This is a genomic window from Fischerella sp. JS2 (genome assembly GCF_032393985.1).
Classification (GTDB): Bacteria; Cyanobacteriota; Cyanobacteriia; order Cyanobacteriales; family Nostocaceae; genus Fischerella.
The window spans coordinates 2,422,206-3,344,951 of the sequence record NZ_CP135918.1 but is presented as its reverse complement, the minus strand read 5'-3'; the positions used below and the strand labels follow the sequence as shown (position 1 = coordinate 3,344,951).

The 922,746-nt window shown below is 40.6% G+C and carries 772 protein-coding genes, 9 tRNA genes, 3 rRNA genes, 36 pseudogenes, 2 CRISPR repeat arrays and 1 other annotated feature (2 of these 823 running past the window's edge); of the genes and pseudogenes, 424 read left to right on the top strand and 396 right to left on the bottom strand.

The features are described from left to right. From RS893_RS14065 to RS893_RS14050, 4 genes are all read right to left on the bottom strand, one after another. On the bottom strand, positions 1-51 hold the 5' portion of the coding sequence (locus RS893_RS14065) for a DUF4340 domain-containing protein (protein WP_315791705.1). 570 nt of this gene lie to the left of the window's left edge; 51 of the gene's 621 nt are visible here — the first part of the coding sequence; it begins with the start codon at positions 49-51; the stop codon falls past the left edge of the window. Between the two features lie 140 nt (positions 52-191). Further along, the gene (locus tag RS893_RS14060; RefSeq protein ID WP_315791704.1) at positions 192-1,799 is read right to left on the bottom strand and encodes a GldG family protein; all 1,608 of its coding nucleotides are present in this window, start codon (positions 1,797-1,799) and stop codon (positions 192-194) included. A gap of 88 nt (positions 1,800-1,887) precedes the next feature. Next, positions 1,888-2,700 carry an ABC transporter permease gene (locus RS893_RS14055; protein WP_315791703.1) on the bottom strand — a complete coding sequence of 271 codons (813 nt, stop codon included), beginning with the start codon at positions 2,698-2,700 and terminating at the stop codon, positions 1,888-1,890. Beyond that, a complete protein-coding gene (locus RS893_RS14050; RefSeq protein WP_315791973.1) occupies positions 2,701-3,708 on the bottom strand; it encodes an ABC transporter ATP-binding protein in 1,008 nt (335 codons plus the stop codon). It lies immediately after the preceding gene. A gap of 651 nt (positions 3,709-4,359) precedes the next feature. On the opposite strand from RS893_RS14050, the pseudogene RS893_RS14045 reads away from it, so the two are divergent. The 4 genes and pseudogenes from RS893_RS14045 to RS893_RS14030 all read left to right on the top strand — a co-directional run. Beyond that, positions 4,360-5,424 (top strand): annotated as a pseudogene (locus RS893_RS14045) (transposase); the annotation flags it as partial. A gap of 297 nt (positions 5,425-5,721) precedes the next feature. Continuing rightward, complete coding sequence (locus RS893_RS14040) at positions 5,722-6,768, top strand: methyltransferase (protein ID WP_315791702.1); 1,047 nt, start codon at positions 5,722-5,724, stop codon at positions 6,766-6,768. Positions 6,769-6,959: 191 nt separating this feature from the next. Next, positions 6,960-7,466 carry a helix-turn-helix domain-containing protein gene (locus tag RS893_RS14035; protein ID WP_315785251.1) on the top strand — a complete coding sequence of 169 codons (507 nt, stop codon included), beginning with the start codon at positions 6,960-6,962 and terminating at the stop codon, positions 7,464-7,466. Beyond that, on the top strand, positions 7,457-8,032 hold the full coding sequence (locus RS893_RS14030; RefSeq protein ID WP_315785248.1) for an IS630 family transposase: 576 nt from the start codon (positions 7,457-7,459) through the stop codon (positions 8,030-8,032). Before RS893_RS14035 ends, RS893_RS14030 begins: the two co-directional genes overlap by 10 nt. Here the strand turns inward: RS893_RS14030 and RS893_RS14025 are convergent. The 5 genes from RS893_RS14025 to RS893_RS14005 all read right to left on the bottom strand — a co-directional run bounded on the left by RS893_RS14025 (position 8,009) and on the right by RS893_RS14005 (position 16,284). Continuing rightward, entirely contained in the window at positions 8,009-11,428 is a 3,420-nt protein-coding gene (locus RS893_RS14025) for an amino acid adenylation domain-containing protein (RefSeq protein WP_315791701.1), read from the bottom strand. The two genes, RS893_RS14030 and RS893_RS14025, sit on opposite strands and share 24 nt — an antisense overlap. A gap of 51 nt (positions 11,429-11,479) precedes the next feature. Next, positions 11,480-12,646 carry a TauD/TfdA family dioxygenase gene (locus tag RS893_RS14020; RefSeq protein WP_315791700.1) on the bottom strand — a complete coding sequence of 389 codons (1,167 nt, stop codon included), beginning with the start codon at positions 12,644-12,646 and terminating at the stop codon, positions 11,480-11,482. A 38-nt stretch (positions 12,647-12,684) separates the two neighbouring features. Then, a complete protein-coding gene (locus RS893_RS14015; protein WP_315791972.1) occupies positions 12,685-14,064 on the bottom strand; it encodes an ATP-grasp domain-containing protein in 1,380 nt (459 codons plus the stop codon). Between the two features lie 149 nt (positions 14,065-14,213). Beyond that, entirely contained in the window at positions 14,214-15,050 is an 837-nt protein-coding gene (locus tag RS893_RS14010) for an O-methyltransferase (protein WP_315791699.1), read from the bottom strand. Positions 15,051-15,054: 4 nt separating this feature from the next. Next, a complete protein-coding gene (locus tag RS893_RS14005; RefSeq protein ID WP_315791698.1) occupies positions 15,055-16,284 on the bottom strand; it encodes a sedoheptulose 7-phosphate cyclase in 1,230 nt (409 codons plus the stop codon). A 1,058-nt stretch (positions 16,285-17,342) separates the two neighbouring features. On the opposite strand from RS893_RS14005, the gene RS893_RS14000 reads away from it, so the two are divergent. The 7 genes from RS893_RS14000 (at position 17,343) to RS893_RS13970 (ending at position 26,368) form a co-directional block, all read left to right on the top strand. After that, on the top strand, positions 17,343-18,131 hold the full coding sequence (locus RS893_RS14000; protein WP_315791697.1) for a hypothetical protein: 789 nt from the start codon (positions 17,343-17,345) through the stop codon (positions 18,129-18,131). 258 nt (positions 18,132-18,389) lie between these two features. Further along, positions 18,390-19,196, top strand: coding sequence for an aminotransferase class IV (locus RS893_RS13995; RefSeq protein WP_315791971.1), 807 nt, complete (start codon positions 18,390-18,392; stop codon positions 19,194-19,196). A gap of 250 nt (positions 19,197-19,446) precedes the next feature. Further along, positions 19,447-21,291 carry an ATP-dependent zinc metalloprotease FtsH3 gene (ftsH3, locus tag RS893_RS13990; RefSeq protein WP_315791696.1) on the top strand — a complete coding sequence of 615 codons (1,845 nt, stop codon included), beginning with the start codon at positions 19,447-19,449 and terminating at the stop codon, positions 21,289-21,291. Between the two features lie 458 nt (positions 21,292-21,749). After that, positions 21,750-23,306, top strand: coding sequence for a phosphate ABC transporter substrate-binding/OmpA family protein (locus RS893_RS13985; RefSeq protein WP_315791695.1), 1,557 nt, complete (start codon positions 21,750-21,752; stop codon positions 23,304-23,306). Positions 23,307-23,394: 88 nt separating this feature from the next. Beyond that, a complete protein-coding gene (locus tag RS893_RS13980) occupies positions 23,395-24,429 on the top strand; it encodes an ABC transporter substrate-binding protein (protein ID WP_315791694.1) in 1,035 nt (344 codons plus the stop codon). Continuing rightward, positions 24,407-25,273 carry an ABC transporter permease gene (locus tag RS893_RS13975; protein WP_315791693.1) on the top strand — a complete coding sequence of 289 codons (867 nt, stop codon included), beginning with the start codon at positions 24,407-24,409 and terminating at the stop codon, positions 25,271-25,273. The genes RS893_RS13980 and RS893_RS13975 overlap by 23 nt, the downstream gene beginning before the upstream one ends. Positions 25,274-25,309: 36 nt before the next feature. Further along, a complete protein-coding gene (locus RS893_RS13970; protein WP_315791692.1) occupies positions 25,310-26,368 on the top strand; it encodes a 50S ribosomal protein L11 methyltransferase in 1,059 nt (352 codons plus the stop codon). A 266-nt stretch (positions 26,369-26,634) separates the two neighbouring features. On the opposite strand, the gene RS893_RS13965 is transcribed toward RS893_RS13970, so the two are convergent. Then, positions 26,635-26,868: a helix-turn-helix transcriptional regulator gene (locus tag RS893_RS13965; RefSeq protein WP_315791691.1), complete on the bottom strand. Its 234-nt coding sequence runs from the start codon at positions 26,866-26,868 to the stop codon at positions 26,635-26,637. A gap of 197 nt (positions 26,869-27,065) precedes the next feature. On the opposite strand from RS893_RS13965, the gene RS893_RS13960 reads away from it, so the two are divergent. Both RS893_RS13960 and RS893_RS13955 read left to right on the top strand, forming a co-directional pair. After that, positions 27,066-27,278 carry a hypothetical protein gene (locus RS893_RS13960; protein WP_315791690.1) on the top strand — a complete coding sequence of 71 codons (213 nt, stop codon included), beginning with the start codon at positions 27,066-27,068 and terminating at the stop codon, positions 27,276-27,278. Between the two features lie 195 nt (positions 27,279-27,473). Continuing rightward, positions 27,474-27,655 (top strand): annotated as a pseudogene (locus RS893_RS13955) (hypothetical protein); the annotation flags it as partial. Between the two features lie 46 nt (positions 27,656-27,701). Here RS893_RS13955 and RS893_RS13950 read toward each other — a convergent pair. Both RS893_RS13950 and RS893_RS13945 read right to left on the bottom strand, forming a co-directional pair. Next, positions 27,702-29,198, bottom strand: a complete 1,497-nt coding sequence (locus tag RS893_RS13950; protein WP_315791689.1) for a glycosyl hydrolase family 57 — start codon at positions 29,196-29,198, stop codon at positions 27,702-27,704. A 420-nt stretch (positions 29,199-29,618) separates the two neighbouring features. After that, the gene (locus RS893_RS13945; RefSeq protein ID WP_315791688.1) at positions 29,619-30,458 is read right to left on the bottom strand and encodes a DUF2382 domain-containing protein; all 840 of its coding nucleotides are present in this window, start codon (positions 30,456-30,458) and stop codon (positions 29,619-29,621) included. Positions 30,459-30,732: 274 nt separating this feature from the next. On the opposite strand from RS893_RS13945, the gene RS893_RS13940 reads away from it, so the two are divergent. The 3 genes from RS893_RS13940 (at position 30,733) to RS893_RS13930 (ending at position 33,086) form a co-directional block, all read left to right on the top strand. After that, positions 30,733-31,383 (top strand): bifunctional 4-hydroxy-2-oxoglutarate aldolase/2-dehydro-3-deoxy-phosphogluconate aldolase, encoded by a 651-nt coding sequence (locus RS893_RS13940; protein WP_315791687.1) that lies wholly within the window; start codon positions 30,733-30,735, stop codon positions 31,381-31,383. Positions 31,384-31,732: 349 nt separating this feature from the next. Further along, positions 31,733-32,245 (top strand): L,D-transpeptidase, encoded by a 513-nt coding sequence (locus RS893_RS13935; RefSeq protein ID WP_315791686.1) that lies wholly within the window; start codon positions 31,733-31,735, stop codon positions 32,243-32,245. 307 nt (positions 32,246-32,552) lie between these two features. Beyond that, the gene (locus tag RS893_RS13930; protein ID WP_315791685.1) at positions 32,553-33,086 is read left to right on the top strand and encodes a L,D-transpeptidase; all 534 of its coding nucleotides are present in this window, start codon (positions 32,553-32,555) and stop codon (positions 33,084-33,086) included. Positions 33,087-33,219: 133 nt separating this feature from the next. On the opposite strand, the gene RS893_RS13925 is transcribed toward RS893_RS13930, so the two are convergent. Then, positions 33,220-33,702: a DUF1499 domain-containing protein gene (locus RS893_RS13925; RefSeq protein WP_315791684.1), complete on the bottom strand. Its 483-nt coding sequence runs from the start codon at positions 33,700-33,702 to the stop codon at positions 33,220-33,222. Positions 33,703-34,139: 437 nt separating this feature from the next. Next, positions 34,140-37,088: a CRISPR direct-repeat array (repeat unit 37 nt; unit sequence GTTGCAACTTCAATTAATCCCTATTAGGGATTGAAAC). A 355-nt stretch (positions 37,089-37,443) separates the two neighbouring features. On the opposite strand from RS893_RS13925, the gene RS893_RS13920 reads away from it, so the two are divergent. After that, positions 37,444-37,977 (top strand): hypothetical protein, encoded by a 534-nt coding sequence (locus RS893_RS13920; RefSeq protein WP_315791683.1) that lies wholly within the window; start codon positions 37,444-37,446, stop codon positions 37,975-37,977. A 157-nt stretch (positions 37,978-38,134) separates the two neighbouring features. Here RS893_RS13920 and RS893_RS13915 read toward each other — a convergent pair whose 3' ends face one another. Together RS893_RS13915 and uvsE are read right to left on the bottom strand one after the other, a co-directional pair. Further along, the gene (locus RS893_RS13915; protein WP_315791970.1) at positions 38,135-39,733 is read right to left on the bottom strand and encodes an Hsp70 family protein; all 1,599 of its coding nucleotides are present in this window, start codon (positions 39,731-39,733) and stop codon (positions 38,135-38,137) included. A gap of 56 nt (positions 39,734-39,789) precedes the next feature. Further along, positions 39,790-40,743, bottom strand: a complete 954-nt coding sequence (gene uvsE, locus RS893_RS13910) for a UV DNA damage repair endonuclease UvsE (RefSeq protein WP_315791682.1) — start codon at positions 40,741-40,743, stop codon at positions 39,790-39,792. Positions 40,744-40,820: 77 nt separating this feature from the next. Between uvsE and RS893_RS13905 the strand changes: the two genes are divergently transcribed. From RS893_RS13905 to RS893_RS13850, 12 genes are all read left to right on the top strand, one after another. Next, positions 40,821-40,994, top strand: coding sequence for a hypothetical protein (locus RS893_RS13905; RefSeq protein WP_315791681.1), 174 nt, complete (start codon positions 40,821-40,823; stop codon positions 40,992-40,994). 72 nt (positions 40,995-41,066) lie between these two features. Then, complete coding sequence (locus RS893_RS13900) at positions 41,067-41,717, top strand: Uma2 family endonuclease (RefSeq protein ID WP_315791680.1); 651 nt, start codon at positions 41,067-41,069, stop codon at positions 41,715-41,717. Between the two features lie 142 nt (positions 41,718-41,859). Beyond that, complete coding sequence (locus RS893_RS13895) at positions 41,860-42,669, top strand: creatininase family protein (protein ID WP_315791969.1); 810 nt, start codon at positions 41,860-41,862, stop codon at positions 42,667-42,669. 298 nt (positions 42,670-42,967) lie between these two features. Beyond that, positions 42,968-46,147, top strand: a complete 3,180-nt coding sequence (locus RS893_RS13890; RefSeq protein WP_315791679.1) for an HAD-IC family P-type ATPase — start codon at positions 42,968-42,970, stop codon at positions 46,145-46,147. 182 nt (positions 46,148-46,329) lie between these two features. After that, positions 46,330-47,532 carry a methionine adenosyltransferase gene (metK, locus tag RS893_RS13885; RefSeq protein ID WP_315791678.1) on the top strand — a complete coding sequence of 401 codons (1,203 nt, stop codon included), beginning with the start codon at positions 46,330-46,332 and terminating at the stop codon, positions 47,530-47,532. A 364-nt stretch (positions 47,533-47,896) separates the two neighbouring features. Continuing rightward, a complete protein-coding gene (locus tag RS893_RS13880) occupies positions 47,897-48,148 on the top strand; it encodes an RNA-binding protein (protein ID WP_315791677.1) in 252 nt (83 codons plus the stop codon). Positions 48,149-48,713: 565 nt separating this feature from the next. Next, positions 48,714-48,983 carry an RNA-binding protein gene (locus RS893_RS13875; protein ID WP_315791675.1) on the top strand — a complete coding sequence of 90 codons (270 nt, stop codon included), beginning with the start codon at positions 48,714-48,716 and terminating at the stop codon, positions 48,981-48,983. 145 nt (positions 48,984-49,128) lie between these two features. Then, positions 49,129-49,386 (top strand): hypothetical protein, encoded by a 258-nt coding sequence (locus RS893_RS13870; protein ID WP_315791674.1) that lies wholly within the window; start codon positions 49,129-49,131, stop codon positions 49,384-49,386. A gap of 181 nt (positions 49,387-49,567) precedes the next feature. Further along, entirely contained in the window at positions 49,568-49,756 is a 189-nt protein-coding gene (locus RS893_RS13865) for a hypothetical protein (RefSeq protein WP_315791673.1), read from the top strand. Positions 49,757-49,787: 31 nt separating this feature from the next. Next, positions 49,788-49,991: a bromodomain-containing protein gene (locus RS893_RS13860; protein WP_315791672.1), complete on the top strand. Its 204-nt coding sequence runs from the start codon at positions 49,788-49,790 to the stop codon at positions 49,989-49,991. A gap of 289 nt (positions 49,992-50,280) precedes the next feature. Beyond that, positions 50,281-51,468 carry a pyridoxal phosphate-dependent aminotransferase gene (locus RS893_RS13855; RefSeq protein ID WP_315791671.1) on the top strand — a complete coding sequence of 396 codons (1,188 nt, stop codon included), beginning with the start codon at positions 50,281-50,283 and terminating at the stop codon, positions 51,466-51,468. Positions 51,469-51,572: 104 nt separating this feature from the next. Beyond that, positions 51,573-52,013, top strand: a complete 441-nt coding sequence (locus tag RS893_RS13850; RefSeq protein WP_315791670.1) for a secondary thiamine-phosphate synthase enzyme YjbQ — start codon at positions 51,573-51,575, stop codon at positions 52,011-52,013. Positions 52,014-52,231: 218 nt separating this feature from the next. Here RS893_RS13850 and RS893_RS13845 read toward each other — a convergent pair whose 3' ends face one another. The 3 genes and pseudogenes from RS893_RS13845 to RS893_RS30305 all read right to left on the bottom strand — a co-directional run. After that, a complete protein-coding gene (locus RS893_RS13845) occupies positions 52,232-53,215 on the bottom strand; it encodes a dienelactone hydrolase (RefSeq protein ID WP_315791669.1) in 984 nt (327 codons plus the stop codon). 61 nt (positions 53,216-53,276) lie between these two features. Continuing rightward, a complete protein-coding gene (locus tag RS893_RS13840; protein ID WP_315791668.1) occupies positions 53,277-53,954 on the bottom strand; it encodes an SDR family oxidoreductase in 678 nt (225 codons plus the stop codon). 318 nt (positions 53,955-54,272) lie between these two features. Continuing rightward, positions 54,273-54,455: pseudogene (locus tag RS893_RS30305) on the bottom strand (HNH endonuclease); the annotation flags it as partial. A 141-nt stretch (positions 54,456-54,596) separates the two neighbouring features. Here RS893_RS30305 and RS893_RS13835 point away from each other — a divergent pair. The 4 genes and pseudogenes from RS893_RS13835 to RS893_RS13820 all read left to right on the top strand — a co-directional run bounded on the left by RS893_RS13835 (position 54,597) and on the right by RS893_RS13820 (position 59,011). Continuing rightward, positions 54,597-55,220 (top strand): annotated as a pseudogene (locus tag RS893_RS13835) (Uma2 family endonuclease). Between the two features lie 463 nt (positions 55,221-55,683). Beyond that, entirely contained in the window at positions 55,684-55,998 is a 315-nt protein-coding gene (locus tag RS893_RS13830; protein WP_315791667.1) for a hypothetical protein, read from the top strand. A 143-nt stretch (positions 55,999-56,141) separates the two neighbouring features. Beyond that, a complete protein-coding gene (locus RS893_RS13825) occupies positions 56,142-57,869 on the top strand; it encodes a succinate dehydrogenase/fumarate reductase flavoprotein subunit (RefSeq protein ID WP_315791666.1) in 1,728 nt (575 codons plus the stop codon). 797 nt (positions 57,870-58,666) lie between these two features. Next, on the top strand, positions 58,667-59,011 hold the full coding sequence (locus RS893_RS13820) for a DUF1815 family protein (protein WP_009456028.1): 345 nt from the start codon (positions 58,667-58,669) through the stop codon (positions 59,009-59,011). Positions 59,012-59,159: 148 nt separating this feature from the next. On the opposite strand, the gene RS893_RS13815 is transcribed toward RS893_RS13820, so the two are convergent. After that, complete coding sequence (locus RS893_RS13815; protein ID WP_315791665.1) at positions 59,160-61,274, bottom strand: CHAT domain-containing protein; 2,115 nt, start codon at positions 61,272-61,274, stop codon at positions 59,160-59,162. 117 nt (positions 61,275-61,391) lie between these two features. Here RS893_RS13815 and RS893_RS13810 point away from each other — a divergent pair, with 117 nt between their 5' ends. Then, a complete protein-coding gene (locus tag RS893_RS13810; RefSeq protein WP_315791664.1) occupies positions 61,392-61,889 on the top strand; it encodes a thioesterase family protein in 498 nt (165 codons plus the stop codon). A gap of 316 nt (positions 61,890-62,205) precedes the next feature. On the opposite strand, the gene RS893_RS13805 is transcribed toward RS893_RS13810, so the two are convergent. Both RS893_RS13805 and dxr read right to left on the bottom strand, forming a co-directional pair. Continuing rightward, positions 62,206-62,397, bottom strand: a complete 192-nt coding sequence (locus tag RS893_RS13805; protein ID WP_315791663.1) for a hypothetical protein — start codon at positions 62,395-62,397, stop codon at positions 62,206-62,208. An 843-nt stretch (positions 62,398-63,240) separates the two neighbouring features. Beyond that, the gene (gene dxr, locus RS893_RS13800) at positions 63,241-64,437 is read right to left on the bottom strand and encodes a 1-deoxy-D-xylulose-5-phosphate reductoisomerase (protein WP_315791662.1); all 1,197 of its coding nucleotides are present in this window, start codon (positions 64,435-64,437) and stop codon (positions 63,241-63,243) included. 172 nt (positions 64,438-64,609) lie between these two features. Between dxr and RS893_RS13795 the strand changes: the two genes are divergently transcribed. The 3 genes from RS893_RS13795 to RS893_RS13785 all read left to right on the top strand — a co-directional run bounded on the left by RS893_RS13795 (position 64,610) and on the right by RS893_RS13785 (position 67,317). Then, positions 64,610-65,884, top strand: coding sequence for a mannosyltransferase family protein (locus tag RS893_RS13795; protein ID WP_315791661.1), 1,275 nt, complete (start codon positions 64,610-64,612; stop codon positions 65,882-65,884). 116 nt (positions 65,885-66,000) lie between these two features. Next, a complete protein-coding gene (locus tag RS893_RS13790) occupies positions 66,001-66,750 on the top strand; it encodes a M50 family metallopeptidase (RefSeq protein ID WP_315791968.1) in 750 nt (249 codons plus the stop codon). Between the two features lie 99 nt (positions 66,751-66,849). Then, positions 66,850-67,317, top strand: a complete 468-nt coding sequence (locus RS893_RS13785; protein WP_315791660.1) for a peroxiredoxin — start codon at positions 66,850-66,852, stop codon at positions 67,315-67,317. A 51-nt stretch (positions 67,318-67,368) separates the two neighbouring features. Here the strand turns inward: RS893_RS13785 and glgA are convergent, their stop codons facing one another. Together glgA and hemC are read right to left on the bottom strand one after the other, a co-directional pair. After that, positions 67,369-68,802: a glycogen synthase GlgA gene (gene glgA / locus RS893_RS13780; protein ID WP_315791659.1), complete on the bottom strand. Its 1,434-nt coding sequence runs from the start codon at positions 68,800-68,802 to the stop codon at positions 67,369-67,371. A gap of 368 nt (positions 68,803-69,170) precedes the next feature. Further along, on the bottom strand, positions 69,171-70,142 hold the full coding sequence (hemC, locus tag RS893_RS13775; RefSeq protein ID WP_315791658.1) for a hydroxymethylbilane synthase: 972 nt from the start codon (positions 70,140-70,142) through the stop codon (positions 69,171-69,173). Between the two features lie 121 nt (positions 70,143-70,263). On the opposite strand from hemC, the pseudogene RS893_RS30300 reads away from it, so the two are divergent. After that, positions 70,264-70,438, top strand: a pseudogene (locus tag RS893_RS30300) (ATP-binding protein); the annotation flags it as partial. A 62-nt stretch (positions 70,439-70,500) separates the two neighbouring features. On the opposite strand, the gene cysK reads toward RS893_RS30300, so the two are convergent. Then, entirely contained in the window at positions 70,501-71,436 is a 936-nt protein-coding gene (gene cysK / locus RS893_RS13770) for a cysteine synthase A (RefSeq protein WP_315791657.1), read from the bottom strand. Between the two features lie 995 nt (positions 71,437-72,431). Between cysK and RS893_RS13765 the strand changes: the two genes are divergently transcribed. From RS893_RS13765 to RS893_RS13740, 6 genes are all read left to right on the top strand, one after another. Then, positions 72,432-72,887 carry a hypothetical protein gene (locus tag RS893_RS13765; RefSeq protein WP_315791656.1) on the top strand — a complete coding sequence of 152 codons (456 nt, stop codon included), beginning with the start codon at positions 72,432-72,434 and terminating at the stop codon, positions 72,885-72,887. Positions 72,888-72,905: 18 nt separating this feature from the next. Beyond that, complete coding sequence (locus RS893_RS13760; RefSeq protein WP_016868834.1) at positions 72,906-73,172, top strand: hypothetical protein; 267 nt, start codon at positions 72,906-72,908, stop codon at positions 73,170-73,172. 2 nt (positions 73,173-73,174) lie between these two features. Next, positions 73,175-73,486 carry a hypothetical protein gene (locus RS893_RS13755; RefSeq protein WP_315791655.1) on the top strand — a complete coding sequence of 104 codons (312 nt, stop codon included), beginning with the start codon at positions 73,175-73,177 and terminating at the stop codon, positions 73,484-73,486. A gap of 513 nt (positions 73,487-73,999) precedes the next feature. Beyond that, complete coding sequence (locus RS893_RS13750) at positions 74,000-74,341, top strand: hypothetical protein (protein WP_315791654.1); 342 nt, start codon at positions 74,000-74,002, stop codon at positions 74,339-74,341. 11 nt (positions 74,342-74,352) lie between these two features. Next, positions 74,353-75,363, top strand: coding sequence for an LLM class flavin-dependent oxidoreductase (locus RS893_RS13745; RefSeq protein ID WP_315791653.1), 1,011 nt, complete (start codon positions 74,353-74,355; stop codon positions 75,361-75,363). Between the two features lie 98 nt (positions 75,364-75,461). Continuing rightward, a complete protein-coding gene (locus RS893_RS13740) occupies positions 75,462-75,830 on the top strand; it encodes a hypothetical protein (RefSeq protein ID WP_315791652.1) in 369 nt (122 codons plus the stop codon). A 188-nt stretch (positions 75,831-76,018) separates the two neighbouring features. Here the strand turns inward: RS893_RS13740 and infC are convergent, their stop codons facing one another. Continuing rightward, the gene (gene infC, locus RS893_RS13735) at positions 76,019-76,486 is read right to left on the bottom strand and encodes a translation initiation factor IF-3 (protein WP_315791967.1); all 468 of its coding nucleotides are present in this window, start codon (positions 76,484-76,486) and stop codon (positions 76,019-76,021) included. Positions 76,487-77,135: 649 nt separating this feature from the next. On the opposite strand from infC, the gene RS893_RS13730 reads away from it, so the two are divergent. Together RS893_RS13730 and RS893_RS13725 are read left to right on the top strand one after the other, a co-directional pair. Next, entirely contained in the window at positions 77,136-80,954 is a 3,819-nt protein-coding gene (locus RS893_RS13730) for a tetratricopeptide repeat protein (RefSeq protein WP_315791651.1), read from the top strand. Positions 80,955-81,014: 60 nt separating this feature from the next. Next, entirely contained in the window at positions 81,015-81,212 is a 198-nt protein-coding gene (locus tag RS893_RS13725) for a hypothetical protein (protein ID WP_315791650.1), read from the top strand. Positions 81,213-81,453: 241 nt separating this feature from the next. Here the strand turns inward: RS893_RS13725 and RS893_RS13720 are convergent, their stop codons facing one another. Then, a complete protein-coding gene (locus tag RS893_RS13720) occupies positions 81,454-81,768 on the bottom strand; it encodes a TIGR03792 family protein (protein ID WP_315791649.1) in 315 nt (104 codons plus the stop codon). 140 nt (positions 81,769-81,908) lie between these two features. On the opposite strand from RS893_RS13720, the gene RS893_RS13715 reads away from it, so the two are divergent. After that, positions 81,909-82,232 carry a phasin family protein gene (locus RS893_RS13715; protein ID WP_315791648.1) on the top strand — a complete coding sequence of 108 codons (324 nt, stop codon included), beginning with the start codon at positions 81,909-81,911 and terminating at the stop codon, positions 82,230-82,232. A 149-nt stretch (positions 82,233-82,381) separates the two neighbouring features. Further along, on the top strand, positions 82,382-82,906 hold the full coding sequence (locus RS893_RS13710) for an FKBP-type peptidyl-prolyl cis-trans isomerase (RefSeq protein WP_315791647.1): 525 nt from the start codon (positions 82,382-82,384) through the stop codon (positions 82,904-82,906). Positions 82,907-83,091: 185 nt separating this feature from the next. On the opposite strand, the gene dnaB is transcribed toward RS893_RS13710, so the two are convergent. The 3 genes from dnaB to gloB all read right to left on the bottom strand — a co-directional run bounded on the left by dnaB (position 83,092) and on the right by gloB (position 87,708). After that, positions 83,092-85,932 (bottom strand): replicative DNA helicase, encoded by a 2,841-nt coding sequence (dnaB, locus tag RS893_RS13705; protein ID WP_315791966.1) that lies wholly within the window; start codon positions 85,930-85,932, stop codon positions 83,092-83,094. Between the two features lie 196 nt (positions 85,933-86,128). After that, positions 86,129-86,587 (bottom strand): 50S ribosomal protein L9, encoded by a 459-nt coding sequence (gene rplI / locus RS893_RS13700; RefSeq protein ID WP_315791646.1) that lies wholly within the window; start codon positions 86,585-86,587, stop codon positions 86,129-86,131. Between the two features lie 347 nt (positions 86,588-86,934). Continuing rightward, on the bottom strand, positions 86,935-87,708 hold the full coding sequence (gene gloB / locus RS893_RS13695) for a hydroxyacylglutathione hydrolase (RefSeq protein WP_315791645.1): 774 nt from the start codon (positions 87,706-87,708) through the stop codon (positions 86,935-86,937). Between the two features lie 402 nt (positions 87,709-88,110). Between gloB and RS893_RS13690 the strand changes: the two genes are divergently transcribed. The 8 genes from RS893_RS13690 to RS893_RS13655 all read left to right on the top strand — a co-directional run bounded on the left by RS893_RS13690 (position 88,111) and on the right by RS893_RS13655 (position 97,350). Further along, positions 88,111-88,338 carry a hypothetical protein gene (locus tag RS893_RS13690; RefSeq protein WP_315791644.1) on the top strand — a complete coding sequence of 76 codons (228 nt, stop codon included), beginning with the start codon at positions 88,111-88,113 and terminating at the stop codon, positions 88,336-88,338. A 141-nt stretch (positions 88,339-88,479) separates the two neighbouring features. Next, entirely contained in the window at positions 88,480-89,322 is an 843-nt protein-coding gene (locus RS893_RS13685) for a hypothetical protein (protein WP_315791643.1), read from the top strand. 169 nt (positions 89,323-89,491) lie between these two features. After that, positions 89,492-90,664 (top strand): glycosyltransferase family 4 protein, encoded by a 1,173-nt coding sequence (locus tag RS893_RS13680; protein ID WP_315791642.1) that lies wholly within the window; start codon positions 89,492-89,494, stop codon positions 90,662-90,664. A gap of 199 nt (positions 90,665-90,863) precedes the next feature. Then, positions 90,864-93,080 carry an ATP-binding cassette domain-containing protein gene (locus RS893_RS13675; RefSeq protein ID WP_315791641.1) on the top strand — a complete coding sequence of 739 codons (2,217 nt, stop codon included), beginning with the start codon at positions 90,864-90,866 and terminating at the stop codon, positions 93,078-93,080. 2 nt (positions 93,081-93,082) lie between these two features. Continuing rightward, the gene (locus tag RS893_RS13670; protein ID WP_315791640.1) at positions 93,083-94,297 is read left to right on the top strand and encodes a glycosyltransferase; all 1,215 of its coding nucleotides are present in this window, start codon (positions 93,083-93,085) and stop codon (positions 94,295-94,297) included. Between the two features lie 150 nt (positions 94,298-94,447). After that, the gene (locus RS893_RS13665; RefSeq protein WP_315791639.1) at positions 94,448-95,398 is read left to right on the top strand and encodes a glycosyltransferase family 10 domain-containing protein; all 951 of its coding nucleotides are present in this window, start codon (positions 94,448-94,450) and stop codon (positions 95,396-95,398) included. Between the two features lie 4 nt (positions 95,399-95,402). After that, a complete protein-coding gene (locus RS893_RS13660; protein ID WP_315791638.1) occupies positions 95,403-96,413 on the top strand; it encodes an Npun_R2821/Npun_R2822 family protein in 1,011 nt (336 codons plus the stop codon). A gap of 4 nt (positions 96,414-96,417) precedes the next feature. Beyond that, on the top strand, positions 96,418-97,350 hold the full coding sequence (locus tag RS893_RS13655; protein WP_315791637.1) for an Npun_R2821/Npun_R2822 family protein: 933 nt from the start codon (positions 96,418-96,420) through the stop codon (positions 97,348-97,350). 143 nt (positions 97,351-97,493) lie between these two features. Here RS893_RS13655 and RS893_RS13650 read toward each other — a convergent pair whose 3' ends face one another. After that, positions 97,494-98,645: a Gfo/Idh/MocA family oxidoreductase gene (locus tag RS893_RS13650; RefSeq protein ID WP_315791636.1), complete on the bottom strand. Its 1,152-nt coding sequence runs from the start codon at positions 98,643-98,645 to the stop codon at positions 97,494-97,496. Positions 98,646-98,833: 188 nt separating this feature from the next. Between RS893_RS13650 and RS893_RS13645 the strand changes: the two genes are divergently transcribed. The 5 genes from RS893_RS13645 to RS893_RS13625 all read left to right on the top strand — a co-directional run bounded on the left by RS893_RS13645 (position 98,834) and on the right by RS893_RS13625 (position 103,808). Continuing rightward, positions 98,834-100,015, top strand: coding sequence for an aldo/keto reductase (locus tag RS893_RS13645; protein WP_315791965.1), 1,182 nt, complete (start codon positions 98,834-98,836; stop codon positions 100,013-100,015). A 68-nt stretch (positions 100,016-100,083) separates the two neighbouring features. Next, complete coding sequence (locus RS893_RS13640; RefSeq protein WP_315791635.1) at positions 100,084-100,845, top strand: superoxide dismutase; 762 nt, start codon at positions 100,084-100,086, stop codon at positions 100,843-100,845. A 378-nt stretch (positions 100,846-101,223) separates the two neighbouring features. Continuing rightward, entirely contained in the window at positions 101,224-102,003 is a 780-nt protein-coding gene (rsmG, locus tag RS893_RS13635) for a 16S rRNA (guanine(527)-N(7))-methyltransferase RsmG (protein WP_315791634.1), read from the top strand. 251 nt (positions 102,004-102,254) lie between these two features. Further along, the gene (locus RS893_RS13630) at positions 102,255-103,061 is read left to right on the top strand and encodes a TPM domain-containing protein (protein WP_315791633.1); all 807 of its coding nucleotides are present in this window, start codon (positions 102,255-102,257) and stop codon (positions 103,059-103,061) included. Between the two features lie 129 nt (positions 103,062-103,190). Then, on the top strand, positions 103,191-103,808 hold the full coding sequence (locus tag RS893_RS13625; protein WP_315791632.1) for a precorrin-8X methylmutase: 618 nt from the start codon (positions 103,191-103,193) through the stop codon (positions 103,806-103,808). A gap of 242 nt (positions 103,809-104,050) precedes the next feature. Here the strand turns inward: RS893_RS13625 and RS893_RS13620 are convergent, their stop codons facing one another. Together RS893_RS13620 and dapB are read right to left on the bottom strand one after the other, a co-directional pair. Then, positions 104,051-104,767 (bottom strand): phosphate ABC transporter permease, encoded by a 717-nt coding sequence (locus tag RS893_RS13620; protein WP_315791631.1) that lies wholly within the window; start codon positions 104,765-104,767, stop codon positions 104,051-104,053. A gap of 48 nt (positions 104,768-104,815) precedes the next feature. Continuing rightward, on the bottom strand, positions 104,816-105,652 hold the full coding sequence (dapB, locus tag RS893_RS13615; RefSeq protein ID WP_315791630.1) for a 4-hydroxy-tetrahydrodipicolinate reductase: 837 nt from the start codon (positions 105,650-105,652) through the stop codon (positions 104,816-104,818). A gap of 566 nt (positions 105,653-106,218) precedes the next feature. On the opposite strand from dapB, the gene RS893_RS13610 reads away from it, so the two are divergent. After that, the gene (locus RS893_RS13610) at positions 106,219-106,515 is read left to right on the top strand and encodes a hypothetical protein (RefSeq protein WP_315791964.1); all 297 of its coding nucleotides are present in this window, start codon (positions 106,219-106,221) and stop codon (positions 106,513-106,515) included. Between the two features lie 141 nt (positions 106,516-106,656). Here RS893_RS13610 and psaK read toward each other — a convergent pair whose 3' ends face one another. Beyond that, positions 106,657-106,917, bottom strand: a complete 261-nt coding sequence (psaK, locus tag RS893_RS13605; RefSeq protein WP_315791629.1) for a photosystem I reaction center subunit PsaK — start codon at positions 106,915-106,917, stop codon at positions 106,657-106,659. A 280-nt stretch (positions 106,918-107,197) separates the two neighbouring features. On the opposite strand from psaK, the gene RS893_RS13600 reads away from it, so the two are divergent. From RS893_RS13600 to RS893_RS13590, 3 genes are all read left to right on the top strand, one after another. Beyond that, positions 107,198-107,626, top strand: a complete 429-nt coding sequence (locus tag RS893_RS13600; RefSeq protein WP_315791628.1) for a SufE family protein — start codon at positions 107,198-107,200, stop codon at positions 107,624-107,626. Positions 107,627-107,705: 79 nt separating this feature from the next. Continuing rightward, positions 107,706-108,617 (top strand): alpha/beta hydrolase, encoded by a 912-nt coding sequence (locus tag RS893_RS13595; RefSeq protein WP_315791627.1) that lies wholly within the window; start codon positions 107,706-107,708, stop codon positions 108,615-108,617. A 457-nt stretch (positions 108,618-109,074) separates the two neighbouring features. Then, positions 109,075-109,962 (top strand): hypothetical protein, encoded by an 888-nt coding sequence (locus RS893_RS13590; protein WP_315791626.1) that lies wholly within the window; start codon positions 109,075-109,077, stop codon positions 109,960-109,962. Positions 109,963-110,199: 237 nt separating this feature from the next. On the opposite strand, the gene RS893_RS13585 is transcribed toward RS893_RS13590, so the two are convergent. Continuing rightward, on the bottom strand, positions 110,200-110,670 hold the full coding sequence (locus RS893_RS13585; protein ID WP_315791625.1) for an NADAR family protein: 471 nt from the start codon (positions 110,668-110,670) through the stop codon (positions 110,200-110,202). Positions 110,671-111,372: 702 nt separating this feature from the next. Here RS893_RS13585 and RS893_RS13580 point away from each other — a divergent pair. From RS893_RS13580 to RS893_RS13560, 5 genes are all read left to right on the top strand, one after another. After that, positions 111,373-112,755: a DUF2079 domain-containing protein gene (locus tag RS893_RS13580; protein ID WP_315791963.1), complete on the top strand. Its 1,383-nt coding sequence runs from the start codon at positions 111,373-111,375 to the stop codon at positions 112,753-112,755. A 246-nt stretch (positions 112,756-113,001) separates the two neighbouring features. After that, entirely contained in the window at positions 113,002-114,399 is a 1,398-nt protein-coding gene (locus RS893_RS13575) for a DUF2079 domain-containing protein (RefSeq protein ID WP_315791624.1), read from the top strand. A gap of 316 nt (positions 114,400-114,715) precedes the next feature. Continuing rightward, the gene (locus RS893_RS13570; RefSeq protein ID WP_315791623.1) at positions 114,716-116,176 is read left to right on the top strand and encodes an ArnT family glycosyltransferase; all 1,461 of its coding nucleotides are present in this window, start codon (positions 114,716-114,718) and stop codon (positions 116,174-116,176) included. 304 nt (positions 116,177-116,480) lie between these two features. Further along, positions 116,481-117,767 carry a mannosyltransferase family protein gene (locus RS893_RS13565; RefSeq protein ID WP_315791622.1) on the top strand — a complete coding sequence of 429 codons (1,287 nt, stop codon included), beginning with the start codon at positions 116,481-116,483 and terminating at the stop codon, positions 117,765-117,767. Between the two features lie 1,140 nt (positions 117,768-118,907). Continuing rightward, positions 118,908-119,822, top strand: coding sequence for a polysaccharide deacetylase family protein (locus tag RS893_RS13560; RefSeq protein WP_315791621.1), 915 nt, complete (start codon positions 118,908-118,910; stop codon positions 119,820-119,822). 401 nt (positions 119,823-120,223) lie between these two features. Here RS893_RS13560 and RS893_RS13555 read toward each other — a convergent pair whose 3' ends face one another. After that, positions 120,224-124,930, bottom strand: a complete 4,707-nt coding sequence (locus RS893_RS13555) for a glutamate synthase-related protein (RefSeq protein WP_315791620.1) — start codon at positions 124,928-124,930, stop codon at positions 120,224-120,226. 768 nt (positions 124,931-125,698) lie between these two features. On the opposite strand from RS893_RS13555, the gene RS893_RS13550 reads away from it, so the two are divergent. The 9 genes from RS893_RS13550 (at position 125,699) to RS893_RS13510 (ending at position 135,859) form a co-directional block, all read left to right on the top strand. Then, the gene (locus tag RS893_RS13550) at positions 125,699-127,816 is read left to right on the top strand and encodes a phosphodiester glycosidase family protein (RefSeq protein ID WP_315791619.1); all 2,118 of its coding nucleotides are present in this window, start codon (positions 125,699-125,701) and stop codon (positions 127,814-127,816) included. A gap of 402 nt (positions 127,817-128,218) precedes the next feature. Next, positions 128,219-128,638: a phosphomannose isomerase type II C-terminal cupin domain gene (locus RS893_RS13545; protein ID WP_315791962.1), complete on the top strand. Its 420-nt coding sequence runs from the start codon at positions 128,219-128,221 to the stop codon at positions 128,636-128,638. A gap of 329 nt (positions 128,639-128,967) precedes the next feature. Beyond that, positions 128,968-129,294, top strand: a complete 327-nt coding sequence (locus RS893_RS13540; RefSeq protein WP_315791618.1) for an iron-sulfur cluster assembly accessory protein — start codon at positions 128,968-128,970, stop codon at positions 129,292-129,294. A gap of 232 nt (positions 129,295-129,526) precedes the next feature. Further along, positions 129,527-129,901, top strand: a complete 375-nt coding sequence (rpsL, locus tag RS893_RS13535; RefSeq protein ID WP_009456043.1) for a 30S ribosomal protein S12 — start codon at positions 129,527-129,529, stop codon at positions 129,899-129,901. Positions 129,902-130,427: 526 nt separating this feature from the next. Further along, positions 130,428-130,898 carry a 30S ribosomal protein S7 gene (gene rpsG, locus RS893_RS13530; protein WP_102152575.1) on the top strand — a complete coding sequence of 157 codons (471 nt, stop codon included), beginning with the start codon at positions 130,428-130,430 and terminating at the stop codon, positions 130,896-130,898. A gap of 148 nt (positions 130,899-131,046) precedes the next feature. Continuing rightward, a complete protein-coding gene (fusA, locus tag RS893_RS13525) occupies positions 131,047-133,125 on the top strand; it encodes an elongation factor G (RefSeq protein WP_315791617.1) in 2,079 nt (692 codons plus the stop codon). 22 nt (positions 133,126-133,147) lie between these two features. Beyond that, positions 133,148-134,377, top strand: coding sequence for an elongation factor Tu (gene tuf, locus RS893_RS13520; RefSeq protein ID WP_315791616.1), 1,230 nt, complete (start codon positions 133,148-133,150; stop codon positions 134,375-134,377). Between the two features lie 269 nt (positions 134,378-134,646). Then, positions 134,647-134,964: a 30S ribosomal protein S10 gene (rpsJ, locus tag RS893_RS13515; protein WP_008232935.1), complete on the top strand. Its 318-nt coding sequence runs from the start codon at positions 134,647-134,649 to the stop codon at positions 134,962-134,964. 244 nt (positions 134,965-135,208) lie between these two features. Then, on the top strand, positions 135,209-135,859 hold the full coding sequence (locus RS893_RS13510; protein WP_315791615.1) for an LON peptidase substrate-binding domain-containing protein: 651 nt from the start codon (positions 135,209-135,211) through the stop codon (positions 135,857-135,859). Between the two features lie 45 nt (positions 135,860-135,904). Here the strand turns inward: RS893_RS13510 and pheA are convergent, their stop codons facing one another. Beyond that, positions 135,905-136,771, bottom strand: a complete 867-nt coding sequence (gene pheA, locus RS893_RS13505) for a prephenate dehydratase (RefSeq protein WP_315791614.1) — start codon at positions 136,769-136,771, stop codon at positions 135,905-135,907. A gap of 409 nt (positions 136,772-137,180) precedes the next feature. Between pheA and RS893_RS13500 the strand changes: the two genes are divergently transcribed. Continuing rightward, positions 137,181-137,774, top strand: a complete 594-nt coding sequence (locus RS893_RS13500) for a DUF1997 domain-containing protein (RefSeq protein WP_315791613.1) — start codon at positions 137,181-137,183, stop codon at positions 137,772-137,774. Between the two features lie 235 nt (positions 137,775-138,009). On the opposite strand, the gene RS893_RS13495 is transcribed toward RS893_RS13500, so the two are convergent. From RS893_RS13495 to RS893_RS13480, 4 genes are all read right to left on the bottom strand, one after another. After that, positions 138,010-138,672 carry a ribonuclease HII gene (locus RS893_RS13495; RefSeq protein WP_315791612.1) on the bottom strand — a complete coding sequence of 221 codons (663 nt, stop codon included), beginning with the start codon at positions 138,670-138,672 and terminating at the stop codon, positions 138,010-138,012. 24 nt (positions 138,673-138,696) lie between these two features. Further along, complete coding sequence (locus RS893_RS13490) at positions 138,697-140,733, bottom strand: Rne/Rng family ribonuclease (RefSeq protein WP_315791611.1); 2,037 nt, start codon at positions 140,731-140,733, stop codon at positions 138,697-138,699. A 563-nt stretch (positions 140,734-141,296) separates the two neighbouring features. After that, positions 141,297-144,026: a TIGR03936 family radical SAM-associated protein gene (locus tag RS893_RS13485; RefSeq protein WP_315791610.1), complete on the bottom strand. Its 2,730-nt coding sequence runs from the start codon at positions 144,024-144,026 to the stop codon at positions 141,297-141,299. Positions 144,027-144,287: 261 nt separating this feature from the next. Further along, positions 144,288-144,590, bottom strand: coding sequence for an STAS domain-containing protein (locus RS893_RS13480; protein ID WP_315791609.1), 303 nt, complete (start codon positions 144,588-144,590; stop codon positions 144,288-144,290). A gap of 443 nt (positions 144,591-145,033) precedes the next feature. Between RS893_RS13480 and RS893_RS13475 the strand changes: the two genes are divergently transcribed. Next, positions 145,034-145,228 carry a hypothetical protein gene (locus tag RS893_RS13475; protein WP_062243040.1) on the top strand — a complete coding sequence of 65 codons (195 nt, stop codon included), beginning with the start codon at positions 145,034-145,036 and terminating at the stop codon, positions 145,226-145,228. Positions 145,229-145,711: 483 nt separating this feature from the next. Here RS893_RS13475 and RS893_RS13470 read toward each other — a convergent pair whose 3' ends face one another. Continuing rightward, positions 145,712-146,068: a hypothetical protein gene (locus tag RS893_RS13470; RefSeq protein WP_315791608.1), complete on the bottom strand. Its 357-nt coding sequence runs from the start codon at positions 146,066-146,068 to the stop codon at positions 145,712-145,714. 411 nt (positions 146,069-146,479) lie between these two features. Between RS893_RS13470 and clpS (RS893_RS13465) the strand changes: the two genes are divergently transcribed. Both clpS (RS893_RS13465) and RS893_RS13460 read left to right on the top strand, forming a co-directional pair. Further along, positions 146,480-146,761, top strand: coding sequence for an ATP-dependent Clp protease adapter ClpS (clpS, locus tag RS893_RS13465; RefSeq protein ID WP_009456056.1), 282 nt, complete (start codon positions 146,480-146,482; stop codon positions 146,759-146,761). Positions 146,762-146,879: 118 nt separating this feature from the next. Beyond that, positions 146,880-147,704: a type II CAAX endopeptidase family protein gene (locus RS893_RS13460; RefSeq protein WP_315791607.1), complete on the top strand. Its 825-nt coding sequence runs from the start codon at positions 146,880-146,882 to the stop codon at positions 147,702-147,704. 291 nt (positions 147,705-147,995) lie between these two features. On the opposite strand, the gene RS893_RS13455 is transcribed toward RS893_RS13460, so the two are convergent. The 4 genes from RS893_RS13455 to RS893_RS13440 all read right to left on the bottom strand — a co-directional run bounded on the left by RS893_RS13455 (position 147,996) and on the right by RS893_RS13440 (position 155,893). After that, the gene (locus RS893_RS13455; protein WP_396336448.1) at positions 147,996-149,825 is read right to left on the bottom strand and encodes a WG repeat-containing protein; all 1,830 of its coding nucleotides are present in this window, start codon (positions 149,823-149,825) and stop codon (positions 147,996-147,998) included. A gap of 193 nt (positions 149,826-150,018) precedes the next feature. Further along, a complete protein-coding gene (locus tag RS893_RS13450; RefSeq protein ID WP_315791606.1) occupies positions 150,019-150,657 on the bottom strand; it encodes a pentapeptide repeat-containing protein in 639 nt (212 codons plus the stop codon). Between the two features lie 181 nt (positions 150,658-150,838). Further along, a complete protein-coding gene (locus RS893_RS13445) occupies positions 150,839-152,239 on the bottom strand; it encodes a DICT sensory domain-containing protein (RefSeq protein ID WP_315791605.1) in 1,401 nt (466 codons plus the stop codon). 132 nt (positions 152,240-152,371) lie between these two features. Then, a complete protein-coding gene (locus tag RS893_RS13440; protein WP_315791604.1) occupies positions 152,372-155,893 on the bottom strand; it encodes an NB-ARC domain-containing protein in 3,522 nt (1,173 codons plus the stop codon). A 405-nt stretch (positions 155,894-156,298) separates the two neighbouring features. Here RS893_RS13440 and RS893_RS13435 point away from each other — a divergent pair, with 405 nt between their 5' ends. Both RS893_RS13435 and RS893_RS13430 read left to right on the top strand, forming a co-directional pair. Then, on the top strand, positions 156,299-156,628 hold the full coding sequence (locus RS893_RS13435; RefSeq protein ID WP_315791603.1) for a hypothetical protein: 330 nt from the start codon (positions 156,299-156,301) through the stop codon (positions 156,626-156,628). 33 nt (positions 156,629-156,661) lie between these two features. Further along, positions 156,662-157,456: a hypothetical protein gene (locus RS893_RS13430; RefSeq protein WP_315791602.1), complete on the top strand. Its 795-nt coding sequence runs from the start codon at positions 156,662-156,664 to the stop codon at positions 157,454-157,456. 152 nt (positions 157,457-157,608) lie between these two features. Here the strand turns inward: RS893_RS13430 and RS893_RS13425 are convergent, their stop codons facing one another. Continuing rightward, on the bottom strand, positions 157,609-159,189 hold the full coding sequence (locus RS893_RS13425; RefSeq protein ID WP_315791961.1) for a photosystem II high light acclimation radical SAM protein: 1,581 nt from the start codon (positions 159,187-159,189) through the stop codon (positions 157,609-157,611). A 625-nt stretch (positions 159,190-159,814) separates the two neighbouring features. Between RS893_RS13425 and RS893_RS13420 the strand changes: the two genes are divergently transcribed. The 5 genes from RS893_RS13420 (at position 159,815) to RS893_RS13400 (ending at position 163,485) form a co-directional block, all read left to right on the top strand. Next, positions 159,815-160,207 carry a DUF1830 domain-containing protein gene (locus RS893_RS13420; RefSeq protein WP_315791601.1) on the top strand — a complete coding sequence of 131 codons (393 nt, stop codon included), beginning with the start codon at positions 159,815-159,817 and terminating at the stop codon, positions 160,205-160,207. 305 nt (positions 160,208-160,512) lie between these two features. After that, positions 160,513-160,950, top strand: coding sequence for a DUF4079 domain-containing protein (locus tag RS893_RS13415; RefSeq protein ID WP_315791600.1), 438 nt, complete (start codon positions 160,513-160,515; stop codon positions 160,948-160,950). Positions 160,951-161,067: 117 nt separating this feature from the next. Next, complete coding sequence (locus tag RS893_RS13410; RefSeq protein ID WP_315791599.1) at positions 161,068-161,637, top strand: Uma2 family endonuclease; 570 nt, start codon at positions 161,068-161,070, stop codon at positions 161,635-161,637. A gap of 444 nt (positions 161,638-162,081) precedes the next feature. Next, positions 162,082-162,648, top strand: coding sequence for a hypothetical protein (locus RS893_RS13405; RefSeq protein WP_315791598.1), 567 nt, complete (start codon positions 162,082-162,084; stop codon positions 162,646-162,648). A 69-nt stretch (positions 162,649-162,717) separates the two neighbouring features. Further along, positions 162,718-163,485, top strand: a complete 768-nt coding sequence (locus tag RS893_RS13400) for an ABC transporter ATP-binding protein (protein ID WP_315791597.1) — start codon at positions 162,718-162,720, stop codon at positions 163,483-163,485. 138 nt (positions 163,486-163,623) lie between these two features. On the opposite strand, the gene RS893_RS13395 is transcribed toward RS893_RS13400, so the two are convergent. Further along, the gene (locus RS893_RS13395; RefSeq protein WP_026085758.1) at positions 163,624-164,391 is read right to left on the bottom strand and encodes a response regulator transcription factor; all 768 of its coding nucleotides are present in this window, start codon (positions 164,389-164,391) and stop codon (positions 163,624-163,626) included. 558 nt (positions 164,392-164,949) lie between these two features. Between RS893_RS13395 and RS893_RS13390 the strand changes: the two genes are divergently transcribed. Beyond that, positions 164,950-165,201 carry a DUF6761 family protein gene (locus tag RS893_RS13390; RefSeq protein WP_009456072.1) on the top strand — a complete coding sequence of 84 codons (252 nt, stop codon included), beginning with the start codon at positions 164,950-164,952 and terminating at the stop codon, positions 165,199-165,201. Between the two features lie 55 nt (positions 165,202-165,256). Then, a complete protein-coding gene (locus RS893_RS13385) occupies positions 165,257-165,406 on the top strand; it encodes a hypothetical protein (protein WP_315791596.1) in 150 nt (49 codons plus the stop codon). A gap of 175 nt (positions 165,407-165,581) precedes the next feature. Here RS893_RS13385 and grxD read toward each other — a convergent pair whose 3' ends face one another. The 3 genes from grxD to RS893_RS13370 form a co-directional block, all read right to left on the bottom strand. Next, positions 165,582-165,905, bottom strand: a complete 324-nt coding sequence (gene grxD / locus RS893_RS13380) for a Grx4 family monothiol glutaredoxin (protein WP_315791595.1) — start codon at positions 165,903-165,905, stop codon at positions 165,582-165,584. Positions 165,906-166,069: 164 nt separating this feature from the next. Next, on the bottom strand, positions 166,070-166,321 hold the full coding sequence (locus tag RS893_RS13375) for a BolA family protein (protein WP_009456076.1): 252 nt from the start codon (positions 166,319-166,321) through the stop codon (positions 166,070-166,072). A gap of 194 nt (positions 166,322-166,515) precedes the next feature. Next, positions 166,516-167,127 (bottom strand): hypothetical protein, encoded by a 612-nt coding sequence (locus tag RS893_RS13370; RefSeq protein WP_315791594.1) that lies wholly within the window; start codon positions 167,125-167,127, stop codon positions 166,516-166,518. A 298-nt stretch (positions 167,128-167,425) separates the two neighbouring features. Between RS893_RS13370 and RS893_RS13365 the strand changes: the two genes are divergently transcribed. Further along, positions 167,426-169,528 (top strand): S8 family serine peptidase, encoded by a 2,103-nt coding sequence (locus RS893_RS13365; RefSeq protein ID WP_315791593.1) that lies wholly within the window; start codon positions 167,426-167,428, stop codon positions 169,526-169,528. 155 nt (positions 169,529-169,683) lie between these two features. Here the strand turns inward: RS893_RS13365 and RS893_RS13360 are convergent, their stop codons facing one another. The 5 genes from RS893_RS13360 to RS893_RS13340 all read right to left on the bottom strand — a co-directional run bounded on the left by RS893_RS13360 (position 169,684) and on the right by RS893_RS13340 (position 172,321). Further along, a complete protein-coding gene (locus RS893_RS13360) occupies positions 169,684-170,457 on the bottom strand; it encodes a 1-acyl-sn-glycerol-3-phosphate acyltransferase (RefSeq protein ID WP_315791960.1) in 774 nt (257 codons plus the stop codon). A 117-nt stretch (positions 170,458-170,574) separates the two neighbouring features. After that, complete coding sequence (tadA, locus tag RS893_RS13355) at positions 170,575-171,060, bottom strand: tRNA adenosine(34) deaminase TadA (protein WP_315791592.1); 486 nt, start codon at positions 171,058-171,060, stop codon at positions 170,575-170,577. Positions 171,061-171,170: 110 nt separating this feature from the next. Beyond that, complete coding sequence (locus RS893_RS13350; protein WP_315791591.1) at positions 171,171-171,377, bottom strand: hypothetical protein; 207 nt, start codon at positions 171,375-171,377, stop codon at positions 171,171-171,173. Positions 171,378-171,420: 43 nt separating this feature from the next. Further along, complete coding sequence (gene grxC, locus RS893_RS13345) at positions 171,421-171,735, bottom strand: glutaredoxin 3 (RefSeq protein WP_315791590.1); 315 nt, start codon at positions 171,733-171,735, stop codon at positions 171,421-171,423. Positions 171,736-171,787: 52 nt separating this feature from the next. Beyond that, complete coding sequence (locus RS893_RS13340; protein ID WP_315791589.1) at positions 171,788-172,321, bottom strand: hypothetical protein; 534 nt, start codon at positions 172,319-172,321, stop codon at positions 171,788-171,790. Positions 172,322-172,637: 316 nt separating this feature from the next. Here RS893_RS13340 and glpX point away from each other — a divergent pair, with 316 nt between their 5' ends. The 5 genes from glpX (at position 172,638) to RS893_RS13315 (ending at position 179,667) form a co-directional block, all read left to right on the top strand. Continuing rightward, positions 172,638-173,675, top strand: a complete 1,038-nt coding sequence (gene glpX, locus RS893_RS13335) for a class II fructose-bisphosphatase (RefSeq protein WP_315791588.1) — start codon at positions 172,638-172,640, stop codon at positions 173,673-173,675. Between the two features lie 102 nt (positions 173,676-173,777). Then, complete coding sequence (locus RS893_RS13330; RefSeq protein WP_315791587.1) at positions 173,778-175,064, top strand: glutamyl-tRNA reductase; 1,287 nt, start codon at positions 173,778-173,780, stop codon at positions 175,062-175,064. Between the two features lie 331 nt (positions 175,065-175,395). Then, on the top strand, positions 175,396-178,404 hold the full coding sequence (locus RS893_RS13325; protein ID WP_315791586.1) for a UPF0182 family protein: 3,009 nt from the start codon (positions 175,396-175,398) through the stop codon (positions 178,402-178,404). A 256-nt stretch (positions 178,405-178,660) separates the two neighbouring features. Further along, positions 178,661-179,047, top strand: coding sequence for a hypothetical protein (locus RS893_RS13320; protein ID WP_315791585.1), 387 nt, complete (start codon positions 178,661-178,663; stop codon positions 179,045-179,047). Positions 179,048-179,445: 398 nt separating this feature from the next. Then, positions 179,446-179,667: a hypothetical protein gene (locus RS893_RS13315; protein WP_315791584.1), complete on the top strand. Its 222-nt coding sequence runs from the start codon at positions 179,446-179,448 to the stop codon at positions 179,665-179,667. Between the two features lie 72 nt (positions 179,668-179,739). Here RS893_RS13315 and mrdA read toward each other — a convergent pair whose 3' ends face one another. Continuing rightward, on the bottom strand, positions 179,740-181,572 hold the full coding sequence (gene mrdA / locus RS893_RS13310; protein ID WP_315791583.1) for a penicillin-binding protein 2: 1,833 nt from the start codon (positions 181,570-181,572) through the stop codon (positions 179,740-179,742). 311 nt (positions 181,573-181,883) lie between these two features. On the opposite strand from mrdA, the gene RS893_RS13305 reads away from it, so the two are divergent. The 4 genes from RS893_RS13305 (at position 181,884) to RS893_RS13290 (ending at position 185,603) form a co-directional block, all read left to right on the top strand. Next, positions 181,884-182,996: an ABC transporter ATP-binding protein gene (locus tag RS893_RS13305; RefSeq protein WP_396336461.1), complete on the top strand. Its 1,113-nt coding sequence runs from the start codon at positions 181,884-181,886 to the stop codon at positions 182,994-182,996. Between the two features lie 106 nt (positions 182,997-183,102). Further along, positions 183,103-183,291, top strand: a complete 189-nt coding sequence (locus RS893_RS13300) for a four helix bundle protein (RefSeq protein WP_315791581.1) — start codon at positions 183,103-183,105, stop codon at positions 183,289-183,291. A gap of 201 nt (positions 183,292-183,492) precedes the next feature. Further along, positions 183,493-184,578 carry a spermidine/putrescine ABC transporter substrate-binding protein gene (locus RS893_RS13295; RefSeq protein WP_315791580.1) on the top strand — a complete coding sequence of 362 codons (1,086 nt, stop codon included), beginning with the start codon at positions 183,493-183,495 and terminating at the stop codon, positions 184,576-184,578. Between the two features lie 110 nt (positions 184,579-184,688). Further along, complete coding sequence (locus RS893_RS13290) at positions 184,689-185,603, top strand: ABC transporter permease (RefSeq protein ID WP_315791579.1); 915 nt, start codon at positions 184,689-184,691, stop codon at positions 185,601-185,603. A 205-nt stretch (positions 185,604-185,808) separates the two neighbouring features. Here the strand turns inward: RS893_RS13290 and RS893_RS13285 are convergent, their stop codons facing one another. Beyond that, positions 185,809-186,246: a hypothetical protein gene (locus RS893_RS13285; RefSeq protein WP_315791578.1), complete on the bottom strand. Its 438-nt coding sequence runs from the start codon at positions 186,244-186,246 to the stop codon at positions 185,809-185,811. Positions 186,247-186,839: 593 nt separating this feature from the next. Between RS893_RS13285 and RS893_RS13280 the strand changes: the two genes are divergently transcribed. From RS893_RS13280 to RS893_RS13265, 4 genes are all read left to right on the top strand, one after another. Then, positions 186,840-187,184, top strand: coding sequence for a hypothetical protein (locus RS893_RS13280; RefSeq protein WP_315791577.1), 345 nt, complete (start codon positions 186,840-186,842; stop codon positions 187,182-187,184). Positions 187,185-187,240: 56 nt separating this feature from the next. Beyond that, positions 187,241-189,400, top strand: a complete 2,160-nt coding sequence (locus tag RS893_RS13275) for a pentapeptide repeat-containing protein (RefSeq protein WP_315791576.1) — start codon at positions 187,241-187,243, stop codon at positions 189,398-189,400. A 134-nt stretch (positions 189,401-189,534) separates the two neighbouring features. After that, positions 189,535-190,026 (top strand): hypothetical protein, encoded by a 492-nt coding sequence (locus RS893_RS13270; RefSeq protein ID WP_315791575.1) that lies wholly within the window; start codon positions 189,535-189,537, stop codon positions 190,024-190,026. Positions 190,027-190,272: 246 nt separating this feature from the next. Continuing rightward, positions 190,273-191,319, top strand: a complete 1,047-nt coding sequence (locus RS893_RS13265) for a S1C family serine protease (RefSeq protein WP_315791574.1) — start codon at positions 190,273-190,275, stop codon at positions 191,317-191,319. 210 nt (positions 191,320-191,529) lie between these two features. Here the strand turns inward: RS893_RS13265 and RS893_RS13260 are convergent, their stop codons facing one another. Continuing rightward, complete coding sequence (locus tag RS893_RS13260) at positions 191,530-192,234, bottom strand: nucleoside phosphorylase (protein ID WP_315791573.1); 705 nt, start codon at positions 192,232-192,234, stop codon at positions 191,530-191,532. 279 nt (positions 192,235-192,513) lie between these two features. Here RS893_RS13260 and RS893_RS13255 point away from each other — a divergent pair, with 279 nt between their 5' ends. Together RS893_RS13255 and hpnA are read left to right on the top strand one after the other, a co-directional pair. Beyond that, on the top strand, positions 192,514-195,207 hold the full coding sequence (locus RS893_RS13255) for an efflux RND transporter permease subunit (RefSeq protein WP_315791959.1): 2,694 nt from the start codon (positions 192,514-192,516) through the stop codon (positions 195,205-195,207). Between the two features lie 231 nt (positions 195,208-195,438). Further along, positions 195,439-196,428, top strand: a complete 990-nt coding sequence (hpnA, locus tag RS893_RS13250) for a hopanoid-associated sugar epimerase (protein ID WP_315791572.1) — start codon at positions 195,439-195,441, stop codon at positions 196,426-196,428. Between the two features lie 7 nt (positions 196,429-196,435). On the opposite strand, the gene RS893_RS13245 is transcribed toward hpnA, so the two are convergent. From RS893_RS13245 to RS893_RS13235, 3 genes are all read right to left on the bottom strand, one after another. Beyond that, a complete protein-coding gene (locus RS893_RS13245) occupies positions 196,436-196,588 on the bottom strand; it encodes a hypothetical protein (RefSeq protein WP_315791571.1) in 153 nt (50 codons plus the stop codon). After that, positions 196,581-197,126 (bottom strand): DUF1830 domain-containing protein, encoded by a 546-nt coding sequence (locus RS893_RS13240; RefSeq protein ID WP_315791570.1) that lies wholly within the window; start codon positions 197,124-197,126, stop codon positions 196,581-196,583. The genes RS893_RS13245 and RS893_RS13240 overlap by 8 nt, the downstream gene beginning before the upstream one ends. Before the next feature lie 169 nt (positions 197,127-197,295). Beyond that, positions 197,296-197,988, bottom strand: a complete 693-nt coding sequence (locus tag RS893_RS13235; RefSeq protein ID WP_315791569.1) for a response regulator transcription factor — start codon at positions 197,986-197,988, stop codon at positions 197,296-197,298. A gap of 63 nt (positions 197,989-198,051) precedes the next feature. On the opposite strand from RS893_RS13235, the gene RS893_RS13230 reads away from it, so the two are divergent. Both RS893_RS13230 and RS893_RS13225 read left to right on the top strand, forming a co-directional pair. Beyond that, positions 198,052-199,425, top strand: coding sequence for an ATP-binding protein (locus RS893_RS13230; RefSeq protein WP_315791568.1), 1,374 nt, complete (start codon positions 198,052-198,054; stop codon positions 199,423-199,425). A gap of 355 nt (positions 199,426-199,780) precedes the next feature. Next, positions 199,781-202,219: an AAA family ATPase gene (locus tag RS893_RS13225; protein WP_315791567.1), complete on the top strand. Its 2,439-nt coding sequence runs from the start codon at positions 199,781-199,783 to the stop codon at positions 202,217-202,219. A 130-nt stretch (positions 202,220-202,349) separates the two neighbouring features. Here RS893_RS13225 and RS893_RS13220 read toward each other — a convergent pair whose 3' ends face one another. Further along, positions 202,350-203,255, bottom strand: a complete 906-nt coding sequence (locus tag RS893_RS13220; protein ID WP_315791566.1) for a CoB--CoM heterodisulfide reductase iron-sulfur subunit B family protein — start codon at positions 203,253-203,255, stop codon at positions 202,350-202,352. 404 nt (positions 203,256-203,659) lie between these two features. On the opposite strand from RS893_RS13220, the gene acpP reads away from it, so the two are divergent. From acpP to tkt, 3 genes are all read left to right on the top strand, one after another. Further along, positions 203,660-203,911: an acyl carrier protein gene (gene acpP / locus RS893_RS13215; RefSeq protein ID WP_315791565.1), complete on the top strand. Its 252-nt coding sequence runs from the start codon at positions 203,660-203,662 to the stop codon at positions 203,909-203,911. A 191-nt stretch (positions 203,912-204,102) separates the two neighbouring features. Continuing rightward, positions 204,103-205,353 carry a beta-ketoacyl-ACP synthase II gene (fabF, locus tag RS893_RS13210; protein WP_315791564.1) on the top strand — a complete coding sequence of 417 codons (1,251 nt, stop codon included), beginning with the start codon at positions 204,103-204,105 and terminating at the stop codon, positions 205,351-205,353. A gap of 329 nt (positions 205,354-205,682) precedes the next feature. After that, a complete protein-coding gene (gene tkt, locus RS893_RS13205) occupies positions 205,683-207,695 on the top strand; it encodes a transketolase (RefSeq protein ID WP_315791563.1) in 2,013 nt (670 codons plus the stop codon). 129 nt (positions 207,696-207,824) lie between these two features. On the opposite strand, the gene RS893_RS13200 is transcribed toward tkt, so the two are convergent. The 5 genes from RS893_RS13200 to RS893_RS13180 all read right to left on the bottom strand — a co-directional run bounded on the left by RS893_RS13200 (position 207,825) and on the right by RS893_RS13180 (position 212,189). Next, a complete protein-coding gene (locus RS893_RS13200; protein ID WP_315791562.1) occupies positions 207,825-208,250 on the bottom strand; it encodes an FHA domain-containing protein in 426 nt (141 codons plus the stop codon). 42 nt (positions 208,251-208,292) lie between these two features. Then, the gene (locus RS893_RS13195) at positions 208,293-209,222 is read right to left on the bottom strand and encodes an FHA domain-containing protein (protein WP_315791561.1); all 930 of its coding nucleotides are present in this window, start codon (positions 209,220-209,222) and stop codon (positions 208,293-208,295) included. 211 nt (positions 209,223-209,433) lie between these two features. Further along, on the bottom strand, positions 209,434-210,162 hold the full coding sequence (gene pgl / locus RS893_RS13190; RefSeq protein WP_315791560.1) for a 6-phosphogluconolactonase: 729 nt from the start codon (positions 210,160-210,162) through the stop codon (positions 209,434-209,436). A 307-nt stretch (positions 210,163-210,469) separates the two neighbouring features. Beyond that, on the bottom strand, positions 210,470-211,210 hold the full coding sequence (gene rph, locus RS893_RS13185; protein WP_315791559.1) for a ribonuclease PH: 741 nt from the start codon (positions 211,208-211,210) through the stop codon (positions 210,470-210,472). Positions 211,211-211,634: 424 nt separating this feature from the next. Continuing rightward, positions 211,635-212,189, bottom strand: coding sequence for a nucleoside monophosphate kinase (locus tag RS893_RS13180; RefSeq protein ID WP_315791558.1), 555 nt, complete (start codon positions 212,187-212,189; stop codon positions 211,635-211,637). Positions 212,190-212,549: 360 nt separating this feature from the next. On the opposite strand from RS893_RS13180, the gene RS893_RS13175 reads away from it, so the two are divergent. Beyond that, positions 212,550-213,086 carry a P-loop NTPase family protein gene (locus RS893_RS13175; RefSeq protein WP_315791557.1) on the top strand — a complete coding sequence of 179 codons (537 nt, stop codon included), beginning with the start codon at positions 212,550-212,552 and terminating at the stop codon, positions 213,084-213,086. A gap of 150 nt (positions 213,087-213,236) precedes the next feature. Beyond that, a complete protein-coding gene (dcd, locus tag RS893_RS13170; RefSeq protein WP_396336447.1) occupies positions 213,237-213,836 on the top strand; it encodes a dCTP deaminase in 600 nt (199 codons plus the stop codon). A 46-nt stretch (positions 213,837-213,882) separates the two neighbouring features. Here the strand turns inward: dcd and RS893_RS13165 are convergent, their stop codons facing one another. From RS893_RS13165 to RS893_RS13155, 3 genes are all read right to left on the bottom strand, one after another. Further along, the gene (locus RS893_RS13165) at positions 213,883-214,356 is read right to left on the bottom strand and encodes an ABA4-like family protein (RefSeq protein ID WP_315791555.1); all 474 of its coding nucleotides are present in this window, start codon (positions 214,354-214,356) and stop codon (positions 213,883-213,885) included. Between the two features lie 120 nt (positions 214,357-214,476). Next, the gene (gene cobW / locus RS893_RS13160) at positions 214,477-215,523 is read right to left on the bottom strand and encodes a cobalamin biosynthesis protein CobW (protein ID WP_315791554.1); all 1,047 of its coding nucleotides are present in this window, start codon (positions 215,521-215,523) and stop codon (positions 214,477-214,479) included. A 327-nt stretch (positions 215,524-215,850) separates the two neighbouring features. Continuing rightward, the gene (locus RS893_RS13155; protein WP_315791553.1) at positions 215,851-216,570 is read right to left on the bottom strand and encodes a heme oxygenase (biliverdin-producing); all 720 of its coding nucleotides are present in this window, start codon (positions 216,568-216,570) and stop codon (positions 215,851-215,853) included. A gap of 530 nt (positions 216,571-217,100) precedes the next feature. Between RS893_RS13155 and glmM the strand changes: the two genes are divergently transcribed. Beyond that, on the top strand, positions 217,101-218,561 hold the full coding sequence (glmM, locus tag RS893_RS13150; RefSeq protein WP_315791552.1) for a phosphoglucosamine mutase: 1,461 nt from the start codon (positions 217,101-217,103) through the stop codon (positions 218,559-218,561). 231 nt (positions 218,562-218,792) lie between these two features. Here the strand turns inward: glmM and RS893_RS13145 are convergent, their stop codons facing one another. The 8 genes from RS893_RS13145 to folB all read right to left on the bottom strand — a co-directional run bounded on the left by RS893_RS13145 (position 218,793) and on the right by folB (position 228,300). Next, positions 218,793-219,401, bottom strand: coding sequence for a hypothetical protein (locus RS893_RS13145; protein ID WP_315791551.1), 609 nt, complete (start codon positions 219,399-219,401; stop codon positions 218,793-218,795). A gap of 42 nt (positions 219,402-219,443) precedes the next feature. Next, a complete protein-coding gene (locus RS893_RS13140; RefSeq protein ID WP_315791550.1) occupies positions 219,444-220,100 on the bottom strand; it encodes a tetratricopeptide repeat protein in 657 nt (218 codons plus the stop codon). After that, positions 220,082-222,577 carry a CHAT domain-containing protein gene (locus RS893_RS13135; protein WP_315791549.1) on the bottom strand — a complete coding sequence of 832 codons (2,496 nt, stop codon included), beginning with the start codon at positions 222,575-222,577 and terminating at the stop codon, positions 220,082-220,084. The genes RS893_RS13140 and RS893_RS13135 overlap by 19 nt, the downstream gene beginning before the upstream one ends. A gap of 406 nt (positions 222,578-222,983) precedes the next feature. Continuing rightward, entirely contained in the window at positions 222,984-223,106 is a 123-nt protein-coding gene (locus tag RS893_RS13130; protein ID WP_315791548.1) for a hypothetical protein, read from the bottom strand. Positions 223,107-223,370: 264 nt separating this feature from the next. After that, positions 223,371-224,270, bottom strand: a complete 900-nt coding sequence (locus tag RS893_RS13125) for a sugar ABC transporter permease (RefSeq protein WP_315791547.1) — start codon at positions 224,268-224,270, stop codon at positions 223,371-223,373. 183 nt (positions 224,271-224,453) lie between these two features. Then, positions 224,454-225,737 (bottom strand): ABC transporter substrate-binding protein, encoded by a 1,284-nt coding sequence (locus RS893_RS13120; RefSeq protein WP_315791546.1) that lies wholly within the window; start codon positions 225,735-225,737, stop codon positions 224,454-224,456. 272 nt (positions 225,738-226,009) lie between these two features. Continuing rightward, positions 226,010-227,320, bottom strand: coding sequence for a diguanylate cyclase domain-containing protein (locus RS893_RS13115; RefSeq protein WP_315791545.1), 1,311 nt, complete (start codon positions 227,318-227,320; stop codon positions 226,010-226,012). Positions 227,321-227,940: 620 nt separating this feature from the next. Continuing rightward, positions 227,941-228,300, bottom strand: a complete 360-nt coding sequence (gene folB, locus RS893_RS13110) for a dihydroneopterin aldolase (protein ID WP_315791544.1) — start codon at positions 228,298-228,300, stop codon at positions 227,941-227,943. Between the two features lie 197 nt (positions 228,301-228,497). Between folB and menD the strand changes: the two genes are divergently transcribed. From menD to RS893_RS13080, 6 genes are all read left to right on the top strand, one after another. Then, positions 228,498-230,282 (top strand): 2-succinyl-5-enolpyruvyl-6-hydroxy-3-cyclohexene-1-carboxylic-acid synthase, encoded by a 1,785-nt coding sequence (gene menD / locus RS893_RS13105; RefSeq protein WP_315791543.1) that lies wholly within the window; start codon positions 228,498-228,500, stop codon positions 230,280-230,282. Between the two features lie 226 nt (positions 230,283-230,508). Continuing rightward, the gene (locus RS893_RS13100; RefSeq protein ID WP_315791542.1) at positions 230,509-231,039 is read left to right on the top strand and encodes a type II toxin-antitoxin system PemK/MazF family toxin; all 531 of its coding nucleotides are present in this window, start codon (positions 230,509-230,511) and stop codon (positions 231,037-231,039) included. Positions 231,040-231,331: 292 nt separating this feature from the next. Further along, the gene (locus RS893_RS13095; protein ID WP_315791541.1) at positions 231,332-233,485 is read left to right on the top strand and encodes a hydantoinase/oxoprolinase family protein; all 2,154 of its coding nucleotides are present in this window, start codon (positions 231,332-231,334) and stop codon (positions 233,483-233,485) included. 195 nt (positions 233,486-233,680) lie between these two features. Continuing rightward, positions 233,681-234,226, top strand: a complete 546-nt coding sequence (locus RS893_RS13090; protein ID WP_102150333.1) for a protein-tyrosine phosphatase family protein — start codon at positions 233,681-233,683, stop codon at positions 234,224-234,226. A gap of 124 nt (positions 234,227-234,350) precedes the next feature. Beyond that, the gene (locus tag RS893_RS13085; protein WP_315791540.1) at positions 234,351-235,901 is read left to right on the top strand and encodes a hydantoinase B/oxoprolinase family protein; all 1,551 of its coding nucleotides are present in this window, start codon (positions 234,351-234,353) and stop codon (positions 235,899-235,901) included. A 212-nt stretch (positions 235,902-236,113) separates the two neighbouring features. Then, on the top strand, positions 236,114-236,440 hold the full coding sequence (locus RS893_RS13080) for a hypothetical protein (RefSeq protein ID WP_315791538.1): 327 nt from the start codon (positions 236,114-236,116) through the stop codon (positions 236,438-236,440). 239 nt (positions 236,441-236,679) lie between these two features. Here the strand turns inward: RS893_RS13080 and hisC are convergent, their stop codons facing one another. Next, positions 236,680-237,732 (bottom strand): histidinol-phosphate transaminase, encoded by a 1,053-nt coding sequence (gene hisC / locus RS893_RS13075; protein ID WP_315791537.1) that lies wholly within the window; start codon positions 237,730-237,732, stop codon positions 236,680-236,682. Between the two features lie 426 nt (positions 237,733-238,158). Here hisC and RS893_RS13070 point away from each other — a divergent pair, with 426 nt between their 5' ends. From RS893_RS13070 to RS893_RS13060, 3 genes are all read left to right on the top strand, one after another. Further along, positions 238,159-240,192 carry an FAD-dependent oxidoreductase gene (locus RS893_RS13070; protein ID WP_315791536.1) on the top strand — a complete coding sequence of 678 codons (2,034 nt, stop codon included), beginning with the start codon at positions 238,159-238,161 and terminating at the stop codon, positions 240,190-240,192. Positions 240,193-240,364: 172 nt separating this feature from the next. Continuing rightward, on the top strand, positions 240,365-240,691 hold the full coding sequence (gene clpS / locus RS893_RS13065; protein WP_102150338.1) for an ATP-dependent Clp protease adapter ClpS: 327 nt from the start codon (positions 240,365-240,367) through the stop codon (positions 240,689-240,691). Between the two features lie 5 nt (positions 240,692-240,696). After that, positions 240,697-241,020 (top strand): DUF2103 domain-containing protein, encoded by a 324-nt coding sequence (locus RS893_RS13060; RefSeq protein ID WP_073555189.1) that lies wholly within the window; start codon positions 240,697-240,699, stop codon positions 241,018-241,020. Positions 241,021-241,177: 157 nt separating this feature from the next. Here RS893_RS13060 and hemW read toward each other — a convergent pair whose 3' ends face one another. After that, complete coding sequence (gene hemW / locus RS893_RS13055) at positions 241,178-242,362, bottom strand: radical SAM family heme chaperone HemW (protein WP_315791535.1); 1,185 nt, start codon at positions 242,360-242,362, stop codon at positions 241,178-241,180. A 352-nt stretch (positions 242,363-242,714) separates the two neighbouring features. On the opposite strand from hemW, the gene RS893_RS13050 reads away from it, so the two are divergent. The 4 genes from RS893_RS13050 to RS893_RS13035 all read left to right on the top strand — a co-directional run bounded on the left by RS893_RS13050 (position 242,715) and on the right by RS893_RS13035 (position 247,205). Then, positions 242,715-243,791 (top strand): PIN/TRAM domain-containing protein, encoded by a 1,077-nt coding sequence (locus tag RS893_RS13050; RefSeq protein ID WP_315791534.1) that lies wholly within the window; start codon positions 242,715-242,717, stop codon positions 243,789-243,791. Between the two features lie 168 nt (positions 243,792-243,959). Further along, positions 243,960-244,280, top strand: a complete 321-nt coding sequence (locus tag RS893_RS13045; protein WP_315791533.1) for a hypothetical protein — start codon at positions 243,960-243,962, stop codon at positions 244,278-244,280. 237 nt (positions 244,281-244,517) lie between these two features. After that, positions 244,518-246,815 carry a 1,4-alpha-glucan branching enzyme gene (gene glgB, locus RS893_RS13040; protein ID WP_315791958.1) on the top strand — a complete coding sequence of 766 codons (2,298 nt, stop codon included), beginning with the start codon at positions 244,518-244,520 and terminating at the stop codon, positions 246,813-246,815. Between the two features lie 237 nt (positions 246,816-247,052). After that, positions 247,053-247,205 carry a hypothetical protein gene (locus RS893_RS13035; protein ID WP_315791532.1) on the top strand — a complete coding sequence of 51 codons (153 nt, stop codon included), beginning with the start codon at positions 247,053-247,055 and terminating at the stop codon, positions 247,203-247,205. 70 nt (positions 247,206-247,275) lie between these two features. On the opposite strand, the gene RS893_RS13030 is transcribed toward RS893_RS13035, so the two are convergent. The 4 genes from RS893_RS13030 to RS893_RS13015 all read right to left on the bottom strand — a co-directional run bounded on the left by RS893_RS13030 (position 247,276) and on the right by RS893_RS13015 (position 248,619). Next, positions 247,276-247,349: transfer RNA gene (locus RS893_RS13030), tRNA-Pro, on the bottom strand. Positions 247,350-247,429: 80 nt separating this feature from the next. Further along, complete coding sequence (locus RS893_RS13025) at positions 247,430-247,795, bottom strand: DUF1818 family protein (protein ID WP_315791531.1); 366 nt, start codon at positions 247,793-247,795, stop codon at positions 247,430-247,432. Positions 247,796-247,841: 46 nt separating this feature from the next. Continuing rightward, positions 247,842-248,294 carry a hypothetical protein gene (locus RS893_RS13020; RefSeq protein WP_315791530.1) on the bottom strand — a complete coding sequence of 151 codons (453 nt, stop codon included), beginning with the start codon at positions 248,292-248,294 and terminating at the stop codon, positions 247,842-247,844. Positions 248,295-248,382: 88 nt separating this feature from the next. Beyond that, on the bottom strand, positions 248,383-248,619 hold the full coding sequence (locus tag RS893_RS13015; RefSeq protein WP_315791529.1) for a DNA-directed RNA polymerase subunit omega: 237 nt from the start codon (positions 248,617-248,619) through the stop codon (positions 248,383-248,385). A 252-nt stretch (positions 248,620-248,871) separates the two neighbouring features. Here RS893_RS13015 and RS893_RS13010 point away from each other — a divergent pair, with 252 nt between their 5' ends. The 3 genes from RS893_RS13010 (at position 248,872) to RS893_RS13000 (ending at position 251,602) form a co-directional block, all read left to right on the top strand. Beyond that, a complete protein-coding gene (locus RS893_RS13010; RefSeq protein WP_315791528.1) occupies positions 248,872-249,120 on the top strand; it encodes a hypothetical protein in 249 nt (82 codons plus the stop codon). A gap of 954 nt (positions 249,121-250,074) precedes the next feature. Next, positions 250,075-250,431, top strand: a complete 357-nt coding sequence (locus RS893_RS13005; RefSeq protein ID WP_315791527.1) for a hypothetical protein — start codon at positions 250,075-250,077, stop codon at positions 250,429-250,431. An 85-nt stretch (positions 250,432-250,516) separates the two neighbouring features. Beyond that, positions 250,517-251,602, top strand: coding sequence for a spore photoproduct lyase family protein (locus RS893_RS13000; protein ID WP_315791526.1), 1,086 nt, complete (start codon positions 250,517-250,519; stop codon positions 251,600-251,602). A gap of 371 nt (positions 251,603-251,973) precedes the next feature. Here RS893_RS13000 and RS893_RS12995 read toward each other — a convergent pair whose 3' ends face one another. Then, positions 251,974-252,447, bottom strand: a complete 474-nt coding sequence (locus RS893_RS12995) for a molybdenum cofactor biosynthesis protein MoaE (protein ID WP_315791525.1) — start codon at positions 252,445-252,447, stop codon at positions 251,974-251,976. A 638-nt stretch (positions 252,448-253,085) separates the two neighbouring features. On the opposite strand from RS893_RS12995, the gene RS893_RS12990 reads away from it, so the two are divergent. The 6 genes from RS893_RS12990 (at position 253,086) to RS893_RS12965 (ending at position 262,550) form a co-directional block, all read left to right on the top strand. Next, positions 253,086-255,902 (top strand): PAS domain S-box protein, encoded by a 2,817-nt coding sequence (locus RS893_RS12990; RefSeq protein WP_315791524.1) that lies wholly within the window; start codon positions 253,086-253,088, stop codon positions 255,900-255,902. Between the two features lie 238 nt (positions 255,903-256,140). Beyond that, on the top strand, positions 256,141-259,056 hold the full coding sequence (locus RS893_RS12985) for a PAS domain-containing protein (protein ID WP_315791523.1): 2,916 nt from the start codon (positions 256,141-256,143) through the stop codon (positions 259,054-259,056). Positions 259,057-259,246: 190 nt separating this feature from the next. Continuing rightward, the gene (locus RS893_RS12980; protein ID WP_315791522.1) at positions 259,247-259,693 is read left to right on the top strand and encodes a response regulator; all 447 of its coding nucleotides are present in this window, start codon (positions 259,247-259,249) and stop codon (positions 259,691-259,693) included. A 15-nt stretch (positions 259,694-259,708) separates the two neighbouring features. Next, positions 259,709-261,601 (top strand): hybrid sensor histidine kinase/response regulator, encoded by a 1,893-nt coding sequence (locus tag RS893_RS12975; protein WP_315791521.1) that lies wholly within the window; start codon positions 259,709-259,711, stop codon positions 261,599-261,601. A gap of 175 nt (positions 261,602-261,776) precedes the next feature. Continuing rightward, complete coding sequence (locus tag RS893_RS12970; protein ID WP_315791520.1) at positions 261,777-262,163, top strand: nuclear transport factor 2 family protein; 387 nt, start codon at positions 261,777-261,779, stop codon at positions 262,161-262,163. Between the two features lie 42 nt (positions 262,164-262,205). Next, the gene (locus tag RS893_RS12965; protein ID WP_315791519.1) at positions 262,206-262,550 is read left to right on the top strand and encodes a hypothetical protein; all 345 of its coding nucleotides are present in this window, start codon (positions 262,206-262,208) and stop codon (positions 262,548-262,550) included. A 466-nt stretch (positions 262,551-263,016) separates the two neighbouring features. Here RS893_RS12965 and RS893_RS12960 read toward each other — a convergent pair whose 3' ends face one another. The 3 genes from RS893_RS12960 to dapF form a co-directional block, all read right to left on the bottom strand. Further along, positions 263,017-264,267 (bottom strand): hypothetical protein, encoded by a 1,251-nt coding sequence (locus tag RS893_RS12960; RefSeq protein ID WP_315791518.1) that lies wholly within the window; start codon positions 264,265-264,267, stop codon positions 263,017-263,019. A gap of 362 nt (positions 264,268-264,629) precedes the next feature. Next, positions 264,630-266,567, bottom strand: coding sequence for a tRNA uridine-5-carboxymethylaminomethyl(34) synthesis enzyme MnmG (gene mnmG, locus RS893_RS12955; RefSeq protein ID WP_315791517.1), 1,938 nt, complete (start codon positions 266,565-266,567; stop codon positions 264,630-264,632). 356 nt (positions 266,568-266,923) lie between these two features. Further along, positions 266,924-267,769 (bottom strand): diaminopimelate epimerase, encoded by an 846-nt coding sequence (dapF, locus tag RS893_RS12950; RefSeq protein ID WP_315791957.1) that lies wholly within the window; start codon positions 267,767-267,769, stop codon positions 266,924-266,926. A gap of 136 nt (positions 267,770-267,905) precedes the next feature. Between dapF and RS893_RS12945 the strand changes: the two genes are divergently transcribed. The 4 genes from RS893_RS12945 to RS893_RS12930 all read left to right on the top strand — a co-directional run bounded on the left by RS893_RS12945 (position 267,906) and on the right by RS893_RS12930 (position 270,712). Continuing rightward, entirely contained in the window at positions 267,906-268,124 is a 219-nt protein-coding gene (locus tag RS893_RS12945; RefSeq protein WP_315791956.1) for an Hfq-related RNA-binding protein, read from the top strand. 166 nt (positions 268,125-268,290) lie between these two features. After that, positions 268,291-268,509 (top strand): transferase hexapeptide repeat containing protein, encoded by a 219-nt coding sequence (locus RS893_RS12940; RefSeq protein WP_315791516.1) that lies wholly within the window; start codon positions 268,291-268,293, stop codon positions 268,507-268,509. Beyond that, a complete protein-coding gene (locus tag RS893_RS12935; RefSeq protein WP_315791515.1) occupies positions 268,506-268,814 on the top strand; it encodes a hypothetical protein in 309 nt (102 codons plus the stop codon). The genes RS893_RS12940 and RS893_RS12935 overlap by 4 nt, the downstream gene beginning before the upstream one ends. Before the next feature lie 305 nt (positions 268,815-269,119). Beyond that, positions 269,120-270,712 carry a GMC oxidoreductase gene (locus tag RS893_RS12930; protein WP_315791514.1) on the top strand — a complete coding sequence of 531 codons (1,593 nt, stop codon included), beginning with the start codon at positions 269,120-269,122 and terminating at the stop codon, positions 270,710-270,712. A gap of 183 nt (positions 270,713-270,895) precedes the next feature. Here the strand turns inward: RS893_RS12930 and RS893_RS12925 are convergent, their stop codons facing one another. Next, complete coding sequence (locus RS893_RS12925; RefSeq protein ID WP_315791513.1) at positions 270,896-273,076, bottom strand: helix-hairpin-helix domain-containing protein; 2,181 nt, start codon at positions 273,074-273,076, stop codon at positions 270,896-270,898. Between the two features lie 133 nt (positions 273,077-273,209). Next, positions 273,210-273,572 carry a hypothetical protein gene (locus tag RS893_RS12920; protein WP_315791512.1) on the bottom strand — a complete coding sequence of 121 codons (363 nt, stop codon included), beginning with the start codon at positions 273,570-273,572 and terminating at the stop codon, positions 273,210-273,212. A gap of 46 nt (positions 273,573-273,618) precedes the next feature. On the opposite strand from RS893_RS12920, the gene RS893_RS12915 reads away from it, so the two are divergent. Then, positions 273,619-273,927 carry a hypothetical protein gene (locus RS893_RS12915; RefSeq protein WP_315791511.1) on the top strand — a complete coding sequence of 103 codons (309 nt, stop codon included), beginning with the start codon at positions 273,619-273,621 and terminating at the stop codon, positions 273,925-273,927. A gap of 400 nt (positions 273,928-274,327) precedes the next feature. Here RS893_RS12915 and RS893_RS12910 read toward each other — a convergent pair whose 3' ends face one another. The 6 genes from RS893_RS12910 to RS893_RS12885 form a co-directional block, all read right to left on the bottom strand. Continuing rightward, entirely contained in the window at positions 274,328-274,579 is a 252-nt protein-coding gene (locus RS893_RS12910) for a hypothetical protein (RefSeq protein ID WP_315791510.1), read from the bottom strand. A gap of 638 nt (positions 274,580-275,217) precedes the next feature. Further along, positions 275,218-275,796 (bottom strand): hypothetical protein, encoded by a 579-nt coding sequence (locus RS893_RS12905; RefSeq protein WP_315791509.1) that lies wholly within the window; start codon positions 275,794-275,796, stop codon positions 275,218-275,220. A gap of 390 nt (positions 275,797-276,186) precedes the next feature. Next, on the bottom strand, positions 276,187-276,381 hold the full coding sequence (locus RS893_RS12900) for a hypothetical protein (protein ID WP_315791508.1): 195 nt from the start codon (positions 276,379-276,381) through the stop codon (positions 276,187-276,189). A gap of 118 nt (positions 276,382-276,499) precedes the next feature. Beyond that, positions 276,500-276,634, bottom strand: a complete 135-nt coding sequence (locus RS893_RS12895) for a hypothetical protein (protein WP_315791507.1) — start codon at positions 276,632-276,634, stop codon at positions 276,500-276,502. Positions 276,635-276,801: 167 nt separating this feature from the next. Continuing rightward, positions 276,802-277,434 carry a response regulator transcription factor gene (locus RS893_RS12890; protein ID WP_315791506.1) on the bottom strand — a complete coding sequence of 211 codons (633 nt, stop codon included), beginning with the start codon at positions 277,432-277,434 and terminating at the stop codon, positions 276,802-276,804. Between the two features lie 32 nt (positions 277,435-277,466). Continuing rightward, a complete protein-coding gene (locus RS893_RS12885; protein WP_315791504.1) occupies positions 277,467-278,378 on the bottom strand; it encodes a S1C family serine protease in 912 nt (303 codons plus the stop codon). A gap of 339 nt (positions 278,379-278,717) precedes the next feature. Here RS893_RS12885 and RS893_RS12880 point away from each other — a divergent pair, with 339 nt between their 5' ends. After that, positions 278,718-279,200 (top strand): DUF1579 domain-containing protein, encoded by a 483-nt coding sequence (locus RS893_RS12880; protein WP_315791503.1) that lies wholly within the window; start codon positions 278,718-278,720, stop codon positions 279,198-279,200. A 153-nt stretch (positions 279,201-279,353) separates the two neighbouring features. Here the strand turns inward: RS893_RS12880 and RS893_RS12875 are convergent, their stop codons facing one another. The 3 genes and pseudogenes from RS893_RS12875 to RS893_RS12860 all read right to left on the bottom strand — a co-directional run bounded on the left by RS893_RS12875 (position 279,354) and on the right by RS893_RS12860 (position 282,482). After that, positions 279,354-280,379: an ABC transporter permease gene (locus RS893_RS12875; RefSeq protein ID WP_315791502.1), complete on the bottom strand. Its 1,026-nt coding sequence runs from the start codon at positions 280,377-280,379 to the stop codon at positions 279,354-279,356. A gap of 68 nt (positions 280,380-280,447) precedes the next feature. Beyond that, positions 280,448-280,817: pseudogene (locus RS893_RS12870) on the bottom strand (four helix bundle protein). 36 nt (positions 280,818-280,853) lie between these two features. Then, positions 280,854-282,482 (bottom strand): ABC transporter substrate-binding protein, encoded by a 1,629-nt coding sequence (locus RS893_RS12860; RefSeq protein ID WP_315791499.1) that lies wholly within the window; start codon positions 282,480-282,482, stop codon positions 280,854-280,856. 778 nt (positions 282,483-283,260) lie between these two features. Between RS893_RS12860 and RS893_RS12855 the strand changes: the two genes are divergently transcribed. From RS893_RS12855 to RS893_RS12835, 5 genes are all read left to right on the top strand, one after another. Then, complete coding sequence (locus RS893_RS12855) at positions 283,261-283,596, top strand: hypothetical protein (RefSeq protein ID WP_315791498.1); 336 nt, start codon at positions 283,261-283,263, stop codon at positions 283,594-283,596. A gap of 403 nt (positions 283,597-283,999) precedes the next feature. Then, complete coding sequence (gene psbB / locus RS893_RS12850) at positions 284,000-285,529, top strand: photosystem II chlorophyll-binding protein CP47 (RefSeq protein ID WP_315791497.1); 1,530 nt, start codon at positions 284,000-284,002, stop codon at positions 285,527-285,529. Positions 285,530-285,738: 209 nt separating this feature from the next. Beyond that, the gene (locus RS893_RS12845) at positions 285,739-285,843 is read left to right on the top strand and encodes a photosystem II reaction center protein T (protein ID WP_009459487.1); all 105 of its coding nucleotides are present in this window, start codon (positions 285,739-285,741) and stop codon (positions 285,841-285,843) included. 473 nt (positions 285,844-286,316) lie between these two features. Further along, positions 286,317-287,333, top strand: a complete 1,017-nt coding sequence (locus RS893_RS12840; protein ID WP_315791496.1) for a 30S ribosomal protein S1 — start codon at positions 286,317-286,319, stop codon at positions 287,331-287,333. A gap of 156 nt (positions 287,334-287,489) precedes the next feature. Next, on the top strand, positions 287,490-288,218 hold the full coding sequence (locus tag RS893_RS12835; RefSeq protein WP_315791495.1) for an HAD family hydrolase: 729 nt from the start codon (positions 287,490-287,492) through the stop codon (positions 288,216-288,218). A gap of 44 nt (positions 288,219-288,262) precedes the next feature. On the opposite strand, the gene RS893_RS12830 is transcribed toward RS893_RS12835, so the two are convergent. After that, complete coding sequence (locus RS893_RS12830; RefSeq protein ID WP_315791494.1) at positions 288,263-289,525, bottom strand: CCA tRNA nucleotidyltransferase; 1,263 nt, start codon at positions 289,523-289,525, stop codon at positions 288,263-288,265. Positions 289,526-289,609: 84 nt separating this feature from the next. On the opposite strand from RS893_RS12830, the gene RS893_RS12825 reads away from it, so the two are divergent. After that, positions 289,610-289,858, top strand: coding sequence for a Ycf34 family protein (locus tag RS893_RS12825; RefSeq protein WP_016868817.1), 249 nt, complete (start codon positions 289,610-289,612; stop codon positions 289,856-289,858). A 131-nt stretch (positions 289,859-289,989) separates the two neighbouring features. Next, positions 289,990-290,826, top strand: a complete 837-nt coding sequence (locus RS893_RS12820; RefSeq protein WP_315791493.1) for a YwiC-like family protein — start codon at positions 289,990-289,992, stop codon at positions 290,824-290,826. A 221-nt stretch (positions 290,827-291,047) separates the two neighbouring features. Here RS893_RS12820 and RS893_RS12815 read toward each other — a convergent pair whose 3' ends face one another. The 3 genes from RS893_RS12815 to RS893_RS12805 all read right to left on the bottom strand — a co-directional run bounded on the left by RS893_RS12815 (position 291,048) and on the right by RS893_RS12805 (position 294,462). Further along, positions 291,048-292,187, bottom strand: a complete 1,140-nt coding sequence (locus tag RS893_RS12815) for a glycosyltransferase family 4 protein (protein ID WP_315791492.1) — start codon at positions 292,185-292,187, stop codon at positions 291,048-291,050. Between the two features lie 61 nt (positions 292,188-292,248). Continuing rightward, entirely contained in the window at positions 292,249-293,115 is an 867-nt protein-coding gene (locus tag RS893_RS12810) for a glycosyltransferase (protein ID WP_315791491.1), read from the bottom strand. A 162-nt stretch (positions 293,116-293,277) separates the two neighbouring features. Beyond that, a complete protein-coding gene (locus RS893_RS12805) occupies positions 293,278-294,462 on the bottom strand; it encodes a glycosyltransferase family 4 protein (RefSeq protein WP_315791490.1) in 1,185 nt (394 codons plus the stop codon). Between the two features lie 1,126 nt (positions 294,463-295,588). On the opposite strand from RS893_RS12805, the gene RS893_RS12800 reads away from it, so the two are divergent. Then, entirely contained in the window at positions 295,589-297,916 is a 2,328-nt protein-coding gene (locus RS893_RS12800) for a hypothetical protein (RefSeq protein ID WP_315791489.1), read from the top strand. A 143-nt stretch (positions 297,917-298,059) separates the two neighbouring features. Here RS893_RS12800 and RS893_RS12795 read toward each other — a convergent pair whose 3' ends face one another. Then, the gene (locus RS893_RS12795) at positions 298,060-298,611 is read right to left on the bottom strand and encodes an alpha/beta hydrolase (protein WP_315791488.1); all 552 of its coding nucleotides are present in this window, start codon (positions 298,609-298,611) and stop codon (positions 298,060-298,062) included. Positions 298,612-298,646: 35 nt separating this feature from the next. Next, positions 298,647-298,769 carry a hypothetical protein gene (locus RS893_RS12790; RefSeq protein ID WP_315791487.1) on the bottom strand — a complete coding sequence of 41 codons (123 nt, stop codon included), beginning with the start codon at positions 298,767-298,769 and terminating at the stop codon, positions 298,647-298,649. Positions 298,770-298,904: 135 nt separating this feature from the next. Here RS893_RS12790 and RS893_RS12785 point away from each other — a divergent pair, with 135 nt between their 5' ends. Further along, the gene (locus RS893_RS12785) at positions 298,905-299,138 is read left to right on the top strand and encodes a Nif11-like leader peptide family natural product precursor (protein ID WP_315791486.1); all 234 of its coding nucleotides are present in this window, start codon (positions 298,905-298,907) and stop codon (positions 299,136-299,138) included. Positions 299,139-300,062: 924 nt separating this feature from the next. After that, positions 300,063-300,533: a hypothetical protein gene (locus RS893_RS12780; RefSeq protein ID WP_315791485.1), complete on the top strand. Its 471-nt coding sequence runs from the start codon at positions 300,063-300,065 to the stop codon at positions 300,531-300,533. A gap of 311 nt (positions 300,534-300,844) precedes the next feature. Here the strand turns inward: RS893_RS12780 and RS893_RS12775 are convergent. After that, a pseudogene (locus RS893_RS12775) lies at positions 300,845-301,573 on the bottom strand (Uma2 family endonuclease). A gap of 196 nt (positions 301,574-301,769) precedes the next feature. Here RS893_RS12775 and acs point away from each other — a divergent pair. Together acs and RS893_RS12765 are read left to right on the top strand one after the other, a co-directional pair. Beyond that, a complete protein-coding gene (gene acs / locus RS893_RS12770; RefSeq protein WP_315791484.1) occupies positions 301,770-303,740 on the top strand; it encodes an acetate--CoA ligase in 1,971 nt (656 codons plus the stop codon). A 170-nt stretch (positions 303,741-303,910) separates the two neighbouring features. Continuing rightward, entirely contained in the window at positions 303,911-304,585 is a 675-nt protein-coding gene (locus tag RS893_RS12765) for a tetratricopeptide repeat protein (RefSeq protein ID WP_315791483.1), read from the top strand. A 30-nt stretch (positions 304,586-304,615) separates the two neighbouring features. Here RS893_RS12765 and RS893_RS12760 read toward each other — a convergent pair whose 3' ends face one another. Next, positions 304,616-305,695, bottom strand: coding sequence for an ATP-dependent 6-phosphofructokinase (locus tag RS893_RS12760; RefSeq protein WP_315791482.1), 1,080 nt, complete (start codon positions 305,693-305,695; stop codon positions 304,616-304,618). 296 nt (positions 305,696-305,991) lie between these two features. Here RS893_RS12760 and psb34 point away from each other — a divergent pair. From psb34 to trmFO, 10 genes and pseudogenes are all read left to right on the top strand, one after another. Beyond that, positions 305,992-306,162 (top strand): annotated as a pseudogene (gene psb34, locus RS893_RS12755) (photosystem II assembly protein Psb34). Positions 306,163-306,383: 221 nt separating this feature from the next. After that, complete coding sequence (locus RS893_RS12750; protein WP_315791481.1) at positions 306,384-306,671, top strand: hypothetical protein; 288 nt, start codon at positions 306,384-306,386, stop codon at positions 306,669-306,671. Positions 306,672-306,874: 203 nt separating this feature from the next. Further along, positions 306,875-307,018 (top strand): hypothetical protein, encoded by a 144-nt coding sequence (locus tag RS893_RS12745; protein WP_315791480.1) that lies wholly within the window; start codon positions 306,875-306,877, stop codon positions 307,016-307,018. A gap of 1 nt (position 307,019) precedes the next feature. Continuing rightward, positions 307,020-307,961 (top strand): prolyl aminopeptidase, encoded by a 942-nt coding sequence (pip, locus tag RS893_RS12740; RefSeq protein WP_315791479.1) that lies wholly within the window; start codon positions 307,020-307,022, stop codon positions 307,959-307,961. A 120-nt stretch (positions 307,962-308,081) separates the two neighbouring features. Then, a complete protein-coding gene (locus RS893_RS12735) occupies positions 308,082-308,210 on the top strand; it encodes a hypothetical protein (protein WP_315791478.1) in 129 nt (42 codons plus the stop codon). A gap of 153 nt (positions 308,211-308,363) precedes the next feature. Continuing rightward, entirely contained in the window at positions 308,364-308,966 is a 603-nt protein-coding gene (locus RS893_RS12730; RefSeq protein WP_315791477.1) for a hypothetical protein, read from the top strand. 486 nt (positions 308,967-309,452) lie between these two features. Further along, positions 309,453-310,046 (top strand): TetR/AcrR family transcriptional regulator, encoded by a 594-nt coding sequence (locus RS893_RS12725; protein ID WP_315791476.1) that lies wholly within the window; start codon positions 309,453-309,455, stop codon positions 310,044-310,046. A 143-nt stretch (positions 310,047-310,189) separates the two neighbouring features. Continuing rightward, positions 310,190-310,855, top strand: coding sequence for a glutathione S-transferase family protein (locus RS893_RS12720; protein WP_315791475.1), 666 nt, complete (start codon positions 310,190-310,192; stop codon positions 310,853-310,855). Positions 310,856-310,968: 113 nt separating this feature from the next. Beyond that, positions 310,969-311,118 carry a hypothetical protein gene (locus tag RS893_RS12715; protein WP_315791474.1) on the top strand — a complete coding sequence of 50 codons (150 nt, stop codon included), beginning with the start codon at positions 310,969-310,971 and terminating at the stop codon, positions 311,116-311,118. Positions 311,119-311,149: 31 nt separating this feature from the next. Further along, on the top strand, positions 311,150-312,478 hold the full coding sequence (gene trmFO / locus RS893_RS12710; protein WP_315791473.1) for an FADH(2)-oxidizing methylenetetrahydrofolate--tRNA-(uracil(54)-C(5))-methyltransferase TrmFO: 1,329 nt from the start codon (positions 311,150-311,152) through the stop codon (positions 312,476-312,478). 34 nt (positions 312,479-312,512) lie between these two features. On the opposite strand, the gene RS893_RS12705 is transcribed toward trmFO, so the two are convergent. The 4 genes and pseudogenes from RS893_RS12705 to RS893_RS12690 all read right to left on the bottom strand — a co-directional run bounded on the left by RS893_RS12705 (position 312,513) and on the right by RS893_RS12690 (position 314,277). Then, on the bottom strand, positions 312,513-312,830 hold the full coding sequence (locus RS893_RS12705) for a hypothetical protein (RefSeq protein WP_315791472.1): 318 nt from the start codon (positions 312,828-312,830) through the stop codon (positions 312,513-312,515). Positions 312,831-313,121: 291 nt separating this feature from the next. Beyond that, on the bottom strand, positions 313,122-313,421 hold the full coding sequence (locus RS893_RS12700) for a His/Gly/Thr/Pro-type tRNA ligase C-terminal domain-containing protein (RefSeq protein WP_315791471.1): 300 nt from the start codon (positions 313,419-313,421) through the stop codon (positions 313,122-313,124). Continuing rightward, positions 313,405-314,058: pseudogene (locus RS893_RS12695) on the bottom strand (aminoacyl--tRNA ligase-related protein). The gene RS893_RS12700 and the pseudogene RS893_RS12695 overlap by 17 nt, the downstream one beginning before the upstream one ends. A 75-nt stretch (positions 314,059-314,133) precedes the next feature. Further along, on the bottom strand, positions 314,134-314,277 hold the full coding sequence (locus RS893_RS12690) for a hypothetical protein (RefSeq protein ID WP_315791470.1): 144 nt from the start codon (positions 314,275-314,277) through the stop codon (positions 314,134-314,136). Between the two features lie 940 nt (positions 314,278-315,217). On the opposite strand from RS893_RS12690, the gene RS893_RS12685 reads away from it, so the two are divergent. The 3 genes from RS893_RS12685 to RS893_RS12675 all read left to right on the top strand — a co-directional run bounded on the left by RS893_RS12685 (position 315,218) and on the right by RS893_RS12675 (position 317,592). Then, complete coding sequence (locus RS893_RS12685; protein WP_315791469.1) at positions 315,218-315,646, top strand: hypothetical protein; 429 nt, start codon at positions 315,218-315,220, stop codon at positions 315,644-315,646. A gap of 531 nt (positions 315,647-316,177) precedes the next feature. Beyond that, the gene (locus tag RS893_RS12680; RefSeq protein WP_315791955.1) at positions 316,178-317,374 is read left to right on the top strand and encodes a murein hydrolase activator EnvC family protein; all 1,197 of its coding nucleotides are present in this window, start codon (positions 316,178-316,180) and stop codon (positions 317,372-317,374) included. Between the two features lie 144 nt (positions 317,375-317,518). Continuing rightward, positions 317,519-317,592: transfer RNA gene (locus RS893_RS12675), tRNA-Arg, on the top strand. A gap of 79 nt (positions 317,593-317,671) precedes the next feature. Here the strand turns inward: RS893_RS12675 and RS893_RS12670 are convergent. Together RS893_RS12670 and RS893_RS30295 are read right to left on the bottom strand one after the other, a co-directional pair. After that, positions 317,672-318,166: a pentapeptide repeat-containing protein gene (locus tag RS893_RS12670; protein WP_315791468.1), complete on the bottom strand. Its 495-nt coding sequence runs from the start codon at positions 318,164-318,166 to the stop codon at positions 317,672-317,674. Between the two features lie 59 nt (positions 318,167-318,225). Beyond that, positions 318,226-318,435, bottom strand: coding sequence for a hypothetical protein (locus tag RS893_RS30295; RefSeq protein WP_396336446.1), 210 nt, complete (start codon positions 318,433-318,435; stop codon positions 318,226-318,228). Between RS893_RS30295 and RS893_RS12665 the strand changes: the two are divergent. The 6 genes and pseudogenes from RS893_RS12665 (at position 318,427) to RS893_RS12640 (ending at position 326,532) form a co-directional block, all read left to right on the top strand. Then, positions 318,427-319,070, top strand: a pseudogene (locus RS893_RS12665) (Uma2 family endonuclease). The gene RS893_RS30295 and the pseudogene RS893_RS12665 overlap by 9 nt on opposite strands. A 30-nt stretch (positions 319,071-319,100) precedes the next feature. Continuing rightward, entirely contained in the window at positions 319,101-319,301 is a 201-nt protein-coding gene (locus tag RS893_RS12660) for a type II toxin-antitoxin system HicB family antitoxin (RefSeq protein WP_315791467.1), read from the top strand. A gap of 174 nt (positions 319,302-319,475) precedes the next feature. Beyond that, the gene (gene gcvT / locus RS893_RS12655; RefSeq protein WP_315791466.1) at positions 319,476-320,612 is read left to right on the top strand and encodes a glycine cleavage system aminomethyltransferase GcvT; all 1,137 of its coding nucleotides are present in this window, start codon (positions 319,476-319,478) and stop codon (positions 320,610-320,612) included. Positions 320,613-320,732: 120 nt separating this feature from the next. Next, the gene (gcvH, locus tag RS893_RS12650; RefSeq protein WP_016866655.1) at positions 320,733-321,119 is read left to right on the top strand and encodes a glycine cleavage system protein GcvH; all 387 of its coding nucleotides are present in this window, start codon (positions 320,733-320,735) and stop codon (positions 321,117-321,119) included. Between the two features lie 335 nt (positions 321,120-321,454). Next, positions 321,455-324,361 carry an aminomethyl-transferring glycine dehydrogenase gene (gene gcvP, locus RS893_RS12645; RefSeq protein WP_315791465.1) on the top strand — a complete coding sequence of 969 codons (2,907 nt, stop codon included), beginning with the start codon at positions 321,455-321,457 and terminating at the stop codon, positions 324,359-324,361. 401 nt (positions 324,362-324,762) lie between these two features. Next, complete coding sequence (locus tag RS893_RS12640; RefSeq protein ID WP_315791464.1) at positions 324,763-326,532, top strand: serine/threonine-protein kinase; 1,770 nt, start codon at positions 324,763-324,765, stop codon at positions 326,530-326,532. A 53-nt stretch (positions 326,533-326,585) separates the two neighbouring features. Here RS893_RS12640 and RS893_RS12635 read toward each other — a convergent pair whose 3' ends face one another. Continuing rightward, a complete protein-coding gene (locus RS893_RS12635; protein WP_315791463.1) occupies positions 326,586-327,554 on the bottom strand; it encodes a CHAD domain-containing protein in 969 nt (322 codons plus the stop codon). Positions 327,555-328,008: 454 nt separating this feature from the next. Here RS893_RS12635 and RS893_RS12630 point away from each other — a divergent pair, with 454 nt between their 5' ends. After that, positions 328,009-329,076: a DUF3616 domain-containing protein gene (locus RS893_RS12630; protein WP_315791462.1), complete on the top strand. Its 1,068-nt coding sequence runs from the start codon at positions 328,009-328,011 to the stop codon at positions 329,074-329,076. A 178-nt stretch (positions 329,077-329,254) separates the two neighbouring features. On the opposite strand, the gene RS893_RS12625 is transcribed toward RS893_RS12630, so the two are convergent. Further along, on the bottom strand, positions 329,255-329,659 hold the full coding sequence (locus tag RS893_RS12625; RefSeq protein WP_315791461.1) for an NIL domain-containing protein: 405 nt from the start codon (positions 329,657-329,659) through the stop codon (positions 329,255-329,257). 104 nt (positions 329,660-329,763) lie between these two features. Between RS893_RS12625 and RS893_RS12620 the strand changes: the two genes are divergently transcribed. The 3 genes from RS893_RS12620 to RS893_RS12610 all read left to right on the top strand — a co-directional run bounded on the left by RS893_RS12620 (position 329,764) and on the right by RS893_RS12610 (position 331,113). After that, entirely contained in the window at positions 329,764-330,354 is a 591-nt protein-coding gene (locus RS893_RS12620) for a thioredoxin family protein (RefSeq protein WP_315791460.1), read from the top strand. Between the two features lie 99 nt (positions 330,355-330,453). Beyond that, positions 330,454-330,759 carry a metalloregulator ArsR/SmtB family transcription factor gene (locus RS893_RS12615; RefSeq protein WP_315791459.1) on the top strand — a complete coding sequence of 102 codons (306 nt, stop codon included), beginning with the start codon at positions 330,454-330,456 and terminating at the stop codon, positions 330,757-330,759. Positions 330,760-330,894: 135 nt separating this feature from the next. Beyond that, complete coding sequence (locus tag RS893_RS12610) at positions 330,895-331,113, top strand: hypothetical protein (RefSeq protein ID WP_315791458.1); 219 nt, start codon at positions 330,895-330,897, stop codon at positions 331,111-331,113. Between the two features lie 177 nt (positions 331,114-331,290). Here the strand turns inward: RS893_RS12610 and RS893_RS12605 are convergent, their stop codons facing one another. Continuing rightward, on the bottom strand, positions 331,291-331,854 hold the full coding sequence (locus tag RS893_RS12605) for an NUDIX hydrolase (RefSeq protein WP_315791457.1): 564 nt from the start codon (positions 331,852-331,854) through the stop codon (positions 331,291-331,293). Positions 331,855-332,105: 251 nt separating this feature from the next. Here RS893_RS12605 and RS893_RS12600 point away from each other — a divergent pair, with 251 nt between their 5' ends. Together RS893_RS12600 and RS893_RS12595 are read left to right on the top strand one after the other, a co-directional pair. Next, positions 332,106-333,158 (top strand): dipeptide epimerase, encoded by a 1,053-nt coding sequence (locus RS893_RS12600; protein ID WP_315791456.1) that lies wholly within the window; start codon positions 332,106-332,108, stop codon positions 333,156-333,158. After that, a complete protein-coding gene (locus RS893_RS12595; RefSeq protein WP_315791455.1) occupies positions 333,142-334,182 on the top strand; it encodes a DUF1611 domain-containing protein in 1,041 nt (346 codons plus the stop codon). The genes RS893_RS12600 and RS893_RS12595 overlap by 17 nt, the downstream gene beginning before the upstream one ends. A 286-nt stretch (positions 334,183-334,468) precedes the next feature. On the opposite strand, the gene RS893_RS12590 is transcribed toward RS893_RS12595, so the two are convergent. From RS893_RS12590 to RS893_RS12580, 3 genes are all read right to left on the bottom strand, one after another. Next, on the bottom strand, positions 334,469-335,260 hold the full coding sequence (locus RS893_RS12590) for a COP23 domain-containing protein (RefSeq protein WP_315791954.1): 792 nt from the start codon (positions 335,258-335,260) through the stop codon (positions 334,469-334,471). A gap of 160 nt (positions 335,261-335,420) precedes the next feature. Beyond that, positions 335,421-337,934 carry an ATP-dependent DNA helicase RecG gene (gene recG / locus RS893_RS12585; protein WP_315791454.1) on the bottom strand — a complete coding sequence of 838 codons (2,514 nt, stop codon included), beginning with the start codon at positions 337,932-337,934 and terminating at the stop codon, positions 335,421-335,423. 89 nt (positions 337,935-338,023) lie between these two features. Continuing rightward, the gene (locus RS893_RS12580) at positions 338,024-338,941 is read right to left on the bottom strand and encodes a hypothetical protein (protein ID WP_315791453.1); all 918 of its coding nucleotides are present in this window, start codon (positions 338,939-338,941) and stop codon (positions 338,024-338,026) included. Between the two features lie 257 nt (positions 338,942-339,198). On the opposite strand from RS893_RS12580, the gene RS893_RS12575 reads away from it, so the two are divergent. Then, entirely contained in the window at positions 339,199-339,786 is a 588-nt protein-coding gene (locus tag RS893_RS12575) for an RNA polymerase sigma factor (RefSeq protein WP_315791452.1), read from the top strand. 4 nt (positions 339,787-339,790) lie between these two features. Further along, positions 339,791-340,438 carry an LptA/OstA family protein gene (locus tag RS893_RS12570; RefSeq protein WP_315791451.1) on the top strand — a complete coding sequence of 216 codons (648 nt, stop codon included), beginning with the start codon at positions 339,791-339,793 and terminating at the stop codon, positions 340,436-340,438. Between the two features lie 350 nt (positions 340,439-340,788). Here the strand turns inward: RS893_RS12570 and tsf are convergent, their stop codons facing one another. The 3 genes from tsf to RS893_RS12555 all read right to left on the bottom strand — a co-directional run bounded on the left by tsf (position 340,789) and on the right by RS893_RS12555 (position 343,609). Continuing rightward, complete coding sequence (tsf, locus tag RS893_RS12565; RefSeq protein WP_315791450.1) at positions 340,789-341,448, bottom strand: translation elongation factor Ts; 660 nt, start codon at positions 341,446-341,448, stop codon at positions 340,789-340,791. A 183-nt stretch (positions 341,449-341,631) separates the two neighbouring features. Continuing rightward, on the bottom strand, positions 341,632-342,426 hold the full coding sequence (rpsB, locus tag RS893_RS12560; RefSeq protein WP_315791449.1) for a 30S ribosomal protein S2: 795 nt from the start codon (positions 342,424-342,426) through the stop codon (positions 341,632-341,634). Between the two features lie 223 nt (positions 342,427-342,649). Then, the gene (locus tag RS893_RS12555) at positions 342,650-343,609 is read right to left on the bottom strand and encodes a glycosyltransferase family 2 protein (protein ID WP_315791448.1); all 960 of its coding nucleotides are present in this window, start codon (positions 343,607-343,609) and stop codon (positions 342,650-342,652) included. A 461-nt stretch (positions 343,610-344,070) separates the two neighbouring features. Between RS893_RS12555 and RS893_RS12550 the strand changes: the two genes are divergently transcribed. Both RS893_RS12550 and RS893_RS12545 read left to right on the top strand, forming a co-directional pair. After that, entirely contained in the window at positions 344,071-345,435 is a 1,365-nt protein-coding gene (locus RS893_RS12550) for an alkaline phosphatase (RefSeq protein ID WP_315791447.1), read from the top strand. A gap of 656 nt (positions 345,436-346,091) precedes the next feature. Next, the gene (locus RS893_RS12545; protein ID WP_315791446.1) at positions 346,092-348,488 is read left to right on the top strand and encodes a PhoX family phosphatase; all 2,397 of its coding nucleotides are present in this window, start codon (positions 346,092-346,094) and stop codon (positions 348,486-348,488) included. Positions 348,489-348,778: 290 nt separating this feature from the next. On the opposite strand, the gene RS893_RS12540 is transcribed toward RS893_RS12545, so the two are convergent. Beyond that, the gene (locus tag RS893_RS12540; RefSeq protein ID WP_009457656.1) at positions 348,779-348,943 is read right to left on the bottom strand and encodes a hypothetical protein; all 165 of its coding nucleotides are present in this window, start codon (positions 348,941-348,943) and stop codon (positions 348,779-348,781) included. A 1,144-nt stretch (positions 348,944-350,087) separates the two neighbouring features. Here RS893_RS12540 and RS893_RS12535 point away from each other — a divergent pair. Both RS893_RS12535 and RS893_RS12530 read left to right on the top strand, forming a co-directional pair. Next, positions 350,088-350,582, top strand: a complete 495-nt coding sequence (locus RS893_RS12535; RefSeq protein WP_315791445.1) for an NUDIX hydrolase — start codon at positions 350,088-350,090, stop codon at positions 350,580-350,582. 98 nt (positions 350,583-350,680) lie between these two features. Next, the gene (locus RS893_RS12530; protein WP_315791444.1) at positions 350,681-351,499 is read left to right on the top strand and encodes an alpha/beta hydrolase; all 819 of its coding nucleotides are present in this window, start codon (positions 350,681-350,683) and stop codon (positions 351,497-351,499) included. Position 351,500: 1 nt separating this feature from the next. On the opposite strand, the gene RS893_RS12525 is transcribed toward RS893_RS12530, so the two are convergent. Further along, a complete protein-coding gene (locus RS893_RS12525) occupies positions 351,501-352,310 on the bottom strand; it encodes a pantothenate kinase (RefSeq protein ID WP_315791443.1) in 810 nt (269 codons plus the stop codon). 503 nt (positions 352,311-352,813) lie between these two features. On the opposite strand from RS893_RS12525, the gene RS893_RS12520 reads away from it, so the two are divergent. Both RS893_RS12520 and RS893_RS12515 read left to right on the top strand, forming a co-directional pair. Further along, the gene (locus RS893_RS12520; protein WP_315791442.1) at positions 352,814-354,532 is read left to right on the top strand and encodes a diflavin flavoprotein; all 1,719 of its coding nucleotides are present in this window, start codon (positions 352,814-352,816) and stop codon (positions 354,530-354,532) included. Positions 354,533-354,676: 144 nt separating this feature from the next. After that, positions 354,677-356,386 (top strand): diflavin flavoprotein, encoded by a 1,710-nt coding sequence (locus RS893_RS12515; RefSeq protein WP_315791441.1) that lies wholly within the window; start codon positions 354,677-354,679, stop codon positions 356,384-356,386. A 67-nt stretch (positions 356,387-356,453) separates the two neighbouring features. Here RS893_RS12515 and RS893_RS12510 read toward each other — a convergent pair whose 3' ends face one another. Further along, positions 356,454-356,990 (bottom strand): phycobiliprotein lyase, encoded by a 537-nt coding sequence (locus RS893_RS12510; protein ID WP_315791440.1) that lies wholly within the window; start codon positions 356,988-356,990, stop codon positions 356,454-356,456. A gap of 1,106 nt (positions 356,991-358,096) precedes the next feature. Here RS893_RS12510 and RS893_RS12505 point away from each other — a divergent pair. The 3 genes from RS893_RS12505 (at position 358,097) to RS893_RS12495 (ending at position 363,407) form a co-directional block, all read left to right on the top strand. Then, positions 358,097-359,452 carry an efflux RND transporter periplasmic adaptor subunit gene (locus RS893_RS12505; protein ID WP_315791439.1) on the top strand — a complete coding sequence of 452 codons (1,356 nt, stop codon included), beginning with the start codon at positions 358,097-358,099 and terminating at the stop codon, positions 359,450-359,452. A gap of 107 nt (positions 359,453-359,559) precedes the next feature. Then, on the top strand, positions 359,560-362,793 hold the full coding sequence (locus tag RS893_RS12500; RefSeq protein ID WP_315791438.1) for an efflux RND transporter permease subunit: 3,234 nt from the start codon (positions 359,560-359,562) through the stop codon (positions 362,791-362,793). Positions 362,794-362,828: 35 nt separating this feature from the next. Further along, positions 362,829-363,407 (top strand): Uma2 family endonuclease, encoded by a 579-nt coding sequence (locus RS893_RS12495; RefSeq protein WP_315791437.1) that lies wholly within the window; start codon positions 362,829-362,831, stop codon positions 363,405-363,407. Positions 363,408-363,466: 59 nt separating this feature from the next. Here the strand turns inward: RS893_RS12495 and RS893_RS12490 are convergent, their stop codons facing one another. From RS893_RS12490 to RS893_RS12465, 6 genes are all read right to left on the bottom strand, one after another. Continuing rightward, the gene (locus tag RS893_RS12490) at positions 363,467-364,225 is read right to left on the bottom strand and encodes a LeoA/HP0731 family dynamin-like GTPase (RefSeq protein WP_315791436.1); all 759 of its coding nucleotides are present in this window, start codon (positions 364,223-364,225) and stop codon (positions 363,467-363,469) included. Positions 364,226-364,339: 114 nt separating this feature from the next. Beyond that, positions 364,340-365,356, bottom strand: coding sequence for a GTPase (locus RS893_RS12485; RefSeq protein WP_315791435.1), 1,017 nt, complete (start codon positions 365,354-365,356; stop codon positions 364,340-364,342). A gap of 31 nt (positions 365,357-365,387) precedes the next feature. Beyond that, positions 365,388-365,768, bottom strand: a complete 381-nt coding sequence (locus RS893_RS12480) for a hypothetical protein (RefSeq protein ID WP_315791434.1) — start codon at positions 365,766-365,768, stop codon at positions 365,388-365,390. A 113-nt stretch (positions 365,769-365,881) separates the two neighbouring features. Then, entirely contained in the window at positions 365,882-366,664 is a 783-nt protein-coding gene (locus RS893_RS12475; protein WP_315791433.1) for a hypothetical protein, read from the bottom strand. Between the two features lie 180 nt (positions 366,665-366,844). Next, positions 366,845-368,389, bottom strand: coding sequence for a GTPase (locus tag RS893_RS12470; protein WP_315791432.1), 1,545 nt, complete (start codon positions 368,387-368,389; stop codon positions 366,845-366,847). Between the two features lie 228 nt (positions 368,390-368,617). Beyond that, positions 368,618-369,976, bottom strand: a complete 1,359-nt coding sequence (locus RS893_RS12465; protein WP_315791431.1) for a PrsW family glutamic-type intramembrane protease — start codon at positions 369,974-369,976, stop codon at positions 368,618-368,620. Between the two features lie 522 nt (positions 369,977-370,498). On the opposite strand from RS893_RS12465, the gene RS893_RS12460 reads away from it, so the two are divergent. Then, positions 370,499-372,544 (top strand): serine/threonine-protein kinase, encoded by a 2,046-nt coding sequence (locus RS893_RS12460; RefSeq protein ID WP_315791430.1) that lies wholly within the window; start codon positions 370,499-370,501, stop codon positions 372,542-372,544. A gap of 142 nt (positions 372,545-372,686) precedes the next feature. Here RS893_RS12460 and RS893_RS12455 read toward each other — a convergent pair whose 3' ends face one another. Then, on the bottom strand, positions 372,687-373,754 hold the full coding sequence (locus RS893_RS12455) for a glycosyltransferase family 4 protein (RefSeq protein ID WP_315791429.1): 1,068 nt from the start codon (positions 373,752-373,754) through the stop codon (positions 372,687-372,689). 339 nt (positions 373,755-374,093) lie between these two features. Further along, positions 374,094-375,062 (bottom strand): glycosyltransferase family 2 protein, encoded by a 969-nt coding sequence (locus RS893_RS12450; protein WP_315791953.1) that lies wholly within the window; start codon positions 375,060-375,062, stop codon positions 374,094-374,096. A gap of 285 nt (positions 375,063-375,347) precedes the next feature. Between RS893_RS12450 and rplS the strand changes: the two genes are divergently transcribed. From rplS to rplL, 8 genes are all read left to right on the top strand, one after another. Further along, positions 375,348-375,710 carry a 50S ribosomal protein L19 gene (gene rplS / locus RS893_RS12445; RefSeq protein WP_315791428.1) on the top strand — a complete coding sequence of 121 codons (363 nt, stop codon included), beginning with the start codon at positions 375,348-375,350 and terminating at the stop codon, positions 375,708-375,710. Positions 375,711-375,857: 147 nt separating this feature from the next. Continuing rightward, positions 375,858-375,930 (top strand) — tRNA-Trp (locus RS893_RS12440). 196 nt (positions 375,931-376,126) lie between these two features. Further along, positions 376,127-376,351: a preprotein translocase subunit SecE gene (gene secE, locus RS893_RS12435; protein ID WP_026086164.1), complete on the top strand. Its 225-nt coding sequence runs from the start codon at positions 376,127-376,129 to the stop codon at positions 376,349-376,351. Beyond that, positions 376,348-376,986 (top strand): transcription termination/antitermination protein NusG, encoded by a 639-nt coding sequence (nusG, locus tag RS893_RS12430; protein WP_315791427.1) that lies wholly within the window; start codon positions 376,348-376,350, stop codon positions 376,984-376,986. Before secE ends, nusG begins: the two co-directional genes overlap by 4 nt. 6 nt (positions 376,987-376,992) lie before the next feature. Then, positions 376,993-377,418: a 50S ribosomal protein L11 gene (gene rplK / locus RS893_RS12425; RefSeq protein ID WP_026736576.1), complete on the top strand. Its 426-nt coding sequence runs from the start codon at positions 376,993-376,995 to the stop codon at positions 377,416-377,418. A gap of 97 nt (positions 377,419-377,515) precedes the next feature. Beyond that, positions 377,516-378,229, top strand: a complete 714-nt coding sequence (gene rplA / locus RS893_RS12420; protein ID WP_315791426.1) for a 50S ribosomal protein L1 — start codon at positions 377,516-377,518, stop codon at positions 378,227-378,229. A gap of 68 nt (positions 378,230-378,297) precedes the next feature. Further along, positions 378,298-378,486, top strand: a sequence feature (ribosomal protein L10 leader region). A 71-nt stretch (positions 378,487-378,557) separates the two neighbouring features. Continuing rightward, positions 378,558-379,100 (top strand): 50S ribosomal protein L10, encoded by a 543-nt coding sequence (gene rplJ / locus RS893_RS12415; protein WP_315791425.1) that lies wholly within the window; start codon positions 378,558-378,560, stop codon positions 379,098-379,100. Positions 379,101-379,190: 90 nt separating this feature from the next. Next, on the top strand, positions 379,191-379,589 hold the full coding sequence (gene rplL / locus RS893_RS12410; protein ID WP_009457690.1) for a 50S ribosomal protein L7/L12: 399 nt from the start codon (positions 379,191-379,193) through the stop codon (positions 379,587-379,589). A 227-nt stretch (positions 379,590-379,816) separates the two neighbouring features. On the opposite strand, the pseudogene RS893_RS12405 reads toward rplL, so the two are convergent. The 7 genes and pseudogenes from RS893_RS12405 to RS893_RS12375 form a co-directional block, all read right to left on the bottom strand. Beyond that, positions 379,817-381,589: pseudogene (locus tag RS893_RS12405) on the bottom strand (protein kinase domain-containing protein). 288 nt (positions 381,590-381,877) lie between these two features. Beyond that, on the bottom strand, positions 381,878-383,704 hold the full coding sequence (locus RS893_RS12400) for a protein kinase domain-containing protein (RefSeq protein WP_315791424.1): 1,827 nt from the start codon (positions 383,702-383,704) through the stop codon (positions 381,878-381,880). A 204-nt stretch (positions 383,705-383,908) separates the two neighbouring features. Next, positions 383,909-385,090 carry a retropepsin-like aspartic protease gene (locus RS893_RS12395; RefSeq protein WP_315791423.1) on the bottom strand — a complete coding sequence of 394 codons (1,182 nt, stop codon included), beginning with the start codon at positions 385,088-385,090 and terminating at the stop codon, positions 383,909-383,911. Between the two features lie 70 nt (positions 385,091-385,160). After that, complete coding sequence (gene mtnA, locus RS893_RS12390; protein ID WP_315791422.1) at positions 385,161-386,222, bottom strand: S-methyl-5-thioribose-1-phosphate isomerase; 1,062 nt, start codon at positions 386,220-386,222, stop codon at positions 385,161-385,163. 199 nt (positions 386,223-386,421) lie between these two features. Beyond that, positions 386,422-388,329, bottom strand: coding sequence for a 1-deoxy-D-xylulose-5-phosphate synthase (gene dxs / locus RS893_RS12385; RefSeq protein WP_315791421.1), 1,908 nt, complete (start codon positions 388,327-388,329; stop codon positions 386,422-386,424). Between the two features lie 307 nt (positions 388,330-388,636). Next, positions 388,637-389,593, bottom strand: coding sequence for an NAD(P)-dependent oxidoreductase (locus RS893_RS12380; RefSeq protein WP_315791420.1), 957 nt, complete (start codon positions 389,591-389,593; stop codon positions 388,637-388,639). Between the two features lie 122 nt (positions 389,594-389,715). After that, positions 389,716-392,433, bottom strand: coding sequence for a CBS domain-containing protein (locus RS893_RS12375; RefSeq protein ID WP_315791419.1), 2,718 nt, complete (start codon positions 392,431-392,433; stop codon positions 389,716-389,718). A 251-nt stretch (positions 392,434-392,684) separates the two neighbouring features. On the opposite strand from RS893_RS12375, the gene psbZ reads away from it, so the two are divergent. Together psbZ and ribH are read left to right on the top strand one after the other, a co-directional pair. Continuing rightward, positions 392,685-392,873 (top strand): photosystem II reaction center protein PsbZ, encoded by a 189-nt coding sequence (gene psbZ / locus RS893_RS12370; RefSeq protein WP_016871356.1) that lies wholly within the window; start codon positions 392,685-392,687, stop codon positions 392,871-392,873. Positions 392,874-393,135: 262 nt separating this feature from the next. Beyond that, the gene (ribH, locus tag RS893_RS12365) at positions 393,136-393,714 is read left to right on the top strand and encodes a 6,7-dimethyl-8-ribityllumazine synthase (RefSeq protein ID WP_315791418.1); all 579 of its coding nucleotides are present in this window, start codon (positions 393,136-393,138) and stop codon (positions 393,712-393,714) included. A 163-nt stretch (positions 393,715-393,877) separates the two neighbouring features. On the opposite strand, the gene RS893_RS12360 is transcribed toward ribH, so the two are convergent. Continuing rightward, entirely contained in the window at positions 393,878-394,348 is a 471-nt protein-coding gene (locus tag RS893_RS12360) for a hypothetical protein (RefSeq protein WP_315791417.1), read from the bottom strand. Between the two features lie 178 nt (positions 394,349-394,526). Between RS893_RS12360 and RS893_RS12355 the strand changes: the two genes are divergently transcribed. The 3 genes and pseudogenes from RS893_RS12355 to RS893_RS12345 all read left to right on the top strand — a co-directional run bounded on the left by RS893_RS12355 (position 394,527) and on the right by RS893_RS12345 (position 396,779). Next, a complete protein-coding gene (locus RS893_RS12355; RefSeq protein ID WP_315791952.1) occupies positions 394,527-395,033 on the top strand; it encodes a DUF4112 domain-containing protein in 507 nt (168 codons plus the stop codon). Positions 395,034-395,052: 19 nt separating this feature from the next. Further along, positions 395,053-395,988, top strand: coding sequence for an alpha/beta hydrolase (locus RS893_RS12350; protein WP_315791416.1), 936 nt, complete (start codon positions 395,053-395,055; stop codon positions 395,986-395,988). A gap of 171 nt (positions 395,989-396,159) precedes the next feature. Next, positions 396,160-396,779 (top strand): annotated as a pseudogene (locus RS893_RS12345) (tyrosine-type recombinase/integrase). Here the strand turns inward: RS893_RS12345 and RS893_RS12340 are convergent. From RS893_RS12340 to miaB, 5 genes and pseudogenes are all read right to left on the bottom strand, one after another. Further along, positions 396,776-399,755 (bottom strand): annotated as a pseudogene (locus RS893_RS12340) (Tn3 family transposase). The pseudogenes RS893_RS12345 and RS893_RS12340 sit on opposite strands and share 4 nt — an antisense overlap. A gap of 324 nt (positions 399,756-400,079) precedes the next feature. Beyond that, positions 400,080-400,304, bottom strand: a complete 225-nt coding sequence (locus RS893_RS12335) for a hypothetical protein (RefSeq protein WP_315791414.1) — start codon at positions 400,302-400,304, stop codon at positions 400,080-400,082. 1,130 nt (positions 400,305-401,434) lie between these two features. Beyond that, entirely contained in the window at positions 401,435-402,085 is a 651-nt protein-coding gene (locus tag RS893_RS12330; protein ID WP_315791413.1) for a hypothetical protein, read from the bottom strand. Positions 402,086-402,262: 177 nt separating this feature from the next. After that, positions 402,263-403,375 carry a D-alanine--D-alanine ligase family protein gene (locus tag RS893_RS12325; RefSeq protein ID WP_315791412.1) on the bottom strand — a complete coding sequence of 371 codons (1,113 nt, stop codon included), beginning with the start codon at positions 403,373-403,375 and terminating at the stop codon, positions 402,263-402,265. 303 nt (positions 403,376-403,678) lie between these two features. Next, on the bottom strand, positions 403,679-405,043 hold the full coding sequence (gene miaB, locus RS893_RS12320; protein WP_315791411.1) for a tRNA (N6-isopentenyl adenosine(37)-C2)-methylthiotransferase MiaB: 1,365 nt from the start codon (positions 405,041-405,043) through the stop codon (positions 403,679-403,681). A gap of 419 nt (positions 405,044-405,462) precedes the next feature. On the opposite strand from miaB, the gene RS893_RS12315 reads away from it, so the two are divergent. Both RS893_RS12315 and RS893_RS12310 read left to right on the top strand, forming a co-directional pair. Then, positions 405,463-406,290 (top strand): RNA ligase family protein, encoded by an 828-nt coding sequence (locus RS893_RS12315; protein WP_315791410.1) that lies wholly within the window; start codon positions 405,463-405,465, stop codon positions 406,288-406,290. Positions 406,291-406,555: 265 nt separating this feature from the next. Next, the gene (locus RS893_RS12310; protein ID WP_315791409.1) at positions 406,556-406,861 is read left to right on the top strand and encodes a DUF2087 domain-containing protein; all 306 of its coding nucleotides are present in this window, start codon (positions 406,556-406,558) and stop codon (positions 406,859-406,861) included. Between the two features lie 34 nt (positions 406,862-406,895). Here the strand turns inward: RS893_RS12310 and RS893_RS12305 are convergent. Both RS893_RS12305 and RS893_RS12300 read right to left on the bottom strand, forming a co-directional pair. Continuing rightward, positions 406,896-409,285: pseudogene (locus tag RS893_RS12305) on the bottom strand (ATP-dependent helicase). A 64-nt stretch (positions 409,286-409,349) separates the two neighbouring features. Next, positions 409,350-410,438, bottom strand: a complete 1,089-nt coding sequence (locus tag RS893_RS12300; RefSeq protein ID WP_315791408.1) for a RuBisCO accumulation factor 1 — start codon at positions 410,436-410,438, stop codon at positions 409,350-409,352. 620 nt (positions 410,439-411,058) lie between these two features. Between RS893_RS12300 and RS893_RS12295 the strand changes: the two genes are divergently transcribed. Both RS893_RS12295 and RS893_RS12290 read left to right on the top strand, forming a co-directional pair. Beyond that, positions 411,059-412,018 carry a response regulator gene (locus RS893_RS12295; protein ID WP_315791407.1) on the top strand — a complete coding sequence of 320 codons (960 nt, stop codon included), beginning with the start codon at positions 411,059-411,061 and terminating at the stop codon, positions 412,016-412,018. Between the two features lie 248 nt (positions 412,019-412,266). After that, positions 412,267-413,505: an MFS transporter gene (locus tag RS893_RS12290; protein WP_315791406.1), complete on the top strand. Its 1,239-nt coding sequence runs from the start codon at positions 412,267-412,269 to the stop codon at positions 413,503-413,505. A 59-nt stretch (positions 413,506-413,564) separates the two neighbouring features. On the opposite strand, the gene RS893_RS12285 is transcribed toward RS893_RS12290, so the two are convergent. After that, positions 413,565-413,638 (bottom strand) — tRNA-Arg (locus tag RS893_RS12285). Between the two features lie 39 nt (positions 413,639-413,677). Here RS893_RS12285 and moaC point away from each other — a divergent pair. Further along, positions 413,678-414,184 carry a cyclic pyranopterin monophosphate synthase MoaC gene (gene moaC, locus RS893_RS12280; RefSeq protein WP_315791405.1) on the top strand — a complete coding sequence of 169 codons (507 nt, stop codon included), beginning with the start codon at positions 413,678-413,680 and terminating at the stop codon, positions 414,182-414,184. A 59-nt stretch (positions 414,185-414,243) separates the two neighbouring features. Here moaC and RS893_RS12275 read toward each other — a convergent pair whose 3' ends face one another. Then, complete coding sequence (locus tag RS893_RS12275; RefSeq protein WP_315791404.1) at positions 414,244-414,438, bottom strand: DUF2795 domain-containing protein; 195 nt, start codon at positions 414,436-414,438, stop codon at positions 414,244-414,246. A gap of 226 nt (positions 414,439-414,664) precedes the next feature. Between RS893_RS12275 and RS893_RS12270 the strand changes: the two genes are divergently transcribed. The 7 genes from RS893_RS12270 (at position 414,665) to RS893_RS12240 (ending at position 418,951) form a co-directional block, all read left to right on the top strand. Next, positions 414,665-415,204 carry an Hsp20/alpha crystallin family protein gene (locus RS893_RS12270; RefSeq protein WP_315791403.1) on the top strand — a complete coding sequence of 180 codons (540 nt, stop codon included), beginning with the start codon at positions 414,665-414,667 and terminating at the stop codon, positions 415,202-415,204. 254 nt (positions 415,205-415,458) lie between these two features. Beyond that, the gene (locus RS893_RS12265) at positions 415,459-416,451 is read left to right on the top strand and encodes a J domain-containing protein (RefSeq protein ID WP_315791402.1); all 993 of its coding nucleotides are present in this window, start codon (positions 415,459-415,461) and stop codon (positions 416,449-416,451) included. After that, positions 416,448-416,753: a chaperone modulator CbpM gene (locus RS893_RS12260; RefSeq protein WP_315791401.1), complete on the top strand. Its 306-nt coding sequence runs from the start codon at positions 416,448-416,450 to the stop codon at positions 416,751-416,753. Before RS893_RS12265 ends, RS893_RS12260 begins: the two co-directional genes overlap by 4 nt. 173 nt (positions 416,754-416,926) lie before the next feature. Then, on the top strand, positions 416,927-417,184 hold the full coding sequence (locus tag RS893_RS12255) for a 2TM domain-containing protein (protein WP_016864955.1): 258 nt from the start codon (positions 416,927-416,929) through the stop codon (positions 417,182-417,184). A gap of 114 nt (positions 417,185-417,298) precedes the next feature. After that, complete coding sequence (locus RS893_RS12250; RefSeq protein ID WP_315791400.1) at positions 417,299-417,610, top strand: DUF3181 family protein; 312 nt, start codon at positions 417,299-417,301, stop codon at positions 417,608-417,610. Positions 417,611-417,832: 222 nt separating this feature from the next. Further along, positions 417,833-418,051: an acetyltransferase gene (locus RS893_RS12245; protein ID WP_315791399.1), complete on the top strand. Its 219-nt coding sequence runs from the start codon at positions 417,833-417,835 to the stop codon at positions 418,049-418,051. Between the two features lie 465 nt (positions 418,052-418,516). Next, entirely contained in the window at positions 418,517-418,951 is a 435-nt protein-coding gene (locus RS893_RS12240) for a hypothetical protein (protein ID WP_315791398.1), read from the top strand. 189 nt (positions 418,952-419,140) lie between these two features. Here RS893_RS12240 and RS893_RS12235 read toward each other — a convergent pair whose 3' ends face one another. From RS893_RS12235 to RS893_RS12220, 4 genes are all read right to left on the bottom strand, one after another. After that, positions 419,141-420,652, bottom strand: coding sequence for a hydroxysqualene dehydroxylase (locus tag RS893_RS12235; RefSeq protein ID WP_315791397.1), 1,512 nt, complete (start codon positions 420,650-420,652; stop codon positions 419,141-419,143). A gap of 74 nt (positions 420,653-420,726) precedes the next feature. Beyond that, positions 420,727-420,799, bottom strand: a tRNA-Ala gene (locus tag RS893_RS12230). Between the two features lie 284 nt (positions 420,800-421,083). Continuing rightward, positions 421,084-423,729: a DNA mismatch repair protein MutS gene (mutS, locus tag RS893_RS12225; RefSeq protein ID WP_315791396.1), complete on the bottom strand. Its 2,646-nt coding sequence runs from the start codon at positions 423,727-423,729 to the stop codon at positions 421,084-421,086. A 214-nt stretch (positions 423,730-423,943) separates the two neighbouring features. Further along, positions 423,944-424,654: a rhomboid family intramembrane serine protease gene (locus RS893_RS12220; protein WP_315791395.1), complete on the bottom strand. Its 711-nt coding sequence runs from the start codon at positions 424,652-424,654 to the stop codon at positions 423,944-423,946. Between the two features lie 147 nt (positions 424,655-424,801). On the opposite strand from RS893_RS12220, the gene RS893_RS12215 reads away from it, so the two are divergent. Then, on the top strand, positions 424,802-426,961 hold the full coding sequence (locus RS893_RS12215) for a tetratricopeptide repeat protein (RefSeq protein WP_315791951.1): 2,160 nt from the start codon (positions 424,802-424,804) through the stop codon (positions 426,959-426,961). A 92-nt stretch (positions 426,962-427,053) separates the two neighbouring features. On the opposite strand, the gene RS893_RS12210 is transcribed toward RS893_RS12215, so the two are convergent. Beyond that, entirely contained in the window at positions 427,054-427,710 is a 657-nt protein-coding gene (locus RS893_RS12210; RefSeq protein WP_315791394.1) for a metalloregulator ArsR/SmtB family transcription factor, read from the bottom strand. Between the two features lie 99 nt (positions 427,711-427,809). On the opposite strand from RS893_RS12210, the gene RS893_RS12205 reads away from it, so the two are divergent. Continuing rightward, positions 427,810-428,523 carry an SDR family oxidoreductase gene (locus RS893_RS12205; RefSeq protein WP_315791393.1) on the top strand — a complete coding sequence of 238 codons (714 nt, stop codon included), beginning with the start codon at positions 427,810-427,812 and terminating at the stop codon, positions 428,521-428,523. 168 nt (positions 428,524-428,691) lie between these two features. Here the strand turns inward: RS893_RS12205 and RS893_RS12200 are convergent, their stop codons facing one another. Further along, complete coding sequence (locus tag RS893_RS12200; RefSeq protein WP_315791392.1) at positions 428,692-429,015, bottom strand: hypothetical protein; 324 nt, start codon at positions 429,013-429,015, stop codon at positions 428,692-428,694. A 925-nt stretch (positions 429,016-429,940) separates the two neighbouring features. Here RS893_RS12200 and RS893_RS12195 point away from each other — a divergent pair. Next, positions 429,941-432,499, top strand: a complete 2,559-nt coding sequence (locus RS893_RS12195; RefSeq protein ID WP_315791391.1) for a penicillin acylase family protein — start codon at positions 429,941-429,943, stop codon at positions 432,497-432,499. A gap of 93 nt (positions 432,500-432,592) precedes the next feature. On the opposite strand, the gene RS893_RS12190 is transcribed toward RS893_RS12195, so the two are convergent. Further along, a complete protein-coding gene (locus tag RS893_RS12190; protein ID WP_315791390.1) occupies positions 432,593-433,102 on the bottom strand; it encodes a pentapeptide repeat-containing protein in 510 nt (169 codons plus the stop codon). Between the two features lie 15 nt (positions 433,103-433,117). On the opposite strand from RS893_RS12190, the gene RS893_RS12185 reads away from it, so the two are divergent. Beyond that, on the top strand, positions 433,118-433,669 hold the full coding sequence (locus RS893_RS12185; RefSeq protein WP_315791389.1) for a YraN family protein: 552 nt from the start codon (positions 433,118-433,120) through the stop codon (positions 433,667-433,669). A gap of 248 nt (positions 433,670-433,917) precedes the next feature. Here the strand turns inward: RS893_RS12185 and RS893_RS12180 are convergent, their stop codons facing one another. Beyond that, entirely contained in the window at positions 433,918-434,307 is a 390-nt protein-coding gene (locus RS893_RS12180) for a hypothetical protein (RefSeq protein ID WP_315791388.1), read from the bottom strand. Between the two features lie 242 nt (positions 434,308-434,549). Between RS893_RS12180 and queA the strand changes: the two genes are divergently transcribed. The 4 genes and pseudogenes from queA to RS893_RS12160 all read left to right on the top strand — a co-directional run bounded on the left by queA (position 434,550) and on the right by RS893_RS12160 (position 440,838). After that, entirely contained in the window at positions 434,550-435,770 is a 1,221-nt protein-coding gene (queA, locus tag RS893_RS12175; RefSeq protein ID WP_315791387.1) for a tRNA preQ1(34) S-adenosylmethionine ribosyltransferase-isomerase QueA, read from the top strand. 246 nt (positions 435,771-436,016) lie between these two features. After that, positions 436,017-436,976: pseudogene (locus tag RS893_RS12170) on the top strand (protein kinase domain-containing protein); the annotation flags it as partial. Positions 436,977-438,414: 1,438 nt separating this feature from the next. Continuing rightward, on the top strand, positions 438,415-439,371 hold the full coding sequence (locus tag RS893_RS12165; RefSeq protein WP_315791386.1) for a 1-acyl-sn-glycerol-3-phosphate acyltransferase: 957 nt from the start codon (positions 438,415-438,417) through the stop codon (positions 439,369-439,371). A gap of 315 nt (positions 439,372-439,686) precedes the next feature. After that, on the top strand, positions 439,687-440,838 hold the full coding sequence (locus RS893_RS12160) for a DUF711 family protein (RefSeq protein ID WP_315791385.1): 1,152 nt from the start codon (positions 439,687-439,689) through the stop codon (positions 440,836-440,838). Positions 440,839-440,917: 79 nt separating this feature from the next. On the opposite strand, the gene RS893_RS12155 is transcribed toward RS893_RS12160, so the two are convergent. Then, positions 440,918-441,586 (bottom strand): 2OG-Fe dioxygenase family protein, encoded by a 669-nt coding sequence (locus tag RS893_RS12155; RefSeq protein WP_315791384.1) that lies wholly within the window; start codon positions 441,584-441,586, stop codon positions 440,918-440,920. A 497-nt stretch (positions 441,587-442,083) separates the two neighbouring features. Between RS893_RS12155 and leuC the strand changes: the two genes are divergently transcribed. Both leuC and leuD read left to right on the top strand, forming a co-directional pair. After that, a complete protein-coding gene (gene leuC, locus RS893_RS12150; RefSeq protein ID WP_315791383.1) occupies positions 442,084-443,487 on the top strand; it encodes a 3-isopropylmalate dehydratase large subunit in 1,404 nt (467 codons plus the stop codon). 142 nt (positions 443,488-443,629) lie between these two features. Then, on the top strand, positions 443,630-444,238 hold the full coding sequence (gene leuD, locus RS893_RS12145) for a 3-isopropylmalate dehydratase small subunit (RefSeq protein ID WP_102149985.1): 609 nt from the start codon (positions 443,630-443,632) through the stop codon (positions 444,236-444,238). A gap of 31 nt (positions 444,239-444,269) precedes the next feature. Here leuD and RS893_RS12140 read toward each other — a convergent pair whose 3' ends face one another. From RS893_RS12140 to RS893_RS12130, 3 genes are all read right to left on the bottom strand, one after another. After that, positions 444,270-444,698, bottom strand: coding sequence for a GFA family protein (locus RS893_RS12140; RefSeq protein ID WP_102149984.1), 429 nt, complete (start codon positions 444,696-444,698; stop codon positions 444,270-444,272). 118 nt (positions 444,699-444,816) lie between these two features. Continuing rightward, entirely contained in the window at positions 444,817-445,716 is a 900-nt protein-coding gene (locus RS893_RS12135) for an AraC family transcriptional regulator (protein ID WP_315791382.1), read from the bottom strand. Between the two features lie 379 nt (positions 445,717-446,095). After that, positions 446,096-446,911: a hypothetical protein gene (locus RS893_RS12130; protein WP_315791381.1), complete on the bottom strand. Its 816-nt coding sequence runs from the start codon at positions 446,909-446,911 to the stop codon at positions 446,096-446,098. A gap of 355 nt (positions 446,912-447,266) precedes the next feature. Between RS893_RS12130 and RS893_RS12125 the strand changes: the two genes are divergently transcribed. Next, complete coding sequence (locus RS893_RS12125) at positions 447,267-447,752, top strand: gluconokinase (RefSeq protein WP_315791380.1); 486 nt, start codon at positions 447,267-447,269, stop codon at positions 447,750-447,752. A 77-nt stretch (positions 447,753-447,829) separates the two neighbouring features. Here the strand turns inward: RS893_RS12125 and RS893_RS12120 are convergent, their stop codons facing one another. The 6 genes from RS893_RS12120 to RS893_RS12095 all read right to left on the bottom strand — a co-directional run bounded on the left by RS893_RS12120 (position 447,830) and on the right by RS893_RS12095 (position 452,672). After that, entirely contained in the window at positions 447,830-448,810 is a 981-nt protein-coding gene (locus RS893_RS12120; protein ID WP_315791379.1) for a carbohydrate kinase, read from the bottom strand. 280 nt (positions 448,811-449,090) lie between these two features. Beyond that, entirely contained in the window at positions 449,091-450,449 is a 1,359-nt protein-coding gene (locus RS893_RS12115) for a UDP-N-acetylmuramoyl-tripeptide--D-alanyl-D-alanine ligase (protein ID WP_315791378.1), read from the bottom strand. 144 nt (positions 450,450-450,593) lie between these two features. Further along, positions 450,594-450,950 (bottom strand): hypothetical protein, encoded by a 357-nt coding sequence (locus RS893_RS12110; protein ID WP_315791377.1) that lies wholly within the window; start codon positions 450,948-450,950, stop codon positions 450,594-450,596. A 247-nt stretch (positions 450,951-451,197) separates the two neighbouring features. Beyond that, complete coding sequence (locus tag RS893_RS12105; protein WP_396336445.1) at positions 451,198-451,602, bottom strand: KTSC domain-containing protein; 405 nt, start codon at positions 451,600-451,602, stop codon at positions 451,198-451,200. 267 nt (positions 451,603-451,869) lie between these two features. Further along, positions 451,870-452,286 (bottom strand): secondary thiamine-phosphate synthase enzyme YjbQ, encoded by a 417-nt coding sequence (locus RS893_RS12100; RefSeq protein WP_315791376.1) that lies wholly within the window; start codon positions 452,284-452,286, stop codon positions 451,870-451,872. A gap of 50 nt (positions 452,287-452,336) precedes the next feature. Beyond that, entirely contained in the window at positions 452,337-452,672 is a 336-nt protein-coding gene (locus RS893_RS12095) for a DUF4870 domain-containing protein (RefSeq protein WP_315791375.1), read from the bottom strand. A gap of 260 nt (positions 452,673-452,932) precedes the next feature. Here RS893_RS12095 and RS893_RS30290 point away from each other — a divergent pair, with 260 nt between their 5' ends. From RS893_RS30290 to RS893_RS30285, 4 genes are all read left to right on the top strand, one after another. Then, the gene (locus RS893_RS30290; RefSeq protein WP_396336460.1) at positions 452,933-453,016 is read left to right on the top strand and encodes a DUF3370 family protein; all 84 of its coding nucleotides are present in this window, start codon (positions 452,933-452,935) and stop codon (positions 453,014-453,016) included. Positions 453,017-453,107: 91 nt separating this feature from the next. After that, the gene (locus RS893_RS12090) at positions 453,108-453,659 is read left to right on the top strand and encodes a Uma2 family endonuclease (protein WP_315791374.1); all 552 of its coding nucleotides are present in this window, start codon (positions 453,108-453,110) and stop codon (positions 453,657-453,659) included. Between the two features lie 86 nt (positions 453,660-453,745). Further along, positions 453,746-454,219 carry a DNA phosphorothioation-associated protein 4 gene (locus tag RS893_RS12085; protein ID WP_315791373.1) on the top strand — a complete coding sequence of 158 codons (474 nt, stop codon included), beginning with the start codon at positions 453,746-453,748 and terminating at the stop codon, positions 454,217-454,219. Beyond that, positions 454,220-454,336, top strand: a complete 117-nt coding sequence (locus RS893_RS30285) for an HNH endonuclease (RefSeq protein WP_396336459.1) — start codon at positions 454,220-454,222, stop codon at positions 454,334-454,336. A gap of 164 nt (positions 454,337-454,500) precedes the next feature. Here the strand turns inward: RS893_RS30285 and RS893_RS12080 are convergent, their stop codons facing one another. Continuing rightward, on the bottom strand, positions 454,501-456,099 hold the full coding sequence (locus RS893_RS12080) for a DGQHR domain-containing protein (RefSeq protein WP_315791372.1): 1,599 nt from the start codon (positions 456,097-456,099) through the stop codon (positions 454,501-454,503). 124 nt (positions 456,100-456,223) lie between these two features. On the opposite strand from RS893_RS12080, the gene dndC reads away from it, so the two are divergent. Then, positions 456,224-457,840, top strand: a complete 1,617-nt coding sequence (dndC, locus tag RS893_RS12075) for a DNA phosphorothioation system sulfurtransferase DndC (RefSeq protein WP_315791371.1) — start codon at positions 456,224-456,226, stop codon at positions 457,838-457,840. Between the two features lie 85 nt (positions 457,841-457,925). Here the strand turns inward: dndC and RS893_RS12070 are convergent, their stop codons facing one another. Further along, positions 457,926-458,171, bottom strand: a complete 246-nt coding sequence (locus RS893_RS12070) for a helix-turn-helix transcriptional regulator (protein WP_315791370.1) — start codon at positions 458,169-458,171, stop codon at positions 457,926-457,928. A 104-nt stretch (positions 458,172-458,275) separates the two neighbouring features. Here RS893_RS12070 and dndD point away from each other — a divergent pair, with 104 nt between their 5' ends. Beyond that, positions 458,276-460,258 (top strand): DNA sulfur modification protein DndD, encoded by a 1,983-nt coding sequence (dndD, locus tag RS893_RS12065; RefSeq protein ID WP_315791369.1) that lies wholly within the window; start codon positions 458,276-458,278, stop codon positions 460,256-460,258. 155 nt (positions 460,259-460,413) lie between these two features. Here the strand turns inward: dndD and brxL are convergent, their stop codons facing one another. The 5 genes from brxL to RS893_RS12040 form a co-directional block, all read right to left on the bottom strand. After that, positions 460,414-461,862: a BREX system Lon protease-like protein BrxL gene (brxL, locus tag RS893_RS12060; RefSeq protein WP_315791368.1), complete on the bottom strand. Its 1,449-nt coding sequence runs from the start codon at positions 461,860-461,862 to the stop codon at positions 460,414-460,416. Further along, positions 461,849-464,026 carry a hypothetical protein gene (locus tag RS893_RS12055; RefSeq protein WP_315791367.1) on the bottom strand — a complete coding sequence of 726 codons (2,178 nt, stop codon included), beginning with the start codon at positions 464,024-464,026 and terminating at the stop codon, positions 461,849-461,851. The genes brxL and RS893_RS12055 overlap by 14 nt, the downstream gene beginning before the upstream one ends. Beyond that, complete coding sequence (locus tag RS893_RS12050) at positions 464,023-468,645, bottom strand: hypothetical protein (RefSeq protein ID WP_315791366.1); 4,623 nt, start codon at positions 468,643-468,645, stop codon at positions 464,023-464,025. The genes RS893_RS12055 and RS893_RS12050 overlap by 4 nt, the downstream gene beginning before the upstream one ends. 263 nt (positions 468,646-468,908) lie before the next feature. Beyond that, positions 468,909-469,352 carry a hypothetical protein gene (locus RS893_RS12045; RefSeq protein ID WP_315791365.1) on the bottom strand — a complete coding sequence of 148 codons (444 nt, stop codon included), beginning with the start codon at positions 469,350-469,352 and terminating at the stop codon, positions 468,909-468,911. Beyond that, entirely contained in the window at positions 469,336-470,166 is an 831-nt protein-coding gene (locus tag RS893_RS12040) for a DUF4007 family protein (protein ID WP_315791364.1), read from the bottom strand. The genes RS893_RS12045 and RS893_RS12040 overlap by 17 nt, the downstream gene beginning before the upstream one ends. Positions 470,167-470,668: 502 nt before the next feature. Here RS893_RS12040 and dndE point away from each other — a divergent pair. The 7 genes from dndE (at position 470,669) to RS893_RS12005 (ending at position 476,499) form a co-directional block, all read left to right on the top strand. Then, entirely contained in the window at positions 470,669-471,055 is a 387-nt protein-coding gene (gene dndE / locus RS893_RS12035; RefSeq protein WP_315791363.1) for a DNA sulfur modification protein DndE, read from the top strand. 93 nt (positions 471,056-471,148) lie between these two features. After that, complete coding sequence (locus tag RS893_RS12030; RefSeq protein ID WP_315791362.1) at positions 471,149-472,615, top strand: DNA phosphorothioation-associated putative methyltransferase; 1,467 nt, start codon at positions 471,149-471,151, stop codon at positions 472,613-472,615. A 441-nt stretch (positions 472,616-473,056) separates the two neighbouring features. Further along, positions 473,057-474,355, top strand: a complete 1,299-nt coding sequence (locus tag RS893_RS12025; RefSeq protein WP_396336444.1) for an AmpG family muropeptide MFS transporter — start codon at positions 473,057-473,059, stop codon at positions 474,353-474,355. Then, on the top strand, positions 474,340-474,786 hold the full coding sequence (locus tag RS893_RS12020; protein ID WP_315791361.1) for an ABC transporter permease: 447 nt from the start codon (positions 474,340-474,342) through the stop codon (positions 474,784-474,786). Before RS893_RS12025 ends, RS893_RS12020 begins: the two co-directional genes overlap by 16 nt. Positions 474,787-474,904: 118 nt before the next feature. Then, positions 474,905-475,135: a hypothetical protein gene (locus RS893_RS12015; protein ID WP_315791360.1), complete on the top strand. Its 231-nt coding sequence runs from the start codon at positions 474,905-474,907 to the stop codon at positions 475,133-475,135. Positions 475,136-475,162: 27 nt separating this feature from the next. Continuing rightward, positions 475,163-475,663: a GNAT family N-acetyltransferase gene (locus tag RS893_RS12010; RefSeq protein ID WP_315791359.1), complete on the top strand. Its 501-nt coding sequence runs from the start codon at positions 475,163-475,165 to the stop codon at positions 475,661-475,663. 77 nt (positions 475,664-475,740) lie between these two features. Further along, complete coding sequence (locus RS893_RS12005) at positions 475,741-476,499, top strand: HEAT repeat domain-containing protein (RefSeq protein ID WP_315791358.1); 759 nt, start codon at positions 475,741-475,743, stop codon at positions 476,497-476,499. Between the two features lie 56 nt (positions 476,500-476,555). Here RS893_RS12005 and RS893_RS12000 read toward each other — a convergent pair whose 3' ends face one another. From RS893_RS12000 to mnmE, 6 genes are all read right to left on the bottom strand, one after another. Further along, positions 476,556-477,887 (bottom strand): sorbosone dehydrogenase family protein, encoded by a 1,332-nt coding sequence (locus tag RS893_RS12000; RefSeq protein WP_315791357.1) that lies wholly within the window; start codon positions 477,885-477,887, stop codon positions 476,556-476,558. A gap of 86 nt (positions 477,888-477,973) precedes the next feature. Next, a complete protein-coding gene (locus RS893_RS11995; protein WP_315791356.1) occupies positions 477,974-478,453 on the bottom strand; it encodes a hypothetical protein in 480 nt (159 codons plus the stop codon). 71 nt (positions 478,454-478,524) lie between these two features. Next, a complete protein-coding gene (locus RS893_RS11990) occupies positions 478,525-478,914 on the bottom strand; it encodes a VOC family protein (protein WP_315791355.1) in 390 nt (129 codons plus the stop codon). A gap of 393 nt (positions 478,915-479,307) precedes the next feature. Next, on the bottom strand, positions 479,308-479,871 hold the full coding sequence (locus RS893_RS11985; protein WP_315791354.1) for a Uma2 family endonuclease: 564 nt from the start codon (positions 479,869-479,871) through the stop codon (positions 479,308-479,310). Positions 479,872-479,965: 94 nt separating this feature from the next. After that, a complete protein-coding gene (locus RS893_RS11980; RefSeq protein WP_315791353.1) occupies positions 479,966-480,685 on the bottom strand; it encodes an ABC transporter ATP-binding protein in 720 nt (239 codons plus the stop codon). Positions 480,686-480,799: 114 nt separating this feature from the next. Continuing rightward, complete coding sequence (gene mnmE / locus RS893_RS11975) at positions 480,800-482,182, bottom strand: tRNA uridine-5-carboxymethylaminomethyl(34) synthesis GTPase MnmE (protein WP_315791352.1); 1,383 nt, start codon at positions 482,180-482,182, stop codon at positions 480,800-480,802. A gap of 296 nt (positions 482,183-482,478) precedes the next feature. On the opposite strand from mnmE, the gene RS893_RS11970 reads away from it, so the two are divergent. After that, positions 482,479-482,667: a hypothetical protein gene (locus tag RS893_RS11970; RefSeq protein WP_315791351.1), complete on the top strand. Its 189-nt coding sequence runs from the start codon at positions 482,479-482,481 to the stop codon at positions 482,665-482,667. A gap of 102 nt (positions 482,668-482,769) precedes the next feature. On the opposite strand, the gene RS893_RS11965 is transcribed toward RS893_RS11970, so the two are convergent. The 11 genes from RS893_RS11965 to RS893_RS11915 all read right to left on the bottom strand — a co-directional run bounded on the left by RS893_RS11965 (position 482,770) and on the right by RS893_RS11915 (position 493,819). Next, positions 482,770-483,477 carry a Uma2 family endonuclease gene (locus RS893_RS11965; RefSeq protein WP_315791350.1) on the bottom strand — a complete coding sequence of 236 codons (708 nt, stop codon included), beginning with the start codon at positions 483,475-483,477 and terminating at the stop codon, positions 482,770-482,772. 19 nt (positions 483,478-483,496) lie between these two features. Then, the gene (locus tag RS893_RS11960; RefSeq protein ID WP_315791349.1) at positions 483,497-483,646 is read right to left on the bottom strand and encodes a type II toxin-antitoxin system HicB family antitoxin; all 150 of its coding nucleotides are present in this window, start codon (positions 483,644-483,646) and stop codon (positions 483,497-483,499) included. Between the two features lie 101 nt (positions 483,647-483,747). After that, a complete protein-coding gene (locus RS893_RS11955) occupies positions 483,748-485,376 on the bottom strand; it encodes a mucoidy inhibitor MuiA family protein (RefSeq protein WP_315791348.1) in 1,629 nt (542 codons plus the stop codon). A gap of 213 nt (positions 485,377-485,589) precedes the next feature. Then, on the bottom strand, positions 485,590-487,206 hold the full coding sequence (locus RS893_RS11950) for an ATP-binding protein (protein WP_315791347.1): 1,617 nt from the start codon (positions 487,204-487,206) through the stop codon (positions 485,590-485,592). Positions 487,207-487,922: 716 nt separating this feature from the next. Then, positions 487,923-488,861: a LysR family transcriptional regulator gene (locus RS893_RS11945; protein ID WP_315791346.1), complete on the bottom strand. Its 939-nt coding sequence runs from the start codon at positions 488,859-488,861 to the stop codon at positions 487,923-487,925. 251 nt (positions 488,862-489,112) lie between these two features. After that, the gene (locus RS893_RS11940) at positions 489,113-489,868 is read right to left on the bottom strand and encodes a carbon dioxide-concentrating mechanism protein CcmK (RefSeq protein WP_315791345.1); all 756 of its coding nucleotides are present in this window, start codon (positions 489,866-489,868) and stop codon (positions 489,113-489,115) included. A gap of 121 nt (positions 489,869-489,989) precedes the next feature. Further along, a complete protein-coding gene (locus RS893_RS11935) occupies positions 489,990-490,652 on the bottom strand; it encodes a transferase (RefSeq protein ID WP_315791949.1) in 663 nt (220 codons plus the stop codon). Positions 490,653-490,782: 130 nt separating this feature from the next. Next, a complete protein-coding gene (locus RS893_RS11930) occupies positions 490,783-492,447 on the bottom strand; it encodes a ribulose bisphosphate carboxylase small subunit (RefSeq protein WP_315791344.1) in 1,665 nt (554 codons plus the stop codon). A gap of 147 nt (positions 492,448-492,594) precedes the next feature. After that, a complete protein-coding gene (locus RS893_RS11925) occupies positions 492,595-492,897 on the bottom strand; it encodes a EutN/CcmL family microcompartment protein (protein WP_102150219.1) in 303 nt (100 codons plus the stop codon). A gap of 6 nt (positions 492,898-492,903) precedes the next feature. Continuing rightward, positions 492,904-493,248 carry a carbon dioxide-concentrating mechanism protein CcmK gene (locus tag RS893_RS11920; RefSeq protein WP_010995041.1) on the bottom strand — a complete coding sequence of 115 codons (345 nt, stop codon included), beginning with the start codon at positions 493,246-493,248 and terminating at the stop codon, positions 492,904-492,906. A gap of 262 nt (positions 493,249-493,510) precedes the next feature. Beyond that, positions 493,511-493,819, bottom strand: a complete 309-nt coding sequence (locus RS893_RS11915) for a carbon dioxide-concentrating mechanism protein CcmK (RefSeq protein WP_009457333.1) — start codon at positions 493,817-493,819, stop codon at positions 493,511-493,513. Positions 493,820-494,456: 637 nt separating this feature from the next. Here RS893_RS11915 and RS893_RS11910 point away from each other — a divergent pair. The 4 genes from RS893_RS11910 (at position 494,457) to RS893_RS11895 (ending at position 499,388) form a co-directional block, all read left to right on the top strand. Further along, positions 494,457-496,313, top strand: coding sequence for an NAD(P)H-quinone oxidoreductase subunit F (locus RS893_RS11910; protein ID WP_315791343.1), 1,857 nt, complete (start codon positions 494,457-494,459; stop codon positions 496,311-496,313). A 194-nt stretch (positions 496,314-496,507) separates the two neighbouring features. Beyond that, positions 496,508-498,004 carry an NADH-quinone oxidoreductase subunit M gene (locus tag RS893_RS11905; protein ID WP_315791342.1) on the top strand — a complete coding sequence of 499 codons (1,497 nt, stop codon included), beginning with the start codon at positions 496,508-496,510 and terminating at the stop codon, positions 498,002-498,004. Positions 498,005-498,148: 144 nt separating this feature from the next. Further along, positions 498,149-499,279, top strand: a complete 1,131-nt coding sequence (locus RS893_RS11900) for a CO2 hydration protein (protein ID WP_315791341.1) — start codon at positions 498,149-498,151, stop codon at positions 499,277-499,279. Next, complete coding sequence (locus RS893_RS11895) at positions 499,266-499,388, top strand: hypothetical protein (RefSeq protein ID WP_315791340.1); 123 nt, start codon at positions 499,266-499,268, stop codon at positions 499,386-499,388. Before RS893_RS11900 ends, RS893_RS11895 begins: the two co-directional genes overlap by 14 nt. Positions 499,389-499,629: 241 nt before the next feature. Here RS893_RS11895 and RS893_RS11890 read toward each other — a convergent pair whose 3' ends face one another. From RS893_RS11890 to RS893_RS11850, 9 genes and pseudogenes are all read right to left on the bottom strand, one after another. Further along, complete coding sequence (locus RS893_RS11890; RefSeq protein WP_315791339.1) at positions 499,630-499,965, bottom strand: XisI protein; 336 nt, start codon at positions 499,963-499,965, stop codon at positions 499,630-499,632. After that, a pseudogene (locus RS893_RS11885) lies at positions 499,953-500,374 on the bottom strand (XisH family protein). Before RS893_RS11885 ends, RS893_RS11890 begins: the two are co-directional and overlap by 13 nt. A gap of 234 nt (positions 500,375-500,608) precedes the next feature. Continuing rightward, a complete protein-coding gene (map, locus tag RS893_RS11880) occupies positions 500,609-501,436 on the bottom strand; it encodes a type I methionyl aminopeptidase (protein WP_009457337.1) in 828 nt (275 codons plus the stop codon). Positions 501,437-501,659: 223 nt separating this feature from the next. Then, on the bottom strand, positions 501,660-502,397 hold the full coding sequence (locus RS893_RS11875; protein ID WP_315791338.1) for a class I SAM-dependent methyltransferase: 738 nt from the start codon (positions 502,395-502,397) through the stop codon (positions 501,660-501,662). A gap of 75 nt (positions 502,398-502,472) precedes the next feature. Continuing rightward, the gene (locus RS893_RS11870) at positions 502,473-502,940 is read right to left on the bottom strand and encodes a cupredoxin domain-containing protein (protein WP_315791337.1); all 468 of its coding nucleotides are present in this window, start codon (positions 502,938-502,940) and stop codon (positions 502,473-502,475) included. 287 nt (positions 502,941-503,227) lie between these two features. Beyond that, entirely contained in the window at positions 503,228-506,050 is a 2,823-nt protein-coding gene (locus tag RS893_RS11865; protein WP_315791336.1) for a pitrilysin family protein, read from the bottom strand. Positions 506,051-506,284: 234 nt separating this feature from the next. Continuing rightward, entirely contained in the window at positions 506,285-506,737 is a 453-nt protein-coding gene (locus RS893_RS11860; RefSeq protein WP_315791948.1) for a VOC family protein, read from the bottom strand. 223 nt (positions 506,738-506,960) lie between these two features. Beyond that, positions 506,961-507,470 carry a TIGR02652 family protein gene (locus RS893_RS11855; RefSeq protein ID WP_016865016.1) on the bottom strand — a complete coding sequence of 170 codons (510 nt, stop codon included), beginning with the start codon at positions 507,468-507,470 and terminating at the stop codon, positions 506,961-506,963. A gap of 33 nt (positions 507,471-507,503) precedes the next feature. After that, complete coding sequence (locus RS893_RS11850) at positions 507,504-507,686, bottom strand: hypothetical protein (RefSeq protein ID WP_146007658.1); 183 nt, start codon at positions 507,684-507,686, stop codon at positions 507,504-507,506. Here RS893_RS11850 and RS893_RS11845 point away from each other — a divergent pair. The 3 genes from RS893_RS11845 (at position 507,676) to RS893_RS11835 (ending at position 510,338) form a co-directional block, all read left to right on the top strand. Further along, on the top strand, positions 507,676-508,203 hold the full coding sequence (locus tag RS893_RS11845; protein ID WP_315791335.1) for a gamma carbonic anhydrase family protein: 528 nt from the start codon (positions 507,676-507,678) through the stop codon (positions 508,201-508,203). The genes RS893_RS11850 and RS893_RS11845 overlap by 11 nt on opposite strands. A 399-nt stretch (positions 508,204-508,602) precedes the next feature. Further along, positions 508,603-508,728, top strand: a complete 126-nt coding sequence (locus RS893_RS11840) for a photosystem II protein Y (protein WP_102152929.1) — start codon at positions 508,603-508,605, stop codon at positions 508,726-508,728. A gap of 212 nt (positions 508,729-508,940) precedes the next feature. Next, a complete protein-coding gene (locus RS893_RS11835) occupies positions 508,941-510,338 on the top strand; it encodes a folylpolyglutamate synthase/dihydrofolate synthase family protein (protein WP_315791334.1) in 1,398 nt (465 codons plus the stop codon). Positions 510,339-510,414: 76 nt separating this feature from the next. Here RS893_RS11835 and RS893_RS11830 read toward each other — a convergent pair whose 3' ends face one another. Beyond that, positions 510,415-511,719, bottom strand: coding sequence for a sugar ABC transporter substrate-binding protein (locus RS893_RS11830; RefSeq protein WP_315791333.1), 1,305 nt, complete (start codon positions 511,717-511,719; stop codon positions 510,415-510,417). Positions 511,720-511,910: 191 nt separating this feature from the next. Between RS893_RS11830 and RS893_RS11825 the strand changes: the two genes are divergently transcribed. The 6 genes and pseudogenes from RS893_RS11825 (at position 511,911) to RS893_RS11800 (ending at position 518,414) form a co-directional block, all read left to right on the top strand. Continuing rightward, on the top strand, positions 511,911-513,017 hold the full coding sequence (locus tag RS893_RS11825) for a pilus assembly protein PilM (protein WP_315791332.1): 1,107 nt from the start codon (positions 511,911-511,913) through the stop codon (positions 513,015-513,017). A gap of 262 nt (positions 513,018-513,279) precedes the next feature. Then, a complete protein-coding gene (locus RS893_RS11820) occupies positions 513,280-514,044 on the top strand; it encodes a PilN domain-containing protein (RefSeq protein ID WP_315791331.1) in 765 nt (254 codons plus the stop codon). Further along, positions 514,041-514,796: a pilus assembly protein PilO gene (locus RS893_RS11815; RefSeq protein ID WP_315791330.1), complete on the top strand. Its 756-nt coding sequence runs from the start codon at positions 514,041-514,043 to the stop codon at positions 514,794-514,796. Before RS893_RS11820 ends, RS893_RS11815 begins: the two co-directional genes overlap by 4 nt. 4 nt (positions 514,797-514,800) lie before the next feature. Then, positions 514,801-515,181 (top strand): annotated as a pseudogene (locus tag RS893_RS11810) (four helix bundle protein); the annotation flags it as partial. 262 nt (positions 515,182-515,443) lie between these two features. Beyond that, positions 515,444-517,894 carry an AMIN domain-containing protein gene (locus RS893_RS11805; RefSeq protein WP_315791329.1) on the top strand — a complete coding sequence of 817 codons (2,451 nt, stop codon included), beginning with the start codon at positions 515,444-515,446 and terminating at the stop codon, positions 517,892-517,894. Positions 517,895-518,006: 112 nt separating this feature from the next. Next, complete coding sequence (locus tag RS893_RS11800; protein WP_315791328.1) at positions 518,007-518,414, top strand: four helix bundle protein; 408 nt, start codon at positions 518,007-518,009, stop codon at positions 518,412-518,414. A gap of 185 nt (positions 518,415-518,599) precedes the next feature. Here RS893_RS11800 and RS893_RS11795 read toward each other — a convergent pair whose 3' ends face one another. Then, positions 518,600-518,800, bottom strand: a complete 201-nt coding sequence (locus tag RS893_RS11795) for a hypothetical protein (RefSeq protein ID WP_315791327.1) — start codon at positions 518,798-518,800, stop codon at positions 518,600-518,602. 213 nt (positions 518,801-519,013) lie between these two features. Here RS893_RS11795 and RS893_RS11790 point away from each other — a divergent pair, with 213 nt between their 5' ends. The 4 genes from RS893_RS11790 to RS893_RS11775 all read left to right on the top strand — a co-directional run bounded on the left by RS893_RS11790 (position 519,014) and on the right by RS893_RS11775 (position 522,993). Further along, complete coding sequence (locus RS893_RS11790; protein WP_315791326.1) at positions 519,014-519,226, top strand: helix-turn-helix domain-containing protein; 213 nt, start codon at positions 519,014-519,016, stop codon at positions 519,224-519,226. A gap of 673 nt (positions 519,227-519,899) precedes the next feature. Then, positions 519,900-520,184, top strand: a complete 285-nt coding sequence (locus tag RS893_RS11785; protein WP_009457351.1) for an HU family DNA-binding protein — start codon at positions 519,900-519,902, stop codon at positions 520,182-520,184. A 29-nt stretch (positions 520,185-520,213) separates the two neighbouring features. Next, the gene (gene cobD, locus RS893_RS11780) at positions 520,214-521,302 is read left to right on the top strand and encodes a threonine-phosphate decarboxylase CobD (RefSeq protein ID WP_315791947.1); all 1,089 of its coding nucleotides are present in this window, start codon (positions 520,214-520,216) and stop codon (positions 521,300-521,302) included. A 140-nt stretch (positions 521,303-521,442) separates the two neighbouring features. Beyond that, positions 521,443-522,993, top strand: coding sequence for an NAD(P)/FAD-dependent oxidoreductase (locus RS893_RS11775; RefSeq protein WP_315791325.1), 1,551 nt, complete (start codon positions 521,443-521,445; stop codon positions 522,991-522,993). 157 nt (positions 522,994-523,150) lie between these two features. Here RS893_RS11775 and RS893_RS11770 read toward each other — a convergent pair whose 3' ends face one another. After that, positions 523,151-524,911 carry a DUF3685 domain-containing protein gene (locus RS893_RS11770; protein ID WP_315791946.1) on the bottom strand — a complete coding sequence of 587 codons (1,761 nt, stop codon included), beginning with the start codon at positions 524,909-524,911 and terminating at the stop codon, positions 523,151-523,153. A 449-nt stretch (positions 524,912-525,360) separates the two neighbouring features. On the opposite strand from RS893_RS11770, the gene RS893_RS11765 reads away from it, so the two are divergent. Continuing rightward, complete coding sequence (locus RS893_RS11765) at positions 525,361-528,402, top strand: pentapeptide repeat-containing protein (RefSeq protein WP_315791324.1); 3,042 nt, start codon at positions 525,361-525,363, stop codon at positions 528,400-528,402. 78 nt (positions 528,403-528,480) lie between these two features. Here the strand turns inward: RS893_RS11765 and RS893_RS11760 are convergent, their stop codons facing one another. The 3 genes from RS893_RS11760 to RS893_RS11750 all read right to left on the bottom strand — a co-directional run bounded on the left by RS893_RS11760 (position 528,481) and on the right by RS893_RS11750 (position 531,615). Beyond that, entirely contained in the window at positions 528,481-528,918 is a 438-nt protein-coding gene (locus RS893_RS11760) for a Fur family transcriptional regulator (RefSeq protein WP_315791323.1), read from the bottom strand. Positions 528,919-529,483: 565 nt separating this feature from the next. Beyond that, positions 529,484-529,702, bottom strand: a complete 219-nt coding sequence (locus RS893_RS11755; RefSeq protein WP_016865035.1) for a DUF2839 domain-containing protein — start codon at positions 529,700-529,702, stop codon at positions 529,484-529,486. 275 nt (positions 529,703-529,977) lie between these two features. Then, positions 529,978-531,615 (bottom strand): helicase C-terminal domain-containing protein, encoded by a 1,638-nt coding sequence (locus tag RS893_RS11750; RefSeq protein ID WP_315791322.1) that lies wholly within the window; start codon positions 531,613-531,615, stop codon positions 529,978-529,980. A gap of 131 nt (positions 531,616-531,746) precedes the next feature. On the opposite strand from RS893_RS11750, the gene RS893_RS11745 reads away from it, so the two are divergent. From RS893_RS11745 to RS893_RS11735, 3 genes are all read left to right on the top strand, one after another. Further along, complete coding sequence (locus RS893_RS11745; protein WP_315791321.1) at positions 531,747-532,718, top strand: M48 family metallopeptidase; 972 nt, start codon at positions 531,747-531,749, stop codon at positions 532,716-532,718. A gap of 134 nt (positions 532,719-532,852) precedes the next feature. Then, on the top strand, positions 532,853-533,212 hold the full coding sequence (locus RS893_RS11740) for a hypothetical protein (RefSeq protein ID WP_315791320.1): 360 nt from the start codon (positions 532,853-532,855) through the stop codon (positions 533,210-533,212). Positions 533,213-533,484: 272 nt separating this feature from the next. Next, entirely contained in the window at positions 533,485-535,308 is a 1,824-nt protein-coding gene (locus RS893_RS11735; RefSeq protein WP_315791319.1) for a DUF389 domain-containing protein, read from the top strand. A 151-nt stretch (positions 535,309-535,459) separates the two neighbouring features. Here RS893_RS11735 and psbA read toward each other — a convergent pair whose 3' ends face one another. Next, a complete protein-coding gene (psbA, locus tag RS893_RS11730) occupies positions 535,460-536,542 on the bottom strand; it encodes a photosystem II q(b) protein (protein ID WP_315787907.1) in 1,083 nt (360 codons plus the stop codon). Between the two features lie 274 nt (positions 536,543-536,816). Further along, positions 536,817-537,164 carry a histidine triad nucleotide-binding protein gene (locus RS893_RS11725; RefSeq protein WP_315791945.1) on the bottom strand — a complete coding sequence of 116 codons (348 nt, stop codon included), beginning with the start codon at positions 537,162-537,164 and terminating at the stop codon, positions 536,817-536,819. A gap of 80 nt (positions 537,165-537,244) precedes the next feature. Between RS893_RS11725 and RS893_RS11720 the strand changes: the two genes are divergently transcribed. Continuing rightward, a complete protein-coding gene (locus RS893_RS11720) occupies positions 537,245-538,777 on the top strand; it encodes a YifB family Mg chelatase-like AAA ATPase (protein ID WP_315791318.1) in 1,533 nt (510 codons plus the stop codon). 172 nt (positions 538,778-538,949) lie between these two features. Here RS893_RS11720 and RS893_RS11715 read toward each other — a convergent pair. Together RS893_RS11715 and RS893_RS11710 are read right to left on the bottom strand one after the other, a co-directional pair. Beyond that, positions 538,950-539,105: pseudogene (locus tag RS893_RS11715) on the bottom strand (GNAT family N-acetyltransferase); the annotation flags it as partial. Between the two features lie 15 nt (positions 539,106-539,120). Next, a complete protein-coding gene (locus RS893_RS11710) occupies positions 539,121-539,903 on the bottom strand; it encodes an SDR family NAD(P)-dependent oxidoreductase (protein ID WP_315791317.1) in 783 nt (260 codons plus the stop codon). A gap of 285 nt (positions 539,904-540,188) precedes the next feature. Here RS893_RS11710 and RS893_RS11705 point away from each other — a divergent pair, with 285 nt between their 5' ends. Then, a complete protein-coding gene (locus tag RS893_RS11705; protein WP_315791316.1) occupies positions 540,189-540,638 on the top strand; it encodes a hypothetical protein in 450 nt (149 codons plus the stop codon). Here the strand turns inward: RS893_RS11705 and RS893_RS11700 are convergent. Beyond that, entirely contained in the window at positions 540,635-541,615 is a 981-nt protein-coding gene (locus RS893_RS11700; RefSeq protein ID WP_315791315.1) for an RsmB/NOP family class I SAM-dependent RNA methyltransferase, read from the bottom strand. The genes RS893_RS11705 and RS893_RS11700 overlap by 4 nt on opposite strands. Positions 541,616-541,773: 158 nt before the next feature. Between RS893_RS11700 and RS893_RS11695 the strand changes: the two genes are divergently transcribed. Both RS893_RS11695 and RS893_RS11690 read left to right on the top strand, forming a co-directional pair. After that, complete coding sequence (locus RS893_RS11695) at positions 541,774-543,231, top strand: DUF2157 domain-containing protein (protein WP_315791314.1); 1,458 nt, start codon at positions 541,774-541,776, stop codon at positions 543,229-543,231. Further along, positions 543,228-543,938, top strand: a complete 711-nt coding sequence (locus RS893_RS11690) for a GDYXXLXY domain-containing protein (protein WP_315791313.1) — start codon at positions 543,228-543,230, stop codon at positions 543,936-543,938. The genes RS893_RS11695 and RS893_RS11690 overlap by 4 nt, the downstream gene beginning before the upstream one ends. Positions 543,939-544,288: 350 nt before the next feature. Here the strand turns inward: RS893_RS11690 and RS893_RS11685 are convergent, their stop codons facing one another. Next, on the bottom strand, positions 544,289-544,528 hold the full coding sequence (locus tag RS893_RS11685) for a hypothetical protein (protein ID WP_016866757.1): 240 nt from the start codon (positions 544,526-544,528) through the stop codon (positions 544,289-544,291). A gap of 551 nt (positions 544,529-545,079) precedes the next feature. On the opposite strand from RS893_RS11685, the gene clpB reads away from it, so the two are divergent. Continuing rightward, complete coding sequence (gene clpB / locus RS893_RS11680) at positions 545,080-547,698, top strand: ATP-dependent chaperone ClpB (protein ID WP_315791312.1); 2,619 nt, start codon at positions 545,080-545,082, stop codon at positions 547,696-547,698. A gap of 256 nt (positions 547,699-547,954) precedes the next feature. On the opposite strand, the gene RS893_RS11675 is transcribed toward clpB, so the two are convergent. Then, positions 547,955-548,875 (bottom strand): hypothetical protein, encoded by a 921-nt coding sequence (locus RS893_RS11675; RefSeq protein WP_315791311.1) that lies wholly within the window; start codon positions 548,873-548,875, stop codon positions 547,955-547,957. A 920-nt stretch (positions 548,876-549,795) separates the two neighbouring features. Between RS893_RS11675 and RS893_RS11670 the strand changes: the two genes are divergently transcribed. Together RS893_RS11670 and RS893_RS11665 are read left to right on the top strand one after the other, a co-directional pair. Further along, positions 549,796-551,544, top strand: coding sequence for a protein kinase domain-containing protein (locus tag RS893_RS11670; RefSeq protein ID WP_315791310.1), 1,749 nt, complete (start codon positions 549,796-549,798; stop codon positions 551,542-551,544). A gap of 384 nt (positions 551,545-551,928) precedes the next feature. Beyond that, the gene (locus RS893_RS11665; RefSeq protein ID WP_315791944.1) at positions 551,929-552,159 is read left to right on the top strand and encodes a Nif11-like leader peptide family natural product precursor; all 231 of its coding nucleotides are present in this window, start codon (positions 551,929-551,931) and stop codon (positions 552,157-552,159) included. Between the two features lie 88 nt (positions 552,160-552,247). Here RS893_RS11665 and RS893_RS11660 read toward each other — a convergent pair whose 3' ends face one another. After that, on the bottom strand, positions 552,248-552,823 hold the full coding sequence (locus RS893_RS11660) for a DUF924 family protein (RefSeq protein WP_315791309.1): 576 nt from the start codon (positions 552,821-552,823) through the stop codon (positions 552,248-552,250). A 5-nt stretch (positions 552,824-552,828) separates the two neighbouring features. Then, positions 552,829-553,389, bottom strand: a complete 561-nt coding sequence (locus RS893_RS11655; RefSeq protein ID WP_315791308.1) for an SRPBCC family protein — start codon at positions 553,387-553,389, stop codon at positions 552,829-552,831. Positions 553,390-554,249: 860 nt separating this feature from the next. Here RS893_RS11655 and RS893_RS11650 point away from each other — a divergent pair. From RS893_RS11650 to RS893_RS11620, 7 genes are all read left to right on the top strand, one after another. Next, positions 554,250-554,450: a hypothetical protein gene (locus tag RS893_RS11650; RefSeq protein ID WP_102148986.1), complete on the top strand. Its 201-nt coding sequence runs from the start codon at positions 554,250-554,252 to the stop codon at positions 554,448-554,450. A gap of 23 nt (positions 554,451-554,473) precedes the next feature. Further along, the gene (locus RS893_RS11645; RefSeq protein ID WP_315791307.1) at positions 554,474-561,304 is read left to right on the top strand and encodes a PAS domain S-box protein; all 6,831 of its coding nucleotides are present in this window, start codon (positions 554,474-554,476) and stop codon (positions 561,302-561,304) included. A 182-nt stretch (positions 561,305-561,486) separates the two neighbouring features. Then, positions 561,487-562,251, top strand: a complete 765-nt coding sequence (locus RS893_RS11640) for a DsbA family protein (protein ID WP_315791306.1) — start codon at positions 561,487-561,489, stop codon at positions 562,249-562,251. A gap of 338 nt (positions 562,252-562,589) precedes the next feature. Beyond that, positions 562,590-563,312 carry a CAP domain-containing protein gene (locus RS893_RS11635; protein WP_315791943.1) on the top strand — a complete coding sequence of 241 codons (723 nt, stop codon included), beginning with the start codon at positions 562,590-562,592 and terminating at the stop codon, positions 563,310-563,312. Between the two features lie 419 nt (positions 563,313-563,731). After that, a complete protein-coding gene (locus RS893_RS11630) occupies positions 563,732-564,427 on the top strand; it encodes a CAP domain-containing protein (protein ID WP_315791305.1) in 696 nt (231 codons plus the stop codon). 10 nt (positions 564,428-564,437) lie between these two features. Continuing rightward, complete coding sequence (locus RS893_RS11625) at positions 564,438-565,073, top strand: OmpA family protein (RefSeq protein ID WP_315791304.1); 636 nt, start codon at positions 564,438-564,440, stop codon at positions 565,071-565,073. 11 nt (positions 565,074-565,084) lie between these two features. After that, positions 565,085-565,942: an alpha/beta hydrolase gene (locus RS893_RS11620; RefSeq protein WP_315791303.1), complete on the top strand. Its 858-nt coding sequence runs from the start codon at positions 565,085-565,087 to the stop codon at positions 565,940-565,942. A 79-nt stretch (positions 565,943-566,021) separates the two neighbouring features. On the opposite strand, the gene RS893_RS11615 is transcribed toward RS893_RS11620, so the two are convergent. The 5 genes from RS893_RS11615 to carA all read right to left on the bottom strand — a co-directional run bounded on the left by RS893_RS11615 (position 566,022) and on the right by carA (position 570,559). Continuing rightward, positions 566,022-566,324, bottom strand: coding sequence for a DUF1816 domain-containing protein (locus tag RS893_RS11615; protein WP_315791302.1), 303 nt, complete (start codon positions 566,322-566,324; stop codon positions 566,022-566,024). A gap of 80 nt (positions 566,325-566,404) precedes the next feature. Beyond that, complete coding sequence (gene rlmB / locus RS893_RS11610) at positions 566,405-567,349, bottom strand: 23S rRNA (guanosine(2251)-2'-O)-methyltransferase RlmB (protein ID WP_315791301.1); 945 nt, start codon at positions 567,347-567,349, stop codon at positions 566,405-566,407. 387 nt (positions 567,350-567,736) lie between these two features. After that, complete coding sequence (locus tag RS893_RS11605; RefSeq protein ID WP_315791300.1) at positions 567,737-568,219, bottom strand: Mini-ribonuclease 3; 483 nt, start codon at positions 568,217-568,219, stop codon at positions 567,737-567,739. A 585-nt stretch (positions 568,220-568,804) separates the two neighbouring features. Then, positions 568,805-569,179, bottom strand: coding sequence for an STAS domain-containing protein (locus RS893_RS11600; protein WP_315791942.1), 375 nt, complete (start codon positions 569,177-569,179; stop codon positions 568,805-568,807). A gap of 201 nt (positions 569,180-569,380) precedes the next feature. Next, entirely contained in the window at positions 569,381-570,559 is a 1,179-nt protein-coding gene (gene carA / locus RS893_RS11595; protein WP_315791299.1) for a glutamine-hydrolyzing carbamoyl-phosphate synthase small subunit, read from the bottom strand. A 585-nt stretch (positions 570,560-571,144) separates the two neighbouring features. Here carA and RS893_RS11590 point away from each other — a divergent pair. Further along, positions 571,145-572,221 carry a retropepsin-like aspartic protease gene (locus RS893_RS11590; protein ID WP_315791298.1) on the top strand — a complete coding sequence of 359 codons (1,077 nt, stop codon included), beginning with the start codon at positions 571,145-571,147 and terminating at the stop codon, positions 572,219-572,221. Here RS893_RS11590 and trpD read toward each other — a convergent pair. Then, entirely contained in the window at positions 572,151-573,266 is a 1,116-nt protein-coding gene (gene trpD / locus RS893_RS11585) for an anthranilate phosphoribosyltransferase (RefSeq protein ID WP_315791297.1), read from the bottom strand. The two genes, RS893_RS11590 and trpD, sit on opposite strands and share 71 nt — an antisense overlap. 391 nt (positions 573,267-573,657) lie before the next feature. Here trpD and RS893_RS11580 point away from each other — a divergent pair, with 391 nt between their 5' ends. Both RS893_RS11580 and RS893_RS11575 read left to right on the top strand, forming a co-directional pair. After that, positions 573,658-577,947, top strand: coding sequence for a PAS domain S-box protein (locus RS893_RS11580; protein ID WP_315791296.1), 4,290 nt, complete (start codon positions 573,658-573,660; stop codon positions 577,945-577,947). A 350-nt stretch (positions 577,948-578,297) separates the two neighbouring features. Then, the gene (locus tag RS893_RS11575; protein ID WP_315791295.1) at positions 578,298-580,148 is read left to right on the top strand and encodes a cyclase family protein; all 1,851 of its coding nucleotides are present in this window, start codon (positions 578,298-578,300) and stop codon (positions 580,146-580,148) included. Positions 580,149-580,184: 36 nt separating this feature from the next. Here the strand turns inward: RS893_RS11575 and RS893_RS11570 are convergent, their stop codons facing one another. Both RS893_RS11570 and RS893_RS11565 read right to left on the bottom strand, forming a co-directional pair. After that, complete coding sequence (locus tag RS893_RS11570) at positions 580,185-580,742, bottom strand: DUF4333 domain-containing protein (RefSeq protein WP_315791294.1); 558 nt, start codon at positions 580,740-580,742, stop codon at positions 580,185-580,187. A gap of 84 nt (positions 580,743-580,826) precedes the next feature. Continuing rightward, positions 580,827-581,951 (bottom strand): transposase, encoded by a 1,125-nt coding sequence (locus RS893_RS11565; protein WP_315787367.1) that lies wholly within the window; start codon positions 581,949-581,951, stop codon positions 580,827-580,829. Between the two features lie 46 nt (positions 581,952-581,997). Between RS893_RS11565 and tnpA (RS893_RS11560) the strand changes: the two genes are divergently transcribed. Next, positions 581,998-582,399, top strand: a complete 402-nt coding sequence (gene tnpA, locus RS893_RS11560) for an IS200/IS605 family transposase (RefSeq protein WP_315787365.1) — start codon at positions 581,998-582,000, stop codon at positions 582,397-582,399. Between the two features lie 290 nt (positions 582,400-582,689). Here tnpA (RS893_RS11560) and RS893_RS11555 read toward each other — a convergent pair whose 3' ends face one another. From RS893_RS11555 to RS893_RS11535, 5 genes and pseudogenes are all read right to left on the bottom strand, one after another. Beyond that, positions 582,690-582,857 (bottom strand): hypothetical protein, encoded by a 168-nt coding sequence (locus RS893_RS11555; RefSeq protein WP_315791293.1) that lies wholly within the window; start codon positions 582,855-582,857, stop codon positions 582,690-582,692. Between the two features lie 716 nt (positions 582,858-583,573). Next, positions 583,574-584,740 (bottom strand): hypothetical protein, encoded by a 1,167-nt coding sequence (locus tag RS893_RS11550; protein ID WP_315791292.1) that lies wholly within the window; start codon positions 584,738-584,740, stop codon positions 583,574-583,576. Positions 584,741-584,883: 143 nt separating this feature from the next. After that, positions 584,884-588,300 carry a molecular chaperone gene (locus RS893_RS11545; protein WP_315791291.1) on the bottom strand — a complete coding sequence of 1,139 codons (3,417 nt, stop codon included), beginning with the start codon at positions 588,298-588,300 and terminating at the stop codon, positions 584,884-584,886. Positions 588,301-588,464: 164 nt separating this feature from the next. Continuing rightward, positions 588,465-591,031: pseudogene (locus tag RS893_RS11540) on the bottom strand (dynamin family protein). Between the two features lie 466 nt (positions 591,032-591,497). After that, a CRISPR array of direct repeats spans positions 591,498-592,526; the repeat unit is 36 nt; unit sequence GTTTCCATCCCCGTTGAGGGGAAGTGTTATGGAAAG. Between the two features lie 326 nt (positions 592,527-592,852). Beyond that, a pseudogene (locus tag RS893_RS11535) lies at positions 592,853-593,739 on the bottom strand (ISAzo13-like element transposase-related protein); the annotation flags it as partial. Between the two features lie 251 nt (positions 593,740-593,990). Here RS893_RS11535 and RS893_RS11530 point away from each other — a divergent pair. From RS893_RS11530 to RS893_RS11515, 4 genes are all read left to right on the top strand, one after another. Continuing rightward, positions 593,991-594,681 (top strand): IS1 family transposase gene (locus RS893_RS11530; protein ID WP_315790248.1). Its coding sequence is split into 2 segments (ribosomal slippage): positions 593,991-594,322 and positions 594,321-594,681, totalling 693 coding nucleotides; the frame shifts between segments, so codons are not numbered across the junction. A 66-nt stretch (positions 594,682-594,747) separates the two neighbouring features. Then, positions 594,748-595,086 carry a DUF6972 family protein gene (locus RS893_RS11525; RefSeq protein WP_315791290.1) on the top strand — a complete coding sequence of 113 codons (339 nt, stop codon included), beginning with the start codon at positions 594,748-594,750 and terminating at the stop codon, positions 595,084-595,086. Then, complete coding sequence (locus RS893_RS11520) at positions 595,034-595,300, top strand: hypothetical protein (RefSeq protein WP_315791289.1); 267 nt, start codon at positions 595,034-595,036, stop codon at positions 595,298-595,300. The genes RS893_RS11525 and RS893_RS11520 overlap by 53 nt, the downstream gene beginning before the upstream one ends. Positions 595,301-595,766: 466 nt before the next feature. Next, positions 595,767-596,162, top strand: a complete 396-nt coding sequence (locus RS893_RS11515) for a hypothetical protein (RefSeq protein WP_315791288.1) — start codon at positions 595,767-595,769, stop codon at positions 596,160-596,162. Positions 596,163-596,251: 89 nt separating this feature from the next. On the opposite strand, the gene RS893_RS11510 is transcribed toward RS893_RS11515, so the two are convergent. Then, the gene (locus tag RS893_RS11510) at positions 596,252-596,401 is read right to left on the bottom strand and encodes a ribbon-helix-helix domain-containing protein (RefSeq protein WP_315791287.1); all 150 of its coding nucleotides are present in this window, start codon (positions 596,399-596,401) and stop codon (positions 596,252-596,254) included. Between the two features lie 214 nt (positions 596,402-596,615). Between RS893_RS11510 and RS893_RS11505 the strand changes: the two genes are divergently transcribed. Beyond that, complete coding sequence (locus RS893_RS11505; RefSeq protein ID WP_315791941.1) at positions 596,616-596,828, top strand: hypothetical protein; 213 nt, start codon at positions 596,616-596,618, stop codon at positions 596,826-596,828. Between the two features lie 277 nt (positions 596,829-597,105). Here the strand turns inward: RS893_RS11505 and RS893_RS11500 are convergent, their stop codons facing one another. The 8 genes from RS893_RS11500 to fdxB all read right to left on the bottom strand — a co-directional run bounded on the left by RS893_RS11500 (position 597,106) and on the right by fdxB (position 605,614). After that, the gene (locus tag RS893_RS11500; RefSeq protein WP_396336443.1) at positions 597,106-598,488 is read right to left on the bottom strand and encodes a tetratricopeptide repeat protein; all 1,383 of its coding nucleotides are present in this window, start codon (positions 598,486-598,488) and stop codon (positions 597,106-597,108) included. An 806-nt stretch (positions 598,489-599,294) separates the two neighbouring features. Further along, on the bottom strand, positions 599,295-599,756 hold the full coding sequence (locus RS893_RS11495; RefSeq protein WP_315791285.1) for an ArsC/Spx/MgsR family protein: 462 nt from the start codon (positions 599,754-599,756) through the stop codon (positions 599,295-599,297). A 227-nt stretch (positions 599,757-599,983) separates the two neighbouring features. Then, positions 599,984-600,595, bottom strand: a complete 612-nt coding sequence (locus tag RS893_RS11490; protein WP_315791284.1) for a cupin — start codon at positions 600,593-600,595, stop codon at positions 599,984-599,986. Between the two features lie 51 nt (positions 600,596-600,646). After that, on the bottom strand, positions 600,647-601,135 hold the full coding sequence (locus RS893_RS11485) for a hypothetical protein (protein WP_315791283.1): 489 nt from the start codon (positions 601,133-601,135) through the stop codon (positions 600,647-600,649). Positions 601,136-601,268: 133 nt separating this feature from the next. Continuing rightward, a complete protein-coding gene (locus RS893_RS11480; protein ID WP_315791282.1) occupies positions 601,269-601,859 on the bottom strand; it encodes a heme-copper oxidase subunit III in 591 nt (196 codons plus the stop codon). A 224-nt stretch (positions 601,860-602,083) separates the two neighbouring features. Next, the gene (gene ctaD / locus RS893_RS11475) at positions 602,084-603,760 is read right to left on the bottom strand and encodes a cytochrome c oxidase subunit I (RefSeq protein WP_315791281.1); all 1,677 of its coding nucleotides are present in this window, start codon (positions 603,758-603,760) and stop codon (positions 602,084-602,086) included. Positions 603,761-603,789: 29 nt separating this feature from the next. After that, entirely contained in the window at positions 603,790-604,776 is a 987-nt protein-coding gene (locus RS893_RS11470; protein WP_315791280.1) for a cytochrome c oxidase subunit II, read from the bottom strand. 544 nt (positions 604,777-605,320) lie between these two features. After that, positions 605,321-605,614, bottom strand: coding sequence for a ferredoxin III, nif-specific (gene fdxB, locus RS893_RS11465; protein WP_102149687.1), 294 nt, complete (start codon positions 605,612-605,614; stop codon positions 605,321-605,323). A gap of 1,063 nt (positions 605,615-606,677) precedes the next feature. Between fdxB and RS893_RS11460 the strand changes: the two genes are divergently transcribed. Then, positions 606,678-608,270 carry a helix-turn-helix domain-containing protein gene (locus tag RS893_RS11460; RefSeq protein WP_315791279.1) on the top strand — a complete coding sequence of 531 codons (1,593 nt, stop codon included), beginning with the start codon at positions 606,678-606,680 and terminating at the stop codon, positions 608,268-608,270. 140 nt (positions 608,271-608,410) lie between these two features. On the opposite strand, the gene RS893_RS11455 is transcribed toward RS893_RS11460, so the two are convergent. The 3 genes from RS893_RS11455 to RS893_RS11445 form a co-directional block, all read right to left on the bottom strand. Then, positions 608,411-609,058: an acetoacetate decarboxylase family protein gene (locus tag RS893_RS11455; RefSeq protein WP_315791278.1), complete on the bottom strand. Its 648-nt coding sequence runs from the start codon at positions 609,056-609,058 to the stop codon at positions 608,411-608,413. Between the two features lie 167 nt (positions 609,059-609,225). Next, on the bottom strand, positions 609,226-611,133 hold the full coding sequence (dnaK, locus tag RS893_RS11450; protein WP_315791277.1) for a molecular chaperone DnaK: 1,908 nt from the start codon (positions 611,131-611,133) through the stop codon (positions 609,226-609,228). 257 nt (positions 611,134-611,390) lie between these two features. Next, entirely contained in the window at positions 611,391-611,597 is a 207-nt protein-coding gene (locus tag RS893_RS11445) for a hypothetical protein (RefSeq protein WP_315791276.1), read from the bottom strand. Between the two features lie 20 nt (positions 611,598-611,617). On the opposite strand from RS893_RS11445, the gene RS893_RS11440 reads away from it, so the two are divergent. Beyond that, a complete protein-coding gene (locus RS893_RS11440) occupies positions 611,618-612,439 on the top strand; it encodes an Rpn family recombination-promoting nuclease/putative transposase (protein ID WP_315791275.1) in 822 nt (273 codons plus the stop codon). A 36-nt stretch (positions 612,440-612,475) separates the two neighbouring features. After that, positions 612,476-613,477, top strand: coding sequence for a tRNA dihydrouridine synthase DusB (dusB, locus tag RS893_RS11435; RefSeq protein ID WP_315791274.1), 1,002 nt, complete (start codon positions 612,476-612,478; stop codon positions 613,475-613,477). A gap of 27 nt (positions 613,478-613,504) precedes the next feature. Here dusB and RS893_RS11430 read toward each other — a convergent pair whose 3' ends face one another. The 3 genes from RS893_RS11430 to RS893_RS11420 form a co-directional block, all read right to left on the bottom strand. After that, the gene (locus tag RS893_RS11430) at positions 613,505-614,353 is read right to left on the bottom strand and encodes a nucleotidyl transferase AbiEii/AbiGii toxin family protein (protein ID WP_315791273.1); all 849 of its coding nucleotides are present in this window, start codon (positions 614,351-614,353) and stop codon (positions 613,505-613,507) included. Next, complete coding sequence (locus tag RS893_RS11425) at positions 614,340-615,011, bottom strand: hypothetical protein (RefSeq protein WP_315791272.1); 672 nt, start codon at positions 615,009-615,011, stop codon at positions 614,340-614,342. Before RS893_RS11425 ends, RS893_RS11430 begins: the two co-directional genes overlap by 14 nt. Before the next feature lie 351 nt (positions 615,012-615,362). Then, a complete protein-coding gene (locus RS893_RS11420) occupies positions 615,363-615,824 on the bottom strand; it encodes a DUF3598 family protein (RefSeq protein ID WP_315791271.1) in 462 nt (153 codons plus the stop codon). A 334-nt stretch (positions 615,825-616,158) separates the two neighbouring features. Here RS893_RS11420 and RS893_RS11415 point away from each other — a divergent pair, with 334 nt between their 5' ends. Further along, positions 616,159-616,338 (top strand): hypothetical protein, encoded by a 180-nt coding sequence (locus RS893_RS11415; protein WP_315791270.1) that lies wholly within the window; start codon positions 616,159-616,161, stop codon positions 616,336-616,338. Between the two features lie 15 nt (positions 616,339-616,353). On the opposite strand, the gene RS893_RS11410 is transcribed toward RS893_RS11415, so the two are convergent. Beyond that, positions 616,354-617,844: an aminotransferase class I/II-fold pyridoxal phosphate-dependent enzyme gene (locus RS893_RS11410; RefSeq protein WP_315791269.1), complete on the bottom strand. Its 1,491-nt coding sequence runs from the start codon at positions 617,842-617,844 to the stop codon at positions 616,354-616,356. A gap of 328 nt (positions 617,845-618,172) precedes the next feature. On the opposite strand from RS893_RS11410, the gene RS893_RS11405 reads away from it, so the two are divergent. The 4 genes from RS893_RS11405 (at position 618,173) to guaA (ending at position 622,215) form a co-directional block, all read left to right on the top strand. Beyond that, on the top strand, positions 618,173-618,388 hold the full coding sequence (locus RS893_RS11405; protein ID WP_016866016.1) for a hypothetical protein: 216 nt from the start codon (positions 618,173-618,175) through the stop codon (positions 618,386-618,388). Between the two features lie 51 nt (positions 618,389-618,439). After that, a complete protein-coding gene (ychF, locus tag RS893_RS11400) occupies positions 618,440-619,531 on the top strand; it encodes a redox-regulated ATPase YchF (protein WP_315791268.1) in 1,092 nt (363 codons plus the stop codon). A gap of 318 nt (positions 619,532-619,849) precedes the next feature. Continuing rightward, positions 619,850-620,149 (top strand): hypothetical protein, encoded by a 300-nt coding sequence (locus RS893_RS11395; protein ID WP_315791267.1) that lies wholly within the window; start codon positions 619,850-619,852, stop codon positions 620,147-620,149. A gap of 443 nt (positions 620,150-620,592) precedes the next feature. Beyond that, positions 620,593-622,215, top strand: a complete 1,623-nt coding sequence (gene guaA, locus RS893_RS11390; RefSeq protein ID WP_315791266.1) for a glutamine-hydrolyzing GMP synthase — start codon at positions 620,593-620,595, stop codon at positions 622,213-622,215. An 84-nt stretch (positions 622,216-622,299) separates the two neighbouring features. Here the strand turns inward: guaA and RS893_RS11385 are convergent, their stop codons facing one another. The 3 genes from RS893_RS11385 to RS893_RS11375 form a co-directional block, all read right to left on the bottom strand. Beyond that, positions 622,300-624,309 carry a hybrid sensor histidine kinase/response regulator gene (locus RS893_RS11385; protein ID WP_315791265.1) on the bottom strand — a complete coding sequence of 670 codons (2,010 nt, stop codon included), beginning with the start codon at positions 624,307-624,309 and terminating at the stop codon, positions 622,300-622,302. Between the two features lie 2 nt (positions 624,310-624,311). After that, positions 624,312-624,767, bottom strand: a complete 456-nt coding sequence (locus tag RS893_RS11380) for a response regulator (RefSeq protein ID WP_315791264.1) — start codon at positions 624,765-624,767, stop codon at positions 624,312-624,314. A gap of 228 nt (positions 624,768-624,995) precedes the next feature. Continuing rightward, positions 624,996-626,177 (bottom strand): RtcB family protein, encoded by a 1,182-nt coding sequence (locus tag RS893_RS11375; protein ID WP_315791263.1) that lies wholly within the window; start codon positions 626,175-626,177, stop codon positions 624,996-624,998. Positions 626,178-626,790: 613 nt separating this feature from the next. Between RS893_RS11375 and RS893_RS11370 the strand changes: the two genes are divergently transcribed. From RS893_RS11370 to RS893_RS11360, 3 genes are all read left to right on the top strand, one after another. After that, positions 626,791-627,705 carry a class I SAM-dependent methyltransferase gene (locus RS893_RS11370; RefSeq protein WP_315791262.1) on the top strand — a complete coding sequence of 305 codons (915 nt, stop codon included), beginning with the start codon at positions 626,791-626,793 and terminating at the stop codon, positions 627,703-627,705. After that, entirely contained in the window at positions 627,702-628,430 is a 729-nt protein-coding gene (locus tag RS893_RS11365; RefSeq protein ID WP_315791261.1) for an HAD family phosphatase, read from the top strand. Before RS893_RS11370 ends, RS893_RS11365 begins: the two co-directional genes overlap by 4 nt. Before the next feature lie 64 nt (positions 628,431-628,494). Next, positions 628,495-628,567 (top strand) — tRNA-Ala (locus tag RS893_RS11360). Between the two features lie 4 nt (positions 628,568-628,571). On the opposite strand, the gene RS893_RS11355 is transcribed toward RS893_RS11360, so the two are convergent. From RS893_RS11355 to lepB, 10 genes and pseudogenes are all read right to left on the bottom strand, one after another. Then, the gene (locus RS893_RS11355; protein ID WP_315791260.1) at positions 628,572-628,766 is read right to left on the bottom strand and encodes a hypothetical protein; all 195 of its coding nucleotides are present in this window, start codon (positions 628,764-628,766) and stop codon (positions 628,572-628,574) included. A 204-nt stretch (positions 628,767-628,970) separates the two neighbouring features. Beyond that, the gene (locus RS893_RS11350; RefSeq protein ID WP_315791259.1) at positions 628,971-629,264 is read right to left on the bottom strand and encodes a hypothetical protein; all 294 of its coding nucleotides are present in this window, start codon (positions 629,262-629,264) and stop codon (positions 628,971-628,973) included. Positions 629,265-629,613: 349 nt separating this feature from the next. Further along, on the bottom strand, positions 629,614-629,778 hold the full coding sequence (locus RS893_RS11345) for a hypothetical protein (RefSeq protein ID WP_315791258.1): 165 nt from the start codon (positions 629,776-629,778) through the stop codon (positions 629,614-629,616). A gap of 43 nt (positions 629,779-629,821) precedes the next feature. After that, positions 629,822-629,992, bottom strand: a pseudogene (locus RS893_RS11340) (two-component system sensor histidine kinase RppB); the annotation flags it as partial. Continuing rightward, complete coding sequence (rppA, locus tag RS893_RS11335; RefSeq protein WP_315791940.1) at positions 629,979-630,683, bottom strand: two-component system response regulator RppA; 705 nt, start codon at positions 630,681-630,683, stop codon at positions 629,979-629,981. The pseudogene RS893_RS11340 and the gene rppA (RS893_RS11335), both read right to left, overlap by 14 nt. 547 nt (positions 630,684-631,230) lie before the next feature. Continuing rightward, entirely contained in the window at positions 631,231-631,728 is a 498-nt protein-coding gene (locus RS893_RS11330; protein ID WP_315791257.1) for a DUF2808 domain-containing protein, read from the bottom strand. Between the two features lie 317 nt (positions 631,729-632,045). Then, positions 632,046-632,522: a DUF2808 domain-containing protein gene (locus RS893_RS11325; protein WP_315791256.1), complete on the bottom strand. Its 477-nt coding sequence runs from the start codon at positions 632,520-632,522 to the stop codon at positions 632,046-632,048. A 329-nt stretch (positions 632,523-632,851) separates the two neighbouring features. Continuing rightward, positions 632,852-633,373 (bottom strand): hypothetical protein, encoded by a 522-nt coding sequence (locus RS893_RS11320; protein WP_315791255.1) that lies wholly within the window; start codon positions 633,371-633,373, stop codon positions 632,852-632,854. Positions 633,374-633,614: 241 nt separating this feature from the next. After that, positions 633,615-634,118 (bottom strand): hypothetical protein, encoded by a 504-nt coding sequence (locus tag RS893_RS11315; protein WP_315791254.1) that lies wholly within the window; start codon positions 634,116-634,118, stop codon positions 633,615-633,617. Positions 634,119-634,663: 545 nt separating this feature from the next. Then, positions 634,664-634,947 (bottom strand): annotated as a pseudogene (lepB, locus tag RS893_RS11310) (signal peptidase I); the annotation flags it as partial. A gap of 440 nt (positions 634,948-635,387) precedes the next feature. Here lepB and RS893_RS11305 point away from each other — a divergent pair. Together RS893_RS11305 and RS893_RS11300 are read left to right on the top strand one after the other, a co-directional pair. After that, a complete protein-coding gene (locus RS893_RS11305; protein ID WP_315791253.1) occupies positions 635,388-636,155 on the top strand; it encodes a sulfite exporter TauE/SafE family protein in 768 nt (255 codons plus the stop codon). A gap of 371 nt (positions 636,156-636,526) precedes the next feature. Next, positions 636,527-637,033 (top strand): PrsW family glutamic-type intramembrane protease, encoded by a 507-nt coding sequence (locus RS893_RS11300; protein WP_315791252.1) that lies wholly within the window; start codon positions 636,527-636,529, stop codon positions 637,031-637,033. A 297-nt stretch (positions 637,034-637,330) separates the two neighbouring features. Here RS893_RS11300 and RS893_RS30280 read toward each other — a convergent pair whose 3' ends face one another. From RS893_RS30280 to RS893_RS11280, 5 genes are all read right to left on the bottom strand, one after another. Continuing rightward, positions 637,331-637,486, bottom strand: a complete 156-nt coding sequence (locus RS893_RS30280; RefSeq protein ID WP_396336442.1) for a MarC family protein — start codon at positions 637,484-637,486, stop codon at positions 637,331-637,333. A gap of 246 nt (positions 637,487-637,732) precedes the next feature. Then, positions 637,733-638,260 carry a DUF1003 domain-containing protein gene (locus tag RS893_RS11295; protein ID WP_315791251.1) on the bottom strand — a complete coding sequence of 176 codons (528 nt, stop codon included), beginning with the start codon at positions 638,258-638,260 and terminating at the stop codon, positions 637,733-637,735. 282 nt (positions 638,261-638,542) lie between these two features. Further along, the gene (locus tag RS893_RS11290) at positions 638,543-638,767 is read right to left on the bottom strand and encodes a hypothetical protein (protein WP_315791250.1); all 225 of its coding nucleotides are present in this window, start codon (positions 638,765-638,767) and stop codon (positions 638,543-638,545) included. A 98-nt stretch (positions 638,768-638,865) separates the two neighbouring features. Continuing rightward, complete coding sequence (locus RS893_RS11285) at positions 638,866-639,645, bottom strand: sporulation protein YpjB (RefSeq protein ID WP_315791249.1); 780 nt, start codon at positions 639,643-639,645, stop codon at positions 638,866-638,868. A 366-nt stretch (positions 639,646-640,011) separates the two neighbouring features. Further along, positions 640,012-641,745, bottom strand: coding sequence for a glycosyltransferase family 39 protein (locus RS893_RS11280; RefSeq protein WP_315791248.1), 1,734 nt, complete (start codon positions 641,743-641,745; stop codon positions 640,012-640,014). A gap of 154 nt (positions 641,746-641,899) precedes the next feature. Between RS893_RS11280 and RS893_RS30275 the strand changes: the two are divergent. From RS893_RS30275 to RS893_RS30265, 7 genes and pseudogenes are all read left to right on the top strand, one after another. Further along, a pseudogene (locus tag RS893_RS30275) lies at positions 641,900-642,007 on the top strand (BamA/TamA family outer membrane protein); the annotation flags it as partial. Positions 642,008-642,486: 479 nt separating this feature from the next. Continuing rightward, the gene (locus RS893_RS11275; protein ID WP_315791247.1) at positions 642,487-644,034 is read left to right on the top strand and encodes a DUF2079 domain-containing protein; all 1,548 of its coding nucleotides are present in this window, start codon (positions 642,487-642,489) and stop codon (positions 644,032-644,034) included. A gap of 44 nt (positions 644,035-644,078) precedes the next feature. Beyond that, the gene (locus RS893_RS11270; RefSeq protein ID WP_315791246.1) at positions 644,079-644,807 is read left to right on the top strand and encodes a glycosyltransferase; all 729 of its coding nucleotides are present in this window, start codon (positions 644,079-644,081) and stop codon (positions 644,805-644,807) included. Next, positions 644,800-645,585: a polysaccharide deacetylase family protein gene (locus tag RS893_RS11265; RefSeq protein WP_315791245.1), complete on the top strand. Its 786-nt coding sequence runs from the start codon at positions 644,800-644,802 to the stop codon at positions 645,583-645,585. Before RS893_RS11270 ends, RS893_RS11265 begins: the two co-directional genes overlap by 8 nt. A gap of 32 nt (positions 645,586-645,617) precedes the next feature. After that, complete coding sequence (locus RS893_RS11260) at positions 645,618-645,986, top strand: EamA family transporter (protein WP_315791244.1); 369 nt, start codon at positions 645,618-645,620, stop codon at positions 645,984-645,986. A gap of 174 nt (positions 645,987-646,160) precedes the next feature. After that, positions 646,161-646,601, top strand: a complete 441-nt coding sequence (locus RS893_RS30270; RefSeq protein WP_396336441.1) for a PAS domain S-box protein — start codon at positions 646,161-646,163, stop codon at positions 646,599-646,601. A gap of 274 nt (positions 646,602-646,875) precedes the next feature. Further along, on the top strand, positions 646,876-647,679 hold the full coding sequence (locus RS893_RS30265) for an ATP-binding response regulator (RefSeq protein WP_396336440.1): 804 nt from the start codon (positions 646,876-646,878) through the stop codon (positions 647,677-647,679). Positions 647,680-647,692: 13 nt separating this feature from the next. Here the strand turns inward: RS893_RS30265 and RS893_RS11250 are convergent, their stop codons facing one another. Continuing rightward, complete coding sequence (locus RS893_RS11250; RefSeq protein ID WP_315791243.1) at positions 647,693-648,442, bottom strand: hypothetical protein; 750 nt, start codon at positions 648,440-648,442, stop codon at positions 647,693-647,695. Positions 648,443-648,777: 335 nt separating this feature from the next. On the opposite strand from RS893_RS11250, the gene RS893_RS11245 reads away from it, so the two are divergent. The 4 genes from RS893_RS11245 to RS893_RS11230 all read left to right on the top strand — a co-directional run bounded on the left by RS893_RS11245 (position 648,778) and on the right by RS893_RS11230 (position 651,070). Then, the gene (locus tag RS893_RS11245) at positions 648,778-649,209 is read left to right on the top strand and encodes a peptidoglycan-binding domain-containing protein (protein WP_315791242.1); all 432 of its coding nucleotides are present in this window, start codon (positions 648,778-648,780) and stop codon (positions 649,207-649,209) included. 131 nt (positions 649,210-649,340) lie between these two features. Beyond that, a complete protein-coding gene (locus RS893_RS11240; RefSeq protein ID WP_315791241.1) occupies positions 649,341-650,048 on the top strand; it encodes a response regulator transcription factor in 708 nt (235 codons plus the stop codon). Between the two features lie 164 nt (positions 650,049-650,212). After that, complete coding sequence (locus RS893_RS11235; RefSeq protein ID WP_315791240.1) at positions 650,213-650,431, top strand: hypothetical protein; 219 nt, start codon at positions 650,213-650,215, stop codon at positions 650,429-650,431. 195 nt (positions 650,432-650,626) lie between these two features. Further along, complete coding sequence (locus tag RS893_RS11230) at positions 650,627-651,070, top strand: DUF2127 domain-containing protein (protein WP_315791239.1); 444 nt, start codon at positions 650,627-650,629, stop codon at positions 651,068-651,070. Here the strand turns inward: RS893_RS11230 and RS893_RS11225 are convergent. The 5 genes from RS893_RS11225 to RS893_RS11205 all read right to left on the bottom strand — a co-directional run bounded on the left by RS893_RS11225 (position 651,067) and on the right by RS893_RS11205 (position 655,616). Then, positions 651,067-652,317 (bottom strand): HAMP domain-containing histidine kinase, encoded by a 1,251-nt coding sequence (locus RS893_RS11225; RefSeq protein ID WP_315791238.1) that lies wholly within the window; start codon positions 652,315-652,317, stop codon positions 651,067-651,069. The two genes, RS893_RS11230 and RS893_RS11225, sit on opposite strands and share 4 nt — an antisense overlap. Positions 652,318-652,332: 15 nt before the next feature. After that, the gene (locus RS893_RS11220) at positions 652,333-653,007 is read right to left on the bottom strand and encodes a response regulator transcription factor (RefSeq protein ID WP_315791237.1); all 675 of its coding nucleotides are present in this window, start codon (positions 653,005-653,007) and stop codon (positions 652,333-652,335) included. Positions 653,008-653,066: 59 nt separating this feature from the next. Beyond that, on the bottom strand, positions 653,067-653,810 hold the full coding sequence (locus tag RS893_RS11215; protein ID WP_315791236.1) for a hypothetical protein: 744 nt from the start codon (positions 653,808-653,810) through the stop codon (positions 653,067-653,069). A 107-nt stretch (positions 653,811-653,917) separates the two neighbouring features. Beyond that, positions 653,918-655,117, bottom strand: a complete 1,200-nt coding sequence (locus tag RS893_RS11210; RefSeq protein WP_315791235.1) for an MFS transporter — start codon at positions 655,115-655,117, stop codon at positions 653,918-653,920. Positions 655,118-655,271: 154 nt separating this feature from the next. Next, entirely contained in the window at positions 655,272-655,616 is a 345-nt protein-coding gene (locus RS893_RS11205) for a metalloregulator ArsR/SmtB family transcription factor (protein ID WP_315791234.1), read from the bottom strand. Between the two features lie 86 nt (positions 655,617-655,702). Between RS893_RS11205 and RS893_RS11200 the strand changes: the two genes are divergently transcribed. From RS893_RS11200 to RS893_RS11190, 3 genes are read left to right on the top strand one after another with little or no spacing between them, the layout of a single operon-like run. Then, positions 655,703-656,152: a protein tyrosine phosphatase family protein gene (locus RS893_RS11200; RefSeq protein ID WP_315791233.1), complete on the top strand. Its 450-nt coding sequence runs from the start codon at positions 655,703-655,705 to the stop codon at positions 656,150-656,152. Between the two features lie 30 nt (positions 656,153-656,182). Continuing rightward, positions 656,183-656,899, top strand: a complete 717-nt coding sequence (locus RS893_RS11195) for an MBL fold metallo-hydrolase (RefSeq protein WP_315791232.1) — start codon at positions 656,183-656,185, stop codon at positions 656,897-656,899. A 41-nt stretch (positions 656,900-656,940) separates the two neighbouring features. Beyond that, complete coding sequence (locus tag RS893_RS11190; protein WP_315791231.1) at positions 656,941-657,789, top strand: sulfite exporter TauE/SafE family protein; 849 nt, start codon at positions 656,941-656,943, stop codon at positions 657,787-657,789. 54 nt (positions 657,790-657,843) lie between these two features. Here RS893_RS11190 and RS893_RS11185 read toward each other — a convergent pair whose 3' ends face one another. Then, positions 657,844-658,851 carry a YeiH family protein gene (locus tag RS893_RS11185; RefSeq protein WP_315791230.1) on the bottom strand — a complete coding sequence of 336 codons (1,008 nt, stop codon included), beginning with the start codon at positions 658,849-658,851 and terminating at the stop codon, positions 657,844-657,846. Positions 658,852-659,215: 364 nt separating this feature from the next. On the opposite strand from RS893_RS11185, the gene psb28 reads away from it, so the two are divergent. From psb28 to RS893_RS11155, 6 genes are all read left to right on the top strand, one after another. Then, positions 659,216-659,635 carry a photosystem II reaction center protein Psb28 gene (gene psb28, locus RS893_RS11180; protein WP_315791229.1) on the top strand — a complete coding sequence of 140 codons (420 nt, stop codon included), beginning with the start codon at positions 659,216-659,218 and terminating at the stop codon, positions 659,633-659,635. A gap of 111 nt (positions 659,636-659,746) precedes the next feature. Further along, positions 659,747-660,487 carry an alternative oxidase gene (locus tag RS893_RS11175; protein WP_315791228.1) on the top strand — a complete coding sequence of 247 codons (741 nt, stop codon included), beginning with the start codon at positions 659,747-659,749 and terminating at the stop codon, positions 660,485-660,487. 64 nt (positions 660,488-660,551) lie between these two features. Beyond that, on the top strand, positions 660,552-661,007 hold the full coding sequence (locus RS893_RS11170; RefSeq protein WP_315791227.1) for a hypothetical protein: 456 nt from the start codon (positions 660,552-660,554) through the stop codon (positions 661,005-661,007). An 80-nt stretch (positions 661,008-661,087) separates the two neighbouring features. Continuing rightward, a complete protein-coding gene (locus RS893_RS11165; RefSeq protein ID WP_315791226.1) occupies positions 661,088-661,639 on the top strand; it encodes a nuclear transport factor 2 family protein in 552 nt (183 codons plus the stop codon). Positions 661,640-661,655: 16 nt separating this feature from the next. Then, the gene (gene copM / locus RS893_RS11160; RefSeq protein ID WP_315791225.1) at positions 661,656-662,000 is read left to right on the top strand and encodes a CopM family metallochaperone; all 345 of its coding nucleotides are present in this window, start codon (positions 661,656-661,658) and stop codon (positions 661,998-662,000) included. A 17-nt stretch (positions 662,001-662,017) separates the two neighbouring features. Then, positions 662,018-663,493 (top strand): YncE family protein, encoded by a 1,476-nt coding sequence (locus RS893_RS11155; protein ID WP_315791224.1) that lies wholly within the window; start codon positions 662,018-662,020, stop codon positions 663,491-663,493. 23 nt (positions 663,494-663,516) lie between these two features. Here the strand turns inward: RS893_RS11155 and RS893_RS11150 are convergent, their stop codons facing one another. Beyond that, a complete protein-coding gene (locus tag RS893_RS11150; protein ID WP_315791223.1) occupies positions 663,517-664,449 on the bottom strand; it encodes a LysR substrate-binding domain-containing protein in 933 nt (310 codons plus the stop codon). A gap of 173 nt (positions 664,450-664,622) precedes the next feature. On the opposite strand from RS893_RS11150, the gene RS893_RS11145 reads away from it, so the two are divergent. Next, positions 664,623-664,835, top strand: a complete 213-nt coding sequence (locus RS893_RS11145) for a TetR family transcriptional regulator (protein ID WP_315791222.1) — start codon at positions 664,623-664,625, stop codon at positions 664,833-664,835. 125 nt (positions 664,836-664,960) lie between these two features. On the opposite strand, the gene RS893_RS11140 is transcribed toward RS893_RS11145, so the two are convergent. From RS893_RS11140 to RS893_RS11120, 5 genes are all read right to left on the bottom strand, one after another. Further along, on the bottom strand, positions 664,961-666,352 hold the full coding sequence (locus RS893_RS11140) for an MFS transporter (protein WP_315791221.1): 1,392 nt from the start codon (positions 666,350-666,352) through the stop codon (positions 664,961-664,963). 271 nt (positions 666,353-666,623) lie between these two features. Next, positions 666,624-667,250 (bottom strand): class I SAM-dependent methyltransferase, encoded by a 627-nt coding sequence (locus tag RS893_RS11135; RefSeq protein ID WP_315791220.1) that lies wholly within the window; start codon positions 667,248-667,250, stop codon positions 666,624-666,626. Positions 667,251-667,348: 98 nt separating this feature from the next. Further along, positions 667,349-670,471 (bottom strand): efflux RND transporter permease subunit, encoded by a 3,123-nt coding sequence (locus tag RS893_RS11130; protein WP_315791219.1) that lies wholly within the window; start codon positions 670,469-670,471, stop codon positions 667,349-667,351. A 5-nt stretch (positions 670,472-670,476) separates the two neighbouring features. Then, entirely contained in the window at positions 670,477-672,162 is a 1,686-nt protein-coding gene (locus tag RS893_RS11125; RefSeq protein WP_315791218.1) for an efflux RND transporter periplasmic adaptor subunit, read from the bottom strand. A 208-nt stretch (positions 672,163-672,370) separates the two neighbouring features. Further along, positions 672,371-673,087, bottom strand: a complete 717-nt coding sequence (locus RS893_RS11120; RefSeq protein WP_315791217.1) for a DUF305 domain-containing protein — start codon at positions 673,085-673,087, stop codon at positions 672,371-672,373. Positions 673,088-673,909: 822 nt separating this feature from the next. On the opposite strand from RS893_RS11120, the gene RS893_RS11115 reads away from it, so the two are divergent. The 4 genes from RS893_RS11115 (at position 673,910) to RS893_RS11100 (ending at position 675,485) form a co-directional block, all read left to right on the top strand. Further along, positions 673,910-674,050 carry a hypothetical protein gene (locus RS893_RS11115; protein WP_315791216.1) on the top strand — a complete coding sequence of 47 codons (141 nt, stop codon included), beginning with the start codon at positions 673,910-673,912 and terminating at the stop codon, positions 674,048-674,050. Beyond that, positions 674,041-674,778 (top strand): hypothetical protein, encoded by a 738-nt coding sequence (locus RS893_RS11110; RefSeq protein ID WP_315791215.1) that lies wholly within the window; start codon positions 674,041-674,043, stop codon positions 674,776-674,778. Before RS893_RS11115 ends, RS893_RS11110 begins: the two co-directional genes overlap by 10 nt. A gap of 184 nt (positions 674,779-674,962) precedes the next feature. Then, positions 674,963-675,193: a hypothetical protein gene (locus tag RS893_RS11105; protein WP_315791214.1), complete on the top strand. Its 231-nt coding sequence runs from the start codon at positions 674,963-674,965 to the stop codon at positions 675,191-675,193. Next, the gene (locus RS893_RS11100; protein ID WP_315791213.1) at positions 675,186-675,485 is read left to right on the top strand and encodes a hypothetical protein; all 300 of its coding nucleotides are present in this window, start codon (positions 675,186-675,188) and stop codon (positions 675,483-675,485) included. The genes RS893_RS11105 and RS893_RS11100 overlap by 8 nt, the downstream gene beginning before the upstream one ends. Positions 675,486-675,565: 80 nt before the next feature. On the opposite strand, the gene tnpA (RS893_RS11095) is transcribed toward RS893_RS11100, so the two are convergent. After that, positions 675,566-675,967, bottom strand: a complete 402-nt coding sequence (tnpA, locus tag RS893_RS11095; protein ID WP_315787365.1) for an IS200/IS605 family transposase — start codon at positions 675,965-675,967, stop codon at positions 675,566-675,568. A 46-nt stretch (positions 675,968-676,013) separates the two neighbouring features. On the opposite strand from tnpA (RS893_RS11095), the gene RS893_RS11090 reads away from it, so the two are divergent. Both RS893_RS11090 and RS893_RS11085 read left to right on the top strand, forming a co-directional pair. Further along, positions 676,014-677,138 carry a transposase gene (locus tag RS893_RS11090; RefSeq protein WP_315787367.1) on the top strand — a complete coding sequence of 375 codons (1,125 nt, stop codon included), beginning with the start codon at positions 676,014-676,016 and terminating at the stop codon, positions 677,136-677,138. A 242-nt stretch (positions 677,139-677,380) separates the two neighbouring features. Then, on the top strand, positions 677,381-677,815 hold the full coding sequence (locus RS893_RS11085; protein WP_315791212.1) for a hypothetical protein: 435 nt from the start codon (positions 677,381-677,383) through the stop codon (positions 677,813-677,815). 182 nt (positions 677,816-677,997) lie between these two features. On the opposite strand, the gene fldA is transcribed toward RS893_RS11085, so the two are convergent. Then, positions 677,998-678,510 carry a flavodoxin FldA gene (gene fldA, locus RS893_RS11080; protein WP_315791211.1) on the bottom strand — a complete coding sequence of 171 codons (513 nt, stop codon included), beginning with the start codon at positions 678,508-678,510 and terminating at the stop codon, positions 677,998-678,000. 535 nt (positions 678,511-679,045) lie between these two features. On the opposite strand from fldA, the gene RS893_RS11075 reads away from it, so the two are divergent. The 3 genes from RS893_RS11075 (at position 679,046) to RS893_RS11065 (ending at position 680,280) form a co-directional block, all read left to right on the top strand. Beyond that, a complete protein-coding gene (locus RS893_RS11075) occupies positions 679,046-679,414 on the top strand; it encodes a four-helix bundle copper-binding protein (RefSeq protein WP_315791210.1) in 369 nt (122 codons plus the stop codon). Positions 679,415-679,513: 99 nt separating this feature from the next. Beyond that, positions 679,514-679,936 (top strand): four-helix bundle copper-binding protein, encoded by a 423-nt coding sequence (locus RS893_RS11070; protein WP_315791209.1) that lies wholly within the window; start codon positions 679,514-679,516, stop codon positions 679,934-679,936. Between the two features lie 11 nt (positions 679,937-679,947). Continuing rightward, positions 679,948-680,280, top strand: a complete 333-nt coding sequence (locus RS893_RS11065) for a four-helix bundle copper-binding protein (RefSeq protein WP_315791208.1) — start codon at positions 679,948-679,950, stop codon at positions 680,278-680,280. A gap of 368 nt (positions 680,281-680,648) precedes the next feature. On the opposite strand, the gene RS893_RS30260 is transcribed toward RS893_RS11065, so the two are convergent. After that, the gene (locus tag RS893_RS30260) at positions 680,649-680,801 is read right to left on the bottom strand and encodes a four helix bundle protein (RefSeq protein WP_396336439.1); all 153 of its coding nucleotides are present in this window, start codon (positions 680,799-680,801) and stop codon (positions 680,649-680,651) included. Between the two features lie 26 nt (positions 680,802-680,827). Continuing rightward, entirely contained in the window at positions 680,828-680,953 is a 126-nt protein-coding gene (locus tag RS893_RS11060; RefSeq protein WP_315791207.1) for a four helix bundle protein, read from the bottom strand. Positions 680,954-681,022: 69 nt separating this feature from the next. Between RS893_RS11060 and RS893_RS11055 the strand changes: the two are divergent. Beyond that, positions 681,023-682,080 (top strand): annotated as a pseudogene (locus tag RS893_RS11055) (ribonucleotide-diphosphate reductase subunit beta). Positions 682,081-682,086: 6 nt separating this feature from the next. Here RS893_RS11055 and RS893_RS11050 read toward each other — a convergent pair. Then, positions 682,087-683,049, bottom strand: coding sequence for an integron integrase (locus RS893_RS11050; RefSeq protein ID WP_315791206.1), 963 nt, complete (start codon positions 683,047-683,049; stop codon positions 682,087-682,089). Positions 683,050-683,342: 293 nt separating this feature from the next. Here RS893_RS11050 and RS893_RS11045 point away from each other — a divergent pair, with 293 nt between their 5' ends. Next, the gene (locus RS893_RS11045) at positions 683,343-684,146 is read left to right on the top strand and encodes a tetratricopeptide repeat protein (RefSeq protein ID WP_315791205.1); all 804 of its coding nucleotides are present in this window, start codon (positions 683,343-683,345) and stop codon (positions 684,144-684,146) included. Between the two features lie 114 nt (positions 684,147-684,260). Here RS893_RS11045 and RS893_RS11040 read toward each other — a convergent pair whose 3' ends face one another. Then, positions 684,261-685,325 carry a serine hydrolase domain-containing protein gene (locus RS893_RS11040; protein WP_315791204.1) on the bottom strand — a complete coding sequence of 355 codons (1,065 nt, stop codon included), beginning with the start codon at positions 685,323-685,325 and terminating at the stop codon, positions 684,261-684,263. A 326-nt stretch (positions 685,326-685,651) separates the two neighbouring features. Between RS893_RS11040 and RS893_RS11035 the strand changes: the two genes are divergently transcribed. The 6 genes from RS893_RS11035 (at position 685,652) to RS893_RS11010 (ending at position 690,514) form a co-directional block, all read left to right on the top strand. After that, on the top strand, positions 685,652-686,677 hold the full coding sequence (locus tag RS893_RS11035) for a methyltransferase (protein WP_315791203.1): 1,026 nt from the start codon (positions 685,652-685,654) through the stop codon (positions 686,675-686,677). 97 nt (positions 686,678-686,774) lie between these two features. Continuing rightward, positions 686,775-687,368 (top strand): dihydrofolate reductase family protein, encoded by a 594-nt coding sequence (locus tag RS893_RS11030; protein ID WP_315791202.1) that lies wholly within the window; start codon positions 686,775-686,777, stop codon positions 687,366-687,368. Positions 687,369-687,834: 466 nt separating this feature from the next. Beyond that, on the top strand, positions 687,835-688,488 hold the full coding sequence (locus RS893_RS11025) for a hypothetical protein (RefSeq protein WP_315791201.1): 654 nt from the start codon (positions 687,835-687,837) through the stop codon (positions 688,486-688,488). A 166-nt stretch (positions 688,489-688,654) separates the two neighbouring features. Beyond that, positions 688,655-689,086: a hypothetical protein gene (locus RS893_RS11020; protein ID WP_315791200.1), complete on the top strand. Its 432-nt coding sequence runs from the start codon at positions 688,655-688,657 to the stop codon at positions 689,084-689,086. Positions 689,087-689,913: 827 nt separating this feature from the next. Then, on the top strand, positions 689,914-690,156 hold the full coding sequence (locus tag RS893_RS11015) for a DUF433 domain-containing protein (protein ID WP_162424582.1): 243 nt from the start codon (positions 689,914-689,916) through the stop codon (positions 690,154-690,156). Beyond that, a complete protein-coding gene (locus tag RS893_RS11010) occupies positions 690,140-690,514 on the top strand; it encodes a DUF5615 family PIN-like protein (protein WP_315791199.1) in 375 nt (124 codons plus the stop codon). The genes RS893_RS11015 and RS893_RS11010 overlap by 17 nt, the downstream gene beginning before the upstream one ends. A 97-nt stretch (positions 690,515-690,611) precedes the next feature. On the opposite strand, the gene ltrA is transcribed toward RS893_RS11010, so the two are convergent. Further along, positions 690,612-691,946 carry a group II intron reverse transcriptase/maturase gene (ltrA, locus tag RS893_RS11005; protein WP_315784868.1) on the bottom strand — a complete coding sequence of 445 codons (1,335 nt, stop codon included), beginning with the start codon at positions 691,944-691,946 and terminating at the stop codon, positions 690,612-690,614. Positions 691,947-692,715: 769 nt separating this feature from the next. Here ltrA and RS893_RS11000 point away from each other — a divergent pair. The 6 genes from RS893_RS11000 to RS893_RS10980 all read left to right on the top strand — a co-directional run bounded on the left by RS893_RS11000 (position 692,716) and on the right by RS893_RS10980 (position 695,914). After that, the gene (locus RS893_RS11000) at positions 692,716-693,075 is read left to right on the top strand and encodes a YciI family protein (protein WP_315791198.1); all 360 of its coding nucleotides are present in this window, start codon (positions 692,716-692,718) and stop codon (positions 693,073-693,075) included. Between the two features lie 21 nt (positions 693,076-693,096). Beyond that, positions 693,097-694,329: an RNA polymerase sigma factor gene (locus RS893_RS10995; protein WP_315791197.1), complete on the top strand. Its 1,233-nt coding sequence runs from the start codon at positions 693,097-693,099 to the stop codon at positions 694,327-694,329. Positions 694,330-694,672: 343 nt separating this feature from the next. Next, entirely contained in the window at positions 694,673-695,140 is a 468-nt protein-coding gene (locus RS893_RS10990; protein WP_315791196.1) for a methyltransferase, read from the top strand. A 235-nt stretch (positions 695,141-695,375) separates the two neighbouring features. Then, positions 695,376-695,510, top strand: coding sequence for a BrnT family toxin (locus RS893_RS10985; RefSeq protein ID WP_315791195.1), 135 nt, complete (start codon positions 695,376-695,378; stop codon positions 695,508-695,510). After that, complete coding sequence (locus RS893_RS30255; protein ID WP_396336458.1) at positions 695,470-695,676, top strand: BrnT family toxin; 207 nt, start codon at positions 695,470-695,472, stop codon at positions 695,674-695,676. Before RS893_RS10985 ends, RS893_RS30255 begins: the two co-directional genes overlap by 41 nt. Then, entirely contained in the window at positions 695,639-695,914 is a 276-nt protein-coding gene (locus RS893_RS10980; RefSeq protein ID WP_315791194.1) for a BrnA antitoxin family protein, read from the top strand. The genes RS893_RS30255 and RS893_RS10980 overlap by 38 nt, the downstream gene beginning before the upstream one ends. Before the next feature lie 165 nt (positions 695,915-696,079). Here RS893_RS10980 and RS893_RS10975 read toward each other — a convergent pair. From RS893_RS10975 to RS893_RS10940, 9 genes and pseudogenes are all read right to left on the bottom strand, one after another. After that, positions 696,080-696,340 (bottom strand): annotated as a pseudogene (locus RS893_RS10975) (DUF4346 domain-containing protein); the annotation flags it as partial. A gap of 160 nt (positions 696,341-696,500) precedes the next feature. Then, positions 696,501-696,692 carry a hypothetical protein gene (locus RS893_RS30515; protein ID WP_425475839.1) on the bottom strand — a complete coding sequence of 64 codons (192 nt, stop codon included), beginning with the start codon at positions 696,690-696,692 and terminating at the stop codon, positions 696,501-696,503. 66 nt (positions 696,693-696,758) lie between these two features. Next, positions 696,759-696,956, bottom strand: coding sequence for an ATP-binding cassette domain-containing protein (locus RS893_RS30510; RefSeq protein WP_425475838.1), 198 nt, complete (start codon positions 696,954-696,956; stop codon positions 696,759-696,761). Continuing rightward, positions 696,931-697,743 (bottom strand): annotated as a pseudogene (cbiQ, locus tag RS893_RS10965) (cobalt ECF transporter T component CbiQ). Before cbiQ ends, RS893_RS30510 begins: the two are co-directional and overlap by 26 nt. Then, positions 697,740-697,892 (bottom strand): annotated as a pseudogene (locus RS893_RS10960) (cobalt transport protein CbiN); the annotation flags it as partial. The pseudogenes RS893_RS10960 and cbiQ, both read right to left, overlap by 4 nt. Next, a complete protein-coding gene (locus tag RS893_RS10955) occupies positions 697,888-698,286 on the bottom strand; it encodes a BlaI/MecI/CopY family transcriptional regulator (RefSeq protein WP_315791193.1) in 399 nt (132 codons plus the stop codon). The gene RS893_RS10955 and the pseudogene RS893_RS10960, both read right to left, overlap by 5 nt. A 375-nt stretch (positions 698,287-698,661) precedes the next feature. Next, entirely contained in the window at positions 698,662-699,591 is a 930-nt protein-coding gene (locus RS893_RS10950) for a tetratricopeptide repeat protein (protein ID WP_315791192.1), read from the bottom strand. Positions 699,592-699,677: 86 nt separating this feature from the next. Next, a complete protein-coding gene (gene petJ / locus RS893_RS10945; RefSeq protein WP_315791939.1) occupies positions 699,678-700,013 on the bottom strand; it encodes a cytochrome c6 PetJ in 336 nt (111 codons plus the stop codon). Positions 700,014-700,438: 425 nt separating this feature from the next. Then, positions 700,439-700,564, bottom strand: a complete 126-nt coding sequence (locus tag RS893_RS10940) for a hypothetical protein (RefSeq protein WP_315791191.1) — start codon at positions 700,562-700,564, stop codon at positions 700,439-700,441. A 197-nt stretch (positions 700,565-700,761) separates the two neighbouring features. Here RS893_RS10940 and RS893_RS10935 point away from each other — a divergent pair, with 197 nt between their 5' ends. Then, the gene (locus tag RS893_RS10935) at positions 700,762-701,091 is read left to right on the top strand and encodes a hypothetical protein (protein ID WP_315791190.1); all 330 of its coding nucleotides are present in this window, start codon (positions 700,762-700,764) and stop codon (positions 701,089-701,091) included. An 884-nt stretch (positions 701,092-701,975) separates the two neighbouring features. Here the strand turns inward: RS893_RS10935 and RS893_RS10930 are convergent. Beyond that, positions 701,976-702,725: an SDR family NAD(P)-dependent oxidoreductase gene (locus RS893_RS10930; RefSeq protein ID WP_315791189.1), complete on the bottom strand. Its 750-nt coding sequence runs from the start codon at positions 702,723-702,725 to the stop codon at positions 701,976-701,978. A gap of 64 nt (positions 702,726-702,789) precedes the next feature. After that, positions 702,790-702,942: pseudogene (locus tag RS893_RS30250) on the bottom strand (SAM-dependent methyltransferase); the annotation flags it as partial. An 88-nt stretch (positions 702,943-703,030) separates the two neighbouring features. Here RS893_RS30250 and RS893_RS10925 point away from each other — a divergent pair. After that, complete coding sequence (locus tag RS893_RS10925) at positions 703,031-703,840, top strand: prohibitin family protein (RefSeq protein WP_315791188.1); 810 nt, start codon at positions 703,031-703,033, stop codon at positions 703,838-703,840. A gap of 51 nt (positions 703,841-703,891) precedes the next feature. Here RS893_RS10925 and RS893_RS10920 read toward each other — a convergent pair whose 3' ends face one another. From RS893_RS10920 to RS893_RS10910, 3 genes are all read right to left on the bottom strand, one after another. Further along, positions 703,892-704,323: a hypothetical protein gene (locus tag RS893_RS10920; protein ID WP_315791938.1), complete on the bottom strand. Its 432-nt coding sequence runs from the start codon at positions 704,321-704,323 to the stop codon at positions 703,892-703,894. 280 nt (positions 704,324-704,603) lie between these two features. Further along, positions 704,604-705,146, bottom strand: coding sequence for a DUF1634 domain-containing protein (locus RS893_RS10915; protein WP_315791187.1), 543 nt, complete (start codon positions 705,144-705,146; stop codon positions 704,604-704,606). Positions 705,147-705,237: 91 nt separating this feature from the next. Next, the gene (locus RS893_RS10910) at positions 705,238-706,074 is read right to left on the bottom strand and encodes a sulfite exporter TauE/SafE family protein (protein ID WP_315791186.1); all 837 of its coding nucleotides are present in this window, start codon (positions 706,072-706,074) and stop codon (positions 705,238-705,240) included. Between the two features lie 825 nt (positions 706,075-706,899). On the opposite strand from RS893_RS10910, the gene RS893_RS10905 reads away from it, so the two are divergent. After that, the gene (locus RS893_RS10905) at positions 706,900-707,574 is read left to right on the top strand and encodes a cadmium resistance transporter (RefSeq protein WP_315791185.1); all 675 of its coding nucleotides are present in this window, start codon (positions 706,900-706,902) and stop codon (positions 707,572-707,574) included. Between the two features lie 83 nt (positions 707,575-707,657). Here RS893_RS10905 and RS893_RS10900 read toward each other — a convergent pair whose 3' ends face one another. Beyond that, positions 707,658-708,452 (bottom strand): phosphatase PAP2 family protein, encoded by a 795-nt coding sequence (locus RS893_RS10900; protein ID WP_315791184.1) that lies wholly within the window; start codon positions 708,450-708,452, stop codon positions 707,658-707,660. Between the two features lie 367 nt (positions 708,453-708,819). Between RS893_RS10900 and RS893_RS10895 the strand changes: the two genes are divergently transcribed. Continuing rightward, positions 708,820-709,611 carry a sulfite exporter TauE/SafE family protein gene (locus RS893_RS10895; RefSeq protein ID WP_315791183.1) on the top strand — a complete coding sequence of 264 codons (792 nt, stop codon included), beginning with the start codon at positions 708,820-708,822 and terminating at the stop codon, positions 709,609-709,611. A 4-nt stretch (positions 709,612-709,615) separates the two neighbouring features. Here the strand turns inward: RS893_RS10895 and RS893_RS10890 are convergent, their stop codons facing one another. Beyond that, the gene (locus RS893_RS10890; RefSeq protein ID WP_315791182.1) at positions 709,616-710,272 is read right to left on the bottom strand and encodes a cadmium resistance transporter; all 657 of its coding nucleotides are present in this window, start codon (positions 710,270-710,272) and stop codon (positions 709,616-709,618) included. 67 nt (positions 710,273-710,339) lie between these two features. On the opposite strand from RS893_RS10890, the gene RS893_RS10885 reads away from it, so the two are divergent. Further along, positions 710,340-711,017 (top strand): cadmium resistance transporter, encoded by a 678-nt coding sequence (locus tag RS893_RS10885; protein ID WP_315791181.1) that lies wholly within the window; start codon positions 710,340-710,342, stop codon positions 711,015-711,017. A 15-nt stretch (positions 711,018-711,032) separates the two neighbouring features. On the opposite strand, the gene RS893_RS10880 is transcribed toward RS893_RS10885, so the two are convergent. Then, complete coding sequence (locus tag RS893_RS10880) at positions 711,033-711,977, bottom strand: LysR substrate-binding domain-containing protein (protein ID WP_315791180.1); 945 nt, start codon at positions 711,975-711,977, stop codon at positions 711,033-711,035. Between the two features lie 501 nt (positions 711,978-712,478). On the opposite strand from RS893_RS10880, the gene RS893_RS10875 reads away from it, so the two are divergent. The 3 genes from RS893_RS10875 (at position 712,479) to RS893_RS10865 (ending at position 714,812) form a co-directional block, all read left to right on the top strand. After that, positions 712,479-713,165 carry a cadmium resistance transporter gene (locus RS893_RS10875; RefSeq protein WP_315791179.1) on the top strand — a complete coding sequence of 229 codons (687 nt, stop codon included), beginning with the start codon at positions 712,479-712,481 and terminating at the stop codon, positions 713,163-713,165. Positions 713,166-713,343: 178 nt separating this feature from the next. Beyond that, positions 713,344-713,970, top strand: a complete 627-nt coding sequence (locus RS893_RS10870; protein ID WP_315791178.1) for a hypothetical protein — start codon at positions 713,344-713,346, stop codon at positions 713,968-713,970. A 413-nt stretch (positions 713,971-714,383) separates the two neighbouring features. Continuing rightward, a complete protein-coding gene (locus tag RS893_RS10865) occupies positions 714,384-714,812 on the top strand; it encodes a DUF202 domain-containing protein (protein ID WP_315791177.1) in 429 nt (142 codons plus the stop codon). 87 nt (positions 714,813-714,899) lie between these two features. Here RS893_RS10865 and RS893_RS10860 read toward each other — a convergent pair whose 3' ends face one another. Next, positions 714,900-715,919, bottom strand: coding sequence for a sulfate/molybdate ABC transporter ATP-binding protein (locus RS893_RS10860; protein WP_315791176.1), 1,020 nt, complete (start codon positions 715,917-715,919; stop codon positions 714,900-714,902). Between the two features lie 428 nt (positions 715,920-716,347). Here RS893_RS10860 and RS893_RS10855 point away from each other — a divergent pair, with 428 nt between their 5' ends. After that, positions 716,348-717,598, top strand: coding sequence for a tetratricopeptide repeat protein (locus RS893_RS10855; protein ID WP_315791175.1), 1,251 nt, complete (start codon positions 716,348-716,350; stop codon positions 717,596-717,598). Positions 717,599-717,778: 180 nt separating this feature from the next. Here the strand turns inward: RS893_RS10855 and RS893_RS10850 are convergent, their stop codons facing one another. From RS893_RS10850 to rppA (RS893_RS10830), 5 genes are all read right to left on the bottom strand, one after another. Beyond that, entirely contained in the window at positions 717,779-717,922 is a 144-nt protein-coding gene (locus RS893_RS10850) for a hypothetical protein (protein WP_315792154.1), read from the bottom strand. Beyond that, complete coding sequence (locus RS893_RS10845; protein ID WP_315791174.1) at positions 717,903-718,721, bottom strand: phosphate/phosphite/phosphonate ABC transporter substrate-binding protein; 819 nt, start codon at positions 718,719-718,721, stop codon at positions 717,903-717,905. Before RS893_RS10845 ends, RS893_RS10850 begins: the two co-directional genes overlap by 20 nt. Then, positions 718,718-718,954 carry a hypothetical protein gene (locus RS893_RS10840; RefSeq protein ID WP_315791173.1) on the bottom strand — a complete coding sequence of 79 codons (237 nt, stop codon included), beginning with the start codon at positions 718,952-718,954 and terminating at the stop codon, positions 718,718-718,720. The genes RS893_RS10845 and RS893_RS10840 overlap by 4 nt, the downstream gene beginning before the upstream one ends. Before the next feature lie 128 nt (positions 718,955-719,082). Next, positions 719,083-720,411, bottom strand: coding sequence for a two-component system sensor histidine kinase RppB (gene rppB, locus RS893_RS10835; RefSeq protein WP_315791172.1), 1,329 nt, complete (start codon positions 720,409-720,411; stop codon positions 719,083-719,085). A gap of 45 nt (positions 720,412-720,456) precedes the next feature. Then, on the bottom strand, positions 720,457-721,191 hold the full coding sequence (gene rppA, locus RS893_RS10830; protein ID WP_315791171.1) for a two-component system response regulator RppA: 735 nt from the start codon (positions 721,189-721,191) through the stop codon (positions 720,457-720,459). Positions 721,192-721,643: 452 nt separating this feature from the next. Here rppA (RS893_RS10830) and RS893_RS10825 point away from each other — a divergent pair, with 452 nt between their 5' ends. Both RS893_RS10825 and RS893_RS10820 read left to right on the top strand, forming a co-directional pair. Further along, positions 721,644-721,802 (top strand): hypothetical protein, encoded by a 159-nt coding sequence (locus tag RS893_RS10825; protein WP_315791170.1) that lies wholly within the window; start codon positions 721,644-721,646, stop codon positions 721,800-721,802. Between the two features lie 48 nt (positions 721,803-721,850). Next, entirely contained in the window at positions 721,851-722,033 is a 183-nt protein-coding gene (locus RS893_RS10820; protein WP_315791169.1) for a hypothetical protein, read from the top strand. 43 nt (positions 722,034-722,076) lie between these two features. Here RS893_RS10820 and RS893_RS10815 read toward each other — a convergent pair whose 3' ends face one another. From RS893_RS10815 to RS893_RS10790, 6 genes are all read right to left on the bottom strand, one after another. Beyond that, complete coding sequence (locus tag RS893_RS10815) at positions 722,077-722,832, bottom strand: ZIP family zinc transporter (RefSeq protein WP_315791168.1); 756 nt, start codon at positions 722,830-722,832, stop codon at positions 722,077-722,079. A 27-nt stretch (positions 722,833-722,859) separates the two neighbouring features. Further along, positions 722,860-723,219, bottom strand: coding sequence for a glycine zipper domain-containing protein (locus RS893_RS10810; protein WP_315791167.1), 360 nt, complete (start codon positions 723,217-723,219; stop codon positions 722,860-722,862). A gap of 127 nt (positions 723,220-723,346) precedes the next feature. Then, the gene (locus tag RS893_RS10805) at positions 723,347-723,865 is read right to left on the bottom strand and encodes an HPP family protein (protein WP_315791166.1); all 519 of its coding nucleotides are present in this window, start codon (positions 723,863-723,865) and stop codon (positions 723,347-723,349) included. Next, the gene (locus RS893_RS10800; RefSeq protein WP_315791165.1) at positions 723,862-724,362 is read right to left on the bottom strand and encodes a DUF1622 domain-containing protein; all 501 of its coding nucleotides are present in this window, start codon (positions 724,360-724,362) and stop codon (positions 723,862-723,864) included. Before RS893_RS10800 ends, RS893_RS10805 begins: the two co-directional genes overlap by 4 nt. Before the next feature lie 6 nt (positions 724,363-724,368). Beyond that, positions 724,369-725,943: a GMC family oxidoreductase gene (locus tag RS893_RS10795; RefSeq protein WP_315791164.1), complete on the bottom strand. Its 1,575-nt coding sequence runs from the start codon at positions 725,941-725,943 to the stop codon at positions 724,369-724,371. 69 nt (positions 725,944-726,012) lie between these two features. After that, positions 726,013-726,321 (bottom strand): Rieske 2Fe-2S domain-containing protein, encoded by a 309-nt coding sequence (locus tag RS893_RS10790; protein WP_315791163.1) that lies wholly within the window; start codon positions 726,319-726,321, stop codon positions 726,013-726,015. A gap of 668 nt (positions 726,322-726,989) precedes the next feature. On the opposite strand from RS893_RS10790, the gene RS893_RS10785 reads away from it, so the two are divergent. Beyond that, complete coding sequence (locus RS893_RS10785; RefSeq protein WP_315791162.1) at positions 726,990-727,898, top strand: SMP-30/gluconolactonase/LRE family protein; 909 nt, start codon at positions 726,990-726,992, stop codon at positions 727,896-727,898. Continuing rightward, on the top strand, positions 727,895-728,488 hold the full coding sequence (locus RS893_RS10780) for a DoxX family protein (protein WP_315791161.1): 594 nt from the start codon (positions 727,895-727,897) through the stop codon (positions 728,486-728,488). The genes RS893_RS10785 and RS893_RS10780 overlap by 4 nt, the downstream gene beginning before the upstream one ends. A gap of 4 nt (positions 728,489-728,492) precedes the next feature. Here RS893_RS10780 and RS893_RS10775 read toward each other — a convergent pair whose 3' ends face one another. Next, positions 728,493-730,136: an alpha-amylase family protein gene (locus RS893_RS10775; RefSeq protein ID WP_315791160.1), complete on the bottom strand. Its 1,644-nt coding sequence runs from the start codon at positions 730,134-730,136 to the stop codon at positions 728,493-728,495. A gap of 253 nt (positions 730,137-730,389) precedes the next feature. Here RS893_RS10775 and RS893_RS10770 point away from each other — a divergent pair, with 253 nt between their 5' ends. After that, positions 730,390-731,553, top strand: coding sequence for an FAD-dependent monooxygenase (locus RS893_RS10770; RefSeq protein ID WP_315791159.1), 1,164 nt, complete (start codon positions 730,390-730,392; stop codon positions 731,551-731,553). A gap of 7 nt (positions 731,554-731,560) precedes the next feature. On the opposite strand, the gene RS893_RS10765 is transcribed toward RS893_RS10770, so the two are convergent. Further along, the gene (locus tag RS893_RS10765) at positions 731,561-732,895 is read right to left on the bottom strand and encodes an Nramp family divalent metal transporter (RefSeq protein WP_315791158.1); all 1,335 of its coding nucleotides are present in this window, start codon (positions 732,893-732,895) and stop codon (positions 731,561-731,563) included. 419 nt (positions 732,896-733,314) lie between these two features. Here RS893_RS10765 and RS893_RS10760 point away from each other — a divergent pair, with 419 nt between their 5' ends. Beyond that, positions 733,315-734,571 carry a cation:proton antiporter gene (locus RS893_RS10760; protein ID WP_315791157.1) on the top strand — a complete coding sequence of 419 codons (1,257 nt, stop codon included), beginning with the start codon at positions 733,315-733,317 and terminating at the stop codon, positions 734,569-734,571. A gap of 1 nt (position 734,572) precedes the next feature. Next, positions 734,573-734,860 (top strand): hypothetical protein, encoded by a 288-nt coding sequence (locus RS893_RS10755; protein WP_315791156.1) that lies wholly within the window; start codon positions 734,573-734,575, stop codon positions 734,858-734,860. A 70-nt stretch (positions 734,861-734,930) separates the two neighbouring features. On the opposite strand, the gene RS893_RS10750 is transcribed toward RS893_RS10755, so the two are convergent. The 8 genes from RS893_RS10750 to serA all read right to left on the bottom strand — a co-directional run bounded on the left by RS893_RS10750 (position 734,931) and on the right by serA (position 743,755). Further along, the gene (locus RS893_RS10750) at positions 734,931-735,890 is read right to left on the bottom strand and encodes a VOC family protein (protein WP_315791155.1); all 960 of its coding nucleotides are present in this window, start codon (positions 735,888-735,890) and stop codon (positions 734,931-734,933) included. A gap of 122 nt (positions 735,891-736,012) precedes the next feature. Next, the gene (locus tag RS893_RS10745; RefSeq protein ID WP_315791937.1) at positions 736,013-736,681 is read right to left on the bottom strand and encodes a heme-copper oxidase subunit III; all 669 of its coding nucleotides are present in this window, start codon (positions 736,679-736,681) and stop codon (positions 736,013-736,015) included. Between the two features lie 54 nt (positions 736,682-736,735). Next, entirely contained in the window at positions 736,736-738,412 is a 1,677-nt protein-coding gene (ctaD, locus tag RS893_RS10740; RefSeq protein ID WP_315791154.1) for a cytochrome c oxidase subunit I, read from the bottom strand. Further along, positions 738,402-739,319, bottom strand: a complete 918-nt coding sequence (locus tag RS893_RS10735; protein WP_315791153.1) for a cytochrome c oxidase subunit II — start codon at positions 739,317-739,319, stop codon at positions 738,402-738,404. Before RS893_RS10735 ends, ctaD (RS893_RS10740) begins: the two co-directional genes overlap by 11 nt. Positions 739,320-739,339: 20 nt before the next feature. Continuing rightward, positions 739,340-739,945 carry a DUF2231 domain-containing protein gene (locus tag RS893_RS10730; RefSeq protein WP_315791152.1) on the bottom strand — a complete coding sequence of 202 codons (606 nt, stop codon included), beginning with the start codon at positions 739,943-739,945 and terminating at the stop codon, positions 739,340-739,342. Next, entirely contained in the window at positions 739,942-740,436 is a 495-nt protein-coding gene (locus RS893_RS10725; protein ID WP_315791151.1) for a DUF2231 domain-containing protein, read from the bottom strand. The genes RS893_RS10730 and RS893_RS10725 overlap by 4 nt, the downstream gene beginning before the upstream one ends. A gap of 686 nt (positions 740,437-741,122) precedes the next feature. Beyond that, positions 741,123-742,043, bottom strand: coding sequence for a 50S ribosomal protein L11 methyltransferase (prmA, locus tag RS893_RS10720; protein ID WP_315791150.1), 921 nt, complete (start codon positions 742,041-742,043; stop codon positions 741,123-741,125). A 131-nt stretch (positions 742,044-742,174) separates the two neighbouring features. Then, complete coding sequence (serA, locus tag RS893_RS10715) at positions 742,175-743,755, bottom strand: phosphoglycerate dehydrogenase (RefSeq protein ID WP_315791149.1); 1,581 nt, start codon at positions 743,753-743,755, stop codon at positions 742,175-742,177. Positions 743,756-744,432: 677 nt separating this feature from the next. On the opposite strand from serA, the gene RS893_RS10710 reads away from it, so the two are divergent. The 3 genes and pseudogenes from RS893_RS10710 to RS893_RS10700 all read left to right on the top strand — a co-directional run bounded on the left by RS893_RS10710 (position 744,433) and on the right by RS893_RS10700 (position 748,814). Continuing rightward, on the top strand, positions 744,433-746,190 hold the full coding sequence (locus RS893_RS10710; protein WP_315791148.1) for a C2 family cysteine protease: 1,758 nt from the start codon (positions 744,433-744,435) through the stop codon (positions 746,188-746,190). 392 nt (positions 746,191-746,582) lie between these two features. After that, on the top strand, positions 746,583-748,418 hold the full coding sequence (locus RS893_RS10705; protein ID WP_315791147.1) for a S8 family serine peptidase: 1,836 nt from the start codon (positions 746,583-746,585) through the stop codon (positions 748,416-748,418). A 169-nt stretch (positions 748,419-748,587) separates the two neighbouring features. Further along, positions 748,588-748,814, top strand: a pseudogene (locus tag RS893_RS10700) (hypothetical protein). A 300-nt stretch (positions 748,815-749,114) separates the two neighbouring features. Here the strand turns inward: RS893_RS10700 and uvrB are convergent. Further along, positions 749,115-751,112 carry an excinuclease ABC subunit UvrB gene (gene uvrB, locus RS893_RS10695; RefSeq protein ID WP_315791146.1) on the bottom strand — a complete coding sequence of 666 codons (1,998 nt, stop codon included), beginning with the start codon at positions 751,110-751,112 and terminating at the stop codon, positions 749,115-749,117. 377 nt (positions 751,113-751,489) lie between these two features. Between uvrB and RS893_RS10690 the strand changes: the two genes are divergently transcribed. From RS893_RS10690 to RS893_RS10645, 10 genes are all read left to right on the top strand, one after another. Beyond that, the gene (locus RS893_RS10690) at positions 751,490-751,963 is read left to right on the top strand and encodes a hypothetical protein (protein WP_315791145.1); all 474 of its coding nucleotides are present in this window, start codon (positions 751,490-751,492) and stop codon (positions 751,961-751,963) included. Between the two features lie 284 nt (positions 751,964-752,247). Next, complete coding sequence (locus RS893_RS10685) at positions 752,248-752,430, top strand: CsbD family protein (protein ID WP_315791144.1); 183 nt, start codon at positions 752,248-752,250, stop codon at positions 752,428-752,430. 397 nt (positions 752,431-752,827) lie between these two features. Then, positions 752,828-753,265 (top strand): hypothetical protein, encoded by a 438-nt coding sequence (locus tag RS893_RS10680; RefSeq protein WP_315791143.1) that lies wholly within the window; start codon positions 752,828-752,830, stop codon positions 753,263-753,265. A 77-nt stretch (positions 753,266-753,342) separates the two neighbouring features. Continuing rightward, entirely contained in the window at positions 753,343-753,870 is a 528-nt protein-coding gene (locus RS893_RS10675; protein ID WP_315791142.1) for a hypothetical protein, read from the top strand. A gap of 803 nt (positions 753,871-754,673) precedes the next feature. Next, entirely contained in the window at positions 754,674-755,393 is a 720-nt protein-coding gene (locus tag RS893_RS10670) for a PEP-CTERM sorting domain-containing protein (RefSeq protein ID WP_315791141.1), read from the top strand. A 109-nt stretch (positions 755,394-755,502) separates the two neighbouring features. Further along, positions 755,503-756,363, top strand: coding sequence for a cyanoexosortase A (crtA, locus tag RS893_RS10665; protein WP_315791140.1), 861 nt, complete (start codon positions 755,503-755,505; stop codon positions 756,361-756,363). 61 nt (positions 756,364-756,424) lie between these two features. Next, positions 756,425-757,027, top strand: a complete 603-nt coding sequence (locus RS893_RS10660) for a cyanoexosortase A system-associated protein (RefSeq protein ID WP_315791139.1) — start codon at positions 756,425-756,427, stop codon at positions 757,025-757,027. Positions 757,028-757,072: 45 nt separating this feature from the next. Continuing rightward, positions 757,073-757,774, top strand: coding sequence for an HpsJ-like protein, cyanoexosortase A-associated (gene hpsJ-A / locus RS893_RS10655; protein WP_315791138.1), 702 nt, complete (start codon positions 757,073-757,075; stop codon positions 757,772-757,774). 323 nt (positions 757,775-758,097) lie between these two features. Further along, on the top strand, positions 758,098-758,790 hold the full coding sequence (gene ubiE / locus RS893_RS10650; RefSeq protein WP_315791137.1) for a bifunctional demethylmenaquinone methyltransferase/2-methoxy-6-polyprenyl-1,4-benzoquinol methylase UbiE: 693 nt from the start codon (positions 758,098-758,100) through the stop codon (positions 758,788-758,790). 266 nt (positions 758,791-759,056) lie between these two features. After that, complete coding sequence (locus RS893_RS10645; RefSeq protein WP_315791936.1) at positions 759,057-760,292, top strand: DUF445 domain-containing protein; 1,236 nt, start codon at positions 759,057-759,059, stop codon at positions 760,290-760,292. Between the two features lie 111 nt (positions 760,293-760,403). Here RS893_RS10645 and RS893_RS10640 read toward each other — a convergent pair. From RS893_RS10640 to RS893_RS10630, 3 genes and pseudogenes are all read right to left on the bottom strand, one after another. Beyond that, a pseudogene (locus RS893_RS10640) lies at positions 760,404-761,629 on the bottom strand (RNA-guided endonuclease InsQ/TnpB family protein). 324 nt (positions 761,630-761,953) lie between these two features. Next, positions 761,954-762,697 carry an SGNH/GDSL hydrolase family protein gene (locus tag RS893_RS10635; RefSeq protein WP_315791136.1) on the bottom strand — a complete coding sequence of 248 codons (744 nt, stop codon included), beginning with the start codon at positions 762,695-762,697 and terminating at the stop codon, positions 761,954-761,956. Between the two features lie 493 nt (positions 762,698-763,190). Further along, on the bottom strand, positions 763,191-764,516 hold the full coding sequence (locus RS893_RS10630) for an FAD/NAD(P)-binding oxidoreductase (protein WP_315791135.1): 1,326 nt from the start codon (positions 764,514-764,516) through the stop codon (positions 763,191-763,193). 620 nt (positions 764,517-765,136) lie between these two features. On the opposite strand from RS893_RS10630, the gene RS893_RS10625 reads away from it, so the two are divergent. The 6 genes from RS893_RS10625 to RS893_RS10600 all read left to right on the top strand — a co-directional run bounded on the left by RS893_RS10625 (position 765,137) and on the right by RS893_RS10600 (position 775,247). Beyond that, a complete protein-coding gene (locus RS893_RS10625) occupies positions 765,137-765,565 on the top strand; it encodes a hypothetical protein (RefSeq protein WP_315791134.1) in 429 nt (142 codons plus the stop codon). A gap of 349 nt (positions 765,566-765,914) precedes the next feature. Further along, positions 765,915-766,601: a response regulator gene (locus RS893_RS10620; protein WP_315791133.1), complete on the top strand. Its 687-nt coding sequence runs from the start codon at positions 765,915-765,917 to the stop codon at positions 766,599-766,601. Positions 766,602-767,384: 783 nt separating this feature from the next. Then, positions 767,385-769,385, top strand: a complete 2,001-nt coding sequence (locus tag RS893_RS10615; RefSeq protein WP_315791132.1) for a ShlB/FhaC/HecB family hemolysin secretion/activation protein — start codon at positions 767,385-767,387, stop codon at positions 769,383-769,385. A gap of 713 nt (positions 769,386-770,098) precedes the next feature. Further along, positions 770,099-772,522, top strand: a complete 2,424-nt coding sequence (locus tag RS893_RS10610) for a sucrose synthase (protein WP_315791131.1) — start codon at positions 770,099-770,101, stop codon at positions 772,520-772,522. Positions 772,523-772,984: 462 nt separating this feature from the next. Beyond that, positions 772,985-774,013 (top strand): phosphoribosylformylglycinamidine cyclo-ligase, encoded by a 1,029-nt coding sequence (gene purM, locus RS893_RS10605; protein ID WP_315791130.1) that lies wholly within the window; start codon positions 772,985-772,987, stop codon positions 774,011-774,013. Between the two features lie 544 nt (positions 774,014-774,557). Continuing rightward, entirely contained in the window at positions 774,558-775,247 is a 690-nt protein-coding gene (locus RS893_RS10600; protein ID WP_315791129.1) for a PHP domain-containing protein, read from the top strand. Positions 775,248-775,881: 634 nt separating this feature from the next. On the opposite strand, the gene RS893_RS10595 is transcribed toward RS893_RS10600, so the two are convergent. Further along, a complete protein-coding gene (locus RS893_RS10595) occupies positions 775,882-778,665 on the bottom strand; it encodes a DUF3536 domain-containing protein (protein WP_315791128.1) in 2,784 nt (927 codons plus the stop codon). Positions 778,666-779,249: 584 nt separating this feature from the next. On the opposite strand from RS893_RS10595, the gene cax reads away from it, so the two are divergent. Together cax and RS893_RS10585 are read left to right on the top strand one after the other, a co-directional pair. Next, the gene (gene cax, locus RS893_RS10590; RefSeq protein ID WP_315791127.1) at positions 779,250-780,341 is read left to right on the top strand and encodes a calcium/proton exchanger; all 1,092 of its coding nucleotides are present in this window, start codon (positions 779,250-779,252) and stop codon (positions 780,339-780,341) included. Positions 780,342-780,980: 639 nt separating this feature from the next. Beyond that, entirely contained in the window at positions 780,981-781,739 is a 759-nt protein-coding gene (locus tag RS893_RS10585; RefSeq protein ID WP_315791126.1) for a peptidoglycan-binding domain-containing protein, read from the top strand. 81 nt (positions 781,740-781,820) lie between these two features. Here the strand turns inward: RS893_RS10585 and RS893_RS10580 are convergent, their stop codons facing one another. Both RS893_RS10580 and purH read right to left on the bottom strand, forming a co-directional pair. Beyond that, complete coding sequence (locus tag RS893_RS10580; protein WP_315791125.1) at positions 781,821-784,241, bottom strand: sucrose synthase; 2,421 nt, start codon at positions 784,239-784,241, stop codon at positions 781,821-781,823. Between the two features lie 1,337 nt (positions 784,242-785,578). Then, entirely contained in the window at positions 785,579-787,117 is a 1,539-nt protein-coding gene (gene purH, locus RS893_RS10575) for a bifunctional phosphoribosylaminoimidazolecarboxamide formyltransferase/IMP cyclohydrolase (protein WP_315791124.1), read from the bottom strand. Between the two features lie 323 nt (positions 787,118-787,440). Between purH and RS893_RS10570 the strand changes: the two genes are divergently transcribed. From RS893_RS10570 to RS893_RS10550, 5 genes are all read left to right on the top strand, one after another. After that, positions 787,441-788,100 (top strand): alpha/beta hydrolase, encoded by a 660-nt coding sequence (locus RS893_RS10570; protein ID WP_315791123.1) that lies wholly within the window; start codon positions 787,441-787,443, stop codon positions 788,098-788,100. Positions 788,101-788,276: 176 nt separating this feature from the next. Then, complete coding sequence (isiD, locus tag RS893_RS10565; protein ID WP_009455186.1) at positions 788,277-788,489, top strand: protein IsiD; 213 nt, start codon at positions 788,277-788,279, stop codon at positions 788,487-788,489. A 120-nt stretch (positions 788,490-788,609) separates the two neighbouring features. Further along, the gene (gene coaBC / locus RS893_RS10560) at positions 788,610-789,839 is read left to right on the top strand and encodes a bifunctional phosphopantothenoylcysteine decarboxylase/phosphopantothenate--cysteine ligase CoaBC (RefSeq protein ID WP_315791122.1); all 1,230 of its coding nucleotides are present in this window, start codon (positions 788,610-788,612) and stop codon (positions 789,837-789,839) included. A gap of 142 nt (positions 789,840-789,981) precedes the next feature. Beyond that, positions 789,982-791,157 carry a response regulator gene (locus tag RS893_RS10555; protein WP_315791121.1) on the top strand — a complete coding sequence of 392 codons (1,176 nt, stop codon included), beginning with the start codon at positions 789,982-789,984 and terminating at the stop codon, positions 791,155-791,157. A 918-nt stretch (positions 791,158-792,075) separates the two neighbouring features. Continuing rightward, a complete protein-coding gene (locus RS893_RS10550; protein ID WP_315791120.1) occupies positions 792,076-792,966 on the top strand; it encodes a 2OG-Fe(II) oxygenase in 891 nt (296 codons plus the stop codon). Between the two features lie 137 nt (positions 792,967-793,103). On the opposite strand, the gene RS893_RS10545 is transcribed toward RS893_RS10550, so the two are convergent. Both RS893_RS10545 and RS893_RS10540 read right to left on the bottom strand, forming a co-directional pair. Then, positions 793,104-793,619: an N-acetyltransferase gene (locus RS893_RS10545; RefSeq protein WP_315791119.1), complete on the bottom strand. Its 516-nt coding sequence runs from the start codon at positions 793,617-793,619 to the stop codon at positions 793,104-793,106. 36 nt (positions 793,620-793,655) lie between these two features. Next, a complete protein-coding gene (locus RS893_RS10540) occupies positions 793,656-794,570 on the bottom strand; it encodes a metallophosphoesterase family protein (RefSeq protein WP_315791118.1) in 915 nt (304 codons plus the stop codon). Positions 794,571-794,687: 117 nt separating this feature from the next. Here RS893_RS10540 and RS893_RS10535 point away from each other — a divergent pair, with 117 nt between their 5' ends. Further along, positions 794,688-795,593, top strand: coding sequence for a hypothetical protein (locus RS893_RS10535; protein ID WP_315791117.1), 906 nt, complete (start codon positions 794,688-794,690; stop codon positions 795,591-795,593). A gap of 52 nt (positions 795,594-795,645) precedes the next feature. Here RS893_RS10535 and ggt read toward each other — a convergent pair whose 3' ends face one another. The 8 genes from ggt to RS893_RS10495 form a co-directional block, all read right to left on the bottom strand. Beyond that, a complete protein-coding gene (gene ggt / locus RS893_RS10530) occupies positions 795,646-797,493 on the bottom strand; it encodes a gamma-glutamyltransferase (RefSeq protein WP_315791116.1) in 1,848 nt (615 codons plus the stop codon). 549 nt (positions 797,494-798,042) lie between these two features. Next, complete coding sequence (locus RS893_RS10525) at positions 798,043-799,785, bottom strand: diflavin flavoprotein (protein ID WP_315791115.1); 1,743 nt, start codon at positions 799,783-799,785, stop codon at positions 798,043-798,045. A gap of 47 nt (positions 799,786-799,832) precedes the next feature. Then, complete coding sequence (locus tag RS893_RS10520; RefSeq protein WP_396336457.1) at positions 799,833-800,375, bottom strand: phosphate-starvation-inducible PsiE family protein; 543 nt, start codon at positions 800,373-800,375, stop codon at positions 799,833-799,835. Between the two features lie 193 nt (positions 800,376-800,568). Next, positions 800,569-802,296, bottom strand: a complete 1,728-nt coding sequence (locus tag RS893_RS10515) for a diflavin flavoprotein (protein ID WP_315791113.1) — start codon at positions 802,294-802,296, stop codon at positions 800,569-800,571. Positions 802,297-802,599: 303 nt separating this feature from the next. Then, positions 802,600-803,181 (bottom strand): DUF1269 domain-containing protein, encoded by a 582-nt coding sequence (locus RS893_RS10510; RefSeq protein WP_315791112.1) that lies wholly within the window; start codon positions 803,179-803,181, stop codon positions 802,600-802,602. A 62-nt stretch (positions 803,182-803,243) separates the two neighbouring features. Next, the gene (locus RS893_RS10505; RefSeq protein WP_315791111.1) at positions 803,244-803,582 is read right to left on the bottom strand and encodes a hypothetical protein; all 339 of its coding nucleotides are present in this window, start codon (positions 803,580-803,582) and stop codon (positions 803,244-803,246) included. Between the two features lie 357 nt (positions 803,583-803,939). Then, positions 803,940-806,273 (bottom strand): MGH1-like glycoside hydrolase domain-containing protein, encoded by a 2,334-nt coding sequence (locus RS893_RS10500; protein ID WP_315791110.1) that lies wholly within the window; start codon positions 806,271-806,273, stop codon positions 803,940-803,942. 31 nt (positions 806,274-806,304) lie between these two features. Further along, the gene (locus RS893_RS10495) at positions 806,305-807,429 is read right to left on the bottom strand and encodes a transposase (RefSeq protein ID WP_315787367.1); all 1,125 of its coding nucleotides are present in this window, start codon (positions 807,427-807,429) and stop codon (positions 806,305-806,307) included. A 46-nt stretch (positions 807,430-807,475) separates the two neighbouring features. On the opposite strand from RS893_RS10495, the gene tnpA (RS893_RS10490) reads away from it, so the two are divergent. Continuing rightward, the gene (gene tnpA / locus RS893_RS10490) at positions 807,476-807,877 is read left to right on the top strand and encodes an IS200/IS605 family transposase (protein WP_315787365.1); all 402 of its coding nucleotides are present in this window, start codon (positions 807,476-807,478) and stop codon (positions 807,875-807,877) included. 64 nt (positions 807,878-807,941) lie between these two features. Here tnpA (RS893_RS10490) and RS893_RS10485 read toward each other — a convergent pair. The 5 genes and pseudogenes from RS893_RS10485 to RS893_RS10465 form a co-directional block, all read right to left on the bottom strand. After that, positions 807,942-808,346 (bottom strand): annotated as a pseudogene (locus RS893_RS10485) (MGH1-like glycoside hydrolase domain-containing protein); the annotation flags it as partial. A 63-nt stretch (positions 808,347-808,409) separates the two neighbouring features. Continuing rightward, positions 808,410-808,895 carry an HdeD family acid-resistance protein gene (locus RS893_RS10480; RefSeq protein ID WP_315791109.1) on the bottom strand — a complete coding sequence of 162 codons (486 nt, stop codon included), beginning with the start codon at positions 808,893-808,895 and terminating at the stop codon, positions 808,410-808,412. Positions 808,896-809,936: 1,041 nt separating this feature from the next. Further along, complete coding sequence (locus RS893_RS10475) at positions 809,937-811,613, bottom strand: alpha/beta hydrolase (RefSeq protein ID WP_315791108.1); 1,677 nt, start codon at positions 811,611-811,613, stop codon at positions 809,937-809,939. 322 nt (positions 811,614-811,935) lie between these two features. After that, positions 811,936-812,928 (bottom strand): DMT family transporter, encoded by a 993-nt coding sequence (locus RS893_RS10470; RefSeq protein WP_315791107.1) that lies wholly within the window; start codon positions 812,926-812,928, stop codon positions 811,936-811,938. A 94-nt stretch (positions 812,929-813,022) separates the two neighbouring features. Then, entirely contained in the window at positions 813,023-814,198 is a 1,176-nt protein-coding gene (locus RS893_RS10465) for a GNAT family N-acetyltransferase (protein ID WP_315791106.1), read from the bottom strand. Between the two features lie 315 nt (positions 814,199-814,513). On the opposite strand from RS893_RS10465, the gene RS893_RS10460 reads away from it, so the two are divergent. From RS893_RS10460 to RS893_RS10450, 3 genes are all read left to right on the top strand, one after another. Further along, a complete protein-coding gene (locus RS893_RS10460; RefSeq protein WP_315791105.1) occupies positions 814,514-815,707 on the top strand; it encodes an anhydro-N-acetylmuramic acid kinase in 1,194 nt (397 codons plus the stop codon). Between the two features lie 233 nt (positions 815,708-815,940). Continuing rightward, positions 815,941-816,390 (top strand): hypothetical protein, encoded by a 450-nt coding sequence (locus tag RS893_RS10455; RefSeq protein ID WP_315791935.1) that lies wholly within the window; start codon positions 815,941-815,943, stop codon positions 816,388-816,390. 485 nt (positions 816,391-816,875) lie between these two features. Next, complete coding sequence (locus tag RS893_RS10450) at positions 816,876-818,435, top strand: serine/threonine-protein kinase (RefSeq protein ID WP_315791104.1); 1,560 nt, start codon at positions 816,876-816,878, stop codon at positions 818,433-818,435. 616 nt (positions 818,436-819,051) lie between these two features. On the opposite strand, the gene RS893_RS10445 is transcribed toward RS893_RS10450, so the two are convergent. The 4 genes from RS893_RS10445 to RS893_RS10430 form a co-directional block, all read right to left on the bottom strand. After that, the gene (locus RS893_RS10445) at positions 819,052-819,252 is read right to left on the bottom strand and encodes an NblA/ycf18 family protein (protein WP_009455637.1); all 201 of its coding nucleotides are present in this window, start codon (positions 819,250-819,252) and stop codon (positions 819,052-819,054) included. A gap of 609 nt (positions 819,253-819,861) precedes the next feature. Beyond that, positions 819,862-820,587, bottom strand: coding sequence for a Stp1/IreP family PP2C-type Ser/Thr phosphatase (locus tag RS893_RS10440; RefSeq protein ID WP_315791103.1), 726 nt, complete (start codon positions 820,585-820,587; stop codon positions 819,862-819,864). A gap of 15 nt (positions 820,588-820,602) precedes the next feature. After that, positions 820,603-822,288, bottom strand: coding sequence for an AarF/ABC1/UbiB kinase family protein (locus RS893_RS10435; protein ID WP_315791102.1), 1,686 nt, complete (start codon positions 822,286-822,288; stop codon positions 820,603-820,605). A 202-nt stretch (positions 822,289-822,490) separates the two neighbouring features. Then, positions 822,491-822,817, bottom strand: coding sequence for a DUF6825 family protein (locus RS893_RS10430; protein ID WP_315791101.1), 327 nt, complete (start codon positions 822,815-822,817; stop codon positions 822,491-822,493). A 262-nt stretch (positions 822,818-823,079) separates the two neighbouring features. On the opposite strand from RS893_RS10430, the gene RS893_RS10425 reads away from it, so the two are divergent. Beyond that, a complete protein-coding gene (locus RS893_RS10425) occupies positions 823,080-824,066 on the top strand; it encodes a LysR family transcriptional regulator (protein ID WP_315791100.1) in 987 nt (328 codons plus the stop codon). 16 nt (positions 824,067-824,082) lie between these two features. Here RS893_RS10425 and abc-f read toward each other — a convergent pair whose 3' ends face one another. Then, positions 824,083-825,708 (bottom strand): ribosomal protection-like ABC-F family protein, encoded by a 1,626-nt coding sequence (gene abc-f / locus RS893_RS10420; RefSeq protein ID WP_315791099.1) that lies wholly within the window; start codon positions 825,706-825,708, stop codon positions 824,083-824,085. A 446-nt stretch (positions 825,709-826,154) separates the two neighbouring features. Between abc-f and RS893_RS10415 the strand changes: the two genes are divergently transcribed. Both RS893_RS10415 and RS893_RS10410 read left to right on the top strand, forming a co-directional pair. Beyond that, positions 826,155-826,532, top strand: a complete 378-nt coding sequence (locus tag RS893_RS10415; protein WP_315791934.1) for a zinc ribbon domain-containing protein — start codon at positions 826,155-826,157, stop codon at positions 826,530-826,532. A 190-nt stretch (positions 826,533-826,722) separates the two neighbouring features. Next, positions 826,723-827,439 (top strand): alpha/beta hydrolase, encoded by a 717-nt coding sequence (locus RS893_RS10410; RefSeq protein WP_315791098.1) that lies wholly within the window; start codon positions 826,723-826,725, stop codon positions 827,437-827,439. A 338-nt stretch (positions 827,440-827,777) separates the two neighbouring features. Here RS893_RS10410 and nblS read toward each other — a convergent pair whose 3' ends face one another. Both nblS and purD read right to left on the bottom strand, forming a co-directional pair. After that, positions 827,778-829,727, bottom strand: a complete 1,950-nt coding sequence (gene nblS, locus RS893_RS10405; RefSeq protein WP_315791933.1) for a two-component system sensor histidine kinase NblS — start codon at positions 829,725-829,727, stop codon at positions 827,778-827,780. Positions 829,728-829,888: 161 nt separating this feature from the next. After that, the gene (gene purD, locus RS893_RS10400) at positions 829,889-831,166 is read right to left on the bottom strand and encodes a phosphoribosylamine--glycine ligase (RefSeq protein WP_315791097.1); all 1,278 of its coding nucleotides are present in this window, start codon (positions 831,164-831,166) and stop codon (positions 829,889-829,891) included. Positions 831,167-831,410: 244 nt separating this feature from the next. Between purD and RS893_RS10395 the strand changes: the two genes are divergently transcribed. Then, on the top strand, positions 831,411-832,358 hold the full coding sequence (locus tag RS893_RS10395) for an NAD-dependent epimerase/dehydratase family protein (protein WP_315791096.1): 948 nt from the start codon (positions 831,411-831,413) through the stop codon (positions 832,356-832,358). A gap of 522 nt (positions 832,359-832,880) precedes the next feature. Beyond that, positions 832,881-833,099 carry a DUF4327 family protein gene (locus tag RS893_RS10390; protein ID WP_009459095.1) on the top strand — a complete coding sequence of 73 codons (219 nt, stop codon included), beginning with the start codon at positions 832,881-832,883 and terminating at the stop codon, positions 833,097-833,099. Positions 833,100-833,190: 91 nt separating this feature from the next. On the opposite strand, the gene RS893_RS10385 is transcribed toward RS893_RS10390, so the two are convergent. From RS893_RS10385 to RS893_RS10370, 4 genes and pseudogenes are all read right to left on the bottom strand, one after another. Beyond that, a complete protein-coding gene (locus tag RS893_RS10385) occupies positions 833,191-834,405 on the bottom strand; it encodes an FHA domain-containing serine/threonine-protein kinase (protein WP_315791095.1) in 1,215 nt (404 codons plus the stop codon). A 102-nt stretch (positions 834,406-834,507) separates the two neighbouring features. Next, positions 834,508-836,550, bottom strand: a complete 2,043-nt coding sequence (locus RS893_RS10380; protein WP_315791094.1) for a serine/threonine phosphatase — start codon at positions 836,548-836,550, stop codon at positions 834,508-834,510. A 304-nt stretch (positions 836,551-836,854) separates the two neighbouring features. Beyond that, on the bottom strand, positions 836,855-838,534 hold the full coding sequence (locus RS893_RS10375) for a PAS domain-containing sensor histidine kinase (protein WP_315791093.1): 1,680 nt from the start codon (positions 838,532-838,534) through the stop codon (positions 836,855-836,857). Between the two features lie 158 nt (positions 838,535-838,692). After that, positions 838,693-839,342 (bottom strand): annotated as a pseudogene (locus RS893_RS10370) (pseudouridine synthase). A gap of 166 nt (positions 839,343-839,508) precedes the next feature. On the opposite strand from RS893_RS10370, the gene RS893_RS10365 reads away from it, so the two are divergent. Beyond that, positions 839,509-840,387, top strand: coding sequence for a phosphodiester glycosidase family protein (locus RS893_RS10365; RefSeq protein WP_315791092.1), 879 nt, complete (start codon positions 839,509-839,511; stop codon positions 840,385-840,387). A 334-nt stretch (positions 840,388-840,721) separates the two neighbouring features. On the opposite strand, the gene rrf is transcribed toward RS893_RS10365, so the two are convergent. The 5 genes from rrf to RS893_RS10340 form a co-directional block, all read right to left on the bottom strand. After that, positions 840,722-840,839 (bottom strand): 5S ribosomal RNA (gene rrf / locus RS893_RS10360). A 121-nt stretch (positions 840,840-840,960) separates the two neighbouring features. Further along, positions 840,961-843,784: ribosomal RNA gene (locus RS893_RS10355) — 23S ribosomal RNA — on the bottom strand. 219 nt (positions 843,785-844,003) lie between these two features. Next, positions 844,004-844,076: transfer RNA gene (locus tag RS893_RS10350), tRNA-Ala, on the bottom strand. 83 nt (positions 844,077-844,159) lie between these two features. Beyond that, a tRNA-Ile gene (locus tag RS893_RS10345) sits at positions 844,160-844,233 on the bottom strand. A gap of 165 nt (positions 844,234-844,398) precedes the next feature. Beyond that, positions 844,399-845,889, bottom strand: a 16S ribosomal RNA gene (locus tag RS893_RS10340). The 16S, 23S and 5S rRNA genes sit together here with 2 tRNA genes alongside, the layout of an rRNA operon. Before the next feature lie 329 nt (positions 845,890-846,218). On the opposite strand from RS893_RS10340, the gene glyQ reads away from it, so the two are divergent. From glyQ to RS893_RS10320, 4 genes are all read left to right on the top strand, one after another. Next, entirely contained in the window at positions 846,219-847,100 is an 882-nt protein-coding gene (gene glyQ / locus RS893_RS10335; protein WP_315791091.1) for a glycine--tRNA ligase subunit alpha, read from the top strand. Positions 847,101-847,269: 169 nt separating this feature from the next. Next, complete coding sequence (locus tag RS893_RS10330) at positions 847,270-847,749, top strand: DUF4079 domain-containing protein (RefSeq protein ID WP_315791090.1); 480 nt, start codon at positions 847,270-847,272, stop codon at positions 847,747-847,749. A gap of 121 nt (positions 847,750-847,870) precedes the next feature. Beyond that, a complete protein-coding gene (locus RS893_RS10325; RefSeq protein ID WP_315791089.1) occupies positions 847,871-850,213 on the top strand; it encodes a ComEC/Rec2 family competence protein in 2,343 nt (780 codons plus the stop codon). A gap of 214 nt (positions 850,214-850,427) precedes the next feature. Continuing rightward, positions 850,428-850,512: transfer RNA gene (locus RS893_RS10320), tRNA-Ser, on the top strand. A gap of 11 nt (positions 850,513-850,523) precedes the next feature. Here the strand turns inward: RS893_RS10320 and RS893_RS10315 are convergent. After that, positions 850,524-850,907, bottom strand: a complete 384-nt coding sequence (locus tag RS893_RS10315) for a hypothetical protein (RefSeq protein WP_315791088.1) — start codon at positions 850,905-850,907, stop codon at positions 850,524-850,526. Between the two features lie 126 nt (positions 850,908-851,033). Between RS893_RS10315 and RS893_RS10310 the strand changes: the two genes are divergently transcribed. Next, positions 851,034-851,228, top strand: a complete 195-nt coding sequence (locus tag RS893_RS10310) for a hypothetical protein (protein WP_009458151.1) — start codon at positions 851,034-851,036, stop codon at positions 851,226-851,228. 271 nt (positions 851,229-851,499) lie between these two features. On the opposite strand, the gene RS893_RS10305 is transcribed toward RS893_RS10310, so the two are convergent. Then, positions 851,500-852,087, bottom strand: a complete 588-nt coding sequence (locus RS893_RS10305; protein WP_315791087.1) for a hypothetical protein — start codon at positions 852,085-852,087, stop codon at positions 851,500-851,502. Between the two features lie 329 nt (positions 852,088-852,416). Continuing rightward, positions 852,417-852,644, bottom strand: a complete 228-nt coding sequence (locus RS893_RS10300) for a hypothetical protein (RefSeq protein WP_315791086.1) — start codon at positions 852,642-852,644, stop codon at positions 852,417-852,419. Positions 852,645-852,715: 71 nt separating this feature from the next. Between RS893_RS10300 and RS893_RS10295 the strand changes: the two genes are divergently transcribed. Together RS893_RS10295 and RS893_RS10290 are read left to right on the top strand one after the other, a co-directional pair. Beyond that, positions 852,716-855,421 carry a U32 family peptidase gene (locus RS893_RS10295; RefSeq protein WP_315791085.1) on the top strand — a complete coding sequence of 902 codons (2,706 nt, stop codon included), beginning with the start codon at positions 852,716-852,718 and terminating at the stop codon, positions 855,419-855,421. Positions 855,422-855,610: 189 nt separating this feature from the next. Further along, on the top strand, positions 855,611-856,543 hold the full coding sequence (locus RS893_RS10290; protein ID WP_315791932.1) for a tetratricopeptide repeat protein: 933 nt from the start codon (positions 855,611-855,613) through the stop codon (positions 856,541-856,543). 356 nt (positions 856,544-856,899) lie between these two features. On the opposite strand, the pseudogene RS893_RS10285 reads toward RS893_RS10290, so the two are convergent. Then, positions 856,900-857,964: pseudogene (locus RS893_RS10285) on the bottom strand (transposase); the annotation flags it as partial. Between the two features lie 349 nt (positions 857,965-858,313). Between RS893_RS10285 and RS893_RS10280 the strand changes: the two are divergent. Beyond that, a complete protein-coding gene (locus RS893_RS10280; RefSeq protein ID WP_315791084.1) occupies positions 858,314-858,925 on the top strand; it encodes a superoxide dismutase in 612 nt (203 codons plus the stop codon). 228 nt (positions 858,926-859,153) lie between these two features. Continuing rightward, positions 859,154-859,663, top strand: a complete 510-nt coding sequence (locus tag RS893_RS10275; RefSeq protein WP_315791083.1) for a hypothetical protein — start codon at positions 859,154-859,156, stop codon at positions 859,661-859,663. A 192-nt stretch (positions 859,664-859,855) separates the two neighbouring features. On the opposite strand, the gene RS893_RS10270 is transcribed toward RS893_RS10275, so the two are convergent. After that, entirely contained in the window at positions 859,856-861,001 is a 1,146-nt protein-coding gene (locus RS893_RS10270) for an extracellular solute-binding protein (RefSeq protein WP_315791082.1), read from the bottom strand. 354 nt (positions 861,002-861,355) lie between these two features. On the opposite strand from RS893_RS10270, the gene RS893_RS10265 reads away from it, so the two are divergent. Beyond that, positions 861,356-861,733: a hypothetical protein gene (locus tag RS893_RS10265; protein ID WP_315791081.1), complete on the top strand. Its 378-nt coding sequence runs from the start codon at positions 861,356-861,358 to the stop codon at positions 861,731-861,733. Between the two features lie 55 nt (positions 861,734-861,788). On the opposite strand, the gene RS893_RS10260 is transcribed toward RS893_RS10265, so the two are convergent. The 6 genes from RS893_RS10260 to RS893_RS10235 form a co-directional block, all read right to left on the bottom strand. Further along, on the bottom strand, positions 861,789-862,982 hold the full coding sequence (locus RS893_RS10260) for a nicotinate-nucleotide--dimethylbenzimidazole phosphoribosyltransferase (protein WP_315791080.1): 1,194 nt from the start codon (positions 862,980-862,982) through the stop codon (positions 861,789-861,791). A 69-nt stretch (positions 862,983-863,051) separates the two neighbouring features. Next, positions 863,052-863,723, bottom strand: coding sequence for a DUF2232 domain-containing protein (locus tag RS893_RS10255; RefSeq protein ID WP_315791079.1), 672 nt, complete (start codon positions 863,721-863,723; stop codon positions 863,052-863,054). Positions 863,724-864,003: 280 nt separating this feature from the next. After that, on the bottom strand, positions 864,004-865,101 hold the full coding sequence (locus RS893_RS10250; RefSeq protein WP_315791078.1) for a glycosyltransferase family 2 protein: 1,098 nt from the start codon (positions 865,099-865,101) through the stop codon (positions 864,004-864,006). Continuing rightward, a complete protein-coding gene (locus RS893_RS10245; RefSeq protein ID WP_315791077.1) occupies positions 865,077-866,306 on the bottom strand; it encodes a glycosyltransferase family 4 protein in 1,230 nt (409 codons plus the stop codon). Before RS893_RS10245 ends, RS893_RS10250 begins: the two co-directional genes overlap by 25 nt. Before the next feature lie 347 nt (positions 866,307-866,653). Next, positions 866,654-867,994, bottom strand: a complete 1,341-nt coding sequence (locus tag RS893_RS10240) for an ABC transporter ATP-binding protein (RefSeq protein WP_315791076.1) — start codon at positions 867,992-867,994, stop codon at positions 866,654-866,656. Continuing rightward, positions 867,994-868,890, bottom strand: coding sequence for an ABC transporter permease (locus RS893_RS10235; protein WP_315791075.1), 897 nt, complete (start codon positions 868,888-868,890; stop codon positions 867,994-867,996). The genes RS893_RS10240 and RS893_RS10235 overlap by 1 nt, the downstream gene beginning before the upstream one ends. A gap of 116 nt (positions 868,891-869,006) precedes the next feature. On the opposite strand from RS893_RS10235, the gene RS893_RS10230 reads away from it, so the two are divergent. Continuing rightward, on the top strand, positions 869,007-869,147 hold the full coding sequence (locus RS893_RS10230; protein WP_315791074.1) for a hypothetical protein: 141 nt from the start codon (positions 869,007-869,009) through the stop codon (positions 869,145-869,147). A gap of 434 nt (positions 869,148-869,581) precedes the next feature. On the opposite strand, the gene RS893_RS10225 is transcribed toward RS893_RS10230, so the two are convergent. Further along, complete coding sequence (locus tag RS893_RS10225; RefSeq protein WP_315791073.1) at positions 869,582-870,280, bottom strand: Crp/Fnr family transcriptional regulator; 699 nt, start codon at positions 870,278-870,280, stop codon at positions 869,582-869,584. A gap of 756 nt (positions 870,281-871,036) precedes the next feature. Here RS893_RS10225 and RS893_RS10220 point away from each other — a divergent pair. Beyond that, positions 871,037-875,155, top strand: a complete 4,119-nt coding sequence (locus tag RS893_RS10220) for a hypothetical protein (RefSeq protein WP_315791072.1) — start codon at positions 871,037-871,039, stop codon at positions 875,153-875,155. An 80-nt stretch (positions 875,156-875,235) separates the two neighbouring features. Here RS893_RS10220 and RS893_RS10215 read toward each other — a convergent pair whose 3' ends face one another. Next, the gene (locus RS893_RS10215; protein ID WP_315791071.1) at positions 875,236-876,075 is read right to left on the bottom strand and encodes a carbohydrate ABC transporter permease; all 840 of its coding nucleotides are present in this window, start codon (positions 876,073-876,075) and stop codon (positions 875,236-875,238) included. 138 nt (positions 876,076-876,213) lie between these two features. Between RS893_RS10215 and yidD the strand changes: the two genes are divergently transcribed. The 3 genes from yidD (at position 876,214) to RS893_RS10200 (ending at position 880,354) form a co-directional block, all read left to right on the top strand. Then, positions 876,214-876,528, top strand: coding sequence for a membrane protein insertion efficiency factor YidD (yidD, locus tag RS893_RS10210; RefSeq protein ID WP_396336438.1), 315 nt, complete (start codon positions 876,214-876,216; stop codon positions 876,526-876,528). 390 nt (positions 876,529-876,918) lie between these two features. Continuing rightward, a complete protein-coding gene (gene ilvA, locus RS893_RS10205) occupies positions 876,919-878,430 on the top strand; it encodes a threonine ammonia-lyase, biosynthetic (protein WP_315791930.1) in 1,512 nt (503 codons plus the stop codon). Between the two features lie 427 nt (positions 878,431-878,857). Further along, a complete protein-coding gene (locus RS893_RS10200) occupies positions 878,858-880,354 on the top strand; it encodes a clostripain-related cysteine peptidase (RefSeq protein WP_315791070.1) in 1,497 nt (498 codons plus the stop codon). Positions 880,355-880,487: 133 nt separating this feature from the next. Here RS893_RS10200 and RS893_RS10195 read toward each other — a convergent pair whose 3' ends face one another. The 5 genes from RS893_RS10195 to xth all read right to left on the bottom strand — a co-directional run bounded on the left by RS893_RS10195 (position 880,488) and on the right by xth (position 884,724). Then, positions 880,488-881,984, bottom strand: coding sequence for an HlyD family efflux transporter periplasmic adaptor subunit (locus RS893_RS10195; RefSeq protein ID WP_315791069.1), 1,497 nt, complete (start codon positions 881,982-881,984; stop codon positions 880,488-880,490). Between the two features lie 180 nt (positions 881,985-882,164). Next, entirely contained in the window at positions 882,165-883,040 is an 876-nt protein-coding gene (locus RS893_RS10190) for an SDR family oxidoreductase (RefSeq protein WP_315791068.1), read from the bottom strand. Between the two features lie 356 nt (positions 883,041-883,396). Then, entirely contained in the window at positions 883,397-883,681 is a 285-nt protein-coding gene (locus RS893_RS10185; RefSeq protein WP_315791067.1) for a type II toxin-antitoxin system mRNA interferase toxin, RelE/StbE family, read from the bottom strand. Next, a complete protein-coding gene (locus tag RS893_RS10180; protein ID WP_315791066.1) occupies positions 883,678-883,845 on the bottom strand; it encodes a hypothetical protein in 168 nt (55 codons plus the stop codon). Before RS893_RS10180 ends, RS893_RS10185 begins: the two co-directional genes overlap by 4 nt. A 96-nt stretch (positions 883,846-883,941) precedes the next feature. Beyond that, positions 883,942-884,724, bottom strand: a complete 783-nt coding sequence (xth, locus tag RS893_RS10175; RefSeq protein ID WP_315791065.1) for an exodeoxyribonuclease III — start codon at positions 884,722-884,724, stop codon at positions 883,942-883,944. A gap of 514 nt (positions 884,725-885,238) precedes the next feature. Between xth and RS893_RS10170 the strand changes: the two genes are divergently transcribed. The 3 genes from RS893_RS10170 (at position 885,239) to RS893_RS10160 (ending at position 887,241) form a co-directional block, all read left to right on the top strand. Continuing rightward, positions 885,239-886,306 carry a glycosyltransferase family 4 protein gene (locus tag RS893_RS10170; protein ID WP_315791064.1) on the top strand — a complete coding sequence of 356 codons (1,068 nt, stop codon included), beginning with the start codon at positions 885,239-885,241 and terminating at the stop codon, positions 886,304-886,306. 61 nt (positions 886,307-886,367) lie between these two features. Then, complete coding sequence (locus RS893_RS10165) at positions 886,368-886,535, top strand: hypothetical protein (protein ID WP_315792153.1); 168 nt, start codon at positions 886,368-886,370, stop codon at positions 886,533-886,535. Between the two features lie 157 nt (positions 886,536-886,692). Further along, entirely contained in the window at positions 886,693-887,241 is a 549-nt protein-coding gene (locus RS893_RS10160) for a GNAT family N-acetyltransferase (protein WP_315791063.1), read from the top strand. A 374-nt stretch (positions 887,242-887,615) separates the two neighbouring features. On the opposite strand, the pseudogene RS893_RS10155 reads toward RS893_RS10160, so the two are convergent. The 4 genes and pseudogenes from RS893_RS10155 to RS893_RS10140 form a co-directional block, all read right to left on the bottom strand. Further along, a pseudogene (locus RS893_RS10155) lies at positions 887,616-888,453 on the bottom strand (Rpn family recombination-promoting nuclease/putative transposase). Positions 888,454-888,557: 104 nt separating this feature from the next. Beyond that, entirely contained in the window at positions 888,558-890,237 is a 1,680-nt protein-coding gene (locus tag RS893_RS10150) for a DUF3352 domain-containing protein (protein ID WP_396336437.1), read from the bottom strand. A gap of 255 nt (positions 890,238-890,492) precedes the next feature. Continuing rightward, positions 890,493-891,980 carry a glycerol kinase GlpK gene (gene glpK / locus RS893_RS10145; RefSeq protein WP_315791928.1) on the bottom strand — a complete coding sequence of 496 codons (1,488 nt, stop codon included), beginning with the start codon at positions 891,978-891,980 and terminating at the stop codon, positions 890,493-890,495. A gap of 17 nt (positions 891,981-891,997) precedes the next feature. Then, a complete protein-coding gene (locus RS893_RS10140) occupies positions 891,998-892,906 on the bottom strand; it encodes a tetratricopeptide repeat protein (protein ID WP_315791062.1) in 909 nt (302 codons plus the stop codon). Positions 892,907-893,186: 280 nt separating this feature from the next. Between RS893_RS10140 and RS893_RS10135 the strand changes: the two genes are divergently transcribed. Further along, the gene (locus RS893_RS10135; protein WP_315791061.1) at positions 893,187-895,232 is read left to right on the top strand and encodes an elongation factor G; all 2,046 of its coding nucleotides are present in this window, start codon (positions 893,187-893,189) and stop codon (positions 895,230-895,232) included. 171 nt (positions 895,233-895,403) lie between these two features. Here the strand turns inward: RS893_RS10135 and RS893_RS10130 are convergent, their stop codons facing one another. From RS893_RS10130 to RS893_RS10100, 7 genes and pseudogenes are all read right to left on the bottom strand, one after another. After that, entirely contained in the window at positions 895,404-895,913 is a 510-nt protein-coding gene (locus tag RS893_RS10130; RefSeq protein WP_315791060.1) for a Uma2 family endonuclease, read from the bottom strand. A 33-nt stretch (positions 895,914-895,946) separates the two neighbouring features. Then, the gene (locus RS893_RS10125) at positions 895,947-896,678 is read right to left on the bottom strand and encodes an ABC transporter ATP-binding protein (protein ID WP_315791059.1); all 732 of its coding nucleotides are present in this window, start codon (positions 896,676-896,678) and stop codon (positions 895,947-895,949) included. A 241-nt stretch (positions 896,679-896,919) separates the two neighbouring features. After that, a complete protein-coding gene (locus tag RS893_RS10120) occupies positions 896,920-897,690 on the bottom strand; it encodes an ABC transporter ATP-binding protein (RefSeq protein ID WP_315791058.1) in 771 nt (256 codons plus the stop codon). Positions 897,691-897,759: 69 nt separating this feature from the next. After that, on the bottom strand, positions 897,760-898,710 hold the full coding sequence (locus tag RS893_RS10115; protein ID WP_315791057.1) for a branched-chain amino acid ABC transporter permease: 951 nt from the start codon (positions 898,708-898,710) through the stop codon (positions 897,760-897,762). A gap of 121 nt (positions 898,711-898,831) precedes the next feature. Continuing rightward, a pseudogene (locus RS893_RS10110) lies at positions 898,832-898,981 on the bottom strand (cupin); the annotation flags it as partial. Between the two features lie 320 nt (positions 898,982-899,301). Then, positions 899,302-900,252: a branched-chain amino acid ABC transporter permease gene (locus RS893_RS10105; RefSeq protein ID WP_315791055.1), complete on the bottom strand. Its 951-nt coding sequence runs from the start codon at positions 900,250-900,252 to the stop codon at positions 899,302-899,304. A 236-nt stretch (positions 900,253-900,488) separates the two neighbouring features. Next, entirely contained in the window at positions 900,489-901,730 is a 1,242-nt protein-coding gene (locus tag RS893_RS10100) for an ABC transporter substrate-binding protein (RefSeq protein WP_315791054.1), read from the bottom strand. A 385-nt stretch (positions 901,731-902,115) separates the two neighbouring features. On the opposite strand from RS893_RS10100, the gene RS893_RS10095 reads away from it, so the two are divergent. Further along, positions 902,116-903,570 (top strand): carotenoid oxygenase family protein, encoded by a 1,455-nt coding sequence (locus tag RS893_RS10095; RefSeq protein ID WP_315791927.1) that lies wholly within the window; start codon positions 902,116-902,118, stop codon positions 903,568-903,570. A gap of 327 nt (positions 903,571-903,897) precedes the next feature. Here the strand turns inward: RS893_RS10095 and RS893_RS10090 are convergent, their stop codons facing one another. The 4 genes from RS893_RS10090 to RS893_RS10075 all read right to left on the bottom strand — a co-directional run bounded on the left by RS893_RS10090 (position 903,898) and on the right by RS893_RS10075 (position 906,275). Continuing rightward, positions 903,898-904,557, bottom strand: a complete 660-nt coding sequence (locus RS893_RS10090) for a pentapeptide repeat-containing protein (protein WP_315791053.1) — start codon at positions 904,555-904,557, stop codon at positions 903,898-903,900. A 10-nt stretch (positions 904,558-904,567) separates the two neighbouring features. Further along, the gene (locus RS893_RS10085; RefSeq protein WP_315791052.1) at positions 904,568-905,209 is read right to left on the bottom strand and encodes a hypothetical protein; all 642 of its coding nucleotides are present in this window, start codon (positions 905,207-905,209) and stop codon (positions 904,568-904,570) included. Positions 905,210-905,463: 254 nt separating this feature from the next. Then, positions 905,464-905,937: a hypothetical protein gene (locus RS893_RS10080; protein ID WP_315791051.1), complete on the bottom strand. Its 474-nt coding sequence runs from the start codon at positions 905,935-905,937 to the stop codon at positions 905,464-905,466. Between the two features lie 8 nt (positions 905,938-905,945). Beyond that, positions 905,946-906,275: a hypothetical protein gene (locus RS893_RS10075; RefSeq protein WP_315791050.1), complete on the bottom strand. Its 330-nt coding sequence runs from the start codon at positions 906,273-906,275 to the stop codon at positions 905,946-905,948. A gap of 755 nt (positions 906,276-907,030) precedes the next feature. Between RS893_RS10075 and pruA the strand changes: the two genes are divergently transcribed. The 6 genes and pseudogenes from pruA (at position 907,031) to RS893_RS10045 (ending at position 917,614) form a co-directional block, all read left to right on the top strand. Beyond that, positions 907,031-910,108, top strand: a complete 3,078-nt coding sequence (pruA, locus tag RS893_RS10070; protein ID WP_315791049.1) for an L-glutamate gamma-semialdehyde dehydrogenase — start codon at positions 907,031-907,033, stop codon at positions 910,106-910,108. 251 nt (positions 910,109-910,359) lie between these two features. Further along, positions 910,360-910,947: pseudogene (locus RS893_RS10065) on the top strand (YdeI/OmpD-associated family protein). 94 nt (positions 910,948-911,041) lie between these two features. Then, a complete protein-coding gene (locus RS893_RS10060) occupies positions 911,042-911,485 on the top strand; it encodes a GNAT family N-acetyltransferase (protein ID WP_396336436.1) in 444 nt (147 codons plus the stop codon). Positions 911,486-911,668: 183 nt separating this feature from the next. Continuing rightward, positions 911,669-914,356 carry a glycosyltransferase family 39 protein gene (locus tag RS893_RS10055; RefSeq protein ID WP_315791048.1) on the top strand — a complete coding sequence of 896 codons (2,688 nt, stop codon included), beginning with the start codon at positions 911,669-911,671 and terminating at the stop codon, positions 914,354-914,356. A 273-nt stretch (positions 914,357-914,629) separates the two neighbouring features. After that, complete coding sequence (locus tag RS893_RS10050) at positions 914,630-915,832, top strand: lipid-A-disaccharide synthase-related protein (RefSeq protein ID WP_315791047.1); 1,203 nt, start codon at positions 914,630-914,632, stop codon at positions 915,830-915,832. 45 nt (positions 915,833-915,877) lie between these two features. After that, entirely contained in the window at positions 915,878-917,614 is a 1,737-nt protein-coding gene (locus RS893_RS10045) for an ABC transporter ATP-binding protein (protein WP_315791046.1), read from the top strand. 83 nt (positions 917,615-917,697) lie between these two features. On the opposite strand, the gene RS893_RS10040 is transcribed toward RS893_RS10045, so the two are convergent. Further along, the gene (locus RS893_RS10040; RefSeq protein ID WP_315791045.1) at positions 917,698-920,064 is read right to left on the bottom strand and encodes a PAS domain S-box protein; all 2,367 of its coding nucleotides are present in this window, start codon (positions 920,062-920,064) and stop codon (positions 917,698-917,700) included. A 967-nt stretch (positions 920,065-921,031) separates the two neighbouring features. On the opposite strand from RS893_RS10040, the gene RS893_RS10035 reads away from it, so the two are divergent. After that, positions 921,032-921,961, top strand: a complete 930-nt coding sequence (locus RS893_RS10035; RefSeq protein WP_315791044.1) for a cobalamin-binding protein — start codon at positions 921,032-921,034, stop codon at positions 921,959-921,961. Positions 921,962-922,111: 150 nt separating this feature from the next. On the opposite strand, the gene RS893_RS10030 is transcribed toward RS893_RS10035, so the two are convergent. Beyond that, on the bottom strand, positions 922,112-922,411 hold the full coding sequence (locus tag RS893_RS10030; protein WP_315791043.1) for a protealysin inhibitor emfourin: 300 nt from the start codon (positions 922,409-922,411) through the stop codon (positions 922,112-922,114). A gap of 138 nt (positions 922,412-922,549) precedes the next feature. Continuing rightward, positions 922,550-922,746, bottom strand: partial view of a M4 family metallopeptidase gene (locus tag RS893_RS10025; protein ID WP_315791042.1) — the 3' end only. 883 nt of this gene lie beyond the right edge of the window; 197 of the gene's 1,080 nt are visible here — the last part of the coding sequence; the start codon falls outside the window, past its right edge; its stop codon occupies positions 922,550-922,552.

Here is a 922,746-nt window from a genome sequence, read left to right as displayed (position 1 = left end):
TAAACCCAGCATTAGCAGTATTAAAATTAAAGTTGTTCGCTGTAATTTCATTTTTTAGTCATTTGTCAATTGTCAATTGTCAATAGTCAGTGGTTCATAGTTGTTGGTTATTAATTACTATTAACCAACAACCAACTACTAATCACTAATGTACAGACGCGATGTTCCTCGCGTCTCTACCCACTAACTATTTATCTACGTAACCACCACAAAATAACTGCTACTGCAAACCCAATTAGGGGCAAAACTAACAGAGAAGATAAAGCTAAAATGCCAGCTTGTGAGGCTGTGAGGTTGATGCGACGGTTTTTTGGTTCTTTGGGACGAATGGAAAGAGGTTGGCTGTCCTGCTGGCTACTCCAGTTGATGGAGTTGAGAAATACGTCTCCATTTAACTGTTGTGTGAATGATCCATCTGTGGTAAAGTCTGAATCCCCTATTACTACCATGCGTGATTCGCTAGCGGTTGGATTGTTAGGAGTAGGGGTAGGGGAGGGAGTAGGTGATGTTGTTGGTGTTGGACTAGGGGTGGTTTTGGTTGAAGTTGGTAGTTTGCGTTTTAAGGCCACACCCAGGGTTAGAGGCCCTTTGAGGTCTTTTCCTTCGTTAAATTCCAAGTTTTCGCTTTTGAGGTCGCTTTCTGCCCAGGTATTGGGATAGGGTTTGGTGAGTAATAATTTTGTGGATTCAATACCAGGGACTGGAGTAGTATCAACTGGTCGTGCTAAACGATAAAATGAAATGCCGTTACCGAAGTCTTTAGTAATCGGATGTTCACCGTAATTGGTGACAATAGGAACAGCAGGGCCAAGGGCAACATTACCAGAGACATCAACAGCTAAACGATTATCTAGCTTGACGCCCCATTCTTTGAGCAAACTATCAAGTTTAGGGTCTGTACCTGGATCGATCATCAGTACTAAATTGCCACCTTGATTCAGATAGTTTTGCAAAGCTTTGACTTCAGTAGCAAATAGTTCTCGCTTAGGCCCGGCTACCACCACAACGTTAGCATCACTAGGAATACTAGATTTCTCCACTAGATTGATTGGTGCAGTAGTGTAGCTTTTGTTACCTAATGCCTGGACAGCTTGGGAAATTGCACCTTCACCAGCTGAAAGCGATCGCTCACCATGACCTTGGAGAAAGTAAACTTTAGCTGTGCTAGCACTAGTAATTTGTTGCAGGCTATTAGTTAATCTAATTTCGGAAAGGCGATCATTAACGTTGACGACTTGCACTAATTGTCGTTTATTTCCAGATTCTAGATAAACTTCTCCGTAATCTTTAACGCCAAATTTTTCTGTCAATCCTGGTCTTGCTTGCGGGTCAATGTACTCATATTTAAAATTGGAATTTTGTTTTTGATAATTTTCCAGCAATTCTCGATCTTGGGAATTTTGAGCCACATCAAATACCCAAACTTTAACTGGCTGTTTTAAATTTTTTACCAGTTGTTTAGATTCGGGAGCAAGGGTAAACAACTGAGTTTCTGTTAAGTCTACGCGCACTTCGTAGCGACTGGCTAAGAAATTAATTAACCCTAAAATTACTAATACTGCCAAAGTTGCAGCTAGGGCATTAGTACCAGCTTGAGTCGAACGACGTCCCCACCATTTACTCTCTTGGCTTTGCCAGATTAACCATATACTAATAACTACTGCTCCAGAAATAATCAATGCTAGGGGTACTGTTCCCCAACTGTCGGAAACTACAGCGATTGTTAAGCCAGCCGCAACCAGGAATAAACCTGGCCAAACCAAATATTTCCAAAGTTTTTTTCTTGGTATACTTTTCATGATTAGTTAGTTGTTAGTTGTTAGTTGTTAGTTGTTAGTTGTTAGTTGTCACTACTAACCACTAACTACTAACTAATAACTAAAATAATTACTGTCGTTGAAATCGGAGTGCATCAATAGATTGTGCAGTGAGAAATATACCTAAAATAATGTAACTGCCAAATAAAATGATGCTACTAGTATCAAAAATCCCTTGAATGAGATTGTTGTAATGTTTTAGCAGTGACAAATAACCTAAAGCTTGCCCGATGGGGCCGCTGATATTTTTAGCAATTAAATCTACAAATAGCAGTAATAAAATGACAGCAAAAGTAAGGACAGCAGCTAAAATAGTGCTGTCTGTCAAAGAAGAAATAAACATTCCTAAAGATAAAATTGCTGCTGCCAATAAGATTAATGCTAAATGTCCCAGCAGAGGAATTGTGGGAGGCATAGGTGGAGTTGATGCACTCAAAGCGATCGCTTCTAGTGCCAGCATCGGCACTACCATTGTGATAAAAAATGTTAGCACGCCTAATAATTTACCAACAGCTACAGCCCAGTTTGTGACTGGTGATGTTGCCAAGAGTTCTAAAGTACCACGCTTGCGTTCCTCAGCATAAAGTCCCATTGAAAGTATCGGCAACACAAACAATAACAGCCATCCCATCCGGTCTAAAAATGCCTGCACAAATTCATAAGGTACATCTATCGGTGGTACTGGCACTCCAAATTGTTGTCCTTGTAAATCTAATGCTGTGACTGCTGCCAGAATGCCATCAGGACCCATCAAAATCAAGATAAAAAACAACCCAGCTAAAAACCAAAAAACGCCAGCGATCGCATAAGCTAAAGGCGAGACAAAATAACTCTGTAATTCTCGGCGATAAATGGCAATAATATTACTCAGTACAACACCCATCTAGGCCGCTTCCTCCTCATTGGTTGCTGAGTCTGCCTCAGTTTGCATGTTTTTTTCTTCTGTGGTCAGTTGCAAGAATACATCTTCGAGGGTGGCGCTGACACGGCGCATTTCATACAAATCAAATCCTGTATGCAATAAGGCGGCGGCAATATCTTTACCTGGTTCCGCACCTGGCTGGGATATTACTCGTAGGTAAGCACGATTATCTTTAGGGGAGTAACCATGCATCGCTGCTAAGGGAATTGATTCTATCTGACTCACACCCGGCAAATTCAGCAATACTTGTTTAGCTAAATTTGCTTCGCCTTCTATTTCTAATTCATAGCCAGAACCACCTGTCAACTGGGTTAGTAATTGTTCTGGTGTGTTTGTTGCTACAACTTTTCCACGATTGATGATGGCGACGCGGCTACAGGTCATACTTACTTCCGGCAAAATGTGGGTAGAAAGAATAATAGTATGAGTTCCAGCCAAACTTTTAATTAAATTTCGCACCTCAATAATTTGTCGAGGATCGAGTCCGACAGTAGGTTCGTCCAGAATAATAGCTGGTGGATCGTGAACAATTGCTTGGGCAATGCCAACACGTTGTCTGTATCCTTTAGAAAGTTTGCGAATAATGACGTGGCGTTTGTCCTGCAAGTTGCAGCGTTCAATTGCGGCTTTCACTTTGGTAGTGCGATCGCCTGCTGGTACTCCTTTGATCCGTGCGACAAAATACAAAAATCCTTCCACCGTCATTTCTGGATATAACGGCGGTGTCTCTGGTAAATAACCAATCCTTTGCCGCACTAGCAAAGATTGTTCATGGACATCAAAGCCAGCAATTCTCGCTGTACCGCTTGTTGCGGGTAAATAACCAGCTAAAATCCGCATCGTCGTAGTTTTACCAGCACCATTCGGTCCCAAAAACCCCAGAATTTCTCCTGGTTCGACGTTAAAAGTCACATCAGTGATTGCTTGGGTTGAACCGTATATTTTACTTAAATGATCGACTTCAATCATTGGTTTAGGTAAATCATGCATGAAGAAACCCGGTTTCTATATTACATTCGCCCTTTGGGCGTTTGTAGGAAACCGGGTCTTTACATTTTAAGTGATTTGTGCAGAAAAGCTGATTTAGGCGATCGCGATTTTCTCTATTAATGACATTTTTGTAGAGTTCGTTGGCTTTTAGGATTTTTATAGTTAAGCATAACAAGTACTTAAGAACCAATTTTATATTAGTAAATATACTAAAATAATAATACATATTTGATTTCCTGAAAGTCTTGAACAGATAGCAGTTTTTATCCGAATGAAATACAACTTTGTCTGCGTTCATATGTATTTATCACAATTCCTTAATGATATATTCATCTACTTGCAGACAACAGAACTTAGAGTTTTGCAATTTGGGACTAGTGGTTTATCTTATATCTTGCACCTCTCTGGATAAACCACTAATACACGAATAGAGGGTGTAAGAAAGTGACACCAGAAGCGAAAATGAGCTTACGTGATACTGAGAAATTAATATAACTGTATTATTTAGGAAATTACGCAAACAAGTAAGGGTGCAGGTGATCGCCAACTTGGAAGACTGCCTGGATTTGCACATCAGATCCGAAATATGAGAAAAAAGGGCGTGAATAGCATTATGGAAAAGCAAGAACAATGAAATCAATTCTTGCCCACGCCCAAGGGTTAGTTTACACCTTAGTGTCGTTGATGCCGTCTACATACCAACAACAAAACCTAGAAGCGATGTTGGGGTTATTTTTGGAGGCGCAAGGATATCCCTTACCTGAACATAGTAGAAGTAAGTCTGCCAGTGCCTTAAGTCGATTTCTCAATATTTACGACTGGTCAACCAAGAGTGTAATTCGCACAATTCGTGCGCGCATCATGCAGGAGATATTGTCCGAGTGCCCAAAGGGGCGCAAACCGTTTTTACAGGTGATGATCGACCTCACAACTGTGGAAAAATTTGGGAAATTCAAGTCTTTTAAGAATTTAATCAGTGTCTATAACGGAAAACGAGGGTTGCATTTGGTTGTGGTGTATTTGGTCGTTGGTCAGTGGCGAGTACCTTGGAATTTTCGTGTTTGGAGAGGCAAGGGAACTACTTCACCCGCACAGTTAGGATTAAAGCTAATCAAGTCATTACCCAAAGCTTTAACCAAACATTTTAAGGTGATGATTTTAGCAGATACTGCCTTCGGAAGTATTGAGTTTCTCCACGGGTTACGTAAGCTTAAATATCACGCCGTTGTTGGAGTACGGATTGACCGTAAATTACTCGATGGGCGTATTTTACGACATTTACATAAACGCGGACAGCAAGTACGATTCGTGGGTTTAAAGTTTCCTGTTACAGTGTCTTGGTATTATCTCAAACGTGATGATGGCAAGTTGGAGAAAAGGTTTATTCTATCTACTAGACCTCTCAAGGCGAGTACTATTAACTGGTGGGGTAAGCGTCGCTGGCAAATTGAGGGTTGGTTTAAAATTGCAAAGCATCGTTTTGGGTTAAACCGCTTCGGTCAAGGAAAACTTTTGGGCGTTTATCGCTGGTTAGTACTTTCGCTAATTGCTTATATTTTGGCGCATTGGGCTTATTTATCGCTTGCCACTACAGATCTACCTGATTGGGGACAAGCTGCACAAATTGCTATTCAAGCTTGCTTGCCAGGATTTCTTGTGTTTTCAATTTTACTGAATCTTGAACGAATGCGTTCTTTCTTACTTAGTCAAGATATTAACATTCATATTTCCAGATGCAAGATATAAGTTATCGCATTAATTTTGAGGGATTTAATTAACGAACCGCAAAGTACGCATTAAACGCGCTCATAGGCTACTTACCCTTCGGAAACCCTTTCAGGGAACAGAAGCCACTTCGTGTCTACCCGCAGGGTAGAACACAAAGGAAGAAGGAAAAGAAGAAAAACGAAGAATAAGTTCACCAATCAAAATTTTTGCGATAGACCACTAGATAGAAAATAGTGTAAAGTTTTTAAAACGGAGAAATAGAATTTGTTAGGAACAACTTCGGCATCCAAAAAGCTTGCTCAGATGATCTATGGCTACTGGCAAAGTCAGTGCCTTTATATAGCAACAAACTTAGGTATACCTAACCTTTTGCAATCAGAACCAATGAGTGTGGAAACAATCGCAAAAGCAACCTCCACAAAAGTAGAAACTTTGTATGTTGTGCTGCGCGCTCTAGCTCATTTGGGTGTATTTGTAGAAAAGCCAGGACGTGTATTTGCAGCAACAGAACTTTCAGAACAACTGATTACAAATGCAGAACCTTCTGTTGGACATTTCCTACTACATATTGCAGAACCTAGTATGTGGGATGCATGGAGGGAACTAGGGAATTCCTTAAAAACAGGGGAAGTAGCTTTTGAGAGAGCCCATGGCAAGAAATTTTACGAATTTTTCATGACAGAAAACCCCGATAGTAGAAATCTGTTCAACAATGCCATGAGCTTTTTAACGAATCAGGCAATTGATTCACTATTTGAGGTTTATGACTTTAGTCAGTTTGATACAGTTATGGACGTTGGAGGCAATCAAGGCGCACTGATTGCCCATATTATCAAAAAATTCGGCTGTAAAGGCATATTGTTTGACCTACCGCATGAGGTTCAGACAGCTCCTACTTTTCTAGCAAAGCAGGGACTTAGTGAAGATGCAGTGCAAATCATTGGTGGTAATGCTTTGGAGGAAATACCAAAGGGTGCAGATGCGATCGTAATGAAGTATTTCCTCTCTGTTTTCAGTGTTGAAGACGCGATCAAAGTACTAACTCGGTGTAGAGAAGCTCTCCCGCCACAAGGTAAGCTAATACTTCTACAAACACTAGTTCCACCTCGTGGTGCGCCTGTAGAATATCCGGATGGAACTATCCCAGCTCTTGCCGCAGTTCAGATGATGGTAACGAATCCAGGGGGTTACTGGCGCACGGAACAAGAATATAAGGATCTATTTGAAGCTAGTGGCTTTCAATTGCAACAAGTTATTTATACAGGAACTAGCCTGACGGTGATGGAATTTCAAAAGTCTTCAGTCTACTGATAATTAACACTCCTAATATTGCTTGGTTAAGAGTCGGAAATTTATTTTCCGGCTTAAATTTTTTTGAATTGGTATTAGAATCCCTCCAGACATGATTTCAAACGTTCTGCTAAAACTTGTAAATGATACCAATTTGAAAAAAGAATGCGACAGATGGTAAAAATAGACAGAAGTAGCATTCAGGGTATGTGATGGTAGGGGTAACACAGATCGAGATAGTTGATAGTGTCGAGGAACTAGAGAAGTTGCTCAGACATCAAAAACAGTCTCGGAGCAAAGAACGTATACAAGCCCTATATCTGATTAAAGGGCAAGAAATGAGTGTAAGTGAGATTGCTAAAATCTTGGGAAAACATCGAGCTACAGTACATCGATGGTTGGCAGATTATCGAGAAGGAGGAATTGAGGCGGTTGTTGAATTTGGAACGAGTTCAGGTCGAAAAAGAGCAATACCAGATTGGGCTGTATCGAGTTTGAAAAAACAACTCGAACAACCAGAAGGTGGGTTTCAACGGTACACACAAATACAACATTGGTTAGAAAAAACCTTGGGTGTGCAAGCTGAGTACGCAACTGTACATCATCTGGCACGTTACAGGCTCAAAGCCAAGCTGAAAGTCCCACGTCCGCGTAACCGAAAACAGGACGAAGAAAAACTAGAGTCTTTTAAAAAAAACTCGGTGATGACTTGCAATTAATTGCTCAATACAGTGCCATTATCTTGCCCCAGTACGAAAATATTCGTTATTTTGTACAAGATGAGAGTCGATTTGGACTCAAAACCATTGAAGGACGTAAAATTACTCTTCCCGGAGTTAAGCCTATTGGTGATTGGCAGTGGCAATTTAAAGCGTTCTGGCTATATGGAGCAGTTGAACCACTTACTGGGGAAAGTTTATTTTGGCAGTTTTCTCATGTTGATACCGAATGCTACCAACAATTTTTGAACGAGTTCGCTGCCTGTTATCCCAAATCACTTAACATTCTCCAAGTTGATAACGGCTTATTTCATAAAGCTAAACGTTTACAAATTCCAGAGAATATTGTTCTTTTGTTCCAGCCTGCTCATTCTCCTGAACTGAATCCCATAGAGCGCGTTTGGGAATATCTCAAGCAAGACTTGAAATGGGAGCTATTTGATCACCTGGAGCATCTGCAAACCAAGGTTGCTCAACTCCTAGCTCTCCTCACTCCTCAAATTGCTGCTTCTTTGACTGGTTATGACTTCATCCTCAATGCCTTATCTGTCGCAAACATTTTTTGAATTGGTATGAGGTTCTAAAATGCATGTGTAGTGATTACCAGAAACATCAATAATTTTTATATCTTCGGCATCCATGATAGAAAATAATTCCACCCACACGAGAGTAGGATCGGGAGCCATGAGATGCTTTTCTCTGGCTCTGAACACGGTGACTTTTCCTGGATATGGCTGTTTTGTATAAGAATAAGTTGCCTTTAGCGTTCCAACTAACACATCAACAATACGTCGGTTTTGTTGGCTTTGGTTTGATGGTGGCAATATCTTGACTTGTATTGCTTTATCAAGGATATAGTTAATTTGTTCGTCAGCACTCAAGTGCTTGATTTCATCAGGTGTTACTAGATTATCCTGACCTAACATTCCGCCAAAATACCTAGAAAGAGCGCCAACCAAATAAGGACCGTCAATTTTTTTGTTTTTATCCAAGAGAATAGGAACATAGGAATCCAGGATTGCTAACACAGAAACTTCATGTCCCTGTTTGTGCAATTGCTGGGCCATTTCATACGCCACAACTCCCCCAAATGACCAGCCACCAATAGAGTACGGACCTTGAGGCTGAAATTTCTGAATAGCTTGGATATAAACGCTTGCCATATCCTCGACTCGTGTGAGAGGTTCTTCTTCATGAAACCCTTGTGCTTGCAAGCCATAAAATGGTTGGTCAGCACCTAAATATTGCGCTAGTTTGAAGTAGCACATAACATGACCTCCCGCAGGATGGACGCAGAAAAAAGGTTGCTTGTTACCTTTTGGCTGGATAGGAATTAGGGGAGAGTGATTAAAAGTATCTGCACTGGTATCAAGAAAGTTTGCAAAGTCCTCAATGCTAGGATTAGTGAGGATTGCTGATAAGGGTAATTCTTTAGCAAACTGCTGCTCAATTGCAGCTATTAAGTGGATTGCTAAAAGAGAATTTCCGCCGATTGCAAAAAAGTTGTCTTTAACACCTACTGGCTGAATGTTTAAAACCTCTGACCAGATTTTTGCTAATTCCCTTTCGGTATCATTGCGCGGTGCAACAAATTCATTGTGTTGGCAGAAGCTAGAAACTGTTGGCTTTGGCAAAGCGCGACGATTGACTTTTCCACTAGGAGTCAAAGGTAAGGCATCTAAGATCACAAAAGCTGTTGGTATCATGTAATCTGGTAGCTTCTGTCTGAGAAAATCACGCAGGGTTTCCGGGGTAGGTTGTTCCTGTTGAGCAGTAAAATAAGCTACTATTTGTTTTTCCTCTGATTGATCAGAGCGGGTAATTACAACCGCTTCTCGCACTTGTGGATGACCTGATAAAGCGTTTTCTATTTCCCCAAGTTCGATGCGAAATCCTCGGATTTTTACTTGATTATCTATTCTACTAAGGTATTCAATCGTGCCATCATGTAAGTAACGAGCTAAATCTCCTGTTCTGTAAACACGGGAACCGACTGAGAAGGGATGAGCTATAAACCGTTCAGCTGTGAGTTCAGGACGGTTGAGATAACCGCGTGCAACTCCAACACCACCTATATACAATTCGCCAACAACTCCCACTGGAACTGGTTGGAGATAGGAATCTAATATATAAATTTGTGTATTGGCAATGGGACGACCAATGGGGACTAAAGCATGAGATAGTTTCGTAGTGTCTACTTCACAGACAGTTGACCAAATCGTAGTTTCAGTTGGCCCGTACAAATTCCATACAGCAGCACCTTTTTCTAATAAACGCTGTGCCAAGTCACTGGTTAAGGCTTCGCCACCACAGAGAATTTTTAATTGAGGAGAACCACTCCATCCAGCTGCAAGCAACATCCGCCAGCTAGCTGGAGTGGCTTGCATAACCGTAACAGCAGCTGTATCAATTAACTCTTTCAGTAGCTTACCATCACTAGCTATTTTTTTGGTAGCTAATATCACCTGAGCGCCCGTAGTTAAGGGCAGATATAGTTCCAGAGCCGCAATATCAAATGATACTGTAGTAACTGCTAAAAGAACATCTGACTCTGTGATACCAGGTTGATGCTGCATGGATTTTAAGAAATTGACCACAGCGCTGTGAGGAATTTCTACTCCTTTCGGCTTACCAGTTGAGCCGGAGGTATAAATAACATAAGCCAGATTGTTGGCGGTGGCACGTGGTTCTGGATTGTCTTTGCTATAGGTAGCAATAATTTCGTATTTTGTACGTAAACATACTATTTTTCTATGTTCCTGATCAGTAAATAACTTTTGATTATCAGTCAACAACACCGACACCTGAGAATCAGATAAAATTAACTCCAAACGTTCTTGTGGATAAGCTGGATCTAAAGGCAGGTAAGCTGCGCCAGCTTTCAGGATACCCAAAAGTCCCACTAGCATTTCTAAAGAACGTTCAATGCAAATACCCACTAATACTTCTGGTTTAACTCCGAGTGTTTGTAAATAGTGCGCTAGTTGATTTGCACGCTGATTCAGTTCACGATAGGTAAGCTGTTCCCCTGCAAAAGAGACTGCGATCGCATCTGGTTTTCGCTCTACCTGTGCTTCAATTAATTGGTGGAGACAGATCGTAAGGTCATAATCGGTCTGAGTAGCATTCCATTCAACCAGTATTTTTTCTCGTTCCCTCTCACTCAGCAACGGTAACTGAGCTACTGGCTGTTCTGGATTTGATACAATACTTTCCAGTAAATTCTGAAAATATCTGCTTATCTGAGCAACTGTTGTTTCATCTAACAAATTGCTGTTGTACTGAAAACAACTCTGCAATGATTCAGAAAGCTGGATAACTTGCAAGCTGAAATCAAATTCTAGTTCGATTTGATCACAGTTTCTTGACTGTTTTTTGACTACTGGCTCGAAGAAATTTGATATATTTTCCTGTAGATTTCCATTCTGGAAAGTAAATGAAGCTTGACAAATAGATGAATTACTTGTATTGAACTTTGACTGTAATTCCTTTACCAACAAAGTAAACGGATAATCTTGATAATTCCTGATCTCTAAAACAGTATGACTAACTTGATGCAGAAAGTTTTTAAATGAAATACTTTCGGAAATAAAATCCCGTGATATCACTATATTAGTAAATTGGCTAGCAACTTTTTCAAATTCATGTCTATCTTGCTGATTTATTAGCAAAGCAACAAGAATATCTGTTTCATTTGTATAACGGTAAAGTAAAACTTTAAATGCTGCTAAAAGAAGATTTTCAAGGCTAATACTCTCACGCTTCGCCAGTTCTATTAGTAATTCAGTTAGTCTATTTTCGATTATCAAAGTATAGGAAGAGCAAGCATATTTTTTTATAGAAGAACGCGGTAAAGTTGTGGGTAACTGAAGAAAAGGTAATTCCCCTGCTAACTGTTTCTCCCAATATTCTTTAAGTTCTGAGGTAGAAAGTTGTGTTTTCGTATTAATTAACTCATTCATATTTAATTACCTATGTAATTATTCTACTTAAATATTTCAACCACTTGTTAATCAAGCTGGTTTCAAATCATGAATGTTACACATATTTCCGAAAGCAGTGAGGATTTTGCGTTGAAGTTTAGTATTGAGTCTACTATGAGCAACTTGTAGATTATCTATAACGAGAATATCGCCTTGCTTCCACTGAAAAATAGCTGCATTTTTCCATTCAGCTTCGCCCAATTCTTTCGCTTCTGCTGCCGTCATTGTTGTGTATTGATTATGCTCATTCAAAAAATATGTATTCAGGGTACTAGTTTGCTTTTGCGAACCATCGACAACAGTCGCTGCTGTTGTTAATCCTTGCTGAATTCTTTTGTACAATTTTGCTGGTAGCCAATTGTAATAGAGTCTTTGCCCAAATGAATACCTTTGCCCGATGTTTCGGTACCATTCTCTACTTACTAAACAATCAACAATGCTAAGGCAAAAGCACAGCCTACCAGTTCTCGGGTGAGTGAATAAGGGAATATAAGAACACTCAAAATTAATAGAGCCATCCTCTTCCCATTTAAAATCAAATCCTTGTTTCTGAAGAAGTTTAGTAATCTCCTCTGGTGAGAGTTCCTCGAAGACAATCTTCAATAAATGGTGAGGAACATATCGCACAAATCGTTGAGGAAAGTTACTAATTTTGTGTTTTAAGCTGGGAGATAAGCTATTAAATAACTTTGCCGTATTTATGATAGGAGTTTCCCCATATAGCTCGGGCTGAACTTGGCAAAAAAAAGCAAGTACACTGGGTCTTACTGGTACCATATTGAGTTCATTATGGGGAGCAATAATCGTATCTGGTGGAGCTTCAGAAGAGGTAAAAACTTTATCAGTGATTCGTACACGATGCGCGCTACCAAAGTGATAAAACGACTCCAGTTCAATATTCAGTAGCTCTAAAACTTTTTGAAATTGCTCTGCATCCTCAACTTCAAATCCCCGAAACAAAATAGCTCCGTATGTATCTAGCTGTTTATTGAACCAGTCGCAACTTTCATTGAGTAGCGCTTTTAGAACTGTGAAAGATTTTTCATTGACTGGCTCTATAACTAGAGGTAGTTCTGTTTCAGAACTCGAAAATGTTTTTTCATCATCTTGCAAAAACCGTAATCTTATGTTTTCTAAAATAGAAATCGGAAGATTTTGCATCTTATTCATAAGAGAAAAAATTGCTTTAGTTAGCAACTGAACAATAAGCTTAAGAGTCCCTAATCCATCTAAATTTAATCACCGCCAAATTCGACCAATTTTCCAATATTAAAATCTATCCTGATCCAACCTTTCAGCTTTTGCAAATTTTGCAATAATAGTAAGGGAATTTGGCAGTGATGAACTGTTAAAAAAGGTAGAGGATCATGGAAGCTGTAAATAGCATCTTTACCATGCCAAAAATTTCTTAACCAGGTTCGCAACTGTGAAAAAGAACGAATTCCTGTCAATCGCCAGATTTCGTGATAAGTCCAGTAGGTAGGCTTACTGTTAGCAAGGGGTTGGATTGGTTCTACTTGCGGAGTTTCGCTGAGATACGCATCTGCCACACCAGGATGATTATAAAACATGGTGATGGCTGAATGAGTACGCGGATTACATTCAATAGCGTAGACTGTACCATCTTCTGCTTGAATAAAGTCAAAAGATACTTGTCCCGTGATTCCCAGTGCTTTGACGAAATGTCGCACCCATTCCAAAATTTGGGGATGATCGACATTCTCATAGTTGACTTGGAATGCTGAAGATTCACAACAGCAGTGCATTCTTAACTCGCCATTGCGGACAGTACTGTGGGTGCAATATTCTTTTCCGGGGATGAATTCTTGCATAATCCACGGCTTTTGCGGACTGATGGGTAAGCTTGTGACAAAATCTGCTGTTGCTTGGGGAGTCTCACAAGGAAGCTTAGTTAAGTCTAAGCGACGAACCGAGTCGTAGGGAATGCTTTTGAGGATGTATGGACGCTTTTCTTGGGAAAAGTCGAAGTTAAGAACTTGTTCAGGGTCGCTGATTTTGTAGGATTTGGGAACAGATAAACCTAAACTATATGCTTTCTGGGCAAAGGCGTATTTATCATCCAACATTTGGGTGACATCTGCGTCGCAGTGAAAAACTTCACAGTACTTCGACAGTGTGGGTTTTGCTAAGGAGTCGTAGTAACTAGCAACCGGACTACACACAGGTACATAGACATCGATACTCTCTTTGATCACGATGTCTAATAACGCTTGGGTGTATGCTTCGGGATGATCTTGGGGTGTCGGTACAGTGTAAAAGCGACTTACTGCTTTAGAAAAGCGATGTCCAGTTAACCAGTATTTGTGAGTTTCTAGTAAAACTACTCGATGACCAGCAGCGTGAAAAGAACGGGCAAGTTGCAATGCCTTAGTCATTTTACCGCCACTAATCAAGATATTTTTGGGTTTTGTGGCGATCGCTTTTGGTTGATTACCCAATAGCAGCGACACCAAAACAATCCCAGCATTGATTGGCAATACCAACAATAGCAGTGCAAGAGTACCTAAATTTTTCAACAATGCAGATATGCGATGTCCAAGCGAAACTGACTGGGTTGTTTGCCCAGGAGAAGTAAGAGGAATTGATTGTGTCATGCGATTTGAGATTCGAGATTTGAGATTGTTCCACAGATGAATCTGGAGGTGGTTCATCCTCTAACCAACACCAAGACCCATCTGTGTGCATCAGTGTGTATCAGTGTTCGCCTTCAAAAAAGACCAAGGCAAAACCTATACTATCCTCCTCAAAACAACGATAGGCGAATCAGAGTCACACCATCGCGAAGCGGTAGTATAACTTGTTCTACACGGGAATCGTCAGCAACAATACGATTGAAAAAAGCGATCGCTTCTCCATTAGCTGTACGTTGTTCTGGTGGTAAGTAAACCTGCCCCTGCATTAAAGTGTTATCTACACAGATGATACCGTCGGATGCAAGTAAGTTGTGATCCAAGATGATCTGGAAATACTGCACATATTCTTTCTTGTCAGAATCGATGAATATCAAATCAAATGATTCACCTGCTGCTGCAAGTTTTTGCAGGGTTTCTAAAGCAGGTGCTACTTCCACAGTGATTTTATGACCGTGGGGTGAGTTCTGGAAGCAATTTTGAGCAAAGCTAGCGACATAAGGGTCTACTTCACAGGCTACTACTCGCCCATCATCAGGTAATGCTTCTGCCATTGCTAAGGCAGAATATCCTGTGAACATTCCCACTTCTAGAACATTTTTCGCCTTGGTCATGTGAACAAACATCTTTAATGTCTGTCCCTCAACGTGTCCAGAAAGCATTTCCTGTTCTAGTTGACGCACTGTTTCGCCATCAGTAAAACGTCGTGTCCAGTCTTCGCTGCTGGTTTGCTGCACCAGTGTAGCCAAGGCCTCAGATTCAGGAGTAGTATGGTCACTTATGTAAGGATCTAAACCTACTGCTAATTGATATGCCTGTCGCAATGCAGTTACAACCTGTTCAGGAGTATTTGCTGATTCTGCCAAAGCAAGGGTTTTTTGCAATTGTTCCACCAAGATACCGTGGGGAGTGACGGGTCTTGCCGTGTTTTTATCAACAACGCTAGTCACGGTTTTACACTCCTACCATCGTAGATTTTTCTGTACTGATGTAGGCATCAATACCGTCTCCACTCCGGGGATATGCTGCACATAAATCCTTATGGGCAATCAAAGCTTGATTCAATTCTTCACGGGTCAGGTCGTTGACAAAGAAACACTCACCAATTGATCTAGGCATGGCGGCCCGTTGTTTACCGTCTCTTGTTTGGGTAATCGATTGGGTAGCGCGCCATAACAAATCACTATCTAACAGGGGATGATCAAGGGCTAAACCTAGACGACTCATCAACTCAAGGATGCGATCGCGTTCCGCTACAGTAATATATCCCCGTCGTTCGGCAATCGTTGCTGATAACGCCATATCGATATTAACAGCATGACCATGATACAGGGGAATGCGTGGAGCTAATTCTAGAGTTGGACTCCAAGTATGCCCATAAGCAATAACGCGATCAAGGTCTAATTCATGCAAGTTGGGAGTCTCTAACTCCAGCATGGTTTTTATAGCTTCGTAGTTCACTTTGTGAGCGATATGTTGCAGTTCTGGCGTACCGTTGAGATAGCCAAAGTGTGTATGTAGCAAGTCTTCTCCATACTCATACAGCAAGTCAAATACCTCTGCATTCGCCACCACCGCAATTTTCACTAGTTCTGCCATTCCATTGCGGACTTGGGCAGTTGGTAGTGTCTTGAGGAAGGAAAAATCTAGAATGACTTTCTGCGGTGCATGGTAAGCACCCAGACGATTTTTCAGCTTTTTATGATTGACTGCGACTTTAATGGCAATACCAGCATCTATCAGACCAATCAAAGTCGTGGGAATGCGAATATAGTTAGTACTGCGACGGTAAGCAGCACAAGCAAAACCCACTACATCAGTCACTAAACCACCACCAATTACTAAAACAGGTTCTTTACGAATTAAGCCAAAATCAGCAAAAGCATCAACTATTTGCTCAAAAGTTGCCATAGTTTTGGCAGTTTCATTAATAGTGATTGGAAACACAGTTAAGTCTATGTCGTAATAACGAAAATATGACTTAATTTGCTCTCCATACAGACGATAGACATTAGCATCTACTACAGCTAAACAACGCCCAAACTTCTGATAGCTATCAGCAATTTCTGCGTTTTTTATATTAAATGCCCCATTGATATAAACCAGGCTAAACTCTATTTTTTCGTAGCCAGACACATGAAATACTGTTTCAGTAGCTGTAAAACTTGCCTGCGGAATACCCATCGATTTTGTCCTTTATACTGAATGTTTTGAGTCAATTTGATCAATATCCATGTTGAATCTAATTGCTTTTCCACTTTAGGTCACAAGCAATTTACAACAACATATCAGTAGGAATATTACTCTCTATTACTGATATGTTTTGGATATTAATCAACAATAAAAAGTTAAATCTTATAAGCTATCTTTATCAATTCTCTAATTACATACATATAGACATAGATAGCCTATAAAACTTAATTAAATACCTAGTCGTATTCAAATAAAAACCACAAGAAAACTACATCTATTCCTTAATAAGGATGTATTATTTTCCTATTGCCTTTGAAAACAACACGGTATTAATGCCAATTTTATTGGCGATAAAAATATTAATTTTTTGATTTATAGCTGCTCTCCTGCTGCTAGAACTAGCAGGACTTTTATAGTGGAAAACTTTCTTTGTCTATCTCCTAGCTTCCACTTCAGATTACAGCCCTGATTGATCTTCAGTTCGCTGTTTTTTAGCATCTATCTAGAACCTTGCTACTGGTTTAAAAAGTTATAATTACCCGTACTTGACAGGGCTGGAAATAATACTCAACTTCAAAGCCGAATCTAGCGATATTACCTTGTTAATATTCAAAGTAATAACACAATGGGAGTACTTAGACCAATAAAAGAATGAAATCTGGTCAATTAACTTTGTTAACAAAATTTAGCTTAACTCTAATAGAGAAAATATCTACCAAAGTATATATTAATATAATTTATTTTTTCAATGATTTAAATAAATATTAAATATAAATTCTAGATATACAAAATATGGTATTACACTCTTAGCAATTACCCCAAAATCTTCCAGACACGAGGAGAAAATGAGCTTAAATTTCAAAAACGTAGACGCGTAAGCGGCTTAAGGCAGGGTACACTGATGCACATAGATAAACACAGATGGATCATGACTTTGCTGTTAAGTTAATCTCCGTTCCCTATTTTCAAGTCAATGAACACTGTTACTTTCTCAGAAAACAGGGAACTATATATCTATGGTCTGATGCTTATTTGCTAATTAAGTAGTAATGCTAGTTTTCTCTCGTCAAACTATAGGTACTTTTTTCACAGCTTGTCTGGGTATTTTTGGAGTTAGTTTGTTGCAATTTCCACATATGCAGCAACTGATCTCTACTCATAAAACTACTCCATTAGAAACTTTAGAAAGAGAAATAAACAAAGAAAAACTGCGACTGAATTTGCTCAAACAAATGCCGAGTTTTGGCTACAATAACTTAATAGCCAACTGGATATATCTAGATTTTTTACAATACTTTGGTGATGATGAAGTTCGCGCGAAAACAGGTTACGCCCTTAGCCCAGAATATTTTGAAGTCATCTTAAAACGAGATCCGCGATTTTTAGAAGCTTACTTGAGTCTTTCTACCAGTACTTCTATGTATGCTGCTATGCCAGAGCGTTCCATAACATTGATGAAAAATGGTTTAAAATCTCTTTCCCCTTGGGTTCCCTACAAATCTTACTATGTGTGGCGTTATAGGGGCATTGATGAATTATTATTTTTGGGAGATTCTCACAGTGCCAAACAATCTTTTCAAGAAGCCGCAAACTGGGCTAGTAACCATACTGATGGAGAAAGTAAACAGGTAGCAGAATTTTCCCAAAAAACAGCTGACTTTTTAAAGCGCAATCCTGATAGTAAATATGCTCAAATTGCGACTTGGATGATGGTATTAAATAATCAGGTTGACGAAAAAACTCGCCAAAGAGCAATTAGTGCTATAGAAGCTTTAGGAGGAAAAGTCATAAAAAATCCTGACGGTTCCACTAGGATTAAATTACCTCAGCAAGATTAGGTCAATTGTCATTTGTCATTTGTTGGTAGTTAGTGGTTAGTTGTTAGTGGTTAGTTGTTAGTGGGTACAGACGCGATGTTCCTCGCGTCTGTACATTAGTGGTTAGTAGTTGTTTAATACTTACTCCACCCTACGGGAAGCCACTTGCGTGTCTACACACTCCCCACACTCCACCCTTACCTTAAGTCGCTGGCGCGTCTACGGCAATCGCTCGTGGGGGCCGGTGAGTTCCCCATTGCCCCTAATCCCCACCTCCCCATGTCCCTCTACTGGTACGACGGCCAATTAATTTATTCTCAAACTCTAGAGTTACCGATTGACGATCCAGGCTTAATTTATGGAGCGACGGTTTTTACAACTTTGCGCGTATATAATCACTCGTTAGATCATAAATTCACTAACTGGCAAGCTCACTGCGATCGCTTGAAATTTAGTTTACAGGTTTTTGATTTGTCAATACCACATTTTGGGCAATTACGTCAAGGTGCAGAATTAATCATGGCGCATTTCCCCGTCCTGAGAATATCTGTATTTCCCGATGGGCGGGAATGGATTACTGGTAGAGAATTACCAAAAGATTTACCAGAAAAACAAAATCATGGCGTTTCAGCTATCTTGGCGTCACTGAAATACAATCGCAGTTTACCTAATCACAAAACTGGAAATTATCTTAGTGCTTGGTTAGCCAGAAAGGATGCCCAGAAATTAAATACTCAAGAAGCGATATTAGTAGATACTCTGGGCAATTGGCTAGAAACAACAGGTGGTAATCTTTTCGGGTGGTGGGATGGTTGCTGGTGGACACCTCCCTTATCCGTAGGAATTTTACCGGGAATAATGCGATCGCAACTGCTCAACTTGTTGCAACAACAGCAGCAGGTAGTGCGAGAGGAACCCTGGACACCAGAACTAGTCAAAAAATTGCAAGCGATCGCCTATTGCAACAGTGTGGTTGAAATTGTTCCGATCCACACCGTCATTCAGCCTACTGGCTCGCTACAATATAATCCCTACCATCCTTGTTTTCAACAAATACAGAAATTCTTCAAAATACACAATGGCTGAGACAAACACATTAAACTTTCTACCTTCTGCCTTGAAAGTAACCTCACCCCGGCTACGCCACCCCTCTCCTTAGTAAGGAGAGGGGGAGGGGGTGAGGTTTTTTCATGCCTAGTGGTGAAATCATTGGCACTGCCTCTGCCTTCTGCTTTCATGTACTAGCATTGTAGGTGTGGAATTTGGTATACCTTAAGATAAGTTAACATAATTCTTAAAATGCCCTCGCACGAAAAATTTAGGAGGATTGACCTCAGTGAATAATAAACGGTGGAGAAATGCGGGGCTGTACGCACTGCTTTTTATTGTTGTCATTGCTCTTGGGACAGCATTTTTTGACAAGCAACCCCAAAGCAGAGAGACATGGCGATACAGTCAATTTATTCAAGAAGTCCGAGCTGGCAAGGTAGAGAAAGTCAGTATTAGTGCGGATCGGTCTACAGCTGTAGTCACTCCCAAATTCGATTCCAAGAAGAAATTGGTGACTTTGGTTAATGACCCTAACCTCATTAACGAACTTAACGAACAAAACGTTGATATTATTGTTTTGCCTCAAACCGACGAAGGATTCTGGTTTAAGGCACTCAGCAGCTTATTCTTCCCCGTATTACTTTTGGTAGGCTTGTTCTTCTTGTTGCGCCGCGCCCAAAATGGCCCTGGTAGCCAAGCTATGAACTTTGGTAAATCTAAAGCCAGAGTGCAAATGGAACCACAAACCCAAGTTACTTTCGGGGATGTTGCTGGTATTGACCAAGCCAAGCTGGAATTAAACGAAGTCGTAGACTTTTTGAAAAACGCTGATCGCTTTACTGCTGTTGGAGCCAAAATCCCTAAAGGTGTGTTGCTAGTAGGTCCTCCCGGAACTGGTAAAACTTTATTGGCTAGGGCTGTAGCAGGTGAAGCAGGTGTCCCTTTCTTCTCCATCTCTGGTTCTGAGTTCGTAGAAATGTTTGTGGGTGTGGGTGCATCCCGCGTCCGTGACTTATTTGAGCAAGCTAAAGCCAATGCACCTTGCATCGTCTTCATCGATGAAATTGACGCTGTGGGTCGGCAGCGTGGTGCAGGTTTAGGCGGTGGTAACGATGAACGGGAACAAACCCTCAACCAGTTACTTACAGAAATGGATGGTTTTGAAGGTAACACCGGCATCATTATTATTGCTGCGACTAACCGTCCCGACGTTTTGGACGCAGCCTTATTGCGTCCCGGTCGCTTTGATCGTCAAGTAGTTGTAGACCGCCCAGACTACTCTGGACGTGTGGAAATTCTCAAAGTTCACGCCCGTGGCAAGACTCTAGCAAAAGATGTGGACTTAGATAAAATTGCCCGTCGCAGTCCTGGGTTTACAGGTGCGGATTTATCTAACCTGCTCAACGAAGCCGCGATTCTGGCTGCACGCCGTAACCTGACCGAAATTTCGATGGATGAAATTAACGATGCGATCGATCGCGTTTTGGCAGGGCCAGAAAAGAAAGACCGGGTAATGAGCGAAAAGCGCAAAGCACTGGTAGCATACCACGAAGCTGGTCACGCTTTAGTTGGGGCGCTGATGCCAGACTATGACCCTGTGCAAAAAATTAGCATCATTCCCCGTGGTCGTGCTGGTGGTTTAACTTGGTTTACCCCCAGCGAAGACCGTATGGATAGCGGTTTGTTTAGCCGTTCCTATCTGGAGAATCAGATGGCAGTGGCGTTAGGTGGTCGTATTGCTGAAGAATTAATCTTTGGTGAAGAAGAAGTGACAACTGGTGCTTCTAACGACCTGCAACAAGTAGCACGTGTTGCTCGTCAAATGGTAACTCGCTTCGGTATGAGTGATAAACTCGGTCCAGTTGCCCTTGGTCGCCAGCAAGGCAATATGTTCTTGGGTCGCGATATCATGTCAGAACGTGATTTCTCCGAAGAAACTGCTGCTGCGATTGATGAAGAAGTTCGTCAATTAGTAGATTCAGCTTATGCCCGTGCTAAGCAAGTATTGACACAAAACCGTCACATTCTCGATCAACTTGCAGAAATGTTAGTTGAGAAGGAAACTGTAGATGCCGAAGAGTTGCAAGAACTTTTGGCAAACAACGATGTAAAAACAGCAGCGTTTGCGTAATTGTTGAGGAGTTAAGAGAAAAATAATTAACTCTTTATTGTTTACCCCATAACTCTTATATCTCAGGGTAATTCTTGGATTTTCTAAGATTGCCCTGATTTTTTTAGCGTCTACGTGTCTACAAACTTTTTCCAAAATCTAAAATCCAAAATTGGTATAAGTACTTTCTCTAAGTAAAGTTAAATTTGCTTAATAACAAGTAATCTCACTATAAGTAAATCAAAAGTGACATTTTGACAGATTCTTCATATATTCAGTCCCTGGCTTTTCTCAGTAAAAAAATACCGAAGTTGTCATATTTTCTTAATAAAAAGTAAATCTTAAGAGTTGCGTTAGTCTTGTATGATTGTTGCTGATCGAACACTCAACTTGTAGTGAAAATACATTCTAACACTTAAGATTAATAGATAAATCTTACCCAGTTCTGCCTAATATTACTTGTATGGCACAAGGGTTATATGAAACAAAAAGAGAATTTATTCGTAATAGTGCTGAGCATGGCAGTAGGATTGTCATCTTTTGTTTTTATCAGTACTTGGTTGCTCGATCAATATTTGCCTTCGATAATAAGCACAAAAAATAACTCAAAAACAGAAACGATAAAGAAATTAATAGTTTCGGGCAATGATTTCAGTGGCTATAGCACTTTCCGTAGTCAGGCTTTTCAAAAAGCACTCAAAGAAGCTGGATTAGAAAATGTACATTATCAACAGGAATTGAGTTTTGGTAAATTGGCAGAACACCTGAATCAGGGAAAAGCCGATTTTATCCTGACGACACTCGACCAGTTCCTTGTAAATCCAACTCAGGGAAAAATAGTTGGCTTGATTGATACAACAGTTGGGGCTGATGCAGTTGTCCTGAATACGAAAAAATATCCCAACCTAAAATCGCTAATAGATCTACCCCAACTCATTCAACAAGCAAATGCCAAAGGACAGCAATTGAGTATTGCTTTTGCAGGTGATACTCCCAGTGAGTATTTAGCAATGGTTCTGAGTAGCAAATTTGAAGCCTTCAAGCTATCAGATTTCCAAGTCAAGAAAGTGGCGGATGCAGGTGAAGCTTGGAAATTGTTGCAAGACCCGAATGATAACGTTGCGATCGCCGTTGTTTGGGAACCTTATGTTAGTCAGGCTCGGCAACAAGGGTACACAGTAGTTCTATCTAGCAAAGATGCTCCAGGCACAATTGTTGATGTGATCGTTGCTAGTGATCGCCTTGTGCAATCTCAGCCTGGGGTCGTCGAACAATTTTTATCGGCTTACTATCAACAAATGGATGCCAATATACGTGATGCTTCACGCTTGCAAGCAGAAATAGCCTCTGTTAGCAATCTATCCCCTAACGAAGCAGTGATTGCCATCAGAGGTATCGATTTTTTCAACTCTTTAGAAGCCCAAAAATGGCTCACAGACGGCACACTCAATAAAAAAATTCGCTCAACTGCGGCAGTGCTAACATTAGCAGGAAAACGGAAAGAGGTTCCCTTTAGTTCAGAGAATTTATACAAATCTGAATTAATCGCTCTCTCTGCACAAAATACAAAGAATCTGATTGATGAAGTGCGTCTTGATAATCCAGACTTAGCTAAAAAGCTTGAAGGTCAGGAGATTGCTTCAATTCCGAATTTAAACCCGAACCAAATTGGAACTGCTCCTAATATTGGTAACTTGCAATTGCGAGGAGAGGTCAAATTCAAGACTGATTCTGCCCTACTGACTGATGAAGCTCGTCTAACCCTAAATAAACTAGCTCAAGAAATTGCAGATTTCAATGAACAAACAGTTGCACTAAGAGTCATTGGTCATACTTCTCGGGTTGGTGATGTACAAGCTAATCAAAAGCTAAGTCAACAAAGGGCAGAGGAAGTAGTGAAATATCTACGTCAGCGTGGCTTGAAGCACAACATTATTGCTGAAGGTAAGGGATCAAAAGCGCCGTTACCAGGATTACCCGCAGAAGATCGGCGCAATCAACGTACAGAAATCCGCCTAGTTCGCCTTGATAACTAGTAAAGAGTCAATAACTGTTCGCCTTATGATCGCACTATTTGAGTAAGCTGTTAATTGAGTGACAATTTTTGGTCTTTCCACGAACTATATGAAACCACGCGCTTTACTAGCTTTATTTGCTGTGTTTTTAATCAGTTTGATTGTGACAGTTAGCTGCACTCGACAAATCACTACACCAAACACGAACACTGCAACACCTGTAGCCACTACTCCCATGAAATTAGGTTTAAATATTTGGGCTGGGTTCTTTCCTTGGGAAGTAGCTAAAGAACAAAAGCTGTTTGAAGCAAATAAAGTCAATGTAGATTTGAAGTGGTTTGATGCTTATTTAGACTCAATTAATGCTTTGAGAGCAGGTCAACTGGACGCGAACGGACAAACGTTAAACGATGTGATCAGTTCGGTTGCAGCTGGCTCAGATCAAATTGTTGTTCTAACCATCGACAACTCAACTGGTAGTGACAAAGTTATTGTCCGTGAAGGAATTAATAGTATCGCTGATCTCAAAGGTAAAAAAGTTGCAGCAGAAGAAGGAACCGTTGACCACTTTCTACTACTTCTGGGATTAACAAAAGCAGGTTTAACTCAAGCAGATATTCAATTTCGACCACTAGAAACAGGTGCTGCTGCTGCTGCTTTTGTAGCAGGACAAGTAGATGCTGTTGGAGTATTTGCACCTTTTACTACAAAGGCTTTATCTCGTCCTGGCAGCAAAGAATTATTCAGTTCTAAAGATTTTCCTGGTGCAATTTCCGATCATTTAGTTGTTAGTCGCAAAACACTTAACGAACGTCCTCAAGATGTTCAAGCTTTGGTAAATAGTTGGTTTGCAACCTTAGATTTCATTGAAGCTAATTCTCAAAAGTCCTATGAAATTATGGCGAAACGTGCTGGAGTTTCAGTTTCGGAATATAAGAAGTTCTCAACAGGTGTGACCCTGTTAGGACTATCCGAGAATTTGAAAGCATTTCGCCCCGGTCAAGACATGACATCACTACAGTATGCTGCTGGAGAAATTAGCAATTTTCTCATTAAAACTGGTCTAGCAAAACAAGCACCTGATTTAAGCAAATTATTTGATGATCGCTTTGTCAAGGCCTATGCTGCCAAGAAAAAATCATAGCCAAAATGCTGAAGATTTAAAAGTATTCTATTCTAGACATCCTCAAAAAATGTTGCCAGGATCTATTTTTTGGCGCATTGCTGAGGATATTCCGCAAAATCTGGCGTGGACGTTAATGTTTTTGTCCATCACTGTTCCTTTTCTACTTTGGTGGATGATCACTAGCACTGGTTTGGTTTCACCACTATTTCTGCCTTCTCCTAGTCAAGTTTTGGGTGCATTTCAAAGACTTTTAGCAAGTGGGGATTTGCAAACAGATACTACCTTTAGCTTGTTTCGAGTATCGATTGGATTTTTACTGGTGGCTGTTGTTTCCATCCCATTAGGATTGTTGATGGGGGCTTTCGCCAGTATTCGAGCGTTACTTGAACCTATAATTGGTATTGTGCGTTATATGCCTGCTCCAGCGTTTATTCCCTTACTAATTTTGTATTTTGGTGTGGAAGAAACGTCAAAAATCATGCTCATTTTTCTTGGTGGCATATTTTTTAATACACTCATGGTAATGGATGCTGTGAAATTTGTACCTAAAGATTTATTGGAAAGTGCTTATACTTTAGGTGCAAAAAATAGACAAGTTTTACTGCAAGTCATCTTTCCATCTGTTCTTCCCAGCATCATTGATGCCTGTCGCGTCAATATAGCAGGGGCTTGGAATTTAGTTATTGTTTCTGAGTTAATAGCAGCGACAGAAGGTTTAGGTCGTCGTATTAGTGTTGCTCAAAGGTTTCTCAAAACTGAAGAAATTTTTGCTAGTTTGATTGTCATTGGATTGATTGGTTTGGTAATTGATTTATTTTTTAGATTCTTGCTATATGTGGTTTGTTGGTGGGCGACTGATTAGATTTATCCCAAGAGTTAATGAGGATATAAAACTCTTATGATTTGTCAATATGAAGTAGAAGAAGTATGGTTTCCTTTGTCTGAGACAATTTTAGAGTGGGATGAAGATTTTCATGAATTAATGTTAGGAGATAAACTGAGAATGGCTGCTTATAAAAAAGCTATTGAGTCAGTAGTGCAGCCTGAAATGATTGTTTTGGATTTAGGGACTGGAACAGGAATTTTAGGATTATGGGCTTTAGAAGCAGGTGCAAAATATTTATACGCTATTGATGTTAATTCTAAAATTCTTACCTTAGCAATTCAAAGATTTAATCAAGGGGGCTTTTATGGAAGATACGAAGTTTTCAATGCTATTTCTTATGAAGTAAACTTACCCCAACGAGTTGACCTGATTATTTCAGAAATTCTGGGCAATCTTGCTGACAACGAAGATTTTGTTCCAATTTTAACCGATGCACGTCAACGTTTTCTAAAAAAATCAGGAAGAATGTTACCGTCTAGCGTTTACACTCAGTTGGTACCAGTAAGCTCTGTCAAAGCCCATCAACAAGTTAAATCAAAAAATATTAAAAGACTAAACACTAAGTATAATTTGGAGCGACTGTTACAAAGATTAGCTGTTGAGAGTCCGTTCAATCTTTACTATGATGTAATCCTTTCTCAGCAAAGCTACCTCAGCAAACCTCAAATAGCTCAAGAATTTCAAATGGACGGTAACGATCAGCAAGTTTATAACGTTATCCTCACTTTCAATGTGGAAGTAGATGGAATTTTTACGGGATTTAAGGGCAGTTTTGTGGCAACTCTTGCTGATTCAGTTGTTTTAGATATATCAGGATCTGATATTGCAGCTCATACTACTTCTGATTGCTGGAAGCACTGCTATCTACCAATAGAGAATCCTGTAGAAGTGAAGCCTGGAGACCAAATTCAATTGCTTTATACTCGCTTCTATCCCACTCATCGAAATTCTCCATTTCGACAGTGTTATAAGTGGAGTGGCAATATTATGCGTGGCAGTAGTATTATCAGTTATTTTGAGCAAAGTATGGAAAGTAGGGAGATCTTTCAATCCCTGACAACTGATAACTAATTAGGAGGAACTAGGCATTGCTGTCCTCTTAGGAGAAAGATTAAATCCTCGTTTTTGTAATCTTTTTAATGCTTTCTCTGATTTACGCAAAAAACGAGGACTATCTACTTTGTTTCTATTCAGTAGCTTTCCATTACCCTTATGGGTTTGCCAGTTGCTCACGGGGACTCGGGGACTCTACGATCAACAGGAAGCGAGGATTGGGGGAAAACCCCCTACGTAAGAGTCGTTGGCTCACCAATTATCCACTACCAGTTAATACGATATTAATCATTGAATTTTACTCCCAAATCCACACCTAATACTTTTTCAATTTTGCGAAGTGTTTCTTCTGGCAAAGCACTTCTGACTCTCTCTGCTTCAATGTCGTACCAGTAAACACGAGATATACCTACCTCAGAACAAATAGCCTCTAGGGAACGCTCATCAGCCTCCCTTGCCTGTTTTATCTTTTCACCTAATCCAGGGACTTCTTTTTCTACTGTTCGTCTTACTTTCATCTAAATCACAGTTGTAGGTTTTAACTTTTCATTTGTAAACTATCAGCTATAACTTTAGTATAAAACACTAGCTAATGCTTGACAAATGCTAGCTAACATTACACGCTATTAATTATGAGAAAGGCGGTAGCGCCTGAGAAACGAAACCGCCCTTCTCTCCAAAGTATTCACGCAGAATTTCATTGAAGATTTCTATAATGACACAAATCATCCTTTGCCGAACACTAACAAAAGGTTGGATAAATTTAGCTTACGCCCGCCAAGTTCAGTTTTGCCAAGCTGACCCCAATATATACAAAGAGCAAGTCGTCTGCGTCATCACTTGGAGTAATGGTGATCAAGAATCATTTTTTGGAAAAGATGCTCAACTCATAGCCCAAACTTGGAGAAAATATACTTCTTATAAGTAGAACTATAGAGAGCTTGTAGTAAGCACGCCATGCGCTTACTATAAGCTCATAGTTAATTGAGAGAGGGCGATCGCTATTTTTGAAACTATAAGCAAGCGATCGCTGAGTGTAATTACCAACACATTGAAAGTTTGTTGATAGACTACTGGCTACAATTAAAGCAATCTTGATTGTGAAGCGATCGCCAAACCCATCATGTTAGAGTACGATCCACTAGCTTGCTTACCCGCTTCAGAGGAACTACCCGACTCTGACGATACCCAAGTGGATAACGAACTACAAATTTAATCGCCAGTTTACTCAAAGCCGTCTTAGCAATGGCATGGTCAGATCAGATGGATTGGTTTTTCGGTGTTGACATGGGAATTTATTATGCAAATAATAGCAGAAAAGTTGCGTTCTCTTGGTATAGATCCAGATACACTAACTTAACACTGCTTCGCCCCGGCGATAAATCTCACGCGCATAATCAGTCCAAGTCCCTTGTCCCCAGTAACGGAAACAACTGGTTTGCAACAACAAGTTATATAACAAAGCTGCTTGATAATCTGGACGCTGTGTTACTAAAGGATCTTGCCGTACCAACGAGTCATATTTTTCATGAAACATGACACTAAGTTTTTTCATCGGGTCTAAGACATTCTCATAACCTTCCACCCAACTTAAATTATTAGTCCAAGAAGCACCATCCATGTGAAATTGATGGTCAGTTGCTTTTAATTGTGCTATTACCTTTTCTACAGCTTCCGGCGTAGCATTATCTGAATCAACTTCCTGCCAAATTTTATGCTGATGGACAGCCTGACAAGTTGGATAATCTTCACGATTAACACCTGCTGCTGCAATTAGTTCTAAATATTCTGTTCCATTGAGGGCAACCACACCTGCATAATTATTACCCGCTTCGCAGATTTCATGATAAACCCTAAACAAATCGCGGGGATATTCATTCATCATCACACCGCCATTTTCTCCATCAGCAATTTGGGTAACTAAAGAGGGGACTGTCACGTTGCTAATTTGCTGCTTATTCTTGCCTTTGGCTTCAAAATAAGGTTGCATCTGGGCAACTAATTTCGTGTCCGAACCTTGTGTTTTAATTAATGCTGTAATACTAGTAGTTTCACCGTAAGAATTACGGGCAAGCAAACGGTTGGGAATATATTTATCTTCGTGCTTTAACCCAGAACCATCAAGACGTTCTAGGGAATGTTCTTGCACCATTAACCAGCGATACCCGCATTCTTTTAACGCTTTAATGTATTCAAACAAAGTATCTGGATGATTGGGCAAATGCATTTCTGGAGGAGAGAAACCTTTGACTCGCTTGAGGGCATCGTAACCGAAAATAGCTGCAAAGTGATGTTGCCAAGCTTGAATGTGTAGTTTGATGTCGGGAATAGGTGTGGAGGGAACTACAGCATGACTCCACATTGTTCCCAGCCATTCTACATAAGGCTGGTATTGAGGGTCACAGGTGATACGCTTGAGATGATCGAAGATATGGTCGCCTTCCATTTGCCGTAAACCCCACAGCAAGTTGCCTGAATAATCAAGCATGATGCGAGGGTTACAACCTTGAGAAATTAGCTGCGGGATAAATTCTCCCATACGGCTGTAACACCAAGCAAAAGCTTCGGCATTATGGTTATCTCCATCATGAGGATGTTCAAACATATACTGGAGATTACTGATGATTTCGCCGTTAATGCCTGCGGGGATACTTGGTTGATGCATGTGTAGAGCGCAGGCAAATCCCGCCGTGATATTTTCTAAGCTTAGATTAGTAGTATTTAAATATACTGATTCTTCTTGTTTAACTATTGACTGAATTGCCGCTTCCCAACCGCAGATATTAGGCAACCCTGATCTTAATTCTGCCAATGCGGGTAGATTGAAGGATTGTGCTGTAGCAGTCATAATATTTTCATGTCGAGTCTGTGATCATTGTTGCTTAATCGACAATGTTTGGGCTAAGTGAAGCAACAATTTATAGTTAAACGTGTTAGTTTGCAACAATAAAATTTAGGTATTGTCACCATAATTGAGTCTCTTGTAAAAACGAACACAGATCACACAGATGTAGACGCCCCTAAGGGCGGCTTCCCATAGGGTACACAGATAATTTATCGGTGTGTATCTGTGTTCATCTGTGTTCGACTATCAAATCAAATTTACTGTGAGATAAAGCCAGCTACTAAAAGGGGCAATAGCAGCAGGATAGATACTATCAATAACAAAGTTCCCGGATCAATTTTTATCTGTGGGTCACGCATTGCTTTACTTGGGAAAAACAAGTATATCTACCTTTACACCCCTATACCCATTTTCAAAACACGTCTAGAGACGATCTCTTGACGGTGTATTTGTTTCATCTAAAGGCAAATTACCTTCAGTTTGAATGTCTAATTCTTCACGACGAATTGTGTCTTGGGCTTCCACAACGTCTTTGTCTACGACTTTCTTAACCCGGACTTCCTCACGCACAAAAGCTTCTTTCCGAATTTCGGGTGTTTCTTCGTAGATCTCGATGCGTGCTACTTCCCCTGATTGAAATTGTGCTTCGTCGGGGCTAATTGCAACGCCTTCTGTTGTGGTTGGAACTCGTTCAATTACAACTCTTTCTTTCTCGATTGGTACTGAAACTGTTGCGGTTTCTGTTTCAATATGCTTACCAACGGTAACTTCTCCGGTTTTGATGCGATTTTTGTTGGCGATTAACCGTTCTTCATATAATTTGAAAGTTTGATGGTTTTGCTCATTCAAATTATATAAAGGTGCATCATTTTCATAGGTGTAGCTATTGCGATCGTAAGCTACATTTTGTTGGGGACGATAATTCCTGCGTACCTGTTCTTCATAATCATAATCAACAGTCATGTCATCTCTGTACACAGGTAAATTTTGTACTTGTTCTCTGCTTAATCCATCAACATACACACGTCGTTGATTATAATCAATGCGAGAAAGACCTATTGGAAGTAAAATTCTTTTGCTATGAAAATCTGATTCAGTTTCTATAACTAAATAGCGAAAACGACCTTCTGGATCTACTAGTGCGTCTGCAACTGTACCGATTCTATTTCCCCCTTCGGTGTAGAGGGGCAAACCTTTAATATCATCACCACCGAATGTATCTCGGTAACTAGGATCAAAATCTTGTAGCTTGTAAAGAGGCATAATAAAATTACCTATGAAAGCATCTATACTAATAACTTAAAAATAAAAGTTATTTTTTTCCTCTGGCTTGCGACTGAATTTTTTTAATGATTAATTTTTCCAAAATAGTTACTTAATAGCCTAAGAATAATGATTGTTGAGTTTTAGCTGGATTATTATTAATAATGGTATCTATCTTTGGTTAGATTGAATAAAGTGTCTAAGTCGGTGTTACTCCTACTTATCTAATCTAAAACAATATTACTTTTGAGCTAATTGTTAATTTATTGTCCCCATGTCTCATCACCCTTGGTTAACACTGGTAAAAAAACATCGAGCGATCGCAGTTATTCGCGCTTCTCAATTAGAACTTGGACGCCAGATGGCCTTGGCTATGGCATCTGGAGGTATACAATTAATCGAAATTACCTGGAATAGCGCTAACGCTTCAGAATTAATCACTAAACTCCGCTCAGAATTACCCGACTGTACCATTGGTACAGGTACTTTGTTAAATTTAGAACAACTTTATGACGCAACTTCCGTAGGGGCGCAATTTCTGTTTACACCCCATGTTGACCCAACTATGATCCAAGCAGCAGTTGCGGAAAATATACCTATTATTCCTGGTGCGCTTTCTCCCACAGAAATCGTTATGGCTTGGAATTACGGTGCAACTTGTGTGAAGGTATTTCCCGTACAGGCGGTAGGTGGAGCAAATTATATCAAAAGTTTACAAGGGCCACTAGGTCACATTCCTTTGATTCCTACAGGCGGGGTTACTTTAAAAAATGCCCAAGAATTTTTACAAGCAGGAGCGATCGCAGTAGGTTTGAGTAGCGAATTGTTTCCGAAACAGTTTGTAGAAACTGGAAATTGGCAAGCAATATCTCAACAAGCAAAATCCTTAGTAAATAGTTGTTTAGTGAAACAGTGGTTCAGTTAAGAACTTCTAGTGAAATTTACTCAGGTATAGAGACCTGCCATAACACGTCTCTACACTGTTTAAGGTTTACTTTAGTCAATACTTGTTTAATTAAGGATTGATTAATAATAATTAAGATTACTGTATGAGCCAATAATTTTAATTATTAGCAGGTTTTTCCTTGTGAGTAAAATTACATAAATTTGATTTTTCAACAATTCCTCATCTGTTTGTCCTTGGATAGTTACGAATGAGGACATTTGCTATAGGATGAAATCAGGAAAACCTACGCCTGTTGCAGCAAAAAGCTAAAAGTCATCAGAGAAAAAGAAAATTTCCCTTAAATTAATGGCATTATGGTGTAATAATCATGGAAAAGCCATCTTCTTCCAGTTGGGTGCGTTCTTTAAAAGTACTCTTTGTTAGTGCAGCACTCGCTTTAAGTGTTTTTAGTACTCCTTCACAAGGAGTTTTGAGACACCCAAAAAGAAGTACAATCAGGCAAGCAATCATTAACTTCAAACAATCTCAACGACGCTGGATACAAATTGATCTTTCCGAACAACGATTGATTGCTTGGGAAGGTAGGAAGCCTGTGTACAGAGTGGTTGTCTCTACAGGAAAAAGATCTACTCCCACTCGTACTGGTGTTTTTCGGATTCAAACCAAGCTGAGAAAAACTCGAATGCGTGGTAGAGGCTACAACGTTCCGAATGTCCCATATACGATGTATTACAGAGGAGGCTATGCTATTCATGGAGCCTACTGGCATCGAAGATTTGGGACACCAGTTAGCCACGGTTGTGTAAATTTACCACCTAAACATGCCAGATGGCTATACAGATGGGCATCAATCGGTACGCCAGTAGTTGTTCAAAGATAGTATTCATTTCATGTTCGCTTAAATACTTATACTGTCGCATAGGCTGGCAACAGGTAATGGGTAATTGGTGAGCCAGCGACTCTTACGCAGGGGGTTCCTCCCCCAATCCCCACCAGGACCGATGAGTCCCCCATGAGCGACTGGCGAACCCGTAAGGGTAATGGGAAAAACCAATGCCCAACAACGAAACATAATATCGTAAGTAATTAGCCGAACTTGATATTAGTTGTTAATGGTTGGTAATTTTTCCAAACAACCATCAACAAACACATTTTGGGCATTCTCTGCGAATTAACAAGTTAAGATAATGGGAAACTGGATTGGCAGTAGTTGGATTGCTTGGTTAACAACTTTCTTAGCAACTGTGGGAATTGTGGTTGGGGCTGCTTTTAGTTCTTCAAATTCAAAGACACCTCTTTCACATTTTTCTTATCGCATATTTGGTCGCAACTCTATTAACGAAGCTGATATTTGGAAAGAATTACGCCCTCCTCGCAAAATCGAAATTGATTTGTCACAACAACGTCTATACGCTTGGGAAGGTAGTCAACTTGTGTATTCGATGCGAGTTTCCACAGGAAAGCGTTCAACGCCTACAAAAAAAGGTAAGTTTCTAATTGGCTCTAAGCTTCGCTATGCGAGAATGCGAGGCCCTGGTTATGATATTTCTGGTGTTCCCTATACTATGTATTTCTACGAGGGGTATGCAATTCATGGCGCTTTTTGGCACGATAGATTTGGTACGCCCGTTAGTCATGGTTGCGTGAATTTACCAGTTAAAGAAGCTCGTAAGCTTTTTAATTGGGCTGAAGTTGGGACGTTAGTAGTGGTACGTAAGTAAGTAGTTGAGGAAGGGAATAGGGAATAGTCAGATAGTTTGAGATTTTGGATTTTGGATTGACGAGATCTAAACCTTTGTCGTTAAATCACAAGTTTGTGTTAACTACGCATGGCGATCGCTTTTACAGCGAACATCAAATCTTTAAATCCAAAAGAGCCAGACGAATTTGCTCGATTCGCCTACGGTTGACTCCGAGGTCCGATTCTCCCACGCGAGATGCGGAACGTACATGAATTACTGACTCGTTAGGTGGGAAATAAAACTCTACATCATCAACAAATTTAAAGATGCGGCTTTTAGAAAGAGCATGGATGTAATTATCTGTCTGTTCTATCACTTCTGTTCGAGGAACAACGTTGAGAACTTTTAATAAGGTTTCTCGTGCTGTGTCGCGGTCTACATGATAAACGATCGCGTCAATCGCGTGTTTCGAGTCAGCATCTTGGCTTACCACACAATTGTTTGAAGCTGGACAAGAACTAAGATGACCATTAGTTACTCCCAAGCCAGAAGCATAAGCCCAACTCGCACCAGGAAGTATTGTTAGACTTAGGAATATTACAAAGGCAATACTGCACAGTAGTCGCTGTGCAAACTCTGGTAGTAGACGGGACATGATAAATTTACTCCTCAATCAATGCACTTTCCTTATAATAAGTAGCCATCATAAACTGCGTACACCAGAGTGAATCAAACGTTAGTACACAACAAAACATGAAAATTTGACTCCTCCTACACCCCTATACCCCTTACATCCCCACACCCTATTTTCAAGACAGCGTTATCTGCAAAAAAACACAATTTGCGTCAATGAGTAGGTGTTTTTCTGAACATGCCAAAAATATTGGCTGAAACCATTACCCTGGCTGAGTTTGAACCTTGTTATACAATTAGTGAGGTTGACGCGATCGCCGAAAAGATTCCTGTGACTAGATTTAAAGGATTTTTTGGGTGCGATCGCTTGACAATCCGATGTCCCAAAAGGTACCTTTATTTTAGATTGACGAAACAGAACCTTGAAAACCAAATATAGTAAGAGTAGTAAAGTGAGCTGTTGCAACTTCAATTAATCCCTATTAGGGATTGAAACAGCCGCAAATTTCCGTAAGATTCTGGACTTATCACCAGTTGCAACTTCAATTAATCCCTATTAGGGATTGAAACAAGTACGTAAGGTAGTCCTTGACTAACTAGTTTCGTTGCAACTTCAATTAATCCCTATTAGGGATTGAAACTGCATTGAAGACTGTCTTAGAGTGTTTATCTTTCATCGTTGCAACTTCAATTAATCCCTATTAGGGATTGAAACTGTACGCCGGAGTCATCGGAGCTAGCGTAAACAGTTAGGTTGCAACTTCAATTAATCCCTATTAGGGATTGAAACAATTAGTTATGTTTCTCTAAACTCAAGCGTTGCTACGTTGCAACTTCAATTAATCCCTATTAGGGATTGAAACCATGTTTGTCTTTCATCGTTCAAGCACCTGCACTCTTGTTGCAACTTCAATTAATCCCTATTAGGGATTGAAACTGCGTTCACCTTTCTAATACTTGCACTCTTAAGGTTGCAACTTCAATTAATCCCTATTAGGGATTGAAACAGCTTTATAGTCCAGGAAATCTAAAACGTTGCTTCGCGTTGCAACTTCAATTAATCCCTATTAGGGATTGAAACTGCATAGCTATCGTGCAGGGAAGGTAAAGCACCGATTGTTGCAACTTCAATTAATCCCTATTAGGGATTGAAACAATCTACCCACAGATAGATAGTCGCGGAGCAACCCCAGGGGGTTGCAACTTCAATTAATCCCTATTAGGGATTGAAACAACCATGTCTGTGACAACTTGATCATCCAAGTCGCCAAATGTTGCAACTTCAATTAATCCCTATTAGGGATTGAAACTATGCCCCTATAATCTCAGCAGTGCCGGCTAGCTTCGTTGCAACTTCAATTAATCCCTATTAGGGATTGAAACTATTCAGTCCTCTCTGATCAACGTGCCTACGAGTTGCAACTTCAATTAATCCCTATTAGGGATTGAAACCCAAGTAGCCCCAGGTCCCCAGGACCTGGGGTTTTGTTGCAACTTCAATTAATCCCTATTAGGGATTGAAACACTATACAATCTCCAATGTTCTGCCTCGACAGATATCCAGGGTTGCAACTTCAATTAATCCCTATTAGGGATTGAAACCTCCCTCGACAGATATCCAAGTGGCATGATAGTATAGGTTGCAACTTCAATTAATCCCTATTAGGGATTGAAACGTCCTGGGAATTGGCCGAATTTTGGAATATCAAGGTTGCAACTTCAATTAATCCCTATTAGGGATTGAAACACAGGAACTACTTGCTTATTTGGCCGAGTATCTCAGTTGCAACTTCAATTAATCCCTATTAGGGATTGAAACCATTGGGGTTACTCGGTATCTCCAATTTATCCAGAGTTGCAACTTCAATTAATCCCTATTAGGGATTGAAACGTTTTAGGGGGCGCATGGGCCTGCTTACTACTAAGGATGTTGCAACTTCAATTAATCCCTATTAGGGATTGAAACACAAACCGTAATTCGTACAGTTATTGAATGGGAGAAGGTTGCAACTTCAATTAATCCCTATTAGGGATTGAAACACAAATTTCCTTGGCTGACTCTGATAAGTAACGTTGCAACTTCAATTAATCCCTATTAGGGATTGAAACTTTCTCTTAAAGAAAGAGGGAGCGGCAGATAATGTTGCAACTTCAATTAATCCCTATTAGGGATTGAAATCTAGGCATTACTTTTTCCCATACAGCTTGGCATTTGTTGCAACTTCAATTAATCCCTATTAGGGATTGAAACTCAGCTGATGGAGCTTACTGGGATGAGCGGACGCAGGTTGCAACTTCAATTAATCCCTATTAGGGATTGAAACAAGATCTCGCGGGACGATAAGATATATACAGTTCGTTGCAACTTCAATTAATCCCTATTAGGGATTGAAACAATTTAAATAGTGCGATCCGCGATCTCCAGCAGCTAGTTGCAACTTCAATTAATCCCTATTAGGGATTGAAACAGTAGTGAAACAATCATCTTCATGAATACCAACTATGGTTGCAACTTCAATTAATCCCTATTAGGGATTGAAACAAGTATTGACCAAGCTTGATTCACTCCCTATCGAGTTGCAACTTCAATTAATCCCTATTAGGGATTGAAACATGGTAACTAAGGAAAATGGGTAAAAGAGTTGTTATGTTGCAACTTCAATTAATCCCTATTAGGGATTGAAACGCAGTACTGCCAGTTGAGTGCGTTATAGGTGAGGGTTGCAACTTCAATTAATCCCTATTAGGGATTGAAACATCGTTGATCAGCATTCCTTGTTGTGTCATCCCGGTTGCAACTTCAATTAATCCCTATTAGGGATTGAAACATCCGGAGATACCAGAAGACATTTACAAGAAAAGAGGTTGCAACTTCAATTAATCCCTATTAGGGATTGAAACATTAATGTCCTTCCCATTTCGGATTTTTTGGTAGGGTTGCAACTTCAATTAATCCCTATTAGGGATTGAAACATACAAATCTGATAAACAACTTACCCTCTGTTAAAGTTGCAACTTCAATTAATCCCTATTAGGGATTGAAACGTACCTGACCCAGGTTCACCTTTGGAGGCAAGGAGTTGCAACTTCAATTAATCCCTATTAGGGATTGAAACTCTGTGGGCAAATCTTGGGCAGTCGGTTGTGCGATCGCACGTTGCAACTTCAATTAATCCCTATTAGGGATTGAAACAAAAACCTTGAAAACGTCGATCCTAGATGGGACATTGTTGCAACTTCAATTAATCCCTATTAGGGATTGAAACGTAGTGGGTGGTATCGAATAAATTAAGGTGTTTGGTTGCAACTTCAATTAATCCCTATTAGGGATTGAAACTAATGCTAACTGGGCATCAATCCTTTCTCCTGTTGTTGCAACTTCAATTAATCCCTATTAGGGATTGAAACCACCTGTTCCAAGATGGGTTCCAGTTCTGGACTGTTGCAACTTCAATTAATCCTTATTATTTGTATGTTGTACCTGTTGCAACAGCCAGGAAGCTGAGCCTCCAAATCCTTGTTACCAGGTTGAACCTGGTAACAAGAACTAGAGCATCTGGCTCTTGTTTGCGATTTTCACACATGATATGGAAGTGCCATAGATGACCAGAAGCGATCGCTCTAGAAGAGGAAGATATATACTAATCTAATGCTTGGCAAAAGTGGGTTATATTTTAAGTTGTGGGCGACTATTGAGTAGGATTTGTATAAGCGTACTAAACTTTTTGGAAAGGGCGTTGATGGGCTTGTAGTTTTAAAGTAGTTGTTTATTTCTAAAATTTTTAGTTTAAATCGCGCACTTCTTCTAGAAATCAAGATGACAAATCGAATAGTTTTCATTAGCTTATCACTGTTTTTATATGGAATAGCACTTAGTATGCCAGCCCTTGCTTTCAAAATAGTTGAAATCACCTTTGGAGGTCAAAACAATACGGTTGAAATCGCTACATTGACAGATAAAATTACCACAATGACAGGGGCTGAGTTAACTTTAGTAGGATTTTTTGGATTACTACTGCTTGTGATTCCGCCTAGTATTGGATGGTTAGCTAATCCAGCTTACTGGACATCGTGTGTGTTCTTTTTTCGACAGCAATATAATTGGTCAATTTTAACTGCATTAATATCAATTATCGTAGGTTTTTTGGGAACAATATCAGCATTTTGGGTCAAATTACCTGCTGGTAGTACTCCCTTTCAAAAGTTAGCATTATATGAACTGCTGCCTGGATTTTGGTTGTGGCTTGCGGCTCCCGGATTTATTATATTGGTCAGTATTTTGAAGCTAAAAAAATGAGATTGAAAAGATAAAATTGCAGTTAAAAAATATATAGTAGCCCTGTATGATTTGTGAGAATTGGAAAGCTTAGATCCCCAACTTTTCTAAAAAGTCGGGGATCTTGTCTCTAATCAATGATTTAGGAAATGATTTAGGAATACTATATCAAAAATTCCTAACTCAATTGTGCTACAAGTTGATTTTCCAACAGAGTTTCATTTGTGAGTAAATCCTCAACAGTAATTCGCAAAAAGCGCTGTTCATCAACTAAAAACAGGATTTTAATGCGATCGCTTCCGGGAAATCCTGGCGGTGTGAGGTTGGCAATTGTCCTCGCCCCATCTTTATCATTGAGGGGTTTCACAGTTATGACATCGTTATTAAGACGACGGGTAATCATGCGATCGCCATCAAAATAAACTTCTGTTCCGCCTGTGTCTGCCCCCAATTCGCCCATAATTAGCTCAATGCTGGGCTGACTCTCCACAGAAGCACCCAATACTAGCTGTACAGGTTGAGTCATGGGATAAGGTTGTCCCTCTCTAATAATCGGATACCAACTGTGTCTATTATTACGCCTATCCCAATAGCGGACACCGTAGCTGTGGTAGAGAAAATCTTTGATTTCTACGCCTTGAGTTACTTGCAAAGCACCTTGGGCAATGGCTTCAAACGGGCGATCGCACCGAATTTTTTCTGGTGCAAAATATTGCTTTACCCATGTTTGTACTGCTGGTATTTGTACTGTACCACCAACTAACAGTACAGCATTAATATCCCCGACTTCTATATTTTGCCGTCGGGCTTGTTGTAGTAACTGAGACATCGACTCATCAAGCCGTTCAAAAAATGAGTGTTCTCTGAGAATACCTTCCAATGTATCCCGATCTAATTGCAATTCATAACTTTCAAAAGTTTCATCGTTGAAATAAACTTCACTCGCTTGGGTTTGAGTTGATAGCTGAATTTTCACTTTTTCCGCCAGTCGCATTGTCAAAGGACTGACTGCTAAACCTTGAGTTTTCGCAAAATAGTCAACTATCCAATTGTCTAAATCGGAACCACCTAAATTTTGTCCAGCTTTCGCCAAAACACGGGCAGTTTTCACCTTTTGTTTGGAAGTTTCAGCTAAAGATTTATTGCCAAACTTCAGTAAAAATCCTACAGGCTTACTAGTTGTTTTGACGCTTTTATCCAGTTGTACCAAAGATAAATCCAGCGTCCCACCACCAAAGTCAATTACCAAGAGAACTTCTTGGTCTGCCATACCATAACCTAAAGCGGCGGCTGTTGGTTCATCCAGTATCCGCACCTGTTCCACTGGCAATGCTTGACAAACTTTGCCCAACCAGTAACGATAAGCTTCAAAACTATCCACAGGTACGGTTAATACAAGTGATTCCAACCCCCCTTGCATCGGTTCTAATTGGGTAATCACCTGGTTGAGGAACCATTGTCCGACTTGTTCAAAAGTAACTACTTGTCCATCTAATTCCGGTAAAAAACCTTGGATATCCGTACCAATACCGCGTTTGAAAGTACGGAAAAAACGAGGATCATTTTTCAAGTCTAAACCGCGATCGCGCACTTGTTGCCCCACCAAAACTTGTCCTTTGGTAGCATTTTCCACATAAAGTAAACTGGGAATAAGTGGCGGATTTAGACTTTGTTGAACTGATAAACCAGGTAGATTCAGAGTTTCTGACTCTTGGGTGACAGGATTCCAACGAGTGATAACAGTGTTGCTTGTACCAAAATCGATTGCGATCGCCATATCTAGATAATTTTGCGCTTTTGTTGCCAAGACGCAAATAGCTACTTCAACTTTTACTAAAAATTATTCTCCAACAGCCACCAAGAACGCAAATAGGCGATCGCTTCTTCTTTGTGTTTCGCTTCCACTTCAATCCAAGGTGCTTGCTGATATATCTTTGGCATAGCAGTAATTAAATCACTATGCTTTCTGTCGTTAAAAGCTTCTTCCCCATTAGAAATATGAACTAATTGCCACTCAGGATGAGTCCAAGTTTGTTGAGCAGCATAAAACATTTCTGCCACATTGGGGTGATCATAACTATCTAAATTCTCATGACAGATATGATGATGAGCATCGAACACCATTGGTACTCCAGTACGCTGGCATACCTCTAAAATTTCGCCAGCACTGTAAGCATACTCATCATTTTCCAAAGTCAAACGACTTTTGATATTTTCTGGTAGCTGGGAAATTACTTCTACTAATTGTTCGATTCGTTGAGATTTGCCACCATGAATATTCATCAACGACCAACAAGAACGAGGTAAACCCAACAAATCCAACGTTAGGGCGTGTCGTTCTAAAATTTTAATACTTGCTGCCACTACTTGTGGCGAATCAGAACTTAACACCACATATTGATCAGGATGCAGCACCATTCTAATTCCTAGTTGATTTGCTCGTTGCCCAATTTTACCCAACTCGGCACTCATTTCCTCAAGTACACTCGCCCCGACTTCATCTTCCCAGTCACTCATGGGAAATAACCCAGAAGGCATTCGATAAAGTCGAATATTATATTGTTGACAAAAAGTTAATGCCCCATCCAGACGCTGTAAGTTATCTCGATATAATTCCTTGAGAGTACTAACGCGCTGTTCCTGACTTAATTGTAAATAGCGGGTGCGCGTAATCGTCCGAAAGCGCACCTGTTTAGAAAAGGTGATGCAAACCAATCCTAAATACGGCAGCGTATCTTTAGGTTGAGGCTGTGCTACTGGCAAATTGTCTAACTCAACTGGGGTCATTCGATTTTGGATTTTGGATTTTGGATTTTGGATTGACTCATGGATTTATATGGTCATCTGTTCGATTTAACTAATTTTTGCCCCTGAACGATGAGTATCTGAAGGTAGAAACTTTCCTAAGACTGATGGAAATAGCAGTTTCCTTACGCGAGTATTGCGAATTGCGAATTGGTATTGAGCGATCGCTCATCAGTAAAACTGTTTTGTCACTCCAAATACATGAGATGCGATCGCACCTGAATCAAAATTAGATTTTTGCCACCAAGTACAGCGTATTGTAGAGTGAATTAGATTATTAGAAGACTCTCTCAAACCTCAGCTTTATGACTGTTGTCACTCCCGTTGTCAAACCTGTCAGCCAAATGCAACTTGCTCCCGGTAGTGCAATCACCATTCCGAATGTGAGTTGGCAAGAATTTGAGTCAATTTTACAAGAATTAGGAGAAAAACGAAGTGCAAGAATAGCCTATAGCAAAAATACTTTAGAAATTATGGTTCCTTTACCCGAACATGAAAAGCCAAAAGAATTAATTTCAGATTTTGTCAAAACCTTACTCAAAGCTACGGGCAAAAAATATGAACCTTTTGGTTCTACCACTTTTAAAAAAGAAGAAACCGCAGGAGTAGAACCTGATGCTTGCTTTTACATTCAAAATTATCAATACATGATCGGACGTCGCCGTCAGCAACCCGACGATCCACCACCAGATTTAGCAATAGAAACAGATGTAACTTCTAAAACTACTCTTGAAGCTTATCAAGCAATTGGTGTTCCAGAAGTCTGGGTTTATGACAGTGGTAAATTTACAATATATTTACTTAGTCAAGGAATTTATCTCAAATCTGACACCAGTCCCCATTTTGAAAACATCCCACTCACACAAATTATTCCTGCTTTAGTAGAACGTGCTTGGCAAGTAGGAAATGTTCAAGCATTGGAAGAATTTGAAATACAAATTACAAATGACCAATGATAAATAAGAGACTATTTATAAAGCAAATCTTAAGTAGTAAATATTAAGTATTAAGTAGAGTGCGTTAGGCTAAAGTCATAGTGCACCGCCGAACACACCCTACTTTATAAATAACTTCTAGCCAATGACAAATGACCAATTTATGTTGCATTCTTTCATCCCTCCAACCAGATTTTTTCCCTATCTTACTTGGCAAGATATTGAAAAAATGCCAGATAAACAAAACGTCGTCATCATTCAACCTATTGGTGCAATTGAACAACACGGTTTGCACTTACCATTAATTGTTGATTCCGCAATTAGTGTAGCCGTTTTAGGCAAAGCACTCTCTAAATTAGATGCAGATATCCCAGCCTATGCCTTACCTAATATTTATTACGGTAAATCCAACGAACATTGGCATTTTCCTGGCACTATTACTCTCACCTCCCAAACTCTAACTACTTTATTAATGGAAGTTGGCGAAAGCATTTATCGGGCAGGTTTTCGGAAATTAGTATTTATGAATTCTCATGGTGGACAGCCACAAATTCTCGAACTAGTCGCCAGAGATTTACATATTAAATATGATGACTTTTGTATCTTTCCTCTATTTACTTGGCGAGTACCAAACATAGCCAAAGAATTGCTCACACCCAAAGAACTAGAATTAGGAATTCACGCCGGAGATGCAGAAACTTCCTTATTGTTGGCAATTTTGCCCGAACAAGTCAAAATGGCAGAAGCAATTACCGAATATCCGCAAAATCTACCTACAGATAGCGTTCTAAGTATGGAAGGAAAGTTACCCTTTGCTTGGGCAACCAAAGACTTATCCCAAAGTGGCGTGATCGGAGATCCAAGCACAGCAACAAAAGCAAAAGGCGATCGCATCTGGGAATCATTGGCTGATGGTTGGGTAAAAACCATCAAAGACATCTATAAATTTCAACAACCAAAGACAACAAATTAATTCACAAACACCCCGTGTTCCTCTGGTTTAAAAAACAATTATTCTTAGCAAACTGTGTACCAAAATACAAAAATTCAAGACTATAATTGCTTTATATTTCCAACCAAGCACAAGGATACTTTAAGATTAATCTTTTTTTACAAAAAAAATGCCGTAAAATAGCACTTTTTAGCTTTATTAAGTTCTTTAATCAATAAAGTTAGTTAAATTTTTTGCATTAAAACTAGGTTAAGATTAGAATAAGGATTACAATTAGAAATTCTAAATGAAGTAGTTTTTCTCACAACCGAATGAAGAAATGAACAATCACTGCAACGTCTCCCGTCGCAGTCGGGATGCTCTTGTTCGTGCATTGCATACTGCTGTTAAAGGGAGGGCTAGGTATAAAATCAATGGGTTGCAAGGCTCGGAAGCTTTCAAGAAATACCTAGAGTTGAAGTTGTCAGAGGCGCAGGGCATTACACAAGTGAGTGCCAATACCTCCACGGGTAATGTTCTGGTATTCTACCAACCAGGACACACTGTTTTAGCGCTTGCTGCACAGATTGAACGCCTGGTTATAGAGTATGTCAAACAAAGTCATAGCTCAATAGCCGAGGCAGCAAAAAAAATCAACCAATTTCAGAAAAAGGCAAAAAATTTACCCGCAAGCAACAAAAAATCTCATCAGCTGACAGCTAATACTCACCAACAAAAAATAGCTACTTGGCATTTAAAAGAAACTGATGCAGTTATTACCGAGTTAAAAACTTCCCAAGAATCAGGATTAACAACCAAGAAAGCACAGAAAAAGCTGAAAAAATACGGCCCTAATGCTTTACCGGAAGCAGATCCCCGTTCTGGGTTAAGTATGTTTGTTGACCAGTTTAAATCCTTACCCGTAGGGCTTTTAGCGGTTGCGGCTGGTGTTTCAGTTGCTACCGGCGGCTTAGTAGATGCGTTGGTAATCATGGGGGTTGTGGTTATTAATGCTGCCATTGGTTACGCCACAGAAAGTAATTCTGAAAAGGTAATTCGCTCTCTGAAGAATCTAGTTAATCCCACAGCGTTTGTAATTCGCGATCGCAACATTGTAGAAATTAGCGCTCAAGAAATCGTCATCGGGGATATTCTGATTCTCAAACCCGGTAGCTATGTACCAGCAGATGCCAGACTCTTAGAAGCACGTCGCCTCAGTATAGATGAATCGGCACTGACTGGTGAGAGTATGCCCGTGAGCAAATCCACTCAGACTCTAGTTGGTGAAAATATTGCCTTGGGCGATCGCACCAACATGGTTTACATGGGAACACTAGTTACTGGTGGACAAGGAACGGCGGTAGTAGTTGCCACTGGTAAATACACGGAGATGGGCAAGATTCAGATGATGGTTAGTGAGGCCAAATTGCCCGAAACGCCAATGGAGAAACAGCTAGACAAAGCTGGAAGTCAGTTAGTGATGGTATCAGGCGCAGTTTGTGCCTTATTCTTTGGAATCGGCATCCTGCGTGGAAACAGTTTGCTGCAAATGCTCAAATCATCGATTTCTTTAGCAGTAGCAGCAGTTCCCGAAGGTTTACCCACAGTCGCGACTACAACCCTGGCTTTGGGGATCGCTAACATGAGGAAGCACAACGTCCTGATTCGACGTTTGGATGCAGTAGAAACCCTTGGTTCTGTGCAGACAATCTGCATGGATAAAACCGGAACGATCACCGCCAACCGGATGACAGTTGTAGAACTGTGTACAGATAATAAATGTATCCAAGCATCTGCTGATCAATTACTTTTCGGTAACGAAGCGGTTAATCCTTATGAAAACGAACAGCTCTTAAAGCTGATTCACATCTTAACGCTGTGCAACGAAAGCGAAGTCGAAAAAGAAGGCGATGAGTACACCGTCAGAGGTTCCGCCACTGAAAATGCTCTGATCGATGTTGCGATCAAAGCAGGAGTGAATGTCCCCAGTGTGCGAGCCAATTATCCACGACTGAAGATCAATCACCGTTCCCAAGAACGCAATTACATGGCGACACTGCACGCCACTCCTGACGAACAACAAAAGCTGATCGCAGTTAAAGGTAGTCCGTCAGAAGTTCTCAGTCTGTGCAGTTGGCAAATCAAAAACGGCGAAAAAGTTCCCCTCACCGAAGCAGACAGACAAGCCATTGAAAACGACAACGATGATATGGCTAGTAAGGCGCTGCGGGTATTGGGGGCTGCTTACCAACTTGATGGCTCCGAAAATATCCATACTCGCGACTTGATCTGGCTGGGATTGGTCGGCATGATCGATCCGATCAGAAATGGTGTGCAAGATTTGATGGGAGGTTTCCATCAAGCGGGGATCGATACAGTCATGATTACTGGCGATCAAAGCCCAACAGCTTACGCGATCGGGAAAGAACTGAATCTCAGCAAAGGTGAACAACTGCAAATTCTCGACTCTACCCACCTGAACAACCTCGAACCAGAGGTAATGAAAGGACTGTTGCATCGCGTCCATGTTTTTGCCAGAATCAGTCCGGCGAACAAATTGCAAGTTGTGCAAGCATTGCAGAGTAGCGGCAAAGTCGTGGCCATGACAGGCGATGGCATTAATGATGCCCCAGCGTTGAAAGCTGCGGACGTGGGAATCGCAATGGGACACACAGGTACAGATGTTGCCCGGGAAGTCGCAGACGTGATTCTAGAAGACGACAATCTGGAAACTATGATTATTGCCGTCAGCCACGGACGCACAATCTACAACAACATCCGTAAATCTGTTCACTACCTGCTGTCTACCAACGCCAGCGAAATCATGGTGATGCTAGCAGCAACCACAGCTGGTATCGGTCATCCCCTCACAGCCATACAACTATTGTGGGTGAACTTGGTATCAGACATCTTCCCAGCTTTAGCCTTGGCAATGGAAGCACCAGAACCGGATGTATTGCTCACACCACCCCGTGATCCCAACGAGCCAATCATTAGAAGTTCAGACTTTGGTAGAATCCTGGTGGAATCAGCAGCATTGTCTGCTAGTGCATTGGCAGCCTATTGGTATGGCATCAGTCGTTATGGCTTCGGCCCACAAGCCAGCACCATCGGCTTCATGAGTTTGACAATGGCCCAGCTGTTGCATACCTTCACCTGTCGTTCCCAGACTCACACGATCTTCAGCAAGCAAAAACTACCACCGAATAAATACTTAAATATAGCTATAGGTGGTTCCTTTGTTCTCCAGATTGTAGCTGCGATCGTACCTGGACTGAAAGGCTTGCTGCAAATATCGCCGCTCAACCTTGTTGATACTGCGGTGATCGGTAGTAGTGCTGTCCTGCCATTCCTGTTCAATGAGGGTAGAAAGGAAGTTGCGACTAGATATTTGCGAGGAGATCACAACTCACCACGTCTGCTTGCTGGTAGTAAATATGACTCTGCTGTCAGCCCTGTATTGGAAGCAGCCCAACAACAGGAGGTAGAATTAGAAACTACTGCTGTTGTTGTCTCTTAATTAAGATAATCAATAGCGCATTTAGTAGAGGTACGGTAATGCCGTACCTTTACGTTTAAGATTAATTCTTTGAGTCTGGTTTGGCGTAAGAATTTAGGATTAAATTTGAAACGCAAAGGGACGCAAAGGGAAGCGCAAAGGAACGCAGAGTTTTGGTTATGAATTAAGACAAAATTAAATATATGAAAAAAGACTTTATGTTTAGTTCGGAATCGGTGACTGAAGGACACCCGGATAAACTTTGTGATCAAATTAGTGATGCAATTGTTGATAAATTTCTCCAGAAAGATCCTTATTCTCATGTGATTGCAGAATGTGCTGTAGCAACGGCGCTGGTATTCATTGCTGCGAGATTTGAATCGGATGCAGTTGTAGATTTTACGAAAATAGCTAGAAAGGTAATTGAGCAGGTTGGGTATGATGAACCTGATTTTAATGCTAAAACTTGCAGTATTGTCACTAGTGTTAAGGAGTTACAGTCCAGCAGCTATCGTTATTGGGATGCAAAGAAATTATCGGATGATGAAATGGAGTTGATTCCGGCTACGGATCAGGTGACAGTATTTGGTTTTGCCTGCAATCAAACTCCTGCTTTAATGCCACTTCCGATATGGTTGGCGCACCAATTAGCCAGGCGATTAACTACTGTACGACACGAGAAAATACTGCCCTACATAGCACCTGATGGTAAAACTCAAGTCGGGATTGAATACCGCGATCGCAAACCCTACAGAATCCATAGTATCTCGATTCTGGCAAGTAAAAAGTCTACTTCCCCATCAGACAGGAATGATGAAAAGACACTCCAGCAAGAAGTGAAACAGATGATTATTGATCATGTCTTTGCCAAAGCCGAATTTCAGCCTGATGCAAAGACGAGAATCTTCATTGACTTTGATCAACCTTTTGCTATTGGTGGACCGTCTGTACATTCAGGGTTAACTGGAAGAAAGAATGCGATCGATACCTACGGAGAATATTCTCGCCACAGTGGTGCTGCTTTAAGCGGCAAAGATCCCACTCGCATAGATAGGGTTGGTGCTTATGCTGCACGTTATGCGGCAAAAAATGTTGTCGCCGCAGGTTTGGCAGAAGAATGCGAAGTGCAACTGACTTACTCAATTGGACTGGCTAGACCTGTTAGTATCCAGGTAGAAACCTTTGGTACAGGCAAAATTTCTGATGAAGAAATTACGGTGCTTTTGGAAAAGAATTTTGATTTTCGGCTAGCAGGAATTATTAAGAAATTTAACTTACGGTTGTTGCCTGCAATCTCCAAAGGCGGATATTACCGCAAACTAGCCGTCTACGGTCATGTTGGTAGGATGGATCTGGGAAGTGTGCCCTGGGAAGAGACAGATATAGGTACAGCTTTACTAGGTTGAAATCGTTCGCTGATGTGTAGGGATCTTAGTGGTTAACTGCATACAGTGTAGGTAGTTCACGCCACCAAATCTACCCCGTTCTCTGTGTATACCTCACTCTGTATAAGAATTGTAGAGGTTATACCATTTTTGATTTTAGATTTTGGATTGGGAAACTCTTTGTGCATGAGAGTTTTGTAAGTCTATCTGTCGCATTCTTTTTTCAAATTGGTATTAAAAGCAGAGATTTACACACATGTTATTTTTGCATGATGTTATGATTAGATCATCGAGAATTATTTTCGGCTATGTAAATGAAATTTATATCTAAACAAACGTCTCTCCAAATCTAAATCTCTATATGTGTTGATTCCGGGAATTTTTTATGTCAATTTATGTTAGTAATTTATCAGATGAAGTTGAAGAAAATGATCTCAAACTGATTTTTTCTCAATATGGATATGTTAAGAAAATTCAAGTATCTTTGAACCAAAAAACTGGTGAGAAGAGAGGGTTTGCGGTTGTCGAAATGGCTACAGGTGCTGAGGAAGCAACAGCAATTCGAGCTTTGAGAGGTATTGAGTTGATGGGACATAGGCTCAAAGTTAATAGAGCCATGACTGAGTACAGCATTTGAGAAATGTGTGTGGAGTGATTAGAGAATCGATAATTTTTAAAATAATTTGCTCTAGTTAATTAAATAAAAAGTTTGGCAATCATTTATCTAGAGATTTAAAATTTTAATTATCATGAATAATTGCGAAATAAATTATAACTTACTATCGTCACCATATGGGGAAATCGTCATCTGATTTCATCCAAATTTAGGATTAAAATGCACTTTTTATTCAATAAGTCGACTCAAGTGAATACAGTCACATGTATTTGGGAATCTATGCAGGGTAAGCATACTTGTCCTTGCTGTTCATATGCTCTCCTCTGTCATATACGTATAGGAGGTATTTACTGGCGTTGTGGTCATTGTTATCAAGAAATGCCAGCCTATAGCGTAGGATAAATGAGAGCTACATTCCTGTGTTACTGAAATAGGTAAAAGGCTGAATGTAGAATCTCGTAAGCGTAAATCAATATTGTATGTTAGGGTTAAAGCATCGAGAATTATTTTCGGCTATGTGATTGACCACAATTAGCACCTCTCCGAATCTAAATCTCTACACCCTACTTAGATATTGGAGATTCTTATGTCAATCTATGTCGCTAATCTTTCTGAAAAGGTTCAGGAAGATGACCTCAAAAAGATATTTTCAGAATATGGATCTGTAACTAAAGTTCGCTTACCTACATGTAGGCAAAGTGGTAAGAGCAGAGGATTTGCTTTTGTAGAAATGGAAACAGACGCTGAAGAAGCAGCAGCAATTCACTCACTCTTAGGCACTGAATATATGGGTCGTAACCTCAGAGTTAATAAAGCTATTACCAAGGTAAACAAAAGTTCATCGTCTAATTTATAGGCTGTGTATTCCATTAGAATAACTTGATATTCAGTTCAGGGATAGCATGTTTACCTCCTGGTGGTAACGCATGGTTTAATTTCTCAGCCTCATTCATAACCAATTGTAATTAATTTAACTAGTTCTATATTCCTGTGAGGGCTAAATGAATTTTGAAATGCCTCTAGTTGTCTCACCTAGCTTTGCTCGTTTTGTAGCTTTAGAAGTAGAGCCAAATTCATTAAGGAAGAAAGACATAATTAAATGTCTGAAAGCTTTGGAAATCAAAAACCCAGAAGTTTTAAATCTTAAATGGAAAGAAGAATTGTGGAGTTTGCTACAAACAGCCGCCAAATTATCACCCATGTCTTTAGTTGAGCCTGCAATCTCGAAATACAAATTGCAAGCCTGTGACAGTAACTGAATTTCCTCAGAAATCTCAAGGGTTTCTCAATGAAGAAATTACGCTTCCGAAGCAATTTGAGTATGACTCCGTATATTTTTATTGGGTATTAGTCACATGATTTAGCATAGTCTACTTGTCCACAGTAACTGCCCAATAGAAGATTTATACTACGTGTTTGTTTAGAAAAAATGGTGAACTTGTGGCAACAGTAAATTATAAACAAACAGGAAAATATCTCCCACCTCAGATATTTATTTTGGGAATATGTTTTGTTCCCGGAGTAACTGAAGTTAGCAGCGAACAGCTAACTGAAATACGGCAATTTATCAAGAGTGATCGTTTGCTTCAGCATTATTTGGAGCAAAAAATTTTGATTATCCAAGATTGAAGCTGAATAAGAGTTCAGGCATTGCTTGCTCATGGGCTTTAAGTATAAATGGAAAAATGGCTCTGTCCCTTCCCGTGATAAGGCAGCACGCAGCAGGTATCTACTGGAAGAAGGGCAGTTTAACAACGAAAAAGACCGAAATCTAGCAGAACAAGAAGCTCGCAAACACTTAGGTGTACCAACGAGAATTCCAGACGATGATCGCTCTATACTGGGACATTCCCAAGACTGGTAACGATCACTTAGCTAAATCGCTCCTCCAGAATGAGAGGACTTATTTAAGTCACACCACTAACCCTGTTTATCATAGATAGATAAGCTCAGTGGTGTGACTAAATTTTTGTGTAGCAATCAATTTTTAGATACGGCAGAAAGGCACTTGCTTAAAGTTTGACTTCGGCAGCCACCTTTCATGCACTAAAACCAACAAAACTATGAATCTACTAATAATGACATATGATGAGGAGCAATTAAACTATTTTGATTGCAGTTATTAAATATTTACTATGTAGCGATCGCATTCGATGAAACAAGCTAATATCAAGCAAAACTTAACCTCTCGTATGGAGGCGGTGCAGTCGCCTATTATACCTGTAGTCGGCGAATTGATTAAAAACCATCCCGGAACAATTTCTTTAGGGCAAGGTGTTGTTGCTTACGCGCCACCACCAGAAGCGATTGAAATGTTACCAAAATTTTTAGCTGACCCAACTAATCATCTTTACAAAGCTGTAGAAGGAATACCCCCATTACTAACAGCAATTACAGAAAAATTACAAAATTTTAATAACATTAAAATCAACACAGACAATTGTATTGTTGTGACTGCTGGTAGCAACATGGGATTTCTCAACGCCATTCTTGCTATTACTAATGTGGGGGATGAAATTATTCTGAATACACCCTACTATTTCAACCATGAAATGGCAATTACAATAGCGGGGTGTCATCCAGTCTTAGTAGAAACCGATGAAAATTATCAACTCCGTCTCGATGCGATCGCCCAAGCCATCACCCCAAAAACAAAAGCTATAGTGACAATTTCTCCTAACAATCCCACTGGGGTTGTATACACAGAAGCAGCTTTGCAACAAGTAAATCAAATTTGTCGGGATCGCGGAATCTACCACATCAGTGATGAAGCCTATGAATACTTTACCTATAATGGAGTTAAGCACACTTCCCCAGCTGCATTTCCTAATAGTAGTGAATACACTATTTCTCTATATAGCCTTTCTAAAGCCTATGGTTTTGCCAGCTGGCGCATCGGTTATATGGTGATCCCTAAACACCTGCTTGTCGCCGTGAAAAAAGTCCAGGATACAAACGTAATTTGTCCGGCTGTGATTTCCCAGTATGCAGCGTTGGGTGCTTTGCAGACAAAACCAGATTATTTACGAAATAATATTGCAGCGATCGCTCAAGTGCGAGAATTGGTAATTAATTCTCTCCTGTCTTTAGAAGGATTATGTAAAATTACTGCTGCTGATGGTGCTTTCTATTTGTTTTTCAAAGTTAATACTGAAATAGACGCTTTTGAATTAGTTAAAAGATTAATTCAAGAACATCAAGTTGCAGTTATTCCCGGAACTACCTTTGGTATGAATCAGGGATGTTATCTGCGTGTTGCCTATGGTGCATTGCAAAAAGAGACAGCAAAAGAGGGGATAGCAAGATTAGTGAGAGGTTTGAAAAAGATTGTTAATAGCTAAATTTGGGTGATTAACCACGAAGATACTAAGAATGAGTTTCTTGGAGTCTAGGAGACTTGGTAATATTTTAAAAGTAGTTAATTTTAAATTTAAAATCTACAAATATGCCAATCATCAATAAATTCATTGAAGTAGAAACTTATCAAGGAATAAATATTCATAATATCACTCCTCAAATTGAGGCATTGATTTATTCAACTCCAATTCATAATGGTCAAATCTTAGTCTTTTCTCAACATACGACAACTGCCTTAGCTATTAATGAATATGAAGAAAGATTATTAACAGATATCAAAGTATTTTTAGAAAAAATAGCACCAGAATCAGACCACTACTTACATAACGACTTGCATTTGAGAAAAAATATTCCACCAGATGAACTAATGAATGCCCATTCTCATCTCATGGCAATGATGCTGAATAACAGTGAGATAATTCCTATTGTTGATGGCAAGTTAGCTTTAGGAACTTATCAATCTGTCTTATTTTTTGAATTAGATGGCCCACGAAAAAGAACTGTATTTTGTCAAATTTCGGGAGAATAAAGTTTATCCGTGTATATCTGTGTTCATTGTTCGTTTTCCCAAAAATATTGGATGTCGAGATGACTTGCAGCCACAACAAAAAATCAAGAAATGACGAACACAGATGCACACCGATGTAGACGCCCCTAAGGGCGGCTTCCTTTAGGGTACACAGATAAATCATCCGTATTCATTTGTGTGCATCTGTGTTCGTTTTCCGAATATTGATATTAATTTCATTACTTACTTTGCCATGATTGAATCAAAGTATGGGAATTATTCAATACTCGATTGAATTTATTAAATGCCTCTGGTTGATGGCGAATATGGGCATCAATAAATAAACCAATTATATCTGCTATTAATAACCGCAATGCTTCTGGACTTTGAGTAGCTGGAAAGTCAAGAAATGCTCTACCTGTGGTGAAATCGAAAGGATCAGCAATGATAAAATGATTTGCTCCCTCTAGAAACACTAAATAGCTATCATTTCTTCCGCCAGCAATTGCTTCTTGGAATGTACGTGTTACAGCAGTGGTTGCATCACCTGAAGCGATCCCATAGCGATCGCTACTATTGGCTATCACTCCATCACAAGTTCCCCCCATCAATAACATTGGTAGAGAATCCGGTAAAGGCAAAATCGTAGCTGGTTCGTATCCCATTATTGTTCCTCCCATAGTATGGGCAGCATAAGCAAAAGATCCTGCTACCTGTGGGAAAAAACTAGGGTTGGCGTTTTCGATCGCTACTCTCCCACCTGCGGAGTGTCCACCTAAAATTACCCTTTCTAAGTCAAGCATTCCAGCCAAGATACCCTCTGCTTGTAACTGTTCTAGTTTTGCAAGCAATGTGGGTAAAGCAGAAGCAGTGGGAACAGTACCATAAATTTCAGGCTTCCATGTAGTGATATCCACTCCTGGAGTTAGGCTGACTACTCCTGGAAGATTTTCTGCAACCCAGTTAAATGTAACTACCACCAGTCCACGTTCAACCAGTTTAATTGCTAGCCATTGGTATATATGGGCTTCACAGTTAAACCCGTTAAAAAAAATTACCACTGGAAAGGGGGCTTGTTGGGCATCAGCAGGCACAATTCCCATGTCTTTTTCTGTATGGCTGCCTGACATCTGTGCTGGATACAAAATTTTGAGATAAATCGTATTGTAAGGAGACTCAGCACTCTCGACTTTTGCTGTTTGAAAGAAAGCACGAACAGTCATGTCACATAGTATCTTACGCTACTCATGTCAAATCTTAACTGCCGAGCCAAATTTTCTCAAATTAATCCACGTTAAATTTTTCAAACTCTCGTTGTCCAAATAACATATTTGCATCTATTGCTGACAAAACTTTATTGTTGGCAGCATTAGAATTTAAACAACAGCAAACTAACTGTGCTACATCGGCGCGATTAATCATACCAGCAATATGTGGATCTTCGGTTAAAACTCCATTACCTGTTGCCGCTTCAGACTGTAATCCACCAGGACGAATAATAGTGTAATTCAGTCCACTGACAATTAAATGCTGTTCAGCTTTTTCTTTATCAATTAAAACCGGCTGTAATGCTTCTAATATTTGCGGAGATAAAGCGACAACACTATTGCCACTACCAATAGAAGTTACCAAAATAAATCTTTTGACTCCTGCTTTTACAGCCACATCAATGAGATTTTTATTCCCGATATAATCTGCTCTGCTATTATCTTTTGCTAAGCCACCAATAGTTGTGATCACTGCATCAATCGGTTCATCTGCCAACATTGCACGTTCGATATCTTCAACATTCATCGCATCTCCCAGAACCACTTTTATTCCCATTGCTTCTAATTCATGGCGAGTTGCATCAGTTCTCAAGAGTGCTTTGACTTTAAATTGTTGTGAGGTCAAACGTTGGGCTATTTCTCGCCCCACGCCTCGACTTGCCCCAGCTAGAAAAATATAGGATGGTGTTGTCATACGTATTTTTATGGAACTTAGAATTAGTCAACAAATATTGACTATACCTTTTTTTTTAGTGAGCAAAGTACTCAAAAGAGTAGTCCTCAAAGACGAGAAAAGGGTTTATGCGACGATGCTAAGCCCCGCCGTTAGTAGTAAAAGTATCACAACTAAGTAGCTTTTGTATCGTAGAAAAGTGCTGAGAATATGCTGTGGGTTAACGTGTAATTATCAGCATAATTAGCTGTGATGAAGTTAGAAAATGGCTCTTGAAAACATTAAATTTTAGCTATAAATAAATTTGTTGTAGTGATAGTTAAGAGCATCCTTGCTGGATTAAGATGCTAACTCTAGCGGCACAGAAAAATTCTTACCATTCAAATACCAGTATTGTGTATCTTTAAGACTTGAAGCAACTTCCAGTTTTTCAGTTTTAGGATTAATATAAATCATATAAAGATCAAACAAATTATGAATATCTGCTGTGAGTCGTAATCCATTGGCAACATGGTTAGTGTCAGTTCCTTGTTCAGCCTTCTGTTACCTAACCTCAAGCTGTTGTTTCCGAACTACGGCACGAAAATTAACCAGGACTCATAGACAAAGCTGTACATCTTGGTAGCATTGAGTCAAGTACCCGTCAGCAATGGAGCGAGGGCGATGTACGCAACTGTGACACAACCACTGACTTTTGAAGAGTTTCTTGCCTGGGATGATGGTTCAGGCAGAGAGTTTGAGCTATTGGATGGGATTCCTGTGCCATTATCAGAACCAAATGCAAATCATAAGGATTTGATCGAGCGGCTGTGTGCCTACCTAGAAAATCACTGCCAAGAAAATGACCTGCCTTACGTGTCGCGACAGTCCAAGTAGGTTCGACTCAAAACAGCACGACTAGAAAAGGAAAAAAGCCGAAAAGCAGATATTGTCATATTTGCTAGGGAAGAATGGCAGAGAATGAAAACTAGCTCTAGTTCTGCTGCTGCATATATTCCACTACCCGGAGTCATTGAGGTCGTTAGCAACAACTGGAAGGACGACTATCTGACAAAACTTGCTGAATATGAAGACTTGGGTGTTTTGGAGTACATCATCTTAGACTATGCTGCTTTTGGTAGCATTCGGTTCATTGGCTCTCCCAAGCAGCCGACCATTACAATCTATCAACTTGAATATGGAGAATATTTACCCCCAAAAGTGTTTCGAGGACAGGATCGAATTGATTCTAGATTATTTCCGAATATTCCTTTAACGGCTGAACAAATTTTTGCAATAAGTCGCTGACTAGCAACGAAGGAATTTCTTTATATTTTTTTAAAACTAAAACTAAAAAATATATTTTTCATAATTATTGATTACTCCATTCCCGATTATTTTAATAGGAAGGAAGTAAATCAAGGAAATATAACAGTTCTATTTGATTTGTGAAAATGAATTGTGAGTAAAAAACCGCACCAGACACAGAGGAAGAGAGGAAACGAAAAAGATAATTTCATAAATTGTTTAGAATTGCTATATGAACTAATTTAATATAAGTTAAAATTAACCTCATTAATACTTTACACATAGTTTGTTGGTCTGAGTAAAGATCTGTATCCAAAGACTGATTTTATTTGGAAATTACTTTATCTAAATCCAGTACGAATTGTTAAGTCATATTACAATTGTTTCAAAAATATTTAGAAATTGTCGAAAATTCAAACCTGGTTCTAACGTAGAACCTAAGGAGATACTAGAGGCAAATAAAATGATGAATAACATTCAAAAGTATAGATTTGTCTGTACTCTTACCTTTGGTGATATTTATGGTCAAATTATTGTTTGGTTGATTACGATTACCGTTAGTTTGGCATCAGCCCTAGCCCTAATGGGTGCAAGACGCCCAGTTTATGCCTTAGCTTCGGTTGGACTAGTTGTTTTGTTATCTCTACCTTTCTTGCTTTTTGCTTTTGTAACTACTTTGTTAAATCATATAGAATTGGCTCCTCTGGAATCAGGAACAAAAATGGAACCAATACCTGGTAATGTTTCTCAGCAAAAACCTGTAGAAGCAACCAGCTAATAAATTTTAGATTTTAGATTTAGATTGAAGACTGGATATTGTACACAAATTCCCTGTCTGTTGGCAGGGAATTTTTTTGCACATGGCAATTAATCGCGTTCTTACAATGGAACAGCAGCTTTTTTTACAGTTGGGGGCTGATTATGCTGGAACATGATGTAATTATTATTGGCGGTGGCTTAGCAGGATGTCGCGCCGCAGTGGAAATAGCTAAGAAAAATCCCAGTTTAAATGTAGCTGTGGTTGCGAAAACTCACCCCATACGTTCTCACTCTGTCGCTGCCCAAGGTGGAATTGCAGCGACGCTAAAAAATGTTGACTCATCTGATTCTTGGGAAGCACACGCCTTTGATACAGTCAAGGGTTCTGATTACTTGGCAGATCAAGATGCAGTCGAAATTCTGACTCGGGAAGCACCGGATGTAGTGATTGATTTAGAACACATGGGCGTGTTGTTTTCCCGCTTAAGTGATGGGCGGATTGCCCAACGGGCTTTTGGTGGACATTCCCACAATCGTACTTGTTACGCTGCTGATAAAACAGGTCATGCCATTCTACACGAACTGGTAAATAATTTGCGGCGCTATGGTGTGCAAGTTTATCAAGAGTGGTATGTAATGCGCCTCATCCTAGAAGAAAATCAGGCTAAAGGTGTGGTGATGTATCACATCTTAGACGGGCATGTCGAGGTGCTCCGCGCCAAGGCTGTCATGTTTGCCACTGGTGGTTATGGACGGGTATATAACACTACTTCTAATGATTACGCTTCCACAGGCGATGGTTTAGCAATGACAGCACTTGCTGGTTTGCCTTTAGAAGATATGGAATTTGTACAGTTTCATCCTACAGGGTTATATCCAGTCGGGGTGTTAATTTCGGAGGCGGTGCGTGGTGAGGGGGCATATTTGATCAATAGCGAGGGAGAACGCTTTATGACCAGATACGCTCCGAGTCGCATGGAACTTGCTCCTCGTGATATTACCTCACGAGCGATCGCTTACGAAATCCGTGCTGGTCGTGGTATTCATCCTGATGGCAGTGCTGGCGGCCCCTTTGTTTATCTTGACTTGCGTCATATGGGTAGGGAAAAAATTATGAGCCGCATTCCCTTCTGTTGGGAAGAAGCCCATCGCCTAGTGGGTGTGGATGCGGTAACTCAACCGATGCCCGTCCGTCCTACCATTCACTATTGTATGGGTGGTATCCCTGTTAACACTGATGGTCGAGTCCGCAGTAGCGGGGATCATCTTGTTGAGGGTTTCTTTGCTGCTGGTGAGACTGCTTGTGTTTCTGTGCATGGTGCTAACCGCCTTGGTAGCAATTCTTTATTAGAATGCGTAGTTTATGGACGTAGAACTGGGGCAGCGATCGCAGAATATGTACAAAATCGTAAATTACCGGAGATCAACGAACAACGCTACCTAAGCGAAGCTAAACAACAAATTCAGGCTTTGCTAGCTCAGCCAGGACAGTATCGAATTAATCAAATCCGTCAGGCATTTCAGGACACAATGACTGAGTTTTGCGGTGTTTTCCGCACCGCAGATTTAATGAGTAAAGGACTGCAAAAATTACAACATCTGCAAGAAAAATATTCGCAGATATACTTAGATGATAAAGGAAGCTGTTGGAATACAGAAATTATTGAAGCTTTAGAACTACGAAGCTTGATGGTTGTCGGACAAATGATTTTGGCTTCTGCCCTGAATCGCCAAGAAAGCCGTGGCGCTCATTTCCGTGAGGATTATACCCAGCGAGATGATGAGAAATTCCTCAAACACACAATGGCTTATTATTCAGCAGCAGGAATTGATATTCAGTACCGTCCTGTGACAATTACCATGTTTCAACCACAGGAGAGGAAGTACTAGAAGGGAAGGGTGAAGGATGAAGGTTTAGCAAGAATATTATTTCCAATTCCCGCTCCCCGCTCCCTATTCCCCGACCAATACTGAGAACAGTATTATTTATCACAATTTAATAATGGTTTAATCTTAAAAACTGCCGAAATGGCAACATCACCTGATAACGTTTAGTTATCGTCAGGAAATAAGTCAAACAAATTGAGTTTTATTTGAGATTGTAGATAAGTAAGGTAATAGCACAAGTAATACATGTCAAAAATATTACTGGTGTACCATCAATCTCAAATCACCACGGTCATCTACTAAATTCTATGTATTCAGGAGAAAGTAATAAATAAATCAATAGTTGGATCATGCCAACTGACGCTGTTGGATAGCATACAAGCTCATTACATACACAAATCAACATAAATCAAAGCTAAATGGCGTTATAGCCATTGAGAAACCGAATATTTGCCAACAAATTGCTAATTTAGGAGCGATTTGTGGTTTTTCTGTGGTTGACTTGTGCTAAATATGGGTTAATCTTATAGCGGATCGTTTTAACCGACCATCTACCCTGACAGAAATGTATAAAGATAATATTTAATTTGACACTTCTGTCTGATATTCGATGTTTGCAAATTGAATATTTTGATACGGCAACACCAGCCGCAATGAACTACCTTAAGCTAGGTAGGTATGTAACGACTTAAAAGTTCTTTGTCTGGGAATTGTAATGAATAGTTTACAATACCAGTGGATGGGAAAATCTAAAGAAAATATAAAAGGGATCACATGACTGTGGTGTTAGGAGGAAATTAGTGTTTCTAAGACTAGCGCAACAACATCGGCAATTTGTTCAAGACCTAGTAATGAATCTACAAGCTTTGGCGATTGTTCTAGAGCGACGTGGATACCCGGCGTCTTGTTACACATGCGGCGACCAGATGAATAGTGCTTCATTTATGGTTAGCTTGGGAGAAAATCACCTTATTCGGTTCTTGGTATCTGATTACGGTATTACTTGGACAGAAATGCGAGATGATCGCGAATTGATGAAGTTAGAAGGTGCTGAAGCAGTCAATCAACTACAGGAACTTGCTAACATCATCAAACTTCCTATCCAACCTTCTGTAACAACTAAAACCCTGGCTAAACGTTACTAATTTAAGACTGTAACTGCTCAGGTAGTACGGACAAAGGCGCGACCAACTAAAGATGACATATTGGGAAGTGGGAGTTAGTTTAAAGTCTATAGCCCAAGTCAATAGTCTACAAACTATTGACGATTGGCTATCGACCTAATCCCAACTATTACAGTCCGTTCCCAATCAAAATAAAAGGCGCCCAATAGTAGGGATGACTAAGACTAACCGTAGCTGATTTTGTTATATTGTCACTTCGGCCTTGCTGCTGATCCAACTGAGGCGAACTTCCGGTAATCAAAGCTATTTGTGCTTGTCGTAAGACTTCAGCTTTTGTTAATTTGCCTGAAGGTAATAGGGCATAAAAAGCATTCATCAACGCCTGCGTACCGCCATCATCTACAGCCCACAGCGAAGCAATGGCTGATCTCGCACCAGTTTTTTGCATTTGATAGCCAAAACCTAAAATTTCTTCACCGTTACCTAATCTGCCTCCTAACCCTGTCTCGCAAGCACTTAGCACTACCAAATCTACTCGAGGCAGCGACCAAGTGGCAATATCTTTGAGGGTAACTCGCTCACCGTTCCCAAATAAGATAAAAGAATCTTCTGGTTTGCCTACAACAAATGCTGCATGGGTTGCCATGTGAACAATTGTAAAATCATCCATTTGTGGCACAGTCATTTCTGGGTTAAAGGCATTATCTAAGATTTTCTTTGTGCTTGGAACGATGCTGGCTACATTTTCCACTTCTTTGGCTGCAAAAGGTAATCCAGAAAAGATTTCTTTGCGATTAGCCACTTCCACCGTATAACTGCCTTTAGTAAAGGCTGCTGCCAAAATACGTAAGTCTGACGAAGGCGGGGTGTTAAAGTTTGTCAAACTTGCTGCGGTGATATGGTTGATACTGTAGCGCTGCACTAACCATTGTTTGCCATCAAATAAAGCGGCTAAAGGAATATAACGTAACTGCCCATCTGGTGCATAAACTATAGTTTGGGTGGCTGCTTGGGTAAGGTCTTTTTCTATTGGTTTGATCAGCCAGTCATATAACTGGCGTGCAGGTTTTTTTACATCTAAACTAGGGTTTTCTAAGGCTTTACGAAAACTCAGAATTGTTTGTTGGAGGTTTTCTTTTTTAACGGCGACTCTACGATGAATTGGTGGAGAATCAGGAGTTACTAATACCAATTCCAAACTATTGTCTAAAACCAGAGGATATAAAATTACAGATTTTTCAGGCAGTCGCGCTAAGTTATCACGAATTGCATTGAGACTTTCCAAATCCAAATTTTGCCGCCTAGCTTTGCGGCTAATTTGTTCTAATTGCACTTTGACATCTGGACTATTAATAAAATTATTGAAATCATCCAGAATTTTCTGCTGATTTTCTACGATTTGTTGAATGCGTTGTTTTTGCTGTAGCGATCGCTTTTCCGGAGGGATCTGCCGTAATTTCGTCAGTTCTTTCCCCAGTACAACCGTACTATCTAAACTTTGATCTAATTTTTGTTTAATTGGTTTTTCTGTTGGTGTAATTTCAATCCCTTTGGCAGTGAGTTGATTACCTTTGACGTTTTGGAGGTATTCTTCGAGTTCCTCGAGTTTGATTAAATCTAGAATCCGTTGTCCTTCTGTGGTGCGATCGCTTTTTAGTAACTCTTCACCTAAAGCGTAGTATGTTTGGGTGACAGTGAGATTATAAGCGTCTAGTTGCTCGTTGGTAAAAGCTACTGGATTCAGACGAACTTTTTCACGATTATTGACACAATGCTTATAAAATAAAATAGCCAGTTCTGGTTGATTCTGACGCTCTAATAAGTATCCTAAATTACTATAAGTTTTCCCTAAGGCAATGTGAGCCTGCCCAGGAGTTTTTTCATTGATACTAAGTTCTTTATTGATGGCTAAAGCTTGCAGATAAGCATTAAATGCTTGAGAAAATTTACCTTGTTGTTGGTAAACTCTGCCAATATTATTATAAGTTGCAGCTTCTAGCGGGCGTTGTTGAATATTTCTGCTGATAGCTAAAGCTGTTTCTAGTTTTTGCAATGCATCTTGAAAACGATTTTGTCTCGATAGCCGTATTGCTTCTCGATTAAGTTGCTTAATCTGCTCAGAACGACTAGTATTTTTGATAGAATTTTGGGTTATTTCAGTATAATTATTTTGTATAATTGTATTTGCTGTTACCAAGGTGTTATGAGAAAAAAGCATCCCTGATCCCAGAGAAAATACCACAGTGGCAGTAACAATTTTTGAATATAGTTGCGGAGGGTGCATACAAAAACCCTACCTATTTTGTTTTACTGTTTGCTAGAAAATAGTTGTATAAAACAACTATTGTTTATGCTATTCCAAAATTTGGAAAATCTCTGAGAATTCCTAAGAAAATTTAAGATGTCTGAAGAAAAAACAAACTTACCTGAACTACCTACAACTGCCATAGACAGTCCTACTAGTCAGACACTTGAGTATTGGTTTGAGTACCCAGTCAGAGTGCAACCTCATCACACCGACTATTTAGGCGTGGTTTGGCATGGTACTTATATTGCGTGGATGGAAGAAGCACGGGTAGAATGCTTGCGTTCCATAGGAGTAGAATATGCGGATTTAGTTGCTTTAGGTTGCGACTTACCGGTAGTAGAACTTTCGCTACGTTATCACCGTTCGATTCAATTGGGTATGGTAGCGGTGGTCAAAACACGCATGACTGAAGTCACCAGCGTCCGCATCAATTGGGATTATGTAATTGAATCTCCAGATAGGCAAGAATTGTATGTTACAGCCAAAGTCACATTAGTAGCTGTAGACCGAGAAAGAGGTAAAGTCATGCGTCAGCTACCTGCAAATGTTCAAGATATGTTGGCGAAAATCTCAGCCTCACTAAATAAATAGTGGTTGATTGTTGGTGGTTAGTGGTTAGTGGTTAGTGGGTAGAGATGCGAGGAACATCGCGTCTGTACATTAGTGGTTAGTAGTTGTTTAATACTTACTCCACCCTACGGGAAGCCACTTGCGTGTCTACACACTCCACCCTGCCTTAAGCCACTTGCGCACGCCAGGTGACGCCTCTTTCTTTATGCCGGGAGAAGAGTCCACCGCACTGGCTCCTTTATGCCGGGAGACCCTTACTTTACAGAAGCCGAGTAAAGCGCCTCTACGGCAATCGCTCATGGGGACCGGTGAGTTCCCTATTGCCCCTAATCCCCACCTACCTACCCAACCGTGGTAACTTCTGGGGTAATTGCACTATATAATTCCACATTTCTTGAGGCCCAATACCATAACCAACCTGTAGCAAAACGATAATTGCAGCAATTAAGAAAGCTGTTTTCACAGTCGTTTTGACTACTTTAACTAAGATTGTAAATATTAACCAAGCGATAATTAGAGCTATAAGCATAATCATAAATCCTAAACTATCGCCTTTGCTGTTAATGAGATAATGTTAGAAAAGGCGATTTAATTTTGAATATAAATTGCGATGATTAAAGCTCTCTAAAGGATAGTTACAGAGAGTAATCATGTGATTATGAGGATAACTTTATTTAACGAACCACAAAAGACACAAAGGTCATAAAGAGTTCTGATGTAGTAATTGATTGGAGATTTATATTTATTTTTCCTGATATTAATATACTGGACAAAAATACAACGCACCATATTTTTAAGGGCTAACTTTATAAAGAAATATAAAATATTATTTGTTTAATTTTAAAAATACTTTATCTGTCCTTCTGACTTGAAAGCCACCTCACCCTGGCTACGCCACCCCTCTCATTATCAAGGAGAGGGGCTAGGGGTGAGGTTTTTCATGCATGGATGTGAATTTTTTTCATCGGACTGCTCTCGAACTTTTGCCTTTCTTGTTAATTGACATTTGTGATCGCTTTTGCATGAAAAGAGTGATCTCAAAAGAACACTGGTGGGAATACTCCTATTAGGATAATTTTCACTCAAAGTAAGAAATAAATGGATAGCCCCGAACTGCGACTTCTTTCACGCCCAGCAGGAAGTTCAAATGAAGATGCCAGATATTTTATTGGTAAAAGTCATAGTTTTACAGACTACGTTAACTATTTACCAACCTTAATCAAAAAGGGTTTATGGTGCATATGAGAAGAACGATAGCGAATTTTATAGGGGCTGGTGGTTTGATGTAATGAAATAAAATAGATGAAAATACGCTGATATTAATCAGCGTTCAGTCTTATACTAAACGCTGATGTTTACAATTTGTTATTGTTTATCGCAAGGAAATTATATGTGAACGAGATTCTAAATCTTTAGTGGCAGTCAAAACTTCTTGCCTAGCCCATTGATCGGCAGCTAAAATGTCATCTAAAGTGGGATTTGAACGGTTATTGGCTGAGAAGCGATCGCACACCAATTCAATGCATCGGGCAATATCTAAATAACTAATTTTTTCTTCCAAAAATAGTGCTACGGCTTGTTCATTTGCTGCATTCAAAACAGCAGGCATAGAACCACCAGCCTTGCCAGCAGCATAAGCTAACTGCATACAAGGATACTTCTTGTGGTCTGGTTCGCGGAAGGTCAAATTGCCAGCTTTTACCAAATCTAATCTTTCCCAGTCAGTGTAAATGCGTTCCGGCCAAGATAAAGCATAAAGTAAAGGTAAGCGCATATCAGGCCAGCCGAGTTGAGCTAACACAGAGGTATCTTGAAGTTCTATTAAAGAGTGAATAATACTTTGGGGATGAATGACAATCTCAATGTCCTCATAATCCAAGCCAAACAAAAAATGAGCTTCAATTACTTCCAATCCCTTATTCATCAAAGTGGCTGAATCTACAGTGATTTTCCGCCCCATCGACCAATTAGGATGTTTCAGGGCATCAGCAACAGTCACTTCTGCTAATTTTTCTGTAGGCCAATCACGGAAAGCACCACCAGAGGCTGTAAGTATAATCTTTCGCAAGCCACCTTTTGGTACGCCTTGCAAACACTGAAATATTGCGGAATGCTCGGAATCTGCTGGTAATAATTTTATCTGATGCTTCTCAATCAGAGGTAGAACAACAGGGCCTCCAGCAATGAGAGTTTCTTTGTTAGCTAGGGCGATATCCTTACCAGCTTCAATGGCGGCGATAGTGGGTAATAGTCCTGCACAGCCAACAATACCTGTTACCACAGTTTGGGCATCACCGTAACGGGCAACTTCTACAATTCCTGCATCACCAGCCATGAGAATTGGTTGGGGATCAAGATCAGCGATCGCTTCCTTGAGTGCTGGTAATTTTTCCTCTGCACAAATCGCTGCTATACTCGGTCGAAACTGCCGAATTTGAGCAGCTAACAATTCCACATTATTCCCAGCCGCTAAGCCAACAATCCGAAACTTATCTGGGTTATTAGCGACAATATCTAAGGTCTGAGTACCAATAGAGCCAGTAGAACCAACAAGAGTTATTGCTTTCACAATTATTTAGGGATCGACGAGACAACTTCAATCTTAAATTGCTTGGGACTCTCAAATAAAGGATGAAGGGTGTAGACGCGTAGGCGGCTTCTCGTAGAGTAGGATGAAGGATGAAAAAATATTTACTTGATGATTGAGACTATATATCTCACTTAACTCATAAATGAAACTTATGGCTCAAAAGCAATTAGCTATCAGTAAATATTTATTGAAAAAGGATTTGCTATTTCCCATTACAATGTGGCTAACCAGCAGGCTGGTGATTTGGAGTGCGATGTTATTGTTTGCTCCTCTTTTAGATGCACCGCCAGGCGGAAAAGACGCGATTTTTGGCTGGGGGGTTTTTGATGCTTGGGATAGTGTTCATTACCGCAATATTACCACCTTAGGGTATGAATACCTTGATGATGGTAAGGGACACAATGTAGCCTTTTTTCCCTTATTTCCTCTGATTGTGCGGGGAATGATGGATTTTGGCTTACCATTTGAAGTTGCAGGGGTAATAGTAAATAATGTGGCTTTTTTAGCCACACTTTACTGTGTGTACTTTTGGGTAAAGGAATTTTACAATCTCCAGGGAGCAAGATGGGCAACAGCTGTGGTGGCATGGTGTCCACTGTCAATGTTTACAGCAGTAATTTATACTGAAGGACTGTATTTATTTTTGAGTACAGCAGCTTTATGGGCTTTTGATCAACATCGGTACACTTGGACTGCTGTTTGTGGGGCAATGGCAACAGCAACGCGTCCTACTGGATTAGCATTGATCCCAGCTTTTTTAATCGCTGCTTGGCAACAAAAGCGATCGCCTATTGCTTATCTTGCTGGTTTAGCTACTTCTAGTGGCATACTGCTGTTTAGCCTGTATTGTCAAATCCAGTTTGGTGATCCTCTAGCATTTATTCATGCCCAAAAAGGCTGGCGTTCAACTGTGGGATTTGATTGGCAGGGTTGGTGGAAAATGCTGATGCAAATAACAGTAGGCACAGCTAATTGGAAATCTGGCTGGATTAAAGATCCTCTGCATCCGCTATTATTTACTGCCATTGTGATTATTGGTTTTTTGCTTTGGCGCGATCGCCAACGCTTGAGTGTGGCGAAGGTAGATTATGGATTTGCAGCTTTATTTTTACTTTTATGGATACTGGCAGGCGATCCTCTGCTAAACACTATTTCGGTTTTGGGTAGTGCTTACTTGTTATGGCATTTCCGCAAAAAATTAACCCTGATCACGGTAATCTATGGTTTTTGCGGTTTGGGATTAATATTTGCCTCTGGTGGTACTTGGTCACTTAGTCGCATTGCCTATGGCATTGTGTCATTCAGTATCGCCCTTGGTGTGTTATTGTCTCGCTATCCTCGTTACGGATATTTAACCTTATGCTTCTTCGCGATTTTACTTGCTAGTTTCTCTGTGCGGTTTGCCCAAAAACTTTGGGTTGGGTGATGAGTGGGAAGTGGGGGGATCATCTGTCAGCCCCCATGCCTCACTTCTACCAAACAGCTAGGATAGATACAAAAGCAACTTCAGCATTTGGGATAACAACCCAAGGAAAATTACCGATGAGGGAATATAAGAAAGACTTTCAACCTTTGCTTGTCAAAGAAGCCCCACCAGAGGTTGAACGCATGGGGCTTACCTGGCTAATAGGAGCAGCGATCGCGACGATAATTCTGTGGCAAGTTCCCGCCGGAAATTATATTTTATACCCGTTTACTATTCTAGCGACTTGGTTTCATGAAATGGCTCATGGCTTGATGGCCTTAATTATGGGCGGTAAATTCCAACAATTACTGATTTTTTCTAACGGGTCTGGCGTTGCATATTATAGTTATAATAACGGAATTTTACTAGGTTCTCTTAGTCGTGCAGTAGTTGCAGCAGCTGGCCCGATGGGGCCACCTATTGCTGGTGCAGCTTTAATCTTGGCTTCTCGTAGTTTTAAAACTGCTTCCTGGAGCTTAAAAATATTGGGTGGTTTTTTACTACTATCAACAGTAATTTGGGTCAGATCTCTATTTGGGTTAGTAGCAATTCCCTTACTAGGCTTAATTATTCTGGTTACTGGTTTGAAAGCACCACGTTGGTTGCAGGGATTTGCTGTGCAATTTTTGGGTGTACAAGCTTGTGTAAGTACTTATCACCAACTCGATTATTTATTTAGCTACAGTGCAGGACCATTAGGTTTATCTGATACAGCCCAAATTCAGCAACAATTACTTTTACCTTACTGGTTTTGGGGAGCCTTGATGGCGATCGCATCTCTAATTATTCTTGTGCAGAGTCTGCGCCTTGCTTATCGTGCTAATTGAAAACTAGCTTTTCGCAACAAAGAACCAGTTTCTTAGCTGTGATATAGTAAACCCGGATAATTAAATATTGGCCATATTAAGTTTTTTCGCTCAACACATATGTCAGTCAAAGTTGGAGATATTGCTCCCGATTTTACCTTACCCTCCCAGTCTGGTTCACTAGTCAGCATCAGTAATTATCGTGGTCAAAAATGTGTCGTCCTTTATTTTTATCCTAAGGACGATACGCCAGGATGTACAGCAGAGTCGTGTGCCTTCAGAGACCAGTATGAAGTCTTCCAGGATGCTGGTGCTGAGGTTATTGGCATTAGTGGCGACTCTCCAGAGTCTCACCAAAAATTTGCTCACAAGCACCAGTTACCCTTCATCTTATTAAGTGACACAAGTAACCAAGTTCGCAAACTATACGGTGTCCCAGCGACTCTTGGTCTTCTTCCTGGTCGTGTCACTTACGTAATTGACCAGGATGGAGTTGTACGGCACATTTTCAACTCTCAATTCAACTTTAAAGGTCATGTAGAAGAAGCACTTAAAACACTGCAATCCTTACAGAAAAGAGGAGCATGATTAGATAGCTAATTCCCCTCTTAATTCAGTAAACTTCTACGTATTTTTAGCTTAAGATTTCAAAACTAAATTAGGTTGTTCCGTTTGTAGTTCTTTTTGTTCCTCTTCTTCCGGCAAGCCAAGTATCGACCGATACAGCTTCTCATACTGCTTAGCTGAGCGATACCAACTAAAGTCCTGGCTCATGCCACGTTTTTGTAAATCTTGCCAGTAATCTTTGTATTGAAAGCCTTCCCAAGCACGAACCATACAGGTATATAAATCCAACGGCTCGTAACGGTCAAAACAATAACCAGTACCACTATGATGCATAGGTACATGGTGCGATACAGTGTCCACTAATCCTCCAGTACGGCGGACAATGGGTACAGAACCGTAGCGTAAAGCCATCATTTGGCTAATACCGCAGGGTTCAAAACGGCTAGGCATTAAGAAAGCATCAGAACCAGCATAGATACGACGAGCTAGGGCATCATTATAAAGTAAATAAGTTTTCATCCGCCCGGGGAAGCGGGATGCCATCTGCCACAATTGGCTTTCGTAGTACCGATCGCCTGTACCCAATATAATAAACTGAGCATCGGTATAAGACATAAACCGATCCAGAATATTCAACACCAAATCAATGCCTTTTTGTTCTACTAGGCGTGTCACCATCCCCAATAAAAAGGCACTAGAGTTAACTTCTAACCCTACTTCTTCTTGCAAAGCAACTTTATTGGCTTTGCGCTTCTCGAGGGTGTCGTTGGTAAAATTTTGAGCAATGTATTTGTCAGTTGCTGGATCGTAAACTTCAGTATCAATACCATTGACAATCCCAGATAATTTCCCACTGATGAAAGACATTAAACCTTCTAAAGTCTCACCGTAGGCAGGCGTTTTGATTTGTTCAGCATAGGTCGGGGAAACAGTTGTCACCCTGTCGGCATATTGCACCGCAGCAGCCATTGTATTGTGTCCTTGCATATACCAGGGACACCAGGTAATTTTCTCCAAATACCAACGCCACGGCCCTTGATATGCCAGATTATGAATTGTAAACACACTGGTGATATCAGGAGACTGGTGCATCCAAACAGGGATCATGCCTGTGTGCCAGTCGTGACAATGAACAATATCTGGCTTCCAGTAATTCCAGCAAAACTCAGCAGCACCATTGGCAAACAAAGTAAACCGCCAGTCTTCATCTTCTCCAGAATAGATACGACGGGGCCAAAAAGCTGGGTGTCCAAAGAGATACAGTGGTACATCAGTACCCGGGAGAACACTTTCGTACACTAAAAAGTCCTGGAACATGGCATATCCGTGCCAAATGGGGTCTTTGGGAATCTCCATTTTGTCTGGCAGAAAGCCGTAATAAGGCAGGAGAATTCGCACATCATGTCCCATTTTTCTCAGGACTTTAGGTAGCGCCCCGACTACATCACCCATTCCGCCAACTTTTGCAACCGGAGCTGCCTCTGCTGCAACAAATAGAATCCGCATGGTAATTTTTGCTTCCCCGAATTTGCCTACGTGTTAAAATTTACTTTGCTAAACACCTGGTCAATTCTGGTAGACCTGGTTAGCAACTGCAATTTTTCTTAATATCATCACAATAACAGTTATCAGTTATCAGTTATTAGGTTTTTAACTCATGTCTAATCTGGATTCAAAACACAACAAGTTTTATGTTTGAAAAATCGACCACCAATGGACACCGATAAACACAGATACACATAAATAGGTTATTTGTGTGCATTTTAGTCATAATTTGGTGGTCGTCTATCCAAAAACGATGCTATTTTGCAGTGTGAATTTACATTTAGATGTAACTTTCACTGCTAACTGATAACTGATAACTGTTCACTGATTTAAGAACCACGCTGGATTTCAGCAAAGATTTGATCCAATATTTCCTGCGCTCCTTGTCCCCGCATTCGCTTGGCTAGTTGTGTGCCTAGCTGTTCTGCGTCTTTGGTTTCACCAGAAATGATGTCTTTGACCACTTTTTGACCATCGACACTGGCGACGATTCCTGTTAAGGTCAAATTGTTATCGTTAATTTCAGTGTTTACACCGATTGGTACTTGGCAACCGCCTTCTAGTTCCCGCAAAAAAGCGCGTTCAGCCACACAGCGATCGCGTGTTTCGGGATGTTCAATGGCTTTGAGCAGGGATATCAATTCTGTATCTTCAGCACGGCATTCAATACCCAATGCACCTTGACCGACAGCATGTAGAGAAACTTCTTTGGGGAGAACTTGATGAATGCGATCGCCCATTCCTAAACGCTGCAATCCAGCTACCGCCAAAATCAAAGCATCGTACTCACCAGCATCTAGCTTGGCCATGCGTGTGTTCAAGTTACCACGCACATCTTTAAATGTGAAATGGGGATAGCGATGGCGTAACTGTGCTAGGCGACGCAGAGAAGATGTACCAATCACCGCCCCTGCTGGCAGAGTGTCAATTTGCTTGTCTTTATGCTTTTCATGCACCACAAGCGCATCGGCAGGATTTTCCCGTTCTGTAATTGCTGCTAGAACTAAACCCTCTGGTAAGCGAGTTGGCAAATCCTTAAGAGAATGAACAGCAAAGTCAATCTCCTGATTGATCATTCCCAGTTCGAGTTCTTTGGTAAACAGTCCTTTATCACCTATCTTGGCTAATGCCACATCCAAGATTTTGTCGCCGTGGGTGGCCATAGTGTGGACTTCAAAAGTAATATCGGGAAAGCTTTTTTGTAGTTGTTCTTGTACCCAATAAGTTTGAATCAGAGCAAGTTGGCTTTTACGAGAACCAATGCGGATTGTACGGCTCGGACTGGAAACCACTGATGTCATAAACCAATTATGTCAAAGGGCAGAGATAAATTCACTTCATCTAGACTACCGCAGTGGGTGACGTTCAGCATTGCACTCTGCCAATTGCCATTAAGTTTCTTTTTTTAGCTTTACGTATCTTTACACCCAGATGAATCTTGAGGCAAAAGTGGGGCCTTACATTGCGATCGCCGTTTCAGATACAGGATGTGGTATTGCACCGGAAATATTGGAAAGAATTTTTGAGCCTTTCTTTATACCAAATAAGTTGGTAAAAGTACGATCTTGGTCTTTCAACAGTTCTTGTTGTAAAATCCTCTTTCCTTCTGCCCTGGTGCCTTCTGCCTTGCTTCTTGAAAGAGGGTTAAGTAATCCCCAATTACCAATTCTGAAACATCGGTGTACTCAAATAACGTTCTCCAAAGGAAGGCTGAATCACCACAATCAACTTTTCTGCATTCTCCCATCGTTTAGCTACTTGTATCGCTGCACACAAATTTGCACCCGAAGATATACCTGATAATAAACCTTCTTCCCTTGCTAAACGTCGCCCAAATGCGATCGCTTGTTCATCACTAACTGCGATCACTTCATCTATTAAGTCTGTACGGAGAACTTCAGGGATAAATCCTGCCCCAATACCTTGAATTTTATGTGATCCTGGTTGTCCACCAGAAATTACAGGGCTATTTTTGGGTTCAACTGCGATCGCTTGAAAACTCGGTTTACGTGCTTTAATCACTTCAGCGATACCAGTAATTGTTCCACCAGTACCCACCCCAGCGACGACAATGTCTACTTGTCCATCTGTGTCTGTCCAAATTTCTTCAGCAGTGGTTTCGCGGTGAATTTTGGGGTTAGCTGGGTTGCGGAACTGTTGCAGCAGGTAAGCATTGGGAGTGTTCACCACAATTTCTTCGGCTTTGCAAATTGCTCCCCGCATTCCTTCTGTTCCTGGTGTTATTTCCACAGTTGCACCATAAGCTTTTAACATTGCCCGTCTTTCCATACTCATGGTTTCGGGCATAGTCAAAATCAAACGATAACTACGCGCCGCCGCCACCATCGCTAATCCAATTCCCGTATTCCCGGATGTTGGTTCTACTAAAATACTTTTTCCTGGTTCAATGAATCCAGCAGTTTCTGCTGCTGTAATCATACTTACAGCAATCCGATCTTTTACGGAAGCAGCCGGATTCATTCCTTCTAGCTTAATAACAATTCTGCCCACGCATCTCTCTGATTGGGGAATTTTATTCAGATGAACTAATGGCGTGTGTCCTATTAATTCAGTCACATCACGAGCAATTCGCATGAATAAAACTCCTTATTGGGGAATGGGGGAGGTGGAGTGATGGGGAGTGTGGGGAGTGTGGGGAGTGTGAGGAGTGTGTAGACGAGGCAGTGCGGTGGACTCCTTTCCCGGCATAAAGCACGTGGCGTCATCTGCCATGCGCTCATAGGTTTAAGGTAAGGGTAGAGTGTGAGGAGTACTAAGCAATCAACAACCAACAATATTAGAAGTGAATTTATTTGATTTCTGTAGTTTTTAATGATAGTTTAAAATTTTCCTGTGAAAATAATTAAAAATAATATTATATGATGTTTTTAGCTTTTTGATGTTCATTGAGTATATATTTACTTAGCTATTATTTATTAAAATTCTGACTTTTCTCTTACTAAATTTTGGCAAAATTTTCAAGAATTTGGAGATGAGTACTATTTACAGAAGTGAAATTCTAATTTATTCTTTTGACTTTTGACGTTAGACTTTGACTTCTAAAATTTGCTGACTGAGTACATCAATGCCAGTACCCTATCTTGAAAATGCGAGTCCCTATGCCTCAAAATACTAGCACCCATACCCCAAAAAAATTTTTAAATACTGATTAAATGGCAATTATTAGCTTTGAGTACAAACTTAATTAATTTAATAATCTTGATCCGACTGCAAACAACTCTTCTCGGCGAAGGCAGCTGCTATAAAACTTATAGGATTTACGCAGAGATTCCCCTCTACCCCCCCTGCAAAGGGGGGACTTCTTAAGCCCTCACAACTGTAAAGCAGATGAACTAAGATATGAGTGGCTTTAAATGTGTAAGTTCTCTTGTAAAAATTCGACTTGTTAAACAATAGTTAATGGTTACTTTCTTTGGATTATCAGTTTTCACATTTGTATATTCACTGATAACTGATAACTGATTGGGCTTAACTTTTGGGTGTTCATACCTTAATTACTACACAGGGTCAATTCAGACAAAAAGATACTGTCTCACGGGGTGCATACTACCTAGCAAGGGAGAGCCAAAATGAGACTACAAATGTCTAAGTTTTTTATAGTTTGCTTACTGACTTTGATAGTGCTTTCACCTGAGCTAGTAGTATTGAGTGTGGTTTGGGAACAACATATGCAGCTAGTCGAAATACAGCATTTAACTTGTAAAGTAGAACAAATGCAAACAGGTGTATTTCGTATTATTGGTAGCCAAAATACTGATTTGTTAACTCCTGAGCAAGAATGTCAAAATGTTGCTCAAGATCCAGATAACATCAAAATATTTGATACCAATTTTCTACATATTTTGCTCACTTATACTCAACTATATAAAGTTGTTGATTTACTGAAATGGTTCTTTTTGTTATTCCCTATAGTTCTGGGAATATTCTTTTTTTTATATGACAGGTATCTAGTTTATCGGGCTGCTATTTTTCAACAACAAGTGGAAATGTTGGAAAGACTATGGCAGGAAAGTATTGAGCAATAAGGAATACATCATAAATTTATGACAATGACAGAAGAACGCCAAAATCTATACTTTGATTTGATTGATCAGTTACTTAGCTGTCCTAATGGTCAGGAACCAGAAGTTTTGGAATCTCAGCCAGAATTACTTGATGCTGGTTTAATACAAACAATGTTACAAGTTGCAGCTGTATTTGCACATCAAGGCAATGACGATGGAGCAAAGTTTTTGATTCATGTTGCCCGTGAATTATCTAAGCAGTTAGGGTTATATCCTGAAATTCCTGAAGTTCCAAATAAGGAGTAAAGATGTTATTAACTGCAACTGATGCAGGACAAATCGCTTTAGAGTTTCTTATGGCTGAGTGGAACGTTTTAGAAGCAAATAGAGAGTGGTTTGTTATTGTTAATTCTCGTCTGATTGGCATGAGTTGGTACATTGTAGAAATAGCTGTAGAGGGATTTCCTGATCGGTGGTACATGCAAGTTTATGACACTGGAGAATGTGATCCAGACTATACATTTATCTCTCCAATCCGTGGTTTAGAAGGATATACTGATCTGGCAGAATTACCAAGTTTGGTAGCTGAAGTCTTAGTGTCAGAGCGTAATTTTCGTTAACAGGTATAAATAAAAATAAAAATTTTATACATTGCTTGTGTGTTGTTATGTTTGTAGTGATGTTTGATAATCTCACTACAAACTTTTATTTGATGATGAATTGTTGATAAATAGGTAGTAAAAACAAAATAACTGTAGGGTGTGTTAGACACTTATTTTAATAACATTTTTTACGAAGAATATGCTGTAAGTGCCAACATACCGCACATAAAATGGTGCGTTATGATTTCAGCCTAATGCACCCTATAATCTAATTTATAAATAGTCTCTTAATTAAAAAATAGAATTATGTTTTAATCATAAATATTACAAAAATTAGTATTTATTCGATGATTTAGTCATGTAAATATGACTAAATTATGCTATATTAATAATGTGATAAATCCTAAAAAATAGTGCATGGTTGCTAAATTGATTAACCAGTTAAAAGCATATGAAGAATGAAGCAAAAAATATTAAATTTCATCCTTCATTCCTAATTATGCCTCTTGCCTGATTGCAATAGGTTTTGTCATGATTAGAGAAGATATTTTATCCAAAGAATATGTGAGGATCGTCAAAAAATATTACCCCAAAGTCGGAGAATTGTTAGATGACTGTTATGTCAAAGTCATTACCAATTATTGGGGACGACCTCCGAAACGTTTGCGCTACATAGGGATTTATTGTTCTGGTGAAATGATGCCCCGTGTGCAAGTCCACAAAGAATTACTGCGAGATTTAGCAGAGAACATGGGATTAGTTCAGGTAGTCTTCCTGAATGCTTCGCGACTGTTACGTGATCCCATGTCGAAAATCAAGCAAGCAGATCCGCGCTTGTGGTTAGATTTGCATTGGGTAGCAATGTCTGAATAATAGCGATCGCAATGAGAACTGGAATTTTCTGCAATTACGAAAACTATCATCAAGATGCCCATCGCGCTATTACTGAACAAGTTGCGATGGTAAAACACTGCGAAAACTTAGGTTTTGATGAAGCTTGGGTAACAGAACATCACTTTAACGAATTCAATCTCAGTCCCTCAATCTTAGTATTGATGGCACACCTAGCGGGGGTGACTTCCAAAATTCGCTTAGGTTCGGCGGCTGTATTATTGGCATTTCACAACCCTATCAGGGTAGCGGAAGACATCGCCACACTCGATCACCTCAGTGGTGGACGACTAGCTTTTGGCATAGCCAAAGGCGGGCCTTTCCCTGAACACAATAGGCATTTTGCCACATCTATGGGTGAATCTCGTGCCAAAGCCTTAGAGGCGATGACATTAATTCACAAACTTTTGTACGAAACAGATGTATCATTTCAGGGAAATTACTATCATTGCGATCGCATCACAATTTACCCCAAACCTTTGCAGAAACAGATACCTGTGTATATTGCCAGTGGTGATGACGAGGGGATAGGCTTTGCCGCCAAACATGCTTTTGGTTTAATGGGGGGGCCACCCTTTTCCCTAGAGAGATTGAAAACCACTGTTGCCAAATATCGGGCATTAAATTCTAGTGGATCTGAGAAACTGATGTTGGCACGCTTCTTTTTTGTTGGTAAAACCTATGATCAGGCAGTAAGTAAGGCTTTACCTTTTATCCGCAAATTTAGTCAAAAAATGCAAGCCAATGCTGCTGTTGTGATGCAAAATCAAAATCACGGCAACCAACATCAAAAGCCTTTTAATCGTCACAATATTTGTTTTGAAGAAGACTACCTGATTGAGAATTCAATTATTGGTGACGTAGCAACTTGTCGCGACAAAATCAAAAGATTTCAGGATGAATTAAATATAGATGCGCTAGCACTCAAACCCTCAGCTTTTGATTTGCAAAAAAATCTCGAAAGTTTAACCCGCTACAACCAAGAAGTGCGAAGTTATGTCTGAAAAGGGTTAGTGGTTAGTTGTTAGTGGTTAGTGGGAAAAAATTCACTACTAACTACTAGCCATAACTACTAACAAATTTTGAATCAAGGGCTAATATCATGAAAAAACCCTTCTTGCCTCCAGATGACATGCCACCCAACAAGGTGACGCCACAGGATAGAATGCTGTATCTGGAACTAGAACAGTCAATTGGTGCGTGCTTTTTTCAAGCGTGCGATCGCATCACTCAAGTATTATTATCTAGTTGTCAGTGGTACCTCACGACCAAAGACGGTAATCTGAAATTAGTAATTGACTGCCCAGATATAGTTACTTACTGGCATATCGTCAATAATATTCCCCAACTAGGAAGTAAGCTAGAAAAATTTAATAATAATGCGAACATTCGCGTCTATCCTCCCTTTGGTAAAGGGAAGCCTTTTGAAATTAGTGTTAATGAAATCTCAGCTTATCGAGATTGGCTTTAACATTTATCAGTCATTAGTCATCAGTTATCAGTTTGATCATCTAAATGATAACGAGCCAGAAACCCATTCCACTAGAAAAATTTTTGATTTGTGGAGTGGGTGTCTGGCTCATTCAATATTATTAGACCCTCTTTCACTTCAATTTTTTCATTGAGGGATCTTTCTAACGAGATTGTTAAAAGATAAATTTAGGCAGGAATGACCTGAAGAATTAGTGAACGCTTATCTAGCGACTGGACTTTACCCACTGAAGTGAGATCATTGACAATACGGTCTAGTAATTTTCCAGCTTGATCACGATATTGATGTTCTCGACCTCGTAAACGAATAGCAAATTTTACAGAATCACCTTTACTCAACCACTGAGTTGCTTGATTAATGCGTAAATTGTAGTCAGCCATACCCACATTGGGACGGAATCGTACTTCCTTGACCGTGGGTCTAGCACTCTGGCTTTGACGTTTTTTCTTTTGATACTGAAGCTTACCATAGTTGAGAATCTTTGCCACAGGAGTATCTTTGTCTTGGGAGACTACAACTAGGTCAAGATCCACACTCTGGGCTAACTCTAGAGCTTCACGGGTGTCAACAAGACCACGATTGTTATTCTCATGATCAATCAACAAGACTTGAGGTGACTTGATTTGGGAGTTAATTAATTGTTTTTGGACTACGATAATGATTTCCTCTCAATTTTTCAAGAGTTTAGTTTTGCAGGTAATACTAAGGTAACACAACGTCAACTATGAATAGTCTGATACCTTATATCTTGCATCAAGCTGTGAACTTTAGTTTACAGCCATAAGTTCTGCTAACTGTCTTGAAAGACAGAAGGAATAAAAAGAAACTTTAATTTCTTTATTGTGAACTCTGCTCATAGAAGTCTTGCACCAAGATCAACAAGAGCCAGAGGCTCTTGTTAATGTTACCAGGTTGAACCTAGTAACAAGGGTTTGGAGGCTGAACCTCCTGGCTGTTGCAACTCTTGCAAGATGTAAATTTTAACAGGTTAAAAGCCTGGTTCTAGTTAGCTAATCGTAACTTAAGCTATCACCCCTACACCCTTACACCACCACAGCCATTTTTTAGAGAGAGTGTCAAATTATGTATACTATGCACTTGACCATCACTGAGATAATCGTTATAAATTTTAGACCAGTGTCTTACTGTAGAATTAGTGAGATATCTGGTGATAAATTTAGCATTTTTCTATGTGCAAAATATAACGAGTTTTTACGTAATAGATGAGTTTTTTTAAACATCGATCGCTAAAATCTATATGAAAAGCATCCAAGAGTCCCTGAAATGCTCAAGTGGCTAGTACATTGGCTAAAAAGGTTATGGAAGTCCCCCTATGGCAGAAAGCAGACTGCTTATAGCAAGGCTATGGCGGGGTATCAGGTGGAACAGCAGCTACCAGAACTGACGAATGCGGATCTGGAATTTTTGTTCACCCAACTGCTAGAAGGCGTATATCAAGCACGAGGACAGCACTGGGCAATCAAGTATCTGCAACGGATGGAACATCGTATTAGTACAGATCGCTGGATAGAGTGGCTGTTAAACTTTGGCGAAAAATTACTATCTTCACCTGCACCAAATAATCACCTGGCAGAAAGGATGGTGCAATTAGGTGAATTGAGGATTGGAATAGTCGGAGACCTTGCCTATGATATTGGCATACGCCTGTTAACACGGAATTTAGGCGGAGAATATTGGCAAACTGACGCAGAAGATTTAGCCATAGATTTTGAAACCCCAGAGTCGACACCTCACCCTGTTCCTTTACCACAAGCAGAATTAACCTCAAATCTGCCAAATCAGCATGAGGAAAATACTATACCCACACCTGTATCGGCAACTCCAGGGATAGATCTGATACGCAATCTTGGGGAACTTTTATGGGAGTACCAAGAAGATAGTGTAGTAAGTAAAACACTGAATCATTTTGTTCCACCCTTAGATGTAGTAAAAGAGGATACTGCTTGGCAAGAATATGAAGAAGAAAGTTGGATCAGAGAGAGTCTTGCAGCCACAGCATTGGACGAAACTTGGAAAAATTCTCCACCAATTGTAGAAACTTCCCTTGATGATCTATTACTGAGGTTAGAGCAAAGTACTAATTTAGTACAACAATTAGCTGTAGGGTTAGGAATTCAAACCACCGATACTCACGCGATTATTGAAGCACTTAGCGATGAATCAAAAGGTAACAGTGTCCAAGCAGAGGCATGGTTTTACGAAGGTTTACAACAGGCTAAAATAGGTGATTTGGCAGGAGCTTTGACATATTACAATAAGAGCGTAGAATTAAATCCCGATGCTTATGAATATTGGTTTAACCGGGGTTTAACGCTATTTTATTTAGGAAATTTCACAGAAGCGATCGCCTCTTATGATCGGGCGATTGGGATAAAACCCGATTTTTACAAAGGCTTGTACAACAGAGGCGCAGCCCTAAGTGAGTTAGGGAATTTTACCGAAGCGATCGCCTCATTTGATGAAGCTTTAAATTTGAAAAACGACTATCAAGAAGCTTGGTCTGGACGAGGGCTAGTACAGCTAAAGTTAGGACAGTTATCTGAAGCTATTGCTAGTTTTGATGCTTCATTACAACTCCAACCCCACGATCCAGAAATCTGGTATTTCCGGGGGACTGCTTTAGCACAAGCCGGACAAAATTATGATGCGATCGCCTGTTACGATCAAGCCCTTGAGTATTATCCAGAGTTTGATTTGGCTTGGTATAAGCGAGGAGTCGCATTATTTAACATCGGTAACTGGGAAGAAGCGATCGCCAATTATCATCAAGCAATTCAAATTAACCCTGAATGTTACCAAGCTTGGTATGGATTAGCTGGTGTGAAGGAAAAATTAGGCAACATCCAAGAGGCGATCGCCGCCTATGATCGATCTACACAAATTCAACCCAACTTCGACGAAGCATGGATTGATCGAGGCGTTATCTTAGCAAGTTTGGGAAATTGGGAAGAAGCGATCGCCTCGTGGGATAAAGCCATAGCGATTAATCCTAATTTTTATTTAACTTGGTTTAACCGGGGTGTGGCGTTGGACAATTTAGGACGTCGGGAAGAAGCGATCACCTCTTACGATAAAGCTATAGAAATCCAAAGCGACTTTTATCTTGCTTGGTACAACCGGGGTGTAGCCCAATTTTATTTGGGGCAATATGAAGAAGCGATTATCTCTTATGATGGCACTTTAAAAATTAAACCTGATTACTGGGAAGCTTGGCTAGGTCGGGGTAGCGCTGCTGGAAATGCAATTATGGTAGAATGGCGATCGCCTGTGTCTAGTAGCATTGCAGCCGATAATCATACCCTCAACGAACGTGGCTATGAGGGAAAATTGGCAAGTTATCAAGAGGGCTTAAAATATCTTAACCCAAACACTCACCCTGAAGGTTGGGGTAGATTACATTTAGCAATTGGTAATGCTCATTATGATCGAGGTAAAAGACATCCTGTACCCCGTCATTATTGGTTAGAAGCTGTTGCTGCTTACGAAAATGCACTGACTACCCTCACAGCCGTAGCCTTTCCTTTGTTGCATTTAGAGACTCTGCAAAATCTCATCAAAACTTTAGTTGTTTTGGGAGAAACAAAACCAGCCCACCAATACCAAAAACGTGCTACCGATTTATTGCAAACTCTGTTAGAAGAACCGACTCGCAGCAGCGAAGATAAAAAGCAACTGGCTTTAAAATTTGTAGGTTTATGGCAGTTAGCTGTTGATATAGCAATACAATTTGGAGAGTTAGCACAAGGTTGGGAAATTGCTGAGTACAGCAAAAATGCTTGTTTTACTTGGCTATTTTCTGGTTGGTCTGAGCAAATTTTCTCACCCAGTTATAGCGAAATTCACCAACTACTTAATCCCAAAACAGCAATAATTTACTGGCATATTAGCCCGTGTACATTACGCACTTTTGTAATTAAATACAAATCTCCTGAACCTATCCCTATTTTTACACCAATACTTAATTTTGCCTCAATTGATGAGTTGCCTGTACCGGAAGCAGTCGTACGTTTAAGTGCATTTGAAGATTGGATAGAACAATGGCATCAACAATATCAAGAATATTCTAGTCTCGGTGAAGAAGAACAAAACAGAAACAAGTATGCTTGGGACTCAGACATTGAACGCAAACTGCTGCAACTCAAAAAAATTCTAAATATTTCTGCAATTGTGCAAGAACTTGAAGACATTAACCAATTGATTTTGATTCCCCACCGCGACTTGCACAAATTACCTCTTCATGCACTTTTCTATCTCTACTCTGCGAGTGAGGAAGAATCCTTAAATGTGTCCTCTCGTTTCACAATTACCTACTTGCCAAGCGTTCAGATAGGTTTATCTTTAAATTCAAAACCCATAGAAAAAACAGATGAAAAGCTGCTGTTATATGTTGAACAAGCTACAGGTTCCTCAAAACTCAAATTTACAAAGGTGGAAGCTGAAGTAATTAGTCAAATATTTACTCATTCTCAATGTATTCAAGAAGCACGAACTACTAAAGAGTTTGTCAGCAATTCACTACTCAAAGATTACAATATATTTCATTTTTTTGGGCAGATAATTCCTAATTATAGCCAGCCGTACGCTTCAGAATTAGTATTAGCAAATCAAGAGACAATCACTCTAGCAGAACTTGATATTCATCAACTGGCAAACTACAAACTAGTTACCTTATGCAATATCGAAACGACAACAGCTTGTCCCCAAAATATAACAACTGAATTTAGTGATTTATTCAACTTTCTGCTGAATGCGAGAATTCCTCATATTGTTAGTAATCTCTGGACTGTAGAATCACCAGCTAGTACTTTGGTAATGATAGAGTTTTACCAACGAATCAAGCAAAATATATCACCTGCTCTCGCTTTATGTGAAGCCATTCTATGGCTGAAGGAATTAACTGCTGCTGAACTGACACAATGGTATGAAGATTTGTTAAAGCAAATGCCTTCAGAGGGATTAAGAACAAAAACCCATTTAGCATCGGAACTGTATAGAGCTAGTCAAATGGCGGCAGATACAAAAGTTTATAGTCATCCCTATTATTGGGCAGGATTCAAAATCGCAGGTAATTTCCATATTTGAAATTGGTTAAAGATAATAATTTTTGGGAAAGCGAACACCGATGAACACAGATGCACACGGATGATTTATCTGTGTACCCTACAGGAAGCCGCCCTTAGGGGCGTCTACATCGGTGTTCATCTGTGTTCGTCATTCATTGATTTTTTGTTGTGGTTTGAATTCCTGATCGACAATCCAATAATATATTTTGATGAGACGCGATCGCATTTTGACGACGTTGATAAAAAAGTCAAAGAAAGCATATCCCCGACTTCTTAGAGAAGTCGGGGATCTTATCCCTTAAAATTAAGTCTCAGTTCACAACTTTATCATGACCCTTGCTTTGAAGACGTTCTTTTGTTATTTATTTGACTTTTGATTACCTTGCTTCTATTAGGAATCGTTAAATCTTCGTGGGGATGAGGTTGATAGCCGATAATTGAAAAAGCTAGTAGGAAAGCAGTAATTCAGAGCAATTTCGGTAACGCTGCGGCCAACAACATAGCACAATGCTCAAACCTCAATCACTCTTTCTAGGAAATTTCCGTACCTGGTACTCATAAAACTCTACTATCTCAGACTCAAATCCTAATTCTTGATTAAATTTTTGGTCTATAGCATCAAGTTCAGCTTGGGGAATCGCTTTCCATTCCTCCCTTGTTGCCCACTGCACTACTAAAATAATCTCTCCAGTATCATGAGGATTAATCCAAACTTCTTTACCAAGGAAACCAGGATAACGAGCAAGTGCTGCTGTCCAAATTTCGGCATCCTTTTGGATGTATTGTTCCCGATGTTCAGGTGGTACTTTCACCCGGAGTAGTTCGATAATCACTCCTTTTAATCCCCGTGTACGTTTGTCACAATAGAGCTATAGTCTAGAGTAATTATCCTTGCGGCATTGGTTTCTGGCTAGATGCAAAAGTAAGGTTATTGTTTCTGATTGGATAAAGAAAAGATTAATAGGGATTTGGTATGGACAGCAACAACTGGATGCAGCAGTTATTGATGCTTGGTATTGGTACAACATCCTTGGTAGCAGAGAAAATGAAACAAGTGAGTGATCAGTTAGTCAAGGATGGCAAACTCGATCCTGAGCAAGCTAAAGCAGTAATGGATGATATGGTAAACCAGTTAAAGTCTGAACAGGGCAACTGGGAAACTAACATGCAACGGCAAATGCGGAATATGATGCAAGACTTAGGCGTTGCACGTCAGTCAGAAGTGGATGAATTGCGCGGTAGAATTGACCGATTGGAGCGTCAGGTACGAGATTTAGAAAATAAACTCTGGCGCTAACGGCTAATGGTTAATTGTACAATTAACAATTTTTTAAACCAAAATCTAAAATCTAGTATTCCATTTCGGTGCGCTTTCTGATTTACACTGAGTTTTATCCTACTGGTTATGCTAAATTTTAAAACCAGCTTAAGTAGGGAGGGTTAATTTTGAAAGCGATTTTACTCAGCGTGGGTTTCATGCTGATTTGTGTTGTGGTTTTGGTGGTAGCGCAAATTGGCAGTGGTAAGCAAGAGTCTGCGATCGCTGTCCAAATCACAGACAATACACCAGCACCCACTACTGTTGTTGAAAACAATACTCTGATTGCGAGCAATCCTATGTATGATGCTAATGTCGTTACCACCCCTTCAGGGTTAAAGTACGTAGAGTTAGAAGAGGGGACTGGGGCGACTCCTGAACCAGGGCAAACGGTTACAGTTCACTACACTGGTACACTGGAAAACGGTAAGAAGTTTGATAGTTCACGCGATCGCAACCAACCTTTCAAATTTAAGATTGGCCAAGGACAAGTGATCAAAGGTTGGGATGAAGGACTTAGTACGATGAAAGTCGGTGGACGACGTCAGTTAATCATCCCCCCAGAGTTAGGTTATGGCGCTCGTGGTGCTGGCGGTGTCATTCCTCCCAACGCCACTCTAATTTTTGATGTGGAGTTGTTAAAAGTTAGTTAATTGTTAGTGGTTAGTGGTTAGTGGTTAGTGGATAGAGACGCGATGTTCCTCGCGTCTGTACATTAGTGGTTAGTGGTTAATTTATTTAGTTACTAACTATTCCAAACAAATACACATATACTAACTACGAATTAATACTTCTAATACTTACTAACTACGAACTACAAACTACTAACCACTAACTATTAATAATTTGGTCTAGCTAAATTTTTAAACTTTGTAAATTGCGGGTCAAATAAAAGTTTAATAGTTCCAGTTGGACCATTTCTATGCTTAGTAATATTAACTTCTGCAATCCCTCGATCAGGAGTGTCGGGATTATAATATTCATCCCTATATAACATTATTACTAAATCTGCATCTTGCTCAATTGAGCCGCTTTCTCTCAAATCAGACATCATGGGACGCTTGTTTGTACGCGCTTCTACTCCTCGACTCAACTGAGATAAGGCAATTACTGGTACAGATAATTCCCGAGCCAAACCTTTAATACTACGAGTAATTCTCGACAATTCTTGTACACGATTGTCGCCTGCTCCTTCCATTAATTGCAAGTAATCTATAATAATTAATCCTAGTTCTGAACCGACTTCGGCTTGCAAACGTCGCGCCTGAGAACGCATTTCTGTAACTGTAATATTGGGCGTATCATCAATAAAAATTGGCATTTCTGAAAGTAAGCCGATCGCACGACTGAGAGGTTCCCATTGAGCTTGACTAATACGTCCACTCCGCAAATAACCAGATTCTATTTCTGCTTCACTAGCTATTAATCGCTGTACCAGTTGTTCTTTAGACATTTCTAAACTGAAAATCGCAACTGGTAGTTTATATAAAGCGGCGACATTATAACCAAGGTTCAAACAGAAGGCTGTGTTGTGAACACAGATATCATTAGCAACAAAATTGTGTGTTGTGGGAATTGTTAAGTCATAGACTTGCTTGTAACCTATTGATTCAATAGAAACAATTTCATCCCAATATATATCACTAGTAGCCAACTGTTGTAGTTGTAAATTTTCTAAAGCAGTTGCTAAAATCCAGAGCCGCTCCCTTTTTAAAGCACGTTTGCCAACATGCATATTTGTATATCCTTGAATGCCAGCACACTTGGCTAAACTACTCCAAGATTCATTGCCTTTAGCTGCTGCTATATGTTCCCAAATCTCTACAGGGATTAAATCACGGTTAGTTTGATATCTCTTTTGCGATATTGCCTCTGCAACTTTTGCTAACGCTGCTTCTTTGCCAAAAATCCCAATTTCCGAGATAAATGTTTTGATTGATAAAGCATCAGTGATATCTAATTGCCAAGCTTTTCTGTGAGTATTATTGTATTTCACAGCACGTTTTTTCAACCTAGCAATAATACCAAACCTTAATAAAAGATGTTGAATTTGTCTTGCTAATTTCTCACTGACTGTAGCATAGCCTAGCTGTGCTTGACCACTGGTAAGTAATGCTGACCATCCATCTGTAGCAAAGAGACGATTGAGAAATAAAGCTAATTGCGATCGCTCTAATTGAAAAACAATTGGTGGTATTGTTTTCGCATGAGCATCTTTACCCCATAAATCTAATTTTTCTAACCAAATTGTGAGAGCATTTCGACTAGTCTTGCTGATGCTAGGAAATCCATAAGGTGCAAATTCTTCTGGTTCAATTTTTATAAGTGTACACAGTTGTTTAAAAGTCTCAGAATTGGGTACACATTGTCCTTGTTGCCAAATACAGAATAAAGATGGACTTACACCGAGTTCAAGACTTAATTGTTTAGCAGATAAACCTTGGGACTGAACTAAAGTTTTTAAGCGTTGAGCAAACAGCTGTCTTTGAATAGCAATAAATTCTAAATCTCCTCGAACACAAAGTGATGGTGTGCGTTTTCCTTGAGAAGTTTCCCATCGCACAGTCAAACCACCAAAATCAGCAATCGCTTGGGAAAAGTCTGCTTGCAGTAACGGATTACTGTTTGTAAATCGTGGAGTGCTATTAGTTAAACCGCCATCACCTATTAAATAAGCTAGTAACTTAACTTCACATTCGCGGATGGTTTTTGTGCCGAATATATCTATTTTGCGAGGTACAGCAATCTGATCACCAACTTGCAAATTTTCTAATCTTTGCCAGCCTTTAATAGTTAAGAATGGATGGGTAATTGTTGTGTCAATTGTTCTACCCAAGCGAGTTGTCACGCGGAAAACAGGTTTTATCCCATCATCTACAAATGCTGATGGTTGGGTAAAGCTAAATTTCCAGTTATCATTCAATGTCAATAACGAGCCACGACGTTGTTTATACAATTCTTCAATAGTTGTAATTTGTCCATCTGCTAAGGCAATTTCAGAATCAAAACTGAGGCATTTTCCCATTGACGGTCTACCAGCAACAATGATTAAATCTGAACGCTGAAAACCGCTTGTCATGGCATCTAAATCATAAAATCCACAGGGAATACCTGGTAATGCTACGCCTTGATGGCGAGTTTCTATTTCTTCAAAAGCATTAACTAAGCTATCAGAAATGTGAACTAAACCAGACTGGGGACGTTCTTGAGTAACGGCGAAGATTTTTTGTTCTGCTTGATCGAGAATTTGGGGTAATTCGCTTTCTGTTTGATAACCCAATTGCACAATTTCATTACCTGCTTTAATTAACTGACGCCGCATATATTTTTCCATTACCAATGAGGCTAAGGCGTCGATATTAATCGCTGAAACTGTGCGATCTACAAGTGTTGCTAATTTATTTCTACCCCCAACACGGTTTAGTAAGTCGTTGTCAGCCAACCAACTTGTGACTGAGAGCAAATCTGTAGGTTTACCTTGATTGTTGAGTACAATTGCAGCTTGGTAGATATCTTTATGAGCGCTAATATAAAATGCTTCTGGAACTAAGCGATCGCTCACTCTACCAATCGCCTCTGGATCGAGCAAAATCCCTCCTAATATCGCTTCTTCCACTTCAATATTTTGGGGAGGTAGGCGATCATTGCCTATTCCTTGAAAATTAAGTTCTTCAGACATAGACATATAAAATTTTAGATATTAGATTAATGTGACTATATTCCCTTATAGTCCAAAATTTCTTTTAGATGTTAAATCTATAAAGACGTTGCAATGCAACGTCTTCACACCACAAATATAGATTTGGCAGTACTTGTTCACAGATTTGTTTTGCAGTTACCAGTGATAACTGATAACTGATAACTGTTCACTAATTCTAGCTGGCTACAACTTCAATGTTGACTTTTGCAGTTACTTCACTGTGGAGCTTAATTTCTGCTTCATAAGTACCCAGCCTGCTAATATCGGGTATGGTAATGCCACGCCGATCTACTTCTAGTCCGGTGGTTTGTTGGATGACATCGGCTACATCTTGACTGGTGACAGTACCAAAAATAGCTTCTTTTTCACCAACTTGTTTAGCAATGCTGAAGCTTCCTGCTTTTTCCAAGGTTGCTTTTTGCTCTTGTGCTTGTTGTTTGAGTTCTAATTGCCGTTGGCGTTCTACTTCCCGACGGCGTTCTACTTGCTTGAGAATACCAGGAGTGGCAAAGGTTGCCAAACTTTTGGGAAGTAAATAATTACGAGCATAGCCGGGAGCTACTTCTACTAAGTCGCCGGATTTACCCAACTTGCTGACATCCTGAGTTAAAACTAACTGTACGCGTTTCGCCATTGTTTCTCTTTTTCTGTTGTTGTCTTTAAAATCTCAATCTCTTGGGGTTTGGGCAAGATAGTTCACAATATAGTGTAGCTTTATCCCCAACAAGCTTTTGCTTATAGCCAATAAGCCTACAGATCCTAGCGAAATGCACGGTGCGATCGCAACCCATAGCTGCGAAAAAGTCCAACTCGCTACAGATTTAATGATTTTGCTTGAGGCACACAGATAAGTTATCGGTGTTCATCGGTGTTTATCAGTGGTCGAGTTTTTTCAGATTGTGGGGAGGTAGGAGGAATAATAATGACGAACACAGATGCACACAGATTCACACAGATGGGTACAGATAGAATGACAATTGACTAAAATCTATCCTTCATACCTCGCAGACGTGCAAAGGTTTGTATGGGGTCGTGACTTTTAGCTGCTAATTGTAATGCTGGCTGTTCCCAACGTAAAAAGGGATTTGTGCGTTTTTCGATTCCTAGCAGTGAAGGAACTGTTGCTTCTCCTTTGCTGCGAGAGGTTTTTACTTGTTCGTAACGAGTTTGTAAATCGGGGTTGTTACCATCTACGGTGAGAGCAAATTGTAAATTTTTTAAGGTGTATTCGTGGGCGCACCACACTCGCGTGGAATCTGGTAGAGAACGTATTTTACTCAGGGAGTCTACCATCTGTGTGGGCGTACCTTCAAATAAGCGACCGCATCCACCCGCAAAGAGGGTATCGCCGCAGAACAATTCCCCTATATCGTTTGGGTGCTGGGGAGGAAAGTAGTAGGCGATATGTGCGCGGGTATGTCCGGGTACAAAGATTACTTCCCCAACTCTGTGTGCAAACTGAACGCGATCGCCTGGTTGCAAAAACATCTGTTGTCCTGGAATTCTATCCCGGTCTTCGGCTCCACCATATACTTTCACTTGTGGAAATCTTTGTATCAATTCTTTATTTCCACCGATGTGATCTAAATGATGATGTGTATTAAAAATTGCTACGAGTTCTGCCTGTAATTCGTAAAGTTTTGTTAAAACAGGTTTTGCCTCGGCAGGATCGACAACGGCGGCGATATTTTGTTGGCGATCGTGTAAAAGGAAAATGTAATTGTCTGAAAGTGCCTCTAAACGGATTACTTGCATTAACTGTGCCTCCCTCACAAATCGTTATTAATATTCACTAGCAATCCTATGCCTAGCAAAAGTTTGAGGCGATCAGCACAAGATTTATATTTCTCTGATTATAGCTTGAAAATTATTGAAAAATAAAAGCTGACAACCGTACTTTTACGGTAATTAGTTTTTTAACTAGAAACAAGGTATCAATTTATCAGTAAAATTTCTCTGGGTAGAAAAGCAAATACGAAGTTAGATTTATTTTGGTTATTTTGCGTGTTCAAAACCCAAGAAGTTTTAGATAAAGCAAAAAAACATTTGCTTTATTTTATTTAGCACTATAGTTTTTTATGTTGATAATCGCTCTCTTTAATTAATAGAAGATAGAGCAAATATTGACATGAAAATTTGCATCTACCAGAGAAAAAGATGATTAAATACAACCCCATCTACAAAACTCTTGGCAATCAATCTGAATTAGCTGTAGAGGCAATTGTAAATCGAATTATTGCATCAGGAGAAATGAGTCGTCAAGACCATGCATTACTCACATCTACCGTACTTAATAACGGTGAAATAAATGAAGGAGGACGTCGTCAAATTAATCGTATTTTTGACCATATACAAACAGGACGGTTAAAATTAGTTAATTGGTAAATTGCACTCATTTTATTTTGGCATTTTATAGAATGCTTAATAGCCAAAAGCTAACTACTGTGCAGGGCAAGATTTGTACCAAAATATTGCTTATGTGCGAATCCTTAGCCCTTACTAAATATTATCTATTTTGGAAAAACAATGTCGAAAGAAACAAGAGGATTTATTACTATTTTAACAGGTCTATACTCATTTCAAGATTGCATTCATTTTTTGGCTGCTATCAGGAAGTTTCATCAAGAACCAATAATTATTTTGATAGACCAGGTTCCAAAAGTTTTTTATCCTTTATTGACAGCTTTTAAAAATGTAATTTTAAAATCAGCACCTGCTAATGAAAATACTGTTTTAGCATCACGTTTAGCAAAAGTTGCTTTATATTCATTCTCAGAATTTGATAAAACGATTTTTTTAGATTCGGATATTTGCTTACTTACTAATTTGAATGATGTATTTGAGTATTTAAATGAATTTGATTTGTTATTAACAGAAGATGTACAACCTGTTATTAGTAAAGCTACAAACTTATTGCGAGGTAATCAACAAGAGAATTTATCAAAAGTTTTACAAATTTTACAATCAGTAGGTCTACCATTACAAGAAAATAGTATTCAATATAATAGTGGCTTGATAGCTTTTCGTAAAAATGATAAAATCAAAATCTTTTTTAAGGAATTTCAAAAGTATTTTGAAATTATTCAAAATAATCAAGATAATTTGTTATTAAGAGATCAAGGCGCTTTTGCTGCTGCTATTGAAACTGTGCGTCCCAATTTAAAAGTTCTGCCACCCACCTATAACTATTTAAGTAAGTGGAAAGATTGTTACGAAATTGAAGAAGAAATTAAAGTTCTTCATTGTACTTATGCTTACAGACCTCAATATGCGAAAAATCTTACTAGATCATTATACACAATGGTGTTTGATAAGTTTGCTCAAGTTTTTATCCCTAATCAAGTTACTAATCCTTGGCGGGAAAAATGAATATATTTACGTTGGATCTGGATTTAAGCTGTGTTGAAAATTTTGTATGTTTAATCGAACACAGATGCACACAGATAAACACAGATGGATAATTTATGTGAGTTTAGTTTGATGTTTATTTTGTTTATTCTCAAACAATTAATCGCTTGCTATAATCTGTGCTATTTTTATGAAACAGCAAGATAATTTAAAAATATCAATCCTAGTTTGGAATTTGTCAACTAATGATGGTTATATCCGAGCTTCATTATTACAAAAATCATTGATACAGTTAGGATATGAGGTAGAAATTTTAGGTTTTTTATTTGGAAAGGATTTATATGCGGCTATTCCTCAGAACACTAAATTACAGGTTATTGAGGGTGCTAATTATCCAAAGTTTTTTAAATCCATTGGTGAATTAATAAAACGTATTGATGGAGATATTATTTACGCAATTAAGCCTCAACCTGCTAGTTATGGTGTTGCACTTTTAAAAAAACTCTATACTCGACGATCAGTAATTGTAGATATTGATGATTGGGAAATGAGTTGGCATGGTGGCGATGATTGGCAATACCGTCCTACGCTTAAACAATTTGCTAGGGATTTATTGAAGTCAAATGGTGCTTTAAGATCACCTTATCATCCTTTGTATTTGAAATGGATGGAAGCTTTGATTAATCAGGCTAATGCTGTAACTGTACATAATCAATTTTTGCAGCAACGATTTGGAGGTACTTTTGTTCCCAATGGGAAAGATACCTCTTTATTTGATCCATCTCGATATGACAGTAATGCTAGTAAAAATCGTTATGGTTTATCAGGATATAAAATTTTGATGTTTCCTGGTGCGCCAAGACCTTATAAAGGTCTAGAAGATATTCTTATAGCACTAGAAAAAATCAATCAACCTAATTTAAAACTTGTAATTGTCGGTGGTAGCCCTTACGATGATTACGATCGCCAACTTCAACAGCAATGGGGAGATTGGATAATTAAATTACCAAAGTTTTCCGCAGATGTGATGCCAGATGTAGTAGCTGCTGCTGATATTGTAGTTGTTCCCCAACGAGATACTCCAGAAACTCGCGCTCAATTCCCTCTGAAATTAACAGATGGAATGGCAATGGCTAAACCAGTATTATCAACAAAAGTAGGAGATATTCCCGATATTTTAGGGGGAACAGGTTATTTAGCTGCACCTGGTTCTCCTGAAGAAATTGCCCAGCAAATTAAATTGATATTTCAAGATTTAGATGCAGCTAATGAACTTGGTAAAAGAGCCAGACAAAGGTGTATAGAAAAATATAGTTTAGAGGCAATGGCATCTAGTTTAAAATCGGTAATTGCTCGGTTGTAATTATTTATAGTAGGTATTTTAAAATTTGATGATATTTAGAAGTTTTTCATCCAAACTCTTAAATTTATTAGGGTGCAATCGTGTAAAGACGGAACAGCAAAATCATAATTATTTATTTTGTTAATTTCACTTATTAGCTGTTTCAAAAATTCAATCAGGAATCATGTTAAGAATGAGTATATTTTAATTTAAGTCCCCCATGTCTACTCGAAAACTACTACTCAGATTTGCTAAACCCTATCCCGGTCTGATTTTCTTAACAATAATATTAGGCTTTTCTGGAGCTTTGTTTAACGGGGTAGGTACAGCTTTAATTGTGCCTGTGATTTTAAAAATTGTAGGACAAGAAGTAGACTTTAGTAGCGCTCCTCCCATTCTCAAAGCGATAACTTCTCCGTTTGATAGTATGTCGGAAAATAATCGCTTGTGGTTAATGGCTGGGGTAATTATACTAATAATTTTTTTAAAAAATTTAGCTAGTTATGCTAGTGCTTTAACATCTAGCTATTTATCACGTCGCTTGACTTCTGACATGCGAGAAGCAGGTGTACAGCTATTACTAGAAATAGACATAGATTATTACGCCAAGATGAAGGTTGGTGATTTAATTAATCGTCTTGGTGGAGAGATTGGTCGCGCTGCTACTACACTTAGCAATACAGTGAAATTAGCGATTCTAGGAATTACTATCTTAGTTTTTGTTGGCTTACTAATCTCAATTTCTTGGCAGTTAACTATTGCTGCTACGATTTTGTTATCTTTTGTGACCTTGATTAATCAGTATGTAATTGCTCGTTCTCGAACTTTTGGCAAACTGTTGAGTGAAATGTCAAAAGCGTATTCAATTGCGATTCTAGAAATTCTTAATGGTATTAGGTTAGTTAAAGCAACAGGTAATGAAAAAAGAGAATATCAACGCATTCAAGAATTTATTCGGGAACGTGAAAAAGCTGACTTTCGCTCTCAAATGAATTCCGAGGCGATCGCACCGATTAGTGAGGTGATGGGAGTTGTTGCTCTCTTGTTAATAGTGATTTTAAGCCGCACATTTTTTCAAGAAGAAATTGCCTCACTCTCAACTGTTTTACTTACTTATTTATTAATATTACTGCGATTACTACCACTCATTTCTCAGTTAAATACTCTCCGCAATAGCTTTGCTAATGCAACCAGCAGCATAGAAGTAACTGCCGATTTTCTCCGTCGGGATGATAAGCCTTTAATGAAAAATGGTAGTATTACTTATAAAAAAATAAATAAAGGTATTATTTTTAACCATATATCTTTTGCCTACCCTGGTCATGAAAAAATGGTACTCAAGGACGTAGATTTATATCTACCCCGTGGTACAACTTTAGCTTTAGTAGGTAGTTCTGGAGCAGGAAAATCAACTGTAGCAGACCTTTTACCAAGATTTTATGACCCGATTTCCGGTTCTATTACCATTGATGACATTGACATACGGGAATTTGAAATCACATCTCTACGCAAAGGGATGGGAATTGTTAGTCAAGACACGTTTTTATTCAATGATTCGGTGCGAAACAACATTGCTTACGGACGTACTGATGCCAGCGATGATGAAATTATTACTGCCACTAAGCAGGCAAATGCTTACGAATTTATCAGTAAATTACCCCAGGGATTTGATACATTAATTGGCGATCGCGGCGTGATGTTATCAGGAGGACAAAAACAGCGTCTTGCGATCGCTAGGGCCTTATTACAAAATCCCGAAATACTTATTCTAGATGAAGCTACCAGCGCCTTAGATACAGTTTCCGAACGTTTAGTACAAGAAGCGATCGATGATCTGAGTCGCGATCGTACCACATTGGTAATTGCACACCGCTTATCTACCGTGCAAAAAGCTGATCAAATCGCCGTTTTAGATCAAGGACGAGTAGTAGAGGTGGGAACTCATGAAGAACTTTTACAAAAAAATGGTCATTACTCCCGCTTGTACTCAATGCAGTTTGGTGAACAACAAGAATCTACCAGCAAACGCCAAGAAGGTTTAATTCGCATCTCCCACGAAATTCGCACACGTCTCAATTCAATGATTGGGTTTTTGCTGTTATTGGTTGATAACTTAGCGGACAACCCTCAAGAAAGACAAGAATTAATTGCAGATGCTTATAAATCTGCTTTAAAAATTCTCAATATTATTGATGTCATTGACGATATGGTTAGTTTAGAAACAAAATGGCAAACCCAAGATACAAATACCCAATATCCAAACTTAGTTAATCTTGCCAAAGAGTTTCATACAGATACAGATCAAATAATTAATTATTTGCGTTTACTAGAAAATAATTCTCAACGAGAAAATGAATTTATTGAAAAAGCGCTGCAATCCGCCATACATTTCCTAAATAATTTAGAAAATTTTGAAAATACAATTAAAGTTAAATAATTATGGAAAATTCTCTGACTCAAAAGTATTACGTCTTTTTTTTAGTAGATGAAATTCCCAAACCAGGAGCAAGTTTAGTTCAATCTACCAACGCAGCTAATGGAGCAGCTAATTTAAGTTATGCAACTGTTTTAGCTTATCCCTCTAGAGGATTATCTGCACTCAATCCTTTAAATTTAATTCGTCCTTTTCGACCCAGAAAAGCATCAGCAGAACTGATTAAATACTACAATCTACAAGACAAATTAAAAATAGCACCTTTGCCAATGCCTTGGCCTGTAGACCATATCAAAGGAAAATTAACTAATTCTAATACCATCGCCACAAAATATTATTTCCCATTTCATATTCTTTTCCAAACTAAACTTGTTCATGCTTGGAACTGGAATTTTATTAAAGCTGCCATTAAACATGGCATCCCAGTTATTTACGAACACCATCATTACGAAGATAAAAAATTTGAATCAGAAATTGTAAATCATCCCCTATTTCAATTAGCTGTCACAGTAGCTGATACCATCCGAGATGACATGATTGGCAAAGGAATGCCACCAGATAAAGTGATTAAATTACATAATGGATATAATCGATTTTTTCTGGAAAGACAACCAGAAAAAGCTACTTTGTGGCGACAAAAGCTACTGAAAAATGGGCGACAACAACTAGTAGTATATTCGGGAGCATTAAGACAATTTAAAGGTATTGATATTTTAATTGATGTTGCCAAAGAATTAGCAGATATTGAATTTGTCTGTGCGGGTGGCGATGAAAAAGAAGTTGCATCCTATCAGCAATTAGCGCAACAAAAACAGGTAGATAATATTAGTTTTCTAGGTTATATTCTACACGAAGATTTAGCATCCCTACTGCAAGCAGCTGATGTTTTAGCTCATCCCCACTGTTCTGGGGCTGCTGCAACTTTCACATCTCCCATGAAGCTGTTTGATTATTTAGCTTCTGGTAATCCGATTGTAGCGACAGAAATTCCTTCATTAATGGAGTTTAAAAATACTAACGCGATCGCTGCTTGGTGTGAACCAGATAATCCGCGTAAATTTGCTGAAGCATTAAAGCAGGTACTAGAAACATATCCTCGTAAAGAAGAAGGATATTCAGAAATTATCGAGTTTGTTAAACAATTTTCCTGGGAAAATCGTGCTGCCAAAATCCTGAGTTACGTTGACAAATCTCTACATCCAGAATTAGTTACTCACTAACTCTTACCTCTGTGTTCTCTCTTGCCTCTGTGGTTCAAGAAATAAATTTTAAATCGCAAAGAAGCAGAGAAAACAGAGAGATTTAACTACTAATGTACAGACGCAATGTTCTTTGCGTCTCTACCCACTAACTACTAACCACTAACTACTATGAAAACAATTGGCATGATTAGCAGCTATCGCGCACTAGAAAAACAAGGCGATTGGCTATGGCAACAAACACCCCATCCATTTGGTGTGTGGGGAAATATACAAATGCAAGCGCTGGCATCTCAACCAGATTTTTTATTAATGTATCAGTTTAATTTTCCCAAATTTCTCCAAAAAAAATCTTGGTTCGATAGACTTCATAAACCACAACAATCCGAGATCAAAATCGAAACTTTTCTGCGTAGAGTTCCCAAAGAGCGAATAATTTATTTACTACGTGAACCACCTTTATATGAAGTTGTAGAAAAACATAAACTAGCTTACCAAGAAGCTCAAAAGTATTGCGGTTACGTATCAGGACCTGATGATTTTGCTCCAACTCCTGATTATATGCCTGCTATTTGGTATCATGCCAATTCTTTTCGAGATTTGCATGAAATGCCTCCACCAGAAAAAATATCCAGTTGCAGTTGGATTACTTCTGGAATTAGCCGTACTGCTAACCATCGCCAGCGCTTAGAATTTTTAAAGACTTTACAATTGAGCGAAATTCAAGTAGATTTCTACGGACGAGATTTACCTAGCTGGACAAAATCATCAGGCGAGTTAGGTAACAAATGGTATGGTATGGCACCGTACTATTACAATCTGGCAATTGAAAATTATAGCGGCAATAATTGGTATGTCAGTGAAAAATTATGGGATGCACTTTTAGCATGGTGTTTACCAATTTATTACGGTGGTTCTGCTGCCGATAAGTTATTACCATCCGGTAGTTTTTTACGCTTACCTAGCTTAGATGAAAAAGGTATTGCCTATATTCAAGAAATCACTGCAACTCCTGATGCTTGGTATGAAGCAAAAGATACTATAGCTGAGGCTCGTCAAATTATTTTACATGACTTAAATTTGCTTAATTGGGTATCGAATTTTGTGAAAAAACAGGGCTAAAAAAATGAAAAATGGAATTTATACTTTAGCTAATGATGTAGTTTATAACCAATTGGTGGCATTACTTAACAGTATAGAAGTTAACGTCGGTGCAGATATACCTGTATGTGTGATAGCTTATAGCGATCAAGTAGATAAAGTCCGCAGCGAAGTTGCATTGCGAAAGAATGTTACTTTGTTAGAAAATCCTGATATTTTTGCTCGTTGGGAAGAATTTTCTTTGCAAGTATGGCAATCTCATCCAACTGCTATCCAAACTTGGCAAGAACGAGGAATTAAAAAGTTTTATAGAGTGGGAGAAAATCGTCGTTACTGTGCCTTTGATCCAGAGAGCATTTTTGAAAAGTTTATCTATTTAGATGCTGATACGTTGGTAATGCAGCCTCTAGATTTTATTTTTGAGCAGTTGGATCATCATGATTTTGTTGTCTACGACTTTCAGTATAAAGACCCTGCTCACATCTATAACTTAAAATCTCCCAAACTTTTAGAGATATTTAGTCAACAGCAGATTGACTCAGAAATTTTCTGTTCTGGTTTTTATGCTTCTAACAGAGGTATATTTCCCTCAGAACAAAGAGATTGGTTACTGGCTAAATTAAATGAAGGGGAATCAGATGTTTTATATATGGCTGCTCCTAATCAATCTGTTCTCAACTATATGAGAATGAGAGCAAATGTCTCATTTTATAACTTTTCGCTCAATTTACCTGCAATTCAAGCTACTGGCTGTTGTGTAACTTCTCCACAATTTGAAAACCGAAATAATGTTCTTTTTGATTGCGGCAATAGATTAACTTATCTACATTATATTGGTTTATCTTCCAAAGTTTTTAATAGAGTTTGTGATGGTGAAAATATTAATTTTCCCTATCGTGATATTTTCTTACACTATCGCTATTTACATGAGCCAGAACAGCGACCCAAGTTTACTACTAAAGCCAGAGCTTATAACGCACCACCAAGTTTAACAACACGAGTTTTAAGAAAGTTAGGTATAAAAGTTGAGGTGTAATTTCATGAATCGGGGAATTTATATTATTGCCAATGATCAGGTCACTGATCATGCGATCGCACTTCTCAACAGTATCAGATTATATGACCAAGAAACACCAATTGTCATGATTCCTTATGATGACAACTATCACAATATCGCCAACACCCTCAGCAAACATTATCAAGTTGGAATTTACGAAGATTTAGAGTTTATCGATCAACTATCTCATCAATTACATGAAACTTTTGGAGGGAAATTTTTCGCTCGCCCTAATCAATTCCGAAAGCAGGCTTGTTGGTTTGGTCCCTTTGATGAATTTTTGTACATTGATACAGATATTGTCGTCTTTGAAAAAATTATTGATAATCTCAATTATCTAAATCAAGTAGACTTTATCTGCTGTGATTATCAACATCTAGGTGGAATTCAAAATGTCTTTACTTCCAAAGTAATAGAAGATAAAATATTTACTGAAAATCAACTAAAAGACATTTTTAATGGTGGTTTCTGGGGTGCGAAGAAAAACCTCATATCCAAACAGGATTTATACGAAACTTTTACCGAATGTGCTGCTCATCCAGAATACTTTGATTTCTCTCAAAAAACTTCTGATCAACCAATAATTAACTACATGCTCCTCAAGCGGATTCCTCGCCGTTTTAATATCGTCCGTCGCGAGGATAAAGCACCAGGAAATTGGGCAGGAACTCCCTATTTTCAAATTAAGGAACACGTACTATTTGATCCGACAGTAAATCAACCACTACAATATCTACATTGGGCAGGTATTCGCATCCAACCTAGTTGTCCTTATTGGGAAACTTGGGAATATTACCGCAACTTAAATCCGGCTTTACCAGTAGCAGAGATACCTGCACCTGTTAAGAAAAATCAGTGGCAAAGTAAGTTGGATAATTTGAAAAGTCAATTGCGACAACTCAAGGATAGTTTGTGACTAAAAATAGATATTATAGGTGGCAGAAAATTTGATTGTTGTTGAAATCGAACACAGATGAACACCGATGGACACCGATAACTCATCTGTGTTTATTTGTGTGTATCGGTGTTAGATACAATAAAAATACATTTTGTAAGCTATCAAACTCCCAAAAACTCTTCCAAACTAGGCACATCAATCCAGTTTGATTTCATATTTGATTCATGGGATAAATCCATTAATAACTGAGAATAAACGCCTTCTCGCAAAGATGGAACTATTTCTTCTCCTCGATCAATTCCTTGTACCCATTGATCCACAACTCTTAGGAATGCAGAAATTCTACCATCAGCATAATTTTTCGGAAAGATTAATCTATTAGGAATTTCGATTTCTGTTAATTGTTTACCAGGCTGAGATGCCCAAACACGAAAACCATGAATGTAGTCTTTTTGATTTTCGCTACCTAAAACTAGAGTACCGCGATCGCCATATACTTCCAACCAATGAGTACGGGACGCATGTACAACCGCACTGATAGAAATTTGGCAAGGTGTCCCATCTGCTAATTCCAGCATCAACATGCAGGTGTCATCACTATTTACTGGCTGTAATTCACCTGTATTACTGTCTGGACGTTGGGGTATTGCAGTAGTCAAATGGGCGCTTAATCTGCGTACAGGTCCGAATAGCCAGTTAATATAATCAAAAGTATGGGAACCCAAAGAACCTAACGCACCACCGCCTTTATCTTTTTGTGAATACCAGTTCCAAGGACGAGAAGCATCAGCACGAGAAGAACCCAACCAATTAATTATAATTAAGCGTTTATTGCCAACATAGCTTTGTGATAAAAGTTCCGAGAATAATTGCCAACCGGGTACAAACCGAAATTCAAAATCTACAGTGGCAATAACACCTTTTGATTTGGCTAAAAAATAAAGTTCTTTAGCTTCATTTACATTTAAAGTAATAGGTTTTTCTATTAATAAATGTTTTCCAGCTTGCAAAACTTCCTTAGCCATTTCGTAGTGGAGAAACGGCGGTGTAGCGATGCTGACTGCTTGGACTTCTTTTAAAGAAACAATATCTGCGATCGCATCACAAGCGTAGGGGATATTCTGTGATTGAGCGATCGCTTGGGCTTTTTCTATATTGTGGTGATAAACAGCAACCACTTGGGTACGAGGATGGGCTTGAAATCCAGGGATATGGACTTTTTGACCGAACCCTGTACCGACAACTGCAACGCCAATGGGTTGCTGATTTGCTAGACTGGGGTCAAAAGGTGCAACTTGGGGTGTGGATGACATACGTTTATTTAAATAACTTCATTTGATAGTTTGCTTTGGAATTAAGTCCAAGCCTCATAGTTCTAGTCCGTTAAAACAGACTGAAATTTATATTCAGTAAGCTTTAGCTTACTTTTTCTCAAATATATACTGGTATTTGTCTCAAACAACAAACAACCAAATTGAGTTTATTCACACCCATACCTTTAATGCTATACAGAAGATTTGGCCGTACAGAATTACAAATGCCTGTGTTTTCCTGTGGAGGTATGCGATACCAATATAAATGGCAAGATATACCACAGTGGCAGATTCCAGGTGATAATCAGGCAAATTTGGAAGCGACAATTCAACGGGCAATAGAATTAGGTATTAATCATATCGAAACTGCCCGTGGTTATGGTACTTCTGAAATGCAATTGGGGAGGATTTTACCTAAGCTTAAGCGCGAAAAATTGCTTATTCAGACCAAAGTCAGTCCTCAGGCAGATGCAAATGTATTTTTAAAGGAATTTGAAAAATCGCTACGATATCTGCGTTTAGACTATATTGATTTACTAGGAATTCATGGTATCAACAATACTGAACTATTAAACTACACTATCCGAGTAGATGGCTGTTTAGAAGTTGCAAAAAAGCTCAAAGCCCAAGGCAAAGTTAGGTTTATCGGCTTTTCTACCCATGCTCCTAAAGATATTATTATTCAGACAATTAACACTAATCAATTCGATTATGTTAACTTGCACTGGTATTACATTAATCAACTTAATTGGGCTGCAATTGAGGCTGCTACTCGCCATGACATGGGTGTATTTATTATTAGCCCATCTGATAAGGGAGGGAAGTTATACAATCCACCACAAAAGTTAATTGAACTTTGTGCCCCTTTGAGTCCGATGTTGTTTAACGATCTGTTTTGTTTGAGTCATCCCCAAGTGCATACTCTTAGTTTAGGGGCAGCAAAACCAACAGACTTTGATGAACACCTGAAAACTTTAGATTTGCTGGGTAACGCCTCGGAAATTTTGCTGCCTATTTTGGCACGGCTAGAGGAAGAAGCGATGACAATTTTAGGAGAAGATTGGGTCAAAACCTGGCACATCAACTTGCCCACCTACGAACAAACGCCTGGACAAGTGAATATTCCGATAATTTTGTGGCTGTGGAATTTAGCGATCGCCTACGATATGGTAGACTACGCCAAAATGCGCTACAACCTGCTTGGCAATGGTAGTCATTGGTTCCCTGGTAACAAGGCAGACCAAATAGACAAACTAGATTTGCGCCAATGTCTCAACCACAGTCCCCATGCAGATAAAATTCCTCGCGTCCTTGCACAAGCACACCAATTGTTACAAGGTGAAGCAGTACAGCGATTATCACGGAGTTAATGGGACAAAATCAACGAAAATAATAACTGCAAACCAATTTCACTAATTTATTTGCTTCAATAACTCTTATGATTCTTCAACGTCGGCATTTTTTGGTTTTACTTGGTGCAGGTGTAGGTGCTTTTGCGTTAGATGCTTGTGCTTCTGCCAATACCCCCACTCCCAGTCCTCCTACTACTCCTACTACTCCTACTCCCCCTACTACGCCAGGTAATTCAGGGGCAATTCAACTACCACCTTTGCCTTATAATTACAATGCCCTAGAACCACACATTGATGAAGCTACGATGCGTTTCCATCATGACAAACACCATGCAACTTATGTCAAAAATCTGAATGCAGCATTGGATAAGTATCCAAATCTCAAAAACAAAAATGTAGAAGATTTACTGCGTAATCTCAACAGCGTTCCCGAAGATATTCGTACAACAGTACGCAATAATGGTGGTGGTCATATTAACCACTCGATGTTTTGGTTGATTATGAAACCAAATGGTGGTGGTGAACCAATCGGCGCGATCGCTGACGCTATTCAAGACAATTTTGGCAGTTTTGCAAATTTGAAAAAGCAGTTCAACGATGCTGGTGGTAAACGTTTTGGTAGTGGTTGGGTTTGGCTTGTCCGTAATCAAGATGGCAAGCTTGAGGTTGTCACTACACCCAATCAGGATACTCCCCTCAGCGAAGGCAAATATCCAATAATGGGTAATGATGTATGGGAACACGCTTATTACCTCAAATACCAAAACCGCCGCGCCGATTATTTAGACGCTTGGTGGAATGTGTTGAACTGGGATGAAATTAACAAACGATTTGCAGCAGCAACTTAAGCGGTTATTGGTTTGTAGACGCTATAAATTTAATCGTTATTTGCGATCGCTTTCACGTTTATAGTGAATGGGTTCCCGTTCATAAACAACGTCAAGACGTTGGTCACAAATGTCTTAATGTTCTTTATGAATGGGTTCTTGTTCATAAACAACGTCAAGACGTTGGTCACAAATGTCTTAATGTTCTTTATGAATGGGTTCTGAGAGAATCCAAATTTCAAAAAATACCTTTAAACACCAAAGTGCTTACTAAAAATACCTATTCTTAAAAATGTTAAGTTCAAAAGGGTATAGGGGTGTAAGAGTATAGGTGTGTATGAGGAAGAAAAACAATTAATATATTTACCCTTACACCCTATTTTTTGTAAGAGTGAAACTGTGAACAACTTAACCGTGCCTTCTTTGCCAGAATTGCCAGAGATATGGCAGCAAACTCTCAATTGGCAACCCACAGCCGAACAGCAGGTAAAATTGCAGAGGTTGTATGAATTAATCTTAGAAGGTAATCAAAAGCTTAATTTAACCAGGATCACCGACCCCCAGGAATTTTGGGAAAAACATCTGTGGGATTCTCTACGGGGAATTGCACCCTTACTAAGAGATGGGGAGAAAGATCTCACCCCACCACCCCACCACCCCACCACTCCACCACCGCGTCATTTCATTGATCTTGGTACAGGCGCGGGTTTTCCTGGTATTCCCGTAGCGATCGCACTGCCTGATTGTAGTGTCACACTTGTGGATTCTACTCGCAAAAAAATAGCTTTTATTGAAAACATCCTACCTGAGTTAGAACTGGAGAATATTAAAACATTAACTGGCAGAGCTGAAGAAATTGGTCAGCAGTCCCAACACCGCCAAAACTACGATGTAGCTATGATTCGCGCTGTTGGTAATGCATCAGTTTGTGCAGAATATACTTTACCATTACTCAAACAGGGTGGTTTAGCTATTATTTACCGGGGTAACTGGACAGAAGATGAAACTACAGCTTTAACAGATGTTGTCAAACAGCTTGGTGGTGAAATAGCAGCAATTGAACAATTTACCACTCCCTTAAGTACTAGCCTTCGTCACTGTCTGTACTTACGGAAGATTGCAACTACACCTACTAAATATCCCCGTGCTGTTGGTATACCAACACACAAACCTCTTTAATATGCAATAGTCATTAGTCATTAGTCATTTGTCCTTTGCTAATTGACCAATGATGCTGGACTTCTTCCCCAATAAAATTTTCCCTAACAACCTCTTCTCGATTACTAATAACCAATGACCAATGACCAATGATTAATGACTAATTACTTAAATTAGATTAAAGTTAAAAAGTGTAAAGAATTATCAGTTTTCCTCTAATCTTTAAAAACAACTTGTTCACATCTACTGTAGAGAATCGTATAAAAAAGTCCATGCAGCATTGTTTTTGGCGACGAATTCTGGTATTTTGTGCAGTGTTTTTCTTGGCAGGGTCTATTTGGGTAACACATCCTCCCTACGCTCATGCTTATGACAATCCAGAGTTACTACCAGATACCCCCACTCCAGTCGTAGACTTAGCTAAATCGCTTACCTCTGCTCAGGAAGAAAACCTTGTTAAAAAACTAGAACAATTTGAAGCTGAAACCGGCTGGAAGTTGAGAGTTTTAACTCAGTATGACCGTACGCCAGGTTTAGCGGTTAAAAACTTTTGGAAACTTGATGATAAAAGTGTTTTATTAGTTGCTGATGCCAGTGGTGGTAATATTCTCAACTTCAACGTTGGCGATGCAGTTTATAAGTTGCTACCCCGCACATTTTGGGTAGAACTACAAACACGCTTTGGCAACTTATACTTTGTACGAGAAGAAGGCGAAGACGGAGCAATCATCCAAGCTCTAGAATCAATTGAAACTTGTTTGCGTCAGGGTGGTTGCCGTGTCGTTCCTGGACTGCCAAGAGAACAGTGGATTCTGACACTGATTAGCTCAGTCATCGGTGGAATTGTTTGTGGGTTTGCGGCTCAACCCCGGCGTGAAGGACAAATTGTTGCTTGGCAATGGGCTTTAATTTTTTCTCCTCTGTGGGGAATTTTGTTTATCGCTTTCGGTATTGGGCCTGTGGTATCCCGTACCTCTGACTGGCTACCTTTAGTCCGCAATATAGCTGGTTTTCTCATTGGTGTATTAGTTGCCTATTTGTCTAACTTTTTCAATCGTTCTTCAGCATCAGAAATGTAAGTTAGTCATTAGTCATTAGTCATTGGTCATTAGTCATTGGTTATCGATTGTTACAAATGACAAAGGACAAAGGACTAATGACAAAAGACTCATTTAAGCTGAAAGCTGTTAGCTGACTGCTGAAATGCAATGGAATGGCACATAACTGATGCTGAGAGTTTAGCGCTAATTGATAGCGAGATTGGCGAGCATGTCTTCTCACCTGCCGAGTATGAAATTGTTCGGCGGGTAATTTATAGTACGGCTGATTTTGAATACAAATCTTTGATTCGTTTTTCTGAACGTGCTTTGCAAGCAGGAGCAGCAGCCTTGGCTTCACGCACAACTATTGTTGTAGATGTGCCGATGGTACAGGTAGGTGTTAACTACGCTATTCAAAGTACCTTTGCTAACGCCGTGTATTGCAGTATGGATACACCTACTCGTCCTCAAAAAGAAAAAACTAAAGCAGCTTGGGGAATTGAAACTTTAGCTAAACGTTACCCTGAAGGTTTATTTGTAATTGGTCAAGCACAAACTGCTTTGTCTACATTAGTTAATTTAATTGAAGCGGAAGAAATTAGGCCTGCTTTGGTGATTGCTACACCACCAGGTTTTATCAATACAGATAAAGATAAAGAACGTTTGCAAGATTCTCTGATACCAAACATTACAATCGATAGCCGCAAAGGCGGAGCATTAGTTGCAGCTGCGATCGTTGATGGTCTAATAGATTTAGCTTGGCAAGCCTATGGGAAAGCGAACTGATTAGGGATAGGGGATCAGGGATTGGGGATTGGGAATTAGTTGATAATTATTCTCTATGACACCCCTCACACCCCTCATACTCCTCACACCCCTACCCTACGGGAAGCCTATGAGCGCACGGCAGATGACGCCACGTGCTTTATGCCGGGAGAAGAGTCCACCGCAGTGGCTCCTTTATGCCGGGAAAGGAGTCCACCGCACTGCCTCGTCTACACCCCATCTCCCCACCTCCCCACACTCCTTTACTCCCATTCTTCCACTCTTCTCCTATCCCTTTGTTCCTCTGGTGGTCGACGTCTGCGGGGTCTTTCTGCTGGGCGATCGCGTAAACGACGACTAACTTCAGGAAAATAATCTCGTCGCAAATAAGGATAATCACTGACCCACAAATCCCGACTAGGAATATAGATATCGGTAATTTCTTCAATTTTGCTCAAGTCAGGACGATTTGACATTACCACCATTTCTACTTTTTGACCACGAGCAATTACTTTATGCTCTACCCGTAATGGCGCTCTAAGTTGAGCTGTAAATCCGGTTTCGTCACCTACTTCCAGGTTGATTCGCTTTTCCCGGTTTTCTACTATTACCAAATCACCTTTGTTGTCAACGGTTTCCTGTTTACCAATCAATTCGTCTGTAATCCACCAATCCAAAACCCGACCACGGAAAAAGCCACTATATTTGTAACGGCGACATTTGGCATTTCGCATACTCGCCCAAAATACAGGCCCCCACAGCCAGTAAAAAGCACCAATTACTCCCAGGACAAATAGAATGGGGCCAAAACCAGGCATGGCAAAAAGCCTTATTAACACATAAACAGCTGCAATGACCACAGAAATTAACAGCCTCTGTAAAAAATCTGGAAATTTTCCCCAGTAATACTTATACTGCGGGCCAGTAGCAATTAAAGGAATGAGTTGATTAAATTTTTGGCGAGTCAGTGGGACAAGCATTCGGATTTTGGATTTTGGATTATAGATTTTGGATTTGAGATGAAAAACTTAGAGTATTTTCTCTAATCCATATACTAACGACTTTAACTGCAAGACTTTACGAATTGCTAGTAGTACTCCTGGCATATAGGCAGAGCGATCGCTTGTATCATGTCGTAAGGTATAAATTTGACCAGGTGCGCCAAAAATGACTTCCTGATGAGCGACGAGTCCTGGTAGACGGATGCTATGAATTCTGATACCTTCGTCTGCAACACTACCTCTCGCCCCTGGTAATTTTTCGGTTTCTTTTACTATTGCTGGGTTAAAAGTTTTACCCATCTCTGCTAACATTTGGGCAGTTTGAATCGCAGTACCACTAGGAGCATCGGCTTTTTGGTTATGATGCAGTTCAATAATTTCTACGTGGTCAAAATATTGAGATGCTGTCACGGCAGCTTGTTGCAGTAGTACCATGCCAATAGAAAAATTAGGAATTAGTAGACAACCTGTACTGGCTTTATCTGCAAAATCTGCCAAATCTTGAATTTGTTCGGGACTTAACCCTGTAGTACCAACAACTGGACGAATACCGTAGGCGATCGCACTACGGACATTATCATACACAGCATCAGGATGAGTAAAATCTACCATCACTCCTGGTTGCATTTGCCTTTCACCAGCTACATACCCCAGCATCGGTTCCAATTGATTAGTAATTGGTACTTCCAAAGGTTCACTTAAACCAGCAAGTTCGCCTGCATCTTTACCTTGGTGTTCTGGACTAGTATCAATAGCACCCATCAGGCTCATATCAGGTGCTTGTGCCACTGCTTTGACTACCTCGCGCCCCATTTTACCAGCAGCACCGCTCACAATTACAGGGATCAAATTTTGATTAGCCATAGCTTAAATTATGCTTTTATACCCAACAAGCGAATTGTAGGAGAATTTGGCATTATTGTTGGGGTAGTTGTTTGTTGTTTGTTGGTTGTTGTTTGTTAGTGATTGGTTATTTAGTACTCTTCACACTCCCCCCACTGCCCCTAATCCCCTCCACGGGACCGATGAGTTCCCCATCTCCCCCCTCCCCAGCCCTCATTCTGGGAACTTGGCAACTATTATGTTAGTCGATGCCTTAAACTTGGCTTCATATAGCTGAGCCTTTCACTGATGTTTGGTCGTGTGTAATTGTTAAAAGTTGCGCTGAACTCTCATGAGTCTTTATGAAAGATTGGACTTGTAACCAGAGATAACAATAAGTAACACCATGTCCGCTTTTTCAGTAATCTTTGGGTTATCACATCAGACAACTTTATATAAAATTTACTGACATTAGCCATACAAATGTGAAAATACTATCTATTCTGCTTTCGTTAATCACCAACATTGTTGAGTAAATGAACAGAAAATTAGCTCTTTCGTTGCTTTCTAGCCCCGCACTGTTTGCGTCTATGCTGTCTATGGTGATGATGACCCAACCAGCCCGCGCAAATCAAACAGGAAATTCAACAGGAACCCATGTTTCTTGTGTAGATTCTCCTCACTCTGCAACTCATCGTCTGGTTTGTACACGGGTAAGTAACACTCCTGCTCCACTACCCAAACCAGAAATGAAACTGGCTCAAAATAACGAACCCAGTGACATTATTGAAATGAACTTTACTGAGGAGGAAAGCGATACCGCTATAGCCTTATTTGGGTGTGACTGTCCATCTTGCCTCAACGCCTTACGGCAAATGCGCGGTCAGCCTCCTATGTCAGTCTAGTCAATTCACATTTATTGTTATAAAAAAAGAGTCAGAGAGTAAATTCTCTGACTCACAATCGGAGACAAAAAATCATCAACCCAGTAGTTAACCGTAAATATTAATACGGCAAACAGCTTATGTTGCTTCTGGTACAAAAATTTAGAGTCTTCCCAGGTTGTGCAGACCTAAGATTACGCCTGCTCCCAATATATGACCAAAAGCCGTAGTAGCCAGTAATGCTGGCGCTCCAAATCCGCCAAAGAACTGGTTTGAGGGCAAGGCAGGTTCTGCATTGGGGTATTTAATAGTGAATTTGCCAAAGAGAATGGCAAGGATATTGCAGAGAATCATAGTCACCCCAACAGCGGGACTCCATTGCAGAGGTGTGGTTGCAGCCGCTAGTAAAGTAGATGTCAGCAACTGAATTTTCTCCTTACAATTGTGATTGCGTTAAAAATACTAATGTGAATTTCTTACCAAAAAAAATCAATCCAAAGTTGAATTTTGCATTAATAGTTAACATTTTTTTGGATTACTTAGTAAAAGCTATTAGCAACCAGAGATTGGAGATCAGGGAACAAGGAGTTTCCTGGAAGGGCTAAGGGGTAGGGGATTAGGTATAGTGGATTGGAGAGTAGCACACAATCACCTGCAAAATCATCTAAACTCAAGATGATACGATCGCTTGGCTAATTGTCTTATGTCCTCTATCATAGACTCCTTACCACCAAACCTAGCTAAGATTGTCCAGCGCTTTCAACGTGCGACAGACCCAAAACGACGCTATGAACAGTTAATTTGGTATGGTCAGAAGCTGAAGGAGTTTCCAGAAGCTGATAAAGTTGTAGAAAACAAAGTACCTGGGTGCGTTTCCCAAGTTTATGTCACAGCTGATTTAGCAGATGGCAAAGTTATATTTCAAGGTGATTCTGATTCTCAATTAACTAAAGGATTAGTAGGTCTTTTAATTGAAGGTTTGAATGGACTTACGCCTGCTGAAATTGTCCAACTTACTCCAGATTTTATTCAAGAAACTGGTTTAAATGTTAGCCTCACACCTTCCCGTGCAAATGGTTTTTACAACATTTTTAAAACTATGCAAAAGAAGGCTTTGGAATTCCAAAGTTAAGGGTAAAAGGGAAATTTTTTATTGAAAATAACTAAGTAATTAATACAATTAATACCTATTAATTATAAAACTTTGCCTCATGTCAACTAATTTATTATCATCTCCTACTAATTTTGGTATCGGTGGAGTAGTCAAAGCAATCTCTTGGAATTGGAAAAACCAACAATTGCAGATTGTATATGAAACTATTGGTAGTGGTTCCCCGCTATTGTTACTTCCTGCTTTTAGTACTGTGTCTACACGAGAAGAAATGAGCGGGATAGCTAAGTTACTTGCGTCCTATTTTCAAGTATTCGTGCTAGATTGGCCTGGATTCGGAGATTCTTCCCGTTTATCTGTAAATTACGAACCTGCTATATATGAGCAATTTCTGGAATATTTTGTTACTTCTGTTTTTGACGCTCCAATAGCAGTGGTGGCTGCCGGTCACAGTGCAGCTTATGTTCTCAAATTAGCCCAGAAAAACTCCTCTGGATTTTCACGGTTAGTTTTAGTAGCACCAACTTGGCGTGGGCCTTTACCAACAATGGGTGTAGATCGACAGATCGCAGGAGTATTTAGAGAAATAGTGCGATCGCCTATTGTTGGTCAAGCACTCTACAAGCTCAACACTGTGCCATCTTTTTTAAGTTTTATGTACCGTCGCCACGTCTACGTAGATGCTGCCAAACTCACCCCCAGTTTCATTGAGCATAAGTGGCAAAATACCCAACAACCAGGAGCTAGATTTGCTCCTGCTGCCTTTGTTACTGGAAATCTCGACGCTGTACATAACCAAGCTGACTTTCTGAGGTTGGCTCAAAATTTATCTGTGCCTTTGATGGTGGTAATTGGAGAATCCTCTCCCAGCAAATCTCGTGCTGACATGGACGCTTTGGCAGTACTAAGCGGAGTCCAAACAGCTGTTCTTCCTGGTTCTCTGGGAATGCATGAAGAATATCCAGAGACAGTAGCAGAGGTTATTTTGCCCTTTTTGAGGACTGGTTCTTGAAGGGGGATGAGGGAGATGAGGGAGATGAGGGAGATGGGGAGATGGGGAGGTGGGGGGAGTATGGGGAGTAGAGAAATAATTATTAACTACTAACCCTACTCTTTTGAAAAGACGCTTGCGCGTCTACGGGTTCGTCAGTCGCTCATGGGGGCTCAGGGTCCCCTTTGGGGTTGGGGGAGGAACCCCCTACGTAAGAGTCGCTGACTCACCACTAACTACTAACAAACAACAACCAATAATCAACTATCAACAACTAAACACTAACCATTTTTTTGCATCAGTGCCTAAATTAAAGTCAGATTTAGAGCGATTGGCGCAAAGAATGCGATCGCGATTCGATCTTAGTGGTAAGGGTGCATTCCAAAATGAGGGAGAGAATAATTTCATGATGATTTCATTTCTGTATGACAAACTTTAGCTATACTTCCACCTATTAATAATAAAGAGAAAGATTTCTATGAAATATTCTATTGCTGGAATTGTTGCTATTGCAGTTTTACTACTTAATCAAGGTTGCTCATCACAAGTTAAGTCGGGAGAAACTGCTTCCCAAGAAAATATAACAGTATCAGCAAATCATAATGGACACGCTCCTGAGCAAACACATCATGCTCATCATGGAAACAATCATAATAATAGTAATCATGTCTCTACCCAAGCAAAATTAACTGCTCCTAAAAATATTGTTCCAAATCAGCCTCTACCTTTGGTAATTGATATACAAGATTCCCAAGGCAAATCTATCGGCAAATTTGACAAATTTCAAGAACAATTAATGCATTTAATTGTAGTGAGTGACGACTTAAAATTTTTCAATCACTTGCATCCCAATTACAAAGGTAATGGGCGTTTTGAAATTAAGACTAATTTTCCTGAACCTAATAACTACACAATTTTTAGTGATTACAAGCCATCTGGTGAACAAGAACAAGTTACTGTTATGAAAATCACAGTGCCTGGTTCAACTTCTGTACCTAAAGAGTTAGCAAAATACAGCAATACCAAAATATTACCTGATACTAAAGTCAACCTAAATTTTCCCCAACCAACTCTCAAGGCTGGTGAGGAAGTCAATTTAAAGTTTGCTCTCAAAGATAGCCGTAATAATCAAACAATTAAAGATTTGCAACCATATTTAGGAGAAAAAGGACATTTAGTTATTATTAAAAGTTCTTCTCTTTTGGCAGTATCAGATTATATTCATGCTCATGCTCGTAAAGATTCTCCTGATGGACAGGTGGATTTTGTAACTAGTTTTCCTGAAGCGGGAACATACAAACTGTGGATGCAATTTAATCGTAATGGTAAAGTTAATACGGCTGATTTTTGGGTGAATGTGCAATAAAAGTTGTTTAGTTATTAGTTGTTGATTGGGAGAATTAAAACTGATTGTAAGACTAGGTGGCTTGTCGGATCAAAAAGTGGTAAAAAGTCTGGTGTCAAAGTCACACAAGCGAGGATTGCGGCGATATCGTGTAATCGCCGCTACCTGAGAATTACCTAACTCGAATTCTTAAGTTTCTAGTTAGCGATCGCCTGCTAAATTGTCTTTAGCTTAAAATTTTTCCAAAAAATGACGGTCTTATTCGGAAATTACTGTAAGCAACGGTAACTTACGAATTTCTTCCCTTACACTCATGAGAATTTTACCGAGATGATTTTGTCCTGTGCGATCTGCACCACAACCCCAAAAATAATCTTTAGGTGAGTTTTCCACCAGTAATTGATCGCCGGTCGTGAGTAGAATCTCCCTAATATCAGCATGGGTGAGAAACTTTTTGAGTACAGCTTCTCGCATGATATTTGTCTTAACTAATTCCCAATCTAAACGCACCTTGCGAGTGCAGCAGCGTCCTAAGGTCGCCGCTTCTTCTGGCGTCTCAACGGCGTGGATTACAGGTATGATCACCGCATCTGTTGTTCCCACAAATTTTTGAGCTTGATAATAATGCTCTACTGTCCGCCAATAAATACCATTGATTTTAATGCCGTGGGGAGAAAAGTTAGAAAAACAGCCATAAGGCTCATAAGCTTTGTAAAAGTAAATAGTCATTTTAAAGTTGCTCTTTTAATACTTCAACTTCTATGATGCCTGTAGTTGTTGGCAAGCAGAAGATAGCGTCTTCAAAAAAGTTGAATTTTTGACTATTTTAGGTAAAGCTGTAATATTTGCACTTAAGCGTGTTATTCACAACGTTAGCACAAGTGACAAGTTGAATCGATGGTGAAATTAAACCCCAGTATTATTAGGACTACTATTTGATTTTTGAAAAGATACGTAGGGCGCGTTAGCCCTTGGCGTAACGCACCATTCTATGTTTTTGATGCGTTACGCTACGCGATAACACACCCTACGTGTACTTAGATTTTTTCAATAATCAAACCGGATTCCTATATCAATGAGTGGAGAGAAATTCTCCACTCATTTGGTGGTGAAATTTGAGCAATCCTAGTATGCGTTGTTTGAACAAGAAAAAATAGAGGGAGATTAAATGATCGCAAGTTAAAGCGTGATTATTTGAGTGATCTCAAATAGACAGAAAGTATAGCGATCGCTTTAGCTTTGGTGGAAGATGAAGGATGATCTGTGCGGGTGGTGCGGTTAGCGAGTAGGGTTAATTCATTATGATCATAGAAAAACTAAACTAGAAATCACATCTGATCTAAATTCTAAGTATATTAGACCTCTCCAGAAATGAGATATAGACACTAACCAGTGAAAACATTACCTTTTCGGTTTGGCGCTGTTGGTTTCATGACTTGCATAAGTGCCTTAGTGTTATTTGGGTGTAGCAGTTTACGACATGTGCTGTTTCACTCAGCCGCTTGGGATTTAGGAATTTTTGATCAAGCCGTCTACTTGATTAGCCAAGGACAGTCCCCAATTTCCTCGTTTTTAGGGTTTCACATTCTTGGGGATCATGCAGCTACAATTTTCTATCCATTAGCTTTACTTTACAAAATCTGTCCTACTGTTTACTGGTTGTTGCTTGTGCAGGCAGTTGCCTTAGCATCGGGTGCGCTGTTTACCAATTATATTGCGCGTCAAGTTGGACTCACGAGGCGACAAGCAATAGCGATCGCAGTAGTTTATCTGTTGTATCCATTGGTATTTAACATTAATCTGTATGACTTTCACCCAGAAGTCATAGCCCTACCCGCACTCTTAGGAGCAATTTTAGCTGCTCGTTGGGCAAAATTTGGCTGGTTTTGTTTCAGTATCTTCTTGGCATTGGCATGTAAGGCAGTATTATCTCTTACAGTTGCAGCAATGGGAGTCTGGCTACTGATATTTGAAAAAAGGCGGCTATATGGTGCGATCGCCTTACTCAGTGGTATCGTTTGGTTTACGATCGCGACCAAAGCAATCATCCCTTTTTTCGGTGGTGAAGCAGCCTCAGTCACTCGTCATATCTCACGCTATAGCTACCTGGGAAATTCGTTTGCTGAAATATTCCAGAATCTGCTGTTCAATCCACACTTAGCCTTGGAAAAATTTTTCTCCCTCAATACTCTAGAATATTTAGCTTTACTATTTGCACCAGTCCTTTGGGGAATTGCACCTCGACATTTGCTACCCCTGATCGCTGCGATTCCCACATTGATGTTGAATATTCTTGCTGATGCTAGTCAACAAAGAAACTTAGTGCATCAGTATTCTCTCCCAATCTTACCTTTTTTGTTAGTAGTCGTAATTCAAACTCTGGCTGCTGGGCAAGGATGGATACAAAGACCAAGAAAAATTATTCTCTGGTCTTTAGTAGCTTTTTTTGCATTAGGAAAATACGGTTATTTCTGGACAATTTATCTAGATTCATTGGATACTTGGCAAGCAACACGGCAAGCGATCGCCCAAGTGCAAAGCAAAGGAGGTGTTTATACGACTGCCGAAATTGCCACTCATTTAGCCCATCGCCCACTGATCGAGTTTACAGATGCAAATTCGCCACCAGCAGATTTGACGAAATTTGAATATATACTCTTAAATACCCGTCATCCTGGTTGGCTAAGTAATCGTGATTTTGCGATGAATTTGGTCAATCAACTCAAAAATACTAAACAGTTTCAACTCCACTATCAACAAAATGACGTTTATTTATTTGTAAAAAACTCTTCTGCTAGAGATAAAACAAGTTAATTGAAACTTAAATATCTCTAAATAAGTCGATTCAGAATAAACATAACTATGTCACGAAAAGTAAACATACTTAAAACCCCTTACCAATGACAAATGACAAATGACAAATGACGACCCCAACTAGTAGAGACGCGATGTTCCTCGCGTCTCTACATTTGTGCCGACTTACTTCTGTCTTCTTTCCAGAAAATCGTAAAATAATTAGGTTAACAAAACATTAACAGTCTTTTTTACTTTTTAAGAGGAGTGAAAAAACAACTTTTTCAGCTTGGCATTATCGGTTGGATGACTGGGATTAGTGCCTTAGTGTTATTTGCGTGCAGCAGCATTAGGCATACACTGTATCAGTCAGGAGTTCTGGATCTGGGAATTTACGATCAGGTTGTTTACCTAATCAGCCAAGGACAGCCGCCTGTTTCCTCTTTTTTGGGCTTTCATCATATGGGGAACCATGCAGCTTGGGCAGTCTATCCATTGGCTTTACTCTATAAAATTTATCCTAGTGCCTACTGGTTGTTAGCTGTACAAGCTGTTTCTTTGGCTTTGGGTGCTGTACCAACTTATTATCTTGCCCTACAAGCAGGATTGAAGGAAAGCCAAGCAGTGGCAATGGCAGCAGTTTATCTGCTGTATCCATTGATTTTTAATGTCAATCTCTTTGAATTTCACCCGGAAGTGATGGCAATTCCTATATTTCTAGGGGTTGTTTTGGCAGCACGGTTAGGTAAGATAGTGTGGTTTTGCCTTGGCACTATTTTTATTTTGGGTTGTAAAGCCGTGTTATCGCTGACGGTAACAGCAATGGGTTTTTGGTTGTTGGTGTTTGAACGTCGGCGTTTTTACGGTATATTCGCCCTGATTGCTGGCGTTAGTTGGTTTTTAATTGCTAGCCAAGTGATCATTCCTTTTTTTAGTAATAGTGAGGTAGCAGCAGTCTCACGTTACAGCTATTTAGGTGATTCTGTGATCGCAATTGCTAGCAATCTTCTGCTGAAGCCAAATATTATTTTAGAGAGGATATTTTCACTCAAGACGCTGGAATATTTAGCATTATTAGTTGCACCTTTAATTTGGGGATTTACACCTAAAAAATTAACTCCTTTGGTAAGTGCAATTCCAGCATTAGTTTTGAATATTCTTTCCGACAAGCCAACCCAACGCGACTTAATTCATCAATATTCTTTGCCTATCCTGCCTTTTTTAATAGTGGCTGTAATTGCCAGTCTTGCTGCTGATAAAGGATGGTTGCGTACCAGAAGGGCAATAATTTTGTGGGCATTATTGGCTTTTATGATATTAGGAAAATACGGCTATTTTTGGTCACGATATCTTAGAACAGTTGATAATTGGCAAGCAACAACCGAAGCGATCGCTCAAGTTCAGACAAAAGGTGCTGTTCTCACTACCCACAGCATCGCCCCACATTTAAGTCACCGTCCGATGATTCAATTTGTGGATGATATTAGCGGTCCGCCCTTCAGCTTCACTCCATTTGATTATATATTGCTAAACGTGCGTCACCCAGACGGTACTCGTAACCCAGAGTTTGCTGCAAATTTAGTCAATCAATTGAAAAATAATCAATTATTTCAACTGGTTTACCAACGCGACGACGTTTATTTATTTGTGAAGCTGTCTCAATAAAATTTAGTCAGAAATTTATGTCAATCACTAATACCATTTCACAAAATTATTGATACAAATCTTCTCCCTTGTCTTCTTTGTCTTCCTTGTCTTCCTGTTTGCTAAAGGCTAGTTCATTTTTGGTATCACCTGCCCAGAAATAAATTTCACCTTCTTAGTAACTAAATTACACTATTTGTTGACTCAAAGACTTTTTAATTATCTTTAGAAGATTTAAACTATAAACCAATAATTTGAACTACTGGCAAACTGTAATAATTAATTATTTATCAAATCTCGATCTACCAACTATCTTAAACCTACAATTGGCATGAGTATGCCCAAATTAAAAAATATTGTATTGCAGCTATTTCTAATATTACTTTTTATAAGTTTAGTCATTGCCATGAGATTTGAGCCAATGACACAAACTTTTCAATTTGACTATGATGAAGGCTTTAATTTAATGAAAGCCGTCCTTTACTCCAAAGGCTTTTCTCTTTATAGTCAAATTTGGAATGATCAACCACCTCTTTTTACAGTAATTTTATCAAAATGGCTAAATTTATTTGATCATTCTATCTTTGCTGCACGTTTACTCACGCTTTTATTTTCAGCGATCTTAATCTGGTGTTTTTATCAAATAGTCTTTTTTGAATTAGGTCATTTAGCAGCTATAGTAGCAACATTTTTCTTATTTACTTCTTGGTTATATATTCGTCTAAGTATTTCTGTAATGATTGGCATTCCATCATTAGCTTTGGCAATGCTAGCTATTTATTGCTTATACAGATATAAACAAACTTACTATCAATTTTATTTAATTTTATCTGGTGGATGTTTGGCATTATCTTTACAAATAAAACTATTTACTGTATTTTTAATTCCTTTAATATTATTGCAGTTATTAGCTTTTCATAGCAAAATCAAGGAAATTAAAACCAATCGATTATTCTTATTAAAATCTATATCTTTATGGTTAATTTCTCTAGGGTTAATTTATAGCTTGATTGGAGTCTTCTATCAGCAATTCTGGAATCAAGAACAATTACTTCTTACCCACCTCAAACAACCACCAGATCCCAAAGTAGAAAATTTTAATAATCTGCAATATCTTAACTACATGAGCCATCAAGATTATGATTATATATTTATCGCTGGCATTGGCATCTGGGCAATTATTTTCCAAAAAAAGAAGAATGGATTATTACCGTTGACTTGGCTATTTACTGCTACATTAATTTTACTGAAACATCAACCTCTTTGGTATCACTATTATCCCTTACTTGCTATTCCTATATGTTGGCTTGCTGCTTATGGGGTAACTTTATTATATAATTTATTCTCTCAAAATCTACAGAAAAATTTTTCGATAATCAATATAAAAAAAATTGTTTTACCTGCTTCTTTAGTTGTCATACTTATTGGCTTAATAATTATCACTCACCCTAATCCTCGTGGTAGTGTACCCAAAAATTTAAAGTTAATGCAAATGGTTATGAAATACAAAAATTTGACTCATTGGGTATTTACAGACAATCCTATGTATGCTTTTTACAATGATTTGATTGTCCCACCTGAAATTGCTGTTATGTCCTATAAAAGAATAAACTCTAGAGATTTGACGTTTAGAGAAATGCTTGCCATATTAAACAAATATCATCCAGAACAAATTATCTTAACCAGATGGACTACTCAAATTAAAAGTGATAAAAATCTTATGGACTATATCAATAATCATTATTCTATGACTTACACAAACTCAACAAAAACCGAAGAACACTACGTTTTAAAATAACTTAGCGATCGCACATCTACTTGTATCTGGATAACATCAAAATTGAGTGTTATTATGAATATTTTATTTTTTAACATCGTTAATATCACTACCATAATTATCAATATAAATCATTAGGATATTATGAATAACCTTTCAGCATTAACTACTGAATATATACTGCAAAAATATTAATTGCTTGAATTGCTTTTCAGTAGATGATTGAATTTGGTGGAGGAGTGAAATGTACAAAATATTGCCAACAGATATTTTGTTTGCGGCCATAAGCAAAAACGTTTACCAAGGAGTTTAAAAATAAATGCTTATGGCTCAAGTTCAGATATTTATCAAAAAAAGTATATGGGAAAGTGATTTCCTGTTTCCAGGAGCAATTTGGTTAGTCAGCCGATTGTTTATTTGGATTGCTATGTTGCTTATTGCACCAAACCTACCAAAACCTGTTGAGGGAGTATTACCCAGTTTTGGTTTGGGAGTATTTGATGCTTGGGATAGCGTACATTATCGTAGCATTGCCACTTCTGGATATGAATTTGTTAATGACGGAGGTCAACATAACATTGCTTTTTTCCCATTGTTTCCCCTCATGGTTCGTGGTGTTATGAATTTGGGCTTGTCATTTGAAGTAGCAGGGTTACTAGTGAATAACATCACCTTTTTAGCAGCCCTTTACTGCATATACTTTTGGGTTGCAGAACATCATGGAACAAACAGGGCTAGATGGACAACTACTGTATTAGCTTGGTGTCCTCTCTCGTTATTTGGCACAGTAATTTATACCGAAGGGCTATATCTGTTTTTAAGTGCAGCAGCTTTGCGTGCCTTTGATCGTCAGCAATATCGCTGGACTGCCTTTTGGGGTGCAATGGCAACAGCAACACGCCCTACAGGTATGGCATTAATCCCAGCCCTTTTACTTGCAGCTTGGAGAGAACGTCGTCCAAGGATCGCCTACCTCGCTGCTGCCGCTACAGCTATAGGCCTGCTTCTGTTCAGTCTGTATTGTGCAATTGATTTTGGTGATGCGATCGCTTTTATCAATGCCCAAAAAGGATGGCGCCCTTCTTTGGGATTTGATGGGCAAGGTTGGTCGAATATGCTGTTAGAGATCACATTAGGTAAATCAGATGGACAGCACAACTGGATGCAGAAATTATTACATCCATTGTTGTTTAGCGTTATAGTTAGCAGTGGTTATCTGTTGTGGCGCGAGCAACAAAAGTTGAGTTCTGTCATCAAGATTTACAGCTTTTATACTGTGGTAACAATTTCTCTCACACTAGCTGATGACCGATATATTAATAACCTACTAAACGCAGTCATGGTTTTGGGAAGTGCTTACCTTTTATGGCGCCTACGTAAAGAATTAACCTCGGTTACTGTTTTTTACGGTTTTTGTGGTATTACTTTATTACTAGTCTCTGGCGGTACGATATCCCTGAGCCGTCTAGCTTACGGTATTGTATCCTTGAGTATAGCTCTGGGTGTCTTTTTGGAGCGCTATCCTCGGCAAGGATACCTAATTATAGGCTGGTTTTCTGTTTTGCTGGCCAGAATTGCGATTGGCTTTGCTCAAAACCATTGGGTAGGTTAAAGAAAATACATAGTTAGAGACGGTTATCAAGCATAGAGTCTTACACTTCATATCTTGCATCACCTACAATAGTCAAGAGGCTTTGGCTTTTGTTGATGTTGGTGCAAGTTATCAGTTGCATCCAACTATGACTAGTTTCAGAATCAATATTATTAAAATTTGTTACTAAAGTATTTACATACTCAAATAGCGCATCAATCATCAGTATTTAGTATTTATACTGTATAAGTATGTGTTTAATTGTAATCTTGATGATCTAAACAATATAGTTTACTTTAGATTAGTAGATATAAAATTAAATTGTCACTTATCTCTAGAGCAGGAATTAGTGTCCTCACTTGAGAGCAAAAAGCTGAGTTTGTGTACTACATCTAACAAAGCTTAACTTTGTAGTTCCTAATTCAATAACCAAGTTTTGGGATCAACAAATCATAGTTTTAGTGACTAGATTACTAAAGTATTAGCATCAAAATAGTACTTGGATTAACTGTCCATAAATTCAGGTATAGCTAAAATAATATTTGTTGACTTACTTAAAACTAGCTGTACACATAATATTGCACATTGATCAAGTGAAGCCTATAACTAAAATTATAGACTTATAGCAAAATTCATCTCTAGATGAATAAAATTAATCTCTCTATTACAAGTGGAGTGAAGATATTAGTCAACAAATTAGTTGGCTATATAGAATCTGTGCAATATGATGATGGTATAGATTAAATTTTAAATATCTCAAACAGACAAGAAACTATTTTGATTGATACGCGTCTAGCTGCTTTATGTAAATTTAATTGCAAAACTAGACTAGAAAATTAACATTTTTTTCAAGGTTAAAATATAGTCTAGCAGTAGAATATACTTTGATAGAGTATGAAATCAATACTTTAAAATATTGAAAATAATGAAATATTAATTAAATATAGTAAATTACAAGCATTGGCCTTCCAAAGCTAAACTATATAGAATTCAGTTAAATCTCTATATTTTCTCTGAGCTATATCTAATTTTCTGTTAATCTGTATGAATTTTTGAGGATTACCAGAAAACAGTAGACTATTTAAAAATTATCTGAAAAACTGTGTTATAAATTACCCTCAGAAAGCTGACTAATGGTTAATTCTGTGAAGGAGCTATGAAGTGGAAAACAATAAGTCTGTTGTCTGGTCGCAAGGAATACTAATTTCGCTGATTGCACTGTGCGGCAGCTTGAGTATTGGTTTGATTATGCCTATTAATCAGAGTACCTCTGAAATTAATACTAAACATAATATAGAAAATAAAAATGACACAGAAGTCAAAACAGGGGCTCAAAAACGTCTCAAAGAATTTAAATTTGCAATGTTAGCAAGTTGGCAACAACAGGCAAAAATCAAGGGGATTTCTTATATCATCCCATCGCGTTTTCAAGGGACAATAATTAATCAGGCAAAACTTCCTCCTAAAGATAAAGTCATCGCTCTTACCTTTGATGATGGTCCTTGGCCTGGCTACACTGTACAAGTCCTAAATATATTAAGAGAAAATAATATTAAAGCTACATTCTTTGTTGTTGGACAGAACCTAAAGAATTATCCTAACTTGGGCAAACAAATTGTGGCAGAAGGTCACGTCATTGGTAACCACACTTGGCATCACTGGTATCACTTTTTTAATCCACAAGCAGCAGCTTTTGAAATTGACAATACATCCGAATTAATATCTCGAATTACAGGTGCGAAAACAACTTTGTTTCGACCTCCTGGTGGGATATTACACAATGGTTTAGTTAGTTATGCGAAAAGCAGTAAATATACAGTAATAATGTGGTCGGTTGATTCAGTAGATTACAGTCGTCCAAGTGCCCCTATTTTAACGAGTCGAGTTCTCAAAACTTCTAAACCTGGTAGTATTGTGTTAATGCATGATGGCGGCGGCAATCGTTCTCATACTGTAGCAGCTTTACCACAAATTATTAGTAAATTAAGACAACAAGGCTATCGTTTTGTCACTATTCCAGAATTATTAGAATTACAAGATAAGAACTATAAGTTGATTGCAAATACAAAGAAATAGTTTGCTAGATATAAATAAGTATTATTTGTAGTTATTTTTAATTGATAGCCTGTTCTGGTTTTACACTTGAAAAATTTCTTTTTTAAGCCGAACACAGATGCACACAGATAAACACCGATGTAGACGCGCCCATCGGCTTCCCGTAGGGTATGCAGATAGATTTTGCGTTAATGGTTATTATTTATTAATAATAATCGCTATAGTAGTCTTAAATCAGTTGTCAAATTCTCTTCTATCTTTTTCTCTGCGTCCTCTGCGGTTCTTCAATAATTTCACAAACCAAATAGAATTACTATAACTAAAAATAGTAAAGGCGCAAAATTCTGCGCCTTTACTAGCTTCAATGAAGATGAAAAAATCACAGGCAGAATGACAACGATAAATGCCTTCTGCCTTTGAAATTAAACTGGACTCAACTGCTTTTCTTGTTGAGGATTCGCTTCTGGGCCATCAGCTTCAGAAGGTGGAACTAATTGCCAGAATTTAGGCAAGAACTCTTGCCAGTTTTCTAGAATCATCTTCGCCTTTGGTGATTCGGTGCGATGCAGATAAGCTGCGATCAACTCTTTGAGTTGTTTTTCACCAGCTGCTGTCATGACTCGCTGAATTGTCACAATTTCCCGGTTGACTAATTCTGGGAAGCTATCATCTTCATCCAAAAAGTAAGCCAGTCCGCCAGTCATACCAGCGCCTACGTTACGTCCGACTTTGCCAAGGACAACAACCACCCCGCCGGTCATGTACTCGCAGCAGTGATCACCTGCTCCCTCAATCACAGCGGTACCTTTCGAGTTGCGAACAGCAAAGCGTTCTCCAGCTAAACCGTTGGCAAACAACATCCCACCAGTAGCACCGTAGAGACAGGTATTGCCAATAATCACGTTTTGTGATAAGTCGTAGTTAGCGATCGCAGGTGGTTTAATAATAATTTCACCGCCATTCATCCCCTTACCTACATAGTCGTTGGCTTCGCCTTCCAAGGTGAGGATCATTCCGGGTAGATTAAAAGCACCAAAGCTTTGTCCTACACTACCTTGGAAGTTGAGGTGAATCTGTCCACGGAAGCCATCATCGCCGTATTGAGAAGCGATCGCCCCTGCTAGACGTGTACCGACAGTTCTGTCAGTATTAACAACAGGTACTGTTTTTGTGACAACAGTATGATTACTAATCGCAGCTTGGATCTCAGGATCAGCAAGCAATTGATCATCCAAAACCACACCATTGCTGTGAACTTCTTCATGCACTAACCAGCTACGGTCTGTTTTGCTACTCGGTAACTGTAATAAGCAGTCGAGGTTCAATGCTTGGGTTTTGTTCAGATGCACGTCTTGTCGTGCTTTCAACAAATCAGCACGTCCAACTAGATCTAATAGTGAACGATAACCAAGCCTTGCCAGCAAGCTTCGCACTTCTTCGGCAATAAAGTAGAAGAAATTAACTACGTGTTCTGGCATACCCGTAAACCGCTTGCGTAGTTCTTCTCTCTGGGAAGCGACACCTACAGGACAATTATTGGTATGACAGATACGGGCCATGATACAGCCCTCGGCAATCATGGCGATGGAACCGAAGCCGAATTCTTCTGCTCCCATCAACGCACCCATAATCACATCCCAGCCACTCTTGATCCCGCCGTCTACACGCAGAATTACGCGATCGCGCAAGCTATTCTCCATCAGGACGCGATGCACTTCTGTTAACCCGAGTTCCCACGGTGAACCAGCATGTTTAATCGAACTCAGTGGTGATGCGCCTGTACCACCATCGTGGCCGGAAACCTGGATAATATCAGCGTTGGCTTTCGCTACACCGGCTGCGATCGTGCCGATGCCGATTTCTGCAACTAGTTTCACCGACACTTGGGCTTTCGGGTTGATTTGGTGCAAATCAAAAATTAGCTGTGCTAGGTCTTCAATCGAATAAATATCATGGTGTGGTGGTGGTGAAATCAGGGTGACACCAGGCTTCGAGCGCCGCAGCATAGCAATGTAGGGGCTGACTTTTTTCCCTGGTAGTTGTCCGCCTTCCCCTGGTTTTGCACCTTGGGCAATTTTAATTTCAATTTGTTTAGCGCTCATCAGGTACTCTGGTGTGACACCAAAGCGTCCCGATGCTACTTGCTTAATGGCGCTGGAAGCGGTATCACCGTTGCGTAATCCTTTCAGGTGAGCGAGGGTAGGCGAATGACCAGAAGCGTCTACATCATCCAAGACTGTGAACCGGACTGGATCTTCACCGCCTTCCCCAGAATTAGATTTGCCACCGATACGATTCATGGCGATCGCTAAAGTTTCGTGGGCTTCCCGTGATAATGCTCCTAAGGACATACCACCTGTACAGAAGCGCTTGACAATTTCGCTGACTGGTTCTACTTCTTCTATCGCAATTGGAGCGCGATCGCTTTGGAAATCTAACAAGTCCCGTAGTGCAGTTAACGGTCTTTGTTGCAGATACTTTTTATAAACTTCGTAGTGGTCGTAGTTTTTGCCATCAACAGCCTTGTGTAATGCTTTCGCCAGTTCGGGGCTATTCATGTGATATTCGCCACCAGGACGATAATTAACAAAACCAAGGTTTTCTAGCTTCTTGGTTGTCAGTTCTGGGAAAGCCTTACTGTGGAAAGACAACACTTCCTGGGCTAGGTCAGTTACACTCAAACCACCGATGCGGGAAGTTGTACCCTTGAAACCCAGTTGCAGTAGATCACCACCAATCCCAATCGCTTCAAAGATTTGGGCTGCTTGGTAGCTAGAGAGTAAAGAAATCCCCATTTTCGAGAGGATTTTCAGCAAACCATTTTCTACAGCTTGGCGATAGTTACCAATAGCTTGCTCAAGAGTGAGGGTAGCAATTTTACCCCGCTCCATAAATTGCTGTGTTTTCGGATCTGCCCACCAATCACGCACTGTTTCTAGGGCCATGTACGGGCAAACCGCACCTGCGCCGTAGCCAATTAAACAAGCGAAATGATGAGTACTCCAGCATTGAGCCGTATCAACCACCAGGGATGCTTTCATCCGCAGTCCCTCCTCAATAAGGTGATGGTGTACTGCACCCACTGCCAACAATGGAGGAATGTAAGAGTATTCTGAACTAATGCCCTCGCCTGCGCGATCGCTGAGGACTAAAATCTTCGCACCAGCACGCACCGCCTCTGTTGCTTTGCTTTGCAAAGACTTGACTGCGGCTTTTAACTCTTCTGGGCCTTGGGCAATTGTAAATAGTGTGGATAACTCAGCTGTCGTAAACTCAGAATTTTTAATTGCTTGGAGTTCTGTTTGTGTCAATACTGGTGACTCTAGTTTCAACCGCCGCGCATACTCTGGTTTGGGGTTTAGTAAATTACCCCGTTCGCCTAGTTCTACTTTTAACGACATCACCAATTTTTCCCGCAATGGGTCAATAGCGGGATTTGTCACCTGGGCAAAACGCTGCTTGAAGTAGTCGTACAGCAGGTGGGGTTTTTCTGAGAGAACTGCTAAAGGAATATCATCACCCATGCAGAAAGTTGGTTCTTTGCCATCTATGGCCATTGGCTGAATTACCATTTCCACATCTTCTGTGGTGTAGCCAAAGGCAATTTGATGCCGCAGCAGGGTTTGTCTATCTATATTGGTTGTTGGTTGTTGATTGGTGGTTGTTCGATGTCTGTTGGCGTGGACTCCGTTACCATTAACTGACGACCAATGACCATCGACCAAAGTTTTAAGTTCTTGCCGATGTTGCTGCAACCATTCTCCATAGGGTTGTTTTTTCGCAATGCGCTGCTTGATCTCCCAGTTTTTCAGGATTTCATTGCTTTCTAAATCGACGGCAATCATTTGCCCTGGCCCAAGTCTGCCTTTTTCGATGATGCTGGCTTCATCTAATGACACAACCCCAGCTTCGGAAGCAACGATGATGTAGTCATCTCTAGTAATGCAATAACGAGCAGGTCTTAAACCATTGCGGTCTAGGGTTGCGCCTACTTTGCGACCATCGCTAAATACCAAAAGTGCTGGCCCGTCCCATGCTTCCTGTAGACCACTGTAGTATTCATAGAAATCGACAATCTCCGGGTAATCACGCAGAGATGGTTGATTTTGATAGGCTTCTGGAACCATGATCATCAGGGCTTCCAGGGGGCTACGACCGGAACGAACCAATAACTCAAAGACATTATCTAAGGTTGCCGAATCACTGTTATTAATATTGACAAAGGGCTTGAGTTCCTCAATGCGATCGCTCCACAACGGATGCTCTAAACTTGCTTGTCTGGCTGTCATCCAGTTGATATTACCCAACAAGGTGTTGATTTCGCCGTTGTGACCCAAAAGGCGCATCGGTTGTGCTAATGGCCACTTGGGCATGGTATTGGTGCTAAAGCGACGGTGATATACAGCAAAAGCACTTTGATAAGCTGAGTTTTTTAAATCGAGATAAAAATCTCCCAAAACTGCTGAACGCACCATGCCTTTGTAGACAATTGTACGAGTAGACAGAGAACAAATATAAAATTCTTCTGACCAGTTGTGATTGTGATTGCGGATGGCTTTAGCGATCAGGCGACGGGTAATATACAATTGCCGTTCTAGTTCGTCACCACTCTTATCAGCAGATACTAAAAAAACTTGTTCGATTTGGGGTTGATTTTCTTTCGCTTGTATACCCAATAAATCCGGTTGTACTGGTATTACTCTCCAACCTAGTACAGTTAATTTTTCTTCAGCGGCTACTTGCTCAACTACAGCTTTAGCCTTTTGTGCGGCTTGGGGATTTTGTGGTAAGAATATCATCCCCACAGCAACATTATTATTACTAGGAAGTTCTATTCCCCGTGTGGCAAAATCTTGTTGGAACAACTCCCAGGGAATAGCGGTCAAAATTCCTGCACCGTCACCAGAGTCTTGATCAGCACTGCAACCACCTCGGTGTTCCAGACAAGTTAAAGCTGCTAAAGCTTTTGAGACAATTTCGTGACTAGCATGATTTAAACGGTGGGCAATAAAACCCACACCACACGCATCTCTTTCTTCAACTAGCCACCTTTGTCCTTGGTAGGTACACTGCTGTGAATTATCCGCAAATCTCATGTCCTGGTCTTGATTCACCGATTTTTTATTCATAGACTATCCCTGTCATCGTAATGCCGATATGAATTAACAATTTGGTCTTTGCTAGTGAGAAAAATTATCTAAATGGACAGATGAAGAAATTCACAACAACCGAAATTTAAGGAAAAAAAATTTTAACTTCGGGCTGATATTTGCTATGCCCGTGTTAAAATCTATGCATCGTTTCTTATGGGTTTTTGCTGAGTCAAGCAAACAACGTTTGCTCACCCAGTGTTTTATTTATTTCGTGAAGCTATGTACTCCTCAATACCCTTTATTTTCCAATAAAATTCACTACTTTTGTGTAGCCTTTTTCGGCTTAACTAAAAAAATCACATTCTTGAGTTGTCTAAATTTTGAGACACAAATGATCCTGATTCAGCAACAAAATCAGCGTATTACACTATATACCCATTTGGCAATTCCTAAATATCTCTGGAGTAACTCTCTAGATTTTTACTGACCACCCTTTGTCACCTGTATTGCTGCTAGCTAAACCTCACTTAAGTAGCAAGTAATTAGTGAGGATGGTCCGCCTAGATCCAGCTTAAAAGCTTTTGACTGCTGTCATGTATTTATTTAGCGCTAGTTGTGATTTAGCACATTTAAAATCGCAGTCTTCGTAGTGGCAGAATTGCTTGTTGCTTTAACAAGAGACAAAAAGTCCATATATACATTATCACGTTCGTGTTCCAAACTCACGTCATGGTTTTTTGATATTCTCAAAAATTCAGTTAGTTTGTGTGTGAGTTGATTGTTTTCAAAAATACCTAAACATATATGGTAAAAACATCGAAATTTTGCCAACGCAACCGCAGTTATGTTGTAGTTGGTAACATTAGCAGACTTGTGAAGTTTTTGGCATCACCAATGGTTTTATCTGTACTGTGCTTAACAGCACTTGGAGATAGTGCGATCGCCTATAGTGATGTTCCTCAAAAGTTAATCACTTCGGAAAAACAGACCAAGACAAAAATTACCCAATCCCCAAATTTAACTCAACCAAAACCAACACTGATTCCCAAACCACCTGCACCTCCTTTGCAAGGGGTAATATACTATGGTAATCAAATTTCTCTCAATGGTCGAATCTTGCCAGGGGCATGGTTACAACGACGTTTAAAAGCTGGGCAATTAACAACTTACATCAGCGATGCCGCAATTAAACAATTCATTGGCGTAGATTTATTAAACAGCAATATTCCTACTAAACAACCAATCCAGTGGTATTCATCTGCGACTAAACCACCGATTTTAGTTAGCACATTCGCCGGAGGCTATCGCTACTTGGATATGACAAATTTTGCTAAAACATCTGGATGGCAGATGCAAGTGCAGGGAAATACCTTAGTCATATCCATACCCAACGCCAAAATCACAGATATTACTCAGACCAAAGAATCTTTAATAGAACGCATCACCGTCAATTTAGATCGTCCTACTCCTTGGCAAGTTAACCAAGAACCACTAGTTAAACAAAATCAACCTTTAAGCGACGACCCAAGTAACCCAGTTCCCAAACCAGCTGCTCCAACTACAAGAGATTGGACAATAACCTTAAATGGCATTGCCGATCCAGTTTTAATCCAGCGTTACACCCCTCCTCCATCTCCAGTGGAAAATATTCCTACTCCTGCGCCATTTCCAGAAAACATATTAAAGCAGATGGATCAAGGGCAACAAAATCCTCCTCCATCTTTAGAAGTTCCCCCTCCACCTCCCCCGCCATTAATCAAGCAAGTACAGGTAGTTAATAATCAAACAATTATTCGTCTACAAGTTCCCGTTGGGTTAGCCCCCTTAGTTAGCACTGTACCCAATCCTAACCGCCTACACATTGATGTTCGATCTGATACACTACTACCACGAGCAATTACTTGGGCTTCAGGATTAAACTGGCGTCAGCAGTATGTGAATCTAGGTCAAGAACGCTTTCCAGTCGTGTGGTTGGAAATTAATCCACGTACCGTCGGCTTAAAAATCAAACCGATTTTAACCAACTCCAATACTTTAGAAGGAACTGCTCCCCTATTGCAGACCGCACAACAGCAATTAGCAGTCGCAGCCATTAATGGTGGTTATTTTAACCGCAATAATCGCCTACCTTTGGGGGCAATTCGTCGGGATGGTCAATGGTTATCAAGTCCAATTTTGAACCGAGGTGCGATCGCTTGGAATGATTCTGGACAATTTTACATGGGTCGTCTGGCTCTTTTGGAAAATTTAATCACTCCTAACAACCAAAAATTGCCGATTTTAACTCTCAATAGTGGTTATGTCCAAAGTGGCATAGCTCGTTATACTCCTGCATGGGGAGCGAACTATTCTCCCTTAACTGACAACGAAATTATCCTGACAGTCCAGAAAAATCAAATAATCAATCAGTTACCAGCAGGCAAAGTAGATCAAAGTACTTTTCCGATTCCTGTGGACGGATATTTGCTCACCTTACGCGGTAATGGTACAAATATGGCTTCGCTGTTACCTGTTGGTTCTTCAGTTCGCATCGAAAGTTCCACCACTCCTGCTGAATTTAGCAATTACCCACATATTTTAGGAGCAGGGCCTCTGCTAGTACAAAATCGTCAAATTGTCCTTAATGCCAAAGGCGAACAATTCAGTAATGCTTTTATTGTCCAAAAAGCAATCCGTAGTGCTATTTGTAAAACTACAACAGGCAACCTCATGATCGCTGCTGTTCACAGTCGTGTTGGTGGTGCTGGCCCTACCTTGGCAGAACACGCTCAACTAATGCAGCAGATGGGATGTGTAGATGCGTTAAATCTAGACGGCGGTAGTTCTACCAGTCTTTACTTAGGAGGTCAACTTCTAGATCGTTTCCCCAATACCGCAGCTCGTGTTCATAATGGCATAGGAATTTTCTTGCAACCACGTTGAAGAAGGTGGGGAGGTGGGGAGGTGGGGAACTCGGGGCCCCCACTCCCCCAAGGGAGTGGGGATTAGGGGCAATGGGGAGGTGGGGAGGTGGGGGGAGTGGGAGGAGTGGAGGAGTGTGAGAAGTAGGCATTGAAGACTTAGTTATTTCTCCTTTGTCCCCCTTGTCCCTGATCCCCTATCCCTTAATTTAAAGCTAACTAAAAGTTGCCACCTAATTTGATGAAGACTTGATATAGATACGTTAGCGATCGCAGTCGTTGATTACACCCTAGACAGTGATTTTGCTATGTTTGGCAGGTGTGGGCTAGATTGCTGATTTATACGGTTGCAACATAGCGCCATTTTTTTACATCAATGGTTAAGAGTACTAACGGTTTTGTTATGTCTCCAAACGAGGTAACTATGGCTCAATACCAAGAAACAACACAAACTAATGCGCTGCCTTTGCCTTCAGCTATTACTGCCAGGGGTGTTGCAGCAACAGAACTGCGTCCTTGGGGTTCTTTTACGGTTTTGGAAGAAGGGCGCGGCTATAAAATTAAGCGTATCGAAGTTAAACCTGGACATCGGCTAAGCTTACAAATGCACCATCACCGCAGCGAACATTGGATAGTTGTTTCTGGCACAGCGAAGGTTGTTTGTGGTGAACAAGAAGTGTTGCTGGGCAATAATCAGTCTACATATGTACCCCAATGCACAGCCCATCGTTTGGAGAATCCTGGTGTAATTCCTTTAGTTTTAATTGAAGTACAAAACGGAGAATACTTAGGCGAAGATGATATTATCCGTTTCCAAGACGATTATGCTCGTACTGAAGATTAAAGCCATAACACTCACCTACTAGATTTATTTACTCACAAATTCTGAATTTGTTGGCTTTAATCTAGAGATAGAACATATTTCATTGCATAAAGATTTTTCTTTAACTATTGCGCGCGGTATGCTCCTGTTATTGTCAGGTTTTGTATGCCGCGCGTTAGTAATGGGGGGAGGTGGGGAATGTGAGGGGTGTGAGGGGTGTGAGGGGTGTGAGGGGTGTGAGGGGTGGATGTAGTAGAGAAATAGAAATAGTGATTAACTACTAACCACTAACAATTCATCAATACATGTAATATTTTTAAGATCAAGCTTTCAATTCCTAGACCGATTCTATGATTCATCTGAGTCCAGCAGCCGTAAGTGAGATTAAAAGATTAAAATCTAAGCAGCAGCAACCAAATCCGTTGTTTCGGTTGACAGTTAAACTCGGTGGTTGTTCTGGTTGGTATTATGATATGTGTTTTGATGAAATTGCTTCATCAGGCGATCGCACCTTTGAATGTGAGGGCATTCAAGTAGTCATAGATGCTGAAAGCTTTAATTACGTTAATGGCTTAACCATTGATTATTCTGAAGATCTCATGGGTGGTGCTTTTCGCTTCTATAATCCTCAAGCAAATGCTAGTTGTGGCTGTGGTAATTCATTTGCTATTGGTTAGTGGTTAGTAAATAGTAGTTAGTGGTTAACTGTCTTGAAAATGGGTGTAGGGGTGTAAGAAGATTGATATTTTCATGCTCTCTTTGTTAGCGCGATTGCCCGTGGAGGTCTAACTACTAACCAATAACCACTAACTACTAACAAATTTCCCTTGACTCTTGACATCTAAAAAAGATATAATCAGGGTTTGTTGTCAAAAGTTAAACTATAAGCAGCTTCACGCGCTGTAACTCATGCCCACAATACAGCAGCTAATACGTAACGAACGCGAAAAAGCGCGTCAAAAAACCAAGTCCCCAGCTCTGAAACAATGCCCACAACGTCGGGGCGTTTGTACCAGGGTATACACGACCACACCGAAAAAACCGAACTCGGCTCTGCGTAAAGTCGCAAGGGTAAGACTGACATCTGGATTTGAAGTCACAGCCTACATTCCAGGAATAGGTCATAACTTGCAAGAACACTCTGTTGTGATGATTCGTGGCGGTCGGGTTAAGGACTTACCAGGCGTGAGATACCACATTATTCGTGGCACATTAGATACAGCCGGAGTCAAAGACCGCAAGCAAGGTCGTTCCAAGTATGGAACTAAACGTCCAAAACAATAGAGAAGGCACGATTAATCGCGTTTCGGCTCGATTAATCGCGTTTGCTGGTTAATTGTTCCAAGAAAGTCGGTGACAGAACTTGAATTGGTTCGGTGCAAATACACAAGAATCAATTTCACGGCAGCTAGTTGCAATCCCAAAGTTTCCTAAGGGATTTAAATTTGTGTAAATTAGAATGTAAGACCTGAATGAAAGTAATTATTCACAGGCAGTTTGGAGTTCAAGCAGCTAGCTTCCATAAATCAAGTGTGAGAATCAAAGAAATCAAGTTACCCTTGTTATTGTCTCCTACATCCTGTTTGCTGTGAATGTAGGGGTTTTTTAAAATGCTATCAGCGACAGGAGCATTTTAATAGGATTTTATTAGCTATTAAATTAGCTATTAAGGTATATAATTATTGTCGCCTTGTATGTCTAGTTGAGGGCAGCAAGTTATAGAGGTCAGTGTCATTGCTATTTTTAGTAATGAAACGCTGCCTAAACACAAATCATCTAGTAGCTAAATTCAAAAATCTAAGGTTGAATTATGTCTCGTCGTGGTGTTACTCAAAAGCGCCCAGTTCCACCTGACTCTGTTTATAACAGTCGCTTAGTGAGCATGATGATCCGTCGCGTAATGCGTAGTGGCAAAAAATCACTTGCCGCGCGGATTGTTTATGATGCGATGAAAAATATTGGGGAAAGAACCGGAAGTGATCCATTGGAAACGTTTGAAAGAGCTGTGCGGAATGCAACGCCATTGGTAGAAGTAAAAGCTCGACGAGTAGGCGGTGCGACCTATCAAGTCCCAATGGAAGTACGTGCAGAACGCGGCACAAGTTTGGCATTGCGTTGGCTAGTACAGTTTTCTAGATCTAGACCCGGTCGGACAATGGCTGGCAGACTCGCTCAAGAATTGATGGATGCTGCCAACGAAACTGGTAGTTCAATTCGTAAGCGTGAAGAAACGCATCGGATGGCAGAAGCAAATAAAGCCTTTGCACATTATCGCTACTAATGTAGGGACGCGCCGCTTGCGCGTTTCTACAAGAGCAATAATATATCGTGGTATTTACTAAAAGAAAAAGACGGTTTACCGAAAAGATAGAATCTTAACAAAGTGTAATATACAAGATATCATGAGGCGAAAAGTATAGGAGGCAGCTGTGGCACGTACGAACCCGCTAGAGAAAGTACGCAATATCGGTATTGCGGCGCATATAGATGCGGGCAAGACAACAACAACAGAGAGAATTTTATTTTACTCTGGCATAATTCATAAAATTGGTGAAGTCCATGAGGGAACCGCTGTCACTGACTGGATGGATCAGGAGCGAGAGCGGGGAATTACTATTACAGCTGCTGCCATTAGTAGCAGTTGGAGAGATCATCAAATTAACATTATCGACACTCCAGGACACGTAGACTTCACAATTGAAGTGGAACGTTCCATGCGTGTTTTGGATGGTGTAATTACAGTTTTATGTTCTGTAGGTGGTGTGCAACCGCAAACAGAAACAGTATGGCGGCAAGCGGATCGCTACAAGGTTCCGCGTATCGTCTTTGTTAATAAGATGGATCGCACGGGCGCGAACTTCTACAAAGTTTACGAACAGGTGCGCGATCGCTTGCGGACTAACGCTATTCCTATTCAACTGCCTATCGGTAGCGAAAGTGATTTCCTGGGTTTAGTTGATCTAGTGAAGATGCGGGCGTATATCTACAGCAATGACCAAGGAACAGACATCAAGGAAGAGGACATTCCCGCAGACATGCAGGAATTGGTCGAAGAGTACCGTACCAAGCTAATTGAAGCGGTAGCTGAAACCGATGACGACTTGATGACCAAGTACTTTGAAGGTGAGGAACTCACTGAGGAAGAAATTCGTACTGCTCTGCGTAAAGGCACGATTGCTGGTACGATTGTACCCATGCTTTGTGGTTCTGCCTTCAAAAACAAAGGTGTACAGTTACTGCTGGATGCAGTAGTAGATTACTTACCTGCCCCCCCTGACGTACCCGCAATTCAAGGTACACTGCCCAATGGCGAAACAGTGGAACGTCATGCTGATGACAACGAACCCCTGTCAGCGCTCGCGTTCAAGATTATGGCTGACCCTTACGGCCGTCTGACTTTCGTTCGTGTTTATTCTGGCGTTTTGAAAAAGGGTAGCTACGTCCTTAACGCCACGAAGAACAAGAAAGAAAGAATTTCTCGTTTGGTGGTTTTGAAGGCAGATGACCGGATTGACGTAGATGAACTCAGAGCAGGGGATTTGGGAGCCGCACTAGGTCTAAAAGAGACTTTAACAGGTGACACCCTCACTGATGAAAGTTCACCAGTAATTCTGGAATCTCTATTCATTCCAGAGCCTGTAATCTCGGTAGCGGTAGAGCCCAAAACCAAAAACGACATGGACAAATTGTCCAAAGCTTTACAATCTCTCTCCGAAGAAGATCCGACTTTCCGCGTCAACGTCGATCCGGAAACCAACCAAACCGTGATTGCTGGAATGGGAGAGTTGCACCTAGAAATTCTGGTAGACCGGATGTTGCGGGAATTCAAGGTAGAAGCTAATGTTGGTGCGCCACAAGTAGCTTACCGTGAAACTATTCGCAAACACGTCAGCAGAATTGAAGGAAAATTCATCCGTCAAAGCGGTGGTAAAGGTCAGTATGGTCATGTTGTAATTGACCTAGAACCCGGAGAACCAGGAAGCGGCTTTGAATTCGTCTCCAAGATTGTTGGTGGTGCTGTACCGAAAGAGTACATCTCGCCAGTAGAAGCAGGTATGAAAGAAACCTGTGAATCAGGTATCCTAGCTGGATATCCACTAATTGACGTCAAAGCGACGCTGGTTGATGGGTCTTACCACGAAGTGGACTCCTCGGAAATGGCCTTCAAAATCGCTGGCTCAATGGCAATGAAAGAAGCTGTAATGAAAGCTTCACCCGTCCTTTTAGAGCCTATGATGAAAGTTGAGGTTGAAGTTCCCGAAAACTTCCTTGGGGATGTGATGGGCGACCTCAATTCCCGTCGTGGACAAATTGAGGGGATGGGTTCCGAGCAGGGTATCGCCAAAGTGACTGCTAAAGTCCCATTGGCAGAAATGTTTGGCTACGCCACTGACATCCGGTCGAAGACCCAAGGCCGAGGCATATTCTCGATGGAATTTAGCCACTACGATGAAGTGCCTCGCAACGTGGCTGAGGCAATCATAGCTAAAAGCAAAGGGAACGCTTAATTAAAAAAGGAAACGAGCATTCATGGCACGCGCAAAGTTTGAAAGGACTAAACCCCACGTTAATATCGGCACTATTGGCCACGTTGACCACGGTAAAACCACATTAACAGCAGCTATTACCATGACTTTGGCTGCGATCGGTAAAGCCACTGGTAAAGGTTACGATCAAATCGATAACGCACCAGAAGAAAAAGCGCGGGGTATTACCATTAATACCGCTCACGTTGAGTATGAGACAGAAAATCGTCACTATGCTCACGTGGACTGTCCTGGACACGCTGACTATGTGAAGAACATGATCACTGGTGCAGCGCAAATGGATGGTGCAATTCTCGTGGTTTCTGCGGCAGATGGCCCAATGCCTCAAACCCGTGAACACATTCTACTAGCACGTCAGGTAGGTGTACCCAACCTAGTTGTCTTCTTAAACAAAGAAGATATGGTGGATGACGAAGAATTGTTGGAACTGGTAGAGTTAGAAGTTCGTGAACTACTTTCCAGCTATGATTTTCCTGGTGACGACATCCCAGTAATTAAAGGTTCTGGTCTACAAGCCCTGGAAAAAATGACAGCTAACCCCAAAACACAGAAGGGTGAAGACAAGTGGGTAGATAAAATCTACGAACTGATGGATGCTGTAGATGCTTATATTCCCACACCAGAGCGTGATGTTGACAAGCCCTTCTTGATGGCTGTAGAAGACGTGTTCTCAATTACAGGTCGTGGTACAGTAGCAACCGGACGTATTGAACGGGGTAAAGTTAAAATCGGCGATAACGTGGAACTGGTTGGTATTAAACCAACTCGTGCTACCACCGTCACTGGTATCGAGATGTTCAAGAAGAGTCTCGAAGAAGGTATGGCTGGGGATAACGCTGGTATACTGTTGCGCGGTGTCCAAAAAACTGATATTGAACGGGGCATGGTAATTGCTAAGCCTGGTTCTATCACTCCTCATACTGAATTTGAAGGGGAAGTGTACGTTCTCACTGAGAAAGAAGGTGGTCGTAAAACTCCTTTCTTTGAAGGTTATCGTCCCCAGTTCTATGTACGGACAACCGACGTAACTGGCACTATCAAGACCTTTACCTCCGATGACGGCAGTGCCGCAGAAATGGTTATGCCCGGAGACCGGATCAAGATGACAGTGGAACTGATCAACCCGATCGCTATCGAACAAGGAATGCGCTTCGCTATCCGTGAAGGTGGTCGTACCATCGGTGCTGGCGTTGTTTCCAAGATTGTCAAATAGCATCTGTTGATCTTGATTAAACAAGGAGCAGAGGTGGTATAATTCCTCTCTGCTCCTTTATATTCCCCCAATAAAATTTTGGATTTTAGATTTTAGATTCAATCCAAAATCCAAAATCTCTCTTGAAAAGCTTTGAGGTTCCCTCTGGGACGCTACTTTGTAGACGCCCGCTTTCTCGGCTTCAAGGTAGAGTACGCCCCAAGCCCTAGCTCAAACTTTTCGCAAAATCTAAAATCTCTAGAACAGAACCGAACCAGGACAACCGAAAAATGGCTACTTTGCAGCAGCAAAAGATTAGAATTCGCTTACAAGCATTTGACCGTCGCTTACTAGATACATCTTGCGAGAAGATTGTAGATACAGCAAATCGTACCAATGCTACAGCGATTGGCCCTATTCCCTTACCTACAAAACGCCGGATCTACTGTGTGCTGCGATCGCCACACGTGGATAAAGACTCACGAGAACACTTTGAAACCCGCACCCATCGCCGCATTATTGATATTTATCAGCCTTCTTCTAAAACTATTGATGCTTTGATGAAACTGGATTTGCCTTCAGGTGTGGATATTGAAGTAAAACTCTAAATTAGTTAATGGTTATTGGTTAGTAGTTAGTAGTTAGTAGTTTACCCACTAACCACTAACCACTAACTACTAACAAAAAGGTGTGAATATTTACCTTGCCCTGAAAGATATATCTTCAGGGCTTTTTCTTAGCTGGGAAACAAATGATAGAATGTAGACGTAGTACGGCAAAAGCAAAAAATAAAAGAATATTTTAAAGAGAATCATCAGATAAAACTTATACCAAAGTCGTAACAAGGTAAAAATGACATCCTCTTCTAAAATTGCCGTTCGTGAGCTACCTCTGTTCCCTTTGTCAGAAGTAGTTTTGTTCCCCACAAAGCAGTTACCCCTGCACATCTTTGAATTTCGCTACAGAATTATGATGAACACTATTCTGGAAAGCGATCGCAGGTTTGGTGTACTCATGGTTGATCCGGTCAAAGGCATGATCGCAAATGTCGGTTGTTGTGCTGAAATTATTCATTGTCAGCGACTACAAGATGACCGGATGAAAATGATCACTTTGGGGCAACAAAGGTTTCGTGTTTTAGAGTATGTGCGTGAGAAGCCTTACCCTGTTGGTTTAGTCGAATGGATTGAAGATTACCCACCTACAAAAGATTTGCGCCCTTTGGCTAACGAACTGAGTCAGTTGTTACGAGATGTTGTGCGTCTGTCAGCTAAATTAACCGAACAACAGATCGAACTACCAGAAGATTTACCTGATTTACCTCTAGAATTATCTTATTGGGTAGCAAGTAATCTTTTGGGTGTACCTCTAGAGCAGCAAACGTTGCTAGAAATGCAAGACACTGTTGCTCGTTTAGAACGGGAAACAGAAATTTTGACTTCTACTCGTAATCACTTAGCAGCTCGTACTGTTCTCAAAGACACTTTTAATCAGAAGTTGTGAGTAGTTAGTAGTTAGTAGTTACCACTAACCACTATCAACTAACAACTAACCCACAGGCAAAACACCATAACTGCCAAAAATTTTTAGTATTTCTGTGTATTGAGTTAATTCTTGTAAGGCAGATTGCATTTGTAGTTGAGATGTGTCTGCTTCTGCATCGATAAAAAATAAATATTCCCCTAGCGATCGCTTTGTAGGGCGAGACTCAATTCGACTGAGATTAATACCTAATTGAGCAAATACTTGTAGTGGCTTAACTAAGGCCCCCGGTACATTAGCGCCAACGCTAAAAGCTAGCGAAGTGTGGCTAATTTTGAGAGAAGATTTTTGATCGCTATTAGGCATATCACTCTGACTTACTACCCAAAAGCGAGTACAGTTTTCTGGGTAATCATTAATGCCGTTGACTAATACGGGTAAATTGTAAAGTTGTGCTGCTCGTTCAGAGGAGATAGCTGCTGCTGTCAAATCTTGCTTGAGTGTTTGCAATGCTTCGGTTGTAGAATTAGTAGGAATTACCTGTACACTTGGGAGAAATTCCTCCAACCATTTTTGGCATTGTGCTAAAGCTTGCGGGTGAGAGTAAACTGTTTTAATGCTTTCTAGGCTATGAGCGCAGGAAATCAAAGTGTGAACAATTGGTATCACCAAAGCCAACTGAATTTGTAAATTGTCCAGTTGCCATAGGGTGTCCATAGTCATAGTCACACTGCCTTCAATCGAATTTTCTACAGGTACAACAGCCAGGTGTACCTGAGATTGGGCGACAGCTCGCAGTGTTTGGGCAATACTAGGATAAGGACATAAGATAGCCTTAAGTCCTTGATTTTTGCTCAACCAGCTGACATACAGAAGTGCTGCTTGCTCTGCGTAAGTGCCAGGGGGGCCTAAATGTGCGATCGATAAAGTCATGAGGTTTTATTGAAAATGTAAGTCTGTTTAGCCTCGCAAAAGCTAGCGATGCTAAAGAAAGTTATTTAGGGAATAGAGGCTTCTATCCCAAATCCAAACTGCTAAAATTACTTTGCATGAAGTCTACACTTCAGATTTGGTAGATGCTTTTTCAATCTCTGTTGAGAATAAAAACTTGAATAGGGAAATTTGCACCTAATACTTGATAGAATACACTTTATAACCTATAATTATCTAGCTGCAAATAGAATTACAAAGCAATTAAAATATAAATTTTTTTATCTATAAATATAGAACTCTCAGTTAATATAGATTCAAAAAAATTTTTAGTCTCCTCACCCTCATTTTTATCAAAAACTCCAAAAATTAAAAAATAATAGAATTATAAAACAATTATTTTCATGAACGCATGTCTACCAAATTTACCGCTTCCCAATCGGTAGAAATTGCTGTTCCACAACAGCCTATTCCCATTCAGCACTACTTGCGTCAGCCTCAACGTCTGGTCTATGCATTAGTAGACACGAATCGAATTCAGCCCTTAGCTGATGATATTTTTCGTTTAAAAATGCGTCCCCTTGCTTTTATGTCACTCAGTATTCAGCCTACTGTAGATATGAAAGTTTGGGCAGAATCTAATGGTAAAATTCATTTGCGATCGCAAGGTTGTGAAATCCTTGGCATTGAGTATATTAACCAGCGCTTCAATCTCAATTTAAAAGGGTATTTATCACCATATCAATTCAACACTGGCACTCATTTACGAGGTAGAGCGGATTTAGAAGTAGAGGTAGAGTTACCACCACCATTTTCCTTTACTCCCAAAACAATTTTAGAAACCACTGGCAATGGTTTATTGAAAAGTGTACTCTTAACGATCAAGCAAAGACTGTTACATCAATTAATAGCTGATTATCGTCGCTGGGTAATGCTACAAATCCAACCAGGAAAGCTAATTAGCGATGAGCAAAGTCCAGAGTTACCCATTTTAAATATTGAGTAATCATCGTCGAGACTGGTAGGAGGACAAGGGAAGCGGGACACGGGGGACAAGGGGGACACGGGGGACAATGAAGACAAGGAGGAGAAGGAAAAGGGAATGTAGTGGGTCATGAACTTTTAGTACATAGCACCCCGATGAAAATCTTTATTCCTTCTGCCTTCTGCCCTGGTGCCTTCTGCCTTATTTTCAGAGTAGAGCAAACATTCTCCGCGTCTTCTTCCCTTTGCCTTGTCCATTAAATTCGGCAAGGACGAAAAGACTTGCGATGTAAAGGTGAAAGCCCATGTTCTTGCAGTGCTAGTAAATGTTTTGGACTTCCATAACCCTTATTTTGCTCTAAATCGTACATAGGATATTTAGAGGCAAGTCGCACGATTAAGTCGTCTCGCCACACCTTAGCAATTATACTAGCAGCAGCAATAGCCAGCGATCGCTCGTCTCCCTTGACAATATTTTGTTGCAGGAGTGGCAAATCTTTAATTGATTGCTTACCATCAATTAAGCAGAGTGTAGGCTGCACCTTTAGCTTCAGCACTGCTCGCTTCATCGCTAAAAGTGTAGCTTGCAAAATATTTATTTGGTCAATTTCAACAACTGAAGCAAAGCCTATTTTACAGTCAATAGCAGCAGAGTGGATATGTTGAGCTAGCTGACTTCTGCGAGAGCTAGACAGCTTTTTACTATCCTTAATTTTTGCTGCTATCAGTGCAGGCAGAGCATCATTTGGTAATATCACTGCTGCTGCAACTACAGGCCCAAACAAACAGCCCCGCCCTACTTCATCCACACCTGCAACTGGCCCACAGATGTCTGAAAACGCGGAGAATTCTAGCCAACTAGCTTGCTGCTGAAGTGTTGGCAAATCAACAGAAGCTTTATCTGGCTTGAGCTTGGCCATATTCAATGTTTTGAACTTTTAGCTTTAGCTTTCATCTGTTGAATCTGTCTCCAAAGCAGAAGAACGACGGCGACGACGACGGACAACAGTAGTGGTAGTAGCTTCTGTTTCATCTGCCATCATAGGCAAGTCAGATGTCTCAGTTGCTACTGGTGGTGATGGTTCTGTTTCTAGCGGAGCCTCTATGGTGCTAGTTGCCGTTTGAGCAATTACTTCCGGAGTTGTTTGTGTGGGCATAGTAGCAGCTTGACCAGGCAAAGTGACGTTAATAATTACAGACTTGGGATTTCTCACTTCCCGGTTCAACTTCACCAATGGTGAAACTCCCATTAAAGCGTAGACATCTTGTTCCGGTGGTGTCATTTCCACAGTTACAATCTCTGGTGGTTCTACCACTGGTTTGACTATCTCCGGTCTTGAGATTTTAGCTCGTTCTCCTCTTTCCACCCAACCTGATTTATTAATATTAGGTATTGGTAGATCAGAAGTCTCTACTAAGTCTCTGTCTGCATCAATGTCCATATCTGGCTCATTCACCAGTGATAATGGGTTGCCATTGATGCGTGGCTCTTCTTTACCATTACCGCCATTTAGACCAATGCGACGACGACGACGTCTCTTGCTATCACTAATTTCTTGATAGCTGGGATGGTTGCTAAGATTCAATCCACCTAAATCGGTATCGTGTTCGTATCCTTCCCCGAATCCTTCGTAACTATCCCGTGGTTCACTCAAGCGAGGAGACGGCAGACGGGGTTCTCTTTGAGGCAAAGATACAAAGCGTTCTGGTAATTCGGCTGGTGATGCGATGGAACGGCTTTCTGTTTCTCCAGGTAAATGCACAACATGTCCTAAACCACCACAGGTTTGACAAGGTTCGCTAAACAATTCGTAAATATTTTGACCTTGACGCTTGCGGGTGAGTTCTACTAGACCTAGTTCAGTTAATTGAGCAATCTGAGGACGGGCTTTGTCTGCTTTCAAGGCTTTGTTAAAGTGTTCCAGGACGTGCTGTTGGTCACGTCGTGTTTCCATATCAATGAAGTCAACGACTATCACACCAGCAATATTCCGTAAACGTAGCTGGCGGGCTATTTCTGTGGCAGCTTCGCAGTTTGTCCATAACACTGTTTCTCTGGCTGTTGCTGATCGCGTAAATGAACCAGAGTTGACATCGATCACTGTTAATGCTTCGGTGGGTTGGATGATAATGTAACCACCAGAAGGAAGGTCTACTCTAGGTTTGAGGGCTTCTTTGATCGCAGCGTTGATCCGGAAGTATTCTAAAATTGCTGTGCGATCGCGGTGGTGGTCAATTAACAATCCTTGTGGTACTTGTCCACCACTCCAGTTTTGCAAATACTGCTTCACCCGTTTTAAACCAGTACTAGAGTCTACGACTATGCGGTTGACATCCGCACCATACATATCGCGCAATACACGCTGGATAAAGTCATCATCCCGGTTGAGGAGTGCAGGGGCGCGGGTAGAAACTGCTTCTTGTTGAATAGCTTCCCATTGTTTTTGTAGGTTTTCTAAATCCTCAATGATTGCTTCTTCTGGTTTGCCTTCTGCTTCGGTGCGAACCAACAAACCCATCCCCGCAGGTTTAATTAAAATTGCTAATGCCCGTAAGCGGTTACGTTCATTTTCATTTTTGATTCGGCGGGATAAATTTACACCCCGTCCGTAGGGCATGAGTACGACGTAACGTCCGGGTAAGGTAATGTTTCCTGTAAGCCTTGGCCCCTTTGTCCCTGTTGGCTCCTTCATTACTTGCACTAATACTTTTTGTTGTGGTGCTAGTAATTCTGTGATGGCTGCTGCTGTACGCTTGAGCCGTAATGGGCCTAAGTCTGTAACGTGAATAAATCCGTTGCGTTCTGGGTCGCCGATATTTACGAAAGCAGCATCTATCCCAGGTAATACATTTTCTACTACTCCTAAGTAGATATCACCAATTTGGTGATGACCTGTAGCAACAACTAATTCTTGTATTTGATCTTCAGAAAAGACGGCAGCTATTTGATGCTGCTCCGCGATAATAATTTGTTTTGGCATTCAATTTCCTCAAAAATTGGCAGCAAAAATAGACTTGGGGGCACGTTGTCCCTATTGCCCCTGCAAGCCCAAACAGGCGCTGCTGTTAGTAAAAACTGCGAACCAAAGCCCACACTTAAAGAGCTATCGACTGAGAAAATGCGTTTACACGCCCGATTTTTCCAGAACGGCTGCATATTATTTAAGCAATTTAATCACCCGTCCATGGTTAATTTTTAATGCAATGCACTCATTCTCTAAGAATTAGGCATTCAGCATGTGTGTTAAAAATCATAAAGTTGAGAGAAGCCGACGGAGCCTTTTATGTAGTCACTGATTCACAAGGTAGCCATCAAGAGAGAGTGTTCTTGAATCTGCCTGGTGGTGGTCTGGGATAAAATCCTAGATGTTGCTCTCTAAATCTTTGCTTTCAAACCCTGAGTACCAGGATTGTGAACCAAATAACTCAATGCAGCGCCAGAAAATTCTCTTCATATCATTCTAACGCAACCTTGTTAAAAATCAATTCCCCATGTCCAAAATTGAGGGGTAACTAAATAGCAAGTTACCCCTGAAAGTATGAACTAGTCGCGCAACAGCAAACGACGGCGATGGATTTGCAGTAGTTGTAATTCTTTACCAGACACTTGTTCTAGCATAAACAGAACTTGTTCTGGACGCAACAGCGTACCATCTGGACGACAACTACCCAAATAACGCAAACTCACTGCTGATTGTGCATCGACATTAGTAATTTCCAGCAATTCCATCTCAAATAAGCGATCGCGCAGATTTACTAACTGAGTTTTGCCTGACTTAGTAGTTTGCTCATACCAAAGCTCACTTTTTTGTGTAATTGTATTCAGCCATTCTTGCCATTGTGATGCTGTTGATGATTCTGGTACAGCGATCTTAAGTACATACTCAGCAGCTTCTAGCCCTTGGGTAGCAGCAGGAGCTTTTAAATCCAGCTCTACCACATCATATATAGGTATATCACTAGATAGTACATCTACCAATCTTTGGCGAAAAGTATCCACATCCAGTCGCTGAGTTAACTCAAAATCCACAATTTCACCACTACTGGTAGCTCCCAAAGGCAAAGCCGAAGCCACAGAAATCCGGGGTGATGGATGATACCCACCTGTAAAAGCAATTGGCAATCCAGCTCGCCGCATGGCTCGATCAAACAAGCGCATTATATCGAGGTGGCTAATCAGAGCCATATCGCCTTGTTTGCCAAACCATACCCGTAGTCTTTGAACTCTAGTAGTATTAGGTACAAACTGTCCCGCAAATTCTGGGATTGGTAGTGGGGGAATGACAATGTTATGACCAAAGTCTGTGCCGCAGACACCACAGTGAGAACAACCATCAAATGAGCAATCAGGAACGATCGCAGCTTCTAGGGCGCGTTTTAAGTCTTCTTTTAGCCATTTTTTGTCGATACCAGTGTCTATATGGTCCCATGGTAGGGGTTTGTTGAGGGAGGGAGGGAGTGGAGTGTGAGGAGTGTGAGGAGTGAGGAAAGACAAGGAAGCAATTTCTCCTTCTTGTCCCCCTTGTCCCCTGATCTCCTCTGTCCCAAACAAATTCCACTCGCCATTCTCAACTTGGCGGTATTTCCAACTGAGGCCAGCTTCAGCGATCGCAACTCCCCAAGCATTGTATGCACGCTCGATGCTGTCGTACCAGGAATCCATACCTGCACCTAATTCCCAGGCCCGATGTAAAACTTTACCAAGAGAGCGATCGCCTCTACCGATAAAATCTTCCATCGCTGACAGCCGCACATCGGTAAAGTTTACCTTCACGCCTTTCATGCGGCGGAATTCTTGTTGCAGCAACTTTTGCTTACGTTCAAACTCAGCACTAGCAACCGAGTGCCACTGAAATGGCGTATGGGGCTTGGGTGTAAAGTTAGAAATTGTCAAATTGAATGCCATTGGTTTCCTACCCTTCGCCCGACATTCCCGTTGTAACCAACTGACTGTTTCAGCAATACCCAACACATCTGCATCGGTTTCCCCTGGTAAACCGATCATGAAATATAACTTGATTTTGTCCCAGCCTTGTTCCCAAGCTGTTTTTACACCCCGTAATAACTCTTCATTCGTCAAACCCTTGTTGACAATATCTCGCATTCTTTGAGTGCCAGCCTCTGGGGCAAAGGTTAGACCACTTTGTCGCATTCCACCCAGAATATTAGCGATATTTTCATCAAATCTGTCTACCCTCTGGCTGGGCAGAGAAAGAGAAATATTGTCATTTTTGAGGCGATTTTTGATTTCCATGCCCACTGCTGGCAGGGACAAATAATCAGAACAACTCAAAGAGAGTAAAGAAAATTCGTTGTACCCAGTTTCCCGCATTCCCTTCTCAATTGCTGCCACCACCTTTTCTGGTTCCACATCCCGTGCTGGGCGGGTAAGCATTCCGGGTTGGCAGAAGCGACAACCACGAGTACAACCGCGTCGAATTTCAATCGTCAAGCGATCATGGACTGTCTCGACGTAAGGAACTAACCCAATCGAATAAGCAGGAATGGGCGTAGCAACTCGTCGCAAAATCCGTTTGGGTACATCTGGCCGGTTGGGATGTACAGAACCATCCGCAGCCATATTGTAAAACTGGGGAACGTATACACCCGGTATTTGTGCCAAGTCTAGCAAGAGTTCTTGCCGACTTAAGCCTGCTTGTTTACCTTCTTCTAAAACTAAACCAATTTCTGGCAGAAGTTCTTCACCGTCCCCTAAGGCGAAAAAGTCAAAGAAATCGGCGTAGGGTTCGGGATTGGATGTCGCTGTCTGTCCACCAGCAAAAATTAACGGATAACAAAAGGATTGGGGAATGCTCCCATGTCCTCCAAGTCGTCCCCCTTGTTTCCTTATCTCCCTTGTCCTTTCATTTCTTTCTTTCCAGGTCAGGGGAATACCAGCCAAATCCAACATTTCTAAAATATTGGTAGCACCAAGTTCATAACTGAGGCTAAAACCCAAAATATCAAATTCTGTAAGCGATCGCTTTGACTCAACGGCAAATAATGGCGTTTTGGTTGTCCGCAATTTAGCCGCTAAGTCTGGATTTGGTAGGTAAGCGCGATCGCATAATTGACGTGGTTGGGCATTTAAAATGTTATAGAGAATGATATGCCCTAAATTAGAGGCTCCTACTTCGTATACTTCGGGATAAGTCAATACCCAACGTATCACTGCCGTTCCCCACGGCTTGTGTATTGCCAGACGCTCATTACCCAGGTAACGACCTGGTTTGATGATATCTGAGGTGATTAGTTTTTCAACTGCAATAGCCACTGTGCTATTCTTCTAGCTATTTTAAATAAATTACTTTGACACCAACCTGGACTAGATTAAAACATTTGAGATTCGCTGAACAGCCTTCTGCTAAAGAATCTTAACCCAAAATGTCAAATCTCAAATCCAAAATTGGTATTACTCACCTCCAACCTTAGCATTGATTAGGTAATTTCAGAGTGTTAATTAGTGTTTACAAAATTTTTTCATGCCAATCAACTTAAAAGTGAGTGAGAAGCGACTTAAAATGCTACTTTACCTTCAAAATATTTCAAAAACTTTATCGAGTTGAGTAAGTTCAAATACAATTCTCAGAGATGGGGAAACCGAGCAAAGGCTAAATTGTCTTCCTAAGTCTTGAGCAAACTTGAGTGCAGATACCAGCGCCATTAAGCCAGCACTATCTAATGCTTCTACTTGCTCCAAATCTACCAGCAATCTACTGCTTGTATTTTGTGCCAGTGCTTTTATTAAATCTTGTTTAAATTCCAGAGCATTAGCAGCATTTAAACTGCCCTGAGGACGAATGACCGTAATTGTTGGATTCTTAAGCACCGCTTGCATAGTGTCATCCTAAATGTAATGTAAATTTTTTGAATAATGGAAGATAGATGTATTTGACCATATACTCTTTCTGCCTACATCGACCATTTGTATTACTTCTCTTTGTGGAATCTTTATTGGTCTAATATTTCTGTTTAAAGATTGTCAAATCCCAAAGAAAATGTATTTAAGTATACTTTTGTTAAAATAAAGATTAAATATTATTGCTTGCCATGTCCCTTAGTTTTCAATCAGTTATTACTAAAGTTTGGTAAATGCCAACATTCAAGCAATGTTAAAGGTTCTACCTGCACTTCAACCATGTGATAGATGCAGGAGGCGATCGCGAATCAAATCACTCCTAAGGTGTGATTCAGATCACTGCTAACCTACGTGTCAGATCACATTTTATACAAAATTGTGGCTGGGATAATAACTATATAAAGTTGGTTGGTTAATTACGTATGAAAACTAGATATGTTATTCGTCAACTAGTAGAAAGAGCGCTTCTAATAAAAAAATTAACTCCGGAAATAGAAAATGAAATCAACTCAGAACTAACAGAAATGGGTTACATCTCTGACATTGATTATGAAGCATTGGAATTGTTAATGGCAGAAATGGATGCTGGGCGTATCCAATTAGTGCCAAATATCTAAAAAAATACTTACTATTACAGTACTTTATGTTACTAATAATACTTAAAAAGTAACTGTAAATAATCAAGCTTAGGAATTTGGTAATATAAGTCTTAGTAACAGCAGTGTTTGCTGATATTTTGTTGTAAAAAATATTTCAAGATTGAAAATTAAGCACAAGGCACGCTTTGTTTGGGGAAAAAGAGTTTTAGATTTTCTTTTGTAGTGTGAGCAGTTTAGAAGTGTGTCTAGAATCTTAACGATTATTTATTTTTGTAGCTTGAGCTAATCTTTATCTCAGATGAGATTATAAACCCATTATCAAAGCTTAAAGCTTTATTATTTAGAAATTATGTCCAAGGTGAATTAAGATAGCTAAGATATTCTATTTTCATAGAGACATGAGAAATTTTGCGTATTTCTAGATATAAACTGCAAAGCTTTAAGTATGTAGTGTTTTGCTTCATTCAAGTGAAGCATAATTTTTTATCTCACACAACGCTACTAGCCTGTACATCCTTTCTTATAAGCTTGCCAAACCTTATGAATAAACTGATGAAGTAGCTGTTTAGCAGGGGAGTCTAGTTCAGGTTTTGGTTCTTTTGCTAATACCTGACTCAATAGATCAATGACTTCTGTATCTAAAGCTGGTCGAAATAAATTTATAGGCCAAAGTAGGTCAGACGCTTCACGTAAATCATTAATGATTGGAGGTTCCGAAGATTTGACCAATAACAGCAAAGGACGTACCCAGCACAACTGACGAGAAATCACAACTTGAATAACTTCCACATATAGTTTACTATCATCATGCTCTAAAGATACTATTTGCCCTGGTTGAAAATTAGGTGTAATCTCCATATTTACATAGCTTCGTCAGTGGCAATCATTGTGCTGCTGCTCTTTTATTAAAAGCTAGCATAGGCAATAGCAATCTGGGGATAGGGGAAGGGGAGGACAAGGGTCGGAGTCGGGGATTGGGGATTGGAAGGAAGACCAGGGGGACACGGGAGAGTGGGGAGTGTAGGGAGAGTGTAGACGCGCCCATCGGCTTCCCGTAGGGTGGAGTGTGGGGAGTATAGAATAACCACTAATGTACAGACGCGATGTTCCTCGCGTCTGTACCCACTAATCACTAACAACCATCAACCAATAACTACCAACAACCTTTTCATTGCTATACAATAGTTTAAGTAACTGTGAAGCTAATTCTAGTAAACAACCTTTAGATAAAAAATTTGTTGTAGTAAATAACCAAAAGAGCAAACAGCCGTGTCAGTCGAAACCCAACAGAAGCGTTCAACATCCAGAAAACTAGCGCCTCAGTATCGCGTTTTGCTCCATAACGACGACTACAACACTATGGAGTATGTGGTACAGGTTCTATTAACCACCGTGCCCAGCCTGACTCAACCTCAGGCTGTTAGCATTATGATGGAAGCCCATAGCAACGGTCTTGCTTTAGTTATTACCTGCGCTCAGGAACCTGCTGAGTTTTATTGTGAGACATTAAAAAATCATGGCTTGACCAGCACAATTGAACCAGAAGAATAAATCAGTTATCAGTAAACAGTTATCAGTAAACAATTCGATCACTAATAAATTTTAAAACCAAGTTGGTTTCTCAGTGAGATAAACTAACTTAAATTCCTAACATTCTATCCAACTTGGTATGAAAATAAACCTTGCTTCTATAGCCCGGCATTCTGTATTCATCAGGCTGGGTTGTTTTATTTTGGCTTTATTAGTACTTTGGTTGCCTTTTGCCATACCAATATATTTACTAGTGCCTAATGTCAATTTAGTCAGTATTATGACAATGGTACTACTGTATATAGAATTTATTGTTTTACTAAAAATATGGAGTCAGCAAGTTTACAAACAACCCCAAATTTTTCAGCACTACGGTTTACAATTTACGCGATTAAATGGCGTAGATTTAGTAAGGGGTTTGGCTATTGGATTTGTTAGTATTTTAATTTTATTTGGTTTAGAAGGTTTGCTAGGTTTATTGGTATGGCAACAACCCAAAGTTTTTTTATTAAAAGTAGTATTAGAAGGTTCCCTCACAGGTTTGGGTGTTGGGTTTGCTGAAGAATTGTTATTTCGAGGTTGGTTGTTGGATGAGTTGCAGCGAGATTATTCTCCCCGTGTAGCACTTTGGACAAATGCAATTATTTTTGGGGTATCGCATTTTATTAAGCCAGTGGAAGCAATTATTCACACATTGCCACAACTCCCTGCTTTAGTGCTGCTGGGGTTGACCCAGGTATGGGGAAAGCGCTGGCGTAGGGGGCGTTTGGGTTTACCTATTGGTTTGCATGGTGGTTTAGTTTGGGGTTATTACATCATTAATGTTGGGGGATTGATTGAATATACGAATCGGGTTCCTGATTGGGTGACTGGGGTAAATAAGAATCCTTTGATGGGGGTGATGGGGTTAGTGTTGATGGGCGTTTTGGCATTGTGGATGAGGGGACAAGCATCTAGAATTTAAAATAAAAATAACAAGATAATCCCCATAAATAAATCCAGTAACTTTATTTTGAATGCATGAACGAAGTTGAGGTATCAGACTGCGAAATAATAATCACAATTCATCGCAATTTCAACAGTATGTCCTTCTATAAGGTTTAGATCTTGAATTTCGATTTTATTTCCAAGTGAGACTGTTGCTGTTAAGTACAGGCTATATTTCACTTGCAAACCTACTTTTTTATTTCATGATACATCAAGCTGCTTGCAGAAATAAAATTGCTCGGCATTAGGGATATTATTGACCTAATCACTAACTCTTTAAAGGATTGCGAATATAGCCATACTTACCATTCAATCCCACCCATGCCAATCCTTCAGAAAAGTTTCCAACCTGATCAAATGTTGGTTGAATTACAAAGTTGCCACTCTTATTGATATAACCATATTTGCCATCAGTTTTGACTGCCGCTAGTCCTTCGTGAAAATTGTAAGTATCTGCAAATATTGGCTTGATGATGACGTTCCCTGTCTTGTCAATATAACCCCATTTGCTATCAATCTTTACCGATGCTAGCTCTTCAGAGAATTTGTAATTGTCATCAAATATTGGCTTGATAACCACTTTGCCGTTTTTGTCAATGTAACCAGATTTGTCAGCAATCGTTACATCTGCAAGCCCTTCAGAGAAATACCCGGCATTATTAAATTGTGGTTGAATAACAAAGTTACCGCTCTTATCGATAAAGCCCCATTTTCCCCTAGTCTTTACTGCTGCAAGCCCTTCGGAGAAATCAGCAGCACCAGCGAATTTTCTCTCAATTACGAAACTCCCTGTTTTATCAATAAAGCCACAAGTACTGACAACACATGCCCTTGCTAGCCCCTCAGAAAAATTATTTGCATTGTCTTTGGTAAATTGCTGAGTGATGACAAATTTTCCAGTCTTATCGATATAACCCCAGTTTTGTCCTGAAATCCAAACTCTTGCTAGTCCTTCAGAAAATTTATCAGTTTCATCAAACTGTGGTTGAATTACTACATTTCCACTCTTGTCAATATAGCCCCACTTGCCATCTATTTGTACTTGCGCCAGCCCTTCAGAAAACTCACCAACACCATCAAATTGTGGTTGTATGGCAAAATTAATATTTTCTGAAGAGGCAGGTAAGATTGGTGCTGTAGTTGATGTATCTGTTGGTGTAGAAGAACTAGCTATTGGTGTGGGAGTTGAAGTTGTTACAGGTGGTGGAGATGGAGAACGACTTAGTAGAGCGACAATAGAAAGAACTCCTATTCCCAATCCACCTAGTCCAATTAAACTTCCCCATAGTAGTGGTTTGGGGATTTGTGAAACTATAGTAGTTAGTGTAGAAGATACAAAAGGTTGTGAATGGGTTTGTGACTGTGGAATTATAGCACTTAGCGCTTGTAATGCCTCGGATGCAGACTGGTAGCGTTGGCTAAAGTGATAGCGTACCATCTTAGTTAAAATATTGGCTAGCTTATCGCTCACCTGTACATAATTGCGCCAAATCAGTTCACCTGTTGTATTATCCAGCAGTAACTGTTGCGGCATTAAGCCTGTGAGAGCTTGGATACCAATCATTCCTACTGCATAGATATCACTACATAATTTGGGGTCACGATTGGCTTGTTCAGTTGGCATATAACCAGGAGTACCGATCGCAATGGTAGATCTAACCTGACCTTGAGTATTCATTGCTAAACTGCCAATTTCTTTGACTGCGCCAAAGTCAATCAATACAATTTTTCCATCACTTCGACGCCGCATTAAATTTTGGGGTTTAATATCCCGGTGGACGATATTACGTTGATGGACGATCGCCAATACTTCCAAGGTTTCCTGCAACAGTCTGACAACTTCATTTTCACTAAAACGCCTACCAGGAGTCAGTTCTTTGCTCAAATCATGCCCATCAACAAATTCTTGAACTAAATAGAATTCACCATTTTCTTCAAAGTGAGCAAACAGCCTTGGTATTCGATCATTTTGTCCTAATTGGTACAAAACTTGTGCTTCTGTTTCAAATAATCTTCTGGCAATAGGTAAAACAGATGGATCGGGACTGGTTGGCTTTAGGTGTTTGACCACACATTGGGCATAAGTGGGTAAATCCATATCTTTTCTAAATATGTGTCGGCAAATCCACCACTCCCGAGTTGTTGGACTATCTGGTAGTGATTACGCAGGATTGTTCCATTGACCAGCATAAGGTTGAACCAGTAGAGCTAAAGGCTAATGTGATTGTATGAATCAACATCAATGCTCAACTGTTTAATTACTGAAAAAATAATATTTTAGTTACTTTTGTTTAAGAAGTAACCTCAGCCATTGTCCCCACTAAACAAGCCCGATCTAAATTCACTCCACTTAAATTTGCCCCTTCTAACTCTGCACACAGTAGATTTGCACCCGTCAAATTTGCTCCTGACAAATTTGCCTCTCTCATATCTGCTTCTTCTAAATTTGCTTCACTCAACAACGCCCCTTGTAAATCTGTACGACTTAAGTCTGCGCCTTTGAGATTTGCCCCTGTGAGGTTAGCACCTCGTAAGTCAGCACCCCGTAAGTCAACTCCTTGTAAGTTGACATTCATCAAATTTGCACCACTGAGGAAAGCACCAGCAAAAGACACTTCACTCAGTCTCGCCCCCATTAAATTAGCACCACGTAAATTGCTACCTCGTAAGTCAGCACCTGTCAAGTCTGCTTGCATTAAGTTCGCACCCATTAAATTAGCACGCAAATCAGTTGCTTGTAGGTTTGCTCCCATTAAATTTGTACCTTCCAAATGGGCGCCTTCAAGTTTAGAAGCAGCAAAATTTGTACCCACAAGAGTAGCACCAGCAAAGTTGATGCGGTTTAAATCCAAGTTTGATAAATCTTCGTCTTCTAAATTAGCTCCTGCTAAGTGCTTGATTTTTCCTGATTTAATGGCTTCGGTGTTCATGTGGTTAGTTAAAAAATTTATTTAACAATTAAGTGCAGCTTTGGGTAAAGTCGTAATTTTTGAAACGCAAAGGGACGCAGAGTAGGCGCAGAGGTACGCAGAATTTCTCTACGTAGAATTCGCTAGGAATAAATGGAAATTTGTACTACGATAGAAACAAATTACTAAGTTAAAAAAGCGTTCATTGTATACGTGAATTCTGATTTATTTCTACACTGCTTTTAGTTTCACTCTCTAGTCGAGAATCCAATAACCACATACCTGTACTGGCTTTGGGTGTAATTATGGGTAACTCTAGTCCTTGTTGCAAGCCCATAACTAATAGTGTTAAGGCATCTATCAGTTTTGGATCAAACCGTCGCGATTGTTGTTTGCATTCTTCTAAAGCTTGATTAATGATTTCTTCACGACTCAACTGAGATGACTGTTTTTGATGCACTCGCCATTGAAATTCAACAATGAGTGCCAAAATTCTCGATTCTAGGGGAATTTCATCGCCAGCTAATCTGGCAGGTTCACCAGTTCCATCCCACCACTCGCTTTGGTGAGTGATGATTTGTGCTACTGCTCGTAGCCTGGGCATTGTTCGCAGTACCTGCGCGCCTGGTACAAGAGGACAAGTTAAAGGACAACTGGGTGCATCTTCTTGGTAATAAGTGGTGATACCGGGAGTGAGTACACTTTCTACTCTTTGCAGTGGCTCTATACGGTGTAGCAATCCGGCTAAGCGCAATCTTTTTATTTGCCATGCGGGCAAATCCAAAAGTTGCCCCATTGTATCTACTAATGCCACAATTTCTGCTGCTGCCATTGGATTAGTAATATCAGCAGCATCGATAATTTGCGCCATCCGCAAAAATGCCTGGATTTCATTAGAAACTAAGTTATTATCTAAGGCTTGGTGGCGGATGGTGGTGGGAACAGATATGTTTACCTGTTCGGTTTGGAGGTAATCAACTACACGAGATACTACTGCACTTAATTCTTCTGATGTAGCTAAGCTGGGTTGAATAGCTTGTTGATCAGCAGTGAGTTTTGCTGCTAATTCTGGATTGTAGCGTTGGATGTGAGCGATCGCTAAGGTGGCTGTTTCTTTGACTAATTCTGGTTCAAATGTCCACAAGCCGTAAAATTTTCTTTCTAAATCTGATCCAGGCAATCCAGAACTACCATAATCAGCAGCAGATAATTCTTGACAAATTACCATTGCTGTGTATTTTGGCGATAAGATAATCAAGTGCCATTCTTGGGCTACCGGATCAGTCGGATCTAAAGCAACTAAGTTGACATTAGGTAACTGACTAGTGGAATGTTCTGCCCAGCCAGTATCTGGGGCTGCCATGATAGTTACTTGACGTGATTTTTTGGCGATGTCTGCGTATCGTTCTGCTTCTTGGAGATACCATTTCCCTCGTTCAAAGGCGGTAATTACCAAGGGTGAGGTGACATCATTTAATATATGGTCTTCTAGAGCATGACATAGGGCGACTAGGGTATTTTTATAGTACACACCGAATCTAATCGGTCTTTTACTATGGCGATGAGCGATTTCCAGCTGTTGGAGTATGGAGCCTTCTAACATGAGGTTTGATTAAACTAACCGCGAATGATGCCTCTCGGCAAAGAGGAGAAAATAATGGCTTATGTCACTTTAGTTTACTGTTTGATACTCAATTATGCTATCTACTGAGAGTGCTAATATTCTGTAACAAATCTAAGCCAATGCACCCAAAGCTATTAGGGTAGATTTTTGTGCTGTTGTTAAACCATAAGCTCCTGTAATATTCATGCCTTCATATAATCTAGGAGTTGTTAAAGTTTTTAGGCACTCACCTGTTTTGATATCCCAAACTTTTATTGTCTCATCTTGGGAGCCAGTGGCGACCATCTTGCCTTGAGGACTGAAGGCAACTGATTGCACAGGTTGAGTGTGTCCATAATAAATGCCTACACACTCACCTGTATTAATATCCCACAATCTTACTGACTGGTCTGCACTGCCACTAGCTAAGATTTTTCCACAAGGGCTGAAGGCAAGGGAAGTTACCCAGCTTGTATGTCCTTCACAAATGTCAAGACATTCACCTGTGTTGATATCCCAGAGTCTTACGGTCTGATCAGCACTACCACTAGCCAGAGTACGACCATCTGGACTCTGGACGACACAGAAGACATAATTACTATGCCCTTTTAATGTCCTGACTTCTGTGTCATTGTTGATATGCCAAAGTTTAACTGAGGCATCTATACTCCCACTGGCTAATGTTTTACCGTCCCTACTAAATGCGACTGCAAATACTCCTTCGCTATGTCCTTGGAATGTTCTCACTTCCACATTACTGCTAACATCCCAAAGCTTTATAGAATTATCAAAACTGCCACTCGCTATGGTTTTACTGTCAGGACTAAATGCGACTGAATGTACCCAGTCAGTATGTCCTTGATAAGTTTTTAAACATTCTCCCGTGCTAGCATTCCAAAGCTTAACGGAGGAGTCAAAACTGCCACTTACCAAGGTTTTTCCGTCATAACTAAATGCTACGGAAAAAACTTGAGAAGTATGTCCAGACAAAGTATTTAGGCATTTACTAGTTCTGACATCCCACAATCTTACTTTTTTATCGGCATTGCCACTGGCTAATTTTTCACTGTCTGGACTAAAAGATAGAGAGTATATATTGTTACTATAACCTTTACAAGTTCTGAGGCAAATGCCAGTATCAGCGTCCCATAACCTGACTGTTTGGTCTGTACTGCCACTGGCTATAATCCTACTTTCCGTATTAAATGCTACTGAGGAGACAGTATTGGTGTGTCCAGTATAAGTTTTTAGACAGTTACCAGTAATGACATCCCATAGCTTCACTGTTTTGTCGGCACTACCACTAACTAAAGTACTACCATTGGGACTAAATGCAACAGAGAATATTCCACGAGTATGTCCGGTGAAAGTTTTAATTTCTTGAGCAGTACGAATATTCCAAAGTTTAATTGAGGTGTCTAAACTACCACTAGCTAATGTTTTACCATCACAGCTAAAGGCTAATGACAATATGGTGTGATTGTGTACAAAAAAAGTTTTAATCTCTGTGCCACTGCGAACATCCCAAAGTTTGATAGAACAGTCTAAACTACCACTGGCTAATATTTTACCTACAGGACTAAAAGCAACTGAAAGTACTTGATGACTATGTCCGTAAAAAGTATCTATGCAAGCTGCTGTACTCACATCCCAGAGTTTAACTAGACCATCTAGTCCAGCACTGGCGATAACTTTACCATCTGGACTAAAAGTAACAGAAGATATTCCATGATTATGTCCCGTGCAAGTTCTAATTTCTTTGCCAGTGCTAACATCCCAAATTTTTAATAAAGAATCAAAACTGCCACTGGCAAGAATATTTCCTTGAGGACTAAAAGCAACAGAAAAGACTTGGTTGGTATGTCCTCTTAAGGTAAGAAGATGCTTTCCTGTTTGCACCTGCCACAAGTAAACATTACCATTAGCATCACCTGTCGCTAACAAGTTACCATCTGGACTTAGGGCTAAAGATAATACGGCAACCAAAATTTTAGAAAAAACGGATTTTGTTAAATCTGAATTAGTAAAATCGACATTATGTAGTTTTATTCCTTGAAGATTAGCTTGCCAAACCCGAAGCTGGGAAAAGTCGTAACCACTTAAATCTATTTCTAACTGTCGTAGCAAGTTTATGAGATTACCACTGATGTATCCTGTTTCTTTTAAAGATTCACTCCTTAATCGTGCCAAAATTTCTCTACAGTGATTTTCAATATTGTTGGGAGATCCAAAATTAGCAAGCAATTTCTCAATTACTGGTAGTAAGATTAAGCAAATTTGACTATCTTTAATATAATCTTTAGCAGTAGCTTTGACCAAAGCATGAGTAGTAAATAATTCCAGTTGTCCAGAAATTATTTCTGTAGAAATTTGCTCGATAAATTGAGCGATCGCGTACTCCATGACGACAGGTTGTTGAGTAATATAAGCAGCTTTCTTTTCAATTAATGACCGCCTTTGCAAGCAAGCGATCGCCTGCATAATTTCACTTTGGGGAATGTTGGCAATACAATCATCTTGTAGTTCTACCAATGTAATTGGCTCTCTATTAATAGCAAGCCAGTACATTATGTCTTTTTCTAATTGACTCAAACGCTGAAATTGCCTATCTAATAAATTGCGAATATCATCAAAAACAAATATACCTTGATTTAAAAGTTCTAAAAATTCGGAAATATTACTATCAAAACAGTCCCGAATCGCAGAAGCTACAATCTTTAAAGCCAGGGGATTTACTGCATAATGAGAAATCAAAACTTGCCATTCTGTTTCTGAAGCAGTAAAAGACCCTTTAGTAGAGAAAATTTCTCGAACAGCACTCAAAGGTAAACCAGTTACTTGTAAGCTGTGGACGGGTAAATTTTCGCCTTCAAATGTCGCAAATCCTTGGGGTTTTTCACGAGAAGTCAGGATTAAGCAACTATTGTGGCGTGTGTCTGCAATACATTGCAGCAGTTGACTATAGCCAGAGTATCCTTGACGATAACCTCCAGCGCGATCGCCACTTTGCAGCACTGCTTCAATATTATCTAAAACAAGAAAACAGCGCCTAGTACGTAGGTAATTTATCAACCGCAAGATTTTCCCATCCAAGCTGCTTGGTAATTGTGTTTCTTGTTGGTTGGAGAAAAAATGAATTACTTCCGCTAACACCTCTTCCACTAAGGGAGCATTACGAAGACTTCGCCAGATAATAAAATCAAATTCATTTTGAAGTTGCTGTGCTAATTTGGCAGCAAGAGCAGTTTTACCGATTCCACCCATGCCTAAAAGTAAAAGCAAACGGCAGTTATCTTGAACAATCCATTGTTTGAGGGTATGCAATTCTTCTATACGACCAAAGAAAATCGATACATCGGGTGCTTCTCCCCAATCCTGCTGTCCGTTGCGTTCAACTATTTCGTTCCAGTTCAATCCTAAAACTTGACAGTAAGCTTTAAAAGCTCCAGCATTAATAGGCACTTTTCCTGCTAAGAAACGTTTCCAAGTTCCTTCAGAAATTCCCTCAGCAAAAAAACCCTCTGCTTCCGAATCTGTTCCTAAAACTTTACTTGCTTGTTGAAGCCATTTGGGGTTGTCGATTGTCCAGCCTTTTTCAATTCTTGCTTGTTTAATTTTCGCTCTTCCATATACAGATGGTTTGAGAGTAGACATAATTCTTGCAAAAGACAACTTTTGCGATCGCATATCTATTTAGAAATCACGTTTTTATTTGCTATTTACGTAAAAGTTCAATTGTCAAGATCAGTTCTTATAACTCTTGCTGATCCGAAACCGATCTTGTGACATTTAGGTAAAGTAAGCCACCTTAAAAACGTAGAAAGTCAAGTTGGTGTAGCCAAAACCGATTAGCTACAGAACCTTTCTCACCTTTACTAACACATATATTTCAAGCAGATTTCAACTCTTTGTGAGGTACAGAATACACCACCTGTACTATCGCGCACCCTAAGCGCTTGCGTTTAGGGTTAGGGAGAGGTGCAAACACGGGTGAGACAGAACCCTGTAAAGCAAATTTTCTGATTCAAAACCCAATTATTCTATTCAGTCAGTTAAACCATGAAATTTCCTAAACAGTCCATTCCTTTTGTCGTAGCTACTGTTTTAGCTGTCTCTGCTTCCGCAGCCTACTCTCAAACTCAGGTGATTCAAACGCCTAATACTGGAAATACAGTCCCAGTAAACCCTATCCCTATTGAACCTAATGGTTTGTCTTCCCAGCCAAGTCAATCATATCCAAAAGAACTTTGCGACTTTCCTTATTTTTGTCTTCCATATCCTTCTAAAGAACCCTATGTAGTATGCAAACCTTATGCTATCCAAGGTTCAAATGGACCTCTGTTATTCTATCGCTGCTACTATACTGTACGCAAACTCCGCACTCAGTAAACTTTGAATTGCTTAAGAATACGGAGTTAGACCATGAAGCGAAGAATTAGAATCTTGGCAATTTTTATTGTCACTTTTGCTATTTTTGTAGTCACAAATTTAGCAGTGAGTAATGTGTATATTCCCATAGTACAAGCACGGGATGCTGTAGAAGATGTCCCGGAAATCCAAGACTCTATGCCTGAACTCGGTGTTTTGCGTAACCTTCCTAGCGATGCTGTAGAACAAAAAACAGATACAACCCAAACTATTACTCAACCACCATCAACTCAGACACAAACTGAGGATTTAGCTTGTAATAACGATAACTTTACCTCTTCAATAGCAGGTGGATTTTTATCAAATAATCCATTTATCAGGACAGACAAAACACCCAATAATCATTCTGCTTTCAAAACAGACTGTCTTAATCCTGCTGCTAATGGACAGTGCTGGGGACAACCCCGCTATCGCTACTACGCTAGATGGAACAATATTAAAGAATGGCGGGGAAAAATTTGCGCTAAGTCAGTACAAAATACTTACAACAATCATGTAGTCTCTTATCAAAGCTCGTCTGATTCATCTTGCCCAATCGGAGGACAAAATTATTGTCAGATATACTACGGTCCTGTTATTAGTTTCCAAGTCAAGGGACATAATGAATCGGAAAATCAGTGGAAACCGATAGAGAAAGATGGAAAGTTAGCGTCCTACGAAATTCCTGCAAATGAGAGAATGTGGTATCACTGGGCGTGGAAAACATCCCAACCTAGCGACTTCCGCTTGGCAGTTAGGTATGCTAAGCCTGACGATGAATTTGATTTCATGATGGATAAGAAAATGTAGAGTAAAGATTGGCAAAAGATTTTTCAAAGGGAACCCACGTTTTTAAACATGGGATTGAGTAAGGTTAATTACGAACACAGATGGACACAGATGGACACCGATAAAATCTGTGTCCATCTATGTTCGATTTTTTTGCAAATAGAGTTTTACTATCAAACACCCAGCAATTGTTTTGGTTTGGTCTCAATCGGTGCAGAAAGCGCTTCTTCTAGTTCAGCACAACCTAGTCTTTCCTCTAATATTTTCATGACTTCGCGTCCAAAGTCGTTGGGGTTTTGTTGCCAAGCTTGCAAGCAAACTTCGCCAAAGAAGGAACCAAGGGGTTCTGGGTTCCATAACATCTTTTGGACAGTCCAAGGTGTGATGTTCATCGGATCGTACCCTGGTTTAAGAATATTTTCTTTGAAAGCATATTCTTCTAGGTGGGTATGGGGTTGCAATCCAATAAAAAATATGGCAGGTTCGACTTTATCTGCCCCAAAAATGCGTTCGAGTTCGCGGTGATAAGCAATTGTTTGGCGAATTGTTTCTGGACGTTCGTCAATGACGTTAAAGGAATAATTCACTGAAACTAAGTCGTTAAACCCAGCGGCTTTTAAATCCCGACAGTTTTGCAAGACAGTACGGAGATTGTAACCCATCCGCATTTTCCGCACCAATTCTTGAGAACCGCTAGTGATACCGATTTCAAAGTAGTTCATTCCGGTTTTCACCATCAATTCACACAACTTGGGTGTGAGATTATCTGCCCGGATATATGCTGCCCAGTGAATGTCTGTCATTCCCGAGTCGACGATTTTTTGTAAAAGTTCAATAGCATCATCGATAAATTTGCGGGCAGGGATAAATTGGGCATCGGTAAACCAGAAATTGCGAACACCACGATCATATAATTGTCGCATTTCGGCAACGACTTCATCGGCGGGGTTTATGCGTACCTGTTTACCTTCAACAACGGTGTAAATACAATAACAGCAGTTGTGAGGACAACCGCGTTTGGTTTGGACACCAATGTAAAAGTCTCCGTCTTGTAGATAATACTGAAATTCTGGCCAGATTGTTTCGATATAGTCGTAGTTACAAGCGGTTTTCTCTAATGGTGTGGGTTGTTCATGAATGAGGCGATCGCGTGGTTTTTCTTCTGCAACAACATAACACCTTTCATCCCGAAATTCTTGTCCGCTCAGTAGTTTTGTCAGCAAAGTTTCGCCTTCACCCACAGAGACAATAGTCCCTTTTGGCAAGCTTTTGCCCACCTGTTCATAAAAGACACTGACTGCACCACCACCAACAATTACACGGGCATTGGGGTGATAACGTTGAGCGCGTTTGATACCCCGCTTCAATAAGCCCAAATTCCGCCACAGTTCGCCGTAGTATCCAGATGCGATCCGCAGCAAACCCATTGCTCCCTGTAGCTTGAGAAATGGATTGCGGGAGTAGAAAAACTCAAAGGTATATTGTAGTGGATTTCCACCACGTCCACCCACAGGAGCATAGATTTGAATATCCCGCCACGAGAATACTAGCAGTGTCGGTTTAAATTCATCAATACAGCGATCTAGAGCTTTAGCATAATCTAGAGGTGGCACTGTTCCTAAATCAAAGATGCGCTGTTCAATGTTAGGAAACTGTTTGTGGACGTGATCGCTAAGATAGACAACCCCAATAGGAAAGATGGGGTTACACGGAAGGCGAACATAGAGAATCCTGTTGAATGTTTTAGCTTCCATCTTGCCGTTTGTCTGGGGTAAAAGAGCAAATTCTGGTTTTGTAATCGGTTTGTTTTGATTTTTATCTTCTATTACAATCGTACTTGACATTATTGATCATTATTGATAAGCACATTTTTTAAATGATGAGCAAAATAGCTAATATTGTCGGGATCGCAAATGCGTAGCATAAGTTAAGTTTTATGAAAGTAATATATCTATAGCTTTACAATAACATTGAGTTTATTGTGGAAGCGAAAAGCTGCGCTTGGTAAGTCTGAGGAAGAAAAATAAAAAATAGGTCTTAAGGTTAATGAAAGTAACTAGACAGTTACTAATGAAATGGGATCACACAATCAACAGGAGAAAAAAATGAAGCTATTTGCTTTGTCCTGATCCAATGTCCATAAGAGTTACACCTTATTGACTTCCTTATAAGATTATTGATAAATTGTTTATGCATAATGTATAATTGCAAGAAAAGCATAGATTTTTACGAAAATTTCATAACTACAGTTTGTATTTCTTTAGGTAGAAATAATTAAGAAAACTTCAGTTGGTAGTCGGGGTTACAGCAACTGGGGATCACTCAGTGTTAGCGTTGCATATGTAAGATAAAATTGTGGCGTAAAGCTCCTCAGCAGTTATGGCTCAAATATTAGATCCTCTACCACCGGAGCAATCGGGAAAGATTCTCTGCTGTTACGTAAATGCCACGAGCAAAATCCAGGTGGCTCGCATCTCTAACATTCCTAACTGGTACTTTGAAAGGGTTGTTTTTCCTGGACAAAGGCTAGTGTTTGAAGCACCCGTTGAAGCTCAACTTGAAATTCATACGGGCATGATGGCAAGTGCAATTTTGTCGGATAAAATTCCGTGCGATCGCCTTGCACTCAACGAACCTAACAGTTATGAGTTGGAAAGTTCAGAACAACCAAGCGATTCTATCAATAAAAAAACGATAGCACAGCCAATTAATACAAGAACCGAAGATACTACAAAACCCTTAACAATAGCTGGTTTCGTATCCGTTGATTAAGAAAATCTATTTAATATCTGGCAGGGTTGCATAATTTAGCAGCCCTTTTTTATTTTTGGTCATTTGTCATTTGTCTCATTATGTCATTGGTAATTTGTTAGTGGTTAGTGGGTACAGACGCGATGTTCCTCGCGTCTGTACATTAGTAGTTAGTGGTTAGTAGTATTTCTCCACCTCTCACACTCCCCCCACTCCACCCTTACCTTAAGCCGCTACGCGTCTACACACTTCCCCTACCTCCCCACTGCCCCTAATCCCCACCAGGGGCCCCGAGTTCCCCACCTCCTTATCTACAATCGTTAATTATGGATCTACCTTCATTTTTGTGGTTGTGGAAAATAGCGGCGTGGTCGATGGGTTTATCGCTGGTAGCTTATGTGCTATTAGCGCTCATCGGTATACGCATGTTTCGTGCTAGAACATTGTGGCAAAGAGAATCAGGCTGGTTAAGCTCTTTCCACTATAAAATCGGTATCTGCCTAGTCAGTTTGGTATTATTACTGCTACTTATTGGAATTGTTGGTACCTACGGTCACTTTGGTTCTTTAGGACACTCACAGCATCTCTGGGCTGGATTAACGACTGTAATGTTAGTTTTACTGTCAGCTGGAAGTGCTACACAAATTCGTGTTGGACATCCTTGGGCTAGACGTATTCATATAGGTGCTAATGTTGCTATATTCTTTGCTTTTGCTTGGGTATCAATAACTGGTTGGAGTGTGGTGCAAAAGTATTTGCCTTAATATCATTTTCGCTTGGTAATTGAGATATTACCTAATAGTTGCGATCGCCTGATTTAAACACTTTTCCATTAGATAAAATCAAACTAAATCTTGGCAACAGGCCAGATGGGGATAATTATGAACCAAGCTATTGAAGGAGTACGGTGGACAATTTATGATCTAGAAGTTTTGCCTGAAAATGAGTGGACGCGCTATGAAATTATTGACGGAGAACTTTTCATGACTCGCTCTCCTCATCGTCGTCATCAACAAGTTTGCGGTAAAATATTCCGACAACTTGATGTTTGGTCAGATGCGAGTGGTTTAGGAGAAACAATTGTTGCTCCCGGTTTAATTTTTTCTGAGGCGGATAGCGTCATACCAGATGTGGTTTGGGTAAGTCAAGAAAGACTAGCTCAAATTGAAGATGAAACGGGACATTTGACAGGCGCACCAGAGTTAGTTGTAGAAGTTTTATCCCCTGGGAAACAAAACGAACTTCTAGATAAGGAAGCAAAACTTAAACTTTATTCAGTTCAAGGTGTACAAAAGTATTGGATTGTTGATCGCTTCACCAAACAAGTCGAAGTTTATCGACGGGAAAAAGCACGATTAGTTTTAGTTGCAACATTGTTAGGTGATGATGAAATATCTTCGCCACTTTTACCAGGATTTTGTTGTTCTATTAGTTGCTTTTTCCCTGAATAGTAGCAAGTTCAAGAAAAATTATTGAAGTTAAAGTCTCTGAATTTTGAATATTTGAGAAAAGGCGATCGCATTTACAACCTTGATTCTTGATTATGAAACCACAAGGTTCACAAAGTGCGAACTAAAATTAAAAAAGAGCTTGGTCGCCTGGTTTTTTTGAACGTAGTTTTGGAGCTTGGTAAGGTGAACCTTGAGTTAGAGAATCTCAAGGGGAATTACTAGAGTGTGAATCCTTGCTATGAGACACACTTATGGAACACACATGTAGACGACGCCCCTAAGGGCGGCTTCCCGTAGGTACACAGATGGTTTTGCCTGGGCTGGCTGTCTTTTTATTTGTATACGTCGCCTATACGATGGTCGATTTTTCATTCCCTCGTTGTGAACTATTAGCCCGTAGAATTCTAGCTAGTATATAGTTAAAGTTAAGAATTGTGATGAGCCGTGACAGCAAACTCAGATAATACCTCGCCTGCAATTTTTCGCCTATCTCCTCTTATTCGGATTACGCTTTTAAGTTTATACGTAGCCCTAACCCTACCTTTGCCTTTTCTTGCTGAAGTCACAAATGCACCCATTCCACCAACTTTACTTTGGTTAGGGATTAGCATTGGTTTAGTTGGCTTGTATGCAGTGTTAACAGAACGTGTAATTTTAGATGACCAAGGAATTCAGGTAACTTATGCCAATTGGGTTCCACGTTTTTTTCGTAAAGGTTGGTCGTTACCTTGGTCGGAAGCCAAACAGTTAAAACCCCGGACAACAGGACAGGGAGGACTAGTTTACTATTTCCTCAGCCAAGACGGAAAAGCTTATTTGTTGCCCATGCGTGTCGCAGGTTTTGCTCGGATGGTAAAACTGGTACAAGAAAAGACAGGTATTGATACCAGTGATGTCTATCCTTTAGCACAACCTTGGATGTATTTAATCTTACTAGGTTTTACAGTAATATTACTTTTAATAGATGCTTGGACTATAGGTATTAGTCTAACTCAAGGTAATTTCAGTTAAAAATGAATGTAAAAAAGAGTCTAAGAACTAGCAGTCATATAAGTACTATAATTTGATTGAAGGTTGAATTTGGAAACTTTGCCAACAGCAAAACTAAGACTAGAAAAAGTTAGTCTTTATACAACTTTGCAGGGTAAACAGCAGGGATACCCAATATTACAGGATATCTCCTTTGAAGTATTTGAGGGCGATCGCGTTGCGATTGTTGGGCCATCTGGTGCGGGAAAAACTTATTTATTACGTCTCCTCAACCGTTTGAGTGAACCTACGAGTGGCAAAATTTATTTAGATAATCAGGAATACCGACAAATTCCGATTTTACAGCTACGTGCCTGTGTGACACTGCTTCCCCAAGAGTCAAAACTACTAGGAATGACTGTCAAAGAAGCTTTGGGGTATCCTCTGGTTTTACGTGGTTTGCCGAAACAGACTATTCAGCAAAGACTCTGTCACTGGATTGAACAACTGCACATACCCGATGACTGGTTGGGAAAAACAGAAGTGCAACTTTCTGCTGGACAACGGCAATTAATTGCGATCGCCCGGGCATTAATCATTCAACCACAAATTTTATTATTAGATGAGCCTACGTCTGCCTTGGATGTAGGTAGTGCTTCTCGTGTGATAGCAATTCTTAATCAACTAGCCCAAAGTCGTCAAACTACAGTTTTAATGGTAAATCATCAGCTAGAAATGGCTGAATTATTTTGCGATCGGCTGTTGCACTTACAACAGGGACAGCTAATAGCAAATCAAAGTGGTACTGATATAAATTGGGCTAAGTTACGAGAAGGCATAGTACAGGCAGAAACACAAATTGCTGAAGAATGGAATTAGTTATTTGTTAGTGGATAGTGATTAATGGTTAGGGGTAAATAACCAATTACTAACTACTAACTATTAACTACCAACTACTAATGTACAGACGCGAGGAACATCGCGTCTCTACCTACTAACTACTAACTACTAACAAAATTACCTTTGACTACTCAATGTTGAAGGCTGATTGTTGAATCTTTCTGCCGTTAACTTTGTCAGTGATTGTGGCAAATTGGTATTCAAAATCTCCATATTAAACCGATATCCTACATTACGGATGGTTTGAATTAAGCTAGGTTGTCGCGGATCAAGTTCTACTTTTTTCCGCAGTGATAAAACGTGAGTATCAATGGTACGAGGATTATCAATTGCATCAGGCCAGGCACGCCGCAGCAATTCCGACCTACTCAAAGGAACTCCTCCTGCTTGTGCTAAAACATATAACAAACTAAATTCCTGTGGTGTTAAATCTATAAATTCTCCTTGGAAACGGACACGGCGTTGCACTAAATCTATTTGCAATGTTCCATAATCGAGATAAGCTGGGGCAACAGGTGTACGGTTGCGGCGTATTAGCGCCTCTACCCGTGCTAAAAATTCCTGCATTCCAAATGGTTTGGTCAGGTAATCATCTGCCCCCGCCTTCAAGCCAGCAACAATATCAGCTTCATTACTACGGGCAGATAGCATTAAGATTAATGGCTGCTGCTGACGATGCAACCATCGGCAAAACTCAATGCCATCTCCATCTGGCAAGTCCGCATCTAAAATGACTAGTGTCGGATGGTGAGTTAGAAAAACTTCCCTGGCTTGATAAATACTTGCGGCTTGATGCACCCGATAGTCCAGTTGTTGCAAGTGCCAGCCAAGCAACGACCTCAGATGGGGATTTCCCTCTACGATTTCAATACAAACCGAACCCACGGTGGCAAGACCCCTTAGCGTGCATGACTTTCAAAGTAACAAAGCCTATGTCTTGGGTTTTGTAACCCTTGTTACTTCAATTGCCAATAATTTTTAATTTAATCATGCATAAGCTGGCAATGCATCGAACTAAAAGCCTTATCTCAAGCTATGTTGGTAACTTTCTTAAATTTTTGTTATAATTATTAAATATTTTTTTAGTTAGCTATTCCATTGGGAATAAGGGTGTCACTTACCAAAAAAGTAACTGTGCTAGTTCGTTGATTACTAATGAAAAGTCTCGTCTATTTGAGAAAAACAGATACTGCCAGGCACAAACAACATCCAACTACGTCAGTGAATGTGGAAGCATTGTTTTGATAACCAAATATAAAAATAACTTACCGACTCATCAAATTCATGTTTTTCTGGAATAGGATCAGTTTAGGTTGTAGCTCAAGCAGGGGTATTCCCTACAGCAGAAGATAGGGATTTTAAATAAGTGTCAAACTGAAATGTACTTCACATTTCAGCTTGAATAATTTACAATTCTCATTCCAAAGAGATTTTTACAGCAGTATGCTCCAAGACACACAAACCATCCGCTATTACCAAAGACTCACTGACGCCTTCGTCGAGTTATGGAATCGCGGTTATCGCACTGATGATATGCGGATGTATTTGGATGGTTATCTAGCCGCGCTGCGACATGGTAACGCCATTGAGCCTTATTTGATCCATCGCCTAGAGGAGGAAGCTACCCGCTATTTATACGATGTATCGAACTTCACAATGACGCAACCAGAGCCAGAGCCAGACTACTACAAGTGACTTTCGGCCAGTCACAAGATGCTCACTCCTGATTGACGCAGACAATTATAGCACGTTGTCTGCCCTAGTCAATGATGGTGGCGGTGTGAAATTTGGAGATTTTTTGGTGTTGCATATTTATTTGGGGAATAATTTTTTTGGTGTTCTTGGTGACTTGGTGAGTCCACTTGCCGTCGTAGACGCGGTAGCGGCTTTTCGTAGGTAGGACGGTTAATTATTCATCCCTAATTTGTGTAACACTGATTTTTAACAATATAATCCCCTCTGTGACGTTTCAGTTTTTCGACAGGGGGGATTTTTGGTTACTTTGCCCTTGGTCATTAGTCATGAGTCATTAGTCATTGATGTTTTACAAATGACATAGGACAAAGGACAAATGACTAAGAAGCTAAAGCCACTTCTACCATTTGCTGCAATTCACCCTTTTGATAAAGTTCGATCATGATGTCTGAACCACCAACGAATTCACCATTAATATACACTTGAGGAATTGTCGGCCAGTTGGAATATTCCTTAATTCCCTGGCGGAGTTCGTAGTCGTCCAAAATATTTACAGTCTCAAAGGGAACTCCTAATGTGTTCAAAATCTGTACTACATTGTTGGAAAAACCACACATAGGCATTAATTTGGTTCCCTTCATAAAAACCAAAATCTTGTTTTGTTGGAGTAAATTATCAATTCTTTCTTTCAGTTCTGGCGTCATAGTATTTGTGTTCCTACTCTCTATACTTGTTAGTGGTTGATGGTTGGTTGTTGGTGGGTTGATGGTTGTTCCATTGACGCACCTTTTTTCGGCTACTTTAAAGAAGAGGTAGGCCCTACGGTGCAGCGTAGAACAAACAACAATCAACAATCAACAAACAACCATTAACTATTATTAGCAAATGCTTCAGGTGTATATGTTTTCAGTGCTAAAGCATGAATTGCTTCAGTGGACATAGCTTGTCGTAAAGCACCATAAATTAACTGGTGTTGCTGCACTAATCCTTTACCTGCGAACTGCGATGAAACTACTGTCACTTGATAGTGATCACCACCTCCAGTCAAGTCTTGTACTTGAACTTGGGCATCTGGCAGTTCCGCCTTGATCATTTCCTCAATCTGTTGCGGACTAATCATCGCGATTCCTAATCAAACTTCTTTTCTATTATTATCAATAATGACACTAATACATTGCCAATCTGGGAGTTCTGGAAGGCTGAGTATAAAAACTGTTCACAGACAAAAGTATCTTAGCATTTAGACAACCAAAAATCCGCCCACCTGTTGGCGGCGGTCTATTCGAGGAACTGATGGTAGATATTATTTTTTAATTATTTCTTTTGCTGAGATGAAGAAGAGGTGTTACTTCCTCCTCTTGGGAAAGGTGCATCAACAAAACCCAACTCAAGTAATTGCTGATAAGCCTTCTTTCCTAGTTCTCGTGTGGGGTTTTGACTTTTGATAATTTGAACTAGCAAAGGCACTGCTAATTCTGGCTTATTTTGCGCTCGATGTACTAATGCTAGTTGATAAGTGGCTTCATCGCGCATTTGGGCTGTTTCTAGTGCCAGTTTGCGCTGGGAATCAGCTACTCTATTGTCAATTCCAGCAAAGCTGGAATTTAGTTCTTGATAGAAATTTGATAGCTGATTAAAAACTAATCTTGCTTCTTGAAGTTTCTTCGCAGCAACATCATAGTTTTGGGAATTGACAGCTTGAGAGGCTTCCGCCATCAAGCGCTTACCACCATCAACACTTAAAATGCTATTATTTTGGACTGTTGGACGTAGGGTATTGGGGTTGTTGGGGTCTATAGGTTGTGCTTGGTTAGGGATATTTATAATCTGTGCTTGTTGAGCATGAACAGGTAACAGCAGACCAAAGGCTGTTATGACTGATAAAAAAGTGAAGCGAATTAAGGGAACATTAGCTAAAGACTTCATGGGATGAATTTATGCAACAACTTAACAAAAAAGGATAGAAACTTCGGGTATCTTAACTCTGTTTTGGACTTTAACAAAATAAAGCCACAAAATAGACTTTTTGCAAAAGCCGGAAAAGGGACAAGGGAAAAAGGCATTCAGAAACTTTTTTCCTTTAGCTTTTAAGCTTTTCCCATCTGTGGTAAAAGTTCCTTTTGCCACAGGTCTACTACAGTTTCTCCGATCTAAAACGAAAATCGGTGAAATCATGTTCCCATTATTTCCTGACAGTAGCCTAACAGTAGTTTGATTCACTGCTATGAACGATCGCCTAAATTCCTCTGATTATCCTCCCACAGATATGCCTGCTAGTAGCCAAGGATTCATCTTACAACGTGGTGGTGAAGAATTAATCTTAGAAAAAGTGAGCGATCGCTTCACTGTCCGTCCTCATGGTCATTTGTCACCGCAAGACTTATCTCAGGCAAATTGGGGTAATTGGCGTCGCAATATTCCCAAAGCACAGCTAGCATTATTCGCTGTTCCACCTTCCCAGCTAGAAGGGGCTATGTCTGTCGCGCGGGCTTCTGACGATGTAGCGTTTGCCAGTCATGTTTATCAAATCAAAGATAGTCCCAGCACCAAAGTTTATCTGAGTGATCAAATTACAATTCAATTCGCCACTTGGGTAGACAGTAGCACTATTAATGTGATCGCCACCAAATTTGGTTTAATCCAGCAAAAATCTGTTCCTAGTCTTCCCAACACTTTTGTTTTCATTGTTGGTGAACAAGCACAAGCAAATCCGATTAAAATTTCTAATCAATTAATTTCGTTACCAGAAATTGTAGTTGCTGAGCCTAATATCATCACGCACCAGCAACCCCATTATCAACCTCGTGACCCCCTCTACCCCCAACAATGGTATCTCAACCACAACGGTGGAAATCAATTAGCTAATGGTTCTCATATTGCTGTAGAAAAAGCTTGGGATATCACTCGTGGTATTCGTTCGGTTGTCGTAGCGGTGGTAGATGATTCTTTTGATTTAAATCATCCAGATTTTCAAGGTAGTGGCAAAATTGTTGCCCCTAGAGACTTAAAAGAAAACGACTTTTTACCCTTACCCAATGAAAAAGAAGCCAGTCATGGTACAGCCTGTGCAGGCATCATCTTAGCAGAAGAAAATGGTACAGGTATTGCTGGGGTTGCCCCCGGTTGTGCTTTTATGCCAATTCGCAGCACAGGGTTTTTAGATGATGAGTCAATAGAAGATATTTTCAATTGGGCGATTGATAAGGGCGCAAGTATAATTTCTTGCAGTTGGGGAGCATCAGCAGTTTACTTTCCTCTTTCTTTACGCCAACGCGCTGCTATTACCCGGGCGGCTACTAAAGGACGTAACGGCAAGGGTTGCGTTATTTTCTTTTCCGCAGGCAATGCCAATCGCCCAGTCAGTGGCACTGTGAATGAACAAGGTTGGCAGAAAGATTTAGTTAAAGGAAATACCAAATGGCTCAGTGGATTTGCTGTACATCCTGATGTAATTACCGTATCTGCTTCCACAAGCTTAAATAAAAAAGCTGCTTATAGTAACTGGGGAATTAATATTTCTGTGTGTGCGCCTAGTAACAATGCTTTACCAGGGATGTGGTTTCAAGACCAAGGTTATGTATACACTCAACCAAACATCACCACCGCACTGTCTGGGCGAGGAATCTTGACCACAGATCAAATAGGGGCTGCTGGCTATGATCCAGGTAACTTTACTAGCAACTTTGGCGGTACTTCTAGTGCTACCCCTGTAGTTGCAGGGGTAGCAGCGTTAGTTTTGTCAGTGAATCCTGACTTAACTGCCAAAGAAGTCAAACGGATTTTAGAAGAAACCGCCGATAAAATTGTTGATCTAGAACCAGATCCGCAATTGAAGCTGCGTTATGGCACTTATGATGAGAATGGCCATTCGCAGTGGTTCGGTTACGGGAAGGTGAATGCTTGGCGGGCGGTACAAGCAGCCCAAAAACTTCGTACAGCCACATTTAGCACAACTGGGATTTTGAGAGGAGAGAACAGCAATAAAGTTGCAATTCCAGACAATGACAAACAGGGAATTAAAAGTGCGATCGCGATATCTGATTCTAGCCTAGTCAAAGATATTCAAGTCAGCGTCAATATTACCCATGATTTTTTAGGTGATTTAGAAATTTACTTAATAGCCCCTAATAATCACCTCGTGTTATTGCAAAATCGCACCTTGGGTCGTCGCATTCAATTGCAAACAACTTACACCGTGCGATCGCATCCAGTCCTACAACAGTTATTATTTTTACCAGCCAAAGGACGTTGGCAGTTGTGGGTAATTGACTATGCACTACAAGATATAGGGAAACTCAATGCTTGGGAATTAATTTTGGGAATTTAGTTATTGGTTAATGGATAGTGGTTAGTGGTAAACTACTAACTACTAATGTACAGACGATTAATCGCGTCTCTACCCACTAACAACTAACAACTAACAACTAACAACTAACAACTAACAACTAACAACTAACAACTAACAACTAACAACTAACAAAATTACGAATTTGGCATTTCTGCAAATGCATGAGTAGTAATTGTTGATTCATGATGACTTAATTGTTTAAGTGCATTTGCTAAATCAACTGTCAGACGTTTAGCATCCTGTTTTACAGAACCATTAATATAATCTGCTACTTTCATTACAGACCCAATGTGAATGCTAACATCAGTACCCCACTCGGGGTAAGGATGGCTGTAGTTGATACTAACAGGTAAAATTTTGACTCCCAGACCTGGATGGCCAGATTCAGCAGTTAAAGCTAAACGAGCAATTCCGGACTTGAGAGGATGAACTTCGCGATCGCGAAAAATGCCACCTTCAGGATAAATAACTAACATTTCTCCACGCTGAAGCAATTCTACTGCATGGCGAAGAGTAGTAATCGATGGGCGTTGTGGATCTACAGGAAAACCTCCTAAGCGTCGTACAAACCAACCCTGTAAACCTTGACATTCGCTAATAGTCACCATAAATCGTAGGTCACGACCTGTAACACAACGACCACTCGCGTAGGGTAACAGTAATGAATCCCAACGCGCGCGATGGGTAGGGGCAAGGAGAACAGGGCCTGTAGCAGGGATATTTTCTTGTCCAGTAATTCTAATCTGTCCAAAAAATAAAGGTAAAAAATGGTGTCCCAAGAAATAGGCCAAAGGCGTTAACCAGGGAGATAGCCATGAAGTACTAGCAGAAATCGCCGTCTCACCATTTGCTGGAGTATGGGCTAGTGTTTGATGGTAGATCTGATCGTTGGAAGAGTGAAGTTCCATGATGAGGGTGGCAACTGACTGTAGGGTAGAAAATGTAATCAAAATATGAATTAGATACACCGTAGATTTTCTTCCTATAGTTGTGTTGTCGCAGCTGGACAGTTTTACCTCTGTCCGTTATTCGCTGCTATGTCGCCGATTGACAAACCATGCTTGTAACTGCTGACGACAAGCAGTTTCCATGATGCCTCCAATTACACGCAGACGGTGATTAGAAGCCGCACTATCGGGGATATTAACAACAGTACGAATCGCACCAGTTTTGGGATCGTCCACACCATAAACAAGAAGTCCAATACGGGCTTGGACTATTGCACCTGCACACATCGGACAAGGTTCGAGAGTAACATAGAGAGTACATTGGTTTAAACGCCAAGTGTGTAACTTGCTAGCTGCTGCTTTCAAAGCAATAATTTCCGCATGGGCTGTTGGATCTTGGTCGCGTTGTTTGCGATTTTCACCTTCTGCTATCAAATAACCTGATGAATCAATAATAACAGCACCTACAGGGACTTCACCCGCATCACCTGCTCTTTGTGCTAATTTTAGGGCGTGATCCATCCACTGCTGATGTATAAGATATTCTGAGTATTCAAGTGACATGTTCTGTTCAGCAAACATTGAATGCCCTCAAACTGGAAGTTTAGGGCTACACAAACAAAGCCCGTTTGCACGGGCTAGTGATTTTGTATTCTGTATAGATTCCAGGATTTTTAAGCTTCTTTCTGTTCAGCGAGAGTTTCCAACCTTGCCGCCATATAGTTGAGCGCATCGATAAACTTATAGGAGTAACATTCCTCGAACTTGGTAAAGCCTTCTTGTCTCAGCCATTTAGCAACTACAAGCAGTTGTTCAGAATCAAGTTTTGACAGCATTTCAGACTCAGTTGCCGTTGTGTCAATGATGTTAGAACTGTCCATATATTTTTCATTCCTGTGTTCTTGTTAAATCACGCAGACAATGTTAGAGTGCTGACTGGGCTAAAAGGGGGTCTAGTTGACCTTTTGTATCTAATTCGTAGAGGTCATCACAGCCACCAACGTGTTGATTATTGATAAAAATCTGTGGTACAGTGCGGCGTCCGTTGGCGCGTTCTGCCATTGCTGTTCTGGCTGTTTCGTTACCGTCAATTTTGTATTCAGTGAAATTAACACCTTTCCACCACAACAACATCTTGGCACGGATGCAGTAAGGACAAGTTTGCCAAGTATATATCTCTACATTGGCTTTAACGTTTTCGGGATGGCGGTTTAAAAGGGAATTGATAAAGTTGAGCATATTTTTAAGTTTAAATAGATTTGTAATTACTCTCTAGTTTAAACATTATTTCTCAACGCCGACCTATTGCTTTGCGATATTCAGGAGATAGACGGTATATATAACGTGGCAAATCATTTAGCGCTTTGCCTATTTCTTCTTTCTCTATGAACCCTAGTAACCAAAGTTGTTCTAGTCGATAGTATGTCTCTGTTTTGCTTCGATGATTATATTTTTGCTCAAATATATCTTGTTGAATTCCATGATTATTATTAATGGTTTTTTCTTCTATAAAGCCAAGAATTTGCTTCTGAGCGCGACTAAGAAGTTTATCTCTTCTTGCTAGTAAAGGTATTCTTAGTGCATCTGGTATGCTTTTTGCTCCTTGAAGTGGTAGATAATATAATAAAATCGACAAAAGAACAGAAATAATAACAAGCACAAGGGAAACTAAGCGATAAGCTGCATAAGGCACAATTCCCTTAAGACCTGGTAAGTCAAGACTATTTGTTAATGCTAAAAAAATGAGTAATGTACCCAATATAAAAAACAAAAAGCTTAGAGTATGACGTTCTATAAATGTCTGTATTGATTCTAAAATTTTCATAACAACCCTCTTGCATAGTAATAAAAAAATAAAATTTATATTTTATAGTGATTTAAAGGCAGTCAAGATTAAATTTGAATATAGAAAAATTTAGTTTTATTTTGATATTGCAACTTTTAGTTTGACTAATCTACACATTAGCAATATCTAAGTGTTACTTAGAGTAAATCACACTACTTTTTATACATAACTTACAAAACTTAACAAAGTCTGTTTCAGAGAGTATTTTCCACGGGTATCCGCCCTTTGGTAGACTGTAAAACTGAAATCACCAGATGAAAAGTCGCAAAATCAAGCTATCGAGAGGGCAGACTCTGTGGAAAATACTCTTGGGTTAGAGATTATTGAGGTAGTTGAGCAAGCCGCGATCGCTTCTGCTCGTTGGATGGGTAAGGGCGAAAAAAATACTGCTGACCAAGTGGCTGTAGAAGCCATGCGGGAACGGATGAACAAAATTTACATGCGCGGTCGCATTGTAATTGGGGAAGGCGAACGCGATGATGCTCCCATGCTTTACATTGGAGAAGAAGTTGGTATCTGTAGCCGTCCGGATGCTAAAGATTTTTGTAACCCAGATGAATTAATTGAAATTGACATCGCTGTTGACCCTTGCGAGGGTACTAACCTTGTAGCCTATGGTCAACCAGGCTCAATGGCAGTGTTGGCAATTTCCGAAAAAGGTGGTTTGTTCGCTGCTCCTGACTTCTACATGAAGAAGCTAGCCGCTCCCCCAGCTGCCAAGGGTAAAGTAGACATCAACAAGTCTGCCACTGAAAACCTAAAAATTCTATCTGAATGCCTAGATAGATCCATCGATGAACTTGTTGTAGTGGTGATGAAGCGTGAACGCCACAACGATCTAATCAAAGAAATCCGGGAAGCAGGAGCAAGAGTCCAACTCATTTCTGATGGTGACGTGGGTGCAGCCTTATCTTGTGGTTTTGCTGGAACCAATATTCATGCTCTCATGGGAATTGGTGCGGCTCCTGAAGGTGTGATCTCTGCTGCGGCTATGCGGGCTTTAGGTGGACACTTCCAAGGTCAATTAATCTATGATCCAGAAGTAGTCAAGACTGGTTTGATCGGCGAAAGCAAAGAAGCTAACATCGAACGGTTGAAGTCTATGGGTATCAATGACCCTGATAAAGTCTATGATGCTCATGAACTAGCATCCGGTCAAACCGTATTGTTTGCTGCTTGTGGTATTACCTCTGGTAATCTCATGCAAGGTGTCCGCTTCTTCAACGGAGGTGCAAGAACTCAAAGCTTGGTAATTTCCAACCAGTCGAAAACAGCTCGTTTTGTGGACACCATCCACATGTTTGAAGAACCCAAGACATTGCAGTTGCACTAAGTTTGAATAGTGATTAGTAGTTAGTAGTTGGTGGTTAATACTGCTACTATCTACTAACTACTAACAAACGCTCGTTCCCAATTAGTAAACACGATTTAGCAAATGAATATAGCAGTGGTGGGGTTAAGCCATAAAACAGCCCCAGTCGAAGTCCGGGAAAAGCTGAGCATTCCAGAAGCACAGACCGAAAGCGCGATCGCACACCTGCTTAGCTACCCCCATATTGATGAAGTTGCCATTCTTAGCACTTGTAACCGTTTAGAAATTTACATTGTCACCGAAGAAAGTGAACAAGGTGTCCGAGAAGTAACACAATTCCTCTCGGAACACAGCAAGGTAGCTGTGACATCTCTAAGACAACACCTATTTGTTTTGCTCCATCAAGATGCTGTGATGCATTTGATGCGGGTTGCTGCTGGCCTAGATAGCTTGGTACTTGGTGAAGGTCAAATTCTTGCCCAGGTGAAAAACACTCATAAGCTGGGACAGCAATACAACGGTATAAAAACTATTCTGAATCGATTATTCAAACAAGCAATTACGGCTGGTAAGCGGGTACGTACTGAAACTAGCATTGGTACAGGTGCAGTTTCTATCAGTTCTGCGGCTGTGGAATTGGCTCAGATGAAGGTAGAAAATCTCGCAGCTTGCCGAGTGGCTATATTAGGTGCTGGCAAAATGTCGCGCTTGTTGGTGCAACACCTAGTTTCTAAAGGTGCTGTCAAAATTTGTATTTTAAATCGCTCTGTTAGTAGAGCAGAGGAATTAGCTAAGCTCTTCCCCGAACATAATATCCAAACTCATCCACTTTCGGAAATGATGAAAGTAATTTGCGAAAGTGATTTAGTATTTACAAGCACCTCTGCAACAGAGCCAATTCTTGATCGTGCTAAGTTAGAAATTGTGTTAGAAGCCAGCCGGGCATTGATGTTAATTGATATTTCCGTGCCACGCAACATTCATGGTGATGTTAACGAACTGGCAAACGTCAAAGCATTTAACGTCGATGATTTGAAATCTGTGGTGGCACAAAACCACGAAAGCCGTCGCAAGATGGCCCAGGAAGCCGAAGGGCTTTTAGAAGAAGAAGTAGAAACTTTTGACGTTTGGTGGCGATCGCTAGAAACTGTAACTACTATTAGTTGTCTACGCAATAAAATCGAAACCATTCGAGAACAAGAACTAGAGAAAGCTTTGTCCCGTTTGGGTTCAGAATTTGGCGAAAAACACCAAGAAGTCATCGAAGCTTTAACACGGGGTATTGTTAACAAAATTTTACATGACCCAATGGTACAACTGCGAGCGCAGCAAGATGTCGAAGCCAGACGTCGTTGTATGCAGTCGCTACAAATGTTGTTTAACCTGGATGTAGGAGAGCAGTTTAGTTAAAAGGTAGAAGGCAGAAGGCAGAAGGCAGAAGGCAGAAGGATTAAAATTAATACTTCACACTTAATAACTTCACACTTCATCCTACCCTACCCTGCGGGTTTTGCTTCGCAGTATGGAAAGCCCTCCAGGTACTCTCCCTTGAACCCGCTACCTGCGGAAGCCGCTGTTGCGTCTACGCGTGTACGCCAGTCGCTCATGGGGGACTCGGGGCCCCTGGTGGAGATTGGGGGCTCGGGGTCCCCTTTGGGGTTGGGGGAGGAACCCCGGTGTAAGAGTCGCTGCCTCACCGCCCAAAGGGCGTCTACACACTTCATCCTTCATCCTGATTTATATGAACCGAATTTTTCGCGTCATTGCACTGCTGTTAGGTTTGTGGCTATTGTTTGAATTAGCCTCACGCTTCGTAGCAGAAATTCTTTGGTTTGATGAAGTTGGATATTTACAAGAATTTCTGTTGCGCTTACAGACACAAATCGGGTTGTGGGCGATCGCTTTTTTGCTCTCAATCAGTTTTTTGTTAGGTAATTTGGTTATAGCCCATCGCCTCAAGTACCCCTCTGGGAAGATGGGGAAGGCGGGGGTCCCCACTCCTCCAAGGGAGTGGGGATTAGAGGTGAAGGGGCAGTGGGGACGCTTCGACGCGCAAAGTTTCGACGCGCAAAGTATGGATGAAAGATTTTCTGCTTCATCCCGTCTTCCGATTTTCGCGTCTTCTACTCTGAAGCTACGCTTACTCATCCCAGCAGTGGTGGGACTGAGTGCATTAGCAGGAGTGGTTCTGATTTACTACGCCCAGACAGCTTTTGACTTGTGGTTTGTCAATATCAAACTCCCCACTTTATCTTGGCAATTACCACCCCTGTTGCAGTTTTTTTCACTACTTTTACGTACAGAAGAAATACGTATATCTGCTGTCAATGCGGGTTTGTTAGTGGGTTTAACCATTGCAATTTTAATTAATCATCAGTTTTGTTTAAAAGCGATCGCCGTCTTGATCAGCTTGTTATTAGCTTTTTTGCTATCTGCACGTTGGGTTACAGTTTTACAATTTTTCCAAGCAACTAGTTTTAACAGTACAGACCCTCTTTTTCAGAGAGATATTAGTTTTTACGTATTCTCCCTACCAATTTGGGAACTTTTGAAATTTTGGTTTTTAGGAATTTTTGTATACAGTATTGCTTCTGTATCTTTAATTTATCTGCGTTCGTCTAATAGTTTAAGTGAGGGGTGGTTTCCTGGGTTTTCTGTACCGCAGCGACTCCATTTAAATGGCTTAACAAGTTTGTTCATGCTAGCGGTAAGTTTGCACTATTGGTTGTTACGCTACGAACTTTTATACTCTAAGAGTGGATTTAACTTTGGTGCTAGCTACACAGAGGTCAAGGTACAGTTACCAATTTACACTGGACTGAGTGTGTTGGCTGTAGCGATCGCAGTTTACTTACTATGGCGAATATATATTTTATCCAGACGCCACAAAACCAGATTAAGACCGATTCCCTTTCCACGCCAGTTAGTCTACTTGCTCGTATTGTACCTAGTTGTCGCAGGGGTTTCTGGGGAATTGTTGCCTACAATTATCCAGCGCCTAGTTGTCCAACCCAATGAATTAGCACAGGAAAGACCTTATATTGCTCGTACTATTGCGTTGACCCGCAAAGCATTTAAATTAGATGCGATCAATGCAGAAACTTTTGATCCACAAGATCAACTGACCGCAGCTGACTTAAGGGCCAATGAGCAAACAATTGGTAATATCCGTTTGTGGGATACTCGTCCTTTGTTACAGACAAATCGTCAGTTGCAACAAATCCGACCATATTACAAGTTTCCTGGTGCTGATATTGACCGTTATACTTTATTGCGAAGTGTTCAAAATAAAACAACAGAATATCAACAAACTATTATCGCAGCGCGAGAACTAGATTACGGCGATGTTCCCCAGCAGGCACAGACTTGGATAAATAAACATCTAATTTATACTCATGGATATGGATTTACACTGAGTCCAGTCAATCTTGTTGGTCCTGGTGGATTACCCTATTACTACGTTAAAGATATTGGTGTTGAAGATACAGACAGTCAAGGAACTTTACAAATCACCACAGCAGAAATTCGTGCCAGTATTCCTATTACCCAACCACGCATTTATTATGGGGAAATTACTAATACTTACGTGATGACTGGGACAAAAACCCAAGAATTAGATTATCCCAGTGGTAACGAGAATGTCTATAACATCTACGATGGACAGGGCGGGATTTCTATTAGTGCAATGTGGCGACGGTTGCTGTTTGCTGAATATCTCAAAGATTGGCAAATGCTGCTGACGCGCAACTTTAATCCTCAAACTAAATTATTATTTCGTCGTAATATTCGAGAAAGAGTAGAAGCGATCGCGCCTTTTTTACGTTTTGACAGCGATCCCTACTTAGTTGCTGCACATGGCGGAGGGACAACTGTTACAGGTCAATCAACAAATCTTTACTGGATTATTGACGCTTACACCACAAGCGATCGCTATCCTTATTCTGATCCTGGTCAAAATCCATTTAATTACATTCGTAATTCCGTCAAAGTAGTTGTTGATGCTTACAATGGCACAGTAGATTTCTATGTTGCTGACCCCACAGATCCAGTAATCACAACTTTGGGGAACATTTTTCCTCGAATGCTTAAACCCCTAGAAACTATGCCAGCTGCCCTTCGTAGTCATATTCGCTACCCAGGAGACTTTTTTCGCATTCAATCAGAACGGTTGCTGACTTATCACATGACCGATGCACAGGTATTTTACAACCGAGAAGACTTGTGGGAAATACCGACAGAAATTTATGGTAACGAACAACAATCGGTAGAACCATATTACCTGATCATGAAATTGCCACAAGCACAAACAGAAGAATTTATTTTACTGTTACCTTTTAAGCCCAATCAACGTGCAAATTTAATTGCTTGGTTAGCAGCACGTTCTGATGGCCAGAACTACGGCAAATTGTTACTATATGAATTTCCGAAACAATTATTAGTCTACGGAACTCAACAAATTGAAGCATTAATCAACCAAGATCCGGTAATTTCTCAAAAGATTACTTTGTGGAACCGTGAAGGTTCAAAAGTGGTTCAAGGAAATCTTTTAGTAATTCCTATTGAACAATCTCTTTTGTATGTTGAACCTTTATATTTAGAAGCAGAACACAATAGTTTGCCAACATTTGTTACAGTCATTGTTGCCTACGAAAATCGAATTGTGATGGCAGAAACTTTAGAAAAAGCATTTGCTGCTATTTTTGAGCCAGAGAAGCCAGCTGCGCCGACTATTATTCGTCCAGTGGAGTAAAAGCATGAAGCAGAAAGATGTGTATGCTTATTGTGCTTGTTTTCGCTAAGAAAAAGTAGGAGAGAAAACCCTGAGTATTCTCGTGTCACAGGGCTAGTAAAGCGCGAACTAGCCTTAGGTTACGTGTTTTCATTGCAGCTAACGAAACAACGATTTTAGAAGTGGTAGAAAAGGTATTGCAGAAATATCTTGATGAGGCTGAGGGTAAAACAGACTCATCATCGGACAAATCCAAAATGAAAAAGGAAGGTACTAAATGACACAAAATGGATGGGAACCACGCAAAAGACTAGATCGGCTTGAAACCATACTCACAACCCATGCCGAAATGCTTAACCAGTTAGCCCCCCTTATGACCCAGGTAGCACAAATAGCTACCAGCACATCTGAGACGGTTGCTTGGCATGATGAAACTCTCATACGTATTGAGGAACAGACCAGACAAAATTCAGAGGCGATTGGCAGACTAGAGCAACGTATGGATCAATTAGCTGCTTTAGTCACAACTAGCACAACTGAAACTATACGCCTTATCGCTAACAACAGTCGTCAGATTGCTGAAAACAATCAGCGTATAGAGCAATTTTGCAATACCTGTTTCGCCAGTCGGGCAATAGTAATAGTAGGAGTGAGGGGTGATTAAACTGATTGCTTCCCCGGTCGCCTTTGTAATAAGTTAGGTGTGTCGAGTGTTGGGTGCGATCGCCCAATATTTACCTCTAAATACTTAGTCTATGAAATCGTAGGCAAAAAAGTTTAAAAATAAAACCCCAAAGCATAAATACTTTGAGGGCTAGATTTTATATTCAAGGTCTTTATATGGCTGACCCCGTTTTATTACAAAAAGTAAACTACTATTTAGATTCCCATCAAATCAGTTAAAAATTGTAATATTTAATATTTTCTTAAGATTTTGATTTTAATATTTTCTTTAGATTGTTCACGATAACCGACATAAACATACCCCGGCTAAAAACCGGGGCTTTTGTCAAAGTCAGCTATTGTAGTCTTGCTGTAGGCTGTCACAACGGGGTAAGTGCTGTGAACGCATCAACATTACGTCAACTTTGGTCTTTAATTGAGAACACTCAGACCAACATTCTTTTAGAAGTGAATGACACCGAATTAATCCAGCAGTTGCTAAGGCAACTGGAAAACCAAAAACTACTCAGCAGCGAAGAAAGTAAAGCCATCCGTGCTTATATCAGTTCTAGGCTACCGCTAATTCGGGATCTGGCTATGTTACGCAGAGGCTGTACTTAAACTCAGTGAACAGTGAACAGTTATCAATTAGTAGCCGTTTACTGATAACTGATAACTGAATTTGCCTTCTACTTAATCTCCCGAACTTTGAATTTGAGGAAGTGATTCAGAGTGAATATACTTACCTGGATACTTCTTCTGGAAATATGCTTCCAGTACTTGCAAGACCATTGGACCACAAACAGTACCACCATGATCACCTGAGTTTTCACCAAAGGCTACAACCACAATTTCTGGTTTATTACTGGGAGCATAAGCACCAAACCAAGTATGGTTGGGACGACCGACACCTGCTTCTGCTGTACCACTTTTTCCAGATGCAGGGGCAATTGATGGTACATTCAAACGTTTACCTGTACCTTCTGTAACAACCTTCCGCAGTCCATCACGCAGCACGGCGATAGTGGAAGGTTTCATGTTCAAGGATGAGCGCCAGTTTTTTGCTTCTTCATGGTCTTTTAGTAAATGTGGCTTAACGCGGAAACCACCATTTGCAGGCACAGAGAACATAACAGCCGATTGTAGTGGTGTAACTTGCAAAGCACCTTGACCAATCGACATATTGATGGTGTCGCCTACTGTCCAAGGCATTTTCCAAGATTTCTGTTTCCATTTCTCATCAGGAACCAAGCCTCTAGATTCTTCTGAGGTGAACTCAAAGCCGGTTTTTTGACCAAAGCCATACTTGCGAGTCCATTCTATTAGGGTGGAACCGCCGACTTTTCTGCCAACTTGGTAGAAAAAGGTATCACTGCTCATAGCCATCGCTCCTGAAAATCCCAAGGGCCCAAATCCAGCATGGTTCCACTCGCCAAAAGTTACACCACCAACAGTTAGTGAACCGTAGGTCTGTAGAACTGTATCAGGAGAGAATTTGCCTGATTCCAGTCCAGCTGTTGTGGTAATAATTTTGAAGGTACTGGCAGGCGGAAAAGCACTGAGGGCGCGGTTAACTAGGGGATGGTCTTGACCCTGTAGGCTTTCCCAATCTTTTTGACTGAGTTTTTGCTTAGAGAATATATTCGGATCGAAACCGGGATGAGACACCATAGCTAAAACTGCCCCATTGTTGGGGTCGAGTGCGACAATTGCCCCTTTGCGATCGCCTAAAGCTTTGTTAGCCGCTAATTGCACATTTAAATCAATAGTCAAGTGTAAATCATTACCTGCTTTAGCTTGTTTCTCTCCTAAAATTTTCTGTGGATGTCCAGCCCGATCTACTTCTACCTGTTGCCCACCCCATTCACCTCGCAGCATCTTTTCATAAGCCTTTTCTACCCCCATCTGACCGATCACATCTCCTAGTCTGTAACCGTCCTGCTTCTTTTCTTTCAATTGTTCAGAGGTTAATTCACGAGTATATCCTAATACATGAGCTAGCTCTTTCCCGTGTGTATAATAGCGAACTGCTTCCGTATGAATTTCTACCTCTGGTAGTTCGTTTTCATACTCTTTTAATGCCGTAATTTCTGCATCATTGAGGTCACGGGCAATTCTTACGAGATTAGTAGAGCCAGGTCCTGCTTCTACTAGTTTTTCTCCAATATCTTCTAAAGGAATTTTGAGAATTTGCGATAGACGTGGGCCGACAACAGACCAAGATGGTTTAGTGTGTGCCATTGGCCATAGGTAAACAGAATGCGGATAACGAGTTGTAGCTAACAACTTACCATTGCGGTCAAATATATTACCTCTTTCTGGCTGTTTGTCAATCATGCGAATTCGGTTTGCTTCCGCTCGTTCCCGAAATTTTGCTCCCTCTTTAATTTGGAGGAATGCTAAACGAGCTTCAATGCCAGCCGCAGCTACCAAAGTGAATACAATTAAGAATATAGACTGATAGCTGCGTCCAACTGTGCGGGTATCTTTTTTAGCGCCAATTCGAGATGATTGTAATAAAGACATAAGACAAAAATAAATTCTAAGATTATGATTACTTGTATAGAATAATACTCGTGTACTAATCGGAATTTAGTGGTAAATAATCTAAAAAGTATATCTTTTATAAACCTTTTTTTGCCGGATACAATGAACCCAGATGTAATATTTAGTCTGTCAATTTATTCTTTTAGGGACTAGATGGACACGGGAGACAAGGAAGAAGGGAGAGAGGGGGGAGTGTGGGGAGAAGAAATACTTATGCCCAATAACCAATGACAATTGACCATTGACCATTGACAAATGACAATAAATTAGGACTATGGGCCATAGTTATGATGCAAAATCAAGATGAAATAACGGCTTTTGAGTCCCTTGATGTTGAACTACATAACGTTTTTAAGTTTTTTAACCAAGAGCCAGCAGTACATGGAATAGACTTGGATGTCAGACAGGGTGAATTCTTTAGTATTCTCGGCCCATCTGGTTGTGGCAAGACAACCACGCTACGTTTAATAGCAGGGTTTGAAAGAGCTGATGCTGGTAAGATTTTGATCCAGGGTCAGTCTGTGAGTAACATTCCTCCCTATCGCCGACCAGTCAATACTGTATTTCAAAGTTACGCTTTGTTTAACCACTTGAATGTATGGGATAACATCGCCTTTGGATTACGGTTAAAAAAATTACCTAAAGCTGAAATCGAAATAAGAGTTAAAGAAGCTTTAAAACTAGTGAAAATGGAAGGCTTGCGATCGCGCTTTCCCAGTCAAATTTCTGGTGGTCAACAACAACGTGTAGCATTGGCGCGGGCATTAGTTAATCGTCCAGCAGTTTTGCTGTTGGATGAACCTTTAGGGGCCTTAGATTTAAAACTGCGTAAACAAATGCAAGTAGAACTAGCGAATCTACACAAAGAACTGGGTTTGACTTTTATTATGGTTACACATGATCAAGAAGAAGCCCTATCTTTGAGCGATCGCATTGCTGTGATGAATCATGGCAAAATAGAGCAAGTTGGGACACCCAGCGAAATTTACGAAAATCCCCGGACAGCATTTGTTGCTGATTTTATTGGTGATACGAATTTATTTGCAGGTGAAATTACAGAAGTAAACACATCCACTGTAGAAGTAGTAACAAAAACAGGATTAAAAATAATAGTCTCTCGCTTTGTCGATACACCTGCTGAATTATTACAAGCAGTAGTAGTAAGCGTGCGTCCCGAAAAAATTCAGCTTTCACTTTATAAACCAAGCGTCCAAGCTAATTGTTTTGAAGGGCGATTAGTGAGCGTTATGTATTTAGGAACTCATGTAAATTATGTTGTTGAATTAAAACAAGATGTGTGTATCACCGTCATGCAACCTAACACTTTTGGCAGCTTACCAAATCCTGATATACCCATCTACGCTTGGTGGACAGAAAATGATTGTTTAGTAATTTGTCAATAGTCATTTGTCATTCGTCTTTCGTTATTTGTTGTTTATTATTAGCTGATGACATATAAGAAAATATAAATGACAATGAGGATTAATCAGAGATTTTTGTTAGACAAGAATGGTAACAAAGCGTTTTCAAGATTTACAGGTTTATCAATTATCAGAAAGTTTCTCTGATGAAATTTGGAAAATAATTAATGATTGGAAACCGTTACCCAAAGATACTATAGGTAAACAGATAATAAAAGCAGCAGATAGTATTGATGCGAATATAGCAGAGCGTAGGAAGAGGAAGTTATCAAGATAACCGACAATTTGTCAGAATGGCAAGAGGTTCTTTATACGATACTCAACATTGGCTAAGACGAGCCTATAATTGAAAACTTTTAACGACTGAACAAATAGACACTTTCAAACCCATAATCGAAGAATTAGCACCGAAATTAAATTCATGTCTCAATTCTATTGGCAATACACTGAAAAACCGATGACAAATGACAAATGACCAATGACTACCAGACGACTATTTTTAAAAAATATAGTATTACTTTCTAGTTTATCTTTAACTAGTTGTGGTTGGAGATTAGCTGAAGTACGGGCTAATTCTAACAATAAAGGTTCCCGCGATCAGTTGAATATCTATACTTGGACACAGTATGTAGATCAAGAATTATTTAAAACCTTCAATGCTGAAACTGGCATCAAAGTGTTTACAGATGTGTATGATTCTAACGAAGTCATGCTTAATAAATTACAAGCAGGCGGTGGCGGAACTTATAGTGTGATTTACCCTTCTGATTATATGGTGCAAAAAATGGTAGAGAAGGGTTTATTACTTGAACTAAATCATCAACGTTTAACTGCTTTAGATAATTTATTTCCGCGCTTTCAAAATCCTAGTTATGACCCCACTAATCGCTATAGTATTCCATTTAATTGGGGAACAACAGGTTTAATTTACAATTCCGAAATTATCAAAAATCCACCTGAAGACTGGGAATATCTTTGGCAAAATAAACAACAACTTAACAAGAAAATCACTTTGTTAAATGATGTAAGAGAAGTGATGGGAGCAGTGTTGAAAATGCTGGGCTATTCCTATAATTCTAAAAACGAAACCGAAATCAAACAAGCTTATGAAAAATTGCAAGCCCTCAAAGGTGCGATCGCAGCCTTTGACACAGATGCTTGGCGCAATCAAATTTTAGCAGGAGATTTATTATTATCAATGTGTTATTCATCAGATGCGGTGAAAATCACTCAAGAAAATCCTAAATTTAAATATGTAGTTCCCAAAAGTGGTTCTTCACTCTGGACAGATACAATAGTAATTCCCACAACAGCCTCAAATATAGACGGGGCTTATGCTTGGCTCAATTTTATCTTTCAACCAGAAATAGCAGCGCAAATTAGCCGACGTCTTTGGGTGACGACATCAAGTCGCGCAGCTTTTGAACTATTACCGAAGAAAATAAAGAATGATCCAAATGTATTTCCTCCAGAGTCGATACTAGAGAAGTGTGAACGCATCACACCTTTAGGAGAAATTGAAGAAGTATATGATCGTTATTGGACTGAATTAACAAGTGGATAAAAGCAGAAGGCAGAAAATAAATATCAATACTTCATACTTTATACTTCACCATACTCTACCTTGAAGCCTATAAGCACGTCTACATCTTTCATCCTTCACCCTTCATAACCGTGTCTACTCAAATTTCTTCTTCTCAAATAAATCCTACAGGCAGAATTCCCACAGTTCTTAAATGGCGTCCAAAGTTAACCTGGTTAGAACCTTTTGCATTACTTGTACCCGCCGGAACTTGGTTGCTGCTGCTGCTAGTTTTGCCAACTCTGCTAATTTTAGAACTAAGTTTAGTACCTGGAATTCGACCAGGAGATTTAGTCATTCCTAGTGGTTTTGATAACTATATTCGGCTTTTTGATCCACTGTATCTGCGAGTGATTAGGCGATCGCTATCTTTTGCTGTTGGTACTACAGTGATATGTTTAGTCTTAGGCTTTCCTGTCGCTTATTGGATAGCACAAATAGCACCAAAGCGCTGGCGAAATTTGCTCTTAATCGCTTTTGTTTTACCGTTGTGGACTTCCTCTTTACTCCGCACCTATGCTTGGATTGCAATTTTACGTCCCACTGGTTTACTAAACACAATCTTAAATTGTGTAAGCTTGCCAGCTTTAAATTTGCTCAACCGCAGTCCTGCTGTATTAATTGGTATGAGTTATAGTTTGCTGCCCTACATGGTTTTGATTTTATATGCATCCCTAGAAAAATTAGACAAACGCTTTTTAGAAGCTGCTGCTGACTTGGGTGCAAATCCTATACAAGCTTTCTGGCAAGTCACCGTACCTCAAACTCTCACTGGCATAGCAGCAGCTTCTTTCTTAGTATTCATTACTGCTTTAGGAGATTTTATCAACCCAGAATTACTTGGTGGTGCTTCTAGTAGTACAGCAGCAAGGTTAGTTTATAACCAATTCCTCGGCGCTACCCAAAATTGGGGATTTGGTTCAGCGTTGAGTATGGTGTTAATTTTGGTAGTTAGTCTGGCGATCGCACTGTTGATTAAATTTGGTGACATTACACCCAAGAGGTGATGAAACAATTAAAAATTGAGAAGAGAATAGGGGAGTGTAAGGGATGTGTAGACGCGTAGCGGCTGGATTAATGTAAGGGTGGAGTAGTAGATAATCAACCACTAACCACTAACCACTAACTACTAATGTACAGACGCGAGGAACATCGCGTCTCTACCCACTAACTACTATCTACTAACTACTAACTACTAACAATTGACCATTGCTAATTTTTCTGTTTGGAAATTGAAAGAGTGTATGTATGCTCCCCATCAACTAATTCCCCAACGTACAACAAATATTTACCAGCTTGCCAGAAACCAGAAATTTCTGGTTTGTCTCCAGAGTAATTATCTGGTAATACACAAAAACGCCCTCCTGGCCCTTCAATCAATAAAGTTGGTTTACCATTACCTGTGACTGCTAATTTTAAATAAGGCAATGGCTTTGTAACTTGAATAATTTGATTTGGTGTAGCAGCAATTTTACCGCAATCACTGGATTTTGGACCACCAGATTTGCCATTTAGAACCATTGGATCTGGTTGAAAATCAGGATTGATGGTAACAGTTTCTGCCATTACAGATTTAGTAATACTGAGTAGCAAAATTGCTGTAAATGCTAGAACCGATGGAAAAATATTAAATAATCTACACGTCTTCATAATTTGTGATGTTATTTGCTCCTGATTAATTCAAGAGCTATAGTTATGCATAATATTCTGAATTTAATAGACGACCACAAATTCACTTTTGTTCCACAAAATATTTTGTATAAATTTTAATAAATTACTTAAATACAAGTCATCAAAAAAGACATACTATGACTTACGATGGCAATAATTTAGATGATTAAGAATTAAGTAAAAAGCTTAAATAATATTAGCTTTGTGACTTTGAGTGGTAAGTATCCATGAAGACGAACTCGTCACTAGAACATATGAAAATATTTCCCTGCGTCACCATGTCTATTTTCAACTCAGTTAATCACAAGTAAATCCAATAATAAAGCATGAAAACATCAATCTTTCTACACCTCTACACCCTTACACCCCCATACCCATTTCGTAAAATACTTGTGCCTATAAATTAAATAGGCTTTTCCCCTTCAGTCCTCTGTCTCTAACTTATGCCTTCTGCCTTCTGTCATCTGCCCTCATCAAGCCAATAACATTCGCTAAAATCACTAAGACAACAGTTAACTATCGGATATATTTGGACTGTTGTTGAATAAGTTTACTAGCTGAGGTAAAACAATATGAATCCTCAACCTGAAGAAGACTTACAGCAACGCCTCCGCAAACTGGAGGCAGAAACTGATTCGTCTTCTGAGAAAAAAACCAAGTCACAACAAATTGATCAATCATCTCAGTCTGGTTTTTCAAGTGCCAATTCGCAACTACAGCAATTGTCGAATTGGTTTAATACCCTATCTGGAACGGGAAAGGTAGTTGTTGTGAGTGTGGGCGTTTTATTAGGCTTTGCGGTGGTGCAAGCAGTGTTTAAATTTGTTGCTTCTGCAATTAGTTTGGCACTCTTGGCAGGACTAGTTTACTTTGGATACAAATTTATTGTGTCTAGTAGTTCTCGACGCAAGCAATAGTATATTTTGACACGCCTGGAGTGGCATATATATAAAATTTCAAGGGAAATATTGCGATGGCAACCCCAATTGTGAGGAGAAGTAATGATCAATCTAGTTCTAGTCAGTCTAGTCAACCGGGAAAACCCAAAACACAGCCTCTAGCTGCAAGGCGTGTAGCTGCTTGGGCAACGGAAATGACGCTACTAGTGATCAGTGGCTTAGTTCCTTTTAGTCTTGGTGTATATCTTAACACTAGAACAGATCTGAACCGAGTACCATTAAATCCTGTATTGATTGTAACAGAAAGAGAAATCGCTCGTCCCCTGGCTCTGCCTGTGAGCTACGGCACTCGTAATGTTGCATGGCCAACAAATTTTTTGTGGACAGTAGCTATACTAGCGCCTCTGACACTTTCTGCTTGGCAATTGCTTCTACTAGCGAAAACAGGTAGCACCCTGCCAAAACGCTGGTTTGGTGTTCGGGTTGTCAACTCTCAAGGCAAACCTCCTGGTTTAGGGGCTGTTTTACTGCGAGAAGGTATTGGGCGTTGGACATTGAGTTTGTCTGTAGCTTATATGCTCTGGCGTAACAGCCCAACTTTTCCTAACTTAGGTGTATTCACTTTCCTCTCTGGTTTAATAATGCTCTTAGAAGCGAGGGGCTTACCATTACGACAAAGGCGCGCACTGCATGACATTATTGCAGGTACTTACACCATAGACGCGAATCAACCGTTTACACCTTCGCAGCTACAGGATAAAAAACAGACTCAGTGGACAGAAGCAGCAGACGAAGACGCAGCGATTGCTTCGGTTGTGATTACACCATCAGAAACAACTCAACCACCTGCTCATCCGTGGGAATGGTTGCAGCGTAATCCAAGTATAACCCTGCTAGCGATCGCACTGTTGAGTATGGCTGGTGTATTGACAACACTGGTAGGTACTCAAGTATACATCCAAACGCAGCAGAATCGCAGAGTGTTAGAGCAGCGCAATAGCCAACTGTTCCTGGCTCTGGTCAAACAATTGAGTCCTAACTCCGGCGTCAGCAATGAAGAGCGTCGTAGGGCGATTCTGGCAATGGGTACTCTCAATGACCCACAAGCGACCAAATATCTTGTAGAACTGTTGGCTAAAGAAACTGACCCCAGTCAACTCGAAACAATACAGCAGGCTCTGACAAATATTGGTCTGTCAGCTATCCCTGATTTAAAACGCATGAATCAGTCCTTAGCTGATGATTTGGAATCAACAACTAACCCATCTCTAGAGCGGGAATTGCGACAGAAGCGCTTACAGAGTAATCAGCAGGCGATCAATAAGATTATTGCACTTAGCAGCGCTAAAGTTAATGACCTCGACCTCAGCCGCACTCAATTATTCCAAAACGGTGCAGCAGACCGCCCCATATTTAGCTTGGCACTAGATAAAGTTGATTTATCAGGAATTAATTTCAAAGGAGCAAATCTATCCTTTGCTAGTTTAAGGGGTAGTAGCTTCCGAGGAGTAGGTGAGGATAGACGCTGGGATACTTTCGATGATTGGATTGCAGACTTAAGCGGCGCTCAGTTCAAACAAGCCGATCTGCGCGATACAAATCTCAGCCGTGTCTTGATGGTGCGTACAGATTTCAGCCGCGCTAACCTCAAAGGATCAAACTTAACTAACGCACGTTTAGTTAATGCCAACTTGAGCAGCGCCCAGTTAATGGGAGCCGATGTACGTGGTGCTGTTTTGGAAAATGCTAGTCTCACCGGGGCAGATTTGAGCGAAGCTATATTTAACGACGCTGATTTATATGCTGCTCGCTTAGGTCGTGTCATTGCGATCGGTACACAATTACCCTTTGCCAACTTAAGTAAAACCGACTGGCAAGCAGCAGATTTATCAGGAGCAAATTTGCAGCGTGCGGATCTGAGCAATGCCAATCTCAGCGCAACTAGCTTAACAAATGCTAATTTGCGCTCTGCTAACCTGACGGGTGTTAACTTCCGCAATGCCGATTTGAGTCTTGCAGATTTACGCGGAGCAAATCTCACAGAAGCTGATTTTCAAGGTGCTATTCTCTTCCCTGCTAAACAAGATCCAGCCGATCAATTTGTGCAAACTCCGTCAACAGGTTCACAATCTGCCGTAGTCAAAGGAGTGGATTTTAGCCAAGCAAAAAATTTAGATACCAAGCAATTGGCTTACATTTGTACTCAAGGTGGTATTCATCCGCGTTGTCCGTGAGATGGAGGTCGGGGGGGATCGGGAAGTGTGGGGAGTGTAGGGAGTGGGAGGAGAATAAATAGTAACAAATGACCACTAACCACTAACTACCAACCACCAACAACCAACAAAATCAGTGTGAGGAGAGTCGGCAAATGAAGCGTATAAAATATTTAGTATCTGTGCTTTTGGCTAGTTCACTTTTAAGTTTGAGCCAATTTAATCAAGTAGCCTATGCTCAAGCAGCTTATGGTAGTTACGTCGGTGTTGGGCCTGCGGTTGGTTTTGCGGATGGAACTCAAATTGGTGGGGTTGTAGCCTTCCGTTACAAACTTTTGGAAACACCAGTTTCTTTTCGCGCCCAAGCTTTTTTGGCTAATAACATAGCAATTGTACCAACTGTTTCTTATGATTTTCCCCTTAACTGGCAAACTGATGCTTATATAGGAACTGGGCTAATTTTTGCTGGTGGTGATACGCCTTCACCCGTTGGTAATAAAATTAGCTTTGCCTTACAGCCAGGTATTGATTATGTTGTACCTAATAGCAATACTGTGCTTTTTGGTAATGCCATTATTGGTTTTGATGCTTTGCGTGATGGCGGTACAACTTTTTCTTTACAAGGTGGTGTCGGTTTAAGATTTTGATTTGCTTGGTGTCTTTGTGACTTAGTGGAATAAATGATTTTTGAACCACAAAGACACAAAGATACCAAGGTTGATTTTGGAATCGCAAAATCATTTCCAAAAGTGTTCCCTTTGTCAAAACTACAAAATTTTTGTCAGAATCAGGAAATAAGGACATAGTTGATGGTTCCAAATCAGTTAACAGTAACTAATAGAAATTGATCACTGTTAACTGATAACTGATAACTGATATAGGATTGACAAATTATGTTCAGAAATTTGGGATGGGTATCAAACGATAATTTTGCTCCCGATAATTCGCGATCGCCACAAAACAATCCAAAAACTGATGAACAACTTCTTGATGCTTATTCCCAAGCTGTCATCAATGTAGTGGAAAAAGTTAGTCCTACGGTTGTGAATATTGATGTGAAAAAATGGCTAACGGGACGTAGCCGCAGTTATCAACCTTTGACTCAAGAAGTACGTGGTAATGGTTCTGGATTTATCTTCACTCAAGATGGCTACATTCTCACTAACAGTCATGTCATACACGGTGCATCGAAAATTCAGGTAACACTGTCTGATGGTCGCAGTTACGATGCGGAAATGATTGGGGATGATCCTGACACAGATTTGGCTGTGATTAGAATTTATGCGCCAAATTTAGTAGCTGCACGTTTTGGTGATTCTCAAGCATTGAAAGTTGGCCAGTTAGCGATCGCGATCGGTCATCCCTATGGTTTCCAGACTACAGTTACAACTGGAGTGATCAGCGCATTAGGACGTTCTTTCCAATCGCGGTCTGGGAAGCTGATTGAAAATATTATCCAAACTGATGCTGCTTTAAACCCTGGTAATTCAGGCGGGCCGTTAGTTACGTCCCACGCTGAAGTGATTGGTATAAATACTGCTATTGTGATGGCAGCACAAGGGATTTGTTTTGCCGTACCCATTAACACAGCTAAAATGGTCATCCCAACTTTAATGAGGTATGGTCAAGTTCGACGTGGTTACATTGGTATTGGTGGACAAAATGTGCAAATTTCCCGCCGGATCATGTTATTTAATGAATTGGCTGTGGACACTGGCATTTTCGTTATGCACGTTGAACCAAACAGTCCAGCTAAGAAAGCTGGTTTGCTGCAAGGGGATGTGATTGTTGGTTTTAATAATTCACCACTGCGTGGCATTGAAGACTTACAGAAATTTTTAACACCAGAACGTGTGGCAGTGCGATCGCAACTGACTATTTTGCGTAACAATCGCAAGTTAGTAATAGATATCGTTCCAGAAGAATCAACTAGAGGCTAATAGTTAAAGCTATTGGTCTATCGCAAAAGTTTTGAGAGGTTTGTGGTAAGCAGCAAGCTTGCTTAAATATTTGAGGACTAAAGTCCTCACTACAAACGCATTTAAATCTCATAATTAATGCGATAGACCACTATTAACTTCTACATCGGTGTTTATCGGTGTGTATCGGTGGTCGATTTATCAAAAATATTGGTCATAGCTTAATTTTCCTCAGGGTTGAAACAAACAAGTTGTCACCTCCTCCAAAACTTGCAGTCCCTGCAAAGCACCTCGAACTAATCTAGTTGCAGCAATGGGTTGTTTCAGCATAGCTATAGCCAACGATAAAGGCTGAAGAGAACCATCAGAATTCAGTGTGGAATTGAGGTTAGGTAAATCGCGATCGCATCCATCACTCACAACCCGCACCATTCCCACCGTTACCCCAGTGGAGTTGAAAAATTTCAGCACAGTATATCCCTCCATGTCCACAACATCGGCTGCTAACATTTGACCAAGCTGGCATTTTTCTGTACTCGACCAAATCATGTGATCACTTGTTAATGCTTTGACAACAGCAACCTGATGGAGACACTGCTGCAAAGATGCTGTCAAAGTTGCATCACACTCATACACCAAAGTATCGCCAGTATTTTCCTGATAAATACAATCTGCGTACACTACAATATCCCCCACTTGATAGCGGGGTTGCAGACTGCCACACAAACCCATCACTAATAATGTTGGTTGGGGATGATTCAGGATGTTGTTTAACTCTTGACTTTTTTGCAAATATGTGTATGTATTTTCTACACCCACAGGTATGGGTATTACAAAGGGTGTAGAGCCAGTGATACGGCTTAAGCCTCGGCACACAGCTTGATACTCCGCACCTTGACAGACTAAGATTGCTTGGATTGTTGATGAATTGAACACTTTCGTGAAAATAGGCAACTAGGAGTAAGGGAAGAACGGCTTTGCGTAAAATCGTAGCGTTTTTAAACGCAAAGGGACGCAGAGTTTTTTTATTGAGAATTTGCTACGAATGAATAAAATTTTGTACTCAGTTGCCTCTGCGTTCCTCCGCGCTTACCTTTGCGTTCCTCTGCGTTTAAAAATATATTATTTTCAATGCCAACGAATTTGATATAACGTCTAATTGTATGCCTATGTGATTAAACTTAAGATTAGCATTCAGCAAAAATCTCGGTCATGATGGTAAAACCTCATCACTCTAAGACTCTCCGTGAGCGCTTTAATATCTCTAAATTAGCGATTCAACATCCCCGACTGACGGTGAGTTTTTGGTTAGCTGTGATGATAGCGGGAATACTTGCTTTTAGTTCCCTCAAGTATGCTTTGTTTCCAGATATTACCTTTCCTGTAGTAGTAATAAATGCTACATCTCCACTTTCGACAGCCTTAGATACGGAAGCAAAGCTCACCCAACCCATAGAACAACGTCTCAATTCTTTAGAAGGGCTTGATAAAATTCGCTCTTCTACATACCCTGGTCAAACAGTTGTGAGTTTGTCTTTTTTTGTTGGTACTAACCTGGAAAAGTCTACCACAAGGGTAGAAACAGAACTCAAACAAGCATCTCTGCCTGAGGGTTCGTCTTTTAAGATTATTCCAATTAGATTGAATGAGTCTGCTGCTGTTAGTTACGCCGTTGAGAGTCAGTCACGAAATTTAACAGAACTGACAAAGTTAACTAATGAGCAAATTATACCTGCGATCGCCAAACAGCCAGGAGTGTTAAGAGTAGATTTATTAGGCGCTTCTGCTGCTATGCAACAAGGAGCAACATTAGTCCGGTTCAACAGCAAAGATGCGCTTGCTATTCAAGTAATTAAACGTGGTGATGCGAACACCTTGGAAGTAGTTTCTCGGGTAGAGAATCAGGTACAACAGCTACGTTCTACGTTGAGTGATGTTCAAATCACCCTAGCTGCTACGCAAGCAGAGTATATCCGCAAAGCCACCGATGCCACTATTGATGCTTTATATGAAGCCATAGTTTTGGCGATCATCGTTATTTTTCCATTTTTGTGGAATTGGCGAGCGACTATAATTTCTGCACTGGCAATTCCTATATCTTTATTAGCAACTTTTATTGTCATGGCCTTATTTGGCTTCAACCTAGAGACAATCACACTATTGGCTCTCGCTTTGGTAATTGGCAGTATTGTTGATGATGCGATCGTTGATGTCGAAAATATTATGCGACACGTCGAGGACGGAGAACACCCCCGACAAGCTGCTTTTTTAGCTACAAATGAGATTGGTTTGACGGTCACAGCAGCGACTTTTACAGCAGTCGCCGTGTTTCTACCTATAGGTTTAATGGGTGGAGTAATTGGTCAATTTTTTAAACCCTTTGGCATTACAGTTTCCGCAGCAATGCTAGCTTCTTTGTTAGTTGCCCGGACTTTATCGCCAGTTTTGGCTAGTTACTGGCTCAAACCCAAGCCTGCTGGTTCTAAAACTCGCCAAGGAAGGAGATGGTCGAGTTTTGCCCAATATTACCAGAATTTGCTAGGTTGGTCGCTGAATCATCGTGCCATAGTCATAAGTTTAGCTGTACTGAGTTTTGTAGCGGGTATAGCTTTGATTCCACTAGTTCCCAAAGGGTTTATACCGAAATTAGACCGAGGTGCATTCAATGTAGTTTATACCACTGATTTACCGAATTTATCGGAGTTAGGACAAGGAGCAGAGAACACAGGAAATTTTGTTCCAGAATTTTCCCCATCGCCACGTCTACCTGTGTCTGATTCTGTCTCTTCTCTTTTCCCTGATGAATCTCCAATCACAACGATCTTGAATAACTCTGCTGAGGTAGGTAAGAAACTGGAGGAAGTAGTGAGAAAATCACCGGCAGTAGAAACAGTATTTACTGTCGTCGGTACGCGTGAGGGAGAACCGAATAAAGGTAAACTTTACGTCAAACTCAAAAGCGATCGCAACATCAAAACCTCAGAGTTACAAGATCAGTTTCGTTCCTCTTTACCCAAACTTGAGGGTGTAAGTATTAGCGTTGAAGACATCCAATTTGTTGATTCTGGCGCGCAAAAACCTTTAGAAGTAGCATTACAGAGTAACGATCTCAATACCCTCAGTCAAACTGCCCAGACAATCAAAGAACGTCTGCAAAAATTGCCAGGATTTGCTGATGTTACAGTCAAAGGCACAACAAATGCCCAGGAAAAAGTCTCGCAAATCGAACGTTTGAATAATCAACGAGTTGCCTATATTAGCGCCAATCTGGGGCAGAATTTACCTCTAGGTGATGCTACTGATAAATTAGTAGCTGAAGCTCGAGCTGTGATGCCTGCTGGTGTAACTTTAAATTTAGGAGGTGACTCTGAACGCAGTGGCGAAGTTTTCGCCAGTTTCGGCACTAATCTGGCGTTATCGGCACTGTGTATTATTTTTGTACTCATTGCCCTGTTCCGCAGTTGGGTAGATCCTGTGGTGATTTGTATTTCTTTGCCTTTAGCACTAGTAGGGGCAATGTTGGCGCTAGTAGTCACTAAAAGTGACTTTGGCATGATTTCGCTGATTGGTTTTGTGTTTTTGCTGGGACTGGCTAACAAAAATGCCATTCTGATTGTAGATTGCATTAACCAGTTGCGAGATGTCGGCTTAAACCGGAAAGAGGCAATTCTCCAAGCCGGACCGATACGTTTGCGCCCGATTATGATGACAACTGCCTCAACAATTTTAGGTATGCTTCCCATTGCCTTGGGTTTGGGAGCAGGTTCGGAATTGCGATCGCCTATGGCAGTAGCGATCGCTGGTGGGTTAGTAAGTTCCACCATTTTGAGTTTAATTGTTGTCCCAGTTGTATACGCCGTCCTTGATGATTGGTTTCCTAGACGCAGAGACATTAAACCCAAAGGATAGACTGATAACTGACGCCTAATTTGAATTAAAACTATGGCAAAAATCTTGTTTTTGAAATCGTAGACGCGCTCATAGGCTTCGGTGCAGGGTACACCGATGTACACCGATGCACACCGATAATCTATCTGTGTTCATCTGTATTTATCGGTGTTCGCTAACCAAAATCAAACTCTGGACAATTGCCAAAAACCTTATATTACTTCCTCAATTCACAGTCTTACATAACTGATAATGCGTGTATTTGTCACTGGTGGTACTGGTTTTGTTGGTGCAAACTTGGTGCGATTACTTTTAGCAGAAGGATACGCTGTTAGGGCATTGGTACGTCCTGATAGCCAATTAGATAATCTCCAGCATCTAGATTTAGAAATAGTCAGGGGTGATTTAAATCACCCAGAATTATGGCAGCAGATGCAGGGTTGTCAGTACCTTTTTCACGTCGCTGCTCACTATTCTCTTTGGCAAAAAGACAGGGAAGCTCTCTACCAGAATAATGTCCTGGGTACGCGCAATGTCCTAGCTGCTGCCAGAAAAGCTGATGTTGCTAGAACAGTTTATACCAGTTCTGTAGCAGCTATTGGAGTGGGACCCGGCGGTACGATTGTAAATGAAACTTATCAAAGTCCTGTAGAGAAACTAGTTGGTCACTACAAAAAGTCTAAGTTTTGGGCTGAACAAGAAGCCATGCAGGCAGCTGGTGATGGTCAGGATATAGTTATAGTCAACCCTAGTAGTCCAATTGGATCTTGGGATATTAAGCCAACGCCGACAGGAGATATTATTTTACGGTTTCTGCGACGGCAAATGCCTTTTTATATGCACACAGGACTGAATTTTATTGATGTGCGGGATGTGGCGAAGGGGCATTTACTCGCTTTACAAAAAGGTAAATCAGGCGATCGCTATATATTAGGACATCAAAATCTGACGCTCAAACAATTACTCGATCAACTTGCTGAGATTACAGGTTTGCAACCTCCTAAAAGGTCTATACCTGCTTGCTTACCTCTTAGTGTTGCCTGGGTTGATGAAAAAATTCTGACTCGCTTTGGCAAAACACCATCTGTTCCTTTAGATGGTGTGCGTATGGCAACGCAAACGATGTACTATGACGCTTCTAAGGCTGTACGAGAATTGGGTTTACCTCAGTCTCCCCTAAAGCTGGCTCTGCAAAATGCTGTAGATTGGTTTTTATCGCGTCCAGGATTTACGCAGATTTAATTTAGATTTACAGTGCTGATGATGACAGCAAATGTATAGCTCTTCCGGAACCGCGATCACTAGACAAAATCTGTTGCAGCAAGGTTTTTCGCATTTTTGGACGTGCTAGGCGATCGCGCCATATATATAACTCATGACAAGAATGTATAAAATCAGCCATATACTTGTAGATTGGAACACAAAATTTTATTGGTTAAAGTTGCACCCGTTGTACTATCCATATGGATTTCTAGCTCTGCTTGGGGAAAAGCCTCAAATAGCATTTGTTCTCCAGGAAAAACAATTTGCTCGAAGTCACAGTTAGTAATGTTGGAGATGCGAAGGATTTGAATCTGACTAGTTGTGTTTTTGTAGAAACACAAAATTTGGTTTTGTGTAAGGAATGTTGGAGAGTTATGCATTTGGGTTCTACTGGCTTGTTGAACAAAGTTGAAAATAGACATTTCCAAAGCCTTATATTCATCAGAGCTAAGATTGCACGGCTTGTAAGCTTGGTTGAGAAAACGGATTAACGCTAGACTCACAGCTTCTAAATCAGCCCGTTTCTTGGCTGCTGCAAAAGTTTGAACGAAAGTGGGATAAATTTGGCGATCGCTAAATCCAGTCTTTTCATCCGGCAGCCAACACTGAAATAAATATCCTTTGGGCATTGGTATTATTTCAATCAACCAGCCATGATAAGACTGCTTCCATTTCATCCACAATTTCCTTCTGAGCTTTTCTGATCGCAGACTGATTGGAACAATAGATTTACTGCTTAATGTTCCCCTCCAATATCTGAAGAATATAAAACCTACATATGCAATTTCCGTGTAGAATTTGTGCAGAAGTTGTGGAGTCGTCAGGGTAAATAACAGGCGTGTGTTCCTACTTGAGACGATAGCCTAACCCATGTACCGTTTCTATAAAATCTTCAGCAGCACCTGAAATTTTGAGCTTTTGCCTGAGAGATTTGATGTGAGATCTAACAGTTTCCTCTACAGGCGAGTCATCCATAGACCACACTTGCTCTATAATGCTAGAACGGCTTAATACCCGTCTGCCATTGGCAACCAGTAATTCCAAAATCGCATATTCTTTTGGTGTCAAGCTCAGAGGTTGATCATCGTAAGTAGCCTCGTAAGTACTAGGATTGAGAAGCAGGCTCCCCCAACATAAACTTAATGTGGTTGCAGAACTACCCCTTCTGAGCAAAGCACGTATACGAGCCATTAACTCTTCTAAGTCAAATGGCTTGGCCACATAATCATCTGCTCCCGCATCCAATCCGGTAATTTTGTCTGCTACAGTGTCACGAGCCGTTAGCATCAACACGGGTGCAGCAGAGTTACGATGTGCTGGATTATTGGCTTGGATGGTGCGTAAACGTTGGCAAAAACGAATTCCATCTAATTTTGGCAACGTTACGTCCAACAATAGCAAATCATACTTTATTGACTCAACCGAGTTCCAGGCTGCTTCTCCATCTTGGGCAATGTCTACTACATATTGACGTCTAGTTAATACTTCTGACAGTACCTCCGCCAATTGGGTATCATCTTCAACTACCAGAATACGCATAAACTAACCACCATACTCTTGTTCAGGCAGAGAGAAGTAGAAGAGAAGTTCTTTGACTCTATCATGACTCAAAAATTTATGAAGTGGTCTATTCAGGGTAAATGGATAGCAGGGGGATTTTGCTTAACCCTCCTGTTGATGGTACTAGTTAGCTTCGCTTCATATAAAAACACTCTTGAAATTAGAGAAAGTGCTGATAAAGTGCAATATACTTATGAAGCTCTCAATACACTGACTGATTTTTATGCTGCTATGTCAGTTGCTGAATCAGGACGACGCGGATATATCTTTTTAGGAAGTACACAAGAGTTAGAGCGCTACCAAACTGCTGTCAAAAATATGCAGTCTGAAATGCAGTTATTGCAGCATCAAATACATGCTAGTTCGAGTCAAAAACAGCGATTAGTACTCCTGAAATCTCTAGTTAATCAAAGATTATCCCTGTTGCAGCAATCAATAGCGTTGTATATGAAAGATAAATCAGCATTTCAAGCTCAATCGTTAATTACAAAAAAAAGTATTAATATTCGAGAAAATATTCTCCAATTACTACAAGTAATTAAAGCAGAAGAACAAGATTATTTAAAAAGCTCGCTTCAGCAATCACAGTACAGTATTCACTATAGAACAATCATCGAAATACTAGGTACAATTTTAAGCTTTATTGTAGTTTCTAGTTTGTGTTTTATACTTTATCGTCAATGGGTAAAACATGATGAGGTTGAAGCATTAGAAAAAACCTTAAATCAAGAGAAAGAATTAAATGAACTAAAACTTCGCCTCTTTTCGATGATTTCTCATGAATTTCGTACACCTTTGAGTGTGATTTTGCTTTCATCTCAATTATTAAAGGAAATTCTTCAGGAATCTGTTGATGAGAATAATTTAAAAAATTTATATCGCATTCAATCCTCAGCTAAATTAATGAATCAATTAATCACTGATTTGTTGACTTTAACAAGAGCGGAGTCGGGAAAATTAGATTTTAATCCTCAGTTGATTAATTTAGAAAGTTTTTGTTTAAATCTACTAGAAGATTTTCAACTTTTTGATACCAAAAATACTGCAATACATTTTATTAAATATGGTCGCTGTTATCGGGCAAATATGGATGAAAAACTCCTATATTCTATTCTCAGCAATTTGCTTTTGAATGCCATCAAGTATTCACCACAAGGAGGAAACGTATATTTATTATTAAAGTGTGAAGTAGAAGCTACTATTTTCCAAGTTAAAGATGAAGGAATAGGCATTCCCCAGCATGAACAGCAGAAGATTTATGAGCCGTTTTATCGAGGTCAAAATGTTGAAAATATAGTTGGTACCGGGTTAGGATTAGCAGTTGTGAAAAAATGTGTGGAACTCCACCAAGGAGAAATTTTTGTGGAAAGTGAAGTAGGAGTCGGTACAATATTTACGGTCAAAATCCCTCACTGAAGAAAAGAGTGTAATACCACTTCACTATAAGTCTGATACATTTGGCAAATAGGGGGATAAGGAAAACAAGGAGGACGACTTGGGGGAGAATTTATATCAAGAATTTTGTGAAATGGTATAAACGCTTCGCTCAATTAAAAATATATAATCAAAAATTTTATGTTTAATTGTTTATTGTGGGTGATACGCTGGGTTAGATATAAGTTCTGTTTTTAACTTATCTAAGTATTACTTAAGTGAAAACACCGTAATATTTGCTAAAATAAAGGTAAACAATGTAGAATATACTCCTATTTGGGTAGCAAGATCGCGGTAAATAGAGTAAAACTCGATTTAATGATTGAAATAAAAATCTATGCCGCATAGCAATTTGACAGCAAATATATGCACAGATACCAATGGTACGTTGGCTGTAGGTAAGCATATACTCAAAATCGGTTCCAGCCAAGGTGCGATCGCAGAATTAGCAACCATACCACAACAACCGAATTTGCTAGAACGTTCTACACCAGTGTTGATTCGTCAGCCTCCTAGCGAGAAACTTCTAGAGCGTGAAAAACCAATTAATGTTAATGAAGCGATCGCAACTTTAAAATTTGGACAATCGGTAGAATTTTATAGTCCCGTAGGTTTTGGCAAAAGCTTTTTATTGCGTTACTGCGCGCAAGAACTCCAGACTGATTCTATATTTAGTGATGGTGTGATCAGTCTATCTTCTCATCATCCCTATGTAAGTGATTTACTGCAAGTAATTTGGGAAGCTTTTTATAGATATGAAAGCGATACCCCTTATAAATCTACAGATGAGCAAATACGCCACCAAATACAGGACAAACACGCACTAGTTATACTCGATGACGGTGATCAACTTATCCAAGATGAAGTGCAAAAGCTGAGAAATGCTGCTAGTAACTGTACTTTTCTGGTTGCTTCTACAAAACAGCGTCTGCCAAAACCAGCATACTCCACTGCACTGTCTGGACTATCTATTGAGGATGCTTTAGTTTTCGTAGAAACAAAAATGCAACGTTCCCTCAAAATTGAGGAACTACCTGCGGCTAGGTCTCTGTGCATCATCCTCAAAGGAAACCCGATGCATCTGCAATTAGCGATCACTTACGTTTTAGCAGAAGGGCGATCGCTAGCTGAAATTGTCAGTCAACTACCAAATTCTCAAGCTAGTATTTATCTAATTCAACAAATCATCGAGTCGCTATCACACACCCACAGAAACATTTTGGAAATTTTGGCAGTGATGGGTGAGGTGGGGTTATTAGAGGAAGAGGTTGCAGCGATCACCCAACAACCAGACGCCTCGGAAATTCTAAAGAATTTGCAACAGCGTTATCTTATACAACAGGAAGATTTTCGTTATCGGATCAACAAGACAATCACAGCAGTTTTACCACCAGCATGGAAGTTAGGAACACCACTAGAAAATACGATCGCTTACTTTATTAACTGGACACAATTGTATCTCCAGCAGCCACAAAATTTATTAGTCAAAATTGATGCGATCGTACAAATTTTAGAAGTAGCAGTCAGAGCTAGCCGTTGGCAAGTTGTCTTACACTTAGCAAAAGCAGTGGAAGGTTTACTAGCTTTGAGTAAGCGCTGGGGTTTGTGGGAACATGTGCTACAACGTGGACTGCAAGCATCTCAAGCTGAACGAGACAAAGCCTCGGAAGCTTGGGCTTTACACCAACTTGGTACTCACGCCCTTTGTTTAGAAGAAAATACAGTTGCGTTTAGATACTTTACCAGAGCCTTAGAATTACGAGAATCTTTGAGTGATTTCACAGGATTAGCCCTCACTCGCCAAAATTTCAATTTACTTCCTTTATCCTTATTAAATTCCCAGCCTCAAAATATACACAATGGTAGCAGTGAACCTTACACTCTCCCGAAAATTGAGAAAAACCCCAACTTTAGTAATCATGTTCAAAAATCAAAAGTTGACTCGCTAAAAAATGGTTATCAGCCTGTAGTTAATCACCAAATTGTTAGCAGTATTCAGGCAAAAGAGGCTGACCCTTTGCCCCCTTCCTCAGTGTCACCTCTAACTCGGATGAACATAGTAGAGGGACAAACTTTACCTCCACCTTTGCGGCAAAACTTTTTACTTTCACCACAAGGGGTTATTACTACTGGAATTTTGGCTTCTAGTGGATTATTAGCTTGGTTTTACTGGGGTCGTACTGCACCCCAACCCATTCAACCAGATACCAGCAAGCCTCAAGCAACAACTATACCGTTAGCCCAACCGCAAATCGAAGCAACATCCATACCATCACCCATTGCTAAACCTACAAACTCAGAAATACCCACACTGTCACCCTTAAAACCCTTAAAAGAAACTAAGCCCATAATAGATCCGGCATTGACACCACCAACATTTCCCGAACCAACATTCGTCAAGCCAAAACAGCCACAAAGCAAACCTACATCTGCACCAGTACCAAAATACTTACCCACACCCACTGCCACTCCAGAACCAACACCAACAGTAGAAACCGAACCAGGCTTTAATTTTACACCAGTACCTAGTCCGGGCTTCGGTCTACCCTCTCCGATAACTTCGCCAACACCAACTTTTGAGCCACCATCACCGGAAACTACATCTAAACCTATTTTTACCCCGTCACCAACTCAAGAACCAACATCAAGCTCAGTAACTATACCCTCTACTTTTACCCCGTCACCGACTCCAGAACCAACATCAAAATCAATCACCATCACTTCTACTCCAGAAGTGACGGTGACGCCAATTGAAGAACCATCTAATCAAAATTGATTGTTGATGGTTAGTAGTTAGTGGTTAGTGGTTAGTGGTTAGTGGTTATTTCCTTACTCTCCCCCAAATCGTCCTCCTTGTCCCCAATCCAAAATCCAAAATCTAAAATCTAAAATCTAAAATTGCATAGTCAAAGTCCTAACTTCTCCAACACTGGGCGAGTAGAAACAATGTGCCTTTCTAAACCTAGTTCTTTCGGACTAATCCCAATTGCTAAGGCAACCAACTGCGGTAGATGCAAGACTGGTAAACTTAGCTTGTGTCCAATTACTTTTTCTACCTCTGGTTGACGAGAATCTAGGTTAAGGTGACATAAAGGACAAGGTGTCACCATACAATCAGCGCCTGCTTCTATGGCTTCTTGAATATGCTTACCAGCCATTTTGAACGACTCGGTGGTAGCATAACTAGCAAGAGGCCAACCGCAACACTGTGTACGACCTCTGTAATAAATTGGTGTAGCTCCCACTGCCCTAAATAGATTTTCCATCGTCTCTGGCTGGAAGGGGTCATCATAAAGCATAAATTTTTGGGCGCGCAGGAGATAACAACCGTAAAAAGCAGCACATTTGAGTCCAGATAGTTTACGGCTAACTCGTTGTTGAATCTCCTCTAAGCCATAATCATTTGCTAGAGCATAAAGCAGATGTTTAACTTCTGTACTTCCCCGGTAAGGTGAACAGCCTTCTTTTTGGAGCAAGCTGTTAACTTGTCCTACATAAGCGGGATTTGTTTTCTGACATTGTTTGAGGTGTTCATCAACATGGCCAATTACACCTTGACAAGTACTACAATGAGTCAGCAGTGGCAAATTTAATTCTTCTGCTAAAGAAATATTGCGAGCATTGACAGTATCTTCTAAAAGTTGGGAATCTTCCTTAAAAGTACCGGAACCGCAGCAGGCAGCTTTTTTAAGTTCAATAAGTTCAATGCCCAATGCTTTGCTGAGGGCAACTGTGGATTGATGAAGTTCCCGGCAAGCCCCTTGAGCAACACAACCTGGGTAGTAAGCGTATTTCAACGTATGGGATAGCATAGAAATATTGTTGTTAGATAATCGACACGAATTGCGTACACTAGAGCAGATGAAAAAGGTAATTGGTGATTAGGGAATAAGGTAATAGGTGATGGGAAAAGAGGTCGTTGGAATTATATTCTATGATTTTCCTTCTGCCTTCTGCCCTGGTGCCTTCTGCCTTCTGCCTTTTACATAGCTGCCTTCTACATAGCTGCCTGTAACTGTTTTATCATCGCATTCCTTAGTGTCGGTTGTTAGACAATAGGTACTGGGGTGTATATTCTGAAAAAAATTTAGTAAGAATTGCAAAACAGAATCCTTTAAAGAGTGTATGCGATCGCGCTTTCAGATAAGATGTATATGCTCAAAACCATGTAACCCATAAAGAGCGGATTATAGCAACTGGTTGAGGAATTTAATCTATGAGCCAAGCGGACATTTTTGAGAGAGTTAAAAAAATCGTTGTGGAGCAACTGGGTGTTGAACCCGAAAAGGTTACACCACAAGCCAATTTTGCCAATGATCTAAACGCTGATTCCCTAGATACAGTTGAGTTGGTAATGGCTTTAGAAGAAGAATTTGATATCGAAATTCCTGATGAAGCCGCTGAAAAAATTACCACAGTTCAAGAAGCATTGGATTACATTACCAACAAAGTTGCCGCATCCGCATAAGAGAGGTTAGGGCATAGGGTAATAGGACATAGGGCGTAGGGCATGGGGCATAGGGCATGTGCATAGAAAAAATTACATGAAGCCCAATTCCCAATTCCCAAATCTCAATTCCCAATGCCCGATTTCCTGTTCCCCATGCCCTGTGCCCAATTCCTGTTTTGTCCTGCCGGAGAGCCACTTGTAACTTAGTCATGACAGATTTGATACGTAAACGCGTTGTTGTAACTGGTGTTGGCGCGATTACACCGATTGGTAATACACCAGCCGAATATTGGGAAGGATTGGTAAGCGGACGTAATGGCATTAGCGAAATTACCCTGTTTGATGCTTCGCGCCATGCTTGCCGTATTGCTGGCGAGGTAAAAAACTACGATCCGCACGATTACATGGATCGTAAAGAGGCCAAGCGCATGGATAGGTTTTCTCAATTTGCCGTTTCAGCGGCAAAACAGGCTCTAGCGGATGCGCGGTTAACAATTAATGACCTGAATGCTGAACAAGTAGGTGTGATCATCGGTTCTGGCGTTGGTGGTCTCAAGGTAATGGAAGAGCAGCAAACAGTTTATCTCAACCGTGGCCCAGACCGCTGTAGCCCGTTTATGATTCCCATGATGATTGCCAACATGGCTGCGGGGTTAACAGCAATCCATACTGGTGCAAAAGGGCCTAATTCCTGCTCCGTAACAGCTTGTGCTGCTGGTTCTAACTCCATAGGAGACGCTTTTCGCCTGATTCAAGGCGGATATGCCCAGGCAATGATTTGTGGGGGAGCAGAAGCAGCTATTACACCTTTATCTCTTGCTGGTTTTGCTGCATGTAAAGCACTTTCGTTTCGTAATGACGACCCTGCTCATGCCAGCCGTCCCTTTGATCAAGACCGCGATGGATTTGTCATGGGCGAAGGAGCAGGTATTTTAATTTTGGAAGAAATGCAACACGCCATCAGTCGTGGTGCCAGGATTTATGCTGAAATCGTCGGCTATGGTATGACCTGTGATGCTTACCATATCACATCCCCCGTACCTGGTGGTGAAGGAGCCGCTAGGGCTATAGAGCTAGCACTCAAAGATGCAGGAATTACTCCCGACATGGTGAGCTACATCAATGCCCACGGTACTAGCACCCCAGCTAACGATTCGACTGAAACCGCAGCGATGAAAAGAGCCTTAGGTGATCATGCTTACAAAGTAGCAATTAGTTCTACTAAATCTATGACAGGTCACTTATTAGGCGGTTCTGGTGGTATTGAAGCAGTGGCAACAGTACTCGCGATCGCTAACGACCGACTCCCACCAACAATTAACCTAGAAAACCCTGATTCTGAATGTGATTTAGACTACGTACCGAACGTTAGTCGTACTGCACGTGTTGAGGTAGCACTGTCCAATTCTTTTGGTTTTGGGGGTCATAATGTCACCCTTGCTTTTAAAAAACATGTTTAGGAGTTAAAAGGGAATTGGGGATCGGGGATCGGGGAATTGGGATAAATTCTCCGTTTTCCCCCTTGTCCCCGTTCTCCTTTCCCCTTTCCCTATAAAGAACGTATTGTCTCTGACACCCAGCTGAGATCATTCCGTCCCTTTAGCAACTGAATATTTAGGCCAATCCTTTCTAGAATAATCCCAAAATCCTCGCTCAAAAATCCTCAGTTTTACAGCTTGTTTGTCAACAAGCACCAATGGGATGATGATACTATCGTGGGGAATTTTGATCCCCAGCAGGCAAAAGAAGCTTAAAAGAGTGCTAACCCGTCGTTAACAACAATCTGATTATGGCTGTTGCAACCCAAACCCTTGAAGAACTTTGTATTAACTCGATCCGCTTTTTGGCAATTGATGCTGTAGAAAAAGCCAAGTCTGGTCATCCAGGACTGCCAATGGGTGCTGCACCAATGGCATTCGTGCTATGGGATCGGTTTATGCGGTTTAACCCTAAAAATCCCAAGTGGTTCAATCGTGATCGCTTTGTCCTGTCTGCCGGCCACGGCTGTATGTTGCAGTATGCCCTACTCTACTTAAACGGTTACGACAGCGTCACACTAGACGATATTAAACAATTCCGTCAGTGGGGTTCTAAAACTCCTGGACATCCAGAAAACTTTGAAACACTAGGTGTAGAAGTAACTACCGGACCCTTAGGACAGGGAATTGCCAATGCGGTCGGTTTAGCGATGGCAGAAGCCCATCTCGCCGCAAAGTTCAACAAACCCGACGCCAAAATAGTTGATCACTACACCTATGTGATTTTAGGTGATGGTTGCAACATGGAAGGTGTATCTGGTGAAGCCTGTTCCTTGGCAGGACACCTGGGCTTGGGTAAACTCATTGCCTTATATGATGACAACCACATCTCGATTGATGGTTCTACTGATATTGCTTTCACCGAAGATGTGGGCAAGCGTTTTGAAGCATACGGCTGGCACGTACAAGCTGTTAGCGATGGCGACACAAACTTAGAAGCAATTCATAAAGCGATCGAAGCTGCTAAAGCTGTCACCGACAAGCCATCTTTAATTAAAGTCCGTACCACCATTGGTTACGGTTCTCCTAACAAAGCGAACACCGCAGGCGTTCATGGTGCAGCCCTTGGTGGTGATGAAGTAGCTGCTACTCGTAATAACTTGGGTTGGGAACACGAACCATTTGTCATCCCAGAAGATGCCCTCAAGCACTTCCGTAAAGCCGTAGACCGTGGTGCTGAGTATGAAAGCCAGTGGAACAAAACTTTTGCTGACTATAAAGCGAAGTATCCCCAAGAAGCGGCTGCATTTGAGCGGCAAATCAGTGGCAAACTGCCAGAAGACTGGGAAAAAGCATTACCTACTTACGAACCAGGAAGTAAAGCGATCGCCACTCGCAAAACTTCCGAAATGACCCTTAATGCCTTAGCACCTGTGCTACCAGAAATGATCGGTGGTTCTGCCGATCTCACCCACTCTAACTTGACAGAACTCAAGGGTGCAGGTGACTTCCAAAAAGGACAGTACCAAAACCGTAACCTCCGTTTCGGTGTACGCGAGCATGGTATGGGTTCGATTTGTAACGGTATTGCTCTGCATGGTTCCGGGTTAATTCCCTACTGTGCTACCTTCTTGGTCTTTGCCGACTACATGCGGGCTGCAATTCGCCTCTCGGCATTGTCTCAAGCAGGAGTCATCTACGTCATGACTCACGATTCCATTGGTTTAGGTGAAGATGGCCCCACCCACCAACCAGTAGAAACCTTGGCATCTTTGCGGGCTATTCCCAACCTGACAGTCATTCGTCCCGCCGACGGTAACGAAACCTCTGGCGCTTACAAAGTCGCCATTGAAAATGCCAATCAACACCGCCCCACTTTGCTAGCATTGTCGCGGCAAAACCTGCCCCAATTAGAAGGAAGCAGCATTGAAGGTGTTACCAAAGGCGCTTATATTCTTTCTGATAGTGAGGGAACTCCCGACATCATCCTCATCGCTACAGGTAGCGAAGTATTTCTGTGTGTCGATGCTGCTGCCAAACTCCGCGCTGAAGGTAAGAAAGTTCGTGTAGTTTCCATGCCTTCTTGGGAACTCTTCGATGCTCAAAGCGAATCCTACCGTGAGTCAGTGTTACCCAAAGCGGTTAAAAAGCGTTTAGCTGTTGAAGCAGCTTCTAGCTTTGGTTGGTGTCGTTACCTGGGTGACGAAGGCACAATGATTAGCGTGGATCGCTTTGGTGTTTCTGCACCTGGTGGTATAATTATGGAGAAATTCGGCTACACCGTTGATAATGTAGTCACAAAAGCGAAAGAATTGTTGGGTTAACTAGCAACAGAATAATCTTTCATAATTTTTATAGTGAGGGTGGGTAAAATCCACCCTTTTATTTTGTATTTTATGAACCGCATAGAAGAACTACTAACCATTAACTGCTAACTGCCAACAACCAACCATTCACCTTTTTCTAGGTAAACTTTCAATTTCTTGATCTGCTTGTTCTCCTATCTCTGTTTCTCTTTCCGCATTTACGAGAGTTGACAGGCAACGCTGGGACTTATTAACTGTTGTGGTTGTCGGTATTCCTAAACAAATTTGAATTTGCGGTCCAGAACGAGCAAGGCGGAGGATAACCCCATCAGTAACTGGCACTCTCACAATTGCTTCCCCATCTACATAAGTTCCGTTGGCACCTAAATTGACAACTTCCCAGCCATGATCCACTCGTCTTAATTCTATATGGCGACGGGAAACCACCGCACTATACAGAACAACATGGTTATCCGCCGCTCGTCCGATCAAAATGGCTGGTTCGTCGTCTGCAAAAGTCCAACTTTGAGCTGGAATGGGTTGTAGTGGGTGCAAGAGGATAAGTGTAATCACGAGCTAGGCTTGTATCAATTCTCCTCCACTATAACTGACCATTTAGGAGATTTGAAATATGAATGTCACCAAATCTCCTTTACCTAGACTGATGCGATCGCCTGGTCTCAAACGATGCCTGTTTCCGGGTAATAGAGGCAAATTATTGATATATGTACCGTTAGAACTGCCTACATCTTCTATATAATAAGCATCTCCCTCAACACGAATATCCGAGTGTATCCGCGAAACAATTTCTGAGTTGGGAAAGCCAGAAACATCCACATCAGGCGGAATCCGGTCATTAGGCTTACCGATATGAATTACAGACAGATTCTGTGGCAATTCAATTTGCCTATCGGTTTGCACATGGACAAGCCGTGCAGTTACTTGCTGTAATTGTGTTCTAGCAGGTGATGGTGGTGTGGGTTGTGGTGCTGACGGTGGTGTGGGTTGTGGTGCTGGCTCACTTTCACTTTCTAGTACTGGACTCTCTTGTTCGGCATTAAAAGGTGAAACTTCGGCAGCTATTCCTGGGACTGCAACGGTTGGAGGCGGTACAGCAGCTGGTGGTTCTGGGGGCGCTGGTGGTGGAGATGGGCTAGTTTCCTCAGCATTAAAAGCTGGAATTGGGGGTGGCGGTGGACTGCTTTCTACTGAAGGAAATGCTACAGCTGTTGGTGGCAAAGGTGGAGAGTCAGGCGTGGTGTAGCTGCCAGATCCACTCACTGGCGCAGGTTGCGGTTGTACAAGTGGATCAGGTGAAACTAACGGTTGTACTTCCACAGGAATGTCAGGTGCTACAGTTGCTGCTACTGGCGTGACAGTACCTGTACGCAGGTGATAGCCACACTGCCCGCAAAAAGAAGCATCTGCCTGCACGGTTGCCCCACAACTAGGACAGTTAGTAGTCGCTGGTAAGGGGGTATAGCAAGCTTCACACTGGGTAGCGCCATCAGGGTTGTGGTGATTGCAGTTAGGGCAGACGATCATGGAAATTAAACCTTTGTTTTAGGTCATCGTACAATAGTGCTGGCAAGCAGAGGCACAACTCTAGTTTCCGATTTTAACAATTACTTTTGAAGGCAGAAGGCAGGAGGCAGGAGGCAGGAGGCAGGAGGCAGAAGGCAGAAGGATAAATTAATTCTTCATCCTTCATGATTCATAATTCATCCTTCACAACTCATCCTTCATAATTCATCCTTCATAATTCATAATTTAATTCATCACCTGCTGCTGCATCCAGTAGCCACCAAAGTTCTCCTTGGGGTTGAATGAGACGGGATGGATAAGTAGAGTTATCTGCTTCTGGTGCAAAAACTTGGGTAAGGGCTGGTTTTTTATTCGCGCCAGCAACTACGAAAATAACGCATCTGGCTGCATTAATAAATGGGTAGGTAAAGGTAATACGAGGATTACCATCTTTGTTGCCTACTGTAATTAAGCGATCGCGTACTTTTAGTGCTTCTGTATGCGGGAATAAAGAAGCAGTATGTGCATCATCGCCCATACCCAGCAAAATCACATCCAAAGCCGGGAATTCTCCGGGTGAAGAGTGAAAAAACTCTTGCAGTTCCTTTTCGTGTTTAGCCGCAGATACTGCTGGATCACCTTCAGTTGTGGGTACAGCATGAATGTTTGCTGCTGGTATATCCACGCGATCTAACCAAGCACGACGCGCCATACCTTCATTACTATCTGGATGATCGGGCGGAACGTAACGCTCATCTCCCCAAAAGACATGAATTTTATCCCAAGGGAGATTTTGAGTCGCGATCGCTTCATACAATGGTTTGGGTGTACTGCCGCCAGATAGGGCGATGGTAAATCTTCCTCGCTGTGCAATTGCAGGCTGAATTTGCGAGAGGATCAATTCTTGAGCCCGCGCTATGAGCGCTTTTTGATCTGGTAAAACCTCAATTTTTCTTGTCATCGCTTCCTCATAATATAGGCGACTTCCAGCATTACCATACCGAGATTACTCACTTGGTGAAGTCAATAGTCAATGGTCATTTGTAAAAACTCTAGACAATTGACACTTGACTTTGGACTTTGGACTTCCTGAAGGGAATTAACACTTGTTTATTCAAACCAATTACGGCAATTTAATAAAATCTTGCCGAATCTTAATAAAAATCATTAGTAACATCTTTTGAAAGCTGAAAGATGAAGGCTGATGTTTAAAAATAGTCATTTATATTTCACAGTTCATACTTCATACTTCATACTTCACCCTTCTACTATCCCTGATATATTTGATGCCAATCAGCGATCGCTTCTCGTTGGACAGCTAATAAGTTTTGAATTCCTTTTTCAGCAAAATCTAAAAGCTGATTCAGTTGGGAACGGCTAAAACAGCCTTCTTCCGCAGTTCCTTGAGCTTCAATAATTCCTAAGTGCTGATTCATCACCACATTAAAATCTACTGTAGCCGCAACATCTTCAATGTAGTTCAAATCTAAAAAAGGCTCTTCCTGTAATAAGCCTACAGAAACAGCTGCTACTTGTCCAACAAGGGGCGATCGCTCTAAAACCCCCTGCTGCAATAATTTAGAAATTGCATGTGCAAGAGCAACAAAACCACCTGTAATGGCTGTGGTTCTGGTGCCGGCATCTGCTTGCAAAACATCCGCATCCACAGTCAGCGTACGTTCTCCCAGTAATTCTAAATCTACTGCTGCTCGTAGACTACGTCCAATTAAACGTTGAATCTCCTGAGTCCGTCCAGATAATTTCAAAAATTCTCGTTCTTGCCTTTGGTGAGTAGCAGTTGGTAACATACGGTACTCAGCAGTGAGCCAACCTTTGCCAGTCCCAGCAAGAAACTTAGGGACTCCTTCAATCACACTGACGGTACACAGTACTTTAGTCTCGCCAGCAATTGCTAGAACAGAACCACAGGCAAAGCGAGTAAAGTCTTGATGAAAGGTAACGGGACGAAGTTCATAAGGTTGCCGACCGTCTGGACGCTGCCAAACCATTGCAGTAGCCTCAAATTTTATAAGACACTGCTTTCAGAGTATCCTTTCAGGTCACAATTTGAATAAATTTAAACAACTATCTAAGGATTGGGGATCGGGGAGGTGGGGAGATGGGGAGGTGGGGAGGTAGGGGGAGTATGAGGGGTGTGTAGACGCGTAGCGGCTTAAGGTAAGGGTGGAGTGTGAGGGGACAAGGAGGACAAGGGAGATGAGATGATTGACCATATCTCACCGAGAATAACCAATGACCAATGACAAATGACCACTAACCACCAACTACTAACAACTAATGTACAGACGCGATGTTCCTCGCGTCTCTACCCACTAACTAACTAATGTACAGACGCGATGTTCCTCGCGTCTCTACCCACTAACTACTAACTACTAACTACTAACTACTAACTACTAACCAACAACCACTCACTTAACAAACAGAAAGCAGACTCATAATACTGTGTAGCACCATTTCTGGTGATTGGTCGCCGTTAATGGTTAGGAGGCGGCGGCGACGGTCGTAATATTCCAAGATTGGAATGGTGCGATCGTAGAATAACTCAACGCGACGTTGGACAATTTCTGGTTGATCATCTGGAAGAGAACGCCCTAAAGCACGGCTAACCATAACAGCTTGTGGTACTTGCAGGTAAATTGCCCAGGTTAATTGTTGTCCTAACTTATCCAACAAAAAATCTAATTCTTCTGCTTGAAAAGCTGTACGAGGATAACCTTCTAACACCCAACCACGTTTAGCATCAGGCTGCTTGAGTTGAGTCAGGATATATTCAATAATCACCTCATCTGGCACTAATTCCCCTGTTGCCATATATGGTTGTGCAAAGCGACCCAAGTTGCTAAAGTTAGCAATTGCTTGACGCAATAGTTCACCTGTTGCAATTAAAGGAATTTCCAATTGACTACATAACCTTTGGGCTTGAGTACTTTTCCCAGATCCTGAACCTCCCACAATCACTAATCTCACAACACTGAACTCCTAGTCTTGTCAATTTCACAACTGTCTAAGTCTGTTTTGCTGAGTTAAAAGAAAATTAAATATCTGAAAAATTTCGGAATTTTTCAGAATATTTAGTGATTTACCTAATTTTTTCCTTTGATTGAAATTTAAAATTGAGTGTTTTAATTTTTACCAATCTTTTCATAAGCCAAACCAAAAATAAAATCTTCACAAACCTTGACTTGAGTACAGAGGTAGTGTTTGACTAAGAATGCAACTTGCCAAATAAACTACACATCCTCAAAATAGTTTGATTATACAAGCAGATTTACTAGAACAAACCTCAGCGAAAACCCTTTAATCTATTGTATTTTTTTATATTCAATTATGGTTGCCCAGTTAGAAACGCCAAACGAAAATTTGACACTCAACCTACCATACTCGATAGAAGGACTCATACAAGTTTTCACGAGTACACATCGTAGTTTTTTTACTAGTGTTATGGCTCAAGCACTGAGAATTGCTGGTCAAGGTACGCCAGTGTTAGTAGTGCAATTTCTCAAAGGAGGTATTCATCAAGGACATGAACGCCCGATTCAATTGGGACAAAATTTAGATTGGATTCGTTGTGATTTACCTCGTTGTATCGATACACCACACCTTGACGAAAGCGAAACTCAAGCCTTGCAGAAGTTGTGGCAACATACACAAAAGGTCGTATGTGAAGCTAAGTATTCTCTCGTTGTCCTAGATGAGTTAAGTTTAGCGATTAACTTTGGCTTGATTCCAGAAACGGAAGTTATAGCCTTTTTGGCAAAACGTCCTGCTCATATTGATATTATTCTCACAGGATCAGATATGCCCAAGTCGATTCTAGAGGTAGCGGATCAAATCACAGAGATCCGTCGCAGTCATCAACCTTAAAGCGATCGCAAAACGGGGACTAGGAACAGGAAATTAGAAATTAAAGCAAAGATTATTTCTCCTAACCTGATCCCTGATCACCTATCCCCTATCCCCCATGTCCAATTCAGGATATTCTATATACTTTGGTTTTTCGATTATTCTCAAGTTGTGATTAAGAACGATATTTGGATTTCTCAAATGGCTCAAAAGGCTATGATTGACCCCTTTGAGCCAAGTCTGATTCGAGAAATTAAAGATTCAGATGCTCCACACTTACGCCGTGTGATCAGCTATGGTTTGTCTTCTTATGGGTATGATATACGGCTTTCTCCTGTTGAGTTCCGAATTTTTCGCCACATTCCTGGAACTGTTGTTGATCCCAAAAACTTTAATCCTTATAATTTGGAACCAACACCACTGCATACAGATGCTAATGGCAGCTACTTTATCCTACCTGCACATTCCTATGGTTTAGGGGTTGCCTTGGAAAGGTTGGAAGTGCCAGACAATATTACAGTAATTTGCATAGGTAAAAGCACTTACGCAAGATGCGGTATAATTGCAAACTTAACTCCTGCGGAGGCTGCCTGGCGTGGTCATTTAACTTTAGAATTTTCTAATTCTTCTAGTGCTGACTGTCGGATTTATGCCAATGAAGGCGTTGTGCAATTACTATTTTTAGAAGGCGAACCCTGCGCTATTAGTTATGAAGCACGCCAGGGTAAATATCAAGATCAGCAAGAAAAAGTGACTCTTGCTAAAGTCTAGTTTTTAAGGTGTGTTAAGCTGACACACCTTCAACCAACAATTCAAACTAATTAGTAGATGACACAGTTTTTTCTACTGTTGTTGTCTCATTTTCTAAATTTGGAAAAAATTTCTTCGCTATCCAGTAAGTCAAAATGTGAGAAAGTAATCCCATTGGCCCGGCAAATAAACATAAGGCGAGGGAATGAATTGTCCAAATTCCTGTTTTCTGTCCTTGTAAATAAATGTAGCGACCAACAAACAAATCCATTACTAAGAAATGAATCCAACCTGTAGCAGCAGCTGTTTCATCAGCGAAAAATTTAGCAATGTCTGCTAATTGAGGATTTGATAATGCTTGGGCATTCTCTGGTGTAATGCTGCTGACAAATAAATATATATAAGCTAATGCTAACGGTACAAAGGGAATATATGACTCCATCACCCGGCGAGTAATTTTCCAGTTGGGTAAGAAAATCATTAAAACCCAAAAAGGTAGAACGTAAATATTGGCGATATTAAACAGTTGAGCGATCATCATAGCTATATATAAATACAAATAGTAGGTAAATTATGAGGTCGTGATCAACTATTGTCCACCTCGTGAACGAATGATCTGCCCTGTAATCCACTGGGCTTGTGATGAGGATGAGGCAAGAAATTAACACAAACTTGCTTCTAACTGCGCTGCAATTTCAGTCCGATTCAGTTTGCGGCCAATAAAGACTAGTTGGGTTTGCTTGACTTCATCTGGTTGCCAGGGGCGATCATAAAATTGTTCAAAACGTGTTCCCACGCCTTGCATGACTAAACGCATGGGTTTGTTGGGTACTGCAACAAAGCCTTTAATCCGGTAAATTTCTTGTTGTTGGGTAAGAATTTGCAATTGTTTTTGCAGTATTTGCGGGTCAAAATCACGGTCTAAAATTAAGTGAGTTGCTGTGATTTCTTCGTCGTGATCGTGATCTTCTTCGGTGTCGTGGTGACTAGGACGAGTATCTAAGTTTTCTTCAACTGCGGCTTGAAATCCTAATAATATAGATGGGTCGAGTTGGCCTTGATCACTTTCTACTATCTTAACGACTCTAGGTAATTCTTGTTTAACTAAATCCTCAACTTTTGCTTTTGTTTCTGGGTCGATTAAATCAGTTTTATTTAAAATCACTAAGTCTGCACAAGCAAGTTGATCTTCAAATAATTCTTGTAAGGGTGTTTCATGTTCTAAACTATCATCTGCTTGCCTTTGTGCTTCTACTGCTTCTGGGTTACTGGCAAAGGTTCCAGCTGCAACTGCTGCACAATCGACAACGGTAATTACAGCATCAACTGTAGCACCAGAACGAATTTCTGGCCAGCGAAATGCTTTTACTAATGGTTTTGGTAATGCTAAACCAGAGGTTTCGATCAAAATACAATCGATGCGATCGCGTCGCTTGAGTAACTGTTGCATTGTGGGTAAAAATTCTTCCTGGACTGTACAGCACAAGCAACCGTTAGTTAATTCAAAAATATTATCTTCACTCTCACTATCCTCTGGGCAAATTTGACAGGATTTCAATAGTTCGCCATCTATACCAAGTTCACCAAATTCATTGACGAGAACAGCAATGCGTCGTCCTTGATTATTTTGTAACAAGTGGCGAATTAAAGTTGTTTTACCACTTCCTAAAAAGCCAGTGATGACAGTGACAGGAATTTTTGTAGCCATGCTGGAATTAATTTTTCTAGTTTTAAAAATAAGTAATTTTCAGTACTTAACTTGTAACTATATTATGTTGCTAAATACTGGACTTAGTTTAGTGTGAAAATAAACCTCTGTTATTTTAAGCCGAAACTCTACTATTCTTCTCCCAATTTTTAATTTTTAATTGTTTTAGGGGTAGTCTCCTTGCGCTTACCCATGCCTGCTATAGGTAAACTCAAGGTTACTACCCCTAAGATGTTTTATTCGAGATTATTACTATCTGGTTTTAGATTGGCAACTAATTATTGGTTTCTACAATCCAGAATCCAAAAGCCAAAATTTTTACAGTTTTTACTCGGCTGTAGCGAGTCCGGTTTCAGTACTACCGCGAGTCCGACGACGGGTAAGGGTATTGTAAAGCATTTGCCCGATCGCTTTAATCAAATTACCTTCTAATTCGTTGAACATCTTCATGTTCATACCAAAAGCGTCGTTTGCTTCTTCAACAATGCGATCGGCTGTAGCTTCATCAATGGGGAGTTCGTCTAAAGCTTGACGATATTTGTTTTTGAATGCTTTTTCGTCGTCAATATCTGCAAATTCATAGAAGGCGACGCCATCACCATTCAGGTTCATTGCTGTTTGGGCAATTCCTTTGAGAATTTGTCCTCCAGACAAGTCACCCAGATAACGGGTGTAAGAATGGGCAACTAACAATTCTGGTTCTTTTTCAGAGACTTCCTGGATACGCTGGACGTAAGCTTCTCCGGCTGGGGATAGTTGGATTTGCTCTCGCCAGTTATTACCGTAGTAATAAGTCAGGTCTGTTTCCAAGCTACGTTGTCTGTATAGCTCTTGAAAGTTAATCTTGGAAACAATCGGGTGATCTTTGTGCTTTTCCATTTCCTCTTCCATCGCAGAATACACGAAGTAGAGGTTGGCAACCAGTTTGCGGTAAGAGTTTTTCTCTACAACTCCTTTTAAAAAACACTTGACAAAACCAACGTTTTCTGCCATTGTGTGGGCTTTTTTGGTGCCTACACGCAATTTAGTTGCTAAATTACTGCTCATGCTAAATTTCTCAAATTTAAAAGGTAAATAGCTGCCTTTTTTAGAACGGCTACAAAAGCCACTAAAACGTTACAGTAAAGCTATTTGATGAGAATTTCTATTAATATTTTTTAAGTGTCAAGACTTTGTATTGTGTAACACAGCAACGACAGTCACAGGGATAGAGGTATGTTTATGAATTGTGAAAATAAATTAAAATCTGTTAAGTATAGGGCATTGAGGAGATGGGGAGACACGGGGACGCGAAGAATAACCAATGCCTAATGCCCACCATCCACCAACCATTAACTACTAATGTACAGACGCGAGGAACATCGCGTCTCTACCTAACAACCAACCACTAAAATAAATTATCTTTTTGAGATTATTTTTACAAAAGCTTCACATAATTATTAAGTATTTCTGCTTAAATGAGAGCTGAAGAATAAATAAATCTGTAAAAAGAAAACAAATCAGATATCGTGGTAAAACCTAATTCATAGGGGATTAATCATAAATCTTCTGTGTGTCTGTGTGGAGTGTTTCTACTTATGGTCTCATCTATAACTCGGACTCAAGGCTTTGGTGGTTCTGCTTCTGAACCTGATAAATTGCAGAAAGTTATTGAGGGTAGCCTTGCACCCAATAGTATCTCATTACCCATAACTTCCTTGTTTGGCACAGACGGTATTCGTGGGCGAGTAGGGGAATTACTGAGTGCGCCTCTAGCATTGCAAATTGGTTATTGGGCAGGTACTGTATTACGATCTTGTGCTGCTGAGTCAGGATCAGTAATTGTCGGGCAGGACTCAAGAAACTCCAGTGATATGTTGGCTATGGCCTTGAGTGCAGGGTTAACAGCAGCAGGACTAGAAGTTTGGTATTTGGGCTTATGTCCCACTCCCTGCGTCGCTTATCTTACCAGTATGAGTGATGCCATTGGTGGGGTAATGATTTCTGCTAGCCACAACCCACCAGAAGATAACGGGATTAAAATTTTCGGTGCTGATGGTTTGAAGTTACCGCAAGCTTTGCAGGCAGAAATTGAAGCTGGACTGCGTGGTCTGACAGCATCAGCTAGTATTAGCAATTGTGGTAGACATTACTCACGCCCGGAGTTGGTAGGAAGTTATGCAAATGCGTTAACACAGCCTTTGGAAACTGTTAATCTCCAAGGCATGAAAATAGTTTTAGACTTGGCTTGGGGAGCAGCAGTTGGGTTAGCGCCATCGGTATTTGAATCGATGGGGGCAGAAGTTATCTGTTTGCATCATCAACCGGATGGCGATCGCATCAATGTCAACTGCGGTTCCACTCACCTCGATATTTTGCAAGCAGCAGTTAGGGAACACAACGCTGATCTGGGTTTTGCCTTTGATGGGGATGCCGATCGCGTGTTAGCCGTAGATAATAGTGGACGGCAAGTCAACGGTGATTACATTCTTTATTTGTGGGGATACCACCTCCAGCAAAAGCAAGCATTGCCAGATAACTTAATTGTCTCCACCGTCATGGCAAACTTGGGCTTTGAAAGAGCCTGGCAGCAAAGCGGTGGTAAACTCATCCGTACACCAGTAGGCGATCAATACGTGCAAGCAGAAATGCAGAAAACTGGCGGTATGCTGGGCGGAGAACAATCTGGGCATATTTTATGTCGGCACTACGGCATTACAGGAGACGGATTACTCACAGCTTTACACGTAGCAGCCTTGGTAAAGCAGGCGGGTGCTTCTCTGGCAGAAATGGTAGATCAAAGCTTTCATACCTATCCCCAGCTATTGCGGAATGTACGAGTAGAAGATCGTCACAAACGCATGGCGTGGCAAGAGTGTCAACCTCTGCAAGAAGCGATCGCTCGTGCTGAAGCCGCGATGGGTGATACTGGGAGAATTTTAGTTCGTGCTTCTGGTACAGAACCAGTCATCCGAGTCATGGTGGAAGCTCAAGCAGCCGATCTGGCTAATTACTGGACAAATGAATTAGTACTGCAAGTGCAGAAATATCTGGGTTAAATTAAGTGAACAGTTATCAGTTATCAGTTAACGTGAGTTCGATAAATATTATCAGACTAAGCAATCAACTCGCCCGCAATTTATTGCAGGGTGGGATGTTGGGTTCATGAAATCTATCGAACTCACGTTATACCAATTCAATTTATGCACGTTATACCAATTCAATTTATGATTGCGCCATATTCTTGGTTCAAGACGAAGACGCGATAAATCGCGTCTCTACAATATGGTTTATTTGTCGCATTGTTTTTTCAAATTGGTATTAACTGATAACTGATCAAATAGCCACCCATCGCCGACAATCTCCTCCAAGCGTTGATTGAGTCGCGGGAGGAAATACTCTGGATCATTGAGGCGTTGCTGAGTAAACCAAGTCTTAAATGCTTCTGGCGTCTCTATTCCTTGTCTAGCTGCCGCCTCTGCTATCATCTTCCAACTTATATCCTGGAGTTCTTTTAACTGCGGATGTCCTTTACCTCTGTGCTTACAGAAAAACATCGCAGTTACTCCTAGCAAAGCTTGTAATTCGTCACCTTGGGGCACGGCATTATACAAAGCTCGGATGAGATAGATTGTACTTGCTAAGGGTGCTTGAATTCTCAGCGTCAGCCACATTGCTTGAGCGAAGTAAACCAAATTTTTGCTTGCATCTGCTACGCCTAAATTACTTAGAACTCTTACCAAGTCAACATAAGCGCGAATTTGGGCAAGTGCGGAAGCAGCTTGTAAATATAAATCTAATTGTCTAGCCTTATCTCCTGTTTCACCAGCCAAGTAAGCCATGTTGTGGAGGGTAGCAGCTTTACCACCCACATCGTTGATACTCTCTTTGATTTGCAAAGATTGTTCGTAGAGTGCTAACGCTTGTTGGATTTCTCCCTGTTAGGCAATTAAATATGCCAGTTGGTTGAGGGTAGCAGCTTTGCCACGAAAATTATTGATGCTTTGATTGATTTGCAAAGATTGTTTGTAGAGTGCGATCGCTTTGGTGACATCTCCCTGTTGGGCAAATAATCTTGCCATTTCATGGAGATTGGCAGCTTTACCACCTATATCGTTGGTGCTGTTTGTGATTTGCAAAGATTTTTCGTAAAGGGTGATTGCCCGATTGATATCTCCTTTTTGGGCAAATAACCCTGCCATGTTGTGAACGATAGAAGCTTTTATCTCAAAATCATCTTCAGGACAAAGTTCTAAAGCTTGCTGATAGTGGTTAGCAGCATCTTCCACTAAACCTAAAACCTTTTCAGCACGAGCAATAGCTCCCAAGATGCGGTAGTCTTCATATACTGCCAGAATTTGCTGACATAGTTTTAATGCTTCCAAAAACCGGGAACTGTTCACCCAGTGGTTAACGATTATGTCACCAACGCTGACGGCTATTTCTTTCTCTTTGGCCAGTAATCCCAAACGGACGATTTCTAGTGCTTGTTCTTCTATATAGTTGTCAACTTCCTCCCACCAGACTTGATAGATTTTCCTGACGGCTTGTTGTCTAGTTGTTTGCCACTCTACTTGATTTAATACCTGCTCCAACATGGTTCTAAAATCGTGGTGACGCGATAGGTGGGTGTTTGGCTGGGGTGAGTCGTGGCAGATTCGATTAGGCTGAGGCTGGTGAGTTTATTTAGCGATAACCTCACCCCGCTTTCGGCACCCCTCTCCTTACTAGGGGGAAACCTCACCCCGCCTTCGGCACCCCTCTCCTTACTAGGGGGAAACCTCACCCCGCCTTCGGCACCCCTCTCCTTACTAGGGGGAAACCTCACCCCGCCTTCGGCACCCCTCTCCTTACCAGGGGGAAACCTCACCCCGCCTTCGGCACCCCTCTCCTTACCAGGGGGAAACCTCACCCCGCCTTCGGCACCCCTCTCCTTACCAGGGGGAAACCTCACCCCGCCTTCGGCACCCCTCTCCTTGGTAAGGAGAGGGGAGGGGGTGAGGTTCTGTTCAACAGCGCTAATAATTTCCTCTGTCATCGGCAATTGAAACACACTCAACCGCGCGAGAAACTTTTTCTCTTCCACTGCCAAAGCATCCAGTAAAGTCTGTGCCAAAATATTCTCGCGGAACTTTTGCTCAGTCGCTTCTAAACGAGTCAATAGCACATCTGATTCTAAACTTGGTTGCTGAATGATTTCTAATAGCCATTTCAACAAGCGGGGATTACCATCAGCAATTTTAATAACTCGTTGCGTGATGGGCTGTTGCTGAATTTCTTTATCTAACGGACGGCAGATTTTATCAATATCGCTTTTACTCATCGCTGCCAAAGATTCTAAATGCAGGCGATGGGGTGGTAAAGTGTCCGTTTGCAAATAGCGACAGGTAACAATCAACCGACTTACAGCATTATTTTCTACCAGCGCTGCACAAATCGCTTCTAAAATGCGGTAGGCTTCTGCCGTCATCCGCAATGAGCCATTTTCAATGTTACTTTTGGGGATGTTTTGCTCAAAGTCATCCAACACTAACAGCAAAGGCTGATTGTGTTCGTTTTTGATCGCCTCAAAAAAGTTTTGTAATCTTCCCTTAAGAGAAACCTTTGGTTCGTTGAGGAGTGCGGGAACATCAGCAAACCGTTCATACTTACTCGAAAGCTTATTTAACAACCCTACCTCATCCACAACCCCAATCAACACCACCTGCTGAAACTCTGGGCGCTGGCTTCTGACTCTCGTACACAGTCGCGCCGCCAAAGTACTCTTACCCAGTCCTCCCATTCCCGCAATAAACACACCGATGTTGTCGCTAGTTTCCCGCAACGCCCGTAAACATCTTTGCAAAGACCGCCTGCGTCCGACAAATTCTAAACGACTGACGACTTTAACTATATTATTCTCGTCCAAAAATTCTTGTTCTGGCGGTGTAAACACCAGCCTTTCTCTTCCCTTGGTTCTCAAGGGTGTTACTAACTCCTGAATCGGGCGCGTATCTCGGTAAATCCGCAATAAGTGCCAATCGCTGCATTTTTCAGCAATCATCTCTTGCTGGGCTGCTTTCACCGCCTCCTCTACCGTCGCCCCCGTCGCCAAAGCTTGATACAACGCCTTTGCTGTAATAATACCCGTGCGATCGTACACCGGACGCGCCCAACCCAAAACAATACCCGCCCCCGCCTTCACCAATTGTTGCGCCATTGAAGGTACTGTCCCTTTGTTTGCAACTTCTCCCGTATGACAACCAGAGAGAAAAATCACCCTCGGCCAACGTCCTCGAAAGGCTTTGGCAAGATCACTTACAGTAGTAAGTTGTACATTCCCCACCTCATCTTCAGTAATCAAGCAGGGGGTATGATCTGCAATTCTTTGTCCTGGGCGCAGCAAAAAGCTGTAGTCTTTATTGGTATAAATTAAGCCGTGTCCCGTGATGTGGAAGACATCAAAATAATCTTGCTTGTAGGATGCAACCAGATTTTTCAACTCTTCAACCGATCCACTTTCCTCAACAATCAATGCCAATGGTTGATCCTTGGTTGCTTGGAGAATATTAGCTTCTTCCCGTTCAAATTCCAGCGTAGCAACTCTGGGGTATTCCGGTGCAGTTGCCATAAACAGCAACCGCAAAGGGCGATTTTGCACACCAATAATTTGGGTGTTGCGTTGCTGCATAGAACGCACTGGTAAGACAGCTATATCTTGTCGAGTCAGTAAAAAGACCGTCCCATCGTGTAGCAATTCCCAAGGTAAATGCGCCAGTCCTAACGCCATCCGTTCTGTTTGTGGGTTTAATCCTTGCGCCTCGCTAGTTTGCATCAAATCTAAATAAATCGTCCCCTCATCAGCTTCATCTAACGCCCTTCTTAGCCACCCTTCCTTACCATCTAGCCAGTGATAAAGCCGTCGTCCTAATTGGATGAGTTCGGATATACTATCTTTTTGTCGCGGATAGTAATTTTTTTCACATACTTCAATCAGCGCCCTCAACTCTACACTATCCAAACGCCGCGAACCATAATCACAACGTAATTCAAATGTCTGATTTTGACTAAGAACAAAGCTGAAAGTGAGGGACATAACTAGACTAATTTAAGATTGCTATCTTATTTATTCTCAGTATAATCACTGTATTTCGGAATCAAAACTTTGTCAGTAGTTAATGAGTACAGACGCGATTAATCGCATCTGTACATTAGTTGTTAGTGGTTTTTTATGAGTTAGTTTTGAGGTTTAAATCCTCAAGTTTGACCTTTTGATGCCCAAGTTTGATGTTCTGAGGGTGAAGTTTCTTGTTTCAAACTACAAGTTTTTTGTTTTAAACCACAAGCTTCTCATTTTAAACTTGAAGTTTTTTGTTTCAAACTACAAGTTTCTCATTTAAAACTCGAAGTTTTTCATTTCAAACCACAAGTTTCTCGTTCCAAACTTAAAGTTTTTTGTTTTAAACCACAAGTTTCTCATTTCAAACTTGAAGTTTTTTGTTTCAAACCACAAGTAAAAATAAAATCACTGTAGTGGCGCGTATTTTAATATCATTTTTCATGAAAAACATGATTTGAGCTATATCACGCACCATGTTATCGGCGGTGCGTGATAGCAAAGCCATAACTTACATCTTGCACCTACCCCATATCCCGCCTCGGAATAAATTCCGAGGCGGGACGAAAAGTTGGTGCAAGATATAAAATAATACACCCTACTTAAGATTTACTACAAACTAAGTACAAAATTGCATAAATTCATAGCAAAACTCTGCGCGACGGCAGTCGCTACAACGGGGGGAACCCCCGCAACGCGCTGCCTCCCCTTTGCGCCCTCCTTTGTGATCCTCTGCGTTTTAAAAACAAAGTGCGATCGCAACTAATTTCCTCTACACCGTTAAACGAGATTTCCTCAACAACCAACTTGCGATCGCCACAGCTGCAACTAATAATAAAAATGTCACTACCACTAGCGCCGCCCCGTAACCAAAATCCAAGTAGCGCATGATTGTTGAGTAGATATATAAAGATACAACTTCCGTAGCACCGCCAGGCCCGCCGCCTGTCATCACAGCAATTAAATCAAAAATCCCAAAAGCTTGGGCAAACCGAAACAGCATCGCAATCAAAATTTGCGGCATCAACAATGGTAAGGTAATTTGATAGAAACTTTGCCAAGGTCTAGCCCCATCAATGGCATGGGCTTCGTACAAATCGGAGGAAATTGACTGCAATCCAGCCAGCAGCAAAATACTAATAAATGGCGTTGTTTTCCACACATCTGCAAACACGACTGCAATCATCGCTAAGGTTGGTTCTCCCAGCCAATTTATACCAGTTTGAATTACACCCAACCTGAGCAAAATATCATTCACCACCCCGAATTGATCATTAAAAATCCACGCCCACGCTAAACCAATCAAAGCAGTAGGCAAAGCCCAAGGTATGATAGCAACAGTTCGTACTGTACCTCGTCCAAAAAATCGTTGGTTGAGAATTAGGGCGATTCCCAACCCCAACAGTAATTCCAAAATCACTGATGCGGTTGTAAATACAGATGAAATCCAGAAACTTTGCCAAAAACGCCCATCTCCAGCCATCCGCACATAATTATCCAAACCAGCAAAATTAGCTTGTAGTTGAGTCCCCAAATTCTTAGCAAACAAACTCAACCAAAAAGCCCGCAGAATTGGATAACCAAATACTAACAACAACAACAACAGCGCAGGCAACAAGAAAAGCCACGCCGTCCTCTGTTCTCGACTACGAATTGTACTTAAATTGGTCATTAGTCAATTGTCATTGGTTATTTGTCATTTCTCATTGGTCATTCGTCATTGGTAAGAGGGAACTCTTAACAGGGAACAGGTAATTTCTTCCTTGTCCTCCTTGTCTTCCCACACTCACCACACTCCCAGACGCGATGAATCGCGTCTCTACATTACTCCCCATCTCCCCACCTCCCCATCTCCTCACACATCCCCCAACAACCGCCTTGTCTCCTGCGCTGCTGCTTTCATGGCTACTTCTGGAGACATGCGATTTGTTAATGCTGCACTCAGGTAACGTTGCAAAATATCTGATGTTTGGGCATATTGGGCGATGGGCGGACGCAAAACAGCTTGTTCCACTACTTCTAGTAACTGAGGATAGTGGGGATAGGTGGCGACGATTTGTGGATCTGTAAATAATGAACGCCTGCTAGGTACAAAACCAGCTTGGAGAACAAATCGACGCTGTGCTTCTTCGCTGGTAAAGTATTGAATTGCTTTCCAAGCTTCTTGAGGATGTTTGGTCGTTTTAGAAATTCCCAAACCCCATCCACCTAAGCAAGCCCCTGAACTTTCACCAGAGGCACTAACCATTGGTTTGATGGCAATTTTACCTTTAATGGGGGAATCCTTGGCATTAGCTAGGGGCCAAACATAGGGCCAACTGCGTAAAAAAGCCGCTTGTCCACTCTGAAAAATGCGTCTAGTTTCTTCTTCTTGGTATGTTGTGACACCAGGAGGAGAAATACCTGTTGCAATTGTCTGTTTGAGAAAAGCGATCGCTTTTAAGGTTTCTGGTTTATCTAATCCTACTTCTAGGGTGTTAGGATTTACCCAAAATCCCCCGAAACCTTCCAGAATTTCGACAAACATCGCCGCTAATCCTTCATATTGGCGACCTTGCCAAAGATAACCCCAATTTATTTTGTCTTGCTGTTTTAAAGCTTGGGAAATCTTGATTAAATCTGTAAAAGTTTCTGGTGGATTAAACCCCGCTTGTTTAAGTAAATCTTCCCGGTAGTAAAGCATTCCCACATCACTCCGCATGGGAATTCGATACAATCTACCTTTGTAACGTCCACCTTCTACATCCTTGGGTGAAAAAGCTGCTAATTCCGATTCTGTAACCTTATCTGTTAAATCTAACAGCCACCCAGCCGCAGCAAATTTAGGCGTCCAAATGACATCCATATTAATCAGGTCATAGGGAGAATCACCTAAAATAAACGCTGATGTGTACAAATCTTCAAGTAAATTCGTAGCGTTTGGCCCTTCAATGATATTGATGCGAATACCAGGATTTTTACTCTCGAAGTCTTTGATGATACCCTCTTTCCAAGGTTGAGCATCAGGGGCTGTCATCAACAAATTGAGGACTACTGGTTGTTGGGTATGGGCTGGCGGAACAGATATATAAATAATACCCAACAACACCACAACAAAAATTACTATTGAAAATTTCAATTTTGCTAGGACTTTTACCATTAGCTTTGCTGGCTGACGGGTAAATATTCACTTTACTCTGAAAAAGTAGGTGATTTGACGGAATATTAAGTAGTTTTTAGAAAATGTTCAAATAATGTAACTTTATTTATTATTTAGGAAATATTATTTTTGTTATGAATCAGAATTGCAGCCACAACAAAAGTCGAGAAATAACGAACACAGATGCACACAGATGCACACAGATAAATCATCGGTGTTTATCGGTGTTCGATAAAAAAATGCTGTTGTCACCGCTTTAATCCATATCAAACTTAATCTGTAATTTTATCTATAAAACTTTTATCAAAAATAATATAATTAGCCTTTCCTTTTACCTTGGCACGATACATTGCTGTATCTGCATCTCGCAATATATTTGTTGGTTCTTCATAACCACTACTACTTAAAGCAATCCCGATGCTAGCTGTTGTTGATATTTCATATCCGTTGAGGTGCAGGGGTAAACTTAAAGTTTCTTGAATACGTTTGGCAATATTAATAGCATCGCTAACATCTTTGATATCCTCTAACAACACTGCAAATTCATCTCCCCCAAATCTAGCGACAGTGTCACCACTACGCAAACATGACTCCAAGCGTCGAGCGATCGCTACTAATAAATCATCACCCATGCTATGCCCAAAGCGATCGTTAATTATTTTAAAACTATCTAAATCTAAAAATAAAACTGCAAAATGATAATTGAAGCGTCTTTTACTACGTTCTGATGCTTGTTTTAGCCTATCCAGAAATAACACTCGGTTAGGTAGTGCTGTTAGTCCATCATAGAAGGCATTGCGAATTAGTTGTGCTTCCTGTTGCTTGCGTTGAGTAATGTCTTGAAAAACTATCACAGCGCCTGCAATCCTACCCATATGATCACGAATTGGTGCAACAGTATCTCCAATCGGTATTTTTTTTCCATCTCTGGTTATGAGAAGACAGTTTTCTGGTAGTTGCAAAACTACACCTGTTTCCATTGCTTGCGTTACTATATGAACAATCTCTTCTCCAGTGTCTTTGTCAACTAAATTTAAAACATCTCTCCAAAATTTCCCCAACGCTTCTTTTTGCTGCCAACCAGTCAGTACTTCTGCTATTGGGTTTATCATTTGGATGCAAGAATTTATATCTGTCATCACTACTGCACAGCCCATACTATTAATAACTGTCAGTAGTTTTTGATTTTCCTGTTGTAATTGCTTTTGAATTTTATCTTTATAAAGAGCCATTTCGACTGCATTATATAATTCTTTCTCAGTAAAGGGTTTAATAATATAGCTAAAAGGCTCTTCTAAGGAATTATGATTAAAAGTTGTAAGTCCTGAATTGTCTGTTAAATATAAGACTGGTATTGTGAAATTAATTTTAATAGTATCTATTACTTCTACACAATCTAATTTTCCTATTGAACCAATATCAATTAACACTAAGTTGGGACTGATTTCTACTATATTTTGTATGGCATTTTCTCCAAAATCAGTGATTTTATAAACCTCATATCCTAACTTGTGTAAAGTATTTCTAATATCCACAGCAAGGATTTCTTCATCCTCAATAACTAGGATTTTTGGAGCGACCATACTAAAATTACCAGTTCTATAGGAGCGAATTGTGTTGTCGATGTTAGTTAAGTTTAGAAGACCGTAATCCTATCATAATAAATCCCTTGTCCTACTGTGTCTTACTTAACTAAATTAATCGCTACCTGCTGCTGTTTTTTAGAAAATTGTCTATTTTTTAACTCTTAATTAACCAATTAAAACTAATTGGACTGTTTAATATCAAGTTAATATAATGTTGTTTAAAAATTTTTAGATAAGCTTGATAACTATTGGCAGTGTATAGCACATTTCTTCTATTTATCAAATTTAAAACATCCAGTTCCCCAACTTAATTACAGTTTATTAGGGAGGTATGTTAATAAGTATTTTTTGTATAAGTATTGTCTTATGATATTTATATTAATAACTAATAGTTAGCTGTTAGTTCTTAGTGGTCATTGGTCATTGGTTATTCTCGGTGAGATATGGTCAATCATCTCATCTCCCTTGTCCTGCTTGTCCCCTCACACTCCTTGTCCCCTCACACTCCACCCTTACCTTAAGCCGCTACGCGTCTACACACCCCTCATACTCCCCCTACTGCCCCTAATCCCCACTCCCTTGGGGGAGTGGGGCCCCCGAGTTCCCCATCTCCCCCATTACCTGCTTCTAGTTACACAAATGCTGATTTTGCCACCGAAGTCTGGGATGGGTGCAGCAAGTTTACTGAGAGTGACTTGAACTTGTGTGAGACGATCGCACTCTTGCAAAATAGAATCTGCAATTACAGCTACGAGTCGTTCAATCAAAGCGAACTTTGATGTTTTGATCAGATGTTGCACTAAATTAATAACTCGACGGTAGTCAACAGTATCTGCGATCGCATCAGTTTTGCCTGCTGATTTGAGATCCAACCATAACTTCACATCTACCTCAAACCACTGTCCTAGCACCTGTTCCTCTGGTAGATAGCCAGTGTAGCCATAGGTACGAATTCCCGTTACATCAATGCAGTCCATATAAAAATAAAAGAGCGAATTTTGCCTATAGGATTGTAAAGCAAGTCATATATTGTTTGTTGATAGTAAATGGTCAATGGTCAATAGTTAGTAGTTAGTTGTTATTCCTCTACTCCCTACACTCCCTACCACTCTCCCGTCTCCCTTGTCCTCCAAGTCGTCTCCTTTGTCTCCCATCCCCTATTTCACAAAAATCCATGTCAATTGGTTTTAGAAACATAAATGAAGTTTGGGCTTCCGTATTGACACAAACGTTGAAGCACTTGGGGTTAACAACTGCTATCATTTGTCCTGGTTCCCGTTCCACACCATTAGCGGTTGCTTTTGCTCAACAAACACCAGAAATTGATGTTATTTCCATTCTGGATGAACGTTCCGCAGCTTTTTTTGCCTTAGGAAGGGCAAAAATCACAGGATTACCCACAGCTATAGTTTGTACCTCAGGGACGGCGGGAGCAAATTTTTACCCAGCAGTAATTGAAGCGAAACAAACTCGTGTACCACTGCTAGTTTTAACCGCCGATAGACCACCAGAATTGCGGGATTGTCATTCTGGACAAACCATAGACCAGTTGAAATTATATGGCAGTTACCCCAACTGGCAAACAGAGTTAGCTGTACCTGTAGCAGAGATGGGGATGCTAGCTTATCTACGGCAAACAATGGTTTATGCTTGGGAGCGATCGCTCTACCCTGTCGCTGGCCCCATACACCTAAATATACCCTTTCGCGACCCCCTCGCACCTATTCCTGACGCAAATGTAGAGACGCAAAATTTTGCGTCTCTAAAATCACAATTTAATCCAGAAGAATTTTTTGCTCACGTTACGAAATTCTCCCCACCACCCCATCTCCCAATCACCCTATCTGTTTCCCTTGACGATTGGCACAACTCTGAACGAGGAATAATTATAGCTGGAGTTTCCCAACCACAACAGCGACAGGAATACTGTCAAGCGATCGCCCAACTTGCCCAAACCTTGCAATTTCCAGTCTTAGCTGAAGGATTATCTCCTGTGAGAAATCATGCTAATATCAATCCTCACATTATCTCTACTTATGACCTGATATTGCGGAATCAGCAACTAGCAAAACAGCTGACACCAGAAATAGTAATTCAAATTGGTGAAATGCCCACCAGTCCAGTACTGCGTAACTGGCTAAAATCCACTGCTGCAAGACGTTGGGTAATTGACCCCAGTGATCAAAATCTTGATCCTCTCCACAGTCAGACAATTCATCTACGGGTAAATGTAGAAGAATTAGTCAGCAAACAAGAGGGTGAACTCTCCCTATCACCCTATTACCCCACCACCCCACCCTCTTACTTGCAACTATGGCATCAAGTCGAAGCACAAGTCAGAACAAATATTGATCATACCTTTAAGGAAATAGACGATTTATTAGAAAGTAAAATTGCTTGGTTACTTTCTCAAAATCTACCGCCAGAAACACCTTTATTTATTGCCAATAGTATGCCTGTGCGAGATGTAGAATATTTTTGGCAACCCAACCATTCTGGTATACGACCCTTCTTTAATCGGGGTGCAAACGGTATAGATGGGACATTATCTACCGCTTTGGGAATTGCCCATCGTCATCAAAGCAGTGTCATGTTAACTGGAGATTTAGCACTATTACATGATACAAATGGCTTTTTAATCAGAAATAAATTTGTTGGACATCTAACAATTGTGTTAGTTAACAACAATGGTGGTGGCATCTTTGAAATGTTACCTATTGCTCAGTTTGAACCACCATTTGAAGAATTTTTTACCACACCACAAGATATAGATTTTTTCCAATTGTGTGCTACCTATGGCGTGCAATATGAATTAATTAATGCCTGGGAACAATTGCAAACAAAATTAAACCCTCTACCTACCAGTGGCATACGAGTGTTAGAGTTGCGAACAAATCGCAAACTAGACGCTAAGTGGCGTCAGGAAAATTTAGGTAAATTTGCCAAATTCCTAATTTGAAAGAGGTCTCTCAAATCATCAAGCGAGTGTCCAACCCACTCACCTGGTTTTATTGAAGAACTTATGCTTTTAATATGCTAGATTTAGCATATTATGTTAATAATACATCTTAAGTTTACTCAAAGTAAAATCTTTATTTAAAGAAACAACAATAAGTGAAAGGAAGCGCAACGCACTGACTATATATGTATGAATTTGCAATTCAACCAAAAACTTTACACGAAGCATGAGAGCAAGGTTTGCAACAGGAAGGTATCGATTTAGCTCTAGTATAAAACTAACTGGACTATCTCTTGAAAGAGTTATAAATTTACAAGCTAGCGAGATAGATGATTCTCAAATAATAAAAGATTTTCTTGAATTGAGTGAGTCATCACTGAACAGAGTTTGGCTCGATCCAGAAGAAGAGGAAGCTTGGAAGGATTTATTACCTTTTCCTTTTTCTGATTCGTCTACTACTAAAAGACGACCTGCTTTGGTAATTGCCGAATCAGATAGTAATAATATCATTGTCTGTCCGATAACTAGTAAACCAGGCAGAGATTATCAAATTAAGTTAGAAGACAAAAACTTCAGGATTGGAAAGCTAAACTTAAGTCCTTGCTATATTCGCCCTAACATTATTGCAACTGTTGACACAAGTAATGTTATTCGACATATTGGGAAACTGAAAGATGATAAAATCAATGAAGTCATTACTGTAATTATTGAAATTCTTCAAAAGCCGTCCGAACCTCCACCAAGATCAAAAGCTTAGGAACGAGGGAAAAGTCCAAAATCATAAAGTTTTTATGTAGTTTGGGTAAAGCTGTAAACTAATAAAGCAGAAAATTAATGTTAATTTGTACTCTGCTTCACCCAAAATACTTTACTTTATTATGAAAATTGATCGGTCGTTACTTCAAAGGGTGATATTGCGCCTCATCAATATTATGTATTCATGGCTGAACTTATAATGCCCAAAACGAGTGATTTAGATAACAATTTAAAGTAGAAACACTTTTAATCCGACTGCTATCCTACGTCTAGACCATACAGAAAATCGAACTATGTTAAAAGTCTTTGCCGATCGCGGTGGTACATTTACAGATATTGTTGCTGTTACTGATAATCAAGTAATCATAAACAAACTCTTACAACATCAAGAACGTTTTTTAATTATTCCCCTTCCCAATCAGCAATGGATTATAGTTTACAAATTACTTTCAGAAAATCCCGAACAATATCAAGACGCAGTTATTCAAGGTATTCGCGATATCATTGGGCTTTACCGTAATCAACCCATACCCCAAGAAGCCATCGAAGTAGTAAAAATGGGAACTACAGTTGCGACAAATGCCCTGTTAGAAAGACATGGCGATCGCGTAGTTCTTCTGATTACCAAAGGGTTTAAAGATGCATTGCGAATTGGCTACCAAAACCGCCCCCACATCTTCGCCCGACATATCGTTTTACCCACAATGCTTTATGAACAAGTGATTGAGGTAGAAGAACGCTATGATGCTAGAGGTAACGAATTAACCCCAGTCAACATTGCACAGGTCAAAAAAGACTTACAAACAGCTTACAACACAGGCATTCGTAGTTGTGCCATTGTATTTATGCATGGCGATCGCTATCCTAATCATGAACAACAAGTCGCCCAACTTGCCCAGGAAATTGGTTTTACGCAGATATCCATATCCCACCAAGTTAGTCCTTTAATGAAGTTAGTAAGTCGTGGCGACACAACAGTTGTAGATGCATATTTAACTCCGATTCTGCGTCGTTACGTTAACCAAGTAGCCAGCCAGTTACCAGGCGTAAGATTAATGTTTATGAAATCCGATGGCGGCTTAACCGATGCAGTACAATTTCAAGGTAAAGATAGTATCTTAAGTGGTCCGGCTGGGGGTATTGTTGGCGCAGTCCAAACCAGTAAAAGAGCAGGTTTTGATTTAGTCATTACCTTTGACATGGGCGGAACAAGCACAGATGTCGCCCACTTTAAAGGAGAATATGAACGTCAACTAGAATCAGAAATTGCTGGCGCACGGATGCGAGTTCCGGTATTAGCAATCAATACTATTGCGGCTGGCGGCGGTTCAATTTTGTTTTTTGATGGTTCTAGTTATCGTGTCGGGCCAGAATCGGCGGGATCAAATCCTGGCCCTGCTTGTTACCGTCGTGGTGGCCCCTTAGCCGTCACCGATGCTAATGTCATGTTAGGCAAAATTCACCCCCAATATTTTCCCCCTGTCTTTGGTGCAGACGGCAATTTACCCTTAGATAAAGATATTGTCGTTCAAAAATTTACCCAATTAGCCCAAGATATCAAAAATGCCACAGGTAACACCCGTACTCCCGAACAAGTAGCCGCCGGATTTATTGTGATCGCCGTCGAGAATATGGCAAACGCAATTAAAAAAATCAGCTTACAACGAGGCTATGATGTCACTCAATATGTCCTTTGTTGTTTTGGTGGTGCAGGCGGCCAAGTTGCTTGTTTAATCGCCGATACTTTGGGAATGAAAAAGATATTTTTGCATCCTTACGCCGGAGTTCTTTCAGCTTATGGCATGGGACTAGCTGATGTGAGGGCAATCAGAGAAAGCGGAGTAGAAAAGCCTTTAACCCAAGCATTAATTCCGCAATTACAACAATTAATGCAACTTTTAGAAACCCAAGCCAGAAGTGAACTAGATATCCCCCTTACTTCTACCCCCCTTTCATCCCCCCTTACTAAGGGGGGACACAGGGGGGTGAAAGCAAGCAACGAACAAGAAATAGTCCGAAAAGTTAACTTGAAATACGAAGGAACTAACTCAATTTTGACTATTGATTTTGCCTTAGATGTAGCAATAATGCGGCAAGAATTTGAGGTTGAACATAAATTGCGCTATGGTTTCATTCAAATAGAAAAAACCTTAATTGTCGAATCAGCTTCAGTTGAAGTAATTCAGAAAATGGACACACCAGAAGAACCATTAATTACTCGTAGTCGTCCTCTCAATGAATTACCTACATGTGTTGAAACAGTACAGATGTTTACTGCTGACCAATGGCATAATACACCTGTTTATAGGCGAGAAGATTTACAACCAGAAGATAATATTAACGGCCCAGCAATCATTGTCGAAAAAATTAGCACAATTGTAGTCGAACCCCAATGGCAAGCAAGCTTAACCGAACGTAATCATTTAATTTTGCAACGTAATAATTAGACCTTACATAAAGCTTATACAAATCAAACATATAATTACCACAGTTGTCACCAACGAAAAATCCATCTGTGACCATCTGTGTTCATCGCCTTGCACTGTGGTCGAAAATTCAAACATTTTGGTCATACTTGTAACTCACAACAGACACAAATTATTAAATGATGCAATGCATTCAATAATTTCAATAAAAACAATATGTACAAATTTGCCGCTGCTTCGGAAACAGAAACAATTGTATTTGGTTCAGCCAGGCCTGGATACAGTAGTGCAAAAGTCAATCAGTGGATTGAATTCATGCAAAATCAAGACATAAAACGCATTTGCTGTTTACTTCCCCAGACTCAGCTAGCTCATTATCCAAACTTACTTGAAGTCTACCGCCAAAAATTTGGAATTGATCAAATTTGTTGGACACCAATAGAAGATTTTCAATATGCCGATCGCCAAACTCTAATCCAGCAAATTTTACCCTTCTTAGCAGTTGCAAATCAGCGAAAAGAGAAAGTAGTAGTTCATTGTTCCGGGGGAGTGGGACGCACAGGACATGTATTAGCCGCTTGGTTAGTCAGCAAACGAGGATTTTCAAACCAACAAGCGATCGCAGCAGTCAGAAAAACAGGAAAAAACCCTTATGAAGCAGCGATCGCAGGTGTCTTCAAAGGAAAAAATCCTTGGAAAATAGTTGCAGAATTAAATGCACTTTTAGATGATTGTCGTCGTGTAGGAGAAACATTACTTTAGTAACTCAACATTAATTCTCGGATTGTTTAGTTCCGCACTTTTATTTCAAAAAAATATCTAACGCTTACTAATGACCAATGAACAATGACAAATAGTTAACTTTATTTGTACCAATCTACTTATTATGTACATAACAACTCAAAGCGATCCTGTCCGCCTCGAAATCTTCAAAAACCTCTATCAATTTATCGCCGAACAAATGGGAATTGTTCTGCAAAATACAGCAGCATCAGTAAATATCAAAGAACGTTTAGATTTCTCCTGCGCAATTTTTGATGCATCCGGATTACTAGTAGCTAATGCCCCTCATATTCCCGTACATTTAGGCTCAATGAGTGAAAGTGTTCGTAGTTTAATTAATGATAAAGGTGACACCCTCAAACCAGGAAATGTTTATCTATCTAATAATCCCTATAACGGCGGCACCCATCTCCCCGATGTCACAGCAATTACCCCCGTTTTTAATGAAGACGAAAAACAAATTATTTTCTATGTAGCTTCCCGTGGACACCAAGCCGATATAGGCGGAATTACCCCTGGTTCTATGCCTCCCCACAGTACCACAGTCGAAGAAGAAGGAATTCTCTTTGATAATTTCCTCTTAGTAGAACAAGGCAATTTCCGAGAAAACCAAGTACGAGAAACACTCTTAAATCATCCCTATCCGGCTCGTAATCCTGACCAAAATATCGCTGATTTCAAAGCACAAATTGCTGCCAATGAAAGAGGAGTTCAAGAACTCCAAAAAATGGTTTCTCAATATGGACTTGAAACAGTTCAAACTTACATGAAATTTGTCCAAAATAATGCCGAAGAATCAGTCATAAGAGCAATTGATGTTCTCAAAGATGGCTCATTTATTTATGAAATGGATGACGGCGCACGTATTCAAGTCAAAGTCACAATTAATCGAGAAAATCGCAGCGCTACTATTGATTTTACAGGCACATCTGGACAATTAAATACTAATTTCAATGCTCCCAAAGCCGTTACCCAAGCGGCAGTTTTATATGTATTTCGGACTTTGGTTGATGATAGTATTCCCCTTAATGCCGGCTGTCTGAAACCTCTAGAAATTATTATCCCTGAAGGTTGTATGCTCAACCCAACTTATCCAGCAGCAGTGGTAGCTGGGAATGTAGAAACATCCCAAACTATTGTCGATGCTTTATATGGTGCTTTGGGCATCATGGCTGCTTCTGCGGGAACCATGAACAATTTTACTTTTGGTAATGATCGCTATCAGTATTATGAAACTATCTGCGGTGGTTCTGGCGCCGGGGATAACTTTGATGGTACTGATGCAGTCCATACCCACATGACTAACTCCCGCCTTACCGATCCCGAAGTTTTAGAAACTCGCTATCCTGTTTTAGTAGAAAGCTTTAGTTTGCGTCCTGATAGTGGCGGTAAAGGAAAACACTCAGGTGGGAATGGCGTCATCCGGCGCATCAAGTTTTTAGAAGCGATGACAGCTAATATTCTCTCTGGACATCGGGTGATTCCTCCCTTTGGGTTAAATGGTGGAGAAGCAGCACAAGTGGGACGCAACTGGATACAACGTCAAGATGGAACTCAAGAGAATTTAGACAGCACAGCGACAGTGCAAATGCAGCCGGGAGATATTTTTGTCATCGAAACCCCTGGAGGAGGAGGATTTGGTAAATCCTGCTAGCTGAGTTGGGTTATTTTTATCTTTATGTCTTAGTGGTGTAAAAAATTATTGAAACCACAAAGACACCAAGACCCCAAGCAAAATTTATAAATTCGTAGCAATTATTTACATACTTCTGAGAATCTATTTCAGTTTGTAACTATTTGCCTATGTCGTTATATCTATTCCTTTAGACTGATCTAAAAATAGAAAAAATTTTGGAATAAAGAAAAATGCCTTCAGTAAACTTTCTTTGTCATGATTTTTTTGTTGCTGTTTCTTGTATAGCCTGTATTATTGGTCTGCTTTTACTGTGGGAGAACAAACAGCACAAACAAAAAGATGATGCAGATGCAACAGAGGTAATTTTATTTAGAATGACCTTTTGTTACTGGCTAGTTTACTGCGTTGCTTTTGGTATTGAAAAATTAGTGTTACCTCATTGGGAAGCCATACAGATGACTTTGAGGATTACAACTGCTTTGTCGTATTTCTTAACATTTTCTTGTATTGTTAGTCTGCCTCTACATAAGTTTGCAGTCCATCAAGTTGAGGAATAGTGATCAGTTCGTAGTAAGCAGGCTTTGTGCTTACTACGAACTAAGTACACTAACAACCTTTAACGCAGAGTCGCGCACAGAGAAGTTTGTAGACGCGCTTTGCGCGGCTTCCCGAAGGGTGCGGAGGTTTCCTCCGTTAGCGTAAGATCCTCGCGATAGCCAGGCTCAAAGCTTCGGTGGGGGCGCAGAGTTTTTCAGAATTTTATTTGCGACAAATTGTAAAATGTTGTACTAAGATTTCATTTCAGTAAGCTGACTAAAGCTTCAATTAATGTTTGATTCTGTTCATCTGTGCCGACTGAAATCCGCAGTTTATTGTCTAATCCTGGTTGTTTGAAGTAGCGCACTAGAATTCCTCGTTCCTTCAATCCTAAATAAAGCTGTTCTGCATAGTTTTCGGGAGGTGTAGCAAGGACAAAATTGCCTTGGGAATCAAGAACTGTGAAACCCAAGTTTTTTAAGTCAACAGTCAGCTTTGCTCGTGATATTTTTACTTTCTCAGCACAAGCATTTTTATAAGCTTGATCCCGCATCGCTGCTGCACCAACGAGAGTGGCGATCGCATCAATGTTGTAACTATCTTTAACTTTAAACAAACCTGCTAGTAACTTGGGATGAGCTACAGCAAAACCCATACGTAAGCCTGCCAGAGAGTAGCCTTTAGATAAAGTACGCAATACAATCACATTCTCAAATTCCTGCACCAACGGCAAGGCAGAAGATTCAGCAAAATCAACATACGCTTCATCGATCACAACAATTCCTGCAACTTGCCGTGCTAAAGTACGCAAATCATCCAAAGGTACAGAATGACCAGAAGGACTGTTGGGAGAAGCAATAAAGGTAATCGCCCCATTAGCAGCAACCAGATCATCAATAGGCAGCGTAAAATCTTGGGGATAGGGAACTTCGACAACTTCTGCTGGTTGCATCGCTGCTAGTGTGCGATACAAAACGTAAGTCGGCATTGGGTAAACAACTTTGCGATCGCGTCCTTCCGCACAAGCACGCACCAACACATTCAGCACATCATCACTACCGTTACCAACAATGATCCAATCTGCGGGTACACCCAATGCTTCACTCACAGCAGCACAAAACTCACGCGCAAAGGGATCAGGATAACGTCGTAACCACTCGCTGTCTAGGTTTCTCAGGATATTGAGTGCGTCTGGTGATGGCGGGTAAGGATTTTCATTGGTATTCAGCTTAATAATTTTGGTTCCCGGTTTTGGTTGTTCTCCGGGAACGTAACCAGTCATGGCATCAATGGCAGGACGGAAGTAACTCATGAAGTTCAAGTTCGCAGACTACTAGCATGATTATCGCTTCAGATGCTTTACTGGAAAACACAGCGAGTTAACCCTAAATAAACTAAAGAGAAAATTGCCCAGTAAAAAACACTAAAGCAGTCTTCTCTACTCTTAATGCATATAAATAAAAATTAGGCGAACCTTGGCTGATAAACTCAACTATGTATAAAACTGGGGAATGTAGGCTATCTGTCATCAAGAGCTGATAAAGTACGTAGCGAAAGTAAAATCGCGGCTTGTCATCTTATAGACACCCGTAGCGGTTGAATTTACTTGCAAAAGTAGCCGTAAAATAAATTTCCGGCTTCTATATTCAACCCGTTTTACGGGTTTCTGCTTTGGGCCTGAACTTTAGTTTCAGGTTACGAAGCCGTGATCGAGGAGTTGAGCGGAATTTTAGTTAACATGAAGCGTAAACATCTAGCATCTCGTCACCACACCTGTTTAATTAGTCTGACTCTCATTTCTAGTTTGATTGCACCTTACGCTGTAATTGCAGCACCACCCAGAACACCAGACAAAACGGTAAACTGTGACATTCTGGTTGTTGGTGGTGGACTGTCTGGTGTGGCGACTGCCTACGAAGCTTTACTAGCTGGGAGAACGGTTTGTCTGACAGAAATTACCGACTGGCTGGGAGGACAGATTTCTGCTCAAGGAACTTCAGCGCTGGATGAACGACCAACCCAACGAGCCAAGTTATACTACTCTCGCGGGTACTTAGAACTGCGAAAGCGGATTGAACGCAAATACGGCAAACTCAACCCTGGTAACTGCTGGGTGAGTGATTCCTGTTTTATGCCCAAGGATGGACATCAAATCTTGAGTTCCATGCTCAAAGATGCTGAAAAAAAGGGCAAAGGAAAGCTGCAATGGTTCCCAAATACAGTCATTAAAGAATTGAATATCAGTTCTGATGGCAAAATCATTAATAATGCGATCGCCATCCAACATAAACCAGCACCCAATGCTCCCCCACTCAATACTTTTACCTTATCCCAAAGCATCCAAGACGCCTATACCTATCTCAATTCTTCCCGCTTTACCAAAACCATTATTCGCCTGGCTCCCAAACAAGTAAAAAAAGGCAATGTTCCTAACTGGTATATTGTAGATGCCAGTGAAACTGGAGAAATTATTGCTCTTGCTGATGTTCCCTATCGTCTGGGTATTGATGCGCGTTCTTATTTAGAGCCTTCATCTTCTAGCGCTACCAACGATCCCTATTGCACTCAAGGCTTCACTTACACCTTTGCAATGGAGGCAACCAAGGAACCGCAAAAGCAGACCATGCCTCCATTCTACATGCAGTACTCACCCTACTACAGCTATGAGTTAAAACGACTGGCAAGCTTTCCTCTAGTATTTACTTACCGTCGCATCTGGAGTCCCCGCAAAGGCGAAGAAATGAAATTTGGCGGTATAACTTTTACGGCTCCTGTACCAGGTGACATTTCCATGCAAAACTGGACTTGGGGTAATGACTACCGCCCGGGAAGTGCCAAAGATAACCTAATTTACACTCGTGAGCAACTCAAAGCTACCGGACAACTTAACCCTGGTGGTTGGCTGGGTGGACTGCGAGTGGAAACCTTGCGTAAAGGTGAGGAAAATGCTCTTGGTTATTATTACTGGTTGACAGCAGGAACTACAGATTCTCAATTAGGGAATGGCGTTAAGCAGCAACAACCAAACAATCGCTTTCTTTCTGGGTTAGATTCCCCGATGGGAACAGCCCACGGTTTGTCAAAATACCCATATATGCGCGAAGGCAGGCGGATCATCGGCCGTCCTAGCTGGGGTGCGCCTCAAGGCTTTAGTATTTGGGAAGTTGATATTTCTCGTCGTAATTATGATGATGAGTACTACCGCAAAATCCTTCCACCAGCTGAATATCGCCGCTTGAAAGCGACACTGGCAGGTTTGGAAGCTTTATCTGTACTTTCAGGCCAGCAGCGTCCGGAAAACGTTGCTCGGCGGACTCGTTCGACTATCTTTCCCGATGCGATTGGAATTGGGCATTATGCGATCGACTTTCACCCCTGTATGACAAAAAGCCCGCCAGAAGCACCAGGAAACACAGAACGCGTAGGTGAAAGACGCGGTGCAGGTCAAGCTTACCCCTTCCAAATAGCTCTGCGGGCAATGATCCCACAAAAAATTGATAATTTGTTAGTAGGAGGTAAAAGTATTGCTACCAGTCACATTGCAGCAGCAGCCTACCGTGTACACTCCTTTGAATGGTCTGCTGGTGCAGCTGCTGGAACTACAGCAGCTTTCGCTTTGAAAAACAACATCGCTCCCTATCAACTTGTAGATGATTTGCCCAAACCAGAACCGCAATTACTAAAATTGCAACAACTACTCAAGAAAAACGGCAACCCCACCGCTTTCCCTGATACCTCAATTTTCAATCAAAATTGGGAAGATTGGAAGTAGTTAGTAGTTAGTAGTTAGTGGGTAGAGACGCGATGTTCCTCGCGTCTGTACATTAGTAGTTAGTAGTTGGATATTGACCACTAACCACTAACCACTATCCACTAACCATTACCCATAGACTAAACTGTTAGTTGTAGTGTAGTTTTGTAAAGACCTGTTGGTTAATTATTTTATGATTACCAAACTTTCAGCAGCTGTTTACGGGATGGCAGCGACACCAACTATAGCTCCTGAACGGTCAACTCAAGTTACCCGTAAGACCTATCCAAATTACAAAGTCATTGTTTTAAACGATGATTTCAATACTTTTCAGCATGTTGCTGAGTGCTTGGTAAAGTATATTCCGGGAATGACTAGCGATCGCGCTTGGGAACTCACAAACCAAGTACACTACGAAGGTCAAGCCATTGTTTGGACTGGGCCACAAGAACCAGCTGAACTTTACCATCAGCAATTACGTCGAGCCGGTCTCACAATGGCTCCTCTGGAAGCAGCGTAAAATTTATGACCAAACCCACCCCAGATACCCGCAAAGCAACACCTGTTAAAGATGGCAGATTAGTTTGGAATCACTCAACCCATATCCCTGGACTTATTCCCATCCTCGAACGTCTGTGCAAACTAGATGGGATTCAAACTGTCACCCCAGGACAACTTGGACGGGTCAAAGGTCACAGCCCAAAGTTGCAATTGCGAGTGTCTGTACCCATTCGGGGCGGGTTTAAATTAATTGCACGTCACGGTAAAACTGTACAAGAAGTATTTATTTTAACCACCCTACCGCAACAACAACTCGAAGAAGCGATCGCAACTGTGATGCAAAAGTAGTCAATTGTCATTGGTCAAAGTTAGTGGTTAGTTGTTTACTCCTCACACCCCACCCTTACCTTAAGCCTATGAGCGTGTCTACACACCCCTCACACTCCCCACACTCCCCACACTCCCCACACTCCCCACTGCCCCTAATCCCTACCTCCCCATCTCCCTAATCCCCTAACTCAGCAAACAACTTTGCCAAAATCACGTTAGAAAACAAAAAACCATTGGGATCACTCAAACGCAACCTTTCTCCCTCGAGTTTTACCCAGCCTTTATGCAAATACGGCTGTAAAAATTTCTCAATCTCTTCAATCTTCTTTTTGCCAAACTGTTCTGTTAGCACTGCTAAATTGACACCTTCTGCTAACCGTAACCCTAGCATTAAGGTTTCTAACAAAATTTCATCTGCTGATGTCACTTCACAATCAATTACACAGCCAGTTTCTACCCATTGATAATATTCTTTGGTTTTACGGGGACGGGTAAATCTTTTCCCTTCTATGTAACTGGCTGCACCCATACCAAAGCCATAGTAAGGAAGATTTTGCCAGTAAACTCGATTATGCTGACACTGGTGTCCGACTTGGGCATAGTTGGAAATTTCATAATGTTCATAGCCTGCATTGGTGAGGATTTGCTGTGCCATCTGGTACATTTTGACTGTAGTTTCATCTGTGGGTAGGGGATGAGTACCCCCTTTGTAATAACGACCAAAGGCAGTTCCAGGTTCTATGGTCAGGTCATATATAGATATATGGGTTGGTGCGATCGCAATTGCTTTTTCTAATGACTCCTGCCACCTATCTAGAGTTTGATGCGGTAATCCTGATATAAGGTCTATGCTAAAGTTAGGAAAGCCGACTTGCGAAATTAATTCTACTGCTTGGTAAATATCGTTAACAGAATGCGATCGCCCACAAGCTTGCAATAAATCTGCATCAAAGGCTTGTACACCCAAACTCACACGGTTGACGCCTGCACTACGATAACCTTGAATATGCTCTAAATCAAACGTCCCTGGGTCTATTTCCATAGAAATTTCTACCCCAGGAGAAATATCAAATTTTTGCTCTAAAGTTTTTAATATATGTTGCAATTGTTGCACAGATAAAAGTGACGGAGTACCACCACCAAAGAAAATTGTCTGCAAAGATTGACTAAAAACAGAAGCAATGGCAATTTCTTGACAAAGAAAGTCTACGTATTGAGAGATTGTACCCGATGTTTCACCACGCAAGCGATCGCCCACGACAGAAATAGGAAAATCACAGTAAAAGCATCGGCGTCTGCAAAAGGGAATATGTATATAGACAGAAGTTGGAATAGCTGAAAATATATCTTTTTGTGCCATTTTAAGTGAAAATTAAAATATGATTATGAGAATTACAAAACATGAAAATTAATAAGTTAAGTAAAATACAGAAGACAGAACATATAAGGCAAAAGGGCAAATCTGCTTCCTGACAGTGTTTTTGTAGTTAGCATTTTATCTTTATTATTTCTAGCTATTTATTAACAATTTTTTATCGTTTTTCAGTAAAAAGATGGCAATAATAGAGCATAAAAATCATTAGTTATAATGAGTGCAGATGTTGTCAGTCTCAACATCTAGTATGAGCGTAAATATTCTAAATCGCTCTTAGCGATGAGATAAAAATTACTTTACTTATCGACTAACACTGTTGCAGGAAAACAACACTATTATGCTAGATGCAATTATCATTTTTTCATTCATCCTGGCAGCAGCAGGCGTAGGCTACTATAGTATCGAGTTTCTACCAAATGGGGCACTCGAACGGGTGACAAACCAAGAAGCTCTCCGCTTAGTTTTTGCTGCTTTTGCTGCTATTATTGGCGGTGCAGTTGGACTGAGATTTCAGACCGCCTATCGCCGCTTAGAAAGTCAAGTGCGGGAGATGCCATTTGAAATCATCTTAACTCGTGCGATCGGTCTAGTTATTGGGTTATTGATCGCTAATTTAATGCTAGCACCTCTATTCTTGCTACCGATTCCCAACGATTTTAGCTTTATTAAGCCATTGGTAGCAGTTGTTGGGAGCATTGTACTGGCATACACTGGCATGAATCTTGCAGATACCCACGGACGTGGTTTATTGCGTTTGATTAATCCCAATACTGTAGAAACAATGGTGGTAGAAGGAACCCTCAAACCAGCTAGCACCAAAGTATTAGACACCAGCTGCATTATTGATGGTCGTATTGAAACTCTTCTAGAAACTGGCTTTTTAGAAGGACAATTACTCGTACCGCAATTTGTTTTACAAGAACTGCAACAAGTAGCGGATGCAAGCAAAGACCAAAAACGCGTACGGGGAAGACGGGGACTAGAAATTCTCAACCGGATTAAAACAGTGTACCCTGATCGCATTTTGATTAACTCAATAGACTACGACGATATCACAACTGTTGATGCGAAGTTAGTCCGCTTTGCCCAAGAAATCAATGGCACACTTTTAACCAACGACTATAACTTATCCAAAGTCGCCAGTGTGCAAAAAGTGCCTGTTTTAAATGTTAACGATTTGGTTAATGCTGTACGTCCCACTTATTTACCAGGCGATAACATTGACCTCAAGATTCTCAAAGAAGGCAAAGAACCTAGTCAAGGCATTGGCTACCTAGACGATGGCACAATGGTTGTGGTTGAAGAAGGTAGCAATTATGTAGGTGGTGAATTGCGGGTAATAGTTACTAGCGCCTTACAAACATCTGCCGGCAGGATGATTTTCGCCAAACCTCAAGCATCTGCGTTGGCATGAAGGAAATGTCCAGCTTAAGTTTACTAAATGTTTTTCTTACCGATGCACTCAAGTTGCATCGGTTATTTTTTGGTGAATTGCTCAATATATACAAGTCGTGTGGCAGTAACTATGGTATAAACTGTCTAGCAATAAATAACCGAAATTAAAAATCAAAAATTCATAAAGATGAAATATATAAAATACATTTGTTTAACAGCTATTAGTAGCATTGTTGTAAGTATTACGAGCTATCAGGGAGCAATAGTAGCAGCATTACCACCACCAGAAGATATACCAGAAGAAATATTACGGACAGAAATCATATTAGCAGCGCGATCGCCGATTGATGGCAAACCCCTATCCGCAGCCGACTATGCACAACTGCAAGCCCAACTACAACAAGCCCCACCACCAAAACTAAGTCCTAACATCAGAGAAAATATCTTTTTGCTGAGACTGCGTAAAGCTTTACTTCAGCTTTTTCCATTTTTGGATACATTGATTTAGTCAATGGTCAAGTGTCAATTGTCGATTGTTAGTGGTTAGTGGTTAGTAATTACAACTTCCGACTTCTGACTTCCCCCAAGTCGTCGTCCGACCTGTCCCCTTTCCCTTGTCTCCCCCCAAATTGATGATGACCCTCAAGACAAAATTTGCAAATAATTGTAAAGAATATTATATAGAACTTAAAAAAGCAGTTTTACTTAGCCAGTTTATTCAACCAACATAGGTAGCTCCATGTCTATGACCATGATTGCCCCCGAACAAGTAAACCGCATCGTTTGGAATCAACATCAAGATCCTTTTGAAATATTGGGTTCCCACCTTGTAGAAGCAAATGGCAAAACTGTCTGGGCTGTGCGAGCCTACCTACCCAATGCCAGCCAGGCGTGGGTAATTCTTCCTGAAGAAAGAAAAGAATACCCCATGCAAAGCGTGCATGATCCTCACTTTTTCGAGTGCGCGATTGAAACAAAAGAATTAGCCAACTACCAACTCAAAATCAAAGAAGGGGAACACGAACGAGTCATCTACGACCCTTATGCCTTCCGTTCTCCCCGCTTAACTGAGTTTGATTTACACTTGTTTGCTGAAGGAAACCATCACCGCATTTATGAAAAACTGGGAGCGCACCCTATAGAAGTAGAGGGCGTTAAGGGTGTTTATTTTGCCGTTTGGGCTCCCAATGCCCGCAACGTTTCAGTGATCGGCAATTTCAATCAGTGGGACGGACGCAAACACCAGATGCGTAAAGGACAGACTGGGGTTTGGGAATTGTTTATTCCTGGACTTGGGGTAGGAGAACATTACAAATACGAAGTTAAAAACATAGAAGGACACATTTACGAAAAATCTGATCCCTACGGTTTCCAACAAGAACCTCGTCCCAAAACAGCATCGATTGTCACTGACTTAAATAATTATCAGTGGAACGACGAAGACTGGATGGAGGTGCGGCGTCATACTGATCCTCTGACTCAACCCATCTCAGTTTACGAAGTACATTTAGGTTCTTGGTTACACGCCTCTAGTGCAGAACCACCCAGACTGCCTAATGGGGAAACCGAGCCTATCGTTCCTGTTTCTGAACTTAATCCTGGCGCACGTTTTCTGACTTATCGAGAGCTAGCAGACAGGTTGATTCCCTACGTCAAAGATTTGGGTTATACCCATGTGGAATTATTGCCCATCGCTGAACATCCCTTTGATGGTTCTTGGGGTTATCAAGTGACTGGCTATTACGCGCCTACTTCCCGTTATGGTAGCCCAGAAGATTTTATGTATTTTGTTGACCAGTGCCACAAAAACGGTATTGGCGTAATTGTAGATTGGGTTCCTGGTCACTTCCCCAAAGATGGTCATGGTTTAGCTTTCTTCGATGGCACTCACCTTTATGAACACGCTGATCCCCGTAAAGGTGAACATAAAGAATGGGGAACTTTGGTGTTTAACTACTCACGCAACGAAGTCCGCAATTTCTTAGCTGCCAACGCTTTATTCTGGTTTGATAAATTCCACATTGATGGTATTCGCGTTGATGCGGTTGCTTCGATGCTTTACCTCGATTATTGCCGTAAAGAAGGCGAATGGCTGCCCAACCAGTATGGAGGTAGAGAAAACCTAGAAGCAGCAGATTTTTTGCGTCAGGTAAATCACCTCATCTTTAGCTATTTTCCTGGAGTTGTTTCCATTGCTGAAGAATCTACAGCTTGGCCAATGGTTTCTTGGCCGACATACACTGGTGGCTTGGGCTTCAACTTAAAGTGGAACATGGGCTGGATGCACGACATGCTCGATTATTTCAGCATGGATCCCTGGTTCCGTCAGTTCCACCAGAACAATGTCACTTTTAGTATGTGGTATCACCACAGCGAAAACTTCATGTTGGCACTGTCTCACGATGAAGTTGTACATGGTAAGAGCAACATCATCGGTAAAATGCCCGGTGATAGATGGCAGAAATTTGCTAACGTGCGTTGTTTGTTCACCTATATGTTTGCTCACCCAGGCAAGAAAACCATGTTTATGAGCATGGAGTTTGGGCAGTGGAGTGAGTGGAATGTTTGGGCTGACTTAGAATGGCATTTATTGCAGCATGAGCCACACCAACAACTTAAAGACTTTTTTAAGGATTTAAACCATCTCTACCGCAGTGAACCGTCTTTGTATACCCTAGATTTTGCCAGAGAAGGGTTTGAGTGGATTGACTGTAGCGATAACCGCCACAGCGTTGTGTCCTTTATCCGCACAGACAAAGACTCTGAAGATTTTGTGATTGTGGTTTGCAACTTCACCCCTCAACCTCATTCCCACTATCGCATCGGTGTACCTGAACCCGGATTTTATACCGAGTTGTTCAATAGTGATGCGCGTAAATACGGTGGTAGCAATATGGGCAATTTAGGTGGTAAATGGACGGATAATTGGTCGATGCACAATCGGTCTTACTCGCTGGATTTGTGTTTACCACCTTTAGGTGTGTTAATTCTCAAGTTAGATAGGGAGAAGACAGCCGAGGTGATGCAGTCTCAGCAAGAATAATAATGATGTTGTAGTAGGCGGTTTAGCATCAGTTAACAGTCGTCAGTTATCAAGCGTGTATTCACAGACAGAGAAGTCCTAGCAATACTTAAGAGAAAACTGCTAACTGCTAACTGTATAAGGTATGCTTACGCCTACTACAGATCTTCATATTTTTAGTTTGTGGTTAAAATCAGTCTAGCTAATGTTAGTAAAGCTTTGCTTAAAATCGTAGTGTTTTTCTACAGAGAATTAGCTATGAATTACTTAAACGCTCTACTACGAAGAGTAATGCATTTTGTTGACAGTATGTGGAGATTAATTATAAGGGTTGGTGGTAGAGTTCCGACTGTATTATTTGGTGCATTGATTGATCGCACAGCTATTCATCGCCGCCTTGAATCAGCATAAATTTACCCTAGAGCAAACCCACAGTTATACAACTTGCACAAACTTATTGATATATAGGGTTATTTTTCAATCGGAGCGGCGGGATTTGAACCCACGACCTCCACTACCCCAAAGTGGCGCGCTACCAAGCTGCGCTACGCCCCGGACACTAATTCACGATTTAAAATCGTTTTAGTCAACCTCCTAATTATAGCAATCAGCTCTAGAATAATCAACTATCCGACTCAAAAAACTTTCAGCATTCCCGCAGCTTGCAATAAACCCGGAACCGCCGCAGCATTCCACTTGCCCTCAGCACAACGGCTTGTGTTGAGGATAAAACACAGGCTATAGGCGTGGGGATAACCTTCTACTTCCATCCATAACAAATCACTTTCGGCTTCGCAGGCAATTTTTTCTTCATCCATTAATTCTGATGTCAGCTGCTGCATCGTATCTGCTAACTGCAACAGTAGCCGACAAAAATCATTTAATTCCGCTTCTGTTAATTCTATTGCCCAATCATCTGTACCCACCAAACCCTTGAATTCTGGCGCTGATGGATTCCAACCGATACGCCAACCAGATCCACTTTTGATAACACGTTCCATAGCTTATGTTGGTTGTTGGTTGTTCCAAACAACAAACAACCACCAACTAATTTTGACTAAAAGCATTGACTAATGCTTGCACTAGGGCATTGCGTTGCTGGCGGGTGAGGCGGCGAATGGCAGCGCGATCGCTTGCAAAGGGATTTTTTCGTAAAGTATCGTTACCTGGATACGATGATTCATACATTACTTCATTTGCATCCAGGTAATCAGCCAAAGTCAATTTCCAATCTAGCCGATAATTTGGCGCACGCCCTTTAACATAGACGTGATACTGAATTATGCGACTAACTAGAGTATTGCTTTCGGCAACTTTCCCTGTTTGTTTGCTGATGTATTGGTTTTCTTTTGGTAAATCAGGCAGTTGTTTATACACTTGCTGCCAAACATCAGTTGATAGCACTCTTTGAGCATAGGCAGGTGAAGTGGAGAGTAAATTAGTATAGATAGATTGGTTTTGTTCTAAACTGCTAAACCAAAACACACCTAACATTAACATACACCCCACCCCCCTCAAAAAGTGGGGAGTAAAGAATGCCCGCAAAAACTTGAGCATAGTACGCCACACCTTATTAAAATTAATTTATCTATACTTCTCCAATAATTTCTGGTTGAGTCAGTTCGTCTGACATTTCAATAATTGCCCTCAGTACTGGCTTCATCATCACATCATCATTGTTCTCGAAGTCTTCATAACGTCGACGCTTGGCGCGATTTGCCACCTGAACCGTTATACGGTAGCGATTTGATGCTGCACTAATCAAATCTTCCGCACGATGCATAATTTGGGTTTGGGTTGTCTCGAACTTAGAACGCTTTAGCATATTTACTGCTTCTTTGGGTCTTTTTTAGTTTAGCAGTATTGTCATTTGTCATTATGTCATTGGGTAGGGGTAAAACGTTTGTACTAGTTAATTCAGTTTTGACGTCAAAATATACATACAAATGCTTTGTCCTTCGGTCAGATCCCCGACTTTTTAAAAAAGTCAGGGATCTCGCAGCCTATCAAAATCAATGTGGTGGAGTAGTTGTTGTTGTTTCATCTCGCCTAAATTCAAATCTTGTGAGATTTCTCTATGAAAAATATCAGCAAACTCACTAAAGTCTTGTGGGTTGGTTTGATTATTTTGTTATTTTCTTTTTGCGTCACTGATGTTGCTGCGGGTGGAGGTTGTTTTGCAGAGGGAACTGCTATTTTGACACCCCAGGATTATAAACCTATTGAACAACTATATCAGAGCGATCGCATTATTGGTTATGACTTCACAACCCACCATCTTGAAGAAGGAAATATTGGTAAAATTCAGGTTTTATCTTCCCATTAAATCTAAAATCTGCCTTGATTTTTGAAGACTTTCGCTATCTAGCCTGCGATTGGAATTGCAGGCGGGTTATTGGACTTTAGCTATTAGCCCACAATTGATTGTAGGAGGGGATAATGCTGCTAAATCAAAGTTTATATACCAAAGGACTGAAGCCTTTACGAATTGGCAAAAATCATTTATTTTCAGCTAGTTTTGTGTAATAGAAAATTGCTGAATCCTTATCTTAAAAAGTAGTTTGTATTCATAAATACAGAATTATTTAATATTTTTATTAGTCAATAGATAGATAAGTAATCTTTTAAAAATCAGCATAATGAATGTGGTCTATGACCCTAACAAAGGCATTGTGCTTACCGTCGTGGTTTTGTAATCACGGCGGTATTTTTATTAATGCACTTAGGTAAAAATGTTTTTTGCATAAATCAGATATTTGTCTTTAAATATTCCCTCTGGCTAAACTTTATATATGATAAGTTTTACATTTATTTTCAGATGATTTTGTTTTGATAGCTACATGATTAATTAATATTTTATTACTCAATTGATAGATGCGTAATATCTAAAAATATAAGAGGATATGTTGGGTAGATAAACTTGTTTATCTAAACGTCCATTAAATTAGAAGGCATTATTCCTCAACTGTCGTGGTTGTAAAACCACGACATTATTATTCTTTATAAGTTGTATTGTATCCATAGCTACGCGATTAATTAATATTTTGACTCAATAATCGATAAATTAGTGCTTTGCATAGAAGTAAGACAATGCTATACAATTTTGGATTTTGGATTGGGAAACTCCTTTTAACTTTATGTTTCTCCAGAGTAAATGGGCTGTCTTCTGCAACTGGAAACCACTACTTTTAATTGGGTAGAACCCGCTCTATTTATAGCCAATAGGTTATTTCCCTAAATTCTAAAATAGAATTAAGCCACAAAAATAACTTTTATTTACATGAAAATACAGTCATCAGTACTAGTCCATTTAGGATTTGGCAAGTACGTGCGTTCAGATCAAGTCACAGCAGTAGTACCGATAGAAGAAGATAGAGGTCCAGGACGACGTACCTTTGTTCATCTCCAAGGACAAACTAACCCAATTATCGCCTCAAGAGCTGAAGATACCATTGTGCGTGACTTAGTGCAGGAACCGCGCGAAGTTACTCAAGCACGTCAACAGCAGGAAATTCTTCAAGATTTATTAGTAGATCTTGGCAATGTCAATTCGACTGTACGTCGGATTAGTCGTGATGAAGGCGGTTTGGATCTTGAACGGTTGGAACGGCGCATTCGCCAGGTTTTGGAGAATTAGTCAAATTATGGGCATTTCTTGGATTGCCCATGAGTCCCCTGCTTGAAGTGATAATTAGCACAATTAACACGGAGAAGACTTTTTCATGTACGCGATCCGAGACAAGGAAGTTTTATCACAGCCAGAAGTGCGTCAGCCTCGTTTGTGGATACCAGAACGCGTTGTGTTTACACCCGCAGCATTAGAAGAACCTTACGGCCAGCAGATATTACAGCGTGTCCAGTCATATAATTTACCTGTTGAAGAGCTACCACGAAACCGCCTTACAGGTTTACGCGGCGAAGACGAACGTGATACATACAACATTGCTAAACGTACGCTTGCGGTTGTTACAGCACCACCCAGTTCCTTAAAACTCAGCCCCATTCCGCCTTCTGCTGATTGGCAGTTTCACATTGCCGAAGGATGTCCTGCTCACTGTCAATACTGCTATTTGGCTGGTAGTTTGTCAGGGCCACCCGTGATTCGTGTCTTTGCCAACCTACCACAAATTCTCAGTAACTTGGTAAACTATGAGCGTCCCGAAGAAGCAACAACTTATGAAGTCAGTTGCTACACCGACCCCTTAGGCATTGAACATTTAACAGGAAGTCTGGCAGAATGTATCCGCTACTTTGGTACTCGTCAAAATGGTTATCTACGCTGGGTATCAAAATTTGACAAAGTTGATAACTTACTTGACCTACCCCATAACGGTCATACTCGTTGTCGGGTGAGCGTTAATGCCGTGCCTATTTCTGGTAGATTTGAAGGTGGTACAGCGTCGGTAGCATCACGGCTAAAGGCATTGCGTCGGTTAGCGCTACCACCAGAGGAAGGTGGTGGTGGGTATCCTGTGGGTTTGGTAATCGCGCCAATCATGCCCTTAGATGATTGGCAAATGCATTATGGTCGTTTGTTAGACTCAATTAGTCAAGCACTCGATATCAACTGTGACCTCACTTTTGAGCTAATTACACACCGTTTTACGCCTGGATCAAAAGAAGTATTGCAGACTTGGTATCCTCACTCGAAACTAGACATGGACGAGGACAAACGTAGTGTCAAACGCAACAAATTTGGCGGCATCAAATATGTCTACAATAGTGACACAATGAAGACTATGAAGCGCTTTTTTGAGGATGAGATTCAACGGCGCTTTCCCAATGCAGAAATTTTATACTGGACGTAATAGGGAACAGGTCAATTGTCATTGGTCATTGGTCATTGGTCATTGGTCAAAAGTTAATGTTTATTCTTCTCACACTTCCCACACTCCCCACACTCTTCATACTTCCTTTTCTCCCTTGTCCTCCAAGTCGTCCCCCTTGTCCTCCTTATCTGTTAGTCGCTAAATTTATCAAACTTATAGTCAAAGGTATGAAGACGATCGCACGTTGCTTGAACTCAAAGTAAAGAGCGATCGCAGTGAGTTCCGTATACGCGATCACTCCAATTACTCCTGGGTAGGAGCAATCAATAACGAAGATTATACTGATTCCAGTGCCATTAATGGTTGCAGTGGCAGCCCCCTCATACCTGTAACCCCCTAATCAGGAAACATCAAAGCTGTTCACAAGCACCAATACTTACCCAACTACTAGAACCATCTTGCCAATGTTCTTTTTTCCAAATAGGGGCGTTATGTTTGAGAGTATTGATCGCATAGCGACAAGCTTCAAATGCTTCCAAACGATGAGGACAACCCACCGCCACTAAAACACTAATTTCGCCAATTTGCAAATGTCCAATGCGATGGTGGATCACTACACGATTTACATTAGTCCATTTTTGACGAATATCGGCGGCAATTTGATAGAACACTTGTAGAGCCATTGGTTCATAAGCTTGGTATTCCAGAGCAATTACTGGTTTACCATCAGTTTGATTGCGAACTGTACCACTCATCACCACTACTGCTCCGTTAGCTGGATCGTTAGCTAATTGATATATTTCTTCAACTAGCAACGGTGCCAAGGTAATGGCAAAGCTATCTTCAGATTTCGGTTTTATGGGAAAGGGAAATGTTGTTATCATAGCAGCAGTTATTGGGCATTAAGCATTGGGCATTGGGAGAGTGTGAGGAGTGGGGAGACAGACAAGGAAGACAAAGGAGATGGGGAACTCGAAACCCGTGGTGGGAATTAGGGGCAGTGGGGAGATGGGGAGTAGTAAACAACCAACCACTAACCACCAACATTACCAACTACCCTACACCCATAGTAAGTATCTTTGATGCTAAAGATATATTGCTACTAGCTAAATTTTATCTATGCTCCGGTTTTTGCGAGCTTGTGTTAGCTTTGGACAAAGATTATCCATAACAAAAGTGCTTACCACTGGACAATTTTTGAATTTTTTAAGTAGTTTTACTCAATTTAATAATTCTTTTGTCATCTCCCCTAAGGCATATTACTATAGTTGAAGTGATAAAGTTGTCTAATTCTCTCTAATTTAGATGGCTGGATAGTAACTTGACCCTAACTACCAACTTAAAGTAATCGTAAAGTAAATCAGCAAGCAATTTTCCCGTTGGGGTATTTGTGTATGGCGCTTGCAAAAACACTCATGACTGATGTCCCTCTTTTATTTTTTACCGACCTACTTCAGTCATTTCCACAGCCGTAGGTTACACGAAGGCAAGCCGTAAATCAGCAATAGTGGGAAAACATCTCATGAAAACTTTAGTGCCTAATAATGAAGTGAAGAGGCTTGAAGCTCTTCATGAGTATCAAATTCTAGACACTTTACCAGAACAAGTGTTTGACGATTTGGCGTTTTTAGCGGCTCAAATTTGCCAAACACCGATCGCTCTGATTAATTTTATTGATGCCAAGCGTCAGTGGTTCAAGGCTAAGGTAGGATTGTCTGTGGGAGAAATGCCCAGAGAACTGGGGTTTTGCCCTGTTTGCATAGAAATGAAGGATATTTTGATTGTCCCTGATACTTTGGCTGATGAACGGTTTGCCAACTTGCCTGTAGTTACTTCGGAACCACATGTCAGATTTTATGCAGGTGTGCCTTTGTTGGCATCAGAGGGAGAAGCTATTGGTACTGTTTGTGTAGCGGATAATATCTCCCGTAAGATCACCTCAGAACAAATAGAAGCACTGCAAGCTATCAGTCGCTTGGTTATTAGGCAATTAGAACTACGGCGAAATCTCTCCGAATTAGTCAGTATTAAAAAGGAATATAAACAGTCGCAAATAGCACTACAGCAGAGTGAATCTACTCTCCGTAGTTTCTTTGATAGTGCGCCCATGATGATGGGAGTTGTGGAAATTCAAGGTAATGACATTCTGCACATTTCGGATAACGCTACTAGTGCCAAATTTTTTGGGCTAACTCCAGAAGCAATGCAAAATCGCTTTGCGACTGAGTTAGGCGCCCCACAAGAGTCCGTGAATGAGTGGATAAATTATTATCGTGAGGCTGAATACACCAAATTACCTGTCAGCTTTGAATATGTTCACGATTACCCCCGGGGTAAAAAATGGCTTAGAAGTACAGTTTCATCAATTGCTGCGTGTTGCAGTAGCACTCCGCAATTTGCTTATGTAGTAGAAGATATTACTGATCGCAAACTTGCCGAAGATAATCTCTGTTGGCAAGAAGCCTTATTACGTTCTATGACTAGCGTTTCACCGCTAGCATTTTATGTTGTTGATAATCGTACAGATAATATCCTGTATTTCAACGATCAATTTTGTGAAATTTGGGGTATCCAACACCTCAAACCATTGATGGAACGTAATCAATTAAAGAATCAAGATATCATTCCCGATTGCCTGCAATTAATAGCAGATATTCCCGCTTTTGCTGAGTCATGTAAACCCTTACAAAGCGAAGACAACCCCTGTGTAGTTGAAGACGAAATTTTATTTACCGATGGGCGAATCATACGACGGTTTTCAACCCAAGTCCGCGATGTCAATGATCAATATTTTGGACGTTTGTATATTTTTGAGGATATCACTGCCCGCAAACAAGCAGAACAACAAGTCCGTGAACAAGCAGCTTTACTAGATATTGCTACTGATGCCATAGTTCTAAAAGATTTATCTAATCAAATTTTACTGTGGAATAAAAGTGCAGAAAACCTTTACGGCTGGCACTCAGAAGAAGCTATAGGTAAGTATGCTGATGAACTTTTTGCTCACGAACCATTATCACTACTACGAGAAATTCATAACACAGTTTTAGAACAAGGTTTTTGGCAAGGAGAATTACACAAAACTAACAAAGCTGGTCAAAAAATCATCGTGGAAAGTCGTTGGACGCTGGTAAGAGATGAACATCAGCAGCCAAAATCAATCTTGATCGTTGATACAGATATCACCCAAAAGAAAGAACTAGAAAAACAATTTTTACGTGCGCAACGCATGGAAAGTATTGGTACTCTTGCTAGTGGCATTGCTCACGATTTAAATAATGTCTTATCGCCAATTTTAATGTCGGTACAACTACTCAAAATTAAATGCCAAGACCGACGCGATCACCAAATCCTAGCAATAGTAGAAAATAATGCTAAGCGTGGTGCAAACTTAGTTAAACAAGTACTGTCATTTGCCAGAGGAATAGAAGGCGATCGCACTGTTCTCCAAGTCAAACACCTGATTTTGGAAATGAAACAAATTGTGGAACAAACATTTCCCAAATCAATTACTGTTAACACTGAAATTCCACCTGATTTGTGGAGTGTTTGTGGAGATAATACCCAACTGCATCAAGTATTAATGAACTTGTGTCTCAATGCTCGTGATGCCATGCCCACAGGTGGAAATATCACAATTTCTGCTCAGAATATTGTCATTGATGAAAACTATGCCAAAATGCATTTAGATGCAAAAGAAGGTTCTTATATAGTCCTGAAAGTTACTGATACAGGAGTCGGCATTTCTCAAGAAATATTAGACAGAATTTTTGAGCCATTTTTCACAACCAAAGAGTTTGGTAAAGGTACAGGACTGGGACTATCAACAGTCATGGGTATTGTCAAAGGTCACGGTGGTTTTATCACTGTGTCTAGTACCCTTAGCAAAGGTACAAAATTTAAAGTATATTTACCAGCAGTTCAAACACAGACTGAATCACCATCAGAAGACCTAGCAATGCCAAATGGGCAAGGACAATGGATATTGGTTGTAGATGATGAAGTCGCCGTTAGAGAAATTACAACAACTTCTTTAGAAAATCACAACTACAAAGTATTAACTGCTAGTGATGGCATTGAAGCAGTAGCACTATATGCCCAACACAAAGACAAAATTAGTGCAGCAATTATAGATATGATGATGCCAAATATGGATGGCACAACCACTATTAACACACTGCTGAAAATGAATCCGCTTTTACGTATTATTGCTGTGAGTGGATTGGCAACAGGTGAACAAATTTTACTAAATAAGAATACAAAGCGTACAGTTTTCTTACCAAAACCTTATACTGCACAGGAATTATTAAAAACATTACATGTAATTAATAGTCAATAGTCAATTGTCAAGGGTCAATTGTCATTTGTCATTGGTCATTGGTTATTGGTAGGTACTTAGATAGAATTAGTTACACATATTATTTCTCTATTGCCTATTGCCTTATAAAAGACGTTTATCTCACTGACTTTAATAGTTATATTTATATAGATAGTATTGACAAATTTCAAATATTAAATCAGAGATTGACCAATCTTTGACTATAGACAAATGAAAAATGACTAATGACTAATGACAAATGACTAATTTAATTTTGGTTGTCGATGATGACCATTTTGTACGTAGACAGTTACATGAATTGTTAAAAGCAGCAGGGTATAGAGTACTAGAGGCAAATAGTGGTGAGGAAGCTCTAGCTATTTATACTCAACAACAACCAGACATGGTGTTGCTAGATGCTTTGATGTCAGGGATGGATGGATTTACCTGCTGCACGCAATTAAAAAGCCTGCCTGGTGGCGATCGCACTCCTATATTAATGGTGACAGATCTTGCTGACCAAGAATCTCTAGAAAAGGCTTTTGCGGCAGGTGCGGCAGATTTTATTACCAAACCCATTAAATGGCCAATATTGCGTCAACGAGTGCAGCGTCTTTTAGAGGCTAGTCAGGCGATGCAGGCGCTACAACAACAAACCGAACAGCAGATTCTAGTAGCAGAACTTAGTCAACAGGCACTAGCTGGTACAGATATAATCTCACTCATGCAGCAGGCAGTCACCTTTGTTGCCCAGTGCCTAGAAGTAGAGTATTGCAAAGCCTGGGAACTCCTATCAGATAACAATACACTATTGTTGCGGGCAGCAGTAGGTTGGCAACAAGAACTAGTGGGAAGGGCAACTATCAATGCTGGGTTGAATTCTCAAGCTGGCTACACACTCAATGTTAACGAACCAGTGGTCGTAGAAGACCTCCGCACAGAAACACGATTCAATTCATCGCCGTTTTTTCAGGAAAAGCCATTAATTAGTAGTCTTAGTGTTGTAATTCATGGCAAAGACCGTGCTTTTGGTGTTTTAGGCGCCCATACAACCAAATATCGCACTTTCAGCAAAGATGATATTTACTTTCTACAAGCAACTGCTAATGTTTTAGCCACAGCGATCGCCCGCCAGCAAGCTGAAGATGCCCTCAAAGAAAGTGAACAACGTTGGCAGTTAGCTTTACGGGGTAATAATGATGGCATTTGGGATTGGAATGTCAAAACCAATGAAGTTTTCTTTTCCACACGCTGGAAAGAAATGCTTGGTTACGAAGAACAGGAAATTTCCCACAATTTTGATGAATGGTCAAGCCGAGTGCATCCCGATGATATTGGCTGGGTAATGCAAGTTATTCAAGACCACTTTGACAAAAAAACTCCTTTTTACATCAGTGAATACCGCATTCGGTGTAAAGACGGCACTTACAAATGGATTTTGGATCGCGGTCAAGCGCTGTGGGATGAAGATGGTAACGCTGTGCGGATGGTAGGTTCCCATACGGATATTACCGAACGTAAGCTAGCAGAGGAACAATTACATCAGAGTGAAGAACGCTTTCAAATCCTTGCCCGTGCCACCACCGATGTCGTTTGGGACTGGGATTTGCTGACTGACCAAGTGTGGTGGAATGAAAATGTCCAAACACTATTTGGTTATCCACCAGAAGCAAGTAGGAATAATACCAATTGGTGGTATGAATGCATACATCCGGATGACAGACAGAGAATTATTGCTGATATTCATGCCGTCATAGATAGTAAACAACAATTTTGGTCAAACGAATACCGCTTTTGTCGTGCTGACGGTTCTTATGCATACATTTTTGATCGCGGTTACATTGTTCAAGATCGCGCAGGTAATCCTGTACGCATGATCGGGGCAATGATGGATATTAGCGATCGCAAACGGGTACAAGAAGAATTACAGCGTCAAAACATGCGATCGCGGTTGTTTGCTGATGTCACTCTCAAAATTCGCCAATCATTACAAATCGATGACATTCTGCAAACCAGTGTCATAGAAGTACAAAAGCTACTACGTGCTGACCGTGTATTAGTTTTTCGGCTACGTCTTGATGGTTCTGGGACTGTGGTTAAAGAAGCAGTGGTTCCTGGTACACCCACGATTTTAGGGCGGAACATCCTTGACGTTTGCTTCCGAGAAGATTACGTCGAAAGATACCGTCGGGGGCGTATCAGTGCGATTGAAGATATTACCCAAGCTAATATCCAACCTTGTCATGTGCAATTTCTCGAAGAACTGTCAGTCAAAGCCAACCTAGTTGTGCCAATTATTATGCAAGATCAACTCTGGGGACTGCTGATTGCCCATCAGTGTGCCCATCCCCGCCACTGGGATGAGTGGGAAACCGAACTATTACGACAACTAGCAGATCAAATTGGTATTGCCCTTGCCCAAGCTAAACTCTTAGAACAGGAAACCAGACAACGACAAGAACTGAGTCGTTCTAACGAAGAACTGCAAGAATTTGCTTTTGTCGCCTCCCATGACTTGCAAGAACCACTACGGAAAATTAAAACCTTTGGCGATCGCCTTAAAGCTAGCTGCGATGATGTCCTGAATGAACAAGGACGTGACTATCTAGAACGAATGCAGAACGCTGCCCGTCGGATGCAGACATTAATAGAAGATTTATTGACCCTTTCGCGAGTTACCACTAGGGCGCAGCCTTTTGTAGCAGTGAATCTGTTGCAGGTAACACAAGAAGTGTTGTCTGATTTGGAAATCAGTATCCAGCAAACCGGAGCAAGTGTAGAAATCGGGGAATTGCCCACTATCGATGCCGACCCGCTACAAATGCGACAATTGTTGCAGAATCTGATCGGTAATGCCCTAAAGTTTCATCAAAAAGAAGTACAGCCTGTTGTGAAAATCTACAGCCAACTCCTGTATGATTCAGAACACGTCAGTAGTGAACAATGTCAAATCATTGTGGAAGATAATGGTATAGGGTTTAATGAGAAATACTTAGACCGTATCTTTAACGTCTTTCAGCGCCTACATGGTCGTAGTGAATATGATGGCACTGGTATAGGGTTAGCGATCTGCCGCAAAATAGTTGAGCGTCATCAAGGGAGCATCAGTGCTAGGAGTGAACCAGGACAAGGGGCAAAATTTATTGTGACTTTGCCAATTCATCATCACTCTTGATTTTTTCTGCTACTAATGGGTTTATCATACCCCCATACAATTAATTAGCAGTTTTGACCAATAATTCCTTGATGGTACAAGAAAGCGGATAAATCTTAGGGGTCAATCCAAAATCCAAAATCGGATGACTATTTGTTGCAATTTAATAATGAATTAATCCTAAGAAACCTTATAAAGGAGAAAATGCAGAGTGAAGGGTCGGCAAACAACCGTCACTATTTTAATGGCCGATGATGATGAGGACGACTGTATGTTAGTTCGTGAAGCATTAGCAGAAAGTCGCTTGACCATTGAGCTACAGATCGTTCGAGATGGTGAAGAGTTGATGGATTATCTTTATCGGCACGGTCGATATGCAGATCCTAATATTTCACCTCGTCCAGGTCTGATTTTGTTAGATTTGAATATGCCTAAAAAAGATGGTCGTGAAGCACTCAGAGAAATCAAAAATGATCCAGAACTAAGGGCAATTCCTGTTGTAGTACTCACTACCTCAAAAGCAGAGGAAGATATCTATCGTACCTATAATTTGGGAGCAAATTCGTTCATCATTAAACCGGTGACATTCGCCGCCTTAGTAGAAGTGATGAAGACTATAGGAAAGTATTGGTTTGAAATTGTAGAACTGCCGCTATAAGCGTGGGAGGCAGCAATGAAAAACAACTTAATTAGGGTTTTGCTAATTGATGATGATGAAGATGATTATATATTAACTCGCGATTGGTTTAGAGAATTTCAAGTAGCTTCGTGTACATTAGAATGGGTCGATAACTATCAAGCAGGTAGAGATGCGATCGCCTCTGGGCAATATGATGTTTATTTGGTAGATTACCGTTTAGGCGATGGCAACGGACTAGAATTATTGCGTGAAGCTATTGATCGTGGCTGTACAGATCCAATTATTTTTCTCACTGGTCAGGGAGACAGAGAAATAGACATCGAGGCGATGAAAGCCGGGGCCGCAGATTATCTAGAAAAAAGCCAATTAGCAGCCCCTTTACTAGAACGTTCTATTCGTTATGCCCTAGAACGTAAACAAAATGAGCAAAAAATCCGGGAACAAGCCGCCTTATTAGATGTGGCAACTGATGCCATTTTTGTCCAGGATTTAGACAGTAAAATTTTATTTTGGAATCAAGCTGCTGAACATCTTTACAAATGGAAAAAAGAAGAAGCTATTGGTAAAAAAGCTTTAGAACTTTGGCAAGAAAAAGATTTATCAAAATTACAAGCCGCCCTCTCGATTCTAATGAAAAATCGTGCCTGGGAAGGTGAATTACAACAAATCACAAAAACTGGTCAAGAGATTACAGTTGAAAGCCGTTGGACACTCGTCAAAGATTTTGACAACACAACCCAATGTTTTTTAGTTGTAAATACTGATATTACCCAAAAAAAATTATTAGAATCACAATTTTTACGCGCCCAAAGATTAGAGAGTATAGGTACTTTGGCTAGTGGTATTGCTCATGACCTTAACAATGTCCTAGCACCAATATTAATGACAGCGCAACTTTTAGAATCACAATTACATGATGAGCGCAGTCAGCGACTTTTACCAATTTTAATTAGTAATGCCAAACGGGGAGCAAATTTAGTTAAACAAGTATTATCTTTTACTCGGGGAATGGAAGGCGATCGCACTTTGCTGCAATTAAAGCATATAGTGAGAGAAATTCAGCAAGTAATGAGAGAAACATTCCCGAAATCTATTGACGTTTCTGCCACCATCCCTCCAAACCTCTGGACTATATATGGTGATGCCACCCAACTACATCAAGTACTGATGAATTTATGTGTCAATGCCCGTGATGCTATGCCTAACGGTGGTACTTTAACAATCTCTGCCGAAAACTTTTTAGTAGATGAAAATTACGCCAGAATGCATTTAGACGCGCAAGTAGGTGCTTACGTAGCTATTACCGTTAGTGATACAGGAGTGGGTATTGCCACGGAAATCATAGACCGGATTTTTGAACCATTTTATACGACTAAAGAATTTGGTAAAGGAACTGGTTTAGGTCTTTCTACAGTACTAGGAATCGTCAAAAGTCACGGCGGTTTTATTAGTGTCTATAGTGAAGTTGGCAAAGGCAGTCAATTTAAAGTGTATTTGCCAGCACAACAGATACCAGAAACTCTAGAAGAACCAGAAAAAGAATTACCTATCGGCAATGGTGAATTAATTTTGGTTGTTGACGATGAAGATTCGATTCGAGACATCACCAAAACATCCCTAGAGACTCACAATTATAAAGCAATCACAGCTAGCGATGGTATTGAAGCGATCGCTCTTTATGCAGAACATCGCGACGAAATATCTGTAGTATTAACAGATATGCTTATGCCATCTATGGATGGACTGACAACCATTCGCACCTTGAAAAAAATTAATCCCAACGTCAAAATTATTGCCGTCAGTGGACTGGCTTCCACCGAAAAGGTTAACGCCGCAGCAGAAATTGGTGTCAAAGCCTTTTTATCTAAACCATACACTGCCAAGCAATTATTGCAAACCATTGGTGTGGTGAAAAGTGGAAAGTAGTTTGTGGTGGGGAGATGGGGTGATGGGGAGTGTGTAGACACGCAAGTGGCTTCCCGTAGGGTGGAGTGTGTAGACGCGCAAGCGACTTCCCGCAGGGTGGAGTGGGGGAGTGTGGGGAGTGGAGGAATAACCACTAACTACTAACTACTAACCAATGACCAATGACCAATGACCAATGACAAATAATTCTGAAATTTTAGCTGTGAATGACGCTTTTTACCGGGCGTTTGAAAAAAAAGATATTGAGGCTATGAGTGCAGTTTGGTCTCAAGGAACTGCTAGTCTTTGTGTTCACCCTGGCTGGGATATACTCCGGGGTTGGAAAGCAATTTCTACCTCTTGGCAGAAGATATTTAAAAATACTCCTTACATTGAAATTAATACCGAGATAATTACTGTAGAGATACGCGATCATCTTGCCTATATTGTGTTAGTAGAAAATGTGATGCAAGTAATTAATGGTAGGAAAATCGAAGCGCGATCGCTAGCTACAAATATCTTTGAATTACTGGGTGAAAAATGGTACTTAATACATCATCATGCCAGCCCGATTATGCGATGAGATGCGCTAACGTAGTGATATAATTATCACCATATCAAAGCAATGAAAAGAATCGGGGTGTTCATCTTTCTAGGAATACTAACATTTATTTTTATTTGGGGTGGTTTATTTTCTCATCCTGCCGTATCGCAACAAATAGAATCTCGACTTAACAATTTAGAAGCAGATTTTAATCGCTTGCAGTCAGAAGTAAACCAACTCCAATCCCAGCTATCAAATCGTCCTTCTTCATCACCCAGAACAACCATAACTCCATCGCCATCCCGACGAAATCTTTCTCAACAACAAAAAGATAAAATGTTTGATAGACTGGCGACATTAGTAGTCGAACTTAAGCGGCAAGTCCAAGGATTAGAAAAGCGAGTTACTAAATTAGAATCTCGTTAAAAGTGTAAGAATTAATTAGGTAAGCTATTTGATTGAGCTTTCCGTGAAAATATTGCATTTTTTCAACGCAAAGGGGAGGCTACGCGTTGCGGGGGTTCTCCCCGTTGTAGCGACTGCCGTTGCGCGGAGGTAAGCGCAGAGTCACGCGGAGTTTTTCTGCATTTGAATCTTTGAATTGGGACAGTTTAGTGGCTTCATTTTTGTCGAATTAAACTTAAGTTTCAAGATGATGTACCCTAAGTCTGGTTTGCACAAAAGGCAAAAGATATTACTGTATCAAGGTGTAGACGGGAATTATCCCAATTGTGGATTTTGGATTTTGGATTAAAACCATTGATTAAGAGGCTGTTCCACAATTCTTAAACAAGACTCTCTATACCAATTTGGTATTAGAAGTTGTTTTTACTACTGACCACTAACCACTAACAGCCTCAGTGACAAGCTAAGTTCACACCGACTTAACTATCTAAAATCTCTGTCCAGCAAAAATTGATCGCACTTCGCCGTTGCGACGAATGATTGCTTCTTTGTTCGCAACATCTACTAGCGTCCAACCACTAGAACCGATGCTTTCACCAATATCAATGCGCTGAGTTACACCATTGATTTGAAATAAAGCAGCAGATTTGGATTTATTCTCTGACTCTAGCAATCCCTCAAGAATATAGGCGGGAGTGGGCGCAGATGCAACAGGTGTTGGTTGTTGATTGATGATAGTTGGTTTGGGTGCTTGTCTAACTGTAATTGGTGCAGCTTTTACATCTACGGGTTTGAGGTTTTGTTGCACTACTGCTAAGACATTCGCGGGTTTTGTTGGTTTAATCCCACCATTGGGAGAAGGTTTGACAACAGATAGTGGTTTAAATGTATTTGTTGTTTTTTGATTCATCGTAGATGGCAGTGGTGGCAAAGTTGTACTAATGCCAGAAACCTTTGGAGGTACATAGCGCATTGGTAATGGCGCTTTATAAACAGGGATATAAATTCGCTCAACAACGTTCGTAGAAGTAGAAGAACTCGGAGCAGGAGATGTATTGTTCGCGGTCAAAACTGGTGGTAGGTTAGGAGGAGGTTGGTCATTCCTGACATAAGCCAAGGCTGTACGAGTTGTTACTCCTGGTGCGAGTGCAACATTGACAGGTTTGATATTGGTTTTCGCTTCTTGTCTGTCTATGGCAGCAAGCGAACCCAACATATAATTCACAAAATCTGCTTCTATTTGTGCTTTTGTAGGCAGTTGTGGTTGGGGTTCTTCTAAGGCTTGCTGGAAAGATGCTAATCTAAAGCGGTGGAACAAACCAGAGTTCATTAACCAAACAATGCTAGCGATCGCCACTCCTAAGGTTGTTCCCACACTCAGCATCCGACTGAACCAGTGTCGTGATTTTGGGCGTACTCTTTTCACAACTTTTCTGACAGAAGCAGAATTCACCACCACTGCATTCGGGTTGTTTCTGTAGTGCGTTACTGTTTGTATGTTTTGCCACTGTTGATTTGGCAAGACAACTGGCGGTATCCTCACTGTTTGTAGATGCGTGTATGTTTGCTGCACCGTATGCGAAGGTAAGTTGGGACTACCATCCAAAATCGAGTCTATTTCGGCAAATAGATCATCCATAAAACCATCTGCGTAGGTGTCTATCGTCCAAGGTTCAATGGTGATTAATTCCTCTGATGGTTCTGGAATAATGAGGTTGGTGCTGGCTTGTTGAGACATAGGAATTTTCAGTTTTAGCTTCGTCGTAGGGAAAAATAGACTTCTTGTAGAAGTTGGGAAAGGAGTAAAGTTTACTAGACGGGGAGTTGGGGAGTTGGGGAAGTGGAGAGGAATCTTTCTCCTCATCTCCTTATCTCCCTATCCCCCATCATCTAGTTTTTCCCTTTCCCCTATTTTTGTTAGCCCTGTATGCTGATCTGGGAGCAAAAATCTATTACCCCGCCTCAGTTAGACGAGTTAATGAGGGTTTTGGTATCAAATTCGACTGGAGTCAGGAAGCTAGATGATTATTCTCAGTATATACTGATGTCATCAATCATACTCAACTATACCCTGATATACCCTACTACTATACTCCCGCTTCATAAAGTCTGTGGGGAAGCTAAAGCTGAAAACTCAGTATCTGTCTTTGTTCTACGCAATTCTAAATAAATTAACAAAGCGTTAATATCAGCCGGATTCACACCACCTATACGTGCTGCTTGACCGATGGTCAACGGTTTTACCTTAGTGAGCTTTTCCCGTGCTTCTTTAGAAAGGGTATCAATTGCTCCGTAATCTAAATCCGCAGGTAAGTGGCGATTGGCCTGACGAGCAATTTGCTCAATTTGATTTTGTTGTCTGGCCAGATAACCAGAGTACTTGATATCAATTTCTGCCCCTTCTGTTTCGGCGCGGTTGAGGTGGGGATTTGCGAGTCCGTAGGTGTTGAGGTCTAGATAATGAAAGCCAGGACGCCGTAATAAATCAGCGAGGGTAATCGAACCTTTGATCGCTTGTCCTGTGGCTTGGGCGATCGTTTTGCCAATTTCATCATGTTCTTTCACCCGGATGCTGTGCAACCGTTCTTTTTCGGCGACAATATTTGCTTGCTTGCGGGTAAATAATTCCCAACGGCGATCATTAATCAAACCAATTTCCCTTCCCAAAGGTGTCAGGCGTTGGTCAGCATTATCAGAACGTAAAATTAAACGATACTCTGACCTACTAGTTAACATCCGGTAAGGCTCTCGCAAGTCTTTTGTACACAAATCATCAACTAGTGTACCGATGTAACTTTCTTCACGGGGAAACACAATCATCGCTTCTCCCCGTACAAATCGTACCGCATTAATTCCTGCCACAATCCCTTGGGCTGCTGCTTCTTCATAGCCAGTTGTGCCGTTAATTTGTCCAGCACAAAACAGTCCTGCTATTTTCTTTGTCATTAGTGTGGGAAAACACTGAGTTGCAGGCAAATAATCATACTCCACAGCATAAGCCGGACGTAACATGATACAGTTTTCCATACCAGGAAGACTCCGCAACATTTGCAGTTGCAAATTTTCTGGCAATCCTGTAGAAAACCCTTGAATATAAAGTTCTGGTATATCTCTACCTTCTGGTTCGATAAATATTTGGTGGCTTTCCTTATCAGCAAAGCGGACAATTTTATCTTCAATACTAGGACAGTAACGCGGCCCTTTCGCTTCTACCCAACCACCATACACCGGCGATAGGTGGAGATTTTCCCGAATCAGACGATGGGTTGCGGCTGTTGTCCGCGTCATGTAGCAGGGCATTTGTTCCCTTTCTACCCACACTTGGGGATCAAAGCTAAACCAACGCACATCGGTATCCCCTGGCTGGAGTTCCATTTTGCTGTAATCTACAGACCGCTTGTCAACTCGTGCAGGCGTACCTGTTTTCAAGCGCCCAGTTTCAAAGCCTAAACGCTGTAAAGTTTCCGTAAGCCCAACAGCAGCAAATTCTCCAGCCCTCCCAGCTGACATTGACTTATTACCAACCCAAATTTTGCCACCTAAGAATGTACCAGTTGTGAGAATGACCGCTTTGCATTGGAAACCTACACCAAAATAAGTCTGAACACCAATAACTTCATCGTTAGCACCCAGTACTAAATCTGTAACCATCCCCTCGCGGACAGTTAAATTTTCTTGATTCTCAACAATACCTTTCATCACTGCTGCGTATTCCCGCTTATCAGTTTGGGCGCGTAATGCCCACACCGCAGGCCCCCGCGAAGAATTGAGAATCCGCTTTTGCAGGTAAGTACGGTCTGCCATCTTACCTATTTCTCCGCCGAGTGCATCCACCTCATGGGTTAACTGAGATTTTGCAGGGCCACCTACTGCTGGATTACAAGGTTGCCAAGCAATTTTATCTAAGTTGAGTGTCAACAGCATGGTACGGCAACCAAGGCGTGCGGTAGCAAGCGCTGCTTCACAACCAGAGTGACCAGCACCAACGACGATGACATCAAAAGCGTCTTGGAAATCTATAGAATTGTGCATGGTCATAATGAGAAAACACTAAGCATGGAGATTCTAATTAATTCTAACTAACTCGCCGTAAGTCCCCCACGCTCAATGGTACTCCATTCATATCATGTCCGTTTGAACACTGATATTATCCGTAGGGGTCGGTAATAGGTAATTGGTAATGGTCAATAATCCCTGTCACTATACCGCAGTGGTCAATATCTTGTACTCTTATTTCTGATGCTGATGGTGTCATTCATCAAAAATACCATTGAGCTTTTCGTTTACCTGCGGAATGTGGGTTAATATCCATAACGCAACGGCAATAAAGCGGGAGGAATATCCACACCGCTTTTTGCCTCTCCTACCAAATTCTAACCTGAGAGTATCAACTGCTAAATTCTATACTTTCCTTGGAATACTTGCTCAGCAGGGCCTGTCATATAAATTCTTTGGTCAACTTCTGACCAGGTTATTTGCAAACAACCTCCAGGCAATTCTACAGTAGCAGTGCGATCGCATCTCCCTGTCAACACTCCAGCCACCAAAGAAGCACAAGCGCCAGTACCGCAGGCGAGAGTAATCCCAGCACCACGTTCCCAAACGCGCATTTTGAGGTAGTCTGGGCGAACAACTTGAATAAATTCAGTATTTGTCCGTTGGGGAAAAACTGGGTGATGTTCAAACTGCGGGCCAATATGATCTAGGGGAATTGCTGCTACATCTTCCACAAAAGTTATGCAATGGGGATTACCCATGCTGACACAGGTGACATCCCAAGATTTTCCTGCCACTTCCAAGGTTTGGTTAATAACTTTCTGATCAGCTGGGGATAGAGTGGTAGGAATCTCGCCAGCAAGTAACCTGGGGATACCCATATCTACTTTCACTTGTCCATCGGACATCAGTTCGGGTGTAATTACACCAGCAAGGGTATGAATCCGATATTGATTACCCTGGCGTGACTCACCTTCTAATTCAGCCAAAAACGCAGCTAAACAACGAATGCCGTTGCCACACATTTCGGGTTCGGAACCATCGGAATTAAAAATCCGCATTGTATAATCAGTACCGTTTTCTCCTGGAAGGGCAAAAATAACACCATCAGCACCGATACCAAAATGGCGATCGCACAACTGTACTGCTTGCTCTGGAGTGATTATGGGTTCTGAATCAGAGCGATTATCAATCAAAATGAAATCGTTACCCAAACCGTGATACTTAGTAAATTCTATTGCCATTCCCCAAATCCATGAACTATATTTGTGTTTTGTCATTGGTCATTTGTCCTTTGTCATTTGTTAATGACCAATGACTAATGACAAAAGACAAATGACTATTGCACAGACGCGATTAATCGCGTCTCTACTAATGACTATGATTGCCGAATTTGACACTTCCTTACCTAGCACTCGCCAATTACAAAACCTGATTAAACAAGCAGCACTAACTGAGATTAAATTGCTAACAGGTGATATATTGACCGGCAAAGTAATGTGGCAAGACCAATATAGTGTGTGTCTTGTAGATAATAACAGCCAACAGGTAATTATTTGGAAGCAGGCGATCGCTTATTTGAAGCCTCTGAGTAATTAGCAAATATATTTTTTAAATTGGTCAATGCAATCAAATCATTTCGTAGATTAGGTTCATGAGGAGATTGAGCAATGGATAAAATAGCTCAGTAAAATTTAAGAGAAAAACGTGTATTTTACGCTTAATGGTATTTCGTTTACTACAAACGGAAGGCAAGGAGGAAATTATGTTAGATGAAGCCACTGTCGAACGTCGTTTAGCAACTCTTGAACAGGAGGTCAGGGATCTTAAACGTAAAACTGATAGCAACTTAACTTTTAGCAACTGGCTTGACAAACTTATTGGCTCGATTTCCGACGAATCTACTTTTCTAGAAGCTTTGGAATATGGGCGCTCATTCCGTGAGGCTGACAAGCCTATTGATGAGAGTGACGAATTAGTGTGAAATACTTACTCGATACTGACCACATTAGTTTCTTGCAAAGGCGTAAAGATTCAGAGTTTGCTAATTTAACTGCTCGAATTGCTCAATACTCACCCGCAGATTTTACTTTGTCTGTTGTCAGTTTCCATGAGCAAGTGATCGGCGCTCAGACAAAGGCTGACGTAATTCGTGGATATACGCTACTTTTAGAAACGCTTCAGGGCTTTTCAACGGCTCCAGTCTTACCCTTCGATGCTGGAGCGATCGCAATTTTTGATCAATTACGAGTCAAAAAATTCGCGTATCAACAATGGATTTACGAATAGCAGCGATCGCACTTTCGCGAAACTTGGTGTTGCTAACCCGGAATTCTAGTGACTTTAGTTAAAGTACCAGAATTAGTAACAGAGGATTGGACGGTTTGATATAAAGCGATCGCATTGATAATCAAGAGCATAAAACTGTATCAAATTGTACTAGATACTAACGTTCTGCTTGCAGGTCTTACGCATCGCTTATTTGAAGGCTTTGAGTAATTAGCAAACCGAAGTAGTTGCATATGAATTCCTGCTTAAAAGATTTCCGTGCTATATCTAAAGCTTGATTTCTACTAAACGTGACAAGAAACGCTATGAATTCTCACCGCATTTCCCGACGGCGTTTCCTCAAAAGTGCGGCTTTTACTCTAGCAGGTTATGCAATTAGTAATGCTGATTTCCTTTGTTCTTTAGCTACTCGAAGTGAGCCTATAGATGCGATTGTGATTGGAAGTGGTTTTGGCGGTGCGGTTGCGGCGCTACGATTGGCACAAGCTGGAATACACACTCTTTTACTAGAACGCGGCCGTCGTTGGATTCTGACTGAAGAACAGAACACTTTCTCCACCTTGCGTACTCCAGATAGCCGTTCTTGGTGGCTGAACTCCTCTTCTGTTCCTATCTTCGGTGGTATCGAGCCTCTCGCTATTTACGCGCATACCGGAATAGTAGAGATTTTAGCGGAAAAAGGCATCGTAGTATTAGCAGGTGCAGGTGTGGGTGGTGGTTCTCTCGTCTATTCCGCAGTTACCTACCAACCAACACGCGCTAATTTTGATCGGGTTTTTCAACAAGCAATCTCTTACGATGAGATGGCCCGGGTGTATTATCCCAGAGTGCGTTCAATCCTCAAGCCCAGCCCGATTCCAGCAGATATATTGGCATCAGACTACTACCGTTTAACACGCGTCTTCCTAGAGGAAGCAGCAAATGCAGGATTACCCGGAAAGCTATTGGACATGAACCTCGACTGGGATGTGGTTCGTCAGGAGATAACTGGAGAGCGTGTTCCGTCTGCGATCGCTGGTGAATTTTTGTATGGGAACAATAGCGGTTGCAAGAACAGTGTAGATCGCAACTATCTACTGCAAGCAGAACAGACTGGGTTTGTTGAAATCCTACCACTGCACGTAGTCACGGATATCTATGAGATGCCTGAGTCTGGCTACGCAGTTGTTTGCAACCAAATTGACGAAGACGCAAATGTCCTGCAAAAGGTCATTTTTACTAGTAAGCATGTTTTTTTGGCGGCTGGTTCAATGGGAACAACTAAGCTTTTAGTCAAAGCAAAAGTAAAAGGAACGCTGCCAAAGCTCAATGACGCTATAGGAAATTTCTGGGGAAATAATGCTGATACTCTTGGTCTTCAGGTCGGTCTACCAGCCACTAACCCTAGCCAAGGTGGTCCATTAAGCGCTGTTGTTGAAGACCACACCAACCCACTTGCACCGATAGCGCTTCAGCCGTTTCCATTCTGGAAGGAAACACAGCAAGATCATCTTTATCTCTTAGGATTTGGAATTGGTTCCCCCAAGGGGAAATTCCTATTTAACCCACTCACCGATAGCGTGCAATTGACCTGGCCGCTACTCGACCCGGAGATAGTTCAGCTGCGCCAAGCAACTCTGAAAACATATCAAACACTTAACCAAGCCAATACAAACAGCACGTATCAGCCCAAAACTGCCCATGTACTAGATGAGGTAACATTACATCCGCTTGGTGGTGCCGTACTCGGAAAAGCTTGTGACTTTTACGGCAGAGTCAAAGGCTACAAGGGTCTATATGTTGTCGATGGGGCAATGATTCCAGGCTATGCTGGATGTGTCAACCCATCCCTGACAATCGCTGCACTTGCCGAACGCTGCGTCGAGCGAATTATTGCAGAGGACAATATTGGTAAGTAAGTAATTTGTACTCATCTCTACCAATCATAAATAAATGGCAAAATTTTCTGAGCAGGATCACTAGCGATTTGTACACAAATACTCACCATTCCTTGACTCAGTATCAAATTTGAACTCCGGTCTTTTGGCTGTATACAAAGTTGATAAATTCGTAATTTTTCTTATTTCCCGTTCCCTCAAAAGCTACTTTAAGTAAATCAACAAATTCAAGCCTGGAATTGTGCGAGATAATGTCCACAATAGTAGGGTGATGTAAAGTATTCCCAGGCTCCACTGATACCAAGCTAATGTGGAGATGATGCTAGGTAGGTGTTTGTCTCGCAAGCGAATGTCATTAAAGCCTATTCTCAGCAGATTGTTGAGGCTAAAGTCGTAGTAGTTAAGCCAATTCCAACGCCGATCCCATAATAATGGCATGTAGCGATCGCGAAATACTTCATATCTAGGAATCACTGGTAAGCGTCCTATTAGCAATCGTAACTGTCGCATACTTCCGTCTTCTGTGAAATAGGAAGTGTCCATTAAGTCGTGATAGCGACCTTGGTGATATAGTCGCAATAACAAAACCACTGGTACAGGAACAATAATGATCACAAGACATGCGATTGTCAACCAGGGTTGTTCAGCACTGCGAAAAATGGCAAACAATCCAAACAGTGTTAAGACACTAAAGCTTGTCAACATCCATATACTTTCGTCAATTGTGGGAATAATGGCGCTAGGATACAGACGACGCAGCCGATCTATCAGCCAAAATAACCAGCCAAAATAGGCGATCGCAATAGTTCCCACACCAAATACTAAGCGAAAATCTGTACCGTAACCAGAAAGTAGCAGCAGTAAACTCAAGGTTAGCCAATTCCAAGCTAACAGTAACCATCCACTCAAAAACAAAGGTTCGCCAACTACTATCTGTGAGCTCAGTTTGTTGTAAGTTTCTAAATCAATATCTGCAAGAGAAAGTAATTCGCTAGTGTTGCGAAACGGTTTAATTAATCTGCGACGAATGATGGCTTCTGCTTGAGTTGGAGAAAAACCCAGGTTAACTAAACTTTTTTCTGAGGCATCATTAATATTAACACCAACCAAACGACGACTTAATTCTGCTAGCCGCAGTTGCTGTTTTGTATACTCTACTTGATTAGCATCAGCTATTTGCTGCAACTGCCGAAAATTTTGCCCTAAATTTCGCAAGACATTTTGATTGCCTTGCAATGTCGCTACAACTAGCTTTTTACCAATTTGACCAGAGTTTCCTAAAATTTTAGCTTGATTCGAGTTAAAAGCTAATCCAGATACATTTAAAAAAGCAGTTTTGGCAAACCCCACATCACTAAAATCTGCGCTTTTGAGAATGCTAGCACCCCGCAGATTCACGGGTTGATGAAATTGTGCTTCTCGAAAAGTGACAGCTTGCTCAAAAGTCGCTTCCCCTAAAAATAGAAACTCATGGAAAATATTTTTGGTAAACTGTGCAGAATTAATAAAACGTACCCCAGAAAAATCTGCATTGCCTTGCCACTGAGTGCGATTAAATTTAGCCAATAGTTTAAAATTTGCTTGATTAAAGCTGGCGTTGTCTGCAAAAAAGCTTTCCTGAAAATATGCGTTTTCCTGAAATTGCGTTTGCTTAAAATTAGCCTTGTCAAAAAAAATACTACTTTGCCATTGACTCTCACGCCGAAAAGTTGCATTGGCAAAGCTAGCAGAACGACTAAACCGTGTTTCATTCCAATTGGTTTGTTGGTTAAAAATTGCACCTTGGGCACTGACAGATTGGAGAAAAAATGTGTTGGCAAACTGTACTGTTCCAGTAAAATGAGTTTTTTCTAAAACCAATGTCCCACGGAAAACACTGATATCACTAGCAGCAGTTGGAGTTGCTAAAAGCGATCGACAATCTTTGGAACTCGGTAAAGCAACGCTGAGTGATTGTAAGCAAACTAACCGTAAACGTTTGAGTTGTTCTTGTTCAGCAGCAGTGAAAATTGGAGCGATCGCTTGTGCGTAAACAGGGGTTCTTAAACCCAAGTCACTACCAATAAAATCCCCTTGAATCAAAGAACTACTTAAATCCAACCCCAAAGGTTTAGAACCAGTTTTTTGTAATTCTTTTCGCAGCAGTTGGTAAAAAGCATCACGAAAAGCAGCATTTTCGGGTCGTAAATCAATCAGCATCTGCCGTAAATCTACTGATAGACTACCTTCACGGACAGTAGGTGTACGCAATCTTTCCTGCAACAATTCTAAGGTTAAGGGTGTCCGTTCTGCTTGGGCAAAAGCAGGTAGGGGAAATGAAAACAGCAACAACATCAACAAACTAATCAAAGCCAGGAAAAACTTAATCACGTTTCGGCTTTGCATATTTGTAGAATCATCTTCTGTTCTCCTTCTACCAGAAAATTTCTTCTTCGCGCACTTTGCGTCTTTGCGGTTCATTACATAACAAAAATCATCAGACAAAATTATCTGACGATTTAGCGCATATCCAAACTAATTAATCAACCAAAATTTTCAATGCTTCTTTTAGCAGCAACCGAACTCGATATAACTCAAAAAGCTTTTCCTGATAAAATTGCCATTCCTCACCCTTTAGCCACTCATCATTTTGAGTTGCACGAATCAAAGCAAATTGGTTATCTGTTGGTTCACCAATCAGATTAAGTATGTACTTGAGATAAAGAACAGCATTATTTCCAGGCGATCGCAATCCCACTCCATCACGCATTTGATCTATGGCACGATACGGAAATCTCAGCAGAACATTAATCCAGCTTTCTGCTTGATCTTGATTACCAAGTGGCTGTATTTGGCAATGCTTAGCGATCGCTTTCAAATCTTCTAAAAATAGTGATTGCAACTGTTCTCATGTCATCATATAAATGTCCATTGATTGTCAATTGGACATGGTGGCTACATCAACTTCCCGGAAGCGCAGCCACTATATTTACGTTTATATAATAGTACACGAATTATTAGAACAATTTTGTGTTAATATTTTAATGGCTAGAAAAGGTGGCAATCCAAACATCAAAAATCATGGTTTTGAGCCTGCTGGAGAAGAACCACTTACCAAAACACTCTCAATCAGGGTATCTGAATCAACCTACCAAGAAGTAAAAAGCAAGGATAACCCAGGCGAATTTTGCCGCCAAGCCATCCAGAAAGCGCTAGATGAGGACAAGCGCAAACAAAATGACACGCCTTCAACTTGAGAAGGCAGAAGTACGGAGGCAGAGGAGGCGTGGGTTGCAAAGCTGCGGGCGAACAAAGAACACCGTGGCAGAAGGGAATTAAAGGGAGATACCTGCGGAAGCCGCTCCGCGTCTTGTGCCCTCAGGAACATTGCAGACCAGTAAATCGAAGATTTACTGGGGGTCTTAAACCCATTTGGCAGAGGGTACAGATGGCTCAATCACGAACGAAAACTTTAGATCTTCGCATAGCTGCCATTTGCCCGAAGCCTTTCTTGATAAAAAAACCGCAGAGGAAGCAGCGATGAGTCATTAACAGTTTTGCAAAAGTCAAATTAACCCCCCTAAACTTTACAGTTTTGGAGGGAAGAAATCTTTAAAATACATGTGTTGTGGAGTAAATTTAGTTGAGTGTGAAATATCAATATAAGGGTTCTATGCGTATAGCTTTTATGATTGCATCCGCATCTGTAGTATTCTGATCTAATTTGGGAACGACAGATACTTTTATGACTTGGCAGTCAATAGCCCCTTCTATACCTACATGTCTATAAATATAATCTCCTACTCTCGGTACAACTCCAAACCTGGCTCTATACTGACCAATGGAGTTAGCCGTTGTTTCATCTGTGTCATCGTAAATAAAAACTGCTAAGTCAAACATTGTACTCATTCCTTCGCACTAAAATTTTTGCCGCAGTTGTTAACCCCGATATCTTTATTTGTCTGTGTACTTATCAGTACCTTTGACATTGTTGCTATTGTAGCTACAACATTTCACCCCTACATACCCTGATGAAATCTGCATCACAGCTACAGCAATATCTTCATTTTTTAATGCTTTCTGTGATTTTTGGCTTTCTGTGATTCTTGTTCCTGTGCTGCTAGTTGTAGCTACAGTAATTTACATCTTGTTCGCTTGAATACTTAATAATGTCGGGTAGGCTGGTATTAGGTAATGGATGATAGGAAAAGACAATTACCAACTACGTCCACCATAATATTTTAAGCAATTAGCCGAACTTGATATTAGTTGTAAGTATAGATGCTAATGGATGTAATTTGATAAGATATGGCTCTTTACTTATCTTTACATCTTAAAACAAATCGATAAGCATTTTAGTTAGTATTGTTCCAGTCTGAAGTAATGGCTCAGATCTATTGATTTAGTTTCAAAATTATGCTTTGGTACACTACTATAAAACTTTTGTGAGTGCAAATTTACGTTCACCAGCCGCAACAGCTAGACTCAGCGATCGCCCTTGACTATATTTTTTGCGGCATCACCTCTAGCTTATTTATACTTGTGGTTCAGTCTGGGAAAGCCAGACCAGTCCTGGGGTCACGGATATACAGTCCAAGTGTGAGACTACGCATCACTTCATCCCAAACAGGTATTAACTGCTCTGCTTGATCTGCCCAATAATCGAATGTGATCAAGCACTGCACATTCGATCCCAAACCAATGCAAGTCCGCGAAAAAGCTTCTCGTGGTTCTGTCTGAGTGTCGATAAACTTAATTTCTGCCCACATAATTCTGGCTGTTTGGCGCTTGAGAGTAACTATTTCTCCCTTCTCAATAACGTTGCGTTCGTCGTTGTCTATGACTTTCTTTAAAGTCGGTTTGAGTGGAAACTGGCTCCAGTCATTGGGTGGGAGACGATTGAAAGATACTTCCAAGCAACAATCATCGTTTGGCGGTTTTTTATCCAGGAACTTGAACGATTTTTCTTGTGGCTCAAAAACCCAATTATGGGGAACATTGAAGCGAACAGCACCTCTACCTGCAACAAAAATTTTGTAGCCTGGTGGAGATTCCCAGTGATGATCAGCTTTGAGTTCAAGCGTTTGTTTAATCCACTGGAGATTGCTTTTCTTATGCTTTGCCATAGTGTTTTTGCAAATCTGCTGAGGAGGTGCGATCGCTCAGATTGGTTTGTAGGCGATCAGCTTTTTTGTTAATGCTATCAAATCACTAGGGTGGTTGTTGCTTACGTAATTAGTGCTCGTTCAGGATAGTTTGTAGGTGATCGGTGACTAAGGAAAAGCTGTCCTTCTTGCATCATAAGAATTTATGAAAGTGGATTTAGCTATCGCACCAATTTTTTTAAGATATGATTTATTTCAGTATATACACTTAAAAAAGAGAGTGAATTGTTGCTCACGCCACCCACTTTACAAGCTTAATGCGATCGCTGTTCCAATACCTCAAGTTGAAACTAGGATCAAATAGCCCCAAAACCCAGCCTGATCCAGTTTCACTGAATAACGTTTGACTATTTATTTTATTCTTGGACGCACCTCAAAAGCTAAATCAGCACGGTAAAAACACACATCAAACTCTGCAAAGAAATTCATGTGTCCGAGTATTAGAGGTGCTTGTGTAGATTTTGTCCCTGGTAAATAAGGCATAGTGTTTGAAACACTAGGAGTATTGCTGCGCTCAATAAAGGGAAATCGCCTACTCTCCAGCATGATCTTCTTGCTTTGCTACTGTCAGTAAATTAGATAATGTCTGAGCAGCTTCATACGCTTCATAAGGAGACCATACAACTGCTTCAGTAGATTGCAGTTGTTTCAACAGCAGATTTTCTTACTCTTGATTATCAGTTGATTCTAAATTGCATCCTTCTTCCTTTGCTACCTCCAGCAAGACAAAATGGATGAGGCGCAGTTTGTCTTGATGGAATAGCTTACTAACAGTCGGTAGCAACTCATTTAGAGGCATAACAAATAGTGATAAATAGGTAAGGGCTCAAGCATTTCTTGAATTGCAATTATTCTAGCGATTAACCTTCTGAATTTATCAGCTTCTTCCTGAAAATGCCTTTTTACCTTCTCATTTTGGAAACATGAAAATTCTTACCCCATCTGCCTTCTGCCTTCTGCCTTATATCAAAGCATTATCAAACCTAGTCGTACACCAACAGCAACTGCCTCAGTGCGGGTAGAGACACCAAGTTTTTGAAAAATGGATGAGAGATGAAACTTCACCGTATGTTCCGAAATATGTAGGCTTTTGGCGATCAGCTTATTACCCATTCCAGAAGCAAGCAGAACTAAAACTTCTATCTCCCGTGTAGTTAAGGTTTGGACAGGATTGTTCCAGACTTTTTCACGCCGATAAAGCAACTCAATCGCATCTGGGTGCAGTACCACCAAACCACTAGCGATCGCCTCAACAGCAGCAACAATTTCTGACTCTGTGCTGCTATTGGGCAATATACCCCGAATACCAGAATACATTGCCGCTTCTAGGTCAATGCTATCAAGTTCCTCAACCATGACGATAAGTCCTAACGGGTCTTGCTGCTCATTCAACAGCAGCAATTTTTTCCACACAGATTGTTGAGGATTATTGCCTAAATCTACCAAGACAACATCAGGTTGTAATCGTCCAATTTCCCTTGCCAGTAGATCTAAATCGGATGCACTTCCTACTACTGTCATCAATTGATTGGTAGTGACTACTGCTGACAACCCAGCCCGCACCACACCAGAAGTAGCAACTACCATTACTCTAATCATGTTGCTGACTCAGCAATTTTCTTGCCCTACACTTAATCTTCCTTAGTGGGACGTTCGCCAACTGTTAGCGCTAACTCAACTAACACCCCACCCCGAACAACTTGTACTTTCACATTCTTACCAATGCGATCGCTATTATTAAGCAGCGCTAGCACATCACCTGTGTCACTGACATTCACGCCATCGAATGTTACCAACACATCGCCAAGCAACACACCACTATTATCTGCTGGTCCAGACGGTTCGACATTAACGACAATCACCCCACCAGCAGAAGTTAAATTTAGGGTAGTTTTCAGGTTGTCTGGTAAGCGTACTGACTGCATTCCTAGACCCAAGTATCCCCGTGAAATCCGTCCTTTGGCTACCAATTGTTCAACTACTCGATTAACTGTAGCAGTGGGAATAGTCAAAGCCGTACCACGTCGCCCTGATGTGTTCATACCTACCACATCACCAGATACATCTACGAGTGGCCCACCTGCAAAACCAGGGTAAAGGTTGATATCTGGGCGGATAAACTGGTCAATTTTGCCACCGCTTATACTCTGCCAAGCACCAGTAATTACACTGATCGCACCCATCGCTGCTCGTAAATCACCTTCCCTACTTCTTGCTAGTCCCAGTACCAGATGACCAACTTTGAGTGTTGTTGCATCGCCTATTTTTGCTACAGGGATTTCTACATCTTGAAGTTGAAACACTGCGATATCGGTGCTTGGGTCATGACCTAAGAATGTGACAGGTACGCTACGACCATCTGATAAAGTCACGGTAATTTCATCATAGCGCTGGAGTGATTCATCAGAGGTAATAATAATACCATGATGCCAATGAATGCCACTTGACGAAATCCGTGTACCAGCATTGATTGCAACTACCGCGCTCCCTGCTTGCTCTACGGTTTCCGCTAAACTGTTGGACACAGCCAATAATGAGGACATAAAATTTCTCCTTCAAAAGTTTCTGGATGCTCAGATCATGACTTTTTGTAAGCACTGATAGCATCAGAAAAATGGGGAGAATTCACCCTAGAAAAATGGCTAGGGTTAAAAACACTGCCGTATCGCAACTGGGTCTACACATACCCAAGGCTATTACGAACACACGTTTTTTCTAACGCTTTGTTCAAAATCTCAAGAAAAAAGCTCAGTCTCTTAGCTTTGATTGAGTGGCTCAATCTAGCGCCACCTAGTGTCTTTCTTCAGAGCTGTGTTTGTACTTGCCTTACTAGTACATAGGTACTATAATAAATTCAGTCGATAGAAAGGCTAGTGTTTCTAATGAATACTGAACCGCAGAACGAACACAATTGGCTACAGAAGCTCGTCGGCGAGTGGACATACGAAACAGAGGCGACAATGGAGCCCGATAACCCTCCTGAGAAGTTTGGGGGAATCGAGAGTGTGCGATCGCTTGGGGAACTCTGGGTTCTAGCCGAAGGACAAAGTGAGATGCCTGGATGCGGCAGTGCGACAACGATGATGACCCTCGGTTACGATCCGCAGAAGAAGCGGTACGTGGGTACGTGGATTGGGTCGATGATGACCTACCTCTGGGTATACGACGGTGAAATGGATGCAGAGCAAAGGGTGTTGACACTCAACGCCGAGGGCCCCGATATGACAGCCGAGGGGAAGATGGCAAAGTACAAGGACGTGATTGAGTTCAAAAGCGACGATCACCGAGTGCTGACATCACATGTATTAGGCGATGACGGACAGTGGCACAAGTTTATGACTGCGAACTATCGGCGGAAGCAATAGCGAAAAGTCAAACCTGAACGGCGTGGAACATAGGGAAATGGTATTGAAAAACTCTCACGACTAGTTCCCCTTATTCCAGAGTACGATTGCCTGGAGATCCGTACCTGATTTTAGAGTTGTTAAAGAAAGATTTGCAAGAATATTAAAGAGAAACTAATATCGAATTCGTGGATCTACGTAGGCGTTTAAAATGTCAATTAAAATGCTTGCACCCACAACAATTGCTCCAAAAAATACCATGATTCCTTGGACTACAGGGTAATCTCGCTCTGAAATTCCTTGATATAATCTATTTGCTAAACCTGGCCAAGAAAAAGTTACTTCTGTCAAAATTGCTCCACCTAATAGGGAAGCAAAAGTTAATCCCAAGACAGTAATAACTGGGATCAAAGCATTTTTAAAAGCATGAGAAAATAAAATTTTATTCTCAGGAATACCTCTAGCTCTTGCAGCTTCTACATAATCTGCTTTCATCGTTTGCTTTAAATTTACACGGACAATACGTTCAAAAATACCACTGAGCAAAATTCCTAAGGTACAACAAGGCAAAATGAGATATTGCACAGCAGTGAAGAATTGCGTGAAATTGCCTTTTAAAAGACTATCTATGCTATACAATCCAGTAATAGTATCTGGTGCAGGAATAGTTGCAGGGTAGCGTGTTCCTAGAGGTAATAGATCGAACTGCACAGCAAAAATTAATTGTAATATCATTCCTGCCCAAAATATTGGCAGTGCATAAGTAATAATTCCAAATAATCTTCCTCCTACATCCAAAGCTGTACCAGGACGGGAAGCAGAAATTACACCAACTACAATCCCAACAATCAAAGCGATCGCAATACTATATATTGCTAATTCTGCTGTAGCTGGAAAATATTGCCAAATAATATCCCAGACTTGCTGACCGCGACTAGAAATAGATTTGCCCATATCAAAGCGCAATAAGTCGCCTATATACTTAAAGTACTGTAACCACAAAGGTAAATTTAAACCTAGCTGTTTTCGCATTTCTTCCTTAGCGCTTTCTGGGGCCCGCGCACCCAAGATTGCATCAACAGGATCTCCAGGTGTTGCTCTTAGTAAAAGAAATACGATAGTAATAATTGTCAATAACTGAAGTGGAGCCAACAATAAACGGGCTGTGACGTAATATGTTAAAGCTTTAGATCGTGACATAATAATTTTGGTAATAGGTAATGGGTAATTGGTAATTTTATTATTTATTAAACATTAAATATCACCTATTATTTCTCACTATTACCAATGGAATTTAAGTAGGCATTTAGCTTAGGAGATAATTCATCAATAATTGGTTTAATGATATCTACTTGTTCACTTTTTAGTAGGTTACGAGCATACGCTAGTCTCATCCAGTGAATTGTTTCATTCATAGAACCCCTGGTCATTTTGACAAAACGTTTATTGTCTTGATAATTATAACGACCCCTACCTTCTGCGATATTAGCTCCAATACTATACGACAGCACGCACAATTTGCTTGCCAATAGTATCTTTAGCAAAATCGTTCCATTTTATAACAATTTCCCAGATTTTATTAGCCAGCTTTTCTGCTAATTTATAAACCTGTAACTCTTCAAAATTAGGTCTCCCCATACCATCCTCAATTACCAATTACCAATTACCAATGTTTTATTTTTTGAGATTCTTATATATCAAAATTTGCGTGGGGTCTAGTTGTACACCAGTCATACCTGTTTGAGCAAATACATAATCTTTACTTTGCCATAGGGGGATGTAAGGGATATCTCGTACCAAAATCTTTTGGATTTCTGCAAATATTTGCTTGCGTGCTTCAAGGTTTTGCTCTTGACGTTGTTTGTCAATCAGTTGATTCATTTGGGGATTATAGTAAAAAGAACCTTGAGATTGACTTCCCCCATCTTCACATCCCTTTTCTGGTGAACCTTGATTACAAGATAAAAATGGCTGAATATAATTATCTGCGTCCAAAAAATCAGGATACCAATCTAGTAAAAATGTTGGATATAAGCCCTTAGCAATATTTTTAAAAGCAGTAGTAGACTCTACAGTATTTATTTCAAATTGGAGAATACCATCCATTGTTTTTTTTGCAAGAGCTTTGATGACTATTGCTGCTAAACTCCGAGTTGGAGAACCAGAAGGATACCAAATTTCGACTTTAGCTGGATTATCTTTGGAAAAGCCAGCTTTGAGTAGCAATTCTTTGGCTTTTTGAATATTTCCATCACCATATTGCTCTTTAAAAACTGGTTGATAATCATTGAATGCTTTGGGGATTAAACTATAAAGTGCTTCTGCTTGACCATACAAGACTCGCTCGTATATTACCGGACGGTTAATCATTGCTGCGATCACACTTCTGACTGCTGGATTATCCACTGGCTTTTGATTACGGTTGATAGCTAGATAACTGACCACATTACCTTGATTCGGAATCGCTTGCCAAAACCCTTTTTTTGCACTTGCTTCCAAACTACGAACTTGATCTGGGTCCATACTTAAGCCAGCTACATCCACAGCTTTTTTACGAAAGGCGTTATATAAATTCACTCCACTGCTAAGAATTTGGACGTTAATACCTTGATTTAATGGTTTTTCTCCCCAATATTTGCCAAATACATCAAATTGCAATGAGTCAGGGCCAAATTTTACTAATTTGTAAGGGCCAGTACCAATAAAAATATTTGGAGTAAATTTTCCTTCACCAATTTCATAAGCTTTTGGCGATACGGGACAAACACCAGCAAACGCCAGCAACGATGGAAATGCTGCAAATGGCTTTTTCAGTTTTATTGTTAATTCGTAATCTCTTGTAGCTTTGGCTGACTCTACCACATCTCCCAGCAAGAAAGCAGGTTTACCCTTATTTTCGATAAAACGGCGGATAGTAAAGGCCATGGCTTCGGCGTTAAAAGGAGTTCCGTCGTGAAACACCACTCCTTGGCGTAGGGGAATGGTATAAGTCAAACCATCTTGGCTGACTTTTGGAAAGGCGGTTGCTAGCTGCGGTTTTATTTCTGTGCTTCCTGGTTCATAAGTGTAGAGGCGATCGCTCATGTTATAAACCAATGATAGTGACGCCAATTCATAGGCATCAGCTGGATCGAGAGTACGCGGTTTTAGTGTTGTACCAACAGTAATACGACCATTACCAGATGCTAATGTGGTTGTTTGTGGATTAGTACTACAACTTACAACTACAAATAAACACAGACAAACAGTAAGTACTTGTGTAAGCTGCAACCATCGTCTAGCAGACAAAAAAGACCAATTCATAATTATGGATAATATGAACTTTTGATATGAATGGTTTGTAATTTTACTACATAACTTCCAAAATAATCTTATGGTTTGGGTTTTTAGATGTGAAACTCTATTATCATCACCTACAATCACGCTGAACTGTGTAATACAGACGAACTCATAAGGCAATAGTTGGGACCCACAGTAATGCGCCCTTAATAAATTCATTTTTTATTAATAAATTGATTAATTAATAATCTATTGCTTTAAAAGAAAAAAATACTTAATGTATGAGAAATTACATTTAAATTTAGCTTGAAAATAGCGATCAGGGATTAAGTAATAAAGTCAATCCATAATTAATGTGTGTACCTTTTATTTTGAATTTGATTAAATTTTTCAAAATTATCAAAATAACATATGATTTAACATTTCTTAATAAACAAGAATGTTTAATTTAATTAAAATTACAAAATAACAAAAGCTAGTCTCAAATTCAGATTTGATAGAAGAAGAGGTTTGTTAGGTTTTAGTAGAACAGCTTGATTGTGCATCTTCCAAATGTAGAAATTATTAAGGAGGAAGTAACAGGCAATGGGGCACAGAGGGAGTAGGAACTCTTAATTAACTTCACTCCTTGCTCCACACTCTATTCCTCTCCATGTCATATTTATGTGTCCTCTTTGTAGTTTCCACTCTTTTTTGCTCCCATAGCTATAATGTATAAACCTCAATTTATACATGAGTAACTGAGGTTTTCACGGTATTGCTAACAACTAATCTTGAAGAATCTAACAGCGAGACTAAAAGTGTGAAGTACTTCTTTTTATCTGAAGGATGGACAGTTGGTAGAGTTTGGGCATCGGAAGGACTTTGGCAGATAACTGCATGGCGACGCCAGCCAGATATTCAACGTATGAATATTTGTCTATTAGAACAAGGTGAAGTCATGTGGCTCTACCAAGTAGAAGATGCCGTGATCACTGTAGAAGTGAAGCCAATTACATCACCGCAAACAGGTGTATCAAGTCAAGTGATCGGTCAAGTTATACTGAGGCGGTTAATGAGCGCAGAGCAAGTAATAGAGCGCTTAGAAACTGCTTCAGCTAGATGTCAGCTACAAAGTCTTGAATCAGTGGTGCAGTAATTATTTCGGGGGAAAGGGAAAAGGTAAAAGGGTAAAGGGATTTTCCTTTTGCCCTTAACCTTTATGCTTAATATCTATAATTTTTTAGTTGTTAACTTTTTGTTACAAATCACAACTAACAATCAACAACCAACAAACAACTACTATTCACTGACCAGTTACTAACCCTAAATGCCTTTATACCCTTGCAAACAGCTCCATCAATAGTTACACTTTTTTAAACATTCTCATTTTTGCTTAGCGATCGCGACCTTGGGATCAAACGCTCCCGAGTGTTGTTCATTGCTTAAGCAACCACGCTGTCTGACTTTTAAGACCAAGCTGTGGAAAATTCAAGCTCTGGCAATAAAAAAACACAGAAAAATTGCTTTGTAAACAAACTCATCGAGGAGGAGCGTAGTCGATGGGACTACCTTGGTACCGAGTACACACAGTCGTTCTGAATGATCCAGGACGACTGATTTCTGTACACTTGATGCACACAGCGTTGGTGGCCGGCTGGGCTGGTTCAATGGCTCTATACGAACTGGCTATTTATGACCCCAGTGACCCAGTTCTCAACCCCATGTGGCGTCAAGGTATGTTTGTGCTGCCGTTCATGGCACGCTTGGGTGTTGTAGGCTCTTGGGGTGGCTGGAACGTAACTGGTGCTGCCAACTACGACCCTGGTTTTTGGTCATTTGAAGGTGTAGCCGCCGCTCATATTGTTCTGTCTGGTCTATTGTTCCTAGCTGCTGTTTGGCACTGGGTTTACTGGGACTTAGAACTGTTTCAAGATCCCCGCACAGGTGAACCTGCTCTTGACTTGCCAAAAATGTTTGGCATTCACTTGTTCTTGTCTGGTTTACTTTGCTTCGGTTTTGGTGCTTTCCACCTCACCGGACTTTGGGGACCTGGAATGTGGGTTTCCGACGCGTACGGCTTAACTGGTCACATCGCCCCAGTAGCACCAGAATGGGGGCCAGATGGCTTTAACCCGTATAATCCTGGTGGTGTTGTAGCTCACCATATTGCCGCCGGAATCGTAGGCATTATTGCTGGTTTATTCCACCTGTCAGTACGACCACCCGAAAGGCTCTACAAAGCACTGCGGATGGGTAACATTGAAACTGTACTTTCCAGTAGTATTGCTGCTGTATTCTTTGCTGCCTTTGTCGTTGCTGGAACCATGTGGTACGGTAGCGCCACTACTCCAATCGAACTGTTTGGCCCTACCCGTTACCAGTGGGATCAAAGTTACTTTAAGCAAGAGATTCAGCGCCGTGTACAGGCAAGCCTTGCTTCTGGTGATAATCTCTCAGAAGCCTGGTCACAAATCCCAGAAAAATTGGCATTCTACGACTATGTCGGCAATAGCCCCGCTAAAGGTGGTTTATTCCGTACAGGCCCAATGGTTAAGGGTGATGGGATTGCTGAGTCTTGGGATGGTCATCCAGTATTCACAGATGCTGAAGGTCGGGAATTAGAAGTACGTCGTTTGCCCAACTTCTTTGAAACCTTCCCTGTAATTCTGACTGATAAAGATGGTATTGTCCGCGCTGACATTCCCTTCCGTCGGGCAGAATCTCAAAACAGCTTTGAGCAAACTGGGGTGAAAGTAACCTTCTACGGTGGTAACTTAAATGGTCAAACTTTTACAGATCCCGCAGATGTGAAGAAGTGGGCCCGCAAAGCTCAAGGTGGCGAAGTATTTGAATTTGACAGAGAAACCTTAAACTCTGATGGTGTATTCCGCACCAGTCCTAGAGGTTGGTTTACCTTTGGACACGCCTGCTTTGCACTATTGTTCTTCTTCGGTCACATTTGGCATGGTTCGAGAACCATTTACCGAGACGTATTTGCTGGTATCGACCCAGATTTGGAAGAACAAGTCGAATTTGGTGTGTTTGCGAAAGTGGGTGACTTGTCCACTCGTAAGAAAGAAGCTGTCTGAAGCTTGAGAGACTAGGAATTGGGTACTGGGAAGTAAGTTAAATTATTACCCCATACCCAATCCTGAGATTGGTATACTATAATTACTGCCGTGAGACACACGGTGGCTGCTTGTAGAGGGTAAAGTCAATTGACTCCCAGTGAAGCAAGAATCTCAAAGGCATAGCGCCATGAGAATGTCGAATTTCTAGATATGCAGGGGCTTGTGATATGGAAAGCGTGGCATATATCTTGATTTTGACTTTGGCAATTGGAACTCTTTTCTTTGCGATCGCATTCCGCGAACCTCCTCGCATTGAAAAGAAAGAGGATTAATTTTTTATTGCCAAATTTTTGATATCGATCCTTAGAACAAATAACCGCTGTTACCTATTCAGTAGCGGCGGTTATTTATTAGAACTATCTTGAAAATAGGGAACTCTTAACAGGGAAAGGGGAAAAATTTTTGGATTTTAATCTCAAATCCGTCTTGAAAAGCTTTGAAGACGTGCTTTGCCCAGCTTCAAGGTAGAGTATGGAGGGAAACCTCCGCACCCTTGTCTTGTCCCCCTTCCCAATTTCTAATTTTTAATTTTTAATTTTTAATTGTTTTGTCCCTTCCCAACTTTTTCATAAAAAACATTTAATATCTGATACAATCTACTATCTGTGAACTAATGTGCGCTAAGTCAGCTTTTCTGCGCTAGGATGATTAGGGATGTAGGTGTAGACATCCTGTGTCACGCTTGCACATACATCGCGCTTGTGGCAAAACGATTACGGAGACTAAAAACCAGGAAACAATCAGCATGGTCAATCAGAAATCAACCGCTATTACCGAGATTGGGTTTACTCACGAAGAATTCGCAGCTTTACTGGACAAATACGATTATCATTTTAGCCCTGGTGATATTGTACCCGGTACGGTTTTCAGTATAGAGCCACGCGGCGCTCTGATTGACATAGGTGCTAAAACCGCAGCATATATACCGATACAAGAAATGTCTATTAACCGGGTAGACAGCCCGGAAGAAGTTTTACAATCAAACGAAACACGGGAATTTTACATACTAAGCGATGAAAATGAAGAGGGACAATTAACTCTTTCTATTCGTCGTATAGAGTATATGCGAGCCTGGGAGCGAGTGCGGCAGTTGCAAGCAGAAGATGCTACTGTTCGTTCTGGTGTATTTGCTACCAACCGTGGTGGAGCTTTAGTGAGAATCGAAGGATTACGTGGGTTTATTCCTGGTTCTCATATTAGCACTCGCAAGCCCAAAGAAGATTTAGTAGGCGAAGAACTGCCACTGAAGTTTTTAGAGGTAGACGAAGAACGTAACCGCTTGGTATTATCTCACCGCCGTGCTTTAGTTGAGCGTAAGATGAACCGCCTCGAAGTCGGTGAGGTAGTAATCGGTACTGTGCGTGGTATTAAGCCTTATGGTGCCTTTATTGATATTGGCGGCGTCAGTGGTCTATTGCATATTTCTGAGATATCCCACGAACACATTGATACACCTCACAGCGTATTCAATGTCAATGATGAAGTGAAAGTTATGATCATTGACTTAGATGCTGAACGGGGCCGGATATCTTTGTCTACAAAGCAGCTGGAACCCGAACCAGGTGATATGATTAAGAACCGCGATTTAGTTTACGATAAAGCCGAAGAAATGGCTGCTAAATATCGCGAACAATTATTAGCTAAACAGCAGGGTAATGTTGCTGCACCTGCTGAAGCTGTTGAAGTTCCTGTAGCTGCTGTTGAAGAAGAAGTTCCAGTCGCTATTGAAGAAGAAGAAATTCCAGTTGCTATTGAAGAGTAATGTATTTCTCGTTGTAGTTATTAGCAACGATGTTATAAAGATCAAAAGTTATCGGGCAAAGAGGGATTGATTTTCCCTCTTTTTTTGTTTCAGTTAGTAGGTATTTTTGCCAACCAACAAACAACCAATAACAAACAACAAATTAGGAGGAGTCTTTTGGTAACTATTAAGTGTAAAAACTTTACATTCTCTAATATCCAAGCTATTTTATTTGATAAAAATGGTACTCTAGAAGACTCAGAAGTGTTTTTGCGATCACTTGCCCAAAAAGCAGCAAGGATTATAGACGCACAATTTCCCGGAATCGGGGAACCATTGTTAATGGCCTTTGGTGTAAACAGTGACACTCTTGATCCAGCAGGTTTGATTTCAGTGGCGAGTCGGCGAGAAACAGAAGTAGCCACCGCCGCATACATAGCCGAAACTGGACGGGGATGGTTTGAATCATTGAAGTTAGCACAGCAAGCGTTAGCAGAAGCAGAAAAATACGTTGGTAAAACTCCCTCACCTTTATTTGTTGGTAGCTTGGAAGTCCTCAAGTATTTATCAGAAGCAGGATTAAAACTTGGTATTCTCTCAGCAGCGACAACTGCTGAAGTCCAACAATTTGTCGAAAATCACCAACTAAATGATTATATCCAGTTAGAAATGGGAGTAGATGAAGGGCCAAGTAAACCAGATCCAGTGTTACTTTTACAAGCTTGTGAAAAATTAGGAGTAGAACCCGGTGCAATACTTATGGTGGGAGATTCTGCGGGTGACATGCAAATGGCACGTAACGCTAATGCAGCTGGTTGTGTTGGTATTACTTGGATCGGTAAGCCAGAAAATGTCGCAGGTGCAGATGTGGTGATTAATCAACTTGATGAAATTCAAGTTGTATAAGTGCAAAACGCAAAGGGACGCAGAGTATTTCTTATTCCAAAAAACTAACACCTCTCATCACTTTTGACTAACTTTGCTGCTAATTCTATTGCTTCTGCTGCTGTATAAATTTTACCTTCAATTTGGGCGATCGCTATTTCTGTCAGTAATTTTCCTACTAGTGGCGAAGCAGGAATGTTTAGTGCTAACATTATGTCCCTACCACTCACTAAAGGGGTAGGATGCGCGACCAGATCATTAGGGTTAAGATAGCGATTGACTAAAGGTGCGATCGCTTTTATTGACTGACCGTGTACTACGGATAAGACTGCTGTAGATATAAATACAGTCCCCGCTTCCTGAAAGAAAAAATACTGTTCTCGCAATGTCATCAGGGGTGCTTGCAACTGTGGGAACAGTTTCAGGGCGGTGGTAATAGCTTTAATTTCGGCACGACTGTAAGTAAGTTCTTGTAGTTCTGTTTCTGCTATCTCTGGGTTTGGGTTAACTAAACAAGCAAGCTTAGCAATACTCAGCCAAGTAGTTTTAACGGTATCGCGCATAGGATTTTGCAGTTGTTCACCTAGTTGTGGCCAAACATGAGTAAGTTGAGTAGCTGCTGTATCAACCGTCGATAGTTTCTGCAAGTTTGACTCTGTAGCACTTTTGAAAAAAGGTGTCAGTAAACCGTCTTTCCCAGCACTAATTAACCAAATGCTACCCTGAGAATTTACTAGCATATAGCCCAATTCTACCCGGACTCGTTCTGCTGCAACCCTGGTTATGTGTGATGCCAAACCACGAATAGCAGCTTGCGTATCTGGTTCTATGGTAAAGCCAAGTTGGGAAGCTTGACGATAAGCCCGCAGTAATCGTAAAGGGTCTTCTTCTAGGTTTTTCGGTGATACCATCCTCAACACCTGCTTTTCTATATCTGCACAACCTTGCAAAGGATCAATGATTTCTTTAGTGTGGGGATTGTAGGCGATCGCATTTATTGTAAAATCTCGCCTATGTAAGTCAATTTCCAAGCTAATTCCTTCTTGTTGGGCAAAGTCAGCAGTAGCATCAGGAAACACCACCCGCGCGATTTGTCTTTCTGAATCAAGGAGAACAAAACCAGCCTTATAATGCTTAGCAATTTGACGCGCTACACTGACAGCATTTACTGGCAAAACAAAATCTAAATCTAAATATTCACGAGTTCTTCCCAAAATGGCATCTCTGACAGCACCACCCACCATATAAGCTGGTTGCGGTAAAAAGTCCATGCTAAAAGGCCAATTTTGGGGATCTAAGGTCTCAAGAACCAAATGATTGATTGCCATGTAATAAAAATAAACCCAGCAGCTAATGAATAACGCTTTCGCTTAAGCTAGATTAACTATAAAGGGACTGGAGTAGGTTCGATTATGTGCATTTGCGTAAATTGCCATTATGTAGACCGTTGTGTCACCTACCACGCGGTAGAAACCCAGCACCAACAACCCCATTTGACTGAAACACCAAATTTTGAGCCAAATGAACCATCGATCAATGTCAACATTCGTCCCCGAGGCGATGTGATTGAAATGGAATGGGATGTGGTAGGATGTCTCAGTTTTAAACGAGAACAGGGTAAATGGTCTAAGTTACGTCCTGGCGAGTTAGTACCAACTTGATCAGCGATGATGTGTATGTTTGAACAGTTATCAGTTTCTTTACTGTTAACTGTTAACTGCTCACTGAGAGAAAAAGAATAGCATTCTCTAGCAGCCTGATCAATAATTTGTTTTCCAGGGAGATCAAGGCGATGACTCAATCAGCTATCAATACATCTAGTAATATCCAAACTACAGCCAAACCCAATCCTCAAGTTTGGTATAATCCGATGTTTTCTCCAGAACATGGAGTTTACGTAGTATTGCTAGTTTCTTTTCTGATTGGTGCAGTCACTGCTCAAGCTTGGACATTATCAACAACTCTAGCTTTAATATGTGCTTTTTGTGGTTTTCAGGCTGAACATCCTCTAGTTATGCAAATTAAGCAACGTCGCACCTTAAAGCCACGTTTTCTATTTTGGGGTGGGTTGTATGCTGTAATTTCTGGCGGAATTGCGACTTGGCTTTACCTTAGCTATCCAGTTGTAGTATGGATTTATGCAGGTGCATTAACCGCCTTAATTATTGATGCTTTCTCGGCGCTGCAAAGAGAGCAAAAATCTGTTTTGAATGAATTAATTACCTTTGCTGCGGTTTGCCTTTCTACTCCCTTCGCTTACGCTGCAACAACAGGCATGATTTCCTCTACTGTTGTGGGATTGTGGATACTAAATACGCTTTTCTTTTCTAGTGCCATTTTCACAGTCAAACTGCGGAAAACTAAAACCAGTTCTGTAATTCCAGGGACAATTTATCATGCTGTTGCCACATTAATTCTTGTATTTCTTTATTGGCTGGGTTGGTTATCTCCAGCAGCAGTTTTAGCTTTTGGATTGGCATTAATTAAATTTGGCATAATTGCTGTTAATCAAGAATGGTATCGCACTGCAAAAATTCAATTTGCGGCCATACTGGAAACTATCACAGCATTTGCTTTTCTAACAATTATTTCTCTCTCTGTTTTACCAGAAAGATTAATAAGTCTTTAAATCAATTACACGCTATTAAAGCAGAGGGCAGAAGGGGTAAGAATTTTCATCCTTGGTTGTGCCAAAACAGCAGCGTGAATGACTGTATTGAAAATAAAATAGGGTATTAACTTAGCAGCAAACCCATACATCTGTGTTAATCGGTGTGCATCTGTGTACCTTACGGAAGCCGCTACGCGTCTACGTTTTTCCCTTTATTTCTCTATTGTCTATTACCTGCCTCACTGATGTAACTTTGCCAACAACTCGGCAATTTGCTGATTAATATTTGTCACATCAAAACGCTGACTAGCTGTAGTCCGAGCATAATTAGCAATCGTCGCAGTTTTTGATGACTCTTGTAAACAGGTGGTAATTACCTGTGCAAGTTCTTGGGTTTCTCCTGGTGTGACTAAAAAACCATTTACACCATCTTCTACCAATTCCAATGCACCACCAGCTTTTGCTGCGATGACTGGTTTTCCACATAGCATAGCCTCAACAATTACCCTACCAAAAGGTTCAGCAGCTGTAGAAGTATGGGCAACCAAGTCACAAGCTGACATTAATTGGGGAATATCTGAACGAAATCCTAAAAATTTGACTCGATTTTCTAACCCAAGACTTGCAACTTGTTGATGTAATTTTTGGACATATTCTTGTTCACCAAACAATGCATCACCAACTAAAACAGCTGTCACTTCTGGAGGACATTGCGTGAGGGCTGCAATTAATATGTGTTGTCCTTTCCAAGGTGCAAGACGACTAAAGTGTCCAACTACAAATTTACCTTCTAGTTCTAGTTCTTCTCTAGTTTGATGAATAATAGATGCGTCTATTTGATAGGTTTTGGATTCAAATCCGTTGTAGACAACTGCGGTAATATCTGCACGTCCTCCTGCTTCTATAAATGCCGTTTTACTCGCTTGGGAATTGGCAATTACTAATGATGCCCGATTGGCAGCAGTAACAGCAATACGACGGTTAGTTTGACTAAAATGCTCTGGTGAAAGAATGTCATGTAAATGATAAATCAAGGGACGCCTACTGAAAAAACTAGCGATCGCTCCCACAACTAATGCTTTTTGAGTGTTGGCGTAAATTAAATCGTATTCCCGAGCTATTTGCACAACTTTAGCAAGTAAAGGTATGAGTTGTCTAAAACTTGCTATTCCTTGTACAAAAGAACTTTCTTTGCGAACTTGGATGGTTTTATTGCTAAGAACTTGAACTGGAATATGATTTTTTTCTAGTAAAGTTCTAAAATCACCATCAGCAAATAAGCCAACTAAACAATTATCTTGATAAGGTTTAGCAATATCTATGAGACATAGTTCTGCGCCACCTGGTTTACCACTTTGGTCTAAAAACAGAATTTTCATATTTTACCCTTTCACCTTTCCACCATTAAATCAGTGATCAATAACTGATCACTGATCACTGTTAAAAGGGTAGACACCCATACTTAATACAACCCTGCAATTGCCCTACTCGCCATGCCAAATCCATTAAAGACTGAGTTAAGGTGATTTTGTCACGGACTTTTAGCAGCAAGAAGCGCAAAGGAAACATTACCCCTGTTCTGACAAAACTCTTCCATGATATGAGTTGGGGCATTCCCATTGGTTTATGCTTTTTATACAATAAGGCTTCATAACTACCAACATTCCAAGCACGACGGCATACATCAATGATGCTGTCGCGAAATCGATAATGAACTAATGCATCCTTAACTTCATAGGGTTTGACTCCTAACTCTTGAATTCGCCAACAGTAGTCAACGTCTTCGAGTAAAAGAACATTTTCATCGAAACCACCAATAGCTTGATGTAGTGAACGCTTAATCCCAAGGTTATTGCCACTTAATAATGGTAAATATGGGTGATTAATAGTTATGCCATCAATTTCTGGGTAACCATGAACTTTCACTAACCAAGGTTCATTAAGTTTACAATGTTCGTTCATCCCTCCCACCAAATCATACTTAGAGAGTGCTTCACCCATCGCCGCTAGCCAACCAGGGGCAACTTCGTCGTCAGCATCACAAAATACTAAGGCTTCTCCCTTGGCAACACTAGCACCAACATTGCGGGCCCATGCAGCCCCTGGTTTTAAGGATGCATCAACAATTTGTAGATTAGGTAAACGTTGTTGATAGCTTTGAGCGATCGCTACTGTCTGATCAGAAGATCCGTTATCTGCTATTATCACCTCCCAAGGTTGCGACCATTGCTGTTTTGCTAAGGCTTCCAACTGCAAGGAAATAGTTTTCTCTGCGTTTAAACAGGGTATGATTACGCTTAGTTTCATCACAGACGACACCTCTGACAATCATGCTTGTTTTAGTCAAAGTTTTTGTTTTAAACTTTCATGAAAAAAGCTATTTTTTATTGTATGAATTTCATACTTAATATGTAATTTTTGGTGAGCTTTTACTAACTACAAAAATAATAATAGTCATTATAAATATAATCAGGCTAATATTACTTTTCTAACGTCTTGGGCGATTTTATACCAATCAAAATTAGCAGTAACATACTCGCGGCAATCTTCTCGTGAAGGTGTTAGTATTTTTCCCAATAGCACTTGTTCTAATTTTTCAGCAATGGCTGAAACTTCCACAGAAGAAGTGATTAACTGAGGTGAAAATGGTTCTAAAATCTCTGGCATTCCACCTACAGGAGTACATACGACGGGAGTACCACAAGCAAGGGATTCTACTACTGCTAGGCCAAATCCTTCAAAACACTGACTGGGCATGACACTAACATCAGCAGCTTGATAAGCTATAGGCAAATCCTCATCAGGTAGAAATCCTAAAAATTTCACATGTTCATTGAGTCCTAATTCTGTTGCTTGCTGTTGCAATGCTGCTTGGATAGGCCCCCGGCCAGCGATCGCTAACCAAAAATCTGCTACTCTTGGTTTAATAATTGCCAAAGCTTGCAATAATTTATCAATTCCGACTCGATGTACTAGGCGGCGACTAGTGAAAATAATAGACCTGTCTTGTGGCCAACCAAGCTTAGCACGAGCCTCGCTACGTAATAAGTTAGACTGAAACTGATCAGTATTTACTCCACCAGGAATTATGTGAATTTTTTTCCAGGGAATTTGATACTGTTCGTGTAGTATCTTTCCAAAAGCCTTACTCAGAACAATAAAGCGATCGCACTGATCATAAGTTCTTTTTTCGATCAGTTGATGCTTGAGAACAACACTTAATCGCTGACGAACTACTTCGTGGTTACTCTCAGATGCCCAAGGCCCGTGAAAGTTAAAGGTAATGGGTACTCCCTTGGGTAATAAGTCTAATATGGGGAAGCTATATAAGGCAAAATGCAAATTAACTGCATCTGGTTTGCCCATTCTTGTTTTCTTGAAGTTTTGGCGAATTGACCATAACCGCTTCCAAATCTGACTATCTGGGGAACCCAAATTAGTCAACTTGATTGGTAGATTTGGTTGTGTTTCCGGTAAACCTACTCCACATAATTCAATCTGATCTTGATTTGCTGCTAATTTCTGAGTCAGTTCGTACACATATCTCTCTAGTCCTCCGGGTGTTGTAGGAAACCAACCTACTCCCACACAGAGAATAGATGCAGATAAATTATAGTCTTTTTTATTACCTTCCACGTATATATCCCCAACCATGAATTGCTCGTCTTTGTATTTACTTTTACCAGCATTTTAGCCACCTTCTTTGAAAATACCAGGAAATTGGTAGCTGTAATCTTTATATTTTTTGATTGAACACATTATTTAGAACTTATTTCTCAGACCTAAGATAGATTTGAGAAAATTTTTCTCACCCTAAAAGTTAGGTTAATTTGACTGTACTACTTAAAATCATAAAGTTTGTGATTACACATTCAATTAAGAATTTGAAATATATCCATAAATTAAATATGATTTGAAAATATTTGAGCTTTGCAGCTACAGCGACTCTTTGGACACCTGCACCTCTGCTTGCATGAGTGATTGACATTACATAGTGTGAAATCTCTGCATCCTCACACTCAACAAGCTTTTCGCTTCCTAAATCTCTCCCTGGCAAGGATGAAACTATGTATACTCTTGAAAGACAAAGGGTTTAGAACCTTTGATTACAAATCAAGACTTGTATAGTCAACATTTATAATTTCTATAAATCAAGTATCGAAATCAGACTTTACAAATATTCTCCTATTACTCTTATATTCAATAAAAATTTAGAAGATACTTTATGTTTAATGAGGCTAAGTTAACCGCGATTCACATGAATTTTTAATAAAAAAATAACTAATCAATAAATAATGATGCATCAAATTCTTTGTGATTGTGGTTTAGATTACAAAATAGCAGAAAAAATAGCAATTCTCTCAAGCAAAGACTTTAGCATGGAATTTTTATGAAATTGTCCTAAGCTAAATTAAAAAAATAATGTAGTTTTTGTAAATTTTTCATGAAATTAGCCATATTCACTGTAGATATTGGTTATTTTATGGATGAACATCGCATGAATAAAACAATCATGATTACTTCTAATTAAACAGCTAATATTTGGAGATAAGTATAATTACTAACCATTAATCAGCAGCATACATAGTTAACTATAAAAACCAAGTACAGTCTAAGATCCCTTGCCTTCTTGTATAGTACCTAGAGGGTAGTTCAAGAAATTAAGCTTTTCGTTAATTATTGCGTAAGTCTTAGTATTAACTAATTAAAAATATAATTACTTAAATGTTTAAGAAATCAGCCAAAATTTAATCAATAGTTTTTTGACAAAAAATCACATATGAAAAATAAATTACTACGGCAGATTGGGAAACTCTATCAAAAGCAACATATCAATAACCTATTAAAAAGAGGTATTTTTAGAAATAACAGAAGGTTAAGGTTTGTACTTAGTGTTATTGCCGGATTTATAACTGTAACTCTAATTGCCATTTATTTGACTGGCAGAGTTACATCTGTAGCAAATACCCAGACAACATCTGCAATCAAGATATACACGCTACCTGAAAAAAATACTTATACACCTTCTAACACAGATATATACACCACATCTGCTCAAGATACTTATACATTCCCTACTCAAGATATTTATACACCGCCTGCTACAGACACTTACACCCTAGCTGCTACAAATGCTTATAAAACATCTTGGATAGGTAACTCCTTTGGAGGTGGTAACAAATGGGTACAAATCCAAGTAACTGATATGTACGTGACTCCTGATGGCACAGTGTATACCAATACAGATTGGGATGAAGCCGGAAGAGAGGTAGGAATTTATAAAAATGGAGACATCATAGGCAAAGCTGATGACTTGCATGGATGGGGAAGGATGGGGGGAGATGCGATCGCAGTTGATCAAAAATATATGTATGTAGGGATGCAGCAATCTGCTGATGGTAAGCCAGGAGAAGATTACCCACCTAAAGGCACAACATGGTATTGCATCAGACGCTATAACTTATCTGGAAAAGTTGCACCTTTTCCCCAAGGGCGCGGCTGGGATAAAAGCATGTTAATAGTCAGCACCAAAAGTAAAATCGCAGGATTAGCAATAGATGGCAACCAGTTGTATGCCAGTGACAAAGCAGCCAACTTAGTTCATGTCTACAATACCGCTACGATGAAAGAAATACGTAGCTTTAAAGTCAATCATCCGAGCAAAATAGCCCTTGACAAACAGGGAAATCTGTGGATTATTCAAGACAAAAACAAGATTGGGCATTATGCACCAACAGGAAAGCAATTACCTGGTGCGATCGCAGATGTTGCCCAACCAAGCGCGATCGCGATCAATAATAAAAACAGATTGTTAGTTGCAGATAACGGCCCGCGTCAGCAAGTATTAATATACGACATTGCCAATAAACCCAAACAAGTAGGTACCTTCGGCACTCAAGGAGGAATTTATTCAGGTAAGCGTGGTGAAATCGGAGATTTGAAATTTTACGGTTTGAGTGGAGTCGGTACAGATGCAGTCGGAAATATCTATGTTAGTAATGTTGGTTTCAATCGTTCCGGCGTAGACTTACGTAAGCTTTCCCCATCAGGCAAATTACAGTGGCAATTGTTGGGCTTGCAATTTATAGATACTGCTGATGCTGATATTGGTACTGATGGAGCAAACGTCTTTACCAAAGACGAACATTTTATCATGGATTACAGCAAAGGTAGCGGTAAAGAATGGCAATACAAAGCTTATACCGTAGATAGGTTCCGTTACCCTAATGACGCCAGACTCCACACTACACCCACAGCAGCTTTTGTCCGGCGATTGCAAGGAAAGCGTTTGTTATATCTCTCTTCAGAAATGATGTCCGAACGCCTGTTAATGTATCGTTTTGATGGAGAGATCGCAGTTCCCTGCGGTATATTCGGCAAAGGCAAAGAAGACTGGCTAGCTAATGAACCAACTAATAGTAGTTGGATCTGGATTGATGCCAACGGTGACGGTTCACCTCAAGCCAACGAATATCAAGCTACCGGTGAAAAAGATGATTCTGTTTGGGGTTGGGAAATAGATAGCAAAGGAGACGTTTGGAAAGCAGCAGAAGCAGGCTACATCAAACATTACCGCTTTGGTGGATTAAATGCTCATGGTTGTCCAGTTTACAGTACCAAAGCTGTGCAAAAAACACTTATGCCCCAACCGTTTAAAACTCTCACAAGAATCAAATATTTTCCGGAACAGGATGCCATGTATTTAAGCGGTTATACAAGCGATCGCCCCAACATTGATGGTGATTGGGGATTAGTTGGTACAGAAATCATCCGCTACGATCATTGGAGCAAAGCCAAAAAAATACGCTGGCGCATAGCATTACCATATGAAGTCAACCGCAATCCCAAATTGCACATCAAAGCAATGGATGCAGTCGGTAACAGAGTGTTTGCTGTCAGTAGTAAAACCCCAGACGTGTTTGTCTACGACGCCACCACAGGAAAACAAGTACAAAAGTTAAAACCAGGCCCCGAGGTTGCAGGCGAAGGCGGCTGGGTTGATGTACCCTTTGGGATTCGTGCCTTTCGTCGTTCCAATGGTGAGTATTTAGTGTTTGTGGAAGAAGATTTGAAAGCTAAAGTTCTTATGTACCGACTAACAGGATAACGTGAGTTTGATAGTTTTCATTAGCCCAAAATCCCGCCCTCAAATAAATAGCTGGCTCATAACCAAAACCCACTTTCACAGTCAACAGTGATCAATAACTGATCACTGTTAACTGTTAACTGATTGAAGCAGGTGCATCTAAGTTAAAAACTTTTCGCAAATTGGCTTAGTCGTTGATAAACTTCGATGAGACGATCTCCCTCAATTTCAACAGAAGCGCCTGGATAATTGCGAATTGCTCCTAATAGAGTGACTTCACCACTTTGATTAATAGATGTACTCAAAGCTGTCCGTAGCCCCTGTTCATCTAATTGTTTTTCCGGAGGATGAATCACTTCACCAATTTGGCTAACCAAGATTGGCCCCGCCCAGCTAGACAGCAAGGAATTTAAAAAGGCACGATCAGCTTTGATTCCTGCTGTGAGTGCTTTGCGAGCAACGGAAGGGTTTTGTTGAGCTGCTTGTAAATAAGCTTGGAGTACGGGTGTAGTCTTGCCAGTTTCCACAAACTGATTTAATTCTTTCACAGAAACTACCCCTTGGAACTTACCATACTTTAAAACAACTTGTTCAGCAGCATTAACATTGGTGCTGTGGAGTAAAACACTAGCACTTACTCCTAAAGCTAATATCTGACTAAATACAAAGGTAAAGTTTGCATGTTTTTGTCGGTTGAAAAATTGCAAAATCTGCATTTTAACTCGCCTGTTTTATCCTGACAACATAAGTGTCATTCTAGAAAATCAGCTCTTTTACCGCCTCTAGCTAATGGTGCGACTCTTGTGGCGTTTAACTGTACCCAATTGCTGAAGAGAGCGATCGCTGGAAACTTATATTTTTTTGTCAAATTCAATAAGACATTCTTCTCCTTAGTTCAAGATTGAAGTATATGACTTTAGTTAGCAGCGACTTTAGCTGGATTTGGTGAAACCACAAAAGTTAAATAACTACATTCAAATCTGATATTTCAAACAGGAGATAAACTTTCATGTCACAAAAACATGCAGCCCAACTTTTCAAAGCAGTTAAACAAGATCAAGTCTTAAAAGAAAGACTCAAAGCAGCATCTGATCCAGAAGGCTTTATTAAGATTGCTCAAGAGCGTGGCTATCACTTCACAATCGAAGAATTAGAAACTGAACTGAGCAAACTATCTTCTGAAGAACTAGCAGCTATTGTCAATCCAGGCGTAGCGCCTAGACTCCATATTTATCCAAGGTAATTTCTACGGGTGATGTCTCCACCCAGCAAAGGCGAATATCAGTTACTCATGGGGAAACACGCACTGCTTCCCCATTAGCTATATACCTACTCCATAAAAAACCTCGGTGAAACCAACCGAGGATACAGAGAAGTACGAATAACGATACAAGCAATAGAAAGTCCTACCTCACACTTAAAGCAACAGGATGATAAGAAAAGTTTTTGTTTTGTTATTCAACAGTAGAAATAAAGAGTGTAGATATTACAGCGTAACTAGCAAAAAATATAACAGCAGCAAGCATATAAAGCTCCTTTTGTGTTTTAGTAATTAAGTAAGAATTAATGCTTTAATCATATGATTAGTGCTGAGTGCTTCCCATCTGCTGAAAAGATTATTTTGTTGAATGTCTATAGGATGAACTTGATCAAGACAAGTTGATTTGTAGCAAGCAGAAAGTATGTCTAAAGAATTACTGCAAACTGTGTAATACAACTCTTTTTACTGAGTTTGTTCCAGCGTATCAATAGACCTCTTGCAAAAGTCGAATTAACCCCCCTTAATTCCTCCGTTCACGGGCTACGGTACACACAAATGATCGAATCACCCTAAACCTCGAAAAACCTCACAAGAACAGCCCCTCTCCGCGAGTTCACCAGAGGGGTACCTGCTAGGGCGGGGTGAGGTTATGATTTTGAGCTTTTCGAGTTAATTTGAATCAGGTTTTTCCGACTTCTGTGTACACTGTAGCCGTGAACGGGGGAAAGATTTAGTTCCCTAAGCGATTTTGGGGAGGAAAATTATTCTCAGTGTTACCAATTAAGCAAGGTGGAGTTACTGTGGCCTACAAATCTATCAAAGAGTGTATTACACAACAGCAGCATACGCTTGAGCTATTCTCAGAATTAAGGGAAATTTATTTTTAGTTAAATTTTGAACTTAACTATGAGAAAAGCTGTTTTTCTGATCCTGCCTATTACCCTGATTTTTTCCTCCAACCTTGGGGTTCAAGCTCAACAAGTAGAGTCTTTACGCGATCGCCCTTACCTAGCTTTAGTTAAAGGAGATACCCCTAACAGTTGTAGCTTTATTTCTGCTGATCTCCTGGAACGGGCAGCAGATATTGTTCAGGGTTTAGTTTTCGTCCGCCCTGGTGATTCCCTAGAGCGAGTTAGGTATAAAATGCGTTTTATTCCCGATCAACCTAATGCGACAAATGTGTTGCAATGGACAGCAATTGCAGGAGGTAATTACACTCAAGCGATCGTAAATCTCCGCAACAACAGCGTCCAATCCCGCAATTTTACAATGGCAATTAATTACAACCAAGCGAATGAAAGAAGGTGTCAGTGGGAGGTACGAGAACCGCGACAGGAAATTCTATTGGATTCCCCAAGTTCACCTCTAGAACAGTAAACTATGTAATTGAACTCATTGCCAGCCTAAACGATAGTAATAAGTGATAAAAATAAAGCAAAGCATGTGAGCGATACCACTTTTTTGTATTTGAGAAATCAGGCGATCACTGAAATATATATTCTTTAGCTAATTACCTGATACCTTTAGCCAACCAAAAATCCTATCTCTTAACTAACTCTAATGGACTAAAACGCCTAAAATTGTGTGTGAAATTTTGTAGATTAGGTCGAGTTTACGAGACCCAACATATAACAAAAAGAGAGAGGAGGAGTTGTGTATTTTATTTGGTTCGTATTCCTAACGTATTCCTAAATCTGCTCAGGATCTATTCCTTGAGAGCGTAAAATCTCCCGGAGTCTAGATAATTCTTGCTCTGTTTGTTGTAAGCGTTCTTCGGCTTGTTGGGCGCGTAATTTTTCTTGTTCAGCTAGTTCTTCAGCAGCAGGTATTAATTTATGTTCAGGTGTAAAGTAACGTAATTTGCCTTCATACACTCCCAAATAAAGTTCTAGTTACTGACTCCATAATTTACCATCAGGGGTGGGTTGGATTTCTTGATATTTGCCATCAAGCAAGTGAAATCCCTGGAATTCTTGTGTAACAAGCTCGAACCAGAAGTAATCAGGAGTGTGAAAAGTCTCTTGATAAAGTTGTTTTTTAAAGCCCTTGTCAACAGCAGCAGTAGAGTCAGATAAAATTTCAATAATTAAGTTAGGATATTTACCTTCTTCTTACCAGACGACCCAACTTTTACGGTCTTTTTTTTCGGTTCCCAAAACCACAAAAAAATCAGGGTCACGAAAATCCTCTGACTTTTTCTGGTTGGGGCTATAGTAAACTATCAAATTGCCAGAAGCGTAAAAATCCTGGCGTTCTCGCCACCACAATTTCAGGATATTAATTAACAGTTCGATTTGCTCGCGGTGTAGATCACTTTCCGAAGGTGGTTCGTCACTCCATAAATCGCCGGGAGGAAAGAAAACTTTTGCGTCTGAATTTTCATCAAAGATAATCTGTATAGTACTAGGCTCAGACATAAGTAATGCCCCCTTGATTTATGTTTATTTTAGGGTGGTTTCATGAGTAGTTGCACAAAATTCAATTCATTCGTGGAGGTCAGGAAATGGGGAACAGGTTGAATATCCTTGCATTTTCCATCAATCTTCATGACAATCAAAACATTTGTGGTAAATCTGCATACACAATAGTTTCCAGAACACCATTTAAGCAATTATGTCTCAACCAACAATAGAATCAATCCTCCAAGAAAAACGTCTATTTCCCCCAACTCCAGAATTCTCCCAAAACGCCCATATTAAAAGCTTGCAAGAATACCAGCAGCTTTACGAAAAAGCCAAAGCCAATCCCGAACAATTCTGGGCAGAATTGGCAGAACAAGAATTAAACTGGTTTGCTAAGTGGGACAAAGTTTTAGACTGGCAACCACCGTTTGCCAAGTGGTTCGTTAACGGCAAAATTAATATTTCTTACAACTGTCTTGATAGACACCTGACTACTTGGCGCAAAAATAAAGCCGCAATTATTTGGGAAGGAGAACCAGGAGACTCACGCACTCTCACCTACGCCCAACTACATCGGGAAGTTTGTCAATTTGCCAATGTACTCAAACAACTGGGAGTCAAAAAAGGCGATCGCGTTGGGATTTATATGCCCATGATCCCGGAAGCAGCGATCGCGATGTTAGCCTGTGCCAGAATCGGCGCACCCCACAGTGTTGTATTTGGTGGTTTTAGTGCCGAAGCTTTACGAGATAGATTAATTGATGCCCAAGCCAAATTAGTCATTACTGCTGATGGTGGTTGGCGTAAAGATGCGATCGTTCCCCTCAAGGAACAAGTAGATAAAGCTTTGGCAGATGGTGCTGTCTGCACCGTCCAAAACGTCCTAGTTGTCGGTCGTACCAATCAAAAAACTAACATGGAACCAGGACGCGACCATTGGTGGCATGATTTGCAAAAGGGTGTAAGCGCAGATTGTCCCGCCGAAGAGATGGACAGTGAAGATATGCTGTTTATTCTCTACACTTCTGGTAGTACCGGCAAACCCAAAGGTGTTGTGCATACAACTGCTGGATACAACCTGTATACTCATATGACCACCAAATGGATTTTTGATCTGCAAGATACGGATGTGTACTGGTGTACAGCCGATGTCGGTTGGATTACAGGACACAGTTACATTGTTTATGGGCCGCTTTCCAACGGTGCAACAACGGTAATGTATGAAGGAGCGCCCCGTGCTTCTAATCCAGGTTGTATGTGGGACATTATTGAAAAGTATGGCGTGACAATTTTTTATACTGCACCCACAGCGATTCGTGCCTTTATCAAAATGGGTGAACATTTACCTAAAGCCCGGAATTTGTCTTCTCTGCGTTTGCTGGGAACTGTGGGTGAACCGATCAACCCGGAAGCCTGGATGTGGTATCACAGGGTAATTGGTGGTGAACGCTGCCCGATTGTCGACACGTGGTGGCAAACTGAAACTGGTGGAATCATGATCACACCACTTCCAGGGGCTATTCCTACCAAACCCGGTTCTGCAACTCGTCCTTTCCCTGGCATTCTTGCTGATGTTGTGGATTTGGAAGGTAATTGTGTTGGCGACAACGAAGGCGGTTATTTGGCAGTTCGCTATCCCTGGCCTGGGATGATGCGGACAGTATACGGCGATCCGGAACGCTTCCGGCGTACTTATTGGGAACATATTCCCCCGAAAGATGGGCAGTATATTTATTTTGCTGGTGATGGTGCTAGACGAGATGAAGACGGTTATTTCTGGGTAATGGGTCGGGTTGATGATGTGATTAATGTATCAGGGCATCGTCTGGGGACTATGGAAATCGAATCAGCCTTAGTTTCCCATCCTGCGGTGGCTGAAGCGGCGGTGGTAGGTAAACCAGATGAACTCAAAGGTGAAGAGATAGTTGCTTTTGTAACTTTAGAGGGTGGTAATCATCCAAATGAAGTACTCAGTAAAGAACTAAAACAGCACGTCGTCAGTGAAATTGGTGCGATCGCTCGTCCTGGAGAAATTCGTTTTACCGATGCTTTGCCTAAAACCCGATCTGGTAAGATTATGCGACGGCTGTTACGGAATCTCGCCGCCGGACAGGAAGTGTCAGGTGATACTTCTACACTTGAGGATAGAAGTGTGTTAGATAAGCTACGGGAAGGCGCGTAGCACTGCTAAGCTTTGACTTTGTGTCCTCTGCCTGCGTCTCTATGGTTAAAAAGTAATTTATTTAACCGCAGAGGCGCAGATAACGCAGAGACAAAAGTAGAGATTGGAAAATTGTTAAGATATTTATTTATATAGATATAAATCCCAAATAATACAAAAATTACTGCGTGATGAAGCCAAAAAATTCTTTGCAGCCAAGATTGGCTCAAACTGCTTGTTACTCGACGCTGGGTCTTTTGCTTGTCACAAGTACTTCTGAGTTTGCTTTTGCACAGATACGTAATCCTGGTACTACTAAACAACACACTCAGGAGCAATTACTGGCGCAATTTTCCGATGGTAACAGTGGACAACAAGAGCGATCGCAACTAATAAGAACAGCAAATACTTTATTTAGCCAAGGTGATTTAGCTGGTGCAGAAGATAATTTACGGAAATTCATTAAGAAGTATCCCAAAGATGCTTTTGGCTATTACCAGTTAGGTAATGTCCTATTTCGTCAGGAGAGAAAAGACGAGGCAATTAAACAATATCAAGAAGCAATTCGCTTAGACTCTAAATATGCCCTTGCACACAATGGTATTGGACTTGTTTTTGCCAGTCAAGAACAATGGGAAGCAGCGATCGCAGAATATAATAAAGCACTAGCAATTAATCCCAATTATGGTGATGCACTGACTAATTTAGCTCAAGCGCTTTGGGAAGTTGGTAAACGCGAAGAAGCGATCGCATCTTTAGAAAAAGCATTGAGTGCTTTTAAAGCTCAAAATAAACCTCGACAGGTAGAACGAATTCAAGAGATTTTACGTCAGCTCAAACCTAATGATGACCCGAGTGTATCGTAAAATGAGTTTTTTCAATATCCCTTAACAATGTCAATCTCCTAAATAAATACCCAAACCACGAGCAGTTTTCACTAAAGTATCCTCTGGGTTGACAGCTCTATATTGAGCGATCGCCTCAGTAATTGGCACACTAATAACCTGGCGATTTTGCCATGTTACCATGTAGTCATATTTACCTTTGTCTATAAGATTTACCGCAGCTACACCAAAGGCAGCTGCCACAAGTCGATCTAGTGGTGAAGCGGTTCCACCACGTTGGATGTGTCCTAAGACTGTGACTCGAGTTTCTACACCAATGCGATCACTAAGTTGATCGGCTAAGTATTGACCTATACCACCATATCGACATTGACCCAAACGATTTGTCATTGTGAGAGTTTCACCGTCTTGAGTACGAACCGCTTCTGAAACAATAATTAAACAATAGTTTTTGCCTTGGTCTTGGCGCTGTTTAATTTGAGAGCAAATTTGGTCAATCGTGTAAGGAATTTCTGGAATTAAAATCACATCTGCTCCCCCAGCAATTCCCGCAGCAATGGCTATATGTCCCGCATCACGACCCATGACTTCTAAAATCATGACTCGACTGTGAGATGCAGCAGTAAAATGTAAGCGATCAAGTGCTTCTGTGGCAATGTTAACTGCCGTATCAAAACCGATCGCATGTTCGGTAATCCCAATATCATTATCAATTGTTTTGGGAATACCCACTAAATTAATACCGCCTTGTTGGGCTAAGCGACGCAGAATCGCCAAGCTACCATCGCCACCAATCCCAATCAAAGCATCTAAACCTAGTTGATGGTAGCCTGCAATGATTTCTTCAGAGCGATCACATATACTGCCATCAAGCATAGGAAAAGCAAAAGGATCACCTTTGTTGGTAGTTCCTAACATTGTTCCACCAGAAGTTAACAGTGGGTCAACTTGGTCGATTTCCAGTTTGATAAATTGCGGTGGACGCGCCATTAACCCCAGAGTTGCTTGACGAATTCCTAGTACTTCCCAACCTTTTCCACAAGCACAATGGACAACAGCTCTGATGGCTGCATTTAAACCAGAGCAATCTCCTCCACTAGTAAGAATGCCAATACGCTTGCATTTTGCCATATGTTTTTTAACATTTCCTACGTGAAATATATTTAGTAGTAGATTAAACGATGAGCAGCATTCAAGTATTAAAAAATTTAAAGTGATTTTATATATTTAAGCTCATCCGTCAACTGTAAACGCTACAAACAATTTTGCGGGTTCCATTGAGAATTAGACCTTCATCACCTGACTCTCTTTTTTCTGATAGGTGGCTCTTTTTAGAGATATCAGATTTTTTTGTCAAGTCTTATTGACCTTATGTAACAAAATTGTTATATTTATTTATAAAGGAAAATAAATATAAAAAACAAGCTATGTACACCACTGTGAATGAAGACGGCGTTCTCAACAACTACGCAACTGAACCCAAGATGTACTATGCCGAGTAAAGAGCAATTTGGGAACAACGCAAATACCTTATCCAAGCTGTTTTCGCTTCTTTAATTGTGACTGCTTTAGTTTTGGTTGGTTTTAGCGTTAGTTAAGATTTTTTTCTCACGATATCTCTTATTGTCATTCGTTCTTCTCTGCTTGACCTCGGTTGGTTTCACCGGGGTTTTTTTTGTTGTGGGGCGCGTAAACACTTAGCATCTTCTCGAAGATCGTCTCCTGATTACAGTATCAGCAAAAAAATAGTAAGTTTTCTGGAAAGGCAAGCACTCAAGTTGTAGATACTCATATAGACCAATGCGATCGCTGTTTAGGAGTGAAGAATAAGAAAGATTTAAATTTTATTGATTGCTCAATTGGTCTAGAAACCGAAGAATCACGCCTATCTGATTCGTATCAACCTCAGTCCATGCATAGATTATTCAACAAACTTTTGCCTTACATGCTAGTCGCTATTTTAGTAGGCTGTACCACTCAACAGAATGAGCAAGTACAGCAAACACGTACATCTGAGTACACCTCAGGCGGTCAGCGTCAGTGTTCGCGTGTTGAGGTGCGCCAGAATAACGGTAAAACCGAGGTTAAGCACTCAACTGATTGTTAACAGTAAGCTGCAATTTTCACCGTCATTCACACTTCTCCTCTTCGCCCCGGTACTTAACGCCGGGGTTTTTTTATACCATTTTGGATTTTGGATTGGGAAACTATTTGGTGCATAAGAGTTCTGTTAGTTGGTAGGGTGCGTTGTCGCAAAGCGCAACGTACCTTACGGGAGAGCTAATTAATCCGCAGATTTTATCGTTTAATATGATTACTGGACGCGCTTTTCGTCGGTTTGATTTGCGTGTAGGGTTTGTTGTCGCACAGCACAACGCACCGTCAAGAATTCAAGGTGTGTTAGCACACTCTACAGCTACCAAGAACCAACCACCAACAATCAACTTTTTTTAAAATGCGAGAACTTTACCCACCCATTGAGCCTTATTACGAAGGTAAATTACAAGTATCAAACATCCACACAATTCATTTTGAAGAATCAGGTAATTCCCAAGGCAAACCCATAGTTTTACTACATGGTGGTCCTGGTGGAGGCTGTCCACCACATTACCGACAATATTTTCATCCAGAAAAATGGCGATTGATCATGTTTGACCAACGTGGTTGTGGAAAAAGTACACCCCACGCCGAATTACGAGAAAACACCACATGGGATTTAGTTAATGATATTGAAAAACTGCGAGAGCATTTAGGTATTGAAAAATGGGTTGTCTTTGGTGGTAGTTGGGGAAGTACTCTATCCTTAGCCTACAGCGAAACTCATCCAGAACGTTGTAGTGGGCTAATTTTGCGCGGTATTTTTATGCTGCGACAAAAAGAATTGCGCTGGTTCTATCAAGAGGGAGCAAGTTATATTTTTCCTGATGCTTGGGAAGAGTATCTTAAACCAATTCCTGTAGCGGAACGTGGAAATTTACTGACAGCATATTACCAACGCTTAACAAATCCAGATATGCAAATTAGGCTAGAAGCTGCTAAGGCTTGGTCAATTTGGGAAGCTAGTACTAGCAGATTGTTGCCAGATCCAGAATTAATGCAAAAATTTGGTGAGAATGAATTTGCTGATGCTTTTGCACGAATTGAATGTCATTATTTTATGAATAAAGGCTTTTTTGAACCAGAAGATTATTTACTTTTAAATATTGAGCGCATTCGTCACATTCCAGCAGTAATTGTGCAAGGGCGTTATGATGTGGTTTGCCCAATGATCTCTGCTTGGGAATTACATCGCGCCTGGCCAGAAGCCGAATTTATTGTTGTCCCTGATGCTGGGCATTCTATGAGTGAAGCAGGAATTACTAGTGCTTTGATTGCAGCAACAGATAAGTTTTGTTAGTTGTTAGTTGACTAAAGTTTAGATGCAAGAGCAAATGCTTTTCTACCAAAGCCAGTCCATGCAGAAAAGTTACTTAAATTAATACAAACCCCTTTGCAGCTGGCATGGATTGATGCAGATATGAAATTAGACTCAGTTCCAGAAGGTACTTCCATAGCTGCTGAAGGAACAGAATTTGCGATCGCGATTCCGCTTCGTCAGTCTGTTTTCTCTTCCTATTTACCCTTTAATATTTCCCTGTCTTCGTAGATATAATTTGTAATAATTAGATTAATATCAAATCCAGTCAATTACTGAATAATATCCCTCTGTTCCCTTTCAAGTTGGAAGAGGATTAGAGAAAAAACTACTATCAGTAATCAATAGGATGTGATTTAGTAGCCTGTTAATAACTGTTTACCTATGAAACCAGATGAGATTGAAGCAGTATTGCAAACAGCCTTTAATCGCTGTGAAATAGCTAACTGCCCTCTCACTGATATGCAAAAACAGATATTACTGCAAATAGTCGAGCAAATTCAAGGAAACTCTCATCCAGAAGTGTTAGTTCAAGCTAACCCATTAGATGAGTTGACACCACAAGAGTTACAAGCTTTTTTACGTTACATTAAAGCCCAGGAAGAACAAAACCTCTCATGGAAAGCGCAGCTACTAAATGACTGGCTACGTGAGAATGACTCTGGAGATGTACAATTTATCCGCGATCGCTACGGCTTACAGTGGCTCAACCGGATTCAGCCGTATCATTTTAATCAGTATTCTTCAGAAAATACATTAAATCTCAAAGTAGGCGATCGCATAGAAGTCTGCAATGCACTATGGGAATGGGTACAAGATGATGGCCCCTGTCCACGGGAATGGTTTCCTTGCATAGTTATTCAAGTTGATGAAGTCCAAAATGGTAACAAATCTTGTGCTAATTGCATTGTTCGCTTCAATAACGGCGCTGAGTACGAAATTCAAGGTATTTACGAGTGGAATCGTTATAATTGGCGCTGGATTTGAGGGATGGGGAAGTGGGGAACTCACCGGCCCCACTCCTTAGCAAGAACAGGGGTGCCGAAGGCGGGGTGAGGTAAAAGGGAATTGTAAGTAATCATGCGAACTTGATATAAATGAAAGACCCCGGTAGTTAGCTGTCTACCGGGGGAGGAGGTTTTCGCAATTCGCTAAAGGACGGCATATGTTTACTAAATGTACCTATTCTCAGCGTTAAAAGTTGCCAAAATGGCAATTATTTATATCGTGTACGCTTGAACACTTATACTACCCGCTTGTGTCGGTAATGGGTAATTGGTAATTGGGCATAGGAAATAATTAACAACCAACCACTAACTACTAATGTACAGACGCAATGTTTCTTCCGTCTCTACTACTAACTCAAAATATTTTTTACCACTAAGACACCAAGTAACATATATGGTAAAGGTCTTGACCATAAGCTACTCATCTGGTTAAACTTAAACAGACTCACTGGTCTGAAATATCTTAATGTCTAAAGGCGAAGAAACAAAAGCAAAAATTCTCCAGCAAGCAGCCGAACTGTTTAACCAACAGGGGTATGCTGGTTCATCTATTTCAGACATCATGCGGGTAACAGGATTACAAAAGGGAGGCATATACAATCATTTCAGCAGCAAAGATGAATTAGCATTACAAGCATTTGATTATGCGATCGCTCAAATTAAAAAGCTTTACACAGATGCCTGGCGAAGTAAGCGTCATGCGATCGAGCGTTTGCAAGCAATCATGGGTGTATTTCACAGATATATAAATCATTCACCCATTAAGGGGGGGTGTCCATTATTGAACACTGCGATCGAAAGTGATGATACACACCCAGCATTACGGGAACGCACTCAAAAGGCAATGAATTCCTGGCGCGAATTAATTTGTCTAATTATCGAAAAGGGAATTGAAAGAGGAGAAATTCGTCCAACGGTTAACGCTGATGAATTTGCAACTATTATGATTGCCATCCTCGAAGGAGCCGTAATGATGAGTAAGTTATACGGAGATGCAATTCATTTAGATAGAGCAATTAATCATTTAAATAATTACATGGAAAGTCAATTGCGAATGTAGGTTTTGTTTTTTCGCATTACCGAAGAATTACAGCAGAAATATTTTGAGTATAAAGAGGTTAATCAAAACATTTAAATATTTAGTTTTTTTATGTGTTTTCAGACCAAAAGGTCTGTGTTCTCTTTTTTGAAGAGAAATAGACTATGCTCAAGTTTTACTATAATCCGCGGTCGCCAATGACTCGTCGTGTATGGCGGACTCTACTGGAAAAAGAAATTTATTTTGAGCCGATTTTAATGAAATTAGATGGTGATCAATTACAACCAGAATATTTAGAACTCAACCCCTTTCATCACGTTCCAGTCATAGTTGATGATAATTTTCGAGTGTTAGAATCGCTGGTGATTTTAGATTATTTAGAAGCAAAATATCCTCAACCTGCACTGTTACCAAAAGAACCTGAACTATTAGCAACTGTAAAAATGGTGCAAATGGTGTCTACAAATGAACTATTGCCAAAAATGATTACTTTGATGTTTGAAAATGAAGACTCACCAAAATTTATCCAAACAAAACAACATCTAAATACAGTATTAAAATTTTTGATGACAACTTTAGGTAATAACTCTTTCTTTGGTGGGGAACAGTTAACCTTGGCAGATATTGTCGTTGGTACAGATATATCTTTATTACCTAAATTAGGTATCAATTTTAGTAATTATCCTAATTTAAATGATTGGTTCGAGCGCTTAATGCAACGTCCAGCATGGCAAAAGACAGAACTCAGCCAAGAAGAATTTGAGCAATTTAAGCGGGTTTTTGTGAAATTAAAGCAACGTGAAATGAGCCGAGTAAATCGTTTACAGTAGCAAAGAAATATGTCGAGTAAAATATTAAAAAATTGGCGCTCGCTTGTTCTTTAGGCGTAAGCAATTAGCCGAACTTGATATTAGCTAGTTGTTCACCTCATAACTACCAAGGTGTGAATATCCGCGTCATTAAACCAGATATAGACCCCAAAGAGTTTGAAGTCAATTTTATAAATGCTACTGTTGAAGGGTTAGCTGTTTTATATCAGCATGGACAAGAGAAAGGCAAAGAATTTATCATTCATCATTTAACCACTCACTAATCTCTAAAAATTTTTATTGCAGCGCTGAATTATGGAAAAGCAACCGATCACAGTTATAGGAGGTGGACTCGCTGGAACAGAAGCAGCTTGGCAAATTGCCCAGGCGGGAGTACCAGTAATTCTCTATGAAATGCGCCCCCAACGCTTCAGTCCTGCTCACCACACAGAACACTTAGCGGAATTAGTTTGTAGCAATTCCTTTGGAGCAATGGCAAGCGATCGCGCTGCTGGTTTATTACACGAAGAACTGCGCCAATTAAAATCGATTGTTATTGGCAAAGCTGATGAACACCAAGTTCCTGCCGGGGGAGCGCTAGCAGTTGATCGGGGGCAATTTAGCCAAGATTTGACACAAACCCTCTCTCAACATCCTTTGATTAAATTGCGTCGAGAAGAAATACGTGCTATACCGGAAGGTATTGTTGTTTTAGCGACAGGCCCTTTAACCAGCCCTGACTTAGCTGAAGATTTACGCCGCTTCACGGGGATGGAATATCTCAGCTTTTTTGATGCTGCCAGTCCAATTGTTGTGGGTGAAACAATCAACCATGACATTGCTTTTCTCGCCTCTCGCTACGACAAAGGCGAAGCCGCTTATCTCAACTGTCCGATGAACAAAGAGCAGTATCTTCAGTTTTGGCAAGAACTGCGTAACGCCGAACAAACAGAATTAAAGGACTTTGAGCAAGAAACAGCGAAATTTTTTGAAGCTTGTCTACCCATAGAAGAACTCGCACGGCGAGGAGAAGATACAATGCGCTACGGGCCTTTAAAGCCAGTAGGATTGTCAGATAGTCGCACAGGTGAAAGATCCTATGCTGTAGTGCAGCTACGACAAGAAGACAAAGCCGGGCAACTTTGGAATATGGTAGGATTCCAAACTAACTTGCGCTGGGGTGAACAAAAGCGCGTATTCCGCATGATTCCCGGCTTAGAAAATGCTGAGTTTGTACGGCTGGGGGTGATGCACCGTAACACCTTTATTAATGCTCCCCAGCTGATGCTATCCACCTTACAATTCAAAAATCGTCCCACATTGTTAGGCGCTGGGCAGTTAATTGGTACTGAAGGCTACACTGCTGCTGCTGCTGATGGATGGTTAGCTGGTACAAACGCCGCACGCATCGCTTTAGGGAAAGAACCGTTAACCCTACCATCAACAACAATGATGGGAGCGCTGTTTGAATTTATTAGTTCGGCTTCACCCAAGCATTTTCAACCCATGCCACCCAACTTTGGGATTTTGCCAGAATTAGGAGAGAAAATCAAAAATAAACAAGAGCGCTACGGACGTTATCGCGATCGCGCTTTAGCTGACCTCAAAAGGTTTATTGATCATAAGTTAGTGGTTAGTGGTTAGTTGTTAGTGGTGATTAACTACTACCTACTATCTACTAACTTGATCTTTTTTGGTCTTGAATATAGTCCTCTTTGGTAATTGCTAATCCATGTATACCAATGGCTGCGATCGTCGCACCGATAAAACCCCATGTGCCATTAGTAAAAGCATTCATGCGATGAACCATACTCCGATGATAGGCTAATTGTAATTGTCTATCATCTGCTCTTCTTTGCCTTGCTAGTTGTTCGACATACCTTTCGGTTCTTTCCATTGTTGCGTAATCAGCATTGTATGCGTAGATTGATGTTGCTACTACCATCAAGCCTGGAAAAACCAGAGCAATCAAAAGAATGGCTCTGCCTATACTCATAAAAACCTCGTATTAACTTGAGAAATCCTCTGACTTGAAAATGGGTGTGGGGGTTTAAGGGTGTAGGGGTGTAGGAAAAGTCATATTTTCATGCAAAGGTTGTGGGATTTTCCCGTGATTGACTATCTTGAAGATGGGGAAGAGATAACGATATAAGAACTAGAGCTTCTAACAAAGCTGACTGAAGAAGGCTGGGTGTGAGGTAAAGAGGCAGATTTATGAGCTTACCCCATCCTGATACACCCAGTCAAAGTAGTTGTGTTTATTTGCGTCTAGTTACTTATCTTTAAACTAATGCTGGCATAGCTGGAATTTTGGTTCAGTGTGTAGCGAACAAAATTCAACTTCTAACTCAGCAAGCTGAATCTCTTGCTGTCCAGAAATTCCCAAACGACGCAAGTTGAGAGATTGATTCATTACTTCTTTTTCGCCAACAACTGCAATCAGTGGAATCTTACGCGCAGATAGTTCTCGAATCTTTTTGGCAATCGTGCGATCGCTCACATGCAATTCTACTCTTGCCCCGATCTGTTTCAACCTTCTAAAAATCACTTCTGCCCAATTCGCAGATTTTTCAGAAACTGAAGCCACAGCTATTTGCACAGGAGCAACCCACAGTGGTAAAACTCCATTGTGATTTTCCAACAAAATGCCAATCCAGCGTTCTAAAGAACCTAAAATTGCTTGGTGCAATATCCACTACCTGCTCTAAATCTCCTTTTTGATTAATAAAGGACAAATCAAAAAGTTGAGGAAAGTTCAAATCAACTTGAATCGTACCACATTGCCACAATCTTCCTAGATGATCTTGCATACTGATTTCAATCTTGGGACTATAAAAAGAGCCTTCACCTGGCGCTAATTCATAAGCGTAACCCAGCGCTTGAACGGCTTCAATTAAGGCAAATTCAGCCCGATCCCATTGTTCATCTGAGCCAAGACGTTGTTCTGGTCGCAAAGCAATCCGAATGGAAAAGTTATTATATCCAAAGACTGCATAAACCTGTTTCACCATCCTGAGAAAATTGCCAATCTCACTTCTGATATCGGCTTCAGGGCAAAAGATATAGGCATCATCTTGGACAAACTAGCGCAAACGCATACAGCCAGATAGCGTTCCCGAAGGTTCGTTGCGATGAGCCATACCAAATTCCATCAATCGCATCGGTATTTCTCGATAACTCCGCTTGTGGGATTTGTAGATCGCGATGTGTGCGGGACATGACATTGGTTTCAATGCATAATCTGGTTCTTCTTCTGCATTCGAACTACCCACAACAAACATATTTTGACGGAACTTTTGCTAGTGTCCAGAAAGTTCCCAAAGCGATCGATTCAAGGCTACTGGCGATCGCACTTCCTCAAAGCCATGATCTTGGTAAATCTGTCGCATAAAGTCTTCAATCAGCCGCAATAACTTTAACCCGATTGGATGCCAAAACACCATCCCCGGACTATGTTCTTCAAAGTGAAATAGATCTCATTGCTTTTGCTAGTTCTCGATGATCAGACATGGTTGTATCTCCTGTAAATCATGTTTTTTGCTAATAAAAAACCCTCTAGGTTCGACCTAGAGGGGCGTTTGAGTTTCAATTTGCCAAGCAGCAATTCTCCTCACATCCCTCCAGGCGCGATTGTGGTGGTGGTAGTGGTAGTGAGGTGAATAAATTGATAAATGAACATTTGTTTTTCCTAATTTGGATTACAATAACAACTTAAAACCCTCCTGGGTATTACCTGGAGGGTAGATGGAGTTCTATCGAATTTCAAGTCAACGCGATCGCCTCACAACCCTCCTGAGTTGGTAGTAGTAGCGGTAGTTGTTGTTAGGCAGACGTTTACTGACATGATGATGCAAAAAGTTTAAATATTGCTCCTTTTATTTTATTAAAACAAGTCTCTACTCAATGTCAAGCTTTTGAAATAATTCATATGTCTGGGTATGAGGACTTAAAGCTGCTATTAAAGTTAAATCTAGGTAAAAAAAATATTAACTCATGCTTAAATATAGAATACTAGTAAATAAAATTACTTTTGTAATTTCAATTTTAAGAGCATAATGGTAGTAAAATTGACAGTATCTATTTCTCCTAAAAAGGTTGCCTTAGTCTTAACCATCATAGTTATCTGTTTAAGTATTGTCAGCCTAGCTGGACAATTTTCCAGGTATGTTCTCGGTCATGGTAATCTTTTTAGATTAGTAAGGTTGTTCAATGTGGGTGAGGATTCTAACATTCCTACATGGTACTCATCCATTACACTACTATATTTGTTTGCTCCTGTTGGCATTGATTGCTACATATAAAAAGATAGCTCGTACTCGCTACATCCTCCATTGAAAAGTTTTATCAGCTATTTTTTTGTATCTATCTATAGACGAAGTAGCGATGATTCATGAAAATGCAGACAGAATATTAGGCTCAAGCATCACTAGAACAGGTTTTCTTTACTACGGTTGGATTGCTGTTGCCATTCCCCTTACACTTTTCTTTTTGCTGTCATATTTAAAATTTTTGGCTCATCTTCCAAGAAAGATAAGACTTTTATTTTTTGTTGCTGGTACTATCTTCGTGAGTGGTGCAATTGGCGTGGAAATGTTTGCCGGACGCCATGAGGAACTTTACAGTTTTGAGAATATGACCTATGCAATGATTACAGCTGTTGAAGAGTTCTGCGAGATGTTTGGTATCGTTGTCTTCATATATGCGTTGCTTTCATACATGAATTTCAATTTAACAGAAGTTCACTTTTGTATCCAAAAAGCAGCAATACAACCAAAACGGAGAGTCATTGATGATGCAGATCTACAACAGTAATGCCCTTTTTTTGTAATCCTAAATTTTTCTCAATACAAAACTAGGGTAACTCTGCTCAACACTCTGCGTTCCTTTGCGTTAACCTCTGTGATCCTCTGCGTTTAAAAATACACTCAAACATTTGGGATGCCCCGTAACAAAACGCCTAAAGCAACTACAAACAAGATTTAGTAACCCAAGAAGTTGCTTATCGACAACACCAACGGCGACAGTAGTATGGTTGAGATAATAGTTCACTAAAAGTATCCTGGGTCAGAACAATAGATAATCAGTCATCACCCATCTGCGACAACATTCACCCACAGCAGCATGTTTTCTCAATCGAAACTCCAAAGATTTTGACAGTCCGGGACATTGTTGATGAACTTAACAGCTTGAATTGCAGGATGATACCAAGGTTTGATCGTGGTTATGCTTTCATTCAATCGCGTCTGTCGCCGTAGCTATTCCCTAATCCCCCGTTACACCTAACAAATTTTTGGGAACACTACTCATGATGTTTTGAGCGATCGCTTGTCTCTATTTAACAACATGAGAGCGCTATTTCTAGAAAAAAAGAGAATTTATGATTTTATTTGTCTTGCATTTTGTGGAATTTTATGCATCTTACTAGGATTGCCAACTAACGCATCACTAACGACATCTGATGCAATTACAAATTTGCAGCAGCAGCAACAGCAAATCAACCAACAGCATCAAAGTGTCAAACAAGAACGCAATCGCTTAACTAATTTACAACAAGCAGCCCAAGAACGGCTGAACGGCTTACAGCAAAACCTGAAAACTACTGACACGCAAATTCAAGATAGTGAATTACGTCTCAAGCTAGCAACACAACGCTTGCAGCAGCTACAAGCAGATTTAGCAGCCAAAGAAGTTACTTATCAACAACGACAAGCAGCAACGATTTCCCGACTACGCTTTCTCCAACGTTCGCCAGTAACTCAAGGGTGGGCAGTTTTGCTGCAAAGTCAAAATCTCAGCGACTTTATGAGTCAGCGTCGTTATCTAAAGTTAGTTTATCAGGCAGACCAGCAAATTTTAGTTAAGCTGACAACCCAAGCCAACGAGATCAATAACCAAAAAATAGCAGTAGAACAGCAAAAAAACGAAATAGCACTGATGAGACAGCAATTACTTGCCCAAAAAGCAGATTATCAAACCCAAGCAGACTTACAGCAGGAATTAATTGGGCGTCTCAATAGCGATCGCTTGGCATTAGAAGCAGCACAAACCCAGTTAGAGAAAGACTCCCAGGCAATTACAACTTTAATTCAACAAAAGATAGCAGAGGCGGAAGCAAGAACTAAGACAAACAGCCGCAACAGTGTCATCATTCGTGGTACAGGTATGTTTGCATATCCTACCGATGCACCTACCAGTAGTCCCTTTGGTTGGCGAGTACATCCTATTCTCGGTTATCGCCGCTTTCATGCGGGTCAAGATTTTGCTGCCAGCTACGGCAGTACAATTAGAGCCGCCGACTCAGGTACAGTCATTTTTGCAGGTTGGTACGGTGGTTATGGTAAAGCTGTAATTATTGACCACGGCAACGGTCTAACTACACTTTACGGACATACTAGTGAATTATATGTTTCCGAAGGGCAAACAGTAAAACGCGGACAAGCGATCGCTGCTGTTGGTTCCACAGGTTTATCTACAGGCCCCCACCTGCACTTTGAAGTTCGCAAAAATGGTACACCCGTAGACCCGATGAATTATCTTTAACTGTTATCAGTTATCAGTTGTTTTTTTTAGATAAATATTCACTGAATTGAATGATCACAACCAAAAACACTTTGCTAAAAAGCATAAAAAAGCTATATTTATGCTATAATCTTGATATTGTGACTGCGTTTATTAGCAGTGCAAGGGCGTGTAGCTCAGTGGATTAGAGCGTCAGATTCCGGTTCTGTAGGTCGGGGGTTCGAGTCCCTCCACGCTCGTTAAGTAAGAGTTATTTGTTGGCGGTTGGTTGTTGATTGTTGTAACAACGACCAACCACTAACTACTCATCAACAACTATTAACTACACTCTAAAGATTCTCTGGTAGACACACCGGTTTTTGAATTTACACCACTTGCCTTAGCACAGAGTTTTTTCAATTCTGACCCGTCTAAAACTGCATTGGTAAAATCAGTACCTGTGATATCAACATTATCAAAAGTAGAATAGAGCAACATGGCGTCTGTAAAAATTGCATCACTTAAATCCGCATCACGAAAATCAGCTAGATAAGCGATGCCATTGGTAAAATCTGCCCCATGTAGATTTGCTTTTTCTAAATACGCACTGTTAAAAACAGCACCACGCAAATCAGCATTACTAAAATTAGCTTGATCCAGTTTCACCTTGGTAAACTCTTCACGAATTAAGGTTTGACCAGAAAAATCTGCATTACTCATTTGCTGATAGCCTGCAAAACGGCTGCTAGAAGATTTTGCTGCTTCTGCTGACAGGGGAAACAACAGCAGCGTCATAGCTAAGATAAGGGCTGCAAATACTCGCCAAAACTTCATAACGTTAACTTAATAAATCTCAATACTTACACAATTAATTATTAAACATCATGGGTAAGTTATTTATGGAGAATTAGGAGTTTAGGGGTGTGGAGGTATGAAGGTGAAGGGTGTAGGAAGAAAAATACATCTAACTCACCTAATCTCTTTGTTTGTTCTAACCATTCCCAAATTCTTTGGGGTTCCTTACCTTTCTCAAAGCGATCGCGTTCGTATGGCTTAATATCAAAATAAAAAGCTGCGTCAACAAGGGGGGTAAAATGACACAAGCTTTACCAAAACTCGTAACTTTTGAAGAATTTGTAGAGTGGAAGCCTAATGGAGAACGCTATGAATTACACGATGGAGTGATCATTAAAATGCCTCAGCCTGTAGGTGAACACGAAGAGATTACAGGTTTTTTAGCATTTGAACTGACTAGAGAGCGTATTCGCTTAAATTTCCCCTACTTTATACCCAAGACAACGTTAGTCAAACCACCTAATAGACAATGTGGTTACTTGCCAGATGTACTGTTATTGAATCGACCCAATTTAACAAATGAACTCTTGTGGAAAAAGAATCTACTGTTAGTCAACCGACTTCAATACCGCTAGTCATTGAAGTTGTTAGCACTAATTGGCGTGATGATTACCACAAAAAATATGCTGATTACGAAGAAATGAGAATTCCTGAATACTGGATTGTTGACTATGCTGCTTTAGGCAGTAGAGAATTTATCGGAGAGCCAAAGCAACCAACTATCATGGTTTGTTCTTTGGATGAAGGTGAATATCGAATTAGCAAATTTCGAGGTGACGAGCATATCAAATCGTCAACATTTCCAGAGCTAAATCTAACTGCTGAACAAATTTTTATAGCTGGAAAGGATGAAACAATGCTAGCGATCGCTCAACCTAGTTAAGAATAGAAAAGTAGTTTCAAAAGCCCAACGATGAAGTTAAAAGTTGTATTAGAACTCAGTAATGAAGGTGGATACACTGTTTACGTTCCTTCACTTCCAGGCTGCATTAGTGAAGGAGAAACCATCGAAGAAGCATTAGAAAATATCCAAGAGGCAATAGAACTCTATCTTGAACCATTGGAAGATGAAATTACTCAAGAAGGCACAATTGTGAGGGAACTGGTGCTGTGAGTCAAGTTCCCAATTTACCCTACACCCAAATTATCGCTGCTTAATAACGCGATGGATGAGTCGTTGTGCTTTGTATCCTTTGTGTATTTGTGGTTTAAATAATGCAAGCGATCGCAGCTCGTACCTGAATCAATTCCGTAGTATATAAGATGTTGACCTACGAAAGAATTGCCCGTGGCTAAACCAGAAGAAAACGCCCTTCCCCTATATCAAACACCTCTATATTTCCTTGCCCAAGAACTAAAAGCACGACTGACTAGCTTTGGCGGTTGGGAAATGCCCGTACAATTTAGTGGCATTACCACAGAACACCAAGCAGTAAGAAATACTGCTGGCATATTCGATATTTCCCACATGGGCAAATTTATTCTCAAAGGAAAAAACCTAATTGCCCAACTTCAGTACTTAGTTCCATCAGACTTAAGTCGCCTGCAACCAGGTCAAGCTCAATACACCGTCTTATTAAATCCACAAGCTGGTATCATCGACGACATTATATTCTACTATCAAGGGGAAAACTCTGACGGCGAACAGCAAGGAGTAATAATAGTCAATGCTGCGACAACGAGTAAAGATAAAACATGGCTATTGCAACACCTTGACACCAAAGAAATTAATTTCCAAGACCTTTCCCAAGGAAAAATCTTAATTGCTGTCCAAGGCCCAAAAGCTGTTGAGTATCTTCAGCCTTTTGTGCCAGCAGACTTATCATCAGTGAAAGCCTTCGGACACTTAGAAGCATCCGTTTTAGATAAGCCCGCCTTTGTTGCTCGCACAGGCTACACAGGCGAAGATGGATTTGAGGTGATGCTAGGCCCAGAAGAAGGCGTAAAATTATGGCGTAGTCTTGTTGAGGCTGGTGTCATTCCCTGTGGACTTGGTGCTAGAGACACCCTGCGACTAGAAGCAGCAATGGCACTCTACGGACAAGATATTGATGATACCACCACGCCCTTAGAAGCAGGTTTAGGTTGGTTGGTGCATCTTGATACCAAAGGAGATTTTATTGGTCGTCCTATCTTGGAACGACAAAAAGCTGCGGGAGTGCAGCGCCGACTGGTAGGTTTGCAAATGCAAGGACGCAACATTGCCCGTCATGGCTACCAAGTACTATCAGCAGGTGTCATAGTGGGAGAGGTAACTAGTGGTACACTATCACCCACACTTGGTTATCCCATTGCCCTAGCATATGTTCCTACCCAGCTAGCAAGCGTTGGTCAGCAGCTAGATATAGAAATTCGCGGTAAAACATACCCAGCCACAGTAGTTAAGAAACCGTTTTACCGTTCTCAAACTCGGATCTCAAAATAAATAGGGGCAAGTAGCGGTGCGAACCTATAAAAAACATGTATTTTCTGTAATAGAAAACCGCTATTATTAGCCATTAGTCATTAACCATGTTAAATTTTTGCATGTGGAAAAGGAAGTGATATGTCTTTGGAATATCCACAGGATTTAAGGTACTTAGATACTCATGAATATGTGCGTCTAGAAGGTGAAATAGCCACAATTGGTATTACTGCCTTTGCTGTAGATCAACTAGGAGATGTTGTATTTTTGGAATTGCCAGATATTGGTGACGCTGTTACCAAGGGAGAAAAAATTGGCACCATCGAATCCGTCAAAGCTGTTGAAGATTTAAACTCACCAGTAACTGGCACTGTTATAGAACGTAATGAGGAGATGATCGAATCTCCCGAACAAATAGCAGAAGATCCCTACGGTGAGGGATGGTTTATTAAAGTACGGGTGAATGACCCTGGTGAAATTGATGATGCACTTACAGCACAGGAATATAGTGCTGAGGTGGAGGGGTAGAAGAGTGGGGAGGTGGGGAGATGGGGCAATGGGGAGTGTGTAGACACGCAAGTGGCTTCCCGTAGGGTGGAGTGTGAGGAGTGTGAGGAGTGTGAGGGGTATTTCTTTCATTGATATTCTCTGTGTCCCCCCTGTCTCCCTTGTCGTCCTTGTCTCTCTTCCCTTGTCGTCCTTGTCTCCCTTGTCCCTCTCCCCTTTCCCCCTTCCCCTAGCCTCCGTGTCCCCGTGCTATCCGGGAAAATTTCATGAATCTTAGATGAACTGATATTTTAGATCCAACACATCAAGCATACTTATTGCAAAATATGAAATAGTAACGTCTGGAGAAGCTCTTTGTGGTAATATCTGCTCCTCGTCCCCAGTCAGGTAATCAGCAAGTTCTGGGCGAAAGCACTGAAAAATTAAGTGATTTTAAGCAAAGACATATTGGCCCTAACGCCGATGATATACAGCAAATGCTGGATGTGCTGGGGGTTTCTTCCCTAGATGATCTCATCAACCAAACAGTACCGCAGTCCATCCGGCTACCTTATGCTTTAAATTTGCCAGAAGCACTTAGTGAGTACGCAGCACTAGCAAAGTTAAAAGAAATTGCTTTAAAAAACCAAATTTTCCGTTCATTCATTGGTATGGGATATTACGACACTATCACTCCGGCGGTGATACAGCGTAATATTTTAGAAAACCCAGGTTGGTACACTGCCTATACTCCTTATCAGCCAGAAATTGCCCAAGGGCGACTAGAAGCACTGTTGAATTTCCAAACTATGATTATCGATCTAACGGGTTTGGAAATTGCGAATGCTTCATTATTAGATGAAGCCACAGCCGCAGCCGAAGCAATGAGTATGAGCTATGGTATTTGCAAAAATAAAGCAAATGCCTTCTTTGTCTCGCAAAACTGCCATCCCCAAACTATTGATGTGTTGCAGACACGGGCTAAGCCTTTGGGAATCAAGATTATCATCAGCGACCATGAATCTTTTGATTTCTCAGAACTCTCAGAACCGATTTTTGGGGCAATTCTGCAATACCCCGCCAGTGATGGCACTATTTACGACTACCGCGCTTTTGTAGAAAAAGCACATGCTGTGGGAGCATTGGTAACGGTAGCAGCAGACCCTTTAAGCTTGACACTATTGACTCCTCCAGGGGAATTTGGTGCTGATATCGCTATTGGTAGTACTCAGCGCTTCGGTATTCCCCTGGGTTACGGTGGCCCCCATGCGGCATACTTTGCTACCAAAGAAGAGTATAAGCGGCAAGTACCAGGACGAATTGTGGGCGTATCAAAAGATACCCAAGGTCAACCAGCATTACGTTTGACTTTACAAACCCGCGAACAACACATCCGGCGAGAAAAAGCTACTAGCAATATTTGTACAGCACAGGTGTTACTGGCTGTGATGGCAAGTATGTATGCTGTTTATCATGGTCCGGCAGGACTGAAAAAAATAGCTGAGAATATTCACACCTTGACTGGAACCTTAGCAGCAGGATTGAAAAATCTGGGTTACAAAATTAGTTCTGAAAGTTTCTTTGATACTATTCGTGTAGAACTAGGAAGTCGCAGTTTACAAGAAATTCTCGCTGCTTGTGAAGCCAAAAAAATTAACCTACGGGTTTTTGATGAAACTGCTGTAGGTATTTCACTGGATGAAACAACAACTACAGAAGATTTACAAAATCTCTTAGAAATTTTCGCCCTTGGAGAAGAGTTTATTCTCCCCACCCCCCCACCTCCCCACCTCCCCCTTAAGCGGACAAGCCCATACCTCACCCACCCCATCTTCAACCGTTATCACTCAGAAACCGAGTTGCTGCGTTACCTGCACAAGTTGGAAACCAAAGACTTGTCGTTAACTACATCAATGATTCCTTTGGGGTCATGTACGATGAAGTTGAATGCAACCTCAGAAATGATTCCAGTCACTTGGGCAGAATTTGGTAAAATTCATCCCTTTGCACCACAGTCACAAACTCAGGGTTATCAAATTCTTTTCCAAGAGTTGGAAGCATGGTTAGCAGAAATTACTGGTTTTGCAGGAATTTCTCTGCAACCAAATGCTGGTTCCCAAGGTGAATATGCCGGGTTGCTGGTAATCCACAAGTATCACGAAAGTCGCGGGGAAGCACACCGCAATGTTTGCTTAATTCCTACATCTGCCCACGGAACTAACCCAGCAAGTGCGGTGATGTGTGGGATGAAAGTGGTAGCTGTCGCTTGTGATCTTCAAGGTAATATTGACTTGAATGATCTCAAGGCAAAAGCAGAAAAGCATAGCAACGAACTCGCTGCTTTGATGGTGACTTATCCTTCTACCCACGGCGTGTTTGAAGAAGCAATTCAAGAAATTTGTGCTGTGGTTCATGCCCACGGTGGACAAGTCTACATGGATGGGGCAAATATGAATGCCCAGGTGGGACTTTGTCGTCCGGGAGATATTGGGGCGGATGTTTGCCACTTGAACTTACACAAAACTTTTTGTATTCCCCACGGTGGTGGTGGGCCTGGTATGGGACCGATTGGCGTAGCAGCCCATTTAGTAGAATTCTTGCCTGGAAACGCCGTTGTTGCAATATCACACCACAATCCAAAATCGATAGGCGCGATTTCTGCTGCACCTTGGGGTAGCGCTTCCATCTTGGTAATTTCTTGGATGTACATCGCGATGATGGGTGCAGATGGTTTGACGGATGCTACAAAAGTGGCTATTCTCAATGCCAACTACATCGCTAAACGACTGGAAGCACACTATCCTATTTTGTATCAAGGCAAAAATGGGTATGTTGCCCATGAGTGTATTTTAGATTTGCGATCGCTCAAAAAATCTGCCAACATCGAAATTGATGACGTAGCTAAGCGGTTGATGGACTATGGCTTCCACGCACCCACTGTTTCTTGGCCTGTGGCGGGTACAATCATGGTGGAACCTACCGAAAGCGAGTCCAAGGAAGAGTTGGATAGGTTCTGCGATGCGATGATTAGTATTCGTCAAGAAGTTGCCGCAATTGAAGCAGGTAAGGCGGATGTGCAAGATAATGTCCTGAAAAATGCACCCCACACTGCCGAAAGTCTAATTATCGGAGAATGGAATCATCCTTACTCCCGTGAACAAGCTGCTTACCCTGCACCTTGGACACGCGAACACAAATTCTGGCCTGCTGTTGGGCGTATTGATGCAGCTTTTGGAGACAGGAATTTTGTTTGTTCTTGTCTACCTATGGAGGCATATTCGTAGTTAAGGCTGATTCTCAAATATCTCTCTGCTTGCCCAAAGAAAAATATATTATGTCGAACACAGATGCACACCGATGAACACAGATGATTTATCGGTGTGCATCTCTTGTTTATCTGTGGTTGTTTTAATTCTGGAAATTGGTGTATTTTATCTATCTGAAAATGTCACCTACAACTAAATTTGGAGCTATGTAGAGACATGAAAATTGGTGTTTCTACAACTGAAATATTAATCGAATATAGAGTTCTAACATACTTGAGCAGGTTTTAGCTTTGAACCAAAAATTTATTTTACGGCTCTTATTTAAGCACTATTGCTATTATCCTTGAGATTTATTTTTAGCGAAAGCTTATGATCACAACAGCATAGTAAATTTAAAAGAAACATGCTTTCATAAGGCTATGAGTAGCTATCCAGATTTTTCCTCACAAGGTTATCAAGTTATCACTGAACTAGGACGAAATCGAGAAGGGGGACGAATTACCTGGCTTGCAACTGACTTAAATAAGTTTCAACAGGTGGTATTGAAGCAGTTTTGCTTTGCCCAAATTGGTTCCAATTGGTCGGCTTATAACGCCCATGAACGAGAAATTCAAGTGCTACAGGAACTTAATCATCCTGGTATTCCCCGTTATTTAGGTGCATTTGAAACTGAAGATGGCTTTTGTCTGATTCAAGAATACAAAAATGCTTCTACTCTTGCAGAACCACGCAGCTTTCAACCTGAGGAAATTAAACAAATTGCCGTCAAAGGACTAGAAATTTTAGTTTATTTGCAAAATCGCATTCCTCCCGTCATTCATCGAGATATTAAACCAGAAAACATTCTGGTGGATGACCAACTTAATGTTTATTTGATTGACTTTGGGATGAGTTGCTTTGGTAGCCAAGAAGTATCTGGTAGTAGTGTATTTAAAGGTACTCCTGGTTTTATCCCGCCTGAGCAAATGCGACAGCCTACTTTAGCCTCTGATCTTTATGGTTTGGGTGCAACGCTGATTTGTCTACTCACAGGTACAAAATCAACTGCAATTCAGAATTTGACTGATAATGATGACCCTTATTTAATCAATTTCCGTCATTTACTACCGAGACTAAGTCTGCGCTTTCTGAACTGGCTGGAATTGATGGTGCAACCAAGTCTCAAAAAACGCTTTACCAATGCTCAAACGGCTTTAGAAGCACTAAAACCACTTGATGTCATCCGTGTACCAGGAGTTGAGTTGAGTCAATCTGTGCTAGAGTTCCAAGCGACTCGCTTAGGCGAAAGACTGACGCAAACTATCACTGTCGAAAATCCAATACCTGACACAGTTTTGGCGGGTACATGGGAAGTCGCCCCCCATCTCCAAGATCCACCACATACCCCAAATGCTCACACTTGGATTTCTGTAGAGCCTACTAAGTTTACCCGCGATCGTACTGTGTGTCATATTCATGTGGATAGTAGCAAGTTGATGGCTGACAAGTTGTATAAACGTCAGCTGCTTCTGCATACGAATGCGTATCCAGAAATTTATCCTATGACTGTGAGAGTACAAACAGCTCCTCTACCGATTGAGAAGCGAAAATTACCGTATGCTGGGCTTGCTGCTTTGCTGTCGGCCTCTGCCATCGCATCTGTCTTTACAACTTACTTCATACTACCCATACTTTACACTAAGTTTATGTCTTTGATAGCGGGTATAGTTGCTGTTTGGGTTGTGCTTATAGCTTGGGCAAGGATGACGAATAGTTTTGAGGCTGCCGAGATTTTAGTTACAGTTGTTATTGATGTTGTCAGTGTGGCTTTGTTTATAGCAGTGACAAGGGCGGTAGCTTTGGCTTTTGCTTGGGCTTTGGGGGATGACATCGGGATTTTTGTTGTGATCATAGCTGGGTCAATAGCTTTCACCTATGCTCCGTTCAGGCTTTGTATGGAGTTTTCTGAATATTCGGATACGCCAAAATATACACAGGATGTGTCTACAGCTGTGTTGTTTCTACTCACATTGGCATTAGGAACCAGCATCGGAATTGGCTCTTTAGTCGGATTTCTTGATCCCTACATCCTATCAGCACTAGCCATGACCGGATTACCCCTAGTAACTATGTTGCTTTATCCACCCCTCCGGCGACGTCAGTTAATTGCTAAATACCGCCAGTCAGAAGAACGTCTCATCAAGCCATGAGTATTTAAAAGCTTCAGTCGGTTAAGGGTAGTGCAACCCAATAATAAATTAATTTAAGCAGGATGAAGTACTGTCAAATGCAAATCCTGTCGAGTTTTCCCTTGCAGATACCGTTCTTGTAATGGTTGCCATTGTTGCCACATTTGGTAACGATTTTCTACTAATAAAGCAGCAACAGTAGGAATTTGAGTTTGAATTTTTGACTCAAAGATACCTTCTAACCACTCAGCCAGTACTATACTATCTTGTATAGAACCCAAGATATCTTGGATCTTTTTTAGTTCTGCAATATAAGCTGTGTAAGTTTCACCGTATAAATCAGAAAATAACTCCATTTGGTAACGTATGCGTTTGGTTTGCTTACGTAGACTGTGAAGAGTTTTGCCGTTGGTTACTAATTCTTGTTCTATTTTTTTTGCTTCCCAATTATGCAAAACTACTATTTGATGTTCTGCAATTTCAGTCCCGACTAGCCAACCTGGATGTAGTAAGAAGTCGCTGACCTCTGGTAAAAGCAAGTCTGGTAGAACTTCCTGCATTGGTAAAGATGCCAGTGGTTGATAATTTGGTTCATCTAACCAGTTTTTTAACGCTAGTTTGATTGCTTTATAACGTTCATCTTTGAGTGTGTCTCGCACATCTGCAAGCGCCTCTTTCCGTTGTTTATCTAAAGCATCCAAAGCTGTTTGTAGAGATTGTTGTTCTTTTTTAGGCAATTGTGGTTGAGAAAGATGTTCAAGAGTTTCTTTTAATACATCTAAGTCTCGAAGATTGCCAAGACGACGCGCTATTTTTCCAATATTTTTATCGCTTACAGCCTTTGGTAGATTCACAGCAACTGCAAACCTACTAGTAGCTGTACGTAAGCGACGCATCCCTACTCGCATTTGATGTAATGCTTCTGGATCTTTATCTTTTTTAACTTCTGATTCCCATTTCAAGGTTTTCTTAAAGTGTTTTTGGAGTGCCGAATAAGCGTAATATCCAAGATTTTTCGCTTTCGGTTTGGCAGCCAATGTCATAAAAAATGATACGCCTTATCTAATTATTTCTGTTACCTATACTTCTTGAATCATAGCATTAGTCAAAAGTTACAATAGTTTGTTTGTAACTAATTTTATATAAAATTACTGTCTGAAAATATAATTATTACGACTAATGTTTATATTTTTGTGAAAACTCATATAATTATTAATCTTAAATAACAGAAAAGTCGTTGAGAATTTATTTTCTAATTAAAAAATCTCTAACTAAGTACAAACCTTAATTAACTCGTAACGAATTACATATGAAAAACTCTGCGTGACTCCGTGCTTACTCCACGTGCCTCTGCGTTTAAAAATGTAAAGATTTGACGCAAAGCTGTACTACTTAGCTAATGATTTAATAGATTTATAAAATTGAAATCAGTAATAAGTATTATTTAACACCTAAATATTTAATGATACAGAATAAAACACGTAGAAAAAATTTAACATGAAAAACTCAACTTTGTTAAACAAGGTTTTGCTCACATTTACTGATGGCTTTAAAGAACATCGAGAAGACCTATCGGCAGTAATGCTAACACCAGAAAAGCATCTCTGGTTTGGTTCAGATGAAACTTCAACTATTGAACGCCTCTCTTATATCGATGCTAATAATTTTAGTGAACATAAACAATTTCGTGTAGCAGAATTTATTGATTTACCTGCACCAGAAGAGGAAGAAATTGATATTGAAGGCATCGAGTATAGTAATAGCTATCTCTGGATTATTGGTTCCCATAGTTGGAAACGTAAAAAACCCAAACCAGATAAATCGGATATCAATAACATTGAGAGATTAGCTAAAGTAGCATCGGAACCAAATCGATATATCCTAGCACGTATTCCCCTGGTCGACGGAGAATTATGTAAATCTTGCTCTCATCCGGAAGATGCAAATGTGCAGTTAACTGCTGCTAAGTTGAAATTAACTGAATCTACAAATATGTTGATGGAAGTTTTGGCAGATGATCCTCATCTAGGGTTTTTTGTCACTGCTAAAATTCCTGGTAAAGATAATGGCTTTGATATAGAAGGTATAGCAGTTTATCAAGAGCGAATTTTTTTGGGTTTACGCGGCCCAGTATTACGGGGTTGGGCTGTAATTTTAGAAATAGAGGTAGAACTTTTGCAAACAGGACTACTAACACTAAAATCAATAGCACAAACAGGTCAATGCTATAAAAAGTATTTTGTATTTTTGAATGGTTTAGGAATTAGAGATTTACATCTAGCTGGAGAAGATTTACTGATTCTAGCAGGCCCAACAATGGATTTAGATGGCCCAGTGCAAGTATATCGTTTGCAAGTTAACCCCAGCTTGCAAGATGATGTCCTACACTACCCTGAATACTTACAAGATATTCCCTTTGGCAATAGAGATGATCATGCAGAAGGAATAACGCTGTTTGAAGAGATCAGCGGAACACCTTCGCTACTAGTAGTTTATGATTCTCCAGCAAATAATAGGTTAGTGAGTGATGGTAGTGTAATTGCAGATGTGTTTAAGTTGGGCTAGCTGGGGAGGTGGGGAGGTGGGGGGGTGGGGAGATGGGAAGATGGGGAGTGTGGGAAGTGTGGGGAGTGGAGGAATAATCACTAATCACTAACTACTAACTACTAACCACTAACTACTAATGTACAGACGCGAGGAACATCGCGTCTCTACCCAACAACAACCAACAACCAACCACTAACTAAATATTTGTGGAAATTGCTTGCACTGGACAAGTAGGTATACACTGTTCGCAGACGATGCAGCGTGATCGCGTAAATGTTAGTTTATAGCTTTCTGGGTTGAGGGTTAGGGCTTCGGTAGGACAAACCCCTGTACATAACCCACAGTGAACACAGACTTCTTCGTCTATGACTATTTCTCCTAAAGTGTGAGATACACTGATATTTTGCGATCGCATCCACTCTACAGCAGCATCTAATTGATCTATATCCCCAGAAAGTTCTACTACCAATTTACCAATTTGATTCGGTGCTACTTGGGCGCGGATGATATTAGCGGCGACGTTGAAATCTTTTGCTAGTCGGTAGGTGACTGGCATTTGAATAGCACGTTTGGGGAAAGTAAGGGTAACTCGTTTTTTCACAGATTTGGAAATAGGGATTGGGAAATTTGGAACTCGGAAGTCAGAATTAAATAAAGCGGTAAACTAAAAATAAGAATGCTTAATAAGTTTTAATAAATTCTGTTATGAGTACCGATACTTCTGGGAAATCTCCAACTAAATCAGAATTCAACGCTGGAACCCGTGTAAGAAACTTTTTAGTCGCCATAGTGGCGATCGCTCTTAGTATTACCCTTGTTTTGGGGTTGAAATCTCAAGGTAACACAGTTTCTCTGACTCAGCTGGGTGAAGAATCTACTCCTTTAGAAGTAGCTTTGGCTAATGGCAAGCCATCGTTAGTGGAATTCTATGCTAACTGGTGTACAGTTTGCCAAAAAATGGCTCCTGATATTGCCGCATTGGAAAAGCAGTATACAGAAAAAATTAATTTTGTGATGCTGAATGTGGATAATAACAAGTGGCTACCCGAGATGCTGAAGTATCGCGTTGATGGTATTCCCCATTTTGTGTTCTTAAGTGAAAATGGAGAACCTGTTGCTCAAGCGATCGGTGATCAACCCCGCAGTATCATGGCAAGTAATTTAGAAGCCTTGGCTGTTGGCTCACCCCTGCCGTATGCTCAAGCTAGTGGACAAGTTTCCAAAGTTTCAACATCAGTAGCACCAGCAGGTAGCAGCAATGATCCTCGCAGTCATGGTAGTCAAGTAGTGAATTAGTTGCTTGTTGTTGTTTGTGTGTTCCAATTAACCAAAAACTATCAATGAACAACAATTTATTAAACTTGATATATCGAAATAAATCGATATAATTGAATTATGGATAGTAAAGATATTGATATTTTTAAAGTCCTAGCAAATGAGACTAGATTACAGATCTTGCATTGGTTAAAAGAACCTGAGGTGAATTTTCCCTGCCAGGATGTAGATCCTCGCACAGTTGGAGTCTGTGTAGGTAGTATTCAGAAGAAAACTGGTTTGGCCCAATCTACAATATCTCATTACTTGTCTATGCTAGAAGACACAGGGTTAGTTGTTTCAACACGCATAGGACAGTGTACTTACTATCGTCGTAATGAAGAAGCTTTTTCTATGTTTGTTACTCATGTTGCCACTGATATATAAATAAAAATTTATAGATAGTTGGGTTTTGTTTTTTATTTTCTTATATCGAGATTGTTCGATATTTCTAAGCATCAAAATACTGCTATCGTATAGGTGCGAAGGGTAGGTAGCCAACGCTGTATAAAGGAGATAAGTATGCTAGCAAGCTATTTGTTATTATTAATTATTGGTTTGAGTGCTACCATTCTGGGAATGAAAATACGGGAGGAAGTCTACCGCATTGCCGTTGTGTTTAGTGGAGGAATGCTATTAGCAATGGGGTTAATATTGGCTCCTTCACCTGTACAAATCGGTTTTGGATTATTGTTGTTAGGGCTAGTGTATATATATTATCCAACCAAAATTTTAGATTAATGGGAATCAACATGAATTCCAATTCATACTGTTCGTTGTGAATAATTGAGAATCATTTTAACCAAATGATTACTCAATGATCAAAGCCCTAGATTTATCTATAGAATCAATTCACGCATCTCACAATCTGATGACTCCTGAATGGAACAGTTCCCTAAATTTATGTTTAGAACCAATCTAAAATTGATGATATTGCTTAATAAAATTTAAACCTAAAAACAGAGCAGCAACACTACCAGCTACACAAATTTCTCCTTGAATAATTTTTGTGAAAACTAATTCTATAGGGATGAGAATTACTTCTATTTCTTCTGTGATATCCAGTTGCTGTTCACTAGTTTTGCTGACATTTTCTGCTAAGAATAAATGTAATCGATTAGTATCTTTGCTGGGTCGATCATATAAAGTCGCTATTTTGTTTATTTCTTTAGCTGTATAGCCAGTTTCTTCCTGTAGCTCTCTTTTTGCTGCTATTTCGGCACTTTCTTGATTGGGATCAAAACTGCCTGCTGGTAGTTCGATAAAAAAATCTTTGACTGCATGTCTGTATTGGCGGACAAAGACAATTTCTTGATTGGCAGTTATGGGTAAAATTAATGCTACTTCTGGTTTAAGATGGACAAAGTAATCATCGATAATTTTGCCATTTGGGAGAAGAATTTCATCTTGCCTAACTTGACACCAGGGATGGTTTAAGACCATTTTGGATTGTAATAATTGCCATTTTTTTAATTTTTCCATAGAGTTTATTAATTCTGTGTAAATGAATATGAGAATTTTCTGATATGATAGATGACCCAGGGTAAAATATCTATAAGTAACGAACCACAAAGAACACGAAGAACACAAAGGTTTTCATAAAATAATACTAGTGAAAAATTAGAAGAGATACAAAGTGTTGCCTGATAATTTCTCCCAGGGTACAATTCTCCAAAATTATCTGTGGGTTAATTCCAAATCTAAAATCTAAGAATTAAACTGAAATTTGAATTATGCAAATTGAGGTGGAAATCTTTACGGTTAACAAACGATTTCCTTTGACTATTAGTCGTGGGACAACAGCACAGACAACTAATGTTTGGGTGAAGATTTCCGATAATAGTATTGAAGGTTGGGGAGAGGCGTCGCCGTTTAGTACAGGCAATTATCCGCAATCAACGGAAATTATTAAAGATGCTTTGCAAAAAGTCGCCCCTGCTTTGCAAGCATATAGCCCGTTGCAAAGGCAGCAAGTAGAACAGATTTTAACAACAGCCAAAGTTCCTTCAGCAGCGAAAGCAGCGTTAGATGTAGCAATGCATGACTGGCTAGGAAAGCACATTGGCTTACCATTGTGGCAACTATGGGGACTTGACACAAACGCGATCGCACCAACTTCTGTAACTATTAGCATTAATTCACCAGCAGGGGCAAAAGCTAGGGTACGGGATTGGTTGGAATTTCTGGATGTCCGTGTTTTTAAGATCAAGTTGGGTAGCCCAGAGGGTATTAACGCCGATCAAAAAATGTTGATGGCGGTACGAGAAGAAGCACCAATACAGGAATTATATGTTGATGCTAATGGTGGTTGGAATTTAGCTGATGCGACCTATATGTGTAATTGGCTGGCAGATTTGGGTGTAAAGTATGTAGAACAACCCCTTGCCCAAGGTCAAGAGCAAAGTTTAGCCGAACTCAAGATGCGATCGCCTTTACCTATCTTTGTGGATGAAAGTTGTTTCACCAGTGCTGATATCCCTCAACTAGCTAATATTGTCGATGGAATTAATATCAAGTTAATGAAATCGGGGGGATTAAGCGAGGCGATGCGGATGGTAAATACAGCCCGCGCCAATGGGTTACAGGTTATGTTTGGCTGCTATTCTGATAGTGCGCTTCTCAACACAGCAGCAGCACACCTATCACCACTAGCTGACTATTTAGATTTAGATAGTCATCTGAATTTGATTGATGACCCTTTTACAGGGGCATTTGTACAAGCAGGAAAAATTATACCAAACGACTTACCAGGCTTGGGGGTACAACGCAGTGCGTCTGCCACTTAATCAACGAGTAGCTATCTTATTACATGAGGGAATCAAGGGAACTCGCGGTAAAACAGGGTTATCACTTTTACGCTACAGTGAAGCCCCGATTGTAGTAGCGATTGATCGCGAATGTCCAGGGCAATCTTTGTCAGAGTTAACAGGTATTCGCCGCGATGTACCAATAGTTGCATCAGTCTCAGCAGCACTAGAGTACAAACCGCAAGTCTTAGTAATTGGCATTGCACCTCTAGGTGGCGTTTTACCAGATGATTACTGGCATGATATCAAAGATGCCTTAGCTGCGGGAATGTCACTGGTAAATGGTTTGCACGCACCACTATCAACCATACCCGATTTAAAAGCACTCCTGAAGCCAGGACAAATGATTTGGGATGTACGCAAAGAACCACCGAACTTGAGTGTGGCTGCGGCGATGGCGCGTACCCTTCCCTGTCGACGGGTACTGACAGTGGGAACTGATATGGCAGTTGGCAAAATGTCAACTAGCTTAGAATTACACTGGGCATCAAAATTGCAGGGCTGGCGTTCTAAGTTTCTGCCTACAGGGCAAACTGGTTTGATGTTAGAAGGAGATGGTATACCGCTAGATGCTGTGCGCGTGGACTTTGCTGCTGGCGCAGTGGAACAAATGGTCATGCGCTATGGTAAAAACTACGATATTTTGCACATTGAAGGACAAGGTTCCCTACTGCACCCTAGTTCTACAGCCACATTGCCCCTAATACGCGGTTCCCAACCAACGCAGATGATTTTAGTACATCGGGCAGGACAAACAGAAGTTGCTGATGGTGTGCAAATACCACCTTTAATAGATGTAGTCAAACTTTATGAAACAGTTGCCAGTGCAGGTGGCGCTTACCCGAAAGTACCAGTAGTAGCAATTGCCCTCAACACTCGTCACTTAAACGAAGCAGAAGCAAAAGCAGCGATCGCCCAAACAGAAACAGAAACTGGATTACCTTGTACAGATCCGATTCGTTTTGGTGCCGACAAGCTGTTGGATGCCATCATGCAGAAGTAAAATAAAAGCGCCAGTGAATACGGTGCAAAACCTGGCGCTGGTGCTATCGGTTATTTGGAAGCATCATTGTAAGCAAAGAGTTAATGATACGCTAGGGGGTCAGACCCTTTATGTGGGATTGGGGAGTGTGAGGAGTATGAGGGGTGTGTAGACACGCTCATAGGCTTAAGGTAAGGGTGGGGTGTGAGAAGTGGTAAACAACTAACCACTAACCACTAATGTACAGACGCGATGTTCCTCGCGTCTCTACCCACTAACCACTAACCACTCACTCTTGACTATTGAGTTACTTGAAATTTCTGGGATTGAGACGAGTACCAGATTGAGTCCGAGTCTGAGTTTGGGTTTGAGTTTTAAGTGCTACACCTTTTTTCAGTTGGCTACCAGTACCACCATCTTTTTGATCCAAGAAAGGTTTGAGGTTGACTGGCCCCTTAGATGTACGAGTATTGTTATTGCCGCTACCAAAAATAGTTCTAGCCTGGTTGTATATTTGTTCGACTTGGCTACCGCCGCTATTACGACTATTGTAAGTATTGACGGCTATGGTTTGCTGACCGTTGTCGGCTGAGATTAGGTTTTGGAAGACGCTATTACGTACGTTATAGGGGTCGTATCCGGGGGGTACTGTGAGTACAATTCGGCAAGCTGGGTTAGCTTCACTAGTTACACAGAGAATATTGTATCCATTTTGCGTGGCATTACGGAGTTCTGTTAAGCCATCTGGACGGTAACTTTCCAAACGTTCGGCTATGGTTAGACAGCGTTTATATTCATCCCAACCACCGCCCAATCTTTGCGGAGTCGCCCAAGCAAAGAATTGCCCTGGTCGACTTTCTGGTTGGTACATGACTGTATACTGCCCGTTATAGTTTTGACAGGTAAACCGGGCATTTGTGCTGTATGTAGTAGAAGTGCTGGTTGTAGTGTTTGAAGAACTAGTCGTGGTTGAAGTACCGTTGGCTGGTTGGGTTGGCACTACCACATCACCAACTTGTGCGGAAGCGATCGCATTACCTACAAATACAGTTAAACCGAGACCACTAGCTGCAAGTAATTTCAAGATTCGTGATGACATAGACATAAGAATTTACACTGAAATATCAATCAAATTAGGGAGTTGTTATATTCAATGACGAAAATTTTTTGGTTTTGATTCAGGTATGGAGTGTATTTTTTTCTTCCCTTTTTTGACTACGCCTATAGCCAGCGTTTAGTTCCCAATTCCCAATCCATTATTAAGTCAAAATCGCTCCACCCATTAACCTTTCATATCGATACTTTAATTCTTCTTTCATCAAATACCAACGCTCTAAGGTTGCATCTATTTCTATTACTTTTTCCGCAGCTTGCCGTGCTAGCATTAAGACTTCCTCGTCTTCTACTAAACTTGCTAAGGTAAAATCTGGTACACCTGATTGACGAGTTCCAAGTACTTCACCCGGGCCACGAAACCGCATATCCATTTCAGAGATAAAAAAGCCGTCTTGAGACTGCTCCAATACTTTTAGCCGTTGTTGAGCATCGGGACTTCTAGAACTACTCATTAGCAAACAGTAGGATTGCGCTGCACCTCGACCAACACGTCCGCGTAGCTGGTGTAGTTGCGACAAGCCAAAGCGCTCCGCATTTTCTATGAGCATAACTGTAGCATTAGGTACGTCTACACCGACTTCGACAACGGTAGTAGAAACCAAGATTTGAGTTTCATTATCGCGAAATTTATTAATTGCTTCGTCTTTCTCAGCAGAAGTCATGCGACCATGTAGTAACCCGACCTGAAAATCAGGAAACACACTTTCTTTTAACTTTTGATGTTCCTCTGTTGCTGATCGCAAATCTAATTTTTCTGATTCTTCTACTAAGGGTAAAACTACGTAAACCTGCCGCCCTTGTGCGATTTCCCGCCGCATCAAATCATAAGCTTGAGGACGCTGCTGACTGGTTAATACTGTGGTTTGAATTTTTTGCCGCCCTGGTGGCAATTCATCAATTTGACTTACATCCAAATCCCCATGAATTGTTAGCGCCAGTGTCCGAGGAATGGGTGTAGCTGTCATAGTTAGTACATGGGGTTGCTCGCCTTTTTGCTGTAATTTTGCTCGTTGTTCCACCCCAAAACGGTGCTGTTCGTCGATGACTACTAAACCCAAGCGATGAAAGTTGACAGGGTTCTGAATTAAGGCATGAGTTCCTACCAACAGAGGTAATTCTCCTGTTTCTAACTGGGCGTGAATTTGTCGCCGTTTTGCTGTTTTTGTAGAACCTGTCAGTAATTCTACTGGTAAATACAACAAATTAAACCAGCTAACTAGCTTGCGGTAATGTTGTTCTGCTAGTACTTCTGTAGGAGCCATGAGTGCTGCTTGATATCCTGATTGAATTGCAGCTAGGATAGCGACTACTCCAACAATCGTTTTCCCTGAACCAACATCACCTTGTACGAGACGATTCATCGGCACTGGTTTTTGCAAGTCGTTGAGAATATCGTTGATAACTCGTTGCTGGGCATTAGTGAGCTTAAAAGGCAGTATTTCGTAAAATTTATCTAATAATTGACCTCTGGGTGCAAGCACAGCGCTAGTTTGAATTTGCTTGGCTTGGTGCTGACGTTGCAGTAAACCCAGTTGGAGGTAGAAAAATTCATCAAAGACGAGGCGACGACGGGCATGTTGTAAAGTGTCGCTATCTGAGGGGTAATGGATATTAGCGATCGCGTCTTTCAATTCCATTAACCCATATTTTCCTCTTAAACCACTAGGTAGGGGATCTTTTAAATGTGCCGCAGTTGGCAAAGCAGCAATCATCGCCTGTCGCACCAAATCCGCACCCACACTCTCAGTCAGGGCATAAACAGGCACTACCCGCCCAATAGTCAAAGATTCAATCGTATCACCAGGGTTAGCCAAAACTTCTAATTCTGGATCTTCTAGCGTGAGACCGTATTTTGTTCCTTTCACCAACCCACACGCCGCCACAATACTACCAACTGGATAACGACGTTTTAAACTTTCTTGCCAAGCACGACTGGTAAAGCGCGTACCCGCAAAAAAGCGGCTGATTTTGATTTTGCCAGTATTATCCCGCAGTAAAAGTTCTAAAATTGTCAACTTTTGATTCTTTTGGCTGGTACGACAATTGCAACTTTTCACCGTCGCTACTATCGTTACCGGCTCACCCGCTTCTAATTCACTAATACTCACCTGACGCGCATAATCAATATGGTCACGGGGATAGTAAAAAAGCAAATCGCGCACAGTGTATAAACCGAGGCGCGCTAATTTTTCAGCCTTTCGTAATCCAATTTCCGGTAAATCCTTCAATTTTTGATCTAGCTTTGGGGCAAGACTACGACTTACCTCTGCGACAATTTGAGATTTAGGATTAGGTTTTTTAGATTTGGCAGCAGAAGACAAAGAAGTAATGTTTCTTCCTTGTCCCCCTTGTCCTCCCTGTCCCCGTGTCCCCGTCTCCTCTTCCTGCTGTTCCAGTTGATACAGATATTGACTAGTCTCCAATACTAAATTTTTTCTATCTTCAAGTCTCAGATTTGGATAATTGGAAAACTGAGTCGCCAGTTGTTGCCAACGACGGCGTTCATAACTTGGTAAGTCATTCGGAAATTTACCGAAAGTCAAGGTAAAGAACTCACTGAAGCGGTATTGTCTACCCACCAAGTCGGTAAAGCCTTGTTCTTCTTCTATTGCCAGGGCTTTTTGTAATCGTATCCAGTCCGGTTTGTCGATAGTCATTGGTAATTGGTCACTGGTCATTGGTTATTGGGGAAGAGGTCAAGAGTCATTGGTCAAAGGATAAATGACAAAGGACAAATGACAAAAAACTAATCTTCATACCAACTAGCACGCCATGCTACTTCAGCTTCAGCAACTGACCGTTCCCGCAGTTTTTTCTGATACTCTAGTCCTAGTTTATTCAGCTGGGCTAGAATATAGCGAATCTGCTTGCGCTCTGATGAAAGTTTGGTGTCGGAAAACTCAATTTCCACAAGACGCAGGTTAATAGCCATGAGCCGTGTCAAGCTAGACTCTTCTGGTTGTTGCCCATTTTCAATTTCAATCACCAAGCTCATTAGGTTAGGTGGACTTGGTACTATATCCGCAGATGTTTCTGAACCAACCGCCTCTAAAATCGGTTCTGGCAATTTTTGAGGCAAGATTTTGGCTTTTTGTAGAAGGAGATTAGCCTCATGAGAAATTCTTCTGAGGGTATATTGTGTGGCTCTCTCTAAGAATTGTTGCCATTTTGCTAGTTCTATCGGGTTTGCAGAGGAGGGGAAAGTAGGATCAGGAGGTAAAGAGGAGAAATTTGTGTCTTCTTGTTTTTCTTGTTGCTCTTGTTCTTCCTCTGATTCACTTTCTACATCAGTTGCTGCTTGTGCAGAGACAATTTCAGGATCATCTTGATTGCATTCTGGGAGTTTTTCACTTTCCACGTCCTGCGGCTGTAGCTTTGCTTCTTCCCCATTAATTAAAGCTAGCAACTGCTGCGCTGACTTTTTACCTAGTTTGCGGAGTGACTGCTGCAAATTTTGCCGCTGACTCAAGCTTAGTTTGAGAAAGTTTTCGGAATACCCTTGAGTACACAAGTGATAAGCCGCCAGAATCAACTGCTGCTGTACGGCTTGTCCTAAAGTGTTGAGATAACTAGTATAAGCGGTTTGCAGTTCTTTAGCGATCACGGCGATCGCTTCTTCTAAAGCTGCAAGATCCCGCTCAATTCGCTCGATTGGTCTCGCCATATTCTCTACTGATTGCCCATTGCAAACCAAACATAATAGTACAAAAGTACGCTTATATTTTAGGATAGTTGTCCAAAGATTTTAAATTTTAGCTTGATTTTGTTGGTTGTTGGTTATTGATTGTTGGTTGTCTGATATATTGCACTATTTAGGGTCAGACGCGATGCCGTAAGCAAAAACTTTTCGGATCTTGGTTGTTACGAAATGACGTTATTCTACGACATACCTACAGAAGCTTATTTCTGAGGAGCGTATGAATGAATTTTCTCTCACTGTGTCCGTCTCACAGTCAAAGGCTCTTAAATCTCAAAATGGAGTCGGATGAAGAATTGGCTAAGGAAGCGCGACACAGTTCAGAAGCTTTTGCGGAACTCTATCGACGAAATCTCAAAGCTGTCTACCGCTATCATTTTTCACGAGTCGGTAACGTCCATGATGCTCAAGACTTGACTACTCAAACGTTTTTGGCAGCCCAAGAAGCCATAGCTAATTTTCAAGGACGTGGTAAGTTTGCTGCTTGGTTGATGGGAATTGCTTCTCGAAAGACAGCAGATCACTTCCGTCGTCAACGGTCAATCTTGCCACTAGAGGAAGCTGCTCAGATTGAAGACGATTCTATTGCACCAGAAGAATTTGTCGCTCAGCAATTGTCTTTGGAGCAAGTAGCTCAGGCATTGAGCCAACTCACTTCCGACCGAGCAGAAGTGATCGCGCTGCAAATCTTCGGTGGATTAAGTATGGCTGAAGCAGCCCAAGTGATGGGCAAAAGCGAGGCTGCTGTCAAAATGCTGGTTTGTCGCGCCCTCAAAGATCTTCGCAAATACCTAAAAACAACCTGTGAATAAGCTTATGAATCCTAAACACAATCAACAGAATTACCTTTCTCAGTTAGATGCTGACTTCCTCTGCCAGTTAACTGATTTGGCAGAAAAGATCGAACCAGATCAGACCTTCAAGGCTCACTTGGAAGCTGAACTACTGCAAACTCACCCATCCAACTCACATCAAAAAGCACACAAAGGGTATAATCACAAAAATTCAGTATTTCTACTATTTATATTTAATCGTCTTATATTTAATCGTCGTGCCTCTCTAGTTGCTTGTGCCTTTGTTGCGATCGCGGCAGTTTTCGCTGTTCCTATTATCACATCAGGACGTACGTCTAGATGGCTTGCAGCACTTGTTAACCCAACAGTTGATCTAAAAGCAAACGCGCAAACAATTGCCCAATTAATGGAAACAGGACAAATCACCGTAACCGCAGATGCTCAGCAATATGATGAAACTACCCAAGAAGTCAGGGCAATTGGCAATGCTGCTTTCGTATATCCAGAAGCTCAAATTCAAGGCAATGCTGATGAAATTCGATATGTCCCAACAGCACGACAAGTAACTCTGCTTGGTAATGTTCAAATTTCACAAAAAGGAGAAAATTTACAAGGGACACGAGCAACTTGCTCACTTGAACAGAAGCGATGCACTTTAACTCAAAATTAATAAATTTTGTCTGCAATCACCAACTTTCTTAGGATAATACCTGGAACTCCTGAGAGATTTACCTTGTCCATAATCGACGCGGACTCTGTCCAAGAATACCCACAAGCAACTTACAAACACCACCCTACAGATGACCTAAAGCAGCCCAAAAAATGCTTTAATGGAAGTAAAGAATCGCAAGCGACAGCAAACATTTTTAACACTTCGACTTTAGTAAATTACAACAAAAAATAGGTCAACTATACTTAAGTTGACCTGTCCTAAAATTATATTTAATTGTTGGTAGTTAGCTGTTGATGGTCACTAGCCTATCAAACCATTAACAAACAACAACCAACCAACAACTAAAATCACTTGTTACCCATCTGAGCAGCTACTTCATCTGCAAAGCTGGTTTCTTGCTTTTCAATTCCTTCACCCAGAACAAAGCGAACGAAACGACGCACTTGGATATTTTCACCAATTTGAGCGATCGCTTGTTTCACTAGTTCTTCTACTGTGATGCTTTGATCACGGATGTAAGGCTGATCCATCAAAGTCATTTCTTTCAGCCGCTTATCAATGCGTCCCTGAACAATTTTTTCTTTAACGTTATCAGGCTTGTTGGAAATGTCATCGCGTCCCATTTCAATATCTTTTTCCTTTTGGACGATATCAGCTGGGATGTCTGACACTTTCACATACTCTACGTTTGGACAAGCCGCAATTTGCATGGCAATGTTCCGCACGAGGGTTTGAAATTCTTCGCGACGAGCAACAAAGTCAGTCTCACAGTTAACTTCAACAAGTACACCGACTCTACCACCAGTGTGGATATAGCTGCCTACGAGTCCTTCCGCCGCCACCCGATCAGCTTTGGCTCCGGCTTTGGCAATACCCTTCTTACGTAGCCATTCTTCGGCTTTTGCCAAATCACCATCATTTTCTTTTAGCGCTTTTTTGCAGTCCATCATGCCGGCGCCCGTTTTTTGGCGTAGCTCTTGGACGAGTTTTGCAGATATTTCCGCCATTTTGCCTCAATTCCTACTTAGACTGACAATTTTAATTGCTCTGGGGTTTTGAGTATTTTTATCTTACTGATGAAGGATGAAGTATCAAGTGTGTAAACGCCCTTTAGGCGGCTTCTTGAAGGGTAAGATGAAGTATTAATTGTTTACCCTTCTGCCTTCTGCCTTCTGCCTTCTACCTTCTATTTATTCTTCCTCTTCATCGTCGGGAATGAACGAGTCAGCAAAATCGCTTTCTTCGTAATCGTATTCTTCCTCAGCGCCCTCGTAGTCTTCGTATTCTTCTTCTACATCCAACTGACCGTGACGGCCTTCATAAATTGCGTCCGCCAACTTACCAACAATCAGCTTAATTGAGCGGATGGCGTCATCATTGGCTGGGATGGGAATATCTACTACATCTGGATCGCAGTTTGTGTCCAACATAGACACAATGGGAATTCCGAGTTTAATGCATTCTTGCACTGCGTTGTATTCCCGGCGTTGGTCTACAATTACCACGACATCGGGGACTTTCCGCATTGTTTTAATGCCGCCCAAATATTTCTGAAGCTTCGCTAACTCGCGGCGTAGCATTGAGGCTTCTTTCTTTGGCAATAAATCAAGAGCGCCGCTTTCTTCCCGACGTTCCAAATCTTTGAGACGATCTACCCGCGTTTTAATCGTCGACCAGTTAGTGAGCATCCCGCCCAACCAACGCTGGTTAATGTAGTGAGCGCCACAACGGGAAGCTTCTTGAGCAATAATACCTGCTGCTTGTCGCTTAGTGCCAACAAAGAGGAACTTTTTGCCCTGCTCTGCTTGCGATCGCATATAAGTATATGCTTCTTCCATTAACTGGGCTGTTTGCACCAAGTCAATGATGTGTACTCCGTTGCGGGCAGTGTAGATATATTGAGACATCTTTGGGTTCCATCTGCGGGTCTGATGACCGAAATGAACCCCTGACTCCATCATTTGAGCCAAAGAAACTACTGGCATGTTTTTACTCCGATTCGGGTTAAACCTCCACCCAGGTGTATTTCCTTATGGGAAACACCCGAACTCCTGGATGTGCGGAATTTAAAGAACCATACTAGGGTAGCATATTTTGGAAAAGCTGATAGGGGATCGGAGATTGAGGATTGGGAAGAGACTTGTTAAACAATTCTCCCGTGTCTCCCTTGTCTGCCAATTCCCGTTCCCCGTTGCCCCTAATCCCCGCTCACCTCACTTCCGCATACGCTTCATATACACCCTTGACGTTATACCAATTGAGGAAAATTCGGGCAATTTCTAAAGCCAATTGGGGTTTACCTCTATTAATCAGCCATTGCAAAACAGGAGCCATTGTATGCTCATTCAATGTGCCATTTAATGAAAGCATCCCCCACAATAAGCGATGTAACCAAGTCATCTGAATCATCATTCGCACTTCCCAAGTAGGGTGTTTTTGATAAAATAAAACCCCCATCCTGCCACGCTGAATTTCTTTATCAATCAAACTCTTAACTTGGTCTAAGCTAAAGGGTGGATGCCAATGGTAGCCTACTGCTTGTGGACATTTAATTAGTGTTAAACCTAGTTTTTTCAGCCTCACGCCTAATTCTAAATCTTCCCAGCCATAAAGTTGAAAACGAGTATCAAATAATCCCGCTTTCTCTAACCAATGTTTAGGAATTGCCACATTACCTGTAGCAAAAAAAGCGGCAGAAAAATCTGTGAATTTGTATGGTTCAGAGGTAGGATGCTCAAAATTACAAGTGTTAATGACTGTGCCATAGGTGAAAAAGCGATCACTTCCCAATTTTTCCCATCCCTGCACTAGCGCATCTACATGAGCTTGTAGAAAATTTTCTATTACTACTAAATCACTATCTATAAAGATAATAATGTCTCCCTGCGCTTTCTCTACACCGAGATTCCGCGCCACAGCAGGGCCTTGATGATCTTGCTGAAAGGTTCGCACATGGGGAAAGTCGGTTTTGTTGGTTTCCAACCATTCTAATGTGCCGTCAGTAGAACCATCATCTACTAAGATAATTTCATAACCAGTGATTGAACTAGATGCACTCAATTGCTGTGTCTCTAATGCCCTAAGACACTTTTCCAAGATCGCCTTACGATTGTATGTCGGAATAACAACGCTCAAAAACACAGTATCACTCACCACACTATTAACCATCTTTTAAGATAGGACAACTCAGACACAAACACTGTTCCTAAATTATCTTAAAGAGACTAAAGGCAAAATTTTTAATCTAGTGCCTTATAGAGGCTTGATAGTAAATACTTAATAAATTGATTTAATTAACCTGAAGATAAACTAATTTTAATATTGGTTATTTAAAGTTTTAATTGTTAGATTTTCTACTCCTTTCTTCTGAACTCAAACAAAAACCATTTTTATTACATATATAAAATATCAAGACAAAAAAGCTGTAATATTGTTCAGCTTATATTTATCAATTATTAAAGCTTTTTTGTTAATAGTCTCATGAAAAAAATTAAATATCTTAAGTTGTAATCTAGGCATAATCAAAATGTATTTCTAGTATTTTTTTGCTGAAAATCGTAATTTTTTACAAATAGCCTCAAGTTAAAAGTTTCAGGCAATCTCTGAATATTACATAAGGTAAACGTAATATGTTCTCGCTCAAACAACGTACATTTTTTGCTATCACCACAGTTGCTGCGATAGTTCTTGCTGTAGTAACAGCAAGCAATAGCAATGCAGACGATTATCCTCGATCAATCAGAAGGTCTGTTTTTGGTGGTCGCGCCAAGAATGTCATTTTATTCATCGGCGATGGTATGGGAGATTCAGAAATCACCATTGCCCGTAACTACTCTGTCGGAGCTGCTGGTCGTCTTGCACTTGACACCTTGCCATTAACAGGAGCATACACTACATACGCACTGCAAGAAAGCAACCCAAAGCTACCTGACTACGTTACTGACTCAGCAGCATCAGGAACAGGTTGGGCAACAGGAAATAAGACTTCAAATGGTCGAATTTCGACTACAGCTGGTACAGACCAAGATTTAAAAACAATTCTGGAAATTGCTAAGGAAAAAGGCTTCCGAACAGGCAATGTTAGTACCGCTGAACTGACTGACGCTACACCAGCAGTGCTAATGTCTCATGTAAATGACCGCAGTTGCCAAGGTCCACAAGACATGGCTAAGTGTCCGCAAGACAAGAAATCAGCAGGAGGATCTGGTTCAATAGCTGAGCAATCAATTGATCACAATGTTGATGTCTTACTAGGCGGTGGTAAACAGCGATTTGATCAAATAATTGATGGCGGTCAGTTTACGGGTAAGACTGTTATTCAGGCAGCACAAGCTCAAGGTTATGATATTGTGACCAGTGCTGCCCAGTTGCAGTCAGCACAGCCTGGAACAAAGTTACTTGGTCTATTTAGCTCTGGCAATATGAGTCTTGAATGGGGTGGTGAACCAGCAATTCCTTATCCAGGTAGCGGACCGCAGCGTTGTCAAGAAAACCTCCGACCAGCAGATCAGCCTAGCCTAGCTGATATGACGACAAAGGCAATTAGTTTGCTCGAACAGCAGTCTAGAGGTAGAACTGGATTTTTCCTACAAGTTGAAGGAGCTTCGATTGATAAGCGCGATCACGCTGGTAATCCATGTGAACAAATTGGCGAGACTGTCGCATTTGATCAAGCTGTGAAAGCAGGGCTTGAGTATGCCAAGCAGCATCCAGACACACTAGTAGTTGTGACAGCAGATCACGGACACACTAGTCAAATTATTCCTCAACCAACTGAAACAGATCATAGTCCTGGCGAATTTAGTACGCTCATTACTGCTGATGATGCAGAAATGACTGTTAATTATGCGACAAATCTTCCTACACGTTCGCAGGAACACACTGGTACTCAAGTACGGATTGCTGCACAGGGACCACAAGCAGCAAATGTTGTTGGTGTAATTGATCAGACCGATTTATTTCATATCATTGCCCGCGCTATCGGTGCAGAGTAGTCGAGACAATGCTTGTAATTAAGCCTAATTGTCTATCTTAACTGGAGAAATGATAGGAACCTTACACTTGATTTTTCGTAAGGTTCCTAGTTTAAGCAGAAGTTTCATAACTTTAAATCGATTTAAATTTCTGTCAATCAATAGCTAATAAGTTAGCTCTTATTCTATAAAGGTATATCAATCTTATATTTCCTATTTAAAATTAAATAGGAAATATAAGCAATATTTAAATTTTTACTTAACCTATCAATAACCTAATTTTAATCATTTTAAATTACTTTAATTAACCTAGATATAATCTATTTTTAATATTTTCTATTTAGATTTAGATTGTTATCTTTTTCATCTGTATTCCCGTATATAAGCAAAAATCACAAACTTTGGCGACATTTCTACAAAAAATATAAATGTTATTTATCAAGTAATTTCAAGCTAATAAATATTATTGATGTTTTTGAAATCAAAAACTCAATTGCCAAATCCATTTTTTTTATTTCATAGCTTCATTTCCAAAGGGTTTTACTTAATAGCCTTATTAACCACGAGATGAAATAAGAATCATTTTCGAGATTCTAGAGCAAGTCTCTATTAAGAACGCCTTGCTTTTCATCCACTAAAAAGTTGATGAAATTGACGATACAAGAGAGGAGAAATTAATGTCTAAATTAAGTCGGAGAAAAGTTTTAGTATTTTTTGCTGGTAGTGCTGGTGCTGCTGTGCTAGGAGACAAAATTATAGATAGTATTTCCAGTATTGCAGAAGCAAGAATTGTACCTTTAAGATTTACACCTGTACGTCTACCCCATCCTTTACCGATTTATCAAGAATTAGATAACTATTTACCAACAGGAATTGAAAAGGGAGAAGTACGCAAGGCATCTGGAGATGCTAAGTTAAGTAGCTACACAGTTATTGATGATGTGGTAGTTCCACCAGAGTATGATCGCTACGTAATAGTTCGTTGGGGCGATCGCCTATTTCCCAATGACGATGATTATGTAGGTTACAACTGCGACCACACCAGTTTTATCTCGATTGACAGAGACTTAAATCCAGAACCCAGTATCAATAAGAATGATGGTTACTTATTCATCAATCACGAATACGTTAGTTACCCTATCTCTGAATTAGTACCAGAAATTCCATCTGATCTCAAAGGACAAGGATTTCCCACTACCTTCGCCTCAGTGATAGGTTGGTCATTACCCAGCGAAAGAAACGTTGAACTAGACGGAGAATTTCTATATAACCTGGGTGCATCTATTATCCGTATCTCTCGCCGTAACCGTTCTAACCGTAGCGATAAATTCCAGGTTGTCAAAGACCCCAATAATCGTCGCATTCATGGTCTTTCGGGATTAGGAATTAACAGTCAACGGACTGATGATTATAAAAGCGTTACTGCTTGGGGAAGTCGTCCTCACCAGCAAGGTGATCAAAACTATTTAATCGCTACAGGCCCAGCTGCAACCGAAGTTTTCACCATCAGCGCCGACGGATTAGGTAACAGAATTATTGGTACTGCCTACAATTGTTCTGGTGGTACAACTCCTTGGGGAACTGTATTAACTGCTGAAGAAAACTTCCAAGGAAGTGCAGAATTTTTTGTTGGTGTAACCGAATCAGTCAAACCTAATGGCACTCAAACAGGCTACACCGATGGTACTACTGGCAAGACCTTTGGTTTAGTAGGGGAAAAGTACGGCTGGATGGTAGAAATTGATCCCGCCGACGCCAACTTCCGCCCCCGGAAACATAGTTGGTTGGGTCGTTTCCGTCATGAAAATATTGCTGTCCGCGCGGAAGCAGGTAAGAAATTAGTCGGTTATATGGGTGATGACAGACGAGGGGGACACACCTGGAAATTTGTCAGCACAGGTACTGTATCTAACCCAACTGATAAAAACAACAGTAAATTGTGGGAAAGCGGTATTTTATATGTTGCCCGTTATAATCCAGATGGCACAGGTAAGTGGATACCGTTGCTTATAGATACTCCTACTGATCCCATAGCACCCAGCGTGATTTCTTCTGTAGAATTTGCTGCTTTAGGTTCAGCACAAAGAAATGGTCTGATCAAACTACCAAAACGCAATGGTATTGCTGGACAAACGAGTGATGGTGGTGCATTTAATTGCGATCGTACTAACGAATCAACAGCATTACCTGATTATCAGGGTAAAAAGTTATCTGACTTCTATGCAAATCAAGGTGCTATTCTCTGTGATGCTTTCCTTGCAGCAAACCTGATTGGTGGAACTCCAACAGCACGTCCAGAAGATTTAGAAGTTCATCCACTCACCAAAGAAGTATTTATTGCCTATACCGATGGTGCGCCAGGAAGTGATGGTTATCCTGATTCACGCATTTTCCAAGTTGCTAAGTTAAGCACAGATCCAGATGCAACTCAGCAATCAGGAGGACTTTATAAAATAATTGAAGATAGCACTGACGGTACAGGTCTTACCTTCCGGTGGGAGAAATTTAAACAAGGTGGGGAAGCTGGTTCAGAAACCGGGGCTGGTTTTGCTAATGTAGATAACTTAATCTTTGACTATCGTGGCAATGTTTGGGGTGTGACAGATATGTCCACCGATACCCACAATGGCTTTACTATAGGTGCTACTGGTACTCCAAACACTATCGACCATACAGCTAGTGGAAATGTTTCCACTTTTACAGGTGTTTTCGGTAACAACTGGCTTTTCTTTATTCCTACTGTTGGTCCCAATGCAGGAACAGTAATACCCTTTGCTCAAGGACCAGTACGTTGCGAGATGACCGGCCCAACTTTTGTCGGAGATACACTGATTATTTCGGTACAACATCCTGGTGAAAATTGCCCAATTAACGATGGCACAATATTGAGTCGTACAATTGAAATACTGGATTTGGATGGAAAAACATTCAATCAGACTCGTACAGTGCCTCGTGGTAGCAGCTGGCCTAGCAACATCTCTACAGAAGATGGTGGTAAAGATAATCCTACAGGGACTCCAATTCCATCTGTAATTGGTATCTACCGCAAAGAAGGTAAAGGTAGATTTATCTAACAACCTATGTGATCACTATTAACGGATTGACCAAATTTTCATTGCGCTAACAAGCCATCACTACCGTAGAGATGTTACATAAAATCTCTCTACGGTATTTTCATTATTTTTGTTACTTGTTTAGTGGTTAGAAACTATTGAACAGTAAGCAATAGAACATGAGCTGACAACAAATGCTATTTGTTGTCAGTTCAGGTCAAAATAAAGTGAGTTCAACAAACCCTAACTCCAACTCCTTTTTTAGTAGGGAAGGGTCAAAAAATCTTTCTTTGTGTCGAACTCACGCCAGATTATTCAGCATCAATTGCTGCTGCTCCCTCATCTTCTTCACTCTTTGGTGGTCTTTGTTGGAACCTTCTCTGCATCCGTCCTGTGGTAGTCCGTTTACGAAACTTTCGGGCATACGCCTGGTTCCGTAGCGCCTTTTCTTTTTTCGGATTGCGGCGCTTAGCCATGTTCACCTCATGAATAAACAACAAAAAGCCTTACTTAGGCGATATCTAGGCAATTTTAGCTAGGATTATCTTTAATTTTAGTTTGAGCCTAGTTTAGCTTTGATATTCCTGCGGCAAAAAGCAACAGGATTATTTAAAAGACAGGCTAAACCTGTGAAATCGCTACATAAAACCCACTTAAATCTATAATTATGAGACTGTAGCAGGTTTTATTTCCTGCTTCTACCAAGAGTACTGACATAGCAGTTTCTACAACAGGTAGACCCACAAGGGCATACTGCTTTATCTTCTTGTCCACAGGCGTAAATTTGGGAGCCACTGCATTCGGAGGTTGCCCTCGTTATAGCATGTGGTGTGATTCATACTCCCTATTTGCTCTTATAAGGTTTGAGCTTACCTTATTTTGTCTGAATCTAAATCAGCTTTACGCTTTATCTGGATGCTTTTATTGCCTAGTTTTACTAGGTTTGTCATGCACCAGATTGTTAAACAGCAATCTATCGTAACGCATCTTATATAATTGTGTCAACTAAAATTTAGATTCCTATTTAATAACTCTGTCTTTAGTTAGACGTATTGATGAGAGTAGATGATAAAATGAAACGCGAATTCGCGAATTAACATGAGTTTAAAATTAAAAATGAGCAAAAATAATTAAGTCAACAATATGACTGACCTTAATTTGGGAATATATGTAATGTAATTTGCATTTATAAAATCTAAATGACTAATACTTCTGTTGAAAAACTATTATTTCTATAACTTAAAATATAAAGTCATATTGGAATATTTAAAAAATAAAAATTATAAATTCAATTGGAAAAATATTTAAAAATTTCATTTAAGAAAACTTGGGATTTTGTATATAAGTTTGAGAGGCTTTTTATAGACTAAATAGCTATTTAACTTCGTTTATAGCCAGTATATATCTTGCTTAGGGAAGTTTAATTATGTATACTTAAAATTCACAATAATTATTGCAAGTAGATGTTAGAATTTACATTGTTCTAAGCTAATCATTAGCATTAACCCAAAATCATAAGTTTTCTTGTATGATAACGAACATACTCAACAAAATTGTTGAGTGAATATGATTAGTGGGTAATTTCTAAAGTACAATATACAATTTACTAAAATTTGCAGATTGAACGTTTTGGCTTTTTTTACTGTGGCAATCCAGTCCACACGTAGCTTATGGCGCTTTGGACAAACTGTACTGGGGATTATTTTCCGTCATCCGATCCCTGGTACAAGCATTATTCCAATTTTACCTGATGGTCAAATAGTCCTTATTCGGAGGCGAGATAATGGTCGCTGGGCATTACCAGGGGGTATGGTGGACTGGGGAGAAGACATACCGAATGCAGTTCGCCGAGAACTGATGGAAGAAACAGGATTGGAGTTAGTCAGGATTCGGCGTTTAGTAGGAGTTTATTCTGCCCCAGATCGTGATCCAAGAATCCATTCAATATGTATTGTAGTAGAAGCAGATGTGAAAGGAAAAATGGAGATTCAAGACACATTAGAAGTAATGGAAATCCAGGCTTTTCCTCTCAATTCTTTACCCCAAGAGTGTATGTCTCATGACCATAATCGCCAACTAGAAGATTACTTAAACGGTCTGACAACACTAGCATAATTTTTAATGGTTGATAGTTGGTAGTTGATTGTTGGTAGTTTCTTCAAACAACAAACAACAAACAATATTCATTAAATAACTTAGTTACTAAATTAAAAATGAATAACTTATTTCGTAACTCTCGAAGAAAGCTTTCTCAAGGGTTATTGTTCTGGCGTGAAATTGGAAATGGAATACCTGTAGTTTTCTTGCATGGTGCTTGGAATGATAGTAGTGAATGGGTAGCTGTAATGGAGTCGCTTTCATCAAATTTCCATTGTTTTGCACCAGATTTATTTGGTTTTGGTGAGTCTGATTATCCAAATATTCACTACTCAATAGATTTGCAAGTTGAATGTCTTGCTGAGTTCTTACAAGCTTTGAAATTAGAAAGGATATATTTAGTGGGGCATTCCCTTGGTGCTTGGATTGCTGCGAGTTATGCTTTAAAGTATCCAGAACAAGTATATGGATTAGTACTACTAGCACCAGAGGGTGTAGAGACTGAGGAATTAGACAAAAATTGGAAAAAAATACAGAGTTTGATGAAACGTCCCTTGTGGATATTTAAAATGTTAAGGATACTTAGTCCCTTGACTAAAATATTAGGCTTAGATACCCAAATTGAACAGGATTGGCAACAAAGAAAAATTATGTTGCAATATCCGACGGCTAGTGATTTATTATTCTTACGCCAATTACCAGAAATTCGTGCCGAATTACTACAAGAAAAATTAGATTTTTTAACAACTCCTGTTTTGATTTTACAGGGTGGCAAAGATACACCTGATGCATTAGCCAAGAGTAATAAATACGCGAGTTTGATTCCACAAGCCAACTTAAAAATAATTACCCATGTAGGAAATAATTTACCGGAGATGTGTGCAGCAATTGTGGCTGGAGAAACTCGGGATTTTATTGAGACCAATGAATTATGAATTATGAATAATGAAAATTTTGATCATTGTGAATTCTTTCCATTCCCCAAAACATCAAATTCGGTTCCACAATCAAACGCATTGCAATCTCAGGAAATAGGGAGTGAAGATATTTAGTTAATAAAGTGCGATCGCCACCAGTAATGACAATCTTACCTTGGGGAAATGATTGCCACCATGCTTCCACAAAATCTTTAATTCCTGCCAACAAAGTATATATCACCCCACTTTGGATTGCTTCTTGAGTATTGACAGCAAAACGTTGCGGTAAATCTAGGGGTAATTCTACATCTGGTAATTGTCCTGTATTTTCGGCAAGAGTTGCTATCTGTAAACCTAATCCTGGCAGAATTGCACCCCCAAAAAAATTTTGGTTAGCGTCAGCACCACTAAAGGTGAGTGATGTACCTGCATCTATTACTAAGATGGGAAAACCCCAAGCATTACCCGCACCCCACAAAGCCAAAGCCCGGTCAATTCCTAAGGTAGGATACATACCTTGGAGAGGTATTTCTTCTAAGGTAATAACACGTACATTGGGGTAAGTTAACCATAAGGCTGTTTGACTAGGAACCACTGAGGCAAGGAGGAGGGGGAGAGATGGGGTAGTGGGGGGAATGTGGGTAGTGTGGGGAGTAGGGGGAAGACTTGAGGAAAGGATTTCTTGTGCCTCGGGCAGTGTTTGACATTTAGATAATTGATATACGAATGATTTAGGAAGGCGTTGTGTATCGTAGGTGTGGCAAAGGGTTTTGCCGTTAAACAAGCCCCAGTGCAAGTGGGAATTGCCAATTATAAGAGCTAACCACATTTTTAATATATTTTTAATATGTCGACGCAGTCAATTTCTAAAGATTAAAAAACAATATTAATACTATCGTTGTTATTAGATTAAAGGTTGAATTTTCCTAGAGACATGCTATAAGACTACAGTTATACATTTCTTCTACCTAAGGATATTCAACTAAGTGGCGGGTAGTTAAGTAATTAGATAAAAAGGAATAGGCAATAGGGAATAGGGAATAGAGAAATAATTATGTGTAATAAATTTATATCTAAGTGGTAAAACGAGATTGTCTCAACCATTTTCAATGGACAGAACTCATAATTTTAATACTGCGATGGTAATTTCCCCCTACACCCCACACTTTTATACCCAGTTCCAAACTCCTGATGCTCTTAAATTTTTTGGTAGAGATTTATACTTTTAGTTTATTTAACCAAATATATAAAAAAATTAATAAATATTTACAATAACTCCGTGTCAAAATATAACATAGAGGAAAAAATACTCATTTGCTATGGAGGGTAGTTATGGTAGCGCTCACCGAAAACCCCAAGAAAAGACTAACTGTACAGGTGGTCGATATCGCTGAACAAACAACCACCATTCGTTCTCTGGACTGGGATCGCGATCGCTTCGATATTGAATTTGGTTTACAAAACGGTACTACCTATAACTCGTTTATCATACGCGGTGAGCAGACTGCTTTAGTCGATACCTCTCACGAAAAGTTTCGCCAGTTATATTTAGATACCCTTAAAAATCAAATTAATCCAGCAGACATTGACTATTTAATTATCAGTCATACCGAACCAGACCACAGTGGTTTAGTTAAAGATGTCTTGCAACTTGCCCCGGATGTTACCGTTGTAGGTTCCAAGGTGGCAATTCAATTTTTGGAAGACTTGGTACATCAACCCTTCAAGCGGCGGATTGTGAAAAATGGCGATCGCTTAGATTTAGGTAATGGGCATGAGTTAGAATTTGTCATCGCACCAAACTTACACTGGCCAGACACTATCTTTACCTACGACCATAAAACCCAAATTCTGTTTACTTGTGATGCTTTTGGGTTGCATTATTGCTCAGACGACACTTTTGACGAAGATTTAGAAGCCATATCTCCAGATTTTGAATTCTACTATGAATGCTTGATGGCTCCTAATGCCCGGTCGGTGCTGTCTGCACTCAAGCGCATGGGTGAACTAGAAAAAATCGGTATGATTGCCACAGGTCACGGCCCGCTACTTTATCACAACGTTGAAGAACTGACCGGACGCTACCGCAGTTGGAGTCAATCTCAAACTAAGGCAGAAACTACAGTTGGAGTATTTTACGTTTCCGGTTATGGTTGGGGCGATCGCTTAGCCCAAGCTGTTAGCAATGGTATTACCAAAACAGGCGTAGCGGTGGAATTAGTAGACCTCAAAACCGCAGACTTGCAAGAACTTCGGGAAATAGTTGGTCGTTGTGCAGGGATTGTTGTTGGCACACCACCAGTATCCAACCCAGCCGCACAAACTGCCCTTAGCACTGTTTTAGGTTCGGCTAAAGAAAAACAAGCTGTGGGGATTTTTGAATCTAATGGTGGTGATGATGAACCAATTTATCCCTTAATGAATAAATTCCGGGATTTGGGTTTAACACTAGCCTTCCGGGCCATTCAAATTCGAGAAACACCCACAGAAAATACTTACAAGCTTTTAGAAGAAGCGGGAACAGACTTAGGACAATGGGTAACACGCGATAAAAGCATCAAACAGATGAAATCTCTGGATGCTGACGTGGATAAGGCCTTAGGTAGAATTAGCGGTGGGTTGTATATCATTACTGCCCAAAAAGGTGATGTTAAAAGTGCCATGCTTGCCTCTTGGGTTAGTCAGGCTAGCTTTAAACCCTTGGGAATATCAATTGCGGTGGCAAAAGATCGGGCGATCGAATCACTCATGCAAGTGGGCGATAAATTTGTGTTGAACGTCCTAGAAGAGGGCAATTACCAAAGCTTAATGAAACATTTCCTCAAACGCTTTGCCCCTGGTGCAGATCGTTTTGAAGGAGTTAGAACCCAGAGTGCCCAAAATGGTGCGCCTATCCTCACCGATGCTTTGGCATACATGGAGTGCGAAGTTACCAGTAGGATGGACTGCGGCGATCACTGGATTGTCTACAGTACAGTTGATACCGGACGGGTGAGTAAGCCAGATGCCTTAACTGCCGTGCATCATCGTAAGGTAGGTAATCATTATTAGGGTATGAGGAGTGTGAGGGGTATGAGAAGAAAAGGCATTATATATCTTCTTTACTCCTCACACTCCCCACACTCCCCCTACTCCACCCTGCGGGAAGTCGCTTGCGCGTCTACACACTCCCCCCACTCCCCCCACTCCAAAACTATGACATCCACAAAACCCCGTGACGTTCAAATTCTCCCCATTGCAACAGATACAACAATATTGCGATCGCGCAGTTGGACTCGTCTGAGATTTGAAATTGAATACGCCCTTGCCAAGGGTACAACTGCAAATTCCTATTTGATTCAAGGCAATAAAATCGCCTTGATTGATCCACCAGGAGAAACTTTTACGAAAATTTACTTAGATGCACTTCAAAAACGGTTTGATTTAAAACAAATTGATTATGTGATTCTCGGTCACGTCAATCCCAACCGTGCCGCGACTTTAAAAGTTTTACTGGAACATGCGCCGCAGTTAACTTTTGTTTGTTCTAATCCAGGAGCAATCAATTTGCGGGGGGCATTGGAAAATCCAGATTTACCTATTTTGGTGAAACGTGGAGAAGAAACCCTCGATTTAGGCCAAGGTCATCACCTGCAATTTATTCCCACACCTAATCCCCGCTACCCCGATCAACTCTGCACCTACGACCCACAAACAGAAATTTTATACACAGATAAGCTCTTTGGAGCGCATATCTGCGGCGATCAGGTATTTGATGAAGGCTGGCAAACTTTTCTCGAAGACAGACGCTATTACTTTGAGTGTCTAATGGCTCCTCATGCCCGTCAAATCGAAACTTCATTGGAAAAACTTGCTGATTTGCAAGTGAGGATGTACGCCCCGAATCACGGGCCATTGGTGCGTTATGGCTTAATTGATTTAACAAAAGCCTATCGGGAGTGGAGTCAGCAGCAGACATCTCAAGATACTACCGTGGCATTAATTTATGCCTCAGCTTACGGAAATACCGCAACCTTAGCTCAAGCGATCGCTCACGGTATTACTAAAGCAGGTGTCAGCGTTGAATCCATTAACTGCGAAGTAGCCGAACCTAGCGAAATTCAAGCTGCTGTCGAGAAAGCAGCAGGATTTATCATTGGTTCCCCTACTCTTGGTGGACATGCACCGACGCCAGTCCAAACTGCTTTGGGTATAGTACTTTCCACTGCTGCCAAAAACAAACTCGCGGGTGTTTTTGGTTCCTACGGTTGGAGTGGCGAAGCCATTGATTTAATTGAAGGCAAACTCAAAGATGCTGGTTATCAATTTGGCTTTGAACCTATCCGAGTAAAATTCAAACCTAACGATGTCACTTTGCAAACTTGTGAAGAAGCCGGAACAGACTTCGCCCAAGCACTGAAAAAAGCTAAAAAAGTCCGTACTCCTAGCCAACCCGCCAGCAATGTCGAACAAGCTGTAGGGCGGATTATTGGTTCTTTGTGTGTGATTACAGCGAAGCGAGAAGATGTATCTAGTGCAATGTTAGCTTCTTGGGTATCTCAGGCCAGCTTTAATCCTCCTGGTTTCACTGTCGCTGTTGCCAAAGATCGGGCAATTGAACCGTTGACGCACTCAGGTAATCAATTTGTTCTCAATATCCTTAAAGAAGGGAACCACATAAGCTTAATGAAGCACTTCTTGAAACCCTTTGGCCCAGCACAAGATCGTTTTACTGGTGTTGCTACCACAGAAGCCAAGAACGGTAATCCTATCCTGACTGATGCGTTGGCTTACTTGGAATGTACTGTGCAAACTCGAATGGAAGCAGGTGATCACTGGCTAGTGTACGCAACTATAGATAATGGCAAAGTACTTAGTGATGGTGTTACTGCTGTGCATCATCGCAAGTCAGGGAATCATTATTAAGAAAGCAGAAGGCAGAAGGGAAGGGGTGGAAACTATAACCTTATTTCTGCTCATCTCTAGCTACTGACTAAATCCGCTTTTCCAAATATTGACCAATCATCAACTGCTCACCTGCACGGGAAATTATAGATTGGCGTGTGCGGTATTTGCTGCCGACTAGCTTTAATTCTTCTTCAAATACTGAATTATTGTATTCAGTTCGCAGACATAGTGTTGTGGGGTTGGGGAAGTAATACTGGGCTGTCACTGGTTTAGCTGTGGCAAAACCGCGATCGCGATATAGTGTGTTTCCTAAAGCCCCAAATAAGGTTGTGCCCTTTGATTCCTTCTTGTTTGAAATCGAATTAGTGCTTTCCCAAATGACTTCAGCACCACAGGTTAAACTCGCTGTATTAGGCAAGCCGTGCATTTGAGCAAGTTTACGTAATTTTTCGCATCCTTGCTCCAAAAAATTGATAGTAATTACACTTACCATTTCTTTGGTTTCTCCCTCTGGGAGAGTGTAATAGCGACGTTCCGAGCGCCATTGACCTACAGATGCTTGAAAAAATTCAGCAAGCAGAGATTCGTCGCTTGTTTGTAAAATTTGTAGTGGTAATATCATTGGTAGTCTTCCTCGTGTCAAGTTAATTTAAGTTGTTCATATAAGGACATACACAATATGTGTCCTGTTTTTCAAATTATTTACTTTTTTTAATATAAACTAAAAAGACCAAGAGTTATTGATAAAGTTGCTACAACTTTAGAAGAAGTATCTATTTCTAAAAAATATATGAATACTTAAGTAAAAGCAGGGTTAAAGAATGCGCTCGCACAACTTCACGAACATATCAACTAATGAAAATATTATCCTACTCTTGAGGAGAATCATCTTCTATAGTTATATTTAATTCATGTGGATAGTTTTCAATCGCTTCGAGCATTTGTTCAAATTGTGAGTCATCTTTAAAAACTCTAGCCATTTCTAACTAAGGATTTTTCCGCTCAAGAGATGGTAGTTTTATAGGTAAAGAAACTATTTCTGCTCCGGTTAAATGGATTTCTAGCCGTTGCTGAATTTGGCTTAGGGCTGTTATGTCGCTTTGCTCGTTCCAGCCAAACCGAAAAACTCTCACACACAAATCAATTTATTTTTTCACCACAAATTTATAGATACAAACTTTCTCATGGTCAAAACATGACTAAAGTCACGGGTGTATACATGACTTTTTCCTCATGTACTTGCTAGGTGTAGTTTTTAAGATAAAGACAAAAACTACAAGGAGTGATAGCATGTTGGCTTTTTAGAGATTATTTGTGGATAGTTAAAGAATTTTTTGTTACAGCCTAATAAACAATACATGTATTAGCTAAAAACTAACTAGAAATAGGATTATTTTCCCCCCTTTTGAGTCTTATACCTTTAAGTAGAGACAAGTTAAATTACAAATATTTATACTATGTTAATAATTGTATCAACTCAGACCAAGTCTTTCTGATTTTGGACGATTAGCATCTTCTTCGACATGCTTAGTATACTTTTTTTGAAAAGAAAGTAATTTACTATACATAAAATCTAATAAAAGTTATGAAATAAGACTTACACTTTTTTGTTTCTGAATGTCTTTGTTTATTCATCCAGCCTCAGTGATATTCACGTTATTCATTGGGACTATTTATTAACAGACAATCATAATTAGGCAAAAGCTGCCCCAGTAGGAGCCAAATATAATGATTTGTGACGGAGATAAGCTGCGTATATTAGTTAAAAATCCCCCCTTATTGCCGAATTCATCTGTATTCTTACTGGTTGGTTGGCTAGGTATAGGATTGTTGATGGGGGGTTGCGGATCATTTCCCAAAGAATCAGTGGAGGCTCAGCAAGAGCGTCCTAGTGTATCTGGACAAGCAAATAGTGCAATACCTGTAGATGTAGCGATCGCTCGTAAAGATGATTTGCAAAAAAAATTAGAATACACAGGTAATACTACACCGTTGCGCACTGTATCGTTGCGATCGCAAATCCAAGGACAGCTTTTGGCTTTGAATGTAGATGTGGGGGATGTGGTATCAAAAGGTCAAATAGTTGGACAGGTAGATGATGCGCTCCTGCTAACAGCCTTAAATCAAGCCAAAGCAGAACTAGCAGCCCTCAAATCAGAAGTGGCAAGGGCAAATGCTCAAGTTAATAATGCGCGTGTGGAGGTAGAACGGACGCGATTAGAAGTTGCACAAGCCCTTGCCGATGCCGAAAGACAAGATAAACTCCTCAAAGAAGGAGCGATCGCTCAACAAGCAGCCCAACAAGCACGCACTGACGCCAATACGGCGACACAAGCATTCCGCGCTGCACAACAGCAAGTACGTACAGAACAAGAAGCCGTTGCTGCTGCTAAAGGTAGATTAACTGCTCAACAAGCCTTGGTAGCAGAAGCCAAAGAACGCCTTTCCTATGCCAAGTTGATATCCCCGATTGCTGGGGCTGTCTTAGAAAAGGTTACAGAACCCGGAAATCTTTTGCAACCAGGTAATGAAGTTTTAAAAATCGGCGATTTTAGCCGTGTCAAAGTTAGAGTCGAAGTTTCCGAATTAGAACTGGCAAATATTCAGGTGGGACAATCAGTACAAGTACGCTTAGATGCCTTTCCTGATAATACATATGTCGGTACTGTGGCACGTATCTCCCCAGCTGCGGACAATACAGCTCGTTTAGTACCAGTAGAAGTAGTGATTCCCAATAATGGGGCAAAAATCGGCAGTGGACTTTTAGCAAGAGTAAGTTTTATTGAAAAAGAACAAGAACGAGTAGTAGTACCTTTAACTGCAATTCAGACAGGAGGAGGGAATAACCAAAACCGAAATTCCAACTCGAAACCAAAAACGGATCAGGGTAAGGTGTTTATCGTGAAGCGAGAACAAGGCAAAACTACAGTTGCAACTAAACCTGTAAAATTAGGCAAAAGTAATGACGGCAATGTAGAAATTATCTCTGGTTTGCAACCGGGTGAGGAGTATGTAGTACGCAGTGGTAAGCCTCTAAAAGAAGGGGATGTTGTACGTCTTTCGATACTTTCGGAAAAATTGTAGTGGTTAGTAGTTAGTAGTTATTAGTTAATAGTTAGTTTTTAACCACTATCTACTATCCACTAACAGCCACAACCGAAAATACTATTATCTACTCTGAATATAAAAAAATGCAGGCAACCAAAAAAAGTGGGGGATTGAGTGTTAGCGCCCTCGCGATTCGCCAACACATTGGTACACTGATGCTGACTCTTGCAGTCATCATTATGGGCATGTTTTTTATCACTAAACTGCCAGTAGATTTACTGCCATCAATTACTTATCCCCGCATTGGTGTACGGGTGCAAGCCCCTGGAATTTCGCCGGAAGTAGCAATTGATGAAATCACCAGACCACTGGAAGAAGCTTTTGCGGCTACTGAGGGTGTGGTGCAAATTTTTTCTCAAACCCGTGAAGGACAGGTGAATGTGGATCTGTTCTTTCAACCAGGGGGTAATATTGACCAAGCCCTCAACGATGCTACTGCCGCATTTAACAGAGCTAGAAGTGGTTTACCAGACACAATTGAAGAACCGCGCATCTTCAAATTTGACCCCTCCCAATCCCCAATTTACGAATTAGCCTTAACTTCACCCTCATTAGAAGGTGTAGATTTGCGGGTATTTGCCGAAGAAGAACTAGCCCGTGAACTCAGTGTGGTATCTGGTGTCGCGGGGGTAGATGTATCAGGGGGAGTACAAGAAGAAGTCAGAGTAAATATTGATTTAGATCGCTTGCAAGCTATTGGTGTAGGTTTAACAGATGTACTTGACGAACTCACCAACCGTAACCAAGACATTTCTGGTGGTCGAATTTTTGGACAAAATTCCGAACCTCTCACCCGTACCGTCGGACGCTTCCAGAGTGCGGATGAAATCAGCAATCTTTCTTTTGAAGTCTCTTCTTCTGCCCCTAGTTCCTCAACTTCTCCTACTTCCATTCCTAATCGCCGCGTCTACCTACGTGACTTTGCTCAAGTCATTGATGGTACTGAAAACCAACGCCTTTCGGTTTTACTCAACAGACAACCAGCAGTAAAAGTCAGCATTCAAAAGCAACCGGATGCTAATACTATAGACGTTGTGGATGGAGTGAAAAAACGGATCGAAGAATTGCGAAAATCTGGTGTCATTCCAGAGGGAGCAATTCTTACACCTACTTTGGATGAATCACGGTTTATCCGTAATTCTATTTCTAACGTCACAAGTTCTGGTTTAATCGGAGCAGCACTAGCCGCGATCGCAGTTCTGTTATTTCTGGGTTCGGTGCGGCAAACTCTAATTATTGTAGTTGCCATTCCCCTCGCAACCCTAGCTGCGATCATTTTAATGGGATTGTTTGGACTATCCCTCAATATTTTCAGCTTGGGTGGTTTAGCCTTGGGCGTAGGTATCGTAGTAGATAACTCCATCGTCATGTTGGAGAATATTGCCGAAGGTGCAGGCATGACTCCTGGTAAAGATACCAGAACTCGCCTCAGTTCATGGCAACTCATTCAACAGGCAGAACAAAGTAGCCAAGAAGTAGAATCTGCTTTGCTAGCTTCTACTAGCACCAACCTAGTGTCGGTATTACCGTTTTTGCTGATTGGCGGCTTTATTTCGCTGCTATTCAATGAATTAATTCTGACTATTAGCTTTGCTGTTGCTGCTTCTATTTTAATTGCGGTAACTGTAGTGCCGATGCTCGCTTCTCGGATGTTATCGTGGCGTACTTCCAGTGGTTTGAGTAATTTTTGGTTCCTTCGGGAGTTTAATCGCCGTTTTGATGCTGCAATGAGAAATTACGGTGCTTTTTTAAGTAAAATTTTGCGTTTTCGCTTGATTACAGTGGCGATCGCGATCAGCTTATTAGGTGGTGGCAGTTTATGGGTAGCACCACAAATTCCCCAAGAAATTTTACCCCGGATCAACACTGGACAAGCTACTTTATTTGCTCAGTTTCCTCCCGGTACACCTTTAGAAAATAACCAAAAAGTTATGGCTGCGGTTGATGAAATTCTCCGTGGTCAGCCAGAGACAGAATACGTATTTTCCACAATTGGTGGTGGTTTATTTGGTAGTAATACTACCGAAAATCCCCTACGGAGTTCTAGCACCATCACCCTCAAACCAGGTTCTGATGTGGAGGCCTATGTGGAACGAGTTACTCAAGAATTTAATAAACTGAATTTAGTTGGTGTGCGTTTGCGTGTTGCTCCTGGGCAAGTCCGGGGTTTAATTCTTACCAATTCTCCAGTACGAGGAGCAGAAGTTGACATTATCCTGCAAGGAAATGATGCAGACACCTTACAAAAAGCTGGACAGCAATTACTAGCTACTCTAGAAGAAAAAGTTACCCTAGCCAGATTCCGCCCCGATGCTGATGCACGTCAACCAGAACTGCAAATTCGTCCAGATTGGGAAAGGGTTGCAGCCGTAGGATTAACTGCTAGAGAGATCGGTGACACAATTGCGACTGCCATTGAAGGTAGTGTACCAACACAGTTACAACGTGGTAATCGGCTTGTAGATGTGCGGGTGCAGTTAAATGAAGAATCTGTGCGATCGCCCTCCCAACTAGAAAGATTACCTTTATTTGTAGAAAATAATCGCCAAGTCCGTCTTAGCGACGTTGCAGAAATTGTCGATGCTCAAGCCCCTTCAGAAATTCAACGCATTAACCAGCGTCAGGTTTACATTATCGCTGGTAACTTGAGCGAAGGCGCAAATCTCAGTGATGCCCAAGCCCAAGTGAATGAAGTATTGAATAACTTAAAATTGCCTCAAGGTGTGAGTGTCCTACCTAGTGAGACAGCAGAAGCTAATCGGCAATTACAAAATTCTCTATGGTTATTAGGGGGATTAGCCGCCTTTCTAGTCTTCGTAGTTATGGCTGTGCAATACAATTCCCTCATCGACCCCTTGGTAATTATGTTTACAATTCCCTTAGCGTTAGCTGGGGGTATTTTTGGGCTTTACATTACCAAAACTGCGATCGGTGCAACAGTGATAGTTGGTGCAGTCTTGCTAGTAGGCATCGTTGTTAACAACGCCATCATCATGGTGGAACTAGCAAATCAAATTCGGGAACAGCAAGGCATTGACCGTAAAACAGCAATTTTACAAGCTGCTCCCCAACGTCTACGCCCAGTATTAATGACTACAATTACTACAGTTTTAGGCATGTTCCCTTTAGCATTGGGAATTGGCGAAGGTTCAGAATTTTTACAACCTTTAGGTATTGTGGTGTTTGCAGGATTGTCTTTGGCAACACTATTAACGTTGTTTATTATTCCTTGTTTCTATACCTTACTGCATGAGGTTTTGAACTGGAAATGGATAAACTCTGTAATCATGCGATTGAGAACGTTGAGGAAACTCTAAACTAAAATTAGCTGTGTTGCTCAAACCAAAGTATTATGACTGCTATTACATTTAACCTCAACAACATCATCAAATTAACCGACGGCCAGTTTTATCAATTGTGTCGGGATAATCCTGATGTTAAATTTGAGCGTAATGCTTTGGGAGAAATCATTATAATGTCACCTACCGGGGGAGAAACTGGGAGACACAATGCTAGATTGACTGCTCAATTTGTTTTTTGGAACGAAAAAACTAAATTGGGTGAAGTATTTGATTCTTCAACTTGTTTTAAATTGCCCAACGGTGCAGATCGCTCCCCCGATGTTGCTTGGATAAAAAAAGATAGATGGGATGCACTGACATCAGAACAAAAGGAAAAATTTCCTCCCATTGCCCCTGATTTTGTTTTAGAGTTATTGTCCCCCACTGATAGCTTGCAAGAAACACAAAAGAAAATGCAAGAATATATCGATGCAGGGGTAAAACTTGGTTGGTTAATTGATAGAAAAACTGGCCGCGTCGAAATTTATCGACCAGGAAAAGCAACAGAAATATTACAGCTTCCTGCTAGTTTATCAGGAGAAGATATTTTGCCTGGATTTGTTCTAGATTTGAAAACAGTGTGGGAATAGTTTCAGTTATACAAATTTGCAAAAATTAAAAGTGGCTAGTAATTAACGACAGATACTCTTCAAATCACTGAATTGTCTGTCGCTTTGCTGATGTCATTAAGAATCAACTGCAAGTCTTGACGAATTTTAAGCAGTTGTCTTACACCAGTGTTAGAAGCAGCGATCGCACTTTCTTCCTGTTGACGTGCGGCTACAATTTGCTTGTCAATCTCGCTGTAAACTTGTAGTTCTACTTCTGTGAGTAGTTTTTCTATTTGATTTTCAAGATTTTTTGCAATGGCAATAAACTGACTTGTAATCTCTTGACGAGCTTCAGCCATTTTATCTTGTCTTTCTGCTTCTTTTTGCATGGAATGGGCATCTAAACCAGCACCAACTACTGACAGTACAGGACCAATAAACATAGTAAAATTAGCAAGATCTTTAGCAATACCAACGGCTTGCCAAGGCTTGAAATCCACACCAATAAATTTTCCTACACCATAAACTACATGATGGAGATTACTACCTGCTACATTCGTGGCATTTAAAAAACCTTGACCACTAGAAGCAACCCTACCAGCAGTAAATTTATCCCAAGGAACTCCTAACACATCACCAATTTTTTGTAGCGCCTCGACTTGACTTTGTAGCCGCTCAACATTCATATCATTATCAACATTTTTAGCAGATACTTTTTGAGTATTTTCCAAGCAAGCAATAAATGTTTGTACAAGGTTACTCTGCAACACTTTTTCTACTTCTTGACTAATATCCTCAACTGCTACTTCTACCAACTTTTTTAATTTTTCTGTGGCATTATCATAATGCTTTTGCACATTTAATATCAAGTTCGCATGATTACTTATAATTCCCGTTTAACCTCACCCCGCCTTCGGCACCCCTCTCCTTACTAAGGAGAGGGGTGCCGAAGGCGGGGTGAGGTTTTATTATTAAGTGATTAACCGAACTCGATATAACTCAGTTTTTTTATTCAGTTTTTCAAAATCTTCCTTAGTTATTGTTCCCACGGAATATGCTAGCTTAATTCCCTCTTTAGCAATTGCAGAGGAGATTTCTAAGGCTAGACTATGAAATTTTGTTCGCAAGCGTTCTCTTTCCTTATGCACTGTTCGAGATAATCGTGTCAGTACTTCCAAAAAAGTGGCATCTTGATTAGAATTGCGTGTAAAGCTTAATTGGGCTTCATCTACAGAAGCTAAAACAATTCGTACTGGTGTATCAAAACGAGCAAGTGCGGCGCGGCGTTCGACAAAATTATTTAAAGCATCAATAAAAGTTTGGAAACGACTGATTTCGATGAGAAAATCATCATCTTGATCTACACCTTCACAATAATCTTTTGCATCGATAAAACAGACAGGAAATTCATTGAGACTGTAGGGCTTAAGTGCCTCTGCTAAAGTTTTACGATAATTAGCAATTTTTTGCGCTTCCTCTCCTGCTTCATCAGACATTTTATTGATGAGCAGCATCATTTTCCAGCGATAACCTTTTTCATAAGCTAGCTTCTTGAAATTTTCTACTGTGATTGAATCAAAAAGCATATAAGTGAGGCTGAAAACTAATAAGTCGGCTTTATTAATTGCCTCATAGGTGATTTCATCGTGGTCTTTACGGTCTGTAAATAGTCCTGGCGTATCTATTAATTTGATACTATTCCAGTCATAGGTAGCAGTTACATCAGTTGCAATATCAGAATCTATTTTAATATCTCGTCTTCCTGTAAGTGCAGAAATAGTTGTAGATTTACCCGCGTTATATTGTCCGACAAAAGCTACCATAATAATCCCATCTTTACGATATTCTTTGACTTCATCACGTAGTTGATGACGAATAGCTACAAATTCAGGATGATTGGCTTGAGCTAAAATTTTATCAAAATCAACACAGGCGTTTTTGAATTTAGTAACGATTTCAGCAGCATTAAATACTTGTTGTTGAATCATTTTTGGCTACTCCTAACTTATTTAATTACCTTTAATGTGTTTTATTTTCATTAACTAATTTAACTGCACATCCTATCCATCTACGTGTTTTAGTTAGGTCAGCTTTTTCCGTTGAACATAAATATTGTGTTTGAGACTCTTGCGAATTGCTATTATTTTTATTGTTTTGTCTCAGTTTATAAATTAATTTTTCTCCTTTGATTGCAAAATTTATACGTTCAGCATTTTTTGAGAATCTAACTCTTTTTGTTTTTTCAATTCTTCTGGCAACATCAAATATGTTATTCTCTCGTAAATATCGCAAATAAATACTATTGGTAAAAAGATGATAAGTATTATTAGCAACATTGTTCCAAATAGACCGAGCCTGGATAATGACATTAACAATAGAGTCAAAATCCTTTCTTGCCAAGAACAACCCCAGCGTCCACAAAATTCAGCGAAAAATACGACTTGCATTTTTAATCCTGTTGAAAAATTTTTAGTATTTACTAAAGTATCGAAAGCTTGTACACCTGTAGATGTTCATCGAGATATTTCTGGTGAAATAATATAAATGTCTTCTTGTAAAACTCTGTTAACTATTTCTTGAGATTTTACAAAAGTCAATTTATATTTTGTTTGAATTTTTATACTTCGTCCAAAATTACGTTGTACTTTACCAATGGTTTTGATAATCCCTTCATCTGTTAATTGTTCGTATTTTTCAAAACACCAATCGATAACGCGCTTGGCATAAGCACGGTTAAGATAATTAGCAGATTCATCTAATTGACTTTTAGCTTTGGCGAGATGCTTACTTATTTTTTCTATTCCCTGAATCAATTCATCAAAGTAATTATTAATATTAACGGCTACAGCATCACAATACTTGCTAAATTCTTCTGCGGCTTTGCTGAGAGTTTTCCGTTGATACTCTTCTAATTGATTGTTTAAAGATTGGCTAATCTTTTCTACCGCTTCACGTTGTTTCTCTTTCTGAGACTTAAAAAAGTTTGTAATTACACTAAAAACAGCACCAATCGCCACAACAAAAATAGCAAGTGGAGGTGCAGCAAAAGCGAAGCTTAGTGCAAGTCCCACCATAGCGCCACCAATACGTAACATATCTTTAAAGTTAATACTACTTTGCTTATTAAAATTGAAATTTTCACCTCCTAACTTAGCCATCAATTGTAATTCACTACCAATTTCTTCTAGTAATTCTTCAATTTCGTGATTGAATTTTTTTCCGCTTTCTTCAAAAGTATTATTTAATCTATCTTGAAATTTTAATATTCTTAGCCTATTTTCCCATCTAAATTTCAACTGATTTTCATCAGCATCCCAATTTTCTTCTGCAAAAGGTTAAATTGTATCGAATGCGTCTTTAAAAACTGTGTTAATTTGCTGTATTAAATATTCGTGATTATCCCTAGATGCTTTTGTGATTTCCTCTTGAAACTTATCACGCATATTTTTCAAGTGGTTAGTCAAGTTTTGATAAGCTTATACCTGCTCAGTCACCCATTTGTTAGGCTCTTCAATTGCACCAACTGTAGAACCAAGTAAGGTTTGAGAACGTCTAATTACTCCATGCTCAACTAAAGACACCCGAATAGCATCAAGAAAATTCTGTATACGGCTTGCTTTAAATAGTTTGTCTTTATATTTTTGATGCTCTGATTCCCGTGACATTTGTGCAGCCAAAAGCATTACAGGAATAATATCAAAGTAGTCGTTAGCGTAATGCTGTTTGGCGTAGCGACGGATGCGTTCAATATGTCCACCTAAACCGCTTTTACTATCCATTACAAACAATTTATCTGAGTCTTTTAAGAAATGTTCTAACCTTCGAGTGTCTCGAAGATTATTTTTAACGTTAAGTAATATAATTAATGGTTTTGATTTTTCTTTTAACAACTGTAAAAATTTAAATTCTGTTTCTTGAATGCTGTCATTTGTGACTACATAACAAATAACATCAGATTCTTCGATAATGCTTTCGGCAATTTCTTCATCACTTTTACCACCAGGTGCACCAATCCCAGGAGTATCAATAATCCGAATATTTTTCCACTCATAAACTCGATTAAAACGAGTAGTACGCTGTTTACCTACACCAATAGCATCCCAGCCACCACCTGTAATAATCGCATGGAGAGTGCTTTTGCCTGCCTTAGTTTTACCTATGAAGGCGATACTGAAATGCTTTAAAGCACGTTGTTTTGCACGCAGCAATTCACGTACCCCTTCAAGCTCTTTGAGAGTTTTAGCGGAGAGAGCATTTCTCGTACTTTCAAGCTGTTCTGCTACTTTTTTAGCTTGATTAGCTTGTCCTTTATTGCTTGTTTTTTGCTGTATTGCCTCAGTAGCTTTTTCAAGATTTTTAGCTAAACTCGCAAGAGCAGAATAAGCACTTTTGAGTGAATTTTCTGCATAATTGTAATCTTCAGTTGCTATGACTGTACATCGCTGGATTGCATCGTCATACTCAGGTCCCGCTAGTAATATTTCCTTCCGCAATTGCTCAATTCTACGTCCAAGATTTTCAGGAGCAACTTTTGCTAAATTATCTACTAATGCGCGAGATAAAACCGAATCTACCCCCTTTAAAAGACGCGCACCCACAGATAATTCTGATTCGTCTCTATTGTCAGTAGTGCGTTTAACTCTGTCTAATTTTTCGGTTTGTTCCAGCAACCTTTCGATTTCTGAATTCGACCAGTTCCAAATTTTTGCAATATGGTCTGCCATCTCCCGTTCTAATGGTGAAAAATAACCGTCAATATAGGCAATAGCTATTATCTGTCGCATTGCCTCACTTTGCTCACTCTGTTGGATTTGACGTGCTACATTCTCAACAGATACAAAGTTTTCATCTTGACTCAATATTTTCTCCATCTCTTCGATGGTATGTGTTCCCATGTTCGTATTTTGTGCTAACTCTCGCAGCACCTTTGCTTCTTCGCTGTGAATCTGCTCATCAGCACACACCATATGTGTGAGGAGTAAAAATTGGTAGTTTATTTGCTTAGAGGTTAGTGGCGACATCTTGAACCCTGAGTGTCAATCCTAGAATAAGGGTAAGCAATAATGATAATCGCCAACGTCAGAAAAATTACGGGAAATTATGAGACTTCCTACTTACCTGCTCACCAACCTCTACGAGAGCATCCCAAATTTTTCAAAACACAAAGCGAAGTAGCTCTTATTAACACTTTGCGTTCCTTTGCGAAAACCTCTGCGTGACTCTGCGTTTAAAAATCAACTTTCGGGTCATTACTTAAAAAAGCGAGTGGCGAAATTCTGCTCACGCGTCGGCGACAAAGCACGTGCTTTGATAATTGCTGTTACCAACAAAGCATAAGATATTCCCCCAACTACTACCAACAACCCTAAAACGAAAACTCCCAACGATCCCGCTAAACCCGCGCTGCTGTTCCACAAACCATGCAGCCCAGCAGCACTTAAGTATCCTATGGGCAGAATTCGCGAAGCTAGACGTGGCTTGAGGATACCCAAACCAATACAATATCCAAACCAGCCACTCCAAGCCATATGTCCTGCAACTTCGCCTAGTATTCGTGGAATCAGTAATTGCAACCCTGCTCCCAAAGCCGCTTCTGTTCCCATCTCTTGGGCCACTTCTGCAATTCTACCAGGCACATATTGACCCAAGGTTTCAAACAAAGTAAAGCCAACTGCGGAAGCTGCCCCCAGCAAAATTCCATCCAAGGGTTCCCAAACACCGATACGCTCCCGTTTAGGGGATACTAGCGATTTGCCAATTAAATAAAATACGATGATGGGTAAGGCTTTGACTAATTCTTCTAGTAACCCAGCGCCTATAAAGAAGCGAAGAAATAATTCGGGAAAACTGAGGCTACTGGGATCTTCAGGTATGCTTCCTTGTAGAATGCCGCGAAACACAATGATGAAAAGATCAAGTATGGGGCTAGCCAAAACTACCATTGTGGTGATGATTGAAGCAATTAACACCCACCAGGGTTTAGGTTTGCCACATAACTGGTAGATAAAATATAAGGTTGCCCCAGCCAAGTATGCCCCTAGTAATATTTGATATAAATAACCTTGGACAAAAAACAGTAGTACCACGAAGATAACGGTAATGATGCCTGGTACTAAGTAGGCTTTGCGAGTTAAATCTTTGGGTGTTGACAAAAGCGGTATTAGTTGCGACAGGCTAGTATCATCATTGGTACTAGGTGAAGGCGCTGAATAGTTAAAGGCTGCATTATTTGTTACAGGTGCTGGCTGTGGTATACTAATAGGCTGAGGATTGTACTGATACTGATATTCGAAAAAGAATTCTGGACCATTATTACCAAGAGTAATGCGATCGCCATTTTGCAATTCCTGACATCCCTGCAAAATCTGTCCGTTTAAATAAGTTCCATTAGCACTATTGAGATCGCAAACTAGAAAGCTAGTTCTACCATCTGGTGTTTGAGATGGACGAATGACCGCATGACGCCGCGAAACCATATTGTAGACATTGGAATCTAAGACAATTTGACAACTACTGGGGTCACGTCCCAGTACCATCTCACCAGTGGTTAGCAGCGAGTAGGAATACTCTTGACTACCAGCAACCATACGTAAAAATGCATTACTCATTAGGCTACTCCCCTACCCAGCCAATAGTAATTATCAATACACATAAAATATTAATTCTTTACACAAAAGGCGCAAAAAATATAGTAAGTTTTTAAACATTAAGATAATTATAAAAGTATATCAAACAGTTTCAAAGCTGATTTGATACAGCTAAAATCATTGATTATTTGTCATCAAAAAATAACTAATCATTGTTTACTATTAAACCAGCAAAAAAAACAACAATGAAAAGGTAAAGAAATTCATAAATTTTTTGTGAACTAAGTTGACTCAGGTATCTACCTTGTGAATTCACTCAATCTAAAGATTATTTCCTGATAGTGATTTTCCGTAATCTCAGCTGCATGGATTGTTTTAATTACTAGATCACTAGCACCACCAGCCAACACACAGGAGGCAAAAGGTAAAAATCGTCACATAAGATTTTTGTCCATATCTTAAAATTCTAAATTATTTCCGCCGTATTGCACTAGATACTTCCTATATCAAGTAATTAAGATAACATAGAGGTTGTGTATTATAATGTTACAAACTATTATCAACAATCGTTACAAGATTGTGAAAGTTTTAGGAGAAGGTGGTTTCGGCAAAACTTTTCTAACAGAAGATACACATTTGCCTTCCGGTCGTCGTTGTGTCATTAAGCAGCTGAAGCCTGTTACAGAGAATCCGCAGATATATAAAATGGTACAAGACAGGTTCCAGCGAGAAGCTGCCATTTTGGAGGATTTGGGAAACAGCAACAACCGGATTCCCAATTTGTATGCGTATTTTGCTGAACAAGGTCAGTTTTATTTAGTTCAAGAATATGTAGAAGGTAAAACTCTCACTGAAAAAGTACACACTGAAGGAGTAATGAGTGAGAGTGCTGTGCGGGAAATACTCAAGAGTTTGTTGTACGTTCTCAACTTCGTACACAGCAGACACATCATCCATCGGGATATTAAACCAGACAATATAATTCTGCGAGATGCAGATAATATACCGGTGCTGATTGACTTTGGGGCAGTACGGGAATCGATGGGTACAATCGTTAACTCTCAAGGCAACCCCACTAGTTCGATTGTCATCGGCACACCAGGATTTATGCCTCCAGAACAAGCAGCTGGTAGGCCTGTTTACAGCAGTGATCTCTACAGCTTAGCGATCACAATGATTTATTTGTTGACTGGGAGAATGCCACAGGAGTTGCAAACAGATCCCAGAACTGGAGAGATCATGTGGCATCAGTATGCCATGAATGTCAGTCCTAGTTTACGGATGGTACTAGATAAAGCGATCGCATATCATCCAGGCGATCGCTATCCTACCGCCAAAGACATGATTGATGCTTTACAGTCTCCTGCGGTTAATAATTACGTTGCACCCACAGAACCTTCTCCCCAATACAATACACCTGCATCACTAAACCCTGGAGGATATTCCCCACCACCCACAGTTATCAACTCAGGTGGACAACCCCCCCAGCACATCCAACCTGTTGTTACTCCCCTGGGTTCTAACCCAAACTGGTCGGGCGGAAGTTACAATCCTCAACAATACGTCTCACCTGCTGCAACCACGAATTCTGACTGGCTAGGTGGAGGTGGCACATTTAATACCAATGTTCCCGTACCTCCGGAAATTCAAGGTTGGAACTGGGGAGCATTTTTGATGTCTCCATTGTGGAGTATCACCAATCAAGTCTGGATTGGACTGTTATCTTGGGTTCCTTACGTGGGTATACCGATGCCTTTTGTCTTGGGTGCAAAAGGTAACACATGGGCTTGGAGAAGTCGGCAGTGGCGTAGTATTGAAGACTTTAAAGCCCACCAAAGAGCTTGGACAAAAGCAGCAATCATTCTTTATTCTTGCCTTGGGGCTTTAGGGGTCTTAATTGTAGCATTGGCTTTTATCGGTGCTAGTATTTCCGAACAAGATAACTCTAACTCTGACACACCAGTAGCAACTCCGACTCAGGTCAGTCCTACTCCTAGTGAACCTTCTACCTCAAGTTCTTCCAATTCTTCAAGTTCTTCAAGTTCTTCCAATTCTTCAAGTTCTTCGACTTCAACCTCCGGAACCACAACTGGTAACTTCCGACCAGTCGTAATACGCAACCTACAAACCTATTCCTACGACACTGGTTTGTTCTCTATCGATGTTCCCCAAGGCTGGAATCTCAGGGATAACAGTAATGCCAACGAAGTAATTATCTATTGGCTTGATCCAACTGAGAATGGTCTGATTCAAGTCAATGTTTTCAACACTGAAAACACTCCCACTCAAGAAGAATTAACCAATATTTTGAAGCGGTTTATTAACAAATTTGAGTCAGAACCAGACTTTAGAATGGATCAGCCTGTCAGACAAAATGACGGCAGTGTGAGGATTACTTGGAGTTATACAGCTAAAAGCGGAAATGCCTCCGGATCACTCACAGCTAATAGTTTTATCAAATCCCAAGGTGACAAAATTTCCATTGACTCCTATATTGTACCTAGTGAGCAATATAAAGAACTATTACCAACAGTTAACCAAGTTATAGCCAGTTACAAACTTAATGCATCAGCTACTTTGAAAAAATAATTGTTAGTAGTTAGTGGTTAGTGGTTAGTGGTTAGTTGTTTACCACTTCTCACACCCCACCCTTACCTTAAGCCGCGCAAAGCGCGTCTACACACCCCTCACACCCCTCACACCCCTCATCTCCCCATCTCCCCAATATCCACTAACCACTAACTAACCCTTGATACACTGCTAGTGTTTCTTGATGAACACGGTAAACGTTTAACCGTTCTAGATTTTGAATTGCCTTTACCTTCCACTGGTGGAGTGTTTCTGGGTTACTCAGCAGTTTAACTAAAGCTGCTGCTAAAGTATTTGGGTCTTTTGCTGGTACTAAAATACCAGCTTTTCCATAATCCAATGCTTCGGGAATGCCATCTACTTCTGTAGCTACAATTGCACAACTAGCTTCGCGGGCTTCGGAAATTACTAAGGGGCAAGGATCACGGTGAGAAGCGAGGACAAATATATCACAAGCTAGTAGATAACATTGGGGTTCTGGTTGAAAGCCTTCAAAGTGGATGCGTGAACTGACAGATGTTTTGCTTGCTTGTTCCTCAAACTCATGGCGATCAGGTCCGTTTCCGACTATGTATAAATGTGCTTGGGGAAAATCTGAGGCTACTTGCTCAAAAGCTGCAATTAACTCGGCTATACCTTTACGATAATACATCCCTGCCACAGTCGCGATCGCTGGATGTTGTAAAGGTAAAGGTTTATACTCTTGGAGGGGTCGGCTGCGGGGGCTTCCTAAAGTACCATTACATACTACCCACAGTTTTTCTTGAGAAATACCACGCTGTGCCATAGCCTCAGCAACTGCTTTACTAACAGCAATTACTCGGTCAGCTAGCCCCATAAATATACTGCTGCGTTGAAATTCATTGTGTACAGTCGAAACTAAGCTATATCTACTTTTACCTTTGTTTCTCAAAAAAGCTGCTAATATTACTCCTGTCATCATATGGGCATGAACAATATCTGGCTGAAATTCTTTGACGATTGCCCGATATCTAATAGCGGCTTTGATGAGATTGACTGGTTTGCGTGTTTGATCTAATTGATAGTGCTTAACACCATAATTTGCTAATAAATTTTCGTAACTTCCACCACTAGATATTACTGCCACCTCATGGCCATCTTTTGCTTGCAGACAAGCTAAATCGACAGCTACATTGACAATACCGTTACCAATTTCTTGAACCTCATTTAAAATATGTATAATTCGCATAATTAATAATCAATATCTTGATATAAGTAGATATGTTGAAATACAGCTAATAGGATTTTGGATTTTAGATTGAGCTACTGATCTAGGTATATAGGATTTATATTTGATTTTTGCGAAAAGCTCAATACATTTTCTGTTAAGAGTTCCCGGTCTTCACGAGTAAGCTCATAAATAAAACCGGATGTCTATAGGTTCTGTAAATCTATCTGCCACACTCATTTCTCAAATTGGTATTATTTTTTAACTTCCACTATGAATTATTAAATATTATTCATTCAAAGCAAATCATTAACTACTATACAGACCTTACGCAAAAATATTTACAGCATTGCCAAACAATCATAACTCAATCAGTACAACTTTACGAACATGATTATTTTGATACTGAAAACGACGTGCTATTACAGCATTTAACAAAAGTTGCCAAGCTTTCCAAGAAAAGAAAGAAGGAAAGATTATATTAATGATATTATGAATTTTTTGTTGCTTAAGAGCTACTATAAACCAATGTAATTTCAAATAATCTTTAATATCCTTAAAATTAGGGATATGAGAATAATGCATTTCATCTACTAAAGCATAGATCTTTTCTTTGATTAAAATATTTGCATTCAAGCGCCGAGATGGAGAAAACTTGTGGTTATAAGCACCGGGCCATATGGTGCGGTAAGCAAGACATTGATTGAGAAAAATCGCATCTCCAAATTTGGCAATGTGAATCCAAGAATCAATATCATCACAATTAGCATCAAATGTAGAATCCCAACCCCCTGTTTGCAAAAAAGCATCTCGACGGCAAGCTACTTGTACAGGTGTACCAAAAGGCAGAAGTTCCAGCAACATGCCGTAATGAATATCAGCTTGCGGGACATAAAAAGCTAAACCAGGTCCTACTTGAGGAGTGCGATCGCACTCAACTTCATTTTCATCCACTTGAGCGGCAATACAGGAACAAATCACTGCTTGAGGTTGGAGTGCGATCGCCCTTGCCATTTCTTCTAGACAATTGACAGCTAAGTAGTCGTCATCATCCAAAAACTTAATCCATTCACCGCTAGCTTTAGCAATACCAGCATTGACAGTTGCCGAATGACCAGAGTTTACTTCATTGCGATGGTATACAAGTCGTGAGTCTTCACTAAGTGACAGCTTTTTCATTAAGCCATTTACATACTCTTGCGTACCATCAGAAGAACAATCATCAGCTACCACTACTTCAGTAGCAATCGTCTGGTTTAAAGCAGAATTTATTGCTCTTTTGAGCAAGTTTAAGCGGTTGTAGGTCGTGATGACCACACTAAATTTCATAACACTCACACCTGTGGCAAAGCCATCTTCAAATACATCTTCTATTTGACGACACAACTCCCGGAAACGTCATCCGCTACCAGAATTTTAGATTTTGAATTTTAGACTTTAGATTGATGAGGCATGGGTAGCTTTCATAGCGTCGCCAAATTGAGTGCTATTGAGTGCTATATACTATTGCCTGTTGCCTATTCCCATTGCCTGCCCGAAGGGCTTGGTGAAAATTTACTAGACTCAAAAGCAATAGTGGATTTATTATGGATGATTGTGAGTTTTTGATTGACTATGAACGCTCAAGAGATTATCCGCTCAATTGAAGCGGAACAGCTAAAATCTAATGTGCCCGATATATATGTCGGTGACACCGTTAAAGTCGGAGTCAAAATTAAAGAAGGAGACAAATACCGCGTACAGCCCTACGAAGGAGTTGTCATCGCTAAACGCAACGGCGGCATTAATGAAACCATTACAGTCCGGCGTGTGTTCCAAGGTGTTGGCGTTGAGCGGGTTTTTCTGATTCACTCTCCTCGTATTGACAGCATTAAAGTCATACGTCGCGGTAAGGTGCGGCGTGCGAAGCTTTACTACCTACGCAATCGTGTTGGCAAAGCTACTCGGATTAAACAACGCTTTGACCGCCCTTTGTGATCTATCAGTTAAGATATGGGAGAAAACTCAATCATCAAGCGGCATCAGCCGCTGATTTGTCCCCCGACTAAAAAAGTTAACCAAAAATGCCAAATTGCGTTAAACTAGTAAAGGTAAAACGCGATAGCTGAATCAAAGGCAGCATATGCGCTCTTAGTTCAGTTGGTAGAACGCAGGTCTCCAAAACCTGATGTCGGGGGTTCAAGTCCTCCAGGGCGCGCTGTAACTGAGAACAAAAAAAACCAAGGCAAATGCGATCGCTATTATGGTAGCTTTGCTAGTATTTGATTTTGGGTATAATTGAATCTATACTTGTAGCCTCTAGCCTCAAGCAAATTTGGTTTGAGCCAGAGCTACAGTTATCAATAGAAAATTATCCAGTTAATAGCTATCAGGCAATGGGGGAGCAAGCGACCGTGGCCAAGAAAAATGAAGCAGAAATGGAAGAAACCAGCAATGGTTTTAGCTTGGGGAACTTCTTTCAAGGAATTAAAGAAGAATTTGAAAAAGTAGTTTGGCCCAGTCGAAAGCAGTTGGTGAGTGAATCAGCAGCTGTGTTATTAATGGTGTCACTCTCTGCATCTTTAATTTTTTTGGTCGATAAATTCTTTACTTGGGCAGCACAACAGGTGTTCGGATGACTTCTGCAACAGACGAAGGTCACAATTTGGCTTTACAGTCAGATGATAGCTCAGAACCTGCGGCAAGAGAGCAAGAAGCCCGCTGGTATGCAGTACAAGTAGCCTCTGGCTGTGAAAAGCGTGTTAAAACAAACCTAGAACAGCGCATCCAAACCTTTGATGTAGCTGACAAAATTCTCCGGGTGGAGATTCCGCACACGCCAGCAGTGAAAATCCGTAAGGATGGCAGCCGTCAGCACACCGAGGAAAAAGTATTTCCTGGTTATGTGCTGGTAAGAATGATTATGGATGATGACACTTGGCAAGTGGTGCGAAATACCTCCCATGTAATTAATTTTGTGGGAGCAGAACAAAGACGTGGGAGTGGCAAAGGTCGCGGTCACGTTAAACCGATGCCATTGAGTCATACAGAAGTAGAAAGAATCTTCAAACAGACCACAGAACAAGAGCCAATTGTCAAAATTGATATGGCTACTGGTGATAAGATAGTCGTGCTTACTGGTCCGTTTAAAGATTTTGAAGGTGAGGTCATAGAGGTTAGCCCAGAACGGAGTAAACTCAAAGCCTTGCTGTCGATATTTGGACGAGATACACCAGTAGAATTGGAATTTAATCAGGTTCAAAAACAGAGCTAATCACAAATGGCGAAAAAAGTAGTAGCGGTCATTAAATTGGCCCTGAATGCTGGGAAAGCCAACCCAGCACCGCCAGTTGGGCCCGCCTTGGGTCAGCATGGTGTTAATATTATGATGTTCTGCAAAGAGTACAACGCCAAAACAGCAGACCAAGCTGGGACGGTAATACCAGTAGAAATTTCGGTATATGAAGACCGGAGTTTCACTTTTGTACTTAAGACTCCACCCGCATCGGTGTTGATTACCAAAGCAGCAAAAATCGATAAAGGCTCTAGCGAACCCAACAAAAAGAAAGTAGGTTCAATTACACAAGAGCAACTGCGGCAGATAGCCCAAACCAAAATGCCTGACCTTAACGCCAATGATATTGAAGCAGCGATGAAGATTATTGCAGGCACTGCCAAGAACATGGGCGTAACAGTGACTGATTAGTCATTGGTCAACAGTCAAAATGCAACAGATTTAAGACAAAATCCAAAATTGTTTTGGGGGAGAGAAATTATCTCGCTAAGGACCCCAGGAGAGAAAAATGACAAAAAGAGTATCGCGTCGTTTACAGGCGCTGTTAGAGAAAGTAGAAGATAGGGAGTATGCTCCCTTAGATGCTTTAAGTCTTTTAAAACAGACAGCAACAGCAAAATTTCCCGAAGCAGCAGAAGCACACATTCGCTTGGGAATTGATCCGAAGTATACTGATCAACAATTGCGGACAACGGTTGTACTGCCTAAAGGTACAGGACAAGAAGTACGAGTGGCAGTCATTGCTAGAGGTGAAAAAGTCACAGAAGCAACCAACGCAGGGGCGGATATCGTCGGTTCAGAAGAACTGATAGACGAAATTCAAAAAGGAATGATGGACTTTGACAAGCTCATCGCCACACCTGATGTTATGCCACAGGTAGCGAAGCTTGGTAAATTGCTTGGTCCACGTGGTTTGATGCCCTCACCCAAAGGTGGTACAGTAACATTTGACCTAGCAAATGCGATCGCAGAATTCAAAGCTGGTAAATTAGAGTTTCGTGCTGATCGTACAGGTATTGTCCATGTTATGTTTGGTAAGGCGTCATTCTCACCAGAAGATTTACTGGTAAATTTAAAAGCCTTACAAGAAACAATTGACCGTAATCGCCCTTCAGGAGCAAAAGGTCGTTATTGGCGCACAATGTACGTGTCTGCCACTATGGGGCCATCGATTAAAGTCGATATCAACGCCTTACGCGACCTAAAAACAGAAGCAGCATAAAGATAAAGTTAGTTATTGGTTATTTGTCCTTTGTCATTTGCTAATAACTAATGGCCAATAACTCACAACAAAATTAAATAACAAAGCCGGAGACAGCAGGTGCCGTTGGCTTAATATCCTGCCGAGGTTTACATCCAAATTGCTTGAATTTCTACCCTTCTTTGGTGTGGTAGTTCTGGCATCAGGAGAAGGGTAGTTGCAAATCTACCTTTCAACCAAATCCCCGGCTTTTGCAGCTGGGGTTTATTGTTTTCGGTGAGTGTTAGTAGTTGTTTGTTAGTTGCTCCAAACAACAAATAACAAAACCTTTAAAGGAGGTGAAACAAGTATGGGTAGAACTATAGAAAACAAAAAAGAGATTGTTGCTGAACTCAAAGAAACTTTGAGTCAGTCACAACTAGCGCTAGTGATTGATTATCAAGGACTAACAGTTGCCGAAATTACAGACCTACGGCGACGGCTGCGTCCAGCAGGAGCAACATGCACGGTAACAAAAAATACCCTAATGGGTATTGCCATTCAAGATGATGAAAAATGGCAACCCATGTCGGAATTGCTCAAAGGTTCTTCCGCTTTTTTGTTGGTTCAAGAGGATTTCTCGGCTGCGATTAAAGCTTACCAAGATTTCCAAAAAGCCACCAAAAAGACAGAACTACGCGGCGGCGTCATGGAAGGTCGCCTGCTAAAAGAGCCGGATGTTAAGGCACTAGGCGATTTGCCATCTAAAGAGCAACTCATGGCACAAATTGCCGGAGCAATCAACGCCCTGGCTACCAAAGTTGCCGTTGGTATCAACGAGGTTCCCAGTTCCTTCGCTCGTGCTTTGCAGGCCTATGCCGATAAAGAAAAAGGCGAAGAAGTTAGTGGTTAGTGGATAGTAGTTAGTGGTGAAAAACCAACTACTAACTACTAACTACTAACTACTAATCATTAACAAATTTAAATTACAGGAGTTATATCAATGTCTGCTGCAACTGATGAAATTTTGGAAAAATTAAAATCCCTGACTCTGCTAGAAGCCGCTGAATTGGTTAAGCAAATTGAAGATGCTTTTGGTGTTAGTGCTGCAGCACCTGCTGGTGGCATGATGATGATGGCTGCTCCCGGTGCTGGTGCTGCTGCGGCTGCTGAACCTGTAGAAGAGAAGACCGAATTTGACGTGATTCTCGAAGATGTTCCAGCTGATAAGAAGATTGCTATCCTCAAAGTCGTACGCGAATTGACCGGTTTGGGTCTGAAGGAAGCAAAAGACTTGGTAGAATCTGCGCCTAAGCCTATTAAGGAAGCTATTGCTAAGGAAGCTGCCGAAGATGCGAAGAAGCGTATCGAAGAAGCTGGCGGTAAGGCGAGTGTGAAGTAGTTATTCCAATTCGGAATTATTTGTAAGTAATATCCAGTTCGGTGAACCACTTATAATACAAGACCTCACCTCGCCTGCGGCACCCCTCTCCTTAGCAAGGAGAGGGGATGGGGGTAAGGTTAAACGGAAATAATAAGTAGCCATGCAAACTTGATATTAATTGTAGATTCCGAATTTATAAGGAGCCTATATCAGGCTCCTTTTTTAAATCTAATAAAAACACAGATTTAACACCTTCTAGCATCCGCAGGATTGACAAAATCATGTAATTTAGCATCCCAAATACTGATGTAGATAAGACCGCAATTTTGACGCACAATCTGACCTTTGAGAGAACCTATGCTAAAACGGAAATGATCCAACCGTCGCTGGATAACTTGCAGTAGCCCTTGCTTAATTTCTTCAGTTAACTTACCGTCTAACATTTGTTCTAAAGTCGTTAGTATTAGCTGAAGATCCACAGATTAAGCAAAAGCAATCTCAGTTTGACGAATTCTTCCAGAATTACGGTCAAATAAGTAGCCAAGCTGAATTTGATTTGGCACTAATATATAACTGACAGCACGAGTATTACCCCAAACACCTCTTGAATCTTGTGTTGGTCTGCCAAGGGCAGCTTCTACAGTACTTCTTGATGTACCGACAGAAAATCCCGGAAATTTGCGAATATTGGCAGTGTTAGGTGAGTGAGTGCGATGAGGGATGCTGTTATTTGGTTGAGAAACTACAGGAGCATCTTCAGGTTCTGGTGGCACAGGTGCAACTGAGGAGGGAGAAGGTGAAGAAACAGGCTGCTTGGGTGATGGCTGCGAAGCCACAGGTGTATTGCTTTGTTTAACAGTAGAATCTGTGGGTTCTGGCGATTCTGGAGGATTTGTAGTTTCAGATTTTGAAATTGGTGTAGATGTTGATACTGGTGAGTTTACAGACTCTGGCTTGTGGGTAATACTAATAATTGCTACTGTACCAATTAAGCCTGCTACAACTAGACTGCCAAGAATCCAAATTGGTTTTTGCCATTTTTTAGGAATTGGATAGGTAAGGGTATCTGGAGTGCCAGAATAAGAAGGCAATGACTGAGTTTGTAAAGATGTAGCAGTAGTGATATCTGGCGGGACTGTAGGTTGGGTAGTAGGTGTTGGTATAGAAGAGCTAGCAATTAGTTGCTGTGAAGCAGGAACAGATTGCAAGGCATGTAACATTTGGCTAGCAGTACTGTAGCGATCGCCTGCTTGGGGTTTAATTGCCCGACTTAATATCATTGCCAATTGTGGCGATACCCCAGGAGCATAATATTGCCAGAGTATTTCACCTGTTCGTGGCTCAGTTTGTAGCTGTCGGGGATGTTTGCCAGTTAGTAGATAAATTGCTGTCAATCCTAAGCTATAAATATCGGTAGCATAAACTGGGCGTCCTGTAAATTGCTCACTGGGCATATACCCTGGCGTACCCATCACTAATGACTGAGTGCTGTATCCTGAAGAATTTGCCACTGAACGGATTGTTTCCTTAACTGCACCAAAGTCAATCAATACAGGCTTGTGATTAGATGAGCGTAGAATAATGTTATCTGGCTTGATATCACGGTGGATGATGCCTTTGCTGTGGATGTAATCTAGAACTGACAGCAGACTCAATAAAATTTCTCTGACTGCGGTTTCGCTCAGTGAACCTTGAGCTTTAATAATATTTGATAAGGTTTGACCTTGAATCCATTCTTGAACTAAGTAAAATTGTCCATTCTCATAAAAGTAAGCATAGAGTTTGGGGATTTGGTCACTACCTTCGCCCAAAAACTCTAAGGTAATCGCTTCCCGTTCAAACCGTCGTTGAATTTTGTCATAAATTTTTGGGTCATTTGTTGCAGGTTTAAGTTGCTTAATCACACAACGACGACGAGATGGCAGATAAGTATCTTCTGCCAAAAAGGTTTCGCTAAAGCCACCAATACCGAGTACTTCGATCACTTGATAGCGATTGTTTAGCAGCGTCGTTGCCATGCTCTTTTGCTAGCGTTTTTCAAATTCCTCCGTAGAGGTTAGCCCTCTTCAAATGTAGCTAAATACCTATAGCTAAAGCGTCCCGAAAAAGAAATAAAGTTTATACGAGATAAAATATGTATTCTGCAAGTTGAAAACTCTACTATTAGCTAGATTAATGAAATAAACTTTTATGTCCTGATAACCTCTTATTTCTCTGCGTTCTGGTGCGCCTCTATGATTAATTTTGTTGTTCTACTTATTGCAATCAAATTATTAATTTACAAAGCCCGCACAAGCGGGCTTTTTTTAATGCAAATCTGCATCCCAGACACCAATATAAATTTGATCCTCTTGGTTGCGTTGAATCACACCTTCTACTGTGCCAACACTGAATGAGTATTGGTTAATTTGACGCTCATGCACTCGTTGCAGGGCTTTATTTATTTCACCAGAGGCATTTCCTCCCAGCATTCCTTGCAAAGTAGATTGCATTACCTGGGGTGGAACAGATTGGGCAAAGGATACTTCCGTTTGCCGTAATACCCCAGTTTTACGGTCAAATAAATAACCAAGATCAACCTGGTTTGGGTGTAAACGATAAAGATAAGCGCGGGTGTTCCATAAGCCTCGAGAAACTTTTGCGGGTTTTCCTAGTGTTGATTTCACTGTATTTTCAGAAGTACCTGTGGGATAAGCAGGAACACTAAGGCTACTAGTGTTAGCAGTGGCAACTTTGGGTTGATTTTCTGGCTGTGGGGGTGGTGTAGGTATAGCAGGAGTAGGATCTTCAGCAGGCTGTTGCTGTTCTGGTGTGGGGACTGCCGCAGTTTGAGAATCTTCTGGGACTGGTGCAAATGTTGGTGGTTGTTGCTGCGGTGCAGATACAACTGGAGGTGTAGTAGGAATAGAAGTTTCTGGTTGTTGTGGAGAGGTAGGTATTAAAGGAGGCTGGGAAGCAACAGGTGTATCGGTAGATTCAGTAGTGGGAGCTACAGATAATGGTGTAGAAGTGGGATTGGTAGCGAACGGTGATTCTGTTTTTTCTGGGACAGAGGTTGTATCAATATTTGCTTCTATTTGTGGCTGGCGAGTGATATTTGCGATCGCGATCCCAGCAACTAAGCCACCCACAACCAAACTACCAAAAATTACAGCAGGTTTTTGCCAATTGTTAGAAGTGGTAGATGCAGGGATAAAAGCAGACTTTTGGGCAGAAGCTAATGGTTGGGTTTGCTGGGTGTGTGCCACAGCAGGAGACAGGGCGATTGTAGATTGAGTTGATGAGTATGATGGTTTCGGGGGAATGGTGCTTGCAGATTGCAAAGCATGTAACATTTTACTAGCGGTGGAGTAGCGATCGCTGGCTTGAGGATGAGTTGCTTGTTTGAGGATCATCGCTAATTCTGGTGATACGCTGGGAACCAAATCCTGCCAAATGACTTCCCCTGTTTGTTGGTTAGTTGGTAACTCGTGTGGCGGTTTGCCTGTCAGCAGATAAATTGCTGTCAAACCTAAGCTATAGATATCAGTAGCATACACTGGGCGTCCTACGGCTTGTTCGCTGGGCATATACCCAGGCGTACCAATTACTAGAGATTGGGTTAAGTAATTTGGTGTAGCGATGATTGAACGTATCGTTTCTTTAACTGCGCCAAAATCAATCAGAACAGGTTGATTATTAACTGTACGAAGAATAATATTATCAGGCTTGATATCTCGGTGAATAATGCCTTTACTATGGACATAGTCTAAGACTGATAAAAGACTCAATAAAATTTCTCTAACTTGATTTTCACTGATTGGCCCTTGAGTTTCGACAAGATTTGTTAGGGTTTGACCTTGAATCCATTCTTGGACAAGATAAAATTGTCCGTGTTCGGAAAAATAAGCGTAGAGTTTGGGAATTTGGTCACTACTTTCACCTAAAAGTTCTAAGGTAGCTGCTTCCCGTTCAAACCGTTGTTGAATCATTTTGTAGGTTTGCGGGTCGTTTGTCACTGGTTTGAGTTGCTTGATCACACAGCGACGCCGAGAAGGCATGTGGGTATCTTCTGCCAAAAATGTTTCGCCAAACCCACCTGCACCAAGTACTTGGATAACTTTATAGCGATTATTTAACTGTGTTATGGTCATGCTCCAGTCAAAGTGAGCGTCTTTACAAATTTATATTAGATGTTATGGAGGCATCGCAGGCGAGATATTATGCCAACAAAATTTTTGGCGTGTGCGGATGAGGGTGGTATTGACAAACACGAATGCACACGGATGTAGACGCCCCTAAGGGCGGCTTCCCGTAGGGTACACTAATGGTTTTGGAGTCAATCCAAAATAGTCTGATTATTTCTTTGATACAGGTATTAATACTAAGCTGCCTGATTCGGTGTAGCCAAGGGGATTACGCTTACCAAAACGCCAATGTTGCTGATACCTATTGAGAACGTTTTGACCAATAATGCCTTGAATTCCTAAGACGTTAAAAATGTTATCGCTTTCTAAAATCACTGCATCAATTAGAGTAGCTTGATGTTGCTGTAAGTTTAGTTGTGATAACTTGATTTTTTGCGCTTTTTCTGTTCCACAAAATCCATTTACTTCTGTTTTGCTTAATTTAGTTTGGTCTATTTTTAGTTTTTTAGCTAATGATTTGGATATAACTGTTGTTTCAGCGCCTGTATCTAGTAGGAAATTAAAAGGCCCTTGACCGTTAATTTTAGCTTGGGCAATCATATTGCCTAGTTTGCCTTGTAGGGGAATTGCCCCTGTCACTGGTGGTGAAGGTGGTAAAAGTTGCAGTTGCAATTTTTTAGGATTAATCACAACATCAAAATTGCTTAAAAAATCTAATCCCAAAACTCCAGATGTATTGACTGGAATTGAATTTTGACCCATGCCTATGCCAAATAAACCTTGAACTTGAGCTTTATTTACAGCTAAAAGCGGCAAGCTATGGAAACTAGCTTGTACTTTTGAACAGTCATTTCCTACAACTAAATATTTGATGAAGTCGTTAGGAACAGGTGTACCCTGAAGCTTTAATTGTGTAGCTGTTTCATTGTTAATAATAGAAGCAGAGGCACCTGTATCTAAAAGAAAGGTTTTGCTTTGTCCACCGATTTGAACTGGAAGAGTAAAAACATTGGTGTTAGGAAGTAATTTGAGTGGGATGTTAGCTTGCCCTTGGCTAACAGGTTGAGGAAGGCTGACTCCGGTAGCTGCAACTAAAGCGGTAATCCGATCGCTTGCATCAGGACGAATGCTACCATCTTCTGCTAACATTGTTACCTGCAAGACGCATTGCATAGAAGCTGTTTGCAAAGCTTGCAAATTAGATGGAGCAGTGTCAGTAAATTTACTCTTAATACATTGACTTGTTTGTTGCAGGAGTTGTTGACCAAGCTGATTGGCTGGAATCTGAGCAGTGGTCGATTTTAACGTACCAAGTAATCCAGTAGTTGTAATGATAGTTACACTTGTTTTTAGTAAATATCGTGTCCAGTTGGCTTTGCATTTAATCTTCATAAGCAAGCGATCGCATTTGTTGTCATCAAATCTCCCTTGTCTCCTGCAATTAGATTTTATTTGGAAGTCCTTAAGCTGCTTTTCTGGCTTCTAGTTGTTTTAACTCACTGGGGGCAAACACACCATTCTCAGTAATGATGGCTGTAATTAATTCTGCTGGGGTGACATCAAAAGCAGGATTGTAGAATTCCACACCTTCAGGCGTCAAAATAGTATCATCAATTTGGTAAATTTCTCCTGGGTGGCGCTCTTCAATTGGAATTTGGCTACCATCACCTAAGTCAAAATCTACAGTAGAAAGGGGTGCAGCAACAAAGAAAGGAATGTTATGTGCTTTGGATACTAATGCTAAACTATACGTACCAATTTTATTTGCCGTATCTCCATTAGCGGCAATTCTGTCAGCACCTACAACGACAGCATGAATTAAACCTTGTTTCATGCAGTGGGCAGCCATACTATCAGTAATTACCGTAACCGGAATGCTTTCTTGTACACATTCCCAAGCTGTGAGTTTTGCACCCTGCAATCTGGGTCTAGTTTCATCGGCAAATAAGCGTGCCAAGCGTCCTTCTCGCCAAGCAGAACGTACTACACCCAAAGCTGTACCGTAACCTGCGGTTGCTAATGCGCCAGCGTTACAGTGGGTGAGCAAGGTTAGTTGTCCTGGTTGAGTAGGTAAGGCTTTTAAGCCATTGTCACCGATATCTTGGCAAGTTTGTAAATCTTCAGCATTGATAGCTTGGGCAGTTTGGAAGAGAGCTTTTCTAATCTCATCTACTGTACCAATCGTTTCATAGGCTACTTTCATCATCCGGGAGATTGCCCAAAATAAATTGACTGCTGTGGGGCGGGTAGAACGCAGCATTTGGGCGACATTTTCCAAGTGGTGCAAAAACTCATCTCGGTTGTCTGTATGAATTTCTCTCGCACCAAGATAAATGCCATAGGCAGCAGCAACACCAATCGCGGGCGCACCCCGGACAATCATGGTTTTGATGGCAACTGCCATATCTTCACTGCGACTAATTTCTACAAATGCATACTCATTTGGCAAACGCGTTTGGTCAATCAGCGAAACTGAGTCGTTGTGCCAGATGACAGGGTATACTTGGTTAGTTTGAAACATCATAATTCTTTGCAAGTTATAGGGAATAGGGAACGGAGAAAGGGGAGGAACTCGGGGTCGCCACGGTCGTAGGGAGTGGGATAAGGGGCAACGGGGATTGGGTATTGCTTGGGTATTGGTTATTCTTTGCGTCCGGTGCGTCTCCCCTATTCCCCTGCTCCTCTGCTCGGTGTCCCCTTTCCCTTGTTTGAGGTTAATTTTATTACATAACTGCGGATTTTTGCTGATTAAAGAAAGCTTGTAAAACCTTTTCAGCAATTTGTGGACTTGTTAAACCCAATTCAGCTTTAGATTGATTTGGTTCGGCATGTTCAACTAACACATCTGGTACACCAACTCGCTTGATTGGCACGACAATATCAGCATCTAACAATGCTTCAGCTACTGCGGAACCAAAGCCACCCATCACACAGCCTTCTTCCAAGGTAACAACACGTTCAATTTTTTGTGCAAGAGGGAAAATTAATTCTGTATCTAGAGGCTTGGCAAAGCGGGCATTGACCACGGTAGTTTCAATCCCATGTTCACTAAGAATTTCTGCAACTTGCATGGCTGGATTTACCATTGTGCCATAGCCCAAGATAAGTAAATCATCTCCATGACGGAGAATTTCAGCTTTACCTATTTCCAAGGGTTCCCAGCCTTCTTCCATCAAGGGGACACCATAGCCATTACCACGAGGGAAACGCATAGCGATCGGTCCAGTAGTATGGTTCACACCTGTAACGACCATGCGCTGGAGTTCAGCTTCGTCCTTGGGTGCCATCAATACCATGTTGGGAATACAGCGCAGATAGGCAATATCATACATCCCTTGGTGGGTAGGGCCATCAGCACCAACAATTCCTGCACGATCCATACAGAAGAACACAGGTAAGTTTTGGATGCAAACATCGTGGATGATTTGGTCGTAGGCACGTTGTAGGAAAGTAGAATAGATTGCAGCAACAGGACGCATACCTTCAGCTGCTAGTCCGGCGGCTAGGGTGACGGCATGTTGTTCGGCAATACCTACATCTATATATTGATTGGGTAGCTTTGCTTGCAGTTTGTCTAAACCAGTTCCCGTTGCCATTGCGGCAGTAATACCGATAATTTTTGGGTTTTGTTCGGCAAGTTTGACTAAGGTGTGGGCAAATACTTTTGAGTAAGCAGGAGGTTTGGGTTTACTGGAAGGGATAGCTTTACCAGTAGTCAAGTTAAAGGGAGATTGGGCATGATAACCAACTTGATCTTGTTCAGCAATTTCATAACCTTTGCCCTTTGTCGTTGCCACATGCACTAATACAGGTCCAGTAATTTGATGTGCCTGTTGGAAAGTAGCAATCAATTCTTCTAAATTATGCCCATCTACTGGCCCCATATAGGTAAAGCCAAGTTCTTCAAAAACAGCACCCACTTTTGGCACAGCTAGCCGCTTCATTCCTTCTTTAATGCGTCCTAGTTCAGGAGAAAGAGACTCACCCACAAAAGGAATTTGCTTAAATTGTTCCTCAAAACTATCTTTGAAAAATTGCACTGGGCCGCTAAGACGCATTTTGTTAAGGTAGCGGGGAATAGCCCCAACATTGGGAGATATGGACATTTCGTTGTCATTAAGGACAACTAATAAATTAGTTTTCGGTAGGTGTCCCGCGTGGTTGATGGCTTCTAATGCCATACCGCCAGTCAATGCCCCATCACCGATAATAGCAACAACTTTAAATTTTTCTCCTTTGGCATCTCGCGCTAAAGCCATACCTAAAGCTGCGGAAATACTGGTAGAAGCATGTCCAGCGCCGAAATGATCGAATTTGCTTTCACAGCGCTTGAGATAACCAGCAATTCCATCTTTTTGCCGTAGAGTATGGAAATTACTGTAGCGTCCTGTAATCAGTTTGTGGGGATAGGCTTGGTGTCCGACATCCCAAATGACTTTATCACGGTCTAAATCTAGTGTTTGATATAGACCTAAGGTCAACTCTACAACACCCAACCCTGGTCCTAAATGCCCTCCAGTCGATGCTACGGTTTGCAGATGCTTATCCCGAATTTGGCGGGCAATCTGTTGCAACTGGCGAATTGATAAACCGTGCAACTGGTTGGGATGAGTGATTTCGCTCAAATGCATACTATAGCGTTTTCCTCTCTAGATCTTATATACTGATTTTCCCACGCTAGGGTAATGACCGACTTTAAGCAAATTTTCTTAAAACTCTGGGATTCTTAACGAATTTCGCCATGAATGATGAATTGCTGCTTTAATGAACAGTGAAAAATAAAATTATCATCATCCGTATACCCTACGGAAAGCCGCGCAAAGCGCGTCTACATCTGTGTGCATCGGTGTTCGTAATTATTTTCCCTGCAACTTCGCCACAATCTTAAAAAACTCGACCACAGATAAACACCAATACACACCGATGAAAATACAGAAGTTACCGATAACTTTGCACACCACTAATTCGTAGAACATCGCTAATAGTAGCGCAGTAATTCGGTAAGCCAAAACTATCAGGATTGACAAATTTTTGATAAGTAAAATGCCGATATTTCATACAAAATCTATCCCAAGCTGCCATTCGGATGCGAAATAAGACTATTAATAAGTTAGCTAATGAAAAGGACAAAGGCATACGAAAGTAAATTTTTTTGCCTAGATAAGCGCACACTTCTTCTATTGCTTGGTTGGCGGTTAATGGTGCTTGACCTAAAACTAATTGCCTGCTTTCATTTTCTTGAGGCGGATTGTCTATCAAATAGCATACGACTGTGGCAATGTCTCGAGCATGAATAAAGTGAAAACTACCGTCTGCTTGAAAAAAACGAATGAAATCTATGTATTTTTTAACTTCAGGAATGCCTGGTGTTAGGTGCGAATAGGGTTTATTATCATCGCCACCCAAAACTAACGTGGGGAAAACTTCTGTGATTTTAGGTGCGATCGCTAATTTCCCAATTTTCTGTAAGCAATCATATTTAGAACGGATATAGTCTGTACCCAGTTCTCCGGCTTCTTTAAGTGGTTGGTTTTTGCTGTCTAAAACACTTGCGGTCGAAAAATAAATTACCTGTTCACAGATAGTTGGATCTAAATAACTCAGTAATTCTAGAGTTTTGACGACATTAACATCAAATGTTGCCGCCCCACCCCAAGCTGTAGCTGTCAATACTGCGACATCTATTGTTTTCAGCAAGTCCGCAAATTGCCGAATTTGTTGCATATCACCTTGCAAGACTGTGATACCCGGACGAAATTGCGTATCAATTTTTAATTTCTCTGGGTTCCTAACTAGAAGATATAACTCGTAGTCTGTTTCTTGAATTAATGCTTCACTAAGATAGTGACCAATACAGCCACTTGCACCGGTCACAAAAATTCGCTTTTTGGTCATAATAATTTTGTTGTCAGTTGTTTGTTGTTTGGATTTTACTGGAATAGTTGTTTATTGACGGTTATTTGTTTCCGCATAACTAACACCTAACAACGCAGTGGAACCAACTTCAACCCAATAATCTACTGAGAATAGTGCTGTGTCAAAAATTTCTCTGCTTGAGTGCGATCGCGAATCTCTTCATCTAATGTTGCAGCTAGTAGATCATCTAGCATTTGCCGATACTGTGGCCCGGGTTTGTAACCAAGTTTTTTCAAATCATTACCATTTAAAATAGGCTGAATATGGACCCAAACTGTTAAGTAATGCCACAGGATCTTTCTAATAGATCGGGAACTATGTAAAGCCACTAAGATCAGTATTGGCAAGTCGTAGGCTCTTAACAACTTCACCACTTGGCTTTTGAGTTGGCAAGTGGGTAAAGCATTTGTGATCTCAGCTTGTGCTTGAGCTAATTTTTCCAAGCGTTCAATGCTATCTTCCTGTAATTGCAGATTCTTTGCCACCTTTGCCCGGTATTCTGGGGCGAGGTAAGCGATCATCGCTTCTAGGCGCATTTGCCAGTGAGTTAGCAAAGTTTGTTCAGTATCAAATTTGCGTAAACAGCGTTCTAGCAACCGTAATTGTCGCAATAACTTTTCGTCTAGTGTTTTCAGACTCGGATGAATACACTGTAACGCCCCCAAATCTCCGAGTAACTCTAAAGCAGCTTGCCAATAGGTTGCTTCCAGGATGTGTTTAATTTCTGCTTTCAGACGGGTTTGCAGTGCAGGGGTTTTATTATTTTCTTTGGTAGTGCGATCGTAAACACCACTGTTGATCGCATAACGGATATATTCTTCTGTTTGCGGTTCAATTTTAAATCCAAAGCGTACAGCAAAGCGCACACCCCGGTAAATGCGGGTGGGATCTTCAATAAAGCTGTTGGCGTGTAAAACCCGAATTTGCTTTGCTTGTAAATCTAGCAAACCACCAAAAAAATCTAGGAGTTTGCCAGCACGAGGAGGCGTAAGTCGCAGTGCTAAGGCATTGATGGTAAAATCACGCCGATACAAATCTTGGCGAATAGAACTTGCTTCGACTTCAGGATTTGCAGCTGGGTAAGGATAAAACTCTGTTCTAGCAGTGGCAATATCTACCCATAAAGAATCTAATTCTGGATCTTTGTGCCAAAGTAAGGCAGCAGTTTGAAAAGCACCGTGAATCTCTAACCGTGCTGCTGGGTAAAGTTGCTGGAGTGCCTTGGCTAACTCTACACCTGCACCGACATCTGCGGCTTTGTGAAACCCATCGACTACTAAGTCGATATCTTGGATTAACAAGCTACCAGATGCTTCTTTAGCTAGGAGTAAGTCGCGTACTGCTCCCCCTACTAAATATAAATGCCAGCCCCGTTGCTTAGCTTGGGCAGATGCTTTGGTGAGTAATTCCCAAAGTTTCGGATTCAGGCGATCGCGCAATTCTCCCAATGTCGGAATCTCAACATCATCTCCTTCTGTTCCCTTTTCCCTTCCTCTCCCCTTCTCGCTATCATTTTGCTGATGCAACTCCCGCAAAACATCTGTGCGGGTGACTATACCTACTAATTGCCCGTGTTCTAATACAGGCAATCGTCCGATATCATAAGTCACCATTAATGACTCGATTTCTGGCAAGGTGGTATCAGGGCTAATTGTTTTCAGGTTGATCGTCATGTAACCTTTGACAGGTGCATGACTAAAGCCGTGATGTAAAGCAATATCTATATCCCGACGCGAGATAATACCTAGTAGTTTGCCTTGGGCATCGACTACAGATAAACCAGAGTGTCCGTAGCGTAACAAAATTCGCTGTGCTTCCTCGATTGTGGTATCTGGACGAATCGTACGAACCGGGGATGACATCAAATCTCGTGCTGTGGGTGGATGGGGAATTTGCGCTTTTAACCCTTCTAATAGTTGATTGAGTATTTCTTGGCAATTTACACCCCGCAGATTCAGTGATGTTGCTTGCGAATGTCCACCGCCACCAAATGGTTGAAAGATTTGGTTGAGGTTGACATCAGCAATTCGTGATCGCCCAATTACTGTGAAGCGTGAATCACCTTCTCCCACACCATATTTGTTCGCCAACAATAAAGCATCTATTTCTGTCAACTCCATCAATTCGGAGGCTAAGCTCGATAAACCTGGTACATAACCATCAGTTACCAGTATTACCCAAGCTACAGTGGAACCTCGCATGCATAAATATTGCAAATCGTCAAGCGCTTCTGATAATAACTGCTGTAATTGTGGAGACAAGCCAGGTTCTACATACTCAGCAACAACTGATAAATTAGCTCCTTGCTGCATCAGCCAAGCTAAGGCGAGGGCATCCCGTGGTGTAGTATGGTCGTAGGTAAGGGAACCTGTGTCAACATGGATACCCAATGCCATAGCTGTTGCTTCTGCTGTCGATAGGGAAATTTGCTGTTTTTGCAATTCTTCCACTATCACAGTTGTGGTAGCGCCTACAGGGGCAATATGTAATTTTGTTGCAGAAATATCACCATGTTGTTCGAGGTGATGGTCATAAACTGTGATTTCTTTAAGATGGGGTAAATCTAACCATTCTGCTGCTTTACCCAAGCGATCGCGATATTGAGTGTCTACCACAGTCAAAGAACGAATTTTTTTCGGATTGACAGAACGCCGTTCAATCAACTGATATTCATCGCGATATAATGCCAAAAAATCCCGCACTGGTGGGTGAGCGCCGCCTGTTAATACAATCTTGCTACCTGGGAGCAAACGTGTCAGCCCTATGGCTGCCCCCAAGGCATCAAAATCAGCCGTTGTATGACAAAGAATTAGATCCATAGTTTAGTCATTAGTCATTAGTCATTTGTCAATGGTCAATAGTCAATGGTCATTTGTAAAAACTCTGGAAAAATGACAATTGACACTTGACTCTGGACAATTGACACTTGACCCTGGACTAATGACAAATGACAAAGGACAGATGACTAAAATGTTGCAATTTCTGCTAGCTTAACAATAAGGAATAACGTTGGTTTAACCCTGTAGATATTCTATCTTTAAGAATCTTCGCTGTCTTGGGAGAAGGGAAAATGAGTATTATATTCCAAATTGCTTTGTTAGCTCTGGTACTTGTGTCTTTTGCAATGGTGATTGGCGTTCCTGTTGCTTATGCCACTCCCCAAAACTGGAATGAGTCGAAAAAATTGCTGTGGCTTGGTTCTGGTGCTTGGATTGGCTTAGTAATTTTAGTTGCACTCTTGAGCTTTTTCGTAGTTTAAGCAACTGCCGCCACACACAACTAGTTAATAGCATAAAAACAACAGGGGCAATAGGAGCAATAAAAGGATACAGGGGAAAAGAAGGACAAGGAGGACACGGGAGACAAGCCAGACAAGGAGGACAAAGAGAACATCTCCACTCCTCACACTCCCCCCACTCCCCCCACTTCTCTACCTCCCCATCTCCCCATCCTCTTTGCTCCTGTTGTCTTAATAGAAGAAATGTATATAGTGGCAGAGTATAGTTGATTTAGAGGCGGTCATGGCAGTTTTCGAGGGAACTTTTACGCAGACAGAACCTTTGCGGTTTGCATTGGTAATTGGACGATTCAATGATCTAGTTACCACAAAGCTACTAGAGGGGTGTCAAGATTGCTTAAAACGCCACGGTGTCGATGTTGATCCTCATGGTTCTCAAGTAGATTATGTTTGGGTTCCAGGGAGTTTTGAAGTTCCAGTAGTAGCGCGCCAACTTGCTCTTTCAGGACGCTACGACGCCATCATTTGTATGGGTGCTGTCATCCGAGGACAAACACCTCATTTTGATTATGTTTCCTCTGAGGTGGCAAAAGGTATTGCTGCTGCTTCCTTTCAAACTGGTGTACCAGTAGTTTTTGGCATCTTAACAACTGATACCATGCAACAAGCTTTAGAACGGGCTGGTATTAAAAGTAATCATGGCTGGGACTATGCTATGTCAGCGCTAGAAATGGGTAGCCTGATGCGTCAGTTGCGTTCTAACCTAGCTCAGCCATACGCTGGCAATTCTCAATCCTTACCTGCTTCGCTCAAAAGTGCCAGTGTAGGTGAACTTTCGGCATCTGGGGAAGAAGTGGGTTAACTTTCATCTTTAAATTAAAAGGTGGGATTTTCAATTCTTTCTTTGTATTTATGCAATTCTTTGTTTAGGACTTACGCTAAACTACACGCTGTAGAGGCAATTCAGGAATTGCCTCTATCTGAAAATCAGAATTTTGGCTATTGGACAACTTACGCTGAAATAGTTAAATCTTCTCTGTTTGTTTTCCTGTTTCTGTACGCTGGCGCGTTAAGCTATCAATAGCATCACCCAAGGCGGTAGTTAGGCTTTTACGAGTTTGGGCGTGTTCATCTTGTTCGTTTTTCAACGCCTGTTGTAGGCGATCGCGTTCTTTGATGGCAGCAACTAGTTTCGCTTTTAATTCCTCTGTTGATTTAATTTGGGCTATTTCTTGGACAATAGCTGCTGTCGCTGCACCATCATTGAGTTGTGCTGCTTCAATACCTTGCAAGCGTTGAATTTGTGCTTGCAAGGAAGCGATCGTCTGTTTGGAGAGTTGAGTATCTGTACGACGTTGTTCTGCTTCGGTATTATAGAGTTTCCGCCATTTTTGTGCACTTTCCCAAGCAGCATCCCGTTCTTGTTGCAAATGTGCCACTTGCTGTTTTAGCGTCTGAATTTCAGTTAACCACTGCTGTGTTAATTCTTGACTCATAAGATGTAATGGGTAATGGGTAATGGGTAATGGGTAATGGAGAAGAAAAATACCAATTAGCAATTACCAACTACCAAATTTTTTTGTAAATATTGTTACTTATAGCAAAAAATACTTGCAAACTCCCAGTAGAGGAGTAGAATGTTTAGGATTTCATCACAGACACGCGATCGCTTCCATGTCTCAGCCATCTCGTCGGTTTTCCACTATTGATCCTGAAGCTAAAGCACCTACTCTCAAGCGTCTACGTCAGCTTAGTCGCCTGCTAGATAAAGCCATCGTTATTCCTGGAACAAGTGTTGGCATTGGTTTAGATCCAATTTTAGGACTTATACCCGTTGGTGGTGATTTTTTAGGTGTCATGCTTTCTGCTTACATTATCCTAGAATCAGCACGCCTGGGTGTGCCAGCAAGAACTTTAGGCAGAATGGTGTTTAATATCATCATTGATGGTTTGGTGGGTGCTGCGCCAGTATTGGGAGATTTGTTTGACTTTGCTTGGACAGCAAACGAGCGTAATGTCAGACTGCTAGAAGAATATTTAAAGTTTCCTAGTCAAAATCAAAGTGCTAATAAGTGGTTTGTATTCGCAGTTTTGATTGGACTACTGTTTGTTGCCATTGTATTAGTAGCATTGCCTGTGATAATAATGAGACTGCTGTGGGGAGCCTTAACCGGTAGTTAAATGAGTTTTTACAAAAAGAATGAAAGATTGGTGGCAAGTTACTTTTCCCAAAGGGCGACAAAGTATTACAATTTCTGATGCTCATGGTTATCCTGTACAGATTGCTTATGGAGAAATAGGTACTGGTAGACCTATATTTTTTTTACATGGCATGGGTAGCTGGAGTTATAATTGGCGTCACAGTATTCAGCCTTTATCTAAATACTTTCGGGTAATTTGTTTTGATGCCAAAGGGTATGGATTTTCCGAAAAACCATTGTTACGCAGAGAACACAGTGGTCATCAAGTCATAGAATTTGAGCGAATAATTCAATCACTAAGTGATGAGCCTGTGGCAATTGTGGCAGAATCTTTAGGTGGATTAATTGCCCTGGCTTTAGCTCAAGAATATCCGCAACTAATAGCACGGTTAGTAGTAGTAAATGTACCAATTTTTGCCGAAAGTCTTCCCCATTGGGGCATGTCACTGCTTGCTCAAACTCCTTTAGAAGTTATACAAGCGATCGACACATTAGCTTTAGCAAATTTACTAGCTCCATTGGTAAGAGAAGTAATGGCAATAGAACGGCGTCGGGTACTGTTTGATCCATCTGTTTTAACACAGGAAGATGTTTACTGGATAACTTATCCATACACTCAACTCAGGGGTACTCTCACCAAAGTAGCCGAAGAGGTACAAATAGCAGTACAGGAAATTGAGAACCTAAAAGCCAATAAACCCAATTTGTTGAGTAAAATCCAAAATAATCTTAGTTCTATCCACTGTCCGACATTAATTCTATGGGGAAAACAAGATAGTTGGTTTCCTGCTACTCATGGAGAAAAATTGCATCAACACCTGCCTAATTCTAGGTTAGAAATTCTGCCTAACTGCTGTCATGATGCTTCCACTGGTGCTTCCAAAGTCCTAAATGCAGCAATCCTAGAATTTTTGCAGGATACACAATTCTGTTAGTTGGTGAAAATAGAAGGTTCGTGTCACCAGGTGCAGCCTTGTAAAGTTTTGTAAAAATGACCGATTTTTTAGGGGTAATTGATAAGAAATACAAATGATAACTTTGCCTAGTTCGTCTCAATTTAGGCAAAGTATGATGGAGATAGCAGCCAAGACATGAGGATTTGACCCATGTCTACCCACACTACTCAACTTCCATTTTCGGCAAAGTCAACCAACCACTCGACTCCACCAGCAAAACGCCCATCCGCACGCGAACGAGAATATTTGCGACCGAAGGAAGTTGAAGCAATGATCAGTGCGGTGCGCTCTGTCGGTCGGCATGGGGCTCCGGATGCAGCGATGATTTTACTTATGTTCCGGCATGGACTTCGGACTGCTGAGTTAATTGCACTCAAGTGGTCACAAATAGATTTTTCGGAGGGCCATATCGACATTCATCGCCTTAAACATGGGCATGATACCGTTCATCCGTTACGCGCTCCTGAACTCAGAGCGTTGCGCCAACTGCAACGGGATTATCCCGATACTCCCTATGTTTTTGTGTCCGAGCGCAAAGCTCCACTATCAACCAGAGCCGTTCGTCACATTATTGCACGAGCAGGTTTGCGTGCTGGAATTACTGAACCAGTTCATCCCCATCAACTGCGCCATGCTTGTGTTACTATTTAGCTGCCCAAGGTCATGATACCAGAGCAATTCAAGACTATTTAGGACATAAGAATATACACCACACAGTTCGTTATACTCAAATGTCACCTCAAAGATTTGAAAAGTTTTGGAGAGATTAAGCAACCAGTTGTTGTGTCAAACCAGCAATTCTCTCGTTGAGATCCAGCTTAAATGTACCATAAGGATTGACATGACTGAAAATTAAAGGAGTAATTGCTCTAAAATCGACTTCAGTTAACTTTTGCTGCCAATGCTTCTGCTCCAGAACACTCTGAATCATCAAAGTATTCACATAGACTAAACATATCTGCACTCTTGTGTAAAGATAAAACCGATAACTCCTGACTTTCCAAGCGATTAGAAGCAAACTCTCCACCTTTACCGTAAAAGATAAAATCATTAACCCCATTCCATCTTTCCACTACATTTAATCCTTCATTAACTTCTCGCCGGACTTCTCCTGAGTCAAGGTACTGACACAAGAAAATCGTTTTTATCACTCGACCTAATTCCAATAATGCCAGATAAGTGGGATGTTTAAAGGGATTTTTGCTAAACCGTTTGAGAATTGATTCTGTTTCAGCCGTTCCCAACTTTAAAGCAGTAGTAAACTTCACCATCTGGTCATACTGTTGACGAATCAAATCCCAGTTGATTGGGCGAGTCAGAATCGGTTGTAGATTAGGGTAAGCATCACTTTGTCCAACGTGAGGACGATATAACTTTTGTACCTTAATCCGTTTCAATCTGGGCATTAACTGAAATCCTAATAAGTGAGTAAAAGCAAACGCCACTTCACTTTGACCATGACTATCAACATAATTTTTCTGCACATTCATATTAGTACAGTGGCGTAAAACCCCTTCAATCATCGCCGCCACCTCACTACTAGAACAAGTTTTGAGTTGGGAATAAATACAGGTAGATTTTTTCTCGACGTGCCAATAAATCATGACTCCTCGACCCCCATAACGGAGATGATACTGGGTTAGAAGATTCTGATCCCATGCGCCAAAATGTTTGCTATCACTGGCGCAGGTAGTAGTTCCTTCTCCCCAAATATGAGGTAAGCGAATAGAGAAAATAGCATTAATAACATCACCAATTGCACTGCGTAACTGGTCTTTGTGGATATACCGACGACGTACATAAAGTAAATCTTGATAGTTTTCGCCATTAATACCTGTATTAATTCTCTTTAATCCAGTATTAGTTCCCATGCCATAAAGACACAGTAATAATCGCTTTTGTAGTGTTTCTCTGTCTATAATCTCTCTTGCACCCATACTTGTGAAGTTACGGGTAAAATCTACTCTTAAATCCGTTTCCTTGAGAATGTCTAAAAGACTGGTATGCTCCCAAATTTTGTTAATTTCTCCCTTGAGTTGTTTAAGATTAATGGGTTCGGGCGCAGGGTCTATAGGGCTAAGTCTAATAAAACTTTGACCTTTCTTCCCGATAATAGTAACATCTTGGTTCTTGGGCATTCCTTTATCTAATTTTTCTAGCCCCTGTGCCATTTGTTCTTGTAAGCTTGAGATAAAGGTTTCTACATCTAATGGAAGGCTTAAAGCCTGATAGTAAACTTGACGGTGTTGTTCAAAATCAGTAGGTAAATCATGATCTGGATTACCATAACGAGATGCTCCTACTACCCAAATTTCTTTACAACTGAGTCTTTCTCTCAGAGCTTGTAAAACGCTAATTTCGTAGTTAATTCGATTGATTCTATCTTTGCCATCAGAATCTTTTTCTAAGAGAATTTCTTTCCAACCACTTTTGAGGACTCCATCAATTGGTATAGTTTCTCCGTTATCATAATATCGGGATTTACTTTGAGCATATTTTTTTAGTAGTTCTAATGCCTGAATTACAGGGCGATGAATGTCATTATTAGAACAAAATTCTAAGACTTCTAATAGTTGCGGAATCAGCCGTCGATAGTGGCTAGCAAAAGAAGAACGCATTACAGTATGTACTCTTTGACGATAAGCTGTACCAGTTGCTTTATATTCAGCCACTAAATCTCTAAGAGTTTTCTGAGAAACTACAGGATATATAACTTTTTCAATAACTCCCGAAGGTTCAGCTACAGCTACTTCTGCAATGCGAAATAAAATATTAGTTTTTCCGGTTACTTCTTTAAAGTCGGAGACTAATTCTTTGTTGATACGCCTTTCCGCTCTTGTCCCAATTCGTTGAATAATTGACATTAGTAATTCGATGAGATTATCAGTAATCTCTTGAGCGCGTTGAACACAAAACGCTGCCATCAGAGTATAGCGAATCGCTGGGGGATGTTGTCGTAAAAGGTAAGGAGTTTCTGTAGCTGCCCGATGACGGTAGGTTTTAATTAGTTTGGTTGATATTCCTTTAAATAAGTCAAGGGATAAACCAATACTGCGAATCCGTTTGAGTTTTTCGATTTCAGTTAAGAAACTTTCTAAGCCCACAGGCCCTGGATCTGTTTTGAGAAAGGCAAACTCGGAAGTTTTTAGCTTCAGAGAATCCTGTTTTTCTTCTGCATTCAGAGAATGTTCTGTGATTAATAGAATATCAATTTCAGCCAGGTTTTCTTTTGATAACGCAGAAAGTGTATGATAGCAGAATTCACTTTCATACTGACTGATAGCACTACGAATCAAACGCTCAATCCTTCCTGATGTGGGCGGTTCGATTTGCAATTCTCTCCATCTTTGATAGACACTTTCAACAAGTGATTCAAACTTTTGTTCGTGAGGTAATACTTCTTTAATGAGCCAGTCGCTCATTTCTACTGAATCTTGGACGGTAGCTACTCTAAAATTAAATAAACGACGAATTTCAACACGATAAACTTTTGCGGTTCGTCCTTGCCAATCATAATCTGAGTATGAGCTTTCAGGAATTTTAAGTTGATTTGCTATGTAAGAGATAATAATTTGGGGAATAGACGATTTTTCGTCAGGAAAACAGGTAAAAATCTGAAAATGTTTTAATAACAGAGCAAATCCAATCTGATTACCGCCGACTTTGTTTCTGACTAATTCTAATTCCGTTGGCAGAAGTGTCCAGTTTTCAATTAATTCTTCTGTATCCCAATTTGGCTTGACCATTCATCTTCTTCCCATCGTTTGAAAGCCTGAGTATTTCTCAAGCGAGTGTATGAGAAAAGATTGTTGCACTATGAGAAATTAATCAACAATACAGATTTTAGACTATTTGTCAAATGCTTGAAAAAATATATATTTAGAAAAATTATGAATTATGTGCAAAAAGGGATCTGAGAGAGAAAAGTTCTTCAGAGGCTAGAATCCATATATATCAAGTGTTCTAGCCACAGGCTGCACCTGATGACACGAACCTTCTATTTTCGCCTAGTTAGTGGTTAGTGGTTAGTGGGTAGAGACGCGAGGAACATCGCGTCTGTACATTAGTGGTTAGTGGTTATTCGCCACTTCCCCCATTGCCCCTAATCCCCACTCCTCCAAGGGAGTGGGGGCCGGTGAGTTCCCCATCCCCATCTCCCCACTGCCCCACTCCACCCTACGGGAAGCCGAAGAAGGCGCGTCTACAGACTCTCCCCACTGCCCCACCACCCCATCACCCCATAAAAAAAGAGTGGGAGTCAGCATACCAATCGCTTTTGACTCCCACCCAAACATTTACCACTGAAGAGAACAGGAATATGCACAAGCGTTGTTATTTGTTTAGGGGGCTAAGTGTGGAACAACAACGCCAATACATATGTAATTTCCTGGTGCGGTAAATGTCAAATTTAATTGGGTATTTGTTGTTTATTGTTTATTCTTAGGAAAAAATCAATGTTTAACAACTAATAAATTATCAAGAATATCCTCTCTAATAATATTTAATTACGTGTAAACTATTTTTATTTGAATAGGCAATTATTACATATATCATATTTAGATATATTTTAAAATTGCCTTCAAATAATTCAATAGAGGTATACCACATAAAAGATATTTTATTGTGGTACACCCTGATAACAACACCCTTGAAGTCGTTTATCTTGGATTTAATTTAGCTGAATAAATTGGAGCTTAGTTGCCAGATTGGCAAGTATTTCTCCTCAAAAAAAAGTTGAAAAAATACCTATTAATCACATAAAAATGCTAATTTTACCAGAATTGTGTAACTCCTTGAACATTATTTATGCTTACCTATATAAAGACTAAAAAAGATATTTACTAATTTTATATTGTTTAGATAATTACCTGAATTTTTTAAGTTTTAGCTAATATCTAGGGTGAGTGGTATGACCCTTCATGAGCTATAGCCCCTATATATAATCATCGGTATTTGTAGTAGCTAAATATAAATTTATGTATGAAAAATCTGGTTTTGGCAGAATGGCAATTATTTAATTCGATTTTTAGTATCTTATGGAAAATGCACATAATTTTAATAAAGGGGTATGATTGAAACTTCCTCTTTAATATTTAATATGAATGGCAATAATATTAAGAATTTGATTTAAATAATTATTTCAATTAAAAATGCCTAATCTCTCAAGAAACACAGGCGGTATAGGGATGTAAGGATATAAGAGAAAAATTGTATTTCTTTTAAATTGGCATAGGGAGTCTTAAGCCAATTAATCAATGGTTTTAATCCAAAATCTAAAATCCAAAATTGGTATGAGTTCTTAAAATTTATTTCTTGACTGGATGAAAAGCAGGTTAAGATATAATGCATCCATATCAAATCCTCTAAATTTATTTATAGGGATTCTATGCATTTGTTTTTACTTTTTCAAGGCTATTCCAATAATTTACTCGCGCAACAATGCAGACAAAGAAGTCTGTTTACGAATATCCATCATGCTTGCTAAAGAGTCTTTACCATCTTTATTAAATTCTGCTTCTGGCGGCAAAACAGTAACTATGGGTTTTTCTGGTTCTGGAGGTGTCTGAGAAGATTGCGGTACTGGTGGTACAAACACTGCTAAATTATTGGTAGGAAGTGGTTCTTGCGCCTCTTGACGGCGTTGTCTCCAGCGTAATTGAGGGCGACGATGAGGATTTGTTTGAACTTTTTGCTGTTTCGGACGGTTGAGCCAGAGAAAAACGACAAAGCATCCACTGGCGCAACTCATAGCGATCGCTGCTATCATCTGTAAGGATATGGGACTCTTGGATACTTTGGTGGTTTGAGGGGTTATAGTGATCGGTGATTCTGCTTCAAGTTGTACGAATTCTGGTTCTTCACGCTCTACACGTCCTACATAACCAAGACTATACACAGCTATAGCAGTAGTACTGAGTAAAGTCAGTAATGCTCCAACAAATAGTAACCAAGGGTGTTGGACTAACAGATGTAGTAGAGAGTTTTTGCTTGTTTGTAGTTGAGATCCACTTTTTACAGCTTCAGTTACGGGTGCTTTTGCCTCCAATGGCTGCTGTACAGCTTGAGTATTTTCCATGACTACTTTCAAATGTGTACCCCTCTTGTCATTAATTGTACTGGAGGAGTGAGCGATCACGTATCCGTAACAAAATTTCGGATTTAAGTAGCCTTTTTATAAAGAATAAGACTACCCAAACCGAATTATTCTTAAGCTTTAGTATTTTTTACTACTTGATTAGTACTAAGACAACCACTAATTCGATCCTGCTACTTCTACAGGAGAGAACCTTGCAACAGCTAGTTGAATTAATTGATCAACTAGTTCTGGGAATGAAACACCACTGTGTTGCCAAAGTAGGGGATACATACTTGTGGCTGTAAAGCCGGGTAGGGTGTTAATCTCGTTAATCAGTACTTCGCCTGTTGCTTCTACATAGAAAAAGTCTACTCTTGCCAATCCCGCAGCGTCAACAGCCGCAAAAGCTTGTAAAGCCATTTCCTGAATTTGCTGAGTCACAGCATTTGGCACTGCTGCGGGAATAATTAAATCTGCTTTACCTTCTGTATATTTAGTTTCATAATCATAAAATTCACTTTTATAGGTAATTTCACCTACTACTGAAGCTTTAGGTTGATCGTTTCCTAAAACAGCACATTCTAATTCTCTGGCAACAACTGCTGCTTCTACAATGATGCGGCGATCATAACTGGCTGCATTATCCAATGCTGCTTCTAATTCTTGACGCGATCGCACCTTGGCAATTCCCACCGATGAACCTAAATTTGCAGGTTTGATGAAACAGGGATAACCCAAAGTTAATTCAATGTCATCACAAAGTTTGGGAAAAACACAAGGATTTGACCAAATTTGGAAACGGTTCACCGCTTTGTATTTGACTTGTGGCAATCCAGCTTGGGCAAAAACCATTTTCATAGCTATTTTATCCATTCCCAGTGCTGAACCTAACACTCCAGAACCCACAAAAGGCACTTGCATTAAAGTCAGTAAACCCTGCACTGTACCATCTTCCCCGTTGGGCCCATGCAGAATCGGAAACCAAACATTGACTTCCCCAACTTGTGGAGGAGATTGCCAACGACTGAGAGATTGGGAACTAGCGCTAACTAATTGATTACCAGTTTCAGAGTTAGGCAATGACAGTGGTTTTCCTGAAGCTAAGACTTGTTGCGGTGTATCTCCTGCCAACCAGCGTCCATCTTTTTGAATGTAAAAAGGCAAGATTTCATACTTACTGGTATTTTGCCCTGAACTCAATGCTTTTGCGATCGCTCTTGCTGAGGTGATCGATACCTCATGTTCTCCGGAACAACCACCAAACAGCAACCCTACCCGCAACTTTGTCATCTTTAAGATACCTCCACACCTTAAATGCACATAGCGTAACACAAGCTGTTGATTGGTGAACTAATTTTTTATAGTTCAAGAAAAATACGGTATTTTACGCAGTATGTCAAAAAAAACAGCACCCTTTGGACAGGGGTGCTTCCGCCAATATTAATAATCTTAGTGACAGGATCGCTGTCCTTGGCCATCCTTAATAAAGAAAATCGTCCTGCATATTTTAATATCGCTAAAGTAGCAATTGGCTATGCTTTTGGTTCCATAAGGTTACAGGGAAATAGTAATGATACAGAAAAATTAGATAATTCAAACTGATACCACCTCCCGTACCTCCACTGGTTCACCCGTCAAACTAAAAGCCCGAACTTCGCTGATTCTTACCTTCACTAACTTACCTTTGAGTTCGTTGATGTCACCAGTAAAGAAAGTCAGACGGTTAGTGCGGGTACGTCCCATGACTTGGGTTTTGTCTTTGGGGTTTTGGTCTTCTACTAGCACTTCTTCTAAGCGTCCCATATAACGTTGCGATCGCTCGGCTGCGATTGTTGCCACTAAATGGTTTAATCTTTGGAGGCGATCGCTTTTCACCTCTTCACTGAGTTGATTTTCCCAAACTGCGGCAGGTGTTCCTGGGCGGGGAGAATAAGCAGCAGTATTCAACTGGTCAAAACCAATATCCGCAACTAATTTGAGAGTATTCTCAAACTGTTCTTCTGTTTCTGTTGGAAAACCAACAATTGCATCAGCACTAATCGCCGCATCTGGCACATACTTACGGATTGTATTGATAATTCGGCGATATTTTTCATGGGTATAACCCCGTGCCATACGTTTTAAAACTTCGTTATCCCCAGATTGAAATGGAATGTGGAAGTGTTCGCATACTTTGGGTAATTCTGCACAAGCGCGGATCAAGCGCTCAGTAAAATAACGGGGATGACTAGTAGCAAATCTAATTCTTTCCACTCCCGGAACATCATGTACATAGTACAGCAAATCTGTCAATGTATGCTGGTGACGACCTTCCGGTGTCACTCCTGGTAAATCCCGCCCGTAGGCGTCAATATTTTGACCCAAGAGTGTAACTTCCTTATAACCCTGACGCCCTAGTTCCTCCATTTCGGCGCGAATTGCTTCTGGTGTCCGAGACTGTTCCACACCCCGGACATTCGGTACTACACAATAAGTACAGCGTTCGTTGCAACCGTAAATCACGTTCACCCAAGCCGTTACCTTACTATCTCGGCGTGGCTTGGTAATATCCTCAATAATATGAATTGGTTCTGTGGCCACAACCTGATTGCCATCAAATACTTGTTGCAACAAATCTTTCAGACGGTTGGCATGTTGCGGCCCCATAACTAAATCTAATTCTGGTACTCGCCGCAGTAAGGTTTCTCCCTCCTGTTGAGCAACACAACCAGCAACAATTAATGTTAAATCCGGTTGTTCGTGCTTGCGCTTTGCTTGCCTACCTAGATAAGAATATACTTTTTGCTCTGCATTATCCCGGATAGTGCAGGTGTTATAGAGTATTACATCTGCCTGATTTGGGTCTTCTGACCACTCAAAGCCCATGTCTTCTAAAATGCCAGCCATACGCTCTGAGTCAGCTTTATTCATTTGGCAACCGAAAGTAGTTATGTGATAATGGCGGCGTGAAGTGGTCATGAGCAATTACACTTAAGCACTAAAATTTAAAGGATTTTCCTACTATTGTATAAACTCTAGCTGCCAATTAACATCTGGCGTGGATTGAAATTATAACAAAGATCAAGCTTTTAGCTTTTAGAAACAAACACTCATAGAACACAGATTGACACCAACGCACCATCTATCTGTGTGCATCGGTGTGTATCGGTGTGTATCGGTGTTCGATTTCTCCAAAATATAGTGGCTTGCGGTTAAGTCTAGTAGAGAAAAAAACGAACACGGATGAACACAGAAGTCAGTTAACAGTATGTGTTGGTGTTCACTTTTATAAACATTTCGCCTGTTGATTTGATATTAAACATAATTATCAAATCAAAGCCTTTTTACCTTTTGAATTACGCTATACTACAATAATAGTTACAAGTTTGCTTACTTTCATGGACGTAGTGAGTAGTGATACCACAGAGTGGAAATCTATCACCTATGAAAAAATACCAGAAAACCTTCATCAATGGCAACTGACAGAATCAGATTATTGGTTGTTTAAGAAAACAGATTGGGTAGTAACAGAAAAAATTCATGGTGCAAACTTTGGTATAACTACCAATGGATTAGAGGTACGTTTTGCCAGGAGAAAGGAATTTTTGCAGCTAGGAGAAGATTTTTTCAATTATTTATCTCTACGAACCAAACTAGCACAGCAAGCAAAAGAAATCTTCTGGCTTTTGCAGCCTACCACGCAGTTGCAGAGAATTTATATTTATGGAGAATTATTTGGTGGTGAGTATCCCCATCCAGAAGTAAAGGCTGTGCCTGGTGTTAGTGTGCAGGCTGTGCAAACAGGTGTTTATTATTCACCTAAAATAGAATATTATGCTTTTGATATAGCAATTTTAGAAAATCAAACATCTTTAGAAAAAACTTACTTAAATTATGACCATGCACTTGATTTATTTCATCAAGTAGGAATGATGAGTGCTGAATCATTATTCATTGGTAAATATGAAGATGCTATGGCATATTCCATCGAGTTTGAATCTAAAATTCCAGAGACTTTGGGTTTACCTAAGCTAACCTTTGCTAATAAAGCTGAAGGAATAGTTATTAAACCGTTAAAAACTATTTATTTACTAACCTCTAAAGGTAATATTCGTCCGGTAATTAAGAAAAAAATTCCTGTTTTTTCAGAAGATAGTCGCTTTCATCAAGCCAAAAAATGGAACTTTCAACAACTGCCGTTAGACAAGGGAGGCCTAAGTATATAAGAGGAATTAACTCAAGAAATGTTGGCATTAGTTACACAAACAAGATGAAATAACGTGATTTATAAATTAGGGAGATTTCGCAAAACGATATAAATAAAATTCAGGAACTAGTAGCACAATTAATGGATGATATATTAGAAAAATTTTACGAAGATTATGGCAGTATTTTTTTGTTTACTCAAAAATGAGATTCAACAAAATATGCTAAGTCAATTGCAAAAAGCATCAGAAGAATTAGTTAAACATTATTTCAATAGGTAGAATTATGAACAACAATAAATTAGAGAATTGGGAAGAAAAAGTACTGAATAATTATCTTGATGGTACGCAACTAAAGAAAATCCCTGCTTCTCGAAAAAAACGTTTAGTTATACTGAGGTGGTTAGTTAGAAAATTTGAAGAAAAAGTGACTTATACAGAACGCCAAGTCAACGAAATTATTTCTCAGCATCACTCAGACTACGCGACACTACGACGGGAAATGATCGGTTATCAACTTATGGAAAGAGAAAAGGGTTTCTACTGGCGATTACCGGCAGCACTGTGGAAGTCTGAGAATGAAATTAGATAATTTTTTCAATGAGATTGCCTTGTGAATAAAATAGCTATATTACACACTCAGGGAATTGCCGCTTCAGGGTTGGGAACACTGGGCAAGGGGCTGAAGCTTGCAAATTCTCTGGTTTACTCCAAGTAAAAGGCGCTTTTTGGGCAGCAGACATCCACAACAAGCGTTTTGCCCGTGTCATAGCAACGTAAAGCAAACGATACTCTTCGGCTGTTTTTAGGTATTTTGCTTGCTCCCAAGCTTGTGTAACATCTGGTAAACTCGCTTGATTGTGAAGTGCAGCGCGAATTTGGGCGCGGGCAACTTCTGATAGGGTAAAGTCTCCTAAAAACTGGCTTTGGGGAGGAACCCAAAAGCGACCGGGTATTAAGTTTTCATGTAGAAAGGGAATAAATACGTAGTCCCAGTCCAGCCCTTTGGCTTTATGCATAGTGATAATTGTTAATTGACCGCGACGAGTGTAGCGGGCTTCTAAATCTTCTGTTTCTACGGGTTCAAATCTTTCGGAACTAACAATTTCACTCAGTGTACCCAGCATATTTGTCATGGAAGCATGACCAGCTATTTGCAAATTAACCCTTTCTGCAAGTTTGTCAGCAGTTGCTAGTTCTGCTTGGTCGTAATTTAATGCCAAAGCTAGGAAGGAAATTAGCTGATACAGAGGTAGTTCCATCCGGGCGCGTAGCAAACTACGACACAAGTGCGCGGCTTTTTGTACTGGTTCCGGTTGGGGTGCAGACAAAGGACCTGGATACAAGAATTCTTCAGGTACAGAAGCAGGGGCATTGAGGTCTTGAGTAGGAATTAACTGCCGTTCTACAAAGACTTCTAAAGCTGCTTTCAAATAGTCGGGTGAATGGGGGCGATCGCAAAATTGCAGTAATGCTAAAATTTCTTGTGGTACATGAGAATGGCGATCGCGTTCTCCCACATCATAAAGTGTAATTTGATGCTCTTTACATATAGGTGCAAGTGCCTCTGCCAACCATCTACCTTGACGGTTTTCCCTAACTAATATTGCTGCACTAAAAGAACTTGGCTCTTGAGCAAACAACTGAATGACTCTTTGGGAGAGTAATTGAACTGTGTGATGAATATCACGTGGAGTATACAGTTCTAGTCCCCGCCCTACTGGTTGAGGATTCGCATCGGGTTGAGGATCATCAGGATCAACAAGGCGAATGGTTTGAGGACGGAAGGGGAGGGGAAGGTGGGGAAGGCGGGGGTCCCCTCTGGGGATAAGGGGAGGTGGGGAGGTGGGGAGGTGTGGGGAGTGGGGGAATTTTGAGTTTTGGGGTGATAGGCACTATTGACCCACTGCAAGACAAAATTGGCAGCATCAATGATGATTTTGGTGCTGCGTCCTGCTTGATCCATTGTTGCCAGACGATTTTTGTGGTTGCAATCTTCGCAAAACTCACGGAAATAAATAGGGTCTGCGGGGGTAAAGGTAGAGTTAATCGCTTGGTTGGGGTCGCCAACACGAATCAAGTTGGGTTGGTCGGGGTTGTTGGGGTCAGTGGCAAGAATTTGTAGTAGTTTGGTTTGTAGTGGACTAGAGTCTTGGGCTTCGTCTTCAAAAACCGCAAAGACTTGGTTTTGTTCGATTCTACGGGCGCTAGGATTTTCTAAGACTCGCAGTGCAGCTAAAATCATGTCGTCGTAGTCAATAAACTCACGCGATCGCATTAAGTTTTGATATTGCTCGTACAATCCCGCAGCAACAGTTAAAATTTCATAATTATCTATAGTTTGTTCACTGAAGCGCCGTAAATCTTCTGGGAACATTCCCGAACTTTTAGCCTCATGAATCACGGTTGTTGCCAAGTCTGGTAATACTTCTGTTCGCAATACTGACTGACGACGCAATCTTTCTGTTTCTTCGCCGTCAAATTGCTTACCTTCTAGTAAGCGAAAATAATGCCCTGGATAACTAGCAATCCATTGTTCAACAGCAGTACGGATGAAGCGATGACTTTGAGTTGGTGTAATTAATGTGACATTATTTAATTGTAAGCCTGACAAATTCGGATGACGACTGGCAATGTTCAAAGCCAGACCGTGCAAAGTATATACAACAAAACCAGTTTGAGGTAAAGATAAATCGTCACGCAAGTATTTGCGGATTTTTGCTTTGATATTAGCAACAGCAGAACGAGTAAATGTAACAACTACCAACTGCTGACGTTCCGACGAACGCGAAGAATTGGAACGCTGATACTGATGTGCGATCGCGATCGCTGCCGCCGCCGCCATTCCTGTAGATTTACCAGCCCCAGGAACCGCAGAGACAGCCAATGGCCCAGAGTGCCAATCAGCCATTTGTTGCTGTCCTAGACGCAGACTATTGCGAATGCTTAAAATCGCACTTTCTCTCAGAGAAGATGAAGGCGACTGAGGATCAGCTTGGTGGTTGGTGGTTGTCATTTGTATTAGTCATTTGTCAATTGTCACTTTTTATTCTCCTCACACTCCCCACACTCCCCAACAGCTACTCATCTATCTGCCAAGAATCTTTTGTCAATTCCTCATCCAAAATCTTCTTTGGTAGAACAATGACAATTACTCGTCCTAACAAAGGTACTTCCGGTGCAGTTTCAAACCATTGAAAATCTAATTCTCCAGAGTTATCTACTACAAAGTAACTACCTGAGTTCCATTCTCGTTGGGCGCGATCAATAACTACCATAACTGGTTCTGGGTTACTTTTTGTTTGGCTGGGTAGGCGATCGCTATTGCATAAAATCACCACAGGATCTTCTGCACCCAATATTGTTTGCCAACCTGGTAAGGGAACCCAAGCTTGTTCTCCAGCAAATTTAACGATGCGGAAAGGCTCCATTTCTTCTACCAGGGGAACTGCTTGTAGGTCTTTTGGTGCTAATGGTAACTCACCCACTACTGGTACTAGACGCGGTGTTTCTTCGGCTGATTGTGGTCTGTAATAGGGTAGAGTAGGTGCTGGTTTTTTGGGTACGACTGTAAAATCTGTAAGTAACTGTTCTATTTTCTGCCTAGCAGTTTGCGTATGGGCAAACTTTAAGCCTTTGGCAATTAAACGTGATCGCGTTTGAAAATCTGAATTCTGACGGGCAAGTTTCCAACATTGATAAGCAACCGCATCTCCGGGATGCTGAGAAAAGCCCTCTGGAGGATTACGAAAACGAGAGAAATCTTTGATTGCTCTGGCAATTTCCCGTGCTTCGTCAGCATCAATTTTGTGTTGAAAGGTAAGCGTAGCGGCGGCGGCTCGTTCTTCTTGAGTCAGCAAGCGTAACTCGTACAAGATATCACTGCCACGCTGTTGATAATGAGAGATCACATCTTGTGATGCTCCTACTTTTTCTATAGAGTTGTAAACTTGTGCGCCGACAATCACCTGATTCTGTTGTATGGGCTCAAAGCCTGTAGCTTCAAAAATCGCTTGGGGACTGTAACCTGCTTTTTGTAGATAAGCGCAAGCTTGTCCCCATTCCACCCAGTAACCTTGTTTTTGTCGCAGTTTGATTAGCAATTCTTGAGTGATGTCATTGTGATCGTTATTGTTGAGATTTTGAGCGTTGGGTGGTTGATCAGTCATAAGCGATTAAATATGAAAAATTAAAAACCGTAAAAATCCTTATTCGGAAACATGCTTGTCATCCACTGGAAAACAAATTAAATCAGTGATGATTTAGATATTTCAGCAATTTCACGACAAGTTGATCAATATAATTTTAAAATTTTTATGCCAAGTGTCTATTTTAAGGCTGATGTCGTAGTTTCTCTATAGAAGAAATATGGTGTTAACAGCTTACTGTAATTAATTTCCTCTCAATATAGGGTACTAGTAGTTTCTCACACAAAATTTACAAGTTTTGTAGTAAGCATCAAGCGTGCTTCAATGAGTGCTGTCTTCGCTTACTAGAAATATTGCAAAGTTAGTATGTCACAACACTAGTCTCTTAGCTCCTTTCTACACCTCTAACCTTAAGTAAAATTATGAGTTCTGAATAAAAATTATAAGACATAGATAAGAGAAATTACGTAATTGCACGTAAGATACTCAAAAGTAGAATTCTTTATTTTTCTACTTTCTCCTTCTGGAAACTGCTTCATGATTACTTTAATCAAATAGCAGTTACAAAATGCTGATTTTATATTCTCAATCAGGCTTTGTATGGAATATAACAAAGTGATTAACAGTTAAAGGAATTATCTATGAATAACCCCATTCCCGAATTTGATAAAATACGTCGTCAATTGATGACTCTGGAAAAGCCAAAAAAGCAGAAAATTTTAGTAGTTGATGATGAGCCAGATAACTTAGATCTGTTGTATCGTACCTTTCGCCGAGATTTCCAAGTATTGAAAGCCGATAGTGGCATGAACGCTTTGCAAGTGTTAGCAGCAGAAGGGGAAGTTGCAGTAATTATTTCCGATCAGCGAATGCCAGAAATGAAGGGGACTGAATTTTTGAGCAAAACAGTACCTCAGTTTCCCAACACTGTCAGGATTATTCTCACAGGTTTCACTGATATTGAAGACTTAGTAGAAGCAATAAATGCTGGTCAGGTATACAAATATATCACAAAACCTTGGGACCCAGCAGAACTAAAAGCTGTGGTGCAAAGAGCGGCAGAAACCTATGATTTACTCAAGCAACGCACAGAAGAATTACGTCGTGCTAATGCTCAAATGGCACTGTTAACTGTTTTAGTGCAGGTTGCTCAACAAGCATCTAGTTTAGAAGCTATATTAAATCCCATTGCTACAGCTTTTGGTGAAAGTTTTAGCGCCGATGGCTGTATTTTGCAATTAGTCGAAAATAATAATCTGGTTACTACCCAAGGCAGTTACAGCAGTGGAGGTTCTATAGAAAACTGGTTAGCAGTTGACCCATTGACTAGTGAAGCGATCGCCACTGGTCAAATGCAAGTCTCAGTTAATGTCCCCAATGATGAAAAACTTGCTGGTGTAGCACACTATACAGACTCTGGTGTAGAAGCGCATTTAATCATCCCAATTACCTATGCACGTAATGTTTTAGCGGTGTTATCTCTCCAATGGAAAAAACCCTGCACATTACGAGAAGATGAACTCAAACTAATTCATTTATCTGCACAGCTAGTGGCAACTGTACTCAGTTGTACTCGTTACCATCAACCCGCTAATGCTTGATTGTCAATAGTCAGGACAAGGAAGACAAGGGAGTGGGGGGAGTAAGGAGGTTAATTTGACTTTTGCAATAAGTCTACTAACTGCCATAATTATGAAGTATTAGTTATTATTAAGTAATGTAACAATGATTGTTAGTCATAAGTCCCAAGTCTATAGTCAAGGATTCAAATTCCATAATGCCAAGCCTAAAATCCAATGACAATTGACAATTGACGATTGACTCTTGACTTAATTTAAGTGCATTTGCTGTGAAAGTATTTAGTAAAATTGATACTCAATTACGACGTAACCTGCTGGTTTTATTTGCCGCAGGTTTATTATTCTGGTCTAGTTTGGCTTCTTTGTTGCCAACCTTACCACTTTATCTAGAAGAAGTGGGGGCGAGTAAACAACAAATCGGGATTTTGATGGGCAGTTTTGCGATCGGACTGCTGTTATTTCGTCCTTGGTTGGGGAATTTAGCAGATCAACGGGGTCGCAAAATTGTACTACTGATTGGGATGGTGGTGGTAGCGATCGCTCCCCTTGGTTATGAACTCACGACCTATATGCCTTTTTTAATGGTGTTGCGTGCGTTTCATGGCATTAGTATCGCTGCTTTTGCTACTGGTTATATAGCGCTGGTAGCAGATTTAGCATCACCTAGTCATCGGGGTGAGATTATTGGCTACATGAGTTTGGTGAATCCGATTGGTTTAGCACTCGGTCCCGCTTTGGGTGGTTATTTACAGGCTGCGGCTGGTAATACCGCATTATTTTTGTTATCTACGGGTTTAGGTGGGTTAGGGGTGTTATGTATTTTGCCAATTGTCAATCCACCAGTCCACAAGCAACCGCAAGTCGAAAACCGCAACTCTAATTTTTGGCAAATGTTGGTTAGTCCTAGAGTGAGAATACCAGCATTCGTAATGTTAATGGTTGGTTTGACTGTCGGAACTTTGCATACTTTTGCACCCTTGTTTATCAAATCTACTCAGATTGACTTAAATCCTGGGTTGTTTTACACAGCTTCGGCAATTTCTAGCTTTAGTGGTAGGTTATTTACTGGAAGGGCAAGCGATCGCTTGGGGCGAGGACTGTTTGTGACTGTAGGTTTAGCTTTTTACTCTCTATCGATGGTACTGATGTGTGTAGCCAACAATGCCAGTACTTTTTTACTCGCTGCCCTGATTGAAGGTGCGGGAGGTGGTACATTAATTCCGATGATTTCAACCTTAATGGCAGATCGTTCGCTTCCCCAAGAAAGGGGACGTATTTTTGCTATCTGCATAGCTGGGTTTGATTTTGGCATAGCGATCGCAGGCCCAATTGGGGGTTTTGCTGCTGATCAATTTGGCTATCGCCTTAGCTTCGGTTTAGCGGCTGCTCTAACCGGACTTGGTATAATTGTTTTCCTTACCCAGTGCAGTAAAAACCTTGCCACTTCTCTACGTTTTGCCCTTGGTCGTGGTCAAGATAGTTATGCTTTAAATGGAATTCGAGATTAAAAATTAAAAAATGAAGAATTTAATTTCTTCATTTTTAATTTTTTGTCTTAAATTTAAGACGGGCGAGGAGGGATTCGAACCCCCGACACCGTGGTCCGTAGCCACGTGCTCTAGTCCACTGAGCTACACGCCCTTGCGGTCACAGGATCTAATATTAACACATCTTTATCATATGACACAAGATAATTTTCAAAATTCTTCTTTTGACCTTACCCACCTGGATCAGCAAGGGCAAGCCCAGATGGTAGATGTATCAGGGAAACCGTCCACAGTCCGCCAAGCAACAGCAGGTGCAAGAGTGCGAATGCTAAGCGAAACCTTTGCCGCCATTCAAGCGGGAAACACTCCGAAAGGAGATGTACTCGCAACAGCGCGACTAGCAGGAATTATGGCTGCGAAACAGACAGCTAGCTTGATTCCTCTATGTCATCCTTTACCTTTGCACAAAGTTGAAGTACTTTTAACACCAGATCCGCAACTGCCTGGTTATCAAATTCAGGCCACAGTTAAAACCAAAGCCGAAACGGGGGTAGAAATGGAAGCCCTCACAGCTGTTTGTGTTGCTGCTCTTACCCTTTATGACATGGCCAAAGCTTTAGAAAAATCGATTCAAATTGAATCAATTCGATTGATCAGTAAGACTGGTGGCAAATCAGGGGATTATTTAGTTAATAGGTAATTGGTAATTGGTAATTGGTAATTATTAATTGCGATTTTACTACCTATTCCCCTTTCCCCTTATTCAATCGCACCGACAGCTTCGCTAACATCAGTTGGAGTTTGATATTCCTGTTCTGGCAATTGCTGTAATACAGAAATAGCATTCTCATCAGCACCATTTTGTCGAGCGTGCTGAATCAATTCTTCTTTGCTAGCCGGATAATCTATGCCTTTTAAATGTTTTTGTAGTTGAATAGGGTTGATTTTAGCCATTTTCTTGACCTCCAAAATTCCACCTTTAAATGTCATTTTCATGTTTACAGCCAGATAGAGTTGTTACCTCTATCAAGAAGATTAGGTAGTTTGATTTTCTCAACAATAAAAGGTCATCCATTTGGCTGATGAGGCAATTTTTTGCCCTTGATAGTTTGAGGTAGAAGCAAGAAGATTGTAAATCTTGCATCAGATAGATATCGGATAGATATCGGAGGGCTGAAATATGGCATTAATACGTTGGGACCCTTTTCGGGAAATGGAGCGATACGATCCTTTCCGAGAAATTTCTAACTTGCAACGCGAAATGAATCGCCTGTTTGATCGCATGATGACTACTAGTGGCGATGGCGGTGAAATGGCTGGATATGCTTTTATGCCAGCAGCTGAAATGCACGAAAATCCCGATAATATTGAACTTCGGGTAGAACTTCCAGGTATGGAAGCTAAAGATTTGGACGTCAAAGTTACCGCCGAAGCTGTTTCAATCAGTGGTGAACGCAAAGTTGAAACTAGAGCTGAAGAAAAAGGCATGAGACGTTCGGAATTCCGCTACGGCAGATTCCAACGGATAATTCCTTTACCTAGTAGAATTCAAAACGATCAGGTACAAGCGGAATTTAAGAACGGTGTTTTGTGTCTGACAATGCCGAAAGCTGAGGAAGAAAGGAATAAGGTTGTCACTGTTAGTTTAGAAGGACAACAGACTCCAGTTATCGGCGAACAATACGATAGACAAACTCAACAGCAACTACAAACTCAATAGCGTTAGTTTTAACTTAAAGTTAATCAGCCGTTGATATCTCTAGTAGTCTCACAAATACTACCATAAAAATATACTTAACAGGATTGACAGGATAATTCACAACAATAATTGTGCTGTCAGTCCTATTTTTTTGCTCAAATCAAATTAACTCACCTGGACTTTTCTATGAACAATGCCATACTGACGACAGATTTTCGCCAGCAATTATATTAAGTAGACTAAAGTCAAGCTTTCAATTCAGCAATGACAAAGCTATGCCAGCAAGCGACTTCAAGGATTATTATCAGATTCTAGGGGTAAGCAAAAACGCCACACAGGAGGAGATCAAACAGGCTTACCGCAAGCTGGCACGTAAGTACCACCCTGATATCAACCCTGGAGATCAAAAAGCGGAGGAACGCTTTAAAGAAATTAATGAAGCTAACGAGGTACTCTCCGATCCAGAAAAACGTCAAAAATACGACGCTTTTGGTCAATACTGGCAGCAAGCGGCGACAAGTGGTGCAACGCCACGCGGTCGTCAAGGTACAAGAGTAGATGTTGGTGGGGTTGATTTCGATCAGTACGGTAATTTTGATGATTTCATCAATGACTTGCTTGGCCGCTTCGGTGGCGCGGCTAGAGGTGGCAGAACTTATACCTATCGTACCTATACAGGTGGCGATCGCGACTATAGCGATTTTTTTGAAAATGTTGCCACACAAGCACCTGCACCTGATACAGAAGCAGCTATTTCCCTTACTTTTTCTGAAGCATTTCACGGTACACAAAAACGTCTGCAAATCGATGGGGAAACGGTTACTGTCCGAATTCCTCCAGGGACAAAACCCGGAAGTCGTCTCCGCATCAAGGGTAAAGGACGTTCCAGCCCGTTTTCTCAACAACGGGGAGATTTGTATTTAATCATTGAAGTATTGCCCCATCCCTTCTTTCAATTTGCAGATGATAACATTGCTTGTGAAATTCCCATTCGACCGGATGAAGCTGTATTGGGGGCGGAAGTAAAAGTTCCCACACCAGATGGTAGCGTCACGATGAAAATTCCGGCGGGTGTGCGTTCTGGGCAATCCTTGCGTTTACGGGGTAAAGGCTGGACACTACCTAAAGGGGGACGTAGTGATTTAATTGTCAAACTACAAATTGTATCTCCTAAGGATTTGAGTGCGACCGAACGCGAGTGTTATGAAAAAATCCGCGACAGTAGCACTTTTGATCCGCGTGCTACCCTAGAAGAGGTGAAAATATGAATCAAGTTAGTCTGTCACGGGTGGTTGTGTCTGAAGAAGGCGATCGCCTTTACACTTTTGAATATGCAGCTTTTGTGACACAAACATCAACTGCACTGATAGAACGCTTTGCGGCTTTGGGGTTGATTTCACCGATTAATTCGATGTTGCGATCGCGCGATATTGCTCGTGTTGCTCAAATTCTGCGCCTACGTCGAGATTTAGGATTAAATTTAGTGGGTGCAGCAATGGTTCTAGATATGGCTGAAGAAATTGCCCAACTGCGGGCACAGTTGCAAGTTTACAAATCTCGGCAATCTTAGCTATGGCTTTTTGTAAAAGCTAAAAGCAAAGTCTTTTTTAACGCAAAGGATCGCAGAGAACACGCACCAGGTAGCAGAGTTTTTCTTAGGTTTCCAATCAGACGGTAACAACAACCGAAAAAATCCTAAAATGGGTCAGAAACCAAATTGTATTAAAATCTGTAACAACCTATATGCCTCCTCGTTGGCCTCGTAAACCAGATCGTAAAGACCCAGCTTACCGCAAACTAGATGACCGAATGAATTTTGCTGTCCATGTGGCAATATTTGCAGCCTGTAATTCGGGGTTGTGGTTCTTTCACAATTTCTTAAAAGCTACTTGGGAATGGCTACCTTGGGTAACAGCAGGGTGGTTAGTGGTATTGTTAGTTCACCTGATTTATATTGCTGCGATCGCTGACTATTCTGAGATACCGCCCAAATCCACCTGAAGATGGACTGATGAAGCTGGGGCAATTGTAACTTGTGGCTGTAGAGTCTTCTGGTAATTGAGCGATAATAGTAAATAGTTTATAAATTCGCTGCCGTTCATTAGGGTTATTTTTATGGCTAAGACTAACACCACAGAATTACTGGAAGCCCTAGCAAATGAAATTGGCGAAAATGTTTACATGGATATTGCCAAATGGCATTTATATCTATCAAATGCCAAATTACATACTGTAGTTGCAGAACAAGTTTATCCCCTAATCACTGCTAATAAGCCTGTAGATGAGGATGATGTAATTCAGGTTCTGGAATCTATTCCTGTGAAAATTGGTGGTGGTAGAAGGGAAATTCCTCTGATTGATTTATTGCCTCTGCAATGTCAGGTGAATTTAGTAGATATATTAGAAAAATTCCAACGCGAAATGTAATCTTTTTTCTGTTGTGTTAAGTAGATTTAAAATTACTTGACTTATTTAACTATTCTCTTTTAACAAAGAGAACCCATAACTGCGTATCAGTTTTATTCATCAATCCACTCTAGTAGCAAAAGTATTTGCAAAAACTAGAGAGGGAATACTGTTACACAGTTTTTTTATGGTTTATTTTCGATTTTCTATTCAAGCAATATAAATTTACGGAGGTTATGTATTATGTTGCTACAACTTAAGGATAGTGGGGAATTATTGAAAATAGTTGATGTTCAAGAGTTAATTGACCCCAGCATTGATAGTATTCATGCTAGAGATCAAGAAGGTCAAGAAGAACAATCACCAGAATCTTATAAAAAAGAAGATCTCGTTTTTCCTTCGGGTGAAAGTCTACCACGCTGTTGGATAGATGCAAATTATAGAAATACAAAATCTTCTTAACCTCTAATTAACTGAGTAGAGATGCAACGCATTGTGTCTCTACTTTATCCAATTATCTATAAATAAAGCTCATTTTTAGTTTGCATTGTTTCAAATACTAAGCTTCAGTTTCCAAATCTGTATCTAAACTAATACGAGAGTTGATTAGTTAGATTTCTACAAAATTTATTAAACAACATAAATATTAATAATTGCAATTTAAAATCATAAATTAGCATGATGGGTGATACCCATCATACTTGCAATATTGAGTGAATGATATTATTGGCGATCGCACTTAAAAAATCTCCCTCACAAATACATCAATAAACAATTGGTGAGTTTGGTTGAGGAGATACAATACAAAGAGCGAGCAGCCTAATTTATTGTGAAACAAATCAGAATTATTTGCAAAAAGAGAGATAATTATTGTTGTGGTGAAAAGTGAGGAGACTTTCTAGCAAAGTGACAAAATAGGAGGTAAAGATGGGTCGTCTACTCTACGAAGAATCGTTGTCTTACAAGGGATATTTAATCATTCCTTTTGTTTTTGGAAAAGCGGATAATTACGAGATTTATTCGTATAAATTACTCTCAGAAATTGGTTACACAAGTAAATTTCACAAAGTGGAAAATCCAGCACAAATATATGGCAGTAGTATCAGTAATATTCTGGATATTGCCAAAGAACATATAGACCAAAATTCAGAATTGGTCAGTCAAGGCGATTACTTTAAGAATCGCTATGTTTACCGTAATAGCCTCATCATTATTTATCGAGAAGAGGGTAAATATTTTTACGACCACTATCCACCAGATTCATTAAATAATATTGCAGCACCCAAAATCTTCACATCAGAATATGAATGTCTGAGTTGGATCAAGCAAGGACTTGATAGCTTGCATGTACGGCGCAGGTAGTGGGAGATGGGGGAGTGGGAGGAGTGGGGGAAGTGGGGGGAGTGGGAGGAGTGTGTAGACGCGCAAGCGACTTCCCGCAGGGTGGAGTGGGGGAAGTCGGGGGAGTGTGAGGAGTAAAGAAGACATATAATGCCTTTTCTTCTCATACTTCTCATACTCTTCATATATCCTTCTTTCAAGCCAAGAAAGTTAGGGTAGCCAAAAATTAGGCAAGATAGACTTACTTATATGACGCACTGTTCTATTGACTGTCCTTGCTAGTTGAATATGAGGTTCATCAGCTGCTACTGGTAAAATTTGCGCTGGTGTTCCCTCGCCTAAATGAGAAATTACTAAATTTGCTGCTTCTAATCCTGTGACATAAGCTTTTTCTTGAGACCAAGAACCGTGGCGGCTAATAATCCAATCACCACTCATAAATACATTTTTTACACTAGTTGTAGCTGGTAGCATATAGCGATAGCTACCAGGGGCAAAGTGAGTTACTGCTTGTGGTAAACGAAGGACACTGCGATCAATTACTTTTGCTTGCTGAAATTCTGGTATGCAAGTTGCTAAATAACGCTGGACTATCGATACAATTTCCTGATCTTCTAGGGGGATAAATTGATTAGCATGATAAAAATCAACTTCTACTACTGTCCCTGGTTCATGTTGATATTCATCATGTAGCGCGTTCAAATCAAAAAATGTCCACCCTGTAGTCTGATCAAAGCCAAAGCAAGCATTAGAAGGACGAGGAATTGTAATTTTACGGTCAAACCAAAGACGAGTTGCTAAAACATCAATCGCCACTAGGTTATTTAAATTGCGGAATTCTGTACGAGTTTGTAAACTGCTGCTACTGGAGACAATCTTTTTTATCCCAGTGACGCCGACAGCGAAAATTACTGCATCCGCATCAAACACTTCTTCACCGCAAACTACACCTGTCGCCTGATTATTACTATCGATAATTAAGTCAGTTACCCGTTTACTGGTAAGGAATTTTCCCCCTAGCTTTTCAATGTATTGTATCCAAGGACGAAATATTTTTTCTCCCACGGTTCCGCGACACCAAACCACATCAAAATTAGGTTGATGTGCCAGAATAAAAAAGTAGAGCATCCCTAAAGTTGCTGCTGCGGAACATTGTTCACCAGGTGCAAACAAGCCCACCAATAACATTGGTTCAAATGACTCGCTGTAAAGTCGTGCCGAAACTCCAAAATCTTTGAACAATTCCCGCGCAGTCACAAAATCATATTGCCGCCAAGCTGCATCAGAATTATCAAAATCAATGACAGCATAAAGTAAAGATAAGGCGCTGAGGCGGTCAATTAATGGCAGGCGTTTAAATTGAGTATAGATAAAAGTCCCCAGAGGTGTGGGAAGTTGGGGTAAATCTTGAAAAATTGGTGATTCAACTTCTAAACCTGCGGGTGAATATTGGGAAGAACGAGTCCAACTGGTAAAGGGGTTAATCTTTAGTTCATTGATAAGGGCAAAAATATTTCTGTAAGGATACCAAAAACCATGAATTCCTGCTTCTACTGACCGTCCTCCTGGGGTTTTCCAACCTGCGACAAGTCCACCGGGGTAGGAACCTGCTTCCAGAAGAGTCACATCGTAACCTTGTTTTGCGAGGTGATAGGTTGCACCTAACCCAGCCCAACCTGCACCAACAACTATCACCTTTTTACGCTGTGATGCTTCTGTCATTGTTCAGTCTCCGGTTATCACTGTAGATGGGGATATCCCAATTGTGGTTCTAGTATTTATTTAATATAAAAAAATGGAGCTAAGCGGATTCGAACCGCTGACCCCCTCAATGCCATTGAGGTGCTCTACCAACTGAGCTATAACCCCAGAATCTTTGACTGGTAAGCTATTTAAGCTTTTTAAACCAGTTTTTTGGGTTGTCTTTGCTTTACTAGTATGCAAGTTTATGTAAATTAAGTCAACACAACTTTGTTAAGTTATGTAAATCTAAAGAAAAAGCTTAATTTATTGCTTAATTTATTATAGACATAGAGCGGCTTATTGTAGACTCTCGCCAAGATGCCGAAAACCCCAAGGATTGGTAGAGTGTGCGTAAATCCTAATAGGATTGAGTCAACAGACATCGCCTTTGTTCTGTCAAACTCCACAAGTTAAGTGCGATCGCTTGACTCCAAACTTTGCAAACCAATGGCAATCTTACTGTGCTTTTCAATTTGTCCCATCACCTGCTTTGCCCGTTGAATTACTATCCCAGGTAAACCTGCCAACCTTCCCGCTTCAATACCATAAGACTTATCCGCACCCCCTGGCTGCACCTGATGCAAAAAGATGATTTGGTCTGGTAACTCCTTCACTGTCACCTGATAATTAGCCACATTGGGTAATAGTGATGCTAACTCATTCAACTCGTGGTAGTGCGTCGCAAAAATCGTCCGCGCCTCAATCTCAGCCGCTAAATATTCCGCCACTGCCCAAGCGATCGAAAGCCCGTCAAAAGTTGCCGTCCCTCGTCCAATTTCGTCCAACAATACCAGTGATCGCGATGTGGCATGATTGAGAATATTCGCAGTCTCATTCATCTCCACCATAAACGTAGATTGACCCGTAGCCAAATCATCTACCGCACCCACACGGGTAAAAATGCGATCGCACACACTCAACTTCGCATACCTAGCTGGCACAAAACTACCAATTTGCGCCATCAACTGAATTAACCCCACCTGCCTCAAATAACAACTCTTACCACTCGCATTCGGCCCCGTAAGGATAATTAAGTCAGGATGGGGTGGTGGGGTGGTGGGGTGGTGTGAATTCTCCCTATCTCCGGTTCTCCCCATCTCCCAATCAGTTGTGGACTTTCCTCCCAAACAAGTCGAATTTGGCACAAAAAACCCCGTCGGCAAAGACTGTTCCACCACCGGATGACGCCCATCGACAACATAAATCTCTCGTCCCTCCACCATCTCGGGGCGACAGTAACCTTGATATACAGCCAACTCCGCCAAACCGCACAACACATCCACTGCCGCCACGGCCCGCGAAAGATTCCGAATCACCTCCGCCTGGGCTGCAACTTCCTCCCGTAACGCCACAAAAATTTCATACTCCATCTGGTTCAAATCATCCCGCGCCGTTAGAATCCGCGCTTCTCGTTCCTTCAACTCTGGAGTAATGTAGCGTTCTTCATTCGTCAAAGTTTGTTTGCGTATATAATTTGACGGTACTTGGTCAGCTTTGGCACGGGAAATACTGATGTAATAACCAAAAGTTTTATTAAATCCCACCTTCAGCGTTTGAATCCCCGTCCTTGCCCGTTCATCAACTTCTAAATTTGCAATCCATTTTTGGTCTTCTTCCACCAAACTACGTCTTTCATCCAAATGGGGATTAACTCCCTGACGAATTAATCCGCCTTCTTTAATATGTATCGGTGGTGACTCCACAATATAACTACGGATTTTTTGCCCTAACTCCTCTAAACCGGGGGGAACTTTCTGCAAGGCTTTCAAAAACACAGAAGAAGCATCCATCACTAACAGCGCTAATTCCGGCAACTTGGACACAGAATCAGCCAAAGCCACCAAATCTTTGGCATTTGCCGTACCAGAACCAGCCCTTCCTGTCAGACGTTCTAAGTCATAAATTTGCCGTAACAACTGCCGCAAATCTTGACGCAGAGGTGTATTTTCTACCAATTCTTGAATTGTATCTTGCCGTGCCCGGATACCTTTGATATCAAGTAGCGGTTGTAACAACCAACGTCGTAAAGCCCGACTACCCATTGCTGTAGAAGTTCTATCTAACGCCCACAGTAAGGAGCCGTGAAAACTACCATCGCGGACAGTTTGCGTAATTTCTAGGTTGCGGCGAGTTTGATGATCTACAATTAAGTAGTCAGTAATTGTATAAGTGCGGAGCAGCTGTAGCGGGATAGAATTATCTTTTTGTGTATCTTCCAAATATTCTAAAAGACCGCCAGCCGCCCGGACTGCAAGGGGGAGGTGTTCACAACCCAAACCTTCAAGCGATCGCACTTTAAATTTCTGCAATAACCTAGATCTCGCTTCCCCGGCGGAAAAAGGTAGTTGCGATCGCAACGCGTAACAAAATGTCGGTGGTAAACATTCCGGTAAATGCTCAGACTTTTCCCCTGGACGTAGTAAACTTCCCAAATCAGGTGCATTCGTAGGAATCAATACTTCTGCCGGCTGCAAACGCATTAACTCTTGGGTTAAATGTTCACTGCTGCTACCTTGGGTTGTAAGGAATTCCCCTGTAGAAATATCTGCGTAAGCCAAACCCCAATGTTCCCCAGCTATGACCACAGCCGCCAGGTAATTATTGCGACTAGCTTTTAGCATACCTTCTTCTAGCAAAGTGCCAGGAGTGAGAATCCGCGTTACTTCGCGCCGTACTAATCTACCAACAGCTTCCGAAGCATCTTCGACTTGATCACAAATTACAACCGCATACCCTTTTTCTACCAACAGGGTAGCATGGCGTTCCCAAGCATGATGCGGGACACCACTCATTGACACCCTTCCCACTTCTCCTACAGGCTTACTGGTGAGATAAAGTTCTAATTCCTGCGCCAAAATTACAGCATCTTCAAAATAGCATTCAAAAAAGTCTCCCACCCGATACAGCAACACCGCATGGGGATACTTCTCCTTCGTTTCCACATAATGCTGAAACATTTGAGTCAGCTTACTGCGATCCACCAGTCGATGGTCAGTAATAAATGTGTTCGCATTGTTGCTGGCGTTTGGCTGGGATGCAGAGTAAGAAGCGGTCATGGATGTTTAGGGATACACATTTTTAACATGCCAATAACCGATGATAGCGCGTTATCCCGGCTACCAAGAAATTGCTCAAGGTTTATTTATTTTTTCTTCATCAAGGAGTTGGAGAGAGGGGAGTGTGGGAGGTGTATTGTTGCGTAATCAGCCTCTACAAATACGATCTCAGCGCTGACGGATGCAAACTTGATATCATTTGTGCTGGCACATTCTATCGTTTTTGTAATTGTCGCATTGTGGTTATGCCCATAATAAAGCCTGCAATTTGCGCCCAGTAATTAATACTATTAAGTGGGTTGACACCACCCGGAATATTTAAACTACCAATGCCATAAAATGACTGTTGTACAAACCACCAAATTGTGTAGAAAATAGCTGGAATTTGCATAGGAATAAATATAATTAACAGAGGCATAACAGTGTCAATTTTTACTTTGGGAAATTTGAAGATATATGCCCCTAAAACAGATGCGATCGCACCATTTGCACCAATCAATGGTATGGTCAAGCTGGGATCAGCAAGAATTTGTATTATTCCTGTCAAAACACCACACATTAGATAAAATCCTAAAAACCGTCCATGTCCCAGAAGATTTTCTAAATTTCTGCCAAAAACCCATAAAAATAGTAGATTACCTAAAATTTGGCTAAAACTGCCATGAAGAAACATGGCTGTGAATAAAGACAGAGAACGCGACAACACAAAAATCCCAGCAGCAGAATTACCAGCTAATAAATTAGCGATCGCACCATGTATCTGTGCTGGAAGCATACCCCAATTACTAATAAAAATACCTAATTCTCCACTAATTTCTAGCTTTAATTCCCATAGAAAAATCAAAATATTAATACCAAGTAACCAGTAAATAATTATCGGCTTTTTACGCGTGCTAATGAAAAGATTATCACTGATAGGAATCATTGGGATTAGTCAATTGTCAATGGTCGATTGTCAATTGTTAGTGGTTAGTTGTTAGTTGTTGGTTATTTAACAATAAGCACTAACCAGCTTAGAAAAACTGTGGCAAGATCGGAATCAGAGCGTAGCGTATTCAACTGGGTAAACCAAATGCTGGGAAACATGCTTGTTGGAAGATACCAAATTATCAGCCATTTGGGAGGGGGAGGTTTTGGTGAAACTTTCGTCGCTTATGATACTCAATTACCTGGTAAACCTAAATGTGTTGTCAAGAAACTTAAACCCCAAGCAACAGATCCAACAACTTTGCAAACAGCAAGACGTTTATTTGATACGGAAGCCCAAGTTTTGTATAAATTAGGTACGCACAATCAGATTCCGCAACTTTTGGCATATTTTGAGGAAAACGAAGAATTTTATCTTGTCCAAGAATTTATTGAAGGTCATAATCTTAGCCAGGAAATCATAGCAGGAAAGCCCCTCAGCCAAGGTCAAGTTATTTCTTTGTTGCAAGAAATTTTACAAATTTTAGATTTTGTCCATCAGCAAAAAGTCATCCATCGTGATGTCAACCCCTATAATTTACTGAGAAGAAAACAAGATGGTAAGTTAGTTTTAATTGATTTTGGGGCTGTTAAAGAAATTACAACTCAGGTAATTAATCCTAGTGCTAAAACTAAATTTACCGTTGCAATTGGGACTCCTGGATATATTCCTGGAGAACAAGCCCAAGGGAACCCAAAATATAGTAGCGATATCTATGCTGTCGGTATTCTTGGGATTCAAGCACTCACTGGTTTATCTCCTGAAGAATTTGAGCAAGACGCAGAAACGAATGAAATTATCTGGCAAAAGCATACAGAAGTCACTCCAGAATTTGCTCAGTTTTTAGACAAAATGGTGCGCTATGATTTTCGTGAACGCTACCCATCAGCAACTGTAGCTTTACAAGCTTTAAAAGATTTGCATAATCCTAATTTTCAAACATTAGCATTAAGTGTTCCTAGTAGCAACCAACCATCAATCACAAATAATAAACGCAAAAAACATATTACAAAAAAAATCTTAGCTGGAATAATAATTTTAGGGTTAGGGACAGGAGCATCTTTATATATTATGAATAGTATTAATTCTGTAAATGCTACAGAATTATATAGAAAAGCCAATACATTTTATGAATTACAACGCTATCAAGAAGCTTTATCTGCATATGAAAAAGCGATAAAAATTCGACCAGATTATGCTGAAGCTTGGAATGGACAAGGTAGTACACTCGGTAAATTAAAAGAATACAAAGCAGCGCTAACAGCCTATGATAGAGCAATTCAAATTCAGCCAGATTATTTAGAAGCTTGGATAGGTAGAGGTTTTGTATTAAAAAATTTGCAACGATATCAAGAAGCGATCGCCTCTTTTGATAAAGCCTTACAACTAGAAAATAACTCTCCTCAAGTCTGGACTGCAAAAGGAGAGGCTTTAAGCAGTTTAAGGCGATACGATGAAGCCATATCGGCTTATGAGCAAGCGATTAATCTGAAAAAAGATGATTACGAAGCTTGGTACAATAAAGCTCTAACACTGCAAAATTTAAAACGCTACGAAGAAGCAGTAAGAGCATACGATAAAGCTGTAGAAATCAAACCAAGTTATGCCGAAGCTTGGTATCATCGTGGCAATGCTCTAGTTAATTTACAACGCTATCAAGACGCATTTACCGCCTATGATAAAGCTGTGCAAACTAATCCAAGTTTTTACCAAGCATGGTTATCAAGAGGTAATATTCTGATTAGTTTACAACGCTATCCCGAAGCAGTTGAATCCTTTAATCAAGTTATTCAAATTAATCCCAAAAATTACCAAGCATGGTATGCTAAAGGCTGGTCGCAACATCAAATGCAAAGATACAACGAAGCATTAGCAGCTTACGATCAAGCGGCTGAATTGAAACGAAACGATTATCAGCTTTGGTATAGCCGGGGTAATTCGCTATACAATTTGCAAAAATATGAAGAAGCGATCGCCTCATATAACCGTGCCGTACGCTACAATCCCCAACACTACGAAAGCTGGTTTTCTAGAGGTAATGCCCTATTTAACTTACTACGTTATCAAGAAGCGATCGCCTCTTACAATCAAGCGATCAAAATCAAACCAGACTCTCAGCAAGCTATCCAAGCACGCGACAAAGCGCAAAGTCAATTGTCAGTGATCAAACCAAATCCAGTAATATTAACTCCGACAAAACCTGGTGTAGCGCCAAGCCAACCAACAAATCCAACAACATTAATTCTGCGGAAAGTTTTACGTTAATAATTTTAAACTTTGGAGGGCGCGTTAGATCCTAGCGCAACACACCGAAATTAATGGTACTTAAATTTTATTTATCAATAGTTTATAGACTGTCAAACGGAATAAGAAACCTGATAAGCACAACGCCTTGAACCTGCAACAATATGTTCTGCCCGTTCGACTGTAACATCCTGTCCTAAAATGCATTGAAATACTTCTAGTTCTTTGTCACACAATCCTGTACAAACAACAGCAGCCGCACAAATTGGGCAATGATTCTCAATCAAAAGAAACGAGCCATCTGAGAGTGCTTGAGTTTCTGCCATATAACCTTCTTCTGTTCGCAGCTGTGCAATCACATCCACTTTCTCTTGTAATGAAGCTTGTATAGGAACCTGCCCTTGATAAGCTGCAATTTGGTTACGAGTTCTCACCTCTAAAAGTCTCTCTAGTCCAGTATCTCCAAAAGCTTCAGTTACAGAATCAATTAATTCTAGGGTTAATTCAGCATATCTGTCTGGAAACAAGCGATTTGCCGCAGGCGTTAACTGCCACAACTTCGCGGGTCGGCCCATTGGGCGGGCTTCTTCTTGATATGTGACTAATTGCTCATCTTGCAGTGCATACAAGTGTTGACGTACCGCCATTGCCGAAATACTCAAGCGTTCTGCTAGGTCTTGCGAGTCCATCGCCCCTTCTTGCTTGAGTAAATTAATAATCGCCCGCCGAGTTCGGACGGATGCTGACTGTTTTTTTGGATTTTTTGTCATGTAAACAAACTAAAGAAATTTCTTTACAAAGTCAACTCTGGGTGATTATGATACTTTTTAAAGAAAAAAATTTACAAAGTCTCAAGTTAAGCTTCTAGTATGAATGTGCAAAAAGTTGCGATTGTTACGGCTGCAAGTCGCGGTATTGGAGCAGGTTGTGCGCGAGAGTTAGCAGCACGAGGCTACAAAATTTCACTCATAGCCCGAAGCAAGAGTGTCTTCCAGTTAGCTGAAGAGTTAGGCGGTGTTGCAATCCAGGGTTCGATTACAAACCCCCAAGATTTACAGCGCTTGGTAGATACGACGCTGGCGAACTTTGGTCACGTTGATGCCGTGGTAAATAGTTTCGGAGATCCACCCCGCCCAGATTTACTATCAATTTCCGATGAAATGTGGATAGAGAATTTTGAAATGCTATTTTTAAGCGTTGTTCGCATAGTCAGGCTAGTTACAAAACCTATGCAACAACAAGGGGGTGGGGTGATTGTCAACATTTCCGCAGCTGATTCCCATGAGCCAGATTTAGGGACACCCTTTAGCGGTACACTCCGTACTGCAATGGAAGGATTCACAAAACTCTATGCCAAGCGTTACAAAGCGGATAAAATTCGCATGATTTCTGTTGCCCCTCACTTTGTTGGCGATAGTATGGAAGAATTTGCAGGCTGGAATTTACCGACTGACATGATGTTTGGTCGTCCTGCTACCTATGCTGAGTTTGCGAAAACAGTTGCTTTTCTAATTTCTGAGGATGCCAAGTTTATCACAGGTACAACCCTTAAAGTTGATGAAGCTTATTCTGCTGCAATTTAGTTACAGCAGTTTTCATCTGTATGAACCAAAATTTTTTAGGGGCGCAAAGCTTTGTACCCCTACTCACTACATAATCAAAAAAGGCGCTGCGATCGCAACACCTCCTGTGAGTATAAGATCAAAAATAAATTTTTTCTTTCCCCTTTACCCTTTAACCTTTCCTCTACTTTAATACGCATCCTCAACCTCAAGCTGAGCCACTGTCACCGCATTAAAAGCGAAAGCAGCAACTAATGGTATCGGACATCTCAGCCAATAGGTAACAAAAGCTGCAATCATGGTTGCAATCACTGCTGTGATCGACCAAAAACGTTCCTCACAGGTTAATCCCTTTTCAGCTTTAATGACTCTGAGAACTTGCATCGGAATTGGTTCAGGCATTACTGCACCAGGAGGAAAAGCCCAATAACTATTACAGCGCTCAATAAATAAATCCGTCCAGCCATTTTCTTGGCACCATTCCTCAATCCATGCATCAGAGTAATGTTTCATATTTCCACTACCAATTCGCTTCAACAAGTTCAACATAGATAATTAGAAAATCAAAAAATAAATATTTCGATTAATCTTAATAATTAGATGAATCTCTTTTAATTTCAATTCACTGCGGTAATTGTTAAAATATTTTAAGAAAAAAATCTACCTCTAATAACTTTTAAACTATTCTTTTCCTACTTAAATAGGCTAACAGTACTTTCATTCTTCCTGCATCAAATGAAAATAAACTTTACTTAGAAATTGGTAACTAAATAATTTGCAACAATTGACTGAGTATATACTTTTAAAGTATATGTACAAAGATTAATTAAATTGATTCCTAAAGCTGAAATTCAATTTAATAATTAGCTTTCAGCAACTTTGAAGAAGGCAGAAGTACGGAGGCAGAGGGCAGAAGGGAATTAAAGGGGGATACCTGCGGAAGCCGCTCCGCGTCTTGTGACCCTCAGGAACATTGCAGACCAGTAAATCTTCGATTTACTGGGGGTCTTAAACCCATTTGGTAGAGGGGACAGATGGCTCAATCACGAACGAAAACTTTAGATCTTCGCCATCTGCCATCTGCCCGAAGCCTTTCTTGATAATTAGCTTTCAGCAACTATAAATTATTGGTTTTTGTGCTGCTAATTTGCTGTTTGTTTAGTGTACATATTGATAAACTTAAGTATAATTACTTAAAATATTTTTTATTTTTTCTTTATTTAAGATACAAGTTTAGTTAAGCAAGCTTAACCTTGCTAGAGAAGGATATTTTAGCAATTATCGGTTATCAGTAAGGAGTACATATTCACTTGGGTTTAAATCCCCCAGCATACTCCTATTCACTGATTTAAAAACCTGGCAACACATAGATGTATCAAAATTATCTATAAATAGACAATGTTACAATTCTAAAAATTTCTCATCTGCGGAATAAATCATGCAGAAGCTATTCAAAAGCAAAATCCTTAAATTGATTAGCATCAGCATCCTAGTTGTAACTTTGGTAATAAGTAGTGCGATCGCTTACACTATTTGTCATTCCTGGCCCCAAGAAAGCGGCAAAATTACATTACCAGGATTGCAAGCACAGGTAGAAGTCCAACGTGATCAGTTGGGTATTCCTCACATCTATGCCCAAAATACCCACGATCTATTTATGGCCCAAGGCTATATTCATGCCCAAGACCGTTTTTGGCAAATGGATTTTTGGCGACACATTGGTTCTGGTCGCTTAGCACAAATGTTTGGTCAGTCGCAGCTTAATACTGATAAATTCCTGCGTACCTTGGGATGGGCGCGAGTAGCCCAAACAGAAATACAGCAGATGGATACAGAAACCAAAAATCTTTTGCAAGCCTACGCTGATGGAATTAATACTTATCTTGCCAACCACCAAGATAGCGCCTTAAGTTTAGAATACGCTGTTTTAAAACTGCTCAACCCTAACTATAAACCCGAACCTTGGCAACTTTTACATACACTCACGTGGGGCAAAGTCATGTCCTACGATCTCGGCGACAACCTAGACAAAGAAATTGAACGCAGTATCCTACTTAAAACCCTCATATCACAACAAATAGACCAACTGATTCCCCCTTATCCTGCTGATCATCCCGTCATAGTTGGACAAGGAGGACAACAAGGAGGACAAAGAGGTGATCTTTCCTCCTTGTCTCCCCCCACTCCACCCTGCGGGAAGTCGCTTGCGCGTCTACACACTCCTCACACTCCACCCTTACGGGAAGCCGCTACGCGTCTACACACTCCCCCCTCTTCCTTATCTCTCCTCCCCCATTCCTTCGACAGTGGCATAGGTTCCAACAACTGGGTAATCTCGGGACAGCGGACTGCAACTGGTAAACCCATCCTCGCTAATGATCCCCACTTGGGTGTACAAATACCATCTATATGGTATGAAGTTGGTTTGCATTGCTTACCAAAAACTCCTACCTGTCCCTACGATGTAGCAGGATTTTCTTTTCCTGGTATGGCAGGGGTAATTATCGGTCACAATGATCGCATTAGTTGGGGAGTAACTAATTTAGAAGCAGATGTGATGGACTTGTTCATCGAGAAAATCAACCCGAATAATCCTAATCAATACGAAGTTAATGGCAAATGGGTTGATATGGAACTGCTAACAGAGAATATTCAAGTTGCTGGTAGTCAGACTGTTGCCCAAACAGTCCGCTACACTCGCCACGGCCCAATTATTTCTGATACATTTGCCCCTTTAAAAAACTTTCATCAAACAGCAGGTATTAACTTGCCAGCAAATTATGCTTTGGCACTGCGATGGACTGCTTTAGAACCTTCAACCTTGGCATCTGCGATCATCAAAATTAATCGTAGTCAAAATTGGCAGGAGTTTCGCGTAGGCGTACGAGATTTTGATGTACCTGCCCAAAATTTTGTGTATGCAGACATTGATGGCAATATCGGTTATCAAATGCCTGGTAAAATTCCTGTTCGCAGAAGTGGAGATGGGCGCTATCCCGTCCCCGGTTGGACAAATGACTTTGAATGGCAGGAATATATTCAGTTTGAGAAACTTCCTACAGTATTTAATCCAGAGTCTGGCTATATTGTGACTGCTAATAATGCAGTTATCGGTAAAGATTACCCTTATCTTATTTCTAGTGAGTGGGACTATGGTTTTCGCGCCCAACGAATAGTAGAAATGATCGCAGCGAAAAAGAATAGTATCACCGTTGCTGACGTGGAAAACATGCAGGCAGACAATAAAAATTTGATTGCCGAAAATATAGTACCTATTCTCCTGGAAATTCCCTTTTCAAATAGCCATTTGGAAAAAATACAGCGTTTACTAGTAGACTGGGATTTTCAGCAAAACTCAGATAGTACTGCTGGGGCAATTTTTGCAGTATTTTGGAAACATCTCTTAGCTGATACCTTTGCAGATCAACTACCCCAAGGTTATTTACCAACTGGTAGCAGTCGTTGGTTTGCAGTCATCCAAGAATTGGTTAAACAACCTAATAGCGATTGGTGGGATAATTATAAAACTCCTGTTGTTGAAAATCGCGACCAAATTTTTCAACAAGCTTTTGCTCAAGCAGTGGATGAACTGGAACATAACTTAAGTAAAGATGTTAGTCGCTGGCGTTGGGGAAATCTCCATACAGTCACCTTCCGTAATCAAACCTTAGGAAAATCGGGTATCGCCCCAATAGAAGCACTTTTCAACCGTGGCCCTTTTCCAAGTGCTGGTGGTAGTTCTATTGTCAACGCAACTGGCTGGAATGCAGCTAAGGACTACACTGTTGTTTCTTTGCCATCAATGCGGATGATTGTAGATTTAGCAAATTGGGATAATTCTGTTGCTATCCAAACCACTGGACAATCTGGTCATGCTTTTCATCATCACTACGATGACATGATCCAACCTTGGCGGCGGTTTAAATATCACCCCATGCATTGGCAACCAGAAAAGGTGGCAAGTAGTACTGCTAAAAGTTTGATGTTGATGCCTTAAGCTGCCTGTCCTACAAGAATTATTTTTGTGTCTTGGTGTCTTTGTGGTTAAAACCCAAAGACACTAAGACTCCAAGTTACATTAAAACAATAGTTAAGGACAAGCCAAAGTATCGCGGGTATCCCGACCTGTGACTGGATTAGTGCCTTTAGCTACCTTACATAATTTATTGAGCGTATCTTCACGGATGTAAACATCAGTAAAATCTGCACCATCAATGATTGCCCCATCAAACATAGTGCCAGTGGTGAATGCGCCTTCTAGGACTGCATTCGTCAAATTGGCTTTAGTCATCCGCGCTGATTCTAAATCAGCGTAACTAAGGTCAGCTCCAGTAAAATCTACTGAGGCTAAATTTGACGAAAAGAATCTCACACCACGTAAATTAGAATTACTGAAGTTGCTGTTACGGAGATTGGCATGGTCAAAGCTGGAATCTGTTAAGTCCTGCTTCGAAAAATCTGCCGCTTCTAGGGTTCGGTTGTTATAGTTAATTGCTACAGCGCTTTCTGGGAAAGCTAGAGCAACTGTGATCGCCATCACAGTCAAAAACAACACACTGAGTATGCTTATTCTAATGCGATCGCTTAACTTAGAACTCATTGTAACTTTTAGCCAATGACGAACCATTCTCCTTACCATTATCTCGATCTCGGCAACACAGGAGAAGACCTAGTGGCACATTGGTTAAAATCCCAAGGTTGGATCATCCTTGATCGTCGCTGGCGTTGCCGTTGGGGAGAAATTGATATTGTTGCCCTGTATGTGGAAGAGGGACACGGGGGACAAGGAGGACAAGGAGGTGATCTTTCTTCCTTGTCTCCCCCCCCTCCCTTGTCTTCTTCTCTCCCCATCTGCCTATCTCCGACTTTGGCGTTTGTCGAAGTAAAAACCCGCAGTCCCAAGAACTGGGATGCGGGGGGAAGAAATGCGATCGCATCATCAAAACAAGTCAAACTTTGGCGTACAGCACAGATGTTTTTAGTAGCACATCCTGACAAAGCAGATTATCCTTGCCGATTTGACGTTGCTATTGTTAGTTATCAAGAAATATCAACACAATTGAGTGGAGATAAATTTAAAGAAAAAAACTTAGTTAGCTCGTATGTCGCAGGGTACAAACTGACGTTACAAGAATATATTACTGCGGCTTTTGATGCAGTCCAATGATATCGGATAATAGTTGTTGCTCATTGTTTGTTATATGTTTTGATAAACAAGCAACAAGCAACAATTAATTACCAATTCCCCTTCGGGTTCGCTACTTTGCCATCTCGGCATAAGCCAAGACAGCAAGTAGTCTCACCAATTACCAATTACCCCATCACATCTTTGTTTTTCGCTCTAATTATATTTAAGGGCTAAGCTATCATTTTTAAAGTTGATAACTGATAACTGATAACTGTTCACTGATTCGGTTAGGCCAAAGTTTCTGGGCAGTAACCTAATCCCCTGACAAATTGTTGTCTAAATGCCTCAATTTCTTCTTTTTCTGGACTACCATGAGAGACAATCGCTACTTGATAGCGACGCATAACATCAACAGGACACTGACCTGCCTCTAAACTCCAAAGTGCCATTTGTACCCGCATTGGCGGCTCGTAGCTTATTCCTAATTCATTTAAAAAAGCCCGAATGTCGCCATCTTCCTGGGGCGATACCTGTTTTCTAAGTTTGACTCTAACCACCCAACCATCAATTTGATGAATTACGGTGACGAAGGAAACAGGTACTTGGGGTTTGGCGTGCAAGAATTGAACAACCCTCAGAGTGAGACTGGCATTTGCCAGATAATACAAGTATTCCATCTTGGTGCTTGGGATCAAAGCCAATCCTACATTTCTATTATTGGTAGAATGAGTCACAACCTGCTAGGGTAAAAGCCCCCGTTTTTGGATAGGGAGGTTTACCCAATTTTTATATAGTTACTTCAGTGGTACTGAATGTTATCTATCTTAAAGTCGAATAATCAATTCAGTAGGCAATACTTTAAAGTTCTTTTAGAAGACACAATTCTCAACCAGCTTGCTTAAGAAAGTCTAAAATCTCAATGCAGGAACAACTCGCAAAAACAAATTCTCATTTAACATCTAAACAGAAAACAGAAAACTCAGAGCTAGATATCACATTAGCTGGGTACGATTATGAATTACCAACTGAACTAATTGCTCAAAACCCAGCAGTTCCCAGAGATAGTTCTAAACTCTTAGTCGTAAATTCTCCGAATGTAGGTAAAGAAAATACCCTTCAACACCGTATCTTCCGAGATTTACCGGAAATCTTACAGGCAGGGGATTTACTAGTGATGAATAATACACAAGTTATTCCAGCACGGTTATACGGTGAAAAATCAACGGGAGCAGAGGTAGAAGTATTGTTGTTAGAGGAAAGACAACATAATTGTTGGTTAGCCTTAGTTAAGCCGGGAAAACGTTTCAAGCAAGGCTCGAAAATTGTTTTTACAGCGAAGGGTAAAACAGATGGGGAGATGGGGAGATTGGGAGATCGAGAGATTGGGAGATCGGGAGAAAGATTTCACCCCACCACCCCACCACCTCATCACCTACTGAGTGCAACTGTCCTAGAAACTGATGCAGCAACTGGAGGACGTTTGCTGCAATTTGATCTGCCAGAAGAAGTTTCTTTGCTGCAATTACTAGATGTATTTGGTGAAGTACCTCTACCGCCGTACATCACAAGCACTGAAGCCCAAAGCGAACAGTATCAAACAGTGTATGCTCAAAATCCAGGAGCGGTTGCCGCTCCCACAGCAGGGCTGCACTTTACTCCAGAACTACTAGAAAAATTACGCCAGCAAAATATTAATCAAGCTTTTGTAACGTTGCACGTAGGTGTAGGGACATTTCGTCCGGTAGAAGTAGAGAATGTCACTACCCATACAATGCATGAAGAATGGATAGAAGTACCACCCAGTACTGTAGAACAAATTCGTGCGACTAAGGCAGCTGGTGGTCGCATTATTGCTGTGGGTACAACGGTTGTCCGTGCTTTAGAAGGCGCTGCAACAACAGGTGAATTACAACCATTTTGTGGTAAGACTAATTTGTTTATTTATCCTGGTTATCAATGGCGGGTAGTAGAAGGTATGATTACTAACTTTCATTTACCGCGTTCCAGTTTGTTGATGTTGGTGAGTGCTTTAATTGGTAGGCAACGATTGCTGAATATCTATCAGGAAGCTATAGCATCTCGATATCGCTTTTATTCATTTGGTGATGCGATGTTAATTTTGCCAGAAGCAAGGATATAGTGTTTTTTTGTGGGATGAATTGTCTAGATCGTCCCACAAATTTATAGTTTTAAAGATTGCGATCGCTCAAGTTTGTAGTGAGGACTTTAGTCTTCTAAATAATTAATAGTATATATTTAACGAACCACAAAGGACATAAAGGACACAAAGTTCACTGGAAAGAAATTAATTAGAAAATTAAAAAATTTAAGGAGATATCAAGAAGGTTACTCTATCATAGATTCCAACACACTCCCTCGCCAAACAATGCTCTGCTGCCTAAATCCCGATTGTCCGAATCCTCAAAATCATGATGGAGTAAAGTATTGCCAGAGTTGCGGCGTCCCATTGATACCACTATTGAGAGGCCACTATCACGTCACTAAGGTGCTTTCAGAAGAGGGTGGATTTGGCAGAACTTACATGGCTGAAGATGTAGATAAGCTGAATGAACTGTGTGTTGTCAAGCAACTAGCCCCAAAAATCCAGGGAACTTACGGATTAAAAAAAGCAATTGAATTATTTCAGGAAGAAGCAAAGCGGCTGCAAGAACTAGGCAAAAATCCACAAATTCCCACTCTTTTAGCTTATTTTGAGCAAGACCATTACATGTACTTAGTACAAGAGTTCATTGATGGCCAAAATTTACTCAAAGAGTTAGAGACACGGGGAACCTATGGCGAAGCCGAAATTCGGGAACTACTGCTAGATTTATTGCCTGTCCTCCAGTTTATCCATGAACGTGGTGTGATTCATCGAGATATCAAACCACAGAATATTATGACGAGATCCCCTCAACCGTTCTTACAAAGAAGAGCTAATTCTTTAGGGGGAGATTTAGTACTGATTGATTTTGGAGCATCAAAGCAACTGACAGCAACAGTCCAGCTAAAACCAGGGACGACAATTGGCTCCTTTGGCTATAGTCCTATTGAACAGATCAAGGGTGGTGAAGCTTACCCAGCTAGTGATTTATTTAGTTTGGGTGCAACTTGCTTTCATTTGCTGAGTGGGATTGCTCCTTTTGGACTGTGGGCGCAACACGGTTATAGTTGGGTGGCAAACTGGCGAGAACATGTGAATAGTCCAGTTAGTGATGAGTTGGGTGAAGTGATCGACAAGTTGTTAAAAGTAGATAAACAGGAGCGTTATCAATCGGCTGATGAAGTGATGGAGGACTTGACACCAAAGCCTTTAGCAGCACCACCACCGCAACAGTCGTCTGTTCCTCCGACTGCACCACCTGCAACACCACCACAACCCACAACCCAACCAACACCGTCAGTAGTAGAGCCGATAACTCAGTTAATGCCTGCGACTACATCTAAAAAGCGATCGCACCTACTATTACAGTTTGTCATCCTTGTAGGACTAGTGATCGGTGCTGGTTTATTTGGGACTTTATGGATGCTTAGTGGAGAAATTTTCGGTAAGAAACATAATAATAATACTCCCTCTGTAAAATACGAGCCATCTGTTATACGATCGACGCCAAGCGATCGCCTGGATGTAATTCAGACAGCAACTGATATACAATTGTTGACAAACACATCACCACCGCAACAAGCGATCGCACCTGCTGGTAGTGTTTTGACAATTCTCAATAGTACAGTAATCACAGCACAGCAGCAAAATCCAGATCAAGTACTCTATGTACGGATATGCTCTGTTGCAAACCTATCCGACCCCTTAGTTCCTATAGAGAGAAAACCTCTGGTCAAAGCAAAGCAAGCATACAGTATAAAATTATCCGAATATCAAAAATTATCACAAGCACAGAATATCTCTACACCCCCACAGGAAATTTTTGCTCAATGTCAGTCACAGCCTAAGCGTACACCTGTATCTTCAAATCAACGAGTCCCAGCCTCAAAACAGACTAATATCACTGGCAAAACTCAATAGTCAAAAACCCACTTTCACAGTGATCAGTTATCGGTTATTGATCACTACTCACTAATAACTGCTCACTGATCTATGTAGACTTAGTACAGCATTTCATTTATTCATAGCGAATTCTATGCAGGAAAACTCTGCGCCCCTCCGCACTTACTTTGCGTCCCTCTGCGTTTAAAAACACTACGATTTTACGCAAAGCTCACCTTAATTAACAAGTCAAAACTGCAAAAATAATTACATATTAATTTTCTTTACAAAGAAAAAGGCAGTAGCAGAATTTAGAAACGTTCTTCGAGCGCATAGAGACATACTATGCACATTTATTGTAGGAAATGTCTCGTAACAAGCTGCTACGTATCTACACATAATTTTCATACCCTTGTCATTAATTATTCCCACAAAATTTGGTATAATTGCTGGTAGCAAACATTAAATTTGCTCCTCACACCACACCGCTGCTCTCTTGTGTGCTAAAGGCAAGAGAGCTTTTTTCTTGGTTATGATGCCTGTAATTATGACAATAGACTAACTGTCTACAAAAAATTCATACCTAAGAGTCTGATTCTTACCTGTTGCCAATAAGTACCTTAGGACATAGAACTAACTGCCCAAATCAAATTACCACTAAGGCAAGCTTTAGCATAGAGTAATAACAACATGCCATTTCACATTAGGTATTTGTGGTTTGTAGGGGTGCATAGCTGTGTGTCCCTACTCTCCAAACCCTAATTATTGGGTTAAATATAAAGAATTGCTAATAAAATTCATGTCCAACAGTCCGCTGATTCCTCACCCAGATTCTAATGATGCACAAGAACCTGTTTTGCCACCAATAACAGAAGCCACAATTCAACGTGCAAAAGAAGGTGTTGCTTATGCACGCGATCGCCATGCTAATGAAATGATCCGCCAAGCGCTACTATCGGCGGAAGCTGTCGCGGAAGGTGGTTCAGAACACAGAGTTAGTGGTGAGTTACGGCGCAAGGTACTGCGGACTCTTATTCATACCTTATTTCGGGTGAAAGTTGATTTTTCAGAACGGATTCCTGCTCAACCAGTGTTAGTTGCAGCTAACCATCTGAATCATATTGATCCATTTTTATTACTGTCAGAATTACCACCTCGTCCCTTCTGCCATATTTTGGGCGATGCTCGTACCCTTTACAACCAGTGGTGGAAACGGCAATTTCTGCATTTTGCTAAGGGAGTTATACCTGTAGAACGGATTTGGAAAGAAGAATTAGCAATAATCCAAGCAGCAAAGATTGGACATAAAGATCTAGCTGAATTAGCAGATGCTATAGAAAAATATGTTCCTACAGGAAACTCTATAGAAATTATGCGGCGACTAGATCGAATTGTTCAAGGCATTTTTGCCCGTGGAGAAAGCGTTATTCTATTTCCAGAAGGAAGACTAGGCAATACTGAAGCTCAGTTGTCAGTTCCTCTCAAACGTGGTGTAGCTATTTATGCCTTGCGTGCTGGAGTACCAATTTTACCTGTAGTCTTAATCGGTACACAAGACCTGTATCTCCGCAAAGAATTAACCGTTCGTTTTGGCAATCCGATCATCTTATCTCAATCTGGCCGTCCTAAAGCACAGCAGGTACAAGCATTATTAGATGAGTTACAAGCGGCGCTAACGGATTTATTACCGAAAGACTATCAAGAACCAAAAGAACCAAAGTTATTACACCACTTTCTCAATCATATGTTTTGGTAAAGTTCAATGCTTTTATGTCTCATTCCTCCCTCCGACAGAGGGGGGATAAACACCGATGATACAGATAAATTGCCTGTTAGTCGCTAAAGTAGTAATTAGAAACTTGGTAATAAATTGTTGGTTTTCTCCATTACGCATTATTAACTTAGTGAATTCACAAGTAGGTAAGTAGAAATAAACATGCCTATAAGGGCAAAGTATTTGTATATGTATTTTGACAACAAAATTGAATGTACTAGTACAAATGCTTTGTCCCTACCCAATGACAAATGACGAATAATTACCTTTATTTGCGGTGACTTACTTCATTTAAATATGATAATTAGAGCGATTACTACAGGTATTTCCTTAGATTCTCCTCATGATCGAGATAAAATCAAGCAAGCAGCAGAATTTAACCAGCAAGCAAAAAATTTATTTGAGCAATTCGGTTATGAAGTTCAAACAACAAGGATTGCTACGAATTCATGGGAAAAATATCTCAAAAACTTTTCGAGAAACGAGATAGTTAATATTATTCAGAAAATAGAACAATTATGTAAAGATCTTAATATAAGTTTCTTTAACATTGGATATGCTAGTCAACCTGAAAATATAGCTATTATTCCAGAAATTAATAAAAGCACATCTATTATTTATTCTTCCTCAAAAATTGGCGACAAAGAAACTGGTATTAACTTTAAGAGTACTTTAGAATCTGCAAAAGCGATTAAACGTATTTCCCAAGAAACTGAAAATGGTTATGGTAACTTTCGGTTTTGTGCTTGGGCAAACTGCAACTCAGGTATACCATTTTTTCCGACTGCATATCATGAAGGTGATACATCTTTTGCTCTTGGTATAGAGTGTAGCGACTTGGTAATGCAAAGTTTTACTCTCGCTAACAATAGTATTCAAATAGCAGAAAAAAGTTTGCGATCGCTTTTAGCAGAAGAATTAACAAAATTAGCAGATCATGCTGAAAAAATATCGGCAAAATTGGGCATCACTTACAACGGTATTGATACATCACTAGCGCCACCATTGAATAAACAAGCAAGTATTGCCTTTGCTTACGAGCAATTAATGGATAGCAAATTTGGCTATCAAGGTACACTCACGGTTTCTGGAATGTTAACTCGTGTTTTAAAAAGTATACCAGTGAAAATCTGTGGTTATTCTGGTTTGATGCTTCCTGTTTGTGAAGATGTAGGCTTAGCAGCCAGAGCAAATGAACAAACTTACAATATTACTAATTTACTACTATATTCAGCTGTTTGTGGTTGTGGACTTGATACAGTTCCCATACCTGGTGATATTTCTATCGAAAAGATTACAGCAATATTAATGGATATGGCAACTTTAGCTATGAAACTAGATAAACCTTTATCTGCAAGATTATTTCCAATTCCAGGTAAAAAAGCTGGGGAAATGACTGCTTTCAATTCCCCATATCTTGTAGATTGTAAAATATTTGCTGTTGATTAAACTTGTGAGTAGTTAGTAGTTAGTGGTGATTGGTTAGTGGATATTTATTTACTACTAACTATTAACAACTAACCACTATCTAATCCGAAAGCAAACTTGGTGAAGTTAATACAAAAACGTCTCTTGTTCCTACCCCGTCAGTTCTAGGTTTAATAGGAGTAGTAAAGTGATAGAATTGATGATCGTTAATTAGTAGTAATTCTCCTGGATAGAGAATTTTATTGAAAACAGGCTTTTCTTTTTTGGGAGTGTATAAATGGGTTTCTCCACCGAGTATATTTTGTCTATCAACAGAAAAGATGCCGATAAAATCAGTACCATCTCGATGGATACCTTCAGGTGCAGGATTACCAAAATTATCTGGTGAACAAGTAGTTCTGATTTGATGCACTCCTATTTCTGCTTCTGGGTGCAGTTTACAAGAGTCACTAAATGCTAAAACTAGGTTTTTAAATATATCTAGTTCTATGAGTGCATCATCTAATTCTGCAAACTCTCTTTTGATATCACCCACTAAGGGATTGTAATCTTTGCTTTGAAATAAATAACCATGAGGCAATTTGATTAATTTATCTTGAGAAACTATGAAACGAGATAGCCTCCTGGTACGATAGTTACCTTTAATGTAAGGGTCAACAGGTAAGTTATTAAAAAATGGTTGAAAACCTTCTGTGCTTATGGAGTTTACCTTTCTGAGAGTAAATAAAAAGGCATATTCCAATTCTGTTGATCCCAGGACTCTTTGCATAAAAATTTCCTCCTGGTATATCGATCTTCTCGATATCCTTCTGCGTTTCATGCCTTGGGGAAGGCTTACATCTCCTAGTGTATGCTATTTTTTATAAAATTGTCGTTAAGTAGACTACAGAAAATGTCATTTTATGGTATAGAAAACTAACTCTCCAGATATAGGGGGACAAAGAAAGGCAAAGGGCACAAGGAAAGGGCCAATTCCTATTTTCAAGACAGACAAGGATGAAAATACCTCTTTCCTATTCCCTGTTCCCTATTTTCAAAACAGAATTTTAGTTATTCATATTTTTTAAGTATTAGTTAGACAACTAAAATATATTGGACATTATTAACCAGCTTTTTTATTGTGGTGATTAAGGCAAGGGTGTAATTAGACGCAACCCTTTAATTTAGAAGGGTAATAAAAAGCTCTTGCCATGGGCATTCAGCTTATCGGGATTCATTATTTTTGATACCATCTAAAAAATGCGACGGCTTAAAACAGATTCAAGTATGAGCAAAGGCACACTGTTTGATAAAGTTTGGGACTTGCACACTGTTGGCATACTTCCTTCAGGACAAACACAACTATTTATAGGACTACACCTGATTCATGAAGTTACTAGTCCCCAAGCCTTTGCTATGTTAAGGGAGCGGGGTTTAAAGGTATTATTTCCAGAGCGGACAGTTGCGACGGTTGACCATATTGTGCCGACAACTAATCAGGCACGTCCTTTTGTTGATGCCCTAGCAGAGGAAATGATGCAGGCGCTAGAGCAGAACTGTAAAGAAAATGGCATTACCTTCCATAATATCGGTTCTGGTAATCAGGGTATTGTGCATGTGATAGCACCAGAACAAGGACTCACCCAACCAGGGATGACGATCGCTTGTGGAGATAGCCATACTTCAACTCATGGTGCATTTGGTGCGATCGCGTTTGGGATCGGTACTAGCCAAGTCCGCGATGTTCTCGCCTCCCAAACCCTAGCCTTATCTAAACTCAAAGTCCGCAAAATCGAAGTTAACGGCACTCTCAAACCAGGTGTATATGCCAAAGATGTCATCCTGCATATCATTCGTACCCTTGGTGTGAAAGGTGGTGTAGGATATGCCTATGAATACGCAGGCACTACCTTTGAGCAAATGAACATGGAAGAACGGATGACCGTCTGTAATATGTCTATTGAAGGCGGTGCGCGTTGCGGTTACATTAATCCAGATCAAGTCACTTACGCATACCTTAAGGGCAGAGACTTTGCTCCTAAAGGTGTAAACTGGGACAAAGCAGTTGCCTGGTGGGAGTCGATCAACAGCGATGCTGATGCCGAGTACGATGATGTCGTAGTGTTTGACGCCGCCGACATTCCCCCTACCGTTACTTGGGGCATTACACCCGGTCAAGGTATCGGCGTTAACCAGTTTGTACCCTCCGCCGAACAACTACCAGAAGAAGACCGCCAAATTGCCGAAGAAGCTTACATCTATATGGATCTAGCACCAGGTCAACCCATACTCGGCACAAAAGTCGATGTCTGCTTTATTGGCAGCTGTACCAACGGCAGGATTAGCGATTTGCGAGAAGCTGCCAAAGTTGTCAAAGGGCGTCAGGTTGCCCAGGGAGTCAAAGCTTTTGTTGTCCCTGGTTCCGAACGGGTGAAACAACAAGCAGAAGCAGAAGGACTAGATCAAATCTTCCAAGCAGCAGGTTTTGAATGGCGCGAACCCGGATGTTCGATGTGTTTAGCCATGAATCCTGACAAACTCCAGGGACGGCAACTCAGCGCTTCTTCTTCTAACCGCAACTTCAAAGGTCGGCAGGGTTCCGCCTCTGGTCGGACTTTGTTGATGAGTCCGGCAATGGTGGCGGCGGCGGCGGTCAAAGGTAAAGTCTTCGATGTGCGCGAGTTGTTGTAGGGATCAGGGATCGGGGATCGGTGATTGGTAGATCGGGTAAAATACTTTTTCCCCTGTCTCCCTTGTTTCCCCTTCTCCCTTGTCTTTCTTGTCTCCCCTGTCTCCCTTATCCCCAATCCCTTATTCCCTAATTAAGAATCTTATGGTAAGTGAAGTTAAAGCTGTTTCCGGTCGTGGTATTCCTTTGCTGGGTGATGATATTGATACTGACCGCATTATTCCTGCCCGTTTTTTGCGCTGTGTTACCTTTGATGGTTTGGGTGAACATGTATTTGCTGACGATCGCGCTGCACTCAAAGGAGAACATGTTTTTGATCAAGTGCAGTATCAAGGCGCAAAGATTTTAGTAGTAAACCGTAACTTTGGTTGTGGTTCTTCACGGGAACATGCACCCCAAGCGATCGCAAAATGGGGTATTCAAGCATTAGTAGGTGAAAGCTTTGCGGAAATCTTTTTTGGCAACTGTGTAGCGATGGGCATTCCCTGCGTTACTGCTGATTCTACCACCGTCAAACAACTGCAAGAACTCATTGCTGCTAATCCCCTAGCGTCTGTGACAGTTAATTTAGAAACCATGCTGGTGCAATATGGTGATTTTTCTGCCCCCATCTCAATGGGAGAAGGTGCGAAAAATATGTTTGTTTCCGGTACTTGGGATGCTTGCGGGCAGTTGGTAGCACAGACAGACCAAATTCGGGCAACAGCAGCAAAATTACCGTACTTGAGTTGGAGTAAAGTCGCTGCCAGCTAAAAGATCGAAAGCATCAATGCATACAGTCAATCTATGTATGTGCATCGGTTGGCATCAATGGCATTTTGGCAAATTTGGGTAGATCCGGGTTCATGTAATCCCAAGGCTGGGCGCTAGCTGTGTAAATATCCATTGTAGGTTTGAACCAGCTTGGATCATCGAGACTTCCTGCTAAAATGCCCATAAGCTCAGGATTCGGGGGCTTGCTAAATAATAGCGAACCACAGTTCGGGCAAAAACCACGACTAACAGTGCTTCCACTATCACCAATCACATCATAATATTTCACATCTCCGGTGATAGTGACTGCACTTTGCGGCACGAGAAGCCCAGAGGCATAGGCACTTCCTGTTGCCCGTTGACAATCGCGACAATGGCAATTCCCCATGCCAATGGGTTCGGCTGAACATTCGTAACGGACAGATCCGCACAGACAACCGCCAGTAAATTTGGTGGACATAAGAATATCTCTCCTATGTTGATTCTTTGACGCAAATACTATCTGTGTCCTTAATTCCAAAGTAGCGATCGCACTCTTATTTGGTCTTACAAGTTTTTACTTTTTTTACAGGTTTTTGCTATTTTTCTCGAACGACCTTAGGTGTGACTCCCAGCAGGCGCTTGAAATGGCTGGTTAAATGCCCCTGATTAGCAAAGCCGACCTTATAAGTAATATCCGCAATTGATAAGTCACTTTTAAGGAGAAGTTCTCTCGCACGTTCAACTCGACACTTGATGACAAACTGATGAGGTGAGTATCCTGTTGATTGTTTGAATAATCGAGAAAAGTGAGACAAACTCATCTGAGCCAAAAAAGCCAATTCACTCAAGCTAATATTGCATTCAAGGTTGGCATGGATGTAATCAATGACCTGTTGTAATTTATACTTAGGCAAGCCACTTGTTGTAATTTGCTCCTTTTGTTTGCCAAAGGCGTAGTGGTGGAAAAGATGGGTAACAAGAAACGTTGCCGCAGATTCAGCATATAAGCGGCTAGAATACCGATTCTGTTCTAGTTCAGTTTTCAGCGCCAGCCCAATTTGATAAATTAACGGATCAAACGCTGGAAATTGAGGAAGAAGTTCAACACAACCCAGGTCAATCGATTCCGAAAGAGTGCGGGCAAGAAAATCGGAATTAAAACCTAAGGTAATGCCTTTGCTTTTTTGGTTGTCTGATTGCCAATAAGCTGTGCCGCGTGGAATGATTAGACTATCACCCGTAACAATGGAGCTTTTTTGTAATCGTCCATTAATTCGCGCTTCAACAACATACCCAGACGATAAATCTGTATAAATATGAATCGCATTTGCCGGAAAGATCACCTCATCTGGCAACGCACTGGCACTCCTGCTATAAGTGAACTGAAAGCGAATACCGCCCCAACCCGAATCGTCGTTGGATAGTAGAGATTGACGATTGAAGCTTTCTAAAATTGCCTTTTCTACAGCACAGGATTCATGCTCTGTCTTTAACATAACTCTCATACCAATTTTGGATTTTGCGAAAAGTTTGTAGACACAAAGTGGCTTAAGGCTAGGGTGCGGAGGTTTCCTCCGTTAGCGTAAGCGCAAAAAGCGGTAGCGAGGCTCAAAGCTTTTCAAGACGGATTTTGGATTTTAGATTGGGAGTCTTTGCTAAAAGGCTATTCCAGCAATTTCAAACAATACTAACTATCGCAATTTGGTATTACATTATTGAATCAGCTGATGAGAAAAATTAGAAGACAGCAACCAAAAATATACAATACAAAATTAGCTACCAACGCATGACCTATCTGTGTCCATCGGTGTGCATCGGTGGTCGATTTTTAAAACATGATATTTGTCATACCTTCAACCCAAATCATAAATTATTTCACTTAATCTCTTGCAGTAACCTAACATCTCCTCGCTGTTCCACTGCCCCACGAACTCGTTTCCACAGTTCCAAATCATTTTGATAAATACTTAAAGCAGCGATCGCATTCTTAGCATCTAAGTTTTTACCCTCAGTAATCAGTAATATTAAAAACTCAAATGCTGGCTCGTTTCGCAACATGGCGATCGCTAACAGTCCAGTTCGAGATAGTTCTACATTTTTTGTTTGTTCCCACCAACTTTTGAGTGTAGCAAATGCTGCATCTAATCTGGATTCACCTAACGCTAGGGCTGCTAGTTCACAAACTTGCTCCTCTGGGGCAAACAGGAAACTAGCAACTAAAGGGAGTGACTGCTGGGGAGCAAGTTGCAACAGGGCTGTGAAACACTCGGATAAAACTTCAGGTGCTGAATCACCAAGACGGACTTTCAAACGCAATAATGATACACCCTGGGGATTGGTACTGTAGGCGATCGCACGGGCAGCAGCAACCCTAGCTTCTGGTTTAGAATCAGCTAGCAAATCTGCTAGTTCGTTCATCACATCCGCGTAGTTCATCCTCACCAAACCTAAGGCACATATTCCCCGTAGATGGGCAGCAGTATCTTCTTTACCTCCCCAAACTGGTTCCATCTGCACGTGCCTAATACCTTGCAAAAACAAGCTTTCGTCGCTGTATTCCAGGTAGTAAAGTGTTTGGGCAATTTCTTTTTTAGCTAGGCAACCTCCATCTGTTACCGTAGGATTGACCAGCATCCGAGTAAAAGCTGCTACTAAATCAGGAATTAGTTCAACAATGGCAAACTTACCCACTATCTTTGCGGATCTGGCGATGGCAACAGAATACTTACTGTTGAGGACTTGGCGCAAGCTGGCGATCGCTTCTTCTGTGGTAGGATTTTCTTAAATTTGAGAAAGGATAGAGAGAATTTCTTCCTTTTTTTGTGATTTAGCCATGTGTCAAGAAATAGGGGTGTAGGGGAATAAAGGTATAGAGGTGTAGGGAAAAGGAAAGCATTTACACTCCCACACCCTTACAAGGGGCTTAGTCTCTAGCTACGGATACTCTTGAGGACTATGGGCAATTTCCAAAAGTTTGTAAGCTTAGTAAAGTAAATTGTTTTTACTAGTATAAGTACATTAGTACCAGCAAGAACACAAACAATAAATGGTAATTCTGGTCATGGGTGTTTCCGGTTCCGGTAAAAGCACCATCGCTAAACTATTAGCAGATTCTTTGCACTGGGAATTTAGTGACGCTGATAATTTCCATTCGCCTGAAAACATCGACAAAATGCGGCGTGGAATATCTCTAGATGATGGCGATCGCTTACCCTGGCTGCAAGACATACAAGCAGCGATCAAAAAATGGTTGGAAGACAATCAAAATGTAGTACTGGCGTGTTCTGCGCTCAAAGCAAGCTATCGTCAGTATTTTTTTATTGGTGATGAACGCATCAAGTTAGTTTATCTCAAAGGTTCATTTAATTTAATTCAAAAACGCCTGATTCAGCGACAAAATCACTTTATGTCTGAAAAACTCCTTAAGAGTCAGTTTGATACTCTTGAAGAACCTGCTGATGCTTTATATGTAGATATTTCAGCACCACCAGAGGTAATTGTGCAAAATATTCGGCAGAGTTTGGGGATTTAAAAACCAAATAATCAATACTTACAAATCAACAAATCCCCTACATCCCCACACCCCTAGATGTCTATATCCTTATCTCCTTACACTCCTATTTCTTGACTTAAAAAAGCTTCCACTTCCTCTTTTGTTGGTTGAGATGCGATCGCTCCTGGTTTCATTGTGGTTAAGGCTCCGACAGCGCTGGCATAGGTGACAATTTGTTTAGCTTTTACTGGATCGCTCAAGCTTTTAATTCCATGCATAAGCACTTGATAGATAAACCCAGCAACAAAACTATCTCCTGCTCCAGTTGTATCAGCAACAGTAACAGCAAAGGCAGGTAACTCACCATCGTGTTCTTCAAATGAGTAAGCACAACCGTGTTCCCCATTTGTCACTATCACACCCTCCACGGAGTCAAGACGGTTTAAAATTTCCCTGGGTTTTCTGGTGTCAAAAAGCCATTCAGCTTCTTCTAGTGAAAGTTTGAGAAAATCGACTTGCTTGAATAAGGCGCGAATTGTTTGCGGCGCTATATCAGGGTTAGGCCAAAACACAGGACGCCAATTCACATCAAGTAAGACCTTGAGATTATATTCTTCCGCTAGTTCCAAAGCCCGATGAATTGCTTTGCCACTTTCTGGATAAGCTAATTCCAAAGTACCTAAGACTAAAAAATCTGCTGCTTCAAATAGCTTGATTGGCAATTGATTAGCTTCCAGGCGGGTATCAGCAAATTCTGTGGTGTCGTACTGTCCAAATCCGGCAAAGTGGCGATCGCCTGCGAGAGAGCGAACTACATAAACTTGTCGCGTCGGTGCTGTTGGATGGCGCTGTACGCCTGTTGCGTCTACACCAACTTTTTGCAGTAAGTCTACCAGTTCATGGCCTGGCTGATCTTCGCCTACACAACCAATAAATCCCGTTGGTATATCCAGTTTTACTAAGGCACAAGCTACATTAGCTGGCGCTCCCCCCGGATAAGGAGTCCAGGACTCCACCTCCTCAAGTGATCGCCCCAACTGATCAGCTAAACAATCAAACAAAACTTCACCCAGGCACAAAACACGGGAATTACTCATCTGAATTTAATTTTTGGAAGATGATTTTCCAGTAAAAAATCTACTATAATTTCTATTATTTTGGCGGCGAGATTTAATACAATTACACAGCTTTTTTTATATTTATAAACATGTTGGTGATGTGCTTGCTAAAAATGCTTTTTTAATGTATAATCCAAATTTTTAATTATGGATTGTGTCATATTTGATTTAGGGACGGTTTTTATCATCCATCCCTAAAAAATATTAATTTCTCTTGTAAATAGCCAATGCTACAGTCATGAAGTAAAACTTTACATTTCTAAGAATTGGAAAATTCGGCGCGTAATTGACTCACAACTCGATCTAATCCGACGGAATGGGCTGCTTTAAAAAGAATGCGATCGCCTTCCTTCATTAACGTCTTCAATCTAGCTGTCAAATCTGCATGAGTTGCAAAACATTCAGAGGGAACACCCTTAGCACTCTGAGCGATCGCTTCGGCGTCTTGTCCATCTACTAAAACTAACAAAGCATCTAAATTCAACTTCTGCACAGTTTCGCCGACTCGTTGATGCAATTGGCGCGATCGCTCTCCTAATTCTTTCATTGCACCCAGTACGGCTATGCGGCGTTTGCCTGGTGTTTGTGCTAATAAGTTTAAAGCTGCTAGCATAGCTTCTGGTGCAGCATTATATGTTTCATCTAAGATTACCACATCATTGGGTAATGCAAACCGTTGCGATCGCCCAGTTGGCATATCTACTGTTATCCCTGATTTCAGGTACGACCAATTAATACCCAATACCTGGGCCACTGCCAAAGCAGCCATGTAGTTAGCGGCGATGTGACGACCGGGCATTGGTAGAGGTAATTGCATATCTGCGACTGCTAAGGTATCGCCATCAATCAACTCTCCTTGGATGTCTCCGCCAGTAAAACCAAAAGTTATGATCTTGCCTGACCAAACTTTTGCTGCTGTTTCAATTAACAAGGGATTGTCATAGTTGAGAATTGCTACACTATCTTTGGGCATTTGCGCCAATAACTCACACTTGGCAGAAGCGATCGCCGCTTCCGAACCGAGTAATTCTATATGTGCTGTCCCGACGTTGGTAATAACGCCAATAGTGGGACGTGCGATTTGTGTTAGTTCGGCAATTTGTCCTTGACCCCGCATCGCCATTTCCACCACGGCGAAATCATGTTCTGCATTCAACTCCAACAGAGTTTTTGGTACACCAATTTCGTTGTTGAAATTAGCATGAGTCTTATGAACTTTTCCTTGAGTTGCCAAAACGGCGGCGATTAATTCTTTAGTAGTAGTTTTACCTACAGAACCAGTGACTCCAATTACCGGGATATCAAAGCGATCGCGCCACCATCTGCCAATTTTCTGATAAGCCTGGAGAGTATCTTCTACCTGTAATACAGGAAATTGCGGATCTGGGTATGCAAAATCAACAATTGCAGCTAACGCGCCTTTAGCGATCGCCATTGGTACAAATTCGTGTCCATTAAACTTTTCGCCGCGTAAAGCTAAAAAAATTTCACCCGGTTTGAGAATACGGGTGTCTGTTTGTATACCGTAACTTAATTTTGCTAAGGCTGCATCCGATAAATTAGCTCCTTTGGCTGCAAGAACATCTATGATTTGACTTAAAGTGGCAAAACAAGCCATAGTGAGAGATTTTTCAGTTTCCAAAATTTTGATCGTAAATGGTTAGTAGTTTACTACTACCTTTGTCAAAGTGAGTAAAATTGTTGGACGAAAAAATTTCTCTTTTCTCTGGGCTGTTGACTTTATGCAGCAAAGCGGATAGATTCAGCCAAACCAATGTGAAGGAGCTAAACCAGGGTCAACTTCTTCAGGTATTTGTAAGCTTAACTGTTTTTCCCGTTTGTACATAATGTTCTCAATACCCTGACGGATTAAATCTTCTATGCAATACTTGTCTTTGAGCGAACACATCAAAGACCCTAAGTTCAGACATGGTTGTTGATCTTCTTCTGCAACCACATAGCAATTTGAGACTTGACTTAGGACGTGTGCAATTAGTTCTTGGCGGAGATCGGGAATAGAGAAAGCTTGCTGATAAGGATGATGAGGATAAGTTTCCAGAACATCTTCTATACAGCTAACAGCTACTGGCAATGTTAAATTAAAAATGGTTTTAGTCATGATTTATCAATCCTCAGCTTGTAATCTTCCTGTTTATCAAATTTATTGCTGATAGAGGTATGACCAGAGATCGGAAATAGATAGGTTTTGATCTTAAATTTAACGAAAGAATTTGAGGAAGTTGTGAGTATTGAATCATCAACAGCCAATATTAAAAAAAGTAAAGGCTAATCGCCAATAGCAATTTACTATCAGCAATTAGCCAGAAGCACCAGGAACGTTTAAATAAGGTAATTATCAGCAATAATCATCTATATTCATACTGATATTCACCTCTAACATTTTTATTGAAATATTTACCAATAGAATTAGCTTGATGTAAATCTTGCCAAGTATCTTGGTCTATGTCTGAATATTGATATACTGCACCGTTGTGAAACTCAATCTGTAAAATATTTTTGTCGCCGTCATAGCCTATAGCATTTACCATTGATGAATTCATTGGCAACATTGCAATTGATTGCTCATATGCAGGCAAATCTTTCGCTTCCGCAACGATTTCATTTAAATGTTGCAGTCCTTCAAAAGCTGCGACTAGTGCAGGAATTTTTATAAACTCTAGCTCATTACCTAAATCGAGTAATAACTGTAAATTTCCCTGAGAGTGAGCGATCGCTACTACATTACTTAAGTCCAGTTTCGATAGCTTCATCAATAATTTGCTCTCCTATTGGCAAAACAGTTTCTATTTTTGGTAGATTTTTATGCAAGAGTAAATTCATATAGTACAAAAGTACTATATAACTGCTCACTAGTCAAGCCTTTGTCAAAAAAAAATTGTAGAGATACACAGATACAAGGGACGTGGGCACACACAGATACAGGAATGCAGAGAGATTTGAATGATAAGTAATACAAAGTTACGCCTATACAGCGTACCCTCTCTCCCAAGTCGTCCTCCTTGTCCTTCTTGTCTCCCTTATTCTCCGTAAACAGTTACCATTACTTGGCGCTGGCGGGGCTTGATATCGCATTCTAAATGAAAAATTTGTTGCCAAGTACCCGAAACTAATCTGCCATCGCGCAGGGGAAGCGTGATTTCCGGCCCCAACCATGTAGCTTGCAGGTGGGAGTGTCCGTTACCATCATGCCAGGTTTGCTCGTGTCCGTATTCGCGACTGGGTGGAATTAGCTTGTTGAGGATATCTGGCAAATCCCGTTGCAGTCCAGGTTCAAATTCAATTGTGCCAATTGCTGCTGTACTACCAACATTAAATACATTAACCATACCAACCCTCACACCAGATTTTTTCACAATCTGGTTTACTTTATCGGTAAGGTCATGCATATCACCGTTACCTTTAGTAGAAATTATGATTTGCTCTTGGTAAACCATACTGAAAAAAGGGGTATAAAGGTGTCAAATTATTAAAATATGATTTACCTCTAAACCAAACGAAAGATTAATGGGTAGCGGTAAGGTATATTGGGTTGACTGAGAACCCGAACAATAGCAATAATTGGCATAACCAAACTAATAATCCATAAAGCAATCAGAAACGGAACACCAATTAGAATAATCGACAGCAACCCAAAAAAGAGCGCATAAATATAAAGGTTGATGTGAAAATTTAGGGATTCTTTGGCATTTTCCTTTACTGTAGGGTCATTGCTGATAAACAAGATTGCAATGGGTATGCCGATAGACACAATCAAAGAGCTAAAAAATATTGCCCCATGACTCAGCGCTGACAAAAGCTTGCGTTGGGCTAGATCTTCCATAATACAGCCTCTGAGTTTGCGTAGTTCTTGTTACTCTTCGATTCTAGTTGGTATCGCCATTATTCTGCCAGAACATATGTTTGCCTTATCTTGAATACAGTTCCCAAAAGCGATCGCTTTTTGAATATGTGTCTTATTTTATAAATGATGGAATTTGGTGTGATTGCTTGGCAATTGTGGCGAAATAGTTCCTTGTTTATTGCTTTTATTTCAACTCTGTTGTGATCTAGCGTCTACGCTGTTTGTGACACTTAAAATCATTGGTAAGGCGAAAAATACCGTCCAGTGCTAAAAAAGAGGTGCAGATAGACTTCCTTTATCCTCCTGATTCTACTCCACCATAGGTACTAATGCTGAGAAGGCAGGATAGGCTATTTAGAAATAAGGAGTGCGATCGCAATTCTTGAATTTAGAAAATATAAGGTAAGGTGTTTGATGAGTATAAAAGCTGAAGCAACTATTGAAGATTTATACCGCTTACCTGAAAATAGCAAAGCGGAAATTGTAAATGGAAAACTGATATTGATGTCTCCAACTGGATTTTTACCAGGACGTGCAAGTGGTGAAATTTACGTAAGTTTGCGCAATTATGAATGCCGTACTAAAAACGGTTATGCTTTGCCTGATAATGTAGGCTTTATTGTTAATCTTCCTAACCGTCGTTCTTTCAGTCCAGATGCTGCATTCTACATTGGGAAACCAACGGGTGGAAAGTTTCTTGATGGTGCGCCTGCTTTTGCTGCTGAGGTGAGAAGTGAAAATGATTATGGTGCAGTAGCAGAGGAAGAGATGGCAGCAAAGCGTCGTGATTACTTTGCAGCAGGTACGTTAGTAGTGTGGGATGTAGATGTTCTCAAAGAAGAAGTGATCCGAGTGTATCGTGCTAGCAATCCTGAACAACCGCAAGTGTATCGTCGTGGGGAAGTAGCGGAAGCTGAAACTGCTGTGCCAGGATGGTCTATGCCAGTGGATGATTTGTTTGTTTAGGAAATGAACCACTAAGACGCCAAGAGAAGAAAGTGCGATCACTGTGGGCTTTCAGTTAAAATTGCAACAAAGTAGATATCAGAACAATGGCTGAAACTGGCAGAATTAGAGTTGCAAAAGATAAAGCTGAATTAGTAAAGGCTTTAACATCGGCAGATGGTGGTACGGGCCCTTTTCAAACCTTTGCTGATGTAGTTATTTTTGCTGCTGCTTTGGGTGCAAAGCATAAAAAGCGAGTTCCTCTAGGCGAAATTTCTAAAAGAGAACCATCGCCAATTCCTCAAGAACAGTTTCTTGTCAGGGGATATGATACGGTAATAAATTTAATTGCGATCGTGGAAACTCAAGACATAAAAGTTTTATCTTTTCATGATGAAAAAAATAACGAAAAACGTAATTTACTCTTTGAAGAATACGCCAATGGCGGACTTGAAATATTACAGGTTGAACTCAGAGGTGCAGTAGATTACTCAGAGCGAATTTTATTGATTCTCAGTTCTGAAAGATTCCAGGATAAATCCGAACAAGAGGAGTTTGATTTAAGTAGATTCATTTCATAGCTGTTTATAAATTCAGATGCAGAATTTTACGACAATATAATTATTAACGGAATATCTTTCTGCAAAAATCATCACTGGGCTTTTGATAGGTCTTGGTTTACTGTAAATAAACAATAGAGAATTTTAGTTAGCAAAGGTTTGGAAGAAGAATCTCCCCACACTAAGGAGAAAAACGGAGCTTAGCTAAACTAGAAGAACATTGCCATAAATTTGAAAGATAATTATAGGACAGGTAGATATCGCCTTTGGTTTAATAAAAACGTCTCTTTAACTACACGAAATTATAAGACAGGTGGAAGTCCTACCTGCTTTGGTTCAACGAACTTACCATCAAAACCTATGGTTTTATTTTCTACAGTTCTGGCTTTAGCCAAATCCTTACGAAGTTCAGCACGTTCCATTTGATCCTGAATTCCACCCAAAATATAAATTAGTAACTTCGCTGCCAGGTCCCGTCCAGCCACCTGCACACGCTTTTTATTTGGGTCATACAAAACGCCATACCACAGAGATTGCGGATATTCCATTCCACTAAAACCGCCTTGCTGGTCAAATTTTCGTAGCTTTTTAAAAATATCTTCCAGGTTAAATCCTTTTCGGAAAATCAGGATACCCAAAGCTTGCGCTAAAGCAACTTGAGCAACAGGACGGAAAAGCATATTTCCTTCACCACCATCCTTTTCAAAGCTGAATCTTCGCAAGGCTGGTGTATCTTCATCTTCCAAAAGCTTATAACTAGGAAGGCTTGCTAAATAGTCAAAAAATTTGTGAAATTCCTCTATTCCGTCTTCAAGTTCCTGATTATCTGGACGGATGGGAATCAAACCTTTGTCTAAGGGTTTCCAATGAGGAAATTTTTGTCCTAAATATCGCTCAGACATATCTGTCAGCGCTTGTAGTGTTGTCAAAACCGTTGATTTAGCTGCAACTGTGGCGCTATTCCAATTAACACGAGGTTTTCGACCTTCACACTGTTCCAAAAGTGGATGGATCACAGCAATTTTTCTTGCAACAATCGAAAAACCATCATCTTCATTCAACTGTGCTAGTTGACCTTTAGTCAAAGGTGCAGCCATCAAATTGACATGAACAAAGATCGATCTCACCCTTCGCCTTGCTTGTTTGCGGGTTTCACCTTTCTCGACTGCACAAATAAACTCAATACCAATTTTTTCTTTGGGTAAACTTTGCAGATCAGCTGGCTGAACATTGTACTGCTCTATCAAATCATCTACTGTAATAAAAGTGTCGTCAGGAGTTTTATCTTTCTTGTAACGTTGAAGTTTACCAGTTTGCAGCAACTCCATTAACCCCTGTACCCCCATGAGTCGATGCTGACCGTCTAGTGCATAAATAGTGAGATCTTTTTCAGCAATACTGAGCAGACCAACATTGCCTTCTTGATCTAAGGGTGTAAAAACTGTGGTAGATTTTAGAGCGATCGCATGATGATTCCATTCGGTAGCCTTGGGATTATCCACCCAAGGTTGATTAATTACCACCAGTACCGGAGGAAACTTATGATTTTTACGAGATGCTAGATACTGAGCTAGAGGTAATTGGCGCGACCAATCAAGGGGACGCTGCTGAATTTCATCAATACTCTCAGCATCAATTTCAATGTTATCTGTGTGAGGATTATATTTTTGTTGAAGCAATGGTAAAGCAGAAGCAAAGTGAACCCGATGTGCAAACCATTCCAAGGTAACAGAACCTATATAAGCTTCGTTACCACCCATTTCAGTTTTTTGAACTAGAATATAATTTTTCTGATTTGTGAACTTTTCTAGCAGAATTGCTAGTGCTTGTTTATCTTTATTGTCTAGTTCTATATCTCTACTCTTCATGTCAGCAGTCAGATTAGCTGCATTTTTATTCATGTTAATTTTTAACACCTGAAATCATAGTCCAGATTATTTTTGTACAAAAATTGGATTTACTGATAAAGTTTTTAAAAACCTTAAAGGTTTTGACCTTTAAGGTGGAGTTCCGAGGTAAGGAGAAATGGTCATCGCACAACAGCCAGAAAACAAAAGTCAGCAACTGCGTACTGTAGCAGAGTTTGTAGAAGATGTCCAAGCTCTCACTACTGAAATACAACAGTTATACTGTTTAGACGAAATACCCTGGTGTGTCGGATATAGTGGTGGTAAAGACTCGACCGCAATTTTGCAGCTGATTTGGAATGCGATCGCAGCACTCCCACCCGAAAAGCGGACTAAGACTATCTATGTCATTACAACAGATACCTTAGTAGAAAACCCTGTTGTTTCTGCTTGGGTACGCAACTCTTTAGAACAGATGAAGGTTGCAGCAAAAGAACAACAAATGCTGATTGAACCTCATCTGCTTTATCCAGCAGTTAAAGATACTTTTTGGGTAAACTTAATTGGAAAAGGCTATCCAGCACCGCGTAATAGATTTAGATGGTGTACTGAACGTTTGAAGATTCAACCAGCCGATAGTTTTATTCGTTCAGTAATTCGTTCTAGTGGTGAAGTGATTCTTGTGCTAGGTACGCGCAAAACAGAAAGCGCAAAACGTGCTAGTACAATGGCTAAACATCGAGAGTGGCGAGTACGCGATCGCCTTAATACAAATCCTAACCGACCTAACTCACTAATTTATCTACCTATCGAAGACTGGAGTACTGAAGAAGTTTGGATTTATTTGAATCAGTGGAAGAACCCTTGGGGATACAGCAATAAGGACTTATTCACTATGTATCGAGGTGCAACAGCAGATAGTGAATGCCCCCTTGTTGTCGATTCCTCTACCCCGAGTTGTGGTGATTCTCGTTTTGGGTGTTGGGTATGCACAATGGTTAATAAAGATAAATCTATGGAGGCAATGATTCAAAATGACGAAGAAAAAGAATGGATGCAGCCTCTATTAGATATTCGTAATGAATTAGATGTTGATAACGACTACGATAAGAGAGACTTCCGCAGGATTTGGGGTGAAGTCACACTCTTTGAACGCAATGTAGACGGAGAAACTTCAGTTGAACCAATACACGGCCCTTATACCAAATATTGGCGGGAATATTGGCTAAGACGAGTATTAGAAGCGCAAATACAAATCCGGCATACAGCCCCAGAAAATATGCGTAATATCACTTTAATGACGCTGGAAGAACTAAGCGAAATTCGCCGGATTTGGCTAGAACATAAACATGAATTTGATGATAGTTTACCCCGCATATATAAAGAAGTGACAGGAGAAGAATTTCAAGATCCGCGCCCTGGTGCTGATTATAGTCTCTTGGGTAGCGATGAATGGGCTGTGCTGGAAGAAATCTGTGAAGGTGACGCCATGCACCTGGAATTAATGGCGAAGCTATTAGATACGGAACGTCAGTTTCGTAAAAAAGCGCGCCGTACAGGAATATACGATGCGCTAGAGAAATGTTTTGAAACTAGTTCTCGCTCACTCGAGGAAGCAGTTAAAAATGCTTATTTGAAAAGAGATTTAAAAACAGCTGTTACTCAAGGTGATGTGGCAAAGGTGAAGCAGCTGACTTTGGGAGATGTTGTAAAAGAAGAAATAACAGATGCGTCTTCTGCTAAACCTAAGACTTGGGCGAGTATGAAGTTTCAAAAGAAGGAAACAACGTCTTGAGAGTTTAAGTACATATTTGCATAAATTAAAACGCAAAGGAGCGCAAAGGAAAGCGCAAAGGGGCGCAGAGTTTATGCAATTTTTACTAAGGGTGTTTCTGATCCTCAGTAGAGTCTCCTAAGTACAATCTGATAAATTCTTGTGCTGCTGCTGGATTAATTTGTTTAAGCGCATCACGAATTTCTAGCACCGTTTCAGCAACAGGATCTCTAATTTCGTACACCCAACGATGAACATTTGGTCGTCCTGTCCCCATTGTCACTGCTAATTGATTTTGGCTAATGCCATAGGTTTCTAACACTTGTTTGAGTGCTTTTCCTGCTTTTCCCATGCCTTTGATTGTGTCAAAGGCTCATGACTGAGTAAATGTTACCCATAGGTAACAAAAGGTGTAAGATTGCTTATTTGTATGAGAATTAAATATAGAATATCGTTATGATTTTTCTTGAACTTGTTCTCCAAAATTTTGGCCCCTACAATGGGCGTCAGGTAATAAATCTTGATTCAAAAATTAACGATTGTACTCGTCCAATTATTCTTTTAGGCGGGATGAATGGAGGTGGTAAAACTACGTTAATGGACGCTATTCGCCTTGCACTTTATGGACATCGCGCCCAATGTTCTACTCGTGGAAATTTAAGTTATACTGATTTTTTGACTCAGTGCGTTAATAGTCAGGCTTCACCTCATGAACAAACTCGTGTTGAATTAGTTTTTGAACATATTGAAAATGATAAACCAGTTAAATACAAAATCGTCAGAGCTTGGGAAAAAAATCCTAAAGAGGGCAAAGATTCTTTAGGTGTTTTTGGAGATGATGATACATGGTCTATTGAAGCGTTAGTTAATACTTGGGATGATTATATTGAAAATCTTTTGCCTTTAGGAATTTCTAATTTGTTTCTCTTTGATGGAGAACAAGTTAAAGAGTTAGCAGAGCAAGAAGTACCACCACCAATTGTTGTAGACGCAATTCGCACTCTTTTAGGATTAGAATTAGCTGAACGTTTAGCTGTTGATATAGAAATTTTAGTCAATCGCAAACGTAAGGAAATTGCGGAAAAAGAGATTTTGGTCAATTTAGAAGATATTGAAACAGAACTCAAACAAATACAAAAAGAGTATGAGGCTCAAAAATTTAGCTATGTGACCTTACAAGAAGAATTAAAATTATGTGAACAAGAATATGAAGAAGCTGAGAATAAATTTATTGCTGAAGGTGGTAAAATTGCGGCGGAAAGAAGCTATTTAGAACAACAAAAGCAAGAAAAAACAGCAGAAGCAGAGCAAATTCGCAAAGAAATGATTCAACTAGCTGCTGATGTTTTACCATTAATGTTAATTCAACCGTTACTCACACAGGTACAAACACAAGGAGAAAAAGAATTTCGCACACGCCAAGTACAAATAGTACAAGATATCTTGTTAGAGCGAGATCAACGCCTATTGAATTTAATTGGAAAGTTAGACATTGGTCAAGAGAGTTTAGAAAAAATAAAAGTATTTTTAGAAGAAGATGAGCATAGGCGGAATTCATCTTCTCTCAAAGAACAACCTTGGTTGTTAGCTGATGATGAAGCTTTGAGTCAATTGGGTAATGTGATTTATTACTTACATAATGCTGAAATTTCTGCTAAACAACAAATAGCTAATTTGAAAAATAAAGAAGAAGAAATTCTCACTATTGAAAGACAAATACAGACAGCAGCATCACCAGAAGCATACGATCGCTTGCGTGATGCTATGCAAAAAGCCCAAAAGCAAGTTACTGAAGCTAAAGCTAATTGCGAAACAGCGCGTCGTCGTTTGGTTGAATTAGAAGCAGCTATTGAAAAGGCTAAAAAGAACTTAAAAGAATATACAGAACAAACTATTGATCGCAACAATAGAGAGCATATTATTACAGCTTCTGCGAGAGTTCAAGAAACGCTGAAGTTATTCCGGGAACGCTTGACTTTGAGAAAATTGAATAAATTAGAAAATGAAGTCACTGAATGTTTTCGCTATCTGCTGCACAAATCAGATTTAGTGCATCGCATTGCTATTGATACCAATACTTTTAGCCTATCTTTGTATGACTTACAAGGTAAACTAGTTCCCAAGCATCGGCTTTCCGCAGGAGAAAAACAACTTTTAGCGATCGCTTTTCTATGGGGACTAGCACGAGTCTCTGGACTTCGTTTACCAGTCGCAATTGATACACCATTGGGCAGATTAGATTCTTCTCATCGCAGTAATTTAGTTGAACGTTACTTCCCCTCTGCTTCTCATCAAGTAATTTTACTTTCCACTGATACAGAAATTGGCGAGAAAGAAGTAGAAACACTGAGAAAAAACGAAGCGATCGCGCGTGAGTATCTTCTCAAATACGACTCATCTACTCGTCAGACGACTGTACAACTGGGTTATTTTTGGTGAGGGGACAGGAGGACAAGGGGGAACTCAGGGTTCTCTGGAGGGGATTAGGGGGCGAAGGGAGACAAGGGAGACACGGGGAGTAACAAATGACAACCACTCACCACTAACTACTAACGTACAGACGCGAGGAACATCGCGTCTCTACCCACTAACCCCTACATCACATCAACATAAATTTCTTTACCAAGCTGTCTGAATTCATCATCAAGGTAATATAAGGAATTGCGGATGGCTTGGCGTAGTCTACAAGCAGGTTCTAGACAATCACGCTGGTAATCCATTAATGTTAATTCTAAATGTGGGTAGAGAAGTTTGAGAAAACCTGATGCGGATTTGAGAATAGCATTCTGATCTCGGACTGTGACATTTTTATCAAAATGGCTGTGTTGCTGTGCATAGAACATAAAGCGATTGTCTCGGCGTAGAGATAATAATACCTCACCAAAAAAATCCATTTTTAAACCAATTTGAGTAGCAATCATTTCTCTTTTAAATTTCGGTATTTCCCAACCGGGAATGATGCCACAAAAACGATCTAGTAATGCAGTTTCATGAAAAAAATTGGGCAGATTAGCGACTAAGTTATCTTCGTTGCGTGGTCGTAATTGCTCATCTAGTTCGATATTTGCTAACATTACTAACCCACAATCACTGGCAATATCAGCGAACCCAGAACGATTATACCGACCAGTAGCTAGATAATTTTTGAGTGTTCCTATGACTTCATCAGGATTATCAAATGTGAGACTTTGAACTTCATCTAAAACGACAACTTCATGACGCCCAAGTAAACCAATTTCTTTAGTTCTACCATTGACAAAAAGTTGGGCAGGGGTAATTTTACCACCGCTAATTAGAGTAACTTTACTACTAATATTTTCAAATAAAAAACTTTTACCAGTGCCTTTTGGTGCTAGTTCCATAATGTGGTAATTAGGTTCAACCAAGGGCAGCAATCTTGCCAGTATCCAGGTTTTTACTTCCTGGTGATAACTGGGATGTTGGGGGTTAAAACCCATAGAACAAAATAGCAAATCTCGCCATTGTTGGGCATTGAACTTTGCTCGACATTCAGCGTATGCTTGTAAGTCAACTTGAGAACACTGAAAGGGTTCAAAGTCTATGACTTCGACTCGGCCGTCAGGAAGCATGGAGAGGCTAATTTTTCCCCAAATTCCTTGACGCAGCAACATTTTATGACGTTCGACAATTTCTGTAGCAATACTGCAATCAGTTAAATTCAGGGCTGGTATTTGTGCTAATGGCTCAAGAATTACTTTACCAGTATTATCTAATTTATTACGTACCTGCATCAAGGCAATAATTTTTCGCACCTCTCCCTGCGTCAAATCAAAAATGATTTCATTGCGGTCATCTTTTCGAGGAAATGCTTTTTTGATAAAGTTATTTATTTTTTCCATTTCTGTTAGCGTCATTGCTGCTACGCCAGGAACAATTTTATCTATTATCCACTCGGCAACAAAGCTAGGGATACCAGCATCACTTAATCTACTTGATGGTAATCTAATTTTAGATATACTCAAATTGCCGAAAACATGGCGGACAAAATCGTTGTTATCGCTAACACTTTCATAGGAATTCATCTATATTAAATCCACTACTAAATAATTGGTTAATTTTAAGTTGCGAGTCAGAGGCTAAGGCTGTGCTTCCTGGTTCAAGATTGGCAAATCGAAAGGTTAATTCCCCACAAAGAGATAAATAATTTCTCTCATGGCTTGGCGGTAATTCTGGTACTTCAGGAATTGTAATTCGCAAGTGAATTCGTTGATTGGCTGGAATTTGCTGTTCTAAAGATTTTCCAGAATTGAAAGCAGGTAATTCTGGTATATACAAACAAAGGTTTGTGAGTGGGACTGAGTTAGGGTTATCAATAGTAATTTCTAGTTCTCCAGGTTGTCTGGATTTGCCTTCACCACGGCAAGAGATATACACTTTGGCACGTTGAATTGATTTTCGCAGTACGGATACACCAACTACGACTTCTTCGGGGAAAAGTCCACCGTGACAACCGATAATTTGTTTGGTATTTGTGTAACTGAAAGCACCTAAACTGGCAGCGTTGCGGACAATACTGATATCGTGGGGAAGATTGTAGCGATCGCACTCTAACACGACAAACCGGGGATCATCAGTTTTGCCAATAGCCATTCTCCCCTTGGGTTCAAGTTCCGGGGGACAATGAGAGATTTTGTCTTGTGTACCCATGACTTGCCCATGATCGCTAGCAATGACAATTCTCAATTCTTCTGGCTTGGGGTATTGCTGCAAACAGTAATTAATTTTTTTGGCAATGCCTTCTAGGGTGTGAGGACGATCAAGGGTGTAAAGACTCTGCCAGTCTATTTGACTGTGATAAAGATTATCAAATATATCTGTATCCCAACAGTACAGCTTGTGTGTCTTTTTTTGCAAAGCATTGTAAAGCTGATCTATTTTTCGATCTGTATAACGTCTGCCTATGCCCATTTTCGCAAAAGCTTTCCCAGCATCCGCAGCCCAAGTGACATCACTTGGTAAAAGTTGGGCGTACAAACTCCACTTGGCGTACTCTGTTTTTGTTGGTAAAATGCTAAACCGAGGTTGCAGTTGAGTTTCTAATGCCAGTTGATGATTTTGGGTGAGGTAAGACAAAAGTTCGAGATGATCTAACCACCCCAACCCATCGACTACCACCCATAACACCGGACTTTCTCGACACAAATTTTGCACTTTGGCGGCAACGCTGTAGTTGAGGTAAGAATTTTCAACTGAGTCTAGTGTCATCTGGGGATAGTGCTGCAACATCCAATTGACAAAACTATCTGCCAAGTGATCGCTGATTCTTTGATCTAAGGAAGGTTGCTTGACAATAATTTCCCAACGGCGGAAGGGAAGATAATTTTGTGTCACCCACTCCAACGCTTCTGTTGGACTAGCATCAATAGGCAGAGATTGCGGTGGCGATTGGTTGCCTAATTCTAGCTGTTGCTGATGTTTCAGATAGGGAGTAACTTTCGTTTCTCTGACTTTATTGATCCAGTGTGGTCGATTTTGCAGGACTTTGTGGGCAATTTTTGCGATTCGTTCCATACCCGCAACTTGAGTTGGTATGATATTTTCCAGGATTTTGCCTTCTGTGTTGTATAGTAGTTCCTCCCAGTAGGCATCAAACTCTTCGTAGAGAAAATCAGGAATCGGCAGAGGATATTTGCCGAGATCGGGTATTACTGGTGTAGCTATACCTAACCAACGGCGTAGGAGTGATAATTTATCATCAGTTTGGTAATAGGTTGCCAACTCATGTTTTTGAAACTGCCGTTGCCAAACTAGTTCTAGAAGTCTGTACTCCTGGGGTACTTGCATTGCCAACCAAGCAGCAAGATGGGAAATTGCAGGCTGGGCAAACCATATTTGTTCCTCACCTGTAATCTCTGCTAACAAATGGGCAACCGGATTTTGAGGATAGGAGTCTAGTTTTGCTAATAAAATCAGTAGTTGGGCGTCAGTCCATTCCTCAGGTACAGGTACGGTGTCAAACAAAGCTGTAAAACGACGGCGGGGGTGTAGCTTAATTTCCATGATGGCATCAGTTTTGTTCCATGCCCGCAACCATGCTTCTGCCCAATCACACAGCCGCTTTCCTCTTACCCAGTACCGAGAGTTAGTTACACCAAAAAATTGTATCCACTCTACTTCTGTGGTAATTGGGATGTAGTCGGGAGGAATATCGTATAGTTCAGTTGGGTCTAGGACGATATTCATCATTCCGCCTCATTTGCAAGATACTGCCCTAATCTTGCGTATACTTTTTGTTGTTGCGATCGCGACAATTCTCTAAATAATACAAAAATTTGATTGGCGATATCTTTTTGCTGTTGGGCAATACATTGTCTCTCTATATTTTCCAGAGTCTGTATTTCTTCTGTTGTCAGTAAATCAATATACCGATTTTCCTCATCGTGAATTTCTGCCAACAGATTGTTTGCGGCTGTCAGCTTGGCTGTATCTTCGACTAATTGAGATAATGGAATGTATTGAGTTCTTAAATCTTGCAACCATTGCTGGGCAGCGGCTTGTGCTTGTGCCAGCAGCCATGTTTTTTGTTCCTCTAGGTTTGTACACACAGAAGTGATGCGATCGCGTAATTTATCTGTTAAACTTTCTTGAGAATTTTGCCACTCTTGCAATCGTTCTATTTGGGCTTGGCAAGATGTCCATGTTTGTAAGTTGGCGGATTCAGCTATTTGCAATAGTTCAATTAGTAGTTTTAATTCCCAGAGAATTTTTTCACATTGTCCTTCAGCATCGGAATTAGCATACCGTGCCGATTTTTTCAGTAAATTTTCGTGCTGTCTTTGCGCGTCTTTAGCTGTAGTTAAACCGTCTACATTTTCCTCAACTTGCCGTAATTCTGTGGTGTAATCTTGGATTCTTTGTTGCAAATTTGCTTCTAAATCAGAGATTCTCTTTTGGAAGCGCTCGGCATCATGTAGAAGAACCCGACTATTTGCAATCATCTGCAAGGCATCGTGGCATTTGGCAATATTATCAGTTTGCGTCAGGCGATTTTCTATCTCTTGCAATCTTTCAAGATCTTCAGTTACCAGATTAATCTGTGCTTTAATATTCTGATAATCTTGGTAATCAGCAGTTTCTTTAAAAACAACATCCAATTCCGCACATTCAGTCATAATTTGATTTGCATCTCTGAGATAATTAACTGTAGAAATGCGATTTTGGATATTTGCTAATCTCTGCCGATATTCAGTAACTTGATTTTTTGCTACTTGAAGAATTTGGTCAATTTCCACAGCAAATTTTTCTGGATGATGCAATCTATTTCTATAATTTTCTGCATCCTGAATTACCTGTTCACATAAAGAAACTGTATGGAGTTTTGTTGCAGATTGATACTGCCGGATTATCTGCATAATTTCCATATCTTTAGCCAGGTTTTGTTGTTCCTCAGCTTGCTGTCTAATTTCTGTAAGCTTCAATTCTGTAGCTTGAATGGCGTTTTGCAAACTTTCAACTAAAAGAGGAGATAAACTTGTGACTGTGATAATCTGATTCAGCAGCGCCTGAATTTGTAACTTATAGTCATCACAAGCTTCTATTGTTGACAAAGACTGAAAACCTTGACTTGCTGCTGTTACAAATTCTTGAATTTTTTCGTTGACGATTTGCAGTGCTTGAGTTTGACGCTGTAATTGTTGTGAAGTTGGTTGAACTAAAGATGCTGGTGGATTTTGGAGTAATTGTGGGTAAAGTTGCAGCCAAGTTTCCAATTTTGTATTGTCAGATAGTGCCTCCACATCTACCACAGGTTGAAACCATTTATTAATTGATTCCACACCCGCACTCACCTGTTTTTTATGCTTATTTAATTCACCCACTTCTACATCTGCTTCATTAAACTCCAGAAATGCTGCCACCTTCTCCAGATATTGCTGTGCCTGTTCGTAATCTATTGGCAATGCTGGCAGCGTAGGTATTTCTGCTTGTTGGCGACGAACAATTTTGCCCTTTCGTTGCACAATCCAATCGCTTACAAACGCCGTGGGGTTTTGTAAAATATCAGTATTTGCCCAATCTTTTAAAGATTGAGTTTTCGGTGGTGAAGAAAGAGTTTTTTTCTTCGCAGTTGAAATTTCTCCTACTCCTCTGAGAGAAACTTCTTTGCGGTGATATGCTAACCATCCTGCCAACAAAATCGTAAAGTTATACTCACTGTAACCGTAGGGTGGTGCAGATAAAGCTTGCCAAATTGTATCTAACTCAACAATCTTGTCTGATTGTTCTCTTAAGTCAGTCATCTGGGAAATTACCTCCCAAGCAGCACGGATTTTTTCATGCTGAGGTTCTTGTACAAGATATTTCTGGGGACTTTTCTTGAGTAAACCCCATAAACTAACGAAAATTTGATCTATAACTGTTTTGTAAGATTCATTTAATAAAGCTTGAGGAGTCAAACTATCAGCGAAAAGCTGTCTTGCAGTCCATCCCACAATTTGTTTACCTGTCGCATGGTTGCTTCGCATTTTGTCCATGCCATCCACAGGAGGAACAGAGTGATAAAGTTCTTGCAACAAGACACTAATTACTCGTTGTTTCTTATCTCTTTCTAGAGGCGAAATTTTTTCTAATTCTACACAGTGGTAAGTACAAGATTTTAATAAGCTATTTGATTGTGTATTTAGCTGTTCTTCCCAACGCTGAAGAAGTTGTTTGTAAGCAGCACCAAGTAGACGTTGTCCAGCCGAATCTGTTTCTTCCAGGGTTTTGATCATCAGCAAAATCCGCGCTAAATCTCCTATTTCCTGATAGGGAATTGCAACGACAATCTGATTTTTAATTGCAGACTTAGACAAGTAATGATCTATATTCTTGCGAAACTCTTGTAACTCATCTTGAGTTTCTGCTAGCACAAATGCCAATATTCCCTTTTCTTTAATATCTTTCTGAATCCGGTTACTCTCTAACCCCTGAATTATTTCATCAATGCGGTAAATTTTATACTCAAATCGCCAATCTTCACTTACTAATTTGTTATCTTGAACAAACTTAGTAGCAATAATTTTATCATCATCCAGATATTGGGAAATTCTCTCTCGACAATATTTCACAACATCTTGAATTGATGTTGGCTTATCTTTGATTTTTTCCTCTATATCTTCTTGAATACGTGTCGGACTAACACCTTCCCAAAAGCGATAAGTTTTTGTTTCTGGACGGTAATAGATAATATCTCGTATCTTTTCTAGTTTATCTAAAGCTGACTGGAGTTTAGATTTTGCTAAACCCGTCAAAGTAGCAAGAATTTCTTGATGGTTTTCTTTTTCTGATTTAGTCAGTTTTTCGCCGCAAGCATGAAACAGGAATAAAGCTTTCAGAACTATGATTTCATTTTCCGAATCAGCATAACCAGTAACTGTAGCCAGAGCTTGTTTATAAAATACATATATGGGATAATTAGAAAAATTTTCAATGAAGCTATCTACTAAAGCAATTGGATAGATATAGTTGAGTTGACTAAGTTTTTCTGCTGGCTCAGTTTGGATAAATTTTTTCACATAATTTTTGATAAATTGAATCGCTGTTCGGTCTTGAGTAAAGTCAAGTTTACACAATAAATATGCAGTCAAAGGATGAAGTGGAAAAGAACCTTTGCCAAGATACTGATAGAACTTTTCTAAAGTCCAACCTTGTTCTCGATAGATTTTAATTCTTCGCTCAAAGGCATCCCTACTTTCAGCAAGTAGGGTATTATTCCAACGCTGAAAAAATTCTTGTCCAGATGATTCGTTTTCTTTCTGAATTAATAAATTATTTAGTACTAATTCTAAACTAGAAGCTGGATTATCATAGGTTTTATCATGCAGTCGGGAAGAAATTTTATTATAGCTTGGTAAAGCATTAGCAGAAATCCCTACAGCCTTATTAGGATGAAATTGAGCAAAACTAAGTAGGGCAATTTTACCTTTATTGTTGCTGCAAATATTGGTAATATTTTGTAGGGCAGTTCCGCCTGCACCAATTTGATCGGCTGACCAAGATTGTAGATAGTAATTTAATTCATCAAATAAAATTAGAATTCCTTGAAAGTGGGCATTTTCACCTGTGCAGTACTTATTAAGTATATCTTGCAAGATAGCTTCAATATCTACATCAGCAGCAAAATCAGGAGTAAATCCTGTGATTTCACGCGCAAGATTTTTAACTGTCGCGATCGCCGCCGGATTATTTTCTCTCAATAGCCGGATAAGAGAATATAAATCCCCATCAGAGTTACCAAGTTTTTGCAGATATTGTTCTGCTTTTTGTCTATCTGCTGCATCCAAACTTTCCAAATAGCGCAAAGGTTCACTACAGGTATTTTGCGCTAAACAATTGTGAATATTTTCATTTTCCAAAATCTTGACGAGTTGTTGCAAAAATTGCTTTTTAATATTACCGCCACTGTCGCCACTCAGACAAATTACCAAATGTCTTTTTTGTCTTTGTTTATAAAGCTTTAATCCTTCAGTAATTCCCTGATGATTTTTACCCGCAGTTGCTAATTGAATTTGATGTAAAATTCCTTGTACTTCTGGACTGTCAAAGGGTTTGTGAAAAAAGTTAGCGATCGCAACTGCAAAATGTGATTTACCTTTGCCATAATCCTGGATCAATAAATGAATATTTACCTCATTCCGACTATGGTAACTGCGTCTGACAGCATCTAAAATACCAACTGTCGATAACTCCGGTTTATTAGTGTCGTAATTAAAAATAAATTCCTCACACAGACGCAAATTTATCTCAGGAATATCCATCATGCCAAAATTGACAGAGGGAGCAACACTACCCTTTTCATTAATTTCGACGAGTTGGTGGAGAAGCATAATCAATAAAAAATTAAAAATTACATATCATGTGAATTCAAGCTGCAAACTAGTATATAATTTACCAACAAACTACTTATTTTCGTAATTATCCATCTGTGTTCGATTTTTAGGAAATTTTTGTGGCTGAAAGTTTCTGACTCGTCCAATATTTTTTTGGGAAGGCGAACACCGATACACACAGATGCACACCGATGATTTATCTATGTCCATCTGTGTCCCATGAGTGTTCGACTTTCCTAAACATATATTTTGCCCTACTATTAATCCACATCAAACATTAATTTAATTCGCATCGCAGGCCAACTTTTAGGTACTAACTGCTGAGGTAATATCACCCATAAAATTCTTTCTAACTTACGAGTTTTTTCTAAATTGTTCCAAAACAAGGTAAGATGTTTGGGAGAATAAACTTGCAGATAAGTAATCAAGCAGTCTAAGCCCTCAAGTAAAACCATCTGTTCCTTAATTCCAGAACACATAGACTTGATCGCTATCAATTCTCGTTCTAAATCATGATGAAGAGTCAGAAAGCGATCGCTTTTATCAATCCTTTGTAGCAAATTTTCTCGGTAATTGTCTCGTAGGGCATTGTTATATAAAACAATATGTACCAAATCGTTTTCATTGGGTGTATCCCAAACTAGCAGATGCACCTGGTTATCTGGCCTCACGCCTTGCAAACAAATATCAGGATTCGCTGTCATACGCCTTCTCCAACAATGCCAAGGGTTCATCCCAACGCCGTATGACTTGGAAAGGAGGCACTGTCCTACGCTGTTCAATGATGCCGTATGCTTCCAAAGCATTTAGCTGTTCTTGTAGCGCTGTCGCTTTTACACCCAATACAGCAGCAAGTCCCATTTTTTGGTGCAAAATAGACTCAGTCAGAACCGATCCTTCCTCCTGAAAATCCCGCTGCCAAAGTTGTGCCAGAAAATACCCCACTAAATACGGGTTAGGCAAACGCGCATATCCAGTAACATATTTTTTATTTTCCTGAGTGAGAAACTTGCAAGATGCTAAAGCTTGGGAATCTGTATATGTCCGGAAAATAAATTTAATTCTATCAGCAATAACTTTGCTTTCTTCTTCAAAAACAGCAGTACAGCTATCTAAAAATTCTTCACTAGTAAATTTGCTATTCTCTGGCAAAAAAGTATAAACAAAATAACACCATCCACCCCAATCCTCAGGTGATTTTGGTGTTGGCTGAATTCCTTGACCGCTAAAACTTAAATAAAAGTGCATCAACCATTCTGTAACACTTGATTCCAAATGAGGATCGCGTCGCCAAACAACTTCTCCTTCTGGACTAAGCCGATAATTTTGAATTAACCCAGCCCGAATTGCCCAACTTTTTATCCGTCCAACTTTGGCGTTACCTAAACTTGTTTTTTGCATCAAATTGGGCAGAGTATCATTTAAACCATTTTCTTCACTCGCTGTCCGTAGGATTCTGCTGATTTCCTCTTTTTTAAAAGCAAAGGAACCATTAAAATGTAATTGCAATTTAGCCATAAAATTATAGATACTGAAAATAAAATGCAATTAGTTAAGTAGGACGGTGTAAATAATTAAAGGTTTGTCAAAAGGGCTAAAGCCCTTACTACAAATTTATTTCAAATCTCTAATTTTAATATATTCTACTTACCCATCGGTATGAAAACAAACTTTACTCCTCAACTAGTACTCCACCACACCAACTTCACACTAACTTTACAGAGTAAACCAATTTCTAGTTTTATTCTCTCATCCTCTTTCTCTGCGCTTTAGTGCGCCTGGTGCGGTTTTTTATTTAACCCCTCAAAGTTGCTGTGCCAGTGGTTACATAATTTAATGAATTACCCTTTTCTTCTCCTCTTCTCTTGGCGCACTTGGCGTCTTAGTGGTTTAACTTTTACCCCTCAGAACTAATGCGATAAACCAATAGCCGACAATATACAATCTTGTAGACGAATATAATTTGCTACTACACAAGCAAAGTCGCCCTGTGCAGACTAATTAAAATAATCAAAATATTATGGAAACCCCTATCGAACGCATCAAATTATCCCAAACAGCTAAAGACCAACTTACCAAACTCAAACGCAATACCAAAATCGACCAATGGAACATCTTATGTCGCTGGGCTTTTTGTCGTTCCCTCGCCGAACCTACCGCACCTTCCCCAGTACCAGTTCCCCAAGATAGTAACGTCGAAATGAGTTGGCGCGTCTTTGGTAGCGAAATGTCCGATATTTTGTTGCTAGCGCTAAAACAACGCTGCTACAACGACGGTTTAGGTACTGACAAAGAAACCCTGGCTACACAGTTCCGCCTGCATTTACATCGTGGCATTGGATACTTAGCTGGTGATCCAAATATCAAGAAAATTGAAGATTTGATTGAATTAGCGACGAAGAATTGAAATTATGGTTAATGGTTAGTGGTTAGTAGTTAGTGGTTAATGGAAACACTACTAACTACTAACCACTAACTACTAACAAATTTAATTGCTCTTATGTCCGAGAGCTACGTAGAAATTGAACGTCACAGAGCTGCGATTTTCCGTATTGACTTGTCTCGCCCTGTGCGATTGGCAATAGAGTGGTCAATCCTCAACAAAGATACCACGTTTTTTGACTATGGCTGTGGCTATGGTGGTGATGTCGAGCGAGTGGCAAATTTAGGCTACACAAGTGCAGGCTGGGACCCTTACTATTTTCCCAATCGCGATCGCATTCCTGCTGATATTGTCAATTTAGGCTATATCCTCAATGTTATTGAAGATACCGAGGAACGCCGCCAAGCCCTCTTAGAAGCTTGGTCACTTACCCGTAAAGTATTAATTGTTGCAGCTCAAATCTTAGTTAATGCTCCGAGTCGTAATCTTATACCCTACGGCGATGGTGTTGTTACCCGTCACAACACATTTCAGAAATATTACCAACAAGAAGAGTTAAAAAAATACATTGATGAAACACTAAATGTCGATGCTGTACCTGTTGCACTCGGTATCTACTTTGTGTTTCAAGATGAAGCTGAAAAAGAAGCATACAAAGCTATACGCTTCTTTTCTAAAACCTCCACACCCAGAGTCCGCATTCCCACCAAGCGGTTTGAAGACTACCAAGATATGCTTCAGCCCTTGATGGATTTTTATACCAAACGCGGGAGACTACCAGTCAAAGGTGAATTGAAGAACGAACTAGAATTACTCAAAGAATTTGGTAACTTCCGCCGGGCTTTTGCAGTGGTTTTACAAGCTACCGACGAGGAAGAATGGGATGCGATCGCTTACCGTCGTTCTCTTGACATTCAAGTTTACCTAGCTTTGACTCATTTTGAGGGTCGTCCCTCATGGTATAAGCTATCACCAGAAATGCGTCACGACATTAAAGCCTTTTTTGGTTCCTACGAAGAAGCTTGCGAAGTTGCTGACACCAAGCTGTTTAGCTTAGGAAAGCCAGGGGTAGTAAAAGCTGCTTGTGAAAAAAGTAAAATTGGTAAACGTACTCGTGGCGCTTTATACGTCCATGTCTCTGCTTTGTGTGAAATGGATGCTTTGCTGCGAATTTATGAAGGTTGTGCTAGTCGTACCATCGGACGTGTTGATGATGCGACGCTGATAAAATTTGATACTGAGAAATCCCAAATTTCTTATTTGCTTTACCCAGAGTTTGATACTGACCCTCATCCAGCATTAAAAGCAAGTGTTGTGATTGATTTAAAAACTTTATACATAACTCACAGAGACTATGCCAACAGAGCCAATCCACCCATACTCCACCGTAAAGAAACATTTGTGACTCCTAATTATCATTTATATGAAGAATTTTCCCAACTCACCCAAAAAGAAGTTGAATTAGGATTACTCAAAGACAAAAGCAATATTGGTACTCGTGATGGCTGGGTAAAATGTCTCGCGGAACATGGGGTAGAAATTAGAGGACATCGGGTTTATCAATTGGGGACAGGGGAGGTGTGAGGAGATGGGGGGCTAGGGGTCCCCACTTTGTGTGGTTGGGGGGCGATGGGGAGTGTGTAGACGAGCCAGTGCGGTGGACTCTTCTCCCGGCATAAAGAAAGAGGCGTCACGTGACGTCATCTGCCGTGCGCTCATAGGCTTAAGGTAAGGGTGGAGTGTAAGGAGTGTCAGAGGTGTAGTTCAGTGATCAGTTATCAAATTATATTAATCACTTTTAAGTGTTAACTGTAGCCTGCGGCAAGCCGCTACGCGTCTACACTGATTCCTAACTATTACCCATCCAAAATCTAAAATGATACAAGCCAAATTGGCACGAAATGACATACTAGTTATGGCAATATATTTTAATGTCTGATCAGGATAAACACAGATACACGCAAGTCATCGCTAACAATAAAGAAATACAAAATTTCATCCTTAAATTCTCATTCTTAAAATACTGTGCGACAAATCCAATCTCTGCTGAAGGTATTTGAAAGCCGCAAAATGGCGGCTTTATTATTGCTGGGTTTTGCCTCAGGTTTGCCCTTATTATTAATCGGGAATAACCTCAAAGCCTGGATGACTCAAGAACAGGTTGATTTAGCGGCGATCGGTTGGTTTAGCCTTGCTAGTTTGCCCTACTCATTAAAGTTTCTTTGGTCGCCGTTTCTAGATCGGTTTACACCACCATTTTTGGGACGGCGACGGGGTTGGTTGGTTGTGACGCAGATCGCTTTGATAGTAGCGATCGCCTTTATGGCTTTTCAACAACCCAAACAAGCCTTACAGCTTTTAGCTATCAACGCTATAGTCATTGCTTTTTTGAGTGCAACTCAAGATATTGCTGCTGATGCCTACCGCACCGATGTTTTGACAGAATTAGAGATGGGGGCTGGAGCGGCAGTTTTTATTTTAGGTTATCGGATTGCGCTATTAGTTGCTGGTTCTTTAGGATTAATACTGGCTGATCGAATGCCTTGGTCTGCGGTGTATTTGTTTATGGCAGGAATTATGGTGATTGGAATTTTTGGTGTCTTCATTGCGCCAGAACCAAGACAAATTAGCCCGCCAGCTTCTTTGGCTGAAGCTGTCGTTTTACCATTTGGGGAATTCTTTCAGCGCCAAGGAGTAATCCAAGGTTTATTGATTTTGGTGTTTATCACCTTGTATAAACTTGGTGATGCCTTGCTGAGTAATATGGCGACACCCTTTTTACTCACCATCGGCTTCACTAAAACCGATATTGGAGCAATACAGGTAGGAATGGGATTAATTGCTACTATTGTTGGCGCCCTTGTCGGTGGTGTAGTTTTAAGCAAAATAGGTATCAATCGTTCCCTATGGGTATTTGGTGCGTTGCAGGCCTTAAGTAATCTTGCTTACTTTATACTTGCCCAACCGCAATTTTCTCAAAATTACCAATTACTGGTATTGACTATTAACATCGAAAACTTTTGTGGTGGACTAGGAACAGCTGCTTTTGTTGCCTTTTTAATGAGTCTTTGTAACCAGCGATTTTCCGCCACTCAGTACGCATTGCTTTCCAGCTTAATGGCCGTCAGCCGCGATATTTTGGCAGCCCCAGCTGGGGCTATCGCCAAAAGCACAGGTTGGCCTACATTTTTCTTAATTACTATTATCGCCGCCGTGCCAGGGTTACTTCTGTTGCCTGTTTTCGCTCCTTGGAACCCTCAACCCATAGCAATGCCCAGACCAGGACTAGATGATGAGGAAGAAGATGTATGGGGCAAAAACTAATCATTATTATTGCCACAACAATCCTGTTATTTACAGGACTCCTACTTGGCTACGTGCTTTCCCAGTTAGTTTTAGGATTTCTTGGACTTAATCTGTTGACTTTTCTGGGGACATTCAGTTTAATTGTAATTTTTGGTACGCTTTACTACGTTTTATTTTGGGAGTTGCGTAGGCAGTCTAATCAAAGCAAAGGCAACAGACCACAGCCTGCAACCCAAACTGCAACTGAGTCAACAACCCAACCCACACTCAAACCAACGACTCCACGTGGGGCTGATAACCGTCTGCAAAACAAGCTAATTGCAATGTTAGACGGCGACATAGCCGCAGCAGAACGCCTTGTCGCACAAGCAAGGCAGAATTATCCAGGAATGCCAGAAAGCTGGTATTGGGAAAGAGCGATCGCTGACTTAGAACGCGATCACAGATGAAATCAGTTATCAGTGAATAGTTATCGTCGATAACTGACTAACTGAATTCTCTTGAACATCGTTAGAATAAATCATGTTAACTTCATAAATCTTCAGTCAAACTTTAATATCTAAAAAAATGGCTATATTTCGTCAATACATTGCCCCCTTACTCGTAGTATTGCTATTTTTAATTGCGCTAGTAGCAGTCAGCGCCCGTATATTTTTGCCTGCGGACATGGCAGCACCTGCACCCGTTGAAGAAGAAGGGAGAGTAGGGCAATGGGGTGATGGGGAGACGTTTGCTAACAGGGAGAATTATTTGTGCGTGTCTTTCTCTACTCCTCCAATTTCTCCTACCTCAATCTAAAATCCAAAATCCAAAATCGGATGAGTTGTGGAACTGCTACCAGGTTACTGTATTCGGTATGGCTCCAGTCTAGATCGGGCATTGCTTGTTAAGTTTATGCAATTGACTTACCAAGAAATGTTTCCTGATGGAAATTTTTCCCATCTCGCACAAACAGTAGAACAATACTTCTCTAGCCAAACCCCTTTGTGGTGGGTAGAAGAACATGGGCACAAAGACTTCACCCCATCACCCCATCACCCTACCACCCCACCTCTCCATGATCCAATAGCCTGTCTGTGGATGGGAAACGCTATTGACCAACTTACAGGCGATCGCCATGCTCACATCTTTTTACTGTATGTTGTACCAAAACATCGGCGACGGGGTATTGCTACAGCTTTGATGCAATATGCAGAAGATTGGGCAACAAACAGAGGCGATCAACAAATGGGGTTGCAGGTGTTTCAATCTAACCAAGCTGCATTAAATCTTTATAGTCGCTTGGGTTATCAAACTCAGTCTTTGTGGTTGAAGAAACTTTTATAATTCTAATTTTTTTGAACTTTCAATTTTAAATGTTGAATTAATTGGTAAGTGCTAGTAGGGAATGGTACTTTTGATGTATGTATGACGAAGACGACCTCAGCCTACTTGATGTTGAAGTGGAGCTAGAAAGTCCTCTAGATAAAATGGAGCCCCTGACCGCAGAGTCAGAAGTGCCAAAACCCGATCCAGAGGAAATGCTACCACTACTAGAGCATCCCCAGCCGCAGCAAAGAATGCTGGCAGCACGTGTTTTCTGTGACATCGAAGATGCACGTGCCACTCCCCATTTGATAAGTTTGCTCACTGATACTTGTCCCCTAGTACGGGTCAGCGCTGCCTATGGACTCGGACGCAACCCTAGTCCCGACGCTGTCGAACCTTTGATTAATCAGTTGGGGCGAGATTGGAATGGATATGTACGCAAAGGCGTTGTTTGGGCTTTGGGTAACTGCCACGATCGCCGTTGTTTAGCACCCCTAGCAAATGCCCTGAGAACTGATATTTCCGCAGTCAGATTATGGGCTGCTAGTTCTTTGGCCCAGATGGCACAAATTGGTTATGAAGCTGTGGTTGGGGCAATACCACCATTAATCGAAGCTTTGGTACAAGATCCTGTAGCACCAGTACGGAGTAACAGTGCTTGGGCGATCGGACAGTTATGTCGCGAACTACCTTCTAATATTGTCTATGCCACTGCCATTGATGCCTTAATTCAAGCTTTCGCCGAAGACAAAGATTTGGGAGTCCGGGAAGATTCCAAAGCAGCGCTTTTAGGAGTAGGCGATCCGCGAGGATTACAGTTGATTGAAACCCTAGAACAAGAGGGATGGTTTTAAAAAGTATAAAGTGTGAAGTATGAAGTATAAAGTGTGATTGTTTGAGCCTTCATACTTCATCCTTCAGCATTACCTTGGTACTGAATTCGGTAGATCCGATTGTTGGCTTCTTCTGTAAAAATGAGACTACCATCGGGTAAAGTCAGCAAACCGACAGGACGCCCCCAAGTTGTTGGGACAGTTGGGTCTAATAAAAATCCAGTCAGGAAGTCTTCATAGTATCCTTGCGGTTGTCCTTGAGTATCAAAGGGAACAAAAACAACTTTATAACCAGTGCCGCGATCGCGATTCCAAGAACCACGAAACGCAACAAAAGCACCATTGCGGTATTTTTCAGGAAAAGTTTGCCCGTCGTAAAATTGCAAACCCAAGGCAGCCGAATGAGCTTGGAACAGCACATCTGGCGTACTGGTACGCTGTACTAAATCAGGGCGTTTACTTTTACCATTATTTGCTTGACGCGGGTCGATGTTGTTCGGCGTTAAGTAGGCATAAGGCCAGCCGTAGAATTGTCCCTGTTGAATGCGTGTCAGGTAATCTGGTACTAAGTCATCACCGATACCATCTCGTTCGTTGACGGTAGTATAAAGTTGTTTGGTAACGGGGTGAAAATCCAAACCAACTGGGTTACGCAAACCATAAGCAAAAGTCTGCTGATTGGAACCATCCAAATTCATGACCTGTACAGAAGCCCGTGGTAGGGGTTCTTCATCCACGTTAGAACGGGAACCAATAGAAACGTATAGTTTCTTACCATCAAAAGAGGCGATCACGTTGCGTGTCCAGTGCTGATTATAGCCACCACCAGGAAGTTCAGCTATATTTTGACCAGTACCATTTAGTTGTTGCTGACCTTTGGTGTAGGGAAACCGCAATACAGCATTGGTATTACCTAAAAAGAAATAATTGCCTGCAAAAGTCATGCCAAAGGGAATATTCAACCCGTTGTTAGCAGTGGCAAAGGTCTTTTTTACATCAGCTACACCATCACCGTTGGTATCACGTAGCAAGCGAATGCGGTTTTGTCTGGTTTCAGTTACCAGCACATCACCACTGGGAGTTAATGCTAACCAACGAGGTGCATCTAAACCTTCCGCAAACACATTAACTGTAAAGCCAGGTGGAACCCGCAGTGTCGGATTAGCTGGAATTGAGACTACTTGAGGTGATTTCGAGGCGCTTTCAGTCGCAAAGGGTTCTGGTAAATCTTTAAGATTAATCCGGATGGGTTGAGGTGAAAGTGGTTCAGTGCGGACGATATTTTGAGACTGTGGAGAATTCTGTGCTACTGGTGTGGAAGTATCCAAAGAAGCACGAGTCTTTTGATCGCAGGCTACTGCTGTAGTTAGTAGTAAAACTAGCAGTAGGAAACTCCTAGAAGAATTCATCACAGTAATTCCAAATTTAAATACAGCCCAACACCTACAAATGTATACTCCACACTCAAGTGATGTCCCCAGTCTACAAGTAGATGTTATTCTGGTTGACTACAATATTTATTTACTTGTGTCGCTAGCACATCTGATTGTTTAGCAGCAATCTCAGCTGCTTTCAGTGCATTGTCAATTTCACTTCTCGCTGTTTGTATTTGTTGTCTACCAGATGTTGAAGCTTTTGCTAGTTTGGCAGTATTAAGTGCTTTACCTGCTTTGTTGATATTTTGACTGAGTGTTGTAAATACTTTGACAAACCGAGTCTGGAAGTCTTTCAGTTTGGGGTCTTGTAAATTTAGTTGCTCAATTTTTTCGGTGGCTGTTTGCAAATCCTTAGCCAGTTTCAAGCTTGTTGCAACCTGAGTACCTTTATTTATCTCTAATAAAGAATTTCCCTCATTCACAGTCTTGATTAGTCGCTGACATTGGGAGGCTTTGCTGTAATCACAACCAACCAGTAGTAAAGTTAAGCTGACACCCACAGGAATAATAATATTATTTTTACGACACCCGACAGACATTTACACCTGAGCCAATTTACATAATGAAATTCAATTAATCGTAACTAATACTAACTACAGATTCAGTGATTTCAGTTAGTGTTCCGATAATTTGACACTTCTATTAAATTACTGTCTGGGTCGCGTAAATAAATAGATTCTATTTCGCCTACTGCACCTGTTCTCTTCACTGGCCCCTCTAAAATCTCTACTCCACAAGCAGCTATATGTTCTTTAATCTCAAATAGTGGCGTAGTTGCAATCAAACAAATATCTGCTGAACCAGGTGTGGGATGCATAGCTTTTGGTTCAAATTCTTTGCCTAATTCATGCAGGTTAATTTTTTGCTGACCAATTTGTAGTGCTTTGCGATTGTTACCAAAGGTTAATACTTGTATTTCCAGAATACGGCGATAAAACTCACAGGTAGCTTCGATGTTGCGTACTGTGAGAACTAAGTGGTCTATTCTGTCTATGTTCATTCCTAGAGGGTAAACGTTGAGGTTGGAAGTGAGAATATTTGAGTTTTAAGTGAGAAGGTTCGGGTTTGAAATATGAACGCTGAGGTTTGAAGTGAGAGTTTTCTGGTTTTAAGTGAGAACTTTGAGGTTTGGAATAAGAATGTTTGGGGTTGAAATGAGAACTTTGAGGTTTGAAGTGAAAATGTTTGAGTTTTAAACCTCAAGTTTTAAGTTTGGTACTTGAAATGGGTGTACGATCGCTTGATGTTTCATTGTACTTGAGAGATAATGGAACGATCGCATTTTGGCAAATGAGTGTGAGAATTGAACCGCCCAGTTGCAGAGGACGCTGAGGAGGAGACAGCAGGGGGCGATCGCTTCCACAAGTTACGCGTTAGGAAGTTATGATCAAGTTTATCTGCCAAAGATTTCGTTGACGGTGATGTTTATGTCGGGGAAGGCTTGAATTGATAAAGTTTGACGAAGAGTGAACTTTTGCATCAGCTGATATCCTGCGGCTGTTAGTTCTCGATAAACTTCGACAATTTGCTCGTTAATATCTACTAACCAAACTTCAATAATGTTTGCTTCTGCATATAAAGGAATTTTCTCTTCCCGGTCATAGTGTAGAGACGAATCAGCTACTTCAATTAGTAAAAAAATATCCTGGGGTTGGGGGTGTGCGGTTTCATAAAAATCTTCACGGGGTTTGAGCAATGCTACATCTGGCTGAGGTTCTGAATTATTGTTCAATGCAACTGGATTTTGAGAAGCAAGTATAATGCGTTTTCCGAGTAATTGCACCAACAAATTTACAAGTCGATTCACACAAGCAGCATGTTTTGCCTCAATAGGTGATATTTCAATAATCTCTCCCCGGATCAATTCCACTCGGTCATCCTCTGTGAGAATCCCCGACTCAATCATCTTATGATATTGCTCAACTGTGAATTTTCGTCGTAATAACTGCACAGTCATGACCACCTCCACTGTCTGTTGTATCTTAAATTATGGAGTAAATATTAAGTAGGGGAGGCAGTGTGGTGGCGAGACAGCGCGAGTAAACAAGCATTTACCAATCTACTGGTAAACCTAACCTTTCCAAGGTGTCAGCTTCTTGTAATAAGGACTGAATGTCACTATCTATATGAATACGTCCTCCAGAAAGTACTAAAGCACGTTGAGTAACTTTCCCTAACCAGTGCAAATCGTGGGAGGCGATTAACATGACTTTACCTTGCCATTTTAATAACATTTGAGCAAAGTGACGCCGCCATGCAGGATCAAGACCATTGGTTGGTTCGTCCAAAATCAAAATATCTGGTTCCAATGCTAAAATTGCAGCTAAGGCAGCAAGGCGTCTTTGTCCTCCAGACAGTTCATGAGCAGAACGGTTGGCGTAAGCTTCTAAACCAAAATCAGCTAATAAATTTCTAGCTTTATCAATGGCGATCGCTGGTGAGACACCATAATTACGCGGCCCAAAGGTGATATCTTCAAGAATAGTGGGCATAAATAGCTGGTCGTTAGCATCTTGAAAACCAAAACCAATTTGACGACGTACCTGGGTTAAGGTTTTGGGTTCTAGGGGAATATTATTAATCCAAACTTTCCCAGCTTGGGGTTCTTTTAAGCCGATCAGGTTCTCAAGCAGAGTACTTTTACCCGAACCAGTCGGTCCCATGAGTGCAACGCGATCGCCTGCATTTAAGGTAAAGGAAATTTCTCGTAAAACTGGTTCACGGGTAGAATACGCATACACTAAGTCTTGAACCACTACAGCTTGTGACATTTTAGTTGTTGGTAGTTAGTGGGTAGAGACGCGATGTTCCTCGCGTCTGTACATTAGTAGTTAGCAGTTAACTCTTAACCATTGACAATGGACAAATGACCAATGACAAATTTATTATTTACCAATACAAAACCGACTAAAAATCCTATCTAAGACAGATTCTGTTACCTCTTCTCCTGTAATTTCCCCAAGAGCGTGAATTGCTCCACGTAAATCAATTGTCCAAAAATCAAGAGGTAATTGTTGAGCAATTGTTGTCTGCACTTGTTCTAAAGATGTTTTTGCTTTCACAAGTGCAGCAGCTTGTCTTTGGTTAATTGCTAAATCCATATCAGCAGCTTGAATTTTCCCTGCTTGCACTTGCTTTAAAATCGCTGCTTCTAGAGCTGCAATTCCTTGATTTTGTGCCACTGCTGTTTTCACAACTTGGCTAATTTCTTTTGGATACTCCACTGTTTCTGCTGCTGCTAGGTCAATTTTGTTGATCACCAAAATCAAGGGACGATGTTTTACCTGTGCGTAAATTTCTTGGTCTTCTGTTGTCCATCCTGCGGCAGCATCAATGGTGAGCAGGACTAAATCGGCAGCTTGTGCGGCACTGCGGGAACGCTCAACACCAATTTTTTCTACTTGGTCTTCTGTGACTCGAATACCCGCAGTATCTAAGACCTGTACAGGAATTCCACCAACGACTAATTGTGATTCCACAACATCACGAGTTGTACCAGGTAAATCGGTGACTATGGCGCGATCGCTTCTACTCCAAGCATTCAACAAACTTGATTTTCCGACATTCGGACGCCCAACAATCGCTACTTTTAGACCTGTGCGTAACAGTTCGCCTTGTTCTGCGGTTGCCAGTAACTTAGCTATTTCTGCTGAAATTCTTTCAACTTCTGATATGATACTTTTATAGTCCAACGGAGCTAAGTCTTCCTCAAAATCAATCCGCGCTTCAATTTCCGCTAAAATATCCAAACATTGACCCCGTAATAGTCGAATAGGCTGAGCTAATTTGCCTTGTAAGCCTGCTAAAGCAGATTGTGCAGCTTGGGGCGATCGCGCTCCGACTAAATCAGCGATACTTTCGGCTTGGGTTAAGTCTAACCGTCCATTTAAAAACGCCCGCAAAGTAAATTCTCCTGGCTGCGCTAGTCTAGCACCGTTTTCCAAGCATAGTTGCAACACCTGCTGTATTGCCATAATTCCTCCGTGACAATGAAACTCTACAACATCTTCACGGGTATAAGAGCGGGGCGCTTGCATAATCAGCAGTAGTGCTTCATCCACTAGTTGTCGTGTTTGGGGATGATGAATATAACCATAGAGGATGCGATGGCTTTCCCAAACTTGACGTCCAGGTGCATGAAAAAGAGTTTTGGCAATGGGTATTGCTTCTGAACCAGATACGCGCACAATGCCAACGCTACCTTGTTGGGGAACAATAGCAGTTGCGATCGCAGCAATGGTTCCAGTTGTGGCAAAAATTTCCGACATCAACGCCTTTTGCAGGAATTATGATTGAATCTATTGTCGATTGTAGAGACTTTGTGTAGTTTATTTCTCCCCTTGTGGAAAGTCAAAAATTAGGGAAATGGTCAGAATGACCAGACTAAATTACTTGGTATAAATATTAATTAAACTTCTGCCCTCAGCATAGCTGCCTTTCTTCAGTCATGATTTTAGAAATGTTACGTCAATGTTTCTAGGAGCAGTGACAAGGTTAAGATTTATGAGAAGAACTAAAGTATTTTTGCTTAGCAGCAATCATTACTGTAATCAAGGAGGTCAGCGTGGAAGAGGGTAAAATAAATAATCCCCAAGCCAGCGACAAACAAGATGTCAAAGATGAGAAAGCTTATGTAGAGGAGACTTCTAAATTTATTGAAGAGACTTCTTTAGACAAAATGCATGAGATTGCTGAAGCTGCAAGACTCAAAAAACTCATGGAACCACCAAAATGGATATTACCAGAAGATTAATGCTCTTAAATTAGTTTTGTAGTAGTAACGTCTTCTTACCCCTTCAGCATTTTCAGTCTTTGATTTTGCTATTCCACAGGGGTAAAGTTTATTAAACATTTTTTAAATTGCATCTGGATCTACACCTAATTCTCGCAGTTTTGCCGCCAGGCGATCGCTTCTTTGTTTTTCCTGTTCAGCACGTCGCATTTCCTGTTCAGCAACTTCTTCTGATGTGGGAACCAATTCCCCTGCTGCTGTAAAAAAGCGTAATTTATCTTGATAAACTCCCAAGAATAAATTTAGTTGTTGACTCCACAACCAGCCTTGAGGATTAGGTTCTATGGGTTGATAAGTTCCACCAACTAAGATAAATCCAGCAAATTCTAAATTATTCGGATCAAACCAAAAATATTCAGGTGTGCGAAAGATATCTTGATATATCTGTTTTTTTAAACCTTTATCGGTTGCTGCTGTCGAACTTGAGAGTAGTTCAATAATTAAATTTGGATATTTACCGTCTTCTTGCCAAACGACCCAACTTTTACGCGGTTTGCGTTCAGTTCCCAGCACCATGAAAAAATCAGGTCCCCGAAAGTCTTCAGATTTGCGTTGACGGGGACTATAGTAGACGGTGAGATTTCCAGCACAGTAAAAATCGGTGCGATTTCGCCACCATAATTCTAAGCATTGAAGCAGCAGAATTATTTGCCGCAGATGTAAATCAGATTCCAAAGGCGGTTCATCACTGTCTAAATCACCAGGAGGAAATATAATAACATCTTCTGGTGTTTCTAATTCTGGGGTTTCTACCTCTTTGGCAACAGACATGGCTGCAAGTGTATAGGTGCTATAAGTTTAGGGTAGCAGTTACGGCAGTTGCGATCGTTGATATCTTTACTTCTTCAAGAGTTAAACCTGTCGCTACATACCCAGGCAAATCTGGAACATAGGCAGAATAATTACCATCTGCTCTTTCAATTACAATTGCATAACGCACTTATTTTCTTTCTTAACCTCAGTGAACAGTACTAGCCGCAGAAATCATCGGCGTATGCTGGGGGACTTAAACCCAAGGATTTTACTGATAACTGATAACTGTTAAACATCCAACCCCATCACCGTTACCTGCGGTGGATGCTCAACTATAAACTGATAATAAATCTCCTGTTTTCCCTGAGCAGAAATCATCATATCCCATTCCAACATCCCCATTTCGCCTAATTGAATTTGGGGATGAGTGCGAGTTAAACGGACTTTTATTTGTTCATTCCGGCTGACTGGTAGTTGTTCAGTCAATTTTAGATTTGCTGGTTGGTTGAGTAAATTGGTAATTATTAACCGATATGCATAAGTAATTCTGCGGTTACTACCAATTAACTTTTTATCAACTTGCCGCTCAACTAACTCACGCTCAATTTTCAAACCTTCGTCGATACCTAAGTTAACATTAAACTCTTGTCCGGGCGCAATATTTGCGATTTGAGTAGTTCCTACAAAAATATCTTCACGGTAAATATTTGCTTTACCAGGTAACAAAGTTGCACCTTCAGAACTATTTTTTACCTTTGCTTGCAGATAGGCAAAACTCACCAAGCGCGGCATTGCTATGTAATTAAAACTACAGGGAAAATCATCATTAAAGATTGTAGTTTTGTGGGGTGTACTATCACTAGGTATATTCCCGTTGCTACTCAGTTTAAAAGTAACTATACTCCCTTCTCTAGATACTTCTGCTACCACAGTTTCGGCTACTATGTCTGCTTGTACTTCCCCACTTCCTGGTACTGGACTTGGCATTGCAGTATCTGCTTCTGCGGCACCTAACTGATTCCTCGCACGCATAGGTGCTGCTGTCATGACGTAACCATACTGTCTAGGAATAGGTACATCAATATACCAAGGCTCAAGTTTAGGTGGCAGTGTACCTAGTCCTGGTTTAGCTGTAGAAAGAGTCAGAGCGACACCTAACCAATCTTCGCCTGTGCTTTGAGTTACTTCTGCCAAATAGCCAAGACTGACAACATTGCTGGTACTATTTACCCGTAGATCATACAAAGGAGTCCAACTGGCACGACTAATTAGGTAAGATACTTCTAGTTCAAATTCTCCTGCACCCGCAGGTTCTATGCCTACACTCAAACTTAAACTTTCTTTAGGATGGGGTGTTTGGATTGTTTGTAACTGCTGGCGGAGTACTTGTAATTGCTTGTCTAACTGTTGCTGACGGCTTTTGCATTCTGCTGTGGCGATCGCATACTCTGTATACTGACTTCCCAGAAAGTTAACAAAATCCAAAGTCTCGCTCAGATTGAGATTTTTTCGAGCCAGACTGATCGAAAATTGTTCTTCTGTTTTTTGGCGTAAACCTTGAATAAAACTCGACTGCAATGCCAAAGCATCAACTTGTGCTTGCAGATGTTGCCATTCTGCTTCTAGTTGTTGGATTTGTTGAGTCAAGTGAGCAACTTTTGCTGCTACGGGTTCGCTAGAAAAGATGCGATCGCACTTCACTTCCAACAAGCGCACTGTTACCTTTCCTTTTCCACTAACCCTCACCGACTCTGTTTCGACAATATCTGGCAGTGGAGTGATGACTAATTCTTTTTCTTGTCCTGTTAAAGAAACAATACTCCTTCTTGTTACCAAAGCTTTGTCAGAGTAAACCGTCACTGCCACAATTTGACTTGCTACAATTTTTCGCACAGATGGTATTTCTGGGTTCACCACTACCAGTTTCCCCCTATGTTTTTATATAGACGTGCTGGTTAATTTTGCAGGTTTACAGGTCTAGCCGTCAAGATTTAGTTTTTGGTAGTTAGTGGTTGGTTATTGGTTATTTGTTGTTGGTTGTGATTGGTTAGTAGTTAGTGGTTAGTGGTTTTTATTACCTCTCTTACCTCACCCTTACCTTAAGCCGCGCAAAGCGCGTCTACACACCCCTCACACCTCCACTTCTATCCCCTTAGGAAGGGTAAAATAAAACGTCGCTCCCTGATTAACTGCTGCTTCTGCCCAGATGCGTCCGCCGTGTTTTTTGATAATCTGCTGCACAGAAGCAAGTCCAACACCTGTACCTGGAAACTCTTCCTGAGTGTGCATTCTTTGGAAAGGTCGAAATAATTTCTCAGCATATTTCATGTTAAAACCAGCACCATTATCCCGCAGATAAAACGTTGGCAAACCGTCAGATTCTGACACAGCACCAAACTCAATTCGAGCTTCCTGACACTGGGATGTATACTTCCAAGCATTAGATAATAAATTATCTAACACAACCCGCAAAAGAACAGGGTCGCCATGCGCTATGAGTTCTGCTTGAATAATAGTTTCTACTTGACGGTCAGGATTACTAGCCTTAAGGTTTGCTAAAATCTCCTGAGCCATGTTGCTAAGATTGACTATTTGCGGCTGAATTTCCACTCGTGAGAGTTGGTGTAAACAGAGCATATGCTCAATCTGATCGTTCATACGTTCAGCAGCAAGGCACATGCGGTTAATGTAATATTTTGCTTGCTCGTCAAGTTTACTACCGTATTCATCTAGTAAAAGTGTGCTGTAGCCATTGATCGCACCTAGTGGCGATCGCAAATCGTGAGAGAGGGTATAGGCAAAAGCTTCGAGTTCTTGATTTACAGCTTCTAACTCCGCCGTGCGATCGCGTACTCTTTGTTCTAGTTCGTTGTAAACCCGGACGTTTTCTATTGCTACTGATGTAGTGTCTGCCAAAGCCTGAATCAATTCCACTTCTTCTGAAGTCGCCCGATGTGGTGTCGCCCAGTAGTTACCAATCGCGCCAATAGGTTCTTCTTTGCGGATTGGTACCATCACTAAACTCTTGATAAAAGTGGGCTGATAAGCTTCAAAAGGAATGCGCTCATCACCATACACATCTTCTATAATTACCTGTTGCTTGTGCTGCATACACCAGCCACCGATACACACATTGATCGGGAAACGTTTACCTTGCCACAACGGTTGAATAGCATTTTCTTCGGCGTAATAACACATATCTTTCTCACGCAACACAAAGGTAGCCCCATCAGCATTGGTAAGTTCTCGTGCTGCTACACGTACAATCGCCGTAATTTCTTTCAAGCTACGCGCTAGTGAAAGTTCCTGAACTACCTTGATCAGTTGTTTCATCGCCGAAATTTTCAGAGCTAAGCTGCTTTGCGATCGCTGTTGTGTTATACCACTAACTGCACGCCGAATAATCGGTACAAGTCGCCATAACTGATTTTTACTAATATAGTCTACTGCTCCTTGACGTAAATAATTAGTAGCTTCTTGCTCGTTGATACCAGCGGAAACAAAGATGAAGGGGACATCTGGGCACTTTTGCTGGGCTGTCTCTAAAGCAGCCTGTGCAGAAAATCCAGGAATGCTGCTATCAGACAGAATTAAATCAAAATTATCCTCATCTAAAGCAGCGAGATAATCAGAACCCATCTTCGCTAATAGTATTTCACATTCCAAACCATTTTTAGCTAGCATTAGCCGAATAAGTTCGGCATCGATAGGATCATCTTCAAGATGGAGAATGCGTAGTTTATTCATAGTTCATTCTTTTAAAAAATTATAATTTTGCAGATTGCACTAGAAATGATATTTATTTTAAAAAAACCAATATGCTTAGCTTATTCCAGTACACATGCCTGTCAGTTATATATACCAATTACTTTTTGTAATTTATTTTTAAAAATCTTAAACAAATTAATTTATTTATAAACAAACTAAACAATTAATTATTATTTATTTAGCTATTAAATACGTATTTTAATTTTTTGGAAAACATGCTTTTTCTATTTTAACAAGCAACTATATACATTGAAATCTAAAATAATAATTTTCTATATTTAGAGTAAAAAAAGAACCATATATCTCTATGATCAATTATCTTTTCTCGATCAGTGAGATATTTTCATAAAATAAAGCTTAATTTAGATACTGCTTAGTACCAAATTGCAATTCATCGCGAAATACCTGTACCAAAACTCTGCGCCCCTCTGCGCTTTCCTCAGCGCCCCTTTGCGTTTAAAAAGACCACGATTTTGAGCAAAGCTTTACTAAATATATCCATATCTATTTTTAACTTGCTTGCATATGTTTAATCCCAAAAAACCGAGATTGCTATACAGAGGGAGATTATAAATAAGAAAAATAACATTTCCCTTATATATCTCCCCTCTTTGTCAAGTCAGATAAAATTGCTACGGAATTCCATTTTTAAACTTCCCTGCGAAAATCCAAAGTTGCAAATTTTGTACTTTAGTTTATGCACTTTCCTCATGCTTCTCACTAATAGAAACAGCAGTTCGCTCAACTATTTGTTTGGCTGCATCCAGTAAATACTCAAAATAGGTACGAGCAACAATAGACAGTTGTTTTCCAGATGGATAAACCATGTACCAATCTCGTTTAATGGGAAAGTGTTCTACATCTAGAATGGTTAAATCTCCGGTGTCTGGTAACAGGGTATGACGAGACAAAACAGAAATTCCTAAACCACCAGCGATAGCATGTTTAATTGCTTCGTTGCTTCCCAATTCTAGTTTAACCTTTACACTCACCCCATGCTGGTCAAACAATTTCTGCACAGCGCGGCGTGTTCCTGAACCTGGTTCCCGCATAATAAAGGGTTCATCAGCAAGACGTTGAATAGGGATATTTTTTTCTTTTGCCAGAGGATGATTGATTGGTGCTAAAACTACTAAGGGATTTTCCAAAAACTGTTGATAACTTATATCCAAATGCTCTGGAATCTGACTCATAATATATAAGTCGTCCATATTATTAGTCATGCGTTCCAGAATACCTTCATGATTTGTCACTTTCAGTGATATATCAATCCCTGGATAAAGCTGACAAAAAGGCCCTAACAAACGTGGTATAAAATATTTAGCTGTGGTAATTACTGCTAAGCGTAATTGTCCTTGTTTTAGCCCTTTTAAATCTGCCACTTTCATTTCAAACTGGGCTATTGTCTCGAAAATTTGCCGACAAGTGGCGTATAATTCTCGTCCAGCCTCTGTCAAATACAGGCGCTTACCTACTTGTTCAAATAACGGCAAACCCACTGATTTCGTCAATTGCTTGATTTGCATAGAAACAGTAGGTTGGGTAAGAAAAAGTTCTTCTGCGGCACGTGTAAAGCTACCGTGTCGCGCCGCCGCCTCAAACACCTTCAATTGGTGCAACGTCGCTTGGTTCAAGGGTGATTCTCCTCTACTAATGGCAACTTCAAGTAATGAGTTGTAAATATAGATATTACTCTATGCCTGTTATTATTAGATAGGTATTTAACTTATAGAATTAAAAAGTTATTATCAGAACAACAAGCAAAGCGTAAGATGCCTTCCAGCCAACGTTGCACACCTTGAAGGTGCTTTTTGGGGATAGTAAACAACGTTGTACTAACCTCATCCTGCTAGGTGTGTACAACGTTTTTTTATTATCACATTTGTTATGATTCCTCCTGTATTTTTACAGGTAATGCAGACAAATCTGGCAACTGGAGTAATTCTGCTTCAGCAACTGGCTCTTTAATATTGAGTGGCAATCTCACAGGTTGACGCTCTTCTAGCCAGCAACTTGCTACTGGTAGAGTTTGTTCTAATTCATCAAGCGGTCGAGGGATTACCATTACAGCATTTAATTCTCCAATGCGTTCTGCCTCATACATGCCAGCTTCTACTGCTACCGCAACATTTGCTACAGAGCCACGAATAATGGCTGTACACAAACCTGAACCAATTTTTTCATATGCTGCTAGCTGGACATCAGCAGCTTTGAGCATGGCATCAGCAGCTCCTACCATTGCAGGAAAACCCCGCGTTTCTACTAAGCCAACTGCTTGATTACTTAAACGACTATAACTACCATCTTCAGTGATTGCGCTAAGACGACTATTGATCGGTAACACTACTTCTAGGTTGGGAAATGGTCTAGGAATTACTAAGCTAGAAACAAACTGATCAAACTGTTTAGCAGTTTGCTCACCAGCTTCTACCGCTAGACGGACATCAGCGATCGCTCCTCTGACAATAGCAGTACAATGACCACTGCCTATTTTTTCATATCCAACTAGGTGAACCCCAGCGGATTTCAGCATCATGTCTGCCGTACCTACTATGGCCGGAAAACTGCGAGTTGACACTAACCCCAAAGCACTATCCCTGAGGATGTCTCGACGAGATGTCTGGGCATTGTATGCGTCCATGTGAATTCTCCAGGATATTCAAAACAAAGGATGAAGGATGAAGGCTGAAGGATAAAAAATTATTACTTTGTACTTCACACTTCATACTTCATACTTCACACTTCATACTTCCATGTAACACTTACTCAGACTGATCGTCAGAAGAGGGCTTATTCAAGGATTGCCGATGCGGAAATAAAGTGATCAACAATTGCTGTATGCTTCCCTGTCCGTAAATGTGAGTACCGATGTTATTTGGAGATTCAGTGGTAGGCTCTTGTTTACCCTGAGTGTCCAGTTGTGAGTCCTGAGTAGCGGAAGATAGGGAGGAATTTGATTGAGAGTTCCACAAGTCTTCTTGTATGTCTATATCCTCTTCCCTAGAAGCAGGATTAGTAGTAGATGGTTGTGGCTGTTGGGTTTTTTCAGTTACTGCGACAGAATCACTCAAATGGCGACTGTTGTCTCCCAGAACTGAACCTGGTGCGACTACTTGTCCAGGAGCCACAGAACAATTAAACACTGTTGTTGCTGAACCGATGCAAGCATTTGCACCAATTTTACCACTGCCAATCATGAGGAAACCGGCTCCCAGGTTTGCCCCAGTTTCTACTTCTAGGGTTCCTTCATGAACTTTGAGGATTGACCCCATACCAATACAAACCCCTGATCCAATAATAATCTTACTGCTTGGAGCCGCTTGCAGTATCACCCCTGGTGCAATCACAGCACTCGGATGAATTATTACCTCGCCACTGATGTAGGAGTCAAAGTTGTTACCCAGGCGCAGTGGCGGCACAGACATGGAATTTTTAACCTCGGAAGCCAAGATAAATATGAGTGGGGGAGTGTAAGGAGTGAGGGGAGTGAGAAAAGTATGGAGAAGCATTTTTTCCTCATACCCTTCATACCCCTCTTACTCCTCATACCCTTTCTTACGGTCGCTGAACAATCAACTCCAATACCCGACGCTTGGCTTTGGGGTCAATACCAATCAAGCGCACGTATTCGCCTTGATATTCGTTCATGTAGCCTTCTAATGCTGCGATCGCTTCCTTAATGCTATTAGCCTGAATTTGTCCACAGCTAGCCCAGGAACCTGTACGGAAACGTCTCCCGTCTACGTGTTCAGCGCTAATTTTAAAGCCTCCAGCTAACAGTTGCTGTAGTTGTTCTACTGCTTCGGAACTTAATTGGCTACTAGTTGCTGTTGCTGTTGTGCCACTAGCAGCATAAGAGTTCGTTGTAAAAGTCGATTTACTGCTACTAGATGTACTAACTGGGCCATTAGGGCGCTGGATAATGCTTTCTAAAACGCGGCGTTTCGCTTTAGGATCGATCCCAATCAAGCGTACGTATTCGCCTTGATGATTATCCATACAATCTTCAAGGGCTGCAACTACATCCCCAGCAGAACTTGATTCAATGGGCTTGCAGCTTTGCCAAGAACCAGTACGGAATCGACGTTCATCAACGTGTTCTGTACCAATTTTGTAACCACCCGCTAATAATTGACGGATTTGGTCGATTGTTTCGCTGCTGAGTCTGCTGCTACCATTGCTGTGGCTGCTGCCGTTGCCGTTGTAGCTGCCATTGTTGCTGTAACTAGCAGGAGCTTTAAAGGAACTTGGTGCTTGAACAACACCATCGGGACGTTGGATAATATTTTCCAACACACGCCGTTTGCCCTTGGGGTCAATACCAAATAGACGCACATACTCGCCACTATGGTCTCTTAGACAAGTTTCTAAAGCTGCGATCGCTTCACCTAAGCTTCTCGCTGTAATTGGTTTGCAACTAGTCCAAGAACCTGTGCGGAATCGTCTTTGGTCTACGTGTTCTGTACCAATTTGATATCCTTGCTGTAACAAATAGCGTACTTGCTCTACTGTTTCCGCACCCAAGCTATTGCTAGACACCTCGTCGCTCCTTTCAAATACATCAACTTCTATGCTTGTATAAGAATTAGTTAATTCATCACGAATAGTTCTAATACATTTACTATCCGCAGCACACAAATAACCTGCTCGTAGTGCCTGGTTAATCCCAACCACGTGATGGGCAAATTCTTTATCATCAGCTTGCACATCTGGCAAGCGGTCAGCTTGTTGCTGGTTAGTAATTATTGCCCCAGAAGGTACATATTTACCTGGGGGAATTTCTACATCTTGGATTAAAGCGTGCATCATGACGATGCAACCTGCTCCCACCCTGGCATTAAACACCGTAGAGCGAAAACCAATAAAACAGTCATCTCCTACGTAGCATGGCCCGTGAATTAAAGCCATGTGGGTAATACAGTTATTCTTGCCAACCCATACAGAGTATTCTTGTCGGTCATCACCAATTACACGCCCTTTCTCCAAACCGTGTATCACAACACCATCTTGAAGATTAGTGTTTTCGCCGATGTAAAAAGGCGTACCTTCATCTGCCCTTACCGACGTACCGGGCGCAATGATTACATTTGCTCCTATCCTGACATCCCCAATAATGTTGGAGAACGAATGCAAAAACGCCGATGGATCTATTGTTGGCTCAGCTAAATTTCTTGACCACGGGGTTGGGGGAGCCGCCTCCGCGGTAATGCGGGCTGCCATTGCGAGATTCCTCCTCAATTGACTTCTTTGTCATTTGTCATTTGTCCTTTGTCATTTGTCTATTGTTAGTTATTAGCTACTAACCACTAACTACTAACGACTAACCACTAACCAATAACCAATAACCAATGACCAATAACCAATGATTTATCGATATTGCTCTTTTTTGCTGTAAACCATGCGATCTTCAACATAAACTGTATCAATGATCGCTATGACAGCGGCATCTACTGGACGCTGTTCATTGCCAAGAATTTGACGAGCCGCACTACCACGACTGACAAGTACCCACTCATCTACCCCAGCACCAACACTATCGGCGGCTACTTCGTATTTTGGCAGAATGCGTCCTTCTTCATCTACTAACTGCAACAGCAGTAGTTTAACACCTCTAAGATTTGGATCTTTTTGGGTGCTAACTACTGTGCCACGCACTTTGGCAATTTGCATTATGATTTATGGTCTTCTGCCGAAGGGACGAATTGCATTCACATTCTCACGGAACTGTTCTACATCTTCGGTGTAACGAATTGGCAGAACGTACTCCAAGTTCTCATGAGGACGAGCAATGATGTGAGTAGACAAGACTTGTCCGCCATTGACTCGCTTGACTGATTCAACTCCTGCTGCTACTGAGGCTTGTACTTCCGAAACATCTCCCCGCACAATCACAGTTACACGACCACTACCGATTTTTTCATAACCCACTAAGGTTACACGGGCAGCTTTTACCATTGCATCTGCTGCTTCCACTACTGCCGGGAAGCCCAGCGTTTCTACCATTCCTACTGCAATTGACATATTTTTTTCAATCCTTAAGAAGCTTCCAACAAACAAAAACAAGCAAAGCCACAAAAATTTTAGATTTTAGATTTTAGATTTTGGATTAGGGTTTGTTATATCTAAAGCCAAATTTCTCTCATCTATTACCCCTTGAAGCGTTTGCCTGCAAAGAAAATCTAAAATCAGTCTGGAAAAGATTTGAGCGCCGACTTAGGGCGTCAGCGTAAGCTCCGAAAGCGATCGCGAGGCTCAAACTTTTCGCTAAATCACACTTAAATTGTTAAGTACGGAACTGTTCTACAGCTTCGGTGTAACGAATCGGTAGAACATACTCTAGATTCTCATGTGGGCGAGCAATGATGTGGGTAGATACCACTTCACCGCCGTTGACTCTTCTAGCTGCTTCAACTCCAGCTGCCACTGAAGCTTGCACTTCCGAAACATCTCCCCGCACAATCACTGTTACCCTAGCGCTACCAATTTTTTCATAACCTACTAATGTAACGCGAGCGGCTTTTACCATCGCATCAGCAGCTTCAACAACTGCCGGAAAACCCTTTGTTTCTATCATTCCAACCGCAATAGGCATCGCAGGACTCCTACACAATTAATCCAAGTAGTACTCTTTTGTAGAAAATTTCTGACGGGGATGCTCATCTTGAGCTAATTAACTGTTCTCAAATTAAGCATAAGAAAGCTTGGCTCCCCTGGCAATATAAATTAGTATAATAGTTTATAATAAAATAGTTTAAAAAAACTTAATAAATTTTTATATGGGTATTCTACTCAACCAATCTTCACGGATTACTAGAGTAGCTACTTCTGTTTTATAATTTTTTTATTATATTTACTGAAGCAAGTTCATATAGACGTGAATCCACTCTCTAGGGGAATGACAAGCAAGCTACAAAGTAGTATTGGTGTCCTTCCTCGGTTTTTGCTATTTGCACTAGATACTTTCAAAAGGAAAATATAAGTTTTGATTATAGATTAGATAAACGCTTATTTTCATATTAGAAATCTCTAGTGAATAGATGGAGGTTAGCATAGATTTAAATGAAAAAATATTTATAGGAAAGGTAACTCTTTTTTTCTTGTTGATCAGACAGCAAAAGCCGAATAATGCTGTTTAATAAAATTTAAATGATTTTAATCATAAGGTCTAATTTATCCATTTCATTTAGTAAGGCGAAGAATTACAAGCTGAGACATCAAGGACAAATTAAATGAATGAGTTTTTGTTCTCAACAACTTGGTGGATACCATTTTATAGCTTATTAGGAGCAATATTGGCCTTGCCTTGGGCAATGGGAATAATTCGCCGCACTGGTCCAAGACCAGCAGCATATTTTAATTTATCGACAACTTTTTTGGCTTTTATCCATAGCCTGCTAGTCTTCAAGGATATTTGGAATGGAGAACCAGAATATTTTGTAATTACCTGGTTTAGTGCTGCGGATTTAAATATATCCTTTGCTTTGGAAATTTCACCAGTCAGTGTTGGGGCAACAGTTTTAATTGCGGGGCTAAGTTTACTAGCACAAATTTACGCTTTGGGCTACATGGAAAAAGACTGGGGATTAGCTCGGTTTTTTGCCTTGATGGGCTTTTTTGAAGCAGCCCTAAGCGGCTTAGCAATAAGTGATTCCCTATTTCTCAGCTATGCGTTGCTAGAAATGCTGACTCTGTCAACTTACTTGCTTGTAGGATTTTGGTACGCTCAACCACTGGTAGTGACAGCAGCACGATATGCGTTTTTAACTAAGCGTGTAGGAGACTTGTTGTTGCTGATGGGGGTAGTGACACTGTCCACGAAAGCAGGGAGTTTGAATTTTTCTGATGTATATGAATGGGCGCAAACAGCACAGCTTAGCCCATTAACTTCAAGTTTGTTAGGATTGGCATTGATTGCTGGGCCTGCGGGTAAATGCGCTCAGTTTCCACTCCACCTGTGGTTAGATGAAGCGATGGAAGGGCCTAATCCAGCTTCAGTGATGCGGAACTCGATGGTGGTAGCTGGTGGCGCCTATGTACTGTACAAATTGCAGCCCATCTTAGCACTATCGCCCCTTGCTCTCAACACTCTGATCATTATTGGTACAGTAACAGCAATAGGTGCTTCTTTAGTTTCGATCGCTCAAACTGATATCAAACGGGCGCTATCTCACTCCACCAGTGCATACATGGGTTTGGTGTTTTTGGCAGTCGGCTTACAGCAAGGAGGCGTGGCTCTGATTTTACTGTTTACCCATGCGACCGCCAAAGCACTATTATTCATGAGTAGTGGTTCAGTAATTTACACCACTAGCAGTCAAAATTTAACAGAAATGGGCGGCTTATGGTCACGAATGCCGGCAACTACCACCGCTTTTGTGGTTGGTTCTGCTGGGATGGTAAGTCTGTTACCCTTAGGAAGCTTCTGGGCGATGTTGTCTTGGGCTGACGGCTTGGCAATAGTCACCCCTTGGGTACTGTGGGTACTAGTAATTGTGAATGGCTTCACAGCATTAAATTTAACAAGAGTATTCCGGTTAGTATTCTGGGGAGAACCACAACAAAAGACCCGCCGCGCCCCAGAAGCCCCTTGGCCAATAGCATTCCCGATGGTCACTCTCACAATCCTTACCCTATTATTACCCATGATGTTACAGCAGTGGTATCTCCTACCTACCTGGGAAAGCGTCAATTGGTATGTAGTAGCAATGCTGGTGTTGTCTACTCTCTTAGGAGTAGGTATTGGCTCTACAATGTATCTACATAAAGCTTGGTCACGTTCCAGAATATTGGCTTGGAGACTTGTACAAGATTTGCTGGGATACGACTTTTATATTGATCGGATCTATAAATTTACAGTAGTTGGTGCAGTTGCCCTACTTTCTAAAATTTCTGCTTGGAGCGATCGCTATATAGTAGATGGTCTAGTTAACTTGATAGGATTTGCAGCAATTTTCGGCGGACAAAGCTTGAGATATAGCGTATCTGGGCAATCACAAGGGTATCTACTCACTATCCTTGTCGGCATCAGTATACTAGGTTTCTTCATTAGCTGGTCATTAGGTCTATTAGAAAAATTGCCTTTTTAGTCAATTATTAATTGTCAATTGTCATTAGTTGTTTGTTGGTAGATAGTGGTTGATTGTTGGTAAGAGGGAACTCTTAACAGGAAATAGGTAATTTCTTCCTTGTCCTCCTTGTCCTCCTTGTCACCCCACACTCCCCACACTCCCCACACTTCCCCATCTCCCTTGTCCTCCTTGTCTCCTATCCCCAATTGCCTATGCTCAGTGCTTTAATTTTACTGCCGTTATTAGGTGCGGCTTTAATTGGTTTCCTGCCAGTTGGCATGAATGGAAAACTATCTCGTCGTATCGCTCTAGTCTTTGCTAGTTTGGCTTTTGCCTGGATAGTTTTCCTCGCAGTTCAGTTTAACCCAACCATCGTTAGTCAACAATTTGCTGAATTCCTACCTTGGATAGATGCTTTAGGTTTAAACTATCACTTGGGCATAGATGGCTTATCTTTGCCTTTACTACTTTTGAATGGACTTTTGACTGGCATTGCCATTTATAGTACAGACGAAGATATACAACGCCCGCGATTTTATTACTTTTTACTTTTGCTGTTAAGTGCAGGCGTCAGTGGAGCATTTCTAGCACAAGATTTACTACTATTTTTCCTGTTTTACGAGCTAGAACTTATTCCTCTTTATCTACTAATTGCCATTTGGGGCGGTCAAAGGCGCGGTTATGCGGCGACTAAATTTTTGATTTACACTGCTTTTTCTGGCATTTTAATTTTGGCAAGTTTCCTTGGGTTAGTATGGCTGAGTGGTTCCCCTAGCTTTGCCCTGGAAAGTCTCAACAGCAAGGGTTTACCTTTAGCAACCCAAATTTTGCTGTTAGCAGGTATTTTAGTTGGTTTTGGCATTAAAATTCCCTTGGTTCCTTTCCATACTTGGTTGCCAGATGCTCACGTAGAAGCTTCCACACCAATTTCTGTTCTGTTAGCTGGGGTATTGTTGAAGTTGGGAACCTACGGCTTACTGCGTTTTGGCATGTACTTGTTACCAGATGCTTGGAGATATGTAGCTCCCATTTTGGCAACTTGGGCAGTAATCAGCGTGCTTTACGGTGCATCCTGTGCGATCGCCCAAAAAGACATGAAAAAAATGGTGGCATACAGTTCTATTGGACACATGGGTTACATCTTGTTAGCTGCTGCTGCTGCTACCCCATTAAGCATATTGGGAACTGTCATGCAAATGATTAGCCACGGTTTAATCTCTGCACTACTGTTTTTATTAGTGGGAGTAGTGTATAAAAAAGCAGGTAGCCGTGATTTAGATGTGCTGCGGGGACTATTTAACCCAGAACGAGGTATGCCTGTAATTGGCAGCTTGATCGTGATTGGAGTCATGGCCAGCGCTGGTATTCCAGGAATGGTCGGATTTATTGCAGAATTTGTCGTTTTTCGGGCCAGTTTAGCAGTTTATCCAGTGCAAACTTTGTTATGCATGATCGGTACAGGATTAACTGCGGTTTACTTTTTACTTCTCACCAACCGCGCCTTTTTTGGGCGCTTATCAGCACAAGTCATCAACATACCAAGAGTATATTGGAGCGATCGCACTCCAGCCATCGTTCTAGCCGTATTGATTGTCATTTTAGGTATCCAACCTGCTTGGTTAACCCGTTGGAGTGAAGCAACAACAACAGCAATAGCCAATACTCAAAGTGTTGTTGCTCATGTATCAGTGCAAAGGATCGGGGATTAGTGATCCATTGGTCATTGGTCATTTGTCAAAAGTCAATCGTCATTGGTCAAAAGTCACTATTTATTCTCCCCACACTCCCCACTCTCCCTTGTCCTCCCTGTCCCCAATCCCCAGTCCCCGATCCCTTTCGTCAGGAGAACTGCAATGGTAACTACTACAAATAATCGTACTCGCCATCCATTAACGGAGTTTATTCAACGCTTGCAAACAGGCGAAGCGCTACTTCGCGACACCCCAGAAAATGTATTAGAAGTAGTTGGTATCCTCAAAAGCTACGGCGTTGTTTTAGATGCTTACTCAAAAAATCTTATCTATATTGCTGAAAATCAATTTTTAGTGTTTTTCCCTTTTTTCAAATATTTTAACGGCGAAATTTCTTTCCAGAAATTACTGCGTCACTGGTGGCACGATCGCATTAATTTTGAGTATGCCGAGTATTGCATGAAAGCAATGTTTTGGCATGGTGGCGGTGGACTAGATCAATATTTAGACACAAAAGATTTTCAACAAAGAGCTAAAGCTGTGATTGCAGCTAAATTTCAAAATAATCCCATAATGATGGGAATCCATCAACTCTTTCCTGATTTTTTAATTGAACAGTTACGTGTTACTTCTTATTACAGTGGCTTAGGTCAATTTTGGCGGGTGATGGCTGATATTTTCCTCAGCTTATCAGACCTCTATGATCAAGGCAAAATTAAATCAATTCCCCAAGTTGTAAACCATATCAAAACTGGTTTAGTAGAAGCAGCAAGTAAGCCGATTACCTACTCTGTCAAAATTAAAGACAAAGTTTACGAAATCCTTCCCGCTAGCGTTGGCTTAACATTCCTTGCAGATACAGCAATTCCTTATGTAGAAGCGGTCTTCTTTCGGGGAACACCTTTTCCTGGCACAGTTTCTTACAATGCCCAAGCATATCAAATTCCACCAGATCAAGGTAGATTTCAGTACGGTGCTTTGTATGCTGACCCTCTACCCATTGGCGGTGCTGGTATTCCTCCCACATTGTTAATGCAAGATATGCGTCACTTTCTCCCAGAGTATTTACATGAAGTTTATCGTCGTAGTCTTCGGGGAGAAGATGATTTACGAGTACAAATATGTATGACTTTTCAAAAGTCAATGTTTTGTGTAACTACAGCAGCTATTTTAGGACTTATGCCTTACCCTGCGGATACTCAGGATCCACAAGAACAGGAACTTAACCGAGTCTATCTAGAAAAGTGGATGGATAGATTGCAAACATCACGATTGATGGATGTTAACGAGTAGCCAAATTCTTGCTAAGTATATTATTAAAATCTTATTTGAGCGATCGCTTGTATGCATAATTATCCATGCTAGCAAAGTGCGATCGCTCATTTATGGTGGGCGTTGCTGATTTCATGTATGAAAATTATTTTGCGTAATGCCAAAACCATTCTAGAGACGCGATATATAGCGTCTGTGCATCCGGATTCATACCGCAATTCAGCAAACTCTATGGTGAGTGTATGAATGCGATCGTATACCACCAGTAGTTGCTTTAATAATATGTAGTATTTATAGCTAATAAATACAGTATATTTAAGGTTGCACAAATTATGTAGTTTCCGATGAGCTACTGTATCAATCTCCACCAGTTATGCCACTCCATATCCGGTGTACGGACGTTTATAAGGTGGCTGTAAACCCAAGACAATATCTTCTTTAGGTATTCCCATTTCTAAAAGTTCCTGTGCTAAATCTACATCTGTCATATTCTGCTGAATCCAGATTTTGTCATTTTTAATATCAAAATGCATCACGCTATGATACACGCGATTTAAACCATTCCAACCTACACGCATTAATTGATAATGGTCGTGTATTGTATCAAATATTAATTCATTTTCAATTTCTTCACGGTTAGGTTTATGCTTACCGTGTTTCGTTAAAATAGCTTGGATACATTGGCGATATTGCTCTAATTTGTCCATCGCACAATCACCTCCATAATTGGGCCATATATTATTAGTTTTAATTTATGTCGTCGTACTGCGATTTGAGCTAGTCGAGTCTGAAAAAATGTTTCATAAGCATCAACTGGAACTGCTAAATATAATTCACGTTCGGGTTCATTCTCTTCGAGTGCGATTTGATAATTTAGGAATTGTCCCAAAGCGGTATGGAAGTCGCTGACAGCAGAGCAGAGTTACTCGCAAAACTTTTGATTTCAACAGCTATTTTTTCCCCTTCTCTTTCTGCTGCTATCAGCCTTTCTGCGCCCAAATCTATTTTAAGTGTCACTTCCTCAAATTCTATTTCCAGTGGGTCATCAGTAACTATCCAGTCTTCTTTTTGGAGTGCATTTTTGACCGCTTTATGGAATATATCTCTAGCTGACATCAGCAAACAACTTTGTTTGTATTCATAACAGAGGTGCGTGTACATTCTACCAAATACGGTCTTTCAACATTAGTAGTGCTGTGCGATCGCATCCAACAAGATTAAAATGTCGGTGGTGATTCTGGTGAAGGACTACCGATAGTTAAGAATCTGCAAAAATGCGATCGCTCTTATTTAATTAATGAGATGGGAGAGCGATCGCACTTTATTTTATGATCAAAATCGCAATAAAAATTATACCAAAGAGCGATCAGTTAAAATTTCGTAGCCAGTTTCTGTCACCAACACAGTATGCTCAAATTGAGCCGACAAAGCATTATCTACAGTCACAGCTGTCCAACGATCTGCTAGTATCCGTGTATACTTAGAGCCAGCATTTAAAATTGGTTCAATTGCCAGTGTCATTCCCGCACGTAGCTTTACATTTGGCATGTCGTGAGTCCGGAAATTAAACACTGAAGGTTCTTCGTGGAGGTTACGACCGACACCATGACCCGTAAAGTCTTCAACTACGGTTAACTTGTTAGCTTTCACATGGTCTTCAATTGCACCTGCAATATCCATCAGGTAATTTCCAGCTTTTACCTGTTCGATACCTTTATAAAGTGCTTCTTCGGCAACGCGAATCAATCTCGCAGCTTCTGGAGTGACTTCACCGACAGCAATAGTAATGCAAGAGTCACCATGAAAACCTTCATAATAAGCTCCCGTATCTACTTTTAAAACATCCCCAGATCGAATAACTTTCTTTTTACTAGGAATACCATGCACCACTTCATTATTGATACTAGAGCAAATAGAACCAGGAAAACCATGATAGCCTTTAAAGCTGGGTGTTGCACCCATTTCTCGAATGCGTTTTTCCGCATAAGCATCTAAGTCAGCTGTAGTCATTCCTGGCTGTACCAACTCAGAAATTTCTTTAAGCACAGTTGCCACAATTTTGGCTGATTGCCGCATAATTTCAATTTCACGTGGCGACTTAATTTCAATGCCTCTGCGTTGTCTTTTGGGACGGTTATTTTGAGTTGGTTGAGAAAGCAGGTTACTTAGAATGTTCATGGGGAATAAGTAGTTATTTGCGCCTTGCTCTTTTTTCGTTTTTAGTTGTTAGTTGTTCATTATTTGTTGTTTGAAGCAACTATTAACTACTGTACGAGCAGGCTAAAGTTAGTTGAGAAATAGTATCTATATTTTAAGTTAACGTATTTTTACCTTTTGACTTCCGCCTTTTTCACCTTAAGTGCGACAGTCTACCACTACAAATTTAAGATACAAGGGTTCGCTAGACGGGCTTGCGTGCCGCGAGAATCAAAAACAGCGGAATACGCTTTCGTCTCTCGTAGGTTTGCACGTTTTGAAAGTGTTCGCGTTGCGGACGCGCTTCACGCAGATCCTCAATGATAAATCCAGCTTCCTTGAGGAGATGAAAATAGTCTTCGACCGTGCGGTGATATTTTTGCACCGTGCCGCCAAGCCAATGTGTGACTCGCAGTCCGGTAGTAAAATAGTCATCGACAACCCAATCTTGGCGGACTGTCCCAGAAGTCCAGCCTCGGTCACAGGAAGTGATCACGGGATGTTCTACCGAAAAAACAAACAGTCCCGCAGGTGTGAGTGCGTGGAATATCTGGGTGTAAATTGCTGCCAAGTCAGCAACATAATGCAGGGAAAGTCGTGCAATAACCAGATCAAATGCTGCGTGGGGATAGATCCAGTTCTCAATCGTTTGCTCAATAATCTGACCTGTTGTGTCATCATGTTTCTTGGTCGCAATGATAGCCATCCTGTGCGAGCCTTCGATACCAGTGTAGCTCGCAGCGCCGTGATGGAGGAGTTCTCGTCCAATTGCCGCATCGCCACACCCCAGATCAAGGATACGTTTGCCAGTAATGCATCCAATCAGATCCATAATCGCTGGCTTTTCCAGCGTATCGTTCGGTGTATCTACACGTTGACGATGGCTCATGTATGTTGCAAAAACCGCCTCATCGTCATAGAAGTCTGAACCTGTCTTCTCCATACGTGCTGTTCCTCCGCAGTACGCGCTATGACATCATCGGCATGTTAGCAACTGATAACTGATACTGATAACTGTTCACTGAATGACAATATCTCCTGTCATCCCAGCTTCAGCATGCCCTGCTATTGGACAACGTAAGCCATACTTACCAGGCTTAAGCGGAACAAACACCCACTCAGCCTCAGCGCCTGGCTTCAGTTCCACTTCATGAATAGCTCCTTTTACCTCTACTTTGCCAGCTTCGACTTTTTGTGTCCAAATTCCATCAGCAAAATCTTTGGCAGTAAAGTAGTGCTTTTGATTACTAGGATTGATCAGCTTCAACTTATAACGTTTACCTGCCAAAAATTCTAGTTGATTTGGCTCATATTTCAGTTCGTTAGCAGAATTACTGAGGCTAACTGTAATTTCTGTAGGTGACTGCTTCAGTAAATCCCCAGATAAGCTTGCTGCTTTTGTTGGAGTAGCTGTGAGGATAGTGAAACTTAGTAGCGCCAGTACAACGCATATAGGTTGTAAAATCTTGAGGAATATTTTTGTCATTTGTCCTTTGTAAGTAGTAAATAACGCCTAATGTGAATTGAAGAAGCAATATAAGGTTTTTTGGTAATTGCCCAGAATTTAATTTGATTAACGAACACCGATGAACACAGATGAACACAGATAGATTATCGGTGTGTATCTGTGTTCATCTGTGTACCCTGCGGGAAGCCCGCCCTTGGGGGCGTCAACAATAATAAAAACATGATTGTTGCCATAGTTTAATTCACATTAGGCGTAAATATTAATCAATGACTAATGGCCATTGACCAATAATCATTGACCAATAACTAATGACCATCTGCTACTATATTTGGTCCAGCAGTCACCACAACAATTTTATCGGGATGAAGTAACTCACGACCTGCTTGATTGACTTGCTCAAGGGTAACTGAGGCAATTTTACTAACAAAAGAGCGCAATTCTTCTTTATCTAACTCGTAAACCTTATTCATCAAAATTCTGTATGACAATTCGTCTGGATCAGCAAGCGAAACATTGTAGTTACTGATTAAGGTGCGCTTTGCTGTTTTCAATTCTTCAGGGGTGACACCTTGCTGATGAATTTCTTCTAGTAGTCGGCGAGTGCTGTTGATGGCGTGAGTTGCGTCTTCTGGTGCTGTTTGCATTTCAATCAAAAATATACCGACGTTTTTCCCAACTTGGAAGGTGCTATAAATCCCGTAGGTCAAGCCTTGGCGATCGCGTATTTCTACCCCCAGCCTACTAGATAGAGTATCGCCGCCTAGTATCTGATTTAATACTAAAGCTGCATAATATCGTGAATCTAGGCGATTAATCCCTGTGCTACCCATATAAGTAACAGCTTGGGCTTTACCTGGCAACACCGGATTAACACGCACAATTTTGTCTGGTACTGACACTACAGGGTATGCTAATTTTGGAACTTGACCGCTAACTTTCCAGTTACCAAATTCAGCTTCGATGAGCGATCGCACTTGTTGAGGGTCAAAATCTCCTACCAGTGCCAGTACCATTGCATCTGGACGGTAGTGTTGTGTTTTAAAAGCAACTAAATCTTCTCTACGAATGCGCTGCAAACTCTTTTGCGTAGCAAATTTGTGCAATGGATGAGTTTTCGGATACACAGATTGCACAAATGTTCTTTTGGCAACTTCTGTAGGATCGTCTAATTCCTCCTTCAAGTTGGTTAAAGCTTGTTGTCGAGTCAGTTCTAATTCTTTACTGGGAAAAGTCGGATTCTTGACTACATCTGCTAAGATTTGCACAACAACAGGCAAGTCTCCTGCCAAGCTGCTACCTTGAATTTCTACACCTTCACGATAAGACTCAAAATCTAAACTAGCGCCACGTTCATCCAAAGCTTTTGCGATCGCCAACACATCTCTGGTTTTAGTCCCGTTCATCAAGTTCTCTGCCACAAGAGATGCTAGTCCAGCTTTCGCTTCTGAGTCAAATTCATTACCAGCTTTTATATAGCCACTCAAAGTCACTGTTGGCGTACTCTTGTCTTGCAACAACAATACTTCTAGACCATTAGATAATTTAAATTGCTCTGGTAAAGTTAGGGTTACGTCGGTGGGAACTGTTGTTGTGTCTAGGGGTGGCAAATATTTAGCCACCTCGGTAGTTACTTCTGATGTATCAGCAGAGAAATTTTCAGTGATCAGTGTAGAGTGTAATTTAGTATCGCTCTTTTCTAATGCTTGGATTTGAGTTGGTTCAAAATTGCCAACAAAACGTGCGTTCTGCTTTAAATATTTATTTGTGACACGTTGCACATCCGTAGCTGTTACCCGACGGATAGCTGCTAGATAGCGGTCTGTGTAGCGGTAATCACCAGCTGTTGTCTGGTCGTTACCTAGCTGCATCGCTTGACTGGTAATATCACGGTTATTCAAAATTACAGCAGCTTCTAACTGTGCTTTGGCGCGATTCACTTCTTCTCCTTTTGCTCCCTGCACAGCAAGTGATGCGATCGCCTTTTGCATCGCTGTATCAATTTTTTTCAAATTTTTGCCAGGTGCAGCAGTCACAGACAATTCATACCAACCAGCTTCGTGCAAACTTACAATCGTACCTGTGACATCAGTTGCTATACCAGATTCCACCAATGCCTGATCAAGTCGAGAATTCCGTCCTTCTGTCAAGATGTAATCCATCACATCTAACGCTGGTATATCAGGATGATTTACATCTGGTAAAGGATATATCGCTTGCAACAGTGCATTTGCCCCTGGTTCGCGTAATACTATGGGAGATTGGGAAACTTTTTGACTCTTGACGCTTAAAACTTGACTGTTGACACCTGACAGTTGACTTTTCTGTATTTTCCCAAATACATCTTTCACAACTTTGAGAGTTTTGGCTGTGTCAAAATCACCAACAATTACTAAAACAGCATTATCGGGACTGTAGAATTTCTGATAGTATTCTTGTACCTGTTTAACTTGAAATTTCTTAACATCAACTTTAGTACCACCCACAGGTAAGCCATAAGGATGTTCAGGAAATACTGTTTGTAACACCGCACGATTTAGGCGATACTCTGGGCTATTTTCGTAGCCTTGCAACTCAGAAATCACTACCCGCTTTTCACTTTCTAGTTTCTGTGCATCAATCAGAGCATTTTGCATTCTATCTGCTTCTAGTATAAGCAGGGCGTTGAGCTTATCACGTTCTGCGGTGCTATAGTATGCAGTCTGGTCATAGCTAGTGAAAGCATTGGAATCGCTACCTAAAGCACTAAACAAACGTCCAAATTGAATTGGACGGTTTTTTGTGCCTTTGAACATCATATGTTCTAATTGATGGGCAATACCATTTACACCTGGTTGTTCGTTGCGTGAGCCAACCTTATACCACATCTGCACTGATACCACTGGTGCTGAATGGACTTCCTTTGTTAGCACCATCAAACCATTTTCCAGTACTGCCTGGGAAACGTTCTCTGTCACGTAATTTTTTTTAGTTCTTTTTAAAACATTTTCTTTAAGTGTTTCTACTCGGACAAAATTTGCGGTTGTGTGACTAGTAGCTGATCCATCACTCAGTAGCAAAACCGCAAGTAACCAGAGAGTCAACACAAAAATAGAAAGACGATATCTATGCAACTTGTTAAACACAGACATGTATTTGCTTGATGTATCTGTAAATTAAATTACAGAATTTTTCTATGACTATAGTGTATTACTGCTAGGGATTTTATTACCTCAGCAACACTACAGAGAAAGAATATTCTACTGAGAAAGTAATAAATTTACAACTAGCTGAAGGATGAAGTTTTGTTTGGGGAAGGAGGACAAGGAGGACACGGGGGACAAGTCTAATTATTTACCTTTCCCCTTTCCCCTATTCCCGATCACCTACCCCCTATCCCCAAGTGTTGCTAAAACTCGAATTAATTCCAGGGGTAAGCCGTCAGCATCAGCAATAAAAGCGACTTCATAAACGCGATCGCCTATTTGCTGTTGAGTTGGTTCTAACAAAACCTGGAGTGGTTGTAGATATTCTGGTTGTTCTTGTGCAGCAAGAGCAAAAGTTTCTGTTAATTTTGTCAAGTAGCTAGGTAAATCGGGAGTAACTTCACTCAGATCAAAAGATAAGTGATAGTAGCCTACATAATGTTCGTCGGCAAATGCATCTGGTGCTGGTTTTGGTTCTGGTATTTGAATCAGCTCTATTCTGCCGCCTAGTCCTTCCATCCAACAAGCAAGAGTATAACCAGTGGTGAAGCGTTCGCAAACTGAAAACCCTAGTTGTTCATAGAAGGCGATCGCTTTATGGATATTAGCGGTACGAATGGAAGCGTGGTGCATAATTTGGTAATTGGTAATTGGTAATTGGTAATTGGTAATTGGGCATTGGGCATTGGGCATTGGGCATTGGTTATTAGTCATTGGGAATACCCCATAACCAACAACCAACTACTAACCACTAACTACTAACCACTAACTACTAACCACTAACTACTAACCACTAACTACTAACCACTAACTACTAACTACTAACTACTAACTATCAACAACGAACTAATAACTATTATTCAAACAATCGAAAATAAGGGTAGCGCACAGGTACGCCAGGTTCTTTTTCCAAATCAAAATTAATTACTTCCCAACAGGGTTCTTCTGTGGAATCTGGGCTAAACTCTACTGGCAAACCATATAATCGTGCCGCAGTCCCTTCCGACTGTCCTCCCCGCCAAGGAGTGCTGCGTTCTAAATACCCACTCATCAACTCTAGATAGCGGCGAGCGATAATTACCCGTGTTGCTCGATAACCTTGTGTATATAACTTGTCTAGGGCTTCGTGAATTTCAAAGCGAATGCCATCGGGATGGGTATGTTGCCGATACCATTCTCCATTCCATCTGCGCCAATGTCGTCCAGACTGTAAATGAATCAACTCTCCAGTTTTGGGGTTGGCTTCAAACGCGCCATGACGGGGACACAGATAGGTATCTGTCAGTGTCAGTGCCGGTATTGTCTGTCGGCAGTGGGGACACTGTATTTCAGGGCCAAATATTGGGTACTGCAAGCCTGGATTCATCATGAAGTGCATAAAAGAAGAATGGTTTTGTCTTCACCAGTGACGTTGGTTTTTGTTACACTTCTGCGCCACATCATAAGCGTATTTACTGACTGCTGCCTCAGCGAACAGGCTCGAAGCCATGATATTCTGGTTTTGCAACCAGCCTTCAAAGTTGGAAATTTTCCAGTGTTCCTGAGTACCATATTCATATTCATATTCTATCGTGTCTAACACTTTCTACTGGTCTTCTCCTAATATTTCTCCAGCCGCTTTCGTTGCACCTAACGCTGTTGTTATTGGTTCAGTAAATATAGCGGCAGGGGTGAGCATTTGGTATGGAGCAGTCATTAGGGGAGATGTAGAACGGATTGAAATTGGCGAATGCACCAACATCCAAGATGGAGCAATTCTACACGGAGATCCGGGTAAGCCCACAATCTTAGAAGATCATGTTACCGTAGGGCATCGTGCTGTGGTACATTCTGCCTACATTGAACGTGGAAGTTTAATAGGAATTGGGGCAATTATTTTAGATGGCGTCAGAGTCGGGGCTGGCAGCATTGTAGGGGCTGGCGCAGTCGTCACCAAAGATGTACCACCTCAATCCCTAGTTGTTGGGACTCCTGCAAAGGTATTGCGTCAAGTCACAGACACTCAGGCAGCAGAATTAATTGAACACGCTGAACGTTACAAAAAGTTAGCTTTAGTCCATGCTGGGAAAGGGACTGATATTGGTTTTAGCGTACATTGAGGGTGATGGGGTGTAGACGAGGCAGTGCGGTGGACTCCTTTCCCGGCATAAAGCACGTGGCGTCATCTGCCGTGCGCTCATAGGCTTCCCGTAGGGTAGGGGTGATGGGGAGTGTGAGGGGTGTGTAGACGCGTAGCGGCTTAAGGTAAGGGTGGAGTGTGAGGAGTAGTAAATCGATAACTACTAACAATCAACAACCAACCACTAATGTAGAGACGCGATGTTCCTCGCGTCTCTACCCACTAACTACCAACCAGCAACAACTAACAAATGAAATTAACTAAGTTTGTAAAGAATATTTACATATTAGTTGGGAAAAATTGTCCACTTCAGCTAAAAATAAAAAAATGAGAAGTGTTGACAATACTTTAAGTTGTACTTAAAAGAGGAGTATTAAATATGGACTTAGATATGCGTGTAGTTATCGTATTAGCGCCAGTTGCGATCGCAGCTGGTTGGGCATTGTTTAATATTGGTGCTGCTGCTTTAAGACAAGTACAAAGCTTTTTGAATAGAGAAGCATAAAATATACTCAGTATCATCAGTCTGATACCGACTGTTTTTCATTAGAGCAGTCGGTTTTATTATTTAAATTGTTAGTGGTTAGTAGATAGTAGATAGTAAGTAATTAGTCATTGATATTTTCCCTTTCCCTTTTCCCATAACCACTAACTACTAACCACTAACGTACAGACGCGAGGAACATCGCGTCTCTACCCACTAACCACTAACCTTTTGTGGATATCGACTCCTTATTACGACCCTTGCAAAAGTTTGGCATCCATTTGGGACTTGAAGCCAGCCAAAAATTGTTGGCAAATCTTGGTAATCCCCATCATCAAGTTCCGGTAATTCATGTTGCTGGTACTAACGGTAAAGGTTCTGTTTGTGCCTATATTTCTTCGGTTCTTACGGAGGCAGGATATCGCACAGGACGCTACATCTCCCCCCATTTGGTTGATTGGACAGAACGTATTTGTATTAATCAACAGCCAATTTCTTCTAAGGAATTTTGCAAATTATTGCAAGAAGTTAAAGCTGCTATTTCCCCGAATGATGATTCACCGACTCAGTTTGAGGTGATTACCGCAGTAGCTTGGTTATATTTCGCTCAAGAAAAAGTGGATGTAGCGGTAATAGAAGTTGGATTGGGAGGACGCTTAGATGCTACTAATGTCTGTGAACAACCTCTGATTACCGTTATTACATCTATTAGTCGTGAACATTGGCAGCGACTTGGCCCTACTGTTGCTGATATCGCTAGAGAAAAAGCGGGTATTCTCAAACCAGGATGTCCGGCTGTGATTGGCCCCTTGCCACCAGATGCAGAACAAGTTGTGCGATCGCGCGTTTTGGAATTACAATGCCCCATCTACACACCACAACCAGCCCGTCAAATTGATGGGGGATGGGCAGAATATGAAAGATTGGTAAGTGGGGAGAACCGGGGGGGGGGAGATTACACTATCAAATACCCTTTGCCGCTACAGGGACAAATTCAGTTGACAAATTCAGCTATAGCTTTATGTGCTTTGGAAATTTTGCAACAAAAGGGTTGGCAAATTTCTGAGCAAGCCATTATTGATGGTATGGCCAAAACCAAGTGGCCGGGGCGAATGCAATGGATTACTTGGAAAAATTATAAACTATTGCTTGATGGCGCTCATAACCCGGCAGCAGCTCAAGTTTTGCGAAATTATGTAGATTTTTTATTAAAGCCTGGAGAAACCGATACTGTCCCATTGTCTAATACCCAATCCAAAATCCAAAATCCAAAATCACGCCACGTGCTACAACGGAGGGAACCTCCGCAACGCAGTGGCTCCAAAATTGGCGTGACTTGGGTGATGGGAATGCTTTCAACTAAAGACCATCAAGAAATTTTTCAAGCCTTACTCCGACCAAATGACCAATTGTATTTAGTACCAGTACCTGATCATAGTTCAGCTAATCCTGACGAATTAGCAAAGCTAGCTAATGAGATTTGTCCAGAATTGAGTATTTGTACTACTTTTCCAGATGTAGTATCTGCGCTAGAAGTAGCTTTTTCTTCGACGGATAATTTGGTCGTTTTATGTGGTTCATTGTATTTAATAGGGCATTTTTTAAAAGAATTAAGCATCAAGAGTCCATAGTCAAAAGTCAACAGTCCATTGTTAAGAGTGCAGAGAATTTCAAATAGACCATTGACTATTGACCATTGACCATTGACTATTGACTACGGCTATTCCACTCCTGTGCTGCATCTTCTACAGCTTTATCCACAGTCTTTTCATCTAACATTGCTGCTTGCAGGTTCTCATAAATTGCCTTTTGCAGGATATTGAAATTTTTCAAAGTAGGGGTTAGAACTTCTGCTTGTTGCATTTGACTAGCACTAATTGCCCTAGCTTTATCTATAGTCGAGGCGTTCGCTGATACATTCTTGAAATAGCTATCAGATAAAGCCTTGACTGTGGATGGTAAAACATTTGCTTGTTTAGCAAAGGCTAGCTGATTTTCATCATTGGTCACAAACAGCGCAAATTTGACAGCAGCGTCTGGTTGTTTGGTGTCACGAGGGATAACTACGTTCATCACAGCGACATTTTTCTTACCCGTGTCACCAGTAATTTGGGGTGCTATGGCAGAAGCTTTAGCGATCGCAGGTGCATTATTAGCTATCTGTTTGAGAAATTCCGGGCCTGAAGCTAGTAAAGCCGTTTCTCCAGATTGATATAACTCTATAGCATGACGATGCCCTTGTGTCAATACTTCTTTTGGCAGGAGACCTTTTTTGTAAAGATCTATCCAATACTGAAATGCTGCTTTACCCTGCGTAGAGTTAAAAGCAGCTTTTCCTTCGGAATCTACCAGGGTAACTCCCATTTGTACAAAAGATTCTAAAACTTCACCAGAATCTTGCGGAACAAAAGTGACAAAAAAGGCATACTTACCAGTTTTATCTTTAATTTGTTGAGCTACCTGTGCCAATTCAGTATAAGTAGCAGGTGGCTTATTGATACCTGCCTGTTTTAATAAATCAGTGTTATAAATAGTTAGCCGTGTGGTGAGATACCAGGGTATTCCAAAACTCTTACCATTCAGCGTGCTAGCTTTCCATATATTCGGTAAATATGAAGAGCGTACATTATTTGGGACTTTTGTATCCAAATCTAACCAAGCATTTCTACTTGCTAACTGAGATGCAAAATCCGGATTTAGGTTCACAACATCAGGTGGCGTTTTTGCGGAGACAGCTGTTAAAATTTTGTTTTCCATTTCTGCCCAAGGTATATCCACCCAGTTAACTTTTACACCTGGATTTTGTGACTCAAAAGTCGCAATCAGGCTTTGGAAGTAGTCGGTAAATTGAGGTTTGAGTTGCATAGTCCAAAACTCAATTTTTGCCGCTCCTGACGATGCCTGTTTTGTGCTTGGGTTAACGTTACCTGTACTGCAACTGACAATCCAACTTGTCAGTAAGCCAACTAAGGCCCAAATAGTTAATCTTTTGAATTTTTGAACTTGAATCATTGTGCTTATAGTTTTTCAGTTCAATCAGGGTAAAAAGTTGATGATTCGTCCTTGGTCAATGGTCATTGGTCAATGGTTATTGGTTAGTAGTTAGTGGTAAGTAGCTAATAACTAACAATCAACAAATGACAAATGTACAGAGGACAAATAACATTTAAATTTTTCAATTTAGCATTCATGCGGACACAACAGTGGTTAAAAGCATCAATAATCTGTTTAGCAAATCTAAGGGCGGAGTTGGCATCGAACTTGCGCCACAATGCGTCAAGGTCGCTCGTTTACGCAAACAACGCCAAGGTCTGAAACTAGACGCTTTAACATCAGTACCGGTTCCAGAAGGTGTTTTTGTTGATGGTCAAATTGCTGATCCTCCAGCAATGGCACAAATCATTCAGCAGGCACTCACAGAGAGTAAAATCAAAGCTTCTCGCGTTGCCACTGCTGTCACGGGACGAGATTCAATTGTACGCCTTATACCTGTTCCATCAGAATTAGATGATAAAGAACTACGCGAGATGGTGTTACACCATGAAGCAAGCTTATATTTACCCTATCCTCGTGAAGAAGCTGATGTAGATTATCAAAAACTTGGGTACTTTATAGATGAGGATGGGATTGAAAAAGTACAAGTGCTGCTGGTTGCAACTCGCAAGGAAATTACTGATACCTACATAAATACATTCGAGCAGGCAGGATTACAAATTGATGTCTTAGAAATCAATTCTTTTGCACTGATTCGGACAATTCGTGATCAGTTGCGGCAATACGGGCCACAAGAAGCAGCAGTTTTAGTCGATATAGAATTCGACAGTACAGAAATTGCCATCATCGTTAACGGAGTACCGCAATTTTCACGGACAGTCCCCTTGGGGACTTATCAAATGCAAATGGCACTGGCCAGAGCAATGAGTTTACCTGCGTCACGAGATATGGAATTGTTGCAGGGGATGACTATTCCTCTAAATACTATGGAAGGTGCAAAAACAGGTGTCACCGAGGCTAATCCTGGTATAGCAGCAATGATGCGGGTGTTGGGAGAACTGACAGATGAACTACGCCGTTCCATCGATTTTTATCTCAACCAAAGTGAAAACTTAGAGGTAGCGCAGATTTTCTTGTCAGGATCAGGTGGAGGACTGGCCCAGTTGGATGAGTTCTTCACGCAACGATTGAGTTTGCCGACCTCTCAAGTAGACCCCATTGGATCTTTATCCTTGCAAGTTGAGGAAGAAAAGTTTCCAACTGTGCAACGTCCTGGGTTGGGGATTGTGCTGGGGCTTGGGATGCGGGAGGTGTGAGAGGTGTGGGGAGTGTGGGGGATGTGAGGGGTATGAGGGGTATGTAGACGCGCAAGCGGTGAGACAGCGACTCTTACGCAGGGGGTTTCCCCCATGAGCGACTGCGTTCGCGTAGACGCGCTAGCGGCTTCTCGTAAGAGTAGCGTCCCGGAGGGAGCTACCCGAAGGGCTTCCCGTAAGGGTGGAGTAGTAAGCCATTAACACTAACCACCAACGACTAACCACTAACCACTATCTACTAACCAATTACAAATGACGAAAAATGTACAGTTTAGATATTAATTTTCTTAAGGATCGCCCAAATTTTCAGAAAAATACTGAAAAAAAGGTCAAAGTACCGATGAATACAGGTAATTTAGCACCTGTGTTTATTGGAGTGGCAATTGGTGTTATTTTTCCAGCTTTTGTAGCAACTGGTTGGTGGCTTTTGCAAGCAAAAAATGCTGAGTTGGAGCAAGTAATTGCACAACTGGAAGAGGAGAGTAAAAGCTTAGATGCCCAAATCGGTAGTATTAACAAGATTAAGGAAGAAACCAATAAAGTTAAGGGGGAAACTCAATCTTTAGTGGCTGTGTTTGATCAGATTCGTCCTTGGTCTGCAATGTTACAAGATTTGCGCGATCGCATTCCAGCTACAGTACAAATAGAAAATGTCAAGCAAATAGCACCTGCTGCCGCAGCCGAGGGACAGCCACCACCAAATCCCGCCGGAGGAGTAGAAATTACTGGTATAGCTCGCTCTTTCAATGATGTCAACGATTTTTTGCTTAGTTTGCAACAATCTCGTTTCTTTAAAGCTAGTGAAGTCAAAATTATTTCCACAGAACTAGTAGATGCGCCAGTAAAAAATCCTGGTACTCAAACAGGTGTAGTCATTAAACCACCGAAAGTAGCCAGATACACTATTCAAACCACTCTCAGCGATATTCCAGCTTCAGAGTTAATTCGAGAATTAGAACAAAAAGGCACAGTGGGATTAGTCGCACGTATTCGCAGTTTGCAAAAAACAGGAGTCATTCAAAAATGACGCTGAGTCAAGATATTAATTTTGTGGGAGATGGGGAATCACTAGAGGCTGCATCAGCCTACCCCGTTGTCTTTGGTATTAGCTTTACACCCAAAGTCATAGGCATCTTAATAGGGGTATTGGGATTTGCTGGTGCGCTTTACATGTTGTTCAACTTAGTGATGCCAGCTTGGGAAACTTTTGGACAAAACCAAGCTAAACAAGGTGAATTGCAAGGACAAGTTGACCAAAAGAAAGCCACCATCAAACAGATGGATAAAGTCAAACAGGAACTAGCAGACGCTAAACAGCAACAAACTCAAGTTTTAGGTTTGTTTGCCAATGAGAAAACCTTAGATACCTTACTGCTGGACTTAAATCGTTTAGTTGAGTCTAACAACGCCACAGTTGCCATCAATACTACCAGAGCCGAACTGAGGAAATTTGTACCAGTTTCAGATAAAGCGGAACCAATTAACGATGGTTCGTTAGGACAACAGGTAGACGGCAAGCTGAAGCGTAGAAGTGTGAATGTGGAAATTATCGGAACTTATGAGCAAACGCAATCAATACTCCGCAATATTGAGCGTTTGCAGCCTTTATTGATAGTGAAAGACTATCAATCTACCTTAGCTCCCCAACCAGCTTCAGAACCAGGCAAAACGCTAGTGCGGATAGGACCAGCACCTATTTCTACATCTTTTCAATTACAGGCGCTGATGCCACTTTCTCCAGAAGATATTGCAGCGATTCAAGCAGTAGCGAAGAAATAGGGGAAAGGAGTCTTTTAAGAGTCATGAAGATTTAGCGGTATTTAAATTGGCATTCAATACTGCTATGAAAATTTTTGAACTGTCAAAAAAGTTTCCTCAAGAAGAAAAATACGCTTTGATAGATCAAATTCGCCGTTCATCACGTTCTGTATGCGCCAATTTAGCAGAAGCTTGGAGAAAGCGCAGGTATAAAGCTGCTTCCATTGCTAAATTAAATGACTGCGAGGCTGAAGCTGCTGAAACTCAAGTATGGATTAAGTTTGCTGTCAAATGTGACTACTTAGATGTATTACAAGGGAGAGAGCTATACGCTACTTACAATCAAGTTTTAAGCGGTCTAATAAACATGATTAAAAATCCAAATAAATGGATTATTGGTGAGTAACCAAAAGACGAGGCAGATTAGGGAGATCAGGAACATAAGAAAAAATTTTGACAAACATGTCCCCCTTGTCTCCCGTGTCTTCCTTGTCCCTCGTGTCCCCACTCCCCTCAAATTAATTTAGTGACACTGTGATATTTCAGCAGAATTTTTGGGAAATATACAAACTATAAACACAATTAACAGCGACCGCACTTACGTATAAATACCAAGAAATTGGTTGCAAAAATAGTCAAAAATTTTGGTGAAATGTGAGGGATGAACTGTGAGACAGCTTCACGGTAAAGGTTTAGATTTAATATTAGGTGCTACCACAATAGTTTTTTTAGCTACTCAACCAGTTAAAGCACAGGTTACTCAAATTACAGATGTGCAGCTAAAAAATGTTAATGGCGGAGTGAATGTTGTTTTAAAAACTTCTTCTGGCTCTCGACCACAAATTTTTACGACGCAGAGGGGTAAAACTTTAGTTGCAGATATTATTAATACTCAACTACGTTTACCCAAAGGCAATAGTTTCCGCAAAGATAATCCCGTTCCAGGAATTGCCTCAATTGAGGTGACTCAACTAGATACCAATAGCATCAGAGTATTGGCAATTGGTACTGACAGCGCTCCCAATACTCAGCCTTTGATGCGTGGAACAAACAATATTACTCTTGGCTTAACTTCCAGTGCAGGAACCACAGTATCAGCACCAACACCTCCCCAAGCACCGACTCCTAACCCCAGTCCATCTGTTCCGCCTGTTGTTCCCAACCCACAAGTCAGCAGTATTGACGGCACACCAGCACAAACAGCCGGGCCAGGACAAGGTCAAACCCAAGCCCCGCCTTTCTTACCTAGAGCTGTTGCACCGCCAGTAGGAGATATTGCCATTTCTAATATTGATGCTTCTCCCAGCAGCGTTGACTTGGGAACTCAAGAACGTGTACCCCGGCTTGTGCTGCGAGATGCACCAGTCAGGGAAGTATTATCATTGCTGGCTCGTGCTGCTGGTTTGAATTTGGCTTATACAGGAGCAGAAGCAACAGGAGGACAGGGGGGACAAGGGGGACAAACTGCTGGACAGACAATTTCTTTGGATATAGAAAACGAACCTGTACAGGATGTGTTCAACTATGTCTTGCGTCTGAGTGGTTTGGAAGCAAACCGTAGTGGTCGCACAGTTTTTGTCGGGCCGAGGCTACCCAATTCTACTCGTGATGTAGTCATGCGGAACCTGCGACTGAATCAAGTAACAGTGGGGACTGCTCTCAACTTTTTGGTCTCCTTAGGTGCAGAAAGTGCCGTTAACCGCGAACGCCAAGTCACTAATGTCAGTGCTGTTCCTGTGGCTGCTGGAGCTGCTCCGATTACTCAAACTCAGACAACTACAGAAACAAGAGTTGAAACTCAACGCATAGATTTTCAGGATTCTAAACCTTTACTCCGGGGTTTACAGGCACTTGGAGATGAACGCACAAATTCTTTGACTTTGATTGGGCCACCAAGATTGGTTGAGATGGCTATGGCTCAACTTACTCAGTTAGATATCCGTCGCCGGCAAGTAGCAGTTAATGTCAAAATTATCGACGTTAACCTTTTGAATACCAAGGACGTTAACACCAGTTTTTCTTTTGGTATTGGCAATAACTTTTTCGTCAATGACGGCGGTGCAGCAGCTTTAAATTTTGGTGGTTCTAGACCAGCTAGCAGTGCGGAAGCAAGAACTAGTGTGAGTAGTACCCCTGTAATTAGCAACCCCATTACAGGAACACCCTTCTTGGATGTAAATAACGAGTTAATTATTCCAGGCGGAGGTTCGGGTACAACAATAGTTAACCAATCTTCAAATCCCATCACAGTTGGTGGAGTCACTGTCCAACCTGGTTCTGCAACAGTACTACCTAACAGAGATGCTACGACATATCAACCAATCCCACCATCTTCAACCAACCCATTGCAACCAGGTATCACTAACGTTAACCGTGGTACAAATGATGTAATTACTATTGATGCGGAGGGTACAATCAGTGTTTCCCCCGGCAGTACAGGAACAGTAACATCTGCTCTGCCTTCTTTGTACCAGTTCCCCAAACGTTTTCTCCTCAGTTTGCAATCTCAGGTGCAAAGTGGCAACGCCAAAATTTTGACTGACCCGACTTTAATTGTGCAAGAAGGTCAAACAGCTAATGTTAACTTGACTCAGCAAGTAGTGGGAAATATTAAGAACGAAATCACACGAGGTGATGGCAGTTCTACACAAACAGTTACAGCAGAGAAAGAAGATGTGGGTTTAACCCTAGCTGTCAAAGTTGATCGCATTGATGACAATGGTTTTGTCTCTCTCTCAGTGGCTCCAACTGTCAAAGCACCTCAAGCTGCTACTAACCTTAATTTAGGTACGGGTAGCCAGCAAATATTCTTAGTTTCTCAAAGGTCGCTTAATTCCGGTTTAATTCGCCTGCGTGACGGGCAGACCTTAATTCTCAGTGGCATCATTCAAGACACAGACAGGACAACTGTCTCCAAAATTCCCATCTTGGGCGATATTCCCTTAATTGGTTCACTTTTTAGAAGTACAAACAAACAAAATCAGCGCAATGAGGTGGTTGTATTACTTACACCTCAAATTATGGATGATTCTGAGAAATCATCTTATGGCTATAGCTATACTCCTAGTCCAGAGGTGCGGCAAATACTTGAGCGTCGGGGGTTGCAGGTTCCGAAGTAGTAGATAGGTGGGGAGATGCGGAGGTGGGGTGGATTTTACTTCCAAATTGTTTGAAGCTTAACATCCCTACGATTAAACATGAATAAATATTGGAGCGTGAGGAGATATAGAAATGGGGAAAGATGGAATTAAGAATCATAGGGATTTGGAAGTCTTTCAAATGTCTTTTGATGCTGCAATGGAGCTTTTTGATAGGTCAAAAAAATTTCCCGTTGAGGAAAAGTATTCTTTGACAGATCAAATGCGCCGTTCGTCGCGTTCTGTATGTGCTAATTTAGCTGAGGCTTGGCGCAAACGTCGTTATGAAGCAGCTTTCATTTCTAAATTAAGTGACTCAGAAGCAGAAGCCGCTGAAACGCAAATCTGGATAGAATTTGCAGTTAAGTGCAACTATCTAGATATTGAAGCAGCAAGAGAGCTTTATCGAACTTATGACCAGATTCTAGGCAAATTAGTAAATCTTATTAATCACTCATCTTTATGGGTTATTAAGACAAAAAGTGAAGATAAGAGAAATTAAATAATAGAATTATAGGGTCTTCTGATTGTAAAGATTTGCACACTTAAATAATTAGCAAAATAAATCTTTACTCATTCCTTAATACTAAACACTTAATTTATCTCCCCATCTCCCCATCTCCCCACCTCCCCACCTCCCCACCTCCCCACTCCCACGCAAAACATGGGAGCGAGAAAACTGCTGTGTTATGTAATTTGTCGAAGTTTTTGGGCGATCGCTTGAGCATCATTTGCTACAAAGATATCTTTGTCGCCGTTGCTCCAAGTAATACGACAGGCAAATCGCCGTTGATTATTTTTATGAAGTTTACGAAACTGAATTTGACGAGCATAAACCAAATTCAGCAATCCTCTGGTGGGTGTTGGACAAAAGATGGGTTGTGTCATAATTGATGAAGCCTTTGATAAAAAGGATAGAGAAGCGGTTTCTACTTTGGTTGGTTGGGACCGCTTTCTCTATGTTTATTATTACATGCTTTTAGATATCTAATCAATAGATAGTTAACTAAAAATTAGCAAGCTTTTAGTTAACTTCTCATATTTTATATTTCATAGATAGACTACTATTAGTTAGTTGTACTATTAGTAGGTGGTTAAGTTATGCCTGTGGAGGTCAGACTAAAACAGCTAAGAGAAGACAAAGGCTTGTCTCAAAATGCGTTAGCGCGAGAGCTAGAGATGTCGCTTGCAAATATTCAAAAAATTGAATATGGCAAAGCAAAATCTATCCCACTTGATACCTTGGAGAAAATTTGCCTAGCGCTCGATTGTGAAATAGGTGATTTATTAGTAATCATTGAACGCGAAAAGTAGAGAAACGCGCCTTCTAAAGTTCTGCGAATCGGGCTTCATCCCTTCCTTAAAAGCAAAAGGTAGGGGTTCTTACTCTCTCATATTGTTCTAATAGAGATCGAAAAGTTTACATAACTTATAACAAAGTTATTATTCTGTTCAACAAGATAATTAATAATTCCAAATCCTGGTTAATAAAAAATTAGAAAAAAAAGTAAAGGGATGATAAGCATAGATTAAAAACTTGTCTTCCCCTTCTCCCCCTACTCCACCCTTACAGCAAGCCGCGCAAAGCGCGTCTACACACTCCCCACACTTCCCACACCCCTCACACCCTTTTCCTAAAATTTGAATTTTGAATTGTTTTCTCCCCACCTTCCCACCCCCTGTTAAGCTGGCAATAGGGACTTTTACTAGGTATTTTTTCCTAAAAAAAGGGGTGTTTTTAGTGAAACAATTACTCTTTTACAATAAAAAATCCTGAAATCCATATAAATTAATGCTTTCATCTATCCACTTCTGGCTTGAACACTTTAGAATGATTCATTGAAAAGTCGAGCCTATGAGAGTTACAAGAATTTTAAGCAAAAATACTCACAAGGACGGCTTTTGTAAATCTCAAAACAGAGATTTTAAGTAAAGATGCGTCAAGGGCATCTGTAGACTATCTCAAATAAACCTCAAGGAGTTTGACATGAACAAAGGTGAATTAGTTGATGCAGTAGCTGAGAAGGCTAGCGTAACCAAAAAACAAGCTGATGCTGTTTTAACTGCGGCTTTGGAAACTATCATTGAAGCTGTTTCCTCTGGTGATAAAGTGACCCTGGTGGGATTTGGCTCTTTTGAATCGCGGGAACGCAAAGCCCGCGAAGGGCGTAACCCCAAAACCAACGAAAAGATGGAAATTCCTGCCACAAAGGTTCCTGCCTTCTCTGCTGGAAAGCTGTTTAGAGAGAAAGTTGCACCCCCAAAATCTTAGTTAGTGATGTTTTAGGGAAATCTTTTTTGATGCGGCAAATGGCACATGGGGGAAATTTAGCTTGGGCAGCAGCGCTGGCTGGCTGTTCCCCCAGTGCTATTGTTGATTTTTCTGCGAGTATCAGCCCGTTAGGACCCCCAAGCAGTGCGTTAGTTGCTATTGAGTCACAACTGGTTAATCTTCGACACTATCCAGATCCAGATTATTGTGAACTAAGACTGGCTCTGGGTAAGTTTCATCAACTGCCGCCAGAGTGGATTCTGCCGGGTAACGGTTCGGCAGAATTACTAACTCTGGTAGGAAAGGAATTGGCAGAATTAGCCGCAACAGCTTTCATAACTCCAGCCTTTGGCGACTACTACCGATCGCTAGCGGCATACAACGCTAAAGTGCTGGACTTTCCTCTTGCCTCACTCATTGATCAAGAGTCATTCGTGATCAGTGATTTGTCATCTATTCTTGACAGAGAACAAATCACAAAAGACAAAGGACTACTGCTCAATAACCCTCATAATCCAACAGGAAAATTATTCTCAAAACAAGCCATTCTGCCCTATCTAGAGAAATTCGCTTTGGTAGTGGTGGATGAAGCGTTTATGGATTTTCTACCTCCAGACCAACAACAAAGCATAATTGGAGAAGTAGAGAAATATCCCAATTTAGTCATTTTGCGATCGCTCACCAAGTTCTATAGTCTGCCTGGACTACGGTTGGGTTACGCGATCGCTCATCCTGATCGTTTGCGGCGTTGGCAGTCTTGGCGCGACCCCTGGCCTGTCAACATTCTTGCTCAAGCCGCAGCAGTTGCTGTAGTTGTTGATCAAGACTTTCAGAAGCAAACTTGGACATGGCTAGAAACAACACGAAAGCAGTTATTTAAGGGTTTAGACCAAATTCCAGGTTTGCAACCCTTACCAAGTGCTGCTAACTTTTTACTTGTGAAATCACAGTACTCCAGTCTTGAATTGCAACAACGACTACTCAAGCATCACCGAATTTTAATTCGCGATTGCTTGAGTTTCCCTGAATTGGGTGATGGCTATTTCCGTGTTGCTGTTCGCTTATCCTCAGAAAACCAGCGTTTATTAGACGCGATCGCTTTAGTCAATAGTCCATAGTCAACAGTCCAATGTTCAAAGTTTCTGATTATTGACGATTGAGGATATTTATCTGTGGAAGGGTAATCAATGTGGTGACGCTATTGACACCACCCGTACCTCACCAATCAAAAATCCAAAATCTAAAATCCTGTTAGCGGATGACTCTTGAGTACGATGTCGTAATTATTGGTGGCAGTCTTGCAGGGCGTTTTGCTGCCCTGATGGCAACCCAGCTCAAAGCTAAAGTTGCTTTAGTAGAAGCCAAAACAGATTATAGATTTATTCATCACCACGTTTTTAGTAAAATTGGCACGCTTGCCGAACAGGTAAGTAATGCTGCTCAACTCGGAATTGGTATTTCTAAACCACCAGATATTTTTTATCCTACAAATATCTCTAACGGTACAATTCATAGCTCAACGGAAAAAACAGAGGCACTTTCCCAGCCAGACCCTTTTATAGCTATATCTTCAGGAAAATCTCAAACACCTGTGGTATGGTCAGAAGCATTGCTCTACGCTCGTGGTGTAAGTTCTAATCTAGAACAATTTCATTCACCTGCTGTATTAGCAGCTCAAGGCGTCGATGTTGTGATTGGCAAAGGGCAATTTCAAGCCTCACCCGATTTAGTATTTGTTGTTAATAATCGTTTACTACGCGCACGCACCTATTTGTTGGCTAGTGGTTCAGTTCCGGTAATTCCAGAGATTGAAGGATTGCAAAAAACTGGTTTTCTTACTCTCTCAGAAATTTGGCAGTCTCTAGGCAGTTCTACACCCCCCCAGAATTGGGTAATTATTGGTGGTACTCCCCAAAGCATAGAGGTAGCACAAACTCTAGTGCGCTTGGGTTGTAATGTCACACTCATAGTTCATCACCCTTCTATCATCCGTCATGCTGACCCTGAAATAGTTCAACTTCTGCAAGCACAATTAGAAGCAGAAGGTGTGCGTGTCCTTACAAACACAACAGTAACTCAGGTTCGGCTCATTGAAGATAAAAAATGGCTACAAGCAGGACACAAAGCCATTGAAACTGATGAAATTTTAGTAGCTACTGCCCAGCAGCCAAATATTGAATCCATCAATTTAGCAGCTGTGGGTGTGAAATGGCATCACCGCCGCTTGGTAGTCAATGAAAAACTACAAACAAATAACAACCAGATTTATGCTTGTGGTGATGTTATCGGTGGTTATGAATTTCCTCACATTGCTAATTATGAAGCAAGAATTGCCTTGAAAAATGCTTTATTTTTTCCTTGGAATAAAGTAAATTATCATTGCATTCCTTGGGGAGTATGTTCTCACCCCATGCTGGCTCAAGTTGGTTGGACAGAAGCACAAGCAAAACACCAGTATGGTGAAAATGAAATCATTGTGTTACGGCAGTATTTTAAAATACTGGCAGCAGCTCAAATCCAGGAAGAAACTACAGGTATTTGTAAATTAATTGTTCGACGTAATGGAGAAATTTTAGGAACTGGGGTATTGGGAGCAGCAGCAAATGAATTAATTAATATTATTGCTTTAGCGATCGCTCAAAAAATTAAAATCAATCACATAGCGAATTTAGCTGCAATTTTTCCCAGTTTTTCAGAAATTTTGGAACAAACTGCTAGACAGTGGCATCAGCAAAGGTTACAAAATAATACAAAATTGCAAGATTTTTTAGAAAGTTTCTTCCACTTTCGCCGCGATTGGAAAATATGAAATATGAGTTATATCATGTCCGCTTGAACACTTATATTATCCGTTGGGGTCGATAATTGGTAATTGGTAATTGGTGATTGGTGATTATTGGTCATTTGTCAATGCTAATTAACTATCAACCACTAACCACTAACCACCAACCACTAACTACTAACCACTAACTTTTTTTATTTTTTCCTTCTGAGAACGAAACACTACCAATACCTTGTAAAATACCACGAACAATTAAACCTAAACCTCGACCAACTATTTGTGTGAGTACAAAGACTACTCCACTCCCTAAGAAAGATAATAAAGATTGCAAACGAGGAGCGATCGCATCACCAAATTCTAGTCCCAATGTCACCCATAAACGAATTCCTGAAAGTTCGACTAATTCTTGACGACGAGGAGCATAAATAGAAGTTTTGGCAATACCACGGGGAGCAAATACAAATAGGTCATAGCGACTTTCAAAAATAGCTTTCGGTTCGGTTACTAAATTTTTTATCCGATATTTCCAAGATAAACTATTTCTAAAGCGTTCAATCTCTCGTGTGGAAATCAATTTACGATCATAAAAGTTTTGCTTAATATCTTCTATATCTCCTAAATAGTTTAGTAGAGGCTGGACGACAGCATTACCTACTTGAATTAACAAGTTTTCTAATAACATTTCAACCTGTTGATTAGCTTCAAAGCTTCCCGCAGAATAATTAGTATTGTCAATAATTAAATCTGTTTGAAATAATAAGTAAGAAAATAAATCAACAACTAAGGGAATTTGGCTGAGAATTACTGTTTGTACTACTCCAGAACTTTGTAATACTACATTGAGAATTTCTATCTGATTATTACCAAATCTTACCCGAGAAAATTTTCCAAAAAATTCTGTTGAAACTTCCTTCCATAATTCCTGTAAAATCGAATTTTTTATTTCAGTTAATTGATTAATTGTAATTTGGGAATTACGTAGATCATCTAAAATATCAGCAACTTTTTGCAAAATCAAATAAAGTAATTCTCGTTTTTTATCTGGACGCAAGATGTCAATTTCTAAAGACACATCTGTAACATTTTGCAAGGGTAATTGCAGTTTATTTAGGCAAGATGTAAATATTGTGGCTTGTAGCGCTCTCGGGCTAAGTAGAGAGGGAGTGTTTGGGGTGATAGTGTGATCGCTAGGGATATTTACTACAGGTAGTGGTAATTGCTCAGCAGCTTGAGATTGACTTTGGTCGCTGATTTGCTTGGATTGTGATGTTGCTAATAAATGATTGATTAACCAACGAGCTGCTAACAACTCCCGTCGCTGTCCAGCTAACATTGCTCGTTCTAATATCGGCTGTCCAGGAATCTGCAATTTCGCTGTTACTGCCGCTAAATTAGCATCTATTTGGACATTTCCTGACAAACGCAGGTTTTCTAATAGCCGAGTGAAAAAACGGTGGGGAGATGGGGTGGTGGGGCGGTGGGGAGATGAGGGTAACTCCTCTGCTATTGTGTCGTTGAAGACATACCAGTAGGAACGACCAGCTACTACTTCTTGCATAATGTCAACTAATTCGGTAACTGGCGTTCCTTTGGGGCAGTAACCGTCTATACCAACAGATTTGGCTGCCAGCAGTAGTCCCTGGTCTTGCACAGAAGTCAGTAATAAAATAGGTAAGTTTGGATACTGAGTTTTGATTTGCCGACACAGTTGTAAACCTATTTGCTGGCTTTGGAGAGAGCGACTATTACCTAGTTCTAAGACAACTAAATTTATACTTTTTAGGTCTTGTTGGGCAAGTTCTGCTAGAATCTGCAAAACAGCAGTATTTGTTCCTGCCTCCGATACTACTTGCAAGTTAGAAAATTCTTCGAGAGCGACCCGTAATCCTAGCCGGAAGATGGGGTCTTGGTCAACTAGCAATAATTTTAGAGGGCGATCGCTCATAATCCAAACTATATTCTGATGCTGTTTGTATTCAATGGACAACAGCTTCGATACTTCACTTATTCTCCCTATTTTTACCGAAGCAATTTTAGATTCAGATAAGCGTTCCAAATACTCAATTCTCTCATCTATCGTTTATTGATGTGTATCAGCAGAAAGTTTATAGACAGTAGACGCAAAGCAGCTTCTCTTAGAGTAGCGTCCCGCAGGGAACTTCAACGAGAAAGGCACAGGGCAGTCACGATGAAACTAGTTTCACGAGCTTTGCTATGAAAAACCTCACCCCGTCAAGAGAGGACACCCCTTTGCGAACCCGCAAAGAGGGGAAGGGGGTGAGGTTGCTTTCAAGTCAGAAGGCAGGAAAATCCTTAATGAATGTGTTTTTGAACTGAAAAAGATCGATGATAATTGCCATATACAGACAATTACTGTGTAATTAGATTAACTAAATGAGCTTGAGTATTCGACATTGGCTAGCAGAAAATTATATTGAAATCTCTGATATCAGTGGATTATCACCAGGACAGATGGTGAGTATCGCCTTCCGTATTGTTCAGGATATGGAAGTAAAAAGCCTCATCCCTTTGGACATTTGTAGCTTGGCAGAAGTGTTAGAACTACCCTTGGCTGCTGTGTGGCAGGAAATTACAGTCTTTGCTCAGTTGACAGAAAGTCTTCTGCGGACAATTTCTTATAAAAAGCCATTAAAACGTAACGAAGGCACATGGCTAGCATTTCAGATAGCCTATCTTCGAGGCTTACAGCAAGTTTTCGTTCAAGAAAAAAGCTTACAAAGACCTTGGTTAAATCAGATAATGCTTTGGGATAGTAGAAGAGGAAACGGGGAGATTAGTCAAAATAATGCTTCCATGTCTGTGCGACTCCTACAAGATAGCCAACTGCAAGGACTCCTCAAAACTCTCCGCCCAGGTAAATTAACTGATACTCAAGCTGAACAAGCTCTAAGTTTAGTCGCAGATTCATTACTGGCACAACAAATAGATAATGCTGTCAAAGCCTGGTTTGTAGCTAATGGAGTGGAGGAAGTAGAAAGTAAATTAATCACGCAACGTTTGCAAAATTCACTGTTTGGGCATTTACTGGCAGTGATAGCCGAAAACGCACCACCTCTAGCGCAACTACAAAAATTCGTTGGATTAGGAAATTTATGCCCTGTTAATTCTACTGACAAACATCTGCAAAATCCAGAGACTGGCTTACATGTAGGTGACAAAATTGACTTGTTGCGGGAACTCTACCGAGCTAGTTTAATGCAGAGACAATCAGAAACATTATTTATGGAATCCTTTGCTCTCAAGGATATTTATGTTCCCCTCAACGGTTTACCAATCAATGAGAGTGATTCGCAACCACATAACACAGCTGAACCAATTGATTTAATGACATGGGTGCGACAACAACTGGCTCATTTGGATACTATTGCTGTGATTGAGTCAGAAGCCGGTTATGGAAAAACTAGTTTTTGCCAAATGTGGACAGCAGTTGCAGCAAAAGAATTTTACCCTGCATGGATGCCGATATTAATTCGCCTCAAGGATGTCAAGTACGGTAAAACTTTAGCAGCAACCTTAAACTCTGGTTTTGCTCTTAATCGTTATATCCACCTTGGTGATTGGCTGCAACAAGATTATCCTCCTTGTTTGCTTGTGTTAGATGGTTTAGATGAACTACCACCTGCTAGTCAAGGTAATCAGGCAAAAATTATTTTGATGCAGCAGTTGTTTGGCTTGCAGTCTCAGTCTCGGCATAAAATTGTTTTGACTAGTACTTCACAAGCTTTAGAGGAGATCACTCAAGAACTAGAACTACCATTGCCATTGTGCCGAATTAGTATTCAACCGTGGGAACAGGAAGAGTGGAAACAATGGTTTCAACTATGGGCGCAAGTCCAATCTTTGCCCATTGCTCAAAATTTCTTTACGTTCCTCAAACAGTCAGGAGTATTCTCTGTTGCATCCAAGCTACCAGAACTTGCAGCCCTTGTCTGTCAACCTTTGATGCTTTACTTATTAGGAGTTTTGCATCGAGACGGACTTCTTGATGAGCAGATATTACTATTAGCTACCAAGACTCAAGCAACTACTAGCGCTACTCTTTTATGGGAAATTCACCAGCGTCTGAGTCGATGGTTATTAGGATATCCGCAAACTGGTGGCGTTAAAACAATGCTGCTGCGTTCAGGTTCGACTTATATCCACCGCACACAAGACGCGATCGCGAATCTGCTGCAAAACCGTCATCCTCAAGATGTACTTGAACACATGCAAGCGATCGCCCTACAAATCTTACACTCTCAACGCCATCAAATTACTTTAGAACCCAATCACAGCAATCTCCCAGCCTTTTATTTTATCCCCTCCCCCACCCCTCACCTCCAAACTGAATTTTCTCATCCCAAATTAGGAGAATTCCTCTGTACTCAAGCTATTGTTGCCCAACTGAAGTTACTTATCCAAAGTCAACAAAACGCTTATGGTGAATTTACCTTTGTGCTAGAGTCTGCTAGTAGTGTTGCTCAGCAGCTTTACAATTTATTTGGTTTTGGAATTGTTTCCCCGGAATTGGAAAATCTGGTGATTGAGAGTTTGCGGCGAGAACCACAGCATGAATTTGCTTTTGAATTGTTGTGCGATCGCCTATTATCTTTTTGGGATATCTATTGTCGAGGTCGTTGGTTAGATGAAGGTATTGCCCACAAAGCCTTTGCTTATTTTCAAGCGTTGCAAAACCCTGCGAATGTAGAACAGATTCATGCAGCAGTGGGAATGAATGTATTTTTATTACTTTGTGCTTGTCACCAACAAACCAAATCTACTTTTTGGCCTTGTGGCAATCCAGAAAATTTGTCTGAATTTTATTCACAAGCATTAATGATATTAATTGCTAGGACAAAAGTTTTACATCCAGCAGCTTTTGCAACACGTCTACAATCAACATCTCTTGCTTATCTCAGCTTATCAGGTGCTGATTTATCACAAGCGATGCTAGCTGGTGTAAATTTTGGGCAAATAGATTTATCTAATACTAATTTAATGGGAGCAAATTTAGTTGGAGCTAACTTGCTGGATGCCAACTTAGCCGCTGCAAATCTGACTGGTGCTAACCTCACAGATGCAAACTTATCAGGTGCAAACCTAGCGAGTGCCAACTTGACTGGTGCTAACCTCACAGGCGCAAATCTTCACTCAACTAATCTCACCAATACCTGCTTATTTCAAGCTGTTTTGCAAGAAACTGACAAAGAAATTGCCATACTTAATGGTGCAATTTTTTCAATTAAAGATTTTCAAATTATCAAAAAATTGCTATCCAAATCTGCTGATATTAATAATGTTAATTCTTATGAAAAAACAGCTGTTTGGTTAAATAATAACGCTGTCGAAAATATTATTGAAAGTGCAGAAGGTAAGCCAGTGATGTCTGGTGATTTGTATGAAGATTATGCTGATGATGAGACAGTGTTGGGATAGGAGGTAGGAGATGAATTAGTTAACAGTTAACAGTGAGCAGTTTAATTTGATAACTGATAACTGATAACTGATTAGTTCTCACGAATTTCGATAGCCGTAAAAATTAATACTATAATCTGTAACCTTAACACCTGTTTGTTCTTCAACCAAACGAATAATATCTTCTGGTAATGTGATGTGAACATCTACAATTTGGTTTGTATCCAAACAGTTAACATGGCTATGTGAGTCACTGATATTACCATACAAACGTCCGTCACAGTGTTCAATACATTCAATAATGCCACCGGAAGATAAGGCTTCTAAATTTTGATATACAGAAGTGTGACCGATCGCTTTGCCTTGCTGATTGAGGCGATCATAAATTTCTCTAGCAGAAAGATGCTCTTTTGCTTGCCAAAGTAATTCGAGAATATAGCGACGTTGGCGACTAACACGCATACCCTGCGTTTGACACTGTTCTATTGCATCTTCTAAAGAACGAATGGGTTTTGTAGATATCGTCGGTTTTTGCATATTGATGCTTATTAACTGTTTTAGTAATTTTTTCTTTTGAATATTTATTTGTTATTTTATATTTTTAAGGTTTATGTACTTCCTGGTCAGTCCAAAACTGTGTTGTTACCAGTAATACTAATTTTAGATTTTAGATTTTGGATTTTAGATTAAAACCATTGATTAGTAGTCTATTCCAGAATCTTGAAACAAGACTCCCGCCTGCCTATTTGGTGTAATTGCTGCGGAAATCACAGATTGCTGAGAGGAATTTTTATATTTCTTGACAATTTTGCAGTCATACCTTAACCTTAAACAAACTCATTACAACTTTAGCTTAAAATCACTGTAAACGTCTACTTTAATTGACAATATAAAAGCTTCACTCACCTGTTTGTACAACTCATAATTGCTGAATTCTCACAAAACATTGGTACAGTCATATCTGTCTTGAAAGGAAGAGGACACAAGGAGTAACAAGAAACTTTCCTAAATTTATTGTGAACTATAAGTACTGGTATAAAAATTTAAAGACAGCTTGCATAGGTAAGCTGTCTTTATGAAAAAATTTATTTAAAGCACCCCTTCAAACTACTTGCCACCAGCCAAAAGCCGGGCCAATAAAACGAATTGTTACCCAAGCTGCAACCATAATACCAATACCAATCCAAGCACCACGAGAAGTCCATTTTACAAAAAGTTCTGCTTGTGATTTTGTGATCGGAACCCAAGGCATAATGCGTTCTTGTTGGGCTTGACCGTATTTTTCTCCCAATGCTTCTTTACGACGTTTTGCTTCACCCATTTACTTCACCTACGACTAAAATGCAAAATGTTTTCTCTATTAAATAACAGTTGTGTATTTTGTTGTTTGTTGTTTGTTGTACCCTGAACCGATACAAATGCTTTGCCCCAGTATCAACCACTAACCCTACTCTTGTGAGAAGACGCTTGTGCGTCTACGGGTTCGTCAGTCGCTCATGGGGGCTCGGGGTCCCCTTTGGGGTTGGGGGAGGAACCCCCTGCGTAATAGTTGCTGACTCACCACTAACTACCAACTACCAACCCCCAACACAACTTTTATGAGTCGTCCTGACTGTGTTGGGAAAATAAACTGGGATCGAGATAGTTAATACGTGCTAAGGGACTGAGAGCAGTTAATATTTGAGCGCCATAGCTACGGTTGACGACTCGACTATCAAGCAAAGCTACGATACCTTGACTTTCTCGGGCAGGGGCGATCGCTCTTTGTAATTCGTTTAAAGCTGCTGGCAATAAGTATAAACGAAACCAGTCTTGATGCGATCGCTTATAGTGGGCAACCCTTCCCGCTACCAAGGGATGCTCAAGAGATGGTAAAGGTAGAGTCGCGATGATGATCAATTGTGGTGCAGGCAAAACTTTTTGATGTTCTCGCCAAAATTCCCAACCACTAATTAAAATCCCATTTTCATCCAAACAAGTTTTTTCTACCTGGACTCGCGAACCAAATTCCGAAGCTAAAATTGCTCCAACTTGGGACTTCAATGGTACATCTCCCACTAACACCACCGTCAATCCTGGTGATGTAGCACTCAGACATACTAGCGTCCGTACTTTGTGAATAAATGCTGCTTGAAATTCTGGGGTATTTGGTAAGGGCAACTGATACGGTATGTAAAGTTGAATCGCTTCCGTTTGACTATCCGAGAATTTTAAACAAGTCAACTCCTCACCCAACCCAAGGTGTTGGCGAAAAATAGGAGCCTCGGTTTCCGGTTCTAGGGAACTCCCAATCAATACCACAGGCTGGCGCTGCCAAATCGGGGTTAGTATTTCTGCTATATCAATCGGGACGCTGTGTAAAGAAAATAAACCTTGACGACGGGCAATAGTGGCCCACAGGAGAGATGGGGTGGTGGGGAAGGCGGGGGTCCCCTCTGGGGATAAGGGGCGATGGGGAACTCGGGGCCTCCACTCCCTTAAGGGAGTGGGGATTAGGGGAGATGGGGGGGTGAGGGAACAAGAGTGCTGGAATTGTTGCCAAAACTGTTTCCAAGCATCGGGGAGAGTATCTATGTCTAAATTTGAATAAAGACTGCTCAATATTTCTGTTTCTGCTTGGGAAATTAAATAGCATTCGTAGGGATTTGCAGGATGCTGGAATAGTTCGTGTGTTAGTTTTGCTCGTACAGAGCGAATTTCCTCAGCAATATGTGGGTAAGCAAGTATCAGTTGATCCCAATCATGGGCTTCCCAAGTGACGGTGAGTTGGTCACGCACCCAAATTTCTAAATCGTCTACGCCATCGATAATTGTAGGAATGCCCGCCGGAAAATTCTCATGGGCTGTTAGTTGTGCTTTTAACCAAGCTTGGGGTGAAATCAAAAATAGTCCTTGAAAGTCACTACCAGGCCAAACATCACCTGTTCTAATAGCCTTATTCACTCCCAGCCATTGTTGTAGGCGAGGAATTTCCACTTTTACAAGACGTTGCTGCACAACTTCAGAAGTAACGATGATCACAGGCCCGTACCACATCAAAGCCGATGCTACAAAACTTGTACGATACCGCCCTTGATAACCACAAGCCGCACCCACTTGAATCAGGGCGCTACGTCCCAAGCGCAGGGCGCGTGCAACCAACCGTGCCATCGTTAAATGATGGGGCCACGTTGGGAAACCCGCCTGCGATCGCAGGAAGTTATGTAATGATAAATGAACTTCTGCCTCAATCACACGCTTTTCATCCCATACAAAGTGATTTTTGCTTGCAATAGCCCCACTTCTATTATTCAGTTATCAGTGACCAGTTACCAGATTGATAACTGATAACTGTTAACTGTTAACTGACCTACTACCCTAAATTTATGGCAACCTATACAGGAATTTCCAGCGAAGCTTTTAGACACCCCCTAGATCGGCAAGCAGAGCAAGCCTTGCGTAGTTTACCGGGATTTGATTTAGTCGCCCGTAAACTCATGGAATTTATCTACGAGCGCCCGCAGTTAATCTATTTAATGGGCAACACCATCCAAGTTGGGCCTCGTCAATACTCCACTATTTACCAGATTTTTCGGGAATGTGTGCGGGATTTGGATATTTATCCAGAGCCAGCACTGTTTTTATCACAAAATCCCCAAGCTGATAGTTATGCGCTGGGGCAAGAACATCCTTATATAGTCATAAATACAGGGATTTTAGACTTACTAAACGAAGCCGAAATTAGGGCGGTGTTAGCCCATGAACTGGGGCATATTAAATGTGGTCATACTATTTTAATTCAAATGGCGATGGGGGCGATGAGTGCTGCTTCTGCCCTTGGTAGATTTACTTTTGGTATAGGTAATTTTGTTACACCAGCATTAATTTATGCTTTTTTTGAATGGCGACGCAAAGCAGAGTTATCAGCAGACCGAGCCGCATTATTATTAGTAGATGACTTGAATACTGTGATGTCCTCAATTATGAAAACTACGGGTGGCAGTATAAAATATGCCAACGAATGTAGTTTACAAGAGTTAATTCGTCAGTCAGAAAATTATCAGGTGCTGGACGAAGATGAATTGAATCAAGTCTATAAATTTTTGGTTTACAGTGGCGCTCAAAGCGAGATGCTAAGCCATCCTTTTCCTGTGGAACGCTTACATTATCTACGGGAATGGGCAGTTTCAAAAGAATATCAGCAAATCAAACAAGGAAATTACATGCGATCGCCTGCATCTGGAGCAGTGGATGTGAAAGCAACAGAAGCTGCTGCCCGAAATGAAGAAATCGAAAAATTACAACAAAAAATTGCAGAATTACAAACAGAGATTGACAGAATGAAAAAATCAGGTTGAGTGGGGAGCGGGGAGCGGCAGACGCGGAGAATAACCAATGCCCAATGCCCACTAACCACTAAACACTAACTACTAACAATTTTGATATGATGCTCAATTTGACAAAATTTCTATCTGTCTTAAGTACAATTTTCATGCTTGTTGTCTTATCACCAACAATTACTTTGGCTACTCCAGTTAATTTCAATACAAATTCGACTTTAGCTATTGCTTTAGCAAATCAATTATCTTCAGAAATCAACTTTACTCCACAGGTACGGCAACAACTTCAAGCAGTACGCCAACGCCGCAATCGAGAGATTCAAAAAGTTTTGGACTCATCTCAACTGACTGAATTCACTCGCAACCTACGTTCTGGTGATAATTTTCATCAAGCGCTAGACAAACTTAATTTGCAAGGCGATCAGAAGGAAATGGTAGAGGCGATCATGAAAATTAGTGATTTGAAAACAAAAGCTATCCTATCTCGTTATTCACACCAAACAGGGAAATAACCACCGACTTTTCCCTGTTTGGTGTGAATTAGTATTACATAACTTAACATCCTCAACAAGGATAGAAAAGCTGGTTAATTGATTTTTACAACATCTCTCAATAATCAATAATTGACTTATTAAGTATGATATGCTAAGCAATTTTAAGCATTCCTTCCTGGGCTTTACCAAACAGCAATTGTTGACCAAAAATCGAATTTTGGTACACATTTCGTCTGCTGGTTTCGTCTGCTAGATAGAAGTTGTGATCTCATCAGCTTGTAAGGAAGATTATGGCTAAGTTTCAACGGACAAATACTCCAAAATTTAATTGGGTAACTCGGTTTCGGAATTGGCTGGCTGTTAACTTGGGCATTTCTCAAGTCCGTAAGGAAGAAATTTACCACGACTTACTTATTTCTGTCACCCTACAGGATGTCAGTTATTGGCTACAGGTAATATTCGCGGCGGGAATTGCTACTTTGGGGTTAGTGCTAAATAGTCCAGCTGTAATTATCGGAGCAATGTTAATTTCTCCACTGATGGGGACGATTCTTGCTACCGGTTTAGCATTTGCTGCGGGGGACTTAATTTTAGCAGTGCGGGCAACACTAAATCTTGCCCTGAGTTGTGCGGTAGCAATTATTTTTGCTGTTACTTTAGTAGGAATTTTACCTTTTAAACAACTAACTTCTGAAATTGCTGCCCGGACTAACCCCAACGTTCTAGACTTAGTAATTGCATTATTTTCTGGCGCTTTAGGTTCAGTCGTTACCTGCAAAAGACCTAAAGGGGTTGTTACCTCGATACCGGGAGTATCGATAGCAGTTGCACTTATGCCTCCTTTATGTGTCGTTGGTTATGGAATTGGCATAACTACTAGCTTGAGCTTCACAGATGGATTGCAAATTGCTCGTGGTGGAGGTTTGCTATTTTTAACAAATCTGATAGCAATTACACTCATGGCAATGATAGTTTTTTGGTTACTACATATTGATACGCCGCTAGTACGGGAACGGGTGCGAGAGTGGCATCAAAAAGACCCCGAAAGCCATTGGTTTCAATCACTTATCGCAAGTTCCTCTATTTCCAATCGCTTAAAAGTTATTGGTAGTCTTCCTAGTCGCTTTATTTTAATTTTATTTCCAGTATTAGTTCTGCTCATCCCACTGAATGAGTCTTTAATTCAACTGCGGCAAGAAATTACTCAAAAACAACAAAATAACAAGATTATTAAAGTTGGGACAGAAATTTGGCAGCAGAAATTTGCAACTTTTACAGATGGTCAACGCCGCTCTGATATTAGCAAGATTTTTGCCCAAGAGCAAAATGGTAAGCTTTTGATTCAGATGAGAGTGTTTACGAGCAAGTTATATACTGCCGAAGAGAAAAATGAATTTGTTCGATTAGTTGCATCTCGTTTAAAAAAAAACTCTGATGCAGTCCAATTACAATTAATTGAAATTCCCACAGCTTCTAAAGACCTCATCGCCCAATTAGCAGCAACTGAGAAAAAAGAACTGGAAGTAGAGAAAAAACCACAGCCAACGATAGCAGAATCTCAAGCTGCTTTTTTACAAAGCACGGAGGCTGCTTTACAGAATTTCCAGCTTCCCCCGCCAGCCCAATTATTACGTTATGAGGTGATAATCACAAATAATACAACAGAACCATTAAGTTTGAATATGGTTTATCTTAGCGAACGTGAAATGAGTACAGATGCAAAAAATATATTGATAGATGATATTAGAAATAGACTCATTTTTCCAAATGCTAACGTCAGGTTTCAAAGAATACCTGTTGACCAAGGAACCATCACATTTGCATCAGATAGAACAGAACTTTCATCTGCTAGTACTCAGTTACTCTCTCGGATTGCGAGAATCCTACAGTTACAGCCAAATTTGCAAATAGAAATCACTGCTGATCTGTCAAATAAAGAACCAGATAGTATTGTCAAAAAAAGAATTAATGTTATTAAAAACTACCTGAATTCTCAATGGAAAATTACAGCTAATCAAATTAATATATCTTCAAAAAAGATTGAATCTAGCCGCAATATAGAACTAAAAATGAAAGTAGCTAAAAGACCTGAAATAAATTTAATAAAACCTTAATATAATATCTATTCAATTTAAGTGCATTAGCTTGAGTTTGATAAAGCTGATGTATGCAATTTTTGTGGAGGCGATCGCAACGAAACAAAAAAACAAAAGCCCCCTCCAAAGTGGAGGGAGCTTTTTTATCTATCTGAAAGACTACTTGATATTAACCGTTGATCGCAGGAGCGGTTAGAGCGACAGGAGCAGCTTCAGCAGCAGCCAAATCGAGGGGGAAGTTGTGAGCGTTACGCTCGTGCATAACTTCCATACCCAGGTTAGCGCGGTTGATGATGTCTGCCCAGGTGTTAATGACGCGACCTTGAGAGTCAATCACTGACTGGTTGAAGTTGAAACCATTCAGATTGAACGCCATTGTGCTGATACCCAGCGCAGTGAACCAGATTCCGACTACAGGCCAAGCAGCCAAGAAGAAGTGCAAGCTGCGAGAGTTGTTGAAGGAAGCGTATTGGAAGATAAGCCTTCCGAAGTAACCGTGAGCAGCTACGATGTTGTAGGTTTCTTCCTCTTGACCGAACTTGTAACCGTAGTTTTGAGATTCGGTTTCGGTTGTTTCACGAACTAAGGAAGATGTAACCAGAGAACCGTGCATTGCACTGAACAAACTTCCACCGAATACACCTGCTACACCTAACTGGTGGAAGGGGTGCATTAAGATGTTGTGTTCGGCTTGGAACACCAACATGAAGTTGAAGGTTCCCGAGATACCCAAGGGCATACCGTCAGAGAAGGAACCTTGACCCAAGGGGTAGATCAAGAAGACTGCGCTTGCTGCTGCTACAGGTGCAGAGTATGCTACGGCAATCCAAGGACGCATCCCTAAGCGGTAGGACAATTCCCACTCACGACCCATGTAGCAGAATACGCCGATTAAGAAGTGGAAAATTACCAACTGGTAAGGACCACCGTTGTACAACCACTCATCTAAGGATGCTGCTTCCCAAATTGGGTAGAAGTGTAAACCGATGGCGTTAGAAGAAGGTACTACTGCACCAGAGATGATGTTGTTGCCGTATAGTAACGAACCTGCTACTGGCTCACGGATTCCATCGATGTCTACAGGAGGTGCGGCGATGAAGGCGATGATGAAGCAGGTGGTTGCGGCTAGCAGCGTCGGGATCATCAATACCCCGAACCAACCGATGTATAGACGGTTGTTGGTGCTGGTGATCCAGTTGCAGAACCGCTCCCATACGTTAGCGCTTTGGGCGCGTTGTAAAGTTGCTGTCATTGTTCTTATGATTGCTTAACTTTCGTTAATGATTTACGTAGGTTGTTTTACCTACATTCATAAGCTTAGAATAATGTTTGAGATTTGTAAAGAATATTTAATTAAATTTTGTTTATTAATGTAAATAAAATTTATAAATAGTTCTGATTTTAGATTATTTACAGGTTTTTGTATGTGAGCGATCGCTCATTCACTATTTCTGAATTTCCCTTAAAAGTAACAGTTACCAGCTACCAGATTGTTCACTGATAACTGATAACTGACTACTGATAGATCAACCAGGAGGCCATGCCATATGTCTTCCTCCCAGGATATGCAGATGCAAATGGTAAACAGTTTGACCACCGTCATCGCCAGTGTTGATCACCACACGGTAGCCATTTGTTAGTCCGGCTTGGGCAGCAACTCGCTGAGCCGTTAACAAAAGATGCCCCAAAAGCGCTTGATCTCCAGGTTCGGCTTCAGCTAGTTTCGGGATTGGTTTTTTCGGAATGACAAGGATATGAACTGGTGCTTGGGGATTAATATCTTTGAAAGCCAGTGCCAAGTCATCCTCATAGATAATATTCGCTGGTATTTCTCGACGAATGATTTTGCCAAAAATTGTGTCTTGGGTTGTCATGTGTAATTTGTTATTTGTCATTTGCCAATTGTCAATGATAAGACAAAGGACAAAGGACTAATGACAAAGGAAAAAAGACTATGCTTGCCAGGGTCTGGAGTGGAGCGATCATAGGCATTGACGCCGTTAAGGTGGGTGTAGAAGTTGATGTTTCTGGGGGTTTGCCAGGAATTGTTGTTTTGGGTTTACCAGACGCGGCGGTACAAGAAAGCAAGGAAAGAGTAAAAGCTACTCTCAAAAATTCGGGCTTCGCCTTTCCGATGCGAAAAATAGTGATTAATCTCACACCTGCGGATTTACGTAAAGAAGGCCCCTGTTTTGATTTGCCCATGAGTGTGGGAGTTTTAGCAGCTTCCGAACAAGTTAGCACTGAGTTGCTAGAGAATTATCTTTTCTTAGGCGAGGTTTCTTTAGATGGCAGTTTACGCCCAGTAGCTGGAGTGTTGCCTATTGCTGCTGCTGCCAACAAGATGGGAATTACAGGTTTAGTTGTGCCTGCGGATAATGCCCAAGAAGCCGCTTTAGTTAAGGGGTTAAATGTTTATGCTTTTAAAAATCTGGCGGATGTGGCTGATTTTTTAAATAATTCAGGACGTTACCAGCCTGTACAGTTGGATGACTATACGATAGAGACACAACCTGGCGCATCTCTACAAGCTGATTTAAAAGATGTTAAAGCCCAGGCTCATGCTCGTCGGGCATTAGAAATTGCTGCGGCTGGGGGTCACAATTTAATTTTTGTCGGGCCACCAGGGAGTGGTAAGACAATGCTAGCAAGACGTTTACCAGGGATTTTACCTCCGTTGAGTTTCCCAGAAGCTTTGGAAGTAACACGCATTCACTCGGTAGCTGGTTTATTAAAAAACAGAGGTTCTCTAGTACGCGATCGCCCTTTTCGTAGCCCCCACCATTCCGCATCAGGCCCGTCTCTCGTCGGTGGTGGTACGTTTCCCCGTCCTGGGGAAATTTCTTTATCACATTTGGGTGTACTTTTCCTAGATGAGTTAACAGAATTTAAACGCGATGTTTTGGAATTCCTACGTCAGCCTTTGGAAGATGGCTTTGTGACAATTTCTAGAACAAAACAATCTGTGATGTTTCCGGCTCAGTTTACTTTAGTAGCAAGTACTAATCCCTGTCCCTGCGGTTATTACGGTGATACCATTCAACAGTGTACGTGTTCGCCACGGCAACGAGAACAGTATTGGGCAAAGCTATCTGGGCCTTTAATGGATCGGATTGATTTACAAGTTGCGGTAAACCGTTTGAAGCCAGAGGAAATTACCCAACAACCGACGGGAGAAGCTTCAGCAATTGTTAGGGAACGGGTACAACAAGCACGCGATCGCGCATCTTTAAGATTTAATCATGAACCGAATCTGCGTTGTAATGCCCAAATGCAAAGTAGTCATTTACAGAAATGGTGCAAGTTAGATGAGGCAAGTCGTAACTTATTAGAAAGTGCAATTAAAAAATTAGGGTTATCAGCCAGAGCAAGCGATCGCATTCTCAAAGTAGCACGTACAATTGCTGATTTAGCAGGAGACGAGAATTTGCAAGTGCATCATCTAGCAGAGGCAATTCAGTATCGTACGATAGATAGAATGCAGTAAGAGAGTTATGTTTATTCCTGCCAACTTACTTAGTACAGCTTTGCATAAAAGCGTAGCGATTTAAAACGCAGAGGGGCGCAAAGGTAAACGCAGAGGGGCGCGGAGTCTTGGTGCCAAAATTTCGTTATAAATTTATGCAATTTTCTACTTAGATTGAAAGATCAGAGTCATCCTAAATCCACGTAGGTTCTACGCTACGCGCCTTTTGAAAGCCGCAGTTTTGATAGAAATCCACAGCATTTTTTACAGCTAAAAGAATTTGCTGGTGGTAGCCTGCATAGCGACTCTGGAGTGCTTGTATAATGAGTCGTCCAATACCCTGGCGCTGAAAAGCTGGTCTAGATCAAGCTTTCAATAAAGATTCTCCGCCATCAATCCAAACTTCCGTGCCAGTAATATGACTTGAAGCATCTGAAGCTAGGAATAGTACCAACTGTGCTACTTGTTCCGATGTTCCTGGCTTACCATTTGTTAAAGGAATTTCACCTTCAGGAAATTCTACAGGTTCTTGAATTTGTTCTAAATCCTGTCTGTCTGTATTTTCGTCTATATTAGTCGCGATCGCACCAGGACAAATCACATTCACACGGATGCGGTGTTTCGCTAGTTCTAAAGCTACCATTTTTGTAAAAGCAACTTGAGCTGCTTTAGTACAAGAATAAGCAGTTGCACCTGTATTGCTAAAGGTACGTGTGCCATTAACCGAAGATGTAATAATTACCGAACCGCCTTGTTTCTTCAAATAAGGCACAGCATATTTAACTGTTAAAAACGTTCCTGTAAGATTGACAGTTATAGTTTTATTCCAGTCTTCAGGTGTCAATTCTTCTATAGAAGCCCAAACACCATTAATTCCAGCGTTAGCAAAGACAATATCCAAGCGTCCCCACTTATCAATAATTGCTTGGATTGCTTGTTGCATTTGTTCTGGATTAGAAATATCAGCAACTAATGGTATTGCTTCACCATTATTGTTGTTAATTTCGGTAACGGTTTCTTCCAATTCATCTTTGGTATGCCCTAAAGCCGCGACTTTTGCTCCTTCTGTGGCAAATAGCTTTGCTGTTGCTTTCGCAATACCAGAACCTGCTCCTGTTACCAGTACTACTTTGTTTGCAAGTTGCATTTTGATAATTGTTGGTAGTTAGTAGTTGATGGTTAGTAGTTAATAGTTGATGGTTAGTTGGGAAAATAACAAACAACTATTAATGAAGTTTTATGTAACATAAAGCCATAGTTCTGTTCATACCTCTACTGGTATGAACTAAGTTACTACTTAGGACAGAAGCTAACTGTCTTTAATCTTTTTATCTTAAAATTATTAGTTATAACTTAATAGTTATATCTCAAAAAAATTATCTAATGATTAATTATATATATTTTTGATTGATATTAGAAAGGAATAACATGTATGAAAACTCAATTGTTGCTTATAGGCATCCTTGCATCTACTTTTAGTTTAGTTTCCAGTACTGCTCTCAAAGCCCAAACTGCTAGTAATACTAATACAGCAAAGACATATCATCCGGGTTTTTGGCAACCTGTAGCAAGATTAAATAATATAGAGAGGTTTGTCAAAGTTGACATAATAAATACTACAAAGACTCCTCTACAATATAGTTTATCCTCTGGAGATGCTTTGAATACAGTGATTCCTGTAGGAGGTAGAGTTACACTAACTACTAATTCTCTTCCTACTTATGTTTTGATTTATGATCAGCAGTCCCAGATTCCTTTAAAGTATAATGTGTCAACACAAGGTAATGCAGCTACTGTTATAGTACAGCAAGCTAACACAACAACTGGAGCTGGAGACACTACACTTAATTTACAAAAATCAGGAGCTATATACGTCTATTAGGAGACTTCTGATTTTAACTGTTCATTACCGTACATATTTATCCAAATTGTAGATAAATTAGTGATATCTAATACCTGTTTATCACTCTTATCGGTGTTTTTAAACAGTGCTGTAAAAGCACCTGCCCCTAAGCCATTTTGAGGAAACATTCGATAACAAGATATTGTAGTTAGATGAGACTGATAATTTTGTAAATGACTAATTTTCACTGCTTGAAACTGAGGAAACTTTTTTAATAACCATTCACAAACTTCTTCATTTTCTTCTGGTGAATAGGTACAAGTAATGTAAGCAAGATATCCTTGTGGGGCGACAATCTGAGCAGAGTTAGCTACAATGCGTTTTTGCCGATTTGCACTCTTATTAATAGCACTAGGATGAAAACATCCTGGTGCTTTTTCACCTTTAGCTAGTAAGGATTGTCCAGTACAGGGAGCATCGACTATTACTAAATCACTAGATGCAGGTATGCTTTCTGCAAAGATACTAGAATCTCTATTGACAACTATAGATGGAATAATGTGACAACGCTTGAAATTAGAAATTAACATCCCCAAGCGTTTACCAATCACCTCATTACTAATAAGTAACTCTGGTTGCAACAGTTTCCAAGCAAAAATGCTCTTACCTCCTGGTGCAGCGCACATATCAAAAATAACTTGAATTGGTTGATTAATTTCTAATAAAGTTGAAGCAGCAAATACAGAAGAAAAATCTAAACAATAAAAATATCCTTGTTCATGTAGTGGATGTTGACTAGGTTTTACTCCTACAGATAAGCGATCTATAAAATTTGGTTGCCAAGGAATTGGTTCTTCTAGGATAAAAGGTAAATTTTCTGCTTTATTTTGACACCAGAGTATACAGGGTGAAAAAGGTTTGGGATTAATTAAAGCTTCTATAAACTTTGCTTGTTCATCTGAATTTTTGAATAAACGCTTACTAAGTTTTAGTAATAATTTTGACGGTGTTTCCATAAAATTATGCTAGTAAATGTATAGTTGCAAAATTATAGAGAAAATTGTCTGATAAGAACAATTTCTGAGCAGTCGATTATTTAAAAATAAAAATATAATATGTAGTATTGAGATGACCAATTATTTCTTAATGGTGCAGAACAAGCAGATTTATCTGTGTGGTCAATCCAAAATCGTTTGACGATCGCCACATTATTACTCAACATAGAGGCATTGTCGTGGTATTTGATAACTTTCGCCGCAAGTTACGTCAAGAAGCATTATTGTGGTGGGATGAAGGGTTGATAGATGCTTTACAGTACAAACACCTCGCCGAACGCTATCAATTCCATCAACTGGAAATAGCCCAAGGCGATCGCTTCGTTTTCATCCTAATTATGGTGGGCTGCATTTTGTTAGGTTTAGGTGTAATTACCTTTGTTGCAGCAAACTGGCAAGTATGGTCAAAAGCAATAAAATTCACTTTACTACTGAGTTTGTTCTTAGTAACTAATGTTACTGGTTTTTATCTTTGGCAGCAACCAAATCAACATAGCACATTGAGTAGAAATAAATTACTGGGACATGGATTGCTAATTTTAGCTGCTTTGCTTTTAGGTGCAAATATAGCGCTGTCAGTGCAAATGTTTCACATAAGCAGTTCAGATTGTGAAATATTTCTTTATTGGGGGTTCGCTGTTTTATTAATGGCTTATAGTCTACGTTTAAGTTCCTTGGGAACACTGGGAATTATCCTCATCCAAATGGGGTATTGGACGGGACTATCCGCAGGGTACTCACAAGATCATTCAATTTGGGCACAGTTAGTAGTACAACATATGCCCTTACTATCAGCAGTAATGTTTATAACTCTAGCCTACAGGTGCAAATCACAGTGGATTTTTACCTTAGGTGCGATCGCCTTGATTACTTCCTTGCAATTAAATCTCAAATTTTGGGAATTTAGCCAATATTCTGATTCTTTAACGTGGATTCCGGCTGTTGCCTTGACTCTACCACCAGCCTTACTGTGGAGTTACGATGATTTGTTATTTCCTAAAATCAGTTTTAGAGCTTTTCAACCTATAGCTAGGATGCTAGCTCTCATATTTTTCAGTATTCTATTTTATTTTCTCTCTTTTCGTTGGTGGTGGACAAGTTCTACTCAAAATTCATCTTTAATTAATTCTTGGTCACTCTTAGATGTGATATTTTTTTGTAGTTTAGCAACTTGGCAATGGTATTATTTATTAACAAAAAAAAGTAAGCATAACCGCAAAACTGAACCTATTACAATTGCATTTGGCAGTTTTACTCTCCTTACAAGTGTAGTCATCTTTTGGCATCAAAGCATTAGCCCAATTCCCACTATTGGAATCATTGTCTTTAATTCACTGCTAGCCATTTTTGCTTTGGGAATAATTCGACTAGCACTGGTGGCAGCTGAAAGAAGCGCTTTTTGGAGCGGAATCATTTTGTTAACACTACACATTATCAGCAGAATGCTGGAATATAACACATATATGGTGTTGAAATCTGTTGTATTTGTCTTGTGCGGTATAGCTGTTATTATTGCTGGAATTTGGTTTGAAAATCAATTTTTTAGTGTATCTTACTCTTCAAAGGATAGAAGATGAAATTAAATTCGCCAGAAACTAAACAGTCTTCATCTTTTATCAATAAAAATAGTTTTCCTAATTACTTAATCCCTCATCAACCAAACATCACAAAAGCAATATCTACTTGGTGGTTTATCATTACTCTCATAATTCAAACACTGCTAATTGTGATGATACCATTGCCCGCCCTTGTTACTCATATCACAGGTAAAACAGTTATTTTAAAAGCTGTCCCTGTAGATCCTTACAATCTCCTGCTTGGCTACTCAATGACACTGGATTATGAAATTTCTCAGATTAATACTTTGCAAAAACTTCCTGGTTGGCAACAGTTGATGCAGCAGAAAACTTATTGGCACAATGGAATGAATTTGTATGTGATTTTACAACAGCAGAAATCTGAAAGCAAAAATATGCCTGCACCCTGGAAACCAATAGGCATAACTAGTAAGCGTCCCTCTTCTCTTCCTAATAATCAGGTAGCCTTAAAAGGACATTATAGTCACGCTTCCGTTCATTTTGGCTTAGATACATATTACATTCCTGAAGAGCAACAACAGCAGATTAATCAAGATTTATTCCATGCACAACAAGCTAGACAAGAAAAAGCGCAACCAATAGTTGTAGAAATCAAAGTTAATCCACAAGGTAAAGCTGTACCGATAAGTATGTGGGTTAGTAATACATCTAAGCAGGGAAAAACCTCACACAACTATCGCTTTTAGTAGCAAATTCTCTGCGTCCCTGTGCGCCTCTTACACAAATATTTTTACCCCATCCTAACCCTCCCTTGTAAAGGCTACGGTGTACACACAAGTCTGAAATAGCTTATAAACCCTGGTTTTACCCCACCCTAATCCTCCCCTTTTAAAGGGGAGGGAACTGGATTTGTTGTTTACCCCGAAATTCGGGGGCATTAAGGGGGGTAAATCTAACTTGTGTGTACACGGTAGGTTTACGGGAACAGAACTAACCTGAGATTTTGCACCATTCGATTGAAGAGCCAGAGGCTCTAGTGGTGCAAGATGTAAATAAATCTTCCCTTCCAGTTATTTTTATTTATTTTTATAAACAACTAATCTTCATGACGATGCTGCCATGCTACACCAAAAGCTGCTGCTGCTCCAGCAACTAATCCAGTACCCATTCCTTCTATAGTTTTAGTAATCGGATCTTTGGTCAAACACTCACTGGTAACTGTATTTGCTTGTAAACAAGAGTTGCTTTCTGCCCAGCTAGTAGTACCACCTAGAACTACACCAGCTAAACTACAAGAAACAACGAGCAGTAAAAGGCGCTTGGTTTTTCTATCCATAGATAGTTGTTAGAAATTGAATAAGTTGCAAAGATTCCTCACCTACTTTACCAACAGCAGAGTTATTCAGCAAATTTAAATCAGTAGGGATGGGAGTTGAATGATTACACTAACGAATAGGGCGATCGCACTTTTCAACCAATCCTTAGCAATCAAAGATTCCATCAACAATGTGCAGGGGAAAGCCGCAATGCTGCACTAATTGGCAGAGTTAATCTCAACAGGGAGATATATCAAAGAGTGGATACTCGTTTATGGTTATTAAAGGCTCGTTGGCGAGGGTCGAACACTCATCGGCAAAGATTAATGACTCATGAGTGAGTGTCAAACACTCGTTGGTAAATATCAAAGGCTTATACTCGTTCCCAGGCTTAGCCTGGGAACGAGCAAACGAGCAAAACGAATCCCCCAACCTCCCCACACACGGACGGTATTACTACTTGAAAAAGACGTGAAGACCGATCTAGCTATTGACCCACTTATTTTTAAAATGACCATATAAGAACAAAAATTATATTTGCGCGTGTTGTTGTTCGTTCCTCAAAAAGCCTATGCAACCAACTAATCCAAACCAATTTACAGAAAAAGCGTGGGAAGCGATCGCACATACTCCTGATATTGCTAAACAAAATCACCATCAGCAAATCGAAAGCGAACATCTGATGAAGGCGTTGCTAGAACAAGAAGGACTAGCAGGCCCAATTTTGACCAAAGCAGGAGTGAATCTGCAAAAGCTACGCGATCGCACTGACCAATACATCCAACGTCAGCCAAGAGTCTCGGGAAGCATCAATTCTGTTTACCTGGGACGCAGCTTGGACTCTCTGTTAGACCGGGCTGAAGGCTATCGTAAGGAGTTTGGTGACGAATATATATCGATAGAACATTTATTACTTGCTTACGCCAAAGATGATCGCTTTGGTAAAAGTCTATTCCAAGAATTCGGATTAGACGAAAGAAAATTAAAAGATACTATTAAGCAAATTCGGGGAAGCCAGAAAGTGACCGACCAAAATCCAGAAGGTAAATACCAAGCACTGGAGAAGTATGGGCGTGATCTCACTGAAGCCGCCCGTCAAGGTAAACTTGACCCAGTGATTGGACGAGATGACGAAATTCGCCGCACGATTCAAATTCTCTCTCGCCGCACCAAGAATAACCCTGTATTAATTGGGGAACCAGGTGTAGGTAAAACTGCAATTGTCGAAGGTTTAGCCCAGCGCATCGTCGCTGGTGATGTACCCCAGTCTCTCAAAGACCGCAAACTTATTGCTTTAGACATGGGTGCTTTGATTGCAGGGGCAAAATTCCGGGGTGAATTTGAAGAACGTCTCAAAGCAGTTTTAAAAGAAGTCACCGAATCCGGCGGTAACATAATTCTATTTATTGATGAAATTCATACTGTTGTCGGTGCAGGTGCTACCCAAGGCGCAATGGATGCTAGCAACTTGCTCAAACCAATGTTGGCGCGGGGAGAATTGCGCTGTATTGGTGCGACGACTTTAGATGAATACCGTAAGTATATTGAAAAAGACGCCGCTCTAGAGCGACGCTTCCAGCAAGTTTATGTCGATCAACCGAGTGTAGAAGATACGATTTCGATTCTGCGCGGGTTGAAAGAACGCTATGAATTGCATCACGGGGTGAAAATCTCCGATAATGCTTTAGTTGCGGCGGCGACACTGTCGAGTCGATATATTAGCGATCGCTTCTTACCAGACAAAGCTATTGATTTGGTAGACGAAGCCGCAGCTAGGTTAAAAATGGAGATTACCTCCAAACCAGAAGAACTCGACGAAATTGATCGCAAAATCTTGCAGTTAGAAATGGAGAAGTTGTCGCTGCAAAAAGAAAGCAACACAGCTTCTCGTGAACGTCTCGAAAGACTAGAAAAAGAACTAGCGGATCTCAAAGAAGAACAACGGGCATTAAACGCTCAGTGGCAGTCTGAAAAAGATATTATTACTAAAATCCAGTCTGTCAAAGAAGAGATCGACCGCGTTAACTTAGAAATTCAGCAAGCCGAACGCGATTACGACCTCAACCGCGCCGCTGAGTTAAAATACGGCAAATTAACTGACTTGCACCGCAAACTCGAAGCCGCAGAATCTGAGTTAGCCCAAACTCAACACACTGGTAAATCTCTGCTGCGGGAAGAAGTCACTGAATCGGACATCGCCGAAGTAATTTCTAAGTGGACGGGTATCCCGATCAGCAAATTGGTGGAATCTGAAAAAGAAAAACTACTGCACTTAGAAGATGAACTACATCGCCGTGTAGTCGGACAAAAAGAAGCAGTCACAGCTGTTGCGGATGCAATTCAGCGATCGCGCGCTGGTTTAGCAGATCCGAATCGTCCCATTGCTAGCTTTATTTTCCTCGGACCCACAGGTGTAGGTAAAACAGAACTAGCAAAAGCCCTCGCAGCCTACCTGTTTGACACCGAAGAGGCGCTAGTCAGAATTGACATGTCCGAGTACATGGAGAAACACGCCGTTTCGCGTTTAATTGGTGCGCCTCCAGGATACGTCGGTTACGAGGAAGGCGGACAGTTAACCGAATCAATTCGTCGTCGTCCCTATGCAGTGATTCTCTTCGATGAAATCGAAAAAGCCCACCCAGATGTGTTCAACATCTTGTTGCAAATTCTCGATGATGGACGTGTCACTGATGCTCAAGGTCATACGGTAGACTTCAAGAACACTATTATTATCATGACCAGCAACATCGGTTCGCAGTTTATTCTTGATGTCGCTGGAGATGAATCCCGGTATGACGAAATGCGTCATCGGGTGATGGAAGCAATGCGGAATTCCTTCCGTCCAGAATTCCTCAACCGCATTGACGAGATCATCATCTTCCACGGTTTGCAAAAAGAGGAATTGCGCGAGATTGTGCAGTTACAAATCGAAAGACTACGGCAAAGATTGGGCGATCGCAAGATATCATTGAAGCTTTCGGATGCTGCCCTTGACTTTTTAGCCGAAGTAGGTTATGACCCTGTATTTGGTGCGCGCCCACTCAAGCGTGCTATTCAACAGGAGTTAGAAACACCAATTGCCAAAGCTATTTTGCGGGGCGAATTCAATGATGGTGATACCATCTTTGTAGATATTGAGAATGAGCGCCTTTCCTTCAAGCGCTTACCTGCTGAAATATTAACGACTTAACAGTGATCAGTGAACAGTTATCATTACTTTTGATAACTGTTCACTGATTTCATTGGTACTTGGCAAATTAGTTGATAGGGTAATTTTATTTATTACAGAATAATATTATACTGCGACAGCAATCCCATTTGAGTTGTAAACAATCATATTGCCCAGATCCCCGACTTTTCTCAAAAGTCGGGGATCTTGCTATAGCAAAGGTACAGAATAAGCGATCGCAATTCTGCTGTCATGGCAAAAAGCAGACTAAAAATGATTAACGAAATCTAGTTAATAATTCCTCACGAGATAACCGCAGCAATAAAGGCGTGAATTCTTCTGGCGATAATGCTAACAAAGGATCAATAATTGCTCTTAATTCTTCATCTAAAGAACCAAATCGAACTTGCAGTAAATTCTCTATCACAGTGCGACGTTCTGTTTGTATACCTTCTTGTATACCTTCTTGGATACCTTCTTGGATACCTTCCTGTTTAGCTTCCGCTAACTTTTGCTCATAAAGAGGTGATAACCGCATAATTAACTCTCTATCCTCTTCATCTAAATTTTGATTTACTTCTATCGTAGTCTTTAAATTCAACAATAAATCAATTGCTTTGGAACGCAAAGGATGATCTTGAGGTAGTGCTTCTAGTTCATCTATAGCTTGCTGCTGCACTCTTCCCTTACCCAAAATTCTTAACCACAATGTTTCTTGAGTACGCGGTAACTGATGAATTGCAACTATTGCTGTTCTGAAATAATCGCCTAAAAAGTGAACTCCAACTCCCCAACTTTCTTCATCTAGCCTAGCCCTAAATCCCTCTAACAGTGATGCAGAAGCCGTAGGCGAAAGAATCCACAAAAACGGCAATTCTGATTCTACAATTCGATTGCTATCACCTTTATTTTGACGTTTTAAATCTGCAAAAATATCAAATAATTTATTCATACAACTGCGAATTTCCGCAGGTGTAGCCGCATTTCTAAAAGGTTCAAATAGTGCAGTTTGAGCAGCAAATCTACCTAATAATCCCAACTCTATTTTGTCGCTACTAGATTGGGGCAAAGGTGCAAAGTAAACATCAATTTCCCGTATTTCTGCCGGAACTTTCCGGCTAGTTTCTACAGTGCCTAATGGCTGTAATAATTCTTTGAGATAATCTTTAGCAAATTGGTCGTAGGGAAATCTAGTCATTAGTTAACTTTATAGTGCCCTTATATTTGACGTTAGTGCGATCGCATTTAAATTACTCCCAAAAAGGAATAAAAAATAAGTATAACTTTTTACTCTATTCATCTTTTTGCTGTAAGGTATACAACTTTATACGCACTAGTTGAAAACTAACTCAATCTTGATTTCAAACCAAAAGTGACCATTTTATATTTATTTGTCACTTATGACATTAATTTTAATGCAAAAGTTAACCTTAGCTAGTTTTATTGCTCTCTTTGAAATAATTGCGTGCTTATTGCTGTAACAGAATTTTGTTTGCGATCGCACAATAGTTAGCATTGTTACAGCAATTATCTCTACTACTTGGTAGAGGATGTTAGCAGCTAATCTGTGTTATCGTGTTGGCTAAAATTTAAGCGAAAGACAATTTTACTGAATATTTGTCAGTTTTTGATCCCATTGTATCAGGAAACATTTATAATGTTTTTATTTCCATAAAACAATTATTCAAATAATCTTGCCACAATGCTAGTAAGTTTAGTACTAGTAATATAGATTTTACTGTCTTAAAAATAAAAAATTTCCTTTGGTAATTTAGTAGCAAAAACAGCAGAAATTATGAAATATAAAGCTTTCAAAAAGTATTATCATTTTCCCAAAAATAAACATTAAATTTAAGTAAAAAATAGTTTTAGATGATTGTTGCCAAACTGGCAACATAAGCTCTATAGATTTGTTATTTATTGATTTACCAGGCTTTTTATTTATGTCTATTAAAGGCAATAAAAGCTACCAAAAAATGACAATGCACGCGCCTTGAAAATATCAAATTTTAAACCTTTGTTGACGTAGAACTTTAGACACACAGGGGGATAAAACAAGTTAAACAACTAAATTGTGAAGCAAATTTGGATTAACTTTTTCATCATCACCTTTACAATATGATTGGTCAGTTACTCGCAGGACATTATCAAGTCCTTAAAGTATTGGGTGAGGGGGGATTTGGTCAAACTTATATTGTTGAAGACATACATCTCCCTGGAAAACCTAAGTGTGTCCTTAAACATCTTAAAACTACTAGTACGGACTCAGAATCTTTAGAAATCGCCAGGAGGCTATTTCAAAAAGAAGCCGACACCCTGCAACAGTTAGGTAACCACGACCAGATACCAAGGCTTTTAGCTTACTTTGAAGAAGACCAACAGTTTTACTTAGTCCAAGAATTTATTGAGGGACATCCTCTCAGTAGAGAATTTTTTGTCGGACAAAAATGGACACAAAAACAGACTATAAAAATGCTCATTGAAATATTGAGCATTTTAGAATTTGTCCACGGTCAAGGAGTAATTCATCGCGACATCAAACCAGATAATCTGATTAGACGCGCTAGTGACAATCAATTAGTTTTAATTGACTTCGGGGCAATTAAACAATTACGCAGCCAAACGATGATTGGGTCAGGAAAGCAAAATATGACAATTATCGTTGGTACTCGTGGTTATATGCCCTCTGAACAAATCCGGCGTGTACCTCGTCCCAGCAGTGATATTTATGCTTTGGGGATGATGGGTATTCAAGCATTAACAGGAGTACATCCGCATACACTACAAGATGATCCGGAGACAGGAGAAGTACTTTGGCAAGAACTCACCTCTGTAACTCCAGAGTTTGCTGATGTCCTCACTAAGATGACTCGTTATCATTTCAAAGACCGCTACCAAACGGCGACTGAGGCATTAGAGGCACTACGAGAATTATTAGTTAATTGTGGTGAAACTGAAGCAGCAGAAGTTGAAGCGAAACCAGAAATTGCTAGTACTAAATTACATCAATTAACAATAGAGTGGATAGAAGACGGACAGATTAAATATCGTACGATTCTAGAGAATCAAGCTAGTAAAAATATAGGTAAAATCCGTATTGGCCGCAACCCTCAAGAGTGCGATATTGTTTTACCAGATCCGACAATATCTGGACTGCACGCTGAGATATTTTTTCATATCGAAAAGCAAAGATTTTATTTACGAAATTTACGACAGCAAAATCCTCCAATTGTTGATGGACAGTTGCTTTTAGCTGGGGAAATACCTCTGGCTGTTGGTAGTCATATACGTTTGGGCCAACAGGATTTTAGGGTTAAAGATATAACCTGCAAAGAGTCTGGTGATGGTTACACGCCGATAGAGTATGCTAAACGTTTTGCAATTACATTAGCATCACCACAACCTGTACTCAAGACAATAAGGGTATCTCAATTTAAAAAGTCCCAAGAAGTAGCAAAGCCCTCACCACCACCTCGATCTATTATCGTTTCGGTTGCTCCCAAAAAAGTGCAGCGACCACTACTCAAGACAGGTACGGCTGCTTTCATGAGTGCGATCGCAGGTGTAATAGTATTAAATACTGTTAATTTAAGCAGAGGCAATTCCCAACAAAATTTTATCTCCCAGGAACCACAAATGTGTCGCCTTGTATCTCCCTCTGGCGGCAAACTATTAGCAAAACTGCGTCCAGAACCACAAACAGAAGTTGGTGCGTTAAAACAATTGAATCTTGGTGAAAAAGTTTTATTTATTCAAGCAAGGGGAGATTTTATTCAAGTACGACTCGCTGATGGGACACAAGGTTGGGTATTTGGAGATGAAATTCAGCCTTGCGACAAAACAGCACGTAATTATCGTACTTGGTAATTTTGTTAGTTGTTAGTTGTTAGTTGTTATTTGTTAGTGGGTAGAGACGCGAGGAACATCGCGTCTGTACATTAGTTGTTAGTTGTTTTAATACTCCCCACACTCCCCACACTCCCCACACTCCCCACACTCCCCACACTCCCCACACTCCCATCCCCCCATCTCCCCATCTCTTTTGAGACTTTCCTCCCTGCGATGGATTTGGGTAATAGATCGTTAAGGAACAAAATGTTTTAGTGACCGTTTAAAAAATTGGCGTTGCCGAAAAATTTATCCTTGTGGCAAAGCAAAAATATTAAATATAAAAACTATCTCAACGGAAATGTCCTAGTAAGCCGTGTAGATTTTAGTAAATTCACAAAATCCTATTGGAAACCAAATTTTATGTCACTAGAACAGGTTAATGCTTTTTATGAGCTTTTAAATTCAGATCAAGTTCTCTACGAGCAATACTATAACAAATGTTCTAACAAAGGCCTTTTTGGTGTCTGGGATTGGGACAAAACCAAAATAGTTGATTTTGCTGCTTCTATTGGTTACAACTTCACTGAAACAGAACTCGATTTAGCATGGTTTGGTGGAGATGCAAGTCTTTGTGTAGGATTTACCCAATGAGATGATAGTTAGGTCGGCGTAAATAATTATCGTTGGGATAAGGCAGAGGGCAGTCACAATGAATCCCTCTGCTTGATATGAAACTCAGCTAAAACCACGAATTAGATTGCTTCAAAAACTCCTTTTCATCTGGAGTTGAAGTTCTTCCTAAAATTGCGTTTCGGTGGGGAAAACGCCCAAACCGTTCAATCACCTCCATGTGACGAATTGCATACTCAATACAACTAGCACTATCAGGATCGTCACTAAGTTGTTTAAATAACTTAACTGCTTGACGCTGATGTTCTAGGTTTTCACTGTGTTCAAAAGGTAAATAAATAAACCAACGCTGTACGGGTAGCAATTTTTGGTCATATCCTTGGGCAATAGCATGATGAGCTGTTGAAAGTGCTTCCCAGTCGGTGGCAAAAGCTTGTGGAGTATCACGAAACATATTACGAGGAAACTGATCTAGCAGCAAAATCAGTGCCAGACACGATTCAGGAAATTCCATCCAGTCATCTAAGTAACCTTCTGCTGCTTTTTGATAATCTTTAACAAACCTAGTTCGTACTTGTTCATCAAATTCTGGTTTCTTCTTGAACCAAAAATCCTGTGATTTACCGTAATTGGGTTGATCGGGCTTGCCAAACCAAAAGTCTAATATTTCTTGTGCCTGTGACATTGATTTTACTGAGCATTACAAATAACTTGTCGCATTTTACGCATATTCGCAGGCAATTCAAAATTCATTGCTTGTTGAATAAAAATAGACGGTATGGGTATGTTAGGAGTAGCTTGTACGGTATAGCTCAATAAAGTACCGTTAGCATAATCTTGTAAGTATAATTCAGCGCTAAAGTCGTGAAAAGTACCTTTCTCTAGGCGAAATTGCACTCTTTGTCCTAATTCTTCAATTACATTTAGATAAATTTCCACATGGGCTGTGAAAAATAAGAAGACTTTTTGTGCTGCTTGATACAGACGCTTGACTTCACCTTTTATTTGCAAAACCTCGCTTCTGGTAATATCGGGAAAGTACTGTACCCAACGAGGGTAATCTGTAAGTTGGGAAAATACTTGTGATCGCACCAACGGTAAATACATCCAAGCAGTGACACAACCACCCCAAGACGTATGCGATCGCGTTTCTGTAAAAATCTCACCCTGGATGATTTTCTGGTGCTTGTCTTGACTCCAAGTCATTGGCAAACCTGTAGTAAATGAGTCTGAAATATAAGATGCAGACATAACGTTTCACTCACTCCTCAACACATCGAAAGCAGAAGGCAGAAGAAAAGAGTTTCTTTACTAGCCTTTGATTCTTAACTCCTTATTTATATGTTCTGGCATACGCAGTTTATGATAGCTACTTATTTCATCGGTTTATAAGGTGTGATCACTTCAACTGATTGAGTCTACCCGATCAATTCTAATTCCAACTCAAGATATATAATTGCCGGAGATACTGTTTTCTTGGCTATTATGCCCAAAACTTCATCAAGCCAAAGTAATTAAAATCACTTTGGCTTTTAAGCAACAATTCTTAAAAAATTGCAAAAACTGCCATCTTCATGGGTAGAATAAACCTCTGGCACAAATATCTTTGACCCCACCCTAACCCTCCCCTTGTAAAAGTTACGGTGTACACACAAATGAGCGAATCACCCTAACCCTCGAACAACCTCACAAGAACAGCCCCTCTCCGCGGGTTCGGAGAGGAGTGCCCGCTAGGGCGGGGTGAGGTTATGATTTTAAGCTTTTCGAGTCAATTTGAATGAGGTTTTTCCGACTTCTGTGTACACCATAGCTTGTAAAAGGGAGGAAACTAGAGAAGTTGTTTTCCCCAGACTATCGGGGAGATTCAGGAGAGTAAATCGAACTTAATGTATACACGACAGTAGGATTTCACCGAGGGAACTAAATCTTCCCCTCATTTATAGATTTATGTAAGAGACTCCATGAACAAAGTTCACAATGAAGGATTAGAATTTCTCTTCCTCTACAAGCATGAAGGTCAAAAACAAATGTTTTAAAAATAGTGATTAATATTTCACACTTAATACTTCAGCCTTGGAATAAGCTTAATTGTTGAGTCAATAGGTAGTGATATGAGTCAATCTTCTTCTAAATTAAATCGCAGATTAACCCAAGCTGTTGGTATTGTTCTTGGGATTACAATCGCCGTCTGGGTATTAAGGGGATTTGGTGTACTGACTTTTATTCCTGGAGGAATTATTTTAATGTTGTTATTGGTAGCGATCGCAATAGGTATTCTCAGTCACTTGCAAAAAACCTGGTGGCGTTTTTAAACCATGTCAATTAAAAACCAATTATGGGTAGCAGCAATTCACAGCAAACAAGTAAAGGAAGCATCCTCATAGTTGATGATTCCTGGGAACATTTACAAGCTTTATCTGCTACTTTGTCCCAATATGGGTATGCAGTCCGGGGTTTAATTACAGGTTCAATGGTTCTAGAAGTAGCAAAATTGGCTTTACCGGATCTGATTTTGCTTGATATTAAAATGCCAGACATAGATGGCTATGAAGTTTGTCAACAACTAAAAGGCGATGAGGTGACTCGCCATATTCCGGTAATTTTTCTCAGTGTGTATCATGATGTTTTTGACAAAGTTAAAGCTTTTAAGATCGGTGCTGTAGACTACATTACTAAACCCTTTCAAGCAGAAGAAGTTTTAGTACGTGTAGAAAATCAAATCACTATCCAGAAACTCCAACAGCAACTCAAAAAGCAAAACGAACAGTTGCTGCTGGAAATGCAAGAGTGTCAACGTATTGAAGCAGCCCGACAGCTGCGCGAACAATATCTGACAGCACTTGTAGAAGTGCAGCATCGGTTACTGTCCTTTGATGACAGTAATAAATGCTACCAAGATATTATGCCAATTATGGGAGGTGCTTCTAAGGCGAGTCGCGTCTACGTATTTGAGAATCATTATGCAGATGATGGCAAGTTGCTGATGAGTCGACGGGCTGAGTGGTGCGCTGAGGGTATCAATCCCGAAATTGATAATCCCATTCTGCAAAACTTGCCCTATGAAGAATATTTTCCTCGCTGGGCTGCTTTACTGCCACAGGGTAAGATTATTTCTGGCATCGTCGCAGAATTACCCCTATCAGAACGGGCAATTTTAGAACCGCAAGGTATACTTTCGATTCTAATTTTGCCAATTATTGCGAAAGGAGAATTTTTAGGTTTTATCGGCTTTGATAATTGTATAGAATCACGTCTTTGGGAAGCTTCGGAAGTCGCTTTTTTACAAGCAGTTGCTGGAGCAATTTCTATAGCCTATGAACGCTATAAATCAGATTTAGAATTACAGCAACAACTAAAACGTAGTAATATTCTCAGAAAAATTACAAACAAAATCCGTTCGGAATTAGACACAGACAATATTATCAAAACTGCTGCTCAACAAATAGGTGAAGCTTTAGGTGTAAGCCGCACACTGATTCATACTTACGTAGACTCGCCTACTCCTCAAATCCCTATATATGAAGAATTTTTGGCTTTTGGGTGTACTTCTCTAAATCATTACAAAATACCTGTAAGCGGTAATCCTCACGTTCAACAGTTATTAGCTCAAGATCAAGCCATAGCAGTTAATAATGTTTATACTTATCCCTTGTTAGAAAATGCTCAAGAAATATGTCGAGAATATAACATCAAATCCATACTAGCAGTACGCACTTCTTACAACAGCCAAGCAAATGGCATGATTTGTTTACATCAGTGCGATCGCTACCGAGACTGGAAACTAGAAGAAATTGAACTACTAGAGTCGATCGCCGCCCAATTGGGAATTGCCCTCGCCCAAGCCAAACTACTAGAACAAGAAAAACAAGCCCGGATAGAATTAGAGCAAGAAATTCGCGATCGCCTCAACGCGGAAGCAGCCTTAAGAGCCAGTGAAAGTAAATATCGCCACTTGGTCGAAACTTCTCAAGATATCATTTGGTCGGTAGATACTTCAGGATGCATTACCTTTATCAACTCTGCTGTGAAACAAATTCTTGGTTATGAACAACAGGAGATGATCGGGCGTTGCTTCACGGAATTTGTTCCAGCCTCACTAATTGACCAAGATTGCTCTACATTTGAGTGTATCCTTAATGGAGAGTCTATTTTTGGGTATGAAACCATCCGTGTTGGGAAAAATGGTAACTTGGTATACCTGATTTTTAATGCGATCGCCGTAGAAGATGAAGAGGGTAAAATAGTCGGCGTTACAGGTACAGCCACCAATATTACAGAGCGCAAACGCGCAGAACAAGCGATAAAAGCAAGTGCTGACAAGCTTCGTAATCACAACTTAGTATTAACCCAACTTGCTAAAAATCAGGTACTTTATCAAGGGGATTTAAAAGCCTCTCTACGTAATATCACTGAAATAGCAGCTAAAAATATCGAAGTAGAACGAACCAGTATCTGGCTATATGACGAAACACGTACCCAAATCCAATGCCTTGACTTATTTGAAAAAAGTATTAATCGACACAGTGATGGCGGTTCTCTGATAGTAGCAGACTATCCGTCTTATTTTCAAGCCTTGCAGCAAGACCAACCCATTGTAGCCACAGACGCTTATACTGACTCTAGAACCAAAGAATTTTCCCAATCTTATTTAACTCCCCTAGGAATTACTGCAATGCTGAATACACCCGTCAAACTTGAGGGTGTGACAGTGGGTGTATTATGTCTAGAACACATAGGTAATACTCGAGATTGGACACCAGAAGATCAAAATTTTGCCCGCTCTTTGAGCAATTTAGTCTCCCTAGCACTAGAAGCACGGGAGAGGTTACGTGCTTTTAAAGCATTGCGGCAGTCCGAAGCCAAGCTAGCCTCAGCCTTTCGCTCATCTCCCGATCCCATCGCCCTCACTACTTTCCCAGAGATCCGCTACATAGAAGTTAATGATAGCTTTTGTAGATTTTTTGGCTATTCTCGTTCTCAGGTAATTGATCGCAATTATCGAGAATTAAATATTTGGGTGAATGAAGAAGAATGTGCCATGCTCACCCAAGTTCTGCGCCATACAAAAGCTATTCGTAATCACGAGGTTGAGTTCCGTACTGCCAACGGAGAGCTAAAGACGACACTTTTTAGTGCTGAATTAATAGAAATAGACGGACAACATTACTTACTTGGTACGACTCATGACATTACAGAACGCAAGCAAGCGGAAAATGAAAGTCGTTTGTTATTGGTAACAACCCAAGCGATCAGTCGTGCTGTAGATGTAAACGACGCCCTAGCCCTTGTGCTGCGTTTAATCTGTACTACTATCGATTGGGATTTTGCTGAAGCGTGGATACCTAATGCCAACGGCACTGCTTTGGAATATAGCTTAGGTTGGTATGGACGCCACAACAACTTAGAAGAATTTTGCCAATACAGCCAGATTGTCAGACTCGAAAAAGGTATGGAACTGTTGAGGAGAGTTTGGCGATATCAAAAGCCAGAATGGATAGAAGATGTTTCTCAAGTGACCGAATCAGCTTTTGTGCGAACGCACCAAGCACAGTCAGTTGGATTAAAAGCTGGTTTTGCCGTGCCGATTTTAGCCGATAATCAAGTAGTAGCGGTGTTAGCCTTTTTTAAAAGCAGCTCCCACGCTTTGGATCGCCGCTTGCTATATTTAGTGGGTGCGGTCGCTGCTCAACTAGGGGCGCTCATTCAACGTAAACAGGTAGAAGCAGCCCATCGCCAAAGCGAAGAACGTTTACAACTGGCACTAGAAGCAAGTGATTTAGGATTGTGGGATTGGAATATCAAAACTGGCAAAGTCTATCGCGACTGGCGATGGAAAAAAATGCTGGGATACGAAGCACAGGAAATTACAGATGATTCCCACGCTTTTGGAGAACTGTTGCATCCAGAAGATGCACCAGTTATCAAATCAGAATTGCATGCTTATTTACGTGGTGAGAGTCCAGCTTATGAAGTAGAATTTCGTCTGCGTTCTAAGCTTGGTGAATGGAAATGGATACAGTCTCGCGCTCAGGTTTTTGAACGCGATGAATCGGGAGAACCGCTACGAATGACAGGTACGCACAAGGACATCACCGAACGTAAAACTTTAGAAAGGGAATTAGCTTTACGGGAAGCCCGCCTCAATGCTTTTTTCTCCTGCGCTCCTGTAGGGTTGACAATATTAGATGAGCAATTGCGATATGTGCAGATCAACGAAGTGCTAGCAGATATTAATGGGCTATCCCAAAGTGAGCATATAGGCAAGACCCTTTGGGAAATAATACCCGAAGTCGCTCCTGTTATCGCATCAATTCATAAACAAGTCCTGGAAACTGGTAAACCTGTTCTCAATATAGAAATAAGTACAGCATTACCTTTGCAGTCTGCTATTATACGGCATTTTTTAACTTCTTACTTCCCCATTTTTGGAGAGGACAATCGCCCCGCTAGTATAGGTACAGTTGTGATAGAAATCACAGATCGTAAGCACACTGAACTAGCCTTGCAAGAAAGTCAACGTCGCTACCAAACTTTAGCAGAAGCCTCACCCGTAGGTATTTTTCACACTGACCCTCATGGTAACTACCTTTATGTCAATCAGCGTTTTAGTGAGATTACCGGACTTACTTCTAAAGCTGATTTAGATAAATTTTGGCATGAAATTATACATATAGACGATCGCGATCGCGTCTTTGCAGAATGGCAAGAAACAATATCAACAAAAAAGCCTTTTGATTGTGAGTATCGCTTTGTACACACCGATGGCAAAGTCATCTGGGTCATAGGTCAAGCCTTACCAGAGTTTGGAGATGATGGTGAATTTAAAGGTTACATTGGCACAATCACAGATATTACCGAACGCAAATTTGCTGAGGATGCTTTACGCGAAAGTGCAGACAGAGAAAGAGCCATCGCTCAAGTTATTCAAAGAATGCGCCAGACACTAGATCTGGCAACAATTTTTACTGCTACCACCCAAGAATTGCGGCAAGTACTGAATTGCGATCGCGTCGTTGTGTATCGTTTTAACTCTGACTGGAGTGGCGATTTTGTTGCCGAGTCAGTCGGGGGCGGTTGGGTATCGTTAATTAAACAACAACAAGATCAACCTAATCTCAGAGAAACTACTCTCCAAAATGAACGCTGTACAGTCAGATCTTTGAATAGTGGAGATAACCAAGTACTTGATACCTATCTGCAACAGACCCAAGGCGGTGTATACACTAGAGGTGCAAGTTTCCTGTGCGTACCAGATATTTATACAGCTGGGTTTGATCCTTGTTACATCAATCTTTTAGAACGCTTTCAAGTCAGAGCCTATATTACAGTTCCTATCTTTTGTGGTAATCAACTTTGGGGACTACTTGCAAGTTACCAAAATTCCAGTCCTCGACAATGGAAAAAAGGAGAAATCAACATTGTCGTGCAAATTGGTAATCAATTGGGAGTGGCTTTGCAGCAAGCAGAGTTACTAGCACAGACTCAAAAGCAATCAAGCGCACTACAAAAAGCTGTCATCGCTGCTGATGCTGCTAACCGTGCCAAAAGTGAATTCCTTGCCAATATGAGCCATGAATTACGCACCCCACTTAATGCAATTCTTGGCTTCACCCAAATTATGAGTCGTGACAGCACTCTCTCCAATGAAAACAAACAGAACTTAGCAATTATCAATCGTGCTGGTGAACACCTACTCAACTTAATTAACGACATTCTAGAAATGTCCAAAATCGAAGCCGGTAGAACCACATTGAATTTGTCTAGCTTCGATTTAATTTATCTACTAGACAATCTCCAAGAAATGTTGCACATCCGTGCTGTAGCCAAGGGGTTAGAACTAGTATTTGAATATGCACCCGAAATTCCCAGATATATAAGAACAGACTCTAGTAAGCTGCGACAAGTTTTACTCAATGTCTTGGGCAATGCCATTAAATTTACTGAAACAGGAAGCGTGAAGTTGCGCGTTTTTCTCACAGATGAAAAGAAAGATTTCACCCCACCACCCCATCACCCCACCACCCCATCACCCCACCACCCCATCACCCCACTATCCTACCTCTGCTTTGAGGTACAAGACACGGGGCCTGGTATTTCCCCAGAAGAAATTGACTTACTTTTTCAAGCTTTTGGGCAAACCGAAGCAGGTAGAAAATCACAGCAGGGAACTGGGCTAGGTTTAGCAATTAGCCGCAAGTATGTGCAGTTAATGGGAGGTGAGATCAACGTTAGCAGTACTGTGGGTGTAGGAAGTGTATTTTCCTTTTATATTCAGATTGGTATCGCTTCTGTTGATGAAATTCAAACCACCACTTCTGTACATCATCAAGTAATTGGCCTAGCACCTAATGAACCTGAATACCGGATTTTGGTAGTTGATGACGCCAATGATAGTCGTTTGCTATTAGTAAAATTGCTGACATCTATTGGCTTTTCTGTCAGGGAAGCTACAAATGGCAAAGAAGCCATCTCTACTTGGGAATCCTGGCAACCCAATCTCATCCTCATGGATATGCGGATGCCAATCATGGATGGTTACGAAGCCACCAGGGAAATTAAACGCAGAGAAAGACAAGACACGGGGACACGTATACAGCAGGTTGGTATGGAGGACACGGGGGACAAGGGGGACACGGGGGACAAGGGGGACACGGGGGACACGGCAGACAAGGGGGACGAGGGAAATGTTTTTGATAATTTCTCTGCGTCTAGTACTCACCGCTTCAGTGCATCTTCTTCCCCTACGATCATCATCGCCCTCACTGCCAATGCTTTTGAGGAACAACGACGGGCAATGATCTCGGCTGGGTGTGATGATTTTATTAATAAACCCTTCCGTGAAGAACTGTTACTAGAAAAACTTAGCCAATATCTAGGAGTGAAATATCTTTACCAACAAGAAAGTCATTTAAAATTATCACAAAAGCAAACAAATACAGAGACACTTTTAAATTCCATTGATATAGTTGCTCTATTGTCCGAAATGTCAAGTGAGTGGTTGACAAAGGTACATTATGCTGCTGCTCAATGTAGTGATGACTTAATTTTAGATTTACTTGAGCAAATACCTCCTGAAAAATCTTTGCTGATCAACTTTCTGAGTGATTTAGCTGAAAACTTTCAGTTTGAGAAAATAATGGAATTAATTAACGCAGTCAAAAATTAACTATGGGTAATGGGTAATGGGTAATTGGTTTGGTAATTAAGTTACTGATGATTTTCCGATGCCCAACAGTTAAGCATAATATCGTAACCAATGAGCCGAACTTGATATTAATTAAGTAGCGCGATCGCTCTTGCCCATCTCAGAAAATACTAAAATGTAAAAATTTCAACCACAATGAGTTTATGAATAAATTCTTACCTGGATTTGGGCAAATTTTGCGAGATCTCCGTACCTTGTTGGTATTATGCTCATTACTGGTTCTTGCTGTGTCATTGCCTGCACAAGCTGCCACCCGCATTAACCCGCAACTCGAAGAACAAATTTTACAAGTTATCCGCCAGCATCCAGAAGTCATTATCGAATCTGTTCAGGCTTATCAACAGCAACAAGCACAGAAGGTACAAAAAGAACGGCAAGCATTTTTAGAGGATTTAAAAACCAATCCTCAAGCAGTAATAGCTGATTCTCCCACAATTGGAGCAAGCGAATCAAAAACTCTATTGATAGAGTTTTCTGACTTTCAATGTCCCTACTGTGCTGAAGCTCATCAAACTTTAAAAAAACTGTTAGCAAAGCATCAAAAAGATGTCAAACTTGTTTATAAACATTTTCCATTAACTCCAATACATGCCGAAGCAATGCCAGCAGCAACAGCAGCTTGGGCAGCACAACAACAGGGCAAGTTTTGGGAATATCATGATGCGTTATTTACTAATCAAAATAAATTAGGTGAATCTTTATATGTAAATATCGCTAAAAAATTGAATTTAGATTTAGCAAAATTTGAAAAAGATAGGCGTATTGCTAATACTGCAATTGCTAAAGATCTACAATTAGCCGAAAGATTAGGACTTTCTGGTACACCATCTTTTATTATTAACAGCGAAACTTTTTCTGGTGCTATACAACTATCTGACTTAGAGGATATTTTAGCGCGTGCTAAATAGATTGAAATTCTGAAGACGGAAGGCAAAAGTTAGAACTTAAGAGGGTTACAGATCAATAGACCTCTTGCATGATTCCTAAAAACCCCCTCAATCCCCCGGAAGGTCAAAAATATTTGTGCAAGAGATCTAATAAATACGAAAAATTACTATTAAGTAAACTTGCTGATTTCGATTTTTTGTGATTAAGGTTAAAACGTATTTGTACAGACAATATTTAATTCATAACTGTGCTGAGAAGTTTAGTAGACATAATCAAAAACAAGATGAAAAACTAGGTTTATTTATGTCTATTATTTAACTTCATTAAATTAACCTTCAAAAAAATCGTGAGTTTAGAAATGCGCCCCATAGGATTTTGGGTAATTTTATCTATTACCTTGATCACCAGTTGCTATTATCAAACGATTAAATCTCAGCCTTCTGTAGCAAAGTCTACGCCTAATTCTGTTCCTGTTGTAGTCCCAAAAGGCGATCGCAATTTATTAGCAAAGGCAAGTTACCTATCACCTCTAGAACAGCAGGTAATTGTAGAAATGAACAAGGTAAGAACTAATCCCAAAAGATATATTCCCATCTTGCAAAACTATAGAAAACGCTTCCAAGGCAAGCGAGTTAAAATCTCTGAACGCCTGTATTTAAAAACTCAAGAAGGTGTAGTGGCTGTTGATGAAGCGATCGCCTACCTCAAATCAGTTCGTCCTGTGGGTGCTTTGAGACCATCTCAGGGTATGTCTTTGGCAGCAAGAGATCATGTTAAAGACCAAGGGCCCAAAGGTACAACTGGCCACTATGCTAGTGATGGTAGCGATCCCTCTGTGCGTATGAATCGTTATGGCAAATGGCTACTCACTGCTGGGGAAAACATTAGCTATGGCCCAAGCACTGCTCAAGATATCGTTATGCAGTTGATTATTGATGATGGAGTAAGCGATCGCGGTCATCGCAAAAACATCTTTAACCCTGCTTTTAAAGTTGCAGGGGTTGCTTATGGAAGCCATGCTAAATACCGAACAATGTGCGTAATTGATTATGCAGGTGGGTATCAGGAAAAATCTAGTTAATTTGGTTGATAGTTGATTGTTGGTAGTTGGTAGGTTAAAAACTTTCCAGAGTTAATAGCAGTTTGCAGTTGGGTGCAATACAACGTAAGAAACGAACACAGTTTAAGGTGATGCACACCGATGGATTATGGGTTTGCTATTAAGTTGATCCGTGATCCCTATGTTAACAATCTCATCAGTATTACTTCTTGGCAAGCACATCCGGAAAGTTTTTCTAATTTTGTGGATCTCAACATATATTCTGACCAATGATTCCTTGATGTTATAAGGCCACCGTATATACACAAGTTGGATTTACCCCCCTTAATCCCCTCGAATATCGGGGGGAAACAACAGATATAGTTCCCTCCCCTTTACAAGGGGAGGGTTAGGGTGGGGTAAAACCAGCATTCCTACCATGTCAAGTTTTGAGGTAATTAATGCATCGGCTGCTGTCTTGGATATTTACTCCTATTTCTCTTATCTCTGGCTGTACTGTAAATCCAGTGTTACAACCTTATTCTGTAGCTACTGAGACACCTGTAGCAACTTCTGATCCCCAAATACAGGCAGATTATCTCTCGCGACTGGAACAACAAGTAATTGTGGAAATGAATAAAGCGAGGACAGAACCCCAAAGTTATGTTGCTGTACTCGAAGAGTATAAAAGTCGTTTTGTAGGTAATCCAGTCCGAATTTCTTACAATGTCTATTTACAAACTCAAGAAGGTGTGGCGGCTGTTGATGAAGCGATCGCCTACCTCAAATCAGTTCGTCCTGTGGGTGCTTTAAGGCCATCTCAGGGTATGTCTTTGGCAGCAAAAGATCACGTCAAAGACCAAGGTTCCACAGGTGCAACAGGTCATGATGGGAGTGATGGTAGCGATCCCTTCACGCGCCTAAGTCGCTACGGAACTTGGCAAAGTACTGCTGGTGAAAACATTAGTTATGGTTCGCACACAGCCCAAGATATTATCATGCAGTTAATTATCGATGATGGAGTGAGCGATCGCGGCCATCGCCACAATATTTTTAGCCCAGCTTTTAAAGTTACAGGGGTAGCTTTTGGTATTCACCCCACTTATAGGCAGATGTGCGTTATTAATTATGCAGGAGGATATATAGAATCACTGTGAGAAGATGAAGATGCGATCGCTAAGTCCAACTGGTTTACTGGCAGTCACTACAATTTTAGTTGTAGGCTGTAGTTCTGTCACACCAAATCAATCTGACTCGAATTCATCATCTAAAACTTCATCTGTTGTTACTCAACTGGTTCCTACCCAAACAAATAAGACTCAACTAGTTCCTACTCAAACAAATAAAACTCAACTAGTTCCAACGGTTCGGATTCCTACTGTTAAAATTCCAGAAGTTACAGTTCCTACTGTCAAAGTCCAGGCAAATGACGAATTAATGATTCTGACCTTACCAGCTGATGTTTTGTTTGATTTTGACAAAGACAACATTCGCCCAGATGCAGCTCAAGCGTTAACACAAGTTGCTCAAGTTCTCAGCAAACGCTACCCCAATAATCCCGTGAAAATCTACGGACATACGGATGCTCTCGGTAATGATGACTATAATCAAAATTTGTCTGAGCGTCGAGCTGATGCAGTGAAGCGCTGGCTGAGTGAAAAGCATGAAATAGCAGCAACGCGGATGACCATAAAAGGTTATGGGGAGTCTCAACCAGTTGCCCCTAATACTAAAGCTGATGGTACAGATGATCCAGCAGGACGCCAGCAGAACCGTCGAGTTGAAATTGTCATTCAAAAGTAAGGCTAACAATCATGGGCGATCGCTCTTATTTGCAAAATTCCCCAGTTGTACCTCTCAATGTCTACATTCAAGGTGAAGGCTTCCCCATTCTTTGTTTACACGGTCATCCTGGTTCTGGTTGTAGTCTTTGTGTTTTCACCGATCACCTCTCCAAACGCTTCACAACTTTTGCCCCCGATCTACGTGGTTATGGCAAAAGTCGGTTTAATGACAATTTTGACATGAGTGACCATTTAAATGACCTAGAGAGCCTTCTAGACAGTTTTAAGCTAAAAAAATGTCTGATATTAGGGTGGTCTTTGGGTGGCATTTTAGCGATGGAATTGGCATTGCGGCTACCTGAACGTGTGACAGGGTTGATTTTGGTAGCAACTGCTGCAAGACCAAGAGGAAACCATCCACCTATAACTTGGGAGGATAATCTCTACACTGGAGTTGCTTCTGTTTTGAACTTGATTAAGCCAGGTTGGCAGTGGAATATTGAGACATTTGGCAAGCGATCGCTATTTCGCTACCTGATCCAACAACATACTGCCACTACTTATAAGTACATAGCCAGGGATGCTGTGTCAGCTTATTTACAAACTTCAGCGACTGCAACTCGGGCTCTCTACACAGCAATCAAAGCAGGTTACAATCGCCTTGCTGACCTTGAACAAATCCAATGTCCTGCTTTAGTACTAGCAGGTTCTCAAGATTGCCACATCACACCCGACTCTAGTATAGAAACAGCCCGACACCTCAAGAATTGTCAGTGGCAGTGCTATGCAAACACTGCTCACCTTTTCCCCTGGGAAATTCCCGATCAGGTATTGAGTGATATAGATTATTGGTTGGAAGCGCATCCAGAAATAGTCAATAGTCAATAGTTATTACAATGGTCAATGGTCAATGGTCATTTGTAAGAACTCTGGACAATTGACAATTGACACTTGACCAGCCTTGTAATTACATTTGACCGCTAAAGGCAGGCTGTACTTTGCGGTCAATCCGTTCCCCCAGGTCTTCAGCAATTGTCAAAACCTCTGGTTTGCAGCGTTTTACATTCACAATGATTCCTTGGGCGCCTTCTTGTTCCAAATCTTCTACGTAGCCTTTAATAGCGGCCTTTGCTTCTGCTGAGTTAAGAAATGGACCAAAGTAGTATGTACATTTGGGATTCTGTGTTGCAATTTCAACCCACCAAGCCAATCCCAAACTCTGAAATGCATTAATCAAAAATTCCCTAGATTGTTCCCAAATAGTTTTCATGGTCTTGCCAGTTTTTTAACGTTGTATTGGGTTGTAAACGTTTGCTGCTATTTTGTGGTTTTACATTTCTTTTTACTTCTTTATACTCTGTTACTATTGTTTTTCCAAGTAGTTTTTTGTAGTTTATCGAAATGTAGGGTATTTTTTTCCCAGCGTTGACGATAAATTTCATACAATGCCATCCCAGCAGCAACAGATGCATTGAGGCTAGGAGTCTTACCCTGTAAGGGAATTGATACTAAGACATCACAACAACGTTGTGTCAACAAACTTAGACCTTCTCCTTCAGATCCCACTACTAAAACGATCGCACCATTAAAATCTACTGTGTTTATCGGTTCGCTACCTTCACAAGCAGTACCGTAAATCCAGAAACCTGCGGCTTTCAATTCTTCCAAAGCGCGATGCAGATTCACTACTCTGGCAACTGGAAAGTGTTCTAAAGCACCTGCTGCTACTTTCATGACTGTAGAAGTGATCCCAGAAGCACGGCGTTGGGGGATAATCAACCCTTGAGCGCCAATCGCTTCTGCTGTACGAATAATTGCTCCTAAGTTATGGGGGTCAGTGATTCCATCAGCAGCAACAATGACTGGATTTGTTACAGATTTGCTGTTTTCGATCAACTCGTGTAATTCGATGTAGGCATAGGGAGCAATTTGTGCTGCCACACCTTGATGATTACCACCCTCAGTAATTTGGTCTAAGCGCTTGGGTTCTACCTCATCAATGATCGTGCCATTGTCCTTGGCTTGTAAAATCAGAGAGTGAAAACGGGGATCATAGCGTAGGCGAGAAGTAATCCAAATACGATTCAGCAGGCGCTGACTTTCCAAGGCACTCAAGACTGGATAGCGACCATAAATCAAATCGCTATCTTGGGTTGATTTTTGCTGATTTTGTCCATCTACCTTTTTCGTCGAAGGACGAAAAGAATGAGAAACGACTTGCTTGCCCTTAAGTTTTAGGGTTTGCCCACGATTGTTTTCACCAGAAGTAATAATTTTTTTTGTGTTGTTTGTCATGAGATTTTGAGGTTAGATGTAAGGGCGGGCATCCAATAAATTAGAAGGCATTGCCAATGAAAAAGTTTTATTACTAGGCATGAAAACCTCACCCCCTGCCCCTCTCCTTACTAAGGAGAGGGGTGTCCGATCAGACGGGGTGAGGTTACTTTCAAGTCAGAAGGAAGTAAAATTATTTTCATGTGTTCTAGTGACAAATTATTCGTCATCACAGCTACTAAAAAAATTAATCATAATTTAAGTTTCTTGTATCTTGTTATTTGGCTCTGTCACTGACAGTATTTTCATTGTCCATAAGCTGTCAGAGTCAGATTCAACTCATAACTTCACCACCATACTTTACCGAACATACAATAAGCAATTGTCCTGTCATGAGACATTTTTTCATCACTTTTCTAATTGCAGCTTTTGCAATAGTTCAGTTAAGCGTAGTTGATCAGTAAGATATAGATAGCCGATTAAAGTTTCTAAGCTAGTTGCTTGTTGATATATTTCGGGAGCTAATCGTTTAGGACGTCCTGTGGTAGCGTTACGGCCCCTTCGGACTATTTCTAACTCGCTGTGTCGCAGATGAGGAGTAAGCGATCGCAAGTGTAGCGCCTGCTTTTCTGCCCTTACCTGCGCCACTACCAGACGATGGTAACTTTCGCTTCGCTGCGGCGGCAGCAGATAATACATCCTAACATAAAGTTCATAAACTGCATCTCCCAAATATGCTAAAGCAGTAGGAGAAAGTTGTTGTAGTTGTGCTTGGTCAATTTGCTGCTGAGAAAAATTTTCTATGGTTGCCTGCATAAACTGCAAACAAGATGAATCTAACACATTAGTTTCACCTTGTTCATTCAATAAATTTTCCTCCTTGGATTTCACAAGCGATGATTCCTTGCAGACTATATTGGGGAGGTTGAAAATGGTGCATATTTTCTGAGTGTTGGCTCTGTTGCAGTTTTCACAAGCATTATCCAGGCTAAAAAATTTGTTATCCAAACTATAGTTAGTTGGTCAGTAACATTTTGTCAACTATTGTAAACAATCAAGTAACGCTAAGGGCATCATTCGATTTTGGGATTTGGATTTTGGAATTTGGATTGGTTCTACATTATCGGATTTAGGGGCTTGTACCTTGTTTGGCATTAGTTGGTCAATTAGAGTTTGTTAGGCAGATTAGTGTTCTCCCTTTAGACCAACTTTATTTAAGATTAGAATGAACTTTGAAAATGTGAAGCACCATTATCTCATTCTTCATAGTTTTTTTGGGATTGTCTTCTCGACAACTCAAAGGTTAAAGCTTAACAGTCATACCAAATACCGATAGTTAATATTGTTTGAGATTCCAGGAATAGCCTTTTAGTAAGGACTCCCAATCTAAAATCCAAAATTGGTATATTTCTAACAAAAATTAAGCTATCCAGATAAAAACATCGGATAGCTAATTTTATCGGCACAGTCAAGCAATCAAGAAGGGTTTTTGAGGTTTTCTAAAGCTGTATCGACTGATGTCTGCAACATTAGAAACTTCTCCAAACGGACAAGCTTGACTGTTTGAGTTACGCGGGCATTAGTGACAATTTGCAAAGTACCTTCAGCATTTTGTGCCTGCTTAGCTAACTGCACCAAAGCACCCAAGCCGGAGCTATCAACAAAGTCAATTTGCGAGAGATCTAGAATAATGTGCTTGGGGCCCTCGTCAATCTTGCTTCCTAATACTTTGCGAAACGTCGGTTCCGAAAACGCGTCTAACAAACCTGTGAGGCGGAATAGCTGACAGTTATCCCGGACTTCACGAGTACCTCTCAGGCTAACGGTTAGGTTCAATGGCTCAGCAATAATTCCCTCCTCTTATTTATGTTGAACGCTCAAGTATAGATGGTTTTGGTAGATGTTGTCTACATTGGGGATTGGGTATCAGTTATCAGTGATTCAGTTAGAGACGCGATGTTCCTCGCGTCTGTACAGTTATCAGTTTTCTTTCCCTGTTCACCGAGTTACTGTTCACTGTCTTAAGTTCCCAATCTCGTGCTTTCTCCATTTTTACTTTATTTTTACCTCTTTAGAGCTGTTTGGTGTTTGGCGAGCTGCGCGCATTGCTTGTACAAAATTCTCAAACAGGTAATCAGCGTCGTGAGGACCAGGAGAAGCCTCTGGGTGGTACTGCACAGAGAATACAGGTAGATTCTTGTGACGTACTCCAGCAACAGTGCGATCATTCAAGTTCAGGTGGCTAATTTCTACAACTGCTTCCGGTAGGGTGTCTGGGTTAATAGCAAAACTATGGTTTTGGCTGGTAATTTCCACCCGTTTTTGTAAACCTGCTGGTTGATTCAAGCCACGATGTCCAAATTTAAGTTTATAGGTTTCTGCCCCCAGAGCATGACCTAAAATTTGATGTCCCATGCAAATGCCAAACATTGGTTTTTGAGCCGACAGCAAAGCCTTGGCAGTCTCAATACCTTCAGTTACAGCCGCCGGATCACCAGGACCATTGGAGAGAAATATTCCATCGGGATTGTATTTGAGAATTTCTTCAGTAGGGGTGTGGGCTGGAACAACAATAACCCGGCATCCATAACTTGCTAAGCGGCGTAAAATATTGCGTTTGATGCCAAAGTCTAGGGCCACAACAGTCAAGGTTTCATCAGAATTAGCTTTTGCTTCTGGGTTAAATTCCCAAACGGGATCAGTAGTTTGTGACCATTCATATGCTGTTTGGGTAGTCACTTCACGGACAAGATTTAATCCACTCATGGCAGGAGCTGCTAATACCTGTTCTAGCAATTCTGCTTCGTCCAGAATTTCTGTAGAAATGCCGCCATTCATCGCTCCATAGATCCGAATTTTGCGGGTCAAGGCACGGGTATCTATGCCGTAAATGCCGGGTATTTGGTGCTGTTTGAGGTAGTCTGGTAACGATTGCGAAGAGCGCCAGTTACTTGGTCGTTTACAAATATTGCGTGCGATCGCTCCTCGCACTTGCGGTTGAGCTGATTCTTCATCCTCTGGATTAACACCTGTGTTTCCCAGTTCTGGATAAGTAAAAACTACTATTTGTCCACAGTAACTAGGGTCAGTCAGGACTTCTTGATATCCAGTCATGCCAGTATTAAATACTACTTCTCCGATCGCAGTGCCTGTAGCACCAAAAGACCAACCGCGATAAGTGGTTCCATCCGCAAGGACAAGTAAGGCAGGTATTGTTTCAAACAGGGCCATAGGTTATATAAGTTAAAAAGATAGGGATAGGGGATCAGGAAGGAATTGGGGGTTGGGGAGACAAGGAAGATAAGGCAGACAAGGTGGGGAGTATGGGGAGCAGAATAATAACCACTAACCACTAATGTACAGACGCGAGGAACATCGCGTTTCTACCCACTAACAAACAACAACCAACAATCAACTACTAACTACTATTCTGTCCACTGCGAAGGATTATTATCCCATGAATTGAGATTTATCTGTTTTTTATGTGACGTTAACAGATAATTATGGATTATATTTCATAGCTTGATTACATGTATTTTCATAAGAGTCTCCATAAGAAGAAAAATTTTAGGTTAATTTTCTGGTAGCCTCTTTCCTTTTGCTTTCTACTTTATCTGTTCTCCATGCCCCATTCCCCATTCCCTTTTATTTGAATTGCTTTATCTGCTTGCATTACAATAGCAACAGACACAAATGCTCCCGAAAGTTCATCGGCTACGGCATTAGATAAAGATAGAGTGCGTATTTTTTCAACTGGTTATAAGCACTATTCCAAAGTATCGTGGGTGTAGGGGAAGGTATGCGTTCTAAACAATTATGCTTCAGTCTTTTTTATCTCAAGCTACGCTAATATTTCTTTCCACCACACTGGCAATTTTTGCTATAGCCTGTCGTGAAGACAAACAGGCTGTTGTGGATCATGAGCAGTCACAATCAAAGGCAACACAAAAGAGTGCGATCGCTTCTGGTGAAAACACACCATTACCAACAATAAGTCCACAACCACAACAATACCAAGCTTCTGAAATTCAACCTAGTACTTTTGAATTAGGACTAGATAAAGCAGCTAGTGCTGATGCGATCACTCAATCTGCTCAATCAACAGAAGATTGGAATTTAGTAGTCACTCAGTATCAAGATGCGATCGCGTTGATGAAGCAAGTAGATCGGCAAAGTCCCTACTTTCCCAGCGCTCAAGACAACATCGTTCAATATCAACGCCGCATCAAATACGCCCAACAGCAAGCTTACGCTCGCAAGGAACCACCGCCACAAGTAGTAACACAGGTACAAGCTGCAAAAGCACAACCTTCTAAAATAGTACTTGTGGTTCCGCAACCTTCTACCAAACCAGCAATTGTAACAAAAACCGAACAACCAACAATCAACAACCAACAACAGGTATTTGCAGCACCTACTACACAACAGCGTAACGAAACTGTGGTGTTTGTTGCCCCGATTAAGCGACGAATAGGGGGTACACCCATTATTGATGTCACTTTTAATGGCAATCAGCAATTTGAGATGATTTTGGATACGGGAGCAAGTGGTACAGTCATTACCCAGGGTATGGCAAATGCCCTGGGGATAGTGCCTTTTGGCAAAGCTAAAGCAAATACTGCTAGTGCGAAAGCGGTGGAATTTCCCGTTGGTTACGTAAATTCAATTGAAGTTGGTGGAGTAACAGTCAACAAAATTCCAGTAGCGATCGCTGGCACAGAACTAGAAACAGGGCTTTTAGGACACGATTTTTTTGGTGACTACGAGATCACAATCAAGCGTGATGTTGTAGAATTTCGTCCACCGTCCTACTCTGGGCAACTCAATCCTCCAGAAACTGGACTAACTGTTCCAACTTCGTCCAAGCCGCACCGCTCTGAAGAATATCCCTAGCCAACTGCACGCCTTGAGCGTGATCCAATAGTGGTACTGCCTCACCTACTTGCAGTGCTAACGCCGCATTTAGCGCCACTACATCCTGTTGTGCCTGTGTTCCTTTGCCTTGCAACACTGCTTTAAGGATTTCGGCATTCTCTTCGACATTGCCACCTACGAGCGCTGTTATAGGAGCAGTGTTTATACCTAGTTTAATGGGATCGATTGTAGTTAATGTTACTTCTTGTTTTGAAAGCACAGCCAAATCAGTAACATCGCCCAAACCTGCTTCATCTAATTTTTCTCGTCCGTGCAACACGATCGCTTTTTGCGTACCCAGTTGCTGTAAGGCTTGAGCAATTGTTGCCAATAATTTAGGATCAAATACACCAATTACCTGCCCTGTGGGACGTAAAGGATTGACCAACGGCCCGAGTAAATTGAATACTGTCCGTACCTTGAGACTCCGCCGCAACGAAGCAACCGCCTTAAGGGCTGGATGCCAACCAGGAGCAAATAAAAAAGTGATTCCTACTTCTTTAAGTGCTGCTTCTACCTTCTGGCTATCACAGCTAAGATTTATACCCAAAGCTTCTAATACATCCGCACTACCAACACGACTTGAAGCTGAACGATTACCATGTTTCGCAACAGGTATACCACTAGCAGCAGCAACAAAGGCAACTGCTGTAGAAATATTAAATGTTGATGCTCCATCTCCTCCAGTACCGCAGGTGTCGATCAGGGGAGATGGGGGGGTGGGGAGAGTGTGAGGAGATAACGAAGAAAGATTACTTCCTTGTCCTCCTTGTCTGGTTTGTCCTGTTAGAGACTGAGCTTGCAATACTCCAGCCATGCCTGCTAGTTCTTCAGCAGATACACCTTTACAATGTAGTGCAGCTAAAATAGCTCCCGATAATTCCGGGGGAATAGCTTGACTTAGCCATCCTTGCATCAATTTTTCTGCTTGAGTGCGAGACAAAGACTGACGTTCTAGTAGTTGTTGGAGTAGGTTAGACCAAATCGCAGAAGATTCTTGTACAGGCTGCGACGAATGGTTCATATACAAATTTATTTAATCAAAATTAAGTCGCCATAAATCAAATTAACTTGAAAAGGTACTTATTAGTTAGTAGTTGGAATATCAGTTAACAGTGGACAGTGTAGACGCGCTCATAGGCTTCTCGTAGGGTACAGTTATCATTTTGGGAATTACCTGAGAACTGATAACTGATAACTGGTTAGTTGTTGATTGTTCCAACCTAGATTGTTTTGCTGTCAATTTCCTTACTTAACTACTAGAATTACCGTAGATTTACTATGGCAATCATACAGTTAAATAAATTACAAAAATTCCAGGGTAGGCTGATTAGCTAGACACACACGGGCTTTTCGCCCACAACAAGGGCATAAAAACCTATTCCTCAATCCCCGATCCCTACAGGTAGGTAAAAATGTTCCCTGAAAAGCTGCAAGATGACATTGCTCACAGCAAAAGCGCAGAAGATAGGGTGTTAGTAACAGCGATGCCAGGAGTTGAAGAACCTCTGTGCGTACTGGCAGATACAGCGCCTGTAATGATTTGGATGGCTGGGTGCGACGCAGTTTGTACTTATTTCAACCCTGCTTGGTTAGAATTTACTGGTCGATCGCACTTAGTAGAAGTAGGGTTAGGTTGGTTGGCAGGGGTACATCCTGAAGATAGACAGCAGTGTCAGGAGCAGTATATTTCAGCTTTGAAGAGACACAAAAAGTTTAATAGACAGTATCGCCTACGCCGTGTAGATGGGGAATATCGCTGGATTTTAGATACAGTCACGTCACGATTTACAGCAAATGGGTGTTTTGCTGGTTACATAGGCTATTGTGTAGATATTACTGATGTAAAAGTAAAAAAGTATTCTTTGATCGAGAGTGAAACTAGACTGCGGCTAGCATTAGATGCAGCAGAAATAGGAGTTTGGGATTGGAATTTTAAAACCAAGCAGGTTAGTTGCTCTGAGCAAGTAGAGCAGATTTTGGGCTGGACTCCCAATTATACACCTACAAACTACAAAGCTTTTCTCAAGCATGTTTACAAGAGCGATCGCTCTATTGTCAGTCGGGCAATTCGGAGTACTTTACACTCAAAAACCAGTTATGATACTGATTTTCGGGTGTGGCAAGATGGTAGTGTGCGTTGGCTCAGAGGTAAAGGAGATGTTTTACGGGATCATACTGGGCAAGTAACCCGGATGATGGGTACACTCTTAGACATTACCGAGCGTAAACTAGCAGAACTGGCTGTGGAAGAAGCCAAACAACAGCTAGAAACTCGCGTTGAAGAACGAACAGCACAATTAATCCGCATCAGTAAAGCCATCGAGAGTACTAGCGATGCGATCGCAATTGCTGATATCACAGGTAAACCGATTTATCACAACCAAGCTTTTATTGATTTATTTGGGTACAGTGTTGAGGATATGCAAGCTGTTGGAGGACCTAGCGCTGTCTATGTCAATGTCACAGAAGCAGAAACTGTTTTCACCACGATTCAAACAGGTCAATCTTGGAGTGGTGTGCTGACGATGAAAAATCGCAGTGGGAATTTAATCCAAATCGACCTCCGTGCTGATGCTATCAAAAACACCAATGGCAAAATTATCGGTTTAATTGGTATCCATACTGATATTAGCGATCACAGACAGGCAGAAAAAGCTTTGCAAGCCAGCTATAGTCTTTTATATTCTGTGATTGATAGTACTTCGGATCTAATTTTTGCCAAAGATTTAGAGGGACACCATGTGATGGTTAACTCTAGTTTTGCAAATTTTGTAAAAAAACCAATTAAGGAAATCATTAGTAAGAAAGATACTGACTTCTTTCCAGTAGATATTGCCTCTAGCTTCCGAGAAGCAGACAACAGAATCACTAACACTGGTATTTCTGAAACGATCGAAGAATATATACCTAGTAACGGGATTGTACACATTTATTTATCAACCAAAAGTCCTTGGCGGGATGCTCAAGGTAACATTATCGGCGTAATTGGCATAGCCCGTGAGATCACAGAACGTAAAAGTGCTGAAGCAGCCTTACGTGAAAGCGAAGCCCAATATCGCCGCTTAATTGAGACAGCAGCAGAAGGTATATGGATACTGGACACAGAGGGTAAGACGAGTTTTGTCAATCCGAAAATGGCCCAAATGCTTGGGTACACAGCAGAGGAAATGATCGGAATGCCTTTGTTTGCCTTTATGGATGCACAAGGACAAGCGATCGCCACTCAACAATTAGAACGTCGTCAGCAAGGCATTGCTGAACAACACGATTTTAAATTCTGCCGCAAGGACGGTTCTGAATTGTGGACAATGATTGCCACTAATCCGATCCGTGATGCTGCTGGGCAGTATGTTGGCACTTTAGGGATGCTTACAGATATTACTGATCGTAAACGTGCCGAAGAAGCTTTGCAAAGAAGCGAGGCTAGAAATAGCGCGATGCTCAACGCCATTCCAGATTTAATGTTTCGCTCCAACAGAGAAGGCATTTATCTCGATTACGTAGCGGCAAAAGATACAAAATTAGCAGCACCTGCTAGTGAAATCATCGGTAAATCCATTGATGATCTCTTACCTCCCAACTTGGCACAGCAGGCGAGGTACTATACCGAACAAGCTCTCACTCAGCGCAGTATCCAAATATTTGAGTATCAGTTGCCAATAGAAGGAGAACTACACGACTATGAAGCACGGATAGTACCAAGCGGTGAAGATGAAATTTTAGCTATTGTCCGTGAGATTAGCGATCGCAAAAAAGCCGAAGCAGCTTTGCAAGCACTTGTTGCTGGTACAGCTTCTGTCACGGGTGAAGAATTTTTTCCTGTTCTTGTGCGCCATTTAGCAGCTGCTTTAGGGGTTCGCTATGCGATGGTAGCGGAAAAAATTGGTACAGAATATACTAAAGCCCGAGTTTTAGCATTCTGGATAGACGACAACCTCAAAGAAAATTTTGAGTTTGATTTAGCTCATACTCCTTGTGAAATTGCAATTCAAGAGGGTATTGCTTACTATCCCTATGGATTACAGCAAGTTTTTCCTCTCAACCAAGACTTAGTGGCTATGCAGGCAGAAAGCTACTTGGGAGCAGCATTTCTCGATTCCTCTGGAGTAGCGATCGGTCACATTGCTGTTTTTGATACAAAGCCGCTACTAGCAGAGGAACGCGCTAAAGCAATTCTGAGTATTTTTGCAGCCCGTGCCACAGCAGAACTTCAACGCCAGCGTACAGAAGACGCACTGTGGCAATCTGAGCGCCAGTTTCGCGAAGTAGCGTCCAAAGAAGCACTGCTGAATCGTCTTGCTAGTCAGATTCGGGCTTCTTTGGATATTAATCAAATTCTGGAAAATGCGGTTACAGAAGTTCGTAATTTATTACAGCTTGATATGTGTATTTTCACTTGGTATCGTTCTGAAGCCCAACCACCCTACTGGGAAAATGTTCAAGAAGCGAGAAATCCTGCTATACCAAGTTTGCTAAATTTGCGATCAACGACACAAGAAGTAGGGCCAATCGCCGAAAAAGTATTGCAAAAAGCAATCATCAGATTTGATGATGTTGAAGCAATCTCAGATCCTGTATCGCGACAGTTTTTTGTGAGTGTGGGCTTAAAAGCCTCGCTGGTTCTACCAGTCCATACTCAATCTGGTGAAATTGGTAGTTTATCTTGCAACCACTTTACTAGTCGTCGAACTTGGCTAGATAATGAAGTAGAATTATTGCTGGCAGTTACAGATCAAATTGCCATAGCAATTGATCAAGCAGAACTCTACAAACAAAGCCGGATTGCCGCTCAAACTGCCCAAGAAAAAGCGCAACAATTAGAAGAAACTTTACAGGAACTACAAGCAACCCAAGCACAGTTAGTCCAAACTGAAAAAATGTCGAGTTTGGGGCAGTTGGTTGCTGGTATTGCCCATGAAATAAATAACCCGGTGAACTTTATTCACGGAAACATCACTCACGCTAGTACCTATGCCCAAGACTTGCTGCATTTAGTGGAACTTTACCAGCAGCACTATCCTCAACCAGTAGTAGAAATTGAAGAGGAAATCGAAGCGATCGATCTAGAGTTTCTGTGTCAAGATTTGCCTAAATTGTTGGCTTCAATGAAGATTGGTACTGATCGCATTCGTCAGATTGTTCTGTCTTTACGTAATTTCTCCCGCTTGGATGAAGCAGAGATGAAAGCGGTTGACATCCATGAAGGTATTGACAGTACTTTGCTGTTGTTACAACATCGCCTGAAAGCAAAACCGGATCATCCAGAAATTCAGGTTATTAAGGAATACTCCAACCTACCATTGGTAGATTGTTATCCAGGACAGCTCAATCAAGTGTTTATGAATTTGTTGGCAAATGCGATCGATGCTTTAGAAGAGCCAGTAGTCAAAGACTCTCAACAATTGACTATGGACAATGGACACTTGACTAAACCTCAAATTCGTATCCGCACCGAAATTAAAGATGATTTGGTGTTAGTTTGTATAGCCGATAACGGAACAGGAATGACGGAAGAAGTACGGCAAAAACTATTTGATCCCTTCTTCACGACTAAACCCGTAGGTAAAGGTACGGGTATGGGCTTGTCAATTAGCTACAAAATTATTGTGGAAAAGCATCAAGGAAAAATTAAGTGTATTTCAGCACCAGGTCAAGGTAGTGAGTTCATTGTTGCTATTCCTCAGCAGCAGCCACAATCTTAAATAAACGTGATACATTCAGCTTAGAAATAAAGTTTTGGGCTTAATAGTAAAATTCTACTCAATTGAAATTATAGTAATTATTACAGGTGATTAAGTAATATATTTTTCCTTGTATAATTTATATTCTGCGTAAATAGTTGCAGTATTTTACGTAAATTTAATTAAAGCTTAGTCAAAAATTAACTTGGAGGCTGCTAACCTATTACTAATTCACTTTTTGCTGCAACATTTGAACCCTCTAAAACCTGTGACTTACAGGATTTGGGGGGATTCTTTTTTGGAATTGGGGATCGGTGATCGGTGTTTATTGTCCTCCTTGTCCCTAATTTTTGCTAAGCTAGCGAAAGCTGATGGATTGCGATCGCCAAGTGTCACCTAAGGAAAATCATTCTGTTTTAGAAATAGCCCATTCCTACTTGCTCAACTCAGTTGCAGTCAAAGCTAACGAGATAGACAGCAACCCGGATACGCTGGTGCAGGCACTGCAAGGACTTAGAGATTTAGGCTTGCTGGCGTTACGTGTTCCCTACAATTGGGGTGGAAAAGAAGTTAGTGAAGAAACTTTTAGTAACTTTCAAGAACTGGTAGCACGGTACTCTGGTGCTTTAGCTTTTTTGCAAACTCAACACCAAAGCGCTGCTGCAATGTTAGTTGCTAGTAGTAACTCTGTTCTGAAGCAGGAGTATTTACCGCGTGTAGGTAAAGGTGAACTTTTAGTCGGCGTCGGCTTTTCGCAATTACGCCGGGGAGGTGAACCGCTAACGATCGCTAAACTCGTCCCAGGAGGATATCAATTAGATGGAGTTGTGCCTTGGGTAACTGGATGGGGAATGTTTGATGATTTTATTGTGGCTGCTAAGCTTCCCGATGGGTGTGCTGTTTTTGGTGTCGTTCCTTTTCAAGATACCTACCAAAATTCAACAAGCAAGATTACGTTTACTTCCCCTGCTGAACTAGCAGCAATGACATCAACCAATACTGTCACAGCCAACTTAAATAGCTACTTTCTACCTCAAGAGCGCGTAGTTTCCATTAAACCAGTCGGATGGATTTATGAAAACGATAAAAATAACGTCCTTCGTGCCACATTCTTAACTACAGGTTGCGCTTTCGCTGGTTTAGATATTATAGAATCTGCCTTACAAACAAAATCATTGCCTGCGATCGCTAATGCTTTGACAGCTTTTCAACAAGAACTAAACTACTGTCGCGTTGCCATTCGTCGCCTACAGAAAAATACTCATGCAAAATTGTCAGAAAAACTACAACTAAGAGCTTGGGCAATTGATTTAGCAACACGCATTGCTCACGCAGCCGTCACTGTTTCTAGTGGTGCTGCTAATTATTTACATCACCCTGCACAACGTGTTTATAGAGAAGCACTAGTATTTACTGTAACTGGACAGACAAGCGCCGTGATGGAGGCGACGCTGGAGAGGTTGAGTAGGAGATGGGGAGGTGGAGGACAAGGGGGAGATAATTCTTTTTTGTGTTCTCCAGCAAAAACTATTACCTATTCGCGAGTCATCCATCTGAGTCATGTTATAGATAGCAATATTCCTCAATGGCAGGGTGATCCTGCGGTGGAGTTTGAGACTGTCGCAGAAATAGAAAAAGATGGGTATAATCTCCGACGTTTCTGTTTGGGTGAACACAGTGCCACTCATATTAATGCCCCAAAAAGTTTTTATAATTCTGGTGCTGGCATTGATCAATACACCGCAGAATCACTAGTTGTACCTGCGGTAGTAATTAACATGCAACAACAAGTAGTAATTAACCCAGACTATAGCCTGAGTGTTGCTGATATTCTGTTGTGGGAGAAGCAATACGGAGAAATTTCGCCTGGAGATTTGGTGTTATTGTACACAGGTTGGCAAGAAAAATGGTGCGATCGCACTGCCTTCATGAATCAGGATACTCAAGGAAACATGCATTTTCCTGGATTTGGCAGCGATGCAACTGAGTTTCTATTGAATGAACGTCACATTGCCGGGGTTGGAATTGACACTCATGGCGTAGACTCTGGACAAGACACTAATTTTACAACCAACAGTCTTGTATTAGCAAAAGCGCGTATCGTCTTAGAAAATCTCACCAATTTAGATCAACTACCACCTAAGGGTGCAACCCTTGTAATTGGAATTTTGAGATTACGGGATGGTTCCGGTTCCCCTGCTGGGGTGATGGCGTTGATTTAGTTCAAGTGCAGAAAACACCATCAAATTCTTTCAGGTTTACAATGTTTTTTTAACTTCCCAGTTGACGTTCCCTGTATCATCCTTGACTGTAACTTCAGCGATCGCAGTCTCACCTTTGGTATCAGTTACCTGACAATCAAAGGTTTCGCCTAGTTGCTCAAATGTACGCAGTTTTCCTTCTCCACAGCTAGCACTAACCTCAACACCTACCTGATCTTTAAAACCAGTTTCAATAGTTTGCTCAAGCACTGGGAGAACCAATACTTTTCTTGTATTAAATTTTAACGAGCCATCATTATCACTAGGATTAACTCTCGTAATAAATTCTTTATTTTCTGCAACTGTGTTGCAATCGAAAGGCTGTCCAACTTCTAAGTGCACTTGGTTAGGACAGGAAACTGATTCAATAGGAACACCAATAACTTCACCTAGCTGTTCTTTAACAGCTGTTTCTACTTTCTTGGTTAATTTGGACTTTGTAGCTGATGAACTTGTTTGCTGATTTTCGACATTGCTAGTATTACTAGCTGTCTGAGTTCCAGATTCACTTTCGCCTGCTTGCGTGTGAAATTCAAAAGAACATCCCACCATCATGCTAGTTAAAGCAATGCCAAGTAAACACCTAAAACTGAACTTTTTTGAGCCACTCCCCCGTTTTGAAAACGGGGGATTCAGGCATCAAACAGAGATTGCAGTCTGAGACTGTCTAACATCTCCTACGCCTAGAGTCGAACTCCCGACTCTTTTAATATTAAGACTGGCGTTTTCATCTCTATCATTTTCAGATTGACATGAAGGACAACGCCAGCGTCTAATCGACAAATCCAATTTTTCTAAAATGTGTCCACAGCTAGAACAAGTTTTTGTGGATGGATACCATTGATCTACAAACACTACTTGTTTATGCTTCTTCTTAGCAATCCATTCTAGAATTTGCAGAAATTCACGCCTCGCCAAGTCTGATATTTTCCTACCCCAAAGACGTTGCATTCCTTTAAGATTTAAGGTTTCAAAACAAAGCACATCAAAATTATCTGTTAATTTATGAGCGAGTTTCCAAAACCAATCACGTCTACGATGAGAAATATCCTCATATTTGCGAACTAGATTTTTTCTAAATCGCTCTCTGTTTGATGAACCTTTGAGTTTTTTAGAATGCTGTCGGCTAGCTTTCCTAATGGCATTTAATGATTGTTTTAAAAATTGGGGAGACTCAATTTTTGTTCCGTCCGAGCAAGTGAGGAATGTTTTTAATCCAAAATCAAATCCCGCTATTCTACCAGTCGCAAACTTGATTTTTGAATTAGAACAATCATCAACAACTATAATCATAAATAGCTCGCCTAAAGGAGTGCGTTTTATGGTTAAGGTTTTGACTGTTCCCTCTATCTCTCTCGACTTCCAAAATTGATAAACTTTGTTCCCAATCTTGACTCGATTTCCACCTAAAAACTTGTATCCAGATTGTTTAAGAGTGAATGATTTGTATTTCTTAACTTTTTTAAATCCTGGCGGTCTAACTCCTTTTTTGTTGTGTTTAAAAAATAATTGGTAGGCTTTCTCAATGCGTTGACAAATATCTTGTACTGATTGAGAACCTACTGTTTGCCAAAATGGATTACATTTCCGCAGTTTGGCAATATGAGATTGAAGTTTTGCACAGCTTAAGTGTTTGCCCCACATTCGATAGTAGCGTTTGTGTAGGGCAATACAATGATTGTAGATTATCCCACTCGCGTTAATCATGCGCTTGAGGAATCTATTTCTTTTGTGCTGATACAGTTTAAACTTCAGGGTTTTCATGTGATTATGATATCATCAGTGGTGTAGATAATCAATACTCATCTACATGAAAACTGTTTATAATCATTACAATCATGCTGTTGGATTAGCTACTGTCCATTTAATCTGGATACCATGCAGACGCGCTCGTGTATTCGCTAATAACGAAAACTTAAAACTTCGATGCATTGAAGTATTCCAGTCTGTTGCTAATGACAAGAAGTGGATTATCAAAGCATTAGAAGTTGCGCCGGATCATATACATCTACTAGTTGAATATGATCCGCACCACTCAATATCTCAAATAGTTAAAGCTTTTAAAGGAAGGTCATCAAGACTACTAAGAAAAGAATTTCCAGAATTATTGAGATTACCTAGCTTATGGACACATTCTTATATGTTTGACACGACTGGAAAGATTAGTACTCAGAAGGTTTTAGAGTATATTAATGACCCCCTTCACGGATGAATAAATTCATCATGTTCGCTTATATCCGCCCTTTAGAAAAAGGCGGCTTTACGCATCACGATTCGTAAGTTCCAACCTTGTTTGTATTGGCGTTGAGTCATTTTAATTACCTCCAGTTCATGTAAGTTGTGTATAGTTGTGCAAACTAATAAATAAAAATGAGTTTTTTTGATTTGTACTCATCACATTAGCGAGCAATCGGGGAGAACTAGGGGAGATAATTAAAATTGGTTAGTAGTTAGTGGTTGGTGATTGGTAGGGGTATATTAGCCGCCACTAAAGCGTGAATATCACTCAGATGCTTCACCCTTATTAGACTCCGCATGGCGCTCAATTTTGGGCTTGTCTTTGACTATAACTTTAACTTTGACTCTAACGCCAATGCCTTCTTTTACTAAGACGCGGACTTTAACAAAAATATTGCCGACTTTGACTACAACCTCAACCTTAACCGGCATGAGTTTTTATTTTAAAGGATTAAAAACATCCCTTTAAAGCTGGCATAGATTGACCAAGCTATCAGTCCAATTAAATACAGTCGGTAAACTTGAAATTGCAATTATAAATACAATTTTGTGAAGCATGAACGCATCATATTTCAATGCCCTTATCCAGTTTCACTATAATTCTGATACATGTGGTAACAAGGAAGACAAAGATTTTAATAAGCCGGTACAAAAGTTAATTAAATATCTTCTGGAGATGAGGTATAAACAAATTCAAACTTAATAAAAAACTAAAAATTTTATGAAATATCGGAAATTATTGAGCATCTTACATTACATATGGGGTGGAGTTTGGAGCTTTTATTTTCTAGCAATCTTGTTAGCTTATGTCTCTGCGCGAGACCGTTTATGGCAAACTCTACGATCTTCAATGTGTATTCAAGAACCTTTTATAGGTAAATCCTGTGACAGTTGGATTCTGTTTTTTAGTATCTTTATGCTGCTATTTATGGCTTTATATGCAATTACTAACCTCTTTTCTGGTTACAATTACTGGCGTTCAAAGCCTTCGACTATCAACTGGGTTGCAGCATCCCTAAATTTGATCAATATTCCTATTGGTACAATACTGGGTGTGTTTAGTATTGTTGTATTGACAAGCTATCTGAAAAATTTACAGAATAAAAATTCAGAGTAGAACACCCTAGTTGCAAGTACAATACTTAACCTTATACTTCCAGTGAAGAACGGAATAGAACACGCCCTGGAATTACCTCATCGTTAATTTTGGCACACACCCGGAGACAGGCGGATACTTCTCCTGGTACACCACCAATATTTAGTTGTAAATCGTCTTTTGACCAAGTGTAGATATCGGCGTAGGTTCCCCACAATGGTCGTATTTGCACTTGATAACCAGCATCCCGCGCTTTTGCCACTATACTATCAAGAGTGCGCCTTGCTTCTTGTTGGAGTTTTCCCCACCAAGAAAAGCGATCGCATGGTGGCAAATATACCAAAGAATGAATCGCCTCATCTAAATCTAGTCTGGTACGGAGTGCGATCGCTGGGTCTGCATCGGTAGTGTTAAGGACACGTTGAAAACGGTCGATAAGTGCTGTTATATACTTAGACTTTTCAGATTCGGAATTTAAAGACCTAACACCAAAACGATCCACGCTTTTGTAAGCATGGTGTAAATACGTATCTATATCGATAAATTTTAGACAAACAGATACAATCCCCGCTAGCACATGTAATTCCCCACCTCTTGTTTCTACTTGCAACCGGGAATCAAAATCAACCTGATCTGATAGACACAAGCCAGTTGCATAAACACTCCCCTGCAAACCAGAGTAAATATGTTCATTGCGGCTAAAACCAAACTGTTGCACAGCCAGCTTATCTTCCAAAGCGCCTAACTGACTCGCTTCTGCTAAAATACACTCGCGCCAAGTATGGGCAAGTTTTTCTGGAACCCGTAGCAGCAAGCATTGAATTTCATTCCACAAATCAACATCATTGTTGCTGTGAAACTTGTATGCACCAATATGTTGCAACAATTCTTGATCAGCCAACAATGCATCAGCAATATGTTTAAGTTTCTGTTCCTCTGGTAATTCCAAGTGAATTGGTTCAAATACCTCTTCCCAGGTAGGGGGAGTGGGGGGAGTGGGGGGAGTGGGGGGGGTAAGTTCTTCTACTTTCTTACTTATTTGTGGTTGCAGAAGTTGATCTAGTTCGCGTACAAGTTCCTGACAAGTACTGTTACCGGGATCTGTTGTTGCTTGTTTGAGTGCTTGTTGTAATTGAGTCCGCAGTCCATATAAACCTAACCGCAGTACCCAAGCTAATTGTGAATCCTCTATTTCTAATAATTTGCTGAGGTGCTGCATGTTCTCTCCATGATTTCAAAACTTGGGTAACAACTGTCTGTTGAAAATAGCCCATTTATTTTGAGGGAACGAACACTCATGGAACACGGATGCACACCGATAATTCATCTGTGTTCCATGAGTGTGCATCGGTGTTTGCTTTCTCAATGCAATCCGCAAAATGGATCGCGTTCTGTTTCGACGTTGTTAGACTGGGCTTGGAGGGAATCTCGATAAACACATCCCTCTATTTTCAGACATTCGGGATTGGTTGATGTCCAGTAGGGTACTTCAAAGGCGTGGATGCGCAGGATACCTTGTTTGTTGAGGGAGACGTAATATTTACAAGGATATTCGGATTGGATTTCTGGTTGGGGAAGTTCGCCGATCAGTTCCCATTTGTTGGATTCTGGGTGACGAAATTGGAAGTAAAATGTGTGTTTGCCACTGGCGGGAAAGGGGGGTAATTCTGCGATTAAGCCTAGTCCTTGGATTTGGGTGTCGCTTTCGTTGTAGCGGAAGGTTTGTAAGTCTTGGTTTTGATTGCTGGAAAATAGTAGTGTGTGAGCATCGGTTTTGAAGACGTTGGCTGATTCGGCGACGTTGACGGCGATGTCACAAAGGATTTCTCCTTGATCGGAAATTACTGTTTGTGTGCCGATCGCTTGGGCGGCATCGAGACATGGTATATTGACGGGGATGAGGTAATGGGGTTTACCTCGGGATAATAATAAATCTATGTCTAGTTTTTGATTGATTTCAAATTGGACTTGAATGTGGTTTTTGAAGTCTTCTTCGTTCATGCCTAATTTTTTCATCAGGATGTCGCCGTTGTAGCTACCCCAAAGTTGCAGTTTCATGTTCTCGAAGTCTTGACGCCTGATGTTGTTGGTTAATTGCATTCCCATCCAACGACTGCGATATTTGGCGATCGCATCTGTGGCTTGGAGTTGATATAATTCTTGTCCGGCGTGAAAGATGGGATCGGGACTACCGCCGATGACTTCGCGGACGAAGGAACAGGGAAGGAAGTAAAACAGGTTTTTGACATCTATATATAGTTGGTTGGCGCCTTTTTTGAGTAGGTCTTTGGCTTGTTGGGGAGAGAAGCTAAGTTGGCGGAGTTTTTCGGCGAAGCAAGCGCCGGCGGATGTGGCAAGTTTAGTGTATTCTGGTTCAAAGGTGACGCGTTCTTCGTTCCAGAGGAAGTAGTCGGATTTGCTAAAGACGCGGTATAGTTCGCGTTCGACAATTTCTAAGTTGCAGGTTTTTCCGGAGAGGATTAGCCAATCGACGGTTTCGGGGGAGTTACCGGGGTTGAGGGATTGGTTTTTAAAGGCGTTTTCGATCAATCCTTGGGCGATACCGACGGCTTCCTTGACTACGGGGGCGACTGCTTTTTCAAATTGTTCGACGGTAAGAGTGACGCTGAGGCGATCGCTCGTGCTGGTAGGTAAGGTAATATCGTTGTGTAGTAGGAGTTCAGAGATTTTTTGTCCATCCAGGACAAATACAGGCGTATCGAGGGTTTGGCGTTTTTGTCCGAGGGTGAGTTTGGCTGCTTCGGCATGTTCCCAAAGAGTGTAGAATGTTTGGGCGCGGGATGGGGCGTTTTTCCACCGGGTGGGTAGGACTTTTTCAGCATCGTTTAAGGCTTCTTTGTAAGCTTCGCCTTCGCGGACTTCTTTATCGACACAAGCTAACAGAGAACCTGGTTGAAATTTACCGTTTTGCAGGAAGCGATCGCTTAGTTCTTCTGGTTGGACTTTTAAGATATCTCTGGGTAAGGTTTCGTCGACAATGGCAGTCAGTAAACAGTCGGCGATCGCTGCTTTTAACAACAAGAATAGCCGTAGGGTTACTAGTTCGCCGCCTAGTTGCAGATGACCAGAGGAACCAAGTAGTTTGGGTGTAAGTTTATAGTAGCGTCCACCGTCGCCTCGATCTTCACCCGGTTCAAAAGGATTAATTTCTTCTAGGGAAAGACGAATTAAGGCTAAGTCGGTGGTTCCACCACCAATATCTAATACCATAACATTTTGCCACCACTTGTCCCCATCCCGGCGACAACGAGTTTTGAAAGATTCAATTCCTAAGTTTAAGTCGCCGCCAAATTCTCGCCATAGGAAAAATATCGCTACCGAAACAGCTTCGTCATAAGCCATTTGCACGTCTTCGATATCTAGCTGTTTTACCAATTGTTCAATTTCCCGGCGGACAAAAGGCGAAGCGATCGTGGGGTAAGTGACCACGGTGCGATAAAATTTCCCTTGGGAACACTTGCCGGAACGTTGGCGATATTTTTCGGTTAACTCGATTAATTGAGCATAAGCCGCTTGCAACAACTTATTAACAGGAATAGAATCTTCTTTGCCATTGAGAGTAATTTGAAAAGAACGTTCTTGTCCAAAATAACGTTTTGGTGAATGTAAAAACCTGCTATCAATTCCCTCGCCTTGTCTAATTGCATCTAGACGGTGTTGTTTGGCTTGTTCACCCAAACTAACTTTCACTTTTAGCGGATCGTTAGTTGGTAAAAACGGTTCTAAGCCAATAACTTCCAACTCACTGGCAATTTCACTCAAACGTCGGTCTTTATCTAACTCTACTGAAATCAAACTTTGCCATTCTAGGGGGGGAACGCGAAAGACTTCGTGATAAATTTGATTTAAACGTTTGCTTGCCGCCCGCCGAAACCAAGGTAAACGCTTACTCAAAGCAATTTCAATTTGGCGAATTGCTTCTAAAAATTGCTCTCCATTTAAATTGCGTAAATCTATAGTATTGTCACCCTGGACATTCTTACTCACTTCAATTAAAAATCTTTGCCATTCCTGTGTCCAAGCATCTTGAGTCACACCCGCTACCTGATCCACAGGACGTTGAGTTAACCATGTCGATAAGCGATCGCGCAACCTCACTTCTTGTTCGTGAGGTAAACTATGGGGTGTGACAATCACTTTCGGGTCGTAAAGTGTGACTGTGGAATTAGACGTACCAAAATCGATCGCAAACCAACCGGGATAGGTAATTTCTGGTTGTTGATCGACTTGCTTGACTGGTTCAACATCTAACTTTAACTCTTCATCTGGTAAAGTTTGCGGTGTTGTACTTTTAAATGAGTTGATGACTGAATCTGTAAAAGACATGAGTGGATTTTTCAGTGAATATTCTTTAATTGGGTAAGTCCAGATGTTGCATTCAGCGCTGATGTGTTTGCTAATAGATAAAAGAGGATCACCCGTTGCCCCGGATTCAAAATACTCAATTGTGACTTGTAAATTACAATTGACACCTGTTGGTAATGGTTGATTCCAGCGACAATCACTTTGCCTTAATCGCTGGGGAGTTGTAAGCTGTAAAAGCTTATTAGTACCAAAGTTTACACTTTTATAAGCAGATTGCATCGCTGCTGCTAGGTCTTCTGGAATACCAGTAACATATATATTTATGCGGAAAATATGAGGAAAATGAGGATTAGGAACTGGTCTAATTTCAATTGCTGGTAATAGTAATAAAGATGAATCGTTGGGATGAGTACGTAATTGATAACGATTAAAAAGTTCTATTTTGATTGGCATTATTATAGATTTCCTGAAAATTAATCATAAGTTGTGAAAGTTAGGCAGCACGTATAGAGATTTTATTTAACGAACCGCGAAGTACGCAAAGTACGCGAAGAAGGGTTTCTTCTTTGTGTCCTTTGTGTTCTTTGTGGTTCGTTTTTTTCCCATAAACCCAAGGGTTACAATTCACTTGAATGAGAAATTATTGTTACTTGAGAAAGGGTTTCTAACCAAGGGGGAACGGATGTAGATTTATTTTTGTCTGTGTCGGCAATATATCGCAGTAAGGGTTCGTGTTTGGTTTTTAATAGTTCTTGTAGACTATCTACTATTTCTTTTAGGGCCCGAGAAAAGGAAAATTTTACTTGTTTGGTGAGTTGACTGACGTATTGCACTAGGTGTAAACCAGCGCTGGCAGTGATTTCGTCGCGCAGTCGTAAAACGGCGATTTGATGATTAAATGGTCTGGGTGGAGTAGGATATTTTTTATCGGGACTCCAGTCGAGGATTTGTCCGTTGGGATGTTTTTCATCTTTGCGCGCTAGGGGAAATAAGGCGTCGGCATTGATGGCATGATTGTTGGTAGCTAATCCACTGTGTTCAATGATTAACTTTTGCCATTTGTTTGCTGGATCAACGGCGCGCAAGAGGTTACGAAATAGGCGGAGTTGATTTTTGCCAAAGTTATCTTGAATGTAGTGTTCGATGTCTGGTGACAGGACAGAATTGACTGTGGTGCGTTCGTCGGCGACTTCGGTGGATAATTTTTTGAAAAAGTCGGTTACTGCTTCGGTGGTGCGATCGTGAGCAAAGGTTTGCATTTCTTGAATGGTTTGGACGAAGGCACAGTAGAAATCATCGCTTTTGGTAGGGATGGTGTCTTCTACTTCTTCATCACCAAAAAAGCTGTCGGTTTTGGTGAGGGAAATTGTTCCGTTTTTGGTGCGATCAAATAGTAATGTCCATTCACTCCATTCAAAGAAGATTTTGTTAGTTAATTCGTCTTTGACAATATCACTCACGGCGATTCCGTCGTGGTTTTTTAATATTGGTTGTTTTTCTAGTTCTTCTTGGAATTGTCGGTAAATTGTTACTAAGTTTTCTATACCTTGGCGTAGTTGGATAAATTTTGGGTTTTCTGCGACGGGAATATAGGCGGGAACTTGTTCGAGGAGGATTTTGAGGTTATCTTGTTCTTTTTGCAAAGCTTTGACGGTTCTTTGAGTATCTTCGACGAGTTGTTTTAAGCCGTGTTGCGCTACGTGTTCTTTGAGTAGCGATCGCAATCTACTAATTCCACCGTCTTCTGCAAAGTCACTCAGTTGTTTGTGCAGGGTGCTGGATGGCGGTAACATTTTACTTAGTTGTTGCCATTTTTCCCGCAGTTCAACTTCTGAAAGTTTGTTGGGAATGTCTAATTCTGGCAAAAACTCGGGGGAGGAAACTTGAATGAGGGAAGAAAGTTCGGCAAGTTTGGCTAAACCGTGGAGTTGGGATAGGAAAACTATATTTTTTTTCTCTGTGGTTAAGTTGCTGGCACTGGCTATGGTAAGTTGGAGAATGCCCAAGCTTTCTAATATATTTGCTTCGGAAAGTAATGGTTCATCTACAAGTTCATCAAGGACACGTTCGTCACTCTGGGTAAGGGGAAGTTGATTGAAGCGTCCGACACCAACGATGATTCTATCTCTTAAGTCGTGTCCTTTGTCGCGTTCCAACATTGTGCGAATTTTGGCAGCGATCGCACCACCAGGATATCTCCCGTTGAGTAGCAACAGGATTGTTTGCACATCTGTGAGTTCGCGCAGTGACAAAAAGGTATCCCGTACGCCTGAATCGGCTGAACCCAAACCGGGAAAGTCTAACAAGACAAATTCATTTGTTCCTTGGAGTGCAGATAAATCCCAAACTGCTTTGGATACTTCGACGGTAACATCAATGCGGCGAATCAAAGAGAAGCTTTTCTGTAAATCTACGGCTGATGGTTGAGTAAAATTTGCCCAAGGTTGAGGGGGTGCTGGCAGTTGATCAAAGCTGAGTTCTAAGATATTCATCGGTGGATCAGCTAGCCTCAAGCCTTTTTTAGCGGTAGAATGATCAATCTCGTAGCTTTTACCGCCAATATATTTACCGTAGGCGTTGTAGGTACGCATATATACTACTAACTCGCGCAGTAGCGATCGCAGTTCTAAACTTTGTGTCTGATTCCAAGCTTGTTCACACCATCTCAAAATTCCGTTACTATCCACGATTATGGTGGGGTGCAAGTTTTTGAGACTCGTCAGCAATTCTAAGGATACTTCTGCTGCTTTAGCGCGGACTTCAACTTCCTGTAGCATAAAGCGCAGACACTCTTTCACACCCTCGTCTGAGAGATACTGAACGGTATACTTACCAATTTGGGTAGTTTGTAAGTCTGGTTGTTGACGCAGGTGAATGGCGGTGACGTTACCTGTAGTGGGGGTTTCACTGACAGGTAAAGCATCAGCGTAGCCAATGAGACTGCCGATTAATAAAGTTTTGCCGCTACTGAATTCACCCATAATGCCAATTTTCACAGGTGAAGCGGCTATTTCTACTACTCTTTGGGCAGATGCTTTTAACCTTTGAATGTTTTCATGGATACTATCAGGAAACCAGCTTTCCTGGGGAGGCGGGTTTTGTGATACTAACTCCAGGCTTTGTAGAACAGATTCCCCATATTCTTTATAGTGCCCAGTTGTGCGATCGCCATGTCACTTTTCATACTAACTTCCACGCTGTTATCAGTTATCAGTTAGAGACGCGATGTTCCTCGCGTCTGTACAGTTAGAGACGCGAGGAACATCGCGTCTGTTACTACGTACGACAGCCGTGAATTTTGGATTTACAGCAATAGCCATAGTTATAACTTGGTTTTTAATCAAAGAAGTTTAGCAATTTGTTTGTTCTGATTGTTTCCAAATTGCAAAACTTAGTAGAAGTTTGCATAAATTTGTATTGAATAAAGGTAGTTCTAATGAAAAACCTCACCCCTTACCCCTCCTTGCTAAGGAGAGGGGTGTCCGATAGGACGGGGTGAGGTAAGTTTTATGTTTGGTTGTGAGATTTTCCTATGATGAGTTAAAAATGCTTGGTGTCTTAGTACAGTTTTGCGTAAAGTCGTAATCTTTTTGAACGCAGAGGGATGGAGAGTTATGCGCACCAGGTAGCAGAGTTTAAGTAGCAGGCGAGTTTTTGTCCCCGTTGAGGGGAAGTGTTATGGAAAGCTTCTTCCAAAAAGTCACCAGCGGTCGATGCATTTGTTTCCATCCCCGTTGAGGGGAAGTGTTATGGAAAGTCTTTTATTTTAGTTCGGAGGAACTAACTATGGTGTTTCCATCCCCGTTGAGGGGAAGTGTTATGGAAAGTCCTTCCGAAAGACTGGAAGAGATTAAAGAAAGTTTCCATCCCCGTTGAGGGGAAGTGTTATGGAAAGAAAAATGTAGACCCAAATCACAAGAAAGCCTGCGAAGAGTTTCCATCCCCGTTGAGGGGAAGTGTTATGGAAAGTCTACAAGATGACCATTCAAGGGATGACGTACGAAGGTTTCCATCCCCGTTGAGGGGAAGTGTTATGGAAAGTTACCGATCATGGAATTTGATCTGACAAAAGAGGTTCGTTTCCATCCCCGTTGAGGGGAAGTGTTATGGAAAGTCCAGGTAGCCGACCCCGCCGCGATGAAACTTGTGTTTCCATCCCCGTTGAGGGGAAGTGTTATGGAAAGTTTGGGGGCATTCTCTGACTCAAGGTAATCTGACGTTTCCATCCCCGTTGAGGGGAAGTGTTATGGAAAGTCAGCGGCAACAGCTAAACACCACTCCCCTCGTGTTTCCATCCCCGTTGAGGGGAAGTGTTATGGAAAGTTTCGACGAAAACATGTTGGACTCGGCTATCGAGCTGGTTTCCATCCCCGTTGAGGGGAAGTGTTATGGAAAGAAGCATATTCCCTCTATTGGGATGTTGTGTATCAATGTTTCCATCCCCGTTGAGGGGAAGTGTTATGGAAAGTCTGTGCCGGCAGTTCGAGTGGAAGGCACCACCGGTTTCCATCCCCGTTGAGGGGAAGTGTTATGGAAAGCAGTGCCAATGTCCCGGTTGGTCCACTGGATACTAGCGTTTCCATCCCCGTTGAGGGGAAGTGTTATGGAAAGCCGAAGTGGTGAAGTTTCCGTTCACGACTTCGGTTTCCATCCCCGTTGAGGGGAAGTGTTATGGAAAGAGTTCACATCTGGAACGCTTACAGGGAGAGGGTTCTAGACCCCTAATCGACACCACTCTAGATTTAAACAAAAATCTTCAAAAAACATCGATTTTGCAGCCTGGAAACCTTGCTGCACAAGGCATCGACATCAGTTAACGAATATATGCGGTTTTCAAGGTTCGGGCGACTGGTGTCGATGAATTTCAACACACTCAAATCAGAGTATAATCTGTCAGTTATATTTGTCAAGTTTTTGACACAATTAACAATATTGATTTCTCACGAAAGTTGTGATCTCAGGCTGTTTTGAGTTGATGAAGGAAAAGAGAGTAATGTAGATTGGATTGAGCGAACTCTACTATACGCTTCATGAACTGGGTACGCCGCGAATTATTCTCTCCTCCATTATCTTGATTAAGAATTAGTGTTTTTATATCTGGAAACCGCCAACTCTCACTTTTCCAAAAATCTGATAAAACATCAATAATAAAATCACTTGTTACTTGAAACTCTGTAAAATATAAAAATATTTCATCTAACTTTGGAAGAAATATACCATAAGGAGTTACGGTTGTTTTTGGATTATAGTTATGGTCTTCGGTTTCAGTGGTAACTCGGTTTTTACCTCCTTTGTCAAAGCAACCAACATCGACACGGGCTTTGGCATCAAGACTTAAACGTAAAACACTCTTATCATCACTAGCTGATTGATTAACATTGCTAATTGCTCGAAGATTGCATCAGTTTCTGGAATTTTTTGAGGTAAAACTTTTGCTACCCGCTTCAGTCGATATTCCAAATAATTCAATTTGACACGAATTGTTTCTTCAGTCGGTAACTGTTCATCACTATAGCCACACTTTTCAATTAATAGCTTTCTTACTTTGTTTGCTGTTAGGCGTGTATACAGCCTTTAACTTTTAAAACTTGGGTCGGTTTGGCTTTGTAAATCAACCAATTTTTTAATATCTTCTAACAAAGAAGGTAGGTGTTCTTCTGCTTTCCATCGACTCTTAGCTGAATAATTATCTACACAAATAATTCCAGTAGTTAATTCTTTAATTCCTTTGCGAATTGTTTTTCTATCCCATCCCATCTCGTTTTGAGCTATTAGCTGTCCTTCAGGGCCTAACCCCATGACAGCCTGCGCCTGAAAACGTCGTCTTGCTGCTTGTTTCAATTGAGTTGCTGTTTCCTTTAGCAAACTTTTCAATGCGTCAGTTAATTCAATTGACACTCAAACACACCCCAAAACTCTAACCATACATTGAACTTACTACAAAAAAGCAAGTCAGGACTGCCATCGGCAGCCTTGACTTTCCACCCTCTACAATAATTATCATTCTTATACATTGGGGATTTTATTTCTTGGAAATCCCCAACGTCAATCCATTCATAATTCTAGAAGCGATCACCACTTTTTAAAGGTTAGGGACTCAGCGGGCGTTGCATAATAGCGGTATGAATTGAGGTCAATTAATCATGGAATGTCCACGCTGTGGATCTTGTCATAACCGTAAGAATGGAAAGAAAAGAGGTAAACAGAATCACATTTGCTGTGATTGTGGTCGTCAATTCATTGATGTCTATAAACCACCCAGGGGCTACTCGGATGAAATCAAACAAGAATGCCTAAAAATGTACGTCAATGGTATGGGATTTCGTGGAATTGAAAGGGTGAAAAACGTTCATCATACTACCATTATTCATTGGGTTAAACGAGTGGGTACACAATTGGCGGATACACCAAATTCAAAGGAAATTCCGCAGGTGGGAGAACTAGATGAATTAGAAACATTTATTGGTTCAAAAAAATAAAATCTGGTTGTGGACGGCGGTAAATCACTTTACTCAAGGTATTCTTGCTTGGGTTTTAGGTGATCGTAGTTCGACTACTTTCCAACAGTTATGGAACATTGTCCAGTGTTGGCAGAGTTATTTTTACGTCACAGATGGATACCCTGTTTACCCTTGTTTTGTTCCTGATGGTGACCAAATTGTGAGTAAGACCTACATGACACGAGTCGAAAATGAAAACACAAGGCTTAGACATTATTTGGCTCGTCTTCATCGTAAAACTTTATGTTATTCCAAAACTGAGGAAATGCTGAGATACTCTGTTCGATTGTTATTGCACTACCTCAAATATCGTTCTGTTCCCTTACCTGCCTAAAACATACCTTTATTCAGCAACGCCACTCAGCGTGATATGCTCTGAAGAGCAAAATTGCTCGATAGTATGACTGGTATTGATCGTGAGATTGTTCTCGATTCTAGACATGTTGCAAAACATTTGCCTGATACCACTCAGGTACAGCGTTTATTGAGACGAAGACTAGCGGCTCACGTTTTTAATGACGAAGCGATGATGAATAGAGTTGCTCAAGCCATCATTGAAAGAGGAGAATATATAGGTATCGTTCGAGAATATGAGCGTTACGGTCTGTTTTTTACAGAACCCATTGGCTATCGTCTTGATCCAGATGGTTTCAAGATTCCCTTGTTCTACGGTGAGGTGAAGATTGATGCAGAAAACCGATATCACGTCATTCCCTGTACCCGACCAAGTGAAGTATAATTGGCAGTTTGCTGAGGTGTGGATTGAGCCAATGTTGTCTCCGCCTTATATTTTGCTGCTTCTTGGGGATGAGTTGGGAAAGTGTCAGATTTTCGATCCAGCCAAGAATTATGCGGTCATCTTTACAAGTTCCACTTATGAGGAAGCACAACACTGGCTGTTAGAAGATGAATATGAACCTATGGAAGGGCGACTTTCTGCTTTTGAGTTGTGAGCGATCGCATTCCAAAATGTCACTACACTTCTACGCACTTCCCAAATCAACGTTCATTCTCAACATCATTCCATCCATAGAGAACATCAAGACATTTGTGACCAACGTCTTGACGTTGTTTATGAACGCAAGTCCATCCATAGAGAACATCAAGACATTTGTGACCAACGTCTTGACGTTGTTTATGAACGCAAGTCCATCCATAAAGAACATCAAGACATTTGTGACCAACGTCTTGACGTTGTTTATGAACACAACAACATTCGCTACAAACGTGAAAGCGATCGCAAATACTACACCTTCGCCCATAAGGAACAGGGAATAAACATATTGCTTAAGTATAATCACTTATATTTTGATAAAAGGCTGTTACAAAAAAATATAAATATCTGGGAAATATTCTGAACCATCCAACAGCTTCTGTAAGCCAAGCTAACACTAGAACAACTTATAGGAATATAAATTTATGCCACGTCCCAAACGTTCATCCCGCGTTCTCGAAAAAGCCCAATTAAGGGCTTGTGGACTCAAAGCCATTGATCCAAACTTAGATTTTGGTAATGCAGGCAACTTGCAAAACCTGACACAACAAATAGAGCAGTTACGGGCTAAAATTGATACCTATAACACAGCTCTATCTATAATTGACGCTTCTAGAACCGATATTGAACAGCTAGAAAAAAATTTAAGCAGTCTGTGTGAAAGATTACTCTTAGCAGTCGCCGTCAAATACGGTAAAGACAGCCAAGAATATGTTATGGCAGGCGGTGTTCGTAAAAGCGATCGCATCCGCAAAAGCACAGCTACCCGCCTCAAAGCTTCTCCAGAAGAAACTTCTACAGAGAATGCCAAAACAGCTTGAAAAGGTAACTTAATCTTTGCCGAGATGTTCTTGAAATGAGGTGATGGAGAAACTGTATCTCCCCACCTCCCCATCACCCCACCTATTTCCTAATCACCTTTAACCTCTTTCTCCTCAGATTCCTTCAGTTGCTCAATCATAAAGCTAATCTGGGCTGATACTGATCGCTTCTGCTTATTGCAATACTCTTTAAACCACTCAAAAAGTGATTCTGGAATTGTGACACTAGTCCGGCTCATTTTTTCAGTCAAAGCACTACTTCCTCACGCTACATATTTAGTATTGACAAAGATACACTGATTATATCATAAATATTTAAAAATATTTAAAAATATATTGCAAATAAGACTGATTCATATTAATATAAAAATTAAGAGAGGCGTTCCCACCTCCAAGTAGATAACGCCTCTCTGACCAAACCACTATTAGTTAAGTAAGGTCTAATTAAATATGATGCCACAACCCATTTTTTGTCAAACACCCACCAAAGGTTTATTAAATTTAGCTTACGCCCGGCAAATTCGATTTCGCAATCTTCATATTAATATGGCTTGGCAATTTACCTGTTTCCTTACTTGGAGTAATGGTGAGAAAGAAATTTTTATTAACAAAGATGCCCAAGCAATAAACCAAACAATTCAGAAAATCACACAAACCAAAGATTAATCTCGATTCAATAAGTATTTGCAACACATCCTTGGATAAAGACGCGATGAATCGCGTCTTTACAATATCTATTGTCGCATTCTTTTTTTAAATCGGTATAATATCAAGTTTGCATGATTACTTATAATTCCCGTTTAACCTCACCCCGCCTTCGGCACCCCTTTCCTTACTAAGGAGAGGGGTTGGGGTGAGGTTTTATTATTATTCAGTGATTAACTGAACTCGATATAAGCCAGCATTACGGGGGTTTCCCCCGTTTCAAACATTCTCAAAAACCCTACTGCTGAAATTTTTTAATTCGCATTAAGGCGCTATTTTGATAATCTGTCTTTCCTTGTTGTTGGTAAAAATTGGCAGCAAGGTAATAACTCGCAATTGCTGCTTGCTGATTTCCTAATTGCGCGTAAGTAAGACCAAGGGCATAATAGGCATCGCCGTTGTTGTCATCTATACTGATAGCCCGATAGTAATCAGCAATAGCTAGCTGATATTTGCCTTGTCTACGATAGGCAATACCTCTATTGATATAGGCATCTACGCTCTTACTATTTATACTCAAGGCTCGATTGTAATCAGCGATCGCTAAATTATATTTAGCTTGTCTGTGGTAAGCGATCCCTCTATTTATATATGCATGAATATTTTTACTAATCTCAAGAGAGTGAGTGTAATTAGTGATGGCTTGGTCGTATTTACCTTGTCTGTAGTAAGCAATGCCTCTATTTATATAAGCATTAATATCGCGAGGATTTTTACTAATCACTCGATTGTAATTGTGAATAACTTTTGCTTGGTCGCCTTTGTTTGTTTTTTCGTTCACCCTCGTGTAGAAGTCTTCAGTAGCGATCGCCATAGGTACAGGAGGTTTAATTTGGCGATTTTGTGCAGTGCTAACTGTGGTTGTCGTGGAAACCAACACCGGAGAACAGGGGTTTGGAAAGATTTGCGGTGTGACTAAAGATAGGCGATCGCTACTGTGAGATTGTTGGGAATTACAACTTTGAGTAGTCAACGACTCTCTTTGAACAACGATAGCAATAAGACCCAATAAACTAAAACCAAATACAAAACTTCCACGTAAAACAAAGTTTTTGCGTTTTTGCACAACACTTTGCTGAACAAACTCTGTTTCCACCCGGTTTAACCAATTGTGATCACAATTAAGTATCTGTGTGAGTAAGTCAAGACACGGATCAGCATTCCAGAGATATTTGGCTTTTGGGTGCTTTTTCCACTCCATCGCTGCGGGTGTTAGCCGCCTTTGGAGAATTAAACTTTCCTGATTTTTTTGTTTCCATTCCAGCAGTTTCTGCCAGCCTTGTAACAAAGTATCATCAGCTAGTTCTACATAAGCCTGACCTTCAGTATCTTGTCCTCTCAGCAACAAGCCTACCTCACAAAAGCGCTGAATCACTTCTTGGACTTGAATATTTGCTGGTTCTGAGTACTCCAATTCCGATAAAGGAACTCGTCTGCGGCTTAACTTCCCATTACTCACCGCAATCATTCGCAGCATAACATTACGGATAATGCGCTCGTAGGATTGATGCTGTTGGACTAATATCGTATATTCACTATCAGCTTTTTGAACAAGACTTGACACCACCCCACCCATTGCTTTGTAGTTTTCCTGGAAATAATAATTGCATATACTACCCACACCGCAGCTTGTGGGAGAAAAATAGTAATATTTTTTATTTCAACTTTTAAGAAGGCAGAAGTACGTAGATGCGGGGCGGCTACGCCTACCTACGGTAGGCAAAAAGAGGGCAGTCCCGATGAAAAAATTTCACCATCAAGCATGAAAAAACCTCACCCCCTCCTGTCGTACACCCCTCTCCTTGCTAAGGAGAGGGGGTTGGTAAGGTTACTTTCAACTCAGAAGGTAATCCCCATAAATAAATGTAGGGGATTGCGACCCTCTTGAAGGAAAACAAAATCTTTCCTTCTGCCTCCTTGAAACTAACCTCACCCCGTCAAGAGAGGACACCCCTCTCCTTACTGAACTACCGTGTACACACAAATGATCAAATCACTCCAAACCCCGAAAAACCTCACCCTCAACCCCCCTCCTTACTGAACTACCGTGTACACACAAATGATCAAATCACTCCAAACCCCGAAAAACCTCACCCCCAACCCCTCTCCTTACTAAGGAGAGGGGTGCCGGAGGCGGGGTGAGGTTGTGATTTTGGGCTTTTCGAGTCAATTTGAATCAGGTTTTTCCGACTTCTGTGTACACCTAAGCCTTGCTGAGAGGGGAAAGGGGTGAGGTTTTTCATGGCAAAGTTCGTGAAACTTGTTTCATCGGGACTGCCTTCTGCCTTTTTGGTGATTACTATTGCTAAAAGCAAAAAACAAAATAACCTAATGCACACCGATAACCCATCTGTGTTTATCGGTGTGCATCTGTGTTCGTAAACTAAATCACATCCCCACTACAAAAAATTAATGCTGACAGGAACCTTATTTATGACCTTGACCATGTCCGTGTCCATGACCATGCTTGTGAGAACAGCTTTGCAAATCCTGACTCTTCAACTTGTTAGTAATTTCTTGTAGAGTCTCATCCTTAGACCTTAAACCAATCCAAGCATCAATTTTTTCCGCATCAAAACCCACCTCACGGCGATCGCCTACTTCGATCAACGGACGGCGAATCAAAAGTGGATCTCTAAGCATCATCACCAAAGCCGTTTGCGGATCTACTTTTTCAGGAATGACCTCACCCGATTGTACACGGGAAGCAGCACGGTTAAACCATTCGGCTACAGGGCGATCGCCAAAAAACGAGTGTAAACGTTCAACTGTCCAAGGTTCCGTTAACAGGTTATACGCTACCACTTCATGACCTGCGGCTGTCAGCAAAGTCTTTTGTTTTGTATTGTTTTTACAGCCAGGTTTTTCATAAAAAATCACCCTTGCCATTGCAGTATCTCCTATTTAACAGTTATCAGATATCAGTTATCAGTGTTTCTTGATATTCACTGTTCACTGATTTAATGTAGTCTGATACGCAAAAACATTTCCCCTCTACTGCAAAAGACAATAAGTTTCGTAGTCAACTTAAAGCATTCACTACAAACTCAGATTATAATTAAATTTTAATTAAAAACTCCAAATATTTGCTATTAAAAATTATTGCTTTAAATCAATTAGAAATTTTTGGCTGTGTGAGAGACTACATTATACTCAAAACGCTGCTTTGGATCAGTTTCGCCATAAATATTAAAAGTAACCGTTGGTTCATTACCTAATGCTTCCACACAATGAATGGCATCAGGAGTAAAACTGATAATATCACCAGGTAACAAAGTTAACTCCCCTGTTTGTTCAATTTTATCTATAAATTTGTGGCTAGGGTTGCGATGCCAAAAAGTATTTTTTTCTTGCCCCTTTAACAAAGCAACCACACCCCAAGTACCATGATTATGAATATTAGACTTTGTACCTGGTGCAAAAGTAACTGTTTGCAATGTCAAAGGAAAACCTAATTCATCGTAGAGAATTAACACCGATGTTCCTGTTTGCGGACAAGGTTCCAAGTATTGGCTTTGCACCCAATAAGAATTTACTAATAATCGCCTGACTAACATCTGAATTTCTGGCAAGCGACTAGTTTCATCTTCAACATCATTCAGAATATCTTCTAGTTCAGTCAAGAACCGATAAAGGCGATAATTATCTCTAAGTAAGTCCCACGCTCTAGCTGATTTACAAGCTTGATACTGTCCATCTCCATTAACATGCCAATCTCTATTTTTCATGGATTATGCTGAATATAAATTAGAAATATGACTAAAATAAAGCTTTAGAAATCAATCCTCATCTTCTTCTGCGGGTCGAGTTAAAATATCAAGTAAAATTCCTGCACCAAAATCGTTCTTATCATCAATAGATTTAACTTTAATACTGATTTCTTTAGCTTTTTCTAGTTCACCTAGTTTAGCTAACACTAATCCAGAAGCAGCATAAGCATTTAAATATAATCGAATTTGTGTCTCTTCTTTACGCTTAATTAATATTGATTGGAGTTGTTGCCAATCATCAGGCAATTTCTCAGCTAATTTAATTTTATCTATAACTTTAATAGCAGTTTGCAGCGCCATTGGGTAATTATATTTGTAATAAAAATATCTATATGCTGCAACCAAAACTTCGAGATGATCTCCTGTTTTAGCTAAAGCTTGATTCATATACTTTTGAGATTCACAAGTATTTTCCCAATTCTCAGCCGCTAAAATGAGTAATTTTTTGATCTCCTCCGGTACTTGAAACCAAGAAAATCTTTCCATGTCAACTTGCATAAAAATCTCCTTTGAATTAGTTATTGGTTAGTGGTTGTTTGTTAGTGGTTAGTTGCTTACCACTATCTACTAACTACTAACTATTAATGTACAGACGCGAGGAACATCGCGTCTCTACCCACTAACCCCTCCTTTAAAACAAAGTCAGAATGTACAAAAGTGTGAAGAGAATAATCCAAATAATGTCTACAAAGTGCCAGTAAATTTCTGCCATCTCAATACCAGTATGTTTCGTGGCACTATAGTGACCAGGAAGACGCGATCGCCACAATACACCCAAAATTAACAGCAGTCCCACAAACACGTGCAAACCGTGGAACCCAGTCATGAGATAGAAACAATTGGCAAAGACATTAGTCGTCAAACCATATCCCAAGGTCATGTATTCATAAACCTGACCCGCCAAGAAAATCGCGCCCATAAGCGCAGTCAGGATATACCAAAACCGCATTCCTTTGACATTATTCTTTTTAATCGCCGTATCACCAAAGTGAATGACGAAACTACTAGAAACCAGAATAATCGTGTTAATTGTCGGTACTAATAACTCGACCTCCGTTCCCTCCGGCGGCCATACCTCATTACTGCCACGAAAAAATAAATAAGTAGCAAAAAACCCACCAAACATCAAAGACTCCGAAATCAGGAAAGTCAACAATCCCCAAACTCGTAAATCCTTATGTTCCTCATGATGACTTGGACTAGTCGTTGTTGCGATCGCCATGAAAAAATCCTCTTCCTCAATCTCTTCCTTTATGCCTACCCTGACGGGAAGCCACTTCGCGTCTACGTGTCTACGTGGTTCGTTAAAAAAACCACAAAGACACAAAGACACTAAGTAGCGAATTCTCTATCAAAAAACTCTGCGTTACTCTGCGCCTACTCTGCGCCCCTCCGCGTTTAAAAATGCTACGATTTTACGCAAAGCTGTACTAAAATGTGTAACAATTATGTACTAGCTTCCGTTGCAGCAAGCGGCTGAACATCATGACCATACTCATAAGGGCCATGACTCACCACAGGTAAAACTTCCCAATTCTCAATAGCAGGTGGTGAACTAGTAGTCCATTCCAAAGTCAAAGCATTCCAAGGATTATCACCCGCTTGCTTGCCACCAATCCAACTCCACAGCGCATTGATCGTAAAAGGAATCACCGATATCCCCAAGATGTATGCACCAATCGTACAAATCTCATTGAGGTGAGTAAATTGCGGGTCGTACATTGCCACACGCCGCGGCATACCTTGTAATCCTAATTCATGCATCGGTAAGAAAGTCAAATTCGTACCAATAAAAGTCAAGATAAAATGAATTCGACCCAAAGTTTCATTCATCATCCGTCCAGTAATCTTGGGGAACCAGTGGTAAATTCCCGCATAGATACCAAACACAGAACCACCAAACAACACATAGTGGAAGTGGGCGACTACATAATATGTGTCGTGGACATGAACGTCAAACGGTGCTGTTCCCATCGTCACACCACTTAAACCGCCCATCACAAACATCATCAATAAGCCGATCGCAAACAACATGGCACTGGTAAAACGGATTTTACCGCCCCAGAGAGTAGCAACCCAGCCGAAAATCTTCACACCAGTGGGAACCGCAACAATCAGGGTAGATATAGTAAAAAACATCCGCATCCAACCAGGTGTGCCACTGGTAAACATATGATGCACCCAGACGAACAAACCCACAACACAAATCGCCAAACTAGAATAAGCGATCGCTTTATATCCAAATATCGGTTTGCGCGCATGAACCGGAATCACTTCGGACATAATACCGAAGATAGGCAGAATCATTAAATAAACTGCCGGGTGAGAATAGAACCAGAACAAATGCTGGTAAATCACAACGTTACCGCCTGCATCTGGTTTAAAAAACGAAGTCCCAAAGTTGAGATCAAACAACAGCAATACTAACCCTGCGGCTAACACGGGTGTAGATAACAGTGCTAAAACAGAAGTTGCCAAAATAGCCCAGCAAAATAGGGGAAGTTGATCCCACTTCATGCTGGGAACCTTCATAAATAGAATGGTGACGACAAAGTTCAGCGAACCCAAAATCGAGGAAGTTCCCACCAAGACAATAGCAAGTATCCACAACGATTGAGCAATTGGCGCAGTTACCAAACTCAGGGGTGGGTAAGCTGTCCAACCAGACTGGGAACCACCGAAGAAGAAACTAGCTAAGATCAGCAAACCTGCTGGTGGGTTCAACCAAAAAGCGATCGCATTTAGTTTTGGGAAAGCCATATCCCTAGCACCCACCATCAACGGTACTAAGAAATTACCAAATCCCCCAATCGCACTGGGAACGATCCACAAAAAAATCATGATCGTTCCGTGATTGGTCATGAAAGCGTTATACAAATTCGGGTCGAGTAAATCTGCATCTGGTGTTGCTAATTCAGCACGCATGGCTACAGCCATTAGTCCACCAATGAGATAAAACAAAAACGCCGTCACCAGGTATTGAATACCAATCACCTTGTGGTCAACATTAAACGTGAAATAGTGATACCATTTCCACGCTTCGGGGTGATGGTGAGTAGTGCCAGAAACCACAATCGTAGCTTCCTTTCCAGGTGGTTGATTCCGTGGTATTTCGAGAGTCATATTTTTAGTCCTTTGTTATTTGTCATTTGTCATTTGCTATTGACCATTGACAATTGACCATTGACTATCCCCATATTTCGTACATAAGGGGCGAGAAACTCTGATACAGATAATTCGGCAGGGTTAACTGCCACAGCTTGTTGTAGTTCTTGCTGCTGTTGGGCAATCCGATTTTCTGTCAACCAACTCTCGTATTCTTCGGGAGTATGAACTACTACCTGTGACCTCATCGAACCGTGATAACCACCACACAGTTCTGTACAAACTACAGGATACGTACCAACTTGAGTAGCAACAAACCTGAGTTTAGTAGGAATACCAGGAATTGCATCTTGTTTAAGGCGGAATTGCGGCACCCAAAACGAGTGGATTACATCTGTAGAGGCAAGGTTGAGTTGTACATCAGCACCCACAGGTACGTGTAACTCACCAGCAGTAACACCACTGTCAGGATAGTTGAAAATCCAAGCAAACTGCATCCCCGTGACATCAACAACTAAGTCTGCTGTTTTACCTTGTTCCTTAGCACCCGCACCAATGCCAATATCGGGATTATTTGCTGGCGTTACCTCAGAACCATCACTCAGAGTAGCAGCAATTGCACTTCCCGGCATTTGATGGGCAACATGAACTGGAGTGTGGTTGTGACCACCTGATTCTAACCCTCCCATTCTGCTATAAACATCCACACTGTAAATCCCCAAACCAAGGACTATTATGGTTGGGATTGCCGTCCAAAATACTTCTAACGGTAAATTGCCCTCAATAGGCGGCCCATCTGTTTCATCACCTTTACGGCGACGAAACATCACCAAAAAAATCAAAATCGTTCCTTCTACCACCACAAACAAAGCAGTGGCAATAGTCATCATCACATTAAAAAAACCGTCTACCAAAGGCGCTTGTTCTGATGCCTGCATAGGCAGTAGACTATGGTGTTGACCAACCCAAAGGCTGAAGAGTGTGATTAATACCCCAGCAACTAAGGTTAACAGTGAAACAGGAATTTGTTGCATACATGCCTGCTCAGAATAACATCGTTCCAGGTGTAACCGTCGCTAAATAGCAAGTGATAAACCAAAAGTTCAAACTAAAAAGAAATAGTTCTTACACCATGAAGTGAACCCATTTGTGTACTAAGAGACCTCTCGATAATTTCCAGCCTCTCTATTACTTATACGGTTTGTGTTTTGTCTTTTTACTTTTGATTTTCACTTGATTCAAAATGGGTTTAACATCCGGCATCTTACCCTTTAAACCCAAGTTAAGTTACTTCTTAATTGTCGATGTTTTAACTATATAACTGCCGATAATTTAAACTTGTTTTAACTTATTTTTCTTTGCACAATATTTTATTTTAATAACAAACTAAAAGTAGTTAATTATTAACATTTTATATTTATAAATTTGTTTACCGTGAACTATATCTAGATTCTCCCTAAATATAGAGAAATCCCCTCTACTTACGCAAATTATCTACAGAAAGACTCTGCCTCTCTCTGCGCTAAACTCTGCGCCCCTTTGCGTTTAAAGTCGCTAGGACTTAACACAAAGCTGTACCTAGTTATTCAATTCAACGTGAGTGTAACAATTTTTGGGACAAATTCTAGAACAAGCTGCACAACCTATACAATTTTCTGGATGAGCAACAGTCATCACTTTCTTTTCGATTTCATCATCATCTTCATCATCTACAAATTCACCCTCTTCATTCATTGCTCGTAATAACAGCACATCGTGTCCGCAAATTTTAAAGCATCTGCCACAGCCGATGCATTTGTGTTCATCTATTGATTGGGCGAATTTGGGTGTCCAAGTTTTACCACCAAATGTCAATCCTGTGAGTACTGCCATGAACTTACCTACCGGAATTTATCTACAACTTGATTGGCGCTTTAACGCTCATACTAACATAACTGTAATTATCTTTTTTTAATGTTCAAATCTAACGATTTACATAGTTAAAATTCCATAACTTTCCGATAAAAATCTTGCTTTTAATATTATTGAATCTAGATGAAATTATTTATTAATAATGTTTAGTCATTATTTATATGTCAGCAATTAAATCATGACTAATAACTAATAAAAATTATATTTAAAAGATAAAAATGTTTATCAAAAAGATGATATTTATTTGCAGTAACTCATATCTTGCACTAGTTACAACAGCCCGGAGCCTCTGGCTCTTCTTGAGAATGGTGCAAGATGTCAGGTAACTAGAAATAATATCTTAAACAAATCATCAAAGTATTAGGAGATACAGAAGTGTAACCACAATATCGCCCACGACTTAAGTGCTGGCTAATAGCAAAAGCCCACTTTCACAATTGTCAGTTACCTGTTATTGATAACTAATAACTGATAACTGATAAAAATGTAAAATGATTAACAGAATAATAATTTTTGTTAAATATTAATATTATTAATAATTCTATTTTCCCAGATGAGTGAAATATTAAAACACGTATTTACTTGTCAAATCTAAAAACTACATATGCATACTATCTCCTAGAAAGAGATGCTATGCAAGCGAGCATACAGTATCTATCAGCTTGTGATTGTTACTCAAGCAACAAACAAAGTTCAATAAGATGTTCTTTTTAGCTAATAAGATATGTGGAAACTACTGAAAATCCAAAATTTAATAAAAATTATCTTTCGCTCATAATGAACAAACCTACAACAATATCTGTGAAATGTATAGATAATTAAGAATTTAATCAGGCTCGGCTAGGTTATGAGCATAGAGTAACTTCCAATTGGATGGAAAGTCCAAATATGGATGTGGGTGGTACTACGGCAATAAAAATCTATGTTTTGCCGTAATTAATGTGGTTGTGAGTAGTGAAAATAGGGGACACATCCAGGGGAAATCCGAGCCAGACATCTCAACGAGTACATTGGCAATAGCCTTATGCCTTACACAATACCTAATAATAGTTGCGTTGGATGTGACAACTGCCGTCCTCAATGTCCTACAGGTGCTATCAAACTGGAAAACGATGAATACTGGATTGATCCGTGCCTTTGTAACAACTGTGAAGGTTACTATCCCGAACCGCAATGTGTGATCGCTTGCCCAACAAATTCTCCCATACCTTGGCACGCTAAAAGAGGAAGATGCAAAGTTGACTTGCGAGAAGTAACTAGTCCAGATTTATTTTCTAACGGCAAGAGTAACCCCTTTGCTTCAGCGATTGTCATTTGGGAAGCTTGCAATTTGCTCTCCCAACGTACATCATTACCTTGGGAAACAGATGAGCAAGGAAACTTGTGCTATCGTCGTCAAGTCAATCAAGGCAAAGGAGCGATCGCATTTCATCTGACAACATCACCCCAGAGTAGTGAACTTGTCACCAAATTAGCAGCCATAGAAACACTAGATATCAGGGCTGCTTGTCTACATCTAATATTTGCAGCATATGCAACAACCCTAGATCAGCCTTGGGAACAAGAATTTACAATTGATGAACGACAGCTGGAGAAATACCTGGGTTTAGAAAAGCGCAAGGACTTAAGCAAAAATGTCAAGTTGACTTTGATGAACAACTTAGTCCAGCAAGCTTGTTCACTCGTCGTTTCTATAGACTGGCCCCAGCAAGGTATGCTCAAAGGCTTCTCGATCAAAGGAAGCAGTTTGTGGGAACTAGTCCAAGTTCAACGTCACTTTCAAGAAGATAATCTCGGATGTAAATATCTTGTCGGCTTAACCTTCAAAATTCGAGCTGGAGTTTGGGCACAGTATTTCCTCAACAAACAAGCATGTAAACAACGAACAGCATTTTATCAATACGGTAGCCTGCCAAAATCCTTATTAACTACAGTGATGAGCATTTGGCAGCAACACGAAGGTGCAGCACGACTAATGCTGTGGTTACTATTTAAAACCAAAATGGGGGCTTCCCAACGCATAACCGTTCCCACCTTGATGCGCGTTGCTTATGGTGAAGAGAAAATTGCCCAAGCGTGCAGACAAAGAGAAGAACGCAAACGCCTCCTGCGGACTTTTGAACATGATTTAGAAGTCCTCAATCACCATGGGATGAAATCAGTCTTTGATCCAGTCACCTACCCGCCCACAATCCAACCCTTGTGGGCCAGAATAGTGGACATTCCCGAAGATCCAGACGAAGCCCTAGAATTTTGGATTAACGACGGTAGCGCTACATCACGTCTGACAGACGTCAGCCCCCGTGGCAAATGGAACCTGTTAATGAATGCCCGAATTTTGTCCTTCAGCTTACCACCAGACTGGGAAAAGCAAACAGCCGACTCCGAAAAAAAGCACCGAACCACAAAAAACAAAAGAAAAACCAAAACCACTGGTGACTTACTAGGCGAACAAATTTTGCGGGCGCGCAAAAACCTCAATCTTTCCCAAAGAGAACTAGCCAAACTCGCAGGTAAAAGTCAAAGCTGGATTCGTGACATCGAAAAAGGCCGCCTTAAAGTCAAACTAGAAGACCAAGTAGTATTACGTAAAGTCTTGGGTCTTAACACAGCCTGATTTTCATCTCTACATACACCATCTTGGTTCTCTTGTTTACCTTTGCGTCCTCTGCGGTTTATTAATATATTTAAAAGGCAAAGAACGATCGCACTCCTGACAACAACATCCTCAACCAAAAATAAAAAGCGATCGCCCTACTAAACTGCAACTTCAACAATCCTTTGTCCCACGACTTCTGGTGCTTGCACATTCAAAGTCATGCGATCGCACCGAACAGTTAAAAATGGCTGACCCAAACCTACCTCAGCAAAAGGACTTTCAGCAGGCACTTCTAATTTAGAACCAACTAAACTCAAACGGGATTCTGATTCAGCAAAAAATAACAGCAAATCTGAATTCATCGTACTAAAACTAGATCCGCCAAATTTCTGTGGCCATGAGAACCAGGGTTGATAATATCTAAAAGAGCATAGTTTTCTGTCACCTTGACACACAGTGACAGAGTTATCATTTTCCCAGGTAAAATCAGCTAACTCCTTCGGTAATCCCCAGATTTCTCGCCCACCAGCTACTGAATCAGGATTATCCACATAAATATGGGAAACCCAACTACCAACTTTGCCTTGATAACTTACAGTTGCTGGTACAACAATTAACTCACTATACTCTAATACCGACTCTGAACTATAGTAAGACAAATAAACACCACCCAGCGTTTTACCAGGCCACACAGTTTTAATTTCTAATTCTTTAGGAATTAAGTGGCGAACACGGTTGACATCTAGTAAATGCGAAGTTAGCAGAGCATAGCCTTTTAGCGTCCAAGGTGCTGCTGGGTATGACATTTGCATCTCCTGATCAATCAACTACTAACCACTAACTATTAACTCTCTATCAAACAAAAAAATGACCACCCAAAGGTATACCTTGAGTGGTAATTGTTAAATTTGTTGATTGTTAATAGTTGATAGTTGGTTGTTCCCAACAACCAACAACCAAAAACAATCAACAATTACTTAGACTCTGTGAAATCAGCGTCAATCACATCATCACCGCCACTACCACCAGAGGAAGCATCAGCATCTGTAGTACCAGCACCATCACCAGATGCATCGCCACCAGCTTGCTGATAGATGTTGCTACCAACAGCAAACAGCGCTTGTTGTAGTTCTGGCATTAATTTCTTGATTTGCTCGTCGTCATCTTTGGTAATAGCATCGCGCAAATCTTTCACCAAACCTTCAACTTTGGTCTTGTCAGCAGCCGGGACTTTATCACCCAACTCTTGCAATTGTTTTTCGGCTTGGTATGCCAAAGAGTCTGCTTGATTCTTGCGATCGATTTTCTCACGACGCTCTTTGTCAGTAGCAGCATTTTGCTCAGCTTCTCTCACCATCCGCTCAACGTCGGATTTATCAAGGGTAGAAGCACCAGTAATGCTAATGGACTGTTCCTTACCAGTACCTTTGTCTTTAGCGGTAACGTTCAATATACCGTTGGCGTCAATATCAAACACCACCTCGATTTGGGGTACACCACGGGGTGCAGGGGGAATACCATCAAGACGGAAGGTTCCCAAACTCTTGTTATCGCCTGCCATTTCCCGTTCGCCTTGGAGGACGTGAATTTCGACGTTGGTTTGACCATCCACGGCGGTGGAGAAGACTTCTGACTTCTTGGTAGGAATAGTGGTGTTGCGAGGAATAATCTTGGTCATGACACCACCCAAGGTTTCTACACCTAGAGATAGCGGTGTTACGTCTAACAACAAGATACCTGTGACATCACCAGCAAGTACACCAGCTTGAATCGCAGCACCAACTGCTACCACTTCATCAGGGTTAACACTTTGGTTTGGTTCTTTACTCAGAAGTCGCTTCACCACATCTTGGACGGCAGGAATACGAGTAGAACCACCCACTAGCACGACTTCATCGATATCATTCTTGGTTAACTTAGCATCGCGCAGAGCATTTTCTACAGGGATACGACAACGGTCAATTAAATCAGAACAAAGTTCTTCAAACTTAGCCCGTGTCAGAGTCATATCCAAGTGTTTAGGGCCGTCTTGAGTTGCAGTGATAAATGGCAGGTTGATTTCAGCTTGGGTAACGCTAGAAAGTTCAATCTTGGCTTTTTCCGCTGCTTCTGTCAGACGTTGTAAAGCTTGTCTGTCTTTACGTAAATCAATACCTTCGTCTTTCTTAAACGCTTCTGCTAAGTAATCAACAATTTTCTTATCGAAGTCGTCACCACCAAGGTGGGTATCACCAGAAGTAGCTAGCACTTCAAACACGCCGTCGCCTACTTCCAAGATGGATACGTCAAACGTACCACCACCAAGGTCAAATACAAGGATAGTTTCGTTGCTCTTCTTATCAAAACCGTATGCTAGCGAAGCGGCGGTAGGTTCGTTGATAATCCGTAATACTTCAATACCTGCAATTTTACCAGCGTCTTTGGTAGCTTGGCGCTGGGAGTCGTTGAAGTAAGCTGGAACAGTAATTACAGCTTGAGTTACAGTTTCACCGATATATTTGCTAGCGTCTTCTACTAGCTTCCGCAGAACTTTAGCAGAAATTTCCTCTGGTGCAAACGCTTTTCCTGCTTGGGGACATTCCAATTTGACGTTTCCACCACTTTGGACAACTTTATAGGAAACTTCTGTTGCTTCGTTTGTAACTTCTTCGTAGCGGCGACCGATAAATCGTTTTACAGAATAAAAGGTATTTTCGGGGTTCATCACCGCTTGGCGCTTGGCGATTTGCCCAACCAAGGTATCGCCATTTTTGGCAAACGCCACAACTGACGGTGTTGTCCGAAAACCTTCCGCATTAGCAATAACCGTGGGTTTACCACCTTCCATTACTGCTACGCAGGAGTTTGTCGTACCTAAGTCAATTCCAACTACTTTTGCCATTGTAGGTGCTGGCTCCGTATAACTACAAATGAATGAATGGGAGTATAAGGGACTAATTTTTGAACTAACTGGTTTTTGAAAGCAGCCAGTCCAGCATCAATACCTTTGGTTTTTACTTGGGCAAAAACCCAAGTCTATGCTGATATATATACTGAGCCTGTGTAGCCAGTCCATGAAGGGTGGTTTTCCGAACCTTAGCAAGGGCGGTTATGCTTCATGTTTCTACTTGGCTCATATATTTATTGCTTTCACTTTGTCTAATGTATGAGAATTAATACTTCCTGAGATTCGGGTGAACCGTAATCTGATGGTCGTGTTTGCCGTCTTTTAGTTGAGTTATGATCATCGAGATGTGGGAAATACAAAAGCTTTTGATGAATGTGCGATCGCAAATGCAAATCCCAACTAGCCCTAGTAACGCTCTTTTGCTTGAGCGATCGCGCGGTAAAATCACAAGAGTGCAAAACTCAGTAACTTACAGAATGTGAAAACAGACAGCATCTTTTATCGTATTTTTCAGGAATTTCCCTACATCTTCTTTGAATTAATTGGTGAATCACCCGAAACCGCAGACACTTATCAATTCTCCTCCATCGAAATTAAGCAAACCGCATTCCGAATAGATGGGGTTTTTCTTCCCATTCCAGAAGAACAAAACCCAATTTACTTTGTCGAAGTCCAGTTTCAAACAGACACAGAAATTTATTCGCGTTTGTTTTCAGAAATCTTTTTATACCTGCGTCAAAACCAACCCAAAAATTCTTGGCGGGGAGTGGTTATCTACCCAAGTCGTAGCTTAGATACATCAGATATCAACAATTACAGCGAATTTTTTACTAGTCAGCGTGTTAGTCGTATTTATCTGGATGAACTAGGTAAAGCAACATCCTTACCAGTTGACCTTGCTACCATCAAATTAGTAGTAGACGATGAAAATAAGGCTATTGCAAATGCCAAGGAATTAATCAGTCGAACCCAGCAAGAGATAGATAACAAACTGAAACAGCGGCAGTTATTAGAATTAGTAGAAACAATCTTGGTTTATAAGTTTCCAAAAATGACTAGAAAGGAGATTGAGCTTATGTTTGGGTTAAGCGATTTGAAACAGACACGAGTTTATCAAGAAGCCAAGCAAGAAGGTAGACAAGAAGGTAGACAAGAAGGCGCGCGTCAAGAAAAATTTAGAATGATACCTTTGTTGTTGAGATTGGGATTGAGTATAGAACAAGCAGCAAAAGAGTTGGGTTTGAGTGTAGAAGAGGTTCAGCTAGAATTACAAAAACTCTCTCAAAGTCAAGATAGTTAAATAAAAAATAACAAAATTTGCACTGAAACATTATTTATGCTTTCTCCCAATCTCAAAACTAGACTCTCATCACCTTTAAAAGTTGGTAATTTTGAGGCGAACAGTCGGGTTTTGCAGTCACCTCTTTCTGGGGTGACAGATTTGGTGTTTCGTCGCTTGGTACGTCGCTACGCACCAGATTCGATGATGTACACAGAAATGGTGAGTGCGACAGAGTTACATCATGTCAAAAAATTGCCAAAAATCATGGAGGTAGACGCCAACGAACGACCAATTAGCATCCAGTTGTTTGACTGTCGTCCCGATTTTTTAGCAGAAGCAGCACAGAAGGCAGTGGCAGAAGGTGCAGACACAATTGATATTAATATGGGTTGCCCTGTTAATAAAATTACCAAAAAGGGTGGCGGTTCTTCGCTACTGCGACAACCACAAGTTGCTGAAGCTATAGTTAGGGAAGTTGTCAACGCTGTAGATGTACCTGTAACAGTTAAAACTCGTATCGGCTGGAATGATGAGGAAATTACGATCCTGGATTTTGCCAAAAGAATGCAAGATGCAGGCGCACAAATGATTACAATCCATGCCCGGACTCGCGCTCAAGGTTACAATGGTAACGCCCGTTGGGAATGGATTGGTCGTGTCAAAGAAGTGCTTTCAATTCCAGTGATTGCCAATGGTGATATTTTTTCGGTAGAGTCGGCGGTGCAATGTTTACAGTCAACAGGTGCTGATGGGGTAATGTGTTCGCGGGGAACATTAGGTTATCCGTTTTTAGTAGGAGAGATAGATTATTTTCTCAAAACTGGCCAGAAGTTACCACCACCAACACCGCTACAGCGTTTGGAATGTGCCAAAGAACATCTACAGGCACTTTGGGAATATAAAGGCGATCGCGGAATTCTGCAAGCCCGTAAACATATGACTTGGTATGCAAAAGGTTTTGTGGGTGCAGCACAGTTGCGTGCAGAATTGAGTTTGATTGAAACGGTACACCAAGGTGTAGATTTAATTGATAGAACAATTGAGCAGTTAAATTAACATCCGCAACCGCAAGCTCAATTAACTCTACTCAACGGTAGTAATCTCCACAACACTTTTCCACCGTCCAATCGCGACATCAACAACGACTAGGAAATCTTCTGGCATGATCTGCGTCGGTACTTTTCTGGTGTACCATTTCCATTTGCTGCGGTTTTTGCTGTTATTCCACCATTGGGGTGCAGCTAAAATTTCCACTACCTCCTGTAAAGGAGTATTGCGGCTACTAAATGCAATAGCGATCGCCTCACCAAGTGAGGCTTCATTAAGTACTACCTGAGTACTCAACAACATCAGATCATACAAATCTTTTGGTCGCCAACGTTTCGCACCTTGTTCCACTAATCCATGCAACTTCCAACCGACCATTGTTTCTGGACGCACAGCCTGTAGCCGCACAGCTTTTTCTGGTAAAAGCGTTGGATAATCTATCCACATAGCAGGTGGTACTAATGGATCACCAAAACCCACATCAATTTGAATATTCTGTTGATAATCAACCACAGCCGCATCAATGTTGACCCGCACGCCAGGAAACTCAGTATTAAGCCAGATTCCTCTGGTTTGCAAACTCTCCAGATGGAATACCACACCATCTGCTAAGTTCTTTGCAGCCAGAATATCTTGAAACTTTTGCTGTGTATTTTCTATATCAAACGGATAAAGACCCAAAAAATCCACATCTACAGCAATTCGTCGTCCAGATGGAACCCAAATGCGGGTAAGCATCCCACCACGCAAAACTAAATCTTGAGCATAAATTGAGTGGGATACTCGCCGTAACACACCTTCTAACAAATGGTAAGTCAGCACTTCTTCGGAGGGACGACCAGTGGCAGTGGCAAGATTGAGTAAATATTCTTTAATATTGGGCATGATCGTCTTCTCCTCCTTGATTGTCAATGCTGAACCAGCCTGCATCCAAGTTCAAGTTACTGTCATAAACGGTGTATTCCTGTTGCGGTTGAGATAGCTTCCATCCTTTCTGTTTGAGTGCAGATAGCAATGTATAAAAATGTGCTTGGGCGCTATAGTGTCCTACACTATACACACGCATGGTAATAAAGCGCTGCTGTTGTCCATCAACAGAATGTTTGAGAGCATTAGTAGAAAGATGAGCATTATGTTCCCAGCAGTATTTTCTCAGTACCTGCAAATCCTCACTTGCAGGTAAGGTGACTTTGACATGAAACTCAAAATAATTAGTTGCGGGTAATGCTTGTGCTTGTTCGTCAGTAACTGGCACATCATGGTTATTTACCATCGCCTCTATCTTGATTCGCGCTACCTCAAAACCCGCATCCAGCAACTTTTGCACTAGTCCCTGCACATCTGTCAGCACATTTTTCAATCTTCCGTGATGATGAGATGCAGTCATTGGTTGCGATCGCATTACTCCCTGTGGCAATTCAATGAGTATGCATTTGACACTCAAAGCTTGGCAAAAGTGAGAAAATTTTTTGCGATCGCTTAAATTAGGAGCATTGACGGTAATATGGGCTTCAAAAGTCCCTGTATAGTCATGTTGAAGCAACACATTCTTCAGCTAATGAAAAGGTGGATTAATGATTGAATAGAGATGTTTGAGCATTTGTTTGGATCAGTTCTTGTTGGCAGTAGAAATACTTTGTATTATATATGTAACACACGTGTTGTCAATAAGGCAAGAATTAAAAGATTCCTAAAATTGCTGTGGACTAAATCGACAAAAACTAACCCAAAACAAGCTCCCCGACTTCGCAGGAGAAGTCGGAGAGCTAAACTTTGCAATTCTCACAAATTATCTAAGATTGCTATATATACATAACTAATTTTATAGGTTAAAAAAACAAAGAATACAAAAAAATCGTGACCTTGCTTGCAAAATTTAATTATTCAAAACTTATTATAAAACTCGCTCTTCAACAATCAACATAAAGCCTTTTACCTTTCCTTCCTCGGTAAAGCTTTGAGTTGTGCGACATCGATTGTTGTGATTAATTAGATTGATTATTTCCGTCGCAAATAAATTACCAGTTGCTTTGTTCCAAACATTAAAGATAATCATATTATCTCCATATTCTCGAGCAATTGTTCTAAAATTTTGCCACTCAGGAAGATCCAGAGCTTCTATTTCTACTTCATCTTCACTAATTACTTTACCGACAAAAGAGTTAGTTACATTCCTACCATCAGGATATTTGTAGGTATTGGTTTGTATCCATTGGTTTTCAATAATTTTCTGCGTAATTTCAGCCTCAAAACGTAGAGTTTCCTTAGCTTTAGCATCCAAACATGTCCAGGAACCATACCAAATTCCAATGTGCTTAGGAAATACTTGGAAGTCTTGCAAGTGTTTTTGCACCATAAAATATTTCACCAAAATCGGTCTGGAAAAATATCATACGAGAAATAATTCCAATTAAGATAGGCTAGTATCTCTAGCTATACTCTTACTAAAATAGAGAGTATTTTGGGCGATCGCATTTCAAAAAGTTGATAGTATGGCTGTCTAAATTGAGCTATCCGATACTTTTGCTCCACCACTTGTCCAAACTTGGATTACGACTCCACCAGATTGGCTCAAAATTCAGCCTGTTACTAAACCTTCTGATGCGATCGTTGATCTATTTGATCCTGGAGGACGCGCAGCCATTCTTTTAGCACAAGAAGTCAAAGCAGATTTACTCTTGCTGGACGATATGAAAGCACGTCGCATTGCTACAGAAAGAGGACTTGTTCTTACGGGTATCCTCGGAATTCTAGATCAAGCAGCGACTATGAAACTCATCGATTTACCTACTGCTGTCCGAACCTATCAAAGTACATCTTTTTGGGCATCAGATAGTTTGTTTCAAAAGTTGTTAGATAAACACTCCTAAATACGGTGTATTTAATCAAAATTTACCATTTACAACAGTAATTGTACTTAAACTAGTATCCGCACAACCACTAATAAATCCGCCCATTGTCTGGATTTGTTGTAAATATTCCAACGCAGGTTTAGTAATTATTTCTCCCGGCATCAACACAGGAATACCAGGGGGATAAGGATAGACGATTTCAGCACAAATACGTCCTATAGTTTTTGAAATTGGTAAAGTTTCTGTCGCAGAAAAAAAAGCTTCACGAGGCGATATATGCACAGAAGCCCCCATACTAAAAACATCATCCCATATTTCCACCCCTTCTGCTTTATAGGAGAGAGGGGGTGAGGTGATCTCAGCAAGTTTAGTAAAAGCTTGCACCAACTGCTCGATATCTTCTTGAGTGTTGCCTAAACTGATAATGAACGTAAGATGCTGTAGCGATGCAAATTCCGCAGTTACACCGAACTGTTGATCGAGAATTTCTTCGGCAGTAAAACCTGTTATACCTAAGCCGGAAACAGTCACAGTTAAACGTGTTTGATCTAAGCTGATAAAACCAGGAGATCCCCCCAACTCTCCTTGTAGAGGGCTTTGTAAAATTGACAATCCAGAAATTTTTGCAATTCTAGTTCTCGCCTCCTCAGCAAGTTGCAGTGTGCGAGACATTAACTGTTTGCCATACAGCGCCATTTGTTGACGGGCTGCATCCAAAGAAGCTAAGAGTAAATAACTAGGACTAGTAGATTGTACTAACCGTAAAGCTTTGTTGAGGCGATCGCGATTTATTCTTTCACCTTGGATATGCAGCATCGATGCTTGGGTCATTGCACCCAGGGTTTTATGAATTGACTGAACAGATAAATCTGCGCCTGCTTGCAAGGCTGGGGTGGGTAGTTGGGGGTGAAAAGCAAAGTGCGCGCCGTGGGCTTCGTCTACCAGTAAAGGAATATTATATTGGTGGGTAATTTGGGCGATCACTTGTACATCTCCACACACACCGTAGTATGTAGGGTAAACCATGATTACGGCTTTGGCGTCAGGATGGTTGAAGAGTGCTGCTGCTACTGCCTTGGGAGTGATACTGTGAGCAATATCTAAAACAGGGTCGTATTCTGGATTGATAAAAATTGGTATAGCACCAGAGAGAATTAATCCTGCGATCGCAGAGGAATGAACATTGCGTGGCAGAATAATTTTATCGCCAGTGCTGCAAGTAGCAAGAATTGCTGCTTCGATTCCACAAGTAGAACCATTGACAAGAAACCATGTTTGTGCAGCGCCAAAGGCTTCTGCTGCTAATTCTTGTGCTTGTTGGATAACACCTACTGGTGCAAACAAATTATCCAATTCTGTCAACTCTGGTAAATCGTTGCGAAATACAGTTTTACCAAAAACATTAGCTATCTTTGGAGAAATTCCCACACCTCGTTTATGTCCTGGAGTGTAAAAAGGTGCATGGGGACGTTCAGCACAGACTTTTAAGGTATGTAATAAAGGTGTTTGATTTTGATCAAGCATTTTAATACAGTTATCAGTGAACAGTTATCAGTAAATCATGTGTTTTTCTCTAGTACTGCTTTACGTAAAATCGTAGCGACCTTAAACGCACTAGGCACACAGAGTCTTTTCTAAAAATGATTCGCTACTAATTAATTAAATAAAACAGTCTCAACAGGAGTATAGATATATAGGAAGATGTCAGCACGGTTAATAGTCATTTAGCTTAGAAAAGTCAAGTAATTTAAATCAGTGAACAGTACCAACAGCATTCCTTTTATATATATGGTGTGAAATTAACAAAAACAATGGTACTGAATACCTGATAACTGATAACTGATAACTGATCATGATTTATCTCATTTCTGAACCTCAACCTAACGAACCACCAATTCCTAACCCAGAACCAAATCCTGTACCTCCAACTGAACCTACACCAGGGCCAACAGTTCCCCAACCCATACCAGATCCAGTTCCTGAAACCGTACCAGCACCCATACCACAAACCGTACCCGGTCCCATTCCTCAAACAGTTCCAGGAACAATACCGCAAACAATCCCCTAACCTGTTTAAAATTGATTTCGTCTAGTTTCAATTTCAAATCTAAAATCTAACATGCTGAGAGCCGGGATTGTCGGACTTCCCAACGTTGGAAAATCTACGTTATTTAACGCTTTAGTTGCTAATGCCAAGGCAGAAGCTGCTAACTTTCCATTTTGTACAATAGAACCGAATGTCGGCGTTGTAGCAGTGCCAGACGAACGGTTAAATGTTTTAGGTAAGATTTCCAAGTCGGTACAAATTATCCCGGCCCGCGTTGAGTTCGTGGATATCGCTGGTTTGGTGAAAGGTGCAAGTCAGGGTGAAGGACTGGGTAATCAATTTTTGTCTCATATCCGCGAAGTTGATGCCATTGTCCATGTAGTGCGTTGTTTTGAAAATGATGACATTATTCACGTTGCTGGTTCAGTAGATCCCGCACGGGATATTGAGACAATTAATTTGGAACTAGGGTTAGCTGATTTAGCCCAAATCGAACGCCGAATTGAACGGACTAAAAAACAAGCCCGTACCAGCAAAGAAGCACAATTTGAATTGACAGTATTGGAAAAATTAGCTGCGGCATTAAATGAAGGCAAATCAGTACGGCAGATTAGTTTAACACAAGAAGAAACAGCAGTTATTAAACAACTAGGTTTGCTGACATCAAAACCGATAATTTATGCTGCCAACGTATCTGAAGATGAATTGGCAACAGGAAATGAATTTGTCGAAAAAGTCAGACAAATTGCTGCAACAGAAAATGCTCAAGTTGTTGTCGTTTCGGCACAAGTAGAAGCAGAATTAATCGAATTATCAGAGGAAGAAAGAGCAGATTTTATCGCATCTTTAGGTGTAGAAGAAGGTGGGTTAAAATCATTAATTCGTGCCACTTACATACTCTTAGGATTGCGTACTTATTTCACATCTGGTGAAAAAGAAACCCGTGCCTGGACAATTAAAGCCGGAATGCTAGCACCGCAAGCAGCAGGTGTAATTCACAGCGATTTTGAACGCGGATTTATTCGTGCTGAAACTGTTGCTTACGATGATTTAGCAGCAGCTGGTTCTATGGCTGCTGCAAAAGAAAAAGGCTTAGTTCGCAGTGAAGGAAAAGATTACGTCGTCAAGGAAGGTGACGTGATGCTGTTCAGATTTAATGTGTAATAAGTAGCACAGCGTCAATAATTCAAAGTTCGTAGTGAAGACTTTAGCCGTCAAAAAAGGTTAGAGTCGCATACTACTGATAACTTACACTATTCTTAACAAGAGCTAGAGGCTCTTGTTCTTGTTACCAGGTTCAACTGGTAACAAGGTTATTCATAAGCTTTTTCTTCTTCGTCTGGCTTGTCCTTCTTGGTCGCCAAATGGCATCAGACTTGTAGTGAAACAGTATAAGGGTTGCACAAAAGCAACTTCACAGCATTGCAAGAGAGTGGTCGATATATATTGTTTTTGTCGCAGCTTTAATTCCCATTAGTTATTATGAAAGATTCTACAGGTAAAAGACTGGAACAATACACTATTAAACGTCCCCAAGAAGTCTTATTAGTAACAGTAGAAGTTGCTGGAGAGGAAGACCAAATTGCTATATTTAAAGGGTTTTCAAGTTCTTTGATGCGTCCTACTGCATTTGATCCCGATGTGCCTGTTTTGCCAGAAGAAGCAAATATTCTCAAAATTGACATAGTTGCAAGTCCATATAACCCAGAAGCACCCCGCTATATTCAACAAGGACTGACCTGGAAAGATATGGAATCTCTGTTGTCCCAACTTCGCATATAGGTGTTGGTTGGTTATTGATGGTTGATGGTTGATTGTTGGTAGTTAGTAGTTAGTAGAGACGCGAGGAACATCGCGTCTGTACATTAGTAGTTAGTAGTTAGTGGTTTAATACCCCTCACACCCCTCACACCCCATCTCCCCACCACCCCGATCCCCAATTCTCATATTCATCAAAAGCGAAACAGCTTGTTCACGAATCGCAAAATTATGTTAATTTATTATGAATAATCATAACAATCCCCAATAAATATATTTTTCACTAACCACTCTAGGGTAACTTTTTCTTCTTAATACCATTAACAAATACGTAGGTAAGGCAAGCGCGGTTTACTAGCGTTTGTTGAGGGTTAGTTTAACCCTAAAAGCTTGAGAAAGCTGAGGAATACATAGTGTTAGCAAGACCGTAGAGCGAAATTTTTTTACATTACACACCTCTCCTGATCATGAGTACAGCGGTGACCCTACCAACAGAACAAGCGTCTCAAATTGTAGAAGATTTGGGACAAATCAATCGCCAAATGATTGTAATTCTCGATTTTGGTTCTCAGTATTCTGAACTGATAGCCCGCCGAATTCGAGAAACTCAAGTTTATTCTGAAGTTCTTTCCTATCGCACCACTATTGAACAGTTGCGAAAGCTCAACCCTAAGGGAATCATCCTCTCTGGTGGTCCTAGTTCAGTTTATGACCAAGGCGCTCCCAAATGCGACCCAGAAATTTGGCATTTAGGAATTCCCATCTTAGGTGTTTGCTACGGTATGCAATTGATGGTGCAGCAGTTGGGTGGGGAAGTAGCCAAAGCTGACCTAGCTGAATATGGTAAGGCATCATTATATATAGATGATCCCACAGACTTACTGACCAACGTCGAAGATGGCACAACTATGTGGATGAGTCATGGTGACTCAGTGACATCAATGCCATCAGGGTTTGAATTGTTGGCACATACAGAAAATACTCCTTGTGCTGCGATCGCTGATCACAACCGTAAACTCTATGGCGTCCAGTTCCATCCAGAAGTAGTTCATTCTATTGGTGGTCTGCCATTAATTCGCAATTTTGTTTACCACATTTGCGAGTGTGAACCGACTTGGACAACCGCCGCTTTTGTCGAAGAATCAATTCGTGAAATTCGCGCCAAAGTAGGTGACAAGCGGGTGCTGTTGGCCTTGTCTGGTGGTGTTGATTCCTCTACTCTTGCCTTTTTGCTGCATAAAGCGATCGGTGAGCAATTAACTTGTGTTTTTATTGACCAAGGCTTCATGCGGAAGTATGAACCAGAGCGATTATTGAAGTTATTTCAAGAGCAGTTCCATATACCTGTAGAGTACGTTAATGCTCGCGATCGCTTCTTAAAAGCTCTCAGTGGTGTTACTGAACCAGAAGAAAAACGTCGTATTATTGGACACGAATTTATTAGAGTATTTGAAGAGGAATCAAGACGCCTTGGGCCCTTTGATTATTTAGCGCAAGGTACGCTATATCCAGACGTGATTGAATCTGCTGACACCAACGTTGATCCACAGACAGGCGAACGAGTTGCAGTGAAAATCAAGAGCCATCACAATGTTGGTGGTTTACCCAAAGATCTACGATTTAAATTGGTAGAACCACTACGGAAACTATTTAAAGATGAAGTCCGTAAAGTCGGTCGTTCTATTGGCTTGCCAGAAGAAATCGTACAGCGTCATCCTTTTCCTGGCCCAGGTTTAGCGATTCGGATTTTGGGCGAAATCACTGCCGAACGCTTAAAGATTTTGCGGGATGCCGATTTAATTGTCCGGCAAGAGATCAATCAAAGGGGCTTGTACCATGAATACTGGCAAGCTTTTGCCGTATTGTTGCCAATTAAGAGCGTGGGCGTAATGGGTGATCAACGTACCTACGCTTATCCCATTGTCTTACGCATCGTCACCAGTGAAGATGGTATGACAGCAGACTGGGCGCGTGTACCATACGACGTACTAGAGGTGATTTCCAACCGGATTGTCAACGAAGTTAAAGGAGTTAACCGGGTAGTTTACGATATTACCTCCAAGCCACCTGGAACTATCGAGTGGGAATAAAGGTTAGTGGTTAGTGGTTAATGGTTAGTGGAAATAGTTAGTGATAAAAAACTGAGCAACTAACTACCAACTACTAACTACTAACTAACCTCTAAATGGCAACAAGATGGTGAAAGTAGTACCTTTACCTTCACCATCGCTAGTTGCTTCGATAGTTCCGCCATGCAATTCTACTAAATGACGAGCGATCGCTAAACCTAATCCTAAACCACCTTGTTTGTAGGATTCTACCTGACGATAACGTTCAAAAATATGAGGTAAAAACTCAGGACTGATACCGATACCTGTGTCAGTAACTGTGATTTGAGCATAGAAGTTAGATGCAGAGAATCTATTCCTCATATTCTCATTATCCGCATTGCCCCTTGTCTCCCTTATCCCCTGATCCCCATGCCTTTTATTTGTGTTTTTTACTACCCTATCTAATCGTATTTCCACCCGCCCTCCTTCAGAAGTGAACTTAATCGCATTAGAAAGCACATTTCCTAAAATTTGCTGCAAGCGATTCGGATCACCAATAATTGGTGGCACTGCATCATCAAGCTTAGACTCTAGATAAATACTTTTGTCATTAGCGCTTGGGTAGACAGTTTCTAATGCTGTCTGGATAATAGTGACAAGATTGACTTGGTATAGCTGCAACTCTAGCTGACCCCGGAGTATGCGGGACATATTCAACAAGTCATCTATAAGTTTTGCTTGAGATAAAGCATTGCGTTCGATAGTTTGCAAAGCACGGATGATAGTTGTTTCATCCTGTTTACGACTTTGTAGCAGTTTCGCCCAACCCAGAATGGCATTGAGAGGAGAACGTAAATCATGAGATACCATAGCCACAAACTCATCTTTAGCACGATTTGCTGCTTCTGCTTCCGCACGAGCAGCTTGCTCAAGTTGATAAAGATGGGCACGTTCTGCTTCTAATTGTTTACGCTCATTTATATCTGTACTTGTACCAAACCATTTTACAATCCGTCCTTGCTCATCCTTTTTGGGCAAAGCTCTTGCTAAAAACCAATGATAGCTTTGGTCATGACAACGGTAGCGCAATTCTACTTCGTACAGTTTTCCTGTATTTAAAGACTGTGTAAATGTTTGCATGACTCGTTGCGTATCTTCTGGATGCACAACTTCCAACCAACCAGATCCAATCCCTTGCTCAACAGCTTGTCCGGTAAATTCATACCATCGTTGATTGAGATATTCACATCCACCGTTCGCATCACAAATCCATACTATTTGTGGTATAGCTTCAGATAAAAACCGATAACGCTCTTCGCTTTCTCGCAATGCTTGTTCTATCTGCTTTTTTTTCGTGACATCCCGCCAAGATGCCACAAAGCCATCTCCCAATTTAGCCACACGGATATCAAAGGCTCTAGTGAATTGGTGTTTACCAAATATATCTGTGTAGATCAGTGATTCTTTCACAAACGGTTTGCCTGTATTTACCACCTGACAATACTGCTCAAACAAGCCATATTTTCTATGCCCAGGTAAAACTTCGCACAAACTTTTACCTAGTTGTTCTTCCTTGCTCATCAAGTTAGATTCACAAGCTGCGGCGTTCAAATAATCTATTCTAAAGTCTAGAATTTCCCCTGCTTCATTCCGAATTGCTGAGTAAATACCGAAACAGTCCAGCATATTTTCAACGGAGGTACGGAAACGTTCTTCACTACGTTGCAACTGCTGGCGTAGTTGGATATTTTCAATCGCAGACTGGATAGTAAAGCGTAAACTCTCTGCTGTGATATCTCCTTTCACCAAGTAGTCTTGAACACCACTTTTCATTGCCTGCACAGCAACAGTTTCATTGCCATGTCCTGTTAACATAATTACAGCTGGCATACTGCCGTTGCTCTGCTGTTTTAATTCTGTGAGAAATTCCAGCCCATCCATATCTGGTAACAAAAAATCCAATAATATACTGTCAGGCTGGAGTTGCTGACACAATTGTAGGGCGCTTTCTCCCGTTTCCTCTTCTAGAATTTGGTAGTGGTGTTGTGGGTCTTGTAACAGATAACGGCGATAGACTGCGCGGTCTTCCGAACAATCATCAATGATCAAAATGATAAACTGTTGTTGCGCCATGACTACCTGCCGATATTATCGGGAAGAACCACAATATCCAACCAATAAGTAAGAAAGTTTTGTAGCGTTTGTTTTAATTTATTAATGTCAATTGGTTTGAGAATATAACTAGCTGCATTATTGCGATAACATATTTCGATATCTCTGGGATTGGAAGAGGTAGTAAATACTATAACAGGAATATCTTTGAGGTTTTGATCCTGCTTAATTTGTTCTAATAATTCTCGCCCATCTGTTCCTGGTAAGTTCAGGTCAAGTAAGATGAGCGAGGGGCGAGGAGCAGTTTTAGGATCGCCGTAGGCTCCTGTGTGGTAAAGATAGTCTAGTGCCTCGTCGCCATCAGCACAACGAAGAATAGGATTTAATACTTCTTGACGGTACATCACTCGCCGTAAAGCTTCAAAATCTTCGTCGCTGTCTTCAATTACAAGTATTAATTGAGTGCTATTGCCAATCATAGAGAAGGATGAAGGATGAAAGATAAAGGCTGAAGTGAGGGTGAAAGCTGTAGATGAACTAGCAGGGCTTTCTGTAGGGTAGGGTGAAGCTGAAGAGCAAAGGGATAAAAACTAAATTATTTAATACTTCATAGTTTATACTTCATCCTTCAGTTTTCATCAAATCATTAAAAAACCTGGTTTCTGGAAGAAACCAGGTTTTTCCTAAATAGACGCACACAAATGAATTTAACCTTTCACACAAATAACCTGCTTGAGTGTAGCTACTACTTCCACTAAATCAGATTGATTTGTCATCACTTCATCTATAGGTTTATAAGCACCTGGTATTTCATCCAAAACACCTGTGTCTTTGCGACATTCTACCCCTTTTGTTTGTTCAATTAAATCATCAAGTGTATAGACATTTTTTGCCTTATTTCTTGATAGTAAACGACCAGCACCATGACTACAAGAACAAAAGCTATTAGCACAACCTTTACCTTTCACAATGAATGATTTTGCCCCCATTGAACCAGGTATAATGCCATAATCTTCTGTTTGGGCACGCACTGCACCTTTACGAGTTACATACACTTCCTCACCAAAATGTACTTCTTGTTCAGCATAATTATGATGGCAATTTACTTCTAGTAAAGGTTTCGTCGCTTTCCCTCCTGCTAAATGCTTTTCGATAATGTGTTTAAAACGTGCCATCATTACATCGCGGTTGAAGCGTGCGTATGCTTGCGCCCACTGTAAATCATGCCAATATGTTTGGAATTCTAGTGTACCAGCCACAAAATGAGCTAAATCTGGATCAGGCAAATTATTACCTGCCATTTTTGCTAATTCTTTTGCCGTATTTATGTGAGACTGTGCTAGCACATTTCCGATATGGCGAGAACCAGAATGTAACATCAACCAAACTTGGTTCTCTGTATCGAGACAAACTTCAATAAAATGATTACCTCCGCCTAGAGAACCCATTTGTCGCATCGCTTTTTCTTGCAAGTTTTGCACCCCTGGATGCAAGTCTTTAAAATCTCGCCAGCTTTGCCAATTTGTTACAGCTTTTTCGACTTCTTTATTTTCGTTAAATCCTGTAGGAATTGCGGCTTCGATATCTAAGCGAATCTTCTTGAGTTTACCTTCTAATTGTTCACCTTTGAATGGTGTTTTGATAGCAGCCATCCCGCAACCAATATCAACACCGACAGCCGCAGGAATAATTGCTTCTTTAGTGGCAATTACAGAACCTACTAACGCACCTTTACCCAAGTGAACATCCGGCATTAATGCTACATGTTTAAATACAAATGGTAGTGATGCTACATTTTTTGCCATCTTGGTTTCTTCTGTTGCCAAAGGATGATTTGCCCAAGATAAAACAGGAGATAATGTAGAAATTTCTAATTTTTCGTAAGGCATATTTTTAAAAATAGTTGGTGGTTAATAATTAATGGTTGTTAGTTGTAGAGATTTTCAGATCCCTAACTTTTTAGTTGGGAACCTTTCCCCTCAGAACTTGTGTGGTTGTGTAGTGTGGTGTCTATGTCATTAGTTTTGATGAGTTGTAAAAGTTCGTAGTCACGGCTTTAGCCCTTAAATTTGAGCGAGCAATTGCTTACTACATTTTGTAGTATATATGTAACACAGGATAATATAAATGTCAATATAATTTCATGAACTACGTAAACCAAAACGGATGAAAAAACTTTCTTTGCTTCAGCATCGCTGTCTACTACCACGCCACATGCTACAACCAGGGCAATGATTGCTGGATGCAAGCTTTGGCGAGCATTGCCCTCGGGAATTTCTAAGGATGCAGTGGCTCCTCTTTCTGCCTTTTTCAGGTCATCTCACCTCTTTTATCAAGCTGGCAAAAATATATTAAAATTTGTAAATAATAATAAATACTAATAAACCTACTTTTAAGTAGCTAGACACAATTAAATGTAACATTCCAACTTTTGAAACTAGGGCTGTTGGGAGTTTTCCCTTTTGCCTCATGCTTAACAGTTCATCAAATTTCAAACATCTTATGACGATTCGTGAAAATACAATCTGGGAGCGGTTTGTGTCGCCTGTAGTACGTCTTTTGATTAATGAAGAAGAGTTACAGAATTATGCCAAAAGTGTGGACTGGGAAAAAGAAAGCGATCGCTTTCGACGTGCTGATGTTACAATGCCTACTTACTACAGCAGCCAAAACTTCCACGGAATCAAAGGTGGATATCTGAACTCTGGTGCGGCGGTGAGCTACGATGCTGTTACCCAATACGTTTTACCACCAAATGAAACTTGGGTTCGCTACAGCTTAATTAATGCGATCAAAGTCGTGCCGCAACGCATAATAGATTTGGGTTGCGGTACAGGATCAACAACATTAATGCTCAAGCAGGCTTTTCCTGATGCCGAAGTTATTGGTTTGGATTTATCTCCTTATATGTTAGTAAGGGCCTCCCACAAAGCCGAAAGTGCTAATTTGCATATACATTGGCGACATGGCAATGCAGAAGATACTAGATTACCAAGTAACTCTTTTGACTTAGTCACAGCAAATTTGTTATTCCACGAAACACCAGCAGCTATTTCTCAGGCAATTCTACGAGAGGCATTTCGCTTATTACGCGTCGGTGGACAAGTGCTGATCTTAGATGGTAATCAAAAGACCCTACGTCAGATAGAATGGCTCAATGATGTATTTGAAGAGCCTTATATTCGTGAGTATGCAAATGGCAGTGTGGATGCGTGGATGGGTGCAGCAGGATTTGCAGGAGTACAAACTCAGGATGTGTGGTGGACAAATCAGGTGACTAGCGGTATCAAACCGATTTCCACAACAGGAGAAACTGTGCAAAAGATGCAACAGTATACTCCGGCATCACCAGATAGCATACTAGACAACAACGACTTACAGGGTTTTCCGTCTCCAGCTTTTGATACAACGGCATGACTTTAAAGGCAGTTCTGTTTGATTTTAATGGCGTCATCATCAATGATGAGTCCATCCACCTACAATTAATTGATGAGATTCTCATTCAAGAAAACCTCCAACCTCAACGAAGTGATGAACGTCAAGCTTCTCTGGGACGAAGCGATCGCGCCTGTTTTCATGATTTACTCACTCGTCGCGGTAGAGTTGTGACACAAGAGTACTTAACTCGACTGTTAATCAAGAAAGCAGAACTATATGCTTTGGAATTAGAAAAGCTGGAAAAGTTGCCTTTATATTCTGGTTTAGATGACTTGATATTTCAGGTGCGATCGCGCAACTTAAACATAGCACTAGTTAGTGGTGCAATTCGTAAAGAAATAGAACTTGTTCTGGAACGTGCCAAGCTAACTGAATACTTTCCTGTGATTATAGCTGGAGATGACATCATCACCAGTAAACCAGAACCTGATGGTTACTTGTTAGCAGTAGAACGCCTTAACCAAGCTTATGCAGATTTGGATTTACAACCAAATGAGTGTTTGGCAATTGAAGATACTCCAGCTGGTATCCAAGCAGCAAAACGCGCCGGGATGCAAGTTGTGGGTGTAGCAAATACTTACCCATTTCACATGCTTCAACGTCTAGCAAACTGGACTGTAGATTATCTAACTGATTTAGAACTAGAACGTGTACAGGAAGTATATTTAAAAAACCAGTGCCAACCAACCGCAGGTGAATGTTAATATAGGAAATTGTTAGTAGTTAGTAGTTAGTGGTAAACAACTAACCACTAACCAATAACTATTTGGGGAATTAGCTCAGCTGGTAGAGCGCTGCGATCGCACCGCAGAGGTCAGGGGTTCGAGTCTCCTATTCTCCATTCACTACAAAAACCGATTACAGTTCGCGATCGCAAGCACGGTTTTAAAGTCCTGTTGGGCTTGGGCAATTAAACACAAGCTACTTCCCGAAAGTAATCCTTGGACGGAAACACTAACAGGACTAAAGGTTCCTAAAAAATCTCGTCCCAAACCTTTTACAAAAGAAGAATGCGAAGTAATTCTCGAAGGTTTTCGCAACCACGAATACTACAGTTGCTGACGAAATTTATAAAGATTTTGAGCCAACCCATGCGGCTGTAGTGGAAGCACTGGGAAGATTAGCAGATCCTGCCTGGGAGTCTCACATCCAAGCAGGAACGAATACTGGCTTTCTTGGAAAATGAGTATAACTTGTAGTTAATTATCAAACCTTTAGAATTGGGTTGCGGTGAGTCATAAGTATTAGAGGTCTAATTCTGCACTTTTGTGGCGCTTTAAATAATTCACTTTAGACTTAAGTATGCAATCTTGCCGTTGGGAGTTACTCAACTCAGAAACATTAGCAGATTGGCTCTTGTGGGCGACATTGTGGCTGTGGGAATCTGACGTATACATAGATAAGTTTTGAGGATGATTTTGAATTTTGGCAATCAACGTATTCATTGACGTTTGCTTGTCTTCTTGGTTGTTAGTTGTAGCACGTTGGACTAAAGCCAAAACATCCCGTTCCAAATCAAAATCGATACCCCGTGCCAAAAGTCCTTTGAGAGTGCAAGCCTTTCCATTTCTACCTAATTTCCCTGCCTAGAAAGTTACCCCAAACATAACAACAGAATTCTCGCACGTGATTTTTGTTTGAATTCTCACATTTTTATTTTTATTAAAAATTAATTTTTCTTATCAGTTCTATGTGTTGCTCATCTGAGCTAACTTCTGCCACTGCTTCTGAATTAATTCTATATATTCTCAATAGCTCTGTGAAGCCATACTTTTCGCTTAGTTTCTATATGCTATTGATGTTTTGTTGAGGTGTGTATCAAAGTACAGTAATCTCGTAATGTGGAACGTATGGCGTCCACAACAGTATCACATTGATGGAAAAAATCTAGATGCGTTTGCCTTGGCGACGATACAGCCCTTTAAAAGGCTCAATAGAGCAAAAACTTTTTAGCGCGGGGGTATTGAAGGGTAATTCAACAGTAAAAATGCTACCTTTACCTAATTCGTTTTGTACTTTCAAATTGCCTTGGTGTGCCTGAACAATTGCCATAGCAATAGCTAATCCCAATCCAGAACCACCAGTACTACGGGACGTGCAAAGTTCCTGCTACAGACTCTAGTTCTCGGTCTAAGGCTATCCAATGGGCATGAGATACTGCTTTGTAGAGACCGAATCCAGACAGACTTAAAATAAAAGCCATAACTAGCGCATACTACAGCGCTAAACGAACACGAGTCAGATTAAACAGTTTATTTTGATTCATCGGTAAGATTTAGACGATACCCCATACCATGTAAGGTTTCAATTGGGTTTGTGCAGCCACTATTTGCTAACTTACGGCGTAGCAAACGCACTTGAGCTGCTACCACATTACTAGCAGGTTCTGCACTCACTTCCCAAAGTTGATTGCGAATTTGTTCTGTGGTAACAATTTGATTTGGGTGCTTCATAAAATACTCTAGTAGTTGGAATTCCTTATTAGTAAGGGGAATTACTTGTTTGCCTCCACAAGCGTTTTGACTCACAATGGCACTACTGCTGTAATCTAGACTCAGGTTGCCAACAGTTAATTCCTTTGGTTGGAAGTGAGGCGATCGCCTCTGTAATGCCCGTAACCGCGCTAACAATTCCGCCATGCCAAACGGCTTTACTAAGTAGTCATCTGCACCCGCATCCAACCCTGCAACTTTGTCTTCCATCCTATCCTTAGCTGTTAGCATCAACACAGGTAGAGGATTGTTGTTCTTCCGTAATCTTTGGCACAACTCTAAGCCTGACATTCCTGGCAGCATCCAATCAAGAATAGCTAGTGTATAGTGCGTCCAACGATTTTCTAAATATGCCCAAGCCTCAGTACCGTCCGTAACCCAATCAACTACGTACTTTTGTTGATTTAAAGTTCGCTTAATTGCAGCACCTAAATCCGGTTCATCTTCGACTAACAGCACCCGCATAAACAATTCATCGTTATTTAGAGATTTGTAGCAAATTTGTGAAGCAAGCATAATTAGTAACAGGATTATACCTTTAAAAATAGGTTGACAGAGGTTTATGAAATTAAAATGAAATTTTTAGGCTTTAAATAAAACTTAAGACTTAAATTCACAAGATTTTAACGTAAGTGAAAGTGTTGCCAGGAGATAATTAATCAAGAAAAAACTCAGTAGACTCGCTTGCTGCAATTTGGAGTGAGGTTAATTAGAGGAGTTATAAAAAGTAATTTTTTGCAAGGAGTCTATTGAGCTAATTCTTAGCTTGGCAGATAAAAATGAAATCAGAATGAAATTTTGCTGAGGCTGGATATTTTTTTACATTCAATTATTTATTTATATTAATTTTTGATAATCTCTACACTACAAAAATTCTCCTTGTCAACGCCTTGATTAAGGAAAGATAAAAAACTGTTATTCTTTGCTAAGAATGTCAAAAATATAGACTAAATTTAGTCCACATTCTTAATTAGTACAAAGTGGATAAATTTATTAACTAAAGTTATTGACATTAATAATAGAGGTGAAACTGAGCTACACCTATAGGTATTTCTGCATCACTACCAACAAATTTTGCCGATAGCTGATAGATATAACCATTGCCTACAAGTCGTCTTTTGACATTCTTTAGTTCAACATTAAACTTGGTGTTAGGAGCAACTGGTTCAGCAAAAGCTATTTGTATGTTTCTATCATTGACAGAAATATTTGCATTAATTTTTTGCTCTTTTTCATCCACAATCTTGATATTTTTGATATCACTACTGATAGTTATGGTATTAGGAAAATTAATACTTAGTTCGGTAAGAGCTTTGCTATTTTTAGGAACATGGATCTGAATAGTATGTTTAACAATCCGCCAGCGTGTAGGCGGAAATTGTTCATTTCCGTCAATATGAGGAACTTTACCATTATCTGTATTAGCTGTATTAGCAGTTGCATAACTAGGAGATAACAGAGCTATGCTAGCCAGAGCTAAAGTAGTGGTATATATCAGTAATTTCTTCATATTTAATTTCCGATAAATCAACTATGTCAACTAAAGCTTAAGTAAAAGAGTTAAAGCTGAGGTTCATACTTTTTGAATTAACCTGATACTGACTGAAGCATCACAAATTTGTAGAAAAACCATAATAAGCTTATCCCCTTAATTCAGCAATTAATTAGGGGAAGTTAGATAGCCTATTTACTGTTAGCAGTTTTAAGCTGCTAGTAAAGTTATTGCCAACAGAGATATGATCCTCCTATTTACCAGTTTGGCAATTGTTAATGAAATCAAGATGAAATTTTAGATGGATTTTTAAGATAGTTGTCAAGCTTTGTAAATTAAAGATTTGGGAACTGAGCTACACCTACAGGAATCTCTTTATTGTTACCAATGACCTTAACCGAGAGGTGATATATAGAAGCAGAACCAAAAATTGGTTGTTTGACTTCGTTTAGGTTGATAAAGAGCTTAGTATTAGAAGTAACTGGCTGAGGAAAATCTATGATAATCCTTCTGCCATCGGCAGAGACATTAATTTTAAATTTTTCACCTTGCTCGTCTAAAACCTCAATGTCATTACTCACAGCTACCGTGGATGGAGTGTCAATAATTAGCTGGGAAAGAGCGTTGCTATTTTTAGGAATGTGTAACTGGAATGTCTGTTTAACAAGCCGCCAGCCAGTAGGAGTAGATTGCAAATTATTGTCAATATTAGCAACCTTATTATTATCTGTTTTCGCAGTTGCATAGCCAACAGAAATTAAAGCTGTAATAGCCACACTACATACAGCAGTATAAAATAATATTCTCTTCATCTTGACCGTTAAATTAACAAACTATCTCAACTAAATTTCAGGTTTAACTTTGGTGAATAAACCTCTACAAAAACAGTTTGAATGGTCACTATGAAATCAAGATGAAATAATCAGCTTGGAAAAAGAAATTTAAGATTGCAATGTATAAAGCATAAAAAATCCTGTTTTTTCAGGAAAAAGGGTATGGAGTTTTGGATAAACAGCTTTTTCCTCACCTATTGTACTTATTACCTTAGTCAAAAGCACATCGCTCAGCCCTAAAATGGCTGAAAGGCAGTTGTAGCTTGTGTTCTCAGCCCGAAGGGCAAGGCAGAAGGGCTGATAAGGTTTCAAACTTTCGGTGGTTGGTTGCTGACAGTATCTTGTAAGTTGAAAATTACATGAACTTCTTGTCCAGCTTTGAGTGTTGGTTGAGATAACTTGAGATTAGCCTTAGTATTACCAAAAGTCTTTGTAGTAGATAAATCAATTGTGGATGCACCTGGACTTTTACCTGGAACTTGTGCTTTCAACACCGAAACTTGTTCTGCTTTTCCAGCTACTTTGTAATCGCTGAAAAGGCTGTAACCCCCTGGATGGAGAAAATTAGCTTGAACCTCAAAGCGTCCATTTACTTTATATGTGGGATGGATATGATTGAAAGATTGGAGATCATCACTTACAACAATTAGATGCATTAATTGTTCTTGGAATTTGTCAAAATTAGCAATAGTTTTACCATTTTTTTTCACTTCAATCATTATAGGTACAGAAGTGTTGGGAGTAATTTTGGTGGGGAGGGTAAGCTTTGCAGTAGCGATCGCTGGTTCTAACTTGGAATGACCAGAATGTCTATCATAGGAATTCCCCATGTTATGACCGCTATTGAGAATTCTCCTTTGCCTGTGGTGTTTTAGAATCCTCCATATTGTGATCCGTATGGGGATTTGCATTACTTACGGTGGTAGCATTAGAGTCTGGTGTTTCACTCCTATTTACTTGTGAGGCGCAAGCTTGAGTGATAACAAGAGTTGAAGTGATGGCAAGTGTAGTAATAAACTGCTTCATTTTTTCTCCAAAAAGCTTCTTAGGGCATTCTTTCACAGGAAGCAGTTACCGATTAAAACTAAACCGACCGTTAACCTTTTCACCTCCAATATCAGCAGTAACTTTCACTTGATACTGACCGATAGCTTTTTCAGAAAGTGTCGCCGTGTAGTGTTTATCACTGGCATCATAAGTCAGAGGTATTGTTTTCTGCTTGCCATCGGGCAGTTGAACATCAGCCGTCACTTTTGCGTTAGGAACTGCTTGGTGATTATCGCCTTTTTGCAAATATAAATCCATGTGAGTTGCATTAGCCTCTTTTTCGGGTACAAACTCTAAGTGATAGGCCCCTGTCTCTACAACTTGACCTCCATGAGATTCTCCATGCTGCCCTTCTGTTTTAATAGCAGGTGAAGCTGAAGTATTAGTACTTGATATAGAAGACGGATTATTTGTAGAAGAGGATGGATTATTTTCTGTATTTCCTGCTTGATTACTATTACTACAAGCTCCTAAAAATAGTATTCCTGTACTTGCTAAAACTACAAAGCTTTTTTTTAATGATTTCATCGGTTTACTCCTCATTGATTATTGATAATTGAGAAATAAATGTTAGAAAATGGTAGAAAAACATCCCCATCCATAGAACCTTCAACTATGGAATTGAGCATTTTTTAAACCCTCAAGGGATATTGCTGCTCATCTAGTTGAGATAAGCAGTGTGTTAACGATTCAGCACTGTATTTAATTTCCCAGATGAAGATGAAATCAGGATGAAATATTTTGAACAACTCAGCCTTGCCTAGTTAGCTTTAATCTTCTGTACTAGCGATTCAAAAAATTTTGAAAGTCGCTTTGGTAAGGAGTTAGCTTTTTTTAGTTGAGAGGAAGTTCAGTGGTTGACCTACACCGACAGCTTGAAGTTGCTCTCGACTCGGTTTACCAGTCAGGACAAGTGTTCAATTGATGGCGATCCCAGGAACTGCATTTACTCCATACTGCTGGGCTTTTGAGCGCTCTGAATTATTTGGTACAATTACAGGGCCCCATTGATAGTCTGGTTTAGCTTCAAGATAATTCTCTTTTAAAAGCGAATCATTAATATAAACTAGTCAATTCTTAACTTCAACCGTTTCCCCTGGTAAGCCAATTACACGTTTAATAAAAGCTTCGTGATAGTTTTATAACGTAGTATTTTTGTCGGATTAAAAACTACAATATCACCCCGTTGAGGTGAGATAAAATCATAGCTATTTTTATCAATAATTAAGCAGTCATTAATTTGAAGTGTTGGTTCCATTGAGCTAGAGGGTATATAACGGGCTTCAGCAACAAATGTGCGAATGCTAAAAGCGAGAACCAAGCTTAAACCAATTGTTTTAATTGTTTCAAATAAAATATTTTCATTCTTTGACGAGTGTAATTTTTATTGACGAATATTAGACATAGTGCTGATAATAAATAACAAGTATTAGACAGAGATAAATCCTAAGAGTTATTAGTGAGGAAATGTGTTGGTGTTAGCTTTAGCCATAAAGTAAGTCTTTAGGAGTAAAAATTTAAGAATTTCAGTCTAAAGTATTTATAGCTTTTAATTCCTGTAATCTCGGTTTGCAATTTCACATTAAGGGGTAAAAGTTAAGAAATCGGAAAGATTTCTCTATTGGTGAGCAGATGTGCTTAATTCAGCTAAAACTGATATTTTTTAAGTTAAGAGCTTGATGTTGCAGGATTTTGTCAAAGAGTTGAAAAAGTGATGTCTATCCAAATTAAATAACTACAATCACGCATTTAGTAGGCGTACTCAATCTTTATGAAAAATATCAGGTTCTATTTAACATGACTTCACTTCCTTGGTTTTTAGAAATATTGGTTGGAGTCGGCATGGGTTTGTGTTCTGGGCTGTTTGGTTTAGGCGGGAGTTCAATTGGTACGCCCATTCTACGGCTGTTAGGGCTACCAGCTTTAATTGCTCTGGCTAGTCCACTTCCACTTACATTACCAAGCGCAATCGGAGGCGCGATCGCCTATCGAAAGGAACACCTCATTTACTGGCGTATTGCTTTATTAACAAGTCTTTGGGGATTCCCTGGTGTGTTACTAGGAGCTTGGATTACTGAATTTCTTCCAGGGACAATCCTGATGCTTTTAACGGCAGGGTTTATCCTGTCCGTAGGAGTTTACGGTTTAAGTGGACTGCGAAATCGCAGCTTACCTGAAACGAAAGCACAGTTGCATGAAAGAATCATTCCCTATTGGTCGCCCCTGTTGGGATTAATCAATGGCTTGCTTGCCAATGGTGGCGGACTTTTGTTAGTCCCTCTCTATCAATTGGGTATTGGGTTGGGGTTACGAACAGCTCTAGCAACCTCCTTGGCAACCGTTACACTAATGGCAGCCCCCGCCACAATTATCCATGCTTTTTTGGGACATATTGACTGGGAGTTGACAGGTTGGCTAGCTGTGGGAGTTTTTCCATCTACCTATTTGGGAAGCCAATTTGCCCTCCATTTGCCAGGTCTAATTTTGAGTCGCTTGTACAGTATCTTTTTAATTGCCCTATCAATTTACTTTGGTTACACGGAGATTGCTAGTGTCATTAAGTAAATAAAATTATGTTGATATAGCCCTCAATCAGCATATCTGATTTAATTAGCATGGATGAGGTTGCCTAAATCAATACTGATTATCATCTCATCATTTCAATATGGGTTTTATCAAACGCAAGTAGTTTCAAATATTTATTATATCAAGTTCGCATGATTACTTACAATTCCCTTTTACCTCACCCCGCCTTCGGCACCCCTGTTCTTGCTAAGGAGAGGGGATGGGGGGTCCCTCTGGGGAACTCGGGGGCCCCACTCCCCTAAGGGAGTGGGGATTAGGGGTGAAGGGGCTGTTCTTGTGAGGTTTTTTATTCTAAGTGATTAACCGAACTTGATATTAGTGGGCTTTTCCTCCTGTACGCAATTGAAAAAATGCTCGTAGCAACCAATAACCTTAACTTTGTTCCTAGCGTCATTTTGCTTGGGTCTTTTTTAATACCTATTACCTTCGTAACTTACCTCTACGAGACTCTATCAAGCTGGGAAGTGTCTTTTCCAGCAATGGCTACTTGTTTGCTGTGGGGAGGAGCAGTAGGAACACTTGTAGCAGGAACCCTTGAGTACAACGTTCTAGAAACCCCAGTGTTTCTAGCAATGCCTGGCGTGGGATTAATTGAGGAAAGTGCTAAGTTAATTTTCCCTTTAGGATTTTATCTTAAAGGTCACCTGCGTTCTGAGGCAACGGGAATACTTTTAGGAACTGCTTCTGCAATGGGTTTTGCTGCACTGGAAACAATGGGTTATGCCTTCGTTACACTTTTGCGATCGCAGGGGAATCTACTTGTCCTTGATGGGGTCTTATTTGCTCGCCGACTGTTATCTCCTGCTGGACACGCAGCTTGGACTGGGCTGGTCTGCGCCGTACTGTCGAGAGAATGAGAGAAAGCAGGACGTGCGGTAAATTGGCAGGTATTACGAGCTTTTTTAACAGCTGTTTTACTCCATGCTTTGTGGGATATATTTAATAGTCTCAGAGGTGCTACATTTATCACATTTTTTCATCTGGAGTTGTTGAGTTTGCTTGTTGCTTACACTAGTATAAAACTTTTGAATAGAAGGATTAGTGAGGCAAAATCTGCTCAGATTAGATAAGTTAAGTTTGGTGTTTTTTGTTTAGGTAATGGTTGCAGCTTAAACAGAGTCTGTTTGAGGTATCGATTGCAATTTATCACAAGCTCATTTGAGCAACACACTATAAACTGGCTCTCCGCCTAACAAGTGAGCTACAATTAAACCTCTTGCAATCCGTAGAACACCCAGTGAAATGCCAAAGAAATTGAGGATTAGCTTACCTGCAAGTAAAAAAGTAGCCAATACCAAAATGACATTCAATGCAGTCTTTTGCGCTTAGCGAGTTTGAATGTGACTCTAACATATTCAATTTCTTTCTAGGGCAATATATTTTTAGCTTTAATTGTACTTGTTATTAGCTTCAACCAATACTATTTATCTTCCATTTTGGCAATTGATTTAGTATAAACGGTTCTTCAAAAAGAAATATACCATCAAATTATTATTAGTTTCCTAAAAAATTACACTTTTTAAACTTAATTTGTCTGGGATGGATATTAAATAAAATTAATTATCAATTAGACGGGCAGATATTTCTGATAACTTACATTCTATAAGTTGTAACTGTTCCTGATGTGCTTTCAAAAGTTGTATAATCTCAACAATTTCATCTTCCCGTAACAGATTCATTTTATCGTGTAGCAATTCAATTTCTAATTCCGCTTTTTTATTTACTTCATAGTCATATTTCGCATCCTGGCGATCAATGATAGCTTGACGATTCTGACTCATCATAATGATGGGTGCAGTGTAAGCTGCCTGAAAGGATAACATTAGGTTAAGTAAGATAAACGGATAAGGATCCCAATGCTTGACGTAGGCTGTAACGTTAAGAATAATCCACAGTATGAGCAAGGCACTTTGAATGATAATAAATCGCCAAGAACCGACGGTATCAGCTACTATATCAGCCAACCTATCGCCCAGATTTACCGGAGACTTTGGTGGATTTAGTGCAGGTTTGCGTTCCCGTAGACGCTGTAATAGTCTATATTCTTCTGCACTAACACGGGCGCGTAAAGGTTTTTTTTGCATGATAGATAGTTGTGGTTTCTGGTTGTTTGCCAAAGCACATTAGTATTTTGCTATGACTAAACGTTTAGTTTCAAGCTCACCTGCTAATAGCAACTGGTGATATCACACTTACACAGTTTTAAAGAGGCTCTACACACCGAAAAGTGGGTATTTCGGCGCAAGTTGTTGAAACTAATGCCCACTTCGCAAAATAAAAATTCAATTGGTAAAATCCAACACAACCTTCACATACCAATCCTGACATCAACTTAGGAGCTTAGACATACCAAGTTGTCAATCCATCTATTCAGGCAGTTCCACCTCTACCCAATCTTTCTCGTCTAAAATTACAGTAGCACCAAATCCAATTGCGGGTAGACCAAGTAATACTACTAAAGGACGAGTCTGTACATTTGCCCAATTAAGCCACCGTTTCTGCTCATTGTCCCCCATGCAGACATCTGTAGGGGAGTCCAAAGCTGTCAATAATGCTAATGTTTGCGGCTCTGTTAAGCAACTTTCAATCACTCACTTCCTCCCACGTAAAGCTTGCGGGTTTCTTGGTCTAGTAGGAGAGAATGATGATGCTCAGCAGGTTAAGTGCGATCGCCAAATTTGTATATTTACTATTTAAAGACCTTCTCTAAATTATCTACTTCATCTAGCACAGGGGTAACGAGACGAGCGTAATCTTTAGATGATTTCGCCGCCTCAATACTAGCAACAAGTCCATCAAATTTCTGTACTTGTGTAGTTCCTCCATGCGCTAAGATAGATGGTCTAACAGCATTCCAGGTGCGGCGCATCTGTGAGGCAGTTGTTTTCAGCTTACTTGTATTTCCTGTTGCTGACCAAATTTCCAACTCGCGTCCATAGTAGTCAAGTAGCGTTACCTCAACTGGTACTTTTGGTTTAAATTCCTTGGTAATATTGGCAGCGATTAATGTCACTTGGTTAGCATCGTGCATTGCAGATATGCGATTTTTAGCGGTGACAGCACCCTTGAGTGCTGCTATTTTGGAATCCAACTGTGCTAATTCTGTTTTATTTTCACTCTTGATTTCTGTACGAAGACTTTTTGCTGTATTTTCGAGCGAGGTAAGATTAGCTGTAGCTTTTGTCCAATCATTGGCTTTAGCCATATCGTAGACGCTTTCACCATATTCACTTACTTGGCTAAGGGATGTTGGTACTTTATCATCATTGACCTCTGTATCAGCATCATTAGGTGCATCTGGCTTTTCTCTTTTATCCTTATTAACAATCATTTGAGTACTGCTGTGATGCTGTGGTATGACTGCAACAGGTAACTGGGGTTGATTTGCAGAGATAGCTTTTGCCAAATCAGCGATACCTAAACTACCAAGTAAAGAGCCGACAATAATAATTTTTGTTGAGTTATTCATAAATTTTCCATATCTCAATCTATGTTTGTAGTTTCACTGTAGATTACATTTGTTAAGAACTTGGAAAGATTTGATGGGGTGTGAAAAAATTTTTTAAATACTTATAATGCAACCTATATATACTTATTCAGCTAAATTTTTATAATCTCAAGCAATCTTTCCGAATTCTTGACTTTTTATTCCTAAAGTGAAACTGTAGCAACCCCAAAACAGGTGTGAATAACATAATCAAAGATTTGTATTTGCTAATTAAGAAGCAAATGTTAATGTACTTAGAGCAGTTAAAGTAGTAATTGCAATTATTTTCACAGTTGAATTTCAAGTTGTAGTAATATTCCTAAAAAAATACATCGTTATTATCTTTTTTTAATTTTTTTTGACAACACGAACTAACTCATAAGCACCTGCTTGGGCTATATTTTTATATTCAAAAGGTTGTAACTTCATCCTCTGAAGCATTTCGATTTCTGAAATTATTAAAACTGTGGAAGGGTGTGGTTTTGTTACAATCTCGTTTTCAATGTACTTTACAGCTTTTTCACTCTGGCTAATATAAGTAACGTGACGATGAGTGTAGAACGTCACGCTAGGCTTTTTGAAACCAAGCATAAGTAATTCTTCGTGAGGCTGCTGTACTCTGACAACTATCGCAGACAACTGTCGTAAAGGTAGCTGACGGTCATAATCCATTACCAACATAGTTGGAGTAATGACAAAAATTAAAAATACTATGAATGCCAGCAAATTAATACCCAGCAACCAACGCCATTGGTGACGTAACAGTCCAACTATTCCTAAAACTGCTGCTATTCCCCAAATTACAACTCCTACTCTTGGTATGTTTGAATTTCGGATGATGAGGGACACATAGGGCATTGATGGGTCATGGTTGAGAAACAAGGGTAGAAATGTGGTGGCTACCGAACTTATCCACAGAAACGCCACATTTACCCAACTACTACAGTACAAAAATTTTGAGTCAAGTTCATTGTTCCACAGCAGTGTTACCAAAATTGCTGCTGCTGGCATTAAAGGCAAGACGTAACTGGGTAATTTGGTGACGGCAATAGTAAAAAAGCCGAAAATGCAGAAAAACCAAAACAAAGCGAATAAACTAAGTTGGCTAGAACGTTCTTGCTCACACCAGTATTTACGCTGCCAAAATCGCGATTCTACCATTGTTGCTGGTAAATAAATTGACCAAGGCGCAAAACCTAATAATACAACTAGAAAATAAAAATACCAAGGTGCTGAATGATTATTAACTACACTCGTAAAACGTTCGATATTGTGATACATAAAAAATGAGTTAATAAAAGCACTACCATTTCGTAAAGTAACTAGCACATACCAAGGTAATGCGATCGCCACGATTATCAAAAAGCCCCAAAAAAGGCGCATTTCCCTCAACACAGAGCGCCAGTTACCCAAATAAAGTAAAAATGTACCAATAATGATTCCTGGTATGACGATTCCTACAGGCCCTTTGGTCAAAACTGCTAAGGCCACTAACACATAACAAGCTAAAAACCATCTTGCTTGGACTGCGGGTTTCAACGGTTGGGCATATCCAAGAAAAAAGCATAATAAAGCTGATGCCATACAACTAGTCAGTAGCATATCAGAGACACCAGTCCGCGCCCAAACCACGGTTTCGGGATTGAATGCCATGATAGCTGCTCCTAAAGGGGCAGTTAAAGGCTGTCGTTGAGGTGTTATTTGCACCGATTGCAAAGTCCAAAACAGTAAGCAAATTAACCCTAGTGCTGCCAAGGCAGAAGGAATACGCACTGCCAATTCATTGACTCCAAAAATCAAATAAGCTAAAGCTTGACACCAGTAAATCAAGATGGGTTTATCAAAACGAGTTTCACCATTGAAATATGGTGTGATCCAATCTCCTGTTACGATCATTTGCCGGGAGGCTTCCGCAAACAGTGGTTCCGTTTCGTCAATCAAACCAATACTACCCAAATGCCAAAAGAATGCTACCCAGGCGATTACCAACAACCATATAACTGATGAAGTCAAAGCTAAAAATGGACGCTTTCCTGGGTTAATTAACCAATATTCAATTGCGCGGGTAAAAATCAATTTCATGCTTATTCAGTTAATCGCCTTTGATTAGCGCTTGCAGTTTACACCCTAAAGGTGAAGAACTTGGAAAGATTTGCTTCAATTTAAAAAATTATGCTGCGATCGCTTTGGAGTCGACCAAGTCTGTACCAGTGGGACTAGGCAATATTTCCTCATAGGGTACGGGGTACGCGTCAAGTCTCCACTAGGGTCAATTCGCATTGACTGCGGCATCAATGGCGATGGTGAAAGCCGTATCAATTTTGGGATTGACGAAAGATTTTAAGTAAAAAAACAGTTTCTCTCAAAGTTTTGTGTACTGCTTTTGAAAAGATTTCTGACAATACAGGATCATTTTTACATTTATATGGAAATCTTTCCGATTTCTTGACGATTACTCTGTATTGTCAAATCGCTTTCCCAAGATTACAGCGATTTCACAGTGAAACAATCAATTCTCTACTTTCATTATGATTTAAGGATTCCAGATAGGTTCACACAGACACAGACAGTAACCTGATTCTTACCTTGTAGACACGACTTCAGAATATTCCTTTCTAATACAAAATACTTGTTTTTTGTAAATTTACTCTACCACACTATCTCTCTAGCTTTTAGCAAACCCCAGCTACACAGACATCTACACAACAGTATTTTTAGAACTATCGGATTCAAATAGTAATGCTTCCAAAGCGCTTTGACGTAATCAAAAACAAATCTGAGCTAAAGATTTTACTGACATTAGCAGCATGTTTTTTCATCATAATGTTAGTTTTTTGCTTGCATCGCTTCTACACTTTCTACGCATCTTACGACCAAGGTCTTTTCGACCAGTTATTTTGGAACACCATACATGGACGCATCTTTCAAGGTTCTCTCTCTTCCGGTCAATCCAGTGCTTATACCCAAGATGGTCAAATACAGACAGTGTTCTACTGCCATTTAGGACAACACTTTGTCATTGATTTCTTGCTATGGATGCCCATATATGCATTATTTCCCACTGGCGCGACTCTTGTTGTTTTACAAGTTAGTTTAATAACTGCTGCGGGGTTAGTTTTGTATGCTCTATGTCGCCACTATTTACCTCCTTCTATAGCTATTTTAATCACTGCCAGTTTTTATGGAGCTAATGCTGTAATTGGACCAACTTTCGCAAATTTTTATGAGCATTGTCAGATTCCTTTCTTTGTTTTCTCTTTACTCTTGGCTTTAGAGAAACGTAAATGGTGGCTTTTTTGGAGCTTCCTAATTTTGATATTAGGAATACGGGAAGAAGCAGGAATAATTACTTTTGGTATTGGTCTTTATCTATTTTTAAGTCGTCGCTATCCACGCTTAGGTCTAGCTGTATGTCTAATTAGCTTCAGCTATGTCACAGTTGTGACAAATGTAGTTATGCCCTTGTTTTCTAATGATAATTCGCGACTCTACTTAACTGCTCGTTTTGATCAATATGTTCCAGGAAATAATAGCCCTAGTACTTTACAACTTCTGTGGGGGATTATTACCCATCCAAAAGAACTGATTCAGAGTTTGTTTACTCCGGTTGATAGACGAGTGAAATACTTTTTAGGTCAGTGGTTACCATTAGCTTTTATACCTGTAATATCACCAGCAGCTTGGACAGTTGCAGGACCTCCATTACTAGTGTTGTTGATGCAAGATGGTAAATCTGCTCTCGCTATGAGTATTCGTTATGCCCTAACTGTAGTTCCAGGCTTATTCTACGGCACAATTTTGTGGTGGTCTCAACATCAAGAGCAATTTCAACCAAGTTTTCGTCGTTGGTGGATAAGATTTATTGCACTATCAATTTTATTCACAATTACCTCTAATCCCAATCGTGCTTTTTATTTTTTAGTTCCAGAATCGACTCATCCTTTGGTCTATGTCCCTCTAACTCGTCAGTGGGAACATGTGGGGCATATCCGCTCATTAATGCAGTATATCAAGAGTGATGCTAGTGTTTCTGCAACTACTTTTCTGCTTCCACATTTAGCAACTCGTCTGGAAATCATTCGTTTACCAGCTGTACAGTTACGACTTGCTTCAGGACAAATTATAGACGTTGATTTTGCTTTTGCAGACTTGTGGCAACTGCAACAATATCAACCAGCCTCTAAAGGTGATCGCCAAAAATTACAAGATTTGGTAGCTTTTATTGATCAACTTTTAACTCAAGGAAAATATGGGCTTGTGGATGTACAAGATGGAGTTGTGTTGCTGCAAAAGAAAATTATCTCTCAACCTGAAACTATAACGCATTGGTTGGAATGGAAAGCAGAAATTCAAAAAAATAGCAATATTTAGAAGTCTGCTGATTACTAAATTAGTATTTATAGTGGGTGTGGATAATGAGGAATATTTCAGTTATATTACCTCTCTATAACGAAGTAGAATGTATAGACATAACTTGGAAAAATTTACTAGATTTTTCCTATCACCATCCAGATTTTCATTTTATTTTTGTCGATGATGGTTCTACAGATAAAAGCAAAGAAGTTTTAACAAAAAACTTAGAAAATACTAAACTTAGTTATATAAAATTTATTTCTTATGACAAGAATAGAGGTAAAGGATATGCAGTGAAAAAAGGTCTAGAATATGCCTACGGTGATTTTATTTGCTATATTGATAGTGATTTGGCTTATTCCCTCGAACATCTAGAGCTTATAGTCGAAAAATTGGAGTATTTTGATATGGTCATTGGTAGTAGGAGTTTAGTATCGCAGAATATCAAAGTCTTAAGTTTAAGTAGGAAAGTTGCTGGTAAAACTTTTAACTATCTTTCAAGATATATACTTGACTTACCCTTTAAAGATATGCAGGCAGGAATTAAAGGATTTAAGAAAGATGTGGCGGAAGAGCTATTTAAAAGACAATTAGTAACGAGCTTTTCCTTTGATGTTGAACTCATATATTTAGCAAAAAAAGAGGGATATCAGATTGGAGAAATACCTGCTATAGTATCAGAAACTCATCTGTATAAATCTTCAAAAGTTAATTTGTTTAAAAATTCTTTAGAAATGTTTTTGGATTTATTAACAATAAAATATAATGATTTTATGGGTAAATATGAGTAGTTATATTTTATTAAGTTTTGATATTGAAGAATTTGATATTCCGGAAGAATATGGAGAAAAACTTGAAGATAAAGTCAAGTTTGAAGTTTCGTTCAATGGTTTAAAAGTAATCATTTCCTTATTGGAGCAATTAAATATAAATGCCACTTTTTTTGTTACTGCAAATTTTACTGCTTATCATGGATCTATAATTCAAGAAATAGCCAGCAAGCATGAAATAGCCTCTCATGGATTTTATCACTCTAGTTTTCGGATAGAAGATTTAAAAAAATCACGATTATTTTTGGAAGAACTGACAGGTAATAAAGTTACAGGTTTTAGAATGCCTCGACTCAGTAAAATCGATGAGCGAGAAATAAAAATAGCTGGATATGAATATAATTCTTCAATTAATCCTACTTATATTCCTGGAAGATATAACAATTTTTTTAAACCTAGAACGGCATACTACTCAAATAATCTACTTAATATTCCAGTTTCAGTAACACCCCTTATACGGTTTCCTTTATTTTGGTTGAGTTTTAAAAATTTGCCATTTTGGTTAATCAAGTTAATGTCTAAAGTAACCATACAACATGATAATTATTTAAACATCTACTTTCATCCTTGGGAGTTCATAGACATAAACAGCTTTTCTCTGCCTAATTACATCAAAAGATATTCTGGCGAGTCAATGATTATCAAGTTAGAAAAATATCTGATATGGCTCAAAGAGCAAGGAGATTTTATATATTTTTCGGAGTTTAAACAAAAGATAATTTATAACCTTTTAGATTAATTTAAGGTAAATATAATACAAAGGATATTTTTATGACCTTGCAAGAATTTATTCTACTACTAATGTCAATTTTAACCAGTGTGGCAGGACAGTTTTTCTTGAAAATGGGTGCAATTAAGTTGGGCAGAGTTAATATGGTAAACGCTATTAATCACATTCTTAGCATCATGACAACGCCTGAACTTTTAATAGGACTAACCTGTTATGCTCTGAGCGCTGTATCCTATATCATGCTCCTGACTAGAGTAAATCTAAGTATTGCTGCCCCATCTACATCATTAGTCTATATTTTCTCTGTCTTGTTGGGTTACTTTATATTTAGGGAACCAATTCCCCTGACACGTCTAGCAGGCATCAGCTTAGTTATGAGTGGAGTAATATTGTTAGTCTGGCAGAAGTAAGAATTGAGTTAACTTCTGTTTTCAATGTACTAAGCTACCCAAATATTGCTGACGGGGAGACACAAATAGATAGGATGCAGACATGATAAGCCTCGGAATTAGATGGATGATACACTGAGGTATGAAAACTCACAAGTCTTGAAGTGCAAATTATCATCCGCATAGACGGTTTTGGTGGCTGAAACGGTTGCGAATGAAACCCAGACAATCTTAGCCCAATGGCAGCAAGGCAGGAGACAGCTATTTGATTGTCTTTTTCACACTCAAGATGGTTCTAATTTGTGGGCAATTGTTTCCACTACGCCCATTTTTACTAGTCAGGGCGATTTTAATGGCGTACTTTTAATGTTAAGTGACATTACTGAGCGCAAACAGGTAGAAGCAGAAAGAACCCTATTGCTGGCGCCAGAACAGTCCGCACGAGCACAAGCAGAAGCTGCAAATCGTAGTAAAGATGAATTTCTGGCAATTCTTTCTTATGAATTGCGATCGCCTCTTAACCCAATTCTAGGTTGGGTAGAAATACTACAAGGCCAAAAATTAGACCAAGATACTACTCTACTAATTATGCTCTGCAAACTATTGAACGTAACGCCAAATTGCAAACTAAATTGATTGAAGTTTTATTGGATATTTCCCGAATTATACAAGACAAAATCAGTTTAAATTTATGCCCAGTTAATTTGGTATCCACGATTGAGGCAGCAAGAGAAATAGTGCGATTGGCAGCAGAAGAAAAAACAATAACTCTGCTATTTTCAATTCTGAATTTAGAATCAGAAAATACAGATAAATCTCTCGGATTTGGAAATGTAATCTATTGAATCATCTGAAAACTTCCTCTAAAAAATATTAAGTTTTAGGTGACTCCAAACGTTTACAGCAAATAGTGTGGAATTTGCTATCTAATGCTGTCAAATTTACACCATGCGGTGGTCGAGTGGACATCGATCTGTCTATTGTCCGTGATCAAGAAAACTCTAATTTAGCAGAATCAACTCAAAACTTTGCTCAGATTCAAGTCACAGACACAGGCATAGGAATTCAGTCTGAATTTTTACCTTATGTTTTTGAATCTTTTCGCCAAGCAGATAACACTACAACCAGAGATTTTGGTGGGCTAGGTTTGGGACTGGCAATTGTTCGCCACTTAGTAGAACTCCACGGCGGGACTATCGATGCTCAAAGCATGGGAGAAGGGCAGGGAGCAACTTTCATTGTTAAACTACCACTTCTGCAAGATAGGAATGAGAAAGAGAAAACAAACGATTCAAAAAACCTTTCACATCTTACTTCTGCCCCTTCAGTTCTAGCAGGCTTAAAAGTTTTAGTGGTGGATGATGAACCTGATATTCGAGAACTGCTAGTTTTTATGCTGGAACAGTATAGAGCGATTGCCACTACCACTGCATCGGCTGAACAAGCATTACAAGTTCTGGTTGATTCAGAACAAGATTTACTCATCAGCGATGTTGGTATGCCAAATGTGAATGGTTATATGCTGATGCGTCAAATTAGAGCTAGTGAGGTAGAACAACATCGGCAGATTCCGGCGATCGCCTTAACTGGATACGCCCGTGAATTGGACAAAAAACAGGCGCAGTCAGTAGGTTTTCAAAAAAGCCTAGCCAAGCCTGTAGAGCTAGTAGAGTTACTTACAACTATTGCGAGTCTTATTGGATGGAGGGTATAAGATTTAAATCAGTTTACTGCTGAAACACTTTTCGGAGGTTGTTGACTTCACCTTGCACAGGTGCAGCTAGCAAACTATATTCAGTAGGGGAGCTAGCTGTCTCAACTAAAGCAACTAGAGTATCGTCAAACTTTTGTAATTGAGGTGAGCCACCGTGAGACTGGACTAAGGGACGTAGAGCTTCCCAAGTCTGTCGAATCTTGCCAGCAACATTTTTTAATTTAGCTGTGTTCCCATCTGCTGACCAAATTTCTAGTTCACGACCATAGTAGTCAAGCATTGCAACTTCCAAAGGCATTTTAGGTTCTAACTCCATTGCTAATTGAGCAGCGATCGCATTAACTTGGTTAGCATCACACATGGCTTGATGATTCTTTGCTGCAACTGTACTTTGCAGGACAGTGATACTTGAGTCAAGCTTGGCTAAGTTGGCATCGGTTTTTCCCTTTTCTGTTTTGAGGCGCTCTGCTGCGGCTTGGAGTAGCGCTAAATGATTTTTTGCTTCTGTCCAGTTGTTGGTTTTTATTAGGTTATAGATAGTCTTGCTGTATTCACCAATTTGATTTAAATTAGCTGCTTGTTCATCTTTGCTCACGGCTGCAAACGCTTTTGTACTACCGTTGACATCATCATTGCTATCACTAACTTCAATTGCTGGGACACTAGCTGGTGATGGGGCTGCGTAAACAGATTGCACTGATACACCTAAACTCAAAGCTCCGACTAAACTAGCCTTCAAAATCAGCTTAATAGCGGGTTTCATACTGAAAACCTCCTTGATTGTGGCTTTATGACTTCGCTTTATATCTCTTGGCGGCAAAGCGCTCCAGGAATTGCTTACTTTAAACTTTATCAACCTTATGTGACAAAATCCTTACAAAAGGATAAAAAAGTAGTCACATTTTTCTCTTTATCTGATTCGCCAATGATATCCCAAACAATTATTTTTTCGCCACATCCTGTGAAAAACTAGAAGGTTTCACAAGTATCTCTGAAAGACAAAATAATTTCTCAATTCCTGGTAAATCTTTCCAAGTTCTTTACTTTTACTAATTAGATTGAGATTCATAGATTTCTTAAATAAGGAGATACTCTCTTATGACTAGTAAATTTGTGAGATTTGCTTTATCTATTGCTGCCTTAAGTCCATTGTTATTCTCTTCCTTAGCACCAGCCAATGCTCAAGCATTTACCACACAAATACGAAAAACAGGCACACATGTTTCAATGCAGGAGCATCCCAAAAATGTCAATGCTACTAAATCGATGCATTCAACCACAGCAGCTTCCAAATCAACTAAACTCATTAGTTATTCGCCTCAAACAGCACCAATTCTCCGATTAGGAAGCCGAGGCAAAGCAGTAAGAGAGATTCAGGCATTCTTGAAAACACAAAAGCTCTACAATGGATCAGTTGATGGAGTTTACAGTAGAAATACACGTTCTGCCGTTATTGCTTTTCAAAAGTCTCATGATTTGAAAGCTGACGGAGTTGTTGGAGCAAAAACCTGGTCTGAGATAATTCACTAATTACCTAAACAATACAGTCTGCTTTTTAAGCATAGTTTACAAAAAGAGGGGAGAAAGCAAGCGTTGGTTACTTTCTCCACTTCTTAATAATTATCACTATACGAGAATAAAGTGTTTTTATATCTTGACATATGGAAATCCTAATTGTTGAGGATAAATCTGAAATTTCTCGGCTTATCCGGTTTTCTCTTGAAAACGAAGGATTTTCTTGCCATAGTTGCAGTGATGGTCTGCAAGCATTACAGATAATTCAGGAACAGCAACCAGATTTAATCATTCTAGACCTAATGATTCCTGGTCTGGATGGACTAGAACTATGTGCCAGAATTCGGCAAAAACCGGGTGCAAACGACCCCTATATCTTAATGTTGACTGGAAAGAGTGAGGAGATGGATCGTGTTATTGGTTTGTCCACTGGTGCTGATGATTACTTAGTCAAACCCTTTAGCCCTAAAGAGTTAGTTGCTAGAGTTCGAGCGCTTGTGCGACGTAGCTTGCGTCAACCAGAGAAACATCAAGTTTACCGCACCCAACATTTTATCATCGACGTGGAGCAACACTCTGCTTTGTGCCAGAGGAATTCTAATTCTTCTGAAATATTAGACTTAACAAACTTAGAATTCAACTTATTAACTACTTTTGTTAGCAATCCTAACCGAGTATGGAACCGCACTCAACTAATTGATAAATTGTGGGGTTGTGAATTTTGTGGTGATGAACGAGTAGTCGATACGCTTGTAGCACGGCTGCGGAAAAAATTTGAACCCGATTCGGCAAATCCTATTTTTATCAAAACAGTTACTGGTGTTGGCTATAAATTTGAAGATGACCCGATTTAGCTATCAAAAAGCAGATTGGCAACATACTTATTTATTTTCTTTATTTTCTACTTGTTCGTCGTGCATATTACTGGTAAATCACAAGCCATTGAAATCAATTCGACACAGCATTACCACAACCTTTTGTTATTTTGAAAATATTAAATAAAAATCACTTGAAAACTATGGACAAGTATCTCTCGATTACCCGTTCAATTCCTGTTTTGATTTTTGCTAGTTTTGGATTAATAGCAAGTCCAGATGTGTCAGTTCTAGCAGCAACTGGTAAATTCAATCCTGAACCTAACTCAATGACTTTAGATGTTCTGTCTGAAACCGAGCTTGACAACCTCAGTGATGCTGATGCTGCTTATGTCAAAGCCCTTAGAGAACATTTTGATTAAACTGTAAAGTCGATTATTAAATTTAGCTATAAGGGGTGGGTAGTATTTCCATCCCTTCTTTTTTTAGAGTAGTTAAGTAGGTAGAGATAAATACAATGTACGATACTGATCAAAAAAACTATTTATGAAAAAAAATACTTATATCTCCTAATTTAGCGTTCTACAAGCGATGAATGCACAAGTAAGGAAAATTTAATGATGAAGAAACATCCTCCAGGTTTAATAGCAATTGTGATTTATAAAGGCTTCGTTGCTCTACTTCTTACAACTACATCTATCGTTCTAATTTTAGCTTTGAAAAAGCATGATGCTTTAGTAATATTTTCTGAGTCTTATGTATTAGAAGGTAAACGCGAAGTTATTGATTGGGTACTAGGAAAAATTATCAATATCAAACCACAAACATTAAAAATAAGCGGTATATCTACTGGAATATATGCAATTGTAACAGCTATTGAAGCTATTAGCTTGTGGTATGAAAGAACCTGGGCAAAAATTTTAGTTATTGGCTTAATTAGTACTAGTATTCCTCCAGAAATTTTTGAATTAATTAAAAGTTTATCTTTATTAAAAATATTAGTTTTTATAGTAAATATTGCTGTATCATGGTATTTAATATGTCACTTTTATAAGCATTAATTAAATACACTTATTATTAAAGGTAAACGCACTGTAAAACAACTACCAACTCCTATCTGACTTGTGACAGTGATTAGTCCACCATGATTTTGAGCGATCGCTTGAGCAATAGCTAACCCTAAACCGGAACCACCAGAATTATAAGAACGTGATTTATCTGCTCGCCAAAAACGCTCAAAAATTTTTTCCAAATCTTCTGGTGCAATTCCTACACCCGTATCTTGAACATTAACAACTATATAGGAAGTACTATGATTAGCTATGATTTTTACTGTCCCTTCTGATGGTGTGTAGTGGATAGCATTTTGAATCAAGTTAGTAAATAATCGTGCTAACCGATTTACATCACCTAATAGATAAAGCTTCTCAGATAATTGACTTTTAAAATTGATTTGTTTAGCGCTCGCCTGTGGCTCATATAGTTGCACTAAGTCATTTAAAATTGAACTAAGATTAACAGTTTCTTTACTTTGGTTAGGAATATTATCATGACGAGCTAAAAATAGTAAATCTTCAGTGAGGCGAGTCATTTGGTTCGTAGCACTAGAAATAGCCTGAAATTTTTCAGCATCAGCTTCTCGTATTCCTTCTGGATACTTTAGTGCTACCCCTGCATTACTTTTAATCGCCATTAAAGGACTACGGAGTTCATGGGAAGCATCAGCAGTAAACTGTTTTAACCGTTCAAAGCTTTCTTCAATTGGTTGCATCGCTTGACGAGTCAACCAAACTCCACCAACACTGCTAATAATCAAAGCTACAACTATTCCACCGCCTAAACCCCAATCTAATTTATTTAAAGTTTCGTCAAATTCTTCTAAAGATTGACTAGCTCTTATATATCCAATAAATTGTTTATCGTCACTACTAATAATTGGTAAAGTGACAGACTGAATACGATTTTTACCAACTGTATTAATTTGTTTTCCTTCTGTCACGGGAATAGGTAAATTGAAAACATCATTTCCTTGTTTTCCAATCAGATTACCTTTATGATCAAACCAGTTTAACCCTTGATGATTTTCAAATAATTTGTCTTGAGGTAAGTCATTTTCAATTTTAATTCTCCCGTTATCAAACTCTGCATTAGCAGCAGCAACTTGTGCTAAGGCAGCAAGTTTCTCTGTTTGTTGTTTGAGGAGGCTATGGGTAAAGACAATCCGAACAGCAATTGCAAATCCACCTAGAATTAATGATAATACTATTAAGTAAGACAAAAGTAAACGACGGCGAATTCTCTCAAACATAAGCTGAATTTGTCCTTACTCGGGACACAGACGATAACCAACACCGTAGACAGTTTCGATAAAATCTTCTGAACTTCCTACTGCTCTAAGTTTCTTTCTTAAATTTGTAATGTGAGTTTTAACGGTTTCCTCTCCGGATAATTTATCAAACTCCCACAATTTATCTAAAATTGCCGAGCGAGTTAAAACTTGAGTAGGATTTTTCAAAAAACATTCCAATATCATGTATTCTTTGGATGTTAATGATAGAGGCTTACCTGCGTAGGTTACATGACAATTACTAGGGTCTAGTTGTAGCTCACCATGAATTAAAATTAATTGGCGAGTTTCTGGACTCCTCCGAGATAAAGCTCGAATTCGTGCGGCTAATTCTTCTAGTTCAAATGGTTTAACTAAATAATCATCGGCACCAGCATCAAGTCCAATTATTTTATCTGGCGTTGTATCTCGTGCTGTCAACATCAGAATAAAAGTGTTACAATTAGAAGCACGTAGCCGTTTACAGAGAGTGATTCCATCTAGGCGCGGCAACATTAAATCTAATAAAATTAAATCATAATTACCTGCTTGGGCGTATTCCCAACCTTCAATTCCATCACAAACAATATCAACAGCATGATGCTGATGTTTTAAATCTTCGGCTAAGGGTTTAGCGATGCGATCATCATCTTCAACTATTAAGATTCTCATATTTCTATACTATTTATTTTGTATTTAACAAAAAATAGTTATCTATCTGCTTAAACGGATCACTCAATTGGGTAACGCACTTTTCTCTCGTTTCGCACAGAAAAGAATAGGACAACTGCCAGCAGGATAAAAGCGATCGCTGAAGCATAGTCCCTTGGCAGTGATAAACCTCCATCTTTGATTGGTTTGGTAAGAAAATCTCCGAAGGTGGCTCCAAAGGGTCGAGTGAAGATGAACGCGAGCCAGAATAAGAGAATATCGCTCAACTTTGTTAAATAGTGAAGGGCAATGACAATACCAATGACACTGGCTGTCACGAATGCGCCTTGGATATAGCTCAGTCCCAAGTTGCTTGTAAGAAAATCACCAAAGGCCGTTCCCAAACTATTGGAAAACACGACAGCCAGCCAATAAGTGGTCTCTGCGTCTTTCCTGGTGATTGGATAAACGCTTAAATCTCGATCCCGGTAGTACCAGATGGCAAGAACGCTCAACAGACAGGCTACCAGGATCAGCGATCCCATTGCGTAGCCTAGCCCAAGCGATCGATCCATCAGATCTGACACTTCGGTTCCAGCTGTGGTTGTGGCAATGATCGCCACCCAGTAAAGGGCTGGACGGTATCTGTCGGATTGAATTTGAAAGAACAGGAGAATAGCCAGAATGGCAAAAGTTACGGCAAAGGCTACGTAATACCCCAGATCAAGAGACATTGAGATGAAGTCACCTGCCGTTTCGCCCAGCGTCGTAGCAATGATCTTCATAATCCAAAAGAAGATTGTGACTTTTGCAACTTTGTTCATTATTGCTCCTACTTGCTGCTGGATACCATTCTTTATCTGAACTCGCAGGCTCATCGTAGAGAGAAAAAGTCAAGAACTTGGAAAGATATAGTTAACAATGAAGTTTTTTAATATCTATTTACTGATTTCCGTCTTCCGCCTTCAAATACCAGCAGTAATGCGATCGCACTCAAAGCGAACATACTTCCAGCAATGAAAGTTGCTTTTGGACTGATTGTTTGCCACAAAACACCTCCTAATAGGCTAGCTGGTAAGAGCGCTACACCAGTAGCCAAATTAATTAACCCAAAAGCAGTACCCCGTAGATGGGACGGAACTCTATCTGCTACCAGTGCTAACAATATGCCCTGACTCATGCCCTGATGCAGCCCATACAGCCCAAATAGTCCCCACACCTGCCAAGGAGTATCAACAAATGCAAAACCTAAATATGCCAACGCATACACACAAAATCCACCCACTAGCAGCCCCAATCTACCAATGTGGTCAGATAGCAATCCTACTGGATAGGCACTGAGAGAGTAAGCTATATTCATTACAACTAGGGCGAGTGGTACTAGTGAGGCGGATACTCCAGCTTGCTGCGCTTGCAGCAATAAAAAAGCATCGCTAGAGTTACCGAGATTAAATAGTAATGCAACCGCAACTAGCACCCAGTAGCTTTTACCCAAACTTTGCAAAGCAGACCAATGTAGAGGATTATTCTGTCTTTGATGATTTCTATTGCCAGGTTCGCGCACACCAGTTGCTAAAAGAACTACCGCTAAAATACCGGGAAGCACTGCTAACCAGAAAACTAGACGAAAGTTCTGTCCTGAAAAAGACATCAACATGAATGCAAGTAATGGCCCAGTGAATGCGCCGATGGTGTCTAAAGATTGCCGCAAACCGTAGGCAGCTCCACGATTAACGCTATCGGTAACATCTGCTACTATTGCATCGCGGGGAGCTACACGAATTCCCTTACCAACGCGATCGCCAAAACGAGCCATCAATACCCAAGCAGGACTAGTTGCCAATGCGAACAGGGGTTTAACTAAGGTAGATAATCCATAACCAACAACAGCCAATTTCTTACGCTGTCCTAAATAATCACTTAAGGCTCCTGAAAAAACTTTCAGTACAGAAGCAGTTGATTCTGCAATTCCCTCAATCCACCCAACTGTTAGTAAATTTGCTCCTAATGCCGAAACTAAAAATAACGGCAACACCGAATGGATCATCTCGGAACTAATATCAGTTAACAAGCTGACAAATCCCAAAACCCAAACATTACGGGGGATGGTTTGAAAAGTTTTTGTTGTCACTGCTGTTACCTTTGAGTTGATGACTGGCAATTCGGTGCTAAGAGAAAGCTGTAATTGTTAAATCACAATTAATTGCATTTATCATCATCACACTTGACGATGAAATTGGAATGAAATTCTATCGACTTCGAGAAACCTAACTTTGGAGCAATTTTTACGGTTGGCGTAGTGCTTGTAGTTGTTCTAACTGTTGTGTTTGTTCTTGCAGCCGCATAGCAAGGCGATCGCACACTAACTCACATAGCTCAAAAATTATCGGGTCAGTAATTTGGTAAAAAACACTGATTCCTTGTGGTTGACGAGTGACTATACCCGCTTGCATCAATACTTTCAAATGTTTGGAAACATTTGCTTGTCCCAGTCCGGTTTCTTGGATGATTTCTGTCACGTTTTTCGCTCCTGACTTGAGACAACACAAAACTTGCAGCCGACTTACTTCTGACAAGACTTTAAAGTATTCAGCAACAGGAGCAAGAGCTTGAGGGGAAGATCCTAACATACAGACTTAAATATTAAATCTTTATATATACACTATTATATTACTATATGGTGATATAATAAATACAGTTAAGAGCTAAGACAGCAATGGAAAACGTCAAAAAGATTAACAATGAATTAACAGTAGCAGGACAGGTAACACTGGAGCAGTTACAGCAGGCGGTTAGTGAAGGTTACAAGTCTGTACTCAATCTGCGATCGCCTGATGAACAAGGTTTTCTCAGCGATGAACAGCAACAAGCACAAGCCTTGGGACTGCACTACATTAACATTCCTGTTAAGCCAAACGAGATTAGCGATGAACTGACTACAGAGGTACTTGAGCAAATTGATCAGCTACCCAAACCCGCCTTAATTCATTGTGCCAGTGCTATGCGTGCGGGTTTAATGGCATTTATGAACGTAGCGACGCGACAAGGAATGACACCAGAGCAAGTATTTGAGAAAGCTGCTGCGGCTGGCTTCGACTGTAATGCTAATCCGCAGATGAAACAGTTCCTTGAACATTATGTTTCAACTCACTTACAAACAAATTGAGGTTTTGGCATTGTTGCAAGAGGAAACACTATGTTATTCAGACAGTTATTTGACAGAGAAAGCAGCACTTACACTTATTTACTTGCAGATCAACAAACTCAAACAGCTATTTTGGTCGATCCGGTACTGGAGCAAGTCGAACGTGATTTAAAACTACTGACAGAATTAGGGTTATCTCTGCGTTACTGCTTAGAAACCCACATCCATGCAGATCATATTACAGGTACAGCCAAATTGCGGGAAATGACCGATTGTTTAGGGATTGTTCCCGATAAAGCTCAAGCCAGTTGTGCAGATCGGTACATTAGAGATGGAGAAATCTTACAATTGGCAAGCATAACAATTCAGGCGATCGCCACACCAGGTCATACAGATAGCCACATGGCGTATTTAGTTAATCAAGATCGAGTTTTAACTGGAGATGCCTTGTTTATTCGTGGCTGTGGACGAACCGACTTTCAAAGTGGTGATGCGGGAACTTTGTTTGACTCAGTGACACAAAAACTATTTACTTTATCAGATGAAACTTTGGTATATCCTGGGCATGACTATCGTGGACAAACAGTATCTACCATTGGCGAAGAAAAACGCTGGAATCCTAGATTTACGGGGAAAAATCGTCAACAATTTATTGAACTCATGGATCATTTGATTCTCCCAACGCCACAAAAAATTATGGAAGCAGTTCCTGCAAATGAACGCTGTGGTAATGTCAATACATCTGTATTGTCTGAGAACAAAGGATGATTTTATGCTGATTGAACGGAATTATTAACTGATTAGAATCAATGACCTTTTTATTTGGAATTCTCCTAGCTGTTTTTATTGGTATTAGTTTGGGATTGATTGGTGGAGGAGGTTCAGTATTAGCAGTTCCAGTCTTAGTTTATGTAATGGGTGTAGCACCAAAACCTGCCATTGCTATGACTTTATTTATCGTGGGATTTGTAAGCATTATTGGTGCTATTCCCCATTGGAAACAGGGAAATGTGAATTTTAGAACTGCTTTTATATTTGGTGCTGCCACAATGTTAGGAGCGTTTTTAGGAGCTAAAATTGCCACACTTCCCTTGATAACTGGTTCATTTCAGATGATTTTATTTGCTGTAGTGGTGTTCGTGGCAGCAATATTCATGATTAAAAAAGGTTCTCAACCAGTTAAAAAAAATTCTCCAGGAGAATTGGACATCAGTTTATATCCCAAGCCAATTTGTAAATACTGTTGGTTATGGATGATTACTGAAGGATTAGGCGTAGGTTTGTTAACTGGATTAGTTGGAGTCGGTGGGGGATTTGCGATTGTTCCGGCTTTAGTTTTGTTAGGAAATACACCTATGCGCGAAGCAATTGGTACTTCGTTAGTGATAATAATCCTTAATTCTGGTGCAGGATTTATAGGTTATCTCGGACACATACCACTCAATTGGAATTTGATGATTTCGTTTACAATTGCTGCTAGTTTGGGAATAATCGGTGGTGCTTACTTTTCTCGATTTGTTAAACCCAGACAGTTACAGCGAGGTTTTGGATATTTTCTGATAGCTGTAGCAACTTTTGTTTTATTCCAAAACCGCAACAAATTTTATTCATCTTACTTTCCCCAACAACATCCTATACGGCAAGAGCAACATTATTGAAAGTTAAGATTGCATTTCGGTTATAAAGAAAATAGTAATGAGGCATATTTCTTACTAATGCACGACTAATAGAATGACACCAAGCGAAGTAGCACTAATAAATATCCACAGCAGCACTCCCTGAAGCATCGGTTTCCAACCAACTGCTTTCAACATCCTCTGAGATAGCCCTGCACCAATTAAAAACAGCGTTAACGTCAAACCCGCTTCCGAAACGTGTGTTACCACTGGCGACCAAGAAGCAACTTCTGGGATAAAAGTCCGTACAACAGAAGCAAGGATAAACAAGCCAATAAACCAGGGAACTTGAGGTTTATGAATCACATCACCCGATTTTGACTGTTGACGTTGAAATATATAACTTGCTGCTGCTGAAATAGGTACAATCCATAGGGCGCGGGAAAGTTTGACTGCTGTGGCTGTGTACAACGCACTCTGACCATAATGTGATGCTGCACCAACCACACTGGAAATGTCATGGATTGCTATACCTGACCAGGTTCCAAATTGCGCTTGGGTCAAGTGCAGTACGTGTCCCAGAGGTGGAAATACGAATAAAGCAACGGCGTTGAGGACAAAAACTGTTCCCATTGCTACGGAAATCTCACTTTCGGCAGCGTTAATTACTGAACTGACTGCGGCGATCGCACTTCCGCCACAAATAGCTGTTCCAGCTGAAATTAAGGCAGAGGCTTTAATGGGAATCTTCAACCATTTCCCTAGAAAATAGCCAAGAATGAAGGTTGCACTGATGCTACCAACAGCAAACAAAGCACCGCTTGCACCTGCCTTTAACACAACTGCTAAATTCATCCCAAAGCCCAGCATAATTACGGATGCTTCTAGTAAATATTTAGCGGCTGGGCGGCTAATCCGATGAAATGGGTTCTCGTGAGTCAGTGCTAGAAGAATCCCCAACATCAGCGCTATTGGTGGTGAAGCCCAAGGAGTCAGACAAAATCCAGCCGCTAAGAGAAACACAATTTTTCGATACAGCAGCTTTTGTTCTGAACTAAGTTGCGGTATCTGCAATCTCTTATTTCTTCTAATATCTTGTTTCATATCAACCTCGTATTTAGGGTTGGTATAACTTTAAGCGGTTATAATAATAGAAGCAAACGTTCTTAACTATACAAATGATAGTTTTAAACTATTAACGCTTGACATGAAAGTTACTCAAAGCTGGAAGGTGAAGGTAACTAAACTACAGTTATTGCAAATATGTGTGATTCCTATGTCAACTTCAATTGCATTTATGATTCTCCTCAACGTTCGAGTATGCAACAGTTTCAGCTAAGACTAGAAAATTAATAGATTAAAACTATTATTTTTATAGAAGAGAACGTTTGCTTCTATTGATTGATTCACATAAGCTGAAATTGTGAAAGAAAAAAACTTGATTCAAAAACACACAGAGGTGTTAATTATGTCTACTTCAACAGTCTCGAATGTCTCTTCTAATAATGCAAACTTACCAGTTGTATTTTTCACTCCAGGAATTCCAGAAGAGGTCAGCCGTATTAGTTTGAAACGTGACAAGCGGCTCAATAACCAAAAGATAGTGACATTTGTCTTTGCAGAAAACTCAGCTTCTACTCCCATTCATACAATGGAAGGCTGGGGAGAATTTGTCCATTCTATAGATGCTATGCACTTAGTTGACTCAGAAGGTGAAATTACTGTTTATCCAGAAGATGTAGCGGTGAGTCATGTTGTAGATGGCTTTCGCACCAGTGAAGTGGCGATTAGTTTCCATGTTGCAGAAGATAATTGGAACCGTGTGATGCGTTTTCTCAGATATTATGCTACTTCTCAAGGAATGGCTTACACGGAAACTTCCAACTAAAATCAATCTCTGGATTATGTGCATTACTTTGCGTAGATTGATATTAATCTACGCAAAGATAAAGCCTAATTTTGACCTTTTTATTGATACAACTCAAAGGAGTTTAGGAAAATGATTCGATTACTAGTTGATTTTTTAGAATTTGTTTTAAACGCTTTTTACCGCGAGCGTTTATATGCAAGATTTTATGTGCTGGAAACAGTAGCTAGAGTTCCCTACTTTGCTTTTTTGTCAGTCCTTCACCTTTATGAAAGTCTCGGCTGGTGGCGAAAATCTGACTGGCTGAAAGTCCACTTTGCTGAATCTTGGAATGAGTTGCATCACCTACTCATTGCTGAGTCACTAGGAGGTAATAAATATTGGATTGACCGCTTTATTGCTCACAGTGGTGTTGTAATTTACTACTGGATTTTGATATTCGTGTACATTATTTCTCCTTCTAGTGCTTATTACTTCACACAGCTAATAGAAGAACACGCATACCACACTTACGACATATTTTTAAAAGAGCATGAGGCGGAACTTAAAACTCAGCCAGCACCGCAAGTAGCGATTAATTACTACCGCGATGGTGACCTTTATATGTTTGATGAATTTCAAACTTCTCATCCAATAGCCGAACGTCGTCCAAAAATTGAAAATCTATATGATGTCTATGTAGCAATTCGAGACGATGAAGGCGAACACATCAAAACGATGGTTGCTTGTCAGCAATCTGACGCACAATTAACTTTCAAAAGCCCCCATAGCCCGGAAGCTAAATTTTTACCTGAAGAGACTATTCATGCCATTAATCAAACGGCTGAATCAATTATTGAAGATACCAATGCAGATGAAGTCTTGATGTCGTAGTGGAATTTTTACTACAGTGTTTGCTGAACTTGCGACTAATTTATTTCATTCAGGAGCAAGGACAATGAGCAATATCGAACCTTTAAAATCGCCAGATGACCAGATAGGTTTAAGTAATGAGGAATTATATTTAAAACTTTGGGAAAGAGAACAAGAACATACTAAAACTCGCTGGAATGTAACAACCTTCTTTTTTAGCGTTAGCTTTGCTATCTTTGGCTTCTCACTGCAAACTCTAAATCCACCTGTTCCACCAATTATTTCTCACAGTGTGGCTTTAGCAATTTACTGGTTTGCTTTTGTTCTATTTTGGCGCTTCAATAGTTTCACTAATTGTCTGCGGGAATATTTACGAGAAATGGAAGTGTCAGGAGAAGTAAAGATGAATGTTCAGACTAGAGCCAACCAAGCTATGAAAGGACAATATGGCAAATGGCTTTCTACATTCAGTCTCATGTTTTATTTTGGCATTATTTATTCCGTAGCTGTCGGTCTTTTATGGTGGCAAAGAATTGGTTAACTCATCTCCAATTCAGCTGATGATTCACCGAAATTAATCTAGCTTTTTCACTTCAAAAACATAATTTGAGAGGTTGTTTCATGATTTCTACTCAAGCTTTATCAAAATCTGCTATTTTCCCAGTGTTGCTAGTGCTGGTTCTTACTTTTAGTGTGGCTTGTTCTAATCAATCAGCAAGTGATGCTAATTCAGGATATGGTTCTGCACCAAGCACAACTTCATCCCCAACGAAGCCTAGTAGTGTAAGTGAAAGTTCCACAGCTAGCACTCCAACAACTTTAGCTCAAAGTCATTGGAGTGCGATCGCTCAAGGTGATTTAACTTTAGTGATGTCCCAGTATAGTGAATCACCCACGTTACATTGGATTGGCGGCCCTTTAGCAGGAGAGTATCAAGGTAAAGACAAGATTCAAGCAGTATGGCAGAAGTTTATCAAAGCCCAAGCACCTCTTCAAACTACTATTACTAATGTTAAAAGCACCACAGGACAGCAGGGAACAGAGATAGTGAAAGCGTTGGTTACATTCAACAATGGCAAGAATAAAATCCCCGTAGACTATACCTTAGTTTACAAATCTGTCTCTGGTAACTATCAAATTACTGAAGAAACCTGGAAAATCGTTAAACCATAAAGCAGGACTGGAAAATATGTCTTTCAATGCACCTTTTTTACTTTCCTTATCAATTGGCATTCTGATCGCGTCGATGATGATGCCCCATCATACTGCTGCAAATCAGGCTTTTGAGCAAACGATGACCTCAATGCATACACAGATGCAAAATGTCAAGATGACTGGGAATCCTGATACTGATTTTGCTGCAATGATGATTCCTCATCACCAAGGGGCAATTGAGATGGCAAAAATTGAGTTGCAGTACGGAACCGATCCTCGGCTGCGACGATTGGCACAGGAAATTATCGTCACTCAACAATCAGAAATTGAATTAATGCAGCTGGCGCTTAAGCGTCCACAATCACCCTCACAAAAGTAAGTTAAGAAAATACCTCTATGCACAATCGAGCGATCGCTACAATTACATCTGCTATTCTACTAACTTTGACAGCGCCAGCTTTTGCAGGGCAAGTTCCTTATGCAGCATCTACACCAGACATTCCAATTAGTGGACGCGATCGCGTTTACACAGCTGACCAAACCTCCAATACCATTTCTGTTTACAATCCCCAAACCAATAAACTGCTGGGAGTCATTCGTCTAGGTAAAACAGCGCCAGAGAATTTGAGTCCCCTGTATACTGGTCAATTGCTAGTGCATGGTATGGGTTTTTCGCCTGACAATCGCACCTTAGCGGTGGTTTCAGTTGGTTCTAACTCGGTAGCCTTTATTGATACCCAGACAAATAAAGTTAAGCACATTACCTATGTTGGGCGATCGCCTCACGAAGCTTTCTTCACTCCTGATGGTAGTGAAGTTTGGGTAACGGTACGGGGAGAAGATTATGTTTCAGTATTAGACAGTCAAACCTATAAAGAAAAGCAGCGTATCAGCGTTGGTAATGGCCCTGGGATGACAATTTTTCGTCCCGATGGCAAGTTTGGATTTGTCTGCTCTAGTTTCACACCGCAGACAAGCGTCATCGATGTCAAGTCGCATCAAGTCGTAGCAACAGTTAAACAAGCCTCTCCTTTTTGCCCAAATATTGCTGCGACTCCCGACGGTAAGCAAATTTGGTTCACATTAAAAGATACTGGTAAAGTTCAGGTATTCAACGCAGAAGCTCCCTTCAACATTATTGCTACCTTGGATACCGGGGCAATCACCAACCACGTCAACATTGTCAGGAATCAGAAAGGACAATTCGCCTATATTACCGTTGGCGGCGAGAATGTGGTAAAAGTTTTTACAACTACAAATACTCCCAAACTGGTCGCAACTATTCCGACGGGTGAGTTACCCCACGGTCTTTGGCCCTCTGGTGATGGTACTCGTATCTACGTCGCATTAGAAAATGGTACTAAGATGACTGTAATTGATACTATCAAAAACAGAGTAATTGCCACAATCCCAAGCGGTCAATCCTCGCAAGCACTAGTTTATATTCCTAATGCAGTTCCGACTGGGGATGGATTGGCAAATCTAGAGCCTTTGGGCAAGTCTGGTATGGTGGCTCATTTGGTAATGGGTGCGCCAGGTTCATCAGCTAAAAAGCCTGCAACGACTGTGACGGTCAACAACTTAGGCGTGATTGATTTACTAGAAGCAGCAGTAACTGGATTGCAACCTAAAAGTATGTATCAATTGGCATTAGCGGAGCGTTCTAGCCAACCCTACGGTAAATTACAACCCTTGGCGAAGTTCCAAACCAACCCATCTGGCGCGGCAATTGTGACGACATTGGGGCCAATTGGGCAGGTTGTCAAGGGTGATGCAGGCGCACAATCTCGTCGGTATTTAGTCATCGTACCATTGAAAGATGATGTTCCGGGAATGCCTGTGCAGATTCAGCTACAGTCAATGTCGAAGTAAAAGAGGTTCATTGACAGCTACAGCTATTCCACAGACCTAGCCGATAATAACAATTGCTCAAACACCTGAGAAATGCGGGTTTGAAAGCGCTCTCGATGCTTTAATAAAAAGAAAGGTCGTGAGAGTGGATCTGGATCGTTAGTGTTGCGAGAAACACCTGTAACTTTAATACAACGAAGCATATCAAGACGTAGTTCTTTAGTAATAATCAGGTTAGAAATCGCCGCAGATCCTACCCCACTTTCAACGGCTGCTTTGACCATATCACCGCTTTTCATCTCCAAAATTACATTTAACTCGGTTGGTTCAATACCCCATTGTCTTAGCACTTGCTCAAACTGCTGACGGGTTCCTGAGCCTTTCTCACGCATTACCCAGGTAGTGTTTGTTAATTCTGTTACCTCAACTGCTATTTTTTCAAACCAAGGATGAGATTGACCAACAACAATTTGCAGACAATCCCCACCGACAATTTGTTGTTCCACAGAAGCTAAAACCGATGGTTCAACTTCTCCTTCCACCAAGCTGAGGTCAAACAATCCTGTAACCATTCCTTCGCTAATTTCAGTGGTGTTACCTAATATACAATCTACAGAAATATTGGGATACTCTTGCTTAAACAAGCTAATGAAGCGAGGGAGCCAGTAATTACCTATGGTTTGGCTTACACCTAACTTGAGTTCACCCCGTTTCAGGTCATTTAATTCTCGCAATCCTCGCTCAGTCAACTCCACCTGAATCAAAATTTTTTGTGCTTCTACTTGTAGTATTTTGCCAGCAAGTGTTAGTTCAATCCGACGACCAACTCGATTAAACAGTTTCACTCCATATTGTTCCTCAAGGCTTTGGATGGCAGCACTAACAGAAGGTTGAGTAATGTAAAGCTCCTCAGCTGCGCGAGTAAAGTGCAGATGCTGGGCCACCGCCAAGAAAATCTGTAATTGGTCAATGGTCATCCTTGGCATTTGAAAAAACGCTAAAATCTTCGGTTGATAAATATCCTTATATTAAGACTATATGGAGTTGCGAGTTTTCTGCAAAAGTAACACTAATCTTTTGTGCGAATGTTCCCTCTGGGATCTAAACTCCCACTCACCCAATACTGATATCTTTTGATGAAATTATCGCTGTGGCGCGATCGCTCTTTCTCAAGGAAGAGGCGAAAGCTTCGACACGAACACTTGCTAAAACGGTTGGTATCTCTGAGGCAGTTATTTTCCAGCGATTTGGGACGAAAGAAGACCTCTTCTTTGCTGCAATAATGCCACCAGAAGCGCAACTTGAGTCAATAGTCAATCTTCAACGTTTAGCCTGGTCATCAACAGGTGACCACAGACCTTAAATCAGTCAGTTTGCAGATTGTTGTCTATTTTCGTGAGGTGATGCCAGTTTTTCTATCCCTCATCAGTCATCCATTCTTTGATATGCGAACCTTTCTGCAACGGCACACAATGCCTGCAATGCAAATTAGTGACTATGGCGATGGTGAATGTCCCTAGTGTGAGGGTGAGTGTGATAGATAATCGTCGTGTGTTCGTGAACATGGTTGTGAGGTTCGCCTATAGCTATCCCCTCATCGTGGTCATGCTGATGGCATTCATCGTGGATGTGTTTATGTTCATGCACACTAGGATAGTGGAGATGTTCGTGTTCATGTGGATGAGGCGAGAGGGTAATTTGTACTACCACTAGCAGCATCAAGCCCACTAAGCTACCGTAAATAAACTCACGTTCAGCAAAGTGACTTCCTAACCAACCCGCAAGAGGGTAGGAGATTGCCCACCAAAGATGACTCCAGGTAAAGTGTGCGCCATAAACTCGCCCTTGTATAGCAGTTGGAATACGGTCTGCAATTAATGTCTGAGTAGGTAAGTTGACTAAATTTTGCCCCGCACCCGCTACCAACCACAAGACCATCAATACTGTTAAATTTGCGTAGTTGGCAGGTAATAAAGCCAAGGTGATCAAAGTTGCACCAATCAAAACAAACGTTGTACGCGACAAACTTCTATTGAACGTACCATAAATAACTGCACAGAGAGTTGCACCAATCCCAAAAGCTGCTATCACCCAGCCGTACTGCACTTCTCCAAACTTAAGTGTACCTTGGACGTAGCCAACAGTATTGACTAAGATTTGCGCTCCGGCAATTGATGCGACTAACTGCATCGCTAGCGCGTAACGAATAGGTGCATCTGTAAGCAGGCGAGTTGTACCGTCTTTAATGTCTCCCCATGTTCGGCGTGTTGTTCTGGAAGGCTGTTGATTTTGTGCAACGACGAGCTGACCTGGTAGGGTGAAGATTAAGACTGCGGCGATCGCAAAGCTGAGAGCATCCAAAAAGAAAACTTGTCTCGCACCAATGAAGGCGGCGACACTTCCAGCGATACCGGGGCCAAGTACACCAAGTAATTGGTAAGTAGCGGACGAAAGAGCGATCGCGCCTGCATAGTCATTCTCACCCGTGACTAATGGAATTGTGGCTTGGTAAGTTGGAGTAAAAAAAGCATTAAAAACGTTAAGCGCAAATATTAATATGTAAACTTGCCAAATTTGCGTCACAAAAGGCAACATACCCACAATTAACATTCTGAATATGTGGGTAACAACCATGATTTTCTTACGATCAAGGCGATCTGCGATCGCACCTGCAAGAGGGGACAGCAATACAAAAGCGGTAACACGCAGAGTTAAAGCTACTGAAAGTACAACCGCCGCATTCTTTCCAGCTAAGTTAAAAGCCAGAAGGGCTAAACCCACCCAAGTAAGCGCATCACCCAATAAACTAGTGGTTTGAGCAGTATACAGCCTTGCAAATACCGGATTTCTCAAGCTGCGGAAAAATGTCAAGGTATTCATTTATCAAGGGGCATAGTTATAAAAGTCTTTTATATTAATACTTTAACACTAATGGGGGGAGGGGGCATATTTATCAAAGCTGGAAAATAGTCTTTACAAGACCATTTTCACCACTCTGCTATTTTCTAGAAGGGGTGTAGTATTTTTAGCGTTGCTGTTAGCGCAGCTTGGCGTTAGCCATATCATGAGATAATCTCACCTAATTGGGAACGCATTTTTAATAGTTTCAACCGCCAATTCATTCCGCATTCATGCAACGTCGTATTTTTAGTCATGGTTGTGGTGTCGCTGTAGCAACCATCATTCCCCACACTACACCAAAATGAAATTTTGTTGCTCGCTCAATATCAAACTGTGCAGATTTGAGTAAATTGTGAAATTCAAATTGGGAATAACACTGCTTATAAGCAGGATCAACCAACTTTAATATAAAATCGCAAAGGCGGCACAATAAATAATCTTTGCACCAATCCAAAATAATTACTTTACCGTCAGGTTTCAATACACGTTTCATCTCTACTAATGCGGCATTTGGGTCATCAAAATAATGGAACGAATTGGCAGATACAACTACATCAAAACTATTGTTTTCAAATGGTAACGCCAACGCGCTAGCAGTGTGAAACGAGACATGAGGATATGCTTGAAGTTTTTGTTGAGCTACAAGCAGCATCTTCTCTGAAATGTCTACTCCAGTTATACGTTGCGTTGGGTTCTCAGTTAACAATAACCGTTCAAATTCACCTGTTCCACAGGCAACATCCAGCACAGTTGTTGATGGAGATATTTGCACCCAGTCTTTCAGAAATGAAAGCGTATTTGCAACATAACTATTCCAGCGTTGGTCATATATTGCTGCTAGCTTGTCATACTGCTGGCGAACTTTGGTTTCGGTCATAGTGAATATATAGAACTATTCATTAACCTGATTACTAACACCTTTTGTACTGAAAGCATCAAGGATTCTAAAAGATAAAATTCCTATAATATTTATCATTACTCAAAAACTGCTTTTGGTACTTTGCCATCCTCTACAACTGAGATAGTACGTTTAGGCAATAAGAACTTACCAAATTTAGCATATAAAGCTGGTAAGACCATTAAAGTTAATGCGGTAGAAGTAAATAAACCACCTAACACCACTATTGAAAGTGGCTGTAAGATTTCTTTTCCGGGGCCACTCTCAATTACTAAAGGTGCTAATCCTAAAGCAGAGGTAAAAGCTGTCATCAAAATGGCATTCAGACGTTCCATTGATCCTTTAATAAGAACTTCTTTAACTGGTGTACCTTCCGCAAATTTAGTGTTGTAATTATCCACAAGTAACAAACCATTGCGGGTAGCAACTCCAAATAGAGTGATAAAGCCAACTAAAGAGGCAATTGAAATAACGCCGCCAGACAAAGCTACTGAAAATACTCCCCCCACCAACGCCAAAGGCAAGTTAATCATAATCATGGCGGTGGAAGGAATAGATTTGACAGAAAGGTACATAATTACTGTAATTGCAACAAAGGCGATCGCACTCGAAATTAAGATATTTTGAGTTGCTCTTTCTTCTGCCTCGAACTGTCCCGCATACTGGATATAGTAACCAGAGGGTGGATGTACCTGTTGATTAACTTTGTCTCTAATTTCGTTAACGATAGAGCGCAAATCTCTACCATTAGCGTTAGCGGACACAACAATCAAGCGGGATACATTTTCTCTATTTATAGTATTAGGCCCAGTACCATTTTCAATTGTGGCAACCTGTGCTAAAGGAATTTTTTGACCATTAGGAGTATCAACTAACAAATTGCGAATCGTATCCAAGTTTTGCCGTGCATCTGGCTTTAACCATACAGTCAAATCGAAAGTTTGTTGTTTTTCTAAAACTTGAGATACTACTCGCCCATTCAGAGCAGTTTCAATAATCTCAGACAGTTTGCCTACTGTCAAACCATACCGTGAAGCAGCAGGTCGGTTGAATTTAATTTGTATTTGTTCAATTGGTATTTGGGGTTCTAGTTGTAAATCTACAATCCCATTAACGGTTTTCATGACATCATCAACCTGCTGTCCAATTGTGCGGAGTTGTTCTAAGTCGGGGCCAAAGATTTTGACTGCGATCGCACTCCTCACCCCAGACAACACCTCATCCATACGGTGTGAGATAAAGCCCCCAATATTCGGTGCTACTCCCGGTAATTTCGCAAATTCTTGGCGTAACTTCTCAATCGTCCCCTCCCTATCTTTCATTCCTGCGTCGCTTAACTCGATATCCAAGTGTCCTAAATTTACCCCGGCTGCGTCTCCATCTCCTGGCGCACGTCCAGAACGCAATTGCACGTATGGAAATCTAGAGTCTCCCTTGAGTGCGTGTTGAAGTGTTTCACCAGCTGCATTAGTAGCTTCTAGAGAAACCCCCGGATAAAGAGTTAGAGTATTAACCAAAGTTTGCTCCTGAAACTCTGGTAAAAATATTCTGCCAAAGGAAGGGACAATTACAGCCGCAGCCACTAAACTTGCGATCGCAGCCCCTATAACAATTCCAGAACGCCGCAGAGAAAATGTTAGTAGAGGACGATACAGCCCCTTAAAAAATCTCGCCACCCAAGGTTCTGTTTCTGGCAGGCGACCATAAGGTAATAAAATTGCACATAGAGCCGGAGTCACTGTTAATGCTGTGATACTAGAGGCTATAACTGCTGCCATATAGCCTAATCCCATTGGGATAAAAATGCTACCTTCTACACCAGCCAAAGCAAAAACTGGAGAGAAGACAACTATGGTAATGATAGTGGCTCCAAAGACTGAATCGCGTACCTCTTGACAACCCTCAAATACAACATCTAAAACCGGACGCGGGTTGGGTGAATATTTATTTTCTCGCAGGTTACGGTAGACATTTTCAGCATCGACAATCGCATCATCAACGGCTGAACCGATTGCTACTGCTAACCCTCCCAAAGTCATGGTATTTAAACCTTGTCCCAACCAATTTAGTAGTAGTACTCCTAGCAATAAAGATAAAGGTAGGGCAGTTAAACAAATAGCTAGGTTACGCCAATTCATCAAAAAAGGAATTAAAATTAAGGCAACAATAATGCTGCCTTCAATTAAAGCTTCTCTAACGTTTTCAATAGAAGAATCGATATAGTTTTCTTGGCGAAATGTTGGTGTGACTTTGACATCTTTGGGTAAACCTGCTTGAATCTCTGACATCGCTGCTTCAATAGCACGGGTGACAGTAGGAGTATCGGCTTGAGGCTGTTTATTAATCATCACAACAATTGCCTTTTCACCGTTAAAACTGCCATCACCTCGTTTAATAGCTGCACCAATTTGCACGTCAGCTATATCTGAGATTTTGACAGGCGTACCATTGCGGGCAGTAATTGCTGATTGCTGTAATTCTTCAATAGATTCAATTCTGCCAATTCCGCGAATTAACTTTTCTCGGTCAGGAGTAATTAAATAGCCACCAGGAGCGTTAACATTAGCAGCTTTGGCTGCTTGCTCTACGTCTTCCAAAGTGACATTAAAGGCTCTTAGCTTCGCTGGATCGACTAATACTTGATATTGGCGAACATCGCCACCGTATGCTACTACCTGACTAACACCAGGCACAGCTAAAAGGCGGTTTGTTACTTGCCAATCAACAATCCGCCGCACTTCCATTAAAGGAGTGCTTTGGGAGGTGAAGGCATATTGTAATACAGTGCCAATGGGAGAGCTGGTAGGAGAAATTTGTGGAGTTTCTACCCCTTCGGGAAGCTTACTTTGAGCTTGTTGTAATCGCTCTGTTACCAACTGGCGAGCTTGATAAATATCAGTATCCCAGTTAAAGATGACTTTGACGACAGAAATTCCTGCTGCTGAAGATGAGCGTACTGCTGTCACTCCTGGAGTGCCGTTAATTGCACTTTCAATTGGTAAAGTTACCAGAGATTCTAATTCTTCGGGGGCGAGTCCTGGTGCTTCAGTTTGAATTTCAACTTGGGGTGGTGCAAAGCTAGGGAAAACATCCAAGGGCATTTGGATAATCGTCCGAAATATCCAAATTGTGAGGATAATTGTACCCAGGATAACTAACCAACGGCGAGCGATCGCCCATTTAATGATGGCACTCAGCATCTTTATTAGTGAGTATTTTTATTTACTGTGGTGGCTTTGGACTCGCGATCGCCTACGCGATGATTATCATCCCATGTTGGTGTTTCCTGAGACTTGCCAGAACCATTGGGAGATTCTTCTGGTACGTAGACTAATTCTGGCGATGGTTGAAGTTGGTATTTGTTGCGCTGACCATTCCAGAAAGCACCACCCATAAAAGCTAAAGTAGCTATTGCAGCGCCTCCACCTGTTCCCAAAAGCCACAGTGGTACTGGCTCCTTAGGTGCTTTAGTCTCCGTCGCCTTAGCTTGTGGAGCTTCCTCCTGTGGTTTGCTACCCCCTCGCAGAGATTGTGCATAAAGTTGAGTAGCACGCTGGGTAACAATCATATCTCCCTCGAATAAGCCACTGTTAACCTCAATCATGTCCCCAGAAGTTTGTCCTAAAGTAACTTCTACAGGTTGGTAAGCATTACCATTTTGGACGTAGACAGTTTTTTTACCATTCGCGTCAACTACTGCTGAAGTGGGAATAACCAACTTAGTTGCTGATGCTTGATCTGTAAGAACTTCTACCTCTGCAAACATTCCCGGTTTGAGTTGCCCAGCAGTATTATTAATTTCTGCTTGTACTGGTACTACTCGTGTCTGTCCTTCCACTACTGTACCAATTCGGGAAATTCGTCCAGAAAAGGTACGCTCAGGCATACTAGCTACTTTTAGAGTCACCCTTTGACCAGTTTTTACTTTGCCTAAATCTTTTTCATAAATATTAGCTGTGGCAAACAGTCGGCTATCGTTGACAATCGTCATCAATTTGCTGCCAGCATCATTAAATGTTTGACCAATAGTTACTTCTCTATCAGCAATTTTACCAGAGATGGGAGCGCCTACTGTTACTAGTCCCTTAGCGTTGGCACTGTTTCCTAGTTGAGCAAGTCGAGTTTGATAATTAGTATTACTGCGATGAATATTTGATTTTGCTAGTTGAACTGCGGCTTGAGCGCGTTTGAGTTGATTTTCTGCCTCAATCACGTTTCGACGGCTCTTGGCTTTGGTTAGTTCTGCTTTAGCTTGAGCTAGTTGGGTTTGAGATTCTAAAGCATTACGACGGGGTAAAGCACCAGCATCAGCTAACTGCTTGTCTTTGTCGTACTTTTCTTGGGCAAAGTCAACTTGAGTTTGTGCTTGAGCAATTTCAGAGTCAGCTATTTGTTGATAGCGATCGTAGTTTTGTTGAGCCAGCCTCAAGTCTGCTTGTGCTTGCTGTAAATCAGCTTGAGCTTGTGCTAATTTTTCCTGAGACTCCACCCGCAATGTTACTAAGTCTGGACTGGTAACAACAGCAACAGGTTGACCTTTTGTTACACTCGCACCTGGTTCGACCAATAATTCAACCACCTTCGCCCCAGATATTGGGGTAGTCACTTCCACTTTTTGGCTAGGAAGAGTTTCAATTTGTCCAGTGGTTTTAATTCCTACAGCTAGTCGCTGGCGTTTGACTGGCTCGACTTTAATTCCCAACCGTTTGGCTGTCTGTGCATCAACTTGAATTGAGTCAGTAGTTTGAGTGGTTTGGTTTGGACCTTGAAATTCGTCTGCGTGTCCGCCATGACCTAGAACTACTGCGGGAGTTACCAGTAATATCAAGCTGAGGAGTGTACCAGAAACACTACCAATTGCTACAAGTGGCTTGAAATAGGAGTTGGGCATGGTGCTTCAAGTCCTTGAGTTCTGGGGGAAGGAAATTGCATATCGTGTTTTTGTTATTAGTGCGTGTTAGATATACACACATTTTTTAGTCTTTCATGTAGAAATGAAATTAGGATGAAATGGCGGTCTTAGCGTTCCTTGAATCAAGAAACACACAGCTTAAATTTTCAAGCACTTTGCCTAGCTGCAAAAGCAATACACAATTAACTTACTTGTTGTACCAAGCTTGTCGCCATTGCTTCATTTGGTTAATCTCTGCTTGCTGTGAATCAATGATACCTTGAGCCAATTTCTTAATTTCAGGACGTTTGGATTTACTTAATGCATCTTGAGCCATTGTTACAGCACCTTCATGGTGAGCAATCATGGCGTTCATAAAGCGCAGATCGAATTCTGCATCCGCAGATCCCAGATCCTCAAACATCGTCATGCTTTTCTGTTGTTCTTTGGACATGGGAACCACAGATTTCCCCTCGCCACCATATGCAACAGGTTCAGCACTTGCTTGGGGATACCATGCTTTTCGCCACTTCTGCAATAGCTCATTTTCTTCTCTACTTTGAGCAATAATGATGTTGCGTGCCAATTTCTTGATCTCAAAGCGTTGAGATTTTTGCTCAGCTTCTTTTGCCATTGCGATCGCTCCTCGATGATGCAATGTCATTGCATCAATAAACCGCAAATCATAATTGGCATCAGCCGGCCCTAAATCCATTGCCATGTTATGGTTCATACCATTATGATCCATCATCCCGTCACCATGCTGCATCTGTTGATTTTTGCTAGCTTGAGTAGCAGTAGGATTTGCTATTTGGGTTTGGTTTTGGGAAGTTGCTGTAGAACAAGAAGTGAGTATGCTACTCACAGATGCGATCGCTACAAATGTAAACGCAACAAATCCAGTTTTCCAAGTAATAAATTGCATAAATTTTAAATCTATCTTTGACTTGTTCACAGCTTTATCTTTCTATTTTGTAATCTCACTTTTGTCCAAAAGAGTGTTGTAATCTGCCATAATTTCCGTACCTATTTATTAACTATTATGATGTCAACAGATGAAATTAAGATGAAATTTACTTAACTTCTTTAAAAATAAAGATGCAGATGTCTAATAGTGAGTCTAACCCCTCACACCAACGATTTTATAAGTTTTTTGAGACAACATTTATCGTGTGATCGCGTCCTGGAATAGCTCTAAAATAGGTGATTTCTGTCACTCCCTTGTATCCTTTACAAAGTTGAGAATCTGCTTCATATGCTTGTTAAACACATATGAATGAAATTAGGATGAAATCCTCATATTCCATGAGTAATAAATTATTGTTACCTCACTAGCAAGATGTGTGAGAGAAAGCAAGTTTTTCAAGTAATCAAAGCAAAAGGCAAAATTACTACAGCGTTTTGATTCAATTCAATAACTTTGAGGAATAAATTGAGTTTGCGCTGAAACGATGAGCTTGATATTTCCGTAGTTTGCGGTAATCTTACTAGCTATTTCTGCATACACAATAGCTGGGTAAAGCAAACAATATTCCTTTGTAAGTAGCAAACCACTGACAACCGATAAGACAAGGAAAATGCGTAAACTCGTTATTCTAATTGGTATTATTTTAGCTCTACTAATTCTATTCGTTCCTAGTTATATTCTCTGGCTCACCTGGCAGCCTCCACAACCGACTGTAGCTTTACTTACACCCAACACCAAGAATACGATACGACTCACTTTGGGGAAGCCACGCCTGCCTAATTGAGTGTTGCCGTTGCTAATGCCCTGTTTCCAGAGGGGAGTAACACTGCCCCGGCAGGAATTATCCGTGTGCCTGCACAATGGCAAGCTGGAGTAGCAGCAGCTCCCTTGGTACGTTGGTTAAAGGGCCGATGGTTTTAGATGCAGGAGTAAACGAAGTTACAGCCGAAGTACTTGCTTCCTGTCCGCAAGCAGAGGATTTAAAAACAGTAATTGCACCAAATAGTCAAGTAACATTGCCGACAAATGAACAGATAGCGATTCCTGCTACTAATCCGGCGGAAGTGGCAGCTAGGGTTGATCGAGAAGTTGAGCGTTTGGTAGGGTCAATTTCACCTAATGTCTTACTAGTACCTAACGATCCAGGCTATGCTATCCCGGCTACATATTGGGCAGCGCAATCGGGAGATGTAATTTTATTTGGTGATAATCCCTTACCAGCACCGACTCGTGAGGCGTTGGCACGTCGCAATGGTAAAGCGATTATTTATACATTGGGTTCTTTTGATACTAATGCAATTTCCCAATTCGGTACAGTTAGAAATATCGATGCCCGTAATGAGATTGGGGCAGCGATCGCAATGGCACAATACATTGACGAATCCACTGACGTTGGTTGGGGAATTGATACTAACAAATTTGGCTGGCGCGTTGATGCCAACTACAACTTTGTTTTAGCCAATCGAGAGTCCCCAGAAATGGCGATCGCTGGCGTTTCTCTCGGTCGTTTTGGCAAATTTGGCCCTTTATTGTGGGTGGAGCGCGATCGCAGTGATAAGAATGTATCAGTAGGCGATCGCCAAATTATCGCTTACTTTCGCAACAAAACTCAAGCCCAAGTGCTGCCCGCAAAATCTCTAGTGATGTAGCCCGATTAGATGTAGCTTCTCAACAAGCAAAACAAAGACTAGCAGATGCTGAAGTTGGAGTTTCCGTGGTTGAAATCGGTAGACCTGCCTGGGTGGGATTAGTCGTAGGTATGATTATTGGTAGTCTCTGGGGTGTCCTTGTCTTTTCTGGACGAGTACCATCCCCGGTATTATTTCCCCAACATTGAGTGCTGGTTTAGTAGCTGTTATATTTCTCTGGGCAGGAATATTTGCTTGTATTGGTTGGTTAATTGGAACATTGATTCTCCTATTTCGCACACCGAGTTCTGGAAGTAGCTATGAAGTTCGAGCAACTGTTAGCCAAGATACATTAGTTAATGTTGAACGGGAACTAGCACAGGCGGGTGCATTGGATATCTTAAGTTTTACAGATGGAAGGTACTCCTATGAGTAGTCAAGAAGTACTTGAAGGATATGTAGTTGATGTTGCTTGCAACCGTAAATATCCGCAAAATGAGTTACTCAAACGAGCTAGAGAACACACTCGTCAGTGTGGATTATCAAGACATTGTATTGAAAGTGGCTACGGATTGGTGGATGAAGAAGGACGATTTAAACTGCTCGATCCTAAAGCCACATCAAAGGTACTAGATATTATCCGCAATAGCGATCGCGGTATTCAACTGAGGGTGAAGCGAGAAATAGAAGGGGAGGAAATGCAGACTTCTAATGTTGAGGAAATCTAACCAGAGTAGAGTTTACGAATCGTGATGCGTAAAGCCGCCTTTTTCTAAAGGGCGGATATAAGCGAACATGATGAATTTATTCATCCGTGAAGGGGGTCATTAATATACTCTAAAACCTTCTGAGTACTAATCTTTCCAGTCGTGTCAAACATATAAGAATGTGTCCATAAGCTAGGTAATCTCAATAATTCTGGAAATTCTTTTCTTAGTAGTCTTGATGACCTTCCTTTAAAAGCTTTAACTATTTGAGATATTGAGTGGTGCGGATCATATTCAACTAGTAGATGTATATGATCCGGCGCAACTTCTAATGCTTTGATAATCCACTTCTTGTCATTAGCAACAGACTGGAATACTTCAATGCATCGAAGTTTTAAGTTTTCGTTATTAGCGAATACACGAGCGCGTCTGCATGGTATCCAGATTAAATGGACAGTAGCTAATCCAACAGCATGATTGTAATGATTATAAACAGTTTTCATGTAGATGAGTATTGATTATCTACACCACTGATGATATCATAATCACATGAAAACCCTGAAGTTTAAACTGTATCAGCACAAAAGAAATAGATTCCTCAAGCGCATGATTAACGCGAGTGGGATAATCTACAATCATTGTATTGCCCTACACAAACGCTACTATCGAATGTGGGGCAAACACTTAAGCTGTGCAAAACTTCAATCTCATATTGCCAAACTGCGGAAATGTAATCCATTTTGGCAAACAGTAGGTTCTCAATCAGTACAAGATATTTGTCAACGCATTGAGAAAGCCTACCAATTATTTTTTAAACACAACAAAAAAGGAGTTAGACCGCCAGGATTTAAAAAAGTTAAGAAATACAAATCATTCACTCTTAAACAATCTGGATACAAGTTTTTAGGTGGAAATCGAGTCAAGATTGGGAACAAAGTTTATCAATTTTGGAAGTCGAGAGAGATAGAGGGAACAGTCAAAACCTTAACCATAAAACGCACTCCTTTAGGCGAGCTATTTATGATTATAGTTGTTGATGATTGTTCTAATTCAAAAATCAAGTTTGCGACTGGTAGAATAGCGGGATTTGATTTTGGATTAAAAACATTCCTCACTTGCTCGGACGGAACAAAAATTGAGTCTCCCCAATTTTTAAAACAATCATTAAATGCCATTAGGAAAGCTAGCCGACAGCATTCTAAAAAACTCAAAGGTTCATCAAACAGAGAGCGATTTAGAAAAAATCTAGTTCGCAAATATGAGGATATTTCTCATCGTAGACGTGATTGGTTTTGGAAACTCGCTCATAAATTAACAGATAATTTTGATGTGCTTTGTTTTGAAACCTTAAATCTTAAAGGAATGCAACGTCTTTGGGGTAGGAAAATATCAGACTTGGCGAGGCGTGAATTTCTGCAAATTCTAGAATGGATTGCTAAGAAGAAGCATAAACAAGTAGTGTTTGTAGATCAATGGTATCCATCCACAAAAACTTGTTCTAGCTGTGGACACATTTTAGAAAAATTGGATTTGTCGATTAGACGCTGGCGTTGTCCTTCATGTCAATCTGAAAATGATAGAGATGAAAACGCCAGTCTTAATATTAAAAGAGTCGGGAGTTCGACTCTAGGCGTAGGAGATGTTAGACAGTCTCAGACTGCAATCTCTGTTTGATGCCTGAATCCCCCGTTTTCAAAACGGGGGAGTGGCTCAAATTAACAAGCTATTCGCTAGGATGAGCGCAGGTTGTGGAAGATTAAGAAAGTTTGGTGATGGATAACACTAGTATCCGCTCGGCAGAAGAAGTATTTAAAGGTTAATAAAAGATGAACTTAAGCTGACCTCATGTACATCTGCTATTCAATCACTTTCCTATTGTCGGAGCTGTATTTGGTCTTTTACTGCTAATTTATGCCATGCTAAAAAACAGTGAAGACTTAAAACGAGCAAGTTATTGGGCTTTTGTCATCATTGCACTAATTACAATACCTGTATTTTTTTCAGGTACGCAAGCAGTAGCAGTTGTTGAAAATCTTCCGAATATTTCAGAATCTATTATCCACGAGCATCGAGAAATTGCAGAACAGACTTTAATAGCTTTAGAGATATTAGGATTAATTAGCTTGGCAGGTTTATTTTTATTTCGAGGCTTGAAAAAATCTCCGATTTGGTTCACAATATCATTACTAGTATTTGCAATTATTTCCACAGGTTTGGCATCCTGGACAGGAGTTCGGGAAGGAGTAATACGCCACACAGAAGTGCGAGGAGAATTAAAATTTTTAATGCTAAATGAAACACAATCAGATGTCCAAAAAGGTTTGCAAACAGGGCATGAACACTCTCACTAAGTAAAACCTTATTGGTGAATTTAAGAAAATCTTGTTTCCAGGGTTAAAGCTGAGAACCGGAAAAAAACTTCCCATAATTATTAGCTTCTGTCCAACACTAATATTTTAGGTAAAAGAGTCATAAATATCTCCCGGAGACTAATCAATTGGTTGGTAACAATACCCAGAACTGAAGAACTCTCCTATAAGCCAAATTCTTTCTTTAGTTGTGCAACCCAAGCTTTGATTCGCTCTTCGGTCAAATCAGATTGGTTATCTTCATCAAGAGCAAGACCGACAAATTTACCATCCCTAACTGCTTTAGATTCATTAAACTCATAACCATTAGTGGGCCAGTACCCTACTGTTGTACCACCCTGCTGTGAAATTTTTTCTTCTAAAATGCCGAGTGCATCTTCAAAGGTATCAGGATAGCCTACCTGATCTCCTGGGCCAAAATAGGCAACTTTCTTGCCAGTAAAATCAATTTTATCTAATTCATCATAGAAATATTCCCAAGCACTTTGTAGTTCACCAACATTCCAAGTGGGACAACCAATGACAATGTATTCAAAGTTTTCAAAATCACTTGCTTCAGCGCTGGCAATATCAAAAATCTCCACTACAGATTCTCCACCAAATTCCTTTTGAATCATTTCTGCTTCTGTTTGGGTGTAGCCTGTTTCACTGCCATAAAATAAGCCAATATTAGACATTTTTCCTCCTTTTTAGCCGATTATCTCAAATATAAGTGAAGAATTGATAAATCTAGCTTTAGCGCCTCAATGTACAAACTATTTAGTTGAGGATGAATGCTGATAGTTATGTTAAGTCTTTCTTAGTAATACCCATATTAAAAGCAAGAGCAATGCCTTGAATCATCTTTGCGGTAGATCTACTTTACTTAGGAAAAGTACACACAACAGCCTGTGAATGCGATCGCTGCTATACCTAATCAAGACTCACTATAAACATAATCAAATTTCATATTTATTAACCTTGTTTATAAAAATTGCTATGTTTCCTTATATTTAGCTTTTCGTAGAAAGATGAAATTTGCATGAAATCCTTAGTCATAAGAACAAAAAATTAGATATGCACACCTAAATGAAATCAGCATGAAATCTTTGTATTTCATTGGTAGTAAATATTCATCACTCCATTAGGTAGAGGTAACTTTACCTCCACATTTTTAATGTGAGGCTAGAGGAAATTCTGCCTCTGACCTAAGCAATTGGAGATGTAAAAAGCATGGCAATACAACAACTCACCTTGAACCAAGTTAATCAAGGTATGCAGGAATGCATTCAGAACTGCTTAGACTGCCACAGCATCTGCTTGAATACTGTGACCTATTGCTTACAAAAAGGTGGCAATCACGCAGAACAATCTCATATTCGACTACTGCTCGACTGCGCTGAAATTTGTCAAACCAGCGCTAATTTTATGCTACGGATTTCCCAATTACACGCTCGTACTTGTGGAGTTTGCGCACAAGTGTGCGATCGCTGTGCTCAAGATTGTGATCGTATGGGCGATGATGCTCAAATGAAGGCTTGCGCTGATATGTGCCGTCGTTGTGCCCAGTCTTGTCGGCAAATGTCAATGGCAGCTGCATAAATTACTCTCTTCGCTGACTGCCGTAATCGGGTACTCAGTAAGTGCAAAACGACTATGCATACATAAACAGCGATCCAAGTAATTGCATAGGTTTGAAGAATGACTGTACAACAACTCACCTTGAACCAAGTGAATCAAGGAATGCAGCAGTGCATTCAAAACTGCTTGAACTGCCATAGCATCTGCTTGAATACAGTGACATACTGTCTGCAAAAGGGTGGTAATCATGTAGAACAATCTCATATTCGCCTACTGCTCGACTGCGTTGAAATTTGTCAAACCAGCGCTAATTTTATGCTACGGATTTCCCTGTTACACCCTTGGATCTGTGGAGTTTGTGCACAAGTGTGCGATCGCTGCGCTCAAGATTGCGAACGGGTAGGTGATGATGCCCAAATGAAAGCTTGCGCGGATATGTGCCGCCGTTGTGCCCAGTCTTGTCGGCAAATGTCTAACGTTGCAATCGAAACTCATGCAGAGGCACGTTTAAAAACAGACTTAAATCAAGACTTATTAATGTAAGGAGAATGACAATGGCACATAAAATTTCCCAATCCAGTGTAGATATTGCTGTTCATTGTGCCTATGAGTGCGAACACTGTGCTGATGAATGCCTGGGTAGTATGCCTGAATGCGCTCGTCTGTGCATAGATTGCGCTCAAATGTGCTGGACTTCTGCCGCATATATGAGCCGTAGTTCGCGCTTCATTCCCCAAATTGTGCGCTCTTGTATCGAAATTTGTGAAGCCTGTGCCAGTGAGTGTGAGAAGCACACAGATAGCCCCCATTGTCAAAAGTGTGCACAAGCTTGTCGCCAAGCTGCTGAGGAATATCGCAAAATCGCTACTGTTGCAGGTGCGGCTTAATTAATAGGTAGCCGGGATGATACACCCTCCTTAAAGATTAAGGAGGGAAATACATCACAAGAAAAAAAGGCGTTGCATAATTGCGGCATGATTTTGGAATTTGCACCAACAATAATCACCGTGTTTGTGCATCCTCGCGTCAGCCTCAATCATCCCATTATTCAGCAACGCCGAAAAAGTTATTCCTTGCTATAACTACATTGCCTTGCACTTATTTGAAGATACTCAAGAATAAAACTTTAAACGAGAAGGAAAACCTACTGTTGACAAGACTAAAAAACGTCAAACTGGAGAAACTAACTCTGCTGCAAAACTTTCTGAATCAGATGTATTGTCTATTTATCAGAAGTTAAAAGAAGGTTTTGGCGTTACTCAATTAGCCCGTCAACATGGGATAACTCATAGTATGCCAGTTGTTCGGCTACAATGAGTTGGGTTTCAAGTTCCGCCAAAAAACCGAGAGCAATTGCAATAAATCGAAGGAATGCTTGTGTTGAATCTCTTGCATGACCTTCTGCCAAATTTGATGGATTGATACTACCGCCCGTTACATTTGGCTACTCAAACCATATATTTCAGACTTAGGAAAATCTCGTGTTAATAGATAAACTTGCTTGGTCAAACTTATACCCAACTGCCAAACTTTCAAATCCCGGTAACTATTAATTGTCATAGATGCTGAATCAGTGTATATATCTTTTTTAATCTTACTCCCTACTCCCTACTCCCTTTCAACTGAAAAATGTACCAACCAAGACAATCATTAATGCCGATTAATCCCGTTTTCAATCCAAATGGAAATGATAATACAACAAACCGTTGGGTCTGGTTCGGAGAGACTACGAATTTAATGCAACTCAATGATGTCCGCTATTCGTGGGCTGTGTCTCTCTACCGTCAAATGCGAGAGAATTTTTGGATTCCCGAAAAAATAGATATTACTCAAGACGTAACAGATTACGTCAATCTCATGCCGGTCGAACGACGTGCATTTGATGGCATTCTCAGTTACCTGACCTTTCTCGATTCGGTGCAAACCTGTAATGTCCTCATATCAAAAACAGCATTACTGCACCAGAAATTGCATTGTGCATGGCAGAACAAATTTCGCAAGAAGCAATGCACAATCAATCTTATCAATACATCATTGAAACGGTGATTCCAGGCGATCGCCGGACACAAGTTTATGATTTTTGGCGGAGCGATCGCATTCTCAAACAACGATGTGAATTCATCGCTGGACTATACCAAAAGTATGTTGATAATCCTACACCAGAGAATTATCTTGTATCGCTGTTAGCTGATTATTTGTTAGAAGGGTTGTATTTCTATAACGGATTTATATTTTTCTACAATCTCTCATCACGGATGCTCATGTCTGGAAGCGCCGATATTTTTAGAATGATTAACCGAGATGAACTATCTCATGCGCGGCTGTATCAAAAATTGATTCCAGAAGCAATGCTAGTTTTCCCCCACAGCCGCGAACAAATCTATGAAATGTTTGCTCTCGCCATTGAGCATGAATGCAAGTGGACAACACATATTGTCGGAGATGATATTTTGGGCATTACAGCCAACAGTACAGAACAGTACACAAAATATCTAGCAAATGCTCGCTTGAAGGCGATCGGTTTAGAGCCATTGTTTGGGGAAGCTATCTACAAGAAAAGCCCATATACTCACTTGGAGCGTTTTTCAGATACTAAGAAAGAAGCTCACACAAAGGCAAACTTTCTTGAGGCGAGTGTAACTAGTTACGTCATGTCCTCTAGCATTGAAGGTTGGGATGATTTTTAAGACTGGTTAATCCAGGGGACTACGAACAGCCTTACCACCACGGTTAAGAACATGGGTATAAATCATCGTCGTTTTCACATCCTTGTGTCCCAATAATTCCTGTACCGTGCGGATATCATAACCATTTTGCAGTAAATGGGTAGCAAAACTGTGGCGAAACGTATGACAACCCACCTTTTTTTGAATACCAGCTTGACGCACCGCCTGTTTTAAAGCTTTTTGTAAACTACTCTCATGTAAATGATGGCGACGCACTTCCCCGCTACGGAGGTCTTTGGAGATGTTACCAGAAGGAAAAACAAATTGCCAAATCCAATCATACTTGGCTCTAGGATATTTTCTTTCTAATGCAAAAGGTAAATAAACCGAACCATAGCCTTTTTGTAAATCTTGTTGATGGATAATTTTGACACTTTGTAAATGAATCTTTAGTTCTTCAGCGATACTTTCAGGTAACATAGTCACCCGACTTTCATTTCCCTTGGTATCGCGTACAATAATTTGTTGTTGAGCAAAATCAACATCTTTAACGCGCAAACTCAAACCTTCAGTTAACCTTAAACCTGTACCGTAAAGTAATTTAATTAAAAGTTGATGTACTCCAGATAACTTTTGAATAATTGCGAAAACTTCATCCTTTGTTAAAACTGTTGGTAAATATTTAGATTTTTTAGCACGTACCGCCTCTACTTTCAAATCTAAATTTTGTTTTAATACTTCTTTGTAGAGAAATAGAACAGCGTGAAGTGCTTGATTTTGTGTTGATGCAGCCACATTTTCATTCACCGCAAGATGCGTTAAAAATGCTTCGATTTCTGCACTTCCCATATCTTTAGGATGACGCTTATCATGATAAAGGATATAACGTCTAATCCAGTAAATATAAGTCTTCTCTGTTTGGTAAGAATAGTGCTTAAGTCGGATAACATCTTGCACTTGTTCTAGCAGTTTCTTTGGACGTTGTTCCATCGGATGTTATACAGAAAAATTCCGTTTAATACTCTAAATAAGGATGTTATACGGAAAAATTCTTGATAACACCAAGGGATATACGGAAAAATTCCACATAATCCTCCCGTAAAGGGTAGTTATACGGAAAAATTCGGTATAATACCCGAACAAGGATGTAAAAAAGAAGTTTTCCATATATTCAGACAGGAGTTCGCTGTAATGCTTGATATATTAAGATTAAGAAAAAGATTATATGGAAACTTTCCGTATAATAAATAGTTAGCCACCTGAACACGCGCCCTCTCATCATCATGTTTCGATCAGTCTTCACGCTGTGCGCCGCACTCCTCTCCGCGCTCGGGATCTCAACAGCTCAAGCAAGCGACTCACCAGAAAATAAACGGGAGTTGACAGTGAAGCCCGGAGACGTAATCGTCAATCAAGACAAGGGTCAGTGGTCCGCAATCAAGATCCTCGCGGTTGACCAGTGGCCCGACGGAAGTTCAGCTGCTCATTGCCTGACATACAAAGCAGTTCCAACCAAGCCCTCGCTTGAATCGCTCCAGCAGGCGGCGGTACTTGTCTGGCACGCGCCCATTGATGCGGCGAGCTTCAGGAAGGACTGGGAGCTAATCGGAAATCAGGTGCCCACAAAGGCTGAACTTGTTGGCTTTGTCGAGTACCTGAAGTTGACCGACTTTCCTCGCTACGTGGCCTTCACCGGCCAGGACTCCAAAGAGATCGTGCGCAACGCCAACGCACACTACCAGCGCGCATATGCGCTTGGAGACCAAGGTAAGAAAAAGGAAGCTATTGCCGAGTACACAGAGGCCATCGAACTCTTCCCGCTCTTCTACGAAGCCATCGACAACCGCGCGTTCACCTACATGGAGTTGGGCATGCTCCGCGAGGCTCTGCGTGACTTCGAGCAGTCTCTACGGGTGAATCCAAACGGAGTCTCAGCTTTCTTCTCTAGAGGTGAGTGCCTGATGAAGCTTGGTGATCTCAAGGCAGCCGAGTCCGTCTTTCAGGAGGGTCAGAATCGGTTTCCCGAGCAACGAGCCATGTTCACCAAGTTTCTGGAGCAAGTCCGTGCGTTGCGAAGAGGCGGCTAACCCCTCCATCGAGCGGACGTCTTTGAGCTGGCTGCGCCAGCCCAAAGCCGCCGCTCATGTCGAACGTTATGCCGCTTCGTTCAGTCGTGATGGCGGTATTCCAAAGCGATCTGTTCAGTGTTGAGGTTCAAGAAACTTCTTCAAGATCTCGACCAATTTAAACACCAGCACGAAACTGTAATCGTTTTGATCTTGATTTGTACTTGCTGCGATCGTGATCCGAGATCCGGCTAGATTTGGAAAGTGGAGAGCGGCAACCGAGTACCCTGGTCCTCCACCTCCATGTCCAGCAACTCTTCCATAAGGTGATGCCAAATCGATCATTAGTCCCAACCCATAGGCTGGCTTCTCAAACAAAGGATGCTTGCCTACAACATAAGCAGGGCAAAGCATTTGTTCGGTGAAGGCAGAGCTAATAATCTTGTTGAAAAACAAAGCCTCGATCATCTTGGCGAGTTCTGGTGCTGTCGAAATGACGACTCCATGAGATACCCAACCTGGATGATACAAAGAAGTCATATTTTGGAGTTCAGCTCCACTAAAAAATGCTGTATATCCTGGTGTGAGGACAGTTACATCGCCAAGCGTCTTGGGGACAAACGTTCTTTGCAACGAAAGAGGAGTGAAAATGACTTGACTCAAAAGCTGCTGCATTGATTGTCCCGTGATTCGTTCGAGGAGACACTTTAAAACGAGATAGCCAATATTGGAATACTGCCAGCCTGTGCCCGGTTGAAAGTGCAAACCTTGGGTGATAATTTTGAGAAACGTTTCTTCTGACCAAGGAATGGTAGGTGTCGCTTTGACCGCATCCGAATAAGCAGACATTTCACCATAATCTGGTATTCCGCTTGTGTGGCTCAATATATGGCGGAGCGTGATCGAAGGGTCTAGAGAAAAATCAGGCAAATGCGACTGTATGGAATCATCAAGATTGAGAATTCCTTTACCAACAAGATCTAGAGATGCGATCGCTAGGAGACTTTTTGTAACGCTGTAGATATAAAAGCTAGCGTCAGTGACCAAGGGTTGGTTATGGTTCAGGTCTTGATAGCCCACACCCATTTCAAAGAAGGATTCACCGTTCCGTCTGATAGCAACAGCAGCACCGGGAATATGAGATTCTCTCAGAGATTGTTCAATGACGGATTGAAGTTGCTGGTGAAGAGTTTGATTCACAGTAAAGTGTCCAAAGCGTGGTCGGTTCAGTTTTCATGATAGGGATTCGTAGTGGCAGCAGCAGAACAATTCTGTTGGAGCGGACTGCCGAAAGTTCTTGGTTTGGATGCAAAAGCTACTAGCAGGCGCTCAACCGGAACGTTAGACTGCTTAGTTGTCAGTGGATGATTGCCAATTCTCCCCTTTGCTCAATGCAATTCATCTTAGGATTGATTGATAAGCGGTCACAACTAAAGTTAATTTTTTTCCCTACTATCTAACTTGATCTCAGTCCTAGAAGTAAAGTGTTGTTGTCACAATAATAAGGTTTTCACAAGGAGGCGTTGATGAGTGCGGCACTTGACCCATCACGTATTTTGGAAGTTGGATTTAGCTTTTGGGGATCTAAGGTACTTCTGACAGCCGTTGAGCTAGAAGTTTTTACTAAATTAGGGCATCAATCAATGACGGCTGAAGAATTGGGGCAAGTTCTCGGGCTCCATCCACGGGGTATTTTTGATTTTTTTGATGCCCTAGTCGCACTTGGTTTTCTGTATAGGGATGGTGACGGTGCTAAAGGACGTTATCGAAATACTGAAGAAACTGCACAATTTTTGAATAAGCACGAACCTGGCTATATAGGCGGCATTCTTGAAATGTGTAATGACCGCCTATTCAAGTTCTGGAGCGACCTTGGTCCAGCGCTGAAGACAGGAAAACCTCAGAATGAAATTAAGCATAGCCAAAAGTCTGTTTTTGAGACACTGTACGAGGATATCCCGCGACTCGAACAGTTTATAGGCGCAATGACAGGGATCTCTCGCGGAAACTTTCAAGCATTTGCAGAAAAATTTGACTTTTCTAAATATGGAACACTTTGTGATGTAGGTGGCGCTTCAGGGTTACTTTCCATGCTTGTTGCTAAACAACATCCGCAGATGCAATGCATTACGTTTGATTTGCCTCAAGTAGAAAGCATTGCGAAGAAGTCAATTGAGCAAGAGGGATTATCTGATCGAATTCAAGTAATATCCGGTGACTTCTTCACAAACTCATTGCCTAAGGCAGATGTCATCACAATGGGAATGATTTTGCATGATTGGAATCTAGAGAAGAAGAAGCATCTTATCCATCTGGCTTACCAGGCGCTACCCGAAAATGGTGCCTTTATTGCAATTGAAAATTTGATTGATGACGCTCGCCGAGAAAATGCATTTGGTTTGCTTATGTCGCTCAATATGTTAATTGAGTTTGGCGACGCATTTGATTTTACAGGTGCAGATTTCTGGAGTTGGTGCCAAGAAGCAGGCTTTAAAAGCTATGAAGTTATACATCTAGCTGGACCTTGTAGTGCAGTAATTGCATATAAATAGTCAGTCTGGTTTGCACCCAGAAGTCTAACAACGTCCATGCACACCGACCGCCGAGAGCGTTGATCGGTTGTGATTCAAAGTTTATCTGCGGCGGGTGATGGGCAACGTTAGCTTGCCGCGCGGCTTGACGGAAATTGCAGCGTTTTTCATAACTGAAGCACACCACATGAAAACTCAGTATTACACCGCCTCCAGTCTCGACGGCTTCATAGCCGATGCAGATGATAGCCTTGATTGGCTTTTTCAATTTGGCGATGGATCCGAAACCAGTTGCCCTCAGTTTTTTAGCGAAGTTGGCGCTATCGCTATGGGTTCAACAACTTACGAATGGATTTTGAAGCATGAGTCGTGGAGTTATGAGCAGCCTACATGGGTTTTCAGTTCGCGCACCTTGCCGAAGGTCAAAGGCGCTAACATTCACTTTGCCAACAGCAATGTTCAAAGCGTTCATGCAGAAATGACAAAAGCTGCGGGCGGTAAAAACATCTGGGTTATGGGTGGTGGTGACTTAGCCGGTCAGTTCTTTGATGCAGGTCTGTTGGACGAGATAATTGTAACGATTGCATCCGTTACTCTTGGTAATGGTGCCCCCTTACTGCCGCGTTCGATCACAACTCCGCCTCTCAAATTGTTATCAGCCACCACCTACGGAACGGCTTTCGCGGAGTTGCGCTATGAGGTCTGCAAGTAAAGCGCACCAACAGCAAGCTAACAACCGCAATGCACCGGAACGTTATGATATGGTCGGTTAGTCACAAAGGTTATCACGTCCGCTGATTTGAGCCGTTAGACCGCTTTGGGATAGCGGTGGGTCAGAAGTTTGAAAGGTATCTGCCAGAGAACAGTTTTGCTTTTTACCGATAATGTGTTCAATTTAACAAAGCAACTCCTATTGTGATTCCACCAACAGTATTGTTATAATTGTAGAAATACACCTTAAAGCTCTAATGCAAGTCATCAGCAGAATCGAGCTGCAAGTCATCAGCAGAATCCAGCTGCAAGTCACCAGCAGAATCCAGCAAACTTCGACTTGTCTGAAGATCAGTTATATTTCACCAGTCTGTTCAATGATCATCTCTGGGCTGTTCATAGGGATGGTTTTAATATAATTTGGATGCTTTGGGCTTTGGTATATTAGTACTCAGTTGCAGGTCGGGATGCAGTTGACTTGTGAACGTGCTTTACGCTCTGAAATTTATTGTCGCCTGGATGTTGCTACATTCATCGGGCAGCGATCGCAAGAACTCAAGCAACTTCAAACCGCGCAACTTAGGCAACCTCCGTGGATGGAATATGATTACTACCAGGTAGTTCTCATGTCAGCATCTGGTGAAGTTGCCACAATTGTTGATAACGATCGCTCATCTCTAGAAGACGTTGTCAATCAGGTGAATGATTTTATTCATCGCCCTGAAAATCGCACCTTAAACACCAGCTATAATATCTGGTGGAAAGAAATTTGGCTGATTGGATTTCTGAGCTTATGGTTCATTGTACTTGTACAGCTACTTCCAGTTCCGCTATTTATCTATTTTCGCTTTGTTTATATTTTTGATAAAGTGCGTAATCAAGCTACCTGTTTGCGATGTGCTTTGTTGGAAAAGCGTCAGGAAACGTGGCAACTAGATAATATTTTGAATGTTCAGCTAGATGAGGAACAAACTGGAGATAATGTCTTTTATCACATCACTCTTATGCTAAACTCGGGAGAACAGGCCTCTTTATTGTCCTCGCGAGAACTGCCTATGCAGCGGACACAATTTGCAAGGGCAACCCATAGGATACGTCAGTTTCTAAACATGGATGAGTAAGAAATTCTTATCTGTCAATCAGCGAATTGTGAAGTGAGAAATGAGTAGTTATCAGGAAAAACCAATCCCTTCAAAAGTTCAAGTTGATCTTGCAGATTGGACATTATACGGATACTCTGTTTTAAATTGATGTACTGATACTCCTGCTGATGAAGCAGTTCAGTCTGTGAGTAACTTTATTAATTCTTGGCGCACAGAACATCAATCTAGCACCACCGTAGAGGATTCAGAGACCATTACTGAGATCAGTCTAACTTTAGGTACTGCTTGGGGCAATGCAATCGTTAAGGAATTTGGTTGGCAGTGGGTATGTGTGGAGTACGAGGAGCAGGATTTTTACGCTGTCGTTGCTCCAAATCGTGCTTATGGCTGTCTTCCATTTAACGATGTTAATTCCTTGCTAACAAACCCACAAGCTGATAGTTGTGCAGTTTTGTTATTTAACATGATCAAAGCGAACAACTTACCGTTTGCAGCAGCAAACCAGTACCAAATGCTACGCTTTGGAGCTAGGCGTTCCAATATTGAAATTTCAGAGGATGAGATGAACGAAATGATCAGCGATATCGTTCAAGAAGTCAACCAACAAAACGGCTAACAATTTCTAGCTCTAAAACTTCGACAGTGCTTTCTAGTATTACTGCTTGGTACAGTAAGCAATCGAACAAGTTCACGAAGCAGTGACAGGATAGACGGGATTCTTGAGCTTACCGCGCGAAGCTATTGTAACTCTGAACTTGCCTTGAACAGGTGTCGGTTGTGGAACATTGGGCGATGTCAGCGAAGTTACTTTTGAAGTTTATGCTGCGACGATTATCTGAGATGATCAATACCAAAACATTCTCGTCAATGAAGCAGAGACTGATCCTTTGATTGGGATGGATCTGCTTTACGGCTATGATTTACAAATTCGAGCAGTTGAAGGCGGTAACGTCACAATCAAGGCTATCGAGTAGTTGAGAAATTCTCCGTTGAGGCACGGTCTAGCAACGTAGTGCAGCGGACGATACAGAGACTTCGCGCTTTGCCTCGGTCATATCTGTCGCCGCTCACTTTAGCCGTTAGACATCTTGCAGAAATGGCAACTCTGTTAAGTAGCTGTACAGAGATAAGTGAGCTTACTATGTCCAACCTATGTCCCAAGTGTAAAACCACGCAGACAATTGAACACAATGGCGGTCAGTGGTGTTCAATTGTGGTAAGTTTGCAGTCCCTCCCACATTGCGTCATCCTCCCACTTCTTACCTTGAGCAGAAGAAAAAAGCTTCGCAACCGATTTTACTGACTTGTTTTAGATGTGGGTGCAAAGACAGCATGGGGGACGGGTTATATGACGATGGAGAATGGATATGTGGAGCCTGTATTGCAGGTATGGCTTATCCTTGCTAAAGGTTAAGATGATGATGAAACGTTGGAAGCACTCTAATGAAACTTGATCGTATTACGAGCAATCCAAACCGAATGAATGGGCAACCCTGCATTCGTAACCTTCGCCTTACGGTGCGTCGGGTGATTGAGCTACTTGCAACTTATCCTGATCGAGAAGAATTACATCAAGAGTTTCCAGAACTGGAGGATGAGGATATCCGGCAAGCTCTAATTTTCGCCTCTTCTTATTTGGACGATCGCATTATTGAGCTTCCGAATCGCTATGAGACTGTTGCTTGATCAGGGATTGCCACTCTCTGCGGCAGCATTGTTAAGGGATGCAAATATCGACGCGATTCATGTGGGTGAAATTGGGATGTCTGAAGCTGAAGATGCAGAAATCATCCAGCGAGCCAGAGACGAGGAGCGCAGCGTTGTTACGCTTGATGCAGATTTTCATGCACTCCTAGCGCTTGATGTAGCAACCACTCCTTCAGTCATTCGGATTCGGATTGAAAGGTTACGTGCCCAAGCACTCACAGACCTTTTACTGATAGTCATTGCTGAGTGCGAAGAGGATTTAGAGCAAGGATCAGCCGTTACAGTTGAGCCAAGCCGTATTCGTATTCGCCGTTTGCCGTTGGTGTCAGATGTCTAATCGGGTCGAGGAGAGCATTTAACTCCCCCCTCCCACACCACCCATCGTGCGGGTCCGCAATGGGCGGTTCATGAAGACGCGCAAACAACACTGATAGTTAAGCGTATCCTTGAACTTTCATCCAAAGATTCCGAATTGATAACAATCCCTGTTGTTCCAACCATTCATTGGTCATTCCCGTTTGCGTCGCTAACGTTTTCGACAACCGCCAATAACCTTTGCGGCTAATGCCGGTCAAAATTGCATGACGCTTACTTGTCCCCAGTTTGAGCAAGTTAGCAATGCGGGTTCTCGGTCTGCGCCACTGCTTCCAATAGCACATGCGAATCCTTCGCCTTAACCAACCATCTAGCTCTTCAATCGGGGTGTAGTGCTGGGAAATGCCAAAGTAGTTCATCCACCCGCGCAAGTATCGGTTCAATCGCTCGAATCGCTCTGCCATAGAAACGCCCCAACTGCGTGACGTTAAGCCGCGCAATCGATGTTTGAACGCTTGCATGGCAATGTCAGAGGCGAAGATGCGAATCCCTCGGAACGTAAATCCCAGGTAATTCAGATCCTCGATCTTGACCACTCGGCTCTTTTCCCGATTAACCTTCAACTTGAGGACTTGTGTGAGGTAACGGCTGATTTTCACCATCACCCGTTTCCCTGCCCGTCTACTTTTGACCAGAATGACTAGGTCATCTACATAGCGAACAAAGCGATGCCCTCTTGCTTCGAGTTCCTTGTCCAAGTCGTCCAATAAGACATTGGAAAACAAAGGTGAAAGTGGAGAGCCTTGCGGCGTCCCCCATTCGGTCGGTTCAACGGTGCTTCCGACCAAAACTCCGGCTCGCAGGTAACGACCGATTAACCGCAATAGCACTTTATCAGCTACTTTACGGGCGATCCGGGACATCAAGACATCGTGGTTGACAGTATCAAAGAATTTTTCCAGATCCAGATCCACCGCGATGCGGTATCCCGATTTGAGGATCGTTTTCACCTGTCGGATTGCTCCGTGAGCCGAACGATTCGGGCGGCACCCATAGCTTGAGTCAGAAAACTCTGGCTCAAAGATGGGCGATAGTACTTGGAGGATGGCTTGCTGGATTACCCGGTCTACGACACAAGGGACACCTAGCTTTCTTTCTCCCTTGCCCTGGGGCTTGGGAATGACCACCCGCCTGACAGGGCGAGGTTGGTAACTGCCATCGAGTAGGGATTGGCGAATCTCACTCCAATGTTCTCTGGCATAAGCTGGAAAATCCTCTAGGCTCATCCCGTCACTGCCGGGGGCACCCTGGTTGGACTTCACCCTTGCCCATGCCCGCTTGACATTGTCGCGCTCTAAGATTCGCGCCATCAGGTTATCTAAGGCTGGTTCTCTGTCATCACGCCAAACCCGATCTCCCCCGTCCGGGTTCATCAATGGGCTTGAGTTGTTCATCACTCCTCCTTAGTTCGTTCATGTTCAGCCCTTCATCCCAGTGGGACTACTATGGCTTCTGCTGACTTCTGGCGGGCTTAACATCGGGGTTTCCCCCAAATGTGCTGTTCTTGCTGCCTTAGGGTTCTGTGGCTCCCTAGCCGTTTCCAGCTAGACCTCAATCAGACTCCCATCGCAGTGAGAACCGCAACCCGACAGACCTCCCCGGATAAGAGTGTGAACTGTCTCTGCACAACCGCGTCATTTACTGTGTTCCCTGAACCAGAGGGCTTCGTTGTGTTGTGCCAACTCGCCCCAGGACTGTCTCAGCCTTCTATGACGTTTCTGTTCGTCGGCTTGCAGATTTGCCGCTGGCTTCCTTCAGACCCTTCCTCACAGAAGTGCCCTTGCCTTAAGCTAGGAGTTGTCGTCACTCGGCTCCAAGACTTTCGAGCATTTGGACGCTGGTTCTCCTCCAGGGGACTTTCACCCCATTAGTTCACGCCCATGCCGGGCGTACACAATCCGCTTGCACCCGACCGTTGAGAGTCTTTTCGTTGAGTTCGAGAGGTTACTAGCGGCGGGTGAGCTTGTCGTTATGCGGCTTAGTAATTTAGTAATTAACGAATGAGCGATCGCTGTTTAGCTAAAATCACCAGCTCATCATTACTCCATTTCAAAATCGCTCAAAATAGATTTTAGTTCCTGTCGAAATGACAGTGCCTCGCTCGTCATAGTAGTAGAAAGCATCGAAATCTGCTTTAACCAAATCTACAACGGGTAAACGCAAATGAAATACGCCATTTTGAATTACGCCAACGAAGAAGACTACGCGAGCGGCAAAATTCACCCGCCTGCCTTCGCTGCCTACACCCAGGCTTTATCTGAAGCTGGAGTGCTAATTATGGCGACGGGACTGCAACCTACTCGCACAGCTACGACAGTCCGTAATCACAATGGACAGCGAGCCGTGCAAGATGGTCCTTTTGCCGATACGAAAGAACAATTGGGGGGTATTGTTGTCATCGATGTACCCGATTTGGATACTGCTCTCGAATGGGCAGCACGGAATCCTGCTGCGGGTCTAGCGGGGGTCGAGGTGCGTCCGACTATTGGGGTTGAAGTGCGCTCGATCATTCACCAAAACTAGGTTTTGAATGGGGAGCGAAAGATGGATGCACGTCGAGCGGCAGAATTGACGGCCCGTAACTCTTATGGACGATTGGTTGCTTATTTAACAGCCCAAATCAGGGATGTGATGGCGGCTGAAGATGCCCTCGGCGATGCTTTCTTGACTGCCTTGAAAACTTGGACGGAAAGCGGAGTTCCTAAAAACCCTGAAGCATGGCTGTTAGTCAGTGCGCGACATCGACTGATTGATGCTGCGCGACGCATAAAAGTTCAGGACAAAATTCTCAGTACCTTCAAATGGAAAGAACTCGAATCCTATACGGAACCCTACTTAGAGTGGGTGAACTTTCCAGACGATCGCCTGAAGTTGCTGTTTGTTTGTGCCCACCCCGCGATCAAACCCGCCATTCATACGCCTTTGATGTTGCAGACGGTACTGGGTCTGAATGCAGCTCAGATCGCCTCCGCATTTCTAGTTGCGCCTACTACAATGAGCCAACGCCTAGTTCGGGCAAAGGCAAAAATTCGGGATGCTGGTATTGCCTTTGAGCTACCAGAAGCGAAAGAGTTACCTAGCCGATTAGCAGCCGTACTTGAGGCAATCTATGCCGCTTACACAAATGCCTGGGAAACAGTGGAGGGTGGCGATCTTCGGCATCGAGGACTGGCAGAAGAATCAATCTGGCTAGCCCGGTTATGTGTTCAATTAATGCCTCAAGAACCAGAAGCACGTGGTTTGCTGGCCCTGATGCTCTACTGCGAATCCCGGCGCAATGCTCGTCGCACTGCCGACGGTTCCTATATCCCCCTATTACAGCAAGATACTAGGCTTTGGTCACAGCCGATGATTGATGAGGCAGAGCACGAACTGGCGCAGGCAGCTACATTTAAGCAGTTGGGAAGATTTCAGTTGGAGGCTGCCATTCAATCAGTGCATACCCAGCGTGCGGTCACTCAGCAGGTGAATTGGAACGCACTGGCATTGCTGTATGAGGGTTTAGTTCAGCTTTCACCGACTCTGGGTGCGTTAGTGAATCAGGCGGCTGCGATCGCCGAAGCCAAAGGATTAGACCAGGGGTTAATCAAGCTCAATGACCTCCCGGCGGAAGCGGTGAAAAATTACCAGCCTTATTGGGCACTGAAGGCTCACTTACTCAAGCAGTTAGGGGATCAATTGAATGCCCAGCAAGCCTATATACGAGCGATCGGGTTAACCGAAGATGCCGCAATTCGTGAGTTCCTACTCCATCAGTCGCGTCCGCTGAGTGAGTAGATACAGCCGCTTTTACACGAATAAGCCACAAATTGTAGGGTGGGCAACGCCCACAAAGCTTCATAGTCAGAGCTTTTAGAGAATGTGGGTAGTGCCCACCCTACCAGGAATGGCTGTAAAAATAATCGAAATCCATTATTTGAGTAGATGTTTGAGCAGAACTTTGTCACAGATGATCGGTCTATTTCGTCTCCCTTAGTAAATCCACTATTAATCACAGATTCACAGTTTTTATTCTTTTCCAGGCGATCAAATTTATCTTTGAGGCAAAGTAATCATGTTTATCTTCAAAGTCATGCTCAGTCTCCTGTATGTCCTGGCTATTTACGGAGGGCTGCTCTTTTTGCCTGCAGGAACATTGGATTGGTGGCACGCCTGGGTATTTCTCGGCGTTACTTCCGTAGCGACGATAGCAACGCTTGTTATCGTCTTTCGCAATGATCAAGACTTACTCAACGAACGGTTCAAATTTCCCGTTCAGGCGGGACAGCCTTTAGCGGACAAGATTCTTGTGGTCTTACTGATTTCGCTCTACTGTGGATTGCTTCTGCTCATTCCATTGGATGTATTTCGATTTCACTGGTTGGCAAAACCTGATGCAATTGTGTCAGTTTTAGGCTTGCTCCTGTTTCTGGTGGGATGGCTCATCATCGCTCTGTCGTTCCGAGCCAATACCTTCGCTATCCCTGCTGTCAGGCTGCAAACTGAAAGACAGCAAACAGTGATTGATACCGGAGTATATAGCGTAGTGCGACATCCTATGTATGCTGGGGCAATTCTGACGATGATTGGCTATCAATCTCTTGCGTAGAGGAGTGGCGATCAACATTATTGCCCCTTCCACAGGCTTATCGATTGAGGAAGTTAAACAACTTCAGCAGAAACTGAATGAGTCTCCACAAAATTAGCCTGGACTGTGTGGCGATCGCGGCATAACAAAAAGGTTATCACTGTTGTTGCCAAAGCGAACTGATCAAGTCAGCGCTTGCGCTATCGCCGATCAAAATGACTTGGAATAGTAGCTGTAACGACAATTTGTAACTACAATGGGATATTGTAGCTGTCGTTCAGTTATGGAATATAAATGGGATGAAGCAAAACGTCTTGCTAATCTTCGTAAACACGGCATTGATTTTACCGATGTTCCAGCTGTATTTGATGGCGATATCCGCGCCGATTGAGGACGATCACTACAGTTATGGAGAGCAGCGTTTTGTCACATTCGGTTTGTTGCAAGGGCGAGTTATTGCCGTTGTCCATACAGAAGAGGATTGTACCCGTATTATTTCTGCAAGAAAGGCAACGAAATATGAACAACGAACCTACTTCGAGCAACTCTCAAACTGATTGGCAACGACTGGATGCAATGAGCGATGAAGATATTGATTTATCAGAATGCCCAGAGATTACACCGTCCATGTTTGCTAAGGCAGTTGTGAGACGGGGTTTACCTGCTACAAAAACCAAGTCTCAAGTTACACTTCGCATCGATAGCGATGTATTGGAGTGGTTTAAGTCCCAAGGGCGAGGCTATCAAACACAAATCAATCAATTGCTACGAGCGTATATGGAGGCACACCAATAACAGGCAGGTTGATGTTGCATTTGACAACAAGATGTAACTGCATAACAAAAAGGTTATCGGTGTTGTCGCCAAAGTGATCGGCAACCCATCAACCGCACCGTTAAATCATCACAAGCCTATTTAATCTTGTACATAGTCTTGTCCTGTCACCAATGCCAATTCTGCTCACATAAACTCACGTCCTAAGTAAGCCGCATGATCCAATCGGCTGACTGGAGAAGGTTTTGTTGACTCAAACAGTTGAATGCAAATTTCTTTGGCAGTTCTTCGTGTAAAGGTTGCAGTTGGTTGTCGTTCCACTTTGACAGTTGCAGCAATGGGTTTTCCGGCTTCTGGATCGACGGTCAATCCTTGCTCATTAACTTCATTAGTAAAATGTTTCGCGCAGATCAAGCCTGCTTCCCGATCTAAATAGATAATGAAGTAACATTTCAGTAGAAGTGATATCAAAATCAGAACAAGTTTTATGGCGAATCACAAATAACAAGACTGTATATACTCATCATTCATTGTATGAACTGATTGAATTTTTGGATTGTTTATAAAAGTAATGTCTTTAATTGATTGACATTCCTTAACTGTATACTCAGGAAAAATTGCGAAATAATTCTAATATCTGTTGTTGTACTCGTTCTTTAACTACTCCTTCTTCGGCAGATAACTCATCAAATAACATCTCATATATCAATGGTACGCCCAACTCTAGCTCTTCTAAAAGAGTAAGCTGGTTAAATACATCTTGGGGTTTGTCTTCTAGTATCAACTGACCTTTATTCATGACAAAAACCCAATCTGCCCACCGATAGTCAAGATAATTTCGGTTATAGTTTAACGGTTGACCACGCTACCGGACAATACCAGAATCAGGTTTATATAAACTATTAGCTAGTAAGAATAGTGTCGTTTTACCACAACAATTCTGACCAATTAATGCACACTTTGTACCTGATAGAATCTTCAATGCTAGACCAGTCAAAGCTGCTTGTTGTGTGCCTGAATAGGTGTAATATACTTGCTCAAATTGAAGTAAATATTCCTGCATTTCGCCAAAAATCTAATCCTATTAATACTACACAGCCAAAAATGGCTTCGATGATATACCGTAATTGAGGACGATAGCGACTCTAATGCCAAACTCGAAATTCACTCACAAAACCCCGTGCTTCTAGTCCGAGAGAGAACTGATTATATCGTTGTAAGGTTCGCTGTAATAGTTGTCCGATGAGTATTGCTAAACTTTTCATGCTAATAGCAACAGTGCGGTAGCCACCACGGGAATTTTGTGCTGTCCACAATTCACTGGTTGTATTCAGCAGAATGAAAATAAACCGATACATTAGTAACAATAAATCGGTTAACAGCACTAGAAATCGTAAGTACCGGAGAGTTCGTAATATTTCCGTGAAAGGGACAGTTAGCATCAGAAAATACAAGCAAGAAACAGAGGCTAATGCTCTAGTTAAAATTCTCCATGCTTGGATACTGCCACTATGACTAATATAAATATAGAAGTGTCCGAGAGTTAGTCCATACCACGAGTCTAATTTAACGCTTTGTAAATCAGGAATACCAACTTCATTTACCATCAGTGCTGGTAAACTTATCAAACAAAAAACTATGGTAAACATTAACAACTGAAAATAAACTCCAGCCGGAATTCTTGCATAAATAACTGTCCAAGTACTCATCCAAAGCGTTATCAAAATTTGCACTAGCGGATGGGTAGCAAGGGAAATAGCAAGAGTAGTAAATGCAAAAATCAGTTTATGTTCTGGTGGCAATCTTCGTAGTCGATTAGGGTAAGCTAACGTATCTATTTGCAGGCTCATTCTTCACGTTTTTGTTGTTGGGAACGTCCTTTATACAACCCAATTGCGTAACCAACGACTCCAGCACCTAAAGCTGCTTGCGAAGCAAATAATAAGCTTTCTATTTCTCCACTAGCGGGTTCAAAAAATGATTTAAACCAGGTTTTATGCCTCAGCAACTGCCCGGGCGATCGCCTCAAACTGTTCCACACTGTCTTGATCTAGACTGTCGGCAAAGGCTGCAACCACATCTGGATTACCTACTGCCAAAAATTGATGCAATTGTTCATAAGCTTGGAGTATCTGCGCCTCTTGTTGAGATACCAGTGGTCGCCATCTATAATTCCGATTCTCTTTATTGCACGCAAGCCAACCTTTTGTAGTCAAACGATTGAGAATATTTGTCACTGAAGCAGAGGTTAGCCGTCGCTTTGGATCAGCCAAAATACATTCATGCACATCTTTGACGGTGACGCTACCTAGTTCCCAGATGATGTGCAAAATTTCTTTCTCCAAGAAACCAAGGGAGAGTCGCTGAGGACGATAGTCAGGTAAAGGAGACATTATTTTGTATTAAATAAAAGTGTAGAGGTATCAGGATAAGAAATAGGCTGTCTCTATCACTAAATCGAGATTAATCAGCAAAGTACATTAACAGGCTTAGAATTAACATTATTATTAGGAGTTTAACAAATATTTTTGGCTGAAAATACTTGCTGTTAAGTTTGATAAATTGTCTTAGTTTTATGAAAATTTCAGACAAAGTTTGACAGATTATCTTTTGATAAAGCTAATTATTTACTTTCTGGAGTGACCGCAAATAATAGCTAGTAACTACTAGTTATTTACATTGTTCTAGGAATTACTGGTTGAAGAAAAAAAGATTTCCCTTGATAAGATTTATAACTTTGTTGAGCTAGGGAAAAAGTCTGCTACTGTTTAGATAAGAGCAATTTCAGAAAAAGATGAGAGTTGTTGGCGTAAATTATTCACGGCATCTAAGGTTTTGTTATATGCCACAGTTTCTCCCTGATTGCCAAAGTACTCAGCTGCCTTTTCTAAGTCTACAATTGCAGCTTCTTCATGACCCAGTTGATGGTAAGCTATACCCCGATTAAAATAAGCATGGGCATTATTTGGTTGAAGTTTTAGTGATTCAGTAAAATCAGCAATTGCACCCCTATTATCCCCACTTCTGCCACAAGCACAAGCTCGATTGTAGTAAGCTCTGTAGTAATTTGGATTGAGTCGAATTGCCTCTGAAAAGTCGAGCATAACTGCTTTTTCGTTTGATAACTCAAAATTAGCAAGTCCTCGCTCATTGTAGATATCTGCTAGAAGTAAGCTCGATATTTGGGGAGTCTGAGTTAATGCCAGATTGTAATCTGATATTGCCTGTTGGTAATTCTCCAATGCGGCATAAACCATCCCTCGATTATAGTAAGCTCTGAAATCATAGGGGTTAAGAGCGATGACTTGATTGTTGTCCGCAATTGCCGCTTGATATTCCCCTTGTCTGTGGTGTGCTAATCCCCGGTTAAGATATGCCTCTACATTGTTAGACGTAAAATTTAGAGCTTCATTGCAATCAGCGATCGCATTCTGATAATCTTTTAATTGAAGATAGGCAAGACATCGATTGCTATAAGCTGCACCAACTTTGATGTTTTGCTTAATCGCAACAGAGAAATCTTGAATTGCTTCTTGGTAATTGCTGCGGAGTAACTTTTCTACACCAAACTTAAAAAAGTCGTTTGTTGTGATTTGAGGACTGGGAATTAGTAAAGAATGTGCGGGTGAACAGAGAAAAAAACAGGCGAGTGCAACGGCAATACCAAAATAGGGAATCAATCGAAACAAGCGATTCATAGATATATCTCGCATTACTCGCAGAACAAATACAGCAGGTAAGGCATATGCCCTACCTAGTTATTAAAATCAGCCTTATTGTGGCTTTACTTCCAGCTTTTATCGGCTTGTCCGAGGACGTATGCTGCTACATCTTCTATTTGCTCAGGTTTTAAACGAGCTTTGAAGGCAGGCATGGCATTTTTACCATTCGTAACTTGGGCAATTATTGCCTCTGCTGAATTCATCCCATATTTTTCCAAATCACTCTTGTTCAAGCTTTTATTTGCTTGAACCAAGTTCTTACCACCTGCATGACAAGAAGCGCAATTGGCAGAAAAGACTTTAGCTCCATTAGCTGCATCTGCTGCTAGAGCTGGATGATTAAAGGCAAAAGTGAAAATTGCTATGCTCAGTAACAACACAGAAATAATCTTTCTTATCCCGTGTTCCCTCTAGAAAAAGGCATATTCGGCAGAATATTCTCCCTCATTCTCTTGTTCAGGGCATATGTCGTCAAAAGACAAGCTGTCAAAGTTGACTTTGTTATAGTTAGCAAAAAAAATAGTCAGGTAAATTACACTACCTGACTGTATTTAAGTTATTTATCGTTACCAGTTACAAGTCTTTCTGAAATTGCTGTTTACGTCAAAAGACAGAGTGTAAGACTTTAATGCTTGCGTTTGCTGCTGTTGAGGAAACCTATAATCAAATTATTGTTTCAGCCATCGAAAATAAATGCGAAAATAGGTGCTCTACAGCTTCCCAATCCCATTAAGTATCTTCTAGAAAGAAGCTGATACGGTAACTTATCCATACGAATCTTGCTCCACAACAGACCTCCTGCACGACTATGCTACCAGTATCTTCATTGTGCTATCTGCGATCGCCAACTGGCACACAGTCTCACTATTGATGCAGGAGGTCTAATAGAACCCACTCCAAACACCTCGCGGATCATCAGTTGCAGTAGTGCTGCGTGCTTATTAGTCATTAGTTAGAGCTGCTTTTTCCATCTTCCCATCTCAGGTATGTTCATCATTATCTTGTTGCTTTTATCACTTCCGTCATAGAAAAGTTGTAAACCTGATTGTTAACGCTTTTGGGTAGCATATGACGCTTTGTCTTTTGACAGATACAAATTAAGTTGTCTAGTATCCTTAAGTTGCTTCTAGTTTGAATTTAGCTTATATGATCGACGGACAACATAAGCCAAAGAGATTAAAGCTGCTATCCATTGGTGTTGCACCGCATGATGGTTTATTCTCGATAGGTGTCTCTCCTCATGGATTAATTTCGATTGGTGCTATTCCCCACGGACTAATTTCTGTTGGACTAGTGCCAATGGGTGTGGTTTCGATTGGATTTGTTTCAATGGGGTTATTCAGTGCCGGAGCGATCCCAATGGGATTGATCAGCTTTGGGAGAGTTAATATGAGTTTGATGCAACTCAATCCCACACAGATCGATCAAAATCAACCTGAAACACAGATGAATCATAACCAGCATATGTCTCACTAGAAATATTAATCTCTTGAATTTTGGGTTCTAGAGTGATTTGCTCGATTGTGATCGCTTTGGAGTAGTGACTTCGTTTAGCTTATACGGTTTTTTGAGGTTTTGTTGGGAACTAATAATATAATTAAAACTAATCATTCATCCAAAGAAATAGTGTTCAGTCTACTGAGTCTCTATCCCTTTTTTGCAATGGCTAAATGGTTGTTGAAACCAAGGTCATAAATCATTAGACAAGGTAAATATTGTCAGTAATTTTTTGGGGTAATTTGGGGGTAAAGGAGATTTGTAAAGCGTGAAAATACTGATAAATGGAGGTTGATAGAGGACTGAAAATCCTCTTAATCCTTTGCGATCGCGTGTAAAGTGAGCAAAAACTAGATAATGATTATATATGTTATTGATGGTAGCTGTAACTTACTACTGCAAAGGCTTGGAGAGTTTTTACTCTTTCATGGCACCGCAGAGGTCAGGGGTTCGAGTCTCCTATTCTCCATTAGTCACAAGTTAAAATTGTGAGGCAATTGTCAAGGGAATGGTAGAAGCTGGAAAGAAAAATTCCTTATTGTTTATCAAGGGTGCGACAATTAACTTCATGTATCTGCTGGTGTGAGAAAGACTGGCTTAATATCGCTGTAGTGCAAATCAGCTACTTCTAATGCTTTGACAACAAGATAATTTGTGTTTAAACCTTTAGCGAAGGCGGCTCTTTTACCTTTGAGTTCAGCAACAGTTTTAGTCGGTGAATTTTTCGGTACGATAAACGCTTCTGCTTTATTAACACCCCAACATAATTACTGACAAACATGACTTCCCAATGATAAAAAATTGGGACACGAGAAATTTGCACCTGTTCAGTATGAGCGAGCTTGGTGAAATTCCAAATTTGATTACCATTCTTGCTGTGTTGGACGGATGAGAATTTCGTTGACATTGACGTGCTGTGGTTGTGTCACAGCGTAAACAATTGCCGCAGCAACGTCTTCACTTTCTAGAGGGGTAATTGATTTACGACGTTCTTCACTGCGTTGTTTAGCAACGGGGTCAGTAATATGGTCGTTGATTTCAGTATTCACTAAACCAGGTTCAACTATAGTAACACGGATATTTTGCTTGCAAACCTCTTGCCGTAACGATTCCGAAAAACCGTTAACACCCCATTTAGTTGCATTGTATACACCAACACCAACTCGTGCAGTCCGACCTGCTACTGATGAAATATTAACGATATGCCCAACGCCTTGAGCTTTCATGATTGGTAAGACGGCATGAGTGACATACAGCAATCCCAAGAGGTTAAGATTAACCATGCGCTGCCAGTCTGAGGTGTTAGCACCATCAATTGTACCCACAAGGGCAATACCTGCATTGTTGATAAGGATATCTATCCGACCGAATTCTGCATTGGTTTTCTGGACTAAATTCTGTACTTGAGTTTCGTCAGTAATATCGGTAACAATGGATAATGCTGTACCACCAGCGTTGCTAATGCGTTGTACTAGCGCGTCTAAGCGATCGCTACGTCGAGCCGCAAGCACTACTTTTGCACCTTCAGCTGCCAGAGTGATCGCTGTGGCTTCACCAATTCCGGCAGAAGCTCCCGTGATAATTGCGACTTTGCCTGCTAATTTGCCTGTCATAAGTTTTAGGAATTAGTTAACTTTTTGTGGCTACAGAAATCATACTTAAGTTTATGCGATCATCTTAATGTAACTTACTGTTAAATTCCAAAATATCAATATTAGCTAAATCTTGAATATCTGTTTCTACAACATGTCTTGACCAAAGCCCGTTAGCTATAGCCATTAATTTATCTAGTTGAGTTAACTGTAATACTAGTTCGTAGCAGCGATAGTATTTTTTCTTAGTTGTGTGATCATAATAATATTATAATATACTGTAAGTCAATCGCTTTATCGTAATATCTAAAAATTTTTAAACTAATATGAAAAAAATAAAACTAATGAGTGGTGCAGGTAAATTTACTGCGATGTTATGTTTAATCACAATTCTTTTGACACCTTTTGTAATTATTAATGCAGGAGAACGTGGTGTATTAATGGAATTTGGCAAAGTACAAAAAATAGTATTAGGTGAAGGTATCCATGTTATTATACCAATCGCCAATACTGTTAAAAAAATCAGTGTTAGAATCCAAAAACAGCAAATAACTGCGGAAGCTTATTCTAAAGATTTGCAGGATGTTTTGACAGAGGTAGCACTCAACTGGCACATTTTACCAGAAGAAGTAAATTTAATTTTTCAAACAATTGGTACTGAAAAAGAAGTTATTGATACAATTATTAATCCAGCCGTAGAAGAAGTTTTAAAAGCTGTTATAGCAAAGTACACAGCAGAAGAAGTAGTAACTAAGCGAGGAGAAGTTAAATTAGGGGTAGATGAAGCCCTGACAAAAAGATTGGATGATTATTATATTGCAGTTGATGACATTTCACTAGTTCATGTCAATTTTTCAGACAAATTTAGTGAAGCAGTAGAGGCAAAACAAATTGCAGAACAGGAAGTAAAACGAGCAGAGTTTCTGGCACTAAAAGCATTAAAACAAGCAGAGTCTCAAGTAAATTTAGCTAAAGGAGAAGCTGAAGTCAATAAATTATTAAATCAGAATTTAACTCCAGAAGTTTTAGAAAGACAAGTAATAGAAAAATGGAATGGAAAATTACCTTTAATTGTGAGTAAGAATACTCCAAAAATTTTTAATATCAGCGAACTATTAAAATTATCGGAAAAATAAAACAAGAACCCTGACTTATGAAGTCAGTCGTGGTTCTGTATCTGAAATTTGCTAACTATTAGAGAAAAAATTGGGTGTATCAAGAATTTTAAATTGAATTAATAATATAATTAGCAAGGTATATGCAGTTGAAGAAACTAAACCTGTCAATAATTCTTTCTTAAGGTTACGTTCTTGGGGTTGTTTTTGGAAAACGTCGATCGCACCCGCTTGCATCAAGATAATACCAATAATATTAGATAGCCAATAGCCGATAATGGCACAAGGCATAAATAATTTAGGGACTAAAAGACTACAAATATATCCGAAAAAATAAGCAATTGGTAAATTGAATACTAGATCGTTCCACCAACACAATGGTGAAAGTAAATATCCAATGACTAAAAAAAATCCACCTCTAATTTTTTGCAAAACTTTTCTGGGCAAGTAATCTGTGCCTACTTGTGGTAACTGTTCTTCGTCGGTTTTCTTGAGATTGAGTATAAAATACAGTAAGTTTATCAATTTACAGTATTTTATATCTAAAAATAAAAAAAGTCTAGAGTCAAACTTTTGTTTGACTCTAGCAAAGGCAAGAATTTTGCAATTTTCAGATATTTTATTTAGTGTTTGTGCATTAAAATATAAAATTTATTTAGCTAAGCGATCGCGCAAATATAATGCCAAATTGCAATAGTTAGTATTGTTTGAAATTCCATAAATAGCTTTTTAGCAAAGACTCCCAATCTAAAATCAAAAATCTAAAATCCAAAATTGGTATAAGCTAGTAGTAAGCTCCGACAAGGCTGTAAATTAAAGCAGTCAATACTAACGTAGTAATTGTCACATAAATCCAGTTGCGTTGTTTGACAAAGACTAACAGAGAAACCACCACCCGTAAAATTGGTGTCGCTATCAGCAGTAAAAGTCCCAGCTGAATTATGCCACGGCGACTACCAGACAAAACTGCAACCGCAACACCACTGGGAGAACGAAACTTGGATGGTTCACCGTGAAAAATTTGATATTGCACGGGTTCAGCCCCGTGGTGTAACAAATAGAGTATGCCACCAAACAACACCACACTACTAGCAAGCAAAACACCATATTGCAGCAGATGACTCAATAAAATCTCAAGTAGCTGGGAATTCTGTAATATCTGCGTTTGTTGATTTTCACTATTAACCTTTGTGTCTGTAGTTTCCAGACTTGGCTTGGCTAATGCATCAATATCAGGGTTGGCTTTTTGTGGCTGCAATGGTAAAGCAACAATTCGACTCTCTGACTGTGTGAAGGTTGACCACTGGTTAGAATTTAATTTAAACATACTCCAACTGTTCCCAATTGCAATTGAAAGCGTGCAGTCTGCCAAGGTGCTTGCCAACACTGCTTTTTTTGAATTTTGAAGTTTGAATTGTTTACATTCCTCCAGCGAGATTTTGATAAACCATCTTCACAGCCATTGACACCAACACCAGACTGAAAACAATTCTTAATATCTGCGTTTTTGCACCCACTAAAACTCTAGCCCCTAAAAATGCACCAGGCAATATTCCCAACATCACTGGCATAGATAACCCTGGATTGATGTAACCACGGGCGAGATAAACTCCTGCTGATGCGGCGGCGGTAACGCCAATCATAAAATTGCTCGTGGTAGTCGAAACTTTGAAGGGAATACGCATAATTTGATCCATTGCCAGGACTTTAAATGCTCCCGAACCAATTCCCAGTAACCCAGAGATTACGCCAGCAACCAACATCATAGCAAATCCGGCTGGCACAGAATGCACTTGATAAGATATCACACCTTCAGGCGTGGGGTAAGTGCTGTTGAGTTGGAGATAATCAGCGAGGGGATCGGTTGTGTCGTTTTCGGAATTTTCTAGCTTGGGTTGCCCTGAAAGATAGGCAGAGTAAAGCAGGACGATTGCCAGAACGATAGTCAATACTTTAACAGAAACGAACGTCGCAATTAAAGCACCAGCGATCGCGCCAATAGTTGTTGCAACTTCTAAAAACATTCCCAAGCGCAGATTCGCAAAGCCTTTTTTAATATAAGTTGAGGCTGCACCAGCACTAGTTGCGATGACAGAAACGAGTGAAGCGCCTACAGCATAGCGAATATCAACACCGAATACAGAAGTTAACAAGGGGACAATGATAACTCCTCCCCCTAAACCTGTCAGTGCGCCGACAAAGCCAGCGCTGAAAGATCCCAGCCAAACTAACAAAGAAAATTCTAGGATGTTCAAATTTCATACCTCTTTAGTCAATGGTCAATGGTCAATGGTCAATGGTCATTTGTCATTGCTCAATTGTTAGTAGTTAGTGGTTAGGAATCAGTTAACAGTGAACAGTTAACAGTAAGTAATAGGATTTTATAACTGATAACTGATAACTAATATCAATATTTTTATATAAACAAAAATAGTTATAATTAATACCCCTTTTATAAGTAGTGTTTTTGAGGTTTAGATTACAGTTTAACATGAAAGCATATATAGGATTTGTATATACATGCAAAGTTAGCGCAAGAATGAATTTTGGGCTGATCATTTAAATCAGCCTGTTTATCTTCTTCTTTATAGTTAATACCATTTCACAAAATTATTGATACAAATTCTCTCCCTTGTCTTGTCCTCCTTGTCTTCTAATTCGCCAAGTGTATCAGACTAATAGTGAAACGGTATAAGTTATTCATCACTCTTATTTATCGTTTTAAAAAAAAAGAAGATTTGCTTCTATTTGGCTGGAAACCATAAGATTGTTATACATCGCCAAGATACCTTGCCAAAGAAAAAATTACCCATTGGATGGGTGGCGATCACCTGCAAAAAATTTAAATACTGGAAAATTGACTATGACTATTGAAAATTGACTCAACTAGAGCGTACATGCTTTATTACCGAGACACTCAAACGCTAAGGTAACTATCTCGTTCTCTTCGTCTTTACTGATATGAGTTATCAGTAATATCTGTTGGCTAACGTTAGGCAAAAGATCAGAACTGTTCTCACCTCCTCAAGAAGCAGAGAAGGATTAGGAAAAACAGCATTGATTCATTGTGAGCAAAAACCATGAGTTGGCTAATTGGTACTTTAATTATTGGCATCTCTGCCGCTTTTGTGACTACTTTTGATGACAATATATACTTGACGGCTTTCTTTGGAAAAGTCAATCATATTTTTCGTCCCAAGCATGTTATCATCGGCGAATTTGTTGGATTCACTATATTAGTACTTGCTAGTCTCCCTGGTTTTTTCGGTGGTCTATTTCTTTCAGAAGCTTGGATTGGATTACTAGGAATCCTGCCAATTTTTATTGGTATTAGTAATCTTATAAGTCGAGATGACGATGGAGACACAATCCAGGATGTGTCAATTGGCTTTAGTCATTCAGTCAAATCTAGACGTTGTAAAAAATCATTAATCGCAACTCTACGCGATCCTCAAACTTACCGCGTTTCGGCAGTCACTATTGCAAATGGAGGAAACAACATTGGTATTTATGTGCCATTGTTTGCTACTACAAATCTTCCAAGTTTGGGCGTAATTTTGTTTGTTTGCTATTTAACTGTTGGACTGTGGTGTTTCCTCTCTTACAACCTGATTCGCAATCCTCTGATGGCTCCTGTTCTAGCTCGATATGGCCGAAAAGTCTTTCCATTTGTGTTAATCTGGTTAGGATTTTCTATTATGATGAAAAGCGGTACATTTCAACTCTTTCCTAGTGTGGCAACGCTTTTCAACTAGATTTTGGGCTTTGTAACTTTATTGAAAACTTGCTACCTTTCTAAAAATGAGAAAAGTAGTATGCTACGCCCCTACTGTGTTGTTTATTCTTCACCCACCAACTGCCGTTCTTCAGTCAGCAATTTCGTTTCACTCACTGGTTTTTCGCTATCAATACTTGTCGAGTATGAATAAGGTCTAATAATCAAACTCACGCCAATTGCCCAAGCGATCGCAACCATCCAGCCTGCAATAATATCACTGGGAAAATGAACTCCCAAATACAGCCGTGTCCAGCCAATCGCTACTACATACAGGCTGCCTAAAGATACTACCAACCAACACCAAATACTACCCCAGGTCAAAACTACCAAAATGGCAATCAATGTCATACTAGTCATGGCATGACCACTGGGAAATGAATAAGTAAACTCTGGTGTAACTGAGTCCCACACATGCGGGCGGACTCTGTGCCAAAATTCCTTGGCTGTGTGGTTGATAATGGCACTACCAGCTGCGGTGATGACTAAATAAGTGAGCGATCGCCACCGACGTTGCAGTATTAAAATGAGTGCGATCGTACTGAGGATGGGTAATACAGTCCTAAACGAACCCAGTTTTGTAAACATCACCACAAATACATCTAACTTTGCCTGTGCTACAGAGTGAATAGTTACCAGAATTGGCAAATCCCAAGGAAAACCACCCGCATTTTGCCGCACCTCCAACGCCAGTAGTCCAAAAATTTGTAGTGGTAAATATACACCCACCAGTAGCAGCAACAGAGAAGACCAGTGGGCAATCAATAGTTTTTGCACAAACCCTACAGGCGACTTTGACTTTTGCGACGATGTTGCTGTGATCTGATTTTCATCGTTGACTTTTTCTAACTCTGCCATATCAAATACAGTATTTTGCTAGGGCTAATGTAGATTTTGTTTCTAAAATACAATAACAAAGCTAGATCGTATACTCTCGAAATGTAGATATGTCCTCAAAACTCGCTTCCAGAAAGAATCGGTTTTTTATAAAAGGTATAAATTTATACAAATATTATGTATCAGTTCATACGACCCCTGGACTTTTGGAGTTTTTTTATCTTAAAATACGGTAAATCAATCAAGTTTTAGGTTTTTTATAATGTATCAAAACAGCCGATCAAAAATTTAAGTTGCACGAGACGGTCTGCACAAAAGCGTTACGACCAATCCTTTAATTTCAGCTAAGTTAAGCCGCATTCGTAAATCCCCGGTAAAGGACAGGAGTATGAATTTTGTATTATTGCCCTTTTTCAGCTTTTTAGTCGGTATTGTTGTTGGTTTGACAGGAATTGGTGGCGCTTCTCTCATCACCCCGATGTTGATTTTTGTTTTTCAAGTTCCGCCTGCGGTAGCAGTCAGTTCTGATGTCGTTGCTGCTACCCTCATGAAAGTCGTTGGCAGCATCAAGCACTGGCAGCAACAAACCCTAGATGTAGAAGTGGTGAAATGGTTAGCTTTGGGGAGCATTCCTGGTTCATTGTGCGGGGTAGAGATATTGCACTTAATCAGGCAGACTGGAGAACATAACCTGAACAATATCATGCTTCACTTGCTGGGTGTCGCGCTTCTATTGGTCACAGTTTTGGCGTTGATACAAATGCTATTGTTGACCTTCTTCCCAAAATTGCAATTACCTGAACTGCCTAAATTTGACTTAAAAACTAAACTAGGACGCTTACAGACGATAAGTATAGGAGCATTTTTAGGTTGTATAGTCGGTCTGACTAGCGTTGCTTCCGGTTCAATGTTTGCCTTGGTGCTAATTGCATTTTTTCGTCTGGATGCACGAAAATTAGTCGGTACAGATATTTCCCAAGCAGCAATTTTATTGTTATTTACTGGTCTTGGACACCTCACCTTGGGAACAGTAGATTGGGGTTTAGTATTACCGATATGGCTAGGCTCAGTACCAGGAGTATTACTGGGTGCTAAAATCTGTCAAATAGCACCACAAAAACCATTGCGGTTTATTATTTACTCTATATTAATGATGGTCAGTTTGAAGTTAGTTTATTAAGTATTTATTTGTGCCGTAATAAAGTAAATGTACCTCTCTCATACATGATGTATAAACCTAAGCCAATCAATACAAAAGGTACAGTCTTTTTACCATAGCGACTTAAAATATAGGCAATTCTAGCTTGACGACTTAATAGGAAAGCAACAGCGCACCATACCCCTACCATGACAAAAAACACTATGAGAATTACAATTAAACTGGCAAAATTATTACCAGCAAACAAGGGAATATAGATGCCGATATTATCACCTCCATTGGCAAAAGTGACTGCTGCAACTTTATAAGTTTGAGGACTAAGAATACTCAAAATAAAATTTAGTATAGGTTTACTGGTAGTAGATGGCTCGAAATTAGTATTAACATTCTGAACTTCTGTATTTTCTGTTTCTTTATTCAGTAATTGCTTAATTCCAATTGCTATTAGCAATATTCCCAATAATCCTATCCAGACTCTTGATACTACTAAACCACCAAAGAACCCTGGTAGGCTGGCAAGAACGATCGCGGCAAAACCAAGATACTGACCGATGAAAACATGCCGACGGCGAAAATGAGGATCAAGCTGGGAAAAAAATAGCAGTAGTATAATAATGTCGTCAATATTGGTGGCAGCAAAGGCAATGATTGCCTTAGTGATAGTTGCGATAATTTGACTCATGTAGAGTTGTCAAGATTTATGATTATCCAGTCAAACATTCTTAGCAAACAAATCAGGATATACCGACATGAGTGAGTTAATTACTACACTCTTAATTGGGTTCTCAGCCTTCGTTGCTACTAATATTGATGATATCATCATTTTATTATTGCTTTTTTCTCAGCTAGATTCTAGCTTTCGAGGTCGGCATATTGTTGTTGGTCAATATCTCGGTTTTACAGCATTAGTGATTGCCAGTCTTCCTGGTTTGTTTGGTGGATTACTCATACCAACAAATTGGATTGGCTTATTAGGATTAATACCAATTGCTATGGGGATCAATAGTTTGATCAATCCCGAAGAAGATTTATCTGACGAAATTGCAGTCATAACAGCTGAATATCAAGACTCAACTATTGCTAGTTTAATTAATGCAAAAACTTACAGTGTTGCTGCTATCACTATTGCAAATGGCAGTGATAATATCAGTGTTTATGTGCCGTTATTTGCTAGTGGTAATATCGAGAATTTCTTGATAATTATTGGAGTGTTTTTTGTCCTGATAGCAGTTTGGTGCTATTTAGCTTATAAATTAACTTCTCAAATAAGTATTGCGAATATTTTAAGTCAATATGGCAACTCTATATTGCCTTTTGTATTGATAGGATTAGGTGGATTTATTGTTCTCAAAACAGAGACTTTGAGTCTGATAAAGTTGGCGGGTAGTTGTATTTGCTTAGTGATTCTTTTGAAAAAGGATAGTTGAATCGCACTCATCTCATCAAGCAATTTGAGAAACTTGTGCAGTTTGCTGCTTCACAAGCTTTTCAAAAGCCATCATTACCTGTGTTTGAAAACGTTGACGATGTTTCAGTTTCCAAACAGGTTGAACAATTTCCAACTTTTCACCAGGCGATTTTTGTGGATCTACGATCTGCACAGCATGTAATGTCCCTAGCAGCACTTCTTTTGTAACTATAGATTCGGGAATCGCAGCCGCGCCGACACCTCTTTCTACTACTACTTTCACCATTTCGCTGGTGTTCAGGTTCAGAACAACATCTAGGCTACTAGGTTCAATTCCCCAACTTTGCAAAGCTCCCTCAAACATGCGCTGTGCGCCGGAACCAGATTCACGCATTACCCAACTAGTGGTGAGCAATTCTTCAAGATAAATTTCAGTACGCTGAAACCAAGGGTGAGATTTACCAACGACAATTTGTAGGCGATCGCTCCCCACAACTTCTTTCTCCAACGAGTTCTGTAATGCAGGTTTGATATCCCCTGTGACAAAACCTAGATCGTACATTCCTACAGCAGTTCCTTCGCAAATTTCTTCTGCATTCCCTAGTGTGCAATTAATTAAAATACCAGGATAGTGCTGTTTAAAGTCGCTAATTTTTTCGGGTAGCCAGTAGTTACCAATAGTGAGACTCGCGCCTAACTTCAACTCTCCCCGTTGCAAATTGTTTAATTCCTTCAAACCGCGTTCAGTTAAATCTACTTGGTCGAGAATTTTTTGTGCTTCACCCTGCAATAACTTACCAGCATCTGTAATTTCGATATGACGTCCAATGCGATGAAATAACTTTACCCCGTATTCTGTTTCCAAACTTTGAATCGCAGCACTCACTGCTGGCTGGGTGATATAAAGCGCTTCCGCAGCACGGGTAAAATGCAGCATTTCCGCCACAGCTAAAAAAATTCGCAACTGCTCCAGCGTCATTTTGGCTACTTACAAATTTGTGAGTGTTTTGACTAGGATAGGGTTATTATACGGTAAAACCGGCGAAAAACTGTAGATTATTGAACTGTTTTTGAATTATGTAGATATATAGCGGTTTGCATTTAGGTGGAACACACCTCACCCCCTCCCCCTCTCCTTGGTAAGGAGAGGGGTGTCCTCTCTTGACGGGGTGAGGTTTTGTACTTTGCTGAGTCAAAATTGCTATATCTGCATTTTAATAAATTCCATCTATGAATTTGACAAAAAAGACTGTTTGCTTTCAAAAGTGCAGAGCCATAAAGTAAAACTAATGATTGCTTCTTCCCGAGAAGATAAACACAATTAGACCATTTAAAATCAGAAATTTTCAACCTCACACAGAGGAAGACATATGCATAGGTGGTTTTTCCCAGGTTGAGAAAAGTATACGTCACATGGAGGCGCAAAACAGAGAAGAAATCACTACTACACCAGCATCAGCATACCGGAGACATATAATAAATGAGCGGATTGCTAAGTGCCATTCCCACTGGACTAATTGCTTTTACTGCAACTAAACTTGATGATATTGTCACCCTGTCACTGTTTTTCTCACAAGTAAGTGTGTGCTTGCAGCGTCGCCACATTGTTATCGGTCAGTATCTTGGTTTTAGTGCGTTGGTGGTTGCAAGTTTACCTGGCTTTTTCGGCAAACTTATCCTACCCCAATCCTGGATTGGTTTACTTGGTGTAGTGCCAATCATCATTGGTATAAGTCGCCTACTGCATCAAGATACCGAAGATGCACAGACTGATACCCAAACCTCTGATTCTCCTCAATCTTGGTTATGCAGTTTGCTTTCTCCCCAAACCTATGGAGTAACAGCAGTAACAGTTGCGAATGGAGGCGACAACATCAGCATTTATATGCCATTGTTTGCTAGTACGACTTGGGATCGCTTGCTGATCATTTTAGGAGTGTTCTTCTTGATGGTAGGTGTGTGGTGTTATACCGCTTACTGCTTAACCAAGGTTAGTGCGATCGCTTCTATGATTACTAGCTACGGTAATTCTTTGGTTCCTTTTATCTTAATAGGATTGGGTGTTTCTATTTTGATGGAAAGCCATACCCTAGAAACCCCTATCTTAGCTATTATCAGCTGTGTAATTCTTGGTTATTACCTGTTAATTCTAGGCAGGAATACGTAGCGAGAAATGTACAGATTTTCTTTAGAGTTGCCCGAATCTAAAGTATTAGCTAAAACTGAGCGAAAATAAATTGATATTGGCTAGAAACTGCATTAATAGATAGAGGAACAAATATTTACATCTCACTTGAGATTAATGTAGTTAGTAACAAGACTATGAACATTATAAGGAGAAAGATATGAAACTATTTAAAATCAACTTTATCAAATTTGCTTTTGTTTGCTTATTACTAGTGATTAATTTTGTCATGATTGCTCAACCATCCTGGGCGAACAAAAAGTATACATCCGATCCGGATTACATTGAAGTCACTAAAGCTTTAGAATCTGCATTACATGATAAACAAACTCAAGGCGCAACCTCAGAGATTCAGCAAAAAATTTCTAATTTGCAATTCCAGAAATATATCATTGAAAATAGTGAAGAATCTTGTGGGATTTGTCGCAATGAAACAGGAAAGACACTATTAGTTTATGGTCAAAAATCGAAAAAATCTCGCTCTACCTATGACAACGAATTGTATCTATTACCCAGTGGTACAGAAACTGATGACGAATGGGACTGTCAAGGTGTTTATCTTCCTGGTCAACCCGCGACAGAAGATCAAGAAGGCATACCCGCTCAGGCATTTAAGATTGTGCATGGAACTCGGTTAGTAGCTACAACCAATCCCCAAACTGGCGAAATTGAATTCAATCTTCCGCCTGCAAAAATTTTCCAATCTGGTGAAGCTAACTGGTTTATTCCCAATAATTTACAAGCTGCGCTTGATACCGGAATTACCACTGCCAAGATTAATGATTAAATAATCAGTGTTGATTAGGCTTATTGCAATAAGTTTATTTTCAAAAATCGACAACAGATGAACACAGCTTTTATCTGTGTTCATCTGTGTTTATCTGTGTTCGTTTCTTCCTCAATCGACTCCATTGCCAACCGCTATATTCTATAGTAATCTAACACCGATGAACACAGATGGATTGTACATTGGTGTTTTGGTGGTATAACGCTTCTACTTAAGGAAAAATCAGTGTTCATCAGTGTTCGTTTTTTCCTCCAGTAGACTCCATCGCCAACCACATATATTTTTTAGGAATCTAACACCAATGCATACCAATGGACATAAATGGATTGTGCATTGAAAGAATTGTAAAAGTAGATTTTTTATAATTTTTTATGAAAAGATATTAATTAAAGATTTTTATAGATGTAAATCCTATGAAGTTTGAGATAAAAAAGATAGAGACACAAAAGTCAGAAAAACTACAAAAATACAGATCAGATAGAGTGCGGGATCATTTGGCAAATGAACGTACATATCTAGCATGGATGCGGAGTGGTATTGCACTCATGGGTTTTGGTGTTTTGATTGTGCGTCTACGTATACTTCGTCCACCATTAGCACCACAACCCCCTGGTAATGGTTGGAAGTTGGGTTTAGCATTCGCTTTGGTAGGTGTATTAACTGTACTGCTGTCAACTCAGCACTATTTTGCGGTTCGTCGAGATATTGACGAGGATACCTACCAACCACCGGATCGTTGGATCATTCTTTCGAGTCTAGCAGTCATTCTTCTTGGTGCAGGAGTTATCTATTATGTGTTCACTGTTCCCCTAGATTATTTGCAAACTTTTGTGCTGGAGTAGGGGAGTGTAAAAATGATGAATTATGAAATTTTCAGCATTCATACTTCTCACCTATTCCCTATTCTCTTGTTCATTAAGCACAGTTGCTTATCTCAAAGCATAGGCAGCAGGAAATACTTTTGCTTGCTTCGGTTTTATATAGACACGTTGACCTTCTTGTAATGGAAGTTGACGAAACTGTTCTCGGGTAAGGTAAGCATTGATTCTTTCACTAGACTGTAGAATTAAGTCCACTCGAATCTCCCAACCAAGATGAATAATACGATCTACGATCGCAGGCGTTGAATTATCGCTTGCATTCATCTCTATGTGTATATCATGTGGTCGCAGAAAGACTTGGTCGCTGGGGGAAACCCTATCTCTGCTAGGTAAGATACCAATATCACCTCTTAGCACGTTCACCGGGCCAATAAAACTCATGACAAAAGGTGTGGCTGGGTTGTCATAAATCTCCGCAGGACTACCGACTTGTTCTACCCGTCCCTGATTCATCACCACAATTTCATCTGCTACTTCCATAGCTTCTTCTTGGTCGTGGGTGACAAATACAGTTGTGACGTGAACTTCTGAATGCAGATTGCGTAACCATGCACGCAAATCTTTGCGAACTTTCGCATCCAAAGCTCCGAAAGGTTCATCTAATAGTAAGATACGAGGCTGAACAGCGAGGGCGCGTGCTAATGCTACCCGTTGTCGTTGACCACCAGAAAGCTGAGAAGGATAGCGATCGCCGAATCCTTTTAGCTGTACTAACTCCAAAAGTTCCTCGACCCGTTGTCGAACGCGGTTTTTGCTATGCTTGCGGAGTTCCATAGCAAAAGCAATGTTCTCTCGCACCGTCAGGTGTTTAAACAGCGCGTAATGTTGAAATACAAAGCCAATATTGCGATCCTGTACGCTGCGACTAGTAGCATTATCACCCACCAACCAAATTTGACCAGTATCTGGTGTCTCCAACCCAGCAATTATTCGTAGTAAGGTGGATTTTCCCGAACCTGAGGGGCCTAATAACGCTACTAAAGACCCGGTTTTAATTTCCAAAGTTACATCATCAACTGCACGGAAAGTCCCATAAAGTTTGGAAATATTTTCAACTATAATTCCCATATTTGTTAGTTATTTAAGCTCCATATGTATAATATTTAATTAAATACTGTTTTTCAATCGGTTTTTAGTATTTTAAGCAAAATGTAAAATTTGCTATCTTCCTCAACAAACACCATTCCTGCATCGTTACAGATTTGGTGAGATAGTTTTCGATGCCAGTCTTTACGACAGTTGGCAACATACTCATGCAATTGTGAACTTTATACTGTTGATCTATCAACTTACCGTAGTTAAGTGGTTGTGATTTTTAGAATGATGTGACATACTCAATATTAAGTCCACTATTCCGACCGAGTTACAGTACTTAAAGTCCTGGTGATTATAAATCTCAGCTATACAAACAAAGTCTGTTGATGCGGACTTTGTTACTTAGCCTGCGTAGTCCCAGAATTTCAGTCTGCGGGGATTTTTGGTGTAAGGAATTAATAATGCTAAAAGATTCACAAGGACTAGTAGTCACAACCAATTCATCAGATGCGATCGCAGCTATTAACCGCTTCATCGATCAGGCACTTTTTTATGGCAAAAATGCAGAACTAGCGATTTTGCGAGCAATTACAGCAGATCCAGCTTGTGCTTTAGCCCATGCCTATGCTGCTGCTTATTATCTTTCCCAGGAAAGCAGGATAGCTTGGCAGCAAGCACAACCCTACTTGCAAGCAGCACAAAAGAATTCAGCCAAGATTACCAATAGAGAACAATTATATGTGCAAGCAATTTTAGCTTGGGCAAACAAAAAAATTGATGTGGCGATCACAATCCACGAAGAGATTACTAACAAGTTTCCCCATGACTTGATATCCGTACAGCAGGGACAGTATCACTATTTTTATTTGGGTGACAAAGAAAGATTATTACAAATTGCCCAAAAGGTTCTAAGAGCCAATCGTGAACATCATTATTTATATGGTATGGTTGCGTTTGGTTTAGAACAATGCCATCAACTAGCAGCAGCAGAAGCAGTGGCACGCAAGGCAACAGCTATGAATCGCTACAATCCTTGGGCCCATCATGCCGTTGCCCATGTATTGGAAACTCAAGGGCGAGTGGAAGAAGGCATCGCTTGGATGGAGAGTTTTGCTGATACTTGGGAAAACTGTAACTCGATGCTGTATACCCATAACTGGTGGCATGTTGCCCTGTATTATCTAGAACGAGGTGACATAGACAAAGTTTTGTCACTCTACGATATCCATATCTGGGGACGTGCCAACAAGCGATCGCCCAAAGACCAAGTCGGAGCAATTTCACTTCTATTAAGGTTAGAGTTACATGGGGTGAATGTGGGTAGTCGCTGGCAAGAGTTGAGTGCTTATCTTTATCCTCGTATTCATGAACATGCTCTTCCTTTTCAAGACCTGCATTACGTTTATGCAATGGCTAAGGCAGGATTTCCAAATTGGGTAAACCAGATGTTGTTGAGTATGGAACAACACTCTCTAAGTGTAAATCCTTTCCTACGACAGGGCTGGATGGAAGTAGCAATTCCCGCAGCAAGGGGAATGGTTGCTCATGCCAAAGGTGATTTTAATAAAGCAATAACGCAACTTAAACCAGTTTTACCACGTTTGCATGAGATTGGTGGTAGTCATGCCCAGCGAGTTTTGTTTCAACAGGTTTATCAAAATGCGCTATTGCTGGCACAAAAGCAGAGTTGGATTTATAAAAGCACTGCTTGATGGGATTGTGTTGGAATTAATATCAAGTTCGATTAATCACTTAGAATAAAAAACCTCACAAGAACAGCCCCTTCACCCCTAATCCCCACTCCCTTAGGGGAGTGGGACCCCCCCATCCCCTCTCCTTAGCAAGAACAGGGGTGCCGAAGGCGGGGTGAGGTAAAAGGGAATTGTAAGTAATCATGCGAACTTGATATAACCGCAGCGTCCACTGATATACTCCTCAGCTTCTTTGGTTGTGGGAGTATTGAACATTTGTTCTGTAGGACTGAACTCGACTAATTGACTGCGACCTTCGCCATGTTCATCTTTCACTGTGTACATCTGTCGTTAATTTCCAAAACTCGCTGTAAATCTGCCCCAGTACTTTATAGTCTTCTAATTCCATTGTGGCAAAACGCTTAACTCCTACTCTCTCCATTGACCTTTGCAGTTTCGCATCTGTTTGCAATAGTGCCGACTGCATCTGCCTAATCAAAGGTTTACCTAAATGCTGTGCTACTACCAATGGTGGCATAGGAGATGGGCCAAGTACTTCTATTACACGCAAATGTTTTGATAATTCGGGAAAGTTGCGTAATTCTTGTTCTAATACCACACTGTCAATCGCTGCAAAGTCTGCCAATCCCTCAGTAATCCAACGAATGGAACGTTGATGAGAACCTGATTGTATTGTCTTGCCAAAAAAATCTAGGGGATATCTTTCTTGAACTAACTTGTAGCGCAGCAAATTATAACCACTGTTAGAACCAAGGTCATTATAGGATAGGGTCTTTCCTGCCAAATCTGCAAATGCTTTTATATTGCTATCAGCATTGACAATCACATCTGCAAAGTAAATAGGGCGGTTGTAATATCGAGATGATTGCATCACAGGGGCAACCAATGTCTGCAATTGGTCTAAAATCACCTGACAGTAGCGAATTAGCGGTAATCCACAAATAAATGCTAGGTCGATTTGGTCTTGCAATAGTAACGGATCTTCCAGAGGATCGCATTCTCCTTGGTGTAGCTTTATTTCTAATCCTAAAACACGACTTAGATAAACTGTAATTGCTTGGTAAAATCCGAACCAATTAGGAGCTAAGTAGGATACAGCACGCAGTTTTGGTAAGATAGTCATTCTTGTTCTACAATAGCGTGATGCTTGAAAACTTGTGTGATTCTCCGACCTGACCAATGGATGTATAAAAAGCCTAAGCTGGCAAAGGTCAACAGCATAATTCCAAAAACAGTCGTATATGCTTTAGTGTGCCCCCATAGCCGCGCAATCAATGCAGTACCTTGTTTTGATAACTTCCAGAAATCATAATTATTAACCCTTTTAGTCTTATGGATAGTTTGGGCTAATGTCATTTTGATTGCTTCCTTAAAAAATAAGTACGGTAAATCGATAAATTTATAGTAGATTATATAACGAATCATCCCGATTCGTCAAAACACTTTATCCCAGGCTTGTTGTACTTGGGTAGGGGTGCGATCGCTTAAAGAGGAAGCCGCACTGTAAATGTACTACCTAGTCCAGGTTGACTTTGAACGTGAATAGTGCCTTTATGTGCTTGAACGATCACCATAGCGATAGCTAATCCTAATCCCGAACCGCCAGAAGTGCGAGAGCGATCGCGATCTACTCGATAAAAACGATCAAAAATTCGCTTTTGGTGTTCGACAGCAATTCCAATTCCTGTATCTTGAACTCTAATAATGGCGTAAGACTCACTACTTTCCAAAAAAACTGTAACTTTTCCCCTACTAGGAGTTGCTTGAATTGCATTCACAATTAAGTTAGAAATTAAACGATAAAGTTGTTCTTCATTTCCCCTAACATACAGTTTTTCTGAAACTAGCACCTGCTTGGAGAGATTTACCCCAGTCTCAACTGCCAAAAATGCTAACTCCTCAATTAAATCGCTAATTAAATCATTTAAACAGCAAGGCTGATGTTCACCTGTTAGTTGTTTTTGGTCTATCCTCGTTAACAGCAATAAATCTCCTACTAATTGTGAAAGGCGACGATTTTGATGTTTGAGAACATCTAAAATCCCAACATTTGATTTTGGTTCTTGCTGTAACTTAATAGCAGCTTCAATGGTAGAGTACATTGCTGCTAAAGGCGTGCGAAACTCATGGGCAGCATCGGCAGTAAATTGTTGCATTTGTTGGTATGAATTATATATAGGTTGCATAGCCCTTCCTGCCAACCACCAACTGGACAAACCAACAAAAATCATTGAAATTGGCAAACCCAGCCATAAAGTTAATCTAAAAAAAGCAAGATGTTGCTCTAAATCAGTCAGACTCCGCGCCACTTGTAGATAACCGGAAAGCTGGTTTTGGGAATGCATAGATAAGGTGATTTGGCGATATCGAGTGCCAGAGGAGTCTATGAGAGTTTGCCAATTTTTTGATGATGAGGTAATCGGTAATTCATCAAGTGGTATCCCTGCAATTGCAAACGGTTTTCCCGAGCGATCTAATAAGCGTATGTAATAACTGACTTGGTTAGCGGCTTCTGCTATTGGTTGTTTAATGACTGCTGTTTTAGGTAAACAGTTTGTTTGAGTTATACATATTTCTAAGGAAAGTTCTTTCGCAAGTTGCTGTAAATGTCCAGGTTGCTGCCAAGCAGGTTCAATACTTTGATGTAGCGCCTTTGCTACTGATTCTAAACCCTGATCTACGCTTTCATAATAGGCATGGGCAACCACACTATAAACGCCCAAACCAGATAGCCCTAAAATACTACCCATAACGAGGGTATACCAGGCTGCTAGCCGCAACCGAGTCTGGCGGAAAATGGGATTGCGTTCCATATTTATAGAACCTCGCTCAAGGTGTCGCTGTTAAGTTAGCAAAAATCAGCAACCTGTTTCCGCAGTATGAATATTTAAGCGATAGCCCACACCATAAATAGTTTCAATCAAAGATTGATTATCTTCTTCTCCTAATTTACGTCTCAATAAGCGAATTTGTGCTGCTACTACATTGCTAACTGGTTCTGCACCAATTTCCCAAAGCTGATTAATCAGTTGGTCGCGGCTGAGAATTTGGTTAGGATGCCTCATGAAGTATTCCAATAACTGAAATTCCTTAACTGTTAAAGCTAATACTTGTTTATCACCGTGCCTATACTGACGAATAAGTTCATGAGTGCTGTAATTGAGTGTCAGGCAACCTACTTGTAAACGTCGGGGTTGGGCTTGGGGTGTAAGTGTGACTCCTGTGTAAGAAGCTCGCCGTTGCAATGCCCGTAATCTTGCCAGCAGTTCTGCCATATCAAAAGGTTTAACTAAATAATCATCTGCACCGCTATCTAGACCGATAATTTTTTCTTCCATGCGGTCTTTAGCAGTTAGCATTAATACAGGTAGAGTTAGGTGGCGCGATCGCAACCATTTACACAATTCTACACCCGAAACTCCTGGCAGCATCCAATCAAAAATCGCTAGGGTATACTCAGTCCATCCGGTTTCTAGATATTGCCATGCTTGAGTACCATCTAGAAACCAATCAACTATATATGCTTCATGACTCAGAACTTGTTTGATTGCTGCACCTAAATCAGCTTCATCCTCAACTAATATCAGCCGCATAGTCAACCTTTGCTTATCAGTGCTAAAAGCCTTCTTTAAATACACTTGCACACAAAAGTGAAACAACTATGAAATTTTGATTCTACTTTAGATAGAAATATTAATAACTGAATAGTTTTTAGATGCATATAAAAATGAAATTCTGATGAAATTCTTTTGCTACTTGAGATATGAAGACTTGTGATCTCAATAGTAAGAAGCAATAGCTACAGCCATTTCCTAAATTAAGGTCACAACTATATTATTAATAGTTGTCAAAATAAATGTTTTGTTGGTAATAATATGACTCAATTTTAGCTATGGGTTGCTTTATGAAAATGCTCACTCGTATATGCAAAGTGAGGAAAGAGAACGGAGTCCTTAGCAATAACAGCAGTACATGTGTATGACAGTGAGATTGCACCTCAAATCAACCAAAAATAATGACTGAACACATTGAAGGATGATTTTTCATGAATCAACAGTTGTGGGATAGCATTAACTGGGCATTAGGTTTAGGTGTACAGCCAAAGACGCTAACTTTTTTACAAATGGCATTACGCGCCATCATTTATATATGTAGCAGGGCTAATGATGGTACACTTGTCAGGCGATCACCGTTTTGGTGGTAGGTTCACTGTTTTTGATGTCATTGTTTGTATCACTTTCGCCAATCCGATGTGCTAGCATCTTTACGCAGCAACGCTCACTTATCCGATCCAAGTCAAGTAAAAGTTGCACGCCTAGAACGCAGTGGACAAATTAGTGTTATTCCTAGAGTGTGCGAACCACAGGTGATTGAGATGACAATTGAGGAAGGAGTGCAGACTGTGCGGGTGAAGCTAGAGCCTCAATTAAAGTAATGAATGTATAAAACTATATTTTCAGACGGTTGAAGCCGTAATTTTAAGCAAGTTTGCTCAGGACAAAAGCAGTCAAAAATCCCAAGACGACAATTAGCCCAGCAAAATCATGGGCTTGCTCAAAAGCTTCTGGAATCATCGTGTCTGAAATCATTGCTAAAATAGCACCTGCGGCGATCGCAGTAGTTGCGGCGATGACTTCTTGTGAGAAGTGACTGAACAAAGCATAACCCAAAAGTGCTGCTATGCCAGAGATAATGGCGATACCTCCCCATACACCAAAGATGTAAGCTGTTGAACGTCCTGCTTTTTTCATCCCAGCAGCACTAGAAAGTCCTTCAGGAACATTAGACAGAAAAACAGCCGCCACCGTTACCCAACTGACAACTCCTCCCCCAATCATGCTGACACCAATCACGATAGATTCTGGGACACCATCGAGTAATGCACCAATAGCGATCGCTAGTCCACTCCCACTATTTTCCTCTTCCGATGGTTGCTGTTCACCTGAACGCTTGCGATGCTTTGCACCTTGATGAGACAGAAACCAGTTGGCTGCTGTGTATACTACTGCACCACTGACAAATCCGATCGCTGTTGAGTCAAAGCCACCGCGCTTATAAGCTTCATCCATCAGTTCAAATGCTAGTGCTGAAATTAACACCCCAGCACCAAAAGCCATAACTGCGGCAATGAGGCGTTGGGGGATTTTGGCGTAGTAACCCACTGCTGAACCCAACAGCAATGCTGAACCACCCACCAAACCCCAGAAACCTGCTTTTAACCAAAGTGGAAACATGATTAAATCGTAATTAAAATTCTTGACTTAGATAGCTTGCATTTCTCCACCTTGAGGTTTTGATAGTGCTTGTAGTTCTTCCCAACTGTAATGGCTGGGTAGTTCAATTGGTTTGTGATCGGCTCCTAATCCTAATCCGACAGTCGGCTGGAGTTCTTCAATAAATTCTTCTGCGTACTCTGCTAACTTATTACCTGCAACTCCACCAGTAATTGCTCCAGCAACCCCACCAATGGCAGCACCAACTTTACCACCAATTGAGCGACCTAATGCGGCTCCAGCAATTCCACCTCCGGCTGCTCCCAATCCCGTTGCAATAGGATGAGTATTTGAAGGCGTTTGATTTTCATTTTCTGGGTTAGAAATAGAGTGTTCTTCGTTGTTCATTTGTCTCTCCTTGAAACTAAGCGTAAATTTAGCTAAAAACCTCTTCCCTTCTGTCTTCTGCCCTCAGCATAGCTGCCTTTTCATAACAACAATTTTTAACACCAAACAACTTATAATCAGCATAAAACTACCTTGGGTTAAGGTACACCAACAGCCACAGGGCAAAGCGTTCCAGTCCAACCAACACCGCAGTGATGCCTACAGCCAAACCAAACAAAATTAGGTTGTTTTCATTGCCGGCTTTTAAGGCAAAACTTAAGGATGTGGAAACAGCTGGAGGATGCATAACATCTAACAGAATCATCAGTATAATTGTGACGATCATCGCAGTTCCACCAGACACATAACCCGAACCCAATAGCACATATATTAAAAAACCGATCCCAGCTGCTATCATTTGGGAAATGACCAAAGTTCGCACCGTATTTGTACTGTGCTGCGGATCAAGATAAATGAGAAAGGCACTGGAGGCAAGGGACGCAAACAACAAACGCTGGCGGGTTAGTACTTCCACAAGAGCAAAAACGCTCAATATGACCACTGTCGGAGCAGTTGCTAATGCCAACTCACCCTTCCAGGTGAGGCGATTACGGAGCGATCGATTCGCACGTTGCAAAGGCTCCAATCTGGAACGGTTGGGTTTCATCGCATACTCCTATCAAGTTCCGGCTCCGATGAACGGCGTTGTTCTCCCTGCTGAATCTCCCGTTCTAAGAAATAATTCAGCAAAGTTCGCAGCAGGACGATCGCTCCCAAATTCAAAATATCCTGGCGAGTTGGCGCTACTGCCGTCCGCAAAATATCGCTAGCCACAGTGAATTCCAAACCCAATGCTAAAACTCGTCCCAATTGCAGGCGAATTCCTTCTGTAGCATCAAAATGTTGTTTGGAACGAGAAAACAACAATCGTAAATAAGCAGCAATACCCCGGATCACCGCTCCGCCAATCACAATTGCTGCGGCAATTTCTGTACCTGCTGCCAAATAACCGACGATGACTTTTAGCCATATTTCTAAAGGAGTAGTTTCTCTGCCCTCCCCCCCTCCTTCCACATTCAAACTCAACAGCAGAACTAACCCTAAAATCAGTGCTAGGGGCAATATCAAATTAATTAATGAATCCCGTGATGCCTCTCTTCTCATACCTTTCTACTTCAATCGTTCTGCTATATGATCGCCGACGCGCAAAGCATTGGCCATAATCGTGAGCGTGGGGTTAGCGCCAGAATTGGAAGGGAAAAAACTACTATCTACAATATAAAGATTATCGACATCATAGCTACGGCAATTGAGATCAAGGACTGAAGTTTTGGGGTCTGTACCAAATCGACAACTACCGCATTGATGGGCTACTGCTTGTTCTGGTAGATGAGTGCGGGGATAAATGCTAAATGGTAGGACGTGTTTAGCAGAACGCGGAATTGACTTAAGTACAGATGTCCAACGATGGATGAGGCGATCGCTTGCTTCTGTATTATTCAATTCATAGTCAACGTGAATCTTGTCACCCACTACCCGAATCCGATTATTGGGATCTGGTAAATCTTCTGTCTGCAACCACCAACCAACTGATCTCTCAGCTAGCAAATGACGCTCAAAATGAGGAACCAGTTTCACAAATGGAGCCATCAGTGGTGGAGCCTCTGCGGGAATCATATCGGCAAGCACATTACCTGTATTCTGCACCATGCCCATTGGATAAGGAAAATCTGGTTCTCCCCAGTAAAAATCATTGACGGCGATCGTTTTTTGAAAGTTGGCGTGATTCACCTCTAGATGTATGGAAACTATGGCTGTTTCCAACTGTTTCATAAAATTCCGCCCTACTTGATCGGAACTGTTGGCTAATCCATGAGGATGTTTATCGTTAGCAGAACGTAATAGTAAGGCAGGCGAGTTGACAGAACCACAGGCAACTATCACAATATCGCTTGCAAACCAATGCTTTTCCCCAACGATTTCAGTTTCTACACTTGTCACCTCTCGCCCTGATTCACTAGTATGCAGTCGTAATACCTTAGCATTAGTTTTGAGGGTGAAATTACTATACATTGCCCAGGTAGGACGAATGGCGTTAACCTCAGCATCGGCTTTGGCTTGTACCAGACAGGGATATCCGTCAAAGGTATCGCAGCGAATACAAGGACTATTGATGCGATCGCTTTCATTCAGCTTTAATCCTAGTGGTAGGTGAAATGGGTAATATCCCAGTTCGCGGATACCATCAACAAGGAACTGCATATCCGGCTCATGACTTACAGGTGGATAAGGATATGGCTCGCTACGAGGTGGTTCGGTTGGGTCTTCTCCTTGTTGACCATGTACGTCATATAATTTTTCTGCCTGGGTGTAGTATGGCTCAAAGTCTTGATATTTCAACGGCCATTCTGGCGAAATTCCTCCCTTGTGAATTACCTTTGCAAAATCTCGCTCTCGCAATCGAACTAAGGCTGCACCGTAAAGTTTAGTATTGCCACCAACCCAGTAACCTGTCTGGGGCTTAAAGGCTTTACCTTCTTTGTCGTACCATTCTTCATCGGTGTGATAGCGATGTTTTTGATAAACTTCTTGGGGATTCCAATTATCTTTTTCTCTCGGCAGAAAGTTGCCTCGTTCCAAGACGAGAATTTTTTTACCTGTGGGTGCGAGGCGGTGAGCCAGTGTACCGCCACCGGCTCCTGTACCGATAATAATGATGTCGTAGCGTTCGGTGATGTTCGTCATGTTTGATTTTTTTAAACGCAAAGGGACGCAGAGATTTACGCAGAGGGACGCAGAGTGCTTTGTAATTCCTCAAGTGTTGGCATCTGGTTTAAGCGCATCAGTTCTGAGATGACTGCTTGCAATTGCTAAGACTTGATTGTTTTTGATGTCATAAGCGATAAATTGCTGTTGTTGCAAATCTCCATCTACAACAACATGATGTCCATTCAGCGCCCCTTCTGCTAGTGGTGCGCCATAATGAGCGCAGTGTGCGCCAACGGCATAAAAATTTCCATCTATGTGACTTAGTAAAATTTCTGTTTCGCCGACAGATATCTGTCGTATTTCACCATGATTTAGGTCATTTATATTGACAACAACTGCTTCTTTTTGTCTCATAATTAACTCTTAAATAAACTATTAGCTATCTCACTATAGTATTCGTTTTTTTGAGACATAATAAATTATACGTATGAATATTTTAATCTGTTTTTTAAAATTAAAATTATTATTTTTTTTTGATTGTTTAAAAATATTTTGCGAAAAATCGACTGACTTATTTTTGAAGAATTAAAATTTTAAATCTCTCTAAATATATATTTCTAAGCTTAGATTAAAACTTTAATTTCAACCTTGCTTCTATCTAACGGCTTAATGCTTATTTCTATCTAAAGAGAGGTAATTATTTCATTTTAATTTCATTTTTATTAGATATTGTATGAAATGATTCAATAAGATTTAAATTTAGTAAAAGTTAGAAAATTCGATAATATTATTAAATTTTTAAATAAAAAGTAATTATTCTGATGACTTAAGCTGAGAAAAAAATTACATAATTTATATCTATGGTTTGAGGTAATTGAAATTTAATCTAATCACAATTAGATATAGTAATTTTTTGATATCTATTGAAAAAAATAGACTTACTAACTTAAGAAGTGATAAATTCAGTCCTTTTTGCAAAAAAATAATTAATTATTTTTCTCATTTGTAATGCTGTAGCAATTTGTGATTCACTAGAAGCTGCCATTTATTCTAGTAGCCAAATTAGATAACAGGAGATTCCTATGCCTGAACCCATTGAAATTTATGAAAAGCGCATGGATGCGCTCATACGCTCAAATTCATCACTCCAAAAGCTTGCTAATGGTGCGGCTCATAGCGAAGGCCCCGTTTATTTCCACGAAGATGATAGTGTTGTGTGGAGCGACGCACATGGCAACCGCCTGTTACGCTGGAGTGCAAGTGATGATGTGAGCGTTCTGCGAGATCCATCCGATTACCAAAGTGGTAATTACCGCGACTTGGAGGGTCGTTTGGTAGCGTGTTCGTCGGGTTTGCGTGCTATTATCCGCCGCGAACACAATGGAGAATGGAAGATTTTAGTAGATCGTTACCAAGGTAAACGCTTGAATAGTCCAAATGACTTGGTAGTGAAAAGCGATGGTACGATTTGGTTCACTGACCCGCCCTATGGCATTACTCAACCAAATCAAGGTTACGGTGGTAAACAGGAACAAAGCGGCAGTTACGTGTATCGCTTCGATCCGCAAACTCGCGAAATTTATCCAGTCGTGACAGATATGGTGCGTCCTAACGGACTTACTTTCAGTCCAGATGAAAGTCTTTTGTATGTTTCAGATACGGCTGCGTTTAATATTCCGGGAGGTCCTCATCATATTCGTGTATACGAGGTTGGGGAGGATGGTCAGCATGTAAGCAACGGTCGTGTGTTTGCAGTCATTGAGCCTGGACAACCTGATGGAATCCGGGTTGATGAACACGGCAATGTTTTTACCAGTTCTAAAGACAGCGTGCAAGTATACGCTCCTGACGGAACTCGCTTAGGGAAAATTTTAGTGCCGGAAACATGCGCTAATCTAACTTTTGGGGGAAAGGAACACGATCGCTTGTTCATCACGGCCGGTCATTCCTTATATGCTATTGACCTTAATACCCGTGGTGTACAGCAATGATTTATAAATCTGTCCTGAGTGTAGCGATGTCTAACGACAAGCCACTTTACGTCTACGCTGTGTGGGTACTACCGAAGGTAATTACTTTTGGATTAGCTTCAGTTAATTATCCATTCCTGGGGCCGCATTTAGTGAGTTCTCTTGTTCATACGTACCCTGGTGGACTAGCAGGATTAGCACTTTTACTGCTAAGAGTGAGCGTTGGCGGTTTGTTTTTGATCCACGGCTACCCCAAAGTACTGCATATTCGGCGGTGGGCTGAATCTATCAATACACCTGTTTTTCTTTGCTTTATATCTGCATGGACGATGTTGGGTGGGGGATTGTTCTTAATCATTGGATTGCTTACACTTTTGGCAACTTTGCCGATTTTGGCTTCTATGTTGTTTGCAATATTGTTACATCTGATTCAAGGTAAGCCTTTTGTGGCTACAGATCCCTATTTAATTCCCGAAGACCAGTATAAAGGCCCTTTAGGAAAGGGTGAACCGCCAAGTTGGGAAAAAGCGTTTATGTATTGCGTGATGCTGATTGCGATCGCTGTTTTGGGCCCTGGTGCTTATTCCCTAGATGCTGCGATTTTTAGATGATGAATCAAAGCCGTTCCCTACCGATCCGTATCCAACGGTAGCCGTAACCTTCAAGTTGTATCCCGTGTTCGGGGTGTTCGATTGATTCGTAGGGTTTATCTCCAAGTAAATCAATCCAATGGGATTCGCGATCGCCATCTAGCTTGAGAGCTACAGTACAAGCATCTGATGCTAAATTATGAAGGGCAACAACTGTTCCATCACGCCATCGGTAACATAAAGCCAATACTGCTGAGTTGTCAGTTTCGATTAATTGCCAACTTCCCCAGCCGAACTCCGGACATTCTTTACGCATCCTGATTGCTCGTTCCATCCAGTTTAAAAGTGAATGGGGATCTCTGCGTTGAGCAATGACATTCAGGTGTGGGTAGCCATATTCCCCTTCCTTAATTACGGGTCGAATGAGTTGATCGCAACAAGCAGTCGAGAACCCGCCATTCGACTCTGCTGACCATTGCATTGGGGTGCGGCTAGCATCGCGTTGTGGCAAGGATAAGTCGTCTCCCATGCCAATTTCTTCACCCGCCTTGAGGACTGGTGTTCCTGGCATGGTAAACATAAGGCTGTAGGCGAGGCGAATCCGGCGTGGATCTCCTTGAACTAAAGGTGGAAAGCGACGACGAATACCGCGATCGTAAATCCATACCTGCTCTTTATCTTGATGAAATTTGGTCAATATCTCTTCTCGTTCCGACTCACAAAGCTTGTCGAGCGACAATTCATCGTGATTGCGGATAAAGTGCGCCCACTGACAAATGTCTGGGATTGCTGGTGGTGCTTGCAATCCTTTGATCAGAGGAGCCACTGCTTCACGAGCCAAAGCCAGCATGAGATACTGATTGACAATGAAGCTAAATAGCATTTGCAATTTATCGCCATCGTCTAAATATTTCGGTACATCTTCCATTGGCACATTCGCTTCTGCCAGAATGATCGCATCCCCTCGTCGCCAAGAAAGAAAGTTCCGCATTTGTTTAAGATAAAGGTAAGGGTCTTGAATATCTGCCTGTTTTTCAATACCCTTTAGCTCAATTAAAAACGGAGCCGCATCAACGCGAAAGCCGGAAATCCCCAACTGTAGCCAAAATCCCATGATTTTTTGGAATTCTTCCCGAACTTGAGGATTACCAATATTTAAATCTGCCTGATACTCAAAAAAGCGGTGAAAATAATAGGCTCCAGCTTCCTCGTTATATGTCCAGGTACTCTGTTGATAGCCAGGAAAAATAATCCCTGACTCGGCATCGGCAGGTTTTTCCTCTGACCACACATAATAGTCGCGATATTTAGAGTTCTTATCTTTGCAAGCCGCTTTAAACCAAGGATGGTCAATGGAGGTGTGGTTAATTACTAAGTCAACAATAACGCGCATACCGCGATCATTTGCCTGACGGAGAAATTCTACAAAGTCTCCTAATGTTCCCAAACGCGGATCTACACTGTAGTAATCCGTAACATCATAGCCGTTATCTCGGTTTGGGGTAGGATAAAAGGGCATGAGCCAGATACAGTTAATGCCTAAACCAGCAATATAATCTAAGCGATCAATCAGTCCTTCAAAGTCTCCTATACCATCGCCGTTACCATCCATAAAGGTTTCGACATCAATGCAATAGATAACAGCACTTTTGTACCAGAGGTCTAACATAAATACTCACAGCGATCGCTTCCGGTATCCTAACTTTAGTTGGTTTTTCTTAAATATCTATCGATGGTATTAAATTTCCGATTAATTAATATCTATCAAAAATAAGTTGATAATTTCGGTTAATATCTGGTGCTGATTCACTAGAGACTCTAATTTTTGAACTGTGAATTACTGCTTAATTCTAAAAATATTTTGATACTAGCTCTTGGTTTCTAACTCCTAACGTATAAAAAAGATAAAAAGGATGAATATCATGAATACAAATATTTTGATTAGCGGTGCTGGTATAGCAGGGCTGACTTTAGCATATTGGTTACAGAAATTCAATTTTAATCCGACGCTGCTTGAGAAACGTTCTGACCTTAAAGATGAAGGTTTCATGATTGATTTTTACGGCTCAGGTTTTGATATTGCTGAAAAAATGGGCATCCTCAATCAACTTCAAGCAAAGCACTACCCTATTTCAGAATTAAAGTTTATTAATAGCCAAGGAAAAACCCAAGCTACTTTGTCAATAGAAAAATTTCGCAGAATGCTAGATTTTAGACACTTTAATTTTATGCGGGGTGACTTGGAAACTGTACTTTATGAAACTATTAAAAATACAGTTCCCATTCAGTTCAATACGAGTATGGTGCAGATGCACCTTCATCCCAATCAGGTAGAAGTAGAATTTTCAGACCATACTAAACGAGAATACGATTTAGTGATTGGCACCGATGGCATTCATTCCCAAACTAGAAATATTTTGTGGGGAAGTGAAAGTCAGTTTGAGAATTTCTTAGGATATTACGTTGCCTGCGTAATTACTGAGGATTTTCTTGAAGACAGAGACGCTTTTTACACCTATATGAAACCGAAAAAACAGGTGACTATATGCTCAATTCGTGGTATTAGATTAGGAACTTTGTTTGCTTTCAAATCTGAAAAGCATGATGTAAGAACACACCAACAAAAACTTGATTTACTGAGCGATGTATTTGGCAAAATGGGCTGGATTGTTCCGGAAATTTTAGCAGCAATGAAGCGATCGCCTCATCTCTATTTTGATGCTGTTTCCCAAATCAAATTGACTCCTTGGTACAAAGATAGAGTGGCGCTTGTTGGAGATGCCTGTCAATGTTTAACTTTACTAGCAGGACAAGGTGCATCAATGGCAATGGCTGGCGCATATATTTTAGCGACTGAACTCTTTCGGACTAATGGTAATTATCAAGTGGCTTTTCCCGCTTATCAAGCACAACTGCAACCGGAGATTGCCAAAAGACAAATCCAAGCCCAAAAGTTGGCAAGTTCGTTTGTTCCTGATAATTATTTCTCGATTTGGATGATGAATTTGTTTGTCAAGTTCATGTTTTTACCAGGATTTAGTTCGATTTTTCGTGAGCAAATAGGTGCAAAAAGCATCATTAAATAACTAGTCTTTAATTGAATCCGCCGGAAAACGTTTGCCACAACAGCCAAAGGTTTAGCCCCACAATGAGAGTTGCAACACTTCCAGCTAGTATCTTCAGCCAACGAGGATTAACGAACTCACCCATAATCCGGCGATCGCTTGTGAACATCACCAAGGGAATGACGGCAAAAGGCAGTTGCAAACTTAAAATTACCTGACTGAGGATCAGCAAATTGGTTGTACTGCCTTCGCCAAACCATAGAATTGTGATTAATGCTGGTGTAATTGCTAGCCAACGAGTTACTAGCCGACGCAGCCAAGGCCGCAAGCGCAATCGCAGAAAACCTTCCATGACGATTTGCCCAGCCAAAGTTCCGGTCAGTGTAGAGTTTTGACCAGATAACAATAGTGCAAATGCAAATATGGCACTGGCTACTGGTACACCTAATGTCGGAGAAAGCAATTTGTAAGCATCTTGGATTTCAGCTACTTGATGATTTCCTGACGTATGAAAGGTGGCTGCGGATAAAATCAGAATTGCAGCATTAATAAACAGAGCGATCGTCAGAGCAATGGTGGAATCAAGTGTAGCAAACCGGATGGCTTCTCGCTTCTGCTGTGAGTTTTCTTGCCAGCGACGAGTTTGGACAATTGACGAATGTAAGTAAAGATTATGGGGCATCACCGTTGCTCCCAAAATACCAATTGCGATATAAAGCATTTGGGGGTTATGCACTATCTGGGAATTGGGAACAAACCCCTGCATGACATCCCCAAAATTAGGCTGAGAAAAGACAATTTCTGCTGCAAAACACCCAAAAATCAGCGTAATTAAGCTAATGATAACCGCTTCAATGTAGCGAAACCCTTTGCTTTGCAACAGCAGTACCATAAAGACATCGACTGCTGTTACACATACACCAATCGCTAAAGGAATGCCAAACAATAACTGTAGAGCGATCGCACTCCCTAACAGTTCAGCTAGGTCGCAAGCTGCGATCGCAATTTCACAAAGTAGCCAGAGGAATAAACTCACACGTTGATGGAAATAGTCTCGACATGCTTGTGCTAAATCTTTGCCTGTTGCTACACCCAAGCGGACACAGAGAGATTGCAGTAGCACCGCCATCAAGTTTGATAGCAAAATTACACTCAAAAGCGTGTAACCAAATTTAGCACCTCCTGCTAGATCGGTAGCCCAGTTTCCAGGGTCCATATAACCCACCGCCACCAGGTATCCAGGCCCAGCATAAGCTACAAGCTTGCGCCAAAAATTTTGTCGTTCAGGAACTGGGATACTACGATGGACTTCCGGTAAGCTTGGCGGATCTGATACGGAAACCGTTTCTACAGGTTTTTTCATTGCTATTTTTTTTCATAATCTTTTCATATTCTACTTAGTTGTTTAATGCCAGCCATACCCTTAGGTCAGATTCCCATCCACCACGAAAGGCTGAATATCTTTCTTTTTTGTTCTCTATTGACATTAAAAGGAGGCTTAGTGATGCTTTTTAAGCCTGGAAACTTTGTTTGCGAACTTTTAGTGTAGAGATAATTGAAAGTATCTCTTATATTGAAGTGCATTTGTGATGACCGAGTTACCTAAAAAAGCGATCACAGTTTTTGTTCACTAGATGCGCTCCTTTTGTAAAAACTATGTCTTAACCAAGGACATAAATCTCATTTTCCCCTACAGATAGATGCTGCCTTGGAGAGTAAGCATTTAGATATATCTATAATTTACACACCAAGAACCTTAGTCTCAAAATCAGTTATTGACCCTTGGATGAACTCAATATTCTAATCATAGCGATCGGTGCGATCGTTCTATTTCTGGGACTGTTATCTGACTATTTCCGTCGTAATTGGTGGACTTGTGACCCCTTAACAGCACTATTATTAGGAATATTACTAGGCCCAATTGGCTTAGGATTAGTCAATCCCAACGCTTGGGGTTTACCAAAAGAGCATCTTCTAGAGCAAGCCGCCCGTTTTACCTTAGCGATCGGATTAATGGGAGTAGCATTGCGACTACCCAAGAATTATTTTTTCCACAACTGGCGACCTCTGGCAGTTTTGTTAGGGTTAGTCATGCCTACGATGTGGGTGGTTAGTGGTTTTCTGGTTTATTTGATCTTAAAAATACCCTTTTGGGAAGCCATGCTAGTCGGGGCCGCAATTACACCAACCGATCCGATTGTTTCCACTTCCATTGTGACTGGTGTTGTTGCCGAAGATAATTTGCCTGGACGCTTACGAAATCTTATCTCAGCTGAATCAGGTGCAAATGATGGGTTGGCTTATCCCTTTGTACTTTTGTCCATCCTCATGCTCCAGCGAAACTCAACAAAGGCATTGTCTGAGTGGTTTTATCATGTTGTGCTGTGGGAAGTTGTCGGAGCTGTATTATGCGGCGCACTTTTGGGTTATATAGCCGGCCGTCTTCTAAAATTAGCTGAACGTAAAAAAACAATCGAACATTCTTCTTTTCTGGGTTACACTATAGCCCTCTCTCTTATGGTATTGGGTGCTGGCAAACTGATCGGTACTGATGGCGTTCTAGCTGTATTCGTGGCTGGATTGACCTTCGGTAATGTGATAGGAGGTAAACAACGGGCGGAGGAAGATAATGTTCAAGAGGCAATTAACCGCTTTTTTAACCTGCCGATTTTTATTTTGCTTGGCTTAACAATTCCTTGGCGACAATGGGGATCAATAGGATGGTGGAATCTAATTCTAATAGTAGTGACAGTGTTGTTATTGCGCCGATTACCAGCAATTTTGTTACTAAATCGATTGATTAAGCCAATTAAAAATATCCCAGAAGCATTGTTTACGGGTTGGTTTGGGCCAATTGGTGTTGCTGCTATTTTTTACGCAGGTTATTCTCTGCGTCGAACGGAGGTAGAAGAGGTTTGGTTAGTTTGCAGCTTGATGATTTGCGCTTCTATCGTTGCTCAAGGCTTGAGTGCCACTCCCTTAACAAAGCTCTACGGTAAATACATTCGTAACAAGAATCAGCTAGCAAGTGAAAGTTAATATGAAACACTGGCATTCTCTAAGTTTACTGCTTGGACTAGTACTACCTGGGATGTGGTTGGTCAGTGGTCTGTTGATTTCTTGGATTCTAAGAATGCCATTCTGGGTAGGGATATTGATTGGAGCAATCATTGCCTCGACCGATCCTGTGGTTGCAACCTCCATTGTTACTAAAGTGATCGCCATCCTGATATTACGTCGACAACCAATCTTGCTATTTTTAAATCGATGGATTAAGCCGTTACATGTCCTGGCGCATGGTCAAACAATGGGAAAGGTAGTGATGTGAGGAAATATGGTGATGACAGGCTATTATAAACTTATCGAACTCACGTAGGGTTAGATTGCGTTTTCCCCGATCATTCCACAAACAGTAATATTGCGTGACCGTCAGGGTCTTTAATGAGACAAGCTTGCCGATAAGGAAATGAGCGATCGCTAAACTGTACAATTCTTGGTGATACAAACTGAACTCTGTTGTGCTGTAACTTATCCACTAGCTGTTCAATACCATTAACAACAAGCTCAATTTGTACCCTCGCAATATCGCAACTTTTCCAGTCACTTGGTATAGGACGGCCTTTCCCAGGCACAAGATAATCCAGCAGTTCAATTCCTACACTACCTTGAACTGGTCGCAGTGCTGTAATTTGGACTTCGGCTGCTGGTAAGTTATCCAAACGAGCCTGAGTTGCACGCCAATTGAGACTGCGGCTATCAACTTGTATTCCCAACAGGTCACGATAAAAGTGTAGACTTTGCTCGGTGTTGGAAATAGTGATCGCACTATGATCGATTCCTAAAAATAAGCGATCGCTGTTCTGATGCCATTTATCTTGTCCTTTATCAGGCGGAAACCAAATTAGCTCTAAATCGTGACCGTCAGGATCTTTAAACTTAAAAGCACGGACACCAGCAGAGGTTTCATTACCAGGTGGTATTGTCTGGGGCGCAGTAGATATGGGTTGAATGGGAAATGAATATAGATGAGCATAAGCACGCTCCATATCACTTACCACAATCGCCAAATGTTGAAACCATAAGTCATTACTTTGGGAATCACTGGGAATAGGTTTTCCTTCTACATTGAGATATTCTATTAATTCGATGAGTTCATCACCTAGCCGTAAAGTAACAATACGAATTTCTGCCCCAGGTATGCCTTCTAAATCGCTGTAATCTTCTTGTGCAACAGTGATGTCAGAAACGAGTTCAAAATTAAGTGCTTGGGTGTAGAAATCCAAAGAGCGATCGCAACTTGTTACCGTTAAGCCAATAGCTCTAATTCTTTGTACTTGTACATTGGTTTGACTAGGCATATTCAACCACCTTTGTACTTACAATTAATTTTCTGTTAAAGGGTATGAGTCACAAGGCAAAAGGTAGAAGTTATTGAATTTTGAATTTTATAGCTAGCTTCTTAATAGAGTAATTTGAATTTTTAAGCCTGCCATATATAAAGAAGTGAGAAGAGGAAGACCCAAACAATATCAACAAAGTGCCAAAACAAAGTGGTAGCACTCACACCAAAGTGACCTTTTTCGTAGTTACCTCGCCTGAAGGAGCGGACAAGCATAGTTATTTGGAGAATCACACCAGTAAGAACGTGTAGACCGTGAAAACCTGTTAATACATAAAATGTAGAACCGACTAGACCTGTGCTTAACCCAAAATCAAGATTACTCCACTCAATTCCTTGACCGATTAAGAAATAGGTTCCCATGCAAATTGTCATCAGCCATAGCCAACGGAATTTATTTAGCCTATGATGCTTAAGAGCATTTTCTGCTGGTTGAATAACAAAGCTGCTAGAAAGCAAGACAATTGTATTAATTATTACAAAATTAGATAATTCTGGCCCTGAAATCCCAGGTGGTAGCCAATTTTCTGAATGCGTTAACCGCAGACCAACATATGTAAAGATAAAGCTCAAAAAGACTATGCTTTCCGACAACAAAAACACAGTAAATCCAAAAATTGCTTTGCCATGATGGTCTTCAGCACGTCCACCACGGACTGGTAGGTAACGCTTGAGCCAATTTGGTAGGTATCGCCGCCACCGTTCTAAAGGGATAGGACTTTCATCTACATGAATTACACCACGGTTCATAAATTCATAATTTTTGTTATTTGTCATTAGTCATTGGTCATTTTTCATGAGTTCTTATTTTTCTCCCTGATGATAGTCGGAAGGTTCTATGACTGAGTATTTGGGATCGCCGTAGTCATAGGGTGGTCTTTTTACAACAGGAATTTCTTCAAAGTTATCTCGCGGTGGAGGTGAGGTCGTTTGCCATTCTAGTCCTGTGGCGTGCCAAGGATTGTTGACTGCCCTTTGTCCGTATAGCAAAGAACCTATCATATTGGCAATAAAAGGCAGTATGGATACTCCTAACAAAAATCCTCCTAAACTAGCGATGACATTCCATCCTTGATAGCGTGGATCGTAAGAGGAAATGCGGCGTACCATTCCTTGTAAACCTAGTGGCAGCATGGGGAAAAAAGTTAGGTTAGCACCAATGAAAGTTAACCAGAAATGCACCTTACCCCAACCTTCAGCATACATTCGTCCAGTTATCTTCGGAAACCAATAGTAAATGGCAGCAAAGATTGCCATTGTGATGGTGTTAAAGACAATGTAGTGGAAGTGCCCCACTACAAAGTAGGTATTGTGGACGTGAATATCAAACGGTACTGCTGCCAACATTACACCAGTGACACCACCGAGTAGAAACATGGCTGCACCTCCCATAGCGAACAGCATGGGTGTCTCCAAGTGCAGCTTACTCTTCCACACTGTAGCCGTCCAGCCAAATGCCTTTACACCAGTAGGCACAGCAACCAACATGGAGGTAAACATGAATAATATCCGCATCCAGCTAGGAGTAGCACTGGTGAACATATGATGCACCCAAACGAAAATGCTGACTACAGCGATGCCTAAAGAAGCAACAGCTAATGATCGATAGCCAAATAGAGGGTTACGGGAAAAGGCTGGCAGAACCTCCGCAAAAATACCGAAAGCAGGTAGTGCCATAATATAAACTGCGGGGTGGGAATAGAACCAAAATAAATGCTGGTAAATGATCGGGTCGCCATTCTCTAAGGGTTTGAAGAATTGCGTCCCAAAACTGAGATCGAATAACAGCAGGATCAATGCGCCTGTTAAAGAAGGCAAATTAATCAGTTGCAACAGTTGGGCGCTGAGAACTGACCAGACAAATACAGGCATTCGGAAAAAAGTCATCCCTGGGGCGCGCATCCAAAAAATGGTAGTAACAAAGTTAACAGCCCCCATTATTGAAGAGATGCCAATCAGGACTATACTTACAATCCAAATAAATTCACCATTAATCGGCTGACCAGGAGGAATTTGCAGACTAATTGGAGGATAAGACCACCAGCCGGACTGTGCTGTTCCATTGGGCAGCAAGAAGCTAGATATTAATAAAATCCCGCTTGGTGGCAGAATCCAGAAAGAGATAGCGTTGAGCAGGGGAAACGCCATATCCCGCGCTCCCAGCATTAGCGGCACTAAGTAGTTAGAGATACCTGCATTGAAGGGGATAATCCATAAAAAGATCATGATTGTCCCGTGCAAGGTGAACAAGCCGTTGTACAAGGGACGATCAAGTACATTTGATTGAGGTGTAATCAGTTCAGCACGGATGAGCATTGCCAACAGTCCGCCAATCAAGAAGAAAATGAAAGTCGTCACCATGTACTGAACGCCGATGACTTTATGGTCAGTGCTGAAGCTGAAGTATCGTCGCCAGTTATTCTCCGACTCGTTTTGAGGCTCTCTATCTTCGGTGATATTTTCACTAGAATCATGTGTCATTCATTACTTTCCTTTCATTGGCGATCGCTCTTTGTTCAGGTGCAACAGTGTACCAGCCACTCTTAAAAAATGTTTTTGGCGGTTGAGTATACTCAGCAACTGCCTGATTTTTGATAGTTGTTGGTTGATGTTGGGTTTGACTAAGCCACTGGTTATATTGCTCAAGGGATTCAATGTGTACATCGGCATCCATCAAAGCAAAGTAAGTACCGCTAAATAAAGCATCTTTCAGCTTGTATTGACCCGTGCGCGTGGGTGTAACTACAAGATCAATGTCGCGTCCAGGCACAATATACTGCTGTAAGCGGAATTCAGGAACGTAAAAACTGTGAAGTACGTCCTTTGCGTGCATATTTAAGCGAGTACGACGATTTACAGGTAGGTGTAATTCATTACTAGTAAAATTATTGGGATAGCGAAAAGACCAATCCCACTGCTTGACGAAAACATCAATAGTTTCAGCCGCCCCTTTAGGTTTGTCATCACTTGATGCGGCATAGACTGGTTCTTCTAAAGGTGTATGCAAATGTACAACTTGTTGCAAACCTAGAATATTTAATTGCTGATAAATATTGAAGCCTTGGAAAGCCAGCCACAAAACTAACAAAGTAGGAGCGGCCGTCCATAAAAATTCTAGTTTGATATCGCCTCTGGATGGGTGTCCCTCGCTGTAGTCATTTTTGGGTGCGCGAAAGAACAGTACTGAGTACACCATCATACCTACAAGCCCAAGAATAATAAACGCGCCAATTGAGGTTAAGAAGCTAAACAAACTATCTACCTTTTGCGCTTCTGCTGTGGCTTCAGGCGGCATCCAAGAATACGCTTGCTGTCCAATCCAATGACTGACAACAAGCAAAACTGCAATATAACCAGCTATTAGTAAATATTCTAAAAATCTAGACATAAAACTTTCTAAATTCCCATTTATTTAGGCAGTAAGTTTGGGTTTACGCCCTCTTGGAGTAACTTAGCAGCAGTGACGTGAATCCCGAATTCCGATCCTAATTGCCCTCCTAATGTTCCGTGGATATATAAAATACCTAGCATTGCAATCCCTACTAACAAGTAACACCATTGCACTTGTCTAGAAGCATCCTTACGCCAGCGATAGCGTTGTAAACCTCGCCACACGGTCATAGCAACGATAATCCCCAACAACGCAACACCACCCAAACCATGTAAAAGCATTGTCCAGGAAGCATTTAACCCCCAATCGCTCTTTTGATTAATGGGTGGATTTGCCAGCAGTAGCTCAAAAAAACCAAAGGCAACTGTAAAAAAAGTGATAATAGATGCGCCTAGAAGGTTGTACCAACCAACATCAAAGAAGCCAGAACGGATAGCAGTCAGACCCAAAAATTTGAAGATTGGTCGTTCTATGGGAAAAATAGCTCCTGCTATATCGAATAAAACGGCAATAATAAATAAACCTAATGTCAGATGCACCAGCTTGGGATGCATAGGAATTTCGTAGGGCAATCCGTTAGCGCCTAATCTCAATCTTAATTGGTCAATTAGTTGCGAGTTCATGGCGATATTCCCTGCTTCATCGCTTCAACGACAGGCTCAACATGCAATCCGTATACCCAAAATAGCTTGCTACCTAGATATACTTGCAGAAAAACTAGACAAACTAAAAATGTGGCAACACCAAGGTAAGCGGGAGGAAGTTTTAGCGGGTTACGGTTACGAAGCACAAACCGCCAAGCTGTAATTGCAGCAACGATCGCTCCCAGCGACCAACCCATAAGTGTGTGAAAGTTGAGTGTTAGCTGAACTGCTGGATACACTTGTGCCAGACCTGCTTCAAATTGTCCAAAAATTATCGCTATAAAAATCGCGATCGCTGCAACAAATATATTCCAAAAACCGACCTCAAACAAACGCACATTGCGTGTGAAATAACCAATTACATCACAAATAAAGGAGAAGAACACCATCGCAATTACGAAATGGACAATTATTGGGTGTAACGGATCGGGGTACGGGAGATTTTCGCTATTAAGAGGTAGAGAGAACATTGCTTTCTCCTAGCGATCGCTAGATGCTGTATTCTGAGTTAATTTTGAGCAAAACAAAATTCATTCTTGAATTTTCAGCTTAAAATTGCTCTCCACAAAAGTATTATTAACTCTTACCTAAGAAACAGAACAATAAATACTATCGTTAGAATGATTTCGAAAAATAATTTATTGATTCTTGTTAATTAGATTTTCAATTTAAAAAAATATAAGAGTTCTTGTCAACTCAGTTTTTTATTTAGTTGTCAAATGAGTGCTGCTAGCTTCATGCTTCCAAAATTGCATACAATTATGAAAAGGAAATGAAATTTTTCTCGATCTTTAGAAATAATTTTTTATTCCTTCCCTAATTTCAGACAATTAGCACTGCAAACTTCTAAAGTAATGCCAGAATCAAAGCAATAGCTGTCAATAAATTAAATATTATCGAAGAAGGGAACACAGAACATGGAACTGTTCTGTGTTCCCGCATCGAAGTCTAAAACCCATCTTCTATAATTTGCAAGTTTGGGTTGCGTCTAAATCTCCATCTTAAACTCTTTACCTATTACTCATTACCGGGTGATGTGGCGATTCCTCCATTCTTTTTTAAAAAACAGGCTTCCACGCCACCCAATCTTGGTGAGTTTTTGTACCTTGAAATGTCAAGCCTCTAATTAGGAGCGATCGCTACTCCTATTTGCAGTTTAAGAACGCCGCACGTTCAAACAACACCATTCTTTGCGTTTCCACAGAGTAGCAACCACCCAACCATTTTTTTCTAAAGTATCAGCAACGGCTTTCGATTGCTCGACTAAGATACCACTGAAGATACACCAAGTGCTGGGTTTGGCGATCACACTCATTTGGGGAACCAGTTCAATAATGACATCAGCTAGGATGTTGCATACGATACCATCAACTGGTGCAGTGATCAGTTTTGCTGCAACATCTACACTACCTTGTGCCACAAGCAAGCGTTCGGCATCGATGCCGTTGAGTAAGAGATTTTCTTGGGTTGATTGCACTGCCAGGGGATCAGTATCTACCGCATAGACTTGCTTTGCTCCCAGTAGTATAGCTCCGATGGAAAGGATACCAGAACCACAACCAATATCTGCAATTACCGTATCTTTTGCTTGTTCTTTTTCTGTAACAAAAGCAGCAGGATCTTCAGAAAATCTCATTTCCAAGGATTCCAAACACAATTGAGTTGTAGCATGGTTTCCTGTACCAAAAGCCATACCAGGATCAAGGCGGATAATTAAGCGATCACTATTTTCTGGCGTTGGATACCAAGCGGGATTAATCAAAAAGCGATCGCCTATTTCCTGTGGTAGCCAGTATTGTTTCCAGCTACTTGCCCAATCTTGTTCGTCAATGAACTGCCAACTTATAGTAGGTGCAGCAATTTCCATACACAACGCGTCTTGGCGTAACCACAGCGATAGCGCGGCTAAATCCAAAAGCTGTGCTTGAAATCTCGGTAAATAAGCCCTTACCAGACTTTGATTTCCTTTTTTTTCACTTGCTGTACCACGACAGCCAAAATTTCCCAGCCGCCAAAAGACACTATCTTCTAGTTCTGGTTCACAAAGAATTTGTAATTCCCACCAAGTGTTAGCCATAGATCTATTAGGGAGATGGGGGGATGGGGAGATGGGGGTGAGGAGTGTGAGGGGTAGAGATGTTCTCCTTATCCTCCTTATCCCCCTTGTCCCTCTTACCCGAACCCTGATCCCCGATCCCTATTCCCTTATTAAAGTGTTACTGTATACGCATCCCGAATTCCAGGTACTTTGGTGATCTCGCCTAAAATGCCATCAGGTAAGGGATCATCAAGACTGAGAACCATCACCGCATCACCACGAACAATTTTCCGACCTACCTGCATACTAGCAATATTGACATTAAAGCTGCCCAATAGGGAACCAAGTTTACCAATGATTCCTGGCATATCCCGGTGTACGGTGAACAGCATGTGATGGCTGGGGGGAACGTTAATTGGGAAACCGTCAAGGTTTGTGAGGCGGATTTCTCCATCGCCTAACAAAGCGCCTGTGACAGCATGAGTACCCAAAGAACCAGTAGCCTCCAAATGTATGGAACCAGCATAGTCTTTAATCGCTGCATCCCGGGTTTCAATCACACGGATTCCCCGTTCTTTGGCTTCGATGCTGGCATTAACGTAATTTACCCGTTCTCGCAGTGCTTGGAAAAGTAGTCCTTTGAGGGATGCGACTACTAACGGCTGACTTTTATTGGTTGCTAGTTCACCTTGCAATCTGACATTGAGCAATTCTACTCTACCGCCTGCTAATTGTCCGACGAGATTACCCAAGGTTTCGGCTAACTGCATGTAGGGTTTGAGTTCTTCTAAGACATCCGGTCCCAATCCCGGAATATTTACTGCTGATCGCGCTGGTAAACCTAAAAGTACATCGCGAATTTGTTCAGCAACATCAATAGCTACGTTCACTTGCGCCTCTGTTGTGGAAGCACCTAAGTGGGGAGTGAGGATGACTTCTTTACCCAAAGACCGTAAACTAGATTCTCCTAATGGTTCAGACTCGAAGACATCAAGGGCAGCGCCAGCAATTTTACTTTCTTTAATGGCAGTTGCGAGAGCTTCTTCATCAATGATGCCACCACGAGCGCAGTTGATAATTCTGGTGGTAGGTTTCATTTTTGCCAACATATTGGCATTGATTAAATGGGTGGTTTCTGGAGTTTTGGGGATGTGTAGGGTAATGTAGTCTGCTTGCTGTACCAATAAATCCATATCCACTAGTTGACAACCAAGCTGTTCAGCTCGTTCTGTAGAAATAAACGGATCATAAGCCAGCAATTTCATTCCCATTGCTTTGGCAACAGCAGCAACATGGGAACCAATTTTACCCAAACCGACAATACCGATAGTTTTTTTGTAGACTTCAGCACCAACAAAGGTTTTACGATCCCATTCACCGCGTTTTACAGAAGCGTTGGCATCAGGAATGTGACGAGACAAAGACAACATCATTGCCAATGCGTGTTCAGCAGCAGCGATGGTGTTTCCTTCTGGAGAGTTAACAACTACAATCCCCTGACGTGTGGCGGCGGCAACATCGACGTTATCTACACCTACACCAGCGCGTCCGATAATTTTGAGTTGTGTCCCAGCTTCGATGATTTCTTTAGTAACACGGGTTCCAGAACGAATCATCAGTGCATCATATTCACCAATGATTTTGACTAATTCTTCTGGTTTTAAGCCTGTTTTGACATCAACAGTAGCAACTTGGGATAAAATGTCAATCCCAGCTTGGTCAATTGGATCAGAGACGAGAACCTTAGACATGATGGTTGGTTTTAAGCTAGAGGTAATGCGATCGCTGGAATATTAAGTTTAATGTTTATGTGTACCAGTTGAGCAAGGAATATAAACAACATGATTTAGCTGGACTGCTATACCTCTTGTTCAGCTTCTCTACTTAGCTGGTTAGGAGTTCAGAGTAAACTTACCTTTTCCTCAATTACCACCTGTGGAAGCATAATACTGTAAGTAATTAGCCGAACTTGATATAAGACTCTCTCGCTAAATATAAAGCATCAATAGTGCAAACACCTATATGTTTATTAAATATTCCAAAAGTAGAGGCGTGATCTTCCTGATCCCGAATTTTGGTCTTTTCATCTTTGTGTTTTAGAGCCTTGGTGGTTCAAAAGTTGATTTTTCACCACTAAGACACTAAGACACCAAGAAAAATACTTTACACCTTAAAAGGATTAGTTTTGAGGAATGACATAGTCTAATTTTTTACTAGATAGAAAGCAATACTATTACTTAAGTATTGAAATATTAAAGTTTTAAAAAATACGTAATTTTTACATACCTATTTTATATAAACCAGCAGCAGCATAGAAGTGTAGCTGTCAAATATATATTTATTTTCTAGTTCAAAACCCTTTATATAAAGGGTTTTGAAATTTGCTGCTGCCAATTTTTAGTAAATTTAAACTACATAAAGAAGAGTTATGCCAGCAGATTTCGCAGGTAACAATTTAAATAATTCTAGGAATTTAAATGTTAATTATATCAACCAAACCTTTACAGATTGGGTAGGAAAGCGTGATAAAAACGATTACTACAGCTTCAATGTGAGTAGTCGTAGTAGCTTGAATCTAGTTGTTGATGGTCTGTCAGCCGATGCTAATTTACAATTGCTAAATAGTAGTGGTGCTGTAATCGCGGGTTCTGACAATCGTAAAAAGAAGGCAGAGACAATCAGCACAACTTTAGATGCTGGTACTTACTATATCAGAGTTTACCGAGCCAATAAGAAAAAGAGTACTTACTACAATTTAAAAGTTTCTGGCAACGAAGCACCACAATCTTTACAGTTTAGTACCAGTAAAAGTAGCTACCAACAAGGTGAAACAGTTAGCCTTGCAAACACTAGTGTCTTTGATGGTAATAGTGCAGCTGACTTAGCACGAGTAGATTTTTGGTTGCAAAAAGACGGTGTTCAATGGCAAGATATCGCCGATGCGGTGAACTTCATTGCCAACAGTAACGATAACCGCTATGCCAGTTTTGAATACAGTTTATCTGGTCTGGGTGCTGGCAACTATTTATTATCAGCAAAAGCTTATGATAAATCTGGTGCTAGTACGGACAGCATACAAACCAGTTTTAGTGTTGTACCTGTTTCTACTCAAGACTGGTTTGATCTTAATATTCAAGATGCAGGTATACGTGAGGCTGCAAGATGGCATTTTACAGATAATATCCTTGATCGCAACGATATGATTGCTATCCTCAGGGAAGCAAAAGACAGTAGTGTGGTTGATGGTACTGAGTTAACAGACTTGCGTACATTAGTTAATAATTCCTCTTTTTTAGGAATACCAGAGTATGTACGTGTTTTATCTAATAAAGTCGTTAATGATGACCTAGCCAATCAAAATTATCAAGGTAGGGCGCTAGGTAACTTGTATGCAGGTAGCAGTGATATTCAAATCGAGAACTTAATTAGCAAATGGTTTTTAGGTAGCGATCGCCCCACAACTTCCTATAATTATCAATACGCTAATGGTTCTCTGTTTCAAAATGGTATTACTTATCAAGATATTAAACAAGGTAGTATTAATGACTGCTTTTTCCTCACAGGTTTAGCAGCAACTGCTTTTCGTTTATCCACTATGATTGAGAATATGTTTATTGATAACGGTGATAATACTTTTACCGTGCGTTTTTACAACTATGGAATTGCTGATTATGTGACGGTAGATAGGTATTTACCCACCAATCAAGCAGGATATTTTGTTTACGCTAGCAAAGACAATTACTACGGAAACTCTGGCAATGAATTATGGGTAGCTTTAGCTGAGAAAGCTTACGCTCAACTAAATGAATCTGGATGGATTTATCAAGATAATACCAATTCTTATAATGGCATCGGTAATGGTGGTTATGTTAGTGATGCCCTAACAAATATCACGGGATTAAACACTTCTCTCGCCAATCTTCTCAATTTTAACTCAATAGTAAATGCTTTCAATTCTGGACAAATGATTGGTTTGAGTACAAAATCAACAGTAGTAGATGCAAATATTATTGCTAGTCATGCTTACGCACTAGTAGGTTACAATTCTGCTACTCAGATGTTTACACTGTTTAATCCTTGGGGTATCGATAATGATACTTCCAAACCAGGTATTATCGAGCTTTCCTGGAATCAAATTGAGACAGATTTTAGTTATTGGGATGCGACAACAAATAATATTGTGTGATTTTGTGGTTTAAAAAATAATTTATACTAGATGTAAATCACAGCATTGAACAACATTATATTTCATCAATCGAACACCGATAAACACCGATAAACACCGATGAGATTATCCATGTGCATCTGTGTGCAACTGTGTTCGTTTCTTCAAAAAGACTTGGACTATTATATCTATATTTTCTAAATTTTAGATGAATAAAAACTCAAGTGATCGCTACAAAGTTTGAGTCATTCAATATACATTTTTTAAGTTTTTGTTTGCATCTCTTGAATTAATTCATTAAAACAAAATTATTTGTAAACTAATTAGCATTTTACATCATATTTATATAGTAATTATTGGCAAAGAGGGAGATAATTCAATGCTTTAAAATTTTACCAAAGGAGAAAATACTTATGCCCATTAAAAGTCATAATCAGAACTTGTTTGATAATAAAGGGCTAAATATTACTCCTAATTACTCAGTAGATAATTTTAGTTCGCCAAATGAATACTACTTTTACAGTAGTCGTAGTAGCTTTCATACAAAAGGAAATATTCTAGAACCAGATGTTATTGAACTGCGACGAAAAGATCGCAAATCAAAAAAATCTGTATCATCTCAAGCTACCAAAGCAGACTTAGTAATACAAAATGCATTTGCTCCTAGTGTGGCAGCCGCAGGCAGTAATATTCAAATTTCTTATCAGGTGAAAAATAAAGGTAAAAATAGTGCTGGATTTAACTATACAGATTTCTATCTTTCTAAAGATAAAAATATTAGTAGTGATGACTCTCTTTTAGGTTGGAACTGGCTTGGTAGTCTTGGGGCTGGTAGTTCTACCTCTCAATCTCAAAATGTGACTATCGATAGCAATCTTGCTGCTGGAAACTACTACATATTGTACAGAGCCGATGCTTTTGATAATGTCATAGAAATTAGTAATACCAATAATATTTTGGCGCGGGAAATTACCATTACTAATACAGCAAGTGGAGGATATAACCCCAACTCTGGTTATGGCTTAATTAACGCTTCCGCAGCAGTGGCCAAAGCTATCGGTGAAAAACCTTTTGCAGATGTTCCTGACTTGGGTGGAAATAACTGGGGGGCTGATTTGGTAAAAGCACCAGAAACTTGGGCGAAGGGATACACAGGTAAAGGTGTGGTTGTGGCTGTTTTAGATACCGGAGTAGACTACAATCACCAAGACTTAAGTTCTAATATCTGGACGAATAGGAAGGAAATTGCTGGTAACGGCAAAGATGATGATGGTAACGGCTATATTGATGATTACTACGGTTGGAATTTTGATGGCAACAATAATAGTACCTTAGATGTTAATGGTCATGGTACTCACGTCTCTGGTACTATTGCTGGAGTGAATAATGGCTATGGTGTCACTGGTATTGCCTATGATTCTAAGATTATGCCAGTGAAAGTTTTAGACGATGAAGGCTCAGGTTCTTATAGTGCGATCGCTAATGGTATTTACTACGCAGTAGATAATGGCGCTGATGTGATTAACTTGAGTTTAGGCGGCGGGCGTTCTAACGATACACTTCAAAAAGCGATTGAATATGCCAGCAATAAAGGTGTTATTGTGGTCATGGCAGCTGGTAACGATGGTAGTTCACAACCAGCTTATCCTGCCCGTTATGCGAAAAACTATGGACTTGCTGTTGGTGCGGTAGATAAAAATAAAAATCTTGCAGACTTTTCCAACCGTGCGGGAGCAGATCAACTTACTTACGTTACAGCTCCCGGAGTCAATATCTATTCTACACTTCCAGGTAACGAATATGCATCCTATAGTGGCACATCAATGGCGACTCCCCATGTCGCGGGTGTAGTTGCTTTGATGCTTAGCGCCAACCCTAACCTGAGTGATACTCAAGTACGTCAAATTCTCGCAGAAACATCAGGAAATACGACAACGCAAGCTGCAAATTATAGTGCAAATACTACCAGCTTAAGTTATGACACTAATGTGACTGCTATTTCTAGTTTCGATACCAATGTTACTTCACCTTGGATTCGCAGCTATACAAATAGAGATACTGTTACTTCTGTTAGTAATCCCAGTTCTGCACCAGAGAATCAAAATCATATCTTGCCAAATTCATCTGCATGGTCGCAATTTTGGCATGAGTACAAGAACAGTGTAATTGGTGATAGTACCACTAGCACAAGTAACGATAATTATTTTGAAACAGAAAGCATAATTGAAAAACGTAAAGTTTTAAGCTAATGCGGGTTTTGGGCATGGTTGAGTCTGTTGTAGCGTTGGGTCTGTTCTTGGTTTCGGCGTTAGGGAAATGGGTTTGATCAGCAAGCGAACACAGATAAACACAGATGATTTATCGCTGCTACTATACGACCATTCCCCAAACTACTAAAACACAGCTATGATTGCTTAAATGATGGTTCAACCCTCATCCTGGGTAGAGTCTGGAATGCAAATTAGCAAACTCAGAAATTTACACCTATTCAAATTTACTTCAGAGTTACAATTTCGACTAGAAGAAGTTGCAGAGAAGAAAAAAGCTGGAATGCTTAACTCCGAAGAAGAAGCTGAATTAGCAGGTATATTGGAGCTTGATAGAATTTTACTTTGCTTAATGCCAGGATAATTGCTGAGTCATGACCGTGTTTGAAGTTAAAAGTTTAGGACTTACGCAAAAACTCTCTCAAACTCTTATTCTTCGTGTCCTTTGTGTCCTACCCTACGGGAAGCCGCTTGCGCGTCTATGTGGTTCATTTTTATTTATTACACGACGTCAGCACATCTTTATACAGAATTGGCATCAGCCTACTGAAGTAGACTTTAGCTATAAACCTTGGAATGAAATTCCAAGGCGATTAGTAGCAAAGCGGGGATTTATCAGATGTAGGGAATAGTCAATAAACGACATTCTACAAAAATGCAGTGTTCAAAATTTATCATTTAACGTCCCACCAATTTATCCCGCAGATGCTTAATCTTATCCCGTAACTTCGCCGCTTCTTCAAACTCTAGTTTCTTCGCTGCTTCTTTCATCTGTGCTTCTAGTTGAGTAATCAATTCTGGAATGTTTTCTAACGGTAATTCATCTATATGTTGATCAACTGTTTCTATTTCTTGAGCATTTAACCTTCTTGATACTTCTAAAAAAGACAAAATCGCGTTACTCGATTTTTTCACAATCGGCTGTGGTGTAATTCCGTGCATCTTGTTATATGCCATTTGAATACCCCGACGGCGTTCGGTTTCTTCAATGGCTTTAATCATGCTATCGGTGAGATTATCTGCATACATAATTGCTTGTCCCCGGACGTGACGCGCTGCTCTTCCGATAGTTTGAATTAGGGAACGTTCGGCACGTAAAAAACCTTCTTTGTCTGCATCTAAAATTGCTACCAAAGAAACTTCTGGCAAATCTAAACCTTCCCGTAATAAGTTCACACCAACCAAGACATCAAAGTTAGCATCACGCAAGTTTTGGATAATTTCTATTCTTTCAATCGAGTTAATTTCAGAATGTAAATACCTCACCCGAATACTATTTTCTTGTAGATAATCTGTTAAATCTTCCGCCATTCTTTTAGTTAATGTGGTGATTAACACTCGTTCGTGGCGGTCTACTCGATCTTTAATTTCACCCAATAAATCATCAATTTGTCCTTCAGTGGGACGGACAATAATTTCTGGATCAAGAACGCCAGTTGGTCGAATGATTTGTTCTGCTATATGTCCATCGGAAACTTCTAATTCCCATTCTCCTGGAGTTGCAGAAACAAAAATACACTGGTTAACTTTTGACCAAAATTCTTCTGCTTTTAAAGGTCGGTTATCAGCCGCACTTGGTAAGCGAAAACCATGCTCAATCAATACTTTTTTTCTAGCTTGATCACCGTTATACATACCCCGAATTTGGGGTACGGTAACGTGAGACTCATCAATCACTAACAACCAATCTTTCGGGAAATAATCTATTAAACATTCTGGTGGTTCTCCGGCTTGTCTTCCTGCTAGGTGGCGAGAATAGTTTTCCACACCGTTGCAGTAACCGACTTCGCGCAACATTTCTAAGTCATAGCGGGTACGCTGATCGATTCTTTGCGCTTCGAGTAATTTCCCTGCTGATTCTAACTGTGCTTTGCGCTCTTTTAATTCTTGGGCGATCGCATCACAAGCTTCCTCTAACCTTTCTTCTGGGGTGACAAAGTGACGTGCGGGATAGAGGTTCACTGCTTGCAAACTCTGGAGTATTTCACCCGTGACTGGATCGACGTAACGAATCGCGTCAATTTCATCACCAAAGAACTCGATGCGAATAATCCGATCTTCGTAGGCTGGGCCAATTTCCAGGACATCACCCCGAACCCGAAAACGTCCCCGACCTATTTCTGTATCATTTCGGCTGTATTGTACTGATGCCAAATCTCGCAAAATCTGCCTTTGATTTACTTCCATTCCCACTTGGAAGGGAATCGCAGCTTTGAGGTATTCTGAGGGAATTCCCAAACCATAGATACAACTGATGGATGCGACAACGATGACATCACGCCTCTCAAAGAGCGATCGCGTGGCTGAGTGTCGCAACATATCTATCTCATCGTTGATAGAAGCTGTTTTTTCAATATAGGTATCGGTTACAGGAATGTAAGCTTCTGGTTGATAATAATCGTAGTAACTGACAAAGTACTCAACAGCGTTGTTAGGAAAGAATTCTCGTAACTCATTACAAAGCTGGGCTGCAAGGGTTTTGTTGTGCGCCAGTACCAGAGTCGGTTTACCGACTTTTTCTATCACTGATGCGATTGTAAATGTCTTCCCGGTTCCAGTAGCTCCCAGTAATGTCTGATAACGATTGTCAGTTTGGATACTACTAACTAACTGTGCGATCGCTTGTGGCTGATCGCCTGTTGGACTGAAGGGTGCTTGAAGACAAAATTTTGTCATGTAGTTTTGCTCTAAATACCCTAAAGAAGGTAGAAGGCAGAAGGCAGAAGGCAGAAGGAACAAAAGCTTATTAATCAAGCGTTGTTACCTTTTTCAATTTGATAGTATTTTCGCCATACTGCACTCAATACCTATCTCATAATAGCGAATATACACTGATAGCGAACACACCCTTTACTTACCACAGTTGTATTTATATAGCAATTATTCTTAATAATAAATTACATTAATGACTTATTGATCTTTACTTATGTGTAGATTTTAAACAACCCTATAGATATACAATATTTTTTAAAGTTAAACTTTAATCTATAGGAAAAATTTCACTTCTGTTGAATTTTTGTAAAAAATACTTAACAATTTAGAGGTATTAGCATATGGCCGTTAGCAGCAATGGTAAGGCACTAAGTCCTCGCCAGCGTGCCAAATTAAAGGGGGAAAATACAGTGGAAGTCGAGAATAACAAAGCACAAAGCTCAAACAATCAAGATAGTAATCTCGTAACTCAGGCAGATTCATCCGGTAAATTAGAAGTAACAGATACACTTGCTATTTCTGGAGTACGTCCAATTGCTGCTAGTGATTTGCAAGTAGCAGAGACAATCTCAATTGCTGGTATACGTCCTATTAGCACTAGTAGCTTACAAGTTGTAGAAACAATGAACGTTATGGGTGTGCGTCCTATTGTCGCAAACACAATCCATGTAGTTGATAGTATTAACTTATCAGGGATTCGCCCAATCGCCTCCAGTTCTTTGGTAATTTCTGAAACCTACTCTGTGATGGGTAATCGTCCTGTAGCATCAAATGTTATTGATGATTCCGAATTTTTGATGGGTTATCTTGATTAGTGAAAACTAATTATCTATATAATTGCTAACCCGCCTTTCTAGAAAAGGCGGGTTTTTTATGAAATATTTTGAGTCCTTGGTTGATTGTTGATAGTAATTTGTTGGTATCTAATCTAATAATTTCTTATCTCTCTTTGAGTATAGTAGCTAATATACCTATGGAAAGAAGGCTAAGGTAAAAATCATTAGCTAATTTATAAACATCAAAGCTAAACAAATCAAAGTTAATTATCAGCTTTGCAACAGCTTTGAAACAGATGATTATATAAAACCAGGAGAAAAAAATGAGTTTAGAAGATAGAACCAAAGCTACAGCTAAAAATGTAGAAGGTAAAGCTCAAGAAGCATGGGGAAATGTTACTGGCGATCCAGAAGACAAAGCAGAAGGAAAAGCCAAGCAAGCAGAAAGTGAAGTACGTCACTCTGTAGAAGATGTCAAAGATAATATCAAGAAAAATCTTGATTAAGATTTTGGATTAGCTTTTGAGTCTGTCAAGAAATAAATTTCTTAGCTAAAAGTTCAAGTAAGCCAAAGTCTAATGAATATAAATTTCACTCGGTTATAATAGACTTTGACTAAGAGTCTTGAAGTTTAGTTCAAGGCTTACTCAGACACAGATGCAAGACTAAGTTGAATCATCCCAAGTTCACAGCGCTAAAAGCAAATAAACAGGGTGCATTCTCTTTTATAAATGAGCGATTAGCTAAACTGGCTCAAATTCTAAAAAGATGTCGATTGAGATAGTAAGTCCGCTGAAGCGGACTTATTATTCAGAGCTAAATGTATGGATTACAAGCTGTTAATAAACATAAATAAAACATATTGTTAGTTATCTAACAGTATTTATTGAGGAGGAAACAAAAATGGGTCTGCTACAGCAGAGTCGTAAACTTGTCACGGCTGTTGTTTTAATTTTAGTTTTAACTATTACCACTGCTTGTGGTGGTAACGTTGCCCAAGTTGACCGTACCACAAATCCACCAGTAGTGGGTCGAGATGTAGCTTACGCACAATTAGAGCGGGGAAACACCGCAGCTGGACAAACTTTTGGTAACTGGGTTGTGCAAACATCTCGGGGATTAGTTACAGATGCTTATGTTCGTGATAACAACAAGTTAGGCGTCGTTATTTCTCCACAAGTTCGTCCTAACGAAGTACGAACCTTGACAAGATCTCTAATTGAAGGTTTTCGGAAAAATTTCCCTAATCAAGATTTAACGGTTTTGGTATACGCACCCGATAAGCAGCTGATTTTAACAGCTCGATATGACGTCCAAAGCAATCAGGTTCAGTACAGCTAGGGATTGTTGTTTGGTGTCCTAACAAATAACAATCAACCATCAACTACCAACAAAGATAAGAAAAGGAGATTGAGACAGTGAGTAGCAGTGAAGAGTATAAACGCCAAATTATGAGAGATTTGGCCAGGGGTGATGTTGAATCTCTTGATGATGCTCCTAGCGGTGATTTATCGCAAGAGTATCACAGCTTTGATGATTTCGCTCAGCGTACAACGCCGTCGCAGCGTCGCCAAATGTTTGAACGCTCTTTTAATGCAAGCAGTATTCCTCCTAGCCAAATGGAGCCAGAATTACAAAAGGCGATCGCTAATATTAGACCTAACGAAAGAGACGATGTCGCACGCGCCTTTTTCAAACACCTCAAGCAAAGAGGATTGGATGAGCGTCACCTGGAGCAACAACTAGGTCTTTCTACTCATAACCCCAATCGCATGAGTGCGGATGATGTTAGCAGGCTCGCTTCTTTTACATATCACAATCATCCCGACATTTTCCGGGAAGTATTGGCAGAACAGCCAGCTATCATCAAGTTCCTCAGTAATCCGATTGTGGGAGCTATTGTTGGACTTGCTGCTGCTAAGTGGTTGGGTGGTCGTAATAAGTAAATAGTGAATTTCAATAATTATAGACATGAAACGAGGGTGTGTATTACCACCCTCGTTTTTACTTGCTTAAGTCGAAGAGGAATGTTAATGAGTGAATACTTACTGGTAGATCAAAATTATTGCACTTCAAAAACCTGCAATAATTGTTAATCAATAGATAACAGTTAAAGCCAGGTAGAAATCACGATAAAAGTTTAAAAAATCTACTTTCTACGTAATTTTATCTTTAAGCAACGCTGTAATTACAGTTATTACAATTTACAGTTTTTACAATTACTGATTTAGAGAATAAAAATCAACAGCTGACATTTAACTTCATAAAATTTTTACAAAAGAAAAACAGGCTGTAGAAATTTTGTCTTCAGCTACACTTCTACTGAAATTGGAATCATCTCCCAATTACTTGCGATCGCATATCCACTATCTGCAATTATTTTCGCTTTACCAAAAATTTATCTGGCTGTCTAGTAAGTTATATTTGTGAGAACCTTATCAAATCTTATATCCCACAAAAATTAACAAGTTTGAATTGTAAAGTTTTTGTAAAGCTTTGTAGTTAGGTTTTGTTTATACTATATGATTAGTAGCGCTTATTACTAATAACTCTTGGAAAAGTTAGCAAGCTAAGGCAATCTACAAGGTTTACAATATATATTAATATTGAGTCCTTTTGTATAGGACGCGACAGGGGAGTTAACCACTGTCGCTGTAATTTTTAAGTTACAGCAGTTAAAGGGTAATTACGAATCTCACTCCAGGGAAAGTCTACCATCAGTTTTTGTCATGTTGTGGGAGTGAGTTTAATGATAGGGTTTCAATTCGCAAAAAAGCGAGGCAAAGCTAATTCAGGTATAGCACTGAGCAAATTTCAGGCAACAAAGAAGTTGCTGAAGACCACAACAATAGCTGTATCTGTTGGTATTGCAGCTGCGATCGTTTATACAAAACAGGCTCAAGCTGTTACTATTACCTTTGACGATTTACCTGGATCTGAAAATCCAATTGCTAACGGCTATGCTGGATTGAATTGGAAAAACTTTTATTACCTCAATACAACCTCTTTTACTCCTTCTGGCTATGTTAATGGGACAGTATCACCAGAAAACGTAGCCTACAATAGCTTTGAAAAAACTGTTGCGATAAGTACTGTTGATAATATTTTCGATTTTGATAGTACTTATTTAACAGCAGCTTGGAATGATAATTTGACTGTGTTAGTAGAAGGTTTTATAGGAGGGGAATCAGGGCAAAAGAAATATTCACAGACTATTGTTTTAAATACCCAAGCTCCTACACTATTTACATTTGATTTTTTCGGAATAGATTATTTAAAGTTTACATCTTCTGGTGGTAAGAACGCTGGCTACAACGGCAAAGGTACCCATTTTGCAATGGATAATTTTACTTTCAAGAAAAAAGCTAAACCTGTTCCTGAACCCGCAACCATATTTGGTTCGTTAACAGCAGGCGCAATGATGTTGACCTTATATCGAAAATACAAGCAACAAAAAGATGTAAAATAATAAGTCAATTTTTGAAGTTGTTTAGTTCAATTTAAAATATTGCCTGATATTTGCTAACGAAAATCCAAATTTGACAAAATTGCTCGGAAAGCTGCCACTAAATTAGATAATGAAAACTAATAAACTGGCTACAGTCATACGACTGACTCATCCACAGTTCTGGCTATTAACAATAGGTTCAGGTTTAATTGCAATTCATCTCACCCTGGTTTGGAAAGCAGAAAATACTAACCTATTAGGTACTAGTTTTTTGTCTTGGGCAGCTGTATCTTTTATCGTTTGGGAAAAACGAGATCATCTAAGTCTCGAAAGTGGCATTTTCTCTAGTTTTTTGGGTTTAGCTTTCATCTGGATAGCACTGACGAGAAGTGCATCTATGAACAGCTTTGGAGGTTTTTTGTATGCCTCACCCTTTATTTTTTGCTTAGGTCTTGCTTTGATAGCTTCTGGTTTTCAAGGACTAAAGCAATACATTGGGGAGTTAATCACGCTGCTTTTTCTCAGTATACCCAAGCTATTACCAGAATCGGCTATTTATCAGATTACATTACTGACTGCTAAATCATCAGCTTTTATACTTTGGTATATCGGTTTCGATGTCAATCTTTCCGGAATCAATATTTATTTACCAAATGGCAGTGTAGAAGTACTTCGTGGTTGTTCTGGTATAGAATTAATTTCCCAAATGTTGGGTTTAGCAATACTTTTTCTGCTAATGTTTCCTCAAGGTTGGCAGTATAAAATATTGGCTCCAATTGTCGCTGCCGCAGTGGGATTTATGATGAATGCTGGACGAGTGGCACTGATGACTGTCATTGTAGCAAAAGATAATATGAACGCTTTTGATTACTGGCATAGTGGAAATGGCTCTCTTTTATTTTCAATAATTTCTGTGCTAATTTTTGGTTTATTTTGTTGGTTTTTAATTGGACACAATGAATCTAAAAATCAAGATTCTCGGTTGTCATAATTAAGCTATGATAAATTGGAAAAAAATACGTATCTTATTGTTAATATTATGCTTTAATAACGTGTTATTTGTATTGGGACAAGTTGCTCTGCTGCCCAAACGAGATAAAAGCACAGTAGATGATTTTGTTTTTCCAGAAGTTGTACCTTTACCCCAGTGGCAACTGAAATCTAGCAAAGATTTATCTCAGCAGATACAAAATAATTCTGAATTATTAGCCCAAAGGAATTATAAATATACCCGTAAAGATTTACCTTTAAATATTGAAATGCGTTATGTAAAAATAGGAGATGTTAATCAACTGATTAAAAAATATACTCAGATTTCATCATCTGTTATCATCCGACAAAGAGAAGGTATAGGCTATTACGGATTAGGATTTGAACAACAAAAAGCCTATCTCAGTGCTTGTATCAATCCGCAAGGTTATAGCACTTTTACTAATACCCAATTTAACGAAAATCAGCAGCAAAAATACCAATACTGGGAACTTTTGTTGTCTTGGTTATTTGCTCAAAAACAGGTAATAAAAGACAAGCGCTGTCTTTGGTCACATTTGTCGGTTCCATTAAAAAATTCTTCCCCAGAAGCTACTTATCAAGTCTTAGAAGCTGCCTGGTTTTCCTGGTATCAATACTGGCATTCTCGCTTGCAGAAGCCTTAAAGTTTTGTGTGTTGGAATTGTTGTTGTGATTTTTTACAATAAATTATGACTAAATCAAAAATAGAAACATCTGCTTCTCATCAATTTGTCTTAACACAGGAAAGTTCATTAACTATTGTGCGATCGCTAGGCTATGGTCTATTGATATTATCTGTGTTTGATTGGGTAGCAATTTTTCTGCCATCAAACTTTTTTAACCCTGCTTGGGAATTACAAACGATAGGGGCAATCGTTGAACGTGTACCTGTGCCTTTAATTGGCTTGGCACTAATTTTTTATGGTGAATTGCATTCGCGTAATAGATGGGAATTTCCCGTTTTAAAATTATTGTCTTGGCTGACTATATTGTTTACAGCGTTGTTTATATTAATGATACCTTTAGGAATTGTTAATACCATTCGGCTTAATAAAGAAAATATCGCCCAAATCAATAATATATCTACACAGCAAATTTCTCGTGCTGAACAGTTACACAAGCAACTTAGCCAAGCAACTCCTGAACAATTAGATGATCTTTTAAAAAGCCGGGGTGGTTCCCTGTATGGCAAAAAACCAGAAGAATTAAAGGAGCAACTTTTGTCTCAAGTTTCTAGAGCAAAAGCACAAATCAAGGATCAAGCAGAAGCGACCCAATCTTTGCGTGGTCTCAGCTTAGTCAAAACCTCTACGAAATGGATTCTTGGTGCTTTAGTATCTGCATTTATATTTTTTGGTTTTTGGAAAGGAACAGATTGGGCAAGATTTTAATTAACAAGGTTAGTAGTTATTGATTCAGTAGGGGCAGGTAAAGTCTACAAAATTTATCGCACAACCAACCACTAGGTTACGGTGTACACACAAATCTGAAATAGCTTATGAATCCGCTTTTTACCCCACCCTAACCCTCCCCTTGTAAAGGGGAGGGAACTATATCTGTTGTTTCCCCCCGATATTCGGGGGATTAAGGGAGGTAAATTCAACTTGTGTATAACACGGTAGTAGACGTTGTTCAGTTGCTTTGATCAACAAATAACCACTACCCTTAACTATTGAACCTTGACCCTTAACCATTAACTATTAACCCTTGACCAATGTCTGACGAAATTCGCAATATCTTTAACCGTATTGCTCCCATTTATGACCAACTCAACGATTGGTTAAGCTTGGGACAACATCGGATATGGAAAGAAATGACAGTAAAATGGAGTGCAGCCAAAGCCGGAGATACTTGTTTGGATTTGTGTTGTGGTAGTGGTGATTTAGCCTTTCGATTAGCACGGCGTGTGGGTAAAAGTGGACAGGTGTACGGAGTAGATTTTTCGCCTGCACAGTTAGAAATTGCCAAAGAACGTTCTCAAAGTCAGTATCAAAATCCCCCCATCACTTGGATAGAAGCAGACGTACTCAATTTACCCTTTGAAGACAACAAATTTGACGCCGCCACGATGGGCTATGGTTTACGAAATGTCACAGATATTCAGCTTAGCCTGAAAGAATTACACCGTGTTCTCAAAAAAGGTGCCAAAGCTGCAATTCTGGATTTTCATCGTCCCACAAATTCTACTGCTCGTACCTTTCAGCAATGGTATCTGGATCATCTTGTGGTACCAATTGCTGAGCAGATGGGTTTAAAGGAAGAATATGCTTATATCAGTCCCAGTTTAGACCGCTTTCCCTCTGGAGACAAACAGGTAGAAACAGCTCTTGCAGTTGGCTTTATAACTGCCACACACTACCCCATCGCGAACGATATGATGGGAGTACTGGTAGTCACCAAATTTTAGATATTAGATATTAGATTTTAGATTGGAAGTGACTGAATTAGTAGTTAGGAGATAATTATTAGTGGTGATTAGAAAATGTAAGTAACTAGTGATTATTAATTACTAAGTACTCTCAATCTCCAAATCCAAAATCCGTCTTGAAAAGCTTTGAGGTTCCCTCCGGGACGCTATGCGTAGACGCCCGCTTTCTCGGCATCAAGGTAGAGTACGCCGGAAACCCTAGCTCAAACTTTTCGCAAAATCCAAAATCCAAAATACAAAATCCTGTGGATTGGTCTCATCTTTGGCTGTACGTGTCTCCCCCGATCTTGGGTGGGGTAATTGGCTATTTCACTAACGATATAGCCATCAAAATGTTATTTCGTCCTTACCGAGCAATTTACATCGGTGGACGAAGAATTCCTTTTACACCTGGACTGATTCCCCGTAACCAGGAACGCCTTGCCAAAAATATCTCTGATACGATTATGGGGTCGCTCCTGACACCAGAAGAACTACAGAATCTGGCGCGGCGACTCTTACAAACAGAACGTGTACAATCAGCGATTTTCTGGTTGCTGCAAATGGCAATTGATCAGGTAAAAGCAGATCGTGAGCAAAAAACTGCCAAAATTGTGGCAAATATTTTGCGGGATTTATTGGGTGAATCACTACCTCGTCTGTTGAAGGTTTTGGCACGACGGGAAGATTTTTTAGAAGCACAGATCAATCAAATTTTTGATCAAGTTTTACTAGAATTTCAATTAAGCGAAGAACAAGCCTCTCGTCTTGCTGATTGGTTAATAGAAGTTGTCTTACCACCTGATGTCATCCGACAAGCGATCATTAATTTTTTGACCGATCGCACAATTCAAACTATAGATGAAAGCTTTCGAGAAAAAACCAGTGGTACTTATTGGGTAGTAGCAAATTTATTTGGTTTACGTAATAGCTTAACCCGCTTGCGGACCTACTGTTTAGATGAAAAAGAAGCGACAAATCAACGTTTGCAGGAGTTGATTCAAGAACTACAAGTACGCGATCGCATCAAAAAATTACTGCAAGATATAATGTTACAAAACTTGCCTGTAGGTACAGTCCGACAACTAAGAAAAACTACCCGCGACAGCGTACGTCAATACTTGCAAACACGTGGCAGTGAATTTTTACAAGGATTTAGCGACTCGATTAATTGGGAAAATATTGCTGTATTATTAGTTAATCGCCTCAGTAATTCTGCTGTTGTTAATAGTTCTTTAGAAGTTGTAAGTCTAGAATTAGCATTAATCTTAGAGCGATATTTGGAAAGAGATTTGGAAGCTATAGTTGCTCAAGCAATTCCAATTTTATCACTTGATCAGGTAATTATTGACCGTGTTAAGTCAACTTCACCTGCTGATTTAGAAGCTGCTATTGAGGGAATTGTCAAAAATGAATTACAGGCAATAGTGACCTTAGGTGGAATTTTAGGTTTTATTGTGGGTTTATTTCAAACAGTATTTATATATGTAAGTCAAGCATAATTAAAAAGCTCAATTACCTATTACCAATTACCAAAGTTGGCGGGTTATTAGAACTCCTATCCCAGTCACGCTTAGGGAACTTCCCGCCAACTGTTTGTGAAGTGACATCTCCTACACTTCTGCTTCGCAGTAAGTGTAGGCTTCCAAGACAATCCGGCTATCGCGTAGGAGACTCTTGGCTTTAAGAAGGGTATGCCCATCCGCCCTATTTTTTATATTGATTGCGGCGTTATGATCTCTGTCCAGGCTGCATGAACAATGAGGGCAATTATGGCATCTTTCATGCAGCTTTTTAGGAACTTTAGCCCTACAGTTAGAACAATCTTGAGATGTATTTTTTGGGTTAACAGCTATCACAAGCAAACCAGCATTTTCGGCTTTATTTGCAAGAGTTGATAAAAAGCTTGACCACCCAGCATCATGAACTGACAATGCTCGCCTGGATTTTGAAAGTCCTTTGATATTTAAATCTTCATGGACTATGACATCATACTTTTTGATTAAATGATTAGCAGTTTTGAAGTGAAAATCCCGACGCTTATCAGCAACTTTTTTATGTTGCTTACCTAGTTGCTTAACTGCTTTTTGTCTCCCTTTACTGCCCTTTTTGCGTCTAGATACTCGTTTTTGAATAACTCTTAATCGTTTTTGTGCTTTCCTATAGTGTTTTGGAATGGCAACAGTTTCACCTTCAGAGGTTGTCAAAAACTCTTTCAATCCCAAGTCAATGCCAGTAATCGACTCGGGATTAATGTCAGGTTTAACAGTAGGAACTGTAGGATCTTCTAGACTTAAAGTGATGTAGTATCCATCTGCTTTTTTGGTAACAGAAGCGGTTTTAATTTTGAAACCAGTAGGTAGTTGACGATGCAAAACAACTTTTATTAACCCCAGTTTTGGGAGATTAATCAAGTTATCCTGCAAGCAGTCCTCTTTCATCTGAGGATAAGTGAAGGTTTTGTATCTACTTCTAGATTTAAACCTTGGTTTGCCGCTTTTCTTACCGTTGCTATCACCCTTAAGAAAACGGTCAAAAGTTACCTTAACTCGTTTAACTACATCTTGTAAAACTTGTGAATAAATATCACCGTAATGGGGATGAGTTTTCTTAAGCTCAGGCAATGTTTTCTTTTGTGAGTAGTAGTCGGGATTATCTCTTAATTCAGGCAGGTGACAAACTAGTGGGCAAGAATTAACAGGATTACGTTTTGTTCATACCAATTAAATCTATCTGCCAACAAATAGTTATACTGAGCGCACAACATAGACAACCATCTATCTATCTCTGCGGCTTGCACTTTTGTTGGACGTAGTTTGTACTGGTATGCAGTCCTCATTTCTTAATTCTCAACACCAGATATACTTTATCATAAAAGGGTACACATTGTTTACCCGTTATGAAAGATTCTAGATTAAGTGTCAGAATGTCAACACGCAGATTAAATAAGCTCAGGCAGCACGCCACAAACAAAGATAAGACTGTGACCCAGGTGATAGAAGATTGGATTGACCGACTACCAAACGTAGAAAATGGTGATTCCTTATCGACCCCCTGCTCTGTCAATCCTTCGGATTGAATTGGTTGTGGGTCAATTCGTCATCAAAGAGCAATTCATCTCATCACCTCCTTCGGGTAGGTGGGAGGCTTCTTGCGGTTTTAGCTAAAGCACCTTTTTGAGAGCCTCTAACCAACGGTTAGCCATTTTCGATTCACCATTATCATTAGGATGACACCCATCGAAAGTATCAGAAAGATAAAAACCAGTATACTGATCAACGACTATAACAGGCGATTGATATGTATTGGTTTGGTTGGCAAGAGTTGGGATTTGTGCATTAAATAATGCTTTACGCTCCAAACTTCCACAGGATGGAATAATTTCAGCCAACAGTATCTTTACATATGGGTTGTAGTATCGAAGCTTTTGAATGATTCCACGTATATCCTCGATTGTACTTTCTGGGGTTTCTCCGCTACCAAGGTCATTTGTTCCTAGATGAATCAGCACGACATCTGGTCGAGTTTTGCTTGCCCACTCGTCAATCCCAGCAAGTATCTGATCGGCCCGCCAACCACAATGACCCTCATTGTCTAAATCAAAATCCGGCAAAGAAGGAGTTCTGCCACAATTAACTCGGAGTGAACCAACAAAATCAACACTATAACCTGCATTGAGTAAGTAAAACCAAAGTAAGCGACGATAGCTGTTTTGACCTCCCTCTCCTCCAGTAATTGAGTCACCAAGAGGCATGATTCGGGTACGAGTATAATTTTGTGCAATTAAAAGTGGTTTGTTACTTTTGTTAACACCCAATGCTGTCCCATTGAAACTACTCTTACCTATTACTTCTAACACCATAAACGCCACGACAACGCTTAAATTTGTCAACCACCAACGACGCATATTACTACCTCTTAAGTAAGATATGCATTTAACTTGCTCTGTAGCGGTTGCTAGGAGAGTGAGGAGACAAAAATTGAATATAAAACTCTCCTAATTGCTGTACAGATATGCCATTAAATATCTGTACAAGACAGAATTCTCTAAATAGAATGCAACCTGATTCTTCGTTATTTTAACAATACTATATATACAATTTATCATCACCATGAATACAATTGATTAAGTGATAATTCATGTTTTTATGCTAGTTATTACACAGTTTTTGACTTAATATTTTGACATTTCAAATAATCAAATAAATAGATAAATAAAATTTCAAATTATTTTGATTTAAAACTCATTGAAGAATTCCTCAAGGAGTTTCCATCAAAACTTGCGATCGCTTTATTAATTCTGGAAAGTTTAATACTGATATAGCTGTCCACTACATTAATTTATGATGGTCAGCTTCTCGGCTTTTTTTAAAGTCGGGGAGCTATCCCCTTGCAAACCCTTAGAACTTATGTGGAGTACTACTAGTAGTCTGTTGTTTCCACCCTTTCAACTTCAACGCATCACCTTCAAACTGCTTACCTTTTAACATCCGATTCCAGTAAACCCAAGGTAAAACATGACGCTTCACCAACCACATACTATAACGTTCCTCTCTGGGATCTATTGGGAAAGTAGATATGGGTTGGTTACTGTAGTCAAACTCTGCCATGATTACTTTGCCATATCCAGTAATTAACGGACAGCAAGTATAGCCGTTGTAGCTTCCTGTCATTGAGGTAGAGTAGATTAAGGCCAAAAGATTTTCCACTAAAATAGGAGCCTGACGACGAATAGCAGCAGCAGTTTTAGAAGTGGGTAGGGAAGAAGCATCCCCTAAACTAAAGACATTGGGGTATTGATTGTGCTGCAATGTCTGTTTATCTACATCTACCCAACCTGTACTCGCTGCCAATTTGCTCGTTTTGATAAAATCTGGAGCGCTCATTGGCGGTGTAACATGGATCATGTCATAGGGAATGGTTACTTGCTGTGTACCTTGATCTGTAGTGACATCAAATACCGCTTCTTTGGCTGCTGCCCGAATTGCCCTGAGATTGTGTTTAAATTTAACTTGAATATGGCGGCGCTCAACTACCTTGAGTAATCGTTCTGCATAGGCGGGAACAGGAAAAATTGCACCCACCGCAGAGCAAAACATAACGTTTGTTTTGTTGCTAACGTCTTGACGGTGAAAAGCATCATCAGCCATATACATAATTTTTTGAGGAGCGCCACCACATTTAATTGGTGTCGCTGGGAAGGTAAATAAAGCATTCCCTCCCTGAAAATTCCGGATCACTTCCCAGGTATAAGGAGCATATTCAAATGCATAATTACTGCACACTCCTCCCTTACCCAGTGCTTCTTGCAAGCCTTCTATTAAATGCCAGTCAATTTGAATGCCAGCACACAACACCAAGTAATCATAGTACACTTGTTTACCAGAACGGGTAATTATGGCATTTTCATCGGGGTTTAGTTCGGTTGCGTAGTCTTGAATCCAAGTTACGCCTTTGGGAATACAACTGGCTTGTGGTTTGACTGTATCATCTATGCTGTATTCACCTCCTCCTACCAAAGTCCAAGCAGGTTGATCATAGTGTTGAGCTTTCGGCTCCAGGATAGCAATGTCGAGTTTGCTATTTTTGGCATGCAACTGAGATGCTACAGTAACGCCAGCAGCACCACCACCAACAATAACTATTTGGTAATGTTGTGTTTCTTGAATAACAGAGGTCTCAGTACTTATGAGCAAATTCGTTTTTTTTTGAATAAATGATGACATATATTTCAGCAGCGATCGCAGGCAGCTATCGAAAGAGCTATTCGATTAGAGCCGCTACAATTTTTGGTCAATTTATAATTGTGTCTATTAATAATATCAGTCAACTGAATTACTTAGATATTCTTTACAGAAAGATAGATACTTAGAAACTTGTTACAATAATATCGCGGCAATAAAAACTAGGTTATTTTGATACTCGATTTTAAAAGTTACTTAGATAATAATTTTTTAAATAGGTTATATTATGTCCGACTAATTGCTTACGATATAAAGCTTGGGTATTAAACATTGGGCATAGTGAAAAAATAAGCAATTATCATTTATTACCAATTACCGACCTCAACGGATAACATAAGTCCTTAAACGGACATGATATTGAATCTTGAATCAGCATCTATCTCGGGACTTACGCAAAAACTCTCTCAAACTCTTATTCCTACCCTGCGGGAAGCCGCTTACGCGTCTACGTGTCCTTTGCGTCCTACGCGGTTCGTTTTTCCGTTACTAGTGCGTAAGTCCTATCTCTGATGGAATATGCATGAGGAGAAATATGATGTATAACATATTCAACACTTTATCCACCTACAGAAAAAAGGTAAATTTATATGAACAATTAGGTTATGAATATTGAATTTTTTAACCAGTTTCCTTGGACACCTTTAATGTTGCATTGGCTGGCTTACGCTTTTTTAGGATGGTACTTGTCTGTTAATCATATTGTTTGGCTTGTAGGAGTATTAGTAGTTGCTTTGGTATTCACTTTAGTGGGACGGAGTCTATCTTGGTTGAACCGCTTATTGAATTATGGTTCTCAAATCTTAATTGTTGTCCTTGCTTTAAGTTCGTCAGTGATTTTAGTAGCATTTTTACCGATATTTTTTACTTTTATAGTTACGCCATTAGCAACTACGGTTTTAGCAGAAATAGAGTTACGTTTTGCTGGGTTTAGCAAACGAGATGCATTATTGTTATTAACTTTATTAGCTGGTTTAGGTTTAGCAGTAGGTGAAACAGTAGATTTAATCTTTTTACCTAGTAACAGATATTAATTTTTTTACTAGGAGGTGCGATCGCTTTCATATTTTTCGGTTATTAATTAAATATACTGAATATTCTTTATAGATATAAATGTTACAGTTTGTAACAAACGCCGTAATATACTCATTGATTTGAGAAGTATTACTACGGAGGCAGCAAGTAGACGTGTTTTGAAAGTCTACGTTCATCCTGTTGATCAAAATCTTGGCTTAGTGTTTGCTGTTTTGGGTTTTCGATTTATGAGAATGAGCAAACTTTCTGCTTGTTTCTACTCCTGTGATTACTGATTTCATAATTTCTGCGGTGATGTAGCAGAAATGAATTTAATTCCGAAAAGTATTGAAATGTGAGTAATACAGCATGAACAAAGATTTACCGCACGCTACATTGAAAATATTTTTGATTGATGGTCATGAAATATGCCTGAGTGGAGTACTTAGGTTACTATACTCCCAATACCCACATGCAAAAATAATTACTGCTAACACTGCCGAAAATGTTTTAAATCAAATTTCATTGCTAGAACCTGACCTAGTAATAATGGATATTTTTTTGCCAGAAAAACAGGGAGCAACAGCACGAATTTGTACAGGTATACAATTACTCAGTGAATTACTCGATAAATATCCTAAGCTTAATATTGTAATTCAAAGTGAACATGTGAAAAAATTAGTGCGGATAAAATCTGCAATCGATACACACAAAGGAGGCTTTACAGTTGCTGATAAAAGTCTCTCCAGTAAAGAAATGCTCATTAGAGTTAGTTGGGCATTGCAAGGATTAACTCATATTAAAGATATCCAATCTATCTATTCGGAATTAGAAATCAAACCAGAGTGTTTAACACTTTTAAATCTAGCTTTTCAAGAAGGGTTACAAGATAAAGCTATTGCTGAAAATATCTGTGTTTCAGAACGCATGGTGCGTCACTACTGGGATAAACTTCAAGAAGCTTTAGGCATTGACTGTCAGGAATTAAAAAACCAAGGTAAAAATATCAGAATAATAACTCAGATTCGTGCAAGAGAAGCAGGTTTAATAGACTAAAAAACCTTGAATATTTAGTACATAGCTATCAAAAATTAGTTTTTTATCAGTGATCGCCTGTCTGTTCTGTTGTAGCAAAATCAGGCGATCATTGTTTTTGCTTATTAAATTATATTAATGTGAGTTTGATAAACATTCTCAAACTAGAACAATGAACCATTCGCAACTAGACTGGCCCACATGCTTCATCACAGGCTAAATTGTGGCAAAATTCAAGTTACATACATATAATTATTTATACACATAAACTTTATTTTTGAGAGAATTATTAATAGTATATTTTTTATTAATTAAGTTATAATTAATACATTAATTCTTTAAGTAAGTTTTTTAATATTATTTAAGCGATAAGTACTTGCAACTATAGTCCTTTTAGTTTAAGCTTTGAAACTAACAAGTTATTGTATAAATAATAATGTTAATTATTAAGTATTTACTTAATACAAAATAGTATATGATTTAACTATAAAATGGTGATAAACAACTTAATTTTTCATTGTGAAAATTTAGATTTGAATATGGCTTCGTTAATTTTAATTTTTTGAATACTCAAACTTAGATAATAATAATCAATTTCAAAACAAACTAATATCAAATCAAAAGTATTACAAAAAAGTTTGATTAAAAACTAGACTAATTTTGTTAATTTTTTCTTATTATTCTTAGTAAAGATGAATTATTGATATATAGGGAATAACAGCTAGTAAAAAATTAATTTTTTTATAGTTGTCCAAGCATCTACGTTTAATTACCTCTACTTATGCGTGTTACATAGCTTTTACCATGCCCAGTAAAATTCAATTTCAATCAAACATGTATAAATACTGGTGTTGGTTGAGCATAGTAGTAATTTTTAGTGCAACAACAATCAAGCCGTTGAAAGCGCAAGTAAATGAAGAAGGCAGCTATGCTGGAGGCAGAGGGCACAAGCAGCGATGTTCCTGGGGGATTCATACCCACCAGCAATTCGTATCCGCTAAACTTCGTTTTAGCGGGGGTCTTAAACCCAAAAGCTCGGACGGCAATAGGGCTGCTCAACCGACAACTCAACATAGATGCCTCCTGCCCTCTGCCTTCCTCGCGCAGCGAGATAAAACAACGCAAATACCAGCTTACAAAACTGCTCAAGTTCCAAACATTAGACCTGAACCTGGTAAACCACCCTCAACTCAGCCCTTACCAGAACAGTCACCACCACAACCTCTACCGCCTCCAGAAGAATTACTGCAACCCCGGGATACAACAACTCCAACTCCAAAACCAACCCCAAGCGGTGAAGTTCCTCAAACTATCATTGTGAAAAAATTTAAAGTCACGGGCAGTTCTGTTTTTAGCCCTGAGGACTTTGACAAAATTACTGAACCTTTTGCTAATCGTCCAATTACCTTTGCAGAACTATTTCAGCTTCGTTCAAAAATTACTCAATTTTATGTAGATCAAGGTTACATTACATCTGGAGCTTATATCCCACCACAAAAATTGCAGAATGGTGTAGTGGAAATTAGGGTAGTTGAGGGGGGACTAGAAGATATAAAAGTAATAGGTACCCACAGACTTAACCCTAAATATTTGCAAAGTCGCCTTGCCATTGCCACAAAACCACCCTTGAACCGCGATCGCTTGTTAGAAGCATTGCAATTATTGCAACTCAATCCTTTAATTGCAAACTTATCAGCAGAACTATCAGCCGGAACTCGCCCTGGACAAAGTTTACTAGAAGTACAAGTCAAGGAAGCCGATAGTTTTAACGTACAGTTGATTTTGGACAATGGGCGATCGCCTGCTGTCGGCAGTTTTCGTCGGCAAATACAAGTAAACGAAGCTAATCTGTCTGGATGGGGTGATAGCATTAGCGCCGTTTACGCCAATACGGATGGTAGTAATGCCTTTGATATAAATTATACTTTGCCCCTCAATCCCCGCAATGGTACTTTGTCGCTTAGCTACGGTTTTTCTGACAACACTGTTGTAGAAAGACCCTTTGATGTCTTAGATATTCAGTCCAACTCCAGTTACTACGAACTAACGCTGCGTCAGCCTCTACTACAAAAACCGACTCAAGAATTTGCCTTAGGTATAACAGCAAGCCATCGTCGTAGCAAAGCTACCTTTTTAGATGGGGAAATTCCTTTTCCTGGGACAGGTACAGACACAGAAGGAAAAACGCGGGTAACAGCTGTACGCTTTTTTCAAGAGTGGGTTTCTCGTGATAGTCAGCAAGTATTTGCCATGCGTTCTCAATTCAGTGTCGGACTTGATCTTTTTGATGCCACTATCAACGAAACCTTCCCTGATACTCGTTTTGTCTCTTGGAGAGGACAAGCCCAGTGGGTACGCTTATTAGCACGCGACACTTTGTTGCTGCTACGAGGTGATCTACAACTAGCAGATAGACCACTCGTTCCCTTTGAACAAATTGGTATTGGGGGTCTAGATTCCGTCCGGGGCTATCGTCAAGATGCTTTATTAACAGACAACGGCATTTTTCTATCTGCGGAAGTGCGAGTACCCGTCGTTCGCTTCTCAGGACGCAACAACTTTTTGCAGATAGCTCCTTTTGTGGATTTTGGCAATGGTTGGAATGATTCTGGCAGATCCGACTTTCAAGTTGAACTCGATAGCAATACCCTGCTATCTGTAGGATTAGGTCTACGCTTACAACTTCAAGATAATCTTACCGCTCGCCTTGATTGGGGCATTCCTTTAATCTCAATTGGTTCCGAGGAAAAGGATTCATGGCAGGAAAACGGTTTGTACTTTTCCATTATTGCCAATCCCTTTTGATCACAATGGGGAGTGTGAGGAGTGTGAGGAGACAAGGGAGACAAGGGAGAAAAACTAATAACAAATGACAAATGACCACCAACTAACAACAACCAACAATTAACCCTTGACTAACGAATGTTACTGTTACATTTTGTTGACAAATAAAATATTGTCACAAATTTCGGTTACAAAGATTAATTGTTTGAAAATTCCTTATCAGCTTAAATAAGTTGGTAAAAATTAAAGAAAGTTTGTAGTAATTGGCTCAAAAAGCCTAAAAAACCTCTAAAAAGTAAAAATTATTACTACAAACAGAATTGCTTGAGTGCATTTAACATTCTTTTCTTAATTAACTATTTACAGCTAAAAACCTGGGCGACTTAATGACAATTTTCTAAACAGGAAGTAAAAAATAACTTACTGTTGAGATGTATTTTAGGCAGGAAATTAACTTGGGATACATACAATTCCTGCCAAGAGTCAAAGGAAAAGCTTCGCCTTTTTAACCATTAAAGGTTGGTTTTTGCTGTAAACAATTTGATGTGGCAGCTTAGCTGCGTACCACAGTCTACACAATAGACGCATATATACTCACAGGGTAGAACACAAACAATTTTAGAGGTAATGAAGATTGGGGTTAACTCTGATGGAATATATTCCATTATTAACCTCCAGTTTTTGTTGTTCCCAAACTCATCAACTTCTAGACAAGGTATAGAGGAGGTTTGTAAATGTTTGATTTAATTCAAGAGATTTTGCAAGGTGATGAGAAAAATAATTTACGGCAGTTTGTAAGTTTATTGCGTCAGTTAGAAAAAAAGTATTTGCTACGCAATGAAATTTTGAATTCATTTCATGATTACTGCCAAAAACAGGAAAATTTTGACCATCTTTACCACAGTTCTAATTTGAGTAAGTTGGTTTATTTTACTCAAGAAATTATTTTCGATACCGAAAGTGTTTATTTAGTCATCCGTCCTCAAATTGCTACTCAACAAGCTTATCGGTTATCAGAAGATTTCACAGTAGAACCAATTAGCATTCAAGAACTATTAAATTTGCGCGATCACTTAGTTAATCGTTATCATCCCCAAGAGGGTGAGGTGCTGAAAATAGATTTTCAACCCTTCTATGACTATTCCCCTGTAATCCGCGACTCTAAAAACATTGGCAAAGGTGTAGCTTTTCTCAACCGCTACCTATCTAGCAAACTATTTGATGACAATCGTCAGTGGCAAGATGCTTTGTTTAATTTTCTGCGTCTGCACCGCTACAATGATACTCAACTGCTGATTAATGAACGTATCCAAACGCAACAGCATTTATCTAACTGTGTTAAACGGGCATTAACCTTATTAGGGAAGTATCCATCTGATACAGCTTACAAAAATTTCTGCACAGAATTACAAAATCTTGGTTTTGAACCTGGTTGGGGAAACACCGCCTCTCGGGTACAGGAAACTCTGGAAATGCTGGATCAGTTGATAGATTCACCAGATCATCAGGTACTAGAAAATTTCATTGCCCGCATACCGATGATTTTCCGTATTCTTTTGGTTTCTCCTCACGGTTGGTTTGGCCAGGAAGGGGTACTAGGAAGACCAGATACAGGTGGACAGGTAGTCTATATTCTCGACCAGGTAAAAGGGCTAGAAAAGCAAATCCAAGACAACATCAAACTATCAGGATTGGATGTGCTTAGCATTCAACCAAAAGTGATTGTCCTGACACGTTTGATCCCCAATAGTGAGGATACTACCTGTAATCAGAAGCTAGAGAAAATTTACGATACTGATAATGCTTGGATTTTGCGCGTACCTTTTCGAGAATATAATCCCCAACTGACGCAAAATTGGATTTCTCGATTTGAAATTTGGCCTTACTTAGAAACCTTTGCTATTGACGCTGAAAAAGAGTTACTACAACAGTTGCAAGGCAAACCCGATTTAATTGTCGGCAATTATTCTGACGGCAATTTGGTAGCATTTTTGCTAGCACGGCGGATGAATGTAACCCAATGCATTATTGCCCACGCCCTGGAAAAATCTAAGTATCTCTTCAGTAATCTGTATTGGCAAGACCTAGAGGATAAATACCACTTTTCTTTGCAATTCACAGCAGATTTGATTGCCATGAATGGGGCAAATTTCATTGTCAGCAGCACTTACCAAGAAATTGTTGGTACACAAGATAGTGTTGGTCAGTACGAGTCTTATCAATCTTTTACTATGCCGGATTTATACCATGTGCTGAGCGGCATTGAGTTATTTAGTCCTAAGTTTAATATTGTTCCCCCTGGTGTGAATGAGGATGTTTATTTTCCTTACTCTAGGATAGAGAAGCGAAATTTAAGCGATCGCTCACGCTTGGAAAACCTCTTGTTTACCCTTGAAGATGCAACTCAGGTTTTTGGTAAGTTAGCAGACCCCAACAAGCGCCCCATATTTTCTATGGCGCGATTAGACAGGATTAAAAATCTCACTGGTTTAGCAGAATGCTTTGGTAAAAGTAAGGAACTACAAGAACGCTGCAATCTCATCCTGATCGCAGGTAAACTCAAGAGTGAAGATTCTACCGATCACGAAGAAATTAGCGAAATTAAGAAACTTTACCAAATCATCGACCACTACAACTTGCACGGCAAAATTAGGTGGTTAGGTGTGCGTTTATCCAAGGATGACTCTGGTGAAGTTTATCGGGTGATAGGCGATCATCAAGGAATTTTTGTCCAACCAGCCTTGTTTGAAGCCTTTGGTTTAACAATTCTAGAAGCAATGATTAGTGGAATACCTACCTTTGCGACTCGCTTTGGTGGACCTTTAGAAATCATCCAAGATCAGATCAATGGATTCTACATTAACCCTACCGATCACACAGAAGTGGCAGAGATCATCTTAAAATTCATTTCTAGGTGTGACCAAAACCCCAACTACTGGAGCGAAATTTCCCAGCGCAGCCAAGAGCGTGTTTATAGCAACTATACTTGGAAAATCCATACCAATCGTCTGTTGTCTTTAGCAAAAATCTACAGCTTCTGGAACTACACCTCTAAAGAACAACGCGAGGAGTTACTACGTTACATTGAGTCGTTGTTTCATCTAATTTACAAACCAAGAGCTAAGATGCTGTTAGAAGAGCATATGCACCGTTACTAATAGGTTAATAGCCAATCGTCAATAGACCTCTTGCAAAAGTTGAATAAACCCCCCTCAATCCCCCCGTGAACGGTAGGAAGATTTTGTTCCCTCCCCAATTTCGCTTAGGGTTAGGGTGGGGTAAAAAATATTTGTGCAAGAGGTCTATTGGTCATCGATTAATAGTTATATCAAGTTCGCATGATTACTTACAATTCCCTTTTACCTCACCCCGCCTTCGGCACCCCTGTTCTTGCTAAGGAGAGGGGATGGGGGGTCCCCTCTGGGGAACTCGGGGGCCCCACTCCCCTAAGGGAGTGGGGATTAGGGGTGAAGGGGCTGTTCTTGTGAGGTTTTTTATTCTAAGTGATTAACCGAACTTGATATTAGTACTCATTACAAATGACAAATGACTAATGACCACACAAAGCGTCTAAGGTGATAATCTAGGTGGTTGGGGCATTGATAACGGTGTTGTAAGTAATGGATTATAAGGACGCAGGAGTTGATGTTGAGGCTGGTCGAGCTTTTGTAACTCAGATTCGGAATTTGGTTCATAGCACTTTTAGACCAGAAGTGTTGGGTGGATTGGGAGGCTTTAGTGGCTACTTTCAATTACCAACTGGTTTGCAGGAACCAGTTTTAGTTTCTGGTACTGATGGTGTAGGTACAAAGCTCAAAATCGCTCAGACTCTCAACATTCACGACACCGTTGGGGTTGATTTGGTGGCAATGTGCGTTAATGATGTTTTGACATCTGGTGCAGAACCACTCTTTTTTTTGGATTATCTGGCAACTGGTAAGTTAGAGAAAGAGCAGTTAACCCAAGTCGTGGCGGGTATAGCTTCTGGTTGTAAACAAGCTGGTTGTGCTTTATTAGGAGGAGAAACAGCAGAAATGCCTGGTTTCTACCAAGCAGGTGAATATGACTTAGCTGGTTTCTGTGTGGGAGTTGTAGAAAAAAGCCAACTACTTGATGGTTCGCAAGTACAACTAGGAGATGTGGCGATCGCACTCGCTAGTGCAGGTGTTCATAGTAATGGCTATAGTTTAGTTAGGAAGATTATCTCTGACCACGGCTTGGCTTGGGCTCAGCGCCCGGAACTCCTTGGGGGCAAAACTTTAGGAGAAATTTTCCTTACACCTACCCGTATTTATGTCAAACCTGTTCTCGCTGCGCGCCAAGCGGGTTTAGAAATTCACGGTATGGCTCATATTACTGGTGGCGGTTTACCAGAAAATTTACCCAGATGCTTAGGACAAGGACAAGCAATTAAAATTAACCTTAACAGTTGGCCTATTCCATCTGTATTTCAATGGTTGGCTGAAACTGGTTCAGTCAGTTCTCAAGCAATGTATAACACTTTTAACATGGGCATAGGTTTTGTCTTACTTGTACCTCCGCAACAAGCTCAACAAGTAATGCATCACTTTGAGTCACAAAATATTGCAACCTATACAATTGGTGAAGTAATTACTGGTTCAGGCGAATTATTAGGTTTGCCAGAGTAAATGGCAAAATTAATACATCTGAGCAAATCTATTTTTTATTAAGTAGGCGGACAAAATTAAATGTAAAATGCGAATCGGCGAATCTTGTTGCTCTTAGATTTTTTCCTTCTGCCTTTTACTAAATTAGTTGCATTTTCTTATTGATATCAAGTCCGGCTAATTGCTTACGATATAAAGCTTAGTCATTGAGTTTTTGTCATTGGTTTTCCCATTACCCATTACCGACCTCAACGAATAATATAAGTATTCAAGTGGACATGATATGACTTAATAAGTATCTTAATCGTTATTTCTATATCTATTCTTTGTGGAAAAAACTGAGTTTATTAGCAACATTTATTACTTTTATTGAGGTTGGCAATCGAAAATACTCATGACCGACTGCGTTTGAATTTGCTAACGTAGTCTTAACATATTGAAAAATATTACCAACCAAGCTTAAAAAAAGACTACTAGCACTATATAGAAGTGTTGGTATTTTCAAAACTATAGATAGTTGTGTTGGGGTGTTAACTATCACTCATAAACAAAAAAAGAGGGGGTTATGACTGTCAATTTTGTTCGGACTGCTTTTGCCTCTAGAGAATTATTAGAAGAAGTATTTCAAAACATCAATGCTCAAAGTTGTCCGAAGTGCTTCAACTTTCACATGCACACCGTCTACTCAGATGGTAAATTGCAGCCTAGTGGGTTAATGGAACAGGCGATCGCGATTGGCTTAGAAGGGCTAGCCATTACCGATCATCATAGTATATCTGGCTACCAAGTAGCAAAACAGTGGTTGGAAGATTGGCAATGGAATAACCCAGGTGCACGTATTCCCTACCTGTGGAGTGGTGTAGAAATTAATGCTAACTTACTGGGTGTAGAAGTTCATATTTTGGCTTATGCCTTCGATACTACACATCCAAGTATTAAGCCATACATCCAAAGAAGAATTACCACAGGCGAAGAATATCAAGCAGCTAACGTCATTGCTGCTATTCACCAAGCAGGTGGATTAGCGGTACTTGCTCATCCAGCACGTTATAGAAAATCACACTTAGAATTGATTCCTGCTGCTGCTGAACTAGGTATTAATGGTGTAGAGACTTTCTACGCCTACAATAACCCAAAACCTTGGCAACCTAGTATGACAGAATCACAACAAGTCCAACAGTTAGCTGCTGAATACGGACTTTATAACACCTGTGGTACTGATACTCATGGTTTAAGTATATTACAGCGACTGTAAACACGGGAAAAATTATGAATTATCAATTATGAATTCTGAAATTTCCAGCATTCATCATTTTTTCAATCGTTTAACTTCCTATTTTTGATTCGGTGTGTAACTTAGGGCAACACATATACTTACTACTAAAAATGCGATCGCACCTACGCGAATCTCTATTTTAAGTGTAATTACTCTTGTTTTCTATTAATCACCTTAGAGTGAGCTTGAGGTGGTATAAAAATTGAAAAGTAATGGCGCGATCGCTTCGAGTAGTTCTAGAGAGCATTCAACAGGTTAAATCAGCTCTCCAGCGATAAGGGTATCCCAATCCACAGGCTTTAGCAACAGATGCAGAAGTATCTTTATCCACTGTGGAAGATTTTCTCAATGGTGAACTAGTTGATGATCTGGATTTTGTGGAAATTAGTGAGAAGTTGGGGCGAGAATGGCAGGCGATAGCATCCACAGATCCAAAAATCAGCTGCATTCACCCCCTACCCTCCCCTTTACGAGGGGAGGGAACTGGATTTGTTGTTTCCTTCCGAATATTGGGGGATTAAAAGGGTAAATCCAACTTGTGTAACATGGTAGTCCGAAACAAGGAAAAATAAGGAAAAACTTTTAATATTAGAAGGTTAGGGAGGGGTAATTGTTATTTTTGCAAGAGGTCTATCACCCCATCTGAATCTAACCAGTAACTAACATCAACGGCTAATTTTTGCCCTAACTTCAATAACTGCTGATGCTTAATAATGTTCTCACCATTAGCGATCGCTGTTTGAGATTGAGACAAAATTTTGTTGTACAAACAACTAAAGTATAGTTCTTGAGAACGATCCAAACAGATGCCTACATTTAGCTGATAGGCAACATCAATCAATCTTTCCAAGCGCTGGATATCTGCATCAAATGTACCATTGGCATCGTGCAATAATTGCCAAAGCGATCGCAGAATCAACTGTTCTAACATCTGCTTGCCTTCAAGAATATTTAACCGACAGCGCAGGTGTTTTGCTTCACTAGCGATCGCTTGTAATTCCAGGATATGATTTATACTTAGTTGCGGTTCGCTGATATCTTGCTCTAAGGCGCGCAGTGTGTTCATACACCGATAACTTAAAGCTATTTCTGCTGCTACTTGCAACTCTTGTGGTGCTGGCAATTCATCCCGATGGAATGCCATCAGTACACCGTAATTATCTCGGTATGTCTGTGTATAAAGTTGGTCTAGTCGACTCAATGTTTCTTGACTCAACAACCGCATCAAGCGATGACGTTCTTCAGCAAAGAGATTTTCTAAGCTAAATGCTTGATCCCCAAATAACTGCATCATCACTAAGATAGTGTTCGCTGCACTCGCTTTTTGTAGCGATGCCAATAATTTTTCTTTGATTTGACTGTAAGTGCGTCTTCCTTCAAATGGTTGAATGCAACAATGGAAATCCCAACCCCCTAAATGCAACACTGCAAAAACTAAATGTTCACTTTCCCAAGTGATTTCCGATATTAGCTTTAAGTGTCCGACTGCTAGTGTCAATGCTCCCAGCCGTTGCAGATGGTAATCTAACTCATGAACGTTGTAGCAATAAACGCGTTTTTGGTAAGGATGGGAATATTTGACAGTACAGTTGTTGGGTGATGTGCCATTGCCATTGCGGGTTTCGCCTTTGTGATTATTAAGCAAAGAAGCGATCGCATGATGAGCTGCAACTTGCTTAAATGTGATTTGTGAAGTCGCCACTAGTTGGCGGTAAACTTCTCCACCATGTTTAAAAATATTAACATTACTAGGAGCAATGGCAAGGCACTTGAGGAATTCTTTCTCTAGTTGCACACCTGCGACATCTCCCGCTAGTTCTAAAGCACGGGCGGCATAACGCAGAATCTGCGTTCCTTCTGGGCGGGATATTTCTTCAAAAAACCAACCACAACTAGTAAACATCAACAAAGCATGACGCTGCATTTCCAACAGGCGCAAAGCGTCTACTTGTTCTGCATTGGTAAGTTTGTGAGTTTGATGGCCCGCCAGGAAGCGGTGAATATTGTGAGGCGATCGATCCAGAATTACCTCGATATATTCATCTCGTGCTTGCCAGGGATCAGAGAAAAACTGTCTACCGTGTTCTTCATACACCTCCATCAGGCGATCCCGCAACCAATTTAAGGCATTTCGCAACGGGCGACGCCATTGTTGATGCCATTCACCGCCACCACCACAACCGCAATTATCCTGCCATCTATCAACACCGTGGGCGCAACTCCAAGCGGTAACTGGCTTTAACTCTACTTCCCAGGCTGGAGGATTCAAGCTGAGATAATGGGCAAAGTTGGTAACTGTCCAACCCCGATGAGGGAACTCTTCTGTGAAGGCGTATGCCAGAGTCTTTTCTGTTCCTCCCTTGTGGTGTCCGAAGGTTTCCCCATCTGTCGCTACAGAAATTAACTGGGCAGGACGATGATCCCCACGTACCGCAGAACCAATGCGCCCTGCTAAATGACCGGAATTATAAAGAACATCACTAAAACCCATGTCCCGCGAAATTGGACCATCGTAGAAAAAGATATCGATATAGGGAAGGGATTGGTGATCGGGGATGGGGAATTGGGAAGTGGGATTTTCTATTTCCTGATCCCCATCTCTGGGAGATAAAGAAACTGTACTCAAAGGAGAGGATGCTGTGCTGAGTGTAGGTTTGAGATAGCAACGATAGGGACGGGTGGGATCAATCTGACTACCGCCGACTTCGTGCCATTCTGGATGAGGATTTTCCTTAGTAGGTAAAAGGCGACAACGCTGTGCTTGTGAAGGTGCTAAGACAATAAAGCGAATGCCTTCTTTGACTAATGCTTCGAGAGTCGGGTAGTCTACAGCAGTTTCTGCCAACCACATACCTTCGGGATCGCGTTTAAAGCGGGATCGGAAATCTGCTTTGCCCCAACGAATCTGCGTATATTGATCGCGATCATTGGCAAGAGGCATGATGATATGGTTATATACTTGCGCGATCGCATTGCCATGCCCATGCAAACGTTCACAAGATTTGCGATCAGCTTCCAAAATTCGCTGATAAACTTCTACATCGTGGCGTTCTAGCCATGACATCAGCGTTGGACCAATATTAAAACTCAAAAACTCGTAATTATTAACGATCCCCACTAGTTCACCCCGGTCATTTAGCACCCTAGCGAAAGCATTCGGGCGATAGCATTCGTGATGAATTCGTTCATTCCAATCATGAAAAGGTGCTGCACCCGGTTGGCGTTCGATCGCATCCAAGTATGGATTTTCCCGTGGTGGTTGATAAAAATGACCGTGTACAGTCACGTAAACACCCATAGCCGTCATCAAGGGATCAGGCATTTTGGTGTCTGTAGAATTTTCTTGGGATGTCAAATTTATGCCAGTTTGACCTGGCAGTTCAGCAGCAGAAGTCATGTAGTATATCCAAAATCAAAAATACTTGCAATTGTGCCGACAAATATATGCGTACCTTTTATAGCGGCATTCCCAGTAAATATTAGCGTTGGTAGACAGCAACGACGAGATGAATGCAATTAGAGTATAGCTCATAGTATTACGGGTAATCTGCATTATCAAGCAGTCCTTTCCCGAAGTTCAGGAATAAAACAGCCATTGAAAAAGCCTCTTGACAGGTTTTTCCACCGGCAGTACCAAAAATTTAATTGTCTTTTAATACATTAAACATCATTATTTAGTGTAGTATTTACGGTTTAATAAAAACTTTTACAACGAAAATTTATTAATTCTCCGTAAAACTCCACTCTATTTTACAAATTTTGCCATCTGTGTGGAAATAGTGAAATATCGGAACTACTGAGGGGCAGTGGGGATTAGGGACAATAGGGAGGTGGGGAGTAGTAAACCACTAACTACTAATGTAGAGACGCGAGGAACATCGCGTCTGTACCCATCAACAACCAACAAACTCTTGACTATTAACCATTGACAATTGACCATTGACTATTAACCATTGACAATTGACCGTTGACTCTTAACTAATGTCAGTTAAAAACATTCTCTTTTTAGTTCTCTTACTTTTCATTCCGGTTTCTGTGGCAGCCTACTTTTTAGAGTGGGGAGATTTAATTGTTTTTATCACAGCTGGATTAGCAATTTTGCCCTTAGCAGCTTGGATGGGTACAGCTACAGAAGAAATAGCTGTGGTAGTAGGCCCGACTCTGGGAGGATTATTAAACGCTACCTTTGGTAACGCCACAGAATTAATTATTGCCATCATTGCTTTGAAAGCAGGGTTCGTAGATGTAGTCAAAGCCAGCATTACCGGCTCAATTATCGGTAATTTACTATTGGTAATGGGTTTGGCTATGTTATTAGGTGGACTGCGTCATAAAGAACAGACATTTCAACCAATAGTAGCGCGGATGAATTCAGCTGCTATGAATTTAGCGGTGATTGCTATTTTGTTGCCAACAGCAATGAACTTTACCTCGCCAGGAATTGGCGAAAGAACCCTGCAAAATCTTTCCTTGGCAGTGGCTGTTGTATTGATCCTCGTTTATGCCTTGACACTGCTATTTTCCATGAAAACTCACTCTTATCTTTACGATGTGGGTGTAGCAGAAACAGAAGCTTTGGAAGTTGCGAATCACAAGCCCAATATATGGTTGTGGAGTGGGGTGTTGCTGGTATGTACTCTATTAGTAGCAATAGAATCAGAATTACTTGTGGATTCATTAGAAGCAGCCACATCTAAGTTAGGGCTAACAGCGTTATTTACAGGGGTCATACTTGTCCCTATTATTGGCAATGCTGCTGAACATGCTACGGCTGTAACTGTGGCAATGAAGGACAAAATGGATCTTTCCCTTTCCGTAGCAGTGGGATCAAGTATGCAAATTGCTCTGTTTGTAGCTCCTGTGTTAGTAATTGTAGGGAAGTTTTTTGGTCAACCTATGGATTTGGATTTTAGTCCCTTTGAATTGGTGGCCGTGGCTGTATCAGTTTTAATTGCAAATACTATTAGCTCTGATGGTAAATCAAATTGGTTAGAAGGCACATTACTTTTAGCAGCTTACATACTCTTGGGATTTGCTTTTTACTTCTACCCAGTAGTTGATGGTATAAGTTAGAAAGTAATGGGTAATAGGTAAATGGTAAGAGTACCCATTACCCATTAACAAAGTTAGCGGACAGTAGTCTATTTGCCGTCTTGGCTTATTGCGGTTTCGGGGAAACTGGCTTATAAGTGTAGGTTTTTAATAAAGTGATGAGTGATAACTATAAAACCAACAAAAGTAATGATCATTTCATCAAACCCTACACCCTTATACCCCTACACCCTCAAAGCAGTGTTTTAGGGACAAAGCGTAAAAAATCAACAGGGGATGTTCCTGACATCTAAGGGAGGATAAGCTTCCCGAAGACTGTCTGTGACAGTTCTTTAACCTGGTAGCAAATTACAATTGCCTAAACCTGGGCACTACATTTACAGTGTTTAATTTAAAAATTAAGCGTAAAGATAATAAAGTATACTTAAGCTTACGCCTTTTTGCCTTTTTTGTTTACTACAACTTGATAGTAGGCAGATATTAGCTTTATCTGATTCCAAATCAGATTTTTATTTGCCATCTGTCAAAGGAGGCAATTTTAATATCGCACCGATTTTTTGAAAAAAACAACTATTTTTTTAGTTGAAAATACGCACTATTCCGGAACATTAACTATTTAGTATGTGAAAGAAAATATGGGCGTTAGTAAAATGAAATACAATGAGTGATATGGGTCTACTGATAACGGGCGTGTTAACAACAGGACAACCATCTCTGCCCAATTTCCCGGAGAATTTGCCGGTTCAGCTAGACAATGACATAAATCAGTCAGAACAAAGTCAGTTATCTGAGGTTGTTCCTGGAAATCAGATCACACCACCTGAATTTATACCACCGGATGAGCAGGTTTCTGTGGTGTCGTTAGTGATCGCATCAGATACACTAGATGACAATACTCAACTCAAAGACTTTGGTGAATCCGGGGATTCTCCAGTTGTAGCAGAAAATGCTGTTGTAGACAGTGTTGAATACTCAAATGTACAGCCAGAGTTCATTCCTATCTCTGAAGCGACAACAAATGATCACAGTTTTCTAGTTGCTTTTACTTCCACTACTCAAGGTCAAAATATAAATAAGTACACTACTGTACCACTAAAGTCTGTTCACCACCAACCACACTATAGTGCAGGGGGACTTCCGCAATCGCCTCGTGTTAGAAGTAAACAACCCACAGACTATAGACGGGTAGCAAAATTTCCCAACTCACCTAGTCCAGCTTTGCCAATTCTTGGTTTTGGTCATACAGGTGATGCTGTTAGAGTATTGCAACGGTTGTTACGATCTAATGGCTATAGTATACAAGTGGATGGGATTTTTGGAGCTTTAACAGAATCAGCAGTCAAAGCTTTTCAAAATCGTCGGAGTTTAGTTTCAGATGGAATAGTAGGTCAAAGAACCTGGCGAGAGTTAACAAAGTAGTCATTAGTCATTTGTCCTTTGTCATTTGTAATGAGTACTAACTATTAATCAATGACCAATGACCAACGACCAATGACCAAATTATCTATATTTATGCTGTTCTAATAATTGTTGCGCCCTGGGCTTGTAGATTAAGTAAAACAAAGCTTCAATATAACGCAACAAATCTTCTCGATTTTGTTTGGAAATAAAGTTCCAGAAACCATAAATCCGTGCTAGCGATAGCAGTTTGTTACTATGAATTTTCCAGGTATAGGTACTGTAAACCCGGTTCATGGCTTGTTGAGAAACTTCACACCAGTAGTTTGGGTTTTGTTCGCATTTACTGACGAAATTCAAGATTTTTGTGGCTGTTTCTTCTAAATTTGTGGGGTTGATGTAAAAGCCGTTGACTTGATCTTGAATAATTTCTAAAGGCCCACCAAACTGAGTCGCAAAAGTAGGTAATCCGGAAATCATTGCTTCTAATATTGTCAAGCCAAAGGCTTCAAATAAAGCAGGTTGCACAAAAATTCCCTGGTGGTCAGCAATGACGCGGTAAACTTCTCCAGAATCAGTTTTAGATAGACGTACACCCAGCCAGCGAATTTTGCCTTGGAGATTGTATTGCTCTATTATGCGGTAGAGTTTGACAATTTCTTCTCGTTCTTCATTGTCTGTTGATTCTTCCACACGCAACTTACCCGCAACTAAAATTAAGTTGCAATATTCCTGTAATTCTTGACTTTGACCAAAGCATTCTGCTAAACCTGTGAGATTTTTGATCCGATCCAGACGGGCCATGGAAAACAGAGGGCGTTTGCTTGGATCATCAAGTTTGCCAAAGATATGTGCAGAATCTTCTAGAGTAAAAAGCATCTCTTCAATGCGTCGGCGATCGCTTTCTACTCGATCTTCAGTACACGTATAGGGAAAGAAGTAATTCTCATTCACCCCCGGCGGTACGACATTGAATTTGGGACTAAATAGTTCAATCCCATTTACTACATGGTACAAATCTGGCATAGTAAAGCACTTGTAAGATTCGTACTGTCCGATACTATCTGGTGTACCGACTATTTCTTGGTAGGTGCTGCTAATGATAAAGTTGGCTGCATTCATCACCAACAAATCAGCAGTGAATTGTAACGAGAAATGATACTTATCTTCTAGATCCTGCCAGTAAAGGTTACTGAACAAATATTTAGATTTTTCCAAAGCATGGGCAATGATGCAGTGAGTAACGTCCAAACGACGCGCCAATAAAAATGCTACTAAATTCCCATCTGAATAGTTACCAACTATAAGGTCAGGTCTACCTTGAAATTCTGCCAGTAGTTCTTTTTCTGCGTCGATCGCATAGGTTTCTAGATAAGGCCAAAACTCAAATCGAGAAATCCAGTTTTGCGTCATATTAGGATTAAATTCCCGCAAAGGTACACGTAAAATCCAAGCATTTTCTGTTCCGTGAACCTTTTCTAGACGTTGATTGCAAAGTGTATCCTCACTATTGGGGATGAGGCGGGTGAGAATAATTACTTTTGGCTGGACATTCAATCCTTCTAAGCCTGCAAGTAGGGCATCTTCTTGCAACTGCGTTTCTAGATTTCTAGCTTGGTCAAGAACATACACGACTTGACCGCCAGTATCAGGACGCCCTAATACTCCCTCTTGTCCAAACCACCCGTGGGTAGACACCAAGACGATTCTAAAAATCATCGGGATGCGGGAAATGAAGGCTTCTAAGGTTTGGGGATCGGGAGAATCGATCAATTGATCAAGCATCTCAAGGCTTTCCTGCACACGGGCGGCGGTATTACCCCAACCTGGTTCAAAGCCCATCGTTTGCAATTGGAACCGAAATTCTTCGTAGGGTTCTTGACTGGGGCGACTACTAACGAAAGCGATCGCAGCTTTTATTTGTTGAGAAAGTTGCTGTTGAGATTGAATGCGATTATTTATCAGTAGCTGGATGCCGTTATATTGGTGCAAATTCAAGAAAATAAATAAACTTTCCTGCCATTGCTTGGGATCTTGGAAGAGTTTGCTTGATAAGTAACGGTTGAGTAATTGTACTCCCTTGCCGATATTTTTTGGGTCGCGTAAAACTGGGGAGTAGTCGTAAAACGGACCAAAATCCAATTCCAACAAGTCGCCTTCGTTGGGATGGAAGCGATTTACTAAGCGATCGCGCAGATCCAAAAGTTCCTGCACACTCATCGATTCAACATTCAAATCATCCGTTAGTCGATAAACCTCTTGAGTGGCAATTTTAGGGCGAATAATAAAGCAAAAGCCAGAAATATCTTGAATGATTTCTTGAGTGTAATAGATGAGTTTACCTAAGTTTGATGAAGCGTTAAAATGCTCAGGTTTTTGGTAATTCGTACAATATTCGCTGTATACATTCAATATATCATTCCGCAGTAGGTATTTTTTGTCTTGATGGCGTAATTCACTCAGAAATGAGCGCAAATCATTTTTTTCTTCGCTTTCGAGGACTGCTTGAATTAATTCAGACATACAACTACCAGAAATCTACCAAAAGATATTTGAAATTTGAGTTTAAATTCAGTTTGAAACTAGAATAAGGCACAAGGGTAAGATAAACTTTCATTTCTTTGTTGTGAACTCTATTTGTGGGGAGTCTTGCACCTGCCTTATCTTCCACCAGAGAATAATTTTTCTGACTAATAGCCTAACTCCACTCAGAGTAGATTAAGCACTCGCAGTGAAATTTATCTTTGGGCGAATGAAAAAGTTAGTGCAAGATCCCCATGGGCAAATTATGCTCACAACAAAGGAATGAAAACTTGATTCCTCCTACACCCCCCTGGATACGTCTAGATTTGCAGTTTCAAGTTGAGAAAATCCTTAATTTGATTCTCAAAAACTGAATATTCATTATTTTTTTCAATTTTCGTCGTTTAGCTTATGTTTTTAGGAATATCTTAATTTTCCTGACTTTGTACTCTAACTAAAGACATAGTGTTATACATTTATTCAGTTATATGGAATTATTGACATGACTAAAGTTGTTTTCTGAAAATATAAATTTTTCTCCTGGCTGTAATTTACATTAGGTAAACTTTTTCCTAATATTATTGTTACAATCAATTGTTAATATTAAAAATATAACTATTTCTCTATGATTGTTGCAACAAAAGTTCATTTACTTGAGATTAAAATTATTATCAACTTAAACATCAGTAAATATAAATCAAGTTTTTTATGAGACGACATATCTACTTAGTTCACCTATTTATAATTACAGCATGAACATTAAAATTTGGGTCGGTAGATATGAGTGAACGAACACATCAAGTCACACAAGATCATAGTGTAGGCAACATTATGATTATCTCTTTTCTTGCCTTGTGCGGACTAACTGTCATATTTCTGCTAGGAATTTTTTAGTTAGGATTCAAGAATTTTGATTTTGTTAAAATTAATTCTCAAACAGTAGTCCAAAAAGGATCAATATTGGGCTACTGTTTTGCATTATTTTAGTTGTTAGTTGATTGGAATTATTAAGAATCAATATTCAAAAAACTTAAAAAACAAAAAACGCTTGGGAGTGTTGCCGTGTTTCCACCCCAGGCGCTTTTTGTTTTACACTTGCTCCTCACACACAACTAAAAGATATCACTACTTTTATATAATGACAAGTACTTTAGAAAAAATTTTTCTCTTCAATAATTTACCAATTAAAAAGCGCTTGGAGTGTTACCGTGTTCCCACTCCAAGCGCTTTTTTTCTAAACTTACTCCTCACACACAATTAAAGATTAACATTGTGCTTATCTATCTACAAGCATAGTATAGACACTTTGACAAGTGTACCATCCTACTTTAGATAGATTAATGTAAAAAGTGACGTATGCCTGTGAAAATCATTACTAAACCTAGCTCGTTTGCAGCTTGAATTGAATCTTGATCCCGCAGACTACCACCTGGTTGTATGATCGACATAATTCCCGCCGCCGCCGCAGTTTTGACAGAATCATCAAAGGGGAAAAATCCATCACTAGCAAGAACTGCACCTTTAGCCTTTTCACCAGCTTGTTCAAGGGCAATTTTTACCGAACCAACGCGGTTCATTTGTCCTGCACCAACACCTAAAGTTGTGCGATCGCTACTGACAACAATGGCATTAGATTTGACGTGTTTGCAAACTTTCCAAGCAAACAGTAATTCTGCTAATTCTGTGGGTGTAGGTTGGCGTTCGGTGACGATTTGCCATTGACTGGTATCGGCTACAATATCATCTGCATCTTGAACAAGAAAACCACCTGCGATCGCTTTGACAGTTTCTTTAGGGCCATTGCTTAAATCCGCTAAAGTCAATACCCGCACTTTTGACTTAGCAGCCAGAATTGCTTTCGCGTCTTCTTCACATCCTGGTGCGACTACGCATTCTAAAAATGTTTTTGTGAGTTCCCCTGCTGTGGCAGCATCAATCGGACGGTTAAGGGCAACGATACCACCAAAAGCAGACACAGGATCAGCATTAAACGCTTTTTGGTAAGCTGCGGCGATTGTATCTGCTTGAGCTGTACCACAGGGGTTAGTATGTTTGATAATCGTGGCAGCAGGAGTGTCAGTGAATTCGGCGATGATGCGGCGTGCTGCTTCTAAATCAACTAAGTTATTGTAACTGAGTTCTTTCCCTTGCAGTTTGCTAGCAGCAGCCCAACCTGTTGCATTTGCACCAGTTTGATACCAAGCTGCTTTTTGATGGGGGTTTTCACCGTAGCGCAAAGATTGTAGTTGTTTCCCAGAAACAGTAAATTGTTCTGGTAGAGTCTGGGTTGGTTGTATCCCTGCTAAGTAAGATGCGATCGCCTGATCATAGCTAGAAGTATGCAAAAATCCTTGCAACGCACACTTTTGGCGAAATTCTAGGGATGGTTCGGTGTGTTCGCGTAATTCCTGCAAATACTCGTCATATTGGGAGGGATCACACAATACCGTCACATCTGCGAAGTTTTTTGCTGCTGCCCTCAGCATAGCAGGGCCACCAATATCAATTTGTTCTATTGCTTCTGCTAATGTGACATCTGACTTGGCAATTGTTTCCCCAAAAGGATAGAGATTTACCACTACTAAATCTATTAGACGAACTTGGTTATCTACCAAATCTGTCATATCTTGCGGAATTGATCGCCGGGCGAGAATTCCACCGTGAATGCGTGGATGTAGAGTTTTGACTCGACCACCTAATATTTCGGGAGAACCTGTGTAATCTGCGACTTTTTTAACTGGTAATCCTGCATTTTTGAGAACTTGAGCAGTACCGCCACTACTAATTAACTCAAAATCAAATTCTTCTACTAAGCTACGAGCAAGTTCAATTAATCCAGTTTTATTGGATACACTCAATAGTGCTAGACGCGCCATAATTCCCCAGCTTTATTTGATTGGTACAAGTGAGAGCAGAAGATTATTTTACAAATTGCTGGAAGTTGTGAAGACAAGTTTTTGCACAGACGCCTTTGGCAAATATTTGAGCATAGTCAGCTTTAGCTGAGTACAGGTTTGCCTAAAATCGTAGCTATCTTAAACCCAGAGAAACGCAAAGTCAGCGCAAAGGTTCGCAGAGTTTTTCAGAATTTTATTCGCTACGAATTTGTGAAATGTTGTACTGAGTTGAGTTATGAGCGTCACAATTAATTGTGAGGCGGATTTATCAGCCCTAGTTTGATTAATATCGATTAAGAGAGTTGAATTATGGGAGCAAATATCTGTCCTTAGAATTTATTCAGGTTCCCCCAACAACAGGAAAAGTACCTACAGGTTTAATCGTAGCTTTGCATGGTTGGGGTGCAAATGCTGAGGATTTAGCATCTTTAGTACCGTTTTTAAATTTGCCAGATTATCAGTTTCTGTTTCCTAATGCACCTTTTCCTCATCCTTATTCGCCTATAGGAAGAGCATGGTATGACTTGAGTGCGGAGAATATGTATGAGGGATTAACAGAAAGTCGGCAATTACTCACAGATTGGTTGCTAAGTTTAGAAAGTAGGACTGGTGTACCGCTATCACGGACGGTGTTGAGCGGTTTTTCCCAAGGAGGGGCAATGACTTTAGATGTAGGATTAAAGTTGCCCTTTGCAGGTTTAGTTGTTATGAGTGGTTATTTACATCCTGGTGCAGTTGTGGATGCTACCTCGACTATAACTGCTTCACCTCCAGTTTTAATCATGCACGGTAGATATGATCAAGTAGTACCACTACGAGCTGCACTCAAGGCAAAAGAAACTTTAGAGTCGCGCTTAATTGCAGTACAGTACTATGAATTTGATATGGATCATGAAATACAACTACCAATGCTAGAGATAATACGTAATTTCGTGATCAATACTCAAGTAACCACAGAGTAGCTTGTTGCTAGATCAAGTCTCATCCCAGTTACAAAAGTTTTACAAATTCCGGTATAAATCCGGAAAATTTTCACGTAATTAATGTCCTCAAATGAGTAATATATATTGGGTGGCTGCGTCGAGCGCAAACAAACCCAAGCTGGATGCAAATGCTGCTAACGGGAGGGGCGAGCATTATGAAAACTCTAAGCATTTCCAAAAAAGAAATTGCTACCATGACTCCACAAGATGTAGAAAAGTTAGCTACACGCTTGGAGCAGGACAACTATAGCAATGCTTTTGAAGGTTTGGATGATTGGCACATGCTACGTGCGATCGCGTTTCAACGCCCAGAGTTAATTGAACCATATATCCACCTTCTGGATTTAGAACCCTACGACGAAGCCTAACAATTTTGGATTTTAGATTTTAGATTTTAGATTGTGGAGTGTTAACTTTTGGCTAGATTTCTGGATTGTATCTCTGCTGAAGTGTTAACCGTAAGTTATCAAATTTAAGTCCTTAACCCAATGCTAAATCCAAAATCTAAAATCCCAAATCTAAAATTGAAAAGGGTTCTAATTGGTATAGGCGGCGGTATCGCCGCCTACAAAGTTTGTGAAGTTGTTTCTACATTATTTAAAAATGGTGTGGAAGTGCGAACTATTCTGACTAATTCCGCACAAAAATTTATCACACCTCTGACTTTCTCCACTCTCTCCCGCTATAGCGCCTTTACAGATAAAAATTTTTGGCAACCAATTTACTCTCGTCCCTTACATATAGAATTGGGTGAGTGGGCAGATGTTTTTTTAATAGCGCCTTTAACAGCTAATACATTAGCAAAATTAGCTTACGGCATGGCTGACAACTTGCTTACAAATACCGTCTTGGCTTCTACTTGTCCTGTAGTGTTAGCACCAGCCATGAATACCGATATGTGGGAACAGCAGACGGTGCAGCAGAATTGGCAAAATCTCTTAAAAAATAGTCGTTTTCATAGTTTACAGCCAGAATCGGGATTATTAGCGTGCGATCGCGTCGGGGCTGGGAGAATGGCAGAACCGCCAGAAATCATAGCTTACATTCAATCTTTGCTGCATACCGTAGGTAAACGAGATCTAGCTGGAAAGCGAGTATTAATCAGTGCTGGGGGAACACGGGAACATTTTGATCCCGTAAGATTTATCGGCAATCCTGCTACAGGCAAGATGGGATTAGCTTTAGCACAAGCAGCATTGCATAGAGGCGCAAACGTGACCTTAGTACACAGCCCACTCAACAGTGACATTCCCTTAGGAATAGAAGCAGTTCCTGTGGTAAGTGCTGAAGAAATGTATGCAGCCATGTTGCGGTATTTACTATATGCAGACGTAATAATTATGTCAGCCGCAGTCGCAGATGTGAAACCACAGAATTACAGTCACCAGAAATTGCCCAAGCGATCGCTTCCAAAATCTTTAGCCTTAGAACCTGTACCCGATATAATTGCAGAATTGGCAAAGCGCAAACAACCCCATCAATTATTAATTGGCTTTGCTGCTCAGACAGGGGATATAATCACTCCCGCTTTGGAAAAATTGCACAGAAAAAATTTAGACGCTATTGTTGCTAACCCAGTAGATAAACCTGATAGTGGTTTTGGCAGCGACAATAATCAAGCAGTATTTTTAGATAAGCAAGGTCATCATTTAGAAATTCCACCATGTACTAAATTACAGCTAGCTCATCATCTCTTTGATTTTGTTGGTAGTTATTAGTTGAGTTGTACAGATGCTTCAGTCTCAAAGGAGCAGTGTCAAAGAATACGATACGAAATCTTCAAATTTATATTAATCAATAATGATATAAAAGGGTGCAAGCTACGGCATAATGATTGCGAGCAGAGCAAAATTGCCACAAATGATACTAACAAGGCTGACAGAAGAATTAGACAACCTGAGTAAACATAGTAGTAATGGAGTACTAATTTTCTACAACCATACAGTCGTTTGGAATCTTCACTTTAACGACGGTAAGTTGATCTATGCCACAGGTGGAATGCATCCTGTCAGACGCTGGAACAGAGCCTTAAAGCAGCATTGTCCCGATTGGAACTGGAGTGTTGAGTCTTCTGTATTGTCAGAAAATCAGCCTTGGGAATGTCAACTCCTCGCCCAAGCCATCAGTCGTAGGCAATTGAGTGCAATCCAAGCTAAGTTAGTAATTCGTACTATTGTCCAAGAATGTTTTTTTGAATTGAGTAACTCTAAAGAACTGAAAAATGATTGGACACCCACTCAAAAAGATATATTTCATTTACCTCAGCTCATAGCCTTATCTTCCTGGGAAATACTCTCAGTTCTTACAAAAGCAACGAACATACAAAAAAAATGGCAAGCTGCTGGTTTAGATCATCTTAGCCCCTGTTTAGCACCAGTTTTGTCACCAACAGCAAATCCTCAAGTCATCCCAGTTTCAGAAAAAAAGTACTTCAACAATAATTTCACCCTTTGGGATATTGCTGTAGAGCAGGAAAAATCTGTGACAGAGGTGGCTGTTTCCTTAATACCTTGGGTGGATAAAGGTGTGCTGGAACTGCAAAAAATTCCAGATTTACCATTACCGACTATCAAACAAGTAGTTGCAGTCAATAACTCCCAATCAGAAAATAATCGTATTACATTTGCTCCGGAACCTGTTGAGGAACCTATTCAAAAATCTGTTGAAAAACAATCTTTAATTGCTTGCATTGATGATAGTCCAGTATTAGCTTACACCTTAAGAAAAATCTTGATACCCGCCGGATATCAAATGTTAAGCATTCCGGAACCGATGCGAGGCTTTTCTCAACTTATCGAACACAAGCCTGATTTAATCTTGTTAGACTTGCTCTTGCCCAATGCTGATGGTTATAGCATCTGTAAATTTTTGCGCGACACTCCCACTTTTAGGAATACACCAATTATTTTCCTGACAGAGCGCAATACCCCGATTGATCGGGCCCATGCTATGTTAGTAGGTGCAACTGAATTTTTAGGTAAGCCTCCACAGCCAGAAGAATTATTACAAATTGTTGAGAAATATCTGGGGCATTGAAGAAGGCAGCTATGCCGGAGGCAGAGGGCACAAGCAGCGATGTTCCTGGGGGATTCATACCCACCAGCAATTCGTATCCGCTAAACTTCGTTTTAGCGGGGGTCTTAAACCCAAAAGCTCGGACGGCAATAGGGCTGCTCAACCGACAACTCAACATAGATGCCTCCTGCCCTCTACCCTCTGCCTTCCTCGCGCAGCGAGATAAATGAAAGTTGTTGAAAGTATTTTGCTAGAGATCCTTAGACCTCCTAATACTTAAGTTGCATTCAAAATATTAATTCAGTAGAGATTTGGGGCAATTGGGAGAAAGATTGCTTCTCATCTGATTCAACCATTTTCCTTCACAGAATGAAACAGCCCTGCTTTTGGCAAGGGGGACTAAGGGGGTATTTCAAATATTTGTGCAAGAGGTCTATTGTTCTGTAGATTCTTTCACTACCTGTACCTTACTAATCCAAAATTTCAGATCGGATGACTTCGTAAGATACATTTAGAGCTTAATTTTCGTTTTCAATAATTTTATTTTTCCAGAAAAAATTTTTATGGCTGTAGCAGTTGTCAGCATGATACTAGCTATACACTCTGATTCTGCCTTGATGAATATAAATTTTTTCTAAAAATTCAGTTCCCAATAATAATTTTAGAGATAGTAGTTGTCATTTTTACATGATACGCTAATTACTTAGTCCATTTTTGTAAAGCAACGATAAATTTTTTATGAAAAGCATTATGATTTATTAGACAAATACACTTAATAATACTTACAATACATCAGAACTAAGTAGAATGAAAAAATAAACACTAGTTGAGAAATAGGTGTTTAACTAAGAAATTGCTGAGGCTTTGCATTTTAACAACCTTCACAAAGAAAATATTATGTTATGCTTACTGTCTCATAAAAAATAAGTCACTGATAATATGAGTACTATCGTTAAAAAGCTACGAAATCACGTTTTAAAGAATTTGTATCAAATTTCGTTCTTGCAAAACCAAGCTGAGCGGAATTATCAAATTTCTGTTAAGCAGCACTCAGCAAATTTACCTGTGCTTTCAGTAGCTGATTTTAAGTTAGTTGAATCTATCAAACGTGAAGGAGTAGTAGTAACTTCACTAGAAGCTCTATCTATTCCACAGACAGAGAAAATGTTTTTAGCTGCACAAAAATTGATACCAGAAGTAGCAAGGAGTGTTCCTTTACAAGAACATGAATATGTTGTTCATGCTAGTTCTGAACAAATGATGCAGCATCCAGAAATATTTATGTGGGGGCTAGAAAAACGTTTACTCAATATAGTTGAGAATTATATTGGTCTACCTGTAGCCTATCATGGAGCATATTTTCGCAGAGATCTTGCTAACTCTATTGAGCGAAAATCTAGGCTGTGGCATATAGACGTAGAAGACAGAAAAATTCTCAAGGTTATTGTGTATTTAAATGATGTGGATGAAAATTGTGGTCCTTTTCAATATATTCCACAATCTTTAACCTCAACTGTAACTCGTTCTTTGAAATATAGACATGGTTACATTCAAGAAAAAAGATTGCAAAATATTTTATCCCCATCTTTATGGAGATCATGTACTGGTTCGGCTGGTACAGTAGTTTTTGCAGCTACTTCCAAAGTTTTTCACCGAGGGAAAATCCCTATAGATCAAGATAGATACACAATCTTTTTTGACTATACAAGTAGACAACCTACATATCCATTCTATTGTAAGTCTTCCCTTCCTTGGGAAGACTTACTATCACTAGCAGCAAACTTTTCAGAACACCAAAAGCAGTGTGTTTTTTGGCGTCCAAGTCTGTAAGAATAAAGTTTTAGCTATCATCATCTGCATACGCTCCACTACACAACAGCAGAGATTAGGACTTGGGACTAGTGAATTAAAAATGTAAAGAAAATAAGTTCTTTTTTGAGGGTTGAACTTATATTTCATTTTACTAATTAAACATTTTGAAAATACGCAGGATATAACACAGTACCAGTTATATTTTTCAAAGCAGCAGGTTGCAACTCTAATGCCATAAAAACTTCATCAGGAAAAAATAATGATGATTGCAAGCCAAATTTTCCTGCTGTTTTAAAACCAAAGCGTTGATAATAACCTGGCTCACCAACAACAATAATAATGGCATGATCTAATTCGCGACATTTTGATAAACCCACTTGCACTAGTCTGCTACCAATACCTTGGCGCTGATGTGATGGTTTTACTGCCAAAGGTGCTAGTGCTAGTGCTGGAATAGTTTGATTGGGAGTTTTAATGATAATCTGACTAAAAAGAATGTGTCCTAATACTTCTTCTTTTTCTACTGCTACTAGTGATAGTTCAGGTATAAAATTCTCCGATTTCCGAATAATATCTACAAGTTCAGCTACCTTAACTTGCTCAAAAGCTTCTATAATTACTTGGCGAATTGCTAAGATTTCTTTGTTGCTTTCTGGAAAAATATCAACCATTAACCCCTCAATCATATTTGCATCTCTAGTATAAAATCAAGCTGACTTCAATGTAATAATACCTTGATCAAAAACGCGGTTAGCTGTATCTATACCACTAACTTCTATGCGATCCGCAAACACTTCATAGGCTGCAAAACTCAATTTTTCCGCAGAATACTCAGTCCATTCATTTTTGCCGACAGGACGAGTACCTGCACCACCCCCACAAATTAAATAAGTTGTACCATTGATGGCACGGGTACGTTCATAATGGTGTTCATGTCCATTGATATAAAGTTGCACACCATATTTTTGAAACAAAGGAGTGAAAATTTGAATAAAATCAGGGTTGCTACCATAGACACCTGATGCATAAATAGGATGATGACCAAAAACAATTTTCCAGGTAGCATTACTTTGGCTTAATTCTTGTTCTAACCAATTTAGCTGGTTAATCCAGTCAGCGTTACTATTAGTATCTAGTGCGAAAAATTGGATTTTATCCCGGCGAAATGTGTAGTAGCGCCCTTGCATATTAAAGCCTGCATATTTAACTTGCAAATCGCCATTGGCAGTGCGAATATCGTGGTTTCCTAAAGCAGCTTGAAATTTTACACCTTGCTTTAGTAATTGTGCATAGGGACGTTCAAAGACTGCATTTATTTTCTCAATTTCACCATTGGTATAGATATTATCTCCTGCTAAGATAACCAAATTATAAGGATATTTGCTGTAATAATTAGCCATAGCTCTAGCTACAGCATATTGGCCTTTTGCACCTGTACCTGTATCTGCTACAGAAACAAAGCGCAGTAATAAATCTTTTTTGGTAGATGGATTAGCGGCTATTGCCTTTGAGACTTGCTCACTATTTTGATCAATAATCCCACGACTAATACTAGCTAGAAATCCTACACCAATGGCACTGAGTCCACTTAAAAATAAAAATTGACGACGTTTTAGTTTCATATTTGCCAAAAATCATTAATTAATCAGTTTAGCGCCAGCATTGAAATGATACATTAAGGCTGAGGAGGTAGCAGCCACAATATAAGTCCTTGATTAGCTGCTCTAGGTGAAAGTTCCATGTCACAGGACAATCAGAATTCACAACCACCTTCTTCGCCACAACCGCAGGATAATACATCTGGTCAGAGAAGTAACCAAAGGAGACAGTCTTTTTGGAAGACTAAAACTATCCAAATTCTCAAAGGCGCGATCGCAGTTTTAGAAACGACTGTAGAAAAGCTAGAGACACAATCACCTCCAACAGATGTATCTCTCAACTGGTGGAGTAGACTGTTAGTCAAAATCCGCTCTTATTTACCAGCAAATTTATCAGCAAAGTTGTCAGATACAGCTTTGACAGGAGCGATCGCAATTTTTGCTGTCATTCTAGTTTGGGTTACTTCCACCATTTTCACAGGTAAACCCACTGAAATTGTCACTACTCCCCCTACTTCTCCTACTCCCCTCACCTCTCCATCTCCCAACCTTCCCACCCCAGAACCTTCTCCTACCGAAGAACAAACTCTAGCAGAAACACCACCACCTGTAGAGGAAGAAGAACCCACACCAATACCAGAAGAAGTTACCCCGTCACTAGAACCAGAAGTAACTCCAACACCCACACCCACAATTGACAATCAACCAACAACAATCACTAATCAACCAGCAACAATAGTATTAACACCAGAACAAATTTTAATTGCCACGATTGAAAATCAAGTAGCAGAAGTTAGCGATCGCTTTGCCTCTGGACTCATAAAATCGATCCAAGCTAACTTTCTCACTAGCAGTTTGGATATCAAAATTAGCGATGATTGGTACACCCTCAGCGAATCCGAACAGGATAAACTCGCAGCCGAAATTCTCCAGCGTTCTCAAGAACTGGACTTTACCCATCTAGAAATGAGCGACTCACAAAATAGGCTTGTTGCACGTAACCCTGTTGTGGGTACTGAAATGGTAATTTTTAGAAGACAAGGTTAACAGTTATCAGTTATCAGTTATTTTTCTTGATCACTGTTCACTGTTTACTGATTTAATATCCTCTTGCTGATCCTTCACCACGCGGATCGGCTGCCCCTTCTAAAGCACCATCAGAGGTAACTGCGATCGCGTTAATGTTACCCCAAGGCTGGGTTTGTTTAATTTTGTGTCCCCGACGCTGTAATTCTGCTACCGTGAGAGCATCTAAACCAAAAGGTTCGACTCGCAATTCATCGGGAAGCCACTGATGATGGATGCGAGGAACAGATACAGCTGCACCTACATCCATGTTGTACTCCAGCACATTGAGGATGACTTGCAGCACTTGGGTAATGATAGTACCACCACCAGGCGCACCCACCGCTAAGCGTAGGCGACCATTTTCAGTCACAATCGTGGGAGTCATGCTGGAGAGAGGTGTTTTGCATGGCGCAATCGCATTAGCTTCGTTACCCCGTAAACCAAAAGCATTTGGTACTCCCGGCGCGGCAGCAAAATCATCCATTTCGTTATTAAGTACAATTCCCGTCCCGTCAGCAACTACACCAGCACCAAATCCTAAGTTAACAGTAAAAGTTAGACTTACGGCGTTGCGTTGTGCATCCACAACATTAAGATGGCTAGTTTCTGTAGACTCGTAGCGGGGTTTGTAGAATGTTTCCTGGGTGTTCTGAGTGATCATCAAAGAATTACTTGCAGGAATTAGTTTCTGTTTGTGCCTACACACAAGAGGTTGAGAAGTCAGATTCCGCCGTAATTTTATATTTGCAGGCTTGACTTCAGTTGCAGGTCTAGCTCTATTCAGAGTAATTTCAGCCTGCCGTCTTTGCGTATAAGCAGGGCTAAGTAATTGTTGTACAGGTACTTTGACAAAATCAGGATCACCTAATAATTGTGAGCGATCAGCATAAGCAATTTTCATTGCTTCTACCATTAGGTGGATGACATCGGGGTGATGCCAACCTAAAGATTTTAAATCGGTAGAACCGATAATATTTAACATTTCTAATAAATGTACACCCCCTGAGGAAGGAGGTGGCATAGAACAAACTCTTGCTTGACGAAAATTGCCACACACAGGAATGCGCCAGATGGGTTGGTAAGATTTCAAGTCTTCTAGAGTTACTAAACCACCATTTTTTGCCATGTCAGCAGCAATGGCACGGGCAATATTTCCGGTGTAAAAACTGCGGGGGTTTTGAGAGATTTCTGTTAAAGTTTTCGCCAAGTCACGCTGTACTAATTTTTCTCCAGGTTGATATAATTCCCCGTTGCGAGTAAAAATTGCCCGTGCGGCTGGGTTAGTAAGAATTACTTGCTTACGATTTTCATACTCTGGTATAGAACGCCACGTTACTTGAGGACTCAGGATAAACCCATCTTTAGCGAGAGCGATCGCAGGTTGAACAACTTCTGCCCAAGGTAGCTTACCATAACGTTGATGCACTTCGTACAGTCCTGCTACCGTTCCTGGTGTTGCTACTGCCAAGTATCCATTTATACTCAATTTTGGACGCACTTTACCTTGGGCGTCCAAATACATATTTCTCTTTGCTTTGAGGGGTGCGCGTTCGCGAAAATCTAAAGCTTTAATTTCTCCGGTTTTGCCATCACGAAACAGCAAAAAGCCGCCGCCACCAATTCCCGCCGAAAAAGGTTCTACTACAGAAATCGCAAAAGTCGTCGCTACAGCTGCATCAACTGCGTTACCACCTTTGCGTAACATTTGCAACCCTGCCTCACTGGCAAGGGGATTGGCAGACACCACCATAGCTTTTTTGGTGCGTAGGGGTAAGCTAACGGCGGCAGTTACTTGTTTGTGGTTGTAAAACAGTGATGCAGAAAAACACAGATGAAAAATCAATACTGAAACCTGCGTGTAGCGACGGAATTTGGGCATGTTGATTACATACAGCACTCACCCAAGTATCACATAGATGATGATTTTCTAAAATCATCTCAATTTATTTTCTGTTGTGAAGATATGACAGATATTGTGTTTTGAAAATCGACCACCGATGCACACAGATGTAGACGCCCTTACGGGCGGCTTCCCGGAGGGTACACCGTGCAAGGCGATGGACACAGATGGACTCTGATAAATTTTGGGTGTGTGTTGATGTTGTCTGTCGGTACAAAAATTTATATTGTAGTATCAAGTCCTGCTAATCGCTTAGGATATTATACTTCGTTGTTAGGCATTGAGCATTGGTTCTTCCCATTACCCTTACGGGTACTCTTCCTTGAAGCCGAGAAAGCGGGCGTCTACGCCAGTCGCTCATGGGGAACTCACCGGCCCCTGGTGGGGATTGGGGGCTCGCGGTTCCCTTTGGGGTTGGGGGAGGAACCCCCTGCGTAAGAGTCGCTGGCTCACCAATTACCCATTACCTATTACCAGCCTACGCGACAGTATAAGTATTCAACCGAACTTGATATAAGTAATTTGTGGTTAATAATGACTACCTGATTTCCGATGCTGAATGGCAGTGACACCTGTCGGTTCTAACACTTCGCCTTTATCTACAGTGGCATAAATTAACCAGCGATCGCCACATTGAGTTCGTTGTTGCACGGTACATTCTAGATAGGCAAGGGCATCACTGAGAATTAAGCAACCGTTGTTAGCTGTTGTGGTTGTTAATTGAGCAAAAGGATTCTCCCCTGGAGTACTGTGGTAGGAAAAATAACGTCTGAGGTTGCGACCTTCTTGGAGAATATTCAGGACAAATTGATCACCGGGATGAATCATGGAATCGGCATTTTGATCTTGGGCAATCGCAATCATCAAACCAGGAGGATTAAAAGTAGCTTGTGATACCCAAGATGTGAGGATTCCACTGTGGCTATCTCCGCGTCGAGTGCTAAGGACACACAAAGAACCAATGATGCGTCCAACAGCTTGTTCTGTCCGGTCTACTTGCGCTACTGTTAATGCTTGGCGGGGAGTGCGGAGTTTCTTTTTCTTTTTCAAGACTTGGGCAAAATCTGCTCCGGCATCTTGGCATTGTTGCAAAGTGAACTCAGTAGGACTGAAGCGAATGCGGATGGTGTTAAACCCTAAGCGATAATTGGCATCTAATAGTTTATTTTCAATCAGGTCGATCGCTTCTCCACTCCAACCGTAGGAACCAAATACACCCGCTAGTTTCGTTTTCGCCGCCGCCGAGAGGACAATTCCCAAAGCAGTTTGAATTTGGGTGGGTGCATGACCGCCCAAAGTGGGAGAACCAATGATAAAGCCATCGCAAGCTTCAATCGCGCGAGTAATTTCACTGGGTTCTGCCAGTTCGCAGTTGATTGATTCCACTGCCACCCCAGTTTGAATTAAGCCTTGGGCGATCGCCTGTGCTAAAGTTGCCGTGTTACCGTAGGCAGAAGCATAAAGCAAAGCTACTCGCAATTCTTGATTTTTTTGTTCTTGACACCATTGGCGGTAATCGTAACTAAAGCGACTAAGACTGTAGCGAACAATCGGCCCATGGCCAGGGGCGTAATATTTCGCTTTTAGAGGTGCTAATTTATCTAAAGCTGCTTCTACTTGTTTAGCTTGGGTGGCGTGCAGACATTCAAAATAATAACGGCGATCGCCATCCAGTTGCTTCCAATCTTCATCAAATAGGACATCACCACAGACATGTACGCCAAACAATTTGTCAGTATAAAGAATGCGGGTAGCAACGTCGTAGGTACACATACCATCTGCCCATCGGGGAGTTGGTACTGTAACAAATTGCAATTGATGCCCCTCGCCCAAATCTAGAATATCTTCGGAACGAACAAGTTGTATTTTTGACTCCCACTCAGGAAAGGTGTTTTTGAGAACATTCGCACCAGGTTTAGAACAGACAATCTTGACTTGAGGTGCTTTTTCCAGCAAGACTTTGAGAGTTGCCATCCGGTTAGGATTGACATGATTGAGAATGATGTAGTCTAACTGAGTTAAATCTTGGTGTTTGTGTAACTCTTCTAAAAAAATCTGGGTAAAAGACTCGCCAGGAGGATCAATCAAAGCAGTTTGCTTGGCTTGAATCAAATAAGAATTCGCTGTTGTGCCTTTTTGGCGGGCATACTCAACCTCAAACTTGAGACGTTCCCAAGTTCGCGATCGCAAAACTAAGGTATTAATTCCAATTTCAGCAACTTGAACATCACGGGGACGGGTGAGAGTTGGAGATAAAGTTGAGACAGACATATTATTGGTTAGTGGTTAATGGTTGGTTGTTGGTGGGCTAATCGCAATCAATAATTGGAATGACCATTGGAATGACCATTTAATTCAGCCATTTCTTGGGCAAGGCGCTTTTTGTAACGCTTCGAGACTTCTTGTTCAGGATCAATACCTTCAAAAGTTGGAGGTAGCCAAACTCGTAGCACCATTAATACACCCAGTACCAGTAAAAAAGCACAAGCAGCCAATACTTGCATAAAAGTTGTTTCCAGTACACCGCGTACAATCATTTCTCGGAGTACAGAAACAATCGAAACTTCTACAGCCACCCCAATCGAAACCCGTTGTTCTTGCAAATAAATAATCAGCAGACGGAATAATTCTACTAAAATCAGCAATGACAAAATATCTGCTGTCACAACGTGGAAGTGGATCGGGGGGAGCAAAGAAAGAAACATAGTCCAGATTTGCAGCACCATAAAGCTAAATAGCCCGATGCACAAAGAAATCACAATTAAATCTTGAACTAATTCCAGTGCTTGCACAATCCGACCTAAATTCAACCAACTTTCTCGCTTTACAGGTTTGACTGGCAAATCTTTCAGCAATTGCATCATGTGGTGACTCCAGTGGGGGGGGGGAGTGGGGGAGTGGGGGAGTGGGGGAGTGAGAGTGGGAGTGGGGGCAATGGGGAGGTGGGGAGGTGGGGGAGTAAAAATATTTTATCCTTGTATTTCTTAGACTTCTCACACCCCTCATACTGTTCACACCCCTCACACCCCTCATACTGTTCACACCCCTCACACCTTAATAGTGATTACCAACCTTCCGATGGTGGACGGCGGTGAGGGCATCTAGTTTGGCGACTCTACCAGTGTGGACGTTGCTGTAAATGATCCAGTGATCGCTACACTCCATGCGGGTTGTAACTTCGCATTCCATGTATGCTAGGGCGTCTGCCAAAATGGGACAGCCATTGCTAGCGGGGTAAGTCTTAATATCTGCAAACCGATCTGCACCGGGGGGAAAACGCTTGAGGAAGTGTTTCATTAAACTTTGGTAGTTGTCTTCCTCAAGGACGTTGAGAATAAAGCGATCGCCTACATGCAATAAAGATTCTATTGCCCGATCTTTGGCAACTGCAATGGCAACTCCTAAAGGATTCATACTTGCTTGCATCACCCAGGAGGCTAACATAGCACTACTAACATCGGCTTTTTGGGCAGTAAGAATATAAAGTCCACTGCTAAGTCTTCCTAATGCCCGTTCTAAGTCATTGTCGAGAGTTTTGATTTGTTTAATAGTGCGATCGCGTGTTAACCATTGTCCGATATCAGTTCCCGCTTCATCACACATTTGTTCAGTTGCCTGTGTAGGCGGTTCTTTGATCAGAATCGGGGGAAAAGCTTCAGTGAGTCCAATTTCTTGAAACTTGTTTCGTAGTGGATAAATCGGTTCATCTTCCCCACCACCAGTTTCAAACAGCCCTACTGCTTGTTTGTTGTGGGCAGCAGCGAGAATGGTACTTAAAGCTGCATGGGCATTTTGATCAGATTGGGATGGCATTCCAATCACCAAACCAGTTGCTTGATTTACCAATTCCCGGACTTCTTGAGGTTCAGCAGTACTTAAATCTACCAGTTCTACTGCAACACCATTTCTCGTGATGCCATGAGCGATCGCTCTTGCTAATTGGTCACTGTAACCGTAATCTTCACAGTAGAAGAGGGCAACCAAGGTATCTGTTTTGGCTTGTTCCTGGCTCCATTTTTGATAACAATTTACCCAGTTTGAGAGGTGGTGTTGCAATAAAGGGCCGTGTCCTGTGGCAATCATGCCGACATCTAATTTTTCCATCCGCTTGATCGCAGACAGCACAGAACGCGCATTCGGTCCCATCAGGCAATCATAGTAATATTTAAAGTCTTGTTCTACTAGTTCTGGATCTTCGTCAAAGGTGTGGTCATCGCAGTAGTGCATCCCAAAAGCATCACAAGTATAAAGGATGCGGGTTTTTCTATCGTAGGTAAAAATGGTATCTGGCCAATGAAGATTGGGAGCACAGACAAACTCTAACTCATGTCCATTGCCTAAATCCAAGTGATCGCCATTTTTAACTATTAGAGATGGGAATGGCTGATGTACCATGTTTTCCAAAAATTGGATGGCAACTTTAGCCCCGACTACTGTGACTTGGGGGGCTAACTGCAATACCTCTTTCACCAGTCCACTGTGGTCTGGTTCCGTATGGCTAATAATTAAGTAATCTAAAGTTGACAGGTCAATTAATCCTTTGACTACATCTAAATACAATTGTTGAAACTTGCGGTGAGAAGTATCAACCAGGGCAGTCTTTTCACCTTGAATGAGAAAGGAATTATAGGTTGTACCGTTCTGCAATCCAAACTCAATATCAAAGCGATCGCGATCCCAATCTAGAGAACGAATAGCGATCGTTTCAACCCCAATCTCAATTGTTTGCATGGTCAAGCGACCTTGCGGTTTGGTGTTTTCACGAGCAGTTAGTGCAACCATACCCTGCTGCCTCCAGCGACCTTCGTAATAATGCTTTACCTTATTTAATATTTATCTGGATGCACTATATTTGTAAAATGTCAATTTTTAAAGCAAATCATTAGTTATTTTAAAGTGTAAAAATATATAAATTAATTGATGCTTATCATAAGGATAGTGCGAATAATTTCATTAACCGCCAAGAACACGAGTCCCTATGCCATTTATTAGCAAGCTAGGTATCCTTGGCGGTCAACACCTGAAGAAATCAAGCTGTCAAAGCTACTTCTTGCGAGTTTCTCACACAGTGCTGTCACCTGTGATTTAGTTCAACGGCTCGTCTGTGATTTGCGCGTTCTCTATAAAGACGCCGTCATCATTAGCGACGATACCGCTTACCCGAGTTCCCTCCGGTGTCTGAGCTACGCGACCAACTCCCGAGGCAGCTGTGCCACTGGCTGCGGTATATAGTACGTTGCCACCCGCATTCAACTGCTCAGCGATGTCGGCCTTAATAGAATCGCGAACGACTTTTACAGCTCCGTCTGCTAGTGCAGCTTCCAACGCTTCCAACTGTGCCTCTTGGTTGTGTTCAATGGTTGCTGCGATCGCTGAAGTATTTGGCGGTAAGTCTGAGCCAATATCTTTCATTTCAGCTTTTAGCGGAGTACCCTTCAACTTACCTACGAGCGCCCCAATAACACCACCACCCGCAGCCACCGCAGCAGCTGGTGGTGCAGCTAGCAAACCAACCAAGCCACCGAGTACACCACCTGTAACAAAACCCTTAGCTATACGATGTTTCGAGTCAGTGATCTTGAGGTTGCCGTTGTCATCATTGACAACGACGGCAGCATCTACGATGTCGATTAATCCCGCCTTCTTGCCCTGCTTAAGATCAGCCATAACCTTACCTGCACCGTCGGGCGTGTTGAAGGCTGCCACAATCACCTGAACTGGATTTTTACTCATGATTCATTTCTCCTTATTTGTATTTTTGAAAGGTAGAGACTGGCGAAATCTGTGAGAGTCAAATACTGCAACATCAGGCACTTGGTTACGACGAGGCCTCCCATGCCGCCCAAGATTACATGAACAGCGCCCAAAGTTCCTGCATCGGTTTGGCACACATCAACATTACTGTCTGTGCTTTTAGCAATAACTGCGATCACATACAGGATTAAGTCCACTTGCTGATGCAGCTTTTTAAATTCATTGAAAAAATTAGTCAAATGGCTGCTGCCAAAGGTAAAACAATGCTGAACAAGTAATTTGACTTGTAGAATTTTCTGTCCATTCAGGCTCAAGCCAGGAATACACCAGCTATTCCATACTCACGCTCCCAGCTACTGCCGCAAGTAGCAGTGCAGCCAGTAGGCTGAGTAAGCCAACCCTAATAAAGACTTCAGGTTGATAACAGTTTTAGGGATTTTAGTACTTTTGTATGGGTAATGTATGGGGGGAGTCCAGTGTAACTGATGTTTGTAGATCTAGCACACACTACCTATTTTTGAATTTTCCCTATTCATATAGCCAGTTGCAAGGGCAGATAAGACAGTTAAGCTAGATTGAGTCTAAGCTAGATCGCCCGAAAAAACTAAACTATCACTAGACCAAAAAGTTCTGTTTGATTCTCTACACCGATGCGAGCAAGCAACTCAAACCTAGTACTTTGCCAGTTCTCCAGGTGTTATAGTATCCAAGACAATTTCCTTAGTAAAGTAGCCCAACCCCTGAATTATTCGGGCGACGCAGCCAGTCCATCCAGTTTGGTGACTAGCACCAATTCCCGCCCCATTATCTCCGTGGAAATATTCGTAGAACAGAATTAGATCGCGCCAGTGGGGGTCTGTTTGGAACTTCTGCGTGCCACCGTAAACCGGACGGCGACCGAATTTATCCTTAAGAAAAATGCCCACAATTCGCTCGCTCATTTGCTGGGTGATGTCAAACAGCGATAGGTATTTACCAGATCCTGTGGGGTATTCAAAGGTAAAGGAATCGCCGTAGTAGCTATAGAGATGAAGTAGCGATCGCAACAGCAACATATTGACAGGCATCCAAATAGGACCGCGCCAGTTAGAATTGCCACCGAACATGCCTGAGGTAGAGTCACCGGGAACGTATCCTACTTTGTACTCCTGTCCAGCGTGGTAGAAGCTGTAAGGATGCTGCAAGTGATAGCGGGAAAGAGAACGAATCCCGTAATCGCTGAGGAACTCTGATTCATCCAGCATTCTGGAGAGAACACGGCGCAGTTTGTCTTCGTTCAAGATAGACAACATCAGCCGCCCTCGCTCACCAAGCTTACTGGGGAGATGGACATTGTCAGTCAGTTCGGGATGCTGCAAAATGAACTTTTGTGCTTCTGTCTTAAAGCGCGGCAGCTTTGCAAAGGCTTCACGTGGGAAAACGGCAACTGCCATCAGTGATAATAAACCCACTAATGACCGCACTTTTAAGCGGGTGGAGTTGCCATCAGGAAAGCGCAGCACATCGTAGAAGAAGCCGTCTTCTTCATCCCACAGTTCGTCTTGGTATTCACCAATCTGATCCATAGCTCCAGCAATCCACATGGTATGTTCAAAAAACTTGATCGCAAAGTCTTCGTAGAGCGGATCATGGAGTGCCAATTCAATCGCAATCTGGAACATGCGCTGACTGAAGAACACCATCCAGGCAGTGCCGTCTGCTTGATCGAGGTAGCCACCTGTGGGTAACGCTGAACTACGATCAAATACCCCTATGTTGTCCAGTCCCAAAAATCCACCTTGAAACAAATTGTTGCCACCTTCGTCTTTGCGGTTGACCCACCAAGTGAAGTTGATCAGCAATTTGGAAAAGGCGTATTTAAGGAATTCAATATCGCCCACACCGTTGTTCCGTTCGCGATCGCGGGTGTAAATTTCCCAGGTGGCAAAGGCATGTACAGGTGGATTCACATCGCCAAAATTCCATTCATAGGCAGGAATTTGCCCGTTCGGGTGCAAGTAATCTTCTTGTAGCATCAGCAGCAGTTGATCTTTGGCAAAGTCCGGATCGATTAAACTAATGGGAATCACGTGAAATGCCAGATCCCAGGCAGCGTACCAGGGATATTCCCACTTGTCTGGCATGGAAACAATATGATTGTTATGCATGTGAAACCAATCGCTGTTCCGCACGTGCCTCCTGTTGGCTGCCGATGTCCAAGGAGTAACGTTGCGCTCCCTTAGCCATTGATTTAGGTCGTAGTAAAAGTATTGTTTCGTCCACATCATCCCTGCCAGTGCCTGCCGCATGACATTGGTGCGATCGCTATCTGCTAAAACCGATGGTGGAATCACAGTTTTATAGAACTCATCCGCTTCCTGAATACAAGTCACAAACGTTTGCTCGAAGTCGGTGCTAAATGGCTCGCTGATCTGAACTGGAGCATGTTTTGAAAGGCGCAATCGGATCACCTTTGTCTCGTTTGCCCCAACAGTAATTTCATAATGGGGTGAGACTTTTGTGCCAACATTGCTGGGATTAACAGCATCTTGCTGTCCATGCACAATGTAATTATTGATGCCATCTTTTACATAGGGACTGGCATTGGGTGTGCCAAATAACCTCTGATTGTTCGTTTCATTCTCCGTAAACAGCAGCGTAGCTACACCATCACAGTATAAGTAGTAATCGCTGATGTTTTGATTCAGCAGGGTATCAGTAATGTGGGCATGAACCACACTGTTAGCTGTTCCCTCAACCTTGGTTAATACAGGCTTGGCTCCACCGTCTGCCCAAGACCAGGTGTTACGAAACCAAAGAGTTGGTAGGACATGAATGGGAGCAGTTTCCGCTCCTCGGTTGATAATGCTGATTTTAATCAAAATATCTTCGGCATCTGCTTTGGCGTATTCTACAAACACATCAAAGTAGCGATCTTCGTCAAAGATGCCCGTATCTAACAACTCGTATTCCAGTTCATAACGGCTACGGTTACGATTAGTGCTAACTAAATCATTTTGAGCCACTCCCCCGTTTTGAAAACGGGGGATTCAGGCATCAAACAGAGATTGCAGTCTGAGACTGTCTAACATCTCCTACGCCTAGAGTCGAACTCCCGACTCTTTTAATATTAAGACTGGCGTTTTCATCTCTATCATTTTCAGATTGACATGAAGGACAACGCCAGCGTCTAATCGACAAATCCAATTTTTCTAAAATGTGTCCACAGCTAGAACAAGTTTTTGTGGATGGATACCATTGATCTACAAACACTACTTGTTTATGTTTCTTCTTAGCAATCCATTCTAGAATTTGCAGAAATTCACGCCTCGCCAAGTCTGATATTTTCCTACCCCAAAGACGTTGCATTCCTTTAAGATTTAAGGTTTCAAAACAAAGCACATCAAAATTATCTGTTAATTTATGAGCGAGTTTCCAAAACCAATCACGTCTACGATGAGAAATATCCTCATATTTGCGAACTAGATTTTTTCTAAATCGCTCTCTGTTTGATGAACCTTTGAGTTTTTTAGAATGCTGTCGGCTAGCTTTCCTAATGGCATTTAATGATTGTTTTAAAAATTGGGGAGACTCAATTTTTGTTCCGTCCGAGCAAGTGAGGAATGTTTTTAATCCAAAATCAAATCCCGCTATTCTACCAGTCGCAAACTTGATTTTTGAATTAGAACAATCATCAACAACTATAATCATAAATAGCTCGCCTAAAGGAGTGCGTTTTATGGTTAAGGTTTTGACTGTTCCCTCTATCTCTCTCGACTTCCAAAATTGATAAACTTTGTTCCCAATCTTGACTCGATTTCCACCTAAAAACTTGTATCCAGATTGTTTAAGAGTGAATGATTTGTATTTCTTAACTTTTTTAAATCCTGGCGGTCTAACTCCTTTTTTGTTGTGTTTAAAAAATAATTGGTAGGCTTTCTCAATGCGTTGACAAATATCTTGTACTGATTGAGAACCTACTGTTTGCCAAAATGGATTACATTTCCGCAGTTTGGCAATATGAGATTGAAGTTTTGCACAGCTTAAGTGTTTGCCCCACATTCGATAGTAGCGTTTGTGTAGGGCAATACAATGATTGTAGATTATCCCACTCGCGTTAATCATGCGCTTGAGGAATCTATTTCTTTTGTGCTGATACAGTTTAAACTTCAGGGTTTTCATGTGATTATGATATCATCAGTGGTGTAGATAATCAATACTCATCTACATGAAAACTGTTTATAATCATTACAATCATGCTGTTGGATTAGCTACTGTCCATTTAATCTGGATACCATGCAGACGCGCTCGTGTATTCGCTAATAACGAAAACTTAAAACTTCGATGCATTGAAGTATTCCAGTCTGTTGCTAATGACAAGAAGTGGATTATCAAAGCATTAGAAGTTGCGCCGGATCATATACATCTACTAGTTGAATATGATCCGCACCACTCAATATCTCAAATAGTTAAAGCTTTTAAAGGAAGGTCATCAAGACTACTAAGAAAAGAATTTCCAGAATTATTGAGATTACCTAGCTTATGGACACATTCTTATATGTTTGACACGACTGGAAAGATTAGTACTCAGAAGGTTTTAGAGTATATTAATGACCCCCTTCACGGATGAATAAATTCATCATGTTCGCTTATATCCGCCCTTTAGAAAAAGGCGGCTTTACGCATCACGATTCGTAAGGAAACTCTGCCTGGGGGTATTTGTAGAGGTACTTCATGTACGAGTGGGTAGGCGTGCTATCGATGTAGAAGTAGTACTCTTTTACATCTTCGCCGTGATTGCCTTCGCTGTTAGTCAACCCAAACAACCGCTCTTTAAGGATGGGGTCCTTGCCATTCCATAGCGCCAGTGCAAAGCAGAGTAAGTTGTGGTTGTCGCTGATCCCGCCCAGTCCGTCTTCGCCCCAGTGATACGCCCGCGATCGCGCCTGATCGTGGGGAAAGTAATTCCAGGCATTGCCATCAAAACTGTAATCTTCGCGTACCGTTCCCCACTGGCGTTCACTCAAATACGGTCCCCATTTGTACCAATCGACTTTGCCAGTACGGTTTTGTTCAAGCCGTTGTTCCTCTGCGGTCATAGAAGACTCCTGCTGATCTAAATATTTGATTTTCTTTCAGACTTCAATCTAGGCAATACTGCATCAAATTCTCGATAGATGCTTACTAATTGCCCAAGGCACGATGATCATCCAAGCGCCCGAAAATAGGAAACTAATTCCTGTGAAGGTGCCTAGCAACCAAACTGCATCTATAGGCCACCGATATAAAATTAAAATCCCTAAGATAATTGCGATGATGCCACTGAACAACATCCAACCCCATTGTGGATCTGGACGCACTTGGAATGCCGCAATCACCTCAAAAATACCCTGAACTAAGATGACCCATCCAAAGGCTAAGGTGAGGGTGAGAGTAGCCCCAAAAATGTTGCTCAGTAACATAATCCCGACAATAATGTAGACAATCCCAATCAATAGTTTTAGCCAGAAACCCCGTTGTCGCCTAGACTGAAAGGCGTAAATTGTTCGGACGATACCTACGAAAAAAAAAGTCCAGGAGAGGACACGTGCAACGGCGACTGTAGCAATGAATGGTTCTGCGATCGCTGCAATACCTAGCACAATCATCAAAATGCCCAGCGCAATCAACCAGCCTAAATTTTGTCTTACTTCTATTAATCGTTTCAGTGTTCATTATCAGTTCTCCTGTCCAATTCCTGAACTCGCTCCGGTAATCAATCTCCAACGAAAAGGAGAAATAATTTATCCATTTGGTTGTCTCTAAAGTCACATTAAATTTGCAAAGGCTTGCTTATATTCTCAAAAATTGCTATTTTTCCCGAAAGCAAGCAATCCTGCTTACAAGCAAAAAAAGTAGTGGTTTATATTAAAATTAACGTCAGAAAACAATCAGAAAATGCTCAAAAACAACAACCATGAGAATACAAATCCCAGCGTATTTACTCCCATAGATATCATTGCCTGGTATGTTTTAAAGCGTTTACATCTTTGCAACTAGGAAATAACCCTTATATGCATAACTTGAATTAAATGCAGTTTTTGCAATTTTTCTATTTTAGTCAAAGCATTGTCTGCGCAATCAGTAATGTTGAAATGTCATCTGGTTAGTACTGACGCTATCTCGCTCTTAACTTGATATTCAAATGCTAGTTAGTATGCAAATGAATTTTTAGAGCAATAATCAGTTTTTCAGAGTGTTGATTTTCGCTTTTAAAGATAAATTGGTGATAATTTCTCTTTAATATTAAAGCATATTTATAATTATTGTTCTTTAATATTTAAGTATCTAGATATTGTCAAATTAACAGATATAGTTCTGATTTTTTGAGACTAAAGTCATATTGTGATGAAATTCATCATCAGAGAACGAGATTTTAATTGGATTGTTTCAAGCTCTATTTTCAATGATTTTCAAGTTGTGAGTTAACTTGACAATAACACTACACTTATTGATAGAACTCTTGCACGAAATATTTGAAATCTTCCCTTAATCCCCCTTGTTAAGAGGGGAAACAATACAATAACCCCTCCCTTAGTAAGGGGAGGGTTGGAGTGGGGTTTTGAGGATTTATGCAACAGGTCTATTGACTTGATGAGTCTTGCTAATGCTCAGTTGATACTTTTGATATTTCTAAGCGATCGCGTCAACTACTTTGCTGTAGCTCTTGCCAATTCATTTGGAGTTAAAGACTGAATTAGACCTAAGCTCATATTCTGGTTAGAAATGTATTTAGCATAGCCAGCATTCAAATAGGGAGAGTATTTCGACATGCCACCAACGTAAGTTTGCAAGAAAGGCATACTTAACATACTTATGTAACGACGTGCTTGTCTTGGATCATCTCCGACTAAGTTTGAAGGTAACGGCATTTGTTTAGAAGTTTTACCACTCTCGCCAATAGTAGAAAAATGTGTTCCACCAGCAAGTAAGACGAGATACTTGTGAGAATTTGTAATCCACGAGAAGGGTTGTATTTGTTCATACAAGGCAGGTGCGATTGTATCATCACTGCCAGCAACTATCATGACTGGAATTTTAATTTGACTTAAGCCCGCTTCACCAAAGATACTGCTGGTAATTGGGTTAATTGCAATCACAGCTTTAACTCGCTCATCTCGCAGGTTATAGCTAATACCATAGTTGTTGCCATGTAATTCTAAAGCACGACACTGGAATAGCAAAGACATGTTCCAAGTTTGTTGGAGTGCTTGTTCATTACAGTCTTTATTTAATTGCTTAAAGTTAATCTTTGCACCAGCTAAAGCTAAAGCTGTATAACCACCAAAAGATTGCCCAATTACACCTACTTGTTGTAGATTTAGCCGATTCTTAAAGTTAACATCATTCTCTAATCGATCTAATATATATTTTATATCTAAAGGACGATTGTAAAATTCGTCTGCTTGTGATATTTCTTTAGCACTGCCATTAAGTAGCGATCGCAGTTGTTGAGTATTGCTACCTGGATGATTAGGAACGATAACAGCAAAACCGTGGGAAGCTAGATATTCAGCCAAATATCGAAAGTTGCTGCTGTCTGTACCTAAACCGTGAGAAATAACGATCACGGGTACTTTGCTACGGGCGTTAGGAAGATAAACATCGCTGAGTAAAAGCCGTTCCCGTCCTCTTGCACCATCTATTTGATTCAACGAGTTTTTTGTCACAACAAATTTTCCCTGATGCCGTACATCTGGCAATTTAGAAAGATTGAGTGATGGCGGAATGTTAGCAGCTTCTGTGGCAGACTTTTGAAAAACTGCTGCTACGGCACGGTTGGTGTCATTCACCAGTTTTGTTAGTTCTGCTGCAATACCCAGAGTACGTGCTAAGTCAATATGAATGCTAGAGTTGGGATACTTCCGCACCAAATTTAATAGTGTTAAGCCTCCTGGTTCATTTGCTGCTAATATCAACGCCGATCGCAAAGCATGGAATCCTGGATTTGGTTGGCGAGATTCGGTTCTAATTACTCCTCCTAAGCGTTTTAGCAAAAATTCTCCCTGGGGCGTATAGAGAAATTGTGATACTGCCACAGGATCAACCTTAATCGGACTAACTAATACCCGTCGCAACTCCTGAAGTTGTTCTGGTTTGAGAAATTGGGTATAAACTGCCAATTCTTCATCTACTAAGCCGTTTGTAGCGAAGTTTTCCAAGGCTGTAACGGAAACAGAACGTTCTATGGCTGAATAAGATGCATAAATTCGTTCTGCTGCTAAGGCTGAATGACTCAACCCAAAGGTTGGCAGCACCGTAGATAGAACCAGCAACTGCCAATTTTTTTTGAGGGTGCTGACCCACTTACGAAACAAGCTATTCATCGTTCAACTATACACAGTGATGTTGTTGACGAGGCGTGTATTGTGGTAGTTATTCCTACACCCTGGGTTTAGTTTTTGTGATGCGCCTCTAATTTATGGATTTTTTGCAGTTTCTGGGAAGTTTGAAATTCAAAATTGAGTTTCAGTCAAGTCTACTGGATAAGTTGAGTTACCTACCTAGTCGTCGAGTAAATCAGCTAGCTGATACTAACCATGACATCATATCAAATAAAAAAAACATACGCTTGCGTATGCATATCAGAAATATTTAAAATGCTCTTAACTTGATGAAATCAAGAGTAATAGTACTGATTAAATTTAACTAGCGTTTACCCAAAGCGATCGCTACTGAACTAGTAATAACTAAAGCTGCTCCTAATATTCCTACTAGAGTCAGTTTTTCGGGAGCGATTAAATTAGGTACGATTACTGATATAAATTCTACTGACAATAAAGTGATAATCGGAGTAGAAGCCAATACAGCACTTACGCGCGAAGCTTCCCAGTGTTCTAAAGCTTCCGAAAAAGCACCATAAGCAATCAGAGTATTTAAGGCACAAAATAGTAATGTTATCACATGAAAAAAATCAAGAGATAAAATTGTTTGTGGTTTTGCAAACCCAGAGAAAAATAATGTACAACCTCCATAAATTATTAACATTATATTAGTAGAAGATAAAGATTTTAATAACTGCTTTTGTGCTAAAGCATAGACTGCCCATGTAACTGATGCTAATAAAATTAAACTGCTACCTAGTAGATATTTTTGATAAGAATTAAAAACAATTTTATTATTTATAAATAGTTGATGTGTATGAGATGGATTAGTGTTTTGAGAACTTGCTACAAACGATAGCAAAAGTTGTTCGTGAAAAAACAGAATAAAGCCAATAGTTAGAATTCCCAAGGCAAGCCACTGAATTAGTGTATAGCGTTCTCGGAAAATGACTAAACCTCCCAAACCCATGAGCAAAGGCGCTAATTGGATAAGAAGTTCGGCAATATAAGGTGAAGTTAACGCCAAACCTTGGACGAAAAAAATGTAATTAAGAGCTAAAAAAATAGTTGCGATCGCTAATAGTTTCCCAGAAGTAGAACTTATTTGTCTATGTGTAGGTAATTTCCGTTGCACACCTAAATAAATTGCTAACAAAACAAACGCAACCAAAAAACGAAACCAAGTTACAGTGTATACATCTAGTTTTTGTAATGTTACTGATAAAGCGATGGGTAGAATTCCCCACAAAAAAGCAGTGAGTAGTGACAATGCTAGTCCTAAACGCCAGCGACCGGATGTTTGATGAATTTTAGTCATTAGTCAATTGTCAATAGTCAGTAGTCAATGGTCAATTGTCATTAGTAAAAAACTCTGAACCCTTGACAATTGACACTGGACTCCGCGTAGCGGATCAAAAGAAATCTGGCATCCAAGGAGATGCTCCTGTAAATATTTGTGTAGCTGCTAAAAGTGCTGATTCTGTTGCAGTCAATTTCTTGGTTAGTTGTAATTGCTGGGGTGTAAATAAGCCTGTGTATAGAGGTGCTAGTCCTTTAACATTTAGCTGTAACTCACCTTTACCGCCACTTGTCACTTCACCACGACCATGAGAAACAGCAAGAATAAATTTACCGTTGTTTTCAGCAAACAAATCATCTTGAATTTCTAAATGCAATTGGGCTTCTATCCCGGGTGGATAACCCCGCATCTCTAGCGCCTTAACAACATCTATTACCCGCAGCATCCAACGTGTGGTTGATTTGATCTTGGCTGTTTGCTCCGGTAGCAGTAATGCTAGAGAATCAACAACAGAACTGCGCCAGCGTACTTTTTCTATTTGCGATCGATGACCAGCGATAAAATTCCAGAAAGATTGTAAAGCCGCAGTTGTGAGTAACACCCAATCTTTAATTCTCAATATCGAACCATTTTCTGTCCGGTGTTGGCTGAAAATAATATAACCTTCAGGTTGATTGGCTGAACCAACTAAATAAGTGTAGACTGTTTCCTGTTCCTCTGGTTTGTTTAATCTCTCCCAGATTGCTTGATGTCGGTTTAGATGTCCATTAATTAATCTGGCTTTTTGCTGATAAAGTTCATTTAAGACTTTAATATCAAAATCAACACGCACAACAGGAAGTGGTTGTTCCGTGGTTGGGATAGTCTCACAAGGAATTTCCCACGCACAAAAGCTTCCTCCTTGTTCGTATCCTGCTTTGCGGTAGAGGCGTTGAGTAGCAGGATAAAGAACAGACAGGGGTACACTCCTGGCATGGAGTTCTTTGAGAGTGTGTCGCATCATCGCTATGGCCGCTCCCGTCCCACGATATTCTGGAGCAATACCAACAGCAGCAATTCCCCCTATGGGTATAGGCTGACTACCCCACCACTGTCCCATCGGGATAATTGCTAGTCCCCCAACTATTTGCCCTTGTTGATGCAGGATACGGAAATTTTCTACACCAATACTGTTGATGTAGCTTTCTTGATCCCCTGGTGTGCCAATAAAACACTGACCAAGGATTTCCCCTAATTTTTTCTCATCTTCGACATTGGCAAGCTTGCTGTATTCATATACAGGTGTCATACTAACTACCGCTTAGCATTAACAAACTACAAGCATACTACAAAAACACTACTGTTGGCGCATCATCCTAAAGATTCACCCGAATGGAGGAAGTTACAGCAATTTTGAATTTTGAATTTACAGCAATATTACACAATACTTCCCCTGCCAATTTGGTGTTAAATTTTCTTTATTCTTTGTTCTTTGAATTAGCAGCGAATATAACAACCACTAACCACTGACAATATTTATGACCGATAATTCCTTGATGGTACAAGACCCCAAATAAATCTCGTGGAACCAATCCAAAATCTAAAATCTAAAATCCAAAATCGGATGACTCGTGTTATCGGTTTAATCAGTGGCACATCTGTAGATGGTATAGATGCTGCTTTAGTAGATATTTCCGGTACAGACTTTGATTTACAAGTAGAATTGGTAGCCGGAGTAACATATCCCTACCAAGATGATCTTAGAGAACGTATTTTGGCTGTTTGTGCTGGTCAAGCCATCTCAATGGCAGAGTTGGCAGAATTAGATGATGCAATCGCAATTACTTTTGCTCAAGCCGCACAAAAGATTCAGGCTGATCACCAACCAGCTACTTTAATTGGTTCTCACGGTCAAACAGTCTACCATCGACCACCTGGCTTAGGTAAGACTCTTCCTAATTCCCAATCCCTTGGTTACACTCTCCAACTTGGTCGCGGTGCTGTTATTACTCAATTAACGGGCATAACAACTGTAAGTAACTTCCGTGTAGCAGATATTGCTGCTGGTGGTCAAGGTGCGCCCCTTGTATCGCCTGTAGATGCTGCTTTGTTCAGTCATCCTCAAGAAGCACGTTGTATTCAAAATATTGGTGGTATTGGTAATCTTACTTATTTACCTCCTCGGCAAAATACTCAGCAAGATAAGTGGTTAGAAAAGATTCGTGGTTGGGATACAGGGCCAGGAAATAGCCTATTGGATCTGGCAATACAATATCTAACGAATGGCACAAAAACCTATGATGAAAACGGCTCTTGGGCTGCTAGTGGAACCCCTTGCCATGCCCTAGTCGAACATTGGCTTGAGCAAGAGTACTTTCATCTACCACCACCAAAGTCTACAGGTCGAGAATTATTTGGTGTTGATTATCTGCAAGAGTGTATCAAAGATTCTAAACAATACCAACTCAGTTCCGCAGATTTACTAGCAACTCTTACAGAACTAACAGCAGTTTCTATTGTTCATAATTACCGCTCTTTTTTGCCAAAATTGCCAGAAAGAGTATTTTTATGTGGTGGTGGTGGTCGCAATCTTTATTTAAAAAATCGGTTACAACAGCTTTTAGAGCCAGTACCAGTTTTAACAACAGATGAAGTGGGATTGAGCGCAGATTTCAAAGAAGCGATCGCCTTTGCAGTCTTAGCCTACTGGCGACAATTAGGCTTTCCTGGTAACTTACCAACTGTTACTGGAGCAAGCAAACGAGTGTTGTTAGGAGAATTGACATACTCACCGACCTCAAGGTGCGGTGATTCTTGACGGTTCACAGCAACTTGCGTGACCTTTAGTCAATAGTCATTTGTCATTTGTTACTATTTATTCTCCCCCCCCACTCCTCACACTTCTCACACTCCCCGCACTCCCCTACTCTCTTCCTAATGCGTAAATTTTGAATTGTTTTCTCCCCATCTCCCCACCTCCCCATCTCCCCACCTCCCCACCGATACTATGCTATCTTGGCGGTACTCGCTCAACGGCAAGGAATTGACAAGGTGGCTCACACGTTTTTATTGCAACCCGGACGCTGGGTATTACAAGGGAGTTGGCTGGAACGCGATGGTCTGCCAATCAATGTTAAGGGTATGACTTTAGTGGCTTGGAATCGAGATAATTGGTTCACAATGGCAACAAAATTGATTTTTCCTGGTAGCGATCGCGCGGATATTGCCTTGCAGTATAAAGGACGTTTAGATACAGGTGCGCGACAGTATAATTTTTTACTACAACATAATATTTTAGGGCAAGTTGAAGGCGAGGGCTGGATTGGTTTAGATACAATTGTGCAGCGTTACTGGGTACTGAGCGATCGCGAACGTCGGAGCGGTTTTGAAACTCTACATCGGGTAAACGATGACAGCTATTACCTCACTAGTGGCATTATGGCTGGTCATTATTTAACCAGCACAATGGAAGCGAGTCTAGAACGCCAGCGTACGAACTGAAAAATTGCTAAGTAGATAGTGCTTCATGATTAAAAACTACCAACCACTGTAGACTGCGTGCATTTGATTTAAGACTAAATATCTTCGTACACATACTACTCTTCCTTGAAGCCGAAGAAGGCGCGTCTACGCCCCTACCCACTAACCCTACTCTTGTGAGAAGACGCTTGCGCGTCTACGGGTTCGTCAGTCGCTCATGGGGGACTCACCGGCCCCCACTCCCCCAAGGGAGTGGGGTTGGGGGAGGGACCCCCTGCGTAAGAGTCGCTGACTCACCACCAACAACCAACCACTAACTACTAATGTACAGACGCGATGTTCCTCGCGTCTCTACCCATCAACAACCAACCACTAACCACTAACATTCCTTTATCCAAAGTTAATGAACTGATTCAAAAGTGGGCAAACTAAAATACAAGGCAAAGTCAAGGATAGTAGTACCTTTTGTATCATTTTCTACTTTTGAACATTGGAGTCAATTTTGTATGTCAGACCCCAACGTTGGTCGTTTACTCAGCAATCGCTATGAGCTTAAAGAGTTGATTGGAACCGGAGCAATGGGTCGGGTTTATTGTGCTAGGGACGTTTTGTTGGGGGGCGTACCTGTTGCTGTTAAGTTTCTGGCTTTGTCAGTTCAAAATAAAAAAATGCGATTGCAAGAGCGTTTTGAACGAGAAGCAAAAACCTGTGCTTTATTGGGACAAAAAAGTATTCATATTGTTCGGGTGATGGACTATGGCGTAGACGATCACGATACTCCGTTCTACGTCATGGAATATTTACAAGGTATAGGTCTAAACCACATTGTTCGTAAGCAAGATTTATCTTTGCCAAGATTCTTGAGTTTGGCACGTCAAATTTGTTTAGGGTTACAGTGCGCTCATAATGGTATTCCGGTTGATGGTAAAACCTACCCAATTATTCATCGTGATATTAAGCCTAGCAATATATTAGTCGTTCCAGACGCTAGTTTTGGAGAATTAGTCAAAATCCTAGACTTTGGTATTGCTAAATTACTACAGGCGGATAACAATTATACAAATTTCTATTTAGGTACACTAGCTTATTCTTCACCTGAGCAAATGGAGGGTAAGGAACTAGACAACCGCTCTGATATTTATAGTTTGGGCGTGATGATGTTTGAAATGCTCACAGGCAAAATGCCCCTAATCGCGCCAACTCATTCTTTTGGAGCATGGTATAAAGCACACCAAACTCAACCACCACGGACTTTTGCTGAAGTTGCTCCAACATTACAATTACCTAAGCAAATAGAAAATTTGGTGATGGGTTGTCTGGCTAAATCACCAAGCGATCGCCCCCAAAATATCGGTAAAATTCTCAAAGTGCTAACATCTGTTGAACAGCATGATTTCACACATACTCAAGAAAAAACCACTAATTTACCTGCTGTTATCAATCCTCCATCTGTAAAAACTAATGTTGCTCACAAATGTGATGTTGATTCGCGTCTATCTCCATTAAGTAATGAAATTGCACAACAAGCTTCCTGGCCTCAAAATAAACCCATTGCCGATATCGTTTTTCCTCAGCCTATTCGTCTCAACGGGGAATTAAAACCTGCTTTATGGGTGATGCTACCGCAAGCAGAAATTCAAAAGCGTTTAGTTTGTACTCGTTATAATCAGTTTCTTTTCATTACTTCTCCTCACCCCATGCTCTTGTGGATTACTGTCCTCTATAACCGCAAGTATGGTTCTAAATGGCTACCTTATTACCTTGATCTCAAAACAAATATCGGACAGGAAACCACTCACCTACTCGTGCAAAATGGTTACTACCGTCTATTATTATTTGCTAGAGAAACACCAAACCATTGCGATCACATTATAATTTCGACAATTGCTTCTGCTCAACGTCAAAGGCTCGAACAGTGGGCAACAATGAGTAAATCATTAGCGTCTTTAGACGAACCCCAACTTAGCAAAAATTTACTTAAATTTGAGTACGAAAAGCTTAAGCCCCAAATCTTAGCTAAATTACAAGCAATTGATACAGATTCTCCATTCGACCTGTCAGGCTAACTTGAAATGAAGGAAGAAGCCACAACGAACTGGATTATATCTATCATCTTGCTGTATGAAGAGAGCAAATTATTAATTAATGTTAAGAAAATTTGTTTATGAGTTGCAAAATACCCTTATAAGAAATATAAATAGTGAAGATATAAGTTAAAAAAACATAGATTAGCTAGGGGTTGTACAAAAAATCTCTGTGTAGAGTCTAGGTTAAGGTATAGATTATTTATATCTATCAAGCCTTAGATGTTTACTATAGTTTACATCAGAGTAGTACTAATGTACACAACTAGTCAACATTTAAAATCATTTAATTGGTGCTATCGCTAAGTTAAGAATATACAATGATTTCACTTCTAAACAAAGTACTTTGTTGTGTAATAATAAATGGTTGGCTGGTGTAAGCTTTAGTGATACACGAGTATGTGATTAATACATAATCTATGTTTTACAAAGCCCATAGTTTGGAGTTTGCTCGTGTCAAGTTTTGATGTCATTACTATTTATATTGGCATCTTTACAGTTAGTGTTGTTCATCAAAGTTGACGCCCCGACATCCCCAGCTCTTTTCCTCTGGTGGAACCTAGCAAGAGAAGGAGGTCGCCTACCGCGACTCACAATCCTAAGCTGCCCAGCTAGAACCTGAGTCTAAACCCCATTGATGTTTGAGCAATTCTTTGTAGGTTGCTTCTCTAACAACCATTTGCTCATAGAGCTTGACAAGAAAATCTTTTGCTTGGTCATGGCTCATGTTTTGTACCTGAGTAGCAAAAGAGCGGATGCTGAATTGCTGTTCTAGGGTCAACTCAATAGGCTTGTCCATAATTAGCTCCTAAAAAATAAGTAAAAGTTAGATCAGTTACAAAAGCTCCGAAGAGACGATTAGGCTAGTCTTTTAAGTGTCTAGCACTTATTTTATCTATATTAAGAAAGATAACAAGTGTTTGACAGTTTGCCTATATCCTTTATGGGGATTTTTTGACTAACCAATATCTTTGTTTTCATCCTACTGATATAAACCTCAAGTCTACCTAAAGATATTTCGGTAAAAATTAGGTTTTCCAGAAACGCTCTGCTAGGCGAAATTCCCTTATTACTCTTTGGGATAGCTCAAAGAGAGGGTATAAATTTAATTTATATTTGCCATAACCTATAAAGCGTAAGGTGTCAACCAACTAAAGATAGTAAAATAAGCCTCTGTAGGTACGTTTCTTCAGAGGTTAAATTTATATGTAGCAAGTTGTAAATTAGAAAAATGCTCAGGCTGAACAAAATGATGAGTATATTTACCAAAAAGGGGAAAAGAGATCGGGGATCAGTTACTAGAGAAGGTTAAAAGGACAAGGAAGACTAAGAGAACAAGGGGGCAAGGGGGAAAATAAACACCAATTTCTAATTCCTGATCCCCTATCACCTGTCCCTGATCGCCAAGTTATTCCAAAGCAATAATGACAACAGTGATGTTATCGTGTCCACCTTCTTTTTTAGCAGCTTCAACAAGGGCGATCGCAGTTTTTTCCACAAGCAGGCTTTCTTGAAGGTAGGAAGCAATCTTTTCATCCACTAGTTCTTCTGTGAGTCCATCGCTACATAACAGCAAGCGATCACCACTTTTCACATCAAGTTGTTGTAAATCAATTTGATGCAGGTCTTCACGTCCTAAACAACAAGACAAGACATGACGGAAAGGATGAATCCGTGCCTCATCTGGTGTGATATCACCCATTTTGATGGCACGTGCTACCCAGGTGTGATCTTCAGTAATTTGTTGCAATTGGGAATCTCGGAAGCGATATAGCCTAGAGTCACCAACATGGGCGCACCAAGGAGGTTCTCCAGGGCGGAAAATCACTACCACAGCTGTTGTTCCCATATCAGATCGTTCTGGATGATTTTCCTGATCCTGTAAGATAGCTTGATTTGCCTGCCAAAGAGCATCCTCTAACAACTGCGCTGAGGTTTTGGAAGAATTCCAACTGTCAACCAAATACTTTTTCACTTCTTGTGCAGCAATGTGACTTGCCTGTTCACCTCCTGCATGACCGCCCATGCCATCAGCAACTATGAAAAAGCGCCCTTCTGGGTCAATATAGTAAGCATCTTGATTATTAGAACGAATAAGTCCCGGATCACTAATTCCGGTAAAACGAAGTTTCATATATTTCTGCAAAAATTAATACATACGGTCATAACGGTCAAGACGCATTAGCAGTCTAATTAGCAACCATAATACTGCGGTTGCGAGCAAACCAATAAAAACTGCCTGCCAAAAATAATTATTTACAAATAAGATAGTTGCTGAAAGTGTAAAAGCACTGATTATTAACGCGTAAGCTATGCCAAGTTGAATATTACTCTGCCGACGTAATAGACGCTCTGTTTCAATAGACCGGACACGTAGGCGTACATCTCCACGCTCAAGTTTTTCTAGTGTATCTTCCAGTCTCCGGGGGAGTCCAAGTGCTGTGCTACTAACTTGGGCAGCTTGCCGACTTAGTTCATTTAAAAAGCTATTGCCGTTGGAACCATTCATATTTGTCATAAGCTGCATTGCATATGGTTGGGCAACTTCCATAAAATTAAATTCCGGGTCTAAGCCTTTACCTACACCCTCTAAAGTCGAGAAGGCGCGCATCACAAAAGTGAATGTAGCTGGAAACCTAAAAGGCTGATCATAAGCTATCTCATATAAATCGTCACTAATTGCTGCTACGGACTGATTTTCAAAAGGCTTATCCATGAAATTATCCAGCATGTACTGGACAGAACGCCGTACAGGGCCCATATCTTCTACAGGTGCTAATGCGCCCAAATTGATCAAAGACTGGACAACGCGATCGCCATCTTTAGAAGCAATGCCAAATAGCGTTTCCATCAGTCCTTCTCGCACGTTGGACTTGATGCGTCCCATCATGCCAAAATCATAGAAAATTAAAGCACCATCTGGACTAACAGCGATATTGCCAGGATGTGGATCAGCATGGAAAAAACCATTATCAAGTAGCTGAAGTAGATAGGCTTGAGCCCCCTGACGAGCAATTTGCTTGCGATCTAAACCCGCAGCTTCAATAGCTTCGTATTGACTAATTTTGATCCCAGGAACGTATTCTAAAGTTAAAACTCGCGAGGAAGTATAGCGCCAATAAACACGCGGTACTTTTACCCATTCGTAAGCGCGAAAATTGCGACGGAAAGTATCAGCATTGCGTCCTTCGTTGAGATAATCAATCTCTTCCCAAAGAATACGGCAACACTCTTCATAAATTCCGAGCCAATCCCGCCCCTTACCCCAGTTTGGATGATTTTGGAAGTAACGAGCTATACCTTTAAGAATTTTTAAATCAATTTCAAATAGCTTTTTTAATCCTGGACGTTGCACTTTCACAACGACAGCTTCACCTGAGCGCAAAACTGCTTTGTGTACCTGTCCTAAGCTAGCAGCAGCTAGAGGAATTGGCTCAAAACTGGCAAAGAGATCCGGTATCTTTTTACCCAACTCTTGCTCAATAATCGTTTCTACTTGCTGGTAATTAAAAGCAGGCACTTTGTCTTGTAATTTTGACAATTCTTCTACATATTCGCTAGGAAAAATATCCGCACGTGTAGAAAAAAGTTGCCCAACTTTAATAAAGGTCGGTCCTAAATCCAGCAGAGTATTACGAATCCACACTGCTAACACTTTGCGTCTAGCAGCTTGCTTGGCTTCAGTAACTCCACCAGCATAACTCCAAGATTTGTTGTAGAGCCAGAGTCTATACAATAAGGTCAATACAAATGACCAAATGTCTACAAACCGCCGTCTACTCGAGTAGTTTTCGCGATTCCAACGGTATGCCTTATCTGTATAACCTTTTTCCATATGCTTTGCTTACCGCTGGTTTTGAACTAAGTCAAACAATTTTGGATTTTAGATTTTGGATTTTGGATTGACGCCACTTAGGTCATCTAGAGGCTTATACCCTACTCGGAATGATTGGTCATAGGTCATTGGTCATTGGTTACTAGTTGATTTTTCTAAACAAAAAACTACTAACCACTAACCACTAACTACTAACCAGTAACTAACTATTTCTACTGCTACGATAACGTTGTAATTCTGTTCGCAAAAAGGCAATTTCTGCCCGCAGTTCATCAATCATGGCTTGCAAATCTACAGGATTAGTACCTGTTTGACCAAATCCAGTGCTTTCACCTGTGTCAACAACATCGGCGGCTCGATTAGCTCGTTCCATCACTTCGTCTGTGAACTGGCGTAGCTGCTCTCTGAGTTCCGCATCAAGCTTACCTACTTCGCTCAAAGCGTCAGTCAAAGCGTTTTCCAGACGTTCTGTCATGACTTCAGCTACTGCTCTACCTACAAAAAAAGCTTGTACCAGGGGGTTACTCATAAATTTTTGTTACGTCTTGTCCGCACAAAAATTATAACTTGCCGATTCGCTTTACTGCTTCTACTTAAAGTGTTGTTGAGTGTTTCGCAAAAACGAGCAATCAACTACTAGCCACCAACAAGGAACAACTTAGTCTATAGATTTAAACTTTAGCAACATTAATGTTGTTAAAGTAATGTATATTAATACTAAACAAAAATTAAGCAACATTTGTGTTGCTAAAATTTTTTATTTTTTTATTAACAGACACTTACACAGTTCTATGAAAAGTTCTTTGGCAGAATTTAGACAAAAGGATAGCCTCTCAAAATCTATTACTCTCGATCAGTTGCAGGTATTTGAAGCAGCTGCGAGACACTGTAGCTTTACTCGTGCTGCCGAAGAGTTGTTTGTTACCCAACCAACAGTATCAATGCAGGTCAAGCATCTTGCACAGGCTGTTGGTATGCCCCTGTTTGAACAAGTGGGTAAGCGTATCTACTTGACCCAAGCAGGTCAAGAAGTTTTGCATACTTGCCGGGAGATATTGCAGTGTCTAGATCGCCTAGAAACAACCATTTTTGACTTACAGGGGATGAGACAGGGACGACTGCGATTAGCAGCAGTGACTACAACAAAGTATTTCCTGCCTAAACTACTGAAGCCTTTTTGTCAACTCTACCCTGGTGTGAAATTGTCTTTGGAGTTTACCAATCATGAAGCGCTGTTGGCACGAATGCATGACAACCTTGATGACTTGTATATCATGAGTTGTCCACCGAATAGAGAAGACATAGAGGTAAGGCCGTTTTTAGCTAATCCCCTTGTAGCAATCGCTCCTGCAACTCATCCTTTTGCTAACCAACGCAATTTATCCCTAAAAGCTTTTGCTGAGGAACCCTTAATCGTGCGCGAAGAAGGTTCAGGAACCCGCATGATAGTAGAACAATTTTTCAAACAACACGAAATAGACTTGCAAATTAACATAGCACTAGGCAGCAATGAAGCAATTCAGCAAGCTGTAATTGATGGTTTGGGAGTTTCGATCATATCTATGCACACCCTTAACTGTGCAGAAGTCAGAAACCATCTAGCAATATTAGATGTTGATAATTTCCCAATTCATCGTCAATGGCAGATCATCTTTCCTAAGAAAAAACAGCTACCAATAACTGCTAGTACTTTTCTTGAGTATTTGCTCAAAGAAGGTCAAAGATTTTCTGCTAACAAAGAAAACCCAATGCAAGTAGTTGAAGCTTTATGGATATAGCCTTGATCCGGGAGCATTAGCTTTGATCAAGTAATTCCTGATAAAATTCCTGTCTTTGATGTGGCAGATATGTAGTCATTTGCAAAGCTTGTTGAGTCAACCGAAAAGCTTTATTGATGTTGATCCGGGTGAGAAAATCTAAATCATGGGAAATAGCCCAAACTGCACCCTGATATTCATTAATAGCTTGTACCATTTGCTCGACGCTTTCTATATCGAGGTTATTGGTTGGCTCATCAAGAATTAGCAGGTCAATTTTTGAAACACTGCTTATGGCAATTGCTAACCTTGCTAACTCGCCACCACTTAACACCAATGCGGATTTATTTACATTATCGTACTTAAATAGAAAATGTCCCAGTTGTTGGCGCAAAAGCTGATAACTGAGATTAGGATGAGCAGCTTGCATGTTTTCGAGGATAGTTTGATCCCGGTTGACAAGTTCGTATGTTTGATCCAAATACACAACTTTCATGCCAGGAGCCAGTAAAATTTCTCCCGATTCTAGAAATGCTTGATGTGAAGACGTGGAAAAAGAAAATTTTCCATTGTTTAAAATCGCCTTGGCCAAACTCGATTTGCCAGAACCATTAGCACCAGCGATCGCAATTCTATCACTAGAAGAGATATGCAATTGGATGTTTTTAATTAATAGGCGATTTGACACCCACAGATTTGCACCTTGAATATCAATAAGATTTTTGCGTTTTTGGCTTTTCTCTTCTATTTGAATATTCGTCGCCTTCGTTGTCTTAACTTTTGTTTCTGTGAATTTTTGAGTTGCTTTGTCAACTGCGGCTTCATGTTTCTTTTTGGCATTACCTGCTGTCACCTCAGCTTTTCGTTTCAGTCCTCCTGCAAAAATTTTGGGCATACTACTACTACGAAGTTGTCCTTTGCGATGCGATCGCGCTGCTCGTTTTTGTTCTTGCAAAGCTGCGGCTTGAGCGCGTTTTAGTTCTTTTCTGGCAACTTCATGCGTTCTCAACGCTGCTTCTAATTCCATTTGTTTGTGCTCTCGATAGAGAGAAAAATTACCTCCATACACTTTCATCCCATTGGATGTAAGTTCCCAAACAGTATCCACTACTTGATCTAGAAAAAAGGGTTTATGAGAGATAATTACAAAGGCACCCTTAAATTCATTCAGGAAATTACTCAAGCTCAAGAGTGCGTCAAGATCCATGTGATTTGTTGGTTCATCCAACAAAAGTAGATTGGGCTGTTGAGATAAACCAATTGCCAGAAATAATTTTGTAAGTTCCCCACCGCTTAAATTAACTAACGGTAGAGATAAATCAACAATTGTATTGAATTTTACCTGTAAAATTTCTTCAATTTGCCACCATTCCTCAGATATATTACTCAAGAAATTAATGACTGCATCTATTTTGACTTTCTCTCGAATTGCACTAATTTGTGGCAAGTAATAAATCACACCATGACGTGAGATAGAACCAGTAGTAGGAGCAATTTCACCAGAAAGAATCTTTAAAAGTGTTGATTTCCCTACACCATTAGAACCAATTAAAGCAATGCGATCGCCTTGTTCAAGATTTAAGTGAATTCCTTGGAACAAAGTTCTATTGGCTCTAAGTTCGTAACTTAAATTTTCAGCTAAAAGTATCGGTTTTTTCTGCATCACCAAACCTCAATCACGCTATGTAGGAATGCGTGTAAAGAGTCAGATTCAAACTTTATCTACCTAGCCATGACGCCACATTTTTTGTAGTTATGCTCAAGCACAACAACACGACTTTGCTAGGTAAGCAGTAATAAACAAGCTTGGATTTAAGCAAATTGAATTCTATACACGCACAATTAACTCTGCCGCAAACACTTTCGGAAGAATCAATGTGGAGAATAAATTATGATAAAACCTTAACAACAAGGCCTGCTCGCGATGATTATTTTTTGTCACTTGCTGCGATAGAGCAGATTTCTTCGTTACTACTTCATGTTTGGCTACGTGTTGAGTACGTGTTTAGCTTTGACACTAACTACAGCTTAGCAAATTCCAATTTCGGAAACTCCAATCAAAAAAATAAAATATTAAGATCAAAGTATTTACTTATTGACATTCAAGCTGTGGACATTACTAAAACTACTTGCCCTCGTTGTCATCAACCTGTAAATAGGCAAGCTATCACCTGTCCTTATTGTCGCGCTCAACTAAAAGCTTACGGTCATCCTGGTATTCCCCTACACAGAGCAACTGGAAATAGCTATCTCTGTGACAGTTGTGCCTACCACGCTGATGATAGCTGTAATTTTCCCCAGCGTCCTTATGCCAAAGAATGTACACTATACCAAAATCTTGCAGAAAGTGAACTGGAGTTACAGCAGTTGCGTGAAGCAAAAAGCTTTAGAGCAACAGCGAGAAACTGGATCAAACGTAATCAGGCTTTATTATTGTTATTGGCTTTATTATTAGTGTGTTTGCTCATAGCTCTGTTGCAATCTTAAAGACCGAAGAAAGGCAAAAGGCAATCCCAATGAAACAAGTTTCACCACTAGGCATGAAAAACCTCACCCCTAGCCCCTCTCCTTGGTAAGGAGAGGGGTGGCGTAGCCGGGGTGAGGTTCTCTCAAGTCAGAAGGTTAAATAAAAATTTATACTACATAATTGCGATAATGTCTTAAGAAACTCTTCAGGGTGAAAGAACATTTTGTACAAGTAAACGAGGCTACATTATGGGTAGCTGAACAAGGTGAAGGCTTTCCTGTAGTTTTAATTAGTGGTGGCCCAGGCTGCTGTGACTACCTTGAACCCGTGGCTTCACTCATAGATAATGTTGTACACACAATCCGCTTTGACGCACGGGGGTGCGGTCGTTCTTCTCTGACGCCACCATATGACCTTCAGACAGCGATCGCTAACCTTAATCAACTCCGCAAAATTCTTGATTTTGAACAGTGGGTAGTGCTGGGTCACTCTTGGGGGACAGATGTCGCGCTGGCGTATACTCTGACACATCCTACTTGCACCAGTGGCGTGATTTATCTATCTGGTAGAGGTCTACAAAACGACCAGGACTGGAAGGACGTCTACCACAGAAGGCGCGACGCAGGAGAAGACCAAACGCCAGAATTAGTTTATCCACTGAACCAGGAAGTGAATGAGGCAAGCAACCTTTCGTGGAAGGCGGTTATCAAACAACCAACCTTGTGGAAACAGCTTTCAATGCTCACAGTACCGATGCTGGCAGTGGTGGGTAGTGAGGATATTCGTCCAAGCTGGCCTGTCGAACAGCTGGCACACCTGATGCCTTTTGCTTGTTTTGAGCGAATCGAAGGGGCAGGGCATTGTTTGTGGCTGACGCATTCGAGTCAGTTAGGTTTGCTTCTACATCACTTCCTGGAAAAGTTATGAGTTTTATTAGCGTTTCACGTCTGATGTGAATTGAAGAAGCAATATTAAGGTTTTTTGCCAATTGTTCAGAGTTTAATTTTGATTAACGTAGACGCCCCCAAGGGCGGCTTCCCGCAGGGTACACTCATGGGACACTGATAAACACAGATAGATTATCAGTGTGTATCTGTGTGCATCTGTGTTCGAGTTTAATCCCAATTCTTAAAAGTATAACTAAACATAGTTAGTAGTAAGCATTTAAGTGCTTACTACAAGCCAAGAACATCTGTAGTCATTTTTTGGAGAAACGGTATCAAAACATAATTTTTGTCATAGTTTTAATTCACATTAGACATGTTTCATAATTCGCTGTGATTTTTGCAATCACTACTAGCTTTAGCTGAAGACAAAAGAGGTTCTTCAAATACTGCCAGATCAAACCAAAAAGTTGTACCTACACCCACTTCGCTCACCAAATGAACTTTACTGTGATGTTTTTCTTCAATAATATTTCTGACAATTGATAGTCCTAATCCTGTACCTTCTAGGGTGTGAACACGATTTTCTACCCTAAAGAAGCGATCAAAAATTGCTTCTTGATCTTCTGAACCAATGCCAATACCAGTATCAGCAATTTCTACTCGCACTTGAGCAGGACGATCGCTATCGTGTGGCTGCGGTTCTAGTTGATAGGCACGAATCATGACTTTACCGCCAGCCTTAGTAAATTTCAGGGCATTGCCTAGTAAGTTTGCTAGCACTTGCAGCAATAAATCATAATGACCTACTACTAAAGGTAAATTGGGTTCCACTTCTTGATATAGTTCTATACCCTTATCCTTGGCATTAAGCTGGTACGTACGTAGTGTCTGTTCTATTGCTTGCGTTAAATCTACCCCATCTAGGTGATAACTTCGTCCAGATTCTAGCCTAGATAAATCTAAAACATCATTTACCAAACGTGTCAAGCGATCAGTTTCATGGTTGACAGTTAACAAAAAATCTTGCCGTTGTTCTGAACTGAGTTCTTCCCCATATTCGTGCAAAGTTTCAATAAAAGACTTGATATTAAATAAGGGAGTACGTAATTCGTGGGAAACGTTACTGATAAATTGACTTTTAGCTTCGTTTAGTTCTACTTCTCGAGTGATATCTTGCACAGTAATCGCAATTCCCTTCACACTCTCCCTTTGTTGGTCAAATACAGTAGCTAAGAGAAGGCGAATAGTGCGTTTACTCGGTTGAGTGAAAGGAATACGAAATTCGGCACTTTCACATTCCCCGCCTGCCATTTCATATAAAGTACGAGTGATTTCTATTTGTACTGCTGACGGCAAGTAATTTAAAACACTCTCACCTACAACATCCAGTCCTTCCCAACCAAAAATGCGCCTAGCTGTGGGGTTGACTAAAATCACCTGCATATGGTCGTCTATCAAAACCGCACCATCAGCGATCGTAGAAACTAACGTTTCTAACTTGGCTTTTTCAGCAGTTAGTTCCTCAATATTCTGTTCTTCGTAGCGTTCTAGGCGCTCTGCCATTTCATTAAAGCTGAAAATTAGCTCTTTGAGTTCACCTCCAAATGGCAAGTCAATACGCTGCTTAAAGTTGCCCGCAGCAATTTGCTTTACACCCAGCAATAACTCTTTAATTGGTTTGGTGATTGTTAAAGCATTGATTACCCCTCCTAAAATCACCATTACCCAAATAGAAATGAATACAGCAATGGTGACATCGCGGGTGAAATTTGTAGAAATGACAGCGTTCGGATTGGGGTTAATGCCGATCGCTAAAACACCCAGATATTTTTTTTCCACCGTCAAAGGCACAAATACATCTGTGACTACACCATCTGGAGACATATGTTGTCGCACCATTGGTTTGTCGGCATCAGCAGCGTAATCCTCTGGTAGTTGGATGCGTCTTTCAATCGTTAAGGAGGTTTCAACCTCCGGTTCCCAAAAGGGAATACCAAAATAGATTTTTCCAGTCTCATCAGCATAAAGCATGTAACGCACACTGGAAGTACTGCTGTAAAAGCGTTGAGAAAATTGTGCTACCTCAGTCAAATTATGATCGGCAATTAATGGAGCAACGTTAGCAGCCAGCAGCAGTCCTAAGTCACGACCGAAACGAGTGTCATTCAAACGGGCGTCCTGCTGAATCGTATTGATTGCCCAAAAGGTCAGACCACTCATCACCAGAGAAACCACCAAGGTTACAGCAGCCAAAAGTTTGGTCTGGAGAGTGAACTCTGACCACCAATTTGCGATCGTTTCTCGGATGTTTTTTAAAAGAGCCAGCATCTTAAAATAAAAATTTGTTATGTCTGTGGTTATTGCCATTTAAAGACGTCGTTTGTTGCTTTGAGTAAGGGGGGTATAGGGGTATAAGGGAAATAATTAAGAACGAAGTCATAATATTTAAAAATCAGTGCTATCCTCTCTACACCCTCACACCCTCACTCTTACACCCCCTTTAACCGATGACCGATATCTCGCCGGTAATACATATCCTCAAAATTAATGCATCTCATACCAGCATATGCTTGAGCTAATGCTTGCTCAAAATTTTCTCCTGTACCAGTGACGTTTAGTACTCGACCTCCATCAGTGATTAATTGTCCGTCTTGTAACTTAGTACCAGCATGAAAAACAGTTGCTCCTATGGCTTCGGCTTCTGCAATTCCTGCGATCACTTTACCTTTTTCATAAGTCCCCGGATAACCAAGTGCAGCAGCAACAACAGTAGCAGCAGCACCTTGTTTCCAGGCGATGGGTGGCATTTGTGCCAAGCGCTGCTCAATGCAGGCAAGCATTAACTCTTCTAACGGTGTTTCCAAGAGTGGCAGAATCACTTGGGTTTCTGGATCACCGAACCGACAATTAAATTCTAAAACCTTAAAACCGCCATCAGGAGTAATCATCAATCCAGCATAGAGTACACCTCGATAATCAATGTTCTTGGCTCTAAAAGCTGCGATCGCTTTCTCTAATACTTCTTTTTGAACTCGTGCCATTAACTCTGGCGTGGCAATAGGCGCTGGAGCATAAGCTCCCATACCACCTGTATTTTCTCCTGTATCACCTTCACCGCTACGTTTATGATCCTGAGCTGGCAACAATGACCGAATTGTCAACCCATCTGTTAGGGCTAGAACAGAGACTTCTTCACCAATTAAACATTCTTCAATGACGACAAATTTCCCAGCATTGCCAAACTGCCCCCGAAAAATAGCTTCGATAGCTTCAATAGCTTGATCGAGTGTTTGAGCAACTGTCACACCTTTACCTGCTGCCAAGCCATCAGCTTTCACAACAATGGGGGCACCATGATCTTTTACGTAAGATTTAGCGGCAGATGCTTGCGTAAATACCGCACTATGAGCTGTAGGAATTCCTACTTCTTGCATTAAAGCTTTTGCCCAAGCTTTACTCGCTTCTATTTGCGCCCCTCCCCTAGTTGGGCCAAAAACCTTCAAGCCTTGTGAGTTGAGATAGTCTGAGATACCCATAGCCAAAGGTACTTCTGGCCCAACTACAACCAGAGAAATTTGCTCTTTTTGGGCAAACTGACCAATACCCTCAAAGTCATCTATTCCTAAAGGCAAGTTTTGGCAATGTAACATACTGGCTGTACCGCCATTTCCTGGTACACATGTAACTTGCTCAATTTGCCTCGATTGCAATAGTTTCCAAGCAAGGGCGTGTTCCCGCCCTCCGTTACCTACAACTAAAACTTTCACAGATTTCCTCTTGCGTCCCTTGAAGTGCGAGAATCCTTAAAGGCTGCTCGCCGTTCAATTTTTTCACCAATTCTAATACTTATGCAAGTCCAAAGAATAACCTGGAGTTAATAAGAGGAAAGGCAGAGGGCAGAAGAAAGTAAAGTAATATTTAATACAGGTATATTAAGGAGTGGCAGTTAGTACCTTACAAGCATTAACCTGTGAATATCAAGTAAAAAAATTATCCCAAAAATAGGACACTATGACTAAAAGTATAGTTACCGGAGCTGCGGGTTTTATTGGTTCTCATCTTGTAGAAGCATTGTTGAAACAAGGAGAAGAGGTAATCGGCATTGATGAATTTAATGATTACTATGACCCTACAATCAAGCGTAAGAACATTGCACATTTGCGAAACCATCCCGCTTTTACATTAGTAGAAGGAAATATTCAGTTTCTAGACTGGCAAACACTTCTAAAAAATGTTGATGTAATTTACCATCAGGCAGCGCAGGCGGGGGTGAGGGCAAGCTGGGGACAAGGGTTTCGTGCTTACACCGAACGAAATATTAACAGTACTCAAGTTTTATTAGAAGCAGCAAAAGATACTCCTTCTCTCCAAAGGTTAGTATTCGCTTCTACTTCCAGTGTGTATGGTGATGCTGAAACTCTACCTACCCATGAAGAAATTTGTCCTAAGCCTGTTTCCCCTTACGGAATTACAAAGCTTGCAGCTGAGCGCTTATGTGGACTTTATCACAAAAATTTTGGTGTACCATTTGTATCTTTGCGCTATTTTACTGTTTATGGCCCGAGGCAGCGCCCTGATATGGCATTTCATAAGTTTTTTAAAGCAGTCTTAACAGATAAAGCAATTCCTATTTACGGTGATGGACAGCAAACCCGAGACTTTACTTTTGTTAATGATGCTGTTGCGGCTAATTTAGCTGCCGCTACTGTACCAGAAGCTATAGGGGAAATCTTTAATATTGGTGGTGGTAGTACAGTTGTTTTAGCAGAAGTTTTAAACACAATGGAAGAAATAGTTGGACATCTCATCAAAAAGAACTATATAGAAAAAGCAATGGGAGATGCCCGTCACACTGCGGCAGATGTGTCAAAAGCACGAAAGATTTTAGGATATCAGCCACAAGTTTCTTTATCTGACGGTCTAAGACAAGAATGGCAATGGATACAATCATTTTATTAAAACACAATACAGAAGGCAGAAGGAGTCTAGGTTGGTAAAACATTAAATTTTTATAAAAATTGAAATTTATATTCTCCAACTCCAAAGGATTACGATATCCTATATAAAAATTTCCTAGAAATGGTAGATGTCTTAATCCTGTAAATTTTGCTGTTACTCAAAAATCTACCGTTAAGCCCTTGTTTCTATGGGTTTGTCAATTAATGCACACATGTTAATGAAAAAACGAATAAAATCATACTATCCTTTCCCAGCTATATTATCTATGCTTGGAAGAGATGCGATTTGTTGATATAAGTGTCTGCAATGGCTGGTAGTCACAATTAAACTTTTTTAGTGGTGATTACCGTACAAAACCGAATTTGATAGCAACTAAGTAGAGTTAGTTATGATATATTTAAGAAGCTAAGACTAGCTTTACCAAAGTACTAAACTCTACGGTTCGGCAATAGTTCCGAAATGGAAAGCAGTTTTGACTAAGCATTTACCAAACCAAATCTGAATTGAAATTCAATCGAGGTTATGATTCAGCAAGTAATTCACCCAATGGTGAAATTGCAGCGTAACGTGCAATCACTCGTAGACTCAAACATTATCAAGCCAACTGATAGTATCTGGAAAATCGCTCTGCTGTTCGGTAATGAGTGGCAGTATTGGAAAAAAGAGTTATTGGATTTTGGATTTAATATGCAAGACCCTGTTAGTGATTTATTAGCAGTAGAGGCTTGGGACGAAGAGTAGGAATAGAGTTGTTTGTTGTTGGTTGTTTGTTGTTTGGAAAACTTACTAACAATCAACTACCAACAATCAACTGCTAACTACCAACTATTTCTTATTGACAAGTTGCTAAGGCAACAGCTAAGTCCTTTGCTGTTTGATAGCGATCGCGTGGCAATGGTTGTGTAACGCGATTAATTACTTCTGCTAGTTTAGGGGTAATAGTGGGGACTTTCGTCAAATCAAACCGAAAGCTTCGCCCTTGCTGGCGGTAAAACTTGAAAGGATTTTCACCACTCAGCAGATAAATGAGTGTTGGGCCAATGGCATATAAATCAGATTGGGTAAGAGGTTGTCCCCGTTCCTGTTCAGGGGCGCAATAACCTTCTGCACCAATTCGAGTACCAGGTGCAGTGCCAACAATTTCTTTCACTGCGCCAAAATCCAACACAACTATGCCATTATTTGAATTCCGCACCATCAAGTTTGCAGGTTTGATATCGCGATGAATTAGCGGAGGTTCTTGGCTATGTAAATAGTCTAAGATGTCACAGGTTTGGATCATCCAAGCGATTGCCTGAGATGGAGTCACAGGCCCTTTGTATAAAATCAATTTTTCTAAATCCTGGCCATGAACTAATTCCATTGCCAGATATCTTTTTCCTCCTTCCTCAAAAAAATCATAATATTGGGGAATTCCGGGATGATGAAGAGATTTGAGAGTGTTGGCCTCTCTTTCAAATAGTTCACGGGCCTTAGCAATTTTGGCCATGTCAGCATTCATTTGCTTCAACACCAAAAGCTGAGGCTGTCCGCTGATTTTTCCAGTTTCATCCCAAGCCAGGTAGGTCGTACCCATACCTCCCTGTCCCAGTGTCCGCAACACCTGATAATCGTGAATGGTTTTGAGGACAGTCAAGGGTTGACCACAATGGATACAAAACAGATTATTAGGGGAGTTTCCTTCGTGGGTACAACTACTAAGCGAGTGTGTTGACCTGTTTTGAACCCTTGTCTGCTGAATGTGAAACTTTAGGATTGGGCCTCCCCACGCCAATTGCAGTAGTGAATCATTTGGTACATGACTTTGAGTTACCAGCACACCATTAAGAAAAGTACCATTCGTACCTTTACTAATCACCTGCCAGGAACTGTCATCATAACCAGAACTGATATGTCTAAGTTCAAGATGGTATCGGGATACAAGAGTATCGGTTAAAACAACATGATTATCCGCCGAACGACCAATCCGAATCACGGACTCGTCTTCAAAATGCCACTCCTGGAGGGGCGTTTTTTGTTGCGGTTCTAACAGGGTCAGAATAACCACATTACAAAGTAACTAAGGGAATGGGAATTGTTGGTAGTTGGTAGTTAGTAGTTGGTAGTTGATTGTTGTTTGTTTCTCTAAACAACAAACAACCACTAACCATTAACCATTAACCATATTTTGACTATCTAAATTAGGGCGTACTTTTGCCCTAATCAGTACAATGGTGATGTTGTCATGACCATTGTAGTCGTTTGCCAAATCAATTAAATCCCTGACGCCAGTTTCCAGGTTAGTACCAGAACTTAGTAGGGGAAGTAAATGAGTTGAACAGTGAGTTTCTAGTAGATCATTATCTGATAAACCGTCCGATGCTAATATAAACAGGCTATCTTCAGCAATATCCAAAAATTGCACATCGGCAGAAATTGAGTGTTCATCACGAGGACCAAGAGCTTGTGTGAGTTGGTATGCATCTGGTCGGGTATATGCCACACTAGGCTCTACTCCTCGTGAGATTTCTCGTTGACCAACTTCATGATCTACTGTTATTTGTTCTAAGCCTCCCTTGCGAGTCAGGCGATAAAGGCGACTATCGCCTACATGGGCTACAACTGCTTGAGTATCTTGGATTAACAGCATCACTAAAGTCGTACCCATACGCCCAACACCAGACCGGGCATCTTGTTGATTAACATTATAAATTGCTTGGTTTGCTTGTCCTACTGCTTCGCGGATTTGTTCTTCTGTAGGTAATTTATGATCGACCCAATGAGTTTGAAAGTATTTTTGCACAGTGTTAACAGCTAAGGCGCTGGCTACTTCCCCACCAGCATGTCCACCCATACCATCACAAAGAATATACAAAGCACGAGCTTGGACATTGCGGCTAGTAGGCAATTCCAGCTTAGTTATTTTGGTATCAATACCAAAGTAGTCTTCGTTATGATGTCGTTGACGCCCAACATCGGTAAGTCCAGCATGTTCTAAGCTGATTAGCTGCATTGGTAGGACTACCGTTGGCATATCATCATTTTTTGAAGCATTGTCTTCTTGTGGCTCACCTAGTTGCAGAATAGTCGGTGAATTAGTAACTAAATTGACTGTTGAAGTCACATCTGAGTCATTGAAACTAGAAGTTGGTTGTAATTCTGTAGCGATCGCTTGCAAACTAGACTGTAACTGCAACAAATTATTAATCTTACCTGCTTCCAAATCTGTCAAAAGTTGTAACAAAGAACCAAATTGTGTGCGTTGAGACTCACTAAAAAGCTTGTGCCAGACTTGGGCTAGAGCTTGAATATTTAAAACATCTTCAATTTGCTCAGGTGTATTATTTTCTTCATGAGTCAGTATGTTGTCAGTACTGCTTTGCTGGAACGGTGATACATATAACATTTGTAACGCCACTGCTTGGTCTTCATCCAACCGCAAATTCGATAAATCCAAGAGACTGTGACAACTATTCAGGGGTTCTAGCAGTGCCCAAAGTTGTGTCATCTGATAGAAGCAGTTGATCATTTGTAGACAACTAGTTGACTCATCGCGCCATAAATCTAGCAAATACTTCCAATCAGAACGGTCTTCAATGAGTACCACTTGTATGTTTTCGTTTTGCCATGCATCGTGAATAGGTGGTATACCTTGATGAGTATAGGCTGCTAAAGCAATATATGCTTTAGCAAAAGCAGGAACACCACTAGCCTCTATTGCAGGCGTTACTAGTCCCTGATGCTGATTAGCAATCATTGCTTCTAGAGGAGAAACCTGATAAGGCAGACAATCTAAAACTCGTACATACACTTGAGTATGAGGCGCTAAATCTACCAAGTTTGGCAGTGGTTGTAGCAACTGATAGCGCTTTTGCTGGTCTAAGTAGGGATCTTCTGACAGAAGAGATAGAGTAGAAGCAGAAACGGAGACTACCTGAGATGGTGATGTGGAGACACTCGCACTCTCCTCGCTACCGCCTATCTCCTTCTCTGGTTCATTAAAATCTCCTGTTACTTGTGAATCTCCTACTTTGGTAATAATTGCCCACCAAACTTTGCCACATTCGGCACCGCAGTTATGACACTGTTGTGCATCCACAGGCACTTGGGTATCGCATTGTGGACAGAACTTGTGGGTCAGGGACGCCCCACATTTTTGACAGAATTTGTTGGAAATGGGGTTTTCAAATTTACACTGAGGGCAAATCAGCATTGTGGAAGTTCCTTAATTCCCGCTCCAAGGTGCTTGTGGCTACTACGCTCAAAGTGCCACAATCGGCAGCCCCTGCCTATAGTAGACCTACAAATGATTGTAGTTTCACATGTGAGTTTTTGTGGCAGTCTTAATTTTTACGCATATTAGCCAAATATCATATATCTTGGCAAGTCGACTCCTTACAATAACTTGCCATTAAAATAATCTTAAGCAGCACATTACAAAACATTTCTTTAAATTTGGTAATTGGTAGTTGAGAATTGGGTACTGACGATTTTTATAATGTTTAATGTTCAACGCTTCATAACAATGGAAGTTGAATCGTAAAACAAGTACGATCTGACCCACTTTCTACCTTAATAGTTCCTCCCATGTGCTTGGTGAGTTTTTCTACCAATGCTAACCCTAATCCTGTACCTCCCTGTTTCCAAGGATCGTTACTGGGAATCCGGTAAAATTTATCAAAGATCCGTGGTAATTCTGATACAGGGATTTCTACACCATCATTACTGACCTGAATTTGCATGAAATTGGGCTTTGACTGAGCAGAAATGATAATTTCTGCGCCTGGAGGACTAAATTTACAAGCATTTGTCAACAGTTCTATTAAAATACGCTCCAAGCTAAATTGATCGCAAATGAAACTGGGAAGGTTATCAGCTATCCTCAGTTGTAAATTGTGTAAAGAACAGTTGCGGTTGCGTGCTTGAAATAGTTCTACCACCCTTTCTAACCATTCTTGGACTTGAATAGTTTCTAATACTAAGGGTTTGGCAGTTGTATCTAGACGTTGTAAATCTAAAAAGTTATTTATCAAATTGATTTCTCGCTCACATTCATTGTTTAAAATTTGGAAGTAACGAGCCACTTTTGAGCGTTCTGGATAGGGTTTTGCTATTTCTAAAAGCAATTTTTGCTCTTGATTAAGAGCAATTCCCAGCATTTGTATAGCCATTTTCATGTTGGTGAGTGGCGTCCTTAGTTCATGAGAAACTGTACTGAGAAATTCATCTTTGAGGCGATTGAGGCTTTCTAATTCCTCTAATTGTGCTTGTGTCGCTTTTTGGCTTTCTTTAAGAGCAACTTCCGCTAATTTTCGCTCTGTGATATCTATAGCTGAACCAATATAACCAGCAAAGTTTCCACTGGGAGTAAATCGAGGCACACCAGTATTTAAAATCCAACGATATTCTCCATCAGCACGCTTGAAGCGATATTCTATTTGAAACTTCGTGCGTGTATTGAAAGCGGTTTCGTAGGTCTGTGTACAGAAATTTTTATCTTCGGGATGTACTTCTTCTAGCCAACTTAAACCTTGCTCTTGTTCCTGATTGCGTCCAGTAAATTCTAACCATGACTGGTTAAAAAAATTACATAATCCTTTGGAGTCAGCCATCCACAACATCACAGGTGCGGTATTTGCCATTGTGTGAAAGCGCTGTTCGCTTTCTCGCAAGGCATCTTCTGAAAGCTTATGAACAGTTATGTCTTCAAAAACTATTGAAATCAATGGATTTTCCTTTTCAGGATGCAGTATCCTTGCCACGACTTTTACCCATTTCATTTGACTGGTAGGGCAATTTAAGCGCAGTTCAAGATTGACAATTTCGTTTTCTTGTGCATCCTCAAATAACGTCATCAATGCATGAGATAGTCTATACTGTTCTGATTGAGCAAATAAATTCAGAACAGACTGTTGTACTAATTCTTCTGGAGAATAGCCAAGACTAGTAGCACCAAATTTATTGACAGATAATATTATTCCATCTTGATTGATTGTTAAGTACAGGCAAGGTGTATTTTCATACAATTTGCGATACCATAACAGTTCTTCTTGGGTACGACGCCAGGATTCTGCTGTGCAAGTTTCGACTTCGGAAGCTCTTTCTGGTACAAGTTCCAAGCGTGCAGGTGTTGCAGAAACCATATTATGTTGTTGTTGGCAAGCATGATGCCAGCTAGATCGCTGATTAAGGCTCATAAGACTTAAGCTTGCACCCAAGCGCTGGTGTTAACTAAGGAGGTCAAAAATAAAAGATTATTATACTGTTTATAGTCTAATTTCCGTGAAAAAACTAATAAGAACTTATATTAAGAAGAATACAGGGAACAGGGAACAAAAAAGGTGAAATTGTTTCATCAAGACTGTCCTTTGCTTTGTGCCTTTATTTGTAAGCCCTTTTGCTTCCCTGAGGAGAGATTTGGAAAAGTTAAGTTGTACAGTGACTTTATTTCCTTTGGTGTCAAATCACGCCACTGGCCTAGTTTAAGATTATCTAAGTATAAATGAGCGATCGCTACTCGTACCAGTCGTAAAGTCGGAAAACCCACCGCAGCCGTCATTCTCCGTACTTGCCGATTTTTCCCTCTGTCAAAACCATTTCCAGCCATGCTGTCGGTACATTCTTACGAAATCGAATCGGCGGGTCACGCTCAGGTAAGATTGGTTCTTCTGACAACAGTTTCACCTTAGCTGGTTGAGTACGGTAATCCCGGATTATTACACCTGCTTCTAATTTTTGCATAGCAGCAGTATCAGGAATGCGTTCCACCTGTACCCAGTAAGTACGTTCATGTCCAAACCGAGGATCACAAAGTCGATTTTGTAGTTGTCCGTGATTCGTCAACAACAATAAACCTTCACTGTCCCAATCTAAACGCCCCACCGGATACACATCAGGAATCGAGATATAGTCTTTTAATGTGCTACGAGTAGGAGTATCTCGAGTAAATTGACACAAAACCCCATAGGGTTTGTAAAACAAAATGTATCGATAATAATTTGTCATTGGTCATTGATCATTTGTGATTTGTTAGTGGTTAGTAGTTAGTAGTTAATGTTTACTACTCCCCCTTGTCTTCCTTATTCCGCATCTTTCTATAATCGTCTCCACATTGACAGAATCAACAAGGGCTTAGGGATTTCAATCTAGACAATAGAGTGAGAAGTGAATTATGGTAAGTTCCAAGATGTGGCGTCGGTCTTTTTTATTTTTGGCTGGTGCTTTCTTGGCAAAAAGTTCGTCTCTAGTACTGCCTGCTACAGCTCAAACTGTAAAAGTAAACAAGGGTAAAATCAATGGCATTTCTTTTTATCGGGCAATTATTGATTTGACTGACCCTCAAACATTTATTACTATTGGTTTAGGAAATAATTCACCTTTTGCTAATTCGTCAAGGCGTAGTAGTGGTGACGAAGAATTTAGTAAGATGGTAGCCCGTCATCACGCTGCGGTTGTCACAAGTGGCACATTTTTTGCTAAAAGCAGCAAGAAAACTGTAATGGGTAACATGGTAGCTGGAGGAAGATTCCTAAAGTATAGTAAGTGGGAAAACTTTGGTACTACTTTGGGTTTGCGAGCAGGAAACAAACCTGAAATGGTTACAGCACGGGTTGATGGTAAACCTAAATGGAAAGAGCATTGGTTTTCAATTACTTGTGGCCCGAGACTATTAAGAAAAGGAAAAATTTGGCTGAAACCAAAATTAGAAGGCTTTAAAGATCCTCATGTATTGGGTGTAGCTACACGGGTAGCCATTGGATATCCTGCGAGTGGTAAAAAGCTAATTTTAGTCAATTTCAATGAGCGTTTGACTTTAGAACAAGAAGCAAAAGCGATGAGAGCAATGGGTTGTTACGAAGCTATGAATTTAGATGGAGGAACATCTAGAGGTTTTGCTGCTCACGGTAACATCTTAGTCCCTGCCCATAGACGTCTGACAAATGTGATTGTAGTTTATGATACTAACTATCCTGCCCCTACTGCCTTACGTCAATCATGGGCAAGGTTTCAAAGAGGCGAGCGTCCAGTGATACCGAAAAGAAATATATAGGCGATCGCTTTCAAATCATTCAAACTCAACTTGTCCTGATAAATCCAAAGCAATTAGCAAGGCTCGATTCAATTGCTGCTGCAAAGATGCAGATAAAAGTGTCCCTCGCAGACTCAAAAAAACGGATTAATCGCTTTTTGTCACCACTCTAAAAAATCTAGGCTTCAACTGGAGTGGCTTTTACCTTCATCTATTTAACCCGAACTTAGGTTGTCCTACCTAATCTAAGCTTCGATTACTATAACTTGTGACCAATGGATTTAAGCCTGCAATGAAAATAAGCCAAGAAGCCGCCCTAGATATATCTAAAACGGCTTCTTTTCTGGTAAAAAAGTCCTGGCATCGAGCTATTTTGACAGGAGGCAACCCTCCAACTATCGTCGCCGCAGCAGCGTTTCACAACTGAGTTCGGGAAGGGTTCAGAGTGGTTCCACCGCGCCATAGACACCAGGAAAGGCTAATGGGTAATTGGTAATTGGTAATATTTAGTTGGAGCTATTACCAATGAGCAATTAGCAATCAACAAAACCCTGAAGACTGCATAGAATGTTGAAGCGAAACAATGTTAAAGGTGAGGTCAAGCCCTCGGTCTGTTAGTACTCCTCAGCTTCATACATTACTGCACTTCCACTTAGAGCCTATAAACAGGTGTTCTACCTGTGACCTTACTGGATTGCTCCATGAGAGTACTCATCTTGAGGTGGGCTTCCCACTTAGATGCTTTCAGCGGTTATCCGCTCCGCACATGGCTACCCAGCGTCTACTGTTGGCACAATAACTGGTACACCAGCGGTGCGTCCTTCCCGGTCCTCTCGTACTAAGGAAGGCTCCTCTCAATACTCTTACGCCTGCACCGGATATGGACCGAACTGTCTCACGACGTTCTGAACCCAGCTCACGTACCGCTTTAATGGGCGAACAGCCCAACCCTTGGGACGTACTTCCGCCCCAGGTTGCGATGAGCCGACATCGAGGTGCCAAACCTCCCCGTCGATGTGGACTCTTGGGGGAGATCAGCCTGTTATCCCTAGAGTAACTTTTATCCGTTGAGCGACGGCCATTCCACGCTGCGCCGTCGGATCACTAAGGCCTAGTTTCCTACCTGCTCCACTTGTTGGTGTTGCAGTCAAGCTCCCTTTATGCCTTTACACTCGTCGCACGGTTTCCAAGCGTGCTGAGGGAACCTTTGCGCGCCTCCGTTATCTTTTAGGAGGCGACCGCCCCAGTCAAACTGCCCGCCTGAAACTGTCTCCCGACCGGCTCACGGTCGCGGGTTAGAATCCTAGCTGAACTAGAGTGGTATCTCACCGTTGGCTCCACATCCCCCACAAGGAATGCCTCTACGCCTCCCACCTATCCTGCGCAAGCTCAGCCCGGACACCATTCCAGGTTACAGTAAAGCTTCATAGGGTCTTTCTGTCCAGGTGCAGGTAGTCCGTATCTTCACAGACAATCCTATTTCGCCGAGTCTCTCTCCGAGACACCATCCAGATCGTTACGCCTTTCGTGCGGGTCGGAACTTACCCGACAAGGAATTTCGCTACCTTAGGACCGTTATAGTTACGGCCGCCGTTCACCGGGGCTTCGGTCGTCAGCTTTAGGGTTGCCCCCTGACCAACTTCCTTAACCTTCCGGCACTGGGCAGGCGTCAGCCCCCATACATGCTCTTACGAGTTTGCGGAGACCTGTGTTTTTGGTAAACAGTCGCCTGGATCTCTTCACTGCGACCCGACTTCTCGGGTACCCCTTCTTCCGAAGTTACGGGGCCATTTTGCCGAGTTCCTTAGAGAGAGTTATCTCGCGCCCCTTGGTATTCTCAACCTCCCCACCTGTGTCGGTTTCGGGTACGGGTAAAGTATGCTCAACACATTACTAGCTTTTCTTGACACTCATTTCGACTACTCGGAGTTCGTAAACTCCTCCCAATCCAGTTAGGGTGTAGCCTCCACTCATGCGTCCCTAGCAATGCTCCCATACTTTAGTCAGGGATTGTTGACCCTGTGTCCATCGACTACGCCGTTCGGCCTCGCCTTAGGTCCCGACTAACCCAGAGTGGACGAACCTGGCTCTGGAACCCTTGGGGTTTCGGGGCATTGGATTCTCACCAATGTTTGCGCTACTCAAGCCGACATTCTCACTTCTATACTGTCCACACCTGCTTGCCGCTAGTGCTTCTTCCTGTATAGAACGCTCCCCTACCGATTACAATGTAATCCCACAGCTTCGGTACATCGCTTAGTCCCATTCATTTTCGGCGCAGGAGCGCTTGACCAGTGAGCTATTACGCACTCTTTCAAGGGTGGCTGCTTCTAGGCAAACCTCCTGGTTGTCTATGCACTCCCACCTCCTTTGCCACTTAGCGATGATTTCGGGACCTTAGCTGGTGGTCTGGGCTGTTTCCCTCTTGACGATGAAGCTTATCCCCCACCGTCTCACTGGCTGTGTCTTCTTCGGGTATTCTGAGTTTATCTCGATTTGGTACCGCTCTCGCAGCCCGCACCGAAATAGTGCTTTACCCCCCGAGTTGTTCACAACCGCTGCGCCTCAACACATTTCGGGGAGAACCAGCTAGCTCCTGGTTCGATTGGCATTTCACCCCTAACCACAACTCATCCGCCGATTTTTCAACATCGGTCGGTGCGGACCTCCACTTGGTGTTACCCAAGCTTCATCCTGGTCATGGTTAGATCACCAGGGTTCGGGTCTATAAACACTGATATATCCGCCCTTTTCAGACTCGCTTTCGCTTTGGCTTGGTGTTTTTCACTTAACCTACCAGTGCTTATAACTCGCCGGCTCATTCTTCAACAGGCACGCGGTCAGACGTTCAATCGTCCTCCCACTGCTTGTAGGCTTGCGGTTTCATGTTCTTTTTCACTCCCCTTATCGGGGTTCTTTTCACCTTTCCCTCGCGGTACTGTTTCGCTATCGGTCACACAGGAGTATTTAGCCTTACCGGGTGGTCCCGGCTGATTCACATGGGATTTCACGTGCCCCATGCTACTCGGGATACAGCTACTATCTTCAAGTTTTCGACTACAAGACTTTCACTTTCTCTGGTGCATCTTTTCAATGCTTCGTCTAACTCTACGATTCGCATCACGCTGTCCCACTACCCCAACAAGTTATACTCGTTGGTTTAGGCTCTTCCCCGTTCGCTCACCACTACTTGGAGAATCTCGTTTGATTTCTTTTCCTCGGGCTACTTAGATGTTTCAGTTCGCCCGGTTCGCTCTTACCTATCTATATATTCAATAGGCAGTTTTTAGGGTTCCCCCATTCGGACATCTCCGGCTCTATGCTTGCTTCCAACTCCCCGGAGCTTTTCGTTGGTAACCACGTCCTTCTTCGCCTCTGCGTGCCTAGGTATCCTCCGCAAGCCCTTATTTGCTTGACCACTTACATTGGTGTTTGTTCAGTTTTCAGTTTTCAGTTCCCACCTTACCAGTTTTTCTACTGATTAGTGTTCACTGACATTACTGTTCACTGACTACCTACTTTCGCTTCTCTATGCAGTTTTCAAGGTTCTGGCTGGATTTACACCCAGCAGCCTGAATTTGTTTGTTCAGATGCTAGATTTCTCTCCAAATCTGTGAGTGCAGTTTGTGAGTCCAGGTGGAGGTTAGGAGACTCGAACTCCTGACATCCTGCTTGCAAAGCAGGCGCTCTACCAACTGAGCTAAACCCCCTTGAAAAATGAAAAATTCTGAATTCTGAATTCTGATATTTTTGACTTCATCATTCATTATTCATCATTCAACATTTTCTTAGGTGGGCCATCCTGGACTCGAACCAGGGACCTCACCCTTATCAGGGGTGCGCTCTAACCACCTGAGCTAATAGCCCATCATCCGAACCTTTTCATAGTTTGAAAGCCATATATCTATCAATCCTGCGACCGACCTCGGGATGACTCAATTTTAGATTTTTGAAAACAGCCGATTTCGGATTGATTGTCTTTCAAATCTCAAATCCAAAATCTTAAATCTAAAATCGGTTGGGTCTCCCTTAAAAGGAGGTGATCCAGCCACACCTTCCGGTACGGCTACCTTGTTACGACTTCACCCCAGTCACCAGTCCTACCTTCGGCGTCCCCCTCCGCGAACGGTTAGGGTAACGACTTCGGGCGTGACCAGCTTCCATGGTGTGACGGGCGGTGTGTACAAGGCCCGGGAACGAATTCACCGCAGTATGCTGACCTGCAATTACTAGCGATTCCGACTTCACGCAGGCGAGTTGCAGCCTGCGATCTGAACTGAGCCCGAGTTTATGAGATTTGCTTGTCGTCGCCGACTTGCTGCCCTTTGTCTCGAGCATTGTAGTACGTGTGTAGCCCAGGACGTAAGGGGCATGCTGACTTGACGTCATCCCCACCTTCCTCCGGTTTGTCACCGGCAGTCTCCCTAGAGTGCCCACCCGAAGTGCTGGCAACTAAGTACGAGGGTTGCGCTCGTTGCGGGACTTAACCCAACATCTCACGACACGAGCTGACGACAGCCATGCACCACCTGTGTTCTGGCTCCCGAAGGCACCTTCTGCTCTCACAGAAGTTCCAGACATGTCAAGCCCTGGTAAGGTTCTTCGCGTTGCATCGAATTAAACCACATACTCCACCGCTTGTGCGGGCCCCCGTCAATTCCTTTGAGTTTCACACTTGCGTGCGTACTCCCCAGGCGGGATACTTAACGCGTTAGCTACGGCACTGAGAGGGTCGATACTCTCAACGCCTAGTATCCATCGTTTACGGCTAGGACTACTGGGGTATCTAATCCCATTCGCTCCCCTAGCTTTCGTCCCTCAGTGTCAGTTGCGGCCTAGCAGAGCGCTTTCGCCACCGGTGTTCTTCCTGATCTCTACGCATTTCACCGCTACACCAGGAATTCCCTCTGCCCCGAACGCACTCTAGTCGTGTAGTTTCCACTGCCTTTATCATGTTAAGCATGACCCTTTGACAATAGACACACACAACCACCTGCGGACGCTTTACGCCCAATCATTCCGGATAACGCTTGCATCCTCCGTATTACCGCGGCTGCTGGCACGGAGTTAGCCGATGCTGATTCCTCAAGTACCGTCAGAACTTCTTCCTTGAGAAAAGAGGTTTACAACCCAAGAGCCTTCCTCCCTCACGCGGTATTGCTCCGTCAGGCTTTCGCCCATTGCGGAAAATTCCCCACTGCTGCCTCCCGTAGGAGTCTGGACCGTGTCTCAGTTCCAGTGTGGCTGATCATCCTCTCAGACCAGCTACTGATCGTCGCCTTGGTAGTCCCTTACACTACCAACTAGCTAATCAGACGCGAGCTCATCTTCAGGCAGTAAACCTTTCACCCACAGGCACATCCGGTATTAGCATCGGTTTCCCAATGTTGTCCCGAACCTGAAGCTAGATTCTCACGCGTTACTCACCCGTCCGCCACTAGGCTCCGAAAAGCCCCGTTCGACTTGCATGTGTTAAGCATACCGCCAGCGTTCATCCTGAGCCAGGATCAAACTCTCCGTTTTGTTTCTACAAACAAAACAAACACTGTTTGTTTAGCTCTTATCCGGCTTTTGTTTTTTGACCTTAGCCTTGGTCTATTTCTTTACTGACGCAGGCTTTTTTATGTATAATGGCTTTCAAACTATACAATTTTCATGGTTCGGTTGCCCTCGAGCTTCGCTTTGCAGCGCCTTGCTCATTTGGCACTTTCTTATAGTAGCTACCCTCCACTTCTTTGTCAACTACTTTTACTTAAAATTTTTTCTCTATTTTTTAATACCCTAAAGCTGCTTGCAATAACGACTTTAAGCAACAATGGGTTAGGCAATGTTGACTTTACGGAAGGATTGTTGTGAATTTTCAGTCGGTAATAGAGGTTTTGCATAAGTTTTGGAGCAGTTGCGGATGTTTGATCGCCCAACCATACGATATAGAGAAGGGAGCAGGAACCAAAAACCCACATACATTTTTAAGAGCCTTAGGGCCAGAACCTTGGGCTGTAGCTTACGTTGAACCTTGTCGCCGTCCTACAGATGGACGCTACGGCGAAAATCCAAATCGATTCCAGCACTATTATCAATACCAAGTACTGATCAAACCTTCACCTAATAATATTCAAGAAATTTATCTAGACTCTTTAAGGGCTTTGGGTATCCGTCCGGAAGACCATGATATTCGGTTTGTGGAAGATAACTGGGAAGATGCAACTGTAGGTGCTTGGGGTACTGGTTGGGAAGTTTGGCTAGATGGGATGGAAATCACCCAGTTCACGTACTTTCAACAATGTGGGGGTATTGATTGTCGTCCAGTCTCAATTGAGATTACCTATGGTTTGGAACGTTTAGCGATGTATCTCCAGGGAGTGGAGGCTATGGTTAAAATCCACTGGACAGATAACATTACCTATGGTGATGTTCACCTTCAAGGCGAGATAGAACAGTGTGTTTATAATTTTGAAGTCTCTAATCCAGAGATGCTGCTGACGCTATTTAATATGTATGAGCAGGAGGCACAGCAATTAACAGAGAAAGGATTGGTTTTACCTAGTTTGGATTATGTGATGAAGTGTTCACACACATTCAATTTGCTGGATGCAAGAGGGGTAATTTCAGTTACGGAAAGGACTCGCTACATTAGTAGAATTCGACATTTGGCACGCAAGGTGGCACAACTGTATGTAGAACAGCGAGAAAAGCTAGGTTTTCCACTACTGTTAAATAAGACAGGTAGTTAAATCGGCATCTAACAGAGATTAAATTGTTATTTGGAGATGCGTTAACATAACTGAAAGCTCAGTGGCAGCTGTAATTTAAGTTATAACTTACGCATATATTCCCTTAGTCTCATACCAAAGAGGTGAGGGTAAGGAGAAACTCGGTAACTAAGTGATGTATGGGATGAAGATGCTTAACTTTACTGAGATTTTAGAACCTATAGCAGCTTGGTTCCGTTCTTTAGGAGTTCCCGAACCGATTGTACATTGGGGACATCCGGTGATGATGGGTATTGTCATTTTTGTTATGGGCAGCTTTGTGGGGTTCACTGGTTGGCGGGGACGACTTACTGAAGATAAAGAAGTAGCCTCGAAAAGTCGCAGCGATCATCGCAAACTTGCACCGTGGATGTTTTTGTTTATGGCGTTGGGTTACACCGGAGGAGTGTTATCTTTGGTGATGCAGCATCAGCCAATGTTTCAAAGTCCTCACTTTTGGACTGGTTCAATTTTGCTGTTATTGTTGGGGATCAATGCTGTAATCTCTTTTAGCAAATTTGGTGGTAATAAACCTAGTTTACGCGCACTTCATGCATACTTGGGTAGTAGCGCGTTTTGTTTGATGCTTGTTCATGCCTTACTTGGATTACAGTTAGGTATATCTTTGTAATCTAAATTAAGTAAAGCTGATCGCAATCGAGTATTACAAGTCCACAGAAGTGGACTTTTTTACATTTATACTTAGTTTCATTCTTTGTAATGCGTGGGGCGCTAACTCTTACAAAAGTCTCATGATTCAGACCAGTGGTGTAATTATTTGTTTAGCCTATATTCTTGGGTTGTTGTTTACAGCCATTTTTGGGGGCGGAGTTTGGATGCTGCTTTTAGGTATAGTAGGAGCAGTTTTTTTGCAAAGACGACGCTTAACGCTGCAAAAAGTTTTGTCAAAAACTAAGACAGCACCACAGTTGTCTAATATCCCCCACTCCAGAGTATGGTTAATTGCTGGGGTAGTTGGGTTGTTGGCAACTTTATATTTTCCCCTACGTGTTCCCCAAGTAGGGGAAAACGATATTAGTAAATTTGTTCCGCCTGAAAATAGTAATCAAGAACAACTTTTGATTGTTCGAGGTGAAGTGATCACTACACCGCGACTTACTCGTAGCCAAAGGGGACAGTTTTGGTTAGAAGCAAATAAGCTAGATGAAGTTAAAAATGATAAGGGCCCGGTGGGTTTAGGTAAAGGTGTAACAGGTAAATTGTATGTAACAGTACCAATACTTCAGGCTACTGGTTTGTATCCTGGTCAGGAAGTAGCAATTACTGGGATTTTATATAAACCAAAACCACCATCTAATCCTGGCGCTTTTGATTTTCAAAAATATCTCCAACAGGAAGGGGCTTTTGCTGGTTTGGTGGGACGATTAGTAAATGTGTTGGATGAAGAACAAGAACAACCTCGATGGGGATGGTGGCAAGTTAGAGAACGCATTGTGCGATCGCAAGTCAAATTATTAGGTGTTCCAGCAGGGCCACTTGTAAGTGCAATGGTATTAGGTAGCAAGGCTGTTGATTTACCTTACAATATCCGTGATACTTTTGTCCAAGCTGGTTTAGCTCATGCTTTAGCAGCATCTGGGTTTCAAACTTCATTGATTTTGGGTGTAGTCCTGGGCTTAACAAAAGGCTTGAAAAAATCAACGCAAATTACCCTGGGTAGCTTAGCTTTAATTCTATTCTTATGTTTAACCGGTTTCCAACCTGCGGTATTAAGAGCTGTAATTATGGGATTCGCTGCTTTAATTGCTTTAGGATTAAAGCGCAAAGTCAAACAATTGGGATCATTACTAGTTGCGGCAACTATATTATTGTTGTTTAATCCTTTATGGGTTTGGGATTTAGGATTTCAGTTGAGCTTTTTAGCAACACTAGGGTTAATAGTCACAGTCCCAGCTTTGACGGAACGTTTGCAATGGCTACCGCCTGCGATCGCTTCTTTAATTGCTGTTCCTTTGGCTGCAATGATTTGGACTTTACCACTCCAACTTTTTGTATTTGGAGTTGTGCCCACTTACAGTCTACTGCTGAATATTATTAGCACACCTTTAATTTCAGTGATTAGTATAGGTGGAATTATTAGTGCAGTGATTGCCTTAATTGTTCCCGATGTTGGCAGTACTGTTGCTGGAGTATTAAACTACCCCAGTGATTGGTTAATTAAGTTAGTAGAATTTTTCAGTCATCTCCCAGGAAATTCTTACGCTGTTGGTAAAATTGGCATTTGGCAACTACTTGCTATTTATGCGCTCATTATCTTGGTTTGGGTAACAACTTGGTGGCAAAAACGTTGGTGGTTTGCCAGTTTTATTGCTTTCGGTTTGGTATTGATTCCGGTTTGGTACTCTGCTAACACATTATTTCGGATTACAGTTTTAGCAGCTGATGATCAACCCGTGATTATAGTGCAAAACCAAGGTAAAGTCACACTTATTAATAGTGGTGACGAAGGAACAGGACGCTTTACAATATTACCGTTTTTACAACAACAGGGAGTTAATCGAATTGATTGGGCGATCGCTTCAAATTTTCAACACAATGGTAATCGCAATAGTTGGTTAGAAGTAATGCAAACTCTACCAATCAAAGTTTTCTATCATTATGCTCCCACACCAGAAAATCTTCTCATCAGTCAGGTAATTCAACAGTCAGTACAAAAGCAGAAGGGAGTTTACCAAGCTTTATCAGTGGGTCAAACGGTCACTACTGATATTATTGTGGCTCAACTAATTAATCAAGAATCACCGATTTTACAAATGCAAATTCAAGGTCAATCTTGGTTATTAGTAGGCGATATCAAATCTACAGAAATACGTCAATTAATTCAAACAGGAGGACTACCTCGTCCACAAGTTTTATGGTGTTCTGGTGAATCTTTAAAAGAACTAGTGACGGCTTTACAACCACAAGTAGCGATCGCCACAAGCGCTAAGATTGACCAATCAGCTTTGTCAGAAATCAATCAAGGTCAAACAAAACTATACTTTACAGGAAAAGATGGGGCAATCCAATGGACTCCTCAAAGAGAATTTGAGCCATTTATTCAGATGACAGAAAATAAAACTTCTGTATTGTGAAGTTTAGGAATTATGGAGACAAACTCTCAATTTATGGACTGTAATACAACAGATAGCTTCACTTGCATAATAGTTTCCTGTCTTTAAGGAGGACTGGGGAGGGGTTTTATCCATTTGATGTATTTTTTTGCAGATTGGTAGTAATAATGATATAGTGCTATAATAGGAAAGGCGTAGCTATAGTTTCGCTGTTAGAAAAGTATAAATAGTTTTTGGAGAGGTGTCCGAGTGGTTGATGGTGACGCACTCGAAATGCGTTTAGGAGAAATCCTACGGGGGTTCGAATCCCCCCCTCTCCGTTTTACCTACTTCAACCTACCAACAATTTGATTGCGTTCCTGATTAACATTTGCGCTCTGAAGATATCTCTCATTTTTTCCTGGTAATACCGCCAAGTCTCGTTCTCTAACCATCTGTCAGCATCGCACATCTTGAGTAATGCTCGTTGACTATCCGTAGCTTCCCCAATTAAATCTAAGACTTCAGTAAGCTTGTCATATGCTTCTTTTCCTTGATGGTGTAATCCTATACCATCTCGCATTTGATCAATAGCTTTGTATGGAAAGCGTGCGAGAGCATTTATCCATACTTCTTTTGTTTTGAAGTTGCCACTAATGGGAGTTATACCAAAATCCCGTGCGATCGCTTGCAAGTCTTCCAACGATAGCTTCTCAAGCTGGTCTCTTGATAACATAATGATTGTCTATCTTTAAGTAGGTGGATGTTGGTAGTTGTCAGCTTTGGCGAGTCAGCAACTACCAACCATAATCATTTGATATGTATACATATCAAAGCAATATATTTTTACTTTTATTAATAAATGCCCAATCCTAAAGGTAATCCAAAAAATTTACAACCATTAAGCACAGATAGAGAACAAGCGTTAACTAAGACATTAACAATTAGAGTAGATGAGACAACTTACCAGGAAGTAAAAAGTAAAGATAATCCTGCTGAATTTTGTAGAGAAGCTATTAGAGAAAAATTAGATAGAGAGAAAAAAGAAAATTCCTAAAGCTGGCTGCGGTGGGAGAATGCTGCTACTCTGGAGTTGAGAAAAAGCAGGACAGGAATTTTAAGGGAAGAAGTGCGATCGCACAACTGAAGTGGAACATAAAGAAAGAAGCCTTTGCAGCTAAGTTGCAAGAGATGGAAATTAATCTGGATGCAATGTAAAGTATTAGTGCGATCGCTTCACCCTAACAAAACATTATCTGGATAATAATTCTAAAGAAGAATGCCATTCTGGATTGACTATATCTGAGTTAGGTTTGTAGCGTTGGTACTCAACACTTGCTTGCATGATTAGCTTTTCTTTCCTTAAACTTGTTTTGGAAAAAATTCTGTGATGTTAGAGTTAGTTCCATTACTGAAGCTGTATCATGTTTAAGTCCCTGTCTCCAATTCCAAGAACTAACTCCTTCAATAAATGCAGAGTGTTCATAGGCTTTAACATCTGCAACTAATTGTTCACCAATAATACCTATAGTTGATTGTGGCTCATTTGTATACAAGTCAGAATTGACATCTGCTTGATAACAAGGTTTATCAGCACCAACCTCTACATAAAATAAACAAGCACTTACAGAAGCCTTAAACCATTTTTGAGTGTCAATCAATCGAATAGAAGCATTATTAATTTTAAGTTTGGTATCAAAAGCAAATTTCAGTACATTACGTGCCACAGAAGTTTTACAAAGTAGAGCTATTGTTGGCTTTTCAAAAGCAAGTTCTCTGATAAGTTTGATCCAGATATACTCTGCAATATCAAAATTAGAAAATCCGATTAAAGCATCAATTCCTCTTAAACCCTTGAAGTTAGTTTTTATTGGAAGATTATTGCTTTCTAATACACCAAGTTGAGAATTAGTCACCCACGGTGGATTACCTATAACTAATAGATAACCCGATTCACTCCAACTTAAATTATGTTGTAAGTCTAAATCAAAAACTTTAGCTTGCTGAACAATAATACGAGTTGCAGAAGTTTGTTCAGCAATCCTTTTGCATTTTTAAAGTAAGCTAAATCAAACTCTATTGCCTGAATTTCTCGTGGAGTACAGGAAGAGCTAGTAAAGCAGAAATAAAATTTCCACTACCACATGTTGGCTCAAGCACTCTTGTCCAAAGTTCTCCACTGACATTCAGACATTTCAACACATCTGTGACAAGTGCAGGAGGGGTCTGAAAATCACCAAGTTCCTTAGATAAACAGGTTCTCTACTCCCGTATCAGTTTTTGAGTTGGCAACATCAATAATTCGACTATACTGAAGTCGCCACTGTAAGGCATTAGAAATTGTAAGATATCCGAGCTGGGGAGGAAACTTTAATATTCGTTCGGCTAGGAGATTACGTCCTATCTCATCTAGCGGAAGATTACGCTCTTCCAAATAACCAATTATGTCATCCTTGTTTCCTTTACGGTTCAAAATTCCTACCCCCACCATCCCCCCAGCAACGATAAAATCACTAAGGAATCACCTATCCTGCCTTAGTACCGATGAAAGCCGATCGCCTACAAACTTCCGAAACCACTTCACCCAAATTCCAACTTCCCGAACTCCTCGCCCCAGCTGGTAATTGGGAATGTGCCAAAGCTGCTGTCGAAAATGGTGCAGATGCAATTTATTTCGGTTTGGATCGGTTCAACGCCAGAATGCGGGCGGAAAACTTTACTGAGGCTGACTTGCCAGAATTAATGGAGTACCTGCACAGTCGTGGTGTTAAAGGTTATGTCACCCTCAACACGCTGATCTTTCCCCAAGAACTGAGAGAAGCACAACAATATATTCGCTCGATTATTGCAGCTGGTGTGGATGCGGTAATTGTGCAGGATATCGGTATTTGTCGTCTCATTCGTCACCTATCACCAGATTTTCCGATTCATGCCTCAACTCAAATGACCATTACTAGTACTGCTGGTGTGGAATTTGCGGAATCGCTGGGGTGTAATTTAGTTGTGCTTGCCCGTGAATGTTCTCTCCACGAAATCAATAAAATTCAAAGCCAACTAGCATACAGAGGCAGTTCGCTACCTTTGGAAGTGTTTGTTCACGGCGCGTTGTGTGTTGCTTACTCTGGGCAATGTTTAACAAGCGAAGCACTAGGGGGACGTTCTGCTAACCGGGGTGAATGCGCCCAAGCTTGCCGAATGCCTTATGAGTTAATTGCAGATGGGGAAGTTGTAAATTTAGGAGATAGAAAATACCTCCTTAGTCCCCAAGATTTAGCAGGGTTAGAGGTTTTGCCGGATTTGGTGAAGTCGGGTGTAGCTTGTCTCAAGATTGAAGGGCGGTTGAAATCTCCAGAGTATGTTGCAAATGTGACTCGTGTTTATCGGCAAGCATTGGATCGGGTGATGGAAGAAAGGCAGAAGGCAGAGGACAGAGGGCAGAAGGAAGCGCTTCACAATAGGGAAAAGGTCAAAGGGGCACAGATAAAGGAAAATATTCTTTCCGCATCTTCTGAGGAACGCTACAATTTAGAGATGGCTTTTTCGCGGGGAATTTATACTGGGTGGTTCCGTGGAATTAACAATCAAGAATTAGTTCACGCCCGCTTTGGGAAAAAGCGGGGAGTTTACTTGGGAGAAGTAATCCGCATCAATAATGAAAAGGTGATTCTCAAGCTAGAAGCACCTATGAAACCAGGCGATGGTGTTGTGTTTGACTGCGGTTGTCCAGAGACAAAGGAAGAAGGCGGACGCATCTATGCAGTAGAACAAAAAGGAAAAGAAACCATCTTAACGTTCGGACGACGGGATTTGAATTGGCGGCGAGTGCATGTAGGTGATAAGGTTTGGAAAACCAGCGACCCGGAACTTGATAAGCAATTGCGGCAGAGTTTCGCTGGGGAGATACCACAGTATCAGCGTCCGATTAAGATTGAGGTGTACGGAGAAATTGAACAAAATTTAGTAGCGATCGCACGTGATGAACTCGGTCATGTCGTTCAGGTAGAATCTTCTACACCACTAGTAGCAGCACACAACAAACCTCTGACTCCAGAACGTTTACAAGAACAATTCGGTCGCCTCGGTAATACTCCTTTGCGTTTGGGTGAATTGACAACTAACCTCATTGGAGAATTGATGCTACCCGTGAGTGAGTTAAATCGGATGCGACGAGAAATAGTTGCTCAATTAGATAAGCTACGAAGAAAACCCAAGCGTTGGCAACTAAATCTTAATGCTTCCCTTTGGGATCTACTCCCCTCTCGATCATCCCACCAACCCCATATCCCATCTCTCATCGTACTAGTACGTAATCTTCAGCAACTACAAGCAGCACTCACAGCAGGCATTGATACTATCTACTGTGAATTTGAAGATCCCCGCAAGTATCGCGAGGCGGTGGAGATGGTACGCCAACAGAGGAGATGGGGAACTCGGGGCCCCCACGACCCCAGGGAGTGGGGATTAGGGGTAAATGGGGAGAGAATTTCATCCCACCACCCCACTACCCCACCACCCCATCTCAGAACAACTCATCACAAAAGTGACTCTCTCACTCCTACCATCTGGATTGCACCACCCCGAATTACTAAGCCTGGAGAAAATTGGATTTTACAGCAAGTGCGTTCGTGTAAAGCTGATGGCTATTTGATACGGAATTATGACCATCTCAAATTCTTTGCTGGTGAACGTTGTATTGGAGATTTTTCTCTCAATGTTGCTAATCCTCTCACAGCAGACTTATTTAAAAATCAGTTTTATTTAGAACGCCTGAGTGTTTCCTACGATTTGAATATAAACCAACTGGAAGACCTAATTAAAAGTACTCCTGCTGATTGGTTTGAGGTGACTATCCATCAACATATGCCGATGTTTCATATGGAACATTGTGTATTTTGCGCCTTTTTATCTAGCGGCACAGACTTTCGTAATTGCGGGCGACCCTGTGAAAAGCATGAAGTGAAACTACGCGATCGCATTGGTGCAGAACACATCCTTCATGCTGATGTTGGTTGTCGCAATACGGTATTTAATGGTACAGCCCAAACAGGGGCAGAGTATGTACAACGTTTAATAGAACTGGGCTTACGTCACTTCCGGATTGAATTTGTCAATGAGTCTCCTGAGTATGTCACTCAAACGATACACCAATACCAAGAATTATTGAAAGGCAAAATTACAGGTTCCCAACTTTGGCGAGAGTTAAAGTTGCAAAATCAGCTAGGTGTAACCCGTGGTTCAGTAGTTCATTAGATTGTTTCACTTAGTATTCCTAAACACAAATAGTTAAAAATTTTCCTTGGATAGCTAGCTTAATTTGGAGATTTAAGCAACTTCCTAAGGAATAGCTTGTTATTTGCATTTAACAATCAATAAGGAATTTAGCTATTAAGTTATGTTATTGTTTTTTAAATATAAAAGAAAAAATCATTCTAGGGTATGATGCCAAACTCGTTTAAGCTGACTCTCAACCTGGAAGCAGAGTTTTTTTTCCAGCAAGGACTTCGACGCAATAAAGCTCAAGAATTTGAAGTAGCGATTACTATTCTGGATACAGCACTTAAATGTAGACCAGATTATCCAGAAGCTTGGTTCCAAAAGGGTTTTGCGTTTGGTTCGTTGGGTCGTCACGAAGACGCGATCGCTTGTTTTGACGAAATGCTGAAATTACGCAGCAATGATAGTTGGGTTTGGCATAACCGAGCTATTGCTTTAGGCAAGCTAGAACGACATCAAGAAGCGCTCAACAGCTTTGATCGTGCCATCGAGTTTAACCCCAATGCTGCCACTATTTGGCACAATCGTGGATTGACTTTGTGCGATTTACAGCAGTACCAACAAGCAATAGTCAGCTTTAACCAATGTTTGAAGTTACAACCTGATGCCTATTGGGCCTGGAACAACAAAGGTAATGCTCAAAGAGAACTCAGGCGGTATGAAGAAGCTCTCAACAGTTACGATCGCGCCATTGAATTCCATGTTGATAACGTCATGGCTTGGTTTAACAGAGGTGTAACTTTGAATGAATGGAAACATTATCAAAAAGCAATCAAGAGCTTTGACCGTGCGTTATCTATTCAACCTAATTACTATAAAGCTTGGTTAAACAAAGGTATAGCGTGGGAAAATCTAGAAAATTATGATGATGCGATCGCTAGCTACAATCAAGCTGCACAATTGCAACCAAGCGACCCCGTAATTTGGTACAACACAGCTCGTTGTTATGCCCAAAAGTATAATATCCCAGTTGCAATTACCAACCTAGAACAAGCAATTAGCCTTTGTCCAGAATATTTAGAAACCATCAAAACTCACTCAGACTTTGACAAAATTCGTTCTGATCAACGCTTTCAAGCTTTGTTTCAAAGTCACTAGTCAAAGGTGGCAAGTTCATTTGTACTTTTGAGGGCCCAAGCCCTCAAAACAAACCTGCTTTTATTTACTATTTGGCTACAAGGGCGGTTAGCTCAGACTTGCTACTTATCCTAATCATTATCAGTAATATTTTTCATTATCATTAATTCTTTTATGCTTATCCCGGTTGCTTTTACCGGGATTTTTTGTTGCTTCTATGTAGACGTGCCAATGTAAATTGCCAACAATTAGTTACAATTCATAGTCATTATGAATATGATTTATATATAGAGAATAATTTGTTCGGCATACAGAAATTGCCAAACTTATATCTTGCATCTGGAAATATGAATGTTAATATCTTGACTAAGTAAGAAAGAACGCATTCGTTCAAGATTCAGTAAAATTGAAAACACAAGAAATCCTGGCAAGCAAGCTTGAATAGCAATTTGTGCAGCTTGTCCCCAATCAGGTAGATCTGTAGTGGCAAGCGATAAATAAGCCCAATGCGCCAAAATATAAGCAATTAGCGAAAGTACTAACCAGCGATAAACGCCCAAAAGTTTTCCTTGACCGAAGCGGTTTAACCCAAAACGATGCTTTGCAATTTTAAACCAACCCTCAATTTGCCAGCGACGCTTACCCCACCAGTTAATAGTACTCGCCTTGAGAGGTCTAGTAGATAGAATAAACCTTTTCTCCAACTTGCCATCATCACGTTTGAGATAATACCAAGACACTGTAACAGGAAACTTTAAACCCACGAATCGTACTTGCTGTCCGCGTTTATGTAAATGTCGTAAAATACGCCCATCGAGTAATTTACGGTCAATCCGTACTCCAACAACGGCGTGATATTTAAGCTTACGTAACCCGTGGAGAAACTCAATACTTCCGAAGGCAGTATCTGCTAAAATCATCACCTTAAAATGTTTGGTTAAAGCTTTGGGTAATGACTTGATTAGCTTTAATCCTAACTGTGCGGGTGAAGTAGTTCCCTTGCCTCTCCAAACACGAAAATTCCAAGGTACTCGCCACTGACCAACGACCAAATACACCACAACCAAATGCAACCCTCGTTTTCCGTTATAGACACTGATTAAATTCTTAAAAGACTTGAATTTCCCAAATTTTTCCACAGTTGTGAGGTCGATCATCACCTGTAAAAACGGTTTGCGCCCCTTTGGGCACTCGGACAATATCTCCTGCATGATGCGCGCACGAATTGTGCGAATTACACTCTTGGTTGACCAGTCGTAAATATTGAGAAATCGACTTAAGGCACTGGCAGACTTACTTCTACTATGTTCAGGTAAGGGATATCCTTGCGCCTCCAAAAATAACCCCAACATCGCTTCTAGGTTTTGTTGTTGGTATGTAGACGGCATCAACGACACTAAGGTGTAAACTAACCCTTGGGCGTGGGCAAGAATTGATTTCATTGTTCTTGCTTTTCCATAATGCTATTCACGCCCTTTTTTCTCATATTTCGGATCTGATGTGCAAATCCAGGCAGTCTTCCAAGTTGGCGATCACCTGCACCCTTACTTGTTTGCGTAATTTCCTAAATAATACAGTTATATTAATTTCTCAGTATCACGTAAGCTCATTTTCGCTTCTGGTGTCACTTTCTTACACCCTCTATTCGTGTATTAGTGGTTTATCCAGAGAGATGCAAGATATAAGCAAAAGTACTGCTTGCCTTTGTTTTGATAGCAACTACGAATGCTTAACAGAGGCTTATACAGAGAGTTGTCAGCTCAATTCAATTGCTGTGTTAGGAGGTATACAATGGCTTATTCCTTAGCGCCATTGCCCTATGATTATGCTGCACTAGAGCCGTATATTGATGCTCAAACCATGCAGTTGCATCATGATAAGCATCACGCTGCTTATGTCAACAACTTAAATGCTGCCTTAGAGAAGCATTGTGATCTGCAAAGTAAAACTGTCGAAGACTTGGTTACTAATTTGGACGCCATCCCACAAGACATTCGTACCATCGTGCGAAACAATGCAGGGGGACACGCGAACCACACCTTGTTTTGGCAGCTTATGAGTCCTCAGGGTGGAGGAGAACCGACAGGAAAAATCAAAGATGTGATCGCAGCAACTTTCGGTAGCTTTGACAACTTTAAAGTACAATTCAATGATGCTGGCATCAAGCAATTTGGTAGTGGTTGGGTTTGGTTAGTCTTTAACCCCGAACATAAGTTGCAAATTGTCATGACTTCAAATCAAGACAGTCCACTGATAACAGGACTCTACCCCCTGCTAGGTAATGATGTTTGGGAACATGCTTATTATCTTAAGTATCAAAATCGCCGCGCAGATTACCTAAATGCTTGGTGGAATGTAGTGAACTGGGACGAGGTTAACCGTCAGTTTGAATCTGTATCTTAATACTTTTTCAACTCATTAATACATCGATAGGGTGGAAAATAACCACCCTATACTTAAAAAAGGCGACCATTCACATCTGTGTTAAAATTGGCAACACTCTACGCCCCTCTGTGCTAATTCTGCTACCTGGTGCGTTTTAATAAAATTACAAACTTATGCAACTTTGTACTTAGTCAAGCTCAATTACATAGTTATGAAATATTGAAATGAGCAACAATCACAGATTTTATGCGCCAGCTTGCTCTAGTCTTAGGAACCTACTTAACTACTATTTTTTGCTTAATTACTCGACCCTTGCTAGCAGAAAGTCCCACAAATCTCTCTCCTTCTGATGCGCCTTTAGAATTAGATTTACTGACTAATCCTAAAGGTTCTGTGATTACAGCTAATACTATTGACCAAGGAAAATTGAGTGTTCCAAGTTTATGGTGGATTAAAGAAACTTCCGAAAACAAACTCCTGGATAACTGGATAGCTTATCCATTCACAAATAACCAACCCGCGCGAGTAGATGTGATTGTGAATCAACAAATATGGAGTTTACTAGATTATCTGGAGCGATACGATTTCGTCAATCAGTTGGGAGATATTGCTAGAAGTTATGGTTACAACATTCGGGTTTTTAATTATCAGAAGGAAAGTTTAGCAAGCTATACATGTAATTTTAATACAAATCCATTATTGTGTAAGATAAAAATCAATTCTCAAAACAGCTTTGGTTTAGGAAATTCTTTGTAGAAGAGTTGGTTGTTGGTTCTTATTTGTTGGTTGTGGTTTAAAATAATCATTGACAATGAATTACTAACGACTGTAAGGTGAAGCATTTATACGAATATACTTAAGCTTAGATAAATGTATTCACACAAATGGTACTCTGCGAGAAGCTGATCAGCGCGCCTATGCTCCTACCCACTAACAACTAACAACTAACTAGCTTTTTATTTTGGCAAATGTTGATCTATATTGAACAGCTACAGCAAGAGGCAAAGGTTGCAAAAATTCGCTTTTCACTAAAATTTCATTGTTATTTAGTAAGAAGTTGCGTAATTGTTCTTGAATATTAGAGGCTTGAATGTTAGTAAGAATAGGTGAATTTGTTTTAGTGAAAATAAGAATTTGTTCAGCAACCTTTGGTTGCCAACAAAAATCAATCCATTTGTAAGCTAAGTTTGCTTGGTTAATACTCGTAGGTTTTACCCAAACATCTGCCCACAATGCTGTTCCTGAGAGAGGAGTAACTACAGCAAGTTGCGGATAGCGGCTTACTACTGGTAATACATCATCTGACCAACCAACCGCTAGCCAAGTATCACCAATAATAAGCGGTTCTAAATATCTTGTAGAATCGTAAAACTTTACTTGTTGATTTAAAGCACGTAGTTCTGTTTCTAAGCTGGGAATTGCATCTATATTTTCTGTATTATAAGATTTTCCCAGCTTCTTTAAGACCAAACCAATAACTTCTCGAGGGTGGTCAAGTAAAGAAATGCGATCGCGTAGTTCGGTTCTCCATAAATCACTCCAGTCTGTTGGTGTCCACCCCAATTGTTGAAATTTATCACGACGATAAACTATCACTGTACTACCCCAGCGATAAGGAGCTGCCCATACTTTTCCTTGGGCATCCAGAAAACCTTGTTCGTTGCGTGTCACTAATTCTTGCCAACGTTGTGGTAACACAATCCACTGTTTGAGCTGTTCTACTTCTAGTGGTTGAATCAGTTTCTTTTCTATTGATGTTTTGAGCCAGTAATCTCCTAATGTCACTAAGTCAGCAATATTAGGTTTTTGTGAGCCAAAAGGTAGATTAAAACTCCATCCCTGCGGATGATTAGCTTGAGAGTGATTGTACCAACTTTGTAATTCCTCAAATAAGCTTTGTAATTGCTCTACAGGGGCAAAATTTAAATTTACTTCCTTTTCCAAATGACGGCGGAATTGATCAACCACCTGCCCAGGAATTGAACCTTTCAATAACTGAACGCTCAAGGTAGTTTGTTTGTTACCACTACACCCAAGCAACATCTGCGCCAGAGCTAATGTCGTAGTACCTTGTAAAAATGACCGTCTATACATTGATTCAGAATTTGAGATTTTGATTAGATAATTTTATTAATTGTTTCAATCTCAGCTATTCTAGCTGGTTAGACAATTTGTTAAGTTTTGATCATACATCTTACTGAAGAAAGTCAGAGGACAGCTATGCTAAAAAGATATAAGAGCGCTTTTTTGGCTCAAATTGCTCAATATTCATCTTTCTCAATAAATAATTTTAGTTGCATTACCAAATATATTGAGATTTATTGCTAAATGAATACTTAAATATTTTATTTAAAAAAATAATATTGAAGCTTAAAAAAATCATAAGTATGTTTAACGTTGCCAGTATATTGAATACCATAGAGAAAAATAAGTGAATGAGCATATTAAATGGAGCCATTACAGAAGCAGGTGCTATCTCTAAGTTCTAAGTTAGATACCCTCTATCAAGTAATAGAACAGCTTGATAACAAAGTATCTCAAGCTTTGTCAGTTTGCCGCGTAGATGTAAAAGACGATGATAGAGAGAATGTTCTAGAAAATAGCGATTCCAGCCGCTTTCATTTTAAAGGGCATATCAGTTTTAACCCAGAAATGGAACATAAGGATGTCATAGCAGACGAAATTTATTCAGACTCGAATCTTCAGGGAGGAGATAAGCACATAGCACCAGAAATTCAAATTCAAAGACTGACAGCCCAATTAACAGCAGCATACAATCGAATTGCTGCTTTAGAAGAGCAATTATTACTAAAGAGAATTCATTAATTTTAGTTATTGGTCAATAGTCATTCCTCATCAACTTTGAAGAAATGACAAAAGACTAATTACTTTTGATTTGGAGTATTCGCTCAATTTGAGTTTCAACTGCTGATAAAAGCTGATTTTGCTGCCAGTTTTGGTATAAATGAGCGGCAATTACTGCACCACCAGCCCCCATACCCTCTTTAACAAAACCTTGTTCATAGGCTTGAAGTTGGGGATAACGAGAGTCAGAAAAACTTAATTGAGTAGCGAGTAAAGGGACAGGACTACCACTACAGTTAATCAGTTGGGCTAATTCGACAGTACTACCTGTGGGATCTTCTGCTACCCAGCGAGTTGTACCCACTACTACTTGTTGCGATCGCCAAGGTAATGCATAAGCCATAGCGATCGCTCTCATAAGTGCATATACTGCCAGCATTTGTGTTCCCCCGGCCAGTAAAACACCACAACTGCGACTTAGGGCGATCGCCATTGCCGCCGTACTTATTTGCATCGGATCGCCCACTGCGGCGACTAGTTGGAGGGGATCGATGAGAGATGGGGAAGTGTGAGGAGTGTGAGGAGTGTGAGGATTGTGAGAAGTATTTTCTCCCCCCACTCTCCCTACTCCCCCTACTTCTCCTCTCATCTTCTCAAGTCCCGCCTGTACCACTGCTAATTTTTGTGTGTGGTTACAAACAGGGTGGCTACTGTTTACTTTTCCGGCTGCGTCTATTCCCAAACCAAGTAAAATAGCTAAGGCCGTTGTCGTTCCGCCCACTACACATTCACCTAAAACTACGTAACCTGCTTGAACCTTGGCAGCTAAGCGTTCACCCCAAAGCAGTCCCACTTCTAATAAATGCTCTACTGTTGCTGGTTCTAAAGCATTACCATAACTTAAACATTTTGCAGCTGTACCACCTAAATCAATGACTGGGACATTGGCAGGGTAGGGTAAACCAGCATTAAAGAAATAAACTGGAATGTGCAACGCCTCTACCACAGCCCGAGAAATCAACACTGGTGATGCTCCAGCAGTTAAAGGTGGTAAAGGATACTGAGGTTTATGTCCTGCACCGTAGTGAAGAAATTCAGCATCAGCAACGGCTGTGAATTTGCGATCCTCACTCGTGCGCCCGGCTGCGGAAATTCCTGGTATTAAACCGGTTGCGGTAAATCCTAACACATAGGCAAACAAAGGTGGACAACCAAGATATCGGGCAATCCATTCCTTACCCTGTTCTATTTCAGTATAAATGCGAATCATATATAATTTGTTAGTAATTATGTATTTAGTAGTTAGTGGAAATTCCTACTAACCACTAACCACTAACTATTATTCGTAATCCATCAGAACTTGTACCCAGTGGGGAGGACGAGGAATAGGATTACCGAGGCGATCAAGTAATAGCCAGGCTGCTATATGGACGATAAATAGGTACAAAAAATTGTTGAATATAATTAACGCGATCGCTCCCAAATTAATTAAGGATATACTGGGCGATGACAAAATTCCGAGCCTCAGGAAGATCCACTCCACTATTTCTGTAACTTGGTTAATAACATAGACCCAAAGGTCTTCCCCTGATAACAGAGACAGCAACCATAACCGAAAAAACACCCCCAAAGTACCCAGTACAGCGCCCAAGCTGATAGAAACAATCCAGGGAACGCGACGATACCAAGCAGCCCCTAAAAGTACGCCCATAAAGGCAAAGGGCATAACAAACAACAAGCTGCGGATTGGCCCCATTAATACCGACAACAGCAATCCAGAAGTTACAGCTGCCATCCACGCAGCTCTTTTGCCCCAACGTAGATAGACCAGAGCGATCGGCACTGGAAAAAATATTCGCAGTAATGGACCCAAAGGAAAATAAAAATTAATAAACCAAATTAAGCTAGCAGTACTTGCTAAAAATGCCGTTTCCATCATCCGTAAAGGCGCATCTAGCTTTAATTGTGGTCGTCTTAAATTATCTTGTTGATCTAGGGGTTTTTCTGTCATTAGTCATGAGTCATTGGTCAATTATCAATGGTTTATTGCGAATTACTAAGTTAAGTGAGTAGGAAAATTTTAAAGTATATAATGAAAAGTTACTTAGACGAATTAAAGTTAAATATAACACATTATGTACTGTAGTTTCCCCTTTCTCCTCTAGCTTTTATGCCATCAGTTATGGCGTAAGCAAGGTCTAATTAGTTATCAAATAAATGCCTCAGTTACTATTTTTGAATGTAACTTAGTATTAGTGCTTTAAATCTGCACCTCTGTATACGATAACTAATTATTCTGTTTTTATCTGATGCGTCGACACCAACAATCGAAACATATGTAATATTACTTTCTTGATGTCTTGTAAACAGCAATCTAGTAAAGCTGGTGGATACCAGATCAAGACATAAAGGGAAATCTTGAATTTTGATTTGAACTCTCGTCGTATACTAAGACTTACAAACCAGAATGCAAACTGCTGCGCGATACGGACACGCAATCGGAAGGACAGATCAGAATTACAACGGTTCTGTTGTACAGATTGCAGCACAAACACTTGGTAAATTTCCTTAATTCGGGAGTGTATAGAACTGACTTTTTGACTTGATGGGAAAAAAGATGAACACCAATGACCTAGCCAAAAACCCCTAAGAGCATTTAATTCTTCTAGATTAAGTTCTTTGCCTAGCAATTGTATAATATTACGCTTTGAGTTGCTCAGAGAGTAAGTATCCTGATCTAATTTCTTGGCAGCAGAAATACTTTTGTCATGACGACGTTGTTGTAGTAAAGCATCAGACAAAATAACAATATCACCTACTTTAATGAGACGGCTCCAAAGTTCATAGTCTTGACTGTAGCGATAATCCTCGGAATAACCGCCTAAATTCTTGACTGGCTTTTGCCTAAACATCACTTGGCTGTGACCTGCCAGATGATTGTAGTATAATAAGTACCAAGCTACCAAATCACGATCGCACTCTCTTGGCTGTTTTGCAATAAAATGTCCCTCAGGGTCTATCCATTCTATATTGCAAGATACTAGAACAACTTCTGGAGACTGATCCAAAAGTTTTACCTGCTTCTCAAACCTTTCTAGTGAGGACACATCATCTGCATCCTGTCGAGCAACGTACTCTCCTTGTGCTAGTTTCAATCCCTTATTAAGAGATTTAGTTAAACCGATATTTTCTGTATTCTTGAACAACTTAATACGTTGATCTTCTCTTGCATATCTAGTAAGTATTTCCCAGCTACTATCGACTGAGCCATCATCAATAATGATGAATTCAAAATCAGTAAAGGTCTGATTGAGAACACTTTCTATAGACTCCTGTAAGTACTGTTCGCCATTATAAACTGACATCACAACGCTGACTTTAGGTAGCATTTGATATATCTCATCAAGTTTGTTCTAGGACTAATTAAGCCTTCATTAACTTTCTGTAATCTAAGTGCAGCAAACTGCAAAATCCGCTCTACTCTGCTATCCCAAGTAAAGTTATGTACCTCTTCAAAAGCGCGTTCAGCAATCGCACTCGCCAGTATGGGATTTTCAAATAATTGGACTATTGCTTGTTTGAAGGCAAGAGGTTCATCAGGTTGTGCCAAAAGAGAATTTTCGCGATCGCGCAACACTGTCTTAATGGTTGGCAACGCTGAAGCAACAATTGGTCTTCTTGTGGCCATATACTCAAACAGTTTGAGGGGGCTAGTTGTCTCACTCAAATGCCAATATTTACTAGTAGGAAGAATTAGGACATCTGCTGCATACAAATATGAGGCTAATTCCGATTGCACTACATGACCGATAATATTTACATTGTTTAAGTTTAGTTTTTTACAGTCTTCTTTTACTCTATCAATATCATTTATCCATCCTCCTACTAAAACAAATTTGTATTCTGGCATTAGGCGAGCAGTTTCTAAAAGTGTTGGAATTCCTTTATATTCGTATAGATGCCCAGAGTATAGGACGATTTTTTCATCTTGAGCAAAGGACAGCTTTTGGCGAGCGAAATCTTTTGCCTGGTTGGGTAAAAAATTGCTTAAATCTACACCACTATGGACAAATAAAGCTTTTTCAGGAGGGAGACCACGTTTTATATATTGGTCTAATAATTGGGGTGATATGGTAACGAAACCGATAAAGTTTTTATCATCAAAAAATTTCCGACTGGGAGAATCATCGTTAATCGGTTCATGCTTTTCCCATATAACTGGTATACCCATCTTCAGCAAAAGCCCAACAATGTTAGGTGTACGGGTGTATACCAAAGAAGGAGATTTCAGACAGGCATACAAAACAGCTAATTTAAAAAATTTTGGATTGTAATAATTTGGGGGGAAAGGGTAATTTAGCTTAATATGTGTTGGGATACGTACTACCTTAAAATTGCAATGTAAGCCATACCAATTTTTAAATTCTGTATCCATCCCTTTCAAAGCTGACTTAATATCTCCACCAGTCACTAACTCAAAGTCTTCCAGCTTTTGAGATAAGGCTTGCGCCATTTTAGCAACTTGTATTGTGTGAGCCATTTTTGAAGGCAGGTTTCCGTAAGATAAGTAGAGCAGCGATTTTAATGTTGCCATGTTACTTTCTACGTTCTAGATCAGCTATTTGGGCAAGGAACCTGATGCCGCAGCGACCGATGCTAATCGCAAAACTTCCTCGTTTCCTAAAATCTGTACTTGCCAAATTAATCACCTTTTTCCTATCAGTTGCAAAACTTATGCCAAATGTAATAATTGAACCTTAATTTAATTTATTTAAAATTTAAACTTGCGACTCAAAATAATATATAAAAAATCACTAAGTAAAACAAGCAAATTAAATATAACGATGTGCTTTGTAATATTCCTAACTTCTCTCTATAAATCGGGGATTTGTGTTTTTTATTTATATTGATTTACTTAAAATCACAATCAATAAAACATTTTTATTCAACTTCATCCTCCCGTTTACCTTCAACTAGCTGAAACTGATTAGATTTTTCTTTGCTTACAAGCTTCCACGATCTTGGTTGATAAAACTTACATCCGCTCATTTTGCCATCTGACTCAACTATAAATTTAAAATTTTCAACTACATCAAAAGTGTAAAAAGAGCCGGTTTTGACTTTAACGCTCATAGTATAAGTACCAGGTCTAAAGCCCAGGTAAGGCATATGCACTTGTATTTCATGTTCTCCTGGGAAAACTGCAAAAAATGTTTCATCATTCCCTCCACTTATAAATAAAGTTGAACCTCCTTCACTACCTAATTCTGTAATTTTTAAATGAAGATTAACATCATCAGCCTTCTTGTACGCTTTAATACCAACACAGAAAATCAGGTTTTGACCACTAACTATTGATTCAATTATATTTCCCTGTTGATTTCTAAAGAAAAGCGAAACTATATCTATCCCTAAACTTTCAGCTTCTAATTTTTCTGGTAGAAACATCACTGCATTTTCTTGATTGACTGGGCTTCCCAGGAATAAATCTTCTTCATATTTTTTGACAACTTTTTCTATGTCACCAGATAAAATGAATTCGCCTTTTAATAGATAAATTGCAGATTCACATGCATGTAATATTGCTTGAGTATTGTGGTTGACCAAGATAAAAGATATACCTTTTTGACGCAGTTCGTACAACTTTCGATAACACTTAGCTTTAAATTTTATATCTCCTACAGCCAGTACTTCATCAATAAGAAGAATTTCTGGCTCTGTATGAATTGCACAAGCAAATCCTAATCTGGCTGCCATCCCTGAACTGTAGGATTGTACTGGAGCATCAATCGCATCACCGATCTCTGCAAAATTTACAACATCCTGAAATCGTTCATCAATTTCTTGTCGAGATAAACCCAAAATTGACATATTTGTGTAGACATTTTCCCGCCCTGTCAAAATTGGATTAAATCCCGCTCCTAAGGCAATTAGTGGTGCTAAACGACCAGTAACTTCTACAAGACCAGTATCGGGCTTGATTAACCCACTAATAATTTTTAGTAGTGTCGTTTTTCCACTACCATTTGGTCCTATTAAACCTAGTGATTCTCCTCGTCGCAATTCAAAACTGACATCTTTTAACGCCCAAAATTCTTTTGGTCTTAGTTTCTGGCTAGATGATCGCGTTCTTGTTAATTCGGTGACAATATCTTGAACCCCGTAAAGTAGCGATCGCTTCAAGTCACGGCAAAACTTTTTCGAGACTCCCTTAACTAAGAGAACCACCTCATCATCTTGCGGCTTTTCTAAAATTTCTTGATCGGTAAAATTAATCGTCATTAGGAACTGATTCGCTCAACTACAAAAGGCATCGCTAGACGATATACGAGCCATGCCAGCAGTAATCCCACTATGGCAATGAGACTTGCCAGCCAAAATCCGTAAGAATTTGACACCACACCTGTTGTCGCCAACTCTCTTGTTGTTACAAGTAAAGGAGTTACTGGATTTAATTGCACAATTGCTGCTAATCCACCTCCACGAGGAACAGGATAAACTACTGGTGTGAAAAATAGCCAGAGTCCGATAATTAAGGTCAGAGCCTTAGTGATGTCGTTGTATAGAACACCAAGAGGAGCTAGTAATAAGCCAATAAATGTTCCTAAAATTACCAAATGAATTAAGGCTACTGGTGCCAAGATGATAGTCCAACTAACTGGCATCCGAAACCAAATAAATAACGCCACGATGAGAATTAGCTTGATGGTAAAGTTGAAGAATATTTCACCCAGCTTGGCAAGGATGAGTGCCTCACGTGGAAAATTAATTCTAGCCAACATCTGCTTGGCAGCAGTCACAGCTTGAATCGGAGCGTTCAGTGCTTCTGTAAAAGTCTGCCATAGAGCCATGCTAAACATGACATAAGCTGGGTAAGGCAAATCTGTCACTCCCACATTCACGATTTTGGCATTACTAGCAAAAGTAAACCCCAAAGCAGTAATAATTGGTGGAACAAAAGCCCAAAAAATCCCTAAAAAAGACTGCCGATATTGCGCGCTAATATCCCTTATCATTAGCTGCCGAGCTAATCCCCGAGAAGCAAGCAAGTCTTGCCCCATTGCTTTAAATAGTTGAACAGGATGCTCCAGTTGACTTTCTGGCGTGTAAACCACCTTTTGCGCTCGCCGATCTGATCCTGAAGTTAACTGTGGTGGTTTACTTCTTGTATTATCCATAGACGGAAGAAAGTTGTCAAAATAATTACACAAAAATTTTTTGTCTGAATACTTGATGAAGATAGTGCTTGACACTTTTGCATAACTTTCAACCATCTTTGTCGCAAAACTCTGTTATGTGGTTTCCAAAGTCGCTTGCTTTTTCTGGCTTGCTCAATAATGTCAGCAATACGCAAATTAAAGGTGTAGATGCTAAAGCTTTAACGGAAACTAATGACTTATTTCCTCCGTTAAGATTACTACTTAACAGTACATAAGCTTTTAAAGAAATAAATAAAAGTATCACTAAATATAAAGTTATTGTGAAGTGGATACTTAGAGAGAGCAATTTTTGGAAAACATGGGTTAAATCTTCTTTTTACCTAAATATTACTCCCAAATGAACCCAATAGAATTGGAGTAGCAACACCTCAAGCAAGATAACTATATGGACAAATATTTGATGATGAATTAAACCTTAGCTTACGCTATATATTGATGGCGTTAAAGCTAGGGGAGAAAGGAGAAACTACAGTACGCGGCGTGTTTGGTATCAACTGAAGGCGCTCAGTATGAAGTATGAAGTATCCCACCTATAAAGGGATGGGGCTTGAACTGAGGAAAAGCTTGATTTTTTCGCTCATGAAGAGCGAGGCATGTATCATAATCGTTGTTTTTTATCCTTCATCCTTTACACTTCATACTTTTTTAGTCAAACAATCATTCTTTCTAAGACTGACAAATCTGGGATACAAATTAGTTCTTGATCTCTTTTTATTAAGCCTTTCTTTTCTAACTTCGTTAATACTCTGGTTACAGTTTCCCGTGCCAGCCCACTTAAACTACTCAATTCCCGATGAGGTAAATTAGGAATTTCAGTTCCTGTTTGCCCTTTTTTCCCCTGTCCCTCTGCTAGAAACAATAACGTGTCTGCTACGCGGGACTGACTGTCAGATTCCCGTAACCTTAACCGCCGATTTACTTGTCGTAGGCGTCGTGCCATTAATTGTGCTAACCTTACTCCTGCCAAAGGTTCTGTTTGAAGTAACTTCAAAAAATCTTGGGCAGGCATACTACCAATCACGGTTCCAGTTAAAGTAATTACATCTGTAGAACGAGGCACTTCATCTAGTGCTGCCATTTCACCAAATAATTCCCCCTTACCGAGAATATTCAGCGTTACTTCTTTACCTTCAAGATTGTAGGTGCGAATTTTTACCCATCCCTCAATGATAAAATATACAGAACCTCCCCAGTCATTTTCCAGCAAAATCACTTGATTAGCTGGGTGAGTGCGAGTAACAAGATGAGTTAAAGCTACTTCGACAACAGTTTCGGGCAACCCTTGAAAAAAAGGAGCCGAATAAATCCAGGGATTGGCGGGTGTTTGCACGCTATATCGCTCTTCCATTACGACATCTTATTGATCATTGATCAACACTGCAATCTACACAATAGACTTCATACAAAAAGTCAGTTGGTTTCTCTTTTCCTACTTCTGCAAGCAGTTTAATACACAAAAGCACGATTTTGGGCTGCAGCTTTTTAAACACAAGACTATCCAAGATCAACAATACTCAAGCTATTTAATTTTTGCTAGCTTAAAATTTTTAGTAAATTTGTCCAATGCCCAAAGCCCTGTTTTCAGGCTAGAACCTCAGGAGTAATTGCCCATAATTAAGATGGAAAAATTAAACGTAGACGCGCTTTGCGCGGCTACTTACCCTTCGGGAACCCTTTCAGGGAACAGAAGCCACTTCTTGTCTACGGTGCAGGGTACACAGATGGATTATGGGTTTGCTATTAAGTTAATCCCTAATCGATATTTTCAAGACAGTCAATCATGAACGTTGGTACACTAACCTTGCCATGAAAATTCTTACCTCCTCTACCTTCTGCCTTCTGCCTTCTGCCTTCTACCTTCTGCCTTCTGCCTTTTGCCTTCTACCTTCTGCCTTCTGCCTTCTGCCTTCTGCCTTATTTTCAAGACATGGCATGAAAACCTATTCCCCTTATCCCCTTTAAGGAAGACCGAGTTCCCCAATCCCTGATCCCCGATCGCTGTTAAGACTCACCTGATGCGTAACATAATGGCAGTAGTTATAACAAAGTAAAGTATTAGCGCACCACCAGACGTGACGTACAGTTCTAGTTAAGGTGAATCAACGTGACTTTCCGCACAACCGAAATTCAAACACTCATCGCAGACATTGACAGTTTACTTTCCAACAAGCGCCTCTCTCGGTTTCTTGCCAGCGAGAAGGAACAGCCAAGACAGATATTAGAAAGAATTCGTAACTTTCTAGTTAGCTGTGCGGAAGCAGACCAGAGTAACACCCCAAAGGAGCAACAGCCAAAACCGCAGTCATCACCTTTATTAACAAAATTTATTAATCAAAATAGTTACTCTTTGGCATCACAGGCAAATCAACCCAGCCAACAAGCAGGTAGTGAGGCAAATATACTATCGTCCTTGTTAGCACCATTACAGGCAGAGTTACAAACACTGTTGCAGGAACGAGCAAATCTTGTTCAGGAAATAAAAGAGTTAGAGCAAAGGCGGCTACAAAACTTTTCCCTGGCACAGCAGTTGGCAAATCAAGAACAGCTAATAGCAAATTTTTTGCAGGTGCTGAGTAATCGTCTTGGGAGCAATATACAGCCCAAAATGCCAACAAATATTCTCAATTCAACACCAGAAACACCACTAGCGCTTGGGGAAGCTAGTTCTTCCAATACAACGAATAGAGACAATACAGAACAACTTGCTTTTGCTACTTTACCTATATTAGAGTCACAGGAGCAGTTAGAGCGATTAACACGTCTTGCTAGTGAATTAGACCAAAAATTACTCGCACTTGATGGAACTGTTAATGTAGTCTTTGAAGCTTTACAACGTAATATTCACACATATCATGAGTCTCTTTCCCAAGCACTAGCAAGAATGTATAGTCAAGGCTTGCAAGGAGAACAGTTATTTGGCAACTTGATCAATAATTTGGCACAACAGGCACAGCTACAATTTGCTTCTAAAGAACCATTTACTATTGATATTCAAAAACAAACACTCGCTAATGATTTGAGAACTTTACAATCCAGCAATAAAATTGAGCAATTAAAAACTGACGCTCAAACAGCAGAACTCGATACAGTTCTTACCCAGCAGAATCAAGATACGCTAAATTCTTCAGACACTGCTACTAATTTCACAATTGATCAATTACACCAAGATAATTCTGTATCAATTCGTGATGAAGTAGACCAATTATATGCCAGTTTGTTTGGATCTGACAATTTAGCTACAACCAACCCAGAATTTTCGTCTCAAAAGACAAATTTTGAAGTCTTAGATTCAATCGAAAATTTATCTGTAGAAGAGACAGCAACTAAGCAAGAAAAATCAGAGTTAACAGTTTCAGATTTCACAGAAGTATTATCTGTGGATGAGGTAACACTTGCAAATCAAGAAGAAGCAGAATTAATTCTCCAAGAAGTTCTATTTGAAGTAGCAGACCCCACAGAATTACTAGATGAAGAAACAACAATCAATCAAGAAGAATTAGATTTAATGCTCCAGGAAGTTCTGTTTGAAGTAGCAGACCCTACAGGATCATCTACAGAAGAACAAGCACCTACTAATCAAGAAGAATTAGATTTAATTCTCCAGGAAGTTCTGTTTGAATTTGCAGACCCTACTGAAGAATTACCTGTAGATGCTACTGCTTCTTCAGATAATGTGAGTATTATTGATACTTTATCTGCACCTGCAATTAATGAAACACAACAAGAGCAGCCTCCTATTCCTGCGTCCGATCCTTGGTTTGATGAGCCAGATGCAGGTCTTTTAGAAGGTGGCAACATTAAAGTAGAAGATACACAAAAAGCTACTACTGAAAAGATTAGAAAGCAATTATTAGAATTATGGGAAAAAATCACGTTTACGGAAGCAGATAATGAAACTCCCCCTTTACCAGTTGAAGAACCAACTGCTGATAAAATTACAAGTCTGAGTAATTTATTGTTCGACACAAGTAATGAGCAGCAGCCCTTAACAGTTACTTCTGTTGACGAATCTGTAATTACAACAACAGACCTAACTCCAATAGAAGAAAACAGTGGCGATCGCACTGTAAATGATTCTTCAGATAACTATATTCCAGCCTCACCAAAAGAAAATTTATTAATCCAAGCAGAAAACCAGAATGCAGCTATCCCAGAAATTGCATTAGATGCAGAACAATTGCTACAATTAGATCAAGATTTAGCTAACTTTGGTGAACAGACTAATCCTCAATTACAACCTCTTACTGATTTAGAAATTCCAGACTCTGCTCATAGCGCTCAATTAACTGAAACTGAAAAAAATGTTGGTACAACAGTTTCTTCAGAACAGATTTTGCCTGGAGATTCCAACTTTATAGATGATACGGAAATTAGATCCAATATAGGAGACTATATTTGGTATCTGGGAATTGATATAGGGACAACGGGAATTTCTGCAACTTTATTAAATCGCTCCACAAACGAGGTTTATCCTCTCTATTGGTCAACAGAAAACCAAGCACAAGCTGTATCTAAAACACGCACATTCCGTTTACCCGCAGAAGTTTACTTACCACCTGCACAGGAACAAGATACTACAACCTCAAATCTTTTTTCCGCGCAGTTAAAACCTTATTTACAAATAGCCCTTCCCTACAAAAATGAACAGCAAAAATGGGAGCCAGTATTGCAATTTAATGAAGTTGCTACGGTTCCTCTGGTTTGGGTTATACGATCGCTCTCCAAATTACTATCAACACTAAGATTAGACCGCAGTAGCACTACTTTAGGTTTAACTGCGACGGGAGTGGGTTTACACCAACAAATCTTCCACAGTGCTATCAACAATTTGGCTGGCGTGATCTGTACCTGTCCATCTCACTGGTCAGAACAATACCGCTTTAATATCCGTGAAGCTTTGCTGCTAAGCAAAATTATTCACCATCCCCAACAAGTATTCTTTGTTGAAGAAGCGATCGCTAGTTTACTTTCGGAACTGGATGGCGCTAATGGTGAAATTATTCAATTTGGTAAAAGTCAAGAATCTCATTCTGCCAAAACTAGTGAGCATCCTTTAGTAGGTAATACTCTTGTGATAAATATTGGTGCAGCAGCAACGGAAATGACACTAGTTGATTTGCCAGAAAGCCTGGAAGAACTAACTCACAGCGATTTTATGCTCCATAATTTTACTTATGCTGGTAAGGGAATTGAGCAAGATATTATCTGTCAGTTGCTACTACCAACTAAATGGCGCAAACCACGTAATTCCTCCCAGGAGGGTAACAACACTACTATTACCAGTAGTCCCTTACAATGGCAACCGATGATTGCTGGTGTAGAACAGATGAGTTTTGCGAGTTTGGGTTTGGAAGAATTAAAATTACCACGACCAGGGGAACCAGACACAAGTGATCGCATTAAGTTACAACAACGCCTAGAAAGTTCTGTTTTAGGTAAAGCTATTTTGGATGCAGCAGTAGCCCTCAAGTTAATTTTACAACACCAAGAATCGTTTACTTTAGAATTAGCAGACCAGTGCTGGGTCTTGCAACGGCGAGATTTAGAGAGCCAGGTATTTGTACCATTCGTGCGGCGGCTTAACCGGGAACTCAACAAATTATTAGTAGCAAAAGGCATACCTACAGAAGCAATCAATCAAGCGATCCTGACAGGTGGGACATCTAGTTTAGCTGCTGTTTCTCGTTGGCTACGGCAAAAACTCCCCAATGCAAAAATCATCCAGGATTTGTATTTGAATGAAAATGGTACTCCTAGTTGCAGTCGTGTAGCATACGGCTTGGCTATGCTTCCTTTGCATCCCCAAGTTTTAGAAGTACCTAGACAACAGTATACTGACTATTTTCTGTTTACAGAATTGCTGCGACTCATACCAGACCGAGCCTTATCTTTTAATGAAATAATTCAGTTATTCGAGGCTCGTGGTATCAACACCCGTAGTTGTCAACAACGCCTGTTAGCTTTCTTAGAAGGTGAACTACCTCCAGGTTTGCTCCCCAGCAATGTAGACTTTTCCTGGCTGACCCTCACCTCCCAAGAAAATTTTGATTATAAAGCGATCGCTAATGCGCCTTTATTTGAAAAACAAGGAAGTCTCACCTATCGTCCCAATTCCTCACAGTTGCAATCTCTAGGTCGTCATCTTGATGCCATTAAGGGTAGTACTCAACAATCATTGGAGGAACCCTATACTGTAAATTTCGTGATCAATGTTTCTTCATAAAGTGTCTCCTAAATTCAGTGATCAGTTAACAGTTATCATTTATTGATCACTGAGCACTGTTAAGTGATCACTGATTCAATTTATCCTTTCACGCCGCTACCAGTTTCTGTCGGTACGATGTAGCGTTGTAGAAAGAGAAATAATATCATTACTGGCAGAATAGAAATTACTGAGCCAGCAGCTACTAACCGCCAATCAAGAGAAAAAGTACCTGCTAGTTTTGCTACACCTAAAGGTAGGGTGTACAAGCTTTCATCTTGAATCACAATCAAAGGCCACAAAAAGTCACTCCAAGAACCAATAAAAACGAAAATTGCCAAAGTGACTAATGCGGGACGAACCGCTGGTAACATTACATGCCACCATATACCTAACTCTGAACAGCCATCCATACGTGCTGCTTCTTCCATCTCTTTTGGCACACTCATAAAAGCTTGTCGCAACAGAAAAATACCAAAGGCAGAAGCTAAGCTAGGAAAAATTATGCCTAAATAAGTGTTTCTTAAACCTAACTGGACTGTCAAAATGTATAGGGGGATCATCACAATTTGAAACGGGATCATAATTGTGGAAATAATCGCGATAAAAATCCAGTCTCTGCCTGGAAATGACAGTCTCGCTAAAGGATAAGCAGCCAAAGCGCAAAACAGTAAGTTTAATCCTACAGTTAGCACAGCGACCAAAGTACTGTTAAATAAGTATTGTCCAAAAGGATTAGATTGCCAAACGCTAACAAAGTTCTCAAAAGTGGGTTGACTTGGTAATAACTGTGGTGGTGACTGAAAGATATTTTCTGTTTGAGATTTGAGTGCAGTACTGACAAGCCAAAATAAGGGGAAAAGCGTCACTACTGCGATCGCACTTAATATAATGTACGTCCCTATGTTTTTTACTTGTAAGTTGCGGCTAGAAAAACTCATAATATTAATTGTGAATGAAAATGAAGTTCACCGATATTTGATTTTAGTCAAATTTTATTCACAGCAGGCAATTAGACCTAGTACGCAAATTAAACCTGTTGATAGAGTCATAGCAGCTAATGTTGGTTAGAAGATGAAGTGGTAGTTTCTATCACTATCTGTTCTATGTCAGTCAGTACGATTGAGACTTTTGTAACCCAAGCTGCGATCGCATCACTCAATACTTATCAAAAACATCTGTCTCCTCGCAAGGGTTTTTCATGTCCCCATCGGTTACTCTATGGGGGTGAGTCTTGTTCTGATTATGTGAAGCGTTTACTGATTAACCAAAATTTGCTCACAGCTATACAAATGGCTCCCCAAAGATTCAAAGCGTGTAAATTATCTGCTCAGATACAAAGTCAACGTGCAGAAGGTGGATGTATCGTTATTCCCTGTTGTATACCGATTTAAGAGTGACAACCTGATGTGAATTTTTGCGTGTGGTACAAAATCATTTTTTATCGACCACCCTCTTGAAAAGCTTTGAAGTTCCCTCCGGGACGCTGCTTTGAAGGCGGGCTTTGCGCGGCTTCAAGGTAGAGTACGGAGGAAACCTCCGCACCCTTACCTTAAGCAACTCCGTGTCTACAAACTTTTCAAGAGATGCACACCGATTAGTACAGATGATACAGATGGATTTTCCGTAGGTGAATCGGTGTTATTTGGTATGTTATCGAATTTTTTAATTCACGTTATGGGTCACTTTATTTTGTGATCACTGATAACTGTTTACTGAGTTTACAGGTACAAAAGTGCCGTAAAATTATCCTCTATCTGGCATCTATCAACCTGTTAACGCCCATGCTCTGTGACTACCTAGTACAAATTCTGACTGCCCGCGTTTACGATGTTGCCCAAGAAACACCATTAGAATACGCTCCCAATTTGTCTGCACGGCTGAACAATAAGCTACTGCTAAAACGCGAAGATATGCAGTCAGTATTTTCCTTTAAGTTACGTGGCGCTTATAACAAGATGGCAAATCTGCCGCCGGATCTACTCGCCCAAGGTGTGATTGCTGCATCTGCGGGAAATCATGCTCAAGGGGTTGCTCTTGGTGCGCGAGAATTGGGAACACGAGCCATTATCGTTATGCCTGTAACCACACCCCAGGTAAAGATAGATGCAGTGAGGGCGCGTGGTGGTGAGGTAGTATTACACGGGGATACTTATGATGATGCTTATGCTTATGCTCGTCAGCTAGAAGCAGAAAAAGGCTTAACATTTATTCATCCTTTTGATGATCCCGATGTCATTGCTGGACAGGGAACTATTGGGATGGAGATTTTACGGCAATGTCAGCAACCGATTCATGCAATTTTTGTAGCAATTGGCGGGGGTGGATTGATTTCTGGAATTGCAGCTTATGTGAAACGGTTGCGTCCAGAGATAAAAATTATTGGTGTTGAGCCAGTAGATGCAGATGCAATGTATCAATCTTTGCGCGCGGGCAAACGAGTACGTTTGTCTCAAGTCGGCTTATTTGCTGACGGTGTAGCAGTGCGAGAAGTCGGAGAAGAAACGTTTCGGCTGTGTCAACAGTATGTGGATGACATTATTTTAGTTGATACAGATGGTACTTGTGCAGCAATAAAAGATGTATTTGAAGATACACGTTCTATTGTTGAACCTGCGGGGGCATTGGCAATCGCAGGTGCTAAAGCTTATGTAGAACGGGAACAAATCCAGGGACAGACATTAATTGCTGTTGCCTGTGGTGCGAATATGAACTTTGACCGCCTCCGCTTTGTTGCAGAACGAGCAGAATTGGGTGAACGCCGTGAAGCCATCTTTGCAGTGACAATTCCAGAGGAAGCGGGTAGTCTGCGTAAGTTTTGCCAATGCATGGGCAGACGCAATTTAACTGAGTTTAACTATCGCATTGCCGATCAAAAAGAAGCTCATATTTTTGTGGGTGTGCAAATCGAAAATCGTAGCGATCGCGCAAAGCTAGTTGCAACTTTTGAAAGCTGCGGGTTTAAAACAATCGACTTAACCGATGACGAACTAACAAAATTACACCTGCGCCATATGGTAGGTGGACACTCTCTCCTGGCTCACAATGAATTGCTTTATCGTTTCGAGTTTCCCGAACGCCCTGGTGCATTAATGAAGTTTGTAGATTCTATGAGTCCTAACTGGAATATTAGTATGTTCCACTACCGCAATAATGGAGCAGATTACGGCAGGATAGTGGTAGGGATACAGGTTCCTCCCCATGAGATGGAAGAGTGGCAGGCTTTTTTGGATACTCTCGGCTATCGTTACTGGGATGAAAATAAGAATCCAGCCTACAAGCTGTTTTTGGGGTAGAAAAACGGGCAGACAATAGCAGTTTGACACTGCGATCGCTCAAACGCTAAATTTACAACTTACACAAATCCCTGCCTAATTTTTGAGAGAACCAGTCCAAAAACTGCTGAAAATAGTCACTATTGAGTTTAGGGTATTCATGTTGGAAATGTTTTCCACTCATTAGTTCAATCGCACCATAAATCCAGAGATTTTCTCGTTCCTATTTCCTAGTTTCATAGTGTATAAATTTTGAGATATTTAATATGTATTCCCAACATTTTTTATAAAGATTGCTTGTATCTTTAGCTTTTCTTGATTTTGTAATTACGTAAGTATACCCTAGCTATTTCTGGTTTATAAATAGCAGTATTTAACTACTGTCTTTCCTTGGATAGCAAGGATTTGAGACTTACATTTTTACAATTTCAAAAGAAGCTAAGATATTATGCGTGCTAATTCCAGGGATAATACATTAAACAGCGCTAAAGCTTTAAATGTTACTTCAGATACCCAATCAATACAAGATTGGGTAGGTCGTTCCGATACAGTTGATTTTTATAGTTTTAATCTCAGTGGACGTAGTAGTTTTAATCTTTCTCTCAGTGGACTGACTGCTAACGCAGACGTACAGTTGATTAGGGATGCTAACTCTAATGGTCAGGTTGATACAAATGAAATAATTGCAGGTTCTTATCAGACTAGTAGAAAGTCTGAGTCGATCCAGACTACTTTGGATGGTGGTAATTATTTTATTAAAGTTTACTCAGCAAGTGGCAGTACTAACTATAAACTAGGAGTTTCTGCCAAATCAGAAGTGGTTACTCCACCTACTACTGCTGATTGGACTTTTATGGTTTACCTTGATGCTGATAACAATCTAGAAAACTATGGTATTCAAGACTTTCTAGAAATGGGTAAGGTTGGCTCCACAGCAAACGTCAATATTGTTGTACAGATGGATCGGATTTCTGGATACGACTCCAGATATGATAACTGGACAGATACTCGGCGAGGACTTGTCAGACAATGGGATAAGCCTGGTAGTAGCTGGGGAACAAGCATTGACGAAGCAAATATGGGCGCTCAAAGCACTCTTAGCGATTTTATAAACTGGTCGATGACCAACTACAAAGCCAATAACTACGCTCTGGTGCTATGGAATCACGGTGGTGGCTACGATGGCATATGCTGGGACGATAGTAATCAAAGTGACCGCCTAGAACTAAAGGAAATTAGCGCTGCTTTAGCTAATCTTTCTGACACAGTTGATGTAGTTGGTGCTGATGCTTGTCTGATGGGTATGACAGAGTTTGCTTATCAGATCAGAAATCATGCTTCGGTAATGGTAGCAGCAGAAGAATTAACACCCGGGCAAGGTTGGAACTACACCAGAGTACTATCTGATCTAACTGCAAATTCTAAGATGACAGCTGCTGAGTTTGGTAGTGCTATTGTCAAGGGCTTTGGAGATTATTACGGGCCTTTAGATACTGGCGTTCAGGAGACACTATCAGCTATTGATTTGGTTAAACTTAGGTCTAGTAATCCCAACAACTTATCTAATACCTTGAGTCAGTTTGCGACTATTTTCATGAATGTCTCTACATTGAGCGATCGCATGAAATTAGAGACATATCGTGCTAGTTCTGTGAATTTTGGTGACGGGTACTATCCTGAATATCGTGATTTAGGTTCGATTCTTGCTGGGGTGATAAATGACATAACTATGACTAGTATGATCCGTGATGCTGCTCTCATGGTTGTTGATGCTTACAATAGTCTAGTTATCAGCAATTATTCTGCCGATGAACGGGCTACTGGTTTGGCTATCAGTTTCCAAACACGAGGTAAGTCTGTTGACAGTTACTACAATAGTTCTAATCTCGATTTTGCCGCAGATACCACCTGGGATGAGTTTTTGCGTTGGTGGCAAACTGCGTAGTTAGGGGATCGGGGATCAGGATTGGGGACCAGGGAGACAAGGGGGAGTGTGAGGGGTCAATAATAATAAAACAACCAAATACTATTGTACAGACGCGAGGAACATCGCGTCTGTACCTACCAACCACCAATCACTACCTGACAGAAAATGCTTCGCTGAATCTGCGAGTTACAGGTTCTAAAATGAAAGTCAAAACTGACTTTTTACGGGTGACAATTTCACCATTGGCAGCCATACCAGGAGTGAAGGCTACTTCTTGACCCCGCACTATCAAGGAGTGTTTGTCTAGCTTGATTCTAGTGGGGAAAACTAAACCTAATTCTTTATCAATAATGGCGTTGGGACTGACTTGAAGAACTTCTCCATCGATAACGCCAAATTCCTGAAATGGGAAGGTTGCCATTTTAATTTTTGCTTTCATTCCTTCCCGAATAAAACCGATATCACGGTTGAGGACTTTGACTTCTAATAGCAATTCTTCTCCATCTGGCAGAATAGAAAGTAATTCTTCACCTGATTGTACAGGTCCTTTAGTAGCTTTGACTCTATAGACAGTTCCAGAGACTGGAGCTTCAATAGTTTCTAACTGTCGCTGCTTTTGGGCTTGATCCAGTTGACCTTGAACGTTGGTGAGTTCTTCTTTACGCTTATTTATTTGGGTCAAAATTTCACTTAAACGTTCTGAAGCCAAACGCTGTGCTTGAGTGCTAGCAGCTTGATAAGCTGCTTGAGCTTGGAGAATTTCTTGCTTTTGGGCATCAATATCTTTTTTTAGAGATATGACTTTATCTTGTGCCTCTGTGATTTTATTTTGAGCGTTGGTGACTTCATCATTGGCTCTAGTGATTTCTGCTTTGGCACGATTAAGTCTGTCTTGTGCTTCTAGGTAATCTATTCTAGGTATGGCACCAGAATTATCGAGAGTGCGTAACCCTTGTTCTCTTTTTTGAGCGATCGCCAAGTTGCTAACGACTTTTTCTCGGAGACTTTTGGCATTGACGAGGTTGGTTTTGGCGTTAGCAAGGCTTGTTTGGGCGTTAACTAAGTTATCCTGCAATCGGGTAAGGCGGACTTTTGCTTGTTCCATCAACGCCTTTTGACGATTTGCTTCTGCTTCTGCTGCTGCTTGACGTGCTTTGTAATCTTGTAGACGCGAAGTCAAAAGTTGATCTTGCAGTTGTGTACCTGTGGTTGTTACTCCTGTACGTTCTGCATCCAAACGTCGTAAGTCTTCTTTGATTAAATTGGCAGATTTGCTGAGGCGTACAACATCAGATTGTTGTAAATCTGGGTCACGTTCGATTAAAGTCTGACCTTTATTAACGCGATCGCCTTCTTTAACTTTCACAGCTAAAATTGAACCATTTCCTAGAGATGTAATCGGTCGTACTTGACTAGAAGCAATTAACTCTCCGCTTGCTGTCGCCACTTCATCTACCTGGGAAAAATGCGCCCATGTGATCGCCCCAAACACGATTACACTAATTGTTCCTGCTAATAATCTTGTATACAAAGGCGGTAATTCTTGCACCGCCTTACCCAATTCATAAGAAAGTTGTTCGTCTGGTTTGGCAAATCTTTGTTTTGTTTGACGTGCTTGAGCAGCATTTGCAGCTAGGGAGTATCTCATAAAAGTTTGTTGGTGGTTATTAGTTAGAAGTTAGTGGGTACAGACGCGAGGAACATCGCGTCTGTACATTAGAAGTTAGTGGGTAGAGACGCGAGAAACATCGCGTCTGTACATTAGTAGTTAGTAGTTGATTAGTTTACCCACTAACTACTATCCACTAACCACTAACCACTAACCAATTTAAACTGCTAAATAACGCCGTAAAAAATGTTCTAGTGTTTCCAACTCAAAACCAAAAATCGTTTCTAAGTTGGCAATTTCTTCAGTTGTACAGAAAAATTCGTTTGCCAGCAATGTGCGGAAGGTTCCCAAATTTTTTTGTACTTGAGGATTAATAAAACCCAACACACCACGCAATCCATCAATCATAAATAGTGGCGGATTAATTATAATTGGCTCTTTGTTAAAGATGCGACCGAAAATTCTGGGAATATCTTCTCGTAATAAAATTTCTGGCCCTCCAACAGGTAAAATTTGATTGCGAGCGCCTGCAACTGTCACAGAATCGACTACCATCCTTGCTAAATCGTCTGTACTCACAATTGAAGTCCGGTTTTTAGGGTCGCCAATTAGCAAGTACACCCCTGTTTCTCGAAATCGCTCTGCCAATGGCAGCAAGTTAGATGCTAATCCAGCTGGTCGTAAAATAGTGTAATTTAAGCCACTGCTTTCTAAATATCTTTCTACTGCTCGTTTTGCTTTGAACACCGGCGCATCTTCATATCCCCGGTCAGTTCCTAGTACAGAAATTAATACAAAATGTTGCACTCCATTTACTTTTGCTTGGTCAATGAGTTCTATATTGGCGCGGTAGTCCAAAGCTATGGGATTGCCATCAGAACCATGAGTGCTGATAATGTACTGAACACCTTGACAAGCTTTGTGAATATCTTTTTGTTGTTCTAAATCACCAATAAAAATTTCAGCACCCCGATGTTCTAACTCTCCATAACGCGAAGTGAGACGAACAAATGCTCTGACTGACATTTCGCGATCGCGCAGAATTCGCACGACACGACGACCAATTCCTCCTGAAGCTCCTGTAACTAGAAACATAGTGATTTTGGATTGGGTGTAGGGGATTGGGGATCAGGGATTGGGGATTGGGAAGTACTAAAATTTTGTGTCCTCCTTGTCCTCCTTGCCTTACTTATCCCCTATCCCCGCTTCCTTGTATTTTAAACTTCCAAAATTACAGAAGGTAAACTCAACTGTCCTAGCGAAATTTTCCCTTTGCCTTTATTCTTCATTGATAGTAAAAAGCGACTACCCCAATGGTTTCTTGTCTTTGGTATTGCTTGTGGGGGGTGTTTCTTGCAAAAACCTCGGTATCTAGCAGCGCACTCCTGTTATGTTCTCCCGAGTATGGCATCACATTTAATTTTTGATGACGCTCACCTTCCCTCTATTTTTCAATAAACCTCATCATGAGTGCCAATATCAATTAGCACGATCATATCTTCATCCTCATCAAGATTTGGCTGAAATGTGTAGATAATACGGCCATCATACTCGACCCAACATGCCCACAAACCCTCTAAATTACCTTTTAACTTATGTGATTTTGAAGTAGGTGCAAATGGATCAGCTACCAGTAATTCCAAAACCTCAAAAATTGTTTCTTCTAAGTATGAATTTTTACGAATAACTCGTTTAAAAGCATACTTGAAGCTACTATCCCCAACAAGAACCCTCATTCTTCACTTAACAAATCAGCCCGCAGACTCTCAAGAGTACCACGCTTGGCTGTACCTGTTCTAATTGCTTCTAGCGTTTGTGCAGCATTTCGTAAACCTTGCTCTTTGCTCGAAAGAGCCTCTACATATTCAATGACTGTCTGAAAAGATACAGGTTTGCTCATCGACAGTGTTGATATCTTTTGAAAATTCGATGTTTTTTCATCTTATATCATTTCTCTATAACAATGGGCTTAATTAGTCCATAATCCACTTCATGTCTAAAATTCTAGAATTACAGGAGCATGATCGCTAGGTTGGACTAACTTTCTAGGCATGATATCAATAGTGCAACTTTTGGCGCGTTCATACAAATTGGGTGTAAGATAGTGATGGTCAATTCGCCAACCTAAGTTACGACGAAACGATGCGGCGCGGTAATCCCACCAGCTATAATACCCACCTTCCGATGTGAATTTGCGAAAAGCATCAGCAAATCCCAGTGTCAAGATATCTCGCAGAGCTTGGCGCTCTGGTTCAGATGCCATAATATGATTTTCTGGATTTACTTTTTCGTGGATATCTTTATTTTCCAAGGCAATATTAAAGTCACCACACATACAAATATTGGGTGTGGATACTAGCAGAGTTTGTAAATACTCTCGCAACATTGCCAACCAGCGTAGTTTATATACATACTTTTCGCTACCGACTGCCGAGCCATTTGGTACGTAAAGATTTACTATTCTTATGCCATTTATGACACCCGTAATTACTCGCTTTTGCTCGTTAAATTCTGGTGGTATTTCTGGCAATATTGTTGTAAAATTGGTACTGATATCTTGTAGAGGTTGTTGGCTAATAATGGCAACACCGTTGTAAGATTTTTGCCCTGATAAATAAAGATGGTAGCCTAATTCTGCAAAAGGCGATCGCGGAAAATGCTCATCAATAACCTTAGTTTCTTGCATACACAATACATCAATTGGATTTTGAATTAACCAATCAACAACGTGCTGCAAGCGAGTGCGGATAGAGTTTACATTCCAAGTAGCTATTTTCATTTGTCAATTGTCATTAGTCATTTATTACTCGCTGCGTCTCCGCATCCCCTCCATATTCCTCTATTTCCTTTAAATATTTCTCCTCATACTCCTTTAACCCCTCCTTTTACCTATTGCTTAAATTGATCTCTTTATTGAAAAGAGTGTTTTTCACTACAAAACCCTTTATTATCTATGATCCCCAAGATAGATGCAAGCAAAGTATTACTAGTTTTAAATTGATCAGCATAGTTACCTGATTGCTTATGCTGATGTTCTGCAATGGCTCATACATTGTGATCAACATCATCAAAATATTAAGAATATATTAAAAGCTTTTTCTCTAAGCTTTTTATGTTCTGTTATCTGCCTTTTGCACTAGCAGGCGATCGCAAAGTTCGGTTAATCGAGCTTGCACTCTTAATAGTCATTCAGGTTAATGTTAAAGTCAGATAGTTAGGTAAAAATGCTCTACCTAATTGTGTGGAAGTCCTATTAGTTAAGGACGATATTATTTGCTGAACCAAAACAACTTATGAAAATCGCTCAAGTTGCCCCCTTGTGGGAACGAGTTCCACCTCCAACTTACGGAGGAATTGAACTAGTAGTGAGTCGCTTAACCGATGAATTAGTTCGTCGTGGTCATGAGGTCACTCTGTTCGCTTCTGGAGATTCGCAGACTTTGGCTAAGCTAGAAGCAGTTTATCCCCGTGCGCTGCGCTTAGACCCCAATGTCAAGGAGTACACAGCGTATGAAATGCTTGAACTCAGCCAAGTTTACCAACAGGCAGTGGAATTCGATTTAATCCATTCCCATGTAGGGATTTCGGCTTTAGCTTTAGCGAGTTTAGTACAAACACCTACAGTGCATACTCTGCATGGTAGTTTCACAGAAGATAATCGCAACATTTATAGCCATCACCAAAAGCAATCATACATCAGTATTAGCGACGCGCAGAGACAGATAAACCTGAATTACGTTGGCACAGTTTACAACGGAATTGATACAAACGATTACCCTTTTGTAGGCAAACCCAATGATCCGCCATATTTGGCATTCCTGGGACGCTTTTCCCCAGAAAAAGGTCCACAACATGCCATCGCTATTGCCAAACAAACTGGTTGGCAATTGAAAATGGCTGGAAAAGTAGATGCAGTAGATTCAGAATTTTTTGAAAAAGAAATTGCCCCCCAAATTGATGGTCGGCAAATTCAGTTTCTTGGAGAAATAAATCACGCCGAGAAAGCAGAACTTTTTGGTAATGCTGCAATCACTCTGTTCCCCATAACCTGGCAAGAACCTTTTGGTTTGGTAATGATTGAATCAATGGCAACTGGTACACCAGTCATTGCGATGAATTTGGGTTCTGTACCAGAAGTGATTGCCCACGGTGTAACAGGTTTTGTCTGTCAGAGTTTTGAAGAAATGGCAGCAATGATTCCTAAAGCATTGGAATTAAATCGTCGTACCTGCCGAGAATATGTAGAAAACAAATTTAGTGTTACCCAAATGGTAAATGGGTACGAAGCGGTTTATAAACAAATTATCACAAGCCGCGCTAATTTAAATGGGCGAATTCATTCTGCAAAAATCCTGTTTTAAACAAGTTTTTCTAACAACATTTTATAATCAACAATTTTTTAAGGAGGACATTAGTATGAGCATGAGAAGCAACACATGTCCATGTTGCGGAGATTCTCTGTTGCGTCATGTCCGTCATGGTGAACTTTACTGGTTTTGTCAGACATGTCGGCAAGAAGTACCACTGTTAAGTACTAATATCACTCGTCTCTCAAGTGTAGTGGAAAAGAGAGTTGTTGCTAAAGACTAGGGAATGAGGGATCGGGGGTGATTGAAAGGTGTGAGGAGTATGAGGAGTGTGTAGACGCACCTTCTTCGGCTTAAGGTAAGGGTGGAGTAGTAACCATTAAGTAACAATCAAATAGTAAGGATAATTTGAGGTGTAGTTGATATGTATAATTATCCTCATGACTATCCTTACACAAACAGATCACCTAATTATTCGTACTTGGGTTCCCAAACAAGATGCTGAGCAAGCATTTCAAATTTACGGTGATCCTGAAGTTACACGCTTTTTACTCACCAAAGTCGATAATCTTGAGAGTTCAAGAAATTTACTGCAACGGTGGGTGACAAACTTTGCCCAACTCAATAATGGTACTGGTTTATGGGCGATCGCTCTTAAAAATAACAAAGAAATTGTTGGAACTATTATTTTGATCCAACTACGAGATGAGGAAGAAAACTTAACCCAAAATTACGAGATTGGCTGGCATTTGAAGAAATCTGCTTGGGGTAAAGGATATGCGACTGAAGCAGCAAAAGCAATTTTGGACTACGGATTTAACACTTTAAAGCTACCTGTAATTTATGCGATTGCGCGTTCTGAGAATGTCAGATCACTCCGCGTCATTCACAGATTAGGTATGGTTCCTATGGGACGCACAAATCGTTACTATAAAATGGAACTGGAAATGTTCAAGTTAGAAGCACCTAAAGAGCAGATAGATGAATAGGTGCTTCTTCTATTTTTCAGCATCAATGATGAAGTTTTAAACTCTGATGTTTTGATTGCAAATGAGAAGTTTCTCGTTTTAACCTAAAAGTTTCTCGTCTGAAGTGAGAAATTTCTCGTTTCAACCGAGAAGTTTTTTGTTTTAAGTAAGAAGTTTCTCGTCTGAAGTGAGAAATATTTGGTTTCAACCGAGAATTTTCTCGTTTCAAGTGAGAAATTTTATGTTCTGAACTTGGATGCTGAACCTCAAAGCTTGAAAAGTGAACTTCTGAGGTTTGATGCTGGTGTTGCAGAGACGATCACACCTACTCTATCTATGCTTATTTTCAATTTTAAAAATAGACACCCATCCTCAATTCCTTTTCCCTTTTCCCTTTAACCTATAGACTGCTGCTGTGCTATCTGCCTAACTGCTTCAATCTCAACTTCTAACTGTTGAGCTATTTCTTCGATACTTACTCCCGCTTTTAGCAACAGGGGAACAGCAGCTAATTTACCTTCTTTGACTCCTTGTTGTAGTCCTTGTTGTAGTCCTTGTTGTAGTCCTTGTTGTAGTCCTTCTTCCAATGCTTCTTGGTAAACTCTAGTTTGTTTTAGTTCGCTCAATTTCAGCATATCTTCCACCTCTTGGCGGCTTAATTGGGGAAATTTGTAGACTATGATTGTCTCGATTAAATCTATTATCGCTCTTACAGATAAACGATCTGCTCTTTGTTGCCTTGCTTGTGCAATGAGTTCTCTAGCATAGTTAGCGGCATTTTCTTCTGGTTCTACTACTAACTTCACAACGCCAATACCTAAAGACCTGTTAGCTGAGGTTTCGAGTTCATCAAGATAGACACACTGCACTTTTGAACTTTCTAGCAAAACCTGATAAAGTCTGTTTTCATCTGGTTCCAGGTTGCGTTTGGGGTAAATAATCACAGCGTACCAGTCATAGGTAGCTGGATTTTGGTCTAAATACAGAAATAGTTCCGCAAATACCCGATGATAGAGAAATTGATCTTTTGAAACTGTACCTCACACAAATATACTGTTTGATCAGTGTTGTCTTCTGGTGGTAGAAATATGCCATCAATACGAAAAGCGGTTTGTTTAATTTCTACCGACCGAAACTGATAATCTTGACTATTGCTGGGAGAGTGTCCAATCAACTCAAAGAAAATACTGGGAAATTCTGCGAATAGGTGGTAAAAATACTGTCTGTTTTCACTTTTGCTGTTGCTGCAAAATTACATCTTTGCATACTATGCTCTCAATCTACAATGCGATCGCACTACTCAAACTCAACACGTAATGCGATCGCAACTTTGTTATTTACTTGCTTTTTTTCTTGAGAGCCAACAACATCTCCATACGAGTGGTAGATTTGTCTGGACTAGTAGTAGTCATACCAACACCATGAATAGAATTAATAATGGCACTGGCTTCCAGTGGTAGAGATTGATTTTGGGTTGCAAAACGATTGATCAAGGATGCGGTTTTGTCCATATCCAGGTAGAAGTAACCGCCATTTGGTTTCTGTAAAGAACCTGTAACTGTTTTGAAGTTTTCGCTGTCGTTGAGAGACTTACCATTAGAAGTAGTGATCGCGTCGGCTATTGGCCCACCAAGAGCGACAAAAACGGTATCTTGATCTAACCAACCATGCGTGATTAAAGATCCTTGTCCTGGAATTTGCCATTCTGTAATATTCTTACCAGCAATATTTCTTTGGGCGATGTTAACTTGCTGTGTTTTGGCTAAAGTATCCAATTTCGTAAAGGTGGTTTCGGCTGTTTTGCGATCACTTGTGTGAAATATAAAAGCTCCTCCAAAACCAACCTGCGCTAAAATCCCTTGATTAGATGGAATAGCCGCAGCACTAAATTCCCCATCCATCCAACCAAAAATTTCTTTATCCAAATCGATATTGGCTAATTTTACTTGTGATCGTGCTTGTTCAAGTACTTGTTTAAACTCCGGATAATCTTTGGACTGTTCCACAAACGCTGACCACCAACTACTAATACCCTGTCCACTCACCATAGCAATCGTATCAGCAGGTAATTGTGAGACAACTTTACCAGCAGAATTTTGATACTGAAATTTAACTAGTTCTGGGTCTAAGTTAGCGATCGCTTTCATCCGCACTCCCGCGTCATCAATCCCCACACCCATCACCATCGATTTCAGTTGCTTTAACTGTGCTAAAGTCTGCGGTGGTAATTGCTGCTGCACTTGCGGATTTAAATTAATTAATTGCTGTACCATTCCTGCATAGTCAGGCACATAAATTTGTGCAACAGTATTTTCTACTACATCTTTACTTAGAATGCTGTTTGTTCCTTCTTTGCTAGCAAAGGAAGGCTGTCCTTTAAAAGTGTCTATTGCTTGTTCTACAGTTTGCTTTTCGGGAGCAAACACCAGATGATTATTCAATACAGCAGTATATGTGGGTTGACCTTTACCTAAAGTTTCTGTAATTTTTAGACCTTTGTAGTCGATTTCCTTAGTGATGACACCTTTTTGACCTTTCAATTTGTTGGCAAAATTCAAAGCATTGATTTTATCCTTGATTCCCACTACCATCAGCACATTTGGCTCCTGTGTTGTTACTGCTGGCAAATTGGGATTTGCTGAAGGCAATTTTAACTGGGCAGGCTTTGCTGAAGTTGGTGGTAACATGGCAATCATGACACCACCAACCCAAGGTTTTAAGTCTTTTTCGTAAGAAATATTACTATCAGTTAATACATTTTGATTAAAGTCCTCCAGACCTTTTGCTACTAACTTTTGCGCTTCTGGAGTTCCAAATTGCTCTAACTTCGCCCATACTTTGGGGTCTGTAGAAATATAAGTTGCCACAAATGCTTCATCTGGCACAACTTTAGCACTACCAGCAGCACCGGAAATATCTCCAGAAGGCCCACCCTTAAAATACATGTAAGCAGCTACGCTTCCTGCTATAACTCCAGCAACGCCAATAGCAGGTATTAGGATTTTGATTTTAGACATGGTTATTGTTTATTTTTCTTAAATTGTCATCAATTTTGATACAAGCGTCACTGTGGAGTTTTCGTAAATTACACAAAGGCGGCGGGAAAGCTTGCTCCTTCAAGGGTGGGATGAACTGTCGCCCGCCGCCTTTTAGTAATAGGTAATGGAATGGATAATGCGCTAATTACCTATTACCCATTACCACGAAATCCCATACCTTAAAGGAGTGGGATGAGCTTAAATAATATTAACCAAATCTTCTTTGCATATTTTTTACTCTGCCCAATACTTAGCCCGTGCTACAGCCTTTTGCCAAGTCGTAAAATTGACTATTGCATATTCACTTCCATCACTAGGCCAGAAGTAACGATCAATTTGCCTTTGTTGCAAGAGTTCCGGATAACTCTTCCAAAATCCCACCGCTAAACCAGCCGCAAAAGCAATACCTTGAACTGTGATATCACGGATAACGGGACGTTCCACCGCTATACCTAACAAATCAGCCTGGAATTGCATGAGAAAATTATTCTCACACGCACCACCATCTACTGTTAATTTTTGTAGTGGTATGCTGCAAGATGTACTGATTGCTTGGACTACTTCTTTAACTTGGTAGGCGATCGCTTCCAACACAGCCCTAACTAAATGCTGCGGTTGCACGGCGGCGGTAATACCAAAAAAAGCCCCCCTAGCACTCATATCCCAGTGGGGTGCGCCCAGTCCGCTAAAGGCAGGTACAAAATATACACCACCGTTATCTGTTATTTGATTGGCGATCGCTTCTGTCTCCGCAGCAGTTTTAATTAATTTGATGCCATCCCGCAGCCATTGGATACATGCCCCAGCCGTAAACATACTTCCTTCGAGGGCGTAACCCACATCTAAAATACCATTGCGAATTTGCGTCCATGCTACTGTGGAAATTAGTTGATTTTGAGAACGAATGATTTCAGAGCCAGTGTGAGCAACTAAAAAGCTACCCGTGCCGTAAGTACATTTCATTAAACCAGGGCGATCGCATCCATGACCAAATAAAGCTGCTTGTTGATCGCCCAAAACAGCAGTAATGGGAATTTCTGCACCTAGTAAAGTGGCATCTGTAACACTAAATTTTCCGAAACTAGGTAGTATTTCTGGCAAGATATGAGCGGGAATTTGAAATAATTCCAGTAAAGTTTCATCCCATTTACAGCTTGTCAAGTTCATCAGCATTGTACGGCTGGCGTTACTGTGGTCAGTAGCGTGAACTTTACCGCCTGTGAGTTTCCAGAGAATCCAAGTATCAATTGTGCCAGCTAAAACATTTTTGAGATCTACATCTGTAACATGATCTAGCAACCACCTCAGCTTTGTAGCTGAAAAATAAGCATCAATGACTAAACCAGTACGATCATAAATTTCTTGGGCGTAACCTTGGACTTGTAATTGATTACACAAAGAAGCAGTGCGGCGATCTTGCCAAACTATCGCTCGATGCAGGGGTTTTCCAGTAGTTTTATCCCAAATTAAACACGTTTCACGCTGTACAGTTAACCCGATGGCCACAATGTCGCTAGGAATAATTTTGGCATTAGCGATCGCAGTTTGTACTACCGTGCAAGTATCTTGCCAGATTTCCTCTGCATCGTGTTCTAACCATCCCGGCTGAGGATAATACTGTGTTAATTCCTGATATGCTTGTCCGACAATTTTACCAACAGCATCAAACACAAAAGCGCGGTTGCCAGTCGTACCTAAATCTAATGCCAAAATATAACTCATGTTGAGGCTCCCGCTACCTAATTCATTCTTTGTGCTTGTTGCAACAATTGCTCGGCTTTGTTTGCCCATTCAGGATTATTCTGAGCTTTGTACAAATCTCTAGCAAATTGTAATACTTGTACTGCATCTGCGTATTGCTGCAATTGGATAAAAGCTAATCCTGCACCGTAATAAGCATTGGGATAATTAGAGTTAGCTTCAGCAGATTTTCTAAAGGCTTCTAGGGCATCTTTTGCTTTGCCTTGACCATATAAAACTGAACCAAGACTATAATAAGCTTCTGGATACTTGGGATTGATTTGTATTGCTTTGCGAAAGGCATCTGTGGCTTTATCGAGTTTGTTTTGTTGCAGATAGCATATGCCTAGATGATAGGCTGGTTCTGGTGCATTTTTGCTGTATTCCATCGCTTTTTTAAAGGATGCGATCGCCTTATCCCAATTTTGCTGCTGTTCTCTCACTAATCCTAAATTGTAATGAGCCACACCCAATTTGGGATCAAGTTCTATTGCTTTTTGTAAATAATCATTTGCCTGCTGTAAATTATTGCCTTCTAACAACGCGCCGCCCAAATTCGCATAAGCTAAAGCAAACTGGGGATCGGCTTGGGTGGCTCGATAAAATGCATCCGCAGCAGGTTGTAATTGTCCAGCTTGCCGCAGTGCTAAACCTAAATTGTAATGTGCTGGTGCGAGGCTGGGATCTAATTGGGCAGCTTGGCGAAAAGAAGCGATCGCATCTTGGATTCTCCCTGTCTGCACAGCCTGTAATCCCTGATTTAAATAGTCTGTGGCGTTGCTAGGAGCATTCTGCGCTAACAAAGAGGGAGGAAAAGGAAGACTTGGGGAAGGCAAGAGAATGATTCCACTTATAAATATGAAACTCGCCCATGTCTGGAGGCGATATTTATAGAGTTTAACTGGCATATACTTTAACTATCTCGTAACTGTTATTTAGTTACGTTTTATTAACAAATATTTGGTTAATTTTGCAATCTTTTTACTAAACTTTAATTTTATATAACTAAATTTGTAGATTTTAATTTTTAGTGACCAAAATCTTACAACAAAATACGATTGTTTGCCGGTTGGTTAAAGGCGAGTTAATGTCAATTTAAAGGCGAGATAATTTCCTAAATAACGGTTTTGAACTCTTCATAACTCAACTATAAGGCGGTTATGGACATAAGACCGCAAAGGAGTTTTTATGAACGAAAAAGTGAAATCGGGTTCGCGAAATGTAGCAATTGTCGGCCCTTATTTGAGTGGGAAAACAACTTTACTAGAAAGCTTGTTATTTGTAACAGGTGCTATTTCTCGCAAAGGCAGCGTTAAGGATGGTAACACAGTCGGCGATAGCTCTCAAGAAGCACGCGATCGCCAAATGAGCGTAGAAGTCAGCAGTGCTAGCACTGAATATAATGACACTCGCTTCACCTTTATTGACTGCCCTGGCAGTGTAGAATTTGCTCAAGAAACTTACAACGCCCTAATTGGAGTTGATGCGGCAATTGTAGTTTGCGAACCCATCAATGATCGCGTCCTCACCCTTGCTCCTCTATTTAAATTCCTGGATGACTGGGAAATTCCCCACCTAGTCTTTGTCAACAAAATGGATCGGGCGAATATCCACGTTTTGGAAACATTACACGCCCTTAAAGCCGTTTCTAGTCGTCCCCTTGTCGCGCACCAATACCCAATTCTGGGAGGGGAACAACTCATCGGTTTTATTGACTTGGTTACTGAACAAGCGTACCATTACCATTCCGGCGCGCCTGCTGACCCAGTTCCATTTCCTGAAGAACTAAAAGAAGAAGAACACATTGCACGGGCAGAAATGCTCGAAGCTTTAGCAAATTTTGACGACCACTTACTAGAAGAACTTTTAGAAGACATTGAACCGCCCCAAGAGGAAATCCTCAAAGATTTAAAAATGGAATTAGGGGCGGATTTAGTAGTACCAGTATTTTTTGGTGTTGCTGAACAAGATTATGGAGTTCGACCCCTACTAGAAGCCTTAGTGCGAGAAGCACCTGAACCCGAAACTACAGCCGAACGCCGCTTAAGTAAACAAAAAGACGGCGCTACCATAGCCCAAGTGTTAAAGACCTATTACACTCCTCAAGGCGGAAAACTTTCCCTAGTGCGGGTTTGGCAAGGTAAATTAACCGATGGTATAGTCCTCAACGGTGTCCGCGCTGGTGGTATTTATCGTCTGATGGGACAACAGCTACAACAAGTCAATCAAGTTGGGGCTGGAGAAATTGTCGCTTTAAGCCGGATGGAGGGTATCAAGACAGGAGATACAATTTCCAACAATACTGTTAAGGAATTACCCAAAACTGAACAACTAGAACCAGTTTATGCCCTCGCCATTATTCCCGAAAAGCGCAACGATGAAGTAAAGCTAAGTGGTGCGATCACCAAATTGTTAGAAGAAGACCCTTCTCTTGCTTGGGAACAACACGGTGACACCCACGAAGTTATCCTTTGGGGTCAAGGCGAAATTCATTTACAAGTGGCACTAGACCGCCTGCGTCGCAAGTATAATTTGCCGATGACAACCCACTTGCCACAAATACCTTACAAAGAAACTATCCGCAAACCAGCTTCATCAGTTCACGGGCGCTACAAGCACCAAAGTGGTGGTCACGGTCAGTTTGGCGATGTTTATCTCGACATCCAACCCTTAGGACGAGGTGAAGGTTTTAACTTCAAGGAAACCATTGTTGGTGGCGTGGTTCCCAAACAGTATATTCCCGGTGTAGAAATGGGTGTACGGGAATTTTTAGCACACGGGCCCTTGGGTTTCCCAGTTGTAGATGTGGCGGTAACTTTAACTAACGGTTCCTACCACACCGTCGATAGTTCCGAACAAGCATTTAAGCAAGCTGCCCGTGTAGCAATGCAAACCGGAATCTCCCAGTGTCAACCCACCCTCCTAGAACCAATTTTGCGGGTGCAAGTTACAACTCCCAGCGAATTCACCTCCAAAGTCATGCAACTAGTGACTGGTAGACGGGGGCAGATTTTAGGTTACGAAGCCATTCATGATTGGCAAGGTTGGGATAGTATTACAGCTTACTTGCCCCAAGCCGAGATGCATAACTTTATTGTAGAGTTGCGATCGCAAACTCTCGGGGTTGGTTCTTTCCACTGGGAATTTGACCATCTCCAAGAAGTTCCCGATAAACTGGCTGAACGGATTCTGACTACTAACGGTGGTAATGGAGGTAATGGTAACAATAAATAGTTTAGGTTTTTCAGACTGATAAATTTAAGGACACCCATAATGGGTGTCCTTGATTTTGTTTTTCATTCCAGTGATCGCATCCTACTTTGAACATCCACGTTCTTTATCTAAATTAATCTAGAGCTTTAACCATCCAAACAATAGGTTTACAGTTAATTGCAAGTTCCCAAATCAATCAGGAACTGGTAATATTTCTTGTTCTTCTTGGAAAATTTCTGGTTGTTGTCCTAGTGGGTAAATCAAAAGCGATCGCTCATCTGGATCGATCAACCAACCCATGCGACAGCCCTGTTTGAGACAATGTAAAATATTACCAATCACTTTTGTCGGACTTTGGTCTGGTGATAAAATTTCGATAGTCCAGTCTAGAGCTGCTTGAAAAACATTCGCTACATCTCCATTTTCATCTTTTGGAATTCGCTCCCAAGCAAAAACTGCTACATCTGAAACAATTGAACGTCCACCAAATGTACATCGCAACTCTGGAAAAGCAAGAGCAATTTTCTTTGGCTTGACTACGGCATTCATAGAACTAACTAATTCACCTTGAAGAATACTATGCTTTCCTTGTGGCATTGGTTTTTGAATTATTTGTCCATTAATATATTCACTAGCTGGTTTAGTTTCTGGTAACTTGAGAAACTCTTCCAAAGTTAGGGTTTTCGTTGTTAGCTGTACCATATGTCTTAGTTTCCCAAATCTTTAGTTATTAAACTATCCCAAATAAGCTTTTTTGACTCGCTCATCAGTAATTAATTGGGTAGCTGCACCTGTAAGAGTAATACAACCAGCTTCTAAAACATATCCCCGATCTGCAATCTGTAATGCTAAATTGGCATTTTGTTCAACTAATAAAATAGTCACGCCTGTGGCACGTAAATTATCAATAATACTAAATATTTCCCTAACTATTGTCGGTGCTAAACCTAAACTTGGTTCATCTAATAATAAAAGTTTTGGTCTACTCATCAAAGCACGGGCGATCGCTAACATTTGTTGTTCACCGCCACTAAGGGTTCCTGCTAGTTGATTGCGTCTTTGTGCTAAACGTGGAAATAGTCCAAATTGATGCTGAATATCGTTTTTTATCTCTGCTTGCTGAGAACGAATATACGCACCTAAAAGCAAATTATCGTAAACAGTTTGTCTCGTTAATACTCTACGTCCTTCTGGACAATGGGCAATACCCAATTGTACAACTTCATGAGATTGGCGACGGGTTATATTGCGGCCACTATAAATAATTTCACCACTTTTAGGACTGATAATTTTAGATATAGCCCGAAGAGTAGTAGTTTTGCCTGCACCGTTAGCACCTATGAGAGTGACTACTTCACCATTATTGACAACTAAATTAATATTTTGCAGTGCTTGAATACCACCATAATTAATATATAGGTTTTTTATTTCCAGAACTGGGTAGCTTTTCTGATTCTCTGTGTTCATCGGTGTGTATCTGTGGTTGATTAAAGATTCAGGATGTTTTCTTAGTTTCTGATATTGAGTTCGGTTAATCACTTATAATCAAGAACCTCACCCCGCCTTCGGCACCCCTCTCCTTAATAAGGAGAGGGGCTAGGGGTGAGGTTAGACGGAAATTATTAGTAATCATGCGAACTTAAATATTAGTGATTAATAAAGAATTTGAATAAAACACAAAGACACCAAGACACAAAGATCATATAAATTAATCATTTCCTAAATACGCTTCTATTACTGCTGGATTATTTTTAACCACAGTTGGTTCTCCTAAAGCAATTAATTGACCAAAATCTAAAACAGCAATGCGATCGCACAACCCCATGACTAAGGGTACGTGGTGTTCAATTAAAATAATTGTCAAATCAAAGCGATCGCATAGATTGCGAATAAACTCACTCAGTTGTTGCTTCTCACTGGGGTTCATGCCGGCGGCGGGTTCGTCAAGGAGCAAAATTTGTGGTTCTAGGGCTAAAGCACGAGCAATTTCTAGCCGACGCTGATCACCATAGGCAAAATTTTTAGCTTTTTCTTCTGCACGATGTTGCAAACCCACTAGTTCTAGTAATTCTAAAGCTTTCTGCTTACTTTTACGTTCTTCTGTAGATGCTGGTGGTACTCCTATTACACCTGTAAGTATATTGCTGTGAATATGCAAATGTCGGGCAATAATTACATTTTCCAGTGCTGAAAGTTCACCAAATAAGCGAATATTTTGAAAAGTTCGAGCAATACCTAAAGCGGCAATTTGGTGGGGGCGTAATTGAGAAATTTCTTGATGATGATAAGTTAATTGTCCACTTGAAGGTGGAATTAAGCCTGTAATTAAATTAAACAATGTCGTTTTACCAGCACCATTGGGACCGATTAATCCAAATATTTCATGTTTTTTAACTGTAAATGATACATTATTTACTGCCACTAAACCACCAAAGCGGCGAGTCAAGTCTTTTGCTTCTAAAATAATGTCATTGGTCATTTGTTATTTGTCATTTATACTAAATATAGATTTTAGTCAATAATTTGTTGAGTTGTTCCTCGTTCCCTTTTAATTTGGCTTTTGGCTCTTATCTCTTATTTTCGCAAATTTACGTCTTTTAAAAATATCTGGGGTGACAAGTCCTTGGGGGAAAAAGATGGTTCCCAGAACTATTAGTAAACCAAAAATAATTAATCTACCATCTCTTAAAAATTGCGCTAGCCAAGTTGGTAAACCACCTGTATCTGCAATGCTTCTTAAAACTTCTGGTAGGGCTGTAAATAACATGCCTCCTACTACTGCGCCTAAAAAAGTTCTCGAACCACCAATTAAGACAAAAGTTAAATAAATAATACTGGCATCAAATGTACCTTGGCGGGCATTCCAGGTATTGAGAAAATGAGCGCTAATTGCACCAACTACTCCAGCCAAAATTGCCCCAAGTGTAAAAGCTAAAACTTTATAGTAGGTGGGGTTAATTCCCATTGCACTTGCTGCTAATTCATCTTCACGAATCGCAGTTAAAGCCCTACCTACACGAATACGTTCTAAACGGTAAATTAACACCATACTAATGATTAATAATGGTAGGGCAATCCACAAATATTCAATAGGTGTTTGGAAAGGTTGGGGAATACCAAAAATTCCCACAGCACCACCTGTAATATCTAAATTAAGGGAAAGAACCCGCAAAACTTCTACAAAAGCAATAGTGGCGATCGCTAAATAAATTCCCCGCAACCGCAAAGCAGGAATTCCTACCGCTATCCCCAGTAATCCTGAAACTACTCCAGCAATTAACATTTCCAACAACAATAATGAAATCGGAAAAAGATTACCGCTAGAAGTAAAAACTGTTGTGGAAAGAATCGCTGCTATATATCCACCCAAAGCATAAAATCCAGGACTAGCTAAAGACAATTGTCCAGCCATTAATGGTAAATACAGCGATAGTCCTAGCAGCGCCCCCAAAACCATAGAAACAATTAAAGCACCATAGGTAGCAATAAAATCAGCCATTTGTCAATAGTCATTTGTCATTGGTCATTGGTCATTTGTCATTGGCAAGAGACTTGTTAAAAAATTCTCCCTTGTCTTGTTTGTCCTCCTTATCCTCCTTATCCTCCTTGTCCCCGATCCCTTAATACGATGTTCCATATTTGTGAGCAAAAATTTTAGATTTACCATCATGACTAGCTTTGGTAATTAAATCATCATCAGGATAAATCACTTCATCATTGGGGGTGCGATCGCCTACTTCTAAATAAAGTGCGATCATTGACGTACGCCAAATCTCTCTGTATCCATCCGTGTTCATCTGTGTGCATCGGTGTTCGATTTTAAAAACATATCGTAAAGGCTAACATCTAAATAGCTAACAAAAATTCCCACCTAGCCACCAATAGAAAAACTGTGTGTCCATCCGTGTTCCATGAGTGTATCCTGCCTTAAGCCTATGAGCGCGTCTACATCTGTGTTCGATTTCTTCGTACTTGTTTTCATACATCCTCTTTAACAGTGATCAGTGATCAGTTTCATTACTGGGTATAAGTCCTCCAGTAATTGGTGTCAGGCGTTGGTGATCCGATCTGTCACCCCACTATATCCCTTTTAAACCTTCTGAATAACTTGCCGTCCCAACAAACCCTGTGGCCGAACTAAGAGCATAATAAACAAAATGCTAAAGGCAACAGCATCTTTATAGCCAGAGTATTCTGCTGGGACAAACGCTTCTACTAAGCCAATAACCAAACCCCCTAAGACTGCACCGGGAATACTCCCTAAACCACCCAAGACAATTACCGCTAAACCCCGCAATCCAAAACCAATGCCGAAGTAAGGCCCGGCTATACTTACACTAGAGGCAACTAAAGTTCCCGCCACTCCTGCTAAGAAACTGCTGATAAAAAATGTCAAAATAATAAAGCGATCGCAGTTGATTCCTAATAAACTGGCTGTAGTTGCATCTTCTGCGATCGCCTGCATTGCCTTACCGTATTTTGTGCGACTAATAAAATAACTCAGGATAGCGACAAATACCATTGAAACTACAAAAATCACCACCTGCACAGTGCGGATGGGAATAGGGTTTGCTTCTGTACCAAAGTTAATTGCAGGTGGTAGATTTCCATAGGTATTCGCTGGGTAAGTGTAACTTTCTGCACCAACTAGATACTGGATTAAATTGACAATTACCACTGCCACACCTAAGCTAGAAACAACGGTTAAAAGAGGATCGGAACCCCTTTGGCGCAAGGGTAAAAAGGCAACGCGTTCTACCATTACTCCTACTAATCCCGCTAAGATACTTCCCAAAATTAAAGCTAAAGCAAAAGGCAATTGTACAGGTAAGGCTGCATTTGCTAGCAAACCATTAAATCCAAATCTGCCACCAACCAGTGCATAGGTGAAATATGCACCCAGTGTAAAAATTGCACCATGAGCTAAATTAATAATGCCTAAAATTGAGTAAACCAGGGTATATCCTAAAGCAAAAATGGCGTAGACACTGCCAATAGATAACCCGTTTAAAAACTGTTGTAAAAATAGAGTGATATCCATTGGAAGTTATAGGTAAGAGACTAGGAATTCACCACATAAAGTATGTGGTGTTTGTAATTACTTTTAATTAACGAACACCTATGTAGACGTACTTTGCGCGGCTTAGATGCAAGTAGACAGATGCACACCGATAATCTGTCTGTATTCATCTGTGTACCCTGCGGGAAGCCTATGAGCGCGTCTACGATTTTAAAAACAGGATTTTTGCCATAGTTTGAATTCACATTAGGTCTAACTTATTTTAAAAATGCAAATTTTCCATTGTTACCATTTTTTTCCATCTTAATTTGAGCAACATAAAAGTCTTTTTGCACAATTTCACCTTCTGGAGTAAATGAAATTTCACCAATAGGCGTATTGTATTTACCTGCTAGTATCTGTTTATTTAATTCTGTCCGTAGTTTATCTACAGGAAGGGTGGTAATTTTGGTTTTTTTATCTAAAGCTTTCAAAGCCTCTACATACACCTGCACTGCTGTAAAAGCTTGAGCGCTAAATTGGGGTGGTTCTTTTTTGTATTGCTCTACGTATGCTTTGCGAAATGCAGCGTTGATTTCTCCTGGATGTTCTGGACTGTAAGCTTGAGCAATCATAACGCCATCACAAAGAGCTTTACAAACAGACAATACATTTGATGTATTCAAACCATTACCACCAATAATTGCACCTTTGTATCCTAACTCTCGCAACTGCCGTACTAAGTTACCACCATCAGCAGCCAGACCAGAAATAATGATTAAATCTGGTTTTAAATTCAGGGCGTTGGTTGCTTGGGCTTGAAAATCGGTATCAGTAGTTTGAAATTTTTGGACTGTGACTAATTCTAATCCTTGATCTTTAACTGTTTTCTGAAAAATTTCTGTTTCTGATTTATTAAAAGCATCATTTTGAGCATAAAAAACTGCTACTTTTTTAATGTTAGGATTTTGCTTCAGTGCAGCTTTCACAGAATTAGGTGCGACAACAGAAACTGGTGCAGATACACGAGCTATGTAATCACCAATTTCAGGAACACCTTTTGCTGTGTTAGATGCGCCAATTACTGGTACTTTTGCCCGTTCAGCGATGGGGTCAGCACTAAAGGCTTGTTGTGATAAAGTCGGACCAACAATACCAACAACTTTATCTTTATTAATTAAAGTTTGAAATGCATTAATTGCTCCAGCTTCGTCACCACCAGCATCTTGAAATACCAGCTTGATCTTTGTGCCGTTAATGCCACCTTGGTCATTAAAATACTTCTCAGCAATTTTTGCACCTGCCACCCCTTCCTGACCGAGTAATGCGACGTTGCTGGTTTGGGCAAAGGCAATACCAATAGGTATAGGACCAGATATACTGGTTGTTGAGGTGTTGGTGGCTGTGTTTGTACCTGTGTTTATACTTGTGTTTGTACCTGTGTTGCTACCACCACAGGCTGTAAGTAGGAGAGTACAAGAAGCCAAGAATGCTGTTGTGCGAGTAATAGTTTGTTTCATAAGTGGCAAAATTCCTCAAATCTATTAATCTATTTATTTGACCATACCCCAGGTAAAGCTTCCAAGTAATTGCTCGCATCTGACTTGCGATAGATTTAATCTTATTGTCTAGGTTAACTAATTTGGGCGATCGCTTTTGATGGTCGGCTTAACTTAAATAAGAAAGTGTCACAATGGGTTCCTAGCATGAAAAAGAGAATTATTATGCAATTTCAATTTGGATACAATACACTTCTACCTCACAAGAACAGCCCTTATCTGCACAAGCGCACCCGTTCCTAGTTCGTGAATCATCCTAGAGTTTATGATCGCCGTTCCTTTAGCTGTAGCGATCGCTTCTTCCTACTTTCTTACCCCCTTACACCCTTGCCTCGGTAAATTTTCTATGCCTTTAATTAATGAAAAATTAAGAAAAAAAGCTTGGGCAAACGCGATCGCTAAACCTGCCCAAGAATTCCCACTTACTCCCCTACCTGTAATTACTGGCACAATCCCACCTGGTTTGCGCGGCACATTATATCGCAACGGTCCTGCACGGCTAGAGCGGGGCGGGATTCATGTGGGACATTGGTTTGATGGAGATGGTGCAATTCTGGGAGTACACTTCAACACTTCTACTCCCCTCGAAGAAGGGGGGGGTGCTACTGCTGTCTATCGCTACGTCCAAACAGATGGTTACAAAAAAGAAACAGCAGCAGGGAAACTGCTTTACGGTAACTACGGAATGACAGCACCAGGAGCATTTTGGAATCGATGGTTAAAGCCAATTAAGAATGTAGCCAATACCTCGGTGCTAGCATTGCCTGATAAACTATTGGCTCTGTGGGAAGGTGATCATCCTTATGCCTTAGACCTACAAACACTGGAAACCAAAGGTTCAGACAATTTGGGCAGACTTGACAAAGGCTTGCCCTATTCTGCTCATCCTAGTGTAGATTTACACACTAAAGAGATTTTTAATTTTGGTATCTCCGTTGGAAATAATGGTACACTCAATCTTTTCAAAAGTGACTGGACAGGTAAAATCGTCCAAAAAGCGCAGTTTCCTCTAGAAGGCTTGCCTGTCATACATGATTTTGTCCTAGCAGGGCCATATCTTGTCTTTTTTGTTCCTGCTGTCCGGTTGAATATTCTTCCCGTTCTCCTTGGAATAAATACTTACAGTGATTGTCTCAAATGGCAACCCCAGGTAGGAACACAAATTTTAATTTTTGATCGCCAAACACTTTCCTTGGTAAGTCGGGGAGAAACAGAACCTTGGTTCCAGTGGCATTTTGCTAATGGTTATGTAGATGCTAGCGGTGAAGTCGTTGTAGATATTGCCCGCTATCAAGACTTTCAGACAAACCAGTTTCTCCAACAAGTAGCGTTTGGTGAAACTCACACGCCAGCCAAGAGTACACTGACGCGAGTTCGTATCAATCCTCAAACTGGTGCAGTGACAAACATTCACCAAATATTAGACCGCAATTGTGAATTCCCCAGCGTACCACCTGAAAATGTTGGACAAGCCTCGCGCTACACTTATTTTTCCATATCTCGACAAGGAACAGATATTAGCCAAGAACTATTAAATGCGATCGCCTGCTACGATCACGAAAGCGAAACTCTCACCGAAGCAGACTTTGGTGAAAATTGCTATCCTAGTGAACCCATTTACGTTACAGACGCCGACAACCCAGAACAAGCTTGGATTTTAACAGTTGTGTACGATGGCAATTGCGATCGTAGTCAAGTTTGGGTTTTTAATGCTCATCGGTTAAATGAAGAACCTGTGTGTAAACTGGAACTACCAAGTGTGATTCCTCATAGTTTTCACGGTACTTGGAAAGAAGTGTAATACCAATTCGCCAAAAGAATGCGACAGATAGGCCATCTTGTAGAGACGCGATTCATCGCGTCTTTATCCAAGGATGTGTTGCAATCATTAATTGAATTGGTATAAGAAAAGCCCATAAAACACGGTATTTTGAAAAATCGAACACCGATGCACACCAATAAACACCGATGTACATAGATAGATCGTTAGATTAGTCAATACAATAAGATAAATTTTGCAAATAGAGAAGCGATACAAATAATCTATCTGTGTTTATCGGTGTTCGATTTCCATAAAATAATTTTGTCGTGGTTTCAATTCACATTAGATGTAAGTTGCAAAGCTGTACTAAGAATCAGGCATAATCGTATCTTGAAAATTCGCACCGTTCAGATTAGCTCCTGCTAACTTCGCTCCTGTAAGGTTAGCACCTGCTAAATTAGCCCCTTTGAGGTTACTCCATCGCAAGTCAGCACCTCGCAAGTCAGCCTCACTCAGGTTAGCCTGCAACAGGTAGGCACTACTCAGGTGGGCTTTGCTGAGATTTACTTGGTAAAGATCAGCTTTATAAAGATAAGCTCCTATTAATTCCGCTTCGTGCAGGTTGGCTTTGCTCAAATCTGCCCCAATCAAGTTAGCTTCGATGAGGTTGGCAAAACAGAGGTTAGTGCGGTGCAGTTTGGCTGTACCCAAATCAGCACCTCTTAAGTTTGCACCTTTTAAGTCAGCCCCAATTAAATTAGCATCAGCAAGCACAGCATTTTTGAGATTGGCTTGACTCAAGTTAACTCCAATCAAATTCGCATGGCTCAAATTTGCCTGGGTAAGTTGGGTAAAACTTAAGTTGGCAACACTGAAATTAACTAAACTTAAGTTAGCTTCAGCCAAATTTGCTTCATAGAGATCAACACCACTCAAATCTGGTTCAATATCGGGGTTTTTTTCTCTCCACTCCATCCATGTGACTGCACCAGCTTTCAGTAAAGCTAGATGCTCTTGATTTGCCATTTTGTCTCCTTTATTCCTGACGCATTGCCAGGGGATTTGTCCTACCTGCTACACTTTCAATTGCCGTTAATGCTCCGGCTGCACCTGCAAGAATATCCCGTTCTTGTCCACCCAAATAAAGCCGTCCAAAACTACCCACAGCTTGAACTTCCAAGATATTAATCGCTGCTGATTTTTCGGCTTCATTCGCAGCGAGGGCGGCGTAAGCAGCAGGCTCAACTTCCAATACATACAGCGTTTGTCCTGCCAGTAATAATTGTCCGCGACGGGTGCGGTTAATTAGTTGTGTTTGGTAAGCATCAATGTTGCGGATAATCTGGCTAGAAACAACACGTGGTTTGAGACATTCTTCTCTTCTAACTCCTAGTGTTGCTAAAATGGCTTGACCGGCTGCTCGTGTTTCTCCTTGGGAAGCAGAATGAACTTCCAATAAACCGTATAGTCTTTCAACTACCTGTACTCCAGGACGAACGGAAGCAGCTTTGAGTGCTACATCTGTAATCCGATTAATCTCAATTCCAGGCGAGATTTCCACCCACAGCGATGTATCCCCAGGTAATGGCAAGAAACCTTGAGCTACCGTTCCCATATATGCTGCGTGTTGGGGTTGCAAGCTATCGAGAAATACGAAACTGCGTAGTTCTACTCCCAAGGTTCTATTCTCCAGTCATCAGGGTCAAAATGATTTGTTGCAAAATGTGTACTTAAGTTTAAAGTACCATAAAGCTATGTTTATGCATAAGCTAGGGGATTGGGGATTGGTAATCGCAGAACAGCGATCGGGGAATGGGCATTGGTGTTTACTCTCTCCCTTATCTCCCTTGTCTCCATTCCCTATTTTCCTGTATAAATACTGCCATCAGGCATGATTGCCCCGATTAAATTCGCTCCTTGGAAGTTAACTCCTTATAGATCAGCACCTTGAAAGTTAATGACTTGATGTCTTTTTTTAAGTGAAGAATTCTGGGAAATATTTGTAATATCGATTGGTGTCTCATCAAAAATAATTCCTTTATTCTCCACAGAAGTTGCTGCAACTCTAGCATACATAGCTACCCATTTAAATAAGTATGCTAAGTCAATAGGAATTTGAACTTTAGAAAACAAAATAATGACAAAAATGTTTCCCGATGGTAACATACCTCCCAATCCCAAAACAGATTTTATTTGGTAGGGAATAACAAATTGGGTTTGAGCTGGAATATATGGACTATCAATTGCTTCTGGAATATAAAATACATTAAAGTTTTTCTTACCTAAATTAATGATTATTTCTGGTTCCGGCTTAATTACATTTTCTATTTCTAGACCAAATTGCCAAATCAGTTGGGAAATCATCGGAATTTTAGCAACAGTATCTTGGTCTATTAATGAAATCACCTGATGTCCTATAGACAATTTCCTTGAATTTCACTGCGGATTTTTCCCATTGTTGCCAATAATATTAGGCACTTTGTATCCTGATTTATAGTACGTTCATTTAATATTAGTTCTGCTTCCAACTGAATGTCTTCGGGTAGAGTGCCATAGGGATGGGTTTTAAAAAATCTGACTAAACTACAAGCCGGATTTCCATCTGGCAAGACAAAATTTTTGTAGATATAGCTTACCATGCTTACTGCCATTGCCTCCATACTGGCAGCATCCGTATTCATGTTACGTAGTTTCACAGCAAACTTTAATAAATCATCTTTTGTTAAACGATTCAAAACATACATTTTTATTTATTCGAGAAGTCCTGATTCGCTACAAATTAAGTGTGAATAAAAATTCTACTGCTAATGAAGGAGTAGAAAACAAAATACAAGTCAAAAAATAAACTTTTGGAGCAATTTTTGTAAAAGATTTAATTAACTATGATCTACGCAATTTACAAATTAATTATCTTATGTATCACTAAAATAAATCATTTTAGACTTTTAGTAATCATGTTTTCTTGTTTGTGTAGACGTTACGCAGCTTTTGCTAGACATTGCTGATTGAGGAATAGAAAAATCAAGTTACAAAGGTTGAAAATCATATATATCTCCTATTTTGATTTTTCTGTCAATGTGTAAATCCTATTAACGACTAATCATGTTCACAGAAAATCGATATTAGGTACTAATTATGTAGCAAAAAAGCTAACACTGATAAATCAGAGAGTTGTGATAACATAGGTTGACACAAATAAAGTTAATTAGTTAGGCTCGTCATTTTTAGGAGCGTTTCTAAATACTAGGAATTACTTTATGAATTAAGCTACCTAAGCTGTCGTATATCCAGTTATACCGGACTCAGATTGTATAAACACAGCAAATATCGTCAGAGAGTAGCTTAATTGTTCACAATTGTGCAATATTCTACCCATCTGGTTGTGGTCGCGACAAAATCAAAGAGCGAAAATAGAATACACGGGCCAGTAATCAGTAATCAGTTAACTGTTAACTGATTACTAATTACTGTTAACTGTTATATAAGGAGTTTGTTATCTGTGGTTTTACAAATAAAAACTAGTGCCTACGAAGCGAAAACCCAAGAAATTGCCAGAGTTTTGCTAGGGGCGACACAGGAAAATCGTAATTTCTTCTCGGCTTTACGGGATCAGATGCGCTGGGATGATAGGATGCTGGCTTGGGCGATGAGCAATCCCGGATTACGGGTGCAGTTATTTCGTTTTATAGATACTTTACCTGCTTTACATAGCAAATCGGAAATTGCCGCCCACTTACAGGAATATTTAGGCGATGAGTCCGTAGAATTACCATCTGCCTTAAAGGGAATGTTAAATTTTGCCAATCCCGATTCCATGCCAGGACAGGTTGCTGCTACAACTGTGGCTACAGCAGTAGAAACATTAGCTCATAAATATATTGCTGGAGAAAATATTAAACAGGTACTCAAGACGATTGAGCGACTGCGCAAGGACAAGATGGCTTTCACCGTAGATTTACTAGGTGAGGCGGTAATCACGGAAGCAGAAGCACAATCTTATCTGGAACGCTATCTTGATTTGATGCAACAATTAGCAGAAGCAGCGAAGAATTGGGCAACTGTGCCATTAATTGATCAAGCAGATGGCGAACCACTGTCGAAAGTTCAGGTTTCTGTAAAGTTGACGGCTTTTTACTCCCAGTTTGATCCATTAGATCCTCAAGGTAGTGAAGCAAGGGTAAGCGATCGCATCCGTATTCTTTTGCGTCATGCTAAGGAGTTGGGTGTTGCTGTTCACTTTGATATGGAACAGTATGAGTACAAAGATTTAATTTTCAGTATTCTGAAAAAACTTTTGCTCGAAGAAGAGTTTCGCACTCGTACAGATATTGGTATGACCATCCAAGCATATCTGCGTGACAGTGAACAAGATGCCAAAGCATTAATTGATTGGGCAAAAGAGCGTGGTTATCCCATTACAATTCGTCTAGTAAAAGGTGCTTACTGGGATCAAGAAACTATTAAAGCAGAACAGAAACATTGGCCACAGCCAGTTTACAATCACAAAGCAGCAACGGATGCGAACTTTGAGAACATTACCCAGTTATTGCTGGAAAATCACCAATACGTTTATGCTGCTATTGGTAGCCATAATGTGCGATCGCAAGCTCATGCTATAGCGATCGCCCAAAGTTTGAAAGTTCCTCGCCGTTGCTTTGAAATGCAAGTCCTCTATGGTATGGGTGACAAACTTGCTAAAGCTTTAGTTGATCAGGGTTATCGCGTCCGCGTTTACTGTCCCTATGGCGAACTTCTCCCCGGAATGGCATATCTGATTCGTCGTTTGCTAGAAAATACTGCTAATAGTTCTTTCTTAAGGCAAAATTTAGAAAATCGTCCTGTAGAAGAACTACTAGCACCTCCACAAATAAGACAGGAAGACAAAGAGAAAGTAGCCAGGGGAGATGGCAGAAGAGAACTTGTAGCAGCAGACACAGACGACAAAGTAGCCAGGGGAGACGGAAGAAGAGAGTTTAGAAATCTAGAAGACAACGGAAAAATTGCTGACAAATTTGTTGGTGCAGCAGATACAGATTATGCAGAGGAAGAATTAAGAAAGGAATCACAACAAGCTTTACGAACTGTCCGCCAGCAACTTGGTAAAACTTATCTGCCGTTAATTAATGGTGAATATGTTAATAGCCAAGAAATTATTGATTCCGTTAACCCGTCAAATTACAGTGAAGTAGTTGGTAAAATTGGTCTCTTGAGCGTCGAACAAGCAGAACAAGCAATGCAAGCTGCAAAAGCTGCCTTTCCTAGTTGGCGTAAAACACCCGTGAAACAACGTGCTGGTATCTTATACAAAGCTGCTGATTTAATGGAACAACGTCGTGCTGAACTTGCTGCTTGGATTGTGCTGGAAGTCGGAAAACCAGTGCGAGAAGCAGACGCAGAAGTAAGTGAAGCGATCGACTTCTGTCGCTACTATGCTGTAGAGATGGAACGACTGAATCAAGGTTACAATTACGACGTTGCTGGCGAGACAAATCGTTATATTTACCAACCACGGGGAATTACGGTTGTGATTTCTCCTTGGAATTTTCCGTTAGCGATCGCCACAGGAATGACAGTCGCAGCTTTAGTTACTGGTAATTGTACCTTGCTTAAACCTGCGGAAACATCATCAGTGATTGCAGCGAAACTAACCGAAGTCTTAGTTGATGCTGGTATACCTAAAGGTGTATTTCAATATGTACCAGGCAAGGGTTCCCAAGTTGGTGCTTACTTGGTTAATCACGCAGATACACATGTAATTGCTTTTACTGGCTCACAAGAAGTTGGTTGTAGAATTTATGCAGAAGCCGCCAACCTCAAACCTGGTCAAAAGCATATGAAGCGGGTAATTGCAGAGATGGGAGGCAAAAATGGCATTATCATCGATGAAAGTGCTGATTTAGACCAGGCAGTTATGGGTGTTGTGCAATCGGCATTTGGTTATAGCGGTCAAAAATGTTCTGCTTGTTCACGGGTGATTGTCCACACAGCTATTTACGATAGCTTTGTACAGCGTTTCGCACAAGCAACCAAATCGCTAAACGTGGGTGCGGCGGAGTTACCTGGTACTCAGGTAGGGCCTGTGATTGATGCTAATGCACGCGATCGCATTCGCGCGTATATCGAAAAAGGCAAGGCAGAAGCAAAGGTTGCTTTGGAAATGCCAGCACCGGACAACGGTTATTTTATTGGCCCGGTGATTTTTACAGATGTATCGCCAAATGCAGTAATTGCCCAACAAGAAATTTTTGGTCCGGTCGTCGCCGTCATTAAAGCGAATAATTTCCCAGAAGCTTTGAAAATTGCCAATAGTACTAACTATGCTTTGACAGGAGGCCTTTACTCTCGCACACCATCGCACATTCAAAAAGCACAAGAAGATTTTGAAGTCGGGAATTTGTACATTAACCGCACCATTACTGGTGCGATAGTCGCAAGACAACCTTTTGGTGGTTTCAAACTTTCTGGAGTTGGTTCTAAAGCTGGTGGCCCTGATTACTTGCTGCAATTTCTAGAACCGCGTACCATTACGGAGAATATTCAACGGCAAGGTTTTGCACCAATTGAAGGAGCAGATTGAAGAAGGCAGATGGCAGATGGCAGATGGCAGAAGGAAGAATTGGACAGAGATTTAAACCTTGATGCCAACTGAGCCTCCTGCCTTGCCCGAAGGGTAATACGGAGAGAAATTTGAATGCTAAGTAATTAGCATAGCCCTTTTTCTTTCTCTGTGTTCTCTGCGTCTGGTGCGGTAAAAAATTTTTTAAACCACACAGGCGCAGAGAAAACGGAGGCAATATCGAAAAACAGCAAGCTTTTAAGTAAAGCTATATGTCGAATATATTTGAAACCCAACTAGAAAGCTGTTATGCCAAAAACCGCAAAGAATGGCGAGAATGGTTAGAGAAAAATCATCGTACCTCTGTTGGTGTTTGGCTCATTTATTACAAAGTAAAAAGTGGTCAACCAAGTGTTCAATATAGCGAAGCAGTAAAAGAAGCCTTATGTTTTGGCTGGATTGATAGTAAAGCCAAATCATTAGACGAAGAACGCTACATGCAAATATTTACACCTCGAAAATCGAAAAGTGTATGGTCAAAATTAAATAAGCAATACATTGAAGAACTTATCGAACAAGGTTTAATGACTGAAGCTGGTTTAGAAAAAATTGCAACTGCAAAATAAGATGGCTCCTGGACATCATTAGACGCGATAGAGGCATTAATCATTCCCGCAGATTTCAAGCAAGCATTAGAAGCAAATGAAACTGCCAAGAGATATTTTGAGAAATTTAGTAACTCTTCGAAAAAGAATATTCTCTTGTGGATTGAAAGTGCGAAACGACCGGAGACAAAATTAAAACGTATTGAGCAAACTATAAGTTCAGTCGCACAGAATAAAAATCCATTGCTGCGATAACTATAAGAATGATGAGAACATTCTGCCTTTTAAGGAAGTCCTATAGATAGAAAAATATGATCTATAAGGGTAAAATTAGATAATTTAAAGTGAAATGATGAGTAATTTAACAGTCAGAGTTGCTCATATACCTGAAGAGTTAATGGAAATTGAGAAAATTAGAAGGGTAGTTTTTCAGGAAGGACAGGGAGTGGAACAAGATTTAGATTTTGATGGTCTAGATGAGATATGCGATCAGTTAATTGCTCATTTAAATGGAGAATGTGTAGGAACAGCTAGGATTAGATATTTGGATGATCAAACTGCAAAAATAGAAAGATTAGCCGTTTTAGAAATGGCAAGAGGACAGGGTATTGGTCAGAAAATAACAAAAGAAGCACTCGAAGTCATAGCTAGTAAAAATATTCCAGAAGTTGTAATTAATGCTCAAGAGTATGTAAAAGGTTTATATCAAAAACTAGGTTTTCAGCAAGAAGGAGAAGTTTTTGAAGAAGCTGGAATTCGTCATGTAAAAATGAGGAAAAGTTTAATTGGTTAGTAGTAGAGACGCGATTAATCGCGTCTGTACATTAGGCAATTAATCGCGTCTGTACTGGTTAGTTGTTAGTAGAGAGTTTTACTTGATGATTATGAATTGATATTGTTTATATTCCTATTCACTATTACCCATTACCATTAACCACTATCCACTAACGACTAAATCTTATGATGTTCCTGGTTTATGAGTCATCCAAAATATCGGCGCAAACAGTTTAAGAATTTACTGATACTCAGCATGATTTGGCTATTGGGTGCGGTGTGCGATCGCATCTGGTTTGCTTTAGATAATTCTATTCCAGCTTGGGATCAGGCAGATTATTTAACTGGCACTTTGATTTATTGGCAGGCATTGCAGCATCCCCAATTTTGGGATAGCCAATGGTGGCAAAATTTTTGGATGTTATCCTCGAAAATCCCACCTTTAACTTACATTGTTGGGGCTGTTGTTCAAAATATTTTTGGCACTGGGCCAGATCAAGCTGCACTAATTATGCTGTTATTTAGTGCTATTTTATTAGGTTCAGTTTATGGATTAGGTGCAATATTATTTAGCGAAGCTGTAGGTTTGTGGGCAGCTGCACTCTGTCAAGTTATGCCTGCTCTTTATAGATTACGCTTAGATTTTCTTCTCGATTATCCCCTTGCAGCTGTTGTCACCCTCAGTTTTTTTTGCCTGACAGTTTGGAAAGTCAAAGGCAGATGCCAGAAGGCAGAAAGCCGCGAATTCTCCTCCCACTCCTCACACCCCACCCTACGGGAAGCCGCGCAAAGCGCGTCTACACACCCCTTACACCCCTCATACCCCCCCCACCTCCCCATCGCCCCCCAACCCCACAAAGTGGGGACCCCTAGCCCCCCATCCCCCCCTCTCCTCTGGGCAGCAGCTTTTGGCTTATCCTTGGGTTTGGCATTAATGGTGAAGCAGACAGCGTTATTTTTTCTACTGATACCGATAGTGTGGGTAGGGTTTGGCGCACTTCGTCAACGTTGTTGGGGAAAGTTATTTCAGTTACTCGGGGCTTTATGTTTGTCGATATTGGTGTTTGGTTCCTGGTATCGCACCAATTGGTTGCTTATCCTGACATCTGGCAAACGGGCAACGATAGATTCTGCGATCGCTGAAGGTGATGCACCCCTAAATACACTGCAAGCTTGGACTTACTATTGGGAACAATTGCCAGAACAAGTGTCATTGCCTTTGTTACTTGTGCCGATATTTGCGTTGCTGATTTACTGGGGACGTTCATCAAAAGACGTCCAGACCTGGAGAGTGGGAGACACAGAGACGGAGAAATTTTTCATCACATCTGTGCCTCAGAGTGCCTCCTCACTCCAATGGTTAGCAATCTTTTTGGTAGGTGCTTACTTCCTGTCATCTTTAAACCCAAACAAAGATGATAGATATGTGTTGCCTTATTTACCGACATTTTCAGTATTTTTAGCATACGGATTGACCCGCTTCCGGAGTCTTTGGGCGTGGCGGATTCGTTGGGGTACTTTTGGTTTGGTAGTGCTTTTAATGATATTCAACTTGTTTCCCATTGGCGGCTTTGCTGGTGATTGGATGACATCAGCTTTGAGTCCCAATGCCCAGCATTACCCCTATATGAAAGAAGAGTTACCTCATCGCCAAATTATTGCCCAAATCATTGCCACAGAACCATATTTGCGTTCCACATTGGGAGTATTGCCATCCACCAAAAAAATTAACCAGCATAATTTGAATTACTATGGTAGACTAGCAAACTCCCAAGTTTATGGACGGCAGGTAGGAATAAAAAAGAAATTTGTCAAACAGGATGCGCGATCGCTTTCATGGTTCCTCACCAAAACTGGCAAACAAGGTTCAGTCCCAAAAGCCCAAGCTTTGATGGTTAAAACTGTAGAGCAAGATCGCAATCTCCAACTTCATAAGTCTTGGGTTGTCGGTAGCAGTACTCTTAAGCTTTATCATCAACAAACCCCACCGATAGAAGTCAAAGCAATTTCCTCAGAACAACCACAAGCTAAGATTGCTCTATTGCAAGTCATAGTACCAGAAAAGGCTCCACCCGGAGTACCAGTATCGGTAAGTTATGAATGGACTGGCACTTGGGAAGAACTGCAAAACGGGATAGTATTACTGACTTGGAAAAACCTCACCAACGATAAGGGACAGATGTCATGGATACATGATCACGGTATAGGTATGGGAAATTTATATGCAGGTGCAAACAAACCTCAAGGTACATTCCAAGTCACAGAAAGAATGGCAATGTTGCCACCTGTTGACATTACGCCAGGAAATTATATTTTAGAGGCTACTTACCTCAACCGAGTTTCAGGAGAAAGTTATTTAATTCCTGTACCAAAAGTAACATTACAAATCGATTCCCAAGCCCCTGCTAAGACTGCACCAGAGTTAGATATAATCACGCAATTTAGAGATTTAGCAGCAAATTTACCTCAAGGTAGAAAGGCATTGGAGCAATTATTTGCAGAAATTGCACGTATCAATCAATACGATCCTATTCAAGATTATTTGGAACAGGCGCGATTGAGTTTGGCATATAGATTGCAGTATGTTTCGCAAAACCGCGATTGGGCTTACGCTTTAGCTTTAGCAAACGTGTTGGAGAAAAGAGTCAATGGTGCAATAGCAGCTTTAGAAAAAGTTACTCAGCTAGACTCAGAAAATCCTTACGCCTGGGCATATTTAGCCTTTGTGCAAATCTATAATTGGCAGCCAAGTGCGGCTGAAAAATCTCTCCAACCGAGCTTGGTCAAAAACCCGGACTTAAAAGAAATTCAAGCATTGAATGGAGTTGCTGCCCTCATGCAAGGAAAAGTAATTCGAGCATGGGAGATTTTTCAGAAGTTAAGAGCCTAATAGGGAGGATCTCAAACGTTTGAGTTTTTTTTAAACGCGGAGGTTCGCAGAGGTTGACGCAAAGGAACGCAGAGTGTTAATTAGAGCTACTTCGTTTTGTGTTTTGAAAATTTGGGATGCTCCTGCCTTATAGCGTTGGCTTGGAAATCAAAAGTCATTTTATGACTTTGACCTTTTGGATAACGGGTTTGCCGCTCAGTTAGCTCTCTGATACTCTATTTTCAAAATATACTTCAATCCCTGATCCCTAATACCCAATCCCCAATTCCCAATATGCCTTCTAAGCGAATTCTGTTTATCAGTAACGGTCATGGAGAGGACAACCATACCTCTCATGTTATTCAAACCCTGCGCCAATTGTGTCCTTCTTTGAAAATGGCGGCACTGCCGATTGTGGGGGAAGGAAAAGCTTACCGTAGCTTGGACATCCCTATTATTGGGCCGACGCAAACGATGCCCTCTGGGGGATTCTTTTATATGAGGCGTCTGTATTTACTCAAAGATTTTCAATCAGGATTGATTGGGTTAACGTGGCGTCAGTTACAAGCGGTGTTACATTATGCTCCTGAGTGCGATTTGATTATGGCTACTGGGGATTTTATTTCCCAGACATTTGCTTATTTAACAAAGCGCCCCTTCGTCTCTTTTATTTCTTGTCTTTCTGCTCTCTACGAAGGGCGATTACGTCTCAATCCGCTTCTGTGGCATGATCTCAATTCTTCTCGATGTCTGGCAGTTTTCACTAGAGATCGCTATACAGCTTCTGACCTTCAACGGCAAGGTTTAACTAAAGCTAAATTCGGCGGTATCCCTGCTTTAGATAGGCTCGTACCTAGTGGTAAAAATTTACACTTAACACCGAATATTCCTATTGTTGCTCTTCTGCCAGGGTCACGGATGCCTGAAGCCGCACGAAATTTTCGTTTGCAGTTGCAACTGGTGCGAGAAATTGCCAAATTAGAATCCGGACAAAAACTACAATTTTACGCAGCTTTAGTACCAAATTTGAAGTCGGAACTAGACGACATTGCCAAGAGTCAAGGTTGGCAGCACGAGCAAGGCATACTCACCTATGCTGCTGCTGGAAGTTCTCTTGTGGAAGTGAGATGTTACTCAGATGCCTTTAATGACATTGTATGTTACTCTACCCTCATTATTGGTATGGCAGGCTTGGCAGTGGATCTAGCAGTAGCGAGCGGGAAACCTGTCATCCAAATTCCTGGAGAAGGCCCTCAATTTACTTATCAATTTGCAGAGGCGCAAACACGGCTATTGGGTATAAATGCCCAAACCATCGGCACTAAGCCAGCAACCCCTGAGATCCTACAGCAAGCAGCTCGACGAGTCATCGAGACTTTGCAAGATGCGGACTACCTCGCTAAATGCAAAGAAAATGGCCCAGAGCGATTTGGCCCGCCCGGTGCGTCTGAGAGAATTGCCCGCTTTCTGCTAACCTATCTAGGGGAAACTAAGTAGAAATTGCTGCTCAAGCTGCCGACTCTCAAGAAGTAATTGAAAGATATGAAAGTCCGCTCTAGTTACTGGCAACTGTTGCCTTATCTATGGCCCCAATGGCCGCTGTTAGTTAAGGGAGCAGTGTGTATTTTAGGATTTGTGTTATTCACCTTATTACTGCCCTATCTAGCAGGTCAGGTTGCTTTTTTTGTTGGTCAGGGAAATGTGAATCAGATTGCCTACTGGCTCGGACTAGCCACTCTGGTATTTTTGGTGCGGGGGCTTTTTCAATACGGGCAGAATATCTTTATGATCGCTGCTGCTCTGAACATGGTTTTAAATTTGCGTAAGCGAGTCTACGCTCATCTGCACAAACTTGGATTGGATTATTTTGAAACCACACAGACAGGCGACCTTACTTATCGTTTGACTGAAGATATCGACCGGGTAGGCGAGATTGTTGACAAGTTATCTCATCAGTTTCTCTCCAATTTCTTGCAGTTAATTGCAATTCCCGCTTACATGCTCTACCTGAATTGGCCACTGACTATGGCTGGTTTGCTTTTGGCTCCTTTGATGGCTTGGTTAATCGGACTATTCGGTCAGCGATTACTTGTCCTATCTCGTCAGAGTCAAAATCATGTTTCCAATCTGTCTGCAATGCTAACCGAAGTATTTAGCGGCATTCGAGTTGTTCAAGCTTTTGCAGCACAAGAGTATGAAGTCAAGCGATTCAATCAGGAAGCAGAACGCAATCGCCAAGCTAAGTACCGCGCTCAACAACTTAAATCTATTCAGTTTCCAGTGGTAGGTTTTTTGGAAGCAGTTAGTATTATGCTGCTGTTTTTATTGGGAGGATGGCAGATTTCCCAAGGAAACCTGACTGCTCAAGGGTTTATCAGTTTCTTAGCTGCTGTGGCTCTCTTGATTCAGCCCATCGACCTCATGATCAGCAATTTCAACGAGTACAAGCAGACTGAAGCCTCTGTAGAGCGCATCTTTGAATTAATGGCAAGACAGCCTAGCCTTAATGAAACACCAGATGCTAAAGAACTACCCCGAGTTATTGGCAAGGTAGAGTATCGTCATGTTAGTTTCGCCTACAATCCCGGCGAACCAGTCCTTAAGGATCTGTGTCTGCGTGCTTCCCCTGGCAATGTCATTGCTTTGGTTGGTTCTTCTGGTGCAGGTAAATCGACGTTGATTAATCTGTTACTTCGTTTCTATGATCCTCTGTCTGGTCAAATTCTGATTGATGATATTGATATCCGCGATGTGACACTGAACAGTCTCCGTCGTCAAATTGGGATTGTTCCTCAAGACATCACCCTATTTTCGGGAACGATCGCTCAAAATATCGGTTACGGTCAGGAGGAATTAAATTTAGAGGCAATCCAGGAAGCGGCAAAAATTGCCAACGCTCACTCTTTTATTACCCAATTTTCCCAAGGTTATCATACCTGGGTGGGTGAGCGTGGAGTCAACCTCTCTGGAGGACAACGCCAACGACTCGCGATCGCCAGAGCAATTGTCAACGATCCGCGAATTCTCATCTTAGATGAGGCTACCTCCGCCTTGGATTCGGAATCGGAAGCACTAGTTCAAGAAGCACTCGAACGAGTGATGCAAAATCGTACCGTGTTTATTATTGCTCATCGCCTCAGCAGTGTTCGCCGTGCTGATTGCATTCTCGTCCTAGAACAGGGACAGGTGGTTGAATCTGGTACTCATACCTCTCTTTTGTCTGAGGGAGGACGATATGCTCGTTTTTACGCCCAACAGTTCTACTCTGCACAGGAGTAGGCTGGGGAGGTGGGGGAAGTGTGAGGAGTACTAAACCACTAACTACTAATGTAGAGACGCGATGTTCCTCGCGTCTCTACCCACTAACCAAAATATTGCATCAATATTGATTCAATTTGAACAATACCTATTGGCTTGCACAGACATGCATTAGCACCAGCTTGAAGTGCGCGATCGCGTAATCTGTCCGGTGTAATATCGACTGGATGATTACTGTTTGCTCCCGTCGTATTTGATGTAATAGTCACCATAAGTAAATCTTGCAAATCTGGGTTTTGTCGCACTGTATTCAATAAATCCCAGCTGCTTGTGTCTCCTGCTAATTCTAAATCTAACAAAACTAAATCAGGGTGTTGGTTTTGCACTCGCTCCCAAAAATCGTTGCAATTACTAATTTGCTCAACATGGTAGCCAATTGCTTGAAGATAATCTCGCAGTAGGGCAGCAGTTTGTTCTTCATCTTGCACCAGCAGAATATTTTTTGTTAAAGAAGTGCCAGGGTAGTGAGGAGTTAATGGTGTACGTTGTGAACAAATTGATGAAGAGTCATCCTTGTCACGCTTTGGTTGCGATGACTTCTCATAAGCTGAAGAATGATTAGTGCTATTAAATACTTCATGGCTATTAAAGTTACATATTTTTACTGTAATGTCTTGTTGAATAGATTGCTCCTCATCAAAGCAGAAAATATCTTCACAGAAGTGTCTTTCGTCTCCCTGTACAGGAGGTTGATTTGGTAAGAACAATTGAAATTTACTGCCTTTTCCTAGCACAGATTGTACTGTGACATCACCACCATGCAAATGTGCTAACTTGCGTGTTAAAGCCAAACCTAGACCCGTACCTTCATACTGACGATTTAGCTGACTATCAAGTTGTTTAAACGGTTCAAACAAGAATTTAAACTGACTTGGATCAATACCAATACCTGTATCTGATACTGTAAATGTAACGCCTTGCAATGCTTTTTTTACTTCTAAGCACACCTTGCCTGCTGGAGTAAATTTAATTGCATTGGTAAGCAGATTAAGTAGCATTTGCTTAACTCGCCGTTCATCACCAATACAAAAGTCTGTTTGTTCGTCAATCTTGGTGATCAGTTGTAATTTCTTTTCTTCAGCGCGATCGCGTACAGTCGAGATCACATAATCACATAATTCTTGTACTAACAATTTAGAAATAAATAGTTCCTCTTTACCTGCTTCTACTTTTGACAAATCGAGGATATCGTTAATGAGTGCCAGTAGATGTTCGCCACTACTATGAATACAATTGACATACTCTTTTTGTTTGTCATTGAGAGGCCCGACCATTTCTTGTTGTAACAGCTGAGACAACCCCATAATTGCATTTAGAGGTGTCCGTAGTTCGTGACTCATGGTTGCTAAAAATTCACTTTTTGCACGACTACCAGCTTCTGCTGCTTCTTTACTTTCACAGAGTTCTAATTCTGTTTGCTTGCGTTTGGTAATATCCTCGATCATGGCAAGGAAATACTCAGGTTCACCATTTTGGCTTGAAATCAAAGAAATACTCACCAAAGCCCAAACAAATTTACCATCTTTATGTAAAAACCGCCTTTCCATTTCTAGGCGATCGCAAGTTCCCGAAATCAGTTGTTTGTAAAGTTCTAAATCTCCCTCTTGCTTAAAAATATAATCTGTAAAACGCTTGCCAGATAAATCTTCTCGACTGTAGCCTAGTATCTGACATAATGCCGGATTTATATCTACGATCCGCGCCTTCATATCTACCAATCCAATTCCAACTGAAGAACGCTCAAAAATCGCTCTAAACTCTGCCTCACTCTGTTGTAGCGCTTCCTGGGCTGCTTTACGTTCACTAGCTTCTATTGCTAAAGTCACAAAATCCGCTATCGAACCAGCAAAGTTTTCTTCTTCTAATGTCCACTGGCGAATCCGGCCAATATGTTCGTGACATACCACCCCCACTAAACGACCCCCTAACCAAATCGGTGCATTTAACAGAGAGGCTATCCCAAATGCAGACAAATATGGCTCTGATAATTCTTGGGTTCTATCATCATTGCAAGCATCATGAGCTGCTATACTGCGTTGTTCTTCCAAAGCTTGGAAGTATGCAGGGAAATTTGCTTTTAAAAGTGATATCCCACAGCTATGACGTTTTGTTATTGTGTCATATAAATCGACACATTCAACTTTTGAATGATCACTATTGTATAACCAGACGCTAACTCGATCTGCTTCTACTGTTTGGGCCGCTGCTTCTGTAATTTCTCTTAATGCTGCACTGAGGTCTCCTTGCTGCAAGGTCTTGCTTTTTGCTAGCTGCACTAGAGTTTTACTTTGTTTTCGCAAACAATTTTCTCTTTTTTGGAGTGCTTCCTCCACTCGCTTGTGTTCTGTAATATCTCCAAGTGATACTAACTGCATTTTTTGTCCCTGATCAGGAGTGAGATTCTCTTGCATTATCACTAAAAACGAAAAGCCTTTTTTTAACTACAGTTACTTCCTCTGATTTTTCAGAACCAGAAGGAATAATTTTTCTTAACTGTGGTAATTATAGTTCTGTTATTTTCAAAGTCTTTTTAATAATGATTTCCATAATTGCTAGTCAATAATTTACCACAATTAAAAAGCTTTGAAATAGTAAAATTTGCCTCCATTTTCTTCTTAGATTATGATCATAATTCACAAATAAATACAGGTTTACTTATTTTTTGATTTAGTCTCAAAACCAGAGCTAAATTCAAACAATATCTAAGTATGCATCGGCAGAAATTGAATTATGGAGTTAGAGTAATTTGTCCCTGTTGCCAAAAGCATTTTTTCTCAGTTCAACACTGCATGTTAACTTGTCTAAAATAGCAAAATTTTAATATTAATAGTATTATTACTTAAAAGCAGTAATATGGCTATAACAGCTATAACAGTGATCACTTACAGTATGTGTTGATTATTAGTTGGTGATTAGTAGGAACGAAGCATTTGTACGAAAATATTTCGTTTTGAATTCAAGATACCTATACAAATGCTTTGCCCGTACAGTAGTTAGTGGTCATTTGTCACTACTGATTCTCCACCCTTACCTTAAGCCTATGAGCGCGTCTACACACTCCTTACACTTCCCCCACCTCCCCACTTCCCCTAATCCCCAACGCCTCTTTCTTTATGCCGGGGGACCCTTACTTTACAGAAGCCGAGTAAAGCGCGTCTACGGCAATCGCTCATGGGGGCTCACCGGTCCCCTTTGGGGTTGGGGGAGGAACCCCCTGCGTTCCCGTCGTTGCCTCACCACCGCACTGGCTCCTCCCTTGGGGGAGTGGGGGCCGGTGAGTTCCCCATCTCCTCCCTGTGTCCCACCTACAGGCAGATACGAAGCCTTTGTGAGTTTGGGACAATATGAAGTATTGGCAAACGTTGTAGGGATGAAGCGATGAGCGATGGCAACTTAAAAATTATCTCCCTAATTCCCAGTGGAACTGAGATTCTAGCCGTACTGGGATTAACTGATGCTATTGTTGGGCGATCGCATGAGTGTGACTACCCTCCAGAAGTACAAAGTCGTCCTGTTTGTACTCAGCCCAGGCTTAATACCAATGTCTCTAGCAGTGAAATTCACAACGAAGTCAATAAATTAATACAATCTGCCCTTAGTATCTACGAAATTAAAACAGATATTTTAGAGCGGCTACAACCCACTCACATTGTTACCCAAGACCAATGTGATGTTTGTGCTGTTAGTTTATCAGAGGTAGAAAAAGCTGTAGCTGAACTTACCCACGCTTCGCCGCAAATTATCTCCTTACAACCTAATTTTCTTAACGATGTTTGGGCTGATATTGAGCGATTAGCTAATATTTTTCAAGTAGATTCGGTTAAGGTGCTAGAAAACTTAGAAGCTCGTGTCAAAATAGTTGCCCAAAAAACACAAGGACTTTCCCAAACAGAAAAGTTGCCTAGAGTAGCCTGTATTGAGTGGACTGATCCTTTAATGGTTGCTGCTAATTGGATTCCTGAATTAGTTACCTTAGCAGGAGGAGAGCCTTTATTTAGTACTACAGGTCAGGCTTCGACACAGTTAAAGTGGGAAAGTTTGATTGCGAGTAATCCAGACATAATTATTTTTATGCCCTGTGGCTTTGATTTAAATCGTACTCGTCTAGATGTAGACTTGTTAAGTAGACGTCCAGAGTGGCAGAATTTACATGCTAACCAAACAGGTAGAATCTACATAACTGATGGTAATGCTTACTTTAACCGTCCAGGCCCAAGACTGGTAGATTCATTAGAAGTTTTAGCAGAAATTTTACATCCAGAAATTTTTCAATATGGCTATAAAGGAGAAAGGTGGGATACTTTTTGAAAATTAGTTATCGATTATCAAAAAGACCAACCATTTAAAAAGTAAAAAGAGATTCCCCATAAATAAATTTTAGGGTTGTTAAACCCTTTTTATTTCTTCTTTCTTTACCTTTTGTCTTATTTGCTAATCAGCCAGACTTGATATCATTTCTCATTTTTTGCTTGCTGTATTATTAATCCATGCAATTAAACTTTTTAAGGTTTCTGGTAGTGCTGCTTCACCAACTACAAGTGTGTGTTGTTGATTGTTTTCTTCCACGGTTAAAGTGTATTGAAAGCGGTCAGGTTGATTAGCGGGAGAATTAATTTTTGTAGGTAAGCTATAAATATTTGCGGCTTTCAATAGTTGAGATAGTTGCTGAGTTTCTTCTGGAGACAAGTTAGCCGTATCAATGATCGCTTTCTTGCTGATTCCGGCAAAACCACCCGTACGCTGAAGCGATATCCGCATTTTCCTCTCCGTAGTAATAGCTTTTGCTATAAACAAAAATACTGGAAAGATAAAGCTTTATCTTCCAGTTTAACAACAAAAGACTAAGACAAAATAAAAATTATGAATTATAAAAAATTTCATTCATAATTCATGGTTCTAAATAACTCCTACCTTTTGCCAAGCATTCTGTACAGCATTTTGTTCCTGGCTTCCTTGTCCGTAGAGTTCACCAGCAACTTGAATGATAATATTGGCAGCACGTTTAAAGTTCGTTCTAGTACGCAAGCGATCGCATAAAGCTACATACCAAATTTTCCCAGCTTTTTCCCAAGCATAACCGCCAATCTCTGTTG

Excerpts from the sequence above, each read along its gene's own strand:
- RS893_RS13750 (WP_315791654.1), top strand. The coding sequence starts at position 74,000 with ATGATTAGAGAAGATATTTTATCCAAAGAATATGTGAGGATCGTCAAA.
- RS893_RS11655 (WP_315791308.1), bottom strand. The coding sequence starts at position 553,389 with ATGTCTGCATCTTATATTTCAGACTCATTTACTACAGGTTTGCCAATG.
- RS893_RS13765 (WP_315791656.1), top strand. The coding sequence starts at position 72,432 with ATGAGACTACAAATGTCTAAGTTTTTTATAGTTTGCTTACTGACTTTG.
- dndE (WP_315791363.1), top strand. The coding sequence starts at position 470,669 with ATGGAAACCCCTATCGAACGCATCAAATTATCCCAAACAGCTAAAGAC.
- uvsE (WP_315791682.1), bottom strand. The coding sequence starts at position 40,743 with ATGACCCCAGTTGAGTTAGACAATTTGCCAGTAGCACAGCCTCAACCT.
- RS893_RS11185 (WP_315791230.1), bottom strand. The coding sequence starts at position 658,851 with ATGAAACAAGATATTAGAAGAAATAAGAGATTGCAGATACCGCAACTT.
- RS893_RS12830 (WP_315791494.1), bottom strand. The coding sequence starts at position 289,525 with ATGGCAATCAATCATTTGGTTCTTGAGACCTTAGATCCCCAAAATTGG.
- RS893_RS12810 (WP_315791491.1), bottom strand. The coding sequence starts at position 293,115 with ATGAAACTAAGCGTAATCATACCCTGTTTAAACGCAGAGAAAACTATT.
- RS893_RS13970 (WP_315791692.1), top strand. The coding sequence starts at position 25,310 with ATGATTTGTCAATATGAAGTAGAAGAAGTATGGTTTCCTTTGTCTGAG.
- RS893_RS12840 (WP_315791496.1), top strand. The coding sequence starts at position 286,317 with ATGGTCAATCAGAAATCAACCGCTATTACCGAGATTGGGTTTACTCAC.
- carA (WP_315791299.1), bottom strand. The coding sequence starts at position 570,559 with ATGGCCCTGTTTGAAACAATACCTGCCTTACTTGTCCTTGCGGATGGA.
- RS893_RS10620 (WP_315791133.1), top strand. The coding sequence starts at position 765,915 with ATGAACAAAGATTTACCGCACGCTACATTGAAAATATTTTTGATTGAT.
- nusG (WP_315791427.1), top strand. The coding sequence starts at position 376,348 with ATGACTTCTGCAACAGACGAAGGTCACAATTTGGCTTTACAGTCAGAT.
- RS893_RS12330 (WP_315791413.1), bottom strand. The coding sequence starts at position 402,085 with ATGGAAAATACTCAAGCTGTACAGCAGCCATTGGAGGCAAAAGCACCC.
- RS893_RS12780 (WP_315791485.1), top strand. The coding sequence starts at position 300,063 with ATGAGAAAAGCTGTTTTTCTGATCCTGCCTATTACCCTGATTTTTTCC.
- RS893_RS11430 (WP_315791273.1), bottom strand. The coding sequence starts at position 614,353 with ATGCCCAATATTAAAGAATATTTACTCAATCTTGCCACTGCCACTGGT.
- ribH (WP_315791418.1), top strand. The coding sequence starts at position 393,136 with ATGGCAGTTTTCGAGGGAACTTTTACGCAGACAGAACCTTTGCGGTTT.
- RS893_RS13965 (WP_315791691.1), bottom strand. The coding sequence starts at position 26,868 with ATGAAAGTAAGACGAACAGTAGAAAAAGAAGTCCCTGGATTAGGTGAA.
- RS893_RS14060 (WP_315791704.1), bottom strand. The coding sequence starts at position 1,799 with ATGAAAAGTATACCAAGAAAAAAACTTTGGAAATATTTGGTTTGGCCA.
- RS893_RS13155 (WP_315791553.1), bottom strand. The coding sequence starts at position 216,570 with ATGAGCAGTAATTTAGCAACTAAATTGCGTGTAGGCACCAAAAAAGCC.
- fdxB (WP_102149687.1), bottom strand. The coding sequence starts at position 605,614 with ATGGCAGTACTCACAGGATTGACATTTGGTGGTAAAACTTGGACACCC.
- RS893_RS10780 (WP_315791161.1), top strand. The coding sequence starts at position 727,895 with ATGATTTATAAATCTGTCCTGAGTGTAGCGATGTCTAACGACAAGCCA.
- RS893_RS13035 (WP_315791532.1), top strand. The coding sequence starts at position 247,053 with ATGAATTACTTAAACGCTCTACTACGAAGAGTAATGCATTTTGTTGAC.
- isiD (WP_009455186.1), top strand. The coding sequence starts at position 788,277 with ATGAAAACTCTAAGCATTTCCAAAAAAGAAATTGCTACCATGACTCCA.
- RS893_RS10170 (WP_315791064.1), top strand. The coding sequence starts at position 885,239 with ATGAAAATCGCTCAAGTTGCCCCCTTGTGGGAACGAGTTCCACCTCCA.
- gloB (WP_315791645.1), bottom strand. The coding sequence starts at position 87,708 with ATGCAAGTAATCCGTTTAGAGGCACTTTCAGACAATTACATTTTCCTT.
- RS893_RS11755 (WP_016865035.1), bottom strand. The coding sequence starts at position 529,702 with ATGGGTGAAGCAAAACGTCGTAAAGAAGCATTGGGAGAAAAATACGGT.
- RS893_RS11410 (WP_315791269.1), bottom strand. The coding sequence starts at position 617,844 with ATGCTTGATCAAAATCAAACACCTTTATTACATACCTTAAAAGTCTGT.
- RS893_RS12725 (WP_315791476.1), top strand. The coding sequence starts at position 309,453 with ATGTCTAAAGGCGAAGAAACAAAAGCAAAAATTCTCCAGCAAGCAGCC.
- RS893_RS12155 (WP_315791384.1), bottom strand. The coding sequence starts at position 441,586 with ATGCAAAGAGTCCTGGGATCAACAGAATTGGAATATGCCTTTTTATTT.
- hemW (WP_315791535.1), bottom strand. The coding sequence starts at position 242,362 with ATGGCACAAAAAGATATATTTTCAGCTATTCCAACTTCTGTCTATATA.
- rlmB (WP_315791301.1), bottom strand. The coding sequence starts at position 567,349 with ATGACAAACAACACAAAAAAAATTATTACTTCTGGTGAAAACAATCGT.
- rplA (WP_315791426.1), top strand. The coding sequence starts at position 377,516 with ATGACAAAAAGAGTATCGCGTCGTTTACAGGCGCTGTTAGAGAAAGTA.
- RS893_RS10315 (WP_315791088.1), bottom strand. The coding sequence starts at position 850,907 with ATGTTATCAAGAGACCAGCTTGAGAAGCTATCGTTGGAAGACTTGCAA.
- RS893_RS11630 (WP_315791305.1), top strand. The coding sequence starts at position 563,732 with ATGCATCGGCTGCTGTCTTGGATATTTACTCCTATTTCTCTTATCTCT.
- RS893_RS10790 (WP_315791163.1), bottom strand. The coding sequence starts at position 726,321 with ATGAGACAAAAAGAAGCAGTTGTTGTCAATATAAATGACCTAAATCAT.
- clpB (WP_315791312.1), top strand. The coding sequence starts at position 545,080 with ATGCAACCAACTAATCCAAACCAATTTACAGAAAAAGCGTGGGAAGCG.
- RS893_RS11300 (WP_315791252.1), top strand. The coding sequence starts at position 636,527 with ATGCTCGTAGCAACCAATAACCTTAACTTTGTTCCTAGCGTCATTTTG.
- mrdA (WP_315791583.1), bottom strand. The coding sequence starts at position 181,572 with ATGTCTTTATTACAATCATCTCGAATTGGCGCTAAAAAAGATACCCGC.
- tadA (WP_315791592.1), bottom strand. The coding sequence starts at position 171,060 with ATGTCACTTGAATACTCAGAATATCTTATACATCAGCAGTGGATGGAT.
- RS893_RS11000 (WP_315791198.1), top strand. The coding sequence starts at position 692,716 with ATGAAATACGCCATTTTGAATTACGCCAACGAAGAAGACTACGCGAGC.
- RS893_RS30510 (WP_425475838.1), bottom strand. The coding sequence starts at position 696,956 with ATGCAGGAATATTTACTTCAATTTGAGCAAGTATATTACACCTATTCA.
- RS893_RS11735 (WP_315791319.1), top strand. The coding sequence starts at position 533,485 with ATGGCTAAGTTTCAACGGACAAATACTCCAAAATTTAATTGGGTAACT.
- RS893_RS11725 (WP_315791945.1), bottom strand. The coding sequence starts at position 537,164 with ATGACAACCCAAGACACAATTTTTGGCAAAATCATTCGTCGAGAAATA.
- RS893_RS10825 (WP_315791170.1), top strand. The coding sequence starts at position 721,644 with ATGAATCAACAGTTGTGGGATAGCATTAACTGGGCATTAGGTTTAGGT.
- RS893_RS12375 (WP_315791419.1), bottom strand. The coding sequence starts at position 392,433 with ATGGATCTAATTCTTTGTCATACAACGGCTGATTTTGATGCCTTGGGG.
- RS893_RS13455 (WP_396336448.1), bottom strand. The coding sequence starts at position 149,825 with ATGGATTTACCCACTTATGCCCAATGTGTGGTCAAACACCTAAAGCCA.
- RS893_RS13305 (WP_396336461.1), top strand. The coding sequence starts at position 181,884 with ATGCAAAATCAAGATGAAATAACGGCTTTTGAGTCCCTTGATGTTGAA.
- glgA (WP_315791659.1), bottom strand. The coding sequence starts at position 68,802 with ATGCGGATTCTATTTGTTGCAGCAGAGGCAGCTCCGGTTGCAAAAGTT.
- rplL (WP_009457690.1), top strand. The coding sequence starts at position 379,191 with ATGTCTGCTGCAACTGATGAAATTTTGGAAAAATTAAAATCCCTGACT.
- RS893_RS14035 (WP_315785251.1), top strand. The coding sequence starts at position 6,960 with ATGGTAGGGGTAACACAGATCGAGATAGTTGATAGTGTCGAGGAACTA.
- RS893_RS11365 (WP_315791261.1), top strand. The coding sequence starts at position 627,702 with ATGACTTTAAAGGCAGTTCTGTTTGATTTTAATGGCGTCATCATCAAT.
- RS893_RS13445 (WP_315791605.1), bottom strand. The coding sequence starts at position 152,239 with ATGTTAGAAGGCTCCATACTCCAACAGCTGGAAATCGCTCATCGCCAT.
- RS893_RS11635 (WP_315791943.1), top strand. The coding sequence starts at position 562,590 with ATGCGCCCCATAGGATTTTGGGTAATTTTATCTATTACCTTGATCACC.
- RS893_RS12355 (WP_315791952.1), top strand. The coding sequence starts at position 394,527 with ATGTCTCAGCCATCTCGTCGGTTTTCCACTATTGATCCTGAAGCTAAA.
- RS893_RS10855 (WP_315791175.1), top strand. The coding sequence starts at position 716,348 with ATGCTAAAAGATTCACAAGGACTAGTAGTCACAACCAATTCATCAGAT.
- RS893_RS12745 (WP_315791480.1), top strand. The coding sequence starts at position 306,875 with ATGATTACTGGACGCGCTTTTCGTCGGTTTGATTTGCGTGTAGGGTTT.
- RS893_RS10545 (WP_315791119.1), bottom strand. The coding sequence starts at position 793,619 with ATGGTTGATATTTTTCCAGAAAGCAACAAAGAAATCTTAGCAATTCGC.
- RS893_RS11765 (WP_315791324.1), top strand. The coding sequence starts at position 525,361 with ATGAGCTTGAGTATTCGACATTGGCTAGCAGAAAATTATATTGAAATC.
- RS893_RS10445 (WP_009455637.1), bottom strand. The coding sequence starts at position 819,252 with ATGGACAAGCCTATTGAGTTGACCCTAGAACAGCAATTCAGCATCCGC.
- RS893_RS10930 (WP_315791189.1), bottom strand. The coding sequence starts at position 702,725 with ATGACAGGCAAATTAGCAGGCAAAGTCGCAATTATCACGGGAGCTTCT.
- RS893_RS12085 (WP_315791373.1), top strand. The coding sequence starts at position 453,746 with ATGGCTGAAACTGGCAGAATTAGAGTTGCAAAAGATAAAGCTGAATTA.
- RS893_RS13415 (WP_315791600.1), top strand. The coding sequence starts at position 160,513 with ATGGATCTACCTTCATTTTTGTGGTTGTGGAAAATAGCGGCGTGGTCG.
- RS893_RS11275 (WP_315791247.1), top strand. The coding sequence starts at position 642,487 with ATGTTAGTTTTTTGCTTGCATCGCTTCTACACTTTCTACGCATCTTAC.
- RS893_RS11100 (WP_315791213.1), top strand. The coding sequence starts at position 675,186 with ATGAGTAGTCAAGAAGTACTTGAAGGATATGTAGTTGATGTTGCTTGC.
- grxC (WP_315791590.1), bottom strand. The coding sequence starts at position 171,735 with ATGCTCAACTTTATCAATTCCCTTTTAAACCGCCATCCCGAAAACGTT.
- RS893_RS13350 (WP_315791591.1), bottom strand. The coding sequence starts at position 171,377 with ATGGACAGTTCTAACATCATTGACACAACGGCAACTGAGTCTGAAATG.
- RS893_RS12605 (WP_315791457.1), bottom strand. The coding sequence starts at position 331,854 with ATGGAAAAATTAAAAAAATGGCAATTATTACAATCCAAAATGGTCTTA.
- cobW (WP_315791554.1), bottom strand. The coding sequence starts at position 215,523 with ATGGCTACAAAAATTCCTGTCACTGTCATCACTGGCTTTTTAGGAAGT.
- RS893_RS12785 (WP_315791486.1), top strand. The coding sequence starts at position 298,905 with ATGTCACAAAAACATGCAGCCCAACTTTTCAAAGCAGTTAAACAAGAT.
- RS893_RS11675 (WP_315791311.1), bottom strand. The coding sequence starts at position 548,875 with ATGACTAGATTTCCCTACGACCAATTTGCTAAAGATTATCTCAAAGAA.
- gcvH (WP_016866655.1), top strand. The coding sequence starts at position 320,733 with ATGTCTTTGGAATATCCACAGGATTTAAGGTACTTAGATACTCATGAA.
- RS893_RS10045 (WP_315791046.1), top strand. The coding sequence starts at position 915,878 with ATGAAAGTCCGCTCTAGTTACTGGCAACTGTTGCCTTATCTATGGCCC.
- RS893_RS12975 (WP_315791521.1), top strand. The coding sequence starts at position 259,709 with ATGAAAAACAACTTAATTAGGGTTTTGCTAATTGATGATGATGAAGAT.
- RS893_RS11590 (WP_315791298.1), top strand. The coding sequence starts at position 571,145 with ATGCTTCAGTCTTTTTTATCTCAAGCTACGCTAATATTTCTTTCCACC.
- mnmE (WP_315791352.1), bottom strand. The coding sequence starts at position 482,182 with ATGTCGGAAATTTTTGCCACAACTGGAACCATTGCTGCGATCGCAACT.
- RS893_RS11165 (WP_315791226.1), top strand. The coding sequence starts at position 661,088 with ATGATTTCTACTCAAGCTTTATCAAAATCTGCTATTTTCCCAGTGTTG.
- RS893_RS11490 (WP_315791284.1), bottom strand. The coding sequence starts at position 600,595 with ATGAAAAATAGAGATTGGCATGTTAATGGAGATGGACAGTATCAAGCT.
- RS893_RS13570 (WP_315791623.1), top strand. The coding sequence starts at position 114,716 with ATGCCCAAATTAAAAAATATTGTATTGCAGCTATTTCTAATATTACTT.
- copM (WP_315791225.1), top strand. The coding sequence starts at position 661,656 with ATGTCTTTCAATGCACCTTTTTTACTTTCCTTATCAATTGGCATTCTG.
- RS893_RS13755 (WP_315791655.1), top strand. The coding sequence starts at position 73,175 with ATGTTATTAACTGCAACTGATGCAGGACAAATCGCTTTAGAGTTTCTT.
- RS893_RS13100 (WP_315791542.1), top strand. The coding sequence starts at position 230,509 with ATGAGAGCAAGGTTTGCAACAGGAAGGTATCGATTTAGCTCTAGTATA.
- rpsG (WP_102152575.1), top strand. The coding sequence starts at position 130,428 with ATGTCTCGTCGTGGTGTTACTCAAAAGCGCCCAGTTCCACCTGACTCT.
- rph (WP_315791559.1), bottom strand. The coding sequence starts at position 211,210 with ATGGTTTGGCAGCGTCCAGACGGTCGGCAACCTTATGAACTTCGTCCC.
- RS893_RS13480 (WP_315791609.1), bottom strand. The coding sequence starts at position 144,590 with ATGCAAGCGGTGCTTAAGAATCCAACAATTACGGTCATTCGTCCTCAG.
- RS893_RS12910 (WP_315791510.1), bottom strand. The coding sequence starts at position 274,579 with ATGAGTACAATGTTTGACTTAGCAGTTTTTATTTACGATGACACAGAT.
- RS893_RS13960 (WP_315791690.1), top strand. The coding sequence starts at position 27,066 with ATGACACAAATCATCCTTTGCCGAACACTAACAAAAGGTTGGATAAAT.
- hpnA (WP_315791572.1), top strand. The coding sequence starts at position 195,439 with ATGCGTGTATTTGTCACTGGTGGTACTGGTTTTGTTGGTGCAAACTTG.
- RS893_RS11325 (WP_315791256.1), bottom strand. The coding sequence starts at position 632,522 with ATGAAGAGAATATTATTTTATACTGCTGTATGTAGTGTGGCTATTACA.
- RS893_RS11045 (WP_315791205.1), top strand. The coding sequence starts at position 683,343 with ATGTTTCGATCAGTCTTCACGCTGTGCGCCGCACTCCTCTCCGCGCTC.
- RS893_RS10895 (WP_315791183.1), top strand. The coding sequence starts at position 708,820 with ATGAATTTTGTATTATTGCCCTTTTTCAGCTTTTTAGTCGGTATTGTT.
- RS893_RS12335 (WP_315791414.1), bottom strand. The coding sequence starts at position 400,304 with ATGTTTGGGTGGGAGTCAAAAGCGATTGGTATGCTGACTCCCACTCTT.
- RS893_RS13490 (WP_315791611.1), bottom strand. The coding sequence starts at position 140,733 with ATGCCAAAACAAATTATTATCGCGGAGCAGCATCAAATAGCTGCCGTC.
- RS893_RS14055 (WP_315791703.1), bottom strand. The coding sequence starts at position 2,700 with ATGGGTGTTGTACTGAGTAATATTATTGCCATTTATCGCCGAGAATTA.
- RS893_RS13375 (WP_009456076.1), bottom strand. The coding sequence starts at position 166,321 with ATGATTAGTCCGCAACAGATTGAGGAAATGATCAAGGCGGAACTGCCA.
- RS893_RS11195 (WP_315791232.1), top strand. The coding sequence starts at position 656,183 with ATGTTATTCAGACAGTTATTTGACAGAGAAAGCAGCACTTACACTTAT.
- RS893_RS12110 (WP_315791377.1), bottom strand. The coding sequence starts at position 450,950 with ATGACTAAAACCATTTTTAATTTAACATTGCCAGTAGCTGTTAGCTGT.
- dusB (WP_315791274.1), top strand. The coding sequence starts at position 612,476 with ATGCTTTCTCCCAATCTCAAAACTAGACTCTCATCACCTTTAAAAGTT.
- RS893_RS10430 (WP_315791101.1), bottom strand. The coding sequence starts at position 822,817 with ATGAGTAACCCCCTGGTACAAGCTTTTTTTGTAGGTAGAGCAGTAGCT.
- RS893_RS12160 (WP_315791385.1), top strand. The coding sequence starts at position 439,687 with ATGATAATTAGAGCGATTACTACAGGTATTTCCTTAGATTCTCCTCAT.
- cobD (WP_315791947.1), top strand. The coding sequence starts at position 520,214 with ATGCGGCAAATGGCACATGGGGGAAATTTAGCTTGGGCAGCAGCGCTG.
- RS893_RS11295 (WP_315791251.1), bottom strand. The coding sequence starts at position 638,260 with ATGCAAAAAAAACCTTTACGCGCCCGTGTTAGTGCAGAAGAATATAGA.
- RS893_RS12245 (WP_315791399.1), top strand. The coding sequence starts at position 417,833 with ATGTTGCTACAACTTAAGGATAGTGGGGAATTATTGAAAATAGTTGAT.
- RS893_RS10750 (WP_315791155.1), bottom strand. The coding sequence starts at position 735,890 with ATGCCTAGTCAAACCAATGTACAAGTACAAAGAATTAGAGCTATTGGC.
- RS893_RS13810 (WP_315791664.1), top strand. The coding sequence starts at position 61,392 with ATGTCTGAAGAAAAAACAAACTTACCTGAACTACCTACAACTGCCATA.
- RS893_RS10475 (WP_315791108.1), bottom strand. The coding sequence starts at position 811,613 with ATGAATAGCTTGTTTCGTAAGTGGGTCAGCACCCTCAAAAAAAATTGG.
- RS893_RS11785 (WP_009457351.1), top strand. The coding sequence starts at position 519,900 with ATGAACAAAGGTGAATTAGTTGATGCAGTAGCTGAGAAGGCTAGCGTA.
- RS893_RS13660 (WP_315791638.1), top strand. The coding sequence starts at position 95,403 with ATGAAAAATGGAATTTATACTTTAGCTAATGATGTAGTTTATAACCAA.
- RS893_RS10050 (WP_315791047.1), top strand. The coding sequence starts at position 914,630 with ATGCCTTCTAAGCGAATTCTGTTTATCAGTAACGGTCATGGAGAGGAC.
- rplJ (WP_315791425.1), top strand. The coding sequence starts at position 378,558 with ATGGGTAGAACTATAGAAAACAAAAAAGAGATTGTTGCTGAACTCAAA.
- RS893_RS13875 (WP_315791675.1), top strand. The coding sequence starts at position 48,714 with ATGTCAATCTATGTCGCTAATCTTTCTGAAAAGGTTCAGGAAGATGAC.
- ilvA (WP_315791930.1), top strand. The coding sequence starts at position 876,919 with ATGCTCTGTGACTACCTAGTACAAATTCTGACTGCCCGCGTTTACGAT.
- RS893_RS10980 (WP_315791194.1), top strand. The coding sequence starts at position 695,639 with ATGAACAACGAACCTACTTCGAGCAACTCTCAAACTGATTGGCAACGA.
- RS893_RS12140 (WP_102149984.1), bottom strand. The coding sequence starts at position 444,698 with ATGTCCACCAAATTTACTGGCGGTTGTCTGTGCGGATCTGTCCGTTAC.
- RS893_RS13980 (WP_315791694.1), top strand. The coding sequence starts at position 23,395 with ATGAAACCACGCGCTTTACTAGCTTTATTTGCTGTGTTTTTAATCAGT.
- RS893_RS12845 (WP_009459487.1), top strand. The coding sequence starts at position 285,739 with ATGGAAAGCGTGGCATATATCTTGATTTTGACTTTGGCAATTGGAACT.
- RS893_RS10535 (WP_315791117.1), top strand. The coding sequence starts at position 794,688 with ATGTCACAGGACAATCAGAATTCACAACCACCTTCTTCGCCACAACCG.
- RS893_RS13895 (WP_315791969.1), top strand. The coding sequence starts at position 41,860 with ATGTTGCATTCTTTCATCCCTCCAACCAGATTTTTTCCCTATCTTACT.
- RS893_RS12735 (WP_315791478.1), top strand. The coding sequence starts at position 308,082 with ATGAAATTAGACTCAGTTCCAGAAGGTACTTCCATAGCTGCTGAAGGA.
- rpsB (WP_315791449.1), bottom strand. The coding sequence starts at position 342,426 with ATGCCAGTAGTTTCTTTGGCTCAAATGATGGAGTCAGGGGTTCATTTC.
- RS893_RS13475 (WP_062243040.1), top strand. The coding sequence starts at position 145,034 with ATGAAAACTAGATATGTTATTCGTCAACTAGTAGAAAGAGCGCTTCTA.
- RS893_RS13090 (WP_102150333.1), top strand. The coding sequence starts at position 233,681 with ATGTACAAATTTGCCGCTGCTTCGGAAACAGAAACAATTGTATTTGGT.
- RS893_RS12045 (WP_315791365.1), bottom strand. The coding sequence starts at position 469,352 with ATGACAGCGAATCCTGATATTTGTTTGCAAGGCGTGAGGCCAGATAAC.
- RS893_RS10465 (WP_315791106.1), bottom strand. The coding sequence starts at position 814,198 with ATGACACCTGTATATGAATACAGCAAGCTTGCCAATGTCGAAGATGAG.
- RS893_RS11870 (WP_315791337.1), bottom strand. The coding sequence starts at position 502,940 with ATGACAAAAATATTCCTCAAGATTTTACAACCTATATGCGTTGTACTG.
- RS893_RS10460 (WP_315791105.1), top strand. The coding sequence starts at position 814,514 with ATGACTCGTGTTATCGGTTTAATCAGTGGCACATCTGTAGATGGTATA.
- RS893_RS11385 (WP_315791265.1), bottom strand. The coding sequence starts at position 624,309 with ATGGCGCAACAACAGTTTATCATTTTGATCATTGATGATTGTTCGGAA.
- RS893_RS11460 (WP_315791279.1), top strand. The coding sequence starts at position 606,678 with ATGCCTTACACAATACCTAATAATAGTTGCGTTGGATGTGACAACTGC.
- RS893_RS10725 (WP_315791151.1), bottom strand. The coding sequence starts at position 740,436 with ATGTTCTCTCTACCTCTTAATAGCGAAAATCTCCCGTACCCCGATCCG.
- RS893_RS10870 (WP_315791178.1), top strand. The coding sequence starts at position 713,344 with ATGAAACTATTTAAAATCAACTTTATCAAATTTGCTTTTGTTTGCTTA.
- dapF (WP_315791957.1), bottom strand. The coding sequence starts at position 267,769 with ATGGCAATAGAATTTACTAAGTATCACGGTTTGGGTAACGATTTCATT.
- RS893_RS11990 (WP_315791355.1), bottom strand. The coding sequence starts at position 478,914 with ATGAACATAGACAGAATAGACCACTTAGTTCTCACAGTACGCAACATC.
- RS893_RS11525 (WP_315791290.1), top strand. The coding sequence starts at position 594,748 with ATGACTGGTATTGATCGTGAGATTGTTCTCGATTCTAGACATGTTGCA.
- RS893_RS10730 (WP_315791152.1), bottom strand. The coding sequence starts at position 739,945 with ATGAACTCGCAACTAATTGACCAATTAAGATTGAGATTAGGCGCTAAC.
- RS893_RS10755 (WP_315791156.1), top strand. The coding sequence starts at position 734,573 with ATGAAACACTGGCATTCTCTAAGTTTACTGCTTGGACTAGTACTACCT.
- hisC (WP_315791537.1), bottom strand. The coding sequence starts at position 237,732 with ATGAGTTACTTCCGTCCTGCCATTGATGCCATGACTGGTTACGTTCCC.
- grxD (WP_315791595.1), bottom strand. The coding sequence starts at position 165,905 with ATGACGCCAGAACTGAAAGAAAGAATTGATAATTTACTCCAACAAAAC.
- RS893_RS11480 (WP_315791282.1), bottom strand. The coding sequence starts at position 601,859 with ATGGCGATCGCAACAACGACTAGTCCAAGTCATCATGAGGAACATAAG.
- RS893_RS13370 (WP_315791594.1), bottom strand. The coding sequence starts at position 167,127 with ATGAAGTCTTTAGCTAATGTTCCCTTAATTCGCTTCACTTTTTTATCA.
- RS893_RS11155 (WP_315791224.1), top strand. The coding sequence starts at position 662,018 with ATGCACAATCGAGCGATCGCTACAATTACATCTGCTATTCTACTAACT.
- RS893_RS13600 (WP_315791628.1), top strand. The coding sequence starts at position 107,198 with ATGTCCTCTATCATAGACTCCTTACCACCAAACCTAGCTAAGATTGTC.
- RS893_RS10940 (WP_315791191.1), bottom strand. The coding sequence starts at position 700,564 with ATGACTAATAAGCACGCAGCACTACTGCAACTGATGATCCGCGAGGTG.
- RS893_RS13050 (WP_315791534.1), top strand. The coding sequence starts at position 242,715 with ATGCTAGATGCAATTATCATTTTTTCATTCATCCTGGCAGCAGCAGGC.
- RS893_RS11570 (WP_315791294.1), bottom strand. The coding sequence starts at position 580,742 with ATGATGGTGGGATGTTCTTTTGAATTTCACACGCAAGCAGGCGAAAGT.
- RS893_RS10615 (WP_315791132.1), top strand. The coding sequence starts at position 767,385 with ATGCCCAGTAAAATTCAATTTCAATCAAACATGTATAAATACTGGTGT.
- RS893_RS11495 (WP_315791285.1), bottom strand. The coding sequence starts at position 599,756 with ATGGCAAGGGTGATTTTTTATGAAAAACCTGGCTGTAAAAACAATACA.
- RS893_RS10685 (WP_315791144.1), top strand. The coding sequence starts at position 752,248 with ATGAGTTTAGAAGATAGAACCAAAGCTACAGCTAAAAATGTAGAAGGT.
- RS893_RS12805 (WP_315791490.1), bottom strand. The coding sequence starts at position 294,462 with ATGGTTGGGGATATATACGTGGAAGGTAATAAAAAAGACTATAATTTA.
- RS893_RS13435 (WP_315791603.1), top strand. The coding sequence starts at position 156,299 with ATGAAATTTCCTAAACAGTCCATTCCTTTTGTCGTAGCTACTGTTTTA.
- RS893_RS12545 (WP_315791446.1), top strand. The coding sequence starts at position 346,092 with ATGTCTAAATTAAGTCGGAGAAAAGTTTTAGTATTTTTTGCTGGTAGT.
- RS893_RS11915 (WP_009457333.1), bottom strand. The coding sequence starts at position 493,819 with ATGCCTATTGCGGTTGGAATGATAGAAACAAAGGGTTTTCCGGCAGTT.
- RS893_RS11415 (WP_315791270.1), top strand. The coding sequence starts at position 616,159 with ATGAAAGCACGTCGCATTGCTACAGAAAGAGGACTTGTTCTTACGGGT.
- RS893_RS10270 (WP_315791082.1), bottom strand. The coding sequence starts at position 861,001 with ATGTATAGACGGTCATTTTTACAAGGTACTACGACATTAGCTCTGGCG.
- miaB (WP_315791411.1), bottom strand. The coding sequence starts at position 405,043 with ATGACCACTTCACGCCGCCATTATCACATAACTACTTTCGGTTGCCAA.
- RS893_RS12795 (WP_315791488.1), bottom strand. The coding sequence starts at position 298,611 with ATGCAGATTTTGCAATTTTTCAACCGACAAAAACATGCAAACTTTACC.
- RS893_RS13555 (WP_315791620.1), bottom strand. The coding sequence starts at position 124,930 with ATGAATAAAAAATCGGTGAATCAAGACCAGGACATGAGATTTGCGGAT.
- RS893_RS12015 (WP_315791360.1), top strand. The coding sequence starts at position 474,905 with ATGGCTATATTTCGTCAATACATTGCCCCCTTACTCGTAGTATTGCTA.
- RS893_RS14000 (WP_315791697.1), top strand. The coding sequence starts at position 17,343 with ATGCTAGTTTTCTCTCGTCAAACTATAGGTACTTTTTTCACAGCTTGT.
- fabF (WP_315791564.1), top strand. The coding sequence starts at position 204,103 with ATGACAGATTTGATACGTAAACGCGTTGTTGTAACTGGTGTTGGCGCG.
- RS893_RS13825 (WP_315791666.1), top strand. The coding sequence starts at position 56,142 with ATGCTGGAACATGATGTAATTATTATTGGCGGTGGCTTAGCAGGATGT.
- RS893_RS13685 (WP_315791643.1), top strand. The coding sequence starts at position 88,480 with ATGTCGAAAGAAACAAGAGGATTTATTACTATTTTAACAGGTCTATAC.
- RS893_RS12760 (WP_315791482.1), bottom strand. The coding sequence starts at position 305,695 with ATGGCAAAATGCAAGCGTATTGGCATTCTTACTAGTGGAGGAGATTGC.
- RS893_RS10850 (WP_315792154.1), bottom strand. The coding sequence starts at position 717,922 with ATGTACACAGTGAAAGATGAACATGGCGAAGGTCGCAGTCAATTAGTC.
- RS893_RS13540 (WP_315791618.1), top strand. The coding sequence starts at position 128,968 with ATGATTCATCTGAGTCCAGCAGCCGTAAGTGAGATTAAAAGATTAAAA.
- RS893_RS10055 (WP_315791048.1), top strand. The coding sequence starts at position 911,669 with ATGAGTCATCCAAAATATCGGCGCAAACAGTTTAAGAATTTACTGATA.
- RS893_RS10480 (WP_315791109.1), bottom strand. The coding sequence starts at position 808,895 with ATGATTGTGCTAGGTATTGCAGCGATCGCAGAACCATTCATTGCTACA.
- RS893_RS10275 (WP_315791083.1), top strand. The coding sequence starts at position 859,154 with ATGCGCCAGCTTGCTCTAGTCTTAGGAACCTACTTAACTACTATTTTT.
- RS893_RS12195 (WP_315791391.1), top strand. The coding sequence starts at position 429,941 with ATGCAGAAGCTATTCAAAAGCAAAATCCTTAAATTGATTAGCATCAGC.
- RS893_RS10635 (WP_315791136.1), bottom strand. The coding sequence starts at position 762,697 with ATGCGTCGTTGGTGGTTGACAAATTTAAGCGTTGTCGTGGCGTTTATG.
- hemC (WP_315791658.1), bottom strand. The coding sequence starts at position 70,142 with ATGACATCAGTGGTTTCCAGTCCGAGCCGTACAATCCGCATTGGTTCT.
- prmA (WP_315791150.1), bottom strand. The coding sequence starts at position 742,043 with ATGGCTAACACTTGGTGGGAATTACAAATTCTTTGTGAACCAGAACTA.
- RS893_RS10630 (WP_315791135.1), bottom strand. The coding sequence starts at position 764,516 with ATGTCATCATTTATTCAAAAAAAAACGAATTTGCTCATAAGTACTGAG.
- RS893_RS12180 (WP_315791388.1), bottom strand. The coding sequence starts at position 434,307 with ATGGAATACTTGTATTATCTGGCAAATGCCAGTCTCACTCTGAGGGTT.
- RS893_RS13025 (WP_315791531.1), bottom strand. The coding sequence starts at position 247,795 with ATGGAACGTGTTATCAAAAGTGGATCTGGTTGGCGTATCGGTTGGAAT.
- RS893_RS10295 (WP_315791085.1), top strand. The coding sequence starts at position 852,716 with ATGAAAGCCGATCGCCTACAAACTTCCGAAACCACTTCACCCAAATTC.
- RS893_RS12020 (WP_315791361.1), top strand. The coding sequence starts at position 474,340 with ATGGGGCAAAAACTAATCATTATTATTGCCACAACAATCCTGTTATTT.
- RS893_RS11110 (WP_315791215.1), top strand. The coding sequence starts at position 674,041 with ATGGTTTTAGATGCAGGAGTAAACGAAGTTACAGCCGAAGTACTTGCT.
- RS893_RS11090 (WP_315787367.1), top strand. The coding sequence starts at position 676,014 with ATGAAAACCCTGAAGTTTAAACTGTATCAGCACAAAAGAAATAGATTC.
- RS893_RS13730 (WP_315791651.1), top strand. The coding sequence starts at position 77,136 with ATGCTCAAGTGGCTAGTACATTGGCTAAAAAGGTTATGGAAGTCCCCC.
- RS893_RS10705 (WP_315791147.1), top strand. The coding sequence starts at position 746,583 with ATGCCCATTAAAAGTCATAATCAGAACTTGTTTGATAATAAAGGGCTA.
- pheA (WP_315791614.1), bottom strand. The coding sequence starts at position 136,771 with ATGACTTTATCGATCGCACATTTAGGCCCCCCTGGCACTTACGCAGAG.
- clpS (WP_102150338.1), top strand. The coding sequence starts at position 240,365 with ATGATTACCAAACTTTCAGCAGCTGTTTACGGGATGGCAGCGACACCA.
- RS893_RS12995 (WP_315791525.1), bottom strand. The coding sequence starts at position 252,447 with ATGATAACAACATTTCCCTTTCCCATAAAACCGAAATCTGAAGATAGC.
- RS893_RS11175 (WP_315791228.1), top strand. The coding sequence starts at position 659,747 with ATGATTCGATTACTAGTTGATTTTTTAGAATTTGTTTTAAACGCTTTT.
- RS893_RS11910 (WP_315791343.1), top strand. The coding sequence starts at position 494,457 with ATGAATGAGTTTTTGTTCTCAACAACTTGGTGGATACCATTTTATAGC.
- RS893_RS12400 (WP_315791424.1), bottom strand. The coding sequence starts at position 383,704 with ATGACCATAACACAGTTAAATAATCGCTATAAAGTTATCCAAGTACTT.
- RS893_RS12070 (WP_315791370.1), bottom strand. The coding sequence starts at position 458,171 with ATGGGAAAAGCAGGAAAAGCACTCAAACAAGTGTTAGAAACCTATGGC.
- RS893_RS10075 (WP_315791050.1), bottom strand. The coding sequence starts at position 906,275 with ATGTATGTTTTGAATCGTTTAACAAAAGATGATTTATTAAAGTTTGCT.
- RS893_RS12200 (WP_315791392.1), bottom strand. The coding sequence starts at position 429,015 with ATGAAACATTACTCTGATGCATGGATTGAGGAATGGTGCCAAGAAAAT.
- recG (WP_315791454.1), bottom strand. The coding sequence starts at position 337,934 with ATGACTATCGACAAACCGGACTGGATACGATTACAAAAAGCCCTGGCA.
- RS893_RS12945 (WP_315791956.1), top strand. The coding sequence starts at position 267,906 with ATGATTGCCGAATTTGACACTTCCTTACCTAGCACTCGCCAATTACAA.
- RS893_RS10310 (WP_009458151.1), top strand. The coding sequence starts at position 851,034 with ATGCCCAATCCTAAAGGTAATCCAAAAAATTTACAACCATTAAGCACA.
- cysK (WP_315791657.1), bottom strand. The coding sequence starts at position 71,436 with ATGCGAATTGCTCGTGATGTGACTGAATTAATAGGACACACGCCATTA.
- RS893_RS13985 (WP_315791695.1), top strand. The coding sequence starts at position 21,750 with ATGAAACAAAAAGAGAATTTATTCGTAATAGTGCTGAGCATGGCAGTA.
- RS893_RS11065 (WP_315791208.1), top strand. The coding sequence starts at position 679,948 with ATGGCACATAAAATTTCCCAATCCAGTGTAGATATTGCTGTTCATTGT.
- RS893_RS12915 (WP_315791511.1), top strand. The coding sequence starts at position 273,619 with ATGGTGGCTACATCAACTTCCCGGAAGCGCAGCCACTATATTTACGTT.
- RS893_RS13890 (WP_315791679.1), top strand. The coding sequence starts at position 42,968 with ATGAACAATCACTGCAACGTCTCCCGTCGCAGTCGGGATGCTCTTGTT.
- RS893_RS11860 (WP_315791948.1), bottom strand. The coding sequence starts at position 506,737 with ATGCACCACGCTTCCATTCGTACCGCTAATATCCATAAAGCGATCGCC.
- RS893_RS10860 (WP_315791176.1), bottom strand. The coding sequence starts at position 715,919 with ATGGGAATTATAGTTGAAAATATTTCCAAACTTTATGGGACTTTCCGT.
- RS893_RS11645 (WP_315791307.1), top strand. The coding sequence starts at position 554,474 with ATGGGTAGCAGCAATTCACAGCAAACAAGTAAAGGAAGCATCCTCATA.
- RS893_RS13425 (WP_315791961.1), bottom strand. The coding sequence starts at position 159,189 with ATGGAAGCTAAAACATTCAACAGGATTCTCTATGTTCGCCTTCCGTGT.
- RS893_RS13265 (WP_315791574.1), top strand. The coding sequence starts at position 190,273 with ATGTTCAGAAATTTGGGATGGGTATCAAACGATAATTTTGCTCCCGAT.
- RS893_RS12080 (WP_315791372.1), bottom strand. The coding sequence starts at position 456,099 with ATGAATAAAAATGCAGCTAATCTGACTGCTGACATGAAGAGTAGAGAT.
- RS893_RS11840 (WP_102152929.1), top strand. The coding sequence starts at position 508,603 with ATGGACTTAGATATGCGTGTAGTTATCGTATTAGCGCCAGTTGCGATC.
- RS893_RS11455 (WP_315791278.1), bottom strand. The coding sequence starts at position 609,058 with ATGTCATACCCAGCAGCACCTTGGACGCTAAAAGGCTATGCTCTGCTA.
- RS893_RS12000 (WP_315791357.1), bottom strand. The coding sequence starts at position 477,887 with ATGAATTCTTCTAGGAGTTTCCTACTGCTAGTTTTACTACTAACTACA.
- RS893_RS10440 (WP_315791103.1), bottom strand. The coding sequence starts at position 820,587 with ATGAAACTTCGTTTTACCGGAATTAGTGATCCGGGACTTATTCGTTCT.
- RS893_RS10915 (WP_315791187.1), bottom strand. The coding sequence starts at position 705,146 with ATGTTTAAATTAAATTCTAACCAGTGGTCAACCTTCACACAGTCAGAG.
- RS893_RS11265 (WP_315791245.1), top strand. The coding sequence starts at position 644,800 with ATGAGTAGTTATATTTTATTAAGTTTTGATATTGAAGAATTTGATATT.
- RS893_RS10235 (WP_315791075.1), bottom strand. The coding sequence starts at position 868,890 with ATGGATAATACAAGAAGTAAACCACCACAGTTAACTTCAGGATCAGAT.
- RS893_RS12495 (WP_315791437.1), top strand. The coding sequence starts at position 362,829 with ATGACTGCTATTACATTTAACCTCAACAACATCATCAAATTAACCGAC.
- RS893_RS13850 (WP_315791670.1), top strand. The coding sequence starts at position 51,573 with ATGCCAATCATCAATAAATTCATTGAAGTAGAAACTTATCAAGGAATA.
- glgB (WP_315791958.1), top strand. The coding sequence starts at position 244,518 with ATGACCATGATTGCCCCCGAACAAGTAAACCGCATCGTTTGGAATCAA.
- RS893_RS12395 (WP_315791423.1), bottom strand. The coding sequence starts at position 385,090 with ATGAAGATTAAATGCAAAGCCAACTGGACACGATATTTACTAAAAACA.
- RS893_RS12505 (WP_315791439.1), top strand. The coding sequence starts at position 358,097 with ATGATTTGTGACGGAGATAAGCTGCGTATATTAGTTAAAAATCCCCCC.
- RS893_RS13220 (WP_315791566.1), bottom strand. The coding sequence starts at position 203,255 with ATGCTATCCCATACGTTGAAATACGCTTACTACCCAGGTTGTGTTGCT.
- RS893_RS13585 (WP_315791625.1), bottom strand. The coding sequence starts at position 110,670 with ATGACTATTTACTTTTACAAAGCTTATGAGCCTTATGGCTGTTTTTCT.
- RS893_RS13470 (WP_315791608.1), bottom strand. The coding sequence starts at position 146,068 with ATGGAGATTACACCTAATTTTCAACCAGGGCAAATAGTATCTTTAGAG.
- RS893_RS10845 (WP_315791174.1), bottom strand. The coding sequence starts at position 718,721 with ATGACTATCTTACCAAAACTGCGTGCTGTATCCTACTTAGCTCCTAAT.
- RS893_RS11280 (WP_315791248.1), bottom strand. The coding sequence starts at position 641,745 with ATGAAATTGATTTTTACCCGCGCAATTGAATATTGGTTAATTAACCCA.
- RS893_RS11935 (WP_315791949.1), bottom strand. The coding sequence starts at position 490,652 with ATGTCTGTGCCGCCACTGCGCCTGGGTAACAACTTTGACTCCTACATC.
- RS893_RS11820 (WP_315791331.1), top strand. The coding sequence starts at position 513,280 with ATGTACAGTTTAGATATTAATTTTCTTAAGGATCGCCCAAATTTTCAG.
- RS893_RS11170 (WP_315791227.1), top strand. The coding sequence starts at position 660,552 with ATGAGCAATATCGAACCTTTAAAATCGCCAGATGACCAGATAGGTTTA.
- RS893_RS13070 (WP_315791536.1), top strand. The coding sequence starts at position 238,159 with ATGAAGCGTAAACATCTAGCATCTCGTCACCACACCTGTTTAATTAGT.
- RS893_RS10200 (WP_315791070.1), top strand. The coding sequence starts at position 878,858 with ATGCGTGCTAATTCCAGGGATAATACATTAAACAGCGCTAAAGCTTTA.
- RS893_RS10735 (WP_315791153.1), bottom strand. The coding sequence starts at position 739,319 with ATGTCTAGATTTTTAGAATATTTACTAATAGCTGGTTATATTGCAGTT.
- RS893_RS10680 (WP_315791143.1), top strand. The coding sequence starts at position 752,828 with ATGGGTCTGCTACAGCAGAGTCGTAAACTTGTCACGGCTGTTGTTTTA.
- cax (WP_315791127.1), top strand. The coding sequence starts at position 779,250 with ATGTCAGTTAAAAACATTCTCTTTTTAGTTCTCTTACTTTTCATTCCG.
- RS893_RS12250 (WP_315791400.1), top strand. The coding sequence starts at position 417,299 with ATGGCTAAGACTAACACCACAGAATTACTGGAAGCCCTAGCAAATGAA.
- RS893_RS13460 (WP_315791607.1), top strand. The coding sequence starts at position 146,880 with ATGAAAATAAACCTTGCTTCTATAGCCCGGCATTCTGTATTCATCAGG.
- RS893_RS10265 (WP_315791081.1), top strand. The coding sequence starts at position 861,356 with ATGGAGCCATTACAGAAGCAGGTGCTATCTCTAAGTTCTAAGTTAGAT.
- RS893_RS10495 (WP_315787367.1), bottom strand. The coding sequence starts at position 807,429 with ATGAAAACCCTGAAGTTTAAACTGTATCAGCACAAAAGAAATAGATTC.
- RS893_RS10240 (WP_315791076.1), bottom strand. The coding sequence starts at position 867,994 with ATGACGATTAATTTTACCGATCAAGAAATTTTAGAAAAGCCGCAAGAT.
- RS893_RS10325 (WP_315791089.1), top strand. The coding sequence starts at position 847,871 with ATGATTCAGACCAGTGGTGTAATTATTTGTTTAGCCTATATTCTTGGG.
- trmFO (WP_315791473.1), top strand. The coding sequence starts at position 311,150 with ATGGAAAAGCAACCGATCACAGTTATAGGAGGTGGACTCGCTGGAACA.
- leuD (WP_102149985.1), top strand. The coding sequence starts at position 443,630 with ATGGTAAGTGAAGTTAAAGCTGTTTCCGGTCGTGGTATTCCTTTGCTG.
- RS893_RS10120 (WP_315791058.1), bottom strand. The coding sequence starts at position 897,690 with ATGACCAATGACATTATTTTAGAAGCAAAAGACTTGACTCGCCGCTTT.
- RS893_RS11150 (WP_315791223.1), bottom strand. The coding sequence starts at position 664,449 with ATGACCATTGACCAATTACAGATTTTCTTGGCGGTGGCCCAGCATCTG.
- dapB (WP_315791630.1), bottom strand. The coding sequence starts at position 105,652 with ATGGCTAATCAAAATTTGATCCCTGTAATTGTGAGCGGTGCTGCTGGT.
- RS893_RS12825 (WP_016868817.1), top strand. The coding sequence starts at position 289,610 with ATGTGCATTTGCGTAAATTGCCATTATGTAGACCGTTGTGTCACCTAC.
- RS893_RS13295 (WP_315791580.1), top strand. The coding sequence starts at position 183,493 with ATGACTACCAGACGACTATTTTTAAAAAATATAGTATTACTTTCTAGT.
- RS893_RS12485 (WP_315791435.1), bottom strand. The coding sequence starts at position 365,356 with ATGATTCAACAACAAGTATTTAATGCTGCTGAAATCGTTACTAAATTC.
- RS893_RS13365 (WP_315791593.1), top strand. The coding sequence starts at position 167,426 with ATGAACGATCGCCTAAATTCCTCTGATTATCCTCCCACAGATATGCCT.
- RS893_RS11670 (WP_315791310.1), top strand. The coding sequence starts at position 549,796 with ATGATTGGTCAGTTACTCGCAGGACATTATCAAGTCCTTAAAGTATTG.
- RS893_RS10625 (WP_315791134.1), top strand. The coding sequence starts at position 765,137 with ATGAATATTGAATTTTTTAACCAGTTTCCTTGGACACCTTTAATGTTG.
- RS893_RS13320 (WP_315791585.1), top strand. The coding sequence starts at position 178,661 with ATGACACAAAATGGATGGGAACCACGCAAAAGACTAGATCGGCTTGAA.
- RS893_RS13120 (WP_315791546.1), bottom strand. The coding sequence starts at position 225,737 with ATGGTAAAAGTCCTAGCAAAATTGAAATTTTCAATAGTAATTTTTGTT.
- RS893_RS13880 (WP_315791677.1), top strand. The coding sequence starts at position 47,897 with ATGTCAATTTATGTTAGTAATTTATCAGATGAAGTTGAAGAAAATGAT.
- RS893_RS10770 (WP_315791159.1), top strand. The coding sequence starts at position 730,390 with ATGAATACAAATATTTTGATTAGCGGTGCTGGTATAGCAGGGCTGACT.
- RS893_RS10670 (WP_315791141.1), top strand. The coding sequence starts at position 754,674 with ATGATAGGGTTTCAATTCGCAAAAAAGCGAGGCAAAGCTAATTCAGGT.
- RS893_RS11700 (WP_315791315.1), bottom strand. The coding sequence starts at position 541,615 with ATGGAAACACCGTCAAAATTATTACTAAAACTTAGTAAGCGTTTATTC.
- RS893_RS10555 (WP_315791121.1), top strand. The coding sequence starts at position 789,982 with ATGATACTAACAAGGCTGACAGAAGAATTAGACAACCTGAGTAAACAT.
- RS893_RS13325 (WP_315791586.1), top strand. The coding sequence starts at position 175,396 with ATGAACCGAATTTTTCGCGTCATTGCACTGCTGTTAGGTTTGTGGCTA.
- RS893_RS12205 (WP_315791393.1), top strand. The coding sequence starts at position 427,810 with ATGAATGTGCAAAAAGTTGCGATTGTTACGGCTGCAAGTCGCGGTATT.
- tkt (WP_315791563.1), top strand. The coding sequence starts at position 205,683 with ATGGCTGTTGCAACCCAAACCCTTGAAGAACTTTGTATTAACTCGATC.
- RS893_RS10800 (WP_315791165.1), bottom strand. The coding sequence starts at position 724,362 with ATGAGAAGAGAGGCATCACGGGATTCATTAATTAATTTGATATTGCCC.
- RS893_RS11920 (WP_010995041.1), bottom strand. The coding sequence starts at position 493,248 with ATGTCAATTGCAGTAGGAATGGTAGAAACGCTGGGCTTCCCGGCAGTA.
- RS893_RS12260 (WP_315791401.1), top strand. The coding sequence starts at position 416,448 with ATGAATCAAGTTAGTCTGTCACGGGTGGTTGTGTCTGAAGAAGGCGAT.
- tuf (WP_315791616.1), top strand. The coding sequence starts at position 133,148 with ATGGCACGCGCAAAGTTTGAAAGGACTAAACCCCACGTTAATATCGGC.
- RS893_RS11190 (WP_315791231.1), top strand. The coding sequence starts at position 656,941 with ATGACCTTTTTATTTGGAATTCTCCTAGCTGTTTTTATTGGTATTAGT.
- RS893_RS12570 (WP_315791451.1), top strand. The coding sequence starts at position 339,791 with ATGAATCCTAAACACAATCAACAGAATTACCTTTCTCAGTTAGATGCT.
- RS893_RS13815 (WP_315791665.1), bottom strand. The coding sequence starts at position 61,274 with ATGCACCCTCCGCAACTATATTCAAAAATTGTTACTGCCACTGTGGTA.
- RS893_RS13225 (WP_315791567.1), top strand. The coding sequence starts at position 199,781 with ATGCCGCATAGCAATTTGACAGCAAATATATGCACAGATACCAATGGT.
- RS893_RS12500 (WP_315791438.1), top strand. The coding sequence starts at position 359,560 with ATGCAGGCAACCAAAAAAAGTGGGGGATTGAGTGTTAGCGCCCTCGCG.
- RS893_RS12360 (WP_315791417.1), bottom strand. The coding sequence starts at position 394,348 with ATGAGTCAAGAATTAACACAGCAGTGGTTAACTGAAATTCAGACGCTA.
- ltrA (WP_315784868.1), bottom strand. The coding sequence starts at position 691,946 with ATGAACAACTCAAGCCCATTGATGAACCCGGACGGGGGAGATCGGGTT.
- RS893_RS10140 (WP_315791062.1), bottom strand. The coding sequence starts at position 892,906 with ATGCCAGTTAAACTCTATAAATATCGCCTCCAGACATGGGCGAGTTTC.
- RS893_RS10390 (WP_009459095.1), top strand. The coding sequence starts at position 832,881 with ATGATTCAGCAAGTAATTCACCCAATGGTGAAATTGCAGCGTAACGTG.
- RS893_RS10035 (WP_315791044.1), top strand. The coding sequence starts at position 921,032 with ATGAGCGATGGCAACTTAAAAATTATCTCCCTAATTCCCAGTGGAACT.
- RS893_RS10215 (WP_315791071.1), bottom strand. The coding sequence starts at position 876,075 with ATGAGTTTTTCTAGCCGCAACTTACAAGTAAAAAACATAGGGACGTAC.
- RS893_RS13830 (WP_315791667.1), top strand. The coding sequence starts at position 55,684 with ATGATGAATAACATTCAAAAGTATAGATTTGTCTGTACTCTTACCTTT.
- trpD (WP_315791297.1), bottom strand. The coding sequence starts at position 573,266 with ATGAACCATTCGTCGCAGCCTGTACAAGAATCTTCTGCGATTTGGTCT.
- RS893_RS12095 (WP_315791375.1), bottom strand. The coding sequence starts at position 452,672 with ATGGAAGATCTAGCCCAACGCAAGCTTTTGTCAGCGCTGAGTCATGGG.
- RS893_RS10040 (WP_315791045.1), bottom strand. The coding sequence starts at position 920,064 with ATGCAAGAGAATCTCACTCCTGATCAGGGACAAAAAATGCAGTTAGTA.
- RS893_RS10195 (WP_315791069.1), bottom strand. The coding sequence starts at position 881,984 with ATGAGATACTCCCTAGCTGCAAATGCTGCTCAAGCACGTCAAACAAAA.
- RS893_RS10255 (WP_315791079.1), bottom strand. The coding sequence starts at position 863,723 with ATGACAGAAAAACCCCTAGATCAACAAGATAATTTAAGACGACCACAA.
- RS893_RS12765 (WP_315791483.1), top strand. The coding sequence starts at position 303,911 with ATGAAGCCAAAAAATTCTTTGCAGCCAAGATTGGCTCAAACTGCTTGT.
- RS893_RS13715 (WP_315791648.1), top strand. The coding sequence starts at position 81,909 with ATGGACAGCAACAACTGGATGCAGCAGTTATTGATGCTTGGTATTGGT.
- RS893_RS13125 (WP_315791547.1), bottom strand. The coding sequence starts at position 224,270 with ATGACCAATTTAAGTACAATTCGTAGTCGAGAACAGAGGACGGCGTGG.
- RS893_RS10030 (WP_315791043.1), bottom strand. The coding sequence starts at position 922,411 with ATGCGGATATCGCTTCAGCGTACGGGTGGTTTTGCCGGAATCAGCAAG.
- RS893_RS13300 (WP_315791581.1), top strand. The coding sequence starts at position 183,103 with ATGGTAACAAAGCGTTTTCAAGATTTACAGGTTTATCAATTATCAGAA.
- RS893_RS10190 (WP_315791068.1), bottom strand. The coding sequence starts at position 883,040 with ATGTTTCTAGTTACAGGAGCTTCAGGAGGAATTGGTCGTCGTGTCGTG.
- RS893_RS13595 (WP_315791627.1), top strand. The coding sequence starts at position 107,706 with ATGTCAACTAATTTATTATCATCTCCTACTAATTTTGGTATCGGTGGA.
- RS893_RS11120 (WP_315791217.1), bottom strand. The coding sequence starts at position 673,087 with ATGCAATTTATTACTTGGAAAACTGGATTTGTTGCGTTTACATTTGTA.
- RS893_RS11140 (WP_315791221.1), bottom strand. The coding sequence starts at position 666,352 with ATGAATACCTTGACATTTTTCCGCAGCTTGAGAAATCCGGTATTTGCA.
- RS893_RS11800 (WP_315791328.1), top strand. The coding sequence starts at position 518,007 with ATGGGGAAAGATGGAATTAAGAATCATAGGGATTTGGAAGTCTTTCAA.
- RS893_RS11035 (WP_315791203.1), top strand. The coding sequence starts at position 685,652 with ATGAGTGCGGCACTTGACCCATCACGTATTTTGGAAGTTGGATTTAGC.
- RS893_RS13420 (WP_315791601.1), top strand. The coding sequence starts at position 159,815 with ATGGCTCAAATATTAGATCCTCTACCACCGGAGCAATCGGGAAAGATT.
- RS893_RS13630 (WP_315791633.1), top strand. The coding sequence starts at position 102,255 with ATGCAGCATTGTTTTTGGCGACGAATTCTGGTATTTTGTGCAGTGTTT.
- RS893_RS11625 (WP_315791304.1), top strand. The coding sequence starts at position 564,438 with ATGCGATCGCTAAGTCCAACTGGTTTACTGGCAGTCACTACAATTTTA.
- RS893_RS13240 (WP_315791570.1), bottom strand. The coding sequence starts at position 197,126 with ATGAAATGGAAGCAGTCTTATCATGGCTGGTTGATTGAAATAATACCA.
- RS893_RS11615 (WP_315791302.1), bottom strand. The coding sequence starts at position 566,324 with ATGAAAACTATTTGGGAACAATCTAGGGAATTTTTGATTAATGCATTT.
- RS893_RS12350 (WP_315791416.1), top strand. The coding sequence starts at position 395,053 with ATGAAAGATTGGTGGCAAGTTACTTTTCCCAAAGGGCGACAAAGTATT.
- RS893_RS30255 (WP_396336458.1), top strand. The coding sequence starts at position 695,470 with ATGTTCCAGCTGTATTTGATGGCGATATCCGCGCCGATTGAGGACGAT.
- RS893_RS10250 (WP_315791078.1), bottom strand. The coding sequence starts at position 865,101 with ATGCTACCTAAAGTCAGCGTTGTGATGTCAGTTTATAATGGCGAACAG.
- RS893_RS13095 (WP_315791541.1), top strand. The coding sequence starts at position 231,332 with ATGTTAAAAGTCTTTGCCGATCGCGGTGGTACATTTACAGATATTGTT.
- map (WP_009457337.1), bottom strand. The coding sequence starts at position 501,436 with ATGAACATTCTAAGTAACCTGCTTTCTCAACCAACTCAAAATAACCGT.
- RS893_RS13785 (WP_315791660.1), top strand. The coding sequence starts at position 66,850 with ATGTCAGTCAAAGTTGGAGATATTGCTCCCGATTTTACCTTACCCTCC.
- RS893_RS12470 (WP_315791432.1), bottom strand. The coding sequence starts at position 368,389 with ATGTCGCCACTAACCTCTAAGCAAATAAACTACCAATTTTTACTCCTC.
- RS893_RS13645 (WP_315791965.1), top strand. The coding sequence starts at position 98,834 with ATGCTATACAGAAGATTTGGCCGTACAGAATTACAAATGCCTGTGTTT.
- RS893_RS12960 (WP_315791518.1), bottom strand. The coding sequence starts at position 264,267 with ATGTCTCAACAAGCCAGCACCAACCTCATTATTCCAGAACCATCAGAG.
- RS893_RS13235 (WP_315791569.1), bottom strand. The coding sequence starts at position 197,988 with ATGCGTATTCTGGTAGTTGAAGATGATACCCAATTGGCGGAGGTACTG.
- RS893_RS11470 (WP_315791280.1), bottom strand. The coding sequence starts at position 604,776 with ATGCAACAAATTCCTGTTTCACTGTTAACCTTAGTTGCTGGGGTATTA.
- RS893_RS10130 (WP_315791060.1), bottom strand. The coding sequence starts at position 895,913 with ATGGTACAGCTAACAACGAAAACCCTAACTTTGGAAGAGTTTCTCAAG.
- RS893_RS10180 (WP_315791066.1), bottom strand. The coding sequence starts at position 883,845 with ATGAGCAAACCTGTATCTTTTCAGACAGTCATTGAATATGTAGAGGCT.
- RS893_RS11320 (WP_315791255.1), bottom strand. The coding sequence starts at position 633,373 with ATGGGGAATTCCTATGATAGACATTCTGGTCATTCCAAGTTAGAACCA.
- ggt (WP_315791116.1), bottom strand. The coding sequence starts at position 797,493 with ATGCCCAAATTCCGTCGCTACACGCAGGTTTCAGTATTGATTTTTCAT.
- RS893_RS10290 (WP_315791932.1), top strand. The coding sequence starts at position 855,611 with ATGCCAAACTCGTTTAAGCTGACTCTCAACCTGGAAGCAGAGTTTTTT.
- RS893_RS10765 (WP_315791158.1), bottom strand. The coding sequence starts at position 732,895 with ATGAAAAAACCTGTAGAAACGGTTTCCGTATCAGATCCGCCAAGCTTA.
- RS893_RS11770 (WP_315791946.1), bottom strand. The coding sequence starts at position 524,911 with ATGAGCGATCGCCCTCTAAAATTATTGCTAGTTGACCAAGACCCCATC.
- RS893_RS12255 (WP_016864955.1), top strand. The coding sequence starts at position 416,927 with ATGCCTCCTCGTTGGCCTCGTAAACCAGATCGTAAAGACCCAGCTTAC.
- RS893_RS10610 (WP_315791131.1), top strand. The coding sequence starts at position 770,099 with ATGTTTGATTTAATTCAAGAGATTTTGCAAGGTGATGAGAAAAATAAT.
- RS893_RS10470 (WP_315791107.1), bottom strand. The coding sequence starts at position 812,928 with ATGACTAAAATTCATCAAACATCCGGTCGCTGGCGTTTAGGACTAGCA.
- RS893_RS10365 (WP_315791092.1), top strand. The coding sequence starts at position 839,509 with ATGGTAAGTTCCAAGATGTGGCGTCGGTCTTTTTTATTTTTGGCTGGT.
- RS893_RS13610 (WP_315791964.1), top strand. The coding sequence starts at position 106,219 with ATGACCCAACCAGCCCGCGCAAATCAAACAGGAAATTCAACAGGAACC.
- RS893_RS13935 (WP_315791686.1), top strand. The coding sequence starts at position 31,733 with ATGGAAAAGCCATCTTCTTCCAGTTGGGTGCGTTCTTTAAAAGTACTC.
- RS893_RS13275 (WP_315791576.1), top strand. The coding sequence starts at position 187,241 with ATGGCAACCCCAATTGTGAGGAGAAGTAATGATCAATCTAGTTCTAGT.
- RS893_RS11270 (WP_315791246.1), top strand. The coding sequence starts at position 644,079 with ATGAGGAATATTTCAGTTATATTACCTCTCTATAACGAAGTAGAATGT.
- RS893_RS13655 (WP_315791637.1), top strand. The coding sequence starts at position 96,418 with ATGAATCGGGGAATTTATATTATTGCCAATGATCAGGTCACTGATCAT.
- RS893_RS12275 (WP_315791404.1), bottom strand. The coding sequence starts at position 414,438 with ATGGCTAAAATCAACCCTATTCAACTACAAAAACATTTAAAAGGCATA.
- uvrB (WP_315791146.1), bottom strand. The coding sequence starts at position 751,112 with ATGACAAAATTTTGTCTTCAAGCACCCTTCAGTCCAACAGGCGATCAG.
- RS893_RS11125 (WP_315791218.1), bottom strand. The coding sequence starts at position 672,162 with ATGCCCAACTCCTATTTCAAGCCACTTGTAGCAATTGGTAGTGTTTCT.
- RS893_RS13760 (WP_016868834.1), top strand. The coding sequence starts at position 72,906 with ATGACAATGACAGAAGAACGCCAAAATCTATACTTTGATTTGATTGAT.
- RS893_RS12575 (WP_315791452.1), top strand. The coding sequence starts at position 339,199 with ATGAATTTTCTCTCACTGTGTCCGTCTCACAGTCAAAGGCTCTTAAAT.
- RS893_RS12905 (WP_315791509.1), bottom strand. The coding sequence starts at position 275,796 with ATGGCAAAGCATAAGAAAAGCAATCTCCAGTGGATTAAACAAACGCTT.
- RS893_RS12100 (WP_315791376.1), bottom strand. The coding sequence starts at position 452,286 with ATGGTTTACCAAGAGCAAATCATAATTTCTACTAAAGGTAACGGTGAT.
- RS893_RS11370 (WP_315791262.1), top strand. The coding sequence starts at position 626,791 with ATGACGATTCGTGAAAATACAATCTGGGAGCGGTTTGTGTCGCCTGTA.
- RS893_RS12325 (WP_315791412.1), bottom strand. The coding sequence starts at position 403,375 with ATGACAAAGTTGCGGGTAGGGTTGCTGTTTGGTGGTTGTTCCGGAGAA.
- folB (WP_315791544.1), bottom strand. The coding sequence starts at position 228,300 with ATGGACTGCATTGATGTAACGGGAATTCGTACCTATGGCTACACTGGC.
- RS893_RS13175 (WP_315791557.1), top strand. The coding sequence starts at position 212,550 with ATGGTTGCCCAGTTAGAAACGCCAAACGAAAATTTGACACTCAACCTA.
- RS893_RS13845 (WP_315791669.1), bottom strand. The coding sequence starts at position 53,215 with ATGACTGTTCGTGCTTTCTTTCAAACAGCAAAAGTCGAGAGTGCTGAG.
- glpK (WP_315791928.1), bottom strand. The coding sequence starts at position 891,980 with ATGAGTTATATTTTGGCATTAGATTTAGGTACGACTGGCAACCGCGCT.
- RS893_RS12215 (WP_315791951.1), top strand. The coding sequence starts at position 424,802 with ATGCTGGGAAACATGCTTGTTGGAAGATACCAAATTATCAGCCATTTG.
- RS893_RS13995 (WP_315791971.1), top strand. The coding sequence starts at position 18,390 with ATGTCCCTCTACTGGTACGACGGCCAATTAATTTATTCTCAAACTCTA.
- glmM (WP_315791552.1), top strand. The coding sequence starts at position 217,101 with ATGGTCTCATCTATAACTCGGACTCAAGGCTTTGGTGGTTCTGCTTCT.
- RS893_RS12050 (WP_315791366.1), bottom strand. The coding sequence starts at position 468,645 with ATGCTTCTCCACCAACTCGTCGAAATTAATGAAAAGGGTAGTGTTGCT.
- RS893_RS10795 (WP_315791164.1), bottom strand. The coding sequence starts at position 725,943 with ATGACGAACATCACCGAACGCTACGACATCATTATTATCGGTACAGGA.
- RS893_RS11230 (WP_315791239.1), top strand. The coding sequence starts at position 650,627 with ATGATGAAGAAACATCCTCCAGGTTTAATAGCAATTGTGATTTATAAA.
- RS893_RS11520 (WP_315791289.1), top strand. The coding sequence starts at position 595,034 with ATGCAGAAAACCGATATCACGTCATTCCCTGTACCCGACCAAGTGAAG.
- RS893_RS13670 (WP_315791640.1), top strand. The coding sequence starts at position 93,083 with ATGGAAAATTCTCTGACTCAAAAGTATTACGTCTTTTTTTTAGTAGAT.
- RS893_RS10595 (WP_315791128.1), bottom strand. The coding sequence starts at position 778,665 with ATGACTTCTGCTGCTGAACTGCCAGGTCAAACTGGCATAAATTTGACA.
- RS893_RS11550 (WP_315791292.1), bottom strand. The coding sequence starts at position 584,740 with ATGCAGCACCTCAGCAAATTATTAGAAATAGAGGATTCACAATTAGCT.
- RS893_RS13135 (WP_315791549.1), bottom strand. The coding sequence starts at position 222,577 with ATGTCCCTCACTTTCAGCTTTGTTCTTAGTCAAAATCAGACATTTGAA.
- RS893_RS12590 (WP_315791954.1), bottom strand. The coding sequence starts at position 335,260 with ATGTCATCACGAATCTTGAAATTACTTGCAGCTAGTGGTCTCGGTTTA.
- RS893_RS10165 (WP_315792153.1), top strand. The coding sequence starts at position 886,368 with ATGAGAAGCAACACATGTCCATGTTGCGGAGATTCTCTGTTGCGTCAT.
- RS893_RS11345 (WP_315791258.1), bottom strand. The coding sequence starts at position 629,778 with ATGGCAATTGTTCAGGCACACCAAGGCAATTTGAAAGTACAAAACGAA.
- RS893_RS11135 (WP_315791220.1), bottom strand. The coding sequence starts at position 667,250 with ATGACCGAAACCAAAGTTCGCCAGCAGTATGACAAGCTAGCAGCAATA.
- RS893_RS12900 (WP_315791508.1), bottom strand. The coding sequence starts at position 276,381 with ATGCTGGAGAGTAGGCGATTTCCCTTTATTGAGCGCAGCAATACTCCT.
- RS893_RS12220 (WP_315791395.1), bottom strand. The coding sequence starts at position 424,654 with ATGATTCCTATCAGTGATAATCTTTTCATTAGCACGCGTAAAAAGCCG.
- RS893_RS12680 (WP_315791955.1), top strand. The coding sequence starts at position 316,178 with ATGAGAGCGCTATTTCTAGAAAAAAAGAGAATTTATGATTTTATTTGT.
- RS893_RS12820 (WP_315791493.1), top strand. The coding sequence starts at position 289,990 with ATGACTCAATCAGCTATCAATACATCTAGTAATATCCAAACTACAGCC.
- RS893_RS10900 (WP_315791184.1), bottom strand. The coding sequence starts at position 708,452 with ATGGCAGAGTTAGAAAAAGTCAACGATGAAAATCAGATCACAGCAACA.
- RS893_RS11200 (WP_315791233.1), top strand. The coding sequence starts at position 655,703 with ATGGAAAACGTCAAAAAGATTAACAATGAATTAACAGTAGCAGGACAG.
- serA (WP_315791149.1), bottom strand. The coding sequence starts at position 743,755 with ATGTCTAAGGTTCTCGTCTCTGATCCAATTGACCAAGCTGGGATTGAC.
- RS893_RS13255 (WP_315791959.1), top strand. The coding sequence starts at position 192,514 with ATGGTAAAACCTCATCACTCTAAGACTCTCCGTGAGCGCTTTAATATC.
- RS893_RS12690 (WP_315791470.1), bottom strand. The coding sequence starts at position 314,277 with ATGGTGTTTTGGCATCCAATCGGGTTAAAGTTATTGCGGCTGATTGAA.
- RS893_RS13680 (WP_315791642.1), top strand. The coding sequence starts at position 89,492 with ATGAAACAGCAAGATAATTTAAAAATATCAATCCTAGTTTGGAATTTG.
- rppA (WP_315791171.1), bottom strand. The coding sequence starts at position 721,191 with ATGCGGCTGATATTAGTTGAGGATGAAGCTGATTTAGGTGCAGCAATC.
- RS893_RS11555 (WP_315791293.1), bottom strand. The coding sequence starts at position 582,857 with ATGCCGGTTAAGGTTGAGGTTGTAGTCAAAGTCGGCAATATTTTTGTT.
- RS893_RS11025 (WP_315791201.1), top strand. The coding sequence starts at position 687,835 with ATGCAGTTGACTTGTGAACGTGCTTTACGCTCTGAAATTTATTGTCGC.
- RS893_RS13740 (WP_315791652.1), top strand. The coding sequence starts at position 75,462 with ATGAAAAAACCCTTCTTGCCTCCAGATGACATGCCACCCAACAAGGTG.
- RS893_RS12890 (WP_315791506.1), bottom strand. The coding sequence starts at position 277,434 with ATGATTAGAGTAATGGTAGTTGCTACTTCTGGTGTGGTGCGGGCTGGG.
- RS893_RS13795 (WP_315791661.1), top strand. The coding sequence starts at position 64,610 with ATGGCTCAAAAGCAATTAGCTATCAGTAAATATTTATTGAAAAAGGAT.
- RS893_RS12885 (WP_315791504.1), bottom strand. The coding sequence starts at position 278,378 with ATGTCCTCATTATTGGCTGTGTCCAACAGTTTAGCGGAAACCGTAGAG.
- RS893_RS13790 (WP_315791968.1), top strand. The coding sequence starts at position 66,001 with ATGAGGGAATATAAGAAAGACTTTCAACCTTTGCTTGTCAAAGAAGCC.
- RS893_RS10710 (WP_315791148.1), top strand. The coding sequence starts at position 744,433 with ATGCCAGCAGATTTCGCAGGTAACAATTTAAATAATTCTAGGAATTTA.
- RS893_RS13665 (WP_315791639.1), top strand. The coding sequence starts at position 94,448 with ATGAAAACAATTGGCATGATTAGCAGCTATCGCGCACTAGAAAAACAA.
- RS893_RS12450 (WP_315791953.1), bottom strand. The coding sequence starts at position 375,062 with ATGAAATTTAGTGTGGTCATCACGACCTACAACCGCTTAAACTTGCTC.
- RS893_RS10395 (WP_315791096.1), top strand. The coding sequence starts at position 831,411 with ATGACTAAAAGTATAGTTACCGGAGCTGCGGGTTTTATTGGTTCTCAT.
- RS893_RS12630 (WP_315791462.1), top strand. The coding sequence starts at position 328,009 with ATGAAAAACTCAACTTTGTTAAACAAGGTTTTGCTCACATTTACTGAT.
- RS893_RS10125 (WP_315791059.1), bottom strand. The coding sequence starts at position 896,678 with ATGAACACAGAGAATCAGAAAAGCTACCCAGTTCTGGAAATAAAAAAC.
- RS893_RS12800 (WP_315791489.1), top strand. The coding sequence starts at position 295,589 with ATGAAAAATAAATTACTACGGCAGATTGGGAAACTCTATCAAAAGCAA.
- RS893_RS13745 (WP_315791653.1), top strand. The coding sequence starts at position 74,353 with ATGAGAACTGGAATTTTCTGCAATTACGAAAACTATCATCAAGATGCC.
- RS893_RS13130 (WP_315791548.1), bottom strand. The coding sequence starts at position 223,106 with ATGGCTTTGCTATCACGCACCGCCGATAACATGGTGCGTGATATAGCT.
- RS893_RS13330 (WP_315791587.1), top strand. The coding sequence starts at position 173,778 with ATGAATATAGCAGTGGTGGGGTTAAGCCATAAAACAGCCCCAGTCGAA.
- RS893_RS11650 (WP_102148986.1), top strand. The coding sequence starts at position 554,250 with ATGAGTCAATCTTCTTCTAAATTAAATCGCAGATTAACCCAAGCTGTT.
- RS893_RS12640 (WP_315791464.1), top strand. The coding sequence starts at position 324,763 with ATGAGTAGCTATCCAGATTTTTCCTCACAAGGTTATCAAGTTATCACT.
- RS893_RS13005 (WP_315791527.1), top strand. The coding sequence starts at position 250,075 with ATGAAAATACAGTCATCAGTACTAGTCCATTTAGGATTTGGCAAGTAC.
- RS893_RS10185 (WP_315791067.1), bottom strand. The coding sequence starts at position 883,681 with ATGAGGGTTCTTGTTGGGGATAGTAGCTTCAAGTATGCTTTTAAACGA.
- RS893_RS12965 (WP_315791519.1), top strand. The coding sequence starts at position 262,206 with ATGAAAAGAATCGGGGTGTTCATCTTTCTAGGAATACTAACATTTATT.
- RS893_RS11905 (WP_315791342.1), top strand. The coding sequence starts at position 496,508 with ATGCTCAGTGCTTTAATTTTACTGCCGTTATTAGGTGCGGCTTTAATT.
- RS893_RS11245 (WP_315791242.1), top strand. The coding sequence starts at position 648,778 with ATGACTAGTAAATTTGTGAGATTTGCTTTATCTATTGCTGCCTTAAGT.
- RS893_RS13805 (WP_315791663.1), bottom strand. The coding sequence starts at position 62,397 with ATGCTTATAGCTCTAATTATCGCTTGGTTAATATTTACAATCTTAGTT.
- RS893_RS13430 (WP_315791602.1), top strand. The coding sequence starts at position 156,662 with ATGAAGCGAAGAATTAGAATCTTGGCAATTTTTATTGTCACTTTTGCT.
- RS893_RS11285 (WP_315791249.1), bottom strand. The coding sequence starts at position 639,645 with ATGAATAACTCAACAAAAATTATTATTGTCGGCTCTTTACTTGGTAGT.
- RS893_RS10380 (WP_315791094.1), bottom strand. The coding sequence starts at position 836,550 with ATGCTGATTTGCCCTCAGTGTAAATTTGAAAACCCCATTTCCAACAAA.
- tsf (WP_315791450.1), bottom strand. The coding sequence starts at position 341,448 with ATGGCGGAAATATCTGCAAAACTCGTCCAAGAGCTACGCCAAAAAACG.
- RS893_RS11420 (WP_315791271.1), bottom strand. The coding sequence starts at position 615,824 with ATGGTGCAAAAACACTTGCAAGACTTCCAAGTATTTCCTAAGCACATT.
- RS893_RS11330 (WP_315791257.1), bottom strand. The coding sequence starts at position 631,728 with ATGAAGAAATTACTGATATATACCACTACTTTAGCTCTGGCTAGCATA.
- RS893_RS12720 (WP_315791475.1), top strand. The coding sequence starts at position 310,190 with ATGCTCAAGTTTTACTATAATCCGCGGTCGCCAATGACTCGTCGTGTA.
- menD (WP_315791543.1), top strand. The coding sequence starts at position 228,498 with ATGTCAATTGGTTTTAGAAACATAAATGAAGTTTGGGCTTCCGTATTG.
- RS893_RS13230 (WP_315791568.1), top strand. The coding sequence starts at position 198,052 with ATGACTCAAAAATTTATGAAGTGGTCTATTCAGGGTAAATGGATAGCA.
- RS893_RS12120 (WP_315791379.1), bottom strand. The coding sequence starts at position 448,810 with ATGAGTAATTCCCGTGTTTTGTGCCTGGGTGAAGTTTTGTTTGATTGT.
- RS893_RS12705 (WP_315791472.1), bottom strand. The coding sequence starts at position 312,830 with ATGAGTATAGGCAGAGCCATTCTTTTGATTGCTCTGGTTTTTCCAGGC.
- RS893_RS11305 (WP_315791253.1), top strand. The coding sequence starts at position 635,388 with ATGACTTCACTTCCTTGGTTTTTAGAAATATTGGTTGGAGTCGGCATG.
- tnpA (WP_315787365.1), top strand. The coding sequence starts at position 807,476 with ATGAAAACTGTTTATAATCATTACAATCATGCTGTTGGATTAGCTACT.
- RS893_RS13340 (WP_315791589.1), bottom strand. The coding sequence starts at position 172,321 with ATGAAAATTTTAGAATCAATACAGACATTTATAGAACGTCATACTCTA.
- RS893_RS11745 (WP_315791321.1), top strand. The coding sequence starts at position 531,747 with ATGGCAACCTATACAGGAATTTCCAGCGAAGCTTTTAGACACCCCCTA.
- RS893_RS10550 (WP_315791120.1), top strand. The coding sequence starts at position 792,076 with ATGAGTACTATCGTTAAAAAGCTACGAAATCACGTTTTAAAGAATTTG.
- RS893_RS10950 (WP_315791192.1), bottom strand. The coding sequence starts at position 699,591 with ATGAATCGCTTGTTTCGATTGATTCCCTATTTTGGTATTGCCGTTGCA.
- RS893_RS12105 (WP_396336445.1), bottom strand. The coding sequence starts at position 451,602 with ATGAAGCTATCGAAACTGGACTTAAGTAATGTAGTAGCGATCGCTCAC.
- RS893_RS11235 (WP_315791240.1), top strand. The coding sequence starts at position 650,213 with ATGGACAAGTATCTCTCGATTACCCGTTCAATTCCTGTTTTGATTTTT.
- RS893_RS10580 (WP_315791125.1), bottom strand. The coding sequence starts at position 784,241 with ATGTCTGAATTAATTCAAGCAGTCCTCGAAAGCGAAGAAAAAAATGAT.
- RS893_RS12610 (WP_315791458.1), top strand. The coding sequence starts at position 330,895 with ATGCTAGCAAGCTATTTGTTATTATTAATTATTGGTTTGAGTGCTACC.
- RS893_RS13410 (WP_315791599.1), top strand. The coding sequence starts at position 161,068 with ATGAACCAAGCTATTGAAGGAGTACGGTGGACAATTTATGATCTAGAA.
- RS893_RS11940 (WP_315791345.1), bottom strand. The coding sequence starts at position 489,868 with ATGGACGCATACAATGCCCAGACATCTCGTCGAGACATCCTCAGGGAT.
- RS893_RS13650 (WP_315791636.1), bottom strand. The coding sequence starts at position 98,645 with ATGTCATCCACACCCCAAGTTGCACCTTTTGACCCCAGTCTAGCAAAT.
- RS893_RS10890 (WP_315791182.1), bottom strand. The coding sequence starts at position 710,272 with ATGAGTCAAATTATCGCAACTATCACTAAGGCAATCATTGCCTTTGCT.
- RS893_RS10935 (WP_315791190.1), top strand. The coding sequence starts at position 700,762 with ATGATCGACGGACAACATAAGCCAAAGAGATTAAAGCTGCTATCCATT.
- RS893_RS11260 (WP_315791244.1), top strand. The coding sequence starts at position 645,618 with ATGACCTTGCAAGAATTTATTCTACTACTAATGTCAATTTTAACCAGT.
- dndC (WP_315791371.1), top strand. The coding sequence starts at position 456,224 with ATGGTCATCGCACAACAGCCAGAAAACAAAAGTCAGCAACTGCGTACT.
- RS893_RS11930 (WP_315791344.1), bottom strand. The coding sequence starts at position 492,447 with ATGGCAGCCCGCATTACCGCGGAGGCGGCTCCCCCAACCCCGTGGTCA.
- psbA (WP_315787907.1), bottom strand. The coding sequence starts at position 536,542 with ATGACAGCAACTTTACAACGCGCCCAAAGCGCTAACGTATGGGAGCGG.
- RS893_RS12315 (WP_315791410.1), top strand. The coding sequence starts at position 405,463 with ATGGACGTAGTGAGTAGTGATACCACAGAGTGGAAATCTATCACCTAT.
- RS893_RS12115 (WP_315791378.1), bottom strand. The coding sequence starts at position 450,449 with ATGGCTTGTTTTGCCACTTTAAGTCAAATCATAGATGTTCTTGCAGCC.
- RS893_RS13550 (WP_315791619.1), top strand. The coding sequence starts at position 125,699 with ATGGTAAAAACATCGAAATTTTGCCAACGCAACCGCAGTTATGTTGTA.
- abc-f (WP_315791099.1), bottom strand. The coding sequence starts at position 825,708 with ATGCAGAAAAAACCGATACTTTTAGCTGAAAATTTAAGTTACGAACTT.
- RS893_RS11855 (WP_016865016.1), bottom strand. The coding sequence starts at position 507,470 with ATGAATCCAGGCTTGCAGTACCCAATATTTGGCCCTGAAATACAGTGT.
- RS893_RS10775 (WP_315791160.1), bottom strand. The coding sequence starts at position 730,136 with ATGTTAGACCTCTGGTACAAAAGTGCTGTTATCTATTGCATTGATGTC.
- RS893_RS14050 (WP_315791973.1), bottom strand. The coding sequence starts at position 3,708 with ATGATTGAAGTCGATCATTTAAGTAAAATATACGGTTCAACCCAAGCA.
- RS893_RS13940 (WP_315791687.1), top strand. The coding sequence starts at position 30,733 with ATGTCTCATCACCCTTGGTTAACACTGGTAAAAAAACATCGAGCGATC.
- RS893_RS12635 (WP_315791463.1), bottom strand. The coding sequence starts at position 327,554 with ATGACATTGGCTGCCAAACCGAAAGCGAAAAATCTTGGATATTACGCT.
- RS893_RS10885 (WP_315791181.1), top strand. The coding sequence starts at position 710,340 with ATGAGTGAGTTAATTACTACACTCTTAATTGGGTTCTCAGCCTTCGTT.
- metK (WP_315791678.1), top strand. The coding sequence starts at position 46,330 with ATGAAAAAAGACTTTATGTTTAGTTCGGAATCGGTGACTGAAGGACAC.
- RS893_RS11900 (WP_315791341.1), top strand. The coding sequence starts at position 498,149 with ATGGTAACTACTACAAATAATCGTACTCGCCATCCATTAACGGAGTTT.
- RS893_RS13675 (WP_315791641.1), top strand. The coding sequence starts at position 90,864 with ATGTCTACTCGAAAACTACTACTCAGATTTGCTAAACCCTATCCCGGT.
- RS893_RS10230 (WP_315791074.1), top strand. The coding sequence starts at position 869,007 with ATGTGGTTTCCAAAGTCGCTTGCTTTTTCTGGCTTGCTCAATAATGTC.
- RS893_RS13195 (WP_315791561.1), bottom strand. The coding sequence starts at position 209,222 with ATGATCGTCTGCCCTAACTGCAATCACCACAACCCTGATGGCGCTACC.
- RS893_RS12515 (WP_315791441.1), top strand. The coding sequence starts at position 354,677 with ATGACATCCACAAAACCCCGTGACGTTCAAATTCTCCCCATTGCAACA.
- RS893_RS10785 (WP_315791162.1), top strand. The coding sequence starts at position 726,990 with ATGCCTGAACCCATTGAAATTTATGAAAAGCGCATGGATGCGCTCATA.
- purM (WP_315791130.1), top strand. The coding sequence starts at position 772,985 with ATGGATTATAAGGACGCAGGAGTTGATGTTGAGGCTGGTCGAGCTTTT.
- RS893_RS11315 (WP_315791254.1), bottom strand. The coding sequence starts at position 634,118 with ATGAAATCATTAAAAAAAAGCTTTGTAGTTTTAGCAAGTACAGGAATA.
- RS893_RS11720 (WP_315791318.1), top strand. The coding sequence starts at position 537,245 with ATGCTTGCCAGGGTCTGGAGTGGAGCGATCATAGGCATTGACGCCGTT.
- RS893_RS10525 (WP_315791115.1), bottom strand. The coding sequence starts at position 799,785 with ATGTCTGTCTCAACTTTATCTCCAACTCTCACCCGTCCCCGTGATGTT.
- RS893_RS12620 (WP_315791460.1), top strand. The coding sequence starts at position 329,764 with ATGAGTACCGATACTTCTGGGAAATCTCCAACTAAATCAGAATTCAAC.
- RS893_RS11895 (WP_315791340.1), top strand. The coding sequence starts at position 499,266 with ATGTTAACGAGTAGCCAAATTCTTGCTAAGTATATTATTAAAATCTTA.
- RS893_RS11015 (WP_162424582.1), top strand. The coding sequence starts at position 689,914 with ATGAAACTTGATCGTATTACGAGCAATCCAAACCGAATGAATGGGCAA.
- RS893_RS12190 (WP_315791390.1), bottom strand. The coding sequence starts at position 433,102 with ATGAGTTCTAAGTTAAGCGATCGCATTAGAATAAGCATACTCAGTGTG.
- RS893_RS11995 (WP_315791356.1), bottom strand. The coding sequence starts at position 478,453 with ATGTCTGTCGGGTGTCGTAAAAATAATATTATTATTCCTGTGGGTGTC.
- RS893_RS13950 (WP_315791689.1), bottom strand. The coding sequence starts at position 29,198 with ATGACTGCTACAGCACAATCCTTCAATCTACCCGCATTGGCAGAATTA.
- RS893_RS13085 (WP_315791540.1), top strand. The coding sequence starts at position 234,351 with ATGTACATAACAACTCAAAGCGATCCTGTCCGCCTCGAAATCTTCAAA.
- RS893_RS12135 (WP_315791382.1), bottom strand. The coding sequence starts at position 445,716 with ATGTTAAAGACAGAGCATGAATCCTGTGCTGTAGAAAAGGCAATTTTA.
- RS893_RS13975 (WP_315791693.1), top strand. The coding sequence starts at position 24,407 with ATGCTGCCAAGAAAAAATCATAGCCAAAATGCTGAAGATTTAAAAGTA.
- RS893_RS13140 (WP_315791550.1), bottom strand. The coding sequence starts at position 220,100 with ATGTTGGAGCAGGTATTAAATCAAGTAGAGTGGCAAACAACTAGACAA.
- RS893_RS13625 (WP_315791632.1), top strand. The coding sequence starts at position 103,191 with ATGGAATGGCACATAACTGATGCTGAGAGTTTAGCGCTAATTGATAGC.
- dxs (WP_315791421.1), bottom strand. The coding sequence starts at position 388,329 with ATGCATTTGAGCGAAATCACTCATCCCAACCAGTTGCACGGTTTATCA.
- RS893_RS11790 (WP_315791326.1), top strand. The coding sequence starts at position 519,014 with ATGCCTGTGGAGGTCAGACTAAAACAGCTAAGAGAAGACAAAGGCTTG.
- RS893_RS13860 (WP_315791672.1), top strand. The coding sequence starts at position 49,788 with ATGGGCTTTAAGTATAAATGGAAAAATGGCTCTGTCCCTTCCCGTGAT.
- RS893_RS11215 (WP_315791236.1), bottom strand. The coding sequence starts at position 653,810 with ATGAACAAAGTTGCAAAAGTCACAATCTTCTTTTGGATTATGAAGATC.
- pgl (WP_315791560.1), bottom strand. The coding sequence starts at position 210,162 with ATGACAAGAAAAATTGAGGTTTTACCAGATCAAAAAGCGCTCATAGCG.
- RS893_RS11515 (WP_315791288.1), top strand. The coding sequence starts at position 595,767 with ATGCCACGTCCCAAACGTTCATCCCGCGTTCTCGAAAAAGCCCAATTA.
- tnpA (WP_315787365.1), bottom strand. The coding sequence starts at position 675,967 with ATGAAAACTGTTTATAATCATTACAATCATGCTGTTGGATTAGCTACT.
- RS893_RS10840 (WP_315791173.1), bottom strand. The coding sequence starts at position 718,954 with ATGACATTAGCCCAAACTATCCATAAGACTAAAAGGGTTAATAATTAT.
- rppB (WP_315791172.1), bottom strand. The coding sequence starts at position 720,411 with ATGGAACGCAATCCCATTTTCCGCCAGACTCGGTTGCGGCTAGCAGCC.
- RS893_RS10095 (WP_315791927.1), top strand. The coding sequence starts at position 902,116 with ATGCCTTTAATTAATGAAAAATTAAGAAAAAAAGCTTGGGCAAACGCG.
- RS893_RS13000 (WP_315791526.1), top strand. The coding sequence starts at position 250,517 with ATGTACGCGATCCGAGACAAGGAAGTTTTATCACAGCCAGAAGTGCGT.
- purH (WP_315791124.1), bottom strand. The coding sequence starts at position 787,117 with ATGGCGCGTCTAGCACTATTGAGTGTATCCAATAAAACTGGATTAATT.
- RS893_RS10985 (WP_315791195.1), top strand. The coding sequence starts at position 695,376 with ATGGGATATTGTAGCTGTCGTTCAGTTATGGAATATAAATGGGATGAA.
- RS893_RS10105 (WP_315791055.1), bottom strand. The coding sequence starts at position 900,252 with ATGGATATCACTCTATTTTTACAACAGTTTTTAAACGGGTTATCTATT.
- RS893_RS12185 (WP_315791389.1), top strand. The coding sequence starts at position 433,118 with ATGACGAACCATTCTCCTTACCATTATCTCGATCTCGGCAACACAGGA.
- RS893_RS12930 (WP_315791514.1), top strand. The coding sequence starts at position 269,120 with ATGAATTCTCACCGCATTTCCCGACGGCGTTTCCTCAAAAGTGCGGCT.
- RS893_RS10520 (WP_396336457.1), bottom strand. The coding sequence starts at position 800,375 with ATGCAATTGCTGAAAGATTTGCCAGTCAAACCTGTAAAGCGAGAAAGT.
- ubiE (WP_315791137.1), top strand. The coding sequence starts at position 758,098 with ATGTCTGACGAAATTCGCAATATCTTTAACCGTATTGCTCCCATTTAT.
- mutS (WP_315791396.1), bottom strand. The coding sequence starts at position 423,729 with ATGACCGCTTCTTACTCTGCATCCCAGCCAAACGCCAGCAACAATGCG.
- RS893_RS12040 (WP_315791364.1), bottom strand. The coding sequence starts at position 470,166 with ATGGCTAAATTGCAATTACATTTTAATGGTTCCTTTGCTTTTAAAAAA.
- RS893_RS13930 (WP_315791685.1), top strand. The coding sequence starts at position 32,553 with ATGGGAAACTGGATTGGCAGTAGTTGGATTGCTTGGTTAACAACTTTC.
- RS893_RS13440 (WP_315791604.1), bottom strand. The coding sequence starts at position 155,893 with ATGTCTACTCTCAAACCATCTGTATATGGAAGAGCGAAAATTAAACAA.
- RS893_RS10225 (WP_315791073.1), bottom strand. The coding sequence starts at position 870,280 with ATGGAAGAGCGATATAGCGTGCAAACACCCGCCAATCCCTGGATTTAT.
- RS893_RS12295 (WP_315791407.1), top strand. The coding sequence starts at position 411,059 with ATGAATAACCCCATTCCCGAATTTGATAAAATACGTCGTCAATTGATG.
- RS893_RS13870 (WP_315791674.1), top strand. The coding sequence starts at position 49,129 with ATGAATTTTGAAATGCCTCTAGTTGTCTCACCTAGCTTTGCTCGTTTT.
- guaA (WP_315791266.1), top strand. The coding sequence starts at position 620,593 with ATGAGTACAGCGGTGACCCTACCAACAGAACAAGCGTCTCAAATTGTA.
- mtnA (WP_315791422.1), bottom strand. The coding sequence starts at position 386,222 with ATGATGTTTCAAACTAACCAAGTATACCCTGTCATCTGGCACAACGAC.
- tnpA (WP_315787365.1), top strand. The coding sequence starts at position 581,998 with ATGAAAACTGTTTATAATCATTACAATCATGCTGTTGGATTAGCTACT.
- RS893_RS10810 (WP_315791167.1), bottom strand. The coding sequence starts at position 723,219 with ATGAACAACGAAGAACACTCTATTTCTAACCCAGAAAATGAAAATCAA.
- RS893_RS12090 (WP_315791374.1), top strand. The coding sequence starts at position 453,108 with ATGAGTATAAAAGCTGAAGCAACTATTGAAGATTTATACCGCTTACCT.
- RS893_RS30515 (WP_425475839.1), bottom strand. The coding sequence starts at position 696,692 with ATGAATAAAGGTCAGTTGATACTAGAAGACAAACCCCAAGATGTATTT.
- RS893_RS10425 (WP_315791100.1), top strand. The coding sequence starts at position 823,080 with ATGAAAAGTTCTTTGGCAGAATTTAGACAAAAGGATAGCCTCTCAAAA.
- RS893_RS12540 (WP_009457656.1), bottom strand. The coding sequence starts at position 348,943 with ATGGCTAAGCGCCGCAATCCGAAAAAAGAAAAGGCGCTACGGAACCAG.
- RS893_RS13620 (WP_315791631.1), bottom strand. The coding sequence starts at position 104,767 with ATGCTTGTCCCACTGACTCGCCAAAAATTTAATCAACTCATTCCTTTA.
- RS893_RS12875 (WP_315791502.1), bottom strand. The coding sequence starts at position 280,379 with ATGTCACGATCTAAAGCTTTAACATATTACGTCACAGCCCGTTTATTG.
- RS893_RS10995 (WP_315791197.1), top strand. The coding sequence starts at position 693,097 with ATGGATGCACGTCGAGCGGCAGAATTGACGGCCCGTAACTCTTATGGA.
- RS893_RS11395 (WP_315791267.1), top strand. The coding sequence starts at position 619,850 with ATGAAAGATTCTACAGGTAAAAGACTGGAACAATACACTATTAAACGT.
- RS893_RS11740 (WP_315791320.1), top strand. The coding sequence starts at position 532,853 with ATGCTTGTTGTCTTATCACCAACAATTACTTTGGCTACTCCAGTTAAT.
- RS893_RS11580 (WP_315791296.1), top strand. The coding sequence starts at position 573,658 with ATGTTCCCTGAAAAGCTGCAAGATGACATTGCTCACAGCAAAAGCGCA.
- hpsJ-A (WP_315791138.1), top strand. The coding sequence starts at position 757,073 with ATGACTAAATCAAAAATAGAAACATCTGCTTCTCATCAATTTGTCTTA.
- RS893_RS11640 (WP_315791306.1), top strand. The coding sequence starts at position 561,487 with ATGAATAAATTCTTACCTGGATTTGGGCAAATTTTGCGAGATCTCCGT.
- RS893_RS12970 (WP_315791520.1), top strand. The coding sequence starts at position 261,777 with ATGACAAATAATTCTGAAATTTTAGCTGTGAATGACGCTTTTTACCGG.
- RS893_RS11010 (WP_315791199.1), top strand. The coding sequence starts at position 690,140 with ATGAGACTGTTGCTTGATCAGGGATTGCCACTCTCTGCGGCAGCATTG.
- RS893_RS11830 (WP_315791333.1), bottom strand. The coding sequence starts at position 511,719 with ATGATTCAAGTTCAAAAATTCAAAAGATTAACTATTTGGGCCTTAGTT.
- RS893_RS13245 (WP_315791571.1), bottom strand. The coding sequence starts at position 196,588 with ATGGCTGATTTTATACATTCTTGTCATGAGTTATATATATGGCGCGAT.
- RS893_RS12685 (WP_315791469.1), top strand. The coding sequence starts at position 315,218 with ATGATTCATGAAAATGCAGACAGAATATTAGGCTCAAGCATCACTAGA.
- RS893_RS10435 (WP_315791102.1), bottom strand. The coding sequence starts at position 822,288 with ATGGAAAAAGGTTATACAGATAAGGCATACCGTTGGAATCGCGAAAAC.
- RS893_RS11795 (WP_315791327.1), bottom strand. The coding sequence starts at position 518,800 with ATGACACAACCCATCTTTTGTCCAACACCCACCAGAGGATTGCTGAAT.
- RS893_RS14025 (WP_315791701.1), bottom strand. The coding sequence starts at position 11,428 with ATGAATGAGTTAATTAATACGAAAACACAACTTTCTACCTCAGAACTT.
- RS893_RS11980 (WP_315791353.1), bottom strand. The coding sequence starts at position 480,685 with ATGTCACAAGCTGTAGTGGTTCAAGACTTAGTGTATGCGTATTCTACC.
- RS893_RS12815 (WP_315791492.1), bottom strand. The coding sequence starts at position 292,187 with ATGAAAATTCTGTTTTTAGACCAAAGTGGTAAACCAGGTGGCGCAGAA.
- RS893_RS11760 (WP_315791323.1), bottom strand. The coding sequence starts at position 528,918 with ATGCAAAAACCGACGATATCTACAAAACCCATTCGTTCTTTAGAAGAT.
- RS893_RS11690 (WP_315791313.1), top strand. The coding sequence starts at position 543,228 with ATGAAATTAAATTCGCCAGAAACTAAACAGTCTTCATCTTTTATCAAT.
- RS893_RS11085 (WP_315791212.1), top strand. The coding sequence starts at position 677,381 with ATGCTAAAAAACAGTGAAGACTTAAAACGAGCAAGTTATTGGGCTTTT.
- RS893_RS10100 (WP_315791054.1), bottom strand. The coding sequence starts at position 901,730 with ATGAAACAAACTATTACTCGCACAACAGCATTCTTGGCTTCTTGTACT.
- RS893_RS12125 (WP_315791380.1), top strand. The coding sequence starts at position 447,267 with ATGGTAATTCTGGTCATGGGTGTTTCCGGTTCCGGTAAAAGCACCATC.
- RS893_RS12990 (WP_315791524.1), top strand. The coding sequence starts at position 253,086 with ATGAAAACTTTAGTGCCTAATAATGAAGTGAAGAGGCTTGAAGCTCTT.
- brxL (WP_315791368.1), bottom strand. The coding sequence starts at position 461,862 with ATGAATTCCTATGAAAGTGTTAGCGATAACAACGATTTTGTCCGCCAT.
- RS893_RS12555 (WP_315791448.1), bottom strand. The coding sequence starts at position 343,609 with ATGGTTAATAGTGTGGTGAGTGATACTGTGTTTTTGAGCGTTGTTATT.
- ctaD (WP_315791281.1), bottom strand. The coding sequence starts at position 603,760 with ATGACTCTCGAAATACCACGGAATCAACCACCTGGAAAGGAAGCTACG.
- RS893_RS11250 (WP_315791243.1), bottom strand. The coding sequence starts at position 648,442 with ATGAAACCCGCTATTAAGCTGATTTTGAAGGCTAGTTTAGTCGGAGCT.
- RS893_RS13015 (WP_315791529.1), bottom strand. The coding sequence starts at position 248,619 with ATGCTAAAGCGTTCTAAGTTCGAGACAACCCAAACCCAAATTATGCAT.
- psb28 (WP_315791229.1), top strand. The coding sequence starts at position 659,216 with ATGTCTACTTCAACAGTCTCGAATGTCTCTTCTAATAATGCAAACTTA.
- rplK (WP_026736576.1), top strand. The coding sequence starts at position 376,993 with ATGGCGAAAAAAGTAGTAGCGGTCATTAAATTGGCCCTGAATGCTGGG.
- leuC (WP_315791383.1), top strand. The coding sequence starts at position 442,084 with ATGAGCAAAGGCACACTGTTTGATAAAGTTTGGGACTTGCACACTGTT.
- RS893_RS12730 (WP_315791477.1), top strand. The coding sequence starts at position 308,364 with ATGAAACCAGATGAGATTGAAGCAGTATTGCAAACAGCCTTTAATCGC.
- acpP (WP_315791565.1), top strand. The coding sequence starts at position 203,660 with ATGAGCCAAGCGGACATTTTTGAGAGAGTTAAAAAAATCGTTGTGGAG.
- RS893_RS11075 (WP_315791210.1), top strand. The coding sequence starts at position 679,046 with ATGGCAATACAACAACTCACCTTGAACCAAGTTAATCAAGGTATGCAG.
- coaBC (WP_315791122.1), top strand. The coding sequence starts at position 788,610 with ATGCTAAATCCAAAATCTAAAATCCCAAATCTAAAATTGAAAAGGGTT.
- xth (WP_315791065.1), bottom strand. The coding sequence starts at position 884,724 with ATGAAAATAGCTACTTGGAATGTAAACTCTATCCGCACTCGCTTGCAG.
- RS893_RS10515 (WP_315791113.1), bottom strand. The coding sequence starts at position 802,296 with ATGGTTGCACTAACTGCTCGTGAAAACACCAAACCGCAAGGTCGCTTG.
- RS893_RS11950 (WP_315791347.1), bottom strand. The coding sequence starts at position 487,206 with ATGAATAAACTACGCATTCTCCATCTTGAAGATGATCCTATCGATGCC.
- RS893_RS10865 (WP_315791177.1), top strand. The coding sequence starts at position 714,384 with ATGAAGTTTGAGATAAAAAAGATAGAGACACAAAAGTCAGAAAAACTA.
- RS893_RS12465 (WP_315791431.1), bottom strand. The coding sequence starts at position 369,976 with ATGAGTAATGCATTTTTACGTATGGTTGCTGGTAGTCAAGAGTATTCC.
- RS893_RS10815 (WP_315791168.1), bottom strand. The coding sequence starts at position 722,832 with ATGTTTCCACTTTGGTTAAAAGCAGGTTTCTGGGGTTTGGTGGGTGGT.
- RS893_RS12240 (WP_315791398.1), top strand. The coding sequence starts at position 418,517 with ATGGGTCGTCTACTCTACGAAGAATCGTTGTCTTACAAGGGATATTTA.
- crtA (WP_315791140.1), top strand. The coding sequence starts at position 755,503 with ATGAAAACTAATAAACTGGCTACAGTCATACGACTGACTCATCCACAG.
- RS893_RS13360 (WP_315791960.1), bottom strand. The coding sequence starts at position 170,457 with ATGGAACTTCACTCTTCCAACGATCAGATCTACCATCAAACACTAGCC.
- RS893_RS10585 (WP_315791126.1), top strand. The coding sequence starts at position 780,981 with ATGAGTGATATGGGTCTACTGATAACGGGCGTGTTAACAACAGGACAA.
- RS893_RS11965 (WP_315791350.1), bottom strand. The coding sequence starts at position 483,477 with ATGTCTGTTGCCAAAGAGGTAGAAACCCCAGAATTAGAAACACCAGAA.
- RS893_RS10925 (WP_315791188.1), top strand. The coding sequence starts at position 703,031 with ATGAAAAAAATAAAACTAATGAGTGGTGCAGGTAAATTTACTGCGATG.
- mnmG (WP_315791517.1), bottom strand. The coding sequence starts at position 266,567 with ATGACCATGCACAATTCTATAGATTTCCAAGACGCTTTTGATGTCATC.
- RS893_RS11130 (WP_315791219.1), bottom strand. The coding sequence starts at position 670,471 with ATGCTGAGTGCCATCATTAAATGGGCGATCGCTCGCCGTTGGTTAGTT.
- RS893_RS11225 (WP_315791238.1), bottom strand. The coding sequence starts at position 652,317 with ATGTTTGAGAGAATTCGCCGTCGTTTACTTTTGTCTTACTTAATAGTA.
- RS893_RS12300 (WP_315791408.1), bottom strand. The coding sequence starts at position 410,438 with ATGACTGATCAACCACCCAACGCTCAAAATCTCAACAATAACGATCAC.
- RS893_RS12380 (WP_315791420.1), bottom strand. The coding sequence starts at position 389,593 with ATGACCAAAAAGCGAATTTTTGTGACCGGTGCAAGTGGCTGTATTGGT.
- RS893_RS10880 (WP_315791180.1), bottom strand. The coding sequence starts at position 711,977 with ATGACGCTGGAGCAGTTGCGAATTTTTTTAGCTGTGGCGGAAATGCTG.
- RS893_RS11545 (WP_315791291.1), bottom strand. The coding sequence starts at position 588,300 with ATGCCAATCAAAATAGAACTTTTTAATCGTTATCAATTACGTACTCAT.
- RS893_RS11705 (WP_315791316.1), top strand. The coding sequence starts at position 540,189 with ATGAAAACTCAATTGTTGCTTATAGGCATCCTTGCATCTACTTTTAGT.
- RS893_RS11240 (WP_315791241.1), top strand. The coding sequence starts at position 649,341 with ATGGAAATCCTAATTGTTGAGGATAAATCTGAAATTTCTCGGCTTATC.
- RS893_RS12895 (WP_315791507.1), bottom strand. The coding sequence starts at position 276,634 with ATGCCTCTAAATGAGTTGCTACCGACTGTTAGTAAGCTATTCCATCAA.
- RS893_RS10150 (WP_396336437.1), bottom strand. The coding sequence starts at position 890,237 with ATGTCTAAAATCAAAATCCTAATACCTGCTATTGGCGTTGCTGGAGTT.
- RS893_RS11565 (WP_315787367.1), bottom strand. The coding sequence starts at position 581,951 with ATGAAAACCCTGAAGTTTAAACTGTATCAGCACAAAAGAAATAGATTC.
- RS893_RS13060 (WP_073555189.1), top strand. The coding sequence starts at position 240,697 with ATGACCAAACCCACCCCAGATACCCGCAAAGCAACACCTGTTAAAGAT.
- RS893_RS12210 (WP_315791394.1), bottom strand. The coding sequence starts at position 427,710 with ATGACAAAAAATCCAAAAAAACAGTCAGCATCCGTCCGAACTCGGCGG.
- rpsJ (WP_008232935.1), top strand. The coding sequence starts at position 134,647 with ATGGCTACTTTGCAGCAGCAAAAGATTAGAATTCGCTTACAAGCATTT.
- RS893_RS11865 (WP_315791336.1), bottom strand. The coding sequence starts at position 506,050 with ATGTCTGTGTTTAACAAGTTGCATAGATATCGTCTTTCTATTTTTGTG.
- RS893_RS11050 (WP_315791206.1), bottom strand. The coding sequence starts at position 683,049 with ATGGAACAACGTCCAAAGAAACTGCTAGAACAAGTGCAAGATGTTATC.
- dnaB (WP_315791966.1), bottom strand. The coding sequence starts at position 85,932 with ATGTCTGAAGAACTTAATTTTCAAGGAATAGGCAATGATCGCCTACCT.
- RS893_RS12660 (WP_315791467.1), top strand. The coding sequence starts at position 319,101 with ATGAAGTTAAAAGTTGTATTAGAACTCAGTAATGAAGGTGGATACACT.
- RS893_RS13840 (WP_315791668.1), bottom strand. The coding sequence starts at position 53,954 with ATGACAACACCATCCTATATTTTTCTAGCTGGGGCAAGTCGAGGCGTG.
- RS893_RS11510 (WP_315791287.1), bottom strand. The coding sequence starts at position 596,401 with ATGAGCCGGACTAGTGTCACAATTCCAGAATCACTTTTTGAGTGGTTT.
- RS893_RS13045 (WP_315791533.1), top strand. The coding sequence starts at position 243,960 with ATGAAATATATAAAATACATTTGTTTAACAGCTATTAGTAGCATTGTT.
- rpsL (WP_009456043.1), top strand. The coding sequence starts at position 129,527 with ATGCCCACAATACAGCAGCTAATACGTAACGAACGCGAAAAAGCGCGT.
- RS893_RS10510 (WP_315791112.1), bottom strand. The coding sequence starts at position 803,181 with ATGGCTGATCTTAAGCAGGGCAAGAAGGCGGGATTAATCGACATCGTA.
- RS893_RS14005 (WP_315791698.1), bottom strand. The coding sequence starts at position 16,284 with ATGGGTATTCCGCAGGCAAGTTTTACAGCTACTGAAACAGTATTTCAT.
- RS893_RS11890 (WP_315791339.1), bottom strand. The coding sequence starts at position 499,965 with ATGGACAAATTAGAGCAATATCGCCAATGTATCCAAGCTATTTTAACG.
- RS893_RS13945 (WP_315791688.1), bottom strand. The coding sequence starts at position 30,458 with ATGCCTCTTTACAAGCTACAAGATTTTGATCCTAGTTACCGAGATACA.
- RS893_RS11775 (WP_315791325.1), top strand. The coding sequence starts at position 521,443 with ATGACTCTTGAGTACGATGTCGTAATTATTGGTGGCAGTCTTGCAGGG.
- RS893_RS10690 (WP_315791145.1), top strand. The coding sequence starts at position 751,490 with ATGGCCGTTAGCAGCAATGGTAAGGCACTAAGTCCTCGCCAGCGTGCC.
- RS893_RS11220 (WP_315791237.1), bottom strand. The coding sequence starts at position 653,007 with ATGAGAATCTTAATAGTTGAAGATGATGATCGCATCGCTAAACCCTTA.
- RS893_RS10245 (WP_315791077.1), bottom strand. The coding sequence starts at position 866,306 with ATGGCAACATTAAAATCGCTGCTCTACTTATCTTACGGAAACCTGCCT.
- RS893_RS12520 (WP_315791442.1), top strand. The coding sequence starts at position 352,814 with ATGGTAGCGCTCACCGAAAACCCCAAGAAAAGACTAACTGTACAGGTG.
- RS893_RS10905 (WP_315791185.1), top strand. The coding sequence starts at position 706,900 with ATGAGTTGGCTAATTGGTACTTTAATTATTGGCATCTCTGCCGCTTTT.
- RS893_RS10090 (WP_315791053.1), bottom strand. The coding sequence starts at position 904,557 with ATGGCAAATCAAGAGCATCTAGCTTTACTGAAAGCTGGTGCAGTCACA.
- RS893_RS13725 (WP_315791650.1), top strand. The coding sequence starts at position 81,015 with ATGATTTATCTGTGTACCCTACAGGAAGCCGCCCTTAGGGGCGTCTAC.
- RS893_RS12615 (WP_315791459.1), top strand. The coding sequence starts at position 330,454 with ATGGATAGTAAAGATATTGATATTTTTAAAGTCCTAGCAAATGAGACT.
- RS893_RS12580 (WP_315791453.1), bottom strand. The coding sequence starts at position 338,941 with ATGGCGAGACCAATCGAGCGAATTGAGCGGGATCTTGCAGCTTTAGAA.
- RS893_RS13640 (WP_315791635.1), top strand. The coding sequence starts at position 100,084 with ATGATTCTTCAACGTCGGCATTTTTTGGTTTTACTTGGTGCAGGTGTA.
- RS893_RS13390 (WP_009456072.1), top strand. The coding sequence starts at position 164,950 with ATGCTCCAAGACACACAAACCATCCGCTATTACCAAAGACTCACTGAC.
- RS893_RS12940 (WP_315791516.1), top strand. The coding sequence starts at position 268,291 with ATGTTAGATGAAGCCACTGTCGAACGTCGTTTAGCAACTCTTGAACAG.
- RS893_RS10450 (WP_315791104.1), top strand. The coding sequence starts at position 816,876 with ATGTCAGACCCCAACGTTGGTCGTTTACTCAGCAATCGCTATGAGCTT.
- RS893_RS13915 (WP_315791970.1), bottom strand. The coding sequence starts at position 39,733 with ATGGCGATCGCAATCGATTTTGGTACAAGCAACACTGTTATCACTCGT.
- rplI (WP_315791646.1), bottom strand. The coding sequence starts at position 86,587 with ATGGCGAAACGCGTACAGTTAGTTTTAACTCAGGATGTCAGCAAGTTG.
- RS893_RS11620 (WP_315791303.1), top strand. The coding sequence starts at position 565,085 with ATGGGCGATCGCTCTTATTTGCAAAATTCCCCAGTTGTACCTCTCAAT.
- RS893_RS12005 (WP_315791358.1), top strand. The coding sequence starts at position 475,741 with ATGTATGACGAAGACGACCTCAGCCTACTTGATGTTGAAGTGGAGCTA.
- RS893_RS11815 (WP_315791330.1), top strand. The coding sequence starts at position 514,041 with ATGACGCTGAGTCAAGATATTAATTTTGTGGGAGATGGGGAATCACTA.
- RS893_RS13285 (WP_315791578.1), bottom strand. The coding sequence starts at position 186,246 with ATGAAGACGTGTAGATTATTTAATATTTTTCCATCGGTTCTAGCATTT.
- RS893_RS13500 (WP_315791613.1), top strand. The coding sequence starts at position 137,181 with ATGTCTACCAAATTTACCGCTTCCCAATCGGTAGAAATTGCTGTTCCA.
- RS893_RS11575 (WP_315791295.1), top strand. The coding sequence starts at position 578,298 with ATGGATTGCGATCGCCAAGTGTCACCTAAGGAAAATCATTCTGTTTTA.
- RS893_RS12055 (WP_315791367.1), bottom strand. The coding sequence starts at position 464,026 with ATGATGAATATCGTCCTAGACCCAACTGAACTATACGATATTCCTCCC.
- RS893_RS12265 (WP_315791402.1), top strand. The coding sequence starts at position 415,459 with ATGCCAGCAAGCGACTTCAAGGATTATTATCAGATTCTAGGGGTAAGC.
- RS893_RS13080 (WP_315791538.1), top strand. The coding sequence starts at position 236,114 with ATGCCTTCAGTAAACTTTCTTTGTCATGATTTTTTTGTTGCTGTTTCT.
- RS893_RS11205 (WP_315791234.1), bottom strand. The coding sequence starts at position 655,616 with ATGTTAGGATCTTCCCCTCAAGCTCTTGCTCCTGTTGCTGAATACTTT.
- RS893_RS11665 (WP_315791944.1), top strand. The coding sequence starts at position 551,929 with ATGTCACTAGAACAGGTTAATGCTTTTTATGAGCTTTTAAATTCAGAT.
- RS893_RS11875 (WP_315791338.1), bottom strand. The coding sequence starts at position 502,397 with ATGGAGAAGACAGGTTCAGACTTCTATGACGATGAGGCGGTTTTTGCA.
- RS893_RS13565 (WP_315791622.1), top strand. The coding sequence starts at position 116,481 with ATGGCTCAAGTTCAGATATTTATCAAAAAAAGTATATGGGAAAGTGAT.
- RS893_RS11030 (WP_315791202.1), top strand. The coding sequence starts at position 686,775 with ATGGGCAACGTTAGCTTGCCGCGCGGCTTGACGGAAATTGCAGCGTTT.
- RS893_RS12670 (WP_315791468.1), bottom strand. The coding sequence starts at position 318,166 with ATGAAGTTTTGGCGAGTATTTGCAGCCCTTATCTTAGCTATGACGCTG.
- RS893_RS14015 (WP_315791972.1), bottom strand. The coding sequence starts at position 14,064 with ATGACACAATCAATTCCTCTTACTTCTCCTGGGCAAACAACCCAGTCA.
- RS893_RS13270 (WP_315791575.1), top strand. The coding sequence starts at position 189,535 with ATGAAGCGTATAAAATATTTAGTATCTGTGCTTTTGGCTAGTTCACTT.
- RS893_RS10260 (WP_315791080.1), bottom strand. The coding sequence starts at position 862,982 with ATGATTCGCATTTATACTGAAATAGAACAGGGTAAGGAATGGATTGCC.
- RS893_RS12310 (WP_315791409.1), top strand. The coding sequence starts at position 406,556 with ATGAACAACAATAAATTAGAGAATTGGGAAGAAAAAGTACTGAATAAT.
- fldA (WP_315791211.1), bottom strand. The coding sequence starts at position 678,510 with ATGTCTAATATTGGCTTATTTTATGGCAGTGAAACAGGCTACACCCAA.
- RS893_RS12270 (WP_315791403.1), top strand. The coding sequence starts at position 414,665 with ATGGCATTAATACGTTGGGACCCTTTTCGGGAAATGGAGCGATACGAT.
- ychF (WP_315791268.1), top strand. The coding sequence starts at position 618,440 with ATGCTGAGAGCCGGGATTGTCGGACTTCCCAACGTTGGAAAATCTACG.
- RS893_RS11685 (WP_016866757.1), bottom strand. The coding sequence starts at position 544,528 with ATGGATAGAAAAACCAAGCGCCTTTTACTGCTCGTTGTTTCTTGTAGT.
- RS893_RS12600 (WP_315791456.1), top strand. The coding sequence starts at position 332,106 with ATGCAAATTGAGGTGGAAATCTTTACGGTTAACAAACGATTTCCTTTG.
- RS893_RS12880 (WP_315791503.1), top strand. The coding sequence starts at position 278,718 with ATGAATACTGAACCGCAGAACGAACACAATTGGCTACAGAAGCTCGTC.
- RS893_RS13020 (WP_315791530.1), bottom strand. The coding sequence starts at position 248,294 with ATGTTAATGTTAGGTGTGTTTTGGTTTAGCAGTTTAGAACAAAACCAA.
- RS893_RS10135 (WP_315791061.1), top strand. The coding sequence starts at position 893,187 with ATGAACGAAAAAGTGAAATCGGGTTCGCGAAATGTAGCAATTGTCGGC.
- RS893_RS11985 (WP_315791354.1), bottom strand. The coding sequence starts at position 479,871 with ATGACTGTGCAGTTATTACGACGAAAATTCACAGTTGAGCAATATCAT.
- RS893_RS12525 (WP_315791443.1), bottom strand. The coding sequence starts at position 352,310 with ATGTGGTTAGCTCTTATAATTGGCAATTCCCACTTGCACTGGGGCTTG.
- RS893_RS10745 (WP_315791937.1), bottom strand. The coding sequence starts at position 736,681 with ATGAACCGTGGTGTAATTCATGTAGATGAAAGTCCTATCCCTTTAGAA.
- RS893_RS12925 (WP_315791513.1), bottom strand. The coding sequence starts at position 273,076 with ATGCAAAGCCGAAACGTGATTAAGTTTTTCCTGGCTTTGATTAGTTTG.
- RS893_RS11505 (WP_315791941.1), top strand. The coding sequence starts at position 596,616 with ATGCCACAACCCATTTTTTGTCAAACACCCACCAAAGGTTTATTAAAT.
- RS893_RS13165 (WP_315791555.1), bottom strand. The coding sequence starts at position 214,356 with ATGATGATCGCTCAACTGTTTAATATCGCCAATATTTACGTTCTACCT.
- RS893_RS13450 (WP_315791606.1), bottom strand. The coding sequence starts at position 150,657 with ATGAACACCGAAGCCATTAAATCAGGAAAAATCAAGCACTTAGCAGGA.
- RS893_RS12030 (WP_315791362.1), top strand. The coding sequence starts at position 471,149 with ATGTCCGAGAGCTACGTAGAAATTGAACGTCACAGAGCTGCGATTTTC.
- moaC (WP_315791405.1), top strand. The coding sequence starts at position 413,678 with ATGACACAAGATAATTTTCAAAATTCTTCTTTTGACCTTACCCACCTG.
- RS893_RS12455 (WP_315791429.1), bottom strand. The coding sequence starts at position 373,754 with ATGCGAATTATACATATTTTAAATGAGGTTCAAGAAATTGGTAACGGT.
- RS893_RS12460 (WP_315791430.1), top strand. The coding sequence starts at position 370,499 with ATGTTACAAACTATTATCAACAATCGTTACAAGATTGTGAAAGTTTTA.
- RS893_RS13590 (WP_315791626.1), top strand. The coding sequence starts at position 109,075 with ATGAAATATTCTATTGCTGGAATTGTTGCTATTGCAGTTTTACTACTT.
- RS893_RS13925 (WP_315791684.1), bottom strand. The coding sequence starts at position 33,702 with ATGTCCCGTCTACTACCAGAGTTTGCACAGCGACTACTGTGCAGTATT.
- RS893_RS13010 (WP_315791528.1), top strand. The coding sequence starts at position 248,872 with ATGAAAAATATCAGCAAACTCACTAAAGTCTTGTGGGTTGGTTTGATT.
- RS893_RS10160 (WP_315791063.1), top strand. The coding sequence starts at position 886,693 with ATGACTATCCTTACACAAACAGATCACCTAATTATTCGTACTTGGGTT.
- RS893_RS10330 (WP_315791090.1), top strand. The coding sequence starts at position 847,270 with ATGCTTAACTTTACTGAGATTTTAGAACCTATAGCAGCTTGGTTCCGT.
- RS893_RS11375 (WP_315791263.1), bottom strand. The coding sequence starts at position 626,177 with ATGCCTTACGAAAAATTAGAAATTTCTACATTATCTCCTGTTTTATCT.
- RS893_RS11710 (WP_315791317.1), bottom strand. The coding sequence starts at position 539,903 with ATGCAACTTGCAAACAAAGTAGTACTGGTAACAGGAGCAGGTTCTGGT.
- RS893_RS12550 (WP_315791447.1), top strand. The coding sequence starts at position 344,071 with ATGTTCTCGCTCAAACAACGTACATTTTTTGCTATCACCACAGTTGCT.
- RS893_RS10600 (WP_315791129.1), top strand. The coding sequence starts at position 774,558 with ATGACTGTCAATTTTGTTCGGACTGCTTTTGCCTCTAGAGAATTATTA.
- RS893_RS13280 (WP_315791577.1), top strand. The coding sequence starts at position 186,840 with ATGAATCCTCAACCTGAAGAAGACTTACAGCAACGCCTCCGCAAACTG.
- RS893_RS13545 (WP_315791962.1), top strand. The coding sequence starts at position 128,219 with ATGGCTCAATACCAAGAAACAACACAAACTAATGCGCTGCCTTTGCCT.
- RS893_RS12985 (WP_315791523.1), top strand. The coding sequence starts at position 256,141 with ATGACTAATTTAATTTTGGTTGTCGATGATGACCATTTTGTACGTAGA.
- pip (WP_315791479.1), top strand. The coding sequence starts at position 307,020 with ATGCGAGAACTTTACCCACCCATTGAGCCTTATTACGAAGGTAAATTA.
- RS893_RS11060 (WP_315791207.1), bottom strand. The coding sequence starts at position 680,953 with ATGACAATTAATAGTTACCGGGATTTGAAAGTTTGGCAGTTGGGTATA.
- RS893_RS13115 (WP_315791545.1), bottom strand. The coding sequence starts at position 227,320 with ATGGTCGCTCCAAAAATCCTAGTTATTGAGGATGAAGAAATCCTTGCT.
- rppA (WP_315791940.1), bottom strand. The coding sequence starts at position 630,683 with ATGCGGGTGCTGTTAGTCGAAGATGAACCGGATTTAGGTGCTGCAATT.
- RS893_RS12530 (WP_315791444.1), top strand. The coding sequence starts at position 350,681 with ATGAATAACTTATTTCGTAACTCTCGAAGAAAGCTTTCTCAAGGGTTA.
- RS893_RS13690 (WP_315791644.1), top strand. The coding sequence starts at position 88,111 with ATGATTAAATACAACCCCATCTACAAAACTCTTGGCAATCAATCTGAA.
- RS893_RS10375 (WP_315791093.1), bottom strand. The coding sequence starts at position 838,534 with ATGAGCCTTAATCAGCGATCTAGCTGGCATCATGCTTGCCAACAACAA.
- RS893_RS10540 (WP_315791118.1), bottom strand. The coding sequence starts at position 794,570 with ATGAAACTAAAACGTCGTCAATTTTTATTTTTAAGTGGACTCAGTGCC.
- RS893_RS10060 (WP_396336436.1), top strand. The coding sequence starts at position 911,042 with ATGATGAGTAATTTAACAGTCAGAGTTGCTCATATACCTGAAGAGTTA.
- RS893_RS12165 (WP_315791386.1), top strand. The coding sequence starts at position 438,415 with ATGTCCAACAGTCCGCTGATTCCTCACCCAGATTCTAATGATGCACAA.
- RS893_RS11660 (WP_315791309.1), bottom strand. The coding sequence starts at position 552,823 with ATGTCACAGGCACAAGAAATATTAGACTTTTGGTTTGGCAAGCCCGAT.
- RS893_RS12235 (WP_315791397.1), bottom strand. The coding sequence starts at position 420,652 with ATGACAGAAGCATCACAGCGTAAAAAGGTGATAGTTGTTGGTGCAGGT.
- psbZ (WP_016871356.1), top strand. The coding sequence starts at position 392,685 with ATGAGTATTATATTCCAAATTGCTTTGTTAGCTCTGGTACTTGTGTCT.
- RS893_RS13580 (WP_315791963.1), top strand. The coding sequence starts at position 111,373 with ATGACTTGCATAAGTGCCTTAGTGTTATTTGGGTGTAGCAGTTTACGA.
- RS893_RS11925 (WP_102150219.1), bottom strand. The coding sequence starts at position 492,897 with ATGCAAATTGCCAAAGTGCGTGGCACAGTAGTTAGCACCCAAAAAGAT.
- RS893_RS12510 (WP_315791440.1), bottom strand. The coding sequence starts at position 356,990 with ATGATATTACCACTACAAATTTTACAAACAAGCGACGAATCTCTGCTT.
- RS893_RS11070 (WP_315791209.1), top strand. The coding sequence starts at position 679,514 with ATGACTGTACAACAACTCACCTTGAACCAAGTGAATCAAGGAATGCAG.
- RS893_RS13855 (WP_315791671.1), top strand. The coding sequence starts at position 50,281 with ATGAAACAAGCTAATATCAAGCAAAACTTAACCTCTCGTATGGAGGCG.
- RS893_RS11405 (WP_016866016.1), top strand. The coding sequence starts at position 618,173 with ATGATTTATCTCATTTCTGAACCTCAACCTAACGAACCACCAATTCCT.
- RS893_RS13900 (WP_315791680.1), top strand. The coding sequence starts at position 41,067 with ATGACTGTTGTCACTCCCGTTGTCAAACCTGTCAGCCAAATGCAACTT.
- psbB (WP_315791497.1), top strand. The coding sequence starts at position 284,000 with ATGGGACTACCTTGGTACCGAGTACACACAGTCGTTCTGAATGATCCA.
- queA (WP_315791387.1), top strand. The coding sequence starts at position 434,550 with ATGCAGGAACAACTCGCAAAAACAAATTCTCATTTAACATCTAAACAG.
- RS893_RS11485 (WP_315791283.1), bottom strand. The coding sequence starts at position 601,135 with ATGCAAGTTGACATGGAAAGATTTTCTTGGTTTCAAGTACCGGAGGAG.
- ctaD (WP_315791154.1), bottom strand. The coding sequence starts at position 738,412 with ATGACACATGATTCTAGTGAAAATATCACCGAAGATAGAGAGCCTCAA.
- RS893_RS10115 (WP_315791057.1), bottom strand. The coding sequence starts at position 898,710 with ATGGCTGATTTTATTGCTACCTATGGTGCTTTAATTGTTTCTATGGTT.
- RS893_RS12860 (WP_315791499.1), bottom strand. The coding sequence starts at position 282,482 with ATGAATTGGTCTTTTTTGTCTGCTAGACGATGGTTGCAGCTTACACAA.
- RS893_RS13510 (WP_315791615.1), top strand. The coding sequence starts at position 135,209 with ATGACATCCTCTTCTAAAATTGCCGTTCGTGAGCTACCTCTGTTCCCT.
- rplS (WP_315791428.1), top strand. The coding sequence starts at position 375,348 with ATGAACGCTCAAGAGATTATCCGCTCAATTGAAGCGGAACAGCTAAAA.
- RS893_RS10805 (WP_315791166.1), bottom strand. The coding sequence starts at position 723,865 with ATGAAACCCAACCGTTCCAGATTGGAGCCTTTGCAACGTGCGAATCGA.
- dnaK (WP_315791277.1), bottom strand. The coding sequence starts at position 611,133 with ATGGCAAAAGTAGTTGGAATTGACTTAGGTACGACAAACTCCTGCGTA.
- RS893_RS10875 (WP_315791179.1), top strand. The coding sequence starts at position 712,479 with ATGAGCGGATTGCTAAGTGCCATTCCCACTGGACTAATTGCTTTTACT.
- RS893_RS11380 (WP_315791264.1), bottom strand. The coding sequence starts at position 624,767 with ATGATTGGCAATAGCACTCAATTAATACTTGTAATTGAAGACAGCGAC.
- dndD (WP_315791369.1), top strand. The coding sequence starts at position 458,276 with ATGATTTTTCTTGAACTTGTTCTCCAAAATTTTGGCCCCTACAATGGG.
- RS893_RS13495 (WP_315791612.1), bottom strand. The coding sequence starts at position 138,672 with ATGGCCAAGCTCAAGCCAGATAAAGCTTCTGTTGATTTGCCAACACTT.
- acs (WP_315791484.1), top strand. The coding sequence starts at position 301,770 with ATGTCTCAACCAACAATAGAATCAATCCTCCAAGAAAAACGTCTATTT.
- RS893_RS10280 (WP_315791084.1), top strand. The coding sequence starts at position 858,314 with ATGGCTTATTCCTTAGCGCCATTGCCCTATGATTATGCTGCACTAGAG.
- nblS (WP_315791933.1), bottom strand. The coding sequence starts at position 829,727 with ATGCTGGCTCTTTTAAAAAACATCCGAGAAACGATCGCAAATTGGTGG.
- RS893_RS10955 (WP_315791193.1), bottom strand. The coding sequence starts at position 698,286 with ATGTCTCCTTTACCTGACTATCGTCCTCAGCGACTCTCCCTTGGTTTC.